We start from the raw sequence: 909,605 nt of genomic DNA on the forward strand, positions 1-909,605 counted from the left end.
ATGACGATGCCGGCCGACCCCGTCGAGGACCTCTGGTCATCCGTACTCGGACTCCTCGCCGAGGACCCCCGCATCACGCCGCAGCTCCACGGGTTCCTGAACCTCGTCGAGCCGAAGGGCGTGCTCGCCGGCACCCTGTACCTCGAGGTACCGAACGACCTGACCCGGGGCATGCTCGAACAGCGCATCCGCATCCCGATCACCGAGGCGGTCGCGCGCATCGGTGACGACTCGGTCGCGAACTTCGCGATCACGGTCAACCCCGACATGGCCTCGGAGCCGCGGGTGGACCCGAACGTCCCCGAGTACGCCGAGCCCGTGCAGGAAGCCGTCGAGCAGAGTGCCGCGCCGCGCCAGTACATCGAGGCGCCGTTCGTGCCGAGCCAGATCGACTCTCCCGGCACCAGCGGGCGCCCCGAGTCGCGGCTCAACCCCAAGTACAACTTCGACAACTTCGTCATCGGGTCGTCGAACCGGTTCGCCCACGCCGCAGCGGTCGCCGTCGCCGAGGCACCGGCCAAGGCCTACAACCCGCTCTTCATCTACGGGGACTCCGGGCTGGGCAAGACCCACCTGCTCCACGCCATCGGGCACTACGCCGAGAGCCTCTACCCGGGGATCCGCGTCCGGTACGTGTCGAGCGAGGAGTTCACCAACGACTTCATCAACTCGATCGCGAACAACCGCTCGAACCAGTTCCAGCAGCGGTACCGCGACATCGACATCCTGCTGATCGACGACATCCAGTTCCTGCAGGGGAAGGACTCCACGCAGGAGGCCTTCTTCCACACGTTCAACACGCTGCACGACCACAACAAGCAGGTCGTCATCACGTCCGACGTCGCGCCGAAGCACCTGACCGGGTTCGAGGACCGGATGCGATCGCGCTTCGAGTGGGGCCTGATCACCGACGTGCAGGCACCCGAGCTCGAGACGCGCATCGCGATCCTCCGCAAGAAGGCACAGTCCGACCACCTGCAGGTGCCCGACGACATCCTCGAGTTCATGGCGTCGAAGGTGTCGAGCAACATCCGCGAGCTCGAGGGCACCCTGATCCGGGTCACCGCGTTCGCGAGCCTGAACCGGACGGCCGTGGACATGGCCCTGGTGCAGACGGTCCTCAAGGACCTGATCACCCTCGACGAGGACAACGTCGTCGCGCCGACGGACATCATCAACCACACCGCGGAGTACTTCAAGCTCTCCGTCGACGACCTGTACGGGTCGTCCCGCTCCCAGGCGATCGCCACCGCACGACAGATCGCGATGTACCTGTGCCGCGAGCTGACGAGCCTGTCCCTGCCCAAGATCGGGCAGCTGTTCGGCAACCGCGACCACACCACCGTGATGTACGCGAACAAGAAGATCACCGAGCTGATGAAGGAGCGTCGGTCGATCTACAACCAGGTCACCGAGCTCACCAGCCGCATCAAGCAGGACCGCCGCTACCGCTGAGATCGGCCCGTTCCCGGCCCCATCCACCATCTGAGACGGTTCCATGGGCCGGAGTTCTCACAGTGTGGATAGCCTGTGGATAACTGTGGAGGACACGCCGCCCGGTTGTACACAGGTGGGGGGTCACCTGTGGAGACTGGGGATGGAAGTGGATAGATGAGATTCATTCATCCCGTTAACGCTCACACACCGCTCACAAGTCACAAGCGTGCAGTTCCCTACTGCGGAGCGGGATGCACAGGGTTATCCACAGTGTGCACAGGCGTTAACACCATTACTCCTGGTTAACGATCAATCTCTGCGGGACAACCTTGTGGACGGCGGGATGACAAGAAATCCGGCCCCCGTCCGCCTGTGCCAGAATGGGGCGGCCGGACAGTCCAAGCCGATCGACAGGGGTTCCAGCTGTGAAGTTCGAGGTCAACCGGGACGTCTTCTCCGAAGCCGTCTCCTTCGCAGTGAAGCTCCTCCCGCAGCGCACGACCCTCCCGATCCTCTCGGGCGTCCTGATCCACGCCGACGGAGATCGTCTGACGCTCTCGTCGTTCGACTACGAGGTGTCGGCGCAGACGTCCATCTCGGCCCAGATCGACGAGCCGGGCACGGTCCTGGTCTCCGGTCGACTGCTGAACGACATCGCGAGCCGGCTGCCGAACGCCCCCGTGTCGTTCACCACCGAGGACGCCAAGATCTCCGTCTCCTGCGGCTCGGCGCACTTCACGTTGCTGTCCATGCCGGTCGAGGAGTACCCGACGCTGCCGGAGATCGGGCCGCAGACCGGTGTGATCCCCGGCGACGCGTTCTCCGAAGCGGTGTCCCAGGTCGCCGTCGCCGCCAGCCGCGACGACGTGACCCCCGTCATCACGGGCGTGCAGCTCGAGGTCGGCGACAACGACCTCTCCCTCATCGCCACGGACCGCTACCGTGTCGCCGTCCGCACCATCGCGTGGGACTCCGGCCGAGTCGGCTCGGACCCCCTGCACGCACTGGTCCCGGCCCGCACCCTGCAGGAGGTCGGCCGCACGTTCGGTTCGGCGTCCACGGTGTCGGTCTCGATCAGTGGCAACTCCGACCGCGAGCTCATCGCGTTCCACGCCGACGACAAGACCGTGACGTCGTTGCTCATCAAGGGCAACTACCCGCCGGTCCGTCGGCTCTTCCCCGAGACCGTCAACGACCACGCGGTGATCAACACCGCGGAGCTCGTCGAGGCGGTCCGACGGGTCTCCCTCGTCCTGGAGCGCGAAGCGGCGCTCCGGTTCTCCTTCACGGTCGACGGGCTCACGCTCGAGGCGATCGGATCCGAACAAGCGCAGGCGTCAGAGTCGATCAGTGCGTTGTTGACCGGCGAGGAAACGGTGGTCTCGTTGAAGCCCGCCTTCCTCCTGGACGGACTGAACGCGGTGCACTCCGAGTTCGTCCGCATCTCCTTCACCAAGACGGAGAACCCCAACAAGCCGGGCCCGGTGCTGATCACCGGCCAGACTTCGCAAGAGGCCGCAGCGACCGATGGATACCGGTACCTGCTGCAGCCGAACCTGCTGCTGCGATAGGCGCAACAGGCAACCTGCGCTGGCGCACACCACCGGCAGCATCAGCGCGACGACGAACAGAAGAGGAAATCATGCACATCGGTCTTGTCGGCCTTGGTCGCATGGGCAACAACATGCGTGCCCGTCTCCGCAACGCAGGTATCGAGGTCACCGGGTACGACGCCAACCCCGCCGTCTCGGACGTCGCCGACCTCGGCGCCCTCGCCGCTGCCCTCCCGGAGGGCAAGCGTCTTGTGTGGGTCATGGTCCCGCACGGCAAGATCACCGACGACGTGATCACCGACCTGGCCGGCGTCCTCGGCGAGGGCGACCTGGTCATCGACGGTGGCAACTCGAAGTGGCTGGACGACACGACGCACGCCGAGCAGCTCGGTGCGCGCGGCATCCGCTACATGGACGTCGGCGTCTCCGGTGGCGTCTGGGGCAAGGACAACGGCTACGGCCTCATGGTCGGCGGTGACGCCGCGGACGTCGAGTTCGCGATGCCCGTGTTCGACGCCCTGCGTCCCGAGGGTCCCCGCGAAGAAGGCTTCTCGCACGCCGGCCCGATCGGCGCCGGCCACTACGCGAAGATGGTCCACAACGGCATCGAGTACGCGATCATGCAGGCGTACGGCGAGGGCTACGAGCTCCTCGAGGCCAAGGACCTGATCACCGACGTCCCCGCCGTGTTCGCCGGCTGGCAGCGTGGAACGGTCGTCCGTTCCTGGCTGCTGGACCTGATGGTGCTCGCGCTGAACGAGGACCCGAAGCTCGACGAGCTCGAGGGCTACGTCGAGGACTCGGGCGAGGGCCGCTGGACGCTGGAAGAGGGCATCGAGCTCGCCGTGCCGATGCCGGCGCTCTCGGCGTCGATCTTCGCGCGCTTCGTCTCGCGCCAGGGCAGCGCCTCGCCGACGATGAAGGCCGTCGCGGCGCTCCGCAACCAGTTCGGCGGTCACGCCGTCAAGAAGTCCTAGGACTTCCCGGGGGAACCCGGACTCGGCCCGCGTGCACGTCGACCATCTCCAACTGACCGACTTCCGGAACTACCGGGAGGCGGACGTCGACCTCGCACGCGGGCCGAACCTGTTCGTCGGGCGCAACGGACAGGGCAAGACCAACCTGGTCGAGGCGATCGGGTACCTCTCCACGCTCGGCTCGCACCGCGTCCCCACCGACGCGGCCCTCGTCCGTCAGGGATGCGACGCCGCGATCGTCCGTGCAAGGCTCGCCCACGAGGAACGCAGCATCCTCGCCGAGGTGCAGATCAACCGCACCGGCGCGAACCGTGCGCAGGTGAACCGCTCCGCGATCAAGCCGCGCGAGCTGCCGCGCTACTGCACGAGCGTGCTCTTCGCGCCGGAGGACCTGGCGCTCGTCCGAGGCGAGCCGGCCGGTCGGCGCCGGATGCTCGACGAGCTGCTCGGCCAGATCGCGCCTCGGATGCAGGGCGTGCTCGCCGACTACGACCGCACGCTCCGCCAGCGGAACACCCTGCTCAAGTCAGCCCGTGCCACCGGCGCGAAGGCGAACGCCCTGTCGACGCTCGACGTCTGGGACGACCGGCTCGTCGGACTCGGCGCCGAGATCGTCGCGGCCCGTGACCACCTGACCCGGCGGCTCGCACCCTTCGTGGCCGAGGCCTACGCGACCGTCGCCGGCGAGCACCACGACGCCTCGATCACCGGTGTCCTGTCGATCCGCGGTGGCGACCCCGAGTCGGCGGCGGCCACCGATCCCGTCCTCGGGACCCCCGACGAGCCCGTCACGGTCGCGTCGGCGGCCGAGGCCTTCGCCGCCGCGCTCGAGCGACGTCGCCGGGACGAACTCGATCGCGGGCTCACCCTCGTCGGACCGCACCGGGACGACGTTCTGTTCCAGCTCAACGGGTTACCGGCACGGGGGTACGCCAGCCACGGCGAATCCTGGTCCTTCGCGCTGGCCATCCAGCTCGCGAGCGCCTCGATCCTGCGTGCGGAGTCGAACCTCGGCGACCCGATCATCATCCTCGACGACGTCTTCGCCGAGCTCGACGAATCGCGTCGGGAGCGACTGGCGAACGCCGTCGCCGACTACGAGCAGGTGCTCATCACGGCCGCGGTGTTCGGCGACGTGCCCCCGAAGCTGGCGGCGCACACCGTGCGGATCGAGGCGGGCACGATCGTGACCGACGAGGCGGACGCGATCCGGGCCTCCAGTCCGGCGACGGACCCGACGGACGCCACGGACGCCACCGGCACAACGGACCCGACAGACCCGACGGACGCCGCCGACCCGACGGACGCCACCGGCACCCCCGACCCGACCCCCGCCGAAGCCGACGCCTGATGCCGAAGCCCCGCAAGCCCACCGAGCCCTCGCAGGTGTACCGACACCTGCGCGCGGTGTTCGGCGACCCGTCCAAGCGCGGCACCGATGCCCGCCGCCGCCGTGCCCGCGAGTTCGACGCCGACACCGTGCCGTACGGGCGCGGCCGCGAGCCGAAGGGCCTCGCCGACATCGTCGGTTCGCTCGCCCAGGAGCTGGGCTGGACGGAACCCCTCGCCCGTTCCGAGCTCTTCGTGGACTGGCCGAGCGTGGTCGGCGAGGAGCTGGCGAAGCACTCCCGACCGGTCACCATCGAGGACGGCGCCCTGGTCATCCGGTGCGACTCGACGGCCTGGGCGACCCAGCTCCGACTCATGCGTGCGACGGTCACGACGACCATCGCGGAACGGCACCCAGAAGCCGGCGTCGAGTCGATCAGGGTTTCCGGCCCGGACGCCCCCACGTGGAAACGCGGCCCCAGGACGGTCCAGGGGCGCGGTCCTCGCGACACCTACGGTTGAGGCGACGAAATCATCCTGGAGTGCCAGAAAAGCCCGTCTGAGGGGCAGATGAGCCCTCGAAAGAGGGGGCTCTGCGGTAGACTGGGAGGTGCAGTGCGCGGGCGTTCCGCGCGCAGGCAGGAGCACGCTCGACATGGCAGCAGAATCTGAAGACGACCGGCAGAACCCGCTCGGCGCGGAGACCCCGCAGAGCGAACCGTCCTACGGCGCAGACCAGATTCAGGTGCTCGAAGGGCTCGAGGCCGTCCGCAAGCGCCCCGGTATGTACATCGGTTCGACGGGCCCCCGTGGTCTGCACCACCTGGTCCAGGAGATCGTCGACAACTCCGTCGACGAAGCCCTCGCCGGCTACTGCGACACCATCGACGTGAGCATCCGTGAAGACGGTGGCGTCCGCGTCGTCGACAACGGCCGTGGCATCCCGGTCGACGTCCACGCGGCCGAAGGGGTCTCGACCCTGCAGGTCGTCCTCACCGTCCTGCACGCCGGCGGCAAGTTCGGCGGTGGCGGCTACGCCGTCTCCGGTGGTCTGCACGGCGTCGGTTCGTCCGTCGTGAACGCGCTGAGCTCCGAGCTCGACGTCGAGGTCCGTCGGCAGGGCCACGTCTGGCGCCAGAGCTACACCGACGGTGTCCCCGTCGCGCCCGTCTCCCAGGACGAAGCGACGGACGAGACCGGCACGACGATCACGTTCTGGCCGAACGCCGAGATCTTCGAGTCCGTCGTCTTCGACTACGAGACCCTGCGCACCCGGTTCCAGCAGATGGCCTTCCTCAACAAGGGCCTGCGGATCAACCTGCGCGACGAGCGCACCCCGGAAGAAGGGGAAGAGGCGCGCAACGACACGTTCATGTACGAGCGCGGTCTCGCCGACTACGTCGAGTACATCAACGCGCAGAAGAAGGCCGACCTCGTCCACCCGGACGTCATCGGCTTCGAGTCCGAGGACCCGGACCGCAAGATCGCGCTCGAGGTCGCGATGCAGTGGAACACCTCGTACCAGGAGAGCGTCCACACCTTCGCGAACACGATCAACACGCACGAGGGCGGCACCCACGAAGAGGGCTTCCGCGCTGCACTGACGACCCTCGTCAACCGCTACGCGCGCGAGACGAAGATCATCAAGGAGAAGGACGACAACCTCACGGGTGACGACATCCGCGAGGGGCTGACGGCCGTCATCTCCGTGAAGCTCGGCGAGCCGCAGTTCGAGGGCCAGACGAAGACCAAGCTCGGCAACACCGAGGCGAAGTCGTTCGTGCAGCGCGTCGTCGGCACCGAGCTGACCCACTGGTTCGAGAGCAACCCGACGCAGGCGCGCGACGTCGTCCGCAAGGCCATCCAGGCGTCGCAGGCACGTCTGGCCGCCCGCAAGGCGCGCGAGACCACCCGCCGCAAGGGGCTGCTCGAGTCGGGCGGCATGCCCGGCAAGCTCAAGGACTGCCAGTCGAAGGACCCGACGGTGTCGGAGATCTTCATGGTCGAGGGTGACTCCGCCGGTGGTTCCGCCGTGCAGGGCCGCAACCCGATGACCCAGGCGATCCTGCCCCTGCGCGGCAAGATCCTGAACGTCGAGAAGGCCCGGCTCGACCGCGCCCTCGCCAACCAGGAGATCCAGTCGATGATCACGGCGTTCGGTGCCGGCATCGGTGAGGACTTCGACCCGGACAAGGCCCGGTACCACAAGATCGTGCTGATGGCCGATGCCGACGTCGATGGCCAGCACATCACCACGCTGCTGCTCACGCTGCTGTTCCGCTACATGCGTCCGCTCATCGAGCACGGCTACGTGTACCTCGCGCAGCCGCCGCTGTACCGCCTGAAGTGGTCGAACTCGGCCCACGAGTACGTCTTCAGCGACCGGGAGCGCGACGCCCTGATGCAGGCGGGCCTCGCAGCCGGCAAGCGCATCCCGAAGGACAACGGGATCCAGCGCTACAAGGGCCTCGGCGAGATGGACTACAAGGAGCTCTGGGACACCACGATGAACCCGGACACCCGCACGCTCCTGCAGGTCACGCTGGAGGACGCGGCTGCGGTGGACAGCGTCTTCTCGACGCTGATGGGTGAGGACGTCGACGCACGTCGCCAGTTCATCCAGCAGAACGCCAAGGACGTCCGCTTCCTCGACATCTAACGGCCAGGAGGCGCGGCGTGAGCCGCGTCGACCAGTCCTGACCACCTGTGGTCGCGCCCGGCGCGACCAACGGAACCACAGCCTCCAGGCTGTCCAGAAAGGGAACGAAGCCACATGGCTGACGACAACGAGAACGGCGCCGACGAGCTGCCCGAGATCGTCCACGGCGACAGCGGGGACATCGTCGTCTCCGGTGACCGCATCTCGCAGGTCGACCTGCAGCTCGAGATGCAGCGCTCGTACCTCGACTACGCGATGTCGGTCATCGTCGGTCGTGCCCTGCCGGAGGTCCGCGACGGCCTCAAGCCGGTGCACCGCCGTGTGATCTACGCGATGTTCGACGGCGGCTACCGCCCGGACCGTGCGTTCTCGAAGTGCTCCCGCGTCGTCGGTGACGTCATGGGTCAGTTCCACCCGCACGGTGACTCGGCGATCTACGACGCCCTCGTCCGCCTGGTGCAGCCGTGGTCGCTCCGGTACCCGCTCGCGCTCGGCCAGGGCAACTTCGGTTCGCCGGGCAACGACGGTGCCGCCGCCCCGCGGTACACCGAGACGAAGATGGCGCCGCTCGCGCTCGAGATGGTCCGCGACATCGACGAGGACACCGTCGACTTCCAGGACAACTACGACGGCCGCACCCAGGAGCCGGCGATCCTGCCGGCCCGGTTCCCGAACCTGCTCGTCAACGGCTCGGTCGGCATCGCGGTCGGCATGGCCACGAACATCCCGCCGCACAACCTGCGCGAGGTCGCCGAGGGTGCCAAGTGGGCGCTCGACAACCCCGATGCCACCCGCGAAGAGCTGCTCGCCGCGCTCATGCAGCGCATCAAGGGCCCGGACTTCCCGACCGGTGCGCAGGTGCTCGGCACGAAGGGCATCCAGGACGCCTACCGAACCGGCCGTGGCTCGATCACGATGCGGGCCGTCGTCTCGGTGGAGGAGATCCAGGGTCGCACCTGCCTCGTCGTCACCGAGCTGCCGTACCAGGTCAACCCGGACAACCTGGCGATCAAGATCGCCGAGCTGGTCAAGGACGGCAAGCTCGCCGGTGTCGCCGACATCCGTGACGAGACCTCCGGTCGCACCGGGCAGCGCCTGGTGATCGTGCTGAAGCGCGACGCCGTTGCCAAGGTCGTGCTGAACAACCTGTACAAGCACACCCAGCTGCAGGAGAACTTCGGCGCGAACATGCTCGCGATCGTCGACGGGGTGCCCCGCACCCTGCCGCTCGACGGCTTCATCTCGGCGTGGGTCGCGCACCAGGTCGACGTCATCGTCCGCCGCACGCAGTTCCGTCTGCGCGAGGCCGAGAAGCGCGCCCACATCCTGCGCGGCTACCTGGCCGCGCTCGACGCCCTCGACGAGGTCATCGCGCTCATCCGTCGCTCGCCCGACGTCGAAGAGGCCCGCACCGGCCTGATGGACCTGCTGTCCGTCGACGAGATCCAGGCGCGCGCGATCCTCGAGCTGCAGCTCCGTCGTCTCGCCGCCCTCGAGCGTCAGAAGATCCACGACGAGGCCGAAGAGCTCGAGCGCAAGATCGCCGACTTCCAGGACATCCTCGGGTCGGAGAGCCGTCAGCGCTCGATCATCCGCGACGAGCTGAGCGAGATCGTCGACCGCTTCGGCGACGACCGCCGTACCGAGATCATGTTCGGCTACGACGGCGACATGTCGATGGAAGACCTGATCCCCGAAGAGGAGATGGTCGTCACCATCACCCGCGGTGGCTACGTCAAGCGCACGCGCAGCGACCAGTACCGCTCGCAGCACCGCGGTGGCCGAGGTGTCCGTGGCGCCCAGCTCCGCGCGGACGACATCGTCGAGCACTTCTTCGTCACGACGACGCACCACTGGCTCCTGTTCCTCACCGATCAGGGCCGGGTCTACCGCGCGAAGGCGTACGAGCTGCAGGAAGCCGGCCGCGACGCGAAGGGCCAGCACGTCGCGAACCTCCTCGCGATGCAGCCCGACGAGCAGATCCAGCAGGTGCTCGACATCCGCGACTACGAGGTCGCGCAGTACCTGGTCCTCGCGACCGAGCACGGCCTGGTGAAGAAGACCGCGCTCACCGAGTACGACACGAACCGCACCGGCGGCATCATCGCGATCAACCTGCGCGACGGCGACAAGCTCCGCCAGGCGCTGCTCGTCGACGAGCACGACGACCTGCTCCTGGTGTCCCGCCAGGGCATGTCGCTCCGGTTCACGGCGACGAACGACACCCTGCGTCCGATGGGTCGCTCGACCTCGGGCGTGAAGGGCATGTCCTTCCGCGACGGCGACTCGCTGCTCGCAGCCCGAGTCGTGTCCGACGACGGCTACGTCTGGGTGATGACCGAGGGTGGCTACGCCAAGCGCACCGCGGTCGACCAGTACCGCGTGCAGGGCCGTGGTGGTCTGGGCATCAAGGTGGCCAAGTTGGCGGTCGACCGAGGCGATCTTGTGGGCGCTCTCATCGTCGGCGAGGACGACGAGGTGCTCGTCGTGCTGCAATCGGGCAAGGTGGTAAGGTCTGCCGTGGCCGAGGTCCCTGCCAAGGGCCGTGACACGATGGGCGTCGTCTTCGCGAGGTTTGCGGAGAACGACCGGATCATCGCGGTGGCCCGGAACACCGAGCGGAACCTGGACGACCAGGACGACGCCGAGATCGAGCCCGCGGGCCCGGTGGAGACGGTCAGCCCTGCCGAAGCGGCCCCGGATTCCACTGATCCCATCGACACCGAGCCCGTCGCAGACGAGGCCGGAGAGGACCAGTCAAGCAATGAGTAGTGTCGCCGAGAAGCTCCAGAAGAAGGCGAAGCGACCCGTCGGCACCCGCCAGGTGCGGTTGCGGCTGGTCTACGTCGACTTCTGGTCGATGGTGAAGCTCAGCTTCCTCATCGCCCTGGCCGGCAGCATCGTGATCGTGGTCGCCACGGCACTGGTGTGGGTCATCCTGAACCAGACGGGTGTGTTCACCCAGGTCGACGCCCTGTTGAAGGACGTCACCGGGCAGAACAGTTACTCGATCATGGACCAGTTCTCGCTGGGCCAGGTCCTCGGGTTCTCCATCGTCGTGGGCATCCTCAACGTGGTCGTCGGGACCGTGCTCGGCGCCATCGTGAGCGTGCTCTACAACCTCAGTGTGCGGATCACGGGCGGTCTGCTCGTGGGCTTCACGAACAACTGACACACCCGGGCCGGATGGGCCCACTGCTCGATTTCGTTCCGGCGGGATCGTACGGTAGGCTTTCATCCGGTCTGAGGGGCTATAGCTCAGGCGGTTAGAGCGCTTCGCTGATAACGAAGAGGTCCAAGGTTCAAGTCCTTGTAGCCCCACCAGTTCTCCGGAACAGCACGACAATTCCATCCCGTCGCCGAGCACCTCGGTGGCACTCGGGGCCTTAGCTCAGTTGGTAGAGCGCCTGCTTTGCAAGCAGGATGTCGGGAGTTCGATTCTCCCAGGCTCCACTCGCATCAGCCCCTGGTTGCCGACTTCGTCGTCTGCCCAGGGGCTTCGTTCTGTGCCCGTGCGCGCCGCCGCCCCTGCGGCGCGATCGTCGCGGGGAGGCCGGTCGTCGTGTTTGTCTGCGCGCCTTCGGCGACGCGCCGCTCCGCGGTGGTCGGGTCCGCTACTCCGGGACGCTTTGGTCAAGTGGTCACGACATCCGCGTCATCGTCTTCGAGTGGTCACGACGTGCCGCGTGCGTGGTGGCGTGGTGGCACGAACGGTCGTCTGCGGGCCGCCTGGGCGACGGGTTGCGACCTCTCGGCGGCGTTCCCGGGGCGCGTGGCGTGACTGCGCGGCGGACGGGAGGCGCGGGGCCAGGCCGGCGCGGGCCTCCAGGCCGGTGGTTGGGCGCGTTCAGGGCACGCGGCGTGTGGGGCGGCAGATGCCAGCCCGAGAACGACGAAGGGCCCCGGCAACAGCCGGGGCCCTTCGTACGAACCGGGAGGTCAGGCGGCGGGCTTCTCCGCCGTGTCGGCGTCGTCGGCGACCCACAGGTCGTCGTCGGCGCGGAGCGTCTGGTACGCGGCGTACGCAGCACCGGCGACGGCGACGACGCCGACGATGATGAGTGCGACTCCGCCGAAGCCGAGACCCTTCTTCTGCTGCGACGGGACGTACTTCGCCGCGGCCTTCTTCGCGCTCTTGCTCTTCTTCTGCGCGTTCTTCACGATCTTCTTGACCCGGGGGTCCTTCGCGAGATCGGTCACGCTGAGCACCGAACCAGCGGTCGAGACGAGTCCGGGGACCACCTCGGACTGGAACTTGTGCGAAGCGCTCTGCGCTGCCGAGGTGGCAGCGTGCACGCCGGTTGCGAACGCGGGACGGATCCCGTTGTCGATCGCGTTCTGCACGCGGGGTGCGATGTCCTTGCGAGCTGCGTCCGCGGCGTTCGACCGGGCCTCAGCCAGGATCGCGTTCGCGTGCTCGAGGACCTTGCGCTGCTCGCCGAGGAGCGAGGCGGTCTGGCCCTTGAGCTTCTTGATCTGCTTCCGACGCTTTCGCGGGATCTCGATCGTCGTCATCTGGTACCTCCATCGGATCGGCGTGCCCCCATCCTGCCACCACACTGCCTGACAGGTCACGGAACCGCAGCTGTGCAATCCGTCCGCGGTCAGGAGTACATGCGAGAATCGGAACATGTCTCTGCACACCGCTGTCGCAACGATCCACACCAACAAGGGCGACATCCGCGTCAACCTGTTCGGCAACCACGCACCGAAGACCGTCAAGAACTTCGTCGACCTCGCCACGGGCCAGCAGGAGTGGACCCACCCCGGCACGGGCAAGGTCTCGACCGACAAGCTCTACGACGGCGTGATCTTCCACCGCATCATCAAGGACTTCATGATCCAGGGCGGCGACCCGCTCGGCCAGGGCATCGGTGGCCCGGGTTACCGCTTCGACGACGAGATCTCCCCGGAGCTCACGTTCCAGAACCCCTACATCTTCGCCATGGCGAACGCCGGCATCCAGGGCGGCCGCGGCACCAACGGCTCGCAGTTCTTCATCACCACGGTGGCGACGCCGTGGCTGCAGGGCAAGCACACCATCTTCGGTGAGGTCGCCGACGACGAGTCCCGCGCGGTCGTCGACGCGATCGAGGGTGTTCCCACCGACGGTCGCGACAAGCCCGTCGAGGACGTCGTCATCCAGAGCATCGACGTCGAAGGCGTCTGACCCTCACGTGACCGACCAGGCGTACAACCCGAACAACACCTGCTACCGGCATCCGGACCGGCAGAGCTTCGTCCTCTGCCAGCGCTGTGGGCGGACGATCTGCCCGGAGTGCCAGACGCCGGCGGCGGTCGGGGTGCACTGCCCGGAGTGCGTGCGTGAGCAGCGCGCACAGTTCGCAGCGAACCGCCGAGCGTCCGGAGCCCCGAGTGGGTTCACGGTCGCTCGGCGGCGCTTCGCCATGCTCGACCAGAAGGCCACGGTCGTCATCGTGGCCGTCACGGTCGCCATCTGGCTGCTCGATCAGGTGAGCGGTGGGTTCTTCTCGAACCTGTTCGCCTACAACTCGCTGTTGTTCCCGACCCAGCCCTGGCGCGTGGTGACGGTCCTGTTCGTGCACTCGGGCATCTTCCACATCCTGTTCAACATGTGGGCGCTGTGGATCTTCGGTCGGATGCTCGAGAACATGCTCGGTGCCTGGCGGTTCCTGGCGCTGTACTTCATCACCGGGATCTTCGGGTCGATGCTCGTGACGTTCCTCGCTCCGGGCACCTGGGTCGTCGGAGCGTCCGGCGCCATCTTCGGTCTCTTCGCCGCGTTCTTCGTGCTGCAGCGCAGTCTGGGGAACAACGCCGTGCAACTCCTCGTGATCATCGGGCTGAACCTGGTGATCGGGTTCCTGCCCGGGACCAACATCTCGTGGCAGGCGCACGTCGGCGGGATCATCGGGGGCTTCGTGATGGGCTTCGTCTTCGCGCAGACGCGGAACATCCGGAAGCGTCCGTTGCAGATCGCGTTGATCGTCGCTGCGGCGGTGCTCGGCCTCGCCCTCACTGCAGTCGGGTACGCCGTCACGGTCGGCTGACACGTCGGCAGCACCAGCCTCGAACGCCCCGTCGCACTACGGCGGGGCGTTCGTCGTTCCGAGGGCACCCGCTCCTGCTCATCCACAGCTCTCCACAGCGTCCCCGGGAGTTATCCACAGGTGTGGAGAAGTCGGTGAGTTACACCAGTGTGATTATCCCCACTGTGGACTCAGCTGTGGATAACTCCGGGGTGCGGGTGTGGATGACCGTGTGGAGAGTGGGGAAAAGTGTGGAGAACGGCCGGATCATCGAGGATCTGCGTTCCTCTGGTGCTCGACCTTGTGGAGAACGACAACGCCCGCCGCACCTTGCGGTGCGACGGGCGTCGAGAGAACAGCGGGCTGGGGGTCAGCGCCACCGGGTGGTCATGAGGAAGCCGACGAACATGATGCCGAAGCCGATCACGATGTTCCACGAGCCGAGGCTCGGAACCGGCAGCGTGGCGTTCGAGATGTAGAAGACGATCACCCACACCAGACCGATGAGCATGAAGCCGAACATGACCGGCTTGAACCACACCGGGTTCGGGGCGTCCCCCGCGGTGTCGACCGAGTCAGCTCGGGTCGTCCGGGCGGGCTTGGTGCGGTCCTTGTCCTTGGCCATGGCCGGTATCCTACCGTGACCACGTGTGTGGATCGGCCCGCGGACCGCCGCACACATCCCCCACGAGTACGGTGAACCGCCATGACCAGGATCCTCGTCGTCGACAACTACGACAGCTTCGTCTACACGCTCAACGGGTACGTGCAGCAACTCGGCACCGAGACCGACGTCGTGCGCAACGATGCCTTCCCCGAGTCCGAGATCGCCGACCGGATCGCCGAGTACGACGGCGTGCTCCTGTCCCCGGGTCCGGGAACGCCAGCGGCTGCGGGCGTCTCGATCCCCACGGTGCACGCGGCCATCGCTGCCGAGACCCCCCTGCTGGGTGTCTGCCTGGGGCACCAGGCCATCGCTGAGGCCCTCGGTGCCACGGTGACGCACGCCGAGGAGCTCATGCACGGCAAGACCTCCGAGGTCGACCACGACGACAGCGCGCTCTTCGCCGGTGTCCCGCACCCCTTCACGGCCACGCGGTACCACTCGCTCGCCATCGTCGACGGCACCGTCCCCGACGAGCTCACCGTCACCGCGCGCACCGAGGGCGGGGTCATCATGGGCGTCCAGCACCGTGCGCACCCCGTGTTCGGCGTGCAGTTCCACCCGGAGTCGGTCCTGACCGAGGGCGGCTACCGCATGGTCGGCAACTGGCTCGAGACCACCGGCCTGACCGGAGCCGCTGCGCGCGCCGCTGACCTCGGGCCACTCATCGCCACGCACCGCGCCTGACGCACCTGTCCGCCGTACGCGGACCTGGCGATCACGCTCGGGGCTCTGCCGTCCGACCGGTCGTGGGCGCGGCGGACGGATCAGCGTCCGTCGTCACCGTCACCGTCACCGCCGCGGTCGCCCTTGTCGCCGCTCGGGGTCGGGTTCTTCGCCGGCTCGTTCGGTGCCGCGCAGTAGGCCAAGGTGACGGTGCTGCCCTGGGCGATGTCGCCCTGCGGGGTGCTCTGCTGGGTGACCAGGCCGCCGGTGCACGAGTTCGACGGTGCCGGAGCGACCGTCAATCCGAGTTGCTCGAGGGACGCCTTGGCTTCGGTGTACGGCTGGTTCGTCACGTTCGGCAGCTGCACCTTGCCGTTGGAGACCGTGAGGTTCACCGCGGAGCCCTTGGTCTGGATCGAGCCTGACGCCGGGTCGGAGCTCATCACGGTGCCGGAGGGGACATCGGGCGAGTACCCGGACGTGATGGCGCCGAGCGTGAAGCCCGCACTGTCCAACGCCTGCTGTGCTGCTGCCTGTGACTGGCCGCTCAGCTCGGGGATGGCAACGGGTTCCGGACCCGAGGACACGATGACGTTCACGCTCTGGCTGCGTCCGACGTTGATCCCTGAGCCGGGGTCGGTGCGGATGACCGTCCCCTTGTCGACGTCGTCGGAGTTCTCCTCGACCTGGACCGCCTTCAGGTCGCGCTTCTCCAACGCGGCGGCGGCGGCGTCGTAGGACAACCCGGCGACGTTCGGCACCGAGACCGAGGACGACACCGGCGGCTTGCCGGGCTGCAGGTTCGCCACGAAGAAGACGACCCCGACGACGACGGCGACCGTCAGCAGGACGCCGACCCAGATCCACGCGACGGGCGGGCGGTTCTGCGTGCGCTGCGGACGGTGTTCGGCGGTGTCGTCGTCGAGCTCACGGAAGGCCGACGCGGCGTTCGAGGTCATGCGCGGATCGACCCCGAACAACACCGTCGAGGCATCGTTCGCGGCGTTCTGCTGCAGCTTCTTCGTCGATGCCGGGACGTGCCCGGCTGCGGCCTGCTGCAGATCCGAGCGGAACTCGGCGGCGTTCTGGAACCGGCGGGTGCGGTCCTTGACGAGGGCGTGGAGTGTGACCGCGTCGAGCGCCGGGGAGACCGCGGGGGTGATGGTGGACGGCGCAACGGGCTGCTCGCTGACGTGCTGGTACGCGACCGCGACCGGGGTGTCACCGAGGAACGGCGCGCGACCGGTGAGGAGCTCGAAGAGCACGACGCCGGTCGAGTACAGGTCGGTCCGGGCATCCACGGTCTCGCCGCGGGCCTGCTCCGGGGAGAAGTACGACGCGGTACCGAGGATCGACGTGGTCTGCGCGACCGTGGCCGAGGTGTCGGTGATGGCCCGCGCGATGCCGAAGTCCATGACCTTGACCTGGCCGCTGTGCGTGACCATCACGTTGGCCGGCTTGATGTCGCGGTGCACGACGCCCGCCCGGTGCGAGTACTCGAGCGCCGTGAGGATGCCCTCGGTGATGCGAACGGCCTCGTCCGGGGCGACGGCACCCTCGGCGATGATGTCGGAGAGCGGCCGCCCCTCGACGTACTCCATCACGATGAAGGGGACCTGCACCTCGGCACCCGACGGCTCTGACACCGTCTCTTCGCCGGCGTCGTAGACGCGGACGACGGTCGGGTGTGCCATGCGCGCAGCTGCCTGGGCTTCCTGGCGGAACCGAGTGCGGAAGACCGGGTCGTTCGCGAGGCTCGGCTTGAGGAGCTTCACCGCGACCTTCCGGCCGAGGCGGGTGTCGTTGCCGAGGTGCACGGTCGCCATGCCGCCTCGACCGATGACGTCACCGATCTCGTAGCGATTCGCGAGGAGCGTGATCCCCGCGGTCACACCTTCTGGCACGTACTCCTCCGTCTGTCGGTCCGGGCTAGTGTACGGCAGCCCCACCTGGTGGGATGCTGGTCACCGCGCGCTCGACCGAACCGTTACCGAACGGTGTCGACAGTCCCCGTCCGGGGGGCGTTCAGTTGGGGTCCTGCGGACCCTGGCTGGGGTTGTTGCCCTCGGTCGGGTCGGTGGTCGGCTCGTCGGTGGCCTCCCACGTGGCGCTCGTGGTGGACGAGCTCGGCGAGGTCAGGTCGCCGCACTTCGCCGTGTACGAGAGCGAGATCGTGCCCGGTTCGGCGCCGGTGACCTCGATCGAGGTCGTGGTCACGGTGCCGGTGGACTGGTTCTTCCCGTCGGTGCCGTTGTTGATCGTGTAGTTGTACCCGCTCAACGAGTGGCCGGCCGGGCACGCCGTGAAGGCGTTCCACGAGAACGTCACCTTGCCGTCCGACGAGACCGTCCCGGCGGTCGGGGCATCGGGTGCGGTCGTGACGGTCGGCACCGCGGTGTACGCCTTGATGGTCACGAGCGTGCCGGGTTCGAGGTTGCCGGTGGGGTCGAGTGACTGCACCGTGCCGACCTGACCGGCGTTGGCAGCCGGGTCGCCGTCGACGATCGTCGCCTCGAGCCCGAGCTGCTGCAGGCGCGCCTGGGCCTCCGTCGCCTGCACGCCGGTGTAGTCCGCCAGGGACACCGTCACCCTGCTCGGTGAGGGCGTGGGGGTCGGCGTCGGCGTCGGGGTCCGGCTCGGTTTCGGGGAACTCGAGCTCTTCGTCGGAGCGGGTTCGGGGTCGCCTCCACCGTTCAGGGCGACTGCTCCGATGACGGCTGCGATGGCGAGCACGACGACGACACCGACGACCCACCAGATCCAGGCGCGCTTCTTCTTCGGCTCCTCGGAATCGTCGGAGACGGGCGAGCCGGGGGTGCCCGGGCCACCGGCCACCGCGCCGGCCTGGGTGCCGATGAGTGCGGTCGCGGCGTCGTTCCCCTGGCCCTGCGGCGGGTTGAACGCGACGGTGCCGTTCTGCGCGATCGCGGGGACGGCCACGGTGGCTGCGGCGACGTCACCTCGACGGAGCGCCTGTGCGGCACGGGCGAGGTTGGCGGCGGTCGCGGGACGGTCGGCGGGCTTCTTCGCGATGCACGAGATGACCAGGGCCGAGACGGGCTCCGGGATGTCACCGGGCAGCGGCGGCGGCTGCTCGTTGATGTGTGCCATCGCGATCGCGACCTGCGACTCACCGGTGAACGGACGACGACCCGCCAGGGCCTCGTACGCGACGATGCCGAGCGAGTAGATGTCGGTCGACGGTGAGGCGGGGTGGCCGCTCGCCTGCTCGGGCGACAGGTACTGCACCGTGCCCATCACCTGACCGGTCGCGGTGAGCGGGACCTGGTCGGCGATGCGGGCGATGCCGAAGTCGGTGATCTTGACGCGCCCGTCGGGCGTGATGAGCAGGTTGCCGGGCTTGATGTCGCGGTGCACCAGGCCGACCGCGTGCGCGGCCTGCAGGGCGTTCGCGGTCTGCGCGACGATGTCGAGCACCTTGTCGACCGGGAGCGTGTGCTCGCGCTCGATCATGGTCGACAGGGCCTCGCCTGGGACGAGCTCCATCACGAGGTAGGCGCTGCCGTCCTCCTCGCCGTAGTCGAAGACGTTGGCGATGCCCTCGTGGTTGACGAGGGCAGCGTGACGGGCCTCGGCGCGGAAGCGCTCGAGGAAGCCGGGGTCACCGAGGTACTCGTCCTTGAGGATCTTGAGTGCGACGGTTCGGCCGATGACGAGGTCGGTCGCCTGCCACACCTCACCCATGCCGCCGATGGCGACCCGGGAGGAGAGCTGGTACCGCCCACCGAAGGTGAGTCCGCTGGTGGGTCTCATTTGTTCAGCACCGCCTCCATGACTTTCTTCGCGACCGGGGCCGCGACCGTGTTGCCGACTCCGGACTGCCCGAGCCCGCCGCCGTTGCCGACGACGACCGCCACGGCGACCTCCGGGTCCTTCGCGGGGGCGAACCCCGTGAACCAGAGCGTGTAGGGATCGCCGGTGCCACCTTCGGCCGTGCCGGTCTTGCCGGCGACGTCGACACCGTCGATCTTGGCATTGGTACCGGTCCCCGCGTTCACGACGCTCTGCATGGCCTCGGTGAGGTCAGCGGACTCGGAGGGTGACAGCGGATCACTGTACTGCTTCGGGGAGAAGGACTCGACCGTCTTCAGGTCGCTCGTGGTGATCGAGTCGATGAGCGACGGCTGCATGACCTTGCCGCCGTTCGCGATGCCGGCCGACACCATCGCCATCTGCAGCGGGGAGACCCGGACGCTGGCCTGGCCGAAGGCGCTCAGCATGAGCTGGGCCGTCGAGTCGACGTCGGGGTACTGGCTCGCGGTGGCAGCCATCGGGACCTCGATCGCGTCGCCGAAGCCGTACTTGTCGGCCATGCTCTTGATCGCGTCGTACCCGAGCTTCTGGCCGAGTTCGGCGAAGGGGATGTTGCAGGAGTACTGGATGGCCGTGCGGAGCTTGACCTTGTCGCCACCGCCGCAGGTGCCACCCTCGGCGTTGTTGATGTACGAGCTCGTCCCGGGCAGCTGCAGTCGCGACGGGTTCGGGAACGTGGAGTCGAGGTTGTACTTGCCGCCCTCGAGTGCCGCGGAGGCCACCACGAGCTTGAACACCGACCCGGGTGTGTACAGGTCACCGCCGATGGCGCGGTTCTGCAACGGGGCGGTGTCGGCGCCGAGCAGGGCGTCGTACTGCCGCTTGACCTCGGCCGTGTCGTGCGAGGTGAGCGAGTTCGGGTCGTAGCTCGGCTTCGAGACCATCGCGAGGATCTTGCCGGTCTTCGGCTGGATCGCGACGACGGCACCGCTGTTGGTGCCGAGTGCGTCGTACGCGGCCTGTTGCACGTCGGGGTCGATGGTCAGGTTGACGTTGTCGCCCTGGACGTCCTGGCCGGTGAGGATCGAGTTGAGGTTCTGGAAGAACGAGGCGTCGGAGTTGCCCGACAGCACGGTGTTCTCCGCGCTCTCGATGCCGGTGTTGCCCTGCCCGATCGTGAAGTACCCGGTCACCGCCGAGTACAGGTCGCCGTTGGTGTACTTCCGCTGGTACTGGTACTGGTCGTCCACCGGGGTCGACTCGGCGATCGGGCTGCCGTCGACGAGGATCGCGCCACGCTTCGTCGAGTAACTGTCCAAGATGGTTCGGGAGTTCCGGGAGTCGGCGCGCAACGAGTCGGCTGCGAAGAACTGGATCGACGTCGTCGACACGAAGAGTGCGACGAACATGAGCACGATGACGGTCGAGACACCGCGGAGCTGTCGGTTCATCGACGACGCTCCTTCCTGGTCCGCCCGCTCGCGGCGGGCAGCGCGCCCTGCTGGACACGCTGTTCGGCGGGGATCGAGTCGGTCAGGCGCAGCAGCATCGCGGCGATGATCCAGTTGGCGATGAGGGACGAACCACCGGCGGCCATGAACGGCGTCGTCAGGCCCGTCACCGGGATGATCCGGGTGATGCCGCCGACGACGACGAACACCTGCAGGGCGATGATGAATCCGAAGCCGACACCGAGCAGCTTGCCGAAGTCGTCCTGCGCCATGAACCCGACGCGGATGCCACGTGACGCGAACACGATGAAGAGGGCGAGGATCGCGAAGACGCCGATCAGGCCGAGCTCCTCACCGAGCGACGCGACGATGTAGTCGGCGTTGGCGACCGGCGTGATGTACGGCCTGCCCTGCCCGAGCCCGGTTCCGGTGATCCCGCCGTTCGCGAACCCGAACAGGCCCTGCACGAGCTGGTAGCTCGCCTGGGTGTCGCGGCTGAAGACCTCTTGGTTGAACGGGTCGAGCCACTGTTCGAAGCGGCCGCGCACGTACTCCAGGACGCTCTGCGCGACGAGGGCACCACCGATGAACAGCGTGAGCCCGATCGCGACCCAGCTGATGCGTGCCGTGGCGACGTAGATCATCACGAGGAACAGGCCGAAGTACAGCAGGGCGGTGCCGAGGTCGCGCTGGAACACGAGGACGGCCATCGCGGCGCCCCACATCACCAGGATCGGACCGAGGTCACGGGCACGCGGGAACGTCATGCCGAGGAACTTCTTGCCGACGATCGACAGCGAGTCGCGGGCGGTGACGAGGTACCCGGCGAAGAACAGCGCCATGGTGATCTTCGCGAGTTCACCGGGCTGGAACGAGAACGGGCCGATCTTGATCCAGACCCGCGCGCCACCGATGTTCGTGCCGATGCCCGGCAGCATCGGCAGGAGCAGCAGGACGATCGTCAGCGCCATGAAGATGTAGCGGTACCGCTGCAGGAACCGGTGGTTGCGGACGGCGACGAGCGTGATGATCGCCAGGACCATCGCGAGCATCGTCCAGACGATCTGCTTCACGCCGATGGCGTCCCAGCCGGACAGGCCGTTGTGGACGTCGATGCGGTAGATCTCGGCGATGCCGATGCCGTTCAGGACGAGCGCGATCGGCAGGATGAACGGGTCGGCGTTCTTCGCCACGACCCGCAGCACCACGTGCATGACGAGTGCGAGGCCGAGGATGCCACCGCCGACCCAGAGCACCGACTGGTCGAACAGCCGGCCCTTGGTGCCGAGCTGCACGAGCACCATCGCACCCGCGCAGATGCCGCACGCGATGACGAGCAGGAAGAGCTCGAGGTTCCGCGCGCGGGCGGGCTCCCGGAGCTTGATCGTGATCGCCTGGGTGAAGGACTGGGCGGCCGTGGCGTTGCTCATCGCGGGCTCCGCGTCGGGCTCGGCGACGGCGATCGGGTCGGCGAGGGCGACGGTGACGAGCTGGCGTCGCCGTCCCCACCCGTGCCGGCCTGGTCCTCGCCGGTCGCGGCGGCCTTGCGCAGGCGGTCGACGATGTCACGGGCGTCGGTGAGGGACTGCGCGTTGATCGTCGAGCGGACGTTCTCGCGGGTGTAGTCCGGCAGCGACGAGACCGTGATGTCGGTGTCCTCGTACACGTCGGACAAGGCCAACGGCCCGATCGACTGCTGCACGCCCTTGTAGATCGCGACGGTGCCGCGGTCGGTGCCGACGTAGTAGTGGTCCTGCGTGATCCGCCAGCCGATGAACACCGCGCCGACGAGCACGGCGACCGCGACCACGAGCGCGACGGTCCAGGAAACCCGACGGCGGATGCGGCGTCGGCGGTCCTCGGCGATGAGCTCGGCGAAGAACTGGTCGGACTCGGGCTCGAAGTGCGAGTCTTCGGGCGCGGTGGTGACCTTGAGCGGGTGCAGCAGGATCGTGGGGAGGCGGATCGGCTTGCGGCCGGTCGACGCCTCGAAGGTGAGCGGTGCCGCAGCGGAGCCGACCGTGGTGGCCGCGTCGTCGTCGTCCTCGGGTTCGGTGTCCGTGACGTCCATCACCACGACGGTGACGTTGTCGGGGGCGCCGTGGTCGAGCGTCTCCTTCACCAGGCGCTGCGTGACCTGGTTGGCGTCCATGTTCGAGGCCAGGGCGTGGCGGATGCGCTCTTCGGCCAGGTACGAGGACAGGCCGTCGGAGCAGAGCAGCCAGCGGTCGCCCGGCTGGATGTCCATGATCGCCGTGTCGACCTCGGGTGCGGCGTCGACGTCACCGAGCACGCGCATCAGCACGGAGCGACGCGGGTGGACCGCGGCTTCCTCCGGCGTGATCCGGCCGCTGTCGACGAGACGCTGGACGAAGGTGTGGTCGGACGTGATCTGCTGCAGCTCGCCGTCGCGGTGACGGTAGATGCGGGAGTCACCGATGTGCGCGATCGCGATCTGCTCGCCGACGCGGATCATCGCGGACACCGTGGTGCCCATCCCGGTGAGCTCCTGGTGCTCGAACACGGTCTCGGTGATCAGCTGGTTCGCCGCGATGAGTGCCGACTGCAGCGCGAACTCGGCGTCGTGCGCCGACGGGAACTCGCGGTCGACCTCGCGGATGCGCCGGATCGCGATCGCCGAGGCGACGTCACCGCCGGCGTGGCCGCCCATGCCGTCCGCCACCGCGAACAGGTGCGCCCCGGCGTAGCCGGAGTCCTGGTTGTTCGCGCGGATGCGCCCCACGTGGGACACAGCGGCGCTCAGCGTGCGAGCGGTCATGCCGGGTTACCGCCGCAGCTCGAACGTCGTCGTCCCGATCGTGATGGGCGTGCCCTCTGCCACGAGGACGGGAGCGCTCACCTTCTGACCGTTGACGAAGGTGCCGTTCGTGGACTCGAGGTCGGTGAGGAGCCAGCCGTCGGCGCGGAGGTCGAGGCGGGCGTGGTTGGTCGAGGTGTAGTCGTCACGGATCACGACGTTCGACTCGCTCGAACGTCCGATCGTGATGGGGCCGCCACCCAGGGGCATCTCCATGCCCTCGCGTGCACCCTCGGTGATGACCAGGCGGGACGCGGCCGGCGAGGCGGGCCGTTGCGCACCGCCGGGTTGCCCGATCACGTCGGTGAACGCACCGCTCGAGGCGGGGCCGGGGGCCGCCGCAGCCGGGACGGTGGGGGTGCTCGGTCCGGACGGCGCCGACTTGGGATCGGTCGGTATCGTGCGGACGCGCTGGCCGAAGAGATCGCTGCGCAGGGCGAACACGATCACGAACACGAACAGCCAGAGCACCGCGAGGAATGCGAAGCGCAGGACGAGCAGGGTCAGGCCTGTGGTCATCGAGCACCTCCGTCGTTCTCCGGGATCACCCGGAACACCATACGGGTACGACCGATCTCGATGGTGGAGTCCGGCTCGACGATCGCCTGCTGGAAGTGCTGACCGTTCAGCTTCGAGCCGTTCGTGGAGCCGAGATCGGTGGCCTGGGCGTGCTTGCCGTCCCACAGCACTTCGACGTGCTTCCGGCTCGTCCCGGTGTCCGCGATGGTGATGTCGGCGTCGCTGCCGCGCCCGATCACCGTGCGCCCGCGGTGCAGTCGGTGTCGCTGCGAGCCGATGTCGAGCACCGGGACCCAGGCCACGTCGCGCTGCACGGTGGTGGAGTCGACCTGCAGGATGCCCGTCGAGAGCGTGCCGTCCTGCTGGAGCCGGATGGTGACCGGGCCGGAGAACGAGTAGTTCTGCGCGACGGCGTGTTGGTGCACCATCTGGGTCAGTTCGTCGATGAGCGGGCGACCGACGTCGTTCATGCGCGTGAAGTCCGGCGGTGCCAGGCGCACGGTGAACTCGTTCGGCACGAGGATGCGCTCGCGGGAGACCACTGCAGCCTTCGTGTCGAGCTCGCGCCGCAGAGCGCTCGAGATCTCGACGGGCTGCACCCCGGAGCGGAAGGTCTTCGCGAACGCGCCGTTGACGGCGCGTTCCAACCCTCGCTCGAAGTTGTCCAGCAGGCCCATGCGTCTCCCGTGTCGTCGGTCGTCAACCACTGCATGGTAGTGGTTGGCGTTGACACCCGTCTGTGCGTGGTAGTGTTTCGGGGCTGGCGCGAGTGGCGGAATTGGTAGACGCGCACGGTTCAGGTCCGTGTGCTGGAAACGGCGTGGGGGTTCAAGTCCCCCCTCGCGCACCAGGCGAAAACAGGAAAGGCCCCGGAGGAATCCGGGGCCTTTCCTGTTTCCTCCGAGTCGTCCGCGGTTCGCGGCTGTCAGGCCCGGTCGGCGTCCGTCGTGTGGTCGGCATCCGGCCGGGAGGCACGGCCCGGCCCCGACACGCCGGTTCCGTCGAACCCGTGGTCGGCTCTCCGTCCTTGCTGCGAGGCGAAGAACGGGCGCGCGCTGGGCAGGAAGAGCAGGACCGCGGCGACGACCGACAGCGCGATCGTCAGGACCGCGAGTTCGCCGCCGGTGAGGCTCAGGACCGCGCGGAAGGCCGCGACGACGACGAGCACGATGCGCGCGACGCGGGAGCCTCCGGCCATCCGGAACACCGCCCACGTCACCAGGGCCCAGAGCGCCAGGGCGACGATCCCGGCGAGGACCGGTGCCTGGCCGACCGCGGCGTCCGTCGCGAAGAACTGGAGCACGGTGGCGACGACGCAGGCTGCCACCCACACCAGCCACAGCACGAAGGACACGGTGACCACCTGCGGCCGGTCCGGTCGTCGGAGGATGAACGTCCTGGTCATGCTGCACCGCCCTCTGCCGCTCCCTGGTGCGGCACGTCGAGCGTACCGAGCGGACGGAGACCTGCCGAGGTGCCCCGCTACGGTGACCGGGTGACCGACGAACGCACGACCGCCCCTCGTCCCGGTGTCGACGTCCCCGACGACCGCGGTCGCATCGGACTCGACGCGGTGGGCCGTGCCCTCGACCGCAACCCCGACGTCGTCGTGCAGGACGTCGAGGTGGTGTCGAACGGCTGGCACGTGCTCCGCCGCACGACCCTCGACGTCCGGCGCCGTGACGGTCGGTGGGACCGGCAGCAGCGCGAGACCTACGACCGCGGCAACGGTGCGACGGTCCTCCCGTACGACGCCGAGCGCGGCACCGTCCTGCTCACGCGGCAGTTCCGGTGGCCGGCGTACGTGAACGGACACCCGGACGGCATGTTGATCGAGGCCGCGGCGGGACTGCTCGACGAGGACGACCCCGAGACCGCGGTGCGGCGTGAAGCGGTCGAGGAGCTCGGCATCCGGCTCGGTGCGCTCGAGCACCTGGGCGACGTGTTCATGAGCCCCGGTTCGGTCACCGAGCGGGTGCACTTCTCCCTCGGCGCGTACACCCCGGCCGACCGGGTCGAGGCCGGTGGTGGCGTGGAGGACGAGGGCGAGGACATCGAGGTGCTCGAGGTGCAGCTCGACGAGGCGCTCGCGATGGTGGCGGACGGTCGGATCGCCGACGGCAAGACGATCATGCTGCTGCAGTGGGTGGCGCTGCGGCGGGTGTCACCCCGACAGGGCTGACCCGTCCAGGCCCACCGCTCGCGCGATCGTCGTGCGGACCAGGCCCTCGCGGGTCGGGCGGTCGAGGTAGTCGACCAGGGCGTACCCGTTGGTGGCGTCGACGAGCGCGAAGAGCAGGCGTCCGACGCCGTCCGGGTCGTCGGTGTGCAGCACCTCCGCGCGCACCCCGTCGACGACGACCGTGGTCGCGAGGAGCTGCCAGTCGTCCATGACGTCCCGTGCCGCAGTCGCCAGTGCCGCGTTCGTGCGGCCGATGCTCCACGCGTCGGCCCACAGGGTGGCGACGTCGTCGCGGGCGGGATCGGCGATGCAGTCGAGCAGGGCGCGGAGGCCGGAGACGGGGCCGGGCGCAGCTGCGACGATCGCGCGGACCTCGGCGACCTCGGCCACCGCGACGGTGCGGAACGTCTCGCCGACCAGGTCCTCCATGCTCGGGCGGTAGTGGGCGACGAGCGAGGGCGCGACCCCGATCACGGCGGCGACCCCGCGGAGCGTCACCGCCGCGAGGCCCTCGGCACGCGCCAGGTCGACGGCGGCCGCCGTGATCTGGGCTTCGCGTTCGGCCGGGCTCAGGCGCCGGCGGGCCGGTGTCGACGGCATCGTCCCACCGTATCCGCGCGTCACGCGCCCTCGACCACGAAGGCTGCCCAGAGGTCGGCCCGGGTCGAGAAGACGGAGAGGTCACGGTCGAGGAGCCGACCGGCGTGCTCCACCCGGGCGCGGGCGGTGTGCCGGTGGATGCCGAGGACCCGTGCGGTGCGGTCGTACTCGCAGTTCTCCTGCAGCCAGGTCCGGACGGTGCCCGTGAGCTCGGTGCCGGCCGTGCGGTCGTGGTCGAGCAGCGGGGCGAGGAACGCGCGGGCGACGGCACCGGCGTCCACGTCGACGTGGGCGAGGTGGGCGAGCACCCCCTCTCGGGCGAGGTCGCCGAACTCGGTGGTGCCCGGGCGTCCTTCACGGCGTCGGTCGAGCGCCTGCACGGCCTCGGTGCGGGCGCGTCCGAACGACCGGTACGCGGCGCCGTCGGACAGGCCGGCGCGCAGGTCGAAGCGGTCGACGAGTTCACCGACGATCCCGGTGTCGTCCGCGTTCACGCAGAGGAACAGGGCGTCGTCGACCGCGAAGAACAGGTGCCCCGGACGGTCCTGCACCCACAGTTCGAGCAGGTCCACCACGGTGTCGAGGTCGTGGTCGGGGACGTCGACGGCCGCGATCCGGACGGGTTCGGCGGGCAGCGGCCCCCACACCTCGCGTGACGTCGCCTGCACCACCTCGGGTTCGCCGACGGACAGCATCGTGAGGAGTCCGGTGCGCAGGAGTCCGCGGGCACGGGCGAGCTCGCGGTTCTGCTGCAGGGCGAGGCTGGCCAGGGCGATCACGGCCGTGACGACCTCGCGTCCGGCCCGGTCGAGGGCTCCGCCGTTCGCGATCGCGAGCACGCCGCTCAGGTGCCCGCCGCTGCCGAGCGTCTGCAGGGTGTACCCGACGCCCCGGTCCGTGGCGACCGGCAGGCTCGCCCGCTGCCCGGAGCGCAGCAGCCGCAGCGCCTCGGTCCGCAGGAGGTCGAGGTCGGCAGCGGGCAGCCCGTCGGCGGGGTGTCCGCGGTCGAGCCGCCCGGAGACGTCGAACAGGCCGACCCACCCGTCGAGCTGCCGGGACAGCTCGGCGATGGTCGCGCCGAGTCCGTCCGGTCGCATCGCGGCGAGCGAGATGGCCCGTTGCGCCGCGAGGGCCCAGGCACCGCGTGCGTTGGCGTCCCGCGCGACCGCTTCGGCGTTGGCCTGCGCGACCGCGATGAAGGAGGTCTCGTAGGGCACCTCGAACAGCGGCAGTCCGTTCCGGGTGCAGGCGGCGACCAGGGCGTCGGGGGTGCCGGCCCGGACCACCTCGGTGCCGAACCCGAGCGCCACGACGCCGCCGTCCACGAGCCGCCGGACGTAGGCCTCGGCGACGTCGTCGCGCACCTCGGCCTCGGCACCGAACTGGGTGCCGGTCGTGAGCAGTCCCTGTCCCTCGGTGAGGAACGGGGTCGGGTCCTCGAGATCCGAGCTGTGCAGCCAGGACAGCGGGGCATCGAGGGCGTGCTCGTCCGCGTCGGTGAGCGGGCGCAGGTGGAGTTCACGCCGGTGCAGCAGGGAGCGCAGCGTTGCGGGCATGGGGTCACCCTATCCATCGGGTCGATCTGGCCGGGGGCCGATGTACGCCGTGGACAGTACGAGTGCGCGGTGGTGGCTCCTACCATCGCGGCATGTCCTCCACCGCAGCGTCCGCGACCCGAGCGACCACCGGCGGCCCCTCGCTGCCCCAGGAGCGACGGCTCGTCACCGCCGTCCCCGGCCCGCGATCGCAGGAGCTGCTCGCCCGGAAGGCCGGTGCCGTCGCGGCCGGGGTCGGCGTCGCCGTGCCCATCGCCGTCGTCGCGGCCGGTGGCGGCGTCGTGGTCGACGCCGACGGCAACTCGTTCGTCGACCTCGGGTCCGGGATCGCCGTGACGTCGGTCGGCAACGCCCACCCCGGCGTGGTCGCTGCGGTCACCGAGCAGGTCGCCGCCTTCACGCACACGTGCTTCACCATCGCCGCCTACGACGGGTACGTCGCCGTCGCCGAGGCACTCAACCGTCTGACCCCCGGCGACCACGAGAAGCGGACGGCGCTGTTCAACTCCGGGGCCGAGGCCGTCGAGAACGCCGTCAAGATCGCCCGGAAGCACACCGGTCGGCAGGCCGTCGTCGTCTTCGACCACGCCTACCACGGCCGCACGAACCTGACGATGGCGCTGACCGCGAAGAACCAGCCCTACAAGAACGGCTTCGGACCGTTCGCACCCGAGGTCTACCGCGTCCCGATGTCGTACCCGTTCCACGACGGGCTGTCGGGGCCCGAGGCGGCGAAGCGTGCGATCAGCCAGATCGAGAAGCAGGTCGGGGCTCTGAACACCGCCGCGGTCCTGATCGAACCGATCCAGGGCGAGGGCGGCTTCGTCGTCCCGGCACCGGGTTTCCTCACCGCACTGTCCGAGTGGGCCACCGCCAACGGCGTCGTGTTCATCGCCGACGAGGTGCAGACCGGGTTCGCCCGCACCGGCGCGATGTTCGCCAGCGAGCACGAGGGGATCGTGCCCGACGTCGTCACGACCGCGAAGGGCATGGCCGGCGGACTCCCGCTGTCCGGTGTGACCGGGCGTGCGGCGATCATGGACTCCGCCCACGTCGGCGGCCTCGGCGGGACGTACGGCGGCAACCCGATCGCCTGCGCCGCAGCCCTCGCGGCCATCGACGCCTTCGAGCACGACGGACTCGTCGAGCGCGCCGGGGCGATCGGCACGGTCCTGCTCGACGCCCTGCGCAGCGCGCAGGCCGACGACCCCCGCATCGGCGACGTCCGCGGCCGCGGTGCGATGGTCGCGATGGAGCTCGTCGACCCCGCCACCGGTGATCCCGACCCCGGGCTCACCGGACGGGTGGTGCAGCACGCGTTCGAGCACGGCGTCATCGCCCTCACGGCCGGCACGTACGGCAACGTCGTGCGCTTCCTGCCGCCGCTGTCGATCGACGACGACCTGCTCCGCGACGGCCTGACCGTCGTCCTCGACGGGCTGGCCGCGTCGTGAGCGCGACGATCCCCGCCACAGCGTGGCCCAGCGTCCCCGACGCCACCGGACCAGCCGCCGAACAGGCGGTGCTCGACCGCGTCCCCACGGGCCTCCTGGTCGACGGTGTCTGGCAGCCGGCGGTCGACGGCGGTACCTTCGCCGTCGTCGACCCTGCGACCGGCGAAACACTCCTGCACATCGCCGACGCCTCGCCCGAGGACGGCCGGAAGGCGCTGGACGCCGCCGTCGCCGCACGGCACGGCTGGGCGACCACGCCCCCGCGGCAGCGCGCCGAGGTGCTGCGCCGCGCCTTCGACCTGCTGCAGGAGCGACGCGAGGAGTTCGCGCTCCTGATGACGCTGGAGATGGGCAAGCCCCTGGCCGAGGCCCGCGGCGAGGTCGCGTACGGCGGCGAGTTCCTCCGCTGGTTCTCGGAGGAAGCGGTCCGGATCGGTGGTTCGTACAGCACCAACCCCGAGGGGACCGGCCGTGCCACCGTCTCGCACAAGCCCGTCGGACCCGCGTTCCTGATCACACCGTGGAACTTCCCGCTGGCGATGGCGACCCGCAAGATCGCACCGGCGCTCGCCGCAGGCTGCACCGTCGTCGTGAAGCCGGCCGAACTGACGCCGCTGACCACCCTGCTGTTCGCCGACCTGCTCGTCGAGGCGGGTGTGCCCGCCGGCGTCGTCAACGTCGTCCCGACCACCCGGGCCGCCGACGTCTCCGCACCCGTGATCGCCGACCGCCGCCTGCGCAAGCTGTCCTTCACGGGTTCCACGGCGGTCGGACGCACACTGCTCGGCCAGGCGGCACAGAACGTGCTCCGGACGAGCATGGAACTCGGCGGCAACGCCCCGTTCCTGGTGTTCGCCGACGCCGACCTCGACCTGGCGGTGGAGGGCGCGCTCGCCGCGAAGTTCCGGAACACCGGCCAGGCCTGCACCGCCGCGAACCGGTTCCTGGTGCACGAGGACGTCGCCGACGAGTTCACCCGCCGGGTCACCGAGCGGGTCGCCGCGATGCGGGTCGGCCGGGGGACCGAGGACGGCGTGGCCATCGGGCCGCTCATCGACGCCCGAGCCGTGGACAAGGCGCACCGCCTGGTCACCGACGCGGTCGAGCGCGGGGCGACGCTCCGGACCGGCGGACACCCGGTCGACGGGCCCGGCACCTTCTACGCACCGACCGTCCTGACCGACGTGCGACCCGGCAGCGCGATCCTCGACGACGAGATCTTCGGGCCGGTGCTCGCGATCCGCACGTTCCGCTCCGAGGACGAGGCCGTGGCCGCCGCGAACGACACCGAGTACGGTCTGGTCGGCTACGCGTTCACCGAGGACCCGGCACGCGGGCAGCGCCTGATGGAGCGGCTCGAGACCGGCATGCTGGGGCTGAACACCGGGGTCGTGTCGAACGCCTCGGCCCCGTTCGGCGGCGTGAAGCAGTCCGGCCTCGGTCGCGAGGGCGGCGGCGAGGGCATCGCCGAGTACCTCGAGACCATGTACACGCTCACCCCGGACCCGTTCCGGCACACCGACAGCACCACGACCGCACAGGGAGCAGCTCGATGATCGAGAAGGACGTCGTCGTCATCGGAGCCGGTGTCGCCGGTCTCACCGCCGCGAACCGCCTGCGGGCCGCCGGCCTGCGGGTCGCCGTGCTCGAGGCCCGCGACCGCGTGGGGGGCCGCACCTGGACGAACGACATCGACGGGGTGACCCTGGAGATCGGCGGGCAGTGGGTCTCGCCCGACCAGACCGCACTGCTCGAGACCCTCGACGAGCTCGGCCTGCAGACCTACGACCGGTACCGCGAGGGCTCCAGCGTCTACATCGACGCCGACGGCACCCGGACCGAGTACACCGGCGACATCTTCCCCCTGCCCGAGGCCACGGCGAACGAGATCGAACGGCTCGTCGCCGTCGTCGACGAGTACGTCGCGAAGGTCGACCCGGCCCGCCCCTGGGAGACCCCGGACGCGGCCGCCCTCGACGAGGTCTCGTTCCGCGCCTGGCTGCACGACCTCAGCCCGGACCGGGTCGCGACCGACAACGTCGAGCTGTTCATCGCCGGCGCGATGCTCACGAAGCCCGCGCACGCGTTCTCGGCGCTGCAGGCCCTGCTGATGGCGGCGTCCGCCGGGAGCTTCACCAACCTGGTCGACGCCGACTTCATCCTCGACAAGCGGGTCGTCGGCGGCATGCAGCAGGTGTCCGAGCGGCTCGCCGAGCGCCTCGGCGACGACGTGCACCTGAACGCTCCGGTCCGGACGCTGCGGTGGGGCGACGACGGGGTCGTCGCGCTCGCCGACGGCGGGATCGAGGTGCACGCCCGACAGGCCCTCGTCGCGGTGCCGCCGCCCCTGTACTCGCGGATCTCGTACGAGCCGCCGCTGCCCCGACGCCAGCACCAGCTGCACCAGCACCTGTCGATGGGCTTCGTGATCAAGGTGCACGCCGTCTACGACCGTCCCTTCTGGCGTGCGGCGGGCCTGTCCGGCACCGCGTTCAGCCCGTACGAGGTCGTGCACGAGGCGTACGACAACACCTCGCACGGTTCGGAGCAGGGGACCCTGGTCGGGTTCGTCTCCGACCAGCACGCCGACGACCTGTTCGCGCTGTCGACCGAGGAACGCCGGGCCCGGGTGCTCGCCTCGCTGGCGCACTACTACGGCGACGAGGCCCTGTCGCCCGTCGTCTACTACGAGAGCGACTGGGGCACCGAGGAGTGGACGCGCGGCGCCTACGCGGCGAGCTTCGACCTGGGCGGGCTCGTCCGCTACGGCGCCGACCAGCGCGCCGCGGTCGGTCCGATCCGGTTCGCCTCGAGCGACCTGGCCGGGCAGGGCTACCAGCACGTCGACGGTGCCGTGCGGATCGGGCGCGAGGTCGCCGAGGAGATCCTGGCGGTCGTTCCACAGCCCACTGCGGCACGGTAATCACCTGGGCCGGTTACGGCTGGGTGCCCCGTCCAGGCGCCGACGCGTACCGTCCGGGCCATGAGTGACGCAGCGAACGGGTCCAGCGACCCCACCAAGGACCAGGAGCAGTACACCGAGGACCTGCCGGACGGGTCGCCCACCGGCGACGCGACGGAGGACCCGCAGCAGGACAGCGACACGGATTCCGGCGGCGAGCCCGCGGACCCGCAGCAGTAGCGGCGACCCACGACGGACGGGAGGCGCGGTGCCAGCTGGCACCGCGCCTCCCGTCCGTCGTGGGGCTGGCTGCAACACACCGGCGTCTTGATCGGACGCCGTCACGTCAGCGAGACGCCGCCGGATTCGGCGGCGTCTCGCGGAGACGCCGGCGTCTCCGCGTCGGTCAGCCGATGCGGATCAGCTTCTTGTTCACGAACTCGTCGGCCCCCAGGGGGCCGAGCTCGCGGCCGAAGCCGCTGCCCCTGACGCCACCGAACGGCAGCTCCGGGCTGTCCGCGCCGACGATGTTCACGTAGACCATGCCGGCCTCGATCCGGTCGGCAACCCGGAGCGCCTGGTCGGCGTCGGTCGTGAACAGGTACGAACCGAGGCCGTACGGGGTGTCGTTGGCCAGGGCGATCGCCTCGTCCTCGTCGGCGACGCGGTACACGGCGGCGACGGGGCCGAAGAACTCCTCGCGGTAGGCGTCGTTGTCCGGTGTGACGTCGGTCAGGATCGTCGGCAGGAAGGCGTTTCCCCGGCGGTCGCCGCCCGTGACGACGGTCGCACCCTGCTCGACGGCGGCAGCGAGCTGTTCCTGCAGCCGGTCGGCCGCGGCCGGGGACGACAACGGACCGAGTTCGGCACCGGGCACGCTCGGATCGGTCGGTTCGACCGCCGACATCGCCGCGGTGAACTTCGCCAGGAACTCGTCGTACAGGCCGTCGACCACCAGGAACCGCTTCGGGGCGTTGCAGACCTGGCCGTTCCCTTCGAGCCGGGTGGTGACGGCGGACTCGACGACGGCGTCCAGGTCGTCGGTGGACAGCACGATGAAGGGGTCGGACCCGCCGAGTTCGAGCACCACCTTCGTCAGGTTCCGGCCGGCGATCTCGGCGACCGCGGCACCGGCGCGCGCCGAACCGGTGAGCGAGACGCCCTGCACGCGCGGGTCGGCGATGACGTCGGCGACCTGGTCGTTCGTCGCGAAGACGTTCGTGTAGGCGCCGTCCGGGAAGCCGGCATCGTGGAAGATCCGCTCGATGGCCAGGGCGGATTCCGGGCACTGCGGTGCGTGCTTCAGCAGCACGGTGTTGCCGATGACCAGGTTCGGTCCGGCGAACCGGGCGATCTGGTAGGCGGGGAAGTTCCACGGCATGATGCCGAGCACGACGCCGATGGAGGCCTTGCGGATGAACGCGGACCCCTCGGACCCGTCAGCCAGGGTGATCGGCTGGTCGGCCAGGAACGCCTCGGCGTGGTCCGCGTAGTAGTCGTAGATGTCGGCGCAGAAGTCGACCTCGCCCTCGGCCTGGTCGATCGGCTTCGCCATCTCGCGCACGATCGTGGCGGCGAGCTCGGCGTGCCGCTCCCGGTACAGGTCCGCGACCCGGTGGAGCAGGGCCGCGCGGTCGGCGACCGTCGTCGTCCGTGACCACTCGGTGTGGGTGCGGTCGGCGGCTGCGACGGCGTCGTGCAGCTCCGCGTCCGTGATGGTCGGGTAGGTCTCGAGGGTCGTGCCCGTGGTGGGGTCGGTGACGGCGTACATGGCGTCCTCTCGTGGTGGCGGTCAGGCCTGGTCGGTCAGCTGCTTGTTCACACCGGTGACGGGCTGGTTCTCGTCGAAGCCCTTCGGTGCGACCCGGAAGCCCTTCGTGATGACGAGCAGGTAGACGAACCCGATCGCCGCCCACACTCCTCCTGCGATCAGGGCGTCGGCATGGAGCTGTGACCAGAGCACCCCGGTCAGGAGCATCGCGACCCCCGGCAGCACGATGTAGCGCCAGCGGTCGCCCGCCGTGTGACGGCGTCCGTTCCGGATCGCGAAGTGCACGATCACGGTGGCGTTGACGAAGGTGAACGCGATGAGCGCGCCGAAGTTGATGTAGGCCGCGATCGTGTCGAGCGAGAAGCTCATCGCCAGCAGGGTGACCGCGCCGACGAAGACGACGTTGAACACCGGGGTGTGCGTACGGGGGGTGCACGTACCCGAAGACCCGCTTCGGCAGCACGTTGTTCCGGCCCATCACCATGAGCATGCGGGCGACGCTGGCGTGCGACGCGAGACCCGAGGCGAGTGCGGCGACGAACCCGGCCGACACCAGGACCGCCTGGAACACCGGACCGCCGACGAGCAGGCCGATCTGGGGGAGCGGGTCGTCGGTGAACTCGCCGAACGGTGCGTTGGTGGGGAAGCGGAGCTGGGCGAAGTAGGCGGAGACCAGGAAGATCGCGCCGCCGAGCAGGACGGTCAGCATGATCGCCTTCGGCATGATGCGGATCGACTTCGCCTCTTCCGTGTACATCGTCACGGCGTCGAACCCGATGAACGAGAAGCACACCACCGTCGCCCCGGTGAGCAGGGCCGACATCGTCACGCCGTCGTGGACGAAGGGTTCGGCGCTGACGATCGTGCCCGCACCGGCACCGTGGGTGAGCTCGATCACGGTGAAGACCACGAACGCGATCATCGCCAGGACCGCACCGATGAGCAGCACCATGTTGAGGTTCGACGTGCCGCGCATCGACAGGCAGATCACCGTCGTCACGAACACCGTGTACACGACGACGGTCACCCACGGGGGCAGCCCCGGGAACACCTGCTCCAGGTAGAGCCGGATGATCAGGGCGTTCACCATCGGCAGCAGCAGGTAGTCGAGCAGTGACGCCCAGCCGACCATGAAGCCGAGGTTCGGGTGCATCGACTCCCGGACGTACGTGTACGCGGAACCGGCCGCGGGGTAGACGCGCACCATCTTCCCGTAGCTGATCGCGGTGAGCGCCATGATGACGAGTGCGATGAGGTACGCGCTCGGCACCGCGCCGTCGGTCTGCCCGGAGACGATGCCGAAGGTGTCGAACACGACCGTCGGGGTCATGTAGCCGAGGCCGAGTCCGACGATCGCCCAGAGCCCGAGGCTCCGCTTCAGCGAGCCGCCGCGCACCGGTGCTGCCGGCGCGGTGACCGCGATCGGTGATGCCATGTGACTTCCCTGCTCTTCGGGGCCGGGCAGCGTCGCCCGGATCAGTTCGGAGCACCATACCGACGGGTCGGCAGTGGGCGGACCGGCCGCGGTGTACAGGTGATCGGCACCCGCTGTACACCGCGGCAGTGGTTCAGGCCACCGGTTGCTGCTGCGTGATGCAGTGCAGCCCGCCGCCGCGCGCGAACACCTGTCGCGCGTCGATCGAGCGGACCCGTCGGCCCGGGTACGCCTCGGCGAGGATGCCCCTGGCGCGGTCGTCAGCGACCGGGTCGCCGAACGCGCAGGCGATCACGGCACCGTTCACCACGACGTGGTTCACGTAGTTCCAGTCCACCGGTCCACCGTCGTCCGACAGCGTCGAGGGGGCGGGCAACTCGATGATCGTCGCGTCGGTCGCCTGCTCGAGCGCACGCCGGATCTGGGGCATGACCAGGTGGTCCGGGTGGCCCGCATCCGGCTGGGCGTGCAGCAGGACCGTGCCCGGGTCGGCGAAGGTCGCCACCATGTCGACGTGCCCCCGGGTGCCGAAGCCGTCGTAGTCGCGCGTCAGACCTCGGGGCAGCCAGATCACCCGTGTGGCGCCGATCGTGCGCGCCAGCTCCAGCTCGACGCGCTCCCGGTCGGCGTACGGGTTCCGGCGCGGGTCGAGCTGCACCGTCTCCGTCACGAGCACGGTGCCGGTGCCGTCGACGTGGATCGCCCCGCCCTCGTTGACGAGCAACGACGGGATCCGTGTGGCTCCCGCAGCACGGGCGACCGTCGCGGCGACCTCGGCGTCACGCGTCCAGGTCGACCACGGGTTCGCCCCCCAGCCGTTGAAGACCCAGTCGACTGCGCCGAGTCGCCCGGTGTCGTCGTCGACGACGAACGTCGGACCGATGTCGCGCATCCAGAAGTCGTCGAGGGGCGCCTCGAGCACGTCCACGCCTGACGACAGCAGGCGACCGGCATCCGCGCGGGCGACCGGGTCCACGACGACGGTCACCGGCTGGTGCTCGCTGATCGTGTTGGCCGTGGTCGCCCACGCCGTGCGCGCGGCCTCGGCACTCGCCGCGTCGTCGCCGAGCGTCAGGCCGGGGCGCGGGAACGCCATCCAGGTGCGTTCCTGCGGAGCCGTCTCGGGAGGCATCACCCACGTCATGCGCGCGCCTCGCGCCCGGCGGTGGCCGGTTCCACGGCCAGGGCCGCGTCGATCGCGTCGCGTGCGCCGTACGCGTGGCGTTGCTCGTCGACGGGGTCGACGAGCCCGGCGTACAGGTCGGGTCGCCGGGTCAGGTAGAAGGGGAACAGCCGGAGCCACTCCGTCCGGGCGTCGAGGTCGAGGTCGGCGACGAGCACCACGCTCGCGTCACGGGGCGCCTCGACGAGCACCCGGCCGAACGGGTCCGAGATGAAGGACGAGCCGTAGAACGTGATGTCGCCCTCGTCACCCCACCGGTTCGGCACGACCATGAACTGCCCGGCGGTGATGCCGTTCGCCACGATCACCCGCTGCCAGATCGGCGCGGTGTCGAAGTCGGGGAAGGTCGGTTCGGAGCCGATCGCCGTCGGGTACACGAGCACCTCGGACCCGGCGACGCCGTATGAACGGGCGACCTCGGGGAACCACTCGTCCCAGCACGTCGGCAGCCCGAGGCGCACGCCGAGTCCGGCGGGCTCGTACACCGGGAAGGCGTCGTCGTCCGTCCCCGGGCGGAAGTACGTGTCCTCGTGGTAGCCGGCGCTGATCGGGATGTGGGTCTTCCGGGTCCGGCCGACCAGGGTGCCGTCGGGCGCGACGAGGACGGCGGTGTTGTACCCGCGCGGGTCGTCGGGCTGGTCGTCGTCATCCGGCCGCTCGTAGAGGGAGGCGTGCACGAACACCCCGTGCTCGATCGCCTGGGCACGGGCGAAGGCAACGGTCGGACCGTCCTGCAGCGACTCGGCGAGGTCCTTCGGGGTCCCGCTCGCCGGGGAGTCGCCCGGGTAGCGGCGCAGCGTCAGTTCGGGCAGGAACACCGCGGTGGCTCCGTGCGCTGCGGCGGTCGCGATGCCGTCGGCGAGCTGGGCCCGGTGCTCGTCCGGGTCGGGGAGCCACCGCACCTGCACGAGGGCGACGCGGAGGGACCGGCGGGGTGCGCCGGTGTCGGCGTGCAGCGGCGACGGGAGCGGGGGTGCGGTGACGACGTCCATGCGCCATTGTTGATCACACGATCAATTACCGCAAGGCCTTCAGCTGATGATGTTGACCGCGCGCGAGATGACCAGTGCCAGCAGGATGAACCCGCTGAGCGCCTGGTAGGCCATGATCATCTTCGCCCGGACGGTCATCGGCATCGTGTCCGTCGGGCTGAACGCCATCATGTTCGTCATCGCCACGTAGAGGTAGTCGAGGTAGACCGGCCGCCAGTCCGCGGTCTTCGGGTCGGTCTCCTGCGGGAACTGGAAGTCTGCCTCGGCACTCGCCCACAGCTCGGGGCGACGCCGTGCCACCGGACCCCCGCGGTCGAGCTCCCAGTAGACGAGCCCGAACACGATGATCGTGCTCACCCAGACCTGCAGCGCGGTGAGCAGCACGGCCGCACCGTCTGCGTGCCCGCCGAGCAGCTCGGTGATGGTCCGGATGACGGTGAGCTGGCTGGCGACGGTGAGCAGGGCCGCCAGCGCGAACGACAGCCAGCGTGACCAGGTGGTCTCGCGCGTCAGACGCCGCGGGTTGAAGACGATGAGCGGGGCGAGCAGCAGGACGCCCAGGACGGGCACCACCCACGACGGGAAGAACAGCACCTCGTCCGGCAGGAACAGGCTCAGCGCCAGGTTCACCAGGACCGCGACGGCGACCGGGGCCCGGTGTTCGTGTCTCGGTCGGGTCCTCGTCGGGGTCACGGAGCGAGTGTCGCACGGGCCGACACCCGCGGGGGTGTGGCGCTCAGGGCGTGGACAGCGGGTCGGCGAGCGAGAGCGACTCGAGCTGGGTGCCGAGCAACCGCCCGGCTGCCCGCAGTCCGGACAGCAGCGCACCGTGCACGGTCGCCGGGTCGTCGCTCCAGGTGGCCTCGCCGGCGAGCTGCACCCGGCCGGACGGGGTGCCGAGCAGGTCGTGGTCGTCGGGTGACGCCCCGACGTGCAGGTACGAGTACGAGCCCCGCGAGAACGGGTCCTCGGCCCACCGGGTGATCCGGAACGCCTCGGGCCGGGGGACGGACGCGCCGAACATCCTCCGCAGCGCCACCACCCCCTCGTCGACGACCATGGCGTCCGGCAGGGTCTCGAGCCGACGGGCTCCGGCACCACCGACCAGGGCAGCGAGCACCGGCGCACCGGTCACCCGGGACATGTCGACCTGGACTTCGGCTGCGTGTGGATCAACACGCACATCCCGATCGTCGCCGAGATGCCGCACGGCGGGTTCAAGCACAGCGGGTACGGCAAGGACCTGTCCCAGTACGGCTTCGACGACTACACCCGCATCAAGCACGTCATGTCCTACATCGGCTGAGGCCGACCACCCCCTGGAGGCACCATGGCAATGACCGGAACGTTCGCCGAATCGGGAGCCGATCTCCGGCTCGACCAGATCACGAAGTCCTTCCCCGGCCACACCGCGGTGGACAGCCTCGACCTGACGGTGCCCGCCGGCTCGTTCTTCGCGTTGCTCGGCCCGTCGGGCTGCGGCAAGACGACGACCCTGCGGCTCGTCGCCGGGCTCGAGGAACCCACGAGCGGCACCATCACCATCGGCGGTCAGGACGTCACCGACACGAAGCCGTACCAGCGGCCCGTCAACACGGTGTTCCAGAACTACGCGCTGTTCCCCCACATGAGCGTGCTCGACAACGTCGCGTTCGGGCTGAAGCGCCGCCGGATCCCGGACCCGATGACGAAGGCCAAGGAAGCGCTGCGGCTCGTCGAGCTCGAGGGGTCGGCGTCGAAGCGGCCCGCCCAGCTCTCCGGCGGCATGCAGCAGCGCGTCGCCCTGGCCCGCGCGATCGTGAACCGGCCGGCCCTGCTGCTGCTTGACGAGCCCCTCGGCGCCCTCGACCTGAAGCTCCGCCACCAGATGCAGCTCGAGCTGAAGACGATCCAGGCCGAGGTCGGACTCACGTTCCTGCACGTCACCCACGACCAGGAAGAGGCGATGACTATGGCCGACACGGTCGCCGTCATGAACGGCGGCCGGATCGAGCAGATGGGCAGCCCGCAGGACCTGTACGAGCTGCCGCGCACCGCGTTCGTCGCGAACTTCCTCGGCCAGTCGAACCTGCTCGAGGGCGAGGTCCGGGGCACCGACGCCGGCCTGCTCGTCGTCGCCACCGCGGCCGGCTCCATCGCGGTGCCGGCCGACCGAGCCGTCGCCACGACCGGTCGCGTCGTCGTCGGCGTCCGGCCCGAGAAGCTCAAGATCCGCACCGCCGAACCGACCCCCGAGGCCGGACGGAACATCCTCGGCCCCGGTCGGGTCGTGGACGTCTCGTTCTCCGGCGTCAGCACCCAGTACTTGGTCGACGTGCCGGGCGCCGGGCGCGTCTCGGTGTTCGCGCAGAACTCGAAGGGCGGGCCGCGGATCGCGACCGGCACCGAGGTCTGGCTCACGTGGGGCGTCGACCACGGGTTCGGCCTGGAGGCGCACCCCGCGTCCGACGCGACCGTCACCACCCAGGACGACCCGGGCCTCCAGGCCGTCCCCGCCACGGCAGGATCGCTCGCGTGACCGGCGCGGTGCCCGGTCCGGACCTGCTGCGGGGGCTGACGTCGGCCCGCGTGAGCCGACGCGGCCTGCTGGCCGGCGGCGGGGCCGCCGCGCTGGCCGCCCTGCTCACCGGCTGCAGCATCAAGGGCTCCGCCGCCGCCGGCGCCGAGGACACCGTCGACTGGGCGGCGTTCTGGAAGGACGCGAAGGCGACCGGCACCCTGAACTTCGCAAACTGGCCGCTGTACATCGACTCCGACCACGGCAAGTCCGAGTCCCTGGCGCTGTTCAAGCAGGAGACGGGGATCGCGGTCGACTACCAGGCGGTCATCCAGGACAACGCGACCTTCTACGCGACCGTCTCACCGATCCTGCGGGCGCACGGTGCGACCGGCTACGACCTCGTCGTCATGACGAACGGGTTCGAGCTGACCCAGATGATCAAGAACGGGTTCGTGTGCGAGCTCGACCACTCGCGGCTGCCGAACTTCGCCGCGAACGCCTCGGACTCCGTCAAGGACCCCATCTACGACCCGGGCAACAAGCACTCCGTCGTCTGGCAGACCGGGTTCACCGGGCTCGCCTACAACCCGAAGTACACCGGGCGGAAGATCACCTCGCTCAAGGACCTGCAGGACCCGGCCTTCAAGGGCCGCATCGGGCTGATGAGCGACAACACCGAACTCGGGTCGCTCGGACTGCTCGCGCTCGGCATCGACCCGGAGACCTCGACGCCCGCCGACTGGCGGAAGGCCCAGGCCTGGCTGCGCGAACTGCGGCCGAGCGTCACCGGCTTCTACGACCAGAGCTACATCAACCGGTTGGAGAACGGCGACACCTGGATCACCCAGGCGTGGTCGGGCGACGTGTTCCAGGCGCAGCAGTCCGGGTTCCCCGACCTGGAGTTCGTCACGCCGGAAGAGGGACAGATGACCTGGCACGACAACATGCTCATCCCACGGCAGGCCGCGAACCCGGTGTCGGCGCTGGAGTGGATGAACTTCTACTACACGCCGAAGGTCGCCGGGATCGTCGAGGACTGGGTCAACTACGTCTGCCCGGTGCCCGCGGCCGAGGACTACGTGCGGGACGAACTCGACGACGCCACCGTGGCGGACAGCCCGCTCGTGTTCCCCTCTGCGGACGTGCTGGAGCAGTCGCACGAGTTCCGGGTGTTCGAGAACTACGACGAGTACTCGGAGTGGAACGGCATCTTCAACGCGGTGGTGCAGTCGTGAGCGCGGTCGGAGTGGCGCCGGGGCTCGCTCCCGGTGGTTCCGCCGGCCCGGCGCCGGTGCGGCGGGGACGCCGTCGGAGCACACCGTTCTTCCTGGCGCTCGTCGGCACCGCGTACCTCTGCGTGTTCTTCGTCATCCCGCTGGTGTCCGGGCTGATCGTCTCGCTCATGACCGGCAACCCGGACGACGGCTACACGTTCACCTGGAACTTCGGGATCTACGGCTCGCTGTTCGTCGACCCGCAGGTGCCCTACCTGACGTTCCTGCTCCGGTCGCTCTGGTACGGCGCCGCCGCCACGATCGCCTGCATCGTCGTCGGGTACCCGGTGGCGTACTTCATCGCGTTCCGGGTGTCCCCGCGGTGGAAGAACCCGCTGCTCATGCTCGTGTTCATCAGCTTCCTGGTGTCGTTCATCATCCGGACCGACATGTGGGCGTTCGTGCTCGCGTCGCAGGGCCCGGTCGTCACGACGCTGCAGGCGCTCGGGCTGGCCGGCAAGGACTTCCACATCCTCGGCACCGGCGGCGCGGTCATCTTCGGCGACGCCTACAACGACCTGGCCTTCATGGTGCTGCCGATCTACGCCGCCCTCGAGCGCATCGACCCACGACTCGGCGAGGCCGCCAACGACCTGTACGCCGGCAAGTTCCGGGCGTTCTGGCACACCACGCTGCCGCTGTCCCGTTCGGGCATCTTCGCCGGGGTGCTGCTCGTCTTCATCGACAGCGTCGGCGACCCGGTGAACTCGGCCCTGCTCGGCGGCACGAACACGTACACGATCGGTCAGGCGATCCAGGACGCCTACTCCGGCAACCAGCAGTACAACGTCGCCGCAGCCCTGTCGACCGTGCTCATGGTCGTGCTCGGCATCATCCTGTTCATCTACGCCCGCGTCTCCGGAACCGACGACCTCGAGGACCTCGTATGACCGCCGTCGCACCGTCCCGATCCGCCGCCGCTCCGGCCTCGCCCGTGATCGGTTCCGTCGCCGGCCGTCCGCGTCGTCACGGGGTGAACCGTCGTGGGCCCTGGCTCGCCATCGTGTACTGGGTGACGATCGCGATCACCCTGGTGCCGATCGTCTACATGATCGTGTACTCGTTCAACGACGCCCCCACCAACCGGCTGTCGTTCGCCTGGAACGGTTTCACGACCTACTGGTACGCGAACCTGGTGAACGTGTCCGGGCTCGGGGCGGCGTTCGTCACCTCGGTGCTCGTCGCGTTCCTCGCCGCCATCGTCTCCGTCGCGATCGGGCTGCCCCTCGCGCTGGCGCTGGAGCGGTACCGGTTCCCGGGTCGCGGAGTCGTGAACACCGTCGTGTTCGCCGACATCGCGGCGCCGTCGATCGTCGTCGGTTCCGCGTCGCTCTCGTTCTTCCTGTCGGTGGGGCTCGGCACCGGGTTCCTGACCGTGCTGATCACGCACGTGGCGTTCGACGTCGCCTACGTGGTCGTGGTGCTGCGGGCTCGGATCGCGGGGACCTCGAGGGCGCTCGAGGAGGCCGCGGGTGACCTCGGGGCGACGCCGTTCCAGGCCTTCCGGCTCGTCACCCTGCCGCTGCTGGCGCCGGGCATGCTCGCCGCCGGGCTGCTGGCGCTGGCGATGTCGATCGACGACTACGTGATCACCTCGTTCGTCGCCGGGCCCGCGGTCACCTTCCCGCTGTTCGTCTACGGCGCCGCGAAGGCCGGGATGCCGCCGCAGGTGCTGTGCTTCGGGACGCTGGTGTTCGCGGTGGGGCTGCTCGTCGCGCTGCTGAACGGGGCGCTCAACCGGCGGCTGGCCCGGACCCGCGGCTGAGCCATCGTCCCTGAACGTGCCGCACCGATCGCGATCGGTGCGGCACGTCCTTGTCTCAGTCCTTCCGGGTCAGGTCGACCAGGAGCCTGGTGAGGTTCACGAGCAAGCCCGCGACCCCCAGCCAGAACACCCGACGCCTGGGCTTGGGATCGGTGTCGTTCGACATCGAGACCACCTCCGGTGTCAGCGCCGGCGGACACGAGGAGCGGTGGACCGGGACGGGCGTGCAATCGAGCCGGAGCGCGATTACACTGGACCCGAGCGTTACGACTCGGGAACGGCTGTTGCCCGTCCCGGCTTTCCACCCGGAGAGCAACTCGAAGCCCATCACCGTCCTACCGGTGGTGGGCTTCATCGTTGCCCTGGGGTCGCTTCCCGGCGGAGACGCGACCCGTTCGGCAAGCCTATGTGGTATTTCAGACCTCCGTCGTGATCAGGGGGCGGTGTCGGCGAGCTGCGGGCCGAGTGCCCGGCGTCGGGCCTGCAGCACGGGGTTGACGGTCGCGACGAGCATGATCAGCAGGCCGATCGCGATCACGAACGGCACCGGTCGGAGCGGGTCGGTCCAGCTCGTCAGGGCGGTGGGGATGCTCGCGAGTGCGAACGGCAGCGCGATGAGCACCGAGGTCACGACGAGCGCGACGGCCTCGAGGACGGCTCCGACGAGTGCGGTCCGGAACGTCCCGCCGGCGACGACGAGCAGGGCGACATCGCGCCGCCGACCCGACGTGGTCATCACGACGGTCGCGGCGCCGGTGAACAGGACGATCAGGACCGGCCCGCCGAAGATCGCCAGGCCGCCCAGGTAGTACGCCGGGGAGTCCCAGACGCCGGCCAGACCGGTGAGCGCGGCGAGCATCACGGCCACGGCGAGCAGTGCGATCGCCGCGTGGCTCCGTGCAGCGTGGAAGCGCAGTGACTCGCGGGCGAGGAACCAGGGGGCCGTCGCCGCGGGCACTGCTGTGGTCCACGCCGAGACCAGCCAACCACACAGCCACGGTGCCGATGTGATGACCAGGCCCATTGCCGGGACGAGGAAGAGCATCGACATCCCGCGTTCGCCGAGCAGCGTCGCGGCGTACATCGCCAGGGAGATGCCGCCGAGGGCGCACGCGGTGACGAGTCGAGCACGGCCGGGGCGCGTCGGCTCGAGCTCGGGCTCCCGGACGGCGAGGAGTGCGGGGGTCCTCGAGGCCGCGCGTGCCGCCCCGAGGGCGCTCAGCAGGACCACGAGGACGAACACCACGAGCGCGAGCATGGTCTCGACGACCCCGAGTCGCGGCTGGAGCGCCGCTGCACCCGGGTTCCGTAGCGGTGCCGACAGGAACGCCATCAGGGCGCCGAGCACGAGCGGCACGAGTGCCAGGGCCGTGGCGAACGCGACGAGGGCCAGCGTCGCGGCCTGGGCGAGCACCACGCGCTCGACGAGTCCGGGACCGATCCCCGCCAGCTGCCAGCGTGCGTGGTCCTGACGCTGCGTCCGGATCGAGAAGCCGACGAGCACGTTCAGGGCACCGATCACCACGATCGCGTTCATCGCCCCGAACACCAGAGCGTGGTTCCGGAGTCCGGCTGCCTCGACGGGGTCGGTGACGGCGGCGGCGGTCGAGACGTCCCCGGCGCAGACCAGGGCGACGAGGGCCGCGAGCACCATCACGACGAAGGCCGCGGTCCACAGACGCCACGACCGCGCCACCTCGGAGAGGACGAGTCGGGCGATCACCGGGACACCGCCTGCAGCACGTCGGCCGCGGTCGGTGCGACGAGTTCGCGGTGCAGACGTCCGTCACGCAGGACGAGCACCCGGTCGCCACGGGCCGCCGCCTCGAGGTCGTGCGTGACCATCACCACGGAGCGCGATCCCGTGGCAGCGCCCTGCAGCAAGGCGAGCACCCTCGCGCCGGACTCGGAGTCGAGGGCACCGGTCGGCTCGTCGGCGAAGACCACGTCGGGGGCCGTGACGATCGTGCGCGCGATCGCCACCCGCTGCTGCTGCCCGCCGGAGAGCTGCCCCGGTCGCTGCCGGGCCACGTCGGACAGGCCGACGGCGGCGAGGGCGTCGTGGACGGCCGACCGATCGAGTGAGCCGGACGCCAGGCGCAGCGGCAGGGCGACGTTGTCGAACGCCGTCAGTGCCGGGATGAGGTTGTACGACTGGAACACGAAACCGAGGTGGTCGCGGCGGAACCGTGCAAGGGCGTCCCCGCGGAGCGTCGCCAGGTCGGTGCCGTCGATGCGGACCGAGCCGGAGCTGGGGGAGTCCAGTCCGGACAGGCACTGCAGCAGGGTGGACTTGCCCGACCCGCTGGGTCCGACGATGGTGACGAACTCGCCACGGGGGACGGACACCGTGATGTCGTCGAGGACGATGGCTTCCCGTTCGCCGGGGCCGCGGAACGAGCGGGACAGCCCGACGGCGGAGATGAGAGAGTTCATCGCGCCAATATATGACATATGTTACGAGCGTGAGTCGGGCGGAGCGGCGGCGGACAGGCCACAGGGCGTACGCGTAGGTTCCAGCCATGAGTGCAGAGCTGACGCTCGGCGCCGAGGAAGAGCTGCACCTCATCGACCTCGAGTCCGGCCGACTTTCCGCGAAGGCCCCGCGCCTTCTGCCCAAACTGCCCACCGACCGCTTCGGCGCCGAGCTGCAGCGCACGACGATCGAGACGAACACCCCGGTGGTGCGGACCCTCGACGACCTGCGGCGGGTGATCGTCGACCTGCGCAGTGAGCTCAGCGCCGCGATCGCCCCGGCCGGCGTCACCATCGCGGCCGTCGGCACCGCGCCGAGGTCGGAGTACGCCGACTTCGAGCTGAGCTCCGGCGGTCGGTACGGCCGGATGCAGGAGCAGTACCGGATGCTCGTCGACGAACAGCTCATCTGCGGCCTGCAGGTGCACGTCGGGGTGAGCGACCGCGACCTGGCGGTGCTGATCGCCCAGCGGGTGGCGCCGGTGCTCCCGGTGCTGCTCGCCCTGAGCGCGTCGAGTCCGTTCTGGAACGGGCAGGACACCGGGTACGCCTCGTTCCGCAGCATCATCTGGCAGCGGTGGCCGTCGGCCGGCAGCTTCGGTCCGGTCGAAGACGCCGCCGAGTACGACCGGGTGCTCGACGACCTGATCGCCTCGGGCGTGATCGCCGACAAGAAGATGGCGTACTTCGACGTGCGGCCGTCCTCGCACGCACCGACGCTGGAACTCCGGGTCTGCGACGCGACCCCGGTGGTGGACGACGCCGTGCTCATCGCCGGACTCTTCCGCGCCGCCGTGCGCAAGGCCGAGAAGTCGGTCGTGTCGGGCGCCGAGTGGCATCCGCGCAGCGAACCCCTGCACCGTGCGGCGATGTGGCAGGCCGCCCGCTCCGGGTTGAGCGGGGAACTCGTCGGCCTCGGACAGCACCCCGAACGCCTGCCCGCCGAGGTCGCGGTGCGCCAGCTCGTGTCCCGCCTGCGCCCGGAGCTCGAGGAGCTCGGCGACTGGGGGACGGTGACGGAGCTGCTCGACGCGACCCTGGCCCGCGGCAACTCCACCGACCGGCAGCGCACCGCGTACGCCGAGCGTGGGGAGATGGACGACGTCGTCGCCCTGGTGGTGGAGGACACCGCGGGGCTCCCGTCCGGACGCGACGAGGACCCCGTGGTCCCGATCCACGGGTACCGCGTCCGCGCCGGCGACGAGGCGGTCGGCCCCGGTGCACGCCCTCGTCCCGCGTTCCGTGACCTGGCGGCGTTCTTCGACGGCTGGGACGCCGAGACCGCGATCGAGCGCTGCACCGCCCGCGACGTCTGGACCCGCGAGCACCACGTCGGCTTCGTGGTGGACGGCGGGGCGCAGGAGTTCGGCTGCGACCTGGTGCCCCGGACGATCAGCGCGTACGAGTGGTCACAGCTCGAGCGTGGCCTGGGGCAGCGTGCCCGCGCGATCGAGCTGTTCCTGCGTGACGCGTACGGCGACCGGCGGATCGTGGCCGACGGCGTGCTGGACGCGGACCACTTCGTCGGCGCGAAGGGCTGGGACCCGGACGCCACCCGGCTGCCGGCGACCGCCGTCCGTGCGCCGGTGCTCGGGTTCGACCTGGTGCGCAACGAGTTCGGCGGCTGGCGGGTGCTCGAGGACAACGTCCGCTCGCCCTCGGGCGTCGCGTACGGCATCGCGCTGCGCGAGCTGATGGACGACGTCGTGCCGGACGCCCCGCGGCCGGCGCACCTGCGCGACCCGCACGGCGTGACCGACCGCCTCCGCCGGACCCTCTGCGCGAACACCTCCGCGGTGACGGGCGCGACCGACCCCGTGATCGCGCTGGTCAGCGACGGCCCCGCCGCCGGCGCGTGGTTCGAGCACCGCAGGCTGGCCGACGGGGCCGGGATGCGCCTCCTGTCCGGGTCGGACCTGGACGTCCGTGACGGACGCGTGGTCGACGCGACGACGGGCGACGTGCTCGACGGGCTGTACCTGCGGATCGACCGCGACGTCAGCGCGCTGACCGCGGAGCACGCTCCCGACCTGGGCGCGCGGATCCTCGACGCGGCGGAGGCAGGACTCGTCTACCTGGCGAACGCGCCGGGCAACGCGCTGGTCGACGACAAGGCGATGTACGTCACCGTGCCGGACCTGATCTGGTACTACCTGGACGAGAAACCGCTGCTGGCATCGGTGCCGACCTACCGCACGAGCATCGAGGTCGAACGGCTGTCGGTCCTGGACCGCGTCGGGGAACTCGTCACGAAGCCGGTCGACGGCGAGGGCGGACGCGGGGTCCTGATCGGACCGAGCGCGAGCGCCCCCGAGGTGGCCGAGCGACGGCGCGAGATCGCCGCGGACCCCGCCGGGTGGGTGGGGCAGGAGGTGGTGCAGCTGTCCTCGCACCCGACGATCGGACCGGCCGGTCTCGACCCGCGGCACGTGGACCTGCGGGCCTTCGTCTACGCGACGGGGACCGGACCGGACGACGTGCACCTGGCCGACGTCGCCCTGACGCGCGTCGCGCCCGAGGGCAGCATGGTCGTCAACTCGTCGCAGGGCGGCGGCGCGAAGGACACGTGGATCGTCGGGAACGCCCCGGCGGACACCGACCCCGCCCCGGCGGACACCGAGGGAGAGCGCTGATGTGTGGACTCGCGGGCGAGATCCGGTTCGACGGCCGAGCGCCGGACGTCGGGGCGGTCGCCCGGATGACCGGCTGCATGATGCACCGCGGCCCGGACGGCGACGGTCTGTGGGCTCGCGGCCCGGTCGCGCTCGGGCACCGACGGCTGTCCATCGTCGACCTGTCCACCGCGGGCGCGCAGCCGATGGTGCTGGCCGAGGCCGGGCTGACGATCGCCTACAACGGGATGGTCTACAACTACCGGCAGCTCCGCGACGAGCTGCACGGCAAGGGGCACCGGTTCGCGTCGACGTCGGACACCGAGGTCATCGCCCTGGCGTACGCCGAGTGGGGCACCGCCTTCGTCGACCACCTGATCGGGATGTTCGCCATCGTCATCTGGGAGCACGGCAGCGGCCGACTCGTGCTGGCGCGGGACCGGCTCGGCATCAAGCCGCTCTACGTCGCGCCCGTCCCGGGCGGCCTCCGGTTCGCGAGCTCCCTGCCGGCGATCCTGGCCGGCGACGCCGGCAGCAGCCGCACGAGCGGCAGCGGTGGCACGGGCACCGGCACCAAGGAAGTCGACACGTCCATCGACCCTGTCGCCTTCGCCTCGTACATGAGCTTCCACTCGATCGTCCCCGCGCCCCGCACGATCCTGGCCGGCGTCGGCAAGCTGCCGCCGGCGACCGTCCGGGTGATCGACCCCGACGGCACCGCGCGCGACACCGTCTACTGGGAGCCCCGTTTCGAGCGTGACCCCGCCCGGGCGGACTGGTCGGAGCGGGACTGGGAGCAGGCGTTCATCGGCTCGCTCCGCACCGCCGTCGAGCGCCGGATGGTGGCCGACGTCCCCGTCGGGGTGCTGCTCTCCGGTGGGATCGACTCCTCGCTCGTGGTCGGGCTGCTCGCCGAGGCCGGGCAGCAGGACCTCGCCACGTTCAGCATCGGGTTCGAGGCGGCGGGCGGTGAGTCCGGCGACGAGTTCGAGTACTCCGACCAGGTCGCTGCGCACTTCGGCACCGACCACCACCGCATCCACATCCCCTCGTCGCGCCTGCTCGACGGCATCGACGGTGCGGTCGCCGCCATGAGCGAGCCGATGGTCAGCCACGACTGCGTCGCCTTCTACCTGCTGTCGCAGGAGGTCTCGCAGCACGTCAAGGTGGTGCAGTCCGGCCAGGGCGCCGACGAGGTGCTCGCCGGGTACGACTGGTACCCGCCGCTCGCCGACGTCCCGCGCGACCAGGCCGCCGAGGCGTACCGCTCCGTGTTCATGGACCGCCGGTGGCCCGCGCTGCAGGGCCTGCTCGGGGAGCGGTGGAAGAGCGACGACGACACCCCGTCGGCCTTCGTCGACCGCCAGTTCGCACGGCCGGGCGCGGAGACGAGCGTGGATACCGCGCTCCGCAGCGACACCACGATCATGCTCGTCGACGACCCGGTGAAGCGCGTCGACAACATGACGATGGCATGGGGGCTCGAGGCCCGCGTGCCGTTCCTGGACCACGAGTTCGTCGAGCTCGCCGCCGCGATCCCGCCGTCGATGAAGCTCACCGACGGCGGCAAGGGCGTGATGAAGCGCGCCTCGCGCGGGATCGTGCCCGACGCCGTCATCGACCGCAGCAAGGGCTCGTTCCCGGTCCCCGCCATCCGGCAGCTCGAGGGCCCGTACCTGGAGCGCGTCCGCGACGCGCTGCACGCACCCGAGGCGCGGGAGCGCGGGCTCTTCGACCCCGCCACCGTCGAGCGGATGCTGCAGGACCCGAACAGCACCAGGACCGCGATCGGCGCGAACGCGCTCTGGCAGCTCGGCCTGATCGAGATGTGGCTGCAGCAGCAGGGGGTGCGGTGACCGTGGGTTCCGTCCGGACTGGAGGCGCGCAGGGCGTCGCGTCGTCGGCCACCGTCGAGCCGTCGGTCACCACCAGGGCCGCGGCCGACCTGGGTGCGCGGCTCACCGCCGCCTGGGGGTCGTGGGGACCGACCATGACCCGGAACGCCCGGCGGGTGGCGTTCGTGAGCGACCGGCACGGCACCCCCGAGGTCTTCGTGCAGGACGTCGTCGTCGACGGCGAGCTGCCGGAACCGGTGCGGATCGCGCTCTCCGACGACCCCGTGATCCGGGTGTCGTGGTCCTCCGACGGGGAGTGGCTCGCCGTCGCCATCGCAACCGACGGCGGCGTGAAGCAACAGGTCTGGGTGGTGCGGCCGGACGGCTCCGACGCCGCGCAGATCGCCGGCTCGCGGTACCAGCACGCCGAACTCGGACCGTGGAGCCGCAGCGGACACCGGGTCGTCATCACCCTGCCGTCGACCGAGCCCGAGCAGCCGGCCCGTGCGTACCTGGTCGACCCGGTCACCGGTGATCGCGACGACCTGGCCGTGGGGGAGCTCATCCACATCCTCGACCTGTCGGTGGAGGAACGGCTCGTCGTGCTGAGCGACGGCCAGCGCGGCCAGGAGTTCGTCGTGGTCGTCGACCGGCTGACGGACGAGAGCCACGCCCTGTTCGCCGACGACCCCGACGGGTCCGCCGAGATCGCGTTCCTGCGACCCTCGCCCGCGAGCGAGACCAGTCCGCTCGTCGCCTACGTCGCCACCGAGGCCGGACTGCCCCGCCGCGGACTCGTCGCGCAGCCGGTCGGGCCGCACGGCTGGCGCGGCACACCGCGGCGGATCGTCGAGCGCGACGACGCCGAGCTCGAGTACCTGGACGCCGACGACGCCGGTCGCACGCTGCTGCTCGTCTGGAACGTCGACGGTCGCAGCGAACTCGACCTCATCAACACCCACGACGCCTCGCGCACCCCCGTGCCGGACCTGCCCGGGTACGTCGTCACCGACCCCGTGCTCAGCCGTGACGGCCGGAGCGTGCTGCTCGCCGTCGAGGGACCGACCCGGCCGCGCGAACTGTGGCGACTCGACACGAACGCGCTGACCTGGAGCCGGGTCACCGACGTGCCGGTGCTGCCCGACGTGCAGCTGGTCGAGCCGACGCTCGAGCGGTTCGCCGCCCGCGACGGACTGGAGCTGACCGGGTGGCTGTACCGGGCCGTGGAGCCGACCGCGTCGGCGGCGCATGCCGACCCTGGTGCTGGTGCCGTGCCTCCCGGCCGCGCAGCGCTCGTCCACCTGCACGGCGGACCGGAGTCGCAGGAACGACCCACGTTCTCGCCGCAGCACCAGGCGCTCGCCGCCGCCGGGGTGACCGTGTTCGCACCGAACATCCGCGGGTCCTCCGGGTACGGCCACGAGTTCGTGCACGCCGACGACCTGGCGCTGCGGTGGAACGCGCTCGCCGACGTCGTCGACTGCGCTCGGTTCCTGGTGACCAACGGGTACGCCGAGCGTTCCCGGGTCGCCGTCGAGGGACGCTCGTACGGCGGGTACGCGACGCTCGCGTCGTTGGCCTTCACGCCCGACGTGTTCGCGGCCGGGGTCGCGGTGTGCGGGATGAGCGACTTCGCGACCTTCTACCGGGACACCGAACCGTGGATCGCGGCCGCTGCCGCCACGAAGTACGGCCACCCCGTCGAGGACGAGGCCCTGCTCGCGGCACTGTCGCCGATGCGCGCGATCGACGACGTCACGGCGCCGCTGCTCGTCGTGCACGGTGAGCTCGACACGAACGTGCCGATCGGTGAGGCGCACCAGGTCGTCGCGGCGCTGCGGGAGCGGTCGCACGACGTGGAGTACCTGGAGCTCGAGGGTGAGGGGCACGAGTACCGGCGGGCGTCGTCGCAGGCGCTGCTCGTGCGGCGGATGGTCGAGTTCGTGGCGGCGCGGCTGGGGTGAGGCCTGGCGGGGCGGGGCGCTCGGTCTGGTGCTCGGTCTGGTGCGAGGTTCCGTACTCCGTGCGGCGCACGTGCCCTCGCACCGAGTACGGAACCTCGCACGGGCCGTGGGCCCCCTCGCACCGTGCGAGCCGCGGCTCGGCGTCACCGGGTGCAACGATGCGTCGGCGGCGCTCGCCGCGGGCGGAGAATGGTGGCATGACGACGACTGCGCCGACCTCGACCGCGCTGCCCCGACCGGGAGAGGTCCTCGTGGCCTCGGCAGCGGAGGTCGAGCAGGTCGTCCACCATGCCACGAACCAGTACGCCTCCGACGTCGTCGCGGACACCGCCGGGTGGGCGGACGGCGATCGTCGGCGGATCGAGGACCTCGGGTTCCGTGGTGGTGATGCCCGCGGCGAGGCGCTCCGGACCCTCGACCTGACGATCGCCGACGACGGAACCCCGACGCGCATGCTCGACGCACCCGCGATGGCCGCACTGAACAGCCACCACGCGCGGTTCGCCGAGCGGCGCGGCGACGTGGTCCGCTACCAGACCGACGTGTCGGTGTGGACGGGGATCCCCGAGCGACCCACCGCGCAGGACTGGGAGGACGTCCGGGCGCTGCTCGGGTCGGGCGGGATGCTCGGCGTCGGTGCGGCTGCCGTCCTGCCCGAGGGGTGGGAGCTCGTCGAGGGTGCCGGCGGCGTGCAGCTGACCGGTGAGGCGATCGAGGGTGCGCCGGATGACGAAGCCGTCGTGCTGACGCCCGATGACGTGCCGGAGATGACCGCCCTGGTGGAACGGACGAAGCCCGGGCCGTTCCTGCCGCGCACGATCGAGCTCGGCACGTACCTGGGCATCCGGCGGGACGGGCGGCTCGTCGCCATGGCGGGGGAGCGGTTGCACCCGCCGGGGTGGACCGAGATCAGCGCGGTGTGCACGGACGAGGCGTACCGGGGGCAGGGGTTCGGGCGTCGGTTGGTGCTCGCCGTCGCGCACGGGATCCGGGAGCGCGGGGAGATCCCTCTGATGCACGCGGCCGCCGGCAACACCGGGGCGATCGGGCTGTACCAGCACCTGGGGTTCCGCCTGCGGGACCGTGGGGCGCCGCGGTTCGTGCGGGTGCCGGACGGGAGCGATCGGCCGGCCGGGAGCGGCAGTTCGGGGGGTTGACTGCCCCGAGTGGCGCTCCGCACACTGTCTTGGTCGCCGGGGGACCTCGGCGCGTCATGACAGGAGAACCATCATCGTGAGGACGTCGTCGTGGACCGCAGGTGCGGTCACCCTCGGTATCGCGCTGGCCGCGGTCGTCGTCTCGACCGGCCCGGGTTCGCCGGCGGTCGCAGCGCCGGCGTGCAACGGGGACCGTGTCACCCTCGAGCAGCTCGCGAGCGGGTGCGCCGTGGCCACGCCGACGATCGTGCTGCCCGACGGCCGGCAGTTCGTCGTGCCGGAACCGGGCACGACGGTATCCGCGCTGCCGGTGGCCGCGTCGGGCGTCGACGACGGCGGGGATGTGTCGATCACGAACACCGGCCGCGCGGGTGTCGCGGTGCGTGTCGACGACGCGTGGTCCGGGTCGGCGGCCGCCGTCCGGCAGGAACGCCAGGCGCTGCGCGACCGGGTGGCCGCCGCCGTCGTGACGCGCGGAGCGGCCACCACGTCGGCCACGAAGGCGGCCACGAGCTGCACCAACACCTCGTACACCCGGCTCGGGTTCCGCTGGGCGGGCCCGGTGAACTGGAGCTACAACCCGAACAACCAGAAGGTCACCGGTCCGTCGGCGATCGGGGCCGGAGCCGACGCCTGGACCGGGCCGGTCTCGTCGTGCGGCCGGACGATCACCTCGACCGCCGACCAGAAGCACCTCGGGGTGCTCAAGCAGGCGATGGGCGTCACCGCGACCGGAGGCTGCGGAGCCGCGAACGCGTCGAGCGTGGTCGGGTGGGGGTCGCTGCCGAAGGACACCCTCGGCGTGACCTGCGTGTGGTCGCGCTCCGGCACGGCCGTCGAGACGGACCAGCGGTACTCGACGTCGGTCAACTGGTCCGCCGCCGCGACCTGCTCCGGGGCACGGTTCGACCTACGTGGCGTCGCCACGCACGAGTGGGGTCACGCCTACGGGCTCGGGCACACGGCCGCGAACAGCGGCCTGGTGATGAAGCCGTCGGTGTCGACGTGCGAGACGAGTCAGCGCGGCCTCGGCCTCGGCGACCTGCTGGGGATCGACGCGATCTACTGATCGGGACGCCTTCGTGGATTCTCTAGGATCGACCCATGTCCACGACCATGCCCGGCTTCGGGACGGAGCGCATCACGCAGCTCGGTCTGCGTGACCGCGTCTACGACCGGGTGCTCGAGGTCCTGATGGGCCACGACGTCGAACCGGGCATGCGGCTGTCGATCGACGGCCTCGCCCGCTCCCTCGGGGTCTCGCCGACCCCGGTGCGTGAAGCCCTGGTGCAACTCGAACGCACCGGCCTCGTCACCCGCGAAGCGAACAAGGGGTACCGGGTCTCCCCGCCCCTGGCCGGCGACCAGCTCGAGGCCCTGTTCGACGCCCGGCTCATCGTGGAGAGCGGTGCCGTCGAGCTCGCGGCCCGCGGTGACGTCGACGGCCTGCGCGAGCGACTCGCGGCAGCGCTCGACGAGCAGGCTGCGGTGGCCGCCGAGGTCGCGTCGGTCGGGGCTGCGCACGCCCCGGAGGAGCTGATGGCCCGCTTCTTCCGCAGCGACTGGCAGTTCCACCAGCTGATCTTCGATGCGACGCGGAACCCGTTCCTCGAGGAGATGTCCGAGATCATCACGACGCGCGTGCACCGCATGCGGCAGATCGTCGAGGGTGGCGGGGACGACACGGATCGTGCGGTCCAGGAACACCGGGCCATCCTGGAGGCGCTTGCTGCGGACCCGACGTCGGCCGTCGCCGCGATGCGGCTCCACATCGACGCCGTCCGGTTGCGTTCGCGCGCGGACGCATCCCACACCAGCTGAGGCAGAGGGGTTGCGATCTGGCGACGTGCGAGTATCTTTCCTATAGGAAAGAGGTTCATCGCCGAACCGCCACGACATGCAAGGGAGCATTCCGTGACCACTCCACAGGACTGGGTCGACCAGGATTGGGACCCCACCACCTGGACGTCGGAGACCTGGCCGATCGCCGCGTGCCTGCACGGGTTCGCGCAGGTCACCCGCGACGGGACGGCCTTCCACGACGCCCCCACCGAGGTGTGGGACGAGGTGTTCGGGCAGATCGAGGCCGTCGGCTTCTCGCTCGCCGAACTCGCCGACAGCCACATCCGCCCCGCAGACCTCGAAGCCTCGCGCCGCGACGAGCTGTTCGCCGTCGCGAAGTCGCACGGCGTCGGGATCCCGTCCGTGCACCTGCAGCGCAAGAGCGTCATCCAGCCCGGGCACGAGGAGGAGAACCTCGCCTACGCCCACCGCACCATCGACGCGGCGGCCGAGTGGGGCATGCAGGTCTTCTCGACCGGGCTGCACCAGCCGTTCACCGACGCCCAGAAGCGCGCGCTGTGGTTCTGGACGGCGCCGGGCCCGAAGGACCCCGACGACCCCGAGGTCTGGAACGCCGCGGTCAAGCGACTGCGGGAGCTCGGCGAGCACGCTGCGAGCGTCGGGCTGCCGATGGCGCTCGAGCTGTACGAGGACACGTACCTCGGCACCGCCGACAGCGCGGTCCGTCTGGTCGAGGAGATCGGGCTCGACAACGTCGGGCTGAACGCGGACGTCGCGAACCTCATCCGGCTGCACCGTCCGGTCGAGGACTGGCGGGAGCTCTTCGCGAAGACCATGCCGTACACGAACTACCTGCACGTGAAGAACTACACGCGTGACGAGGCCGGCGACGGGAGCTGGGCGACGAGCGCGCCGAGCACGATGGAGACGGGTCTCATCAACTACCGCCAGGTCCTGCGCGACGCCGTCGCCGACGGGTTCCGCGGGATCGTCATGACCGAGCAGTACGGCGGGGACAGCCTCGGCGTCTGCGCCACCAACCAGCAGTACATCCGATCCGTCCTCGCGACGACGAAGCTCGACGCGACGGCGACCCCGACTGCACCAACCAGCACCGAAGGAGCAATTCGATGAGCACCCTCGACATCGCCGTCGTCGGGTCCGGCTACATGGGCGGTGGGATCGCCCAGGTCCTCGCCCTCGCCGGCCACACCGTCCGGATCGCCGACGTCTCGGCCGAGATCGCCGCGTCCAACCGAGCCCGGCTCATCGCAGAGACCGAGCAGTTCGTCGCGGACGGCCTGTTCCCCGCGGACGCCGTGGCACGCGTCGAGGCCCACCTCAGCGCAGCCGCCTCCATCGAGGAAGCGGTCGCCACGGCGGACTTCATCGAGGAGGCCGTGCCCGAGAAGCTCGAGATCAAGCACGCGACGCTCCGCCGCATCAGCGAGGCCGCCCGCCCCGACGCCGTGATCGGCTCGAACACCTCGACGATCCTGATCGAGTCGCTGGCCGAGGCGGTCGTGGGCCCGGAGCGGTTCCTCGGGGTGCACTTCTCGAACCCGGCACCGTTCATCCCCGGCGTCGAGCTCATCCCGCACCCGACCACCAACGAGCACGCGATCGAGGTCGGCGAGACCGTCGTCGCCGCGACCGGCAAGCAGTCGGCGCGGGTGAAGGACTCGACGGGGTTCGTCCTGAACCGCCTGCAGTACGCGCTGTTCGAGGAGGCCACGAAGATCGCCGACGAGGGCATCGCGAGCCCCGACGACATCGACACCATCGTGCGGACCACGTTCGGGTTCCGCCTGCCGTTCTTCGGCCCGTTCGCGATCGCCGACATGGCCGGGCTCGACGTCTACGCGTTCTGCTTCGAGTCGCTGCAGACCCGCTGGCCCGAGCGCTTCGCCACCCCGCCGTCGCTGCAGCAGCACGTCGACGCCGGTGAGCTCGGCACGAAGTCCGGCGCCGGGTACCTCGAGGTCCCCGCCGACCGCACGCCCGAACTCGTCGCCTACCGGAACAAGGCGTACGTCGCGATGCAGAAGCTCCTCGACGAGCTCGGCCCGGCACCGATCCACTGAGGCGGGAGGGACACCATGAGCGACCAGAACCAGTCAGCCGTCCAGCACCGGGACCGCACCGTCGTCCTCACCGGGGCCGCCTCACCACGGGGCATCGGCCGCGCCACCGCCCACCACCTGGCCGAGGCCGGGTGGGACGTCGGGATCATCGACCTCGACCAGACGGCGAGCGAGCAGGTCGCCGCCGAGATCCGCGAACAGCACGGCGTGCGGGCCGTCGGCGTCGGGGCGAACGTCGCCGACGCGTCCGCCGTCCGTGCGGCCTTCGACACGATCGAGGCCGAACTCCGGCCGATCACCGCACTGGTGAACCTGGCCGGGGTCTCGTCCGCGCACGCCTACCTCGACCTGCCCGAGGGGGAGTGGCACCGGGTGCTGTCGATCAACCTCGACGGTGTGCACTTCGCCAGCCTGCGGGCGGCGGAGTCGATGGTGCGGTCCGGCTACGGGCGCATCGTGAACCTGTCGTCGGTCTCCGCCCAGCGTGGCGGCGGCACCTTCAGCAAGACCCCGTACACGGTGGCGAAGGCCGGCGTGATCGGCCTGACCCGCGGACTGGCGCGCGAGCTCGGCCCGTGCGGCGTCACGGTCAACGCGATCGCCCCCGGTCCGATCGACACCGACATCATGGGCGGCACCCTGTCCGAGGAGCGGAAGGCCGAGATGGCCGCCGACGGCGTGCTGCCGCGCATCGGTACCCCGCGGGACATCGCCGCGGCCGTCGCGTACCTGATCAGCGAGGACGCCGGGTTCGTCACGGGCCAGACGCTCAACGTCGACGGCGGCCTGTACATGCACTAGGGCCAGCCGCCCACGGAACGCGCGCCGACCGGGCGACGCGATCCGTGCCTCCCGTCCGGACGACCGAACCGACCGCCGGACGCCAGAACGACCGCACCGTGCTCGCAAAGGAGCGAACCCGTGTCACTACCCCCTGCCCCCGCGCTCGGGTCGACGAACGACCCCGGCCTGAAGTCCGCCATCGGCAAGGCGACGAAGCACCTCATGCCGATGCTCGTCATCCTGTACTTCGTCGCGTTCCTCGACCGCACGAACGTCGGCTTCGCCGAAGAGGCCCTGCGCGTCGACCGTGGCATCTCGGACGCCGCCTTCGCCCTGGGCGCCGGCATCTTCTTCATCGGCTACGCGATCTTCGAGATCCCGTCGAACCTGCTGCTCAAGCGGTTCGGTGCGCGCTTCTGGCTCGCCCGCATCGCCGTCACGTGGGGCATCGTCGCCGCACTGTTCGCCTTCACGACGAACGACACGATGTTCATCATCCTGCGCTTCATCCTGGGTGTGACCGAGGCCGGGCTGTTCCCGGGCGTGATCATGTACCTGTCCGAGTGGTTCCCGAACAAGGTGCGCGTGCGCATGTTCGCGATCTTCTACCTGGCGCAGCCGTTCTCGCAGATGATCGGCGCCCCGCTGTCCGGCGGCCTCATCAGCGTCGGTGACCAGGTCACGCCGTTCCACGGCTGGCAGGTCATGTTCGCCGGCGAGGGGATCCTCGCGGTGCTGGCGGGCGTCGCGGCCCTCGTTTTCCTGACGAACAGTCCGCAGCAGGCGAAGTGGCTCGAACCGGGCGAGAAGGCGTCGCTCACCGCGGCCATGGAGCGCGAGGACACCGCCCGCAGCGAGGACGGCCCGAAGGGCATCTGGCGCGCGATGGCGAGCGGGCGCGTCTGGTACTTCACGATCATCTACTTCTGCCTGCAGGTCGCCGTGTACGGCACGACGTTCTACCTGCCGCAGCAGGTGTCCTCGCTGCTCGGGCAGGACGTCGGCTGGCAGGTCGGTCTGGTGTCCGCGATCCCGTGGCTCGTCGGGCTCGTCGCCTGCTACCTGATCGGGTCGCGTGCGGACTCCGTCGGTCGCCGTCGTCGCTGGGGCACCCTGTTCTACGTCACGACCGGCCTGTCGATCCTCGGCTCGGCGTGGGCGGGTGCGAACGGGCAGCCCGTGCTCGGCATCCTGTTCATCACCCTGGCCGTCGCGAGCTTCCTGGCCGTCGGCCCGATCACCTGGGCGTACCCGACGGCGTTCCTGACCGGTGCCGCAGCCGCCGCGGGCATCGGTCTGATCAACTCGCTCGGCAACCTCGGCGGGTTCGTCGCCCCGATCATGCGCACCGCGATCAACGAGGTGGTGCCCACCGACAGCGGTGCGTTCGGCATCGTCTCGCTCGGCGTCCTGGCGTTCGTCGCCGCGGTGATGATCTTCTGCACCAAGTTCTTCCGCGGGGCCAAGGCCGACGAACTGCTCGACACCTCGCACGTCCGCACCACCGACCCGAAGGGCAGCAAGCGATGACCAGACTGTTCAACGACCCGGCGGACTTCGCCGACGAGGCGACCGACGGCTTCGTCGCCGCGAACGAGCGGTGGGTGCGCGGGGTGCACGGCGGGGTCGCCCGTTCCACCACGAGCCCCGACGGCACGGTCGCGGTCGTGATCGGCGGGGGCTCGGGCCACTACCCCGCGTTCGGCGGACTGGTCGGACACGGCCTGGCCGCCGGTGCTGCGATGGGCAACCTGTTCGCCAGCCCCAGCGCCCAGCAGGTCACCGGGGTCGCGAAGGCCGCGGAGCACGGTGGCGGGGTGCTGCTCAGCTACGGCAACTACGCCGGTGACGTCCTGAACTTCGACGCCGCGGCGCGCGCGCTCGAGGCCGACGGCATCCCGGTCCGGACGGTCCGCGTCACCGACGACGTGACGAGCGCGCCGGCCGACGACCGCGCGAAGCGCCGCGGCATCGCCGGTGACCTCTGCGTCTTCAAGGTGGCCGGCGCCGCCGCCGAGCGCGGGGACGACCTCGACACGGTCACCGCCGTCGCCGAACGGGCGAACGACCGGACGCGCAGCTTCGGCGTCGCGTTCTCCGGGTGCTCCCTGCCCGGCGCCGAGGAACCCCTGTTCACGGTGCCCGAGGGCCGGATGGCGGTCGGCATGGGCATCCACGGCGAGCGTGGCATCGACGAGACGGACGTGCCCACCGCCGACGGGCTGGCCGAGCTACTGGTGTCCCGTCTGCTCGACGAACTGCCCGACGGCGTGGCACTCGAGGGCCAGCGGGTGGTCCCGATCCTGAACGGCCTGGGCTCGGTCAAGTACGAGGAGCTCTTCGTCGTCTACCGCTCGGTGCAGCGGCGCCTGGCGGACGCCGGCGTCGTCATCGTGGAGCCCGAGGTCGGCGAACTCGTCACGAGCTTCGACATGGCCGGGGTCTCCCTGACGCTGTTCTGGCTCGACGACGAGCTCGAGGAACTCTGGGCAGCACCCGCGGACACGCCCGCCTACCGCAAGGGCGGTGTGGTCGCCGAACAGCGGGTCGACCCGCCCACCGTGGCGGCGGACGCCGAGGGCGTCGGCGTCGGCCCGGCGACCGACGAGTCCCGTGCGGTCGCCGAGCAGGTCGCCGCCGGGTTCGCCGCGGTCCGCGCCGTCCTCGACGAGCACGCCGACGAACTCGGGCGCATCGACGCCGTGGCCGGTGACGGCGACCACGGCATCGGGATGCAGCGCGGATCGCACGCCGCCGACGTCGCAGCCGCCGACGCGGTCACCCGCGGTGCCGGTGCCGGCACCGTCCTGCTGGTCGCCGCGGACGCCTGGTCCGACAAGGCCGGCGGCACGTCCGGTGCGATCTGGGGTGCCGCCCTGGAGGCACTGGGTCGCTTGGTCGGGGACGAGTCGCGTCCGTCGGGTGCCACCGTCGCGCAGGGGGTCCGCGCGGCCACCGAGGCCGTGCTCGCGTTCGGCGCCACCGTCGGTGACAAGACGATGGTGGACGCCCTGGTGCCGTTCGACGAGGTGCTCCGCACCCGGCTCGATGCCGGGGCGGCGCTCGCCGAGGCCTGGGGCGACGCCGTCCGTGCCGCTCGCGAAGCCGCCGACGCCACGGAGTCCCTGGTGCCGAGGATGGGCCGGGCGCGCACCCATGCCGATCAGGCCGTCGGCACCGCGGACCCCGGTGCGCTGTCCTTCGCCCTCGTCGTGGAGACGGTCGCCCCGTGATCACCGTCGGGGTGTCGCTGAAGACGTACTTCTCGCATGCCCGGACGCTGTCGTGGGCGGCGGAGGTCGCCGACATCGCCCGGCGACAACCCGCGGTGCGCTCGGGTGCGGCGTCGCTCTTCGTGGCGCCGACGTTCCCGGCCCTCGTCCCGGTGCGTGAGCTGCTGACCGGCACCGGTGTGGAGCTCGCCGCGCAGGACCTGTCGTGGGCCGACGCGGGCGCGTTCACCGGCGAGGTCTCCGGCGCCGAACTGCGGGAGATCGGTGTCGACCTGGTCGAGATCGGGCACGCCGAACGGCGCTCCCTGTTCCACGAGGACGACGCGACGATCGCGGGGAAGGTGCACGCGGCGTTCCGCAACCACCTGCGTCCGCTGGTCTGCGTCGGGGAGCCGGACCGGGCCTCCGATCCGACGGAAGCGTTGGCGGCGGTGACCGCGCAGCTCGACCGGGCCGTCTCGACCGCCGTCGCGGACGGTCTCGCCGGGCCCCTGACCGTCGCCTACGAACCGGTGTGGGCGATCGGCGCACCGGCACCCGCACCGGACGACCACATCGTGGCGGTGCTCGCCGGGATCGAGCAGCACCTCGCCACCCGGCCCGAACTGCACGGCAGCACCGTCCTCTACGGCGGCAGCGCCGGACCCGGCCTGCTCACGCGGGGGCGGGGCCGGATCGGCGGGCTGTTCCTCGGACGGTTCGCCCACGACCCCGCAGCGGTCGAGGCGATCCTCGACGAGGTCGCGGCGCTCAGCTGAGCTGGTCGCGGACCGGCCGTGGGGCGCGACCGAGCAGCTCGCCGAGCAGCGGATCGGTGCCGGCGAACAGGCCCCGCTCGGCGGCCTGGTACATGCCGAGCAGGAACGCGACCATGTGCGGGTCCTGCCCCGCTGCCAGCGCACGGGCACGCCACTCGTCCTCGCCCAGGGCCTCGAACCCGATCGTCCGACCGGACACCTCGGACGCCTGCCGGGCCAGGTCGGCGAAGGTCGGCGCGTCCGGAGCGGTGAGCGTCACCGGCCCGTCGAACGGCTGGTCGGCGAGGAGGATCGCGGCGGCTGCCTCGGCGGCGTCCTCGCGGGCGGTCCACGACACCGGGCCGTCGACGGGGACGGACACCGTGCCGGTCTCCTGCCACGGGCCCGTCATCCAGGCGGCGCTGTGCGCGTAGAAGCCGTTCCGCAGGCTCGTCCACGGCAGCCCGGAGTCGCGGAGCAGGTCCTCGGTGGCGGCGTGGTGCGCTGCGGGCACGAAGGGCGAACCGTGCGCGGCGCCCTGGTGGCTCGTGTACAGGACCCGGCCGACGCCGGCGTCGACGGCTGCGTCGACCGCGGCACGGTGCAGCGCGACGGCGTCGGCGGCCGGGTCGCTCGACGAGACGAGCAGGAGCTGATCGGCGCCCGCGAAGGCTGCCGGCAGGGTTTCCGGTTCGGCGTAGTCGCCTCGGCGGACCTCGACGCCGCGGTCGGCGAACCGCTGTGCTCGGGCCGGATCACGGGTCACCACCGCCAGGTCGGACGGTGCGAGGTGCTCGAGCAGGTGGTCGGCGGTGGCGCCGTTGAGGGCTCCGGTGGCCCCGGTGATGACGATCATGACTTCTCCGTATCGGTGGAAACAGCGCGTCGGTAGCGCTGGTAACACAGTGATAGCACACATCCGTTATCGTTGTTCCGTGATCGAGCAGGGAAGCCAGCGCGACGAGACGCGTTCGCGCATCGTCGAGGTCGCCGGCACCATGCTGCGCGAACGCGGTGCCGCGGCGGTGACCACACGGGCGGTCGCAACCGGCGCAGGCGTCCAGGCACCGACCATCTACCGGCTGTTCGGCGACAAGGACGGTCTGCTGGAAGCGGTCGCCGAGCACGCGATGGCGACGTTCTCGGCGATGAAGGCCGACGCCGTCCGGGCTGCTCGTGACGAGGCGACCGACCCCGTCGAGGACCTGCGCACCGGGTGGTCGATGACGATCGGCTTCGGGCTGGCGAACCCCGACCTGTTCGTGCTGTTGAGCGACCCGGAGCGCGGCCGTCGGTCGGCAGCCGCCCGCGCCGGTACCGCGCTGCTCGCCGAACGCATCCGGCGGGTGGCCGAGGCCGGACGACTGGCCGTGCCGGAACACCGCGCGGTCGAGCTCGTGCACGCGGCCGGCACCGGTGCGGTGCTCGCGATCCTGGCCGCTCCGGCGGACGAGCGGGACCCGTCACTCGCCGATGACGTCCTCGACGCGGTGCTCGGGCGGATCCTCGTGCCGAGCGGGCCGACGAGGGACGACGGCGGCGCGGCCCCGGGTGGTCGCGGTCGGGGGACCGACCCCGTGACGAGCGCCGCGATCACGCTCCGGGCCGCAGCGCCCCGGCTCGATCGACTGTCGGCAGCCGAGCGGACGATGCTCGCGGAGTGGCTCGACCGGATCGCCGCGGACTAGTCCTCGCGGGCGCCCGCCAGCCCGTGGTCGTGTGCGTAGACGACGAGCTGCACCCGGTCGCGCAGCGACAACTTGCCCAGGATGCTCGAGATCTGGGTCTTCACCGTCGACTCGGTGACGTACTCCCTGGTGGCGATCTCGGCGTTCGAGAGCCCACGGGACGCCCACCCGAACACGACGCGCTCCCGCTCGGTCAGGGTCGCGAACTCCGGCGGCTGCGGTGCGGGGGCCCGCGCCACGTCGGTGCCGAACAGCTGCGCGAGGTCGTTCGGTGCGATGACCGAGCTGCCCTCGTGCACGGCCCGCACCGCGGCGAACAGGAACGGCGGCGTGGTGTCCTTGAGCAGGAACCCGCTGGCGCCGAGCCGGATCGCGGTCGCCGCCGCCGGGTCGAGCCCGAAGGTGGTGAGCACGACGACGCGGGGCAGCGGGCCCGCGACGGCACCGGAGTAGAGCTGCCGGACGGTCTCCACCCCGTCCATGCCGGCCATCCGCATGTCGAGCAGCACCACGTCGGGGCGCACCTCGGGGATGAGCGCGAGCGCTTCGGCGCCGTCGGAGGCCTCACCGACCACGCGCATGTCGTCCTGGGCGTCGAGCACCACCCGGAGCCCGGCGCGGAACAGCGCCTGGTCGTCGGTGAGCAGGATCCTGATCGGTTCGGTCATCGGACGGGTCCCCCTTGGACGTCGAACGGGATGCGGGCGCGTGCCGTGAACACGTCGTCCAGCACGGCGGCGTCGAACGACCCACCGAGGGCGCCGAGGCGCGAGTCCATGCCGTCGATCCCGCGGCCCGAGCCGGCGGTGGTGCCGTCTCCGGCGACGTTCTCGACCTCGAGCACCAGGTCGGCGTGCCGCCAGGTCTCCCGCACGACGACCGGGTTGCCGGGGGCGCCGTGGCGCAGGGCGTTCGTGAGCATCTCCTGCAGCACGCGGCGGGCGGCGGTGCCGGTGTCCGGGCGCAGGGCCAGCGGGACCCCGCGCACCGTGCGGTCGACGTCGACCCCGGCGTCGCGGATGCCCTGCACGATCTCCTCGAGCGAGCCCGGGCCGGTCGCCTCGGCGGAGCCGTCGATGTGCCCGAGGACCTGTCGGACCTCGACCAGAGAGCTCCGGGCGGTGCTCGCGATGGTGGCGCTGACCGCTCGGATGCGCGCCTCGTCGTCGAGGAACGGCACCGAGTCGGCCTGCGCGATGATGACCGCGAGCGAGTGGCCGACGACGTCGTGCACGTCGCGGGCGATGTCCGCGCGGATGCGTTCGGACTCGGCGACGTCGATCGCGCGGGTGGCGGTGGCCTCGGCCTCGGTGGCGACGGCCTCGGCACGTGATGCTGCGGCCTCGGCGTCGGCACGGCGCTCCGACTCGCGGTCGCGGGAGCGGAAGGCCCGGACGGCGACCCCGCCCGCCCAGACCCCGAGCAGCGCGGTCACCGGGGCGGCCATCGCCAGGAAGGCCTGGTCGCGCGGGCCGTTGATGAGCACGAGGAACCGGAAGCCGGTCGACGCCAGGTAGACCGTGGCACCCGCCCCGGCGACGACCGCGAGTACGCCCGAGACGACGACCTCGGTGCGGGTGCCCACGACGGCGGCGGTGCCGATCACGACGAAGAGCGCGAGGTCCACCAGCGACGGGCGCTCGCCGCCGCCGACCTGGATCACCCCGAGGACGACGACCATCGCCATCGCGGCGGACGGGGAGATGCGACGCAGGGCGATCGCCACCGAGGCCGACAGCACCGCGGCGAGGCTCGCGTGCTCGAGCTCGAGGTCGATGGGCAGCAGGAAGACGAACGCCGCCAGGGCCGCCCAGGCCACGTCGACGGCGATCGACCGGGTGGCGAGCGGCCGGAGGAACCTGCCCCGTTCGGTCACGAGAGCGATCTTCCCATGCCGTACCGGCGTCACGCGGGCGGGGTCATGGCCATGAGTGCGATGACGGTGGCGACCACGATCGCCGCGCAGAGCAGCAGGGTGGCGATCGTGTGCTTGGTCGAGGTCTGCATGCTCCCAGCCTGCGCAACCGGACGGCCGCGGGCATCGGGCGGTCGACCGAAGGGACTCGTCCTGCCGGGTGAAGCCGACGGTGGACCCCGACCCGTCGAACGGCGCATCCGGGACACCCTCTGCGTGATCCGGCCACCTTGGACGGCCGCTCAGTGCCCCCGGCGAACCATCGGCCGTGCAATCGCTCGATCGACACGAAGGAGCACGATTTGTACTTCCACAAGCAGGAACTCCAGTTCACGGCAACGCCCGACAATCCCGACGCGATCTACGCCCGCAAGCTGCAGGAGGTGCTGGGCGGCCAGTACGGAGAGATCTCCGTCGCGCTGCAGTACCAGTTCCAGGCGTGGAACATGCACATCCCCGGCAAGTACCGCGACATGGTGTTCGGCATCGGCGCCGAGGAGATGGGCCACGTCGAGATGCTCGCGACGATGATCGCGCAGCTGCTCGAGAAGTCCCCGCTCGGCATCACCGAGGACGCGCTGCAGGACGACCCCACGGTCGCCGCGATCGTCGGCGGCACCGACGTCCAGCACGCGATCGTCGCCGGTGCGGGCGCCCGTCCGGTGGACAGCAACGGCAACCCCTGGCAGGGCTCGTACATCACCGCCAGCGGCAACCTGCTCGCCGACTTCACGGCGAACGAGAACGCCGAGATGCAGGGTCGTGTGCAGGCCGCCCGGCTCTACCACATGACCGACGACCACGGCGTGCGGGACCTGCTGTCCTTCCTCATCGCCCGCGACACCATGCACCAGAACATGTGGGCGACCGCTGCCGCCGAGCTGCGCGAGAAGGGCGTCGAGGGCTTCCCCGTGCCGAGCAACTTCCCGCAGTCGAAGGAGAACCAGGAGGTCAACTACCAGTACCTCAACTTCTCCGACGGTGCCGAGGCGAAGAACGGCCCCTGGGCGAGCGGCACCTCGTTCGACGGCAAGGGCGAGTACTCGTACCACGACGGCCCGACCACCTCGGTCCCGATGCCCCCGCCCACGCACCCCGACGTCCGGCTCTACGGCACCACCGAGCTGCCGAACGTCGTCGAGAAGACGGCCGGCCTGGTGCAGGACAAGCTGAACAAGGAGTAGTCCCGACGGTCGCCCACGCGACCGACGGAACGACAGGAGGCCCGGCGCACGACGTGCACCGGGCCTCCTGTCCGTCAGGTGGTCACCGCGCCGACGGGGCGGACCCGCCCACGGTCATCAGCGCCCCCGTCTCGGGTTCTTCGTCGCGTGGTGCCTCGAAGATGCCCGAGTAGGCGCGGACCGCGCTCCACCCTGCGATCAGCAGGGCCGTGCCGAGGACCGCCGCGACCCAGGGCGCCAGGAGCGACTGCTCGAACAGCCGGGGCGCGGCGACCCAGGTCAGGAACGTGCCGGTCAGGCTGCCGGTGGCCCCGAGGAGCACGGCGGTGCGCCGGTCCAGACTCGTCAGCGCGAGCGCCGCGGTGACGACGAGGACCGCGACCACCGCGTTCAGCAGGACGGACGTCATCGCTCAGCTCCTCACTCGGCGGCGCCGGAACCGACCGCGAGCTGCTCGGACGCGCCACCGACGGTGACGGCGATCTTGCGCGGCTTCGCGGACTCCTTGACGGGGATCGTGACGCTCAGCACGCCGTTGTCGTACCCGGCAATGATGCGCTCGGCGTCCAGGCCGTCGCCGAGCGTCAGCTGCCGGACGAACGTGCCGGGCTGGCGCTCACGCGTGAGCCACTGCGAGCCCTCGGGCGCGCCCAGGGTGCGCTCGGCGCGGATGGTCAGGACGGAGCCGTCCACGTCGATGTCGACGGAGCCCGGGTCGATGCCGGGCAGGTCGACGTCGAGGACGTAGTGGTCCCCGGTGCGGTACAGGTCCATCGGCATCGAGCGCGGACCGGCTGCGGTGCCGAGGAGCGAACCCGCGAGTCGGTCGAGCTCGCGGAACGGATCGAAGTTCATCGTCATCGAAATCAACTCCTTCGTGGTTCTCGTTGAGTCCCCTCGACTCAACTGCCACCGTTTTAGCACTCGACCCTGGTGAGTGCCAAAAGATCGCTCAGAGGACGCCGAGAACTCAGCCGAGCAGGGGCGCCAGGAACGGGTCGACGACCGCCCACGTCGCGTCGGGGGCCTCGAGGTGCGGCAGGTGCCCGGCCGCCGGGACCTCGGCGAACACCGCACCCGGCACGGCCGCCGCCACCGCGCGACCGTACGCCGGGGTCACGACCCGGTCGCTCGCGCCGAACACCACGAGTGTCGGCACCCGCACGGCCCCGAGTCGACCGAGCAGGGTCGGGTCGCTCATCGAGCGGCCGGCGACGACCGCCATGGTCTGCCCGTTCGACCGCTGCACCGCGCGCTGTTCCTCGGTGACGGACGCCGGGTCCTGGTAGCCCCGCTCGGGATCGTGCCAGGCGGCCTCGGCCAGCCCGCGGGCATCGAGGGCGAAGAAGTCGGCGATCGGTTCGCCCTCGACCGCCGCACCCACGCCGTCGATGTCGACGACGGTGCCGACGACCCCGGCGAACCGGTCGTCGGCAGCAGCCTGCACGGCCATCTCGAGGGCGATCCAGCCGCCGATGGAGGACCCGACCACCACGACGTCCTGCTCCCCGGCGGTGACGAGCTGCTCGAGGTACTCGCTAGCCAGGGCCGGGACGGAGTCGATCCCGTCGGGGCGCGGGGTGCCGTCCCACCCGGGGTGCGTGGGGGCGACGACGTGGAAGGCGGGTGCGAGGTGCGCGACGATCGGCGCGACGGTCCGGGGGCCACCGCCGCCGTGCAGGACGAGCGCGGTGCGGGTGCGGGTGTCGGTCATGGGTTCTCCGTATCAACATGTTTATGTACGAGTGTTGATACCGTAGCACCATGCCGACCGACCTCGAAGCCCTGGGCCACGCCGTCAAGCGGGCGCAGTACCGCAACCACCGCACGATGGACGCCGCCCTGCGCGACCTCGGCGTGACGCTCGTGCAGTGGGACGCCCTGCGCGCGATCGACCGGATGCCCCGCGCCTCCGGGCACGACCTCGCCGTCGCGACGTTCCAGAGCGACCAGGCCTTCGGCACCCTCGCGAACCGGATGCTCGACCGTGGGCTCATCACGCGGACCGCCGGGCGGGGCCGCCGGATCGAGCACACCGTCACCGAGGACGGACGGCGGGTGCTCGACGAGGGACACCGCATCGCCGAGGGGGTGCTCGACTCTCTGTTCGCACCGCTCGACGAGCCGCGACGGGCGGCGCTCCTGCAGCTCCTGACGACCCTGACGGATGCCGCCGAACCGTTCGGCGCGCAAAACGTACACAGTGCGAATGGTTCGTTGAACTGACCGTTCACTTCGTGAAAGAGTTCAGGCGTCCGCAGGGGACACACAGCAAGCAAGAAGGGCGGGACACGACATGCACAGCACGTACTCCGGGATGCCTCGGACGGCACGGATCGGTGGCAGCCACACGCGCGTCGGTCTCACCGACCCGGCGATCATCGACGCGTACGTCGAGCGTCGCATCCAGGACCCCTCGCTGCTCGCCGGTCGTCCCGAACCGTCCTACGCGGACTTCTTCAGCACGCCTGCCGTTTAGCAAGGAGCGCATGACCCCATGCCGTTGACCGTCGTCCGTCGAGAGCACGTCCACCTCTACGCCCGCGAACCCGAGTCCGGGGTCGCGAAGACCGCCGTCGACGCGCTGCTGCGCCTGCAGCACGCCGAGGACCAGCAGATCGAGTCCGCCCGCATCGAGAGCGGCCTGTCGAAGAACGAGTTCCTCGCCGTCCGGTACATGCTCCAGGCGCACCGGGACGGCCGGACGATGGGCCCGAAGGACCTCGCCGTGATGCTCGCCGTCTCGAACGCCTCGGTCACCAAGATCGTCGACGGGCTCGTGCAGAAGGGCCTGCTGTCGCGCACGGCGCACCCCACCGACCGTCGTGCGCAGGTACTCGCCCCGACCGACCAGGCCGCCGAGAAGATCGACGCCTCGTACGCGCGCTTCCACGCTGCCGTCGTCGAGGTGCTCGAGCAACTCCCCGACGCGGACAACGCCGTCCTCGCCGACTCGCTCACGAAGATCGTCGACGCGCTCGCCGCGGGCACGCCCGCGCCGGTCGACGAGTACACGGTCGACGACCAGGACTGACGCGAGCGCGCCCGGCTGACGCGACCCGGCGGGTGCGTCGCGACCGGATACGGACGGGAGGCCCGTGGTGCGCCCGCCACGGGCCTCCAGGCCGGACGGTGGCGAGAAAACCTTCCAGCGGTAAGTTGGGTGCATGACCCACCCCGCGGACGACGCCGACGCGGCCCAGCCGCGCCGCGGCGGGTACCGCAAGGGCGCCGAGCGGCGCACGCAGATCCTCGACGAGATGATCCGCATGGTCGCGGAGCAGGGGGTCGACGCATCGTCGCTCCGCTCGGTGGCCGAAGCCCTCGGGATCACGCACGCGGCACTCCGCCACTACTTCCCCAGTCGCGACGAACTGCTGCTCGCCGTCTACCGGGAGCACGAGGTCCGCGAGCAGGGCGCGCCCGACCGGATGAAGTCGGCGATCGGCGACATGCGCGAGAGCGCATCGCGCAACCGGGCCGTGCCGGGGCTGGTGCAGCTGTACACGACCCTCGCGGCCGACGCCGTGCAGGAGGGCCACCCAGCCACGCGCGACTTCATGCGCGAACGCTTCGCCCGGTTGCGCGCCGAACTCGCCGCACTGATCGAGGCGGACCAGGCGAGTGGCCGGATCCGCGCCGACCTGGACCCGGTCGACCTGGCGAGCCTGAGCATCGCGGCATCCGACGGACTGCAGGTCCAGTGGCTGCTCGACCCGGACGCCGTCGACGGCGAGCGGGTGCTGCGGCTGCTCGAGCAACTCGTCCCGCCGGTGCGCTGAGCGGCCACGGGGTACGCCTCGCTGCCGGTGGCACAGCGACCGGCCGGTAGAAGGGCAGCATGACCACTTCCACGCGCACCCCGCTCGGCGTCACGCTCGTCGACGGGGGCGCCAACGTCGCCCTGTTCTCGAGCACCGCCGAACGGGTCGAGTTCTGCACCTTCGACGACGACGGCACCGAGCACCGCACCGAGCTCCGCAACCGCACCGGCTACACCTTCCACGACGTCGTCCCCGGGGTGAGGGTCGGCACCCGCTACGGCTTCCGCGTGCACGGCGCGTGGGACCCGGCGAACGGCCTGCGCCACAACGGCGCGAAGCTCCTGCTCGACCCCTACGCCACCGCGATCGACGGCGAGTACGAGTGGGGCCAGGCGCTCTTCGGTCACGACATGAACGAGCCCGAGCAGATCGACGAGACCGACTCGGCCAGCGCGATGCCCAAGTCGGTCGTCGCCGACCGGTCCTTCGACTGGGACGGTGACACCCTGCTGCGGACCCCGCTCGCCGACACCGTCGTGTACGAGGTGCACGTCAAAGGCTTCACGAAGCAGCACCCGGACGTCCCCGAGGAGATCCGCGGCACCTACGCCGGCATGGCCCACCCGGCAGCGATCAAGCACCTCACCGACCTCGGCGTCACCGCGGTGGAGCTGCTGCCGACGCACCAGTTCGTGCAGGACTCGACGCTCCTCGACAAGGGCCTCCGCAACTACTGGGGCTACAACAGCATCGGCTTCTTCGCGCCGCACGACGAGTACTCGTCCGCAGGCACCGCGGGGCAGCAGGTCGCCGAGTTCAAGGAGATGGTGAAGGCCCTGCACGCCGCGGGGCTCGAGGTCATCATGGACGTCGTCTACAACCACACCGCCGAGGGCAACCACATGGGCCCGACGCTGTCGTTCAAGGGGATCGACAACCAGTCGTACTACCGGCTGGTCGAGGGTGACGAGGCGAACTACTTCGACACCACGGGTACCGGCAACAGCCTGAACGTCGGGCACCCGGCGGCCCTCGGACTCATCATGGACTCGCTCCGCTACTGGGTCGAGGAGATGCACGTCGACGGCTTCCGGTTCGACCTGGCCACGACGCTCACCCGCCAGGACGGCGAGGCCGAGAAGCACTCCGCGTTCCTCGACATCATCCACCAGGACCCCGTGCTGCGCGAGGTCAAGATGATCGCTGAGCCGTGGGACACCGCCGGCTACCAGGTCGGCGGGTTCCCGGCCGACTGGTCCGAGTGGAACGGCAAGTACCGCGATGACCTGCGGGCCTTCTGGCGCGGCGACGAGGGCGCCCTCGGCGACGCCGTCCAGCGGGTCCTGGGCAGCCCGGACGTCTACGAGGGATCACGGCGCTCCCCGCTGTGCTCGATCGACTTCGTGACCGCCCACGACGGTTTCACCCTGGCCGACCTGACGATGTACGCCGACAAGCACAACGAGGCGAACGGCGAGGACAACAACGACGGCGAGAGCGACAACACCTCGTTCAACGGCGGCATCGAGGGCCCGACCGACGACGGCGCGGTGAACGACTACCGCGACCGGCAGCGCCGCAACTTCCTCGGCACCCTGCTGCTCTCCGCCGGCGTGCCGATGATCCTGGGTGGCGACGAGCTCGCCCGGTCACAGGGCGGCAACAACAACGCGTACTGCCAGGACGACGAGATCTCGTGGTTCGACTGGGCCGCCGCCGACCAGGACCTGCTCGCCTTCACCACGGCGGCCATCGCGTTCCGTCTTCAGCACCAGGCCCTGCGCCCGGAGTGGTTCCGCACCGCGCCGGGTGACTCGGAGTCGACGGTGACCGTGCTCCGCGCCGACGCCGCCGGGTTCGAGGACGGCGACTGGGCGGACGGCGGCAACCGGGCCGTGACGCTCGTGCTGCACCAGGGCGACGACACCGTGGCCGTGCTGCTGAACGCGTCGGACACCACGGTGGAGTTCACGCTGCCGGAGCGGCCGGGTGGGGGCAGCTGGTCCCTCGGGCTGTCGAGCGACCCCGACCAGACCGTGGTGGGCGACGCGGCGACGCTGCTCGTGCGCGACGCGTCCTTCACCGCGCTGGTCTGACGGGCGCGGGCGCGGGCTCGCGCGGGGGCGTCGTTCGCGTCGCTCGTGTCGTGATCGTCGCTTGGTGAGCGGAAGATCGTCGCTTGGTGAGCAGAAATGGTCGGGTCCCCGTTCGGGACCCGACCATTTCTGCTCACGAAGTGGTGCACGTGGCGCTCCTGGGTGCTCCTAGGCGTTCGCGCCCGCGGTCAGCACGGCTGCCGCGGGGTCGAAGTCCTCGGGCAGCGGCGGGATCGCGTCCACGGTCGACGTGATGTCGACGGCGGAACCCGACTCGGCCGCGTCACGGATGCCGAGCAGCACGTCGAGCACGTGCAGCGCGACGGCGCCGGAGGCACGCTCGGGGCGGTCCTCGGCGATGGCGCGGGCGAGCTCGACGACACCGGTGCCACGACCCCAGGTGGAGCCGACCGCCTCGAGCGTCTCGGGCTCGTCCTGCCCGTAGCGCCAGAGCTGCGACGAGCCCTCGAACGTGTTCGGGTCCGGCAGCGAGATCGTGCCGAGCGTGCCGTTGATCTCGACGAAGCCCATGCGCGGCAGGGCGTGCTGGAACGAGAACGTCGACTGGGCGGACTGCCCGCCGTCGAACTCGATCAGGGCCGCGTGGTGCGTCGGGACCTCGACCGGGAACGTCTCGCCGGCGCGGGGGCCGGACGCGATCGTGCGACGGTCGAGCGACTTCGACGAGACGGCCTGCACGCGCGAGGCGGTGCCGAACGCGTGCACCAGGGTCGTCACGTAGTACGGGCCCATGTCGAACAGGGGGCCGGCGCCGGTGGCGAACAGGAAGTCCGGGTTCGGGTGCCACGCCTCGGGTCCGGGGACGTGGAACAGCGTCGTCGCGGACAGCGGCTCGCCGATGTCACCGCGGGCGATGGCCCGGAGCGCCGTCTGGATGCCCGCGCCGAGCACGGTGTCCGGAGCGGTCGCGACGCGCAGGCCCTTGGCCTTCGCCGACTCGAGCACCGCGGCGGCCGACGCGTGGTCGGTCGCGATCGGCTTCTCGCTCCAGACGTGCTTGCCGGCGTCGATGATCTGCTGGTCGACCTCGGCGTGTGCGGCCGGGATCGTCAGGTTGATCACGATCGAGATGTCGTCGCGGGCGAGGAGTTCCTCGACCGATCCCGACGAGGCGACGCCGTACGCAGCCGCCTGCTCAGCGGCACGCTCGAGCAGCACGTCGGCGACGAAGCGGACCTCGACGTCGGCGAACTTGGTCAGGTTCTCGAGGTACTGGGTGGAGATGTTGCCGGCACCGATGATGCCGATCCCGACACGGCTCACTTGTCGTTGTCCTTGAGCCATGCGAGGGACTCGGTGATGCCCTCGAAGACGTCGCCCTTGTACGCGTCGAACTCGACCACACGGATCGCCTGCGGTGCGGCGGCGAGGATCGCGGTCACGTCGACGTCGCCCTGACCGGCCGGCGTCTGGTTCTCGAAGGCGCGCTGCAGCGCCTCGGGCACGATGAGGGCGCTCTCGGACGAGGGCAGCGCGGTGCGGATGTCACCGTCGACCTTGCCGTCCTTGACGTGGATCGCGACGACGCGGTCGCCCAGGCCCTTGAGCACAGCGGGGGCGTCGGCGCCACCGACGGTCGCCCAGAAGGTGTCGACCTCGAGGACGGTCTCCGGCGACAGCTGTGACACGAACAGGTCGTAGACGGTGCGGCCGTCGACCTTGTTCGTGAACTCCCACTGGTGGTTGTGGTACCCGAACTGCAGGCCACGGCCGGCGGCCTCGGCGGTCAGCTCGTTGACGCGCTCGGCGATCTTCGCGACGTCGTCGGCGGTCTGCCAGCGGTCGGTCGGGATGAACGGGTCGATGACGGTGCGGATGCCGAGGCGCTCGGCGGCGTCCCAGATCGGCGCGGTGTCCTCGGCGTCGATCACGGCGACGTGGCCGGACGGAGCCTTGAGGCCGGTGGCCGCGAACGCACGCTCGAGGTCGGTGGCGCGCTCGACGAACGCGTAGGGCTCGACGTTCTCGTACCCGATCTCGGCGACACGGGCGATGGCCTTGTCGAGGTCTTCGGCGATGGCGTCGCGCAGCGAGTACAGCTGCACAGAAGTGGTGGGCATTGCAGAGGCTCCTTCGATCCTGTCTGGGTGTCGCGGCCCGTCGAGGAGCGATGCTCCGCGGCGAGATCGATGACGACGCTACCCCAAAAACCACCCGGTGTGTAGTTTTTGCTGCCCCGTGTGACGCGGCCTGGACGGCCCGCGCATCACGGCCCGGGACGCGACCGGTGTTGCAGACAACACGTGTCGATGTATGCTCGCGTCGGAAAAACCTTGTCATGCAAGGTTTTCATCGACTCAAGGAGGCGTCATGAGCACACCCGAACCCGGCAGCCCGGCACTGCTCAACCCGGAAGAGGGCATCACCCAGCCCGTCAGCACGGTCAAGGTGGGCATCGGCTACCAGATCGCCCTGTTCCTCGGGCAGTTCGGCCTCTTCGTCGCGCTCATGGCGCCCGTCTACGTGAGCATGCAGCTCAAGGCGCAGACCCTGGTCGGCGACGACGCTGCGAACGTCATCGGCTCGGTACTGCCGATCGGCGCGTTCGGTGCGCTCATCATGAACCCCCTCGCGGGTGCCCTGTCCGACCGCACCCGCACGCGCTGGGGCCGTCGTCGCCCCTGGCTGCTCAGCGGTGTCGTGGTCTTCGCGATCGCCCTCGCGTGGATCGCCTACTCGCCCGACGTCCTCAACCTGACGCTGGCCTGGCTGCTCGCCCAGCTCGCCGCGAACGCCACGCTCGCCACCCTGCTCGCGAGCTTCGCCGACAACGTGCCGCAGCTGCAGCGCGGCCGGTCCTCGAGCATCATCGCGCTCGCGCAGAACATCGCCGTGCTCGCCGGTACCTACCTGTCGGTCTTCTTCGTCGCGAACCTGCCCGTGCTGTTCATCGCGCCCGGCATTCTGGCGATCATCCTGGTCGCCGTGTACGCCGTCGTCGCGCGGGACGACCTGCCCACCTACAAGCTCAAGAAGTTCACGTTCCTGAACCTCATCGCGTCGTTCTGGACGAACCCGGTCAAGAACCCGGACTTCGCGTTCGCGTGGTGGTCGCGCTTCCTCATCATCTTCGCGACCTTCATGTTCACGACGTACCGCCTGCTCTACATGGAGCAGCACCTCGGCATCGAGAGCGCGAAGGAGGCGACGGCCGCCGTCGCCTTCGGTGTGCTGCTCTACACGATCGCGCTGCTGGTCAGTGCGGCGCTGTCCGGCTGGGCCTCGGACAAGCTCGGTCGCCGCAAGGTGTTCGTCGGTGGCTCCACGGCGATGTTCGCGGTCGGACTCATCGTGCTGGCGCACGCCGACACGGTCAACGGCTTCTACGTCGCCGAGGTCATCATGGGCTTCGCCTACGGCATCTACTCCGCGATCGACACCGCACTCGTCGTCGACGTCCTGCCGAACGCGGACCGTCCCGGCAAGGACCTCGGCGTCATCAACATCGCCAACGCGCTGCCGCAGTCGCTCGCCCCGGCCGTCGCCCTGTTCTTCCTGAAGATCGGGTCCGGGGACGCCGCCGACAACTACACGCTCATGTGCTGGGCCGCCGGCGCGATCGCCATCATCGGCGCACTCGTCGTGATCCCCATCAAGCGGGTGCGGTAGCGCCCGTCTCGCAATGCGACCATCCGTCGCGCAACGCGACAATAAGAGGACTGGAGGCCCGTGGCGACGCCGCCACGGGCCTCCAGTCCGTCTGCCTGGTTGCGTCAGCGGGCCCCGATAGCGTGACCCACATGCTCGACGCCACGCCCGCCCCGTTCGACACCCCCGCCGGCCGCATCGTCGGGACGGTCGACGGCGACGTGGTGCGGGTGCTCGGGATCCCGTACGCGCAGGCCGAACGGTTCGCTCCGCCGCAACCGATGCCACCGTTCGCGGGAGAGCTGCACGCGTCGACCCCGTCGCCGGTCGCACCGCAGCCGCACGAGGAGTTCGTCGACCTGCTGCTCAACCCGATCCAGGGCATCGAGGTCGACGAGCACTGCCAGCGGCTCTCGATCACGCTGCCCGCCGACGTCCGTCCGGGGGAGCAGCTGCCGGTGATGGTCTGGATCCACGGCGGCTCGTACGTCATCGGCGGTGGCGACCTGCCGATCTACGACGCCCGCGACCTGGTGACCGAGCAGCGCGTGATCGTGGTGTCGGTCACGTTCCGGCTCGGCGTGCTCGGGTTCCTCGGTGACGGCGAGACGATCCCGGCCAACCTCGGGCTCCTCGACCTGGTCGAGTCGCTCCGCTGGGTGCGCGCGAACATCGCTTCGTTCGGCGGCGACCCCGACCTGGTCACCGTCTTCGGGCAGTCGGCCGGCGGGGACGCGGCCGCGCACCTGATGATCAGCGCCGGCGCCGGCGGGCTCTTCCGCCGCGCGATCATCCAGAGCGCTCCGCTCGGGCTGTCCCGCCGTCGGGCACGGATGAACCGCGCGATGGTCCGGGCGGTCGGCACCGTGCACGCCGACACCCCGCTCGAGGACCTGCTCGACCGTCAGGCGCTCGGCACCCGGGCCGCCGCGCCGTACGGGCTCGCCGCCGGCATGCCGTTCGGCACACAGTACGGGTTCGCACCGCTGCCCGACGAGCGCGACCTCGACGTCGCGTGGAGCCGGGTCGCGCCCGACGTCGACGTCCTGATCGGGTCCGGTTCGGACGAGGCGGGCATGTACGTGCCGCTCGTGCCCGGCCTGCGTCGGGTCACCCGGTCGCGGGTGCTGCGGTCGGCCCTGCGGTGGTGGGTCGTCCGTCCGCTGTCCGACGTCATCTACGGGCGCGACGCCCGACGGTTCACCGAACGGCACCGACGCGCCGGCGGCCGGGCGACCTCGTACCGACTGCACCGCGGTGTCACGAGCGCCCCGACCGGAGCCGTGCACATGAGCGACCTGCCGCTGCTGCTCGGTGGCCGCGAGGCCTGGGCCGGCACCCGGTTCGTCCCCGAACGCGACTGGCCCGAGGTCGAGCGCCGCGGCCGGGCCTTCCGGGCGATCTGGGCCGACTTCGCCCGCACCGGCGAGGTCCGGGCCCCCGACGACGAGACGCTGACGTTCGACCGCGGCTGACCCAGAGCGGGTGACGGTGGCCGCGCCCCCTGAACTGGCGGTCGCGGGCCGCTGACCGGCCCCGCACAATCGTCAGCATGCCCACGACCGACGTCGACCTCCGCGCACGCATCGTCGCCGGGGCGATCAGTGCCTACCGAGCCGGGGACTTCCACCGTGTCGGGCCCGACGAGGTCGCCGAGCACGCCGGGGTCACCGCCGACGAGTTCCATCGAGCGTACCCGACGTGGGAACTCCTGGTGGTCGCGGTCATGGACAAGTGGAACAACGGCAGCCGGCGCCAGCTCTGGCCGATCGCGGAGCGGGACGGCACGGTCGCCTACCTGCGAGCCCGGCTCGCCGCGGGCGTCGAGGACCCGGCCCTCGTGCGGCTCCGGGTCGCGGTGCTCAGCGCCGCCTCGAACCCCGACCACCCCGCCGCCGGGTGGTTCCGCGCGCAGTACACGCGGGCGTTCGAGGACGTCACCCTCGCCCTGGTCCGTGACGTCGTCGCCGGTCGGGAGTCCCGTGGCGCCTCGCCCCGGCACGCCGCCGAGCAGCTGATGGCCCTGTACGAGGGGCTCCAGCTGCAGTCCGTCATCCGCGACGACGGGGAGCCGCTCAGCGCCTTCGACCGGGCGGTCGCCCGGATGCGCGTGGGCTGGGCGGCGGCACGCGTCGACGCCTGATCCGGGTCGGGCGACCACGTCGGGTCCGGTCGGCACCATGCGGGCCCGGGGCCTCGAGCGGCGAGCGGTCACGACTCCCCGCGCGTGCAGCGTCGCGTGGTCGTGTTGCGGCGTCTGGCGGTGCCGCAAGCAACGGTTCGTGACCGCTCGGCGGGCAGCCATCGGGGTGTCCTGACCGCGCGTCGGCGTGGACGTCCCGGTGGCGCGCCGGACGGCCGGGAGGCCCGTGGCGGCGGCGACTCGTGCCTCCCGGCCCGCGGGGTGGTCGCGACACACCGCACGTGCTGCCTCGCGTGGTCACGTTTCGTCGTTCGCGGGCGGCGGGGCCGACGGTCTGTGACCGCTCGGCGTGCGGGACGCGGGGGGTCGTGACCGGTCGGCGGGCTGGTGGAGCGTCCGAGCCACCCCGGTCCACGGCTGGAGGCCCGGCGCGGCTGGCAGACGTCGGTGCACCCACCTGGCATGGTCGGCCCATGGAGTACACGGACTACGACACCCGGCTCGCCGCCTACGGCGTGATCACGGACGGTGACCGCGTGCTCCTGGCGAAGCTGCGCCACCCCGATGCGGGCACGTGGACGCTGCCGGGCGGCGGGGTCGAGTTCGACGAGACCGTCGAACAGGCCGTCGTGCGCGAGATCCGCGAGGAGACCGGGTACGAGGCCCAGGCCGGTGCCCTGCTCGGGGTCCGGCACCACATCGTCCCCGCCGAACGCCGCATCCACGCCAACGGCCGGCCGATGAAGGCCGTGCAGGTGGTGTTCCGGGCGACCGTCACCGGGGGAGCCCTGCGGCACGAGCTCGACGGCTCGACCGACGAGTCACGGTGGATCCCCGTCGCCGAGCTCCCGCACCACCGCCACGGCCTGCTCGTGCCGATCGCCCTCGGCTGGGCGGGTGCCCTGTCCCGCTGATCGCATCACCCGGCCGTCAGGACGGCGAACTGCGATGGGACGTCGGCGGGCACAGGAGGCTGGACACCCCACCCGAGGCTGCGGAGCGTCTGTGCTGTCTCAGCCGGGAACTGCCGCGTGGTCGCAGCAGCTTCTTCACGGCGCCAACGATTCCGGAACCCGTGCACGGCCTCCCGCCACGTCGGTAACGCGTCCACGCCGCACTCGACGATGACGAACTCGACCACGTCGGCGAGGCTCGGCCGGAAGTGCGGGCCGCCGAGCGGGAAGTGCAAGGACGACAACCTCGCCGCATCACGCTGCCCGGAACCGTGGTCGCGGGCTCTGGCCAGCAGCGAACTGAACGCGCCGCGCTCGGCGTGCAGGTGCCAGTGCGACTGCGGAGTGGCGGTCAACGCTTCCTGGAACTCGAAGCGGACGAGTGGCTGTCGTTCGTCGACCAGGAAGAGGGTGAACCGGCTCTCGTTCAGCTCGAGGACCTCGAGATGACTCTTCCATCGGTACCGCATCGACAGTGTGACATTGGCGGTGTGAACGCCGCCGATGTTCAGGCGGACCGGTGGAGTCGTTCCTGACGCAGCGGCAGGCTGCACGACGATCGTTCCATCGGGGACATCCAGCTCGTAGTCGATCTGCACCCCGTGCCCGGGCAGGGAAGAGTCCAGGAGCTCTTGGGCGACGGCTGCGTGATGCTGGCCGGCTCCATCGGACACCTCAGTCATCGCTCACCGAGCAGGAACGAGATGCTGTCCAGCCAGTCCTGTGCGAGGTACTCGTCGATGAACAGGTCGCGCCACTGCTCGGTCGGCGCGAACTCCCGCTCGTCCAGGTTCCACTCTGCGCGGACGCGTTCGCGCTCGGCGAGGAGCCCCTCGCGGGTCCAATGCCGTCCCAGCACCTTCGTCATGGCCGTCCTCTCGTCGGTGAGAGGACGGTAGGACGATCAGCAGCGCCGACGCGAGCTTTCGGAATACAACATGTTCACTCTTCGATGACGCTGAGGACGTTGCCCGACGGGTCGGTGAACCAGGCGATGAGCGGGCCGCCCTTCCGGTTCACACCCCGGTCGTCGGTCATCCCCTCGTACTGCAGGAACACGACGCCCTTCGCGGTGAGCTCGTCGACCGCGGCGTCGATGTCCGGCACCGGGAAGTTCAGCACCGTGAAGGCCGCCGGTTCATGACCCGGGCCCTTCGGGTAGACGAGCACCTGGTGTCCGCCGCCGAGCTGCAGGAAGAGCATGCCGTGGTCCTCGGTGACCTCGACCCCCAGGACGTCCTCGTAGAACGCCTTCGCCTCGGGCACGTCGCGCACCGAGAACCCGCTGAACGCCTTCGTCGCATCGACCATGCGGCAAGTGAACCACCGCGGCCCGGCGTCGGTGCGCTCTGCGAGGATGAAGCCGTGAGCGACTCCGGCACGACCGTCGACCAGGCCGTCGAGCGCGCCGTCGAACTGGCCCTTTCGAGCCACCGCACCGTGCTCGGGATCGCTGGAGCACCGGGTGCCGGCAAGTCCACGCTCGCCCGTCGCATCGTCACCGCCGTCGACGACCGCCTGGGTGCGGGCACCGCGGTGCAGGTCCCGATGGACGGCTTCCACCTGCCGAACGCGGCGCTCGACGCCCTCGGCCGGCACGACCGCAAGGGTGCGGCGGACACCTTCGACGCCGACGGGTACGTCGCGCTCGTCCGCCGACTCGTCGCCGCCGACGAGGACGTGGTGTGGGCGCCGGACTTCGACCGTCGCGTGGACGAACCCGTCGCCGGCAGCATCGCGGTGCCCCGCGCAGCCCGACTCGTGGTGTCCGAGGGCAACTACCTGCTCGACGACACGGCACCGTGGTCGGCGCTGCCGGCGCTCTTCACCGAGACCTGGTTCTGCGCCGTCGCCGACGACGTGCGGCTCGACCGCCTGGTCGGCCGGCACATGCGGCACGGCCGCGACCACGACGCCGCCCGCGCGTGGGCGGTGGAGGTGGACGGCGTGAACGCCGCGAGGGTCGCGCCCACGGTGATCCGGGCCTCCAGGACGGTGTGGACGTGACCACCGACCACCACCACGCGACACGACACGACACGACACGAGGAGCGACCATGACCATCGCCATCACCGGAGCGACCGGCAACATCGGGGGCGCCGTGAGCGCGGCACTCGCCGCGGACGCCGTGCCGTTCCGGATGCTCGTGCGCGACGCCTCGCGTGCGCCGGAGCTTCCGGGCACCGAGGTCGCCGTCGCGACCTTCGCCGACGCCGACGCGAGTCGAGCGGCGCTGCAGGGCGTCGAGGTGCTGCTCATGGTCTCGGCGGCCGAGGCCCAGGACCGCCTCGACCAGCACCGGGCGTTCGTCGCGGCGGCGGCCGACGCGGGCGTGCGGCACGTCGTCTACACGTCGTTCCTCGGCGCGGCTCCCGACGCGACCTTCACGCTCGGACGCGACCACTGGGCGACGGAGCAGGCGATCCGCGAGAGCGGGATGGCGTTCACGTTCCTGCGCGACAGCTTCTACCTGGACTTCGTCGAGGACCTGGTCGGCGAGGACGGCGTGATCCGCGGCCCGGCCGGCGACGGTGCCATGGCCGCGGTGGCCCGTGCCGACGTCGCCCGCGTCGCGACCGCGGTGCTGCACGACCCGGACGCCCACCGCGACCAGACGTACGAGCTCACCGGCCCCGAGGCGATCACCCTCGCCCAGGCGGCGACGATCGTGTCCGAGGTCCGCGGCCGCACGGTCAGCTACCACCCGGAGACCCTCGACGAGGCGTACGCATCACGTGCGCGGTGGAACCCGGAGCCGTGGCAGGCCGACGCCTGGGTGAGCACCTACACGGCCATCGCCGAGGGGGCGCTCGCGCACGTGTCCGGCGACGTCGAACGCATCACCGGCCGTCAGCCGATGTCCCTGCGCGAGGTGCTCGCCGCGGGCTGACCCGCGCGCGCGGTGCCCGTGCCGACGTCCTCGGTCAGGACACCCGTCGCGCGGCGAACGTCCCGACGACGCCGAGGGTGAGCACCGCGACGAGCACGACGAGCAGCGGTGCCGTCCAGGTCCCCGTCGCACCGTGCAGGGCACCGGCGACGAGCGGCCCGGCTGAGCCGAGCAGGTACCCGCCGCCCTGCACGAACGCGGACATCCGGCGGGCGTCGGCGTCGCTCGAGACGATCCGCACGATCACGATGAAGATCACGGTGATGCCGCCACCCTGGGCCGCGCCGCCGAGCACCGACCACAGCAACCAGAGCTGCGGGGCGAACAGCAGCCCGAGTGGCATCGCCAGCCACAGCGTGCCGACCAGGGCGATGATCGCCGCCGGACGCCACCGGGTCGCGAGCAGCGGGACACCGAGCGCCCCGACGACGGCCAGGATCTGGAACACCGACGAGCTCGCGCCCGACGACGCCTTCGAGAAGCCGATCTCGTCGTGCAGCAGCGTCGGGATCCACGCGGTGAGGGCGTAGTACGAGAACGCCTGACCGCCGAAGGCGAGCGTCAGGCCCCAGGTGATGAGCCGTCGTGCCGGTCGGATGGGCTCGGCGGCGGCGACCCGTGCGGCCTCGGCGGCGCGGGCGGTCCGGATCGCCCCGGTGTCGAGCACCTGGTCGATGGGGCCGGTGACGGGCAGCGGTTCGTCCCGTTCGGACGGCAGCGGGCGTCGCCAGGCGGCCCGAGCACCGACCGCGTAGGTCCAGGCAGCGGCGGCGATGAGTGCGAAGACCGCCCAGATCGCGATCGCGACCGGCCAGCCCCACAGGGCGGCCAGGGGAGCGGTGCCGAGCGACGTGATCATCGACCCGACGTTGAGCGCCGACGTGTACACGCCGGTGACCAGGCCGACTCGTTCCGGTGAGGTGTCCCGCCGGATGACCACCGGGATCACCACGTTGCCGATCGTGATGCCGATGCCGATGACCGCGGTGCCGACCAGCAGCGCCGCCGACGAGGGCAGCGAGCGCACGACGGTGCCCGCGAGCACGATGACGAGCGACAGCGAGACCGCGCGCTCGGGGTCGGCCTTCGCGATGACCCAGCTGGCGAACGGCGTCGCGAGGGCGAAGCACAGCACCGGGATCGTCGTCAGCAGCCCGGCGATCGTCGCGGTCAGGCCGAGGTCGGCGCGGACGTCGCTGATGACCGGGGCGGTCGCGACGATCGGACCGCGGAAGTTCAGTGCGATCAGGACGATGGCGGCCGGCAGCAGCCAGACGGCACCGCGGAGCCCCCGCCGGACGACGTCGCCGCTCATGCGGACGGCGTCGTGGACGGCAGCAGGATCGGCAGCAGGTCGAGCGGGGTGGCGGCGCGGGCGATGGTGCCCTCGGCCTCGTCGGGGGAGCCGTAGCCCCACTCGGCGAAGACGACCGGGACGCCGTGCACGGTCGCGCCCTCGACGTCGTGCTTCCGGTCGCCGATCAGCACCGGGCGGCTGATGTCGAAGCCGTGGGCCTCGAGTCGTCGCAGTGCCTCTTCGACGACGTCGGCCTTGCTCGACCGCACCTCGTCGTCGCTCGCACCCGTGATGATGTCGATGTCCCCGGTGAGCCCGTAGTGCTCGAGGATGTAGGTCGCCGGGGTCTCCGGCTTGCTCGTCGCCGTCGAGATCGGCAGCCCCGCCTGGTGCAGGGTGCGCAGCACGACGTCGATGTCCGGGAACATCTCGGAGTCGAGCGCCCCGTGCGAGAAGTAGTGCTCGCGGTAGACGGCGAGGGTGCGGTCGGCGAGCTCCTCGTCCATGCCCATCGCGACCCGGAACGTGTCCATGATCGGCGGGCCCACGAACGACATCAGGGTGTCGTGGTCCGGCACCGGGACGCCGACGGTGCGGAAGGTGTGCGTCAGGCTCTCGAGGATGCCCGGCGCGGAGTCGCTGATGGTGCCGTCGAGGTCGAACAGGATGGCGGAGAACGGGCTGGTCATGTCCTGTCCACCCTAGCCGGGCCGTGGCGGCGACCATCCGGGATCCGTCGGCGGCGGGGCGGGGGTGTGCCGTGCCTCCAGGCCGGACGGTCCGACGCGGATCAGAACAGGCGGGTGTGGCCGCCCTCGATGCCGCGCATCGCGTCGTAGTCGAGCACGAGGACGCGGATACCGCGGTCCTCGGCGAGGGTTCGTGCCTGCGGTGCCACCGTCTGCGCCGCCAGCACGCCCTGCACCGGACGCAGGTGCGGGTCTCGGTTCATGAGCTCGAGGTACCGGGTGAGCTGCTCGACCGCGTCGATGTTGGCGTTGCGCTTCATCTCGACCGCGACGCTCGCCCCTGCGTCGTCGCGGGCCAGGATGTCGACCGGCCCGATCGCCGTCATGTACTCGCGGCGGACCAGGGTGTGGCCGTCACCGAGGAGCTCGATCTGCTCGGCCAGGAGCTGCTGCAGGTGCGCCTCGACCCCGTCCTTCACCAGGCCCGGGTCGACGCCCAGGTCGTGGGTCTCGTCGGACACGACCTCGTACAGGGAGACGATGAGCTTGTCCTGCGTCTTCTTCTGGGTGACCGTCCACACCTGCGTGATGCCGGCGCTCGACTGCTCGTCGTCCGGCTCGGTGATCTCGATCGAGCAGGGCGGGCTCATCCAGTTCAGCGGCTTGTAGCTGCCGCCGTCGGAGTGCACGAGCAGGGAGCCGTCCGCCTTGAGCATGAGCAGGCGGGTCGCGAGCGGCAGGTGGGCTGAGAGCCGGCCCGCGTAGTCGACGGAGCACCGGGCGATGACGAGACGCACCCCGGAAGCCTAACCGGCGTGGTGTCGTCGGCCGGACGAGGCGCGCGGCCCGTGCAGCGTGCACGGATTCACATGCCTGTAACGACGTTCTGCACATGTACCGCAAACCGAAGCCGTCCTACCGTGGCTGACACCCCGATCGGCCCACGCCGACACCCCTCCCCGAGGAGCCACGATGGCCAGCGAGACCGCAGTGTCAGCACCACGAACCCCCCGTTCCGAGTCGGTCGCCGTCGACGACTACTCGCTCAGCCGAGTCCCGATGTCCGCGCGCTACGGCTGGTTCCAGGTCGCCGTGCAGCGCTTCGGGCAGATCTCGGCCCTGTCCCAGTTCTTGCTCGGTGCGACGCTCGGCTTCGGCATGAGCTTCTGGGACGCCTTCTGGGCGATCACCCTGGGCGCCGTGATCCTGGAGATCGTCTCGGTGCTCGTCGGCGTCATCGGCGTCAAGGAGGGCCTGAACACCTCGGTCATCGCCCGCTGGACGGGCTTCGGCAAGGCCGGCTCGGCGCTGGTCGGGCTGGCGATCGGGCTGAGCCTGATCGGCTGGTTCGGCATCCAGTCGGGTGTCTCGGCGGCCGGCCTCGTCTCGATCCTGCCGATCCTGCCCGCCTGGGCGTGGTCGCTCGTGTTCGGGCTGCTCGTCACCGCGATCGTCCTGCGCGGGTTCCACTCGATGCAGTGGCTGGCGAACGTGACCGTGCCGCTGTTCCTGGTGCTCGTCGGCTGGGCGGTCATCGTCGAGCTGAGCCGGCACTCGATCGCCGAGCTCGCGGCGCGTGCCCCGGCCGGTCCGGAGCTGAGCTTCGTGGCCGGGACCACCCTGGTGGCCGGCGGGTTCATCGTCGGTGCGGTGATCACGCCGGACATGACCCGCTTCAACCGGTCGGTCGGCGACGTCGTGAAGCAGACGCTGCTCGGCGTGACGCTCGGCGAGTACGTCATCGGCCTGGCCGGTGTCCTGCTCGCCCACGCCGTCGGCTCCGCGGACATCACCCGCGTGATCACGTCGAGCGTCGGCTGGGTCGGCATCCTCGTGATCCTGCTCGGCACGTTCAAGATCAACGACTGGAACATCTACAGCTCGAGCCTCGGCGTCACGAACTTCATCGACGCGGTGTTCGGCAAGCAGGTGAACCGCGGGCTCGTGACGCTCGTGATGGGCGTCGTCGGCTCGGTGCTCGCCGCGGTCGGGTTCCTCGGGGCCCTGACACCGTTCCTGTCCGTGCTCGGGGTCGTCTTCCCGCCCATCGCCGGGATCATGGTGGCGGAGTACTTCGTCGTGAAGCGCTGGCGCCGCGAGCTGAGCGACGCCGAGAACGTCCCGGCGACCTCGCCCACCTGGGTGCCTGCCACCCTGGTCATCTGGGCGATCGCCTCGCTCATCGGGTACTTCGTCGCCGTCGGCATCCCGTCCATCAACTCCGTGGTCATCGCCTTCGTGCTCTACGTGGTCGCCGGCAAGGTCGGGCTGATCCGCGGCGTCGGTGTCAGTCGGACCGAGGCCGCGCCGGCTGCCACCGAGGCCCCGGTCGCCAAAGCACCGGCCACCCCAGCCGCCTGACCCGGGCGCTCCCCGAACGGCCGGTCGCGTCGCCGCACCCCTGATCCGCGCGACGGCGCGGCCGGTCCCCACGAACAAGCACCACCCCACGAACAAGCACCTCCCCACGCCCGCACCACCGCACCCCGCACCCGCACCACCGCACCCGCACCCGCACCCGCACCACCGAAGGGAACCCCCATGCGCATCGGCATCGACGTCGGCGGCACCAACACGGACGCCGTCCTGATGGACGGCAGCACCGTCCGTGCGGCGGTCAAGCGGTCCACCACCCCCGACGTCACCTCGGGCATCGTCGCCGCGCTCGACGGCCTGCGCGAGCAGCACGCCTTCGGCCCCACGGACATCGACGGCGTGATGATCGGCACCACCCACTTCATCAACGCCCTGGTGGAGGCACGCGGCCTCGCCCCGACCGCCGCGGTCCGTCTGGGCCTGCCGGCGACGGCGTCGCTGCCCCCGTTCACGGACTGGCCCGGGCACCTGGTGTCGGCCGTGCACGCGCAGCCGTTCCTGGCCCACGGCGGCCACGAGTTCGACGGCCGCGTCATCTCGGAGCTCGACCCCGAGGAACTCAAGCGGCACGCCGGTGCCATCGCGGCGGCGGGCATCCGTTCCGTCGCGATCTCGTCGGTGTTCTCCCCGATCAACGACGAGTTCGAGCAGCGCGCGCAGGAGATCATGGCCGCCGAGCTCGGGCCGGACGTGGCGTTCTCGCTGTCGTCCGAGATCGGTCGCATCGGCCTGCTCGAGCGCGAGAACGCGACGATCATCAACGCGGCGCTCCGTGAGCTCGCCGACCGCATCGTCGACGGCCTGTCCGGGTCGGTCACGGGCAGCGGCATCGACGCACCGCTCTTCCTGAGCCAGAACGACGGCACCCTGATGGACGTCGAGTACGCCCGTCGCTACCCGGTCGCGACGTTCGCCTCGGGCCCGACGAACTCGATGCGTGGCGCAGCGGTGCTGTCGGGCTTCGACACCTGCGCGGTCGTCGACGTCGGCGGCACGACGAGCGACGTCGGCGTCCTGACCGCGGGCTTCCCGCGTGAGGCCACCGGCGAGGTCGCCGTCGCGGGCATCCGCACGAACTTCCGGATGCCCGACGTCCTGTCCGTCGGCATCGGCGGCGGCTCCCGCATCCACGAGGACGGCAGCGTCGTCGGCCCGGACTCCGTCGGGTACCGCCTGACCGAGGAGGGCCTGGTCTTCGGCGGTACCACCCTGACCGCCACCGACGTGGCCGTCCGCGGTGGCCGCGGTGCGATCGGGGACCCGTCGCTCGTCGCCGGGGTGCCGGCCGAGGTCGCCGCCCGCGCGCTCGACGTCATCGCGGAGCGCGTCGCCGACATCGTCGAACGGATGCGCACCTCGTCCGACCCGCTGCCCGTCGTGGCGGTCGGTGGCGGCTCGGTGCTGCTGCCCGACACCCTGCCCGGACTCGGCACCGTGCACCGCCCGGAGCACTACTCGGTCGCCAACGCCATCGGTGCGGCGATCGCGCAGGTCAGCGGCGAGGTCGACAAGGTCTACGCGATCAGCGACGGCCGCCGGTCCGCCGTGGTCGACGAGGCCCGGCAAGAGGCAGTCGACCGTGCCATCGCGGCCGGCGCCGACCCCGGCTCGGTGGACATCGTCGACTTCGACGAGGTCCCGATCCCGTACCTGCCGGGCAACGCGACGCGGATCCGCGCCAAGGCCGTCGGCGACCTGGCGCTCGGGGCGCTGGTCCGATGAGCGCCACGCAAGCCGCGCCCCGCGCCGCAGCCGCACAAGCCGCGCCCGCAGCACCCCTCCTCACCGCCATCGGCGCCGACTGCTCCGCCCTCGCCCGCGGCGCCGCGATCCTCGGCACCGGCGGCGGCGGTGACCCCTACATCGGACGCCTGCTCGCCGAGGCCGCCGTCCGCGCCCACGGCCCGGTCGAGATCGTCCAGGTCGAGGACCTGCCCGATGACGCCGTGGTGCTCTCGGTCGCGATGATCGGCGCACCCACCGTGATGGTCGAGAAGCTGCCGTCCGCCGGCCAGTTCGCCGAGGCCGTCCGCAGCCTGTCGGCGTTCCTCGGGGTCACCCCCACCCACCTGGCCTGCATCGAGGTCGGCGGCGTGAACTCGACGACCCCGATCGTCGCCGCGGCCGAGCTCGGCCTGCCCCTGGTCGACGGCGACGGCATGGGCCGCGCGTTCCCCGAGGTGCAGATGGTGCTGCCGACCCTGTCCGGGGTCAGCGCGACACCGATGGCCCTGGCCGACGAGAAGGGCAACACGGTCGTCTTCGACACGGTGGACAACCGGTGGGCGGAACGGCTCGCCCGCACGGCGACGGTCGAGATGGGCTGCTCCGCGATCACGGCGCAGTACGCCATGTCCGGCGCGCAGGTGAAGGAGTCGTTCGTCCGCGGCAGCCTGTCGCTGAGCGTCCGGCTCGGCGAGACGCTGGTCCGCGCACGCAGCGAGAACGCGGACCCCGTCGCGGCGGTCACCGAGGTGCTCGGCGGCACGATCGTGTTCGAGGGCAAGGTCGCCGACATCGAGCGCAAGACCGTCACCGGGTTCGCCCGTGGCACGGCCCGCATCGCCGGTTCCGGCAGCGACACCGGCCTGGAGGCGGTGCTCCGGTTCCAGAACGAGCACCTGCTGGTCGAGGTGGCCGGCCAGGTCCGCACCACGGCTCCCGACCTCATCATCACGTTGGACGCCGAGACCGGCGAGCCGATCACCACCGAGGCCCTGCGCTTCGGCGCCCGCATCCGGATCGTCACGGCACCGGCCGACGAGCGCTGGCACTCCCCGGACGGCCTGCGCCTGGCCGGCCCGCGGTACTTCGGCTACGACACCCCCGCGGTCCGCCACGACGGCACCACGAGCGCGGGGGAGACGAGCACGGGAGCGCACCGATGAGCTGGATCCTCGACGTCGACGACCTGCCCGACCTGGCCCGCGGCGCCGCGCTGCTCGGCACCGGCGGCGGAGGCGACCCCACCATCGGGATGCTCCTGGTCCGTGCCGCGATCGAACAGCACGGCCCCGTCACGATCCTCGACCCGTCCGAGGTGCCCGACGACGCCCTCGTCATCCCCACCGCGCAGATGGGCGCACCGACCGTGGTGCTCGAACGCATCCCCGCCGGACCGGAACCGCTCGGTGCCCTCCGTCGGCTCGAGGCCCACCTGGGCCGGACGGCGACCGCCACGATGCCCATCGAGTGCGGCGGCATCAACTCGATGATCCCGCTGCTCGTCGGTGCAACCGGTGGTTTGCCCGTCGTCGACGCGGACGGCATGGGCCGCGCGTTCCCCGAGCTGCAGATGGAGACGTTCTCGGTCTACGGGGTCCCCGGCAGTCCACTGGCGATCAGCGACGAGAACGGCCACGGGGTCATCATCGAGACCGGCACGGACAACAAGAAGATGGAGTGGCTCGCCCGCGGGGTCACCATCCGGCTCGGCGGCGTCGCATACATCGCCGAGTACGCGATGTCCGGCCGCCAGGTGCAGGAGACCGCCGTCCCGCGCACGCTCTCCCTGGCACTCGCCGTCGGTCGGGCCATCCGAGTTGCCCGCGAAGCCCACCGCGACCCCATCGACGCGCTCGCCGAGGCCCTCGGCACGACGATCTACACGCACCTGCGCGAGCTGTTCGACGGCAAGGTCGTCGACGTCGAGCGACGCACGGTCGACGGGTTCGCCCGCGGTCGTGCCACCGTGCAGGGGACCGACGGGTCCGAGCTCGAACTCCGGTTCCAGAACGAGAACCTCGTCGCCCGGCGGGACGGCCGCCTCGTCGCCGTCGTGCCCGACCTGATCTGCGTCCTCGACGCCGAGACCGCCGAGCCGATCACCACCGAGCGCCTGCGGTTCGGGCAGCGCGTCCGGGTGATCGGCATCTCGACGCCCGACCTGATGCGGACCCCGGAGGCGCTCGCCGTGTTCGGGCCGTCGTGCTTCGGGCTCGACGAACCGTTCGTCCCGGTCGAGGACCTGCACGAGCACGTCCGCCCGGCTGCCCCGGCGGTCGGCTGACGAACGGGCCGCGCGCCGACCCCGGCGGCCGGCCCGTGCACCCGACCCCCGACCCCCGGCCCCGGGCTCCGGCCCCGAGACGCGACCACGGCAGCAGAATGGACCCATGGACCAGGGTGAGCGGCGGGGCGGCGGTGTGGCGGGCCTCCAGGCCGACGACGCGACCGTCTTCGGACGCGGCACCGCCCTGCTCGGCTGCGGCGGTGGCGGCCGCGTCGACCACATGGTCAGCGCGCTCCGCTTCGCGCTCGGCGATCGCAGCGTGCCGGTCGTCGACCTCGACGACCCCGCGCTCGGATCGGTGGTGGCCGTCGGGCTGATCGGGTCGACCACCGTGCTCGAGGAGAAGATGCCGAGCGGTGAGGAGCTGCCGGCCGCGCTCGCGGCGGTCGAACGCTGGACGGGCACCCGTGCCGACGCCGTCGTCGCCGCGCAGATCGGCGGCGTGACCGGACCGGCCGCGGCCCTCACCGCTCACGCCGCCGGACTGCCGCTCGTCGACGCGGACCTGGTCGGCCGCGCGGTCCCGCGCATCGACCAGCTGTCGGTCTTCGTCGGCCCGACCACGACGGTCACGGCAGCGGCGGCCACCACGAGCGGCCTGCGGATCGTCGTCGACGCCCGGCACCCGCACGACGTCGAGACCGTCTGGCGCGAGGCCGTCTCGCACAGCGGCGGCTGGGCGGCCTTCGCGATCGGCCCGGTCCCGGTCGCGCTGCTGCGCGAGCGGGCCGTCGTCGGCAGCGTGCAGCGCGCCCTCCGGATCGGACGCGCAGCGGGCGGCGCACGCGACGCGGCGGAACTCGCCGCGCTCATCGGCGGCCGGGTCGTCGCGCAGGGCCGGGTCATCGACGTCCAGCGCGAGGGTGACGCCCTCGCGTTCGTGCGCAGCAGCCTGGCCATCCGCGACGCCGGCACCGGTGCGGTCGCCCGGGTCGAGGCGGGCAGCGAGTACGTGCACTGCCTGGTCGACGGCCTGCCGGTCGCCAGCACCCCGAGCGTCATCACCGTCGTCGACGCGCGCTCGCTCGCGCCGGTGGCGACCGACCGCACGCGGGTCGGCAACGAACTCGCGGTGCTCGTGCTGCCGTCGGCACCGTGGTGGTGGGCGGACCCCGACCGCACCGCGCGCATGGGACCGCGGGCGTTCGGCATCGACGCGGACGTCGTTCCCGAGGCCGTGGGCCAGGTGCTCGCGTGAACGCCGTCGGCGACCTCCTCCCGCTCCTGCCGCCCGGCACCCGCCTGCTCGTCGGCGCCGGCAGCACCGCGGTCCGCAGCGTCCGCGGGGTCGTGGGGACCCCCGACCAGGTCGGCCGGTTCCTGTCGCAGGGCGACGACGTGGTCGCGCTGCTCACCCCCGTCGACCGCGCGGACGCGCGCTTCGACGTGCTGCTGCGCCGGGCGTCCGCGGCCGGCACCACCCTGCTCGTCGTCGACGGGGCGCTGGAACTCGGCCCCGGCACCACGACGCTCGCCGACCGGCTCGGCGTCGCCGTGCTCGCCACCCCGGACCCGTGGGCGACCTCGGTCCGCCTGCACGAACTCATCGGCACCGGGATGGGGCCGGCGGCCCGGGCCGCCCTCGACGCCTCCCGCGTCGCGCTCGACGCCGGCCCCGAACTCGACGACCTGTTCGCCCGGCTCGACCGGTCGCTCGGCCACCCGGTGCGGTTCCTCGACGCCTCGGGCCTGGCACTCCGCGGACCCGCGGTCGACGACGCGGCCCGCGCCGTGCTCGTCCGCCGTGCAGGCACGAGCGACGTGCTGACCGCCGAGGGCGTCGACGAGACGCTCGTGGCGATCCCGGTCGGCACCGGCATCGGACCGCGCGCCTGGCTGGCCGTCGGCCTGCCCGTCCCGATCGCCGCCGAACAGCAGGTGGTCGCGAGTGCCCTGCGGGTGGCAGCCGTCGCCGTCGGGCACCGGCTGCTGCTCACCCGGCTCGACGACGAGCGTGACGCCCGCTACCGGATGGCGATGCTCGACGAACTCCGCGCGGCCGACGGGGCGCCCGCCCCGCAGCTCGTGCAGCGGACGATCGCCGCCGGGTGGCGGCTGGACGCCTGGCACGTCGGGGCGCGCGTGGTCGCGCGGCAGGGCGTCGACCTGGTCGCGCTCCGCCAGCAGGTCGACGCCGCGGTGCGCGCCGAGGGACTCGACGCGGTCGTCGTCGAACAGGCGGACGGCTGGGTGCTGTGGCTGTCGGAACCCGACGAACCCGGCCGGGAGGCAGTGGCCGACATCGCGGGTCGGCTGCGGCGCGCGCAGAACACGCTCCGCACCACCGTGGAGACCAACGTGGGCGTCGGCAGTCTGCAGGCGGGCCCTGCCGGGCTGGTCCGGACGCTCGGCGAGGCCGGCGACGCCGCCCGTCTGGCCGCCAGCCGTCCGGAGTCGGGGCACTTCGTGCACGTCGACCGGCTCGGGCTCGCGCAGCTGTTGCTCGCGTGGACGCAGACGGACACGTTCCTGCCGGCCTCACGGCAGTTGCTCGCACCGCTCGAGCGCGGTGGCGGGGCACTCCTGACGACGCTCGCCGCCTACCTGGACGCGGAGTCGTCGATCGCCGAGACCGCCGCGGTGCTCGGGGTCCACCGGAACACCGTGTCCGACCGCATCGCGCGGGTGGAGCGGCTGCTCGGGGTGGACCTGTCCGACCCGGAGACCCGGCTCGCCCTGCACCTGGCGACGCGGGGGCGGGCGGGCGACGGCGGCTGATTCAGTTCCTGTTGCTGGACTTCTCGGTCTCGCGCTTCGGGGTCCCGCTCGTCTTCTCGGTCCCGCGGGCGGGCCGGGCGGCGGCACCGGTCTCGCGCGCTGCACCCGAGGCCAGGCCGGCCGCGATGATGAACACGAAGACGATCAGCAGCGCACCGAGCAGGCCGATCTCCTCACCGAGGAACCCGATCAGCGGCGGCCCGGCCAGGAACGCCACGTAGCCGATCGTCGCGACGGCGCTGACCTTGGCGGCCGCGGTGCGGGGGTCGTCGGCCGCGGCGGACATGCCCATCGGGAAGCCGAGGCTCGCGCCGAGGCCCCAGAGCACGACGCCCACGATCGCGAGCGGCACGTTGTCGATGAAGATGAGCATCCCGAGGCCGACCACTGCGACGGCGGCGCTGATGCGCAGGATCGGCACGCGGCCGAACTTGTCGATCAGCGGGCTGCCGGCCACGCGGCCGGCGGTCATCGCGGCCAGGAACACCGTCAGCACGGCGGCACCGCCGGCGTTGTCGAGCCCGTGGCCGTCGATCATCGCGAGGGGCAGCCAGTCGTTCGCGGACCCCTCGGCCAGCGCCATGCCGAGCACGATCACGCCGATGAGCAGAGTCGAGGGCTGTGCCCAGACCTGCCAGCGGGTGAGCGGCGTCGCGACCGGGCTGGTGTCGGTGGACACCGGCTGCTCGAAGCGGTGCTCGTCCTGGAACTTCGTGACGGCGACGAGCATGGCGGCGCTCGTGATGACGACGAGCACGATGAAGTGCCACGAGACCGGGATCTCGAGCTTCTCGGCCAGGGCGCCGAGGCCTGCGCCGGCGAGCGTGCCGAGGCTGAACGCGGCGTGGAACAGCGGCATGATCGTGCGTCCGCCGGCCTTCTCGGCGGCGGCACCGGAGACGTTCATCGACACGTCGCACAGGCCGTTGCCGAAGCCGAACGCGATGAGCGCGATCCAGATCGCGGCGAAGCCCCACCCGAGCGTGACCGCGACCCCCGCGAAGATCATCCCGACCGCCAGGCACGCCGCAGCCACCTGCACGCCCCGACGGGCACCGAGCTTCGCGACGATGTGCCCGGCGAAGGTCAGACCGCCGATGGAACCGACGGCCATGCCGAGCACGAGCAGGCCCATCTCGAACGTGCTCGCCCCCAGGGAGTCGCGGACGCTCGGGATCCGGCCCAGCCACGTCGCGATGTCGAGCCCGGACAGGGTGAACACCACGAACACCGCGATGATCCAGGCCTTGGTGGTCGGAACGGTGCGGGTGGACGGCGTCGTCATGGTGGTTCCCATCGTGCTGCGGCGCGCTCGGTGCTGCGCGTTCTGGTGCGTGTCGGTGCTGGTCTTGCGGCTGTCGAATCGATTCGACTGCTCGTTCCGGCTACGCTAACGGGCGATGGACGAACCGGCAACAGGACCCGGCGCGTCGCCTTCCCGCGGCGGCGTCACCCGTTCGTCGCGCCCGACGCTGGCAGCGGTCGCCCGTGCTGCCGGGGTCGCGCCGTCGACGGCCTCGCTCGCCTTCAGTGGTCTCGGCCCGGTGTCCGAGGACGCGAAGGCCCGCGTGCTCGCCGCCGCCGCCGACCTGGGTTACGGCGGCCCCGATCCCCGTGCCCGTTCGCTGCGCCGCGGTCGTTCCGGCGTCATCGGCGTCGTGATGGACGAGCGCCTGAGCGACGCCTTCCGTGACCCGGTCAACGTCCTGACGCTCGACGGCATCGCCGAGGTCGCCGGCGCCGCAGGTGCCTCACTGCTGCTTGTCCGGAGTCCGCTCGACGACGAGCAGGGTGCCGGCCCGCTGGTCGACGCCCCGATGGACGCCGTCGTGCTCGTCGGGTGCAACGTCCGGATCGACCCCGCGGTCGCGGTGCTGCGCCGTCGGCAGATCCCCGTTGTCGCGATCGAGGCGGACGAGATCGAGGGCGCGGTCCCCGTCCAGCTCGACAACCGCGATGCCTCACGACGTGCTGCGGAGTACCTGCAGGGGCTCGGCCACCGGGACGTGACCGTCGTGACCCTGCCCCTCGATGCCGCACGCCGCCGTGGCCCGATCGACGCAGCTCGGCAGGACGAGGGCATCGCCTTCACCACGCTCGAACGCCTGCGTGGTGTGCGCCAGGTCTACCCGGACGCCGTCGCCATCGAGACCGCCGGCAGCTCGGTGGAAGAGGGACGTCTCGCAGGCACCGAGCTCTTCGCGCCGGACGGCCCCCGCCCCACCGCCGTCATCGCGCAGAGTGACCTGATCGCCGTCGGGGTCATCTCGGCCGCACTCGATGCCGGACTCCGTGTCCCCGAGGACGTCAGCGTCGTCGGCTTCGACGGCATCACGGTGGACGACAGCCTGCTCCACCGCACCCCGATCCGGCACCTGACCACCCTGGTGCAGCCCTTCGTGCAGAAGGGCCAGGCTGCTGCCCGTGCCGCCCTGGCCATGCTCGAAGGCGCAGAGCCACAACCGGCGTCGTTCACGTCGGAGTTGCGGGTGGGGGACACGACGGGGCCGCCGCCGGGATCAGACACCCGCTGACACGGGCACCGTGTCGCTACGCCAGCGGGGTGCAGGACCGCTGTCATCCGTCGGCGTCGAGCCGACGAGCGACGCGCAGCACTGCGGCGACGGCAGCGAGGAGTGCGGCTCCGGAGAAGAGCAGGGAAGGCAACCACGGCCCTGCGCCGTCCGCTTGGCCGCCGACCCAGATGAGGACGGATTCCGCCGTGACGGCGACCGTCGACGTCACCACGACGGCGGCCGGCACAGTGCTGTCGGCGGGGACGAGGACCCCGGCGAGGTACGCGATCGCGGTGGCCGCTGCCAGGACCGCGAGGTGGTGCACGAGCGCCGCTGCCGTCGGAGGCGCCCCGACCGCCGTGTAGAAGACGGCCGAGAGCAGCAGCGCCGGCAGCGCGCCGGCCCCGAGCTGGGTCGCGACGATGTGCGTCGCGCTGATCCCGGTACTCCGGTACATCCACGCCCACCGCGCGACCCGTGCCCATGCCAGTTCCAGCGGTGCGGCAGCGACCATGCCGGCAGCGACGACGGCGGTCGCGAGCGGCAGCGCCCCTCCGCGTACCGCGATGCCCAGGAGGACGATCGCCGCCAACGACACGGTCCCGGAGATCTGCGCGAGGGGCTGCCTGAGGGCCATCGCGGTTTCCCGGCCGAGCCACCCCACGTGCGTCGGCAGCGCGTGCCGCAGCGTGACGAGCCGGTGCGGCTGACTGATCGGTTCTGTCGGTTGCGCGAACCGGGTGCCGAGGACGCTCGCCGTCAGGACCGCGGCGGAGAGGCCCGCGAACGCCGTCGCAGCTGCGGACCCATCGACACCGTGCCCGCCGGTGACCGCGTCGACCCAGGTCGCTGTGGACGGCGTGCGGTTCTCGCGGGCAGACGCGGTCGAGTCGTACACGGCGAGGGCCACCAGGGTGACGGCCGCGAGCGCCACCCCGAGTTGCGACGTCGCGGCGGCGAGCCGGGCGCCCGTGCAGAGCAGCCGCACCAGTTCACCGACGAGCACCACCGCGACGGCGGTGGCCGCGTTCACCCCGAGCAGGATGGCGAACGACAGTGGGCCCTTGCCGACCAGGGACGTCAGGTACGCGGCCGGTCCGATGGCGAGCAGCAGCGATGCGAGGACGACGAGGAGGGTGAACGGCAGCGACTCCCCGACCCGTGCATGGAACCGTCTCGCCGAGAGCACCTGCGCGGCGGTCCGGAGCTCCGAGTGGCCAGGTGCCACGATGAGGACGAGGACCGCGATGCCGCCCGCCGTGGTGACCTGTGCCGCGGTGAACGCGTCGACCAGGACGTCACCGCTGATCAGGGAGGACGTCGGCAGGTCCGCGGGCAGGAACCGGGTGAGGAATTCGTAGGCGAAGAAGTTGTACGAAACCACGGCGATGCCCAGCAACGACGCCAGCAGCCAGGCCGCCAGTCGCCCGCCGACGCTCTGCACCAGGTGTCGCCGCAGGACCAGGACGGTCGTACGCGCGACCGCGACGGTCGCCTTCATCGCCGCGACCGCTCCGCGCGGGCGAGCGTGTCGATGAAGCGCCTGCTCGACCGGGCAACGGACTCCTGGATCCCGGTCATCTCGAGGAACACGTCCTCGACCGATCTGCCGTGCTGTGTCATGGCGTCGACGCGCTCGTCCATCCGGAGCCGGCCCTGCTGGAGGATCAGCATCCGGGAGGCGATCGACTCTGCAGAGGCCAGGTCGTGGGTGGAGAGCAGGACCGCGCCTCCTTGGCGTGCGAACTCGCCGATCAACGCTCGCAGGAGCGCGGCTGACTCCGGATCCAGACCGCGCAGCGGTTCATCGAGGACCAGCAGGCTCGGGGCCCGCAGGAGCGCCGCGAGCAGTTGGAGCTTCCGCTTCATCCCGTGGCTGAACGTGGACACGAGGCGAGCCGCAGCGTCCTCGAGGTGCAAGCACTCCAGGAGTCGTTCACGGTGCCGTCGCCCCACGCGGGATCCGTGCAGGGCCTCTGCGAAGTCCAGGTACTCGTGTCCGGTCAGCAGCTCGGGCATCGGCAAGTCGTCAGGACAGAACCCGATGCCCGTGTGCCCACCGGCCGACACGGGCACGCCGCCGACGAGGACCACGCCAGCGGACGGCCTGGTCAAGCCGGTGACGATGTGGATGAGCGTGCTCTTCCCTGCACCGTTCGGACCGGCGAGCGCGACCACCTCGCCGGCGTTCACCGTGCCGGAGACGTCCCTGAGCACGGCGTGCCGCCCGTACGACTTCGAGACGGCCTGGAGGTCAAGCATCGGGAGCTCCTTGCAGTGCGGTACGGAGTTGGTGCCCGTCTGGAGCGCTGCGGGTGAGGCTCAGGAGGTGCACCATGAACAGTGCTGCGATCGGATAGGCGATGAGGTAGGGCAGGGGCAGCGCGAGGACGAAGAACCCGGATGCCGTCGCCGCGAGCGGCCCGGCGATCGCGACGAGGCCGTCGTCGGTCCGGGGCAGGGTCCACCGGATGATCTGCCCGGAACCCCACCGGCCGACGCCCACGACGATCGACCGCTCCCGGTCAGCGAGAGCGACGTGCGCCGCGGCGTGTGCGAGCTCGTGGATGAAGGGCGACAACGCGAACAGCATGAACGACAGCACCAACGGGATGACCGTCCCGCTGCCGAAGGACGCCGCGGAGATGATGGAGATCGTGGTCGCTGGCAGGAGGACGACACCGGACACGGCGACGACCAACCGCCAGGATGCCCGGGTCGCGGCGGTCACTGCCGCGACCCAGGCGTCGGACCGTGCTGCGAGCACCTACCCGAGCGGAGCGACAGTGCGTCGGGCACCGCGTCGTCGGGCGGCCAGCCCTGCTCCGACGGCGCCGAGGAGCGCGAACCCGAGTGGCAGGATGAGCAGTCCCGGTCCACCGACCGCGGTGACCGCATCCGCCGATCCGGAGACCTCGACGATCGGTCCGAAGGACGTCGGCCCGTCGCCGTTCAGAGCGGACGCGAACGCCCACAACCAGATCGCGCCGTCGACGACAGCGCCGAGGACGAGACCGAGGAGGCCCCCGAGCGCCGCGTACAGCCCTGCACGCTTGGCTGCTACAGCTTGTGGCATGTGACCCGCACCTCCCACGAGGACAGGTTGACGACCGAGTCGAGGACCCCGCCGTTCGCGGCGCACAGCGCGACCGCACCGATGACCACGGTCGCGCCGAGTGCGAGGAGCACGACGATCGCGACCACGATGATGATCGGGATGACGCTGTTCGTCCGGACGGCCGGGTGTGAGGATCGCCAAGCGTCCGTCAGGGAGAGACGGGCGGCGGTGGCGTGTGGTGACAAAGCGGTCATGACATCTCCTTCGTTGACTGACATGTCACACACTGCACCCCGAGTGCCACGCTGTCAATCGATGGAGTCAGGTATCGCAGATCGCGATCGCCGCCGCACCCCGACGCCCACCACCGCAACCAGGTTCACGGCACTCCCGACCAGGAATCCGGTGGTCCCACCCGCGACACCGGCGACGGGCCCGAGCACCGCCATGAGTCCAGCGCCGACGACGAACCCGGCAACCGAAGCCAGGGCGACCTGTCGGGAGCGTCCGGCAGCGAGCAGCAACGCGGCGGGTACGAGCCCGACGGTGAACACCCACACCGCGACCATCAGGTACCGCAGGTCCGCGACGGCAGCGGCGCCCTCGGCGGGGTAGACAATCGGCAGGAACCACCCGGCGAGCAGGGCGACCAGGCCGAAGACGACGGCGGACGCAGCAGCGAACCCGACGACGAGCAGCAGTGCCCCACGTGAGCGCAGCGATCCACCATCGGTCCGGTGCGCGAACGCCGGGACGAGCACCTGCCCCAACGCCTGCCCGAGCATCGACGCCGGCGTCGCCAGGGTGAACGCGGCGGCGTAGACACCGGCGTCGTGCGCCGACGACGTCACCTGCGCCGAGATCATCGTCAACTGCAGCAACCCGTTCGACGTCACGACCGCCAGCACGTTCCACGCTGCGAACCCGAGCACCCCGGTAGCGGGTTCGCGCGAAGCCGGCGAGAAGCCGTTGCCCCGGGGCCAGCACGCGATCGCGAACACCGTGTACCCGATGGCCAGGGGCAGCAGCACGAAGGGCTCGAGGCGGGCGACGCAGGCCACCACGAGCAGTCCGAGCGCCAGGACGCTCGTCACGGAGTCCCAGAGCGCGACCCGCGGGGCCCGGTCGTAGCCGAGCTGCGCGCCGCGGGCGTAGCAGTAGAGGCCGTAGCCGACGACGACCGCGGCACCACCGAGCACCATGCCGGGGCCGTTGCCCCAGGCCAGCGCGATCGGCACGGTGACCGCCGCGAGCACCACGCTCGACACCAGCATGGACACCCCGAGCAGCCGGTTCACCGCGGCGTCCGACCGTCGACCCCGCAGCGCGATCGCCAGGAACCGCGACGCAGTGTTGCCCGCGGCGTTCGGCCAGAGCAGCGCGACGAACACCGAGAGCGACAGCAGGGCGGTGGTCTGCCCGAGGGTCTCGGTGCCGAACACCCGCCCGACGACGATGGTCACGAGCAGCTTCGCGATGCCCTGCACCCCGATGCCGACCGTGGCGAGCACGGCCGACGAAGCCACCGAGGACGACGGTGCGGCAGAAGGAGCAGACCCGCTCACCGCGCCAACGCCTGTTCCACCCAGCCGCGCCGGTGCGCCCGCACCCCGAGCGTCACCGCCCGGACCCCGATGTACCCGAGGGCGAAGGCCGCCCACAACCCCGCGAGCGTCCCACCGGCCCACCAGAGCAGCGGCAGGTAGACGACGAGGTTCAGGCCTCCGGCGATGGCCAGGTACCGCGCGTCGCCGGCGCCGATCAGCACCCCGTCGAGCACGAAGACGTACCCGGCGACGGGCATCCCGACCGCGATGAGCACCAGCACGACGGGCAGGGCGTCCCGCACCGCCTGCGAGTCCGAGAACACCGGCCCGAGCACCCCGCTCACGGCCAGGGTCAGCACCCCGAGCACCACTCCGCCGGCGATCCCGAGCAGCACGAGCCGTCGCGTCACCAGTCGCACCCGCTCCGGGTCACGTCCGCCGAGTCCGTGTCCGACGAGCGCCTGCCCGGCGATCGCCAGGGCGTCGAGCGCGAACGCCAGCGTCGAGAAGACGGTCAGCCCGACCTGGGTCGTCGCCAACCCGGTGGTCCCCAGCCCGGCAGCGGCCCCGACGGTCGCGAGCATCGCGATCCGCAGCGACGCGGTCCGCAGGAACAGCCATGCCCCTGACCGCAGGGCCCGGGCGACGCCCGAGGCGCCGGGTCGCAGCGGCGCCCCCGACGACCGAGCGGCCCGCACCGCGATGCGCACGTAGACGACGGCCATCGCCCACTGCACGATGACGGTGCCGGCGGCGGATCCCTCGACGCCCCAGCCGGCGCCGTAGATCAGGACGGCGTTGAGCAACCCGTTCGCGACGAACCCGATGGTCGCGACGACGAGCGGGGTCTTCGTGTCCTGCAGCCCACGCAGCAGTCCGGTCGAGGCGGTCACCACCAGGATGCCCGGCAGCCCGATCAGCGAGATGGTCAGGTACGCGGTCGCCGCGGCCGACACCTCGGCCGAGGCGCCGAACAGGTCGACGAGCGGCCCGGCGAGCGGCCACCCGACCAGCGCCAGCACCACCCCCAGCACGAGCGCGAGCCACATCCCGTCGATGCCCGCGTGCACGGCTCCGCGACGGTCGCCACCACCGAGCGCACGTGCCACGGCCGGGGTCGTCGAGTACGCCAGGAACACCAGCAGCCCGGTCACCGTCGACAGCACGGCACTCGCGAGCCCGACGGCCGCCAGCGGTGTCGCCCCGAGGTGCCCGACGAGCGCGGTGTCGGTGAGCAGGAACAGCGGCTCGACCACGAGCGCTCCGAGCGCGGGCACCGCCAGTCGCACGATGTCGCGGTCGACCGCGCGCCGCTCAGCGGTCACAGCGGGTCGCGTCGGTCGGTGCACCGACCCATTCTGTCGGCGATGCCGACCCGTCGTCGTCGCCGGGCGGGGTGGACGCGACCCCGTGACGGACTGGAGGCCCGTGGCCGTGTCCGCCACGGGCCTCCAGTCCGGTGGTCCCACGTCGTCAGGCCGGACGCGCGTTCCGGCCGACCACTCGCGTCAGTCGGCGCGCGGTTCCGCGGGGACGGCGCCGGTGGCGGCGTGTGCGGGGTCGGCGACCTCGGTCGACGGCTCGTCGGTGCCACGGGCCCGGCCGATGACGTCCATCACGTGGTAGACGACGATCGCTGCGATGGTGCCGACGATGATCCCGCCGAAGCTCGCCTGGCCGAAGCGGAACGTGAAGTCGGCGATGCCGATGATCAGGGCGATGCCGGCCGTCAACTGGTTCTTCGGCTTCGAGAAGTCGACGCGGTTCTCGACCCAGATCCGGATGCCGATGACGCCGATCAGGCCGTAGAGCGCGGTGGTGGCGCCGCCGAGCACGCCGGCCGGCACCGAGGAGATGACGGCGCCGATCTTCGGCGACAGGCCGAGCAGGACGGCCGCGATGGCGGCGACCCAGTAGGCGGCGGTGGAGAAGACGCGGGTGGCGGCCATGACGCCGATGTTCTCGCCGTAGGTGGTGGTGGCGGAGCCGCCGCCGACGCCGGCCAGCACGGTCGAGATGCCGTCGGCGAAGAGCGCGCGACCGGTGAGCGGCGTGAGGTCACGGCCGGTCAGCTGCCCGACGCCCTTGACGTGGCCGACGTTCTCGGCGACCAGTGCCAGGACGACCGGCACGAACGCCAGGTAGATCGCGAGCTGCGACGGGTCGAAGGCGGGAGCGGTGAACTCCGGCAGACCGATCCACGGTGCTGCGTCGACCTTCGAGAAGTCGACCTGGCCGCCGATGAGCGCCGCGACGTAGCCGACGAGCACACCGATGACGATCGACAGCCGGCCGATCAGGCCCTTGAACAGGACCGTGACCAGGATGATCGCCGCCAGGGTGATGAGCGCGATGACCGGGGCCGCCGTGAAGTTGTCGCGGGCCGCCGGAGCCAGGTTGAAGCCGATCAGGGCGACGATCGCGCCCGAGACCACCGGGGGCATCAGCCGGTCGATCCACCCGGCGCCGGCCAGGTGCACGACGAGCCCGACGATCGCGAGCAGCGCACCGACGACGATGATGCCGGACAGGGCGAGCGGGATGCCGCCGATCTTGGTCGCCGCACCGATCGGGGCGATGAACGCGAACGACGAGCCGAGGTAGCTCGGCAGGCGGTTGCCCGTGATGAGCAGGAACAGGATCGTGCCGATGCCGCTGAACAGCAGCGTGGTCGACGGCGGGAACCCGGTCAGCAGCGGCACCAGGAACGTGGCGCCGAACATCGCGACGACGTGCTGCACCCCGAGGCCGATCGTCCGGGGCCAGGTGAGCCGTTCGTCGGGTGCCACGATCGTCGTCGCGGAGACGGTCTTGCCGTCTCCGTGCAGCTTCCACGGAAGTCCCATGCGATGACCGTACCGGCAGCCGTGTGCCGGTGACGACCCGGATCGACCTGCCCCATGGGGTCGGTGGCTATCGTGGACCGCATGACCGACGTCGCACGTGCCTCCGGCATCCACACTGACGAACTCGACCCCGCGGTGCGCCCCCAGGACGACCTGTACCGCCACGTGAACGGGACCTGGATCGAGGCGACGCCGATCCCCGACGACAAGGCCCGGTACGGCTCCTTCACGGTGCTGGCCGAAGCCGCCGAGATCGCCGTGCGCGACATCATCGAGCGCTCGCAGCAGGCCGCCCCCGGCACCGAGGAGCGCAAGGTCGGTGACCTCTTCACCTCGTTCACCGACGAAGCGCGACTCGAGGAGCTCGGCACCGCACCGATCGAGCACCTGCTCGCCGAGATCACCGCCATCGAGTCCGTGCCCGAGGTCATCGCCGCCGTCGGCCGCTTCGAGCGCATCGGCCTGCCGAGCTTCCTGCAGCTCTTCGTCGACAACGACCCGGGCGACCCCGAGTCGTACGTCGTGTTCCTGGAGCAGTCCGGCCTCGGGCTGCCCGACGAGTCGTACTACCGCGAAGACCGCTTCGCCGACATCCGCGAGAAGTACCGCGAGTTCGTCGCGGCGATGTTCCCGCTCGCCGGCCTCGACGACGGCGGCGCCCGCACCGAGCACGTCATCGCGCTCGAGACGGCGCTCGCCGCCCAGCACTGGGACAACGTCACCACGCGTGACAGCCAGAAGACCTACAACAAGCTGCCCTGGGCCGAGGTCGCCGCGCTCGCGAAGGGCGTCGACCTGCAGACCTGGTGGCAGGCCATCGACGCCCCCGCCGGTGCGTTCGAGACCGTCGTGGTGCGCGAGCCCTCGTTCATCACCGGCCTGGCCGACCTGCTGAACGACCAGCCGCTCGAGGTCTGGAAGGACTGGCTGCGCTGGCAGGTCATCCGTGGGTCCGCCGCGTACCTGACGAGTGCGTTCTCGGCCACGAACTTCTCGTTCTACGGCACCGCACTCACCGGTGCGCCCAAGCAGCGCGAGCGCTGGAAGCGTGGCGTCTCGCTGGTCGAGGGTGCGATGGGCGAGGCCGTCGGCCGCATCTACGTGCAGGAGCACTTCGACGAGACCTCGAAGGCCAAGATGGACGACCTCGTCGCCAACCTGGTCGAGGCGTACCGGCAGAGCATCACCGCGCTCGACTGGATGACCGACGAGACCCGTGCCCGTGCGCTCGACAAGCTCGACAAGTTCACGCCGAAGATCGGCTACCCGGTGAAGTGGCGCGATTACTCGGCGCTGCCCGTCCGTGCCGACGACCTGGTCGCGAACGTCCGCGCGGTCGCCTCGTTCCAGGTCGACCGCGAGCTCGGCAAGATCGGCAAGCCGATCGACCGCGACGAGTGGTTCATGACCCCGCAGACGATCAACGCGTACTACAACCCCGGCTTCAACGAGATCGTGTTTCCGGCCGCCATCCTGCAGTTCCCGTTCTTCGACGCGAACCGCGACGCCGCCGCGAACTACGGCGCGATCGGTGCCGTCATCGGGCACGAGATCGGCCACGGCTTCGACGACCAGGGGTCGCAGTACGACGGCGACGGCAAGCTCGAGAACTGGTGGACCGAGGCCGACCGCGCGGCGTTCGAGGAGCGCACGAAGGCCCTCATCGCCCAGTACGACGCCCTGGTACCGACCGAGGTGCCCGACAGCCACGTGAACGGTGCCCTGACGATCGGCGAGAACATCGGCGACCTCGGTGGCCTGTCGATCGCGTGGAAGGCGTACCTGCTGTCGCTCGACGGCCAGGAGCCCCCGGTCGTCGACGGCCTCACCGGTGCCGAGCGCTTCTTCCTGAGCTGGGCACAGGCCTGGCGCATGGCGATCCGCCCGGAAGAGGCGGCTCGTCTGCTGAGCATCGACCCGCACTCGCCCAACGAGTTCCGCTGCAACCAGGTCGTGCGGAACATCGACGTCTGGTACGACACCTTCGGCGTGACCGAGCAGGACGCGATGTACCTCGACCCCGCCGAGCGCGTCGCGATCTGGTGATGACGGAGCCGGACGCGGCCCGGTCGTCGCGCCGCCGGCGACCGGACGACCGCCCAGCAGGTGGCGGCCGCGGTCGTGGGCGGCACAGCGGCCGGTCCGACGACCGCTTCACCGCCACCACCGAGGCCCTCGGCGCCCTCGCGCTCGAGGGCGCCGGGGTCAGCGCCTCGGTGATCGACACCTCCAGCGGCAAGGCCCTGCTCGCGATCGACGACACCCTGGTGCAGCCGGTCGCGAGCCTGGGTCGCGTCCTGCTGCTCATCGAGGTCGCCGCCCAGCTCGAGGACGGCCGCCTGCACGGTGACCGCCTGCAGCGCATGGCCCGCGACACCGCGACCGGTGCCGGCCTGTGGCAGTTCCTGCAGGAGCCGACCATGCAGGTGCCGGACCTGGCGACCCTGGTCGGGGCCACCGCCGACGCCTGGGCCATGAACGCACTGCTGTCGACCGTGGGCATCGACGCCGTCCGCGAGCGTGCGGAGTCCCTGGGCATCGAGCGCACGGCGTTGATCGACCGCGTGCGGGACCGCCGCGGCCCGGATGACGCCCCCGACGCCTCCGTCGCACCGACCGGGGAGCTGTCGTGGGTGATGCGCGGACTGGCGCTCGGCGAGGTCGTCGACGAGGCGGTGTCGAACCGCGTGCTCGGCTGGTTGTCCCTGGCGAGTGACCTGAACCTGGTCGCCGGGTCCTTCGGGCTCGACCCCCTGGCGCACCGTGCGCTCGACCACGGGCTACAGGTCGTCGCGGTCACCGGGTCGAGCACCGGCGTGCGGGCCGAGGCGGGGATCCTGCGGGGGCCCGGGTCGTCGGTCAGCTACGCCGTGACCGTCACGTTCGACGACGCCTCGTTGCAGCGGCGGTTGGCCGTCGTCGAGGCGCTGCGGACCATGGGCACCGAGGTGCTCGAGGCGGTGCACGCCCCGGCCCGTCGCTGACGCCTCTCGCCGCTCGCCGCTCGCCGCCGTCGCTCAGCGCAGGAGCACGAAGGAGCGCAGCGGCTGCGGTCCGACGTCGTGGGCCTCCACGAAGCCACATGACTCGTAGAACGCCCGCTGGCCCGGCTCGTCGTCGGTGAGCAGGACCGTCTGGCGAACACCGGCGTACCGCTGCAGGACGGCGTCGAGGAGTGCACCGCCGATGCCGGACCGGTGCGCGGACGGCAGGACCAGGACGTCCTGCACGTACACGATCGTCACCCCGTCGGAGACCGTGCGGAGCAGGCCGAGCAGGTGTCCGTCGCCGTCGCGGGCGGTCAGCACGGTGTGCGAGCCGGCGATCGCCGCTGTGAGGGCTGCGGGGTCCTGCGTGTACGCGGTCCACCCGACGGCATCGTACAGCGCCACCAGCTCGTCCATGCCCGGTCGTTCGTCGCTGATCGTGGTGGTCACGGTGCCCATCGTGCCCGAGCCGGACGAATCATGCGGCCTCGGGATCACACCGGGGTGACCGTCAGCGATCGGCGGAGTCCGCCCCGCCGGACTCGACCTCGCGCAGGTACGCGGTGATGTCGATCGGTCGGGTGTCGGGGAGCGTGATGTCCTCGGGGCGGATGGGACGCATGCTCACGCTTCCTCGTGGTCGATCACGCGTCGGGCGCCGGCTTCGACGCCCATCGCGACGAGCAGGGTCATGAACCCGGCGAAGCGGACGACCTCGGAGACACCCATCAGGGCGGCCCACGCGGTGAGCTGCGGTGCGCGGGTGAGGGAGTGCCGTCGCGCCGTCGGTGCGGAACGGGGAGCGGTCGTCGTCATGGGGTGCCTTCCGGTGGGGTTGGTGCCAATCCTCCGGATCGGGACACGGTGCCTCGTCGTCGTCGCGGATCGTCGAACCTACTGCGTCCGCAGTACGTGCCGGTGGGGTGGAGGCAGGAGACTCGGGGGATGACGAACGACGGCGATCTCGTGCTGCCACCGAACCCGTGGTGGCTCCGGTCCCCGGCGCTCCTGCCCGAGCTGGCCGCGGGTCTCGCCGTGGCCGGTGCAGCGGTGGAGATCGTCCGAGTCGTCGTCGCTGGCGCTGGTGTCTTCCCGTTGCTCGGTGTGCTGCTCGGCATCGCCGGTGTTGCCGTGGCTCGTCGGTACCCGTGGCCGGGGGTGCTGCTCACCGTGATCGGCTGTGCGGTTGCAGCGGTGCAGGGGTGGGACCCGATCGTGGGGTGGACGATCGTGGTGTTCGCGCTGTTCTCCGTCACCCTCCGCGGTGCGGCCCCGTTCCGCATGGTCGTGGCGACCGCGCTGCCGCTCTACCTCGTGGTCGCGGTGGAGTCCGGCGCGGGTCTGGTCAGTCCCGACGCGTTGGCGGCGGTCGCGGCGTGTGCGGCGGCCGGAGCCACGGGGGCTGCGGTCTGGGCACAGCTCCGGTACTGGTCGGCCCTGCGGGAGCAAGCCCGCGAGGCGATCGCGTCACGGGACCTCGAAGCCCGCCGACGCGTGGACGCCGAGCGGCTGCGCATCGCCCGCGACCTGCACGACGTCGTCGGTCACCAGATCGCGGTGGCGAGCATGCACCTGGGTGCGGTCGAGGTCACCGTCGACCGCGACCCGGTGACGGCAGCACGCGCCGCAGGTGACGCGCGAGAGGCGTTGCGGATGGTCACCGCCGAGACGCAGCAGATCCTCGAGCTCCTCCGGTCACGGGACACCGCTCCCGACCAGACGGTCGCCGGACTGGGCTCGCTGCCCGCGTTGGTGTCGTCGTTCACATCGATCGGGCTCGACGTCGTCTCCGACGTCGAGCTGCCGGACGAACCGGTCGCCCCCGTGGTCGAGGTCACCGTGTACCGCGTCGTGCAGGAGGCACTGACCAATGCGCACCGGTACGGGATCGGCACGGTCACGATCACCGTCCGCGCCGAGCAGGGGCGACTCCACGTGGTCTCCGACAACCCACGCGCGCCGCGGACCAAGCAGACGCAGGGTTCGGGGTTCGGGCTCGTGGGCATGCGCGAACGCGTCGGGGCCGCAGGCGGGACACTGGACGTCGACGAGCGACCCGATCGGTTCGTCGTGCACGCCGTGCTGGCGCTGGACGGAAGGAAGCTGTCGTGACGACGATCCTGCTGGTCGACGACCAGGCGATGATCCGCGTCGGGCTCCGCACCATCCTCGAGGCGCACGACGACCTCACTGTCGTCGGCGAGGCCGGCGACGGCTTCGAGGCCCTGCGGTTCCTTGAGACGACGACGGTCGACGTCGTCCTGTTGGACGTGCGGATGCCGGGGATCGACGGCGTCGAGACCACGCGCCGCCTCCGTGAGCGGTTCTCCGCCGAGCAGCTCCGAATCGTCATCCTGACGACGTTCGAGCAGGACGAGATCGTGGTCTCGGCGCTCCGGGCCGGTGCGAACGGCTTCCTCGGCAAGACCGTCGGACCCCGCGAGCTCGTGGCGGGCATCAACGAGGTCGTCCTCGGTGGTGGAGCACTCTCCGCGGCTGCGCAGGCTGCGGTCATCGCGCAGGTCAGCTCCCAGTCCGACCGCGTCATCGACACCGATGCGCAGGAACGTCTCCGAGCCCTGACCCCGCGTGAACACGACGTGGTGGTGGCGATCGCCCGCGGCGGCGACAACGACCGGATCGGCCGGGAGATGTTCGTCTCGCCCTACACCGTGAAGACCCACGCCAACCGCGCGATGGCGAAGCTCGGCGTCCGTGATCGCGCGCAGCTGGTGTCACTCGCCTACCGCGCCGGACTCGTCGACTGACCCGGACCTACTGCGGACGCAGTAGGTCCGTCGCTCCGACGGGACGACGGCCGGACGGAGCGTTGCTCGGAGCATTGAGGAGTACCCGCCGCGACGGTCTCCGCGTGGCTTCCTCTTCTTCTCTCCGGGAGCATCATGCCCAAGGTCCTCGCCGCGATCGGACGCTTCAGCGCCCGGCACCGGCTCATCATCGTCGCCGTCTGGTTGGTGCTCTTCGCGGGTCTCACCGCGGTCACCGCCGCCGGCATGGACACCAGTGCCACCGGCTCGGCCGGCAACAAGACCGCCGCCGCGAAGGCGCTCACCGTCGTCAACGAGAAGTTCGACCTCGGCTCCTCGTCGTCGGGCGACGCGAAGACGCTGCAGCTCGTCCTCCAGGCGCGAGACGGAGCGAAGGTCACCGACCAGGACACCGCCGCCGAGGTGCAGGCAGTCCTCGCCGACGCGAAGAACCTTCCGCACGTGCAGACGGTCTCGGACCCGTTCGCCCAGCGGAGCCCGATGGTCTCGAAGGACGGCACCACGGTCATCTCCACGCTGACCTTCTCCGGCGTCACCGAGGCGAACCAGGAGAAGACGTACGACACCGTCCTGGACTTCGCAGCCGACCACCGTGCTGCCTTCCACGCCGAGGTCGGCGGGCACCTGTTCGGGGACACCTACGCCACCTTCGGTCCCGGCGAGGTCATCGGGATCCTGGTCGCGTTCCTGGTGCTGTTCCTGACGTTCGGTTCGCTCCTGGCCGCCGGAGCGAACATGCTCGTCGCGATCTCCGGGGTCGCCGTCGGGACGGTCGGTGTCCTCGCGTACTCCGCGATCAACCCGATCCAGGGGACGACCCTGACGCTCGCGACCATGCTCGGACTCGCCGTCGGGATCGACTACACGCTGTTCATCCTCACCCGGTTCCGCTCGGAGCTCCGCGAGGGACGCAGCGTCGTCGACGCGGTCGCCCGGGCCACCGGCACCGCGGGCACCGCAGTCGTGTTCGCGGGCCTCACCGTCATCATCGCCCTCGTGGGTCTCGTCGTGACCGGCAACGAGGTCATCACCGTGATGGGCTTCGCCGGAGCGTTCAGCGTCCTGATCGCGGTGCTGATGGCCCTCACGCTGCTCCCCGTCATCCTGGGGACCCTCGGGTTGCGCGCCCTGCCCCGGAAGCACCGGGAACTCCTCGCCGCCGGCCAGTCGATCCCGCAGCGTCCCGCGAACCGCAAGAACTTCCTCCGCGGGTGGGCCAGGTTCGTCACCGGACGCCCGTGGCTCGCACTCTTCGGCGCCGTCGTCGTCCTCGGGCTCGTCGCCGCACCGGTCCTCGACATGAAGACGGCCTCCAACATCCCCGGTGGCTCCGACCCGACTTCGTCGGAGCGGAAGGCCTACGACCTGATCGTCGACGAGTTCGGCGGCATCCAGTCCCCGCTGCTCGTGCTCGTGCAGGGTGACGACGTCACCAGCAACCTCACCGCGGTCGAGGACGAGATCACGGGCCTCGACCACGTCGAAGCCGTCGTCCCCGGCCAGGTCACGAAGACCGACGACGCCGCACTCCTCACCGTCATCCCGACCGGCGGTCCGATCGCCGAGAGCACGAAGCAGCTCGTCACGGACATCCGCGACGAGACCACGGCGATCAGCGGCGTGCGCGTCGAGGTGACCGGCGAAACCGCGATCGGGCTCGACGACACCGCGCAGATGAACCGGGCACTGATCACCTACATCATCGTGATCGTCGCGCTGTCGTTCCTGCTCCTGATCGTGATGTTCCGATCCCTGCTCGTGCCCCTGTTCGCCACCCTCGGGTACCTGTTCTCCGTCGGGGCGGCGTTCGGCGCATCGGTCGCGATCTTCCAGTGGGGCTGGCTCGACCCGCTCATCGCCGCACCCCAGGGCGACCCGATGTTGAGCCTGCTGCCGATCATCCTGGTCGGGGTCCTGTTCGGGCTGGCGATGGACTACCAGGTGTTCCTTGTGTCCCGGATGAAGGAAGAACACTCCCGCGGGCTGAGCCCGAAGGACGCCGTGTTCTCCGGGTTCACCAAGTCCGGCACCGTCCTCGTCGCAGCAGCCACGATCATGGCCGTCGTCTTCGCCGGCTTCGCCACGAGTGAGATGGCCGTCGCAGCGTCGATCGCCGTCGGGCTGCTCGTCGGGGTCCTCGCAGACGCCTTCCTGGTGCGGATGATGATCATGCCGGCGCTCCTCACGCTCTGCGGGGAAGCAGCCTGGTGGATGCCGCGCTGGATGCGGAAGGTCATCCCGAACCTGGACACCGAGGGTCACGGACTCGACCGGGCTCCCGAGCACGACCGGGGGACCGGGGCCATCCCGGTGCCGGTCAGCTAGTCGGCCAGCACCTCAGGGCCGAAGGAGCCGTCCCGCTGCGATCGCAGCGGGACGGCTCCGCCCGTGCACAGGCAACCGCCGAACGCCGCATCCGGCTCGGTCGGCGTCCAGGGACCACGGGCACACTCCGAGACAAGCAACCCGAGCAGCGGAGGTCGGACATGACGGGCAAGCACGAACAAGCACGAGGCGACGAGGGTCGCGCGGACGGGGTCGAACCCCGGGCCGGAGCCTTCACGGACAGCGAGATCCCGGGCGAGGAGCACGTCGAGTCGACGGAGCCCGTCGGCGAGTTCGTCTCGAGCGACATCCCCGGCGAGACGCGTCCGACCGGAGCCGGACCCGACGGCGAGTACGTCGATTCGGACATCCCCGGCGAGGCCGAGCCGGCCCAGAACGGCGAGGTCGGCGAGTACACCGACACCGACAAGGTCTGACGAACCCGAGCGGAAGCGAGCCCATGCTCAAGGATGAGTACTCATCCTTGAGCATGGGCTCCTCTGCGTTGTCGCTCCGCGCCTGACGGTCAGTCGATGAGCTCCGCCGCCACCAGGCGGCGGAGCGTCTCCACGCCCGCAGGCGGGCACCGGTCCGCGTCGGCGGAGGTGACCCACTCGACCTCGTCCACCTCGGCGGAGGCGACGGGCGTGGCGGAGTCCAGCGGGCCTCCCGGCCGGACCAGGAACAGCGTCATCGCGACCATGGTCCCCGGAGCCTGCCCGTGGGCGGGCTCGAGCACGACGCCGAACGGGTCGACGTCGTCGGCGGTGAGCCGCAGGCCGGTCTCCTCGTACGCCTCGCGCACAGCGGCCTCGACGTCGGTCTCGTGCGGCTCCGCCTTGCCGCCGGGCAGGTAGAGCACGTCGCGCGCCCGGGCGCGCACCATCAGGACGCGTCGGTCACGCACCAGCAGCAGCGCACTCACGCGCAGCGTGGGTGGTTGCGGAGCGGCCTGGAGGCTCAGCTCGCGTCCGCCTGGTCGTCGCGATCCGAGGCGGTCGGGTCCAGTGCCGTGCGGTCGGCCAGCGGGACGACGGGCGACGGCAGCTCCGGCTCGGCCGCGGGCCGGACGCCGTACAGGGAGTCGATCGCCCCGACGAACTCCTCGCCGCGACCGGCGCGACCGAGCTCACGAGCGCGGACCGAGGGACGGTGCAGCAGGACGCCGACCAGGTGCCGGAGCGCCCGCTCGGTGTGCTCGACGGACTCGCCGTCGGCGTCCGCACGGCGCTTGGCCCGCTCGATCTCGTCGTCGAGGATGTCGAACACGTGCTTGCGGAACGCCACGAGCGCCGGGGTCGTCGACTGCTCCATCGCCTGGGCGCGGAACCGGGACACGGCGTCGTCGACCATCGCGCGGGCCTCGGACTCGGCGTTCAGCTCGGAGATCGGGGCGTGGATGCTGATCGTCTCGAGGTCGAGCAGTTCGACGCCGTCGACGCCGGCGGCCGCGGGGTCGACGTTGCGGGGGAGCCCGAGGTCGATGACGATGCGGCGGACCCCGTCGTCGAGGTCAGCCGGTGCGACGACCGGGACCTCGCTCGAGGTGCAGGTGATCAGGACGTCGCTCTCGCCGATGGCCTGGCGCAGGTCGCGGGCGGCGACGAGGTCGTGCTTGGCGGCGAACCAGGGCGCCCGGCCCGAGGGCGAGAACACCTGGATGTTCGTGGCGCCGCGGTCACGCAGTGCGGCGATGGTGGTGGCCGCGTAGCTGCCGGTGCCGACGAGCAGCACGCGGGTGCGGGCCCAGTCGGTGACCCGCGACGAGGCGAGTTCGAGGCCGAGGCGCACGAGCGACCGGCCGGCGGCGCCGATGCGGGTGCGGGTCTTGACGCCGCGTGAGGTGTGCGCGGCCTCTTGGAACAGGCGCTCGAGGTCCGAGGTGGTGGTGCCGTTCGACCGGGCGTCCTCGAGCGAGCGACGGACCTGGCCGGAGATCTCGGTCTCGCCGACGACGACGGACTCGAGTCCGCTCGACACGGCGAACAGGTGCTGCACGACGTCCTTGCCGCCCAGCACGTTGACGGAGTCAAGCACTTCGGTGGCGTCCAGGTCGCTCGCGGCGGCCACGGCCTGCACGGTGGCGGAGACGGCGGAGTCGCTCTCGTCGCCCGCGATGTCGAGGTACGCCTCGAAACGGTTGCAGGTGGCGAGCACCACGGCACCGTCCAGGACGCCGGCATCCGTGACGAGTCGGCTGGCTGCCGCGGGTGCACCGATGCTCAGTCGCTCCAGGAGATCGAAGCTGGCGTTGCGATGCGACGCCGTGAGACAGATGAGCACGTAGTCAATGGTAACGCGCTCGATGGGAGAATCATCCGGTGACCGAAGCGACGACCACATCCCTCCCCGACTCCCACCCCCTGGCATCAGGGCGGACGAGTGGTTCCCGCCTGGTACGGGCCCTGCGGGGTGACCGTCCGGAGACGCTCCCGGTGTGGTTCATGCGGCAGGCCGGACGGTCCCTTCCGGAGTACCGGGAGCTTCGGATCGGCACAGCCATGCTCGACGCGTGCCTCGACCCGGAGATGGCGTCGGAGATCACCCTGCAGCCGGTCCGCCGGCACGGGGTCGACGCGGGCATCTTCTTCAGCGACATCGTCGTGCCGATCAAGCTCGCCGGCGTGGACGTCGAGATCGTCCCCGGCCGTGGCCCGGTGCTCTCGTCGCCGATCCGCACCCCCGCCGACGTCGACGCCCTCGAGCAGCTCGACCCCGCGGCCCTCGCCCCGATCGAGCAGGCCGTCCGACGCACGGTCGAGCAGCTCGGCGACACCCCGCTGATCGGTTTCGCGGGGGCGCCGTTCACCCTCGCGGCCTACCTGGTCGAGGGTGGCCCGTCCAAGGACCACATCCGCGCCCGCACGCTCATGCACGCCGACCCCGAGACCTGGTCGCGGCTGCTCGCCTGGGCCGCCGAGGTGTCCGGGATGTTCCTCCGGGCGCAGGTGCTCGCCGGGGCCTCGGCCGCGCAGCTCTTCGACTCGTGGGTCGGGTCGCTGTCCCGCGCCGACTACGTCCGGTCCGTCGCACCGCACTCCGCCCGGGCGATGTCGCACGTCGCCGAGCTCGGGGTGCCTCGGATCCACTTCGGCGTCGGCAGCGGCGAGGTCCTGGCCGACATGACGACGTTCGGTACGGACACCGTCGGCGTCGACGCGGTCGGCGTCGACTGGCGCCTGCCGCTCGACCAGGCGGTGCAGCGCGTCGGCACCGGCGTCAGCGTGCAGGGCAACATCGACCCGGCGATGCTCTCGGCGCCGTGGGATGTCCTCGAAGCGCACGTCCGCGACGTCGTCCGGCGGGGCGGTGCCGCACGGGCCCACGTCGTGAACCTCGGCCACGGGGTCCCTCCCGAGACCGACCCGGCCGTCCTGACCCGGGTGGTCGAGCTGGTCCACTCGCTCGGCGACGGTCGCACGGACGACGGTGCAGCGCAGGACGGAGTCGACGCGTGACCGACGTCGTCGTGGTCGGCGGCGGGGTCGCCGGGCTCGTCACCGCCCGTGACCTCGCCAAGGGCGGCGCCCACGTGGTGCTCGTCGAGTCCTCGGGGGAGCTCGGGGGCATGATCCGTCGGCACACCGTCGGCGGGATCGACCTGGACATGGCGGCGGACTCCTTCGCCACCCGCACGGACGCCGTCGGCCGCCTGGCGATCGAGCTCGGGCTCGGCAACGACGTCGTCGCCCCTGACCCGCGCGGCGCCTGGCTGATGACCCGCGACGGCCGGACCTCCCCGATCCCGGCGACCGGGCTCCTCGGCATCCCGAGCACCCCGATGGCCGCCGACGTGCTGGCCGTGGTCGGGCAGAAGGGCGGGCTGCGCGCCCAGATGGACTCGCTGCTGCCGGCACCGGTGGGCGCCAAGGCCTCGTCGCTCGGCGAACTCGTCCGCCGGCGCATGGGGGAGCGGGTGCTCGACGACCTCGTGGTGCCGATCGCCGGTGGCGTGCACTCCACGCACCCCGACCAGCTCGACCCCGACCGGGTGGCTCCGGGCCTGCGCGCCGCACTGCTCCGCGAGGGCTCACTCGCCCGAGCCGTCCTGTCGCTGCGGGCACGCGCGGCCGCCGGCACCCCGGTGCAGGGGATCCGTGGTGGGACGGTGCGCCTGGTGGACGAGCTCGTCGCCGACATGGAGACCTACGGGGTGGACGTCCGGCTGCACACCCGCGCGACCCGCATCGAGGCGCACGCGGTCGAGATCGTCAGCGCCGACGGCACGACCGAACGGCTGCCGGCCCAGCACACCCTGTCCTCCGTCGCCGACCCGGAGCGCACCGCCGCCCCCGACCGGACCGGTATCCAGCTCGTCACGCTCGTCGTCGACCAGCCGGAGCTCGATGCCGCCCCGCGCGGAACCGGGATGCTCGTGCACCCCGACGCCCAGGCGGTGTCGGCGAAGGCCCTGACGCACGCGACGGTGAAGTGGCCGTGGCTGGCCGACGTGGCGGACGGACGCCACGTCCTGCGGCTCAGCTACGCGACCACCGCGACGGACCCTGCGGGCGTGGCCACGAGCCTCCCGGTCGACCCGACCGACCCCGTCGGCAGCCGCGCGCTGCAGGACGCGTCCACGCTGCTCGGTGTGCCGATCACGGCCGACCGCGTCAGCGGCGCCGCACGCGTCGGCTGGTACGGACCGGACCTCACCGCGGCAGGGCTGGCCGACGGCGTCGTCGGCATCGGTGAGGCCTCGACCGGACGAGGCCTGGCGGGCATCATCGCCGCCGCTCGGAAGGCAGCCGACGAGATCCTCGGTTCCTGAGCGGACCGCGCAGCCCCCGAGGGCTACTGTTGGTCAGACCGCCGGACGTATTCCGTTCGGTGCATGACCACCGCACAACCAATGCACGGAGGAATCGCACATGCGCGGAAAGCTCCTGTTCGTCGCCGGCGCCGCACTCGGGTACGTCCTGGGATCGCGAGCCGGACGGGCGCGGTACGAGCAGATCAAGACCGTCAGCGGCAAGGTCTGGAACAGCAACGGCGTCCAGAAGGGCGTGCACGTCGCCGAGGACTTCATCGCCGACAAGACCCCGGACGTCGCCGAGTTCATCGGTGAGACGACCAAGAAGGCCGTCCGCAAGGTCGGCCAGAAGAAGGACACCACCACCTCATGACCGACACCCGCGATCGCAAGTCGCGTTCGCTGTTCGGCCTGGTCGGTGACGTCCCGAAGCTCGTCAAGGGCCTGGTCAAGGGCGAGATCGACCTGCTCAAGGCCGAGATGCTCGCGAAGGCGAAGATCTTCGGCCTCGCAGCCGGTCTGCTGGTCGGTGCGCTCGTCGTCGTGCTCTACGCGATCGGCGTCCTGCTGACCGCAGCCGTGATGGGCCTCGCGACCGTGATGCCGGCGTGGCTGGCCGCACTGGTGGTGGCCGTGGTGATGCTGATCATCGCCGCGATCCTCGGCCTGATCGGCTGGAAGCGCCTGAAGAAGGGCCTGCCGATCACGCCGAAGCGCACGATCGCCAGCGTCAAGGACGACATCAACGCGGTGAAGGGCCTCGGCAAGAAGCCGACCCCGCCGACGCAGTACGGCAGCCGCAAGCCGGACGTCGACGGCCGCTCCTGAGCGCCGACAGCCCCGACAGCCGCACCACCGACGGAGGAACCGTGACCGACCCGCACGACGATCTCGCTGCTCGCGTCGCCGCGACCCGCGCCCAGCTGTTCGACACCCTCGACGCGATCGAGGACAAGCTCAACGTCCCGAAGCAGATCGGGATCGCGGCGTCGAAGTTCAAGCGCGGTCTCGACGAGAAGCCGGTGCCCTACCTGGCCGGTCTCGCAGCCGGCGTGGCGGTGGTCGGGGGTATCGTCGTGATGGTGCTCCGACGGCGGTAGACCGCCCGAGCGCGGTCCACCGGATGCGGGGCGGCCAACACCCTGGCAACCGATAGGACAATGGATCCATGAGCTCCGACGCGCCCACGAACACCGGGCCCGTGCCCGCGCACGACCACCCCCACACGGAACCCGCCGAGACCGGTCACCCGGACTCCGGGATCGACCCGAACCTGCTGACGGCCTACGCCCTCTGGGCAGTGTTCCGCCGGCCCCTCGGTCCGGTCCACCGCGTCGGCGACGACGCCGTGGCCGAACTCGACACCGTGATCGCCAGCGCCGCCGAGCGCGGGGTCACGATCCGTGGCTTCTACGACGTCTCGGCCTTCCGTGCCGACGCCGACGTCATGGTCTGGCTGCACGGCGACGACGCGCAGGCCATCCAGGCCGTGCTGCGCGAGATCCGTCGCACCGGCTTGTTCCAGGACGCCGAGCCGGTCTGGCACGTGATGGCCATGCACCGCGAGGCCGAGTTCAACAAGCGGCACACCCCCGCGTTCCTGCGCGGCAAGGACCCCGAGGCGTGGATCACGGTGTACCCGTTCGTCCGCTCCTACGAGTGGTACCTGCTGCCGGAAGAGGAGCGCTCGAAGATGCTCCGCGACCACGGCATCGCCGGCGCGAAGTACCGTCGCGTGCTCACGAACACCATCGCGACCTTCGCCCTGAGCGACTACGAGTGGATCCTGCCGCTCGAGAGCCCGGACCTCGTCGACCTGGTCGACCTGATGCGCGATCTCCGCTACACCGAAGCGCGCATGCACGTGCGCGAAGAGGTCCCCTTCTTCACGGGTCGTCGCGTGACGACCGCCGAACTCCCGGAGGTGCTGTCATGACCGACACCAGCATGATCACGAACGGCCAGGTCCTCGCCGCCACCCCCGCGGCGGCGTCCGGTCCCGAGCACGTCGAGACCCCGACCGCCTACGACGCGATCCTGCTCGCCGGCTTCGGTGGCCCCGAGGGCCAGGACGACGTCATCCCCTTCCTGCGCAACGTCACCCGCGGCCGCGGGATCCCGGACGAGCGTCTCGAAGAGGTGGCGCACCACTACCGCCACTTCGGCGGCGTGAGCCCGATCAACGCGCAGAACCGTGCGCTCAAGGCAGCGCTCGAGGCCGAGCTGGCGTCGCGCGGCATCGACATGCCGGTCCTCTGGGGCAACCGCAACTGGGAGCCCTACCTCGAAGAAGCCTTCACCGAGGCGGCGGACAAGGGCTACACGAAGCTCGTCGCCATCGCCACGAGCGCGTACTCGTCGTTCTCGAGCTGCCGGCAGTACCGCGAGGACTACGCTCGCGTGCTCAACGAGACCGGTCTGATCGACACCATCCAGATCGACAAGATCCGCCAGTTCTTCGACCACCCGGGCTTCGTCCGCCCGTTCATCGACGGCGTCCGCGACGGCATGGCCCGCGCGATCGCCGAGAACGAGGGCCTCGACGTCGCGACCGAGCTGCAGGTGCTCTTCTCGACGCACTCCATCCCCTCGACCGACGCCGCCCGCTCGGGCCCCGACTACCGCGGGTTCGACGAGCACGGCGCGTACGAGGCGCAGCACCTGGCCGTCGGCGAGGTCGTCCTCGACCAGGCCTGGGCCGAGCTCCTCGAGCAGCCCGAGCACGCCCACCTGCAGGGCACGTCGAAGCCCGCCTGGAAGCTGGTCTACCAGTCGCGCTCCGGCCCCCCGACGCAGCCGTGGCTCGAGCCCGACATCAACGACTACATGAACGAGGACCTCAAGGGCGGCCCGACGCGTGCCGTGCTGATCGTCCCGCTCGGCTTCGTCAGCGACCACATGGAAGTCATGTGGGACCTCGACGAGGAAGCCACCGAGACCGCCGGTGAGCTCGGCTTCTGGTCGCTCCGCACGCAGACCCCCGGCATCGACCCGGCCTACGTGTCCGGTCTCGTCGACCTGGTGCTCGAGCGGGTCAACGGCACGCCCAAGGCCGAGCGCCCGCACATGACCGACATCGGCCCCTGGTACGACGTGTGCCGTCCGGGGTGCTGCGAGAACGTGCGAGCGGGGTTCAAGCCCGCCGCCGCGGGCGTCGCTCCGTGACCGACACGACCGTGAACGACCCCAGCGCCACAGGGCCCGACGGCCCGACCCCGATCCGGCTCGGCACCCGTGCCAGCCGGCTCGCGGTCGCGCAGTCGCAGGACGTCGCCGACCGCCTGGCGAAGGCGGCCGGTCGGCCCGTCGAACTCGTCACCGTCACGAGCGAGGGCGACACGAACCGTGCCTCCCTGGCGTCGCTCGGCGGCACGGGTGTCTTCGCCAGCGCCCTGCGTGAAGCGCTCGTCGCGGGCGAGGTCGACGTGCTCGTGCACTCGCTCAAGGACCTGCCGACCGCGCCGTACCCGGGCCTGACGATCGGTGCCGTGCCGAAGCGTGCGGACGCCCGTGACGTCCTCGTCGCCCGGAACGGCGCCACCGTCGACACCCTGCCCGAGGGCGCGAAGGTCGGCACGGGTTCGCCTCGCCGTGCCGCGCAGCTCCGTGCGCAGCGCCCCGACCTCGACGTGGTCGACATCCGCGGCAACATCGACACCCGCCTCGGCCGGGTGGACGACGACCTCGACGCCGTGGTGCTCGCCGCCGCCGGCCTCGGGCGCATCGACCGCCTGTCTGCCGCCACGGAACTGCTCGACCTCGGCTTCTGGCCCAGTGCTCCCGGACAGGGCGCGCTCGCGGTGGAGATCCGCTCGGACGAGACCGACCGTGGGCTGCTCGCCGCACTCCGCAAGATCGAGCACGCCCCCACCCGCCTGACGGTGACGGCCGAGCGCGAGGTCCTCGCCAAGCTCGAGGCCGGCTGCTCCGCCCCGATCGGTGCCACGGCGGTCGTGGACGCCGAACTGCTGCTCGTGTCCGCGACCGTCTACCGCCCCGACGGCACCGAGTACCGCACCGCGTCGCACGCGGCCGTGCTCGACGGGTCGGCGCAGGAGCGTCTCGACGAGGCGCTCGCGGTCGGCGGCCGCGTGGCGACCGAGCTGCTCGACAACGGCGCTGCCGACCTCGCCGACCTGGCGACCACCGTCGCCGAGGACACCACGGACGGGCCGTACACCGCGGGTCCCGGCCTCGCGACGCCGGCCGAGTAGGCGGTCACCACGGAACCCTCCACCACCGCGACGGACGAGGCGCGACCCCCGGTCGTCCTCGTCCCGCGTGGCGGTGCGTGGGGGGACCGGGTCGCCGAAGCGGCGCGGGCCCGTGGGCTTGCGCCCGTCGTCGTCCCCCTCATCACGGACGCTCCGCCGTCCGACCCCTCCGCACTCGACGCTGCGGTCCGCCGCCTGGTCGCCTCCGGTGCGGTCGGGAGGCCCGGATCGCCCGTTGCTGTCGGCGAACGAACCCCTGTGGCTGGTTATGCATGGGTGGTGGTGACCAGTGCGACGGCCGTGACGGTCCTGTCGGAACGCGTGGCGGGCCTCCCGGCCGGGGTGCGCGTCGCTGCGGTCGGCGAGCCGACCGCCCGTGCCGCGCGCGCTGCGGGCTGGGTCGTCGACCTGGTGCCGACCGAGACGTCCGCCGCGGGCCTGGTGCAGGAGTTGCCGGACACCGACGGCACCGTGCTGTTCCCCCGCTCCGAGATCGCCGCACCGACACTCGTCGACGGCCTCCGTGCCCGCGGCATCGACGTGGACGACGTGGTCGCGTACCGTACCGTGGGGACCGGCGACGAGCCGATCGCCCTCGAGACGACGCCCGCTGCGGTGCTCGTGACGAGCGGCAGCGTCGCCCGCGAGATCGCCCGCCGGATGACCCCGCTCGACCCCCGCACCATCGTGGCCTGCATCGGCCCCGGGACCGCGACCGACGCCCGTGCGGCCGGACTGCCCGTGCACGCGGTCGGAGGCACGCGGTCCGCAGAAGCCCTGCTCGACGCCGTCGTCGAGGCACTGAACCCAACCACCCCCCACCAGGAAGGTCACCCGTGACTGGACGCTTCCCCCAGGTCCGCCCCCGTCGGCTCCGCGCCACCCCCGCGATGCGACGACTCGTGGCCGAGACCCGGCTCCACCCGGCCGAGCTCGTGCTGCCGATGTTCATCCGCGAAGGCGCGACCGACGCCGTGGACATCTCGAGCATGCCGGGCGTGCAGCAGCACTCCCTCGACTCGTTCCGCCGCGCGCTGGTCGACGCCGCGTCGGTCGGTGTGGGTGGCGTGAACCTGTTCGGCGTGCCGACCACGAAGGACGCCGAGGGCTCCGGCGCGACCGACCCGGACGGCATCCTCAACGTGGCCATCCGGGTGGCCAAGGAAGAGGTCGGGGATGCCCTCGTGGTGCAGTCCGACCTGTGCCTCGACGAGTTCACCGACCACGGACACTGCGGTGTGCTGGCAGCCGACGGCTCCGTCGACAACGACGCCACCCTGCTGCGCTACCGCGACATGGCGGTCGCGCAGGCCGAGGCCGGTGCCGAGCTCGTCTGCATGAGCGGCATGATGGACGGCCAGATCGCCGCCGCACGTGACGCCCTCGACGGCGCCGGGCACAGCGGCACCGCGCTGCTCGCCTACGCCGCCAAGTACGCCTCGGCGTTCTACGGACCCTTCCGCGAGGCCGTCTCGTCGTCGCTCGTCGGCGACCGCCGCACGTACCAGATCGACGCCGCGAACGGTCGGCAGGGGCTCCGCGAGGTCGAGCTCGACGTCGACGAGGGCGCCGACATCGTGATGGTGAAGCCCGCGATGAGCTACCTCGACGTGCTCGCCGAGACCGCTGCGACCTCGCCGGTCCCGGTCTGGGCGTACCAGATCTCCGGCGAGTACGCGATGATCACCGCAGCAGCGCAGAACGGGTGGATCGACCGCGACGCCGCCGCGATGGAGTCGCTCGTCGGCATCAAGCGCGCCGGTGCCGACGCGATCCTGACCTACTTCGCCGTCGACATCGCGCGGAAGCTCAACGAGGAAGCGGCCCTCCGCACCTCGGGCAGCACCGCGGACGTCGCCGGCATCGCCTCGACCGGGAAGGCCCCCGAATGACCACGAACGACCAGCTGTTCGGCCGTGCCAAGAACGCGATCCCGGGTGGTGTGAACTCCCCGGTCCGCGCCTACGGGTCGGTCGGCGGCACCCCGAGGTTCCTGGTGTCCGCCAAGGGCGCCTACGTCACGGACGCCGAGGGTCGCGAGTACGTCGACCTCGTCGCGTCGTGGGGCCCCGCGATCCTCGGGCACGCCCACCCCGGCACGGTCGAGGCCGTGCAGCAGGCCGCCGCGCGCGGACTGTCGTTCGGGGCGTCGACCCCGGGTGAGACCGAGCTGGCCGAACTCGTGAAGCAGCGGGTGTCGGTGGACGGCGACGGCCCCATCGAGAAGCTCCGGATGGTGTCGACCGGCACCGAGGCCACGATGACGGCGATCCGGCTGGCGCGCGGCTACACCGGTCGCGACCTGCTCGTGAAGTTCGCCGGGCACTACCACGGGCACTCGGACTCCCTGCTGGCCGAGGCCGGCTCCGGCGTCGCGACCCTGGCCATGCCGGGCAGTGCGGGCATCACCGCCGAGACCGCGGCGCAGACCCTCGTGCTGCCGTACAACGACCTCGACGCCGTCCGCCGGGCCTTCGACGAGCACTCCGAGCGCATCGCCGCCGTCATCGTCGAGTCCGCCGCCGCGAACATGGGCGTCCTGGCACCCGAGCGCGGCTTCAACCGTGCCCTGGCGCAGATCACCCGGTCGCACGGGGCGCTGCTCATCGTCGACGAGGTCCTGACCGGGTTCCGCGTCGGTGCTGCCGGCTGGTGGGGCCTCGAGGCGTCGAAGGTCGTGCCGGACGGTGCCGGGTGGAAGCCCGACCTCATCACGTTCGGCAAGGTCATCGGCGGTGGCATGCCCCTCGCCGCACTCGGCGGTCGGCGTGAGGTCATGGACTTCCTCGCCCCGCTCGGGCCCGTGTACCAGGCGGGCACCCTGTCGGGGAACCCGTTGGCCGTCGCCGCCGGCATCGCCACGCTGCGGGCCGCGACGCCGTCCGTGTACGAGACGCTGAACCGCACGGCTGCGGTCATCTCCGCGGCCACTTCGGACGCCCTGTCGGCCGAGGGCGTCGCCCACACCGTGCAGCGCGCCGGCAACCTGTTCTCGTTCGCGTTCACCGAGCAGGCGCCGCGGAACTACGACGACGTGCGGGCGCAGGACGTGTTCCGCTACGCGCCGTTCTTCCACGCGATGCTCGACGCCGGGGTGACCCTGCCGCCGAGCGTCTTCGAGGCGTGGTTCGTCACGGCCGCACACGACGACCGCGCGGTCGGACGGATCCTCGACGCCCTGCCCGCGGCCGTGAAGGCTGCTGCCGCCGCGACCGCGTGACGGGCGCGGAGGCTGCTGCTGCCGCGACCGCGTGACGGGCGCGGAGGCTGCTGCCGCCGCGACCGCGTGACGGGCGTCGGGGCTCAGGAGCAGTCGGCCTTCGTGAAGGTCGTGTCGACGGTCTTCGACGAGCCCTCGAACTTGTACGTGTACCGCATGTCGACGTCCTCGTCGAGGAGCTTCTTCGTCTCGCTGTTCGAGCAGAGGTTCGGCCCGACGGCGTCGCGGATGGCCCCCTCGGTGATCGAGGCCGGGTCGACGTTCGACGACACGGTGTAGTCGTAGTGGATCGCGGCGCCCTCGGCCTCGATCCCGGTCCACGTCGTGACGGAGTCGACCTGCTTGGGCAGGTCGCTCTGCTCGCGGATCTGCTCGACGGCCTTCGAGACCTTCTCTTCCGTGGAGTCGCTGAAGGCTGCGTTGAGGCCCTGGCGGACGAGGAACGCCACCACCACGGCGACGACGACGCCGAGCACCGAGATCAGGACGCGCTTGCCGCGGGACGATGACTTGGGCGGGGGTGCGTAGGGAGCGGCTCCGGCCGGGGCCTGGTACGGCTGGCCGGCGGGCGGCTGCTGCTGCGCGTACGGCTGGCCGGCGGGCGGCTGCTGCTGCTGCTGCTGCTGCTGCGCGTACGGCTGGCCGGCGGGCTGCTGCTGGGGCTGGCCGGCGGGCTGCTGCGGGTACTGCTGGCCGGTCGGCTGGCCCGTGTTCGGCTGCCCGTCGTTCGGCTGCGGCTCGGACCCCGGGTAGGGCGGCGGCGTGTTCGTCATGGTTCCCCCTGGTGACGGTCCGCGGCGTGACACCGTGGTGCGGTGCCGGGTCCCTCCCCGACACGGGCCGCGGACACTGAACGGCCATTCAAGCACGCGTCAGGCGGATCGGCGTGCCGCCCAGCGCCCTTCCGACCGCAGGATCGCGAGCGGGAAGTCGAACGCGTGCGACACCGCCGACGACGTGATGACCTCGTCCGAGGTGCCCTGGGCCACGACGGCGCCGTCGCGGAGCAGCATCGCGTGCGACGTCGAGGCCGGCAGGTCCTCCAGATGGTGGGTCACCATGACGCTGCCCAGCTCGGGGTGCCGGTGCCGCAGCGCGTCGACGGTCTCGAGCAGGTGCTCCCGTGCGGCGACGTCGAGGCCGGTCGCCGGCTCGTCGAGCAGCAGCAGTTGGGGTTCGGACATCAGGGCACGGGCGATGAGGGCGCGTCCTCGCTCACCCTGCGACAGCACCGGCCAACGGGCGTCCCGTCGTGCGCTGAGTCCGACGTCGGCGATGTGCTGCTCGGCCAGCGCGACCTGCTCGGCCGAGGGCTCCCACCGCATCATGAGGTCCGTCGTGCCGGTCAGCCCGGTGAGCACCGTCTCGAGCACCGTGAGCGGCGACAGCATCCGGTGCCGAGGATCGACGTGGCCGATGTGCTCCCGGAGTTCGCGGACGTCGACGCGTCCGAGGCGGCGGCCGAGGACCTCGACCGTGCCGGCGGTGGGGTGACCGGTCGCGCCGAGGACGGCGAGCAACGTGGACTTGCCGGCACCGTTCGGTCCGAGCAGCGCCCAGTGCTCCCCGCGCCGGACGGTCAGGTCGACGTCGTGCAGCAGGTCGCGGCCGGAGCGCGTGACGCGGACCCCGGTGGCGTGGATCAGGACGTCGTCGTGCGCGTCGGTCATGACCCCATCGTGCCCCACCGCGCCGTGACGTCGTCCACGTGCGCCCGTGCGACGTCGACGAACCGGCGGGCCGCTGCCCAGGCGGCACCGACGTCTCCGCTGCCGGCCGCCGTGTCGAGCGCCAGCCAGAGCGCTTCTGCGTCCCACTGCCGGAACGCCGGGGCCTCGGGCAGCGCGTAGGCGAGCCGGGCCATCGCGAGGCGCAGAGCCTGACGGGTCCACCGGTTCCCGGACTGCTCCGACAGGAACCGCGTGACGGCGAACGCGCTCTCCGTGTAGCGGTGGTCGCGCACCTGGCCGTCCGCCCGCGCCCGTTCGACGAGCGCGCGGAACTCCTCGAGCGCGGGTCCCTGCAGGCCGGGCAGGACGTGGACGGCACCGTGCGTGAAGACGCCGGTGAGCAGTTCCATCGTGTCGCGCCAGGTCCCGAGCGACGGTTCCACGACGCGGTACCGGCCGCCGTCGTCCTCGACGAGCCCGAGGTCGTGCAGCCAGCGCATCCCGTCGATGACCTGCTCGGGTGGAGCACCGGTCCGGGTCACGAGTTCCTCGAGCGTGTGCCTGGACCCGACCGCCAACGCGCCGGAGCGGACGTGTCTGAGCAGGGCACGGTCGACCGGACCGACGCGGTGTTCGGTGGTGTCGTCCGCCGGGCGGCTCGTCCGCGGCACCCCGACGTTCCGCCGGTGGATCTCGAACAGCCCGTCGATGACCTCTGCAGCGGTGGTCACGATGCCCGGGTCGCCGGTGTCCACGGCGCGGCCGGTGGTCACGAACCAGGCGTGCACGTCGTGGACCGACCAGAGCTGGGTGGGGACGCGTGCCCACCGCATCCGCTCGAACGCACGCAGACCTAGGCTGCGCACCAGGGTGTTCGGGGAGTGCTCGAACCAGAACTGGCAGGCGGCGGAGAACGCCGTCGGGTACTCCGGCAACCGCAGGGCAGCGGTGGTGCGAGCTCGCGCGACCCGGCGATCGAGCTCGGCGCTCAGTTCGGGGGTGAGCGCCGGGATCGTGGCACGGAGTGCCGGACCGAGGAGCGAGACCCAGAAGTCCAGTGCGTCGGACAGGTCGGCGTCGGAGAGCTCCTCGTACTGCCACGTACCGTTCGGCTGGTGGACCAGGATGCCGAGGTCCTCGAGCCGTGCCGCCGCCGATCGGACGTCACCGAGCGAAGTGCCCCACTCCCAGCTCAGTGCGTCGAGGTCGACGGACACCGGTCCGCGGGGGCCGGTCCGGACGTGGGCGAGCAGGGACGCGTAGGCGTCGTCGTGCACGGCCGCCCAGGGGTCGGCGTCACCCCACTCGCCGACGACCATGGGTCAGCCGCGGTCGGCGCGGACCGCCTCGATGTGCTGTTCGAAGTTGCGGGTGAGGGCTCGTCCGGCCTCGGCAGCGCCTTCGCCGTCGCGCTCGGTGAGCGCTTCACGCAGGATCGAGAAGAACGCCTCGGACCCGTACTGCTCGAACGCCGGCGTGGGGTTGAGCGTGAAGCGGACCCGCTCCATGGCGCCGACGGCCGCGTTCTGCACCAGGGGGTTCCCGGAGTGCTCGACGGCGAACTCGATGATCTCGGTGAGGGCACCGCTGAAGCCGTAGTCCCGCACCTTGCGCATGCGGTCGGCCTTGTCGAGCAGCACGGTGAGGGCTTCGACGTCCTCGTCGCTGTACTCGGGGACGCCCCAGCGCAGGCTGAGCTCGAAGAACCCGGCGGTCGCGCGGGTCGCGATGACCCAGTCCTCGAACGTCGGGGTGGCGACGCGGGTGTACCGGTTCGCCTCCATCTCGACCAGGCCGATGTCGACGAGCTTCGCGATCGCCTCGCGGATCGGGGTGCGACTCACACCCAGCCACTGGACCAGCTCGTCGTCGTTCAGGCGCTCGCCGTGCTGCAGTGTGCCGTCGCGCAGGGCCGCGAGCATCTTGTCGTAGACGACGTCGCGCAGGAGCTTCCGGGGAGAACTCTCCACGGTGGACTTGGGGACCGGCATGTCATCTCCTCGAGGACGAAATCGACACTCGAAATCCTAGCGTGCCAATATGCAAACGTTTGCTAAATCAACCGCTCGGCGAGGATGCCGGATCAGCCCGCCACGGCGACGACCGTCCGACCGTGCACCTTTCCCGCGACGACCTCGGCCCCCACCGCGATGGCCTGCTCGGGCGTGACCGTTCGGGTGACGTCGGCCAGGAGCGCCGCGTCGAGGTCGGACGCGAGCCGGTCCCACGCTCGACGCCGGAGCTCGAGCGGGGCGTCGACGGAGTTGATCCCGAGCAGCGACACCGACCGCAGGATGAACGGCAGCACGGTCGTCGGCAGTGCGGAGTCCTGCGCCAGCCCGCACGCTGTCACGGCACCACCCCACCGGGTCGAGGCCAGGACGTTCGCCAGCGTGGCCCCGCCGACGCTGTCCACCGCTCCGGCCCAGGTGGCACGCTGCATCGGCTTGCCCGGCTCGGACAGGGTGCCGCGGTCGACCACCTCGGTGGCCCCGAGTCGGCGGAGCGAGTCCGTGTTGGCTGCGCGACCGGTCGACGCCGTGACCCGGTACCCGCGCGCCGCGAGGAGCGCGATCGCCACGGTGCCGACCCCGCCGGATGCCCCGGTCACCAGCACCGGCCCGTCGTCCGGCGCGACGAAGCGCTCCAACGCCAGCACACTGAGCATCGCCGTGAACCCCGCGGTGCCGATGGCCGCCGCGAACGAGTCGTCGATCGCCTCGGGCAGTACGACGAGCGACCCGGACGGCACCACGGCCTGCGTTGCCCAGCCCCCGTGCCGGGTCTCACCCAGGCCAGCGCCGTTCAACACCACCCGGTCACCGATCGCGACCTCGTGCACGCCCGGCCCGAGCCCCGACACCGTGCCGACGACGTCGATCCCCGGCACGAGTGGATCGAGCCGGGCGACACCGGGGTTCCGTGCGAGGGCCAGGCCGTCCTTGTAGTTGACGCTCGAGTACGTGACGTCGACGAGGGCCTCGCCCTCGGCCGGATCCGGCAGGTCGACGTCGGTGACGGTGGGCGGGGCTGTGCTGGACACGAGGACGGCGCGGGTCATGCGCCGGACGCTACCCCGGGCCTCCCGGCGGCCTGCCCGTTCTTTCCCAGAACGCGTGCGATGCCTGGTGGATTCGGGCGTACCGGGTCAGAACAACCGACCAGGTACGCCTGCTTCGACCCGGTACGCCCGATCTGACCCGGCGCAGGGTCGGCGGGCGCCTCGGCCTGTCCGTTCTTTCCCAGAACGCGTGCGATGCCTGGTGGATTCGGGCGTACCGGGTCAGAAGAACCGACCAGGTACGCCCGATTCAACCCGGTACGCCCGAAACCGCCCCAGCCCAGCCCCGACCCCGCCCCAGCCCGCCCCACTCAGCCGAACATGATGGCGGCCTCGTCGAACCGCGCCTGCGGCACGGTCTTGAGCTCGCCGAGCGCCTCCTCGAACGAGACGTGCTCGATCTCGGTGCCCCGGAGCGCCACCATCCGGCCCCAGCGCTCCTCGACGACCGAGTCGATCGCCGCCAGCCCGAGCCGCGTCGACAGCACCCGGTCGTACGCGGTCGGCGTGCCACCGCGCTGGATGTGCCCCAGGGTCGTGGCCCGCGTCTCGATGCCCGTCATCTCCTCGATGAGCGGCGCGAGGCGCTCGCCGATGCCGCCGAGCCGCGGGCGCCCGAAGGCGTCGAGCCCGCGCTCCGTGTGCGCCGTGTCCTCGTGGTCGGGGACGAAGCCCTCGGCCACCACCACGAGCGGTGCGCGACCGCGGTCGTAGGCGGCCCGCACCCACTTCGCGATCTGTTCCATGCTCGTCTTCTGCTCGGGGATGAGGATCGCGTGCGCGCCCGCGGCCATGCCGGAGTGCAGCGCGATCCAGCCCACGTGCCGGCCCATGACCTCGGCGACCATGCAGCGCGAGTGCGACTCGCCGGTGGTGCGCAGGCGGTCCATCGCCTCGGTCGCGATGGCGACGGCGGTGTCGAAGCCGAACGTGTAGTCGGTCGCGCCCAGGTCGTTGTCGACCGTCTTCGGCACGCCCACGATCTTCAGGCCGGCGTCGGTCAGGCGCTTCGCGGCGGCCAGGGTGCCCTCGCCGCCGATCGCGACGATCGCGTCGATACCGTGCCGCTGCAGGGTCGCGGAGATGTTCTCGAACCCGCCGTTGGGGCCCTCGAACGGGTTCGTGCGGCTGGTGCCGAGGATCGTGCCGCCCTGCTTCGCGATGCCCTGGATGTCCTTGCGGCCGAGCGGGACGATGTCGCCGTCGACCACCCCGCGCCACCCGTCGCGGAAGCCGACGAAGTCGTGTCCGTAGATGGCGATGCCCTTCAGGACGATCGCGCGGATGACCGCGTTCAGGCCGGGGCAGTCGCCTCCGGAGGTGAGGATGCCGATGCGCATGGTGAACTTCCGTCGTCGGGTGGTGGGGATCAGTGCCCATCATGACTGACGGTGGTTCCGCATTACCATCCCCGTGTGTCCCTGCTCGCTTCCGCCGCCGTCGACGCCGCTGGTGCGTCCAGTGACGCGTCTCGCGTCGACACGGTGTACCGGCCTGGAGGCGCGGTGGACGTCGCGTCGACCCTGCGGCCCCTGCAGCGCGGCTCCGGCGACCCGGCCTTCCAGGTGGTCGGCGGCGTCGTGTGGCTCGCGCTGCGCACGCCCTCCGGTCCCGCCTCCGTGGCGATCCGGCGGGCCGGCGACACCATCGCGGTGTCGGCGTGGGGCAGCGGAGCCCCGTGGGCGGTCGAGCACGCCCCCGATCTGCTCGGACGCGGCGACGACTGGTCGTCGTTCGACGTCTCCGGCAACGAGTTCCTCGCCGCGGCACGACACCGGCAGCCCGGGCTCCGGCTGCTCCGCACGAACACCGTGGTCGCGATGCTCGTGCCGGCGATCATGGAGCAGAAGGTGACCTCGCGCCAGGCGTGGGGCGCGTGGCGGTACCTGCTCCGTCGGCACGGCACCCCGGCGCCCGGTCCGGCACCCGCGGGCATGATGGTGCCGCCGGACGCTCCGACGTGGGCGCGGATCCCGAGCTGGGAGTGGCACCGGGCGGGCATCGAACCGGGGCGCTCGGCCACCGTGATGCGCGCCGTGAAGCTCGCGCCGGCACTCGAACGGAGCCTGGTGCACGGCCGCGGCGGCGAGGTCGTGTCCACGAAGCTGCAGTCGATCCCCGGGGTCGGTCGGTGGACCGCCGCCGAGACCGCCCAGCGCTCCCACGGTGACCCGGACTCACCGAGCGTGGGGGACTTCCACGTGCCGGCGCTCGTCGGGTGGGCACTGACCGGTGCCCCGGTGGACGACGACGGGATGCTCGAGCTGCTCGAACCCTGGCGCGGGCACCGGGAGCGTGTCGTGCGGTTGATCGGCGGCTCCGGGTTCCGGAAGCCGTCGTTCGGGCCGCGGATCACGATCCAGGACCACCGGGGGCACTGAGCGCGTCTGTCGGGCGGGTGTGTGGGTCCGCAAAACACCGGTGTTCGCGCTTTGCACACCGGCACGTGGGTGTTCGGAGTGCGAACACCGGTGTCCCGCAGGGCGTCAGGGGTGGCGGGTGCCCTCGCCCGCCAGCACGGCGCGGTAGCCCTCGCGGAACGTCGGGTACCGCGGTGTCCATCCCGTCGACCGGAGCAGCGCGTTCGACAGGCGCTTGTCGCCGCCGGCCTGCCGCGCGTCACCGTCGCCCGTCGACGGCTCGGCGACGTGGAGTTCCTCGGCCAGGAACCGCAGCACGTCGTCCAGCCGACTCGGCTCGTCGTCGGTGCCCAGGTAGAGCGGTGCCGGATCCGGCAGCGCCGCCAGGTGCACGAGCGCTGCTGCGGCGTCGTCGCGGTGGATGCGGTTCGTGTGCGGTGAGGTCCCCGGTGCCAGCCGTGCGGCACCGGACCGCACCTGGTCGATGAGCCGCTCGCGGCCCGGACCGTAGACGCCCGACAACCGCACCAGCACGGCGCCGGGAGCGCGCTCGCGCAGCAGGACCTCGGCCTCGACCAGGACCTCGGCGGTCGGGGTCGCCCCGCGCGCGGGTGTCTCCTCGGTGACCTCGCTGCCGTCCGAGACGTCGTACACGGCGGTCGAGGACACGACGAGCACCCGGGGGTCGGCCTCCGAGGCGTCGATGCCGTCGAGCACGTTGCGCAGCCCGTCGACGTAGGTGGCGCGGTACTCGTCGACGTCGCGGCTGCCAGCGGCGAAGGCCACGACGACGACGCTCGTGTCGGCCGGGATCTCGGGGAGCTCGTGTCGAAGGTCGACGCTCCGGCCGGTGATCGGCGCGGGGATCAGCTCGGCGCGGCGGCGGAGTCCGATCACGTGGTGGCCCAGGTCGGCGAAGCGCAGGCCGGCTTCGGTCCCGAGGTCGCCGCATCCGGCGATGACGACTGTCGTGGAGTTCTGCACGGCTCGACCTTGGCACGGTCTCATGGTGGAAGGCGGGGAGCTTGGTGATAATGGTTCTCAACTGGATGATCACCGTCCGGTCTTCTCGACAGGAGTTCCATGTCCCCTCGATCCCTGCGTCTCCTCCCCGCGCTCGTCCTGGCCGGGCTCGTCCCGCTCGTCGGCACCGCGATCGCCGTCCCCGCGTCGGCTGCACCCGCCGTGACCCGGACCGCCCACCACAGCTGGCTCGTCACGGCTGACCCGACGGCGAAGCGCGTGTACGTCAACGACGCCGTCACGGGCAGGCGGACCGCCACCCTGAGCGGGATCGAGTTCGGCACCCACGCGGGCTCCGTGCAGCTCGGCCACGGGCGGATCGCGTTCATGGACGAGTCGAAGCCGCAGCTCGACGTCATGGCGATCGGTCCCCGCGGCACCGCGCGGATCTCGCAGCACTACGCGATCCCGAACGCCGACAAGCGCTGGGAGCGTGCCGGCTGGCTGTCGACCGACACCGCGCGCCGGCACCTGGCGGTCGGCTCCGACTTCGACGGCTCCGAGCGGCAGCGGGTCACCGTCATCGACCTCCGACGGAAGACGGAGCGCACCGCACAGATCGACACCTCGGCGGTGCAACTCGCGACCACGGGCAAGCGCGGCACCGAAGAGGTCGAGACGTTCCTGGTCGGCAGCCCCCTGCGCCTGGTCGTCACCGCGGGCGGACGCCTCGACGCCTACTCCGTGTCCGCGATCATGCGCGGCGCGACGCACCCGCGCCCCGTCGCGACCACGCCCCTCGGCGCCTACCCGCACGGCCCGATCGTCAACGCCACGGGGACGGTGATCGGCTCCGACCTGGCCGCCGGCGTGCAGACCGTCCGGGTGACGCGGACCGGCTTCACGGGATCCCGGTCCGTCGCGTACCCGAAGCCGAGCGTGCAGAGCTACCGCCCCCGCACGGCGCCGGACGGGACGACCGTGGTCGGCACCCAGGCCGGCAGCACGGCTGCGGGCACCCCGTGGAACGCCGTCCCCGCGTACCTGACCACCTCGTCGACGTCCTCGAGCAGGATCCGCAGCGTCGACCTCGGCACCGGGTCCTTCACCCGTGTCGCCGTCACCGCCCGGTTCGCCGCCGTCGCGCTGACGTCGGGCACCGGAGACTCGCTCGTCCTGGTGCGGAAGCAGACCGACGGTGTCTACTCCGGCCCGACGACCTCGGTCCCGCTCACGCCGTTGCGCAAGGGTCCCGTCGCCGGACAGTCGGCCGCCGGGGCCTCGGTGCGGTTCACCGCGGCGACCGACGACGGCCGCAGTGTGTTCGTGACGCGGGGCGACGAGGGGGAGATCACCCAGATCGACACCACCGGCACGAAGCCCTCGGTGCTGCGCACCATCACGCTGCCCACGGCGCTCGCCGGGGGTGGGTACCTGACGACGGTCGACTCGACGGTGGCCCCGTACGACCTCAGCGGTCGCTGACCGGCCGACCCGTCGGTGGGCCGAACCGCTGACTGACCGCCCGACCAGCCGCCGACCGCCCCTCGGGGTGGTCGGCGGCTAGGGTCCTGGTGTGATCGTCTGGCTGAACGGAACCCACGGGGCGGGGAAGACGACGACGAGCCGACTGCTCCAGCCGCTGCTGCCCGGTTCGCGGATCCTGGATGCCGAGAAGGTCGGCGAGGTGCTGATGGACGTCACGCCGGGGCTGCCGGCCAGCGACAACTTCCAGCACTGGGACCCGTGGCGGCCGCTCGTGGTCGAGACCGCTCGCCGGGTGCACGACTACGTGGGCGGGCCGCTCATCATGCCGATGACGGTCCTGGTCGAGGCCTACTGGCGTGAGATCGCCGCGGGGCTCGCGGACCACGGGATACCGGTCCGGCACTTCGTGCTGCACGTCGATGGGCCGACGCTCCGCGACCGGATCCAGAACGATCAGATCGTGGGGCCGTCGACGTTCCGGTTCGCGTACGTCGACGCCTACGCCGAGGCGGCGCGCGGCTGGCTGCACGCCGAGGCCGAGGTCATCGACGCGACCGAGGCCCCCGCCGCCGAGGTCGCACGGGCCGTCGCGGACGCGGTGGCGTCAGAGCGCTGACAGCACGGCTCTGTCCGCCGCACGCAGCCCCGGGGTTCGCCACCGCCCGGATCATGCCGGAGACTGGTGCGGGTCGCTCACGAAGCCGCCCGCCCCACCACCAGCAAGGAAGGCTCCGCATGCCCGAGCTCCCCGTCGTGTTCGAAGTCGGCTCGATGATCGCCCTGGTCGCGATCCTGCTCGCCGACCTGCTCATCGTCGCGCGTCGCCCGCACGTGCCGACGCTGCGCGAATCCGGTATCTGGGTGGGCATCTACGTCGGACTCGCACTGGTCTTCGCGGTGCTCATGCTGGTCTTCGCCGGTGGCGACTCCGCCGGGCAGTTCCTGGCGGGCTGGCTCACCGAGTACAGCCTGAGCATCGACAACCTGTTCGTGTTCGTCATCATCATGGCGCGCTTCTCGGTGCCGAAGAAGATCCAGCAGGAGGTGCTGCTGCTCGGCATCATCATCGCGCTCGTGCTCCGCGGGATCTTCATCCTGGTCGGCGCGCAGCTCATCGAGAACTTCTCGTGGATCTTCTACATCTTCGGTGCCTGGCTGATCTGGACGGCGATCCAGCAGCTCCGCGGCGAGGACGAGGACGACCAGAAGGACACCTTCATCGTCCGGCTGCTCCGCCGTCGGGTCCGTCTCACCGACACGTACGACGGCATGAAGTTCCGCACCCACCACGACGGTGTCCGGCACTTCACGCCGCTGCTCATCGTGCTCATCGCGATCGGCACCACCGACCTGCTGTTCGCGCTCGACTCGATCCCGGCGATCTTCGGCATCACCGAGAGCCCCTTCATCGTGTTCACCGCGAACGTCTTCGCGCTGATGGGCCTGCGCCAGCTCTACTTCCTGCTGGGCGGACTGCTCGAGCGTCTGGTCTACCTGAAGTACGGCATCGCCGTGATCCTGGCCTTCATCGGCGTGAAGCTCGTCCTGCACGCGCTGCACGACAACGAGCTGCCGTTCCTGAACGGCGGCCACCACATCGAGTGGGCGCCGGAGATCAACACGTGGGTGTCCCTGCTGGTGATCGTCGCCGCGATGGCCGTGTCGACGCTGGCGAGCCTCGTCCGGATGCGCGGCGAGACCCCGGCCGCCGACGCCGCGACCGCGGACGACACAGCGGCGGACGATGACCGGGCCGACCAGGACCGGGCCGACCAGGACCGAGCCGACCAGGACCGCGCCCGCACCTCCGACTGAAACCCGTTTGAACGATCCGCCCTGCCGTCTCGTCGTCTGGGTATGGCACTCCGCAAACGCACCAAGGTCATCATCGGGATCTCCGCCGGCGTCGTCGTCGTGGCGGCAGCAGCCGTCATCGCCGGCCCGGTCATCTACGCGAACACCGTCAACGGCCAGGCCGCCGCAGCCCCCTCGCTGTCGGCGTCCTCGTCCGGCACCCTCGACGCGAAGGACGCCGACGGCACCTGGACCAGCACGAGCAGCTCGTACGCCGGGTACCGGGTGCACGAGGTCCTGCAGGGGAATGATGTGAACGTGGTCGGTCGCACGAAGGACGTCAAGGGCACCGCCGTCGTCGACGGCGGCTCCCTCACCAAGGCGACCGTCACCGTCCAGGTCGGCAAGATCAGCACCCCCGAAGCGGCCCGCGACGAGTACTTCCGCTCCACCGCGCTGCAGACCGACAAGTACCCCACTGCCACGTTCGAGCTGACGAAGCCCGTCGACGTCACGAAGGCGCTCGACGGCTCCACGCAGGACGTCACCCTGACCGGCACGATGGACCTGCACGGTGTCGAGAAGCCGGTCACGGCCGACGCGCAGGTCGCGGTCGGCAAGGGCGGGACCGTCCAGGTCGCCGGCACCGTGCCGATCACCTTCGCCGACTACGGCGTGAAGGCCCCGTCGCTCGGCTTCGTCACCGTGGACGGGAAGGGCTCCGTCGAGTTCTCCCTCGACCTCGGGAAGTGACCGTGACGAGTCGTTCCGCGGACGAGCTGCTCGCGACGCTGTACCGCGAGCACGGTGACGCGCTCACGCGGTACGTCCGGCACCTCACGCGGGACGGCTCGACGGTCGAGGACGTCGTGCAGGAGACGATGGTCCGGGCCTGGCAGCGTCCGGCCGTGCTCGAACGGGCACCCGACAGCGCGCGGGCGTGGCTGTTCACGGTGGCGCGCAACCTGGTGGTCGACGACGCGCGGTCGGCACGCAACCGCCGCGAGCACGGCACCGAGCACCAGGTCGAACGGATCGAGTCGGACAGCACGGACGCCGTGCTGGACCGGATCGTCGTCGCCGACGCACTCGCGTCGCTGACCGCGGACCACCGCCGCGTGGTGGTGGACGCGTACTGGCTCGGGCACACGGTGCCGGAGATCGCACGGCGACACGACATCCCGGAGGGCACCGCCAAGTCGCGCTTGCACTACGGGCTGCGAGCCCTCCGGCTCGCACTGCAGGAACGAGGAGTGACCCGATGAGCGACGACAAGTACGCGGAGTGGGATGCGGCGTACGTCCTGGGGTCGCTCCCGGCCGGTGAACGCCTGGAGTACGAGCGGCACCTCGAGACGTGCGACCGCTGTGCGGCCGCCGTCGCCGAGCTGGTCGGTCTGCCGGGGCTGCTCGGCAAGCTGCCGGCCGACCAGGCGATCGAGATCGCAGAACCAGACGGGAGGCCCGACACCCGTTCCGAGAGCGACCTCGCCTCCGTCGCGCACCGCGTCCGACACCGTCGCCGCCGTCGCCGGGTCTGGGTCGCCGCCACCGCGGGGCTCGCGGTGGTCGCCGCCGTCCTGGGCGGGCTCGCGGTCGGTGCCGCGGGGGAGCGCACCACGGTGCAGGCCGGTGCCGCTCCGACGGCAGCTGCCACCGCCGACCGCTACGACATGACCGGCGTGCAGGGACTCGACGTCCAGCTCGCCATCAGCGGCGAGCAGTGGGGCACCCGCTTCGACTGGGGGTGCTCGTACGGCGGCAAGGAGTGGTCGCCGGACGGGTCGATCCTCTACGACCTGGTCGTCGTCCGGACGGACGGCACGACGCAGACCGTGGGGTCGTGGACGGCTGCCGGCGCGGACGCACGAGGGCTGTCGGCGTCGACGGACATCCCGCGGGACGACATCAAGAGCGTGCAGGTCCGGCTGCGCGGTGAGCGCGGCGCGCTCGCCGTCGTCACGCTCTAGCCGACGTCGGCCTCGTCCGAGGCGTCGTCGGGGCCGATGGCGTCCTGGACGCGCGCACTGACGGACCGCAGCGTCTCGGCGTCGGTCCCCACGGGCCTCCAGAACAGGTCCTCGAGCGCACCGGTGTGCGCGCGGATGCCGGCGAGCACCGCACGACGGCCGTCCGCGGTCATCACCACCCAGCTGCCGCGGGCGTCGCTCGGGCAGTCCGCCCGCTCGACCAGGCCGCGGGAGACCATCCGCGTGACCTGGTGGCTGACGCGCGACTTCTCCCAGCCGATGCCCGCGGCGATGTCCCGGACGCGCAGACGGTGGTCCGGGTCGCGGTGCAGGCCGATCAGGATCTCGAACTCGGGGACGGAGATGCCGGCGCCCGCCTGGACGGCCCGGTCGAGCGCCCGGTCGAGTCGTCGCCAGACGTCGTGGTACGCGTCCCAGGTGGCCCAGTCGTGGCCACCGTTGCCCTCCGTCGACATGCCGACCAGCGTATCCACCGGGCGGACGGTCGGACCGCGCAGCGACCCCTTTCATCCGCTCGGATGACTCCTGGTCGACGTACGGCGTGCTCCGAGGTCGCGTCGGACGTGCGGCATACGATCGGGGGATGCCGAGTGCTCGCCTCCAGGACACCACCGATGACGCCGTCGCGCTCGTGCGCCGGTGGCTGGCGGCGTCCGCCGGGGTGAAGCCCGACCCGGGCGCGGTCCGTCTGGCCGAGGTCCTGCGCGACGAGCAGGGCCTCGACTTCACCCGGGGTTTCGTGGACAAGGTCGTCCGCCCCGAAGACCCCCGCGTGGCGGCACGGAACCTCGAGCAGCTGAGCCGTGACGTCCCCGACTTCCTCGCCTGGTACCTGCGCGGGGCGGTGACGCTCGGCGGTGGGTTCGCCACCATGGCGCCGTGGGCCGTGATCCCGACCGCGCGCCGGATCCTGCGCCGGATGACCGGGCACCTGGTCATCGACGCGAGCACGAGCAAGCTCGGCCCGGCCCTCGCCAAGGTCCGCGGTCCGGGCACGCGACTGAACGTGAACCTGCTCGGCGAAGCCGTCCTCGGCAGCGCCGAGAGCGACCGACGCCTGCAGGGCACCATGGACCTGCTCGCCCGCGACGACGTCGACCACGTGTCGATCAAGGTGAGCTCCGTCGTGCCGCAGACCTCGCCGTGGGCCTTCGACCAGACGGTCGAGCGCGTCGTCGACCGGCTCGTCCCGCTCTACCGTCTTGCCGCGGCACCGACGGCCGTCGGACGCCCGGCCAAGTTCATCAACCTCGACATCGAGGAGTACCGCGACCTCGACGTCACCCTGGCCGTGTTCCGGGCGCTGCTCGACCGTGACGAGTTCGCCGACCTGCAGGCCGGCATCGTGCTGCAGGCCTACCTGCCCGACGCCGCGGGAGCGCTCGACGCGCTGACCGAGTGGGCGCAGGAACGCCGGGCACGCGGCGGTGCCCCGATCACGGTGCGGCTCGTCAAGGGCGCGAACCTCGCCATGGAGCACGTCGACGCGATCCTGCACGGGTGGCCCCTCGCCACCTGGGGCAGCAAGCGCGAGACCGACACCGCCTACCTCCGGATGCTCGACGCCGCACTGACGCCGGAGCGCACCGACGCCGTGCGGATCGGGGTCGCCGGGCACAACCTGTTCGACCTCGCCACCGCATGGGTGCTCGCGCAGCGCCGCGGGGTCACCGACGCCGTCGACGTCGAGATGCTGCTCGGTATGGCGTCCACCCACGCCCAGGCCGTCCGAGCCGACGTCGGGCAGATCCTGCTCTACACGCCCGTCGTGCAGCCGGACGAGTTCGACTCGGCCATCGCGTACCTCGCCCGTCGCCTGCAGGAGAGCGCGAGCCCCGAGAACTTCATCGCCGCCGCAGCCGACATCGACCACGACGCCAGCGTCTTCGAGCGGGAGCACAGCCGGTTCCTGGCGTCGGTCGCCGCCCTCGACGAGCCCGTCCCCGCCAGCCACCGCACGCAGGACCGCCACCGTGCCCTCGGCGAACCGGTCCTGCGCGACGCGTTCCGCAACGCCCCCGACACCGACCCGTCCGTCGCCGCGAACCGGGCCTGGGCGCTCGACGTCCTGCGCCGGGTGCCGCGCTCGCAGCTCGGCGCACAGACGATCCGCGGCGCGAAGGTCGCCGACCGGTCCAAGCTCGAGCGGATCATGGCGCGGACCGCCCAGGCCGGCGTGAACTGGGGGCGGCAGGACCCGTCCGACCGTGCCGAGCTCCTCGACCTCATCGGGCACGAACTCGAGACCCGCCGCGCCGACCTGATCGAGGTGATGGCCGCCGAGACGGGCACGACCTTCGCCGGGGCCGACGCCGAGGTGACCGAGGCCGTCGACGCCGCCCACTACTACGCCGAGAGCGCCCGGCGCCTCGGTGACGTCGAGGGCGCGCAGTACGTGCCGCCGCGGCTGACCGTCGTCGTGCCGCCGTGGAGCTCCCCGGTCGCGATCCCCGCCGGTGGCGTGCTGGCGGCGCTCGCCGCGGGCAGCGGTGTCGTGCTCAAGCCCGCGCCCGAGGCGAAGCGCTCCGGTGCCGTGCTCGCCGACGTGCTCTGGGACGCCGGGGTGCCGCACTCGCTGCTGCAGCTCGTCGACCTGGCCGAGGACGAACTCGGCCGCGACCTCATCGGCCACCCCACGGTCGACCGCATCATCCTGACCGGCTCGTCCGACGCCGCCCGCTCGTTCCGCTGGTGGCGTGCCGGACTGCCGCTCACCGCCGAGACGAACGGCAAGAACGCCATCGTCGTCACGCCGAGCGCCGACCTCGACTTGGCGGTGCAGGACATCGTGCAGTCCGCCTTCGGGCACGCCGGACAGCAGTGCTCGGCGGCGTCCCTCGTGATCCTGGTCGGGTCCGTGGGTGAGAGCGAGCGCTTCCAGCGGCAGCTCGTCGACGCCACCCGCACGCTCCGGGTCGCGTGGCCGGACGACCCCACGGCGCAGGTCGGCCCGCTCGTCGCCGAACCGCATGGCACGCTCCGCCAGGGGCTGACCGAGCTCGGGCCGGGGGAGTCCTGGCTCGTGCAGCCCGAAGCGGTCGACGACTCCGGCCGGCTCTGGTCGCCGGGCATCCGGGACGGCGTCCGACCCGGCAGCGACTTCCACCAGACCGTGTACTCCGGCCCGGTGCTCGGCATCATGCGCGCCGAGACCCTCGAGCAGGCGATCGCCATCCAGAACGGCACCGACTTCGGGCTGGCGGCGGGCATCCACTCGCTCGACGTCGACGAGGTGTCCGAGTGGCTGGCCCGGGTCCACGCCGGCAACCTGTCCGTCAACCGCGGCATCACCGGTGCCGTCGTGGGGCGCCAGCCGTTCGGTGGCTGGAAGGGTTCCTCGGTCGGCACCGGTACCAAGGCCGGAGGCCCGATGTACGTCGCGACCCTCGGCCGCTGGCAGCCCACACCCCGGACCGTGCACAAGAGCATCCAGCTGCACGGCCTGCCCCCACGCGTCACCGCGGTGATCGAGGCCGCACGCAGCGGGCTGTCGTTCGAGGAGTTCGACCGTGTCCGCGCCGGAGCCCTGAGCGACGTGCATGCACGAGAGACGCTCTTCCGGTCGCGGGACCTGTCCGGGCTCGTGGTACAGCGGAACGTGCTGCGCCACCGACCCCAGTCCGTCATCGTGCGCCAGGCCGAGGACGCCTCGACCGTGGACCTCGTCCGGACGTTCGTCGCCGCGACCTCGGCACGCGCGCACATCCTGCTCAGCACGGCTCGGCCGCTGCCGGGCCCACTCACGCAGCTGCTCGCGTCGAACCGGTCCCCGCTCGACGTCGTCGACCACCTGGTCGAGTCCGATCAGGAGTTCCACGCCCGCGCATCGTCGGGAGCCGTGTTCCAGGCGGACTGGTCCACCGACCAGGACGACCAGCCGGTCGACGCGCTCGAGGCCGTGCTGTCGCAGGGGCAGGACCGGCCGGCCCACACGGCGTTCGGTGGTCCCGGTGCCCGGATCCGGTTGCTCGGCGGTGATCCGCTCGCCCTCGAAGAAGCCCTGGGTGCGAGCATCGACGTCGCGATCCACGACGCCCCCGTGGTCGAGGCCGGTGTGATCGAGATGCTGCCGTACCTGCGCGAGCAGTCGGTGTCGATCACCGCGCACCGGTTCGGCGACGTCGACAGCGACTTCTCCGAGCTGCGCGTCTAGGCGCGTCGCGCGTCGCGCGTTCCGCTTCGGGCGTTCCGCTTCGTGAGCAGAAGAGGTCGGGTTCCCAGACGGGACCCGACCTCTTCTGCTCACGAAGTGACCCGAGGATCAGTCCTCGGCGTCACCCGCGTCTTCGTCCTCGACGCCGGTCTCGTCCATGCGGTCGCGCAGGTGGTCCGCCATCGCGCCGGCGCCCTCACCGGCGTGGTCGTGGTCGACCTGCTCGATCAGGCCCTGCAGCTTCTCGTGGTTCGTGGCATCGGTGGCACCGTCCATGACGGGCTCGGTCTGCTCGTTGTCGCTCATGCTCCGGACGCTACGCCGCGGTTGCTGCGGAACGGTAGTGGAGCTCGACCGCCCCGCCGTCGAACTGCGTGGTGCCGACGAGCTCGAACACCGGGGTCGGTGCGGCGACCGGCAGCAGGGGAGCTCCGCCGCCGAGTGCGACCGGCATCACGGTGACCCGCAGCTCGTCGAGGATGCCCGCCTGCTGGTACTGCGCCGCGAGCAGTCCGCCGCCGACGACCCAGACGTCACGCCCGGCGGCCTCGCGCTCGAGGTCGGCCTGGTGGTCGCCAACCTCGCCCGAGACGAAACGCACGTCGACGCCGTCGGGCACCGGCAGGTCTCGGGTCGTGAACACCCACGTCGCCAGGTCCGGGTACGCCCACGTGTCGTCGTGCTCGAGCAGCCACTCGTACGTCGTCGACCCCATCGCGATCGCCCCGACGCCGGCGAAGAACCGGTCGTGGTGCTCCTGGAACGGCTCGAACCCGAACTGCAGCAGCCAGTCGAGGTCGTCGTCGGGCGCAGCGACGAAGCCGTCCAGCGAGGACGCGACGGAGTAGATCGTGCTCATGCCAGGGACGCTACCGAGCACCCCCGACAGGAGTCAGCGACGACCGCCGCGACCGACGACCGTTGCCTCGGCGACCGCGAGCACCGCGGCGACCCAGAACTGGTCGAGCGCGAACCGGCGTCGACGGGGATCGGCGACGGCCAACGGCACCATCGTCGCGCCGTGCAGGGCGTCCACGACGGCGCTCAGGGTGTGCGCGTTGCCGGAACCAGCTCGCGCGACGAGCGCAGCCTGTGCGAGCTGTCGGACCCCGAGCACGCCGTGCAGCACGGCCTGGTCCGACCCTCGGGCCGCACGGCTCAGGTGCCACAGGCCGAGCCCGGCACGGGCCAGCTCGACGACGGCTGCCCCGTTACCGGCGGACGACCGGCGGCTCATCGTCGGCGTCCCGCGACGAGTGCAGCGGCACCGGCCGCGCTGAGCACCGCCCCGATGATGCCGTTGCCGACCCGGCGGTGCTCCACCCACCAGGTCTGCGGTGACCAGGCATGCGCTGACTCGTCGAAGACCCCGTGCGCACCGTGGTCGCCCGGAACCGGCTCGTACAGGTTGTCCCGCATCTCGAGGCCGTCCTTGTCCGGTGCCTGCTGCCCGTCGACCAGGGTCTTGGCGGCGTACCAGTCGGCGAAGCGTCCGCTGATCCGGTTGCCGAGGATCGTGTAGACCGTCGACTCGCCCACCCAGGTGCGGCTGCGCGGTCGTTCGGCCACGGCGGCGATGGCGCGGGCCCCGACCTCGGGCTGGTAGATCGGGGCGACCGGCTGCGGGTGGTGCGGCAGCTTCGACTTCACCCACTGGAACTGGATCGTGTTGAGGGCCGGCATGTCCACGCGGGACACCTTGACCTTGCTGCCCTGTTCGCGCAGCTCGGAGACGACGGACTCGGTGAACCCGACGATCGCGTGCTTCGCGCCGCAGTACGCGGCCTGCAGCGGGATCCCGCGGAACCCGAGCGCCGAACCGACCTGGATCACGTGCCCACGACCGCGGGGGACCATCCGCGACAGCGCCGACCGGGTGCCGTTCACGAAGCCGAGGTAGGTCACGTGCAGCGCCCGCTCGAAGTCCTCCGGGGCGGTGTCGAGGAACTTCCCGAACACCCCGACCATCACGCCGTTCACCCACAGGTCGATCGGGCCGAGCTCCCGCTCGACCCGGTCGGCCGCGGCCTCGACGGCGTCGCGGTCGGAGACGTCGGCGACCAGGGCCAGCCCGCGTCGTCCGGCTGCCTCGACCTCGGCGACGGCGGCGTCGACGCCCTCCTGCCCGCGGGCCAGGACGGCCACGTCCCACCCCCGTGCGGCGAGCTCCCGGACGGTCGCCCGTCCCAGTCCTGCGGATCCACCGGTCACCACTGCCACTCGAGTCATGGCTCCCTTGTACCTGCGGCCGGCCGTGCACCACTCAGCCGCTGTCCCCCGAAGCGGCAGCAGCCGTGCCTCAGCGCCCCCGACCGAACCGCGTCGTGACCCCCGGCGAGTAGAGCACCGAGTCCGGCTCGAGCTCGGTCAGCCCGAAGGGCAGCCCGGCCGCCCCGACCAGGTCGTCCCGCAGCGACACCACCGATGCCCGGTGCAACGGCCACGACTCGTGCTCGTTCGGCCAGAACCGCGTCCGTCCGGCCCGGTGCACGTGCATGCCCCACCGCGCCGTCAGGAACGTCTCGAGGGGCCCCGGCTCGTCGAGCACCTCGCCCACACGGACGTCGAGCATCGACCGCAGGTGGGTGCCGTGCCGCCGCATCGCGTACCCCACGCGGCCGTCACCGCTGCGCGACTCCGCGACCGCCCACCGGTACGGCAGTCCGGTCGCGACGCGTGCGCCGATGGTCGGCAGGAGCTTGCCGGCGTCGAGCGACAGGAACACCACCCCGCGCTGCCCCTGTTCGTCGACCGTGTAGACGCGGACGTTCAGCTCGACGAAGTCGCCGATGCTCCCGGTCGAGAACGGCGGGAACCGGGTGTCCTCGAACCGGAACGCGATGAGGCCCACCCAGGTGGTCACCCCGTCGTCGGTGCCGTCGAGCGCCATCGTGTCGGGCCGCGTGCCGGCCGGCAGCAGCGGGGCCACCGCCGACACGTCGACGCGCCAGTGCACGAAGACGACGTCGAGCCAGTCCTGCGAGATCCAGGGGCGGCCCGGCAGGCCGGGGGCGACGGCCTGGAGGCCCGGGGCGCTCTGGGTGGGTCGGGTGTCGGTCACGATGTGGTCGCCTCCGGTTCGATGTGGGCTGCGACGGGTGCGTCGTCCCACCCCTGCTGCGGGGTTTCGCAGGTGCCGCGGAACACGTACTGCGAGGGACGCTTCCGCTCGCTCGACGTCCAGTCGATGGCCGGCCGTCGTCGTTCCGGGGGCAGGTACCCGATCCGGTAGACGGCCATCAGCTCGAGCGACTCGGGCACGCGGAGCAGTCCCTCGATCTCCTCCCACGCGCCGGGGGTCTCCATCGGGAAGGACACGAACTGGATCCCCAGACCGAGCTCGGTCGTCGCGAGCCAGATGTTCTCCATCGCCGCGCCCATGCTGAACACGGAGTAGAAGCCGGAGAGCTCCTCCTTCCGGTACTCGTGGCGGTCGAGCATCACGCCGAGCAGCAGCGGTGACCCGGCGACGAGCTTCCGGTTCTCCTCACCCAGGGTCTGCGGCACCCGGAGCGTGTTCATGAGCAGCTGCCCGCGCTTCGTGAACACCTGCTTCGTGAACGGCCGCAGCGGCCCGGGGAGCTTGTCGAACAGCATGCCGTCGCGTCGCTGGTCCATCTCGGCCTTGGAGAACCGGAAGTACGGCTTGTACCGCTCGAAGAACGTGCCCTCGGCCATGGTGCGGGTCATCGAGCTGCCGCTGATCTCGGCGACGCGGTCGATCGTCTGGCGTTCCTCGATCAGCACGAAGCGCCACGGCTGGCTGTTGAGCTGCGACGGCGCCCGGCCGGCGAGCTCCATGAGCAGCCGCTGGTGCTCGTCCGACACCGGATCGGGCAGGAACGGCCCGTTCGTCGTGCGTCGTCGTCGGATGGCCTCGAACAGCTCCACTGCTCACCTCTCTGATCGCCTGCGTGCGAGCACGGCCCCCAGGTAGGACGGTGCGGCGGCGACCGCGACCCTCCAGTGTGCTCCGGAGCAGTGTGCTCCGGAGCGCGGGTTCGTGCGTGGAGCGACCGCCAGGGGCACGAGTGCCGGCAGCAGGAACAGTGCGGTCCGGTCGCGCGTCCACGCGGGGGTCGTCGCGGCGACGCCGGTCAGGGTCGCGGTCACGACGAACAGGCCGTGGTGCACGACGCGGAGCTTCTTCGTGCGGATCAGCCGCACGGCGACCGCGGTGCCCCACAGGCAGTTCGCGACGTAGGCGACGCTCGCAGCGGTGACCAGCTGCCGGGCCGGGCGCGATCCCGTGGGTGCCGAGCCGCGCCTCCAGACCGTCTTCCGTCCCATGCGTGGGACGTTACGCGGTCTCTCGACTGACGAGCTTGGAGAGCACGATCGCGGAGCGGGTGTGGTCGACCTGGGGTGCGAGGCGGACCTTGTCGAGCGCCTCCTCGAGCGCGGACAGGTCCTTCGAGCGCATGTGCACGACGGCGTCGGCGCTGCCGGTGACCGTGCCGGCGTCGATGACCTCGGGGACGGTGTCGAGCAGGGCACGCAGCTCGTCGGGCGAGACGGTGCCGCGGCAGTAGAGCTCGACCCAGGCCTCGGTGCCGCGATCCTCGACGGCGGGGTCGACCTTGATCGTGAAGCCCTGGATGACGCCGTCACCGACCAGCCGGTCGACGCGGCGCTTGACGGCCGAGGCCGAGAGTCCGACCACCGACCCGATGTCGCCGTAGCCGGCGCGGGCGTTGTCCCGGAGCTGATCCAGGATGCGGTGGTCGAGCGTATCCATTTGTCCCCATCGTACGCGGACTTGTTGCGAGGCTGGTGGGTCTCGCGCACGAAACGTGCGTCACCCGAACGGGTGTCACGGTCCCGCAGGCGGGGGACTGCACTCGTCGGACGGTTCATGCCAGGCTTCTGAGTGGCGTCGATGCTTGAGTGTCACTGTTCCGCTGCGGTGAGTCTGTGGAAGGATCGACTCGGCGTCGACCTGGTCCGCTGCGGTGAGTGAGCCTGCATCTCACCGGAGCTCTTCTCCTCGTTCCGTTTCGGTTCCTGGCAGGCTCGGGCCCCGGTCCCTTCCAGGAGGACTGATGTCGAACACCGCACCCGCCCCCGAGTCCGTCGCCACCCCGGCCCGTGTCGCCACCAAGCGCACGATCCTGATGTGCAAGCCGGACTTCTACACCGTGAGCTACCGGATCAACCCGTGGATGCACCCGGAGGAGCCGACCGACACGTCGAAGGCCGTCGAGCAGTGGGAGTCGCTCGTCGCCGTCTACGAGCAGCTCGGCTTCGACATCTCGTACATCGACCCGATCGACGGCCTGCCGGACATGGTCTACGCGGCCAACGGCGGGTTCGTCCTCGACGGCATCGCGTACGGCGCGAAGTTCCAGTACCCCGAGCGCCAGCCCGAGGGCCCCGCGTACATGGACTGGTTCCGTCAGGCCGGTCTGACCGTCGCCGAGCCGGAGCAGACCAACGAGGGCGAGGGTGACTTCCTGCTCATCGGGGACACCATCTTCGCCGGCACCGGCTTCCGGTCGGACAGCACTTCGCACGACGAGCTCGCGAAGATCTACGGCCGCGAGGTCGTCACCCTCAAGCTCATCAACCTGAGCTTCTACCACCTCGACACCGCGATCGCCGTGCTCGACCCCGAGCCCTCCGTCGACGGGACGAGCAACATCGCGTACCTGGAGAGCGCCTTCGACGAGCCGTCGCTGGCGATCCTGCGCGAGCGCTTCCCCGACGCGATCATCGCCACCGAAGAAGACGCCGCGATCCTCGGTCTGAACTCGTACTCCGACGGGTACAACGTCGTGATCGCCGCCCGGGCTGTCCGGTTCGCCGAGCAGCTGCGCGAGAAGGGCTACAACCCGATCGGCGTCGACCTGTCCGAGCTGCTGCTCGGTGGTGGCGGCGTGAAGTGCTGCACCCTCGACCTGCACCCGGTCGGCACCGGCACCTCGGTCGCGCGTTCGCTCGGGGTCAGCTGATGTCGGCGGCAGCGTCGCTCGGGGTCAACACCGCGGCGGCGCTCGCCGTCGAGGACCGCGCCCTCGCGCACAACTACAGCCCGCTGCCCGTCGTCATCGCGTCGGGTGCCGGAGCGACCGTCACCGACGTCGACGGCAAGCAGTACCTGGACGGCCTCGCCGCGTACTCGGCGGTGAACTTCGGCCACGGCAACCCGCGGCTGCTCGACGCCGCACGGGCGCAGCTCGACCGCGTGACGCTCACGAGCCGCGCGTTCGTGAACGACCAGCTCGGGCCGTTCGCCGCAGCACTGGCGGCGTTGACGGAGACCGAGATGGTCCTGCCGATGAACACCGGTGCCGAGGCCGTCGAGTCCGCGATCAAGGTGTCCCGCGCCTGGGGCTACCGCGTCAAGGGCGTGCCGGCCGAGCGGGCGACGATCATCGTCGCGTCCGGGAACTTCCACGGCCGCACCACCACGATCATCTCGTTCTCGGACGACCCCTCGGCCCACGATGACTTCGGGCCGTTCACGCCGGGGTTCCGCACGGTGCCGTACGGCGACGCTGCGGCCCTGCGCGAGGCGATGGACGAGACCGTCGTCGCCGTGCTGCTCGAGCCGATCCAGGGCGAGGGCGGCGTGGTCATCCCGCCGGAGTCCTACCTTCCTGACGTCCGCGCGGTCTGCGACGAGTTCGGTGCGCTGTTCATCGCCGACGAGATCCAGTCCGGCCTCGGTCGCACCGGACACACGCTCGCGGTGCAGCGCGTCGGGGTCCGCCCCGACCTCATCACGCTCGGCAAGGCACTGGGTGGCGGCATCGTGCCGGTGTCGGCGGTCGTCGGTTCGGCTGCGGTCCTCGGCGTCCTGCGCCCCGGCGAGCACGGGTCCACCTTCGGCGGCAACCCGCTCGCCGCGGCCGTCGGCGCCGAGGTCGTGGCGATGCTCGGAGAGGGCACGTTCCAGCAGCGGGCCCTCGACGGCGAACCGCTGTTGCGCGGCCTGCTCGACGACCTGCTCGGCAAGGGTGTCGTCTCGCACCGCGTGGCCGGACTCTGGGCGGGGATCGACATCGACCCCGCGCTCGGCACCGGCAAGGAGATCTCGAAGGACCTCGCCGACCGCGGGCTCCTGGTGAAGGACACCCAGGGGTCGACGATCCGCTTCGCGCCGCCCCTGGTCGTCACCGACGACGAGGTGCGCTTCGCGATCGGAACCCTGGCCGACGTCCTGACGGCGCGCGCCTGACCTGATCCGCAAGACACCGGTGTTCGCGCGTTGAACCCCCGCATCCCGCGGTGCGGAGCGCGAACACCGGTGTCTTGCGTGCGCCGACGCGCCAACCAGTGCGGCTCACACGGCCCAGCGCGCCGCCAGCTCGTCCATCAGGGCATCGAGCCGCTCGTCGACGACCTGCTCCTCGGGGTGTGCCTCGTACCAGGCGATGACCTCGCGCACACCCTGCCGGTAGGTGGTGCGCGGCCGGTACCACGGCACGAGCGACCGGACCTTGCTGTTGTCGAACACCGAGCTGTTCGCCTTGTCGCCGAGCAGCGCCGCGCCCCACTCAGCGTCCGCGGCGGCGATGGCATCCGCCGGCACGTGCACGATCCGCAGGTCCTCGACTCCGGCCGCCGCCGCGATCTCCTGCGCGATGGCGTTCCACGTCGGCGCCTCGTCGCTCGTGATCGTGAAGGGCTCACCGATCGCCTCGGCCCGGTCGAGCAGCCCCGTGAACCCGACCGCGAAGTCGCGGCTGTGCGTCAGGGTCCACAGCGAGGTGCCGTCGCCGGTGATGATGACCGGCTTGCCGGCGCGCATCCGAGCGACCGCGGTCCAGCCGCCGGTCAGCGGCAGCTTCGTCTCGTCGTAGGTGTGCGACGGCCGCACGATCGTCACCGGGAAGTCCTGCTCCCGGTACGCCTGCATCAGCAGCTCCTCGCACGCGATCTTGTCGCGCGAGTACTGCCAGTACGGGTTCTTCAGCGGCGTCGACTCCGTGATCGGCAGGTGCGTCGCCGGCGTCTGGTACGCCGAGGCCGAGCTGATGAACACGTACTGCCGCGTCCGCCCGGCGAAGAAGTCGACGTCGGCCTGCACCTGGTCCGGCGTGAAGGCGATCCAGTTCACGACCACGTCGAAGCGCTGGTCGCCGAGTGCGTCCGCCAGTGCGCTGCGGTCCGACACGTCGGCCTGGAGGCGCGTCACACCCTCCGGGATCGGCCTGCCCCCGGTGGTCCCCCGGTTGAGCACGGTGACGTCGAACCCCTGCTCGACGGCTTCCCGGACGCAGGCGGCGCTGATGACGCCGCTCCCGCCGATGAACAACACGCTCGCTCCGGTCATGGATGCTCCCTCGCTTCCGGCGGCACCGCTCCGTGCCGCAACCCTTTCGATCCTGCACCTACCCGTCGGGGCGGGCACGGAGCACGGCTTCGATCGACGTGGTGCCCTCAGCCCAGGATGCCGCGTGTGGACTGATCCAGCTGAGCAGTTCGAGTGCGAAGTCGTGGTCCCGCTGCAGGTTCCGCGCGTGGATGGGTTCGTGGTGCGCGGCGCGGTTCCGCACGAAGTGCAGCTGCTGGAGCCGTCGCGCCACCTCGCTCCGTCGGATCCGCAGGTTGTCCGGCCCGTGCGGAAAGGCTCGATGCAGGCCAGGAACCCAGAGCGACGTGTGGTAACGCGATTCCACGAGGTACCGCCAGAACCCGAAGCTGAGTTCCGCGATGACCCGTCCGTGCACTTCGGGACGACGACCTTCTCGACTCGCCCGTGCCCGTGCCTTGGCGAGGTCGGCACGCCCGCGGCTGTCGAGTGGTGCCATGTCGAACCAGGGTGGCCCGGCGCGGCTCGATGCCCACGCGCAGAGTTCACGGTCGAGCGCATTGCGAGCGAACACCTCGACGACGCCGGTGAGCTCCATGACCGCCGCCGCGGCTCGCATGTTCCACTCGTAGAGCCGCAGTGCTTCAGTCGACGACCCGGTCCGCCCTGCGTACGAACGGAGCCGTTCGGCTGTGATGAGCCGCTCGAGCTCGTCTTCCTGCATCCCGCCTCGCCTGCTACCGTTGTTCACGAAGACCCCGGAACGATCCCTGGCTCAGGCCACATCGCCGGGGTTTCGTCTTTTCCGATCGTCTCTGAAACATCAGCGTACAGGTGTGCACTCGCAGGCCGAGTGCTCCTGGGGGCGACGCGACTACCGTCACGGTTCGGGTCGCACCGACGCGCCCCACGACAGGAGTGACACGCACATGGAGTACCGCTACCTCGGCAACTCGGGCCTCAAGGTCTCCGAGATCACCTACGGCAACTGGCTCACCCACGCATCCCAGGTCGAGAACGACGCGGCGATCGCCTGCGTCAAGGCCGCCCTCGAGGTCGGCATCTCGACGTTCGACACCGCCGACGTCTACGCCAACACCGGCGCGGAGACGGTCCTCGGCGAAGCGCTCAAGGGGGAGCGGCGCCAGTCCCTCGAGATCGCCACGAAGGTGTTCGGGCCGACCGGTCCGAAGGGCCACAACGACACCGGGCTGTCCCGCAAGCACATCCTCGAGTCGATCGACGGCTCGCTGCAGCGGTTGCAGACGGACTACGTCGACCTGTACCAGGCACACCGCTACGACCACGAGACCCCGCTCGAAGAGACGATGCAGGCCTTCGCGGACATCGTGCGCCAGGGCAAGGTCCTGTACGTCGGCGTCAGCGAGTGGACCGCGGACCAGCTGCGTGCGGGTGCTGCGCTCGCGAAGGACCTCGGCTTCCAGCTCATCTCGAACCAGCCGCAGTACTCGGCGCTGTGGCAGGTCATCGAGGACGAGGTCGTCCCCACCTCGAAGGAACTTGGCATCTCGCAGATCGTCTGGTCCCCGATCGCCCAGGGGGTGCTCACCGGCAAGTACAAGCCGGGTCAGCCGCTGCCCGAGGGCTCCCGCGCGACCGACGACAAGGGCGGCGCGGACATGATCAAGCGGTTCATGCGCGACGAGGTGCTGTCCTCGGTGCAGGAGCTGCAGCCGGTTGCCGACGAGCTCAACCTGTCGATGGCGCAGCTCGCCGTCGCTTGGGTCCTGCAGAACGACAACGTCGCGAGCGCGATCATCGGGGCCTCGCGTCCGGAGCAGGTGCACGACAACGCGGGCGCTGCCGGCGTCACGATCCCCGCGGAGCTCATGTCGCGGATCGACGATGCCCTGGGCGCCGTGGTCGAGCGCGACCCCGCGAAGACGAACGACAGCAGCCCGAAGACGCGCGAGGCCTAGCCGCCGAAGCCGACGTGCGGAGGCGACCCGCGCCTCCAGGCCGTCGGCGACCCGGCGCGAACGCGAGCCGCACAACCGGAGTCACCCCGAACTGCGCTGCTGCGTGGTTCGGGGTGACTCCGGTTGTGCGCGGCGACCGACGCCACGCCGCTCAGACAACGGAAAAGGCCCCCTGCCGAAGCAGGGGGCCTTCACCGGTGGCTGGACACGGCATCGATCCGTGGACCTTTCGATTTTCAGTCGAACGCTCTACCAACTGAGCTATCCAGCCGTGGCGACCCTGACGGGACTTGAACCCGCGACCTCCGCCGTGACAGGGCGGCACGCTAACCAGCTGCGCTACAGGGCCATATTGAATTGCTGTGGTGTTGTTCAGTTCTACTTGCTCGCTCACTCAAGGAGTGACCCCAACGGGATTCGAACCCGTGCTGCCGCCGTGAAAGGGCGGTGTCCTAGGCCACTAAACGATAGGGCCGCAAGCAGTGCATCGCGCTACCGATGGACAAGCATACGGATGCCCCCCGGGTTTCACAAATCCGACCCCGTCAACCGTGCATCCCCGGCGTGTCGCGGCGTCAGCGCACGGGTCTCCGATGCTGTCGGTGCGAGCATCGTCGGCGGCCGCACCCCTCGTCCGAGGGGCTGTCGAGCCTGCGACCCGTGTTGTTACTGTTGCACCTGTTAACAGTGTTACGTGCGTGAGCCTTGCCGCGCTGTAACGAAATCGAGATACATGTCGACCTCCACTCCCTTCTCCCTCCGCACCCGCAGCCGCCTGATCGCCGCCGCGGTCGCCGTCGCGCTCACGGCCGGCACGCTCGCGGCCCTTGCCCCGACGTCGTCCGCCAGCGCTGCGAGCTACCCCAGCTGGGACGAGGTGCAGCAGGCGAAGTCGTCGACCAGCGCCCAGCAGGCCAAGGTCAGCGAGATCAAGTCGCTCATCTCGTCGCTGAAGAGCGAGGCGGCTGCCAAGCAGAAGACAGCCCAGGCCGCGGGCGAGGCGTACCAGGCGGCGCAGAGCAAGTACGACGAGGCGACGCTCAAGCAGAAGTCGCTGCAGTCCCAGGCCGACGAGGCCGAGCAGACCGCAGCGCGGTCCGAAGCGCAGGCCGGTCAGCTCGCCGCGCAGCTCGGTCGGGCCAGCGCCAACGACGTGACGACCGACATCCTCACGCACCCTTCGGACTCCGGTGACCTGCTCTACGAGCTCGGTGCCATGTCCAAGCTCAGCGAGCAGGCCGACGGCATCTACTCGCAGGCCTCGCAGGACCGCGGCACCGCCCAGGCCCAGGCCGACAAGGCGGACACTGCAAAAGCAGCCCTGGGCGACCTCGCCGACGCCGCACAGTCGAAGATGCAGCAGGCACAGGGCGCCGCCGACGCCGCACAGACCGCGGTGGACGCCCAGAACGACAACCAGTCCCGGCTCGAGGCGCAGCTGACCGCGCTCACCTCGAAGCAGCGCGGCGTCGAGGCTGACTACCGCAAGGGCGTCGCCGCCGAGAAGGCCCGCCAGGCTCGCCTCGCCGCAGCCGCAGCGAAGGCAGCGGCCAAGGCGGCGGCGACCAGCCAGGGCGGCACGGGCGGCGGCACCGCGAACGCGTCCGGCTGGGTCCGACCCGCCGGCGGGTACCAGACCAGTCCCTACGGCTACCGCGTCGACCCCTACACGCACGTCAGCGCCCTGCACGCCGGCGTCGACCTGGCCCCGGCCTGCTACGCCCCGATCTACGCGGCACACGACGGCACCGTCACCTTCGCCGGCAACGGTGGCGGGTACGGCAACGAGGTCATCCTCGACAACGGCGGCGGCATCTCCACCGCGTACGGCCACGTCGTCGACGGCGGGATCATGGTCACCGCCGGCCAGCACGTCACCGCGGGACAGCAGATCGCCAAGATCGGCTCGACCGGATGGTCGACCGGGTGCCACCTCCACTTCGAGACCCGGGTCAACGGCGCTGCCGTCGACCCGGTCCCCTTCATGGCAGCGCGGGGGATCTCGGTATGAGCATCAGCGCCACCGGAACGAGTCCTTCCACGTCATGACCACCTCCGCTCGCTCGTTCTCCTGCGGGATCGCGACCATCGCCGTGCTCGGCATCGGCCTGTCGGTCGTCATCGCCGGACCGGCCCAGGCCGCGCCCTCGGGTCCGTCCTGGGACGACGTCAAGGCCGCCAAGTCCGACGCGGCCGACGCCCAGCAGACGGTCGACGAGCTGAGCGACCGGCTCGGCACGCTGCAGGACGCCGCCGACCAGGCCGGTGTCGCCGAGCAGCAGGCCGGACAGGCGTACGCCCTGGCGGCGTCGCAGCAGCAGGAGGCCGAGGACACCCTCGCCGACCTGTCCGCGCAGTCGAAGCATGCGAAGGACCGGGCGGACGACTCGGCCGGCCAGGTCGCCGGGCTCGTGGTCGAGCTGTCCCGCACGGGCGGCGGTGACCTGTCGACGACGATGCTCATGGACTCGTCGGACTCGAAGGACCTGCTCTACCGCGTCGGCACGATGTCGCACCTGTCCGAGCGCTCCGCGACCGTCCTGGCCGAGGCACGCGCCGACCAGAAGACCGTCGAGTCCCTGGCGGCCCAGCAGTCCGCCGCCGAGAAGGCCCTGAGCAAGGCGACCGAGGCGACGAAGACCACCTTCGCGACGGCCAACGACGCGGCCGCAGGCGCCCAGGCGCGGGTGCAGAAGGAACAGGACCAGCAGGCCGAGGTCCTGCGCCAGCTCGCGTACCTGAAGGGCACGAGCGTCGCGACGGAGACCGCGTACTGGAGCGCGCAGCAGGCGAAGGCCGCCGCGGCCGCCATCGCCAAGCAGACGGGCGACGCCGGTACCGGGAACGCCACCGGCGGGGGCACGAGCGGCAGCGACACCGGCAACACCGGCAACACGGGCGGCACCGGCAGCACCGGTGGCGGGACCTCCACTCCGGCCGTCCCGAGCACGCCGTCCAAGCCGAGCACCCCGTCGAACCCCGGTACCCCCGCGAAGCCGAGCACCCCGAGCAAGCCGAGCACTCCCAGCACGCCGAGCAAGCCGGCACCCGCCCCTGCTCCCGCCCCGGCCCCTGCTCCGGCACCCGCCCCCGCACCGGCCCCGAGCAGCCCCTCGAAGGCCGCCGGCGCGATCTCCTACGCCCGAGGGCAGCTCGGCGAGGCGTACGTCCTCGGCGGCGCCGGCCCGACCACCTGGGACTGCTCCGGCCTCGTGATGATGGCCTACAGCTCGCAGGGCATCGCGACCGGTGGGCACAACGTCGTCTGGCAGTACAACTACTTCAAGTCGATCGGTCGCCTCGTCCCGCTGTCCCAGCGCCAGCCCGGCGACATCCTGTTCTACTCGTCGAACGGCACCGCCTCGGGGGCGTACCACGACTCGATCGTGACGAGCTACGGCACCATGGTCGAGGCGGCGCGCCCCGGCGTCGGCGTCGTCGAGCGCGCCATCTGGCTGCCGAACCAGCTCATGCCCTACGTCGCCCGCCCGAGCGGTTCCCTGTAGCCCGCTCCCGGTGTGCCCGTTCTTTCCCAGAGCGGCTGCGGTACCCAGCGAGATCGGGCGTACCTGCACGGATCAACGCACCAGGTACGCCCGTTTCCACCCGGTACGCCCCGCCCCGCCCCGCGCGACAGCAGCCCACCACGCACACAGAACGGCGCCCGCCCTCCGGAAGGAGAGCGGGCGCCGTTCGTCGTCAGGGGATCGTCAGTGCGAGCCGGGCACGTACGCGGCCTGACCGGCCTGCACGATGCGCTCGGCCTCGGCGGCGTCGCCCCAGCCCTCGGCCTTGACCCACTTGTTCGGCTCGAGGTCCTTGTAGCGCTCGAAGAAGTGCGCGATCTCGGCCTTCGTCTGCTCCGGCACGTCCGAGATGTCCTGGATGTGTGCCCAGCGCGGGTCCTTGGCGGGGACGACGAGGACCTTCTCGTCGATGCCGGCCTCGTCGCTCATCTTGAAGACGCCGACGGGGCGGACCTTGACGCCGACGCCGGGGAACGTCGGGAACTCGAGCAGCAGCAGCGCGTCCACGGGGTCACCGTCGTCGGCCAGGGTCTTCTCGAAGAACCCGTAGTCGGTGGGGTAGACGAACGAGGTGAACAGCACGCGGTCGAGGTAGACGCGACCGGTCTCGTGGTCCACCTCGTACTTGTTGCGGCTGCCCTTGGGGATCTCGACGACGACGTCGTACGCGGCCATGTTGCGCTCCTGTGTCTGCTTCGGGGACTGTCGTGTGTTGCGAAAGCGCGGCTAACGTTACCGGGTGAACTCTCCGCGTCCCCGGCTCGACCCCGCCGTCGCCGAGACCCGCCTGGCGGTCCGCGACCTGCTCGCCGCAGCCGTCGACGACGGCGTGGTCGCCGCAGGCGACCTGGTCCTCGTCGCACTGAGCGGCGGACCGGACTCCCTCGCCCTGGCGGCGGCCACCGCGTTCGAAGCGGGCAAGCAGGGTCTGCGGGCCGGGGCGGTGGTCGTCGACCACGCGCTCCAGGCGGGCTCCGAGGCGGTCGCGAGCCGCGCCTCCCGGCAGGCATCCGAGCTGGGACTCGACCCGGTGACGGTCCGCAGGGTCGCGGTCGGCTCCGACGGTGGCCCGGAAGGCGCCGCCCGGGAGGCCCGCCACGCGTCGATCGCCGAGGTCGCGGCCGCCACCGGGTCACCGCTGGTGCTGCTGGGCCACACCCTGGACGACCAGGCCGAGACGGTGCTGCTCGGCCTGCTGCGCGGCAGCGGGCCGGACAGCCTGTCCGGCATGCAGCCGCTCGCCCGACGCGACGGCGGCCCGGCGTACGGCCGGCCGCTCCTGTCGGTCCGGCGCCACGCGACCCGGCAGGCGTGCGCCGCAGCGGGGCTCGCGCCGTGGCACGACCCGCAGAACGACGACCCCGCGTACGCACGGGTGCGGGTGCGGAACACCCTGCTGCCGGTGCTCGAACGGGAGCTCGGTGCCGGGGTGCCCGAGGCCCTGGCCCGCACGGCCGACCAGCTGCGCGAGGACTCCGCGGCCCTCGACCACTTCGCCGAGGAGATCGCCGAGGACATCGCCGAGCACTCCGAGGCGGGCATCTCGCTGTCGGTGCGGGCGCTCGGGGCGAACCCGCCGGCGCTCCGGCAGCGACTCGTGCGCCTGGCGGTGGAGAGCGAGTTCGGGGTGACGCTGTCGCGCGTGCAGACGCTCGAGGTCTGCCGGCTGGTCACGGACTGGAGCGGACAGGGCCCGATCGACCTGCCGGGCGTCCGTGCCACGCGGACCGGCGACCGCATCGAGTTCAGCGCCGGTTAGGCTGGCGTGGTGGAACTCTCCGACGTCCAGGCAGACCTGTCCGAAGTGCTCTTCACCCCCGAGCAGATCGACGAGAAGCTCGCCGAGCTCGCGGCGGTCGTCGACGCCGACTACGCGGGCCGTGACCCGCTGCTCGTCGGGGTGCTCAAGGGTGCCGTCATGGTGATGGCGGACTTCTCGCGCCACCTCAAGATGCAGGCGCGGATGGACTGGATGGCGGTGTCGTCGTACGGCTCCGGCACGAAGTCCTCCGGTGTGGTGCGGATCCTCAAGGACCTCGACACCGACCTGCACGGCCGTGACGTCCTGATCGTCGAGGACATCATCGACTCCGGTCTGACCCTGTCGTGGCTCAAGCAGAACCTGCAGTCCCGCGGTGCCGCGAGCGTCGAGATCGTCGCCCTGCTGCGCAAGCCCGAGGCCGCCAAGGTCGAGGTCGACGTGAAGTACGTGGGCTTCGACATCCCCGACGCCTTCGTGGTCGGCTACGGCCTGGACTACGACGAGCGCTACCGCAACCTGCGCGGCGTCGGCGTCCTCGCTCCGCACGTCTACTCCTGACGGGCGGCCCGCCGCGCTCGGGCCGCACTCGGCCGACTCTGGCCCGGGGGTGAGTTCGCCCGCAGAGGACACCCATTCTCGCCACAGAATCGCGGCCGTATGCTGACCTGCACGCAACTTCGGCAGAGAAAGGTGTCGGGCACTCGCGCCCGGATCACATGAACTTCAAGCGCATCTTCCGCGGCCCGTACCTCTACGTGCTGATCGCGCTGGCGGGCATCTTCATCGGCTGGAGCGTCATCAGCCAGGGCAGCACGCAAGAGATCGACACCCAGAAGGGTCTCGAGCAGCTCTCCGATGACAAGGTCTCGTCCGCGACCATCAACTCCACCGAGCAGCGGGTCGACCTCGTCCTGAAGGACGGCGACAAGCAGGAGCAGTTCTACTACTCCACGCCCCGCGGCGAAGAAGTGGTGCAGGCGGTCAACGACGCCAACCTGCCCGACGGCTACAACGACCGTGTCGCCCAGGGCAACTGGTTCCTGTCGCTGCTCGGCATCCTGCTGCCGTTCCTGATCATCGGTGCCCTGTTCTGGTTCCTGCTCTCGAGCGCCCAGGGCGGCGGCTCGAAGGTCATGCAGTTCGGCAAGTCGAAGGCCAAGATCAACAACAAGGAGAACCCGCAGGTGTCGTTCGCCGACGTCGCGGGTGCCGACGAGGCGATCGAGGAACTGCACGAGATCAAGGAGTTCCTCAAGGAGCCCGCGAAGTTCCAGGCCGTCGGGGCGAAGATCCCGAAGGGCGTGCTGCTCTACGGCCCTCCCGGAACCGGCAAGACCCTGCTCGCCCGCGCCGTCGCGGGTGAAGCCGGCGTGCCGTTCTACTCGATCTCCGGTTCGGACTTCGTCGAGATGTTCGTCGGTGTCGGTGCGAGCCGTGTCCGTGACCTCTTCGAGCAGGCCAAGGCGAACTCGCCGGCCATCGTCTTCATCGACGAGATCGACGCCGTCGGTCGTCACCGTGGTGCCGGCATCGGCGGTGGCAACGACGAGCGCGAGCAGACGCTGAACCAGCTCCTCGTCGAGATGGACGGCTTCGACGGCAAGACGAACGTCATCCTCATCGCCGCGACGAACCGTCCCGACGTGCTCGACCCCGCGCTCCTGCGCCCCGGCCGTTTCGACCGCCAGATCGGCGTCGACGCTCCGGGTCTCGCCGGCCGCAAGCAGATCCTCGAGGTGCACGCGAAGGGCAAGCCGCTCGCCGCGAGCGTCGACCTCGAGCTGCTCGCCCGCAAGACGCCGGGCTTCACCGGTGCCGACCTGGCGAACGTCCTGAACGAGGCGGCCCTGCTGACCGCCCGCTCGAACGCGCAGCTCATCGACAACCGTGCCCTCGACGAGGCCGTCGACCGCGTGATGGCCGGCCCGCAGCGCCGGACCCGGATCATGTCCGACCAGGAACGCCTGATCACCGCGTACCACGAGGGCGGCCACGCCCTGGCGGCAGCGGCGATGCGGCACACCGACCCGGTCACGAAGATCACGATCCTGCCCCGCGGCCGTGCCCTCGGCTACACGATGGTGCTCCCGCTCGAGGACAAGTACTCGGTCACCCGCAACGAGCTCCTCGACCAGCTCACCTACGCCATGGGTGGTCGCGTCGCCGAGGAGATCGTGTTCCACGACCCGACCACCGGCGCCTCGAACGACATCGAGAAGGCCACCGGCACCGCCCGCAAGATGGTCACCGAGTACGGCATGAGCCAGGCCGTCGGGTCCGTCAAGCTCGGGTCCGGCTCGAGCGAGCCGTTCGTCGGCCGTGACATGAGCGGTGGCACCGGTCGCGACTACTCGGAGACCATCGCCCAGACGGTCGACGCCGAGACCCGCGCCCTGCTCGAGGCCGCGCACGACGAGGCCTACCAGGTGCTCAACGACAACCGCGACATCCTCGACCGCCTGGCCGGCGAGCTCCTCGAGAAGGAGACGCTCGACGCCCCGGAGCTCGTGGAGATCTTCAAGGACGTCCGCAAGCTGCCGGAGCGCCCGCAGTGGCTCTCCAGCGACAAGCGCCCGGTCAGCAACCTGCCCGCGATCGACGTGCCCGGCAAGGCCGCCTCGACCGCAGCGGACCCGTCGGACTCCGAGTCGACCTCGAAGACCCGTCGTCGCCCGTTCGGCAACCCGGGTATCGCCCCCGCGTAGGCCGGCATGACCGAGCTGCCGACGCGACGAGAGCGTCGACTCGCCGAGGTGAGTCGTGCCCGCGCCGCCGCCGCCGAACCGGCGACGGTCGCGATCGACCTCCGTGCACCCCAGCCGGTGCCGGAGGTCGTGACCGGCCGTCGCCGTGACCGCGGTGGCCCGGCCGAGGAACGCACCCGGGTGCTCGGCATCCTCAACGTCACCCCCGACTCGTTCAGCGACGGCGGGCTGCACCAGGCCTACGACGCCGCCGTGCAGCACGCACGTGACCTCGTCGCCGCCGGTGCGGACGTCATCGACGTCGGTGGGGAGTCCACCCGCCCCGGCTCCGAGCGCGTGCCCGTGCCGGTCGAGCAGGAACGTGTGCTGCCGGTCGTGCAGCAGCTCGTCGCCGAGGGCATCCCGGTCAGCGTCGACACCATGAACGCCGCGACGGCCGAACGTGCCGTCGACCTCGGTGCCGCGATCGTCAACGACGTCTCGGGCGGCCTCGCCGACCCGGACATGGCCCGGGTCGTGGCGTCGACGGGGGTCGGCTTCGTCGTCATGCACTGGCGCGGCCACAGCGACCGGATGTACCGCAACGCCGAGTACACCCACGCGGTCGAAGAGGTCCGGCGCGAGGTCGAACTCCGGGTCGCCGAACTCATCGTGCTCGGTGTCCGGCAGGAGCAGGTCGTGATCGACCCGGGCCTCGGGTTTGCCAAGCACGGCGTGCAGAACTGGGAGATCCTGGCCGGCTACGAGCGCTTCGCCTCGATCGGTCTGCCGGTGCTCGTCGCCGCCTCACGCAAGCGGTTCCTCGACGGTGTCGGGAGCCCCGAGGGCGCTCCACCCAGGGAGCGCGACCTCGCCACCGCCGCCATCAGCCTGCTCGCCGCCGAACGCGGCGCGTGGGGTGTGCGCGTGCACGACCCGGCACCGACCCGTGCCGTGCTCGACGTCTGGGACGCCTGGAGGGCAGCTCGATCGTGAACGACACCATCCGACTCACCGGGGTCCGCGCCCGCGGACACCACGGCGTCTTCGACCACGAGCGCGAGGACGGCCAGGACTTCGTCGTCGACGTCGCCGTGGAGCTCGACGCCCGTGCCGCCTCGGGCAGCGACGACCTCGACGCCACCGTGCACTACGGCGTCCTCGCCGAGCAGGTCGTGGCCGAGATCGAACGCGACCCGGTCGACCTGATCGAGACGCTGGCCGAACGCATCGCCGCGGCCGTGCTCACCCACCGTGCCGCACTGGCGACCGAGGTCACGGTGCACAAGCCGCAGGCCCCGATCACCGTGCCGTTCACCGACGTCTCGATCACCATCCGGCGCACCCGCGGCGCCACGGTGCCGGACGAGGAAGAAGAATGACCCACCGGGTCGTCGTCGCCCTCGGAGCGAACCTCGGCGACCGGGGGAGCACGCTCCGCGCCGCCGCCACCGCGATCGCCGCCCTGCCCGGGGTCGAGCCCGTGGCCTCGAGCCGCGAGGTCGAGTCGGTCGCCGTGACCCTCAACGGCCTCGACACGTCGAAGCCCCGCTACCGGAACGCCGTCGTGGTCGTCGACACCGACCTCGAGCCGCAGGCCTTCCTCGACGCCCTGCACGGCATCGAGGACGCCCACGGCCGCACGCGCGAGGTCCGGTGGGGCGACCGCACCCTCGACCTCGACATCGTCGCGGTGGACGACCTGCGGATCGCCACGGACACCCTGGTCGTGCCGCACCCCCGGGCAGCGGAGCGCGCGTTCGTGCTCGCCCCGTGGCTCGACGCCGACCCCGAGGCCGTCCTGCCCGGTGCCGGACCGGTGGCCGACCTGCTCACCGCCGTGGGGGACGACACCGAGCGCGTCGACGAGCCGCGCCTGTTCGCGGAGCCGGCACGGGCCTCCCGGCCGGCGGGGAGCGCGACCAGCGCATGAAGCCCACCCGTGCCTCCACGCTGATCAGCATCGCCGTCGTGACGGTGGTAGCCGGTTTCGCGGTCGACGCCGTCCTGGCGTCGCGCCAGCTGCCGACCTTCCTGTTCTCGATCCCGCTCGGCATCACGCTCGCCTTCATCGGCATCGCCGTCGTGCTCATGGCGCGCCCGGTGCGCCGGCACGCGCGCGACGGCGCCGGACGCCAGCGGCCGGTCGACCCGCTCTACGCGACGAGGGTCGTCGTGCTCGCGAAGGCGTCCAGCATCTGCGGGACGCTGCTCGGCGGGTTCGCCCTCGGCCTCGTGCTGTACCTGCTGACCCGTTCCGCGACGCCTTCGCTAGGCTCGACCCTGCCGAACGTGATCGCCGTCGGGGGCGGGATCGTCCTGACGGTCTGCGCACTCGTGGCGGAGCGCATGTGCATCGCACCTCCGGGTGACGACGACGACCGTGACGATCCCCGCAACGGTTCGACGACGGTGAACTGACCGAGCAACCCCAGGAGGCCCGCGATGCCGCGTGAACGACTCGACGAGCCCGGCCTCGGCCTCGGTGGGATCGCCTGGCAGCGGGTGTCCGCGAAGCTCGTGTGGACCGAACTCATCACCACGCTCGTGATCGGTGTCGTGCTCACCGCGGGCTGCGTGCTCATCGGGATCGTCACCGACGGCTTCGGTTCCGGGGCCGGCACCGTGTGGCTCACCATCGGCATCGTCGTCGCGGTCACCACGGCGATCACCGCTGCGCTCACGCCCCGACGGGTCCGGGCCATCGGCTACGCGCTCCGCGACGACGACCTGGTCGTGCGCCGTGGCCTCATGTGGCAGCGGCTCACGGCGGTCCCGTACGGCCGGATGCAGCTCGTCGACGTCGCCCGGGGCCCGCTCGACCGGGTGCTCGGCATGAGCGAGCTGAAGTTCGTCACCGCCGCGGCCGCGACGAACGTCCGGATCCCGGGTGTCCCGGCAGCGGACGCCGACGAGCTGCGCGACCGCCTCGTCGAGCTCGCCGAGTCCCGTCGCGCCGGACTGTAGGGGTCGTCCGTGACCTTCCGACCGGGCACCCCGCCACCCGCTCCACCCGCGCCGCCCACCCGGGGCAACGCGGCCGCCGCTGCGCCCCTGACCGACGGCGAGTGGCACCGCCTGCACCCGCTCACCCCGCTGCTCAAGGGCGGGATCTTCCTCATCGTCATCCTCGGCTACGTGCTGAACAGCCTGCGTGACCAGCTCGTCGAGTTCTTCATCCCGGGCGAGCAGCAGGAGGACGGTGACCCGGTCCGGTACGTGTACGAGCACGGCGTCGTCGGCTGGGTCCTGCTCGGCATCGTGGTGCTGCTCGTGGTGCTGATCGGGTTGTTCTACCTGTCCTGGCGCATGCACGAGTTCCGCGTCACCGGCGAGATCGTCGAGGTGCGCTCGGGCGTGCTGTTCCGGAACCACCGCAAGGCCCGGCTCGACCGGATCCAGGGCATCAACATCCAGCGGCCGCTCGTGCCCCGGGTGTTCGGCACCGCCAAGCTCGAGATCGCGCAGGCCGGCAACGACGCCAACGTGCAGCTCGCCTACCTCGGGGCCCGTGCCGCCGACGACCTGCGGCAGCGGATCCTGGTGCTCGCGTCCGGCGCGAAGGACGACGACGGCCACGGCGGTCCGTCGCGGCAGTCGCACGGAGCACTGCAGGACCGCGTCGACGAGATGTTCTCGCCCGAGCTCGACCCGGCAGCCGTGCACGCGACCCGCATCGTCAAGGTGCGCCCGGGTCGCCTCATCGCGTCGATGCTGCTGTCCGGCACGACGCTGTTCCTGCTGCTGGTCATCGCCGGCATGATCGTCAGCGTCGCCCTCACCGGCGAGTTCGCGGTGCTGTTCGGGCTGTTCCCCGCCGTGCTCGGTGCCGGTGGCTACTACGTCCGCAAGTTCTCCCGTTCGTTGCAGTACACGATCGCCGAGACCCGCGACGGCATCCGGATCGGCTTCGGGCTGGTCTCGACGTCGAACGAGACGCTGCCGCCCGGCCGCATCCACGCCGTCAGCGTCGCCCAGCCGCTGCTGTGGCGTCCGTTCGGCTGGTGGGACATCCGCATCAACCGTGCGACGAGCGCCGGCAACGGAGCGTCGAGCAACCAGCAGGTGTCCTCGATCGTGCTGCCCGTGGGCACCACGGCGGACGTCCGCGAGGTCCTCGACATCATCCTGCCCGGGCTCGTCGGCACCGTCGTCGCCGGCCCCGAGGCGTCGCAGGAAGCCCTGCGCGAAGGGGCTGCCGAAGCCGTGGACGTCGTCGACGACAGCCTCACCACCTCGGGCGACCGTGGCGGCTTCGTGCACTCCCCACGACGCGGCGCCTGGCTCCGTCCGTTCGCGTTCCGGCGCAACGGCTACCGGTTCGTGCAGGGCGCGGTGCTGCTGCGGCTCGGTGCCGTCTGGCGGTCGCTCGTCATCGTGCCGCTGCCCCGGGTGCAGAGCGTCAAGGTCGAGCAGGGTCCCCTCGAGCGTGCCCTGCGGCTCGCAGCCGTCCACGTCCACACCGTGGCCGGTCCGGTCTCGGCCCGCGTCGGTGCGCTCGACGCGCGTGACGCGCAGCGCCTGTGGTCGGAGACGACGCAGCGTGCCGTCGAGGCGGCCGCGGTCGACACGACGCACCGCTGGCGCGAACGGGAGGCCCGTCCCGCGGCCGCCAGGCACGCTGCGGCCGACACCGTGCCCGGGTCCGGAGCCCCTGCCGGACCGACGGCGGACCACCGGCCCGGTGCCGTCCCCGCCGGCTGGGGCGACGTCCCCCCGATCGGAGCCGCACGATGAGGGCCGGGCGCCTCGGGGTCGGCATCGTCGGCGCCGGACGGGTCGGACCCGTCCTCGGAGCGGCCCTGGCGAACGCGGAGCACGCCGTCGTCGGGGTGACCGCCGTGTCCGACGAGAGCCGTGACCGCGCCGAGGCCATGCTGCCGGGCGCCCCGGTGCTCGCGACGCCGGACCTGGTCGAGCGGAGCGAACTCGTGCTGCTCGCGGTGCCGGACGACCAGCTCGCCTCGCTCGTGCAGGGGCTGGCGGACGCCGGGATCTGGCAGCCGGGGCAGCTCGTCGTGCACACCAGTCCGGACCACGGCGTCGGCATCCTCGCCCCGGCGATGGCAGCCGGTGCGATCCCGCTGGCGATCCACCCCGCCATGGCCTTCACGGGCACGAGCGTCGACCTGTCCCGGCTGCGCGACGCGTACTGCGCGGTGACCGCCCCGGCGCCCGTCCTGCCGATCGCGCAGGCGCTCGTGGTCGAGATGGGCGCCGAACCGTTCGTCGTGGCCGAGGGCGACCGGCCCGCGTACGCCGATGCGGTGCGGGCCGCCGTGAGCTTCTCGACCGCGATCGTCGACCAGTCGGCGGGCACCCTGTCCGGCATCGGCGTCGAACACCCGGGTCGTGTCCTCGGTGCGCTCGTCCGCTCCGCCGTCGACAACGCGCTGACCGCCGCCGACGGGCAGTCGACGCTCTAGCGGTTCGGAGGCGGGACCGCGGCGCGGGGAGGACGTCGGGGCCGGGTGGAAGTCGGGGCCGGGCGCTCGAGTGGTCACGACTCCCCGCTCAGTTCGCCCGAGTGGTCACGACCTGTCGGTTGCGCGTGCTCGAGCTGACAGATCGTGACCGGTGGGCGTGGTGCGGGCGGGGAGTTGTGACCGCGGTCTCGGCTCCTGTTTCGGCGAGCTCGGCGACTCCGGGTGGTCACGACTCCCCGCTCAGTTCGCCCGAGTGGTCACGACCTGTCGGTTGCGCGTGCTCGAGCTGACGGATCGTGACCGGTGGGCGTGGTGCGGGCGGGGAGTTGTGACCGCGGTCTCGGCTCCGACAGCCTGGCAGCCCCGCCGCCCGGCAGCCCGTGGTGGTCGGGACCCACCGCTCAGTTCTGCCGAGGAGGCGGGAACTGTCGGCCGGGCGGGCACGGTTCGGGGGCGGGACCGCGGCGCGGGTAGCATTTCCCCCGACCCCCACGACCATCGGAGCCGCACCCGCATGACCGACGAGACCGTCACCCCCGACACCGCGATCGCCGACGCCGCCGCACTGGCCGAGCAGGAGACCAGCGAGCAGCGACAGGTCCGGCTCGACAAGCGGGCGAAGCTGCTGGAGTCGGGCATCGAGGCGTACCCCGCCGAGCTCCCCATCACCTCGACGATCCCGGCCGTGCGCGAGCAGTACGCGCACCTGGAGACCGGCGAGGAGACCCAGGACGTCGTGGGCATCGCGGGTCGTGTGGTGTTCTCGCGCAACACCGGCAAGCTCTGCTTCGCGTCCCTGCAGTCGGGCGACGGCTCGCGCATCCAGGCGATGGTCTCCCTGGCCGAGGTGGGCGACGAGTCCCTCGCCCGCTGGAAGGAGTTCGTCGACCTGGGCGACCACGTGTTCGTGCACGGCCGGGTGATCTCCTCGCGCCGCGGCGAGCTGTCGATCATGGTCGACGACTGGGCGATCGCGGCGAAGGCGATCCTGCCGCTGCCGAACCTGCACAACGAGCTCAACGAGGAGACGCGGGTCCGCCAGCGCTACCTCGACCTCATCGTCCGCGACGAGGCCCGCGCCACCGTGCGTGCCCGCGCTGCCGTGATGGCCTCGCTCCGTCAGACCTTCGCCGCGCACGAGTACCTCGAGGTCGAGACCCCGATGCTGCAGACCCAGCACGGCGGCGCCTCGGCCCGACCGTTCGTGACGCACTCGAACGCCTTCGACACCGAGCTGTTCCTGCGCATCGCACCCGAGCTGTTCCTGAAGCGTGCCGTCGTCGGTGGTATCGACCGGGTGTTCGAGATCAACCGGAACTTCCGGAACGAGGGCGCCGACTCGTCGCACTCGCCCGAGTTCGCGATGGTCGAGGCCTACCAGGCGTACGGCAACTACGAGCAGATGGCCGACCTGACGCAGGAGCTCGTGCAGAACGCGACCCGCGCGGTCACCGGTGGAGCGCGCGAGGTCACCCTGCCCGACGGCAGCACCTACGACCTGGGTGGCGAGTGGCCCCGCATCGACATGTACGGCTCGCTGTCCGAGGCCGCGGGGCGCGAGATCACCCCGGAGACCCCGCTGTCCGAGCTGCAGGCGCTCGCCGAGGCCGAGGGCGTCGAGGTCGCCCACGCCACGCACGGCAAGTACGTCGAGGAGCTCTGGGAGCACTTCGTCATCGACTCGCTCGACCGCCCGACCTTCGTGATGAACTTCCCGGTCGACACCTCGCCGCTCACCCGGCAGCACCGCACCCGTCCGGGCGTCGTCGAGAAGTGGGACCTGTACGTCCGCGGCTTCGAGCTCGGCACGGCGTACTCCGAGCTCGTCGACCCGGTCGTGCAGCGGGAGCGGTTCGTCGAGCAGGCGAAGCTCGCGGCCGGCGGTGACCTCGAGGCGATGCGCGTCGATGAGGACTTCCTGCGGGCCCTGGAGCACGCGATGCCCCCGTCGGGCGGCATGGGCATGGGGATCGACCGCCTGCTCATGGCCATCACGGGCCTGGGCATCCGCGAGACGATCCTGTTCCCGCTGGTCAAATAGCTCCCGGTCCACCGGGGTACGATGCTCGGGTGCCTGAAGGAGTCGTAAGCGGGATCGTCTTCGCCCTGACGCCGACCATCGTCGTCGGCCTGATCTTCTGGTTCGTGATGCGCGCGATCATGCGTGCCGACCGGACCGAGCGTGCCGCGTACGCCAAGGTCGAGGCCGAAGAGCGCGCCCGCTTCGAACGTGAGCACGGTCGCCCCGCGCCGGCTCCGACGTCGGCCGAGTAGCCGCAGCCGCAGCCGCAGCCGCAGCACCCTGCACCCCGCGCACTGTCCGGCGCGCACGTCCTTTCGCTGACTTCACCCGGCGTTCACCGCACGGTGTGACGCTGTCGCGCATGCCGACCTTCCCGGAACCCGTCGAGGACCTCGACGACCTCGACGTGGAGGACGCCTTCGGGCACCCGGTGTCCGGTACGTCCGGCCTGCCCGACGGTGCCGATCGAACCGACCGCGGAGCCGACGGCGCACCCCTCGACGACGAGGGCGACGTCGACGACCTCGACGTCTGAGCGCCGACGGACCGTCACGCACCGTTCACCTCTCCGACGCGTGCCGGGGTGAGCATCGTCCGCATGGCAACCACCGCACATCCCTTCACGGGCCGCAGCCTCGTCGGTGACATCGAGAGCGAGTACGACGAGTTCGACCGAGACGCAGACCTCGAGGTCTCCAAGCGCCGGGACGGGTGGCTCGAACCCTCCTGGTGACCCCCACCCATTCGGTATTCGGGGTACGACGACCAGATCGCACTGATCCGGTCGGACGTACCCCTTTTGCATGTCCGGAGTACGCAGTCGCCTGGGGTACACGATCGGAAACGCTGGTGAAACACGCCTGCAACGCCGGAAACACGGCGTTATCCGCTTGATCCAGGGCCGATTGGGGGACCAGACTGGCGGTGGGCTGTACCCCGCGGGGGACGCTTTCGATGACGAAGCACGGAGAACCCTGAGAATCGCTCCGAACGATTTGTGGGGTACACCTCCGGGCCGCTTTACTCATCAGCACCCCCCGGCAACGCCCCACGAAGCCATCACCGTCGAACGCAGGGAGAAACACCATGACGATCGCAACGGCTGCACCCAGCACCACCCGCCGCACCGCCACCAAGAAGGCATCGGCATCGAAGACCGCGACCGCCGAGTCCGCCACCACCTCCCTCGACACCGAGGTCGAGGCCGACGAGCAGCTCGCCGGTGTCCGCGGTGCCTCGGTCGACCAGGTCGGCGACTACCTCCGTCACATCGGCCGTCTCTCGCTCCTCACCGCCGAGGAAGAAGCGCAGATCGCACGCCGCATCGAGGTCGGGCTCTTCGCCGAAGAGAAGCTCGCCACCGAGAAGGGTCTCGCGAAGTCCCTGCAGCGTGAACTCCGCTGGCTCGTCCGTGACGGTGAGCGCGCCAAGGAGCGCATGATCACCTCGAACCTCCGCCTCGTCGTGAGCATCGCCAAGCGGTACTCGCAGCGCGGCCTGCCCTTCATGGACGTCATCCAGGAAGGCAACCTCGGCCTGGTCCGTGCGGTCGAGAAGTTCGACTTCACGCAGGGCTACAAGTTCTCGACCTACGCCACCTGGTGGATCCGCCAGGCCATCTCGCGTGGTCTCGCCGACAAGGCACGCACGATCCGCATCCCGGTGCACACCGTCGAGCTCATCAACAAGATCTCGCGCACCGAGCGTGACCTGACCGTCGACCTCGGCCGTGCGCCGATGCCGGAGGAAGTGGCCGCCGAGCTGAGCATGAGCGTCGAGGAACTCGTTGACCTCAAGGGCCGCTCGCACGAGCCGGTCTCGATCCACACTGTGGTCGGCGACTCCGACGACAGCGAGCTCGGTGACTTCATCGAGGACGAGGATGCCGCGAGCCCGAACGAGCTCACCGAGACGACACTGCTGCACCGCGACATCCGCTCCATCGTCGCCGAGCTGCCCAGCGACGAGGCGAACGTCATCCGCATGCGCTACGGCCTGGACGACGACAAGCCGATGACCCTCGACGAGATCTCGAAGATCGTCCACACGACCCGTCAGGCCGTCAGCCGCGTGGAGTCGCGCGCGAAGCTGCGTCTGTTCGCCAAGGCGGTCTCGCAGGACATGCAGCTGTACCTGACCGACTAGGTCAGTGGACTTCGGCCGGCACGTTCACCCGTGCCGGCGCGGGGAAACCGGGTCGTTCTGTGGGAAGACGATCCGGTGGGGTGATGGGACGGCCCGCTCGAGCACTGCTCGAGCGGGCCATTCACGTTCCCGGGGCAGGGCCAGGACCAGGACCAGGACCAGGACCGGGGCCAGGGCCAGGGCCAGCACCGACGCGGCGTCAGTCGTCGATCTCGCGCCGGAGCTTCTGCCGCAGGTCGCTCGGGATGAGCTCGACCAGCTGGTCGGGCCGCACCGGCAGGTCGAGCAGGCTGAGCTTCACACGTCCGGTCCGTCCGTGCCGCTCGGCGTCCAGGCGCACCACGCTGCCGGCGTCCTTGCGGAGCCGCATGTCGATCTGCGCCCCGGTGGCCACCTCGCCGACCACGAGCCCGTCGACCTCGAGCGCTGCGCTCCTGGTGCCCTCGGCGATGTCGAACCGGTAGCGCTCCCGCGCGGCGAGCACCACGGAGCGGTCGATCCCGGCCATCGGTGCGACCGGCGTCACCACGGAGCCGGACAGCGCGGGGGAGAGCACCGGCCCACCGGCGGCGTAGTTGTACGCGGTGGAGCCGGCCGGGGTCGCGGCCACGATGGCGTCGGCCCGGTAGTACCCGTACCCGAGGCCCCCGACGCTGAGGTCGGCCGACACCTGCCCGGCACCGGGCCGTCGCACGATGGTCAGGTCGTTGAAGGCCAGGTAGTCGGTGCGGGCGCCGCCCCAGGACAACCGGGCCTCGAGCGCGTGGTGCGGCTCGAGCTGGTACTCGCCGGCGGACAGCCGTTCCAGCGCGCTCTCGAGCTCGGGCGGCTCGATCTCGACCAGGAACCCGACGTTGCCGTAGTTCACGCCGAGGACGGGCACCGGGCGCTTCGCCACGAGCCGCATCGCGCCGAGCATGGTGCCGTCGCCGCCGAGGGCCACGACCAGGTCGACGCGGTCGGTGAAGTCGTCGTCGTCGACCACGTCGACCCCGCCGCCGATGCGCTGGGCGTCCGCGCGCCGGGCGAGCAGCTCTCCCTGGCCGGACGCGTTCCAGCGCTGCAGGGTCGTCACGGACTCCTGCACGTTCTTGGTCGGGTGGACGACGAGGCCGACGACGGGCTGCTCCATGAGCGGATCGTACCGAGCCGACCTCCGATGCGGGCTGGTCGTTCGCGAAGGTATGCGATATTCTGAATACATGCAGACCGCTCAACTCTCCGTCGCCCTCCCTTCCGTCCGGCACGGCCGCGAGATCGTGCTGCTCGCCGACCTCGAATCCCACGAGTCCGGCTTCGGCTTCGTCGACGCCGAACACCTGCTGCTGGCAGCCGTCACGCTCTGCGCCGGCATGCCCCGCTTCCGGCCCGTCCTCGACGCCCACCGGATCACCCCCGACGCCGTCCGCTCCGGCATCCGCGCCTTCGTCGGCGCACACAGCACCTGCCCCGGCGAACACGACCGCGTCGCGTGCACGCCGGCTGCGATGCGCGTGCTCGCCCGTGCCTCGACGATCGCCGGCCGTTCGGAGCGCATCCGACCGCCGCACGTCGTCCTCGCCGTGCTCGACTCGGTCGACGATCCGCTCGCCGGATCCGGGCACGACGTCCTCGACGCCCTGGGCGTCGACGCGCGCCGCTTCCGACGCGACCTGCGTCGCGCGGTGCGGCGCTCCTGACCCGGCGCAACCGACAAGCGGACTGGAGGCCCGTGGCGATCCCGCCACGGCCCTCCAGACCGTCTCGTCGTTCGCTCACTGCGCACAAGACGCACCCTGGTCACGCCCACGGCGAACAGGGGCAGCCCCCGGGGGGAGCGCTGGTTACTCTCGAAGTACTTGGCCGGACTCACACGAGACCGGCACAGCGTCGGCTCCGCTCATCAGGGGCCAAGGGAGAGCACATGTTCGAGAGATTCACCGACCGGGCCCGTCGTGTTGTCGTCCTCGCTCAAGAAGAAGCGAAGATGCTCAACCACAACTACATCGGCACCGAGCACATCCTCCTCGGCCTCATCCACGAGGGCGAGGGCGTCGCCGCCAAGGCGCTGGAGTCGCTGGGCATCTCGCTCGACGCCGTGCGCGAGCAGGTCCAGGACATCATCGGGCAGGGCCAGCAGCAGCCGACCGGGCACATCCCGTTCACGCCGCGCGCCAAGAAGGTGCTCGAGCTGTCCCTGCGCGAGGCGCTGCAGCTCGGCCACAACTACATCGGCACGGAGCACATCCTGCTCGGCCTGATCCGCGAGGGCGAAGGTGTCGCAGCCCAGGTCCTCGTGAAGCTCGGCGCCGACCTGAACCGGGTGCGCCAGCAGGTCATCCAGCTCCTGTCCGGTTACCAGGGCAAGGAAGCGGTCGCCGTCGGCGGCGAGCAGCAGCAGAACGCGCAGCAGGGTTCGCAGGTCCTCGACCAGTTCGGTCGGAACCTCACCCAGGCCGCGCGTGACGGCAAGCTCGACCCCGTCATCGGGCGCGAGAAGGAGATGGAGCGGGTCATGCAGATCCTCTCCCGCCGCTCCAAGAACAACCCCGTCCTGATCGGTGAGCCCGGAGTCGGCAAGACCGCCGTGGTCGAGGGCCTCGCCCAGGCGATCGTCAAGGGCGACGTGCCCGAGACGCTGAAGGACAAGCAGCTCTACTCGCTCGACCTCGGATCGCTCATCGCCGGGTCCCGCTACCGCGGTGACTTCGAGGAGCGCCTGAAGAAGGTCACGAAGGAGATCCGCACCCGCGGCGACATCATCGTCTTCATCGACGAGATCCACACGCTGGTCGGTGCCGGTGCAGCCGAGGGCGCGATCGACGCGGCCTCGATCCTCAAGCCGCTCCTCGCCCGCGGTGAGCTCCAGACCATCGGTGCCACCACGCTCGACGAGTACCGCAAGCACTTCGAGAAGGACGCCGCACTCGAGCGTCGCTTCCAGCCGGTGCAGGTCAACGAGCCGTCGCTGCCCCACGCGATCAACATCCTCAAGGGTCTGCGCGACAAGTACGAGGCGTTCCACAAGGTGTCCATCACCGACGGTGCGATCGTCGCCGCGGCGAACCTGGCGGACCGCTACGTGCAGGACCGCTTCCTGCCGGACAAGGCCATCGACCTGATCGACGAGGCCGGCGCTCGCCTGCGTCTGTCGATCCTGTCGGCGCCGCCGGAGCTCCGCGAGTTCGACGAGAAGATCTCGACGGTCCGCGGGTCGAAGGAAGCCGCCATCGAGGAGCAGGACTTCGAGAAGGCCGCGAGCCTGCGCGACGAGGAGAAGAAGCTCCTCGGCGAGCGTCTCCGCCTCGAGAAGCAGTGGCGTGCGGGTGACGTCGCCGCGTCCGGCACCGTCGACGAGGGCATCATCGCCGAGGTCCTGGCCCAGGCCACGGGCATCCCGGTGTTCAAGCTCACCGAAGAGGAGACCTCGCGTCTCGTCTTCATGGAGAAGGCACTGCACGAGCGCGTCATCGGTCAGGAAGAGGCCATCTCGGCCCTGTCCAAGACCATCCGCCGTACCCGTGCCGGCCTGAAGGACCCGAACCGTCCCTCCGGCTCGTTCATCTTCGCCGGCCCCACGGGCGTCGGGAAGACCGAGCTCGCCAAGGCCCTCGCCGAGTTCCTGTTCGACGACGAGGGTGCGCTGATCTCCCTCGACATGTCGGAGTTCGGTGAGAAGCACACCGTGTCCCGCCTGTTCGGTGCCCCTCCCGGGTTCGTCGGGTTCGAGGAGGGCGGCCAGCTCACCGAGAAGGTGCGCCGCAAGCCGTTCTCCGTGGTCCTGTTCGACGAGATCGAGAAGGCCCACCCGGACATCTTCAACTCGCTGCTGCAGGTGCTCGAGGAAGGCCGTCTCACCGACGGTCAGGGCCGCGTGGTCGACTTCAAGAACACCGTCATCATCATGACCACGAACCTCGGTTCGCAGGGCATCGCCGGTGGCCCGGTGGGCTTCCAGGTCGAGGGTGACTCGGCCGTCGGCTACGACCGCATGCGCGGCAAGGTCAACGAGGAGCTCAAGAAGCACTTCAAGCCCGAGTTCCTGAACCGTGTCGACGACACGATCGTGTTCCCGCAGCTGTCGCAGCCCGAGCTGCTGCAGATCGTGGACCTGTTCGTGAAGCGCCTGGCCGACCGCCTGCTCGACCGCGACATGACCGTCGAGCTCACGCTGCCGGCCAAGGAGCAGCTCATCAAGGTCGGGTTCGACCCGTCCCTCGGTGCTCGTCCCCTGCGTCGCGCGATGCAGCACGAGGTCGAGGACCAGCTGTCCGAGCACATCCTGCAGGGTGAGCTCAACGCCGGCGACCACGTGAAGGTCGACTTCGTCGACGGTGCGTTCCACTTCGAGACCGGGCGTCAGCCGGGCCGCGAAGAGGTCCTCGCCGGTGCAGCCGCGGTCGAGGCCGCGACCGACGCGCCCCAGGGCGAGATCGAGTCCTAGGACCTGACACCCCACGGACAGGAGGCTCGGTGCCAGCTGGCACCGGGCCTCCTGTCCGTTCTCGGGTCGCGTTCAGATCCCGCATCGCCGATCTGCGCGTCCTTCCGGCCACGGACCCCCGTCCGGGGGTACTGTGATGACAACGCGCGAGACGTTCCCCCCAACTCCTCGCGCGTCGCGCTCGATCGGTTCCCCCCAACGGATCGAGACGCAGCCGGCCCCGGTCTGTTCGCAGACCGGGGCCGTTGCACGTCCGGGGGCGGTGCCGGTCGGCGGTGCGGGCGGGTTCCCGCGGCGTCAGGCGGCGTCGGGCAGCTGTGCGGCGAAGTCGCGGACGGCGCGCTCCCAGCGCTCCGGGTCCTCGTTCCACTCGAGCGTGTGCGGTGCCGTGCGGAACGTGACCGCGGTGGCGCCCTGCCGCGCGGCGTCGGCGACGTCGTCGGCCGCGACCAGGGCGTCGGCCTCGGAGTGGATCAGCAGCGTCGGCGTCGACGAGTCCTGCCACGTGGTCGTCGTCACGGGGGTCGGAGCCCCGGCGAGCCGTGACAGCACGTTCGTGGTCGCGATGCGGGCGGCGACCGTGCCGACGAACGCGGGCAGGTGCGCGCCGCGGACGGCCCCGCGGAGTGCCGAGGTGACGTCGAGCAGGGGCGAGACCGCGACGATTCCGTCGACGTGGACGCGTGCGGCGGCGACGGAGCAGGCGAGCGCGCCGGCGGACCAGCCCTGCAGCACGACGCGCTGAGCACCACGGGCCCGGGCGGCGCGGACGGCGGCGACGATGCGGTCCGCTGCACCGGCGTCGAGGGAGCGGAGCGGCAGGTCGGTGGTGTCGACGACCTCGGACGAGGCGCCGAGCGAACGCCAGACCCCGACACCGCGCAGGACCTGGCGCGGGCCGAGGGACTGCCCGTGCACGTGGACCACGTGGGTCGTGGCGCCCTCGGGCTCGGTGCCGGGGACGTCGTCCGGTCCGTCGTACCGCAGGGCGTCCCAGGCCCACTCACCGGTCGCCACGGGGGCGGTGACGCTGCGGCGCACGGTGTCACCGTCGCTGCCGGCCCCGGTCTCCGTGCTCGCGGTGGTGATCGCGCCGACCTGCACCCGGGTGTCGTCGCGCTGCAGGTCGTAGGTGCCCGGCAGGCGGGTGTCGCGGGTGGCGGTCAGCTCGACCTCGGTGTCCGTGGCGCTGCGGACCGTGGCGGTCGCCGCGTACGGCGTCGGGAACAGCAGCCGTCGTGCGACGAAGGCGCCGACTCCGAGCGTGCCGACCGCTCCTGCCGCGGTGCCGAGTGCCGTGATTCGTGCGCCGGTCATGTGATCTCCCTGAGTCGTGCCGTGGTGAGCGTCGCAGCGGCCGGAACGTCCTGCCCGGCCTCGCGCGCGCGGTCTTCGATCTCGACGGACAGTCGGTGCTGTCGACTCCGCCACTGGCGACGCTGCCACACGATCGTGAAGTAGAGCCCGGTGTTGCCCGATGCCGTCTCGAGCCGCCGGAGCTCCGGTTCGAGCACGCGGAACCGGCGTCGTGCGGCCCGCCAGTCGCGGAACTCCCGTGCGGCGTCGGGCAGGACGCCGCCGGCCGCGCCGATCGCGAGCAGGACCATCGAGCCGAGGAACACCGGGGTGTAGAGCTTCGACAGGACCCCGACCGCACCGTCCGCGCCGACGACGTGCACGGCGTCGAGGGCGATCGCGATGCCGGCGAGCAGCACGAGGCCGGCGGCACCGACGACGAAGAGCCAGTACAGGCGCCCGAGCCCGTCACCGCTCCGGAACCCGCGCAGCACGGCGACGGCCGAGCGGGCGATCACGATGGCGATGTAGGTCATCTCCACCGCCGAGTAGAGCGCGGTCGGCAGCTGGTCACCGTAGGCCACCATGAACTGCGCCGTGGGCGTCGGTGCGTCGATGAAGCTGAACAGCACGACCAGGGCGACGAGCACGAGCACGCAGCCGATGATGCGGCTGGCGCGCAGGAGCTTGGCGGAGCGTGCCGCGGCCTCGACCGACTGCGCGAGGGCGAACATGCCGCACACCATCAGGCTGCGGCCGATCAGGTCGGCGATGTTGGGCACGTGCGTCACACCGGCGAGGAACGTCGTGACGTCGGGCTGGTTGATCGTGAGTCCGACGGCGACGCAGCTGCAGCAGACCATCAGCCAGGTGACGCTGGCCGACTGGGTGCGCACCAGGAGCAGCCGGGCGACCAGCACCGCCAGGATCAGCCAGACCGGGATCGATCCCCAGACGTGCAGCGTCACCGCGTCACCGGAAGATCCCGGGCTGGCCCTCGGGGTCGAGCAGCCCGATCCGCAGCGCGAGCTGGTCGGCGACGAGCTCGACGGCCTGCTCGTGCGGGGTGTCCAACGAGCGGGTGAACGCCGTCCGGCCGCTGAGCAGTCCCGTGTACGCCTGGTGGTCGCAGCCGGTGTCGTCCATGAACACGTGGGCGAGCTCGTGCAGCACGCACGCCACCCGGGAGCGCTCGGACAGCCCGGGGCGGGTCTCGAGCAGGGCGTGGTCGGCGCGCTGGATCAGCCGCGCGGACAGGTCGCCCGGCAGCTCCGTGGTGCGCACGTGGATCGGCTTGCCGAGCGCCGCCTCGGCGCGGGCGGTCAGCTCCGGCAGGGACAGCCGACGGGGGAGCCCGAGGCGCTGCACGCGGCGACGGGCCTCGGTCTGCCGACGCAGGGCGTCGAAGCGGTCGCGGTAGCCGCTCACGGGGTGCCGCCCGACTCGTCCAGGCGACGCAGGTGGTCGGTGAAGTCGCGGATCTCGTCCGCCGAGGCGAACTCGCCCAGACGCCGGGTGGCGAACGCGACGACCTCGCGCTTGCGGAGTTCGAGCACGAGCTCCAGCTGCGCCTGCACCCGCTCCGGCACGTCCGTGTTGCCGGCCGCGTCGGTCAGGTACTCCGCCGGGACGCCGAAGTAGGTCGCCAGGGCCGCCAGGAGTCGCTGGTCGCGGACAGCCGGACCGTTGCCGCCGAGCATGTAGCCCCAGCGCGGTCGACTCATCGACGCTCCCTGCGCCTCGATCTCGGCGGCGATCTCCTTGTACGGGGGTCGCTGGCCCGAGTTGGCCTCGACGACGTCCATCAGGAGCTGCAGTTTGCGCGACAGTTCCCGTCGGTGTGCGTCGTCGTCGTTGTACTCGATCACGTGTCCCCACTCTCACATCTGTCTCAGACATGATAAAACTGATCCAGCGCGTCGGCCGGTGTCACCACTCTGCCAGGCTCGCGCTCGCTCGTCAGGTCGGCATTTCGATGGGGGGATGCCGAACGGGGGACGAACGAACGGGAGGCGCGGTGCCAGCTGGCACCGCGCCTCCCGTCCGTCGTGTGGTGCGGACTACGCCTGCACGTCGCCGCGCCAGCCCGGCTGGGTCGGTGCGTTCTCGACGCGCTCCTTGTAGTTCTGCAGGTCCTTCTTGACGGCGTGGCCGCCGACGCCCACGGCGGAGCCGAGCTTCTCGAGGATGCCGGAGGGCTCCCAGTCGATCTGCACGGTGACGCGGGTCTCGGCGTCGGAGAGCTTGTGGAAGGTGACGACACCCGCGTGGTCGGTCTCGCCGTCCTTCACGGTCCAGGCGACACGCTCGTCGGGGTGCTGCTCCGTGATGAGGGCCCGGAACTCGCGCTCCTGGCCGGCGATCTTCACGGTCCAGTCAGTGGTCTTGTCGTCGACCTGGACGATCTTCTCGACCTCGTCGAGGAAGTGCGGGAACTCCTCGAAACGGGTCCACTGGTCGTAGGCCTGGCGGACGGGGACGTTGACGTCGACGGTTTCGATGATCTGAGGCATGCACCGGACGGTAGGCCGATCGACCTGGGCGGCACTCAGCAGCGCTGTCCCCCTGCGACCCCGGTAGTGTGAGGCGGATGACAGAGCACGGCAAGCACGCGTTCCACGAGCGCGACGACCACGGGATCCTCGTGCGTCCGGCGCTCGCCTCGGACGTCCCGCACATCCAGCGGCTCATCGCCCCCTACGTCGACCGGCGCATCCTGCTCGGCAAGGAGAACGTCGCCCTGTACGGCTCGATCCAGCAGTTCCGGATCGCCGAAGGGCCCGACGGAACTCCCATCGGGTGCGGCGCGCTCGCGGTGTTCTGGGACGACATCGCCGAGGTGCGCACGCTCGCCCTCGACGAGCAGTGGATCCACAAGCGCGTCGGGCACCGGATGCTCGAAGCGCTCGAGCACGACGCCCGTGAACTCGGCGTCGCCCGGATCTTCTGCCTGACCTTCGAGGTCGACTTCTTCGCGAAGCACGGGTACCTGGAGATCGGCGAGAGCGTCGTCTCACCGGACGTCTACGCCGAACTGGTCCGCTCGTCGGACGAAGGGGTCGCCGAGTTCCTCGACCTCGCACGGGTCAAGCCGAACACCCTCGGCAACACCCGCATGCTGAAGAACCTCTGACGCTTTCTCGTACCGCCCGGCGGGGTGGCCGTGTGCGGCCCGCGCCGTTGTCTACCCTGTGCGCATGTCGTCGTTGCGTCACCCCGTCGGGCCCGAGAAGCCGGTCGTCTACTGGCGCCGCAGGGCGCTCGTGCTCGGGGCGCTGCTGGTCGTCGTCCTGGTGGTGGTGCTCATCGTCGTCGGGCGGGGGAGCGGGGCCACGTCGGCGGCGCCGAGCGCGTCGGCCTCTGCTGCTGCTGGGTCTGCGGCCGGTGCATCGCCCGAAGGGTCCACGGCCGGTTCCGGGTCCTCGCGGTCCGCTGCGCCGAAGCCGTCGGCTTCCGCCTCGGCTTCTGCGTCGAAGCCCGCCGCTGCTGACGGGTCGACCTGCACGAAGGACCAGATCGTCCTGACCCCCGTACTCGACAAGTCGGCCTACGGTCCCACCGAGGACCCGAAGATCGCGATGTCGATCAAGAACTCCGGCACGAACTCCTGCCACCTGGACCTCGGATCGGCGCAGCAGGTGCTGACGATCAGCTCCGGCCAGGAGCAGTACTGGTCGTCGAAGGACTGCCAGACCGGCGGCACGAACCAGGACGTCACGATCAAGTCCGGTCAGACGCTCACGACCCCGGCGATCGCCTGGGACCGCACCCGCTCGTCCACGTCGACGTGTGACTCGTCACGGCCGGCGGTCACCGCTGGAGGGGCGAGCTACCACCTGCAGGTCGCCGTGGGGAACCTCGAGTCGAAGAGCTCGGTGCAGTTCATCCTGCAGTAGGCGGCGGCGGCGGCGGCGGGTTCGCGGTTCGCGGTTCGCGGTTCCGATCCGTCCCGCACAACCGAAGTGCATTCGCGCCAGACGCTCGCGTGGTTCGGCGACGCTTTGGTTGTGCGAGATGCCGAGCAGGGCGCCGGGAACAGCAACAGGCCCCGTCGTCCGAAGACGACGGGGCCTGTTCAAGCTGATGTGATCAGCCGAGGACGGTGATGTTCTCCGCCTGCGGGCCCTTGCGGCCCTCGGTGATGTCGAACTCCACCTTCTGGTTCTCCTCGAGCGACTTGTAGCCGTTGCCAGCAATCGCAGAGAAGTGCGCGAAGACGTCAGCGCTGCCGTCGTCCGGGGCGATGAAGCCGAAGCCCTTTTCGTTGTTGAACCACTTGACGGTACCGGTAGATGCCATGATGGCGTTTCCTTAGCTTTCTTGCTTCCGCCAAGGTGCAGATGCACCGACGGAGACCCCGACGTACGTCGACGGGGGTAATGCGCCACGCGGGCAGGTGCCGGCGGGACGGGTTCGGGGTCAGGCCTGTCGGCCAGTGACCCTGGGGCCCGGGTTGAGGGGCAAACCACCTCGCCCGGACGTTGAGCGCCGCCGAAGCGGTTCCATCAGGCTAGCGTGCTCTGGGCCGACTGGCTACCCGTGCGTCACGGAACGACGAAAATCTGGTGGAATTGAGCTGATGGCAGACAAGGAACAGCGCTTCCGGAGCGAACAGCTCGAGGGAGCCCTCGCGAAGCAGGACGTCGCTGCGGTGGCGTTCGCGCTCCGCCACGACATCGTGATCGTCCCCCGACTCGTCACCGGCAAGAAGGACATGCAGGTGCGGGTGTTCGGCCGTGAGGGGTCGGACAAGCGCATCCTGCTGCTGTTCTCGTCGGCGGACGCCTACACGGCGATGGTGCCGGACGAGAAGATCCGGCAGGTCATGGTCTACGACGGGCCGCGGCTCGAGGAGTTCCTGGCCGCCCACCTCGACATGCTCGAGGGTGTGTTCTTCGACATCGCCGGCCCGCACACCATGCAGGCCGCGCCGGCGGACCTGCTGGCCGCTTTGCGCGCGTAGCGCCTCAGAACGCGCGGTCGAGCTCGCGTTCGCGCGGCGACTGCGTCATCGAGAACGCCACACGCAGGGCCTCGCGCAGGTGCCCGGAGTCCGAGCCGAGCACCGTCGTGAACCCGAGGCGGGTGGCCTCGTTCACGCGCTGCTTCGTGCCCGTGGCCGGACGAATCTCGCCGGCGAGGCTGATCTCGCCGACGGCTGCGAGCGTGTGCGGGTACGGACGGTCTCGTGCGGCGCTCGCGAGCGCCAGTGCGATCGCCAGGTCGGCGCCGGGCTCCGTGAGCTTCATGCCGCCCACCGTGGACACGTAGACGTCGGCGTCGGACAGCTTCAGGCCGGCGCGGCGTTCGAGCACCGCGAGCAGCATCGCGACACGGGAGGCATCGACACCGTTCACGACCCGGCGTGGCTGCGGCGCCGAGCTCGGGACGATGAGGGCCTGCACCTCGACCGGCAGCGCTCGGCGCCCCTCGAGTGCGACGGTGACGCACGTGCCGGACACCGGGGTGGCGTTCTTCGACATGAAGAGGCCGCTCGGGTCGGGGACCTCGTGGATGCCGTCGCCACCCATGTCGAAGCACCCGACCTCGTCGGTGGGCCCGAAGCGGTTCTTGAGCGCCCGGACGAAGCGCAGCGCGGTCTGCCGGTCGCCCTCGAAGTGGCAGACGACGTCGACCAGGTGCTCCAGGAGCCGCGGGCCGGCGATCGTGCCGTCCTTCGTGACGTGCCCGACGATGAGGACGGGCAGGGCGCGGTCCTTCGCGATGCGGATCAGGGTCGAGGCGACCTCGCGCACCTGGGACGTGCCACCCGCGATGCCGTCGATCGAGCTCGACGAGATGGTCTGCACGGAGTCGGCGATGAGCAGGTCGGGCTGGACCTGGTCGACCTGGCCGATGATGACGCCGAGGTCGACCTCGCTCGCCAGGTACAGGTCGTCGTGCATCGCCCCGGTGCGTTCGGCACGGAGTCGGACCTGGTCGACGGACTCTTCGGCGCTGACGTAGAGGACGCGCTTGCCCGAGGCTGCGGCTCGCGAAGCGACCTCGAGCAGGAGGGTCGACTTGCCGACACCCGGCTCGCCGCTCAGCAGGACCGCGGCACCCGGCACCACGCCGCCGCCGAGGACGCGGTCGAACTCGCCGATGCCGGTCTGCCAGCGCTGCACGGAGGTGCCGCGGGCTTCGGTGATCGGTCGCGCGGCCCGGGCGCCGGTGACGGCAACAGCCGAGGTACCCCGGGTGCTCGCCGACGCCGCAGAGCTGTCTTCGACGGTGCCCCAGGTCTGGCACTCACCGCACCGGCCGACCCACTTGATGCTGGTCCAGCCGCACTCGGTGCAACGGTAGAGGGACTGCGGGCGCGCCATGTCGTCGAGGCTAGGCCGTACGGCCGACATCACCGGCGTGATCGCCCGGCTCGTCTGGTCCGCTTGGTTCGTCCGACCGGTCTCGTTCGTCGGTCACTGCGATCGAACCGGTCATCCGGTGGCGCAGGCGCTCGACCGGCCCCGGACCCTGGCGTGAGGCGTGGTCGAGTGCCTCGGCGCCGTCGGTGTCCTGCTCGGCGCGGGCGTTCGCGACCGCCCCGGCTTCACGACCGAGGTTCTCGGCCTCGCGCACGGACAGGTAGTGCCGGATCGCCGCCACCGTGTCGACCCGCGCGTCGACCGCCGGCTCGAAGGCGCTCGCCCAGACCTCGTAGCCGCGGTCGTTCGGGTGGAACAGGTCGCCGTAGCTGTTGAAGAAGGTGCGGCGGACCCCGACGCGCTTCGTGATCGTGTGCAGCGGCGCCACCGTCAGCCCGAACTCGTCGGCCACCCGGTGCACGATCTCGTTCGCCACCGCCACCTTGCGCTCCCGGTCCGGCACGAACATGCACGGCAGCTCGGCCACCACGGCGTGCGACGGCACCGCGCCGTAGATCGCCCGGATGTTCCGCTCGAACTTGTCCGGATCGAAGTCGGCGATGTCGTTCGCCCCGATCGACACCGTGCAGATGTCGGGCGCGTAGTGCCGGAGCTTCGGCAGCTGATCACGCTTCGCACCCCAAGTGGTCGAGCCGGAGACGCTGAGGTTCACCACCCGGACAGACATGTGGGAGCGGTGCCGGATGCGCCGTGCGAGCAGCCCCACGTAGCCACGCCCGGGTGCGGTCGCACCGACGCCCTGCGCTGCCGAGTCACCGATTGCCACGTAGAGCAGCTGCCCCTCGTGCTGCTGTCGTTCCCGCCACCAGTCGGCGTGGATCGGGAGCATGTCGACGACCCGTTGCGCCGCTGCCCGTTGGCCCTTCACGCCGGCGCGGGCGCCGACGGCTGCGGCACCGACGACGCCGAGGCTGCCGACGACGGAGGTGAGGAGTGCGATGAGCGTGCGGGATCTCATGCCGTGGACGGTACGCCCGCCGGTCTTGCCGGAGACGAGGAGGACCTGTGGGTGTGGGGAGAGCCCTGCAGGTGACCGCTTGTGGAGGGCGATCCGACCCGGGGTGTCATCACGGGCCTCCCGGATCGTGTAAACTCTTCCCCGGTACCGTGTCCGAGCGGCCGAAGGATCATGTCTCGAAAACATGTGTGGGGGCAACTCCACCGTGGGTTCAAATCCCACCGGTACCGCCAGCAAGGAGTTCGCTCGATCCGCATCAGGATGCGGATCGAGCGAGTTTCTTCTCTGTTCACCGCCGCTCTGCACTCACACCCTGACCGTGAACGTCCGGCGCTAGATCATCTTCGGTTGACGGCGCGCCGACAACGAGATTGCGTTGCGGCCCGACCTGCCGGATAGTTCTGCCCATGGCCACGATTCGGTTCGCGTTCCTCGCTGAGTATGCGAAGGCGGAGCCGACAGGCACCGTCACCGCGTTGCAGGCCGGGCTTGAGCGAGTGACGGTGGATGCTTCGTCGCAGAGCGCTCCGCTCCACCTTGCGAGTGTCATCGTGCAAGATGGCGAGGGGGATGCCGCGCAGGCAACGCTGACCGTGACAACGACTGCGCCAGACGAGCTCTACTCCCTCTCGCAATCGATCGATCTGCCGGCACCGCAGGCGAGCACACCCTCGACTACTGCGTTCGCAGTCCGTATCGACATCCCGGTAGTTGGCGAAGGCATCTACCGGATCGACATCGGTCTGGGCGAAGAGGTCGCGGTCTCTATCCCGCTACGAATCGATCTACAGGCTGCTGAGCATGCCCAGAGCATGTCATGACGTCCACGCCGGTGCGTGTACTGTTTCATGAGCACGCTAGAGAACGCATGGCCCTCCGCGGCATCTCGGAACAGCAGGTTCACGACTGCCTCTTCTCTCCGGACACCACTGCCCCTGGGCACCGGGACCGGACGAAGTACACCAAGCTCGGCGACGACGGACGAATATCTGTCGTAGCCGTCGTGAGGAAGGTTTCCGACACCCACTTCGTTGTCTATACCGTGTTTAGAGAGGACGAGACAGATGGCTAGCAGCATCAAGCTCACCGTGGATCAGACCAATGGCCTGGCCTACATCACGCTCAGCGACGCGGCCGTGCACCACACGATCGAACATTCGGACACTGTGCTGGTGGACGTGGACGAGCACCGTGTGGCGGTCGGGATCGAGCTCCTGGATCTGGATGCGGAGATCCCCTTTGACGAGCTCACGAAGAGCTACCACGTGCAAAGCGACCGAGTCGACCTGCTCCGCCGCATTCAGCCGTCGATCAATAAGTTCATGGTGTCGATGAAGGAGCAGACGGCCGCTGCCGAGACTGTGGCCGAGGACGTTCATGACGGCGAGCTCATCGGCGGTTGAACGTCTGCGCGGAGTTTCACAGAAGCGCGTTGGTTCCGGTTTCTGGAGTCAGCGCGCTTCGTCGTTCATGGCCCTAGATCCTGGTCTGTCTCGTGCGCAGTCGCCATTGCTCGTAGTCGACGTCTGACATCGGGAGCCCGACCTTCGTCGTCGCGCTCCTCGGTTCCCTCGGTGGGCAGCTCGGACAAGCGGGGTCTCGGGGCCCTTCTTCCGAGTCACTCAGCCGTAGATCGAGTCCGGGATCTCCGGGCAGGCGGTCACGAGCTCGTAGTACCGGGACTGCGGCAGATCGACCGACCGGTACGGCGACCACGCCCCGTCGCTGTCGATGAACTCCTGCTCGCTCGGGCCGCGCTCCACCGCGATGCCGCGGTCCTGCAGGCACTTCGTGAGCTCGCCCGTGGAGTAGCGGTAGAGCCACTCCAGCTGGGACTCGTTGAAGGCCGTCCGGTACTTCGCGGCCATGGGGTACTCGACACCGCACGTGTACTCAGCGACCGCGAACGGCTCGGACTGTTCCGCCGGGACTTGTCCGGAGGACAGGCTCGCGTCGGGCATCGCCTTTGCCTGCGGGAACCCCGCGGCGGTCATGCACCGTTCCTGCGTCGGGGCCCAGTCGGCGTGCGAGACGGTCCGGACGCGGTCGACTGCCGGCCGCGCGAGCCCTGGATGGCGTGACTCGACCAGCTGCCATGCCTGGTCGGCGCTCGCGTCGAGGATGGTCTCCGCCCGCGCTGCGCTCATCGCATCGGGCTGCGGCCCAGAGGCACCCCCAGGCGCGGCACATGCGGACAACCCGGTGACCACGGCGAGGCAGACCACGCCCGCTGCGGCAGTGAGGAGCTGATGGTCTCGTCGTCGCAAGGGTCCCCCAAAGAGTTGCGATCGTCAGAACTGCCGGTTCGCCACATCCGCCCGGTGCGACACCGCCAGTATGTCCCGCAGCCGCTCGGCGGGCAATGGTGCGCCCTGATCCGCCAGGTAGTCCGCCGCGAACCCCTCGGCACTCGCCGCGTAGATCCCCGTGTACGCCCCGGACTCCGGCTCGAAGCGCCACGAGTCGGCCAGGGTGCCGGCGTCCACGGTGTCGAACCCGAGCAGCTGCACGAGGTCGGCGACCACGGCCTTGGCCGGGTCGTCGTCGCCCGCGATCGGCAGCGCGGTGCGAGGCGCGGAGCCGGCGAGGTTCGGGATGTGGTGCGCGACGATGTTGTTGAACGCCTTGACGATCCGGGTGCCGGGCAGGAGCGTCTGCTCGTACTCCGCCGTGGTCGTCGCGAGGGTGTCGAGCGGCTCGATCCGGCCGTCGCGACCGGGGTAGTAGTTGCCCGTCGAGAGCACGGTCCGCCCGGCGAAGGCGTCGAGGTCGGGGGCGAGCGCCGGGTAGGCGGTGAGCGGGATCGCGAGGACGGGCACGTCGCCGAACTCGACGGCCTGGCGCACGGTGCCGGCCTGGGCGTGCGGGCCGAGCTCGGCGACGAGGTCCTGCAGCGACTCGGGGCCGCGCGAGTTCGCGATGAGGACGTCGAGGTCGGCGGCGACGGCCAGGCGTGCGATCGCGGTGCCGATGGCTCCGCTGCCGATGATGCCGATGCGGTTCATGTGATGCCCTTTCAACAGTGGTGGAGGTCAGGGGAGAGCAGGGGCTTCCCAGCCGCGCCGCGACAGGGCGGAGAGCGCGGCGGACGACGAGTCGTCGGCCATCGCGGCACCCCGGACCCAGCTGGTCGCCAACGCGGCGAGGAACAGGTCCCGCGCGCGGACGTCGGCACGCGCACGACCGGAACGCTGGGCGGCGCGGAGGAACTCGTCCGTGGTGGTGATGAACCCCTGGCACGTCAGGGCGAGCGGCGACGAGTCGGACGAGGCGGCGGCGCGGAGTGGTTCGGGCAGCCCGTCGAACGTTCCGGCCCACTCGGTGACCGCGTCGAGCCAGCCGTGCAGGGCGTCGCCGGTGTCCACGGAGCCGTCGCGCAGCGCTTCGCGACGCGCCACCAGGTGCTCGTCGCGTGCGGCGAGGAGCTCGGCGAGCAGGGCCTCGCGCGTGGGGAAGTGCCGGTACAGGGTGCCGGCGCCGACGCCGGCCTGCTTGGCGATCGCGTCGAGCGAGCCGGTCACACCGTGCTCGGTGAACGCGCGCTCGGCGACCCGCAGGATGTGGTCCCGGTTCCGCAGCGCGTCAGCGCGCGCGGGACGCGGCGGACGCGGGGAGTGCAGTGAACGCGGCGCGTGCCCGGCGGGAGCGGTCTGCTCGGGCATGGCGGGCCTCCAGGCTGTGGCGTCGGGAACCGGAGAAGCTCTCCGGAACCACCACAGTACAGGAGACCCTCTCCGTTTCGTCGCGGAAGCGCGACGCCCAGGCGTCAGGACTCCTCGGCAGCCTCCGCCGCGTCCGCCAGGTCCGTCCGCGTGTTCGCGTGGATCGGCTCGCTGTGCCCGAAGGTCTTCGCGGCGGCGCGCAGCCGCCCGACGAACTCCCCGTTGTCCATCTCGAGTTCGTCCTCTTCCGCGTCCTCGATGACGATCTCGCTCGAGGGCCCGATGAGGATCTTCGTGGTGGTCATCGTCCCGTCGTCGGCGACGGCGGGCACGTCGACGGTGTCCGCTCGGTCCCCACCTGCGAGGGCCGCGGCGTACTCGATCACGGCGTCGGCAACGTCGTCACCGACCAGGATCGTGGTGGCGTCGTAGTGGATGTGCTTCATCGCGTACTCCTTCCCGAACCCATACAAACGCGCGGCGCGGGAACGGGCTTCAGGTTGACCGCTGCACGCGGTGGTCCGGGTCCGGGGATTCCAGGGCGTTCCACACGTCCGCCCAGATCAGCTCGAAGTCGACGGGGCGGATGCGGTCGGCCCGGAGCGCCTGCTCCAGGATCGACAGCGCGTCCAGGGAGCCGGTGAGCAGACGTTCGTCGCCGTGGACCTCGCGGCGGCCGTCGCCCAGGAACGTCGTCACGGTGACGGACCGCACCCGCGGTCGCAGCGCGCGGGTGGCGCGGGCGAGGACCGCGAAGCCGCCGCCGTAGAGGAGCAGCGCGGTGGTCGTGCCGACTGCGGGGACCGAGACGGCGAGCACCAGGGCAGCGAGGGCGACGACCGCCCCGACGGCCGGCCAGACGTGCCAGGCGCGCAGCAGCAGGCGCTCGCCGGTGGTCGTGCCGGGCGGGAACACGACGAGGGTCCGCGAGCTCCACAGCGTCCGCCCGACGGGTCGGATCGTGTACCGGCCCCACAGGTGGGTGCCGTCGAGCAGCCGGGTGCGGACCGGCAGCGTCGTGGTCATCGATCGCCCGGCGCGAGTTCCGCGCGCACCGGCGCGAGTTCCGCGCGCACCGGCGCGAGTTCCGCCCGGACCGGCTCGACGACGTCGCGGTGCCGGACGGTCGCCAGGCACGGGAAGCAGACCAGGTCGCCTTCGCGGACGTCGGCGGGCAACGGAGCCGGGAGGCGGTGGAACGGACCGTCGGCCTGACCGTCACAGCGGGTGACGACGTACATCGGGGAGAGGGGAGCGGTGCTCCGGCGTCCGATCAGGCGCACCTGGTCGAGCACGGCGCAGGTCGGCAGGACGGCGTCGAGTTCCAGGAGCACCACCCCGGTGCGCGGTCGCCGCACACGGGTGACCGCCGCGACGGCGACGCTCACGTCGCGGGGTGCCCAGCCGCGCGGGCGGTACCGGGGCGGGGACTGCTCGGCGGTGTGCACGGTCGGGGTGCCGGTGAGGTCGGCGAGCCGGACCATCGAGATCGCCGAGACCAGCAGGTCGTCGGTGGTCGCGACGGTGTGTGCCGGCCAGAGGAACGGGTCCATCGGATCGGGGAGCGACGCACGGAGCGTCGGCATGATCGCAGTCAGTGTCACGACCACACGCTCTCGCGGGCTCGGACAGCGCGGAAGGCCTCCTGACGGAACCCCTACGGCCGGCGCCGGAGTCCTGACCGAGCGCTCACCGGCGGGTGGCCGAGCGCAGGGCTGCGGTCCACCCGAGGGAGATCACGCCGGCGCCGATCAGGGTCTTCACCACACCACCGAGGACGAACGGGTAGAGCCCGTACTGCAGGGTCTGCTGCAGGTCGAGGCCGAGTGCCACCGCGAGCCAGGCCATCCCGGCGACGAAGGTGACGACGGTGCCGAGGGCGAAGGACAGCAGCGCGTTCCGCAGCGGGCGGTCGCCGAATCGTTCGGCGACCCAGCCGACCAGGGCCGCGGCGGCGACGAAGCCGACGATGTACCCGCCCGAGGGGCCGACGAGCACGCCGACCCCGGCCGAACCGTCCGCGAAGACCGGCAGCCCGACGACACCGAGCAGTGCGTAGACGAGCATCGACAGGGCACCGCGACGGGCACCGAGGGCACTGCCGACGAGCAGCACGGCCAGGGTCTGCCCGGTGATCGGGACGGGCCAGATCGGCACGGACACCTGCGCGGTACCGGCGGTCAGCAGTGCGCCGCCGAGGACCAGCGCGGTGCTGACGACAGCGGTGCGGGGGAGCAGCGCGTCGGCGAGCGGACGGTGTGCGGCGGGGGTGATCGTGGTCATGGTGACTCCTTGCAGAGGGGAGAGGGAGGGTCAGACCGCGACGGCGGCCAGCAGGGACTCGGCGTCGCGCCGGGCCCCGTCCACGGCGGCGGTGTCGAGGCCGCAGGCGCGCAGGCAGGTCGCGACGAGGGCGTCGCGGTCGGCGTCCTGCACGGGGCCGGACCGGCGGAGCTGGATGACGGTCTCGGTGATCTGGATGAGCACGGCACCGAGGCGCGACGGCGAGACACCGGCGGCGACGTCCGGGGCGGCAGCGCGCGAGCCGAGGCGCCCGTAGGCCTCCTGCAGTTCGACCCGCTCGGCCCGGAACCCGTCGTAGCGCTCGCCCTGCACCTCGGGCAGCAGGTACAGCGTGCCGATGTTGTGCGGTGTGCGGGCGAGGGTGTCCACGTCGGCGACGACCAGCGCGGCGAGGGCACCGGCTGCCGAGGCCGACTCCGGCACGAGCTGCTCGAGGCCGCGGACCAGCTCGAGGCTCGGGCGCACCGAGGTCGTGAGCAGCTCGACGAGCATGTCGTCCTTGCCGGCGAAGTGGTAGTACAGCGAGGCCTGCCGGATCCCGACCCGTTCGGCGATCGCCCGGGTCGAGGTCGCGCTGATGCCGTTCTCGACGAACAGCGCGGCGGCGGCGTCGAGGATCTGGTCGCGCGGGCTCAGCGCGGAGTCGGCGTTCGGCACGACCCGCGGCCGCCCGGGGCGCACGGGCCGGTCGTCGGGGGACATGCCCCCATCCTGACAGCCGGTGTCCGTCACGACTGCTCCCGGTACGCGCGCCAGCCGCCGTGGTGGGTGATGTCCTCGGCCCCCTGGACCGCGAACGGCTCGACCAGGAACCCGGTGACCTCGGTGCCGTCGTCGAGCGCCACGGTGCCGATCGCCATCGGTGCCGGCAGGGCCGCGACGAAGGTGCCGAAGCCGGCGGCGGGCAGGCGCCAGACCTCCCCGACGATGCCCGAGCCCGAGCCCGAGCCCGAGCCCGGCGCAGCAGCGCCGGACGTGACCGGACCCACGCGGACCAACCCGGGCTTGGGCGGCACCGTGTCGAGGGCGTACAGCCGGTAGTCGGACGCGGTGCGGGCCTCCCGGACGAACGATCCGCCGGACGCGACCAGCTGTCCGTTCAGCGGCTGACCGCGCAGGTGCGCCCCGACGACCAGCAGGTCGACGGTCGGGGCGGCGAACGCGGCCGCCAACGCCGCCAGGCGCCGGTCGGTGAACGCCGGACCGGTGAGCATGACGCCGAACGGCAGCCCGTCGACGAAGCCCGCTGGCACCGCGAGCGAGGCCATGTCGAGCAGGTTCGCGAAGTTCGTGAACCGACCCATCCGGCTGTTCGCGCCGATCGGGTCGGCCGCGACCTGCTCGAGCGTCGGGTGCCACGTCGTCGTCGGGGTGAGCAGGGCGGTCGTGCCCTCGAGTGCGGCGCGACCCGCTGCCCCGAACGCGTCGAGCCGTTCCTGGTCGGCGAAGAGCTCCGCGGCGGTCGGTCGTGCGCCACCGAGCACGATCGCGGCGACCGACGGATCGAGGTCGGCACCGACCTCGTCGCGGTGGGCCTCGATGTGGGCACCGACGGCCGCGTACCGCTCCGCGACGAACGCGCCGTCGTAGAGCAGCGACGCGGCGTCGAGCAGGGGTGCGATGTCGACCTCGACCACCTGGTGTCCGAGCGCACGGAACCGGTCGACTGCCGCGGCGAACGGCTCGGCCCAGCCGGGTGCGAGCCCCTCGAGCTGTGACGGGAGCGGCACCGCGATGCGCGGGACGGCGGGCAGGTCGGCGAGGGCGAGGTCGGGCCGCGCGAGTGGGTCGACGCCGTCCGGGCCGGCCATCAGCTCGGCCGCCGTGCGCGCCAGGTCGAGCGACCGGGCGAACACCGTGACGCAGTCCTGCGACCGGCAGGCGGGGACGACGCCCGTGTTCGGCACGAGCCCCTTCGTCGGCTTCACCCCGACCAGGTTGCCGAGCGCGGCGGGCACCCGGCCGGACCCGGCGGTGTCGGTGCCGAGCGCGAAGTCGACGATGCCCAGGGCGACCGCCGTGGCGGAACCGCTCGACGAACCGCCGGAGATCCGCGTCGGGTCCCAGGCGTTCCGGACCGCGCCGAACGGCGAGCGGGTGCCGACCAGGCCGGTGGCGAACTGGTCGAGGTTCGTCTTGCCGACGACGACGGCGCCGGCGGCGCGCAGCCGGGCGACGGCGGTGGCGTCGGCTGCGGGGTCGTGGGCGTAGGAACGGGCGGCGGCGGTGGTGGGCAGGCCGGCGACGTCGATGTTGTCCTTCACGGCGAACAGCAGGCCGGCCAGGGGCAGGGACGGGTCGACGGCTTCGGCCTCCGCCAGCACGTCGGCGCGGTCACGCAGCGTGATCCAGACCTCGGGCCGGTCGACGGCGTCGATGCGGGCGAAGGCGTCACGGACGCGGGCCGCGGCGGACGTCGTGGCGGCCCCGCTGGCGGCGGTCGGGCCGGCGCTCGCCGCGCTCGTCCCGCTCACGCCGGCGCTCGTCCCGCTCACGCTGCCGCTCCGATCGCCGCGAGGACCTGCCCCGGCGCGACCTGGTCACCCGGCTTGATGTACACCTCGAGCACGTGGCCCGGCACCGGTGCGTGCACCATCGACTCCATCTTCATCGCCTCCACGGCCAGCAGCTTCTGCCCCTCGTCTACGCGGTCACCCGGGCGGACGTCCACCTGCCACACGGTCGAGGTGAAGGGGGCGTACACGGCGGTCGACCCCTCGGGCACGGTCACGGCGTCGGCCACCGCGGCGGCCGGTTCGTCACGGACGTCGAACTCGCCCGATGCACGCCACCGCTCTTTCTCCTCGCCGAACGCCTGTGCCTGCTGCGCCCGGAAGTCCGCGATGGACCCGGCGTTGTCGGCCAGGAACCGGTTGTACGATGCGATCGAGAACTCGCCCTCGACGGTCTCGAACGAGCCCCGTCCGGCGTCCGTCTCGGCGCGCAGCTCGAGCAGCTCGTCCGCACCGACCGGGTACCACTCGATCCGGTCGAAGAACCGCAGCGCCCACGGGTTCTCCTGGAACAGCCCGCCGCGGCGGAACCGGTTCCAGATCTGCACGGTGCGGCCGACGAACTGGTAGCCGCCCGGACCCTCCATGCCGTAGATGCACAGGTACGCGCCGCCGATGCCGACGGAGTTCTCGGCGGTCCAGGTTCGGGCCGGGTTGTACTTCGTCGTGACCAGGCGGTGCCGGGGGTCGAGCGGGGTCGCGACCGGGGCGCCGAGGTACACGTCGCCCAGGCCGAGCACCAGGTAGCTCGCGTCGAACACGGTGCGGAAGACGTCGTCGACGCTGTCGAGCCCGTTGATGCGACGGATGAACTCGATGTTCCACGGGGTCCACGGGGCGTCGTTCCGCACGCCGTTCATGTACCGTTCGATCGCCAGCCGGGTGGCCGGGTCGTCCCACGACAGCGGCAGCTTCACGGTGCGCGACGGCACGACGAGCTGGTCGGTCGGCGGGATCTCGTCCTCGAGCTCGCGGAGCAGCCCCGCCACGTCGCGCGCCTTGAGCACGGACGCGTCGGTGTGCACCTGCAGCGAGCGGATGCCCGGCGTGACGTCGAGGATCCCCTTCGGCGTGTGCTCCTGCAGCTTCGTCATGAGCGCGTGCACGCGCATTCGCAGCGCGATGTCGAGGGTCATGTCGCCGTACTCCACGAGCACGTTGTCGTCGCCGTCGCGTCGGTACGCGACGCTCGGCCGCCCGTCGGTCGCGTCCAGGCGGGCGATCACGCCGTCGTCGCCGTCGCCTCCGGTGCGCGGCACCGTCCTGGAGGCCCGGCGTGCGTCGAGCGCGGCGGCGTCGGCTTCGCGGACGGGGACGAACCGGACAGTGTCACCCGGTCGGAGCTGGCCCAGCTTCCACAGGTCGCCGCTGGCGACCACGGCGGGGCAGACGAAGCCGCCGAGCGACGGCCCGTCCGGTCCGAGGATGATCGGGGTGTCCCCGGTGAAGTCGATCGCACCGACCGCGTACGGGGTGTCGTGGATGTTCGACGGGTGCAGACCGGCCTCGCCGCCGTCGGTCCGCGCCCACTCCGGCCGCGGGCCGATGAGCCGGATGCCGGTGCGCGCCGAGTTGTGGTGCACGGCGTAGTCGGTGGCGTAGAAGACGTCGAGGTCGGCACGGGTGAAGAAGTCCGGCGCGGCGTGCGGCCCCTCGGTGACGGCGATCTCCCACGCGTCGGTCAGCGCGGTGCGGCGGTCGGCCGGGGTCGGGCCGCCCACCAGGCCCAGACGGGTTCCGGACGGGAACGCCGGGTGCGGGGCGTCCGAGTCCGGGGAGCCCGGGCGCAGGACGTCGCCGGCGAGCAGGGCCCGACCGGCGTGACCGCCGAAGCCACCGAGCGTGAAGGTCGCGGTCGAGCAGAGGTAGGTCGGCACGTCGAAACCGCCCCGGACCGCCAGGTAGGTGCGGAGGCCCGGACCGGGGGCCGTGCCGATCGCCAGGGTCTGGCCGGCGCCGACCTCGACGGGCTCCCACAGCGCCACGGGTTCGCCGTCGAGGGTGACCGGTGCCGGCGCACCCGTGAGCGCGACCACCGCGGCGGCCGAGAACCGGAGTGTCGGGCCGGTGGCGGTGACCTCGAGCGCGGGGGCACCGTCCGGGTTGCCCACGGCGCGGTTCGCCTCGGCGAAGGACGCCGCGTCGAACGGGCCGCTCGGCGGGACGCCCACCTGCCAGTACCCGACCCGGCCGGGCAGGTCCTGGATCATCGTCATGGTGCCCGGGGCGACGACGTCGATGCGCGGGTCCGGGTCCTCGGTCGCGTCGAGCGTCGAGGTGGAGTGCGTGGCGGTGCGGAGCTCGAGGTCGTCGGTCAGCGCGCGGAGGAGCCCGGTGTTCGTGACGATGCCGTCGATGCGGGTGGCCGCGAGTCCGTCGCGCAGCAGGTCGAGCGCGTCGTCGCGGGTCTCCCCGGTGGCGATCACCTTGGCGAGCATCGGGTCGTAGAACGCGGACACCTCGGAGCCGGTCTCGACCCAGCCGTCGACGCGGATGCCGGTGCGCTCGCCGGATGCCGTGGTCGCGCTCGGGAACACGGCCTGGGTGACGAGGCCGCTCGAGGGCAGCGAGCCCTTCGCCGGGTCCTCGGCGTAGACGCGGGCCTCGACGGCGTGGCCGTTCGGGGTCCAGGTGCGGTCGAACACGTCGGGGTCGATGCCGGCGGCACCGTCGCGGGCCAGGCGGAGCATGAGCTCGACGAGGTCGACGCCGAACACTTCCTCGGTGACCGGGTGCTCGACCTGCAGGCGGGTGTTCACCTCGAGGAACGACGCCTCTTCGCGCACCGGGTCGTAGACGAACTCGACGGTGCCGGCACTGCGGTACCCGACGCTCTCGGCCAGGCGGCGGGCGGACGCGTGCAGCTCGGCGCGGACGTGCTCGGGGAGTGCCGGTGCCGGGGCTTCCTCGATGACCTTCTGGTTGCGGCGCTGCAGGGAGCAGTCGCGGTCGCCGATCACCGCGACGCGGCCCTCGCCGTCGCCGAAGAGCTGGACCTCGACGTGCCGGGCGGGCCGGACCAGCCGCTCGAGGAAGATGCCGGCCGACCCGAAGTTCGCGGTCGCCAGGCGGACGACGCTCGTGTACGCCTCGCGGACCTCGGCGAGGGTCGAGCAGGCCTGCATGCCGATCCCGCCGCCGCCCCCGGTGGCCTTGAGCATGACGGGCAGCCCGATGCGCTCGGCCTCGGCCACGGCGTCGTCGATGCTGGCGAGCAGCCCGGTGCCGGCGAGCATCGGGACCCCGGCGGCGGCGGCCAGCTCGCGGGCGGTGTGCTTCGCGCCGAACCGGACGATCTGGTCGGCGGTCGGCCCGACGAACCGGATGCCGGCGTCCTCGCAGGCCCGGGCGAAGTCGGTGTTCTCGGACAGGAACCCGTAGCCGGGGTGCACGAGTCCGGCGCCGGTGTCCTTCGCGGCCTGCACCACGGCGTCGATGCGCAGGTACGAGTCGCGGGCGGGTGCCGGACCGAGCCGGACCGTGGTGTCGGCCTCGCGGACGTGGGGTGCGGCGCGGTCGGCGTCGGAGTAGACGGCGACGGTGCGCATGCCGAGCGCCCCGGCGGACCGGATGATGCGGCGGGCGATCTCACCGCGGTTCGCGACGAGGACGGTGTCGGAGCTGAGGGGGGTCTGGTTCACGGTGGCGGTCCCGGTGGGGTCGGGCGCGGCGGTCACGGCTGGACCACGATCATGCGCAGCGGTGTGCAGGAGAAGTCGTTGCAGGGGTTGTTCATCTGCGGGCAGTTCGAGACGACGACGAGCACGTCCCGCTCGGCCCGGATCGCGACCCGCTTGCCGGGGGCGCTCATGCCGTCGACGATCCCGAGGGCGCCGTCGGCCTCGACCGGCACGTTCATGAACCAGTTGAGGTTCGACACGATGTCGCGGGCACCGAGTCCGTGGCGGCCGGCCTCGGCCAGGAAGTTCTCGCGGCAGCCGTGCTGGTACCGGGTGTGGTGCCCGTACCGCAGGGTGTTCGACTCCTTCGAGCACGCGCCGCCGATGGTGTCCTGCCGGTCGATCTCGTTCGCGACGACGGTCATCAGCGGGCGGCCCTCGTTCGACATCAGGACGGTGCCGGTCCGAACGTACGCGTTGCCCTGTGCGGCGAGGGTGTCCGGCACGCTGTACCGCTCGTCGGAGTCGTGGGCGTCGTAGAGCAGGCAGTCGGCGCTCTGGTTGCCGCCGACGTCGACGATGGTGAGCACCTCGCCGGCGCGGACCACGGCGGACCACGGCGCGAGCGGGGCGACCCGGTCGTCGCGGACCACGGTGCCCGGCACCAGGGACTCGCTCCAGTCGAGGGCGACGTCCGGGTCGTGGACGGCTCCGACCGGGACGGTCGAGGCGGGGGTGTGGGTCGTCGTGTCGGTCATCACAGGGCTCGGGCTTCCGCGTGGTCGATCGAGTTCAGGTAGGCGCGGGTGAGCTCCGGCGTCGCGGTGAACCGCTCGTCGGCCGCAGTCGTCGGGGCCCCGCGCCAGGCGTGCACCCGCAGTGGTCCGACCAGGTAGTCCGGGCGCGGGTCGATCGGGTGCGCGACGTTCGCGACCAGCACGAGCAGCGGCAGCTCGGCGACGAGCGTGACGTGGGTGCCCGCGCCGGCCGAACCGGTGAAGGTCATCGCCCCCTCGGCGTCGATCCGCACGCCCTGGAAGAACGAGATGCTCGGCGGCAGGTCCCGCTTGGTGAGCCCGTGCTTGGCGGCGGCCTTCGCGAACAGCGACCGACCGCTCGGGGTGCGCCCCTCGGGTGCCGCGTCGCCGTACTTCCGCTCGTTCCAGGCGTCGGTCGAGCTGCCGCAGAACGCGTCGTGGTGCCCCGAGGTGTCCTCGAGCACGGTCGCGAGCGCTCGGCCGTCCCCGCTCAGCAGGGGGGAACCCTGGCCCAGGTACGCCTGCCACGGGATCTTCTGGGTGTCGGCGACGTTGAGCCGCTCCCACGGTTCGAGCGCGTTGAACACCAGGACGTTGGCGCAGGCTTCACCCGTCGGGTCGTCGAACCGCAGCCGTGACCCGCGGGCCAGCACCTTGTGCGTGTACCCGCCCGGCGCCACCGTCTCGGCCCAGACGAGCTGTGCGGGGTCGACGCCCTCGGGGGCGAACGGTGACGACGACGCCGGCAGGTACGGCATGTACTCGGACTGCGAGCCGGCCTGGGCGCGTGCGTCGGACCGGGAGGCGAGCACGCTGTCGGTCTGGTGGAGGTCGCGCATGGGGTTCCTTCCGGATCAGGCTTCGACGGAGGCGGCGGTCGGGCTCGCCGCAGTCGCGGCTGCGGGGACGGGCACCGCTGCGGTGGTGGGGACCTCGGCCAGGGTGATCGGCCCGTGCGTGCGGTGCCGCCAGCTCGACCACGCCCAGCCGACGAGCAGCACGCCGCCGATGAACAGCAGGGCGCTGTACTGCAGCCACCACGAGGTGCCGGTCAGGTCGTAGATCTCCGGCCGGGGCCAGATGAGGTTGATCGCCATGCCGATCTGGAACGCCACGGCCAGGGCGTTGAGCGGGATGCCCCAGCGACCGAGGGTGAACAGCGGCTTGCCGTCCTCGTCCACCCCGGTCGGCAGCCCGGTACGACGGAGCTTGATCCGCTGGACCAGCAGCGGCCCGGTGACCCCGAGGTAGGCCAGGTAGAGCATCGCGATGCACAGGCTCGACAGGGCGGTGAAGATCGCGGACTGCCCGATGTTGACGGCGAGGGCCAGCCCGGCGCCGACCCCGACGACGATCGACGCCGCGATCGGGGTGCCGGTGCGGGGCGAGACCCGGGCGAGGGTGCGGTGGAAGGGCAGCGCCTTCTCGCGGGCCATCGAGTAGACCATCCGGGCGCCGGCGGTCTGCACGGCGAGGGTGCACGCGAAGACGGCGACGGCGACGGTGCAGAGCAGGAGCCGGCCGAAGACGTCGCCCAGGGTCGACGTGATCACCCAGGCGAGACCCTGCGTGGCGAGCTTGCCGTCGGTCAGGCTCGGGGCGGCGACGAGGGCGCCGATGATGAGCAGCCCGCCGCCGAGGCCGGAGACCGTGAGCGCCCGGACGATCGTCTTCGGGGTGGTCCGGCGCGGGTTGTGGGTCTCCTCGGCGAGCTCACCGGCCGAGTCGAAGCCGACCATCACGTACGCGGCCATCAGCGAGGACGCCAGGAACGCCCACACGTACGGCTCGGTGCTCGTCGACCCGGTGGTCGTGAACACCACGGAGGCGCTGCGGTGCGGCAGCAGGAACAGGGCGCCGATGAGCACGACGACGCCGATGATCTCGATGAGCACGCCGAAGCTCGTCACGCGGGCCATCAGCCGGACGCTCGTGATGTTCACGATCGTCGTCACGGCGAGCATCACCAGACCGAGGACCACCGCGTTCGCGGCACCGGTCGGCGACGCGACGGACGGGTCCGCACCCGGACCGCCGACGACCTGGAACCCGTCCCAGATCGCGGGGAGCACGGCCTGCACGGCGATGGCCGCCACCGCGACGGTGAGGATCTGGCCGATGATCATCGTCCAGCCGGTGAACCACCCGAACCGGGCTCCGGCCAGGCGACTCGACCACTGGAAGATCGCGCCGGAGATGGGCCAGCGGGCCGCGAGCTGGGCGAAGTTCAGCGCGACGAGCAGCTGGCCGCCGAAGACGAGCGGCCACGCCCAGAAGAACGCAGCACCGCCGAGCCCGAAGCCGAGTCCGAACAGCTGGAAGACCGTGGTGAGGATCGAGACGAAGGAGAAGCCCGCCGCGAAGGAGGAGAACGAGCCGACCCCGCGGTGGAGTTCCTGCTCGTAGCCGAGGCGGGCGAGCCCCTGGGTGTCGACGTCGGACGTGGCGCGCGGTGCGTGGAGCGGTGCTTGCGGAGAACGCATGACTGCAGACCTTTCGCGGAGTACCTGTCGGGTGACAGGTAGTGCGACAAGTGTCTTGCGGCCCTGTGTCGTCGCCGTTGCCCGTCTGTTTCGAGTGCGTGACGGCAGGCCCCGGCGTGTAAACGTTCCGAGTCGGCGGGCGGATCAGCGGCGGGGGATCACCGGTGGGGGATCACTCGACGTCCACGTCCCGCTTGCCGCGGCGGACGATGAGCGGGTCCGGCTTGCCGATGACGTCGGCGGCCTTGTCCGGGTAGTCGAACTGCGTCAGGAAGTACCGCATCGCGTTGAGGCGCGCGCGCTTCTTGTCGTTCGACCGCACGATCGTCCACGGCGCGTAGCGCTTGCTCGTCCGGGTGAACATCGCCGTCTTCGCCTCGGTGTAGTCCTCCCACCGGTCGAGCGACAGCAGGTCGATGTCGGACAGCTTCCACCGCCGCACCGGGTCGAGCTGGCGCATCGCGAACCGGGTCCGCTGCTCGCGCCGGGTCACCGAGAACCAGAACTTCGTCAGGTGGATGCCGGAGTCGACCAGCATCCGCTCGAACTGCGGCACCTGGGTCATGAACGACTCATACTCGTCGTCGCTGCAGAAGCCCATCACCCGTTCGACGCCGGCACGGTTGTACCAGGAGCGGTCGAACAGGACCATCTCACCGGCGGCCGGCAGGTGCTGCACGTACCGCTGGAAGTACCACTCACCACGCTCGCGCTCGGTCGGCTTGCTCAGCGCGACGACCCGCGAGGTCCGGGGGTTGAGGTGCTCCGTGAACCGCTTGATCGTGCCGCCCTTGCCCGCGGCGTCACGCCCCTCGAAGAGCACGACGACCTTCTGGCCGGTGTCCTCGAGCCAGTACTGGCACTTCAGCAGCTCGATCTGCAGCAGGTACTTCTGGTACTCGTACTCGTCCCGCGGCAGGCGCTCCGAGTACGGGTAGTCGTCCTGCCAGGTGAGCACCGGGTTGCCGTGCGGGTCGATCAGCTCCGGGTCGGCCGTCTGACCGTCCGCGACGCTGTACCCCTCGGTCCGCAGCTGTTCGATGTACTCCCGCAACGGCTGCGAGTACGGCGCTGTGTCCACGGTGTCCTCCCTCTGCGAGCCGATCGGCTGTCGGCCCCAGGGCCATCCTGGCCCGGCCACCCGCACGACCGCCCCACGCCTCGCCCTGGACGCGACCCGATGACGGCCTGGAGGCGCGGTGCGGGCCCGCCCCGCGCCTCCCGACCGCATGTGGCCCTTCACAGGCATGATGGGGCCATGACGGACCAGGCCGAGATGATCCACCCCGAGATCGCACCGAGCGGAGACGGGTGCGTCGAGTGCGACGCGACCGGCTCGTGGTGGGTGCACCTGCGCCGCTGCGCGGCGTGCGGCCACGTCGGCTGCTGCGACGACTCCCTCAACACGCACGCGACGCGGCACTGGGAGGAGACCGGGCACGCGGTCATCCAGAGCTACGAGCCCGGCGAGACCTGGGCGTGGGACTACCGCGACGACACCCGCTCCGAGGGGCTCGAGCTCGCGGCCCCCACCAGCCACCCCGTGACGCAGGCAGTCCCCGGGCCGGCGGATCGCCTTCCCGGGGACTGGTTGGAACTGCTCGGCGGATCGCGCTGATCCGCCGCGGTCGTCAGGTCAGACGGCCGCGGTCGCCTCGTCGCGGTGCGGGAGCTTCCAGCCCGGACGCACGAAGTGGCAGGTGTAGCCGTGCGGGTTCTTCTCGAGGTAGTCCTGGTGCTCGTCCTCGGCCTCCCAGAACGGGCCGGCCGCGGTGACCTCGGTGACGACCTTGCCGGGCCAGATGCCCGACGCGTCGACGTCCGCGATGGTGTCGAGTGCGACCTGCTTCTGCTCGTCGGTCGTGAAGAAGATGGCCGAACGGTAGCTGCGACCGATGTCGTTGCCCTGGCGGTCCTTCGTCGACGGGTCGTGGATCTGGAAGAAGAACTCCAGCAGGTCCCGGTACGAGATCTGGGACGGGTCGAAGACGATCTCGACCGACTCGGCGTGGTCGCCGTGGTTGCGGTACGTCGCGTTCGGCACGTCGCCGCCGGAGTAGCCGACGCGGGTGCTGACGATGCCGGGACGACGACGGAGGAGCTGCTGCGCTCCCCAGAAGCATCCGCCGGCGAGGATGGCGGTCTCGGTGGTGGTCATGGTGGCCTCCTGGGCTCTCGTGTCACTGGCTGCGACACCGCGTGGTGCAACCGGCAACAGGGACGATCTGTTCCCGTCGTCAGGTCCGCTGTGGGGCGCGGACCCACCCGGGTGTGCGGTCGGTACGACTCGACCCTACGAGTCCGTGCTCCGTGTCGCCCCTGCGGTACGGTCGGGCTCACATGAAGCGGTCATCCATCGACGAAGTCCGGCGCCGTCCCCGTGGCTGGTGGCTGCTCGGACTCGCGTTCTGTTTCCTCGTGTTCCTCGAGGTGTTCGCGGCGATCGGCTCGCTGCCGGGGATGGTCGCCGCGCAACTGGAGCAGTACACGCCCTGCGCTTTCGACGTGACGTTGCAGTGTTCGTACGCCGTCGGGAAACCGCGCAGTTTCTCGTGCCGCTCCTCGCACTCGTCGTCGCGATCACGACCTGGGTCATCGGGGCGTCTGGTGCTCCCACGGTGCGGCGACAGGTGCTGATACCCACGATCGGCCTCGTGGTCATCGTCCTGATCTTCGTGCTCGGTGTCGTCGCGATCGATCTGTCGATCCGATGACCGTCGTCAAGCGAACTCGCCGCCCCACGCTCCGGGGGACTTGATGCCGTTCACTCCAGAAGAAGCCGCCGAGCAGTCGGCGATCCTGGCCGACCTCCGAGCGCTGGGGTACGACTTCTCGAGCCTGTCCGCCTTCGCTCAGTCGGGTGTCCGGTACAAGGACGCGGTACCGATGCTGCTCGAGTGGTTACGGAAGGCGCGGACGCCGATGATGCAGCGGGCAGTCGCTCGTACGCTGACGAACCCATCGGCAAAGGGCGCAGCCATGCCCGCGCTGGTCGATGCGTTCCGGAACTTCACCGACGAAGCGGGTACGCGCTGGGCGGTGGGAAACTCGATCCAGACCGCGTACGTGGACACGTACTTCGACGACGTGGCAGCGCTTGCGCTCGATCCGCGGTACGGACGTGCACGGCAGATGGTGGCCCTCGCGCTGGGGAAGTCGAAGCGGCCTGAAGCGGTCGATGTCCTCCTGCAACTCATGGACGACCACGACATCAGCGGGCATGTGGTCTTCGCACTGAGCAAGCGGTCGAACCCGCGAGCGCGCGAGGCCTTGGAGGAGAAGCTGACCGATGACCGCCCGTGGGTGCGGAAGAAGGCTGCGCTCGGGCTGCGGAAGATCGGGTGAAGCCCACCGCTCATGCGAAAGGATCCGCAGGAATGCCGGATGACACTGTCGTCACGCACGAGAACCCAGTGCTCGGGGTCGAGAAGGTCGTCCGGGTGGAGCTTGACCCGTCGTGGGACACGATCCGCTACGAAGACCTGACGATCATCGTCCTCGACGACGGCCGCAACGTTGTCAGCTGCGTCCCCTTGTTCGCGAAGAACGTCCATCTCGGAGACATCATCAAGACGGTCGAGAACACTTCGACGGGACAGCTCGAGTACGGAGGACGTGTCGACCGGGGACAGTCTTGGGTCTTCAGGATCAGTCCTCGCGATGAAAGCGCCTTCCGCATTGCTCACGATGTCATCCACGAATTCGGCGGCGCCGTCGAGACGTGGGGCTCGATCACAGGAGTAGCGATCCGAGGGGATGCGGCCGCCGACCGGTTCGCGGACCGGTTGCAGCGGCTGGAGGACGACGGACTCCTCGAGTACGACACCGCAGAGCGCTGAGCGGGCGAACGTGTCATGGGGTGGCGAGCCCCTGACGCGGGACAGCGTCCGATGCTCGCGGCCCCGCACCCGGCGAACGATCGACCGGTTCCGGACACCGACCTGGAGGCGCGGTGCCAGCTGGCACCGCGCCTCCAGTCCGGAGTGTGGCCGCGTCAGCTCGCGGTGTCCTCGAGCGCGTCGAGTGCGGCTACGTCCTCGGCGCTCTGTTCTCGTGGTAACGGGTTGTGGCGCCGCTGCCTGAAGTGGTCCCAGGGCCCCCGTCGCGCCCGAGACGGCTCGTGTTCTCAGTCGCTTCAGGGATCCTCGTACTGGTTCCAGCTGCTAACTTTCTACCCCCTGTAGTGGGGGCGCGGTTCCGTGGGATGCTCCGTAACGTGCTCTGAAGTTGCGTAGTACAGCCAAGGGGGCTGCTGCTGGCGCGGCTCTTGAGGGGTTCTTTTCGCGTGTTCGCTGCGTCGTTGTCGGGTCGTGTTCGAGGAGTGATGCTGGCAGTGGTGACGTTGGTCGCCTTGCTGGGTTCGTTGTTGGTGGTGGTGTCGCAGCCGGCACCGGCACAGGCTGCGGTGACGGGGACGGGCGGGCAGTACGTGCCCATGCCGTCGAATGCTCGGGTGCTGGGTGGTGGGACGTCGAAGGGCACCTACCGGACTGTCAAGGTTGCCGGGGTCGATGGTCTGCCGTCGACGGGAATCGGTGCGGTGACGATGATGGTCACGATCGTCGCTCCCGCGGGGCAGGGCCAGCTCTTCGGTCGTCCGTCGTCGTCGGATCCGTCGACGCTGCTGATGGTCTACAACGCCGGCGTTGGAGGGAACACGTCGAACTCGAGCCTGCTCGCCGTCGCCGACGATGGCACGATCCAGGTGATGACGGAGACGGCACAGTCGACCGTGATCATCGACATCACCGGTTACTACACGTCGACCAAGAACGGCGTCTCGGCGGGTGGTTTCGTGGCGATGTCGCCGGCGCGCGTGCTGGACTCTCGCGACGGTACTGGGGCCGCAGCTGGGCAGATCCCGGCCGGGTCGCAGCGCACCATCCAGGCGACCGGATCGAACGGAATCCCTGCGGGCGCCGCGGCGGTCGCGGTGAACATCGTCGTGATCAACCGTGAGGCCAAGGCGGGCTACGTCCGGCCCACGCCGACGGGTGGGGTCCGCAGCACGGGCGTACTGAACTACAACTCCACCGCGGGTCTGACGACGGCGATGAACGCGCAGGTGGCGTTGAGCGACGATGGGAAGTTCAGTCTCAGTACCGCCGAGGGCGGCGGGAAGATCGACCTCGTCGTCGATGTTCAGGGCTACTTCCTGCAGTCCAATCCGGGTGGCGGCTTCACGCCCCAGGCCGGTCGGCTCGTTGACACCCGCACAACGGCCAGCATCGCCGCGGGTGCGTCGTTCGCGGTGCAGGTCGGTGGCCGTGCTGGTGCTCCGACGGTCGAGGGTGGACTCTCGGCTGCCGCGGTGACGTTCACCGCAGTGAACAACAGCGGTGCGGACTCGTACGCGAAGATGTGGGCCGACGGGTCCGCGGAGCCAGACTCCTCAGCGATCAGCAGCGACACGACCTCGATCGTGTCGAACACTGTGATCACACCGGTGGGTGCGAACGGCAACATCCGGATCAAGAACATGGGCAAGGCGGCGATGGACTACGTCGTCGACCTGCAGGGCACCTACAACTCGCTTCCCGGCGGACCGTCCGACACGAACCGGACCGGCAATCGGAAGTCCGCGACGACGCTGCCGTTCCCGATCACGGACCAGACCAACGGCTCCGTCGACGTCGGCACCGGCAACCTGCTGGTCACCACGACGGCGATGAGCCTGCCGGGAGTGACGCAGAACACCACGATCGGCGCCGCGTACAACTCGCGCAGCACCACCGTCGGAGACACCAACACGATGGACGCGAACCGGTGGCAGTACGCCCTCGCCGGCGCTGGTGACCTGACCGCGAACGCCGCCGGTGTCATCTACACCGATGCCGTCGGGACGGCGTGGCAGTTCCGTCCGTCGGGGACGCAGGGCGCGTTCATCAGCCCGGCTGGTCTGCAGCAGACGCTGACCCGCGTCGACAACAGCACGACACACGAGTACACGCTGAAGGGGTGGACGTCGAACTCGACGACGCACTTCAACCTCGCAGGCCAGCCCACCTCGATCGTGGACCGGAACCAGAACCAGATCAGCTTCAACTCCGACCAGTCCGGCTTCACACTGAAGAGTCTCGTCTCGACCGCTGGTGCGAGCGGGGCTCGGAAGGCGAACTCGTCGTACACCGACGGGGTGCAAACGTTCTCCCAGACCAGCGGCTCGAGCAGCCGGAGCGTGTCGTGGACGAAGAACAGCACCGGTGACATCACGACGTACACGGACGCGCTTGGCAAGAAGACCACGTTCGCCTACACCAGTGGGGACCTCACCTCGATCACGGCGCCCGAAGGGAGCGTGACCGCGTTCACGTACGACTCGTCCGACCGGGTCACCAAGGTCGAGCAGCGCAACACCACTGCTGGTTCGCCGGGTACCGCGGTCACGCGGTTCTCCTACGCGAACGACACGACGACGCAGGTCGCTGACCCGCGGTCGGATCAGTCGGCGACGGTCGCCGACGCAAAGCACACCACGTACACGATCGACAGCAACGACCTGGTCACGAAGGCCGTGGATGCTGCAGGCCGTGAACGGTCGCGCACGTACAACTCCGCGAACAACGGCGTCGCTACGGCAACCACTGGCACGGCTGGTGATGCGGGGTCGGGGACGACGACGAACACGTACGGCAAGAACAGCAGCCAGTCGCTGACGCAGTCAACCTCGGGGACCGGATCCAGCTCCACTGCGGACTACGGTTCGGGGTCGGCGACGGCGTACCTGCCGTCGAAGGTGACCTCGAGCTCGAAGACGTCGACCAGCATCGGCTACGACGGTGTCGGCAACGCCACATCGTCGCAGTCGAGCAGTGACCCTGCGGCGACGTCGACGTTGACCTACAACAAGAAGGGCACCGACCAGTACGCGTGGGGTGCGGTGAAGACCGCGACCGCCCCGGGCAACAGCGGCAACCCGACGGTCTACGCGTACGACACGAACAACCAGCTCGGGTCGATCACCCCGCCCACCGGCACCAGCCTCGGGGTGCAGAAGTACGCCTACGACGACTTCGGCCGGATGAAGAACCACACCGACGGCGACGGCGGCGTCACCACGTACACGTACGACAACGACGACCGGCTCCTCACGACCGCGTTCGACGACGGCACGGCGACGGTGACGAACACGTACGACGCGGACGGGAACCAGCTCACCCAGACCTCCGCGACGGGGACGGTCACGAACACCTACGACCAGCGGAACCGGCTCACCTCCACGGTGAACACCGCCGGCGGTGGCACCGTGTCCTACGGCTACGACCTTGCGGGGAACACCGTGCAGGTCACGGACCAGACCGGCTCGGTGTCGCACGAGTACGACCCGTCGGAGGTCCTCACCGCGACGACGTACCCGACGGGTTCGGGCACGGCGAAGCAGATCTACCTGACCGACAAGCAGGGCCGCCGCACCGACACCTGGCTCGGCGCCTCCAGCACCGCGACCGCGGGTGTTGAGCCGGCGTCGTGGGCGGCGCACCAGACGCTGACGTACGACAAGTCGGGGAAGGTCACCAAGGTGCAGGCCTGGTCGGACAGCAGCAACCCGACCGCCGTCGTCGACTCCAGCTACTGCTACGTCGCATCGACCACCGCTCCTGATTGCACCGCTTCCACGGTGAACGACCGCGACAAGCTGCAGTGGTCCAAGGACAACATCACCGGGCAGGTCACCAACTACGGCTACCTCGCAGCCGACGGCACCACCCCCACCGACCGGCTCACCGGCATCACCCAGACAGGCGGGGCGAACCCGACAAACTGGGCGTACACGTACGACTCCGCCGGCAACCGCACCGAAGCGAAAGCCACCAACGCCGCGACCGGTGCGGTGAAGTCCGACCAGAAGCTGTCCTTCAACGCGGTCGGGCAGATCACCACCACCGGCTACTCCTACGACGGTGTCGGCAACATGACCGCCGCACCCGGCGAGACGTACACGTACAACGGCGCCCAGCAGCTCACTGCATCCACAAAGAACGGGACGCAGACGACGTACGAGTACGCCGGCGCAGACATGCTCAAACTGCTGCACCAGGCCACCGACGGGGGAGCGGAGTACGACTACACGTATGGCACCTCCGACAGCAACGGTGTTCCCGTGATCGCGAACCGCACCGTCACCGGCACCGGAACGGCCGCTGTGATCAGCGACCCGACTACCGGGCAAGCGTTGGATCTCCGGACCACCGACGGGACGACCAGCATGTACATCACGGACGGCATCGGGAACCCCGCCGCGTCCATCGCTGACACCGGTAAGACGGCGTACACCGTCTCCTACGACCCGTACGGTGCCGAGCACGTGACCGCGGGCGGAACGAGCGCGCAGTGGCAGCAGAACCCCTACGGGTACAAGAACGGACTCCGCTCCAGCAACACAGACACCGGGCTCACCAAGTTCGGGTACCGGTGGCAGACCAACGCCACCGGCGGATGGATCGAACGCGACACCCTCGACGCACCCCTCAGCCCTTCCAACGCCAACCGCTACGCGTTCGCAGGAGCGGAGCCGATCAACTCCTCGGATCCCTCAGGTAAGTCTGTCGCCGGTGCCGCTGCTAGTGGTGTGGTGAACGGTCTCGGCGTGGCTGCCGGCGCGGTTATCTGTGCGTCTACTGGCGGGCTCGGGTGCCTTCTTGGGGGCGTTGCGGTGGGAGTCGCCTTTGGTGCGGCTGGGGGTATTGCATCCGAAGCTGTTGAAGGTGGCTCGAATTACGGCCAGAGCGCTCTCGAGGGAGCGGTGGAAGGTGGAGTATCGGGTCTCGTCGGAGGCGGACTCGGACTTGCTGCGACACGTTTCCTACCCACGAGGCTCTAGGGAGATATTGCCGTGAACATGACCCTGTTCTGGTTGATCTGGGCAGCATTGGTAGTTGTGGCTGTGTTTGGCTTGTTCCTAATTCTGCTCAGCGCGAGGCGCACTGTACGAGCTGAGGGCTTTGGGCGAGGCAGGATGCATCGCGGGCCGGGTGCTTCTGCTTATTGGTCAGGAATGGCGATTCTGGTCGGCGATGTGGTTCTCGTATTCGTATTCGCATACGCATTTTCTGCGTGAAAGAGCAGCCCCCGATCCCTCTAACGGTGCAGGGAGGGGTGCAGGCGTATAAAGTCGTATCTCGTGAGCCTAGGGTCAAGAGACGTCTCGTGCGTGCCGTGATTGAGCGCGTCACACCTACCAGTTCCGCCAAGTTCTGCGTCTCGTAGCTGTATGTCGTAAGCCGTCAGCTCGATAGCTGTCTTCGCCGTGGGTTGCGAGACAGAACCCGTGATGGGCTGAAGCTGGTCCGGTGTCCGGAGCGACCAGGCGGCACGAAGCAGCCTGCCAGGCACGGTGCGAACGCACGGTGGGTGAGGCTCGTCCGTGATCTGGCCGTGTACGGACCGGAGGCGCGGTGCCAGCCGGCACTGCGCCTCCAGTCCGGGGTGGGGCCGGCGTCAGCTCGCAGTGTCCTCGAGCGTGTCGAGTGCGGCCACGTCCTCGGCGGCGAGCACGAAGTCGACGTCGGCGTTCTCGGCGATGCGCGACGGGGTCGTGGACTTCGGGAGCGGCAGGACGTCCTTCTCGAGCAGGTAGCGGATCGCGACCTGGGCAACGGTCTTGTCGTACTTCGCCGCGATCTCGGCGATCTGCTCGTTCTCGAGCAGTCCACCGGTGGCGAGCGGGGAGTAGCCCTCGGTCAGGATGTCGTGCTCCCGGTCGAAGGCGGTCGTCTCGTCCTGGGTGTTGCCGATGAACCAGCGGATCTGGTTGGCGTGCGGGACGACGTCCGTGCGGCCGAGCAGGTCCTCGAGGTCGGCGACGGCGAAGTTCGAGACGCCGATGCTCTTGGTGCGGCCGGCGTCGTAGAGCTCCTCGAAGACCTTCCAGACCTCGACGTTGCCGTCGCGGTGGTCGGAGCCCATGTCACTCCAGGGCCACGGCGCGTGGATCAGGTACAGGTCGACGTGTCCGAGGTCGAGGTTGTTGCTCGACTCCTCGAAGGCGTCGCGGGCGCCCGAGGCCGTCTTGATCTCGGCCGGCAGCTTCGTGGTGATGAAGAGTTCGTCGCGGGGGATGCCGCTGTCGAGGACGGCTTCGCCGACGCTCGCCTCGTTGCCGTACGCCAGGGCGGTGTCGATGTGGCGGTAGCCGAGGTCGAGGGCGGTCTTCGTGGCGTCGTACGCGTCGGAGCCGGACGGGATCTGCCAGGTGCCGAAGCCGATCTTCGGGATGTGCAGACCGTTGGACAGGGTGAACGTGTCGATGAGTGCGGGCATGCAGCGGACAGTACGCCGCAACCGCACAGCGTTCCGAGGGGCTGCCGGGTTGCATGGCGCCCACCTCGAACGGACGGAAGGACGCCCCCATGCCCCTGAACCCCACCGTGCACGACCGGAAGACCGGTGTCACCCCGCCCGGATCGGCCGGCGGCTTCGAGCTCGCCCTGCTCGACCGCGGCGCCGCCGTGCTGCAGACCTCGGCGCCGCTGCGGGGTTTCGACGTCTACGTGGTCGGCTTCCACTGCGTGAAGGGCGAGCCCGAGGTGCAGATGGAGGCGCACCACTTCTGCAAGGTGGTGAACGCCGAGATGCTGCAGTGCGTGCTCTTCGACGGCAACACCGCCGACGCGAACCTGATCGGCATCGAGTACATCGTGTCCGAGCGGCTCTTCGAGTCCCTGCCCGAGGACGAGCAGGCGTCGTGGCACCCGCACAACCACGAGGTGTTCTCCGGTGAACTCGTCGCCCCGGGCTTGCCGATCGCGGTGGAGACCGAGCTGATGGGGCACCTGGTGAACTCGTACGGCAAGACCTGGCACACCTGGCACAGCACCCCGATGGGTTCGCAGCCCGCACACGACCTTCCGATCGGCGATCCGATGCTCATGTGGTCGTTCAACCGCGAGGGCGAGGTGGACAGCGCGCTGCAGCAGGACCGGAACCAGGCGATGCGCACCGATCCGGAACCGCGCAAGGAGTCGCGGGCCAAGTACCTCGACCGCGCCCACCCGCAGCGCGGTGTCGGCACGATGCGCGACGCCTTCACGGGCACGACCCCGACCCCGGGTGTCGTCGACGCGGACGACGGACGCCCCTGACGACGGACGGGAGGCCCGTGGCGGTGTCGCCACGGGCCTCCCGTCCGGTGTGTGCTGCGGTTCAGCGCGCGGTGCGCGCCCCGATCCGCGGCAGGACGAAGCCGAGCACGATCATCGCGACGGCCAGGAAGGCGTGCAGCACGTTGTCCGCGCTGTTCAGCGGCACGAAGTTCGCGCCACCGGCCATGCCCGCGGTGAAGAGCCCGTAGACGAAGAGCACCGCGTAGACGATGCCGCCGGCGACGAGGTACAGGCGTGCGGAGGCTGCACGGCGGGAGGCGAGCAGCCCGACGATGCCGAAGAGCAGGTGCACGATGTTGTGCAGGACGGACACCTGGAACAGGCCCAGGAGCAGGGCCATGGAGCCGTGGCCGGCCATGGACATCGAGCCCATGTCCATGGTGAGTCCGGGGATGAACCCGGCGATGCCGACGATCAGGAAGACGACACCGAAGACGAACGCGCCCCGCTGGGTCCACGTCGAACCGGAGGTGGTGCGTGCGGTTGCTGCGCTGCTGGTCATGATCAGCCCTCTTTTCTGTACGCGCCGCAGTGTGCGGCACACATGACATTCGGAGCGCTTCCCCGGTCGGTTTGCAGGTCAGTGCTCGGCGGTCACGGCGGCGGTCACCGCGGTGGTCAATCCGCGCACCAGCAACGCCCGCGATCGGGCGGTCGCGGTGCCGTCCGGATCGCTCCACGCGGCGCGGGCGAGTCCGTCCACCAGGGTGATCACGGCGTCGGCGACCACGGGCACCGGCTCGGACGGCGCCGCCCCGTGCCGCGCGGTCCATCGCTCGATCCCGGCCACCACGCCGTCGCGCCAGAGCCGTCGTTCGGCGTCGAGCAGGTCCCCGTCGCCGTCCGGGGCGAGGGCTGTCGCGCTGAGGGCCTCGAGCACCCGGAACCGCTCGGGTTCGCGCCGTACCAGGTCGAGGTACGCCGAGATCCCCGCCTCGAGCGCGGCGGCGAGGTCGTCGTGCTCGTCGGCGGCCGCGAGCACCGGCGGCAGGACCGCACGCGCCTGCCGCTCGAGGAGCGCGACGACCAGGTTGCGCCGCGCACCGAAGGCGTAGTGCACGACACCGTGGGCGACGCCGGCTCGGGCGGCGACGGCCCGGGTGGTGAGGCCGCGCAGGCCGTCGTCCCGCATGACCAGGGCGGCGGCGTCGAGCAGTTCCGCACGCCGGACCTGTCGGCTGCGGTACCCGCGCGTCTGCTGCTCGTCGGTCATCACAGGAAGCGTACGGGGCGCGTGCAGGACCGGCCACGAAGATGAAGTCGGCCAGGTGGCCAAATCACCGAACACCCGAGGAGTCAGCATGGAGACCGTCGTCCGAGCAGCAGGACCCGCCGAGCTCGAGGCGGCCGCGGCCGTCCTCGCCGAGGCCTTCGCCGACGACCCGGTCCTCGCCGAGTTCCGGCCGCCGCGACCCGGCGAGGACCGCCCCGCCGTGCTGACCGGGCTGTTCGCCGCGCTCATCCGGTCGGTGCCGATGCCCGCGGGACGGGTGGACGTCGCCACGATCGGTGACCGGGTGGTCGGCGCCGCCTTCTGGCAGGCACCCGGTCGGCAGCCCGGTGGCGTCCGGGCCTTCGTGCGGCAGGTGCCGGCGTTCCTCCGGGTCCTGGGGCTCGGCGGGGCACTCCGCGCGGTGGCCCACCTGCGCCGCATGGAGCGCGCCCGACCGGTCACCCCGCACTGGTACCTCGCCGAGATCGGGGTGTCGGCGTCAGCGCGGGGTCGGGGGATCGGTGGACTGCTGCTCGGCCACGCACTCGAGCGCGCGGACCGGACGTCGGACGGCGCGTACCTGGAGTCCTCCACCCCGGTGAACCGCCGGCTGTACCGACGGCACGGGTTCGCGGACGGCGCGCCGATCGCGGGGTTCCGCGCGGCGACCCCCATCAGCATGTGGCGTCCGGCCGCCGGCTGAACCGCCGGGGGACATCGACCCTGTACCGGCGTGCACGAGCGCTGCCTACCGTCCACGGCACACCACGACGAGAGGAAACACCATGGCAAGTGGAGTCGCAGCAGTCTGGGTCCCGGTCAGCGACATGGAGCGCGCCGTCGCGTTCTACCGCGACACGCTCGGTCTCACCGTCAAGGACCAGTCCGACGACTGGAGCGAGATCGACGCCGGCGGCCTGATGATCGGCCTGAACGGGCGCGAGTCCGCCAGCCAGGCGAGCGACGGCGGCGCCGTCGTGTCGTTCCAGCCGGACGGCAGCATCGAGGACGAGGTCGCCGCGCTCAAGGAGCGCGGCGCGGACATCCAGGGCGAGATCAGCGAGCACCCGTGGGGCAAGATCATCCCCTTCAAGGACAGCGAGGGCAACGACCTGCAGCTGTACTCGCCCCCGCAGGGCTGACCCGGCCGGGTGCAGGACGCACCCGCGGACGGACGGGAGGCCCGTGGCGACGCCGCCACGGGCCTCCCGTCCGCTCGGTGGTCGCGCTGGGACGCTACGCGACCGCGATCTCGTTCGGCACGCCAGGCAGCTCGTCGCTCGAGGCGATGACCTCGCCGGTGGTCAGGTCGACGGCGTGGACCTTCTGCTCGGCGGGGTCGGTGACGTAGGCGACGTCACCCTCGACCTTCAGAGCCGGGTGGGCGTCCTGCCACTCGGTCGGGCCCTCCCACGCGTCGATCACCGGGTACGACTCCAGCTGCTCGCCGGTGGTCTCGTCGAAGGTGTGCAGGGCGCCGTCGTCGCCGAGCACGACGGCCTCGTCGCCGGGGCCGCGGGCCAGGTCGCGGAACGTGAAGCCGACGCCGTCGGGCATGTCCGCGACGGTGTACTCGCCCGAGGCCGCGTCGATCAGGGCGATCTGGTCGAGCAGGTAGCCCTCGCTGTCGGGGTCGTCGTTGTAGTCGCCGACCGCGACGGACGAGTCCTCGGTGGTGAACAGGTTGCCGGTGCGGCCGTACTCGGTCGGGGCGTCGATCTTCTCGAACGCGCCGTCCTGGTAGACCAGCGCACCGTCGGTGCAGCCGAACACCGCGACCTCGCCCTTGACCGCACCCTCGCCGTGCACGTCGGGGCACTCCTCGGACCGGGTGGTCTCCTTGCCGTCGGCGTCCAGGGCGCGCACACCGGAGCGGCTCTCCTCGGTGCCGATGGTGGTGAGGAGCGTGCCGTCCTCGAGCTCGATCGCGACGCCGTGGTGGGCGGCCTCGGACTTCGTCGTCTCGACCTCGGGCAGGTCGGCGCCGTCGAGTTCGGTGTGGTCGAACGTCGTCACGTCGCCGGTGCCGTCGGCGAACAGGGCGGTGCGGTCGCCGTGGACGACCGCGTGGCCGCCGGTGTCGGCGGGGAACACCGCCTCGGTCAGGGCGGGCTCGGCCTGCATGTCGAGGACCCGGAAGCCCTCGGGCACGGTGACGAGCACGTGGCGTCCGTCACCGGCCGGGTTGACCCGGGTGAAGCCGTCGATCGCGTCGTCGGCCACGACCCGCAGGTCCTGGTCGAGGACCAGCAGACCGCCGTCGTAGGTCAGGGTGATGCGGGTCCCGTCGGCCTTCGGGCTAGCAGTGCTGTCGGACCCGGCGTCGGTGTTCGTGGCGCACCCGGTCAGGGCCAGTGCGGCCGCGCCGAGCAGGGCGGCGGGCCACACGGCCCGGAGCGTCTTCGTGTTCGTCATGCTGTTCACTGTATTGATTCTCATTCTCAATTACCAGTCGACAGGCCGTCGACGATGGCCTCGGTGTTCGAGCGCATCATGCCGAGGTAGGTGGAGGCGTCGCCGTCCTCGGTGAGGGACTCCGTCGCCAGCGGGCGGATCTCGACGTGCAGGTCGACCTCTTCGGCCAGCACCTCGGCCAGTCGCGCGGGCTGCGAGGCGTCGGCGAAGATCGTCCGGACCCCCGCCTCGTCGATCGCGTCGGCCAGGTCGCGCAGGTCGGCGGCGCTCGGGGAGGCCAGGGTGGTCCCGCTCGGGATCACCGCCCCGACGACCCGGAACCCGTAGTGGTCGGCCAGGTACCCGAACACGTGGTGGTTCGTGACGAGCGCCCGGCGTTCCTCGGGCACGGTCCGGAACGCGGTCGTCATCGTGTCGTCCAGGTCGCGGAGCTCGTCCAGGTAGGCGTCGGTGCCGGTCGGCTCGATGCCGGCGTCGCGCAGGTCCTGGTCGAGGGCCTCGACCACGTCGACCATCCGGGCGGGGTCGGTCCAGAAGTGCGGGTCGGGGCCGCTGTCGTCCTCGGTGGTCCACTCCAGCGGGTCGAACGCGTCCCCGGCGGTGGAGACCGGCACGCCGTCCTCGGCCGCCGCCGCGACGTGACGGGCGACCCCTTCTTCGAGCCCGAGCCCGTTCTCGACCACCAGGTCGGCGCTCCGCAGTCGGGCGGCTTCCTGCGCGGAGACCTCGAACGAGTGGGGGTCGGCGCCAGGGGGCATGAGGACCATGACGTCGGCCTGGTCCCCGACGACTTCGCTGACGACGTCGCCGAGGATGTTCGTGGTCACCGCGACGAGGGGGCGGTCGGAGCCTGCGGTGGTGCACCCGGTGGCGACGAGGGCGACGATCGCGGCGACGAGGCCCGCGGTCAGGGCCCTGGTGCCCGTCACAGTCCGACCTCGGCGAAGGCGACGGGGGCGACGGGGAGCTCGATCGTGCGGGCGACCCGGGCGCCGTCGGCGAAGTCGATCTCGTGCACGGTGCCGTCCGCGGGGTCGGCCAGGTAGGCGCGCTGGGCGTCGAGCTGCAGCAGCGGTGCGGGGTCGGTGCCGGTGTCGCCGGCTCGGGCGTCGATCAGCGGCTCGGTCGTGGCCACCTTCCCCGTCGCAGCGGTCACGACGACCACCCGCCCGGAGTCGTCGACCCCGACCACGTGCTCGTCCTCGTCGTCCACCGCGACCACGGCCCGCAGGGGCCGATCGGTCGGCACGAGCCGCCAGGAGCCCTGTCGCACGTCGAGCAACCAGAACCCGGTGGTGCCCGCCAGGCCGGCGACGGTGGGCCGGCCGGCACGTGCGGCGAAGGCCGTCGGACGCTCGGCGCCGTCGGGCAGGTCGACGAACGAGGTCTCGCCGGTGTCGTCCACCACGACCGCTCCGTCGGCGCAGCCCACGACGGCGCCGGCGCGGGTGACGATCCCGCCGGCGGGGTCGGTGCACGCTTGCTCAGCGGTGTCGGCGGTGTCGGTCGCCTCGCCGTCCTGGTCGAGCACGCGGACCGTGTCGCCGTCGGCCGCCACGAGCTGCTCGCCCATCGGCAGCAGGACGCTCGCGTCGATCCGGGCGGTCTCGTCGACCTCGCCCTGGCCCAGTGCCTCACGGTCGAGCACGACGGCCTCGGCCCGGTCCGGCCAGGTGATCGTCGTCATGGTCTCGGACGAGTGCACCGCGACCCGGCCGCCGCCGTCGATCGTGCCGACGACCCGGGGCTCGGCGGCGTAGTAGTGCGTGTGGTCGCCGTGGTCGACCGTCCAGGACCCGCCGTCGACGATCGTGGTGCGGTCGGCACCGCTCGTCACGACGAACCGGCCGTCGGTCGCCGAGTGCTCCGGTGCGTCCACGTCCTCGAGTTCGGTGGTCTCCTCGGTGAGCAGGTCGTGCAGCGCGGTCGCGCCGGTCGCCGACACGGCCAGGAGGCGCACCTGGGGTTCCTGGGACTCGCTCGCGCCCGCAACGTAGCCGTGGGGGCGGGCGGTGCCGGTCGAGCTGTCGGCCGACGGGGTGCCCGTGGAACAGGCGGTGACGGTGAGGGCCAGGCCGGTGGCGAGGCCGATGGTGGACAGGAGGCGCGCGGGGGCGCGGCTGGTGGTCGAGTGCTTCATGCTCCCTCTCGAGACGGTGCGGCGGATCGTGGTGCTGCCGGCGCGGCCGCGCGCGCCGGTGTGGGGATCGGGGTGCGCCGCAGGACGACGACGGCCAGGGCGCGCGAGACCACCACGCTGCCGACGGCGACCGCGGCGATGCTCGCGCCGGCGGCGGTGCCGGCGTGCCAGGAGACGAGCAGCCCGACGAGCACGGCGGCGGCACCGATCCCGGCGCCGAGGAGCATCGTCGAGGCCACGTGTCGGGTCCAGGCGCGGGCGGCGGCCGCCGGCGCGAGCAGCAGGCCCACGACGAGCAGGGTGCCGACGGCCCGGTACGAGGCGACGACCGCCAGGGTGACGAGCCCGATGAGCACGACCTCGGCCAGGCGTGGGTGCAGCCCGAGCGTCGTGGCCTTGCGGGTGTCGAACGCCAGCGCGGTGAAGGGCCGGTGGAACGCCACGGCGACGGCCATGGCCACGGCTGCGGTGATCGCGAGGCCGCCGACGTCGGCTCGGGTGACGGCGAGGACGTCGCCGAACAGGATCGCGGTGACGTCGGTGGCGAACGACCGCGAGGACGAGACGATGATCACGCCGAGCGCGAGCATCCCGACGAACAGCAGGCCGATCGAGGTGTCGTACGACAGTCGGGCGCGACGTCGCAGCGCCCCGACGCCGAGCACCATCACGCCCGCACTCACCGCGGCGCCGAGCACCGGCGGGATCCCGGTCAGGGTGGCGATCGCGACGCCGGGCAGCATGCCGTGCGACAGCGCCTCGCCCAGGAACGCCATGCCCCGGACCAGCACCCACGTGCCGACCACGGCGCAGAGGACCGCCGCCAGGGAGCCGCCGACCAGGGCGCGCACCATGAAGTCGACGGAGAACGGATCGGTCAGCCAGGTCACGGTCCGAGACGCTACATGAAAACGAGTATCGATACTGATAGCGTGCTCAGGTGCCTGCGACCGAGCCGACCGAGCCGACTGATCCCCGATCCGCCGTCCACCTGGACCGCGTGACGGCCGTCCTCGGCGACCGGACCGTCCTCGACGCGCTCGACGTGACGTTCCCCGCCGGGGTCGTCACCGCGCTCACCGGACCGAACGGATCCGGCAAGTCGACGCTGCTCGACGTGGTGGCGGACGTCGTACGGCCGACCGCCGGGCGGGTGACGGGCCTCCCGTCCGACGGCGTCGCCTACGTGACCCAGTCCGTGCCGCCGACCACGCTCCCGCTCACCGTCCGCGCGGCCGTCACGATGGGGCGGTGGCGGCACCGCGCGTGGTGGCGGCCGCTCGGACGCGCCGACCGGGCGATCGTCGACGCGCAGCTCGAGCGGATGGCGATCACCGACCTCGCCGACCGGCCCGTCGAGGAGCTGTCGGGCGGGCAGCGTCAGCGGACGCTCGTCGCGCTCGGGCTGGCGCAGCGTGCCGGGGTGCTGCTGGTGGACGAACCGACCGCGGGGGTCGATGCCGAGTCGGCGGCGCTCGTGGTGGCGGCGCTCGCCGACGAGGCCGCGGCAGGGGTCGTGGTCGTGCACGCGGCCCACGACCCCGCCGTGATCGCCGCGGCCGACCGCGTCATCGCCCTGACCTGACCGAGTCCGCAAAACACCGGTGTTCACCCGTTGAACCGCGGTCTGCGCGTGTTCAGTGCGCGAACACCGGTGTCTTGCGATCGATCCCTACCGATCCCGACCGGCGTCAGGGGCAGGCGACGGCCACCGGGCCGGTCGGCGTCGGCTCAGCCGAGACCGGCTCGACCACCGGCACGGCACTCGACTTCCGCAGCCCCATCGCGACGAGCACGACGGCACCGACGATCGCGACCCCGCCGGCCAGCCAGAAGTCAGCAGCCAGACCGAACGACGACACCGCGGCACCACCGAGCACCGAACCGGCGGCGATCGCGAGCTGGATCGTCGTGACGAACAGCGCGAGCCCGGTCTCGGACCCGGCCGGCGACGCCGTCGACATCCACGTCTGCATCCCGAGCGGCAGCGCACCCCACACCAGGCCCCACACGACGAGCAGCACGAAGACCCCCACGACGGAGTGGGCGAGCAGCGGCAGCAGCACGACGGCCGCCGCGAGCACGAACTTCGACGCCCCGATGGTGCCGAGGACACTGCGGTCGAGCGTGAAGCCCGCGGCGAAGTTCCCGACGATGCCCGCGACGCCGAACACCAGCAGCGCGATCGTCACGGTGTCCGGGCCGACGCCGACGAGCTGCTGCAGGTACGGCGCGATGTAGGTGTACGCGGCGAACTGGGCCGCGAAGACGAAGGCCGCGGCGATGAGCCCGACCCGGGCACGGGGCACGCGGAGCAGCGACGCGAGCGTGGCGAACCGCACCCGCTGCTGCGCGGGGATCCTCGGCAGCATCGCCAGCTGCAGGACGAGCGCGACGACACCGAGCGCCCCACCGATCACGAAGCCGAGGCGCCAGCTGGCGAGCGACGGCACCAGGGCGCCGAGCGGCAGGCTCACGACGGTCGCGACGGAGACGCCGGCCGTGATGAGCGAGGTCGCGCGGATCGTCAGCTCGGGCCGGACGAGTCGCCCGGCGATCCCGGCGCCGATGGCCCAGAAGCCACCGATGCCGACACCGAGCAGCATCCGTGCGATGAGCAGCACCCAGAACGACGGCGCGATCGCGGCGAGGCCGTCGGCGACCACGAGCAGCACGGTCAGGGACACGAGCACCACCCGGCGGTCGAGCCGCGAGGTCAGGACGGTGACGACCGGTGCGGCGACGGCTCCGACCAGTCCGGTGGCGACGACCATCAGGCCGGCGGTGCCGATGCCGACGTCCAGGTCGTCGGCGATGGCGGGGAGCAGTCCGATGGGCAGGAACTCGGACAGGACGAGCACGAACGACCCGAGTGCGACGGACGTGACGCTGAGCCACCCGCGGCGCGCTGCTGACGATGTCATGGGGGCATCAAGCCCCGGAGTGCGACGATCCATTCCCGGCCTCGCCGAGTCCGCTGGTCAGCACCCCGATCGACCGTCGTGCCCAGAGCCGTTCCTCGACCGAGTACCCCGCTTTCACCCGGTCGGGCCTGCACACCTGCCCCGGCTTCGTGCGCTGCTGCCGCCGCCGAGGTTCACGGCGGCGCGCGCGGGTGCACAGGCGATAGCCTCATGTGCATGCCAGCGGACGACACCCCCGCGCCTCCTCTCCATCCGCGCGTGGCCGGGGTGCTCAGGGGCTTCACCATCGCGCACCTCGCGGCAGGCGGTGCGAGGTGAAGCGCACAGCCAGAGCGAGAGTCGCACGCAGCTCGCCGAGCGTGATCAAGGGTGTGATGGAGGCGATCATCGTCGCGGCCTCCATCACCTACCTGGTGACGGGTGCCTCGGGGGCGCTCATCGCCTGGGAGGCGGTGGCGGTGCTCTACGTCGTCGTCGGAGCGATCAGGACGATGAGCCGTCCCAGCGTGCGCGAAGACGACGACCAATCTCGTTTCGCCGAGGCCATCGCGTGGATCTTCCCACTGGTGGCGAGCGCGACGGGCATCACCTCTGCCATCACTGCTCTCGCCGCGCGCGGGGCAGCGTCGGTGCACGGGCCCGACCTCGTTCTCGCTGTGCTCGCGTCCGTGGGGGTGCTGCTGTCATGGCTGTTGTTCCACATCGGGTTCGCGAACATCTACCAGGTGACCCAGCGACGAGACGGGCGCACGCCAGGAATCGCCTTCCCCAAGAAGATGCCGCCGACCGTGACCGACTACCTCTACTTCTCGTTCGCGATCGGCACTGCTTTCGCTACCTCCGACGCTGATGTGCTGACCAGCCGCATGCGGTGGACGGTCATGACGCACAGCATCCTCAGTTTCTTCTACAACGCACTTGTGGTGGCGGTGGCGTTCCAGGTGCTTCAGCAGTCCGTGGCCTGAAGCCTGGAGCGCGGTGCTCCATGGAGCCCATCGCCGGTCCTCGCCCCTGCGTGTCGACCGTTGCTGCTTCGTCAGTGAGCGTCGCAGACAGCAGGTCACTGAGCGGCCCGGGTGAACGCTTTCTGGAACAAGCCACTCGGACTGAGCACCAGGTTGCGTAGCGGGTGGATCTGCCGCCGCTGCCAAGTCCGAGAGGATGTGCCAAGCAACGGTACAAACGGACTCACTTCGAGCTTCATCAGGGGATGCACCTGGCTACCGCTGACGAAGCCGCCGTCGACGAGCAGCGATCGTCTGCGAGACGGTTCTACCGCGGCGCCTGCCCCTGCAAAGGTGCGGAACGATCCGGCCCGGCCAGCCGTACTCGCGGTGTGGGCGGTGTGGCCATGCCCGCTCCGATGAAGTAGCTCGGCTGAGGCGGCATGTTGTACCCCGTGTTTTGCCAGGCGACGCCGAGGCGGTAATTCGGATCCTGCATGAAGGTGCGCAAGCGCATGTCGGATGGATCGGCGGTGGAGTAGATGCGGAGTTCCTTGGAGTCACCGCTGCGAACGACCATCTCCTCTCGCCAGTCGCCGAGGAGGTCGGCTTGCAGCATCGGGTTCACCTTCGTGCCGTTGTCGGTGAGGGCACCATCGGCTTGCAGGAGCACGTCGCGTTGTCGGGTCTTCCAGTTCCATTTGCTGACGACGGGCACCGCGGCGTTCGTCGCGGGGTCGTAGGTGCCGCCGAGCTGCTCGCGGAGTGCGTCTCCGTCCCAGAAGATCGCGAACCGCGAGTCGGGAATGGCGTCAGTGATGAGGCTGCCGTCCGCAGCGCGGAGCTGAGCCTGCAGCGCTCCATCCGGTCCGAGCCCGTACGTCCATGACTCCGAACCGGGAAATCGTGGGTCGACGTCCGCGGTGAGCCCGAAGCCCGTGTCGCGGTCACCCGGGATGCTCCACAGGATGCGGCCCGTGCGTGCGTCCCGCATCGTGGCGGCCCGATTGCCTGACTTGCTCATGAACTCATGCACTGCGAACACCTCGAGGCCGGGATTGTCCGGGACGAGGTCTCCCACGTGGATCGCATCTCCGTGCCCGAGACCCGTCGAGTAGAGGAGAGTTCCGTCGTCGTCGACCGTCATGGAGCCGAACACGATCTCGTCCCGCCCGTCCCCATCGACATCTGCGACTGCGAGGTTGTGGTGGCCCTGCCCGGCTGCGGCCTCCTGGCCAGGAGCACTGCTGTCGAGCTTCCACCGTTCCTTGAGGTGCGTGCCGTCGAAGTCGTAGGCGGCGAGGGCGGTGCGCCCGTAGTAGCCGCGCGTCATCAGGACGCTTGGGTGCGACCCGTCGAGGTAAGCGGTTGCCGCGAGGAATCGATCGACGCGGTTGCCGTAGGTGTCCCCCCAGGATGCGACGTCGCCGCGCGGAGGGTCGTAGGGAACGGTGTCGATTGCGTGGCCCGTCAGCCCTGAGAAGACGGTGAGGTACTCGGGGCCTGCCAGCACGTAGCCACGAGCGTTCCGGTAGTCGGCGTCTCCATCGCCGATCACCGTTCCCGTCCCGTCCACAGTGCCGTCGGCGGTCTTCATCACGACCTCTGCGCGGCCGTCGCCGTCGTAGTCGTAGACCTGGAACTGGGTGTAGTGAGCGCCAGCGCGGATGTTCGGTCCGAGTGAGATCCGCCAGAGGCGCGTGCCGTCCATCCTGTAGGCGTCGAGAAGCACGGGCCCCGTGTAGCCGGGCTGGCCGTTGTCCTTCGAATCGCTCGGGTCCCACTTCACGAACAACTCGTACTGCCCATCGCCGTCCGCGTCACCGACGCTTGTGTCGTTGGCACTGTAGGTGTACGTCTCCCCCGTCGGTGTGGCTCCCCCATCTGGTCGGTCGAGGGGAACCGAAACGTAGGGAGCGGTCCGAACGCCGAAGGGTGCCGTGACGGCGCGCTCCACGCCGTCGGTGATGCTGCGTACCTCGTATCGAGAGGTGGGTAGTCCTGCTGTGTCGAGATAGTTCGTAGCTGTTTCGAGCGGCCTCGGCGTGATCTGAGCTCCGTCGCGGTAGACAACGAAGGCGATGGAATCAGGGTCCGTGGCGAGCATCCGCCACGAGAGGAAAACTCCGTTGGACACGCGAGCGGCCTCGGGCGCACGGTCGAGTCGCTCCATCTGACGGGTGCCCGTGTACGGCGGCTTAGCGGTCGACGCTGCCGACTGCGCGGCCGCTGCACGAGCCTCGGTTCCCGAGAGGTGACCGGCGCCGACGACGCAGGCGACGACAGCAGCGATCGTGGCGGCCCTGAGTATCAAGTGAGCACGGACGCGGACGCAAGACATGGGGCCTCCAAGAAAACGAGCACGCTCGCCGACGCGTTCACGAGCTGGGACTACCGGTAGGGCGAGTACTACTGGTCCTGCATCGAAAATGCGGATTTCCTTGAAATTGATCGACGCGGCGAGGCCCGGCCGATGGCTCTGGAGGCGTTCAGCCGAAATGGCGGTCGACCTGAAGGCGAAAGAGATACGTTCGCCCTTTCTCGCCGCTACCGTATCCCCTCCGCTCTACGCGCTAGTGAAGCCAGGAATCCGCACCTGGAGAAGACCCGATCGGTCACTGGCGCCGACGAACTGAAGTGACCGATAAAACTCAAGCCGGTGCGAGCGCGTGCCCTCGTTGTTCCGAAAAGAACTGTTCCATCGCGGTGTAGGACATGTTCAGTGAATACTGCACCTCCCGCTGGCGCCGGTAGCCAGGTTCGTCAGACAACTGTCTGTTGAATCAACATAAGTGCGTCGCGCACTTTTCGGCTGGACAATGACCGAGCAATCGATGAGGGCGCGTACAGTCGTTGCGCCCGACTGGTAATTCGTCATTCTTCCCGCGCCGCCATGTCGGCAGGCCGGCTGAGGCTCGTCGAGGCCGGGATGGCCGCCAATCGCACTTTCTGAGGATGCGCGGGCGCGGTGGTATCCCGTTCTGCCACCCTCCCGCAGGTGGATGGCGCCCGGCAGCACCATCACGAAGATCGAAGCGTCGTTCGACTCCGCTCTCCGCCGCGGTCGCATCCTCCCGGTCCTCGGGCTCGTTCCTGCAGCGGTCGAGGCCGCTCGTGTCGCTGCATCGATCACCTTCGTGCTGAGCGATGACGAGGTCAACCTCAATGCCATCGTCCTACCGTCCAACAACGGTCAGTCGGTGATCTGAGACCGATTGGATGATCGACTGCACCAGCACATGGAGCACTGCCGGTCGCCGAGGGACACGAGCAGGACGCCCGTGGTGACGTGGTGATCACCGCGGGCGTCCCGTGCGTGGGCGACCAAGCGAAAGTGGACCAAGCGGCTCGGACCCTCTGCTCTGGCCGCTCGTCGCTCACGAGGGAGGCAGTCAGCAGTGTGTTCGCCAGATGTACGGGACGTCGATCCAGATACCGTTCTTGATGCAGCTCCAGCTCTGCAACCCAGCGGCGGCTCCGCCGGCGATCACGACGCCGAGCAGGGCGCAGCTGGCCTTGCTCAGGTCGTAGAACGTGCAGGCACTCGCGAGTGCATAGACGAGGGGGACGGAGATCATCCAGCTCAGCCATTTGCCGTTGACGTAGAGGATGTGATCCTCGAAGATGTGGTTCCACCAGTGTTTGTCGTCGTCGATCCCGCCGGGGTGGGTGCCCGCCGTGGTGTGTGGAGTGGTGACGGTCGGTCCTCCAGCGTGGAGCTGCACCGTCTGGGGCTGCGCGGTCCGGGCCGCGCTCATCGCGGGGTCCGCAGCCATCTGCTCTGCGCCTTGTTCCGCCTGTGCTTCCTGTGCTGGCGAGAGGTTGGTCCAGCTCGCGATGTGGCGGCCGTTGACGGTGAACCCTGCGGCTGCGGCTGCGACGATGTCGGCCTCCGAGATCCTTCCCGTTTTGACGTCTTGCGCGATGGTGCCGTGTTCGAGGGACAAAGCGACCTTCTCGGCAGGGGTGCTCTGCGCAGCCATCGCTGCACTGGCTGGGCCGCTGATCGCGAGTGTGAGCGCGGCGACGGCGACGACGGCTGCGGCCACCATCCGCGTGCGTGTCGGTGAAACGGATCGTAGCTGGGGAGTGAGCTGCATGGTGTGTCCTTCTCCTCGGTGCGAGGCGGTCGCCTCAGTGAGAGAGTCGGCCCGCAGGAGGTCCGTGAAGGTGTGTTTGCCTGTCCCGGAGGCGAACAGGTGGCGTCCAATAGACGATCGTCTAACGTAATTCACAATAGCTGAGCGTTGCCTCAGATCCGGCGAAGACGAACGACGACACCCGCCACAGCGGCTCCACATGTCGAGGAGCCGACGGCAGGGTGATCCGCTGGCGCTGACAGACAGCTGCCAAGGACCGGAGCTGACGCCTCACCCGGATCGCGGTCTCCTCGGAACAGATCCACGAGCCGCGAAGCGTGACCCGGCGGCGCATCAGCTGACTGCTCCGGACGAGATGGGTTGGCGGACTTCCCAAGGAGGACCATGATGCCGTCGCCGCAGACCGAGCCGAACCCCTCCATCTAGAATGGAACGTCGGCGTGGGACCGAGTGCGTTGAGCACTGCATGCACCCCCTCGCGGAGCACTGCGCACCCGACCGATCGACGGTGACGGTAAGTGGCGAGAACGTTGGAACCGTGGTTTGGACGGTCCCGAACGATGACCTCGAACTCGTCGAGGTGCTTCCCGCCGACCAACGGAGCCTCGTCTGCAGTGGTTCCTCCGCAGGCCCGAACTGTTCGAACATCGAAACGTCCATTCCGGGAGCATCCAGGCACGTCCTGCTCGCTCCGAACGGATGGCTCGGTGCGATCCCGATGCGGACAGCTGCGACCCCCGGGGGCGATGAGACCTATTGCACGAGCAATTCTTTGACCGGGGCCGACTGCTTGACAGCTACGCCTTGGCGGATGCGAACTGGAAGTAACAGTGCCGAGTCCGTCCCTCGACCGGGTCGAGATCGGAGCAATTGGCCCGACCGGCGGGCGAGCTCGAGATCACCGCCGTTGAGACAGCCCGATCCCCGATGGTCGCTTGTCCCTCGCTGGAAGCGTCTTCTGAAATCAGGACAATCCACGGGAGCGGACACGGTTCTCCGTTCGGTCAGGTGGTGCCGACTGTCGGAGCGGGTCCCGAACGACTCAGGCGTCGAGCGCGCGCCGTGCGGCCGCGACGACCTCGGCGTCGGTGACGAAGTGCGCGGAGCCGTCGTCCCCGGCGCCCATCGGCACCCCGGCGTGCGTGCTGTCCGCGGCCGGACGCTTGGCCGACAGGTGCACGGCTGCGGCGCCGGTGGCGAGCAGGGCGCGGACGTCGGCGGGGGTGACCCCGGCGCCGGCCATCACCTGCACGGGCCCGGCGGCCTCGACCATGCGCGCGATCGTCTCGGCGCCGGCGACCGCGGTGGGGGCGGCGCCCGAGGTCAGGACGCGGGTGAACCCGAGCGCCGCGAGCGACCCGGCAGCGGCGACGGGGTCGGTCGCGTGGTCGATCGCGCGGTGCAGGGTGACCTCGGCGGTGGCGCTGACCGAGCGGGCGGCGTCCACGAAGCGGCGGAGGGCGTCCTCGTCCAGGGTCCTGTCGGGGCGCAGGGCACCGACCACGACGCCCGCGGCCCCGGAGCGCAGGACCGTGCGGACCTCGCGCACCATGAGCTCGACCTCGTCGGGGGAGTGCACGAACCCGCCCGGACGGCAGCGGACCAGCGCGTGCGCCGGGATCCCGGTCTCGTGGGTCGTCTCGACCAGGGCCTGCGACGGGGTGAGCCCGCCGAGCTCGAGCCCGACGCAGAGTTCGACGCGGTCGGCGCCGCCGTCCCGCGCGGTGATCGCACCCGCCGGTGAGGTGACGGCGATCTCGAGTGCGGCGGTGGTGCTCATGCAGGGGCTCCGAGCGGTTCGTTGGAGGCGGGGACGATGCGGGCGCGGAGGTCCGGTGCCGTCGGGAACACTCGATCGTAGGGGAACATCGGCCGCTCGATCCTGTGGTGCCCGAGGCGCAGCAGGTCCTGGTCGACACCGCCCGGGGTGAGCGCGAGCATCCAGTCGGCGGACATGTCGAACAGCTCCGGTTCGAGGTACCCGATCTTCACGATGACGACGTCCGCCTGCCGCGGGGCCAGGTCGAGATCGGTGAAGTCGTGCTCGTGGTGGTACGGCTTCCGCAGCTTCGTCAGGATCGCGAAGACGCTGCCGACCTGCAGCACGACCTCGGTCTCGGCGTCGCGGTCACCCTGCTTGATCGCGTGCACCCGGCCGGTCATCGTGATCGGGCCCGCGTGCACGTGGTCGACCTCGGCACCGGCGGTCACGGTGATCGTCGCACCGACGCCGGCGTCCACCGCCGCGGCGACGGCGGCCGGTCCGGGCACGCTCGCGTAGATGACGGTCGGGCCGGACGGGTCCTGGAACTCCGGGCGGGCGAGCACCTGCGTCAGGCCCCAGGTCATGTCGCCGGAGCCGCCGGCCGTGGGGTTGTCACCCGAGTCCGAGACGAAGTACGGCTTCGCGGCGCCCGGGGCGAGCGCTGCGTCGAGGCACTCCTCGAACGTGCCGGTGGGGGCGACGAACACGAAGTCCTCGCGGACGTCCCAGAACGCACGTGCGAGTCGCTCGGCACCGGCTGCGACGGCGGCCTCGTCCCACCCGGTGACGACGGTGACGGCCTGGTCGCGGGGCTGGTCGGCCCACGCGTACCCGACCCAGATCGCGGCGTCGAGCACGCCCTCGGTCTGCTCGACGAGCGGGACCTGCGCGTACAGGGACTTCGCCGGCTCGAGACGGGTCGAGGTCTGCTCGCCCGGCAGCAGGACGGGGATCGGGATCCAGGCCTTCACGGGTCGTTGCGCACCGACGGGTCGTTCGGTGAGCACCTCGACGAGGTTCCGGACGGCACGCTCCTTCGTCTCGAGGGTGTCCTCGTGCGGGGCCATCCGGTAGCAGGTGACGAGGTCGACCCGGTGGGCGAGCTCGCGCGTGACGTTGCCGTGCAGGTCCATCGACGCGGACACGATGACGTCGGGGCCGACGACCGCGCGGATGCGGCCGAGCAGGTCCGTCTCGGCGTCGTCGAGTCCCTCGACCACCATCGCGCCGTGGATGTCGTACCAGAGCCCGTCGACCGGACCCAGCGCACGCAGCCGCTCCACGATCTCGTCGGCCAGGGTTTCGTACGACGCCCGGTCGACGATCCCGCCGGGCAGCGCGTGCCCGATGAGCGCCCCGCGGAAGTCCGCCCGGTCCGCCATGGTCGCCAGGAACGGGTAGCGGGCGACGGCTTCGTCCCCGCGGTCCGGGTGGAAGGCGGGGGCGTGGGTCCGGGTCGGCGTGAACGTCGAGGTCTCGATGGCGAGCCCGGCGATGGCGATGACCGGGCGACGGACGCCAGCGGCGCCAGCGGTGCTGGCTGCGGCGACGGGGACGGCTGGGGTGACGGGACCGGTCTCAGACACGGACGCTCCTGTTCCTGGTGGTGGACTGGGGGATGGGCGCGGAGAGCTCCTCGAGCGAGGCGGCGAGGCCCCGCTGCAGCGCAAACTGCCCGGCGCCGACGAGCCCGGCATCGGCGCCGAGCGACACCGGCTCGATGGCCAGGTGCTGGGTCATCAACGGGTGGCAGCTCTCGTAGAGCTGGCTCCGCACGGCGGCGATGAACGGGTCGAGGGTCGACAGGATGCCGCCCAGGTACACGGCGTCCGGGTTGAAGAAGTTCACGTTGGCGGCGAGTACCTCGCCCAGGTACTTGCCCGCCATCCGCACGGCACGGGTGGCCTCGGGGTGCGCGTCCGAGGCGAGCCGGACGACGTCGGCGGTCGAGGCGACGTCGACCCCGGCGTTCGACAGGATCCGGACCAGGGCGGCACCGGACGCCACCGTCTCGAGGCAGCCGGTGTTGCCGCACGAGCACGGGGTGTCCCCGGCGGCGTCGATCCGCACATGGGTGATGTCCCCGGCGGCCCCGGTCGACCCGCGGTAGAGCCGGCCGTCGATGACGATGCCCGCGCCGATCGCCGATCCGGCCTTGATCGTGATGGTCTGGCGTCGAGCCGGGTCCTGCACGGTCTGTTCACCCGCCGCCATGCAGTTCGCGTCGTTGTCGACGATCGCCGGCAGGCCGAACCGGTCGCTCAGCCACGCGGCCACGGGGAACCCGTTCCACCCCGGCATCCGGCTCGGCAGGTCCACGACGCCGGCGACGACGTCGACGGGCCCGGGCAGGCTGAGCCCGACGCCCCGCAGCCCCTCGCGACCACGGTCGTCGGCGAGCCGCTCGAGCAGCGCGGCCAGGCGCTGGAGCCCGGCGGTCGGACCGTCGGAGAGCGCGAACGGGACGTTCGCGACCGACTCGAGCGCGCCTCCTGGCAGGACGACGCCGATGCGCGCGTGCCCGCCACCGACGTCCGCTGCGACCGCGTACTCGTCGACGCCGCCGATGCGGAGCACCTTGCGGGGGCGACCGCCGGTCGAGACGTCGGTGCCTTCCTCGGCGAGGATCCCGTGCTCGAGGAGCTGGCCGACGACGTGCGAGACGGTCGAGGGGGCGGCTCCGAGCACCTTCGCGATCTCGGTCCGGCTGGCGGCCTGCCCCGAGGCGACGAGCTCGAGGACGCGGGCGCTGAGATCGGCCACGACTTTCTCCAATCCGGGCGGAACGGGAGCGGAACACCGGTCGGTGGTCCGTTCTGCCGCGAGCCTACGGGGCGGATCGAGCGGTCCACCCTTTCGTCCGTTCCGCAGTAACGCAGTTTTTACATCGAGATGTTTGTTTTTCCAATCGCTTTGGTCCTTGACTGTCCTCGTGCCGCTCGGCACCCGTGCTCCACCTCCCCGAAGTCCCTCGCACAAGGAGACACCGCATGTCCAAGCCCCGTCGCTGGGCGCTCCTCACCGGAGCTGCGATCGCCGTGAGCGCGCTGCTCGCCGGCTGTTCCGGAGGCGGCAACGCCTCGCAGGGATCGACCGACGAGATCGACTACGCGCTCCCCGCCAACTTCACGCCGAACTGGATCCTGCCGATCGGCACCGCCGCGCACCTCAACACGAACAACGGCTCCATCGCCCAGTCGCTGTACGAGCCGCTCGTCGCGTACGACGGCTCCACCGGCAAGATCGCATGGAACAAGGCCGGCTCCGTCGCCACCGATGCGGAGTTCGCCGACGACGGCAAGAGCGTCACCATGACGCTCGGCGACCGACACTGGTCGGACGGCGAGGCGATCACGAGCCGCGACGTCGGGTTCTGGTTCAACCTGATCAAGGCGAACAAGGACCAGTGGGGCTCGTACTCCAAGGGCAAGGCACCGGACAACTGGACGTCGTTCAAGGCCGTCGACGACACGCACTTCACCATCACGTTCGACAAGGCCTACAACTCGGACTGGATGCTCGCCAACCAGCTGAGCCACATCATCCCGCTGCCCCAGCACGCCTGGGACAAGACCAGCGCGACCGCGAAGGTGACCGACGCCGACGAGACCACCGCCGGCGCGAAGCAGGTGTGGAAGTACCTCAACACCGCAGCCGGCAAGATCTCCGACTACGCCACCGACGACCTGTGGAAGACCATCTCCGGCCCGTACGGCGTCAAGACCTTCACCACGGCCGGCAAGGTCACCCTGACGGCGAACAAGAAGTACGACGGTGGTGAGAAGCCGTCGATCACGACGGTCAACCTGCTGCCCTTCACCACGGCCGACGCCGAGGTGAACGCCGTCCGCTCGGGCGAGGTCGACTACGGGTACATCAACGCCACCGACATGGACCAGAAGTCCTCCTTCACGGGGAAGGGCTACGAGGTCGAGCCGTGGACCGGCTGGGCCATCACGTACATGCCGTACAACTTCAACAACCCGACGATGGGCGCCGTCTTCAAGCAGCTGTACGCCCGTCAGGCCGTCCAGATGTCGATCGACCAGAAGTCGCTGTCGAAGGTCGTCTTCAACGGCACCGCCACCTCGACGTACGGTCCGATCCCGCAGGCACAGGAGTCCGACTACGTCTCCGACGTGCAGAAGTCGAACCCGTACCCGTTCAGCACCTCGAAGGCCAAGGACCTGCTGACCAGCCACGGTTGGGAGGAGCAGGGCGGCACGATGGTCTGCACCGACCCGGGCACGTCCGCCAGCCAGTGCGGCGAGGGCGTCGAGCAGGGCACGAAGTTCTCGATGCAGGTGCTGTCGCAGTCCGGCTCGACCGTGACCGACAACATGATGAGCGCGATCCAGTCGTCGCTCGGGAAGACCGGCATCGACTTCACCATCAAGACCGCACCGGTGTCGAGCGTGCTGTCGCAGACCCCGACCTGCACCTCGGACGAGGCCAGCTGCGACTGGGACCTGTCGTTCTTCGGCACCGCGGGCAGCTGGTACTTCCCGGCCTACCCGACCGGTGAGTCGCTGTTCCAGACCGGCGGTTCGGCGAACTTCGGCAGCTACTCCAACAAGGAGGTCGACTCCCTGATCGACGCGACCACCACCTCGACCGACGCCACCGCCGTGCAGGACTACAGCGCAGCGGTCGCGAAGGACCTGCCGGTGATCTGGCTGCCGAGCCCCGATTACCAGATCTCGGTCGTCAAGAAGGGCCTGTCCGGCTTCGACCAGGACTCGCTCGCCAACTTCCACCCGGCCCAGTGGAAGTGGAACAAGTAAGACCGTGACCACGGATGGGAGGCGCGGTGCGCGTACGACGCGCACCGCGCCTCCCGTCCCTCGCACGTCTCCAATCCGACCATCGGAAGCCGCATGACCACAGCTCTCTACCTCACCAGGCGCGTCCTGCAGGCGCTCGCGGTGATCCTCATCGTCACCGTCGTGGTGTTCTGCCTGCTGCACGCGCTGCCCGGCGGCCCTGCCCGCGGCGTGCTCGGCGTCTCCGCGACCCCGACGCAGATCGCCCAGTTCAACCAGGCGCAGGGGCTGGACCAGCCGCTGCCCGTGCAGTACCTGCGGTTCCTCGGTCGTCTGCTGACCGGCGACCTCGGTACCTCGTACACGCTCAACGAGCCGGTCTCGCAGCTCATCGCCGAGCGCCTGCCGAAGACCCTCGTGCTCACCGGCATCTCCGCGGTGCTCGGACTCGTCGTCGCGATCCCGGTCGGGATGCTCCAGGCGGCCCGCCGCAACGGTGCGGTCGACTACGCGGCCACCGCCCTGGCGTTCGTCTTCTACTCGACGCCGGCGTTCTTCCTCGGCCTCGTCCTGATCATCGTCTTCAGCCAGCAGCTGCCGTGGCTGCCGTCCCAGGCACCGAGCGGCACCACCCTCGCCGAGGTGTTCCAGGACCCCGCCGGACTCGTGCTGCCCGTGGTGACCGGAGCCCTCGCGATGATCGCGGTGTTCAGTCGGTACATGCGCGCCTCGACGCTCGAGAACCTGCAGGAGGACTACGTCCGCACCGCCCGTGCCGGCGGCGCCTCGACCGCGACGATCCTGCGACGGCACGTGTTCCGGAACTCGCTGACCCCGGTCGTCGCGATGCTCGGGTACTACCTGCCGGTGCTGTTCGGCGGCGCCCTGGTGACCGAGCAGCTGTTCAACTACCCCGGCATGGGGCTGCTGTTCTGGAACGCCGCACAGTCCTCCGACTACCCGACGCTGCTCGGCTGCGTGCTCGTCATCTCCATCGCGACCGTCATCGGCACCCTGCTCGCCGACGTCGCACAGTCCTTGATCGATCCCCGAGTGAAGGCGAGCCGCGCATGACCGCCGTCCAGATGGCCCCCGAAGCCCCTGGTGCCCCCGTCACCGTCGCGGCGACCGGGTTCCGGCTCGCCGCCCGACGCTTCCGGGGCAACACCCTCGCCGTGATCGGCCTCGCCCTGATCGTCGTCATCGTGCTGTTCTGCTTCGTCGGCCCGTTCGTGTACCCGACCGACCAGACCCACACGCTGCTCGAGCAGGCCAACCAGGGCCCGAGCGCCGCGCACTGGCTCGGCACCGACGCCGTCGGCCACGACGTCCTCGGCCGCCTGATGTACGGCGGCAAGGTCTCCCTGATGGTGGGCATCGCCGCCGGGGTCCTGGCCACCGTCGTCGGCACGCTGTGGGGGTCCGTCGCCGGGTACGTCGGCGGCTGGGTCGACGCCCTGATGATGCGCGTCGTCGACGCCGGCATCGCGATCCCGGCCCTGTTCATCCTGCTCGTCATCTCGGCGATCACGAACCCGGGGGTGGGCGGCCTCATCGTCATCCTCGGCCTGGTGTCGTGGCTCGTGCCGTCCCGCCTGATCCGTGCCGAGACCCTGACGCTCAAGAACCGCGACTACGTCCTGACACTGCGCGCGATCGGCGGCTCGCACGCCCGCGCGATCGGCAAGCACCTGCTGCCGAACTCGGTGTCGACGATCGTCGTCGCGGCGACGTTCCAGGTCGCCGACGCGATCCTGCTGGTCGCCTACGTCTCGTACCTCGGGCTCGGCGTGCAGCCGCCCGCGACGGACTGGGGCGGCATGCTCTCGGCGGGTCTCACCGCCGCCTACTCCGGGCGCTGGTGGCTCATCGTGCCGCCGGGTCTGGCCGTGATCCTGGTCGTCTGCGCGTTCAACGCGGTGGGCGACGGACTGCGGGACGCCTTCGACGTACGGGGCCGCTGATGACGACCGAACCGATCCTGCGGACGACCGACCTCGGCGTCTCCTTCAGCACCGAGTCCGGCACCGTCGACGCCGTGCGGGGGGTGTCCCTGACGGTCGCCCCCGGCGAGACCCTCGCCCTGGTCGGCGAGTCCGGCTCCGGCAAGTCGACCGTCGCCCTCGCCGCGATGGGCCTGCTCTCCGGCAACGCGACAGCATCGGGCAGCGCCGTCGTCGCCGGCCACCAGGTCGTCGGCGCCGGCGAACCCGCGCTCCGGGCACTGCGCGGTTCGACCGTCTCGATGGTCTTCCAGGAGCCCGCGACCGCCCTCGACCCGCTCACCCGCGTCGGTGCGCAGATCGCCGAGGTGATCCGGAACCACCGGGACGTCTCCGCGTCCGCCGCCGCGGCCGCGGCCGTCGACCTGCTCCGTCGCGTCGGCATCCCCGACCCCGAGTCGCGCACCCGGTCGTTCCCGTTCCAGCTGTCGGGTGGGCAGCGCCAGCGCGTGGTCATCGCGATGGCGATCGCGAACGCGCCGAAGCTGCTCATCGCGGACGAGCCGACCACGGCCCTCGACGTGACCGTGCAGGCCGAGATCCTCGAGCTCCTCCGTGCGCTCGCCGCCGAGACCGGCACCGGTGTGCTGCTCGTCACGCACAACATGGGTGTCGTCGCGGACTTCGCCGATCGGGTCGCGGTGATGCTCCAGGGCGAGATCGTCGAGACCGGCGGGGTCGAGGACGTCCTGCTCCGCCCCGAGCACGAGTACACCAAGCGGCTGCTCGCCGCGGTGCCGCGGCTCGACGTGGCGGGCGATCGTCCGTCGGCGCCCGTCGCGGACACACAGACCGAGACGGCCGGGAGGCCCGGTGCGGCCCCGGTGGTCGACCTGCGGGACGTCTCGGTGACGTTCGGGCGCGGGGCGCGCGCCGTCCACGCGCTCGCGGGCATCGACATCGCGGTGCACGCCGGTGAGACCGTCGGCCTGGTCGGCGAGTCCGGCTCCGGCAAGTCGACCGCGGCCCGGGTGGCGCTCGGGCTCATCAAGCCGACGTCCGGCACGGTGTCGCTGTTCGGGCAGGACCTGCGGACCGCGAAGGGGCGTGACCGTCGTGCCCTCCGCTCCGGCATCGGCGTCGTGCTGCAGGACCCGGTGGCGTCCCTCGACGCCCGGATGTCCGTGGCCGAGTGCATCGCGGAACCCCTCGCCGTGCACCGTCGCGGGATGTCCTCGGCCGACCGCCGTCGTCGCATCGACGAGGTGCTCGACGCGGTCCGGCTGCCGCGGACCCTGGCGTCCCGTGCCCCGCGCGAGCTCTCCGGCGGGCAGCGCCAGCGGGTCTCGCTCGCCCGGGCGCTGGTGCTCGAACCGCGGTTGCTCGTCGCCGACGAACCGACCTCGGCGCTCGACGTCAGCGTGCAGGAGACCGTGCTCGAGGTCCTGGGCGAGCTGCAGGACGACCTGGGGTTCGCGTGCCTGTTCGTCTCGCACGACCTGGCCGTCGTGCAGCACTTCGCCGAGCGCGTCGTGGTGATGCGCTCGGGCGTCGTCGAGGAGCAGGGCACCACCGGTACGACGCTCCTGCACCCCACCACCGACTACACCCGGCGGTTGCTCGCCGCGGTACCGGTGCCCGACCCCGTGCTGCAACGGCAGCGTCGGACGGAGCGCCTCGCCTCGCTCGCGGCGGTGACCGCGTGACCCGGGTCCTGGCCGGGGTCGACGTCGGCGGCACCAACACGAAGGTCGTCCTGACCACGCCCGACCTCGAGGTCATCGACCGCCTCGACCTGCCGACGCCCGCCCACGCGGGCGGGGCGGCGATCGTGACGGCCGCACTCGGGGCCGTGACGGGTCTGCTCGAGACGCACCGGGCCTCCTTGGCGGGTGTCGGGGTGGGCGCAGCCGGCGTCGTCGACCGGACCACGGGGACCGTCCTGGTCACCGGCAACTCGTTCACCGGCTGGGCGGGGTACGGCGTGACCCGGGCGGTGACGGACGCCCTCGGCGTCCCCGCGACCCTCGACAACGACGTGAACGCGTTCCTGCTCGGCGAGATCGCCACCGGCGCGGTCGTGGGGGAGTCCGACGTGCTCGGGATGACCCTCGGCACCGGCGTCGGCGGCGCGCTCGTGCTCGACGGACGGCTCTTCGCCGGCCCGCGCGGTGCCGCCGGTGAGATCGGCCACGTCCCCGGCTTCGGCGATGCCCGGTGCACCTGCGGACAGACCGGGCACCTGGAGACCATCGCGGGCGCACGCGGCATCGCCGACCGCTACGCCGAGCGCTCCGGCCGGATGCTCTCGGCACGGGACGTCGCCGTCGCCGCACGCGGCGGGGACGCCGACGCGGCCGCCGTCTTCGCCACCGCTGGGTGGGGCCTGGCCCGTGCCGCACTGCTGACCGCGGGGATCCTCGACGTCACGACCGTCCTGATCGGCGGGGGGATCGCACGGTCCTGGGACCTGCTCGAACCGGCCATCACGGCGGCGATCGCCGCGGAACCGCCGGTCAGCGGGGCGACGATCCGGCTCGCACAGTCGACGCTCGGGTCCGACGCCGTCGCACTCGGTGCGGCGGCGCAGGTGCGAGCGCGCGTGCTGGAGCCGGAGACCGCGTAGCGGGGGAGCGCCCGGTCAGGGCACCCAGACGACGATGCCGCGCAGGTCGTGGAGCACGGCGGCGAGCCCGGCGCGCAGACCACGACCCGCGCGGTCCTCGGTGAAGGTCTCGGGGTTGTAGTGGCTCGACGGGCCGAGGCCTTCGCCGCGGAACCCGCCGCCCGTCCAGTCCGCCGCCGTGACGTTCGACGTCGGCTCCGCGATCTCGGCACCGACGACCAGGAACTGCTGGTGGAGCGCGGTCGGCGAGACGGCCGCGAGCGGGTCGACCATGTGGTTGCCGACGGTGATGACCAGGTCGGGCTCGGCGTCGACGGCGCGCAGGACCGCGGCGATGCGGTCGTCGGCGTCCTTCGCCGAGACGGGGGTGACGGTGACGTCCTCGTCCGCGGCCCACGACTCGACGGCGTCGAGCAGGGTCCGGGTCGGGGCGTCGGCGGCGTCACCGGCGTCGGAGAGCAGCACGACGTCGTAGCCGGCGGGGGCGTGCACACCGGACCACGAACCGGGCTCCGGGTGGATGGTGGCCTCGGGAGCCGGCGGCTGGTCGGGGTCGGAGAACCCGGCGCCCAGGACCCCGGCCGAGGCGTGCGCCGACGCGGTCGCCGTCGGGCCGGTGCCGCCGGCGGTGTCGTCCGACGCCCCGGAGCAGCCGGCCAGCAGGACGGCGCCGGCACCCGCGAGGGCGACGGCGGTCAACAGGACGGTCGTCCGGGTGGCGAGGCGGGTCACGGAACCATGCAAGCACGCCCGCCGACCGCCCCGGGCCGGGCGGGGGACCTGTCCAACACCCGTCCCGTTGCTGGTCACCGGCTGTTCACCTGCCGGTCGCCTGCGGGCCGGATCGTCTGCGCGTGCCCTCCGGAACCACCGCCGCGCTCCTGCGCGCCCGCCCTGCCCACTCGTCTCCCGCGTCCGCGCTCGTCGCACGGGTCGTCGCCGCGCTCGTGCTGCTCGGGGTGGTCGTGATCGGTGTGCTCGCGGGCGCGGCACCGGCATCGGCGCACGGCTTCAGCTCGGTGGTCCACGCCGACGTCACGTCCACGAAGCCGACGGTCGTGCAGGCGAAGCTCGGGCTCGAGTACGACCTGATGCTCGTCTCGGTGGCCACGAGCGAGCACGACGACGCGCTGCACGAGCAGGGGCAGAAGGCCTGGGACGACGGGGACTTCCCGGGGATGGTGACGGCTGCCGAGGCGCACACCGACGCGATCGGGAAGTACGTGTTCGACCGCTTCACGGTGACCGGAGCCGGCGGGCAGGCCTGCACGGGCACGCTCGACGACGCCGTCACGGTCGACCTGCAGGACGAGGTGCCGTACGCCCACGTGACCGCGGACTTCACCTGCCCGGAACCGTCCGAGACGCAGTCCGGGCACGTGGTGTCGTCCGAGCTGTTCCCGGACGACGAGACCTTCGTGCGCGACACCAAGACGATCGTCACCTACGACGTCGACGACCGGACGGGTTCGGCCACCCTCGACGCCTCGCAGCGCACGTTCTCGACCGAGCAGTCGGCGGGGGAGCGCTTCTGGGAGTTCTTCCGCCTCGGCGCCGAGCACCTGCTGACCGGGATCGACCACATCCTGTTCCTCGTGGCGCTCATCGCCGGGTCGCGTCGACTGCGCGAGGTCGTCTACACGGCGTCCGCGTTCACGATCGCCCACTCGATCACGTTCATCCTCGCCGCCCTCGGAGTGGTCAGCCCGCCCGCGATCGTCGTGGAGCCGCTCATCGCCCTGTCGATCGCCGCGGTCGCCGGCTGGTACCTGTGGCGGCTCTGGCGTCGTCGATCTCGGGCCGACGAGCTGGTGGTCGGCGAGCACGGACACTTCTCGCTCGACCGCGCCGGGTGGACCCGCCTGGCCGTCGTCTTCGCGTTCGGGCTCATCCACGGGCTCGGGTTCGCCGGGGCGCTGGGCATCCACGAGGCGTTCTCGTGGCAGCTGCTCGTCTCGCTCCTCATCTTCAACGTCGGGATCGAGGCCGTGCAGCTCGCGATCATCGTCATCGTGTTCCCGCCGCTCGCACTGCTGCGGCGGAAGGCGCACCGGGTGTCGCTCTGGGTGACGGGTGCCGTGACCGCCGGCGTGTTCGTGATGGGGATGATCTGGTTCGTCGAACGGCTGGCTGCGGGCTGACGCTCGCCGTGGACCCGCTGACAGGTCGAGCTCGTTCCTGAACGGCGACGAACTGTCACTCAGCGTTTACCAAGACGTTTTGCAGTGCATGCAGAGTCTTCCGTGCTGCACCATCCCACGTCTGAGAAACGGACCCACATGAGTCTCCTGTCCGGCGCCACTACCCGGCGCAGAACCACCACCCTCCGCGTCTGCGGAGCCGTCCTCGGGGCGGCGCTCATCGCCGGTGCCTCGATGGTCGGGACGAACGCCGCCACCGCTGCGACGAACACCCCCACCACCAACATCTCGACCGGTGGCCCGATCCACGTCCTGCTCGGCGTCGGCGCGACCGAGAGTCAGCGCATCGCCTCGTGGTACTTCCCCACGAACGTCGCGCAGTCGCTCGAGATCCAGAAGACCGCGTCCATGACGGACGGGGTCTTCACCGACGCCAAGCAGACGATCGCCGCCTCGGAGGCCGCGAACACCGCGGCCGACACGAGCGCGACCGACTCGAACACCAAGAGCATCCCCGGCATCGCCGCCGAGTCGGGCTACATCAACGCCCACGCGACCATCTCTGCCCTCGAGCCGAACACCTCGTACACGTACCACGTCGGTGCGGCGGACGGTTCGGCCTGGTCCGCGTCGTACACCTTCACCACGAAGAGCTTCTCCGGCGACTTCGACTTCCTGTTCTTCGGCGACCCGCAGATCGGCTCGTCGGGCTTCACCGACGACGACGGCGCCGGCTGGGCGGACACGCTCAAGTACGCCACGTCGACCGAGCCGGACGCCGAGCTCCTGGTCTCCGGTGGCGACCAGGTCGAGCACGCCAACAACGAGTACGAGTGGGGTGCGTTCGCCGACAGCAGCGACGTGCTGAAGCGCTACCCGTGGGCGTCGACCATCGGCAACCACGACGTGGGCGGCAAGGCCTACGAGCAGCACAACCAGGTGCCGAACTCCCTGAAGGTGCCGGACTTCTACCCGGGCGGCAACACGACCGCGAACTCGGGTGGCGACTACTGGTACATGTACAAGGGCGTCCTGTTCATCGACATCAACTCGAACGCCTACGCGGCCGGTTCGGACGCTGCCCACGTGAACTACGTGCGCGACGTCATCACCCGTCACGGCGACGACGCGAAGTGGACCACGCTGGTCTACCACCACTCGATCTACTCGCCCGCCGACCACGCGAACGACCGTGACAACCAGCAGCGCCGGTTCGACTTCACGCGCTCGTTCTCGGACATGGGCGTCGACCTCGTCCTGCAGGGCCACGACCACTCCTACTCGCGCAGCTACGCGATCAAGAACGGCAAGAAGGCCAACGTCAACGAGCAGCCCGCTGCTCCCGACGTCTTCTCCGGCCCCGGCGGCGTCATCTACATGACGGCGAACTCGGCCTCGGGCTCGAAGTACTACGACCTCACCACCCCGGACGCCACCCAGGGCGGCTACGGCTCGGACCCGCTCGACCCGACGGGTCAGCGACACTTCGCCAACTCGGTCGAGAACCAGGAGCACGTCCGCACCTTCGTGAAGGTCTCGGTCACCGACGACAAGCTCGCCGTCGAGAACATCCGTGCCAGCGACTGCACGACGCTCAACTCGGCGGTGCAGCACGGCAAGGTCGACAGCTGCGGCGTGACGCTCCAGCCGACGGCCACGGCCGACCCGGCTGCGATCGGTTCGACGGTCGACAAGTTCAACCTGCACGCCACGCTGCCGAAGACGACCACCACGCTCTCGGTGTCGGCTGCGACGCAGACGTACCGCACCAAGACGCCCGTCACGGTCACCGCGACCATCGGCGGCGGGGTCGGTGCCCAGCAGGGCACCGTGACCTTCCGTGACGGCAAGACGGTGCTCGGGACCGCTCCGGTGAAGAACGGCACGGCCAGCATCACGCTGCCGAGCGCTCTCGCCATAGGCAAGCACTCGGTGACGGCCTCGTTTGTGAACGCCGACACGACCTACTCGGGCACGGACTCGACGACGGCCAAGGCGACGACGGTGACCGTTTCGAAGGCCCCGTCCCGTGCCGTCCTGCAGTACAGCGGCGGGAAGGCGAGCGTGCAGGTCGGCGCCACCGGCTTCCGGGTCGACGGCACCGTGCGGATCTACGAGGGCTCGAAGCGCCTCGCCGACGTCAAGGTGTCGCACGGCACGAACACCTCGGCGCTCAAGCTGAAGAAGGGCACGCACAAGCTGCACGCCGTCTTCCTCGGCACCTCCGAGATCGCCACGAGCACCAGCCCGACCATCACGGTCGTCATCAAGTAGCACCAGGCACGAGCAAGGGCCCCGCGATCCCGATCGCGGGGCCCTTCGCCGTGCGGCCGGGGGTGGGCGCCCTGTCCTACCCGGGACCGGCGCCGCACCGGCTGACGGGAGACCCGAACTCCCTGTCCGTCCGCTGGTGAGAGCGACCGGTCAACCTGTGGTGAGCATGCGCCTTCCGCCCTCGTTCCACCTCCGAGCCAGGCCAATTGCCAGGCTTTGAGTGAATGTGCAGACATTCCTAGGTTCTAGCTGTGGAGAGGCGCATACTTCGAGCCTCCGAGAATGCGCGCTCGTCGCCGACGTCACCCCGCCTCTCCTTGCAGGAAGAGGCCGGACCATGCAGGCTCGCCATCTCAGACGCAGTACCCTCCTGGTCGTGTCGGCCGCCGCCGTCGCGCTGATCACCCTCGGCACCGGTGGTGGGGCTTCGGCCGCCACGGTCATCGACGGCCCCGTCAACCTCGGCACCGCCTCGACCTACGGCGTCCTCGGCGCGAGCGCGGTCACGAACACCGGCCCCTCCGTGATCAACGGCGACCTCGGCTTGTCGCCGGGGACGTCCATCACCGGCTTCGGCGGCGCACCGAACGGCGTCGTCAACGGCACCACGCACCAGACCGACGCCGCAGCCGCACAGGCCCAGCGCGACACCACCACCGCGTACAACGTCGCCGCCTCGCTCTCCCCGACCCAGACCGGTCTGACCGAGCTGAACGGCCTCTCGCTCTCACCCGGCGTGTACTCCGGCGGCGCCCTCGCCCTGGCGAACAACGGTGCGCTGACCCTGGCCGGCAGCGCGAACTCCGTGTGGGTGTTCCAGGCCGCGTCGACCCTGACCATCGGGTCCGCCAGCCAGATCGTGATCACCGGCGGTGCCAGCTCGTGCAACGTGTTCTGGCAGGTCGGCAGCTCCGCGACCGTCGGCACCGGCGCCCAGTTCCAGGGCACCGTCCTGGCGCAGCAGTCCGTGACCGCCACCACCGGCGCGACCGTGCAGGGCCGACTGCTTGCCCGCACCGGCGCAGTGACCCTCGACACGAACACGATCACGGCATCGAACGGCTGCCCCGCGCCGGGCACCCCGTCCGAGTCGCCGACCATCACCTCGGGCACCCCGTCCGACGGCACCGTGGACGTGCGCTACTCGTCCACCGTGACCGCGACCGGCACCCCGAACCCGACCTTCACCGCCACGGGCCTGCCCGACGGCCTGACGATCGACAGCACCACCGGCGTCATCTCCGGCACCCCGACCACCCCGGGCACGTCGACCGTGACGATCACCGCGTCGAACGGGACCAGCCCGGACGACACCAGCGTCGTCACGATCACCGTCCGCGCCCCGGCCCCGGTGCCCACCGCGACGCCCACTCCGACGGCACCCGCAGTGGCACCCACCGGCACCCCGAGCGGCCCCGCAGGCGCCGGCGGTGGTGGCGGCGGCGGAACCGGCCAGCCCACCGGTGAGCTCGCGTTCACCGGCTCGGACCCGACCGTCCCGCTGAGCATCGCCGCCGCGCTGCTCGCCGCGGGTGCAACGCTCATGGTCCTGCTCCGTCGTCGCCGTCGCAGCGTCGGCCGCATCTGATCAACCCGCACGTCCTCACGGCCCCGCGACCCTGGTCGCGGGGCCGTCTGCGTGCCGTCGCCGGCCCTGCGGTCGGTCCACGTGCCCGTATACCTGGAGGCATGCCGACCGATCGTGTCTTCGACGACGTGCCACGGGCCTCCCGGCTCGTCGAGGACGACCTGGTCGTTGCCGGGGTGTCCCGAGGGAACCCTCAGGACGCTCCGGCCCCGATGAGGTCGGCGAGCGGGACGTCGTCGCGCGCCACGGCTGCGGCGACCTGGCTCAGGGAGCGCTGGTGTGTGCGGGCGTAGCGACGGATCATGCCGAAGGCCTCCTCGACGTCGACCCCGGCCGCACGTGCGAGGTACCCCTTGGCCTGTTCGATGGCGACCCGGCTGTCGAGCGCGCGCTGGAGCTGCTCCGCGGTGAGTGTCGCGTGCTCGAGGGTCCGTTGCTGCAACAGGCTGATGGTCGCGACGTCGGCGAGGGCCTGCGCGGCTCGGGCATCGGCACCGTTCAGCGCCCCCTCCGTCTCGCGGAACAGGTTCAGCGACCCGACGGTGGTGTCCCGCAGCCGGAGCGGGATGGCGTGTACGCCCGCGTAGCCGCGAGCCCTCGATGCCTCGGCGAACCGGGGCCAGTGCTGCCGCAGGTCGTCGGCGTTCTCCGAGGTCACCAGTCGGCCGGTGGTCACGGCGGTGATGCAGGGCCCCTCACCGGCGTTGAGCTGGAGCAGACCGATGAAGCTGCTGCGCTCGCTCGTCGACGCGACGACGCGCAGCTCGTCCTGCTGGTCGAGCAGGTGGATCGCGCCCGCGGCGGCGTCGAACAACTCCACTGCCCGGTCGACCAACGTCTGCAGGACGTCGACCACGTCGTAGTCCGCCACCAGGCTGTCGGTGAGGGTCACGAACGTCTCGACCAGTCGTGCTTCTCGTACCTCGGTCATGTGGAGCGGTCCTTCCGTCGAGCAGGCGGGACAACCGTAACCGAGCAGCGGACACGCGGACCTGTGGCTTGCACCCGGGAGCGCGGCGGCTCTAGCGTTGGAGCAGCTGCCCCAGACCCCGGCCGCCGGAACGTTCCTCCATTCCGATGACGACCAGGGAATCCATGACGACGCAGCACGCCGGTACCAGCCCGCAGCGGGAGACCAGCTCGAAAGCCCTCACCGGCGGCTACCGGAAGACCGGCTCCCCGGCCGGACCGCGGACCGGCGGCACCTCGTCCTACTCCGCGCTGCTGGCGCAGGTGAAGGAAGCCGGGCTGCTCGAGCGCCGACGGGGGTTCTACTGGGCGTTGTTCTCCGCGCTCGTCGTGGCGACGGCTGCGTGCTGGGTCGTGTTCGCGTTCCTGGGTGACTCGTGGTTCCAGTTGATCGTGGCCGGCGCGCTGGGCGTGCTGTTCACACAGTTCGCGTTCCTGTCGCACGAGGCTGCGCACCGTCAGGTGTTCGAGTCCCAGAAGTGGAACGACCGCGCGGGCCGCTGGCTCGGCACGTTCCTCGTGGGCCTGAGCTACTCGTGGTGGATGAACAAGCACACCCGCCACCACGGCAACCCCAACACCGTCGGCAAGGACCCGGACATCGCGCCGGACGCGATCCGGTTCCTGCCCGAGGACGCCGCCGCCGTGACGAACGGGCCGCTCCGGGTGTTCGTGCAGTACCAGGGCTGGTTGTTCTTCCCGTTGCTGACGCTCGAGGGGATCAACCTGCACCGGGCCGCCGTCATGTCGGTGCTCCGGGGCACCGGCGGCCGCAGCGACACCCGGGGGCGGGTCCTCGAGGGCATCCTGCTCGTGGCTCGTTTCGCGATCTACCTGACGGTCGTGTTCTGGTTCCTGCCGTTCGGGATGGCGTGCGCGTTCCTCGGGGTGCAGCTGGCCGTGTTCGGCGTGATGATGGGTGCTTCGTTCGCCCCGAACCACAAGGGCATGCCGACCATCGCGCACGACGCCAAGGTCGACTTCTTCTCCCGTCAGGTGCGCACCTCGCGCAACATCCGCGGCGGCTGGTGGGTGTCGTTCCTGATGGGCGGGCTGAACTACCAGGTCGAGCACCACCTGTTCCCGTCGATGCCGCGTCCGGCGCTGAAGCAGGCCCGCCTGCTCGTCCGTGACCACTGCGACACCCTGGACGTGCCCTACACCGAGACCACGCTGCTGCGTTCGTACGGCATCGTCGTCCGGTACCTCAACCGCGTCGGCCTCGCCGCCCGCGACCCCTTCGTCTGCCCCATGGTGACCGAACTCCGGATCCACTGAGCCCCGCCCCGCCCTGCCCCGTGCCGAACCTCCCGAACGACGCCCACCAGCTGCGAGCAGCGGTGGTCGTGAACCCGACCAAGATCGACCAGGCGCGCCTCCGATCGGTGCTCGGCACCGAGGAGCGTGCCCACGGATGGGCCGAGTCGCTCTGGTTCGTCACGAGTGCCGACGACGACGGTCGGGCTGCCGCACGGGCCGCGCGCGACGCCCGCCCGAGCGTCGTCCTCGTCGCCGGCGGGGACGGCACGCTCCGGTCGTCGCCGAGGAACTCCGCGGCACCGGGACGCCGGTCGCGCTCGTCCCCAGCGGCACCGGCAACCTGTTCGCACGGAACCTCGGGCTGCCCCTCGGCGACCTGGTGCGCTCCGTCCGTGCGGGCTTCGGCGGGACGGACCGCCCGATCGACGTCGGGCTGGCCGACCTGACCGACCCGTCGGGCACCACGACGTCGCACGCGTTCCTGGTGATGACCGGCATCGGGCTCGATGCGAGCATGGCCGCGGACACGAACGCGTGGGTGAAGAAGCGGTTGGGGTGGGTGGCCTACTCGGATCCCATCGCCCGGTCCGTGATCGGCAACCGGCAGATCCCGGTGCACTACGGGATCGACGACGGCCCGCTCCGCAGCATGAGCGCGCACACGATCATCGTCGGGAACTGCGGCACCCTGACCGCGGGCATCCTGCTGCTCCCCGCTGCCCGCCCGGACGACGGGATCCTCGACGCCGTGGCGTTCCGGCCGGCCGGGTGGTTCGGGTGGACCAAGGTCGGGTACGCCCTGACGCTCAACCGGTTCTTCGCGCGCACCCGGTTCGGGCGACTCCTCGCTCGCGTGTTGCAGACCTCCCGTGCGCTCCGGTACACCCGGGCACGGACGCTGCGGCTGACCGTCGACACCCCGGAGCGGGTGCAGCTCGACGGCGATGCGTTCGGCGAGGTGGTCGCGGTGTCGCTCACCACGCACCACCACGGGCTGGTCCTCCGGACGGAACCGGTCTAGCCGGTGCTGCCGAGATCGGCACCCCCGTGCACGACGTCCTCCGCCATGGCCCGGATCCCGCGGCCCGCACCGGCAGCAGCACGTCGCAGGATCTGGAACGCCTCGTCCATCCGGATGCCCCGTCGGTACGCGAGTGCGCCCTTGGCCTGTTCGAGGAGCACCCGGGCCTCGAGCGCGTCCTCGACCTGTTCCTCGATCGTGGTCGACACCCCCCGGTCGCGCTGTCGGACGAGGGCAGCCGAAGCCGCGTCGGCGAGCAGCTGCATCAGCACGACGTCCTGGTCACTGTGCCCGCGGGTGTGGTCGGCGAAGACGCACAGGGAGCCGATGGTGCGGTCCCGCAGACGGATCGGCTCGGCGAACGTGCCGTGCAGCCCGCGTTCACGCATCGTCGCCGAGAACGCCGGCCACTCCGACTCGTGCGTGGACACGTCGGGCACGTCGATCGTCTTCCCGGTCCGGTAGCAGTCGAGACACGAGCCCTCGTTCGTCCCGAGCTGCGCTTCCTCGGCCTCGCTGCTGCGCTCGCTCGTCGAGGCGACGACCTGCAACACACCGGACCGGTCCGCCAGCACGACGCCCGCCTCCGTCGCCGAGGTCCCCTCCACGCACGCCGCGATGACCCGGTCCATGGCGTCGAGCACCTCGAGGTCAGTGTCCAGAGCCGGCACCAACCGATCCGGCAGGTTGGTCGCGCCACTGGTCGTCATGCTTCGACGCTACGTCCAGACCGATGGCGCACGGCTCAGCCAGTTCGCGTACCGGATCACGGCTCTCGAGTCCGCAAGCAGGCGCGTCCGTCGAAGTGCGGACTGGTGCGACCCCCGGACAGGGGGTCAGGATGGCGCATCAGTTGCACAGAGCAACTGGCAGGTGCTTCACCGACAGAGGAGTCGTCATGAAGAAGTCCATCGCAGCCGCGTTCGCCGCGGTCGCCGTCATCACCGCCGGCGTGTTCGCCGCTTCGCCCGCGTCCGCGCTGCCCGTCAGCACGAAGGTCGTCGGCGGCGAGAAGGCCCCCACCACCTCATGGGCGGTGCAGCTCGAAGCCTCGGGCGGGAGCATCCCCGCAGGCTACGTCAGCAACTGCACCGGCGAGCAGCTCAACGCCTCGTGGATCCTCACCGCCCGGCACTGCATCGACGGCATCGGCGCGATGAACGTCTACCACTCCAACTCCACCGTCAACCGCGGCGCGGCCGTCGCCGTCGACCGGGTCAGCGCCTCGCCGGCCGGTGACATCGCGCTCGTGCACCTGCGGACCGCCTACTCGCTGTCCACCTACGCACCCCTCGACCTCACCGCGACGGCCAAGTCGAGCGGCACCGGCACCATCCAGGGCTACGGCCTGCGTGCCAACGCGACCCAGTCCGACGGCCTCTACCAGGCCACCGTCTCGCTCACCGGCGCGAGCACCGACGCCTTCAACGGTCGTGCCCAGCACCTCACCGGCGTGACCGGTGCCTCGAACCACGGCGACTCGGGCGGCCCGCTGCTCGTCAACGGCAAGGTCGTCGCCGTGTGCTCCACCGGCGACAGCGCCGACCCCGGCGCGAACACCAAGGCCGGCTCGAACTACGCCCTGCTGTCGCAGGCCTCGTCCTGGATCCGGACCACGGCCGGCGTCTGAACCACCTGACGGACTGGAGGCGCGGTGTCAGCTGGCACCGCGCCTCCCGTGGCGTCCCCACCCATCTCCAGAACCGGGGTCGCCTGCTCGGCGTCCGTCACCCACCAGCTGAGCGCCCGTGCGGGCGCCGCGACGACAGTGGGGCCATGAGCCAGTACGAGAAGCGCGATCCGAACACCCTCTACCCGGCACCGCCGTACCCGAAGCAGGAGCAGTCACTGCCGGGCGCCGCGTGGAAGATGGACCCGAAGCCCGACCACGGCGAGGAGAGCTACACAGGGCTCGGACGGCTGAAGGGGTACCGCGGCATCGTCACCGGTGCCGACTCCGGCATCGGCCGTGCCGCCGCCATCGCCCTGTCGCGCGAAGGCGCGGACCTGGTGCTCTCGTACCTGCCGGACGAGCAGGAGGACGCGGAACAGGTCCGCGACCTGCTCGAGTCCGAAGGCCGTCGCGCCGTGCTGTTCCCCGGGGACATCTCGGACGAGCAGTACTGCACGGACCTGGTGCAGAAGGGGGTCGACGAGTTCGGCGGCCTCGACACCCTGGTCATGGTCGCAGGGCGCATGGAGAGCAACGAGGACATCCTCACGCTCGACACCTCGATGTTCGACTCCACCTTCAAGACCAACATCTACTCGCTGTTCTGGCTGACCAAGGCCGCCGTGCCGCACCTCGAGCCCGGGTCGACCATCGTGACGACCGGTTCGATCCAGGCGTCGACGCCCTCGCCGGACAAGATCGACTACGCCGTGTCGAAGGGCGCGATCAAGCTCTTCACCGAGGCCGTCGCGCAGCAGCTCGCGCCGAAGGGCATCCGCGTGAACTCCGTCGCGCCGGGGCCGGTGTGGACGCCGCTGCAGCCGGGTTCCGACGACGCCGAGACGGTGTCGCACTTCGGGGAGAGCTCGCCGTTCGGCCGTCCCGGTCAGCCCGCCGAGCTCGGTGCCGCCTACGTGCACCTGGTCAGCCCGGAGTCGAGCTACCAGTCCGGGTCGACGATCACGATCGCCGGTGGGACGCCGGCGTTCTGAGGTTCTGAGGTTCTGAGTTTCGTGTTCTTGCATTCGAGGAAGGGGACCACGTGTCCGGAGTGACGCACACCGTGCTGGTCGAGTGGGACGGGGAGGACCGGTCGTCCGAGGCCTCGGCCCTGTCGCGCGAGCACCTGCCACGGATCGAGGGGGTCGAGTCGGTGCAGTCCGGTACGAGCGTGAGCACCGAGGGGCTGGAGGGCGGGTTCCACTGGATGCTCGTCGTCCGGTTCCGCGATCGTGCCGCGCTCGCCGGGTACCTGCCGCACCCGGAGCACCGGCCGGTGGCCGAGTTCATCGGTGCGGCGAGTGCGCGGGTCGTCGTGTTCGACGTCGAGGACGCCGACTGACCGCTGCGCCGGAAGCTGTGTAACGCTCTGGTTGCGATGGCGGCCCAGGGGTTCCGTTCCTCGTGGAGGCTCGACGTACGGTGGACCGGCCATCGCAACGGCGCGGGGGTCATCGGCCGGTGCTGCGGCTCTTCGGAGCCCGCGCCGGTCGGGTCCCCGCCTTGCGGGCGGGGGCCGTTCGACGTCCGCCGACGGAGGGAAACAGACGATGCCCGGCAACCCGAACCCGTTCGTCCACGACGGCGCGAAGATCTTGCTCGGCGAGGCGGGAGCGGCGCACTGCGACGAGTGCGGTGACGCCGTCCGGCTCGACCCGCGGATCGGCAGCTGGCGGACGGTGCAGCAACCCGGTCCCCAACTCCCGCCTGACCGGCAGCGGCGCAGTGTTGCGGGTGCCGCATGAGCGGCATCGTCCGGACCGCCGGCGTGGCCCTGGGGCTCGTCGCGGCGGTGGCGCTGACCGCCTGTTCCGATTCACCGGCCGCGACGCCGACCCGCACCGTGACGGCGACCGCGACGCCGGAGGCACCGGCCGACACCGGTACTCCGACCCCGACCGCTCCCGCGACGGACACAGCGTTCAGCTTGTCGGATCCCGCGACCTGGACCATCTCGACCGACGAGGTCGGACCGATCGCCCTCGGTGGCGCAGTACAGGGCGAGATCGACGACCTGCCAGCCGCATACACCCGGAGTACGGATGCGTGTCCGGCCAGCCCGGAGACGACGTTCTGGGAGCGAGCCGACGCCCCCGGCCTCATCGTCATCCCCCGCGACGGCAAGGTCGCCGGGGTGACCATCGGTGGGGTGGGGGCGGACCCGGTGACGACGAACTCGCCTGAGACCGACGCCGGCATCGGCATCGGAGCACCCCTGACCGAAGTGCGGTCCGCGTACCCGGACCTGCAGTACACCGGGACCTACGGTGAGGAGCAGGGGCCGTACTCGATGTGGAGCGTGCAAGCCGACGGACGCTACATGACGTTCCAGCTCGGGACGGACGGCGCCACGGTCGCTGCGATCTGGGTGGGGTCGGTCGCGAAGCTGCCGTACGAGTACTGCGCCTGAAGCGTTCGCAGGTCAGAACGTCGCTGCTGGCAGGATGACGGGCATGGCCAGCGCTGTCCGTCTCATCCGGTCCGACGTCCTGAGCGACGCGGCGCAGTACGCGTACGCATCGACCGTGCCGGCCGGGACCCGGCTCGTGTTCCTCGCCGGGGCCTGCCCGCTCGAACCGGATGGGTCCACGGCGGCGGTGGGGGACTACGCGGGGCAGGCGGCGCGGTGCATCGAGACGATGCGGGAGGCACTCCGAGCCGCCGGTGCGTCGATCGAGGACGTCGTGAGCACCCGGGTGCTCGTGGCGTCCTCGCGGCAGGCCGACCTCGTCGCCGCATGGCAGGTGGTGCGCGATGCCTTCGGCGCGCACGACGTGCCGAGCACCCTGCTCGGGGTCACGGTGCTCGGCTACGACGACCAGCTGGTCGAGATCGAAGCCGTCGCGGCCGTCGCCGACGGCCAGGCCACGTGACGGCGCGAGGCGTCGAGGTTCCCGCGCTCCCGCGCACGCTCGCCTCAGAAGCCCGGACCCGCTTTGACCAGCGCGATGCCGACACCGACGAGCGCGAGGACGAGGCCGGCCACGAACGTCCGCGGGGACGGGTTCTCGCCGCGGAGCCTGGCCACGACGGGCCCGAGGAGGGCGAGCCGGACCACGAGGTACGCGATCGCGATGATCTCGGCCGCGAGCCCGGATGCGCCGGTCAGCCAGGCGTAGGCGAGGACAGCAGCCGGCAGGAAACCGGAGGTGAGGACGGGCAGCGAATCCCGGAGCTCGGCGCGGACGGTCTCCCCGGTGAGGCGGTGGTCACTCCGCGCACGTCGGCCGACCGACTCGGCGAAGGTGTGTGCGAGGAAGGTCGAGAACGCGGTGGCGAGGACGTACCAGAGCCCCCGACCGCTCTCGGCGGTGTCCGGGACCATGGGTGCGATCGTGCCGAGGATCACGATGTTGCCGTACACGAACGCGGTGATGCGGCTCGAGGCGTCCTCACGCGACAGGCGGTTCCTGCCCACGGAAGTCCTCTCGTGCGGGCTCAGTAGTACTCACCCTGCCGGTAGTCCCAGCTCGTGAACGTGTCCGCGAGCAGCCCCATGATCCGGTCGACGTCGAGCCCCTTGCGGATCAGCGTCGGTGCGGGGATGACCGATCGGCGTCCGTCCTGCAGCGGGATCAGGGTCCCCGTGCTGTCGACCATCGACACCATGACGCCCTGCTCGTAGCGGGTCTCGGCACTCTGCTCCGGCTGGATGGACGCGACGTAGTCGTCCGCCTCGACGATCACGTCGGCGCGCTCGGCGATGCGCTCGCCGATGCCGTCGACCACGCCACGGTTGCCGGTGCCCGACGGGTTGGCCGAGCTCGCGAAGGCGAACTTGCCGTGCTCGGTCCAGAGCTCGCGGGCGGCGAGCTCACCGGGGACGCCGAACTTGATGACGAAGCAGGACGTTCCGCGGGTGTCCATCATGAGTTCGTCGGAGCCGTCCGTCGGCAGTGCCGCTCGACCCTCGTCGCTCCAGGGCAGGATGCACCCGAGCAGGATGTCCTCGTCCCAGCACCGCTGGTACAGGGCGTCGATCTCGGGGGTGAGCTGCGCGATGCTCCGGAGCATCTCGAGCGAGCTCACGAGCACGACGCCCGGCTTGTTGCGGTTGCGTTCCTTCGCGTCGAACTTCCGCTCCAGACCCGCGCGGTCCGAGGTCATCAGGATGTAGCCGACCTTGGTGGGGACCACCGCCAGGCCGCCGTCGTGCAGCAGGGCGTCCACCGCGCTGCGCGGCACACCGCCGTCCCAGTGCACCCGGTTCATGCTGACCTGCGTGTCGTCGTTCATGCCCGTCCTCGTCCCGTTCTGGAGTCAGACGATCGTCTGACAGCGGGAGCCTAGGGACGGCGTCTGAGTCGGACAAGGGCGTCGGCGCCGACCTGTGGGCCTTCTCCGGAGGGTTCAGGCGGGCTCGCAGCGAGCGAGCGAGCGAGCGAGCGAGCGAGCGAGCGAACGGCCGCGGCTGGCCGGTGCCGAGCTGTGCACAACCACTGAGCCGTACACAACCAAAGTGCATCCGAGCCACGTGGTCGCGTGGTTCGAGGTCACTTTGGTTGTGCGACGCCGCCGGACGCCGGCCGACGGACGCCGGACGCCGGCCGACGGCCGGCCGCCCGACCGCCGCCGCCCCCGCCTCACTCCACCAACGACTGCGTCCCCACCACGATCGCCAGGGCCAGCCGCTCCGCGTCCACCGACCCGGGCTCGGCCGTGTACGCCAGGATCCGCAGGTCCTCCGGCCCGACGACCAGGGTGTCGCAGTCGAGCGTGATCCGCCCGACGTCCGGGTGGTCGATCACCTTCCGGCGGGCGGTCTCGCCGAGCACGGTCGCGCCGGAGTCCCACAGCTCGACGAACCGCGGGCTCGCCGCCCGGAGGTCCCGCACGAGCTGCTGCAGCTGGCGGTCGAGCGGGTAGCGGGCCGCGGTCATCCGGAGCCCGGCCACCAGGTTCGCCTCGAAGGCCGCCTGCTCCTCGGGCGTGTGCACGGCTCGGCTGCCGGATCCCACCAGGTGCCGCCACGCGGTGTTCCGGTCGTTCCCGCGCAGCGCTCCGATCGGCCCCATCAGTGCGTCGTACGGGGCGTTGGCGACGAGCAGGTTCCCGGCCGCGTCGAGCACCGCGACGGGGGTGTCCGCCAGTCGGTCGAGCAGCCGCTGCACGCTCGGCGGGATCCGCGACGGCACCACGTCGGCACCGGGGACCGCGTGCCCGGCGAGCCGGTAGAGCAGCTCGCGGTCGGCATCGGCGACCCGCAGCGACCGCGCGAGCGCCTCGACCACCTGGGCGGACGGCGAGGTCGCCCGCCCCTGCTCGAGCCGGGTCAGGTAGTCGGCCGAGATCCCCGCGAGGCCGGCCAGCTCCTCACGCCGCAGGCCGGTCGCGCGCCGACGCGGCCCGACGACCATGCCCGCCGCCTCGGGGGAGACATGGTCGCGCAGCCGCCGCAGGGTGTGCCCGAAGTCCGTGTCCGCCATGTCCCCAGTCTGCGCGCGACGGGCGACCGGGTCCTGGCCCTGCCGGTCCTACGACAACGGGGCGACTCCCTGCGGTCGTCGCCGAGCGTGACGCTGGACCCATGACAACGACACTCATCACCGGGGCCACCCGCGGCCTCGGCAAGGAAACCGCCCGACAGCTCGTCGAGGCGGGCCACACCGTCTGGATCGGGGCCCGGGACGCCGACCAGGGCGCAGCGGTCGCCGCCGAGATCGGCGCCCGCTCCGTCCAGCTCGACGTCTGCGACGACGACTCGGTCGCCGCGGCCTTCGCCCACGTCGACGCGAACGGCGGACTCGACGTGCTGGTCAACAACGCCGGCATCGCCGTCTGGGGGCAGAGCGGGCCGGACGCACTCGCCGTCTTCGACACGAACGCCGTCGGCACCATCCGCGCGACCGAGGCCGCGCTGCCGCTCCTGCGTCGCTCCGCGAACCCGATCGTGGTGAACCTGTCGAGCGCGCTCGGCTCCTTCACCGCCACCCACGACCCGTCGAAGCCCGCGTTCACCGTGCCGCCCGTGGTCTACGGCGCATCCAAGGCCGCCGTCTCCATGCTGACGGTGCAGTACGCACGCGTCGTGCCCGAGGTGCACTTCGTCGCGATCGAGCCCGGCTACACGGCCACCGAGTTCGGTGGCATGCCGAACCCGCACGGTCGCCCCGTCGAGGTCAGCGCCGCGACGATCGCGGCCGCCGCGAGCGCGGGCCCGGAGGCCCCCACCGGCGTGTTCCTGGAGGACGGCCAGACGCTCGGGTGGTGACGTCGTGACGGCCTGGAGGCCCGTGGCGGCGCCGCCACGGGCCTCCAGGCCGTCGTCCGCTCGCGTCTACAGCAGCTGGCGCGCGTTGGTGGACGCGAGGTCCAGCAGCTCGTCGCCGCGACCCGACAGCACCGTGCGGATGGCGTAGAGCGTGAAGCCCTTCGCCTGCTCGAGCGTGACCGCCGGGGGCATGGAGAGCTCCTGGCGGTTCGCGCGGACCGACACGAGTGCGGGGCCGTCGTGCGCGAGCGCGGCGGCCATCGCGTCCTCGAAGTCGTCGGACACGTCGACGTGGAACCCCTTGATGCCGATCGCCTCGGCGACGGCGGCGAAGTCCGGGTTCTGCAGCTCGGTGCCGTAGTTCACGAAGCCGGCGGCCTTCATCTCGAGCTCGACGAAGTTGAGCGACGAGTTGTCGAACACGACGATCTTCACCGGCAGCTTGTTCTGCACGATCGTGATGAGCTCACCGAGGAGCATCGTCAGCCCGCCGTCACCGGCCAGGGCGATCACCTGCCGGTCCGGGAACGCCGTCTGCGCACCGATCGCCTGCGGGACGGCGTTCGCCATCGTGCCGTGCACGAACGAGCCGATCAGCCGGCGCTTGCCGTTCATGGTGAGGTAGCGCGAGGCCCAGACGACGGGGGAGCCGACGTCGGGGATGAACACGGCGTCCTCGGCGGCGAGCCGGTCGAGCACCCGGGCGACGTACTGCGGGTGCAGCGGCTTCTTCCTGCCGGCCGGCACCGCCAGGTCGTCGAGCTTCTCGCGGGTCTTGCGGTAGTGCCGCAGCGAGTCCTCCAGGTGCTTCGTCGGGTGCGAGCCGGTCAGCAGCGGGATGAGGGCGAGGGCGGTGTCCTTGACGGTGCCGACCAGCCCGATGTCGACGGGGTGCCGTCGGCCGAGCTGCGAGCCGCGGATGTCGACCTGCACGTGCTTCGCCTTGGCCGGGAAGAACTGCTGGTACGGGAAGTCCGTTCCGAGCATGAGCACGACGTCGGCGTCCTCCATGGCGCGGTACCCGGAGGCGAAGCCGAGCAGCCCCGTCATGCCGACGTCGTACGGGTTGTCGTACTCGATGTACTCCTTGCCGCGCAGCGCGTGCACGATCGGGGCCTGCAGCCGCTCGGCCAGGGCGACGACCTCGTCGTGGGCGTCCGCGACGCCGGCTCCGGCCAGGATCGTGATCCGGTCGGCACCGTTCAGCAGGTCGGCGGTGCGCTGCAGCTCGGTCTCGCTCGGCACGATGCGCGGGGTGGCCCGCTCGATGCGGGTGGCGCGGTCGTCCTTCGCCTCGGCGAGCAGGACGTCGCCGGGGATCACGAGCACCGCGACGCCGCGCTTCTCGATCGCCTCACGCATGGCGATCTCGAGCAGGCGGGGCATCTGGACGGGGTCGGCGACGTACTCGACGTAGACGGAGCACTCGCGAAACAGCTCCTGCGGGTGTGTCTCCTGGAAGTAGCCGGAGCCGATCTCCGCCGTGGGGATGTGCGCGGCGATCGCCAGCACCGGCACCCGCGAACGGTTCGCGTCGTACAGGCCGTTGATCAGGTGCAGGTTGCCGGGCCCGCAGCTGCCGGCGCAGACGGTCAGGTCACCGGTCAGGGCGGCCTCGGCGGAGGCGGCGAACGCGGCCGCTTCCTCGTGACGGACGTGCTCCCACCGCATCGTGCCGTCCTTGCGCAGGGCGTCGGTGAAGCCGTTCAGGGAGTCCCCGGGCAGGCCGTAGACCCGGTGGATGTCGTTGGCGCGGAGGGTGGCGACGATGTTCTCGGCAACGGTTGGCATGTGCCCTGTCTACTCGCGACCGCTGCGCTGAACGCTTTCGGAGTTTTGTGAGGCTCACTCGCCCTGGGATGCCGGGGTCGTGCTGCGACGATGGCGGGATGACCGACGACGCGCCGCTCCTCCGTCCCCGCCGACGGGAGCCCGCCGCGTACGGGATCCTCGAGCGCTCGCCGTACCCGCTCGTCTCGGTGGCGATCGCCGTCATCGCGGTCGTCGTCATCACCATCGTCGGGTTCACCCTCGGCACCGTGGACCTCGGGCTGTCCAAGGCCCTCAACGCGCTGCACACCGGGTTCATCGGGGCGTTCAGCACGGCGGTCTACCACGTGATCAGTCCGGCACCGGCGATCGGGATCACGGTCGTCGTCGTCGCCGTGATCTGGTGGCGCACGCGAGACCTGCGACCGGCCCTGGCGTTCGGCGGCACCATCGCGATCACCTGGGTGCCGTCCGCGATCGTGAAGGAGATCGTGCACCGCGCCCGGCCCGACGTCGCCGTGCTGCCGCACCCGTTCCCCGTGCAGCCCGACCCCGGGTACCCGAGTGGGCACACGGTCTACATCACGGCGTTCGTGGTCGCCCTGATCTGGTTGCTCCGCGAGACCCGGTGGCACCGGCTCGCCCTGACGCTCGGGGTCGTGGCCATCGTGATCGTGTTCGTCGCGGTGTCGATCGACGCGGTCCACTACCCGACCGACGCCGCTGCCTCGATCCTGTGGGCGCTCGCCGTGGCGCCGGGGGTGCGCGTGGTGTGGGTCGACTGGCTCATGCCGCGGGTGCCGTTCCTGCGGCCGGGGCGGGGCTGACGCCGGGCGGTTTGGGCTGGGCTGGGGCCTGGGGCTGGGGCTGGGGCCTGGGGCTGGGGCGGTTGATGGTGGTCTGGTCGACGCGGAACGACACTGTCGATGTCGTACGACGTCGACAGTGTCGTTCCGGGTCAGCGAGCGGCGCCGTTCCGGGTCAGCGGAGCGTGCTGGTCCGGCCCCGCGCCGCGAGCAGTGCCACGACGGCCACCACGGCGGCGGCGAGCATCACGATCGCCAGCGGCGCCGCGGTGTCCGAGCCGCCGATGCTGACGAGCGGGGACACGAGCGCCGCGAGCCCGAACTGCAGGGCACCGAGCACGGCCGAGGCGCTGCCGGCGGCCGACGGCACGGCACCGAGGGCGAGTGCCGTGGCGTTGCCGAGCACCAGACCGAGCGAACCGACCGCGGTGAACAGCGGCACGGCGAGCCAGATGACCGGCGCCCCGGAGACGACGAGCAGCGCGAACGCCACGGTCGACGCGAGCACCAGCACGATGCCGAGCGACAGCACGCCCGTGACCGAACGGGTCGCGGTGAGCTTGGCGGACAGGATGCTGACGCCCATCAGCGCCAGGGCGTTCAGCCCGAAGGCCAGGCCGTAGCCGACCGTGCCGAAGCCGATCATGTCCTGGTACAGGAACGGCGACGCGGAGATGTAGGCCATCATCACGGCGAACGCGAAGCCGAACACCGCGGTGTAGCCGAGGAACGTGCGGGAGCGCAGGGCACGCAGGGCCGAGCCCGAGCCACGACGTTCCTCGCGCAGCGCGTCGCGGTGTTCCTTCAGGTGGGTCTCGCGGATCACGGCGAGGACCGCGATGAGCATGATGACCGACAGGCCGAGCACGATCGAGAGCAGGCCGCGCCAGCCGATCGGGCCGGTGAGCAGGCCGCCGAGCAGCGGTGCGACGACCGGGGCGACCCCGCCGACGATCATCATGAGCGAGAACGCGCGGGCGGCGGACTTGCCGGTCGCCAGGTCGGAGATGACCGCACGGCTGATCACCATGCCGGCCGCACCGCCGAGGCCCTGCAGCAGGCGGGCCGCGATGAGCACGCCGATGTTCGGCGCGAGCACCGCGGCGATGCTGGCGAGCACGCACACCGCGGCACCGGCGATGAGCGGCGGCACGCGGCCGAACCGGTCGGACAGCGGACCGAACACGAGCTGGCCCGCGGTCACGCCCACCAGGAACGCGGTGAGGGTGAGCTGGACGGCGGTGGCGCTCGCCCCGAGCTCGGAGGTCATCTGCGGGAACGCCGGCAGGTACAGGTCGGTGGCGAAGGGGGCGACGGCACTGAGCAGGCCGAGCACCAGGAGCAGCGCGGTCGTGATGCCCTGCTGCTTGGTCGTGGGTGTCGCGATCGTCGCGCGGATGGTTCCGGTGTCCGTGGTCATTGTTATGAAAGCATAACTCATTGCCGGAGATCGGTACAGTACGGTCATGCACTCCGCCGTGTCCGACCACGTCCTCGCCGAGTTCGCGGACGTCCTGCTCCGGATCGCGCGTGACATCGACCCACACGGCTCCGAGACCCTCGACATCGTGCCGCTGACCGGAACCGAAGCGCTCGTGATGCGCTGGATCAACCGCAACCCCGGCACCTCGCCCAGTGCCACCGCCGAGGCGACCGCCCTGCAGCGCAGCAACCTCAGCGTCGCACTCCGGTCGCTCGTGGCGAAGGGCATGGTCGAGCGGCGCCAGGACCCGGCGGACGCCCGGACCGTGCAGCTGCACTCGACCGCCCTGGCCCAGGAGAGCGTGGACCGGCTCTACCGGCACTGGTCCGGCAAGCTCCGGACGGCCCTCGGCGGCGACGAACGGGGTGCGGTCGAGGCGCTGGAGCTGCTGCAGCGGATCGACGACGGGCTCCGCGCGGGCTAGGCGACAGCGTCCTCGGCGGCGGCGGCGGCGGCAGCGGCGGCTGCGTCGTTGTCGGCGGCGGTGGCGGTGGCATCGTCCGCCGCCTCGTCCTGGATCGGCAGCAGGCGACGCGCGCCGTGCCCCTCGTCGCCCAGGGTGTCGCCCGGGTTCACGACCGAACACGCTCCGAGCGAGACGCACCCGCAGCCGATGCACTGCGTCATCTCCTGCTGCAGGCGCTCGAGCTCGAGCTGGCGGGCCCGCAGCCGTGCGCGCCACCGTTCGTTCAACCGGTTCCAGTCGCGCAGCGAGGGCATGCGGTCGGCGGGCAGCGCCTCGAACTGCTCGGCGACCTCGCTCAGCGGGATGCCGAGGCGTTTGGCCACCTGGATGATCGCGATCCGCCGTTCGACGTGCCGCGGGTACATCCGCGTCCCGCCGTCGGTGCGCTCCGGGTGGATCAGGCCCTTGCGCTCGTAGAAGTGCAGGGCCGAGGCGGCGACGCCCGTGCGGCGGACGATCTCGCCGATGGGCAGCAGGTCGGTCGGCCGCGGTGCCTGGATCTCGACCATGGTGGAGATCCTACTGCTGGAACGACTCCCAGAGCAGGAACCCGGTGAACAGCACGAACGGCGTGCAGGCGACCACGTTGAGCCAGCGGTGCTCGACGACCACCGCGGCGAACTCGCGCAGGAATGCAATCGGTACGTAGTACGCCGCCGTGCGCGCGCCGACGACCTGGGCGGGCAGATCGAGGCGGCGGGCCAGGGTCGCCGCCCGCAGCACGTGGTAGTTGTTCGTGACCACGACCATCTGGCCGTCCCGACCGGCGGCCGTCTGCACGCCCCGCGAGAACCGGAGGTTCTCGCGGGTGTTCCGCGACGCGGTCTCCGCGACGACGTCGTCCGCGTCGGCTCCGTGCGCGACCAGGTACTCGGCCATCGCGGTGCCCTCGGGGCGGGGTTCGTCGTCGCCCTGTCCGCCGGACGGCACGAGGAGCGGTCGGCGTCCGGCTGCCCGTTCGGCCTGGTAGACGCCGAGCGCCCGGTCGAGCCGGCTCTGCAGCAGGGGCGGGACCTCGCCGTGCACCAGCCCGGAGCCGAGGACCACGATCGTGTCGGGGACGATGCCGTGCCGCGTCCGCCCGTAGACCACGGAGTACAGGGCGAACGCGACCAGCGACAGCGCGAAGTACCCGCAGACGAACACCATCAGCACGGCGATCGCGATCTTCGTGCCGTCCCACAGCGTGAAGCCCTCGCCGCTGCCCGAGACGAGCAGGGCGATGGCGACCGCCGGTAGCACGAACACCGCCACCCCGGCGGCGAGCGACAGCAGGTTGCCGACGCTGCGCCCCTCGGCCCGGAGCATCTGCAGACCGTTCGCGACCAGGGCGACCCCGAGCACCACGACGGCCAGCGGCACGAGCAGCAGCACCACGGCGACGAGCAGGCTGAACCCGGGGACCACCCTGGTCAGCACGGCCACGACCGTCGCGAGCCCGAACAGCACGGCCGCCGTCAGGAACACCCCGTTGCGGAGCATCCGCGGGTCCCGTCGCCGCCCCAGGACGTACAGCACCAGGAACAGCAGGGCGAAGACGGGAGCGGCGCCCAGCCCGAGCACCGTCAACCGACCGCGCGACGGATCAGGTCGGCCACCCGTGCCTCGTCGGCCTCGGAGAACTCGGGGCTGATCGCCCACGACGTCGGCCAGAACGTGCCGTCGTCGAGCGCGGCCGAGTCCTGGAACCCGAGCGTCGCGTAGCGGGCCTTGAACTTCGCGGCATCCTGGAAGAAGAACACCGCCTTGCCGTCCCGCGCGTAGGCGGGCATGCCGTACCAGAGCTTCGGCGCGAGCTCGGGCGCGACCTCGAGCGCGATGCGGTGGATGCGCTCCGCCAGCCCCCGGTCCGGCTGGGGCATCTCGGCGATCTTGGCCTCGACCGCAGCGGCGTCGGCCGCTGCCTTCTCGGCCTTGGTGCCCTTCGTGCCGCGGGAGCGCTTGACCTCTGCGGCGTGCTCCTGCATCGCCGCGCGCTCCTCGTCGGTGAAGGTGGTCTCGGTCTTCGTCGTCCGTGCCATCGTCGTCTCCTCGTGGTCTGGTGCACCCATCATGGGTCCGCGAAGCGAAGCGTGCGAGGCCCGGGCCCGATCGAGTGCCAGGCTCGTCCCATGACCTACATCGCCAGTGACGACCGCTACGACTCGATGACGTACCGCCGGACCGGCCGCTCGGGCCTCGACCTGCCGCTGCTCTCCCTGGGGTACTGGCACAACTTCGGGGACGACATGCCCTTCGAGAACCAGCGTGCCATCAGCCGCCGGGCGTTCGACCTCGGGATCACCCACCACGACCTCGCGAACAACTACGGCCCGCCGTACGGTGCCGCCGAGGTGAACTTCGGCCGCCTGATGCGCGAGGACTTCCGGCCCTACCGCGACGAGATGGTCATCTCGACGAAGGCCGGCTGGGACATGTGGCCGGGGCCGTACGGGCAGGGCGGTGGCTCGCGCAAGTACGTGCTCGCCTCGCTCGACCAGTCGCTGCAGCGCACGGGCCTGGACTACGTCGACGTCTTCTACTCGCACCGTCTCGACGCCTCGACCCCGCTCGAGGAGACGATGGGTGCCCTGCACACCGCGGTCCAGCAGGGCAAGGCGCTGTACGTCGGGATCTCGTCGTACGACGCCGAGCGCAGCCGGCAGGCGGCCGAGATCCTCCGCGACCTCGGCACGCCGCTCCTCATCCACCAGCCCTCGTACTCGATGCTCAACCGCTGGATCGAGACCGAGGGGCTGCTCGACGCCGCCGGCGAGCTCGGCTTCGGAGTCATCGGCTTCACCGCGCTGGCGCAGGGGCTGCTGACCGGCAAGTACCTGAACGGTGTGCCCGAGGACTCCCGCGCGGCAGCGGGCAAGTCCCTCGACGCGTCGAGCATCACGCCCGAGGTCGTCGAGCACCTCCGTGCCCTGAACGACGTCGCGGCCGCCCGCGGACAGTCCCTCGCGCAGCTCGCCCTCGCCTGGGCGCTCCGGGACGAGCGGGTGACCTCGCTCGTGATCGGCGCCTCGCGGGTGTCGCAGCTCGAGGACAACGTCGCCGCGCTGTCGAACACCTCGTTCACCGACGAGGAGCTCCGCGTCATCGACGAGCACTCCGTCGGCATCACGGATGTCGACCTGTGGGCGGGAGCCCGCGCGGGCGAGGTCTCCTGACCCGAGCGCCACGCCGCAGCAGTCCCTCGGCCGGTCGTATCTCGTCGCTCGGCGGATCCCGCCGACTGGTCAGGACACGTCGCGGGTCGCGTGCCGACCGGTCACGGACTGTCGGCTGGCGGCGCCGCAGGCGACGGTCTGCGACCGCACCGCGGACGGTCGACGGGGTGTCGTGACCGGTGCGGGGCCCTGGGCGCGCGGTGCGGCGGCCGGGAGGCCCGGGACACCCCGCCACGCGCCTCCCGTCCATCGTCCGGTCGCGTCGTGTCGCGTGGTCGGCCCGCGCCGAGTGGTCGCGACACGTCGCGCATCCCGTGCCGTCCGGTCACGAACTGTCGGCTGGCGGCGCCGCAGGCGACGGTCTGCGACCGCACCGCGGGGCGCGGGCGGGGGTGTCGTGACCGGTGCGGGGCCCTGGGCGCGCGGTGCGGCGGCCGGGAGGCGCGGGGCACCCCGCCACGCGCCTCCCGTCCGTCGTCCGGTCGCGTCGCGTCGCGTGGTCGGCCCGTACCGACCGGTCACGAACTGTCGGCTGGCGGCGCCGCAGGCGACGGTCTGTGACCGCACCGCGGTTGGCCGGTGGGACGGCGCCCGGAGCGAACTCCTCCGGTGCGCGGTGGCCGATTGGTACCATCGACAGCGTTCGACAACACGCAGTGTGTATCTACCGGCCGCCGGCTCCCCGGCGGACAACGGCGGCACCCGATGGGTCCGCCGCCACCGAACCGGGCGGGCCGAGAAGGCACACCCCAATGCTCCAGACCCGCTCCACCGGCGACACCCCCGCCACCGGCGACGCCCCGCCCGCTCCGGACCGCTCGCTCGTCTCCCTCGCCGGACGCTGGTACTTCCCCGTGGCGTTCATCGCCCGGCTCCCCTTCGCGATGATGGTGGTCGGTGTCCTCACCCTCGTCGTCGCCGCCCGTGACTCCGTCGCCCTCGGTGGCATCAACTCCGCCGCCGTCGGCATCGGCTCCGCGATCTTCGGCCCGATGGTCGGCGCCGCCGCGGACCGCTTCGGACAGCGCGCGGTGCTCGTTCCCGTCGGCCTGGTGAACGCGGCGCTGCTCGGGCTCTTCCCGTTCGTCGTCAGCGGCACCGCGCCCGACCTCGCGGTCCTCGCGGTCGCGTTCTGCATCGGTGCCTCGGCCCCGCAGGTCGCCCCGATGTCCCGCACCCGGCTCGTCGCGATCATCCGGCAGCGCACGGCCCCGGCGCGGCGCGAGAAGACCCTCAGCGGCACCATGGCCTACGAGTCCGCCGCCGACGAGACCGTGTTCATCATCGGCCCGTTCCTGGTCGGCATCCTCGCCAGCGCGATCGCCCCGTGGGTGGCCGTCGCCGGCGCCTCGGTCCTGACGTTCGTGTTCGTGACGGCGTTCGCCCTGCACCCGACCGGCAAGCTCGTGGTCGGCCAGCACGCGGAGTCGACGCAGGCACCCGCGCGGCAGCTCCTGCGTCCGCGGCTCGTCGTCGTGGTCATCGGCATCCTCGGCATCGGGCTGTTCTTCGGCTCGACGCTCACCTCGTTGACGGCGTTCATGGAGACCCACGGCGAGGCCTCGCAGGCCGGCCTGCTCTACGGCCTGATGGGCATCGGGTCCGCCGGGCTGGCACTCGGGTCGGCGGCGTTCCCCCGGGCCTTCGGCCTCGGCTGGCGCTGGCTCGTCTTCGGCGTCGTGCTCCTCGCCGGTGCGGTCGCGTTCGCCAGCGCCGACTCCGTCGTCGCCGCGGGCGTGGTCCTCGCGGTCATGGGCATCGGGATCGGACCCACCCTGGTCGCCCAGTACAGCCTCGGCTCGGACCGGTCACCCGTCGGCCGCTCCGCCACCACGATGACGATCCTCGGGTCCGCCGTCATCGTCGGCCAGTCGATCGCCTCCGCCATCACCGGTGACGTCGCCGAGCACCACGGCACCGCCGCAGCGATGCTGCTGCCGGCGGCCTCCGCCGCGATCGTCGTGGTCGCCGCGGCCCTCAACCTGCTGCTCCCGCGTCGGGTCGCGACCGCCTGACCGCGAACGTGAGCGCCTGACGGAGCGGAGGCCCGTGGCGATGCCGCCACGGGCCTCCGGTCCGGCAGATCGGTGCGTCAGGACTCCGTGTCGTCGACGAGCAGGTCCTCGTGCCGGTAGTCGTCGGCGCGCAGGCCGGCGCGGGCGATCATGTGCGTCGACACGGGCACCAGGAACAGCTGGAACACCATGATCGGCAGCACGACCCAGAACGCCGTCCACGTCCACACCGCGACGACGATGGCGGCCAGCGCGAGTGCGAGCCCGAGCACCTGCGGCTTCGCCATCGCGTGCAGACGGACGAGCGGGTCCGGGAACCGGACGATGCCGACCCCGGCGCCGAGCGACAGCAGCGACCCGACGAGCAGCAGCGCGATGGCGATCCATGCGCGGATGCCTGCGTCGTCGACGAACGACTCGATGATCTCGATCACGACTGGTCCTCCTCGGCGCGCTCGGGGGTGGTGACGGTCAGTCCCTCGTCGGACGGGTCCGCCGAGGGCGTGACGGCCCGGGCCACGGCGACCGTGGCGAACACGCTCGTCGCCGAGATCACCACGAGCACGGGGATGCCGGTCAGGTCCTGGCGGATGACCATCGCGGCGGCGATCACCACGAGCACGGTGGTCAGCACCATGTCGGAGCCGATCATGCGGTCGAGGATGGTCGGGCCGCGCACGATCCGGAACACCGCGAGGGCGAACGTCGCCCCGAGGAGCGCGAGCACGAGCGCGACGGCGATGCCCATCACGACGACGGCGGGGCTCACCGGGTCACCGCCGGCAGTGGCTCGGACAGCTCGGAGACGTCCTGCTTGGAGCCCAGTGCGCGGATGACCATGGCCTCGATCCGGAGTGCGACGCGGCGTTCGTCCTCGACCTGCTCCGGGCGCTCGGTGTCGAGCACGTGGAGCAGCAGGCGACGGCGCCGCAGGTCCACGTCGGCGACGTACGAGCCGGGCACGAGCGAGATCGCGAGCGTGGCCAGCGTGAAGGTCATCTCGGACGTGGAGTGCAGCTGCACGAGCGTGATCGAGCTCCGCCGCACACCGCGGGGACGGAACGCGACCCACGCGACCCGGAAGGACGCCACGACGACGAGCCCGGACCACACCACCAGGAACCGCAGCACGTGCACGATCGAGAACCGTGCGGACAGCGGGACCGGCGGGAGCGGCAGCGCCTGGGTGACGAGGAGCGCCACGACGATGCCGCACAGCAGCGTCAGCGGGGTCCACGACCCCCAGAGCAGCGCCCAGAGCACGGTGAGTCCCGCGACGAGGGGCACGTCGTAGCGCCACGCCAGCGCGATCCGCCTGGCGTTGGAGATGCGGCGGACGTCGGTCATCGCTCACCTCCGAGCACGGCCTGCACGTAGCGGTCGGGCGACTCCAGCGACTCCGCTGCGCGGGTCGCGTAGCCGTAGAGCGGGCCGGCGACGACGGTCAGCGCGACGGACCCGAGCACCGCGATCGTCGTCACCCCGACGAGCATGCGCGGCAGGCGCACCTTCTCGGGAGCCTCGCCGACCGCCTCGGTCGCGCCGGTGGTCGGACTGGAGGCGGTGGCTGCGTGCGGTGCGTCGGTGACCGTCACCGAGCCTCCCGGGTGGTAGGCCTCGCCCGTCTCCTCGGACACGGTGAGGGGAGCCGGTTCCGGCGACCGCAGGTGGGCGTGCGGTTCCGCGCTCGTCGCGTGCGGGGCGGCGGCCTCGGCCGCCGGCTTCGGCCGCCAGAAGGCGGCGTCCCAGACCCGCATGAGCGCGTACAGGGTGAGCAGCGAGGTGACGACGCCGGCGCCGATGGTGACGTACGCCATCGGGGAACCGTCCTCGGCGGCGGCGCGGAACAGGCCGAGCTTGCCGATGAAGCCGGAGAACGGCGGGATCCCGCCCAGGTTGAACGCGGGGATCAGGTACAGGGCAGCCAGCAGCGGTGCGGCCTTCAGCAGTCCGCCGAGCGACCGGGTCGAGGTCGTCCCGCCGACGCGTTCCATCAGGCCGGACACCAGGAACAGCGTGGTCTGCACGACGATGTGGTGCACCGTGTAGAACACCGCTGCCGCCGTCCCCGCGACGGTGCCGAGTCCGACGCCCATCACCATGAAGCCGATGTGGCTGATCAGCGTGAAGGACAGCAGCCGTTTCACGTCGGTCTGCGACACCGCGCCGAGCACCCCGACCACCATCGTCAGTGCGGCGACGACGAGCAGCACCTCGTTGAGCTGTGGTCGCGGGAAGATCACCGTCTCGAGTCGGATGATCGCGTAGATGCCGACCTTGGTCAGCAGGCCCGCGAAGACCGCGGTGACCGGTGCCGGGGCCGTCGGGTACGAGTCCGGCAGCCAGAACGCCAGCGGGAACACGGCCGCCTTGATGCCGAACCCGATCAGCAGCATCGTGTGCAGGAGCAGCTGGACGTGCTCCGGCAGGTCGGCGACGCGCTCGCTGATCTGCGCGATGTTCACCGTGCCGGTGGCGCCGTAGACCAGACCGATGGCGGCGAGGAAGATCGCCGACGCGATCAGGCTCGTGACGATGTACGTCGTGCCGGCCCGGACGCGCTGTTCGCTGCCGCCCAGCGTGATGAGCACGTAGCTCGCCACCAGCAGCATCTCGAACGCGACGTACAGGTTGAACAGGTCGCCCGCGATGAACGAGTCGAGCACGCCGGCGGCGAGCACCAGGTACGTCGGGTAGAAGATCGTGACCGGGGCGTCCTCGTCGTCGGCGGCCAGACCCTGGCCGATCGAGAACAGCAGGACGAGCAGCAGGACGCTCGCACTGACGGTGAGCAGCAGGGCGCTCAGCCGGTCGACGACGAGCGAGATGCCGTACGGGGCGTCCCAGCCGCCGACCTGCACCACGATCGTGCCGTGCCGGTCGACCAGGACCATGAGCGTGGCGGCCACGGCCAGGGCCACGACGAGCACCACGACGGTGATCGCACGCTGGAGTTTCTGGTGCCGGAGGAGTCCGAGCGCGACCGCGGCACCGAGCAGCGGGACGAGGACGAGGAGCGGGACGAGCCAGGTCATCGGGTCGCCTCCTGTTCTGCGTCGGTGGTGGTCTCCGGGTCCTCGTCGGCCGGCTCGTCACGGTCACGGCCGATCGCGGCGTCGGCCTCGTCGACCTCGACCTCGTCGGCGCGGGACAGCTGCCACGACCGGTGGATCAGGGCCAGCAGGAACGCGCTCACGGCGAAGGTGATCACGATCGCGGTCAGGGCGAACGCCTGGGGGAGCGGATCGGTGATGCCCTCGGCGCTCTCGCCGATCGGCGGGTCGCCCGCGGCGCCGGACATCACCAGCAGCAGCAGGTTGAGCGAGTTGCCGAGCAGCAGGAAGCCGAGGAGCATCCGGGTCAGGGAGCGTTCGAGCAGCAGGTAGACGCCGCACGAGAACAGCACCGCCATGGCGATCACGAGGACGAGGGTGACGGTCATGTGGCGCTCCCTTCCGGGGTGGGGGCATCGAGGGTGTCGCTGACGGACCCCTCGGTGGTGTCGCGGGTCGGGGTCGAGGCGTCCTCGAGGCGCTGCCGGTCGACCTCGGCGCCGAGGCTGCGGAGGACGTCGAGCACCAGGCCGACGACGACCAGGTACACGCCGATGTCGAAGAACGTGGCGGTGACGAACTCGACGTGTCCGAGGATCGGGACGGTGGCCTCGAAGAACTCGGAGTACAGGGCTTCGCGACCGAAGAACAGCGGCACGATCGCCGTGACGGCGGCCGTCGCGACCCCCAGGCCGAGCAGGCGACCGGCACGCACCGGGGCCGCTGCGCCGAGTTCGGCGGGACCGCCGGCCAGGTAGCGGGCCGCGAGGGCGATGCCGGCGACCAGGCCCCCGGCGAACCCGCCGCCGGCCGAGTTGTGGCCGGCGAACAGCAGGTAGAGCGACAGCACGATCAGGCCGTGGAACAGCAGTCGGACGACCACGTCGAGCAGGGCCGAGCGGCCGGTCGGGATCGCGGCGCTCGTCGGCAGCCAGGCGCGGGGTTCACCGTCGGTGCGCTCGCCGTTCGCGGTCAGGGTCTCCGGCAGGTCACGCAGTCGCGGCAGGGTGTCCTCGCGCGAGTTCACGAAGATCAGGCTCGCGACGCCGGTGGCCGCGGCGACCACGACGGTGAGCTCACCGAGGGTGTCCCAGCCGCGCAGGTCGACGAGGGCGACGTTCACGACGTTCAGACCGTGCCCGAACGAGCTCGTCAGCGCGGGCAGGTCGGGCCAGAGGGGGCGGGCCGTGCGGGCGGAGGCGGCCACCACGACGACGATCGCCAGTGTCAGCCCCGCCAGACCGGCGAAGAGCGCCCGCACGACCCGGAACTGCGACGGGTTGGTGGTGGCGATGCGCGGGGGCAGCCGCCGGAGGACCAGGACGAACGCGATCAGGGTGACCGTCTCGACCACGAGCTGCGTCAGGGCGAGGTCGACGGCACCGTGCAGGACGAACAGCACCGAGAGGCCGTAGCCGGTGACGCCGACCAGCACGGCGGCGGCGAACCGGGTCTTCGCCGTGAGCACCGCGATGCCGGCGATCGACATCACGATCATCACCGGGATCTGGCCCCACGAGTCGGCGAACCGGACGTGGAACTCCCACGGCCCGCCGAGCACCAGGTTGGCGAGCGCCCCGGCGACGAAGACCGACAGGATCACCGTCAGGTAGTAGGGGAGCGAGCCGCGCTGCAGGCTCGCGGTGAGTCCGGTCGCTCCGCGGTCGAGCAGTCGCATGCCGTGCCGGTACGTGCCCGCGGCACTCGGGAACCCGGCGAGCCGGTGCTGGAGTGCCTCGACCGGGCGGCGCAGGGCGAACAGTGCGAGGCCGCCGACCAGGGTGATCGCGGACAGGCCGAGTGCGGGTTCGAGGCCGTGCCAGAGCGCGAGGTGCGGGACCTCCTGTCCGCCGAGCGCCGCGGTCGTCGCAGCGGGCTCGATGCCGTGCGCGACCACCGGCGTGAACAGGCCGAGTGCGAGCCCGGCCAGCGCGAGCACCGAGGGCACGACGGCGAGGCCGTGCAGGGCGTGCGGCTCGGTGGTCGCGACGCCGGGCTTCCGGGCGAAGGCACCCCACAGGAACCGCAGCGAGTAGGCCACGGTCAGCACCGAACCGACGGTCACGCCGATCAGGGCGAACCAGGCCCAGCCGGCGTCGGGACCGTGCAGGGACTCGGTGAACCCGGTCAGCACGGCTTCCTTCGCGACGAACCCGATCGTCGGTGGGATCCCGGCCATCGACACCAGCGCGAGCACCGCGACGACCGCCAGCCACGGGCGGGCACGCCCGAGTCCGCTGAGCCGGCCGAGGTCACGCGTGCCCGTGACGTGGTCGATCGCGCCGACCACGAGGAAGAGCGTCGACTTGAAGGCGGCGTGGGCCACGAGGAGTGCGACCCCGCCGAGGGCGACCGCGGGCGCACCCCAGCCGGCGGCGAGCACGAGGAACCCGAGCTGGGCCACGGTGCCGTAGGCGAGCAGGAGCTTGAGGTCGGTCTGCCGCAGTGCCCGGTACCCGCCGACGAGCATCCCGGCGACGCCGAGCAGCGTGATCGTCTCGCGCCAGCCGTCGAGCAGCGCGAACGCCGGGGCGAGCCGGGCCACCAGGTAGATGCCGGCCTTCACCATCGCGGCGGCGTGCAGGTACGCGCTGACCGGGGTGGGTGCGGCCATCGCGGCGGGGAGCCAGAAGTGGAAGGGCACGATCGCCGACTTCGTGAGCGCCCCGAGCAGCACCAGGACCACCGACACCGAGACGATCGTGCCGCTCGGGGGATCGGCGACGATCGCGGACAGCGAGGTCGTGCCCGCCGTGACCGAGAGCATCACGAGGCCCGCGAGCATCGCCAGGCCACCGGCGGTGGTCACCACGAGGGCCTGCATGGCGGCGGCGCGACTGGCACGCTTCGCGGCGTCGTGCCCGATGAGCAGGTAGGAGAAGACCGTCGTGGCCTCCCACAGGACGAACAGCACGATCACGTCGTCGGCGATCACGAGGCCGTACATCGAGCCGGCGAAGGCGGTCAGGACCCCGGCGAACCGACCGAGCCCGGGTTCGTCCCGCGCGAAGTACGAGGCGCAGTAGACCAGCACCAACGCGCCGACGATCGACACGACCAGTGCGAGCACCCACGACAGGGCGTCCATCCGCAGCGCGACGTCGAGGTCGAGCTGGGGGACCCACCGGTGCCGTTCGACGACGCTGCCGTGCAGGGCGGCGTCGGTCTGGGCGATCGTCAGCGCCGCCGCCGCGGCGGGGGCGAGGGCCGCTACGTAGAAGACGCGGCGGCCGAGGACGGGGGTCAGGGCGGGGACGATCAGGGCGACGATCGCGAACGCGACGAGGACGAGGACCATCGGGCACCTCCTCGGGGTCGGGCTGCAGTCCGGCTCACTGGGCTTTCACAGCCTACGGAGGAGGCCATGTGGAGAACCTGAGCGGCCGGACAGCAGTCCGCTCAGGTCCGGCCGTGCGCTCGGGCGGGGATCTGCGTCGCGAGCTTGCCGCCGGAGACGTCGAGCAGGGTGCCGGTGATGTACCCGGAGGCGTCGCTCGCCACGAAGACGAGCAGGTCGGCGACGTCGTCCGGCGTCTCCCACCGGCGGAGCGACAGCGTGTCGAGCAGGCGGTCCTGCGCCTCGGCCGGCATCGTCGCGAAGCCGTTCATCGCCGTCGGCACCATGCCCGGTGCGTAGGCGTTCACGGTGATCCCCCACGGGCCGAGCTCCGACGCCAGGACCCGGGTGAAGGAGACGACGGCGGCCTTCGACGCCGCGTAGGCCGCGCTCCCGACGCTGGGTACGATCGCCGCGAACGAGGCGGCGTTGATGATCCGACCGCGCCCGGCCGCCTGCATCACCGGAGCGACGGCCTGGCTCATCAGGAACGTGCCGCCGAGGTTGACGTCCATGCAGCGGCGCCAGGCGTCCCACTCCAGTTCGGCGACCGTGCCCGTGACGTTGATGCCGGCGTTGTTGACCAGCACGTCGATCGTGCCGTGCCGCCCGACGACCTCGTCCACGGCGTCGTGCACCGACTGCGGGTCGGCGACGTTGCACACGACGTGGTCGAGCGGGAAGTCCGGCTCGAAGGCCAGGTCGAGCGCGACGACGCGGCACCCCTCGCTGACGAAGCGGTCGGCGAGGGTGCGGCCGATCCCGCGCGCTGCGCCGGTCACGACGACCACGCGGTCGGTCAGGTCGAGGTGCATCGTTGCTCCCGTCGTCGGTGGCTTCAATAGGCATACTATTCGAGCATGACGGATCAGCGTGTGCTCTGGGTCACGGGTGGGGGCAGCGGCATGGGAGCCGCGAGCGCCGAGGCGGCGGCGCGGGACGGCTGGACCGTGGTGCTCAGCGGACGTCGTGCCGACCGGCTCGAGCAGGTTGCGCGCACCGTCCGCGGCGCCGGGGGAACCGCGGACGTCCTGCCCCTCGACGCGAACGACCCCGACGCCGTCACCGCCGCGCGGGACGCCGTGCTCGAGCGGCACGGCCGGCTCGACGGGCTCGTGCTGGCGGCCGGGCTCAACGCCCCGCGACGCCGGTGGGACGACCAGTCGCTCACCGACTTCCGCGCGATCGTGGACACGAACCTCACCGCCGTCGTCACGCTGGTGGACGCCGCGCTGCCGGCACTCCGCGCGACCGGCGGCGTGGTCGTCGTGGTGTCGTCGTACGCCGGGTGGTCCTTCCAGCCGGGGGCGGGTGTCGCGTACTCGGCGAGCAAGTCCGCGCTCGCGTCGGTCGTCCGCACGCTCAACCAGCAGGAGGCCGAGCACGGCGTCCGTGCCACGCACCTGTGCCCGGGTGACGTGGCGACGGACTTCCTCGACCAGCGGCCGGAGGTCCCCGATGCGGCCGCCCGGCAGCGCATGCTCCAGCCGGAGGACGTGGGGCGGACGGTCGCCTTCGTGCTCGGGGTGCCGGCGCACGTGCGCATCGACGAGCTCGTGGTGTCGCCGGTCGCGCAGCGGTGACGAGCACCTTCGAACGGGTCCTCGACCAGGTCGGTGCCGCCGTCGTCTCCGGTGCCGTCGCCGTGGGCAGCCGCCGGAGCATCGACGACCTGGTGGCCTGGACGGGTGCCAGTCGCAGCATCGTCCGCGAGGCCGTCCGGGTCCTCGTCGCCCTCGGCCTGCTCACCGCGCGGCAGCGGGTCGGCGTGACCGTGCTCGGCGTGCGGGAGTGGGACGTCCTCGACCCGCGCGTGGTGCGGTGGCGTCTGCGGGGCCCGGACGCCGACCGCGTGGCGGTCGAGCTCCGTGAGCTGCGTGCGGCGGTCGAGCCCGCCGCCGCTGCCGCAGCAGCCCGGCGGGTGGCGCTCGACGAGTTCGCGGACCGACGGGAGGCCCTCCGCACCACCGCGGACGAACTCGCCGCCGCCGCGACCCGCGACGACCGCCCCGACTTCGTGGCCGCGGACGTGCGGTTCCACGCGCTCGTGCTCGACCTGTCCGGCAACGCGCTGTACCGACGACTGCACCAGGTCGTCGGTCAGGTGCTGCGCGAACGCGGGAGCGTCCGCCCGGACCGGCACGACGTCGGCCTCCACCTCGCACTCGCCGATGCCGTCCTCGACGGTCGCCCGGACGAGGCGGCCTCGACGATGCGGGCGATCGTCGACCGCACGTGAGCGGAGCGCCCCGGACCTGCGAGGATGGACCCCGGTGTGCCCCTCCGGTGCCCGTGGAGGGTGAGTCGTGGACGCAGCACAGGACCTGGTCGTCCAGCTCGTCGGCACCCCGTGGGCGTTCTTCGTGGTCGGCCTCGTGCTCGCCGTGGGCAGCGTCGCGGTGTTCCTGCCCAGCCAGGCACTCGTCGTCGCGATCGGCACGCTCCTGGTGGGCGGTGACGGCGGTCTCCTGCCGGTCCTGTTCCTCGTCGTCGCGGCGTCGATCGGCATGGTCCTCGGCGACCTCGGGCTCTACCACCTGGCGCGTTCCGTCGACCTCGGCTCGAGGTCGTGGTTCTCGCGTCCGAAGGTCCGCGCGGCCCGGGACGCCATCGACGGCCGCTACCGTGCTGCTCCCGGGCGCATCGCGGTGCTCGGACGCTTCATCCCGATGGGCCGGTTGACGACGAACCTGGTCGGCGCGGACAGCGGGCTCGACCTCCGGCGGTTCCTGCTCAGCTGCGTGCTCGCCGACGTCGTCTGGGCGGCGTACTGCGTCGGCATCGCCTCGGCCACCGGTCGTTGGAGTCGCGAGCAGCCGTTCCTCGTCACGACCCTCGCGGTCGTCGCGTCGATCCTGCTCGGCCTGGCGATCTCCGCGATCGAGAAGGCCGTGCGACGACGCACCGAGGCGGCGGCCGCGGCCTGACGAACGTAGGGTGGGCACCCCGTTCGAAGGAGAACCCGTGCTGTTCGACGACCTCGTGCCGGACCGCGACGCGCTCGAGCGCATCGCCACCGGCAGCACCTGGGCCGAGGGGCCCTGCTGGATCCCGTCGACGCGCACGCTGCGGTGGTCCGACATCCCCGGCGACCGGATCCTGCAGTGGCATGCCGACTCGGGGGAGACCTCGGTGTATGCGGACGGTGTCGAGTTCACCAACGGCCGCACGCTCGGTCGGGACGGCAGCGTCGTGCAGTGCTCGCACGGCCTGCGTCGGGTCGAGCGTGACCGCGACGGCGTCGTCACGCCGATCGTGGACGTGTGGGACGGGGGCCGCTTCAACTCCCCGAACGACGTCGTGGTCGCGCGGGACGGCGGCGTCTGGTTCACGGACCCCGCCTACGGCATCACGCAGCCGCGTGAGGGGCACCCGGGTGTGCGCGAGTACGGCGACCACTGGGTGTTCCGGTGCGGACCGGAGGGCGAGGGCCTGCGACCCGTGGCGACCGACCTGGACGAGCCGAACGGCCTGGCGTTCGACCCGGACGAGCGGGTGCTGTACATCGCGAGCTCGTCGGGCGACGAGCCGGTCATCCGCGCCTACGACCGCCGTGGCGACCTGCTGAAGAACGGCCGGGTGTTCGCGCGGCTCGAGCCCGGAGAGGGTGCGCCGGACGGCATCCGGGTCGACGTGCACGGCAACGTCTGGTCGTCCTCCCACCACGGTGTCGTCGTGTTCGACCCCGAGGGAGCCCGGATCGGAGCGGTCGCCGTGCCGGAGGTCACGTCGAACCTGTGCTTCGGCGGCGACGACGGCACGACGCTGTTCCTGACCGCGACGACGTCGGTGTACCGGATCGCCACGACGACGCGGGACGCTGCCGTATCCTGACTCGGCCATGCAGTGCGACTACTTCGACCGCGGGGTGTGCCGGTCGTGCACGCTCATGGGCCAGCCCTACGCCGACCAGGTCCTCGACAAGGAACTCCGCACGCGCGAGCTCCTGCACGACGCGGTCGAGGCTGCCGGTGGCCCCGGAGCGGTCTCCTGGTCGCCCGCGATCACCAGCCCGGAGTCCGGGTACCGGAACAAGGCGAAGATGGTCGTGGGCGGATCCGTCCAGCACCCCACCGTCGGGATCCTCGACCACCGGCAGCGCGGCGTGGACCTGCGGCACTGCGGGATCTGCACGCCCGGCATCCGGCACGCGTTGCCCGTGCTCGCCGAGTTCGTCTCGACCGCGGGGCTGATCCCGTACGACGTCGCCGCGCGCCGGGGGGAGCTGAAGTACGTCCTGGTCACCGAGTCGCCCGACGGCGAGCTGATGATCCGGTTCGTCCTGCGCTCCGAGGGGCAGCTGCCACGGCTCCGCCAGCACCTCGCCGCCCTGCGCGCCGCGCTGCCGAACGCGGTCGTGGTGACCGTCAACCTGCTGCCCGAGCACAAGGCCGTCACCGAAGGCGACCGCGAGATCGTGCTGACCGAGCCGGAGACGCTGCCGATGCGGCTCGGCGGGATCACGATGCACCTGCGGCCGCAGAGCTTCTTCCAGACGAACACCGGTGTCGCGACCGAGTTGTACGCGCAGGCGACCGCCTGGATCGACGAGCTCGAACCCGCGTCGATGTGGGACCTGTACTGCGGCGTCGGCGGGTTCGCGCTGCACGCAGCCCGCCCCGGCCGCGTGGTGACCGGCATCGAGACGAGTGCCGAGGCGATCCGCTCCGCCAAGCAGTCCGCTCGTGAAGCCGGCCTCGAGGGTCTCCGGTTCGCCGCTGACGACGCGACCGAGCACGCACTCCGGGCCCGTCCGGACGCGGTGCCCGAGCTCGTCGTCGTGAACCCGCCGCGTCGCGGGATCGGCGAGCGGTTGTCGACCTGGCTCGAGGAGTCGGACGTGCAGCACGTCGTGTACTCGAGCTGCAACCCCGTGACCCTGGCGAAGGACCTGGCACGCATGCCGTCGTTCCGGCTGCGTCGGGCCCGGGTGCTCGACATGTTCCCGCAGACCGGTCACCTCGAGGCCGTGACCCTGCTCACGCGGGGCTGATCCCGAGCGCTGATCGGCATTGCCAGGGAATTGCCAAGGATACGTACCCGGGTACGGCTCGATCACCATGGCCATGGGGATCCGCCCGTTCAGGTTCGGGGTAGGGGTACATAGCATGCACGGGTAGAACCGTTTGTCTCGGTTTGATAACGGTCAAGAGTTTCCTATGGTTGCCGACCGAGGTGCCGCCGGCCCGATGACCACTGCCCCCGGTGGCGCACCCCCACAACTGACCGCGATCGGTCGGGGTGGGCAGTGGATTCCGCAGCAGATGCGGCTCGTGACCCCGGTGGAGCAATCACATGAAGAAGCTTTCCCGTACCCGCACCATCGTCGGTGGCCTGGCGTTCGCCGGCATCGCCGCGACCGGTGTCGGCCTCGCGGCAGCCCCCGCGAACGCAGCGTCCGGTTCGACCTGGGACCAGCTCGCGCAGTGCGAGTCCGGTGGCAACTGGGCCATCAACACCGGCAACGGCTACTACGGCGGCCTGCAGTTCAACCTCGGCACCTGGCAGGCGAACGGTGGCGCGGGCAACCCCGCCTCCGCCAGCCGCGAGGCCCAGATCGCCGTCGCCGAGCGTGTCCTCGCCTCGCAGGGCTGGGGCGCATGGCCCGCCTGCTCCGCCCAGCTCGGGCTGAGCGGGACCAGCGGTGCGGCCCCCGCCGCGGCGGCTCCGGCCCCCGCACCGGCTCCGGCTCCGGCCCCCGCCCCCGCACAGCAGGCTGCCCCGCAGCCCGCCGCACCGGCACCGGCTCCTGCCGAGCAGGCCGCCCCGCAGCCGAGCACGACCGAGTCGACGCCCGCCCCGGCAGCGACCACGCCGAGCAAGCCGGCCCCGGTCAAGACGAGCGGTAAGACCTACAAGATCACCTCGGGCGACACGCTCGACACGATCGCGACGAAGCTCGGGATCGACGGCGGCTGGAAGCAGCTCTGGGCCGCGAACACGTCGACCATCGACGACGCGAACCTGATCTACGCCGGCCAGGAGCTCCAGCTCCCCGCCTGATCTCTCCGCAGACCGAACACGACGACGCCCCACGACTCGAGTCGTGGGGCGTCGTCGTGCGTGCGGCCTCGCGGTGCCGGACTACTGCGGGTTGTCGGCGAGCCAGCCCGCCACGTCGTCGGACCGGAGCGCCTGGGACAGGGACCCGACGGCGAGCTCGTTCAGGTTCACGATCGACTGCCCGTCCGGTGCCGTCCCGGAGCCCGCGGTCGGCACCGTGAAGGTCACGAGGTCGTCGGCCCGGACCGCTCGGAGCGACCACCCGAGTTCCGCCATCCGAGTGAACGAGAACCCGGCGTCGACCGACAGGTGCGCACTCGTCGCGGCGACGAAGTCCTGGATGCGCCCGGGGTTGGTGACGGTGCCACGGGACAGCAGCCCGTTCACGACGCCGCGCATGAACGCCTGCTGGTTGCGGACGCGGGTGTGGTCGGCGTCGACGAAGGAGTAGCGCTCTCGGACGAAGGCCAGTGCTGCGGCCCCGTCGAGCCGGTTCGCCCCGGCTGTGAAGTCGTGGCCGCGTGCCGAGAACGCCAGGGGGGAGTCGACCGTGACGCCGCCGAGGGCATCGGTCATGTCCTCGAACCCGGCGAAGTCGATCTCCGCCACGTGGTCGATCCGGATGTCCAGGAGTTGTTCGACGGTCTCCGTGGTGAGGGCGACCCCACCCCAGGAGTAGGCCGCGTTGATCTTCGCGCGTCCGTGTCCGGGGACCTCGACCCACGAGTCGCGCATGATCGACATGAGGTACACGTGCTGTCGATCGGCGGGGACGTGCGCCAGCATCAGGGTGTCGGAGCGCCCGCCGAGCTCGGGCCGCGCGCCCTCGGGGCCGCCCTGCGCGCGAACGTCGGACCCGATGAGCAGGATGTTCTCACCGCTGGACGTGCTCGGCCGCGCACCGCTCGGGAACGGGTCGGCGATGGTGTCGCGACCGGCGTCGAAGCTCCGCGCGAGCCCGCCGACGAAGACGCTCGCCACGACGGCGAGGACCAGGGCGACGCCGACGAGCGAGCCGAGCGTCGCGACCAGGGCGACCAGGAACGGTCGACGTCGCTGCGTGCTGTGACGGGGTGCGCGGAGGGTGTGTGCTGCGGCCGCCCGGGCGGCTCGGCGTTCGGACATGCGGGACTCCTGTGGTCAGGTCGGCACGCACCGACCACAGGATCTTATCGCATGTGGTATTTCAAGAACAGTGTGTCACTCCGACGGCGGTCCGGCGAGCAGCTCGCCCAGTGCCGTCCGGAGCGCCGGGTCCTCCGGCAGGACCTCGCGCTCGATGTGCCGCGCGGTCTCCCACGCGGACCGGCCGGCGGGCGTCACGCTGACCACACGGCGCCGACGATCGGCGGGGTGCGGGGTGCGTTCGACGAGACCGTCCCGCTCCATCCGCTCGAGGGTACGGGACATCGTCTGCGGCTGGACCCGGGCCGTGCGGGCGATGGTGTCGGCGCCGGTCGGTCCGGTCCGGATGAGGATGTCGATCGCGACGACCGCGGCGTGCGAGAGCCCGATGGCGCGGAGGCGTTCGTCCCAGTCCCGTTCGACGGAGCGCGCGGCCGCGGACAGCAGGCGCCCGAGGGGCCACTGCTCGGTCGTGTCCTGCATGTCGTGATTCTATGGTCGCAGGTGCGCTCGACCGTCAAGTAATCAGCATGCTGACGATCGGTGTACGCTCACCGACGTGTCCCGCTTCCTCCGCATCGTCCTCCCCGCGCTCGTCATCGTGGTCTGGCTCGGCATCGCCTCCGTCGGCGGTCCTTTCTTCGGCAAGATCTCCGAGGTCTCCACCAACGACCAGACCTCGTTCCTGCCGGCCTCGGCCGACGCCACGAAGGTGCAGGAACGGTCCTCCGAGTTCCGCGACGAGTCGGGGGCGCCCGCGATCATCGTCCTCGAGCGCGACGGCGGCCTGACCTCGACCGACCTCGCCGACGCGAAGGCACTCGCCACGACGCTGTCCGACCGCGCCGACGTCGAGGCCGTCAGCCCGGTGATCCCGAGCGAGGACGGCGACGCGGTCGAGATCGTCGCCACGCTCACGCAGGACGCCGAGACCGGGGACGCGGTCGAGGCCATCCGGGCCGACGTCGACGATGCGCTCCCGTCCGGTGTGAGCGGCTCCGTCACCGGTCCCGCCGGGTTCACCGCGGACCTGACCGAGGCCTTCGCCGGCATCGACGGACTGCTGCTCGGGGTGGCGCTCGCCGCGGTGTTCGTGATCCTGATCATCGTCTACCGATCACCCCTGCTGCCCGTCCTGGTGCTCGGGACCGCCACCTTCGCCCTGTGCGCCTCGATCCTCGTGGTCTGGTGGCTCGCCAAGGCCGACATCGTGACGGTCAACGGGCAGGTGCAGGGCATCCTGTCGATCCTGGTGATCGGTGCGGCGACGGACTACGCGCTCCTGTACACCTCGCGCTTCCGCGAGGCGCTGCGCGACCACCGCACCGGTTGGGACGCGACGAAGGCCGCCCTGCGGGGGAGCCTCGAGCCGATCCTGGCCTCGGGCGGCACGGTGATCGTCGGGGTGCTCTGCCTGCTGCTCTCCGACCTCAACTCGAACAAGGCGCTCGGCCCGGTCGCGGCCATCGGCATCGCGTTCAGCCTGCTCGCCGCCCTGACCCTCCTGCCCGCGTTGCTGCTCGCGTTCCGGCGCGCGGCGTTCTGGCCGCTGCGTCCCGCGTTCGGCAGCGCCCACCCCGTGCTCACCGGTCCGGACGCCCGCGGCATCTGGGCGCGCGTCGGCCGGCTCGTCGCCCGGCGGTCCCGGGTGGTGTGGATCGTCTGCACGGTCGGCCTGCTCGCGATGGGCGCCGGCCTGTTCGGGCTCAAGGCGGACGGGGTGCCGCAGAGCGACCTGGTCATCGGGTCGTCCGAGGCTCGTGACGGTCAGGACGTGCTGGCCGACCACTTCCCGGGCGGTTCCGGCAGCCCCGCGCAGGTCATCGGCGCGGAGCGCGACCTCGACCAGCTCGTCGACGCGATCACCGCGGTGGACGGGGTCGACGGTGTGGTCGCCGCGGCGAAGGACAGTCCCGCCGGCACCGTCCCGGTGACCGGGAACGCGGCCGGCAGCGGCACGCCGACCGTCTCCCGCGGTGACGTCCTGCTCGAGGCGACACTGTCCGACGCCGCCGACTCGGACGCCGCCGAGCAGACCGTCCGTGACCTCCGCACCGCCGTCGAACGGGTCGACCCGGGAGCGATCGTCGGTGGCGTCACCGCGACGGCGGTCGACACGAACGACACCGGGATCCGAGACCGCACGGTGATCATCCCCGTGGTGCTCGTCGTCATCCTGCTGATCCTGATGCTCCTGCTCCGCAGCATCGTCGCGCCGCTCGTCCTGATCGGCAGCGTGATCGTGTCCTTCGCGGCGGCCCTCGGCGTCGGAGCGCTCGTCTTCGACCACGTGTTCCACTTCCCGGGCGCGGACCCGAGCGTGCCGCTGTACTCGTTCGTGTTCCTGGTGGCGCTCGGCGTGGACTACAACATCTTCCTCATGACACGGGTGCGCGAGGAAGCGCTGCGGCACGGTCCACGCGAGGGCGTCCTTCCCGGACTCGGCGTCACCGGCGGGGTGATCACGTCGGCGGGCGTCGTGCTCGCCGCCACGTTCGCCGCCCTCGGCGTGATCCCGATCCTGTTCCTCGTGCAGATCGCGTTCGTCGTCGCGTTCGGCGTCCTGCTCGACACGATCGTGGTCCGTTCGCTGCTCGTGCCGGCGCTGGCCTACGACCTCGGGCGCCGGGCCTGGTGGCCGTCGCGCCTCTCGCGCACGACCCCTGACATGTGACACGCTGGACCCATGCCAGTTCCCTCGACGCAGCCCGCTGCCGAGCGCAAGCTCCTCCGTGACACGGTGCAGGACAAGATCCGAGACGCCATCATGGACGGCACGCTCGAGCCCGGGGAACGGCTCAACGACGACGACCTGATCGCCTGGCTCGGTGTCTCCCGGACGCCGATCCGCGAGGCCCTCGCCGAACTCGCCCGGGCCGGCCTCATCGAGATGGCACCGAACCGCTACACCCGGGTCGCGGCGCCGACGAAGGAAGAACTCCTCGACGCGTACCGCACCCTCGGCGTGATCTACGGCGGGGTCGTGCGGCTCGCGGTGCCCCGGTTCACGGACGCGCAGCGCAAGAAGATCGTGAAGATGCTCGACGACGTGCACGCGCGGGTGAGCGCCGACGAGCAGGACCAGGTCGCGCGCGACGGCGCCGGCATCTACTCGATGTGGGCCGACGCGTGCGGCAACCCGTCGCTCGTGCAGCTCTGCAACTCGACGACGGACGGGCTCGCGTTCAAGCTCCGCGTTCCGGAGCTCGCGGAGCTCCTGCCGGCCGACGTGATCCTGCCCGAGCTGACGAAGCTCAAGGACGCCGTCGTCGCGAAGGACCCCATCGCTGCCGAGCTCGCCATGGAGGCGATCCACCTGCTCCCGTCGCGCGACTAGCGGGACCAGCGCGACCAGGAGACGGCCTGGAGGCGCGTGGCGACGCCGCCACGCGCCTCCAGGCCGTCACTGCGTCACCACACGACGAGGCGAGCCGTCAGTGCGCGACGGCGCTGATCATCCCGAGACCGACGCTGATGCGGTCGGCGACCTCGATGAGGTCCTCGGCCAGGGACCCGAGGTCACGGTCGCGGAGCTGCGTGAGGCGTCCGGAGATCGAGAGCGCGGCCGCGGTTTCCCCCGAGGCGTTCCGGATCGGCGCGGCGATGCAGAACCGCCCGAGCGCGAGTTCCTGGTTCTCCTCGGTCCAGCCGCGCTTCGCCGAGACGGCCAGGTCGGCCGTCAGGGCGTCGTGCGACGTGATGGTGTGGTCGGTGTACCGCGCGAGGTCCGCACCGAGGAGCCGCTCCCGGTCCACCTGTGACAGGTCGAGCATGAGGGCCTTGCCGAGCGCCGACGCGTGCAGCGGCTGTCGCATGCCGATCATCGTGTGCGACTTCGGCGCCAGCGACCCCTCGAAGTGGCAGAGGTAGATGCACGAGGCTGCGTCGCGCACCCCGACGTTCGCGGTGAGGCCGATCCGGTGCGCGAGTTCCTGCGCCGCGGCCCGGCTCTCCCGGTGCACCGGGTTGTGGTTGAGTCCCTGGCTGGCGAGTTCGAGCACGGCGCGACCGACCGAGTACCCCTGCGAATCAGGATCGCGACGCACGTACTCGAGCGACTCGAGCGTCGCCAGGAGCCGACCCGTCGTCGACGTCCCGAGGCCGATCGCCCGCGCGATGTCGGAGGCACGCATCGGCCCGTCAGCAGCACCGAGCGCGCCGAGGACCGCCGCGGCGCGCTCGACGCTCTGGTTCGGAGGGGTGGTCGTCATCCCCTCATTCTGGTCTGCGACGGCGATCAGGACACCGTGACGCCGCTGACGAACGCGTTCGAGCGCACCTGCGCCGCTGTCAGCGGTACCCCGCCGAGCACGACGTCCTGGAACGCGACGCCCGAGATCCCGTGGGCGGCGTCCCAGCCGGACAGCGTCACCGAGTCCGCCGTGACGTCGGTGAAGTCGCGGATCGTGATGCCCGTGATCCGACCGCGTTCGTCGCGGTAGCCGGTGTCGTTCGAGTACTGCCCCTTGAGGACCTGCAGCACGATCGCTCGCTTCCCGACCGGCTGCGACTCCACGTGGAAACCGTCGACCGTGACGTCGGAGACCGTCGCCCAGTCCTGCACGTCGAACTTCAGGGCGACCTCCTTGGCGCGGAGCACGTACGACTGCGTGATCGAGATGTCGGTGAACAGCGACGTCTCCATCGAGGAGCCGAACCGGACGGGGTTGCCGCCGGTGACGTTCCAGAAGGTGGTGTCGAGTGCGTGCAGCCCGCGGGTCTCGGGTTCGCCGTTCGTGGCGGCGTCGAGGGCGTGCCAGCCGAACCCGTCGTCGCCGCTCATCACGAAGTTGTGCTCGACCGCCATGTCCTGCACGCCGTCGGTGTCGATGCCGTCGTTGTTGATGAGCGTGCCCATCAGGTTCGTCCACGACACGTGGATGCCCGACGACCGGATGTACAGCGTCTGCCACCACTGTGCGTTCCGGACGCCGATGCCGGAGACCGTGACGTCGGAGCTGTCGCGGAACCGGATCGCCATCGTCTTCGCGGTGCGCGAGGTGTCATCGCCGGCGTCGAGGATCCCACGGCCGAGCACCCGCACGCCGGTGACGCCGTCACCGTCGATGCGACCGTGCACCAGGGCGCCGGGAGCCAGGTAGATCGTCTGCCCGGACGTCGGGCGGATGACTCCGGCGTCGTGCTCGCCCGGGCCGAAGTACCGGACCGAGGGGTCGGCGGCGGACGGAACGGTCGTCTCGGCCGGTGTGACGAAGAGGAACAGCGCGCGAACGCCGGGCGTCTCGATCACGAGCGGGTGTGCGTCGCGGATCGTGAACGTGATGGTGGAACCGGAGCGGGTCGTCGCGATCGACAGCGTCCGTGGTGTCACGACGGGTGTGGCCGACGCGGCGAGGCCGGGCATGGTGACGCTGACGGTCGCCGTGCCGGTCCCCTTGGCGAACATCGCGACGTCGTGCGAGGTGCCGCTGACCGACTCGGCCCTGACCGGCACGGCCGTCCCGTTCGCCGAGACGGAGTGCGCGGTCGCGGCGGGCGAGGTGGGGTTCCCCGGGTTGGGCTGGATCGTGGCGGTGCCGGCGGTGACCGCTGACGCGGTGGCGGCGGTGTCCGCGACCGCAGCCGCGCCGTGCGGCCCGGACGTGCCGACGGCGGCGAGTGACAGCGCGATGACCGTCGCGATGGTGTGTGCGCGCAGGCGCATGGCGATCTCCCTTGATCGTTGTCGGTGTTGCAGGTGGGTCAGTAGACCTTCACGGCGCTCGCCGTGACGAACGGCGACCCGTTCGTGGCGGTCACGACGATGCGGAGCGAGTCGGTCCGCACCGGGGCGAGGTCGTGGACGCGATGCCGGTGCCGGTTGTCCGTGACGGTCTCGAGCTGCCGCCACGAGCCGTCGACGGACACCTCGATGCGGTAGTCACGGGCGAGCGTCGGGACGGCGTCCCAGTGGGTGCGGTGGTGGTGCAGGTTGATGAGGTCGGCGTCGACGTCGTCGTTCCACACGATCCGCACCTGGCGCACGTCGACCGGCTCCGTCCAGTCGAGTGTCAGGGCGGCTCGGCCGTCGCCGGCCTCGGACGACCACAGGTGCGGGCCGCCGAAGGGACGCTGGTACCCGTCGGCCACCCTGGAGGCCCGCCACGCGTCCGAAGCGCCGGCTGCGGTGAACGCGAAGGACCGTCCGCGCAGGGCGCGCGCTTCCCAGTCGGTCACCGGCTGGTCGGACTCCTCGGGGATGTGGTCGTCGAACTGCTCGTCGTCGGCCGTGCGGGCACGGAGGGCCAGCACCCCGTACGGGTGCCCGTCGGTCAGGACCAGGCGGACGCCCGGGGCACGACGGACGACGACGACCGCGTTGCACGGCTCCTCGGGACGGAACGCGAGGTCCACCACCGCTTCCCCGGATCCGGCAGTCACCGCAGCGGTGTGGGTGGCGACGTGCTCGATCGGGGCGTAGTTCTGCGGCTTGCCGGTCGTCCAGAGCTCGATCGTGAGCTCGGCCGCGGTGCCGTCGTCGACGACGGTCCGGAGCGCGAAGGAGCCGAGCACCGGGTCGGCCGGCAGGACGATCGCGACGTCGCGATCGAGTGCGAAGGTGTCGGCGGTCGCCCACGGGGTGGTGTCGATCGAGGTGAGTTCACTGCTCGCGGTGATCGTCGCCAGGCGGGCCAGGTCGGCACCGTCGACGGCCCGGACCCCGATGAGCGGGGCGTCCTCGCGGAGCAGCGTCTGCTGGAGCATCTCGACGTGGTCGTTGCCGAGCGTGCGGGGCGTCGTGGCGTGCCGGGCGACGAGGTGCGCGGCGGTGCCGGCGGCCTGGCCCTGGGTGGCGCACGTGGCCATCACCCGCGTGGAGCCGAATGCCACGTGCGACGCGGAGATGTTCCGGCCGGCGAAGAGCAGGTTCGCGACGTCCGCGGAGTAGAGGGAGCGGAACGGGATGTCGTAGGTGCCGTCCGTGTACCGCTGCTGCGCGCCGGCGGTCTCGGCGTACACGCCCTCGACGGGGTGCAGGTCGATCGACCAGCCGCCGAACGCCACCGCGTCGGGGAAGGTCCGCTGCGACAGCAGGTCCTGCTGGGTGAGCGTGTGGTCGCCGATGAACCGGCGGTACTCCCGTTTGCCGGGGATCGCACCCACCCAGTCGAGCGTGAGGGTCTCGGCGTCGAAGGCGCCGGAGTTCTTGATGTGGTCCCAGATCCCGTAGACGACGCCCCACAGCTCGTCGCGGATCCGCTCGTTCTCGGTGACGGTGTCGAGCGCACCGCCCCACTCGATCCACCAGTAGTTGCAGCCGTTGTCCCCGGTCTTGATGGCCCGGTTGGCCAGGATCGGTGTCGTCCTCAGGTCGACGGCGATCGACGGTGGCACGAACTTCTCGGGCCGGCCGGTGTCGTGCGTCGAGAAGAAGATCGAGCTCCCGAGCAGTTCGTCGTCGGGCTGTTCCGGCGCCCACGCCTCCCCGTGTTCGGCGCGTCCCTCGCGGCCGATCCGGAACGACGCCCCGGCGAGTGCGCCGACGAGGCCGTCGCCCGTGCAGTCGAGGAACACCGGTGCGGTGAAGGTCGTCTCGATCTCGGACCCCATCGTCCACCCCGTGACGGAGGTGATCCGGGTGGCGCCGTCGTCGTCGGCGGTCGTGACGGTGCGCACGTCGGTGTTGAGGTGCAGGTGCACGTTCGGTTCGGCACGCACGAGGTCGAGCACGACCTGGTCCCAGTAGACCGCGTTGCCCTGCGGGTTCCGGTACTGGTTCTCGAGGAAGAGCTCCCCCATGATCCCGGTCTCGCGGGCGAACCGATGGGTTCCGTGCGCGGTCGCCCCGACCACCCACACCCGGATCTCGCTCGAGGAGTTCCCGCCGAGGACGGGACGGTTGGTGACGAGGGCGACGCTGGAGCCGAGGCGTGCGGCGGCGACCGCGGCGCACACGCCGGCGAGACCGCCTCCGACGACCACGACGTCGTGGTGCTGTTCACGGGACTGCATGGCGGTGACGGTATCACTCTCTGGCGCATCCTTCCCACTGTGTGGCAAAGTATGCCCGGCAAGTGCTATCGTCAACGAACTCTCGACAACGAAGTGTGAGGTCACCCCATGAGCGACGGAACCCGAACGCGCACGAGCGCGGACGCCGCCGGCCCCCCGGACGTCCAGGCAGCACTGGGCGACGACGCGCGCCGACAGGGCATGCGGAAGGTGATCGTCGCCGCGGGCGTCGGCCACTTCGTCGAGTGGTTCGACTTCGGCCTCTACGGCACCCTGGCCACGGTCATCTCGCTGTACTTCTTCAAGCAGGGCGACCCCCAGGTGGCGTTGCTCTCCGCGTTCGCCGTGTTCGGTGCCGGCTTCGTGATGCGCCCGCTCGGCGGTCTGTTCTGGGGCTCGCTCGGGGACCGGGTCGGCCGGAAGACCACGCTCGCGACGGTCATCCTCATCACGAGCGGAGCGACGGCCGTGATGGGCATCCTGCCGACCTACCAGAGCGTCGGGCTGCTCGCACCGATCCTGCTCGTGCTGGTCCGGCTCGTGCAGGGCTTCGCCGCCGGTGGTGAAGGTGCCGGCGCGACGACGCTCCTGGCCGAGTTCGCGCCCTCGAACCGACGGGGCTTCGTGACGAGCTTCATCGACGTCTTCGGGTTCGCGGCCTTCATAGTCGGTGGCGGGCTGGTGTTCCTGTTCACCGCGCTCGCGGGCGACGACGCGCTCGAGACGTGGGGGTGGCGCGTCCTGTTCCTCATCGCGGTCCCGCTCGGACTGGTCGGCCTGTACCTCCGCAACCGGCTCGAGGACACCCCCGAGTTCCGCGCACTCAAGGCGAAGGGCGAGGTCGCGGCGAACCCGTTGCGTCGCTCGCTCCGCACCGGCTGGAAGGCCCTGCTGTTCTGCATCGGCTTCGTCGTCCTCAAGGCGGTCGGCCACTGGATCCTGCAGACCTTCATGCCGTCGTACCTGCAGGCCGACCTCGGGTACTCGCCGCTGGTGTCGTACGGGGTCGTCGTGATCGGCTTCCTCGTGATCGCGGGACTCGTGCCGTTCTTCGGCCTGCTGTCGGACCGGATCGGCCGGAAGCCCGTCATGCTCGCCGGTTGCACCGGCTTCCTGGTGCTGACCTACCCGACGCTGATGCTCATGGACGCCGGCAACTTCTGGGCGGCCGCGGCCGCGATGGTGCTGCTCGGCCTGTTCATGGCGGCGTTCGACGGTGCCGTCAGCGCGGCGATGGCCGAACTGTTCCCGACCGCGATCCGCTACGGGTCGATGGGCATCGCCTACAACATCAGCGTCGCGCTCTTCGGTGGCATCACGCCGTACTTCGCCACGTGGCTCATCAGTGCCACGGGCAACACGTTCGCGCCCGCCTTCTACGTCATGGCGGCTGCGGCGATCACGGGGATCACCGTGCTGCGGGCCCGTGAGACGAACAAGCAGGGCCTCGTCGCCCGGTGAGGAACACGACAGCGGGCATGGGGTGACCTGCCAGGCGCATCCCATGTCCGTCGTGCGCGCGCCGGTTATGGTTTCCTGGTGAGCAACGAACCCGAGCAGACGACCGAGCCCGCACACCGCGGTGCCGCGACGCCGCGCCACGGGCGCCAGAAGCGACGGGCCGGCGTCGTGTTCCCCGCGGTGGCGGGCGTGCTCACCATGGCCCTCCTGCTGTGCGGCGGGTACGCGGCGTACGCGTACCACCAGCTGTCCGACGGCGTCACGATCGTCAACGCGATCACCGGCGGCAAGGACAAGAAGGACGACGTCGACGGCACGGCGCAGAACATCCTGCTCGTCGGCGACGACCACCGACCGGACAACGCCACCCCGGAGCAGCTCGCCGAGCTCAGCACCGAGGAGGACGGTGGCGCGACGAACACCGACACGATGATCGTGCTGCACATCAACGCCGACGGCAGCCAGGCGACGATGATCTCGTTCCCCCGCGACTCGTACGTGGACATCCCGGACGTCGGCAAGGGCAAGCTCAACAGCGCGTTCTACTACGGCACGCTCAACGGCGGTGGGGACACCGGCGGTGCGAAGATGCTCATCAAGACCATCGAGAACCTGAGCGGGCTGCAGATCGACCACTACGTCCGGGTCTCGCTGCTCGGTTTCTACCAGGTCGTGAAGGAACTCGGGCCGGTGGAGGTGTGCCTCAACCAAGCCGCGAACGATCCGTTCTCCGGGGTGAACCTGCCGGCGGGCAAGTCCTCGCTGGACGCGAAGGAGGCGTTGTCCTTCGTGCGACAGCGCCACGGGCTGCCGAACGGTGACCTGGACCGCAACATCCGGCAGCAGTACTTCCTGTCCCAGGAGGCCCGGAAGGTCACGTCGGCGGGCACGCTGCTCAACCCGGTGAAGATGGGCAACATCCTGCAGGCCGTCGGGGGATCGATCCAGACCGACACCAACCTGATCGACCTCGCGTCGCAGATGGCGAACCTCCGGCCCGCGAACATCCAGTCGGCCACGATCCCGACCCTCGGGACCCCGACGATCTCCGTCAACGGATCGCCGCTCTCCATCGTCGAGGTGGACACCGTCGGTCTGCCGGCCTTCGTGCAGGGTCTGGTCGGTGAGCCCGAGGCCTACACCGCTGCCGGTCCGGCGCAACCGGCGAACACGTCGGTCACCGTGCTGAACGGCAGCGGCGTGCAGGGAGCGGCCACCGCCGCCGGTCAGGTCCTGACGGCTCGCGGCTTCCAGGTCGCGCCGGCCGGGTCCTCGCCCACCACGAAGGTCACGCAGGTGCAGTACCCGGCCGGCCAGGAGTCGCAGGCGAAGGCCGTCGCGGCCGTCGTGCCGGGTGCCGTCGCCGTCCGGACCAACACGGTCACCGGCGTCACACTGGTGCTCGGCACCGACGGCAAGACCGCGAAGCCGGTCGCGACCGAGCCGAGCGCGGCCCCCTCGACGCCGGCGGACACCGGCTCGGGCTCGAAGCCGGCGGAGCAGCCCGCGAAGGAACCGTCGCCGAAGTCGACCGACGTGCACAACTACGGCACCGAGGGCACCTGCATCAACTGATGGGAACCGGCCAGGCGGGGCGTCGGTAGGTTCGTGGAGTGACCAGCGCCGCACGCCCGATCGTCCTGATGACCTACAACATCAAGAACCCGGACCCCGCGCACGACTGGCCGGCCCGCCTGCCGGTCGTGCTCGACGTGATCCGCCGGCACGACCCCGACCTGCTCTGTGTGCAGGAGGCGTTCGGGCACCAGATGGACGACCTGCGCGCCGGGCTACCCGACCACGCCGACGTCGGGCAGGGGCGCGAGGGCGGCGACGCCGGGGAGCACGCGGCCGTCTTCTACCGCCGCGACCGGTTCCGCCCGTCGGACGAGGGATCGTTCTGGCTGTCGGACACCCCGGACGAGCCGGTCTCGAACACCTGGGGCAGCCTGTACCCGCGGATCGCGAACCACGCCCGGTTCCTCGACGCCGAGGGGCCCGCGTTCACCCTGCTCACCACCCACCTCGACCACGAGCCCGGACCCCACGGTGACGAGGTCCGGGGCCGGAGCGCCGCCCTGATCGTGGAACGGCTCGCCGGGGACACCGGTCCGGTCGTCTTCGCGGGCGACTGCAACGAGCCCGCGGGGAGCGGCACCGCGTCGAGGGTGTTCTCGGAGGCCGGGTTCGCCGATGCCTGGCTGACCGCGGGGGATCCGTCCGACCGGACCGCGACGTTCAACGACTGGCAGCCGCCGGTCGACTCCGGGGAACGGATCGACTGGGTGCTCACCCGCGGCGTCAGCGGCGTGGACCGCGTCGTGATCGACCACGACGGCCCGGAGGCCTGGTTCGCCAGCGACCACTTCCCGGTGGTGGCGACCCTGCGCGTCTGACCCGCGTCAGCAGCTCCGGCGTGCGTGGACGGGCATCGGGGACCCGATCACCGTGACCGTCGTGTCGTTCGTCAGTGCGGACACCCCGTTCGTGCCGGTGTCCGTGGCGTCCTGGGCGTCGTCGTCCGTCGCGGGCGCCGCGTCCCAGCCCTGCCGCAGCAGGAGCTGCCAGGCGCGGGAGTCGTCGGAGCCGTAGGACACCCGGTGCGACCGGGGTGCGTCGGCGATCTGCTCGTCGAGGTCGTCGCCCACCTGGACGCCGTCGGGGCCGGTCAACTCGATCCGGGCACCCGAGCGGCTGCGCACCGAGTCACGCAGGATCCGGACCTCGACGGCGTTGCCCGCTCGGGCGTCGGAGCGCAGGGCGGCCACGCGGAGGGCGCCGCCCCAGGTGTACGTGGTGCTGGCAGGGAAGCACGCCCCGCCGTCGCCCTCGGCGGTCTGTGTGCGCGAGGGGGTGCCGAGCAGGCGGTTCAGCACGCTCACGGTGAGTCCGGAGTCGCGCATCGAGGACTTCACCACGGTGTCGTCGCCGTTCCGGAGCACCAGGGCCTCGGCGTCGAGCTCGATCGAGTCCACCCGGCGGAGTTCCGCCTTCGTCACGTGCACCGGAGCGGCGTCGTGCGAGGTCTCGGCGGCCACGGCGACGTCCGCCCCGAGCCCGGTGGTGCCGTCGAACGCGAGCGCACCGGCCGTGAAGGCCAGCACGGCGGCGCCGAGCGCCAGCAGGGTCCGAGGAGTCACCGTTCGACGGTAGGGCCTCGACCGGGACAGAGCGACAGGTGTTACCGAATCGGAGCCTGCCCGTCACCGGACCGTGACAAACGAGGATCGCGCACCTGCGGCCCTGGAACGGGGCGGCCAGCGGGCGCAGGCCGCTCCGCGCAACGGGGGACAGCCTCCTGGACGGCCCGCAGCGACCCCCTGCGTACCGTCGGCGGCATGACGGACCAGCAGAACGACCAGACCGGGCCTGACCAGTACGTGATGCAGGACCCCACGAAGATGTACGCCGACAAGAAGCCCGACGAGCAGTACCTCGAGGGTGCCGGTACCGACGCGGAGATGGCGCAGAACGTCCCCGCCGACCACGGTGAGGACACCTACCGCGGCTCGGGTCGTCTGACCGGCCGCAAGGCGCTCGTCACCGGTGGCGACTCCGGCATCGGTGCCGCCGTCGCCATCGCCTACGCCCGCGAGGGTGCGGACGTCGCGATCTCGTACCTGCCCGAGGAGCAGGAGGACGCCGACCGCATCGTCGCGCTCATCGAGGCCGCCGGACGCAAGGCCGTCGCGCTGCCGGGTGACATCACCTCGCTCGAGGTCTGCGAGCAGCTCGTGGCCGACGCGGTCGAGCAGCTCGGTGGCCTCGACATCCTGGTGAACAACGCCGGCAAGCAGCAGAACGTCGACGACATCACCAAGATCTCCGACGAGGAGTTCGACGAGACCTTCAAGACGAACGCCTACGCGACGTTCCGGATCACGAAGGCCGCCGTGCCGCACCTGCAGCCCGGCTCCACGATCATCAACACGACGTCGATCCAGGCGTACGCCCCGTCGCCGCACCTGGTGCACTACGCGGCCACGAAGGCGACCGTGAACAACCTGGCGAAGGGCCTGGCGGCGCAGCTGGCACCGAAGGGGATCCGCGTCAACGCGGTCGCCCCCGGCCCGATCTGGACGCCGCTGCAGCCGGCCGGTGGCCAGCCGCCGGAGGCGCTGCCGAGCGCTGGCGAGCAGACCTACCTGGGTCGCTGGGGGCAGCCCGCCGAGCTCGCGCCGGCCTACGTGTTCCTGGCGAGCGGTGAGTCGTCGTACGTCGTGGGTGAGACGCTGCACGTCGACGGCGGGATGCCGACGCCGTAGGGCTCCTGCCCCTGACGGGGACCTGACGGGAGGCGCGGTGCCGGTGGGTGCCGCGCCTCCCGTCGTCCGTGTGGTCCGGTCCACGGCTTGTGGTCGCGTCGACTGCTCCTGGTCACGTCGGCGGGTTCGATCCGGATCCGGGTCGTGGCGTCAGCAGCTGACGGAGCGAGCCATCCGCTCGAGGAGCTCGCGTGCCGACATCGCGGCGGCCAGCTCGACCTCGACGGGGTTGATGCCGATCGCCTGCTCGAACGCGCGTCGGCGCGCCTGGTCGGCGATCGGCACCTCGGGGCGCTGGGGCAGCACGGCGATGGCTCGCGCCGCCGCCTCGAACGCGCCGGCGGGACGGCCGAGCTGCTCCCACATGGCCCGGACGTCGTGCGCCACCTGGTCGGGGTCACCGCCGAACTCGAAGCCGGTCGAGGCCATGGTCGCGAGTCCCTGGGCAGTGGGGTCGTTCGGGGTCATGCCGGCATGGTCGCACGGACGGCCGCGAACCGGCTCGACGCCGTGGTCTGTCCCCCCTTGTGCCGACACCCGTACCGGGGATTCTGGTGTCCCCCGTTCTGCGTTTGGATGGAGGTGCCCCGGACCCGGGGTGACACGGATAGGACGTCCGGGGACGACGGAGGGCACGATGCTCGAACACACCAGCGCCGACACGCAGGCCGCTGCGGCCGCGGCGGCCACGCTGCACCTGCGGATCACGATCGTGGGTGCCACCGTCGACCTGCTCCGGGACGTCCCCTTCCACGAAGCCCGGCCCGTGCAGGTCGCCGAGCGGATGGGCATCAGCGTCGCCGAGCTGGAGCAGCACTTCCCGTCGTGGGACGGCCTGGTCCTCGCCGCGCTCGACCGCTGGAACGGCGCCCGGATGGACGAGGTCACGCACGAGGTCGGTGACGGCTCGACCGTGGACCTGCTCCGCGCGATCGTCGCCTCGAACGCCGAGGACCCGGCCCTGATGCGCCTGCTCGTCGCCCTGCTGTCCGTCGCGGGCAACCCCGCGCACCCGATGGCGACCTACCTGCGGTCGCGGTACCAGCTCTTCTTCGCGCAGATCAAGCGCGGCCTGGAGCACGACGTCGCGATCGGCCGTGCCCCGCACACGATGGACCCCCGCCGCGGCGCCGAGCAGCTCATCGCGCTGTACGAGGGGCTGCAGCTGCAGGCCCTGCTGCGCGCCGAGCTCGACCTGGTGGCGGCGTTCGACCGCGCGGTCGCCCGGCTCGAGCGTGGCTGGATGGAGCGGTACGAGCCGCAGGCCGCCCGCCGTCTGGCGATGTGGGACGACGACGACTCGGGCAGCTGGGAGATCTGACCGGCGGTTCGTCCGCGGAGCGCGTTCCCCGCGCCGTCGTGCAGCGCCCCGCGGGTACTCCGGGAGGCGCAACCCGACGGAAGGAACCGACATGGCAGCACCGAACCCCATCCAGGTCCAGAAGTACCTGAGCGGCATCGACTACCCGGCGTCCAAGGACGACGTGGTCTCGACGGCCGAGCAGGAGGGCGCCCCGGACGACGTCCTCGAGGCGCTCCGCGCGATCCCGGGCGGCGAGTACGACGCCCCGACCGCGGTGTCGAGCGCGGTGTCCGACGCCGGCTGAGCGGGGCACGCCCACTCGGTGAGCAGAAGAGGTCGGGTGCGTGCGTCGCACTCGACCGCTTCTGCTCACGAAGCGCAGCTCACGAAGCGCTGCTCACGAAGTGCCGCCGGAGCGCGACCCGCGGGGCACCGACCCGTCGCCGGGGTCGTACCCGGTGTCACGGATGACGCGGAGCGCCGTGGTGTCGTTGTGGACCGAGTGCACGACGACCCGGCGCGTCCGGCGGAGCGCTCGACGGGCACCGGGCGTCGCGAAGAGCCCGCCGAGCACCAGGCCCGCGCCGATCCCGAGTGCCACGGACACCGCCGCCACGAAGTCGAGCGCGGCGCTCGACGACCCCGACATGAAGTTCAGCAGGGCGTTCGACACGGCGACACCGGGCAGCAGCGCCCCGCAGAACGCCGGCACCGCGATCGCCGCCACGGCCGTGCGCATCCGGACGGCCGCGTAGGTCGAGAGCACCCCGAGCAGCACCGCCGCCAGGAACGTCGCCCCGAGCAGCGGCAGCCCGGCCTGCCGCAGCGCCCACAGCGCAGCACCGGCGGCGACCGAGAACACCACGGCGACGGGGATCACCCGGGCGCTCGCCTGCTGTACGAAGCAGTTCGCGCCCGCCGACACGACGGTCAGCGACAGCGACGCCCAGAGCGGCAGGGTCTGCGTCACGATGCCGGACGGGTCGACCTCGATCTGCAGCCAGTGCGTCATCGCGATCCCGGCCGGCACCCCGACCACGATCGCCGCGATGACCAGCCCGATGTAGAACGCCCGGGCCACGGCCATCGCCCGGAACCCCGAGATGGCGTCCTGCGCCCAGGTCACCAGGGACGGGTGCGGCAGCAGGAGCACCACGAGCGCCGCCACCATCGTCGCGGCGCCGTTCGCGTTGAGCACGCCGGCCCAGATGGCCAGCGTGCCGATCGCCGACGCCACCGCGCCCTGCGCCCCGGACACGAAGAACTGCGGGTACCCCCGGTCGGTCAGCCAGCGTCCGGAGACGATGATCCCGAGCATCAGCACGAACGCCCCGAGTCCGGCACGCCAGCCACCTCCGGCCTGCACGGCGATCGAGATGCCGAGGATCGACAGGCCGACGTCGGACAGCCACATCGGCCACCGAGGCGGGAGCCGCAGCACGGCGACCAGGGCGTTCACCGCCGAGGTCATGTCACGGTCGTCGTGGATCAGGTCGTCGACGATCTGGTTCGCCCGCGCGAGCTTGTCGAGGTCGGAGCCGTCCGAGCGCACGGTCCGGACCTTGACGAGCGGCGGGACGTCGGCCGGGGCGTACTGGATCGTCACCGAGCTGCCGGAGAAGTCCAGGTCGAGCGGTGCGAGGTTCCACTTCGTCGAGACCGCGACGACGGCCGTCTCGACGCTGCGGGTGTCGGCACCGGAGGCGAGCATGACCTCGGCCAGGTCGAGGCAGAAGTCGACGATCTGGGTCGCCGTGTACTGGTCACGCCCCTTGGCGTCGGGCTCGACGTGCTCGTAGATCGTCCCGCGCAGGCGGGCCCGTGCGTCGCGCAGGTCGTGCTGCGCCAGACTGCGGCGGCGTGGCCGGGGCGGGCGGCCCGGCTTGTGCGGGCCCGGGGGGTGCTGCTCGGCCATCACGCCATGGTGCCAGTCGACGGCGGCCGAGTCCGGACGTCCGCTGGACGCGTCCGGATCAGCCCCGGCGGCGCGTACTGAGACGACCGAGGGCGAAGGCCGCGACGACCGCGCCCACCAGCACGAGGACCGGTCCGGCGGTCAGCTGCCACGGTCGGCCATTGGCGACGAACGCGTAGTCGGACAGTGGGGCGTACGCGAACCAGCCGGACGAGGACGGCGGAGCCGTCAGCACGAACACGATCCCGACGACGACGGCCAGCAGGCCGAGCCAGAGAGCGACGAGGGTCGGGGTGGCGAGGAATCGGGGCACGGCACCCAGCGTAGGTGGACGACGGACTGGAGGCCCGTGGCGGGGTCGCCACGGGCCTCCCGTCCGTCAGGTGGTGACGGTTCCTGCGTTCCGCGCCTACTGCTCGAAGGTCGCGTGCAGCGTGATCTCGACGCCGGTCAGGGCCTTGCTCACGGGGCAGGTCGCCTTGGCGTCCTCGGCGGCCTTGAGGAAGGCCGCCTCGTCGATGCCGGAGACCTCGCCGCTGACGGTCAGGACGATGCCGGTGAGACGGAAGCCGCCGGCCGGGTCCGGGCCGAGCGAGACGTCGGCCTTGACGTCGAGGGCCTCGACCGTGCCGCCGGCCTCGCCGAGGACGGCGGAGAACTGCATGGCGTAGCAGGCCGAGTGTGCGGCGGCGATGAGCTCCTCGGGGCTCGTGGTGCCCCCGGCGTCCTCGGCGGTGCGCTTCGGGAACGAGACGTCGTACGTGCCGACCTTCGAGCTCGAGAGTTCGACCTGGCCGGAACCGTCCTCGAGGCCGCCGTTCCAGGCGGTGCGTGCGGTGCGAGTGGGCATGCCCGCTCCTTTCGTGTGGGGGAGCGGCCCCGAACGGGACCACCGCTCCTGAGTCAATCGGAGAACGATTGTTCTCGCAACGGGCTCACGGCGAAGACGCAGGATCGCGAGACTCCCGCACCTTCCACCTGCGAGCAACGTAGACGGCAGTCGCTTGTGCCGACCGAATTGTTTCTCGTGGAACGAACTAGGACAATCTCGCGAGGGGGAGCACTGGCCCTCGTCGAAGGATTCCGATCAACTGAAGAGAAGTGCTGCCACGCTGGGGCGCCTCCTTGCTACGGGTTAATTTGCTCACGAAGTGCCCGTCTTCGAAATCCAGAACCGTGATATTTTGCTTCAAACGTGAGCCGGAGAATTGGCTCAAGTCAAGCATGTAAGCCTCCGAACGGCTTCCGGCCTCATGCGCGTCGGACACGCCGCTATCAATCAGGTGAATGAGGCGAACATCCATGAGATCCGTAAGGAGTGAATAAAGCTTCGGAGCCGCTTCTTTATCGCGATATCCGACGAGGAAGTAGGTGAAGGATTGTTCGTTGAGGCAGAAGTCTCGCACGGCAGCGAGGGTTGCAAGCGTGCGCTCAGCGACGCCGCTGTTCGCGGCCATATCCTCCTCGAGTTCGTTGATCTTGGCCGAGGCGGCGTCACCCGCCGCCTGATTTACGTCCTGAACGCCCGTCGCTCGCGCCTTCGGCCGACGTAATGCTCGGTTGATAGCGCTAACCGCAAGAACCATGTAGTCACGGGGCACCGCACCTGAGGCGAGTACAAGGCGATCGAGCGCAGACCGGTTGAAGATCCTCGCGAGAGTCGGGATGCCGACGCGTCGCGCGTATTCGGCGAGAATTCCTTCGAGAAATTCGCTTGCCTTTTCCGGGTCCTGCAGCGTTACGTCAAGATCAATCAGATCTGCGTCCTGACCACTTTGCAAACCCGTGGGGGGAGAGGCCTGCCACCAATTTGTCAAGTGACGGATTGAAGCTATTTTCATCCAGATGTTTGCGTCCCGGAAAGCCCCGTGTAGCATGTCTAAGATTGTCGGTTGAGCATCCCGTGGCATGTAATAGAAATCGTCCACAAAAACAACCACGCGACGGCCTTCGATATCGAGGAAGGCAGACAGGGCGCGCTGAACCCGTGGGACAACTCGTTGCGCCTCCTCGATGCTCGTTTCATCGCGAGAGAGCATGGATCGAATCTGCTCATGCATTTCATTCACGGCGAGCGTGAGTGAGGATCGCGGAGAAACTGTCCTCCGACCAGCCATCACCGAGCTCAGCACGTCGGCGATGACGAATAGGAAGACTCGCTGCGGCGTCTCATGGCGGAGTGTTTGGATGTTGGTCCAGGAATCGATTGCTGCCTCGGAAACGATCTGGCGACGTGCTTCCATAAGAAGGGCTGATTTTCCAGCCCCGCGTCGACCGAAAACCAGATGGTGCCGACTTGCGGTGACTGTCGAAAGACTTGCGCGTGCGTCCGGAACATAGACGAGACTAGGCTCGGCGCTAGAAACTCTCGATTTCGCACTTATCAGGCGAAGAAGTTCAGCTACCTTTGGATCCTGCATGCCCTCGAATTTAGGAGCAGCCGCCACTTCGTTCGTTCCACTTTTTCGGACAACAAGGAAATAGGTGACACCGAACGCGCTCTTAAGCGCATTTTCGATCGTGTCCGACATCTCGACAAGCGAAAGGAAGTCCGCGGGGCTTACGTAAACCAGGACGTTTACTTCGTCGGGAAAATTCTTGAACTCTATGCGTGCAGGGGTGATCCCTGCCGGACCGAGCAGGCCCTCGATGATGTGCGACGCGGTTTCTTCATTTACATCGATCATGCGTGGGAGTTTCCTTTTGCTCGGATATAGGCGCGGGCTTCTACAACGAATGGTTTCGCGACAGGCCCGAGTCCGCGAACGATATTTCGAAAGTAGGACTGATTCGACGGATATTGATCGTAGTCAGCCTCGTTGCGAAGCGCACGCGCATCCTTCAAGTCGTTCGCGGCAATCGTCCGGGAGGGAAAGTCATGAGGGACGCCCTTTACCGAAAGGACCGTGTGTTGTTCGTGGTCATCACCACCGTGGAACTGGAAGGCAGCGGCGCGCATGGCGTGATACATTGCATAATAGTACCGAGCTATTGCCGGGCGGCTAAGGTCGGATCGCGAACGCTCCATTCGCTCTGCCATGCGGATGAATGAATCCGCCAAAGCGAGTCGGTCGGCAACTGTGCGAGCAAGAACGTCGTCGAGTGAAGCCCCGAAGGCCGTTTCGTGGGCGACGCCTTCCTTGAACAGTTCGACTTGTTTAGTTGTCAGCTTCGTTATGCGTTGAAGCCTGGTTTCCTGGCTCGTGAGCACGAATCCCCCTCTGCTGATGAGCTAGCCACTTGCCAGCCTAGGGCATGAGGTAGAGACCGAGTCTTCGTTCTGCAAGGCAGTTTGCGGGACGACGGTCTACAGGCCTAGCGATTCCGGGAGGTCTCCGAAGCGTTCTACCTGAACGAACTTCGTCGTCGTTCGCGTGATTGAGCGTGTTAATCAACAGGTGTAGCGTAAGGTGCGATCAAAGGAGAACCCCATGCGCGCCGTCGTGTTCGAGCAGTACCAGACCTTCCCGTCCCTGACCGAGGTCCCGAAGCCCACACCCGGGCCCGGTGAGGTCCTGCTCAAGGTCGCCGGCGCCGGCGCCTGCCACTCGGACGTCGCCGTGTACCGGGAGTTCCAGCAGGGGCAGCCGGGAGCCCAGGCGCCCGCGTTCGTGCTCGGCCACGAGAACTCCGGCTGGGTCGAGGCCGTCGGCGACGGGGTCACCGGCTTCGCCGAGGGCGACGCCTACCTGGTCTACGGGCCGGTCGGCTGCGGGCACTGCTCGTACTGCTCGAAGGGGCAGGACACGTACTGCGAGAACGCCGCGACGAACCCGTACATGGGCATCGGCCTCGGGCGCGACGGTGGCATGGCGGAGTACGTCAGCGTCCCGGCGCGGAACCTCGTGCCGCTCGGGGACGCCGACCCGATCGCCGCCGCACCGCTCAGCGACGCCGCGCTCACGCCGTACCACGCGATCAAGAACTCCCTGCCGAACCTGGCCGGTGGCGGTCGCTTCGCGCTCGTCGTCGGGCTCGGTGGCCTCGGGCAGATCGCCGTGCAGATCCTGACGGCGCTCACCGGCGCCACGGTCATCGCGACCGACATGAAGCAGGACGCGATGGACCGCGCCGCCGCCCGTGGCGCGATCACCGTCCCCGGCGGCCCGGACCAGGCCGAGCGCATCCGCGAGATCACCGGGGGACGCGGCGTCGACGCGGCCTTCGACTTCGTCGGTGCCACCCCCACGATCAAGGTCGCGCAGGCGTCGATGGCGGTCGGCGGGCGGTTCACCGTCGTCGGGATCGCCGGCGGCACCACCGAGTGGAACTTCTTCGCGACGCCGTACGAGTCGACGATCACGAACACCTACTGGGGCACGATCGAGGACCTGCACGAGGTCGTCGCGATGTACCGCGCCGGCCAGATCGTCCCCGACGTCGAGCGGTACGCGCTGTCCGACGCACTCGAGGCGTACCGGAAGCTCGAGTCCGGGGAGCTCTCGGGCCGCGCGGTGGTCGTCCCGACGGGCGTACCTGGTCGAATCGGGCGTACCTGGTCGAATCGGGCGTACCTGGTCGAATCGGGCGTACCTGGTCAGAAATTCTGACCAGGTACGCCCGATTCCACCTTCCAGTGCGGGTGTTCTGGGAAGGAACGGGCGCCGGTCAGCGTCCCGCTGCGTAGCCCTGCGCACCCCGCGGGTTCGCGGCGGCACCGAGGACCCCGGTGCCCGGGTCACGGGTGACGCACGACAGCCGGCCGAGGCTCCAGTCACCGCCGCGGGTCACGACGTGTCCGCGGGCCTCGAGTGCCGCGATGACCTCGTCCCCCAGGCGGTCCTCGACGACCAGGCCCGCGGGCTCCCACGTGCGCGGCCAGAACGACCCCGGGAACGACGTGGTGTGCAGCGCCGGCGCGTCGATGGCCTGCTGCGGGGAGTACCCCCCGACGACCCAGCGCAGCAGGAACAGCAGCTGCCACTGGTCCTGCTGGTCACCGCCGGGGGAGCCGAGCGCGGCGACCGGCTGCCCGTCGCGGAGCACCAGGGTCGGGGTCAGCGTGGTGCGGGGGCGCTCGCCGGGCCGCAGGGTCGAGGCGGTGCCCGGTTCGAGCCAGGTCATCTGCAGGCGGGTGCCGAGGCAGAACCCGAGCTCGGGGATCGTCGGCGACGACTGCAGCCATCCGCCGGACGGGGTCGCACTGACGATGTTGCCCCAGCGGTCCACGACGTCGATGTGGCACGTGTCGCCGCGGGTCTCGCCGTCGGGGGTCACGAACGGCTCGCCGCGGTCCTCGAGGGGAGCGGCCGGCGGGACCTCGGTGTCGGCTTCGGTGTCGCGGGCGACCTGCACGGTCGGTTCGCCCACCCCGACCGAACCAGAGGAGTCGTACGAGGTCCGGACCGGCGGCAGCGCGTGCTCGATCCCGGCGATCGTTCCGGGTCGGAGCTCCGCCGAGGCCCGCTCGCCGATCAGCGCACGGCGCTCGTCGGCGTAGGCGTCGGAGAGCAGGACGTCCATCGGGACCTCGCCGTCGCCGTAGAACGCCTCACGATCGGCGAGGGCGAGCTTCTGCGCCTCGACGATCGTGTGCGCGCCGAGCTCGGTCGACGGGTCGAGCAGGGCGTCGTCGAGCGGTTCCAGCAGCCGCAGGGTCTGGAGCAGCGCCGGCCCCTGGCCCCACGGCCCGGTCTTGGCGATCGTGCAGCCTCGGAACTCGGCGGTCGTCGCGGGTTCGTACGACGCGCGGAACGCCGCCAGGTCGGACGCCCGGATCACCCCCGCGTGGTCGGTGCCCGACGCGTGCCGGTGCGGTTCGCGGACGAACCGGTCGATCGCCTCGGCGACGAACCCCTCCGCCCACTCGGACCGGGCCGCATCGATGCGGCCCGTCCGGCTGCCGGCACCCGCGCCTGCGTCGACCAGCCGGTCGAGCACTGCAGCGAGTGCCTCGTTGCGCACCAGGTCCCCGGGGACCGGCACCGTGCCTCCCGGCAGCCACTGCGTGGCGGAGGTGGGCCAGTGCTGCTCGAACAGCTCGCGCACTGCGGTGATCGTCCGGATCACCGCAGGTGCGACCGGGTGGCCGTCGCGGGCGTACCCGATCGCGGGGTCGAGGACGTCGGCCAGCTCCCAGGTGCCGTGGTCGCGGAGCAGGAGCAGCCAGGCGTCGACCGCGCCGGGGACGGTCGCGGCCAGCGCGCCGGAGCCGGGGACCAGGTCGAGGCCCTCCGCGCGGTAGTGCTCCGGGGTCGCGCCCTCGGGGGCGGGGCCCTGACCGACCAGCACCGTCGGCACGGGGTTCACGGCCGTCGCGAAGACCGCCGTCAGGTCACCGCCGGGGCCGTTCAGGTGGGGCTCCACGACCTGCAGGACGAAGGCACCGGCAACGGCCGCGTCGAAGGCGTTGCCGCCACGCTCGAGCACTGACTGGGCCGTGGCCGTCGCCATCCAGTGCGTCGAGGCCGCCATCCCGAACGTGCCCTGCAGGTCCGGACGGGTGGTCTGCGCTGCGGGCGGGACGAAGGCGGGGTTCGGCGTCGGCATGCCACCATCTTGCGCGCTCCGGGCGTCCCGGCACCCGGGTGAGCGCTGCCGCAGCCTGCCGCCTCCGGCTCCTGCCCCGCCGCGTACCCCCGGAACTGGGGTTGTCCCCACCGCGTCAAGGGGGTTGTTTCTCCCCCCGGAAAAGGTGACCATCGTTCGGCGGCGCGTAACCGACGTGCCGCCGAACGGTCGCGCAGGGGCGCGTCCGCCACCTGGACCGCCTCCCTGCGGTCCCAGCTCAGGGAACTCATGCGCCGCACTTCGTCGTCTTCGGCTCGCCTCCGCCCAGTCCGCGCTCGGGTCGTCGCAGCGCTCGTCGCGCTCGCCGCCGTCGCGACGGGGCTGGTGAGCACCGCCACCCCGGCCGCCGCCGCTCCGATCGTCTACACGGGCACCGTCGCCGCGGGCAAGACGCTCTGGCCGGGCGACTCGGTGACCTCGAACAACGCGCAGTTCCAGCTCGTCATGCAGGGCGACGGCAACCTCGTCGAGTACGGCATCGGTCGCAAGGTGCTCTGGGCGTCGAACACGTCCGGCAAGTCCGGGGCCTTCGCGCAGATCCGGGCGAACGGCACGCTCGCCATCGTCCACAACAACGTGCGGATCGCGCTCTGGGGCGGCGCCGGGCACGTCGGCCGGAACTTCGGGGTCCGCCCGGACGGCACGATGCGCATGATCAACACGGCCAACAAGAGCGTCGTCGAGTTCCCCACGTACCAGGACAGCGTCGCCGCGGGGAACCTCATCCTGCCGGGGACGGTCCTGCGGTCCGACCGCACCAACGCCCGGACCCTCACCATGCGCGCCGACGGGGTGCTCGCACAGGTCGTGAACGGCAAGCAGGTCTGGGCGACGAAGACCGCCGGGAACGTCGGGGCCTACGCCTCGGTGCAGGCCGACGGCAACTTCGCCGTCTACTCGGCCGCGAACAAGTGGCTCTGGTCGAGTGCCACGAGCCGTGCCGGCGGCGGACGGCTCCTCGTGCAGGTCGACGGCAACGTCGTGCTCTACGGCAAGTCCGACACCCGGGCGTGGTCGACCCGCCCCGTGACCGGGCTGCTGTGGCCGGTCGCCAGCACCAAGATCTCCGGCCGGTACGGTGACGACCGCGGCGTCGGACACGTCCCGCGCTACCACCAGGGCACCGACTCGCCCGTGGGGACCGGGACGCCCGTGTACGCCTCGGGGACCGGGACGGTCACCACCACCGTCGCGAACCACGCGTCCTACGGCAACTACGTCGTCGTCACGTACGGCAACACCACCGTCCTCACCGCGCACCTCAGCAAGATCGGCGTGAAGCAGGGGCAGATCGTGTCGAAGGGCAACGAGGTGGGCAAGTCCGGCAACACCGGGCAGTCCACCGGGGCCCACGTGCACGTCGAGGTGCGCCAGGCCGGCTCGCTCATCGACCCGCTCTCGGTGCTGCACTTCCGGTGATGCGACCGAACCGGGCGCTTCGGCTGTCAGGATCGCCGATCTCGCGACACTCCTGAAGTGAAGGGAGTGCTGTGACGAACGATGACTCACACCTCGTGCGCCGGATGGTCGCCGGGGACCGTAGCGCACTGGCGACCGCGTTCGACCGGTTCGCCCCGGTGCTGACGCGCTACGCGTGGGCGGTCTCCGCGACGCCGACCGACGTCGAGCGCGCCGTGCAGGAGTCGTTCCTGTCGCTCTGGCAGCACGCCGACGGCCTGTACCTGCCCACCGGTCTGCTGCTGCCGTGGCTCCTGGCCGTCTGCCGATCGCACGCCCGGACGAGTGGTGCGGACGGCATCGGCAGCGGCGGCGCTGCGTCGTTGCGCTGGGTCGAGGACGACCTGCGTGCCCTCCCCGAGACCGACCGACGACTCGTCGAGCTCTGTCTCGTCGAGGGTCGGACGTGGTCGGAAGCCGCGCAGCACCTCGGACTCCGCCCGTCAGGATCCACGCCACGGCGGGGGTCCCGAGCGACGAAGGAGGTGCAGCGATGAACTCCGAGCCCCCGATCGGAGACGACCTGCAGCGGATGCTCGTCTCGATGAAGCAGAACGTGCTCGAGCGGGCCGAACCACGGAAGCGCCGTGGGCGTCGCACCGGCATCGTCATCACCGTCATCGCCCTGCTCGCCGTGGGGACGGCGGGTGGTGGCGTCGCGCTCGGGCTCATCCCGACGTCGCCCACCGAGCCCGAGCCCGCGCCGAGCGCCACCAGCCAGCCGAGCCAGACCGTCACGCCGTCGTCGGCGCCGGTCGTCGGTGAACCGACCCCGACGCCCACGCCCACGCCGACCGCCCCGCCGTACTCGGCGACGGACTGGTCGACGTGGACGATCTCGGCGGATGCCGTCGGGCCGGCGACGCTCGGCAGCCCCGCCGGGGCCGACGACGCCGCACTGCGTGCCGCGTTCTCGCCCGCGCCGCCCCTGATCGACGACAAGGGGACCGTGATCTACCCGTTCGGTTGCCCGAACACGAACTCCAGGATCTGGGACGGACCCGGCGGCGAGCGTGTCGTCGAGATCGTCGCCGACGGCGCGGTCGGTACGATCGTCATCCAGCAGGGGGAGGGCGCCGCACCGGGCCAGCAGGTGGGCCCGAAGACGCTCGAGGGGGTTGGTCTGGGCAGCACCCTCGCCGAGGTCAGGGGCGCCTACCCGGACCTGGTCCAGACCCGGACGGACGCGGCGGGTGGTACCCGTGACACGTTCTGGGCGGTTCGGTCCGGCGAGCGGTACATCGTGTTCCAGGTCGGCGAGGGGAGCGGCCGCGTGGCGACCGTCTTCGTGTCCGGCACGAGCGAGCCGGTGGCCGACTACTGCTCCTGACGCCCCGATTCGCGAGCTGACGTTCGCTTCGTGAGCAGAAATGGTCGGGTCGCCTTCGGGCACCCGACCATTCCTGCACTCCAAGTGCGGGCCACCTCGCACCGTGCGAGAGCACGCCCGCGGCGCGGATAGCCTGGGCAGGATGAGGAAGCGCGGCGGAACGGTGCTCGTGTTGGTGGCGATCGGGGTCCTGGCGGGGGTCCTGTCCGGGTTGTTCGGCGTCGGCGGTGGGGTCATCGTGGTACCGGCGCTCATGGCCTTCGCACAGATGGACCAGCGTCGGGCCTCGGCCACGTCGCTCGTGGCGATCGCCCCCGCGGCCGTCGTCGGTGCGGTCACCTACGCCGTGCAGGGCGAGGTGCACTGGCTCGCGGCCCTGACCCTGGCGGTCGGCAGCGTCATCGGCGCGCCGATCGGTGCCCGGCTGCTCCGTGCCCTGCCGCTCCGCGTGCTGCCCTGGATCTTCGTCGGGTTCATCGCCGTCGTGCTGGTGTCGCTGTTCACCACGGTGCCGACCCGCGGCGGCGAGGTGCACTTCGGGGTCGTCGAGGCGATCGTCCTGCTGGCGCTCGGGCTGCTGTCGGGGGTGCTGTCCGGGCTCGTCGGGGTCGGCGGCGGGGTCGTCATCGTGCCGGGGCTCGAGGTCGTGCTCGGCGCCGGCGACCTGCTGGCGAAGGGCACGTCGCTCCTCACGATGGTGCCGACGTCGGTGTCCGGGACGGTCGCGAACCTGCGGCGTCGCGCGGTCGACCTGCGGGTCGGGCTGACGGTCGGCATCACCGCCGCCGTCTGCTCGCCGGGCGGCGCCGTGCTGGCGCGCCTGGTCGACCCGCAGGTCGGCACCTGGCTGTTCACGGCGTTCCTGGTGGTCGTCGCGGTCATCGTGCTCAGCCGCGGGCGTCGGAGGGCACCACAGAACGACGCGAGCGACGGGGAGGTCGCGTGACGGGCCTCCCGGCAGCGCGCGACGCGGAAGCCGTGCTGGCGGCGTTCGCCCGCACCACCGGCGACGTCGCCGCGGCCCGCCGGGTCGCGCGGCAGTTCCACGACCTCGACGAGGGGGAGCGCTCGGCGCTGCTCTGGAGCGAGGACGACGGCGCGAAGCTCGTCGCCGTCCTGCTGCTCGTGCAGGCGATGCGGGCGCAGCCGGACCCGGAGCTCACCGACGAGTACCTGTCCGCGGCGAAGGCCGAGCGGTTCGAAGACCCGGTGCTCGTCGACCTGGCCGCCGAGGAACTCGTCGGCGCCCCGTTGGTGGGCGCCTCGACCGGCCCGCTGTTCGCGCTGGCGAAGTCCGACGTCGCGATGGTCCGCCGGATCGCGGTCGTGGCGACCCTGGCGTTCGCGAAGCAGGGCGACGCCGAGGTGCCCCTCGGGATCGCCGGGCGCCTGGTTCGGGAGCGCAGCGAGACGGTGCAGTCGGCGCTCGGGTTGGTCCTGCGCGAGACGGGGAAGCGGGCGTCCGAGCCGGCACTCGTGGCGTTCCTCGAGCAGAGCGGCCGGTTCCTCAGCCCGGCCGCCCGCCGGACCGCGACCGAGCACCTGCCGCCGGGGGAGCGTGACCGGCTGCGCGGATGACGCAGCTCGCGGTCGCGCGCGACGCCTTGCTCGCCCGGGCAGAACCCGCCTGAGGCGACGGCCGGGAGGCCCGGTGCGGGTCCGCCCCGCCGCTGGCCGCCCGCGCGCACCGGCACCAGCGCCGTGCCGGGGTCCGACGCCTGTGCTGCGGGCATGCCCACCCGCGCCGACGTGCGCGAGGGGGACGCGGGGCTGGGAGCGTCCACGGGGCGGGCGCGTACCGAGGAGGGGAACGCGAGTCGTGCCTCCAGGCCGGCTCGAAGCGACCACGAGAGGAACGCAACGTGCGCGCACTGACCTACCAGGGCACCGAGAAGGTGTCCGTCGAGACCGTCCCCGACCCGACCATCCAGGAGCCGACCGACGCGATCGTGCGGATCACCTCCACGGCGATCTGCGGGTCCGACCTGCACCTGTACCGCGTGCTCGGCCCGTACATCGACCGCGGCGACGTCCTCGGCCACGAGCCGATGGGCATCGTGGAAGAGGTCGGATCCGGCGTCACGAACCTGAAGGTCGGCGACCGGGTCGTCATCCCCTTCAACATCTCCTGTGGCCACTGCTGGATGTGCCAGCACGGCCTGCAGTCGCAGTGCGAGACCACCCAGGTGACCGAGTACGGCACCGGTGCCTCGCTGTTCGGCTACACCAAGATGTACGGCCAGGTCCCCGGTGGCCAGGCCGAGTACCTGCGCGTGCCGCACGCCGACTACGGCCCCATCGTCGTGCCGGACGACGGCACCCCCGACGACCGCTGGCTGTTCCTGAGCGACATCCTGCCGACCGCGTGGCAGGCCGTGCAGTACGCCCAGGTGCCCGAGGGTGGCACGCTCGCCGTGCTCGGCCTCGGCCCGGTCGGCCAGTTCGCCGCCCGCATCGGCAAGCACCTCGGCTACCGCGTGCTCGCCGTCGACCCCGAGCAGGTCCGCCGTGACCTGGGGGCGAAGCACGGCGCCGAGGTGTTCGACCTGACGAAGGACCTGGTGCCCGAGCTCGTCGACCTGACCGACGGCCGCGGCCCCGACGGGGTCGTCGACGCCGTCGGCATGGAGGCCCACGGTAACCCGATGGCGGGCTTCGCACAGCGTGCCGCCGGGCTGCTGCCCGACAAGCTCGCGCAGAAGGCGATCGAGACCGCCGGTGTCGACCGGCTGGCCGCCGTGCACGCGGCGATCGACCTGGTCCGCCGCGGGGGCACCGTCTCGCTGAGCGGTGTCTACGGCGGCATGGCCGACCCGATGCCGATGATGACGCTGTTCGACAAGCAGATCACCATCCGCGAGGGCCAGTGCAACGTGAAGCGCTGGATCGACGACATCATGCCGCTCGTCTCCGACCCGTCGGACCCGCTCGGCACGCTCGACCTGACCACCCACCGCGTCTCGCTCGAGGAGGCCCCGCACATGTACGAGGTCTTCCAGAAGAAGCAGGACAACTGCGTCAAGGTCGTGCTCGACCCCGCGATGGCCGCGGCCTGATGCGCGTCGTCGTCGTCGGCGCGACCGGCAACGTGGGGACGGCGGTGCTCCGTCGGCTCGCGGCCGTGCGCGCCGACGACGACGGTGTCACCGGTCGTCACGCCGCCGGTGACGCCGGCCATCACGCCGCCGGTGACGCCGCCGGTGACGCCGCCGGCGTCCAGATCGTCGGTGTCGCCCGGCGCCTGCCGGACCTTCGCGCGGAGCCGTACGCCGCCGCCGTCTGGCACGCGGTCGACGTCGGCGCTGCGGACGCCGTGGACCAGCTCACGGCCGTGTTCCAGGGTGCCGACGCCGTCATCCACCTGGCGTGGGCCCTCCAGCCGACGCACGACATCCCCGCGCAGCACCGCACGAACGTGACCGGCACGGCGAACGTCCTGGCGGCCGTCGCGCGCGCCGAGGTGCCCCAGGTCGTCGTCGCGTCCTCGGTCGGCGCCTACCGCGGGGTGGACGTCGACGGCAAGCACACCCCAGTGGACGAGAGCTGGCCCGCCGACGGCATCCCGACGGCGACGTACTCGATCCACAAGGCCGACAACGAAGCAGCGATGGACGCGTTCGAGGCCGAACACCCCTCCGTGACCGTCACCCGGCTGCGCCCGGGGCTGATCTTCCAGCGGGACGCCGCCGCCGAGATCCGGGGGCTGTTCCTCGGACACCTCGTGCCGATGTCGATCGTGCGATGGATCCGCTGGCTCGTGCTGCCGCTGCCGTACCCGTTCGTGTTCCAGGCCGTGCACGCCGACGACGTCGCGGACGCCTACTGGCGCGCGGTCGACCGACGGGCAGCCGGGGCGTTCAACATCGCCGCGTCGCCCGTGCTCAACCCGCCGCGACTGGCCCGGGCCTTCGGCATGCTCGGTGCCGTGCGGATCCCGCTGCGGTTGCTGCGCGGGGTCGTGACGGTCACGTGGCGGCTGCGGTTGCAGCCGACGGACGCCGGGTGGATCGACATCGCGGCCGGGGTGCCGATCATGCGGACCGACCGTGCCCGGTCGGTGCTCGGATGGGAGGCCCGGCACACCTCCGAAGAAGCGTTGCGTGCACTCGTGGCCGGGTTCGCGGACGGTGCGAACGTTCCGGGGTCCGGGCCGCTCCGCGGCTGACCGGGCTGGGGGTGGCCGGGGTCGGCGCTTCCTGGCCGCTCCGGGCGTACGGGGTGCTTCCGGGCGTACCGGGTGGTTTCGGGCGTACGGGGTCGGAAGTTCTGACCAGGTACGCCCGGTTTCACATTCCATCGCGGGCGTTCTGGGAAGGAACGCCCGCTCGTGTTCCCCGTGTCGCGCTACGCTTCGCTCGTCGTTGTGAGAAGGGGGAGTGCGATGGTGCTCAGTTGGTCCGCGTTCAGTGAGCTCGAGGGGCCGGGGGAGTCGGGGATGTCCGACCTGTTCGGCGGCTGGTTCGGTATCGCGTTCGGGGTCGTCGCGGCGCTGATGATCCTCACGACCCTGACGATCGTCATCCTCTCGCTCTACCGGGGCAAGCGGATGGCCGACCGTGGTCAGAACCCGCTCACCATGCAGGAGGACATCGCGTACCAGGCGATGCAGAGCCGCACGTTCGCTCCGGACAAGCCGCTCGAGCAGCGCCTTGCCGAACTCGACGACCTGCACGCGCGCGGTGTGATCTCCGACGAGGAGCACCGCAGCGCCCGAGCCGAGGCCCTGCGCGGACGATGATCGCCTCCGAAGACGTCCGCAACCCCCTGATCCCGCCGGTCTACGACCTCGTCTGGACCCTGCTGATGGCGCTCGTCGTCATCGTGGTCATCGTCGCCGTGTGCATCGCGGTCGTCCGCAGTCGGCGTCCCCACGGTGCCCGTCGGACCTCGCCGGAGCAGCGGCTCCTCGAACTCGACGAGCTGCACGCCCGCGGTGTCATCACCGACGACGAGCGCCGAGCCGCGCGGGCCGAGGCCCTGCGCGGTTAGCCTGGTCCGGTGCTGCTGCCGACGGACCTGCTCGGGGTGTGGGAACTCCACCGCACCGTGCACGACCACCGCACCGGGGCCGCGGGGACCGTCACCGGGACCACCACCCTGACCCGGGCCGGCGACGACGAGGTGCGCTGGGACGAGTCCGGCGTGATGATCTTCGACGGCCGGTCCACCCCGGTGTCCCGGACCCTCCTCCTCCGGCGCGGTCCCGACGGCGGCTGGACCGTGCACTTCTCCGACGGTCGGGTCTTCCACGACTGGGTCTGGGGCACGAGCGTCGCCCACGCCTGCGCTCCGGACGACTACACGGGTGCCTTCGACGGCGACGAAGACCGCTGGACGGTGCGGTGGGAAGTGCGGGGCCCGGCGAAGGACTACCGGCTGGACAGCGTCCTCACCCGACCGCGGTCGTGACCCGCGGGGTCGGACGTCACCGCCAGACTGGGGGCATGGCACGCTCCTCCGGCACCGACGCCCCGCGCATCACCCTGACCGAACCGACGAACCTCGAGGACTGGGCGCCAGCTCCCGGTGACGTCCTGACGGGCGACCGCCTCGAGGGCAAGCGCATCGACGTCCTCGACCTGGCCGGCGAGCGGCTTCCCGACCTGGAGATCGAGGAGTGCGTCATCGACACGTTCCGGGGCGACGACGCGGACTTCCGTGGGCTCCGGGTCCGTGACTCGGTCATCGACTCGCTCGACGCCCCGATCCTGCGGGCGTCGAGCAGCTCGTGGCGCGAGGTCCGGGTCTCCGGCGGTCGGGTCGGCTCGGCGGAGCTGTACGACTCCGGACTGAACGGCGTCGAGTTCGTCGGCATGAAGTTCGGGTTCGTGAACCTGCGCGGCTCGACGATCACCGACGTGGTGTTCCGTGACTGCGTCATCGACGAGCTCGACATCGCCGACGCGAAGCTGCTGCGGGTGTCGTTCGACGGCAGCAGCATCCGCGCCGCCGAGGGGTCGAACACCCGCATCGACCACGTGGACCTGCGCGGAGCGGACCTCGATCGGGTCGAGCGGCTCGAGGGGTTCCGCGGAGCCACGATCGGCGCCGACCAGCTGTACACGCTCGCACCGCTGCTGGCTGCACAGGCCGGCTACCGCGTCGACTGACCCGCGCCGAGTTTCGCGCTCACCGACACCGCACGCCCGACCGGCCCCGCGAACTGTCGCTCAGCCCGAAACAGCGCCCGAAACAGCGCCCGAAACAGCGTCAGCGCCGACCCCGGCCAGCGCCGCGGCCAGGTCGGCCTGCACCAGGTCGCCGTGCACCGCTGCACCCACCTGGGTGCCGGCAGCCGCCGACGCGATGACCGTCGCCATCGGGGCCGTCACGTTGCCGGCCGCGGACACCCCGCGCACCTCGGTCTGCCCGGCGGCGTCCACGGTCAGCGCCGTCGCGAAGCGGTGGTCGCCCATGAACTGGTCGGTGGCGGCGAGGCCGAGCCCGGACAGGAAGCCCACCCGCGCCTCGGGCCGGCTCGCCGTGGCCAGGGCATCGAGCTCGACGAAGGAACCGTCGCCGAGCCGGACCCCGGTCAGCCGGTCACCCTCGGAGACCACTTCGGCGACCGGGCCCTGAACCACCGTGACGCCGCGGGCCGCCAAACCGGCCAGGGCGGTGTCGTCCATCAGCGTCGGATCGGTCAGGAACGCGGTCACCCGATCGCTCAGCGCCCGGAACATGAGCGCTTGGTGTGCGGCGTTCGGCGTCGTGACGAGGACCCCGATCCGCTGGTCGCGGATCTCCCACCCGTGGCAGAACGGGCAGTGCACGACCCCGCGCCCCCACTGTTCGGCCAGGCCCGGGACCTCGGGCAGGACGTCCACGGCGCCGGAGGCGACGACCAGTCTGCGCGCCGTGACGACCGCGCCGGAGTCCAGCGTGACCGAGAAGCCGACCCGGTCGTGACCGTCACCGGTCGTGGCGGACGTGGCCACGACCCTCCCGGCCGTGACCTGGACGCCGTAGGCGGCGACCTCGCTGCGACCGATGCGGATCAGCTCGGCGGGCGCGACGCCCTCGTGGCCGAGGTAGTTGTGTGCGCCGGCCGCCGGAGCGTTGCGGGGCTCGCCGGAGTCGACGACGAGCACCGAGCGCCGCGAACGGCCGAGGATCAGGGCGGCGGAGAGGCCGGCGGCCGAGCCGCCGATGACGATGACGTCGAAGTGTTCAGGCATGCGCTGATCATGCGGCCGGTCACGAGTGAACAGCAACGAAGTTTGCTGATGTGGCAACATGGCCCGCATGGCACACAGCACCCCGGGACCGGTCGCGCGCACGACGGCCGACGTCGTCGACGGGGTCGGCCCCCGACTCCGCGCGCTGCGCGCCCACCGCGACGTCACGCTCGCGGCACTGTCCGAGCAGACGGGGATCTCGGTGAGCACCCTGTCGCGGCTCGAGTCCGGCCAGCGGAAGCCCACGCTCGAACTGCTGCTGCCCCTCGCGCGGGCGTACCAGGTGCCCCTCGACGACCTGGTCGGCGCACCGCAGACCGGCGACCCGCGTGTGCACATGAAGCCCGAGGTGCACGGCGGCCGCGTGGTCGTGCCGCTGACGAAGCGGACCGGCGGGGTGCGCTCCTTCAAGCAGCTGTTCCCGCCGAACACCCCGGGTGGGGAGCCGTCGCTCAAGACGCACGAGGGCTACGAGTGGCTCTACGTGCTGTCCGGACGGCTCCGGTTGGTGCTGGGGGAGCACGACCTCGACCTGGGTCCCGGAGAGGTCGCCGAGTTCGACACCCACACCCCGCACTGGATGGGCAACGTGACCGACTCCGTCACCGAGGTGCTGTGCCTGTACGGGCCGCAGGGCGAGCGGGCGCACGTGCGGTCACGACCCGCTCGGTGACCGGCTGACCGAGGCCGTCGTCAGCGGCTGCGCCACCACCGCCGCGACCGCGACCGCGATCGCAGCCGTCGTGCCCACCGGCGCACCGGGTTGGCCCGCCGGCCGTTCACGCGGAACGTGTGGAAGGCGCGTCGCGTCCGCACCCAGACGGACGGGAGGCCCGACAACGGTCGCGCGGACACCTGCACCGTGAGCACGGGGTCGGCCACCACCCGCCAGGCCGGGTCGAGCTGCATGCTCAGGTCGACGTCGTCGTGCACCTCGGCGTCGTCCCGGTGTGCTCGCCCCCCGACCGCGGCCCAGGTCGACCGGCGCATCGCCATGGCGGACCCGAACAACGGTGGGTGTCCGAGCGCACTCCACATCAGCACGAAGTACGGGCCCATGTAGACGGCGTCCCACAGTCGGCGCACCACGGGGCCGCCGTTCCGTGGTCGGCCCGGACCGGTGACCGCGACGACCTCGGGGTCGGCGAGCAGGCGGACGGCGTCGGCGATCCAGGACGGCGGTGGGACGGAGTCGGCATCGAGCCGCACGACGACGTCGCCGGACGCCCGGTCGTAGCCGCGCGCCGAGGCCCGGGCGATCCCGCGCACCGGCTCCGTGACCACGACCGCGCCGGCGTCCCGGGCGATCGCCGCGCTGTCGTCGGTGCTGCCGTTGTCGACCACGACGACCTCGTCGGCCGGCCGGGTCTGGGCCGCGAGGGCGGCGAGGCACCGGCGCAGGTGCACGGCATCGTCCCGCACGGGGATCACGACCGAGACACGGGACACCCGTCGATCCAACCGGCTGTCGCCTGTGCGGATTGCCGAACCGCGTTTCCCGGTGATCCTGGGACAGGCCCAAGAGGGCACGGCGCAGGTTCGTTGCGAAACGCCCCCGGTGCACGCCGGGGACGACGACAACCGGAAGGCCGACCATGACCACGAACCCACCCGGGAACGACTCCGGGACGCCCATCCACGACCGCACCGCAGCCTCCGAGGGGCACGAGGTCGCCCCTGGCGTGACGGTGCCGTCGTACGCCAGCGGTACCCCCGCCGCGCGATCCACCGACCCCGGTGCGCCCCGGACTTACGACCCGTACGGCGACAGCGCCGCCGAGGTGCCGTTCGACGCACCCCTCGACGCCGTCCCGGCCGACGAGCAGCTCCCCGCCGTCCCGTCAGCCGCGTCCGCCGGCATCGTCAGCGGCTCCAGCGGCGCTGGCAGCTCCAGCGGCGATGGCAGCGGCTCCGGCAAGGCCGATGCTGCGAAGGGTGCCGCGCAGGACGTCGCCGGCGATGCCAAGGAGAAGGCCGCAAACGTGGCGGGCACCGCCAAGGAGCAGGCGTCGAAGGTCGCCTCCGAGGCGACCGACCACGCCAAGCAGCTGTACGGCCAGGCGTCCGAGAACCTCAAGCAGCAGGCCGGCGAGCAGCAGCAGCGCGCTGCCGGCGGACTCCGCTCCCTCGGTGAGCAGCTCGGGCGCATGGCTGAGAACGACGACGAGCAGGGTGTGGCCTCGAAGGTCGTCCGCGACCTGTCGGGCCGCGCGACCTCCGCCGCCGGGTTCCTCGAGAACCGCGACCCGGGCTCGCTGCTCGACGAGGTGAAGACCTTCGCCGCGAAGCGCCCCGGCGCCTTCATCGCGATCGCCGCGGGCGCGGGCCTGCTGGCCGGCCGCCTGACCAAAGCGCTCGCGACCGAGGTCAAGCACGAGAAGGAGGCCGGCGACGGCACGACCGGATCGGGGAGTGGCGTATGAGCCAGTCCGTCCCCGGCGCGACACCCCTGGGCGAACCGACGCCCGAGGAGCGCGCTGCGACCACACCGCTCGGTGAGCTGCTGTCCGACGTGTCGCGCGACCTCTCCAGCCTGTTCCGGCAGGAGGTCGCCCTCGCGAAGGCCGAGCTGACCGACTCCGCGAAGAAGGCCGGCAAGGCGGGCGGGATGTTCGGCGGCGCCGGACTCACCGCCGTGTTCGCCCTGCTGTTCCTGTCGATCGCCGCGTGGTGGGGCCTCGGTTACCTGATCGGCAACGCCTGGTCCGCCCTGATCATCGCGGTCGTCTACGCGATCGTCGCCGCGATCCTGGCCGTCCGCGGGCGCAAGGAGATCAAGGAGATCAAGGGCGCCCCGCAGACGGTCGAGACCGCCAAGGAAGTCCCCGAGACACTCAAGCCCAACACCGGGAGGAAGCCATGAGCACCCCAGACGAGATCCGCGCCGACATCGAGCGCACCCGCGGCGAACTCGGCTCCGACGTCGACGCCCTCGCCGACAAGGTCAGCCCGTCGTCCATCGCCCACCGCCAGAGCGAGAAGGTGAAGGGCCGGTTCCAGGACGTCCGCGAGTCCGTGATGGGCGCGGCCCAGTCGGCCCGCTCGAGCGCCTCCGGTTCCGCCTCGGGCGCGACCGGCCAGGCGAAGGACGTCGCGCAGAAGGGCGTCGAGAAGGCGAAGGGCAACCCCCTGGCCGTCGGCCTCATCGCGTTCGGCGCCGGTTGGCTCGTGTCGTCGCTCCTGCCGACGACCGAGAAGGAAGAAGAGCTCGCCGGTGAGCTGAAGGACAAGGCTGCACCGCTCGTCGACGAGGTCAAGGAGCAGGCGAAGGACGTCGGCTCGCAGCTCGGCGACGTGGCGAAGGAGCACGCGCAGGACCTCAAGGGGACCGCGCAGGACGCCGCGCAGGCGGTCAAGGGCGAGGCGCAGGGGGCCGCGTCCGACGTCAAGGACAACGCGCAGGGTGCGGCGGACGACGTCCGCAGCAGCTGAGCGGAACCCCGTGACGGACAGGAGGCGCGGTGCCAGCTGGCACCGCGCCTCCTGTCCGTGACGCGGTAGCGTTCCGGGCATGGACCCGATCGACGAGCTCGCTGCGGAGCTCCGACAGTCCATCGGCCGGGTCGTGCGTGCCGCACGACGCGAGGCGGACGCGCTGCCGGCCACCCACACCACCACCCTCGGGTTCCTGCACCGTGAGGGTCCGATGACGATCGCGGAACTCGCGCGCCGCCGCGGGGTCAAGCACCAGGGGCAGTCCCGCACGGTCGGCGAACTGGCCGAGCTCGGCTACGTCGACCGGACGGCGTCGGACACCGACCGTCGAGCGTCGGTCATCCGGATCACGGACGCCGGCCGGGCCGCACTGCAGCGGGACACGGACGCCCGCACGGACTGGCTGGCCGACGCGATCCGCGAGGAGACCGATGCCGAGGAGCGTGCGCTGCTGCGCCGTCTGCCCGAGCTGTTCGAGCGCGTTGCGCGTCGGGCCGACTGAACGACCCCTCACCTTCCCGGGAGCCCGAGAAGTACAACACGGCTGTACAGTTGTGTGCATGGAGTTGACGAAGTACAACCACGCCACCGTCGTCCTCGAGCAGGACGGCGTCACCCTCGTCATCGACCCCGGGGTGTTCACGCCCGAGGCCGTCGACCTCGTCCGCGGAGCAGCGGGTGTCCTCGTCACGCACGACCACCCCGACCACTTCGACATCGACGCCCTGCGCGCGGGACTCGCCGCCAACCCGGACCTCGTCGTCCGCGGTCCGGAGACCGTCGTCGAGCAGCTCGGCGAACACCACGGCCGGGTCCAAGCGGTGCACGCCGGCGACACGATCACCGTCGGACCGTTCTCCGTCCGGGTCTTCGGCGAGCAGCACGCGGTCATCCACCCCGACATCCCGTCCACCGCGAACGTCGGCTACCTGGTGGACGACGTGGTGTTCCACCCGGGCGACGCGTACCTCGAGCCCGGTGTCCCGGTGCCGACCCTGCTGCTGCCGACGAGCGGGCCGTGGACGAACACCGCCCAGGCCGTCGACTACGTGCGAGCCGTGGCGCCGGAGCGGGCCGTGCAGATCCACGAGGCGATGCTGAGCGACCTCGGCCAGCAGTCCGCCGCGCGGTTCCTCGGGCCTGACGGTCTCGGGCCGGTACCCGTCCTGATCCTGCCGGCGGGGGAGACGATCACCGTCTGACGGACGCGGGCTGCCCCTGGGAGGCGATCCGGGCCTCCCGAGCAGCATGGTGGGATGGCCGACGCACCCACGACAGCAGTCCTCTTCGACATCGACGGCACCCTCGCCGACTCGAACTACGCGCACATCGACGCGTGGTGGCGGGCGTTCCTGGCGGCGGGGGAGTCCGTCGACGCCTGGCGCATCCACCGCGCCATCGGGATGGACTCGGCGAAGCTGCTCGAGACGCTGCTGCCGGACGCGTCCCAGGAGACCCGCGACACCGCGAAGCAGTTCCACACCGCCTACTACGCCGAGCAGATGCCGCGGCTCCGGCTGCTGCCGGGTGCACGCGAACTCCTGCAGGCCGTCGCCGAAGCGGGGCACGCCGTGGTCCTGGCGACCAGTGCGCCCGAGCGCGAACTCGCCCGCCTGCGCGACCTGCTCGACGCGGGCGAGTGGGTCACCGCCGAGACCAGCTCCGAGGACGTCGAGCAGGCGAAGCCGGACCCCGGCATCATCCGGGTCGCGCTCGACAAGGCCGGGGTCTCCGCCGACGACGCCGTGATGGTCGGGGACGCCATGTGGGACGTCGAGTCCGCCGGCAAGGTGGGGGTGCAGTGCGTCGGCGTGATGACCGGCGGCATCGGCGGTGACGAGCTCCGCGGTGCCGGGGCGGCCGAGGTGTACGACGACGCGGCGGCCGTGCTCGCGGCGTTCCGCGCCGGCGAGGGCCCGATCGCGGCACTCGGCCAGCGCGACTGACGGGCGGCGCCGGTCGCGCCTGACGAGCGGCGCCGGTCGCGCCTGACGGGCGCCTCGGTTTCCGCGTCGTCGGTCGCCCGTGCCAGGATCGACGTTCGTGATCACGATCGAACGCGTGTCCTGGGACGACCCCCGCAGCGTGGTGCTCCGCGCCCGGATGGACGACGAGATGCACGAACGCTACGGGTCGGCGAACGCCGGCGAGGACCCTGCTGTCACCGCCGAGCGGGGTCGTGCGCTGAGCGTCGATCCGTCGACCGTCGTCACGTCGATCCTGGCCGTCGACGAGTCCGGCGAACCGGTCGGGCACATCGCCGTCCGGCGTCTGGGTGACGAGGTCGAACTGAAGCGGCTCATCGTGCTCGCCTCGGCGCGCGGCAAGGGTGCGGCCACCGCGCTGCTCGACGAGTGCGAGCGCGTGGGTCGCGAACTCGGCGCCCCGCGGCTCATCCTGCAGACCGGTGACAAGCAGCCCGACGCCGTGGCGCTCTACCGCAAGACCGGCTGGAACCAGATCGCGGTCTACGAGCCCTACGTCGCGACCATGCCCTGGTCGTTCTGCTTCGAGAAGGCTTTGTAGCCCGCCGCCGGCCCGTATTGCACTTTCGGCGGGAGAGTGCAATTCTTGCTCGGTGAGCACCACCGAACGCACCCGCGCGCTGCGCCGACGCATGATCGTCGAGGCACGTCGGGCGACGGTGGAACACGGGCTGCACGGCTTCACGATCGAGCAGCTCTGCGAGACCGTCGGGGTGTCGCGCCGCACGTTCTTCAACCACTTCGGGTCGAAGGACGACGCCGTGCTCGGCATCGAGCTCAACGCCGACGTCGAGGCGATCGACGCCTACGCCGCGGGCGGGATCGTCCCCGGCGAGCTCGACCCCCTCGGCTCGATCGTGGCGCTGGCGATCGACCAGTTCGGCCGGGTCGGGTTCGTCCGTGCCGACGAGGCCATGATGCGTCGGGTCTTCGAGCGGGAGCCAGCACTCGTCGCACGGTTCCTGTCGGCGACCGACGTGCAGCTCGCCCGGATCACCGTGGCCCTGCGGCGACGGTTCGGGTGGGACGACCCCGCCGACCGCCGACCGCGCCTGGTCACCGAGGCCGCGGCAGCGTTGATGAAGGCCACCGCGACCGAGTACTTCGACGACGCGTTCGACGAGGCCACCGGGCCGACGTTCGACGCACTGCTCACCGAGAACCTCCGCCTGCTCAGGGCGGTCACCACGACCGAACGGGAACACACCACATGAGCGCCACCGCGCCGGGCACCACCAAGCGTGCCCGCCCAGGCTCCGACGGCCCGCTGCTCCTGACGCAGCGTCGCATCTGGATCATCTTCTCCGCCCTGATCGCGGGGATGCTGCTCTCCAGCCTCGACCAGACCATCGTCTCCACCGCGATGCCGACGATCGTCGGCGAGCTCGGCGGCGTCGCGCACCAGGCCTGGCTGACGACCGGGTACCTGCTCGCCTCCACCATCGTGATGCCCGTCTACGGCAAGTTCGGCGACGTCCTCGGTCGCCGCAACCTGTTCCTCATCGCGATCGCGCTGTTCACCATCGCGTCGGCCGGGTGCGCGTTCGCCACGGACTTCACGCAGCTCGTGGCGTTCCGCGCCATGCAGGGGCTCGGCGGCGGTGGCCTGATGATCCTGTCGCAGGCGATCATCGCGGACATCGTCCCGGCCTCGCAGCGCGGCAAGTACCTCGGCCCGCTCGGTGCGATCTTCGGCCTGTCCGCCATCGGTGGCCCGCTGCTCGGTGGCTTCTTCGTGGACCACCTCACCTGGAACTGGGCGTTCTACATCAACATCCCGGTCGGCATCGCGGCGTTCTTCGTGGCGTGGTTCGCGCTGACCCTGCCGAACAAGAAGGCGACGAAGCGCATCGACGTCCTCGGCGTGCTGTTCATGTCCGCCGCGACCACGTGCCTGGTGTTCTTCTCGGAGTTCGGCGGCAGCAAGGACCACGGCTGGGACGCTCCCGAGACCTGGGCCTGGTTCGCCGGTCTCGTCGTCTCGGCAGCGCTCCTGGTGTTCGTCGAGTCCCGTGCGCAGGACCCGGTGCTCCCGCTGTCGTTCTTCCGCAACCGCACCTTCCTGCTGGCCACCGGCATCGGCCTCGTGCTCGGCATCGGCATGTTCGCCGCGATCGGCTTCGTCCCGACGTTCCTGCAGATGGCCTCGGGTACCTCGGCGGCGGTCTCCGGTCTGCTGATGCTGCCGATGATGGCCGGCCTGATCGGCACCTCGATCGCCTCGGGTGTCCTGATCACCAAGACCGGGCGCTACCGGATGTTCCCGATCGTCGGCACGGTCCTGGTGGCCATCGCGATGCTCGCGATGACCCAGCTGGCGGCGGACACCCCGATCTGGCTGATCTGCGCGTACCTGTTCGTCTTCGGTGCGGGGCTCGGCCTGATCATGCAGGTGGTCGTCCTCGTCGCGCAGAACGCCGTGCCCGCCGAGCAGGTCGGTACCGCCACGTCGACGAACAACTACTTCCGCGAGGTCGGCGCCTCCCTCGGCACCGCCGTCTTCGGAGCGCTCTTCACCGCGCGGCTCACGACGTCGCTGACGGACGTGTTCCGCGGTGCCGGTGGGTCGGCGACCGATGCGGCGTCCTCGGCGGGGAGCATCGACCCGTCGACCGTCGCGGGCCTGCCGCCTGCGGTGCAGGACGGCATCGTGAACGCCTACGCCGACTCGCTCGCACCGGTGTTCTGGTACCTGCTGCCGTTCATCGCGGTGGCGTTCCTGCTCGCCCTGTTCCTGCCGCAGATCACGCTCTCCGACACGGCCGGCATGGTCGCCCGTGGCGAGGCCGTCGGCGGTGACGAGGCCGACGAGCTCGAGCGCGCGCAGCGTGCTGCGCGTGCGGAGCACGCGGCGGCTCCGGAGGGTTCCGCACCGGGGCGGGACACCGACCGGTAGACGCGACCGACCGACGGACGGGAGGCCCGGTGCCAGCTGGCACCGGGCCTCCCGTCCGTCGTCCGGTCGCGACCACCGCGCGCCGCGGCCGACGTTTCGTGCTGAGCGACACCTCGCGCGTTCCAGCGCACGTGAGCTGTCGCTGAGCGCGTGAGGTCGCGGTGACCCGGCGCTACGCGCCGGTGCTCGCGCGCGGCACGAGCCGCGTCGGCAGGGCCGCGGGCTCGGCGGCCGTGCCGTCGAGCGTCGCGAGGAGCCGCAGTGCCGCCGCGCGACCGAGGTCGGCGCCGGGCAGCGCCACGCTCGTCAGGGCCGGCGCGGTGACCGACGACGACGGCAGGTCGTCGAAGCCCGCGACCGCGAGTGCGCCGGGGACGGCGATGCCGAGCGCGCCGGCGACCCGCAGGACTCCGTAGGCCAGGGTGTCCGCGGCCGCGACGACGGCGGTGACGTCGTCGTCCTGCCAGGCCTCGATGACGTGCTCGGTGGCCGAGGCCGCGGCCTCCACGGTCAGGTCGGCGCGGGCGGTGACCTCGGATACCGTGATGCCGGCCTCCGCACAGGCTTGCTCGAACAGTTCGCGGCGCACGCCGAACGTCGCCGCCCGCGAGGTGCCGTCGAGGTAGCCCACGTGCCGGTGTCCCTGGTCGTGCAGGTGGGCGACGAGGTCGTGCACGCCGGTGGAGAGGTCGTAGTTGACCGCCTCGGGCCCACCGGGGGCGTCGAGCAGCACCACGGGGACGCTCGCCGACATCCGCTCGTCGGCGGCCGGGGCGTCGACCAGGATGCCGGCCGGCCGGAGCCGTTCGAAGCGCCGGACGTCGGCCGCGACCGGCTGTGCACCCCGCTCGGTGACGGAGAGCACGAGCTGGAACCGGTCGCCCAGGGTGTCCCGGACGCCACGGATGACCTCGGCGAAGAACGGGTTCGACAGGTCGGGGGCGATGAACACGACGAGGTCGCCGCTGCCGCGCGCCAACGAGCTGGCGGCGTGGTCGACGACGTAGCCGAGGTCGTCCACGGCGTCGCGGACCCGTGCAGCGATGGGGGCGGAGACCCGCCCGCGGTCCTTACCGTTCACGACGAGGGAGACCGTGGCGATGCTCGTGCCCGCACGCTCGGCCACCATCGCAGCGGTCACACGACGGCTCGGGGCGGCGGGGGAGGGCACTCGTCGATGCTAGCGAGCGCGGTGGTCGAACTTGACGTCAAGCGTTTGACGTGTTTCGATGTCAAACGCTTGACGCGCCGCGTCGCCAGCGCTCTGCCGGCCCGTGGATCCCCACCACGTCGAGCACTCACCTCGATTCCCCGAAGAAGTGGAGCGCCCAGCGTGCCCGATGCGACCCAGCCCGCCGCGAAGATCATCCTCGACTGCGACCCCGGCCACGACGACGCCGTGGCGCTCCTGCTCGCCCATGGCAGCCCGGCCATCGACCTGCTCGCCGTGACCACCGTCGTCGGCAACCAGACCCTGCCGAAGGTCACCCGCAACGCCCTGGCGGTCGCCCGCATCGCCGGCATCACCGGGGTGCCGTTCGCCGCTGGAGCCGCCCGCCCGCTGCTGCGCCAGATCGAGGTCGCACCGGACATCCACGGCGAGAGCGGCCTGGACGGCCCGATGCTCCCCGAGCCGTCGTTCGACCTCGACGAGCGCCACGCCGTCGACCTGATCATCGACACCGTGATGGCCCACGAGCCCGGCACGGTCACCCTCGTGCCGACCGGCGGCCTGACGAACATCGCCCTCGCCGCCCGCAAGGAACCCCGCATCGTCGAGCGCGTCAATCAGGTCGTGCTCATGGGCGGCGGCGTGCACGTCGGCAACTGGAGCCCGGTCGCCGAGTTCAACATCGTCATCGACCCCGAGGCCGCGGCCATCGTGTTCGAGGCCGGCTGGGACGTCGTGATGGTCGGCCTCGACCTGACGCACCAGGCCCTGGCCACCCCCGAGGTCGCCGCGCGCATCGCCGGCGTCGGCACCGCCCCCGCCGCGTTCGTCGGCGAGCTGCTCGACTTCTTCGGCCAGACCTACAAGGACGCCCAGGGCTTCGACGCCCCGCCGGTCCACGACCCCTGCGCCGTCGCGTACGTCATCGACCCCACGATCGTCCGCACCGTGAAGGTCCCGATCCACGTCGAGACCCAGGGCGCGCTGACCCTCGGCATGACCGTCGCCGACTTCCGCGCCCCCGCACCCGAGGACTGCCGCACGAGCGCCGCGATGGAGCTCGACCACGGCCGGTTCTGGGACCTCGTCGTCGACGCCCTCGAGCGCATCGGCGAGACGGCCGACACCGGCTGGACCCCACGTGCCGCCGCCGACGCCGTCGAAGCCGGCATCACCACGACCCCGGAGCGCTGAACCCCCATGACCACCACCTCGACGAAGAAGTCGATCGGCGCCCTCACCGCCGCGCTCCTCGCCGCGTGCATCGCGTTCCAGCTGAACGCGAGCATGCTCAGCCCCGCCCTCGTCACGATGGCGCGCGAGCTGAACACGGACGACGCCACCATCGGCCTGTCGCAGACCCTGTACTTCACGCTCGCGGCGCTGTTCTCGCTGTTCCTGCCGCGGCTGTCCGACATCGTGGGCCGCAAGCGCGTGCTGATCGGCATGCTCGCCGTGATGCTCGTCGGCAGCATCGTCGCCGCGCTCGCGGTGAACGTGCCGATGCTGTTCGCCGGTCGCATCATCCAGGGCGTCACCGGTCCGGTCGTCCCCATCTGCCTGCTCGTCCTGCGCAACGAGATCAGCGACCCGAAGCGCTACGGCGCCGCCCTCGGGCTGCTGACCGCCGTGAACGGCGGCATCGCGGGCGTCGACGCCCTGGCCGGCGGGTGGATCGCGACGAACTTCGGGTTCCGCGGGATCTTCTGGGTCATCGCCGTCGTCACCGTGATCGCCCTGCTCCTGGTCGCGGTCTGGGGCGTCGAGTCGAAGCCCTCGGCCGGCACCCGGATGGACTGGATCGGCGTCGTGCCCCTCGTGGTGAGCGTGGGTGCGCTGCTCACGGCGTTCAACGAGGCCGGCAAGCTCGGCGCGGCGAACCCCGTGCTCGTGGTCGGTGGCGTCGTCGTCGCGCTCGTCGCCTTCGCCGTGTTCTGGGCCGTCGAGTCGCGGGTGCGGGAACCCCTGGTCGAGACCAGGTTCTTGAAGCGCCGTGCGACCTGGGCACTCCTGGCGACGACGTTCCTGACGATGACCGGCGTCTTCGCCGTGGTCAACGGACTCGTCACGAGCCTCGCGCAGAACGGTGACGCCGGCTTCGGGATGGAGCCCGACCTGGCGTCGCTCGTGTTCCTCACCCCGTACGCGCTGGTCGGGTGGATCGTCGGACCCTTCGCCGGGCGCCTCGCCCCGACCATCGGGTACCGCGCCGTCCTGCGCGTCGGGCTGATCGGCAGCATCGTCTCGACCGTCCTGATGGCGTTGGTCGGCGTGCACTCGCTGCCCGTGCTGGTCACCGCGACGGTGCTGATCGGCATCACCTACGCCGGCATCGCGAACATCATCCTGAACGGCCTGGGCATCGTGCTGTCGCCGGAGTCGAACCCCGGGTTCCTGCCGGGCCTGAACGCCGGTGCGTTCAACCTCGGCGCCGGGGTCAGCTTCGCCGTCCTGCCCGCGCTGCAGATCGCGCTCGGCGTCGGCGGTTCCGCGGGCACCGCCGGGTACTCCGGTGGCATGCTGCTCGGGGCCGCGATCACGACCGTCGCGCTCGCGATCTCGTTCCTCATCCCCCGTCCGGAGGGCGCCGAGACCACGTCCGTCGCCCCGCAGAAGGAGACCGTCCGTTGACCGAGAGCATCGTCGTCGTCGGGTCGCTCAACGCGGACCTGGTGGTCCGCACCGCGCGCTTCCCACAGCCCGGTGAGACCCTGCAGGGCTCCGACCTCGCGATCCTGCCCGGCGGCAAGTCCGCCAACCAGGCGGTGGCTGCCGGGAGGCTCGGGGGCACGGTGCGCATGATCGGTGCGGTCGGCGACGACGGGAACGGTGCGCTGCTCCGCGACTCCGTCGCGGCTGCGGGTGTCGACACGACGCACGTCGCGATCCGGGAGGGCGTCGCGACCGGCACCGCCGTCATCACCGTCGACGCCGCAGGCGAGAACACCATCGTGATCTCCGCCGGAGCGAACGGCACGCTGACGCCGGACGACGTGCCGGCCGACGCCTTCGCCGGCGCCGCGGTGCTCGGACTCTGCCTCGAGGTCTCGATCGACGTCGTCCTCGCCGCCGCCCGGGCCGCGCACGCCGCCGGGGTCACGGTGCTCACGAACCTGTCACCGTTCGGCGCCGTGCCGGCCGAGCTCCTCGAACTGACCGACGTGCTGCTGGTGAACGAGCACGAGGCCGCGGCGCTCGGTGACCACGGCGTCGCACGGTCGATCGTCACCCGCGGCGGTGCCGGCTGCGTCGTGCACGACGGGGGTGCCGAGCCGGTGTCGATCGACGCCGTCCGGGTCGAGCCCGTGGACACCACGGGCTGCGGCGACGCCTTCATGGGTGCGGTGGCGCTGCGTCTGGCCGCGGGGGACACCCTCGTCGACGCCGCTCGGTTCGCGGTGGGGGTCGGGGCGTACGCCGCGACCAAGCCGGGCGCACAGGCCTCGTACCCGACCACCGCCGAGCTGGAGGCGTTCCTGCGGGCGTGACCCGCGCCTCCCGGGTCGAACCGTCCCGGTGGCCCGCTAGCGTTGTGGCATGCGCGTGGGAGTCCTCGACATCGGGTCCAACACCGGCCACCTGCTCGTGGTGGACGCCCACGGCGGCGCCGCGCCGCTGCCGGCGTCCTCGTTCAAGCAGCCGCTGCGGCTGGCCGAGCACCTCGACGCCTCGGGCGCGGTGACGCAGCAGGGGATCGACGCCCTGACCACCTTCGTCGCCGACGCCGTCCGCGTCGCCGAGGAACGCGGCTGCGAGGACATGCTCGCGTTCGCCACCTCGGCGGTGCGCGACGCCGGCAACTCCGAGGCCGTGCTCGCCCACGTCGAGTCGTCCACCGGGGTCGAGCTGGCCGTCCTGTCCGGCTCCGACGAGGCCCGGCTGACGTTCCTGGCCGTGCGTCGCTGGTTCGGATGGTCCGCCGGTCGCCTGGCGGTCTTCGACATCGGCGGTGGCTCGCTCGAGATCGCCGGCGGTGCCGACGAGGCACCGGACGTCGCGTGGTCGATGCCGATCGGCGCCGCACGCCTGGCGCGCTCCTACTTCGCCGCCGGCACCCCGACCGAGGACGACGTCCGCCGCATCCGGCACGAGATCCGCGTCGAGATCGCCCGGGACGCCGGACGGCTGCTCCGCTCGGGCCGCCCGGACCGGGCCGTGGCGACGTCGAAGACGTTCCGGTCGATCGCCCGGATCTGCGGGGCCGCGCCGTCCGCCGCCGGACCGCTCGTGCCCCGTGCCCTCGACGGCGACGTGCTGCGGCAGCGCCTGCCGGAGCTGCTCACGATGTCGGTCGACGAGCTCGCGGCGCTGCCGGGCGTCTCGGCGAGCCGCGCACACCAGGTGGTGCCCGGGGCGCTCGTCGCCGAGGCGTGCCTGGACATCTTCGACCTGCCGGCCCTCGAGATCTGCCCGTGGGCGCTGCGCGAGGGCGTCATCCTCGAGCGGCTCGACCAGTTGTCGGTGCTGGGCAACTCACAGTAGTGACCGATATGGTCAGGAGATGACCAAAACGGACACTCGCGGAGCGCTGGTCTCCGGGGCCCTCTGGACGGTGGCGGGGGTCGGCTGGCTCGTCGGCGAAGCGGTCTCGGCGTCGGCGTTCCCCGGCTACGACTACGCGACGAACTACATCTCCGACCTCGGCGTCCCCGACGTCGGTACGTTCCAGGGGCGGTCGATCGACTCACCGCTGCACGTGCTCATGAACACGACGTTCATCGGGCAGGGCGTCCTGTTCGGGATCGCAGCGGTGCTCGCCGTCGTGGTGTTCCGCGCCGCGTCCCGCCGTGCGAGGGTCGCGACCGCGACCCTCGCCGTGGTCCACCTGTTCGGGATGGTCCTGGTCGGCTCGTTCCACGGCAGCCAGACGAGCACCGACGGCGGCACCATCGTGTTCCACGTGCTCGGCGCCGCGGCAGCGATCACGACCGGCAACCTCGTGGCGATCACCGCCGGCATCGGGTCCCGGGCGCTGCGGGCACCGGCGGCCTACCGGATCGCGAGCGTCGCGCTCGGGATCGTCGGCCTCGTCTCCCTCGTGATGCTCGTCGTGGACTCGTCGTCGACGGTGATCGAGGTGCTCCCCGACGGCGTGTGGGAGCGTGCGTCCGTGTACACGATCGTCGCGTGGGAGCTCCTGACCGGGATCGCCCTGCTCGTTGCGGGGACCCGGCGCCTGCGGACGGCACGGGCCTCGGCGGTCGGCGCGTGAGTCGGCCTGCGCGCCGTGCTCGGCCCTCCGCCGAGGAGATCAACGGGGGCGTCCTGGACATCACCGCCGGGTTCATCGCCCGCCGCGGCATCAAGGACACCGCCGTGCAGGCCGTCGCCGACCAGGCCGGCTACTCGAAGGCGGGCATCCTCGCCCGGTTCACGAGCAAGGAGCTGCTCGTCGAGGCCGCGCTCGCGCAGTGCACCGCGCAGACCGAGGCGATCCGGGCAGCCGCTGCCGCCGCCCCCGCGGGGGAGACCCGCGACGCCGCGGCGCTCGTGGGGATCGCCGACCTCGCTCTCGCCCGGCCCGGGTGGGCGGAACTCGCGCTCGCGGCGTTCACGCTCCGGCGCGGGGACGACGTCGGCGTCCGGCTCGAACCGGTCGCAGCGACGCTCCTCGACGTGTTCGGCATCGACATGGCCGACGCCACGGCCACCCCGCTCGACCGGCGGGCACGGGTCTCCGGGGCGTTCGGCGCCATCGTGATGCTCGCGCTGACGTACGAGACCGAGGCCTCTGCGACCGAGGCCCGGCCGCACATGCTGCAGGTCGGATGGGACACCCTCGGCCACGACGGGCCCGTGCCGCTCGGGGGCGTCGGCCAGTCCCGCCCGGGGTCGTCGGCTAGGCCCGCCCGGACCTCGGCGGTGCGAGCAGCCACGGCCGGATCAGCTTCGTCACGAACGGCAGCACCCAGAACGTCATGATCGGCGTGAGCACGACGGTCGTGATGAGCACCCGGGGCAGGATCGCGACGTGCGCGAACGCGGGGACGAGCCAGGCCGTCAGGTACGTGAACGCGAGGTTCACGGGGAAGAAGCCGAGCCAGATGCTCACGGACTGCTTCCACCGCGGGGGAGCGCTCGAGGCCGGGGCGTCCTGCGGGACGTCGAACCACCCCTCGATGCCGGTGCGCTTCTCGACGCGGGACTCCACCACCAGGTCACGGCCCAGGTCGAGCCAGCGCAGCCGGTCGTCGGAGTTCTCCCACGTGGCCAGGGAGTCGTGGTCGGCGAACCGGTAGAGCATGTGCCACTCGCGGGACTGCGCGGTGGAACGCACCCACCCCGAGCCGAGGAAGCCGGGGTAGCGGTTCGCCAGGTTCACCCCGGACTGCACCCAGCGGGTGACCTCGGGGATGCGGTCGGGTTCGACCAGGCGGGTGACGGAGACGGTGACGGGCGGGCCTGCGGTCTCGGATGACGACTGCAGGCTCCCAGGCTCTTGTGGAGTCATCCGACCAGTGTCCCGGACCCGTGTTTCCGGCTCGTGACACGTGCCGCGGTCGTCGGCTGAACGGATCCGCGTCGTCCTTCGACCGCCGTCCCAGGCGAGTGCAAGACGATCATCTGGCGAACGCGCCACCGAGAGGACCCCGATGACCGATCCCGAGCCCACCACCACCCTTATCGCCACCGTCGACGGGCCCGACGGTGGCACGTACGAGGTCCGGCGGCTGACGCTCCCGACGGGTGCGTCGACCGGCTGGCACCGCCATGACGCGCGTCAGACCGGACTGGTGGTGCGCGGCGCGCTGACGCACGTCACCGAAGAGGCGACGCGGGTCGTCGGGCCGGGACAGGCCCTGGTCGAGGAGCCACACGTCGTGCACGACGGTCGCAGCACCGGCACGGAGGACGCCGAACTGCTCTACGTCGCCCACCTCCCGGCAGGCGGAGTGGCGTCGACCCCGGGTGAGGCGCCACCGAGCGAGGGGCCGGTCCGCAGCGCGGTGGTGTCGGTCCCGCTGGGGCGGCCGCGGTTCGTCCACGCCCTGCGCTACACCGCGATGTACGCCCCGAAGCCCTTCGCCGAGGCCCTGCTCGTCTACCGGGACAACGGCACGTACACGATCCTGTCCCCGGGTGAGGACCACCACGGCTGCTACGTCTCGGCGACCGATCCCGCCGAGGGGATGCGGCACGTCGCGTTCATGTCGTGGCCGTCCGCGGACTGGGGCCGGAACGTCGCGTCGCACACCCTGACCTTCGAGGCGGCGAGCGGCGCCTTCACCCAGGAGCTCCGGCTGCCGGGCGACCCGGTGCCGCGGGCACAGCACGGGTACGCGGTGCCCGTCGAGCACCCGGAGCGGATCGACACCGGCGCCGGGTGGACCGCGCTGCGCCAGGAGCACGCCGGGGTGTTCACCACGCTCGAGCGGCTGGCGGGCGGCGGCTCGACCGCGGCCTGACCCCCGCCAGCGGTCAGCTCGCCTGCTTCTTGGCGGCCGGCTTCTTCGCCGGAGCCTTCTTGGCGGCCGGCTTCTTCGCCGCCGACTTCGCGGGGGCCTTCTCGGCCGTGCTCTCCGCGGCCTTCTTGGCTGGGGCCTTCTTCGCCGGCGCCTTCCTGCCGGAGCCGGACGAGCCCGAGCCGGACGTGCCCGAGCCGGAACCCGACGACGAGCGTGCGGTCGACGACGAACGCGACCCCGAGCCTCCTGTCCGCTTCTTGTCGACGGACGCACGCAGGGCGGCCATCAGGTCGAGCACGTCACCGCCCTCGTCGTCGTCGTCCTCGTCGTCCTGGGCGCCGAAGGTCTTCTCGGTGTCGATGTCGTCGCCCGCCTCGAGCTTGGCGTCGATCAGCTGCTGCAGTTCCTCCTGGTAGGAGTCGGTGTAGCGGTCGGGGTCGAAGTCGGTGGACATGCTCTCGACGAGCGAGGACGACATCTTCAGCTCGTTGGCGCTGACCTTCACCGTCGTGTCGAGGGTCTTGAAGTCGGCAGCGCGGACCTCGTCGCCCCAGAGCAGCCCCTGCAGCAGGATGACCTCGTCGTGCACCCGGAGCACCCCGAGCCGGGTCTTCTGCCGCAGGGTGAACTGCACGATCGCCAGGCGGTCGGTCTTCGCCAGGGTCTCGCGCAGCAGCACGTACGCCTTCGGCGAGCGCGAGTCGGGCTCGAGGTAGTAGGTCTTCTCGAACATCATCGGGTCGACCTGCTCGACGGGCACGAACTCGAGCACCTCGACCTCGTGCGACTGCTCCTCGGGGAGCTGCTTGAAGTCGTCCGCCGTGAGCACCACGGTCTTGTCGCCGTCGTCGTAGGCGCGCTGGATGTCGGCGTACTCGACCTCGTGGCCGAACTCGCACACCCGCTTGTACCGGATGCGGCCCTTGTCCTCGTCGTGGACCTGGTGCAGGGACACGTCGTGCGTCTCGGTGGCCGCGTAGACCTTGATGGGCACGTTGACGAGCCCGAACGCGATGGAGCCCTTCCAGATCGACCTCATGCGCACATGATGCCCGCCCGCACGCGTGCGTGCTCGGAGCCGTCGGTTCCTCCACAGGTCCGCCGTCCGGGGGATCGTTCCACGGATGTCCGGTTCGCTGGACCGCCGCGAGGCCGGCGCGAGCACGATGGGCCCATGAGCCAGCTCGACAAGCAGGACCCGCGCGACCAGTTCCCCCGTCCGCCGTTCCCCGCGCAGACCCAGCAGGGGTCCGGGCTGGCGAGTGCGATGGACCCCGCCCCCGACCACGGCGAGACGAGCTACCTGGGCACCGGGCGGATGCGCGGGTACCGGGTGCTCGTCACGGGCGCGGACTCCGGCATCGGGCGCGCTGCGGCGATCGCGATGGCGAAGGAAGGGGCCGACGTCGCCCTGAACGCCCTGCCCGAGGAACGCGAGGACCTCGAACAGGTCCGCGACGTCATCGGTGACCTCGGGCGCAAGGCGGTGCTGCTGCCCGGCGACCTGACCGACGAGGCCTTCTGCGACGTCCTGGTGCAGGACGCCGTCAGCGAGCTCGGCGGCCTGGACGCACTCGTGCTGGTCGCGGGCCACCAGCAGGTGCACGAGGACATCACCGCGCAGAGCACCGAGGACTTCGACCGCACGATGAAGGTCAACCTCTACTCGCTGTTCTGGCTGGTCCGCGCCGCCGTCCCGCACATGGCGCCGGGGAGCTCGATCGTCACGACCAGCTCGGTGTCCGCGTACCAGCCGCAGGACCGCATGATCGACTACGCCGCGACGAAGGCCGCGATCATCACCTACACGAACGGGCTCGCACGGCAGCTCGCGAGCAAGGGCATCCGGGCCAACACGGTGGTGCCCGGGCCGGTGTGGACGCCGCTGCAGCCGATCAGCTACCCGGGCGACGAGATCGCGGCGTACGGCCAGGACACCCCGTTCGGCCGTCCCGCCCAACCCGTCGAGCTCGGTAGCGCCTACGTCTACCTGGCCGGGCCCGAGTCGTCGTACACGTCCGGCACGACCCTGACGGTGGCGGGAGCGACCGGGGTGGCGCTGTGAGTCCCGCCTCGCGCAAGACCGTCGTCCTCGTCGGCGACCGGCGGCTCGCGCTCACGAACACCGACAAGGTGCTCTACCCCGAGACCGGCACCACGAAGGGTCGGGTGATCGAGTACTACGAGCGGGTCGCGCCGTGGATGATCTCGCACGTCAAGGACCGCCCCGTGACCCGCAAGCGCTGGGCCAACGGTGTCGAGGGCAAGGTCTTCTTCGAGAAGAACCTGCCCGACTCGGCCCCCGACTGGGTGCGGCACCACACCATCCACCACTCGGAACACGACAACGAGTACCCGATCGTCGACGACCTGCCGACCCTGGTGTGGATGGCGCAGCAGGCCGCGCTCGAACTGCACGTCCCGCAGTGGCGGTTCGGCCCCCGCGGCGCGGAGCAGAACCCGGATCGGCTCGTCCTCGACCTCGACCCGGGCGAGGGGGTGGGGCTGCCCGAGTGCGTCGAGGTCGCCGTGGCCGCGCGCGAGATCCTGCACGGCATGGGACTCGACCCGTACCCGGTGACGTCCGGCTCCAAGGGCATCCACCTGTACGCGGCCCTGGACGGCAAGGCGACGACGGCGCAGGTCTCCGACGTCGCCCACGAGCTGGCCAAGGCCCTCGAGACGGACCTGCCGGACCTGGTGCTGTCGTCGATGAGCCGTGCGGAGCGGAAGGGCAAGGTCTTCGTCGACTGGTCGCAGAACAACGGCAACAAGACGACCATCGCCCCGTACTCGCTGCGCGGCCGCGAGCGGCCGACGGTCGCGGCACCCCGCACCTGGAAGGAGCTCGAGGAACGCGGGCTCGTGCAGCTCACGTTGGACGAGGTCCTCGAACGCCTGGAGGACCGTGGGGACTTCCTGCACCCGGTCGCCTCCGCCTCGCTGGCCGTCGGGCGCGACGACCACGGTCACTGGGACAGCGACCGGACCGAGCGCGCGAACGACGCCGAGCAGCCCGCACGTGACCGGCTCGCCGCCTACCGGGCGAAGCGGGACGCCTCGAAGACGCCGGAGCCCGTGCCCGAGGGCGCTCCCACCGTGCGGAAGGACGGCACACCGACCTTCGTCATCCAGGAGCACCACGCCACCCGCGACCACTACGACTTCCGGCTCGAGCACGACGGGGTGCTGGTGAGCTGGGCCCTGCCGAAGGGTGAGCCCACCGACCCGGGCAAGAACCACCTGGCGGTGCAGACCGAGGACCATCCGCTCGAGTACGGGGCGTTCGAGGGCACGATCCCGAAGGACGAGTACGGCGGCGGCACGGTCACGATCTGGGACGACGGCACCTACGAGCTCGAGAAGTGGCGCGAGGGGCAGGAGGTCATCGTCACGCTGCACGGTCGGGCCGGTGGCGCTCGCCGCCTCGCGCTGTTGCACACCCGCGGCCGTGGCGGCGGGGACGAGAAGAACTGGCTGATCCACCGCACGAAGGAGCAACCCGAACGGCTGGCGGACGGCGGCGGCTCTGCCGGGCCGGCGGTGGCGCGACGGGCGGACCGGCCGTCGGACGGGCACGACGGTGCACACCGTGCCGGGCAGCAACGGATCAGCGGGGCCGCGGACGCCGAGACCCCGCCGTCGGAGCGCCGGACGATGCAGGCGACCCTGGCCAAGGGCGAGCCGCGGCTGGACCCGGCGGACTGGGCCTTCGAGATGAAGTGGGACGGGGTGCGCGCGCTGGCGACGGTCCGCGACGGGTCGGTGACCCTGCGCAGCCGCAACGACAACGACCTGACGGCCCAGTACCCCGAGCTGCAGGAACTGGGCGAGCGGGCCGGCGTGGACGGCGTGTTCGACGGTGAGATCGTGGCCGTCGACGATCGTGGCCGCCCCTCGTTCCAGCTGCTCCAGAACCGCATGGGCCTGACGAAGGCGCGCGAGGTCCGGAGCGCGCAGGAGACGACGCCCGTGCGGTTCCTGCTGTTCGACGTGCTCGAGGCGGACGGGCACGAGCTCACGCGACTCGGCTACGACGCCCGGCGGCAGGCACTCGAGACGGTCGTGGAACCCGGCGGTGCGGTCGACGTGCCGCCGGCGGTGCAGGGCGACCTCGACGCGGTGCTGGCTGCATCGCGCGAGCAGGGCCTCGAGGGCGTGGTCGCGAAGAAGCGGTCGTCGAAGTACGCCGAGGGCCGACGGTCCGAGGCCTGGCTGAAGCGCAAGCACCACGCCACGCAGGAAGTCGTCGTCGGTGGCTGGAAGCCGGGCAGCGGACGGCGTGCCGGGGGGATCGGCTCGCTGTTGCTCGGGGTGCCCGGCCCCGACGGGCTGGAGTACGTCGGCAAGGTCGGCACCGGGTTCCGTGACCGCGACCTCGACGAGATCGCCGGTGCCCTCGCACCGCTGGAACGGAAGACCCCGCCGTTCGTCGACGTCCCACGACCTGACGCGCGTGATGCGCACTGGGTCACGCCGAAGCGCGTCGGCGAGGTCGAGTTCGCCGAGTGGACCGGCGACGGACGGCTCCGGCAGCCGTCCTGGCGAGGGTGGCGGGTGGACAAGGACCCGGACGACGTCGTGCGGGAGACCTGAGCCGCGCTTCGCCTTCGGGTCCACATGCGTGCGCATGGGGTCCGCCGCTGGCGAACATCCGTCCCCCGTCCGGAGCCCGCGCGGGGGACAGTATCGGAACGGGTGGCCACGATCGGCCATCGGCTGTTACGTTCGCCGGGACGAAGGGGGCTTCGAGGATGAACTCGAGCAAGTACCTGCCGCCCTACACGGCTGCAGAACGCGTCGCGATCACGGGGGACGACCTGTCGCAGCGGTCCGTCGAACCGGGCACCGGCACCACGGAGACCGAGGTCCGGTACGCGGACTTCCTCGCAGACGAGGACGACGACTGACGAAGACGACGACTGACGGGGCAGCCCTGAACGCCTGACCGCTCGACGCGACCGACAGAAGCGAACAGACCCGACGGCCCGCACGCTGGATCAGGGAGCGCACGGGCCGTCGCCGAGGCACGTGACCAGCCGGTTCAGGGAGACCGACCACCAAAGCCCCGCACCGGGCTCGCCGAAGCGACACTCGGTGGGTCCACTGGTGAGACGTGCCGAGTGAGCGTTTCGTCACGCGGGCGCAGAGAAGAATCGCCGGGCGACCTCGATGGTCGCCCGGCGATCTCGTCCGTGCGCGGGATCCTGTCGGATCAGGGCCGGGTCAGGCCGCGGGCGCAGGGCCGTCGGTGGGCACCGCGTGGTCGGCCACGGGTGCGTCCTCTTCGATGAGCTCGTCCTCTTCCGGTTCGACCACCTCGGCCGCGGCGGCCTTGGCCTCGTCGATGGACTCCTGGGAACGGCGGAGCAGGTCGTCGTCGTGTGCTGCCTGATCGGTCATGCCCAGCAACCTACGCGGGCGTCCCTGTGTCGGCGTCCCGGCGACGGGCACCGTGCGTCGGGTCGTGGCGGCCGGTGTGCGGGGGCTCGAAGTCCACCGCTGACGTCGGTGCGGGCGTCGAGGGCATCGCCGGAGCGGCCGGGGCGCCGAACGCATCAGCGGCGTCGAGCACCGCACGGGTGGCGGCGACAGCCGTCCGGAGCGCATCGCGGACGGGCATCGCCCGGTGCGCCGGGGTCCGGACCTCGACGCCCCACGGCTCGGCGAACCCGAGTTCGCGCACGGTCCGGACGAAGCCGGGCAGGTCCCACGCTCCGGCACCGGGCAGGTACCGTGCCGTCCGGGACTCCTCGGCGAGGGTCATCCCGCTCGGGGTGTGCAGCAGTCCGTCACTCAGCTCGACAGCTGCGAGGACCCCCGGTGCGACGCCCTGCCGGATCGACGCGAGGGTGGAACCGCCGCGGAGCGCGTGCATGGCGTCGATGAGCAGGCCGCCGTTCGGGTGGCCGGCAGCGGCGACGAAACGGGAGGCCCGTTCGATCGTGGGCAGGTTCGACCACGGTTCCGGTTCGAGCACGAGCTGCGCTCCGACCGCCTCGGCCTGGTCGGCGAGCACGACCCAGTCGTCGGCCATCGTCGCGGGGGAGGCTCCGGGCAACGAGGTGTCGGCGCGCGCCACCACCTGCCAGGCGCTCAGCGTTGCCGCGGCCTCGAGCACGACCCCGCGGTCGGCGTCCTCGTCCTGGGTGCGGCTCGTGCACGTCCACCAACGGTCCAGCGGTCCGAGCTGGACCCAGACGATGCCGGCGGCGTCGAGCATGCGCCGCAGTTCGGCGAAGCCCGTCGTCGCGCGGACCTCGTGCAGGTCGTCGAGGGACAGCGACAGGCCGGCGAACCCGGCGGCGCCGACGGCGTGCACCCGGTCGCGGACGCTCTCGTCGCCCGCCCACGTCCAGGACGTGGCGAGCAGGTCGTGTTCCAGCACGGTGGTACCTCCGGCAGTCCCGAGGTGTCCGCGTCGCCCCGTCGCGATGCGCCGCCCCGTGTCCGCCGCGGGCCCCACCCGCGACGATGCCCAAGATCTACCCGAGCTGCCTGCGAACGCTCCCAGCCCGTCGACACATCGCCGACACGTGCTTCAGTCGATCCGGGTCCGGACCTCGCCGACGCCGGCGATCGTACCGACGAGCACGGCGCCCCGGTCGAGCACGCCGACACCGTCCGGAGTGCCGGTCATCACGAGGTCGCCGGGCGCGAGCGCCACGGACCGTGACAGGGCCGCGATCGTCTCGGCGACCGACCAGATCTGGTCGGCCAGGTCGCCCGACTGCCGGAGCTCCCCGTCCACCGTCAGCTCGATCGCGCCGCTGGTCGGGTCGACCTCGGCCGCCGGGGTGAGCGCCCCGATCGGCGCCGAGGCGTCGAAGCCCTTGGCCGTGTCCCACGGGCGTCCGAGTCGCTTCGCCTCGGCCTGCAGGTCTCGGCGGGTGAGGTCGATCCCGACGGCGTAGCCCCACACGTGTGCGAGCGCATCCGTGACGGCGATGTCCGTGCCGCCGGTGCCGATGGCGACGACGAGCTCGACCTCGTGCTCCAGTTGCTGCGTCAGCGGCGGGTACGGGGTGTCGCCGCCGTCGACCACGACCGCGTCCGCCGGCTTGGTGAAGAAGAACGGCGGCTCGCGGTCCGGGTCGTGGCCCATCTCGCGGGCGTGCGCGGCGTAGTTCCGGCCGACGCAGAACACACGGCGGACGGGGAAACGCGCGCCCGTCGTCGTGGGCACGGTCGGGAGGCTCGGGGCCGGGATGACGAGTTCGGTCACGTTCACAGCCTGGCAGGCCCGCAGAGCGTCGGTTCAGCTCTCACCGAAGGACGCCTCGTCCTTGAGCTTCCGCGCCCGGGCGCGCTCCTGGCGTTCGCGCCATTCGATGCGCATCTGCGCGAGTTCCGCTTCGGCGCCCTTCGCACGCATGAGTGGACCGTAGTGGGGGCTGGCGAGGAGCCGTGGTGTCGTCATCTCGCGGTTGTCGAGCAGCCGCTTGAAGGCCTCGTCGGTAAGCGTCGAGATCATCGACGTTCTCCTTCCTGCTGTTCGTGGGCTCCCGGTCGTGTCGCCTCGTACTCAGCGAGCGCCTGAGAGGTCCAGGTGTCGTCGTCGGTCGTCCAACTGCGGTCACCAGCGCAGCCGACATCACATCCGCAGCCGCGCGCTTTCCTTCGTCGTCCGAGGTCGCACGATCGGCGACCCACGACCAACGCTGCCACCACAGGTCGCGGTGCACCGAGAACTCTGCATTTCGCCGTCCGGCGCGCCCGTCGAGCACCGAGGCGACGAGCGCACCCAGCGCGACGGACGCGCTCGTGACCGACACGAGCGCACTGATCCAGCCGATGTCCATGCCGGAACCCTGACAGCACGGAACCGGCCACGCGGCGGGCGTGACCGGTCCTGTGGAGGGTGCTCCGGGCCTCCGGGCCTCCGGGCCTCCGGGCCTCCCGGCCTGTGGAGGAGTGCGTCAGTTGCCGGGTGCGGCCGCCTCGGTCTCGCCCGCACCGGGGTCACCGCCGGTCCCGCCGCTGGCCGGCTCGTCCTGGGGCCAGCCCGCGAACTCCCAGCCCGCGAGCGACGGGTGGTCCTCGCCCTTCGTGTACGCGAACGTCCGCGCAGCGTCCCGCGCTTCGGACAGCTTCGTGAGCAGGTCGGCGTGCGCCTCGGCGTCCACCCGCGTCAGGGCGTCGTGGGCCAGGGCGAATCGGTCCATCTCGTTGCGCATGAGCATGTCGAACGGCGAGGTCGTCGTGCCCTGCTCGAGGAACCCGTGCACGTGCAGGTCGTCGTGCCCGTTCCGGCGGTACGTCAGCTGGTGCACGAGGGTCGGGTACCCGTGGAACGCGAAGACTGTGGGCGTGCCGGGCAGGAAGAGCGCGTCGTACTGCTCGTCCGGGATCGGGTGCTCGTGCTTGCGCGGGTCACCGAGCGCCAGCAGGTCGACGACGTTGAGCACGCGGACCCCGACGCCGGGAGCGTGCTTCCGGATGATGTCGGTGGCGGCGATCGCCTCGACCGTGGGGACGTCACCGGCGCAGGCGAGCACGACGTCGACCTTCCCGACGGCCTGCTCGGTACCGGCGAAGTCCCACACGCCGAGTCCGGCCTGCGCGTGCGCGACCGCGTCGTCGAGGGACAGGAAGACCGGCTCCGGGTGCTTGCCGGCGACGATCACCTCGATGCGGTCCGTGGTCTCCATCGCGTGCGCGGCGACGGCGAGCAGCGTGTTGGCGTCGGCCGGCAGCTTGATCCGGACGAGGTCCTGCTGCTTCGACGCGACGACGTCGAGGAACCCGGGGTCCTGGTGGGAGAACCCGTTGTGGTCCTGTCGCCAGACGTGCGACGAGAGCAGGAGCGACAGGTTGGACACCGGCACCCGCCAGTCGATGTCGGTCGAGGACTCCAGCCACTTGGCGTACTGCCCGACCATCGAGTCGATGATGTGGGCGAACGCCTCGTAGGTGTTGAGCATCCCGTGCCGACCGGACAGCACGTAGCCCTCGAGCATCCCCTCGAGCAGGTGTTCGGACAGGACCTCGGTGACCCGGCCGCGTGCGGCGAGGTGCTCGTCGCCGGCGGCGCGCTGGGCCCGCCAGACGCGCGAGGTCACGTCGAACACGGCGTCGAGCTTGTTCGAGATCGTCTCGTCCGGGCCGAACAGCCGGAAGGTCGAGGCGTTCTTCTCGATGAGTGCGGCGAGCCAGGGGCCGAGCGTGCCCGTGGCGGACGCCGTGGAACCGACCTCGACCGCGTACGGCTCGAGCGGCGGCCGGTCGAGCGCGGTCCGTAGCCGACCGCCGTTGCCGTGCGGGGTGGCGCTCATCCGTACGTCGCCGGTCGGACGGATCGTGGTCATGATGCCGACCGGGTGGCCGTCCTCGTCGAAGAGCTCCTCGGGGCGGTACGAGCGCATCCACTCCTCGAGCTGGGCGCGGTGGCCGTCGTCCTCGCGCACCGCGGGCAGCGGCACCTGGTGCGCGCGGAAGGTCCCCTCGACCTGCTCGCCGTCGACCTCCTTCGGGCCGGTCCAGCCCTTCGGGGTGCGCAGGACGATCATCGGCCAGCGCGGACGCAGGTCGGCGGCACCGGCGGGCTGCCCCGCGGCGGCACGGGCGGCCTGGGCGCGTGCAGCGGCCTGGATGTCGTCGATGCCGGCGAGGGCGCGTCGCAGGGCACCGTCGAACAGGGCGTGCACCGCGTACGGGTCGTCGTCGACGCGGCGGGAGTCGACCACGATCGGGTCGTAGCCGAGCCCACGGAAGTACGCGGTGAGGTCCTCGTCGGGGATGCGGGCCAGGACGGTCGGGTTCGCGATCTTCCAGCCGTTGAGGTTGAGGATCGGCAGCACGGCACCGTCGGACACCGGGTCGAGGAACGTGTGCGCCTGCCACGACCCGGCGAGCGGACCGGTCTCGGCCTCACCGTCACCGACCACGCAGGCGACGACGAGGTCCGGGTTGTCGAGCGCCGCACCGTAGGCGTGCGACAGCGAGTAGCCGAGTTCACCGCCCTCGTTGATGGAGCCGGGGGTCTCCGGGGCGGCGTGCGAGGGGATGCCGCCCGGGAACGAGAACTGGCGGAAGAACCGCTGGAGGTCGACGTCCTGGTACAGCTCGTTCCACGTGCCGTCCAGCCAGGCGTTCGCGTTCATCGCCGGGCCGCCGTGCCCCGGGCCGCAGATGTACAGGAACTCGCGCCCGGTCTCCGTGATCAGCGCGTTGCAGTGTGCGTACACGAGGTTCAGTGCGGGAGAGGTGCCCCAGTGGCCGAGCAGCCGCGGCTTGACGTCATCCGGCTCGATCGGCCTGGTGAGCAACGGGTTGTCCAGCAGGTAGATCTGCCCGACCGTCAGGTAGTTGGCGGCGCGCCACCAGGCGTCGACCGCCCGGAGCCGGTCGGTGGTGGAGATGTGTGCTGGAGCCATGGGTACACGGTACGAAACCCCGGGTTGCGGCACCTCAGGAAACTCGTCCCAAACCGTTCGGGCGGGGGTGCCGAATCACTTGCACAGGGCAAACGCCCAGGGCGCTCTCCGGTCACAGTTGGCCGGGCTGCAGCTTGTACACAGCAAGCGTGCACACCACGTGCACATTCGGCCACCGGCCGGAGCGCCTCCAGAGCAAAGGACTGATCACGATGCGTAAGAGCCTCAAGACCTCCATCACCCTCGCCACGACCGGCGCCCTCGTCCTCGGCGGTGCCGCGTTCGGGATCTCCTCCGCCCAGGCCGCGACCCCGAACGTGCACACGGTGTCCTCGTCGTCGTCGAAGATCCCCGCACCCGTCGCCTCGGTCCCCGAGGTCCTCGGTGGCTCCACCGCCGTGAAGCTCGACTCCGGCTTCACCGACGCCCTCACCGCCCTGAAGCTCACCCCCGGCGTCTCGGGCGACGCGACCCTCGCTGACGGGTCGGTGTCGTTCCCGATCACCGCCGGGTCGGTCACCTACTGGTCCCCCGACGGCAACTACCGCCCGTACGTGCAGGGCCTGCTGAACCACGACGACTCGGGGCTGACCCTGAAGGCCGGCGACACCACCGTCACGCTGGAGAACTTCGTCGTGAACCCGGGCTCGTCCAAGCTCTACGGCGACGTCCTCGTCAACGGCAAGGTCGCCGCGGCCAACGCGTTCCTGTTCGAGCTGCACGGCGGCTCCCTCAAGCCCCTCCAGCTCGAGGGCGACAACGCCATCCTCACCGGCACCACCGTCCACATCTCCGAAGACGCCGCCGGCCTGCTGAACAAGACCTTCGGCACCGACGCCGTCAAGCGCGGCCTGCTCGTCGGCACCGCCACCATCACCGCACAGATCAAGTAACACCCCGCACCACCACAGTCGGCCCGGACCACGCAGCAGCGCGGTCCGGGCCGACTTGCGTTGCGTGCCGAGCGTCGTGCGTCGTGCGTCTCGGCGCACGACGTGCCGGCAGCCGCCGCCGTCGTCACGGGCTGGGCGACACCTCACGCGCTCATGTTCGCGAGAACTGTCGCTCAGCGCGAAATCTCGCCCCCGGACCGCACCCCTCAGCGCCGCCGCCACCACCGCCGCGGCTTCGCCTCGAGCCGCGCCTGCTCCGCTGCCCGCGCGGCCGAAGCCATGCGCACCTCGCGGCGCTCCCGCCAGGCGAGCACCTCGGCCTCGACGTCGCGCATCGGCGTCACCACCGGCGGCCCGCCGAGCAGCTGCCGCCGGGCCTCCTTCACCCGCGCGTTGAAGTCCACGAGGACGTCGCGCACGTCGGTCTCGAGCGACAGGGCGTCCAGGGCATCATCGAGTTCGGCGTCCTCGGTGCGGAGCGCCAGGGCCGGCGGCGCGATGCCCCGGATGTCCTCACGTTCGATCTTCGACTTGATCCACCAGTCCGGGTCGTGCTGCCCGTCGAGGCCCGGCAGCGGCTTGCCGTGGTACGGGTTGCCCTCGAAGACCCCGCGCCGCTCGGCCTCCGCGATCTGGGCCCTGGCGTGCGCGGCGACGTCGGCGGCCTTGAGCAGCCGACGTTCCTCGCGTTCCGAGCGCACCTCGTCGGGGTCGAGCGACCCCCGCTCGATCTCCTGGTCGACGAGCTGCTGGTAGCGGTAGCGGGCGGCCCTGCGGAGCCGGTCCATCCGTGCATCGACGTCGTTCATCGTCAGACCATGATGCCCCGCGCCCCCGAGGGGCCGTCCAGCCCGGTCAGGACTTCTCTGAGACTTCTTCGATGGTCAGCGCAGCCTGGATGAGCGCCAGGTGCGACAGCCCCTGCGGGATGTTGCCCATGAAGTCCCCGTCCACGGCGCTGAGCATCTCGCTGAACAGCCCGACGTCGTTCGCCTGCGCGACCATGTCGTCCATCAGCTGCTTCGCGTCGTCGACGCGTCCGACGCATGCGAGCGCGGCGGCGAGCCAGAACGAGCACGCCACGAAGGGGGACTCCTCGTCCTGGATGCCGGAGTACCGGTACACGAGCGGCCCGTGCTGCAGCTGCTCCTCGATGGCGCGGATCGTGGACTCCATGCGCGGTCCACGGTCGAACGCCGACATCGCATGCAGCAGGATCGAGCAGTCGAGCGCGTCGGTGCCCGGGTACATGACGTAGTGGCCGAGCTCTTCGTTCCACCCGTTCTCGGCGACCCAGTCCTCGATGAGCTCGCGGTTCTCGATCCACTTCTCGCGCGGGCCGTCGATCATCCCCGCGTCGTGCAGCTCGACCGCCGCGTCGAGCGCCTGCCAGCAGCCGATCTTGCTCGTCGTGTAGTGCTGCGCCTCCTGCAGCTCCCACATGCCCGAGTCCGGCTCCACCCAGCGGTGGCACGCGTCGTCGGCCAGGTCCTGCAGCACCGCGGCCGTCTTGCGGTCGAGCACGTTGCCGGCTCGGACGTACTGGCGCATGATCTCGAACACGTCGCCCCAGACCCCGAGCTGCAGCTGGTCACCGGCGCGGTTGCCGATCGTGACCGGTCCGATGCCGTTCCAGCCCGGGACGTCGCGCTCCTCGACGGTGTCGCTCTTCGACCCGTCGAGTCCGTAGAAGATCGGCATCGTCTCGTCGTGCTCGGCGATCGTGCGCATCACCCACGACACGGCGGCGTGCGTCTCCTCGCGCAGGCCGAAGCGGGTGAGTGCGTGCACCGTGTACGCCAGGTCGCGCACCCAGGCGAACCGGTAGTCCCAGTTCTTGCCGCCGGTGCGGTCCTCGGGCAGGCTCGTCGTCGGGGCCGCAGCGATGGCGCCGGTGGGGGCGAAGATCAGGAGCTTCAGGGCGAGGGCGCTGCGCTGGACGGCGTCCGACCAGGGGCCGTCGTAGCTGAACTCCTTCGACCAGGTCGACCAGTTCTCGATCGTGCGGTCGACCCCCTCGAGCGTGCGCTCCGGTTCGGGCAGGAAGATCGGCTCGTCGTACGTGCCGACGATGGTCAGGATCGACTTCGAGCCCTCGGCCGTCGTGAACCGCCCCGAGAACCGGGGACCGTCGTCGTGCACCGGTTCGAAGCCCTGCTCGACGATCGCGATGGTCACGCCGTCGACGCCGATCACCGTGCCGTTCGCGGTGTCGAGTCGGCGCGGTTCCGCGGTGTTCAGGATCGTGCCGGGCACGACCGCCCACTCCATCTCGACCGAACCGTCGACCCCCTGCACGCAGCGGCCGATCTCGGCCCAGGGCAGCCGTCCGGCCACTCCGGTGACCATGGCGTCGGTCACGGTGGCGGTGCCGGACGGGGTCGTCCAGGTCGTCACGAGCACGTTCGTCCCCGGCAGGTAGGCGCGGGACACCTGCGCCTGGTCGTCCACCGGCCGCAGGGCGACGTGTCCGCCGTGCTCGGCGTCGACGATGCTCGCGAACACGGGCGGTGAGTCCATCGACGGGATCGGCAGCCAGTCGATCCGGCCGTCGAGCGCGATGAGGGCGACCGTCCGCCCATCGCCGATCGCACCGTACGAACGGAGCGGGACGTACCCGTTCGTCCGTTCCTCGTTCTCGGTCGCGTCGGGGGTGTCTCGCGTGCGCTCGGTCATGCGTCCAGCCTGCCCCGGCCCCGGTGGCGACCATCAGGCGGACGTACCCCTCGTGGAGAACGCACGCCGGGCCTCCAGCCTGTGGAGAACCGCCGGCGAGCCGCCGGAGCACCGTCGGAGCACCGCCGGAGAACCGCCAGCGAACCGCCGGAGCACCCCGGAGCACAGCCGACACGCCCGCGTGACTTGCGCATCCCGGGCGTGTCGCACTAGCGTCGTCCTCCTGCCGATCGGCAGACCGCCCGCCCCGGGCACACCGGAAGGACCGCGCATGCGCGCCGTGCAGCACAACGAGGAACGCGTCGAGCTCCAGCTCGCCGCGGCCGCCGTGCTGCCCGAGCAGCAGTGGTCCCTCCGCTATCCCGCGTAGGCACGCGACGTCCCACGACGCCTCGTGCCCACCCGGCCCGGGGCGTTCGTCAGCACCGCTTCCTCCCGTCCGCCACGTCCGGCGACGACCAGGAGGCCCGGCGTACGACCGTCTCGGACCGTCACCTCGACCGTCACGAAAGCGAGACGACTCCATGAAGAAGATCAACGACCGATTGCTCAGCTGGGCCTCGATGCTCGAGGACAACACCGAGCAGCAGGCCCGCACGACCGCGCGCATGCCGTTCGTGTTCCCGCACCTGGCCCTCATGCCCGACGCACACCTCGGCCTCGGGGCCACCGTCGGGTCCGTCATCCCGACCCTCGGCGCGATCATGCCGGCGGCCGTCGGCGTGGACATCGGCTGCGGCATGATCGCGGTCCGCACGCAGTTCACCGCCACCGACCTGCCCGCCGACCTGCAGGGGCTGCGCGAGCAGATCGAGCGCGCGATCCCGCTGTCGGCCGGTGCGTCGAACCGGAAGATCGTGGCGACCGCCGCGCCCCGGATCGCCGAGCTCGAGGCGATGGCCGAGACCGCCGGGTTCGACCCGGACGGCGTGCACGGCGGGTGGCGGAACCAGCTCGGCACGCTCGGGTCCGGCAACCACTTCATCGAGGTCTCCCTCGACGAGCAGGACCGGGTCTGGCTCTTCCTGCACTCCGGGTCGCGAGGCGTCGGCAACAAGATCGCGCAGCGGCACATCAAGGTCGCCAAGAAGGCGATGGAGCGGTGGTGGATCCAGCTGGCGGACCCCGACCTGGCGTACCTGGTCGAGGGCACGCCGGAGTTCGACCGGTACATCGCCGAGCTCCGGTGGGCCCAGCACTTCGCGCTGCTCAACCGCGAGGAGATGATGGACCGCGTCGTCCGGCAGCTGTCCGAGGCCGTCGGCACGCCCGTCGACGAGCGCGAGCGGATCAACTGCCACCACAACTTCACGCAGCGTGAGACGCACTGGGGCAAGTCCGTGTGGGTGTCGCGCAAGGGTGCGATCCAGGCGAAGGCCGGTCAGCCCGGCCTGATCCCCGGGTCGATGGGCACCGCGTCGTACGTGGTCGAGGGACTCGGCAACAAGCCCTCGCTCGAGTCGTCCCCGCACGGTGCCGGCCGGCTGTTCTCGCGGAGCGCGGCTCGGCGGACCTTCACCCACGAGCAGCTGCGCGAGGCGATGGCCGGCATCGAGTACCGCGACACCGACGCGTTCCTCGACGAGATCCCGGCGGCGTACAAGCCGATCGACCAGGTCATGGCGGACGCCGAGGACCTCGTGTCGATCCGGCACACCCTGCGGCAGGTCGTCAACGTGAAGGGCGACTGAGACGCGCCCACCGACGGACGGGAGGCCCGTGGCGGCACCGCCACGGGCCTCCCGTCCGCCACGTGGCGGACCGCACGGCCCGGCGCGCCCCGGACAGGACGGCACGCGTCGGGCACGCTGGGGCGTGATGAGCGACACGGCGGAGCACGCAGCGAAGGAAACCGGACGACAGGTCCGGCGAGCGGCCGACAGCCGCTGGTTCGAGGTCACGGCGCGCGCCGGGTTCGTCGGCAGCGGCATCGTCCACCTGCTGATCGGGTACCTGGCGATCCTGCTCGGCATCGGCAACGCGTCCTCCGGCGGCGAGACGGACCAGTCCGGTGCGCTGCAGCAGATCGCCGCGGTCCCCGGCGGGGTGTTCCTGCTCTGGCTGATCGCCGTCGGCACGGCCGCACTCACCGTTCGCCTGATCGTCGAGGCGATCGTCGGCGGCCGTTCCGACACCACCCGGGGGTGGCTCGCCCGGCTGAAGGACGCCGCGAAGGCCGTGGTCTACGGCGTGATCGCGTACTCGGCGGCCTCGTACGCGCTCGGTGCCGGGTCGAGCTCGAGCAGCTCGTCGCAGAGTGCCGCGGCGAAGACCCTGGCGACGCCCGGAGGGGTGTTCGTGCTGCTCCTCGCCGGGGCGATCGCGGTCGCGGTCGGCATCGGCCTCGTAGTGATCGGCTGCCGCCGGTCGTTCCGCAAGCAGATCACGCGACCGTCGGGTCAGCTCGACCGTGTGGTCACCGTGCTCGGCGTCGTCGGGTACGTCGGCAAGGGGATCGCCGTGGTCATCGTGGGCGTGCTCATCGCCGTCGCGGGGCTGCAGAGCGACCCCGACCAGGCCACCGGCCTCGACGCCGCGTTCGACGCCGTGCGGAGCATGCCCGGTGGGGTGTTCGTCCTCGTCGCGATCGGCATCGGGTTCCTGGCCTTCGGCGTCTACAGCTTCTTCCGCGCGCGGTTCGCCCGCCTCTGACCCGCGGGTGCACGGACGACCGGACCGGCGCGGACCTTCGCGCTGCGCGACACCTCACGGGCCGAAGCGGGCGTGAAGTGTCGCTGAGCCCGTGAACTCGCAGCCGCGCCGCCACGCCTGAGCGAGCACGGACCGCCCCCGCGGTAGACGGGGTCGATGAGCACCAACGTCACGACAGGCCCCGCGACAGTCTTCGCGGACGCCCGAGCGGTCCTCGCCGAGAGCATCGTCTGGGACCCGTCCGCACAGCTGCTCCGGTGGGCCGACATCACCCTCGGCACCCTCAACACCGCCGAGGCCGACGGCACCGTGCGGTCGAGCGTGCCGTTGCCGCCCCCGCTGGCGAGCTTCCAGCCCCGGGCCTCCGGCGGGTTCGTCGCGGCCCTCGGCGACACCGTCGTGGTGACGGACGAGCAGGGTGGCGTCGAGCGCGAGATCGCCCGCGTCACCCACAGCACCTCGGGCAACCGGTTCAACGAGGGCAAGTGCGACCCGTTCGGCCGGTTCCTGGTCGGCAGCATGAACGTGACGACCGGCGAACCCGATGCGGCGCTCTACTCGATCGAGGCCGACGGCACGACCCGGGTGCTCCGCGGCGGCTTCGGCGTGACGAACGGCATGGAGTGGTCGGAGGACGGCAGCACGATGTACGTCACCGACACCAGTGCCTCGACGGTCTTCCGCGGGTCGTACGGCCCGGACGGCGAGCTCGGCGAACTCGAGCCGTTCATCGTCGGTCAGGCGCACGACGGCCTGGTCCGCGACGACGAGGGTTGCTTCTGGAGTGCGATCTACGGCGGATCCCGCGTCGAGCGCTACGGGCCCGACGGCTCGCACCTGGAGACGGTGGAGCTCCCCGTCGCCAACCCGACGTCGGTGGCGTTCGGCGGTCCGGACATGTCGACGCTTTTCGTCGGGACGGCCCGCGAGAACCTCACCGAGCAGGACCTGGAGCAGGCGCCGCGGTCCGGTGCGGTCTTCGCGGTGCCGACGACGGTGCACGGGTTCCCCGCGAACACCTTCAGCGGCTGAGCACGTCGTCGCCGCTCGCGCGGACGGCGGCCGGGTATCCTGGGCGACCGCCCGACCGGAGGAGACCCACGTGGACGACGAACGCCAGGCACCCCGGCCGGACCCGGCCGGCGAGCTCGCCCAGGCCGAGGACGCCGACGTCACGGTGCAGGTGGACCGGGTCGCGGTCGACGGCACGTACGTCCGGGTGAGCTCGATCGGTGAACCCGGCGAGCGGGCCTTCGTGCTGGTCGCGGGCCTGGGCATCGCGTCGACCTACTACGAGCGGCTCGCCCCGCACCTCAACGAGAACGGTCCGGTGCACGCGCTCGACCTGCCGGGGTTCGCCGGCGTCCCGCGGTTCCGTGGGAAGGTCTCGATCGAGCGCTACGCCGACGCGGTCGAGCGGGTCATCGACGACCTCGGGCTTCAGGACCCGGTCCTGGTCGGGCACTCGATGGGCACGCAGGTCGTCACCGAGGTCGCCGCCCGCCGTCCGGGGATCTCCGACCTCGTGCTCATCAGCCCGGTGGTCGACTCGTCGGCGCGCACGGTGCGGCAGTCGGCGTTCCGGTTCCTCCGGTCGACGCTGCACGAGCCCGCCGCGGTCCGCTGGCACGGCATCACGGCGTACGCGCTGTGCGGGTGGCACTGGTTCCGGAAGGTCCTGCCACGGATGATCGCGTTCCCGATCGAGGAGCGCGCCGCCCACGTGCAGGCCCGCACCCTGATCGTCCGCGGTGAGCACGACGCGATGGTGCCGCGGGACTGGGTCCGCCGGCTGGCGCGGGTGTTCCCGTACGCGGTCCTCCGTGAGGTCGTCGACGGCGCACACTCGGTCATGCACGCACAGGCCGACGCGGTCGCGCGGCTCGCGGTGGCGCACGTCGACCACCGGATCCCCGACCGGGGAGTGTCGTCGCTGCAGCGGGTGCGCGACGACTCGACGTCGTCGGACCTGGCGCGGCTCAGCCCGGGGGACGCCTGGTTGCTGGTCAAGTCGCGCTTCATCGAGCTGTTCGGGATGGCCCGGAACGACGACGAGACACTCGAGGCGGCCAAGTCCGCGCACGCCGTCGCGATGGCGGACGGCGACGACCTGCCGGTCGACCCGGCGGATCGCCGGGCGGTCGTCGACGAAGTCGCGCCGGAGTCGAAGTAGCCAGCACCGTCGCAGCAGCACACCGTCGCACCAGCGCGCGTCGCGATCTGCGGGCGACCGCCTGGAGGCCCGGTGCCGGTCCGATGGACCGGCACCGGGCCTCCAGGCCGTCGCGACCACAGCGACGGGCGAGCGGTCAGGGCGTGATGCGTCCCGGCAGCATGTCGGGCGTCAGCGCGTTCGCCTCGGCGAGGACCTTGCGTGCCTCGTCGGTCTTGTCCCACACGTTCCAGAGCAGCACGCCCCGGACCGTGTCGTCGTCGTCCAGGTAGTAGACGACGCCGGTCACGGTAAAGTCCTGCCAGTCCTCGACCGTGCGGAGCTTCGCGCTGACCTGCCCCACCGCCTCATACCCCATGTCGAAGACGTCGGAGTAGAACATCGGCGTGTGGTCGTAGGTCTCGTCGGCGTCGGCCAGGTTGCGGCCGGCCTGCCGACCCTGCTGCTGGGCGTTGTCGACGTGCTCCACCCGGCGGGTGCCGAGGATGCGGTCCGGGTACTCGGCGACGTCACCGGCGGCGAACACGGAGTCGTCGTCGGTGAGCAGTGTCGAGGTCACCACGATGCCGTCGCGGACGGTGAGTCCGGCGTCGGCGGCGAGCTGCGTCGCGGGCTCGATGCCGAGTCCGGCGACGACCGCGTCGGCCTCGACCACGGAGCCGTCGTCGAGCGTCAGCCGCACGCCGTCCGCCGTCTCGGTGCCCTCGGACACCCGGCGGCCGGTGCGGAGCTCCACACCGTGGTCGACGAAGCGCTGCTGGAACGCCCGTGCCAGGTCCTCGGGGAACATCCGTCCGCCGACGACCTCGTCCGGGTCGACCAGCGTGACGCGCGCACCGTTCTGCACGATGCCCGCCGTGATCTCCTGGCCGATGTACCCGCCGCCGACGACGGCGACGTGTGCTCCGGCATCCGCGAGTTCGCGCAGCCGGCGGTAGTCCGACGCGCTGCGGTAGTCGAGCACGCGTGCCGACGGGGACAGCCCCGGCAGCCCGCGTGGCTTCCCTCCGGTCGCGAGCAGGAGCCGCTCGTACCCGTGGGTCGCGCCGTCGGCCGTCGTGACGGTCTTCGCGGCACGGTCGATCGCCGTCACCGTGGTGCCCAGGACGAACTGCGCCCCGGTCTCCTCGGTGTGCAGGTCGACCTTGTCGTCCCAGCTGAAGTCCGGGTCGGTCCAGAGCTTCTTCGACAGCGCGGGCCGTGCGTAGGGCCGGTCGACGTCCTCGCTGAGGATCCCGATCGACCCGTCGGTGTCGAGCTCGCGGATGCCGCGGGCAGCGGCGTCGGCGACCATCCCGCCGCCGACGATGAGGTAGCGGAAGTCGGTCATGACGCCTCCTGGCGGTGCTGTGGCGCCACGATCAGATCGTGGCGACCGAGCCGGAGTCGACCCGGTAATTGGCGCCGTTCACGAAGCTGGCCAGGTCGGAGCACAGGAAGGCCACGACGTTCGCGACCTCTTCCGGCTCGCCGCGGCGCTTGAGCTCCATGTACGGCCGCTCTTCTTCGAGGAAGCTGCCGATGGCCTCGTCGAACGAGGTCCCGCGCTGCTTGGCCCGCTTGTCCATCATCGCGTCGGTCATCGGCGTGTGGATGAACGCGGGGGAGACCGTGTTCACCAGCAGGCCCTCGGAGGCGTAGGAGCGCGACAGGCCCTTCGCGAACGAGAGCACACCGGCCTTGGCGGCGCAGTAGGGCAGTTCGTCGTCGTACGGCTGCGAGGCGTCCTCGGACACCAGGTAGACGATGCGTCCCCAGCCGCCCTGGCGCAGGTCGCCGATGAACTCGCGGGTGATCCGCACCGGCCCCATCAGGTCGATGTCGATCGTCTCCGCCCATCCGGCCTCGTCGATCTCGTGGAACATGCCCTGGGCGCCGGTGACGCCCGAGGACTGCACCAGGATGTCGATCTCGCCGACGGCCTCGCGCACCTTGTCGTGCAGGGCGGCGAGGCTCTCGGCGCTCCGGACGTCGGCGGCGAAGGCGTGGAGCTTGCCGAGCGGTGCCTCGAGCTGGTCCGCACTGGTGTCCAGACGGCTCTGGTCGATGTCGGTGACGACCACGGTCGCACCCTCTGCCAGGAGGATGCGCGCCGTGTTCCAGCCGATGCCGGAGTCGCCGCCGAAGACGAGTGCGGTCTTGCCCTGGATACCGAGGTCCACCCGGGCCCCTACGCGTGCGCCGACGCGTCGGCGACGGCGGGCGTGGTGGCGGAGGCCAGCGGGGTGCTGGGCGCGCGGTTCTCGGCGGAGACCATCCACGCGAGCTGCTCGAGGCGCTCGATGAAGCCGTGGAGCAGGTCCGCGGTCGTCGGGTCTTCCTCGTCGACCTCGTCGTGGACGTCGCGCATGGTGCCGGTCGCCTGGTACAGCCGGAGCGTGACCTGGTCGATGGCGTCGTGCGTGGTGATCTCGCCCGAGGGGAACGCGTCGAGGTGGCTGCCCGCGGAGACGGTCGCCGAGCGGCCGTCCGGCACGAGGTACAGCGCGCGCATGCGCTCGGCGGTGTCGTCGGCGAACTCACGAGCCGCGTCGACGATCTCGTCGAGCTGCAGGTGGAGGTCGCGGAAGTTGGTGCCGAGGATGTTCCAGTGGGCCTGCTTGCCCTGCAGGTGCAGGTCGATGAGGTCCACGAGGACCGCCTGGAGGTTCTTGGCCATCTTGTCCGAAGCGTGCATGGTTGTGGCTCCTTTCGCGTCGGTGTGACCGTTCCGGTCTACGCGGTGCCCCAGTGCACGCTCTCAGTGCGCTCGGAGGCAGCGTCCCCCGGGGGCGTCCGGCGCGGTGCCGCTCAGTGCGACGGCGCGGGGTCGACCTGGTCGACGGCCTCGCGCATCTGCTCCAGGAAGCCGGCGACGATCCGGGCCTCGGACGCGGGGAGTCCCTCGGCGATCGACATCATCCGGCGGTGCATCACGCCGAGCGTGGCGCGGACCTCGTCGTCGGTCTCGGTCGTCGGCGTGATGACGAGCGCCCGTCGGTCGGTGGGGTGCGGGTCTCGGCGCACGTGGTTCGACTTGACCAGGCGGTCGATGAGGATCGTCGTCGAGGCCGACGAGATCTTGAGGTACGCGGCGAGGTCCTTCGGGCTCACGGCGGTGCCGGAGCGCTGCGCCTGCAGCAGGAAGCGCACGGCGAGCAGGTCGGTCTCGCCCATGCCCATCGAGTCGCGGGTCCGGCGGCGCATGGCCGTCTCGGCGGATCGGTACCGGCGCAGGGCGTTGAGCACCGCGACCCCGCGTTGGGTCGCGTCGTCGTCCGGGAACCAGTACCCGGACGCCTCGGTGATCTCCTGCGTCGACATGGCGTTCAGGGTAACCCGTCTCGTATCTCGGTCGTCGAGCGGACTCCCGGGTTCCGCCACGACCGGTGCGTCCGCCACGTCCGATGCGTTCGCAACGACCGTTGCGTCCGCACCGGACGGACAGGAGGCCCGTGGCGGGGTCGCCACGGGCCTGGTGTCCGATGGTTCGTCGCGTTACGCGGCTGCCGGCTCGTCCGTGCCGGCTGCGGCCTCGGCGAGCGCGGTGAGCGCGCCCTGCACGAGCGTCGTGACCTCGGCGTCCTCACGCGGGTGGGTCTCCGCGAAGCGGACGACCGACTGCGGGATGGCGACCTTGACGTCCTCCAGGACCTTCGCACCGGCGATGCCGGCGGCCTTGCGGGCGTCGTCGTGCGCCCAGACGCCGCCGTACTGGCCGAACGCCGAGCCGATCACGGCGAGGGGCTTGCCGGACAGCGGCGAGGCGCCGAACGGACGCGAACCCCAGTCGAGCGCGTTCTTCAGGACGGCGGGGATGGTGCCGTTGTACTCGGGGGTGATCAGCAGGACGGCATCCGCGGTGGCGACGGCGTCGCGGAAGGCGACGGCAGCGGCGGGCGGGGTGTCGCCGTCGATGTCCTCGTTGTAGAACGGCAGGTCGACGATGCCGTCGAAGGTGTGCAGCTCGATGCCCTCCGGCGCGTGGTGCGCGGCGGCCTCGGCGAGCTTGCGGTTGATGGAGTCGGCGCGCAGGCTGCCGACGAGGACGAGGACGTTCGTCATGGAGCTCCTTCTGCTGCGGGATGCTGTTGCTGGACGGAAAGGTGTCAGCGACAACCAATGCGATCGTACGGGGCGCTATTCCCAGCCCCCTGGGTACGGTGGCGACGTGACCACGCTTCGGACCCCGGCCAGCACGCCACGAACCACCGACCCGACCTGGTGGCGCGATGCCGTCGTCTACCAGGTCTACCCACGCAGCTTCGCCGACACCGACGGCGACGGGCTCGGTGACGTCGCGGGCATCACGAGCCGGGTGCCGTACCTGGCGTCGCTCGGTGTCGACGCGCTGTGGCTCTCCCCGTTCTTCCCGTCGCCGCTCGCCGACGGGGGGTACGACGTCGCCGACTACCGTGCCGTCGACCCGAAGCTCGGGTCCCTCGACGACCTCGACGCCCTGGTCCGGGCCGCCCACGAGCACGACCTCAAGGTCATCGTCGACATCGTGCCGAACCACACCTCGGACCAGCACGAGTGGTTCCGGGCCGCACTGGCGTCCTCGCCGGGGTCGGCCGAGCGGGCGCGGTACGTGTTCCGCGAGGGGTCCGGCGACTCCGGGGAACTGCCGCCGAGCGACTGGGTGTCGAACTTCGGCGGCAGCGCGTGGACCCGGGTTCCGGACGGGCAGTGGTACCTGCACCTGTTCGCCCCCGAACAGCCGGACCTGGACTGGTCGAACCCCGAGGTCCGCGCCGACTTCGAGGACACGCTGCGCTTCTGGTCCGACCGCGGTGTCGACGGGTTCCGCGTGGACGTCGCGCACGGTCTGGCGAAGGACCTGTCGACCCCGTACCGGCCGTCGAACGAGCAGGACCTGCCGCTCGACGGCTCCGACCCGCTGTACGACCGCGACGAGGTGCACGAGATCTTCGCCACCTGGCGCCGGGTGCTCGACGAGTACGACCCGCCCCGTGCCGCGGTCGCCGAGGCCTGGGCCCCGGCACCCCGCCGCGTCCTGTACGCCCGGCCGACGGAGCTCGGGCAGGCCTTCAACTTCGACCTGCTCGAGGCTCCGTTCGAGCCCGATGTGTTCCGTCGGATCATCGAGCGGAACCTGGCCGCCTCGGAGCAGTCCGGTGCCTCGAGCACCTGGGTGCTCTCGAACCACGACGTCGTGCGGCACCCCACCCGGTACGGCCTGCCGGACGGCACCGACACCGACGCCTGGCTCATGACGGACGGCACGACGCCGGAGCTCGACCGTGCACGGGGGCTCCGTCGGGCACGCGCGGCGACGCTGCTGATGCTGGCGCTGCCGGGGTCGTCGTACGTCTACCAGGGCGAGGAGCTCGGGCTGCACGAGGCCGCCGCGATCCCGCGCGACCTGCTGCAGGACCCGAAGTGGCTCCGCACCGGGCACACCGTGAAGGGCCGGGACGGCTGCCGCGTGCCGATCCCGTGGACGCGCTCCGGGCCGTCGTTCGGCTTCGGGGACGTCGCACCCCACCTGCCGCAGCCGCAGGACTTCGGGGAGTCCTCGGTCGAGGCCGAGGACGGCGATCCCGGGTCGACCCTGTCGCTGTACCGCCGGGCGCTGGCCGCACGACGTCGGCTGCAGCAGGGGGAGGCGCTGACGTGGCTGGAGTCCGGCTCCGAGGTCGTGGCGTTCGCCCGGCACGACGGCTGGCGGTCGTTCACGAACTTCGGCACGCAGCCGGTGCCGTTGCCCGCCGGCACCGTGGTCGTCGCGTCGGGACCGCTCGACGAGGTCTCGCCCGGTGTGCTGCCCGGCGAGACGACGGTGTGGTTGGCCTGAGCGGACAGGTTCTTCCTCCACAGCCCGGAGGCCCGTGGTGGCGTTCCACAGATCGTCTCGCCGCCGCCCGGGGGTGACCTCCCGATCGCGAGCATCGGGGCATGACAGATCCCACTGCTCCAGCATCCGGTCCACGACCACTCCGGCCGCGGGTCGTCCGCCGCCTCGCTGCGGTCGGCGCCGCGCTGACCGCGCTCGGCGTGCTCGCGGCGCCCGCCGTGCTCCCGTCCGGGTCGAGCGCCGCTGCGCTCGACTTCCCCTACGTCAACGAGTTCTCCAGTGCGTCCGGCGGCACCCTGCAGGGTGACGCCGCGGTGTCCGACGGTCGCCTGCGACTCACCGACGACGTCCGGAACCAGGCCGGGGCCTGGTCGACGAACGACACGTTCCCCTCCGACACCGGGCTCGAGATCGAGTTCACCTACGCCATGTACACCGCGAAGGACGACCCCGGGGCCGACGGCCTGCTGCTGTACCTGGCCGACGGGGCCGCACCACAGGGTGTCGGCTCGTACGGCGCCGGCCTCGGGTACGCCTGCCGCAGCACCGTGACCGAGGGCGGTGGACGCCCGTGCGACCTGCCCGGGGTCCCCGGTGGGTTCGCCGCCGTCGCGATCGACCACTACGGCAACTTCTCGTCGCGCATCAACGACTCCGGTCCCGGTGCCCAGGCCGACCACGTCGTCGTCCGCGGCTCGGGCGACGGGACCGAGGGCTACCGGTACGTCGCCGGCGTCGCGGCCCCCGGCGGCACGGTGACCGACGGAGCCACACCGCGGAAGGTCCGCGTCACCCTGCTGCCCGAGGCCGACGGCGGCCTCGCCGTGACGGTCCGGATCCAGGCCGGCGAGGCCCTGCGGACGGTACTGGACTCGGTGCCGCTGCACGGCGACGGACAGGCCCCGCTGCCGAGCACGCTCCGCCTCGGGTTCGCCGCGGCCACCGGCAGCCACGTCGACAAGCACGAGGTCGACGCGCTGCAGGTGTGGAAGCCGGCGGACCTGTCGGTCGAGCACGACCTGCCCGCGACCGTCACGGCCGGCGACCCCGTCCGCTACGACGTCACGGCTCGGAACCCCGGCCCGAACGCCGCCGATCCGAGCCCGTTGCACGTCGACGTGCCGGACGGCATCGAGGACGTCACCTGGACGTGCACCGCGGCAGCGGGCTCCGCCTGCGCGACCGCGACGGGGAGCGGTGACGTGGCGACCGACCTGTCCCTGCCCCGCGACGGTTCGGCCGTGGTGACCATCGAGGGGCGGGTCGCCACGGGCACCGAGGGGAGCCTGGAGAGCGTCGCGACGATCGCCACGCCTGCGTCGTTGTCTGACACGAACGAGACGGACAACGTCTCGCGGGCGAGCACGACCGCGACGGCACCGGCGGCCGTCGCGCACGTGGAGACGGACAAGTCGGTGTCACCGTCGACCGTCGCACCCGGAGACGAGGTCGAGTACCTCGTGACCGCACGGAACCGGGGTCCGGCGGTCGCGGAGCACGTCGGGGCCGTCGACGAGCTGCCCGAGGCCATGCGCTTCGCCGGTTCGGACGACGGGTGCACCGCCGAGGGGCAGCGCGTGACGTGCCGATCCGACGCCTCGCTCGACGTGGGGGAGACCCGGGCCTTCCGGATCCGCGCCGTGCTCGATCCGGGCTACCGGGGGGACGGATCCGACGTGGTGAACGTGGCGACCGCGACCTCGCCGACCGACCCGGACGGGGGCGACCCGTCCACCGGTGTGGCTATCGTCGTCGACCCGGACGAGGACGGACCGGCGCCGAGCCCTGCGCCGACGACTGGTCCGGCACCGGACGACGGGGACGGATCCGGTGGCGGCGGCCCCGGCGACGGCGACGGCCCCGGGGCGGGTGCTGACGACGGGCGTGCGGGTGCTCCGGCAGCTGACCACGGCGCCGCCGCGCCCGTGGGAGCCCTCGCCTACACCGGTGCCGAAGGGGTCGGCCTCGCCGCCGCGCTCGCCGCCCTGGCCGCCGCCGTCGGGTCCGTGTGCTGGTGGCTCGCCCGACGTCGTGCCCGCCGGAACGCGCCGACCGACGACCCGCAGCAGCCCTGAACGCCGCCGGGACGGCACCGGACGCGGTGCCGTCCCGGCGCGCGGGTGTGCACGTCCACAGGGGGTGGAGACGCCCCCGGTCGGGCGTTCACCCCACCGGCGGTAGGATCGGATCCACGATCCGCATGCCCGAAAGAGGTCTCGTGTCCGACACCGTGGACGACGCCACCACCGTGGAAGACGCGACCCAGCGCGCGCGGTACTGGCCGATCCCGATCCTCCGGGCGGTCCCCGCAGCGGTCGTCGCGATGGTCATCACCTTCTCGACCAACCACGCCGCGGGCTACGGTCTCGTGCTGTTCGGCGGCTTCGCCCTGGTCGAGGGCCTCGTGCTCCTGTTCGCCGGGATCTCCCGACTGCCCCTCGACGGCCGTTCGCGTCGCACGACCCTGCTGCAGGCCGTCATCACCCTGCTCGCCGCGGTCGCCGCGTTCGCGTGCAACGGGTTCGGGCTGCCGGCCTTCATCACGGTCATCGTCGCGTTCGCGGTGCTGACCGGGGCCCTCGAGCTGTCGCAGGGGCTCCGTGCCCGGCGTCGCTCACCCTTCGCTCGCGACTGGACCACGATCGGCGGCCTCACGCTGCTGCTCGCGGTCGCCTTCCTCGTCACGCCGCCCGACTACTCCCAGCAGCTCGGTGGCGTGGAGCAGGTCACCGGCACCCTCGACGCCTCGATCGTGCTCGTCGGCCTGCTCGGCGCGTACCTCGCCATCACGGCCGTCTTCCACGTGATCGCCGGCCTCTCGCACAAGTGGGGCACGGCCACGCCGGCCGTCGCCCCGGACGGAGCACCACACGCATGACCACCCCCAGCCGTCGTGACCGTCTGCGCCCGGTCGAGCTCCTCGGGATCTCCGCGATCGTCGCGGTGTTCACCGGGCTCGTCGTGCTGTTCTCGACGCGGGAACTGCAGTTGGCCGTGATCTTCCTCGGCGTCGCGTTCATCGTGGTCGTCGTCGTGCTCGCGATGCTGCAGCTCGCCTCGTCGAGCGAGCAGGACGACAACGACATGCTCGGCGGGCACAAGACGCCGGGCGAGGGCGACGGCGACGACTTCCACTGAAGGCTGACGGCTGACCCAGCGGCGACCGCGTCCTGACGCCGGACACGCCCGAGGTCACGAATCAGGAACGGTCCTGTCAGGATCGCGGGTCCTGCCGACACCTCTGGGTGAAGGAGGTGGGATGTGGACGTGACGACCGGCACCGACACGGACGAAGGACTCGTCCGTGCGATGGCACAGGGGGACACCGGAGCGTTCGCACGAGCGTTCGACCGGTACGCCGCCACCCTCACCCGCTACGCCTGGGCACTCGTGGACAACCGCTCCGACGTCGAGGAGATCGTGCAGGACGCGTTCCTCACGCTCTGGCAGCGGGCGGCGACCCTCGAGCTGCCGGCGGACACCGTGCTGCCGTGGCTGCTCGTCGTCTGCCGCAACCACGCCTTCAACACCGGCCGCAAGCAGGCCCGTCGTCGCGCGGACGAACTCCCGGAGCACCTCGCCTCGCCCGCCGACCAGGACGAGGCACGCGAGACCCTGCGCTGGGTCCGTGCCGAGATCGCCGCGCTCCCCGACCTCGACCGCCGCATCTGCGAGCTCTGCCTCCTCGAGGGGTACTCCTACGCCGAAGCCGCGGAGCTCCTCGGGCTCACGGTCGGCGCGGTCACCCCGCGGGTCTCCCGCAACCGACGTCGACTCAAGAAGGCGGTGATGCACGATGAACACTGAACCTCCCCAGGGAGACGAGCTGCAGCGCATGCTCGTCTCGATGAAGCAGAACGTCCTCGAACGCGCCACGCCCCGCCCGAAGCGACGTCGTGGTCGCTCGGGCATCGTGGTCGGCGTCGTCGCCCTGCTGGCACTCGGCACCGCGACCGGTGCCGTCGCGCTGACCCTGTCGCAGCAGAACGCCGACCCGGTCGCCGCTCCCACCCAGACCCAGCATCCCGAGCCGTCGCCGTCCGCGACGACGCCGAGCTCCGCGCCGATCACGGGCGCCCCGATCCCGAAGCCCACCCCGACCCCGCGCAACACCGTCGCCACGATCCCCACGAGCTGCCGCTCGATCGTGCCCGCGTCGGAGTACTCGCGGTTGTTCGGAGATGCGTCCGTGACCGAGAAGGACACCCAAGACCCCGACACCGTGGACGTCGTCTCGGCGTCGATCAGCTGCGTGTGGCAGAAGCCGGATGCGGACAGCTCGTTCCTGTCCGTCTCGATCCACACCGCGAGCGCCGAGCACGTCCAGTACCAGATCGACTCGTTCGGCGACGAGGCTGGCGGCACCTGCACGGAGCGACCGGACGGCACGCTGTGCCAGCTCGGAGCGACCCTCGACGACGGCGCCGCCAAGGCGTACACCCTGTACGTCCGCGGCGACAGCTACGTCGTCGTCGACCAAATCGGCTTCCCGACGAACGGTTTGCTGAACGCCGTCATCGGGGAGATCTGGGGGGACTGACGGCCCGGAGGCACGGGGCGGACCCGACCCGTGCCTCCAGTCCGTCGGTGGTCAGATCGTGAGCAGGAACGGTCGCCTCGCGCACCGTGACGCGACCGTTCCTGCTCACGGAGCACACCGACCACGCCCCGCGTCACCCCACCCGCGCCGCCACGATGTCGCGCGCCAGCGTCCGGACCGCACGGCTCGGTTCCGGGGACGTCCGGACCGCCAGACCGATGCGGAGCGGGTCGACCTCGTCCTCCAGGTCGAGCACCGCACCGTCGTACCGCACCCCTGAGTCCGGTACGACCCCGACGCCGAGCCCGGCCGAGGCGAACCGGATCACGGCGGGCATGTCGTTCATCTCCGCGACGATGCGCCGCCGGATGCCGAGCCGCTCGAGTGCCCCGTCGAGGATGATCCGGTTGCCGAACCCGTGCGCCGTGTCGACGAAGGGTTCATCGGCGAGTTCGGTGAGCGACACCGACGACCGGCCGGCGAGCGGGTGGTCCGACGCGGTGAACACCCGGAACGGCATCTCCCGCAACGGCTCCACGACGACGCCGGCGGGCACGGTGGGCAGGCCCGTGTAGGCGATGTCGAGCCGCCCGGCGACCAGGTCCTGCACGAGCCCGGTCGTCCCCGACGGCGAGGTCATCAGCTCCACCGCGACGAGCGGGTGCTGCCGTCGGAACCGCTGCAGCACGCCCGTCAGGTCGACGATGTCCATGCTCGTGAAGATGCCGAGCCGCACCCGCCCCCGCAGGTCGGCGTCGTCGGCGGTGGCCAGGTCGCGCATCCGGTTGAGGGACTCGAGCACCGCGCGGGCGTGGGGGAGCAGGTCCTCGCCGGCCGGGGTCAGGACGAGCTGTCGGCCGGTGCGGTCGAAGAGCCGCACCCCGAAGCTGCGCTCGAGTGAGGCGATGCCTGCGGACACCGTGGACTGCGCGGCTCAGAGTCGTTCGGCCGCCCGGGTGACGCTGCCCTCGGCGGCGACGGTGACGAACTGTTCGAGCAGTCGGGTCTCCATCGTCCGAGTATCGAACAGATCGATCGTGCACATCAAGCGCATCCGTTGGACTCGATGCACGCCGAGCGCGATCATCGGAGCATGTCAACCGTCACCGACACCCCGACGGGCACCGTCCCCGCCACCACCGCCGCTCCCGCATCCGCGAGCGACCGTGTCGTCGCCCCGCGCGGACGCCGTGTCCACACCCGTCGGCGCCACGGTTTCGGCTTCTGGGTCGTCGCCTTCGCGTTCCTCGCGGTGATGGCCTTCGCGACCGTCCCCGCGCCCCTCTACGTCATCTACCAGGCCCGCGACGGGTTCCCGACCTTCACCACGACCGTGATCTTCGCGGCGTACGGGGTCGGGGTCGTCGGGTCGCTGTACCTGGCGGGACACCTGAGCGACGTGCACGGGCGGCGCCCGCTCATCCTGGTGTCCATCGCCCTCGAGCTGGTCGCCGCCGTGCTGTTCCTGCTCTGGAACGACGTCACCGGCCTCATCGTCGCCCGGCTCGTGACCGGCCTCGGTGTCGGGACGCTGACGGCGACCGCGACGGCGCACCTCGGTGAGCTCCGGGTCCGTGCGACCGGGTCGAGCGACTCCGCGAAGGGGGCGAGCGTCGCCGCCGGGGCGGTGAACCTCGGCGGGCTGTCGCTCGGCGCCCTGGTCGGTGGAGCGCTCGCCGAGTTCGTCGGGCAGCCGCTCATGGTCCCGTACGTGGTGTTCGTGATCGCGCTGGCCATCGCGTTCGTGCTCGTGCTGGCCGCACCGGAGACGGTCGACCGCTTCGAGCAGCCCGTGGCCTACCACCCGCAGCGCATGCGGGCTCCCGAGGGCCAGGGAGCTGCGTTCTGGGCAGCCGGTGCAGCAGCGTTCGCGGCACTCGCCGTACAGGGCCTCTTCACGTCGGTCGCGCCGAGCTTCCTCGGCACCACCTTCCACGTCACCGACCGCCTGGCCGCCGGGGCCACGACCTTCGGGGTCTTCGCCGCGAGCGCGCTCTCGCAGATCGTCTTCGCCCGGCTGTCGCAGCGTGCGCAGATCCGGCTCGGCATGGTGCTGCTGGTCGTCGGGCTGGTCGCCCTGGCCGCCGCCGCGGTCCTGCTGCAGGTCGCCGGGTTCATCGGCGGCGGGGTCGTCGCGGGCGCCGGGGTCGGCCTGCTGTTCCGCGCCGCGATCGGCAGTGCCGCAGCACTGGTCGGCCCGGAGCGTCGGGGTGGCGTGCTCGCTGCCACGTTCCTCATCGCCTACGCCGGGCTCACCGTGCCGGTCGTGGCCGTCGGGGCGGCGCTGCTGGTGATCCCGACGCTCCCCGTCCTGATCGGGTACGTCGTGCTCGTCACCGTCCTGGCCGTCGTCGCCGGCACCCGGCTGGCCGCGCGCGCCTGACGCGCCACGGGCCTGGCGTCCGCCCGTCGCCTCCCGGAACCGGGTTCCGGACACCGGACCACGCGATCGCGCGGTGCCGTGTCCGGAACCCGGTTCCGTCGTGCGGACGCACTCCCGGCATACTGGGTGCGTGCCCCGGAACCGCAACCGTCCCGTGATCACGGGGATCGCGGCCGTGGTCGCCGCCGGTCTCCTCGCCGGCGGGCTGTTCCTGACGGCACGGCAGGGTGCGGACGACCCGACCATCGGCGCCGGCTCGGCCTCACAGACCCCGGCCGACGCGCCGACCGCCGCCGGCGACGGCACCGTCACGATCACCCGCACCGGGCCGGACATGCCTGGCAGCACGGCGCTCGGCCGGTGCGACACGACGACCCAGGCGGCCGTCGCGCAGTACGAGACCGAGGCCCTGGGCCGCGTCACCCTGCAGTGCGGCACCGCTGCCCAGGGCTACGAGCACATCCGGGTGCGGCACACCGCCGACTGGCAGGACGTCGTCTCCGGGCACGGCTCGCGCGACTGGGACGACGCCATGCTCACGGCGGTGCAGACGGCCCTCGAGGACCCACGCCCCGGGTTCCCGCTCGACGCCGGCGACGGCAAGGTCTGCTACGCCGCACCCGTCCGGTTCGACGACGGTTCACGCCCCGACGACGAGCCCTTCGTCAAGGTGATCGTCTCGGCCACCACCGACCGGGTGATCACGGCGTACCCCACGCGCACCGACGACTGCTGACGCCGGCGCTGTCCACCCGTTCTGCGACCGACCACGCTGCCCACTGACGTCGAACGACACCGCCGTCGTCGTACGACATCGACGCTGTCGCAACCACCGCCACGCAACAGTCCGCGTCTGCACGAAGCGACGATGTCGTCGTCGTACGACGTCGACCTCGTCGTTCCGCGTCGTCCCCCACCGCCGCAGCGTCCAGACGCCCACACGCCCACACGCCCACAAGCCCACACGCCCAAGCGCCGAGACGCCGAGACGCACACACGCTGAGCGCGCGACCCTACGCGTGCACCTCGTACTCGTGCCGCCGGTGCGACGCCGGCTCCAACTGGAACGTCGAGTGCTCCACCGGCACGTCGAAGTGCTCCGCCACGCACCGCTGCAGCTCGTCGAGGATCGCCGGGGCGTGCGCCGTCGAGAAGCAGTGGTCGTCGACGACCACGTGCGCGGTCAGGTTCGGCACCCCGGTCGCCACGAGCGTCGCGTGCAGGTCGTGCACGGCGATGACGTGGTCGAGCTCGAGGATGTGGCCCCGCACGTCGTCGAGGTCGAGCCCCGGCGGCGTCGACTCGAGCAGCACGTTCGCGGTCTCGCGCAGCAGCCGGATCGCCCGCGGCAGGATGAGCAGGCCGATCAGGATCGCGGCGACGGAGTCCGCCCGCTCCCACCCGGTCAGCATGAGCACGACCGCGGCGATGATGACGGCCACCGACCCGAGGGTGTCGTTGAGGACCTCGAGCCGGGCGGCACGCGAGGTGAAGCCCTCGCCCGAGGCCCGGAGCAGCACCGCGTAGGCCACCAGGTTGCCGACGAGTCCGACGATGCCGAAGACGAGCAGCGGCCCGGAGTGGATCTCCTCCGGCACGACGAGCCGCTGGACCGCCGAGATGATCACGTAGACGCCGACGGCGAGCAGGATCGCGGCCTGCGCGGTGGCCCCGAGGACCTCGGCCCGCTGGAAGCCCCAGGTGCGCTGTGCGGTCGGCGACCGGCGGGCGAGCCGCGTCGCGACGAGTCCGATGCCGAGTCCGCCGGTGTCGACGACCATGTGCCCGGCGTCGACGAGCAGTGCGAGCGAACCCGTGACCACGGCACCCACGACCTCGGCGAGCAGGATGCCCGCCGAGATGCAGAACGCGATGAGCAGGGCGCGCTCCGAGGCGTGCCCGACGCCGTGCCCGTGGTCGTGTCCCATGTGCGACATCGTAGGGATCCGCACTGACGACATGCCAGGATCGTCAGCGTGAGCCGGTCGCCCTACGAGCTGTCCACACCACCCGAGGTGCTGGCCCGGCTGCACCCCCGGCTCCGGACCTACTTCGCTGCCGTCCCGCCCGGACACGTCGGTCGCGGCGAGGGCGTCTTCACCGTGGTCGGCACCCCGCGCCGGTGGGTCTGGCCGGTCCTCGCGTGGTTCGCGCGCGACGCCGTCATGTTCCCGGTGTGGGAACGGGACGTGCCCTTCACCGTCGAGAACCGCCCGGCTCGCGTCCGTCGTGGACCCGGCACCGGCCTGGAGGCCCGCCCCGCCGTCCGCGCGCACCGCACCTTCCGGTTCCGCTCGGGAGCCCGCACGATGGTGGACGCCATCACCGCCGAACCCGACGGCCTGGTCGACCACCTCGGTCGCCGCGGGCGCGTCAGCGCGCGTCTGCGGGCGCAGGTCGACGACACCGGTCCGGACGCGGGCGCCCTACGCCTGGTCTCCACGCGCGTGACGTTCCGTGCGCTGGGACGCGATCTGCGCCTCCCGGCCGCCCTGAGCCCGCGTGTGACGCTCACGGAACGATTCGATGACGAAGCCGACCTGCAGCGCGTGTCCCTGGTGCTCACCGCGCCGGTGGTCGGCACGCTGTACCGGTACGAGGGGGCGTTCCGGTACGAGATCGCGCCGGACACAGAACGGGGATGAGATGAACGACGAGAAGGGCCGCGTCGTGATCGCGGGAGCGAGCGGCTTCGTGGGGCGGTACCTGCGGGACGCCTTCGCGGCAGAGGGCTACCGGGTCGTCACCATCGGCCGGACCGGCGACGCGGTGTGGGGCAACACCCTGCGCATCCGGGAACTCGTCGACGGTGCCGCCATGGTCGTGAACATGGCGGGCAAGAGCGTCAACTGCCGCTACGGCCGACGCAACCGTGCCGAGATCATGCGCTCACGGGTGGACACCACGCTCGAGCTCGCCGAGGCCATCCGGACGTCGGAGCACCCGACGCCGCTGTGGATGAACGCCTCGACCGCGACGATCTACCGGCACGCCGACGACCGCCCGCAGGACGAGACGACGGGCGAGATCGGCGAGGGGTTCTCGGTCTCCGTGGCCCGCGCGTGGGAGGACGCCTTCTTCGGCGCCGACCTGCCCGGCACCCGTCGTGTGGCGCTCCGGATGGCGATCGTGTTCGGCGACGGCAGCGCCCTGCTGCCGCTCCTCCGGCTCGCGCAGGCGGGCCTCGGCGGGCCGCAGTACGACGGGCCGTGGGTGCCGACGCGCTCCCGGCTCCGCGCCGGCACGTACCACCACCACCGGCCCACGCACGGTCGGCAGCGCTTCAGCTGGGTGCACATCGCCGATGTCCTCGGGTCGATCCGGTTCCTCCGCGACCACCCGGAGATCGAGGGGCCGGTGAACCTCTCGAGCCCGAACCCGTCCGACAACCGCACCGTGATGGCGACCATCCGCGACGCCGTCGGACGCCGGTTCGGGGTACCGACCTGGCGGTGGATGCTCGAACTCGGGTCGTTCGCGATCCGCACCGAGACCGAACTCGTGCTGAAGAGCCGGTGGGTGGTGCCGACCCGGTTGACCGAGGCGGGCTACGAGTTCCGGTACCCGCACCTGCGTGGGGCGCTCGCCGGGATCATCGCGGAGCGCCGCCAGCACCGGGGCTGAGCACCGGCACCGGGACCCCGTCGACCGGAGCTGGTGTCGGTGCCGGTTGCGGCGCCGGGTTCCGGCCCGGTCGCGGCCCGCGGTCCCGCGCCGGACGCGACGACCACAGCACGGCGGCCACGACGACCGCGCCGGCGAGCACCTCGACCAGGTCGGGCACCTCGCCGAAGGCCGCCCACGACGCGAGCACCCCGACCACCGGCACGAGCATCGAGAACGGCGCGACCGTGCTCGAGGGGTAGGTCGCCAGCAGCCGCGACCAGATGCCGTAGCCCACCAGGGTCGCGACGACCACGATGTAGAGCAGGCCGAGGTCGGCCGGCAGCGCCGCCGGCGTGAACGCCGTGCCGAGTGCGGCCCCGATGCGGTCCGGTCCCTCGACCACGAGCGACAGCACGGCCATCGGCACGGGTGGCACGACCGACCACCACAGGGTCAGGTGCAGCGGGTTCGCGGCGCCCGCCCGCCGGGTCGCGACGTTGCCGATCGCCCACCCGAGCGCACCGCACAGCGCGAGCACGACGGGCAGCAGCGCGGCGGTCTGGGAACGGTGCAGGGCGATCGCGGCGAGGGCGGCCACGGCGACGGTGACCCCGACGACCTGCCGGCCGGTGAGCCGCTCGCGCAGGAACACCCCCGCCAGCACCACAGTGAAGGGCGCGGAGGCCTGCAGGACGAGCGAGGCCAGCCCCGACGGCATGCCGGACGCCATGCTCAGGTACAGGAACGAGAACTGCAGCACGCCGAGCCCGAGGCCGACGAGCAGCAGTCGCCCGAACGGGATCCGCGGCCGCGGCACGAACAGCAGCGTCGGGACCGCCAGGATCGTGAACCGCAGCGCTGCGAGCAGGAACGGCGGGAAGTGCTCGAGCGCGAGTGCCGTCGCGGGGAAGTTCAGTCCCCAGACCACGGCCACCACGACGGCGAAGAGACGGTCACGAGCGGTCATGCTCCTCATCGTCCCGGCCAGTACGTTGTAGGTCCATCGAATCCTTCGCGAAGCACGATGTAGGGTCCCTGCATGGTCGACTTCGACGTGCAGCTGCTGGCGGTCCTCCGCGAGCTCGCCGAGCGTGGCAGCGTCACGGCCGTCGCCGAGGCCACCCACCGCACACCCAGCGCCGTCTCCCAGCAGCTGCAGACGCTGCAGCGGCAGGTCGGGGTCCCGCTGGTCGAACGCGTCGGGCGCGGCGTCCGCCTGACCCCGCACGGCCAGGTCCTGGCCGGCCTGGCATCCGGGGTCTCGACCGCCATCGCCCGGGTGGACGCCGCCTGGCAGGAACACCTCGGCGGCACGACCGGACCGGTGTCCCTGGCGATCTTCCCGTCCGCCGCCGAACTGCTGTTGCCCGGCGTGCTCACCCGGATGCAGGCGCACCCCGGCATCGCGCTGACCCTGGTCGACGTCGACGTCAGCGAGGGGGAGTTCGCACCGCTCGCCGCCGACCACGACGTGGTCGTCGGGCACCGGTCGGACGGCGTCCGACCGGCCGGCCAGGGATCGGTCGACACCGTGCCGCTCCTGCGCGAACCGCTCGACGTCGCCCTGCCGCCCGGGCACGCCCTGGTCGGCCGCGCACGCGTGGGCATCGACGAGGTCGTCGGGGAACGCTGGATCGGCGTGCCGGAGGGCTACCCGATCGACCGTGTGCTGCACGCGATGGCCGCGGCGACGGACACCCCGCCGAGCGTCGCGTTCCGCACGATCCACCTGCCGGTCATCGAGAACCTGGTGGCGGCAGGGCACGGCATCGCACTCGTCCCGCGGTACACGTCGGGCACGCGGGCCGCCGGGCGCTTCCACCTGGCGGAACTCGCCGACGTCCGTGCCGGACGCCGCATCGAGGCACTGGTCCGCCCCGACCGTGCCGTCCGGCCCGTGGTGCGCACCGTCCTGGAGGCGCTGGTCGCCGAGGCCCTGCACGTCACCACCTGAGACGGTGGCGCCCACCGCCGGGCGCACGCCGTGCCTCCAGGCCGCGTCAGCGCTCCTGAAACGTCAGTGCCCCTGGAACGTCAGTGCCCCTGGAACGTCAGCGCACCTGGAACGGCGTGCCGAGCGGCAGGAGCTCCGCCAGGGCCGTGATGTCGGCGTTGTGCATGCGGATGCAGCCGTGCGAGGCGGCGGTGCCGATGCTCGACGTGTCCTCCGTGCCGTGCAGCCCGATCTGGCCCGGGCCACCGCCGAAGGAGTTGAGCACGTCCGAGAACGCGGTCGTGCCGTACGCGTACGGGCCGTAGCCCTCGTTCGTCGGCGCGAGCAGCTCGGTCAGCGCGAACCGGCCGGTCGGCGACGGGGTGCCGCCGGTGCCGGTGGCGACGGGGTAGCTCTCGACGACCTTGCCGGCCTTGTAGAGGTCGAGGGTGTTCGTCGAGCGGGTGACGACGATCGCGTACGGGTCCTCGGACAGGGTGACGGCGCTGGCCGGTACCCAGCCCGTGCTGCCGTTCGGGCGCTGTGCGAGCTGCACCTCCGCCCAGCCGTCCTGCTGGTCGACGACCCGGAAGACGAGCGGGGCGCCGGATGCCTGCGGGTTCTCGAGGGTCTGCGTCGCCGTGCCGCCCGCGCTCGCGCTGACCGGGACGGACGCGCCGCTGACGGCGGCGACGGTGGTGCTGGCCGGGGCGTCGACCGCGTCGACGGGTGCTGCAGACGGGGCCGGCTCCGGTGCCGTCGTGGGAGTCGGGGTCGGCGCCGCGACGGACCGGCTCGGGGTCGGGGCGGGCGCGGCCGACAGGGGGCCGAGCGCGACGAACGCGACGGCCCCCGCACAGACGACGGCCACGGCGGCGGCGATCACAGTCGCACGCCGCCGTGGCTCGGTCGGGAGGATCGGCAAGATCAGCCCGTGAAGTTCGCCGTTCCGGGCACCGGTACGGCGACCGGTGCCGTGCCCGGGTCACCGGCAGCGGCCGGGTCGGCGGTGACGGTGAGCGCGGCCTGTGCGGCCTGTGCGGACGAGGCGCCGACGAGACCGACGCTGTAGGCGCCGGCGGTGTTCACGAAGTCGGCGGGCAGGACGATCGTGCCGGAGACGTTGCCCTCGGCGTCGGCGCGGAACGCGACCCCGGGGATCTCGGTGCCCTGGGCATCGGTGCCGACGCCGGCGCCGACGGTCTCGCCCGGAGCGAAGCCCGAGCCCTGGATGCGGACACCGGTGGTGGTGGCCGCGGTCAGGGTCGCGGTCGGGGTGAGGAGCTCGGCGGCCGCGGTGGGCTGCGGCGTGAAGTAGGTCGTGGTGTCGTCGACGCGGAGCGCGGAGATCGAGCCGCTGGCGTCGGCGGCGAGGGCCTGGCCGGTGACCTCGAGCGGGGCGGCGAGGCTCTTCAGCTCGGTGCCGGGCAGACCGGTCGGTGCCGGAGCGCCGTCCACGGTCGGGGCCGGGGTGGGCTGGTCGGTCGGCGCGGGGGTCTCGGTCGGCCCGGTCGGCGGCGGGGTGATCCCGCCGGCGATGTCGATGCCGACGTAGACGACGTAGCCGACGACCTCGGCGTCAGCGTCCCGCAGGTCGGCTGCGAGCTCGGCCGTCGACTCGACGTCGCCGGTCGTGGGGTCGATCCAGTTGCTGGTACCGCTGACCGTGCCGCCGCCGTCGGTGACGGGCGCGTCCGTGGCGAAGACCACGGACTGTGCGGTGGAGTCGTCGCCCGCCTGGACCGCGAGGCCGAAGGTCGTCGCACCGGTCGTGGTCATGCTGATCCCGGCGGCGAGCGCGGGGACGGCATCCGGGGCCACCGGCGTGTTCAGCCCGCGGACCAGCGCGACGGCCTCGCCCTCGGAGACGGACAGGCCGTCCTCGTCGAGCGTGGCGTGGTCGGTGATCGAGCCGCCACCGCCCAGGTCGTTCACGGACGCCCAGTACCACTGGTCGGTCAGCGGGAAGGTGCCGGTCGGCGCGGCGGTGAAGTCGTCGGCCGAGTCGGTCCAGGTGACGATGGCCGAAGCGGTGGAGCTCGTCACGAGGGCGGTCGAGACCGTCGGGACGAGGGCGGCGGAGACGCCGAGCACGGTGGCGCCGACGGCGGCCGCGGTGATGCGAGAACGAAGCACGGTGTGGAGATCCATCCGATCAGTGGACAGGGTGCATCCACTGCGACGCCCCCGTGCTGAGATCTACTCAGCACCATGAACCTATCGAACCGCTCAGGATTCCGCACCCCGGGAAGCGGATTCGACGACGAACCGGCGGCCGACCGGCCGCCGGTTCGTCGTGCTCAGACGTCGAGGTGGTCGACCAGCTCGTCCGCCAGGCCCGTGTAGGTCGCCGGCGTCAGGTTCGTCAGCCGGGCCTTCGCGCCGTCGGAGATGTCCAGACGGTTCACGAACACGATGAGGTCCTGCTGGCTCACCCGCTTGCCCCGCGTGAGCTCCTTGAGCATCGCGTAGGGGTCCTCGATGTTCGACTGCCCGGCGGTGACCTCGGCACGGATGACCGTCTGGATGGCCTCGGCGAGGACCTCCCAGTTGTGGTCGAGGTCGTCGGCGAGCTTGACCTCGTTCACGGCGATCTCGCCCAGACCGCGGCGCAGGTTGTCGAGCGCGAGCAGCGAGTGCCCGAACGCGACACCGATGTTCCGCTGCGTGGTGGAGTCGGTCAGGTCGCGCTGCAGTCGGCTCGTCACGAGGGTCTCGGACAGCGTCGAGAAGAGCGCCGACGAGATCTCGAGGTTCGCCTCGGCGTTCTCGAACTTGATCGGGTTGATCTTGTGCGGCATCGTCGACGACCCGGTCGCACCCGCGACGGGGATCTGCGTGAAGTACCCCATCGAGATGTAGGTCCACACGTCGGTCGCCAGGTTGTGCAGGATCCGGTTGGCGTGACGCACCCGGTCGTAGAGCTCGGCCTGCCAGTCGTGCGACTCGATCTGCGTGGTGAGCGGGTTCCACGTCAGGCCGAGGCCCTCGACGAACTCGCGGGACAGCGCGGGCCAGTCGGCCTCGGGGTCCGCGGCGAGGTGTGCCGAGAAGGTGCCGGTCGCGCCGGAGAACTTGCCGAGGTACTCGCCGCCCTCGATCTGGGCGAGCACGCGCTCGAGCCGGTAGACGACGACCGCGAGCTCCTTGCCGAGCGTCGTCGGGGTGGCCGGCTGACCGTGGGTGTGCGAGAGCATCGGCACGCTCTTCAGCTCGACGGCGAGCGTCCGGAGCTTCTCGAGCACGGCGCGGAAGCCGGGCAGCCAGACCTGGTCGACGGTGTCCCGCACCGTGAGCGCGTAGGACAGGTTGTTGACGTCCTCGCTCGTGGCGGCGAAGTGGGTGAGCTCGGCGATCGCGTCGAGCCCGAGCTCGGACAGCCGGCGGCGCACGAAGTACTCGACGGCCTTGACGTCGTGCCGGGTCGTCGCCTCGATCTCGGCGAGCTCCGCGATCTGGTCCTGGCCGAAGGTCGAGACGATCCGGCGCAGCGCGGCCTTGTCGTCGACGCTGAGCGGCGAGGTGGTGAACATCGCGTGGTCGGTCAGGAAGATGAGCCACTCGACCTCGACCACGATGCGCGCGCGGTTGAGGCCGGCCTCGGAGAGGTGCTCGCCCACCGTGTGCACGATCGGGTAGTAGCGCCCGTCGAGCGGGCTGATCGGCTGCGGGGGAAGGGGGGTCATGGGGCTCCCTGACGGACTGCCGGCTCGAGCTGGTGGAAGAGCGCCCGGCAGGCCCGTTCGACGGTCGAGAGCACTCGGTCGAACTCGTGCCGGTCCGCGTAGTACGGGTCCGGCACGTCGGCCTGCTGGGGCCAGGCGGCGTCGTACCGCAACAGGAGCGTCACCTTGGCGGAGTCGTCCATGGTCGGGGCCCACGAACGCAGGATGCGCTCGTGGGAGCGGTCGAGTGCGACCACCAGGTCGAGGTCCGGGAACCGGTCCGGGTCGAACTGACGGGCGCGATGCCTGCTGCCATCGTATCCGCGCGCCGCCAGCGCTGCGATCGTGCGCTCGTCGGCGGGTTCACCGACGTGCCAGTCACCGGTGCCGGCCGACTCCACCTGGAACCGGTCGGCGAGGCCGGCGTCCGCGGCGATCTGCGCGAAGACGACACCGGCCATGGGGGAGCGGCAGATGTTGCCGCTGCAGACGAACGAGACGCGGAACGGGGCGTCGACGTCCTGGGTCATGAGCACATCATGACGCAGGGCGGGGTCGTCCGCGAGGCCCGCCGGGGTCACGCCCGCTGGCGGTTGAGCACCGGGCGGGCGAAGAGCCCGATCAGCCAGGCGAAGACCGCGAGCACGAAGGCACCGACGATGCCCCAGCCGAAGGAGTCGACCTCGAGTCCGAAGCCGAACGCGTCCGAGATGCCCGCGACGATGAGCAGCAGGATCGCGTTCACGACGAACGAGATGAGCCCGAGCGTGAGGATGTAGATCGGGAACGCCACGATCCGGATGACCGTGCCGATCACCGCGTTCACGAGCCCGAACACGAACGCCACGAGCAGGAAGGTGAGGACGGTCGCGGTGGTCCCGCCGTCACCGAACGGCGTGACGGAGACGCCGCTGACGATCAGCGTGGTGAGCCAGAGCGCGAGGGCGTTGACGACGAGGCGGACGAGGAATCGCATGCGCCCATGATGCCCTCGCTTCCCCTCGTGGGTGCCGTGGGCCTGCCGGTAGCCTGAACCCGTGAGCGAGCAGCGTGTGCACATCCGGCCCGAGGTGGCCGTCCTCCCCGCGTACAAGCAGGGGCGACAGGCGTCCGACTCCGCCTTCAAGCTGTCGAGCAACGAGAACCCGTTCCCGCCGCTCCCCGGGGTCGTCGAGGCCGTGCAGGCCCAGACCTCGTACAACCGGTACCCCGACGCCACCGCCCTCGCCCTGCGTGCCGTGCTGGCCAACCGCTTCGGGCTGACCGCCGAGCAGGTGCACGTCGCGCCGGGCAGTGTCGCGATCCTGCACGAACTCGCCCGCGCGACCTCCGGCCCCGGTGACGAGATCGTCTACGCGTGGCGCTCGTTCGAGGCGTACCCGGGCGTCGTCACGGTCGCCGGCGCCACCAGCGTGCAGGTGCCGAACCGCGCCGACGGCGGGCACGACCTCGACGCGATGGCCGCGGCCGTCACCGAACGCACCCGCATGGTGCTCGTCTGCTCGCCGAACAACCCGACGGGGCCGATCGTGACCGCCGCGGAGTTCGACGCGTTCATGGCCGCGGTGCCGCAGTCGGTGCTGGTCGTGCTCGACGAGGCATACGCCGAGTTCGTGACGGACGAGGCCGCCGTGCACGGCCACCCGCTGCTCGCCGCGCACCCCAACCTCGTGGTCCTCCGCACCTTCTCGAAGGCGTACGGGCTCGCCGGGCTCCGGGTGGGCTACGCGCTCGGTCCGGACTACGTGCTCGACGCCGTCCGTGCCTGCGCGATCCCGCTGTCCGTGACCGCCCAGGGCCAGGCGGCGGCGCTCGCCAGCCTGGAACGCGAGGCCGAGCTGCTCGAGCGCGTGACCGAGATCGCGACCCTGCGCGACCGGATCGTCGTCGAGCTCCGGGCACAGGGCTGGGACGTCCCCGACGCCCAGGGCAACTTCCTCTGGCTGCCGACGGGTGAACGGACCGTCGCTGCGGCGGCCGCGTTCGAGGACGCCGGCATCATCGTCCGGGCCTTCCCGCCAGAGGGCATCCGCATCTCGATCGGCGAGCACGAAGCTGTGGAAACGCTCCTCCAAACAGCCCGCTCACTTGTGGGGGACCTCCAGGTGGCCGACTAGTGCCTGGCGCTACGCTGGCCCGCATGTCATTCCGCGCCGCGGCTCCCGCGACGACCACCGTCCGGCTCCTCGACCCCGAGGGTCGGTTCGTGGAGACCGACGAGAACGCCGAGTTCGCCGCCGCCGCGCGGGCGATCCCCGACGAGACCCTGCTGGCGATGCACCGCCGCATGGTGCTGACCCGTCGGTTCGACCACGCCGGCCACAACCTCCAGCGCACCGGCCAGCTCGGCCTGTGGGTGCCCAGCCACGGGCAAGAGGCCGCGCAGACCGGCTCGGCCTTCGCCCTCCGCGCCCAGGACCACGTGTTCCCGTCCTACCGCGAGCACGCCGTCACGATGCACCGCGGCGTCGAGCCGATGGAGATCATCGCGATGTACCGTGGGCAGACCCACGGCGGGTGGGACCCGGACCAGCGCGGCAACACGCACATCTCCACCCTGGTGATCGGCTCGCAGACCCTGCACGCCACCGGGTACGCGCTCGGCCAGAAGCTCGACGGCGACGTCGGCACGGGCGACCCGGACCGCGACGCCTGCTCGATCGTCTACTTCGGCGACGGCGCCACCAGCCAGGGCGACGTGAACGAGGCCTTCGTGTTCTCCGCGTCGACCAAGGCCCCGGTCGTCTTCTTCCTGCAGAACAACCACTGGGCCATCTCGGTGCCGGTCTCGGTGCAGTCCCCGACGCCGCTCGTCGACCGCCCGCGCGGCTTCGGGATCCCGAGTGTCCTGATCGACGGCAACGACATCCTCGCGTCCTACACGGCCTCCGTCGTCGCGACCGAGCACGCCCGCAGCGGCCAGGGCCCGGCCTTCATCGAGGCCGACACCTACCGCATCGGTGCGCACACCAGCTCCGACGACCCGAGCCGGTACCGCGCCGACGGCGAGCTCGAGGAATGGGTCCTCCGCGACCCGATCGTCCGGTCCGAGGCGTACCTGCGCTCGAAGGGCGCGACGGACGAGCAGTTCGCCGCGTTCGACGAAGAGGGCGAGGACATCGCCGCCGACGTCCGACGTCGCACCGTCGCCCTGACCGCACCGTCCGTCGACGTCATGTTCGACAACGTGTACCGCGAGCCGCACCCGCGGATCGCCGAGCAGAAGGCCTGGCTCGCCCAGTACGAGGCCGGCTTCGAAGGGGGCGCCCACGCATGAGCACCACCGAGCAGCTCTTCGACTACACCCTGCGGTCCCACCCGGGCGCCGGCGAGGTCCCGAGTGACCCCACCCCGACCCTGCCGATGGCCAAGGCCCTGAACGCCGGGCTCGCCGCGGCCATGGAAGCGGACGACAAGGTCCTGCTGATGGGCGAGGACATCGGCCAGCTGGGCGGCGTCTTCCGCATCACCGAGGGCCTGCAGGACCGCTTCGGCGCCGAGCGCGTGCGGGACACCCCACTCGCCGAGGCCGGCATCATCGGCACCGCGATCGGCCTCGCCCTGCGCGGCTACCGCCCGGTGGTCGAGATCCAGTTCGACGGCTTCGTGTGGCCCGGCTTCGACCAGATCACCTCGCAGCTCGCGAAGATGGCGAACCGCCTGCCGGCACACATGTCGCTGCCCGTCGTCATCCGCATCCCCTACGGCGGCCACATCGGTGCCGTGGAGCACCACCAGGAGTCCCCGGAGACGTACTTCGCGCACACCCCGGGCCTGCGGGTCGTCAGCCCGAGCACCCCGAACGACGCCTACTGGATGATCCAGGAAGCCATTGCGTCGAAGGACCCGGTGATCTTCCTCGAGCCGAAGTCCCGCTACTGGCCCAAGGGCCAGGTGGACCTGGTCGACGGCCACGTCCCGATGCACACGACCCGCGTCGCCCGCACCGGCACCGAGGTCACGCTCGTCGGGCACGGCGCGATGGTCGCCACCCTGATGCAGGCGGCGGACATCGCCGAGGCCGAGGGCACCAGCTGCGAGGTCATCGACCTCCGCTCGATCTCGCCGATCGACTGGGAGCCGCTGCTGGCCTCCGTCCGCAAGACCGGTCGCCTGGTCATCGCACAAGAGGCCTCCGGTTTCGTCAGCGTCGGCAGCGAGATCGCCGCGACCGTCGCCGAGCGGGCGTTCTACACGATGCAGGCACCGCCGCTCCGGGTCTCCGGCTTCGACGTGCCGTTCCCGGTGTCGAAGCTCGAGCACCTGCACCTGCCGGATGCCGACCGCATCCTCGAGGCCGTCGACCGCGCCCTCGCCTACTGACCCGTCCGACCGAGCTCGACCAGATCCGCGAAGGAGCCGTAGTGGCCGCCGCCGAATTCCCCCTGCCCGACGTGGGTGAAGGTCTCACCGAGGCCGAGATCGTGCAGTGGCGCGTCGCGATCGGGGACGAGATCGCCGTCGACCAGGTGCTCGTCGAGATCGAGACCGCGAAGTCGCTCGTCGAGCTGCCGTCGCCGTTCGCCGGCACCGTCACCGGCCTGCTCGTGTCCGAGGGCGACACGGTCGAGGTCGGCAAGCCGATCATCCGTGTCGATTCGGACGCGTCGGTCGCGTCCGGAGCGGCCCTCACGCCGCCTGCGGAACAGTCGGGAGGCGCGGCGCCCGTCGCCGAGTCCGCCCCGGTCTCGCCCGTGGTCGCGCCCACCCCGCAGGCCGCTGCCGCCCCGTCGGCTCCGGTCGCGCAGACCCCTCCCGCTCCCGCGGCGGTGCCGGCACGCGCCGCTGCCCCCGTACCGGCAGCGCCTGCCCCTGCCCCTGCCGCCGCGCCGGCGGCCCCGGTCCAGCCGGTCGCGGTCGACGCCTCCGTCCAGGGCACGGACGAGTCCTCCGGTGCCGTCCTCGTCGGCTACGGCTCGGCGACCTCGTCGCCCTCCCGTCGCAAGCCGGGCGCCCGCCGGGCCGCAGCGCTCGCTGCCGAGGCGAGCCGCGCCTCCAGTGTGGATACCGCCGCGGCGGCGGAAGCTTCCGTCGACCCGGGCGAGGAGAGCACCGCCGAGGCGATCAGCGCCCTCGGCACCGGCTCCGCGCACAAGCAGAGCACCGCGACCAACGTCCTGGCGAAGCCGCCGATCCGGAAGCTCGCGAAGGACCTCGGCGTCGAACTGACCGAGATCGTCGCGACCGGTCTTGCCGGCGAGGTCACCCGCGACGACGTCATCCGGCACGCGAAGCAGGCCAGCGTCTTCCGGAACATCGAGACGCCCGAGTGGGGCGAGGTCCGCAGCGAGACGATCCCGGTCAAGGGCGTCCGCAAGGCCATCGCCACCGCGATGACGACGTCCGCCTTCACGGCCCCCCACGTGTCGCTGTTCGTCGACGTCGACGCGACCCACACGATGGAGTTCGTCAAGCGGCTCAAGGCCTCGCCGACGTTCGCCGGCGTGAAGGTCTCGCCGCTGCTCATCGTCGCGAAGGCCGTCATCTGGGCCGTCCGCCGGAACCGTTCGGTGAACTCGACCTGGACCGACCGCGAGATCATCGTCCACCACTTCGTGAACCTCGGCATCGCCGCGGCGACCCCGCGCGGGCTCATCGTGCCGAACATCAAGGACGCGCAGGACATGTCGCTGCTCGAGCTGGCACAGGCGCTCGAGGAGCTCACCCTGACCGCCCGCGACGGCAAGACCACGCCGAAGCAGATGGCGAACGGCACGGTGTCGATCACCAACATCGGTGTGTTCGGCATGGACACCGGGACCCCGATCCTCAACCCGGGCGAGGTCGCGATCGTCGCCATGGGCACGATCAAGCCGAAGCCGTGGGTCGTCGACGGCGAGGTCCGCTCGCGCATGGTGACGACCATCGGTGCCTCGTTCGACCACCGGGTCGTCGACGGTGACGTGGCGTCCCGCTTCGTGCACGACGTCGCCTCGGTGCTCGAGGAACCGGCACTCCTGCTCGACTAGCGCTTCGGCCTGCTGCCGGTCTCCTGCGGGCTTCCGCAAACGTCGCGTGGTGTTCACACGGATGTCGGGGGTCGGCGGCATGATCGGTGCATGGTCCACCAGCTCCTGACCCCCTCGCAGGAGATCCGAACGGATCGCCTCCTGCTCACGCCGCTGACCCCGGCCGACATCGACGACGTGCACGCGCTCTTCTCGGACGCCCGCACGTGGCAGCACCTGCCCACCGGCCGGCACGTGGCGCGGAGCTCGAGCGTGGACATGGTGCAGCGCAAGATCGGCGGTCGTGCACGCCACGGCCTCGGGTCCTGGGCGGTCCGCAGCGCCTCCGACCACGCCTTCGTCGGTGTGGGCGGAGTCGACATGACCGCCGGTGGGGTCTGGAACCTCGGCTACCGACTGGCACCCGCGGCGTGGGGGCAGGGCTTCGCGTCCGAGATCGCCCTCGCTGCCGCCCGTGCCGCCGCCGACACCGCTCCGAACGTCCCGGTGACCGGCCGCGTGCTCACGAACAACCCTGCTTCTGCAGCCGTGCTGCGTCGTGCCGGGCTGTCGCTGGTGTGGCAGGGGGGCTCCCGCAGCGCAGAACCGTGCGGCCGCCGGGGTCGAGGGGCAGGTCTGGACCGATCGGCTGCTCTCCGACGAGCAGTTCGCCTGGCTCGTCGCCAACGCCTGAGCCGTCAGCCGGCCGGTCCGCTGAGCCTGATGCTCCGTGCGGCGCGCGCTTCGACCGACGACGAATGTGTCGCGACCAGGACGGCCGCTCCGTCAGCCGCCAGCTCGCCCAGCAGGTCGAGCACCATCGCCGCGTTGTCGTCGTCGAGGGCACTCGTCGGTTCATCGGCGAGGATGACCGACGGACGCTTCACCAGGAGCCGCGCCATCGCGACCCGTTGCTGCTCGCCGCCGCTGAGTTCGTGGACCCGGTCCGTTCCGCGTCCAGCCAGACCGACACGGTCCAGGGCCTCGCCCGACCAGAGGCCTCCGTGTCTCCGCCGTCCGTCTGGCAGGTGGACCACGTCGAGGTTCGACTGGACCGTCATGTCGGGCACCAACCCGAAGTCCTGGAACAGGTACCCGAGGTGGCGCCGCCGGATCAGTCGGGCCCGCCGCCCGTTCGAACCCGCTGACTCTCCGTTGATCCGGATCGTGCCGAGGTCGAGCGCATCGATGTGCCCGATGCAGTCGAGCAGCGTGGACTTCCCGCAGCCGCTCGGGCCGACCAAGCCGACGATCTCCCCGTCTGCGACATCGAACGACAGGTCTTGCCACAGCGCACGGCCTCCACGACGCTTCGATGCGTTCCGTACCTCGATCATCGTGATCCGCTCCCTCGGTTGCGTGCAGTGCTCCGCGCCGTGACAGCCATGACGACGAGGCTCGTGGCGCTCACCGCCGCGAGCGCCACGAGTGCGATCGCTCCGGCGACTCCGGCCGACTGCGCGACCGGGTCGAGCGCCGATCTGAGCCCACTTCCGTCCGGGCGCTGCGACCACCAGGTGTTGACGACGGCGATGACGGAGACCGAGGCCAGACCGGCTTCGATCGTCAGCAGGCCAGCATCGGTGCGGATGGGCGAGACGCCACTGGTGAACTTCGCGAACAGTGCACGGCCGTGACGGCGTCGGTGCGCGATCGTGGCGACCATGCCGAGCATGACGCTGACGACGAGGGTGCTGACCAGGGTGCCCGTCCCGATCGCCACTTTCGTTGCTGCGTGCCGTGCCTGTTCCGCCGCAGACTGACCCACTGCGACGACCGCGCTGAACTCGGCGCGGAGGTCAGACGCGCCGATCGACCGCTCGGCGGCAGCACGGGACGTGAAGACGACGTCTCCGGTCGACAACCACGATCCGAGTTCATCGGCCGAGAAGACGTCGACCGGCGTGGGGACGACCACGATTACGGCGTCGTCGAGCCACGCGAGCGACGATGCGTCGTCCGGGTACGAGTAGACCTGCTGGCGTGCCAGCGTGCCACCGGCGACGTGCTCGAGGAGGGCGTCGGGTGCGTCCCGCAACTGCCAGTCGGTCAAGCCCTCAACGAGCCGATCGCGGGAGAGCTCACTGTCGGCAGGCATCCACACGGCGATCTCCGCGTCGTCGGTGGTGATGCGGGCTCCGTCCTCGGAACGGACTTCCTGCAGGTCGAGGTAGCCCTGGTCGACGACCAGCGCAGGAACCGTCGACTTCCCTCGGCCACTCGACACCTCGACCGCTGCGGCGAGGAACGCATCACGCCGCTCGAGCGCCCCACCGGCGAAGTCGCCGATGCGGTCCCAGTAGGCCTGCTCCTCGACAGGGCGAGGATCCGGGGTGACCCAGAGCTGGACGGTTTCGCCGGCCGCCCGCAGATCCCGTTCTGCCGTGCCCTGTCGCGCGGTGGTCACCGCCCCGGTCAGTTCGAACACGGCCGCGACGAGCAACAGCAGCGCGGGCACCCGTGCGATCTGTGCGACGAGCAGGAGCGCGCCCGCTGGTCGAGCGCCCCGCAGTGCGCCGGTCAACGGCTGTCGACACGCGAGCACCGTGCCGGTCGTGTGCGCGACGACGACCGGAACGAGCAGCCCCACGCAGAACACCGAGATCGCGGCGGCGAGGGTCGCCGCCGAAGCGAGCCCGTTGTAGAACAAGAGCCCGATGGCGGCGACGGGTGCTCCGATGGCGATGACGAGCATGGCGGTCCGGAGCTCAGCCAGCTCCTGGAAGACGATGGCGGCTGTGGTGTCTCCGTGCAGCCGGCGGACTGCGCTGCGGCGAGGGGCCCCGACGGTCGTCATCAGGCAGAGCACCACACATCCTGAGGTGAGTGCGCCGACCAAGGCCAGGGTCTGATCCAAGCCGTCGGTGACGCCGATGCGCTGCAGGAGCGGCACGCGCTCCGCGCTGGCCTCGTACCCGGCGCCTTCCAGCGCGCGCACGACGGCTCGCCGAGCGTCGTCGTCCCCGAAGACCGAGTACGAGCCGGTCGGGTCGAACTGGTCGAGTTCCGACATCGGACGGACGGTGGTGTCCATCGATCTCGTGAAGTCCTCGTACCCGTCGAGGAGCCAGCCGGCTCCGCGGCTCGAGGGAGCGTCGGTGACGAGCGCCACGCGGCGCGTCGTCGGAGCTTCGCGGTCCGCCACCACCCGGGCGATCGTCGCGTGCTCGGCCTCGGCGACCTGCTCGAGTGCGATCGCGACCCGCTGGTTCGATCTGGTCTCGGCGCCGGCGGCAGCGGTCACCACGGACGAGGCGCCCACGATGCCGGCTTCGCTGACCTGCACCAGGCCGATGAAGCCCAGAACGGAAGCCAGGAGGGGCGGGACGAAGTAGGCGAGCGTCACCGATCGGATGTTCATGGTCCCCCTTGCGGCGAGCGTGAGCGTGAGCGGACGGTCGCTCAGGACCGCCCGCTCCCGGTCTCAGCAGTTGTGGTAGTAGGCCTTGTTGCCGCTGCGCGCCTTCGGTGTCATCGCCATCGCGTACCGTCCGCCTGGCACGTTCGTGACGCGCTTCGACTTCTTGCCGACAGCAGTCGCGCCGTGGCACCGCTTCTCGCGGAAGTAGTTCGACCAGGTGTCGTCCTTCCCGACGCCCCACTGCCAGAAGCTCCCGCCCCCGCCGTCGTTGTTGGTGCCGATGCCGCTGGTCTCACCGCTCGCACCTTGGCCAGAAGCGGCGACGGTGACTCCGCCGGCTTCCGACCCTGATCCCATGACCTCGAACTGCGCAGCTGATGCCGCCGTCGCAGTGCCCGTGATCAGGCCGACGGTGAGACCAAGGCCGACGAGCATCTTCGTCCTGGAGATGTGCATGACTGTTTCCTCCCATGTGCCCCCCGATGAGGCTCAACCGATCGTGGCAGCGGCACAAGATTGATGTCAAGCATTTGAAATGCATGTTTCACGACCACTGTAACGAGTGGCGTTGGTCTTCCCGGCCTGACTCGCTACTGTGATGGGCACTGGTCATGTCCGCGCATGACCACCGCCCAGGACCAGCAACGGAGCACGAGGGACGCATGACGAGCCGCATCACCGAGGGTGCCGAACCGAAGCACCAGCAGCTGCGGCGCATCCTGCTCGACCTCGTCACGACCCGCCTGGCTCCCGGTGCCGCGATCCCGTCCGAACGCCAGCTCATCGCCGAGTACGGCGTCTCCCGGATCACCGTGCGCGAAGCCCTCGGACAGCTGGTGAACGAGGGGTACCTGGAGCGCGTCCGCGGCAAGGGCACCTTCGTCGCGCACCGGCCCGTGCAGTCGACGCTGCACCTCGCCTCGTTCACCGAGGAGATGCGGGCGATGGGGCACGAGCCGACCACCGTGGTGCTCGTGCGCGAGGAACGCGTGCCGCCGGCCGACACCGCCGCGGCCCTGCGGATCGATCAGGACGTGCCGGCCTTCCACGTGAAGCGCCTGCGGATGGCCGACGGCGCCCCGGTCTCGATCGACGACGCCTGGCTCGTGGCCGACGCGTTCCCGGGCCTGCTCGACCACGACCTGTCCGGGTCGGTGTACTCGATCATCGCCACGGAGTACGGCACCCCGATCGACCGCGCGCAGCAGACCGTCGCGGCGAACCCGGCGGCCGACGACGTCGCGACCCTGCTCGGCACGAAGACCGGAGCACCGGTGCTCGAGTTCGACCGGGTGTCGTACGCGGGGGAGCGACCCGTGGAGCACACCCGCAGCTGGTACCGATCGGACCGCTACCGCGTGCAGATGGAGGTCACCGCGACCCCCGCGGTCGCGTAGTCCGCCCAGCAACGCGAAAGCGACCGTCTGCCGCGGGTGGTCCGCAGCACACGGTCGCTCTCGACGAGGAAGAACCCCTAGACCTCGAAGAGGGTGTCGCCGTCGAGCACCGTGGTGCCGACCGTCCCCTGGTCGACGCTGTCCGCCGTCGAACCGAGCACCACGACCGGGCAGATCGGCGAGTACCCGGCTGCTGAGATCACCGAGGGGGTGAACCGGACGACGGGGTCACCGGCGGTGACGGTGTCGCCCTCGGTCGCGAGGAGCTCGAAGCCCTCGCCGGAGAGCTTCACGGTGTCGATGCCGACGTGCACCAGGACGTCGGTGCCAGCGGCGCCCTGCAGGGCGAACGCGTGCGGGTGCAGCTTCACGATGGTGCCGTCGACCGGGGCCACCGCGGTGACCGCGCCCTCGACGCCCGTGGGGTCGACCGCGACGCCAGCACCGACGAGCTGTCCGGCGAACACCGGGTCGGGCACGTCGGCGAGGGCGACGACCGGGCCGCCGAACGGGGTGCGGACGACGGTCACAGTTCGTCCTGGATGTCCTGGGCGAGGTTGTCGGCGATCGTGCCGACGATGACCTGCCAGCCGGTGCCGCCACCGATGACGGCCTGGGCCCCGGCGGCCTGCAGGGCGGCCTTGTCGACCAGGTCCCCGTCCTCGACCTCGACGCGGAGGCGCGTGATGCAGCCCTCGACCTCTTCGATGTTCTCGGCACCGCCGAGTGCGGCGATGATGTCGGCTGCCTTGATGTCGGCCGTCGTTTCCTCCTCGTTAAGGGTTTGCGTCGCAGGTTGACACCGGTCCGCTCGCGGATCAGACTACGGAACTGGTCATGACCGGACAGGACCGGACCTGGCGACACCGCCGAGGTTACCTGCGCTGGCTGCACGACTCAACTCACCCCGACAGCTCCACCCAATGACGAGAGGACCTCCGATGAGCGCCACCACTGCCACGGATGTGCCGGAGAAGAAGAAGCCGAAGAAGCAGTCACGGCTGTTCGCGCAGGCCCAGCGCCTCGGACGGAGCCTGCTCCTGCCGATCGCGGTCATGCCTGCAGCGGGCATCCTGAACCGCATCGGCCAACCGGACCTCCTCGGCGCGATTCCCGGCTTCGAGACCGGTGCCGGGGTCATCTCGGCCGCCGGCCAGGCGATCTTCACGTGGCTCCCGCTGCTGTTCGCCGTGGGCATCGCGATCGGCTGGGCCAAGAAGTCCGACGGCACCACCGCGCTCGCGGCGGTCGTCGGCTACATGGTCATGTACGAGGTGTTCGCAGTGATGTCGCCGGTCGTCCTCGCCGGGGTCAAGAACGCCAACGGCGAGCAGGCCACGATCAACTACGGCGTGCTGGGCGGCATCGTGATGGGTCTCGTCTCGGCCGTGATGTGGGAGAGGTTCCACCGCACGAAGATGCCCGACTTCCTCGGGTTCTTCTCCGGTCGCCGCCTGGTTCCGATCCTGACGGCCGCTGCGGGTCTCGTCATCGCGGTCCTGATGTCGTTCGTCTACCGCTACTTCGACATCGCGCTGACGGCAGCCGGCACCGCCGTCGCCGACAACGCCGTGATCGGCGGCGGTATCTTCGGGTTCGCGAACCGCATGCTCATCCCGATCGGGCTGCACCAGCTGCTCAACTTCTTCCCGTGGTTCCAGCTGGGCAGCTTCACCAACGCGGCCGGTGACATCGTCCACGGCGACATCCCGCGCTTCCTGGCGGGCGACCCGACCGCCGGCATCTTCCAGACCGGCTTCTTCCCGATCATGATGTTCGCGCTGCCCGCCGGTGCCCTCGCGATCTGGCGCAACGCCAAGCCGCAGAACCGCAAGCTCGTCGGCGGCATCATGATCTCCGCCGCACTGACCTCGTTCGTCACGGGCATCACCGAGCCGCTCGAGTACTCGTTCATGTTCGTCGCGTTCCCGCTGTACGTCATCCACGCGGTGCTCACGGGCACCTCGCTCGCCCTGGTGAACGCCCTCGGGATCCACGACGGGTTCTCGTTCTCGGCCGGCGCGATCGACTTCGTGCTGAACTTCGGCAAGGCGGACGGGGCGATCTGGCTCATCCCGATCGGCCTCGGCTACGCGGTCGTCTACTACTTCCTGTTCAGTTTCGTGATCAAGAAGTGGAACCTCCGCACCCCCGGGCGTGAAGAGGACACGATCGCCGAGAACACGATCGACGCGGCCACCAAGCCGTAGACGCGCGTTCCGACGGACGGGAGGCCCGGTGCCAGCTGGCACCGGGCCTCCCGTCCGTCTCCTGGTCGCACTGAGAGCCCTCATAGCGGTTTTGACAATCGTTATCAGTAGGCGTTAGCGTCGTGCCATGCACAACCGCCTCCTCGCCCTCCCGCTCGTCGCCGGCGCCGCCGCGCTCGCCCTGACCGGGTGCGCCACCTCGTCCGCCTCGGGGGAGGCCAGCGGTGACGGCACGGTCAACGTCGTCGCCTCCACCAACGTCTACGGCTCGATCGTCAAGACCATCGGTGGCGACGCCGTCACCGTGACGAGCATCCTGAGCGACCCGTCGCAGGACCCGCACTCGTTCGAGTCGAGCGCCCGCACCCAGCTCTCCGTTTCCAAGGCCGACCTGCTCATCGAGAACGGTGGCGGGTACGACGACTTCATGACGACGCTCGCGAACGCCTCGGACACCAAGGCCGACACGATCAACGTCGTGAAGCTCTCCGGCCTCGACAAGGGCGGCAGTGCCGAGTTCAACGAGCACGTCTTCTACAGCTACCCGACGATGGTCAAGCTGGTCGAGGCGGTCACGAAGGACCTCAGCGCGCTCGACGAGAGCGGCAAGGACGCCTTCGAGAAGAACGCCGCCACGCTCACCACCAAGCTCGAGGACCTCGAGTCCCAGACCGACGCCGTCAAGAAGCAGGACTCCGGCGACAAGGTCGCGTACACCGAGCCGGTGCCCGGGTACCTGTTCGACGCGATGGGGCTCGAGAACGAGACCCCGCCGGCCTTCTCCGAGGCCATCGAGGAAGGCGACGACGTCCCGCCGGCGGCCCTCCGCGACACCCTCGCGCTGTTCACCGGCAAGCGCGTGCAACTGCTCGCCTACAACAACCAGGCGTCGAGCCCCGAGACCGAACAGGTCCAGAAGGCGGCCGAGCAGAACGACATCCCCGTCGTCGGTGTCACGGAGACGCTCCCCAAGGGGCAGGATTACGTCTCGTGGCAGCAGGCGAACATCGACGCGGTGAAGGCAGCGCTCCAGAAGTGACGACCTCGACCGCAGCAGCGGCGACCCACGGCCCGGCGACCACCACGGTGGACGACCGGGCTGCGGCTCGTCCGGTCCTCGCGCTCCGCGACGCCGGGTTGTCCTACGGCGCCCGGAAGCTCTGGGCGGGCCTCGACCTCGACCTCGCGCCGGGTGAGTTCGTCGCGGTCCTCGGCCCGAACGGCGCCGGCAAGACCTCACTGCTCCGTACCGTCCTCGGGCAGCAGCGGCTGACGAGCGGCACGATGTCGTTCCTCGGGCAGCCGGTGCACCGCGGCCACCGGAAGATCGGCTACATCCCGCAGCAGCGTCTGATGGAGGCGGGGACGCCCCTGCGCGCGCGGGACATGATCGCCCAGGGCGTGACCGGGCACCGGTGGGGCATCCGACGTGCGTCGAAGGCCGACCGGATGCGCATCGACCGGGTCCTCGACGAGGTCGGCGCCACCGCCTTCGCGGACGCCCCCGTCGCCGAGCTCTCCGGCGGCGAGCAGCAGCGCACCCGCGTCGGGCAGGCCATCGCCGCCGACCCCGCCCTGCTGCTGTGCGACGAACCCCTCATCTCGCTCGACCTGCGGCACCAGCGCGGGATCACCGAGCTCATCGACCGCGAGCGCCGGCAGCGAGAGGCCGCCGTGCTCTTCGTGACGCACGACGTGAACCCGATCCTCGACGTCGTCGACCGCGTGCTCTACATCGCCGGGGGTCGGTTCCGGATCGGTTCCCCGGACGAGGTCCTGCGCGCCGACGTCCTGAGCGACCTGTACGGCACGCCCGTCGACGTCGTCCGCACCATGGGACGCATCGTCATCGTCGGGGCGAACGAGGCCCACGAGCACCACCCGGGCGAGGTCGACCCGCACGCCGACCAGCCGGACGAAGGGCGGATCTGATGGACGTGCTGTCGACCGTCTTCTCGTTCCAGGACTACGGCCAGCTCCTCGTGCTGGTGCAGAACTCGATCTGGGCCGGCGCGGTGCTCGGCATCGTCGGCGGGCTCATCGGCCCGTTCGTCGTCGCCCGGAACATGCCCTTCGCCGTGCACGGCATCTCGGAGCTCTCGTTCGCCGGGGCCAGTGCCTCGCTGCTGCTCGGGGTGAACGTCATCTCCGGCTCACTCGTCGGGTCGGTCATCGCCGCCCTGCTCATCGGCGTCCTCGGGTCGCGTGCCCGGGAACGCAACTCGATCATCGCCGTCCTCATGCCGTTCGGGCTCGGGCTCGGCATCCTCTGCCTGGCGCTCTACAAGGGCCGGGCCGCCAACAAGTTCGGGTTGCTCACCGGGCAGATCGTCTCGGTCGACAACCCGCAGCTGGCGTTCCTGATCGTGGTCGCCGCGATCGTCGTGGCGACGCTGCTCGTCATCTGGCGCCCGCTGATGTTCGCCTCGGTCGACCCCGACGTGGCTGCAGCTGCGGGGATCCCGGTGCGCACCCTCGCGATCGTGTTCATGCTCGTGCTCGGACTGGCCACCGCCGTGTCAGTGCAGATCGTCGGTGCGTTGCTCGTGCTGTCCCTGCTCGTGACCCCGGCGGCCGCGGCCCTGCGCCTCAGCTCGCACCCGGTCGTCGTGCCGGTGCTGTCGACGGTGTTCGCGGTGACGTCGGTCGTCGGTGGCATCCTGCTCGCACTGGGCGGCGGCCTGCCGATCAGCCCCTACGTGACGACGATCTCGTTCGCGATCTGGGTGGTCTGCCGGATCATCGGGTCGCGACGCGACAGGCGGGGACGCAACCGCGTCGCCGGCCGGAACCAGCGTGGCGGGGGCGAGCCGGGCCTCCAGGCAGGGACGACGTCGACAGCCGGTCGGAAGGAAGAGGTGTCAGCATGAACGCCGTGCAGAAGACCAAGCGGAACACGTGGCAGCGCGAAGCGGTGCGCGGTGCCCTCGACTCCACCGAGGGGTTCGTCAGCGCGCAGGCGCTGCACCAGCACCTGCGGGACGAGGGCTCGACCATCGGACTGGCCACGGTCTACCGGGCCCTCGCCGACCTGGCCACCGAGGGCGACGCCGACTCGCTGCAGCAGGACGGCGAATCGCTGTACCGCGCGTGCACGACGGACGCGCACCACCACCACCTGATCTGCCGGAACTGCGGCCGGACCGTCGAGATCGAAGCGGACCCGGTGGAGCAATGGGCGCAGGACGTCGCTGCCGCCAACGGGTTCACCAACGCCAGCCACGTCGTCGACATCTTCGGCGAGTGCGCCGTCTGCACGGCAGCCCGAGCGACTGCCGCCACCGACGAGTAACCTGCCCCGCATGCACGTCATCCTGGTCCCCGGGTTCTGGCTCGACGCGAGCGCGTGGGACGACGTCGCCCCGGTGCTCCGCGAGGCCGGGCATTCGGTGCAGGCGATCACGCGCGACGGCGACACGCTCGACGAGCAGGTCGCCGCGTTGGTCGCGATCCTGGACGACGTCGCGTCCGCCGACGAACCGGTCGTGCTCGCCGGACACTCGGGTGCCGGGCCGATCGCGTACATGGCCGCCGACCAGCGCCCGTCGCTCGTCGCGCACCTGCTCTACGTCGACACGTTCCCGGGGCCCGAGGGCGGGTGCGTCAACGACGAGCTGCCCGTGGTCGACGGGGTCGTACCGCTGCCGTCGTGGGACATCTGGGAACCCGCCACCGTCCGGGGCATGACGCCCGAGGTCCGGCAGGACGTCGAGCACCGGGCGATCCCCGAGCCGGCCTCGGTGCCGTCGGACCGGTTCCACTACGCCGACCCGGCACGGCACACGATCCCCGCGACGATCATCACCTGCGAGATCCCCGCCGCCGAGCTGCTGGCGATGGTGGCGGACCACCAGGCCTGGGCGGCCGAGCTCGTCGCGACCGAGGAACTCTCCATCGTCGGGCTCGAGACCGGCCACTGGCCGATGTTCACGGCGCCGCAGCAGCTCGGCGAGCTGATGGTGCAGGCGCTCGCGCCCAAGCCGACGCAGGCGCCGTAGGGGCGACCACGCGGGTGCGTGAGCGGTCCGGTCCGACCGCCACGGGCCTCCAGGCCTGGAGGCGTGGCTTGCGACACGCCCGGTCCTCGCGTAACGTGGACCCCTGGTTCTCCGCGTCCGCGCGGCGGACCCGTTGTTCCAAGCCCTCCGACCGTCGCGAACGCCGCGGTCGCGCGGTGTCCGGCTCTCCTTCGACAGGGGATGCGGACCTGGGCGGTGCACACAACCCCCTCGCACGGTCACCCCGGTGACGGTGCGCGTGTGCACCAGGCAAGTGAACTTGGGTGCGGCCGTCCGGTCGCACGGTACTCAGGAGGAAACCATGGCAGCAGTGTGCCAGGTGACCGGCGCCGTTCCCGGCTTCGGTCACAACATCTCGCACTCGCACCGCCGGACGAAGCGTCGCTTCGACCCGAACGTGCAGAAGAAGACGTACTACGTGCCCTCGCTTCGTCGTAACGTCACGCTCACGCTCAGCGCGAAGGGCATCAAGGTGATCGACGCACGTGGCATCGAGTCCGTCGTCAAGGATCTCCTCGCCCGTGGGGAGAAGATCTGATGGCGAAAAAGGGTCAGGACATCCGTCCGATCATCAAGCTCCGCTCGACGGCGGGCACCGGGTTCACCTACGTGACCAAGAAGAACCGTCGGAACAACCCCGACCGACTCGTGCTGAAGAAGTACGACCCGGTGATCCGCAAGCACGTCGACTTCCGTGAGGAGCGCTAAGCATGGCGAAGAAGAGCAAGATCGCGAAGAACAACCAGCGTGCCGTCATCATCGCGCGCTACGCCGAGCGTCGTCTCGAGCTGAAGAAGGCCCTCGTGGACCCGAACGGCACCGACGAGTCGCGTGAGGCCGCCCGCGTGGGCCTGCAGAAGCTGCCCCGCGACGCATCGCCCATCCGGTACCGCAACCGTGACGCCATCGACGGCCGCCCCCGTGGCCACCTCGGTGAGTTCGGCATCAGCCGTGTCCGCTTCCGTGACATGGCCCACCGCGGCGAGCTCCCCGGCATCACGAAGAGCTCCTGGTAAGCACTCGCAGTACACGACGCCCCGTCACCTCCTGGTGGCGGGGCGTTCGCTGTGTACGGGGTACACGCGAGCCGTCATTCGTCACATCTGCCCCTCCAGCACCCCCTCGGAGCCCCGACAACCCCGGAAATCCGGGCGAGTCGGCGGTTTTCACCCCCGGCGGCTGGTAGGTTCAACTCCGGTTCCGCCGGGCCCTCGGCCCACTGGCACCGTGGCACGGGGCAACCGCTCCGGGCGCCGGACGACACGTGCGTCCGACCGATACTGCAAGAAGTCCGAGGAGGACATCCATGGCTGACAAGTCACTGAACCGCACCGAGCTCGTCGCTGCCGTCGCCGCTGAGTCCGGCCAGAGCCAGGCCACCGTCAACGGCGTCGTCGACGCGCTCTTCAGCGTCGTCTCGTCGTCCGTCGCCGACGGCACGAAGGTCACGATCCCGGGTTGGATCGCCTTCGAGAAGACGCACCGCGCCGCCCGCACCGGCCGCAACCCGCAGACGGGTGACGCCATCGAGATCGCCGCGAGCGACTCGGTCAAGGTCAGCGCCGGCTCGAAGCTCAAGGCTGCGGTCAAGTAAGACTGTTCCGCGCATCGGGAGGGACGGCTTCGGCCGTCCCTTTCGTCGTTCCCGGGGCGCGTGCGTGGACGTTTGCTCGGTCGGGCGCGCGTGCGTGCGCCCGGTGCGCATGTCCGGCCTGGAGGCCCGTGCCGGTTTGCACAGATCGGCCCGCCCCGTCCGTCGGCCGGGTGGGCACCGCCTAGGCTTGACGGGTGAATCGGATCGCGCGCATCGCCGGTCCCGCCGTGCTCCTGCTCGTCGGGTTCGTGGCGCTGCTCACGGCACTCGTCATCGGTGGGGGCGCGAACCCCGCACTCATCGCCGACCCGGGGCCAGTCGTCCGCTTCGGGCTGCCGATCGCCCGGCTCGTCGTCGACCTGTCCGCGGCCACCACGATCGGTGGGCTCGCGCTGGCGACCATCGGCCTCTCGCGCTCCGGCCCCGAGTGGAACCGCGCGATCGACGTCGCCGCCGGGGCCAGTGGCGTCTGGACGGTGGCATCGGCCGTCGCCACGTTCTGCACGTTCCTCAGCGTCGCCGGCTCGCGCATCAGCATCGACGAGCAGTTCGGGCAGTCGATGGGGGTCTTCCTCACCGGCACCGAGCTCGGGCTGGCCTGGCTCGTGACCGTCCTCGTCGCCGCGGCCGTCACGGTGCTCTGCTTCGCCGTCCGTTCGCGGGGCATGGTCGCCCTGACCGCCGGCGTCTCGATGATCGGCCTCATCCCGCTCGCGCAGCAGGGCCACGCCGCCGGCACCGCCAGCCACGACGCCGCTGTGACGGCACTGGGGCTGCACCTGGTCGGTGCGGCGCTGTGGGTCGGTGGGCTCGTCATGCTCGTGCTGCTGCGCGGGGTGCTGCCCGGCGACCGGCTGGCCGCGGTCGTGGCCCGGTACTCGAGCATCGCCCTCGGCTGCTTCGTGCTCGTCGCCGTCTCGGGCACCGCGTCGGCGCAGATCCGCGTCGGGGCGCTGTCGAACCTGTTCACCCCGTACGGCACGCTCGTCCTGGTGAAGATCGGTGCGATCGTCGCCATCGGGGTCCTCGGTGCGGTGCAGCGCCGTCGGGCCATCCGTGCGCTGACCACCTCGCCCGATCGGCAGCGGCCCTTCTGGACCCTCATCGTCGTCGAGCTCGCGGTGATGGGCGTGGCGTCGGGGTTCGCCGCGGCACTCGGGCGGACCGCCACCCCGGTCGACCAGATCGCCCTGAGCAAGACCACCGACCCGAGCCCGGCGGAGCTCCTGACCGACGACCTGCTGCCGCACGCGCCCGGTGCGTGGGGCTGGCTGACCCAGTGGAACATCGACCTGTTCTGGCTGATGGCCGCCGTCCTGCTCGCTGCGACCTACGTGGCCGGCGTCGTGCGACTGCGGCGGGGCGGCGTGCGGTGGCCGGCGCGTCGCTCGATCGCCGCGGCCCTGGCGGTCGTGTCCCTGGTGGTCGCGACCTCGGGCTCGCTGCACCAGTACGACCGGTTCCTCGTCTCGGCGAACGTCGGTGCCCACGTGCTGCTCGGCCTGGTGGTCCCCGCCCTGGTGTGGGCGGCGGCACCCGTCGCCCTGATCCGCGCCGCCGTGCACCCCCGGAACGACGACAGCACGGGGGTGCGTGAGTGGACCGACGTCATCGTCGAGCACCCCTCCGTGCGGTACCTGGCGCAGCCGTTCCCCGCGTTCCTGCTCGCGGCGGGCCTGTGGTGGGCCTTCTTCGCCACCGACGCCGTCCGGTGGTCGGTGAGCGACCCCACCGGCCGCACCGTCAGCGACGCCGTGTTCCTGCTGGTCGGGCTACTGGCCGTCCCGACGCTCTGCACACCGATCCCCGCCGGGCACCGTCGTCCGACCACGGCTGCCGTGGCCGTCCGGATCGTCGGGGCCGTGGTGATCGCGGCGGGCACGGTCTCGCTCGGCATCGCGATGCGCGGGCCGCTCGGGCTGCTGCAGGCCTCGTGGTTCGGCGCGATGGGCCGGACGTGGGGGCCGGACCCGCTCGTCGACCAGGCCAGGGCCGGCCTGGTGCTGATCGTCGCCGGCGTGCTGCTCCTGGTGACCGTGGTCGTGGTGGTGCTCGTGCGGCTGCGGCGTGACGGCGGAGACCCGGTCGACGTCGTCGACGCAGCTGCTGCCGGCGACGCAGCTGTGGCCGGTCCGACCGCCGCCGCCGAGCCCGCTGCCCGGGCCGACCAGGACGACCTGGACTTCGACGACGGCAGTGACGACCTCGAACCCTCGCCCGGGGCGGACGCCCGATGAGCATCGAGCTGAGCGACGAACAGCGCGCCGTCTTCGAGTACATCGAGCACACCCGTGACCACGTGTTCATCACCGGCCGGGCCGGCACGGGCAAGTCCACGCTGCTCAACCACCTGTCGTGGAACACCGAGAAGCAGGTCGTCATCTGCGCGCCGACGGGGGTCGCCGCGCTCAACGTCGGCGGCCAGACGATCCACTCCCTGTTCCGGCTGCCGATCGGGCTCATCGCCGACGCCGAGCTGCGGCAGGGCCCGGACACCCGCAAGCTCCTCAACACGATCGACACCCTGGTCATCGACGAGGTGTCGATGGTCAACGCCGACCTGCTCGACGGCATGGACCGGTCGCTCCGCAAGGCCCGCGGTCGGCAGTTCGAGGCGTTCGGCGGCGTCCAGGTCGTGATGTTCGGCGACCCGTACCAGCTGCCCCCGGTGCCCGGCGACGCCGACGAGCGCGCCTACTTCACCGACCACTACCGGTCGATGTGGTTCTTCGACGCCAAGGTGTGGCTCGAGGCCGAGCTCAACATCATCGAGCTCGCCACGGTGCACCGGCAGCGCGACGACGCCTTCGCCGCGATGCTCACCGCCGTCCGGCACGGTCGGGTCACCGCGGACATCGCCGAGCAGCTCAACACCGCCGGGGCACGTCCGGCTCCGGACGACGCCATCACCCTGGCGACCCGCAACGACACGGTCGCCCGGATCAACAAGGCGGCCCTCGAGCGGCTGCCCGGCAAGGTGAAGACCGCCAAGGCCGACGTGAACGGCGACTTCGGTGGACGCAACTTCCCGGCCGACGAAGCCCTCGAGCTGAAGCCCGGCGCGCACGTGATGTTCCTGCGCAACGACGCCGACCAGCGCTGGGTGAACGGCACCCTGGGCATCGTGACGGCCATCCGCGACACGGTGTGGGTCGACGTCGACGGTGAGTCGTTCGAGGTCCAGCCGTCGGTGTGGGAGAAGTTCAAGTACTCGTACGACGCGGACAAGAAGGAACTCAAGAAGGACACCGTCGGGGAGTTCCAGCAGTTCCCGCTCCGACTGGCCTGGGCCGTGACCATCCACAAGTCGCAGGGCAGCACCTACGACCGGGCCGTGGTCGACCTCGGCAACCGGGTGTTCAGCGCGGGCCAGACGTACGTGGCGCTGTCGCGGCTGACCTCGCTCGAGGGGTTGTTCCTCACCCGCCCGCTCCGGCCGCAGGACATCATCGTGGACCTGGACGTCCGACGCTTCATGTCCGAGGCGCCCCGCATCGTGGCCACCGAGCTCGAGGCCCCGAAGAAGCAGCCCGACGCCGAGCCCGACGCCGACTGACGCGTCCGACCTGCGGCTGTCCCACGCCGCCGTCCGAGCGGGTTCCGTCCGTTCCGCGCGGCGCGGTTGAGCGGTCACGACTCCCCGTCGGTGCCGCCTCGAGCGGTCACGACCTGTCGCTCCGACGCGCCCCAGTCGACGATTCGTGACCGGCCGGCGGACCTGAGCGGGGAGTCGTGACCGGATGACACCCCCGCCGGACCACCCCGCCCCAGCCGGCCCCGCCCCCGCGGGGCCCCCGACCCCGCCGGACCCACGCCCCAGCCGGCCCCGCCCCCGCCCGGCCCCCGACCCCGCCCCCGCCCCGCCAGACTCCGCGCACACGACCACGCCCGCCTGCCGGAGCGGCAGACGGGCGTCGGGAGTGCGGTCGAGCGGGTGCGTCAGGCGCGCGCCGCTCGCAGCGCGCGGAGGTTCTCCTTGTCGGCGCCGAGCGCGGTGAGCAGCAGGAGCACACCGACGACGGCGTGGAACACGTTGTCCGTGGTGTTGAGGGCGAAGACGTTGGCCGAGGTGTCGACGAAGACGAAGCCGTACACCGCGAAGACGACGAGCAGGACCCCGACGAGCAGGTTGCCGTTGCGCGATCCGACGGTGTTGCCGAGGCCGGTGATGAGCAGCACCGCGGCGAGCAGCACCCACACCAGGCAGAGCGCCGGGTTCACGCCGAACGCGTTCCACAGCATGCCGCCCTGGCGGTTGAAGAAGCCCGGGTCGCCGTCAGCGGCGAAGAAGAAGCCCAGGACGCCCCAGAGTGCGAGGACGCCGCCGGCCGTGAGTGCGAGACCCCGGTTCGGCGAGGCGATGATGCCCGGTTCCTTGATGGCCACTTCGGTTTCCTCCTCGTACACTGCCGACGCGACGTGCGTCGGTCCCGCGTGGTGCGACGGCCCGGCGGGGATCACCGATCCCTTCGTGTCAGCGCGCAGTGCGCGGCCGACGGGGGTGCGGTTCCCAGCCTCCGGCCGGTGCTCCAACGGTATCGTGTCGGACCCCGACCGACCCAATCGCAGCGCCGCCGCCAGTCGTGCGACGAGCCCGACGACGACCACCCCGAGGAGGACCAGCCCGGTGACCTTGACACCCGAGCGCAGTGCATCCGAGTCGCGCGGACCGTGGGTCTCGCGGCGGGTGCGGTGGGCTGCGCTGGCGGCTCTGGGGTTCGTGATCGTGCCTCTCGTCTACGGGGTCGCGGTGCTGACCCCGGTCGGTCAGAAAGCGGAGGACGCCGCGCTCGGCGGGGTCCGGGAGTCCGACCTGTTCAGTTCGGACACTGCGCTCAACGTCATCTCGGTGCCGGTGATCCTGTTGCTCGTCGTCGTGATCGTCGCCGTGGCGTTCGCCAGACGGCGGCTCTCGGTGGGACTCGGCGCGGGGGTCGTGGTGCTCGCGTCGGCGGCCACCTCGACGCTCGTCAAGCGTATCGCCGTGCGCCCTGAGATCGCTCAGTCGACGACGCCGAACTCGTTCCCGTCCGGGCACGCGACGATCGCGCTGGCGGCGCTGTTCGCCGTCCTGATGGTCACGCCTCGTCGGTTCCGCCCGCTGGTGACCATCGTCGGTGCCGGGTACGCGGTCTTCGTGGCGAACCAGACCGTGGTCTACGGCTGGCACCGGGTCAGCGACATCATCGGTGCCTGCGCGATCGCGATGTTCTGGCTCGGGATCGTCCGCGCGGTCGGGCCCCGGGTCGACCGCGGGCTCCGGGGCGACCGTGACGGTCGGCGGGGGCCGCGGCGGGTGGTGAGCGTCGTGCTCCTCGTCGCGACCGGGATCACGCTGACGATCGGTGTCGCGGCGCTCGTGGTCGGCCTGACCGGCGGCGGCGCGCACGACCACGCCGCGATCCTGGTTGCGGGACGGCTGGCGTCCAGTGCGAGCGTCCTGGCGGTCGTGACGATCGTGTGGTTCCTCGACGGGATGCACCACGCCGCGCGCACCGACCCGGCCACGCTGCCGGCCGTCCGCTGACCCGGCCACGCTGCAAGCCGTCGGCTGACCCGGGAGCCGAGTCGGGCCTCCAGGCCGCCCGTCCGACGGGCGTGAGCCTGGCGGGAATGCCACGCCGTGCGCTACGTTGTACCGAGCAAGTCGATGCAAACGCATCGAAATTGCGAAAGGCGGCGCATCATGCAGTTCGGCATCTTCACGGTCAGTGACGTCACGACCGACCCCACGACCGGCACCACGCCGGACGACACCCAGCGCGTCCGCGACATCCTGACGATCGCCGAGCACGCCGACCAGGCCGGACTCGACGTCTTCGCGACCGGTGAGCACCACAACCCGCCGTTCGTGGCCTCGTCGCCGACCACGCTGCTCGCCTACCTGGCGGCGAAGACGAAGGACATCACCCTGTCCACGTCGACGACCCTGATCACCACCAACGACCCGGTGCGCATCGCCGAGGAGTACGCGATGCTCCAGGTCGTCTCCGACGGCCGCATGGACCTGATGATGGGCCGCGGCAACACCGGCCCCGTCTACCCGTGGTTCGGGCAGGACATCCGCCAGGGCGTCAACCTGGCGATCGAGAACTACGCACTCGTCCGCCAGCTGTGGGAGAACGACGTCGTCAACTGGCAGGGCAAGTTCCGCACGCCGCTGCAGGGCTTCACCTCGACCCCGCGTCCGCTCGACGGTGTCCCGCCGTTCGTCTGGCACGGCTCGATCCGCACGCCGGAGATCGCCGAACAGGCCGCCTACTACGGTGACGGCTTCTTCCACAACAACATCTTCTGGCCGATCCAGCACACCGAGCAGATGGTCGGCCTGTACCGCCAGCGCTTCGAGCACTACGGGCACGGCCGCGCCGACCAGGCGATCGTCGGGCTCGGTGGGCAGTTCTTCGCGCGGAAGAACTCGCAGGACGCGATCAACGAGTTCCGGCCCTACTTCGACAACGCCCCGGTCTACGGTCACGGCCCCTCGATGGAGGACTTCACCGCCCAGACCCCGCTCACCGTCGGTTCGCCGCAGCAGGTCATCGACCGGTACGCGGCGATGAAGGACCACGTCGGCTACTACCAGCGCCAGCTGTTCCTCATCGACCACGCCGGTCTGCCGCTCAAGACGGTGCTCGAGCAGATCGACATCCTGGCGACCGACATCGTGCCGGAGCTGCGCAAGCTGAACGACGAGGGTCGCCCCGCCGACGTCCCGTCGGACCCGCCGTCGCACGCGGCACGTGCCGCTGCCGCGATGGCGGCCGGCACGGTCGGCAGCGACCACGTCGCCGCCGAGGACGAGTGGACGGGCGCGTCCGTCTGACGCTCCCAGCGCTCCCAGCGCTCCCATCGTGAGCAGGAATGGTCGGGTCCCGCGAGGTGACCCGACCATTGCTGCTCACCATGCGCGGTGGGCGCGGCCCCGAGCGGACGGGAGGTGGGCCCCATCCGCCGGTTCCGGCGTGACGCGCCAGCGGCACGACGGCCGTGCCGGGAGGGACGGTGCCAGCTGGCACCGGGCCTCCCGTCCGTCTCGGCGCGCGTCCTCGGACCCGCGCCGACGTCACGGGGTCAGCGACACCTCACGGGGTCGCTGGTGCGTGAGCTGTCGCTCAGCGCGTGAGTTCGGCGGCGGGCTCCGCGGCGGGGCGGGCCGGCACCAGCTTGAGGCCCACGACGCACCCGACGATGCCGGCGATGAACAGCAGGCGCAGGACGGTGACGGGCTCCGCGCCGGTGGCCATGCCCCACAGCACCGTGAGCGCGGCGCCGGTGCCGGTCCACACTGCGTAGGCCGTGCTGATCGGGATGTGCTTGAGGACGTAGCCGAAGGCGACCAGGCTGATCACGATCGTGACGGCGAACACGATCGTCGGTCGGAGCTCGGTGAAGCCGTCGCTCTCGCCGAGGGCGGTCGCCCAGACGGTCTCGAGCGCGGCGCTGACGAACAGGACGATCCACGCCACGTCAGCTCACCACCTTGAGGCCGATGACGCACGCCACCAGGCCGAAGACCAGGGCGAGGCGGGCGAAGGACGCGGCCTCCTGCCGTCGGAGGATCGCGACGACCACGGTCAGGCTCGCCCCGATGCCGACCCAGACGGCGTAGGCGGTGCCGACCGGGATGCTCTTCATCGCGAACGCCAGCCCCACCATGCTCAGCGCCATCCCGGCGACGAACACGATCGTGGGGACGACCTTCTTGAAGCCGTTCGAGGCGCTGAGGGCGGTGGCCCAGACGGCCTCGAGCACGCCGCTGAGCACGAGGATTGCCCATGCCATGACGATGTCCTTTCCTGCGGGAGTCGTTCGTTCTCGTTGTCGTACGACTGTGCGACAACGACACCGACGGTAGCACGAGTTCGTACGACTGTGCGAGTATGGCGTCGTGGCCAGGAGCATGGACGTCGACGAACGGCGCCGCACCGTGTCCGAGGCGGCCTGCCGGGTCCTCGCCCGCGACGGCCTCGGAGCGCTGAGCGTGCGCAACGTCGCCGCCGAGGCGGGGCTGCCGCCGAGCACGGTCCGCTACACGTTCCCGACCCAGGCGAGCGTCCGTGAGCACACCATCACGCTCGTGTTCGACCGGATCCGCGAGCGCATCGACGCCATCCCGGCTGAGCTCACGCCCGCCCGACGCGCACGCCGGATCGTGCTCGAGCTGCTGCCCCTCGACGAGGAGCGGGTCATCGAGCTCGAGGTCTACCTGGCGCTCGGCAACGCCGCGCTCACCGACGTCGCGCTCCGGCCGACGCTGGACCGCACCGTCGCGGCGATGCGGACGTGGTGCGAGGAGATCCTCCGGTTGCTCGGCGTGCCGGCGGACGACCGGGAGTACGAGGCCTGCCGTCTGCACGCGCTCCTGGACGGGCTCGCGATGCAGGTCGTCCGACTGGCTCCGGGGGAGTCCGGCGACTGGGCGATCGACGTGCTCGACCGACACCTGGACGGCGTCACCGCGGGCTGATCGCGTGGCCCCCTCGCACCGTGCGAGGGGGGCGTGCGGGTCGTGCGAGGTTCCGTACTCGGTGGGAGGCTCGCGACCCCGCACCGAGTACAGAACCTCGCACCGAACGATTCACCGGCCGTCCCCTCGCACGGTGCGAGGGTGCGCGCGCAGCCCCGGGCAGGACGCGTCACCTATCCTGTCCCGGTGACGACGACCACGCGGCCGCCGCAGCGCACCCGGAGCCTCACCGGCCCCGGCCTGGTGCTGCTCGCCCTCGTGATCCTGCTCGGCATCCGGCTGTTCTCCCCGAGCATCGGGTCGACCGGGCTACCGGACGTCGTGCAGGACTTCCTCACGCTGGCGATCAGCGTCGTCGTCGAGTCCCTGCCGTTCGTGGTGCTCGGCATCGTGCTGTCGATCGTCGTCGAGGTCTGGGTGCCGGTCGGCGCGCTCGAGAAGGTCCTGCCGCAGAACGCCTTCGGCCGTCGCGCCGTGATCTCCCTGATCGGCATGCTGTTCCCGGTGTGCGAGTGCGGCAACGTCCCGCTCGCGCGCGGCCTGATGATGCGCGGGTTCACGCCGGCCGAGGCCGTCACGTTCCTCGTCGCGGCCCCGATCCTCAACCCGCTGGTCATCATCAGCACCGCGCAGGCGTTCGGCTGGTCCGGGTGGATCCTGCCGGTGCGCATCGTCGGCGGGTTCGTCATCGCGAACCTCGTCGGCTGGATCGTCGCCGCGCACCGCCGTCCGGCCGACCTGCTGCTCCCCGCCTTCGAGGCCCGGTGCCGTGCGGCCGTCGGAGCGCCCCGCGGCCTGCACCGCTGGCGGCAGAGCGCCGCGCAGTTCGGCGGCGAGACGGCGACGATGATGCCGGCGCTGTTCGTCGGTGCCGGCCTCGCCGCGGCGATCCAGGTCGCCGTGCCCCGCTCGACCCTGGTGGCCGTCGGCTCGAACCCGGTGCTGTCCGTCGCGGCGATGATGCTGCTGGCGATGACGGTGTCGCTCTGCTCGAACGTCGACGCCTTCTTCGCGCTGTCGTTCGCGTCGACGTTCCTGCCCGGGTCGATCACGGCCTTCCTGATCATCGGGCCGATCATCGACGTCAAGATGATCGCCCTGCTGCGCACGACGTTCCGGGTCCGCTTCCTGGTGCTGCTGTCCGTCGTGTGCGTCCTGTTCGCCGGAGCCGTCGGGTTGGTGATGAATGTCCTCGTCTGATGCACGCAGCAACGCGGCCGCGTACCTGGGTCTCGGGTCGGTGCTGGCCGCGGCGCTCTGCACGCTGTGGCTCGCGCTGGTCGGGCACCTCGACCTGTACATCAACCCGCGGTACTCGGTGTTCACCGTCGTGCTCGCCGCCGTCGGTGTGCCCGCGTCGATCGCCGGACTGGTGGCCACCGCCCGCGGGTACGGCCACTCGCACGGCGACGAAGCGGACGAGCACCCTGCGGACGAGCACGACGACGCCGATGCCCACGGGCACGAGCACGACGCCGACGCCGACGCCCACGAGCCGCGCCCCGGCCGCGGTCGCGCCGTCCGCCTCGCCCTCGGCGGTGCCGCCGCCGTCGTCACGATCGGCGTCACGGTCGCGATGCTCGTCCTGCCGCCGACGACCCTGTCCGCCCGCACCGCCCAGCAGCGGAGCGTGGACTCCGCGACCCTGTCCAACGCGACCGGCTCCGAGTCCGCGGTGCAGCTGCTCGGCAGCGAGGGCGTCGACACCTCGAAGTACGGCGTCAAGGACTGGGCCGCGCTGATCCGGCAGACCACCGACACCACGGCCCTCGTCGGCAAGCAGGTCGAACTGTCCGGCTTCGTGGTGCCGGGCGACGACGGGTCCTTCACCCTCACCCGCTTCGTGATCAGCTGCTGCGCCGTGGACGCGCAACCGGTCGGTCTCGGCGTCGTGACCGGCGACGGCACCGGGGCCGTCCCCGACGAGGGGCAGTGGGTCACCGTCCGCGGAGCCCTGGCCGCCAACCCGGACCAGTCCGCCGACGCCCGCATCGTCGTCAAGGCCGCGAAGATCACCGACATCGCGCAGCCCGAGGACCCGTATGAGTTCTGAGCGCCGCGGAGACCAGCGCCGCGAAGGCCACCGCCGCGGAGACCAGCGCCGCGAGCGCCGCCCCGTCGCGCACCGCTTCCACCGCCGGTACGTCGCCGTCGTGGTGGTCCTCGCCGTGGTCGCCGCGCTCGCCGCGGTCGTCGGCTCGCAGCAGGGCCCGCGGCTCCGCGACGTGTCCTACGACGCGACCGGTCTCGTCACGCGTCCGGCCCAGCGGGTGATCCTGACGGCGAACCAGGCGCTGCAGAAGGTCGCCGCCGCCGACGTCCGGGTCAGCCCGGCTGCGCCGCACACCGTGACCTCGAGCGGCAACACGATCGCGGTCGAGTTCGCCGGCCCCCTGGCCTACGACCGCGAGTACACCGTGACGGTCGCGGGGGTCCGGGCACCCGGGCAGCGCGCCACGTCCGACCTGACGGCGGCGATCCGCACCGGCAGCACCGACGTGCTCGCACTCGTTCCGGGGCAGGCCGCGGCGAAGGACCGCATCGTCCGGCGCTCCCTCGACGCGGGCGGCGCCACGACGGTCTACGAGGGCACCGCGATCTCCGAGTACGCCCGGCTCGGCCGTTCCCTGGTGGTCGTGAGCGGCACGGACGCCAGCTCGTCCGTCGACATCGTGGCGCTGAGCGGTGGCGTGCAGGACGCCGACGCCCCCGTCGAACACCTCACCCTGCCGACCTCCGAGGGTCGCGTCACGGCGCTCCACGTCGCCGACGACGGTGCCTCGTTCGGGTTCGAGTACGCCGACACCTCGACCGGGCAGTCCCGGAACACCGGCCTGTACGTGGTCGACATGACGGGCACCCACATGCCCACGGCGATCGCGGCGAACGGCAAGCCGGAGACGGGCGCCGTGCCGATGACCGTCGGGCAGTGGGCCTACGTGCCGCGGACCGAGAGCGCCCTGGTCCGGACGGGCGGCGACGACCTGGTGCTCGTCGACATGAGCGGGCGTGCCGACCCGGTCCGGCTCGGCAGCGCCACCTACCTGCACGGCTTCGTCGGCACCGGCACCACGGCCGTCGTCGAGACGGGCACCGGCATCGAGCGGCTGGACCTGACCGACGGGTCGAAGTCGGCGCTGCAGGCGCCCGCCGCGAGCACCGATGCGGCCGTCCTCGGCCGCATCGCCCAGCTGTCCGACGACACGTACCTGCGGGTGCTGGGGGATGTGCGGTCGGACGGCACCATCGCGGCACGGATCGTGCGCGTGGACGGGGGACGGGCCTCCCGGCTGCCGGTGGCGATCCCGGACGACGCGAGCGTCACCGCGGTCTGCCCGTCCCCGAACAGCCAGTTCGTCGCGGTCGCGACGAAGTCGGCGGCCGGCGAGCTCGTGAGCATCGTCGACGCGGCCTCCGGCGCGCTCGAGGCGAGCATCGACGCGGGCTCCGTCGACTGGTGCGGTGCGCTGCCGTCCGGTGACGAGGTCGGCTGACGGCCCGGACACGACAGACGGGAGGCCCGGTACCAGCTGGTACCGGGCCTCCCGTCTGTCAGGTGGTGACGACTACGCCAGCGTGGCCGCGTCGATCACGAAGCGGTAGCGGACGTCCGAGGACAGCACGCGCTCGTAGGCCTCGTTGATCTGGTCGGCGCTGATGAGCTCGGTCTCCGGGAGGATCCCGTGCTCGGCGCAGAAGTCGAGCATCTCCTGGGTCTCCTGGATGCCGCCGATGGCGGAACCCGCCCAGCTGAGCCGACGCGGGATGAGCGCGAAGGCCGGCACCTCGAGCGGCTCGGACGGAGCGCCCACGTTGACGAGCGTGCCGTCGACCTTGAGCAGGCCGAGGTAGGCGCCCATCGGGATCTTCGCCGAGACGGTGTTGATGATCAGCTCGAAGGAGTTCGCGAGCTTCTCGAACGTCTCCGGGTCCTTCGTCGCGTAGTGGGCCTTCGCGCCGTAGCGGAGCGAGTCCTCCTGCTTGGAGGTGGTCTGCGACAGGACGGTGACCTCGGCACCGAGCGCGACGGCGATCTTGACGGCCATGTGGCCGAGCCCGCCCATGCCGACGACGGCGACCTTGGTGCCGGGACCGGCGTTCCAGTGGTGCAGCGGCGAGTAGGTGGTGATGCCGGCGCAGAGCAGCGGCGCGACCTTCTCGATGTCGAGCGACTCGGGGACACGGAGGACGAAGTCCTCGTTCACCACGACGGCCTGCGAGTAGCCGCCCTGGGTGATCGAGCCGTCGGCCGGGTCGACGCTGGCGTAGGTGCCGATGTTGCCCTTGAGGCAGTACTGCTCCTGGCCGGCGACGCAGTTCTCGCACTCGCCGCACGAGTTCACCATGCAGCCGACGCCGACGCGGTCGCCGACCTTGTGCTTGGTGACGTTCTCGCCGACCTCGGTGACGTGGCCGACGATCTCGTGACCGACGACCTGCGGGTACTGGATGGGGCCCCACTCACCGCGGACGGTGTGGATGTCCGAGTGGCAGATGCCGGCGTAGGCGATGTCGATCGCGACGTCGTCCGGGCCGACGTCCCGACGGGTGATGGTGGTCTTGACGAGCGGCTCGGTCGCTGACGGTGCCGCGTACGCGTTGACGGTGCGCAATGATCTCCTCGTGGGGGTGGTGCGTTGCGGGCCGGTTCCGGCCCGGAACCAGTGTGCGCGCAGCCGCGGCCGGGTGGGAGGTACAACCAGGACACCCCTGTGCCCGCGGACGGGCGCGTCGTACCGGCCGCGTGGCGCGGCGTTCTGCTCGCTCAGGCGAGCCGGGCCAGCCGCTGCCCCGCGATCGTGGCGAAGCGCAGCGGGTCGGCGAGGGCGTCGTCGGGCTCGCCGGTGGTCTGCGTCGCGAGCACGGTGAGCGACGCGGCGGCCGCGTAGTCGTCGAGCGGGGCCTCGATCGCGCCCGCGACGAGCATCGAGCGGGCACCGGGAGCGTGCGCCGCGGTCAGGTCGCGGACCACCGAGGGCACCTTCCCGACGGCGCTCTGCCCGTCGAAGCACCCTTCGCCGCTGATCACGACGTCGGCACCGCTCACGTCGGACCCCTCGAGCAGCGCCGGCAGCCCGAGGACCTCGGCGACGGCCGCGGCCCCACCGGCGAGCGTGGCGCCCCACACCAGCAGGCCGAACCCGACACCGCCGGCGGCTCCGGCGCCCGGGGTGTCCGGGTCGACGTCGGGGAAGCGTGCGGCCCAGGTTGCGAGTCGGTCATCGAAGGACACCACACGGTCGGGCGTGATGCCCTTCTGCGGGCCGAAGACGGCTGCGGCACCGGTCGGACCGAGCAGCGGAGAGGTCACGTCGGTGAGCACGGTGACACCGAGCGGGGGGAGCGCGCGGAGGCCGCCGGTGCCGGCTCCTTCGCTGCCGAGTCCGAGCGCCTCGAGCACTGGACGCCCGCCGTCGGTCGACGCGCTGCCCCCGATGCCGAGCACGAGCCCCGTCGCACCGGCGTCGAGCGCGGCGGCGATCGCTTCGCCGAACCCGCGGCTCGTCGCCGTGTCCGGCATCGGTGCGTCGAGCAGGGGGAGGCCGCTCGTCGCCGCGAGCTCCACCACCGCGCGGTCGTCGGGCAGCCGCAGCCAGTGGGTGTCGACCGGCGTGCCGGCCGGTCCGGTCACGGTGACGGGGACCCGGACTGATCCGGGGACCGCGGACTCGAAGGCGTCGAGCGTGCCCTCGCCGCCGTCGGCCATCGGGACGAGCACCACGTCGTCGTCGGGGCGTTCGGTCAGCCAGCCGTCGCGGACCGCCTCAGCGATCGACGCCGCCGTCGCGGTGCCCTTGAACGAGTCCGGAGCCACGATGATGCGCACGGCTCCCACCGTAGCGGCCGGTCGCCAGACGCCGGCGTGCGTGCGAGACGCCGGCGTGTGCGCATGTGCGCGCGTGCGAGACGCCGGCGTGTGCGCAGGACGCCTCGTTGTCCTCGAGACGCCTCCGGATCCGGCGGCGTTTCGACGACATGGCGGCGTCGAACGAAGACGCCGGCGTCTCGCGAACGACCGCGCGCTGGCCTCAGGGCGCGGGCACCGGCTCCGGCAGGGCGAAGCGCGGGTGCGGCACACCGCCCGTCGCGAGGTCCGCGAGCATCTCGCCGAGCAGCGGCGCGAACTTGAAGCCGTGCCCGGAGAACCCCGTCGCCACGGTCAGCGGCCCGACCCGGTCGATGACGAAGTCCTCGTCGGGGGAGTTGTCGTACAGGCAGCTGATGAACTCAGGCTTCGTCGCGTCGACCCCCGGCACGTACCGCGCGACGTACGCCTGTAGTCGCTCGGCCTCGGCAGGCACGGGCACGAAGTCCCGGTGGTCCGGGTCGACGACGGGGCCGGTGCCGTGGAACCCGACCTTGACGCCCTCGCCCGGCGTCAGCAGCCCGTACACGTCGTCGCCGTCGGCCCAGTGCACGAAGCTCGGCCAGGCCGCGTCCGGCAGGTGGCTGGGGAAGTGGGCCGGCTGCTCCTGGGTGACGCGGATGGCCGGGAGGCCCGCCCCGCGTCCGGCGAGCAGCCCGCCGACCAGCGTGGGGGCCCACGAGCCCACCGCGGCCACCACGGACGCGGTACGGACCGCGGCGCCGTCGGACAGCGCCACGGTGACGTCGTCACCGTGGTCCTCGAGCCCGGTGACCCGCGTGTCGAACCGCAGGTCGGCGAGACCGGTCCGTTCGGCCAGCGTCAGGAACACCTCGATCGTCCGGTCGGAGCGGATGCGCCCGGCGGAGGGATGGGTCAGCACGTGCCCCTCGAACGCGATGCCGGGCCAGCGCGCCGCCGCCTGGTCCGGGGTCAGCGACTCGTGCGGGATGTCCGCGTCGGCGAGGGCGGCGGCGATCGCGTCGACGACCTCGGGCCGACCGTGGTCGACGGCCCCCGTGCGGACGATGAGCTCCTCGCCGGCGGCGGCCTCGAGCGCTCCCCACAGTTCGAGGGCCCGGGTGGTCAGGGCGACGTACTCGGGGTCGGCGTAGCCCTGCCGGAAGATCCGGGTCGCACCGTGCGAGGAACCGAGGTGGTGGCCGCGGGCGTGCTGTTCCACGAGCAGGACGCGCTCGCCGCGAGCAGTGAGCGCGTAGGCGGCCGCAGCGCCGACGACCCCGGCACCGATGACGACCACGGGTCCGATGTGTTCGGGGGAACCGGGAGACGAGGACATGCGGCGAGCGTACGTCCGACGGAGCGAGTGACGGGAATCGAACCCGCGCTACCAGCTTGGGAAGCTGGAGTTCTACCATTGAACTACACTCGCGCGCCCCGCAGAACGGGACTCGGCAAGCCTAGCGGATTCTCGCCTGGAAGCCAGCCGACCGCGCACCGTACGCCGTCTCGCGGGCGCGTGTCGCGCCTCCCGAGTCTCCGCTGTGAGGGTGCGAGCCTGACGGACAGGTGTCGCCCCCGTGTGTACCGTCCAGGGAGTTCCAGCCCCGAACCGAGGAGGACCCGGATGGTCAGGCATCCCCTCATCGACGACGTGGTCGGCTCGGCGATCGTGGTCGAGTCCGCCTCGCCCGTCGTGTGGCTGACCGATGCGCTCGCCTCGCTGCTCCGCCGGTCGGCGGACGCCGGACGGACGGTCGTGCTCCGCACCGGCCGGGCCGCGGCGATCACCCCGGCTCTCCGGCACGCGCTCGGCGCGTACGGCGCCGCGTGGGCGGTGTCCGACTTCGACGGCACACTGCGTGACGGCCGGACCGGCGTCGCCGCATCGGACATCGAGGACTTCGTGCACCGAGGCCCCGAACTCGTGGGCACGCCGTCGCCCGAACACCCGGTCTCGGCTGACTCGGTGCGACAGATCAGCATCGACCTGACCCTCCGGCACCACCCCGGCCGTGCGGTCGACATGGGCTCCGCGATCGAGGCGTTGTGCCACACCGTCGGCACCTGCCCGACCCGGTGGGGTACCGCCGAACCGCTCACCGTGCCGTGGGACCGCTGGGTCGTGACGCAGTACGCGAAGCACGAGGCGCCCGGGATCTCGACCTCGTACGCCGTCGGCGAGGGGTTCTCCGCGACGATGACCGCGCACCTGGTCGGCGGGGTCGTCGTCGAGACGATGTCCGCCGTGCTCACCGTGCCCGAGGAGAACACCGACCCGGGGCTGGCGAACCGGATGTTCGACGCCGTGCAGCGGGTCGCCGACCAGGTCGTCCCCGTGTTCGGCGTGGTCATGCAGCGCCGCGGGGACGCCGACCACCTGGTGCGGGCCGTCTCGCACGGCGAACCGTCGCCGCTCGCCGTCGTCGTGGGCCCCGAGGCCGCGGGCTTCCTGGACCGCGACGGCGTCTGGCCGCCGCCGCGCACCACGACCGCGACCTTCGCGGCCGGCTCCGGCTCGGCCGCTCGTCCGGGTGCCGACGCGACCGACGACGGTGGGATGATCGTCCGCTTCGAGGACGGCTGGGAAGCGCTCGAGTCGTTCCTCGACCGCATCGACGAGGACCGCTTCCTGCAGCTGGTCGGTGGCGCACCGCTCGACCCCGCGCACGACGAGGGCACGCTCGACGGCCACGTCCGCGACGACCGGATGGTGGGCGGTCACGGTGCCGCGTGACGTCACCATCCTCTGCCGCCAGCCGGTCGAGACGCGCGAGGTGGCGGAGGCGCTCCTGCTGCACGACGAGACCTGGGGTGTCCGGGCGCTCGACGACGGCCCGATGATGCAGGTCTGCCGTGACGCCACGCACCCGGTGATCACCGTGCTCGGCGTGCGCCGGGTGGACTCCTTCGACGAGGTCGAGCGGATCCTGCCGGACGCCCCGACCCTGGCGACGCCGCTGTGGTGGGTCGACACCGTGACCCCCGCGGGCCCCGACGGGGAATCGGGGATCTCGGCCGCCCTCGAGGCCGCGATGGACCTCAACGCGGTCTGCATCGTCCACGGGGACTGACCGGGGTCGTTCCAGCCGTGTGGCCGGTACCGCGGGTCAGTCCCGCTTGCTCATCGCGGCCAGGCGCTCGTTGTAGGCCTTGAGGTCGGCGTCACCGTCGCGGTCGGCCTTGCGGTCCAGGCGCTTCGCGTCGCGCTTGTCCGAGCGCATCCAGTTCCGGACGACGAGCAGGGCCACGAACACCATCGGGAGCTCCGACGCACCCCAGGCGATGCCGCCGCCGGTGTGCTGGTCGTCGAGCAGCGCGGCGTCGTTCGTCTGGCCCAGCGCGTGGAACCAGTCCACCGCGAACACCGACTGCGACGTCATGACCGCGACGCCGAAGAACGCGTGGAACGCCAGGGTGGCCAGCAGGGTGATGATGAGCATCGGGTACGGCGGGCGCTGTGGGCCCGGGTCGACGCCGACGAAGACCCAGAAGAACAGGTAGCCGCTCAGGACGAAGTGGATGATCATCGCGACGTGCCACTCGTGCGATTGCATCGCGGCCTGGTACGCCGGCGTGAAGTAGAACACCACGAGGGACCCGGCGAAGATGATGCCCGCGACGGCTGGCTTGCCGAGGAACTGCATCCAGCGGGAGTGCACGAAGAGCATGAGCCACTCGCGGGCGCCGCGTGAGCCGTCGTTCCGGACCGGCAGGGTTCGGAGCGCGAGCAGCACCGGGCCACCGAGCACGAGCGGCAGCGGGACGAACATCATCAGCAGCATGTGCTGGAGCATGTGCGACGAGAAGTGGATCATGCCGTAGACGGCGGGGCCGGCCGAGGTGGTCCAGATGAACAGGGCGCAGCCGATCAGCCAGGCGATGGTGCGACCGACGGGCCAGGCGTCGCCGCGCTTCCGGAGCTTGCGCACCGCCAGCAGGTACCAGACGGCCCCGACGACGGCCAGGCCGAGCCACACCCAGTCGATGTGCCACTGGGTCAGGTAGGTCTGCGTGGTCTGTGCCGGCGGGAACGGGAACCCGATCAGGCCGGAGCGGGTGTCCTCGCCCGTCGCGGGGGTCTGCGGGATCGGCGGCTGTGAGCGGGACACGGCGACCGAGACGCCGATCGCCACGGCCATGAACACGATCTCGGCCAGCGCGAACCGGGTGAACAGGCGGCGGTCGAGCGGCGCGCGGAGGAGCCCGGGCACGAGCTTCCGGCGCTGCACGATGCCCGCGACACCGAGCAGTACGAGGATGAGCGCCTTGACGGTGATGAGCCAGCCGTACGTCGTCGTGACGAGGTCGAGCGGGCCGGTCAGACGCAGCGATGCGTTGACGATGCCGGAGAACGCCACGGCCCCGAACGACCAGCCGGCGAGCGTCGAGTACCGGGCGATCACGCGTCCGGTCGCGCCCTTGGTGCGGGTGCGGAGCAGGACCACGGCGACCAGGCCGCCGGCCCATACGCACACCCCGACCAGGTGGATCGCGAGCGAGTTCACCGCGTTCGCGTGCTCGAGCGACCCGGCGGCGTGGCCGGACAGGGCCAGGGGGAGCAGGGCGAACAGGCCGATCACGGTGGCGAACGCCAGGGTCGTCACCCGGGTGGCGAAGGCAGCGACCACCGTGGCGACCAGGATGGCGGCAGCCGACACCACGAGCGCCTGGCCGATCTCGACCTGGAACGCGAAGAGCATGAAGTTGCGGGCGAACACCGGGCTGGTGAGCGGGACACCGAGGGTGTTCGCGCCGGTCAGGACGATGCTCACCGCGGCGGCCAGGAACCAGACGGCGCCGGTTGCCGCGGCCCACCGGGTGGCCCGGTGCTGCACGCTCGACAGGGCGCCGTGGTCCTTCTTCTGCGCGGGCAGCGCGAACGCCGCGACGATGAGGAGCCCGATGGTCAGTGCTGCCATCGTGTCGTGCACGACTCGGGCGATCGGCAGGCCGTACTCGACGACGTCGCCGGCGGACACCAGCTGCTGACCCGCGCTGAAGGCACCGGTAATCGTCAGCCCGAGGATCGAGCACGCGACGGCGAGCGGGATCGCGATGACGAGGACCGTCGCGACGGTGGACGAGCGCCCGGTGGTGGGGGCGGCGTCCGGCGCTGACCCGGTGGGCTGGGTTTCGGGTGACGTGACGGTCATGACCGTCCAATGGTAGGCGTGTCGGCTGGCAACCGGCCCCTCGGTTGCGCGCTCAGACCCGCCGTTCCCAGATGCCCTCGCAGCCGACGCCGACGAACCCGACGGCCTCGTTCACGTCGAGCATGTGGCGGTTCTCCTCCGCGTTGAACGTGATGATCGACGGGTGCCCCGGATGCTCGCGCTCGACGGCCTCGATCCCGACCGCCTTCAGGAGCCATCCGAGCCGCTGCCCACGGTGCTCACGGACGACGAGGGTGTCGCCCTGCATGACCGGCTGCGCGAGGGGACCGGGGACGGCGAGCTGGGTGAACCCGACGAGCGACCCAGTCGAGGTGTCCTCGACCACGACCGTGCGCATCGTGCGGGGTCCGTCCTCGAGGTGCTGCTCGTGTGTCCGGAGCCGCTCGACCGTCCAGGCGTCCTCGGGCTCGGTCATGTCGCCCGACGGGGCGTCGGTGCTCATCCGGGTCAGCAGGAGCGCGAGGTCCGACTGCCACCGATCGGGTGTCGGACCCATCCAGGTGTGCACGCGGTGGTGGTCACCCGACGCCGCGGTCGCAGCCGCACGGACGTCGGCCACCGCGGCCTCGGCAGCCGGGAGTGCGAGACGGCTGATCCGGTTGACCTGCCCGAGCCGCCAGCCTCGACGGGTCAGGAACCGGACCGCTGCCTCGTCCTCCGGGACGGCCCCGAACCCGGTGGGGGCCTGTCGGTACCCGGGGCCGGATGCCGGCCCGACCTGTCGTGAGACCGCGTACGTCTTCCACTGCGTGCGTCCCTGACCGCGAGCGACGTCCTCCAGGTGTTCGGCCAGGAGCGTGCCCACGCCGCGACGTCGGTGTCCGGGTGCGACGCTGACCGCGATCCAGCAGTTCGGGGCGGCCGGGTCCACCTTCGAGTCGTACGAGCCGGCTCCGACCGCGGTCCCCTCGTCGTCGCGGACCAGGAACAGTCGGCTGGGTGCGTCCGGGTCGAGCAGGTACGGCAGCTGTTCCTCGGGGGTCCAGAGCAACTCGGGCAGGTGCGTGGTCGCGATCTCGGCCCGGTTCTGCACGTCGACCCACTCGCGGAACACCGAGACGACCGCCGGGTCGTCGTCCATGGTGGCGGGCACCGTGATCTCGTCGACGGTGTACGTGGTCATCACTGCTCCGAACGCCGCCCGCCCGGGTGGTGGGCAGCCTGGCAGCATACCGGCGCGACGCCCGCTGCCGCTAGGCTTCGTCCGTGCTGCTCTCCGACCGCGACATCACCGCCCAGCTCGCCGAAGGCCGGATCGGCCTCGACCCGTACGACGCCTCGCTCGTGCAGCCGTCGAGCATCGACGTCCGGCTCGACAAGTTCTTCCGGCTGTTCGACAACCACAAGTACCCGCACATCGACCCCGCGGTGGACCAGCCCGACCTGACCCGCCTGGTCGAGACCGACCCGGACGAGGCGTTCGTGCTGCACCCGGGTGAGTTCGTCCTCGGCTCCACGTTCGAGGTCGTGACGCTGCCCGACGACATCGCGGCGCGGCTCGAGGGCAAGAGCTCGCTCGGTCGCCTCGGCCTCCTGACCCACTCGACCGCGGGCTTCATCGACCCCGGGTTCTCCGGGCACGTGACGCTCGAGCTGTCGAACGTGGCGACGCTGCCGATCAAGCTGTGGCCGGGGATGAAGATCGGGCAGCTCTGCTTCTTCCAGCTGTCGAGCCCGGCCGAGAAGCCCTACGGTTCCGCCGAGTACCAGTCCCGCTACCAGGGTCAGCGTGGCCCGACCGCGTCCCGCTCGGCGCAGAACTTCCACCGGGCGGACGTCTCCGACCCGCGCTGACGAGCGCCGGATAGTCCCGTTCCGTCCGGCCATGCACGGACCCGTCGGTTCCGCCAGCAGACGAAATGTCGCATGCTGTGTATCGTTGCAGCATGTCCGCTGTCCCCCCACGGTCCGCCCCGCCACTGTCGGCCGCGGTGCTCATCCGCGACGCCCGTGAACGCGCCGAACTGACCCAGGTCCAGCTCGCCCAGCGCGCCGGCGTCACGCAGAGCGTCATCAGCACCTACGAGAACGGTCGGCGGGAACCGTCGCTCGCCGCCCTGCAGCGGATGCTCCGGGCGGCGGGCTTCACGACGACGATCGACCTGCAGCCGGTCGAGGAACCCCAGCCGCTCCTCGAACGGGTGGTCGCCGCCCGGCAGGACCTCGTCGACATCGTGCAGCGGTTCGGCGGGCGGAACCCCCGGATCTTCGGCAGCGTCGCCCGGGGTGAGGACGGCCCGGACAGCGACGTCGACCTGATGGTCGACGTCGACGCGGGGCTCGGGATCTTCGCGCTCATGCGGATCCAGGACGCCGCCGAGCGGTTGCTCGGCGTGCGGGTCGACGTGGTCGACGCCGCGGGCATGCGCCCCGGGGTCGTCCGGACCGCGGTGCCGCTGTGAGCGCCGAGCCGGGCGTCCGCCGTGCCGTCGGAGACCGCCTCGACGACGTCATCCGGGCCTGCGAGGCGATCCGGCGCTACGTCGACGACGAGCGGCTGCCCGAGGACCTGGTGCACGACGCGGTCCGGATGCGCCTGGTCGAGATCGGTGAGGCCGTGCGGGTGCTCCCGGTCGGGGTCACCGCGAGCGAGCCCGGCATCCCGTGGTCGCGCGTGTCCGACCTGGGGGAGCGGCTGACCCGGCGGTACTTCGACACGACGCGTGCGCTGGTGTTCGGCACCGCCCGCACCGACGTCCCGCACCTCGCCGACGCCGCGCGGCGGTTGCGCGCTGCCCACCCCTGACGGACGCGGGCACGGACCGGGCGCGGCCACGTGCCCTGGGCGGACCACATGCCGGACTGGAGGCATGGATCACGACGTGCACCGAGCCTCCCGTCCGCCGTGTGGCCGGCCTCCGGACGACGCAGGACGGCCCCGTCTCGCCGAAGCGAGACGGGGCCGTCCGTGGTGCTGGGGAGATCAGCCCTTCTTGGCGAGCTCCTCGAGGGTGTCGTTGCCCTTGTAGGCCTCGACGGCGTTGTCCTTGGTGACCAGGACCGGCGTGAGCTCGATCGCGGGGACCGTCTTCTTGCCGTTGTAGTTGTTCGTCTTGTCCATCTTCGTGTCGGGCTTGTCGCCCTTCGACAGCGTGGAGACGAGGTCGACGGCCGCCTGGGCCTCCTTCGACGTGTCCTTGAAGATCGTCGAGTACTGCGTGCCCTGCATGATGAGCGGGATGGACGCGGTCTCCGAGTCCTGGCCCGTCACGACGGGGTTGTCCTTGCCGGCGGCCTTGGTCGCGGTGAGGATCGCACGGGCGAGGGTGTCGTTCGGCGACAGGACGCCGTCGAGCTCGGTGTCACCCGTGTAGTACTGCGAGAGCAGGTCGGTCATGCGCGACTGGGCCTTCTGCGCGAGCCAGCCCTGCGTGACGACCTTCTGGAACGTGGTCTGACCGGAGACGACCTTGATCGTGCCGTCGTCGATCTTCGGCTGCAGGACGTCCATCGCACCGTTGAAGAACACGGTCGCGTTGGCGTCGTCCGGCGAACCGGCGAAGAGCTCGACGTTGTACGGCTTGTCGCCCTTCTTCTCCTCGAGGCCCTTGAGCAGCGCCTCGGCCTGGAGCTGGCCGACCTTGAAGTTGTTGAACGCCACGTAGTAGTCGACGTTCTTCGTGTTCAGGATGTTGCGGTCCCAAGCGATGACGACGGCGCCACGGTCCTTGGCGGACTTGACCTGCGCGGTCAGCTGCGAACCGTCGGCGGCACCGATGATGACGGCCTTGGCGCCCTTGGTGATCATGCCCGAGATCTGCGACTGCTGGTCGGGGACCGGGTTGCCGGCGTTGGCGTACTGGATGTCGGCCTTGAAGCCGGCGTCCTCGATCGACTTCTTGAACGCGGCACCCGCGAGGACCCAGTTCTGCGAGGTCTTGGCCGGCAGGGCGACGCCGATGAGGTCGCCCTTCTTGATGCTGCTGGTGCTGCCGGCGTCGTCGGACGAGCCGCGTGCCGAGCAGCCGCTGAGGGCGAGGCCCGCGATGAGCGCCAGGCTGAGGCCGGCGACGATCTTCTTGCGCATGTGATTGCTTTCTCTTCGTTGAGGAGGTGTGGGGCCGGAGCCCCGCTGTGGGGAGGGGTGAACTAGGGGAGAGTGATCTTGTCCGGCTGGTCCTCGATGGACCGCGGCTGCTGGGCGGCCACCGTGTTCTGCTCGGTGTCCTTCCGCTGGAACTGCCGCATCATGCCGCCGATCAGCGACGGGCGTCCCTGCGACTTCGAGTAGACGTCGAAGGCGACGGCGACGAGCAGGACCAGGCCGCGGATGATCTGCACCTGGTTGGACTCGAGGCCCATGAGCTGCAGACCGTTCGACAGCAGCGCCATCACGAGACCACCGATGATCGAGCCGGAGATCGTGCCGACACCACCGGCGACCGCCGCTCCACCGACGAACACGGCGGCGATCGCGTCGAGCTCCCAGCCGGTGCCGTCCGCGGGGCCCGAGGCGCCGGAGTAGGCGACGAACACCATGCCGGCGATCGCGGCGAGGACCGACATGTTCATCATGACGAAGAAGTTGACCCGCCGCGCCGAGACGCCGGACAGGATGGCTGCGTTGGCGTTGCCACCGACGGCGTAGACCTGGCGACCGAAGATCGTGTTCTTCGTGACGAAGCCGTAGACGATGGTCAGGATGCCGAGGATGATCGCGACGATCGGGACCGAGGTGCCGACCGGGCCGGCGCCGAACAGGTACGTGGCGACGAGCGTGACGGCGACCAGGATGCCGGTGCGGACGATCGAGACCCACAGCGGCGGGACCTCGGCCTGCATCTTCCGACGGCGGGCACGGCCACGGGCCTCGATGATGATGAGCGCGAGGATCGTGACGAGGCCGATGAGCAGCGTGCCGTTGCTGAAGCCGAAGTCGGGGCCGAAGTCACCGAGGAAGCCGGCGCCGATCGGGGTGAAGGCGTCCGGGACGGGGACCGACGTCGAGTTGCCGATGATCTGGTTCACACCACGGAAGATGAGCTGACCGGCCAGCGTCACGATGAAGGCCGGGACCTTCACGAACGCGACCCAGAAGCCCTGCCACGCACCGATCAGGGCACCGCACGCGAGACCCAGGATGATGGCGGCCCACACCGGGAAGTCCCACACGGCCATGGACTGCGCCACGACGATGCCGACGACCGCTGCGACCGACCCCACCGACAGGTCGATGTGCCCCGCGATGATGACCATGACCATGCCGAGCGCCAGGATCAGGATGTAGGAGTACTGCAGGAACAGGTTGATGACGTTGGTCGGCTCGAGGATGAGCCCGTTCGTCGTGATCGAGAAGAAGATCAGCAGCACGATGAGCGCGATGATCATGCCGTACTGGCCGATGCTGTTGCCCTTGCCGAAGAGCAGTTTCAGGTTGTTCATGAGGCGGTGGCGCCCTTCCGCGCGGAGGTCATGCTGCGCATGAGCGATTCGGGATCGGCCTGGTCGGCCGGGAGGTCAGCGGTGATCTGGCCCTCGAAGATGGTGTAGATCCGGTCGGAGAGACCGAGGAGTTCGGGGAGCTCGGACGAGATGAGGATGATGCCCTTCCCCTCGGCGGCGAGCTGCTGGATGATCCCGTAGATCTCGAACTTGGCGCCCACGTCGATGCCGCGGGTGGGCTCGTCGAGGATCAGGATGTCCGGGTCGGTGAACATCCACTTGGACAGGACGACCTTCTGCTGGTTGCCACCGGACAGCTTGCCGACGTTGTCCTCGACGCTCGGCACCTTCGTGCGGAGCATCTTGCGGTACTTCTCGGCGACCGAGTACTCCTCGAGCGAGTCGACGACACCGGCCTTCGAGATCTTCTTCAGGTCGGCGGCGACCGTCGAGCGCTTCACGGTGTCGAGCAGGTTCAGGCCGAGCGCCTTGCGGTCCTCGGAGACGTAGCCGAGGCCGTTCTCGATCGCCTGCTGGACGTTCGTGACCTTGATCTCGCGGCCGTCCTTGATGATCTGGCCGTCGAGCCAGGTGCCGTACGAGCGACCGAACAGGCTCATCGCGAGCTCGGTGCGTCCGGCGCCCATCAGGCCGGCGAAGCCGACGATCTCACCGCGGCGGACGTGGAAGTTCGAGGCCTTGCAGACCAGACGCGACGAGTCGAGCGGGTGCTGCACGGTCCAGTTGCGGACCTCGAAGAAGGTCTCGCCGATCTTCGGGGTGCGGTCGGGGAAGCGCGACTCGAGCGAGCGGCCGACCATGCCGCGGATGATGCGGTCCTCGTTGACGCCGTCCGCCTTGACGTTGAGCGTCTCGATGGCCTTGCCGTCGCGGATGATCGTGATCTCGTCGGCGATCTGCTCGATCTCGTTGAGCTTGTGGCTGATGATGATGCTCGCGATGCCCTTGGCCTTCAGCCCGACGATCAGGTCGAGCAGGTGCTGCGAGTCGTTCTCGTTGAGCGCGGCGGTCGGCTCGTCGAGGATCAGGAGCTTGACGTCCTTGTGCAGGGCCTTCGCGATCTCGACGAGCTGCTGCTTGCCGACACCGAGGTTCTTGATCTGCGTGTCCGGGTCGTCGGCCAGGCCGACGCGGGCGAGCAGGTCCTGCGCACGCAGCTGCGCGGCGGTCCAGTTGATGACGCCACCGCGGCTCGGCTCGTTGCCCAGGAACAGGTTCTCGGTGATCGAGAGCTCCGGGATGAGCGCCAGCTCCTGGTGGATGATGACGATGCCGGCCTGCTCGGACTGCTTGATGTTCGAGAAGCGGACTTCTTCGCCCTCGTAGACGATCTCGCCGCTGTAGGTGCCGTACGGGTAGACGCCCGACAGGACCTTCATCAGGGTCGACTTGCCGGCGCCGTTCTCGCCGCAGATCGCGTGGATCTCGCCGGCACGGACGCTGAGGGAGACGTCGGCCAGCGCCTTCACACCAGGGAACTCCTTGGTGATCGAGCGCATCTCGAGGATCGTCTCGGGTGCGGTGATCGACCGGGTCTCGAGGCCGGTGTCGATCGGGGTTGACGCCACAGTGCATCTCCTTCTGCCGCTTCGGTGCGGCAGTGTGTTCGGGTGGTTCTGCTGCGGCAGCGAAAGCACAGGGGGCCTGTGTGGACTTCGTTGTCGCGTCCGGATCCGGCTCGGTGTGACGCTCATGTGAACGGTCACATCGGCTGGACGGAGGCAATTTACGCACAGCCTCGGTGCGGCTGTCAATTCGGATTGGTCGCGTTTTCGTAACGGCGTGCGTGATCCGGAGGGAACGTCCCCCGGGTTGGGGCCAGGGGCCCCGGGGGCGGGCGTTTCGTTGCGCGAATCCGCATGCGCGGACGGGAGGCCCGTGGCGGGCCAGCCACGGGCCTCCCGTCCGCTTCGTGGTCGCGTTCGGAGCCGCGCTCGCCGGTGCGCCGTGGCTGTGCGGTTCCGGGCGTGGCTGGTGCTTCCGGGCGTACCTGGTCGGAACTTCTTGGCAGGTATGCCCGTTCGTGGCAAGTACTGCGGGGCGGCCGGGTGGTTCCGGGCGTACCTGGTGGTTCCGGGCGTACCTGGTGTCTTCGGGCGTACCTGGTCGGAACTTCGTGGCAGGTATGCCCGTTCCTGGCAGGTACTCGGGGCGTGGCGCGGCCCGAGGTGCGTCAGCGCGTGCGCGGCGCGCTGGTGGAGGCGCGCACGACCAGCTGCGGGACGATGTCGATCGGGCGGAGCAGTTCGCCCTCACTCGGCAGCAGCAGGTCCACGCAGCGACGCCCGAGCTCGGCGAAGTCGACCTGCACCGTGGTGAGCGGCGGCCAGAAGTGCTTCGCCTCGGGGATGTCGTCGTAGCCGACCACGGACAGGTCTCCCGGGACGTCGAGCCCGTACGAGCGTGCCGCGTGCATCACCCCGAGCGCCATCTGGTCGTTCGAGCAGAAGATCGCGGTGCAGTCCCGCCACCGCAGCAGCTCACGGCCGGCGTGGTAGCCGAAGTCGGCGGTCCAGTCGCCCAGGATCGGTGGCGCGACGGCCATGTCGCGGTCGGACATCTCGCGCAGGAACCCCTGCATGCGGGCGTCGGCCTCGATCCAGTCCTGTGGTCCGGCGATGTGCCGGACGTACTCGTGCCCCAGGTCGAGCAGATGCGCGGTCGCGAGTCGTGCGCCCTCCATCTGGTCCACCCACAGCGCCGTCGGATCCTCGCCGACGCTGGCGCGCATGGTGACGTAGGGAGTGCGGATGCCGAGCTCCGCGATCAGGTCGAAGACCCGCTGCTGGGGCGCGATGACGACGATGCCCTCGACGTCGAGGTCGAGCAGGTGCCCGAGTCCCTCACGCACGGCGGTGTCGGTCGCCTCGGCGATGTTCGCCGTCGTGACCGAGTAGCCGCGGAGCATCGCGGCGTCCTCGATCGCCTGTAGTGCCACGGCGGGACCGTAGTGGGCGCGGCGGGCCGTCAGGACGCCGATCGTGTGGGTCCGGCTCGTGACCAGGGCGCGTGCGGCCCGGTTCGGCCGGTACTGCAGCTGCTCCATGGCCGCCAGGACCTTGTCGCGTGTCTCGGCCCGGATCGCATCCGAGTTGTTCAGCACCCGCGAGACGGTCTGGTGCGAGACGCCCGCGATCCGTGCGACGTCACGGATGCTGGGCGAACGCGGTTGCTGTGTCCGCGATGACGCCATTGCTGCTCGTTTCCGCCCGGGCGTCGTGGCACATCGATGTGCACGTTCACATTCCGGGCCAGATCATTATGCACGTCCGGCGGATCGACGCCACCTGTGCGTCGATCCGCCGTCCACTCAGAGCCAGTTGCGCTTGCGGAAGATCGCCCAGAGCACGCCCATCAGCAGGAGCATGCCGAGGATCGCGACCGGGTACCCGTAGTGCCAGTGCAGCTCGGGCATGTGGTCGAAGTTCATCCCGTACACACCGGCGATCAGGCCCGGTGCGAACAGGATCGCCGCCCACGACGAGATCTTCTTCACCTCCTCGCCCTGGCGGTGTGCTGCCCGGGCGAGTTGCCGGCTCTCCTCACCCTGGGCCAGGCTCGCGCTGGTCATCCGGCGCATCGCCTCGTTCTGCTCCTGCGACACCAGGGTGGCGTGCAGGGTCAGGGCGTTCTCGAGCAGGGCGCGGAACGAGTCGACGCGCTCGGTGACGCGGAGCGCGTGGTCGTGCACATTGCGGAGTCGGTGCTGCACGTCGTCGTCCACGCCGTACTTGTCGGCGCCGCGGAGCAGCCCCGTGACCATCGCCGGCACCGGGGTGGTGGCGCGCTGGAACGCCAGGACCTCGCTGAGTAGCTGGTAGATGCGCTTCGAGACCCCGGGGTCGACCTGCCCGGCGAACAGCTGGTCCTCGACGGCGTCGATCTGCTCCTGCAGCACCTGGACGACGGGGCCGTAGCCGTCCACGACCTCGTTGAGCACAGCGGCGGTCACCGCCTCCGACCCCTTCGCCAGGAACTCCGGGTCCGCCTCGACCTGCGCCCGCAGCACCGCCAGGTCGGGTCGGGCGGCGTGCCGGACGCTCACGACGAAGTGGTCGCCGACGAACAGGTGCACCTCGCCGAACTCCACGGTGCCCTCGGACGGGTCGAACCAGGCCGGCCGGAGCACCAGGAACAGGGTGTCGCCGTAGCGCTCGAGCTTGGCGCGCTGGTGTCCCTTGCGGGCGTCCTCGACGGCGTTCTCGTGCAGGTCGAACTCGGTGGCGACGGCCTCGAGCTCGTGCGGGTCGGGCCGGAGCAGCCCGATCCACGTCAGGTCGCCACGAGCCGGTCGCGACAGGGTCGACGGAGACTCCACGCGGCGTCCCCGGACGTAGATCGCGTTGTCGATCAATGCCATGTGCGTGCTCCTTCGGTGGGGAGCAGCCGGGCGCGATGGCGCCCCGGAGGTGACCCGGGACGGGGCAGGGTCAGCGAGCGGGCGCGACGACCGACACGGGCGGCCGGCCCGATCGAGGATGGTCACCCGACATCGCGCCTCACCTGCCCTTCTCGTCTCGTCCTGGCGGCGCCCGGAGCGCTGCCGACGGTCGAGCGTACGCCTGCGGCGCGGGTCCGACAACCCGTCGCGGCAGGCGCAGGAGCGTCAGCGCGTGACGTGCAGCCCAGCGGTCTCCAGCTCGGCGAGCTGCCACCCGAGCCACGGGCTCCAGGCGAACGGCGCGCCGGCGACGGCCTGCCTGAGAGAGTCCTCGGACACCCATGCCCACTCGGCGACCTCGTCGTCCGCGGGCGCCGGGGTGTCGTCGGTCACGGCGCGGAAGACGGGGCAGACCTCGTTCTCCACGATGCCCGAGGCGTCGACCGCGCGGTACCGGAACTCCGGCAGCACGACCTCGACGTCGCGCACGGTGATGCCGAGCTCGCGGGAGGCCCGACGGGCGATCGCGTCCTCGAAGGACTCGTCCGGACCGGGGTGGCCGCAGAAGGTGTTCGTCCACACCCCCGGCCAGGTCTTCTTCGACAGTGCTCGTCGGGTCACCAGGACGTCACCGTCGGTGTTCCGGACGTGGCACGAGAACGCCAGGTGCAGGGGCGTGTGGGCTGTGTGCACCGTGAACTTGTCCGCCGTGCCGATCGGGGTACGGTCGTCGGCCAGGAGCACCACGGATTCAGGGAAAGCGTTCATCTGTGTCGATAGGTTAGGCCAATGAGCGAGGAAGCGACCACCGTGCCGCACATCGACCTCGCGCTCGTCGACGACTGCCTCGAGCGCTTCTTCGCCGTGTCGTCGGCGCGCGCCGAGCGCTACGGCCGACCGTCGGAAGAACTGTGGCGCGTGCTCCGCAAGGCAAGCATGGGCGGCAAGCGCTTCCGGCCCCGCATGGTCATGACCGCGTACGCCGGAATGGGCGGCACCGACGCGCACGCCGCCGCCAACGTCGCAGCGGCGTACGAACTCCTGCACACCGCACTCGTGGTGCACGACGACGTCATCGACCGCGACTGGTCGCGCCGCGGGCAGCCGAACGTCGCCGGGTCGTTCCGCGACAACGGGACGACGGGTGGCCTACCGCTGCCGACCGCCGAGCACCGGGGGATGAGCGCCGCCGTGATCGCCGGTGACCTGGCGCTCGCCGGGGCACCCCGCTTCATCGAGGCCGCGGGCGTCGACGGCACCCGGCGCGAGCGACTGCTCGAACTGTTCGACGAGGCCGTGTTCGCGAGCGCTGCCGGTGAGATGACCGACGTCGACCTGGCACTCGGCGTGATGCCGACGGTGGACGAGGTCCTGGCGATGGAGCGGGCGAAGACGAGCGTGTACTCGTTCGAGGCTCCGCTGCAGTCCGGGGCCGTGCTGGCCGGCGCCGACGAGGAGATCGTCACCGCCCTCGGTGCCTTCGGTCGCGAGATCGGCATCGCGTACCAGATCGTCGACGACCTGCTCGGGGTCTTCGGCGACGAGACCATGACCGGCAAGACCGTGCTGGGCGACCTGCGCGAGGGCAAGCGCACGATGCTCATCGCCTACGCGGCGACCACGGACTGCTGGCCGGACCTCGAGCCGTACCTCGGCGACCCGGACCTGACCGAGGCCCGTGCGGACGAGGTCCGTGCGACCCTGGTCTCCTGCGGTGCGCGCGGCGCCGCGGAAGAACGCGTCGCCGACCACACCGCACTCGCCCGGGCCGAGCTCGCCCGGCTGCCGTACGACCTCGCCGACCGCCTGGAGGCCCTCGTGACCGAACTCGTGGAGCGCGCCCGGTGACCCACAGCACCACCACGGCGACCGGATCCCGTCCGGCTCGCCTCCAGCTCTACGACGCCACGGCCGAGGCCGCGTCGGGTGTCGTCATCGACCGGTACTCCACGTCGTTCGGCCTGGCGAGCCGGATGCTCGGCCGCGACACCCGCGAGCACATCCGGAACGTCTACGCGCTGGTCCGCGTCGCCGACGAGGTCGTCGACGGCCCCGCGACCGAGGCCGGGCTCGACCGCGAGCTCGCCCGCACGGTGCTCGACGAGCTCGAGGCCGACACCGAACGGGCCATCGCGCTCGGCTTCTCGGTGAACCCGGTCGTCCACGCCTTCGCTCGGACCGCCCGCGCCACCGGCTTCGGCGCCGAGCTCACCGCCCCGTTCTTCGCCTCGATGCGCATGGACCTCGACCGCACCGAGCACGACGACGCCTCGTTCGACGCGTACGTGTACGGCTCCGCCGAGGTCGTCGGCCTGATGTGCCTCCGCGCGTTCGTGTACCGGGCCGGTCGTCCGACGTTCGACCAGGCCGAACTCGTCGCCGGGGCGCGTGCGCTCGGCGCCGCGTTCCAGAAGGTGAACTTCCTGCGTGACCTGCACGCCGACTTCGAGGTGCTCGGTCGCTCGTACTTCCCGGGCGTCGACATCCGGTCCTTCGACGAGGCCACGAAGGACCGCCTGGTCGCCGACGTGCAGGCCGACCTCGACCACGCCGCACGGACGATCCGGCTGCTGCCGGCCGACGCCCGCAACGCGGTCGCACTCGCACACGCGCTGTTCCAGGAACTCAACGACCGACTCGCGCGCACGCCGGCGAGCCGCCTCGTCACGACGCGCGTGCGCGTCCCCAACCCGGTGAAGGTGCGCCTCGCGGCGCAGGTCCTCGCCGGACGCGCACCGCTCCGGTCGCGCGTCACCACCCACCGGCCGGGAGGCTCCTCATGACCCCGCCCCGCGCCTCCCGACCGACGACGGTCGCCACCACCACCCGGCGCAAGGTGCCCGCACGCCGCGCCGTCGTCATCGGCGGCGGCATCAGCGGCCTGGCGGCCGCCGCGCTGCTCGCACGCGACGGCTTCTCGGTGACGGTGCTCGAGCAGCGCACGCAGCTCGGCGGCCGTGCCGGTTCGTGGGAGCAGGACGGGTTCCGGTTCGACACCGGGCCGTCGTGGTACCTCATGCCCGAGGTCTTCGACCACTTCTTCCAGCTGCTCGGGACGTCGGCCGAGGCCGAACTCGACCTGGTGAAGCTCGACCCCGGTTACCGCGTCTACAGCGAGGGCCACGACGAGCCGATCGACCTGCGGGCCGACGCCGAGGCCAACATCGCGCTGTTCGAGTCCATCGAGCCCGGTGCCGGCGAGCGGATGCGGAAGTACCTCGCGTCGGCCGAGGACACCTACACGATGGCAGTGCGCCGGTTCCTCTACACGAGCTTCCAGGACCTCACGAAGCTCGCCGCACCCGACGTCCTGCGTCGCCTGCCCAAGCTCGCGCGCCTGCTGCTCGAGCCGCTCTCCACGTTCGCCGAGACCGCGGTGCGCGACCGTCGCCTGTGGCAGATCCTCGGCTACCCGGCGGTGTTCCTCGGCACGAGCCCGTACGCGGCACCGAGCATGTACCACCTGATGAGCCACCTCGACCTCGCCGACGGCGTGCTCTACCCGAAGGGCGGCATCACCGAGGTGATCTCCGCCGTCGAGCGGGTCGCCCGGGCCGAGGGCGCGAAGATCATCGCCGGTGCGAAGGTCGAACGGATCGTCGTCGAGGACGGCGTCGCCACCGGGGTCGTCCACCGCGACCGCGACGGCGTGCAGCACACGGCCCCCGCCGACCTCGTGGTCAGCGCTGCCGACATGCAGCACACCGAGATGCAGCTGCTCGACCGCGAGCACCGCACCCACGGCGCCGACCACTGGAAGAAGCGCGACCCGGGCCCGAGCGCGGTGCTCGTGTACCTCGGCATCGACGGTCCGACGCCGGGCCTGCTGCACCACACCCTGGTGTTCACCGCGGACTGGAAGGCGAACTTCGGCGCTATCTTCGGGGACGACCGGCACGTGCCGGACCCCGCCTCGATCTACGTCTGCGCCCCCTCCGAGACCGACCCGAGCGTCTCCCCACCCGGCACCAGCAACCTGTTCATCCTGGTGCCCCTGCCCGCCGACCTGTCGATCGGCAAGGGCGGCATCGACGGTGCCGGTGACTACCAGGTCGAGCAGATCGCGGACCGTGCCATCGACGTGCTGGCCGAGCGCGCCGGGGTGCCGGACCTGCGCGACCGCATCCGGGTCCGACGCACGATCGGACCGCGCGACTTCGCCGACGACCTGAACGCCTGGAACGGCTCGATGCTCGGCCCGGCGCACACCCTGAAGCAGAGTGCGTTCTTCCGCGAGAAGAACGCGTCGAAGAAGGTCGAGGGGCTGTACTACGTCGGCGCTTCGACGATCCCGGGCATCGGTCTGCCGATGTGCCTGATCAGCGCCGAGGTCCTGCTCAAGCGCATCCACGGCGACCGGAGCACCGAGCCGCTGCCGACGCCCCTCGGGGCTCAGCGGGACCGGACCGAGACCGCCTGATGCCCGGGGTCTACCTCGCCGGCCTGGTGGTGTCCCTGGTCGGCATGACCGTGCTGGACGCCCGCTTCCGGTTGTTCTTCTGGCGGGCACCGTGGCGGGCGGCTGCCGTGATGCTCGTCGGTGTCGCGTTCTTCATGGTGTGGGACGTCGCCGGTGTCGCTGCCGGCATCTTCTTCATCGGGCCGCAGAACCTGCTCACCGGGGTGCTCCTGGCGCCCGAGGTCCCGCTCGAGGAGCTCTTCTTCCTGCTGCTGCTCTGCTACTCGACGATGGACCTGGTCGGCTTCGTCCGGCCCCTGGTGCAGCGCGCGACCGATCGGCGGCGTGCGTGAACGGCACCGGGGCCTACGCGCTCCTGGCCCTGCCGTTCTTCGGAGTCACGGCCGTCGTGGCCGTGACCGCCGGCGTCGTCGCCGCCCGCCGGGCCCGTGCGGCGGGTCGACGGCCGGCCCTTGGGCGCCGGGTCGCGGTGCGCACGTCCGTCATCGCCGGCATCGCGCTGCTCGTGATGACGATGGTGTTCGACAACGTCATCGTCACGCTGCGGATCGTCGCCTACGACCCCTCGCTCATCAGCGGTGCGAAGATCGGTGCGATCCCGGTCGAGGACCTCGCCTACGCGATGTCCGCCATCGTGCTGCTGCCCAGCCTGTGGGTCCTGTTCGACCGGACGAGCGCACGCGACCGGACCGGCGCGCGCCCCGCGCCCGACCCGACCCCAGCACCAGCAGAGGACATGAAGTGAACGCCAGCACCGCCTCCAGGCCGTCGACCCTGCGTGCCCTGTTCGTGTCGTCGCGCCCGATCAGCTGGGTGAACACCGCCTACCCGTTCGGCGCCGCGTACCTGCTCGGCAGCGGGGTCGGCGTCGATGGTGGCGGCGGGTTCTCGCTCGTCGCGTTCCTGGTCGGCGTCGTGTACTTCCTGGTGCCCTACAACCTGGCGATGTACGGCATCAACGACGTCTTCGACTACGAGTCCGACCTCCGCAACCCGCGCAAGGGCGGTGTCGAGGGCGCCCTGCTCGACAAGAGCGTCCACCGCACCACGCTGTGGGCCGTCGTCGTCACGAACGTCCCCTTCCTCGTCGCGCTCGTGGTGCTCGGTGCGGTCAGCGGCAACGGGCCGTGGTCGTGGCTCGTCCTGGCGATCAGCGTGTTCGCGGTGATCGCGTACTCGGCCCCGGGCCTGCGGTTCAAGGAGAAGCCGTTCCTCGACTCGCTCACGTCGAGCACCCACTTCGTCTCACCGGCGATCTACGGCCTCGCCCTGGCCGGCCCGCACTGGACCGGGGAACTCGTCGCCGTCTGCATCGCGTTCTTCCTGTGGGGCGTGGCCTCGCACGCGTTCGGTGCCGTGCAGGACGTCCTGGCCGACCGCGCCGGCGGCATCGGCTCCGTCGCGACCGTGATCGGTGCACGGGCCACCGTCCGCCTGGCCTTCGCCGCCTACCTGGTCGCCGGGGTCGCGCTGCTGTTCTCGGCGTTCCCGGGCCCGATCGCCGCGGTCGTCGTCGTGCCGTACGCGCTCAACGTGCTGCCGTGGTGGAACATCACGGACCAGGGTGCCGAGGCCGCGAACGCCGGGTGGAAGCGGTTCCTCTGGATCAACTACCTGGCGGGCTTCATCGTGACGATGGCGCTCATCGCGTACGCGTTCACGCACTGACAGACTGGACGCACGCACCGCGGCGTCCGTGGTGCGTCACCAGCCACGACGGCAGCCACGAAGGAGTGCACGCATGAGCGTCCGGATCATCCACGTCGGTCTCGGAGGGTGGGGCGGCAACTGGGCCCGCACCGCCATCCCAGAGGTGTCGGAAGTGCAGGTGGTCGGGATCGTCGACCCGTCGGCGCCGACGCTCGAGGCCGTGCGAACCGACCTCGGGCTCCCGGCCTCGGCGGCGTTCGGGTCCCTGACCGAGGCGCTCGCCGCGGTCGAGGCGGACGCCGTCGTCATCACCGCCCCCGCCGTGACGCACGTGCCCCTCGCGCTCGAGGCCCTCGACGCCGGCAAGCACGTCCTGGTCGAGAAGCCGTTCGCCAACACCACCGACGAGGCCGTCACCGCGGTCCGTCGCGCCGAGGAGCTCGGCCTGGTGCTGCAGGTCAGCCAGAACTACCGCTGGTACCCGGCACCGCGGGTGGTGCAGGAGATGCTCGAGGCGGACGTGGTCGGCGAGGTCTCCGCGATCAACGTCGACTTCCGGCAGTGGGACAACGACCAGCCCGCCGAGACGTACCCGCACTACCGGTTCCCGCACGCGATGATCAACGACATGGCGATCCACCACTTCGACCTGCTCCGGATGATCACCGGGCAAGAGGCGGTCCGCGTCTTCGCCAAGGCGAGCTACCCCTCCTACAGCAAGTACCAGGACGAAGCGGTCGCCTCGATGATCATCGAGCTCGACGGCGGCACGGTCGTCAACTACCGCGGCAGCTGGCTGAGCCGTGGCCCGCGCACCGCCTGGGCCGGCGAGTGGAGCATCGAGGGCGAGGACGGCGAACTCTGGTTCACGAGCCGCGACGGTGAGCCGAACGCGGTCGATGGCGACCGGGTCACCGTCCGCCGTACGCAGGACGACGTCGCCGAGCCGGTCGAGCTCCCCGTGCTCGCGCACACCGACCGCCAGGGTGGGCTGCAGGCGTTCGCCCGATCGGTGCAGGGCGGCCCCGCCCCCGAGACGAGCGGGCGCGACAACCTGCGGAGCCTTGCACTGATGGAGGCCGCCGGCCGCTCCGCGGCGTCCGGTCTGCCCGAGGACGTCGTCGTCCCGTCCTGACCGCGACCACCCACGGCCTGGAGGCGCGGGGCGGGACCGCACCGCGCCTCCAGGCCGGCTCTGGTCGCGTCCACCGCGTCGGCGACGTTTCGCGCACGCCCCTACGGCGACGTTTCGCGCCCGCCGACAGTCCACGCGTCGGAGCGCCCGTGAGGTGTCGCTGAGCGCGTGGACTCGCGAGCTGGTCGCCGCGTCAGGCGGCTCCGGCCACTCGCCGCGCCTGCGCGACGGCCCGCCGTACACCGAGCGACCAGCCCGGCCCGTGGCCGGGCAGCACGTGCTTCGCCTCGGTGTCCGCGAGCCGGTCGAGCGACGCGACCGCCGTGTCGACGTCGGAGGTCGCGGCGGGGGCCACGATCCGGGGTCCGATCCCGCCCGTGTACGGGTCGAAGGTGACGAGCGCGTCCCCGGCGATCACGGCGTCGCGGTCGGCGAAGTGCAGCGCCACGTGGCCGTCGGTGTGCCCCGGGGTCTCGATGATCCACGGGTTGCCCGGCACGTCGGCGCGGCTTTCCAGCGGTTCGGTGTCCGCGATGCCGTCGACCGTGACCGCACCGGCCAGCAGCATCCGGCCCAGGGGGCGCAGACCGCCCGGGTGGAGCGCGACGAACCCGAACCGGTTCGTCTGCGGCCGGTACGAGTACGGGTGCGCGGCGAGGTGCCGATCGCCCGGGTGGACGAACACGGGTGTGCCCCAGTCGCGGTGCATCCGTGCGGCGGTGCCGACGTGGTCGAAGTGCCCGTGCGTGAGCAGGAGCCCCTCGACCTGGTCGGGCGTGTAGCCCAGGTCGTGCACGGCGAGCTGCAGGTGCGGCCATGCGGCGGGCAACCCCGCGTCGACGACGAGCAACCGATCGCCGGTCTCGACGAGGTACGTGTTGGTGTGTGCGATCTCGAGGCGGTGGATCCCCTCGGCGGCGTCCCGGAAGAGCATGTGCGGCACGGTAGACGCGGCCTGCTGGGCACGATCCCGGGTGGGACGTGTACGAAATGGGGAATGGCCAAGGACAGTCTGCCCGAGCTCGAACTCGCCAACGTGCGCACCCGTGAGGGCATCACGGACACCGTGACGGAGCTGAAGCGACGTGCGGACCTGCCCGCCCGGACGCGGCTCGCCGTCGCGAAGACGAAGCAGCGGTGGCACCGCGACCCCACACCCCTGGTGGCGATGGGCATCACCGGACTGACCGGTGTCGCGGCGATCGTCCTCGGCATCGCGTTGCGGAACCGCCCCGCCGGGCACCTGGCCCAGCCGCCGGCGAACTCGGCGTTCACCGCGCTGCTGCCGTTCGGTGCGCGTGGCGACGCCCCCTCGGCGAAGGAGCAGGCGCAGGCAGGCCGCAAGGGACGGAAGGCGCGGGCCAAGGCGGCCGAGGAAGCCCTCGAGCAGGACCCGGCGCACCGCGCCCGCGTGAAGCAGCAGGTCGGCATCGCGGCGGTGCAGCGACGGGCGAACAAGAACCGCAAGCAGGCGGTCAAGCGGTCGAAGCAGGCCGTGAAGGCGAGAGGGTAGTCACATGGCGCACGAAGAGCACAAGCCGGACCCGGACGACGCCCGGAAACCCGACAACCCCACCGACCTCAAGAAGCCGACGCTCGTCTACACGCTGAAGAAGACGCTGCGCGAGTTCACGAGCGACCAGTGCACCGACCTGGCGGCGAGCCTGACGTACTACTCGGTGCTCGCGCTGTTCCCCGGGCTGCTGGCGGTCGTGTCGCTGCTCGGCCTGGTCGGGCAGGCCGACAACACGATCAAGACCATGCTGCAGATCATCGGCAACATCGGGTCGGACCAGGTCGTGGACCTGATCAAGGAGCCGCTCGAGGGACTCGTCCGCTCGCCCGCCGCCCCGATCACGTTCATCGTCGGTGTCGTCGGTGCCCTCTGGTCGGCCTCCGGCTACGTGGGCGCGTTCGGCCGTGCGATGAACCGGATCTACAACGTCCGCGAGGGCCGCCCGATCTGGAAGCTCCGCCCGACCATGCTCGGCGTGACCGTCACCACGGTCGTCCTGCTCGTGATCGGTCTGCTGGTCCTGGTGAGCGCTCCGCTCGCCCGCAGCTTCGGCGACGTCATCGGCCTCGGCGACGTGGCCGTCACCGTCCTGTCGATCGTGCAGTGGCCGATCCTGCTCGTCATCGCGATCATCGTCGTCGCGGTGCTCTACTACTGGTCGCCGAACGTCAAGCAGCCGAAGTTCACCTGGGTCAGCGGGGGCTCGATCCTGGCGCTCCTCATCTGGATCATCGCCAGTGTCGGCTTCGGGTTCTACGTCGGGAACTTCTCGAACTACAACGCCACGTACGGCTCCCTGGGTGGGGTCATCGTGTTCCTGCTGTGGATCTGGATCACGAACAACGCCCTGTTCTTCGGTGCCGAGTTCGACGCCGAGATCGAGCGGGGTCGCGAGCTGCAGGCCGGCATCCGAGCAGAGGAGGACATCCAGCTCCCCGAGCGCGACACCCGCCAGATCGAGAAGCAGGACGAGAAGCGGGCGCAGGACGTGCTCGAGGGCATCCGCATCCGCCAGGGCGTCGACAACGACTGAGTGTCGTTCGTCTGACCGGCACCGGGTGCGCTGACGGGCGCTCTCCGGGTCGGGACGCTACGGTGCGAGCGTGCCGTCCTTCCTCGAGGGGCTCCCGTTCCGGTGGCTCGTCCTCGCGCTCTTCGTGATCGTGTTCTGCCGTGCGCAGGCCACGTACTGGGTCGCGCGGCTCGCGGTCACGGGTGCGTCCCGATCGCGGTGGGGCGGATGGCTGCGCTCGCCGGCGGTCCGTCGCGGTTCTGCGCTGCTCGATCGCTGGGGGTTGCCCGTCGTGACGGTGAGCTTCGTCGTGGTCGGCCTGCAGACGGTGATGAACGCCGCAGCGGGGCTGGCGCGGGTCGCCTGGTGGCGGTACACGATCGCGATGGTTCCGGGATGCGTGGCCTGGGCGTTCCTGTACGCGACGGTCGGGCTCGCCGTGTTCTGGGCGGTCGTCGCGGCCCTCGCCGGCTCGCCGTGGGGCATCGCGGCGCTCGTGGGTCTGGTGGTCGTCGCCGGCGTCGCGCTGACGGTCCTGCGTCGTCGTCGCGACCGCACAGGAGGCCCGGCCCGGCTTCCGTAGGCTGGCCCACGTGACGACAGACCAGCTCCAGAACCGTCCGGTCGCCCTGGTGACCGGAGCCACCCGCGGCATCGGCCGCGCGATCGCCGCCGACCTCGGCCGCACCCACCACGTGCTCGTGGGCGGCCGGTCCGCCGACGCCGTGGACGCCCTGGTCGCGGAGCTGCCGAGCGCGGCGCCGTTCGTCGGTGACCTGGGCGTGGGCGAGGTCCCCGCGCTGCCCGATCGGCTCGACGTCCTGGTGCACTCGGCCGGTGTCGAGCAGGGCACCACCGTCGCCGACACCCCGCGCGCGGTGTGGGAGCAGGTCTTCGCGACGAACGTGTTCGCGGTCGCCGAGCTCACCCGGTCGGCGCTGCCGGCACTGCGGGCAGCCCGGGGCATCGTCGTACCGATCAACAGCGGCTCCGGGTTCCACTCGGGCCCCGGCGGTGGGGTGTACGCGGCGTCGAAGTTCGCGCTGCGGGCCTTCGCCGACGCCCTGCGCGAAGAGGAGCGGGCGAACGGCGTGCGGGTGTCGAGCGTGCACCCGGGCCGGACCGACTCGGACATGCAGCGGCAGCTCGTGGCGAAGCTCGGGGAGTCCTACGACACCGACTACTACCTGGCACCCGAGGACGTGGCCGCCGCGGTCCGCACCGTCGTCGACCTGCCCGAGCGCGGCACCGTCGAGTCGCTCGCGATCCGGCCGACCCGACGGCGCTGACACGCTGACGGCGACCATCGGCTACCGCAGCTCGATCCGTTCGTCGAGGTCGAGTCGCTCCAGGAACGTCTCGTCGTGGCTCACCACGACGAGTGCTCCCCGGTAGGCCCGCAGTGCGTCGACGAGCTGGTCGACGCTCGTCAGGTCGAGGTCGTTCGTCGGCTCGTCGAGCACGAGCAGCTGCGGCGGCGGGTCGGCGAGCACCAGGGCCGCCAGCGCCACCCGGAACCGCTCCCCGCCGGACAGGTCCCCGGCCGGGCGCTCGACGGTGTCCCCGCGCACCAGGAACTTCGCCAGCCGGTTGCGGACCTCGGCGACGGGCACGTGCGGGGCGTCCCGGCGCACGTTGTCGAGCACCGTGGCGGTGTCGTCCAGGGTGTCCTTCCGCTGCGGCAGGTACGCGATCCGGTCGACGTGGGCGACGGCCCCGGTCTCGGGCAGCGGGTGCTCCCGGGCAGCGGGGTCGCCGACGAGCTGCTCGAGCAGGGTGGACTTGCCGACCCCGTTGTCCCCGGTGACGGCGACCCGTTCCGGCCCCTGCACGACGACGTCACGCCCCCGCACGGTCACGGTGGCGATCCGACGCGACGCCGGCACGTCCGGGTCGGGCAGGGTGACGTGGATCGACTCGTCGTCGCGCAGACGGAGCTCGGCCTCGCGCTTGGTGGCGAGGGCGGCAGCTTCGTCGCCCGCGTACCCGACGCGCAGTCGACCGGCGGTCTCCTGCGCCTTCTTCCGCTGCTCGTTCGCCAGGATCTTCGGCATCGAGCGGCCGGCTTTCTCGCCGGCCTTCGCGCGTCGGGCGATCTTGGTCTCCGCCTCGATGCGCTGCCGCTTCTCGGTGCGGTGCCGCTGTTCGGCGACCCGGACCTCGCGCTCGACGGCTGCCTGCTGCACGGCGAGGTGCTCCTCGAACGCGCTGAACGTCCCGCCGAACACGGTCATCGCCCCGGCGCGGAGTTCCACGGTCTCGTCGACGTGCTCCAGGAGTTCCCGGTCGTGGCTGACGAGCACCAGGGTGCCGCGCCAGTCGTCGACCAGGTCGAGGAGCAGCCCGCGGGCCCGGCGGTCCAGGTTGTTCGTCGGCTCGTCCAGGAACACGATCGGCCGCGCGCGCAACCGGACCCCGGCGACGGCGACGAGCACCGACTGCCCGCCGGACAGCGTCGACACCGGCCGGTCGAGCTCGGTGCCGTCGAGCCCGACCCGGTCGAGCACCGCGGCGGCCCGTTCCTCCAGGTCCCAGTCGTCGCCGACCGCCTCGAGCTGTGCGGCAGTGGCGTCGCCGGCCAGGACGGCCCGGAGCGCCGTGAGGGTGGGCCGGATGCCGAGCAGGTCGGCGACGGTGTCGTCCGCGCTGGCGTGGGCCCACGGCGCCGGTTCCTGATCGACGCGCCAGCGGCGATCAGGCCGTGCCGGTGGGGAGAGGCGTTGCGGCAGGTGGTCGACGGGACCCGACGTCGCGATGCTGCCCGAGGTGGGGTGGAGCCGGCCGGTCGCGAGCCGGACCAGCGTGGACTTGCCGGCCCCGTTCCTCCCGACCAGGCCGGTCCGGCCACGTCCGAAGGCGGCGGTGAGGTGGTCGAGCGCGACGGTGCCGTCGGGCCAGGCGAAGGTGACGTCGTGCAGGACGACGGACGGACTGGTGGGCATGGGGGTGTCTCCCGGTGTCGATGCTGGGCGCACGACACCGAGGCCACCGCGGTGCGGTGGAGCGCCCGACGGGGCGCGCGATCACGGTGTCAGCGCGTGGGCTGAGCGGTACCGGTGATCGACAGCAATCCGTCTGCTTCCGTCGGGGGACCCCCGTGTCCGCCATCCGTTCCGCCGGTCGGTCTCCCGCCCCGGCGGCCCCGCGATGACGACGAGGTGACCTCCACGGTAATCCCGTGACACGGGCACCCGCAAGGGATGACAGGCTGGGGGCATGCCGGAGAACCTGTTGCCGACCCCGTCGTCGAACCCCGAGACCCTGCTGCCCGCCGAGCCGGAGGTGACCGCCGCGATCGAGGCGGAGGCCCCTGTCGCGAGCGTGGTGGTGTCCTACCCGTCGTCGAGCCTGGCGTGGGCGCTGCTCGCCGACGAGGCGTGGGCGCGCGGCGCGACCCTCGAGTCCTACGCGTACGCCCGCGTCGGGTACCACCGTGGGCTCGATGCCCTGCGCAAGGCCGGCTGGCGCGGTGTCGGCCCGGTGCCGTGGTCGCACGAGCCCAACCGTGGCGTGCTGCGGGCGCTGTTCGCCCTGCGCCGTGCGGCCGAGGCGATCGACGAGCCCGGCGAGCCCGAGCGCCTGACCGATTTCCTGAACGCGAGCGACCCCGAGGCCCTGCGCGCACTTTCCGCCGGCGCGTAGCTCCCGCACGAAAAACACCGGCGTTCGCACTGCACGCCGCGGGATGCGGGTGTGCAACGTGCGAACACCGGTGTTTTGCGCGTGACCGACTAGCCCAGCAGCACGCTCCAACTGAACGCCTGCGGCCAGAGCTGGTGCTCCGGCAGCACGTCGAGCCCGCACGCCCGGCTGCCGAGCCCGTGCTGCGCGGCGTCGAGGTACAGGTACAGGTGGTCCGACGTCGGCAGCTCGTACGGGTGCTCGGCACGGTCGATCTGCTGCGCGGTCCACGGCGACAGGGTGAACCCCGCACGGTGCGACCCGACCGTCGACACCGTGAACGGCCCGACCGCCAGCGACCGGAGCGACGGCCGGTGCCCGGTCTCCTGCGGCCGCGAGTACGCCACCCCGAGTGACCGCACCGGAGCGGTGAACTGGCCGACGCGGGCAGCATGCGAAGAATCGGCGTACGACTCCAGCGGTCCGGTCCCGAACCAGGTGGCGTCCGCATCGGCCAGCGACGCGGGCAGGTCGAAGCGCACCCCGATCCGCGGCCACGTGACGTCCCAGGCACCGAACGGCACGGCGTCGGTCTGCAGCACGAGCCCCTCGGACGTCAGGGTCCAGCGGTGCGTGACCTCGAGGCCCCACCCGCTGTTCGCCGCCGCGACGCGGACGCGCTGCTCCAGACCGGAGCCGGTCCGCGACACCGACACCAGCCGGTGCGTCAGCCGGTCCAGCCCTCGGTCGCGCCAGCGCGTCGCGGACGGGGGAGCGGTCGGGTCGCCGACACCGTGCGTGAGCACCGGGTCCGCGGTCTCGTAGCCGCCCTGTGACGCCAGGCTGTCGTTGTCGGTCGGTGCACGCCAGAGCTCCAGACGGGGCCCGGCGACCTCGTGGCCCTTCCAGGACACCAGGTCGCCGCGGGCGCTGAAGGTGCCGTCACCGAGTCGGTCGCCGTCCCACCCCTGCCGGGAGGCCCGTGGTGCGTCCGCCGCGCGCGCCGCGACGAGCCGCTGGGTGCGTGCGACGACGTGGCCGGTGTCCGCCCACGCGGTCGGCCCCGCCAGTTCCACGGTCAGGTCGAACCAGAGCTCGTCGCCGGGTGCGAGTTCGGACGTGGCCGCGTCGAGCACCTCGGAGGGCACCGGGACCGTCGCCGACTCCCGGGCGGCGACGATGCCCGTGGACAGGCGTCCCGAGGCCTCGACGACGCCGTTCCGCGACAGGGTCCAGCACAGCCGGAGCCCGGCGGTCGAGGCCGAGTGGTACCGGTTCTCGACCAGGACCGTGGTGTCCGAGACCGCCAGACGGATCGGGGCCACGACGGCGGCGAACTCGGCGAGCCCCGGCGTCGGGGTGTCGTCGGGCAGCACCAGGCCGTCCATCACGAAGTTGCCGTCGTGCACGACCTCGCCGAAGTCCCCGCCGTAGGCGTAGAAGTCCTCGCCCGTGGGCGTCTTCGCGAGCAGGCCGTGGTCCCGCCACTCCCACACGAACCCGCCGTGCAGCCGTGGGTACCGGTCGACCAGGGCCTCGTACTCGGCGATCTGCCCGGGGCCGTTGCCCATCGCGTGCACGTACTCGCAGTGGATGAAGGGCTTCGACCGCTGCCGTGCGGCCTCGGCCGGGCCGCAGCCGAGCAGGGGCGTCGGGGTGCCGCCGCCGATCGACTCGGTCTCCTGCAGCGTCGGGTACATCCGCGAGTAGACGTCGGTGTACTCGCCCGTGTAGTCGCCCTCGTAGTGCACCGGGCGCTCGGGGTCACGGTCGTGCACCCACTGCGACATCGCCGCGAGGTTCCGGCCGGTGCCGGACTCGTTGCCGAGCGACCACATCACGATCGACGCGTGGTTCTTGTCGCGCTCGACGGTGCGGGCGATGCGATCGAGGTAGGCCTCGGCCCACGCCGGGTCGTCGGAGGGGTTGCCGACCCAGTCGGTGAACAGGAAGCCGTGGGTCTCCAGGTCGCACTCCAGGATCACCCAGAAGCCGAGCTCGTCGGCCAGGTCGAGCACGCGGGGGTGCGGCGGGTAGTGCGAGGTTCGGATGGCGTTGACGTTGTTCCGCTTCATCAGCGCCATGTCGGCGCGGGCGTGCTCCTCGTCGAACACCCGGCCGCGCACGGGGTGGGTCTCGTGCCGGTTCACGCCGTGGAAGACCACGCGTTCGCCGTTCACCAGGAACCGGTCGCCGACGATCGACACGGTGCGGAACCCGAGCCGGAGCGACACCGTCTCGCCGGCCGCGCCAGCCGCCGCGGCGCGGGTCGACAGCGTCGCGTCGTACAGCTTCGGCAGCTCGGCACTCCACGGCTCGACACCCTCGACCTCGATCGGCGCGACGTCGTCCGCCGTGGCCCAGGTCACGTCGACGCCCAGGTCCGGCACCGCGAACCGCATCGGGAACACCGCGTCGAGCGTCGGGAACGTGATCGTGCCGGTCCCCGTCTCCGGCCGTCCCGACGCCGCGGTGCCCGCCGAGGCGGCCGTGCCGAGCGTCGCTCGCCAACCGGCCTGGACGAACACGTCGTCGATCGGCGCCGTGGGCCGGGCGAGCAGGGTGACGTCACGGAAGATGCCCGGCAGCCACCACTGGTCCTGGTCCTCCAGGTAGGACGCCGCCGACCACTGGTGCACCCGGACCGCGAGCTCGTTCGCTCCCGGGCGCACCAGCTCGGTGACGTCGAACTCGGTCGCCAGGCGGGAGCCCGTCGACCACCCCACGAGCGTCCCGTTCAGCCACACCCGGAAGTGCGACTCGACCCCGTCGAACCGCAGCAGCACCCGGCCGGCACCGTCGAACGACGACGGCAGCTCGAACGTGCGGCGGTGGTCACCGGTCGGGTTCTCCTCCGGCGGGTGCGGTGGGTCGATCGGGAACGGGTACTGCAGGTTCGTGTAGCTCGGAGCGCCGTGGCCGTGCAGCACCCAGTGCGACGGCACCGGGAGCTCGCCCCAGGCCGGGTCGTCGTCCTCCCCACCCTCGGTCGCGAAGTCCTCGGAGACCGAGGCGACGGGCGACCACCGGAACCGCCAGTCCCCGTTCAGCGACAGGGACGGGGCGTCGGTGTGCAGCCAGGCACGGGGTGCCAGCCGCGAGTCGGAGCCGGGTGCGGTGGACGAGAGTGCGGAGTGGGTCAACCCTTGACCGATCCTTCCGTGAGGCCTCCACGCCAGAAGCGCTGGAGGACGATGATGGCGATGACGAGCGGGATGACCGAGACGAGCACCCCGCCGGTGGTGAGCTGGTAGAACTCCGGCAGGCGGTCGACCTGCGAGCGCCAGTTGTTCAGACCCAGTGTTATCGGGTACAGCTTCTGGTCTGCCAGCATGATGAGCGGCAGGAAGAAGTTGTTCCAGATCCCGACCACCTGGAACAGGAACACGGTGACGAGCGCCGGGGTCATCTGCCGGAGCACCACGGTGTGGAAGATCCGCAGTTCGCCGGCACCGTCGATGCGAGCCTGTTCGAGCAGGGTGGTGTCCACCGACGCGGCGGCGTACACCCGGCACAGGAACAGGCCGAACGGCGACACCAGGCTCGGGATGAGCACGCTCCAGTACGTGTTGGTCAGGCCCATCGACGAGAACAGCAGGAACAGCGGCAGTGCCGTCGCGGTCCCCGGCACGAGCACGCCGCCGAGGATCGTGCCGAACACGAACTGACGCCCCCGGAAGTCGTACTTCGCCAGCGCGTACCCGCCGGCCGCGGCGAAGTAGGTGGCCAGGACGGCACCGACGCCGGAGTACAGGATGCTGTTCGCGATCCACCGGACGAAGATGCCGCCGTCGTAGGTGAACACCTGCTGCAGGTTGCTCCAGAGGGCGAACTCGCCGCCGAACCAGAACCCGTTGGTCGAGAACAGCGCGCCCGTGGTCTTCGTCGCGGCGATGACGACCCAGTACAGCGGGACGATGAAGTACAGCGCGACGACGACGAGGATCCCCGTCACGACGATCTGCGAGCGTGGGGACCGGTCGAGCTTCCGGCGCTGGTGCGCCGAGATCGACGTGGTGTCCACGGGGACGGCGGACTTCGCCGTGGCCGGCGCTTCGATGGCTTCGCTGGTCATCGGTCAGTCCCTTCGGTGGTCGCGACGCGACCGGCCTGGAGGCCCGGGTCGGCTTGGGTGGTGACCGTGCTGCCCGCCGCAGCGCGCGTCTGGAGCGCGGTGCGGGCCTCCCGGCCGTCGCGCCGTGCGCGCTTGCGGCGGTCGCGTTCGTCCTTGGGCGGTCGGTTCGTCAGCGCGAGGAACGTGAACGACAGGATGAACGCGGCCAGCGCGATGATGACCGCCTGCGCACTCGCGACGCCGTACTCGTTGAACGCGAACGCGTTCGTGTAGGCGGCGTAGTTCGGCGTGTACTCGGTGTCGATCGCCGGGGCCACGGTCGACAGGATCTGCGGCTCCGCGAAGAGCTGCAGGGTGCCGATGATCGAGAACACCGTCGTGAGCACCAGGGCCGGCGCGATGAGCGGGATCTGGATCCGCCACGCGACCTGGAACGCGTTCGCTCCGTCCACCTTGGCGGCCTCGTAGACCTCGCCGGGGATGGACTTCAGCTGCGCCACGATGATGAGCATGTTGTAGCCGGTGTACGTCCACGTGACGATGTTCGCGATCGACCACAGCACGCTGTTCGCGCCGAGGAAGTCCGGCTGCAGCCCCATCGACTGCAGCAGCGACACGATCGGTGACAGGCCGGGCACGTACAGGAACGACCACAGGATCGTGGCGATGACCCCGGGGACGCCGTACGGCATGAAGTAGATGGCCCGGAAGAAGCCCGGCCAGCGGGCGCTCGCCGACTCGAGCAGCAGCGCGAGGATCGTGCAGGCGATGATCATCACCGGGACCTGGACGATGCCGAAGAGCAGCATGCGGCCGATCGAGGCGACGAACCCGCTGTCCTGCAGGGCGATCGCGTAGTTGTCGAACCCGGCGAACCGGCCGACGACGCCGTCCTCGCCGAACAGGCCCTCGCGGTCGACGGTGGTGAACGACTGGAACAGGGCGCTGATGATCGGGATGACGAACGTCAGCAGGAACAGCGCCAGGAACGGGGCGAGCAGGATCCACGGGGCACGCTTCTGCGCACTCGTGGCCTTCGTGCTCGTGCGGAACGCGGGGGTGCCGCCGGCCGGTCGGCCGGTGGACCGTGGGGTGGTGGTCTGCTGGGTCATCGTGCCGTCCTGACGCTGAGGCCCTTGTCCTTGAAGGACTGGACGATCTCCCGCTGTGCGAGCTCCACGGCGTCACTGAGCTTCAGGCCCGAGGTGAGCTTGCGGCGGAACTGGTTCTGCAGGCTGGTGAAGGCCGACTGGGTCACCGGGGACCACGACCAGTCGATGTTCTGCTCCTTCGAGGCCGGCACGAAGACGTCCTCGTTGTAGTTCTGGCCGGAGAACCACTTCGACGGCTTCTCGCGCTGCGCCCCGATGTAGTCGACCGCGGGCGACCAGCCGATGCCGCAGTGCTTGATCATGGCGTCGATGCCCTCCTTCGAGGTGGTCATCCACGTGATGAACTCGAGCGCCTCCTTCGGGTGCTTCGCGTTCGCCAGCACCGCGGCTGTCGAACCGCCGATGGCGCTCGAGCCGAAGCCGTCGGCGCCCCACTTCTGCATCGGGGCGACCTTCCACTTGCCCTCGCCGCCCTGCACCGACTCGATCAGTGCGTCACCCCAGCTCGCGCTGGTGACCGCGGCGATCTTGCCGCTCGCGGCCGCGGCGTACCACCCGGGGGAGTACGCACCGGCACTCGTGTCGACGAGCTTGTCGTCGATCACCCCGTCGAAGAAGTCCGCGACCATCAGGGTCTTGTCGTCGGTCATGTCGACGACCCACTCGTCGCCGTCGACCTTGAACCAGCGCGCGCCGGCCTGCTGTGCGTACGCGGCGAACGGCGAGGCGTCGGCGACCGGGAACACCTCGAGGTAGTTCTGCTTCCCGGTGCTCCGGACCTTGTCGGCCAGGTCACGCCACTCGTCCCACGTCGTCGGGGGTTCGCCGCCGGCCTGCTCGAGGATCGCGGTCTGGTAGTAGAACCCCATCGGGCCGGTGTCCTGCGGGATGCCGTAGATGCCGTCGACGAACGACACCTGCGCCCACGCGGCCTCGTCGTACTTCGACTCGAAGTCCTTCGCGCCGTACCGGGCCAGGTCGACCAGGCCGTTCGCGAGCATGAACTCGGGGATCTGCCGGAGCTCGACCTGCCCGATGTCCGGGCCGCCGCCGGCCGCGAGCGCGGAGTACATCTTCTGGTACCCGCCGCTGTTGCCGCCGGGGATCCAGTTCGCCGACACCTGGATGTTCGGATGTGTCTCGTTCCAGACGTCGCAGACCTTCTGCAGGTCCTTGAGCCAGGCCCAGTAGGTGAGCTGGACGGTCTCACCCGAGGCCGCGGCGGGCACGAGGGCCGCCTTGTTGACGTTGGTCGAGCCCGGGACCGCACAGCCGGCGAGGAGTCCCGCCGCCGCGGTGCCGAGGCCGAAGCCCAACAGGTGTCGTCTCGTGATGGGTCGTGGTCGTGGCGCCATTGCCGCACTCCGTTCGTCGTTGATCGGGGTTGTCCACACCCAACCACAGAACCGAACGCCGTTGTGGTTTCGTGACCGTACCGACACTGCGCGTTCCCGGCGCACCTTGGAACGGCCCCAGGCCCGGGCGCGGACGGTGGGGTCACAGAGCAGACACCGACGCCCCGGACGGCGAAGGCCGCCGGTGGCACGACCGGGAGGAGAAGCGATGACCGAACGCGGGAACACCACCCATCGCCCCGAACTCGACGAGCAGCTCGCGCACGAGGCGCAGAGCATCGTCCAGGGGCACGGCAGCAACGCCCACGTCGAGGAGTTCCGGCAGTCCGAGCCGGTCCCCGACGACACCGACAGCCCGGAGACCCTCGCCGCGTCGGGCTACGACGGCGAGCTCGAGGGCGAACTGCAGGACGACACCACCGACGTGCTCCCCGAGGACGACGCCGACCGTGCCGACCCGTTGCCCACCGGCGAGGGCGACGGAGCCGACGCGACCGTGTACCGCACCGAGACCGGGGAGGGCAGCGCCGATGGCTCTGACGCAGAATGACGCGCCGCACCTGCAGTGCGGCATCGCCGAACGCCTGAAGCGCGGGGGCACGTGGACGTGGGCCTACGTCGACGCGTCCGGTGACCGTGAGGACCCGCAGCACCTCGCCGCCCTGCAGCGCCGGAAGGCCGAGGACGTGCTGCGGTCGGCCGGGGCGGACGCCGAGGTCATCGACACGGTGATGGCCGAGCTCGAGGAGACGCCGGGGGTGCCGGCACCCGTCAGCCGGTACGTGCTCGTGCACGACGGCGAACTCGTGCTCAGCGAGGTCCTGCCCGGCGCGATGCACGCCCCGACGTCGATCGGCCACGACCCCGTGCCCGACCTGCTGCCGCTCCTGGCACACCGGCCGCTCGACCTGCCGTTCCTGATCGTCGAGGTCGGTCGCGAGGGCGGTGGCTACCGCGCCTACCGCCTGGGCCACGCCGACGTGCCGGACCGTCGCGACGAGCAGCGCGTGCAGGGCCGCACCGACACGCTCCACAAGTTCCAGGGCGGCGGCTGGTCGCACCTGCGGTGGCAGCACCACACCGAGGAGATCTGGCGCGACAACCAGAACGAGGTCGCCACGGCGGTCGACGAGGCGTTCCGGCGGCTGCAGCCGAAGCTCATCGTGGTCGCGGGGGACATCCGCGCACGGGGGCTCCTGCTCGACCAGTTGTCCACCGAAGCGCGCGCCGTCGTCTCCGAGGTCCCGGTCGACACCCGGGCGTCGGACGCGTCGGAGACCGCGCTCGTCGAGCACGTCGACATCGCGCTCGCGCGGGTCATCGCGACCCGCCGGCACGACTTCGAGGACCTGCTCCGCACCCACGTCGGCCGCGGGGACAACCAGACGGTCACCGGTCTCGGTTCCGTCGTCGAGGCGCTGCAGCAGGCGCAGGCCTCGGTCGTCGCGATCGACGCCGCCGCGATCGGCGACCGCACCCTGCTCGCGCTGGGAGCGGTGCCGTGGATCGCCACGGCACCCGAGCAGGCGGCGGGGGCACCGGTCATCGGACCGGTCCCGGCCGTGTGCGCGATCGTCCGGGCGGTCGCCCTCACCGACGCGGAGCTGCTGCTCGTAAACGCCGCGTCGCTCCCGAACGGCGCGCCCGCCGCGGCGTTGCTGCGGTGGCCGGTGGGACCGGCGGTGCCGGCCGCCTGAGCGGTGACCGGACGACGGACGGGAGGCCCGGTGCCAGCTGGTACCGGGCCTCCCGTCCGTCTCGGCGCGATCCTGCGGGCCGCCACGACGGCCGCGTATAGCGTCCCGGCCATGACCGACGACCGCCGACGTGAGCTCGGCACCAGCGACGCCCCCGTTGAGGACGAACTCGCGGAGTCCTTCGACGCGACCATCGAGGAGGGCGCGGAGCGGCTGCAACGGACGACCCGGGCCGTCCTCGTCACGGGGTTCTTCGGCGGCCTCGAGGTCGGTCTCGGGGTGATGGCGTACCTCGCCGTGCTCACCGAGACCGACAGCCACCTGATCGCCGGGCTGGCCTTCGGCATCGGCTTCATCGCGCTGCACCTGGCGCACAGCGAACTCTTCACCGAGAACTTCCTGATGCCGGTCGCGGCCGTGGTCGCCCGCGAGGGGACCGTGCTGCAGCTCGTGCGACTGTGGGGCGGCACCCTCGTGGCGAACCTGGCCGGGGGATGGGTGTTCATGTGGCTCGTTGTCCAGGCGTTCCCGCAGTGGCACGCCACGCTCTCGGAGTCGGCGCACCACTACGTCGACGCGCCGTTCGGACTGCAGAGCATCGTGCTGGCGGTCCTGGGCGGCAGCACCATCACCCTGATGACGCGGATGCAGCAGGGCACCGACTCAGACCCCGCGAAGCTCGTCGCCGCCGTCGCCGGAGGCTTCCTGCTCGCCGGGCTGCAGCTCTTCCACTCGATCCTCGACTCGCTGCTCGTCTTCGGGGCGATCCAGTCGGGCGCGGACATCACCTACGGGCAGTGGCTCGGCTGGTTCGGGTACACGCTGCTGTTCAACGTCCTCGGTGGGCTGGTGCTCGTGACGGCGCTGCGCCTGCTCCGGACGAAGGAGCTCATGCAGGACCGCCGCCGGGACTCCCAGGACGACCCCGAGCGCGCCGACCACGAACAGGGGTGACGGGCGCGACGGGCGGCGCAGGCTGACGGGGTCGTCCGCGGTCAGTCGCGCGGACGGTCAGTCGTGCGAGCGGTCGCGTCGGGGCACCAGCGGGACCGCGAGCAGCGGGAGCACCGCCACGATGCCGAACGACGCCGCGAACCCGAGCGCACCGACCAGGGCGCCGATGCCCGGACCGACGGCGCTCGCCGCGATGAACTGCCCGGTGTTCTGCGCCCCGAGCGCCCGGCCCGACCAGAACGGTCCCGCCGCCTCGGCGACCGACGTGTAGGCCAGCCCGTTGTCGGCGACCGTCACGCTCGTCGCGAGCACCAGGAACACCGCAGCCCCGGCCAGGTGCGTCGCGTCGACGACCGCGAGCACCGCCATCACCACCGCGGCGCTCACCGCGACGATCCGCAGGGGCCCGACGCGCGACCCGGCCCGGTCGCTCCAGCCACCGACCAGGATCCGGCCGATCGCCCCGACGAACTGCGCGGCGCCGACGAGCAGCCCGGCCGCCGGCGTCGACCAGCCGAGGCCCACGAGCCAGACGAGCCCGTACGTCGACAGGGTGAACTGCGGCACCACGAGCAGGACCGACACCGCGTGCACCCGCCACAGGAACCCGCTCGACCGGTAGGGGTTCGCGGTCGCCGTCGTCGCCACCGTGGCCCGGGCAGGGCGTGGCGGGTCGGTGATCCCGATCGCGCAGCACACGGCGAGCACCGCGCACAGCACGATCGGCAGGACCAGGGCCGCACGGATCCCGGAGCCCTCGGCGAGCTGCGGCACCGTGACCGCCGCGAGCGTCACCCCGAGCGGTTGCGACATCTGCCGGATGCCCATCGCGAGTCCCCGGCGCTCCTTCGGGAACCACCCCACCACGACCCGGCCGCTCGCGGCGTTCGTCGAGGCACTCGTCATGCCGGCGGCCAGGAACGCCAACCCGAGCAGCACCGGGTCGCCCGCAGCCAGCCAGGCGGCGACCACGGCCAGCGTGGTGAGCACGAGCCCGCCGGCGATGACGACGCGCTCGCCGAACCGGTCGGTGATCGCGCCCCAGGCGATGAGCGTCAGGACCATGCCGAAGGTCGGGGCGGCGGCGAGGACCCCGGCGACCGGCAGGGAGGTGCCGCGGCTGAGCAGGTGGGGGATGAGGAGCGCCGGCGCGGACACGACGAGCGTCCCCGCCGCCTGGGCCGCGACCCCGAGGGCGAGCATCGTCCAGGCGCGGGCGGAGACCGGCGGCGTCGTGGTGGATCGCTGCGGGGCGTCGGTCGTGGGCATGGGTCGTGTCGGCCGTTCGTCGTCGTTCCATCGCGGAACGGATTGGTATACCAGAACGGTATACCATTCCCGCCGTCACGCCGCTAGGCTTGTCCGCCGTGACCGACACGACCGACGCCGCGCCCGTGTCGCAGACGGCCCAGCTCTACGACAACCTGCGCGCAGCCATCCTGACCCTCGACATCGCACCGGGGGAGCGCATCTCGGAGCGGGGGCTCGAGGCGCGGTTCCACGCCTCGCGCACGCCGGTCCGCGCCGCGCTGTCGCGGCTCGAGCGCGAGGGGCTCATCCTGCACGAGGGTCGTTCGTGGACGGTCACCCCGATCGACCTCGACGAGATCGCCTCGCTCGCCGAACTCCGCGGCATCCTCGAGCCCGCTGCCGTTCGGCTGGCCGTCCAGCGCGCCACCCCCGAGCAGTTGGCGGAGGTCCGCGGGCACCTCGACGCGCTCCGGCCCACCCCCGACCAGCAGGCCGGCATCCGGATGGGGTCGACGTTCCACCTCGACCTCGCCGCGCTCGGGGGCAACCGATTCGTCACCGACGCCATCGCCGACGCCCTGACGCGGCTCGAGCGCACGCGTTGGATCGAGGTCCGCACGCCCGAGGCGCGCGACGCCGCGTGGGACGAACACAGCGCCATCATCGACGCCGTGCGCGACGGCGACGCCGACCGCGCGGCGGAACTCGTGGCCGCCCACGTCGCGGGCACGAACGACCGGTTGCTCAGCTGGATCGCGCAGGAGCGCCGACGCCTGCGTGGAGCGGGCATGACGATCGTGGGCGCGACCGAGGGCTGAGTGTCCGCGGACGTGAGTGGTCTGCGGGCGCCTGCCCGGGCCTCCTGGCCGTGTCCGGGGGAAGGCCGGGCGCGAGCCGCTAGCGCAGGTCCGTCGTCTCCTGCGGCGCGTCGAGATCGTCGAACGTGCGGATCGAATCCGTGCGTTCGAGCAGCGCGTCGCGCACCTCGGCCTCGTCGTGGCTCGCGCGGAGTGCGAGCTTGCTCCCGGAACGTGTCGACTGTGACATGTCGTGTCCTTCCCCTGCGTGTGGGCAACCTGATCGGTGCGGGCACGCGGCCCGCTGGTGCGCTTCCTCACGGGACGTACTGAGGTCGGAACAGTGTCGCGCGACCCCCGCTGTCCCGCAAGCGTTTCCGGCACCGTGTGGAGAACTCCCGGGACACGGCGTGCCTAGGATGGTCCGGCCGCACAGCGCGAGGCGCGGCACCAGCGGACGTCGAAGGGGAGGCACGGGTTGGTCGACCAGCGCACCGCACCTCCCACGGTCTACGACGTCGCGTCTGCAGCCGGCGTCTCCATCGCCACCGTCTCGCGCGTGCTCCGCACGCCCGACGCTGTCCGCGAGGGCACCCGGGACCGCGTGCAGGCGGCGATCCGGAGCCTCGGGTACGTCCCGTCCGGCAACGCCCGGGCCCTCGCCGGCAAGCGCACCGGCGTCGTCGGACTGCTGTTGCCCGGGTTCGACGTGGTGCCCGACGAGCGGCCGGACCTGGTCACCGACGGCGGCGTCCGTGTGGTCGACGACCGGCGGCACGTGACGCAGCCGTTCTCGTCCAACCTGTACTTCGACGAGGTCCTGCGCGGTGCCGAGACCGAGGCCTGGCAGCGAGGGCTGGCGCTCATGGTCGCCGCCGGGCGGGGGTCGTCGCGCGACGTCATCGTCAACGACGTCGCCGGCCGGGTCGACGGGCTGGCCGTGCTGGCGCAGACCGTGCCCGACGACCTGCTCGAGCACGTCGCCCGCCGCATCCCCGTCGTGGTGCTCGCCGACGACCGGCGCTCGCACGGGTTCGACTCGGTGAGCGTGGACAACGCCGCGGGCATGCGGACCCTGGCGTCACACGTGATCGGGCGCCTGGGGATCCGGTCCCTCGCGTACGTCGCGGGGCCCATCGACTCGCCCGACGACATGGAGCGCTCGGCGGGGTTCCGCGCGGCGCTGGCCGACCACGGGGTGCCGGCCTCGACGGTGCGCACCGTGCACGGCGACTTCGGGCGGACTCGGGCGCGGGAGCTCGCGGTGTCGCTGCTGGCCGACGACGTCCCGCGCGCCGTCGTCTGCTCGAACGACCAGTCCGCGCTCGGGGTGCTCGACGCCGCCGCTGCCCGGGGGCTCCGCGTGCCCGAGGACCTCGTCGTGACCGGGTTCGACGGCATCGACGCCGGTCGGTTCTCGTCGCCGCGCCTGACGACCGTGCACCAGCCGATGGGGGCGCTCGGCCGTGCTGCCGTCCTGGCGATCGTGGACCGGCTGGAGCGCCGCGAGGGGCCGCCGCGCGCCGTGCGCCTGCCCGTCGAGGTGCTGCTGCGCGAGAGTTGCCCGCCCGCGCTGTAGGCGTGCTGCGGCTCGCACCGTGCGAGGGGCGTGTGGCGCGAGCTTCCGTGTTCGGTGAGAGCCTCGCGACCTCGCACCACGGACGGAACCTCGCACCACGCGCGACGCCCCTCGCACCGTGCGATGCCCTGCGCCGACGACACCTCGCACGGTGCCACCCCGCGAAACAACACCCGCGCTTGCACGCCGCGATGTAAGCGCATACATTGAGCACGTACCGACTCGACATGGAGGTCGACCGAGCAATGACGCTTCCCCCACAGCGCACGCGCGGCACGCGTGACCCAGGCCCCCGCCGCCGAGGCCGCCTCGTCGCGGCCATCGCCGGCCTCGCCGCAGTGGCCCTCGTGGCCACCGGCTGCAGCATCCAGGTCCGCTCCGAACCCGATCCCACCATCGGTAAGGACACGATGCTCATCAACGCGGACCGCGGCAACCCGCTGTTCGACCGCAACTTCAACCCGTACATCACCAACGCCCGGACAGCCTCCAAGTGGATGTACGAGCCCCTCATCGAGGTGAACCCCCTCGACGGCAAGCGCAACCCGTGGCTCGCCAGCGCGTGGAGCCAGCCCGACGCGAAGACGATCGACATGACGATCCGCTCGGGCGTCGAGTGGTCGGACGGTTCGCCGTTCAGCGCGAAGGACGTCGTCTTCACCTTCGACCTGCTCAAGAAGTTCCCCGCCATGGACGTCAAGGGCGCCTGGCAGCACATCGGGAGCATCGAGCAGGACGGTGACCACGTCGTCTTCCACCTCAAGAGCGAGGACGTCCCGAGCCTGACGATCATCGGTCAGACGTACATCCTCGGCGAGGACCACTGGAGCGGTGTGAAGGACCCGACGACCTGGCGCGACCCGAACCCGGTCGGCACCGGGCCGTTCGTGCTCGGCAACTACACCGACCAGCAGTACTCGATGAACAAGAACCCGAAGTACTGGCAGGCCGACAAGATCGCCATCAAGCACCTCATCCTGCCGGCGACGAACACGCAGCTCGACACGGTCACCCGCGGCTACGACTGGGCGTACTCGTTCATCTCGGACGTCAAGGGCACCTGGGGCGCCGCATCGAAGACGAACAAGTACTGGTTCCCACCGGGCGGCATCACCGGCCTCATCCCGAACCTCACGAAGGCGCCCTTCAACGACGTCAACGTCCGCCGGGGGATCTCCCTCGCCCTCGACCGCGATGCGATCGCCGAGACCGCCACCGAAGGCAACCTGCAGGCCGCAGCACAGACCGGCCTGATCCTGCCGAACCAGGAGCGCTACCTCAACCCGGACATCCCCGACCAGGGGATGATCACCCAGGACCTCAAGGCCGCGAAGGCGAACTTCGCGAAGTCCGGGTACGTGGAACAGGGCGGGAAGCTCGTCAAGGACGGCAAGCAGCTGTCGATCACGATCACCACGGCCAACGGCTACTCCGACTGGCTCCGCGCGGCGCAGGAGGTCCGCAAGAACCTCGCCGCGATCGGCGTCGACGTGACGATCAGCGCACCACAGCCCGCCGGGTACCAGCAGTCGATCAACAACGGCGAGTTCGACATGGCGATGGGCGGCATGGGCAACGGTGACGTCTACCAGGCGTTCAACTCCCTGCTCAGCAGCGAGTTCTACCAGCCCGTCGGCAAGTCGACCGTCAACAACTACGAGCGGTACAAGAACGCCGACACCCAGAAGCTCCTCGACGAGTACAAGGCGACGACGGACACCGCGAAGCAGCAGGAGATCCTCGACCAGCTGCAGCAGACCGTCTACGACGAGCTCCCCGTCATCGGCATGTACTACGGCGGGCTCTGGGGCCTGTTCAACACCGGCAAGTTCGTCGGCTGGCCGAGTGCGAAGGACCCCTACATGGCACCGCAGAACTACGACTCGGCACCGCTGCTCATCTTCACGAAGCTCCGGCTGCGCGACAGCGCCGCGGGCAAGCAGATCCTGCAGGAGCAGAAGGCTGCGCAGCAGGAGGACCAGAAGTGAAGTACATCCTCCAGAAACTCGTCCTCTTCGTCCTGACCCTCTGGGCCGCGGTCACGCTGAACTTCCTGCTTCCGCGTCTCATGCCGGGCAGCCCGTCGGACGCCGCCCTGGCGAAGCTCAGCCGGAACGGCCCCGTCGCCGAGGCCACCAAGAAAGCCGTCGAAGCCCAGCTCGGGGTGCCGACCGGCAACCTCTGGGACCAGTACGTCAGCTACCTGCACCAGGTCGTCACGCTCGACTTCGGGGTCAGCTACACGTTCTACCCGCAGCCCGTCGGCGACCTCGTGTCGAAGGCCCTGCCGTACACGCTGATCCTGGTCGGGGTCGTCACGATCCTGGCGTTCGTCCTCGGCACCCTGATCGGTGTCGCGGCGGCGTGGAAGCGCGGCACCTGGCTCGACTCGCTGCCCACCCTGTCGGGCAGCTTCATGTCGACGTTCCCGTACTTCTGGACCGCCCTGCTGCTGCTGTTCTTCCTCGGCTACGTGCTGCACTGGTTCCCGACCACGGGTGCCTACTCGGCGACGACGACGCCCGGCCTCAACGGCGCCTTCTTCGGCGACGCACTGCAGCACGCGGTGCTGCCGGCGGTCACGATCCTGGTGACGAGCCTCGGCGGCTGGATCATCGGCATGCGCAACGCGATGATCAACACCCTCGGTGACGACTACGTGACCTTCGCCGAGGCCAACGGTCTGCGCGGACGCACCGTGGCCATCCGCTACGCGGCCCGCAACGCGATCCTGCCGAACCTGACCGGTTTCGGTCTGGCGCTCGGTGGCGTGGTCGGCGGTTCCGTCCTGGTCGAGCAGGTCTTCGGCTACCCGGGCATCGGCTACCTGCTGTTCAACGCCGTCATCGGGCAGGACTACCCGCTCATGCAGGCCCTCTTCCTGATGATCACCGTGTCGGTGCTCATCGCCAACTTCATCGTGGACGTCATGTACGGCGTCCTGGACCCGAGGACGCGTCGATGACCAACAACGCAACCATCGCCGTGCGAACGCAAGACACGGAAGAACAAGCAGCGCCGTCCAAGTGGCGCGCCGCCGCCCGCCAGTTCGGCGTCGTCTGGTCGAACAAGAAGGCCCGGATCGGCATCATCATCCTCGGCGTCTTCGTGTTCGTCGCGGTCTTCGCCCCGCTCCTGGCCCCGTACGGCGCCAGCCAGAACGGCTTCGCCCGGTCCGCCGACGCGACGCCCGACCACTGGATGGGCACCACCGCCGCCGGCGAGGACGTCCTGTCCCAGATCATCTACGGCGCCCGCATCTCGGTCATGGTCGGCGCGGTCGCGGGCATCCTGTCCACGCTCGTCGCCGTCGCGATCGGCCTCAGCTGGGGCTACGTCCGCGGCTGGATCGCCGAGGTCATCGGGTTCATCGTGAACCTGTTCCTCGTCATCCCGGGTCTGCCCCTGATGATCGTCATCGCCGCCTACCTGCAGAACGGCGGCATCGCGGTGATCATCGCGGTCATCGTCGTGACCGGTTGGGCGTGGGGCGCTCGCGTGCTCCGCTCGCAGACGCAGTCGCTGCGTGGTCGGGACTTCGTCACCGCCGCCCAGTTCTCCGGTGAGGGCGCGACCCGCATCGTGTTCCGCGAGATCCTGCCGAACATGACGAGCCTCATCGTCGGCAGCTTCTTCGGGGCCGCCACCAGCGCCATCCTCGCCGAGGCGGGCCTCGAGTTCCTCGGACTCGGCGACTCGTCGATCGTCAGCTGGGGCACGATCCTGTACTGGGCGCAGAACTCGAATGCTCTGCTCACCGGGCAGTGGATCCTGCTCTTCGCGCCGGGTCTCTGCATCGCGCTCCTCGCGATGAGCCTCACCCTGATCAACTTCGGCGTCGACGCCGTGTCCAACCCGCGGCTGCGCGACGGCGCACGGCCCCGTAAGGAGAAGCGCGCATGAGCGGCTTGCCAGAAACGCACCCGGCAGACGGCCTGGAGGCGCCCACCGGCGCCGCCACGGGCCTCCAGTCCGACGGTGGTGCCGTCCAGGGCGACGCCTCCGTCCTGCTCGACGTCCGCGACCTGTCGGTCGTCTACGAATCGGCCGGCCAGACGGCCGTCCAAGCCGTCGACCACGTGTCGTTCCAGCTGAAGAAGGGCGAGTTCGTCGGCCTGGTCGGCGAGTCCGGTTCCGGCAAGTCGACGCTCGGCTACGCGCTGACCCGGCTGCAGAAGCCGCCGGCGCGGACGAACGGCGGCAGCATCGTCTTCGCGGGCAAGGACATCCGCGACCTCGACGACGAAGCCCTGCGCCAGCAGCGGCAGGGCGGCTTCGCCATGGTGCTGCAGTCCGGCATGAACGCGCTCAACCCGGTGCGCACCATCCGGAACCACTTCATCGACGTCTTCAAGGCGCACGGCCACGTGTCGCGCGACCGCTGGGACGCCCGGATGAAGGAGCTCATCGAGAAGGTGAAGCTGCCGACCTCGATGCTCGCCAGGTTCCCCGGGGAGCTCTCCGGCGGCATGCGCCAGCGCGTCTCCATCGCCCTGGCGCTCTCGCTCGAGCCGCAGCTCATGGTGTTCGACGAGCCGACGACTGCGCTCGACGTCCTCGTGCAGCACGCCGTGATGGACACGATCATCGAGCTGCAGCGCACCGAGGGCTTCACGGCGATCCTGATCAGCCACGACCTCGGCATCGTCCTCGAGGCCACCGAGCGCGTCCTCGTCATGCACGAGGGCCGGATCGTTGAGGACGGCGGCTCCCGCGAGATCCTCCGCGACCCGCAGGACGAGTACACGCAGATGCTCCTGTCGCACTACGCCGACCCCCGCGCCGAGGTGGTGTCGTTGCCGGGCTTCCCGGACCGCTCGCTCCGAGCCGAGGCCGGCGAGAAGCGGCAGGAGACGACCTCGTCGTTCAGCACCGTCGGGTCCCGCGAGCGCAGTGCCGCCCGCAACCCGATCGTCGTCGACCACATCGTGAAGACCTATCCGGCTCCCCGCCGCGGTGAGCAGCCGGTGCAGGCCGTGCGCGACGTGTCGTTCACCCTGGAGCCCGGGCAGTCGCTCGCCCTGGTCGGCCAGTCCGGTTCGGGCAAGTCGACCATCGCGAAGCTGCTCACCGGCGTCGAGAAGCCGACCACCGGCACCGTCCGGTTCGGGGACCTCGACGTCGCCCGCCTCGGCAAGCGCGGCCTGCGGGACCTGCGCTCCGAGGTCCAGATGGTGTTCCAGGACCCGTACTCGGCGCTCAACCCGCTGCACACCGTCGAGTACACGCTGTCCCGGCCGATCGCGAACTACACCGGGCTGACCGGCCGCGACGCCCGGCGCCGGGTGCTCGAGCTGCTCGAGACGGTGGGGCTCACCCCCGTCGAGCAGTTCGCGCAGAAGCTCCCGCACCAGCTCTCCGGCGGGCAGCGGCAGCGCGTGGTGATCGCCCGGGCGCTCGCGAGCGACCCGCAGGTGATCATCGCCGACGAGCCGGTGTCGATGCTCGACGTGACGCTGCGTGCCGGTGTGCTCGCGCTGCTCGAGGACCTCCGCGAGCAGTGGGGCGTCTCGCTCCTCTACATCACGCACGACCTGCTGAGTGCGCGGCTCATCACGGACGACATCATGGTGCTCCACGAGGGCGCCGTGGTCGAGCGGGGTCACACCGCCCAGGTGCTGCAGGACCCGCAGGACCCGTACACGATCGCCCTCCTCGACGCTGTTCCCAACCCGCGGAGGACCCTGCGCGCATGACGAACCTGCACGACTTCCCGACGGTCCTGCCGTTCGGACACCTGCCCACCCCGGACGGCGTCGACGTCGTCGGGATCGACGTCCCGGTCGGGCGGCTCACGGCCTACCGGATCGTGCCCGAGGGGGTGTCGAAGGGCACCGTGCTCATCGTCCCCGGCTACACCGGCTCGAAGGAGGACTGGCGGACCTTCCTGCCCGTCCTCCGCGACGCCGGGTGGACCGCGGTCGCGATCAGCCGGCGCGGTCAGGCCGACTCGGCAGCACCGACCGAACCCCGCGACTACTCCCTCGACGAAGAAGCCGCCGACGTCGTCCGGGTCGCGCGCCTGCTCGACGACGGCGCCCCTGTGCACCTGATCGGGCACTCGCTCGGCGGTGTGATCGTCCGGGCTGCCGCGCTCCAGGACCCGACGGCGTTCCGCGACGTCGTGCAGTTCTGCTCCGGGCCGCACGGGTGGCCGTACCGCAAGGTCGCCGAGCTGACGATCCTGCACGACACCGGCGGGAACCTCCGGCAGCTGTTCGACTCGACGAACCCGCTCTGGGCGTACCGGCCCGACGACGAGCTGCCCGACGACGTCCGGATGGTGCGTGACCGCTTCGACGCGACGAGCCCGCTCAGCGTCGTCGCCGGTGGCCACATCCTCGAGGACCACACCGACGCCTCCGACGCCCTGCGCGCCACCGGCCTGCCGGTCCTCGTCGCCCACGGCGAGTGGGACAACGCCTGGCCGATCCCGTGGCAGCGGGCGATGGCCGAGCAGACCGGCGCCGAGTACGTCGTCATCCCCGCGAGCTACCACGGTCCCCAGGTCGAGAACCCGCTCGGGACGGTCGCCGTCTTCGACGCATTCCTGAGCCAGCACTGACTCGAACAAGCACTGAAAGGCACCATCATCTCCACGCTGCAGTTCCCCGACGGCTTCCTCTGGGGTGCCGCCACCGCCGCCCACCAGATCGAGGGCAACAACGTCAACAGCAACTGGTGGGTGCACGAGCACGAGCCGGACACCACCATCGTCGAGCCCTCGGGTGATGCGGCGGACAGCTACCACCGGTACCGCGAGGACATCCGCATCGCGGCCGAGCTCGGGCTGAACTCCTACCGGTTCAGCATCGAGTGGGCCCGCATCGAGCCCGAGCGCGGGTTCGTCAGCCGTGCCGAGGTCGACCACTACCGCCGCATGGTCGACGCCTGCCACGAGTTCGGCATCGAGCCGATCGTCACCCTCATGCACTTCACCGTGCCGCGCTGGTTCGAACGCGACGGCTTCTGGCGGGCACCCGACGCCGCCGACCTGTTCGCCCGCTACACCGAGGCCGCGCTCCCCGTGGTGCAGGACGGCGTCCGCTACGTCTGCACGATCAACGAACCGAACATCGCGGCCATGCTCGCCGGCGGCGAGGACGCGGCCAACCTGGTGGCCTTCGGCCTGCCGAACCCGGACCTGGGGGTCGCCGACGCCCTGCTGGCCAGCCACAAGCGGTCGCGCGAGGTCCTGTCACAGGTGTCGGGCCTCCAGTCAGGGTGGACCGTCGCGACCCAGGCCTTCAAGTCCAACGGTGAGCCGGGCGCGGACGCGATGCTCCGCGAGTACGGGTACCCGCGCGACGACTGGTACCTCGAGAACGCCGCGGGCGACGACTTCCTCGGCGTGCAGGCCTACACCCGCACGTTCATCGGTCCGGACGGGCCCCTGCCCGTCGCGGACGACGTCGAGACGACCCTGACCGGCTGGGAGTTCTACCCCGAGGCCTCGGCCGACGGGCTCCGCAGCGCGTGGGAGCTCTCCGGTGGTGTCCCGCTGATGATCACCGAGAACGGCATCGCCACCGCCGACGACCCCCGCCGGCAGGCGTACACGCAGGGCGCGCTCGAGGGCATCCACCGCTGCATCGAGGACGGCATCGAGGTCCTCGGCTACCAGCACTGGTCGCTCCTCGACAACTACGAGTGGGCCTCCGGCTTCCGCCCGACCTTCGGGTTGGTCGCGTGGGACCGCGAGACCTTCGAGCGCACGCCGAAGGACTCCGCACGCTGGTACGGGCGGGTCGCGCGGGCGAACGCCCTCGAGTCGGTCACCGTCTAGGACGGTCGACCCGCAGGCGCGCGGCGGACGGGAGGCCCTGCTCCCGTCCGCCGCGCGTCGTCACGTCCGGCACCGGTCGGCCCACGGGCCGTGGTGCGGCCAGCGCTCAGGCGGCGGCGAGCAGGTCGGCGACGGCCGTCTCGCGGAGCAGCTCCGCGCGGTCCGCAGCGGTCGAGCCCTCGTCGTCGGCGGCGTTCCGGTCGACGTCGAGCGACAGCACGACGCGGACGGTGTCGAGGTCGCCGGAGTCGACGGCCGCGATCAGCAGCGTCGCGCCCCGTGACCCGCGCGCCCTGGTGTCCGCACCCGCGGTGGCGAGGGCACGCACGATCGCGGCGTGCCCGCCCCACGCAGCGCGGACGATCGGGGTGTTGCCGTCGCCGTCACGGGCCTCCAGTTCGGCGCCCGCTGCGACCAGCACGTCGACCGCCCGTCGCGCGTCGCGGTCGATCGCCAGCGTCAGCGGCGTCCGCCCCTCGGTGTCCTCCAGCTGTAGGGTCGCTCCGCGGCGCAGGAGTTCCTCGAGCATCTCGGGGTGGTCGAACCACGCGGCGGCGTGCAGCGGGGCGAAGCCCCAGCGGGGGTCGACGTCGTCGACGTCACTCGCGTCGTCGGCCAGGTGCAGCCCCCCGAGGTCGCCGTAGGCCGCGGCACGCACCACCTCGGTCGCCCACTCGACCCAACCGTCCGGCACCGGGCCGTGCCAGCCGCGTGCCGGACGCGACTCGAGGCCGGAGTACACGGACTCGGCGACGCTCCTGATCGCCACCCGGACACCCCGGAACCGGATCGCGACCTCACCGACTGGGGAGATCAGCAGGCGGAGTTCCCAGGCGTCGTGCTCGTGCAGGTACTCGAGCTCGCCCCGGGCGACGTGCGCGTCACCGGCGAGCAGTGCCGCGGCGTCGACACCCGGTGGGTCGATGACGGCGTCCCGGAGCCGGAGCGACACCCTGGCGTGGTTCCAGCGGCGCCACAGGCCGCTCGGGGTGTCGAGCACCTCGTCGTTGCGGACCACGATGTCGGCGTGCACGACGACCGGGTCGGGCACACCGTGGCCGGGCAGGTCGACGGGGGTCGTCACGTCGTCCTCGTCGGCGTCCGGGTCGACGACGGCGTCGGCGGACTCCACGACCCAGCGTTCGATCCGTGAGTCGGTCCACTTGACCGTCAGGAGCGCGGCGATCGTCGGCGGGGCGTCCTCGAGCAGCCGGGTCACGTGTTCGCGCTGGCCGTCGAAGTCCTCGAGGGAGACGTAGCCAACGGAGGGCCAGTTCACTCGACTCCATCGCACGGGACGACACTACCCGGCAGCGGTCCGTCTCCCCGCGGAGGACCTCGTCGCGTGCTCTCGTCCAGCTCCGCAGTTCTCCACAGGTGTCACCCTTCCGGAGCAGCGCCGTCCGGGATGTGAGATGTTGAAGACATGCCGCCGCGGACCGTCCCCCGAGTTGCGGTACGGGCTGCGTCCAGAGGTCCTGATCCCGCGACTGCTCGGCTCGAGGACCTGCGGACATGGCCGGAGCGAGCCCCGGGGAGCAGCAGGCGGCTTGCTCCGCGAGTGAGCGGACGGTCGACGAAGCGGTGGGCGAGCGGCGCCACGGCGAGCATGGCACCGACGGTGATCGTGACGACCACGAACCACGGCACCCGGTACGCGCCCACGGCGGCGAGTGCTGCGGGCACCACCGGCGCCAGGAGCGGATGAACGAGGTACAGCGCGTACGAGGCAGCGCCGCCGGCCATCACCCAGCGGGGCACGAACCGGCCGATCCGATCGTCCAGCCAGACCGCCGAGAACACGACAGCGGAGATCACGAGCGGGACGACGGCCGCCGAGACCTCGAGCCGCTCGGCTCGCAACGAGGCCAGGGTGCCCATGCAGACCGCGATGCCGCCGAGCGACAAGACGGTCAGGACCGGTCGTCGTGCTCGCCACCCGCGGGCGATGACCATGCCGGCGAGGAAGTAGAGCGTCACGTCATCGGCGTAGAACCACCATGCTGACCCGGTGGCCGGGCGCAGGAGTGACGCGGCGGCCGCGATCGTGAGGACCGGTGCGCAGAGTGCCAGCGGGTCGACCCGGATGGCCAGGGCGAGCGTCATCAGCGCGTAGAACGCCATCTCGAACACCAACGTCCACCCGACGCCCCAGAGCGGATGGATGGCACCGGCTTCATCGTGACCGGGGATGAACAGGTACGACGCGAGGACCGTGCCCGGGCTGAGTGCCGAGTTGACCACCAACGAGCCGGCCAGGACCACCGCGGCGACCTTGATGGTGGTCATCAGCCAGTAGAGCGGGACGACCCGCGCGAGCCGTGCCCGGGCGAACCGGTGCCAGGACCCCGGCGCCTGACCGAGGTCGTCGCCGACGAGCACCATCACGAAACCACTGATCGCGAAGAACAGCCAGACGCCCAGTCCGCCGATCCGGTCGAGCTGCGGGGTGTGCTCGTCGAAGCGCTCCGCCGAGTAGTAGCACGCGTGGACGACCACCACGAGGGCGGCTGCGACGTACCGCAGGGCCTGGATGAGACGGAAGGGCTGCTGTCGCGTCGGCATGTCGCAATTCTACATGCAAAATACAAACATACGTGATGATATCAAGCGCGTGTTACGGATATTGCAGGTGATATACTAATGACATGACCACACGAACCGCAGCGCGCGAGGTCGTCTACCTCGGCTGGACGGGGCACGGCAACTACGGCGATGAACTCCTCCTCGAGACGTGGCGTCTCGCCCTCGGGATCGACGCCGTCTCGCCGGTGACTCGACGGGAGCGACTCGCCGATGTCCGGAGCGCGATCCACTCGTACCGCACCGGAGGCCGTACCGAGCGGATGCTCCTCCTCGGTGGCGGGACGGTGCTCGGCTTCCAGAACTGGGCACGGCACGTGGCAGATGCTGCTCGGGTGTACCGCGCAGACGCAGTGGTCGCACTCGGAGCGGGGGCGGCTGAGTCGACCGACACGTTCGCCCTGGGCCTGCAGGAGCGCGACTGGCGGCGCTGGGCGGAGCTCCGATCGATCTTGCTCGGTGTCCGCGGTCCGCTCACAGCGGTGGAGTGCGAGCGGGCCTGGGGGCGTCCTGCGGTCGTCGGCGACCCCGCTCTGCTGTACCCGGTCGTGGCGGGCATCGAACACGTCCACGACGCCGACGGCCCGGTCGGTGTGAGCGTCGGCGCTGATCCGGTGTCGCGGTTCGCCCCGCGGTCGGTCGCAGCGGCGGTGCGCAGGATGACCGGAGCGGACACCGAGATCGTGTTGTTCGCGCTGTCCCCGAACGACCTCGCCGCCTGTCGAACCCTGCAGTCCGAACTGCACCGCCCGTCGCGGATCCACCGGTTCGACGGCGACGTCCGCGCAACGACCTCGGAGATCAGCCGGTGCAGTCTCATGCTCACCGAGCGACTGCACGGCGCCGTCGCCGCGGTCGGCCTGGGCGTCCCCACGGTGCCGCTCGCCTACGCCTCGAAGTGTGACGACTTCTGGCTCAGCGTCACGGGTGAACGGCCCACGGTCGTTCCGGGCTCGACGGAGCAGCAGATCGTCGATGCTGCAATGCGGGCACTCGACCCCCTGGAGCGCTCGGCGACCCAGGCGCTGGCGAGCACGCTCCGCCAGCGCCTCGTGGTCGGGGTGCAACGGATAGCCGACTGGCGCGAGGGCGTCACCACGACCGACCAGCTCCGCGAGCCGCTCCCGTTCGAGACGGTCGAACCCGCTGGTGCCCACGGAGGTGTTGCCTGATGGAGGCTCAGGAGTACGTCCGGATCCTGCGGAAGAGCTGGCTCCTCATCACGGCGACGGCGCTGCTCGGCATCCTCAGCGGTGGAGCGCTCGCTGCTGCGTCGACACCCGCCTACACCGCGGCGACCCGTCTCTACGTCTCGGTCCGTACGCAAGAAGGCGCCGCTAGTACGGATCTGAACCAGGGGACGAGCTTCGCGCGACAAGCGATCTCCACCTACGTCGACGTCGTGAACAGCCCGATCGTCCTCGATCGCGCCGGACGCGAGCTGGAGCCGCGCATGACGGCAGCCGAGCTCGCGCCGCTCGTCAGCGCCTCGTCCCCTGCCAACACCGTGCTCCTCGAGGTCTCCGTGACGGACACCAGCGCGAAGCGAGCGGCCGAGATCGCGAACGCCGTCGGGGAGTCCTTCGCACGCGTCGTGTCCGAGGACCTCGAGAAACCGAGCGTCGGGCCGTCCCTCATCGCCGTGAAGACGATCGCGCCGGCAACCGTGCCGAGCGCGCCGAGTGCTCCACGGATCCCGCTGATGCTCGCGATCGGCCTCGCGGTGGGTCTCGTGACCGGGGTCGGGATCGCGGTGCTCCGGACGAACCTGGACACGAGGGTCCGGACCGCGGAGCAGATCGAGGCAGTCGCGCGTCGCCCCTACCTGGGCGGGATCTTCGTCGATCCGGACGCCCAGAAACGCCCCCTCATCGTCCACGCTGACCCGAGGAGCCCACGGTCGGAAGCCTTCCGTCGGCTCCGGACGAGTCTGCAGTTCGTCGGTCTCGGCGACGCTGGCCGCTCGTTCGTGGTGACCAGTTCCGGACCGGGCGAGGGCAAGAGCTACGTCGCAGCGAACCTGGCCATCGCCCTTGCCGAGACCGGAGCGAGTGTCGTCCTCGTCGATGCGGACCTCCGGCGCCCCCGTGTGGCGGACTACCTCGGCATCGAGGGGAACGCCGGGCTGACGGACCTGCTCATCGGACGTGCGGAGATCGCCGACGTCCTGCAGCCGTGGGGTGAGCAAGCGCTCTCGGTGCTCCCGTCCGGACGCATCCCCCCGAACCCGAGCGAGATGCTCGGCTCTGCTGCGATGCGTGCGACCGTGGAACACCTGGAGCGCAACTTCGACTACGTCGTGATCGATGCGCCGCCGGTCCTGCTGGTCGCCGATGCCACCGTGCTCAGCGCGGTCGCCGGCATCCTCTTCGTGGCCGCCGCCGGCAAGGTCCGCAAGGCGGATGTCGTCGCGGCACTCCGTGCGCTCGATGCGGTCAAGGCGGTCACGTTCGGAGTGGTCGGCCAGATGCTGCCGATGCGCGGTGCCGGTGGTGGGTCCTACGGCAAGTACGCCTACTATGACGGCGACACCCCGGTCATCGAGCCGGTGCCCGAGGAGCGGCGCAGCCGGCGCGGTCTGACCACATGACCCACGGTGTCGGCTCGACCGTCGCGCGCCCGGTCGGCGCCGCCCTCACCGACCCCGAACCCTCTGGGAGCTGAACTTGTCAATCCTCGTCACCGGCGGCGCCGGGTACATCGGCTCGCACGTGGTCCGCCTCCTCGAGGAGCGAGGCGAGTCGGTCGTCGTGGTCGACGACCTCTCGAGCGGCCTCAGGTCGCGGGTCGGAGCCGTCGTCGTCCAACTCGACCTCGCGGCCGCCGATGCCACGTCAGCACTCATCGACGTCATGCGCGAGCACAACGTGTCCTCGGTCATCCACCTCGCGGCCCTCAAGGACGTCGCGGAATCGGTCGCCGAGCCGGAGCGCTACTACAGCGTCAACGTCGGAGGGCTCGGGCACCTGCTCGAAGCGATGCGGTCCGTCGGAGTCACTCGAATCGTCTTCTCGTCCTCGGCTGCCGTGTACGGCGATGTGCAGGACGTCGTCGTCACGGAGCGGACCCCGTGTTCGCCGATCAATCCGTACGGCCAGACGAAGCTGATCGGTGAGTGGATGCTCGACGCAGCGCACCACGCCTGGGGGCTGCGGGCGATCTCGCTGCGCTACTTCAACGTCGCCGGCGCCGGCTGGGACGACCTCGCGGACACGGCTGCCAAGAACCTCATCCCGATCGTGGTGGATCGGATCCTTTGCGGTGAGTCACCGGTCGTCTACGGCGATGACCATGACACCCCGGACGGCACCTGCATCCGCGACTACATCCACGTCGCAGACCTCGCACGGGCGCACCTCGCTGCGGTCGACACGCTCCGCGATCCCAGCGACTTCGCCGGCCCGGTCAACATCGGCACGGGCAAGGGGGCGTCCGTCCGAGAGGTCGTGGCCGAGGTGAGCAGCGCCCTCGGACGACCGAGCACCCTGCGGGTCGCCGCAGCTCGTGCTGGCGATCCCGCCGCGGTCGTCGCGGACCCGTCCGTCGCAGCCGATCAGCTCGGGTGGCGGGCTCGTCACGGTCTCGACGCGATCGTCCGGTCCGCCCTCGGAGCAGTCCACTCCTGATGCACGCTGATGAGCGCGCTGTCCGCATCGACGCGCGGAGCGCCCGGGATCCGCTGCGTTCTCGGCTCGGGACCCGTCAGAGTCGCCGCGACACGGGCGCCCAGCGGAGCACGGCATGGAGCGCAGGGAAGACAACCCACGGCGCGGTCGCGGCGATCAGCCGGACAGGCACAGCGATGTCCGACGGTACGGCGACGAGGATGCCGAGCGAACACGCGAGCGTGATGACCCGCACAATCGTGAGCTCGGCGTTCGATCGGCGGTAGCGCTGGAACGTCGAGAACACGGTGCTGGTCCACAGTGCTGCCACCAGGAGGCAAGCGACGACGCTGAACGGGACTGCGTCGGAGAGCGCGGTCAGGTGGATGGCGCTCAGGACGAACGGCACGACCGCAGCAGCCGTCGTGCCCCAGAGCACGCCGGCCAGGATCGCGCTCGCGGCGATCGTGGCGGGGAAGGCGAGCGACCGCACCCGTGCGCGGAAGGACGACGGCACAGCTCGAGTGGGATCCCGGTGATCGGCCGATCGCTCCTCGAGCGCGCGGCCTCGCATCGAGCGGATGACGGTCGGGGAGAGTCCTGTCTGCAGCATCTGGAACGGTCCCGCGATGAGGGTGGTGCAGCTCCGGAACGCGCCGGCCACGGCGAGTGACGTTGAGGCGCCGAGCGCGATCACCACCGCGCTCATCGTGGTGCCGATGAGGACGCCGTCGAGCGCGAGGAACGGGATGTCCCGCCGGTACTCGTCGAGGAAGGCCCGGACGCTCCACGACCGGGTCGGGCGTCCGCGCAGTGCGAGTCCTGCGGCACCCACTCCGTACGCGATCGTCATCGCCACCGGCAGTGCCACCGACGCGTCGACGCCGGGCAACAGCCCGACAGCACAGAGTCCAGCCAGGACCACCATCACCACGCCGTCGGTCGAGACGACGCGGCCGTAGCGGACGGCCGACATCTCGACCGATCGTGTCGTGTCGTACAGGGCGTACGTGACGAGTGCGGCTGCGAGCGCGAGTCCGGATGCGGCGGTTGCGAGACCGAGACCGACGACCGCGATCGTGATCGACGCGGGAGCCGCTGCGACGAGGGTGAGCAGCACTGCAGCGCGGCGTGCGGCTCGAGACCGTTCCGGGTCGCCTGACAGGTAGATGACGACGGGCAGTGCTCCGAACCCGCGCACGAAGCCGGCCGCCATGAAGAACACGGAGAGCAGAACGGCGAAACGGCCCCATCCGTCGGGAGTGAGGCGGACGGTGCCGACGATCGTGATGCCCATCTGGCCCAGGCTCAGCATCGCCTGAGCGGCGAAGGGGAGCGCGAGTCGGCCGAGTCGCTGCATGTTCGCGCCTCTCTCATTATGGATGTCACGTGTTAGTATATCATCGACCCGGGGGTGACCCACCTGATGAGTGAAGGACCGAGATGCTGACATTTGCCGAGTTCGAGCGAACCGAGATCGCGGGCGTGCCGATCATCGTCGCGACCCGTGATGAAGCGATCGAACAGATCGCGGCGGTCGCGCAGAGCGGTGGTGCCGGTGACGTCCACTTGGCGAACTCGTACGTGATCTCCCTCACCGCGCAGGACGAGGACTACCACCGGCTCATCGCCTCCGGGGCTGCCGTCTACCCGGACGGGAAGCCCCTCACGTGGGTGTCGAGAGTGCTCCCGGGCCGCGCGCTGTCGCAGGTCAGGGGCCCGTCGTTGTTCCCGGACATGATGGACCGGGGGCGGAGCCGGGGACTCCGGCACTTCTTGCTCGGCAACACGGACGAGGTGCTGGCCTCCCTCCGCGCCGAACTCGAGCGGCGGTACCCGGGCGTCTCGATCGTCGGGACGCACCGCTCGTACTTCCGGCCGCTGACCGACGACGAGCTCGCCGCGCAGGACGCCGAGATCGTCGCCGCTGATCCGGACATCATCTGGGTCGGGCTCGGCACACCGCTGCAGGACGTCGAGACGCGACGGATAGCCGAACACCTCGGGAAGGTCGCGATCGGGGTCGGGGTGGCGTTCGACTTCATCGCGGGGACGAAGCCAGTGGCTCCGGAGTGGATGACCCGTGTCGGGCTGGAGTGGGTCTTCCGGCTCGCGAGCGAACCGCGCCGTCTCTGGAAGCGCTACCTCATCGGGAACTTCGTGTTCCTCCGCGCGGCCTTGCGGCGACGCCGATGACCGGCGGACGCGTGGCGGTCGTCAGCCAGGTTCCTCCGCCCGTGCACGGCCAGACCGTGATGACCCTCCGCTTCCTCGACGTGCTCGAGCGGCTGGGGCGATCGTCTCGACTCATCGACCGTCGGTTCAGTGCGACGGTCGCCGAGGTCGGTGTGCCGTCGCTGCGCAAGGTGGTCGCGGTGGTCGGACTGCTCACCCGTGTCGTCTGGACGAGTGTCCGATTCCGGCCCGAGGTGGTCGTGGTGTTCGTCACCACCCGGGGCGGATCGTTCCTCGTCGACTGGGCCGTGTCCGAGCTCCTGCGGCTCTTCCGGAGTTCTCTGGTGCTCTACGTGCACTCGGTCGGCTTCGAGGACCTCCGTCGTCGAGGTCGGTTGTGGGCGTGGTGTGTCGATCGTCTCCTCGGCTCGAGCGACCGGATCGTCACACTCGGTCCGTCCCTGCTCGCAGACCTGCCTGGCCGCGCTGCACTGTGTCTGGCCAACACGCCGGGCCCAGTGCCGGCAGTGACCACAGCAGCCGACCCGTGCAGCGTCCTCTTCCTGTCGAACCTCATCCCCGGTAAGGGTGCCGAGGACTTCGCGCGGATCGCCGGCCTCCTCCTCCGTCGCACCGGGACCGAGCGCTGGCGTTTCACGTTGGCGGGTTCGCCCGCCGATGCAGCCGTCGTCGCAGCGGTCGAACGAGAACTGGTCGACGCTGACGCCACGGCGCGTGTCGCGGTCGTGGGCGCGCTCGGTGCGGCGGAGAAGTGGCAAGCCTTGGCGGTGTCGACGTGTCTTGCCTTCACGTCGTCGCTCGAAGAGGCGCAGCCTTTGACGATCGTCGAGGCGTTCGCGAGCGGCACGCCTGTGGTCGCGTACCGCGTCGGCGGCGTTCCGGACCTCATCGAGCACGGTGTCAACGGCTTCCTCGTCGACGTCGGCGACGAGGAAGCGTTCGCCGATGCACTCGAGTCCCTGATCAGAGACCCTGCACTCCGCGGACGTCTGTCCGCTGGCGCCTCCCGGACCTTCTCGGCGCGTCTGTCCGAGCTCGCCTACACGGACGCCTGGCGACACGTCCTCGACGAGAGCACCCGATGAGCGTCCGTCCCGGCACGGCGTTCCTTCCGAGCCGTCGATCGTTCCCAGGGCACCGCTGGCGAGCCCCGGCCCTTCCCTGGCTCACCTGGGTGGCGGTGGGGATGGCGATCGTGATCGACACGAGTGGCCGTGTCGGTCTGGGGTCGGTGAGCCTCTCGGCGTTCATCTCGGTCGGCGTCATGGCGGTGCTCATCGCGCTGGCCCCGCTCGTCGTGGGAGCGGGCCTCGCGGCCGTTCCCCTGCCGTTCCTCCTGTTCTACGGCTTCGTCGTCGTCCGTCTCGTCTTCGCGCCCAACCCCGACGGGCTCCAGAACGCAGCGATCCTCACCATGTTCACCTTCGGCATCGCGTTCTCGGCGCGGTCGGCGACGGTGGAGATCGCCGGCGCGACGCTCCGGGTGTTCGCCGGTGTCGGTGTCCTGGTCGCCGTCGTGTTCGCCGTCGGCAGCGTGGCGGGTGCGGACGTCTACATGACCCGTGCATTCGCCCTCACTGCTCTCGTGCTGCTGGCCGCTGCGGTCGTGCTGCCACCGACGGACCTCCTCGCCCGTGCCGCTCCGTTCGTGATCGTCGGGGCCATCGTGCTCAGCCTGTCCCGGACGGCGTCCGCGATCAGCATCCTGATGTTGGTGGGACTCGTCGTCCGGCTCCGCCGAGGACACCGGCTCCTGCTCGCCTGTGGCGCGGTGACCGGCGTCGCGCTCGCCACGTGGGCGCTCCTGTCGACGTTCGCACCGCTGCGTGATCGCTTCCTCGTCGGGGACAACGCGGTCGAGGTCGGTGGCCTCGCGATCAACACCTCCGGCCGTTCGGCGCTCTGGGAAGCAGTCAGCCAGAACGCGATGCACGCGCCCTTCCTCGGCCACGGCCCGGGGTCGGCGGTCGTCTTCGTGACGGAGCGGTTCGGTGGGATCACCCAGCCGCACAACGAGTACCTCCGCGTCCTGCACGACGAGGGCCTCGTCGGACTGATCCCGTTCGTCCTGGGCTGTCTGCTCGTGCTCATCCGTGTCATCAAGCGGATCGCACGGACGGACCAGCCGATCCACTGGGCCGCGCTGTTCGCCCTGACGGCGACACTCGCTGCCGCCGCCACGGACAACGTCCTCGTCTACCCGTTCGTCCTGCTTCCCGCTTCGGTCCTCATCGGGCTGTCGCTCGGTCTCCCGGTCGGACTCTCCGAGCAACCGACGACGGGAGCGCGCGCACGAGAGCCTCGAATCGGCGACCGCGGACTCCTCGGAGCATCCCGATGACCGGTCGCCCCGACATCGCAGTCGTGATGAGCGCCTACAACGCCGTCGACACGATCATCCCCGCCGTGTGCTCGCTCCTCGACCAGACCGAGGTCGCCCTGGAGGTCGTGGTGTTCGACGACGGATCGACCGACGGGACCGATCTCGCGCTGGGATCACTCGCCGATCCGAGGCTCCGCGTGATCCGTTCCCCGCACAACGTCGGTCGATCGGTCGGACGCGACCGCGCGATCCGAGCGACGACCGCAGCGGTGATCGCGATCGCTGACGCGGACGATGTCGCGCTTCCTGGAAGGCTCGCGGCACACGTCCGACAACTCCGGGGAAACCCGCACGCGGTCGCGACGTTCGGCAGGCTCGTCGAGCAGCGTGGCTCGCGGACGATCCTCGCCGATCGGTTCCCGCCCGACTCCGATGCCGTCGACGCGATGTTCGAGCGCGGTCAGATGCCGGTGGCGCACCCGGCGAGTGCGTTCCGCCGCGAGTGGTACCTCGACACCGGCGGGTACGACCCACAGATCCGTTGGTGCGAGGACTACGACCTGTTCGCACGCGGATGGCGCCCAGGAGCCGTCGTCCCCGACCGCGCACCCGTCGTGGTCTACGCGTCCCCTGGAGCCGTCCGGCCGTGGCGCTACTGGTGGGAGAACGAGCGGCACCGTCGTGCGATCACCGCCCGTATCCTCGCGGCCGGCCGCTCTCGAGCGGGTGCGACTCCCATCGCGCCCTACCTCCGTGCTGCCAGCGCCCCACCACGTCGCGCCGTCGAGGTGCTCCGGTACGTCGCTGTGTCAGCTCGCGACGCCGTTCGCGAGCGTCGGCGTCTCCACCGTCCCACAGAAGAAGGAAGCGGAAACAGATGAACACCACCAAGACCGTCCTCATCACCGGGGGTGCCGGCTTCATCGGCTGCGCCCTGTCCCAGCGGCTCGCGAGTTCGTTCACCCGCTGGGTGGTGGTCGACTCGCTGCACCCACAGGTCCACCCCGAGCGAGTCCGACCGGATGGACTCCATGACTCGGCAGAGCTCGTGGTGGGCGACATCGCGAAGAGCGCGACCTGGGACCGTGTGCTCTCGGACATCCGCCCGGACATCGTGATCCACCTCGCCGCAGAGACGGGAACAGCGCAATCGCTCGACGAGGCTTCGCGTCATGCCGAGGTGAACGTCGTCGGCACCACGCGCATGCTCGACGGGTTCGGTCGTCTCGGCATCGTCCCCGAGCGGATCCTGCTCAGCAGCAGTCGCGCCGTGTACGGCGAGGGGCGCTGGATCTCCGAGCGGGGGGACGTCCGGTACCCGGGCCAGCGCAGTCACGGGCAGCTCGAGCGTGGGGCGTGGGACTTCGACGGACTGGCACCGCTGCCCGCCCGCGCCGGCGACAACGTCCCGCATCCGACGAGCGTCTACGGATCGACCAAGCTGTCGCAGGAGCAGATCCTCGCGGCATGGGTGGGCGCGCGCGACACGGCGTTGACCGTGCTGCGCCTGCAGAACGTGTTCGGTCCCGGCCAGTCCCTGACGAACAGCTACACCGGGATCGTCTCGTTGTTCTCGCAGCTCGCCCGTGCCGGTCAGAGTATCCCGATCTACGAGGACGGCGAGATCACCCGCGACTTCGTCTTCATCGACGACATCGCCGACGCCTTCGTCGCTGCGCTCGGGACCGCTCGCTCGGTCGGGACCACGACGTTCGACGTCGGGTCCGGCGTGCCTTCGACGATCAACGATCTCGCTCGGACGATCGCTCGTCACCACGGAGCACCCGCGCCGCACGTCACCGGGGCGTTCCGCGACGGCGACGTCCGGTTCGCCGCGTGTGACGTTGCTCCGACGGTCGCTGCGCTCGACTGGCAGCCGCAGTGGAACCTGGACGCCGGCGTCGTGCGCCTGCAGGACTGGATCGACGGCCAGCTCGGAACGCCGGTCGAGGCACTGATGGCTGGCTGAGGCGCTCGCACAAGAAGCCCCGACCGCTCCCGTGTGGAGCGGTCGGGGCTTCTTGCTGTCCCGCGGAAGGCCGGCGGCCGTCGATCGACACACGCGTCGCCCGCCGAAGAGACCGAGGCGAGCACTGGCGCGCACACGAAGATGCCCCGGCTGCTCGCGATGAGCAGCCGGGGCATCTCGTGGTGTGCGGGAACAACGCGCTCGTGCGCGTGCTACTCCGCGGTGATCTTGTTCTGCTCGCCCTTGTCATCGACCGTGGGGGTGTTCGCGGCCTTCACCACGTTGCCGTTCGAGCCGGCACCGATGGTCACCGATCCGATCGACTCCGCACGGACCGAGTTGATGGCACCCGTGATCGACACGTGCCCGACGGCTCCGGACACCGTGACGAGCGAATTGGACGCGGAGATCTCGACGTTCTCGCAGTCACCCTGCACGGTGAGCTCAGCACTGTCGTCGGTGACCTTCGCGGTCCCGTCCTTGCACGCGACGTCCTTCTTGACCACGGGCGGGGTCGTCGCCGCGGACGTCGGGCTGGAGCTGGGCTTCGCCGTGTTCGTCTCAGCCGCCGTGCAGCCCGCGAGGGTGGCGATGGCGAACGCGGCGGTGGCGATGGCGAGTGGCTTGATGAACTGCATGAGGGATCCTGACGTCGATTGCGTTGTGTGGTTGGGAAGGGGCGAGGCCCAGGTCGCGGTGAGCGAGCCTGGGCCTCGACGAGCGCTCCGGATTCGAAGTGCTCAGCTCACCGTGAAGGAGAACGGCGCGGTGGTGTCCGCACCGGGCAGGGACTGCAGCACGGTGCCCGAGTAGCTGCCGGGTGCCAGCGTCACGGTCGACGTCAGCGTCCAGGTGCTGTCGTTCTTGACCGATCCCGTGGCCAGGGTGGTGCCGCCGGAACCCTTGATGACGAGCGGAGCGTTGGGCGTGCCCGCCCCGGAGAACACCGGTGTGCCGCTGGCCACCGTCCCCCCGATCTCCGGGCTCTCCAGCGTCACCGCAGTGAACTGGATGCGGAACTGGAACGGGGCGGTGGTCACCTTGCCGTCAGCGACCTGTCGGACGGTCCCGGAGTAGGAACCGGCTCCGAGCGCGATCGTCGAGGTGAGCTCGAACTCGCCGTTGCTGCGCACCTTGCCTGCGGCGAGCTGGGTCCCGGAAGCGCCGGTGACGGTGATGTCTGCGTCCGGGGTCCCCTTACCGCTGAAGACCGGGTTCGGGGTGGAGACCACCGCATCCTGCGCGGGAGCGGTCAGCGAGACCGGGATCATCGGTGCGACGATGGTGAAGCGGAAGTCGGCCGAGGTGGTCTTGTCGTTGACGGTCTGCCATGCCTTGCCGGCGTAGCTACCTCGAGCGAGGGCGACGTCCGAGGGAGCTTCCCAGGTGCCGTCGTCCTTCACGACGGCGGTGGCGAGGAGGGTGCCGTAGGTGCCCTTGACCTCGATGGTCGCGCCGGGCTGGCCCTCACCGGTGAACACGGGGTTGGTGTCGGTGACCTCGGCGCCGATCGCCGGGGTCTCCAGCGTCACCGGGGCGATCGCCTGCACGACGGTGAAGCGGAAGTCCGCCGAGGTGGTCTTGTCGTTGACGGTCTGCCATGCCTTGCCGGCGTAGGTGCCGTTGGCGAGGGTGACGTCGGAGGGAGCTTCCCAGGTGCCGTCGTCCTTCACGACGGCGGTGGCGAGGAGGGTGCCGTAGGTGCCCTTGACCTCGATGGTCGCGCCGGGCTGGCCCTCACCGGTGAACACGGGGTTGGTGTCGGTGACCTCGGCGCCGATCGCCGGGGTCTCCAGCGTCACCGGGGCGAGGTTCTGGCCAACGGTGAACCTGAACGGTGCCGTCGTGGTCTTGCCGTCGACGGTCTGGGTTGCCGTCCCGGCGTAGCTCCCGGTTGCGAGCGCAATGGCCGAGGGTACCGTCCAGGTGCCGTCCGCCTTGACCTCGGTCGTGGCGAGGACGCTGCCGTAGGTGCCCTTCACGACGACGGTCGCACCAGGCGTGCCGCGGCCCTGGAAGACCGGGTTCGGCGTCGAGACGTCCGAGCCGATCGCAGGAGCGGTCAGCGTGACCGGGACCATCGCCTTGACCACGAAGTTGATCGGCGCGTTCGTCTTCTCCCCCTCGAGCGGCGTCTGGGTTGCGGTGAGCGCGTAGCTGCTGTCGTTGAGGTCGAAGCTGGCCGGCACACTCCACTTGCCGTCCTTGACGGTGGTGGTGGCGACGACACGGCCGGTCGCGCCCGTGATTACGATCGTGGCGCCTTCATCGCCGGTGCCGGAGAAGACCGGACGCTTGTCGGTCACGGTCGACCCACTCGCCGGGGTCTCCACGGCGATCGGAGCGACCGGGTTCACGGCCTCATCGATCGTGGCCTGCGTGGTGCTCGTCGTGTTGAACGCGCCCTCGACGGCGGTGCCGCTGAGGACGGTGCGCATCGGGAAGGTGCCGGCGTCGGCGTCCTCGGGGGTGTTCACGTCGATGTTCCAACGCATCAGGGAACCGTCGGTCAGGTTCCACCCCACGGCCGTCGTCGTGAAGTCGAAGGTGTATGTCGTGCCGTCGGCGGATCGGACCCCGTTCGTGAGGGTCATGGATCGCGGCGCCCACTCCTGACCCGGGAGCTTGTAGGCACCTTCGATGGTGTCCTGGCCAGCGGGGAAGGTCGTGCCCTCGGGGGCGGTGAACTCGACCTTGCCCTGCGGACGGCTGACGGACCCGTCGGTCTTGAACAGAGATTCGACGGACGTCGTCTCACCACGCTCGAGGGCGACCGCAGCGCCGTCCTGGCCGATGATCGCCGCGTTGTTGATCGTGACGACGACGTTCTTGCGGTCGATCTCGACGTTGTTCACCGTCTGGATCGCGATGAGGGTGTTGGCGCCCTCGGCCAGGTCCGTGACCGTCATGCTCCACGCGCCAGACGCGTTCACGTCGACCGTCTGGCTGCCGATCGTCACCTTCCCGCCCGGTGTCGCCGTGCCTGAGACCACCGCTGACTTCGCGGCATGGTCGACCGACGACACGTTCGCGACGAGGCTCTGCTGCAGATCGGCCAGCCTGCTCGCCTGGGTGGGGTCAGTGGTCAGCGCGAGACCAGTGCGTGGCAGCCCATTGACGGGATCTGTATAGCTCTTCGTTGCCTTGCCCGTGTAGAAGCGAGTCGAGCCGGATGAGATGTAGAGGAGGCCGTCCGACGTCATGGACCAGGTCGTGGTTCCTTGACAAGCGCCGGTGGGCGACTCGATTAGGATCTGGAGACCAGATCTTCCACAGAGTTCCCGGCTGGTGCCCGACACTCGCTGGGTCGACCCCGGAGAAGGGAACGACATGATCCGGGTCGAGACGTCCTTGTTGGTCGTCGTCGTCCAGCGGCCGTTGGCGGGGTCCGGATCGTAGAAGTACTGACCGGGGTTTCCCTGAAAGAGAACCCGGCTCTGCGACGCCAGGGTGCCTGGTGTCCTCGGCTCGGGGCGCTGGTGCTGCGACTTGTCCGATTCGGGCGCGAGACTCTCTGCGGCTAGGGCAGGTGCACCGAAGGAGAGGCCGGAGACGATGGTGGCAGCGGCCAGCCCGGCCGCACCCATGGACTTGAGGGCAGTCGATGCCCTCTTCTTGTGAGACATGTGCATCTTTCAGGACAGGCCGCAGGCAGCGGCCGCGCGGGAAGTGGCACGCCCGTCGGTAGACTCCAACGGCGCATGTGTATTCAGAATATCACGTGAAATACCAACATACGCACGTGCTAGCCCTGGCGGGGGTGCCTGTGAGTTGAGTGGGACCGGCGCAGGTTCCCCGTCCCGAAGTTGACTCCAGATGACTCAGGAGTAGAGTTGAGTCCATCGGACGCAAGTCCAACGACTTACCCCCAAGCAAGAGGAGCAACACATGGGACGTGCAGTAGGCATCGACCTCGGAACCACCAACTCCGTCGTCGCAGTTCTCGAAGGTGGCGAGCCCACCGTCATCGCCAACGCCGAGGGCATGCGCACGACGCCCTCGATCGTGGCGTTCACCAAGGACGGCGAGGTCCTGGTCGGCGAGACCGCCAAGCGCCAGGCCGTGACGAACGTCGACCGCACCATCGCGTCGGTCAAGCGTCACGTCGGCACCGACTGGACCACCGAGATCGACGGCAAGAAGTACACGCCGCAGGAGATCTCGGCCCGCACCCTGGGCAAGCTCAAGCGCGACGCCGAGCAGTACCTCGGCGAAGACGTCACGGATGCGGTCATCACCGTCCCGGCGTACTTCAACGACGCCGAGCGCCAGGCCACGAAGGACGCCGGTGAGATCGCCGGCCTCAACGTCCTCCGCATCATCAACGAGCCGACTGCGGCCGCTCTGGCCTACGGCCTCGACAAGGGCAAGGAAGACGAGCTCATCCTGGTCTTCGACCTCGGTGGCGGCACGTTCGACGTCTCCCTGCTCGAGGTGGGCAAGGACGACGACTTCTCGACGATCCAGGTCCGCGCGACCTCCGGTGACAACCGCCTCGGTGGCGACGACTGGGACCAGCGCATCGTCGACTACCTGGTCAAGAAGTTCAAGGACGAGCACGGCGTCGACCTGTCCACGGACAAGATCGCCAAGCAGCGCCTGAAGGAAGCGGCTGAGCAGGCCAAGAAGGAGCTGTCGTCGCAGATGTCGGCGAACATCCAGCTCCCGTACCTGACGCTCACCGCCGAGGGCCCGCTGAACCTGGACGAGACGATCTCGCGCGCACAGTTCGAGCAGATGACCTCCGACCTGCTCGACCGCACCAAGAAGCCGTTCAACGACGTCATCAAGGAAGCCGGTGTCTCGGTCAACGACATCGCCCACGTGGTGCTCGTCGGTGGCTCGACCCGCATGCCCGCCGTGGCCGAGGTCGTCAAGTCGCTGACCGGTGGCAAGTCCCCGAACCAGGGTGTGAACCCGGACGAGGTCGTCGCCGTCGGCGCCGCACTGCAGGCCGGTGTCCTGAAGGGCGAGCGCAAGGACGTCCTGCTCATCGACGTCACGCCGCTGTCGCTCGGCATCGAGACCAAGGGCGGCCTGATGACGAAGCTCATCGACCGCAACACCGCGATCCCGACCAAGCGGAGCGAGACCTTCACGACCGCTGACGACAACCAGCCGTCGGTCGCGATCCAGGTCTTCCAGGGCGAGCGCGAGTTCACCCGCGACAACAAGCCGCTCGGTACCTTCGAGCTCACCGGCATCGCGCCGGCTCCCCGCGGCGTCCCGCAGGTCGAGGTCACCTTCGACATCGACGCCAACGGCATCGTGCACGTGTCCGCGAAGGACAAGGGCACCGGGAAGGAGCAGTCGATGGTCATCTCCGGCGGCTCCTCGCTGCCGAAGGAGGACATCGAGCGCATGGTCCGCGAAGCCGAGGAGCACGCCGCCGAGGACAAGGCTCGTCGCGAGGCCAACGAGCGTCGCAACCAGGCCGAGCAGCTCGTCTACTCGATCGAGAAGCTCATCAAGGAGAACGACGAGAAGCTCCCCGCGGACGTCAAGTCCGAGGTGCAGGCCGACGTCGACGCGCTCAAGTCCGCACTCGCGGGCGAGGACGACGACGCTGTGAAGTCCGCCTTCGACAAGCTCAACGAGTCGCAGGGCAAGCTCGGCCAGGCCATCTACAGCCAGCAGGACGCAGCAGCCGGCACCGCCGGTGGCGAGCAGCCCGCGGGTGAGCAGCCGGCCGACGACGAGGACATCGTCGACGCCGAGGTCGTGGACGACGAAGACGACAAGGACAAGAAGTAACGATGACGGATCCCAAGGACAACGCGCCCAACGAGGACGAGCCCCAGGTCGAGGGCGACGCCACGAACGCGGCCGAGCCCGAGGACCTCATCGAGGCGGAGGGGCCCGACGTCGAAGTACCGACGGACGGCCCCGCCGCCGGGGGCCCGGCGGCGGATGCAGCGAACGACCTCTCCCCGGAGGACGAAGCGCTGCTCGCCGACGCCGCCCGCGGCATCGCCGAGGACAAGCTGAGCACCGAGGACCGCGACCTCGTCGCCGAGATGCGTGCGGACATGCTCCGTGCGCAGGCCGAGCTGGTGAACTTCCGGAAGCGCGTCGAGCGTGACCGTGAGGCCAACCGCGAGGTCGCCATCGCCGAAGTGGTGCGGGCACTGCTGCCGGCGCTCGACGACCTCACCCGGGCCGAGGCCCACGGTGACCTCGCCGAGGGTCCGATGCAGGTCATCGGCCAGAAGATCCGCGGGGGCTTCGAGAAGTTCAAGCTCGTGCAGATCGGCGAGAAGGGCGAGGCGTTCGACCCGAACATCCACGAGGCGATCGTCCAGCTCCCCACCCCGGGTGCCACCGGACAGACCGTCGCGGACGTCGTCGAGCCGGGCTACAAGCTCGGTGAGCGCGTCCTCCGCGCGGCCAAGGTCGCGGTGGCGGTCCCGGCCTGAGCCGGGTCCCCACGGTGACGACAGAAGAAGGCAGGTGATCCATGGCCAGTCAGGATTGGTTCGACAAGGACTTCTACAAGGTCCTCGGCGTGTCCAAGGACGCCTCCGACGCCGAGCTGAAGAAGACGTACCGGAAGCTCGCGCGGCAGTTCCACCCGGACTCCAACCCGGGTGACGCCGCCGCCGAGAACCGTTTCAAGGAGATCAGTGAGGCGTACTCGGTGCTCTCCGACAAGGAGCAGCGCCAGGAGTACGACCAGGTCCGCGCCATGGGCTCCGGCGCCCGCTTCACGGCGGGCGGCGGGGGCCAGGGCGGGTTCGAGGACGTCTTCGGCGGGATGTTCGGGCAGCAGGGCGGTGGCGGACAGCGCGTCCGCTTCGGCCAGAGCGGCCCTGGCGGTGCCGGCGGTTTCGAGGACATCCTCGGCGGGATGTTCGGCGGGGGTGGTGGCTTCGGCCAGACCTCCGGCGGCTACCGCGGCTTCGGTGGGCCGACGAAGGGCCGCGACGTCACGGCGTCGACGACCCTCGACTTCACGACGGCGATCGCCGGTGACACCGTCAAGCTGTCGCAGGGCAACGGCCGACCGGTGAACGTCCGCATCCCCGCGGGTGTCGCCGACGGTCAGAAGATCCGTCTGCGCGGCCGCGGCGAGCCCTCGCCCGACGGCGGTGAGGCCGGTGACCTCGTGGTCGCCGTGTCGGTGCGGAAGCACCCGGTGTTCGAGCGCGACGGGCTCAACCTGCGCGTGGACGTCCCCGTGACGTTCACCGAGGCAGCGCTCGGCGCGACGATCGAGGTCCCGACGCTCGGCGGTTCGCCCGTGAAGCTCAAGGTCGCCCCCGGCACGCCGTCGGGTCGCGTCCTGCGCGTCAAGGGCCGCGGCGTCACGACGAAGAACGGTACGGGCGACCTGCTCGCGACCGTCCAGGTCGCGGTGCCGTCGCATCTGTCGGACAAGCAGCGCGAGGCCGTCGAGGCACTCGCGGCTGCGCTGCCCGACGAGAACCCCCGCGAGGACCTCCTCGCCAAGGCGCGCGACTAGCGTCGCGCACTGAATGCAGTAGACCCAGCCTGGAGGCTCGGCGCGGCTTCCCGGCGGACGCTCGCTGAGCCTCCAGGCTGGTTTTCACCCCACGCGGACGACGGAAAGGAACGCGCCATGACCGACATGGACGAGAACTCGCCCGTCTTCGCGATCGCGGTGGCTGCGGAGTTGGCGGAGATGCACCCGCAGACGCTGCGGCAGTACGACCGGCTCGGCCTGGTCGTGCCGGGTCGCACCCGGGGTGGGTCGCGGCGCTACTCGATGCGCGACGTGGTGCAGCTTCGCGAGATCGCGCGCCTCGGCTCCGAGGGGGTGTCGCTGGAGGGTATCCGGCGGGTACTCGACCTGGAGAACGAGAACAAGGCGCTCCGCGACCGGGTGCGGGAACTCGAGTCGGCGCTGGCCGACCAGCTCATCAACCGGCCCGGCGCACGGGTCTTCGCAGCCACCGCGAGTGGTGCGGCGATCTCGCTCAAGGCGGGGTCGCGGCCGCAGCGGAACACGCAGATCGTGTTGTACCGCGGGCCGCGCTGAGTGTCGAAGAGCGCAGAACGCCCCCGGTGACCATCTGGTCACCGGGGGCGTTCTGTGAGCCGGGGCTCAGTTGATGGCGAAGTGGACGGGCGCTTCGCTGGTGGCGTTGCCGGGGGCGGTCTGCTTCGCGGTGAGGACGTAGCTGCCGCGGGCGAGGTCGATGTTCGACTCGGCGCTCCACTTGCCGTCAGCGTTGACCTTCGCGGTCGTGACGACGCGGGTGGTGCCGCGGATCTCGATCGTGGCTCCGGCCTGGCCGGTACCGGTGAAGGTGGGGCGGGGCCCGGTCTCGGTGCCGTTCGTCTCGGGAGACGTGACCGCGATCGGCGCTGCCGCGGCGGCGGCGATGGTGAAGTGGACGGGCGCTTCGCTGGTGGCGTTGCCGGGGGCGGTCTGCTTCGCGGTGAGGACGTAGCTGCCGCGGGCGAGGTCGATGTTCGACTCGGCGCTCCAGTTGCCGTCAGCGTTGACCTTCGCGGTCGTGACGACGCGGGTGGTGCCGCGGATCTCGATCGTGGCTCCGGCCTGGCCGGTACCGGTGAAGGTGGGGCGGGGCCCGGTCGCGGTGCCGTTCATCTCGGGGGTCTCGACCACCACCGGTGCGACCGAGTCGTCTTCGGCGGCGAACGCGATGTCGCGCATGACCGAGGTACGGCCGTCCGCGGTGGTCTGGGTGAAGGTGAGCTCGTAGCCCTTGGCGCTGGTGAGGTCCGCGTCCGCCTTCCACGTGCCGACGCCGGAGCGTGAGCCGGTGACCTCGGCGCTGAACACCTGGTGGCCGTCCTGGTCCGTGGCGGTGACGGTTGCGCCGGCCTCGGCCTTGCCGGAGAACGTGCGGGCACCGGGCGCGTAGGTGTTGTCGTCGGCGATGCCGTCGACCTGCAGGAGGCGGGGGAGCGCCACACGCTCGGACGTCCCGCTGAAGTCGCGGCCGTCGAAGACCAGGTTGACCATGTCGAGCTGCTTACCGGTCGCGGCGGCGGCGATCGTGTAGCTCCACACCGCATCGGCGCGGGTGGTGTGCCCGACGACGCGGTCTCCGTCGAGGATCCAGAGCCCAGGAGCGTCATCGCGCTCCCCGACCACCTGGACGCGCCCGTCCGGGTAGACGAACACGGACCGGAGGGACGGTGCGGCGGCAGTCGGGTCGATCGGCAGCTGCTCGAGGGCGACGGGCACGCGGGCCGACGAGGTGCCGTCGGCAGCGCGTCCGACGACGTAGACCGTGGAGCCGACGCGGTCCTGCGGGAGTCGAGCGGAGTAGCCGGTCTCGCCGAGGCTGGCGTCGGCGATGGTGGAGCCGGCTTCGTCCTGCACGACGACCGAGTCGACGTCCTCAGCGACGGAACCCGCCACGACGAACGACCCGTCGAGGACGCGCCCCTTCTGCACGACCGTCGGCGCCTGCGGCGCGTCCGATGCCGCCGGCGAGAACCGGACGTCGCGGAGCTCGTTCGTGCGGCCGTCGGTCGTCGTCTGCGTGAGGGTGATCACGTGGTCGGAGTCGGTGAGGTCGGCGTCGGCACTCCAGGTGCCGGTGCCGGCGCGCGAGCCGCTGGCCTTGGCCGTGAACAGGGTGTCACCGGACGCGGTGTCCTTCGCGACGATCGTGGCTCCTGCCGTCGCGCTGCCGGCGAAGTGGGTGGTGCCCGGCGTGAACGTGTTCTGCTCCTGCAGTCCGTCGACACGGATGCTCCGCGGCATCGGGACCCGCTCGCCGCGGGTCCGCGTGCCGTCCGCGGCGGTGTGGACCCGGATCGCCTCGAGTCCGGCGTCCTGGTGACGGTTCTGCACGTTCAGGAAGAACAGGCCACCCCCCGTCGACCGGTCGTAGACGGTGTTGCCGCTGACGAGCCAGACGTCATCGCCGCCGGCGTCACCGGCGACGGTGCGGGAGCCGAACGGCGTGCTCCAGTCCTGGTAGAACTTCGGCGCTGTCAGCGCCGGGTCGACGGGGATCGAGTCGAAGTCGGGAGCGTCCTCCTGCGCGGTGGAGTCCGACGACGAGGCGGCCGCGGGAGTGGTGGTGGCAGCGGTGGCGACCGCGGGCGTCAGCAAGCCGAAGCCGAGTGAGGCGGTGAGGACACCGCAGACCACTGCGGCGCTCCGGAACGAGGTGGATGCCATGAGGGCTCCTTCTGGTGGGGGACCCTCAGGATACCGACATGTGAAATACACAACCTGTTCGCATTGTGAGTGCGATGGCCACTGGCTCCGGCGCTGGCCGCCGCCGGGTACGCTGACGCGGTGCCAGACTTCGCCGACCTCTTCCGCCGACGCGACGACGACGCGCCCGACCTCATCGCGATCGACGGCACCGACCGCTTCCTGCTCGACGAAGCACCGCACGTGCACGGCGACGCACTCCGACAGCCGGGCGAGGTCGCGGTCGTCGACGACCGGTACGGGGTGCTGACGCTCGGCCTCATCACGCAGTACGGGGCGAGCGACATCCGCGTCGTGCAGGACTCCCTGGTGGGGGAGCGGGCGCTCGAGGCCAACGCCGGCACGTTCGGGCTGCGCGGCTTCCACCACCCCGACTCACTCGAGGACGCCTTCCGCGACGTGCGGCTCGTGGTGCTGCGGCTGTCGAAGTCGCACGATCGGCTCGACGAGATCGCCCGCGCGGTCGCCCGGTTCGCGGCGCCGGACGTGGTGCTGCTCTGCGGCGGCAACGTGAAGTACATGCACGTGACGCAGAACGACGTGCTCCGGCGCTCGTTCGGCGAGGTCACGGCATCGCGAGGTCGTGGCAAGTCGCGACTGCTCATCGCGCAGGACCCCCTGCGCGCACAGGCGAACCGCGCCGCCACGACGAACCCCTGGCCCCGGTCGGTGCACGTCGACGACCTCGGTATGACCCTGGTCGCGCACGGCGGTGTGTTCGCCGGGACGTCGCTCGACCAGGGCACACGGGTGCTCCTCGATGCGATGGACCAGGCGGTCCCGACCGCGCGCACGATCATCGACCTGGGCAGCGGCAACGGCGTGATCGCCGCTGCGGTCGCCCGTCGGCGACCCTCGGTGCGGGTGATCGCCACCGACGTGTCCCGGATCGCGGTCGAGTCGACGCGCGCGACCGCGGAGGCCAACGGTGTGGCCGACCGGGTGACGGTGCTGAGGACCGACGCGGGCGACGAGCTCGCGGAGGGGTCCGCGCAGCTCGTGCTCTGCAACCCGCCGTTCCACGCGGACACCACGGTGACCACGGACACGGCCGAGGCGATGTTCCGGAACGCGGCCACGATCCTCCAGGCCGGCGGTGAACTGTGGTGCGTCTGGAACACGCACCTGCGCTACCGGCCGGTGCTCTCGCGCCTGGTCGGGCCGACCCGTGAGGTCGTCCGGACCCCGAAGTTCACGGTGACGGCCTCGGTCGCGACCAACCGCTGACGGCGAGAGCCGCCCGGGCTGACCCGGACGGCTCTCGCGGTGGTGCTGGGACCGATCAGGCCGGCACGTAGTCGAACGTGTCGGGGTCGGGGCCCGTGCGGTGACCCTTGTCGAGGGCGGTGATGTCCGTCATGTCCTCGTCCGAGAGCTCGAAGTCGAAGATCGCGAAGTTCTCCTCGACGCGGGCCCGGGTGACCGACTTCGGGAACACGATGTCGCCGCGCTGGATGTGCCAGCGGAGGACGACCTGGGCCGGGGACTTGCCGACCGACGCGGCGACACGGGTGATGGTCTCGTCGTCGAGGACGAGGCCCTGCGCGATCGGGGACCACGCCTCGGTCGCGATGCCGAGCTCGCGGTTCACAGCGCGGAGGTCGTCCTGCACGAGGTACGGGTGCACCTCGATCTGGTTGACCGACGGCGGGACGTCGGTCTCGGCGCGCAGGCGGTGCAGGTGGTGCGCCTGGAAGTTCGAGACGCCGATCGAGCGGGCGGTGCCGGCGTGGTACAGCTCCTCGAGGGCCTTCCACGTCGGGACGAAGTCCGAGACGGTGGGCAGCGGCCAGTGGATGAGGAACAGGTCGGTGTAGCCGCCGAGCAGGTCGGCCGACTTCTTGCCGTTCTCCAGGGCCGCGGCCGGGTCGTGGAAGCCGTTGTTCAGCTTCGAGGTGACGAAGATCTCGGAACGGTCGATGCCGGACTCGGCGATCGCCTCGCCGACCTCCTTCTCGTTGCCGTACATCTCGGCGGTGTCGATGTGGCGGTAGCCGACCTCGAGCGCGGCCAGTGTGGCGGCCTTCGTCTCGGAGGGGTCGATCTGGAAGACACCGAAGCCGAGCTGCGGGATGGTCTTGCCGTCGTTCAGGGTGATGTTCGGAACGGTCATGGTGTCATGCAACCAAACGCCCCTCAGCGCCCATTCCGCCAACGCCCAGGAACGGCGACCCCGGGCGTGCCGTTCACGCGAGCGCGGCCGTGATGTACGCCTGCAGGGCCTGCCCGTAGGCGATGGCCGGCACCTCGGACGCGAAGCTGCGGTCGGTCCCGCCGATCGTCGCCGTCACGGTGAAGACCACGCGACCGCCGACCTGCACCCGGGTCAGTCCGATGAACGAGGGCCCGAGGAGTTCGCGGAGCTGGTCCTCGCGGGGCAGCCAGAGTGACTCGGTGGCGGTGACCGAGTCGAGCGCCCACTCGGTGGTGCCGTTGAAGCCGAGGATCGTGCCGGTGGGGGAGTCGTGCCGTTCGACGGTCATCTCGGACACCGTGTAGACGTCGTCGTCGATGCCGGGCTTGTCGATCACGAACCGGTCCCCGGTCTCGGGGTGCCAGCGGAGGCCGGCGTCTCGGAGGGACCTGGCGAGTTCGACGGTGATCACGTTCCCACCTTGCCCGCGCGACCCGCCCCTGTCACCACCTAGGTTGCCGAAAGCATCCCGTACTAGCATCGCCGAGCACCCCTCGCGCGAGCGCAACCCGTTCGTGCGCGCGACGTGACGACGCCCGGGCAACCGGTGCCGAGCCTCCAGGCCGTGGGAACCGGCCGTGGGCCGGACCGCCGGTCGGCGTCCCCGACCGAGGCTGACGGACACCCTGCCGCCGAAGAGAAGGACCCGCATGACCCTCGAACGCGAGGAACTCCGCGACGACTGGACAGTGACCCTGGCCGGGGGAACCGGCGCGCCGGACGGTGTCGCGGGCCGTGCCATCCCGGCGACGGTGCCCGGCCAGGTGCACACCGACCTGGAACGGGAGGGCCTGCTGCCGGACCCGACGTTCCACCTGAACGAGCAGCCCACCAAGTGGGTCGGCCGCGCCGACTGGTCCTACCGCCGCACGGTCGACGTCGACCCGCGGGGCCACGAGCGCGTCGACCTGGTCTGCGACGGCCTGGACACCGTCGCGGAGCTCAGCCTGGACGGCGTCGTCGTGGGCACGACCCGCAACATGCACCGTCGCTACCGGTTCGACGCCCGGGTGCAGACGGGATCCGGCGGCACCACGAAGGACCTCGAGATCTTGTTCGAGTCGCCCTACCGCGAGGCCGGCCGGGTCGCCGCGAAGGCCGGCAGCATGCCCGGTCCGTACGACGAGCCGTTCCCGTACATCCGCAAGATGGCGTCGAACTTCGGCTGGGACTGGGGGCTGACGGCGGTCACGAGCGGCCCCTGGCGGCCGGTCGCGATCGAGCGTTGGTCGACCGCGCGCCTGCGCGAGGTCCGCCCGCTCGTCGACGTCGAGGCCGGCGAGGGCGTGCTCGATGCGCACATCACCGTCGAGCGCTCGGGCATGAACGACCTGGACCAGGACGGCGAGGACGACGACCTCGTGCTCGTCGTCACCGTCAGCGGCGAGACCGAGGACGGCGGCACCACACGCCAGCGGTCCCGCGCGCAGCTGACCCCGAAGGACGACGAGACGGTCGTCACCGTGCGCGTCCCCGAGGCGCGGCGCTGGTGGCCGCACGGCTACGGCGCGCAGCCGCAGTACGACGTCGTGGTCGAGCTGCAGACCGTCGACGGCGAGGTGCTCGACCGCGACACGTTCCGCACCGGGTTCCGGTCGACCCGCATCGAGACCCAGGCCGACGGCATCGGCCGACCCTTCGCGGTGCACGTCAACGGCACGCTCATCGACGTCCGGGGTGTCAACTGGATTCCCGACGACGTCATCGTCTCGCGCGTCGATCGCGCCCGACTCGAGTCCCGGCTGGGTGCCGCGGCCTCGCTCGGCACGAACCTCGTGCGCGTCTGGGGCGGCGGAGTGTACGAATCGCGCGACTTCTACGAGGTCTGCGACGAACTCGGTCTGCTGGTCTGGCAGGACTTCCCGTTCGCGTGCTCGGCGTACCCCGAGGTCGAGCCCATCCGCAGCGAGGTCATCGCCGAGGCGCGCGACAACGTCGCCCGCCTCGCCCGCCACCCCTCGCTGGTGGTCTGGAACGGCAACAACGAGAACATCTGGCTGCACGACGCCGACGGCTGGGGTGCGGAGCTGGGCGACCGGGGCTGGGGACTCGACTACTACCTCGACCTGCTGCCGACCATCGTCGACGCCGTCGACCCGTCGCGCTTCTACACGGTCGCGTCGCCGTGGTCCGGCTCCGAGTCGCTGCCCGCGAACGAGGTCGACCACGAGACGCACCATTCGTGGGACGTCTGGAACCGGCTGCCCGACACCGCCTACCGCGAGTCGGTGCCCCGGTTCGTGTCCGAGTTCGGCTGGCAGGCGCCGCCCGCCTGGCGCACGCTGCGCGAGGCGGTCACGGACTCGCCGCTCCGGGTCGACTCGCCCGGTGTGGTCCACCACCAGAAGGCCGCCGAGGGGATGGCCAAGCTGGCACACGGACTCGAGCCGCGCTTCGGCGCCGTCGACCCGGCCGCGTTCGACGCGTGGCACTACCTGACGCAGCTCCAGCAGGCCCGAGCGATCGCGACCGGCATCGAGCACTGGCGCACGCACTGGCCACGCAACACCGGTGTCGTGGTGTGGCAGCTGAACGACCTGTGGCCGGTGTCGTCGTGGTCGGCGATCGACTCGGCGGGGCGGCTGAAGCCGCTCGCGCACGAGCTGCGCCGCCTGTACGACGACGTGCTGCTGACGATCCGTCCGGTGTCGACGGTGTCGGTGACGCCGGGTGCGGCAGGTACCGCGGGCGCGTCGGGTGCGGAGCGGACTGGAGGCCCGGATCACCCGGGTGGGTCGCCTGCGGTCGGCGAGACGGCTGACCTGGGCGAGCTCGCGGACACGCTCTCGCTGGGTGTCTCGCCCGGCGCGTTCGGGTCCTCACCGGTCGAGGTGGCCGTCCGGTCGACCCGCACCGGGCACGACAGCGTGGTGCGGGTGCGCCGGATCACCACGGCCGGCACGATCCTGGCCGAGGTGTCCCTGCCGGTCCGGTTGTCCGCTGCCGGCGTCGCGGTGGTGTCGCTGCCCGAGTCGGTCGGCGTCGTCGACGACCCGGCGAACGAACTCATCGTCGCGGACATGGACTGGCGCCGTGCGGTCTGGACCCCCGGCCCCGATGCTGCGATCCGCTGGGAGCCCGCCCGCTACCGCACCTCGTTCGCGGTGGTCGACGGCGGTCTGGACCTGACGGTCGAGGCCGACTCGCTCGTGCGCGACCTGCTGGTGCAGCCGGACCGGGTCGCGGAGGGCGGCACGGTCGATCGTGGGTTCATGACGCTGCTGCCCGGAGAACGGGTGGTGTTCCGGCTCGGTGGTGTGACCGAAGCGGACGTGCCGGCGCTGCGAGCGGAGCCGGTCCTCTGGAGCCTGGACCGTGCCCTCGCTCGTTGAAATGCAGAACAGCACGGTGATATATTCGACGTTGCGCCGCTCGTTGTCGTGATCTGAGCGACTCCGGCGTCCGATCGACCTCCTCGTCGACCGGTCGACAGGAGGTCTCACATGTCGCTCGCCATGCGCCCACCCACCGGGGCGGTGCCGACCGTGCTGCACCCGACCGTGCTGCACCCGATCGTCCCCGTGTCCTCCCCTGCCTGGGCTGCCGGGGCCACGGCGTCGCACCGCACGGTCGCTCCGGCGGGGGCTCGCCGGGGGTTCGTCCCCGCGGTGGCGCTGCTCGACCTCGTGCTGCTGCTCGCAGCGTTCGTCATCGCCCACGTCGTGCGGTTCCCCTGGGAGCTCGCGTCCGTCCGGCCGCGCTCCGGGTGGTTCGAGTTCGTCGTGGCCCCCGCCATCGTCGCGGTGTGGATGCTCCTGCTCTCGGCGTTCCGCACCCGCGACCCCCGGATCGCCGGCATCGGCGGCGACGAGTACCGCCGCCTGGTCACCGCGAGCCTGGTCGCGGTCGCCGGTGTCGCGGTCGTGGCGTACGCAGCGCAGCTCGACCTGGCTCGCGGGTACGTCGCGATCGCGTTCCCGTTGGGGCTCGCGTTCCTGGCGCTCGGCCGCAAGGGGGTCCGGACGGTGCTCGCCCGGAGCCGCGCCAGGGGTGAGCACCTGCAGGACGTCCTGATCGTCGGCGACGCCGAGGACGTCCGCTACGTGGGCGCGCGGATCGCTGCCGCACCGAGCGCCGGCTACCGAGTGCGTGCCGTGGTGACGGACTGTGCTCCGGTCGGGGCCGAGGTCGACCTGGGGGTGGCCACCGCTCCGGTCGTCGGCGGCATCGAGGACGTGCTCGTGCACGCCCGGGCCGAGGGTGTCTCGGCCGTCGTCGTCGCGGGTGCCGTCCGCGGTGGGCACGCGCGCCTCCGTCGGCTCGGGTGGCAGCTCGAGGAGCACGGCGTCGAGCTCGTCGTGTCCTCTCCCCTGGCCGACATCGCCGCCGGGCGGGTGCACGAGCGCCCCGTGGACGGGTTGCCGCTCATGCACGTCGAGACGCCCGACTACCGCCGCCGCGCGGGCAAGCGGGCACTCGACGTCGTCGGCGCCGCGTTCGGCCTGGTGCTGCTCTCCCCGGTCCTCGCCGTGGTCGCGCTGGCGATCCGCGCCGACGACGGCGGGCCGGTCTTCTTCCGGCAGGTCCGCGTCGGTCGCGGCGGTGCGGAGTTCCCGATCCTGAAGTTCCGGACCATGTGCGTCGACGCCGAGGCGCGCATGGCTGCCCTGCAGTCCGAGAACGAGGGCGCCGGTCCGCTGTTCAAGATGAAGGACGACCCGCGGGTGACCCGGGTCGGTGCGTTCCTGCGACGGACCTCGCTCGACGAACTGCCGCAGCTGTGGAACGTGCTCACCGGTTCGATGAGCCTGGTCGGCCCTCGGCCGGCCCTGCCGCGCGAGGTCGCGCTGTACGAGGACTTCGCGGACCGCCGACTCCTCGTGACCCCGGGGATCACGGGCCTGTGGCAGGTCAGCGGCCGATCGGACCTCGACTGGGTCGAAGGGGTCCGGCTCGACCTGCACTACGTCGAGAACTGGTCGTTCCTGCACGACCTCGTGATCCTCGCCCGCACCGTCCCGTCGGTGCTGCGGTCCCGCGGCGCGTACTGAGCGCTGCGCTTCCCTGTACGAACGGTGTCCGTTCCGGGGCCCGGCCTGGGCATCCAGCGGCGGGGGAGTTACGATGGACGCACACGGACTTCCGCCGCGTGGGTCGACGACGATCACCGGACGGCGACCAGTTCCACAACAAGGAGTCATGATGCTCGGAAACCTCGGCGGCATTCACCTGCTGATCATCCTCGGGATCGTCATCCTGCTGTTCGGCGCGACCAAGCTCCCGGCGCTGGCCAAGGGCCTCGGCCAGTCGATCAACATCTTCAAGAAGGAGATGTCCGACGACGAGAAGAAAGCCCAGGCCAACGGCACGGCGCCGGACGGCACGGTGCACAACAGCACTGTCCAGAACGCTCCCGCCGAGCCCGCCGCCGGTCCGGTCCTGAACCCGGGGCCGAGCGCGCAGCCGAACACCGACTCCCGGCGTTAGGACACCCAGCCCCGTCCTGTCGGCAGCCCCCGCGACCACATCGGTCGCGGGGGCTTCGTCGTGCGGGATCGACCGCCGGGCGCCGCGTGCCGCAGGATGAGCACATGACCGCTCCCGTTCCCGTTCCGGCCCCCGTGCCGCACGGAGTCGCGCCGCTCCGGGACGACCGGCGGATCGTGCTGGTGGTGGCGATCCTGGCGTCGTTCGTCGTCGGGCTCGATTCGAGCGTCGTGAACGTCGCGCTCCCCGCGATCCGGCAGGAGCTCGGCGGCGGACTCGTCGTGCAGCAGTGGGTCGTCGACGCGTACCTGGTCACCCTCGGCTCGCTCATCCTGGTCGCCGGCAGCCTGTCCGACCTGTTCGGCCGGGTCCGGATCATCACGTGGGGGCTCGTGGTCTTCGGGATCGCGTCCGTGGTGTGCGCCGTCGCCCCGACCGGCGAGGTGCTCATCGTCGCGCGGGCGCTGCAGGGCGTCGGCGGGGCACTCGTCATGCCGAGCGCACTCGCCCTCATCGTCGCGGCGTTCCGCGGGGCGGCGCAGGCGAAGGCGATCGGCACGTGGACGGCGTGGTCGAGCGCGGCCACGATCATCGGCCCCGTGGTCGGTGGGTTGGTGGTCGACGGGATCGGGTGGCGGTGGGTCTTCGTGCTCACCGCGGTACCGATCGCCGTGACGATCCCGCTGGTCCTGCGCATCACCGGCGACGTGTACCCTGCGGTGCGCCCACGCATCGACGTCGTCGGGGCCGTGCTCGCCGTGGTCGGGGTCGGCGGTGTCGTGCTGGGCCTCATCGAACAGGAGCGGCTGGGGTGGGGTGCGCCCGTGGTGGTCGGCGCGCTCGTGCTCGGTGCCGCCGCACTCGTGGCGTTCGTGCCGTGGGAACTGCGGGTGACCCGGACGACGGGGTCGCCGCTCGTCCCGCTCGAGTTGTTCCGGGCGCGGAACTTCACGGTCGGCAACCTCGCGACCCTGTCCATCTACGGTGCGCTCGGCATGGTGTTCTTCGTCGTCACGCTGTTCCTGCAGGAGGTCTGGCGGTACCCGGCATGGCTCGCCGGCCTGGCGACGCTGCCGCCGACGATCATGCTGCTCGCGCTGTCCACCGCCGTCGGGTCCGCGGCGGGTCGGTTCGGCCCGCGGTGGTTCATGGCCGCAGGGCCGGCAGTCGGGGCGGTCGGGGCGCTCCTGCTGCTGCTCGCCGGCGACGACCCGACCGGGTACTGGTGGTCGGTGTTCCCCGGGCTGGTGCTGATCGGCGTGGGCATCGCCCTGATGGTCACGCCCCTGACGAGCGCGGTGCTCGGGTCGGTGCCGCAGTCCGAGGCCGGGTCCGGGTCAGCCGTGAACAACGCGGTCGCGCGGATCGCCGGACTCGTCACGGTGGCACTGGCCGGCGTGGTGCTCGGCGGCGAAGTGAGCGTCGACGGGCTGCACCGGGCCATGGTGGTGATGGCGCTCCTGCTGCTGGCCGGCGCCGTCGTCTGCGCCGTCGGGATCCGGAATACGCCCGCGCGGACGTAAGTTGAGTGGAGTAGACTCAACTCCAGGACCACCGCAACGAAAGGACGGAACGCATGGCGAACCTCCAGGGCGCTCCTGACTCCCAAGAACGACAGAAGACCGCCCTCGAGCAGTACGGCATCGACCTGACGGCGATCGCCCGCAGCGGCAAGCTCGACCCCGTGATCGGACGTGACTCCGAGATCCGACGCGTTTCCCAGGTGCTGACGCGCCGCACCAAGAACAACCCCGTGCTCATCGGCGAGCCCGGCGTCGGCAAGACCGCCGTCGTCGAGGGGCTCGCGCAGCGCATCGTCGCCGGCGACGTCGCCGACTCCCTCAAGGACAAGCGACTCATCTCGCTCGACATCTCCGCCCTGATCGCCGGCGCCAAGTACCGCGGCGAGTTCGAGGAGCGGCTCAAGGCCGTGCTCAAGGAGATCAACGACTCCGACGGGCAGGTCATCACGTTCATCGACGAGCTGCACACCCTGATGGGTGCCGGGGGCGGCGAGGGCTCCGTCGCGGCGTCGAACATGCTCAAGCCGATGCTCGCCCGCGGTGAGCTCCGGCTCATCGGCGCGACGACCCTCGACGAGTACCGCGAGTACATCGAGAAGGACGCCGCGCTCGAGCGTCGCTTCCAGCAGGTCTACGTGGGTGAGCCCAGCGTCGAGGACGCCGTGGCGATCCTCCGCGGGCTCAAGGAGCGCTACGAGGCACACCACAAGGTGACGATCAACGACTCCGCACTGGTCGCGGCCGCGAGCCTGTCGAACCGGTACATCTCCGGCCGCCAGTTGCCCGACAAGGCCATCGACCTGATCGACGAGGCAGCGAGCCGACTCCGCATGGAGATCGACTCCAGCCCGGTCGAGATCGACGAGCTGAAGCGGAACGTCGACCGTCTGCGGGTCGAGGAGTTCGCGCTCAAGCAGGAGAAGGACGACGCCTCGAAGGCCCGCCTCGAGACCCTGCGCAACGAGCTGCACACGCGCGAGGAACGGCTGGCCGAGCTCGAGCAGCGCTGGCAGGCCGAGCGCGCGAGCCTGAACCGCATCGGTGAGCTCAAGCAGCAGCTCGACGACCTGAACATGCGGTCGCAGCGAGCCCAGCGCGAGGCCGACTACGAACTCGTCTCCCGACTCGAGTACGGCGAGAAGCCCCGCATCGAGGCCGAGCTCGCCGCCGCCGAACAGGCCGAGAGCGCCGACCGGATGGTGAACGACAGCGTCACCGACGAGGACATCGCCGCGGTCATCGCGCAGTGGACGGGCATCCCGCTCGGCCGACTGCTGCAGGGTGAGACCGAGAAGCTCCTGCACCTCGAGAGCGAGCTCGGCCGCCGCATCATCGGGCAGCGCACCGCCGTGACCACCGTGTCCGAGGCCGTCCGTCGCACCCGCGCCGGCATCTCCGACCCGGACCGCCCGACCGGTTCGTTCCTGTTCCTCGGCCCGACCGGCGTCGGCAAGACCGAGCTGGCCAAGGCGCTCGCCGAGTTCCTGTTCGACGACGAGAAGGCCCTCGTCCGCATCGACATGAGCGAGTACGGCGAGAAGCACTCCGTGGCCCGCCTGATCGGTGCCCCGCCCGGGTACGTCGGGTACGAGGCCGGTGGACAGCTCACCGAGGCGGTCCGCCGCCGTCCGTACTCGGTGATCCTGCTCGACGAGATCGAGAAGGCGCACCCCGAGGTGTTCGACGTGCTGCTGCAGGTGCTCGACGACGGGCGACTGACCGACGGCCAGGGGCGCACGGTCGACTTCCGGAACACGATCCTGGTGCTGACGTCGAACCTGGGCTCGCAGTTCATGACCGACCTGTCCCTGAGCGACGTGCAGCGGGAAGAGGCGGTCCGTGAGCTCGTGCAGCAGGCGTTCCGACCGGAGTTCATCAACCGTCTCGACGACATCGTGGTGTTCCAGGCCCTGACGGCCGACGACCTCGGGCAGATCGTGTCGCTCTACGTCGACCGGCTGGCCCGCCGACTGACCGACCGCCGGCTCGAGCTCGCCGTCACCCCCGAGGCGCGCGGCTGGCTGGCGGAGCGCGGGTACGACCCGCTGTACGGCGCTCGGCCCCTGCGTCGCCTGATGCAGCGGCAGATCGACGACCGGTTGGCACGCGCCATCCTGTCCGGTGACGTCCGCGACGGCGACACCGTGCGGGTGGACGTCGCGGCGGACGGGGACGGCCTGACGGTCGAGCCCTTCGAGCTGGCCGAGATCGTCGAGGAGTAGCCCACCGAGACGGACAGGAGGCCCGTCACCGGTTCCTGGGACCGGTGACGGGCCGTTCGTCTACCGTCCACGGCATGCCTGAGATCCGCGCGATCCGTCGCCTCACCGACGCCGTCGAGCACGCGAGCGTGCTCGACAAGGCCGTCGACATCGACCGTGCCGTCGTGAACGCCCTCGCCAAGCCGAAGGCCCTGCGCCAGCTGCTGCACGGCGTGCCGTTCGGCCACCCGATCCACCCGCTCATGGTGCAGGTGCCCCTCGGTGCCTGGATCTCCGCCGCGGTCCTCGACCTGGTCGGCGGGAAGGGCAACGCGAAGGCCGCCAAGACCCTGGTCGGCGTCGGGGTCGTCTCGGCGAGCAGCGCCTCGGTCGCCGGCTACGTCGACTGGTCGGAGCTGAACCGCGAGCAGCTCCGCACCGGATGGGTGCACCAGGCCGTGAACTGGACCGGTCTGTCGTTGTACGGGCTGTCGTGGCTGCAGCGGAAGCGCGGCAACCACGGCGCCGGCAAGCTGCTCGGCTTCGCGGGTCTCGCCGTCGTCAGTGTCGGCGGGTACCTCGGTGGGCACCTTTCCTACCGACAGCGTGCCGGCGTCAGCGCGCACGGCGAGGTGCCGTTCGACGCCTGATCCACTTCCCAGGTTCGTCAAAGGTACGTCACGTGTGATGTATCGATGCGCGTACTCGTGGTGGACGACGAACGGGCCCTCGCCGACCTGGTCGCGACGGGCCTGACCCGGCAGGACATGGCGGTGGACGTCGCCTACCGCGGCGACGACGCCGACGAACTGCTGGCGGTGCACGACTACGACGTCGTCGTGCTCGACCGTGACGTCCCCGGGCTGCACGGCGACGAGGTCGCACGGCGGCTCACCGCGCGCGGCGCACTCACACGGATCCTCCTGCTCACCGCCGCGACGACGTTGAGCGACCGTGTGCACGGGCTCGAGCTCGGTGCCGACGACTACCTGACCAAGCCGTTCGAGTACCCGGAGCTCGTCGCCCGGGTCCGTGCGCTCGGTCGACGGAGCGTCGCACCCGTCGCCCCGGTGCTCGAGCGTGCGGGGTTCGTCGTCGACACGAACCGGCGGATGGCCACGCGCGACGGTCGCCCGCTCGACCTGACCTCGAAGGAACTCGGGGTGCTCGAGACCCTGCTCCGTGCGGACGGTCGGATCGTCTCCGCCGAGCACCTGCTCGAGAAGGTCTGGGACGTGAACACCGACCCGTTCACCGCCGCGGTCCGGGTGACGATGTCGAAGCTCCGCCGGAAGCTCGGGGACCCGGACCCGATCCGGACCGTGCCCGGTCAGGGTTACTCGCTGTGAGTCGGTGGGCCCGGGGCTGGAGCATCCGGACCCGGACGGCCCTGACGTTCGCGCTCGCGGCCATGGCGCTCGCGACCGGGGTCGTCCTCTTCACGAACACGATGTCGCTGGCCGGTGTCGGTGCCGGCCTCGACACCGCGGCCGTGCAGCGTCCGCCGTCCGGATCACCGGGCACCACGACCGCTCCGGCCCCGATCGAGGTGGACGGCACCGCCGACGACGGTGCGGTGGCGGTGATCCGGCTCGTGGCCGTGCAGCAGTGGCAGTGGTCCGCGATCGGGATCGCGGGCGCCGGGCTCGCCGCCGGGGGAATCGGCTGGCTCGTCAGTCGCCGGGTCCTCCGGCCCATCGACCGGATCACCGCGACCACGAACCGCATCTCGGCGTCGAACCTGCACGAGCGCATCGCGCTGGACGGTCCGGACGACGAGCTCCGGCGGCTCTCGCGCACCGTCGACGACCTGCTGGAGCGGCTCGAGACCGCGTTCGAGAGCCAGCGTCGGTTCGTCGCCCAGGCGTCCCACGAACTCCGGACACCCCTCGCGGTGCAGCGCGCGGCGGTGCAGATCGGTCTGCACGACGACGCCGACCCCGCGGACGTCCGAGCGGTCCGGGCGGAGCTGCTGGAGCAGAACCGCCGCACCGAGCGGTTGGTCGAGTCGTTGCTCGTGCTCGCCGAGGCCGATCGCGGGCTGGCGGGTGCGACGCGCGCGGTCGACCTCGACGAGGTGACCGCCGAGGTCGTCGCGGGGGCGGCCCGGGACGCGGCCGAGGCGGGGGTGACGCTGACCCATGAGCGCCGCACCGGGCCTCCCGGCCTGGTCGTACCGGGGGAGCCGACGCTGCTGCGGCAGCTGCTCGGCAACCTGGTCGGCAACGCCGTCGAGTACAACGAACCCGGCGGTGTCGTGTTGGTGACCACGGAGCCGGACGGGTTCGTCGTCGAGAACGGAGGGCCGGTGGTCCCGGCGGACGAGGCGGGGCTGCTCGTCGAACCGTTCCGCCGCGGTGGGACGGACGACGCACGCGGGCAGCACAGCGGTCTGGGCCTGTCGATCGTGGCCGCGATCGTGCACGCCCACGGGTGGCGACTGTCGATCGCCGCACGGCCGACCGGCGGGCTGCTCGTCCGGGTCCGTGTTTCGCCGGTGCAACCCGACGTGCACGCGGGGCGAAACAGCCGTTCCGGTGTGCTGGAGGCATGAACCACACCACGATGACGACCACCCGTCGCACCCGGTCCCTGATGAGCGCGGCCGCGGCCGTCGTCCTGCTGCCCCTGCTGCTGGTCGGCTGCTCGGACACGGCACCGGACGACGACACGACGACGGCGGCCGGGGGTGCGGCGCCGGGTGTCGCCCTGGCCGAGTGCATGCGCGACCGCGGCTACGACATGCCCGACCCCGGCACGGGTGGCGGGTCGATGCAGCTCAGCGCACCCGACGGCGTCGATCCCGAGCAGTACCAGGACGACCTCAAGGGCTGCCTCGACGACTCCGCAGCGGCCGGCGACGCGCAGGCCGCGCAGCCGATGCCGGGCAGCGAGGAGATCGCGAGGAAGACCGCGGAGTGCCTGCGGGAGCGGGGGTTCCCGGACTTCCCGGACGACCAGGAGGCGCAGAACCGGTTCCAGCCCGATGACCAAGAGGCGTTCGACGAGGCTGCCCACACCTGCACCGACGCCGCCTTCGAGGCCGTCCAGGGCGGAGCCGGGTCGTGAGCCACCGGCGTGCCCGACGCCGGACGATCGTGTCGGTGTGCCTCGTCGCGGCGGTGGCCGCGGGGGCCGGGACGTGGGCCCTCGCCACGGTGCCGAGTGGTCCGGGAGCCTCGGCCAGCAGCGCGTCGCGCGGCGGGACGGCGTCGACCGGAGCCACCGCCACGGTCACGCGCGGCGACCTGACCGACTCGAAGGTGTTCGCCGGGACGCTCGGGTACGGCGCGGCCACGGGGGTCCCCGGTGCCGCCGCCGGCACGATCACCTGGCTGCCCCGCGCCGGCGACGTCATCGAACGCGACGGGGCCCTGTACGCCGTCGACGAGCGGGACGTCCGGTCGATGTACGGCACCGTGCCGCTCTGGCGTGACCTGGAACGGGGACTGCAGGGCGCCGACGTGCGGCAGCTCAACGAGAACCTGGCCGCCCTCGGGTACGACGTGTCCGTGGACGACCGGTTCGGTCCACGGACCGAACGAGCCGTCCGGCAGTGGCAGCAGGACCGCGGACACGACGTGACCTCGGTGCTGACGGCGGACGACGTCGCGTTCGTGGACGGCGCGGTCCGGGTCGCCTCGGTCGACGGTCGGCTCGGGGAGCGGATCGCCGGCGGAGCGGGCGCGGGAGCGGGTGCCGGCGGCGCTGGTGCGGCGGCCGGCGCGGGTGCGGCGGCCGACGTCCTGCAGGTCACGAGCACCCGGCGCGTCGTCGCGGCGACCGTGCCACAGCGCGACGCCGAGCGGCTCGCGGTCGGCACCGACGTCGAGGTCCGGGTGAACGGCGCCGGGGCAGCCATGCCGGGTTCCGTCGTCGACGTGCAGCCGACGACGAGCGAGGACGGCGGGACGGCCGTCGACGTCTCGGTGTCGTTCGACCCGGGGAAACGCACGCTGCCCGCGGCAGCGTCCGCGCAGGTCGACGCGAAGGGCACCACCGAGCACGACGTGCTGTCCGTGCCGGTGGCCGCACTCGTCGCGGGTGCCGGTGGCCGGTACGCCGTCGACGTCGTGCGGCGGGACGCCACGACGGAGCGGGTCCGGGTCGAGCCCGGCTTCAGTGCGGACGGACGGATCGCGGTCACGGGTGACCTGGCCGCCGGCGACCGCGTGGTGGTGCCCGGATGAGCGCCGCCGTGCTGCCACCCGCCGCCGTGTTGCCACCCGCCGCCGTGCTGCCACCCGACTCCGTCCTGTCGCTCCGTGACGTCACGAAGACCTACGGCGACGTCGGAGCCCTGCGCGGGGTGTCGCTCGAGGTCACCGCGGGCGAACTCGTCGCGGTCGTCGGGCCGTCGGGGTCGGGCAAGTCGACGATGCTCAACGTCGTCGGGACGCTCGACCGTCCCACGTCCGGCACGGTGACGATCGCCGGCAACGACGTCGCGACGATGTCCGACGACGCCTTGTCCGGACTCCGTGCCGACCACATCGGGTTCGTCTTCCAGCACTTCCACCTGCAGGCCGGCGCGACCGCCACCGAGAACGTCGCCGACGGCCTGCTCTACCAGGGCGTGCCCCGGCGCGAGCGGCACCGGCTGGCGGTCGAGGCCCTGGGCCGCGTGGGCCTGGCGCACCGGGTGGACCACCGACCGCACCAGCTCTCCGGTGGGGAGCGCCAACGCGTCGCCATCGCGCGGGCCGTCGTGGGCGACCCGACGATCCTGCTCGCCGACGAACCGACGGGTGCACTCGACACGGCGTCCGGTGCCGCGGTGGTCGAGCTCCTGCGCGAGCTCAACGCGGCGGGCACGACGGTCGTGGTCATCACGCACGACCTCGACCTGGCGGCGTCGCTGCCCCGGCAGGTCCGGATGCGTGACGGCCGGATCGAGCACGAGGTCGCTCCCGTCGTCGACGAGGTCGCCCGATGAGCCGGCGTCGGTCCGTGGGCGCGGTCGACCTGCTCCGCCTCGGCGTCTTCGGGTTGCGGACCCGTCCGGGTCGCGTCGTGCTGTCGGCGCTCGGCATCGCGATCGGCATCGCGGCGATGCTCGCGGTCGTCGGGATCTCGTCGTCGAGCAAGGCGAAGGTCGACCAGGTGCTCGACACGCTCGGCACGAACGTGCTCACTCTGACCCGGGCGCAGGGCCTCGGCGAACCGGTCCCCTTGCCGTCCACCGCACTCGAGTCGGTGCTGCGGCAGGACGACGTCGAGTCGGCCGCGGCCGTCGGCACCGTGCCGGACACCGGTGTGTACCGGAACGACCACGTGCCGGCACCCGAGACGGAGGGCCTCGGGGTGCTCGCCGCGTGGGGCGACGTGCCACGGGTCCTCGGCGGCCAGCTCGCAGCCGGGCGGTGGATCGACGATGCAGCCGGGGCGCCGCCGCAGGTCGTGCTGGGGGCGCGGGCGGCCGCGGTCCTCGGCTTCGACGACCTGCATCCGGACAGCCGAGTCTGGATCGGCGGTCGGTGGGTGCAGGTGGTCGGGGTGCTCGACCCCGTCGCGCTCGCCGAGGACCTCGACTCGCGGGTGTTCGTGCCCCGCGGGTTCGCCGGGCAGCTGGGCTTCGACGGGGCTCCGACCGCGGTCTACACGCGTGTCGACCCGGCGCACGTCGAACGGTCGAGGGACCTGCTTGCCGGTGCGGTCCGACCCGGGGCACCGCAGGATGTCGGCGTGACACGGCCGTCGGACGCGTTGGCCGCGAAGGACGCCACGGACGACTCCTTCACCGGGCTGCTGGTCGGCATCGGCGGGGTGGCGCTGCTCGTCGGTGGCATCGGGGTGGCGAACACGATGGTGATCACCGTCCTGGAACGCCGTGCCGAGGTGGGCGTCCGTCGTGCGCTGGGGGCCCGTCGTCGGAACATCCGCGACCAGTTCCTGGTCGAGTCGTTGCTGCTGTCGTTCCTCGGCGGGCTGGCCGGCGTCGTGCTCGGCGTCGCGGTGACGGTCGTCTTCGCCGTCACGCAGGGCTGGCCGGTCGCGCTGCCGGTCTGGGCCGTCGTCGGGGGACTCGGTGCCACGGTCGTCATCGGCGGGGTCTCCGGGCTCTACCCGGCGGCACGCGCGGCGCGGATCCCGCCGACGTCCGCCCTGGCGGCCGTCTGACGCGTGCGGTGGACGCACGCCCTGGAGGCCCGGTGCCGGTCCGGCGGACCGGCACCGGGCCTCCAGGCGGTCGCTTCCCCACACCGGACGCGAGTCGCAGATCATGCCTGGTCATGACCACCTGGTCAAGCATCTGCGTCGATCTGTTCGACATCCGTGATGCCCCGGAAACACGCGGATCGAAAGCGGTCACAGGGACCGATCCAACGGTTGACAAGGGGCCGTGCAGGGTCTTCTATTGCGAATACGCAACGTCCTTTCATAAAGGTCGGAACAAGGGAGTCATCGTGACACGAACGCGTTTCGCCGCACTCGGTGCGCTCGCCCTCGCAGGCGCGCTCGCCCTCACCGGGTGCTCCGCCGGGAGCAACGCCGCTTCCGACGGCGGCACGAAGTCCATCGGCACACCCGATGGCAAGGGCAAGACCATCACCGTCTGGATGATGAACGGCGACCTGAGCGACAAGGTGCTCGACGCCGCCGGCAAGCAGTTCACCGCCGACACCGGGGCGAAGGTGAAGATCCAGACCCAGCAGTGGGACGGGATCACCACCAAGCTCACCACGGCGCTCGCGCAGAGCGACGCCCCCGACGTCGTCGACCTCGGCAACACGCAGGTGCCGGTGTACGCGGCCGCCGGCGGGTTGACCGACCTGACGCCGTACCGCGACGAGCTCAAGGACGGCCAGACCTGGCTCACCGGGCTCGAGGGTCCCGCCACCGTCGACGGCAAGCTCTACGGGGCACCGCTGTTCGCCGGCAACCGGGCCGTGGTCTACGACAAGAAGGTCTGGAAGGACGCCGGCGTGACCGACGTGCCGACCACCTACGACGAGCTCACCGCCGACCTCGACAAGGTCAAGGCCGCCAACCCGGCCAGTGACTTCTCCGCCTTCTACATGCCCGGTCAGTACTGGTACGGCGGGCTGCAGTGGGTCTGGGACGCCGGCGGCGAGATCGCGACGGACAAGGACGGCAAGTGGACCGGCACGCTCGACTCCGCGGACGCGGTCGAGGGGCTGACCGCCTGGAAGGACTTCCAGAACGCGTACTCGGCGAAGTCCACCCAGGACATCAACACCGACAAGCCCTCGCAGAGCGACGTCTTCGCACAGGGCAACACCTCGGCGTTCCTCGGGTCCGCCTGGGAGATCGGCTCGATCACCACGGCGAAGCCGGAGCTCGCCGATCGCATCGGCACGTTCCCGATGCCGTCGTCCACGGCGGGGAAGACGCAGCCGGTGTTCCTCGGCGGCTCCGACCTGGGGATCCCGGCCAAGGCGAAGAACCAGGAGCTCGCGCTGTACTACCTGAAGATCCTGACCTCGAAGGAGTTCCAGCAGGACCAGGTGTTCGGGGTCGACGGCTGGGAGCCGAACTCCACCGAGCTGCTCGACGCGGTCGCCGACGACGTCGACGAGCTGCACAAGCCCTACTTCGAGGCGGCCGGCACGAGCCGACCGACCCCGGCCACCCCTGGCTGGGCCACCATCGAGGGCGACGCCTCGTTCCAGTCGATGTTCGCCGACGTCGCGACCGGCCGGAAGTCGCCGGAGCAGGCAGCCGAGGGCTTCTCGAAGCACCTCACGACCGCGCTGAACGCGCAGCCGTAGGCGATGACGTCCACTGCGGAGCCGGTGACCGACGCGGAGCAGTCCGCGCCGGTCACCGGCGGGCGGGGTGCCGGCGGCCGGGGTGCCGGTGGCCGGCGGGCCGACGGGCCGGTTCAGGGGTCGTCGCGGGGATCCCGTCGGGGTGGGCGCGGCGCGGGTCGTCGGTCGCCGGTCGGGTCGCGGGCGCCGCTCGTCCTGCTGGCCCCGGCGGCACTGCTGCTCCTGGCCCTCGTCGTCTACCCGCTCGTCCGGCTCGTCGTCATCTCGTTCCAGGACTACGGGCTGCGGGCGATCTTCACCGGGCAGGCCGGGTTCACCGGGCTGACGAACTACACGGACGTCCTGACCGACGCGTCGTTCTGGCCGGTCATCCTGCGCACCGTGCTCGTGACGGGCGCGATGGTCCTGGGCACGATCGTCATCGGCATGGGGGTGGCGCAGCTGCTCACCCGCCTCGGGGTCGCGATGCGCACGATCGTCAGCGTCGTGCTCGTGCTGGCCTGGGCGATGCCGAACGTGGCCTCGAGCCTGGTCTGGCAGTGGCTCTTCCAGCCGTTCTACGGCGTGCTCAACTGGCTCATCACGCAGCTGCGGGTGTTCGGGGACCACACGCAGGACAACTGGGCGTCGCACCCGGGGCAGGCGTACACGATCGTGCTGACCCTCGTCATCTGGCAGGCCGTGCCGTTCGTGGCGCTGACGCTGTACGCCGCGCAGTCCCAGATCGCGCCGGAGTACTACGAGGCCGGCGCGCTCGACGGGGCCTCGGTGTGGACGATGTACCGCGCGATCACGCTGCCGGCACTCGCGCCGACGCTGCTGCTCGTGTCGATCCTGTCGGTGATCTGGGACTTCAACGTCTTCAACCAGATCTGGCTGCTCACCCGCGGTGGACCGGAAGAGGCCACGCTGACGCTCGGGATCTGGACCTTCGTGCAGTCGTTCGTGTCCAACGCCTACGGGCAGGGCGCGGCGATCGCCGTGATCTCGACCCTGATCCTCGGGGTGCTCACCAGCTACTACATCCGCCGGCTCGTCCGCAGCTGTGAGGAGGACCTGTGACCGTCTCGAGAACGGCGCCCCGTACGAGCGGGGCGTCCGCGCCGGGCCCCGTGCGGGTGCGCAAGCGCAAGCCGCGCGTCGTCGCGAACACCATCGCCGTGCTGTTCTGCCTGGTGTGGGTGTTCCCGATCTACTGGATGGTGAACACCGCCTTCAAGCCCGCCGACGAGGTCACCACGATGACCCCGATCTGGGCGCCGCTGCACCCGACGCTCGACAACTTCACGCGGGCGCTCACGCAGGAGGGTTTCCTGGTCTACCTGCGGAACTCCACGATCGTCGTGGTGGCGGCCGTGCTGCTGTCGATCGTCGTCGGGTTCCTGGCCTCGGCGGCACTGTCGCGGTTCCGGTTCCGGGGACGGCGGGCGATCCTGGTCGCGATCCTGTTCGTGCAGATGATCCCGTCGGGTGCGCTGCTCATCCCGCTGTTCCTGTCGTTCCAGACCCTCGGACTGCTGAACAGCTACGTCGGGCTGATCCTGGCGTACGTGGCGAGCGTGCTGCCGTTCTCGATCTGGGTGATGCGCGGCTTCTTCGTGGCCGTCCCCGTCGAGATCGAGGAGGCGGCGAAGGTGGACGGCGCCGGCACCTTCCGGATCCTGTGGAGCGTGCTGTTCCCGCTAGTCATGCCCGGGGTCATCGCCACGAGCGTGTTCGCGTTCATCGCGGCGTGGAACGACTACCTGATCGCGTACGTGATGCTCAAGGACCAGGGGATGTACACGCTGCCGGTCTGGCTCGCCGGGTTCTCGACGAACAAGGGCACGGACTTCGGTGGACTGATGGCGGCGAGCGTGCTGTTCTCGATCCCCGTCGTGGTGTTCTTCCTCATCGTGCAGCGCCGACTGGTCACGGGCATGACGGCGGGTGCCGTGAAGGGGTAGCACGTCGGACGACCGACACCTGCGTCGTGTCGCGAGGTCACAACACCCCGCATGCTTGCCTGCGAGCGGTCAAGAAGTGTCGGCTGGCGCCATTGCAGCCGACACTTCGTGACCCCTCGGCCTCCGGCTTGCGACGTGTTGTGACCGCTGCAGCGCACGGCCTGCACCTGTGGACGTGTTGGTTGTGTGACGGAACGGTTGCGTTCTTGTGGGTTTCGGACGTACAGTGCTCGAAACCCAACGGAACGAAGGAGTTCGGGCATGTACGCAACCGAGCGGCACACCGCCATCGCCGCCGAGCTGCAGTCCGCCGGCCGCGTGTCGGTCGCCGGTCTGGCCGAGCACTTCGACGTCACCACCGAGACCGTGCGCCGCGACCTCGACCTGCTCGAGACCGCCGGGGTCCTGCGCCGCGTGCACGGGGGAGCGGTCCCCGTCGGGCGCTCGAGCGTCGTCGAGCTCAGCGTCGCCGAGCGGGAGGGTCAGCACGGCTCCGCGAAGTCCGTGATCGCCCGGGCCGCGATGCGCCTGGTCCCGCCGACGTTCACCGGCTCGATCGCCCTCGACGCCGGCACCACCTGCGCCGCCGTCGCCTCCGAACTCGCCCGCTGGGAGCCCGAGGTCGCCGGCTCGACGATCACCGTCATCACGAACTCGGTGCCGATCGCCGCCACCCTGCAGCACAGCGAGCACCTCGAACTGCACCTGCTCGGCGGCCGCGTGCGCGGCGTCACGAGCGCCGCGGTCGGCACGGCCACCGTCGAGCAGATCGGCGCCCTCCGGCCCGACGTGGCGTTCATCGGCACGAACGGCCTGTCCGCCGGCTTCGGCCTGAGCACCCCGGACGAGTACGAGGCCGCCGTGAAGGGCGCCTACGTGCTCGCCGCCCGACGGGCCGTGGTGCTCGCCGACGCCGCCAAGCACGGCGTGGAGGCCCTGATGCGGTTCGCGCGCCTGGACGAGATCGACACGCTCGTCACCGATCAGCAGCCGCCCGCCGACCTGGCCGAGGCGCTCGCCGGCTCCGACGTCGAGGTCGTCGTCGCATGAACGTCCGCATCGTCACGGTCACCCCGAACCCGTCCCTCGACCGCACGATCGAGCTCGCCGGCGAACTGCAGCGCGGCGCGGTCCAGCGTGCGACCCGGTCCACCGCGGAACCCGGCGGCAAAGGCGTCAACGTCTCCCGCGTGGTCGTCGCGAGCGGCGGGGACACCGTCGCCGTCCTGCCGGGCGACGAGCTCGACCCGGTCCTGCTCGGCCTGGCCACGCGCGGCATCCCCACCGCAGCGCTGCCGATCGGGGCGCCGCTCCGGTCGAACGTCACCGTGACCGAGCCGACCGGCACCACCACGAAGCTCAACGAACCCGGCCCGTCGCTCGCCGGTCGCCTCGACGACCTCGCCGCCCTGGTCGCCGACACCGCCGCTGCGACCGCCACCGGTCCCGCCGCCCGCTGGGTCGTGGTCGCCGGGTCGCTGCCGCCCGGTCTGCCCGACGACGCGCTCGCCGTGCTCGTCCGGGCCGTCCGTGCCCGCCACGGTGCGGACGTCCGGATCGCCGTCGACTCGTCCGGGGTGCCGTTCACCGCGCTGCTGCAGTCGGGCGAACGGATCGACCTGGTGAAGCCGAACGGCGAGGAACTCGCGGAGGTCGTCGGCGGCGACCCCGAGGAGTACGAGCGCGACCTCGACGCCGCGGTGGCCGGGGCCCAGCGGCTGCGGCGGCGGAACGTCGGCACGGTCCTGCTCACCCTGGGCAGCGCCGGTGCCGTGCTGGTCTCCGACGAGGGCGCGTTCGCCGCCGCCGCACCGAAGATCGTCGCCCGGTCGACGGTCGGCGCGGGGGACTCCTCGCTCGCCGGCTACCTGCTCGCCGAGGTCGCGGGAGCGTCGCCCGAGCAGCGTCTCGCCCAGGCCGTCGCCACCGGTGCCGCGGCCGCAGCCCTGCCCGGCAGCGACGTGCCGGCACTCGACCACACCGACCCGACGGCGGTCTCCGTCCGGGTGCTCGAAACGCACCCGGCCCCCGAACCCGCCTGATCCCCTCCCCACCCGATCACCCCACGAACACCTGCACCACCGCGCGATCAGCGCCATTGCGAAGGAGCAAGCACATGTCCGCAGACTCGAGTCCGCGCCTCATCAGCGCACAGCTCGTCGGCCTCGACGAGGACCTCGGCGCCACGTCGACCGACGTGATCCGGGTGCTCGCCGACCGCGTCGCCGCGACCGGCCGCGCCGCCGACGGTGACACGCTCGCCGACGACGCCATCAAGCGCGAGGCGAGCGTCGGCACGGGCGTCCCCGGTGGCATCGCCATCCCGCACGCCCGTTCAGCGTCGGTGTCCGAGCCGACGCTGGCGTTCTCGCGCCTGGCCCGGAAGGTGCCCTTCGGTGCTCCGGACGGCGACGCCGACATCGTGTTCATGATCGCCGTGCCCGAGGGGGCCGACAAGGACCACCTGACGGTCCTCTCGACCCTGGCCCGCGCGCTCATCCGTGAGGACTTCACGGCCGCGCTGCGCGCCGCGACCACGGCCGACGAGATCGTCCGGTTGGTCGACGACGAGGTGAGTGGCGAAGTTGCCGAGGCGGGCGTCGGGAAGGCGAGCAGTGCCTCCGAACCGGCCACCGCGCCGGAGGCGGGCCGCAAGGTCTTCGTCGGCGTCACCGCTTGCCCGACCGGGATCGCGCACACCTACATGGCGGCCGACGCCCTCGTCGCCGCAGCCCAGCGCGCCGGTGCCGAGATGCACATCGAGACGCAGGGGTCCTCGCAGGTCGAACCCCTCGACCCGGCGCTCATCGCCCGGGCCGACGCCGTGGTGTTCGCGGTCGACGTCGACGTCCGCGACCGCGGTCGGTTCGCCGGCAAGCCGCTGGTGTCCGGACCCGTGAAGCGCGGTGTCGACGAGCCCGACAAGATGATCGCCGAGGCCATCCGCGCCTCGGAGGACCCGCACGCCGCACGCGTGCAGGGCGGCGCCGCCGTCGAGGGCGAGACGAACAAGTCGAACGAGCACTTCGGGCAGGCGCTCAAGCGCTGGCTGCTCACGGGCGTCAGCTACATGATCCCGTTCGTCGCCGGCGGCGGGCTCCTCATCGCGCTCGGCTTCCTGCTGTCCGGGTACGGCATCGCGCTGACCCACGGCGACTCGGGCCAGAACAACGCCGTCTTCACGCTCACCAACTACACCCTGCTGAACCTGCCGCCGGAGGGCCTCGGCTACTACCTCGGCGCCGCCGCGTTCCAGATCGGGTCCGTGTCGCTCGGGTTCCTGGTCGCAGCACTCGCCGGGTACATCGCGTACGCCATCGCCGACCGTCCCGGTATCGCACCGGGCTTCGTGGCCGGGTCCATCGCCGTGTTCATGAACGCCGGGTTCCTCGGCGGTCTGGTTGGTGGCCTCATCGCCGGTGCCGCCGCGTACTGGATCGGGCGCATCCCGACCTGGCGCTGGCTGCGCGGCCTGATGCCGGTCGTGATCATCCCGCTGTTCGCGTCGATCATCGCCTCGGGCCTGATGCTCCTGGTGCTCGGTGGCCCGATCGCCTGGGTCATGACCGAACTCACCGCCTTCCTCAACTCGCTGTCGGGTGCCTCGGCCGTGCTGCTCGGGATCATCCTCGGCCTGATGATGGCGTTCGACCTCGGTGGTCCGGTCAACAAGGTGGCGTACGCGTTCGCCGTCGCCGGGCTCGGTGCCGGGACCGCCACGAACGTGGTGCCGTTCGAGATCATGGCCGCCGTCATGGCGGCCGGCATGGTGCCGCCGCTCGCACTCGCGCTCGCCTCGACCGTGCTCTACCGCAAGGGCTTCACGAAGCCGGAGCGCGAGAACGGCAAGGCCGCGTGGCTGCTCGGTGCGTCCTTCATCTCCGAGGGTGCGATCCCGTTCGCCGCTGCCGACCCGCTGCGCGTCATCCCGGCGTCGATGGTCGGTGCCGCGATCACGGGTGCGATCTCGATGGCTGCCGGCGTGACCTCGCGAGCGCCGCACGGCGGGATCTTCGTCTTCTTCGCGATCGGTGACGTCCTGATGTTCGTCGTCGCGATCCTGGCGGGGACCGTGGTGTCCGCGCTGGTGCTCGTCGCCCTGAAGAAGTGGGTCCGTCGTCGCCCCGTCGACGAGGCCGCTGCGGCCAGTGAAGCTGCGGTGGCGGGCGAGACGGTGGGCCAGCGCGCACCGGTCGCCGCGTAGTCGACGCGACCCCAGGGAAGACGGGAGGCCCGGTGCCAGCTGGCACCGGGCCTCCCGTCCGTCGTGTGGTCGCGACGCACCGCCGGCCGCGCGTCGAGCGGTCACGTCACGTCGCTGGCGTGGCGCCCACACGTCGGAACCTGACCGCTCGGCGGAACCGAGCGGGGTGTCGCGACCGCTCGACGCGCACTACTCGGCGATGTTCGCCGTGACCGCGTCGATGTACGCCGCACGCTCCTCGCGCGAGTGCGGGCGCCCCGGGACGCCCGGTCGCTGCTCCCACGGGAACGGCCCGGCCTCGTGCCGGTACTCGATCCCCATGGCCTCGAGCCGGGCGGTGTGCTCGGCCAGGCGTCCGCGGAACTCGGCGAGGTCGCGCGGCCCGGTGACGTCCGCCGACCACAGTGCCTCGGCGAGGGCGGCGACGCGGGGGAAGAGCTGGTAGTCGAGCCGACGGGCGGAGTCGACGTGCTCCGTCCACATGTTGCCCTGGCCGCCGATGACGTGGGCGCGCTCGGCGTCGGTGAGTCCGGACGGCACCGGGTCGAAGGCGAAGACGTCGTCGACGGTGAGCACGATCGAGACCGGGATCGGCTCGGTCGGCAGGTCGCTCTGGCGGTAGTCGAGGTACACCTGGTCGTCCGGCGACGAGATGACGTCGTGCCCGCGGCGGGCGGCGGTGCGTGCGCCGGTCAGCCCGCGCCAGGAGACCACGGTCGCCGAGGGGTCGAGCGTGCCGCCCTCGAGGATCTCGTCCCACCCGAACGCCCGCCGGCCGTGCGACTCGACGTGTGCGGCGAGCTGCCCGATGATCCAGGCCTGCAGCTGTTCCTCGTCCTGCAGCCCGAGCTCGCGGATGCGCTCCTGGGTGCGCGGGTCGGTCTCCCACTGCACCTTCGGGCACTCGTCGCCGCCGATGCCGATGTAGCCGGAGGGGAAGAGCGCGATGACCTCGTCGAGGACGTCCTTGAAGAAGTCGATCGTGGCGTCCTCGGCGTTCAGGACGTCGTCGGCGATGCCCCACTGGGTCCACACCTCGACGGGCTCACCCGTGACGCCGAGCGACGGGTAGGCCGCCAGCGCCGCACGGACGTGCCCGGGGGTCTCGATCTCGGGGACGACGGTGACGAACCGGTCGGCCGCGTACGCCACGATCTCGCGGACGTCGTCCTGCGTGTAGTACCCGCCGTGCGGGCGGCCGTCGAACCCGGCGACGACGAGTGTGCCGTCCGGCCCGGGGACGTGCGCGCCGACCTGGGACTCCCGACGCCAGGAGCCGACCTCGGTCAGGCGCGGGTGCTTCCGGATCTCGATGCGCCACCCCTGGTCCTCGGTGAGGTGGAAGTGCAGGCGGTTGATCCGGTGCGCGGCGAGCTGGTCGACGACCCGCATGACCTCGTGCTTCGTGCGGAAGTGGCGGGCGACGTCGAGCATCACGCCGCGCCAGGCGAAGGCCGGGGCGTCCTCGACGACCACGGCGGGGACGGACCACGGGCCGGTCGCGACCCGGCCGCTGCGGTACACGTCCGGGGGCAGCAGCTGCAGCAGGGCCTGCACGCCGTAGAAGACCCCGGCGGGCGAACCGCCGACGACGTCGATGCCGTCCGGTGTCACTGTGAGGCGGAACGACTCCACCCGGTCGCCCTCCGGCGTTGTCGGGCCCGCGGGCAGGGACGGGTCGTCGGCGACGCGCAGTGCGATCGTGCCGGCCCCCGGTGCCGTGTCGTCGAGGGCGTCCCGCACCGGCAGCCCGGTCGATCCCCGCAGGGTCTGCTGCAGGTACAGTCGGACGGACTCGCTCGCCGGGTCGGCGGCGATCCGGATCGACGGGGTGATCTCGAAGGCCCCGACACCGGGAGCGGTGCGGCGCGGTCGTGGGACGAGCATGTCGGAGCCACCATTCCTCAATGATCTTTCGTAATGTGGAGGCTATGACCGTGGAGCAGACCGTGTCAACGACCCTGAGCGTCGCGGGCTCGACCCCCGGTGTCGTGGGGACGACCCCCGGCGTCCTGCGGCAGATGAACTCGCGGGCCATCCTCGACGAGCTCCTGCGCGACGACGTCTCCCGCACGGTCACCGAGCTCGGCCGCACGGTCGGACTCTCCCGCCCCACGGTCGAGGCCGCACTCGCCGACCTGGTCGACCAGGGCTGGGTGGCCGAGGCCGAGGCGATCGCGACCCCGAACAAGGCCGGTCGTCGCGCCAAGCGCTTCGCGGCGGACGCGTCGGCCGGCTCCGTGCTCGGCGTGGACCTCGGCCTGCACGGCATCGTCGGCGTGCGGGCGGACCTGCGCGGCGTCACGCTCGCCCGCGTCGAGGAGCGCTACACCGACCTCGCCGACGCCGAACAGGCCTGGTCGAGCGTGCAGGACGTGGTCCGTCGGCTGACGTCGCCCGTCGGTGGCGCGGTCGGCGGCCCCGCCGGTGGAGCCCCGGTGCTCGGTGCCACGTTCGGCGTCCCGGCGGTCGTCGACCGCGACGGGGCGATCGACTACACGGTCGCGGTGCCGGAGTGGGTCGAGCGACGGGTGCCCGGCCGGATCCAGGACCTCTTCCCCGGGGTCGCCACCTTCTTCGACAACGACGCCAAGCTGGCCGCCACGGCCGAGGCCCGGTGGGGTCGGTTCCACGGCGTCCGGGACGGCCTGTACCTGGTGATGGGTCGGCAGATCGGTGCCGCCCTGGTGGTCGACGGCTCGTTGGCGCGCGGTGCGCGCGGTGCCGCCGGTGAGATGGGCGGCATCGCCTCGACCGGCTGGCCCGCCGCACCCGCCCGCCTGGAGGCCCGGATCCCGTCCGACACGGACCTCGAGTCCGTCTTCGCCGCGGCCGCCCAGGGCTCGGTGTCGGCCGTCGGGACCGTCCGTGCGTTCGCGGCCGACGTGGCACCCGGCGTCGTGCAGCTCGTGACGACGATCGACCCCGAGGTCGTCGTCGTCGGTGGCGAGGTCCTGCCGGGGGCGGAGGTGTTCTGCGCCGCGCTCGACGAGATCGTCACGCCGCAGCTCCGGCACCCGGTGGCGTTCACCCCGTCGACCGTCGGACGCGACGCCGTGGCCCGGGGTGCGCTGGCCCGATCCCTCGCACACGTGCGCTCCGTCCACATGGGACTCGGCTGACACCCAGGGAGCGCGCCGGGTCCTGACAGGGCGTTCAGGGATGCTGGGGGCATGACGACTGCCGTGACCGCCCGTGCCATGACCGTCGCCAGTGGCGACTCCACCGCTCCGTCGGACCTCGGCGGGCTCTCCGGCCTGGTGCTCCAGCTGATCGACGCCCTGGGGGAGTGGGGCGTCGGGCTGATGCTCTTCGTCGAGACGGTGTTCCCGCCCATCCCGTCCGAGGTCATCCTGCCGCTGGCCGGGTTCCTCGCGGGCGCCGGCCAGATGAACCTCGTGCTGGTCCTGGTGCTGGCGACGATCGGCTCCTACCTCGGGGCGCTGGTGCTGTACTGGCTCGGCGCGAAGATCGGGTTCGAACGCACCACGCGGTGGTTCGGCAAGCTGCCCCTCGTCGACGAGGACGACTTCCGCAAGGCAGCCGGCTGGTTCCACCGGCACGGCAAGAGCGCGGTCTTCTTCGGCCGGTTCGTCCCGATCGTCCGCAGCCTCATCTCGTTGCCGGCCGGCGCCGACCGCATGCACCTCGGCACGTTCTCGGTGTTCACGATCATCGCGAGCGGCATCTGGAACAGCGCGCTCGTGCTGCTCGGTGCCGCGTTCGGGTCGCAGTACGACCAGGTCGAGGCCTACACCGAGTGGATCGACCGGGTGCTCTACGTCGCGATCGCCGCGGTCGTGGTGACCTTCGTCGTGCGCCGGATCCGCCGTGTGCGCGCCGAGCGGCGCACGGGCGGCCCCGACGACCACGACGACGCCGCCGGCAGCACTGCCGTGGGCGGTGCCCGGGGTCGTCGTCGCGCCGAGCCCGCCCGCGACTGAGCCTCAGGCCTTCGTCAGCGCCGACTCCTTGTGGGCGGCCTGCTTGCCGCTCTTCTCCGACTCGACGATCCAGTACGGGTCGTCGTCGGTCGGCCTGAAGTGCTGCCCGTCGAACTCGAAGTCGCTCGTCCGCTTGCGCACGAGCGTGCCGGTCGTCCTGCCCTGCGAGGTGTTCCAGTGCACCTCGTCACCCTTCGACAACGCCATGCTGTCCTCCTTGCGCGATTCCTCGTCCTGGTGGAGGTCGGACTGTACCCCGTCGATCCCCGGAAACCCGGGGGAGTACGGCGATCACGATGTCGTAACGGCCATGCGGATCGAGAGTCGGACGCGTACCGTTTCCCTTGAGTCCACACGTCGGCAGCGGCCGCGGAACCACGGGCTCCGGACGGGACGACGGACACCATGACCCTGCTGGACAGCGCGCGGGCGGACACCGTCCTCTCTGCGCGGTACCGGCTCGTGAAGCTCATCGGCACCGGCGGCATGGGATCCGTCTACGAAGCCCGTGACGAGCACACGTACCGGGCCGTGGCCGTGAAGCTCTTCGCGACCCCGGACAAGATGACCACCGCCGACCGCGTCCGCCAGGAGCGCGAGATCCGGCTGCTCAGCATGCTCTCCCACCCGGGGCTCATCCCGCTGTACGACGCCGGCACCCACGAGTTCGAGGACGGCCCGCACCGGTTCATCGTGATGGAGCTCATCGCCGACACCACGCTGCTCCGCCGCCTGTCCGAGGGTGCCCTGCACAACTACGAGGTGGCCGACCTCGGTGCGCAGCTCGCCGACGCCCTGGCCTACGTGCACTCCCGCGGCATCGTGCACCGCGACGTGAAGCCCGCCAACATCCTGATCAGCGACGAGGGCTCGTCCGGGTTCGCCCGCACGGTCAAGCTCACCGACTTCGGCGTCGCCCACTTCGTCGACGGCTCCCGCCTGACGAACGACGGCACGGTCATCGGCACCGCCGCTTACCTCAGCCCGGAGCAGGTGGCCGGCGAACCGATCAGCTTCGCCACCGACGTGTACTCGCTCGGGCTCGTCCTGCTCGAGGCGCTGACCGGCAAGCAGGAGTACTCGGGCACCCTGATCGAGGCCGCACTCGCCCGGCTCCGTCGCGATCCCGAGATCCCGGACGACGTCGCCGACGAGTGGCGCGAGCTGCTCAGCCGGATGACCGCCCGCGACCCGGAGCGCCGGCCCACGGCGGTCGCCATCGCCAACGCGCTGCGCGGCGGGTCCACCCAGATCACCGGCCCGGTGCCGCTCGGCCCGGAACGCGTGAAGCACCAGCGCGACCACCGCATGCACCGCGCCGCGCACCGGCACGCCAAGCGCGGCACGTTCTCCGCGGTGCGTCGCTGGCGTCGGCGGAACGTCCTGGTCGGGTCCTTCGCGGCCTTCGGCGTCACCGCGGCCTGCGTGGCCGCCTACGTCGCGGGTGCCCTGCACTGATCCGCTCGGCGGCTCCGTGCTCCGAGCACCGGAACGCCCTGGCAGGATGGACAGCATGACCGACCAGCGCTGGATCAAGATCTGTGGCCTGTCGACGCCCGACACCGTGGACGCCGCCATCGACGCGGGTGCCGACGCCGTCGGGTTCGTCTTCGCGGCGGGCAGCCCCCGGACCGTCACCGCCGACCTGGCGAAGGAACTGGTCGAGCGGGTGCCGGACGGCATCGACGCCGTCGGGGTCTTCCGTGACCAGAAGATCGACGAGATCGTGGGCATCGCCTCCGAGGTCGGGCTCACCACCCTGCAGCTGCACGGTGGCGAGTCGGCGTCCGACTTCGCCCGCGCGCGCGATGCCGGCTTCTTCACCATCCGCGCCATCGCGGCCGAGGACTACCTGCGCGAGACGCCCGAACAGCGCGCCGCGTTCGACCACGACCTGCTGCTGCTCGACGCCGCCGTGCCCGGCAGCGGTCGGCTCGTCGACCCGGCCACGATCGACGGCGTGGACGAGGCCTGGATCCTCGCCGGCGGGCTGACCCCGGCCAACGTGGTCGCCGCGGTCGAGGCGCTCGACCCCGACGGCGTCGACGTGTCGAGCGGCGTCGAGTCCGAGCGCGGCGTCAAGGACCCCGCGAAGATCCGTGCGTTCGTCGAGGCCGTCCGCAGCCTGGGCTGAGTGCCCGGCTGCATCGGTCGCGTTCGCGGCTCTGGACGCGACCGCGGACGGACAGGAGGCGCGGTGCGGGCCCGCCACGGGCCTCCTGTCCGCCGCGCGCTCAGCGCAGGGTGGGGATGAGCTCCGTCAGGAACGCGTCGGTGTCCTCCCAGCCCTCGACCGCGTGGCAGGGGACGCCGAGCGCCTTGACCGGGTAGTCGTTGCCCTCGGGGTCGAGCCGGTCGCCGACGAAGAGCATGTCGTCGAGCGCGATGCCGGTGATCTCGGCCAGACGCTGCATGCCGTAGGCCTTGTCGATGCCCTTGCGGGTGATGTCGATGCTCGTGGAGCCGCCCGAGCGGACCTCGAGGTCGGGCAGGTCCTGCTGCACCAGACGGCGCAGGTGGTCCTTCTTCTCGCCGGTCGGGTCCCACTGCTTCTTGACGTCCACCGGGGCCGACTGACCGAGGGCGGAGAACGTGATCTGCGACCCGCGGTCCTCGAGGATGGCGCCCCAGGTCTCGGACTCCCAGTACCCGGCTTCCTTCGCACGGGCCTCGACCGCGGCGAGGGCGCGGTCCTTCTGCTCGTCGGTGAGGTCCTCGGCGTACTGCAGTGCCCAGTCCTGGTCCTCCCAGCGGTAGTACCGGGTGCCGCAGGTCGGCAGGAGGTGCAGGGCGTCGAGCGTCAGGCCGTCGCGCTGCCGGAGCGGGGTGACCAGCTGCTGCTCGAACTGGGTGAAGTTGCCGCCGGAGATGACCGCGACCGGCACGACCTCGAGCAGGGACGCGAAGGTCTCGAGCATGCGGGGGTCGAGGGAGGACTTCGACGGGGCGAGCGTGTCGTCCAGGTCGAAGGCGACGAGGCGGGGCGTGGTCATGCCACCGATCCTGCCAGAGCCCGCCGACCACCCGCAGGGTACGACCACCCGGGTGCCCGGGTGCTGCGCGATGTCTGCGGGGTCACGCGCGGTGCGTGGCGGGGACCCGGTCGCGGGCGTAGGTGATGTCCGTGTAGCCGTGCGGTTCGGGGTTGCCGTCCTCGTCGAGGTTCACGAAGACGACCTCGTCGATCGTCAGGATGCTGCGGTGCGTGAAGAGGTTGCGCGCCTCGGCCCGCATGGTCAGCGACGTCCGGCCGAACCGGGTGGCGACGAGGCCGATCTCGACGATGTCGCCCTCCTTCGCCGAGGACAGGAAGTTGATCTCCGACATGTACTTCGTGACGACCTTGCCGTTGCCGAGCTGGATGATCGCGTAGACCGCGGCTTCCTCGTCGATCCAGCGGAGCAGGCTGCCGCCGAACAGGGTGCCGTTGGCGTTGAGGTCCTCCGGTCGCACCCACTTCCGGGTGTAGAAGTTCATCTCCGGCGGGGCGTCGTCCTGGTGCTGATCCATGTCACGTCATGGTACGCCGACGGCCGCGCCCCCGCAGGGACGCGGCCGTCGTGGCGATCGCGGGCGGCGGTGCCGCCGGTGCTCACTCCTTGACGAGGACGACCTCGTCGAGGGGGATGCGGGTGCGCGGGGCGACCTCGCGCTCGGCGGCCTTGTCGTCGAGCTGCGACGGGTGCGCGACGGTGCCGACGGCCGTGACCGTGTACGGCAGGAACCGCTCGGGCAGGTCGAACGCGGCGCGGAGCCCGGCGGCGTCGATGCCCGCCATCTGGTGCACGTGCAGCCCCTCGGCGTGCGCCTGCACGGTCAGGGCGGCGAGCGACTGGCCGAGGTCGTACTGCGCGAAGGGGCGCTCCTCACCGTCGGCGGTCACGGTCTCGAGCACGCCGACGACGAGGGCGCTGGCGCGGAAGGCCCAGGCGGCGTTGAAGCCGAGCAGGTTCTCGTTGATCTTCCGGAACGTCTCGGTGCCACGGCGGCCGGCGATGAAGCGTCGGGGCTGGAAGTTCATGGCCGATGGGGCCCAGCGAGCGGCCTCGAGGACGGCGTCGAGCTGGTCGTCCGAGATCGTCGCGGTCTCGTCGTAGGAGCGGGGGCTCCAGCGTTCCTCGAGCAGCGGCACGAGCGGCTGGCTGGAGTCGGTGGACCGGGTGAGGGTGTCGGCGTTCGTCGAGGTCATGATGCGCTCAACGGTATTCGATGCGTACGCATTTCCGACCTGAGTGACGTCACATCACTGCCGGCAGGTGCCAGGATGGACGGGATGGGTGGCGTGTTGACCGGCTTCGCGATCATCGGCGCGATCATCGCCGGTGGGTACGTCGTCGGACGCATCGGTCTGCTGGGTCCGCACGCGCAGTTCGTGATGAGTCGGCTCGCGTTCTTCGTGCTGATGCCGTGCCTGCTGTTCCACACCATCGCGACCGCCGACATCGCGTCGCTGCTGTCGTCGATGCTCTGGGTCTCGCTGCTGAGTGCCGCCGTGGTCGCCCTCGGTGCCGCCGCCGTGTTCCGCCTCGTGCTGCGCCGCCCCGTCACCACGACCACCGTCGGCGCCTTGGCTTCCAGCTACGTCAACGCGAACAACATCGGACTGCCGGTGGCCGTGTACGTGCTCGGCCAGGCGACCGCGGTCGTGCCCGTGATCCTGCTGCAGCTCGTCGTGATGGCCCCGATCGCGCTGACGATCCTCGACGCTGCGACCGCGGGAGCCGGTGGGTGGGGACGACGGATCGCGGGGCCGTTCCGGAACCCGATCATCATCGCCTCGCTCGTCGGGCTCGTGTGCTCGGCGACGGGGATCACACTGCCCGACCCGGTGCTCGAGCCGTTCTCGCTCGTCGGCGCGGCCGCGGTGCCCGTCGTGCTGCTGTCGTTCGGGATGAGCCTGCACGGTGCGACCCCGCTGCGGGACCCGGCGATCCGCACCGACGTCATCGTCGCGTCGTCGATCAAGCTCGTGGTGATGCCGGCCGTGGCGTTCGTGTTCGCACGCTTCGTGTTCGGGCTCGGTGACCAGGAGGTCTTCGTGCTCACCACCCTCGGCGCCCTGCCGGCGGCGCAGAACGTCTTCAACTACGCGCAGCGGTACGGGGCAGCGGTCCCGGTGGCGCGCGACGTCGTGCTCATCTCGACGCTCGGCTCGGTGCCCGTGCTCGTCGCGATCGCCGCCCTGCTGCACCCGTAGCGCGCCGTGGTCGCGCGACGCGGCGGACGGGAGGCCCGTGGCGGGGCCGCACCGGGCCTCCCGTCCGGCCGTGGTGGCGACCACCGCGGATGGTGAGCAGCAGAGGTCGGGTCGCGTCCGCCGACCCGACCCGTTCTGCTCACGAAGCGCGGACTGCACGCGCGTACCCTGGCGGGCACGCGGGGCGGACCGCCCCGTGACCGATGACCACGACGAGGAGACCGGCGATGGACACGATGGCGATGATGAAGAATATGTCGATGACGGACATGCCCATGGAGATGGACATGGACATGGACATGATGCAGGACACGATGATGGCGATGAACGCCGCGTCGATGGCGGCGACGATGTGCTCCGCGGCCGACATGCGAATGGGCGGCGAGATGGCGACCTGCGCCGCGATGTGCTCGAACACCGCGATGCTCGCCGACACCGGCATGCGGATGATGATGCGTCCGATGGGGATGGACACCGCCGCGATGCAGGCGATGCTCATGGCCGTCGTCGCGATGGGCACCGCGTGTGCCGCCGAGTGCCGCCAGCACCAGGACATGGACGAGTCGTGCCGGTACTGCGCCATGGCCTGCGACGAGATGGTGTCGAAGTGCCAGGCGATGCTCGACTCGATGGCGGCCTGAACCGCTCCGCGCGCGCTCCGCGACGCGTGGCCGCTAGGCGACGCGTGCGGTGGTCTGTCGACCGCCGGCGCTGAGGATCTCTGCGACCGGGTGGTGGGCGACCGGCTCGCCGACCGACAGGACGCCGTCGGCGTCCGCCACCCGCAACTGGGTGATGCTCCCGTCGAGGAACAGCACCACGGCGTCGGCTGCGCGGGTCTCGACGACGATGCCGTCGCGCCACGCACCGGGGGCCGCGGTCGCCATGAGGCGCTGGATGGGAAGGATCGTCGTGCGGGACATGGCTTCACCTGCTCTCGAAGGGGTTCGGTGCAGGAAACCTACGTCGGCGTGACGGACGGCTCAATCACGGCGGACGCCGGGCGTAACAGAGCCGGACGGGCGCCGGGCCGGGCTGGGCCGGGCCGGGCCGGTGACCCGACTCCGATCAGAAGATCATCGGGCGGTCGTCGTCGAGCGACGTGTCCAGGTCGAGGTCGACCACCACGGGCACGTGGTCGCTCGGGGCGTCGCCCTTGCGCTCGTTCCGGTGGATCGAGGCGTCGGTGACGACGTCCGCGAAGGCCTGCGAACCGAGGACGAAGTCGATGCGCATGCCCTCGTTGCGCGGGAACCGCAGCTGCTTGTAGTCCCAGTAGGTGTAGCCGTCGGGCACGATCGGGCGGACGACGTCCTGCAGACCCCGCGCCTCGAACTCGCGGAACGCGGCCCGCTCGGGGTCGCTGACGTGGGTCGACCCCTCGAAGACCCGCACGTCCCAGACGTCCTGGTCGAGCGGTGCGACGTTCCAGTCGCCCATCAGTGCGAGCGGTGTCTCCGGCGACGCCTCGATCCACTCCGAGGTGCGGTCGGCCAGCTGGGCGAGCCAGTCGAGCTTGTACGTGTAGTGCGGGTCGCCGACCTCGCGGCCGTTCGGCACGTAGAGGCTCCAGAGCCGCACACCGTCGACCGTGACGCCGATCGCGCGGGCCTCGACCGGCAGGTCCGGCCCCTCGTGGCCCTTCAGGAACCCGGGCTGGCCGGGGAAGTCGCGGGTGACGTCCTCCATCGGCAGACGGCTGGCGAACGCGACGCCGTTCCACTGGTTCAGACCGTGCGCCTCGACGTGGTACCCCGCGGCCTCGAACTGCTCGACCGGGAACTGCTCCGGCTTGCACTTGATCTCCTGCATGCCGAGGACGTCGACGTCCTCACGCACCAGCCAGTCGACGATCCGACCCACTCGGGTGCGGACGGAGTTCACGTTCCAGGTCGCGACGCGCATGGAACAAGAACCTACCGGTGCCGACTGACGACGAGGTCGGCGGGTGCGCCGCCTGTGCGGCGTGCGGCACGATGGTGTTCGCTGGAGGCCAGCAATCGATCGCACGGAGGCAGCAATGGCATCGACGACGAACCGCGTCGACGGGACCACGACCGGGGCCACGCTCGGCACCGGGGCCGGGAGCACCCAGCCCGCCGGCACCACCACGACGCAGGTCACCGCCAAGGGCAGGACCATCATCGACGACACGGTCGTCGCGAAGGTCGCGGGCATCGCCGCCCGCGACGTCCCCGGTGTTTTCGCGCTCGGCGGCAACGCCTCGCGGGCGTTCGGTGCCATCCGCGACGCCATCGGCTCGAGCGCGCTCGGCCAGGGCGTCCGCGTCGAGGTCGGTGAGACCCAGGTCGCGGTCGACCTGACCATCGTCGTCGACTACCCGACGCCGATGATGGAGGTCGCCTCCGCGGTCCGCGCCGCCGTGACGAACGCCGTCACCGAACTCGTCGGCCTCGAGGTCACCGAGGTCAACATCGCCATCAACGACGTGAACATCCCGGCGCTCAACGGCGTCGCGGACGAGCTCGACACCCGGGACGGTCGAGTCCGGTGAACGCCACCGTCGTCGGGATGGGCACGGGCGCCCTGCTCGCGATCGTCGCCGTGACGCTCGGGTTCTGGGCCTTCGTCGTCGTCGCCGTCTGCATGGCGGTCGGCGCTCTGGTCGCCCGCATCGTCACGGGCGACGTCGACTTCCGCCGCCTGCTCGACGTGCTGCGCGGACGCCGGAGCTCGTCGTGAGCGACGCCGCCGTCGCCACGACCGGCGACAGCGGCGTCCGGCTCCGCGGCTCCGACCGCATCGGCACGTCGGCGCTGGTGCACACCGCCCAGGCGGTCGCCGCCGAAGCACTGCGCGTGGCCTTCCGGGAGGTCCGTGCCCGGGTCGCCGACGACGGTCGCGGCGCCCTGGCGGTCGAGATCACCGCCCCGCTCGCCCTGCCGGTGCTGGGCTCGCACGCACTCCCCGACGAACCGGTCGTCGCCGCGGCGCACCGGGCTCGCGGCACGATCGCCGAGCGCTTCCGCACCATCACCGGCCGACAGGTCGCCCGCGTGACCGTGACCTTCGCCTCGTCGGTCGTGGACACCCCGCGGAGGGTCCGGTGACCGCCGCCCCCGCCGTCGGGAGCACCGAGTCGGTCGTCCCCGCCGGCCCCTCGCACGACGACCACCACGCCACCTACCGCCGCCTGCTGCGCCGCGAGACCCACGTCTCCCGCTCCGCCGCAGTCGTCGTCGCGATGCTCATCGCCCTGGTGCTCGCCGCCGCCGCGGTCTTCGCCGGTGCGCTCGTCCTGCTCGACCAGAACGTCCTGGGTGTCGACCCCCGTGCCGTGGTCGACGCCGCGCTCGCGGCCCCGGACGGCCTCGACACCACCGTCGTGATCGGCATCGGCGCCGTCGTGGCCCTGATCGGCCTCGTCCTCCTGCTGCAGGGGATCCTGCCCCAGCGCCGTCCGCGGCACGTGATGTCGTCCGACCGGCTCGCAGTGGTCGTCGACGACGAGGTCCTGGCCTCCGCTGCCGCCCGCGCCGCCCGTTCCGCGACCCGTCTGGGCGCCGACGCCGCCGTGGGCACCGTCGGCCGCCGCACGGTCGACGTCGTGCTCCGGCCCGCAGCCGGCGTGGACGTCCCCGCGGTCGCCGCGACCGAGGCCGTCGAGCGGGAGTTCGCCGCGATCGACGTGCAGCCGCCGCTGGCCGCGCGGGTCCGGGTGCAGCCGACCGGGCGGGTGGACGGATGAACGCCACGAACCGTGGGCTCGGCCGGACGGCGCTCGTCGTGCTCGGGCTCGTCCTGCTCGTCGCCGGGGTGGCGGCGATCCTGGTGCAGACCGCCCAGGGGCTGCCCCTCATCGCCTCGTGGTGGCGCACGGTCGGCGATGCCCTCGCCGGACTCGGCACCGGGGCATCGCGTGACGACTCGGTGTTCGCGTGGACCTGCGTGCTCGGCGGTGGCGTCGTGCTCGGCGTGCTCGCCCTCGTCGTGCTGACGACGCTCGGCGGTGGCCGCGAGGGCACCGTCGTGGACAGCGACGGTTCGGCCGACGGCGTCGCCGGGGCGGTGCGCATCGAGTCCACGGCCGTGCAGCACGCGCTGTCGTCGGCCATCGGCGAGATGCCGCAGGTCGGATCGCTCGCCGTCGATGTCTACCGGGTCCGCGGAGGCCGCGCGATCCGGGTGCGGGTCCGTCCGCGCCGAGGGGCCGCGCCGCGCGAGATCACCGAACGGGTCGAGGCCGTCGTCGCCGACCTGGACGCCCTGCTCGGCGAACGCCTGCCCGTGCTGCTCGAGATCGCTCGCGGTGGGTCGGGGTCCTCCCGCCCGGACCGCGTGCACTGACCATCACCGTGGTGCGCTCGATCGGTGGACTGCCCCGGCCGGGCGAGACGGTCCCGGTGCCGCGCATCGTCACCGAGGTCGCGCGAGGGCGTGAGTTCGCGCTCGTCTGGCACAACCAGATCGGCGGGACGACGTTCCGCATCGGACCGGATGCGCAGGCCGAGGAGTTCGTGAAGGTCCTGCCGCACGCCTACGGTTCGTGGATCAGCGGCGAGGCCGCGCGGCTGACGTGGGCGTCCCGGTACGCCCGGGTGCCGGAGGTGCTCGACCACGGCACCGACGGCGACGGCGTCTGGCTGCACACCCGTGCCGTGCCCGGGTGGAGCGCCGTCGACCCGCGCTGGCACGACGAACCCCGGACCGCGGTGGTCGCGGTGGGCGAGGGGCTGCGCGCGCTGCACGACTCGTTGCCCGTCGACGACTGTCCGTTCACGTGGGCGACCGCGGACCGGCTCGATCGCGCGCGTGCGGCGGTCGCCGACGCCGACACCGACGCCGGCCGCGGCCCGGGCGGTCTCGGTCCGGAGCCGCCGGCCGACCGGACCGTCGTCTGTCATGGTGACCCGTGCACCCCGAACACGTTGATCGGTGCGGATCGGCGGTGGAGCGGGCACGTCGACCTGGACGCGATGGGCGTCGCCGACCGCTGGGCCGACATCGCGGTGGCGACGATGGCTCTCGGCTGGAACTACGGACCCGGGTGGGAGCCGCTGTTCCACCGGGCGTACGGGCTGCCGGACGACCCGGAGCGGACCGCGTGGTACCGGGCTCTGTGGAACATCGACGTGGACGACGTGGGACCTGCGACGAGCTGAAGCGGAGCCGTCGTGGTGCTCGATCCGATCAGATCTTCGGCTGGTTGATGATGGGGTCGTCCCATTGAGGGAAGTCCGGGTAGATGCCGGGGAGAGACCGGTCAGGGAAGTCGGCCTGGGAGCGTCCTGCCACCGCTCGCCGGAGCTTGTGTGCGTCGTTGGTCCAGAAGGGTTCGCTGTAGACCTCGAGCGTGTACCGGCCGTTCGTCTGCGCCGAGTAGATGATCTGCCAGCCGTCGCCGGTGGTGGCCCAGACCTCGTGGTCGCCGGTGACCGTGCGTTGCTCGATGTCCCAGCCCTGCTCGGTGAAGTAGTCGATCATCGGTTGGAGGTCCCGCTGTTGGCCGGTGGTGCCAGGCGGGGACCAGAGCCGCCCGCTCCGCATGTCGTAGCTGTTCTTCGTGTCCGAACCCGGTAACGGGGCAACGCCGTCGCCGCCGATCTGTGGGATGTCGTCGCCACTGTCCCATTCCCATTCGCCGTCGTGGACCTGGAGTTGTGCGTCCCGCAGGAGTTGCTGCATGTGTTCGTAGTGGTCGCGGTAGGCGTCGAACTCTTGGTGCAGGGACATCTCGGCGACCTCGTGCTGGGTGAGGCCGGCTGCGTCGGTGGGCATCTGGGTTCCTCCTGCTGCGCACCCGGTCAGCAGTCCCAGGGTCAGGGCAGCGGTCGTGATGGCGCGGAGCATCGGTCAGATCTTCGGTGGGTTGATGATCGGGTCGTCCCATTGGGGGAACGCCGGGTAGACGCCGGGGAGGGAACGATCAGGGAAGTCGGCCTGGGAGCGTCCTGCCACGGCTCGCCGGAGCTTGTGTGCGTCGTTGGTCCAGAAAGGTTCGCTGTAGACGGTGAGGGGGTTGTCGCCGTTCTCTTGGGCGGTGTACTGGATCTGCCAGCCGTCGCCGGTGGTGGCCCAGATTTCTTGGTCGCCGGTGATGGTGCGGCGTTCGATGGTCCAGCCTTGCTCGGTGAAGTAGTCGATCATCGGTTTGAGTGCCTGCTGTTGGTCAGTGCCGCTGGGCGGGGACCAGAGCCGGGTGGTGCTCATGTCGTAGCTGTTCTTCGTGTCGGAGCCGGGCAGGGGTGCGACGCCGTCTCCGCCGATGCCGGGGACGTCGTCGCCGCCGCCCCATTCCCATTCGCCGTCGTGGACTTCGAGTTGCGCGTTCCGCAGGAGTTGTTGCATGTGTTCGTAGTGGTCGCGGTAGGCGTCGAACTCTTGGTGCAGGGACATCTCGGCGACCTCGTGCTGGGTCAGGCCGGCTGCATCGGTGGGCATCTGGGTTCCTCCTCCCGCGCACCCCGACAGCAGCCCGAGCGTCAGGGCAGCAGTCGTGATGGCACGGAGCATCGGTCGCATGGTCTTCATCATGGCGTCCCCGTCGCGATGATCTTCGCGATGGTCTGTTGTGCGGTGGCATCTCGGGACAGGTAGCCGACACCGCTGTCCGGGAACATGTCGTGCCCGGTGACGGCGCTGCCGCCAGGGGAATCATCAGCGCCGAACGTTTCGACGTCCGGAAGGTCGCGTGGATCGGTCCGTCCGATCCGGCCGAGGATCGCTGTGTGGTCAGCGGACCCCTCGGTCGCGTACACGTGGTCAACGTTGAGATGCTCGGGAGTCGTGGTGTCGGTGAATCCGACGGAGCCGTACGTGACGAGCGAGTCGACCCGGTACCGAGTCTGCGCGAGCGCTTCGGCCGCGGTGGTGGACCCGTAGGAGTGCCCGAGGACGGTCAGCGACCGCGGCGCGCTGCCGCGGCTGTCGTGGATGCCGTCGAGGAACGAGGCGAGGTTCGCCCCACCCGCGGTCGCGCGCGCCTGACTGGGGACTTCGACGGCGCCCGGTGCGTGGTACCCGATCCAGGACACGACCGCGAATGATTCAGACCGGCGCTGTTTCCACGCGGTGCCCAGAAGACCGTTGGCGGCGCGGACCTTCTCGTCCATGCTGTCGACGGCAGTTGTCGCCCCGGGGACGTTGACCGTCACGTTCGACGCGGTGTCCAGGTCGCCGAGGACGACTGCGGCGACGAGCGCGCCGTCCGACACGCCGAAACCCACGAGCTGCGCCACGGCCTTCGACGGGCTCTGGATTCTGCGCGCGAGGTCGTCGGCGTCACGGAGGCCGTCTCGAAGCGCCACCACCTGCTTCCGGAACTCGTCGAGGGTGACCGCGCCGTAGGTGTACGGCAGCCCCATCAGCCGGTACAGCCGCTCCGGGTCTCGTACCGCGGCCGAGAGGACGGCCCGGGACGCGATGTCGCGCTGCGCTGCCGGGACGCCGTCGAGTCCTGCGAACTGCAGCTGCGTGGTCAGGGGCAACGCCCGGACGTCGGCGTCGGTGAAGCCGAGCGCGGCCCAGGCCGCTGCGACCTCCGCCGGGGTCAGGGACGGATCGAGCAGCCGCTGCAGCCCGGGCGGGAGTTTGGAGGTGCCGGCGACGTCGAGTGCAGCGTTCGCGAGGGAACCGCCGCCAGCGGCCCTGAACGCGCTCGCGATCCGATCGATCCACGACGCGTCGTCGGCGTTCTCGGCAAGGTAGTCGGCGAAACCACCTGACAATGACGCCCCGTCGACCGGGACCCAGCTGCAACGGTTGCGGAACACAGCCCACGCGTTGCGCATCCGCACGAGATCCTGCTCCGTCGAGGAGTCCTGCACCCGGGCCACGGCAGCGAACTTCCGCAGCCGAGCGGGATCTGCCCCGCTCCGTCCTCCGGACCGGCCACCGGTGCGCTGCCGCGAGCGCGCGCTGAACACCGCGGACACCGGAGAAGGTCGCTGCGGCGTGCCCGATGGTTCAGGGTCGAACACCGAGCTGCTCCAGTCGAGCACGGGTTGCAGCGGGAGCCCGCCACCGGCGCGCACCAGGTCACGGTCGGCTTCGCGCTGCCGCCACGCGGCGACGTCCGCCAACCGCTCGCGTTCGGTGTCCGCCTGCCGCTGCGCGGTCCGAACCTGTTCGACCAGGGAATCGAGCGCCGTCGCCAACCGGGTTCGGTCTCGTGACTCCGTCACCCGAGCGGCCTCGAACAGCCGCGAGTAGGCGCCGTCGAAGTCGTGCAGTGCGGCCTCGGCGTTGTTCCGTCGTGGTTGGGCGCTGGCACGCAGCGAGAGCGCCACCTCGGCTGCGCAGTCGGCCAACCGCGACGCGGCTGCGTCGTCGAACTCGATCCCCATCGTCCCCCCACCATCCGAACTGGTCGATGGGGGAAACGTAGCATTTCAGCGGTGCAGTACGAAATGACAACGATGCGCTTGTGGGAAACAACAAACCGCCGCCCACTGGGAGTGGACGGCTGTCTGGTGAGCGGGCTGGCTAGAAGGCAACTCCGCGTGCACCCATGAAGGGCACCGGGTCGGTGGTGGCGCCGTTGATGTGCACCTCGACGTGGCTGTGGCAGCCGGTCGACGCCCCGGTGGAGCCGACGAGCGCGATGAGCTGTCCCGCCGCGACTCGCTGGCCCTGGGTGACCCGGAAGCCACCGTTGACGATGTGCCCGTAGGCGGTCTGCACGCCGTTGCCGTGGCTGATCCGGACGTAGTTGCCGTACCCGCCGTACCAGCCGACGTAGTCGACGGTGCCGGCCGAGGCCGCGACGATGGGCGTGGAGCAGCCGCTCGCCAGGTCGGTGCCCTCGTGCATGGTGACGACGCCGGTGATCGGGTGCACGCGGTACCCGTAGGGGCTGATGACGTAGCCGCTGGCCGGGCGGACCCAGCCGGTCCCGGAGCCCGCGCCGACGGAACCGCCGCCGCCCGAGCCGCTGCTCCCGGTCGAGCCGCCACCCGACGACGAGCCCCCGCCGGAGTTCGCGGCTGCCGCTGCTGCCGCCGCCGCTGCGGCCGCGCGCTGTGCCGCTTCGCGCGCAGCCTTCTCCTCCGCCGCCTTGCGGATGCGCTCACCCTTGGCGAACTCGGCTTCGGTCCGGACGCGGCCGGAGGTCAGGGTCGCGAGCTGGGCGTCGAGTCGGGCCTTGTTGGACTGCTGTTCGTCGTAGGCGGCCTGCACGGCGTCGGATGCCGCCTGGGCTTCCTGCATTCGGTCTTCGGCCTCGGCAGCGAGGTCGCCCAGCGCTTCGGCGGCGCGGTCGGCCTGCGCCTCGAGCGAGCTGGCGACGGCGGCGTCGGCGCTCGCGGCGGCCTGGACACGCTCGGCCTGCTCGGAGAGCTTGCTCAGCGCACCGAGGTTGTACAGCAGATCACTGGCGTCTTCGCCCTGGGTGATCACCGAGGTGGTGACGTCGGCGCCCCCGGAGCGGGACATCTGCGCGGCGAACTGCCCGGCCTGCGCGGCGCTCTGGTCGGCGACCTTCGCGTGCTCCTTCGCGTCGGTGCGGAGCTGCTGTTCCTTCTCGGCCGCGGTCTGGGCCTTGCGCTGCGCCTTGTAGAACACGTCACCGAGCTTCTTGGCCTTGGCCTCGGCAGCGTCGACCTTGGCGTCGAGCTCGCTGATGATGCCCCGGATCTCGGTGATCTGCCCCTGCTTCGCGGATTCCTTGCCGCGGGCGGACTCCACTTCGTCCCACGTGGGGTAGGTCACCGCCTGCGCGGCCGGAGTGTCGGCGATGACCGTGCCGACGAGGCCCGCGAGCGCCAGACCGGTGACGGCGAGGCGCAGGCGCACGGGGACACGGTGGGCGCGGGGGCTGGTGGGGCGAGACATCGAGCACGAGCCTATACATCCGTACAGCGAGCATCGGACGGCAACGCGCCGCTGTGGACAACTTCAGCAGTGCATCAGAAGCCGCGGTCGCGTCGGATGACGTCGGCGCTCCCGACGACGTCGCGCCGCAGGATGGCCTGCCCCGCGGTGCCGGCGTAGTCGTAGACGTCGAACCCGGTGCAGTGGGTGATCGTCGCCGGGGGCCCGAGCGAGTCCTCGACCGCGGTGGTCCAGAGGTCGTGCGACCCGACCACCACGAAGCTCGGGTCGGCGTCGCGGTAGGCCCCGAGGTCGACGAGCCAGGGGTACGTCTCGAAGGTGTCCCGGACCTGCAGCAGCCCGACGTTCCTCGACGCGTAGGTGGCGAGGGGCCGGACGGTCCAGAACTGCCCGACGCCGGTGACCTGGCGCCCGTCGGCCCAGCGGTCCAGGCACGCCGCCGCCGGGTACTGCGCGGTCGCCACGGCGTGGGCGGTGCCGGGGGCCACGGCGATCCCGGTCGCGAGCACGGCGGCCATCGCGACCGCCACCCCGGCCCGGACCCCGCGGTGCGGGCGGTGCACGCGGGTGCGGCGGACCGCGGTGCGGGTGAGCTCGGCCACGGCGACGAGCGCGAGCAGCGGTGCGGTCACGATCGGCTGCAGGTAGCGCGGGGTCTCGGACCCGGCGACGACGACCCCGACGGACACGGCGACGACGGTCACCAGGGGCAGCAGGGTCGCGACCAGCACGGTGCGTGCGGTGCGGACCCGCCAGGCCCAGACCGTGCCCCCGACGGTGACGAGCACCCCGGCGAACAGCAGCAGGAGCCCGAGGTCACCCGGTGCCGTGCCCGCCCGGTCGTCGGTCAGCGCCGCGAAGAACCGCAGGGTCTCCCCGGCCCGCGACGGCTGCACGTACGTCGCCGGGTCGAGGGAGACGAACGGCCGGAGCGGGATCCGCACCAGGTACCCGACGACCGATCCGACCGTGACGGCACCGGCGAGCAGCGCGGCCGGACGCCACGGCACCCGCCGCGCCAGCACGAGGAGCCCGAGGGTGACGACGACGGGAGCGGCGGACCACGGCACGTACAGCGGGTTCGACGCGGTCGTGCACGCGGCGACGAGTCCGAGCGCCACGAGCAGGGGCACCGACGCCCGGCCGAGGCGCACCGCCCGCAGCACGAGCACCGCGGTGCCGAGCATCGCCAGCACGGCGCCGTAGTAGTAGGTCGTGGTGAGCAGCAGGGACGCCAGCTCGAGCGACGTGGCCGTCGCCGACGACTCGGTCAGCACCAGCAGGGTGACCAGACCGAGCGCCCCGGCCGACACCGCGATCCGGGCGGGGCGCCCGGCGGACGGCATCAGCTCGTTCGCGGCCGCCCGCACCAGGGCGTAGACGGCGAGGAGCACGAGCACCCCGTTCAGCGCCAGGGCCTGCTGCGGCGTGGCGGTCACCAGCGAGCAGAACAGGTACACGGGCAGCTCGGGGAAGAAGAACAGCGCGGGCGACATGGCCCACTCGAACGGCTGGCCGGCCTGCAGCGAGCGCTGGACGAGCGGCAGCAGCACCGAATCGCCGTCGTACCAGAGCAACGCGACCCGCTCCGTCGCGATGACGTGGCGCAGGGCGACGACGGCCAGGGCCAGCGCGACCAGGCCGCCCAGGGCCTCCCGTCCGATCGTGACGGCCACCTCGCCGGGCCGCCGGTCGCCGGACGGAGCCGGCTCCACGGCGGGGCGGCGCGGTGCTCGGGACATGCCCCGGAGCGTACCGAGGCCGCCTCGGTGCCGGCACCCCGCGGCCCACAGGCTGGGGGAGCGCGTTGCGGGTCCGACCGACTACCCTTGTGGGCTGTGACCGACGCGCGCGAACAGTTGATCCAGTACATCTCCTCCGAAGCGGTGTTCCACGGCGACTTCACCCTGACCAGCGGGAAGAAGGCGACGTACTACATCGACCTGCGGAAGGTCAGCCTGGACCACCGCGTCGCGCCGCTGATCGGGCAGGTCATGACCGAGCTCGTGCAGCAGGTGCCGGACGTCTCCGCCGTCGGCGGCCTCACCATGGGCGCCGACCCCATCGCCAGCGCCGTCCTGCACCAGGCCGCCGCCCAGGGCCTGACCTACGACGCCTTCGTCGTCCGCAAGGAGCCGAAGGACCACGGCCGCGGTAAGCAGGTCGAGGGGCCGGACCTCAAGGGCAAGCGCGTCGTCGTGCTCGAGGACACCTCCACCACCGGCGGCTCGCCGCTCAAGGCGGCCGAGGCGCTCGAGCGCGAGGGCGCGATCGTCGCCGCCGTCGCGGTGGTCGTGGACCGGGACACCGGTGCCAAGGAGACGATCGAGGCGGCCGGCTACCCGTACTTCGCGGCCATCGGGTTGGCTGATCTGGGGCTGACCGCGTGACCGAGGAGCGTCCGGACGACGCACGCGAACCCGACGGCACCGCCGGCCCGGCAGACGGGGACGACGGCCTGGAGGCTCGGCGTGCGTCCGGCTCGGACGCTCCGTTCCAAGGTCTCCGCAGCGCTGCGGACATCTTCGGTGCTCCGCGCGGCGAGGAGGACTGGCCGTCGCGACGGGAGCGCCGCGAGGCGGAGCGCACCGCCCGCGAGACGGGCGCGCCGCTGCCGGAGCCCTTCGTGGCCGAGGGCGAGGCGGAGGCTGCTGAGCCTGCTGCTGCTCCTGCGGCGCCTGAGCCTGCTGCTCCGGCGCTCGACGACGGCGCGACCCAGGCCATCTCGATGCCGCCCGAGTTGCTCGCACCCTCCGAGAACCCCGACGCCGTCGTCGAGCACGAACGCTCCACACTGCACGACCGGATCCCCGCCGCCGCCGACGCCCCGCCGGACTCCACCGCGCCGCACCCGTCGTCGATCGTGCTGCCGACGGCGCAGACCCACCGGGACGAACGTGCCGCCGCGTCGAAGGCCATCGAGGACGAGCGTCGCCGCGTCGACCCGTTCGGTGAAGGTCGTGCCGACGTCGACTGGCTCGGCCGCGCGACCGGGAACCACCCGGAGTCCGTGTCGCCCGCTGCTCCCGCTGCACCCCAGCCCCTCGGCGTCGAGAACGTGCTGCCCCCGACCGAGGAACCACCGACCTTCACCGACCTGCTGCGCATCACCAGCACCGGGCCGGTCCCCACGCAGACCGGCGCGCACGACCGGCCGTTCGACTGGGCGATCGGTGACGACGAGCCCGGCGAGGTCCCGGCGACGCTGACCACCGACTCGTTCGACACCACGGCGCTGTCCGCCGGGTCCTGGTCGCTCGCCGACGAGTCCGACGACGAGGACGAGGTCGTCGCCGGCGAGGTCGACACTCCGGCCTCCGGGCTGCCGCAAGCACCGCGGACCTACCCGGTGCCGCCGGCGGTCCCCGTGCCGCCGGTGGTGCCCCCGGCCATCCCGGCAGCGCCCGTGTCGGACACGGCTGCTCCGGCTGCCGTGCCGGATGCCGATGCCGATGCCGATGCCGCTGCCGCTGCCGCTGCCGCTGCCGCTGGTGCTCCGTCGGAGGCGACCGAGGCCGTGGACGCACCCCGTCGGCCCGCCGGAGACGACGTGACGGACGCGACCGAGGGCCTCCAGACCGACGCCCCGACCACCGCGATGCCTGCGGCCGGGACCCCCTGGTGGTCCGAGCCCGAGGCGACCGTTCCGCCGACCGCCGCACCGCCCCTCGTCGAACCCACCGGTGCACAGGAGTACCCGGCGCACCTGCCGCCGTCGGTGGGGCAGGACCTCGACGCCGTTCTGGGACTGCGTGGGAACGACACCGGTCCGCAGCCGGAGCCCCTGCCCGCCGCGGCGCCGGACGACCTGGACCAGTCCGAGTGGAACGGCCGCGAGACCAGCGACACGAGCGCCATCAAGGACCTCTTCGGCACCGAGGCGGTCGGGCAGCTCGGTGGCACCGGCTACGACCCCGAGGACACCGGGACGCGGATGATGCCGGCGGCTGCCGTGCCGGCGGCTGCCGCCGCTCCTGCTGCTGCCCCCGCGCCCGCTGCGGCCGGACGGCCCGCCGGCGGTCCGGACCGGCCGTCCGGCGAACGCGACAACTTCATCAACGAGGGCTTCGCGCGGCTGCGGAACGAGGGCAAGCGCGGCAAGCAGCTGCTGATCTACGGGTCGATCGCGCTGATCCTCGTGCTCATCGTGCTGGTGTTCCTGCTGTCGAAGTGGATCCTCGGCAACAACATCGCCGACCAGGCCGTGCCGACGAAGTCGCCGGCGGCCGCTTCGGCGCCGGCGACACCGAGTGCTGCGCCGTCAGCATCGGCCTCGCAGTCGAGCGAGGCCGCCGCGCCCGCCGCCACGCTGCAGTTCGCCACGACGCCGGCGTTGCCCGGCGAGCACCCGTGGACCGATCTGGCCGGCGGGGAGTGCCTGTCGCCGTTCACGAACGCGTGGTCGCAGACCTTCACGGTGGTGGACTGCGCGACGCCGCACATCGGGCAGCTGACCGCACGACTCCCGGTCCAGGGCGACACCTACCCGGGCACCGAGGCCCTCGCGACCCAGGCCGCCGACCAGTGCCAGTCCGACGCGGCGCTGAACGCCTCGGCCGCCGCTGCCGTGGGCGACGTGCAGGTGCAGGGTTCCTACGCGCCGGACCAGGCGACGTGGGACCAGGGTGACCGGTTCATCTCGTGCTTCGTGACGCGCTCGTCGGGGCAGCCGCTGACCGGGTCGTTGGCGCCGGGGGCGTAGGCGCGGGTCGCTCGTCGGCGCGGGCGGTCGGTCGGGCGGCGGGGGTCCGACGCGGAACGACGATGTCGACGTCGTACGACAGCGACATCGTCGTTTCGCGTCCGCGTCCGCGTTTGCTTCCGCCCGCGACCGCCGGCGTCGCTCGACAGCGCGCGGGTGTCAGGCGCTCGCGGGCACCTTCGCCGACACGTCGGACAGCGTCTGCAGCTCGTCGACGCTGAGCTCGAGCTCCGCCGAGGCCAGCAACGCCGGCAGCTGCTCGGTGTTCCGGGCGCTCGCGATCGGCGCGACGACGTCGGGCTGCGCCTGCAACCAGGCGAGTGCGACGGTGGCGATCTCGGAGCCGTGCGCGTCGGCGATCGAGGACAGCGCGTCCACGACGGCGAGCCCCTCGTCGGTGAAGTACCCGGACACCTGGCCCTCGCGGTCCTTGCCGGCGAAGTCGTCCTTCGAGCGGTACTTGCCGGTCAGGAACCCCGCGGCGAGCGAGAAGTACGGCACGACGCCGAGTCCGTGCTCGTGCGCGAGCGGCGCGATCTCCGCCTCGTACGGCTGGCGGGTGACCAGGTTGTAGTGCGGCTGGATGGCGACGGGCTGGGCGAGGCCGTTCTCCGTCGCGATGCGGATCCACTCCGCGGCGCGGTCCTTCGAGTAGTTCGAGATCGCGGTGTAGCGGACCAGGCCGTCCTGCACGAGCTGGTCGAAGGCGCGGACGGTCTCCTCGAGCGGGGTCGACTGGTCGTCGAAGTGGGCGTAGTACAGGTCGATCCGGTCGGTGCCGAGGCGCTCGAGGCTGGCGCGGGCGGCGGCGGCAACGGTGTCCGCGGCGAGGCCCTGGAACTCCGGGTGCTGCGAGCCCTTCGTGGCGATAACGACGTCGTCCCGCTTGCCCGAGGCACGGAGCCACGAACCGATGACCCGCTCGGACTCACCGCCCGAGTTGCCCGGCGCCCAGGCCGAGTAGACGTCCGCGGTGTCGATGAAGTCGCCACCGGCCGCGGTGTAGGCGTCGAGGACCTGGTGCGAGGTCGACTCGTCCGCCGTCCACCCGAAGACGTTGCCGCCGAGGGCGAGGGGGAACACGTGCAGGTCACTGGTACCGATGCGGGGCATGCGGAGGTCCTTTCGTGGTCGTGGGTGCGGTGGGAGCGGACCGCACGTCTCCCGACGCTATGCCCCGATGCTTGACACGGCCCCGGCGCGAGGGGCTTCGATGGAGGGATGACCACGCTCACCGACGCCCTCGCCGACCCGCGATCCTCCGCCCGGCTGCAGGCCGTGATGGCCGCGGGCACCACCCCGGACCCCGCGGACCTCGAGGCGCTCGTCGCGCAGTGCGCCGTCGAGCCGGACTTCTTCGTCCGCGACATGCTGACGTGGGCACTCACCCGGCACCCCGCCGACGACGTCGTGGCCCGCGTGCTGCCCGAGCTCGAGCGCCCCGAGCCGCAGGCCCGCAGCCAGGCGCTCCACACCCTGTCGAAGATCGGTGACCCGGACGCGTGGCCGGCGGTGCGACCGCTGCTCGGGGACCACGACGACGAGGTGCTCCGCGCGGCCTGGCGGACGGCCGTCGCACTGGTGCCGGACGACGAGCGGGCGTCGCTCGCGCGGACCCTCGCGGTGCAGCTCGGCATCGGCGACCGCGAGCGTCGGCTCAGCCTGTCCCGTGCCCTGGTGGGCCTCGGCGAGGACACCGTCGGACCCGTCCTCGCCTCGGCCGCCGAGCGGGGGACCGAGGCCGTCCGGGAGCACGTGCGCGAGACCGAACGACTGCTGCACGACCCGGACGCCGCATCTGCGCTCGCCCTCGAACGCGCCCGGCGCGAGGTCGCCCTCGGCCGGACGCGGTCCGTCAAGGGCTAGGGCCGTCGGGCGCGCCCGGCCGGGAGCGCCGGGTGGTCACGAAGCGTCGCCGCCACGGTCGTGGGGCGGTCGTGGGGCGGCCGTGGGGCGGCTGCGGGGTGGGCGCGTCGCGCGGTCACGACACCCCGTGGGTGGGGTCCCGAGTGGTCGCGAACCGTCGGCTGCGGGGCTCCCGGGCGACAGTTCGTGACCGGTGGGGGAAGGTGAGCGGGGTGTCGTGACCGGTGGGGCACCGGACGGGAGGCGCGTGGCGGCTGGGCGCCGGGCCTCCCGTCCGACGCCACGCGCGTTCGCGGGCCGCGGTGCGGTCACGACACCCCGTGCGCTGGGCGCCGGGTGGTCGCGAACCGTCGGCTGCGGGGCTCCCGGGCGACGGTTCGTGACCGGCGGGGGAAGGTGAGCGGGGTGTCGTGACCGGTGGGGCGCCGGACGGGAGGCGCGTGGCGGCGGGGCACCGGGCCTCCCGTCCGACGCCACGCGCGTTCGCGGGCCGCGGTGCGGTCACGACACCCCCTTGGGTGGGGTGCCGGGTGGTCGCGAACCGTCGGTTGCGGGGCTCCCGGGCGACAGAGCGTGACCAGTCGGCAGACCTTAGCGGGGTGTCTTGACCGGCCGGCCAACGCACGCCCACCAGCGCACGCCAGCCGCCCGGCCCGTGCAGCGGGGTCAGTCGCCGTCGGGCGCGAGCCAGATGGACGACGCCGCCGCGGCCGGCAGGTCGACCAGGGACTCAGAGCCGTCGGTGGCCCGCCGCGACACCGCGATGACGCCGGCGTAGTCCCGCACCCGCTCGACCCGCAGGTGCGTGCCCAGCCCCACCCCGAGCTCGTCGAAGTACCGCAGCAGCGAGGGGTCGTCGTCCGAGACACGGTCGACGGTGCCGCACGCTCCCGGCTCGATCGCACCGAGGAGGGTGCCGGGGGAGTCCGGCACGATGCCGTCCGCACCGGGGATCGGGTCGCCGTGGGGGTCGTGCGTCGGGTGGCCGAGGTCCGCGTCGACCCGGTCGAGGAACTGCTCCGACACCGCGTGCTCCAGGGCCTCGGCCTCGGTGTGGACCTCGTCCCACGAGTAGCCGAGCCGCTCCACCAGGAACGTCTCGATCAGCCGGTGCCGCCGGACCATCGCCACCGCGACCTGCTGCCCGAGCGGGGTGAGCACGACGCCGTAGTACGGGGTGTGCTCGATCAGGCCGTCGCGGTCGAGCTTCTTGAGGTTGCCCGACACCGTCGACGCCGACACCTTCAGGGACGCCGCGATGTCGCGCGTCGCCAAGCCGGGTCCGCCGCGCTCGCTGGCCTTCCAGATGAGCTTGACGTAGTCCTCTGCCATGGTGGACAGGGAGGGCAGGCGCATACCGCCAATCGTACGTCCCGCCTGGTACAACCAGCAGATGACCACCACCGCCCCCGTCCGAGCCCCTCGCCGTCGCTGGCCGGTGCCCCCGTCGCTGCTGCTCGGGCTCGCGCCGATCGTGGTCTTCGCCGCGATCAGCGCCTGGCGGTCACGGCCGAGCGACGACTACGCGACCCTCGGGCAGACGGTCGACAGCGTCGTGCACGCCCTCGTCATCCCCGAGGGCATCGCCGTCGCGGCACTCGCCCTGTTCGTCACGGCGCTCGGCTGGTGGCGCATCGCCACGGTCGACCCGGTCCGGACGCGACTCCGGTGGACGATGGTCGCGCCGATCCTCGTGCTCGTGGTGTGCGTCGTCCGGCTGCCCCTGATCGACTGGACCGCGCTGCCCGCGCACTACTTCCTGCTGCTCGCCGTCGGGGTGCTGTTCGTCGGGGTGTTCGAGGAGCTCATGGCCCGCGGCACCCTGCTCGTGGGGCTGCGGCGGCGCCTGCCGGAGACGGGTGTGTGGGCCCTGTCCTGCGCGCTGTTCGGGCTGCTGCACCTGCTCAACGCGCTTGCCGGTGCCGGCATCGGGCCGACGCTGGTCCAGGTCGTGTTCGCGGCGTCGTTCGGGTCGACGCTGTACGTCGCGCGTCGGCTGACCGGGTCGCTGCTCGCCCCGGTGCTGCTGCACGCCTTCTGGGACTTCGGGTCGATCGGGTTCACGGCGACCACGGACCCGGGCGACTTCGGGAAGCTGACCCTGCTCGGCCTGATCGGGCTGTTCTCGTTCGGGGTGCTCGCATTCGGCATCGTGGCCGGCGGGGTCATCGCCTGGTACGACGACCGGCCCCGTCGGCTCGCGAAGCGGTGGCGGACGGTGCCGCCGATGGCGGCGGTCGTGGTGCCGGGAGGCGAGCCGCGCCTCCAGGTCGACGTGGTCTGAGGGAACGGATCCGACGCGGCGCGACGACGGATGCGGCGCCGACGGGCGCTGGGCGACCGCGCGTGGACGCGACGGTGCCCCGGAGCGCAGGACGCTCCGGGGCACCGTTCGGTTCCGTGTCGGTCGGCCCGACGCTGCGTGTCGGTCGGTCCGACGCTCCGTGTCAGTCCTCCCGACGGCGGAGCTGTCGACGACGGATGACGACCAGTGCGACGCCGGCCATCAGGAACACGATCGCGGCGATCGTGACCCCGGTGAGCTGCACGCCGGTGAAGGCCAGGCGCTTCGCGGACGGATCGGCCGCGGACGGGTCGGCGGCAACGGTCTGCCCCGCGCCCGCGGCTCCGGCTGATGCGCTCGAGGCCGGCGCCGCCCCGCTGCCCGTGCCGCTACCGGTGCCTGTACCTGTACCCGTACCGGTGCCGGCTCCGGATCCCGCGCTCGAGCCCGTCCCGCCGCCGGTCCCCGCGTGCGGCTTCGCCGTGGGCTTCGGGGTCGGCTTCGGGGTGACGGCCGTCGACACGATCCGCGAGACCGCACCCGTCGTCGTGTTCAGCAGCACCTCGCGGTGCTGCGGGTGCGTGAAGTCGAACATGCCGCGGAGGGACCCCGCCCGAGCGTCGAACGACTGGTCACCGATCCGGCCCGTCGACCAGTTGTCCTCGATGAACTTCGTGGTCGAGGTCTGCTCGATGGCGGTGTGGTCGACGTGGTTCTGCTTGGCGAACGGCGAGATGACCAGGTACGGCAGCCGCTGCGAGGGGCCGCACCGGTCGAGGTACCCGCCGGCGACACCCACCTTGGTCGCAGCCGAGGTGCAGACCGTGGTGTCGTTCGAGGAGTCCGTTGAGCCGTTCAGGATGGTGGGCGCGACGTGGTCGTACCAGCCGTCCGAGTCGTCGTAGTTGATGACGATGGCCGTGCTCGACCACTCCGGCGACTGCTCGATCTCGTTGATCTTCGACGTCAGGAACTTCTGCTCGTCGAGCGGGTCGGAGTAGGCGGCGTGCCCGTCCTGGGCTTCGGGGGCCTTGAGGAACGACACGGCGGGCATCCGGTGCTCGGCGAGGGCCGTGTCGAACGAGGACAGGTCGTACTGGTGGTTCGCCCGGTCGGTGGAGCCGATCATGCGGTCGCTCGTCGGCGCGAGGTGGTGCGGGTTCGACGTCGACGCGTAGTACGCGAACGGGTTGTGGTGTGGCGAGTAGTCGTTGCTGACCGACCCGCCCACGTTCGTCGTGGTGGCGTCGCACTTGGCGAGCGTGCCGGTGCCCGCGTACGCCGTCGTCGGGGCGAAGCCACCCTGGAACCAGCCCCAGGTGACCCCCTTCGCGTTGAGCAGGTCGCCGATGTTCTTGCCCGACATCTTCACCAGGTTCGACGTCGACGTGCGGTCCTTGTCGGAGCAGTCGTCGTAGGCGGGGTCCGGGTCGGCCGTGACGGTGCCCTGGCCCGCGGCGTCCTTCGCGACGACGGAGGTCGAGGTCGGCACCGTGGCGCCGGTGACCGAGTCCACGCCCGTGCCGCCGTGGGTGTTGCCGCTGATCAGGTTGAGCGCTCCGGGGGTGGAGGGGCCGAAGCCGGTGTCCCAGGCGTTGTCGCTCATCGCGTAGTTCTGGGCGTAGTTCCACAGCCCGGTGGTGGTGTTGCCGTCGTAGTAGTCCATCGTCAGGCCCGGCGACCCGTACAGCCCCGTGCAGGTGTCCACCGAGGTGCTCTCGACGAACTTGTCCATGGCACCACCGGCGACGGCCTTCTGCTCGGGCAGGTAGTTGTGGTTCTGGTCACAGGTGAGCGCCTGGGCCGGCGTCAACCGTGACGGCGCGTAGGCGTTCGGGTTCTTCGTCAGGGTGCCGGAGGACGCGAGCGTGTTCACCGTCGGCGTGCCGCGCCCCGCGGTGAAACGGGTGCCGTCGGTGTTCGCGGCCTTCGGGTAGGTGCCGAAGTAGTGGTCGAACGACACGTTCTCGTCGTACATCACGACGACGTGCTTGACGGGGGTGGTGGTCCGCAGGGAGTTGTCCGCGGCGGACGCCGACTGCGGGAGGGCGATGGCCGTCCCCGCGACGGCCGCCAGGGCCATGATGGCGAGCGCGCCCTGTTGGATGCGTCGTTCGGAAGGTCGGAACACGAGGAACCTCTCACTGGTCGGGACGGTGGGGATGGGGAAGCAGTGGGGCCGGCGGGCCCGGTCAGGTGCGTGCGAACAGTCGACGGCCCAGCCAGTCGTCCGCGTGGCGGACCCCGGGCAGGGCGAAGAAGTAGCCGCCACCGACCGGCGACACGTAGTCGACGAGGGGCTCGTCGACCAGGCGCTTCTGCACGGCGACGAACTGCCGTTCCAGGTCGGCCTGGAAACAGGCGAACAACAGGCCCATGTCGAGGTCGCCGTTCGTGTCGGTGCCGTTGTCGTAGTTGTACGGGCGTCGGAGCATCTGCTGCGCACGGGCTTCGGCCGTGCGCGGGTTCGCCAACCGGATGTGCGCGTCCATCTGGATCACGTCACCGGTCGGGTCGTCCTGGTACCGCGGGTCGTCGAACTCGCCGCTGCGGGTGAGCGGGGCACCGGAGTCGCGGTGGCGGCCGATCATGTTCTCCTGCTCGTGCAGCGAGACGCGGTCCCAGAACTCGACGAACATCCGGATGGTCCGCACGACGTGGTAGCTGCCCCCGGTGACCCAGTCGGGTTCGCCGTCCTGTCCGCCGCGGGTCCAGACCAGGTCGTCCATCTCGCTTCGGTCGGCGGTGGAGGGGTTGCCCGTGCCGTCCTTGAACCCGAGCAGGTTGCGCGGGGTGCCGGAGGGGCGGGGCGGCGAGGCGAAACCGTCCTGCCGCCAGCGCACCTGCATGCCGCCGCGGGTGGCCCGGGCGATGTCGCGGACGGCGTGCAGGACGGTGTCGGTGTTGTGCGCGCACACCTGCAGCAGCAGGTCGCCGTCCGAGATCGACCGATCGAGGTCGTCGTTCGGGAAGTCCTCCATCGTCCGCAACCGCGCCGGGCGCTGCCCCGCCAGACCGTACCGGTGGTCGAACAGCGAGGCACCCACGCTCGCCGTCACGGTGAGCCCGTCGGCCGCGACCTCCGGTCCGAGCACACCGGAGTCGGCCGGCGGCGCGGTGATCCCGACGTCGGCGGGCGTGCCGCCGCGGGTGAGGAAACGGGCCCGCTCGGTGATCGTCCGGAGCAGGTCGGCCAGGTCCCCGCGGCTGGCCGCGGTCACGTCGAACGCCAGGAACGCCGACTGTCGCTGCGCCGGTGTGGTGATCCCGGCCTGGTGGGCGCCGTGGAACGCGTACGAGGCCGCGTCGGCACCGCCGGTGGTCGCGGCTGCTGCCTGGAGGCCCGTCCCGCCCCCGACGGTCAGGGTCGCTGCCGCCGCAGCGGCTCCGGCACCGGCCCCGACCGCGCTGGTCAGGAACGCGCGACGGCCGAGCCCGCGGGCTCCCGTGGTGGTCGGTTTCCGGTCGTCCGGACCACCGGCCGGGCACGCGCTGCCGTCGGCGGGCAGCCCGAGGCTGGCGTGCGCCTCGGCCATCCGTCGGTACGTCGCCGCGTCCATCCCGCGTGGGTGCTGCCGGCGCCGGGGGTCCTGCTGGATCTGGGGGGCCTGCGGGCCTTGGCGCTGCGGTCGTTCGGTCACGAGGTCCTCCTCGGGTCGCAGATGGCGGCGACGGGAGCGAGCCGCTCGAGTGCGGCGTCGAGGTCGGCGTCGAGGTGCTCGCGGTCGGCCCGGCCGAGACCGTCGAGGGTGTCCCAGCTGCCGTCGGTCCGTCGGTGCCGTCCGACGTCGGCACGGAGGGTCGCCAGCGCACGATCGGTGGCCGGCAACCCCGGGTAGCGGCTCCGCAGGATCGGCCGGAGCGGCTCGAGCGCGTGTTCCGTCCCGCTGATGTTCGCGTCGATCGTGGCCAGAGCCGTGTGGCTGCCGGCGTCGGTCACCCCGGTCGCCTCGAAGCGCAGCGCGTTCTCGAGGATCTCGTGCGCGCGCAGGCCGACGTCGAGCGGGTCGACCCGCTGGGTGGGGAACGTCCGGCGCAGGTGCGCGACCGCGGCGACCAGGGCGTCGGCCGGCGCGACGGCACGGCTGCTGGGGCCGCCCGACCACAGCAGTGCCTCGACACGGTGGAACCCGGCCAGGTGCTGGTCGTCGAGCGCGGTCCGTCCGGCTGCGGGGACACCGTCGATCGCGGTGTCGTCGTCGCCGAACGCCCCGTAGGCGGCTCCGAGCTGCTCGTACTCGCGGTGACCGACCAGCCAGTCCCGCTGCGCCGCCCGGACGTCGCCTGCACGGACGTCGGCGTCGAGCGCACGCACGTCGTCGAGCAGCGCCGGCAGGCGGCTCTCGATCCAGGTGCCGTAGGACTTCGCAGCGGGGATCAGGTCGTCGCGGGTGACCGGGACGATCCCCGGGGTCTCGTCGCTGACGTGGGCGGCACCGCGCAGGTGGACGACCGGTCCGGTGCTCGGGTTCGCGTCGGCGGGCAGGCAACGGAAGCGGTACTGGCCGCGCGGGAGTCGGACGCCGTAGTCGTGCGTCGCGCCTGCCCCCAGCCCCTCTGCGTCGAGGTAGACCGCGCCGCTCGTGGGGTCGACCAGCTGCACCTCGATCCCGGCGACGGACGTGTTGTGGATCCGGAACGTCTGCGGGCCGGCGAGGGCGCGGTCCGGACTCGCCGGCCACCCCGCACCGCAGGCGTCGGTGCCGGCCTGCACGGAGGCCGCCGCCGTGTGCGGCGCCGACGAGGGGACCAGGTGCGGCGCGACGATCGCGGTCCCCACGAGCGCTCCGAGCGCGCCGACGACCACTGCCGTCGTGGCACGAACCGACATCGGCACCGATGACCCCATCCTGTAGCGATTCACAGAAAACCCTGATCAGGCCCGCTTTGGGCTCCAATCAGGGCAACCTTAGGATCGCTCCCGGGGTAGTTTTCCCGTCGTTCACCGCGGAACGGTTCTGTTCACCCGATCGTCATCAGGGCGGTCGGCAGCAACCGACCCGCCGTCGGGCTCGCGCTAGAGCTCGACCTCGAAGGGCTCGGTGCGCACGAGCTCGTGCACGCCGGAGATGACCTCGCTCGGGCGGAACGGGTACCGGTCGATCTCCGCCTGGTCGCTGATGCCCGTCATCACGAGCACGGTGTGCAGCCCCGCCTCGATGCCGGCTTGCACGTCGGTGTCCATGCGGTCGCCGATCATGCCGGTGTTCTCGGAGTGCGCCCCGATCCGGTTCATCGCGGAGCGGAACATCATCGGGTTCGGCTTGCCCACCACGTAGGGCTGCTTGCCGGTGGCCTTCTCGATCATCGCGGCGATGGCGCCGGTCGCCGGCAGGACCCCCTCGGCGCTCGGGCCGGTGGCGTCGGGGTTCGTCACGATGAAGCGGGCGCCGGCGCGGATGAGCCGGACGGCCTTGGTGATCGCCTCGAACGAGTAGTTGCGGGTCTCGCCGACGACGACGTAGTCGGGAGCGGTCTCGGTCATGATGAACCCGGCTTCGTGCAGAGCGGTCGTCATGCCGGCCTCGCCGATGACGAACGCCGAGCCGCCGGGCATCTGTGACTTGCAGAAGTCCGCGGTCGCCAGCGCACTCGTCCAGATCCGCTCCTCGGGCACGTGCAGGCCCGAGCCGCGGAGCCGGGCGCTGAGGTCGCGCGGCGTGAAGATCGAGTTGTTCGTCAGCACGAGGAACTCGGTGCCGTCGTCGAGCCACTGCTGGATGAGCTCCGGGGCGCCGGGGAGCGCCTGGTTCTCGTGGACGAGCACGCCGTCCATGTCGGTCAGCCAGCACTCGACGTCGTCTCGGGTCGCCATGGGCCTCACCTTACTGCGCGGGGGTTCGCGCCCACCGTCCCGGGCTCGGTAATCACCATCAACGATATTCAGAACATGAATAATCGATGTGGAATGCAATGTGTGCGTACGCTGCCTGTTGGGGCGGTCCTCGTCCCCACGATCTGCGGGACATCAGCCTCGCGAGAACAAGGAGACCCATGCGATCTCGAAGTAGAGCGCGCATCGCCGTGTCGACGCTGGCTACCGCTGGCGTCGTCCTCGGTCTTGCCCTGCCGACCGCCCCGGTGGCGGCGAGCGAGCCGGAAGGGCCCGACGGCACCGCATCCGCCGCGCCGCAGAGCACGGTCGCCGTCGCGATCGACGTCACGAAGGACGGCAACGGCCCCTTCACCCCGACGGACGGCGCTGGTGGTGACGCGAGCGAGGAGAACGGCATCGTCCGCACGATGGACGCGGTCACGTACCGCGTCTCCCTCAACTCGAACGACGGCACCAGCACGAACGAACGCTTCAGCGTGACCGCCCCCGCCGGCACGTCGTGGGCAGGGGTCCCGACCATCTGCGCCGGCCCCGGCTCTGCGGTCTCGGGGGCCGTGCTGACCTGCAACATCGGCACGCTCGGAGAAGGCCGGACGGTCTCCGTGCCGATCGTCCTCGGCGTCTCGGGCGACTTGCAGAACGGCGACACGCTCGCCGTCCCGGTGACCGCGACCGCGGACGAGGCCGAGAACGGGACCGTCACCGCGGTCGCCGACGCCGTCACGGTGTCCGCAGCCGCGCGCTACAACCTGAGCAAGAACGTCCACGCGTCATCGCTCCGGACCGACGTCACCGGTCCGGACGGAACGACGAAGGGGCTGCAGCTGATCTACCCGATCGCCGTGGACTGGCAGCCGCTCGTGCCCGGACAGGGGCTCCTCGGGTTCGAGAAGAGCGCCGGCCCGATGACGTTCTCGGACGACCTCTCCCAGATCCTCGGCGCCGTGCCCTCCGATGCGGTCCTGTGGAACGGCGGCAACCCCGTCTGCGGCCCGAACGAGCCGGGTGACTGGCGGATGGGCGGCCTGCCCGGCGGCAGCGGCGGCGGCGAGCAAGCGGTCACGGACTCCGGCGCGTTCTCCTGCGAGCAGTCGGCCCCCGGCCGGGCGGTCGACGTCACGATCACCGGGACGGTCACGGACCCCGAGCACGTCCCCTCGAGGAGCCTCACGAACGGGCCGATCGCCGGCGGCGCCAAGCCCTACTTCGTGAGCGGCTACATCAGCCTCTGGATGCGCAACCCTCCGACCGGGACCTCGGTCGAGTCGGTCAACACCTTCACGCCGCTGCAGACCACGTCCGTCAGCGGAGCGCCGAACTTCCCCGGCGGCACGGAACCGACGGGTGACAACTCCGCCGAGCGCAACGTCCTCGAGTACGCAGACGGCTCCGCGCAGAAGCGGCTCCTCCGGGTCATCGGCGACGGGCGGGCCGTCGAGCGGGGCTCTGCTCGCGACGGCGACCCGTGGGCCACCCCGGGCACACTGCTCCGGAGCGACGTCAGCGCCTCCAACAGGGGGCTGGCGTCGTTCGAGAACGCGATCCTCTGCGACACCTTCGACCGCGACACGCAGCACGTCACCCGCGTCGGCGGCGGCGGGGTCGCGGCGTTCACCAGCGGCATGACCAGCGCGAAGGTGCAGTACGCCGCGTACGACATGACCGCTCCCTCCGCGGGCCAGAAGGCGACCTGCGACGACGAGGACGGCCCTTGGTACGACCAGCCGGAAGACGTCCCCGGCGGCATCGACGCCGTCGGAGCGGTTCGCGCGACCGGCGACGTCCCCGGTGGCAGTGACGGCACGCTCTACAGCTACGTCACCACCGAGGACGCCGCGGACGGCACGCGGGCCTACGACTTCGGTCACGCGTGGTTCGGTGACCGCTCAGAGCGCTGGGCGCACGACGTCTGGTCCGACGCGGACCTCGGTGCCGGTCCCCTGTCCGACAGCGTCATCCTCACCGAGAACCTCGCCCGGATCCAGAAGAAGATCGTCGACCCGGGCCACGACGCGGCCGACACCCCCGACGAGACCACCTTCACCGTCGCCGGCGACACCGTCGACTACGCCCTGTACCCGTCGCTCACGAACGGCAACACCACGGGGAAGGAGACCTCCGTGACGGTGCGGGACGTGCTGCCGAACCACGTGACCTACGTCGCCGGCAGTGCCTCCGAGGTACCGGAGATCGACACCACGAAGGACGACGACGGCAACGACGTCCAGCGTCTCACCTGGACGACCGCGGTCCGGCCGAACGAGGCGATCGACCCGATCACGTACACCGCCGCGGTCTCGAAGCTCGCCCCGGCGGGGGCGATCACCAACGTGACGGACATCGCTTCACCGACGGACAAGTCGCCGCAGGCCTTCCGCAACGCCCAGCGCGCCGTCCAGGTCGTCGCCACCGGCGGGGTCGGCGTCGAGAAGACCGCCGTCGAGCCAGTCGTCGTGTCGGGGGACCACCTGGAGTGGGACCTCGGGTACACGAACATCGACGCCACCCCGATCGACGGGCTGGACGTCATCGACGTCCTTCCGTACCGGGGGGACACCCGCAACTCCACCTTCCACGGCACGGTCGGACTCGCCGAGCCGATCGCGGTCGCCACCGCAGCCGGTGAGCGCGTCCGCTACACGAGCCGCGACCCGCGCGACGTCGTGCTTGACGCCGCTGACCCGTCGAACCAGGGCGGCGGCACCACCACCTGGTGCTCGGCGTCGGCGTTCGGCACCGAGGGGTGCCCCGCCGGGCTCGCGGACGTCACGGCCGCGCGCATCCTGCGGACCGCCCCCGTGGGAGTGGGCGAGACCGTCACGCACCGGGTCGTGGTCGCGACGGCGGGCCAGCGCGACGGTGACGCATACACGAACCGGTTCGGCCTCCGCGCCTCGAACCTCGCGCTCCCGGTCCAGTCCAACCCGGCGACGGTCACCGTCGTGGCCGGTTCGATCGGCGACTTCGTGTGGTCCGACGAGGACGGCGACGGTCTGCAGGACGACGACGAAGCCGGCATCGCGGACGTCTCGGTCCGCCTCACCGGCTCGGACGACCGCGGCGACGCCGTACGCCGGACCACCACCACGGACGGCGACGGCGAGTACACCTTCGACGACCTGCGCCCCGGCTCGTACAGCGTGCACTGGACGGCACCGGACGGTCGGGAGTTCACGAAGGAGCTCGTCGGCGACGACCGCGCGATCGACTCCGACGCCGACGCCTCCGGCGTGACCGCCCCCGTCGAACTCGCCGCGATCCGTTCCGACGAGGGCCAGCTCGAGCACATCGAACAGGACTGCACCGTCGACGCGGGGCTCCTGCCCGCAACGGACACACCGACCGGACCGCCGGTGACGCCAGGCGGCCCGGGAGCGCCCGGCACGCCCGGACATCCCGGGAACGCCGGGAACGCCGGGAGCGCCGGGTCTTCGGGAACACCCGGCGGCCGTGACGACGCGGAGGCGGCGGGTACCGGCGACGGATCCCGCGGCCCGGCACGCGGCGGACTGGCGTTCACCGGAGCCGACGGACTCGGACTGGCGGCGGTGACAGCGGTGCTGCTCCTGGCCCTGGGTGGCCTCCTCGCGGCGCGCAGACGTCGCACCCGCGGATCGAGCCAGCGCTGAGCAGTGGGGCCGCGGCGAGGCAGTCGCCGCGGCCCCACTGACGGTCCGCTCAGAAAGGGCCGGGAGGCCCGGAGCGGCTCTTGCGCGCTGCTGCCAGACCCGAGATGGTCGAGACACCGAACCGCGGTCGGCTTTTGCCCTACGCTTTTCGGGACACGTACCGAATCAAGGAGGCCCCCTCGTGCTCGTCGAACCCGGAACCCCGTCCACCGCGCCCCGACCCACTCCGGTGTCGGAGACGGAGCTCGAGGTGACGCCGCGACGACGCCGGGGCCGCCCCAACGTGCTGTCCCGCGAGCAGGTGATCGACGCCGCCACGACCATCGCGAACGAGGACGGCCTCGACCGCCTGTCCTTCCGGGCACTGGGCGTGCGGCTCGGCGTCGCCCCGATGACCGTGCACCGGACCATCGGCGGCCTCGACGACCTGCACGCCGAACTCGTCCGCCGCACCGTCGACGAGTTCACCGCGACCTTCGTCTGGCCGGACGAGTGGCACGCCGTCGTCCGCACCTTCGCCACGACGTTCCGCGACCTGATGCGCACCCACCCGCTCGTGCTCGAGTCGCACAGCCAGCGCGCCCCGCTCGCCTCGACCGAGTCCGACGCCGTCGTGGCGAAGGTCGTCGGTGCTCTGCAGGACGCCGGACTGCCGCCGGCCGAGGCGATGTACGCCTTCTTCGTCGTCTACGACTTCGTGGTCGGGCACGCCGGGGTGCAGGTCGGGCGCGGGGACTCCGAGGCCGGACGCCCCGAGCGGCACCGGCTGGTGGGCGAGATCCTCGGCGAGCACTCCTACGACGACCGGTTCGCGCTCGGCCTCGACATCCTGATCGCCGGCATCGAGTCGCGCATCGACCACCCGGACCACACCGCCTGACCTCGGCCGTACGCTGGTCGGGTGACCACAGCGCCCGAACCGTCGCACGAGCTGACGACCAACGGGGTGGGGCCGCACCCGGAACCCTGGCCCGACGACCCGCGGCTCGACCCGGAGCTGCTGGCCGCGGGGGACTCCCGGAACGTGCTCGACCGCTACCGGTACTGGTCGATGGACGCGATCGTCGCCGAGCTCGACACCCGCCGGCACGCGTTCGACGTGGCGATCGAGAACTGGCAGCACGACCTGAACATCGGATCGATCGTGCGGAGCGCCAACGCGTTCCTCGCCGGCACCGTGCACATCATCGGGCGACGCCGGTGGAACAAGCGCGGAGCGATGGTCACCGACCGGTACCAGCACGTCCGGTACCACCCCGACGTCGAGGCGTTCCTCGCCGCGATGGCCGAGGAGCAGCGTCCCGTCGTCGCCATCGACAACACCCCCGGTGCCGAGCGCATCGAGACCGCGACGATCCCGGAGCGCTGCGTGTTCCTGTTCGGGCAGGAGGGCCCCGGGCTGACCGAGCAGGCGGTCGCCGGTGCCGACGCACACCTGGAGATCACGCAGTTCGGGTCGACGCGGAGCATCAACGCGTCGGCCGCCGCGGCGATCGTCATGCACAGCTGGGTCGTCCAGCACGCGGAGTTGCCCGGCGCGGCTTCGTGAGCAGAAATGGTCGGGCACGGGCCCTGAACCCGACCATTTCTGCTCACGAAGCGGGCGGGGCGGAGGCAGGTCGGGCCTCCAGGCCGGGGCCCGCGCTGCCCCGTCAGCGCGCGGCGGTGGTGCGGCGCGCGACCAGACGGGGTTCGACGAGGAGTTCCGTGGCGGCGATCCGTGGATCGGCGATCCGGGCCAGCAGGCGCTCGCCGGCGCCGCGGCCGATCTCGACGCTGCGGTCGTCGATGCTCGTCAGGCCGACGTAGCGCATCGCGGCCACCGGGGTGTCGTCGTAGCCGATGACCGAGACGTCCTCGGGGACGCGCAACCCGCGTTCGGCGAGCTCCGACAGGGCGCCGAGGGCCATCACGTCGTTCGCGGCGAAGACCGCGGTGACGTCCGGGTGCTCGTCGAGGAGCATGCCGAGGGCGCGGGAACCGGCCTCTTCGGTGGGTTCTCCCGGCAGCAAGGTCGTGACGACGGACGCGCGTGCCGCCGCGGCCTGCGCGAACCCGGCCTGGCGTTCGGCCGAGGCCGCCGAGCTCGCACCGACGAACCCGAGGCGGGTGTGGCCGAGGTCGAGCAGGTGCTGCGCCGCGATGCCGCCACCGGCGTGGTCGTCGTTCGCCACGGTGTCGGCACGGGGGATCGCGACCCGGCCGCCGGCGATCACGAGCGGCATCGAGGCCGGGATCGCGAGGTCCGTGGTGGGCTCGCCAGCGATCACGATGCCCTCGACGCGCATCGAGAGGAAGCCCTCCACCGGAGAGGCATCGAGCCCCGTGTTGAGGAACCGGTCGGCGACCACGAGCCGGTGTCCCTGGTCCTGCAGGCTCTCGCGCAGGCCGGTGAGCAGGTCCACGAACCACTGGTTGCGGAAGTCGTCGAGGACCACGCCGATCGTGCGGCTGCGCGTGCCGGCGAGGGAGACGGCCGCGGTGGAGGGACGGTAGTCGAGTTCCTGGATGGCCTTGAGCACGGCGGCCCGGCGCTGGTCGCTGACCCGGGGGGAGCGCTGCAGCACGAGGGAGACGAGGGACTTCGAGACCCCGGCGCGTGCGGCGACGTCGTAGATGGTCGCGGGCTTGCCGTCTCCCATGATGCGCTTCGACCTCCGTTGGCTCGTGCGTCGATCGTAGCGGTTGACGTGACATGGGCCGGGCGGGGTCGTGTCGGGGTCGTGTCGTGGTGGCGGTTTCGCTTCGTGAGCAGAAATGGTCGGGTGCGGGGCGGCGACCCGACCATTTCTGCTCACGATCTGCGCGTGGCTGGTCCTCCACACGGGAGGCCCGGGGTGCGTTGTGCACAGAAGTCGCGTTCGGCGCGCGGGCAGTGGGCGCGGGGCGCGAACGTGGTGGTCATGCGAGCACGACCACTTCCGACACCGCTGCGCGGGCGCACGTTCGACGTCGGTGCCGCCGACCGCCTGGGCCTCTCCCGACAACGACTCCGACGGCGTGACCTGATCCGGCCGACCCGGTCCATCCGATGGGCACGTGACCGTCCGCCCGACCCGGTCCACCGGATCCGGGCGTTCCGGCCGGTCCTGGTTCCCGGGCAGTTCATCAGTCACGTCTCGGCAGCGGTCCTCTGGCAGCTGCCGGTCCCGTTCGCCGACGACGGACCGGTGCACGTCACGAGTCCCGTGCCGATCGCACAACCGCGCCGCCGCGGGGTCATCGGGCACCGCATCACACCGGACCGTGCCCGGGTGACGGAGCGGTGGGGGATGCCGACGAGCACGCCCGCGGCGCTGTGGGTGGACTGCGGTGCCGTGCTCTCGGTCGACCAGCTCGTCGTACTCGGGGACGCCATCGTCACGGAACGACGGTGCGGGACGACGATCGACGACCTCGCTGCCGCCGTCGCCCTGGCGGGCGCGCGATCGGGTGTCCGACGACTGCGCGTGGCGCTCGGGCTCGTGCGGGTGGGTGCCGGGTCGCCGCAGGAGACCAGAGCACGGCTGGCGATCGTCCGCGCGGGGCTGCCCGAGCCCGACCTGCAGGTCGACGTGCTCGACGAAGACGGTCGGTTCGTCGGCCGTGTCGACCTGGCCTACCCGGAGCAGCGCATCGTCATCGAGTACGAGGGTGACCACCACCGGACCGATGCCGAGCAGTGGGGCCGCGACCTCCGCCGCCACCGCGAGATGGAACGAGTCGGCTGGGCGGTCGTCCGGTGGACGAAGTCCGACCTCGACACCCCGGGGTTCGGCGCGGTCGCACACCTGAGGTCGCTGCTCGCGCGCCGGGGGTAGCGTCCGCGGCATGGCGACGCTGCTCATCACCGGAGCCGCGGGTCGGATCGGGAGCGCCCTGCGTCCTCGACTGCGGTCCGCGGGACACGACCTCGTGCTGCTCGACGAACAGCGGCCCCACGATCCGATCGTCGCCGGGGAACGGTTCGTGCCCGGTTCGGTGAACGACCCGGCAGCGCTGGACGATGCGCTCGCCGGGGTCGACACCGTGGTGCACCTGGCGGGCATCCCGACCGAGGCCGCCTGGGACGACCTGATCGCGGCGAACCTGACCGGCACGAAGAACGTGCTCGAACGGGCGGCCGCCGCCGGGGTGCTCCGGGTGGTGCAGGCGAGCTCGATCCACGCGGTGGGGCTGGTGCCCGAACCCCTCGACCAGCCGGGGAGCGTGCCCGGCGACCGGCTGCCCCGTCCGGACACGTACTACGGCGTGACGAAGGCGGCGATGGAACTGCTCGGCAGCCTGTTCGCCGACCGGTGCGAGATGTCGATCGTGTCCGCGCGGATCGGTGCGTTCGGGGCGCTGCCGCCGACGACCCGGGGGCTGCTCATGTGGACCTCGCCAGACGACCTGACGCGATTGGTGCTCGCGACCGTGGCGCTCCGCAACCCCGGGCACCACGTGGTCTGGGCCCTGTCGCGGAACACCGGGTCGCCGGCTGACCTGTCCGCCGGGGAGCGCATCGGGTTCCACCCCCTCGACGACGCGTCCGCCGTGCTCGACGCTGACGCCCGCGCTGCCCTGCCGACGGACGACCTGAGCACCCTCGGCGGTGGGATGGTGCACCAGCCGCTCGGCGAACGCACTTCGTGAGCAGAAGAGGTCGGGTGACCTGATGTCACCCGACCTCTTCTGCTCACGAAGCGTGCCGCGCCCCGCGCCCGCGCCCCGCGCCCGCGCCCCGCGCCCGCGCCCGCCCCGCGCCCGCCCCGCTACCCGATCAGGCTCGGGCGCAGGTCGCGCAGCGTGCGGGAACGGGTCTGCCGCGCCGTGACCACGAAGGACACCAGGAGCGCCCCGAGCAGCCAGCAGAGCAGCACGCCGGCGTCGGACCACGCGGCGCCGAGGTTCCCGCCGTACATCGTCTGCCGGATCGCGTCGACCGAGTACGTCATCGGCAACGCGAAGTGCAGCGCCGCCAACGGCCCCGGCAGCGTCTGCCACGGGAACGTCCCGCCGGCGGTGACGAGCTGCACGAGCATGAGCACCAGGCCGAGGAACTGCCCGACCGATCCGAGCAGCACGTTGAGCGCCATGATGATCGCCGCGAAGGTCGCCGAGGCCAGCACCATGATGCCGATCGTGCCGCCGACGTGCACCACGTTCAGGTCGAGGGCGAAGCGCACGATGAAGAACAGCGCCACCATCTGCACCAGGCCGAGGAGCGCCGGGGTCAGCCAGCCGCCGAACACCACCGCGAGGGGCTTCCGCACCGCCGTGATCGCACGCTTGGAGATCGGCTTGAGGATGAGGAACAGCGCGTACATGCCGATCCAGGCGGCGAGCGAGATGAAGAACGGCGCGAGACCGGCACCGTAGTTCGACGCGGCGGCGACGTTGTCGTCCCCGACCTTGACCGGGTCGGAGATGACCGAGGCCTGCGACTCACGCTCCGAGGCGTTCGACGCCGGGATCCTCGTGCGGCCCTCGTCGAGCGACGACGCGAGCTTCGACGACCCGGTCGTGAGCTTGTCGAGCCCCGACGCGAGTGATGACGCGCCCTGGTCGGCGGTCTTCGCACCGGTCGCGAGCTGCGACGCACCGGATGACAGCGTCGGAGCGGCCGAGGCCAGCTTCGACGTGCCGTCCGCCACCTGGGCGGCCCCCGATGCGAGCGTGGATGCCCCGTTCGCCGCCGAGGAGATGCCGGACGCGAGCGTCGGCGCCGCGGAGGCGAGCGACGACGTGCCGGCCGCGACCTGTGCGGAGCCGTCACGGAGCTTGTCCACCGAGGACTTCGTCGTTTCGTAGGTGCTCTTCGCCGAGGCGCCGGCGGTGTTGACCCGGGTGACGGCGTCGGTGACGGTCGACCGCAGGGCAGCCTGCTGTTCCTCGGTGAGCTCGACACCCTCGGGCAGGTTGTCGGTGATGCCCGAGATCACGGTCTCGGCGTCGAGGGGTCGGAGCGAATCGACGTCGGCGCTGTACGAGTCGACCGTGTCGGCGAGCTGCTTGTTGCCGGCCGCGACCTGCTGCGCCCCGCTGTTCAACTGCTGCGTCTGCGACGGCAGCGCAGCCGTCTGCTGCTGCGCGCTGGCCAGCCCGGACGCCAGGGTCGACGCCCCCGACGCCACCTGCTGCGCCCCGCTGTCCAGCTGCTGGGTCTGCGACGGCAGGTCGGCCGTGCCGGACGCGAGCTCCGCCGCGCCGGACGACAGCTTGCCGGTGCCGTCGGCGAGCTGGTGTGCGCCCGAGTCCGCCTTGGCGGTTCCGGACGCGAGTTCATCGGCCCCGTCGACGGCGTCGCCGAGGTTGTCCCGCACGTCGGCGAGCCCGACGAGCAGGGTCTTCGCCGCCTGCTTGCCGACGCGCTCGGCGACGGCGGTGCGCATGGTCTTGCCCGCCTGCTCGGCGATGGTCGAGGCCAGGTACGAGTTCGTGTCGGCCGTCGTCATGACGAGCTTCGCCTGCGTCGGGTCGTCGGACTGTGCGGACACCAGGTGCTCGGAGAAGTCGTGCGGGATGGTGACGACGAAGTCGTAGGTGCCGTTCCGGACGCCGGAGCGGGCATCGGCGGCGCTCGTCTTCGTCCACTTGAAGTCGGCGCCGTCGATGGCCTCCTTCGTGACGTCCTTGCCGTAGTCGACGTGCTCACCGTCCAGCGTCGCGCCGGCGTCGAGGTTCACGATCGCGGCGGGGATCTGGTCGAGCTTCGCGTAGGGGTCGCGGTTCGCCCACAGGTAGGCGCCGCCGTACAGCAGCGGCACGATCATGAGCGCGATGAACGCCAGGCGTGCGAGCGGGGTCGCGGTGAGCCGCGCGAGTTCTGCGCGGACGAGCGAGGTGGTGGTCACTTCTGTGCCTCCGTCGGGACGGTTGCGGATGCTTCGGTGACGGAAGGAGCGGCCGGGAGGCCCGGCTCGGTTCCGTCGGTTCGGGCCACGTCCTCGGGGTCCTCGGTCTGGGGCGTCACGAGCGTCGCGACGTCGTCGTGCGTCGCGACGTCGTCGTGCGTGTCGATCGTGTCGAGCAGGTGCTCGACGGTCGTGGCGGCTGCCTTCGAGGTCACGAGGACCACGGTCACGCCCCGTCGTGCGACGTCGCGGACCACCTGGAACCAGTCCTCGACGGCGCCGCCGTGCCGCTCGGGCGAGGTGATCACGATGCCGGTCACACCGTCGCGGAGCAGGGCGAGTTCGACGAGCAACCGGATGCGCACGGCGGTCGGCACCCGCTGCACGGCGGTGTCGACGTAGTCCCGCAGTCCGAGCTCGTCGAGCACGGTGTCGACGTGCTCACGGTTCGGGCGCTGCCCGGCGAACGCGAGCTCCTCGCGCACGATCTGCTTGAGGGTCATGACGGGGAAGGGCTCGGCGACCCCGGGGGTGTCGACCAGGGCGAACGCGCGCCGGACGGCTGCCGGGTCCTCGTGGCCGTCGAGCAGCAGGCGGCCGGTGTCGGGCTGCATGCGGCCACCGGCGACGAGTGACGCGAGCACGGGTGCCTGCTCGGTCTCGACGGCGAGGACCCCCGGGCGTCCGGGGGCAGCGACGGCGGAGACGACGGGCAGGGGCGCGCCGGGCTCCTCGCCGATGCCGACGTGGTCGAGTTCGAGCGTCATGCGTGGTCCTTCGGGGCAGAGGCGGGGGCGGGAGCGGGAGCGGGAGCAGCGGGTTCGGAGAGCAGCGCGGTGCGCCAGTCGATGCCGGCCATGCCCAGCGCGGACACCACCACCATGCGCCGTCCGTCCTCGTCGCTCGTGCCGGAACGGGTGGCCTCGTCGAGGACGGCGATGCACGCGCCCTCGACCAGACGGCCGAGGGTCTCGGGGTCGACGTCGTCCCGCATGGCGCCGTCGGCGATCCCGAGCGCGCACGCCTGGCGCACCTGCGAGCGCAACGGTGCGAACACCTCGGCGACGGGTTCGGCGAAGGGGCTGCGCACGGCGACCCGGGCCATCGAGCGGACGTGCGACACCTCGCTCCAGAGCGTCACGGCGATGGCGGCGAGGCGTGCGGCCGGCGGGAGCTCCTGCAGGTCCGAGGTGGTGGGCATGGCGGCGGCGATCCGGGCGGCGCCGGCGGTCACGACCTCGCGCACCAGGTCGTCGCGCGAGGGGAAGTGTCCGTACACCGCACGACGCGAGAGGCCGGCGGAGGCGGCGATCGTCTCGATCGAGGCATCCGGGTCCTGCTGCAGGCAGGTCTTCGCCGCGTCGAGGAGGGCTGCCCGGTTCTCCGTGGCGTCGCGGCGGGGCGCGCGGGAGGGCTGCTCGGTGGTGGTCACACACCCCATCGTAATAACGTGCACACAGGTGTGCAACTTAACAGGTTCCGTCCCCCGGACGAGGGGAGTCCCCCAAAGAGCGGACTGTCCAGCCTGAGAACGAACGCATAGCTTCACAGGAATCTCATGCGAACCACGGACTGAGCCTGGAGTGCCCTCTTTGAACCGTGCAACACCGATTCCCGACCCGAACCCAACACCCCATCGCTTCACCCGCGTCCTGACCGCCGGCATCGCCGTCGCGGCACTCGCGTGTGGCGGTCTCGCGGTCGGGGGCGCGGCCTCCGCAGCTCCGGCCGGGATCTCGGTGGCCGACCTCAAGCTCTCTGCCCCGCTCCGTGACGCCAAGCCGACGAAGACCGTCGCCGCGTTCGTGCGCACGACCGGCCAGGGTGCCCTCGAAGTGGACGCCAAGGCGAAGGGCGGGGACCTGACGAAGTCGCGGACCCAGTCCTCCGCAGCCAAGAACCGCGTCGAGGCGATCCAGTCGACCGTCGCCGCGGTGCGGTCGGCCGTCAAGCGCGCCGACGCCCAGGCGGCCGAGCTCTACTCGACCGAGTACACCGTCCCGGGAGTCGCGGTCGTCGCCGACGTCGACGCGTTCCGGCAGATCGCGGAGCGCTCCGACGTCGAGAGCATCATCCCGCTCACGCCGAAGAAGATCGTCGAGCCGACGGTCAACGAGAACGCCGACGCCGCTCCCTCGGGCGTCGACCCGAGCCTGGTGCGCCCCGGTGCCGACGGCGTCACGCCGAAGAACGCCGCGAGCGACGTCTACACGCGCTCGCTCGACGCCTGGCAGCAGACCGGCCACACCGGCAAGGACGTCAACGTCGCCGTCCTCGACACCGGTCTCGACTACACGCAGGCCGACTTCGGCGGCCCCGGCACCACCGAGGCGTACCAGCAGGCCCTGGCCAACGCGAGCGGCGGCGCCCCGGACCCCAGCCTGTACGACGCGTCGAAGTTCCTCGGCGGGTACGACTTCGCGGGTGCGACCTACAACGCCGACCCGACGGGCCCGAACACCTACGACCCGGTGCCGGCGCCCGACGACAACCCGATCGACGGCAAGGGCGGCGACCACGGCACGCACGTGTCCGGCTCGATCGCCGGCTACGGCCTGACCGCCGACAAGCAGCGGTTCGACGGCGACTACACCAAGCTCACGACGCAGCAGGTGCAGGACATGTGGATCGGCCCGGGCACCGCGCCCGAGGCCGGCCTGTACGCCCTGAAGGTCTTCGGCGACAACGGCGGCTCGACCGACGTCACCGGTGCCGCGCTCGACTGGGTGGGCCAGGCGCTCACCCAGGGCAAGGACATCAACGTCCTGAACCTGTCGCTCGGCTCCGACTACGGCGCACCGGACGACCCCGACAACGCCAAGATCGACGCACTGACCGCTCGCGGCGTGCTCCCCGTGATCGCCTCGGGCAACGCCGACGACTTCACCGACATCGGTGGTTCGCCGGGCAACGCCGAGGGTGCGCTCACCGTCGCCGCGAGCGCCACCGGCCAGTCGCTCTACGACGGCGTCCAGGTCACCGCGCCGGCCGACGTCGCGAAGACCTACCGCTCGCAGTACTCGTCCAACTTCACGGGCACCCTGCCCGTCGAGGGCGACGTCGTCGTCCCGACCACGAACATCGACGGCTGCGCAGCGTTCAGCCCCGCTGACGCCGCGGAGATCGCGGGCAAGGTCGTCTGGCTGAAGTGGACGGACGCCGCGCTCGAGTGCGGTTCCGCCGTGCGCTTCAACAACGTCGAGGCTGCCGGCGGCGTCGGCGTCCTGCTGGCGGGCACGCTCGACACGTTCGAATCCGGCATCGGTGGCAACGCGACCATCCCGGGTGCCGAGCTGACCGCGAAGAGCGTGGCGAGCCTCCAGGCCACCGCGAAGGCGGGGACCATGCACGTCCGCTTCGCGGACGAGCTCAAGGGCTTCGAGGTCGCCTTCGAGGCGGACGCCGTGAACACGCTCGCGTCGTTCACCAGCCGTGGCGTGCACGGGTCGTTCGCCGACATCGTCAAGCCGGACATCGCCGGCCCCGGGGTCAACGTGATCTCGGCGGCCAACGGCACCGGTGACGGCCGCATGTCGATGAGCGGCACCTCGATGGCCACGCCGGACGTCGCGGGCATCGCGGCGCTGACGTTCCAGTCGCACCCGACCTGGTCCGCCCCGCAGGTGAAGGCGGCGCTGATGAACACGGCGACGCACGACGTCAAGGACGGCGACGGCACCGCGACCCTGCTCCGCCAGGGCACCGGCCGCGTCGACGCGCTGCAGGCCGTCACGGCGGACACCACGGTCCGCAGCGTCGAGAACGGCCAGCTCGTCACCGCCTCGTTCGGTGTCGTCGAGGTCGCCGAGAAGACCAGCGAGACCCGGTCTCTGCTCGTCGAGAACACCAGCTCGACCGCGCACACCTACGACGTGGCCTACCAGCCGCGGGTGTCCCAGCCGGGTGTGGCGTTCTCGCTCAGCACCAAGCGCGTCACGGTCCAGCCGGGCCGGGGTGCCGTCGTGGACCTGACGTTCACGATCGCCGACCCGACGGCCCTCCGCCGGGTCATCGACCCCACCCAGGAGTTGGTCCAGAAGGGGTACCAGCGCGAGTTCGTCGCGGCGGCCACCGGGCTCGTCACCTTCACCCCGACCGACACCACGACCGATCCGCTGCGGGTTGGCACGTACGTCGCGCCGAAGCCCGTGAGCGCCGTCCGCGGCGCGGGCATCACGTACACCGGCTCCCAGAAGGCCGCCGACCTGCCGCTTCGTGGCCGGGTGGTCGACCAGGGGGCGGCGACGACGGGGTACCACGCGGCGGTCGCGCCGTTCGTGCTCGGCGGGACGGACCCCCAGGAGACGTTCGCGGAGGGTTCGGCGTCGCAGTCGCTCCGGGCAGCGGACGTCCGGGCCTACGGGGCGAGCTTCGACAAGGCCTCCGGCACGCTGGCGTTCGGCATCCAGACCGCGGGACCCGACGCCAACCCCGGCGCCGTGACCAACGTCGAGGTGCTGATCGACACGGACCGCGACGGTGAGCCGGACTACCTGGTCTACGACGCGAAGTCGGCGACCATCGACGCCACCCTCGCCACGACGGTGGACCTCGCGACCGGCAAGACCGTGGACGCGCAGCCCCTCAATGGCGGTGCGCCCGGCCAGGACGTCAACACCTTCGACAGCACGGTGAAGGTGCTGACGGTGGATGCCGCGCTGATCGGTGCGACGTCGACGTTCACGTACTCGGTCCTGACCGAGTCGGCCTACGCTCCGGCCGCGGCCACGAGCGGTTCGTCGATCGTGGACGAGACCACCGCGGTGGCCTTCAACCCGGCGAAGCCGCCCCTGGCCTTCGCACAGGGCTCGTCGACGGGTGTCGTCTTCGCCGACCGGGGCTCGCTCCAGGTCACGCGGTCGCCCGGTGTCGCGAGTGCCCGGGTCCTGCTGCTCCACCTCGGCAACGCGGTCGGCAGCCAGGCACAGAGTGTCGCCGCGACCTGGGTGGCTCCGACCCTGCAGCTCCAGAAGGGCAGCGGGGTGTCGATCGCCGGCACGCCGAAGGTCGGGTCGAAGCTCAAGGCGGGCCACGGCAAGTGGGACGGCACGGGCGTCACCTACTCGTACCGGTGGCTGCGCGACGGCAAGGCCGTGACGAACGCCACGGGTTCGTCGTACACGCTCGGCTCCGCGGACGCGGGGCACCGGATCTCGGTGACGGTCGTCGCGAAGGCGACGGGCTACCAGGACGGCACGGCGACGTCGACGCCGACCGCCAAGGTGGCGCGCTGATCCGCCGTTCGACACGGTGACCAGGAGGTGCCGGGCCCGGATCGGGCTCGGCACCTCTTGTTCGTGCAGGAGTCACGTCTCGCCGGTGCGTGTACAGGACAGGTAGTTAGGCAAACTAGTTACGTGGTGCCAGTGTTGCTCCCATGCAGAGCACGCTGAACCAGCTCCGGTCCAACCCGGTCGAGTGGCGCCGTCGTGGACTCACTCCGCCGGACGTCATCCAGGCCATGATCGAGCAGCGCCTGGCCGAGCCCGGGCACTCCCAGCCCGTCGGTGACCCGTCGTACCAGGACTTCTTCCGGAGCTGATCCGGGGTCGGCCGGGTGATCCGGGACGCACCGACCGACAGACGGGAGGCGCGGTGCCAGCTGGCACCGCGCCTCCCGTCTGTACGTCGGTGGCGTCTCGGACGTCACTTGCCGATCTTGCCGTCGGCCGCGTCCTCGGCCTTGCCGATCTGGTCGCCGTGCCCGCCGCCGGTCGCCTTGTCGGCCGCGTCGCCCGCCTTGTCGAGGCCGGCGTCCGTGGCCTTCTCGCCCTTGTCGCTGTCGGCGAAGTCCTTCGCCTTGTCTCCGATGCCGCTCATGTCGTGCTCCTTCCCTGGTGGATCTGGACGGGTCCGACCGTGCTCCGACCGATCTGGACGGGTCCGACCGTGCTCCGACCGATCCGGACGGACACCCAGCTGCGCCGGATGTGGACAAGTGGCCCACCGTCCACAGGGCGTCACAGCGGGTGACGCGCAGGTGACCAGCCGATAGACTCGGGTGGACCACCGGCCCGGACGGCCGTGTGCGGTCCTCCGCCAACGTGAGGAGAACCAGATGCCCGCAGCAGTCATCATCGGCGCCCAGTGGGGCGACGAGGGCAAGGGGAAGGCCACCGACCTCCTCGGCTCCCGCATCGACTACGTCGTGAAGTTCAACGGCGGCAACAACGCCGGCCACACCGTCGTCGTCGGCGGCGAGAAGTACGCGCTGCACCTGCTGCCCTCCGGCATCCTGACGCCCGGCGTGACCCCGATCATCGGCAACGGCGTCGTCGTCGACCTCGAGGTGCTGTTCCAGGAGCTCGACGCCCTGCGCGCCCGCGGCGTCGACGTCTCGAAGCTGCTCGTGTCGGCCAACGCCCACGTCATCACGCACTACCACCGCACCGTCGACAAGGTGACCGAGCGGTTCCTGGGCAAGCGCCAGATCGGCACCACTGGTCGCGGCATCGGCCCGACCTACGCCGACAAGATCAACCGCGTCGGCATCCGGATCCAGGACATCTTCGACGAGAACATCCTGCGCCAGAAGGTCGAGGCGGCGCTCGACCAGAAGAACCACCTGCTGGTCAAGGTCTTCAACCGCCGCGCGATCGACCCCGAAGAAGTCGTCGAGTCGCTGCTCTCGTTCGCCGAGCGCCTGCGCCCGATGGTCGCCGACACCGCCCTCGAGATCCACCGTGCCCTGGAGCGTGGCGAGACCGTCCTGTTCGAAGCCGGCCAGGCCACGATGCTCGACGTCGACCACGGCACGTACCCGTTCGTCACCTCGTCGTCCGCGACCGCCGGTGGCGCCGCGACCGGTTCCGGCATCGGCCCGGGCAAGCTCGAGCGGATCATCGGCATCGTCAAGGCGTACACGACCCGCGTCGGCGCCGGTCCGTTCCCGACCGAGCTGTTCGACGAGTCGGGCGAGTTCCTGCGCGCCAACGGCTTCGAGTTCGGCACCACCACCGGCCGCCCGCGCCGCTGTGGCTGGTACGACGCCCCGATCGCCCGCTACACGGCACGCATCAACGGTGTGACCGACTTCGTGCTCACCAAGCTCGACGTCCTGACCGGGCTCGAGACGATCCCGGTGTGCGTCGCGTACGAGGTCGACGGCGTCCGTGTCGACGAGGTCCCGGTCAACCAGTCCGACTTCCACCACGCGAAGCCGGTGTACCAGGAGTTCCCCGGCTGGACCGAGGACATCACCGGAGCCCGCACCTTCGACGACCTGCCGAAGAACGCACAGGACTACGTCCTGGCCATCGAGGCGATGTCCGGCGCACGGATCTCCGCGATCGGTGTCGGCCCCGGCCGTGACGCCATCGTCGTGCGGCACGACCTGCTCGGTGCTGACGAACGTGCCGACGAGCGCGCCGGCGAACGCACCGACGCAGCGTGACGATGCGGATCCTGTTCGTCTGCAGCGGCAACATCTGCCGGTCCCCGCTCGGCGCGCAGGTCCTGACGGCACGGCTCGGCCCCGACGCTCCGGCGTTCGTGGTCGAGTCGGCCGGCACCATCGCCGACGACGGCGCCCCGATGGACGCCGCCGCGGCCGAGCAGTCCGTGCGGCTCGGCGGCGATCCCTCGGCCCACCGGTCGCGGTACCTGACGGCCGAGATCGTCGGGCGGGCCGACCTGGTGCTGACCGCTGAGCGATCGCACCGCGCAGCCGCCGTCTCCCTGGCGCCCCGGGCGTCCAAACGGACGTTCACGATCAAGCAGTTCGCGCGGGTGCTCGCCGGCCTCGAGCCCGGTGACCTGGCCGACGTGACGACCCCGCAGCAGCTCGTGGAACGCGTCGCCCGGCTGCGCGGCACCGTCCCGCCGCCCGCCGACCCGGCCGACGACGACGTGGACGACCCCTACCGTCGCTCGACGGCGACCCACCAGCGCGTCGCCGACGAGCTCGACGTGGCGCTGACGGGCATCGCGGACGCGTTGCGCGCCGTGGTCTGACCACTGACGGACGCCAGGCCCGGTGTCAGCTGGCACCGGGCCTGGCGTCCGTCCGGGCGCGAGTGCGCCGCTCGGGACGCCGGTGTCTTCCCCCGACGCCGCCGAGCGCATGAGACGCCTCCGAATACTGCGGCGTCTCGAGCACGACGGGGCGTCGAGCGATGACGACGGCGTGTTCATCACCCAGGCGAAGCACGGCCCGAACGGCTCTTGCATCCTTCGATGGAACTCCCGCAGGTGCATCCCGAAGCCGGTCGTCCCCGAGCGCGCTGGTTCCTAGCGTCGTGTACATGACGAACACCACCGAAGTCCGGCCCACCGCCGGCACCGCAGCCCGCGACCGAGGGGGTGTCCGCGGCCTCATCGCCCGGCACCCGCTCGTGTCCTTCTTCACCATGGCACTCGGCCTGAGCTGGCTCGCGTGGGTGCCGTACATCCTGTCGCCGCACGGCATGGGCGTCTGGGACATCCACTTCCCCGAGGTCCTGGGCAGCGCTCAGTTCACGGGCGTCCTGCCCGGGGCGCTCCTCGGCCCGCTGGGCAGCGCGTTCATCGTCACCGCGGTCGCCGACGGTCGCGCGGGGCTCCGCCGCTGGGTCGGACGGCTGTTCCGCTGGCGGGTCGCCTGGTACTGGTACGCGCTGGCGCTCGTCGTCGTGCCGGCCCTGATCGTCGTGTCCGCGCTGCCGTTCGCCGGTGGTGACGTGCGGGCCCCCTCGGCCCTGGCCTTCGCCATGCTCGTGCCCGGGCTGGTCATCCAGCTGTTCTCGACCGGCCTGAGCGAGGAGCCCGGCTGGCGCGACTTCGCCCTGCCCCGCCTGCAGCACCGCTTCGGGGGCCTGGGCGCCGCCGCGATCCTCGGCCCGATCTGGGCGCTCTGGCACATGCCGCTGTACTTCAGCGACTGGGGCGGCTGGCCGAACGCGCACTGGAGCGAGCCCGTCGTGTTCGCCCTGTTCACCATCACCTTCAACGTCGTGATGATCCAGGTGTTCAACAAGACCCGCGAGAGCCTGCCCCTGGCCCTGCTGCTGCACGTCGGCGTGAACAACACGATCTCGACGCTCTTCCCCGAGATGTACCCGAGCATGACCGCCGGCACGCTGATGATCGGCCTGACCATCATGTCGACGATCGCCGCCGCGGTGCTCCTCGTCGCGACCCGTGGCCGCCTGGGCTACGACCCCGCCCGACGCGCCCTGCCCCTCGACGCACCGGTCCCCACCCACGCCCGCCTCGTAGGATCCAACGATGGCACCCGCTGAGCACGACGCGCTGCGCGCACCGGCCGAGCCGGCAGCACAGCGCGCCCGCCGCGTCGACGTCGTCGTCGCCCTCGGCACGGCCGTCGTCGCCCTCGGGCTGCTGCTCGGCCTGCCGCCCCTGGACGCCCTCGAGCCCGACGGTGCCGCCCTGGCGCTGCGGGCGCCAGCACCGTTCACCCTGGCGTGGAGCGTCCTGGCCCTCGGCCTGCTGGTCCAGTCGGCCGCCCTGCTCGCCGCCCGTCGGGCACCGCGCACCGTGCTGATCGTGGTCGCCGCCCTGCCGGTGGTGGTCGCGGCGCTCGCCCCGGAGTCGTTCGACGTGTTCGGCCTCACCGCACTGCCCGTGGTCGTCGCCGTCGTCCTCGCAGCACTCCGTGTCCCGCTGGCCCGCCTGTGGCCGACGCTCCTGGTCGCCGGGGCGCTCGTCGCCGCCGGCAGCGCGGTGCTGTCCGCCGTCGCCGGTGGTGCGTTCCGCGGTGACTTCTCGACGGGCCTGGCCGGCTCGCTCGGGCAGGGCGTGCTGCAGGCGATCGGTGCCGTCGGCCTGCCCCTGCTGGTCACCCTGCTGGTGCAGTCCCGCCGCGAGGTCCGCGTCGCCCGCACCGCCGAGGCCAGCGCTGTGAACCGTGAGCAGGACGCTCTGGTCGACGCCGCGGTGTCCCGCGAACGCGCCGCGATGGCCCGTGAGCTCCACGACATCGCCGCGCACCACCTGTCCGGCATCGCGCTGATGGCCGCCGTCATCGACCGGCAGATCGACGCGGACCCGGAGCGTGCCCACGAGGGTGCCCGCCAGGTCCGGGAGCAGAGCACCGCCGTGCTCGAGGACCTCCGCCGCCTGGTCGGCCTGCTCCGCGACGACGCCCCAGCCGAGCGCGCCGTCGAGACGGTCGCCGGCATCGTCGACCTGGCCGAACGCGCCCGGTTCCGCAGTGACGTCCGACTCGACGTGCTGCCGGGTGACCGCCCGCTGGCCGACGGCGTCGGCCCGCTCGCGCAGCTCGCCGCCTACCGCACCGTCCAGGAGGCACTCGCCAACGCCGCCCTGCACGCCCCGTCCGCCCCGTGCACCGTCACCATCGACGACCGTGACGCGACCCGGGTGGTGATCCGGGTGGAGAACGCACCCGCCACCGTCCCGGCAGCGGGGACCTCTCCCTCGGGCGGCAACGGCCTGCGGGGGATGCGCGAGCGGGCGGACCTGGTCGGGGCGCGCCTCCAGACCGGCCCGACCGCGACCGGCGGATGGCTGGTGGAGCTGGCGCTCGGCCGGGAGGCACCTGCCGCACCCGCGCAGGCCGCCGACGGCACCGGGGTGGTCGCGTGATCCGCGTGCTGGTCGCGGACGACCAGCCCCTGGTCCGCGCCGGGGTGTCCGCGCTCCTCGGCGCGGAGCCGGACATCGAGGTGGTCGGCGTGGCCGCCGACGGCGGCGAGGCGCTCGCGCTGGCGCGCGAGACGCGACCCGACGTCGCCTGCCTGGACATCCGGATGCCGGTGATGAACGGCATCGAGCTCGCCCGGATCTTCTGCGCTCCGGACGCCGATCCGGCGATCCCCGCGCTCATGCTGACGACGTTCGACCTGGACGACTACGTGTTCGGGGCGCTCGAGGCCGGTGCGTCCGGGTTCCTGCTCAAGGACGCCGAGCCGGACACCATCGTCGACGCCGTGCGACAGGTCGCCGCCGGCAACGGCACGCTCGACCAGGCGCTGACCCGGCGGGTGCTGCGGGAGTTCGTGTCACGGCGGAGCCTGCAGCCGGTCTCCGGCGACCGGGCCGACGGCGTGCTGACCGCCCGCGAGCGCGAGGTGCTCCTGCTGCTGGCACAGGGGATGTCGAACGAGGAGATCGCCGCTGCGCTCGTGCTCGAGGTGTCGACCGTCAAGTCGCACCTGGCGCGGATGCTGCCGAAGCTCGGGGTGCGATCGCGGCTGCAGGCCGTGGTGTGGGCGTACCAGAACCGGATCGTGACGGTGCCGGACCAGCCGTAGGGGCTGTCCGGGGAACGCACGTTCCCGTTCGGGGGACTGTGCACGGTCACTCCGGGCTGGTGCAGTGTATGCATGCACATCGAAACGCCGCCGGTCATCACCTCCGACGACACCTCCCTGCGGGGTGAGGTCATCCACGGGATGATCACGGCGTTGCGTTCCCGTCCGCTGCACGAGGTGACCCCCGAGGTCGTCGCGGCTGCGGCCGGTGTGGACACCGAGGTCGTCGCCCGGACGTTCCCGAGCTGGGACGGTCTGCTGCTCGCGACCATCGACCGGTGGAACGAGGAGCGCACCGTCCCGCTCATGCCCCTGGCCGAGCAGCACGGCACCATCCGGTTCCTGCGCGCGATCGTCACCGCGAACGTGGCCGACCCGTCGCTCATGCGGTTCCTGACGGCGACGCTGAACATCGCGGCGTCGCCCGAGCACCCGCTCGCGCCGATGCTGCACGTCCGGTGGCGACGGTTCCACGCCTTCGTGCAGCACGCCCTGGAGCGCGACGTCCTGCTCGGCCGGGAGCCGGGCACGATGGAGCCGGCGCGCGGTTCGGAGCAGCTGCTCGCGACCTACGAGGGACTGCAGCTGCAGTCCATGGTGCGGCCGGAGATGGACCTGCTCGAGGCCTTCGACCGTGCCGTGACGCGCCTGCGCGAGGGCTGGTCCCGCGCGTACGTGCCGCCCCTCTGGGACCTCGACCGGGTCGGTTGACCCTCCGGGTGGCCCGTCGGGCCGCCCCCAACAGACCGAGGACGCTAGGGCGTCCGAGGGCAGACGCTCACCGTCTGCACGCGTCGCCGCACGATTCGGGTTCGAGCGGCGGCGCGTACCAATCCCGGCAGGCCGGCGTTCGTTCAGCGCCGCCGGTCGCCGTGCGCTCGTTCCGGGCCGTCCGTGGGCGTGCGTTCGTTCCGCGCCGTCGGTCGCCGTGCACTCGTTCTGCGCCGTCAGTCGGCGTGCATCGCGAGCGGTCGCTCCGTGTCCACCTCGACGGGCTGCCGGCGGATGGCGATCACCGTGACGTCGTCGTCGTGCGGCACCTCGTCGGCGCGGGCCGAGAGCGCGAGGACGACCGCGTGCGGGTCGCGGCCGGCGCGGGCGATGGCGGCGACGGACTCGATCGTGTCGTCGAGGTCGTCGTACAGGTCGAGCACGCCGTCGCTGAACGAGACGAGCAGGTCACCCGGTTCGAGGGCACCCTGGGTCGTCGCCCACTCCTCGCGGATGCCGAGCCCGAGCGGCATGTCGCCCGACCGGAGCCGGTCGACGTGCCCGTCGGCGCGCAGGACGAAGCTCAGCCCGTGCCCGGCGTCGGCCCACTGGAGGCTGCCGTCGTCGGAGATCCGGGCGTGGAACAGTGTGGTGAAGGCGAGGTCGGGCCCGACACCTTCGGCGGTCAGCCCGTCGGAGGCCCGCTTCAGTGCCTCGCCGGGGTCCTCGACGGTCCGGGCGCTGCGCAGGGTCGCGCGCACCGCGGCCGCGATCAGCCCCGCGCCGACGCCCTTGCCCATGACGTCACCGAGGCTCACCGCCACGCCGGTCGGCGTCGGGTACCAGTCGAAGAAGTCGCCACCGACGCTCCGGGCCGGCAGGCAGGCACCGGCGACGACGACGTCCTCGGTGATGCGGCCGGTCGTCGTCGGGAGCAGGGACCGCTGCACCGCCGCTGCCCGGTCGATCTCGGCGCGGACCTTGCCCTCGCGCGCTTCGGCCGACCGCAGGTTCAGGCGCGAGCGACGGGAGAGCTCGTGCACGACGACGGCGACGGTGCCGAACACGACGACGAGGATGCCCAGGCGGACGAGTTCACTCGCGCCGGGCGCGTCGGACGGGGTCAGGACGTAGGGCGCGAGGATCACGAGCACGATGCCCGCGATCGCGAAGAGCACGGTGCGACGGCCCTCGAGCGACGCCCACCAGACCACCGGGAGCACCACGATCGCGGTGAACAGCGAGGAGCCGGAGCCCGTCCCGGTACGCAGCAGTGCGATCGTCAGGAAGTCGACGGTGAGCAGGACCGGCACCACCCAGGCCGCGCTGCGCACGAGCGTGGGGATCGCGCTCATCAGCGTCGCGACCACCACGCCGACCACGCTCGCGACGAACAGGTGGTGCTGGGTGATCGCCAGCGTCGGCATCACGACGCTCAGGAACGCCGACAGCGCCAACAGGCCGCTGATCGGAGCCTGACGGACGAGAGGGTTGTCGACGATGCTGGTTGGGCGAGTCATGCTCAGTGCAGGTTAGTGGTCCGGGCTGCTGAGCGACCGCCCCTGACCCCATCTGGGGACGCAGCCCTGGCCGCTCAGCGCGGCCAGGTGGCGACGACCGCGACCGTGTTGAACAGCACGTGCGCCAGGATCGCGCCGCCGATGCGGTCGGTCATCGCGACGAGCGTGCCGGTGAGCAGGCCGAGCAGGAACGTCGTCACGAACACCTGGAACCCGCCGAGCGACGTGCCACCCGCACCGAGCAGCAGGTGCAGCAGCGCGAACAGGAGCGCCGTGACCAGCACCGCGAGGAACCGGGTGCGGGGCGTGAGCTCGGCGGCGAGCCGGCGCTGGAACAGCCCGCGGAACACAACTTCTTCGAGCACCGGGCTGACGACGACGATGCCGATCGCCGACACGAGCAGCAGCCCGACGTCGGGCGTGCCGAGCGTCGGTGCCGGGACGAGCCCGGTCGACCCCGTGAACGCGATCGACAGGAACACGTCCACCGCGCGGCACACGATCACGATGCCGATCGCGAAGACCACGATCCCCAGGTCGAGCCGCAGCCGCGACACCATCGCCGAACGCGGGGTCCGACGGAGCACCACGGCGGCCGCGACGACGAGCGGCACCCACACGGCGGCGTCCGCGGCGAGCACCTGCAGGACCGGCGAGGGGATGCCCCCAGTCCGGGTGACCTGTCCGACGATCCGGGTCAGGATCACGGCGACGCCGAGTGCGACCAGGATGACGATGAGGTCGCGCTGTCGCCGCACGCTGGGCTCGGTGGTGGTCTGGGCCGGCTCGGAGCGCATGGGGCCACCGTAGAGGACACCGCGCGCCGGATGGCGACTTCCCCCGAGCAGTGCTCGTTCCTGTGGCACTATTTGTATGCCGTGCGCTGGGAGTACCCCGGCGTGCCTGTGTCGGGACCACGGGGACGGCCATGATCGGGGAAGGCAAAGGCGTGGAACTCCGCGACTACATCACGGTGCTCCGCAAGGGATGGGTGCTGATCGTCGTACTCGCCCTGGTGGGAGTGGCCGCAGCCGCAGGGTTCTCCCTGCTGAAGAAGCCGGTCTACTCGGCATCGGCGCAGGTCTTCGTCTCCACGGAGACGTCCGGCAGCGCCAGCGACCTGGCCCAGGGCAACACGTTCACCCAGCAGCGGGTGCTGACGTACTCGAACCTGGTGTCGACGCCGATCGTGCTGCTGCCGGTCATCTCGTCGCTCAAGCTCGACATGAACGCGGACCAGCTCGCGACCATGGTGTCGGCGACGGCGCCGACGAGCACCACCCTCATCGCCATCTCGGTCGAGGGCACCGATCCGGTGCAGGCCGCGAACATCGCGAACGCGACCTCGCAGAGCCTGACGAACGTCGTGCAGGACATCGAGGCCACGGACGCGAGCGGCAAGAGCACGGTCAAGCTCACCCGCGTGAAGCAGGCCGACGTTCCGAGCACGCCGGTCAGCCCGAACGTCCCCGTCAACGTCGCGCTCGGGCTGCTCGTCGGGCTCGCCCTCGGTGTCGGCATCGCCGTCCTGCGACAGACCCTGGACAACCGGATCCGCACCGAGCTCGACGTCGAGAAGATCAGCGACAAGCCGGTCGTCGGCGGGATCGCCTTCGACGCCAAGGCCGCCGAGCGCCCGCTCATCGTGCAGGTGGACCCGCGCAGCCCCCGCGCCGAGTCGTTCCGCACGCTCCGCACCAACCTGCAGTTCCTGGACATCGGCACCGGTGCCCGCACCTTCGTCATGACGTCGTCGATGCAGTCCGAGGGCAAGAGCACCACCGTCGCGAACCTGGCGATCGCCCTGGACAGCGCCGGGTTCCGCGTCATCCTGATCGACGCCGACCTGCGCCGCCCCCGCGTCGCCGAGTACATGGACGTCGAGAGCAACGCCGGTCTGACCGACGTGCTGATCGGCCGCGCCGACCTGGAGGACGTGGCCCACCCGTGGGGACGCGGCAAGCTCGTCATCCTGCCCGCCGGTCAGATCCCGCCGAACCCGTCCGAGCTGCTCGGCTCGCGCGCGATGCAGGACCTGATCGACCTGCTCGAGCAGCAGTTCGACTACGTCCTGTTCGACGCCCCGCCGCTGCTGCCCGTCACCGACGCGGCGATCCTGGCCAAGAAGGCCTCCGGCGCGATCGTCGCGGTCGCCTCGGGGCAGACGCTGAAGGGCCAGCTCGCCGCGGCCGTCGCCACCCTCGAGAACGTCGGCGCCCCGGTCTCCGGCTTCGTCCTGACGAAGATGCCGCTGAAGGGCCCGGGCGCCTACGGCCACGGCCGCTACGGCTACGGCTACAGCTACGGCCACGACGAGGACGACAACACCGTGACCACGTCGACACACCCGCCGAAGCGTGCCGGCAAGAAGCTGGGCGTGCTCCGCCGCGCCGGACGCTGAACGGGGCCGATCAGATGAAGAATCGCCGGGGGACCCGAAGCCTCGGCCGCGCACTGCCCCGGACCACGTTCATCCTGGTGGCCGTCGTGGTGGTGGCGCTGATCGTCGTCGACGTGGTGCTCGTCGCGCTCGCCCTGGGCCGCACTGCGCCCGAACAGAACGGACCGGCAGGTCCGATCCCGACCTTCTCGCAGGCACCGGATTCGAGCGAGACACCGAAGCCGAGTGCGTCTGCGGACGCAGACGCCACTGCGACCAAGCAGCAGGGTCGCCGCCTGTTGGCAGCGGTCGACGGCCAGGAGGCGTGGCGCGCGTCCGGTGGGTCGTGCGGCGGCCCGCGGCCGGTGCTGGAACACTCCGTGGACGGCGGGGCGACGTGGGTCCCGGTGGGACTCGGGACGGATGTCGGAGCGCTCATGGCGATCCGGGCCTCCAGTGCGGAGCTCTCGATCCTGGCAGGTGTCGGCGACGACTGCACCACGACGGCGCGGACCAGCGCCGACGCCGGCGTGACGTGGGAAGCCGGGGCGCCCGGCGCCGCCGGTGCCGGCATCAGCGCCGACGGCGTGGTGCTCTCGAAGGGGACCGTCCAGGCGCCGTGCGCCGACCCGATCGAGGCGTTCCAGGGGCAGCAGACCGCGGTCGTCATCTGCGACGGCCAACTCGAGTGGCGCACCGGTGAGGAAGCCTGGGTCGACGTGCCGATGGGTGGCGTGCGCTCGATCGCCGTCGACGGCAGCGACTACACGCTGGCCCGCGTGGGGGTCGCGTCGTGCGACGGCGTGCAGCTCGTGACGATGCCCGCCGCCGGGGTGACGCCGAGCACCCCCGTCACGCCTGTCGGTTGCGCTGACGGCGCGGACACGGACAACACCGTCACCATCGACCGCGCCGGCCAGGACGTGTGGCTGTGGGACGGCACGACCGTGCGGGTCTCGTCGGACGGCGGGGCGACGTGGTGACCGGGGCGTCCTCGTGACGGCGGACGCGCTCCGCGCACCGCGCGCCCTCGGAGCCACCGACGAGTGGAGCCGCACGTACTCACGCCGTGTGCTCTTCACCGACCTGCTGGCCCTGATCTGGGTCGTCTTCGGCGTGCAGATCGCCTGGCTCGGACTCGAGTCGAACCTGGCCACGAACACCGCCGACCTGCGACTGAGCTACTCCGCGATCTCCATCGTGGTGATCGTCGTGTGGATGAGCGCACTCGCCCTGTACGACACCCGCGGCGCGCGGGTGATCGGCGTCGGCAGCACCGAGTACCGCCTGGTCGCGGACTCCAGCGTCCGCGTGTTCGGCCTGCTCGCGATCGCGGCGTTCCTGCTGCACGTCGACCTGGCCCGCGGCTACGTGCTCATCGCGTTCCCGATCGGGATCCTCGTCCTCCTGCTGTCCCGGTGGATCTGGCGCCAGTGGCTCGTCGCCCAGCGTCAGCAGGGCGCCTACTCGGCGACGGTGCTGCTCGTCGGGTCGCCGGCCAGCGTGCTGCACATCGGCCGCGAACTCGCGCGTTCCCCCGAAGCCGGCTACCGCGTGGTCGGCGCCGTCGTGTCGACGAACCACCGCGGTCTGCTGGCCGGGTCGACCATCCAGAGCCACGGCGGCTTCGACGACGTCGGCTCCGCGCTGCGCGAGACCGGTGCCGACACCGTCGTGATCACGAGTTCCGACGACCTGCCGCCGGAGCGCGTCCGGGAACTCAGCTGGTCGCTCGAGCCGGGTCGGCAGCACCTGGTGGTCGCGCCGAGCCTGACCGACATCGGTGGTCCCCGCATCCACACCCGGCCGGTGCAGGGCCTGCCGCTCATCCACGTCGAGACGCCGACGTACTCGGGCCGCAAGCTCTACACGAAGCGCGCCTTCGACCTGCTCGGCGCGGGGCTGCTCGTCGTCGTCCTGTCGCCGCTGCTCCTCGTGCTGGCCGTGCTGGTGAAGACCACCTCGACCGGTCCGGTCTTCTTCCGGCAGGAGCGCGTCGGGCTGAACGGCAGCACCTTCCGGATGATCAAGTTCCGCTCGATGGTCGTCGACGCCGAGGAACGCCTGCAGGAGCTCAGTGCGCTCGACCGGGCCGAGGGCAACGACGTCCTGTTCAAGATGCGGAACGACCCCCGGGTCACCCGGGTCGGCGGGTTCATGCGCCGCTACAGCCTCGACGAAGTGCCGCAGCTGTTCAACGTCCTGGCCGGCAGCATGTCCCTCGTCGGACCCCGGCCGCCGCTCTCGCGGGAGGTCGCCCGCTACGACACCCATGTCCACCGTCGCTTCTTGGTGAAGCCGGGGATGACGGGGCTGTGGCAGGTGAGCGGTCGATCCGATCTGTCGTGGGAGGACTCGGTGCGGCTGGATCTGTTCTACGTGGAGAACTGGTCGATCGTGGCCGACCTCCTCATCCTCTGGAAGACGTTCAAGGCCATCGCGACCAGCCGAGGTGCGTACTAGATGACCGCTCACAGCAATCCTGACGGGGCGGAGCCCGGAATCCGCGACGCCGTGATCGCCCTCCCGACGGTCCGTGCGGCAGGCGTGCCGCTGGTCGCGGTCCCAAGTCCGGAAGTCCTCGAGCAGCTGCGGTCCGTCGCTGATCGCCTCGACGGACCGGGGATCCCCGTCCACTTCGTCAACGCGTACACCGTGTCGTTGACGTCCGACCCCCGCTACCTGCGCCTGTTCCAATCGGACGGGGTGAACATCGCGGACGGGACGCCCCTGGCGTGGATCGCACGCTCGATCGGTGGCGAGGTCGCACATCTGCGCGGTCCGGACGCATTCCGCGAGATCCTCTCGTCGAAGCCGACGTACGGTCTTCGACACTTCCTGCTCGGTGGGAGCGAGGGGTCACTCGCCCGTCTCGAGATGGCCATCGCTCGGGACTACCCCGATGCGCTCGTGGTGGGTGCTTTCAGTCCCCCCTTCACCGAGTTCGGCGACAGCGATCGAGACCACATCGATTCGCTGATCCGGGAATCGGCGGCAAACGTCGTCTGGGTCGGCATCGGCACACCGAAGCAGGACTACGAAGTCGTCAGACTCGCCGCGCTGCACTCCGCAGTCGTCCTGGCTGTCGGGGCAGCCTTCAACTTCGTGTCCGAAGACGTCGTCGAGGCACCGAGGCTGTGGCGCCGAACGGGCCTCGAGTGGGTGTACCGACTCGTCCGCGAGCCACGGCGCCTCTGGCGCCGCTACCTGCTCGGTAACCTGACGTTCCTCGTGCTCGCTGTCAGGAGACGACGTGGCTGAGGCGCACGGTGACGTCATCGTGATCAGTCAGCTGCCCCCACCCGTGCACGGGTCGACGGTCATGACGAGGACCCTCATGGACGTCCTCGCCGGTTCTGGCCGGCGCCCGGTCCTAGTGGACCGGCGCTTCAGCAAATCAGTCGACGAGATCGGCTCGACGAGCATCAAGAAAGTACTCAGCGGCATCTCGCTCCTCTTCCGGCTCGGAACGACGCTCCGGCACCACCGTGACGCGGCAGTGGTGTTCTTCACCACGAACCGGCCACCGTCGTTCTGGGTTGACGTCGTGATGAGCGTGGAACTGCGGATGCTGCGCCGTCCGTACATTGCGTACGTCCACACGTCGGGCTACCGAGCGTTGGCCGAACGAGGGGCCCTCCATCGCGGTGGGGTGGCCCTCCTGCTCGGCGGCGCTTCTTCGGTGGTGGTCCTCGGGGAGTCGATGCTCCCCGACGTGCAACAGTTCAACGACGCCCGCAGTGTCATCCCGAACGCGGTCGGCGGTCCGGAGCGGCGAACGACAGCCGTCGGCGGATCGTCGACGATCGCCTTCCTGTCGAACCTGATCCCGGGCAAGGGTGCCGAGGACTTCATGCGCATCGCGAACCGGTGCCTCGTCGACGCACCGGACGCTCGAGCGATCGTGATCGGTCGAGCGTCGTCCGACGAGTACGGGGAGGGGCTGCGGGCGATCCTCGACCCGGAGGTGCGAGACCGGGTGGACTTCATCGGCGCGATGTTCGACGAGGCTCGTGATGGCCTGCTCGCGACCGCGAGTGTCCTCGTGTTCCCGAGCACCTACCGCTACGAGGCACAGCCGCTGACAGTCCTGGAATCGATGCGGGTGGGAGTTCCGGTCGTCGCCTACGACGTCGGGGGCCTCCGCGACGTGATCGACGACGATGTGAACGGGTTCCTCGTCAGGAGCGGTGACTGGGAGGCGGCATCTGAGCGATGCCGGACAATCCTGTCGTCACAAGACGACCGCGACCGGCTCGCCGCAGGAGCCCTCACGACATACCGCGAACGTTTCGGACTCGCCCGGTACAGCGCGGCGTGGACCGAACTCCTCGAGCGGGGTGCGTGACGTGGCAGGACGAACGTTTGCGATCGTGCAGGAGTACGTCCCCGAGTACCGCGCGCCGTTGTTCGACCGGTTGGCCGAGGCGCTGTCGGAAAGGGGCGACGAGCTCACCGTCTTCGCCGGGAACCCGGCCGGCGCGCTCGCTCAGCGCCGGGACGGCGTGCAGGAGCGGCCGTGGCTGCGGAGGATCCGCCAGCGGGAGCTCCGGCTGTTCGGGAAACGGCTGACCCTCCGCGTGCTGCCGCGCGACGTGTGGCGAGCGGACCTGATCGTCGTGGAGCAAGCTCGACGGAACCTCGATCTGCCGCTGCTGTTGCTCTGGAACCGGACAGCGCGGAAGACGGCGTTGTGGGGCCACGGTGCCGATGTCGTCAAGGTGCCGTCCCGCTTCGAGCGGTTGTACAGCCGCCTGATCACGCGGAAGGCCACGTGGTTCTTCGCCTACACGCCGGCAGGTGCCGAGTGGGCTGCCGCGATCGGCCGGGACCCACAGCGAACCACCGTCCTGCACAACAGCACCGACGTCCGGCAGCTTCGCGAGGAGCTCGCGGCCGTCGATGCGACGAACGCGGAGGGTCAGGTGGCCTTCATCGGCGGCCTCGACGACAGCAAGAAGATCGTCGAGCTGATCGCGATCGCAGAGGCTGCGCACCGCGCGGATCCGGATTTCCGCCTGGTGGTCGGCGGCGACGGACAGCTTCGCCCCGCGGTCGAGTCCGCGGCGGCCCGCTTCGCGTGGCTCGACTACCGCGGTGCGGTGTCCGGAGCCGCGAAGGCGGTGCTGCTGCGCGAGAGCGACCTGCTTCTGCTGCCCGGACGCGTCGGACTGGTCGCGCTCGACAGCCTCGTCGCAGGTCGACCCATCGTCACACTCGCGTCCTCGCTCCACGGACCAGAGTTCGGGTACCTCGAGCCGGGCCGGACCTGCGTCGTGGCCGATGGCGTCGAGGACGCTGCGCGGTCGATCGTGCGGCTCCTGCGCGACCGGCAGGAGCTCGTGACCATGCAAGAGCGTTGCCACCGAGTGTCCGAGGAGTACTCCGTCGAGAAGATGGCGCATCATTTCCAGGACGGTCTGAACGCAGCGATCAAGGACGACGATGAGTGAGTTGCACGTGATCGTGGCGAGCCACAACCGGGCCGACACCACTGCGGCCGCGTTGCGGTCGCTCCACGAGGCGATCTCCGAGGTGGGCGTCGAGTACGACGTGACGCTGTTCGACGACGGCTCGTCGGATGACACGATCGAGCGGGTGACCGCGGTCGTGGATCGGTTGACGGTCCTGCGGGGCGACGGTTCGGCGTTCTGGGCCCGGTCGATGGCTACGGCAGAGGCGGCAGTGCTGGCCCGTGATGATGTCCGGGACGACGACTGGTTGCTCTGGTTCAACGACGACGTCCTGCTCGAGCGCTCTGGTCTCCGCTCCCTGTTCGAAGCGGCACCGCAGCCGCAGGCGGGGATCCTCGTCGGAAGCACGGTGGACCCCGTCTCGGGCGCACTGACCTACGGCGGACTCCGACGAGAGGGACCCCACCCATTGGCGTTCGCGCTGGTCCAGCCGCCGGATGCTGCCAGCGCAGCCGAGCGGGTCGATGCCTTCAACGGCAACATCGTGCTCATGCCCATCCACGTCGCCCGCACGGTCGGTCCAATCGACGGAGGCTTCAGCCACGCGTACGCGGATGTTGACTACGGGATGCGCGCGACCGCGAAGAGCATTCCCATCTGGGTGATCGGGGGGACGGCGGGGTACTGCAGCCGGAACCCTGCCGTGTCCCACCCGTCCGTCGTCGCCGCCTGGCGTTCGTGCACCGGGCAGAAGGGGGCGGGTAATCCTCGTTCGCTTCGTCGGTACCTTCGTCGGCACAACCCGCGGTCCTGGTGGTTCTTCTACGCCGCGTCCTACGCGCTCTGGTGGGTTCGTACCCTTCGTCGCGCCGCGATGAGCAGAGGGAGACGCCGATGACCACCCTGCTGTTCCTCGTCGTCGCGGCCATCTTCCTGGTCTTGGCCGTCGGGCTCGTACGGATGCAGCCGCGCGTCGTGTACTGGATCGTGTCCCTGTACGCCGTGACGGCGTGGGAGTACCCGAACTTCGGGACGATCGGCACCTTCGGCGGCACGACCATCACGCTCGGTGACGGGCTCGCGGTGAGCTTGATCACCGCAGCACTGCTCGACGCTCGAGCTGTGGTCCGGCGCTTCCAGCCGGTCGGGGTCATCGCGGGCGCAGCGCTCGTCGCGGTGCTTGCGCTCTCGCTCGTGCAGGGCATCGCGACCTTCGGACTCGGCGTGGCCGTCAATGAAGCCCGTGGGTTCCTGTACGTGCTCGGTATCCTGTTCTGGGCGGTGACCCGGCCATGGCCAGAAGCCGAGATCGTCTACGCGGAGAAGTTCTTCGTCATCGTGCAGGGCATCGGCTTGTGCGTCGTCGGCGTCTACCACGTCGCGCGGTACGGGCTGGGTGGGACCGCGGACTTCGTGCTCGTCAGCGGAGAGCTCAGCCAGACCGGGCGCCCGTTGGTGTCGGGGCAGGCGCTGCTCCTCACGATCTGTGCGGTCCTTGCTCTCCGGCTCTGGCAGCGCGACGCCCGCGCGCGTTGGGTCTGGCTGTTCGGGCTCTTCATGGTGTTTGTGATCGTCAGCCAGCAACGAACGGTCTGGCTCACCGCCCTCGCGGTCGCCCTCGTGCTGCTCGTGCGTGGACCGCGTGCACTTCGCCACACGCTCGTGCTGCTCTTCGGAACGCTGCTGATCGGGGGGATCCTGGTGTCGGCAGCGCAGTCGTCGTCGAGCGGCATTGTCGCCGAGTTCGCCGGATCGGCATCGAACACGGGGACGTACTCGGCCCGTCTCACGAGCTGGATCGGCCTCATCGTGCAATCGGTGGGTGAAGGCGTGATGACCGTCCTCTTCGGAGCACCCTTCGGACACGGTTACGGCAGGTTCGAGGGCGTCGGCCGCTGGGTAGTCTTCGCTCCGCACAACTGGTACGTCACGGTGTACCTGCGAGAAGGACTCGTCGGTCTCGGCGCGATGCTGGTCATCTTCCTGCCACGCTTCTTCGCCGGGTTGCGGGCCAACCGAGACGTCTTCGTGACCGCCCTGCTCGTGTGCTTCCTGGTCTACGGATGGACCTACTCGTGGCAGTGGTGGACGTGTCTGCCGCTCGCACTGGCGTTCTTGGACCGCGACTTCCCAGAGGCGATCTCGATGGAGACACCCGTGGTCGGCCGCTCCCGTCGCCTCCCGGTGCACGGATGACGCCCGGGACGCGAGTCCTGCACGTCCTCGGAGAACTCCGGCCGAGCGGCATGGAACGGATGCTCGTCTCCGGGGCCAGCGGCTTCGACTCGGCAGGCGTCGAGGGCCATGTCTTCGGCGTTGGCCGCAACCATCCCTTCGAGCGTGCGATCAGAGATGCCGGCTACTCCGTGCACACCACCGACAGCGCGTTGCACACCCCGGCAGGGCGACAGGTCTTGCACCGTCTCCTCGCCGAGGTCGACCCCCACGTCGTGCACATCCACACCGAAGGCCGCTACCTGCAGACCGTGCTCGCGGTCCGCAGGTCGAACAGGCGCCTGCCCGTCGTGCGGACCATCCACAACGTGTTCGACGCGCGCGGCCGATGGTTCCTCCGGCGTGCCGCGCAAGCGCTCATCGCCGATCGCCTGGTCGATGCGCTGATCGCGCCGAGCCCGGACGTGGCGGCGAACGAAGCGCGTTTCGGGCGACGAGTCCGAGTGATCTACAACTGGGTGGAAGACCGCTTCTTCGAGATCGCCGCACAGCGTGCGCAGGCGACGGTGCCGTCCACGGCTCCGATCGTGATCGTCGGGAACTGCTCGAAGATCAAAAGCCACGAAGTCGTCCTCGAGGCCGCGCTCCTCGGCAACCTCAGCGTCGTGCACGTGGGTTCCGAGGACGACGTGGCACCGGCGGAACGGGAACTCCTCGAGCGACTCGACCAGGTGGGCCTCCTGGCCGGTCGCGGGGTCGGCGATCCGGCAGCGGCACTCCTCGCCGGACGTGTGTTCGCGATGCCGAGCCGTCACGAGGGCATGCCGGTCGCGCTCGCCGAAGCGTTGGTCGTCGGCCTCCCCGCCGTCGTGTCCGACGTCCCAGGACTCCGGTGGGCTGCCGGGCAGGGAAGCGTCGTGGCGCTCGGTAGCCGGGAACCGGCAGAGTGGACCGAACGGCTCCGCGAGTCAGCCGGAGCGGGAAGCGCTCCGACGATCGACTTCCGCGCGGCCAGGGGAACATCCGAGTACGCCGAGGTCTACCGAGCCGTCACCACTCGACGAAGAAGGGCTGCGCAGTGATCCGACGGGCACTTGCATCGATCAGACGGCGACGTTGGTTCAGTTCCCTCCCGACCACCGTGTCCTGTGGAGAGGATCTGCGCTTCGGCGCACGGGTCCGACTCTGGGCTCCGAGGTCCCTGACGATCGGCTCGGACGTCCACCTCGGCTCAGACGTGCGCATCGAGGTCGACGGCAGCATCGGGGACGGTGTGCTGATCGCGAACCGAGCGGCGATCGTCGGCCGACGCGATCACGACATGTCAGTCGTGGGTGTGCCGATCACTGCGACGCCCTGGGTCGGAGACACCCCCGCCCTGAGCACCGCCACCACGATCGGCAGTGACGTCTGGATCGGATTCGGCGCGATCGTGCTGTCCGGCGTGTCCGTTGGCGACAGCTCCGTCATCGCGGCTGGTTCGGTCGTGACTCGGGACGTGCCGCCGAACACCGTCGTCGCGGGGAACCCGGCGCGAGCGCTCGGACCGCGGTTCGGTGAAGGAGAACTGACCGTCCACTGGCACGCGCTGCGCCGCCGGGGTGTCCGGCTCGCCGAGGATCCGGCGATGGGTAGGGCCGATGGCTGACCCCTCCCCACGGATCTTCTACGTGCCGAACGAGTTCGGGGGCTTCCGCCAACTTGGCTTCCGTGACCCGTTGGAATCGTTGGTACGAGCGGGCCAGGTCGCCGAGCTCGCGACCTTCAGCGTTCTCGACGCGATCCGGAACGGCGGCGACGCCGAAGCTCATCGGAAGGAGCTCGTCCGACGGGTGACGGACTTCCAGCCGGACATCCTGCTCATGCAGCACCTCGGCCACACCGGCCTGCGGCGACAGCACTTCGCATCGCTGCGTCAGGCCTGCCCGCGGGACTTCATATACCACGAGGCGGACCCCTACTCGAGGCACCTCCATCCCATCCCTCCCGAGGCACGGGCAGCAGCACGGGTTGCGGACGTCGTCTTCACGGTCGGCAGCGGCGTGTTCAGCGACAACTTCCGGCGAGCGGGGAGCGCGAACGTCCGCTGGATCCCGTCGGCCTACGAACCGACCAGGACCTCGAACTTCGACCGTCCGGTTCGCCAGGACCGTCCCTACGACGTCGTCATCGTCGCCAACCGGAACCGACCTCGGTTCAGGGGCCTGCCGGACTGGCGCGAGCGGATCCGGTTCGTCGAACTGATGCAGCAGCACTTCGGAGAACGACTGGCTGTGTACGGAAGAGGCTGGGACGGCCCGACAGCGAAGGGGCGCGTGCCCTTCGAAGCGCAGGACGAAGCGATCACCTCGGGCTGGGTCAGCGCGAACTGGGACCACTTCGCATCCGAAGCGTCATACTTCTCCAACCGGTTGCCGATCTCGCTCGCCGCCGGATCCATCCACGCGACGACCGACCACCCCGGCTACGACCAGCTCTTCCCGGCGCAGACCCGCCGGTTCCTGGTGCGCGGTCGGACTCCCGAGGCGCTCATCGGTTCCGTCGAGCGTGTGTTGGCCGACACCACGACGGAAGACCGGCTCGGGGCCATCGCAGCTGGGCGTGAGTTCGCAGCGGAGCACTTCCGACAGGACGACCTAATGGTCCAGATGATGAACTGGCGCACGCAGTGGATCGATCCGGCTGATGCTCGGTCCGTGTGGGCAGCTGAGCGGGGAGGTCGAGCATGAGGATCGGGCCGATCAGGACGCTTCCGCTGCGCGCATCCCTCCGGATCGAACGGGGCATGAACGCGCGAGACCTGCAGCGTGGTAGTGGTGATGCGACGCCACCGGACGGATGGGTGCCGCCGCGGAACCTGCTCGGGCTCCGCGTCCGTGTGGACCCATACCCGGATCTCGGACATCAGCTGTCAACGTGGATCGCCGGCTACCTGTGGTCCGCGGACCTCGGAGTGCCCTACCTCGGCGGGGACGTGACGAAGGACACGAAGGGGCTCTTCGACCTGGCACGGTCGACGGCCGGTGCACCCTCTGGAACTGTGGTCGAGCGTCGCATCGCAGCGACTGGGTTCGAGTACGAGGACTGGGCGCTTCCTGCGCTCCAGCGGGCGACGAGTCGGGTCGCCTCCCGCTCCAGCCGACCGTGGGTCGGACGGCTGGCGGTGGACCAGCGTCGCTGGGACCAGACGCCGGCGGCCGAGCCGCTGCGTCGAGCCCTCCTCGGTGGGTACCTCGGTGAACAGTTCAGACAGATCGAGGCGAACGCGGACTACATCGCGGTCCACGCACGACGTGGAGACATCGGGCCGGAATCACATCCTGATCGCTGGATCGGTCTCGCTTACTACCAAAGGCTGATCGCCGAGATCAGGACCGTTCCCGCGCTCGCGCACATGCCGGTCAGGCTCTTCACCTCGGGCGATGCAGCAGACCTGCGTGACCTCAACGCTATCGGGGTCACGATCTCCAACGGCGGCGAGCGCGACCAAGACTTCATCGAGATCGCGGCCGCACGGGTCGTCGTGGCGGCTCCGAGTTCCTTCGGGTTCCTCGCCGCGCTCGTGTCGAGAGCCCCCGTGATCGCCCGCGTCCCCTGGTGGCACCACATCCCGGACACCGGTCGTTGGCTGGCGTACCAGGCGGGCCAAGACCTCGACGCCGCTCGACTCGACGACCTGATCTCCGGTGCCGCTTCGTGACATCGAACGGACGGCGCCTCATGGCCGGGGCCTCGTGGGTGTACGGGCTGCAACTCCTGACGGTCGTTGTGCAACTCGCGTACGCAGCGCTGACGTCGCGGCTCGCCGAACCCGGGGTCTTCGGCGCGTACAGCGTCGCGCTGTCGATCGCGGCGCTCGTCAACCTGCTGGGGTCCGGTGGGCTGTCGCAGACAGCTGCTCGAGCGCCGGACGCGGAGCGGTCGTCGACACGACCCCTCGCCACCTACGCGTTGCTCCTGGGAGTGGCCGCGGCGCTCTTCACCCTCGCCACGGCAGATCTTTGGAGTGCATTCTGGGGCGCACCGCAGGCCTCCGGCGCTGTGCGACTCCTCGCGGCGAGTGCGCTCGTGATGCCGTTCCTCAGCCTGAGTACTGGCTTGCTACGCCGCCAAGGGGTCTTCCGCCAAATGGCGATCGCCACCTTCGCCGCCAACGTCGTCGGGATGATCGTCGGTGCGGCTGCAGTACTCGTTTTTCGGAGCCCCGAGTCCCTGGCCGTCTCGGCGATCGTCGGGCAATGGGGCACGTTGCTCTGGGCAGTCACCCGACTCCGCGGCGGTCTGCTCCCCGGCCGACTCGCCCTCCGATCGGACAACGTCCAGTTCAGCACGAAGCTCGTCGCGGTGTCCGTGTTCCAGTACATCTCCGGCAACGCCCCACGATGGAGCGTCAGCCAGTTCGTCGGAGCCGGCGTGCTCGGCGCATGGAACCGGGCTGACGTCCTGTCGACGATCCCGTTCTCGCAGCTGCAGAACGCGCTGATGCAGGTAATCTACCCGGAGTTCCGTCGCTACGAGGTTGGCACGTCCGCCGCGAGAGCCGCGTGGCTGGACATGCTGACCCTCGTCGCATGGCTCACCCTGCCGGTCGGTGCTGTGATCGCCGGCGTGGGGCCGGAAGTCGTCCGCCTCGCGCTCGGGCCGGGTTGGGAACTCGCCGGCCAGATCCTGCCGCTGCTCGCAGTGCTGGGCGCCGTGCAGCCGCTGATGATCCTCCTCGCCGGCGCCCTCGAGGCCGCCGAGCTCTTCAAGGCGATCTGGCTGTCCGAAGCCGTCGCGTTTGTCCTCAGCGCCGTCGGTGTCGCGATGGTCGTGGTCCATCAGCAGTACGTCTTCGCCCTCCTCGCGCTCATCGCGGCGATGATCGGTCGGCACGTGGTGCACATCGTCCAGGCACACCGCGTCCGTGCGCTCGGCCTCCGGCAACTCGCCCTCGGGTACGCGCAGCCAGCGGTGTTCGCCCTGGTGCTCTACGGCTCACTCGTGGTGCTCGTCCACGACTTCGGCTTCGGGCCGGTCCGGGTGGCCGCAGGCCTCGTCGGCCTTGCCGTCCTCGTCGTGTGGGTGGGCGCGACGCGTCGGTTCTTCCCGCCACTGGAGATCTTCCGTCGCCGGGGGATCCTCGGGCGTGGCGGCGAGAGCCTGTCGTGAGGCTCGGAACCTCCGCAGGACGCAAGCGAGCTCGGTTCGGGCCACCGCGCTGCCGCTCGTACGGTAGATTCAGCCGATCAGGGGCCGGGAGGGCAGATGTTCCGGTCTGAACCCCTGGACAACGAAGGGGCGGCCGTGCAACCGATCTTCCTCGTCTACACCTTCCAGGACGCGGAACACCTCCGGGAACTCGTCGAAGCGCTTTCACCGTACGAAGTGATCGTCCACGTCGACGCGAAGGTCGATCTGTCCCCGTTCGCAGCCGCGGTCGAGCACTGCACGAACGTCCGGATGCTGCAGGACCGAGTGCAGGTCAACTGGGGCGGGTACTCGCAGGTCCGTGCGATCCGAGCCCTCGTGCGGAAGGGACTCGAGTTCGCGAACGACGACGACTACCTCGTCCTGCTCTCCGGCTCGGACTACCCGCTCCGAGCAGTCGACGAATTGGTCGCCCACCTCGTGGAGCACGGGGGGCGGCAGTTCATTCGCGCGTTCGAGATCTCCACGAGCGAAGAGAAGTACCGCAGACAGGTCGACCGACGGCATCACCGCGACATGCGTTTCCTGTCGACCCGGACCGGCAACCGAGTCCTCCGCAAGGCCCGCAACGGCATCATCCGACTCATCGACGGCCCCCTGAGCACGAAGCGCTCCCCGGTTCCCCCTGACGGGCTTCGTATCGGTCACGGCGGGACGCACTTCGCGGTGACAGCGGCGTGTCTCCGCGAGATGGAAGCGCTCGTGACGCCGGAGGTCGAGTGGTACTTCGCGGCGATCTTCTGCCCGGAGGAGAAGTTCTACCAGTCCCTGATCATGCGCACCCGCTTCGCTTCGGCGACACCGGCGAGTGGCTTCGAGGACTACGTGGGCCCGGGGAACTGGCGCTACGCCAACCTCCACCTAATCGATCCGACTCTCATCCGGGTGTTCACCGAGGAGGATTGGCGGCAAGTAGCGTCCTCGGACAAGTTTTTCATCCGCAAGATCGTGACCGGACCGAGCACCGGTCTTCGCAGCAAGATCAAGACCGAGCGGCTGACGGCGCCCGGTCGAACTAACACGACGTGAGGACGGGAACCAGTTGCCCAAGAAGGCCTTGATCACCGGGATCACCGGACAGGACGGCTCGTACCTGGCCGAGCTGCTGCTCCGGAAGGGATACGAGGTGCACGGACTCATCCGTCGTGCCTCGACGTTCAACACCTCGCGTATTGATCACCTGTACGTGGACCCGCACAATCCCGACGCGAAGCTGTTCCTGCACTACGGAGACCTGGGAGACGGTGCGCGGCTCGTCAGCCTGCTCAGCGAGCTGAAGCCCGACGAGGTCTACAACCTCGCGGCGCAGTCACACGTGCGGGTGTCGTTCGACGAGCCGGAGCACACCGGCGACGTGACAGGCGTGGGTACCATGCGCATGCTCGAGGCGGTCCGGGTGTCCGGCATCCACACGCGCTTCTACCAGGCGTCCTCCTCCGAGATGTTCGGCGCTACCCCGCCGCCGCAGAACGAAGAGACGCCGTTCTGGCCGCGTTCCCCGTACGGTGCCGCGAAGGTCTACAGCTACTGGGTGACCCGGAACTACCGCGAGGCCTACGGCATGTTCGCGGTGAACGGCATCCTGTTCAACCACGAGTCTCCGCGTCGCGGTGAGACGTTCGTCACCCGGAAGATCACCCGTGCGGTTGCTCGGATCAAGGCTGGCCTCGAGGACCACGTGTACCTCGGCAACCTCGACTCCGTCCGCGACTGGGGGTACGCCGCCGAGTACGTCGAGGGCATGTGGCGGATGCTGCAGGTCGACGAGCCGGACGACTTCGTCCTGGCGACCGGTGGCGACTTCACGGTCAAGGACTTCCTCACCACCGCGTTCTCGCACGCCGGGCTGAACTGGGAGGACCACGTTCGGTTCGACGAGCGGTACCTGCGACCGAGCGAGGTGGACGCCCTCGTCGGCGACGCCTCGAAGGCGAAGGAGAAGCTCGGCTGGGAGGCGACCGTCGACACCGCCGAGCTGGCGAGGATCATGGTCGACGCCGACATCTCGGCGCTCGAGCACGAGGGCCGTCCGTGGATCGACACCGTCCGACTCGAGAGCTGGGGTTCCTGATGGCCACGACCGACTTCACCGCCGGTCCGATCGACCGGGCTGATCGCGTCTACGTCGCGGGACACCGTGGTCTGGTGGGCTCGGCGGTCTGGCGCAAGCTCGAGTCGGAGGGTTTCACGGACGTGGTCGGGCGCACCTCGTCCGAGCTCGACCTGAAGGACCGCGGCGCAGTCTTCGCCTTCTTCGCGGACCAGCAGCCGAAGCACGTCGTGCTCGCCGCTGCCAAGGTCGGCGGCATCATGGCGAACAACACCTATCCGCACGACTTCCTGAGCGAGAACCTGCAGATCCAGGTCAACGTGATGGATGCCGCGGTGGAGCACGGCGTCGAACGCCTCGTGTTCCTCGGCTCGTCCTGCATCTACCCGAAGATGGCCGAGCAGCCGATCCATGAGGACGCGCTGCTCACGGGGCATCTCGAACCGACGAACGACGCCTACGCCATCGCGAAGATCGCCGGCATCCTGCAGGTGCAGGCTGTCCGTCGGCAGTTCGGCCGTCCGTGGATCTCGGCCATGCCGACCAACCTCTACGGCCCGGGCGACAATTTCTCGCCGACCGGCTCCCACGTCCTGCCGGCACTCATCCGCCGGTACGACGAAGCCGCTCGCAGCGGTGCGTCGACCGTCGAGAACTGGGGGACCGGGTCTCCCCGTCGTGAGTTCCTGCACGTCGACGACATGGCGGCAGCGGTGTTCCACCTCATGGAGCACTACGACGGTCCTGACCAGGTCAACGTCGGTACCGGATCGGACGTCACGATCAAGGAGATCGCGGAGACGATCGGCAAGATCGTCGGGTTCGAGGGCGAGACGGTCTGGGACACCACCAAGCCGGACGGTACTCCGCAGAAGCTGCTCGACGTGTCGAAGCTGGCGGACGCCGGATGGAGGGCGCAGATCGGCCTGGAGGACGGGCTCCGCAGCACCATCGACTGGTACCGCGAACACGCGGACTCCGTCCGTCAGTGATGGTTGTCGGACGCGCGGAACCGTAGGATCGCCACATGTCCGACGCGCCCGAGTCGCGACGCACTGCAGTACGCCGGGGGTCCAGGGCCCGGATCGTCCTGTGGGTCGTCCTCGCCCTTGTCCTGCTGCTGATCCTCGCCGTTGCCTGGGTTGGTGTCCGCGGCATGCTCGCCAGGGGGCACCTGGAGCGCGCGGTCGGGGACGTCGACACGCTCCGGTCCCAGCTGACCGGCGGTGACACCGCCGCCGCCCAGAAGACGGCGCGCCACCTCGAGGACGAAGCAGCGTCGGCGCGATCGCTGACCGGTGACCCCGTCTGGGGCGCGGCACAGTCCGTACCGTTCTTCGGGACCAACCTGCGGGCCGTGCGGGACGTCTCGGTGATCGTCGACGACGTCGCCAGCGACGCCGTCAGTCCGGTCGCTGGCGTCATAGGAGGGCTCGGGTCGGATTCGTTCGCTCCGAAGGACGGCAAGATCAACCTCCAGCCGATCGAGGACGCGCAGCCGGCGGTCGCCCAGGCCACGAAGACACTCCAGCAGGCACGCACCGACGCGGAGCGGATCGACACCAGCGGAACGCTGTCGCCGGTCACCACCGCCGTGGGACAGCTGCGGAACGCGCTGTCGTCAGCGTCCGAGCAGGCGGTTGCGGCGAACCGCATCGTGCAGCTCGCGCCGGCCATGCTCGGCCACGACGGGCAGCGGCGGTACCTGCTGCTCTTCCAGAACAACGCCGAACTGCGAGCTGGGGGAGGTATCCCCGGTGCGGTGGCGGCGCTCGACGCGAAGGACGGTTCGCTCCGTCTGTCAGCCCAGGCCTCGAGTGGGGACTTCGGGCCGTACGACGAACCGGTCCTGCCACTGACGGCTGACACGCGTGGGCTCTACGGGGAGATCACCGGGGAGTACATGCAGGACGTCACGCTCACGCCACGCTTCGATGTGTCGGCGAAGCTCGCGCGGGAGATGTGGAAGCAGAAGTTCGGCCAGCAGGTGGACGGCGTGCTCGCCATGGATCCGGTGACGCTCAGCTTCATCCTCAAGGCGACCGGCCCCGTGCAGCTGCCGACCGGAGACACTCTGACCTCCGACAACGCGGTGCAGCTGCTGCTCAGCGACGTTTACGCCAAATACCCCGATCCGGCGGTGCAGGACGCCTTCTTCGCGTCCGCCGCCAGCGCGGTGTTCGCTAAGGTTTCTTCGGGCGGGTTCGACACGAAGGCCTTCGTGTCTGCGCTGACCCAGAGCGCTGGTGAGGGCCGCCTGCGACTCTGGAGCGCGGACAAGGCCGAGCAGCGCCGCATCAGCGGGACACCGATCGCAGGTGAACTGCCGACGGCGACCCCCGACTCGAGCCAGTTCGCCGTCTACCTGAACGACGGCACCGGCGCGAAGATGGACTACTACCTCGAGAAGAGCGTCTCCGTCGGCAGCTCGGTGTGCCGGAAGGACGGGCGACCGACGTCCGTCGTCCAGATCACCATCAAGAACACGGCACCGGCCGATGCCGCGACGAGCCTGCCGCGGTACGTGACGGGTGGCGGCGACTTCGGCGTCGAGCCCGGCAAGATCAAGACCCTGCTCGCCGCGTACGCACCCGAGGACGCGATCTTCCTCGGTGCCACGAAGGACGGCAAGACGACCGCTGTGCAGACGGCGACCGACGGCGGGCGCCCCGTGGCCCAGCTGCAGACCATGCTCGCCCCCGGCGAGAGCCTGACCTACCGCGTCGCGTTCCTCGGCGAGGCCAAGTACGCGAAGGCAGCGGTGCAGGCGAACTCGACTCCCGGTGTCCGGCAGACCGAGACGAAGCCCCTCACGTTCGACTGCGAGCAGCCGCTCGCCGCTGGCTGACATCGGAAGCTCCGGAAAGCGAACCGCGGAGTGCCCCCACTCCGAGGGGCAGAAGACCAACCTGTCCGGGTCCAAAGGCCCTTGATCTGACGCACAGCGTGTTCTAGTGCGCACCGTGAGGGGCTCTCAACTGGGGTTTCTGGCGTCTGAGGCCTCGATCGACCGACGCTTGGGCCGTGCGGTGGGCAGTGAACGCGGATGAACACACGTCGACCAATGACCAAAATCCACGTGATCTGGTACCAAGCTGGGAAAGTCCGCTAGATTGAGACAACTTCGCCATAACAACCGCCATTTCTGTGGCTGGGGTCAACCACCGGCGAACAGCGGGCTCTGGGTGTCAGGGTCTGGACTTTCAGATCTTTAGGGGAACCATTCATGAAGAAGCTCATCGCAGCGGTGGTGCTGGCTGGCGCCGCACTGCTCGCCACTCCGGCCGTCGCCAACGCCGCCGGCTACACGCCTGACTCCGACGTCTCCGTCTCCGGCACCGCCGTCGCCGGTGGCACCGCGGCCGTGAGCTTCACGCCGGGTGCCTTCCAGGACAACGAGACCGTCAACGTCCAGGTCACCGGTGCCGGTGCGGTCACGCTCGGCGCGCTGCCGACCACGACTGTCTCGAAGACCTACACGGCCGCTTCGGACGGCTCGCTCGTCGTCAAGGTCACGTTCCCCCAGGGCGCCTCGGGCACCTACAACCTGACGGCCACCGGCGCCACCTCGGGCGTCGTCGGCTTCGCGGCCTTCACCGTCGCCCCGGCTGACGCTGCTGCGGTTCCCGCCGCTGGTGCTGGCAACGGCACCGACGGCACGCTGGCCTTCACGGGTTCGACCGTCTCCGCCCTGGCCCTCTGGGTCGCCGGCGGCGCAGTCGTCCTCGGTGGTGGCCTCCTGCTGGTCCGCGGCTCGGTCCGCCGCCAGCGCGAGTCCGTCTGAGTCTCAACGCACTGAACGAAGCCCCCGGAGCATCTGCTCCGGGGGCTTCGTCGTGCGCGGGGATGGTCGTCAGCGCCGCCGTGCCGCCCGGCTGAGCAGCAGTACGCCCGCCACGGCCCCCAGGACCGCCCCCACGCCGTTGGCGACGACGTCGTCGATGGTCGCGGTGCGGGCGGGCAGGAACAGCGCCTGGCCGGTCTCGATGCACGTGCTGACGACGAGCCCCGCGGCGATGGCGGCCCACCACCACCGCGCACCCGCGAGCAGCACCACGAGCAGTCCGAGCGGCACGAAGTACACCACGTTCGCAAGGGACTCGACGGCGGCGTAGTCGATGCGCTCCGGCAGGCCGTGACGGTGCGCGGCTGCGAGGACGCGGGTGAGCCACGGACCTCCTGCGGCGTCGACGGGGGAGCCCCAGAACCCGACGAGCGTCAGGGCGACGCCGTAGGCGATCGCCAGCCCCGTCGCGAACCGACGGCTGCGCCAGGTGGCCGGGGCGCGGTCGTCGACGCGGGGCTTGTCGGAGGTCACGTGCCGACGCTAGCGAGTCGCGCCTCCAGGCAGGTGTCCGCGCCATTTCGTCCCCCGATCGCGGCGATCCGGAAAACGAGTACCCCGATCCTGGCGCTGTACCCCGGAAGTGCGACGCACCTGCCCGGAAATCCGGGGCTGCCCGATGGATGGCATTGACGAAACCCGTGAATCGACGGGCCTGGCTGGCGATCCCCTCGGCACTTCTCGTAGCGTTCTGGTGTCAGCAGATGTACCCCGGATCGTGAAGGAGAGCGACATGAGCATCACCGTGAACAACGCGACGCAGGCCGAGGTCACCCTCGACACCGACACCGTGGACACCATCGCGATCCTCGAAGCCGATGCAGCGCTCTCGACGCGTCCCAAGCGCGCAAAGGTCACCTGGGTGCAGGAAGACCAGGGCGAGTGGATCGCCGGCTACGGCGGGTACTTCGGCGGCAGCGTCGACAAGCGCGACGACCGCTACGTGGCCTCCGACACCTTCGGGCTCGTCGTGGGCGAGTTCTCCTCTCTCGAAGAGGCGCAGACCAAGCTCGAGGACCAGCTCCACGTCATGCTCCCGCCGGTGATCCGGCCGGTCGAGTGACGACAGCGGACACCAGCTCCACAGGCGTCGGCCGCGACGCCCGCACCACCCGGAACCACCGGCACCACCCAGCACGCAGCACAGCACGAAGGAGCAGGACCATGAGCACGACCGTCGCCCACCGCCAGCAGGCCGAGGTGACCCTGGACACCCAGACGATCGAGGTCATCGCCGAGATCGAGGCCCAGGTCGTGGCTCCCGTGCAGGCAGCCCCCGTCCGCATCTCGTGGGCCCAGGCCGACACGGGCCTGTGGGTCGCGAACTACGGCGGCTACTACGGCGGCACCGTCGACCGACAGGGTAGCCACTTCTTCGTCGCCGACACCTTCGGTGAGTACGTCGGGGACTTCCGTTCCCTCGACGAGGCGAAGGCACGCCTGGCCGAGCGCCTGCACGTGCTGCTGCCGGACGTCATCCGTCCGACCGCTTGATCCGCTGCTGATCGCTCGCTGATCCTCGAACCCCCGCCGGCCCTGCCGGCGGGGGTTCTTCCGTGCGCCCGGGACGTGATCGGACCGCGCCGGGGTGCCGTGGCGAGCTGAACTGCGGCGTGGCCCCTGAACGAGTGGTCCCCCCTATTGGGGACCCCGGTTGTCCCCATCAGAACCCGAGGAACTGCCAGGATCAACCTGGCGCCAACGACCGTTCTCCCTGATCCTCCGGTCGGTTTCGGTGCCCGCATCGTCTCGACCCGAAAGTGATCATGCAGCGTACGAACCCGGGCACCGCTGTGCCCACCGACGGTCCCGACCGTCCTGTCGGCACCCGTGCCACCCGCCGACCCGGCCTGCGCGCGGTCGCCGTGCTCGGAGCCGCACTCCTGGTGGGCACCGGGCTGACCGCCACCTCGGCGGTCGTCGCGGCTGCGCCGGCCTCGGCCGTCAGCGCCACGAAGGACGGCGCCATGGTCTGCACTCCGCAGGAGACGCTGTACGCGGTCGACGGCACCGGCAAGGTCGTCGCGGTCGACATCAGCACCGGGGCCTCGCGGGGCACCACCGCCGACGTCACGAACCTCGGCACCGGCGCGAACAACGGTCTCGGCATCTCGCGCGAGGGCGTCTCGATGTTCGCGGCGTCGAACAACCAGACCGCGACCCTGCGGCAGTTCGACCCGAAGACCGGGGTCGCCTCCGACCCGATCGCGACGGAGTCCGTCCGCTCGGTGATCCGTGGTGCGGTGAACCCGGTGACGGGCATCTACTACTACGGCTCCAACAAGGGCTGGCTCGGAGCGTACGACCCGAAGAGCGGCAAGTACCTCGGGCAGGTCGGCCAGATCGACGGCCTGAAGGACGGCAACGGCGACTTCGCGTTCAGTTCGCGCGGGCTGTTCTTCGTCGTCGCGTCGGACACCGTGTACCGGGTGAACACGGAAGCCGTCCCCACGGCCTCGGGGACGACCGCGATGACCACCAGCGCGATCGCCACCCTGCCCGCCGGCACGAACAGCCCCGGCATCGCGTTCTCGTCGGACGGCTACCTCTACGTCTCGAACACCGTGACGACCAACAGCGTCGCGACGACCACGATCTACCAGCTCGATCCGACCTCGGGCAAGGAGGTCCGCAGCTTCCCCATCGTCGGCAACTACGCCGCGAGTGACCTGGCGAGCTGCAACTACGCCGACACCGTCACGGGTGCGGCGAGCGTCGACCAGCGCTGGAGCAGCGGCGACCAGTTCGCCCTGGCCATCAGCGGCGGCGGCATCGACACCACCAAGCCGGGGAGCGCCGGTACGACCAGCGGTTCCGCCACCGGTGTGCAGGCGCAGAAGGCCGGCGCCGTCCTGACGACGCCGAACAAGGAGTACACGGTCAAGCAGACCGCCGCGGGCACCACCGACCCGGCGAACTACGACACCACGTGGAAGGCGGTGGACCAGACGACCGGCACGACCGTCGCCAGCGGCACCGGCACCACGGGGACCTTCACGTTCCCGGCGGCCACCACCGCGGACGGCACGGACGTCCTGGTCACCTTCACGAACACGCTGAAGGCCACGCACGTCTCCACCAGCAGCGACACCGCCACGACCCCCACCGGCACGGCGCTCTCGGTGCAGGCCGCCTCGGGCGTGCTCGCGAACGACCGCGGCACCGGCCTGTCCGTCGTCTCGAACACCACGCCGGCGCACGGCACCGCCACGGTCGCCGCCGACGGCTCCTACACGTACACCCCGGCCAGTGGGTTCTCGGGCGCGGACACGTTCCAGTACACGGCGAAGGACTCGTCCGGGCAGACCTCGACCAGCACCGTGACCGTCACCGTCGCACCGAAGGGCTCCGACGACGCGTACAGCGTGCACGCGGGCACCGTGCTCAAGGTGAACGCCGCGGACGGCGTCCTGACGAACGACCGCGGGTCGGACCTGACCCTCACCGGCCACGGCCAGCCGTCGCACGGCCTGGTGAAGATCGCCGCCGACGGATCGTTCTCGTACGGTGCCGAGAAGGGGTACTCCGGCCCGGACTCGTTCACGTACACCGCGAAGGACGGCTCCGGCGCGACCGTCACCGCGACCGTGCGGCTCACCGTGCTGCCCACCGCGACGGCCGACGCCGTCGCCGCGACGGCCGGGTCGACGACGACCGGCAACGTGCTCGACAACGACCTGGGCACCGGCCTGACGGTCACCGGCAGCAGCGCCCCCGCCCACGGCTCGGCGACGGTGCGTCCCGACGGCTCGTACTCGTACACCCCGGCAGCCGGGTTCTCCGGCACCGACTCCTTCACCTACACCGTGACCGACGGCAGCGGCGGGACCGACACGGTCACGGTCACCGTGCAGGTCGCCCCGGCCGCACAGGACGACACCGTCGAGGTCGCCGCGGGCGGCACGGCCACCGCTGGCACCCGCGCGACCGGTGTGCTCGGCAACGACTCCGGCACCGGGCTCACCGTGGCGTCGAACACGTCCCCCTCGCACGGTGCGCTGACGCTCGACAAGGCAACCGGCACGTTCAGGTACACGCCGGCCGACGGGTACTCCGGCCCCGACGCGTTCACGTACACGGCCGTCGACGGCTCCGGCTCGCCGAGCACCGCGACCGTCACCATCACGGTCAACCCGACCATCGGCGCCGACACCGCATCGACGGACTCCGGCACGCCGGTGACGATCGACGTGCAGGGCAACGACCGTGGCTCGGACCTCGAGACCACGATCGTCACCGGTCCGTCCCACGGCACGGCCGTCGTCGCAGCGGACGGCTCGGTCGAGTACACGCCCACCGCCGGCGCGTCCGGCCCCGACTCGTTCACCTACACGGTGACCGACGGCAGCGGGGTCACCACCGGTGCGGCGACCGTCACGATCACCGTGCGACCCGTCGCGACCGCCGACACGGTGTCGACCCGGGCCGACGAGGCGCTGACGATCGAAGCCGCCACCCTGACCGGCAACGACCGGGGCACGGGGCTGACCGTGACCGACGTGACCGCAGGCGGGGCCGCTGGCAACGGCAACGGCAACGGCGCCGGCACCGGCGAGACCGGCGCCGCCCGCGGCACCGTCTCGCTCGACCGTGCCACCGGCCGCGTCGTCTACACCCCGGCCGACGGCTTCTCGGGCACGGACACCTTCACCTACACGGTGACCGACGCCGCCAGCCGCTCCACCACCGGCACGGTCACGGTCGTCGTCGGCCCCCGGGCCACGGCCGACACCGCCACCGCCAACGCCGGCTCGACGCTGACCGTCGCGAAGGGCGACGGCGTGCTCGCGAACGACCGGGGCACCGGCCTGACCGCGACCGTCGACCAGCAGCCCGCACACGGCACGGTCGCGCTCGCGGCGAACGGCTCGTACACCTACACGCCGAAGGACGGCTTCTCGGGCACGGACACCTTCACCTACACGGCGACGGACCCCGCCGGCCGCACCACCACCGGCACCGTCACGGTCACGGTCCGCCCCGGCACGGAGCCCGACACCGTCACCGTCGCGGCGGGCGGCAGCACCACGGTCACCTCCGGCGCCCTGACGGGCAACGACCACGGCACCGGCCTGACCGTCGTGTCCGTCACTGACGGCGACCACGGCACCGCGACCCGCAACGACGACGGCACGATCACGTACACGCCGAAGGACGGCTTCTCCGGCACGGACACCCTCACCTACACGGTGACGGACCCGTCGGGCGCCACGAACACCGGCACCGTGACGGTCACCGTCACCCCGGTCGCCGGCGGCGGGTCGACCTCGGCCGAGGCCGACGCCACCACCACCGTGCCGGCCGGCACCGGCCTGCTCGACGGCGCGAAGGGCACTGACCTGGCGGTCACTGACCACACGGAGCCCGAGCACGGCGAGGTCACGGTCGACGAGGACGGCTCGTACACGTACAAGCCCGAGCCGGGCTACTCCGGCCCGGACGGGTTCGACTACACGGTCACCGACGGCTCAGGCGGGACCACCACGGGCACCGTGACGATCGTCGTCGCCCCCAAGGCCGCCGCGGACACCGCGACGACGAGCGCCGCGACCCCGGTCGACGTCGCCGTCACCGGCAACGACTCGGGCACGAAGCTGGCCGTCACCGCGGTGTCGAAGCCCGGCCACGGCACCGCCACGATCACCGGCAGCACGACGGCCGGCGGCACCGGCGGCAGCGCAACCGGCGCGACCGGCGCCAGCTCGGTCACGTACACGCCCGCCGACGGGTTCTCCGGCACGGACACGTTCACCTACACGGTGACCGACCCGACCGGCGGCACCGCGACGGCGACCGTCACCGTGACCGTCACGCCGACCGCGGTCGCCGACGCTCTGCGCACCGCGGCGAACACCGCGCTGCCGATCAGCGGCGCGACCCTGACCGGCAACGACCGCGGCACCGGCCTCGCCGTCACCGCGCACGGCCGCGCCGAGCACGGCACCGTGACCGAGGGCACCGAGCCCGGCTCGCTCGTCTACACCCCGGGGAAGGGCTTCTCCGGCGCGGACACGTTCGAGTACACGGTGACGGACGGCGCCGGACGGACCTCGACCGCGACGGTCACGGTCCTCGTCGGCGTCGCCGCGGTCGACCACTGGCACACCATGTCGACGAACCGCATCATGCGCATGTCCGCCGACAGGGGTGTGCTGGTCGGTGACTCCGGTCGTGGGCTCTGGGCCGCCATGGAGACGAAGCCGTTCAACGGGGAGCTCTCGCTCGAGAAGGACGGCTCGTACGTCTACACGCCCACGTCGAACTGGTCCGGCCGTGACTGGTTCACCTACTCGGCCAACGACTCCGACGGCACCGCGGCGTTCGCGCGCGTCATCATCGACGTCGCCCCCGCCGCAACGGACGACAAGGCGACGACCACGGCCGGCAAGACGGTCCGGGTCGCCGGCCACGGCGTGCTCGGCAACGACCACGGTGACGCCCTGACGGTCGTCGCGGTGGGTCAGGCCCGTCACGGCACGGCCACCATCGCCGCCGACGGCACGTTCGTCTACACCCCGGCGAAGGGCTTCTCGGGCACCGACACCGTCACGTACCGTGCGCAGGACTCGATGGAGCAGCAGGTCGACGCCACCGTCACGATCACGGTCGGCATCGCCGCAGCGGACGACACCGGGCACACCGTGTCCGGCACGCCCGTCACCCGTGACGCCCGCCACGGCCTGCTCGCCGACGACCAGGGCACCGGCCTCACCGCGGCCCCGGCCCGGAAGCCCGCCCACGGCACCGTGACGATCCAGCGGAACGGTGCGTACGTCTACACCCCGGCCGCCGGCTTCACCGGCACGGACACCTTCACCTACACGGTGACGGACGCCTCGGGGCAGACCGCCACCGCCACCGCGACCATGACCGTGGTCGCCGCGGCGGTCGCCACCGACGACTCCGCCACCGGGATCGTCGGACACCGGGTCGTCGTGGATCCGCTCGACAACGACTCCGCCACCGGCGGCGCCACGTTCGAGTCGGGCACGCTGCACCTGCTCCACCCGGAGTCCGGCACACCGACCGACCGTGTGGTCGTCGCCGACCAGGGCACGTGGACCATCCGCGACGGTCGGGTCGTCTTCACCCCGCAGGGAGGCTTCACTGGAACCACCTTCGTCGGTTACACGATCGCCGACAGTGCGGGTCAGACGGTCACCGCGACCGTCACGGTCACGTTCCCGACCGGGCTCGCCGCGTTCGTCCACGGCACCGAGCTCGCCTTCACGGGCGTGACCGGACTGGTCGGTCTCGGGCTCGCGGCACTCGCGCTCATGCTGGCGGGCGTGCTCCTGGTGAGCCGACGACGGATCGCGGTCCGCGTCGTGCCGGGCATCCGCCGCAGCGCACGTCCGTAACAGGGCACCGGACTGGAGGCCCGGATCACCGCAGCAGACCCGCTGCGGTGATCCGGGCCTCCTGTCCGCGCGCGGGGCGCGACCGCCTACGCGACGGGCGCGATGAGCTGCGGTCCGTCGTTCCGCACGCTGTTCACCGTGCGGGAGACCTCGTACTGCGCAAGGCCCGCGGCCACCGTCAGCGACTCGTGGTCGAGCAGGGCCAGCAGGTCGTCGGCGTGCAGGTCGCCGCCGAGCCAGTCGTCGTAGCCGTCGGGCGTCAGGAACGCCGGCATGCGGTCGTGGACCTCGCCCGGGGCGACGTGGGCGTCACGGGTGATGATCGCGAGCGACAGCCGCCACTTGTCCGGGTCGCCCTCGGGCTTCGTGGGGTCGGGCCAGGCGCTCACGACGCCGGCCATCGCCAGGGCACCGCCGGGTTCGTGCACGAAGTGGGGTTCCTTGCCGTCATCACGCACCACCCACTCGTAGTACCCCTGCGCCGGGACGATGCAGCGGTTCGTGGCGAAGGCCCGCTTGAACATGCCGCTCGTCGCGACCGTCTCGATGCGGGCGTTGATCGGCTTCGGGCGCTGCTTCTGGAAGTCCTTCGCCCAGCTCGGCACGAAGCCCCAGCTGATCTGGGGCAGCTCCCGTTCGCCGTGCCGCTGGCGGACGGCGTACACGGGGTCGGTCGGGGCGACGTTCCAGCTCGGGGCGAGGCCGGGGTGCACCTCGCCGGTGTCCTCGTCGACGTGCTCGGTCCGGGCGGCGAGCTCGCCCATGAGCTCGGGCAACAGATCGGCCGTGGTGTCGGAGACGACGAACCTTCCACACATGCGCCCAGTGTGCCCGCCACCGCCGACAGTGGTGCGCGTCGGGGTGTCCTGTTCCGCTTCGTGAGCAGGAATGGTCGAGTGCCCCAGAGTGACTCGACCGCTGCTGCTCACGAAGTGGGGCGGGCGGGGGTCTCGGGTGCGGGCGTCTCCGGGACCGGGTCGAGGGACTCGGCGGCCAGGCGGGCGCGTTCGGAGCGGCCGAGGCGGACGACGTACTCCGACAGCCCGATTGCGTGGACCGCGATCCAGAGCACGTGGAACCAGCTGGCGAGCCCGAGGACGAACGCCCCGAGGACGGCGACGAGAGCCGAACCGAGCAACGGTGCCGTCCGGGCGAGCGTGCCGATCAGCCCCCGCCGCAGCAGGACCGTGTCGGTGCGGACGATGTCGCGGTGCTCCGGCAGGACCGGCACCGGACGACGCTGCACGTAGAGCTGCGTGGCGCCCCGCGCGGCGAGCTGCCACGAGGGCCGCACCTGCCGACCGTTGATCGTGGTCGAGAGGTCCGGCGGCTGCCACGTCGGGATGCACGCGAAGGTGAGCAGTCCGACGCCGAGCGCCAGCAGCACCATCGCGACCACGCTGCGGACCGGAGTGGCCCCCGTCCAGCCGACCCGGGCCTCCAGGACGGCCATGCCGACGAGCGCGACGACCGCTGCGAAACCGGACCACCGGGCAGCGCGACGGACGCGTGCCGGATCCAGCACGTCCGTGACGTGCCGGCAGAAGACCTGCCAGCCGAGCGTGAACATCCATCATGTCTACCCGCTGAGGGTGCTTGGCGCCCGGACGGTCGATCGTCCTCTCGTTCGTGAGCAGAAGATGTCGGGTGCGGGCGAGGGACTCGACATCTTCTGCTCACCAAGCGACGCGCTCGCACCCGCAGCCCCCCCCCCACCCGGACACGCCCGAGCGCTCCCCGCCCCGAGCCGTCGCACCCGCGACGTGGTGCTGCCGCTCAGGATTCGTCCAGGCGAGCACGGTGACCTCGGACCATGAGTCTCGACATCGTCTACACCGCCGCTGCCCACGCCACCGGAGGCGGCCGCGACGGACACGTCCGCAGCGAGGACGACCGGCTCGACCTCGACACCCGTCCGCCCAAGGAGATGGGCGGCAGCGGCGAGGGCACGAACCCCGAGCAGCTCTTCGCCGCCGGGTACGCCGCGTGCTTCCTCGGTGCCCTGCACGCCGCCGGCAAGGAGCTCGAGGTCGACACCACCGGCGCCGAGGTCTCCGCCGAGGTCGGCATCGGCGGCACCGGCAACGGCGCCTTCGGTCTCGCGGTCGAGCTCGACGTCTACGCCCCGAACGCCCCGCAGGAGCAGCGCCAGCGCCTGGCCGAGCGTGCACACGAGATCTGCCCGTACTCGAACGCCACCCGCGGCAACATCACCGTCACGCTGTCCATCGTCGACTAGCGTTCGCCGGTGGTCACCGACACGACGCGCTGCCCCTGCCTGAGCGGCAACCCCTACGGGGAGTGCTGCGGCCCCCTGCACGCCGGGGCCGTGGCGCCGACCGCGGAACGGCTCATGCGCTCCCGCTTCAGCGCCTTCGCGCTGGGCCTGCCGGAGTACCTGCTGCTCACCTGGCACCCGCGCACCCGCCCGGCGGGTCTCGAGTTGGACCGGACCCAGCGCTGGACCCGGTTGGATGTGCTGGCGACCACCTCGGGAGGCCCGTTCGACTCCCACGGCACCGTCACGTTCCGCGCGTGGTGGCGTTCCGACGACGAGCGCGGCACGCTCGAGGAGACGAGCGACTTCGTCCGCGAGCAGGGACGATGGTTCTACGTGGACGGCGTGGTCGCCTGACCGTCTCCGTCCGCCCGGACTCCGGGCTTAGCTGCCGATGACGGCGGGCAGGTCGACCGCGGTGCGCATCGCCCGGCGGACCCCGGCCTCGTCGGGGAGCAGTTCGTCCTCGTCACCGGTCAGGAAGAACCGGATCTGCCCGATCGCCTGCTCGGTGAGCATGTCGAGGCCGTTCAGCACGCGGCCCCCGGCGTCGGTCCAGCGGCTGGCGACCGAGGTGGGCCACGGTTCGTAGGCGACGTCGAACAGCACGGCGTCCGGCCCCGACGGACGGAACTCGAGCGGGTCGGCGGCGCCGCCCGGCAGCGTCGAGAGGACGAACCCGTGGTGCGTGCCGGCGAGTTCGGTCAGGGGGTGCACCTCGAGCGTCACCCCGAGCCGGACGGCCAGGTCGACCAGCGCGCGCGTCTTCGCGGTGTCACGGACGAACACCCGGACGAGCGACGCCCCGAGCCGCACGGCAGCCGTCAGGGCGCTCGCCGCAGTGGCTCCGCCGCCCAGGATCGTGGCCTCGCCGGGCAGGTGTCCGAGCGCCTCGACCGGGCGGACGAGCCCCTGCACGTCGGTGTTCGCGCCGGCTCGGACGAGCGTGGAGCCCTCGAGGCGGAACGCGACCGTGTTGGCGACCCCGAGCTCGTCGACGAGCGGGGTGGTGCGGTCGAGCAGCGGCAGGACCTCGCGCTTGAGCGGCATCGTGAGGCTCAGCCCACGCCATTCCGGACCCAGCCCCGCGACGAACGCGGCGAGCTCGCCGGACGCGACCTCGTGCCTCCCATAGGTGAAGGGCAGGTCGAGCGCATCGTAGGCCGCTGCGTGGAGCGTGGGCGAGAGCGAGTGCGCGATGGGGGAGCCGAGCACCGCGAGGTGCGTGCGGCCTGGATCGGTGAACGCCACGGTCACCCAGCCTAGCCAGCCGTGTTCCTGAGCACCCCGTTAGGTTAGGCTACCCTTCGTGAACCGTTCTCCCTTGCGTCTCCGACGCGTGCTCGCCGCAGCCGGCGCCGTCGTCGCAGCGTCCCTCGTCCTCGCCGGATGCGCGTCCGGCTCCGGCTCCTCGACCGACTCGGCGTCGTCGGGGTCGTCCGACGCCGCGTTCCCGGTCTCGATCACGACCGGCCTCGGCACCACCACCATCGAGTCGGCGCCGAAGCGCGTCGTCGCGCTCGGGTGGGGCGACGCCGAGACCGCGCTCGAGCTCGGTGTCCAGCCGGTCGGTGCGAGCGACTGGCTCGCCTTCGGCGGCGACGGTGTCGGTCCGTGGCTCAAGGGTGCGTACGACAAGTCGCCGAAGATCATCCAGACGCTCGAGCCGAGCTACGAGGACATCCTCAAGCTCAACCCCGACGTCATCCTCGACGTGAAGTCCTCGGGTGACAAGGAGCGGTACGACAAGCTGTCCGCGATCGCGCCGACCGTGGCGATCCCCAAGGGCGGCGCGAACTACCTCGCCTCGACCGAGCAGCAGACGACCATGATCGCGAAGGCGCTCGGCAAGGAGTCCGAGGGCAAGAAGCTGCTCTCCGGCCTCGACGACGCCTACGCCGCAGCACGCAAGGCGCACCCGGACTTCGAGGGCAAGACCGCCGTCGTCGGTGCCTACAGCTCCGAGGGCTTCGGGGCGTACGCCTCCACCGACAGCCGTTCGACCTTCATGCGGAACCTGGGCTTCGAGATCCCGAAGGCCATCGACGAGCAGGCCGGCAAGGAGTTCTCCGTGCACCTGTCCGACGAGAACCTCGACCTGCTCGACGCCGACCTGACGCTGATCCTGCCGATCTACGTCGACGCGTCAGAGGCCTCGTCGAACAAGCTGTTCCAGAAGGTGCCGTCGGTCGAGGCCGGGCACGCGATCGTCTTCGACGACAAGGACGTGTCGTCGGCGTTCTCGATGGGCACCACGGCCGCGATCGAGTGGGCGCTCGACAAGCTGCCGGCGCAGTTCGAGGAGAAGCTCGGCTAGGGCTGGTCGTCGTCGCTGCTGCCCGGTTCCGCTGGTCAGTACCACGAAAGCGACAGGGTGCCTCCGATGTCCGGTGGCACCCTGTCGCTTTCGCAGTTCGGGGGAGGGGAAGCGGGGCTAGACGCCGATGGTGGAGCCCAGCAGCGCGAAGAGCAGCGCGATCAGGGGGAGCGTGCCCTGCTTGAACGCGGAGTTGACGTACTTGCGACCCGAGCCGAGCAGGATCACCGCGGCACCGAGCATGCTCGCCGTCGAGAACACCACGAGGGTCCAGCCGCTCACGGTGTTGCCGGCCAGCACGAGCACGACGCCGAGGATCGCCCCGATCGCCAGGAACAGGTTGTAGAAGCCCTGGTTGAAGGCGAGCGAGCGGGTCGCCACGGCTTCGGTCTCGGAAGCGATGCCGAAGATCCGGCGCGCTTGCGGACTGGTCCAGATGACCGATTCGAGGAAGAAGATGTACACGTGGATGAGGCCCGCGAGGACCGCACAGACACCCGAGATCACCAGCAGGACCGACATGTGCACATTCTCGCAGCAGCGGGCCGGGTTCCGCTGCACGTCCGCCAGTAGGCTCGGACCATGAACGACGACGTCACCCCGACCGAGGCCGACGCGAGCGCCGTCGCCGAACTGCGGAGCATCCGGCAGAGCATCGACAACATCGACGCCGCCGTGATCCACATGCTCGCGGAGCGTTTCAAGTACACGCAGCGCGTGGGGCACCTGAAGGCCGAGTCGGGCATGCCGGCCGCCGATCCGGACCGCGAACGGATCCAGGTCGCACGGCTCCGGTCGCTCGCCGCCGACTCCCACCTCGACCCCGCCTTCGCCGAGAAGTTCCTCAACTTCATCGTCGCCGAGGTCATCCACCACCACGAGCGCATCGCGGGCCGCGACGAATGAGCGCCGAGCTGCCGTCGCTGCTCATCGGGTCGTACACGGCGACCGGCGGCGGGAACGCCACGGGCATCTCGCTGGTCGACGCCGGACCGGTCGGAGCCGTTCCGGCACCCCGGACCGTCGCGGTGCTCGACGACCCCTCGTTCCTGGCGGTCTCGGGTGACCGGGTCTACGCGGTCTCCGAGACGAACGACGGCGCCGTGTCGGCCTTCCGGCTGCAGGGCGGCGCACTCGAGCACCTCTGGGACGCCCCCGCCGGCGGAGACGCCCCGTGCCACGTGCGGGTGGACCCCTCGGGCGCGCTGGTCGTCACGAACTACGTCTCCGGCACGGTCACGGCGATCTCCCTCGCCCCGGCCGAGTCGTACGCCGCCTCGGTGACCGCCAGCGACGGCGTGGTGCTGCACGGGGACGCCGACCAGCGCTCCGTGCCGACCGAGGCCGTCGCGGTCGCCGTGCTGCCCGATGCCACGGGTCCTGACGACGACCGCCAGGACGCCCCGCACGCCCACCAGTCGATCGCGACCCCGGACGGCACGGTGCTCGTCGCCGACCTCGGCGGCGATGCCCTGCACGAGTTCCGCATCACGGTGTCGGCCGACGGGGTCCCCGCGATCGAGGCGCTCCGCGTGCACCACGTGACACCCGGCGCCGGCCCGAGGCACATGGCCTGGATCGACGGTGACCTGCTCGTCGCCGGCGAACTCGACGGGCGTGTGCACCGCCTGCGCCGCGACGACTCCGGGTCGTTCCTGACGATCGCTGCCGTGCCCACGTTCGACGGTGCCGTGGGGGAGTCGCTGCTCAGCCACATCGAGGTCGACGAGGCCGGCCGCGCGTACGTGGCGGTGCGCGGGCGCGACCTGCTCGTGGTGCTCGACGCACGTGACGGCGGGCTCGCCGTCGTCGGGTCGGTGCCCTGCGGTGGGGTCTGGCCGCGGCACTTCGCGCGGGTGCCCGGGTTCGTCCTGGTGGCGAACCAGATGTCCGACGCCGTCGCCGTCCTGCCGCTCGACGCCGAGGGCATGCCCGGCGAAGCCGTCGCGCAGATCCCGGTCGGCACCCCGACCTGCGTCGTCCCGCTCTGACGCCGGCGTGTTCGGAGCCGCAGCCGGCTAGAACTCGATCAGGTTCTCGAACGGGCGACCCTCGGCCAGGGCGGCGACCTGCTTGCGCATCAGTTCGATCGACCGCGGCACGCTCAGGTCGGTGTTGCCGCCGACATGCGGGGTCAGCACGGTGTTCGGCGTCGTCCAGAGCGGGTGTCCGGCGGGCAGGGGCTCCGGGTCGGTGACGTCGAGGGCCGCGAACAGCCGCTCCGACCGCAGCTCGGCGACCAGGGCGTCCGTGTCGACGACCTTGCCGCGCGCCACGTTCACCACGAGGGCGCCGTCCGGCAGTGCCGCGAGCAGCTCCGCGTCGACCAGGCGTTCGGTCTCGGCGGTGAGCGGCGCGATGAGCACGAGCACGTCGGTCGTCGGGGCGAGCTCGGGCAGCTCGCCGAACGCGTGCACGTGCCGGCCGTCCTGCTCGCGAGCGGTCCGGGCGACCGCCGTCACCTCGGTGCGGAACGCCTCGAACCGGGTGGCGATCGCGGACCCGATCGCCCCGTAGCCGACGACGGTCACCCGGCGGTCGGCGAGCGATCGGGTCTCGCGGGCGTCCCAGACGCCGTTGGCACGGTCGACCTGGAACGCCGAGATCTCACGGAGCGACGTCAGCGCGAGGCCGACCGCGAGCTCGGCGGTCTCGTCGTCGTGGATGCCGCGACCGTTCGCCAGCTGCGCGTGGCCGGGCACGTGCGGGACGGCGTGCTCGTACCCGGCGCTCGGCAGCTGCAGCAGCTGGAGCTCGGGCAGGTCGTGCACGAACTGCCAGCGGTGCCGCCCCTCGAAGTAGAACGGCAGGAACGTGATCGCGACGTCGTCCGGGCGACCGTACGGCGACTCGACGTCCCAGACGTCCAGCTCGATGCCGTCCGGCACGGGGCCGAACCGGTCGACGAGCTCGGCGAAGGGCAGGGTGACGATCGGCATCCGCGACCCGGGCCTAGGCGTCGGTGCGCGGCGAGAAGGCACCGTCGGAGTCGAGCGGCCCGCGGCCGACGTACCCCTCGGTGACGTCCTCGACGATCACGTCGCCGAAGCGGGCCGGCAGCGTCGCGGCGTGGGTGCCGCGCAGTTCGTCGACCGTGGCCTCGAACGCGCCCTGGACCTCGAGCGTGCTCGACGTCGCGTCGGTCACGCCGATGCGCAGCACCGGGAAGCCCCGGCCGTCGCACATGCCCTGGAACCGCACGTCGTCCTCGCGGCGGACGGTCACGATGACGCGACCGGTCGACTCGGAGAACAGGGCCGTCGCGGTGTCGATGCCGTCGCGGGTCTCGAGCTCGTCGAGGACCACGCGGGCGCCGATGCCGAAGCGGAGCACGGACTCGGCGAGCGACTGGCCGAGGCCGCCGTCCGCCAGGTCGTGCGCGCTGGTGAGCAGCTGCTCGCCGGACGCCGCGTACAGCAGCTCGGCGAGGGCCTTCTCGCGCTCGAGGTCGACCGCCGGCGGACGCCCGCCCAGGTGTCCGTGCACGGTGCCGGCCCACGCGGAACCGTCGAGTTCGAGGCTCGTGGTGCCGAGCAGGTAGATGTTGTGGCCGTCGTCCTGCCACCCCGACGGCACGCGCTTGGCGACGTCGTCGATGATGCCGAGCACGCCGACAACGGGCGTCGGGTGGATGGGGGTCGAGCCGGTCTGGTTGTAGAACGACACGTTGCCGCCGGTGACCGGGATGCCGAGCTCCATGCAGCCGTCGGCCAGCCCCTCGACCGCCTCGGAGAACTGCCACATGACCTCGGGGTTCTCGGGGGAGCCGAAGTTCAGGCAGTCGGTGACGGCGGCGGGGACGGCACCGGTGACGGCGACGTTGCGGTAGGCCTCGGCCAGGGCCAGGCGTGCACCCTGCTTCGGGTCGAGCTGGCAGTAGCGGCCGTTCGCGTCGGTGGCGATGGCGACACCGAGCCCCGTCTCCTCGTCGACGCGGATCATGCCGCCGTCGTCGGGGAAGGACAGTGCGGTGTTGCCGAGCACGTAGGTGTCGTACTGGTTCGTGACCCAGTTCTTCGACGCCAGGTTCGGCGAACCGAGCAGGCTGAGGAACTGTGCCTTCAGCGCGGGGCCGTCGGCGGGTCGGTCGAGCGAGGCGGCGGTGTCGGCCTGCAGCGCGTCGATCCAGGTCGGGTAGGCGACCGGGCGGTCGTAGACCGGGCCGTCGACGGCGACGGTGCGCGGGTCGACGTTCACGATCTCCTGGCCCTGCCAGTCGATGACGAGTCGGCCGGTGCCGGTGACCTCGCCCAGCACGCTGGTCTCGACCTCCCACTTGCCGACGACGCTCAGGAACTCGTCGAGCTTGTCGGGGCGGACGACCGCCATCATGCGCTCCTGGCTCTCCGACATCAGGATCTCTTCGGCGGTGAGCGTCGGGTCGCGGAGCAGGACGTCGTCGAGCGAGATGTGCATGCCGCCGTCGCCGTTGCTCGCGAGCTCCGAGGTGGCGCAGGAGATGCCCGCGGCGCCGAGGTCCTGGATGCCCTCGACCAGGTCCTTCTGGAACAGCTCGAGGCAGCACTCGATCAGGACCTTCTCGGCGAAGGGGTCGCCGACCTGCACGGCCGGACGCTTGGTCGGGCCACCCTCGGTGAAGGTGTCGGACGCCAGGATCGACGCGCCGCCGATGCCGTCGCCACCGGTGCGGGCACCGAACAGGACGACCTTGTTGCCGGCACCGGACGCGTTCGCCAGGTGCAGGTCCTCGTGGCGGAGCACGCCGACCGCGAGGGCGTTGACCAGCGGGTTGCCCTGGTACACCGGGTCGAAGTAGGTCTCGCCGCCGATGTTCGGCAGGCCGAGGCAGTTGCCGTAGAACGAGATGCCACCGACGACGCCGTGCACGACGCGTGCGGTGTCCTCGTGGTCGATCGCACCGAAGCGGAGCTGGTCCATCACGGCGACGGGGCGGGCGCCCATCGAGATGATGTCGCGGACGATGCCGCCGACACCGGTGGCTGCGCCCTGGTACGGCTCGACGTAGGACGGGTGGTTGTGCGACTCGACCTTGAAGGTCACCGCCCAGCCGTTGCCGACGTCGACGACACCGGCGTTCTCGCCCATGCCGACCATCAGGTTCTTCGTCATCTCCGGCGTGACCTTCTTGCCGAACTGACGGAGGTAGTTCTTCGAGGACTTGTAGGAGCAGTGCTCGCTCCACATCACCGAGTACATCGCCAGCTCACCCGAGGTGGGGCGGCGGCCGAGGATCTCCTTGATGCGGGCGTACTCGTCCGGCTTCAGGCCCAGCGCGTCGTACGGCTGCTCCTTGTCGGGGGTGGCTGCCGCGTCCTGCACGGTGTCGGGCTTCGGGCGAACGGGTGTCGTCACGGTGTCGTTGTTCCCTGTCACTTGACGAGCGCGTGCTCGATCACGGAGGTGAAGAAGGTCAGGCCGTCGGTGCCCGAGGCCATCGCAGCGGGGGTGTCCGGGCCGAAGCCGGCCTCGGTCGCGTGCTCGGGGTGCGGCATCAGGCCGACGACGTTGCCGCGCTCGTTCGAGACGCCGGCGATGTCGTCGATGGAGCCGTTCGGGTTCACGCCGACGTAGCGGAACACGACCTGGCCGTTGTCCTCGATGCGCTTGATGGTGTCGGCGTCCGCGACGAAGCGGCCGTCGGCGTTCTTCAGCGGGATGGTGATCTCCTGCTGGGCGCTGAAGCCGGAGGTCCAGGCGGTCGCGGTGGTCTCGACGCGGAGCTTCTGGTCGCGGCGGATGAACTGCTGGTGCGCGTTGCGGGTGTGCGCGCCGGGGACCAGACGGGCCTCGGCCAGCATCTGGAAACCGTTGCAGATGCCGAGCACGGGCATGCCCTTGCCGGCGGCGTCGATGACCTCGGCCATGATCGGGGCCTTCGCGGCGATCGCGCCGGCACGCAGGTAGTCGCCGTACGAGAACCCACCGGGCAGCACGATGGCGTCGACGCCCTGCAGGTCGTGGTCGCCGTGCCACAGGGCGACGGGGTCGGCGCCGGCGAGACGGACGGCGCGCTGGGCGTCGCGGTCGTCGAGCGAGCCGGGGAACGTGATGACGCCGATGCGCATCCGGGTCACTGGCCTTCGACGGTCACGGACACGACGTCCTCGATGACCGCGTTCGAGAAGACGTCGGCCGCGATGTCACGGACCTCGGCGAGCTTGGCGTCGTCGACGGGGCCGTCGACGGTCACCTCGAAGCGCTTGCCGATGCGGACGTTGGTCAGGTCGGCCTTGCCGAGGCGGGCCAGGGCATTGCCCACGGCCTTCCCCTGGGGGTCGAGGATCTCGGCCTTGGGCATGACCTCGACGACGATCGTTGGCACGTGTTCTCTCCAGCACTTCAGGGGTGGGGGGACGCGACCAGTCTACGGGGCGCGCGCGACACGCCGGGACGGCCCCGGGCCTCCAGGCGGGCCCTTGCTGTGCGTTTGCTCACGTCTGTTCCAACGCGTATATTCCAAGCCGAATAGTCAACAACGAACAAGCGGACTGGAGGCACGTGTGCCGTCGCTCACGCCACTCGCGTTCGCCGCGCTCGGGCTCCTGGCCGAGGGGCCGACGCATCCCTACGAAATGTTCCAGACGATGACGCACCGCCGGGACGGCCGGAACGTCAAGGTCCGGCCCGGCACCCTGTACCACCAGGTCGGCCGCCTGGTGGAGCTCGGCCTCGCCGAGGTCGTGGGGACCGACCGGGCGGGCAACCGTCCGGAACGCACCACCTACGCCATCACGGACGACGGGTGGACGGCCCTGCACGACGGGCTCGTCCGGCTGATCGCCGAACCGGCCGAGGAGTACCCCGTCTTCCACCTGGCCGTAGCCGAGATCGAGAACCTGTCGGTCGACGAGGCCGAGTCCGCGCTCCGGGCACGGGCCGTCGCACTCCGGGCCCAGCGCGACGAGGCGGACGAGATCCTCGGGGTCGTCCGTGCGAAGGACCTGCCCGAGCGGTACTGGCTCGACGTGTCGTACGTGCGTGCCATGCTCACGACGCAGATCGAGTGGCTCGCCGCCACGGCCGACCGGATCGCCGCCGGCCACATCTCCTGGGACGCCTCCGTCGCGTCCGCAGACACCACCACGAACAGCAAGGAAACCACTCGATGACCACCGTCACGCCTCCGCGGACGACCGAGAAGAAGCCGTGGCCTGCCCTGTGGGCACTCGTCGTCGGGTTCTTCATGATCCTCGTCGACTCGACCATCGTGTCGGTCGCCACCCCCACCATCGCCCAGAAGCTCGACGCGGACATCAACTCCGTGATCTGGGTGACGAGCGCCTACCTGCTCGCCTACGCCGTGCCGCTGCTCATCACCGGCCGGCTCGGCGACCGCTTCGGCCCGAAGGTCATGTACCAGATCGGCCTCGTGGTCTTCACGCTCGCCAGCCTGTGGTGCGGCCTGGCCGGCTCGATCGAGGTGCTGATCGTCGCCCGCGTCGTGCAGGGCCTCGGCGCCGCGATGATGAGCCCGCAGACCATGTCGGTCATCACGCGCATCTTCCCGCCGCAGAACCGCGGCGCGGCCATGGGCCTCTGGGGCGCCGTCGCCGGTGTCGCGTCGCTCGTCGGCCCGATCGTGGGCGGCCTGCTCGTCGACGGCTTCGGCTGGGAGTGGATCTTCTTCGTGAACGTCCCCGTCGGTGTCGTGGCGTTCGTGCTCGCGCAGCGCTTCGTGCCGTCGTTCGAGCGTCACGGACACCGCTTCGACTACCTCGGCATCTTCCTGTCGGCAGCGGGCCTGTTCCTGCTCGTCTTCGGCATCCAGGAAGGCGAGACCTACGACTGGGGCGTCATCGCCGGCCCGATCTCGGTGTGGTCGCTCATCATCGTCGGCCTCGTGGTGCTCGCCGGCTTCGTCGTCTGGCAGGGCGTGCAGAAGGGCGAGCCGCTGCTGCCGCTCGGCCTGTTCAAGGACCGCAACTTCACGCTGGCCAACGTCGCCATCACCGCCGTCGGTGTCGCGATCGCCTCGTTCGCGCTGCCGATCATGCTGTGGGCCCAGGACGTCCTGCGCTTCTCGCCGACCCAGGCCGCACTGCTCCTCGTGCCGCAGGCCGTGCTGTCCGCCGCACTCGCGCCGATCGTCGGCAAGAACCTGAACCGCTGGAACCCGCGCTGGGTCGCCTCGTTCGGGCTCGCCTGCTTCTCGGTCGGCCTGTTCTGGTTCGGCGCCCTGCTGTCGAGCGGTGCCGAGTGGGGCTGGGTGCTCCTGCCGAGCGCGCTCCTCGGCCTCGCCAACGCCTGCATGTGGGGACCGCTGTCCGTCTCGGCGACGCGCAACCTGCCGCCGAAGCTGGCCGGTGCCGGCTCGGGTGTCTACAACACCACGCGCCAGATCGGTGCGGTGCTCGGTTCCGCCGGCATCGCCGCCCTGATGGAGGCCCGGATCACCGCGAACTTCCCGGCGTCGTCCGGTGGGGCCGCGGCCGGTGGCGCGGAGCAGCAGGTCGGCGCACTGCCGGGCTTCCTGCTCGAGCCGTTCTCCAAGGCCATGGGTGAGTCGCTCTACCTGCCGGCGATCGTGCTCATCGTGGCCATCGTCGCGGCGCTGTTCCTGGCGAAGCCGAAGCAGACCGTCGCCTGGCAGCAGACCGGCTCGGTCACCACGCAGCCCGACGCCGAGCCCGCGGGGGCCCCGTCGAAGTAGGGCACGAGCGCACTTCGTGAGCAGGAATGGTCGGGTCGCCTTCGGGCACCCGACCATTCCTGCTCACGAAGTGGAACGCGGGACATCCCCGACGCTCAGCCGCGGCGCTGCAGGTGCGCTCGGGTCAGGTCGTCCATCTGTTCGTCGGTCAGGGCGTCGACGGCCCGGGCCTCGCGGCGGTCGGTCCGCTGCCACCGGATGAACAGGGCGACGAGCACGGGGATGTCCGCCACCTCGGCGATGAACCACAGCAGGTCGCCCGCCAGGTGCTGGTCCTGCAGCGGCGACGGGTACCAGGCCCGCCCGACCACCGGCACGAGGGACCCGTCGAGCACGTGGTTCGTGATCCGCAGCACGATGCCGGGCACCGCGTCGACGACGAGCTCGACGAACGCCAGCAGGAACTCGGCCGTGGCGAACGTCGATGAGACGAGCACGCCGACCTCGGACAGGGGCGCGAGCAGGCCGAACCCGAGCGCCGGCACGGCCACGGTGATGACGGCGGCCCACGCGGGGGACTCCCGGATCACCGCCGAGAACGGGGTGAGCAGGACGGTGAACAGCGCGAGCGCGACCAGCGGCGCGACGATCGCGTTGCCGAGCAGGCGCACCGGACGTGACCCCATGACCGCGTCGGCGACCTGCGCGAGGCGAGCCGGGCCTCCGATCCGGAGCAGTGCGACGGGCGCACCGAGCGCGGCGAAGGTGGGGACCGCGAAGAACAGCAGGGCGGCCCGCAGGACGAAGGCCCAGCGCAACCGCTCGTCGTCGACGCCGACGATGCCGAACTGCAGGACGCCGAACAGCACGAGCGCCGTGGCGAAGGCGAGCGTGCGCCACCACGGCCACCGGGCACCCCGTCGAGCCGCGCCGACGACCCACCGGCCGTAGGCGATCGCGGCGACGACGAGGAGCACCGCCGCCAGTGGATCGAACCGCCAGGTGCTCCAGAACTCGGGTGTCGACGGCGTGGGGAGCCTCCTGGGGATCAGGCGGACTCGTCCTTCGCGCCGCCGGAACCATCCTCCGTCCGCCCGACGTCCGGCGGGGGTCCGTCGTGGCCCCGCGACGGTGAGAACCGGTTCAGATCCGGGCGACGCCGCGTGCCGGGACGGTCCGCGACAGCAGCCAGACGCCCGCCGGCACGGCCACGGCACCGACGAGCGCGACGCCGAACGACAGGTGCAGCTGCATCACGAGGAACGCCGGGCCGATCGTGCAGAGGGCGGCGAACGCGACGACCGGCCACGACGGACGGTCGGCCGACGGCAGCAGCCGGGGGAGCGGCCGGTCGAACCAGCGCAGGGCCCTGGCCACCCCGATCGCGACGGCGAGCACCACCACGAGTGCGACGATGCGCGACGCCCACCACGGGCCGGAGCCCGGCGCCGGGAACGGCACCCCGACGAGCAGGGCGACGCCGTTCAGCGCGATGAACAGCGGCAGGTGCCACAGGTAGATGGTCATGCCGTCGCGGCCGAGGACGAAGACGGCCCCGAGTGCGGCCCGCGTGCGCATCAGCCTGGTGAGCGGAGCGTGCACGAGCTGGACCAGGCAGGCCTGTGCGATCGCCAGGAACACCAGCGGGAGCATCGGCGGGTTGAGGTCCTGCAGCATGTCCGGTGCCCAGAGCCCGACCGAGGTCATCGGCACGAGCACGGCGTACGCGGCGACGGCGATGCCGAGCAGGAGCACCTTCGACCGGCGAGCGAACCAGCCGTCGGCCCAGAGGAAGCCGAGCTGCTGCGCGAAGAGCCACACCGGGCCCAGGTTGAGCAGCCCGACCTCGGCGACACCGGTGGCCAGGCGGACGCCGTCGACCGCCCCGGCGAGCACGAGCAGCACGGCGAGGGTGGCCCAGGGTGCTCGCTCGTGCAGGCGCATCATCACGGGGACGCAGCACTGGGTGATGCCGTAGGCCGCCAGGAACCAGAGGGGCGAACCGATGCCGAACGCGACCTCGGCCAGGAGCTCCGGCGGCGTCCCAGCGGCCGTGGCGACCCCGAGCCCGAGCGCGAGGAACACGAACAGCGGCACCGCGGGCCGGAACAGCCGCACCAGGCGGGTGGCCAGGTAGTCGCGGGCGGGGCTCGGCGCGCCACGGGCGACGGTGCTGCGCCAGCCGACGGCGCTCGCGAACCCGCCGACCACGAAGAACAGCGGCATCACCTGCCCGACCCAGGTGGCGGCGACGTACCAGGGGAGTTCCTGCAGCGGGCTCGTGACCCGCACCCCCTGGTCATCGGCGGCGACGCCGACCATCGTGACGTGCACGATGACGACGAGGACGACGCAGGCCGTCCGGATGAGGTCGACGACCAGGTCCCGCTTCGCGATGATCCCCCGGACGTCCGCGGTGCTGTTCGCCTGTTCAGGCAGACCCTGGCTCGTGGACATGTCCGGACGTTAGCGTGCAGAACGGTCGGTCCAGGGTCGTCCCAGCTGATCGCGACCGGATCGTGACACTTCGTATTCCGGTAGCGGCATGTGGGTCCTCGCTGGTCGGCAGCAGAAGCTCGTGTACAGTGAACGCGTTGTCTTGATTCCTGCAAAAGAAAGGCTCAGCATGGACGCCGACGCCGATCTGCTCCGTTCCTCGGGGCTCCGGGTCACGACCCCACGACTCGCGGTGCTCCGCGCGACGGACTCGATGCCGCACGCCACCGCGGACGACATCGTCACCGCGCTCGCCGTGGAGCTGCCGACCACCAGTCACCAGGCCGTCTACGGCGTGCTGAACGCCCTGACCGGCGTCGGGCTCGTCCGCCGCATCGAACCGGCCGGCAGCCCTGCCCGGTACGAGCGCCGCACCGGTGACAACCACCACCACATCGTCTGCACCCTGTGCGGCGCGATCGAGGACGTCGACTGTGCGGTCGGCCACTCGCCCTGCCTGACGCCGTCCGAGACCCACGGCTTCGCGGTCACCACCGCCGAGGTCACCTACTGGGGCATCTGCGAACGCTGCGCAGCGGCAGAGCGCGACGACGCAGAGCGCGACGACGCAGAGCGCAACGACGCAGAGCGCGACGCCCCAGACGCGCCCGACGCGAGCGCGCAGGCACCCAGCGCCTCCACGCCCGCCTGACGGCGACCGCCCACCGCACCGGCCGCACGACGCGCCGGACCCCGAACCACCCGAGCACCCCTGACCGAACCAACGTCCCACCTCCAGGAGGAACCGTGTCCGACCAGAACACGCCGACCGGCACCCCGACCACCACGACCAACAGCGGCGCCCCCGTCTCGAGCGACGAGCACTCCATGGGCGTCGGGGCCGATGGCCCCCTCGCGCTACACGACCACTACCTGGTCGAGAAGCTCGCCCAGTTCAACCGCGAGCGTGTCCCGGAGCGGGTCGTGCACGCCAAGGGCGGCGGCGCCTTCGGTACCTTCACCGTCACGCAGGACGTCTCGCGCTTCACCCGTGCCGCGTTCCTGCAGCCCGGGCAGACCACCGAGATGCTCGCCCGGTTCTCGAGCGTCGCCGGTGAGCAGGGTTCCCCCGACACCTGGCGCGACCCCCGCGGCTTCGCGCTGAAGTTCTACACCGAAGAGGGCAACTACGACCTCGTCGGCAACAACACCCCGGTGTTCTTCATCCGTGACGGCATCAAGTTCCCCGACTTCATCCGCTCGCAGAAGCGCCTGCCGGGTTCGCACCTGCGCGACCACGACATGCAGTGGGACTTCTGGACCCTGTCGCCCGAGTCGGCGCACCAGGTCACGTGGCTGATGGGCGACCGCGGCCTGCCGGCGAGCTGGCGTGAGATGGACGGCTTCGGCTCGCACACCTACCAGTGGATCAACGCCGCAGGCGAGCGCTTCTGGGTGAAGTACCACTTCATCACCGAGCAGGGCCACAAGACCCTGACGCAGGAGGACGCCGACCGCATCGCCGGCGAGGACGCGGACTTCCACATCCGTGACCTGCACGCCGCGATCGAGCGTCAGGACTTCCCGCGCTGGACCCTCAAGGTGCAGGTCATGCCCTACGAGGACGCCGCGACCTACCGCTTCAACCCGTTCGACCTGACGAAGGTGTGGCCGCACGCGGACTACCCGCTCATCGAGGTCGGCACGATGGAGCTCAACCGCAACCCGGTGAACTACTTCGCGCAGATCGAGCAGGCGACCTTCGCCCCCTCGAACTTCGTGCCCGGCATCGCGGCGAGCCCGGACAAGATGCTCTTGGCGCGCATCTTCAGCTACGCGGACGCACACCGCTACCGCGTCGGCACGAACCACGCGCAGCTCCCGGTGAACGCCCCGAAGAACGAGGTCCACTCGTACTCGAAGGACGGCGGCATGCGCTTCGACTTCCAGAAGTCCGAGGTGCCGGTGTACGCGCCGAACTCGCTCGGTGGTGCGCACGCCGACCCGAACGCGACCGACGACGCCCCGGGCTGGGAGTCCGACGGTGCGCTGCAGCGTTCCGCCGCGACCCTGCACCCGGAAGACGACGACTTCGGCCAGGCCGGCACGCTCGTCCGCGAGGTCCTGGACGACGCCGCCCGTGAGCGCCTGGTCGGCAACATCGCCGGCCACGTCTCGAAGGTGACGCGCGACGACCTGCGCGAGCGCGTGTTCGCCTACTGGACGAACGTCGACGCCGACCTGGGTGCGCGCGTGCGCGCGGCGGTCGCGCCGAGCGCGCCGGGCTCCAACGAGGACCCGGAGAAGGTCGCGGTCGAGGCGTAAGCCCCGCTGGACGACCTGACGGACAGGAGGCCCGGGACCAGCTGGTACCGGGCCTCCTGTCCGTTGGTCGTTGCGTCTAGACCTGCTGGCCGTTCAGCCAGATGGGTCCGTCCGGCCAGTCCTCGAGCTGCGCTGCCACCGGCAGCGCCATCCAGCCGCCCTGCTCGGTGTTGCTGACGCCCGCGCCCTCGGCGGTGAACGCCGAGAAGGTGCCGACGGCCTCGGGGAACTCGTGCCAGCCGAGCTTCGCGTAGAAGGGGATGCGGTCCTCGCCCGCGCCGAGGAACCCGAAGGGCACGCGGAGTCCCTCGAGGACCGCGGCGGTGCGGGTCATCAGCTCGCGGCCGACGCCGGTGCCCTGCAGTCGGGGCGACACGGCGACCAGGCCGGTGTCGCCGACCAGGAGATCCTGCCCGCCGACGGAGATGTACATGCGGCGGATGCCGACGTGGGCCAGGACGACCCCGTCGGCGTCGTGCGCGAGCACCCGGCGTTCCGGCTGCATGCCGGACCAGCTCCGGCCGCCCACGTACCAGTGCGACCAGTCGGGGAAGGCCTGCCCGAGCAGCGCCGCGATCGCTTCGTGGTCGGGGAGCGACAGCGTGCTCTCCTCGACCACCTCCCACCGGATGTCGTCAGTCACGGGTCCATCCTGCCGGTCCGGCGGCCGGTGTGGCGAGGTTTCGCGCTGCGCGACACCTCGCGGGTCCGGGCGCGCGGGAGGTGTCGGTCAGCGCGGAGACTCGCAACGCGTCACGCGCGACTGGGCGTGGTCACCTCGATGCGGTTCGCCCAGGGGTCGTCGAACGCCACGGTCCGGCCGTCGTCGGCGAGCTCCACGCCGCCGTGCCGCATGCGCTCGGTCAGGGCACCGAGGTCGTCGGCCGCGGGGACCTCGATGCGTACGAGCCCCAGGCCGAGTGCGAGCTGTCGCCGCCCGGCGCCGCGGGAGTTCCAGGTGTTCATCGCCATGTGGTGGTGGTAGCCGCCGGCGCTGACGAACAGCGCCTCGCCGAAGCCGGCGGTGGTCTCGAAGCCGAGGGTGTCCACGTAGAAGGAGCGTGCGGTGGCGACGTCGCCGACGGACAGGTGCACGTGGCCGACCTTGCCCGGGCGTGCCGCGGCGGTGTCCAGGGCGTCCTGCGTCAGGTGTGACTGCAGGAACGCGTTCGGGTCGACGTACTTCGTGTCCATGTCGACCATGCCGTGCGTCCACGACCACTCGGTGCGGTCACGGTCCCAGTACAGCTCGACGCCGTTGCCCTCGGGGTCGGTGAAGTAGAACGCGTTGCTCACCAGGTGGTCGGCGCTGCCGGTGAAGCCCGCCGGGTACTGCGTTGCGACCGAGTAGAGCGCGGCGGCCAGGTCGGCGCGGGTGTCGAACAGGATCGCCGTGTGGAACAGCCCGGCCTCGCGGGGGGCGGCGTGCCGCATCGCGGGGGCGTGCTCGAGGACCACGATCGGCGTGCTGCCCCGTCCGAGCACGGCGACGCCGCCGGTGTGGGAGAGCAGCGACAGCCGCACGCCGTCGCGGTAGTACCGGATCATCGCGTCGAGGTCGGCGACGCGGAGCGTGACGGCGCCCATCCCGGTGTCGGCGGCGAGCAGTTCGTGCGTTTGCATGCACTTAGTGTGCGCCCGTTTGGTTGACGCGTCAACCAATTTGATGACGCGTTAACCAAACTCGGTGCCCTAGGCGCGGTTCGAGATCCCGCCGTCCGACGTCAGCAGCTGCCCGTTCACCCAGGCACCTTGCTCCGAGCAGAGGAACCCGACGAGCGCGGCGGTGTCCGACGGGCGTCCGAGCCGGCCGAGCGGGGTGCCCTCGACGGCCCACCCCTTGACCTCGTCGGACATCCAGCCGGTGTCGTTCGGGCCCGGGTTCACCACGTTGGCGCTGACGCCGAGGCTGCCGAGCTCCTTCGCGGCGCCGAACACGATCCGGTCGAGCGCGCCCTTCGACGCCCCGTACGGCAGGTTGTACGCGATGTGGTCGCTCGTCAGCGCGACGATCCGGCGTCGGTCCCTCGGCGCGGCGTCCCCGGCACGCTCGAGCCCGGCCGCGTAGGCCTGCACGAGCAGGAACGGTGCGCGGGCGTTCACGGCGAAGTGGCGGTCCCACGACTCGACCGTGGTGGTGCGGAAGTCGGAGTCGACGGACTCGCAGTGCGACATGACGAGGGCGGTGACGGGGGCGCCGGCTTCCGTCTCGGCGCGGCCCACGAGCGCGGCCGCCTGCTCCGGGTCCTCCAGATCGACCGGGAGGCGCGTCACCCGTGCTCCCGCCGCCTCGCACTCCTGCACCACCGACTCGACCCCGTCCGGGTCCGCCCCGCCGCTCACGCGGTCGTCGTAGGGTCCCCACCACGAGATGGCGAGGTCCCAGCCGTCGGTCGCCAGGCGGGTGGCGAGCGCTGCGCCGATGCCGGCTCTGCGGCCCACCCCGGTCACCAGGGCGAGTGGTCGTGCGGACGTCATCCGTGCCTCCTGTCCGGCGCTCCGTCGCGCCGATCGGCACCCAGTCTGCCGGAACCGGCCACCCGTGTGACCATCGCATCCGGTGTCCTGTCGGCGGACGGCCGACCACGGGGGCCAAGATGGACGGATGCCACGCACACGACGGCCCTCCCGACCGGGGCGCGGACCCCGCGGCGGTCGCCCGGACCCCCGCGACCTGCCGCTCGAGCACGTCCGCGACCGGATGTCGTCGTACATCTACGGCAACATCACGGTGCTCGCCGTCGCGATCGCGGTGAACCCGGAGCAGATCCACCACGGCGCCGCGGTGGCGACCGTCCTGGCGACCGCGGTGCTGACCTACCTGGCGCACGTGCTCGCGCACCTGGTCGCACACGGGCTCGGCGACGACGGCGAGGAGTCCGCTGCGGACCGCGCTGCCCTCCGCGACTCGGTCGCGACGATCGTCCGGAACGCCAACCCGATCGCGACCTCGGGCATGATCCCGGCGGTCCTCTACGCGGCTGCCTGGATCGGGTGGCTGCCGGCGGAGTGGGCACAGGTCGCGGCGACCGTGATCCTGGTCGTGCGCATCGGGCTGGTGGGCGTGTTCATGCAGCGGTTCAGTGGGAAGCAGCCCACGTTCCTCGGGTTGCGGGGCGGCATCGTGCTGGCCGCCGTTGCGTTCGTGATCGGCCTCGTCAAGGTGGTGTTGACGCATTGAGCGACACGCACGCCGACGCCGGACCCCACGCCGAACCCGCCGCCGAGAGCGAGCCGAAGCGCGGCGGTCTGCGATTCCTGCGCGACCTCGTCATCATCGTCGTCGTGGCGCTGTTGGCGTCCTTCCTGGTGAAGGCGTACCTGGTCCGTTCCTTCTACATCCCCTCGGCCTCGATGCAGAACACGCTGCTCGTCGGGGACCGGGTGCTCGTCAACGAGCTCGTGCCCGGGGTCGTCCCACTGCAGCGCGGTGACGTCGTGGTGTTCCAGGACCCGGGCGGCTGGCTCGGCATGGGCCAGGGCGACGACCTCATCAAGCGGGTCATCGGCCTGCCGGGTGACACGGTGTCGTGCTGCGACGCGCGCGGCCGCCTGTCGGTGAACGGGCACGCGGTGGACGAGCCCTACGTCGTGCTCGAACGCGGGTCGGACCGTGTCGCCGGGAAGGACTTCGAGATCACCGTGCCGAAGGGGCGCATCTGGGTGATGGGCGACAACCGCTACGACTCCGCCGACTCGCGTGTGCACGGCACCGTGCCGGTCGACGACGTCGTGGGGCGCGCCTTCGTGACCACCTGGCCCGTCTCGCGGTGGTCGGTGCTGTCCCGGTACGGCGACGAGTGGGACCGGGTCCCGACGCCGTGACCGCGGACGACGAGGGCTTCGGCTACGAGACCGGCGGGGACGACGACCTGTCGATCCACCGGATCGCGACACCGGGCAAGCGGTCGGGGACGATCGGTCCGCGCCCCGACCACGTCGTGTTCTGGCTCGCCGACGGCCGGGCCAGCCTGACCGCCGACGACGGCGAACACTGGGAGGTCGGCGCCGAGCGGCCGATGATGCTCTCGGCGTCCGTCGCGTACGGCTTCGAGACCGACGCGACCGCCACGACGCTGTTGCACCTGTCACCGTCGCTGCTCGGCGACACGGGGGAGTCCTCGGTGTTCGGGCAGCCGGACGCGGCCGATCCCGCACTCGAGCCGCTGCGGGCACTGCTGCGCGAGGCCTCCGGGCGCATCCTCGACCCCGGCCTGCCCGCCGACGACCGTGCGGCCCTGAACCGGCGGATCGCGACCGTCGTCCTGTCGACCTTCGCCAGGTCGCGATCGGACGTCGCGGACCGGATGCGGCGGGCGATCGGCTTCGTGCACGACCACGCCGACCGGACGCTGACGGTGGCGGACGTCGCAGCGGCCTGCGACCTGAGCGAGCGCGGCCTGCAGGACCTGTTCCGCCGTCGTCTCGGCGTCACGCCCATGCAGTACCTGCGCGAGGTCCGGCTCGACCGGGTGCACCTGGAGCTGGGGCGGCCCGGTTCCCGCGCGCTGCTCGTCAGCCAGGTCGCGCGGCGGTGGCGGTTCACCCACCTGGGGCGGTTCGCGGCGCACTACCGCGAGCGGTTCGGGGAGCAGCCGCACCAGACCATCGCGCGGAGCGGCACACCCGGAGAACGGTAGTTCTCGCGTTCTTTGCGGATTCCGGCTATCCTGCACGCGTGGATGCGCGACGGTCCGAACTGGGGCAGTACCTCCGCGCCCGTCGGGCACTCGTCCAGCCCGAGGACGTCGGCCTCACCCGCGAGCCCGGACGACGAGTGGACGGCCTGCGCCGCGAAGAGGTCGCGCGGCTCGCGGGCATCAGCCCTGAGTACTACCTGCGGCTCGAACGCGGCCGTGACCACCAGCCGTCCGACCAGGTGCTCGTGGCGCTCGGCCGCGCACTGCGGCTCGACCACGAGGCCGTCGACTACCTGCGCCGCCTCGCACACGCCGAACGCCGCCGCCCCGAGGGGGTCGTGCCGCCGGGGCTCGATGACTCGGTCCGGTCGCTGCTGGCGCAGTGGTCGCACACCCCGGCGTTCGTGATGGACCGCAACCAGGACATCATCCTGTCCAACGCCCTGGCGAGCGCCCTCGGCCCCGGGTACATGGAGCCGGGCGCGAACCTCGTCCTGCAGATGTTCTCCGAGGCGTCCCGGCAGCACGCGGCCGATTGGGACCGCACCGCACACCGGGTCGTCGCCGCGCTCCGGCTGCACGCCGAACCCGAGGACCCCCGGCTGCAGGAGATCGTCGGCACCCTGACCCTGCAGGACCCGGACTTCGCCCGCATCTGGGCGCGGCACGACGTCGCCGTGCAGCGCACCGGGGTCTCGCGGCACTGGATCGACCCGATCGGCTGGGTCGAGTTCCGCTGGCAGAACCTCGCGATCCCGGGCAGCTCGCACGTGCTCGTGACCTTCTGGGCCGACCCAGGCACCCCCGCAGCCGCGGCCGTCGCGTACCTCGCCGCGCAGGTGCAGCAGGGCACCGCCCGCCGGCAGCCGGTCGCGGGCGAGACCGCTGTGGGGTAGCGAAGCGGTCGCAGCGGTCGCCGCGCTCCCGGTCAGGCGGTCGTCGCGTCCTCGTCGAGCAGTCCCCGGAGCGTCGTGAGCCGCGCGGCGGACTCCTCGTCCGCCGCCGTCCACACCACGAGCACGTGCTCGGGGTCCTCCAGCCGCCGCAGCTGCTCCCACCGCAGGTCGATCCGGCCCACCAGCGGGTTCTCGAACGTCGACTCCCCGCGTCGAGCCGGCCGCACCGCGCCGCCGGCCCACTCGGTCGCGAACGTCGTGCTCCGCGCCATCAGCTCGCCCAGCAGCTCCTGGAACCGGTCGTCGGCGTCGTGCTCGTCCAGCGAATCCCGGAGCATCGCGGCGGTGCGGTGCGCCTCGGCCTCCCAGCCATCGACCGAGTCCTCGACCCAGGGGTTCAGGAAGGTGAACCGCGCCAGGTTCGTACCGACGGTGAGGGACGCGGACAGGGCCCCGGCGAGCCGGTTCGCCGCCACCACGTCCAGGTGCCGGTCGAAGACCACGATCGGTTCGGCGAGCGCGTCCACGAAGTCCTGGGCCGACGTCGTCGTCGTGCCGTCCTCGTGTTCCATGCGATCACGCTAACCGGCCGGGCAGTGGAGCAGGGGGGAGAAGGGGGCCCCGGCGGGGACCCCGTCGCCGTGCCTCCGCCCCGCAGGGGGACCCCGGCACGGTGTGTCCGGCCGTCGGAGCGCACCGTGCGCCGCACCCGGGGCCGCCGGTGCGCGCTGTCGTCGGGGGTGACGGGCAACGACAGGGACACGACGGCGCAGCGCCCGCAGCCCTAGCGTGACGACGCCGGGACCCCCGGTCCCCGCACCACCCCAGACGTTCGTCACGAAGGAGACCCGCAATGGCTGCACCCACCATCGTCCTCGTCCACGGCGCGTTCGCCGACTCCGCCAGCTGGGCGCCCGTCACCCGCGAGTTGCTCGACCGCGGCCACACGGTCCTCGTCCCGCCGGTCTACAACCGCAGCCTCGCCGAGGACGCCGCCTCGATCCGCGCCGTCGCCGAGCACGTCGACGGGCCGGTCGTCCTCGCCGGGCACTCGTACGGCGGCGCCGTGATCACCGTCGCCGGCGAAGCCGAGAACGTCGTCGGACTCGTCTACGTCTCCGGCTACGTGCTCGAGGTCGGCGAGAGCCTCGGACAACTGCAGGGCGGGTTCCCCGACTCCGACCTCGCCGCGAACCTGGTGTACACGCCGTACCCGGTCGCCGGCGCCGAGGACGGCACCGACGTCTCCGTCGCGATCGACGCGTTCCCGCAGGTCTTCGCCGCCGGGGTCGACCCGCGCGTCGCCGAGGTCCTCGCGGTCTCGCAGCGCCCGCTGTCCGGCGCCGCCTTCGGTGAACCGGCCTCCGCCGCAGCGTGGAAGACCACCCCCGCGTGGGCGATCGTCTCGTCCGACGACCACACCATCAACCCCGAGGTCGAGCGCTTCGGCTACTCCCGCGCCGGCATCACCGACGTGACCGAGCTCGCCGCCCCGCACCTCGTCATGCAGACCCACCCGAAGGACGTCGCCGACGTCATCGAGCGCGCCGTCGCGGCGACCAGCGCGACCGACGCCGCAGCCTGACGCGACCCCCCCCCCTGGAGGCGCGGCGTGCGCCCGACGCGCACCGCGCCTCCAGGATGTCCCCGTTCCACCCCAGGAGGCGACGTGACCACGGAACGCACCACCCCCGCACCCCGCGGCGGCGCCCTGGCGCCGCTCGCGATCCCGGTCTTCCGCGCCCTGTGGATCGCGGTGCTCGTGAGCAACATCGGAAGCTGGATGCAGACCGTCGGCGCGCAGTGGCTGCTCGTCGACGAGCACGCCGCACCCGTCGTCGTCGCCCTCGTGCAGACCGCGTCGAGCCTGCCGGTGCTGCTCGTCGGGATCCCCGCCGGGGTGATCGGCGAGTTCGTCGACCGGCGGCGGCTGCTCATCGGCGTGCAGGCGTTCCAGGTGGTCGTCGGCGTCGTGATGACCGTGCTCACCGCGACCGGCGACATGACCCCGGCGCTCCTGCTCACCGTCACGTTCCTGCTCGGTACCGCCTCGGCGCTCCAGCTGCCCGCGTACCAGGCGCTCGTGCCCGAGATCGTGCCGCGCGCCGCGATCACCGACGCCGCGGCGCTCAGCTCCGTCGGCGTCAACGTCGCCCGGGCGATCGGACCGGCGCTCGCCGGGGTGGTGATCGCGCAGCTCGGCGTGCCGTTCGTGTTCGCCGCGAACGCGCTGTCGTTCGCGCTCTTCCTGGTGGTGCTCGTCGCCTGGCGTGGGTACCAGCGCCCCGAGACGCGGGCCGAACCGTTCATCGACGCCACCCGCGCCGGGCTGCGGTACGTCCTGCACGCGGCGGTCGTCCGCCGGCTGCTCGTGCAACTCGCCGTCTTCATGGTGCCCGCGAATGCGCTGTGGGCGCTCCTGCCGCTCGTCGCCGACGGCCCGCTCGGCCTGTCCTCCGGTGGGTACGGACTACTGCTCGCCGCAGTCGGCACCGGGTCGGTCGGCGGGGCGTTCCTGATGCCGGCGGCCCGTGCGCGGCTCGGCATCGGCCGCACCGTCGGGATCGCCTCGGTGGTGTTCGGCGTCTGCACGGCGGTCGTCGCGCTCGTCCCCGTGCTGCCGGTCGTGCTCGTCGCGCTGCTGGTCGGCGGGGTGGCCTGGATCGCCGTGGTGACGACGCTGAACGGCACCGTGCAGGCGTTCCTGCCCGCCTGGGTCCGGACCCGCGGGCTCGCCGCCTACCAGCTCGTGCTCTTCGGCTGCACCGCCATCGGTGCGGCGCTCGCCGGTGCCGTCGCCACGCCGCTCGGGGTGACGGGGGTGCTCGCCGGAGCCGGTGTCGTCACCGCGCTCAGCGCCGCGCTGCTGCTCGTGTCCGGGTTCCCGGTGCTCACCGACCGGCAGCGCGCCGTGACGCCGATGCCGTTCGGCGACGAGGTGTTCGTGCCGGATGACCACGGCGCGGCGACGGGGGAGACCCTCGTGCTGCTGCACTGGACGGTCCCGGCGGACGCGGTCGACGAGTTCCGGGCACGCGCCGGACGGCTCGGGCGGAGCCGGCGGCGGACCGGTGCCCGTGACTGGAACCTGTACCGGGACGCGGCGAACGGGCCGGACGCCTGGGTGGAGGCGTTCCGGGTGGGGTCGTGGCAGGAGCACGTCGACCAGCACGAGGTCCGGCAGACCGGGGACGACGCGCGGACCCTGCAGTCGGTGCGCGAGGTCGCGGGCGAGCCGCGGGTCGAGCACCTGGTCGCGGAGGGGGTCGGCGGTCCGTCGTCGGGGTGACGGGCTGGGTCAGCGGTCCGTCGGGGTGGTGGGCGGGGTCAGCGGGTCGTCGTGGTGGCGGGCGGTGTCAGCAGCCGGTCGTGGTCAGGGTCACCGTCGCGACCGTGCCGTCGGACACCTTGGTCGTCTGCGGGCAGAGGTCGCCGGCGCGGACCGTGACCTGGCCGAGGGGAACGCCCGCGAAGTCGGCCGTTCCGCCCGGGAACACCCGCTGGTGCTCGGAGAGCTTGCCGGTCGAGGCGAACACCTTGACCTCGTAGGGGTGGTCGGCGGCGTTCGACGACACCGTGACCGACACCTGGCCGGTGGAGTCGTGGGCGCCACAGCCGGCGAGGGCCAGGAGCGCGGCCACGCCGAGGACGGTTGCGGGGACGACTCGGAGCACGACGACCAGGGTACGCCGACGCGCCCGACGATCTGCGCCCTCCGGACTGGGGCCAGGCCCTGTCCGTTCAGCGCGTTACCGTGGGAGCATGCAGCCGGAAACCGCGATGTCCGTGCCCGCGCCGACCGGGGCCGATGCCGTCCGGCGCGCGGCCCTGATCGCGGCGCTCGACGTGGTCGACGGCGGCGTCGAGGAACGGTTCGAACGGATCACCCGGATCGCACGCGAGGCCCTCGGGGTCTCCGGCTCGTTCCTCAACCTGGCCGGCGAGACCACGCTGACGATCAAGTCACAGCAGAGCGACGCTGCCTTCGGCCCGGTCATCCCGCTGCAGGACACGTTCTGCGGACGGACCCTGGGTGAGCAGGGCCCGGTGGTGGTCCCCGATGCCCGCGAGGACGCCCGGTACGCGGACCTGCCGATGGTGCTCGGCGACCCCAACGTCCGGTTCTACGCCGGTGTCGGGCTCCGCGCCGGCGACGACGACCTGAAGATCGGCACCCTCTGCCTGATCGACCCCGAGCCGCGCACCCTCGACGCCGACGAGCTCGAACTGCTGCAGGAACTCGGCATCTGGGCGGAACGCGAGCTCCTGGCCGGAGCCGACGAGGACCGCCTGCGCACCGTGCTCAACGGCCTGCAGCCGGCCGCGATGCAGGTGCCCGGGTACCGGATCACGGGGATGTCGATCCCGCACGGGCTCGTCTCCGGCGACTTCCACGACTGGCACCGCTCCGGCGAGGACTCGATCCACCTGACCGTGTCGGACGTCATGGGCAAGGGGATGTCCGCCGGGCTCCTCGCCGCGAACATCCGCGGAGGCCTGCTCGCCCGCGGCGACCAGGACCCGGGCACCGCCGTCGCCGAGCTCGAGGCGCAGGTCGCCCCGGAGCTCAGCCGCGCCGAGTCCTTCGCGACGATGTTCCACGGCCGGCTGACCCCGTCCACCGGGCGCCTCGACTTCGCCGACGCCGGACACGGGCTCGTGCTGCAGCTCCGTGACGACGGTGCCGAGCGGATCCTGCGGTCATCGGACCTGCCGATCGGGCTGCACCCCGCCGGGATGCCCCGCGCCGCCGGGTCGCTCGTGCTCCGGCCCGGTGACGTGCTCATCGTCGTGACCGACGGTGCACTCGAGCTCTGGGACTCCACGCTCGCGTCGCTGTCCGAGCTCGGGTCGCTGTACCGGGAGTCTCCGGACGTCGAGACGTTCCTGCAGCGGGTGCGCGCACGCGTCGCCGAGCACGACCCGGGCGACGACCTGACCGTCGTCGTGGTGGCGCGCGAGGCGCTCGGGGCCTGAACGGTCGAGAACTGTCGCCGGCTCGTCGCCGGCTCGCCGCCGGTCGAGTGGTCGCGACGTGTCGTGCGTGGGCCGCGGAGTGGTCGCGAACCGTCGGTTGGCGGGGCCTCGGCCGACGGTTCATGACCGCTCGACGGAGCTGAGCGGGGTGTCGTGACCGTTTGGGTGGCACCGGGTACCGGCGCGGCGGGTGGTCGTGACGTGTCGTGGGTGGGCTGCCGGGTGGTCGCGAACTGTCGGTTGGCTGGGCCTCGGGCGACGGTTCGTGACCGCTCGACGGAGCTGAGCGGGGTGTCGTGACCGTTCGGGTGGCACCGGGTACTGGCGCGGCGGGCGGTCGTGACGTGTCGTGGGTGGGCCGCCGGGTGGTCGCGAACTGTCGGTTGGCGGGGCCTCGGCCGACGGTTCGTGACCGCCCGATGGAGCTGAGCGGGGTGTCGTGACCGTTCGGGTGGCACCGGGTACTGGCGCGGCGGGTGGTCGTGACGTGTCGTGGGTGGGCCGCGGAGTGGTCGCGAACTGTCGGTTGGCGGGGCCTCGGCCGACGGTTCGTGACCGCTCGACGGAGTTGAGCGGGGTGTCGTGACCGTCTGGGCGGCACCGGGTACCGGCGCGGCGCGTGGTCGCGACGTGTCGTGGGTGGGCCGCGGAGTGGTCGCGAACCGTCGGTTGGTGGGGCCTCGGGCGACGGTTCGTGACCGCTCGACGCACGTGAGCGGGGTGTCGTGGCCGTTCGGGCGGCACCGGGCACCGGCGCGGCGGGTGGTCGCGACGTGTCGTGGGTGGGCCGCCGAGTGGTCGCAAACTGTCGGTTGGCGGGGCCCCGGCCGACGGTCCGTGACCGCTCGACGGACGTGAGCGGGGTGTCGTGACCGTTCGGGCCACGCCACGCCACGCCCCACGCCACGCCACGCCACGCGTCGGACCGGGCGCGGCGTCAGGCGCCGAGGCGCTCGATCAGCTCGGCGTAGCGCGCAGCCGTGCGCTCGACGATCTCGTCCGGGAGCACCGGCGGCGTGCCCTGGCGGTCCCAGTGCGCGCTGAGCCAGTCCCGCACGATCTGCTTGTCGAACGAGTCGGTGCGGTCGGCCGAGCGGGCGTCCCAGTAGCGGCTGGAGTCGCTCGTCAGGACCTCGTCGGCAATGCGGATCCGGCCGGTGGCGTCCTGCCCGAACTCGAACTTGGTGTCCGCGATGACGACGTCCCGCTCGAGGGCGATGGCCGCGGCCTCGGTGTAGACGTGCAGCGAGAGCTCGCGCAGGGTGGCGGCGGTCTCGGCACCGACCAGGTCGACGGTCTGCTCGTACGAGATGTTCTCGTCGTGCTCGCCCTGGGCTGCCTTGTACGCCGGCGTGTAGATCGGTTCCGGCAGGCGGTCACCGTTGCACAGCCCGGCGGGGAGCGCGACGCCGCACACGCTGCCGGTCTCCTGGTACTCGGCCCAGCCGCTGCCGACCAGGTACCCGCGAACGACGCACTCGACGGGGAACATCGTGAGCGGCATGACGTGCATCGAGCGTGCCTCGACTTCGGCGGGCACCGGCGTGCCACCGGAGGACGGGCCGATGATGTGGTTCGGGACGTCACTCAGCTGGGTGAACCAGAACCGGGACAGGCGGGTCAGCAGTTCGCCCTTGCCCGGGATCGGCGGCTCGAGCGCGAAGTCGTACGCGCTGACCCGGTCCGAGGCGACGAGCAGCAGTTCGGACGCGCTCGCCAGGTCAGCGGTGCCCTCGGGCACGTAGAGCTCGCGCACCTTGCCGGACGAGACGTGCCGCCAGCCGGCGATCGGCGCGGGGGCGGTCACTTCGCGACCTTCGCTGCGATGTCGGTGCGGAACTGCGCGCCGTCGAGCGTGATGTCGCCGAGCCCGGCGTAGGCGCGCTCGCGGGCCTGGGTGAAGTCGGACCCGGTCGCCACGACGCTGAGCACCCGGCCGCCGGTGGCCACGAGCGTGTCGTCGAGGACGCCGGTGGCGGCGTGCGCGACCGATACGCCGTCGCGGGCGTTCGCGTCGTCGATGCCGGTGATCGGCCGACCGGTCTGCGGGTTCTCCGGGTAGCCCTCGCTCGCCAGGACGACGGTGACGGCGACCTCGTCGCGGAACACGGGTGCGGGGACGGCACCGAGCTGCCCGGTGGCGGCGGCCAGCAGGAGTTCGCTGAGCGGCGTGGCCAGGCGGGGGAGCACGACCTGCGTCTCCGGGTCGCCGAAGCGCGCGTTGAACTCGATCACGCGGACGCCCTGCTCGGTGACGATGAGGCCGCAGTACAGGAGCCCGACGAAGGGCGTGCCCTCGTGCTCGAGGCGGCGGACGGTCGGCAGCGCGACGAGCTCGGTGACCTCGTCGACGAAGGCCTGCTCGGACGGCCAGCGCTCGGCGAGCCACGGCAGCGGCGAGTACGCGCCCATGCCGCCCGTGTTCGGTCCGAGGTCGCCGTCGGCCAGGCGCTTGTAGTCCTGCGCGGGACTGAGCGCGCGGACGTCGTGCCCGTCGCTCAGGAAGAACAACGAGACCTCTTCGCCGTCGAGGAACTCCTCGACCACGACGTGTCCGTGCTGGAGCCAGTAGGTTGCGTGGTCGATCGCGGCCTGGCGGTCGTCGGTCACGAGCACGCCCTTGCCGGCGGCGAGCCCGTCGGCCTTGACCACGTACGGGGCGCCGAGCTCGTCGATCGCGGCGACGGCTTCGTCCGCCGTGCCGGCGTAGACCGGACGCCCGGTGGGCACACCGGCCTCGCCCATGATCCGCTTGGCGAACGCCTTCGAGCCCTCGAGCTGCGCGGCGGCCTTGCCCGGCCCGAACACCGGGATGCCGCGGGTGCGCACCGGGTCGGCCACGCCGGCGATGAGCGGGGCCTCTGGGCCCACGACGACGAGTTCGACGTCGTTCTCGATCGCGTACTCGGCGACGAGCGCACCGTTGGTGGGGTCGAGGGAGACGGTCTCGACGTCGGCGGCGATGCCGGCGTTGCCGGGCGCTGCCGTGATGACGTGGCCCGCATGCTCAGCGAGGAGGGCCGTGATGATCGCGTGCTCGCGGGCACCGGAACCGAGGACGAGGATTCGCACCCGATCACCCTACCCAGCCCGACTCGCCGCCCGCGATGCGAGGGCTAGCCTGTGGAGATGCCACCCAGGAGGATCGAGGACGCCGACGGGCGCGCGGCACTCGCCGCGGTGCGTCGTGGGGAGACAGCCCGACCGGCCGTCGCGACCGCGGTGCGGTGGACGTTGCAGTGCCTGGCGGACGAGGTGCCGGGCAACAGCGTCGAGGTGCGGGTGCCGCCGTTCGCCGCCGTCCAGGCCGTGCCCGGGCCCCGGCACACCCGCGGCACGCCGCCGAACGTGGTCGAGACCGATGCCACCACCTGGCTGGCGCTCGCGTCGGGCGAGCTGACCTGGGCCGAGGCGGTCGCGCAGTCGCGCGTCAGCGCCTCGGGCTCGCGTGCGGACCTGACGGCGTTCCTGCCGGTCCGGCTGCCCGCCCCCGGCCCCTGACCCCCGGGCACCAGACCCACCGGCACCAGACCCACCCACGCCGAAGGCGCCTGCGGAGGAGTCCCGCGCGAATTAGGTAGTGCCTACCGATGCGCCCGCATCGACCTGGTTCCTAAGCTTGAAGTCGCCGGGATTCGGACCCGACCCGAACGGGTCCGAACCCGGCGACAGGCACCAAGGTACGCGATGTTCCACACAACGTGTCAATCGTGGCGGCGCGTCGTGCTGCAATCCGCAACGTTCTTGCGTGTGCGACAGCCGATGCCGAACGCCGAGCAGCTCAGAGCAGCTCGCTGAGCTCCGACCGCGCGTGCAGGTCCCACTTCGCGAAGACACGGGACAGGTGCGCGTCGATCGTCCGCGTCGAGAGCCCGAGGGACTCCGCGATCCGCCGGTTGCTCAGCCCCTGCGCGGCGAGCTCGGCGACCTCGTACTCGCGCTTCGTCAGCGGCGGCTTCGAGCGCCCGGCGGCCACCGAGACCCCGTGCGCCGCGAGCACGCCCTGCGCCGCGATCACCCGCGTGCGGTCGTCGGCGCGCACGGCGTCGGCGTACTCGATCACGGCGGCGGCGAGTGGTCCGTCGACGCGGGTGGCGGCCTCGCGCATCCGCTCGAGCGAGCCGGTCGAGTCGCGCCCCTGCGACATGCCGACCGCGTGGTGCAGGGCGTACCCGTACATCACGTGCGTCCACGAGCCGTTCGCCGTGCTGCGTTCGATGATCTCGTCGGCGTGCTGCAGCCCGGCCGGGTTGCCGAGCACGGCCTCGGTCCAGGCGATCGACACGGCGACCTGTTCGCCGGTGATCCGCATCGCCCGCTGCGGGGTGGTCCGGGCCCGTTCGAGTGCACCGGAGGCTGCTTCCGGGCGTCCTGCGTAGGCGTGCGCCAGGGCCAGACGTGCCCAGGGGTAGGCCGCGAACCCGCCGTGGTCGGCGATGTCGTACCGTTCGCACGCCGCCGAGAACGCGGCGACGGCGTCGTCCCAGCGGCGCTGTGCGATCGCCAGGTTGCCCTGGCCGATGAGCTCGAGCGTGAAGTCGTACTTCAGGTAGGGGCTGGACCGGCCCGCCGGCACCTCGATGATCAGGTCGTCCAGGTCGCCGCGCCACATCTGGACCTGGTGCAGGACGGAAGAGTTCTCGCCGACGCTCCAGGGCGCTGCCTCGACGTGCGCCACGGCGGTGGCCAGGGCGCGGTGACCGAGCGCGGACGCGTCGTCCAGTCGGCCGGCGGTCGCCAACGCCATCACGGCGCAGGGTGCGACGGCGAGGAACGACATCGGCATCGTCGGGGCGTCCACGATGCCGCTGCGCTCGATCTCGTCCCGGACCTCGGCGAAGTCCCCGCCCCAGCCCTGGTGCGCCATCCGGAGCAGCCGCAGCCGTTCGACGGCCTCGTCGGACACCACCAGGCGCGTGGCGGCATCGGTCAGGGCGACCGCCGCCGTGACGTCGTCGTCGTGGAACTGGCGGATGTTCGCCAGGGTCTCGCACGCTTCGATGACGGCCTCGTCGGTGACGTCGCCGACGTGCCGCTTCGCCGCGCCCCAGGCGGCTTCGGCGTCGGCGCGGCCGGCTTCACGGCCGTCCGAGTACGAGTACGCCAGCGAGCGGAGGCAGTGCGCCGCGACCTGTTCGGTGGGGGTGAGCGTCGTGCGGAGCGCTGCCGAGGCCAGGGCGATCCCGCTCTCGTGCTCCTGCAGCCGCACGGCGACCTGCGCCGCGTCGAGCAGCTGGTCGACCGACGGCAGGACCCCGCACTCGAGCGACCACAGCGCGGCACGCAGCCGTGCGGCGGGCGGTGCACCCTCGGGCCGGTCGGTGCGGAACGCGTTGGCGCGCGCGAAGAGTGCGGTGCGCCGGGCCACCGGCACCAGGGTCCGGATGACCTCGCCGACGAGCGGGTGCGACGGCCGGACGACCGCGGCGCCGTCCTCGAGCGAGTCGATGCGGACCAGGCCGAGCGCGACGACCCGGTCGACGTCCCCGCCGGTGACCAGGCCGAGCAGGCGCGCGAGCGGGATCGGGTCCGCGAGGGCGACGATGTCGACGACGTCGCGCAGGTCCTCCGGCAGCGACCCGAGCTCCGTGCGGTACATGTCGGCGAGGCTGTCCGACGCGGTCACCCGTCCGCGCCAGTACCACCCGGTCGCGGTGTGGTCGAGGGCGCCGGAGACCCGTGCTGCGCGGACCACCTCGCGCAGGTACAGCGGGTTGCCGGCGGTGGCGCGGTGGACGCGCTCGGCCGAGGCGTTCTCGAGCGGCGAGCCCAGTGCCTCGGCGACGAGCGCCGCGGTCTCGTGCAGGGCCAGGGGCTGCAGGTCGATGCGCTCGAGCAGGTCGTCCTGCCACAGCGCGCGGAGCGGCTCGGGGAGCGCCGTGAAGTCGCGGCAGGTCAGGACGAGCCGGGCTCCCTGCCGGCGGACCAGCCAGGCGACGTACCGCGCGGAGATCGCGTCGAGGTGGTCGGCGTCGTCGACGCGGAGCAGGACGTCGCGGTCGACGAGGTCCTCGATCGCCCGGAGGCGCTGCTCGGCACCGGTGTCGTCGGACAGCTCCGAGATGGACGCCGGCAGTTCGCCGAAGCGCTCGGCGACGGCGCCGAAGGGCATCGACCGGCTCGCGGCGACCGCCGTGATCGGCACGACGACCGTGCGGCCGGTGCCGTCGCGCCCGGCGACGCGGTCGGTGACCCGCGCCGCGGCCGTGCTCTTGCCGATGCCGGGGGCGCCGACGAGCGCGACGCTCCACCGGTGCTCGGCGACGACGGCGACGGCGCGGTCCTCCTCGACTCGCTGTGCGACGGGCCAGGCCACGCGGGCGGGGGTGGTCGGTCGGCGTCGGCGGGCGGGTGCGGTTCGTTCACGCATCCGACACACCTCCTCCGCTTGGGATACCGACCAGTAGCGACCATCCTCTCCCGGATCGGTCGCCGCGCACAGGCCGCGGGACGTCCCACAGTGGGGGACAATGGACGGGTGAGCAACACCGATCAACCCGACGAGCAGCCGCTCCCCACGCCGGCGCCGGCTCCCAGCGCGGTCGCCAGCCCCGACGAGGTCACCATCCGCCGTGCACCGAAGTTCGGCGTGTTCATCGTCGGCGGTGCCGTGCTCGGATTCCTCGCGACCCTCGTCGTGGTCGCCCTCACCATGAACCTCGGCGGTCAGCGGGACCAGACCAGCTTCGGCAGCCTGGTCGGCTACTTCAGCCTGTGGGGCGTCACGATCGGCGCCTTCATCGGTGCGGTCGTCGCCGTCGTGTTCGACCGGGTCTACGCCCGGCGTTCGGCCCGCCTGACGGCGGAGCGCGTCGAGGTCGAACTGCCGCCCGAGACGGTCGACGGTGAGCTCGACGACCACGGTGACCAGCGGCCGTAGCCGCTCCCGATCAACGGACTGGAGGCCCGGTGCCAGCTGGCACCGGGCCTCCCGTCCGTCTGGTGGTCGCGATCGCGACCCCCACTCAGCTGAGCTGGTTGGCCTCGACCCAGGACAGGTACTCCGGGCTCACGGTGCCCGTGACGTACTCGCCCGTGAAGCAGCTCATCTCGAGGTCGGTCACGTCCGAGCCCTCGATGATGGCGTCGCGCATGTCCCCGACCTCCTGGTAGATCAGGTGGTCGCTGCCGAGCACGCGGTTGATCTCCGGGATCTTCCGGTCGTGCGCGATGAGCTCCGCGCGCGTCGGCATGTTGATGCCGTAGACGTGCGGGAACCGGACAGGGGGAGCGGCGCTCGTGAACGTGACCTCGTTCGCGCCGGCGGCCCGGGCCATCTCGACGATCTCGCGGCTCGTGGTGCCGCGGACGATCGAGTCGTCGACGATCAGGATGTTCTTGCCCTTGAACTCGGACGACATCGCGTTGAGCTTCTGACGTACCGAACGCTTGCGCTCCGCCTGCCCCGGCATGATGAAGGTGCGGCCGACGTAGCGGTTCTTGTAGAAGCCCTCGCGGTACTCGATGCCGAGCTTCCGGGCGACCTGCATGGCCGCCGGACGGCTCGAGTCCGGGATCGGCATGACCACGTCGATGTCACCGGTCGGCGCGTACTGCTCGATGGTGTCGGCGAGACGGTTGCCGAGGCGCAGACGTGCGTCGTAGACCGAGATGCCGTTCATCACCGAGTCGGGACGTGCCAGGTAGACGTACTCGAACGAGCACGGCACCAGGCGCGGGTTCTTCGCGCACTGGCGGGCGTGCATCTGGCCGTTCATCTCGATGAAGACGGCCTCGCCCGGGGCGATGTCGCGGACGATCTCGTACCCGCCGGACTCGAGCACGAGCGACTCGCTCGCGACGACCCACTCCGGCTGCCCGGCCTCGTCGAACTTGTGGCCGAGGATCAGCGGGCGGATGCCGAACGGGTCGCGGAAGGCCAGCAGCCCGTGCCCGGCGATGGTCGCGATCGTGGCGTAGGAGCCCTCGACCCGCTCGTGCACGCGCTCGACGGCGTCGAAGACCTGACCCGGGTCGAGGTTCGCGCCGCGGACCTGGCCCTGCAGCTCGTGCGCCAGCACGTTCACCAGGAGCTCGGTGTCGCTCGTCGTGTTCAGGTGGCGACGGTCGATGTCGAACAGTTCACGCGTGAGTTCCCGCGTGTTGGTGAGGTTGCCGTTGTGGACGAGGACAATGCCGTACGGCGCGTTCACGTAGAACGGCTGGGCCTCTTCCTCGTTCGTCGCGGCGCCCTTGGTGGCGTAGCGGACGTGTCCGAGCCCCATGGTGCCGAGGAGGGCACGCATGTCGCGGGTCCGGAACGCCTCACGCACGTGGCCGCGGGTCTTGTGCATGTGGTGCACGTGACCCTCGACCGTGGCGATGCCCGTCGAGTCCTGCCCGCGGTGCTGCAGGAGGAGCAGTGCGTCGTAGATGGATTGGTTGGCGGGGCCCTGCGCAACAAGGCCGACGATGCCGCACATTCGCGGGTGTGCTCCAGACCGTAGAATCGGGGGGTACCGAACAAGTCTGCCATGTCACCGCGAAGGACTCCGCATGCCCAACCCGTACGCCGAAGCCGGAGTGGACACCGCTGCCGGTGACCTGGCCGTCGAACTGATGAAGTCCGCGGTCGCGGCCACCCACAACGCCTCGGTCCTCGGTGGCGTCGGCGGGTTCGCCGGGCTCTACGACGTCTCGTTCCTGAAGGACTTCTCACACCCGTTGCTCGCGACCTCGACAGACGGCGTCGGCACCAAGGTCGCCATCGCGCAGGCGATCGACAAGCACGACACCATCGGGCAGGACCTGGTCGGCATGGTCGTCGACGACATCGTCGTGGTCGGCGCGAAGCCGCTGTTCATGACCGACTACATCGCCTGCGGTCGCGTCGTGCCCGGCCGGATCGCCGACATCGTCGCCGGCATCGCCCGCGGCTGCTCGGAGACCGGCACCGCCCTGGTCGGCGGCGAGACCGCCGAGCACCCGGGGCTGCTCGGCCCGGACGACTACGACGTGGCCGGTGCGGCGACGGGTGTCGTCGAGGCCGACGCACAGCTCGGAGCGCACCTGGTGCAGGACGGCGACGTGGTCCTGGCGATCGAGTCGTCGGGCCTGCACTCGAACGGCTACTCGCTCGTGCGGCACATCCTGTCGTCGCGGGGCGTCGGCTTCACGGACCAGCTGCCCGAGCTGAGCGGCGTCGGGTTCGGCGGCGCGGTCTCCGTCGGCGAAGCCCTGCTCGAGCCGACCCGCCTGTACACCGCACCGCTCCTGGCCCTGCTCGAGCAGCACCCGGGCGCGGTGCACTCGCTCTCGCACGTGACCGGTGGTGGCATCGCCGCGAACCTGGCGCGCGTGCTGCCCGTCGGCTCCTGGGTCGAGGTCGACCGTTCCACCTGGCAGCCGCTCCCGGTCTTCCGGGTCCTGGCCGACATGGCCGGCACTCCGATCAAGGACACCGAGGGCACCTGGAACCTGGGCATCGGCATGTTCGCCGTCGTCTCGGCCGGGGCCGCTGCCGAGGTCATCGCCTCGCTCGGTGCCGCCGGCATGCCCACGTGGCCCGTCGGCACGATCGCCACGTCCGCGCGGGACCTGACCGGGTTCGAGCAGGGCGCCAAGGGTGTCGACGGCGGCGCGGTCCGGCTCGTCGGGAGCTACGCGGGCTGACCCGCTCGGTGCGGTGCCGTGGTGCGTGCGGTGAGTGGTCACGAACTGTCGTTTGGCGGCCCTGCAACCGAAGGTTCGTGACCACTCGGCGTCATGCGCGCGGTGAGTCGTGACCACTCGAGGCCGGGGACCCGGGCGCGGCAACGGGGCGTGGCACCGGTGTGGCGAGTGCGGGTGGCCCCTGCCGCCGGCGTGGGGTGTCCCGGGACCCGCCGTGGTGCGTGCGGTGAGTGGTCACGAACCGTCGTTTGGCAGGCCGGTAACCGACGGTTCTTGACCACTCGGCGTCATGCACGCGGTGAGTCGTGACCACTCGAGGCCGGGGACCCGGGCGCGCCGAGGGATGCCTGGGCACACTCGGTGTCTGGGCGCGCCCCGTGTCCGGGCACGCGGAAACGCCGCGCTGCCCGAGGGCTGCGCGGCGTGACTGCGAGAGAGGTCAGGCGGACTTGTTCTGGTCTGCCTGGGTCTCGAACTCGTCTTCGTCTTCCGCCGGTTCCGGACCGTACTGGTCCGCCCAACGGTCGACGTAGTTCTCGTCGGAGTGTTGTCCGGCGGAGAGCTCCTGCTCGAGCGCACCGTAGTTCGTCTGCGGGCTGAAGTACTTCAGCTCACGGGCGACCTTGGTGTGCTTCGCCTTCTGACGGCCGCGCCCCATGCGTGACCCCCTCGTTCGGCTCTGGTCCGGTCCTGGCGAATGACGGAGGATCACTCGGGGAACCAGACGGTTCGTGGTTTGAAATCTGCCGATCACTCTACCATGTACCTCGATCTGGACGTCGCGCGACGGCTGGCCCGCACAGCAGAATCGAAGTGATGACGGAACCCCTCGAGACCCCGGTCGACCAGCACGCCCGCGTGGTGGTGATCGGTGCGGGGCAGGCGGGGCTCTCGGTGGGATACCACCTGCGTCGCCTCGGGCTCGTCCCCGGCAGCGACCTGGTGATCCTCGACCGCGCGCCGAGCACCGGTGGGGCGTGGCAGTTCCGGTGGGAGGCCCTCCGGCTCGGGGCGGCGCACCGTGTGCACGACCTGCCCGGCATGCGCGCGATGGGCCTGGAGTTCGACGACGCCGACCGGTCACGACCCGCGCGGGACGTCGTCGGGGAGTACTACCGGCGGTTCGAGCAGCACTACGACCTGCGGGTCCGGCGCCCGGTCTCGGTGACGTCCGTCTCGCGCATCGACGGCGACGACGGCGTGGCGGGCGGCGCTCCGGCGGACGGCGGCCTGTGCGTCACGACCCGGAGCGCCGACGGCACCGTCACGCGCATCCGTGCCGAGGTCGTGGTGAACGCGTCCGGCACGTGGGGCACCCCTTTCGTGCCGTGGTACCCGGGGCGCGACGTGTTCCGCGGGCGGCAGGTCGACACGACCGAGTACCGCAGCGCCACCGAGTTCACCCGCCAGGACGTCGTGGTGGTGGGCGGTGGGACGAGCGCGATCGGGTTCCTGCTCGAACTCGACGGCGTCGCCCGTTCGACGCGGTGGTTCACCCGCCGCCCGATGGTCTGGGCCGGGACCGCGTCGCTCGACGTCGAGTCCGCGGTGGCTGCCGTCGACGAACAGGACCGGGCCGCCCGCGCCGGCGCGGTCCTGCCGAGCATCGTCAGCGGCACCGGGGTCCAGGTGTCGCGGCGGATCCGCGCCGGCATCGACCGCGGCGTGCTGCGTGACGAGCCGATGTTCACGCGGATGGACGAGACCGGCGTGTGGACCGCGGACGGCGCCCACGTACACGCCGACGCGGTGATCTGGGCGACGGGGTTCCGGGCCGACCTGCGGCACCTCGCGCCGCTGCACCTGCGGACCACGGCGGGCGGGGTGGTGGTCGAGGACGGCCGGTCCGGCGAGGAGCCGCGGTTGTTCCTGGCCGGCTACGGTCCCCAGGCATCGACCATCGGTGCGAACCGGGCCGGCCGACGCATCGCCCGCCAGGTCATGGACGCACTGGCGGGCTGAACGGCCGCGCGGCCCCTCGCACGGTGCGAGGGGCCGCGCGAACGGTGCGAGGTTCCGTTCCCGGTGCGGGCCTCGTGAGCTCGCACGGGCGACGGAACCTCGCACCGGACGGACCGAAGCGCGCGGCTCAGGCGGGCAGGGGCTCCTCGACGCCACGACGACGGCGCGACGACTTGAGCACCAGGGCATCGAGCGAGAACCGCCCGGGCCCGGTCAGCGCCACGGCGAGGGACGCCACCGCGAGGACGAGCACGTACTCGAACCCGCCGTCCTGCGAGTAGAAGCCGGCGGTGCCGTGGGCCAGGAACCCGGCGACGACCATGTCGACGGCCAGCAGCACGCCGACGACGCGGGTCGCGACACCGAGCACGAGCAGGATGCCGCCGACGAGCTCGAGGCCGGCGACGAGGGGTGCTGCGACCTCGGCGAGGGGGACGCCCATGCCCGAGAAGCCCTGCACCACGTTGGGGATGCCCTGGGCGAACTTCTGGGCGCCGTGGGCGATGAACACCACCCCGAGGACGATGCGGAGCGCGGTCAGGCCGATGGAGGTCGATGTCGTTCGCATGGCCACGAAGGTAGCCGGTGACGCGTCATCGATCGTCCTCGAACAGGGGACTGACCGCGCTTCGCCAGAACATGCCCAGAGCATGCCCAGACAGCGGTCCGCCGAAGAGCGGACTGCTTCTCAGGAATCGGCGCCGCGGCCGGTCTGCTGCTGGAGGCGGTCGATGTGCTCCGACGCCTGTGCCTTGGTGAGGTCGGCGGGGAGTTCCTCGCCGGCTTCACGGGCCAGGGTGTCGAGGTAGCTGCGCTGCGGTCCGGTCATGGGCTCGTCGCCGGTGACCCACTGCTCGGGGTCCTTGCTCGCGTCGGTGGAGGGGTCGGGTCGGGGTCCGCCGAGGGTCTCGCCCTGGATCGGTGCGTCCGGGGTCTGCTGCTGGTCGCGGTCTGCGTCACTCATGTCCGCGACGGTACGCCGCACCCCCGTCACGACACGCAGCAGCGGCGTCCCCCGAAGCGGCTCAGCGGCACGGTGCGCACACCGGCACAGCGCGCACAACGGCACAGCGCGCACGACGGCACGCAAACGCACCGAAGCGGCTCAGACCGCGGTCGCCGCGTACCGCACCAGGTCGGCCCCGACGGCACTCGTGGCGATCGGCACGACGCGGTCGTCCCGCCGGATCCAGATGGTCGCCGCACGCTCGTCGATCCGGTCGACCTCGTGCAGCTCGCCGTCGAGCAGCACCGAGGCCGCGACCCGGACGTGCCCGCTCGCCGGACGTGGGGGCAGCCCCACCACGTCGTCGCCGTACGCCGGGTGTTCGCCGGGCTGCAGGAACGGGGACACCGGGGCCGTGACGACCTCGAGTCCCTCGTCGACCGCGGTCACCGCCACCAGGCGGACGGCCTGGTCGGTCGGCAGCGGCACGTCGACGACGGGCTCGGCGGTGGGGCCGGCCAGTGCGCGGAAGGCGGGGCGACCGTCGGGGGCGAGGTGGGCCTCCAGGCCGTCGATCCGGACGCGACCGCGCCCACGGGAGTCGGCGTAGACACCGGGCTCGATGCCGGACTGCCGCGCCTCGAGCCGGGTGAGGACGACGCGGTCCGGGCGGTACCAGTCGCGGAGCGCGGCCGGGTCCACCCAGCCGACGCTCGGGACGCCGCGGGAGAGCGCGGCGGACTCGTCGGCGGCACGCTCGTCGCGCGCGCCGAGGGGGTGCTCGCCGCGCACGGCGACGAGCCCTTCGAGCGGGCTGCCGGCCGGCGGTTCGTGGTCGAGCACCTCGACGCGCTTCGAGACCTTGCCGCCGTGTCCGTCGAACGTGGCGAACGTCCGCAGGTCACTGATGGTCATGGGGCCACATGCTACGACTCGTCGGCTCCCCGTCGCGGCGGCGAGGGCACGAGGGCGTGGATCTCGCCCGTGCAGAGCGCGGGGTCGATGCCCTCGGCGGGGCCGGCCGGACGGGTCGCGCGGCGCGGCTGGATGCTGTTGCGCTCGGCGGACCGGAGCAGGCGGTCCTCGGCCGAAGCCGAAGCCGAAGCCGAAGCCGAAGCCGAAGCCGAGGCCGCGGCCTCGGCCTCGGCCGACGAACCGGGCTGCGCGGGGCGGCGGAGCGGGGGCCGGATGGGCTCGCCGCGGCGCTCCTGGCCGGGCAGCGGGCGGGAACGGCGGCCGTAGAGCAGCTCGGACGAGTCGAGTAGCCACGGCACCAGGGCGACGGTGACGCCGTGCACGAGCAGCAGCTTCTTGCGGATGCGGCGGCCGCGGTGGTTGTGGAGCAGGCCCTCCCACCAGTGCCCGACGATGAAGATCGGGGTGTAGACGGTGACGACCTCGGAGCCGTGCTCGGCCCGGTGTGCCTTGATGTACTTGATCAGGGGCATCGAGATGTCGCGGTACGGGCTCGGCACGATCGTCAGCGGTACCTGGAGGCCGTACTCCGCCCACTGGTCGCGCAGGCGTTGGGACTCGGCGTCGTCGATCGCGACGTGCACTGCCTCGATGCTCGCGTGCTCGGCGGCGACCGCGTAGTCGAGCGCCTTGAGCACGGGCTTCTGCAGCTTGTTCACCAGGACGATCGCGTGGTCGCCGGTGGCGCCGAACTTCGTCTCGACGTCGGCCTCGATCTCGTGCGAGACGTCGCGGTAGTAGCGGTTCACGCCGAGCATGAGCACGTACAGCACCGGCATGATCAGGAACACGAGCCAGGCGCCGTGGGTGAACTTCGTGATCGTGACGATGACGAGCACCACGAGGGTGAAGGTCGCACCGATGGCGTTGATCGTCCGGGAGCGGACGACCTGCCCACGGTTCACCGGTGGCTCGCCGTCGGCGGCGGGCGCCCCGTCCCGGTCCCGATCGGCCCGCAGCAGTCGTGTCCAGTGCACGACCATGCCCGTCTGTCCGAGCGTGAACGACACGAAGACACCGATGATGTAGAGCTGGATGAGGCTCGTGACGTTCGCCCGGTAGACCACGAGCAGCGCCGCGGCGACCAGGGCCAGGACGATGACGCCGTTCGAGTAGATGAGCCGGTCGCCGCGGGTCGAGAGCGCCTTCGGAGCGTACGAGTCGCGCGCCAGGATCGAGCCGAGCAGCGGGAACCCGTTGAAGGCCGTGTTCGCCGCGAGGAGCAGGACCGCGGCCGTCGTCGCCTGGATCACGAAGAACAGCACCGAGTTGTTGCCGAAGGTCGCGGCCGCGATCTGCGCGATGAGCGAGCGCTGCGGCGTGGTGGCGCAGTTCGCGAAGCCCTGCAGGTCGCAGGCACGCTCGGCGTAGTGCACGTGCGACACCAACGCCAGGGTGATGAGCCCGATGAACAGGACGATCGCGATGCCGCCCATCGCGACCAGGGTGGCCTGCGCGTTCTTGATCTTCGGACGGCGGAACGCCTGCACGCCGTTCGCGATGGCCTCGACGCCGGTCAGGGCCGAGCATCCCGAGGCGAAGGCGCGGAGGAGCAGCAGGATGAACGCCGCCTGCGTGGTGTGCTCGACGTTCTGCACGGTGTACGCCGCGGACTCGGCGACCGGAGCGTTGCCGGCGGCGACCCGGACGAGCCCGGTCACGACCATCACGAAGACGCTCGCCACGAACAGGTAGGTCGGGATCGCGAAGGCCTTGCTCGACTCCCGCACACCTCGCAGGTTCGCGGCGGCGAGCAGCACGACGAACAGCAGGGCGAGCTCGACGCGGAATTGGTCGAGCATCGGGAGCGCCGAGATGATGTTGTCGACACCGGAGGCGACCGACACGGCCACCGTCATCACGTAGTCGACGAGCAGCGCGCTCGCGACGACGAGCCCGGCCTTCTCACCGAGGTTCCGGTGCGCCACCTCGTAGTCGCCACCACCCGACGGGTACGCCTTGATGAGCTGCCGGTACGAGGCGACGACGACCACGAGCAGCAGCACGACGAGTGCGGCGACCCACGGCGCGAACGTCAGGAAGGCCATGCCGCCGAGCAGCAGGATCATCAGGAGTTCCTGCGGCGCGTACGCGACAGAGGACAGCGGGTCACTCGCGAAGATCGGCAGGGCCAGGTGCTTCGGGAGGAGCTGTCCTTCGAGCTTCTCAGAGGGGAGGGGATCCCCGATCAGTCGTGCTTTCAACGACCGGATCTCGTTCGTCACGAGCGGCAAACCTACTCAGTTCCGGGCGCGAGTCAACACGGTTCGCCTGCCGCATATTCCCGGCTGCCCACCGGTGCTCCACCCAGGGGATCGCGCACCCCGTTTGGTTGACGCAGCGTCAAGCATTACAGTCACCAGCATGAGCGCATCGACAGGCCCGGGCGACCCAGCTGCGAAAGCTCCCCACGTCATCACCGAGGTGGCGCGTTCCGCCGGTGTCTCGAGCCGGACCCTGCGGCACTACGAGGCCGTCGGGCTGCTGCCGGCCACGGCCGTCGGCGCCGGTGGGCTGCGGCGCTACGACGACCGTGCGCTCGTCCGACTGCAGCGCATCCTGCTGCTGCGCGGGCTCGGACTCGGACTGCCCGAGATCGCGCGACGGCTCGACGACGAGGGTGACGACGTCGCCGCGCTCACGGCGCACCTGACGTGGCTCGAGCACGAACGAGACCGCCTGGCCCGGCAGCTCGCGGCCGTGCGCACCACCGTGGCGCGCGTCGAGCACGGGGAGGACCTGGCGGCGGCCGACGCGTTCGCCGGCTTCCCGCCGACGCGGCTGCCGGGTTCCTGAAGTGCCGGCAGCCCCGCGCACGCGGCGGGCCGACAGTCGGTGCGGACGACGGCCGGGAGGCCCGTGGTCGCGACCGCCTGTCGGCCGCCAGCCGTCAGAGCGACTTGCGCAGGGCCTCCAGGCCGTCACGCAGACGCGTCACGGTCTCCGCACCGAGCGTGCCGCGGGTCGCCCGACGGCGCAGGTCCGCACGCACCTGCTGCCGGAACGACGACAGGGCCATCTCGAGCTCGCGCAGGGCGCGGGCGCTGTCCGACGGCACGGACACGGGCTCCTCGGCGGAACCGGTCGCCGGGCTCTCGGCGGCGGCGGCCAGGTCGGCACGGAGCGAGCGCATGGCCTCGCCGACCGAGGCGCGCACACCGTCGGCCAACGACTTGACCGAGTCGCTCACGCCGGACTCGACCGCGGCGATCTCGTCGGCACGCGCCGCGAGCTCGGCACGGCCGGCGTCCGTGATCGCGTAGACGGTCTTGCGGCCGTCGGCGGTCTTGGTGACCAGGCCGTCGTCCTCGAGCTTCGCGAGCCGGGGGTACACGGTGCCGGCGCTCGGCACGTAGGTGCCGCCGAAGCGGTCGCCGAGTGCCTGGATGAGCTCGTAGCCGTGCATCGGGTGGTCGGCCAGCAGGACGAGCAGGTAGAGCCGCAGGTGGCCGTGGGCGAAGACGGGGCTCATTCGGGCACCTCGCTCTCGTTCGTCGGGGTGGTCGACGGGGTGGGCGGTGTCGTCGGGGGTGCCGGCTCGGCGACCGGCGGGGCGTGCAGCACCGCGATGTCGCCGGAGACGGAGTTCACCCGCAGGTCGAGCCACTGGCCGGACAGTTCGCCGCCCTGCTTGACGTACGAACCGCGCACTCCGCGGATCTCGGCGTCGTCGAACTGCAGCTTGCCGGTCGCGGTGTTCACCGTGCACTTGTAGGCGACGCCGTCCGCCAGGCGGACGCTCACCGACCCGGACACCGTGTTGACGCGGGCGGACTCGGGGACCCCGTGCAGGTCGAGCACGACGTCGGCCGAGACGCCGTCGGCCTGGAACCGCGGGATCTCGCCGGTGGCGACGACGTCGCCGGAGACGGTGTGCACCGCGAGCGCGCCGTCGAGGTCGCGGATCGTGGTGGCGCCCGAGACGGCGTTGACCGTGACGTCACCCGCGACACCGTCGACGACCAGGTCGCCGGACACCGTGTTGAGGGTGGCACCGCGGTTCGTGCCGGACAGCAGCGCACCGGCCGAGACGACACCGAGCGTGATGCCGGCGTCGCGGGGGACCAGGATGCTGACGTCGGCGTGGGCCTTGCCGCGGAAGGACTTCAGGAACCCGATGGGGTCGTCCCACCGGACCTGGGGGTGGTCGACGGTGAGGGTGTCGCCGTCCACCTCGATGAGCATCTGCTTGCCGGACACACTGTGGATCTCGACCCGGGCCGTGGGTTCGTCGTGTGCGACGACGTCCACCTGCCCGCCGACGAGGCCGACACGCACGGTGCGCACGATGCCGGTGTCGATGACCTTGGGCTCGTCGACGAGCCACTTCTCCTGCGCCATGTTGCCTCCTGGAACTCGCGATGTATCGCGTCTGTGCAGGTCACGCTATATCGCGTTCCCCACGGCCGCAAGGGGTCGCACGCGATCGCCGGGCGATTGCCGGGCGAGCGCCCGGCGATCGTGAGCAGGAATGGTCGGGTCGGCGCCGTGGACCCGACCGTTCCTGCTCACGAAGCGGGCGTTGCGGGGGTGGGGCGGGCCTCCAGGGCGGGTGTGACGGCGGGTGCTGCGCCGTCGCGCGCGGCGGCCGTGCGCTCTGGGCTCCACGGGAACCGGCGGAAGTGCGGCATGAGCGGCTGGACCATCGGGCCGATCGCGAACGCCGCGATGACGGTGCCGGCACCGACGTCCCCGCCGAGGACCCACCCGACGATCACCACGGTGACCTCGACCAGGGTCCGTGCGAGCCAGATCGGCCAGCCGAGCCGCTGGTGCAACCCGACCATCAGACCGTCCCGCGCCCCGGTGCCGAACCCCGCACCGATGTAGAACGCCGTCGCGACCGCGAGCAACACGAGTCCCGCGGCGAACAGCGCGATCCGGGCGACGCTCCCCGACGGCTCCGGCACCAGCCAGAGCACCAGGTCCGCACTCGGCCCGATCGCCAGGGCGTTCAGCAGCGTCCCGATGCCCGGCTTCTGACGCAGCGGGATCCACAGCAGCAGGATGACGCCACTCGACACGACCGTGATGACGCCGAACGACCACGGCACGACGTTCTCGAGCCCCTGGGTCAGCACGGTCCACGAGCTCACGCCGACCACCGCTCGGACCTGCAGTGCGGTCGAGGCGCCGTAGAGGAACAGTCCGACGAAGAGCTGGACGAAGCGCAGGGTGAGGGCGGTGCGGCGGGGCATGTGGCCATCGTCCCGACAGATTGGCCTGCTGGTCGAGAGCCAATCGCGCTACCGTGGACCCGTGCCCCCTGTCCTGATCAGTGCCCGCGCCGCCGCCCACCTGCTGACCGACTGGCGCGCGAGCACCGACGCGCCGGCCTACGAGGCGCTCGCCGACGCGCTCCGAGTCCTCGTCATCGACGGGCGGGTCGCCCAGGGTGTCCGGCTCCCGGCCGAGCGCGGCCTGGCCGCAGCCCTCGGCGTCTCACGCACCACCGTCGCGAACGCCTACGCCCGCCTGCGCTCCGACGGGTTCCTGGTGTCCGTCCGTGGCTCCGGCAGCGTGGTCCACCTGCCCCGTGACCTGGTCGGCCGGCCCGACCCCGAACGCCTGGGCGGGGTCGTCGAGGGGGACCTGCTCGACCTGCGCAAGGCGGCCCTGCACGCGGCCCCCGGCATCGACGAGGCGGTCGAGCGGGCGGTCCGGCACGTGCCCGCCGCGCTCGCCGGCATCGGTTACGACACCGTCGGCGACCCCGGCCTCCGCGCCGCGATCGCCGCGCGCTACACCGAGCGCGGACTGCCGACCGAGCCCGCCCAGGTCATCGTCACCATCGGCGCCCAGCACGCGATCGCCCTGCTCGCGCGCGTGCTCGTCCGCCGCGGCGACGCCGTCCTCGTCGAGTCCCCGACCTACCCGCACGCGCACGAGGCCTTCCGCGAGGCCGGCGGCCGCCTGGTCGGCGTCCCCGTCGATGCGCGGACGGGGTGGGACGCCGCCGCGCTCGAGACGACGCTGCGTCGCACCGCGCCCTCCGTCGCCTACGTCATGCCTGAGCTCCACAACCCGACCGGTGCGACCATGTCCGCATCGACCCGCCAGCTCCTGCTGTCGGTCGCGGCATCGGTCGGCACGACCGTCATCGCCGACGAGACGATGGGGGAGCTCCGCATCGACGGCTCGCCGTCGCCGCCGTTGGCAGCGGCGGACCCGTCGGGGGCGTCGGTCGTGATGATCGGTTCCGCCGCCAAGGTCTTCTGGGGCGGGCTGCGGATCGGCTGGATCCGCGCCGACCCGGCGCTGCTGCAGCGGCTGCTGCTCGCTCGCCCGACGGGCGACCTCGGCACCCCCGTGCTCGACCAGCTGGTCGTGCGCGAGCTGGTCCCGCGCACGGCGGCCGTCCTGGAGGCGCGGCGTGCGTCCCTGCGCGAAGGTCGCGACGCGGTCGTGGGGGCGCTCCGGGCGCGGCTCCCGGAGTGGGACGTCCCGGCGCCGGCGGGCGGGTTGACGACGTGGGTCGGGCTCGGCCGGCCGGTGTCGAGCGCGCTCGTGCTCGCCGCGCGGGCCGAGGGCGTGGTGCTGGCCTCGGGCGGGGTGTTCGGGCCGGACGGCGGGTTCGAGCGGTTCCTGCGGGTGCCGTTCACGATGGCCCCGGCCGACCGGGGGCGGTTGGTCGACGTGCTGTCGCGTGCGTGGGAGCGGGTCGGTGGCGAGTCGACCGGGGTGCGGGGGTCGTTGGCGGCGGTGGTCTGAGCGGTGCGTCGTCCGGGCTCGGTGTCGTGCGCCGGGGCTCGGTGTCGTGCACCGGGGCTCGCTGTCATCCTCTGGGGTGAGGCCGGGTCGGGGGTTGTCGCTCCCCGGGGTGATGCGGCGGCGGTGGGGTCCGGCGAGGCTGGAGCCATGAACGCGACCCTGTCCGCCGGAACCCGCTCCGCTGTGCCGACGCCCGTCGATCCGCCCGCGCCGGTCCCCGCCGTGGTGCGGGTCACCATCGCGCTGAGCGGGGCGGCCCTTGCCGGCGTCCTGACGTCGTTCGGGCAGGCTGTGCCCGCACTCGCCTCCGTGTCGAACTCGGCGGGACCGTGGTTCCTCGTCGCCGCGCTGCTGTGCCTGGCAGCGGGAGCACGAGCGGGCCGGGTCGCCCTGCCGCTCGCGATGGTGCTCGGCGTCGTGCTCCTCGAGCTCATGCACGTCGGGTACTGGGCCACGACGGTCCTGCGCGGGTTCCCGGACGTGCTGTCGATCACGAACCCGTGGGTGCTGCTCGGGGTGCCGGCCGGGCTGCTGGCCGGGGCGGTCGCCGTGGCGGTACGTTCCCGCGACGCCCGGTGGCGCGCGGGGGCGCTCGGCGTGACGGCCGCGGTGCTCGCCGGTGAGGGGATCCGCGGGCTGCTGCAGATCGCCGCGACGACCGGGCACGTGACCTGGGTCGTCGAGATCGTCGTCGGCGTGGTGCTCCTCGGCATCGGGGTCCTCGGCACCCGTTCACCCGTTGCGCGCGTGGTGGCGCTCGGCACCGGGGTCGTCGGGACGGTCGCGGTGCTCGGGGCCTACTTGGTGCTCGGCGGGTTCTGATCCGTCGGTGGGTCCTGGCCCCTCGGTCCTGATCCGACGGCGGGTTCTGGCTGCCAGCCGAGCGTTCGTCGGTCGGTCCTGCGAGGATCGATGACGTGCACCTCCTCTCGGTCTTCAGCCTGCGCAACCGGGCCCTCATCGCGCTCGTCACGATCGTGGTCGCGGTCTTCGGCGGCATCGCGCTCTCGAGCCTCAAGCAGGAGCTGATCCCCAGCGTCGAGTTCCCGCAGGTCGCGATCGTCAGCGCCTACCCCGGAGCCACGCCAGAGGTGGTGTCGAACGACGTCTCGACCAAGATCGAGCAGGCGATCCAGGTCGTCCCGGACCTCGAGTCGACCAGCGCGACCTCGTCCACCGGGCAGAGCGTCGTGTCGGCGTCGTTCCAGTACGGATCGAACCTGGCCAGCGCCGAGGACAAGATCCAGACCGCGGTGAACGCGCTGTCGCTGCCCGACTCGGTGCAGACGCAGATCGTCACCGGGTCCTTCGACGACCTGCCGGTGCTGCAGATCGCGGTCTCGGCGTCCGGCAACCAGGAGCAGCTCGTCGACCGGCTGCAGGCCTCGGCGATCCCCGACCTCGAGAAGCTCGACGGCGTGCGGCAGGCGGACGTCTTCGGCAACCCGGGTCGTCGGGTCGTCATCACGCCGAACCAGGACGAGCTCGCCGCCCGCGGCCTGACCCAGACGGCGATCTCGGACGCGCTCGACGACAACGGCACCCTGATCCCCGGCGGCACCATCACCGAGGACGGCTCGACCCTGTCGGTGCAGACGGGCGAGCGGATCGCTTCGCTCGACGACATCCGCGCCCTGCCGCTGACGAGTTCTTCGAGCTCGTCGAGTTCTTCGGGCTCGTCGGGGTCGGACGGGTCCGGGTCGGGTGCCGCCGGCGCCGCCGGGACGACATCGCCCGGTGACGGCACTGCTGCGGGTGCCACCGGTACGGGTGCGACCGGCACCGGGGCGACCGGTGACACCGCGACGGGCGGGTCCACGACCGCGGCCACTCCCACCGACACCACGTTGGGCGACGTCGCGAAGGTCGCCATCACGGAGTCGCCGCGCACCTCGATCAGCCGCGTGGACGGCCAGCAGGCCCTGACGATCTCGATCACGAAGACGCAGGAAGCCAACACCGTCGACGTCTCCGAGACCGTGCGCGACGCCCTGCCCGGCATCGAGGACAAGATCGAGGGCGACCCCCGTTTCACCGTCGTCTTCGACCAGGCGCCCTACATCCAGCAGTCCATCGACTCCCTGGCCGAGGAAGGCCTGCTCGGGCTCGCCTTCGCGGTGATCGTCATCCTGGTGTTCCTGCTGTCGTGGCGCTCCACGCTCGTCACCGCGATCTCGATCCCGACGTCGGTGCTCCTCGCCGCGATCGGCATGCGCGCCGCCGGGTACACGCTCAACATCATCACGCTGGCGGCCCTCACGATCGCGATCGGCCGCGTGGTCGACGACTCCATCGTCGTCATCGAGAACATCAAGCGGCACATGCTCCCCGGCGTCGACCGCGGCCGTGCCGTGCGGGACGCCGTGCGCGAGGTCGCCGGTGCGGTCACCGCGTCGACGCTGACGACCGTCGCGGTGTTCCTGCCGGTCGCCTTCGTCGCCGAACTCGTGGGGGAGCTGTTCCGTCCGTTCGCCGTGACCGTCACCCTGGCGCTCGTCGCGTCGCTGTTCGTCTCGCTCACCATCGTCCCGGTGCTCGCGTACTGGTGGCTGCGCACGCCGAAGGCGAAGCCGGGCGACGCGACGACGGCAGCGGACGCGGAAGCGGTCGCAGCGCCGTCGGGTGCCGACGTCGAGCACGATCGCTCCGAGGGTGCGCTCGCCTCCGCCGCCGACCTGCACGACGCCGGCACCGCCGACCGTCTGCGCCGCGTCTACCTGCCGGTGCTCCGGTGGGTCGTCCGGAAGCCGGTGGTCGTCATCCTGCTCGCCGTGATCGTGCTCGGCGGAACGGTCGCGACGCTGCCGTTCGTCACCACGAACTACCTCGGCGACTCGGGGCAGAACACCTTCACGGTCACGCAGGACCTGAAGGCCGGCTCCAGCCTCGCCGTCCAGTCCGAGTCCGCCCGCAAGGTCGAGCGCGCGCTGCAGGACGTCGACGGCGTCGAGACCGTGCAGACCACCATCGGCACGAGCGGCCAGTCGATCCAGGCGGCGTTCGGCGGTGGCGGCAGCGCCTCGGTGCAGTACGCCGTCACGACCGACGCCGAGGCCGACCAGCCGACGATCCAGGCCGACGCCCGGAAGGCGATCGGGGGGATCGACAACGTCGGCGAGGTCACCATCGCGTCCTCCGGCGGCGGGTTCGGCGGCAGCAGCGACATCGAGGTCGACGTCACCGCGCCGACCCAGGCGCAGCTCGAGACGGCGTCGCGCCAGGTGCTGAAGACCATGCAGTCGGTCCCGGACACCACGGGCGCCACGAGCAACCTGTCCGCCGCGGAGCCGTTCCTCGCCGTCCGGGTCGACCGCCAGAAGGCCGCGTCACTCGGCCTGACCGAGACCCAGGTGGGTGGCCTCGTCGCCGCAGCGGTCTCGCCGCGGGACACCGGCAGCATCGAGATCGACGACGCGACGCTCGACGTCTACATCGCCGACCCGGAACCGCCGACCACCATCGGCGCACTCCGTGCCCTCGACGTGCCGACGAGCACGGGCACGGTCCCGCTGTCCGACGTCGCCACGGTCGAGGAGTCCGAGGGGCCGACCACGGTCACCACGACGAACGCGGCCCGCACCGCCACGATCACTGTGACGCCGGACGCCACGAACCTCGGTGCGGCCGTGCAGTCCGTCACGACCGCCGTCGACGAGCTCGACCTGCCGAAGGGTGCGACCGCCTCGATCGGTGGCGTCGCCGCCAGCCAGTCGTCGGCGTTCTCGCAGCTCGGGCTCGCGGTGCTGGTCGCCGTGCTGATCGTCTACGTGATCATGGTCGCGACGTTCCGGAGCCTGCTCCAGCCGCTGCTGCTGCTCGTGTCGGTGCCGTTCGCGGCGACGGGCGCGATCCTGCTGCAGATCGCGTCGGGCGTCCCGATCGGCGTCGCGTCGCTGATCGGACTGCTCATGCTCGTCGGCATCGTCGTGACGAACGCGATCGTGCTCATCGACCTCGTCAACCAGTACCGACGGCGCGGCTTGCGGGTGCGCGAGGCGTTGATCGAGGGCGCCACACGACGCCTCCGTCCGATCCTGATGACGGCGATGGCGACGATCTTCGCGCTGCTGCCGATGGCGATCGGGCTGACCGGCAAGTCCGGCTTCATCTCGCAGCCGCTGGCCCTGGTCGTGATCGGTGGCCTGGTGTCCTCGACGCTGCTGACGCTCGTGGTGCTGCCGGCGCTGTACTTCGTGGTCGAGCGGGCTCGAGAGCGCCGCGCGGATCGGCGGGCAGCGCGGCAGACGGAGCCGGGCGAAGCGGTCTAGCGGCGGTACTCGGCGTCGATGGCGGCGAGGGGCGAGACGACGACGCGCTCGGTCCGCTCCTCGCGCTCGACCGCACGGAACCACGACACGAGCACCAGGGTCAGCGTCACGAGGAACACCACGGCGGCGCCCTGCGACACGACGGCCAGCTGTCCGGTGACCGAGGCGTACCCACCGAACGACACCGCGGCGACGAACGACAGCCCGAGCAGCAGCTCCCCGAACGTCTGCAGCGCCGGGCGGTCCCAGCGGGTCGCAGCGGCGCGGGCAGGGCGGGTCGAGGTGTCGGTCACCCCCGAAGTCTGCGGCCGGGGGCGCGGCAGCGGCAGTCCCGACTCCGGGTGGCACCCACCCGGGGCACGCGGTCGGACGCCCTGCGCGGTCGGCCGGTCGGACGCCATGCGCGATCAGGCGGTCAGCCGGCGCGGTCAGCCCAGCTGCGTCCGCAGGAACGTGACCACGCGGCGGCTCATCGCCTCGTCGAGCTGGGCGATCGAGTGCGCCGTGCCCTCGACCGCCACGAACGTCACCGGGACGTCGTGGGACCGGAGCGTCGCGGCGAACTCCTGCGACTCCCACATCGGGATGAACTCGTCGGTGGAGTGCCCGATGAAGAACGGCGCGGTGTCCGAGGTGACGTGGAACTCCGGCGACGCCCTGGCGGCCGCCGGGCACCTGGCGTACGACCGGCACCCCAGGTAGAGCAGCTGCTTGCGCTGGAAGGCCGCCGACACCCCGTCGGGCTCGGTGGACCGGGTGGTCAGGTTCGTCGGCCCGCTCAGGTCGACCACGGCACGGATCCGGTCGCCGTCGGCGTACGCGGCGGAGTCGTGGTCGGTGACGGCGAGCATCGCGGCGAGGTTGCCGCCGGCGCTGCCGCCGAACACGCCCACGCGCTGGGAGTCCACGTCGTAGGTCTCGAGCGTCGCCGGACGGAACACGTAGTCGAGCGCACGGCGGACGTCGTCGAGCCCGGCCGGGAACGGGTCGGTCGGCGCCAGCCGGTAGTCGACGTTGAACGTCACGAAGCCCTCGGACGCCAGGTACTTGCACACGGACCGGTAGGCGGCGGTCGCCTTGTCGCCGTGCGACCAGCTGCCGCCGTGGATCATCAGGACCGCCGGGCGTCCGGTGGCGGCCCCGACCGCTCGGGCATCGGGGTCGGCGGTGGCCGAGGCGGACGGCGTCGCGGTGGGGGTCGCCGTCGTCGCGGGGTCGCTGTCGGCCGGCAGGCACACGTCGAGGCGCTGCAGCGGATCGGTGCCGTAGGGCACGTCGGCCACCACGTCGATGCCGTGGTACCGCAGCGACAGCGGGTAGATGATGCTGTCCGCGGTCACCGTGGCGTTCTCGTCGCCGACCGGGTCCGTGCTGCAGGACGCCATCGCGCCGAGCGCCACGACCGCGGCGACGAGCGCGAGCACTGAGCGGCGGCCGGACTTCATCACGTCCACGCTAGCCGCACCGGCAGCCGCCCACGTCACCCGAGCGGAGGACGGCAGTGCGAGGATGAGCACGGCAGCCGCCGACCGGAGCACCGCAGGAGGACCCGTGAGCAATCGCAAGGCCTGGAACGCCGATCCCGAACCACTGCTCCGCGTCGAACCCGGGTTCCGCCTCGACCAGGTGGACCCGGACGGCACCCCGGGCTTCCCCGGCCGCAAGATCGACGGCCTCGAAGCCCTCGCCGCCGGCGCCTCCCGTCTCGCCGCCCTGCAGGAGCGCCTGTACGCGGCGTCGACCGCCGGCGACGAGCGGCGGGTGCTGCTCGTGCTGCAGGCGATGGACACCGCGGGCAAGGGCGGCATCGTCTCGCACGTCGTCGGTGCGGTCGACCCGAACGGCGTGCACTACGCCGGCTTCAAGGCCCCGACGGCCGAGGAGCGCGAGCACGACTTCCTCTGGCGCATCGAGAAGCAGCTGCCCGCAGCCGGGCAGCTCGGCGTGTTCGACCGCTCGCACTACGAGGACGTGCTCGCCCAGCGGGTCCGTGGGCTCGCCGCGCCGGACGAGATCGAACGTCGGTACGGCGCGATCACCGCCTTCGAGGACGGCCTCGCCGCCGCCGGCACGACCATCGTCAAGGTGATGCTGCACATCTCGAAGGACGAACAGCGCGAGCGCCTCGGCGACCGGCTGGACCGCCCCGACAAGCACTGGAAGTTCAACCCGGGCGACATCGACGACCGCCTGCTCTGGGACCGCTACCAGCAGGCTTACCAGATCGCCCTCGACCGCACGTCGACCCCGCAGGCTCCCTGGTACGTCGTGCCCGCGAACCGCAAGTGGTACGCCCGCCTCGCCGTGCAGCAGCTCCTGCTCCGGGCGCTGGAGGACATGCACCTGTCGTGGCCGAAGGCGGACTTCGACGTCGCCGAGCAGCGTCGTCGGCTCGCGGAGTCCTGAGCGCACGACCCCGGCCTGGAGGCCCGTCCCGCGTCCGGCACGCCGCCGCCGGACCGCGCGGGGCTGGCGTCAGGGCACCGGCTCGCGTAGACTCGCTCGGTCGGCCTTCGACGTCGTGACAATGTGATCACGGAAATTCTGCTGGGTGTGTGTTGCTCGAGGGCTGGAATCACGTCGACTCGCGACGGGATGAACCCCCTCTCCGCAAGCAGCCCCCGCCGATGTCGCTGTCGGGCGCTGCGGTACGTTGCGCACCCGAGAAAGCAGCCATGGCCCCGTACAACAAGGGCGGCGCGGACAACCGCGCCTCCGACCGCGTCCGCCACCCGAACGGCACCCCCGCCGCCCGCAGCAGCAAGCACCGCGGGTTCCGCGCCGCCGACTCCTCGCAGCCGCGCCAGAAGCAGCGCTGGGACGCCGAGGAGCGTCGCGGCCGCGCGTCGCAGGGCGAGCGTCCGGCCCGTCCGAACTGGGAGCCGCGTGACAGCGGCGGCCAGCGGCGCCCCGACCGCGACGACCGTGGCGTCCGTGGCTACAACCGCGACGCTCCCTACTCGCACGGCCGTCCCGACGCTCCGCAGGCTCCGCGTCGCGCCGGAACCGGCTCGCAGGGGCCCAGCGCCCCGCGTCGCTTCGATCGTGACGACCGTGCACCGCGTCGTGACAACGACGACCGTCCGCGTCGTTCGTTCGACCGCGATGACCGCGCTCCGCGTTCGTTCAACCGTGACGACCGCGCGCCCCGTCGTGACAACGATGACCGGCCCCGTCGCTTCGACCGCGATGACCGCGCACCGCGCAGCTTCAACCGCGATGACCGTGCGCCCCGTCGGGACAACGATGACCGGCCCCGTCGTTTCGACCGTGACGACCGTGCACCGCGCAGCTTCAACCGCGACGACCGTGCGCCCCGTCGTGACAACGACGACCGTCCCCGTCGTTTTGACCGCGATGACCGTGCACCGCGCAGCTTCAACCGCGATGACCGTGCGCCCCGTCGTGACAACGACGACCGTCCCCGTCGTTTCGACCGCGATGACCGCGCCCCGCGCAAGTTCAACCGTGACGACCGCGCCCCGCGCAAGTTCGACCGTGACGACCGCGCCCCGCGCAAGTTCGACCGCGACGACCGCAGCGACCGTGCCCCGCGCCGCTCGTTCGACGAGCCCGAGCGCGGCAAGTTCGTGCCGGCCGACGACGTCAAGCTCGAGAAGCTCCAGGCCGAGGCCACCATCGCGGCCGACGTCGAGGGCGTGACCTTCGGTGACCTGGGCATCGGCGGCAACATCTCCCGCGCCCTGCAGGAGCTCGGCGCCTCGAGCCCGTTCCCGATCCAGGCGGCGACGATCCCCGACGTGCTCGCCGGCAAGGACGTCCTCGGCCGTGGCCGCACCGGTTCCGGCAAGACCATCGCCTTCGGTGCGCCGCTGGTCGAGAAGCTCATGGAGCACGGCGGCGGCACCAAGCGCAAGATGGGCCGCGCCCCGCGTGCGCTCATCCTCGCGCCGACCCGTGAGCTCGCCCTGCAGATCGACCGCACGGTGCAGCCCATCGCCCGTTCGGTCGGCCTGTTCACGACGCAGATCTACGGCGGCGTGCCCTACGGCCGTCAGGAGGGCGCGCTCGAGCGCGGCGTCGACATCATCGTCGGCACCCCCGGTCGTGTGCAGGACCTCATGAACAAGGGGAAGCTCGACCTCAGCGAGGTCATCATCTCCGTGCTCGACGAGGCCGACCACATGTGCGACCTCGGGTTCCTCGAGCCGGTGCAGGAGATCCTCTCCGCCACGGCCGAGGTCACCCCGCAGGGCAACCGCGCGCAGAAGCTGCTGTTCAGCGCGACGCTCGACACCCAGGTCGCGGCGCTCGTCGAGCAGTTCCTGCACGAGCCGAGCGTGCACGAGGTCGCGGGTGAGGACCAGGCGTCCTCGACCATCGACCACCGTGTCCTCGTGGTCGAGCAGCGCGAGAAGGACCGTCTCCTCGAGGAGCTGGTCGCCGGCGACGGCAAGACCATCGTCTTCGCCCGGACCCGCGCCTACGCCGAGCGTCTGGCCGACCAGTTCGAGGACGCCGGCATCCGGGCGACCTCGCTCCACGGTGACCTGAACCAGTCGCGTCGCACGCGCAACCTGCAGCTGCTCACGAGCGGCCGCGTCAACGTGCTCGTCGCCACCGACGTCGCCGCCCGCGGCATCCACGTCGACGACGTCTCGCTCGTCGTGCAGGCCGACGCCCCGGACGACTACAAGGCGTATATGCACCGCTCCGGCCGCACGGGTCGTGCCGGCAAGGAGGGCACGGTCGTGACCATCGTCCCGCGTGGCCGCATCCGCAAGATCGAGGGCATCCTCGAGCGCGCCGAGATCGAGGCGGACCTGGTGCAGGCCGCACCCGGTGACGGCATCGTGTCGGAGCTCGCCGCGCGCTAGTCGCGAGCACACGACGGACGGGAGGCCCGGTACCAGCTGGTACCGGGCCTCCCGCCCGTCACACGGTGCGACCGAAGACCGCACTTGCGCCCGGGTCATCCTCTCGGAGGACCCAGAGCCGCCGTGCTCATGCCCCCGGCTGATGACACGGGCGAGCAGGACCGCTGCAATGATCACGTGACACCCGCAGCGCTCGTCGGACGACTCCGCCGGTTCCCCGTCTCCGTCTCCGTGGCCGCAGCGACGACCGCGCTCCTCGTGACCGCGCGGATCGCTCACGCCGAGCCCGACTTCCCGCACCACCCGCCCGTCGCGTGCCTCGCCATGGTCCTCGTGATCGTGACGACGGTGCTCGCCGAACGGTCCCTCGGTTCCGTCCGCACGGTGGTCATCGGCGTGGTGGCCCCGGCGCTCGGCGTCCTCGGAGCCCTGCTCACCGTCAGCATCGGGTCAGCGCTCGGCGAGGCACACGCCGAACTCGCCGTCGGCCAGCCGCTCTTCGCCCCGTCGATCGTCGCCGCCGCCTTGCTCGGTGCCGCTTCGGCAGCGATGCCCGCGCAGCACCGGTGGCGTACGCGAGCCGCGCTCTGGACCGTCGTCCTCACGCTCGTGCTCTTCGCCGGCCACGGATCGGACCTCGCCCGTGCCCTGGCGACGCTGCTCGGCACCGCAGCCGGTTCGTTCGTGGTGCGCCGGGCCTCCGGTCCCGACGCGCCGACCGCGCGTGACACCGTCAGCGCACGCACCTGCGTCGTCGCGACGCTCATCGCGCTCGGCGCGGGCACCCTGGTGACCCCTGTCGTGCCGGACCCGGACGGCGTGCTCTCGGTGTTCGCCGACGCCATGAGCGACCGTGCGGTCGTCATCGTCGGGCTCCTCCTGCTGGTGTCCGCCTGGCTCGTGCAGCGTGGCCGGCGGACGGGCATCGTGCTCGCCGTCGGCGTGCTCGTGACGCTGACCGCTGTCCTCGCCGATGTGTTCCTCATCGAACCGATGACCGACGACGCCGTGCAGTGGCGCGGTCTCGGGCTGGACGCGATCGAGTGGCAGGTCACACTGCTCGGCGCGTGGCTCGTGCCGGCCATGGTGCTGCTGGCGGTCCTGGCGCTCCGCGGACGCCTCGTCCGCTCGCGGTTCCGTGCCGCCACCGACGGCCGCGGTGCCCTGGTCGAGATGCTCCGCGACGGCGATGCCGGAACCCTCGGCCACATGGGCACCTGGCGCGGCAACGCCACCTGGACGGACCCGGACGGACGCGGGGCCGTGGCGTACCGGGTCTGCGGGGACGTGGCACTCACCGTGTCGGACCCGGCGTGCAGCGCTGCGGACCGCGCCGAGGTCGTGTCCGCGTTCACGGCCTTCTGCGACCGCAACGGCTGGGTACCCGCGTTCACGAGCGTGCACGACCCGGTGCGGCAGATCCTCGCCGCCGACGGGTGGACCGCGCTGCCCGTGGGAGTCGAGTCGGTGCTGGACGTCGCCACCTTCGACCTGCGCGGCAAGAAGCGGCAGGACCTCCGGACGGCCTCGAACCGGGCGGACCGTGAGGGGGTCCGCGACGAGTGGACGACCTTCGACGCCCTCGCTGACGAACACCGTGCCGAGGTCGAGGCGATCTGCACGCGGTGGGCGAGCGACCGGAGACTGCCGGAGATGGGGTTCACCCTCGGCGGCTTCCACGAGCTCGACGACCCCGACGTCCGACTCATGCTGGCGGTGACGGCCGACGGGCAGGTGACCGCGGTCACGAGTTGGTTGCCCGTGTACGAGCACGGCGTGCTGGCCGGCTACACGCTCGACGTCATGCGCCGCGGCGACGACGGCATGCCGGGCGTCATGGAGTTCCTCATCGCCCGGACCGCGATCCGGGCACGCGACGCAGGCCTGCAGATGATCAGCCTCTCCGGCACGCCGCTCGCCGCACACGACGGCGCACCGTCACTCGTGTCCTTCGGATCGGTCCTCGTCGCCCGACTCCTCGAGCCGGTGTACGGGTTCCGGTCGCTCCAGCGCTTCAAGGAGAAGTTCGGCGCCCGACACGAGGCGCTCTGGATCGTGGTCCCCACGCCCTTGCACGTGCCGCGGGTCGCACGTGCCCTGGCCGGCGCGTACGTACCGGGCCTCCGTCCGAAGCACCTCTGGGCACTGCGGCAGGCGCACCGCTCGGTCGTGCGCGAGCCCGCTCCGACGCGGGTGGTGTCCGAGCAGTGAGTCCGACCGAGTGGCTGCTCGCCACCCAGCTGCAGGCGCCGTCCAAGCTCGTCCCGCTGGACGTGGCGTTCGCCGTGCTCGGTCTCGCCGTCCTGCTGCCGGCGCTCGGGGCGCTGCGTTCGCGCGTCGCGTGGCGACGGGCCGGGGTCCGCGCTGCCGTCGCGGTGGTCGCCGCCGCGGTGGTGCTCCTCGTGTGCTGGGTCCTCAGCGATCTGATGAACCTGTTCGGCGTCGCGCTGAGCCCCGTCACCCGGATGTGGTTCGTCGTTGCCGCAGCTGCACTGGCCCTGGCGGTCGTCGGACTCGTGCAGGGCCGTCGCTGGCGCCGCGTCCTCGCCGGGCTGCTCGTGCCGACCGCGCTGCTCGCGTCCGCCCTCGGGGTGAACGTCGAGTTCGCGATGTACCCGACGCTCGGCACCGTCGTGCAGACGGACCCGTTCCCGGAGCTCGACCTCGCCGCAGCCCCCGTCGCCACCATGCCCACGACCGGCGAGGTCCGCACCGTCGAGATCCCCGGGGAGCGATCGGGGTTCCCCGGACGGCCCGCCGTCGTCTACCTCCCGCCCGCTGCCCTGGTCAGGGATCCGGCGCCGCTGCCCGTCGTCCTCGCCTTCTCCGGCCAACCGGGGACTCCGAGCGACCTGTTCACCGCCGGCCGGATGGGCAGCGCACTCGACGGCTACGCCGCAGCCCACCACGGCCGAGCGCCGATCGTCGTCTCCGTCGACCAGCTCTCCGCGCCCGGCCTGAACACGATGTGCGTCGACTCGGACCTCGGCAACGCAGCGACGTACGTCACCGACGACGTGCCGCGCTGGCTGACGGCGCACCTCCCGGTGACCCCGGACCGCCGTGCGTGGGGCCTCACCGGCTTCTCGCAGGGGGCGACGTGCGCGATGCAGTTCGCCACCGCGCACCCCGACCGGTTCGGGGCCGTGCTCGCGGTGTCCAGCGAGCTGCAGCCCATCGACCAGAACCCGCAGCACAGCGCGGACCGGGCCTTCGGCGGATCGGTCACCGCATGGAAGGCCGCCGGTCCGATCGCGCAGATGCGGGCGGACGACCTGCGCGGGCACGCGTTCTGGTTCACCGCGGGGTCGGCTGACGGGGCGTTCAGCCGCAGTGCTCGCGTCCTCGCCGACGCTGCACGGGCAGCGGGCGCGGACACCCGCGTCGCGTTCGCCCCGGGGAGCGGACACGACTGGAACACCGTGCAGTGGTCGTTCCGCACCGAGCTCCCGCACCTGGCCGACGCGCTGTCCGCGGGGCGTCACTGATCCGCGCCACCGGGGTCTGACCCACCTTCTGACGGACGGGAGGCCCGGTACCAGCTGGTACCGGACCTCCCGTCCGTCACATGGTGAGCACCAATGGTCGGGTCGCGACGTCGGACCCGACCATTCCTGCTCACGAAGCGGCGGCGCGACCGCGCCCGCGCGCGCTCAGCGGTTGAAGAACAGCAGCCCGCGCACGAAGCCGGCCTGCCCGGCGTGCTGCGTGCAGTCGTCCAGGATGCTCACGAGTCGCGCTCCGGCCGTGACGGGCGGGTCCCACGCGTCGTCGACGACGGGGTCGAGGTCGTCCGGGCCGAGCGTGCCGAGGTACGCGACCGTGCGCTCGTGCACCGCGCGCAGGTACCCGGTGAGCAGCTCGGCGGAGGCCCGCACCCGCCCGACGTCGTCGCGGGACATGCCGTACCCGAGCGCCTCGGCCGGGAACGGCAGCCCGAACCGGTCGTACCAGCCGTCCGCCGTCCAGACCTGCTCGGAGCCGGCGAGCTCGGCGATCTGCACGTCCTGGCCGCGGGCGATGTGCCACGCGAGCCACGCGAGGGTGTTCGCCCCGGCGGCCGGCCGTGCCGCGAGCTGGTCTTCGGAGAGCCCGTCGACGGCCCGCTCGACCGTCTCGGGGACGCGGGAGAACGCTTCTGTGAGGAGTTCAGAGGGGGTCATGGCGCTCACGCTACGCGCGGGCCGTGACACCCGCTGTCACACGGCGGCGCTGCGGTGGTGGCGCTCCAGGGCGGCACCGAGCCCCTCGAACGCGGCCGCGACCACGGCGCGGTCGGACGGTGCGACGACCTGCCGGAACGCGTCGGAGTAGACGGCGCCGACCTCGCGGGCGACCGCCGTGCCCGACGGTGTGAGGTGCAGCAGCACGCTCCGGCGGTCCTCCGGGTTCGGGCGACGCTCCAGGTGTCCGTGCTTCTCGAGCCGGTCGATCAGCGACGTCATCGCACCGGTGGTGAGCTCGAGGTACTCGCCGGCCTGCTTCGGGGTCACGCCGTGGCCGCCGGCGGCGCTGAGGAAGAACACGAAGCGGGTGTCCGTCGCGTTCAGCCCGCGGATCGTGCTCTCGTGGTGCAGGACCCGTGCGTGCTGCATCTGGAGCACCCGGAAGGCGGTGAGCAGTCGCGGCAGGTCGGCGTCGGGGTCCGTGTCGGCGGTGACGGGGTCCAGCGCCGTGACGTCTGGCGACATCGGTGCCGGCGGCGTGGTGGGGGCGACGCGCGCCGCGGGGACGGCGGGTGCGTGCGGGGGGAGGACGACCGGGTCGGTGTCCGTCATGGGAGCTCTTCTCGGGTACAGGGTGGGAACTTCAGTCAACAAGTAACTCACTCGTCAAGATACCCCCATCAGTGGGGACATCTCAGGTCTTGTGAGCTGCTCGAACGCCAAGTAGCTTGATCGTCGTACCACCTCGGCACGTAGCGCGACCAACCACCGCGGGCCCGTCCGAACCACCGATCAGATCTCTTCCTCACGGAGTCCAACCATGTCTCGTGTCACGCCTCGTGCTGCCCGCCTCGCCGCCTGGATCGCCATCCCCGCCGCCCTCGTCGCCTCGGGGGTCGTCGTCTCGACGGCCTCGTACGCGGCGTTCTCCTCGACCACCGTCAACCCGACGAACAACTGGACGGCCGGCAGTGTCGCCCTGTCCGACGACGACAACAACACCGCGCTGTTCACGGCGAACAACCTGAAGCCCGGCTCGGCCGGTGCGAACTGCATCGCGGTGACCTCGACCGGTTCGCTGCCCTCGGCCGTGAAGCTCTACGGCACGAACGTCTCGACCACGAAGGACCTGGCCGCGAACGTCAACCTGACCATCGAGCAGGGCACCGGCGGCGGCTTCGGCTCCTGCTCCGGCTTCACCCCGGCCGCCACCGGCGGCTCGCTCTACAGCGGCACCGTCGCGGGCTTCGGCGCCGCCTCGACCAACTACGCGACCGGCGTCGGCACCTGGGCCCCGACCGGCACCGCGTCCGAGACGCGCGTCTACCGCGTCAGCTACACGGTCTCGAGCACCGCCCCGAACACCGTGCAGGGCGGCACCGCAGCCCTCGGCTTCACCTGGGAGGCCCAGAACAGCTGAGCCGGGACCGGGGCCGAACCAGCCCCGTCCGTTCCCTCCCCGCAACGCGCCCCCGGTCGAAGGCAGTCATGAGCAGCATCGCAGTGCACGGTGGTCCCGCACCGCACGCAGCGGTCCGTGACGCCGTCGACTGGGGGCGCGTCGTCGTCGCCACCCTCGCCCGGGGCGTGGTCGCGACGCTGCTCGGGCTCGCGCTCTGGGCGGCCGCGCCGGCGCTCATCGGCTGGCAGCCGACCACCGTGATGACGGGCTCGATGGAGCCGCGGATCGTCCCCGGTGACGTGGTCGTCTCGCGTCCGGTCGGCTCGGGCGAGATCGCCACGGGCAAGGTCCTGCTCGCCGACGACCCGGACCAGCCGGACCACCTGCGCATGCACCGCTACGTCGAGGACGGCCCCGGCGGCACGATGGTCACGAAGGGCGACGCCAACCCCCAGCAGGACTCCACGCCGATCGAGCGCTCCGCCGTGCACGGGGTCGCCTTCCTGCGCATCCCGTTCATCGGGACACCGATCCGGTGGATCAGCGCGGGGGAGTGGGGCCTGGTCGCGATGCTCGCGCTCGGCCTGACCGCGGTGCTCGCGCTCTGCACGATCGACGGGTCGCTCCGGCGACTCGTCGAGGCCGACGACGACACCGCCGGCGCAGCCGGCGGTCCGGACGACGCAGCCGGTCCGGGCGACGCAGCCGGCCCGGACGATGCCGCCGGTCCGGCAGACGGTACCGACGACGGCCTGGAGGCACGGGACGGCGCCGCCACGGGCCTCCCGACCGGTGCGTCCACCGTCCTCACCCGTCGCGCGCTGCGTCGACGAGCACGTCGCGTGCGGCGGCTGCGCCGCGTCGGCGGGGGCGCCGCGGTGCTCGTGCTCGCGGCGGCGGCCGGCGTCCTGCTGCCCGGAGCGGCGGACGCGGCCCCGTGGTCACGGACCACCGTCGCACCGACCGCGACCTTCACGGCGGGCACGGCGACCGGTGTCCCCACCCTCACCTGCGCCCCGGCCGGGTCGAACACGGTGACGATCGCCTGGGCCTACGACAACGGCGCGACCGTGCCGGTGTCGTTCGACCTGATGAACGGGACGACGCAGGTGGCCAGCACGACCACCGCCGGGGCCCGTTCGATGCCCTACGCCGGCGCCGGGCTCCTGAACCTCGGCACCACGTACACGCTGCACCTCCGCACGAACCTCGGCAACAACTGGACCGCGACGAGCACACCGACGGTCAGGGTCCGGGTCGTCTCGGTGCTGGGCCTGGCGTCCGCCAGCTGTGTGACCGCCTGAGTCCTCCACAGGGCGCCGCGAGGTGCCCTCTGGATGTCCCCGGCCGGCGTTACCGTGGCCGCATGCGCATCCTGCACACCGGCGACTGGCACCTCGGCCGCACACTGCTGGGTGCCGACCTGCTCGAGCACCAGGCCGCGTTCACCGACTGGCTCGTCGACCTCGCCCGCGAGCGCGCGGTCGACCTCGTCGTCATCGCCGGCGACGTCTACGACCGTGCGATCCCGCCGGTGGACGCCGTCCGCATGCTCTCCCGCGCGTTGGAACGCCTCGCCGAGACCACGACGGTGGTCCTCACGCCGGGCAACCACGACTCGGCCGCGCGGCTCGGCTTCGGGGCCGGCGTGATGGGGCAGCGCGTGCGCATCCTCGCCGAGCCCGAACACGTGGCTGATCCGGTGCTCGTCACCGACGACCACGGCCCGGTGGCCGTGTACGGCATCCCGTACCTGCACCCCGACCTCACGCGGTACGCCCTGGCGGCGGTCCCCGACGAACCCCTCGCCCGCTCGCACCACGCCGTCGTGCACGCCGCCACCGAACGGATCCGCGCCGACCTCGAGACGCGGGCCGGCACCCGGAGCGTCGTCGTCGCGCACGCCTTCGTCGGGGGCGCCGACCCGAGCGACAGCGAGCAGGACATCCGCGTCGGCGGGGTCGACCGCGTCGCCGAGTCGGTGTTCGACGGGTTCGACTACGTCGCCCTCGGGCACCTGCACGGCCCGCAGCGCGTCGGCGACGACGACCGGATCCGGTACGCCGGGTCGCCGCTGGCGTTCTCGTTCGGCGAGCGGCACCAGCGGAAGTCCGTGACCATCGCCGACCTCGACGCGGCGGGCGCCGTCACCGTCGAGCTCGTGCCGACCCCGGTGCCGCGGCGACTCGTCGACGTCCGGGGCAGCATCGACGCCATCGAGTCCGGGGAGTTCCGGGCCGATGCCGACGCCTGGGTGCGCGTCGCGGTGACCGACACCGTGCACCCGGAACGCATGTACGCCCGCGTGAAGGACCACTTCCCGCACGCCCTGGCGATCACGCACGAACCGGCGGACCGGCCGGCCGCCACCGCCGCGCGGGCCGTCACCGCGACGTCCGACCCGGTCGAGGTCGCCGGCGACTTCGTGGCCTTCGCCACCGGCGGGCTGCCCGACGACGACGAACGCGCGGTGCTGACCGAGGCGTACGAGGCCGCTGCGCTCGCCCTGCAGCGTGAGGGGGACCGCTGATGTACCTGCACCGACTCGAACTGCGCGCCATCGGGCCGTACCCCGACCTCGTGACGATCGACTTCGCGGCGCTGGCCGCGTCCGGGGTCTTCCTGCTCGAGGGGCCGACCGGTTCCGGCAAGTCGACGATCATCGACGCCGTCGTGTTCGCCCTGTACGGCGGACTCGCCGGTTCCGACGCCAGCTCCGACCGGTTGCACAGCCAGCACGCCGACCCGGCGGTCGAACCGTTCGTCGAGCTCGTGTTCGAGACCGGCGCAGGCGTGTTCCGGGTCCGGCGCACCCCGCAGTACGACCGCCCGAAGCAGCGGGGGACCGGCACGGTGAAGCAGCAGGCGTCCGTGCAGCTGTTCCGACTCGCCGCGCCCACCGACGTCGCCGGCGAACCCCTGTCGTCCCGCATCCCCGAGGTCGGGGTCGAGATCGCCCGGATCGTCGGGCTCGACCGCGCGCAGTTCCTGCAGACCGTGGTGCTGCCCCAGGGCGAGTTCGCACGGTTCCTCCGCTCCCCGGGTGAAGACCGCCGGAAGCTCCTGCAGTCGTTGTTCGGCACCCAGGTCTACGACCGCACCGCCGACGAGCTCGCCGCTCGCCGCCGAGCCGTGCAGGCCGAAGTAGAGGGCGCCGACGACCGCGTCCGTGACGCCCTGGCCCGGTTCGCGCAGGCGGCCGACCTCGCCGAGGCCGACGAGTCCGTCGTCCCCGGTACGGTGGCGTCCCTCCGCGGCACCGCCGACGCCGCCGGCGCAGCCCGGACGGCTGCGGCTGCCGCTGCGACGGCGGCGACCGACCACGAACGATCCGTGACGGCCCGTGCGGCCGCCCTCGAGCGACGAGCGGCGCTGCTGCGGCGGCGGGCGCTCCTCGACGACGACGCCCCGGCGATCGAGCAGGCACGAGCAGCGGTCGCGACGGCCGAGCGTGCCGCCCGGGTCGCCGCGGTGGCCGACGGCCTCGACGCCGCGACCGTGCGGGTCGACGACACCGCCGGGGCAGCAGCCCGGTTGCGCGACCAGCACGCGCTCCGCGCCGTCGACGCACAGCAGATCGCCCGGCGCCGCGACACGCTGACCGACGCCCTGTCCGACGTCCGGCACCTCGTCGCGGTCGAGGCCGAAGCGGACGCCAGGCGCACCGCGATCGCCGAGGCCACCGCGACCGCGTCGCGGCTCACCGACGACCTCGCCGCGCTCGACACCGCGCTCGAATCCCGGCCGTCGGAACGAGCACGGATCGTCGAGGCCGCCCGGACCGCCTCGACGACCGCTGCCGGCGCCGACGCCGCCGCGCACGAGGTCGCCCGGGTGCAGTCGCTCCGCGCCGACCTGGCCGCGCGCGACCGCGCCGAGCGGCGCGTCGCCGATGCCGAACGCGTCGTGGCCGGTGCCCGCCGTCGGGCCACCGAGGCGCTCGATGTCGAACGCTCCCTGCGCGAGCGCCGGATCGCCGGGCTCGCCGGGGAGCTCGGTGCCGCGCTGACCCCCGGCGATCCCTGCCCGGTGTGCGGATCGACGGCGCACCCGTCGGTGGCCGCGCCGCAGGACGACCACCCGACGATCCAGGCGGTGGAGTCCGCGGGCGACGCCACGCGTCTGGCCGACCAGCAGCTCGCCGACGCGGCAGCCGACCTGGCCGTCGACCGTGCGGAGCACCTCCGGCTGACCGCCGTCGTCGGCACGGTCGACACCGTCGCCCTCGACGCCATGGCGGTGGCCGCCGACGAGCGGGTCCGAGCGGCGCACGAGGCTGCGGCGCTGGTGCTGGAGCGCGAGCGCGAGCGGACGGCGCACGACACCGCGACCCGGGCGCTCGAGCGTGAGCGGAACGACCTCGACGCCCGGCGCACGGTGCTCGCGTCGACCGCGGCCTCCGATGCCGAGCGGCTCGAGGCCGACCTGCGATCGGTGCACGAGGAGATCGACCGGCTCGCAGCACTGCTCGACAGCGACGACGACCGCTCGCCTGCGTCGCTCCACGCCGTGGTCGACGAGCTCGACGGGCGGCTGACGGTGCTCCGCGCCGTCGCCGAGGCCGACGAGCGCGCGGCCACCGCGGCCCGCGCCCGCGACGAGCGCGGCGCCGAGGTCGCCCGGGTCCTCGACGAGCAGTCCTTCCCCGACGTCGCTGCCGCGCGAGCCGGGCTGCTCGATCCCGACACCGTCGCGCGCTTCCGCAGCAGCATCAGCGCAGCCGAGTCCGAACGCGCCGTCGTGCGGGCAGGGCTCGACGACCCCGCGGTGGTGCAGGCCGCCGACGACGATCCGGAGCAGCTCGACGTGCCGGCGGCGCAGGCCGAACGGGTCCGCGCGACGGCCGAGCTCGACGAGGCCACCCGGCTCGCGGTGACCGCAGCGCACCGCGCCGAGGCCGTCGAGCAGTGTGCGACCGAGGTCGACCGCACCGTGCGTGCGCGACAGGAGACCTCGGCCCGCAGCCGCGCCGTCGTCCGCCTCGCCGACGTCGCGAACGGCGTGGCATCGGTCAACCCGACCGGCATCACGCTCGGCACCTACGTGCTCATGCGGCGCTTCGAGGACGTCGTGGCGGCGGCGAACGACCGGTTGCGCGGCATGCTCGCCGGGCGCTTCACCCTCGAGACCTCCGACGAGCGGGAATCCGGGTCACGGTCGCGACGGACGGGGCTCGCCCTCGCCGTGCACGACCACACGACCGACACCGTCCGTGATCCCCGCAGCCTGTCGGGCGGCGAGACGTTCACGGTGTCACTGTGCCTGGCGCTCGGGCTGGCCGACGTCGTGCAGGCCGAGGCCGGCGGGGTCTCGCTCGGCACGCTCTTCGTCGACGAGGGGTTCGGCACGCTCGACCCCGAGACCCTCGACGACGTCATCGGACAGCTGTCCCGACTGACCGCGGGCGGGCGACAGGTCGGGATCGTCAGCCACGTCGAGGAACTCAAGCAGCGGATCCCGGAGCGGATCGCCGTGCGCCGCACCCCGACCGGCGGGTCGCGGGTGACGACCACGGTCTGACCAGACCTGACCTGACCAGACCAGGCGCTACGGGGTCGGCGTGGCCCCCACCGTGCCGTCCGGCGGCGGCAGGATGTCCGCCGCGATCCACGGGAACACCCACTGGAACAGCACGAACACGATCGCTGCGAGCAGGACCAGCAGCTCGAGCACCTTCAGGACAGTGGGGCCGGGCAGCAGCCGCCAGACCAGGGGGAAGATCACTTGGCGGTCTCCGAGAGTTCCTTCGGGGTGCCCTCGGACGCGGGCATCCAGTAGTCGAGCTTCGCGTGCGTCACGTACCGCTCCGCCGCCGACCACATCGGGTGGCAGGCGGTCAGCGTGAGCCAGCGGTCCTGGGCGGTCGGTTCGACGCCGGGCTTGTTCGGCACCGGCGCGATCGTCTCGATCTTGTCGGGCGTGACGATCTGGCTGTCGGTGACCTTGTAGACGTACCAGACGTCGAACTTCGTCTTCGCGTCGGTGACCCGGACCACGACCGAGTCGCCCTTCTGCAGTTCCGCGATCTGGTTGAGGGGCTTGCCGTAGGTGACCCGGTGTCCGGCGACGGCGAAGTTGCCGGGGGCGCCGGGCATCGCGGTGCCCTGGTAGTGCCCGAGCCCGATGGTGTTGAGGACCTTCTCACGATCCGTGCCCTCGCCGATCGGCCGGTTGTAGTCGTTGCCGAACCGGGGGATCTGCATCGTCCCGAACACGTCCGACAGCGCCGGCGGTTCGTCCAGCACGGGTGCGGTGCCGCGGTGCTCGGTGCCCTCGACCTTCGGGGTCTTGACCTGGTCGAGGCCCTGCACGAGCTTCGTCTGCTCGTTCACGGCGACCACGTCGGTCCACCATGCCGTCCACACCACGTACAGGCCGGTGCCGGCGCCCGCGATGATGAGCAACTCGGCGATGAGCGAGACGATCGCGCCGCCGACCGTCTGGCGTCTGCGCGGGGAACGCCGGGACCGCGAGCCGGCTTCGTCGTCCCGTGCGCTGCGGCGCGACGGGATGGTGTCGTGTGCGGTCACGGGGCTCCTGATCGGCTGGGTGGTCGGACAGGTCTATCAGATCACGACGACAGGCCGGTGACGACGTTCTCCCCACCCCCGTTAACGTGGGGGTATGGAGTACCGGATCCGCCCCTTCCGCACCGAGGACACCGACGCGGTCGTCGCCCTGTGGGAATCCTGCGGGCTCGTCCGACCCTGGAACGACCCCCGACGTGACATCGCCCGCAAGCTGACGGTCCAGCCCGAGCTCTTCCTGGTCGCCGAGCCGGACGCCACCGACGGTGACGACACCGACACCGACACCGACACCGACACCGACACCGACACCGACACCGACACCGACACCGCCGAAGCCGGCGTGGTCGCCGCGGGCATGGCCGGCTTCGACGGGCACCGCGGCTGGGTGAACTACCTCGCCGTGCACCCCGACCTGCAGGGCTCCGGCCTCGGTCGCACCCTGATGGCCGAGTTCGAGCGGCTCCTGACCGACCTCGGGTGCCCGAAGCTCAACCTGCAGGTGCGTGCGGGCAACGAGCAGGTGCTCGGGTTCTACGCGTCCCTCGGCTACACCGACGACCGCACGGTCTCGCTCGGCAAGCGCCTCATCCCCGACGCCTGACCGCGCGCTACGCCAACGCCAGCGCCACCGACGCGACGAACGCGAGCACGATGCCGACCCACTGCTGCGCGGTCAACCGCTCCCGCAGCACCACCCCGGCCAGCACCACCGTGCCGATCGGGTAGAGCGCGTTGAGCACACTCACGACGGGCAGGGTCGCCGGATCGTCGCTGCTGTGCAGCCCCGCCTGGATGAACACGTTCGCCATCGCGTCGAAGACGCCGCACACGGCCACGGTGACCAGCAGCCGTGGACCCCATCCTCGACCCGACCGACGCCCGGGGGTCGCGGCAGCCCCGTCGGGGCGGGCCGACGTCGGGGCGGACACCGGGCCTCCCGTCCGGAGCACGACGACGATCGCCGCCGCACCCAGCAGCACCGCCTGCAGCACCCGCGCGACCACGAGGGGTGCGATGCCCGAGTCGGACGGCGTCATGTCGTAGGCCAGCACGATCCCGCCGAAGCCGCACCCGGCGACGGCGGCCGCGACCACGCCCCGGGCGGTGAGCCGTGCGCCCGAGGCGTCCCGGACCACCGCGACCAGGACCACCGCGACGACCGCGACCACGAGCGCGCCGGTGGCCACGGGCGACAGCACCGTGCCACGGAACACCGCGACGAGCACCGGCACGACGGCCGCGAAGACGGCGGTGACGGGGGAGAGCACGCTCATCGGGCCGATCGCGAGTGCCGCGTAGAGCAGCAGCACCCCGATGCCGCCCGAGAGGCCGGCAACCGCACCCCAGACCGCGGCCGGCCACGAGAACACGCCGCCGAGGACCACCAGTCCGACGAGCAGCGGCACGATCCCGATCGCGGCGGCCACCGCCGTGACGACGACCGGGCGGACCCGGCGCGAGGCGAGTCCGCCCAGGAAGTCGGCGAACCCGTAGACGATCGCGCCGGACAGGCCGAACAGGACGGTGAGCACGGCTCCCATCCTGCCCGGCCCGGTACCCTGCGGTGCGTGAGTGTTCCCTACCAGCGCCTGCCCCGGATCGACGCGCGCTGGAGGTGGTGGCGGCCACTCGTCGCCCTCGCGTTCCTGGCGGGGTGGTACTTCGTCTCGCAGGTGCTGATCACCGTCGCCTACTTCATCCCGGTCGCCGCGGTCGGGGGCGCGTCCGGGCTCTACGGCCTGCTGGATGACCTGCAGAGCGGTGCTCTGGACCCGACCGATCCGTTGACCCTCTCGCTGACCCTGGTGTCGCTCGTGGTCCTGCTGCCGGGGGTCCTGCTCGCCGTGAAGATCGCGCGGATCGGACCGGCCGGCATCCTGTCGTCGACGCGGTTCCGGGTCCGGTGGGCCTGGACGGCGTGGTGCCTGCTGCCGACGCTCGTCATCGCCGCGGTCATGTTCGTCGTCCAGACCGGCCTGTTCTGGGACGGGGGGATGATCACGACCGACGGCGGCTTCGCCTGGAACCACGACGCGATCGGCCAGTCGACGGTCTCCCTCGGCACCCTCACCCTGACGATCGCCCTCGTCGTCGTGCTCGTCCCGTTCCAGGGCGCGGCCGAGGAGTACATCTTCCGCGGCTTCCTGATGCAGACCGTCGCGTCGTGGATCCCGCGTCGCGTCGGCACGGTCATCGCCGTGGCGGTCTCGACGGTCGTCTTCGCGGTGCTGCACATCCCGAACGGCTACAACGTCTGGGGCATCCTCGACGTCGGCTCGTTCGGCCTGATCGCGGCGATCATCGTCCTCCGGACCGGCGGGCTCGAGGCCACGGTCCTGCAGCACGCCTTCAACAACATCATGATCTTCGTGCTGCAGGCGCCCGGCTGGTCGAAGGTCGACCTGACCTCGTCCGACGCGAACGGCACCTGGCAGGGGACCCTCGTCACCCTCGTCACGTCGCTCGCGTTCTGGGGCATGGTCGAGTTCCTGGCGTGGTGGCGGGGGCTGGACCGCCGCTTCGCCGGGCACGAGGCACCCCGGTTCCGCGGTGTGACCCCGGCCTGGGCGGGCGGCGTCCGCTGGATCCGGCCTGGAGGCACGGGCTGGGCGACCACGCCGGCCCGCGCCGACGACGTGGCCGGTTCCGACCACCGTGCCGACTCCGGCACGGACGGTGCTGTGGACAGTGCGGTGGGTGTCGCCGGTCGCCCGTAGGCTCGTGGCATGAGCACCACGCCCGCGCCCGCTGCCGTGCCTGCTCCCGCTGCCGTGTCCGCACCCCGTGCCGCTGCGCTCGACGTGCTGCACCGCGTGTGGGGCTACGACGACTTCCGCGGTGAGCAGGCGGCCATCATCGACCAGGTGGTGGCCGGTGGTGACGCCCTGGTGCTCATGCCGACCGGTGGTGGCAAGTCCCTCTGCTACCAGGTGCCCTCGCTCGTCCGCGACGGCGTCGGGGTCGTGGTGTCGCCGCTCATCGCCCTCATGCAGGACCAGGTCGACGCCCTGGCGGCGAACGGCGTCCGGGCTGCGTTCCTCAACTCCACGCAGGGCCCCGACGAACGGTCACGGGTCGAGCGTGCGGTCGTGCAGGGCGAGGTCGACATGCTCTACCTCGCGCCCGAGCGGCTCCGGCTCGAGTCCACCCGAGCGCTCCTCGACCGGGCACGCGTCTCGCTGTTCGCCATCGACGAGGCGCACTGCGTCGCCCAGTGGGGCCACGACTTCCGCCCGGACTACCTGGAGCTGAGCGTCCTGCACGAGCGGTGGCCGACGGTGCCGCGCATCGCCCTCACCGCCACCGCGACGCCGCAGACCCACCGCGAGATCTCCGCCCGGCTCGGCCTCGACGACGCCGCGCACTTCGTCGCCGACTTCGACCGGCCGAACATCCAGTACCGCATCGAACCGAAGACCGGCGCGCTGCAGCAGCTGCTCACCTTCATCCGCACGGAGCACAGCGGCGACGCCGGCATCGTGTACTGCCTGTCCCGCAACTCCGTCGAGCGCACCGCGACCGCCCTGGCCGAGCAGGGGATCAACGCCCTGCCGTACCACGCGGGCCTCGACGCCCGGGTGCGTGCCCGCAACCAGTCGACGTTCCTGCGCGAGGACGGCGTCGTCATGGTGGCGACCATCGCGTTCGGCATGGGCATCGACAAGCCCGACGTCCGGTTCGTGGCGCACCTCGACCTGCCGAAGTCGGTCGAGGGGTACTACCAGGAGACCGGCCGTGCGGGTCGTGACGGGCTGCCGGCCACCGCGTGGCTCGCGTACGGCCTGAACGACGTCGTGCAGCAGCGGCGGATGATCGACCAGTCCGAGGGTGACGCCGCACACCGTCGGCAGCTCAGCGCCCACCTCGACGCCATGCTCAGCCTGTGCGAGACGATCGAGTGCCGCCGGGTGCGGCTGCTCGCGTACTTCGGGCAGGAGAGCACGGCGTGCGGCAACTGCGACACCTGCATCGCGCCGCCGGAGTCGTGGGACGGCACCGTCCCCGCGCAGAAGCTGCTGTCCACCGTCGTGCGGCTCGAGCGTGAGCGCCGCCAGCGGTACGGCGTCTCGCACCTCGTCGACATCCTGATCGGCAAGCGGTCGCCCCGCGTGCAGGAACTCCAACACGACACCCTGGCGACCTTCGGCATCGGTGCCGACCTGTCCGAGGGCGAGTGGCGCGCGGTCGCCCGACAGGTGCTGGCCCAGGGCTACGCGGCGGTGTCGGGCGACGGCTTCGGCACGGTCGTCCTCAGTCCCACGAGCGCCGAGGTCCTGACCGGCAAGGTGCAGGTGCGGATGCGTCGCGACCCGGTCAAGGCGCCGCGAGCCGGCCGCAGCAGTCGACGAACGGTCGTCACCGACATGCCGCAGGAAGCCGTCGGCCTGTTCGAGGCCCTGCGTGCCTGGCGTGCTGCCGAAGCCCGCGAGCAGGGCGTCCCCGCGTACGTGGTGTTCAACGACGCGACGCTGCGGGGCATCTCCGCCGTCCGCCCGGCCGACGTCGACCAGCTCGGCGAGATCTCCGGCGTCGGCGCGGCGAAGCTCGAGCGGTACGGGCGAGCGGTCCTCGACGTCGTCGCCGCGGCCGACTGACGCCCCCTTCCACCACTGCATGCCGTTCCGGGCATGTGCCCTCCGCGCGCCTCATTACACTCGGTAGCTCGCCACCACGAGGAGGTCCGGTGTCCGGTTCGACGAAGTTCGCCACCGTGCTCAGTCGCGCGGTGGTGACCCCGCTCGCCCGGTTGCTGTGGCGGCCGAAGATCATCGGTCGTCGGAACGTCCCGAAGCGCGGCCCGGTGATCCTCGCGAGCAACCACCGCTCGTTCATCGACTCGCCCGCGATCACGCTCATGGCGCCGCGCAAGGTGTCGTTCCTGGCGAAGCAGGAGTACTTCACGGGTTCGGGGCTCAAGGGAGCCGTCTCGCGGGCGTTCTTCGGTGGCATCGGCGCCATCGGGGTCGAGCGTGGCGCGGGTGCGGCGGCCCAGCAGGCCCTCGACCTCGGGCTGGCACGCCTGCAGGAGGGCGAGGCGTTCGCGATCTACCCGGAGGGCACGCGCTCGCTCGACGGCCGGATCTACAAGGGCCGCACTGGTGTGGCGTGGCTGGCGTTGACGAGCGGTGCCCCTGTGGTGCCCGTCGCGCTCACCGGCACCGAGGACGTGCAGCCGGTCGGGTCCCGGCTGCCGAAGCTCGCCCGCGTGACGATCGAGTTCGGGCAGCCGATCGACCTGTCGTCCTTCGGCGAGGCGTCGTCCGGTCGTGCTCGGCGCCACGCGACCGATGCGGTGATGGCGGCGATCCAGGAGCTCAGCGGCCAGGAGCCGGCGAACGCCTACAACAACCCGCCCGCGACGATCGTGGAACGGGTCCGTCGTGCGCTGCAGCCGGACGACCCGACCGCGGCCGCCGTCGACCCGGACTGATCGCTGCGACTGTCCGGTCACTATTGCACATCTGAAATATCGATGGTTGAATGGCGGGCGTGCCGCTCGGCACGCCGCCATCGCCGGTCGCCCGAGAACGACCAGCCACGACATCCAGATCGGACCGTCCGCAGCATGTCCTCCACCCCGCTCTTCGACTCCATCGCCCAGCGTCGCGATCAGGCCGACGCTCCACACTCCACCGTGCACTCCACCCCGTCGCCGGCGCTCGCCGTCGTGACCCCGGTGCCGACCTCGCCGATCTCCGCGCCCGTCCGCCCCGGTGACTCCACGCTGGTCCCGGCCGCCCTCGTCGCCGCGATCTACGAGATCCCGGTGCGGGTGGCATCGGCCCTCGTGACCGAGGTCACGATCCGTCCCGAGCACCTCGTCCTGGTCGAGACCGTCGCCGACGCGATCACCCGAGCGGTCGTCGACGCCGTCGTGTGCGAGCTGGACCGGATCGCCCGTGACGGCGTCGTCCGCGTCTGACCGGGCCGGTCACCGCACGATGACGACCCTCGACGACGGTCTGCCCCGGCGCCCGCGCGGTGCCGAGCGCCGTACCGCCGACCGACCGACCGAGCCCCCGCTGCGCCGTGCACGGCACGCTGCACAGCCCGGGCCCCTCCGAGCCGCCGGGGTGGCGGTGCCCCCTCCCGCCACCCCGGCTTCCACCCGGCCCGCGCAGTCCGCACGGCCGACCCGGTCCACGCTGGCCGCGCGGCCGACCCGGCCCACGCAGGCCGCCGCTCCCGCGCGCCGCCGCCTCGCGTCGTTCCGGATCCCCGCCCGGCGGACACTGCCCGCCGCGGCGGTGACCGCCGTCACGTGCCTGTTCGTCGCGGTCGGCTCCCCGCAGACCGCCGTCGCCGCTCCGGCCGCTCCGGAAGCCACGTCGGCATCGGCCGGCATGCAGCACTTCGTCGCCGACGGTTCGTCCGGGCCGACCGCCGGCCGCGACGACTTCTCGGTGGGTCGTGCCGCGGCAGCCCTCCGGGTCCCCGGTGGCTCGGGCCCGACCGGTGGAGCCGTCCGCCCCACGGTCGGTGCGGTCCCCGACGCCGGTGGCTTCGGCTCCCGCTGGGTCGTCGGCTGCGCGGCCTGCTCGTCGAACCACCAGGGGGTCGACTTCGCCGCGGCCATCGGGACCCCGGTCGTCGCCGCGCTGCCCGGCCGGGTCGTCTCGGCCGGTGTGCTCGGTGGCTACGGCAATCAGGTTCTCCTGCAGCACGCCGACGGCACCGCGACCCGGTACGGGCACCTGTCGGCGATCGACGTCCGCCCCGGCCAGGTCCTCCGCGCGGGGGAGCGCCTCGGGGCCGTCGGCAACACGGGCGTCTCGACCGGCGCCCACCTGCACTTCGAGGTCATCGTGGCCGGCACACCGATCGACCCGGCCGCCTGGCTGCAGGCTCGCGGCCTCCTCTGACGGCGGCGGGCGTAGCGTCGGGACGGTCGCGGCACGGAGTCGCGCCAGGACGGAGACGCACGTGCGAGTGACGGTGTTGGGGACGGGCGCGATGGGCGCCGGCGTGGCTGGATCACTGCTCCGCGACGGCCACCAGGTGACGGTCTGGAACCGGAGTGCCGACAAGGCCGCACCCCTGGGGGACCGCGGCGCAACGGTGGCGAGCGACCCGGGCAGTGCCGTCGAGCACGCCGAGGTCGTCCTGCTCACCCTGTTCGACACCGATGCGGTCGTCGACGTCCTCGAGCAGGCCGCTGGCGACGCCCCCACCGACGTCGTGTGGGTGCAGGCCTCGACGATCGGGGTCGACGGCACCGCGACGGTCGTGCAACTGGCCGAGAAGTACGGCATCACCCTGGTCGAGGCCATGATGCTCGGCACGAAGTCCCCCGCGGAACAGGGCAAGCTCACGATGCTCGCAGCAGGCCCCGCGGACCTGCTCGACCGTGTCGACCCCGTGCTCGACGCGATCGGCGCGAAGACCGTCCGTGCCGGCGACCACGTCGGCGACGGCACCGCACTCAAGCTCGCCGCGAACGCCTGGATCGCGTCGATCACCGCGGCGACCGGGCAGTCCCTGGTTCTGGCGGCGGCGCTCGGGCTCGACCCCGCGCTGTTCCTGCAGGCCATCGAGGGCAGCGCGAGCGACTCCGCCTACGCCCACACCAAGGGTGCCGCGATGATCGCCCACGAGTTCCCCGCCCAGTTCGCACTCGACGGGCTGCGGAAGGACATCGGACTCATCACCGATGCCGCCCGGACCGCCGGGGTGTCCACCACGCTGCTCGAGGCACTCGGGTGCGTCTACGCCGATGCCAGCGCAGCCGGGCACGGGGGCGACGACATCGCCGCGGTCGGCACCGCGTTCTGACGCACGGGGACGGGCGCGCGCACCCACGCACAAGCGCGCACGCCCACGCACGGATCGGCCGACCGATCAGCCCCGACGGAACAACCGCCGCAGGCGCTTTGTGAGCCGCCCCACGGCCTCGTCGTTCATGGTGTTGGCGAGGTCGAACGCCTCACGAGCCGGATCGGACCCGGCCTGGATGCGTCGGAGTGCTGCGTCGGCACGGGCCCGCGAGTCGAGCTCGGCGAACGGCATGTCGTCCTCGGGGTGGTGCTCGCCGCGAGGGTCCATGCAGACCAGGCTACGCGCGACGGAGGTGGTCCGACCCGCCGTCGAGCTCGTCCACGACGCGGACCATCTCGTCCAGGAAGTCCACGACGACGGCCATCTCGTTGCTCGGCAGGTGCTCGGTGACCTCGAGCGCTCGGGCGTCGAGCTCCTCGATGACCCGGAGCGCGTGCCGCATCGAGGTGCCGGTGGCGGTGAGGATCACGCCGCGGCGGTCGTTCGGGTCGGCGTGCCGTTCGACGTGACCGCTGCGGACGAGCCGGTCAACGAGCGCCGACGTCGACGCCGCCGTGATCTCGAGCCGCTCGGCGAGGTCCTTCGCGTTGACGGTGCGGCCGTCGTGCTCGGCGTCGATCAGGAACCGGAGCGCCAGCAGTGCGTTCTCGCCGATCCCCAGTGCCTCGCGCGCTCGGCGCTGGGCGGCGCTCTCGGCCGTTCGGTACCGCCGCAGGGCGTTGAGGACGTCCACGGCGGAGACCGCGGAGTCCTCGTACCAGTACCCCGCGGTGCTGGTCATCACCTCGGACGTCATGCCCCCAATGCTAGACGCTCTAGTTAGATTGTCTAGCGAGCGCGGAGACGGGGCACCTGCAACACCCGTGACGCGGTTCTGTAACACCCCGGCAACGCCGGCTCGTTAGGTTCTGGACATGCAGGAGCAGCCGTGCTGAGCCGCCTCGCGGGGAACGTCTTCCACGTGGGGAGCGCGGTGGAGCGCACCGACGTCGTCGCACGGTTGCTCGACGTCTACGTCGCCCGCCGCGAACCGGGCACCCTCGACGACGACCGGCTCGTGTCCACCGAGCTCCGCAGCGTCATCGGGACCACCGGCCCCGCGAACGACCCGGACCGTGCCGCCACCGTCGACGCCCTCGCGCTCGACCGGCACGAACCCGCGTCTATCGCCGCGGCGGTCGCAGTCGCCCGCGACCACGCACGCCGTGCCCGCGAGGTCGTCTCGAGCGAGCTCTGGGACTGCCTCGACGTCACGCGGTCGCGGATGCCCCGGAAGATCGCCCCAGACCGTGCGCACGAGTTCCTCGGCTGGGTGCGGGAGCGCAGTGCCCTCGCCATCGGGGTGGTCGAGGGCGACGCCAGCCGTGACGAGGTGTGGGAGTTCTTCACCCTCGGGCGATCACTCACCCGCTGCGCCTCCACCGCACGGCTGCTGGCGTCGCGGCTGCTCGAGCCGGACGCCGTCACCTCGTGGACGGCGGCGCTCCGGGCGTGCGGCGCGGGCGAGGCCTTCCTGCGCGGACGCGACCACCCACCGGTGCCGTCCGACGCCGCCGCCTTCCTGCTCCTCGACGCCCACAGCCCGCGGTCGTTGCGCTTCACCGTGCACCGCGCAGCCGAGTGCCTGGCCGACGTCGCCCCGTCCTGCATCGCGGACGAGGTCGCCGGGTTCGACGAGGTCCGTGCCCTGCTCGACGGCATCCCCGAGGAGTCGGCGCTCGCGGTGGCGGGTGACGTCGGGCAACGGCTGGCGGTGGCTGCCGACCGCGTCGCCGCGGCCCTCGACGAGCGCGTCTTCGCGTCGTCCGCTCCCGTCCTCTGAGCCGACCGGGGGCGTGTGGCGGAAGCCGGAGGGTCCGCGCGTCGTGACCGCGGCCGTGGGCCCGGGTGGCGTCTGACGGGAGGCCCGTGGCGGCGCCGGTGCGGGCCTCCCGTCCGACGGTCGGTGCGTCACGGGCCGTCGGCCGACGGTCAGGGCGACCCGCCGGTCCGTCAGACGGCGCTGGAGCGGTCGGCGAGCGCCTCGTCGCGTTCCAGCTCGCGGCGGAGCGCCGCGCGTGAGCCGACCACCGGCACTGCGTGCGTGATCGCCAGGTGCAGCCGCGAGTCGGCGTCGTAGCGCAGCCGGACCCGCTGGTACCGGACGAGCCAGACGAGCGCGATCCCGAGTGCGACGAAGCCCGAGGCCGCGCCGACGACGATCGCCCAGCGCGGGCCGAAGGCGTCGGCGACGGCGCCGACGAGCGGGGCGCCGATGGGGGTGCCGCCCGCGAAGATCGCCATGTAGAGCGCCATCACGCGGCCGCGCATCGCGGGCTTCGTCGTGGTCTGCACCAGGGCGTTCGCGGTGGTCATGAAGGTCAGGGACGCGAGCCCGACGAACACCAGCACGATCGCGAAGGTCCAGTACGTCGGGGCGAGGGCTGCGGCGGTGCACGCGAGCCCGAACCCGCCGGCGGCGAGCACGAGGGTGCGCATCCGCGGCTTGTCCCGGCGGGCGGACAGCAGCGCGCCGAGCACCGAGCCGATCGCCATCACCGAGTTGAGCAGCCCGAACTCGCCGGCGCCCTGGTGGAACTCGACCCGCGCCATCGTCGAGGTGAAGATCGGGAAGTTCACGCCGAACGTGCCGACGACGAAGATCATGCAGAGCACGACGACGATGTCCGGTCGGGTGCGGACGTACCGGAAGCCGGCGACGATCTGCCCCTTGCCGCGGCCCGCCCGGACCCGTTCGGCGAGCTGGGCGGGGTCGACGAAGCGGAGTGCGAGCAGGACGGCCAGGAACGACCCGGCGTTGATGACGAACACCCATCCGGAGCCGATCGCCGCGATGAGCACACCGGCGACCGCGGGGCCGATCAGGCGTGCGGCGTTGAACGACGCGGAGTTCAGGGCGACGGCGTTCGAGACGTCCTCGCCCTGCACGACGTCGGAGACGAAGGCCTGCCGGATCGGGGCGTCGAACGCGGCGACGATGCCGAGTGCCAGGGCGAAGCCGTACAGCGCGAGCAGGGTGGCGGTGTGCGTGAGGACCATGACGCCGAGTCCCAGCCCGAGCAGTCCCATCAGGCCCTGGGTGAGCATGAGCATCTTCCGGCGGTCGAACCGGTCGGCGGCGAGCCCGGTGAGCGGCAGGAGCAGCAGCTGCGGGCCGAACTGCAGGGCCATCGTGATGCCCACCGCGACGGCGTTGTTGTCCGAGAGCTGGGTCAGCACGATCCAGTCCTGGGCGGTGCGCTGCATCCAGGTGCCGACGTTCGACACCAGGGCCCCGGCGAACCAGATGCGGTAGTTGCGTCCGGCGAGGGAGCGGAACATGGCGGTCACTGCTGGGCCAGCCTCCTCATGATCTCGGTGGCGTCGGCGAGGGTGCTCCGCTCGTCGGCGGTGAGTGCTGCGAGTCGCGGGGAGAGCCAGCCGTCGCGGCGGCGTCGGGTCTCCTCGACGAAGGCGGCTCCGGCGGGTGTCGCACCGAGCAGCACCTTGCGGCGGTCGTCGCCGTGCCCGCACTTGGACACCAGGCCCCGCTCCACCAGCACCGCGACGGTCTTCGTCATGGACGGCGGGGTGACGCCGTCCTGTCGGCTCAGGTCGGCCAAGGTCATGGCGCCGTCGCGGTGCAGTCGGGCGAGGGCGGAGAACTGCGCGTCCGTGACGCTCGAGTCGGCCTTCTGGGCACGGAGGGTGCGGGACAGCCGGTTCACCGCGATGCGGAGGTCGGTGGCGTCGGTCATCGGTCGTTAGCCTAGCTCATTAGTTCAGCGAACGAACTTGATTTCGGGCGTACCGTGCTCTTAGACAACATGTGTTGCCGAGAGAGAAGGAGAACATGTCCGAGTTCGAGGGCAAGGTCGCCGTCGTCACCGGTGGTGGCAGCGGCATCGGCGAGTCCGTCGCGAAGGAGCTCGCAGCGGCGGGCGCCACGGTGGTCGTCGCCGACATCAACCTGGCGGGCGCCGAGCGCGTCGCCGCGTCGATCGTGGAGGCCGGTGGCACCGCTCGCGCGTTCGAGGCGAACTCCGCGGTCGCCGCGGACAACGAGCGCATGGTGCAGTTCGCGGTCGACACGTTCGGCGCGCTGCACCTCGCCGTGAACAACGCCGGCATCGGCGCAGCACCGCAGCCGATCGGCGAGTACGACATCGCCGCCTGGGACCGCGTCCGTGCGGTCGACCTGGACGGCGTCTTCTACGGGCTGCGCTACGAGATCCCCGCGATGGTGGCCGCCGGCGGTGGCGCGATCGTGAACATGGCGTCGGTGCTCGGGACGGTTGGCATGGCGCAGAACGCGGCCTACGTCGCCTCGAAGCACGCGCTCGCCGGGCTGACGAAGGTCGCCGCGCTCGAGTACTCGTCGCAGGGTGTCCGCACGAACGCCGTGGGCCCCGGGTTCATCGACACCCCGCTGCTCCGGAAGTCGCTCTCGCCCGAAGCCATCGCGGCACTCGAGGACGAGCACGCCTCGAAGCGGCTCGGCACCGACGCCGAGGTCGCTGCGCTCGTGCTGTTCCTGCTGAGCGACAAGGCCTCGTTCATCACGGGCAGCTACCACCTGGTGGACGGCGGCTACTCCGCCCACTGACGGGTCGGGCGTACCCGGACGTTCCGGGCGTACCTGGTCGAAACGGGCGTACCTGGTCGATTCTTTCGACTAGGTACGCCCGTTCCCGCTTTCCAGCGCGGGTGCGATGGGAAGGAACGTCGGACGGGAGGCCCACCCAGCGTGCGCCGGTCGGCTCGCGGTGGGCGGGCCTCCCGTCCTTCAGTGCCGCGCGTCCGTCAGGATCGCGTCGTGCGGGAGCAGCGCGTGCACGCCCCACGTGCGGTTCGCGACCTGCGTGATGCGCATGCTCACCGCCACGCTCGCCATCGCGAGTGCCTCGGCGCGGCCGATCCCGTGCAGCCCGGCGATCCAGTCGACCATCCGGTCGAGCGCCGTGGCCGTCGCGACGTTGAGGTCGGCGTCGAAGCCGAAGGTGATGCGTCCGGCGGGGGTGTCGGCGTGCACACCCTCGACCGGGGCACGGTCGAGGAGCGTCAGGGTCATCGTCGTGGTCATGCCGCACTCGACCGCCGTTCCGGAGACCTCGCCGTCGCCCTGGGCCGCGTGCCCGTCGCCGACGTGGAGCAGGGCGTCCGGCACCGTCACGGGCAGGTACAGGGTCGAGCCGGCGATCAGCTCGCGGCAGTCGATGTTGCCGCCGCCGACCGTGCGGGGCGGGATCGTCGAGTGCTCCCCGGTGGGCTCGGGTGGGACGCCGACGACGCCGAGGAACGGTGCCGTCCGCACCCCGAGGCCGAGCTGGTTCACGGCGACACCGGCGGGCACGTCGATGTCCCAGAGCAGCGGGCCGCGCGACGCCGGATCGGTCAGGCCGAGTGCGCGGTTCACCGGGGAGTCGACCCCGCCCGAGGCTGTGTAGCCCCAGTCGTCGGGCACGAGGTGGTCGAAGTGCACCGCCAGGACCATCCCCGGACGTGCTCCCGCGACGGCGATCGGCCCGACCAGGCAGTGGCCCCGGCGCGGGTCGATCAGGGTCGGGGCGTCCAGGCCCGGGCCCGGCTGGCGTTCCGTGTAGCCCGCGGCGCTCAGGGTTCGGACCGTCACCGTGTCGCCCGGTTCCACGGTCAGGACCGGCTGGCGTTCGGCGGTGAAGACGTCGACGGCGGAGTCGACCGTGGCGTCGAGGTGGTGGTGGGTGGTCATCCGTCGATCATCCCAGGCGGGTGTTCCGGGCGTGCCTGGTCGGATCGGGCGTACCTGGTCGGATCGGGCGTACCTGGTCGGAACGGGCGTACCTGGGCGGAACGGGCGTACCTGGTCGGAAGTTCTGACCAGGTACGCCCGATTCCACCAGGCATCGCGGGTGTCCTGGGAAGGAACGTCCTCAGTGGAACTGGGGGATCGTCAACCAGATGCCCGCCAGCACCGCGGCGATGCACAGCGCGAAGCACAACACGGCTCCCGCCAGTGCCGCCGGCGGGGTGTGCCCGGAGCGCGGGGTCTCGTCGGAGTACTGCGTGCGCTCGCCGCCCGCGTCGTCCGGCTGCCCGGTCCCGAGCAACCGGAGGCCGAGCGTGTACACGAGCACCAGGCCCACGGCGGCCACGAAGCCGACGCCGGCGACCGTGCCGATCGCGGTGAAGTCGATGTCCATCGTCGTTCCCCTCAGTTCGTCGCGCCGGTCGGCTGCGGCTCGGCTTGCTCGGCCGGCCCGGACTCGGTGGTGATGTCCTCGTGCGAGATCGGCTTGCGCTTGGCGAGGACGTAGAAGGTGAGCCCGCCGGCCAGGGCGAGGACCGCGACGAGCACCAGCCCGAAGGCCGAGGTCGACGCGAGCCAGGTCGCGAGCGCTCCGACCACCGCAGCGGCGGGCAGCGTGATCACCCACGCGACGACGATGCGGCCGACGACCGACCAGTGCACGTCGGCGAGCTTCTTGCCGAGCCCCGAACCGACGACCGCGCCGCTCGTCACGTGGGTCGTCGAGAGCGCGAAGCCCAGGTGCGACGAGATGAGGATCGTCGCGGCGGAGCTCGTCTCGGCGGCGAAGCCCTGCGGCGACTGCACGTCGGAGATCTTCTTGCCGACGGTCTGCATGATCCGCCAGCCGCCCATGTACGTGCCGAGGCCGATCGCGAGCCCGCAGGCCAGGATCACCCAGAGCGCCGGACCGGTGCCGGCGGCCTGGTAGTTCGCGGCGATGAGGGTCAGCGTGATGACGCCCATCGTCTTCTGCGCGTCGTTCGTGCCGTGTGCGAGCGACACCAGCGACGCCGAGATCGTCTGCCCGTGCCGGAACCCCGTCGCCGCACCGTGCGTCGTCGCGTTCTTCGTGAGCACGTACGCCAGGTACGTCGCGACCAGGGCGATCACCCCGGCGATGACCGGGGAGAGCAGCGCCGGCAGCACGACCTTCGACACCACCGTCGCCCAGCTGATGGAGTTCAGACCGGCCCCGATGATCGAGGCGCCGATGAGCCCGCCGAAGAGCGCGTGCGTGGAGGACGACGGCAGCCCGAGGTACCAGGTCGCCAGGTTCCAGAGCACCGCGCCGACGAGCCCCGCGAAGATCATCGTGGGGGAGATGTGGATGCCGTCCTGCCCCTCACGGATGATGCCCTGCGAGACGGTCTTGGCGACCTCGGTGGACAGGAACGCGCCGACCACGTTGAGCACGGCGGAGATGAGCACGGCGGTCCGGGGCTTGAGAGCTCCCGTGGCGACCGACGTGGCCATGGCGTTCGCGGTGTCGTGGAAGCCGTTCGTGAAGTCGAACACGAGGGCCACGACGATCACCAGCGTGACGATGACGATGACGTCCATGCGCAGGACGCTAGGCCCGCCCGGAACCCCCTGCGTGAACGCCGGGTGAACAGGTCCGGGATGGAGCGCGTCTGCGAGGATGGCAGTGTCTGAAAGGATGCGAGTGTGCCCACCTTCTCCGCCGCTCGCGGCGACGCCTCGTTCACCGACGCCCACGGCGTCGAGATCGTCTACTCGACCTGGCGTGCGGCGCGGCCGAAGGGTGTCGTGCAGATCGCGCACGGGGTCGGGGAGCACGGGCTCCGGTACGAACCGCTCGCGCAGGACCTGGTGCGCGCCGGCTACACCGTGCACGCGAACGACCACCGCGGGCACGGACGCACCGGCTTGACCCAGTGGGACGGCGACCACGCCAAGCTCGGGCGGCTCGGCCCCGGCGGGCTGCGCGCGGCGATCGCCGCGGTGGAGCAGATGAGCGCGGTCGCGCGGGCCGACGAACCCGGGCTGCCGCTCGTGCTGCTCGGGCACTCGTGGGGGTCGCTCATGGCGCAGCGGATCGTGAACACCTCGTCGGACCGCTACGACGGCGTCGTCCTGTCCGCGAGTGCCTACCGGCTGCCCGGCTGGATGAACAGCGGCGACCTCAACGCACGGCACGCGGGGTCGGGACCCACCAAGTACGAGTGGCTCACCCGCGACCGCACGATCATCGACGCGATGGCGCTCGACCCCCTGGCGGTCGAGGCCGACGTCATCGGGCTGTTCGGGCTCGCCGACACCCTCCGGCTGCTCGGGGTGCCGCGGCGGGGGATCCCGCACGACCTGCCGATGCTGCTGCAGGTCGGCTCGGACGACACCCTCGGGGGTCCGCGCTCGATCGAGCGTCTGGCGCAGGCGTACCGCCGACGCGGCCGGCTGTCCGACGTGACCGTGCAGGTGTACGAGGGCGCACGCCACGAGGTCTACAACGAGACGAACCGCGCAGAGGTCATCGGCGACCTGGTCGCGTGGCTCGACCGGGTGACGGCGCGCTGACGGCGCTCGCCGCGTCCTGCGACGCGACCGGTGCCGGACTGGAGGCCCGTGGCGACGCCGCCACGGGCCTCCCGTCCGTCACCAGGCCGGCCCACTGCCGGGCAGTCGGCCGTCCGGAATAGGGTTGCGGCATGCACGGTGAGTACAAGGTCCCCGGAGGCAAGCTGGTCGTCGTCGACCTCGAGGTCGTCGACGGCGCGATCCAGCAGTTCCGCCTGGCGGGTGACTTCTTCCTGGAACCCGACGATGCGCTGCCGCTCATCGACGCGGCCGTGAACGGGCTCCCCGCCACCACCGACGCCGCGGGCATCGCCGCAGCCGTGCGGGCGGCCCTGCCGACCGATGCGGTGCTGCTCGGCTTCACGCCCGAGTCCGTCGGCGTCGCGGTGCGCCGCGCGCTGTCGCGGGCCTCGACCTGGCGCGACCACGACTGGCAGATCGTGCACGAGGGGCCGATCAGCCCGAACGAGCACCTCGCGCTCGACCAGGTGCTGACCGAAGAGGTCGGTGCAGGCCGTCGCGGTCCCACGCTCCGCATCTGGGAGTGGGACCAGCCGGCCGTCGTGATCGGGTCGTTCCAATCGCTCAAGAACGAGGTCGACCCCGCCGGCGCCGAGAAGTACGGCGTGCAGGTGGTCCGACGCATCTCCGGCGGCGGTGCCATGTTCATGGACGCCGGCGCCGTGATCTCGTACTCGCTCTACGTGCCGTCCGACCTGGTGCAGGGCATGACGTTCGCCGACTCGTACGCGTTCCTCGACGAATGGGTGATCGAGGCGCTCAAGTCGCTCGGCATCGAGGCGTACTACCAGCCGCTCAACGACATCACCTCGACCAAGGGCAAGATCGGCGGGGCCGCCCAGAAGCGCCTCGGTACCGGGTCACTGCTGCACCACGCCACCATGAGCTACGACATGGACGGCGAGAAGATGGTGCAGGTGCTGCGCATCGGGCGCGAGAAGATGAGCGACAAGGGCACCACCAGCGCCGCGAAGCGCGTCGACCCGCTCCGCTCGCAGACGGGGCTGTCCCGCGCCGAGATCATCGAGCGGCTGATCGGCACCTTCACCCGCCTGTACGGGGCGACTCCCGGTGCGATCACCGATGCGGAGCGTGCGAAGGCACAGGAGCTCGTGCGGACGAAGTTCGCGACGAAGGAGTGGCTCGAGCGGGTGCCGTGAGCCCCGTTCCGATCGACGGTGGACGCGACGGCCGGAGCTGAGGGGGGACGTCCCGGCCGCCGCTGGTTCGAGTGTGCGCCTCGACCTCATGAACCAGACGTGTGGATGATGAGAATCCCCCGCGCGGCTGATCCGCTCGCCGCGCAGCCCACGTAGCGTCGCTGCCGTGAACTGGTTGATCTTCCTGGGGGCGGTGGCCGCCGTGGCCGTCGTGGTGTGGATCGCCGATCGCATGGGGTGGATCGACCTGTCGAACAAATCCCAGCGGAGCGGTGGATCCGGAGGCATGGTCGGGATGCTGGACGAGGTGTTCGCTCCGACCCGGCACGAGACGCAAGCCGAGTACGAACGGCAGGCGCGCCTGCCGAAACAGGCCCCGTCACCGGCGGACGACGACCACGATCTGCTCAGCGGCAGCGTGCTCATCCGGGTGCCGACGGTGCGGAGCGCCAGGCGGCACGAGGCGCGCGTGGGGACGCACGACCGCTCGTACTGAGCGGACGGGCGCCGCGCTCGTCTGTGCGTCGCCCGCGTCAGCGCGTCGTGAGCTCCTGGTAGTCCGGGTGCCGCTCGATCCACGCGTGCACGTAGCTGCACTGCGCGACGACCCGGCGTGACGAACTCGCACGCACGTCGTCGAGGGCGTGCTGCACCAGGATCGACGCGTGCCCACCACCGCGGTGCTCGGGATCGACCTCGGTGTGCACGAAGCGGATCTCGTCGCCGTCGATCTCGTACGCCGCGAGGCCGATGACCTCGCCGTCCTCGATCAGGGAGTACTGCTGCTTGTCGGTGTCGTTGCGGACCTCGGGTGCTGCTGCCATGCACTCGACCGTACGCCGGGGCCTGGGCGTGCGGTGCGTGTCCGCTCGGTGCGGTGCGGTGCGGTGCGGTGCGGTGCGGTGCGGTGCGCGTCGAGCGTGCTCGCTCGGTGCGCGACAATGGGTCCGTGCGCAGGGGAGACGACCGAGGCCCGGACCGCGTCGTCCTCGGCGACGCCCTCGACGTGGTCCCCGCCTACCCGGACGGGTCCTTCACACTGGTGTACCTCGACCCGCCGTTCAACACCGGCCGGTACCAGCGCCGGCACGCGACGTCCGCCGTGCCGAAGGCCGACGGTCCCGTGATGGGGTTCCACGGCCGGACCTACGAGCGGGTGCGCGGCGACCTGATGCGCTTCGACGACCGGTTCGAGGACTACTGGTCGTTCCTCGAACCCCGACTCATCGAGGCCTGGCGGCTGCTCGCCGCCGACGGCACGCTGTACCTGCACCTCGACTACCGCGAGTCGCACTACGCCAAGGTGCTGCTCGACGCGCTGTTCGGCCGTGAGTCGTTCCTGAACGAGATCGTCTGGGCCTACGACTTCGGTGCCAAGTCCAAGACGCGCTGGCCCACGAAACACGACACGATCCTGGTCTACGTGAAGGACCCGTCGCGGTACTGGTTCGACTCCGAGGCCGTCGACCGCGAGCCGTACATGGCGCCGGGTCTCGTCACCCCCGAGAAGCGCGAGCGCGGCAAGCTGCCCACCGACGTCTGGTGGCACACGATCGTCTCGCCGACCGGCCGCGAGAAGACCGGCTACCCCACGCAGAAGCCCGAGGGGGTGCTGCGGCGGATCGTGCAGGCGTCCTCACGCGAGGGGGACTGGGTGCTCGACTTCTTCGCGGGCAGTGGGACCACGGGCGCCGTGGCACAGGCGTTGGGGCGGCGGTACGTGCTGGTGGACGACAACCCTGCGGCGATCGACGTGATGCGGAAGCGGTTGCCGGGTGCGTCGTTCGAGGTGGCTGGAGCACCGGAGGCAGCGGCGGGGGACGCGGCGCCGGCGGTCTGAGGCGCGGCACCGAGAACGGCAACGGCTCCCTCGACCCGACGCCCCGACGACCCAACGACCCAACGACCCGAGGGAAAACCGACGCCGATGACCGCCCTGAGGCAGTGGATCGCAGTCACCGTGACCACGATCGCGATCGTCGGCACGACTGCCGGCTGTTCTGGAGGACAGATGGAGAACCGACCGACCCAGGAGCCGGCCGATGCGAAGCGCAGCATCCAGCAGCTCGTCGACGACACGACCGATGCGCTCGGAGGGACGTGGACGGCCCAGGAAGGGCCGCGGCTCGGCACGTGTGAGGACGAGCGCGGCGTCGGTGAGGGTGTGAACTACACGTACATCAAGTCCCGTGCTGATCGCGGCGACGTCGAGCAGGGGATCCGGACGCTCGAGAAGCTGTGGGGCGAGCGCGGACTCGACACGAAGCGGTTCTCCGATGCCGACGCGTCCTCCAGCGGCGTCGACGGCAGCGGGGACGGCGTGGCGAACATCGGGTTCCAGTCCTCCGACCTCGGTGGGGGCGACACGGTCAGTGGTACCTCGGCGTGCGCCGCCGGGGACTACGTCGAGATGCGCGAGCGAGAGCGCTCGTAGCCTCCGCACGGGAGCGTCGATGTCGATGTCGATGTCGATGTCGATGTCGTACGACGTCGACGGTGTCGCCTCCGCGCGGCCGCAACAGTTGCACGCGCGCAGATGCGACGAGGTCGCTGTCGTACGACAGCGACCTCGTCGTTCGGCATCAGCGAGCGAGCGCCCGCGCCGACTACTCCGCGGAGTGCCGCCCGTGCGCGTGCGCGTCGTCAGCGTCCGGCCGGGAGGCCCGGCTCGCCTCCGCCGCATCGGCTCCGGCCCCCTGGGCGTCCGGCTCCACGACCGGGGCGGCGTGGGCAGCCCGGGTCCGGATGGCACCGGTCGTCGTCGGGGGCTCGTCGACCGGCGCAGCCGCCGAGTGCGCACCGTGCGTCGTGGCGTTCGGCAGCGGCGCACGGGTGTCGTCGACCCCGTGCGGCAGCACCGAGACGTCCGACGCCCCGGTGGCCCGGGCGGACCGAGGCTGCACGTCCGGCGACGTCGGCACGTCGGGCGAGGTCGGGACTTCGGCGGAGGACGACCCCGTCGGCACCGGGGCAGCTCCAGGTGCGGCGGCTGCAGCGGCTGCAGCGGCGCTCCCGTCGGACCCCGCACCGGCAGCCGTGCGCGCGGCATCGGCCTGCTCCTGCAGCGCCGAGGTCTTGCGGAGCGGCGGCACCCGGAAGAACCACGTCAGGACGAAGGCGAGCAGGATCACCGCGAGGCCGACGTAGTAGACGCGGACGGCCGAGTCGCTGAACCCGACCAGGAACGGACGGCTGAGCCGGGGGTCCGCCCCGTTCAGGAACGACGTGTCGCTCGTCGCCGAGTCGGTGGACGAGCTCGCGGCCGAGTCGCCGCTCTTGAGCTGCTTGATGAGCGTCGGGGCGACCTGGTCGACGACGTTCTCCCGCTGCCCCTTGTCGGAGTAGTCGATCTGCAGCTTGCTGTCGACGACCGAGGCGTTCGCCTTCGTGGCCGCCGTCTCGAGCGCCTGCTGTTCGGCTGCGGGCTTGGCGTCGTCGACCTGCTGGGCGATGATCGTGTCCGCTGCGGCGGCCGGGACGGTCCCCGCGGCGACCTGCTGCTGCACCGCTGCCGTCACCTGCTTGGTCACGGCGGCGTCGGCGGCCTGCTTCGCCTGCGCGGTGCCCTGGTCGAGACCGTCCTGCACCTTCTTCTGCACCGGGTCGACGATCTTCGCCCAGATCTCGTCCATCACGCCCTGGTTCTTCGACGCGTTCGCGACCGAGGGCGTCATCGCGGCGTTGAGCGCGCTCTTCAGGTCGGACTCGTTCTGCATCGCGGCGCTGATGTTCGTCGGCATCAGGGTGAACAGCACGGAGAGCAGGACAGCGGTGCCCATCGTGCCGCCGATCTGGCGGAAGAACGTCGCGGCGCTCGTGGCGACACCGATGTCCCGCGGTGACACCGAGTTCTGCGCGGCGAGGGTCAGCGTCTGCATGAGCTGTCCGAGTCCGAGCCCGATGCCGAACATGCCGAGCATCAGGAACCACAGGGGCCGGTCGGCGGTCAGGAACGTCAGGACCGTGAAGCCGATCGCCGTGAACGCCGTTCCGGTGATCGGGAAGACCTGGTAGTTGCCGGTGCGGGAGATGATCTGGCCGGAGGCGATCGACGAGATCATCAGGCCGAGCACCATCGGCAGCATGGCGAAGCCGGACTCGGTCGGGGTCACGCCCTTGACGATCTGCAGGTAGAGCGGGATCGTCAGCATCGCGCCGAACATGCCGAAGCCGACGAGCACGGACAGGATCGCGGACATCGAGAACACCCGCGATCCGAAGAGCTTCATCGGCAGGATCGCGTCGTCGCCCATGGCCCGCTCGACGATGATGAACGCGATCAGGCCGAGGGCGCCGATTGCGTAGCAGGCGAAGGCGGCGGGGGAGTCCCAGCCCCATTCGCGGCCCTGCTCGGCGATGAGCAGCAGCGGCACGAGCGTGACGATGACGAGCGTCGCACCCCACCAGTCGATGCGGGGCTTGCCCCGGTCGCCGAACTTCGGCAGGTGCAGGAACGTCAGCACCATGAACAGGGCGATGATGCCGATCGGCACGTTGATCAGGAACACCCAGCGCCAGCCGGCGATGAACAGCAGCTGGTCCGCGCCGGCGAAGACGCCGCCGACGAGCGGACCGATGACGGACGAGATGCCGAAGACCGCCAGGAAGTAGCCCTGGTACTTCGCCCGCTCGCGTGGGGCGAGCATGTCGCCCATGATCGCCAGCGGCAGGGACATCAGACCACCGGCACCCAGGCCCTGCAGCGCGCGGAACCCGGCGAGCATGAGCATCGAGTCGGAGAACGACGCCGCGAACGAACCGACGATGAAGATGCCGATCGCGGTGATGAAGAGCGGCCGGCGACCGAAGATGTCGGAGAGCTTGCCGTAGATCGGGGTCGTCACCGTCGATGCGATGAGGTAGCCGGTGGTGACCCAGGCCTGCTGGTCGAGTCCGTGCAGGTCGTCACCGATGGTGCGGATCGCGGTGCCGACGATCGTCTGGTCGAGGGCACCGAGGAACATGCCGGCCATCAGGCCGTAGATCACCAACAGGATCTGTCGGTGGTTCATCACGACGTTGGACGCCGTGGTGGGGGCCGCGGGGGCGGTCGCCGTCTGGGTCATGAGCAGGGTCTCCCGGGGTACCGATGCGCTGGCAGAACGATTTTTGCGCTGCCTGCAAAGTTACAACTACCGCAAGTGCTCGGTCGCACCGAGACGGCTTCCTGAGTGGATCGCAGTCACGGTACGCCCAGTGGGCCCAGGTTGCACACGGCCTGGAGGCCCGGCTCGGTTCCGGCGGACGGGCTGCGGTGTCCGAGACCCGCAGCCCGTCCGACGAGGGCGCTACGCGCCCAGGGCTGCGTCGACGATCTCCTTGGCCTCACGCTGCACCTGCTCGAGGTGCTCCTGCCCGACGAAGCTCTCCGCGTAGATCTTGTAGACGTCCTCGGTGCCCGACGGGCGCGCGGCGAACCACGCCTTGTCAGTGACGACCTTCACACCGCCGACGGCTGCGTCGTTGCCCGGGGCCTTCGACAGCTTCGCGGTGATCGGGTCACCGGCCAGGGTGTCCGCGGTGATGGCGTCGCCGTCGAGCTTGCCGAGGCGGGCCTTCTGCTCCTTCGAGGCCGCGGCGTCGACGCGCTGGTAGACCGGGGCACCGAAGCGTTCGGTCAGCTCGGCGTAGAGCTGCGACGGGGTCTTGCCGGTGACGGCGACGATCTCGGACGCCAGGAGCGCCAGGATGATGCCGTCCTTGTCGGTGGTCCACGCGGTGCCGTCGGTGCGCAGGAACGACGCACCCGCGGATTCCTCGCCGCCGAAGGCCACGGAGCCGTCGATCAGGCCGGGGACGAACCACTTGAAGCCGACCGGGACCTCCCACAGGCGACGGCCCAGGGACTCGGCGACGCGGTCGATGATGCTCGACGACACCAGGGTCTTGCCGATCGCGGCGTCGTCGCGCCACTCGGGCCGGTGCGCGTAGAGGTACTCGATCGCGACCGCGAGGTAGTGGTTCGGGTTCATCAGTCCGCCGTCGGGCGTGACGATGCCGTGCCGGTCGGAGTCGGCGTCGTTACCCGTCAGCACGTCGAAGTCGTCCTTGCGCGCGAGCACCGAAGCCATCGCCGAGGGGCTCGACGGGTCCATCCGGATCTTGCCGTCCCAGTCGAGCGTCATGAACGCCCACGTGGGGTCGACCTCGGGGTTCACGACGGTCAGGTCGAGTCCGTAGTGGTCGCGGATGGCGTTCCAGTACGGCAGCGAGGCGCCACCGAGCGGGTCTGCACCGATCTTCACGCCGGCACGCTTGATCGCGGCGATGTCGATGATGTTCTCGAGGTCGGCGACGTACGTGTTCAGGAAGTCGTAGCGCTCGGGCGCGGCGTCCTCGGTGCGCTGCACCTCGGCGTTGCCGCCCTCGATGATCGCGTTCGCCCGGTTCGCGATCCAGCTCGTGGCGTGGCTGTCGGCGGGACCACCGTGCGGCGGGTTGTACTTGAAGCCGCCGTCGCGGGGCGGGTTGTGGCTCGGCGTGATGACGATGCCGTCGGCCGTGTCCGGGTTGCCGGCGCGGTTGTAGCGGATGATCGCGTGGCTCAGCGCGGGCGTCGGCACGAAACCGTCCTGGCTGTCGGCGAGCACGCGCACGCCGTTGGCGGCGAGGACCTGCAGAGCGGTCTGCTCGGCGGGGGCCGAGAGCGCGTGGGTGTCGCGGCCGATGAAGAGCGGCCCGTCGGTGCCCTGGTCGCGGCGGTACTCCACGATCGCCTGCGTGATGGCGGCGATGTGGGTGTCGTTGAAGGCGGTGTCGAGCGACGACCCGCGGTGTCCGGACGTGCCGAACACGACCTTCTGCTCGGGGGCCGAGACGTCGGGCACTCGGTCGTGGTAGGCGGCGAGGAGCTCGTCGAGGTCGACGAGGTCGTCTGCGGTCGCTGGGGTGCCGGCGCGGTCGTTCATGCGTCCATCCTGGCATCGGCCGCCCTGGCGCGTTCGGGGGAAGTGCACCGGAGGTCGGGGGAACGCGAGCGAGCGGCCGCCCAACCCGGGTTGAGGGGGGACACCCGGGGCGGGCGACCGCTCGCGGTCTGTGGAGGCAGGTGCCTCAGGCGGTGCGGAACGAACCCGTCGCCGTGCGGAACGAACCGGTCACGGTGCGCGTCGAGGACGTCGCGGTGCCGGGACGGCGGAACTGCGTGTCGACGAAGCGGCCGAGTGCTCGGCCGGTGCCGGTGCCGGTGTAGCTGCCGACCGGGCTGCGGGTCGCGTCGCCTGTGAAGGCGCCGAGCTCGGCGCGGGTCTCGAGGCCGGTCACGTAGGCGCCGCCCAGGGGGTTCTGACGGTTCTGCATGGGTGCTCCTCGTCGTCGTGCCGAGGTCCGCAGGTCACCGAGCCGGCGACCGCGACGCCGTCGGCTGGATGACCACCACTCTACGCACTTGTCTTGCATCATGCAAAACAAGCGCGTGTCGGAGACTCAGGCGAGCAGCTCGCAGAAGTTCCGGCCCTCGGCCGTCCAGCTCTGCCGCGGGACCATCCCGGCGTCCGCCGCGTGCCGGTGCAGGGCGTCGAGGCCGACCTCGGCCCACGGGAACCCGGCGCTCTCGTTGCCGTCGGCGTCCACCACCCGCGCGGTGTACACGCGGTCGGCCGCGGCTTCGGGGTTCGTCTCGACGATGACCCGGCCGCCGGCTCGTACGATCTCGCGGCAGCGGGCGAGTAGGGCCGTCGGGTCACCACCGATGCCGATGTTGCCGTCGATCACCAGCGCGGTGTCCCAGTGACCCTCGTCGGGCACGGCGTCGAACACGGAACCCTGCAGGGCGGTGCCGCCGGCGCGCTGCGCGATGGCCACGGCCTCGGCGGAGACGTCGACGCCGAGCGCCGGGATGCCCCGGGACCGTGCGGCGACGAGCATCCGGCCCGGACCACAGCCGATGTCGATGACCCCGCCGTCGACGTCGTCGAGGAGCGAGCGGTCGACGCGGTCGGCGGCGGCGCTCCAGCGGCCGACGTCCATCGTGGTGACGGCGTCGGGGCGGTCGGCATCGGTCAGGCGCAGGTGGCCGTCGGTGCGCAGGGCACGGGCGTACGGTTCGCCGCCGCCGGCACCGAACGAGACGGGTGCGTGCATGGTCATCGGGTGCTCCCCACGGTCTCGGCACGGAGTGCCCGGGTGAAGTCGGAGTCGGGAGCGAGGTCGGCGACCCGCTCGGCGTCCGGGATCGTGTCGACGTCGAGCAGCTCCCCGAGCACGCCCACGTCGAGTCCGGCGTCGGTCAGGCGTGCGAGCTGCACGGCTCCGGTGTCGTCGCGCGACATCGGGACGCCGCGCAGCAGGTCCCCGGTGGGCTGTCGCAGGTACAGCGACCAGAAGCCGCCGTCCTCGGCCGGGCCGAACCAGGCGTCGCGGGCGGCGTCCTCGAACACCGGGGCGAGGTCCGCGGTGGACACCTGCGGGGTGTCCATGCCGACGAGCAGCAGTGGAGCGTCGACGGCGTCGAACAGGAACCCGAGGCGCTCGTCCAGACCGCCACCGGGCTGGTGCAGCACCTCGAACCCCTCGGCCGAAGCCGGCACGACGTCGCCGTCGAAGAACAGGACCCGGCGGGCCGCGGGCAGTGCGCGGACGGTCGCCAGGGTGTCGGCGAGGCTCGCGGACGCGACGCGCGCGGCGCCCTCGGGGGAGAGCGCCGGCGTCAGCCGGGTCTTCACCTTGCCGGGCAGGCACTCCTTCGCCACGACGGCGACGGTGACGTCGGCGCGCGCAGCGTCGCTGGCGTGGGTGGCGGTCACGAGCGGGCCTCCTCGACCACGGGGGTGGACTCGGCCGCCTGGCGGAGCGGCCCCGGTGCGACGACCCGGACACGGGCCTCCCGGCGGTACGCACGGAGCAGACGGGACATGTCCCGCACCGCGTTGATCGTGCCGCGGAGCGTTCCGGTGACCTTGCTGTCGCCGATGCGCTGCGCGTACCCGATGTCGGACTCGTCGACGCGCCAGCCGGCGGCGTGCGCGGCCAGGACCATCTCGAGCGGGTAGCCGCTGCGGCGGTCGCGCAGGTCGAGGGAGACGAGGTCCTCGCGGCGCATCACACGCATCGGGCCGAGGTCGCGCAGGCGGTAGCCGGTCGCGCGGTGCATGAGGACGGCGAGGACGCGGTTCGCGAACCGCGCGTGCGGGGCCCACGCACCGCGGCCGGTCGGGACGCGACGGCCGAGTGCCAGGTCGACGCGGCCACTGGCCACGCGGTCGACCAGGGGCGGGAGCTCGGCCGGGTCCATCGAGGCGTCGGCGTCGCAGAACGCGACGAAGTCGGCGGTCGCCGCGGCGACCCCGGCGGCGCAGGCCGAACCGAACCCCTTGACGGGTTCCGTCACCACCAGGGCACCGTGGGCGCGGGCGACGTCGGCCGATCCGTCGGTCGATCCGTTGTCGACGACGATGGCCCGGTAGCCCGTGGGGAGGCGCGCGATGACCTTCGGCAGGGCGTCCGCCTCGTCGAGGCACGGCAGGATCACGTCGACAGTCATGTCCGTCATTCGGTGCGGTCGGTCGGATCGACGGGTCTGTCCTGGCATGCACTCGACACAACACGACGACGCGCTGCGGGGTACAGGAAACTGCCGGGTCCTGGTCGTTCAGCGCGCTCGATCCGCGTCCGGTCCCCAGAACGGGGGACAGGATGCGCGCGTGGGTTCCGCGAGTGGTTCCGCAAGTGGTTGCGCAAGACGCCGTCGTGTCGTCGAGACGCCGCCTGGTGCGGCGGCGTCTCACGCAGCAGGGGGCGTGGTGCCGACACGACGTCGTCCTGCGGGGCCGTGGGGGCGGGGAATTCGGACGGGAGGCGCGGGGCGGGGCCGTCACGGCCCTCCCGTCCGGTGGCTGGCCGTGCTCTCAGGCGTCGCTCGCGCCGACCGGCCCGCTCACGCGTTCCGGCTAGCGGACGGCGCTGCGGAGCGGTGCCGTCGCGAAGTCGCGCATGCCGGCCTCGAAGTCGACCTCGGCGTGCCAGCCGAGCTCGGCGGCGATGCGTGCCGAACTCGCGGTGACGTGACGGACGTCGCCCAGGCGGTACTCGCCCGTGACGACCGGCTGCGGGCCGTCGGGTCCGGCGATCGCGGCGGCCATGTCGCCGATGGTGTGCACGGTGCCGGAGCCGACGTTGTACGCGCGGAACGTGTCCGACGGCAGGTCGGCGGTCGCTGCGATGGAGGCTGCGTTCGCACCGGCGACGTCGTCGACGTGCACGAAGTCGCGTCGCTGGGCGCCGTCCTCGAAGACCCGGGGTGCCTCGCCGCGGGCCAGCGCCGAGCGGAACAGGGACGCGACACCGGCGTAGGGGGTGTTCGCCGGCATGCCCGGTCCGTAGACGTTGTGGTACCGGAGCGCGATCGCGCGGCCGCCCGTGGCACGGGCCCAACTGGAGGCGAGGTGCTCCTGCGCGACCTTCGTCTGCGCGTACACGTTGCGGGGGTCGAGCGCGGCGGACTCGTCGATCAGGCCGGGCAGCAGGGGCTGACCGTCGGGGCCGATGGGGTCGAAGCGGCCGGCGTCGAGGTCCTCGCGGCGGCGGGCCGGCGGACGGGTCGGCTCGCCGGAGGCGGTGGTGTACGCGCCCTCGCCGTAGACGACCATCGAGCTGGCGACGACGAGCCGGCCGATGTCGTGCCGGTCCATGCCGGCGAGGACGTGGGCGGTGCCGGCGTCGTTCGACGAGACGTAGTCGGGGGCGTCCTGGAAGTCCACGCCGAGGCCGACCTTGGCGGCCTGGTGGCACACGACGTCGATGCCGTCGAGGGCGGCGTCGAGGGCGACCCGGTCGCGGACGTCGCCGTGCACGAACGCGATGCCCTGCTGCTGGTGGGCGCGGACGACCTCGGCGGGGTCGCCGTGCACGTCGTCGCGCAGGGAGTCGAGGACGCGGACCTCGTGGCCGTCGGCCAGGGCGCGGCGGACGATCGCGGAGCCGATGAAGCCGGCGCCGCCGGTGACGAGGAGGCGGCTCATGCGGTGGCGCCTGTGGGCTGGGCCTGCATGATGCTTGCGCTCGCGCTGGTCGGGACGAGTTCGCGCGGGGTGAAGTCGGCGGGGATCGCGGCGACGATCTGGCCGATGGCGCGGACGATGACCTCGTTGGCACGGGCGAGGCGTTCCATGACGAGCGCGTGGGTGACGACGGCTCCGGCGTCGTCGACGTCGGGGCCGCTGGCTGCGGCTGCGGATGCGGCGGCAGCTGCGGCCTCGTCCTCGGTCGGGGCCAGGCCGGCGTCGGCGTCGGTGACGAACGACAGGTTCACCGTGGCGATGCCGAGTTCGGCGGCCAGGGGGACCTCGGGCGTCATCGTCATGTTGATCGTGTGACCGCCGGCCTGCCGGAGCCAGACGGACTCGGCGCGGGTGGAGAACCGGGGACCCTGGATGACGACGCACGTGCCGGTCGGACGGAACGGCACGTCGAGCCCGGCGACGGCGTCGATCGCCGCGCGGCGGAGCGTCGGGTCGAACGGGTCGGCGAAGGACAGGTGCTGCACGTCGTCCTCGAAGAACGTGTCGGCGCGGCCCCAGGTGCGGTCGATGAGCTGGTCCGTCACGACGAAGGTGCCCGGGGCGTAGTCGGGGTGCAGGCCGCCGACGGCGCTCGAGGACACGATCGCGCGGACGCCGAGCGAACGGAGCGCCCAGACGTTCGCACGGTGGTTGATGCGGTGCGGGGCGACGGAGTGCTCACGGCCGTGGCGGGTCAGGAACGCGACCCGTCTTCCGGCCATCGTGCCGATGCTGATCAGGCTCGACGTCGGGCCGAACGGGGTCGGGACGTCGAGCTCGTCGGCGGTGCCCTCCTCGAACAGCTGGTAGAGGCCGGAGCCTCCGATGACACCGATCGTCACGGCTTCGTCGTTCTCCACAGGTCCTCCGGTTGGTCGTCGGCGCGGGCTGCGCGCTGGATACGCTACTGACGGCGCCACCGGGCGAACCGGGAACGGCGCCACCACCCCCCTGTTCGGAGGCACCTGTGCGAACGATCGGTCAGCACCGCGACGACCTGGCGGCGTTGCTCGCGCCGGTGGTGGCGGGCCTCGGATCAGAAGAACTGTCGATCGACGAACTCGCCGGCGCGGGGTTCGGGGCCGGGTTCGCACACCGCGTGCTCGCGGCCGCCGTCCTGTCGCCCGTTCCGCTGCCGCCGTTCGACAACAGCCAGATGGACGGGTTCGCGGTGCGGGTCGCCGAGGCGGGGCAGCAGGTCCGGGTCGTCGAACCGATCCCCGCCGGCGTGGTGCCCGAACCGCTCGAGCCCGGCACGGCTGCGCCGATCATGACCGGTGCACGGATCCCGACCGGCGCCGACGCGGTGTTCCCGGTCGAGGCGACCGAGCCCGGCGCGTTCCCGGCTGCGCTCGAGCTGCCCCGGGTGACGGTGCCCGCCGACCTGACCGCCGGCACGTTCGTGCGGGTCACCGGCAGCGACTTGCCCGCCGGTGCCGAGCTCGCTCCGGCCGGTTCCGCGGTCACGCCGGCGCTGCTCGGGGCCCTGGCCGCTACGGGGGTGACGACCGTGTCGGTGCGCCGACCGCTGCGGGTCCTCGTCGTGTCGACCGGCTCGGAGCTGCAGGGCGCCGACACGGACGCGGCGACCATCGGCGACGCGAACGGCATCGCGCTGCGGGCAGCCCTTGCCCAGGTCGGTGCGGACTCGCGGGCCGTCCGGGTGCCCGACGACGTCGCTGCCTTCGACCGGGCGCTCGATGCAGCCGTGGGGGACTGGGCCGACCTCGTGCTGACCACCGGGGGCATCAGCGCCGGGGCGTACGAGGTCGTCCGACAGGCGCTCGAACCACGCGGGCTCGCGGTGACGCCGGTCGCGATGCAACCCGGTGGGCCGCAGGCGTTCGGCAGCGTCGTGTTCGGAGACGGTCGCGCCGTACCGGTGGTGTCCTTCCCCGGCAACCCGGTGTCGGCGCTCGTCTCGTTCGAGGTGTTCCTGCGTCCCCTGCTCGCCGCCGCCGTCGGACTCACGCCGGACCGCCCCACCCAGGTCCTGCCGGCGGCGTCCGCTGCCGGCTCACCCGTCGGCAAGCACCAGGTCCGGCGCGGCCGGGTGCAGGGCGGGGCCGTGCACTTCGTCGGTGGGCCGAGTTCGCACCTGCTCGTGCACTACGCCGCCGCCACCCACCTGGTGCACGTCCCCGTGGGGGTCGACACCGTCGAACCCGGCGACCCCCTCACCGTCTGGAGCCTCCGATGACCGACCCGTCCGCCTCCGACCAGCTGTCGCACGTCCGCGCCGACGGCAGCGCGCACATGGTCGACGTCTCCGCGAAGGACGTCACCGACCGGTCGGCCACCGCCACCGCCACCGTCGTCACCCGTCCCGACGTCGTCGCACGCATCCTCGACGGCTCGCTGCCCAAGGGCGAGGTCGTCGGCACCGCCCGGCTCGCCGCGATCATGGCGGTGAAGAAGACCTCCGACCTGATCCCGCTGTGTCACCCGCTGCCGATCGCCGGCGTGCAGGTCGACATCACCGGTACCGACGACCGCGTGCTGATCGAGGTGTCGGTCCGCACGACCTCGCGCACCGGCGTCGAGATGGAAGCCCTGACCGGGGCGAGCGTCGCCGCCCTGACGGTGTACGACATGGTGAAGGCCGTCGACCGAGCGGCCGTGATCACGGACGTGCGCGTGCTCGAGAAGCACGGCGGGCGCTCCGGGGACTGGAGCAACCGATGACCGCCGAGCCGACCAGGGGCCGGGCCGCCGTCGTCGTGGTGTCCACGCAGGCCGCCGCCGACCCCGCACTCGACCGCACCGGGCCCGTCATCGTCGACTGGCTGCGCGACCGCGGGTTCACGACGAGCGACCCGATCATCGTCCCCGACGGCGGCGCGATCACCGAGACCGTCACCGCCGAACTCCTGGCCGACGCACGGGTCGTCATCACCACCGGCGGCACCGGGGTCACCCCGACCGACCGGACCCCCGAGGCGGTGGCGGGGCTGATCGACCTCGAACTGCCCGGCATCACCGAGGAGATCCGTCGACGCGGGCTCGCGGGTGCCGGCCCCACCGCGCTGCTCACCCGCGGCGTCGCCGGGGTCACGAACGCCGGCTGCCTGCTCGTCACCCTGCCCGGGTCGCGCGGCGGGGTGTCCGACGGGCTCGCCGTGCTCGACGGTGTGCTCGACCACGTCGTCGCCCAGGTGCACGGCGAGGGCCACGCCCCGCGGAGCGCCTCGTGAGCAGCACCGAGGCCGCCGCACGGGTCGTGCTCGCCGACGTCGTCGACCGCGACGTCAGCGTCGACGAGGTCGCAGCCGTGGTGGCCACCGAGCAGGACGGCGCCGTGGTGACCTTCGCCGGCATCGTCCGTGACCACGACGGTGGCAAGGGCGTCACGGCGCTCGACTACGAGCGGCACCCCAGCGCCGGCGACGTCATCACCGAGGTCGCCCGGACCATCGCCGAGGACCACCCCGACGTCCGGATCGCCGTGCTGCACCGCGTCGGGGCGCTCGGCATCGGGGACGTCGCGCTCGCCGCAGCGGTGTCGTCGTCGCACCGGGCGCAGGCGTTCGCCGCGTGCGGTGCCCTGGTCGACCTGGTGAAGGAGCGCGTGCCGATCTGGAAGCACCAGCGGTTCACCGACGGGACGGACGAGTGGGTCGCGGCGCTGTGACCGGCCCCACCCTGTGCACCTTCGCAACCGGGACGCTCGTTCGGGGCATGGTGAGACTCCAAGCCGATCCATAGAATCGCGAACATGAGCGTCTTGCTGCCCGGGATCACCGTCATCCTGCTGGTCTTCGCCCTGATCGACATCCTGACGAAGACGGATGACCAGATCCGCGGCCTGCCGAAGATCGCGTGGGTGATCCTCGTGATCCTGGTCCCCGTCGTCGGCAGCATCGTCTGGTTCGCCATCGGCCACGACTGGGCTCCGGGCGAACGGAACCACGGTCGGTACATCGAGCCGACCCGCCACGAGGACCGGTACGCCACCCTCGGCGATGCCCGCAGTGCGCACGGCGCCAAGCGCGTGACCGGCACGGAGCAGGAGCTCGCCGAGCTCGAGCGCGAGATCGAGTACTGGGAGGCGCAGGCCCGCCTGAAGCGTGCCAAGGAGGCCGCGGGCGAAGGCGACGCGGCCCCCGCGAGCTGACCCGGGCCTCCAGGCCGTCGCACCGACGCGCGGAGCGCCGCCTCGCCGACGCACCGTGCGCGGTCTGTCGGCCGGTGCGAGGTTGCGCGCTCCGTGTGCCGCTACGGGTTCGCACCGAGCGGGCAACCTCGCACCACTCGAACAAGCGCGCACCATGCGACCAGAGCCGGCCGAACACCCGAACCACCCGCCCCGCACCCACCACCCCGCCGCGCCACCTACCCTTGACGCGTGGCACATCTCCTCGGCGCCGAGAACCTGCATCTCGAGTTCCCCACCAAGGTCGTCTTCGACAACGTCACCCTCGGCATCGACGAGGGTGACCGGATCGGCGTCGTCGGCCGGAACGGCGACGGCAAGTCGACCCTCCTCGCACTGCTGTCCCAGCGCCTCGAGCCGGACGGCGGCCGCGTCACGCACCGGCGCGGGCTGACCATCGGCTACCTGGACCAGCGCGACATCCTGCCCGAGGGCGCGACCGTCGGCAGCACCGTCGTCGGCGACCTCGAGGAGCACGAGTGGGCCGGTGACCCGAAGATCCGCGACATCATCGGCGGTCTGGTCTCGGACATCCCGTGGGACGTCAGCGTCGACGAGCTGTCCGGTGGGCAGCGTCGTCGTGTGGCGCTCGCGCGGCTGCTGGTCGGCGACTGGGACGTCCTGTTCCTGGACGAGCCGACCAACCACCTGGACGTCGAGGGCATCGAGTGGCTCGCCGGGCACATCAACCGCCGCTGGTCGTCGAACCAGGGCGGCATGGTCGTCGTGACGCACGACCGGTGGTTCCTCGACGCCGTGTCGACCGACACGTGGGAGGTCCACGACGGGGTCGTCGACCCCTTCGAAGGTGGCTACGCCGCGTACATCCTGCAGCGCGTCGAGCGTGACCGGCAGGCCGCCACGATCGAGCAGCGCCGCCAGAACCTGGCCCGCAAGGAGCTCGCGTGGCTCCGCCGCGGCGCCCCGGCCCGCACGAGCAAGCCGAAGTTCCGCATCGACGCGGCGAACGCCCTGATCGACGACGTCCCGCCGATCCGCGACACGGTCGCGCTGTCCCGGACAGCGACCGCGCGCCTCGGCAAAGACGTCGTCGACCTGCTCGACGTGAGCGTCTCGTTCGACGGCACGCAGATCCTCGACCGCATCGAGTGGCGCATCGCTCCGGGGGAGCGGACCGGCATCCTCGGCCCGAACGGCGCCGGCAAGTCCACGCTCCTCAACCTGGTCTCCGGCCGGCTGCAGCCGACGAGCGGGCGGGTGAAGACCGGCAAGACGGTGCAGGTCGCGGTCCTCGACCAGCAGCTCGCCGACCTGCAGCAGTTCGCCGACGACCGCGTGCGCGAGGTGGTGGCCCGCAAGAAGACGAGCTACGTCGCCGACGGCAAGGAGATGACGCCGTCGCAGCTGCTCGAGCGGCTCGGCTTCACCTCGGAGCAGCTCTCCACGCCGGTCAAGGACCTGTCCGGTGGGCAGAAGCGGCGCCTGCAGCTCATGCTCATCCTGCTCGACGAGCCGAACGTGCTGATCCTCGACGAGCCCACCAACGACCTCGACACCGACATGCTCGCCGCCATGGAGGACCTGCTCGACACCTGGCCCGGCACCCTGCTGGTCGTCAGCCACGACCGGTACCTGCTCGAGCGCGTCACCGACCAGCAGTACGCCGTGCTCGGCGGGCACCTGCGCCACCTGCCTGGCGGCGTCGACGAGTACATGCGTCTGCGCGAGGCCGGAACCGGGGGCGGGACCGCCTCTGCGGCTGCCGCCGCGTCTGCCGGGAGGCCCGACACCGTCGGCGGGACCGGCTCGGCCGGTGCCGTGGCCGGGTCCACGGCCGCTGGTGCGTCGGCCCTGTCGGGAGCGGACCGGCGGACGGCCGAGAAGGAGATGTCGGCGCTCGACCGGAAGATCGCGAAGGTCGGCGCGGACCGCAAGAAGCTGCTCGACCAGTTCGCGACGCACGACCAGTCCGACTACGCCGGACTCGGCGAACTGCAGGCGAAGCTCGGTGCGCTCGAGGCCGAGGTCGAGCAGCTCGAGGAGCGCTGGCTCGAGGTCGCGGAGCTGCTCGGGGTCTGAGCCGGTCTACTCGACGGACGCGGGGTCGACCGCGTCCTGGCCGCTGTCCGCCGGGGTGGCGTCCTCGGGGGCCCCACCACCGGGGTTCGCCACGACCTCCCACAGGTGGCCGTCCGGGTCCTGGAAGAAGCCGGACCACATGCCCCACGGGCGTGTGTACGGCGGTTCGGGCATCGTGGCGCCCGCTGCCTGTGCTCGCTCGAGGAACGCCTCGGCCTCGGCCTGACTGCCCGTGAAGTGCCCGATCGTGCTGCTCGGTGCCGTGGCCAGCTGCACGCCGGAGTCCTTCGCCATGTCGTCACGGCCGTAGACGCTGACGATCAGCCCGTCGTCGAGGGTGAACATCGCCGTGGTGCCGCCGGCCTGCGTTTCCGTGGCGGGGTACTCGGTCCCGATGACGCCGCTGCCCTCGATGCCGAGCAGGGCGCGGTAGAACTCGGCCGATCGAGCGACGTCGGCGACGGCGAGGGTGATGGCGTGCATGCGCCGCACGATACGCCGGGGCCGCTCGGCCCGTGTCACGCTGTCGGTCAGTCCCCGAGGCCCAGGATGAGCCGGCGGAGCAGCCCGGCCAACTGGCCCTGCTCGTCGGCGGAGACCCCGGACAGGATGTCCCGCTCGGCGGCCAGCAGGTCTGCGATCGCCGCGTCCACCGCCACCCGGCCCTTGCCCGTCAGCGAGACGAGGATGCCGCGGCCGTCCTTCGGGTCGGTCCGTCGCCCCACGAAGCCGCGGGCCGCCAGGCGGTCCACCCGGTTCGTCATCGTGCCGCTCGACACCAGGGTCTGCTGCAGCAGGGTCTTCGGGCTCAGCTCGTAGGGCTCACCCGCCCGCCGCAGGGCCGACAGGACGTCGAACTCCCACGGCTCCATGTCGCTCGCGTCGAACGCGGTCCGCCTGGCGCGGTCCAGGTGCCGGGCGAGCCGGTCCACGCGGGACAGGACCTCGAGCGGGCCGAAGTCGAGGTCGGCACGCTCACGACCCCACGCCGCGACGATGCGATCGACCTCGTCCTCATGCGGCATCCCTCCATCTTGGCCGAACCCGGAGCGGACAGCCAGCCTCGTCGGTCGTGGGAAGATGGAGGAGCACCTCCGGGTGCGTTCCGCCTTGGTGTAATGGCAGCACGACGGCCTTTGGTGCCGTTAGGTCCGGGTTCGAATCCTGGAGGCGGAGCGGAGGGGTGATCGGACTATTGGCGAATCTCATTGTGAGAAATGACGTGAGAGCAGCGTCTGCTGCTCTCCTTCGGGCGCAAGGTCTCGCACGGCGGCTCGCTGAGCCATCGGCGGAGCGCGGACACTCTTCGGGGTGAACGCGCGAAAGCCCCCGGCCCGGGCGAGGGCAGGGGGCATCGCGACAGCGCTTGTGAGTCTGCCGATGAGAGTGTGTGTGTGTTCGGTTGTGCGGGAAATCTGGTCCGTGCTACGTAAGGAGTCTCAGTTCTTCCATCTTCGCGAGCCTGTTGAACGCGTTGCGTCGGTCGTGTTCCTCGACAGTGAGAGTCTCGACTCCGGGTTCGAAGAGCGCAGCGCTCGTTCGGCTCATGCGGTTCATGTTGCGCAGCGCGAGCCGGACCTTCAGCCAGTCGAGGATGCGAGAGAGGTTCGCCGTCGCGGCCGCCATTGCGCCGGCCATCTCGATGATCCACGGCCCACGCATCCGCCGCTTCATTGGGACGCCCAGTGCTGCACGGTCGGCGTCCTTGAGGCAGGAGTTGCCGTTCTCGATGTTGTTTCGCTTGCCGAACCACGCCTTCCAGACGGGAGACTTGTACTCGTACTCCTGCCCGTACTTGATGTGCTTCTGGTGCTTCTTACCGTCCTTGTCGTGCAAGACGCCGGGGATCTTGACGGTCTTGCCCGGAATCGTGACCTTGATCATCTCGCCGGTTGCCGCGTCCGGGATCTCCGGGTCGTCGAACTCGGGGTAGCTGTACTGGCGGGCACAGGTGGTGTCGTGGGACTGCTGCAGGTTCGGTTGACTCCTGAGAGGTAGGGGCATGGGCTCCTGCTGGAAGGATGTGCGCCATGGTGAAGGCGTATCCGGAAGAGTTCCGCCGCGATGTGATCGCGGTCGCCCGGAAGGGTGAGACGTCGGTGCGGCAGGTCGCGAAGGACTTCGGTGTGTCCGAGTCCTGCCTGGCCCGCTGGTTGCGTCTCGCGGACCGTGATGACGGCGTCCCTGCTGCTGCGTCGCCATCCGTGAAGGCGATTGAGCAGGCCGAGCTGCGGGACGCGCAGAAACGGATCCGGCTGCTCGAGCAGGAAAACGAGATCCTCCGCCGGGCAGCGGCGTACTTCGCCCGGTCGCAACTCCCAAAATGATCTACCCGCTGGTCCTAGAACTCGCCGCCGATGGTGTCCCCGTCGCGGTGACCTGCCGGGTGCGGGGTTTCTCGAAGCAGGCCTTCTATCGGTGGCGCGCCGACCCGGTTTCTCAGCGGGACTGGGAGGACGCGCACCTGACCAACGCAGCGATCGATGCGCACCGGGACGATCCGACGTTCGGCTACCGGTTCATCGCCGACGACCTGATTGCGTCCGGTCATACGGTGTCGGAACGGCGAGTGTGGCGGTTGTGTTCGCAGCAGCGGCTCTGGTCACTGCACGCGAAGAAGCGCGGCCTGAATCGCAAGGCTGGGCCGCCGGTGCACGATGACCGTGTCCGCCGTGCGTTCACCGCGCCAGACCTCGACAAGCTCTGGCTGACCGATATCACCGAGCACAACACGGCGGAGGGCAAGCTGTACCTCTGCGCGATCAAGGACGCCTGCTCGCGCCGTATCGTGGGCTACTCGATAAGCGACCGGATGCGGTCCTCGCTCGCCGTCGCGGCCCTGCAAATGGCGGTGCATCGCCGGAACCCGGCAGGAACCGTCGTCCACTCGGACCGGGGCAGTCAGTTCAGGTCGAAGAAGTTCGTCCGCGCGCTGGGTGATGCCGGCCTGCTCGGATCAATGGGGCGAGTCGGTGCGTGCGCCGACAACGCTGCAATGGAATCGTTCTTCGCGCTCCTGCAGAAGAACGTCCTGAACCGGAAACGTTGGGCGACCAGGGAAGAGCTCCGGCTCGCGATCATCACCTGGATCGAAGCGACCTATCACCGGAAACGACGGCAACGAGGTCTGGGGAAGTTGACCCCGATCGAGTACGAGACGATCATCAACCCACAGGTCGCACTCGCGGCCTAAACGAACGAGTCAACCAATCCTGCAGCAGTCCCAGCGTTATCGGCTTGCGCGCAGGACGTCAGTCGCCAGTACTGCACTTACCGCGGCGATGAGTTCGGAAACAGCCTCTTCGGTGTGATGGTCGACCGCGCCGATGCTTGCAGGGAGGTCGTCGGCAGGAAGCGACCGCAGACTCGCGTAAGTCTTCCCCGGCAAGGGTAGAGCGCTGGTCGGAGCGTTGACTTTGACGGCGTCGATGAGCGCCCCGAAGCAATGCGCAACCTGACTCGCGCCCGAGGTGCGCAGCATTGTTAGCATCCCGCCAGCTTCGCCGCCGACGTCAGCCACCTGCTTCTCGAGGTCTTCGGTGGCCGCACGCATGCGCTTCCACCTGTCGCTATCCGGCACCTCGTCGGCTGACGATCCCTGGCAGTACAGCGACGCCACGATGGCCCAGGCGCCGACCCGGTCGCGCAACCGGTCTGCGAGCTTAAGGGCATCCATATATAGCTGCCTGTTTGCCTGGCGATGTTCCGCGGCGGCTGCGGCCCGCTCGCGCCGTACTTCCGTGCGGAATTGGGCATGTTGCGTCAACCAGGTCGCGAGGAGCGCGGCGAGCACTGGGCCTACCATCGTCCAGATCCGGAGTATTGAGTCGGTCCAAGTAGAGATGGGGTTGCCAATCTGTGCTGGGGACTAGGTTCTTGAGGTCACTAACGAGACCCATGGAAGGGGCTACGAGATCGCTTTACACATCACCCGAGGACTTGTCGAGGCTCTTCCGAGATGAGCGGCACCTTCGCTGGTCTTGTGCACTCGCGGGATGTCAGTGGTGTGGCTTAACCTCTGAGTATCACTCAGGCTACCGGGGTGGCCTCGGAGTCGTAGGGTCAGAGAAGGGAAGGGCCGATGGCTCACCTCAACAACCAGTTCACCAAGGCGCTCGCCGCGATCGAGCCGGACTTCACCGACAAGACGAACGCCCCACTCGCTCACGAGCGGGTGCGCGAAGTACTCGAGTGTGATGATCGTCTCCGCGACTACGGCGCCGACACGATTCTGATCGGCTCGTACAAGCGAAGCGTCTCCATCAAGCGCATGAAGGACGTGGACGTCTTCACGCGCCTCGCGGACATCGATTCGGATGTGGAAGCTCAAGATTTGCTCGACCATGTGTTCGCTGTCCTCAACACGGAGTTCGGCAGGGACGCGGACGGACACCGACGCACCAAGCGGCAGGATCGCAGTGTGCAGGTGAGCTTCCCGGAGTACGACCTCTACGTCGATGCGGTGCCTGCGCGGCCCACAACCCGGGCCGACGGCGCATGGGAAATTCCGCAACGTGGCGATAGCAACGCTTGGGTCGCGACGAACCCAGACAAGCTCACAAGCCTCACGACGGCCATGAACTCGACACACGACGGCTTCTACGTACGGACCGTGAAGCTGATGCGTCAGGTCCGGCGGAACCTGCTCAACAAGGGCGCGAAGCCTGGAGGGTTCTTCATCGAGATCGCAACGTACAACGCCTTCAACTCGGGTCGAGTGTCCGGGACCGATCACGCGGAGTACTTTGTCAGCGCCCTCGAAGAGGTGAGCGCCGTCCTCTCTGATCACGTGCTGCTCGGCGTGCCGTTGACTGATCCGACGATGGATAACGCATCGATCGCGGTTCGCGCCACATCTGATGAGTTCGAGACCATCCGGACGCGGTTTGCTACCGCAGCCGTCGACGCGCGTAACGCGTTGAACGAAGACGATCCGGGTGCCGCTGCGGTTACGTTCCGCAAGTTGCTCGGGAAGGATCCCGACGGGAAGTGGGTCTTCGAGATGCCACCTGGATATAACGAGGACGGCACTAAGAAGGCATACATCGAGCCGGGCAGTAAGGACGTTCCCGGGGGAAGCCGTCGATACGGATGAGTGACCTCGGCGCCGACGAGTTCCTCGCCCACCGTCGCTTCCTCTTTGAGGAGGGGCTCGCCCAAGCGGGGTACCGACAGCGAGGAGACGTGTGGGTTGGAACTGTGGAGTACCGCGAGGGAAGCACAGAAGTCCGAATTGACATCAGCGCACAGTTCCCCTACCGACCTCCGCGCGTGACGCCCACTGACCTGGACTCAACTGCCTGGTCCTGGCACCGAGAGCGAGACGGTGCGCTCTGCCTCGTCGCCGAGGACGACCACGAGGATCTGTGGTGGGCGGATCCAAAGCAGTTCCTCCGGCACGTTCAAGGTTGGTTCGAAAGTGCCAACGACGACTGGCGCGACGATCGAACCGACATGGACCTCGAACGCTACTTTCCACTCTCCGACGATCGACGGCTTGTGATGTACGGGGATCTACCCGCGAGGGATGGTCGACTCGTGCGACTCAAGTCATTGTCGCCCCACACCCTCGAGCTCTCACCCAACCTGCCACCTGCACGAACGCGCAAATCGAAGCACGACCGCATCGCTTACGTCGCCGATCTTGGTCACCTTTCCAAACCGCCAAGGTCGTGGTCGGATGTGCAACAACTGATCGGTGACGAGGTAACGGACACATTCGTTCGCACGCGTGCCGACACGTTGATCCTTCGGTACCAACGTGGTGATCACGAAGGGGCAATTGTTCTTGCACTGGAACAGATCCAGGGCGGGATCGAGCTTCGTCACCTCAACAGTGCACCCACCACGACGGAAGCTCTTCGGGCCCGCGCCGGTCGTTCCGCCGCCCAGCTCTCCGAACGGAACGTCGCGGTCATTGGCCTTGGTGCCATTGGATCATTCGCAGTCGATCTCCTGGCCCGAGCCGGCGTCAAAAGGTTCACACTCATCGATCAGGACATTGTTAAACCCGGCAACCTGCCCCGACACCTTGTTGGCCCGGACTCGATTGGCCTGCCCAAGACCCTTGCCGTCAAGCAGCTTCTGGTGAAACGGCACGGACTCGCTGGAGACAGCATCGGCACCCTCGACTCCACGGTCGACAACTCGGAGGAGGTGATGACGCTCCTGCGTAACCACGATCTCGTCGTCGATGCCTCCGCCGACTTCAGCGTAACCGCCATGATCCATCACGCCGCCGCCCGAATCGGATGCCATGCCATCTCCGCGGCTCTGCAGAACTCTGGAACCACCGCCCGCATCGACGTCCTCCCACCTCTTGACGGCGAAGCACTCCCGTCTACCGCGCAACCGAACACTGGGGACGAGGCCTACTTCGAAGCCGGTTGCGGAAGCCCCATCTCGCCTGCGACACCGCAGTCAGTCATAGAGGCGGCTGCCATCGCCGCCCGCCACGCAATCGGCCTCCTCACCGACACACCCATTACGCGCGCGGGCGAAGCGCGACACCTCACCGAAAGCCAGCAATGACCGCGATCATCCTTTCAGCCAGTGCGCGTACGGAAATGCTTCGGGCAGCCCGCGACCGACCAGAAATCGAGACCGGCGGCATCCTCGTCGGCCACTACCAAGGAACCGACATCATCGTCCGACGGGCAGTCGAGGTCCGAGATCCACACGCCACCGGCTCCGCCTACGAACTCCACGCCGCTGATGCCCAACGTGCGCTCGACGAAGACACGCGTCGACCCGCCGCAAAGGAGACGGATGGTTACGTCGGCGAATGGCATAGCCATCCCGCGCGTCTTCCCCCGAGCAAGACGGACAAGCGGGCGCTCAGCAAGATCGCACTGCGAAGTGCAAGACGACCTGTCCTCATCGTGTGCCACGCCGGAGACGAGCCTGAGTTCTGGGGTCTAGAAGCAGGAAGCCGGCTGAGACCACACCGACCGCTCGCCGTCATCTCGACCGTTGGGCGGCTGCTCTCTCGAGTCGGGCGGCTGCCCGCAACCGCGGTTCGAGCTGACGGGCCGACCTTCATCTCGTACCGGCAGAGCGACGGTACGCCCCGCGCCGATGATCTCGAAGCCCTCCTGCGGGCTAGCGGCGTCGTGGTTTGGCGTGACCACGACGACCTCGGCGCGGGCAACACCGATGAGCGGCTCGAGCGAGCGCTCACTCAGGGCCTCGGCTCCGCGGTCCTGATCGTGACACCGGACATCGCCTACAGCGACGTCGTGAAGAACCGCGAACTCCCACGGTTGCTTCAGCTCGATGACCACCGAGAGTTCGAGCTCACGATCGCGAACGAAATACCCGGCCACCGCTCTAGCCCCGATTACTCAGCCCCGGATCGTCTCCTCGACCTCGCGCCGGACCAGGTGCTTGGCAACAAGAAGCAGGAAAACTCGACGCGCGCCGATGGCCGTCGGGCAATCGTAAAGGATGTAGTGCGCCATCGGTTCGAGTCCCGGCGCCACACCATCGCGTCAAACCGGACCGTTGACGTCGTGATCCAAACGCGTTCCGCAACGACGGTCCTCGATGACGACATCCATTCGGACCTGTGCTTCCGCATTGACCCGCCCGACGGGAAGGTGCCAGAGGAGCGTGCGGTGCAAGCACTTGAGACCGGACTGCCTTTAGCCAGTGACGCGGCCTACGCTGCTGGAGCTCGTCATCTGAAGGTCGCGGGCGGGGCACATCTCAGTCTGGCGCTCGCCCTCGGCGCGGCGTTCCCAGAGACTCGGTTCGGTAAGGCCGAGGTCACTGATGGGTTCGACAAAGTCTGGCTGTCCCCGGCTGATGAAGCAGTAACGATCCCGAATGCGGAACAGATGCCGGTGTCCGACGCTGATCCTCGCCGCCCGGTCGCCGTGCAAGTCGCCCTCACACCACAGCTCGACCCAAGCGGGTTCAAGCGACTCATCGAAACCGAACGGTTCTCCGCTGCGTATCGGATAGCGCCCGTGGAGGGGCGCATTGACGAGCATAAGGGCGCCGCCCTGGCGAGGGCGATCGCTGACGAACTCAAACAGCTGTGCCGGAGGCACAACACTGCGGAGCTTCATCTGGCGTTCCAGGGGCCGTTTGCGATGGCCGTCTTGCTCGGACGGCTTCTCAATACGCTGTCTACCACGGCATATGAATGGAACGATGACGATCCTGAGCTGCGGTGGTACCAGCCCGTCGTCGTCCTGCGACCAGGCGTGGACGGAGCATCGGTCCAGCACATCTCGCAACCCGAGCCCGCGGCCGAGGCCGAGGCCGAGGCATGACCCTGATCGACGGCACATCGGAGCTGTTCGCCGCAGCTGGTTTGAGACGGAAGTTGCTGCTCACCGACCAGACGCCTGCGGGGCACCGTCCGGGTGTTCCTCACTAGCTTGGGCGCCAGCGTCTCCGCGCGACTGAGCGGTTCATGGCTGGTGCGGGTTTGGTGCATGTCCGGGTGAGGAAGGCGTTCGGCGACGAGTGAGTCGCTGGCCCGCTGAAGGGCCCGTGGAACAGATCCCCGAAACCCGTGGAACGCCCGTCAGCACTGGGATCCGCGATCCGCGCCATCACTGGCATCCGCGGATAGACCGAACACCTCGCGGACGACGGGGTGATCGGTCTATCGTCGGAATCGGTTCGGTGTGTTCGCTCCGTGGAGACTCCGGACGTGCTCGGACCTCCCGTGGCATCTTCAGTGCCGAGCGACTGGGGTCCGCCTGTTCAGTTCGGAGCGGGTCCGGTCAGACCGCCACGGGTTTGTCCAGGGGTTCGGTCGTGACCTCGATCCGGATCGCCTCCTGCTGCCTCGTCGCGAGGTTCGCGTGACTGGTGGCGCTTGCCGAGTAACTCGTTCACTCGGGCGAGGAGCGCGGGCGAGCGCTCATCTCATGGGCGTGCGCGTCTGCTTCGGTCTTGTAGATCTCGCCCCATGCGATGCTCGCGGGCATGGCATGGAGACGCACGTCCGCGTCAGGCAGGCTGATCTGCACGAAGTGCGGGAAGGCGGGGAACGTCCAGAGGTCTTCGTCCTCGAACCGACTCCAGAGCAACAACTCTCCGATGCCGAGCGGGTGGCCGAGTTCCTGACCGTTCAACGGCGGATCGCAGCTCACCATCAGCGCATGGTGACCGTTCGGGAGCTCGATCGGTCGTTCCACCGTGCACCGGAAGACGGACGAGAACCGCTTGCTGTCCATGGACGAGAGGAAGAAGACTTCCGGCATTTCAGAACTCCGGGTTGGCTCCGCTGACGTTGTCTGAACGGATTGATCCGATGTCGATCCTGTGCGGATGGTGACGGATCCAACGGTCAGCCGCTCGTCACCACGAACTCGGCGCGTAGTCCTTCAGGAAGACACCGAACACGTCCTCGCCGGCTTCGCCCCGGACGATCGGGTCGTAGACGCGGGCTGCCCCGTCGACCAGATCGAGTGGCGCGTGGAAGCCTTCTTCGGCGAGCCGGACCTTCGTGGGGTGCGGCCGTTCGTCGGTGATCCAGCCGGTGTCGACGCTCGTCATCAGGATGTTGTCGGTCTCGAACATCTCCTGCGCGCTCGTGCGGGTGAGCATGTTCACGGCGGCCTTCGCCATGTTCGTGTGCGGGTGCCCCGGCCCCTTGTAGGCGCGGCCGAACACCCCTTCCATGGCGCTGACGTTCACCACGTAGGTGCGGCGTCCTGTGCTCGCGGCCATGGCGGGGCGGAGCTTCGAGATGAGGATGAACGGCGCCGTGGTGTTGGCCAGCTGGACCTCGAGCATCTCGAGCGGGTCGACCTCGTCCACCTGCTGGGTCCACGAGTTCTCGTCGTGCAGGTCGGGGACCAGGCCACCGGCGTCGATCGCGGTGCCCAGGGCGAGTCGTTCGAGCGAGCTCGACCCCGGCGCCATCGCCTGTTCGGTCAACTCGTCGGCTCGGGCTGCGGCGGCCGCGAGGATCGGGTGCGCGGCCACCGAGCGGGCGAGCGCCAGCGGGTGCTGGTCGTTCGTGTGCCCGAAGGTCACGAGTTCGGGCAGTGGTCCGTCGGGCAGCGGCGCGAGTTCCGCGTCGACCAGCGGCTGGTAGGCCCCGGTCGACCGGCGCACGGTCTGCGTGGCGTTGTTGATCAGGATGTCGAGGGGGCCGGACGCGGCGACGTCCTCGGCGAGCCCGATCACCTGGGCGGGGTCGCGCAGGTCGATGCCGACGACCTTCAGACGGTCCATCCAGTCGGCGGAGTCGGGCAGGCTCGCGAACCGGCGCACCGCGTCGCGGGGGAACCGCGTGGTGATGGTGGTGTGGGCCCCGTCGCGCAGCAGCCGGAGGGCGATGTACATGCCGATCTTCGCGCGACCGCCGGTGAGCAGCGCCCGCTTGCCGGTCAGGTCCGTCCGGGCGTCGCGCTTCGCGTGGCTCATGCGAGCGCACGCCGAGCAGAGCTGGTGGTAGAACGCGTCGACGACCGTGTAGTGCTGCTTGCACATGTAGCAGGGCCGTGACTTCAGCAGCGTGCCCGCGGTGGTCGACGCGGTCGAGGCGCTGATCAGGACGCCGCGGGTCTCGTCATCGATCCGGTCGGCGGCCCCGGTGGCGGTGGCGGCGATCACCCGGCGGTCGGCCTCGGCGATGACGCCGCGCTTCTCGAGACGGTGCGCGCGCTTGACGGCCTTGAACATCTTCGCGGTGGCCTGGCGGACCCGGATGAAGTCCGGGTGCGTCTCGTCGATCGACGGCAGCTGCTCGAGCACCCGGAGCGCGACGGTCAGGTCGTCGGGGTCGATGCCGCTGGGTTCGGGGTGCTCGGAGCTCACACGCGATCCTACGTCGGGACCGAGCACCGATCAGACGAGCTGCTGCTCCATGCACACGCTCGTCGGGTCGTCGACGTACGGGCCGAACGGGGGGATGTCCGTGTACCCGGCCTTCCGGTAGAGCGCGATGGCCGCGGCCTGCGGCAGACCGGTCTCGAGCCGGACGGTCCCGATGCCGACCGCGCGGGCCCGGTCGTGCAGGGCGTCGAGCAACCGCGTCCCCACGCCGAGCCACGCGCGGCGTCGCTCACGAACATGCGCTTGACCTCGCCGGTGCCGTCGCCGGCGTCGACGAGCGCCACCGTGCCGAGGGCGGTGCCGTCCTCGCGCGCCACCAGGAACGTGACGTCGGGCTGGTCCAGGTCGTCGACGTCGAGGGCGTGGTAGTTCTCGGCCGGGTAGAGGCTCAGTCCGTAGTCGTCGCCCTGCTGTAGCAGGTGCAGGACGTCGTCCTGCCGGGGGCTCTCGATCCGCACGGTCAGCACCGTCACACAGTAGCGAGGACGACGAGAACAGTGGGCAGACGAGGCCCCCGGCCGACGGTGATCAGGCCAGGAGTCCCTCGCTGACCTCCCACAGCCGCCGGGCATCGTCGGCGTCGAGCATCGCCGAGTTCGCGTCCGACGGGATGCGGTCGGCGGTGAGGGGAAGGACCCGGTCGTCGATCACGGCGACGTCGCTGTCCTTCAGGTAGACCCCGCCGACGCCGTCGAGCAGCGGGCTCGCGGCGCCGAACACGAGCGTCGCTGCGCCCTGCTCGGCGGTCTTCTTGCCGACCTCGGGCTCGATGACGGTCGCCCCGTGGTCGTCGACCAGTCCCTGCTCGCGGTACGACGCGAGCACCGCCGGGTCGTGCGGGCCGGGTCCGATGATGACGCCCGGGTGTGCGGCGAAGGCGCGGATGCCCTGGTCGGAGTACCGCCGGTCGAGCTCCACCGTGAACAGGACGTTGGCGCGCTTCGACTGCCCGTACGCGGTGACCGGGTCGTACCCGTGCGCGAACGTCAGGTCGTCCCACCGGATCTGCCCGAACCGCGCCGCACCGGAGGTGACGGTCAGGACTCGCGCACCACGGGCCTCCAGGAGGGCAGGGAGGAGCGCCCGCGTGAGCTGGAAGTGCCCGAGGTGCGTCGTCGAGAACGCCTGTTCGTTGCCGCGGCCGTCGAGCCGGCGGTCCGGGGTGAAGAGCATCGCGGCACTGTTCACGAGCATGTGCAGCGGGCGGCCGGAGGCCGACCAGCGCGCGGCGAAGGCATCGACCGACGACGGGTCGGTGAGGTCGAGGGCCTCGACGTGGATCCCCGGGATGTCGGCGACGGCTGCGGATGCCCGGTCGACGTCACGGGAGGCGACGGTGACGTCGGCGCCGGCCGCCGCGAGGGCGCGGCTGGTCTCGCGGCCGAGCCGGCTGTGTCCGCCGGTCACGACGACGTTCCGGCCGGTCAGGTCGACGCCGTGCAGGACGTCGGCGGCGGTGGACGCGGCGGTGAAGCCGCTGGGCAGGGGGTGCTGGTCGGTGATCACGACTGGTGCTCCTTCGATTCGATGTGGCCGACGGCGGTGGCAGTGCCGACGGCGTCGGCGATCGCCGACCACGCGTCGGGGTCGAGCCCGAGCTCGGTCCGGAGGAACGCCGTCGTGGTGTGGCGGACGAGGTCCACACGCTCGGGGCTCTCGTCCGTGGTGGCGGTCGACTCGTAGTCCTGGATCCCGCCGAGCAGGTGCTCGCCGCCGTGGACGGTCACCAGGTGCCGCGCACCAGGGCTCAGGTGGTAGACGTCGGTGAACCAGTCCGGGCCTCGCGTCGAGAGCTGGGACTGGTCGTGGTCGCCGGCGACGACGAGTGACGGGGTGTGCAGCTGGCTGAAGTCGGGGCTCATGAACGCGAAGTGCTCCTGCGCGAACGGCACGAGGTCGCCGCGCGCGATCCCGGTGGTGGACAGCAGGACCCCGGCGCGCACGCGGTGGTCGGTGCGGTCCTCGCCCGGCCGCCCGTCGGCGTCCAGGACGCGGGCCCCGAGCAGCATGCCCACGGACTGTCCGCCCCACGAGTGTCCGACCGCGGCGAGGCGTGCGGTGTCGACACGCCCGCTCAGGCCGGGGACCGCGTCGATGATCTGGTCGAGGTCGTCGAGCACCCGCTCGAGGTCGTCGACGCGCGTCTGCCAGATGGTCGGGTAGCGCGGGTCGTCGAGCGTCAGCCCGTAGGCCTTCGCGTCGAGGAAGGTCGGTTGGACGACGACGAAGCCGTTCGCGGTCCAGTGGTCGACCAGGGGGTCGCCGCCGGTCATGGACTGGCCGAAGCCGTGGGCGAAGACGATGACGGGCAGGTCCGTTCCGGTCGTCGGTGCGGTGATCCGGACCTCGAGGTCCTGACCGCGCGCGGGTGCGGGAAGCGTGACGGGGCGCACGCTGATGACCTGCGGTCGAGGTGCTGTGGGTGCCATGTGGGCCTTTCCGGGATGCGGTGTCGCCCGTGGTCCGAGCGATCGTCGTTCGAAACGGAGCGACGTTCCGGAACGATACGGAACAACGATCCGGATTGCAGGAAGAAGCGGAGCGTTGTTCCGCATCGTGTCGGTGTCGTGCGAAGATCGACGCATGAGCACCCCGTCGACCGACCCAGTGCCGCGTCGCCGTCGCGACGTCGAGCGCAACGAGCGCACGATCCTCGACGCCGCTGCCGCGGTCTTCACGGCCTCCGGCGTCGGCGCACCGGTGCGCGAGGTCGCCACCGCCGCCGGTGTCGGGGTGGGCACGCTCTACCGGCACTTCCCGACCCGTTCGGACCTGGTCGTCGCCGTCTACCGGCACCAGATCGAGGCCCTGGTCGACGCCGGGCCGGCGCTGCTCGACTCCGAGCCGACACCGTTCGCCGCCCTGCTGCGCTGGGTGCACCAGTTCGTCGACTTCCTCGGCACCAAGCACGGCCTGGCGCGGGTCTGGGAGGGCGACGCCGACGGCTTCACGGCGCTGCACACGCTGTTCGTCGACGAGCTGGTGCCCGTGCTCGGCCGGCTGCTCGACGCCGCGCGGGCGTCCGGCGAGGTGGCCGCACCGACCCCGCCGTACCAGCTGCTCCGGGCCGTCGGTGACCTGGTGGCGTGGAGTCCCCAGGACCCCGACTACGACGTCCGGACGATCGTGACCCTCCTGGTCACCGGGCTGCGGCAGGCGCAGCCGACGGTGACCGACAGCGCCTAGCCGGCCACGTGCACTGGTCGCGACCGGCACCGGACTGGAGGCGCGGTGCGGGCCCGTCACGGGCCTCCCGTCCGGCGTCGCGACCGTCTCGGGCCGCACCAGCGCCGTCGGAGCGCCCCGCTCAGACCGCGTCCGGCTCCGCGGGGCAGCCCCCTGTGTCCTCGTGTTCCGGCAGCACGTCGACGTCGGTGACCGTGTACCCGAGCGGCACCTGGCCGAGCGCCAGCAGGAGCGCCGTCCGCCGGTCGTCGTGCTCGGTCTCGATCACCCGCCGCTCGGTGGGCACGACGACGAGTCGGACCCGATGCGTCACGGGCGCCCCCACGCTGCGGTGCCGCGCAGGCGTCGCTCGGCGTGCTGACCACCTCGCCGACGCAGCAGCAGGTGGCGGACCGCGAGCAGGTGCGGGAACTCGACGAGCATGCCGACGACGATCGCCGTGGTGACCAGTGGCTGGTGGGGGAGTGCGGCACTCGTCAGCCCGATCATCAGGGGCGCGTTGCGGGCCGCCGTCGTCATCGCGAGCAGCGCCGACCGTGGGTACGACAGGGCGGCGAGGCGTGACGCCCACTCGGCTGCGATGAACACGACGGCGAAGAAGACCACCGCGCACCCCAGCACGGCGACGAACACCGGCAGGTTCGCCAGCAGCAGCGCGATGTGCGAGGCGAAGAGCCCGGCGACCATCGCGCCCACGATCCAGGGAACCGCGCGGCCGGGCAGGGCGGCGGCGCGGGCTCGAGTGCCGTCCGGCAGCAGTGAGATCCCGAGGCGGATCACCACGGCGATCGCGGCGGGCAGGACGAACCACTGCAGCAGGGTGCCGACGGTCCCCACGGCATCGACGCCGGCGTTGCCGCCCAGGACCGTGATCCACACCGGGAACAGCAGCAGCTGGGTGACCATGTTGATCGGCAGCAGGGTCGCCCCGACAGCGGTGTCCCCGTCGCTCAGGCGGGTGAACGCCAGGAACCAGTCGGTGCAGGGTGCCAGGAAGTACAGCATCACGCCGAGTTGGACGGCGGGGTGCCCGGGCAGGGCCACGCGGGTGAGCAGGAACGCGACGAGCGGGGCGAGCAGGAAGTTCATGCTCCAGGCGATGCCGATGACCTTCCACGCGCCCGTCGTCCGTGGGAGGCGGCGCAGCGGGACGTCGACGAACAGGGCGACGACCAGGGTGATCACCAACGGGTCCACCACGGAGCCCATGGCGTCGCCGCTCGCGGGGGAGGCCCCGCCGATCACCGACCCGACCAGGATGGCGCCGCCGACGATCGCGGGGGTGGCCCAGAGCCGTGCACCGGCGGGGTGGGCGGGCCGCTGTGCGGGCATCAGCACGCGCATTCGACACCGCAGCAGCTCAGGTCGTCGGTGAGCATCCCGGCGTCGTCCCACTCCTGCAGGGCGCCGCAGTCGCGCCCGGCTCGTTCGCCGATGACGCGGGCGACGTGGGCGAACCGCTGCCGGAACTTGTACACGAAGCAGAACTGCAGCCCTCCGTGGCGCAGTGCCGTGCCGGCCAGGAACAGCCCGGGCGTGGTGGTCGACTCGTCGTCCTCGGTGAGCAGCGGCCAGCCGTCCGCGCGGGCGTCGAACAGGCTCGCGGCCGGTCCGAGCCCCGGGCCGTACCCGGTGGCGAGGATCGGTGGCGCGTCCGCGCCCAGGGCGGTCCGTCCGGCGACCCCGACGGTGAACCCGTCTCCGGACCGCTTGATGCCGGTGACCTGGCCGTCGTCGACCAGGGCGAGGCGTCCGGTGGCCCGCGCGGCCGCGAGCCGTTGACGGGTCCGCGGGGCGAGGCGGAACGACGGGTCGGACCCGCTGCCGGCGTCCCAGGGGTGGGACGGGTCGACGACCGTCACCGTCGCCCCCTGCTCGACGTGGTGGCACGCCAGATCGATGCCGGACTCGAAGCCACCCACGACCACCACGTGTCCGGACTGCGCCACCCAGGCTGCCTCGGCGGACGCGTGCACCCCGAGCGAGGTGCCCGCGCAACGGGGCAGGATCGGGTCGGAGAACTCGCCGCCGGCCCAGACCACGTTGCGGGTGATGACGGGGCCGCGGCTCGTGGTCACGCGGAAGCCGTCGTCGTCCGGCTCGATGCGCTCGACCTCGGTGTCGAGCAAGGTCGGCAGGTGGAAGGCCGCGACGACGCCGCGCAGGTACCGGGCGTACTCCGGCCCCGAGGGGTAGTCGGTCCCCAGGCTGTAGGCGGGTGAGGTGCGCGGGTGGACCGCGTTGAGGTCGGTGGCCCCGAACCCGTTCCCGGTGAAGGACGGCGTCAGGAACCGCTGGTGCTCGGGCCACCGCCGGAACGTGTCCCCGACGACGCCGCGTTCGACGACGCCGAACAGCAGGCCGTCGACGGCGTGGAGTGCCAAGCCGGTGCCGACGCCGGCCGGTCCGGCTCCGACCACGAGGGCGTCGAGGGTCTCGGTGGGGTGTGGTGCTGGCATGGGGTCGGTCTTCCCAGCAGCTGCGGCTGCGTCGATGGAACGGCCACTGTCGTGTGGTCGCTGGGCCCCATCTTAGTGAGAAGCGTTATCAACAAGCTACCGCAGCATCAGCCCACCGGGGTCGAGTACTGGACCGCCAGGGTCGCCACCAACCCGACGACCACGATGGCGAGGTCGAGCACGGCCAGGGTGACGAGTCGGGCCCGCTGCGGCCGGACGGCCGTCCGCACCACGACCATCGCCACGAACAACGCGACGACGAGCACCAGCGCCGGCCAGCCGATCGCCGGCGCTCGGATCGCCATGAGCACCATCACCGCGGCGACGATGACGGCCGTGACGGCTCCCCACACGAGCCAGTTTGAGCCCGACGCCGTCCGGAGTGCGGGCTGGTCGCCGACGCGGGTGGGATCGGGGCGGCGGGGCTGTTCGTCGGACACGAGCCGGACTATACGCGGCGGCCCCTGCCCGTCCCCGCAGCCGCCCGGCCACGAGATGATGAGGTGTGCACACCGCCGCGACCATCCTCGACGCCGTCGTCCGGCACATCGACGCGACGGGGTTCGCCGCACACGGCATCCACGTGCGCACGCGGACTTCGGCGCCGGGCACCGATGACGTCGCCGAGCACCACTGGACCCCCGACGTCCGGCGCGAGGTCCACTCCGCCGCCAAGGGAGTCTGCGTCCTGGCCGCCGGCATCGCCGCCGACGACGGCCTGGTCGACCTCGACGAACCGATCGCGACGTACCTGGCCGGCACCGGCCTCGGGGCGGAGACCGGCCTCTTGCTCGGCGACGGCGTCGACCGGGTCACCCTCCGCCACCTGCTCACCATGACCAGCGGGATCGACATGCCCTGGTCGGCGACCGAGCTGACGGACTGGCCGGACCTGGCGGCCGAGTTCCTGCGGCGACCGTCCCGCGGCCGGGTGTTCCAGTACGCGAACGCCAGCACCTACACCGCGATGCGCGTGCTCGAGACCCGGGTCGGTGACGTCGGCGCGTTCGTCACCGAACGGCTGTTCGCGCCGCTCGGCATCCGGGACGTCGAGTGGCAGCGTTGCCCGAACGGGTTCGTCGCCGCGGGCGAGGGGCTGTTGCTCCGCACCGAGGAACTCGCCCGCATCGGGCACCTGATCCGCGACCGCGGGGTCATCGACGGACAGCGGATCGTCAGCGCGCGGTGGTGCGACGCGATGCACACCGACTGGGTGGAGCGCGAGGGCACCGGCCCCGGGTACGAGCGGTACGCGCTGGCGGGGTGGGGTGGTCCCGGCCGGCTCTGGCGCCTGCACGGTGCGTACGGGCAGATGCTGCTGTTCGACGAGACCGAGGCGAGCAACGACACCGGCACCGTCGTCACCATCACCGCCGACGACCACTTCGGCGCCGACGCGCTCGCCGCCTTCGTCGCCGACGAGCTGGCCCGCCAGGACCCCCGCCGGTAGCGACCGCGACGATCCGACCTGCACGTCCGCGAGCGCCCGGCGTGGGAGGATCGATCAGTGCAGCAGCAACCCGTCGCGATCATCATCGCGGCCATGAGCGAAGAGGTCTCGGCCTTCGCCGACCTCTTCGGCGGCGTCCCCGTCCTCGACGGCCCCGTCGGTGGCCACGACCCGCACCAGCTGCTCGACATCGGCGGCGCCACGGTCGTCGTGCGCCGCAGCGGCATCGGCTTCACGAACGCGACGGCCGCGGTCGCCCACGGCTTCCACGACTTCGGCCCGGGCATCCCGGTGATCAGCGTCGGGACCGCCGGCGGGCTCATGCACGGTGTCGCCATCGGTGACGTCGTGGTCGGCGACCGGTACGTCAACCTCAACGCCGACGCCACCGCGTTCGGCTACGCCCTGGGTCAGGTCCCCGGCATGCCGACCGGCTACGCGCCGGATGCCCGGCTCGTCGAGCTCGCGATGGGCGCCGACATCGCGTGGCCGCTGCGATCGGCGACGATCGGCTCGAGCGAGGTCTTCGTGACCGAGGGCCGTGCCCGCGCACTCCGGGTCGCGTTCCCCGACGTGGCCGCGGTCGACATGGAGTCGGCCGCGATCGCGCAGTTCGCCCACGTGCACGACATGCCGTTCGTGTCGGTCCGGTGCATCAGCGACCTCTGCGCGCCGGACGGCGCCGAGTTCCGTGAGCACCTGGACGACGCCGCGGCGCGCGCAGCGCGCGTGGTCCACGACCTGGTGCTCGGCCTGCGTTCCTGAGTCCGCACCGGTGCACCGGCCCGGAGGCGCGACTCGCCGCCGCCGGTCTGCCGGCGGTGATCCGGGCCTCCAGTCCGTCCCGCCTGGTCGCGTCCTTGCGTGCGTTCCGCGTTAATCAGATGGCCGGAATTGCGTTCCACGGACGTTCCGGGACGGATTGCGAACTCGGCTCCGAGGCCCTCGCTAGCCTCCATTTCGGGGGGTCAAGGAACCACGGCCAATCACACAGGGAGATCAGCCATGAGCGCCTACACGAGCGACGAGAACGTCGAACCTGCACGCATCACCACCTTCAAGCGCGTCCGCAAGCAGTGGCGTCGGACGGGTGAGGTCGGCTACACGCACAGTGGCAGCGACTTCTTCCGCGACGACGCCCCGGAAGCGGTCCAGCGGTAACCAGCGGCAGCCACGGAGTGCCCGCCAGGAGCGATCCTGGCGGGCACTCCTGCGTCAGCGACCGAGCTGGTCCCGCAGGTAGGGCGCGGTCCGGCTGGTGGTCGACGCGGCGACCTCGGCGGGCGTGCCGGAGGCGACGACCCGACCGCCGTCGTCGCCGCCCGACGGGCCCATGTCGATGACGTGGTCGGCGCTCGCGACGACGTCCATGGCGTGCTCCACCACGACGACCGTGTTGCCCGCGTCGGTCAGGCGGGCGAGCTGGGCGGTGAGCAGCTCGACGTCGGCCGGGTGCAGGCCGGTGGTGGGCTCGTCGAGCAGGTACAGGGTGTGGCCGGTCCGCGCACGCTGCAGTTCCGTGGCGAGCTTGATGCGCTGCGCCTCGCCGCCGGACAGCTCCGGAGCGGGCTGGCCGAGCCGCAGGTAGCCGAGGCCGACCTCGCGGAGGGTCTCGAGTCCGCGCCCGGCTGCGGGCAGGGACGCCAGGAACGGCGCCGCTTCATCGACGGTCATGCCGAGGACGTCGGCGATGGACGCCCCGTTCCACCGGACCTCGAGCGTCTCGGCGGTGTATCGGGAGCCGTGGCACTCGGGGCACGGTGCCCAGCTGCCCGGCAGGAAGAGGAGTTCGACGGACACCGACCCCTCGCCCTGGCAGACCTCGCACCGGCCGCCGGCGACGTTGAACGAGAACCGACCGGCGGTCCAGCCCCGGGCCTTCGCCTCGTCGGTCTGGGCGAACGCGGCCCGGACCGCGTCGAACAGGCCGGTGTAGGTGGCGAGGTTCGAGCGGGGCGTCCGGCCGATCGGCTTCTGGTCGACCTGCACGACGCGGTCGATGAGCGGGTGCGACGTCGCGACACCGGGCAGCACGCCGCCGACGAGCGACGACTTGCCGGAGCCGCTGACCCCGGTGACCGCGGTGAGCACACCGAGCGGCAGGTCGACGTCGAGCCCCCGCAGGTTGTGCAGGGTGAGGTCGCGGAGTTCGAGGGTGCCGATCGGGGACCGGACGGCACGGTCGGCGGTCGGCTGCCGGGGTTCCAAGAAGCGCCGGGTGACCGAGGCCTCGACCTCGGCCAGGCCGGCGACCGGGCCGCTGTACAGGACGGTGCCGCCGCCGGTGCCCGCGCGGGGGCCGACGTCGACGATCCAGTCGGCTCGCCGCACGATGCTCATGTCGTGCTCGACGACGAAGACGCTGTTGCCGCCGGCGCGCAGGTCGTCGAGGACGTCGACGAGGGACTCGGCATCGGCGGGGTGCAGCCCGGCGCTCGGTTCGTCGAGCACGTAGACGACACCGAACAGACCGGAGCGCAGCTGCGTCGCGATCCGCAACCGCTGGCTCTCGCCGGGGGAGAGCGTCGGGGTGGCGCGGTCGAGCGCGAGGTAGCCGAGACCCAGACCGACCAGGACCTCGACGCGGGTGAGCAGGTCGCGGGAGATCGCCACGGCGACCTCGGTGTGCTCGCCGGACGATGCTCGTGACGTCGCCGCTGCCGCGTCGGTGATCGCCGCGATCGGGCGCAGGACGTCGGCCAGGCCGGTCAACGGCAGGGCGTTCAGCTCGGCGATCGAGTGGCCGCCGATCGTGACGGCGAGGGCGGCTCGGGTCAGACCGGTGCCGCCGCACAGCCCGCACGGGCCGGACTCGACGAACTGCAGCACCTTCTTGCGCTGGGTCTCGCTCTGCGAGTCGGCGAGGGTGTGCAGCACGAACTGGCGGGCACTCCAGAACCGGCCCTTGTATGGCTTGGCCACACGGTCGCGCTTCGGCTGCACCTGCACGACGGGCTGTTCCTCGGTGAAGAGCAGCCAGTCGCGGTCCTTGCGCGACAGCTCGCGCCACGGGCGGTCGATGTCGTAGCCGAGCACGGCGGTGACGTCGCGCAGGTTCTTGCCCTGCCACGCTCCGGGCCAGGCGGTGATCGCGCCGTCGCGGATGCTCAGCGACGGATCGTGCACGGCCGATGCCTCGGTGACCTCGTGCGCGGTCCCGATGCCGTGGCACCGGGGGCAGGCGCCGGCGACGGTGTTCGGCGAGAAGGAGTCCGACTCGAGCCGGTCGGCACCGGGCGGGTAGGTGCCGGCACGCGAGTAGAGCATGCGCATCGAGTTCGACAGCGTGGTCATGGTGCCGACGGTGGAGCGGGAGCTCGGCGCGCCGCGGCGCTGCTGCAGGGCGACGGCGGGCGGCAGTCCGGTGATCGAGTCGACGTGCGGGGTGGACCCCTGCGCGATCAGCCGCCGCGCGTACGGGGCGACGGACTCGAGGAACCGGCGCTGGGCCTCGGCGAAGACGGTGCCGAAGGCGAGCGAGGACTTGCCGGAGCCGGAGACGCCGGTGAACGCGACGATCCGGTCGCGGGGGATGTCCACGTCGACGTCGCGCAGGTTGTTCTCGCGGGCGCCTCGGACGCGGATGAAGTCGTCCGGCCCGGGTCGGTCGTCGGTGGGGGCCGAGCGAGGAGCGGGCATTCGCTCGATCGTAGGCTCGGCCACTGGGAGAAGCAGTACCGGTACGGAACCGCGAACGACGAAGAGCCGCTCCGCCCTGATCGGCGGAGCGACTCTTCGTGTCGAGCGGTGTTGCGGTGTTGCGGCAGGTGTTACTTGATCTGGGCGGTGATGGTGGCGGTGCCGACGAGCAGGCCGCGCTTGACGGCGTCGGTGCCGAAGGTCTTGTTCAGCAGGCCGGCGGCGTCTTCGGAGATGTGGACGGTGGTGCCGGTGAGGATGGCGTTGTCGCCCTCGAGCTGGAGGGGCTTGAGGGAGCCGCCGTGCAGCTCGAACAGGAACGCGTTGGCCGCGGCGACCTTGCCGTTGACGAGGACGTCGCCGTAGAGCTTGGACGAGCCCGGGTTCACGACGAAGTTCTCCAGCGTGACGGTGGTGTCGCCGGCCTTCAGGGTCAGCCCCGAGTCGTCGTGGTTCAGCAGGCCCTGCACGTAGGGGCGGTAGTTGCCATCGGGGGACCAGTAGGTGACCGACCCGGCGGTGATCGGGAACGACACCGACCCGTCAGCGAGGGTCGCGTCGCCGGAGACGCCGGGGGTGAGCTTCAGGGCGGTGAGGGCGTCGGTGAAGCCGGAGTCGAGCTTCACGGCGGTGGAGCCACCGAGGACCTCGGGGACCGAGGCGACGGGTGCGGGGATCTTCGACTCGGACGACGAGGACACCGTGTGCACGTTCGGGGTCGCGGCCTGGGCGGAGGAGATCCCGAACGCGGCACCGCCGAGGACGAGGGCGCCGGTCGTGGCGAGGGTGATGGAGGTCTTGAGGCTCTTACGCATCGTGATCAGTCCTTTGCTGTTGTCGCGCTCGGCGCGGTTGCTGTGTGCGCGCCGAACACACCCTTGGTGGGGTGGAGAACCAGCGATGTGCGGCTGGTGAGCGCTCCGGGTGTTTCCCGGTCGTTGCAGGTGATTCGGCACCCTGCGGCGAAGGGTTTGGACGGATCTGCCGTCGTTACCGCTCTGTGACCTTCGGGCTCATCCGGACAGCGGTCACGCCCGCAAGTACGTTCTCTGAGAGGCCGCTGAACGTGGTCCATCGAGAAAGGCATTCCCCATGGCATCGACGTCCAGTCGTCCCACCTCCGTCACCGTGTCGTTCGTCATCTGGCTGGTGGTGGTCCTGGCGAACATCCTGCAGGGCATCATCGGTCTGGTCTCGGGTGGCAGCTCCTCCGCCGCACAGGACGTCGGCACCGCCCCGCTCGTCGGCGGCGCGATCTTCGCGTTCATCCTGGCCGTGATCGAGCTCATCATCGTCTTCAAGATGCGCGACGGCCGCAACTGGGCCCGCATCGTGCTGACGGTCCTCGCGGTCCTGCAGCTCATCGGTGTCGGCGTCGGCGCGGCCTCGGGTGGCAACGCCTTCGGCTGGATCGGTGGCGTCGCGGTGCTCATCGCGACGATCCTGATGTACGTCGGTGGCGCGAACGGGTATTTCCGTCGCCACTGAGCATGTATGCGTGCGTGCGGATGCGCTCCTGCGTGACGCACACCGGTCGCTGAACGCGACCACCTGACGGGCGGGAGGCCCGGTGCCAGCTGGCACCGGGCCTCCCGTCCGTCGTCTGGCCGGGTCAGAACGCCTTGCCCGGGTTCAGGGTCCCCGCCGGGTCGAGCGCGTCCTTGACGGAGCGGTGCATCGCGAGCACGCGGTCGCCGAGCTCGACCCGCAGGCCCGGCAGCTTCAGCAGCCCGACGCCGTGCTCACCGGTCACGGTCCCGCCGAGCGCCAGGCAGTCCGCCACGATCTGGTCGAACGCGGTCTTCGCGCGGGCCTTCGCTGCATCGTCGCCCTCGGGCGCGATGATCAGCGGGTGCAGGTTGCCGTCGCCGGCGTGCGCGATGTTGGCGATCGTGACGTCCTGTGCGTCCGCGGTCACCTGGATCCGCCGGAGCATCTCGGGCACCGCGCTCCGCGGCACGCAGATGTCCTCGGTCAGCACCGGGCCGAGCCGTTCGAGTGCCGGGTAGGCGAGTCGGCGGGCCTGGAACAGCCGGTCGATGTCCCCCGGGTCGGTGGCCCGCTCGACGTCCGTCCCACCGGCCTCGGCGAACACGTCCGCGACGTGGTCGGCGATCTCGTCACCGGCCGCACCGCGCTCGTCGACCCGTGCGAGCAGCAGGGTGTCGACGTCCGCCGGCAGCCCGAGGTGCATCCAGTCGTCGACAGCCCGCAGGCAGGTGCGGTCGACGATCTCGAGTGCCGCGGGGACGATCCCCGCGCGCGAGATCGCGGCCACGGCGTCGCCCGCGGCGGTCAGCGAGGGGAAGTACCCGATCACTGCCCGTTCGTCACGGCCGGCCAGGGGGAGCAGCTTCACGGTGACCGACACGACGATGCCGAGCGTGCCCTCGGAACCGACCAGCAGCCCGGTGAGGTCGTACCCGGCGACGCCCTTCGCCGTCCGGCGGCCGAGCTCCACGACCGACCCGTCGGCCAGCACGACGGTCATGCCGAGCACGTAGTCGCGGGTGACCCCGTACTTGACGCAGCAGATGCCGCCGGCGTTCGTCGCGACGTTGCCGCCGATCGTCGAGATCGCCGAGCTCGCGGGGTCCGGCGGGTACCAGAGGCCGTGCTCGGCGACCGCGGTGCGGAGTGCGTCGTTGATGACGCCGGGTTCGGTGACCGCGTAGCGCTCGTCGGTGTTCACCTCGAGCACCCGGTTCATCCGCTCGAGCGACACGACGATCGAGTCGGCCATCGCGTTGGCGCCGCCGGACAGGCCGGTGCCGGCACCGCGGGGGACGACCCGGAGCCCGGCGGCGGCTGCCCAGCGGACGGCGCTGACGACGTCGTCGGTGCTGCGTGCCAGGACCACGGCGAGCGGTGCCGTGGAGTCGGCCCACTCGGCGTCGTCGTGGCGGTAGCGCTCGAGCGACTCCGGGTCGCGGAGCACCTGGTCGGACCCCAGCAGGTGTTCGAGGGCGGTGGCGTCGGCTGCGGTGGCGGATGCGGCGGTGACGGTCATGCGGGGTGGGGGTCCTTCCGGGGCGCGGCGGTGCGGTTCGGAAGCATCGACGATACGCCGGTCAGTCCAGGCAGAACTCGTTGCCCTCGACGTCCCGCATGACGATGCACGACTCGTTCACCTGGTCCGCCGTCATCCGACGGACCTGGGTGGCGCCGAGCCCGACCAGTCGGGCGCTCTCGGCGTCGAGGGCCGCGAGCCGTTCGGCACCGGTCATCCCGGTGCCGACCCGGACGTCCAGGTGCACGCGGTTCTTCACCGTCTTGCCCTCGGGGACGCGCTGGAAGAACAAGCGGGGCCCGGCACCGGTCGGGTCGACGCACGCGAAGGCCGATCCCTGGTGCTCCGGCGGCAGCGACCGGTCGAACGCGTCCCAGTCGGCGAACCCCGGTGGGGGCGGTGGCACCACGTACCCGAGGACCTCGCACCAGAACCGGGCGACACGCTCCGGCTCGGCGCAGTCGAACGTCACCTGGACCTGTCGCACCGTTGCCATGCGGTCACGGTACGCGCGGGTGCCGAGCCTCGCCGCAGCCGCGTCAGTGCTGCTTGCCGCGCAGGCGGCCGATGCCCAGCACGATGCCGACGACGACCATGCCCAGCGCGAGGCCGACCACGGCCGACACGGCCGTGTCGGCGATCCAGACGACGACGGGGCCTGCGGCCTCGAGCGCGTGCTCGATCACGTGCAGCAGGTCGTACGGCCCGTGCCAGAAGGTCTCGGCGAGGTTCGCGATGACCAGGTGTCCACCGACCCACAGCATCGCGACCGTGCCGATGACGCTGATGACCCGGAAGACCATCGGCATCGCACGCACGATGCGGGCACCGATCCGGCGGGTGCGGCGGACGGAGTTCTTCATCATCTGCAGGCCGATGTCATCGACCTTCACGAGCAGTGCCACGGCGCCGTAGACGACGGCGGTCATGACCAGACCGATCACGATCAGGGCGCCGAGCGTCGGCCAGAGCCCCAGGTCGGGGTCGAGGCCCGCCAGCGCGATGAGCATGATCTCGGTGCTCAGGATGAGGTCGGTGCGGATGGCGCCGAAGACGAGCTTCGGTTCGGTGACGGCCTCGTCGGACCCGCCCTCGTGGCGGACACCGAACCACTCGGTGACCTTCTCGGCGCCCTCGAAGCACAGGTACGTGCCGCCGAGCAGCAGCAGCCACGGCAGGACGCCGGGTGCGAAGGCCGTGAGCAGCAACGCCAGCGGGATGATGATGATGAACTTGTTGAACAGGCTGCCGAGGGCGATGCGCCCGACGACCGGGAGTTCACGAGCGGGCTCGAGACCCTGCACGTACTGGGGTGTGACGGCGGCGTCGTCGATCACGACCCCGGCGGTCTTCGCGCTGGCCTTGAGGGCTGCGGAGAGGATGTCGTCCACCACGGCGAGCAATCCGACTGACAATTCGTTCTCCACTCGTCTGACCTGTGACCGTGCACAGCGTAGTGGCCGCGGAGCATCCTGAACGCCAGCCGCGGGGCGTCCGTAGGCTCGCGGCATGGCTGACTTCACCGCATCCCAGGCCGCCGTCGTCCGGATCGAGCGTTCCGAGCAGGGGCGCTGGGACCTCTCCGTCATCAGCGACGCCGGTGTCGCGATGGGGCACGGGGTGTACCTGTTCGACGCGGACCACGACGACGCCGAGGACGAGCAGGCCGCGGCCCTCGACTTCGTCCGCGACTACGGGTTCCGGTTCGAGCGCGACGCCGTGCAGGCCGACGGTCCCGACGCCTTCTGGGCACCGCTGCTGCCGTCCGACCAGCAGTAGGCGCTGCAGCGCGCGGGACTCAGCGCGCGGAGTCCTCGAACCCGATCAGCCAGGTGACCCCGTACGCGTCACGGACGGTGCCGTCCCAGTCGCCCCACGGGCGCTGCTGCAGCGGGTCGACGACCGTGCCGCCCTCGGCGAGCTGGTCGAACCACCGACGCAGGACGTCCGGTTCCGCGGCGCCGAGCAGTGAGAAGAGCAGCCCCGTCGTCGAGAACGGGGTGTCGCCCTCGCTCGCGTCCGCGGCGAACAGCTGCAGCTCGCCGGTGAGCTGGCCGTGCGCGACGGCGTCGGCCGGACCGTCCGTGCGGGAGAAGTCCGCGTAGGTCGCGATCTGCACGTCGCCACCGAACACCCGCTGCCAGTGCTCGAGGGCCTGCCTGGCGGTGCCGGCGAACTGGAAGTACGGGGCGGGTCCGGTCGTGTGCATGCCCGGCAAGGTACTCCGGCGTGCGGCGTGGGGGAACCCCGGGGCTCGTCAGTCGAGCAGCGCGAGTGCGCGCTCCAGGACGTCCTCCGGTCGTCCGTCGCCGTGCAGTGCCCACCAGGTGAGTGCGGCGCTCGCGGCGGCGGCCAGCGTGTGGGCGCGCACGGCGACGGCGAGGTCGTCGGCGGTGACCCCGTCCCGCTCGGCCACGTACCGCAGGATCTCGTCGGTCAGGGCCGTGACCGTGGCGGCGCCGACGTGCTCGAGCGACGGGTTCGCGCGGATGACCCGGAGTCGGTGCCGGGTGACCTCGACCGCGTCGTCCGGGAACGTCGCACCGATCCGGTAGGCCGCCCGGAGTGCCACCGCCGAGGGCTCGTCGGCCGGCCGTGACCGCAGGGCTTCGCGGAACCGTGCGGCGAACTCGTCGAGACCGCCCCACACCAGCGCCGCCTTGTTCGGGAACAGCCGGAAGAGCGATCGGCGACTGACCCCGGCCGCCGCGGCGACGTCGTCCATCGACACCGCGTCGAAGCCCTGGTCGTCGAACAGCCGGAGTGCGACGAGGGACACGGCGTCGGGGTCGATGGTGCGCGGGCGCCCCGTCGGACGGTCGTTCGTCGAGCGCATGGAGACCTTTCGGCACTGAGTGCTATAACCGGGTGTGGCGCAGCGAGCGCCCCGCATCGAGGAGACCACATGACCGACACCACCGCCGGACGGTTCACCGGCAGGACCATCATCGTCACCGGAGCGGGTTCCGGCATCGGACGCGCCACGGCGACGCGCATCGCGAACGAGGGTGGGCGCGTCATCGCGACCGACGTCGTGGCCGAGCGGCTCGACGCACTCCGCACGGAGCTCGAGGGCTTCGCCGTGGAGACCGTCGTCGGTGACGTCGCCGCGAGCGAGACCATCGACGCACTCATCGCCGCCGCCGGCGACCGGGTGGACGGGCTCGCCAACGTCGCCGGCATCATGGACGCGTTCCTGCCGCCGGACGAGGTCGACGACGCCACCTGGGAGCGTGTCTTCAGCGTCAACGTCACGGGCCCGATGCGCCTGACCCGCGCCGTGCTGCCGCTGATGATCGCCGCCGGCAAGGGATCGGTCGTGAACGTCGCGTCCGAGGCCGCGTTGAAGGCCTCGGCCGCCGGCGCTGCCTACACCTCGTCGAAGCACGCCATCGCCGGGTACACCAAGAGCGTCGCCTTCTTCCACGGGCCGCAGGGCATCCGGGCGAACGCCGTGGCGCCGGGTGCGGTCGCCACGAACATCGAGGCGCCGATGCGCAGCGAGTACGCGGCCCGCCGGGTCGGTCCGATCATGCAGACCACCATCCCGCCGGTCGCCCAGCCCGAGCAGCTCGCCGCCGCCATCACCTGGCTGCTGAGCGACGACTCGGCGAACGTCAACGGCGCGGTGCTGCCGAGCGACGGTGGCTGGTCCGTCGTCTGACCCGTTGCTGCGGCACGAGACGCCGTCGTCACGTCGAGACGCCTCCGGAAACGGGGGCGTCTCGACGACTTCGCGGCGTCGGGCAGACACGACGGCGTGTTCGCCACCCGGCCACCTGACGGACGGGAGGCCCGTGGCGACACCGCCACGGGCCTCCCGTCCGCCTCCGGCCACGTCGACGACGCGCGGTTCCTTCCCAGAGCACGTGCGCTGGAAAGCGGAATCGGGCGTACCGGGCAGGAAGTTCCTACCCGGTACGCCCGATTCGACCCGGTACGCCCGACTCGACACGGCAAGCCGACGGCCGGCGGCTCAGGAGACGAGCGACGCCATCTCGCGCACGACGGCACGGAGCCGGTCGGCGAGCTCGTCGTTGCTCCGCACGGTCTCGCGGTGCGCCACCTCGCTGAGCGCCGACATCACCAGGGTCACCGCGGTGCGGGCGGTCTGCGCGTCCGTGCGGGTGCCGACGACGCTGAGCAGGGACTGGCGCGACTCGGCCATCCACTGCATCACCATCGAGGACATCTCCGGCCGCAGCACGAGCAGCTCCTTCATGCGACGGCGGTCCTGCGAGAGCGGGACGGTGGCCGCGACCAGGGCGCACAGGTCGTCGACCAGGGCACCGTCGGCCTCGGCGAACCAGGCCGCTGAGCGCTCCGGGACCTCGACGGAGTCGAGCCCGAGCGCCGCGTGCGCCTTCGACGAGAAGTAGTTGAAGAAGGTGCGGGGGGAGACGTCGGCGTCGGCGCAGATCTGCTCGACCGTGACGCCGTCGAGTCCGTGCGCGGACACGAGCGTGAGCGCTGCGTCGTGCAGTGCCTGCCGGGTCTGCTGCTTCTTCCGTTCACGCAGCGTGCACGGCTCCGTTGCCGCAGCCGCTGCCGGGGTGGTGATCACGTGGACTCCTGCTGGGTTGGTGTGTGTGGGAGGGGCGCCCGCCCGGAAAGGGGGCACGGACGGACGCCCCGGTCGGTCACCGACGGTGCGTCGGCGTGGATCCGGTCGAACCCGAGCCGGTCGAACCCGAACCGGTCGGCACGGACCCGGTCGGCACGGACCCGGTCATCGGGCCGGTGAACGAGCCGGCCTCGGCTGCGGCGGCGCCCGCCTCGGCCTCGAGCTGTGCCTCGGCGGACATGTCGGCCTGCTCCTGCAGGGCGGACCGCTGCCGCAGCGGCGGCACCCGGAAGAACCAGGTCAGCACGAACGCGAGCAGGATGACGCCGAGACCGACCCAGTAGATCGTCACGGACGAGGCGTTGAAGCCCGCCATGAACGGCCGGGTCAGGCGGCTGTCGGCACCGGTCAGGAACGAGGTGTCGTTCGTGCTGGTGGCGCTGTCGCTCGTGGTGTTGCCGTCGTCGATCTTCTTCGCCAGCTCCGGGGTGAGCTCGTCGACCCAGTAGGAGCGCTGGTCGGCGTCCGCCCAGTCGACGGACACGGTGCCGTCCTGCACGCTGGCGTGCGCCTGTTCGGCGACCTGCTCGAGTGCCGACTGTTCGGCGGCCGGCGTGGCCGCGGCGACCTGCTGGTCGATGACGGTCTGCGCTGCTGCGGCGGGCACGGCACCGGCGGTGACCTGCTGCTGCACCGCCGCGGTGACCTGCTCGGTGACCGCGGCGTCGGCGGCCTGCTTCGCCTTCGCCGAGGCGGCGTCGAGCTGCGACTGCACGGTCTTCGTCAGCGGGGTGACGACGGGCGTCCAGATCTTGTCCATGGCGCCCTGGTTCGCCTTCGCGCTGGCGACGGTCGGGTTGAGCGCGGCGTCGAGCGCCGGACCGAGGTCCTTCTGGTTCGCGGTCGCGGTCAGGATGTTCGCCGGCATCACCGAGAACAGGATGGACAGCAGCACGGCGGTGCCGAGCGTGCCACCGATCTGGCGGAAGAACGTGGCGGACGACGTGGCGACGCCCATGTCACGGGCCTCGACGGAGCCCTGCGACGCCAGGGTCAGCGACTGCATGACCGAGCCGAGACCGAGACCGATGAGGAACATGCCGATCATCAGGAACCAGAGCGGCTTGTCGATCGACATGAACGTCAGGACGACGTAGCCGGCGGAGACGAGCGCGGTGCCGATGACCGGGAAGATCCGGTACCGGCCGACGCGGGCGACGATCTGCCCCGAGGTGATCGAGGCGATCATCAGACCACCGACGAGCGGCAGCGTCGCGAAGCCGGACTCGGTCGGGGTCAGTCCGACGACGATCTGCAGGTAGAGCGGGATGGTCAGCATCGCACCGAACATCGCGAAGCCGACCAGGAATCCGATGACGGTCGCCATCGAGAACGTGCCCGAGCGGAACAGCTTGAGCGGGATGATCGCCGCGTCCCCCATCTTCGACTCGATGAGCAGCAGGCCGATCAGGCCGACGACACCGACGACGTAGCAGGCGATGGCGGCGGGGGAGCCCCAGCCCCAGATGCGGCCCTGTTCGGCGACGAGCAGGAGCGGCACGAGGGTGACGATGACGGCGGTCGCGCCCCACCAGTCGACCTTCGGCTTCGCGTCGCCGGCGCCGTGCACCTTCGGCAGGTGCAGGAACACGATGACCATGAGGAGCGCCGCGACACCGATCGGCACGTTGATCAGGAGCACCCAGCGCCAGCCCGTGATCCACAGGATCTCGGAGGAACCGGCGAGCAGACCGCCGATGAGCGGGCCGATGACGGACGAGATGCCGAACACGGCGAGGAAGTACCCCTGGTACTTGGCACGCTCACGCGGGGCGAGGATGTCGCCCATGATCGCGAGCGGGAGCGACATCAGCGCACCGGCACCGATGCCCTGCACCGCGCGGAAGGCGGCGAGCATGAGCATCGAGGTCGACATCGACGACAGGACGGCGCCGAGGATGAAGACGACGATGCCGAAGATGTACAGCGGACGGCGGCCGAAGATGTCGGAGAGCTTGCCGTAGATCGGCGTCGCGATCGTCGAGGTGATGAGGTACGCGGTCGTCACCCAGGCCTGCTGGTCGAGCCCGTGCAGGTCGTCGCCGATCGTGCGGATCGCCGTGCCGAACACCGTCTGGCCGAGCGAGGACAGGAACATGCCCGCCATCAGGCCGTAGATCACCAGGAGGATCTGACGGTGGGTCATCAGCGGCTGCTGGCCGGCGCCTCCGGAGGCCGCGGGGGCCTCGGCGGTGTGCCGACCGTGCTGCACCGGGACGGGTGCGGTGGCGGTCATCGAACTCCTTTTTCTGGCTGTGAAACTTTGCAGACCGCGCAACGATACATCTGTTGCTTCCGGCAAGCAACTAAATGTGCCCGCTACGCTGAGCCCGTGACCGACGACCGGCGTGCCGCCGAGCGACTCCTGCGATCCCAGCTCGACCGGCTGTGGGTCCGGCAGACCCTGCGCTCCTCGCTCATCGAGTCCCGTGGCGGCCTCGACCCGACGGCCCGCGTGATCCTGCGAGCCGTCGCCGGGCACGGGCCGGTCCGGGCGACCGCGATCGCCGACGCGACGGGGCTGTCGCGCCCGGTGATCAGCCGCCGGGTCGCCTCGCTGATCGAGGCCGAGCACCTGATCGGGTCGCCGGACCCCGCGGACGGCCGTGCCACGCTCGTCACGCTCGCCCCCGCCGGCCGACGACTGCTCGATGAGCTGGACGCCGCCGGCGCCGAGGTGTTCGACGACCTGACGGAGGAGTTCGCCTCCGACGAGCTGCGCTCGCTCGCCGAGATGCTGACGCGACTGAACGACCGGGCGGACGCGGTCCTGGGGATCGGCACCGCGCGCTCCTGACGCGACCAACAGGACGGACGGGAGGCCCGTGGCGGCGTCGCCACGGGCCTCCCGTCCCTGCGGAGCGCGCATTCGAGATACCGTTGGTGGTATGAGCACGGACACCACCCCCACCACTGAGACCCTCGACGACGGGCCCGTGGTGACGTTCGCCGATCTCGGCCTGAGCGACGCTGTGCTCAAGGCCGTCAAGGACATCGGTTACGAGACCCCTTCCGCCATCCAGGAAGCCACCATCCCCACGCTCCTCGCCGGGCGCGACGTCGTCGGCCTGGCGCAGACCGGTACCGGCAAGACCGCGGCCTTCGCGCTGCCGATCCTGTCCCGCATGGAGTCCGGCAGCAAGAAGCCGCAGGCGCTCGTGCTGTCCCCGACGCGCGAGCTCGCCCTGCAGGTGTGCGAGGCGTTCGAGCAGTTCGCGTCCCACATGAAGAACGTCCACGTCCTGCCCGTCTACGGCGGCCAGGCCTACGGCGTGCAGCTCTCCGCCCTGCGCCGCGGCGTCGACGTGATCGTCGGCACCCCCGGTCGCATCATGGACCACCTGGCGAAGGGCACGCTCGACCTGTCCGAGCTGAAGTACCTGGTGCTCGACGAGGCCGACGAGATGCTCAAGATGGGCTTCGCCGAGGACGTCGAGACGATCCTCGCCGACACCCCCGACGACAAGCAGGTCGCGCTCTTCTCAGCGACCATGCCCGCGCAGATCCGCCGCATCTCGCAGCAGTACCTGACCGACCCGGCCGAGATCACCGTCAAGACCAAGACGAAGACCGCCGCGAACATCACGCAGCGCTACCTGATGGTCTCGTACCCGCAGAAGGTCGACGCGCTCACCCGCATCCTCGAGGTCGAGGACTTCGAGGGCATGATCATCTTCGTCCGCACCAAGAGCGAGACCGAGACCCTGGCCGAGAAGCTCCGCGCCCGCGGGTACGCCGCCGCCGCGATCAGCGGTGACGTCGCCCAGGCCCAGCGCGAGCGCACGGTCAACCAGCTGAAGTCGGGCAAGCTCGACATCCTGGTCGCCACCGACGTCGCCGCCCGTGGCCTCGACGTCGACCGCATCACGCACGTCGTGAACTTCGACATCCCGGTCGACATCGAGTCCTACGTGCACCGCATCGGCCGGACCGGTCGCGCTGGCCGCTCGGGCGACTCGATCAGCTTCGTCACCCCGCGTGAGCGTCGCCTGCTGTCCGCGATCGAGCGCCACACCAAGCAGCCGCTCACGCAGATGCAGCTGCCGACCATCGACGACGTCAACGAGACGCGCCTGACCCGCTTCGACGACGCCATCACCGCGGCGCTCGAGGACCAGGGCCGGATCGCCGCCTTCCGCGACGTCATCGCGCACTACGTCGAGCACCACGACGTCCCCTCGGACGACGTCGCCGCCGCCCTGGCCGTCGTGGCGCAGGGCGACTCGCCGCTGCTCCTCACCGCGGCCGACGACGCCCTCCGCAGCCAGATGGAGCGCGACGCCCGCCGCAGCGAGCGCGACGAGCGCGGTGCCCGCGATGACCGTGGCGGCCGCAACGACCGTGGCGACCGTGGTGGCGACCGCGACCGTGGTGACCGCGGCGACCGTGGCCCGCGCCGTTCGCAGCCGATGTCCCCGTACCGCATCGAGGTCGGCCGTCGTCACCGCGTCGAGCCGCGCCAGATCGTCGGTGCCCTGGCCAACGAAGGCGGCCTGCGTCGCGACGACTTCGGTGCGATCCAGATCCGTCCGGACTTCTCGATCGTCGAGCTGCCGGCCGACATGGACCCCGGTGTGCTCGACCGCCTGACCGACACCCGGATCAGCGGCAAGCTCATCGAGATCCGTGCGGACCGCCGTGGTGGTGGCCGCCGCGACGACCGCGACGACCGTCCGGAGCGCAAGCCGCGCTACTGAGACGCGCCGCGTCCGAGACGCGACCCCCTTCTGACGGGAGGCCCGGTGCCAGCTGGCACCGGGCCTCCCGTCCGTCGTCGGTGCGGGTCCCGGGCCCGCGAGACGCCGTCGTGTCGGTTCCACGCCGCCGAGTCGGCGAGACGCCGTCTGATTCGGCGGTGTCTCGGGAACACGACGGCGTCTGCCGGTAGGGCCCTTCGCATCTTGCGGTGCGGGGAACCGCAGATCCCGCCCGCAGGCGTTCCCCTGGAGTCCGCACGGTGCTGTGATGACCGGAGCCGTGACGCAGGGAGCCGCGGAGAAGGCAGGGGAACCATCGTGTACCGAGCACTCATCACCGCGGTCGCCGCCGCGGCGCTCGTCTTCGGAGGTGCGGTGCCGGCGACGGCGCACACCTCTCCGTCGGTGCCCGGAGCACCGACCGCTGTCCGCGTCACCGGCGACGCGGACAGTGCCACGCTGACGTGGCGCGGCCCGGACCGTGGCGCCAAGGTGACCGGCTGGAAGGTCGACGTCGACGCCGTCGCGAACCGGCACGACCACCAGGTCCACCGACTCCTCCCGCGCGCCCGCTCCGACCGCTTCGACGAGCTCTCGCCCGCGACCACCTACCGCTTCTCGGTGCGTGCCCTCGGCCACCGGGGGACCGGTCGCACGGTCACGCTGCGCTGGACGTCACCGTCGGTGCCCGAGCCGGAGACGACACAGTCGCTGTTCGCCCTCGACGGCAACGGTGCCGTCGTGCGGTTCGCGGACTCCGGCAGCGGTGCGAAGACCGTCGTCGCGACGCACGGCGAAGGCTTCGCCGCGAACGCCGACGGTGACGTGTTCACCCCGTCGGCGGACGGCACCGAGATCCTGCGGGACCCGGCCGACGGCAGCGGGATCTCGATCATCGCGTCCGGCCTGCACCTGACCCCGGACCTGCGCTCCGACGCCGAGGGCAACCTGTACTGGGTGGACTCGGTGACCGGCGCGGTGCAGAAGCTGTCCGCAGGCACCTCGACCCCGAAGGTCGTGCTGGACCTGGGTGGCAAGGCCGTCGGGAGCGATGAGCGTTTCTGGACGGTCACCCCGGACGGCAAGGTCGTCGTGCTCGGCGGAACGGTCAGCCGGCCGTACGTCAAGGGCACCGGCATCGCCCCCCGCACGTTCACCGGGCCGGGCGGCTCGACCGTCGGCTACCCCGCCGGCGTGCTCGCGGACTCGCAGGGCAACGTCTACGTCGACATCCGCTCGCCCGGTGCCGCCGGGGCGTGGACCTGGTACCAGCTCAAGCCCGGGGCGACCGAACTGACGAAGATCGAACCGCGGAACGCGTTCGAGTACGCTGCCGCGAACGCGGACGGCTTCTCGCTCCTGCAGTCGGCGGAGTTCTGCCCCGCCCCGGCGGAGTACCCGACCAGCCCGACCGGTTGCAAGATCGACCGCGGCATCCCGGACAAGCTCGTGGTCGGCAGCGGTGGCACGTCCACCGTGCCGGTGACCGGGCTGACCGCCGGGTCGCGTGGCGAGCACCTGGGTGCCGCCTCCGTCGACGGGGACGTGTTCGTGTCCATCGACAGCGGCCCCTCGGTCGGGCTGTGGAAGGTCCCCGCCGCGGGTGGAGCTGCCCAGCAGCTCGACGCGGCGCAGTACTCGAGGCTGCTGGTGATCTGACCGGCGGTGCGAGGCGGAAGGGGGACAGGGCGCAACGGCGCGTCCTGTCCCCCTTCCGCGTGCGGCGGCGGGTGGCGGTGGCGGTGGTTCAGGCCGCGCCGGCCGGCGGCGGCGGGCGGCGGCGATGTCGGCGGCTGTGGTTCAGGCAGCGCCGGCGGCCGTGCGGCGGCAGACCTCGTCCCACGGGGTCGGTTCGATGCCGAAGCGTGCCCGGCTCTCGCGGTCGTCGACCACGTACGGCGCGGTCCACTGGTAGGTCAGGTCGGCCAGCTCGCGCATCATCGGCGACACGAGCCCGCCGACGCGGAACAGGGCCGCGGGCATCCGGTGCACCGGCACCGCGGGCTTCCCCGCCGCCGCGAGGACGTCGGTGAGGGCCCGGCGCTGCGTCCGCGGGGCGTTGCTCGGCACCATCCACGTGCGACCGTGTGCGCCCTGGTCCTCGGCAGCGGCGACGAGGGTCCGGGCGACGTCGAACACGTCGGTGAAGGTGTGCGGTAGGTCCGTGCGACCGACCATCGACACCGTCCGTCCCCGCAGCGCCGCCGGCAGCACGCGTGTGACGTGCCCGTTCGCGCCGATCCCGGGGCCGAGGTAGTCCGAGGCGCGGACCTCGACGACCCGGACACGGCCGGCGTCGTGCGCGGCGAGGGCATCGGCCCACAGGGTGGCGCGGAGCACCCCCTTGTGGTCGGTGGCAGCGTCCGGCAGTCCCTCGTGCATCGGCCCGTCGACCGGGCCGTACGGGTACAGGTTCCCGGTGATGGCGTAGATCGCCCCGGTGCGTTCGGCCGCGGTGAGCAGTGCTGCGGCGAGCGGGGGCCAGGTGCGCTCCCACTGCGTGTAGTCGCCGGGGTTCGCGCAGTTGTGGAGTACGGCTGCTCCCTCGGCGGCGCGGGAGAGGGCATCGGCATCAGAGGCGTCGAGCGCGAGGTGCTCGACCCCCGCGATGCCCGTGCTGCGACCGGAGCGGGAGACGACGGTGACGCGGTCGCCCCGGATGGTCAACAGTTCTGCGACGTGCCGGCCGACGGGGCCGGCACCGACGACGAGGTGGTGGGTCATGGTCTCCTGCTTCCTGGTTGCGAGAGCACCGCTCTCGGAACCGAGCATGACGGCTCTTCGACGCGAAAGCAAGAGCACTGCTCTCCTTTGTGGGCGCTGCTCTCCCGTGCCAGGATCGTCGGATGGCACCCACCGCCCGAGCACTGGCACGGCAGACGGTCACCGCGGAGATCCTGGCCGCGGCGCGCACCCGCCTGACCGGTGAGGGTCCTGCCGCACTCAGCCTGCGTGCCGTCGCCCGTGACGTCGGAATGGTCTCGTCGGCCGTGTACCGGTACTTCCCGAGCCGCGACGACCTGCTGACGGCCCTGCTCATCACCGACTACGACGAGCTCGGCGCCGCGGTCGAGGCCGCCGGTGCCGCGGCCGGACCGGCCCCCGGTGCGCGCTGGGTGGCGATGTGCCGGGCGATCCGGGACTGGTCCATCGCGCACCCGGGGGACTTCGCGCTGCTGTTCGGTTCGCCCGTGCCCGGCTACGCGGCGCCGCGGGAGACCGTCGTGCCCGCGACGCGGACGACGCTGGCGCTGGTGCGGGTGGTCGCGGACGCCGTCGGGTCCGGTGCGCCTGGCGCGTCGGGCTCGTCCGTCACGTCGACGCCGGGGGCGGCCGGGAGGCCCGGATCACCCACCGCTCCTCCGGCGGCTCCCGGGGTGGCCGGTCCCGCCGTCGCGGACGGGGTCGCCACCCTGCGCTCGTTCGGCATCACCCTGCCCGACGAGGTCCTCGTCCGCACCCTGATGGCGTGGACGACGGTGTTCGGGACGATCTCGTTCGAGCTCTTCGGGCACTTCGTCGGTTCCGTGTCCGACCCGGCCGCCTACTTCGACCAGGTCATCGTGCGTCTGGCGGATGACCTGGGGTTCACCGCCACGTTCTGACGCGGGTGCTGTCCCCAGATCGGGTGCGCTGCCTGACAGAGCACCCGCACGTGCGGTAGACAGGTCGTCACGCCGAGGTCGTGCCCGATGACCGGAGCGGACGACCGGCACGGTGCCCTCCGGGTCAGCTGCCGGACGGAACCACACTCGGGCGTGCGACGCGGCCGGGGCCCGCGCGCGGATCAGGAGGAACGCTTGCGACGCAGCACGTCCGGCGACGCCGCGGACGGGGAGACCCGGTGACCGCGCTCGACGTCAGCCGACAGGACCGCCGCCGCCTGACCACCGGCACCGCCCGCCGACGCCTGGTGACCGTGCGGACGGTGGCGCTCCTGGCCTCCCTCGCCGGTGTCAACTACATCGTGTGGCGCTGGGCGGCCTCGGTGAACTGGCACTCGTGGTGGATCGCGGTGCCGCTGATCCTCGCCGAGACCTACAGCGTCATCGACTCGCTGCTCTTCGCCCTCGGGGCCTGGCGGCTCCGGGAGCGCGGCGAACCACCGGCGAAGCCGTCCACCGACGTCACCGTCGACGTCTTCATCACGACCTACAACGAGCCGATCGACCTGGTCGAGCGCACCGCCCGGGCGGCGAAGGCGATCACGCACCCGCACACCACCTGGATCCTCGACGACGGCAACCGCCCCGAGATGCGTGCGGCGGCCGAGGCGCTCGGCATCGGCGTCATCACGCGCGGCGCCGACTGGGTGGACCGACCCCGGCACGCCAAGGCGGGCAACCTCAACAACGCCCTGCTCGCGACGCAGGGCGAGTTCCTGCTCATCCTCGATGCCGACCAGGTGCCCGACCCGGCGATCCTCGACCGCACCCTCGGGTACTTCAAGGACCCGCGGATGGCGCTGGTGCAGACGCCGCAGTGGTTCGAGAACGTGCCGGACGACGACCCCCTCGGCAGCCAGGCGCCGCTGTTCTACGGTCCGATCCAGCAGTCGAAGGACGGCTGGAACGCCGCGTTCTTCTGCGGGTCGAACGCCATCCTGCGGCGCGAAGCGCTCATGCAGCTCGGCATCTCGCGGTACGTTGCCGAGGTCGAGGCGTCCGTGCAGCGCACCCTCGCCACCTCGCGCAAGCTCCTCGCCCGCTCCCGCGAGACCGAGACCGACCCGCGCGTGCTCGCCGCCCTCGACGACGCCGAGGCCGTGGTGGACCAGGCGCGCGAGCAGGTGCGCGCCGGTGAGCCGCTCGGCGACGTGACGTACGCGTTCCAGCGGGGGATCGACGCCATCGCGTTCCGGTTCGCCGCCGCCGACCTCGAGTCCGTGCGGAACGACCTGCAGGAACTCGCGGCGATGTCCACCGACGCCAACACCTTCGCCGGTCTCGACGACGCCGCCCTCGACGTGCTCGGCCGGCGCGAGGCCTCACCGGTCGCCGCCATCGAGTCCATCGCGGTGCTCGCCCGTGCCCTCGACGTGAACCGTGACGACGAGGCGCAGCCGATCATGCCGCTGGCGACGATCTCGGTGACCGAGGACATGGCCACCGCGATGCGCCTGCACGGCCTCGGCTGGAAGTCGGCGTACCACGACGAGATCCTGGCGAAGGGCCTGGCCCCCGAGGACCTGCCGACGATGCTCGTGCAGCGACTCCGCTGGGCGCAGGGCACCATGCAGGTGTTCTTCCGCGAGAACCCCCTGGTGCAGAAGGGGCTGTCGTGGGGGCAGCGGCTCATGTACTTCTCGACGATGTGGAGCTACCTGTCCGGGTTCGCCGCGATCGTCTACATCGCCGCCCCGGTGCTCTGCCTGTCGTTCGGGGTCATCCCGGTGCAGGCCTACAGCGTCGACTTCTTCGCCCGGCTCATCCCGTTCCTGGTCTTCAACCAGCTGCTGTTCTGGGTGGTGGCCGCAGGCAGACCGACCTGGCGCGGGCAGCAGTACTCGCTCGCGCTCTTCCCGGTCTGGATCGAGTCGGTGACCAGCGCCTTCCAGAACGTCTACCGGGGCAAGCCGCTCGGGTTCCGCGTCACCCCGAAGGTGCGCGACGAGACCGAGCAGAAGCCGCGGTGGGACCTGGTCAAGCCGCAGCTGTACGCGATGGGGGCCCTGGTGGCCGCGCTGGTCATGATCGGCATCCGCTACCTGACCGGCCAGGCCGAGGGGATCGCGCCGCTCGTGAACACCGCGTGGGTCGTCTTCGACCTGTTCATCTTCAGCATCGTGATCCGGGCCGTCCGGTACCGCGGCCCGGCCACCCCAGCCCAGTCCAAACACGAGTCGAGCACCGCCGGAGGACCCCTGTGAGCACCGAGACCACGTTCGAGGTCGCCGCGACGCCGGACTCCCTCGACGAGGTGCAGGACCGCTTCGCCGCGTGGTGGGACGGCCTGGGCATCGACGACGTGCGGCTCCGCTTCGCGCTCGAGACCGCCCTGGCCGAGGTCGCCGCGAACATCGTCGAGCACACCGTCCGCGCCGACCGGGGGACCGGGCGCCGGTACTCCGTGCACCTCGAGGCCACCGACCGGGCCCTGACCGCGGTGCTGACCGACAACGGGATGCCCGTCGACATCGACCTGAGTGCCGTCACCATGGCCGACGTCGAACAGGAGAGCGGGCGCGGTCTCGCCCTCGCCATCGCGGCGCTCGACCGGTTGGAGCACCGGCACGAGCCCGGCCACAACGTCTGGACGCTTGCGTGCGACCGGTGAAGCAGCCGGTGGCCCGCGCGGTCGCCCTCCTCGTCACGATCGCCACGCTCCTGCTCGGTGGTGCGCTGCCGGCGTCGGCTGCGTCCGTGCACCCGGCGGCCGCCGTGCAGCCGGCCGAGGGGTCGACGTGGTTCGGCCCCGACCTCGACTGGGCCAGCGACTCGCCCGAAGGGTACGAGGGCCGGCTCGGCGCGACGCCGTCGATGTACGGGGTCTCCGTCGACTACCCGCTCGACCGCACGGCGAAGCAGGAGCTCCTCCGCTCGGCGCGGGCGGCGGCGACCCAGGGGGCGGTGCTCGTCGTGAGCCTCGAACCCGACCGCGAACTGCGGTCGCTCGACACCGCGGACACCCGCGCCGTCAACACCGTGTTCGAGGACCTGCACGACCAGTACGACACCCAGGTGCTCGTCCGGTTCGCACCGCAGATGAACGGCACGTGGGTCCGCTGGGGCCAGCAGCCGACGGAGTTCGTCCGGGCGTTCCGGGCGCTCGGGACGACCGTGCACGCGGGCACGTCGGACGCGCTCATGGTGTGGTCGCCCGGGTACGGTGCCGGCTACCCGTTCGGCGAGTCCGCCGGGCGACTGCGGAACCTGTCCCCGGTCGACGTCGCCAAGGCGGACACGAACGGCGACGGACAGCTCACCGGCGCCGACGACCCGTACGGGCCGTACTGGCCGGGGGCGGAAGCGGTCGACTGGGTCGGGCTCTCGATGTTCTCGTACGGCAAGGGCGACCCGACCGAAGCCGCCGGTCGCGCCGTGCCGCTCACCCGCAGCGGTGAGGTCGAGTCGCGGTTCGACGAGGACTGGGGGTACGACCAACCCCAGTCGGGCACGTTCTACGACCGGTTCGCGGCCGCCGACGACCGCCCGATGCTCCTCGACACCGGTGCCCTGTACAACCGCGAGCTGCAGGGCGACGCCGAGCTCCAGGTCAAGCGGAGCTGGTGGCGGCAGGTGCTCGCCGCGGTGCAGGAGCGTCCGCTGATCCGGGGCATGACCGTGCTCGAGGCCGAGCGACGCGAACCCGAGGCCGGCAACCGCGTGGCCGACTGGCGACTCACCGCGGACCCGGGCGTCGCGGAGTCCTTCCGCGCCGACCTCGAGCGGTCCGGGGACTTCGCCTTCGGTCCGGTCACCGACCGCGTGACCGTGCAGCAGGGCAACGCCGCGATCTCCCAGGAGTACGAGACCGGCGGTGAGCAGATGGCGTGGATCGTCTGGCTGGCCGCCGGCCTGGCGATCGTGTTCCTGCTGAGCGGGGTGTTCGGCCGGCTCCTGCCGAGCTGGCGCTACCCCGATGACGGCAAGCCCGGCCGTGACCTTCGGCTCGACCTGTTCCGCGGCTTCATCATCCTCGCCGTGGTGATCACCCACATCGAGATCGGCGGGCCGTACTCGTACCTCACGCTGCACGCCGTCGGTGCGATCACCGGGGCCGAGATGTTCGTGTTCCTGTCCGGCATGGTCCTCGGCATGACGTACCCGTTCGCCGTGAAGAAGTTCGGCGAGTGGGCGGCGGCCGTCGGGGCGTGGAAGCGCGCGCGCAAGCAGTACGTCGTCACGCTCGTGGTGATCCTGGTGGTCTTCGCGCTGAGCTTCGTCCCGTTCCTGAACACCGACGCCATCACCACGTTCACCGACCGCGGCACGGGCACCGGCGGTGTCGATGCCGAGGGCCGGGTCTACGACCTGTACCCGAACGCGATGCAGCTGCTCGCCTACCCGCCGCCCTGGTACGCGATCCGGCAGTTCCTGCTCCTCGAGATGGGGCCGTGGCCGTTCAACATCATGGGCCTGTTCGTGGTGCTGAGCCTGTTCATCCCGGTGCTCATCTGGGTGATCCGCCGCGGGTTCTGGTGGGCGCTCCTCGCCGCCAGCTGGGCGCTGTACGTGTTCCAGGCGCTCAACCCAGACTTCCGTCCGCTGAACTCGCAGTTCGAGGCGGTGTTCCCCCTGTTCACCTGGCAGGTGGTGTTCACCCACGGGCTCGTGCTCGGGTACTACCGGCGGCAGATCGTCGGTGCGCTCACCGGGCGTCTCGGGAAGGTCCTGGTCGGCGTCGCCGTCGGCGGGTACGCGGCGTTCCTGGTCTACGTGTGGGCTGGTGACCACTTCGGGTTCACCCCGGTGCCGTTCCCGGCGACGATGTACGAGTCCCTGTACAACACGGCGTACCAGCGGGTGGACCTGCAGTGGGGCCGCCTGGTGGACATCGCGTTCTTCGCGGTCGTGTCCTACGCGATCCTCACGGTGTTCTGGAAGCCCATCGCCGCCGCCATCGGCTGGCTCTGGATCCCGCTCGGGCAGGCGAGCCTGTACGTGTTCGTCTGGCAGGTGTTCTTCGCCCTGGCGATCGCGTCGATCCCCGGTGTGCCGTGGGGCAACTTCTGGATCGGGTTCGTGGTGCACACGGCGCTGATCCTGCTGGCCTGGTACATGGTCCGCAAGAAGTTCCTGTTCTCCGTCATCCCGCGCTGATCGCGGCGCGCGGATGGTGAGCAGGAATGGTCGGGTCCGACGTGCGGACCCGACCATTCCTGCTCACGAAGCGAGGGCAGACGGACGGGAGGCCCGTGGCGGCGTCGCCACGGGCCTCCCGTCCGTCATGCGGTCGCGTCTCAGGACGCGGGCAGCCGCTCGCGCAGGGCGCCGCGGACCGACTCCCACCCGGCCAGACGGTCGCGGATCGCGTCGTCCTGCTCGGCGGCCAGGGCGTCCCGGTGCGCCTGTTCGAGCACCTCGTCGATGACGACCCGGCGCCCGCTGCGGGCCGAGGTGATGGCCGCGTCGACCATCGTGAGGCTCATCACGTTGCCGTGCACCTCGCCGTCCGGCACCTCGCCGGAGCGGACCGCCCGGACGAAGGACGCCAGCGACCCGGCGATCTCGTGCCCGACCGACGGCGCAGCGGCAGGGGAACCGGGGGTGCCGTCGAGGTCGCTCGAGGGGTCGTGGTCGCCGTCCCAGAGTGCCGTGCCGGCCGCTCCGGAGGCACGCCAGTCGCCGTTCCACGAGGTCTCGGCACCCGGCGCGCACCACGAGCCGTCGTAGACGTAGCGGACGTCGTCCTCGAACGTGAAGACGGCTGCGGCGGCCGCGTCGCCCCGGTACCAGGACCACGACGGGTTCCAGGACTCGCAGTACACCGACACCGGGTCGCGTTCGAGCACGTACCGGGCGGAGTCGAAGGCGTGGATGGCCATGTCGAGCAGCAGGACGTCGTCCATCTCCTCGCGGAAACCACCGAAGTGCGGCGCCTTCGCGAACCGGGTGCTCAGCCCGCCCACGGCACCGAGGTCGCGGACGTGCTGCCGGAACGCGACGAGCTGGTCGTTGTAGCGGCGGGACTGCGACACCATGAACAGCTTGCCCGTGGCCTCGGCGGCGGCGGCGAGCGACAGTGCCTCGGCGACGGTCTGTGCGGCCGGTTTCTCGCCGAGCACGGGGAGCCCGGCCCGGAGCGCCTGCAGCGTGACCGGGTGGTGCGCGACCGGGACGGTGATGTCGAGGACGGCCTCGGCACCGGTCTCGGCGGCCAGCACGGTCAGGTCCGTGCCGACCGGGATCGACGGGTCGCCAGCGTGCTCGGCCCCGGCGCGGGCGGCTTCGAGGTCGAGGTCGACGATGCCGACCAGCTCGACCTCGGGGTCGGCGGCGACGGTGGCGAGCCAGGCCCGCCCCATCCCGCCGGCGCCGACCTGCAGGACGCGGAGGGGGCTCACGCCTGCGCCCCGTCGCGCTCGGCCGCCGGCTCGCTGGCCGTCGGCTCGCTGGCCGCCGGCTCAGCGGGCTCGGGCTCGGCGTCGTCGAACGGACCGCGGTAGTGCTGCCCGTCGAAGTACTCGCCCAGGTCGTAGCGGCGGAGCGTCGGGATCTCCCGCTCCCGCTCGGGCCGGGCCCACTCGGCGCCGTTCGCGATCACGCGGCGGACGTCCGGGTGGTGGTAGACGGGGAAGTCCTGGTCACCGGGGGAGAAGTAGAAGATCTTCCCGAGGCCGCGGCGGTACGTCATGCCGCTCCGGAACACCTCGCCGCCGGTGAAGCCCGAGATGAACACGAGCTCGTCGGGCGTCGGGACGTCGAAGTACTCGCCGTACATCTCCTGCTCGGGGATGACGATCGGGTTCGGCACCCCGCGGGTGATCGGGTGCTGCGGGTTGACGGTCCAGACGAGCTCCTGGTCGTGCTCGCTGCGCCAGCGGAGGGTGCAGGTGGTGCCCATCAGCTTGCCGAAGATCTTCGACCAGTGGCCGGAGTGCAGGACGAGCAGCCCCATGCCGGAGAGCACGTGCCGGTGCACCCGGTCGACCACGGCGTCGTCGACGTCCTGGTGTGCGGCGTGCCCCCACCAGGTGAGGACGTCGGTGTTCGCGAGGACCTCGTCGGTGAGGCCGTGCTCGGGCTCCTGCATGGTGGCGGTCCGGACGACGGCCTCGGGCAGGTGCTCGCGGATGCCGTCCGCGATCGCGCCGTGCATGCCGTCGGGGTACCGCTCGGCGACGTGCTGCTCGACCTGTTCGTGGACGTTCTCGCCCCAGACGGTGATGCGGAGCGGGGTGCTGGTCATGGTGTGTGCCTTTCGGGGGTGGTGAGACCCGGTCACTTGACTGCGCCGCCGGTGGCCCCGGCGGCGATGAACTTCTGCGCCACGAGCAGCAGCACGATGGCGGGGATCGAGGCCATCACCGCGGCGGCCATGACGGTCGACCAGTCGGCGGTGAAGGTGCCGATGTAGTTGTAGATGCCGAGCGTGATCGGCCGGACGTCCTCGGTGGTGGTGAGGGTCAGGGCGAACAGGAAGTCGCTCCAGGTGAACAGGAACGTGAACAGCCCGGCGGTGATCAGGGCGTTGGCGCTGATCGGCACGACGACCGAGCGGAAGGCCCGGAAGTTGCCGGCACCGTCGACCTTGGCTGCCTCGATGATCGACGGCGGGATGTTCTGCATGAACGCCCGCATGATCAGGATCGCGAAGGGCACGCCCGCGGTGCTGTCGGCCAGGATCAGCCCCGGCACGGTGTTGAGCAGCCCGAGGTCGTTGTACGCCGCGTACAGGGCGTTCGCGACGACGATGCCCGGGATCATCTGCGAGATGAGGATGCCGAACAGCACCGCGTTGATGCCCTTGACCTTGAACTGGGCGAGCGCGTACGACGCCGGCGTCGCGATGAGCAGGCTGACGACGACGCTGCCCAGGGCGATCACCAGGCTCGTGACCAGGGCGCCGCCCTGGTCGGCGATGGCCTGCGCGTAACCGCCGAGCTGCGCGTTGATCGGGAACCAGGCGGCCTCGATCGCGGAACCGGCCGGCTGCAGCGAGATGTTGATCATCCAGTAGACGGGGAACAGCATCACGGCGAGGATCAGGATCCCGACGCCGGACAGCACCCACTGCTTCGCGCTCGTGGGGCGGACGGGTCGTCGGGTGCCGCGGGTGACCACCGCGCGGGTCCGGAGGACGTCGTTGGTGGACGCTGCGTCAGTCATCGACGGCCTTCCTGTTGAGGCGGAGGTAGACGATCGCGAACAGGGCGGAGATCACGATGAGGATGTTGCTCAGCGCGGCGCCCTGCCCGAAGTCGAACTGCTTGAACGACAGGTCGTAGGACTGGGTCGCGATGGTCTGGGTGGCGTTCGCCGGCCCGCCGTTCGTCAACCCGAGGATGATGTCGAGCACCTTGATCGTGTAGACGACGCCGAGCACGAGCGTGACGCTCACGACGGGGCGGAGCATCGGCCAGGTGATCGCCCAGAAGGCCTTCCACCCGGTCGCGCCGTCGAGTGCCGCTGCCTCGTACAGCTCGGTGGGGATGTCCTGCAGACCGCCGTACAGGATCGTGGTGTTGAAGGGGATCCCGATCCAGATGTTCACCGCGATGACGGTGATGAGCGCCACGGCGGGACTCGTCAGCCACGGCACCGACGGGATGCCGAAGGTGCCGAGGAACTGGTTGACGACGCCAGAGTCCTGGTCGAGCATCCACTTCCAGACCGCACTCGAGACGATGAGCGGCAGCAGCCAGGGCAGCAGGAGCAGCGAGCGCAGGAGACCGGAGAGCGGGAAGTTCCGTCGGAAGAACAGGGCGAGCAGCAGGCCGAGGACGAACTGGCCGACGATCGACCCGATCGTGAACAGCGCGGTGTTGAGCATCGCCGTGCCGAACAGCTGGGACGACACGACCGAGGCGTAGTTCGCCAGGCCGACCCAGGGTGCCTCGCCCGTGTAGAACGTCGACGTCGTGTACGCCTGGAAGCTCATGACGATGTTCTTGACCACCGGGTAGCCGAAGAACAGCAGCAGGAACAGGACGGCCGGCAGCAGGAACAGCAGCTGCGCGATCCGTTCGAAGCGCAGCGAGCGGCCCGGGCGGGGCCGCCGGGACGGAGCGGGCGCTCCGTTCCCGGCGGCCCGCCGTGGGGCGACGGGGGTCGCGGTGCTCGTCATGCTCAGTTGCTCGACTGCGCGTTCTGCAGGGCGTCGGCCGGGGAGTCCTGCCCGGTCAGCGCCGACTGCACGGCCGTGTAGATCTTCGTCGCGGCCTTGGGCCAGTCGGCACCGAGCTCGCCGGTGCGGGCGCGGGCGTCGGCGACGAGGTCGACGAACACCTGCTCCTCGGGGACGTCCTTGCCGAACTGCTGCGCGACGTCGGTCTTCGAGGGGATCGTGTACCGCAGCTTCGCCATCGCGAGCTGGTTCGCGTCGCTGTTCATGCAGTCGACGATCTTCGCCGCGACGGCCTGCTTCGCCTTGTCACCGGTGTTCGGGACGGTCCAGACCTCGCCACCGAGCGGGGCCACGGCCTTGTCGCTGGCGGCCTGCACGGGGATCTGGGCGATCCCGTAGTCGACCTTCGACTCCTTCAGGCCGGGGATCTGCCACGGGCCGTTGATCATCATCGCGGCCTTGCCGGCCATGAACTGGTCGTTCACGTCGGCCTGGGTCCAGTTCACGACGCTCTTCGACATCGAGCCGTCGTCGACCAGGCCCTTCCAGAGCGACAGTGCTTCCTCGGTCTCCGGGCTCGCGATGTCCTTCTCGTCGCCGCCGTTCGACCACATGAACGGCAGGAACTGCCAGGTGCCCTCGTACGTGGCGTTGGCGTCGACGGCGAACCCGTACTGGTCGCCCTTGGTGAGCTTCGCCGCGGTGGACTGCAGCTCGTCCCACGTCTTCGGCGGGGTGACACCGGCCTCGGACAGCACCTTCTTGTTGTAGAAGAGCGCGATGGTGTTCACGGTGGGGGCGAGGCCGTAGACCTTGTCCTCGTAGGTCCCGGCCTGCAGCACGCCCTTGGCGTAGCCGTCGGTCGAGATGTCGTAGTCGGACAGCGGTGACAGCGCACCGGTCTCGGCGATCTGCTGCAGATCCGGGTTGTCGAGCATCAGGACGTCCGGCAGGGTCTTCGACGACGCCTGCTGCAGGACCTTCTGGATGAGCGACGAGCCGGGCACCAGGCTGCGCTTGATGGTGACGTCGTTCTCGGCCCCGCACTTGTCGAGGTACTCGCCGATGACCTTCTTGTCGTTGCCCTGGTTGTAGTAGTCGAGCACGGTGATGGAGTCCACCTTGCCGCCGGAGCTCGCGGACGAGCCGCCGGAACAGCCGGCGAGGACGAGGGGGACGGTCGCCAGCATGGCGACCGCGCTGAGGACCGGGGCGATCCTGCGGTGTCGAGGCTTCATTGCTTCGCTCTTCTCTGGATGGTTGCCGGACACGAGTCGAACGTGTCGCTCGTGGATCGGGGACGACCGGACCAGAACCGCTCCGTCGCGTCCCGAGTGGGGTCGAAGCTAGCATCGAAGCGGTTAGATGGTAAAGCGCTTAGACGAACTTTTTCGGGCACGGCCCCCGCTACAGTGAGCGCAACAGGGTGAGGGAGCGGCATGGCGACGATGCAGCAGGTCGCCGACCGGGCGGGCGTCTCGATCGCGACGGTGTCCTTCGTCGTGAACGGCAACAAGCGCGTGTCCGCCGACACCCGTGCCCGGGTCACGGCGGCGATGCGCGAGCTCGGCTACCGGAACAACGTGGTCGCCCGGGCGCTGGCGTCGCGCCGCACCCGGATCCTCGCGCTCGTGTTCCCGGTGCTCGAGCACCGGCTCGGCCAGACCGCGCTGCAGTTCTTCACGAGTGCCGCGAGCCGCGCCTCGGAGCTCGGGTACCACCTGGTGCTCTGGCCGGCGGTGACCACGGCGGACGACGTGCAGGACCTCATCTCGGGCGGTCTCGCCGACGGGGTCGTGGTGATGGAGGTCACGATGCACGACCCCCGGATCGCCCGTCTGACCGAACTCGAGGTCCCGTTCGTCGCGATCGGCCGCACCGCCGACCCCTCGGGCATCTCCTACGTCGACATCGACTTCGAGCGCACCGTCGAGGACGCCCTCGACCACCTCACCGGGCTCGGGCACCGCCGGATCGGGCTCGTGGTCGAGGACCTCGACGGCACCACCATGGCCGACTACGGGCCGAAGGTCCGCTCCGAGGCGGCGTTCCACGCCGGCATCGAGCGCCGCGGCCTGACCGGCACCGTGGTCGCCGCCGGCGCCTCAGCCGAGGGTGGGCGTCGTGCGGCGGCGGACCTGCTGGCGCACGACCCCGACGTCACGGCCGCGATCATCATGAAGGACGACTCGAACTTCGGGCTCGTCAGCGGGTTGCGGGCCGGCGGTCGGCGGGTGCCCGAGGACGTCTCGGTCATCGCGATCGTGTCCTCCGACGGCGCCGGCGCCGCGACCGAGCCGGTGCTCACGACGCTCAATGCCCCCGGTCCGGAGCTCGGCCGCCTGGCGGTCGAGTCGCTGGTCGACCGCCTCGAGGGCGGCAGCACCGAGCGCACCCACACGCTCATCCCGTGCGCCCTGCACCTGGCCGATTCGACGGCCCCCGCCCCCGCCTGACCCCTGTCGGCCTGGAGGCGCGGGTCGGCCCCGCCACGCGCCTCCAGGCCGCCGCCGGCCACCTTTCGGGCTGCGCGACAGTCCACGGCTCCCCGGGCGCGTGAGGTGTCGTCCACCCCGAGAGGTGCTCGGCGCGGCCGCGCCGCCACCGCCCCCTGGCGGACAGACCAGGCTCCGCCTGGTTGTGTGGACGTACAGGTTCGCAGCACCACACGTCGAGGAGGACGGATGGCAATCGACCGGAGGACGTTCATGCTCGGGGGAGCGGGGGTGCTGCTGCTCGCCGGTTGCTCCACCCGACCCGAGCGCACACGGGTCGAGGACTGGCCCACCGAACCGCCCGAGGGCGAGGCGACGATCAGCTGGTGGGCCGGGCAGGTCGCCTCGAAGGACGGCGGTGACCTGCGGCGGAGGCTCATCACGGAGTTCCAGAGGGAGCACCCGAACATCCGGGTCCGGATCGTCAGTGCCCCGAGCGACACCGACACGAACCGCACCAGCCTGACGACCCAGATCGCGGCCGGCAGCAGCACGCCGGACGTCTACCTCGGTGACGTCGCCTGGCCCGGGCAGTTCGCGAAGAACAAGCTCGCGACCCCCGTGAACCAGCTCGTCGGCGAGGACTTCTTCGACCAGTTCCCCGAGGGCCTGCGGCTGGCGGCGAGCGTCGACGGCACGTACTACATGTTCCCGCTGTACATCGACGAGTCGTTCTTCCTGTACCGGAAGGACCTGCTCGCGAAGCACTCCCTGCAGGTGCCGGGGTCGTGGGAGGAAGTGCGCGAGACCGCCGCGAAGCTCGTCGACACCGGCGACGTGTCGTACGGGTTCGCGTTCCAGGGCGACGTGTACGAGGGACTGACCTGCAACGTCACCGAGTTCGTCGCCGACGCCGGCGGATCGCTGCTGAACGACGACCTCACGAAGCCCGAGACGACGAGCTCCGAGACCAAGCGCGCGTTCGAGTTCATGCGGTCGCTGGTGACGTCGGGAGCGTCGCCACGGGCCACCCTGACGTACCAGGAGCAGGACACCAACGACGCCTTCTCCGGCGGCCGCGCGGCGTTCCTGCGCAACTGGTCGTACGCGTGGGGGATCGCGAACGGCCCGGACAGCCGGGTCGCCGGCAAGGTGGGTCTCGCCGCCCGGCCGACGTTCGACGGCATGGACGAGCACCACTCGACGATCGGCGGGTGGGGGAACTACATCAACCCGCACACCCAGGAACCCGCGGCGGCACTGACCTTCGCGCGCTGGATGTCGAGCGAGACCGCGCAGCAGTTCCTGACCCGCGAGGGCGGGGTCCTGCCGGCCCGCTCCGCGAGCCTCGTCAGCGCGGACGCGAAGCGCCAGGAGCGCCCGACCTACGACACGGCGGCGGGCATCACGCTCGTGCCCCGTCCGACCTCGACCGCCTACTACCCGAAGGTGTCGCAGGGCGTCTACCAGAACGGCAACAGCATCCTCGGCGGACAGGCCTCCGTCGACGGCGGCACCAGCGCGATGGCCTCCGCCATCTCGCTCGCCCTGCAGGGAGCGGCGCTGTGAGCGCCGGCACGGCGACACGACCGGCACGGCCTGGAGGCGCGGGTCGCGTCGATCCGCCGCCCCGGCCGTCGGGGCGGTCGCGTCTCGACCGCATCCGCTCGCGGGGCGCGTGGGGCTTCGCGGCCCCGGCGCTCCTGGTGGTCGCGGCGGTGACGATCTTCCCGGTCGTGTACTCGGTCGTCCTGAGCTTCGCGGACGTCGAGGTCGGGTACGAGGGCTTCACGATCCAGTCGTTCGGGTTCGACAACTACGCGGCCCTGCTGCAGAGCGCCGACTGGTACCGGGCGCTCGGCTTCACGGTGCTCTACACGGTGGTGACGGTCTCGGTCGAGCTCGTACTCGGCATGCTCGTCGCGCTGGTGCTCGAGCGCCTCGGGGCCACCCGCGGCTGGATGCTCGCGCTCATGCTCATCCCGTGGTCGCTCGTGACCATCGTGAACGCGCAGCTGTGGAAGTACATCTACGACAGCACCTACGGCGTCGCGACGTGGTTCTTCGGGTTGTTCGGGGACGCCCCGGTGATCCTCGGTGAACCGGTGCCCGCGATCACCGGGCTGATGGTCGCCGACATCTGGAAGACGACGCCGTTCGTCGCGATCATCCTGCTCGCGGGGCTCGTGCAGATCTCCGAGGACCACTACGAGGCCGCCGAGCTCGACGGCGCGAGCACCTGGCAGACGTTCTGGCGCGTGGTGCTGCCACAGCTCACCCCGACCCTGACGATCGCGGTGCTGTTCCGCATCCTGCAGGCGTTCGGCGTCTTCGACCTGCCGTTCGTGCTGACGAACGGCGGCCCGGGCACCGCCACCCAGTCGCTCGCGATCATGGGCTACAAGGTGCTCTTCCAGGACATCAACATCGGACCGGGCGCGGCGATCGCGACCTCCACCGCGGTCATCGTCGCGGCGGGGTGTCTGCTGTTCCTCCGGGCGTTCCGGAACCAGGCGAAGGGAGGGGACGACTGATGCCCCGTCAACGTGTGCGCAAGGGCTGGCGGAAGTGGGTCAACACCGTCAACGTCAGCGGTGTCGTCATCGCGGTGCTCACCGCACTGCCGCTCTACTGGCTCGTCACGACGTCGCTCAAGCCGGCGTCCGAGATCGGGCAGTCGCCGCCCACCGTCTGGCCGCAGTCGTTCACCTTCGACAACTTCGTGGTGGCCTTCCGCGACAACGCGCTGGGCCAGTACATGGTGAACAGCGTCATCGTGTCGGTGTCGACCACGGTGATCGTGCTCGCGCTGGCGTTCCTCGCCGGGTACGCCCTGGCCGGCCGGTTCATCCGGGGGCGCACGGCGATCATGACCTCGCTGCTCATGCTGTCGGTGTTCCCGGCGATCGCGGTGCTGACGCCGCTGTACCTGCTCGAGCGCAACCTCGGGCTGCTCAACTCGTACCCGGGCCTGATCGTGCCGTACGTGGCGTTCAACCTGCCGTTCGCCATCTGGATCATGCGGAACTACCTGCAGGGGATCCCGTCGACGATCGAGGAGGCGTCCGAGATCGACGGCGCCGGGGCGTGGCGGACCGTGCTGTCGGTGATCCTGCCGATGGCGAAGCCGGGCCTGTTCACGGTCGGCGTCTTCACCTTCACGGCGTCGTGGAGCGAGTTCCTGATGGCACTGACCTTCAACAGTGAGAACTCGTTCCGGACGATCCCCGTCGGCATCGCGCTCTTCGGGACGCAGTTCACGGTGCCGTTCGCGCAGATCTTCGCCGCGAGCGTCGCTGCGACGGTGCCGATCGTCATCCTGGTGCTCGTGTTCCGCCGCTCGATCGTGTCCGGCCTGACCTCCGGAGCGGTCAAGGGGTGACGGGTGTCCAGCATGCGGAGATAGGTAGGGAACTTACCTAGCTGCGCATGCTGGACATTCGTCCGGGCGTCGTCCTGACCGCCCGTACCCTGCCGTCAGGGGCTCGGTGCGCCGAGATCGACGGCTGCGACGATGCGGTCGATGATCCGCACGAACCTGGCCCGCTCCCGTTCCGAGAAGGAGGCCATCAGGTCGTGCAGGTGCTTGTTCGTGCCGTCCATCGCGCGCGCGTAGTCGCGGCGGGCAGCATCGGTCAGCTCGATGTACCGGCTGCGGCCGTCGTCGGGGTTCGGGACACGGCTGAGGTGTCCGCTGTGCTCGAGGCGGTCCACCATGCCGGTGACCGCCGGGCCGGTGAGTCCCAGGTGCTTCGACAGGTCCTTCACGCGCACCGTCCGACCCGCTTCCTCGGCGCGCGAGACGAACTGCAGCAGCGTGAGGTCGCCGCCGGAGACGCCGAGCTCGTCGCGCAGTCGACCCCGCAGTTCGGAGACCGCGGCCTCGAGCCGGGTCAGCGCCGCGTCCAGGTCGACATCGCTCACGACAGCGTCCCCTCTGCACGGGTCTCGTCCGGGTCACGATACGCCGCAGTCACCGCCCCAGCGTATCCACATAACGCGAAGCGTGGAACGGTGCAGGTGGCGATGGCGGATTCGGGGCACCGTGGCTGATTCCGTCCCGACTCCGCAGTCCGCTGCACGCGCCGGTGAACCGGTGCGTTTCGAGGTCTCCGGCGGTGACCCCGACTCGGCCGAGCGCGACCTCGCCGCCGTCCACGGCGCCGATCGGTGGTCCGTCCGGCGCCTCGACGACGACTTCTCGTACCGGTACACGGCCGTCGGGGACTCCGACGTGAGCATCCGGCGCTCGCAGCTCCGCGGTGCCGTGCGCGGCTCGGTGCCCGTCGGTGCCGACTACGTGGTGACGTGGATCACCAGCGGGACCGCGCACCTGGACTCCGGGCGCGTCCGGATGGAGTTGCGCCGGGACGTCCCCGTGCTCCTGCCGCCCGAGGACGACTTCGTGTTCACGGCCGAGGACCACGACCAGCGGCTGGTGCACTTCGGGCGGGAGTACGTGCACCGCGTCGCGTTCGAACACCTGGAGGTCGACGCCACGCCACTGCGGTTCGACCCCACCCGCGCGCCGGAACCCGACACGGCGGAGCGCTGGCAGGGGGCGCTCGTGGCGCTGTCCCGGGCACTGCGCGCCGAGGGTCCGGACTCGGACGCGTGGCACGAGGCCAAGCGGTCGGCGGCCACCGCGTTCCTCGACACCTTCCCGCCGCAGGCCGACGACCTGCCCGCGGTGCTCGGCCTGCCCCGGAACGCCCGGCTGCGCGCCGCAGTGGAGTACATCCACGCGCACGCTGCCGAGCCGGTCACGGTCCAGGAGCTGTCCGAGGTCGCCGGCCTGAGCGTGCGGTCGGTGCAGGAGTCGTTCCGCCGGGTCTTCGACGTGTCGCCGCTGACGTACCTGCGCGAGGTCCGGCTCGACCGGGTGCGCGGCGAACTGCTCGAGCTCGACCCGCAGGCCGGGGTCGTCGGCGACGTCGCCCGACGGTGGGGGTTCGCCCACCTCGGCCGGTTCTCGGCGGCCTACGCGGCCCGGTTCGGCGAGTACCCGAAGCAGACCCTGCGGCGCTGACGGCGGCGGGTGCTCAGCGGCCGGACGCCGGCCTCGGCGCGGGGCCCGTGCTCGCCCGGACCCGCAGGGTCGTGGGGAGCCGGACGTGGTCCGTGGTCGGTTCGCCACGGAGCATCGTCAGGAGCATCTGCACGGCGTGCGACCCGAGCTCGGCGAGCGGCTGCGACACCGTGGTGAGCGGCGGGGTCGTGGTGGACGCCTGCGGCACGTCGTCGAAGCCCACGACGGACAGGTCCTGGGGGACGCGGAGCCCGACCTCGGCCGCGGCGCGGAGCACGCCGATCGCCGACGAGTCGTTCGCGGCGAACACCGCGGTGGGGCGGTCGGCGAGGGTCAGGAGCTCGCGGGCGACGGCCGCGGACTGGTCCTCCTGGTAGCCGCCGTCACGCAGCAGGCGCTCGTCGACCGTGATGCCCGCGGCCGTCAGTGCCGAGCGGTACCCGGCGGCGCGCAGCTGGGCGGAGGCCAGGTCGGCGCGTCCCTGCAGGTGCGCGATGCGGGTGTGTCCGAGTGCGAGCAGGTGTTCGACCGCCTGCACCGCGCCGGCCTCGTTGTCGGCGTCGACGGTGGCGTGCCCCTCCGGCCCGGTGTGCGGGTCGATCGCCACGACGGGGATCGACGAGCTCGACAGTGCCGTGGTCGGGGTGACGACGATCGCGCCGTCGATCAGGGTGCCGGACAGGCGGGACAGTGACCGGCGCTCCCACCCGGGTCGGTCGGCGCCGGTCATCAGGCCGGCGTAGGCGAGGAGCTCGTAGCCGGTGCCGGTGGCCGCCCGCGAGATGCCGCGGAGCAGCTCCGTCGAGAACGGCTCGAACTCGGGTACCAGGATGCCGACGACCCCGGTCCGCGAACTCCGCAGGCTCCGGGCGACCAGCGAGGTCTCGTACCCCAGGTCGTCGACCACCTGCTGCACGCGGAGCATCGTGGCGGGTGCGACCCCGTCGCGCTGGTTGATCACCTTGGACACCGTCGGGATCGAGACCCCGGCCACCCGCGCCACGTCGCCGATCGTCACCCGGCCGGCACCGGGACGCGCGCCGAGTGCCGAGTCCATGTGCACACCGTACCGCTGCGGCACAATGCGATCGGTAAAGAAAACGTTATCGATATCGATTGACATCGACCTGGAGCAGCAGGCATGCTCTCCGCAGCGGCAGTCGATGTCGCGCATGTCAACGACGACACTTCAGGAGTTCCACGATGACGAGGAAGATCCGTGCCGCGGCAGCCATCGCGCTGATCGGGGCCACAGCACTGGTGGCCAGTGGGTGCTCGGCGGGCAGCGATGCCTCCGAGGACGGCGGGAAGGTCACGATGACCTTCTGGCACAACTCGACCACCGGACCGGGCAAGGCCTACTGGGCCTCGACGGTCAAGGCGTTCGAGGAGAAGTACCCGAACGTCACCATCAAGACCCAGGCGATCCAGAACGAGGACCTGGACGGCAAGCTCCAGACCGCCCTCAACTCCGGCGACGCCCCCGACGTGTTCCTGCAGCGCGGCGGCGGCAAGATGGACGCGATGATCGCTGCCGGGCAGCTCATGGACATCTCCGACTCCATCAGCGCCGACGCGAAGAAGTCCATCAGCGCGGGCACGTTCGCCGGGTACGAGAAGGACGGCAAGACCTACGCCATGCCGGGCGCGGTGCTCCCCGAGGGCATCTGGTACTCGAAGGACCTGTTCAAGGAAGCCGGCATCGAGGGCACGCCCACGACCATGGACGAGCTGAACGACGCGATCACGAAGCTCAAGGCCAAGGACATCGACCCGGTCGCCGTCGGCGCGAAGGACGCCTGGCCGGCCGCCCACTGGTACTACAACTTCGCGCTCCGCGAGTGCAGCCAGAAGACCCTCGAGGACACGGCGAAGTCGCTGAAGTTCGACAACGCCTGCTGGACGAAGGCCGGCGAGCAGCTCGAGGACTTCAACGCCACCAAGCCCTTCAACAACGGCTTCCTGACCACCGCCGCACAGCAGGGCGCCGGCAGCTCCGCCGGTCTCCTCGCCAACCACAAGGCGGCCATGGAGCTCATGGGCGCGTGGGACCCGGGCGTGATCGCGTCGCTGACGCCGGACGCCAAGCCGCTGCCCGACCTCGGCTGGTTCCCGTTCCCCGCGATCGACGGTGGCAAGGGTGACCCGAAGTCGATGATGGGTGGTGTCGACGGCAACTCCTGCTCGGCGCAGGCCCCGAAGAAGGCGTGCACCGACTTCCTGAACTTCATCGTGCAGAAGGACAACCAGGAGGGCTACTACAAGGCCTTCAACGCCATCCCGGTGAACAAGGAAGCCCAGTCGGTCGTCGACTCGGACTACCTGAAGACGGCCCTGGCCGCCTACCAGGAGGCCCCGTTCGTCTCGCAGTACCTCGACACCCTGTACGGCCAGAACGTCGGCAACGCGCTGAACACCAGCGTCGTCGACCTGCTCGCCGACAAGGGCAGCGCGAAGGACATCGTCGAGACCACCAACCAGGCTGCGGCCAAGGGCTGAGCATGACCCTCGACACCTCGCTCGGTACGACTCCGACCACCGGGTCGGACACGGCCGCGGGGACGTCCCCGGCGGGGAGCGGTTCGCCGCTCCCCGCCGGTCGGCGGACCAAGCGCCGCATCGCGGACTGGCGGAAGCGCGTCGAGATCGCGGTCCTCGCCGGACCCGCGGTCATCGTCTTCGTCACGTTCGTGATCCTGCCCGTGGCGCTCGCCGCCTACTACGGGTTCTTCAAGTGGCAGGGCTACGGCCCGCCCACCGACTTCGTCGGGCTGCAGAACTACCTGATCATCTTCCAGGACAAGGCGTTCCACGCGGTCCTGATGCACAACGGCTTCATCGTCGTGCTCTCCCTGGTGCTGCAGGGACCGATCGCGATCGTGCTCGCACTGCTGCTCAACCAGAAGATGCACGGCCGAGGACTCGTCCGCGTGCTCGTCTTCGTGCCGTACGTCATCTCCGAGGTGATCGTCGGCACCGGGTGGAGCCTGATGCTCCAGTCGAACGGCGCCGTGAACGACCTGTTCCAGAGCATCGGCCTGGGCGGACTCCGTGCGGACTGGCTGTCGAACCCCGACATCGCCATCTGGACGCTGCTCGTGATCATCTCGTGGAAGTACATCGGCTTCGCGGTGATCCTGTTCCTCGCCGGCCTGCAGAGCATCCCCGAGGAACTGTTCGAGGCCGCCGCCATCGACGGCGCCGGCTACTGGCAGATCCAGCGGCGCATCACCCTGCCGCTGCTCGGTCCGACCATCCGCATCTGGGCGTTCCTGTCGATCATCGGCTCGCTGCAGCTGTTCGACCTCGTCTACATCATCTGGGGGCAGTACATCGCGTCGACCGCGGGCACCTCGACGATGGCGACGTACATGGTCGCCAACGGCCGGACCTCGGGCAACTTCGGCTTCGGCAGCGCCGTCGCGGTCGTGATGTTCGTGATCTCGCTCGTGGTCGCCCTGATCTACCAGCGCTTCGTGCTCCGCCGCGACACCGCGGGTGCACTCACCGAGAGGAAGAACTGATGTCCACCACGAGCATCGTCGCCCCCGGGCGCCGGGCCGTGCGGGAGCGACGGTCCAGTGCCGCGATCGGACGCGCGAACCCGCTGACCTACGTCGTCGCGATCCTGTTCGTCGCCGCCAACCTGGCACCCGTGCTCTACATCGTGCTGGGCGGCTTCCGGACCAACTCGCAGATCACCACGAGCCCCGCCGGACTACCGGCACCGTTCGAGTTCGGCAACTACGGGTCCGTGCTGTCCAGCGGCATCTTCTGGCAGCAGCTCGGCAACTCCACGATCAGCGCCGTCACGACCACCCTCGGGGTCGTCGTGCTCGGGCTGATGGTGAGCTTCGTGCTCGCCCGCTACCGGTTCGCCGGCCGCGGGGCGCTCTACGCCCTGTTCGCCGCTGGTCTGATGTTCCCGATCACCGTCGCGATCACCCCGCTGTACCTGCTCGTCAAGGACCTCGGTCTGACGAACAGCCTGGCCGGCGTGATCCTGCCGCAGATCGCGTTCGCGCTGCCGACCACCGTCATCATCCTGGTGCCGTTCCTGCGGGCGATCCCCGACGAGCTCGAGGAGGCCGCGTCGATCGACGGAGCGAGCCGTCTCGGGTTCTTCTTCCGGATGGTCGTGCCGCTGTCGCTGCCCGGCGTCGTCACGGTCGGCATCCTGGCGTTCATCGCCAGCTGGAACAGCTACATCCTGCCGCTGTTCATCCTGAACAACGAGGCCGCGTACACCCTGCCGCTCGGTGTCCAGTCGTTCTCGTCGCAGTACTCCGTCGACACCGCCAAGGTGCTCGCGTTCACCTCGATGTCGATGATCCCGGCGCTCGTGTTCTTCACGATCTTCCAGCGCCGCATCGTCGGTGGCCTGACCGGGGCGGTGAAGGGGTGACCGCGACGGACGCGACGCAGACCGCCGGACGCGACCCGCGCCTCCAGGCCGACAGCGCGACGGACGCGACCGCGACGGACGCGACCGCGACCACCGCCGGACCCCGCGCCGACGCCCTGCTCGCCGTGATGACCCTCGACGAGAAGGTCGCGCAGCTCGTCGGCTACTGGCTCGACCAGAACGGCGTGGTCGCGCCCATGCAGGGCGAGATGGCGGCCGTGCAGCAGGGCAGCACCCTGGCGGACATCACCCGCGACGGCATCGGGCAGTTCACTCGCGTCTACGGCACCCGTCCCGTCGAACCCGACGAGCGTGCTGCCTGGCTCTGGGCCGAACAGCGCCGCCTGCAGCGCGAGACCCGGCTCGGGATCCCGGCGCTCGTCCACGAGGAGTGCCTGACCGGGCTCGCCGCGTGGAAGGCCGCGACGTTCCCGACCCCGCTGGCGTGGGGCGCGTCGTTCGACCCGGAGCTCGTCGAGCAGGTCGGCGCCGCGATCGGTGCGTCCATGCGCCAGCTCGGCGTCCACCAGGGGCTCGCACCCGTGCTCGACGTGATCCGCGACCCCCGCTGGGGCCGGGTCGACGAGTGCATCGCCGAGGACCCGTACCTGGTCGGCACGGTCGGCACCGCGTACGTGCGCGGGTTGCAGTCCGCCGGGGTCGACGCGACCCTGAAGCACTTCCTCGGGTACTCGGCGTCGCAGGCGGGGCGGAACCACGCCCCCGTGCACGCCGGGGCCCGCGAGGTGGCCGACGTGTACCTGCCGCCCTTCGAGATGGCGCTGCGAGACGGTGGCGCCCGGAGCGTCATGAACTCGTACGCCGAGATCGACGGCGTGCCCGTCGCGGCGAACGGCGAACTGCTCACCGACCTGCTCCGCGACCGGCTCGGCTTCGACGGGACCGTCGTCGCGGACTACTTCTCGGTGGCGTTCCTCGAGGTGATGCACGGCATCGCCGCCGACCGTGGCGAGGCCGCGGCGCTGGCGCTCGAGGCCGGCATCGACGTCGAGCTCCCGACCGGTGACGCGTACCTCGCGCCGCTGGTCGAGCGGGTCCGCAGCGGGCAGGTGGACGAGGCGCTCGTCGACCGCGCCGTGCTCCGGGTGCTCCGGCAGAAGGAGCGGCTCGGCCTGCTCGAACCGGACGCGTTCGCCGAGGACGCCCCGACAGGGATCGACCTCGACACACCGCTGCACCAGGCGCTCGCACGGCAGCTGGCGGCGAAGTCGCTCGTGCTGCTGTCGAACGACAGCAGCACCGCCGACAGCGGCAGCGCTCGCGGCACCCCCGTCCTCCCGCTCGCGCCGGGGGCCTCGGTCGCGGTCATCGGCCCGAACGCCGACCGCGCCGAGGCCCTGCAGGGCTGCTACTCGTTCGCCAACCACGTGCTCGCCTCGCACCCCGACCTGCCGCTCGGCTTCGCGATCCCGACCGTCCGCGAAGCCGTCGCCCAGGCACTCGCCCCGGCAGCGGTCCGCTTCGCAGCGGGCTGCGCCGTCACGGGCGACGACCGGGCCGGCTTCGCCGACGCGGTCGCCGTGGCCTCCGCCTCGGACGTCGCGGTGGTCGTCGTCGGTGACCAGGCCGGACTCTTCGGCCGCGGCACGGTCGGCGAGGGCAACGACACCGAGTCGCTCGACCTGCCCGGCGTGCAGCGCGAGCTGGTCGAGGCCGTCGTCGCGACCGGGACCCCCACCGTGATGGTGTTGCTCACCGGCCGACCGTACGCGATCGGCTGGGCGCTCGACGGCGACCAACCGCGTCCGGCCGCGGTCGTGCAGGCGTTCTTCCCGGGCGAGGGCGGCGGGCTGGCGATCGCCGACCTGCTCACCGGCGAGGCCTCACCCTCGGGCCGCCTGCCGCTGTCCCTGCCCCGGTCCGCCGGTGCGCAGCCGTTCACGTACCTGCACCCGCGGCTCGGCGGTCCGTCCGACGTCACCGCCGCGGACTCCACGCCGGTGCGACCGTTCGGCTTCGGCCTCGGCTACACCGACTTCGCCTACGACGAGCTCGTCGTCGACCAGGACGTCCGCTCCGACGGCGTCTTCACCGCGTCGGTGACGGTCCGGAACACCGGGTCCCGTGACGGCGAGGACGTCGTGCAGCTCTACGGGCACGACGTGCACGGCAGCGTCACCAGGCCCGAGGTGCAGCTCCTCGGGTACGCGCGGGTCGCGCTCGCCGCGGGGGAGTCCGCGCGGGTCCGCTTCCGCGTCCCGGTGCAGCGCTTCGCGTTCACCGACCGTCGGATGCGCAAGGTGGTCGAGCCCGGCGACGTGCAGGTCTGGGTCGCGTCGCACGCGGCGGCGTCACGGCCGGGAGGCCCGGTGGCAGCCGGTGGGATCGTCGCCTCGGGCGACGGTCCGGTCCGACACCCCGTCCCCGGCACCGCCACGGAGCGCGCGACCGTCGCGGTCACCGGCGCGGTCCACGAGGTCACCCCGGGCGACCCCCGCCTGGTGGAGTGGTCGCTCGTCTGACGGCAGTACGGGGAGGCGTCGGCACCACCGATGCCTCCCCTCATCCCGTCCGTCGACCAGCCGCGGGGTCGGTGGCGAGTGCGGCCGGGTCGCGCAGACCACGGAGCGGTGAGGCGACGACCCAGACGACGGTGAGCAAGATCCCCGCGCACCCCAGGGTGAGGCCGGTCCGCGTGCCGAGCAGCTCTCCGACCAGGCCGCCGAGCCCAGCCCCGATCGCGATGACGCCGTAGGACAGCCAGCGCATGGTGGCGTTGACCCGGCCGAGCACCTGGTCCGGCGAACGCAGCTGGCGGAGCGTGAGTGCGACGACGCTCGACGGTGAGGTCCCCGCGCCGTTCACGGCGAACACCCCGATCAGGACGGTGACCGTGACCGGCGTCGACCACGACGGATCGATCACGGGGAGCACTGCGAGCGCGACGCACTCGGCCGTGGCGCAGGCGACCAGGACTGGCCCGGCACCGAACCGGCGGACACTCGACGGTGCCGCGGAGGCGCCGACCACGGCGCCGATCGCCCCGAGGCTGAAGACGAGGCCGAGCAGCCCCGCGTTCAGTCCGAGCTGCCGCACGGCGTGCACGGTGAAGAGCACCATCACCCACTGCGCGAAGAGGTTGTAGATCCCGGCGAAGCCGACCAGCGAGACCAGGTACCGGTCGCGACCGACGAACCGCAGGCCCTCGCCGAGGTCGCGCAGTGCGCTCCGTCCGGTCGAGGTCGGGCGGGCCTCGGGTGCCCGGATGCCGAGCAGCGCGACCGCCGACACCACGTACGTCACGGCGTGGAGCGCGAGGGCCCACGGTGCCGACAGCACCTGGACGAGCAGCCCCCCGAGTCCTGGGCCGCCGACCTCGGCCGCCGCCGCCGTCGCCTCCAGCCGCCCGTTCGCGCGTTCGAGCTGCTGGCGTCCGGCGACCGTCGGCAGGAACGACTGGTAGCTCACCTCGAACGCGACGGTGAAAGCGCCGAGGAGCCCGACCAGGACGACGAGTACCGGCAGGGTCAGCGTCCCGCTGAACGCCACCACGACGACGACCACGGTGATGGCGGCCCGGGCGAGGTCGGACACGACGAGGACCGGGCGTCGGCGACGGCGGTCGACCAGGACCCCGAGGGGCAGCGCGAGCAGGAGGAACGGGAGCCACCGCGCCGCGTTCAGCACTCCGACCTCGCCGGCGGACGCGTGCAGGACGACGACGGCGAGCAACGGCACCGCCAGTTCGCTCACCTGCCCGCCGACGGCCGAGGCGCCTTGCGCCACCCAGAACCGCGTGAAGTCCGGGCCGAGGCCGGTCCGTGCTGCGCTAACGCGTGGAACGCTGGTCATGCATTAGACCCTGGCACAGGTGATGCACATGGCACAACGGCTGATCACACATTAGTCTCGGAGCATGATGGCCCCCGACGCGCAGTCGACGTTCCCGGAAGTGGGCGGACACACTGCGCTCGACCTCGTCGACACCGTGCACTGGCGACTCGATCCCCGTCGTTCGATCGACACCCTGAGCAGCTTCGACGCCGTCGTGGCGTGGTGCGAGCAGATGGGCGTCCTGCCCGGCGGCGCGGACGAGATCAGTCGGCTCGCCGAGGCCGCGCCCGCCGTCGCGGCGCGGGAGCACGCCGCGGTGCTGGCACTCCGCGAGGCGGTCTACGAAGCGGTGTTCAAGTCGTCACCACGCGCTGCCGCCCACATCGCTTCCGAGTACGTCGCTGCTCTCGAGCGCGCGACGATCGAGCGGGGCACGGACGGGGCGTCGTGGTCGTGGCGGATACCGGCCGACCTCTCCGGGCCGAGGGGCGCGATCGCCCTGCTCGCCCAGGAACTGCTGACGTCCGACCTCAGCGCGGCACGGCAGTGCGGCGACGACGCGTGCGGCTGGGTGTACTTGGACACGTCGCCCCGGCACAACCGCGTCTGGTGCACGGCCGCGGGGTGCGGCAACCGCAACCGGGTCGCGCGGCACCAGGCGAAGCGTCGCGGAGCGACGGCGCCACAGGGCGGCCGACAGGACTGACAGCGCGCACCACGTGCCCTGGATGTGACCGGGTGACGGACAGGAGGCGCGGTGCGGGCTCGAACCGCGCCTCCCGTCCGGCAGCGGGTCGCGGTCACCCGAGGCGGTTCGATCCGGTCGGACAGGTCCAGTGACCAGACGGCGACGCCGGTCAGGCCGAGCCGCTCCGCCAGGGTGACCCGCTCGCGCAGCGAGCGAGCGTCGGACCACCAGAGCACCTCACCGCTCGGCAGGGTCGCGGTCCACTCGCCGGCCGTCGCGTCCCACCGGGCGGTCGCGCCCGCCTTCCGGACCCGGAGCCGGGCCTGGGCGTCGGAGAGCTGACCGGCCGGACGCTTCCCCTTCCAGTGGTAGCCGTACCCGGCGACACCGAGCACGATCTGGTCGCGGGGGGCGAGGGTCGCGAGTGCGCGGGCGGCCTTGGACGACCACGCGAGCGACCCGACCGGGCCGGGCGCGTCCGGTTCCCAGGGGCCGTGCTGGTCGTAGGCCATGAGCGTCAGGTGGTCGAGCGGGGCGCGGAGGGCGCGCACGTCGTAGCCCAGGCGGGCGTACCCGGCGGCGGTGGTCGACGCGGACAGGGCGATGTCGAGCCGGACGTCGTCGCCGACGGCGGCTCGGAGCTCACGGGCGAAGGCGGTGAGACCGGGCTTCTCGGCCGAGGTCAGCGCCTCGAGGTCGATCATGATCGAGTCCCAGCCGCCCGTGGCTACGTCGGCGGCGAGTGATCGGACGACCCGGGCGCGGTTCGCGGGCGAGGTCAGGAGCTTCCGCGCGATCGGCTCGCTGAAGTCGCCGTCGGCCTCGGAGTAGTTGCTGACGAGCAGCTGCGCGGTGAGCCCGTCGGCGTGTGCCCGGTCGCGCTGGGCCTCGGCAGCGTGCGACGGGGCGGTGACCTTCGAGCCAGTGCGGTCGAGCAGCAGCCCGTCGACGCCGACCACGTCCATCGCGGCGGCGTTCGCGTCCACCAGGGCGGTCTCGGCGTTCTCGGGCTGGAAGCCGGTCACGTCGAACCCGTCGGCCCGGGCGGCGGTCGGGGTCGTGCAGCCGGCGAGTGCGAGTCCTGCGGAGAGGACGGCGGCGAGCAGCGCGGAGCGGCGTCGACGCGGCGCTCCGGTCAGGAGGCGCTGATGGTCGTGGTGGGGCGTGCCGGCGGGGCCCCGGCGACGTCGTCGGCGGAGACCGGGCCCTCGGCGTCCGTCGGCTCCGGGCTCAGGACGAGGCCGGAACCGCTCGCCGCGCTGGCGTAGAGCTCGTCGAGCCAGGAGCGGTTCACGCTCGGGGACTTGCCGCCGGCGAACTTGAAGTGGAGTCCGCAGTACGGGTGGATCCAGATGCTGCTGCGGCCGCCGCCGACGGCGGGGTCGTCCTTCCACGAGAACACGAAGCTCTCCCCGCGGCGGATGAGGTTCACGATGACGATCTGCAGGTGCGTGAGTGCACGGTCGTCGAGGCGGAGCTCGAGGGGTTGCGAGTCGTAGATGAGCTGGCCCATGGCGCTGCCTTCCGTCGGATGGGGCCCGCCGCACGTGCCGGACCCGCGTCCATCCTCCCTCGGTTCCTCGGCCCTTGGCGCTTTTCGTCCATCGACGGCGCGATCAGTCCCGTTCCGTGCCGGTGGCCGACGGCGGGACGGCCGGTGCCGACCACGGCGGGAGCTCGGCCGACGGGTACCCGCCGTGCTCGTCGGGCGCCCGCAGCATCGGGTTGACGGCGCGCAGCCGCATGCCGGAGGTGTCCCCGGCGGCCCCGCGGACGGCGCTCGCCAGCAGGAACGCGACGACGTCCGCCGTGCTGCCGTCGGGGTCGTAGCCGTGCCAGGGGCGGTCGTCGCCCTGGGCACGGCGCAGGGCGCTGGCGAACGTCGCGTCGGCGTCGTCGACCTCCACCTCGCAGTCGAGCACGATCCGGAAGCGTGATCCCTCGCCCGGGGACCCGGCGAGGTCCGACGTGGCTCGGGGGTCCGGGTCCTCCAGGTCGAACGACCGGAGCGCCGCGGACGGTGCGGTGCCGAAGGCGGCACGGTACTCGGCCGCCATCCGGCCGGCGTTGCTGAAGTGCCAGTGCTTCGCGACGTCCGCGATGGTGCGACGGTCGGCCGGTGTCATCGACAGCAGGTCGCGGCGGACGCCCTCGAGCCGTACCCCGCGCAGGTACGACGCGGGCGAGGTCTGCAGCTCCCGCCGGAACGCGCTCTGCAGGCCGCGGGTCGACAGGTGTGCGGCGGCGGCGATGTCCGGTACGGAGATCGCGTCGCGGGCGTGGGCGTGCACGAACCGCAGCGCCTCGTGCACGGTGCGGGACAGCCGTGCTCCGCCGTGCTCGGGACCACTCGCCGTGGTCGGTGCCTGGTCCATACGTGGAGGGTACGAGTCGATCGGGTGGATCGGCCTCCGACGCCACGACGCCGCCGTTATCCGGGGTGCGCGGATGTGAATCGCACCCGTTCGGGGGCCATTGTGGACCCCGGCGAGGGCGCTTATCGTCCAAGAGGTACTCAAACTGTCCCCCTCCGAACAGGGTCGGAGGCACGGGGACAGATCGGAGGATCTGATGAGTGGTTACGAGCGTGCACCGGGGGTCGCCCCGGTCCACATCACCTCCTACCGGGCTCGGGCACGCGCTGCCCGACGCGGGTGGATCGTGCAGTCCGAGGACGACGTCGACCGCGAGCGGTTCACCTTCGCGGACCTCCGCGCCCGGCGAGGATCGGGCCAGTGAGCAGCGACACCGTCCCGCGGGTCGCCGTCGGCCACGCGCCCCGGACGGCCGAGCGGTGCGGCCGGACCCCCGCGGACGCCGTCCGGACGGTGCGTGCCGTGTACGACGGTCGCGACGTCCGGTTCGCACCCACCGACCGGTTCGCGTTCCGCCACCGGACGGTGCGCCACCACAACGTCGCACTGCTGTCGTCGGCGGTGTCGACGACCACCGCCGCCTCGTTCACGCCGGACGGCACGCCGGTGCTGGCGTGGTCGACCGCGGGCTGCCTGCGGGTCGACGACGACGCGCCCACCCGGCCCGGCGTGCCGGTGCTCCTGCCGACGGACCGACCGTTCACGCTGATCGTGCCGGCGGGGACCGTCCAGGTGCTGCGGGTGGACGGTGGCTTCCTCGACGCCGTGAACGGGGTCGTGTTCGACCACCGCTTCGCCGGCCGACTGCGATCCCGCCCGGCCGAGGCCGAGGTGTCCCAGCTGCTCGCCCGCATCGACGCGGTCGCGGTCAACGCGCTGCACCCCGACCGCAACCCGGGCGGCCACCTGTCCGCACAGGTCCTGCTGGCCGAGGCCGTCCTGCGGGCCTTCGGCGGGACGGACGCCGAACCGGACGCACGGCCGGTGCGCCGGACGGTGAACACCGTGCAGCTCGCGCAGGCCTGGCTCGCGGAGCACTGCGACCGGCCGCTCCAGCTCGCGGACGTCTGCGGGGCCGTCGGGGTCAGCTCCCGCACGCTCCAGGAGAACTTCGTGCAGCACGTCGGCGTGAGCCCCATGACGTACCTGCTGCAGGTCCGCCTCGACCGGGTCCGGATCGCGCTCCAGCTCGCCGACCGCGCGCAGACGACGGTGGCCGAGGTCGCGCACCGGTGGGGGTTCCGCCACATGGGGCGGTTCTCGAGCACGTACTTCCAGCGCTTCGACGAGTACCCGAAGAAGACGCTCCAGACGGCCACCTGACCCCCGACACCCGTCAGCGCAGCCGGTCCGCCAGGAACGCCGCCTGACGCTCCCAGTGCCGGAAGCCGCCACCCTCGTGCCCGTTGTACGGGTACACGACGATCTCGCGGTCGGAGGAGCCGAGGGCGTTGAACGCGGCGAAGGTCGTGCGGGGCGGGACGACGTCGTCCATCAGCGCGACCGAGAACAGCGCCGGGGCGGTGATGTCGGCGGCGTGGTTCACCCCGTCCAGGTACGCGGCGGTCTCCCACACGCGCTCGGCCGCGTCGCGGTGGACGGCGAGGTACTGCGCGAGCTCCAGGTACGGACCGCCGACCGCGACGTCGGTGCCGTTCCGCCAGTCGGCCAGGAACGCCACGTCGGGCAGCACCGCGGCGACCGGCCCGACGTGTGCCTCGACCAGGGCCGCCGCGGCGATGGTGATGCCGCCGCCCTGGCTGCCGCCGGTCAGGGCGATGCGCTCGGGGTCGATCCCGGGCAGCGTGCGGACTGCCTCGACCAGGCGGACCGCGTCGGTGTAGACGCGGCGGTAGTAGTGGTCGGCCGGTGAGCCGATGCCGCTCGTCATCCAGCCGCTGGCGTGCGGTGCGGAGCCGTGCGGGTCCGGGGTGTCCCCGCCGGCCCAGCCGGAGCCCTGGCCGCGGGTGTCCATCACGACGTGCACGTACCCGGCGAGGGCCCAGTGCACGCGCTCGCCCGGGCGACCACGGCCACCGCCGTAGCCGAGGAACTCGACGACGACCGGCAGCGCGCCCCGGTCGTCGACCACCGGACGGTTGACCCAGGCGCGCACGGGGTCGCCGGCGAACCCGGGGAACGTCAGGTCCTCGACGACGAGACCGGTCACCGGGGTCTCGGCGGGCACGAGGGTCGTCTCGACCCCCTCGCCCGCGGTCCGGGCGGCGGCGATCGTGTCCGCCCAGAAGGCGTCGAAGTCGGCGGGACGACGGACGTCCGAGCGGTGGGCACGGAGCGCGTCGAGGGGCAGGTCGGTCAGTGGCATGGGGGTCCTCCGGGGACGATGATGCCCCCGGCGCCCTGGTGGAGGGCGCCGGGGGCGGGGAGTGTCGGATCCGGTGCGTCGGTCAGCGCGCCGCGGCGCGGTACTGCTCGAGCACCTCGGGGTGCGGGTCGGACGGCACGGTGGTCGTCGCGGTGTCCCACGTCGGCAGTGCGCCGGTGAGTGCCCACGCGGCCTGCTTCGCAGCACCCGCGGCGACGTACTCGCCGGGCTCCGGCACCAGGACGTCACGGCCGAACACCTGTGCGGCGACGGTGCGGACCGCCGGGTTCCGCGCGGCGCCGCCGATGAGCAGCAGCCGCTCGACGGTCACCCCGGTGTCCTGCACCGCGGCCAGTCCGTCGGCGAGGGCGCAGAGCATCCCCTCGACGGCCGCCCGGGCCAGGTGCGCCCGGTCGGTGGTCGCCGGCGTCATGCCGAGCAGCGATGCGGTCGCGTCCGGCCGGTTGGGCGTGCGCTCGCCGACGAAGTACGGCACCAGGACGAGGCCGTCGGCCCCGGCCGGCGCCTGCAGCGCCAGCTCGCCGAGTGCGTCGTGGTCGACGCCGAGCAGGCCGCCGATCACCTCGAGCACGCGGGCCGCGTTGAGCGTCGTGACGATCGGGAGGCGCGACCCGGTCCCGTCGGCGAAGCCCGCCACGGTCCCGCTCGGGTCACGCACCTCGGCGTCACTGACCCCGAAGACCGTGCCGCTGGTGCCGAGGGACACCGCGACGTCACCCGGGCCGAGACCCAGGCCGAGCGCTGCCCCGGCGTTGTCACCGAGTCCGGCGCCGACGACGAGGCCGGTCCGCGCGATCGCGCCGCCGGGCAGCTCGACGTCGGTGGACAGGGTGCCCATGGCCTCGTCGGGAGCGACCACGCGGGGCACGACCACGGCGTCGTCGTCACCCATCGACGCCGGACGCATCGGCCGCCCGAGCGCGAGCTCGAACAGCTCCGGGTCGTACTCGCGGCGCACCGGGTCCCAGTACCCCGTGCCACTGGCGTCGGACGCGTCCGTCGCCAGGGCGTCGAGGTCGGGGCCGAGCGGGCTCTCGTCCGCCGGGCCGTGGCCGCGGAGCCGCCACGACAGCCAGTCGTGGGGGAGCGCCACGGCCGCGACGCGGGCCGCGTTCTCGGGCTCCGCGTCGCGGAGCCACCGCAGCTTGGTGCCGGTGAACGACGCGACCGGCACGAGCCCCGTCCGCGCGACCCACGCCTCCTGGCCGAGCTCGTCGACCATCTGCGCGGCCGCGTCCGCACTGCGCACGTCGTTCCAGAGCAGGGCGTCGCGGACCACGCGGCCGTCGGCGTCGAGCGCGACCATGCCGTGCTGCTGCCCGGCGATGGCGACGGCACCGACGTCGTCGAGGCCGCCGGCGTCCGCGACGGCGGCACCGAGGGCGTCCCACCAGTGGCGGGGGTCGACGGAGGTGCCGTCCGGGTGGGACGCACGTCCCTCGCGGACGACCGCACCGGTCGCGGCGTCACGGATGGTGACCTTGCAGGACTGGGTCGACGAGTCGACGCCGGCGACGAGCTGGCGCTCGTCCGTGGTGTCAGCCACGAGCACCCATCAAGTGCTCCATCGCGAGCTGCTGCAGGCGGACGAAGCCGAAGCCCTTGCCGCCGAAGTACGCGTCGGCGTCGAAGTCCTCGTAGGCGGAACGGTCGGCGAGGAACGTGTCGTACGACTCGCCGTCGTTCAGCGTCGGCGTCGACAGCTCGCCGACCTTGGAGGCCTCGAGCGCTGCCTGCACCTCGGGGTCGGCGCGGAACGCCTGCGCACGCTCCTTCAGGAGCAGGTACATGCGCATGTTGGCCGACGCGGAGTCCCAGACGCCGGTGATGTCCTCGGTGCGGCTCGGCTTGTAGTCGAAGTGGCGCGGGCCGTCGTACGCCGGGCCGCCCTGCGGGGCGCCGTGCTCGAGCAGGTCGACGAGCGAGAACGCGTTCTGCAGGTCGCCGTGACCGAACACCAGGTCCTGGTCGTACTTGATGCCGCGCTGACCGTTGAGGTCGATGTGGAAGAGCTTGCCCTGGTAGAGCGCCTGGGCGATGCCGGCCGTGAAGTTCAGGCCCGCCATCTGCTCGTGGCCGACCTCGGGGTTGATGCCGAACAGCTCCGGACGCTCGAGCGTCTCGGTGAAGGCGATCGCGTGGCCGAGGGTCGGCAGGAGGATGTCGCCGCGGGGCTCGTTCGGCTTCGGCTCGATGGCGAACCGGATGCCGTAGCCCTTGTCGGTGACGTACTGGGCGAGCAGGTTGACGGCCTCGCGGTACCGCTCGAGCGCGGCCTGCACGTCCTTGGCGCTGTCGTACTCGGAGCCTTCGCGGCCACCCCACATCACGAACGTCGACGCGCCGAGCTCGGCGGCGAGGTCGATGTTGCGGAGCACCTTGCGGAGCGCGAAGCGGCGGACCTGCCGGTCGTTCGAGGTGAAGCCGCCGTCCTTGAAGACCGGGGCGGAGAACAGGTTCGTCGTGACCATCGGCACGACGAGCCCGGTCGACTCGAGCGCACCCTTGAGGCGGTCGATCTGGGTCTGGCGTTCGGCGTCGGTGGAACCGAACGCGAACAGGTCGTCGTCGTGGAAGGTCAGGCCGTAGGCCCCGAGCTCGTCGAGCTTCTCGACCGCCTCGACCACGTCGAGGGCGGGTCGGGTCGGCCCGCCGAAGGGGTCGGAGCCGTTGTAGCCGATGGTCCAGAGACCGAAGGAGAACTTGTCTGCACGGGTGGGCGTCGTTGCCATGGTGGTCACCGTTCGTCGTCGAAACAAAATGTTGCCGCGCCCAACATAAGCGGTAGTGTTGGCTGTGGCAAGCACGTGATCGCAAAGGAGCGAGCGGATGGCAAGTGAGTCGACGGTGCAGCAACGACTGCGGGTCGCGATGGTGGGGCACGGCTTCATGGGAGCCGCACACTCACAGGCGTGGCGGACCGCCCCCAGGTTCTTCGACCTCGGCACCGAGCCGGAGATGGCGGTGATCGTCGGGCGTGATCCCGAACGCACCGAGGCCGCTCGGCTGCAGTACGGCTGGCAGGCGGCGTCCACCGACTGGCGCGCCGTCGTGGCCGATCCGGACATCGACGTGGTCGACGTCGTGTCCCCGGGGTCGTCGCACGTCGAGATCGCGATCGCCGCGCTCCAGGCCGGCAAGCACGTCCTGTGCGAAAAGCCGCTCGCGAACACCGTCGCCGAGGCCGAGGCGATGACCGCCGCCGCTGACGCCGCCCGTGCACAGGGTGTCCGGGCGATGGTCGGGTTCAGCTACCGCCGGGTGCCGGCCATCGCGTTCGCCCGGCAGCTGGTGCAGGACGGCCGGATCGGCACCGTGCGCCAGGTCCGTGCGCTCTACCTGCAGGACTGGCTCGCCGACGCCGACGGCCCGATGACCTGGCGCCTCGACAAGTCGCTCGCGGGCTCGGGGGCGCTCGGGGACATCGGCGCGCACGCGATCGACCTGGTCGAGCACGTCACGGGCGCGTCGCTCGCCACCGTGTCCGGGACCCTCGAGACCTTCGTGACCGAGCGTCCGCTGATGGCCGAGGGGGTCGGGCTCTCCGGCACCGCGTCGAGCGAGCGCGGGCAGGTCACCGTCGACGACGCCGCGTTCTTCACGGCGCGGCTCGACGGCGGCGCGGCCCACGGCGCGGTCGGCACGTTCGAGGCGACGCGCTACGCGACCGGGCGGAAGAACGGTCTGACGCTCGAGATCAGCGGTTCCGAGGGCGCGATCCAGTTCGACCTCGAGTCGATGAACGAGCTCGCGCTGTACGAGTCGAACGCCCCGGCGGGGGAGCAGGGGTTCCGCCGCATCCTCGTCACCGAGCCCGAGCACCCCTACATGGCCGCGTGGTGGCCGACCGGGCACCTCATCGGGTACGAGCACACCTTCAGCCACCAGGTGAAGGACTTCGTCGACGCGATCGTCGCCGGCACCGACCCGTCGCCGTCGTTCGCCGACGGCCTGCACGTGCAGCGGGTCCTCGACGCGGTCGAACGCAGCGCGGCCGCCGGCAGCACCTGGACGGCGACCTCGTGAGCGCCGCCGAGCAGACCCGCCAGGCGCTCGTCGTCCGCGGCGGGTGGGACGGCCACCAGCCCGTCGAGACCACCGACCTGTTCATCCCGTTCCTGCAGGACTACGGCTTCGCGGTCCGGGTCGAGGGATCGCCCGCCGTGTACGCCGACCAGGAGTACATGGACACGGTCGACCTGATCGTCCAGGTGAACACCATGACGACCATCGCCGCCGACGAGTTCGCCGGTCTGCAGCGGGCCGTCCTGAACGGCACCGGCCTGGCCGGCTGGCACGGCGGCATCGCGGACTCGTACCGCGACAACGCCGACTACCTGCACATGATCGGCGGACAGTTCGCGCACCACGCGGGCAAGCACCCCGACGAACGGGTCGGGGAGCAGTCGGACAACTACATCCCCTACACGGTGCAGATCACCGACCTCGGGCACGAGCACCCCATCACCCAGGGCATCGACGACTTCGACCTCGTCACCGAGCAGTACTGGGTGCTGAGCGACGAGTACGACGACGTCCTCGCCACCACCACGCAGGAGGCCCGCTCGTGGGACCCCTGGAACCGGCCGGTCACCGCACCGGCGATCTGGACCCGGCAGTGGGGGAAGGGACGCATCTTCGTCTCGGCCCCCGGACACCGGATCGAGATCGTCGAGTCGCAGCCGGTCCGCACCATCATCGAACGGGGACTCCTGTGGGCAGCACGGTGAACGAAGGGGTGCTCCGCGGCGCTGCTGCCGAGCCGCTCCGCGTCGGAGTCGTCGGCGTCGGGGTCATCAGCCAGCAGTACTTCGAGCACTTCCCGGCCCTGCCCGGCCTCGAGCTCGCCGCGGTCGCCGACCTCGACGTCGCCCGTGCTCAGCAGGTCGGCGCCGCCCAGGGCGTGCGCGGGACCACCGTGGACGACCTGCTCGCCGCCGACGACGTCGACGTGGTGCTCAACCTGACGATCCCGGCCGCGCACGCCGACATCGCCACCCGGGCGCTCGCCGCGGGCAAGCACGTCTACGGCGAGAAGCCGCTCGCGATGTCCACCGCCGAGGCCGCACCGGTGCTCGAGGCCGCCCGCGCCGCCGGCCTGCGCGTCGGCAGCGCCCCGGACACCGTCCTCGGCACGGGCGTCCAGACCGCACGGGCCGCCCTCGACGACGGCGCGATCGGCACCCCGGTCGGTGCCGCCGTCGCCTGGAGCGCACCCGGGCACGAGCTCTGGCACCCCGCGCCGGCGTTCTACTACCAGCCGGGCGGCGGACCGCTCCTCGACATGGGGCCGTACTACCTGACCAGCCTCGTCACGTTCTTCGGGCCGGTCGTCCGGGTCAGCGGCAGCGCCACCCGCTCCACCCGCGAACGGACGATCGCCACGGGGCCGAACGCCGGCACGTCGATCCCGGTCGACATCGACACCCACGTCGTCGCGATCCTCGAGCACGAAGGCGGGGTGGTCTCCACCGTGACCGTCTCGTTCGAGGTGTGGGCCACCCGCTCCCCGCTGTTCGAGGTGTACGGCACCGCCGGCACCCTGGGCGTCCCGGACCCGAACCGGTTCTCGGACACCGTCTCGATCGCCACCGCCGACGACCGCTCGTGGCGCGACCTGCCCGTCGCCGCCGGGTACGCCGACGCCGGCCGCGGTTACGGCCTCGCCGACATGGCGCACGCGATCGCGACGGACCGGCCGCACCGGGCCTCTGGCGACCTCGCGTTCCACGTGCTCGAGGTCATGGAGGCGGTCTCCGCCGCCGCCCGAGACCACTCGGTCGTCGACGTGCACTCGCGCGTCGAGCGACCCGCCACCGTCCCCGCCGGGTCCGCACCCGGATCCTGGTGACGGAACCCGACCACCGCGAAGAAGGACGACGACGATGACGACGACGGACGCGAGCGACACGACGGAGACGACCCGGGCCTCCAGGCCGGTCACCCTGTTCACCGGACAGTGGGCCGACCTGCCCTTCGAAGAGGTCGCCCGGCTCGCCGGCGAGTGGGGCTACGACGGGCTGGAGATCGCCTGCTGGGGTGACCACCTGGACGTCCGGCGCGCCGCGACGGACCCCTCGTACGTCGCCGAGCGCAAGGCGATCCTGGACCGCCACGGGCTGCAGGTCTGGACGATCGCGAACCACCTGGTCGGCCAGGCCGTGTGCGACGACCCCATCGACCAGCGGCACGAGGACATCGTCCCGCCGCACGTGTGGGGCGACGGCGACCCGGAGGGCGTGCGGCAGCGTGCGGCCGAGGAACTGCAGTGGACCGCCCGTGCCGCCGCGGCGCTCGGGGTCGACACCGTCACCGGCTTCTCCGGTTCGTCGATCTGGAAGACCGTCGCCGGGTTCCCGCCCGTGCCCCCGGGGATGATCGACGCCGGGTACCAGGACTTCCACGACCGCTGGTCACCGATCCTCGACGTCTTCGAGGAGGTCGGGGTCCGGTTCGCACTCGAGGTGCACCCGTCCGAGATCGCCTACGACTACTGGACCGCCAAGCGCACACTCGAGGTGTTCCAGGACCGGCCGGCGTTCGGGTTCAACTTCGACCCGTCGCACTTCGTCTGGCAGGATCTCGACCCCGCCGCGTTCCTGCTCGACTTCGCCGACCGGGTGTACCACGTGCACTGCAAGGAGTCGGTGAAGCAGCTCGACGGGCGCAACGGGCGGCTGTCCTCGCACCTGGCGTGGGGCGACCCCCGGCGCGGGTGGGACTTCGTCACCGCCGGCCACGGGGACGTGCCGTGGGAGCGGGTGTTCCGCGTGCTGAACCACATCGGGTACGCCGGCCCGACCAGCGTCGAGTGGGAGGACGCCGGCATGGACCGGCTCGTCGGCGGGCCCGAGGCGCTGGCGTTCGTCCGGCAGCTCGGTACCATCGCGCCGCCGGACGCCGCGTTCGACGCTGCGTTCTCGCAGTCGCGCTGACCGCGCCGTCGCGGTCGGTCGCGGTCGCGGTCGCCGTCGCGGTCGGTCGCCGAGCTTTCGCGCTGCGCGACAGTTCACGGGCCCGCCGGTGCGAAACTCGTCGCTCAGCCCGAAATCCCACCCACGACCGCACCCACCATTGAGGAGGACCCATGGCACGGCAGCCCACGGCGACGCCGGGCAACGCCGCGCGCGTCCTCCGGCTCGTCCACGAGGACGGCCCCGTCACCCGCGCCGAGCTCACCCGGCGCACCGGCCTGAACCGCTCCACCATCCTCGCGCTCGTCGGGGAACTCGTCGACGCCGGTCTCGTGCACGAGGAGACCCCCGCCGCGGGGACCCCCGGTACCGGTGTCGGACGGCCGAGCGGAGTCGTCCGGGCGTCCGGCGACGTCCTCGCCGCCGCGGTCACGGTCGAGATCGACGCCGTCGGAGTAGCCCTCGTCGGCTTCGACGGCACCGTCCGCGACCGGCTGGTCGAGCCGCAGACCACCGTGCCCACCGCGGCGCAGGCGATCGACGCCGTCGCCCGGGTCCTCGCAGCACTCCTCGCCCGCACCGGACCGGCGGCCCGGATCGTCGGGGTCGGCGTCGCCGTGCCCGGCATCGTCCGGGTCGAGGACGGCACGGTGCGCGACGCCCCGCACCTCGGATGGCGTGACGAACCCCTCGCCGCACCGCTCGCGGAACGCCTGGGGCTGCCAGTCCGGGCCGCGAACGACGCCAACCTCGGCGCCTGGGCGGAACGGCTGTACGGCAACGCCCGCGGCGTCGACGACCTCGTCTACCTGAACGGCGGCGCGAGCGGCATCGGCGGCGGGATCGTCAGCGCCGGCCGGCCCTTCAGCGGCGCCGACGGGTACGCGGGCGAGCTCGGGCACACCTTCGTCGCCGCGAACGGGATCCGCTGCCACTGCGGTGCGGTCGGCTGCCTGGAGACCGAGGCGTCGCGCTCCGCACTCACCGCGGTCACCGGGACCCCGCCGGACGACCTCGACGCGCTCGCCGCGGCGCTCGCCGAGGGCCGGCCCGAGCTCGAGCGGGTCGTCGACCGACAGGTCACCGCACTCGCGACCGCACTGCGGAACGCCATCCACACCGTCGACCCCGAGGTCGTCGTGCTCGGCGGGTTCCTCGGTGCGCTGCTCGGACACGTCGGCGACCGGATCGACACCGACGTGCGGGCGCAGACGATGGCCGCCATGACCGACCGGCTCCGCATCGTCCCGGCGGCACTCGGCCGCGACGTCCTGGTCCGTGGCGCCGCCGAGATCGGCTTCGCGGAGCTGCTGCGCGACGCGACCATGCCCGCGGCGCCAGCGCCAGCGCCGGCGACAGCTCCGGCGACCACGCCCGCAGCGCCCGCAGCCGCCCCGTCCACCACCCACACGTCCGGCCGCGACGACACGGCCGAGGAAGCGAGAACCGCATGACCTCCACCCAGCGCACCAGCGTCCTGCTCGGCACCCAGGACCTCACCGTCGAGGACCGCCCCGTCCCCGCCGTCGACCCCGGCGACGTGCTCGTCCGGGTCGCCGCCGTGGGCGTCTGCGGCTCGGACGTGCACTACTACCGCCACGGCCGCATCGGCGACTTCGTCGTCGAGGAGCCCCTCGTCCTCGGGCACGAGCTGTCCGGCACGATCGAGGCCGTCGGCGCGGGCGTCGACCCGTCCCGCGTGGGGGAGCGCGTGGCCATCGAGCCGCAGCGCCCCTGCCACCGCTGCGCGCAGTGCCTGGCCGGCCGCTACAACCTCTGCCCGCACATGCGCTTCTACGCGACGCCGCCGGTCGACGGGGCCTTCACCGAGTTCGTCACCATCGAGGCCGAGTTCGCGCACGTCCTGCCCGACGCCGTGTCGTTCGAGGCCGGCGCGCTCCTCGAGCCCCTGTCCGTCGGCATCGCCGCCGTCCGCAAGGCGGGCATCGTGCCCGGTTCGTCGGTGCTCATCGCCGGCGCCGGTCCGATCGGCATCATCTGCGCCCAGGTCGCGAAGGCCTTCGGCGCGTCGCGCATCGTCGTCAGCGACCTGGTGCCGGAGCGCCGTGCGCGGGCCCTGGAGTACGGCGCCACCGAGGTCGTCGACCCCGCCGCCGTGTCCGTCGCGTCCGACATCGTCCCCGTCGACGCGTTCATCGACGCCAGCGGTGCACCCCGAGCGGTGTCGGACGGCATCAAGGCGGTCGGGCCGGCGGGTGCCGCGGTGCTGGTCGGGCTCGGCAACTCCGAGATGACACTGCCGGTCGAACAGATCCAGAACCTCGAGGTCACGGTCACCGGGATCTTCCGGTACACGAACACGTGGCCGGTCGCCATCGAGCTGGTCGCGTCCGGGCAGGTCGACCTCGACTCGCTCGTCACCGGTCGCTTCGGGCTCGACGACGTCCGCGAGGCCCTCGAGAGCGACACCGACCCGGAGTCGCTCAAGTCCGTCGTCTACCCCGGCGGCGTCCCGGCCTGAGCGACCTGCGCGTCGTCCGGTGCGAGGTTCCGTACTCCGTGACGGCGCGCAGACCTCGCACGGAGTGCGGGACCTCGCACCAGAGCGGGCGAACCCGCGGAAGCGCACGCTGGGTGCGGGCGCGCGGACAAGGCGGACGGGAGGCTCGGGGCCAGGCCGCCCCGCGCCTCCCGTCCGGCACGTGACCCGGAACGGGGCCACCGCCGCGTCACCGGGACGCGCTACGGTTCGCGCATGACCGCTTCACCGGCCGCCGTCGTGCCGCAGCGCACCGACCGGCGCGCGCTCGTCTCCTGGGCGCTCTGGGACTGGGGTTCCGCCGCGTTCAACGCGGTCGTCACCACCTTCGTGTTCAGCACGTACCTGGCCAGCCGGGCGTTCGTGGACCCGGCGCTCGTCGCCGACACGTCCGCGGCCGGCAAGGCGATCGTGGAGCGGGAGCTCGCGCACAACGCGGCCGTCGTGTCCACCGCACTGACCATCGCGGGCATCGTCGTGGCCCTGGTGGCACCGGCCATGGGGCGGCTCGCGGACTCGTCCGGACACCGCCGCCGGTCGGTCCTCATCGCCACGATCGGCGTCGCGCTGTCGATCGGCGGCATGGTCTTCGTGGCGCCGAGCCAGCCGTACCTGCTGCTCGGCGCCGCCCTGCTCGGCATCGGCACCGTCGCCTACGAGATCGCGAGCGTGGGCTACAACGCCATGATCGGGCAGGTCGCCTCCGGGGAACGCACCGGCCGGGTCTCCGCCATCGGGTGGGCGGCCGGGTACTTCGGCGGGATCGTGCTGCTCGTGGTGCTGCTCGTGCTCTGCATCCAGGACTTCCGGGGCGACGGGGTCGTCGGCGGGCTCCTGCAGCTGCCGGCCACCGTCGCCACGGGGCAGTGGGACGTCCGCGTCGCGATCGGCATCGCCGCCGTCTGGCTGGCCGTCAGCTCGATCCCGCTGTTCCTCACCGTGCCCGAAGCCGTGCCCGACCGCACCCGCGGCGGCGGCGTGTTCAGTGCCTACGCGGACCTCGGCCGGGACATCGCGCGGCTGTGGCGCGAGCGGCGCAACGTCCTCGCCTTCCTGCTCGCCAGCGCGGTGTTCCGCGACGGCGTCGGGGCCGTCTTCACGTTCGGCGGGATCGTCGCCGCGCAGGTGTTCGGGTTCACGCCGTCGCAGGTCATCCTGTTCGCCATCGCCGCGAACGTCGTGGCCGGCATCGCGACGTTCGTCTCCGGACGCCTCGACGACCGGTTCGGGTCGCGTGCGCTCATCATGGTCTCGCTCGTCGGACTCGCCGTGTGCGGGGTCGGGGTCTTCGCCGCCGGCAACGAGACGCAGTGGTTCTGGGTGCTCGGGCTGACCCTCGCCGTGTTCGTCGGCCCGGTGCAGTCGTCGTCCCGCGCCTACCTGGCGCGGCTGGCGACCCCCGGCCGAGAGGGCGAGCTCTTCGGCCTCTACGCCACCACCGGCCGGGCCGCGTCGTTCCTCGCGCCGGCACTGTTCGGCGTGGCGGTGACCGTCGGTGGATCGACCCGGTTCGGGATCCTCGGCGTGGTCGTCGTGCTCATCGCCGGGCTGGTGCTGATGGCGTTCGTCAAGCGGGAACCGCAGGGCGCGCGGGCCTGATCCACGGCGGGCCGTCGGCGCGGCCTGGAGGCGCGGTGCCGGTCCGTCCACAGGCTGCGGTTCCGCGCACGGTTCCGCACAGCGCCGTGGTCGCGTCGGGCGGCCCGGGCTGCGGTGCGCCAGGATGGGTGCATGACCGACCAGCGCATCGCCGTCGTCGTCCTCGCCGCCGGGCAGGGCACGCGCATGAAGTCGTCCACGCCCAAGGTGCTGCACCGGCTCGCCGGACTGCCGCTCATCGGGCACGTCCTGCGCACCGCGTCGTCGCTCAGCCCCGAGCACGTCGCCGTCGTCGTGCGGCACGAGCGTGACCTCGTCGCGGCCGAGGTCGTCGAGCGCGCCCCCGACGCGATCGTCGTCGACCAGGACGACGTCCCCGGCACCGGCCGCGCGGTCGAGGTGGCGGTCGAAGCACTGCCCGCCGACTTCGACGGCGCCGTCGTGGTGCTGTCCGGCGACGTCCCGCTGCTCGACACCGCATCGCTCCGGCTCCTCGTCGACGCCCACGTCGGCGGCGGCAACGGGGCGACCTTCGTGAGCGCGATCGCCCCGGACCCGACCGGCCTCGGACGGATCGTGCGGGATGCCTCCGGCGCCTTCGTCAGCGTCGTCGAGCACAAGGACGCGACGGCCGAACAGCTGACCATCACCGAGGCGAACGCGGGCATCTACGCGTTCGACGTGGCACACCTCCGCGCGGCCCTGCCGTCGCTCACCACGGCGAACGCCCAGGGCGAGAAGTACATCACCGACGCCCCCGCGCTGATCAGCGAGCGGGGCGGGCGCATCGACGTGGTCACCCTGACCGATCCGTGGCTCGTCGCCGGCATCAACGACCGTGCGCAGCTCTCCGACGCCGCGCGCGAACTCAACGCCCGCATCGTCCGCCGCCACCAGCTCGCCGGCGTCACCGTGCAGGACCCGGCGACCACCTGGATCGACCTCGACGTCACCATCGAGCCCGACACCGAGGTCCTGCCGGGCACCCAGCTCATCGGCGCCACCGCGATCGCCGCCGGCGCCGTCGTCGGGCCGGACACCACGCTCCGCGACACCGAGGTCGGGGCCCGCGCCACCGTGAACCGCGTCGACGCCACCCTCGCCGTGATCGGGGACGGCGCCTCGGTCGGCCCGTTCGCCTACCTGCGGCCGGGCACGATCCTCGGAGACGACGGCAAGATCGGCACCTTCGTCGAGACGAAGAACGCCCGGATCGGTCGCGGCAGCAAGGTCCCGCACCTGTCCTACATCGGCGACGCCGAGGTGGGCGAGGACTCCAACATCGGCGCGAACACCATCACCGCGAACTACGACGGCGTGCACAAGCACCGCACCGAGGTCGGCTCGAACGTCCGGACAGGCTCGCACAACGTGTTCGTCGCCCCCGTTAGGATTGGTGACGGTGCGTACACCGGCGCCGGGACCACCGTCCGCAAGGACGTTCCGGCAGGATCGCTCGCGATCAGCTACGCCCCACAGCGCAACACCGACGGATGGGTCGAGGAACACCGACCCGGCACACCGGCGGCCGAGGCTGCTCGGCTCGCGAACGGCGAATAGATCCCGGCGACCACCCGTCGCCGACATCGACCCCTCGTGGGTCAGGGAGTGAGCACCGCACTTGTCCGGAATCAAGACAACCGGCCAGAAACGACTCGTCCTCGTCTCGGGGCGAGCACACCCGGCGCTCTCTGCCGAGATCGCGGAGGAGCTCGGGGTCGACCTCGTGCCGACCGATGCCCGGACCTTCGCGAACGGTGAGCTCTACGCCCGCTTCGACGAGTCGGTCCGTGGCTGCGACGCCTTCGTCATCCAGTCGCACACCGCGCCGATCAACGAGTGGCTCATGGAGCAGCTCATCATGGTCGACGCGCTGAAGCGTGCCTCGGCGAAGCGCATCACGGTCGTGGCGCCGTTCTACCCGTACGCCCGCCAGGACAAGAAGGGCCGCGGCCGCGAGCCGATCTCGGCCCGCCTCGTCGCCGACCTGTTCAAGGCCGCCGGCGCGCACCGCATCATGAGCGTCGACCTGCACGCCGCGCAGATCCAGGGCTTCTTCGACGGCCCCGTCGACCACCTGTTCGCCATGCCGGTGCTGCTCGAGCGCTTCCGTCAGATCCTCGACCCGAAGACGCTCACCGTCGTGTCGCCCGACATGGGCCGCGTCCGTGTCGCCGACATCTGGTCCGAGAAGCTCGGCGCCCCGCTCGCCATCATCCACAAGCGCCGCGACCCGCTCGTGCCGAACCAGGTCTCGGTGCACGAGATCGTCGGTGACGTCAGCGGACGCGTGTGCCTGCTCGTCGACGACCTCATCGACACCGGCCGCACGATCGCCAAGGCTGCCGAGGCGCTCAAGAACGCCGGCGCCACCGGTGTCGTCGTCGCCGCGACCCACGCCGTCTTCTCCGACCCGGCGACCGAGCTGCTGCAGAGCGAGTTCATCGACCGCGTGGTCGTGACGGACACCCTGCCCCTGCCGATGGACAAGCGCTGGGACCGCCTCGAGGTCCTGCCGATCGCCCCGCTCATCGCCCGTGCCATCCACGAGGTCTTCGACGACGGCTCCGTGACGTCGATGTTCGACGGCGCAGCGTAGCGGATTCGTCGGCTGAGGGCCGGTTCAAGCGATCGTCCCGTAAGCCCGGGCTTGTCGCTAATGCACCGGTCCTCGGCTGATCATCACGATACCTCCCTTGAGATTTGTTCACATTATCAATATGATCTCCATGTGGGAGATCACCTATTCGAGAACGAACTCGGCAAGCTCACCGAGCATCTTGCGTCGTCGGACAAAATGACGTCGTTTCTATTCGGGGCTGGTGCGTCCGCGGCGGTGCGGGTGCAAGGAACGTCCCTAATCCCTGCGGTTGCCGCCCTCACCGATCAATGTGAACGGGTAGTAACATCTCTCGGCCCGCGGTACGAGGCCGCCTGGGAGGTTCTGCGCCCTGCCGGTGCGACAAGACGAAATATTGAACAGATACTCAGCAATGTCCGTGCGCTACGAGCGATCGATCTACAGGGACAAGATTTTTTGGGTCTCACTGAGTTAGAGCTTCAGAGATTGGAAGCGGAGATTCAGAGTGCGATTGTTGCTGCTGTGAGTCCCCGAAACATCCCGACAGGCCTCCCTCATGACGCGTTTGCTAAGTGGGTCGGGCGAACCAGTCGCACGCGTCCCATCGAGATTTTCACTACAAACTACGATGTTCTTATCGAGACAGCGCTCGAGGAGAATCGTGTCCCCATCTTCGACGGCTTTGTTGGGTCTGCAATGCCGTATTTCTACGATGCAAGTATGCGGTTGAACGGGCCGATGGCGAAACTCGATTGGACCAGGCTCTGGAAGATGCATGGTTCGATCCGCTGGGGATTAATTCAAGACCGTGCAGGAGATTCTCGTGTCGTCCGCACCGATTCGGAGGGTTCGGGAGAACTGATCCTCCCGAGTGCTCAGAAGTATGATGAGTCCCGTAAGCAGCCTTATATTGCGATGCTCGACAGGTTCCGGGACGTTCTCAACGTGCAAGAAGACGGAATACTCGTGGCGATCGGATACTCTTTTTCCGACCAGCACATCAACGAGGTGATATTCGATGCGCTTTCGCATAACCCGCGACTTCACTTGTTTGCCCTGATGTACGAAGATATCGAAGTTGCTTCGCAATTGCACCAGGTCGCGACTCGACGCCGCAACATCGTTGCATATGGTGCGAGGAACGCGGTCGTTGGAGGAGTTCTCGCGAACTGGACTTCCAAGCTCGATGCCGATCATCCGAGTAGCGAGTTCCTATCCGATGCGGGGCAGGGTGTGAAGTCCAATCTTGGAGACTTTGCCACTCTTGGACGGTTGTTCGATCGGATTTCGCGATGACAGGTGGACATTTGGGATCGGCTACGCACATCGGCGAGGTGCAATCAGTAACCGGGGCAGAATTGCTGGTACGACTTCGTGACGTACCTTCAACGCTAGTTATGGTTGAGGGGCAGATGCAGCGGATCGGCCAGGTAGGAGCGTTCGTCAAGGTAGTGCTGGGCTATAAAGCTCTGTATGCTGTGTGCACTCAAGTGGGCGCGAGTGAAGTGACCAGTGTCGTTGGGGAGGAAAACCCTCATGCGGTCGCGCCGGTGGTCGATCAGCCGGGCTTCCGATGGATGCGTGTCACTTTATTCGGTGAGGTAGTAGGCACGAATTTCGAACGCGGTGTTGGTCAATACCCAACTGTTGGTGACGAGGTGCACCTAGTTCGGGAAACGGATCTTGAGGGTATTTACGGGGGCTCGGATGAAAGTGTTGGGAAGATTCCGTTTGGTGAGGTAGCAGGTCAAGCCGGCGTGACGGCACGCCTGGATATCTCAGCGTTGGTCTCGCGGCATGTCGCGATTCTGGGATCAACGGGTGCGGGAAAGTCGAACCTTGTTACGGTTCTGCTGCGGCGAATAGCCGAATCGCAACTGCCCGCCGCTCGAGTTTTGCTGATCGATCCGCATGGGGAGTACGGCACCGCCTTGGGGGAATCCCATGCGAAAGTGTTCTCGGCTGGCCCTGATGGACGCCACGGGCAGCTTCGAGTACCGTACTGGGCTCTGAGCCTAAGCGAATTTGTGACGATTGCATTCGGGAACTTACCTGATCCTGCCCTGGAGTACGTGGGGGAGCGCGTGCGGTCCTTAAAGCAGCAAGCGGCGCTTTCGAATGAGTTCGAGATCAGCCCCGAGTCGATCACGGCCGATTCACCTATCCCGTTCAGTGTTCGGCGGCTCTGGTACGAACTGCATGGCTTGGAGAATGCAACGTTCCAAGAAATGCAGGTGCAGGACGAGAGCACGATGTCTATTCCTGAGGACGCTGGATCAGCCGCTACTTTAGAGGCGGCGATCTACCCTCCCGCCGCTAGCGGTAGCGCAGCTCCCTTTGCGAATCGAGTCAGGCGGAACATATCTAGGCAGCTGGCTCTTCTTCGCTCAAGGATCCTCGACCCTCGATTCGGTGCGGTCTTCGCGGATGATTTGTTCGAGCCTGAACTCGACGGCAAGTGCTCCGGCGATCTTGACGCACTGCTGGTCGATTGGGTCGGGCATGATCGCCCGATAACCGCGATCGACGTCTCTGCAGTGCCCACTGAGGTGGGGCCTCTCCTAGTTGGTGCCATCCTGAACATTGTGTACGAAGCTCTTTACTGGGGATTGCACCTTCCGGTCGGCGGGAAGAATCAGCCTCTTCTTATTGTGCTTGATGAAGCCCACCGCTACGTTCCCGCTGAAGAAATCACGCTTAGCCGTAAGGTCGCTGAGCGAATCGCACGCGAGGGACGAAAATACGGGGTTGGCCTAGCGCTCGTGTCGCAACGCGCATCCGACGTTGCCGTGGGGGTACTTAGCCAGTGCGGTTCAACTATTGCTCTTCGTTGCACCAATAGTGCGGATAGACGGGCAGTTGCCGCGACGGTGTCAGACGATTTGGGTAATCTCGTTGCGATGCTTCCCTCGCTTCGGACAGGGGAGTGCCTTGTGGTGGGAGAGGCACTGCAGGTTCCGTCGCGAGTTCGGGTGTATCTCGCTCCAGAACGGCCGACGGGTGACGACCCATCTATGCCAGCCGCGTGGCAGTCTGCGCGACCAGATCCGAAGTACTACGGGACCCTCGTGAAAGCGTGGAGAACCAAGAGGATGGAGCCGCTGACCGATGCCTAAGATGATTGGCGTACAGAGCACGAATATATCGAGCATAGGGTATGATTCAGGCGCAGAATTGCTACAGGTGGATTTCCTAAACGGCTCGTCCTACGAGTACCACGGGGTCCCAGAGGCTGTATGGCATGAGTTCCTCGGTGCTGCTTCAAAGGGAGTGTATCTTCATCGGTCCATTAAGCCGTTCTACTTGGCATACAGACTTTGACCAAGGCGAGGGCGGCGCTCGCTTTAAGGCTGCGAAATAATGGGAGCGTCTTCGCCGAGGACGAAGCCGACCTGTTGCTCGAGGCCGGTGACGGTGAGCCGGTGCGACTCCGCACCCTCGTGCAGCGTCGGCTGGCCGGTGAGCCGCTGGAGTACGTGCTCGGCTGGGCCGCCTTCGACGGGCACCGCATCCGGGTGACCCCGGGGGTCTTCGTGCCGCGAGCCCGCACCACCGTCGTCGTCGAGCAGGCTGCGCGTCGGCTGCAGCGCTACGACCGCGTGGTCGACCTGTGCTGTGGCGCCGGCGCGATCTCGGTGGCCCTGTTCGGTCGGGTCGGCGCGCTCGACCTCGTCGCCACCGACATCGACCCGGACGCCGTCGACGTCGCAGCCGAGAACATCGGCGACCGCGGCATCGTCGTCGCGGGTGACCTGTTCGCGCCGTTGCCGGATCGGTTCCGCGGCGCCGTGGCGGTCATCGCGGTGAACGCTCCCTACGTGCCGACGGCCTCGATCGAACTCATGCCGACCGAGGCCCGCGAGCACGAACACCGCGTCGCCCTCGACGGAGGTGTGGACGGCCTCGATCTGCACCGCCGGATCGCAGCGGGTGCGGGGGAGTGGCTCCGTCCCGGTGGCGCCGTGGTCATCGAGGTGTCCGAGGCCCAGGCCGAGGCGTCCGCCGCTGCCTTAACGGCCGCGGGCTTCTCCACCGTGGTCGAGCGGGACGCCGAGGTCGACGGCACCTGCGTCGTCGCGACCCTGCCTGCCTGACTCCGGCCTGCCTGCCGAACCCCGGCGTCGAGCGGTCACGACACACCGCTCAGGTTCGCCGAGGCGGCGCGAAGTGTCGCCTGCGCGTCTGCGAACCGACGCTTTCTGCACCCCGGCGTGACGCATGCGGCGTGTCGCGCGACCAGGGCGAGGGGCGGGGCGGGCCGGCACCGGGCCTCCAGGCCGTCGGGTGACCGGAGCGCGCGAGCGGTGGGCGGTCACGACATGCCGCTCAGGTTCGCCGGGGCGGCACGAAGTGTCGCCTGCGCGTCTGCTAACCGACGCTTTCTGCACCCCGGCGTGACGCACGTGGCGTGTCGCGCGACCAGGGCGAGGGGCGGGGCGGGCCGGCACCGGGCCTCCAGGCCGTCGGGTGACCGGAGCGCGCGAGCGGTGGGCGGTCACGACATGCCGCTCAGGTTCGCCGGGGCGGCACGAAGTGTCGCCTGCGCGTCTGCTAACCGACGCTTTCTGCACCCCGGCGTGACGCACGTGGCGTGTCGCGCGACCAGGGCGAGGGGCGGGGCGGGCCGGCACCGGGCCTCCAGGTCGTCGGGTGACCGGAGCGCGCGAGCGGTGGGCGGTCACGACATGCCGCTCAGGTTCGCCGAGGTGGCACGAAGTGTCGCCTGCGCGCCCACGAACCGACGCGTTCTGCCACCTCGACGGCAGTCAGCGGGCGTGTCGCAGACCCACTCCCGGACGGTCAGCGCGCGTCGACCGTGACCGTGTGCCAGCCCGTCGCACCGTTGGGTGCCGGCGGCCGGTCCACGCTCGTCTGCACCTCGCCGTCCGCACTGGTCGCGCGCACCTCGATGCGGTGTGAGCCGGCGACCGGCGTCCACCGCACCACCCACTGTCGCCAGGTGTCCGCAGAGACCGAGTCGGCGAGTTCGGCGCGCTGCCAGTTGCCGTCTCCGACGCGGACCTCGACGGCCTTCACGCCCTTGTGCGGCTGCCACGCGACCCCGGCGATCGCGACCGGCTTGCCGGCGGTCACCGTCGACCCGTTCCGCGGGGTGTCGATGCGGGACTCGAGCTTGACCGGGCCACGCTCCGACCAGCCACGCGGTGTCCAGTAGCCCTGCGCGTCGGCGAACCGGGTGACCTCGAGCTCGGTGACCCACTTCGTCGCCGAGACGTACCCGAACAGGCCCGGCACGACCATCCGCACCGGGAACCCGTGCTCGGTCGGCAGGGGCTCGCCGTTCATCCCGACCGCGAGCAGCGCCGCGGTGCCGTCGTCCTGCAGCACGTCGAGCGGGGTGCCGGCGGAGAACCCGTCGATGCTCCGTGAGAGCACCATGTCGGCGTCGCCCGTCGGACGTGCCCGGGCGAGGAGCTTCCGGATGGGGTAGCCCAGCCAGCGTGCCGTGCCGATGAGGTCACCGCCGACCTCGTTCGACACGCAGCTCAGGGTGGCCACGTGCTCCTCGAGCGGCAGCGCGAGCAGCTCGTCCCACGTCAGCGTGATCTCCTGCTCGACCGCACCGTGGAGGCGGAGCGACCAGTCGGCGGGATCGACCTGCGGCACGCGCAGCGCCGTGTCGATCCTGTAGAAGTCGGCGTTGGGCGTGATGTAGGGGGTGATGCCGTCGACGTCGAGCGACGCACCCGCGGGGACCGCCGGTGCAGCGGTCGCCGCGGCGGGCAGCCGGATGGCCCGCCTGGCAGCAGCGGCCGCCTGCATCGCGGACGACCCCAGCCGGGAGGCGGTGCCCACCACGACCGCGACGGTCGCCGTCGCGACGCCCCAGACCAGGAACGTCCGGCGCTCCGTCGACGCGGGTCGCGGTGCCGCCGTCGGCACGGTCGCCGCGGCCTCCCACCGACGCAGCCGCTGGAGCAGCAGGCGCAGGACGACCACCGCTGCCGCGATGCCGAGGACCGTCGGGGCACCGTCGAGCGTCCCGCTGCCCGAGCGGGTGCTGACGGCCAGCAGCGCCAGCACACCTCCGGCGGCGAACACGAGGGCGCCGAAGGGTGGGCGCACGCGTTCGAGGACACCGGCACCGGCACTGATCGCGATGACGATCACCGTCATGAGCACGAACAGGGCGACCTTGTCCGCGGTGCCGAACACGGCGACCATGAAGTCCTTCGCACCCGGGGGAGCGAGGTCGATGACGGCGGACCCGACGGCGACCAGGGGGCTGCCCGCTCCGCCGAGCAGCAGCGCGCCGAACTCGGCGACACCGAGGAACGCGGCGGCGGCCACGACGCCGACGATCGCGGCGATCAGCGTCCAACGTCGGGTCGCAGGGCCGTCGGGCCCGCTCGGGCCGTCCGACGGACCCGCCGTCGATCGCCCGATCGGTTCGTCCGTCGTCTCGGTGGTCACCGCCCGAGCGTAGGTCTCCCGGCCGCTCGTGGGCTGTGTGTGCGGGCTTCCCCGCGCGTTCATCGGGTTCGGCCAGCAGGTGGCGCGCGGCTCGTGGGAGGATCGGACCGTGCTGCAGCGTCCGGATGGTGTCCCGCGGTCCGGTCGTGCCCGCGGTGCACAGCGGACACCGATGTCTCCGGCACGTCGACTCGCCACCCTGCGCTGGGTGATCGTCGCCGTCTGGCTGGTCCTCCTGATCACCCGGATCGTCGTCGTCTCGACGGCGCCGGGCGTCGACCTCTCCTGGTACGGCATCGTCGAGTTCGGCGCGATCGCCCTCGGCGTCGTGGTCATCGTGGTCGCCGTCGTGCGGACCGCGACGGCACGGCGGCGGCAGGCGGACGAAGCCCTCGCGCTCGCCATCCGGCGGATCGACCCGACGGTGTGGCTCGTGCCGGCGGCGCCGACACCGGAACTCCGTGGCATCGTCGACGAGGTCCGTCCGGACACCCACCTCGGTTCGCGCGTGACCTGGGCCTTCGGCGCCACCGAGGCCTCCCTGTGGGAACTCGACGAACGACGGGCGACCCGGCTGCTCGTGATCCGGTGGAGCCGTGTCGTGCACGTCGGACTCGAGGACGTGGCGGAGGGCTTGGACGGCTCGGGACGACTCGGCGGTGCAGCGGAGAACGGCGTCGCGGGGCGACCCGGCGGCTCGCCGCGACCTGGCGGTTCCGGTGGTGCTCGCCGCGCGTGTGCGGTGGCGATCCACCACGTGCGACCGGACGACACCCCCGCCGTGGCGACCTTCTTCGTCCGGACGGCCCCGGGTTCGCGTCGGCTGCTCGGACGCGGTCCGCGGCTGGACCGACTCGTCGCCGACCTGGCACGGGAACGCATCGTCGCCTGACGCGGCGGAGGGCCCCGGGTTCAGCGAGGCCCTCCTGGCGATGCCCCGCACCGACCACGGTGGTCGGCAGGGGCGCGGCAGCGGTAGCGGGCGCGGTCGTCAGTGCGTGGACGGCTCCTGTTCGACCTCGCGGCGGTCGTCGTCGGACCACAGCGTGTGGAAGGTGCCGTCCTTGTCGATGCGCTGGTAGGTGTGTGCGCCGAAGAAGTCGCGCTGGCCCTGGATCAGCGACGCCGGCAGACGGTCGGACGCGAGCGAGTCGAAGTACGACAGCGCGGACGAGAAGCCCGGCGCGGGGACGCCCGACGCTGCCGCGATGCCGACGATGCGGCGCCAGGCGGCTTCGCCCTCGGCCACCGCGTTCGCGAAGTACGGGTCGACCAGCAGCGACTCGAGCTTCGGGTTCTCGGCGTACGCCTCGACGATGCGGTTCAGGAACTGGGCACGGATGATGCAGCCGCCCCGCCAGATCTTCGCGACGTTGCCGAGGTCGATGTCCCAGCCGTACTCCTTCGCCCCGGCGATGATGAGGTCGAACCCCTGTGCGTACGCGACGACCTTCGAAGCGTAGAGCGCCGCACGGACGTCGTCGGCGAAGGTGTCCGGCACCTCGGCGATCTGCGGACGGTTCTTGACCGACTGCTGCACGGCGGCACGCTGCGTCGGCTTCGACGACACCGCACGGGCGAACACGGCTTCACCGATGCCCGACACCGGGATGCCCAGACCCACGGCGTTCTGCACGGTCCAGACGCCGGTGCCCTTCGAGCCGGCCGCGTCACGGATGACGTCGACGAGCGGCTTGCCGGTGTCGGCGTCGCGCTGCTTGAGGACCTCGCCGGTGATCTCGATCAGGTAGGACTCGAGGTCGCCCTTGTTCCACTCGTCGAAGACCTGCACCAGGTCCTCCACCGAGAGTCCGCCGACGCGACGGAGCAGGTCGTACGACTCGGCGATGAGCTGCATGTCGGCGTACTCGATGCCGTTGTGCACCATCTTGACGAAGTGCCCGGCGCCGTCGGTGCCGATGTGGGTCACGCACGGTTCGCCTTCGGCCACCGCGGCGATCGACTTGAGGATCGGCCCGAGCGTCTCCCAGGCCTCCTTCGAGCCGCCCGGCATGATCGACGGGCCCTTGAGCGCGCCCTCTTCACCACCGGAGATGCCGGTGCCGACGAAGTTCAGCCCCTTCTCGCGCAGGTCGTGCTCACGTCGGATGGTGTCGTGGAAGTTCGCGTTGCCGCCGTCGACGATGATGTCGCCCGGTTCGAACCGTTCGGCGAGCTGCCCGATCACGGCGTCGGTGCCCTTGCCGGCCTGCACCATGATGATGGCGGTCCGGGGCTTCGACAGCGAGGCGACGAACCCGTCGATGTCCTCGGACGCGATGAACCCGGCGTCGCCGTGCTCCTGGAGCAGCTCCTCGGTGCGGGCGTACGTGCGGTTGTAGACCGCCACCGTGTTGCCTTCGCGCGATGCGAGGTTGCGGGCGAGGTTCGATCCCATCACTGCGAGTCCCACGACTCCGATGTTCGCCTGACCGTTGTTGTCTGCCACGGGGGCCTCCTTTGTCCTGACGTTGGCGCCCAACCTACGACCGGTGGTCTGGGACCGCACAGGTGTTCCGGGAACTGGGGACCAGAGTTCACCGGATCAATACTGTGGAGGGATGAGCGAGCTCGCTGTCCACCCGCCCGTCCTCGTGATGGGGGTCTCCGGCTCCGGCAAGTCCACCATCGGCCAGGCGCTCACCGACGCCCTGGTCGCGCAGGGTGAACCGTGCGTCTTCGTCGACGCCGATGACCTGCACCCGGCCGCCAACAAGGAGAAGATGCGGCAGGGCATCCCGCTCACCGACGAGGACCGCTGGCCGTGGATCGACGCCTGCGCCGAGCGGATCGCCGCGGTCGAATCGGGCGGCTCCCGGTGCGTGATGGCGAACTCGGCGCTCAAGCGCGCCTACCGGGACCGTCTGCGCGAGTCGGCGCCGGGTCTCGTCATCGCTTTCCTCGACGGGTCGCGCGACCTGATCGCCGAACGGCAGTCCCACCGCCAGCACGAGTACATGCCGACGACGCTGCTCGACTCGCAGTTCGCGACCCTCGAGCGGCCGCAGCACGACGAGGCCGCCGTCGCGGTGTCGATCGACGGATCGGTCGACGACACCGTGCAGGAGATCCTCGCCGCGCTCGCGGTCACCACCGACTGACGAGCGTCGACGACTTGCGACGGATCCTGGCGGTTCCTCCACAGGGCGCAGCACGGCCGTCGCCATCCCCAACCGATCCCCGGTCCCGTCTGCTTCGAGGCGGACGCTCGTACCGTCGTTCCATGACCACGATCACTGCAGCCCGTTCAGATACCACTCTTGGTACCATCGACCCCATGGCCATGACCCTCCGACTCGACGATGCCGAGGCAGCGGCGTTGCGCAAGCGTGCTGACCTCGAGGAGCGCTCGATGCAGGAAGTCGCCCGCGCCGCCATCCGCGAGTACGTCGAGCAGCACAGCCGCAGCGATCTGATCGACGGCGTCCTCGACCGAGAACTCCCGCGCTACGCAGAGGCGCTCGAACGACTCGGCAAGTGATCCACCTCACGACCGACGAGGCGTTGCACGTCGCTCGTCGGACCCTGGGGGCTGACTACGCGATCCGCGACGTCGGACTGCTCGAGGCGGCGGTCGCGCGACCCGCCGCGTCGGTGGGCGGGAACGATGCCTACCCGACGCTGGTCGAGAAGGCGGCGGCGCTCGTCCACTCCGCCGTCCGGAACCATGCCCTGGTCGACGGCAACAAGCGCCTCGGGCTGATGCTGCTCGTGGTCTTCCTCGGCGTGAACGGGGTCCGGCTCCACGCCTCGAACGATCAGGCGTACGACTTCATCGTCGCGATCGCCGAAGGGGAACTCGATGCCGTACCGGAGATCGCTGCGGCTCTGAGCTCGATGGTCTCGGACGCCTGAACGGCCGCTTGGACGGGGAACGGTCAGCGATCAGCGGCGCACCGCACTGATCGCCCCGTGCGGCCGGTGCCCCGGGTCCGTGCGGGTGTGGACGTCCACCACGTCGAAGCCCGCTTCGTCCAGCAGCGCCGCCAGGGACGCGACCGGCCAGCGGTAGGCGGTGACGACCGCGTGGTCGAAGGCTTCGACCGCGTCGCCCTCGAAGAACCCGAGCAGCAACCCACCGCCGGGGGTGAGCACCCGACGGAACTCGTCGAGTGGCCCACCGATCCGCGACGGTTCGTGGTGGATCACCGAGTACCAGCCCAGGACCCCGTCGACGCTGCCGTCCGCGAGCGGGAGCGCGTCGAGCGACCCGACCCGGAAGTCGACCGAGGCGCCGTGCGTCCGTCGTGCGTGCTCGACGAACTCCGGCGCCGCGTCGATGCCGCTGACCCGGTGCCCCTGCCGTGCGAGGTGCGCCGTCCAGTGACCGGGGCCGCACCCGGCGTCGACCAGGGCACCGCTCTGACCGGCTGCCCAGGCGTCGACGAGGGCTCGGTCGTCGGGGTGGACGGCGTCCATCGACCCGAGCAGCGCCGCGTACTCGTCGGCCCGAGCGCTGTACGCCGCCGTCACCCGCTCCGTCATGCGCCCGACCGTACCGCCGCAGCGCCGAACCGTGCGAGGTTCCGTGTTCCGTGCGACCCGGCAACCCTCGCACGGAGCACGGAACCTCGCACCACGCGGCAGCACCACGCCGCACCACCCGCGCCGCGCCGCCCCGCACCCGCCCGCGTCAGAGCTTGAACGTCGCCCGCGGGATGTCGGACACGATGCGCCGGGCGGTGCTGACGGCGTCCTCCTCGGAGATCTGGTGCGTGACCACGAGCGACGCCAGGTACGCCGCGTCCGTCCGCCGCGCCATGTCGTGCCGCGCGGGGATGGAGCAGTACGCGCGGGTGTCGTCGATGAACCCGGAGGTCTTGGTGAAGGACGCGGAGTCGGTGACGGCCGACCGGTATCGCCCGATGGCCGCCGGGGTGTCGATGAACCACCACGGCGCGCCCGCGTACACGGCGGGGTAGAAGCCCGCGAGCGGCCCGATCTCGCGCGAGAAGACCGTCTCGTCGACGGTGAAGAGCACCAGGTGAAAACCGGGAGCCGTGCCGAAGGACTCGAGCAGCGGCCGGAGCGGCTCGGTGAAGGACCCGACGGCCGGCAGGTCGTGCCCGGTGTCCGGCCCGAAGCGCTCGAGCGTCGGGGTGTGGTGGTTCCGGATCACGCCGGGGTGCAGTTGCATGACGAGGCCGTCCTCGACGCTCATCTCCGCCCAGCGGTAGAGCATGTCGTGCCGGTACGCCGTCGCCTCGGCCTCGGTGACCGACGACGCATCGCGCAGCGCCGCCGCATGGATGCGTTCCCGCTCGCTCGACGGCAGGGGAGCGGAGCCCGCGTCGAGCACCCCGGTGTCCGTGGCGGTCGCGCCGTGCTCGATGAAGTAGTGGCGACGTGCGCGGAGAGCCGCCAGCAGCCCCGCGTGGGTGCCCGTGTCGATGCCGGCGGCCTCGCCGATCGACGCGACCACGGGCCTCCAGTCCGACCGCGTCGGGTCGAACACGGCGTCCGCGCGGAACGTGGGGAGCACCCGGCCGGTGAAGCCGGGGTCCGCCGCGAGCTGCGCGTGCGCAGCGAGGTCGTCCGCCGGGCCGTCCGTGGTGGCGAGGACCTCGATGCCGAAGGCGTCGAAGAGCGCGCGCGGCCGGAAGGCGGGGGACGCCAGCAGGCCGGCGATGTGGTCGTACTGGTCGTCCGCGTTCGCGGCGGACGGCGCCTGCTCGAGCCCGAACACGTCGTGCAGCTCCGTCTCGAACCAGTAGCGCACGGGGGTCCCGAGGAAGTCGTCCCAGTGCTCCGCCAGCTGCCGCCAGACGGCGCGGCCTGGCGGCGTCGGCTCAGCGGCATCGCGCCAGCGATGCGCCGACGCCGCCGGGCGAGCCTGCGAGCCCGGGCGGGGCCCCGACAGGTCCGTGCGTCCCAGCGCGGCCAGGTCCACCCCGTTCGCGTGCAGCAGGCGGAGCACGTAGTGGTCGGGCGTGATGAGCAGCGATGCGGGGTCGCTGAACGGCTGGTCCGAGGCGATCAGCGCCGCGTCGACGTGCCCGTGCGGCGAGATGATCGGGGCGTCCTTGACCGCCTCGTACACGGTGCGTGCCACGGCTCGTGCTCCGGGGTCGGCGGGGAACAGCCGGTCGGGGTGCGGTGCGAGCCGGGTGGGGGTGCTGGTGCGGGTCATCATCAACTCCTTCGGGGGCGGCGAGTTCGCCGGTGGCGAGTGCGGGGGCTGCTCGTGCGGGATCAGTCGGTGCCGGTGCCGGTGCCGGTGCCGGTGCCGGTGCCGGTGCCGGCACGGGGTGCCGGTCCGGTCGACTCGCGCACGGTCAGGTGTGTGGGCAGGGCGACGGCACCGGACATGTGCTCCCCGGGCAGTTCGTCGGCGGGCAGCGCGCCGAGCCGTCCGAGCAGCATCCGGATCGCGACCCGGCCGGCACGTTCGATCGGCGAGGTCATCGTGGTGAGCGGCGGGTTGCAGAAGTCGGCGCCGAAGATGTCGTCGCAGCCCACGATGCTCATGTCCTCGGGGACGCGGACCCCGCGCTCCCGCAGTCGGGCGAGCATCCCGATGGCGATCAGGTCGTTGAAGGCGATGCACGCGGTCGCACCGGCGTGCACGGCGGCGTCGGCGGCCGCCGCGCCGGAGTCGACGAAGGGTGCGTGCGGCCCGACCCGGGCGACGCGGATCCCCAGGCGCTTGGCGACCTGCACGAGGGCGCGCCACCGACGCTCGTTCGACCACGAGCTGTCCGGCCCGGCGACGTACAGGATCTCCCGGTGTCCCAGTGACACCAGGTGCTGCACCGCCTGCTCCACCCCGCCGGGGGTGTCGATGAGCACCGAGGGCACGCCGGTGGGTCGGCGGTTCACGACGACCAGGGGGATCCGTTCGGCGAACCGTGCGATCTGCGCGTCGGACAGTCGTGACGCCGTGAGCACGACCCCGTCGGCCTTCGCCCCCACGGCGGTGAGTGCGGCCATCTCGGCGTCGGCGGACTCCTCGGTGTCGACGAGCAGCTGCGTCCAGCCGGCGCCGGCGAGCTGGTGCTGGGTGCCCCGGATGACGTCGAAGTAGAACGGGTTCGTGATGTCGGACACGAGCACGGCGACGGCGCGGGTGCGGCCCGAGGTCAGCGCCCGGGCCTGCGAGTTGGCGACGTAGCCGAGCTCGCGGGCTGCACGCTGGATGCGCTCCTGTGTGACGGGGTTGACCCGGTCGGGCAGGGACAGGGCGCGGGAGACGGTGGACGCGGCGACCCCGGTGGCGTCGGCGATGTCGCGGATGGTGACGCGACGCGCGGCCCCAGCGGCGGTGCCCGCGCCAGCGGCGGCGCCAACAGCGGCGCCGACGGCACCGCCCGTGCGCCCGCCGCCGTCCGTCGAGAGGTCCTTCACGAGGCCGAACGTATTCGCGTCTGGCAACAAGTGGCAACCGGTTGCCGCATGTTGCCATCGGCGGAACAGTGGTGCCACCGAGCAGCGCCGCTCGGAGGAGGTCTCGAGGAGGAAACCCCCGTGAAGACGCGAAGACTGCAAGTCCGCACCCTCGTCGGTGCCGTCGCCGTGGTCGCCCTCGCCGCACTGTCCCTGCAGGGATGTGCCGTGGTGAACGGCAGCGGCGACGACCCGAACACCCTCCGCGTGATGATGGGCGCGGACACCACCTACCCCAAGGAACGCAAGCAGTGGCAGCGGGAGACCGCCGCCGAGTTCAAGCGCACGACCGGTGCCGACATCCAGTGGGAGACCTACTCGTCCGCGCAGGAGGAGTTGACCGCGATCCAGACGAGCGTCATCTCCGGGCAGGGCCCCGACGTCTACGCGATCGGCACCACCTTCACCCCGACCGCGTACGCCACCGGTGCCTTCGTCGAGATGGGCCCGAAGGAGTGGGACGCGATCGGCGGCAAGGACCAGTTCGACCCCGCGTCGTTCGGCATCTCCGGTCCGAGTGCGTCGAAGCAGATCGGGATCCCGTTCGCCAGCCGTCCGTTCGTGATGGCGGTGAACAAGGACCTGCTCGCGAAGGCCGGCATCACCGACATGCCCACGACGTGGGACGAGCTGACCGCCGACGCGAAGGCCACCACGGGTGACGGACGCCACGGCATGGCGATCGCCTACGCCGACGGCTTCGACCCCTGGAAGTTCGTGTGGGGGATGGCCCAGAACGCCGGCAACACGATCGTCGACGGCTCGAAGGCCGAGATCGACAGCGAGGCCGTCGAGAACGCCTACCGCACCTACTTCGACTGGGTGACGAAGGACGGTGTCGTCGACCCGGCCGCGATCGGCTGGAACAACGCCCAGGCCCTCGCGCAGTTCACCGAGGGCAAGGCGGCGTTCTTCCCGATGACGACCACCACCGCCATCAACTCGTTCCAGGACACCGAGGTCGACGGCAAGTACGAGTTCGCGCTGCTGCCGACCGTCCCGCCGGGTGCGACGGAACGTCCGTCCGACGGCATCGAGGCCGCCAGCATCCTGTCCGGCGACAACTGGGTCGTCGCCGACTACGGCACCAAGCAGGAGCTGTCGTTCGCGTTCGTCAAGCAGCTCAGCGCGCCGAAGGCCCAGCTCGAGTACTACGACCTGTTCGGCAACCTGCCGACCAACGCGTCCGCCGCCGCCGACCTGGCGGCCGACAACCCGCAGCTCAAGCCGATCATCGACGCCGGCCGCCTGTCCAAGCCGACCGCGTTCACCGGTGCCTGGTCCGACATCCAGCTCGCCCTGGTCGACGTGGTCGTGCAGTCGATCCCGTCGCTGAAGTCCGGCGAGGTCACCGACGACCAGCTCCGCAAGCGACTGCAGGACGCCCAGAAGGACGCCCAGGCCACCCTCGACCGTCAGAAGAACGGAGGTCTGTGATGACCAGCACGCAGACCAGGCCCCGCACCGACGCGCCGCCGCCCCGGCCGGTCCGCCCCGCCGGCAAGACGCCCCTCTACAAACGGGAGCGTCCACTGTGGATGCTCCTGCCCGGCGGCGTCCTCATGCTCGCCGTCATCGTGGTGCCGCTCCTGGTGGGCTTCTGGATCGCGATGCTCGACCTCGACCAGTACACGCTCCGCCAGTGGTTCAGCGCCCCGTTCGTCGGGTTCGCCAACTTCACCGAGGCGTTCACGAACTCGCCGCTGCTGCACTCCATCTGGATCTCGGTGTCGCTGTCGGTGCTCGTCACGGCCGTGACCGTGCCGATCGGGGTCGCCGCCGCGATCTCGACCCAGAACCGGTTCCCCGGTCGCGGGCTCGTCCGCTCGATCTACCTGATCCCGTACGTGCTCCCCGCGTTCGTCGTCGGCACGTTCTTCCGCACGATGCTCCAGCCGCAGGGCGTCGTGAACTCGATCCTGCACACCGACGTGCTGTGGCTGAACGGCTCGGCGTCGTACTGGGCGCTCGCCGGGGTGATGATCTGGACGAGCTGGCCCTTCGTCTACCTGCTGTCCCTGGCCGGGCTGCAGGCCGTGGACAACGAGGTGCACGAGGCCGCCGCGCTCGACGGGGTGACCTGGTGGGCGAAGCTGCGGTACATCATCTTCCCGTACCTGCGCGGACCCCTCAGCCTCGCGGTGATCATCTCGATCCTGCACAACATCAACAACTTCACGCTGCCGTTCGTGCTGTTCGGCATCCCGCTGCCGTCCAGCGTCGAGGTGATGCCCGTCCTGACGTACATCGCGAGCTTCCAGTCGTTCCGCTTCGGCCTGTCCGCGGCGATGGCGATCTGCTCGCTCGTGATCGTCGCGATCCCGCTGTTCGTCTACCTGCGGGCGGTCAAGCTCGACACCGGCGACGACGCCGGCCCCAACCGGAAGCAGCGTCGCGCCGACCGCGCCACGCTCGCCGCCGCCCCGACCGCCGCCGACATCGACGGAGCACGCGCATGACCACCCCGAGCACGTCCTTCAGCACCCGCACCCGCCCCACCGCGACGCTCACCGAGAGCATCACGACCGGCAACGGCGGGCGACGGAACAAGCGCCCGTACGACACCGACGTCACCCGGCTGCTGCCGCGCTGGCTGCTCGTCACCGTCATCGCGGTGATCATCGCGTTCATCGCCGTCCCCGTGCTCTACATCCTGTTCGGCTCGGTCAACTCCGACGTCGCCGTCGCCCGTGGCGAGTACTTCCCGTCGGAGTTCACGCTGTCGAACTACGTCGAGATCTGGTCCACCGTCGCCCTCGGCGAGGGACTGGTGAACTCGATGCTCACCGCCGGTGCCGTCGCCGTCGCGAGTGCCGCGCTCGCCGTGTCCACGGCCTACGTGCTCGTCCGGTTCCGGTTCCTCGGGCGGCTGACCATCCTGCGTGGGCTCCTCGCCCTGCAGTCGATCCCGGGCACGCTCCTGCTCCTGCCGGTCTTCGTGGTGTTCTCGAACATCGCCAGCGCCACCGGCGTGCAGATCATCGGCACCCGCTGGGGCCTGTTCGTCACCTACCTGACCTTCGCCCTGCCGTTCTCGACGTGGGTGATGGTCACCTACCTGCGCGGCCTGCCGAAGGAACTCGAGGAAGCGGCGCGCATCGACGGTGCCAGCTCGACGAAGATCCTGACGAAGATCGTGCTCCCGCTGTCGTGGCCGGGCATCGTCGTGTCCGCGATCTTCGCCTTCCTGCTCGGCTGGAACGACGTCCTGTTCTCCACGATCATGACGACCCCGAACACCCGGACGGTCGCCGTGGTCCTGCAGGTGCTCGGCACCACCCAAGAGGGCGGCGCGGTCCCGATCTACGGCCAGATGATGGCCGCCTCGATCGTCTGCGCGGTCCCCGTCGTCGCCCTGTACCTGATCTTCCAGCGCTACCTGGTCGGCGGGCTCACCGCCGGCTCCGTCAAGTAGGCCGCAACCCAGAACCGGACTGGAGGCCCGTGGCGGCCCCGCCACGCGCCTCCCGTCCGAACGAAAGGACACCATGACCGACCAGCCCAGTTGGGAACTCTCCGGTTTCGGCGACGAGATCGACGCCGACCCGGTCGTCCAGGTCGCGGTCCTCCAGGCGCTCGGCGCGAGCGCCATCGAGGTCCGCAGCGCCTGGGGCGTCAACGTCGTCGACCTCGACGAGGACCAGCTCGCCGGCCTCCACCGGCTGCTCGACGAGCGCGGGCAGACCGTGTCCGCGATCGCCTCGCCGATCGGCAAGGTGCCCGTCGACGAACCCGTCGAGCACGAGGTGTCACGGCTCGCCCGTGCGATCCGTGCCGCGCACGCCCTCGGCACGACGAACATCCGGGTCTTCTCGTTCTGGTTCGAGGGCCGCACGCCCGACGACGTCCGCGACGACGTCCTCGTCCGGATGCGGGCGCTGGCCGACCTCGCCGAGCGCGAAGGCGTGACCCTGCTGCACGAGAACGAGAAGGACATCTACGGCGATGTCCCCGCGCGCGTGCTCGACGTCGTCGAGAGCGTCGGTTCGTCCGCGCTCCGCCTGGCCTGGGACAACGCGAACTACGTGCAGTGCGGCGTCCGGCCCTTCACCGACGGCTGGGAGCAGCTCGCCCCGTACGTCGACTACCTGCAGGTCAAGGACGCCCTCGCCGCCGACTCGTCGGTGGTGCCAGCGGGCGAGGGCGACGGCGAACTCGTCGAGACCCTCACCGCGCTCCGCGACGCCGGCTACTCCGGGTACGCCTCGCTCGAGCCGCACCTCAGCGACTTCACCTCCCTCGGCGGGTTCTCCGGCCCCGCGGCCTTCGGCCGTGCCGGCCGGGCCTTCCGCACCCTCACCGACCAGATCGGAGTCACCCTGCGATGACCGAACCCACCAACCCGCTCCGCCTGGCCGTCGTCGGCGCCGGTGTCATCGGACGCCACCACGCCACCGTCGCGGTGCACCACCCCGACCTGCAGGTCGTCGCCCTCGTCGACGCCGTGCCCGAAGCCGCCACGAGCGCGGCGGACGCGGTACAGGAGCTGGGGGCCGCCCGCCCGATCACGACCTCCACCATCGAGGAAGCGATCGAACAGACCGACATCGACGTCGTCGCGATCTGCTCGCCGTCCGGCATGCACGTGCAGCTCGCCGAGGCCGCCCTGGCCGCCGGCAAGCACGTCGTCATCGAGAAGCCGCTCGACACCACGATGCCCCGGGCACGGCAGATCGCGGCGCTCGCCGCAGCCGCTCGTGACCGCGGACTCGTCACCAGCGTCATCAGCCAGCACCGCTTCGACCCGGCGTCGGCAGCCGTCGCCCGGGCCGCGCACGACGGCGGGTTCGGCACCGTGACCTCGGGGCTCGCGAGCGTCGCGTGGTACCGGTCGCAGGGGTACTACGACTCCGGTGACTGGCGCGGCACCTGGGCGCTCGACGGCGGCGGCGCGGTGATGAACCAGGGCGTGCACACCGTCGACCTGCTCGTCTGGGCGCTCGGTCGTCCGGTCGAGATCTCGGCCCAGACGGGGCTCCTCGCCCACGACCGCATCGAGGTCGAGGACACCGCCGTCGCCACCGTCCGGTTCGACGGCGGGGCGCTCGGGGTCGTCCACTGCACGACCGCGGCGTACCCGGGGCTCTCCGCCCGGTACGCCGTGTACGGCACGCACGGTTCCGCCATCGTCGACGACGACCGGCTCGCGTACTTCCACATCGCCCCGGACACCGCCACGCTCGAGTCCGCGTCCACCACGTCGAACGCCACCGCGGTCGCCGGCGCGGTCGACCAGAAGGACCAGATCGTCCCGCCCGAGCACGTCGTCGGCGGCCCGGCTGAACCCGACCACTTCGCCGCGGGCCACGCTCGGCAGTACACGGACATCGTCGACGCGATCCGGCAGGGACGCGAACCGGGTGTCACCGTCGACGCGGCCCTCGTGTCGCTCGCCACCGTCCGCGGGCTCTACGTCAGTGCGACGCTCGGGCACCCCGTGCGCATCGACGACGTGATCGACGGGAAGTACGACGACGTGGTGCCGGTCGTCGGCACGCCCGCCACCACCAGCGCGACCGAAGGAGCCACCCGATGAAGTTCTCCGTGTTCACCGCCTCCACCCCCGACTGGACCCCGTCCGAAGCCGCCGAGACCCTGGCCGCACAGGGCTGGGACGGCATCGAGTGGCGCATCGTCGACGACCGCCCGGCCGACGGTGCCGAGGTCCCCGCCGAGCGGTCGTTCTGGGCGGGCAACAACTCGACGTGGCAGTACACCGGCATCCGCGACCGGGTCGGCGAGATCGCCCGGGTCACCGACGCCGCCGGGCTCGAGTACTCGGGCATCGGCGGCTACCAGCCGGCCGCAGACCACGACGGCGTCGAGACGATGCTGCGCGTGACCAGCGAACTGGGTGCCCGGCAGGTCCGCGTCACGATGCCGAACTACCGGGCCGAGAAGGAACGCACCGGCGAGACCTACCCCGAGCTCTTCGACCGCACCCGCACCGACCTCGAGTGGGCGGCGGACCGCGCGGCCGAACTCGGCGTCAAGGTGTTGGTCGAGCTGCACCACATGACGATCACACCGTCGGCCTCCGCCGCACTGCGGCTGATCGACGGTCTCGACCCCGCACACGTCGGCGTCATCCACGACCTCGGCAACCTCGTGATCGAGGGTGACGAGGACCACCTCGCCGCGTTCGAACTGCTCGGGCCGTACCTGGCACACGCCCACGTGAAGAACGCCCGCTGGGTCGACACCGGCGACACCCGGGCCGACGGCAGTTCGATCTGGCAGCACGAGTGGGCACCCCTGCGCACCGGCCAGGCGTCGGTGTCCGAGTACCTCGACGCGCTCCGCCAGGTCGGGTACGACGGGTGGGTCACCATCGAGGACTTCTCCACCGACCTCCCGCTCGAGACCCGCACCGCCGACAACCTGGCGTACCTCCGCTCCCTCGTTCCGGTGTCGGCATGACCGACCGGCGTCCGGGCATCGTCCATGTGGGGGTGGGTGCGTTCGCTCGCGCCCACCTCGCCTGGTACACCGCCCACACCACGGGGGAGCCGTGGGGCATCACCGCCTTCACCGGCCGCTCGCCCGCGGCCGCGGACGCGTTGGCCGCGCAGGACTGCCGGTACACGCTGGTCACGCGAGCCGCGTCCGGCGACGGAGCCGAGGTGGTCGACACGATCGTGGCCGCCCACCCGGGCAGCGACGACACGGCCTGGAGGCACGTGGTCGCGTCCCCCGAGACGACCATCGTCACGCTGACGGTCACCGAGCAGGGCTACCGGCCCGGTTCCGACGTGACGGCGCGGTTGGTCGCGGGGCTCGACGCCCGCCGTGCCGCCGGCTCCGGGCACATCGCGCTGGTCAGTCTCGACAACCTGACGCACAACGGGGCGGTCCTCCGCGGTGCCGTGCTCGACGCCGTCACCGACGACGACCTGCGCGACTGGATCGAGGCAAACGTCGCGTTCCCGAGCTCGATGGTCGACCGGATCACCCCCGCGACCACCGACGCCGACATCGCGCACCTGTCGGAACTGCCGGGTGCGCTCGCCGGAGACCGGGTCCCCGTCGTCACCGAGCCGTTCGCCGAGTGGGTGCTCGAGGACGCCTTCGCGGGCATCGACCGGCCCGCGTGGCAGACGGCCGGCGTCCGGATCGTCGACGACGTCACCCCGTACGAGCAGCGGAAGCTCTGGCTGCTGAACGGCTCGCACTCGCTCCTCGCCTACCTGGGGTTGCAGCTCGGCCACGACACCGTGGCCGAGGCGATGGACGACCCGGTCTGCCGCACCGCCGTCGAGCAGCTCTGGGACGAAGCCGCGCTCGAGCTCCCGCTGCCCGAGGCCGAGGTCACCGACGCCCGCGCAGCCCTGGTCGAGCGGTTCGCCAACCCGCGCATCCGGCACACGCTGCGGCAGATCGCGTCCGGCGGCTCGCAGAAGCTGCCCGTCCGTGTCGTCGACGTCGTGCGGCACCGGCTCGCCCGCGACCCCTCGGCCGGCATCGGCACCGGAGCGGCCACCGCCCTCGCCGCGTGGTGGCTGCACGTCACCGAGCAGTCCGACCTGGTGGACGACCCCGGTGCCCCCGGGCCAGACTCGGACGTGCACGACGTCCTGGCCGTCGTCGCGCCCGAACTCGACACCACCCCCGTGGTCGCCGTCGTGACGGCGGCGGCCGACCGCATCCGCACCGCCGCGGCACGCGCCCGCGAACGCTCCAACGGAGGAGTCCACGCATGACCGACACGAACACCACGAACCCCGCGGCCCCGGTCCCCGGCGCCGCCGACAGCGGGCCGGCCGAGACCACCGCCGGCCGTCCGGACACCTGGGCCTCGGCGGACCGCGGCCAGCTGATCGATCGGGCCGAGGTCATCGTGACCAGCCCGAACCGGAACTTCGTGACGCTCAAGCTCACCACGGCCGACGGCGTCACCGGACTCGGCGACGCCACCCTGAACGGCCGTGAGCTCGCGGTCTCCGCCTACCTGTCCGAGCACGTCGTCCCGCTGCTCGTCGGCCGTGACGCCAGCCGCATCGAGGACGCCTGGCAGTTCCTGTACCGGTCGTCGTACTGGCGCCGTGGTCCGGTCACCATGGCCGCGATCGCCGCCGTCGACATGGCCCTCTGGGACATCAAGGCGAAGGTCGCCGGGATGCCGCTGTACCAGCTGCTCGGCGGGGCATCGCGCACCGGGCTCATGGCGTACGGCCACGCCTCGGGCAAGGAGCTGCCCGAGCTGTTCGACTCCATCCGCGAACACCAGGAAGAGGGCTACCGCTCGATCCGGGTGCAGACCGGTGTCCCCGGCCTCGAGTCCATCTACGGCATCGCGTCGAACAGGACCACCGAGGGCAACGCCGGCGTCCGCTACGACTTCGAGCCCGCCCAGCGCGGTGCGTACCCGGCGATGGAGGACTGGGACACCCGCGCCTACCTGCGCCACGTGCCCACCGTGTTCGAGGCCGTCCGCAACGAGTTCGGTCCCGAACTGCCGCTGCTGCACGACGGCCACCACCGGATGACCCCGCTGCAGGCCGCCAAGCTCGGCAAGTCGCTCGAGCCCTACGACCTGTTCTGGCTCGAGGACTGCACCCCCGCCGAGAACCAGGAGGCCCTGAAGCTCGTCCGGCAGCACACCACGACGCCGCTGGCGATCGGCGAGGTCTTCAACACCATCTGGGACTTCAAGGACATCATCCGCGACCAGCTCATCGACTACGTCCGCGGTGCCGTCACGCACATGGGCGGCGTCACCCCGCTCAAGAAGACGATGGAGTACGCGGCGCTGTACCAGGTCAGGTCCGGGTTCCACGGACCGACCGACATCTCCCCGGTGGGGCTCGCCGCGCAGATGCACCTCGGGCTCGCGATCCACAACTTCGGCATCCAGGAGTACATGCAGCACGGGCCGCAGACCAACCGGGTGTTCCACCAGACCTTCACGTTCACCGACGGCTACCTGCACCCGGGTGACGAGCCGGGCCTCGGGGTCAGTCTCGACGTCGACGAAGCCGGCAAGTACCCCTACGAGCAGGCGTACCTGCCGTTCAACCGCCTGGCCGACGGCACCGTCCACGACTGGTAGTCCCCGGCGCCGTGGCGGGCACGGTGTCGAGCGGGCACGGTGTTGAGCAGGCACGGTGTGAGCAGGCACAGTGGTGGCATGGAGTTCGCCGACGTCGCCAGGGAGCTGCTGCTCGTCGCGCCGCAGGACTTCGTCGCCGAGCGCACCGCACGACAACGCGCGGCGCGGAAGGACGACCGCGCCCTCGCCACGGCGATCGGGCAGCTCCGGAAGCCCGCCCCGGCGGCCTGGGTGATCGACCTGCTCGCCCACGACGGTGCCCTCGACGACGCCGTCGACCTCGGACCGGCTCTCCGCAAGGCGCAGGCGGACGCCGACCCCGACGCGATCCGGACCCTCCGTCGGCAGCGCGCCGAGGTCGTCGACGCCCTCGCGCAGGCCGGTGCGGACCTGGCGTCCGACGCCGGACACCCCGTCACCCCGGCGGTGCTCGAGCAGGTCCGGTCGACGATCGAGGCGGCGATGGCGGACCCGCACGCCGGCGCGGCCGTCCGGTCGGGGCTGCTCGTGACGGCGCTCGAGAGCGTGGGGTTCGACGCGGTCGACCTCGACGGGGCGCTCGCGGATCCGGACGCGGTCCCCGATGCCTGGTCCGGCAGCGATGCCCCACCCATCCCCATCTCCCAGGCGAGGGGTGCGCGGAAGGCGAGCCGTGCCTCCAGGCCCGCGCAGCGCGACGCTCCGGAACCGGACGCCGATCCCGAACCCGAACCCGAACCGAAGCGCGACCCGGCCGCCGACCGGAAGGCCGCGCGCCAGGCCGAGACCGCAGCGCGCACGGAGTCCCGCGACGCCGACGCAGCACTCGACGACGCCGAGGCCGATCTCGAACAGGCAGAGGAGCGCCGCGCGGAGCTCCAGCGTGCCCTCGAGCAGGCCGAGGCCGAGATCACCCGGCTCGAGGCAGCCCGCGACGAGGTCGAGGCGGCGAGCGACCGGGCGCGCGACGTCCTCCGCGCCGCGCAGGAGCACCGCCGGGAGGTCGGCCGCTGAGCCGTCCGGTCGGACCTCATCACCTCGGATGAAAAGCGGCCGAACGGCTCGGTCCCCGTCCGGCGCGGCCCATACGCTCGCGTCATGACCTCCCTCCTCCGCCGGTACCGGCACCTGCTGGCCCCCGCCGCCGGCGCCGTGTACCTCGTGCTCTGGATCGTCGCCGAGGCCGGACGCGCGGGGCTCGCCGACCACGTCGTCGTGGTGTCGGCCTTCGCCGTCGCCATCGGCCTCGCCGCGTGGATGCCCGCGACCGCGCTCGGACTGGTCGTCGGCATCCCGCTCCTGCAGGCGGCCCGGCTGCTCACCCGGCCGACCGACACGACCTGGCCGGAGTACCTGGCGATCGCGATCGTCGTCGGCGTCGTCGGCGCCGGTCGGTCCGACCTGCTCCGCTACCTGGCGGTCCCCGTGCTCCTGCTGGCGAGCGCGGCGGCCGCCTGGGCGATGGCCGTCCCGACCGCTGCCGACCAGGACGTCTGGGGCAGCTGGGTGGGGACCTCCGGCGGGACCCGGTCCGACCTCGTCACGATCACCTTCGCGTTCGTCGGGGTCAGCGGTGTCACCTGGGCGGTCGGCGTGGCCATCGGTGCCGCGTGGCGGATCGGCCTCGCCCGGGTCCGGGTGGTCGAGGCGCAACGCCGCACCGAGGTGACCACGACCGAGCTCCGGGCCGAGCAGGAGCGAGCACGGATCGCTCGCGACGTGCACGACTCGCTCGCCCACTCACTGGCGGTCGTCGTGTCCCAGGCCCAGGGTGCCGCGGCCATCGCCGTGCGGGACGAACACGCCGCCCGGGCGCTGCAGGACATCGCCGACGTGAGCCGCTCGGCGCTGGGCGACGTCCGGGCCCTGGTGGAACGCATCCAGGCGAGCGACGACGCCGACCGTCACGGGCTGGCCGACGTCCCCGACCTGGTGGAGGACATGCGGGAGCTCGGGATGACCGCGACGTTCGAGGAGCACGGCGCCGGGGTCCTGCCCGCGGGCAGCGCCAGCGCGGTGCACCGGATCGTGCAGGAGAGCCTGACGAACGTGCTGAAGCACCAGGGGCGGACAGCGACGGCCCGGGTAGCGCTCGACTGGCGCGGCCCGGGGCTCGGCGTCGTCGTGACGTCACGGGGGAGCGAACCCCTCGTCGAGCTCGACGGCGCGGGGTCCGGTGTCGCCGGGATGCAGGAGCGTGCCCGGCTGGCCGGCGGCTGGCTGCGTGCCGGTGTCGGCGACACCCCGGACGAGTGGGTCGTCACCGCGTGGCTGCCGACGACCGCGGCCGTGCCGACCACGGCGACGGCCGACACCGACACCGACACCGACACCGACACCGACACCGACACCCACACCGTCCTGTCGGAGCACGTCCGATGAGCGCCGTCCGCGTCGCCGTCGTCGACGACCAGCGACTGTTCGCCACCGGGATGCAGATGCTCGTCGACGCCCAGGACGACATGACCTGTGTCGGGACCGCCGGTGACGGTGCCGCCGCCCTCGAGCTCTGCGCCGCCGAGCACCCCGACGTGCTGCTGCTCGACCTGCGGATGCCGGTCATGAACGGCATCGAGACCCTGACGCGTCTCGTCGCCTCGACCCAGGACCGCCCGCGGGTCGTCGCGCTCACGACCATCCGCCGCGACGATGCCGTGCTCGCCGCACTCCGCGCCGGCGCCGCCGCGTTCCTGACGAAGGACGCCCTGCCCGACGTCGTCACCGCGACCATCCGCGACGTGCACGCCGGTCGACCGGCACCGACCGAAGCCGAGGCACTCGACCTGCTGCGCGCGCAGGGCACCCCGGCCGTGACCGACCGACGCGACGAGGTCCTCGACGCGCTGACGGCCCGCGAGCGCGAGGTCTTCCTGCTCGTCGCGAAGGGGCTCAGCAACGCCGAGATCGCCGAGTCGGTCTTCCTGAGCGACGCCACCGTGAAGACCCACGTCCGCGCCGTCCTGACGAAGCTCGGACTCCGGAACCGGATCCAGGTCGTCATCACCGCACACGAACGCGGCCTCGTCCGCGCCTAGGGGGAACCATGCAGATCACGAACCGCGTCGCGAAGACCGGCACCGCCGTCGTCGTCCTCGCCGGACTGGCCACCGCCGTCGTCCACGGGTTGCCCGAACGCGCCGACGTCGCGGTCGCCCCCACCGTCGAACAGGACACACGGCGTGGGCGATGCCGCTCGACGCCTTCGTCGCGCCGGCCTCGTCGAAGACCACGTACGCCGAGGACCTCGTGGCCGAGCCCTGCCTGCGGAAGGCCGGCATCGACGACCCGGCTCCGTGGGCGACCGCGGCCGGGCTGCAGGCCGACGACGACGCGGCCGACACCGCCGCTCGGGCGAACCCCTCACCCGCACTCGCGACCACCCGGCCCCTCACCGCGGCGCTCGCCGAGACCCGCGGTTACCACGGGCCGTCCGCCGCCGGTGCGAACCAGGAGGGCCTGCGGCAGTGGGGGTACGACCCGGACCGCCAGGCCGCGTTCGCCGCGCTCCCGGACGACGTGGCCGCCCGTTGCTGGAACGCAGCCCGGAAGACCCTCGGCACCACGCTGCGCGGCACCGAGCAGACCGCGTCCGAACTGGCCCAGCGCCTGACGTACCTGGCGGCGCTGGACGCACGCCAGGACGACCCGGTCCGCACGGCCGCGGCCGGGTGGCGCACCTGCATGGCGCGGTCCGGTGTGCCGGACCTGCCGGCGGGTCCGGAGGGCATGCCGACCCCCTCGATGCACGTCAGCGCCCGTGACGGCGACCAGGTCGTCCTGTTCTCGGACGATCCGGGGAAGGCCGAGGTCGCCGTCGCCGAACGGGACGTCGCGTGCCAGGAGTCATCCGGCTACCGCAGCGCGCTGTACGCGGCGGAGTGGGAACGGCTGCTGCACGTCACCGCGACCGACGCGGCCGCGCTCCGGAAGGGTTCGACGCGGCAGCCGCAGGTGGACGCCCGCCTCGACCGGGTGATCGCGCGGCTCGCCCCGGCGGCACCGGCGGACGTCGACTGACGCGGCGGTCGCGGGGAGCGGTCCTGGGGGGAGCGCCCCGCGCCCGCCGCGTGGGGACGACGGACGGGAGGCCCGTGGCAGGACCGCCACGGGCCTCCCGTCCGTCCCGCTGCCCGGGGACGTCGCGTGTCGACCCGTGTCAGCCCGGGACGGCTTCGAGGACCCCGTCGCGTTCGCGGAGCGCGCCGTGCTTCGGGACCCACACCTGCAACTCGTCGACGGTGAAGTGCTCGAGGTCGTCGCGGTGTGCGGCCAGGAACGAGGCGATCCCGGGCTTCATCGGGAACCGCGGGTCGATCCCCTGCACCACGGCGACGACGTCGTCGGCGTCGGGATCCCAGGTGCCGCGCTCGAAGAAGTACGGCCGCCACGCGACCAGGTTGTACCCGCTGAACAGAACGGTGCCGTCGTCGACGCCACGTGCCCGCAACTCGGCGTCGAGCCGGGCGACACCAGCCGGACGCGCCTGCGCCACCGCACTGCCGAGCCGGACCACCGGCACGACGGCGAGGGCGAGCACGAGGCAGACCGCCGTGACCCGCAGTACCCGCTGCCGACGGCTGACGGGCCTGGACGGCCAGCCGGCACGTCCGAGGCCGATGCCGGCGAGGGCGATGAGGAGCGGCATCCACGCGTAGTAGTAGTGCGCGAGTGCGACGTCCGACGCGGTCAGGAAGGCGACCTGCGCACCGAGGCCGATGCCGAGGTAGGCGACGAGCCGGTCGGGTCGGAACACGAACGCCGCGACCAGCCCGATGACCAGCACGAGGACCACCCAGCGGCTGGTGCCCTGCGTGAAGTACACGAAGTTCGCCCACCACGGGGCGAACAGGTACTCGCGACCGAGCAGCTCGATCGAGTGGCCGAGCTCCGCGTGCCCGGTCTGGAACTGCAGCATGTGCACGAAGCCGCGCTCGAAGCCCACGGGCGCGTACAGCAGCACGAACGCGACGACGAACGACCCGGCCGCGATCAGCCCGCCGGTCAACAGGTCCCACCACCGGCGGAACAGGATCGGCAACGCGATGATCGCCACGACGAGCACGGCGGAGGTCATCTTCGACGTCACGGACAGGGCGAGCAGCAGGCCGGACGCAGCGGCCCAGAGCCAGCGTCGGCGGTCGGCGCCGTTCACCCACCGCCACGCGGCGTACAGCGCGGCGACCGCGAAGAACACCATGACCGGTTCGAGCAGCGCCGTGCGGTCCATCCTGGTGGCGACACCGGAGCCCGGGTCACCCCAGGCGATGCCGTTCGCCCGGGGGGTGAGCCACCAGAGGGCGGCGGCGATGAGTGCCGCCCAGTACCCGACCGGACGGCGGAACCACAGGAAGAACAGGAGCCCGGTGCCCAGCGAGGCGGTCGCCGCGACGTAGCGCGGACCGAGCGGCCCCGGAGCGCCGAGGATGACCTCCGCCAGGCCGAACAGGTACTTCGCCGTCGGCGGGTGCTCGAGGTTGCGGATGAAGACGCCGTGCAGGTACTCCCAGCCGGACACCACGTACACGTCCTCGTCGACGTCCACGCGCTGCCGGCCCACGTGCCAGTAGGCGAAGACCACCGCGGCGGCGACGACGACCAGGAACGCGACGATCCGCACGACCCGCGGACGGTCGAGCGGTCGGCGGGCACGGTGGGAGGCGATCACGGTGGACAAGTCTCACACGCGGAGGTCGGCCGCGACGTGAGCCGGTCCCGTCCTGACCGCACCTGCACCCGTGGTCCGACACGCCCGGACGGGTGCTGCTAGACTCAGTCCCTGACTTCGGCGAGGGCTGCGTACGCGCGGCCGTGATCGACGCGGTGGGATACCCGGCAAGACCCTGGGATCGTTCCTCACGCGTGCACGCGTTCGAGTTGCAACACCACAGACCCCCACGATGCCGGCACCCCGGCGTCGTCCCCGACACCAGGAGGCACCATGGCCGACTACACCAAGCTCGCAGCGGAAGTCCGCACCAAGTTCGGCAAGGGCGCTGCTCGCAAGCTCCGCGCGGCCGACAAGATCCCCGCGGTCGTCTACGGCCACGGCACCGAGCCGATGCACATCTCGCTGCCCGGTCACGAGACCATGCTGCTCGTCCGTACCGCCAACGCGGTCGTCGACCTCGACATCGAGGGTGCTGCGCAGCTCGCCCTCGTCAAGGACGTCCAGCGTGACCCGGTGCGCCAGATCATCGAGCACATCGACCTCGTGGTCCTCCGCCGCGGCGAGAAGGTCACGGTCGACGTGCCCGTCGTCGTCGAGGGCGAGTCCTTCTCCGGCACCATCCACGTGCAGGACCTCAACACGATCTCGCTGCTCGTGCTCGCCACCGACATCCCGGAGCACGTCTCCGTGAACGTCGAGGGCCTCGAGGACGGCGTGCAGATCCACGCCTCTCAGCTCGAGCTCCCCGAGGGCGCCGAGCTCGAGACCGACCCCGAGGCGCTGGTCGTCGCGATCGTCACCCCGCGTGGCACCGCTGACGACGACGCCGCGGACGAGGCCTCGGCCGAGGCCGGCGCCGAGTCGGGTGCCGAGGGCGCCGCGGACTCCGAGTAACACCCCTTCGAAGACATCTGGTCGACGCTGTGACACTGCGCTCATGAACGGCAGCAGCATCCTGGTGGTGGTCGGGCTCGGGAACCCCGGGCCCGACTACGCCGGCAACCGCCACAACGTCGGCCAGATGGTCCTCGACGAACTCGCTTCCCGCATGGGAGCCACGTTCAAGAAGCACAAGACGCCGAACCAGGTCGCCGAGGGGCGCCTGGTGCCCGGCGGCACACGACTCGTGCTGGCGAAGCCCGGGTCGTTCATGAACACCTCGGGCGGGCCGGTCTCCTCGGTGCTCGGGTTCTACAGCGCCACCCCGGCCGACCTCGTCGTCGTGCACGACGAGCTCGACCTGCCGTTCGACACCGTCCGCCTGAAGGGCAACGGCGGGCACGGCGGCCACAACGGGCTGCGCGACATCATCAAGGCCACCGGGACGAACGAGTTCATGCGCGTCCGGGTCGGCATCGGACGTCCGCCCGGTCGGCAGGACCCGGCCGACTACGTGCTGCGTGACTTCTCCGCAGCCGAGAAGAAGACGCTGCCGATCCTGCTGGCCGACGCGGCCGACGCGGTGGAAGCGATCGCCGAGGTCGGGCTGCTCGCCGCACAGCAGCGCGTGCACGCTCCGTCCTGAGCGCTCGGCGCTGTTCGCCCGTCGCGCACGCCGCGGCCGGTGTCGGTGGCGGCCGGTACCATCTCCTGAGTGACGATCTCGGGCATCATCCCTGCGCTCTCGCGCGCCTCCGCCTTCGATCGCGTGCTGCGCGCCGCACCGCGCGATGCCGACTTCTCCGTCGTGGACGGCCTGCGGGTGCCGCTGCTCGGCGCGCTGCTCGCCGAGCGCAACGGTCCGCAGTGCGTCCTCGTCATCACGGCGACCGGGCGTGAAGCCGAAGCGGTCCGCGAAGCGTTCGGCAGCTACGTCCCCGACGCCGACGTGCTCGAGTTCCCGGCGTGGGAGACCCTGCCGCACGAACGCCTCAGCCCGAGTGCGCAGACCGTCGGCACGCGCATCGCGACGCTCCGGAAGCTCGCGGCGTGGCAGGCGGCGGACCCGGCCGAGCGTCGCCAGACCATCGTCGTCGCGAGCGTCCGCGCCGCGCTGCAGCCGATCGCGAGCAACCTGACGTCCCTGGCGCCGGTGGTGCTGCGGACCGACTCGCGGGGCAACGACCTGGCGGCGATCGCGTCCCAGCTGGTGGACCTCGCCTACTCCCGCGTCGACCTCGTCACCCGCCGTGGTGAGTTCGCGGTGCGCGGTGGCATCCTCGACGTCTTCCCACCGACGGCCGACCACCCGGCACGCGTCGACTTCTTCGGCGACGAGATCGAGGCGATCAAGGCGTTCTCGGTCGCCGACCAGCGCACGACAGAGGACGACCTCGGTTCGGTCGAGCTCACCGCCTCGCGCGAACTCCTGCTCAGCGACGACGTCCGGCAGCGGGCGCGCGAGATGCTGCACGAGTTCCCGAACCTGTCGCAGATGCTCGCGAAGATCGCCGAGGGCATCCCGGTCGAGGGCATGGAGTCCCTCGCTCCGGCGCTCGTGCAGGACCTCGTGCCGATGACCTCCTACCTGCCGGACGACGCCACCATCGCGGTGTTCTCGCCCGAGCGGGTGAACGGCCGGGCGAACAGCCTCGCCGAGACGAACACCGAGTTCCTGCAGGCGGCCTGGAGCGCAGCGGTCGCGGGTGCACAGGCCCCGATCGACCTCGACGCCGGCAACTTCCTGACCGTGCAGCAGCTCAAGAACACCCGCGGCCAGCGCACCTGGTGGACGGTGTCGCCGTTCGACTCCGGCCTCGACGAAGGGGACACCGAGCGCGTCCTCACCGACGCCGAGGCCGCTGCCGAGGCCGGCGAGTACATCCGCGTCCGGGCCGAGGCCGTCCCGAGCTTCGCCGGCAGTGCCGACGGGGCGATCGCGCACGTCAAGTCGCTGACCGACGACGGGTGGGCCGTCGTGGTGACCGCGCAGGGCCAGGGCCTCGTCGAGCGTGCGGTGCAGGTGCTCGCCGACGCCGGGGTCGCCGCCCGTGCCGCAGCGGTCGACGCGCCGCCCGAGCCGGGGTTCGCCGTCGTGACGACCGCGACCGTCGAGCACGGCTTCGCGATCCCCGACCCCCGCATCGCGGTCCTGAGCGAAGCCGAGTTCTACGGCCGCAGCGTCCAGCAGGGCGCCCGCACCGTCAAGAAGCTCGCGAGCCGGCGCAAGAACGTCGTCGACCCGCTGCAGCTCAAGCCGGGCGACGTCGTCGTGCACGCGACCCACGGCATCGGCAAGTTCGTCGAGCTCGTCAGCCGCGAGGTCTCCAGCGGTGGCCGCAACGCCGTGAAGACGCAGCGCGAGTACCTCGTGCTCGAGTACGCGCCGTCGAAGCGCAACTACCCGGGCGACAAGCTCTTCGTGCCGACCGACCAGCTCGACCAGCTGTCGCGCTACGTCGGTGGTGAGTCCCCGACCCTGTCGAAGATGGGCGGCTCGGACTGGTCCGCCGCCAAGTCGAAGGCCCGCAAGGCCGTCCGCGACATCGCCGTCGACCTGGTCAAGCTGTACTCGGCGCGGATGGCGTCGAAGGGGCACGCGTTCGGCCCGGACACCCCGTGGCAGCGCGAGCTGGAAGAGGCGTTCCCGTTCGCCGAGACCGCCGACCAGCTCACCACGATCGACGAGATCAAGCGCGACATGGAACGCCCGATCCCGATGGACCGCCTGCTGTCCGGCGACGTCGGCTACGGCAAGACCGAGGTCGCGATCCGGGCGGCGTTCAAGGCCGTGCAGGACGGCAAGCAGGTCGTCATGCTCGTCCCGACGACCCTGCTCGTCCGCCAGCACATGGAGACGTTCCAGGAGCGCTTCGCCGGGTTCCCCGTGCACCTGCGCGCCCTGAGCCGGTTCCAGACCGAGAAGGAGTCGAAGGAGACCATCGCCGGGCTCGCCGACGGCACGGTCGACATCGTCATCGCGACCCACCGGATCCTGTCGCAGGGCATCACCTTCAAGGACGTCGGGCTCGTCATCATCGACGAGGAACAGCGGTTCGGCGTCGAGCACAAGGACCAGCTCAAGAAGTTCAAGACGAACGTCGACGTCCTGGCGATGTCGGCGACCCCGATCCCGCGCTCGCTCGAGATGGCGGTCACGGGCATCCGCGAGATGTCGACCCTGGCGACCCCGCCCGAGGACCGCCACCCCATCCTGACCTTCGTCGGGCCGCAGTCCGACCTGCAGGTGGCGGCGGCGATCCGCCGCGAACTGCTGCGCGAGGGCCAGGTGTTCTACGTGCACAACCGCGTGAAGGACATCCAGTCGGTCGCCGCACACCTGGCCGAGATCGTGCCGGACGCCCGCATCGCCGTGGCGCACGGGCAGATGTCCGAGACCACCCTCGAGCAGGTCATGGTCGACTTCTGGGAGCGCCGCTTCGACGTCCTCGTCTCGACGACGATCATCGAGACGGGCCTCGACATCGCGAACGCGAACACACTCATCATCGACAAGGCGGACAAGTACGGCCTGTCGCAGCTGCACCAGCTGCGCGGTCGTGTCGGCCGTGGACGGGAGCGCGGGTACGCGTACTTCCTCTACGACTCCGACAAGCCGCTGTCCGAGACCGCGCAGGACCGCCTCGAGACCATCGCCGCGAACAACGAGCTCGGCGCGGGGATGCAGGTCGCCATGAAGGACCTCGAGATCCGCGGGGCCGGCAACCTGCTCGGCGGGGAGCAGTCCGGCCACATCGCGGGCGTCGGGTTCGACCTGTACCTGCGGATGATCGGCGAGGCCGTGTCGCAGTTCCGTGGCGACGTCGCCGAGGGGCAGACCGAGCTCCGGCTCGAGATCCCCGTCGACGCGCACATCCCCGAGGACTACGTCGAGTCCGAGCGACTCCGGCTCGAGGCGTACCAGAAGCTCTCGGCGGCCTCGGCCCCGACGGCCCAGCCGAACGCGATCGACATGGTGCTCGACGAGCTCACCGACCGCTACGGGCAGCCGCCGCAGGCCGTGCAGACCCTGGTCGAGGTCTCCCGCCTCCGTCGCATGGCGCAGCAGGTCGGCCTGTCCGACGTCGTGGTGATGGGCTCGAACCTGCGGGTCGCCGGCAAGGAGCTCGCCGACTCGTCGCAGGTGCGCCTGAAGCGCATGTTCCCGGGGGCGCGCTGGTTCCCGCAGCAGAACGCGACGAGCATCCCGATGCCGCGTCCGCACGACCAGGCGCTGCCGGACGACGCCCTCATCCAGTGGGTGGAGAGCATCCTCACCGCCGTGTACGGGGCGACGACCCCGGCCGAGGCGCCGGCCGCGTAGACGCGAGCGGAGACGGACAGGAGGCACGGTGCGGGCCCGCACCGTGCCTCCGGGCCGTCATCGGCCACGTCCACGGCGCGCACGCCGTTCGCGACGATCCACGCGTCGAACGACGCGTGCTCTGTCGCGGAACGGGTGTGAACCCCGGCCCGCGACCCGCTACTCGGTGTCCTCGGCCTCGGACAGCTCGCGGCGCGCGCGGTACGCCCGCGCCCGCAGAGTGACGACGACGGCCGACGCGACGATGGCGATGCCCGAGCCGACGAGCACGGCGAGGACGCCCTCGTCGAGGATCTCCTCGTTGCGGGCGAACGCCAGCTCGTTCATGAGCAGCGACACCGTGAACCCGATGCCGCCGAGCACGCCGACGGTGATGATCGAGAAGAACGACAGCGACGAGCGGCCGGGCGAGCGGAAGATCCGCGTGGCGATCGTGCCGAACAGCGTGATCCCGATGACCTTGCCGACCGGCAGTGCCAGGACGACCGCCCAGAACGTGGGGGAGAGCTCGCTGATGCCGACCGAGGGGATGATGACGGCGGCCGACGCGAACGCGAACACCGGCAGCACGATGGCGTTCGACCACGGTTCGACGTTCTCGTGCAGGGTGTGGCCCGGGCGTCGGGGCAGCACGAGCCCGAGGGCGACGCCGGCGATCGTGGCGTGCACACCGGAGTGGTAGACGAGCCACCAGGTCAGGAGCCCGACCACGACCATCGCCACGATGACGAGCGTCTGCCCGCTGCGCCCCGGACGGAGCATCCGGCCGAGCAGCCAGAACGCCGCGAGGGTGACGACAGCGCCCGCGAGGGCCAGGAAGTCCGTGTCGTGGGCGAACACCACGGCGATGATGATGATCGCGATGAGGTCGTCGAGCACGGCCAGCGCGAGCAGGAACACCCGGATGCCGCTCGGCAGCCCGCGACCGAACATGGCGAGCACCCCGAGCGCGAACGCGATGTCCGTCGCCGTCGGGATCGGCCAACCGTGCGTGTACTGCGTGCCCGCGGTGACGAGCAGGAAGATGCCGGCCGGGACGAGCACGCCGCCGACCGCCGCGATGGCGGGGATGATCGCGGTCTTCGGGTTCGACAGCTCGCCGTCGACGAGTTCCTGCTTCAGCTCGATCGCGACGAGCAGGAAGAACACCGCGAGCAGGCCGTCGCTGATCCAGTGCGCGATCGACAGGTCGAGGCCGAGGGCACCGAGCGGCAGGTGCGCGTCGAGCAAGCGTTCGAGGCCGGGGCCGATCGGGGAGTTCGCCACGACCAGGCCGAGCACGGCGGCGGTGAGGAGCGCGATGGCGCTGAAGCGGGGGGAGCGGACGAGGGACGACATGGATCTCCGTCTCGAAGGGTCGGGTGAGTGTCCGTCGACCAGACTTCCCGACACACCACGTCCAGTGTACGCGGGTGGCACGATGACCTGATGACCGCTGTACCCGACCTCGTGACCGTCGTCGACCGCCTGCTCGCCGAGGACGGCGGGTGCGTCTGGAACCGGGCGCAGACCCACGCCTCGCTCGCGCGCTACGCCGTCGAGGAGTCGTACGAACTCGTCGACGCCATCGACGACGGCGACCCGGACGACGTCCGCGAGGAACTCGGTGACCTGCTCTACCAGGTGGTCCTGCACGCGGGGATCGCCGCCCGCGCGGGGGACTTCACCCTCGAGGACGTCGCCGTCGGGGTGCGGGACAAGATGACCAGGCGGCACCCGCACGTGTTCGGCGACGAGACGGCGGACACCGTCGAGGACGTCGTGCGGGTCTGGCGTGCGGCCAAGGCTGCCGAGAAGGCGAGCCGGCGGAGTGCGTTCGACGGGGTGCCGCGGGCGTTGCCGCCGCTGGAGCGTGCGGTGAAGCTGCTGGAACGCCTGGAGGAACGTGGGGACGCCGACGCGGTCGTCGCGTCCGTCGTCGGGGCCGGTTCCGGCGTCGGCCTGGAGGCCCGTGGTGCGTTCGCCGCGTCCGCCGCGTCCGACGCGCCCGCGGACGACGGGGTGGGGGCGGTCGACGCCGAGTGGGGGCGAGCGGTGCTCGGGGAGGTCGCGGCTGCGGCACGACGCGGGGTGGACCCGGTCGCGAGTCTGCGTGCCGCGGTGTCGGCGCTGGAGGAGGCCGGTCGGGCTGTGGAGTGATCCCTGGTTGGGAGATCGCTCCGGATAGGGGAGAACGGGCGCCCTCCCAACCCGAAAAAGAGAGGGCGCCCGTGAGCGGGCGTCGGCTCCACCAGGGAGAGGGGCCGACAGGGAAGCCCGCTCGAACCGCGGGACGCACTGCAGCACGTCGCCCCGCGAATCGGTCCGGAGCGTGGATCAGGCACGATCCGGACCGAGGTTCTGCATGCAGTATGCCAGTGGGTCGGTGCGCGCGCAAGCCGGAGACGCCCGTCTGCCAGAATTGACCGCATGGCAACGACCGTGACGGCACCCCGTGGCATGCGTGACTTCCTCCCGGCGGACAAGGCTCGGCGCGAGCACGTGCTCGGTGTCGTGCGGGACGTCTACTCGCGGCACGGTTTCGACGAGATCGAGACCCCGGTGGTGGAGGACGCTGCGCGGCTGCACTCCGGGCTCGGCGGTGACAACGAGAAGCTGGCGTTCGCGGTGATGAAGCGCGGGCTCACCACCGAGGACCTGCAGGCAGCCGAAGCGCCGCTGGACCTCGCTGACCTCGGTCTCCGGTTCGACCTGACGGTCCCGCTGGCCCGGTTCTACGCCTCGCACCGCGCGGAGCTGCCGTCGGTGTTCCGATCCGTGCAGATCGCGCCGGTCTGGCGTGCCGAGCGCCCGCAGAAGGGTCGCTACCGCCAGTTCGTGCAGTGCGACATCGACATCTTGGGGGAGCCCGGGCAGCTCGCCGAGATCGAGCTCATCCGCGCGACGACCGCGGCCCTCGATGCCCTCGGGGTCAGCGGCACGACGATCCGGATCAACGACCGCCGGATCCTGCTGGCGCTCCTCGCGTCGTGGGGGATCACCGAGCCCGCCGCCGACCGCGCGCTCATCACGATCGACAAGCTCGACAAGATCGGTGCAGACGGCGTCGCGGCGGAGCTCCGCAGCACCGTGGGCGCCGACCTGCCCGGGCTCGAGGACACCATCCGCGCGCTCGAGGCCGCCGACTGGACGTCGGTCGAGGGGGAGCCGTGGCTCGACGCCGAGGCCTTCGCCGACCTGCTCCGCCTGCGCGAGGCGCTGCCCGGGGTGGACCTGCGCTTCGACCCGACGCTCGTGCGCGGCATGGGGTACTACACGGGCACGATCTTCGAGGTCGCGCACCCCGACTTCGGCTACAGCCTCGGTGGCGGCGGCCGGTACGACGGGATGATCGGCCGGTTCCTCGGGCAGGACGTCCCCGCGGTCGGGTTCTCGCTCGGGTTCGAGCGGCTCGTCGACCTCGTGACCCTCCCGGAGTCCGCCGAGGCCGACGCCGTCGTGCTCGTGTACGACAAGGACGTCGACCCGGTCCGGCTCGCCGCGCTGAAGACCGAGGCGCTGGCGTCTCACCGACGCGTCCGGCTCGAGCGCCGCACGAAGAACACGAAGAACCTGCTCGCCGGCCTCGCCGCCCAGGGCTTCACGGCGTTCGCCACCGTCTCGGCGGACACCGCGTCGCTCGAGGGCGTCGAGTTCCGCCCGCTCGACTGAGCACCCAGTCCTCGTTCCAGCACGGACTCGTCCACAGCGGGGCGTCACGGCCGACGTCGTGTTCACCTCCGCTCGCTAGGATCGACACCGCAATCACCACAACCAATGTGTAGGGAGTACCCCGTGGCCCTGATCGATGCCGTAGGCGCACGCGAAGTCCTCGATTCCCGAGGCAACCCGACGGTCGAGGTCGAGGTCCTCCTCGACGACGGCGTCGTGTCCCGCGCGCTCGTCCCGTCCGGTGCATCCACCGGCGCGTTCGAGGCGTACGAGCTGCGCGACGAGGACGCCTCGCGCTACGGCGGCAAGGGCGTGCTCAAGGCCGTCGACGCCGTCCTCGACGAGATCGGCCCGGCGCTCGAGGGCTTCGACGCCACCGACCAGCGCCTCGTCGACGCCGCGCTCATCGAGCTCGACGGCACCGAGAACAAGTCCCGCCTCGGCGCGAACGCGATCCTCGGTGCCTCGCTCGCCGTGGCCCGTGCCGCAGCCGACTCGGTCGACCTGCCGCTCTTCCGCTACCTCGGCGGCCCGAACGCGCACACGCTGCCCGTCCCGCTGATGAACGTCGTCAACGGTGGTGCCCACGCGGACACCAACGTCGACATCCAGGAGTTCTTCCTGGTGCCCTACGGCGCCGAGTCCTTCTCCGAGGCACTCCGCTGGGGCGTCGAGACCTACCACGCCCTCAAGGGCGAGCTGAAGAAGCAGGGCCTGGCCACCGGCCTCGGCGACGAGGGCGGCTTCGCGCCGGAGCTCGCGTCGAACCGCGCGGCGCTCGACTTCCTGCTCACCGCGATCGAGAAGGCCGGCTACACGCCCGGCAAGGACATCGCCGTCGGCCTCGACGTCGCGTCCACCGAGTTCTTCTCGGACGGCAAGTACCAGTTCGAGGGCAAGCAGCTCTCGAGCCAGGAGTTCACCTCCTACTTCGCCGAGCTCGTCGCGAACTACCCCCTCGTCACCATCGAGGACCCGCTGGCCGAGGACGACTGGGAAGGCTGGTCGCACCTGACCGCCGAGCTCGGCGACAAGGTCCAGATCGTCGGCGACGACCTGTTCGTCACCAACCCGAAGCGTCTGCAGCGGGGCATCGACGAGAAGGCCGCGAACTCGATCCTCGTCAAGGTCAACCAGATCGGCACGCTCACCGAGACCCTCGACGCGGTCTCGCTCGCGCACCGTCACGGCCTGACCTCGATCCTGTCGCACCGCTCCGGCGAGACCGAGGACACCACGATCGCGGACATCGCGGTCGCGGTCGACGGTGGCCAGATCAAGACCGGCGCCCCGGCCCGCTCGGACCGCGTCGCGAAGTACAACCAGCTGCTCCGCATCGAGGAAGAGCTCGGTGACGCCGCGGTGTACGCCGGTCGCTCGGCCTTCCCGCGCGCCGCGTCGCTGTAACCAGCCCGGCCAGCAGTACCCGCACCGCCGAGACGCCGTCCTCCTCCGGGAGGACGGCGTCTCGTCGTGTGTGCCGCCCCGGAGTGCCGAGCGGTCAGGACGTGCCGCCCGCGCTGCGTCGAGAGGTCGTGAGTCGTCGGTTGGCCCGGGCCTGGCCGACAGGACGTGACCACCGGACGTGCGCCGGGCGGTGTGTGGTGACCACTCCAGGTACGGGACTGCAGGGGCGGGCCGAAGCCGTGCCTCCCGGTTGCCTCGACGTGACGACGCGAGACGCTGAGAGGGCGCCGAACGGCCGCGTGCCGGGCGGCCGGACCGACCGCGCCGGGTTATCGTCGGAGCGTGCCCAGCCAGAAGCCCCGCGTCCGCCGCGTCCCCGTGGCGATGCCCGACGGCAGCACGCCCGCGCAGCCCTGGTACCGCTCGATCCACTTCTCCGGGTTCAGCCTGCTCATGCTCGCGATCATCGTGCTCTTCGTGGTGGTGCTCGCGCCGTCGCTCCGGACGCTCATCCAGCAGCAGGAGCAGATCGCCCAGCAGCAGCACGAGGTCGCGAGTCAGAAGGCCGACGTCGCGCAGAAGAAGCAGGACGTCGCACGCTGGGACGACCCGGCGTACATCGAGGCACAGGCCCGCGACCGACTGCTCTACGTGTACCCGGGCGAGGAGAGCTACCTCGTGATGGGCGCCGAGGACGAGGCCGCCGACAAGACCCCCACCACCGACTCGGGCACCCCCGTGAGCGCGAAGGTGCAGACGCCCAAGGTCGACTGGGTGCAGGCGATGCTCTCGTCGGTGCTGCAGTCCGGGCTCACCGACGAGCGGGCAGCCGACCTCGTCGCCCCCGACGTCTCCGGGACCGGCGACAGCAAGTAGTCCCGGACCGCAGGGCGCGGAGCCGTCCGGCCCGACGGTGCGAGGGGTTCCGCTTCTCCGGTAGGCTCACGTTCCCGTGACGACCCCTCCCTTCGACCCGCCCTCCGACCGCGACGTCCAGGTCGTGTCGGCGCAGCTCGGCCGACCGGCACGTGACGTCATCGGGATCGCGGCACGCTGCGTCTGTGGCAACCCCACCGTCGTGTCCACGAAGCCCCGGCTGTCGAACGGCACCCCGTTCCCGACGTTCTACTACCTGTGCCACCCCGCGGCCACCGCTGCGGTCAGCACCCTCGAGGCCAACCAGGTGATGCCCGAGCTGGCAGCCCTGCTCGAGGACCCCGAAGTCGCCGCGCAGTACCGCGCGGCCCACGAGTCCTACCTGGCCGATCGCGAGTCGATCGAACACGTCGACGAGATCGACGGCATCAGCGCCGGTGGCATGCCCACCCGCGTGAAGTGCCTGCACGCCCTCGTCGGCCACGCCCTCGCCGCCGGACCCGGCGTCAACCCCATCGGCGACCTCGCGCTCGAGCGCGCGGACTGGTCGCCCTCCCGGTGTGCATGCCGGGCGTATGATGACGGTGCAGACGCTGGAGTCGGGGCGGGTGGCGGCGAAGTCTGACTCGACTCCCGCACACCCCCATCCAAGGAGATCATCCCCCGTGCCCAAGATCCTCGTCGTCGGCGGCGGTTACGCCGGTTTCTACACCGCATGGAAGCTCGAGAAGCACCTTCGCCAGGGCGAAGCCGAGGTCGTCATGGTGGACCCGCTGCCGTACATGACGTACCAGCCGTTCCTGCCCGAGGTCGCCGCCGGCTCCATCGAGCCGCGTCACGCGGTCGTCGCGCACCGTCGTCACCTCAAGAAGACCCGCGTCGTCACGGCGAAGGTCACCAAGGTCGACCACGCCACCAAGACGGCGACGATCACCCCGACCGAGGGCGAGGCGTGGGAGGAGTCCTACGACCAGATCGTCATGACCGCCGGCGCGGTGTCCCGCACGTTCCCGATCCCGGGCGTCGCGGACGAGGCCATCGGCCTGAAGACCATCGAGGAAGCCGCGTCCATCCGTGACCGCATCCTCAGCAACTTCCACAAGGCGGCGAACCTGCCGGCCGGTCCCGAGCGCGACCGCCTGCTCACCGTCGTCGTCGTCGGTGGTGGCTTCGCCGGCATCGAGGTGTTCGCCGAGCTGCGCTCCTTCGTCACCGACCTGCTGAAGAGCCACCCGCAGCTGTCGTTCGACGACACGCACTTCCACCTGGTCGAGGCGATGGGCCGCATCATGCCCGAGGTCTCGCTCGAGACCTCGCACTGGGTGCTCAAGAACCTCGCCGAGCGTGGCGCGACCGTGCACCTCGAGACCCAGCTGGCCTCGGCCGTGGGTGGCGTCTGCGAGCTCAAGACGAGCGACGGCGCGATCGAGACCATCCCGTCCGACCTCATCATCTGGACCGCCGGCGTCATGGCGAACCCGATGGTCAAGGGCACCGACTTCCCGCTCGAGCAGCGTGGCCGCATCCGCGTGCAGCCCGACCTGCGCGTGGTCGACGACAACGGCGTGATCGCCGACGCATGGGCCTGCGGCGACGTCGCGGCCGTGCCGGACCTGACCGGCGGCGGTGTCGGCGGGTTCTGCGTGCCGAACGCCCAGCACGCCGTGCGTCAGGCCAAGCAGCTCGCGAAGAACGTCGTCGCGACCATCCGTGGCGAGGCGACGACCGACTACAAGCACGAGAACCTCGGTGCCGTCGCGGGTCTCGGCCTGGGCACCGGCGTGTTCCAGTCCGGCAAGTTCGCCATGAAGGGCTTCCTGGCCTGGGGTGCCCACCGCGGCTACCACGGCCTGGCCATGCCGTCGTGGGAGCGCAAGTGGCGCGTCATCGGCGACTGGGTCGGTGGCTTCTTCCTGGGCCGCGACATCGTGTCGCTCGACGACCGCGAGACCCCGCGTGCCGCGTTCGAGGCGTTCGCGTCCCGTCCGAAGCCCGCTGCCGAGGCCCCGGCCGCGCCCGCCGCAGCCCCGGCTCCGGAAGAGGGCAAGGTCGCCGGTGCCGCCGGCCCCGTGTACGGCGAGCCCGCGAAGGACGTCTCCAACGCCGCCGAGCCGGTGACGGCCCCGGCCGACGCCAAGTAGCACCACTCGTCACGAAGGCGGTCACCCGTGAAGGGTGGCCGCCTTCGTGCATCGGTAGGCTGTTGCGGCCCGCCCCCGTGGCCCAATCGGTAGAGGCATGCGACTTAAAATCGCCGAGTTGTGGGTTCGAGTCCCACCGGGGGTACCGAACACCGCAGGCCCAGTAGCATCGACGATCGTGGTCGGACTCGGAAGCGCACTCGCCAACCTGCAGAACGCCCTCCGCCGACCGGAGGCCCACGTCGAGGTCGTCGACGGCGAGAGCGTCCCGGTCGGCATGCTCCTGGGCACCCTCGGAGCCCTGCTCCTGGACGCCGGCAGCTCCGTGACCGACGTCCGGTCGGCGCTCGAGAAGGCCCGTGACGCCGCCGGGGTCGGACCGACGCTCGCGATCGGCGTCCTGCCCGCCCTGGTGATGGTGAGCGAGGTCTCGACGGGCGCCGCCACGATCGTCAACGCCGAGGGCGTCGAACTGTCCTCCCGCCAGGCCGCCCGCGCCAACCGCGTCGTGCTCGGGCTCGAGAGCGGCTCCATCGCCCTCGCCGAGATCCCCGCCCGCGTCCGGGCCATCCGCGCCGGTACCGTCCCGCCGCCCGCCCTGCCGTGGATCCTCGGCAACGCCCTGACCTCGGCCGGCCTGGCCGTCGTCTTCCGCTGCCCCTGGTGGGCGATCGTCCTGGCGCTCGTCGTCGGCGGCCTCGTCGGCGTGATCGGACTGGTCCTCCGGCGGTTCCGCGAAGCCGTCGCGATCATCCCGTTCCTGGCCGCGTTCGTGTCGACGGCGATCGTCGGCTTGGTCGCCGCGGGCACCGGGTTCGAGCAGGTCCCGCTCTTCGCGGTCTGCGCCCCGGTCGCGGTGTTCGTCCCCGGCGCGCTCATCACCAACGCGTTGCTCGAACTCACCGCCGCGGACATCGTCACCGGGTCGTCGCGGCTGGTGCAGGGGCTCATCATGCTCGGCTTCATGGCCGCCGGCATCGCGTCCGGCAGTGCCCTGACCGGATTGCACGTCGATCCGTCGTCGGCCGCGCTCGTCGGCGAGGTCGCGGGGGTCGGCACGGACCTGGCCGGCTGGGAGTCCGTGCCGGCGTACTGGGTGTCGTGGGTCGCCGTCGTGGTGCTCGCGGTCGGGCTCGGTCTGGTGTTCCGATCCGGGTGGCGCCTGACGCTCGTGTCGGTGGCGGTCATGGTCACCGCCTACGCCGTGGTGAGCACGACGACGCCGCTCTGGGGCAGCGTCATCGCGACCGGGGCCGCGGCGGCGCTGCTGTTCGTCGCGACCCGGTTGCTCGAGCGGCTCGTGCCGGCGATCCCGGCGACGGTGTCGTTCTTCCCGGCGTTCCTGCTGCTCGTGCCGGGGACGGTCGGGCTGGTGGCGGTGGCCACCTTCGATCCGGAGGCGCTCGCGACCCCGCTCGCGACCTTCGTCAGTCTGTGCATCGGGACGAAGATCGGCGGGCTCCTGCCCGGCCTCTTCGCCCGCAACGCGCCCCGGCGTGCGGTGGACGCGACCAGCTGACGGCCTGGAGGCCCGTGGCGGCGCCGCCACGGGCCTCCAGGCCGTCACCGGCCGCGTACCGGGCGCGCTACGGCTCGATCAGCCGGCCGGCTGCCGCATCCGCCGCGGCCGTGTCCTTCGCCAGGTAGTGCACCTTCTTGCCGGTGGCGTTGTAGGGAACGTCCGTGACGAAGCGGTACCGCCGCGGACGCTTGTACCGGGCGAGGCCCGGGTGGGAGCTCGTCCACTCCTCGAGCGCGGCCGCTGCCTCGGCGTCGTCGGCCGGCAGTCGGTCGCCGGCACGGACGACGTACGCCGTGACGACCTCGCCCCACCGCGGGTCCGGCACGCCCACCACGATGGAGTCGGCGACCCCGGGGTGCTCCTGCAACACCGCCTCGACCTGGACGGGGTGCACGTTCTCGCCGCCGGAGATGACCATGTCGTCCTTGCGGCCCACGATCGTGACCCGCTCGTGCTCGTCCCACGTGGCGAGGTCGCCGGGGTAGAACCAGCCGTTCGCGAACTTCTCCGCCTCGAGCCCGGGGTTCCGGTACGAGTAGCCGGACTTCACGGTGCGCACGGCGAACTCGCCGATCTCGGTGCCGTCCTTCGCCACCGTGTCGGTCGGGTCGGCCAGGCGGTCCTCGTGCACGCGGACGACGGCGACGTCGTCGTCGGTCGATGCGCGACCGGCGGAACCGGCGCCGTCCGGGAAGTCCTCGGGGCGCAGGAACGTGTTCCAGAAGGTCTCGGTGGTGCCGTAGCCGTTGAAGATCCGCGGCGACAGCAGCTCCTGGTGCCGCAGTGCCGCGGCTCGGTCGAGTGGTGCGCCCATCGTGACGATGCCGTTGAGGCTCGACAGGTCCCGCGCCCGGCGTTCCTGCGCGTCGGCGAGCTGCACCAGGTTCGGCGGAGCGCCGATCAGGAACGTCAGGCGTTCGGACTCGACCAGGTCGAGCACCCGGTCGGCGTCGAAGTGGCGCAGCGTCGTGAGCTCCGCGCCGACGTAGAACACCGGGTTCGGGCCGCCCGAGTACAGGCCGCCACGGTGGAACAGCGGCGACATGTTGAGCGTCTTGTCGAACGGACTGAGCGGGAAGTGCATGACCACGTCGTGCGCGCTGAGCACCTCGACCAGGCTCGGCAGGGGTACGGGCTTCGGCCGGCCGGTGGTGCCCGAGGTGTAGAGCCGGGTGGACTCGTCGTAGGTGCTGCCCGGACCGATCGCCGCGAGCTCCTCGGGGGAGAGGGGTTCGGACGCGAGCAGCTCGGCGAACCGGTCGTGGTCGCCGCCGACCGGGACGACCTGGTCCGGCCGGTGCGGCGACGACCCCAGCGCAGCGGCGATCGCACTCGTCCGCTCGGTGTCGTGCACCAGGACGGCGGGTGCGGAGTCCTCGATGATGAACGCGACCTCGTCCGGGGCGAGCCGGAAGTTCGTCGGCGAGAACACCGCGCCGATGCGGTGGCAGGCCAGGTAGAGCATCGCGAACTCGGGTGTGTTGAACAGCTCGACCATCACGACCGAACCCCGTCCGCCACCGTGCCGGACGAGCCACCCGGCGATCCGGTCGACGACGTCGCCGAGCTCGGCGTAGGTCCACGAGCGGTCCGTCTCCGGCTCGCGCAGCGCGGGTCGGCCGGTGAAGCGGTGGGTGTTGCGGGCGAAGCCGTTGGCGTAGGTGAAGCTGCCCTCGAACACCTCGCGGAAGCGCGTCGCGTCGTAGTCGGACCGGGTGTCCGTGTCGGGGTGGCTGTCGGGTCGGGTGTCGGTCATCATCGCTCCTGCCGCGGTCGTGCGGTGCACACCGACCGTCCTGCGCGGGCACCGGTCACGAGGCGCCGCTGCACCGCTGGTCCGGTGCGGCGTGGTCGTCCGATCGTCACACTAGCCCGCTGTCCGCGAACCGGCCCGGATGTGCGTCTTCTGTCCCGGGGGCGGTGCGGAGCGCCGCTCTGGAGGCCCGGCTCGGCTCAGACGCGTGCCGCACGCCGGTCGGTGCGCAGCCAGACCAGGGCCGCGATCGCGGCCACCACACAGGCCGCGGCGATCCCGACGAGCAGGGCCGGTGCGGCGTGCGTGCCGGTCGTCCCCGAGTAGACCGCGGTGGTCAGCGCCACGGCGACCACCGCGAGCGCGACGTACCGACCGCGGGAGGCTGCGAGCAGCGCGCTGCCGGCGGACCCCGCGACGGGCAGCAGGGTCGCGACCACGGCACCGAGGCCACCGACGCACAGGGTGATGGCGAACTCCGACCCGAGCGACACCCAGAAACCTCCGCCGGCGAGCAGGCTGTGCAGCACCCAGCCGGCCGCGGCGAGGCCGAGCAGGGCCAGCACCCGCCAGGTCGCACCCCGGGCGCTCGTGGCGATCCCGGTGCCGAGGCGGAGCGGGCCGGTCCCCAGTCCGGGGCGGCCGGACGGCACGAGGACGACACCGACGATGAGGGCGGGGGAGAGGTCGGCCGCACGGGTGACGCCGCACGCCACGAGCGCTGCGAGGACGAGCCACGGCGACACCCGGAACCCGACGGCGCGGTGATCGCTGCCGGCTGCCCACCGCGTGGCGAACACGACGGCGGCGGTCAGGACACCGGTGCCGGCGAGGACGGCGATCGCCAGACGGGCGTACCGGGCCTCGAGCTCGACGCCGACCCCGAGCAGGGTGCACAGTGCCGCGACGGACACCGCGATGGCGATGGACGCCCAGGTCGGCAGGACGTCGTCGCCCCGTGTGCGGTCCGACCGCGAGCGGTTGCGTCCGAGCAGCCCGGCGAACGGCGAGCGGAGGCGGCCTCGGGTGACCGCGGCCACGAGGGCGAGCGGCGCGGCGATGAGCAGGAGGAACCCGGCGGCGACGGCGGTGGCGACCAGGACGGTCCGCCACGAGAACGCGGCCTGGATGGTCGGGACGGTGCGGTCGTAGCTGGTCGCCGCGGTCCAGTCGCCCGCGGGGCCGGACCAGTCGGGGTGGCCTCCGGTGCTGCCGACGCCGGCCGGGGTGCTGCCGGTGCCGGTGCCGCTGCCAGTGCCGGTGCCGTCGCCGTTGCTGGACCCGTTGCCGGTGCCTGCTGCGCCGCCGTCGTCGTTGCCGCCGTCGCCCCCGTGGCCGGCGGCGTTCGTGCCGTTGGCGTTGCCGGTTCCGCCGTGGCCGGTCGTGCCGGGGGTGCCCGCCGTCGCGCTGGACCCCGGCGTCGACGTGCCCGGTGTCCCCGGGGCGTCCGTGGCGGCCGGCGTCGGTGCTGCGGTCGGGGTCGTGGTGGTGGTCCGCACCGTGACCCGCACGGCGGCTGACGACCGGGAGTAGTTGCCCGCGACGTCGTGCTGCGTCGCGGTGAGCTTGTGCCCGCCGGCGCGCAACGTCGACCCCGCGGTGGAGCACGACCACGAGGCGTCCGACCCCACCACCGCGCCGCACACCGGCGCACGGTCGACGTACACGGTCGCGCGGGCGCCGGGTTCACCGGTCCCGGCCACCGTCGTCGAGCGGGTGCCGATGCGCTGGCCGTCGTCCGGTGTCGTGATGCGCGGGGCAGCCGGCGCCGTGCGGTCGACCGTGACCGTCACGGGAGCGGAGGCCGCGCTCCGCAGGTCGGACCGGTACCCGTCGGCCGTGCTGGCAGTCTGCGACGCCGTGACGGTGAACCGACCGTCGGCCCGGGTCCCCAGGGCGGCGACCCAGCGGCCGTCTGCGCCGACCCGGGCGGCCTGCTGGGCCGAGGACCCGGACACCGAGAGCGTCACGGTCGATCCGGGGTACCCCGTGCCGGAGACCGTCCCGCCGGTGGGCCCGGCGGACGCGAGGGTCGGCGGGACGATGACGTCCGACGCCGGTGCGCTCGCGACGGGCAGTGCGGCGGTGAGGTCGCGCACCGTGAACACCTGGTGCGGACCGGAGCGGACGGTTCCGAGGCAGGCCCACGATCCGTTCGGGTCGACCCGGGTCGTGCACCCGGACGAACCCGTCGCGGCCGGACCCGTCACCCGGACCGCGTGCCCGGGGGTACCGGTGCCGTGGAAGCGCGTCGTCCCCGTCGTGACGTCACCCGGATCGGCGATCGTGGGCCGCACGGCGGGACGGGTGGGTGTGGGCGTCGGAGCGCCCGGACGGCCGGTGTTCGGCGGGGCGATCTCGCTCGTCCCGGGCGTGGCGGTGGGAGCGGCGGCGGCCGGGGCTGCCGGGGCGTCCGCAGCGGCCGTGACGACCGACGGGCCACCCGCGGCGACCGCGACGGCCGGGGCTGCCGCGGCGCCGAGCAGGGCGGCGACGAGGACCGTCGTCGCCGCTGCGAGCAGGGCGAAGCGGGGACGACGACGAGGGCTGTCGCCCCCGACAGCCCCCTCGTCCACGTTCTCCCCGCTCGTGTTCACCGGACCCATCCCACGGGATCGGCGGCCTCCGGTCAATACACCTCGCGGATGAGGTTCGGTATCGGGCCGCAGTCCGGGAGCCCGGTGTGCGTGACTCGGGAATCGGCCGTGAACACTGCTCGAGGAACAGAGCATGCTCAGCGCGTCGATAGACTTCACGATGGCCGTTCAGGCCAACGCAGCACCGCGGATCCCGACGCGCAAAGGAGTACGCCCGCATGGACACCGGACTCGTCACGACGCTCATCGTCGTCGGAGTGGTGTTGGTCGTCCTGGTGATCATTGGGATCTACCTCTGGGTGACGTACAACTCCCTCGTCACGCTCAAGGTCCGGGTCGACGAGGCCTGGAGCGACATCTCGGTGCAGCTGAAGCGCCGCGCCGACCTCATCCCCACCATCGTGGACACGGTCAAGGGGTACGCCACGCACGAGAAGGCGGTCTTCGACGACGTGACGAAGGCCCGCGCCGAGACCCTGTCCGCCGGTGATGCCGACACGGCCTCCACGGCCGAGGGGCACATGCAGAAGGCGCTGAAGAGCGTGTTCGCGGTGGCCGAGGGGTACCCGCAGCTGCAGTCGAGCCAGAACTTCCTGCAGCTGCAGTCCGAGCTCGTCGACACCGAGGACAAGATCCAGGCCGCCCGCCGGTTCTACAACGGCGGAGTGCGTGAGCTGAACACGAAGATCCGGGTGTTCCCGAACTCCACGTTCGCGAAGAACCGCGGCTTCTCCGAGGCACCGTTCTTCGAGACGAACGAGCCGGCGGCCATCGCCGAGCCGCCGCGCGTCCAGTTCTGACCACAGCGTCGGATCCGACGTGTACAGCGCCATCGCGCGGAACAAGCGCAACACCGTGGTCATCGTCCTGGTGTTCCTGCTGATCATCGGCGCGCTCGGGTTCCTCGGCGGGTACCTCGCCGGCAACGTCTCGATCGGCTTCATCGTCCTCGTGGTCGCCCTCGGGTACGCGGTGCTGCAGTACTTCCTGGCTGCACGGCAGGCCACCGCCATCGCCGGTGGGGTCGAGATCGACCGCGTCTCCGAACCACGGCTGTGGCGGACCGTCGAGAACCTCGCCATCGCGACCGGCATGCCGATGCCCCGGGTGTTCGTCATCCCCGACCCCGCGCCGAACGCCTTCGCCACCGGGCGTGACCCCGAGCACGCGGTGGTGGCGGCGACGACGGGGTTGCTCGAGCTCATGGACGACCAGGAGCTGCAGGGCGTGATGGCGCACGAGCTCGGACACGTCCGGAACTACGACATCCGGGTGTCGACGATGGTCTTCGGTCTCGTCGTGGCCGTCGGGCTCATCGCCGACGTCCTGCTCCGCATCTCGATCTTCAGCGGTCTGTCCGGCGGGCGGAACCGCAACTCGGACAACGGCGGCAGCGCCAACCCGGTGCTGCTCATCGCCGGGATCGTCGCCGTCATCGTGGCCCCGATCGCGGCGGCCGGCGTCCAGGCAGCGGTGTCCCGGCAGCGCGAGTACCTGGCCGACGCGACGGGCGCGATGACGACCCGTCACCCGGAGGGCCTGGCGCGGGCCCTCGAGAAGCTCGGTGCGTACGGTCGGCCGACGCAGACGCAGAACTCCTCGATGGCACACCTGTGGATCGCCGACCCGATGCGCCCGGGCGTGATGGACCGGCTGTTCTCCACACACCCGCCGCTGCCCGACCGCATCGCGCGGTTGCGGGCGAACGCCGACCGGTTCTGAGGGGTCAGCCGGCGCCGTCGGCTACCGAGTCGTCGGCCGACTCGACCGGTTCGGGGGCGTCCGCGTCGTCAGCGGACTCGTGCGGCACCAGGGGTACTCCGAGGGCTCCGGCGACGGCAGCAGCAGCGGTGCCGCGGTCGGTCACCTCGATCGCGCCGAGGCCCTGCCAGCTCGCGGTCCGTCGCAGTGTGTCGGCGAGACGCTCGGGGTCCAGGTGCTCGCCCGGTTCCTGCCACGCGGTCCGGACGCGGAGCACGCCGTGCTGCCGGTCGCTCTTCAGGTCGATGCGGCCGACGAGCCGGTCGTCCTGCAGCACCGGCAGCACGTAGTAGCCGAACACCCGCTTCGGGGCGGGCGTGTAGATCTCGATCCGGTAGTGGAAGCCGTACATCCGCTCGGCCCGCCGCCGGAACCAGACGACGGGGTCGAAGGGGCTCAGCACCGCGTCCGTGGACATCTGCCGGGGGACCCGAGCGCCCGCGTGCAGCCACGCCCGCTCGCCCCAGCCCTCGACCCGCACCGGCAGGAGCTCGCCGGCGTCGGTGAGCTCGGCGATCGCGGTGGCCGTGTCGTCGGAGCGCAGCCGGTAGTAGTCCGCGATGTCCGCTCGGGTGCCGATGCCGAGCGCGCGTGTGGCCTGGCGCACGAGTTCGAGCACGGCGTCGGCACGCGGCGGGGCGGTCTCGAGGAAGCCTGCGGGCAGCACCTGCTCCGGCAGGGCGTACACCCGCTCGAAGCCGACTCGTCCGGCGCTCACGGCCTCGCCCCAGCGGAACATCTGCTCGAGCCCGAGCTTCACGTCGCTCCACCCCCACCAGGGGCCGCGCCGAACGTTCGACTCGTGCTCCACCGCGCTCGCCCGCATCGGCCCCTCGGCTCGGAGCAGCGCGTGCAGTTCGCGCCGGACGGCAGCGGTCCGGGTGACGCCGTCGACCCTGGTCGGGCCGGCGTCACGCTCCCGCAGGGCGTCCATCCGCCACCGGAACAGCCGCAGGTCGTCGCGGGGGATGAACGCCGCCTCGTGCGCCCAGTACTCGGTGTACGGACCCGAACGTCCGAGCGTCAGCCGGTCGAGCGTCGACCGGTCGTAGGCCCCGAGCCGGGCGAAGAGCGGCAGGTAGTGGCTGCGTTCGAACACGTTGACGGAGTCGATCTGCAGCAGCCCGAGCCGGCCGAAGGCTGCGTTCAGCGCACGCGTCGAGACGGGTTCGGCGGGTGGTCGTCCGAACCCCTGTGCGGCGAGTGTGACCCGGCGGGCCTCGGCGGCGGAGAGCGTCGACCTGGGCATGCCGCGACGCTACCGAACCCCGCCGACATGAGGGTCCACGAACGTATGCCGTATCTGGCACCTGACGGGAAGCACATCGCTACACTCGGGCGCATGGCATGGGGAAGCAAGCAGACACACCCCGACCCCGTGGTCGAGGAATCCGTCCCGGTCGGCGTACGCATCGCCGGTGCGTGGTCGTGGCGGGCGCTCGTCGTCGTGGGCGTGATCGCCGTCTTCATCTGGCTCGTCACGGTCTTCAGCGAGATCCTCATCCCGTTCCTGGTCGGCATCGTGGTCTCGGCGCTCCTCGTCCCCATCTCGAACTGGCTGCAGCGGCACCACGTGCCGAAGTGGCTCGCCGTCGTGATGAGCCTGCTCGGCGGCATCGCGGCGCTCGGTGGCCTGATCTGGCTCGTCGTCGACCAGATCATCGCGTCCTACCCGTCCCTGCGTGACCGGACGGTGGACCAGTACGCGAACATCAAGGACTTCGTCCTGAGCTCCGGGTTCGGCATCAGCCAGTCTGACGTCAACGGCTGGCTCGACGACGGCACGAAGTGGCTGCAGGACAACTCCGCGTCGATCCTGTCCGGGGTCGCCAGCGCGGGTTCGGGGGCCACGCACGCCTTCGAGGCGCTCTTCATCATCCTGTTCACCACGATCTTCCTGCTGATCGACGGCAAGAACGTCTGGCGCTGGTCCGTCCGGCTGTTCCCGAAGAAGGCGCGCGCTGCGGTCGACGGCGCCGGTGTGGCCGGCTGGATCACCCTGACGAGCTTCATCCGCGTGCAGATCTTCGTCGCGTTCGTCGACGCGGTCGGCATCGGCCTGGGGTCCTTCATCGTCGGGCTCTTCTTCGGCGGCATGCCGCTGGTCATCCCGATCGCAGCCTTCGTGTTCCTCGGTGCGTTCATCCCGGTCGTCGGTGCCATCGTCACCGGCTTCCTGGCGGTGTTCGTCGCGCTGATCTTCAACGGTCCCCTCGCGGCGGTCCTGGTGCTCGGGGTCGTGCTGCTGGTCCAGCAGATCGAGGGCCACATCCTGCAGCCGCTCGTCATGGGCAACGCGGTCAAGGTCCACCCGCTGGCGGTCGTCCTCGGCGTCACCGCGGCCTCCGGGCTCGCCGGCATCGCCGGAGCGTTCTTCGCCGTGCCGCTGATCGCGACGCTGAACGCCATGGTCACCACCATCGCGAGCGGACGCTGGCGGCGGCTCGACTCCGACCACGTCCTCGAAGCGACGCCGAAGCGCGGGCAGCACGGGCAGATCCAGTTGCTCCGACGCCGTCGGCACAAGGTCGGCGACGACGTGCCGGCACCGGGCGTCGACTCGGGTCCCTCGGCCGAGGAAGACACCGCCAGCACCAACTGAGCGTCACACGAGTTCGCCGCGGGGGCCGGGAGCGACGATGATGGGGGAGTGACCGACACCAGCGCCTCCCCGCACACGCTCACCGCGATCCCGACCCTCGCGGACATCGAGGCGGCGCGCGAGACCATCAAGGGCGTCGCACGCGTCACCCCGATGGAGACGTCGCAGTTCCTCGCCGAGCTGCTCGGGTCCCCGGTGCACCTGAAGTGCGAGAACCTGCAGCGCACGGGTGCCTATAAGGTCCGCGGTGCCTACAACCGCCTCTCGACCCTGTCCGCCGAGCAGCGCGCCAAGGGCGTCGTCGCCGCGAGCGCCGGCAACCACGCGCAGGGTGTCGCCCTCGCCGCCCGCGAGCTCGGCATCCCCGCGACGATCTTCACGCCGGTCGGCGTCGCCCTGCCCAAGCTGCAGGCCACCCGCCACTACGGCGCCGACGTCGTGCTGCGGGGCCACTCCGTGGAAGAGGCGCTGAGCGCCGCGAAGGACTTCGCCGCCCACACCGGGGCCGTGTTCATCCCGCCGTTCGACCACCCGGCCGTGATCGCCGGGCAGGGCACGCTCGGCCTCGAGATCATCGACCAGGTGCCGGACGTCGACACCGTCGTCGTGCCGATCGGTGGCGGCGGCGTCATCTCCGGCATCGCGCTCGCCGTGAAGGGCATGGCCGAGCGGCTCGGACGGCAGATCCGGGTCATCGGCGTGCAGGCGGAGAACGCCGCGGCCTACCCGTCGTCGATCACCGCCGGCGAGCCCGTCACCATCACCACGAAGCCGACCATCTCGGACGGCATCGCGGTGGCGCGCCCCGGCGACCTGAACTTCCCGATCATCCGCGACCTGGTCGACGACATCGTCACCGTCTCGGACGACGACACCGCCCGCGCACTGCTCGTCCTGCTCGAGCGCGCCAAGCTCGTGGTCGAGGCAGCGGGGGCCGTCGGCGTCGCCGCGATCATGTCCGGTGCCGTCCGCGACACCGGCCGCACCGTGGTGCTGCTGAGCGGCGGCAACATCGACCCGCTCATGATGGAACGCGTGATCACCCGCGGGCTCGTGGCGGCCTCGCGCTACATCGGGATCCGCATCATGCTCCCGGACCGCCCGGGTCAGCTCGCCCGCGTCGCGCAGGTCATCTCGGACGCCGGCGCGAACGTGGTCGAGGTGCTGCACACCCGCCACGGCCAGGGCCTGGTCATCAACGAGGTCGCGCTGGACCTGTCGATCGAGGCGCGCGGCCCGGAGCACGCGCAGGAGGTCATCCAGCGCCTGCACGAGGTCGGCTTCCGCCCGGAACTCCTCGAGCACTAGTCCGCGACGGGCTCTGACGCGACGATGTCGCTGTCGTCCGACAGCGTTCCTGTCGCTGGTGCGCGCGCGCAATTGTCGCGGCCGCGTGCAAGCGACTCTGTCGTTGTCGTACGACAACGACCGTGTCGTTCTGCGTCCGCCCCGCGGCGGCGCGACCAGCGGACAGACGGGAGGCCCGTGGCGGTGTCGCCACGGGCCTCCCGTCTGCAGCGGGCCGAGTCTACGGCTGACGCGACGATGTCGCTGTCGTCCGACAGCGTTCCTGTCGCTGGTGCGCGCGCGCAATTGTCGCGGCCGTGTGCAAGCGACTCTGTCGTTGTCGTACGACAACGACCGTGTCGTTCTGCGTCCGCCCCGCGGCGGCGCGACCAGCGGACAGACAGGAGGCCCGTGGCGGTGTCGCCACGGGCCTCCTGTCTGCAGTGGGCCGGGTCTACGGCTCGTAGCGCTCGATCTTGACGACCTCGACGGCGATCTCCTTGCCGTTCGGTGCCGTGTACGTGGCCTTGTCGCCGGCCTTGAGGCCGACGATGGCCGCGCCGACGGGGCTGACGGGGCTGTAGACCGTCAGGTCCGAGCCCTCGGCGACGATCTCGCGGCTGCCGACCAGGAAGGTGGACTCGTCGCCGGCGATGACCGCCGTGACGACGGTGCCCGGCTCGACCGTCCCGTCGAACTCCGCTTCGCTGACGGTGGCGTGCTTGAGGAGCTCGGTGAGGACGCGGATGCGGGCTTCGATCTTGCCCTGCTCGTCCTTCGCGGCGTGGTAGCCGCCGTTCTCCTTGAGGTCGCCCTCTTCGCGAGCGGCCTCGATGCGGCGCGCGATCTCGGCACGGCCCTCGCCGCTCAGCTCGTCGAGCTCCGCCTTGAGACGGTCGTGCGCCTCCTGGGTCAGCCAGGTGACCTGCGTGTCGTTGCTCATGTTCTGTCCCTTCGACCATGAAAAAACGAGACCGGCCGAGTGGTCGGTCTCGAGAGGCGAATCAGGTCAGTCTAGGGAATCCAGCAGTCGTGGATCAAGCCGGTCACGCCCCGCGTCGTCGTGGTGACCTGCGTGGAGATGCTCCGGCTGCGCTGTTCGGACGCCGGGACGGTGATCTCCTTCCAGCCCACGATCGAGTAGCTCTTGTCGAGGACCTGCACGGCGCACTTCGCCTCGACGCCCGGGTCGACGGACACCTGCGAGTGGACGACGGTGCTGTGCTCGGACAGCACCTCGTACCCGATGACGTCCTGGTCGAGGCCGCGGTCGGACTGGTCGAGCCCGGCCCAGATCACCCACGCACCGAAGACCACGACGACCGCGATGGCCGCGACGATCGCGAAGAGGCGGCTGCGGCGCTTGCGGGCCGGGGTGCGGCCGTAGCGCTCGTCGAGGGTGGCGGTCTGGGTCTGTTCGGACAGTTCGGGGCTCCCGGGGTGGATATCCTGATCCCAGGGTAGTTCACGCGATGCTGTGCGCTGCCCGCGTCCGACGCCGCTCACCCGCAGTGAGGAACCCCACGTGCCCTACCGTCTGCTGGCCGTCCACGCCCACCCCGACGACGAGTCGAGCAAGGGTGCCGCGACCGCCGCGAAGTACGTGGCCGACGGGCACCAGGTGCTCGTCGTGTCCTGCACCGGTGGCGAGGCCGGCGACATCCTGAACGACCAGCTCGGTGAGCCGGCGACGAGCCGTGCCCACCGTGACATGGCCGGGTACCGCCGCACCGAGATGGCCGCGGCGCAGCAGGCGCTCGGCATCGACCACGTGTGGCTCGGGTACCACGACTCGGGGCTGCCCGACGCCGAGAAGGGCGAGACGGTCCGGCCGGGCACGTTCTCGACGGTGCCGCTCGAGTACAGCACCGAGGCCCTCGTCCGCGTGATCCGCCGGTTCCGCCCGCACGTCCTCGTCACCTACGACGAGAACGGCGGCTACCCGCACCCCGACCACATCCGCACGCACGAGGTCTCGATGGCCGCGTGGTCGGCCGCCGCCGACCCGTCGGCGTACCCGTCCGCCGGTGCCCCGTGGTCGATCGCGAAGCTCTACTACGAGCGCACGATGAACCCGCGCCGCTTCAGCACGATCTTCGAAGCCCTGCAGGAGCGCGACCCGGACAGCCCCGCGATCGAGCAGCTGCGCGAGTGGGTCGAGCGGTTCGCCGACCGGCCCGACCTCGCCACCACCCACGTCGACGTGCACGAGTACTTCGACCAGCGTGACGCCGCACTCCGCGCGCACGCCAGCCAGGTCGCACCGGACAGCGCCTTCTTCTACTGGCCGAACGACCTCCTCGCGACGGTGTGGCCGACCGAGGACTACCAGCTCGTGGAGGCACGCGTGCCGACCGAGCTCCCGGAGACCGACCTGTTCGCCGGGATCCCAGCCGACAAGGAACCGACCTCGTGAGCACCATCGCGGCGGCACTCGCCGCCACCCCCAGTCCCAGCCCCTCGGTCGTCCCCGACGTCGACGTCACCCCGGGTGTCGTCGGGTTCATCGCGATCGCACTCGTCGCGATCGTGACGATCCTGCTCGTGGTGGACATGACCCGACGCATCCGTCGGACCCGTTACCGCGCCGAGGTGCGCGAGCGGCTCGAGGCCGAGGCGAACGGCACCGCGGGCGACGGCTCCGCGACGGACGAGCCGGAGCGGCGGGCGGCCGAGGACGGCCGGGCCGACGTCGGCGACGACACCGAGCGCGGCTGACGCGACCGGGTACGGACTGGAGGCCCGTGGCGGCACCGCCACGGGCCTCCAGTCCGCCTCGTGCGCACCTACCGGAACCGGGCGTACCTGGTCGAATCGGGCGTGCCTGGTCAGAACTTCCGGGTGAGTACGCCCGGAACCACCAGGCATCGCACCCGTTCTGGGAAGGAACGTGCGACGGTCAGCGCACCGGGTCCAGCGCGACGATGAGCACGCCGACCCACTGCGCACCGAAGGCCACCACGGTCAGGGCGTGGAACACCTCGTGGAACCCGAACTGCGTCGGCACCGGGTTCGGCCGCTTGAAGCCGTAGACCAGCGCGCCGATGATGTACGCGACGCCGCCGGACAGGATGAGCACGGTCATCGGCACGCTCGCCGCGAAGAACTGCGGCAGCAGCCCGAGGGCAGCGCACCCGAGCACCAGGTAGATCGGGACGTACAGCCACCGGGGCGCGTTGATCCAGAGCACCCGGAACGCGATGCCGAGCGCTGCGCCCGACCACATCACCCAGAGCACGACGACCATGAGCGTGTGCGGCAGGGCGCAGATCGCGACGGGCGTGTAGGTGCCGGCGATGAGCAGCAGGATGTTGGTGTGGTCGATGCGCTTCAGCACGGCCTTCACCTTCGGCCCCCACGGGAACCGGTGGTAGGTCGCGGAGACACCGAACATCGCGAGCGACGTCGCCATGAACACCGCGCTGCCGACCTTCGCTGCGGTGCTGTCGGCGAGGGTGATCAGGACGATCCCCATCGCGATCGCGAACGGGAACGCACCGAGGTGGATCCAGCCGCGCCACGCCGGACGGGGTTCGGCAGCGGTCGTGGTGGCGGTCGCCGACGCCTCTTCCGTGAACGGGACGTGGGGGAGTGTTCCGGTCTCGTGCTCGTCCTGCATGGTCCCGACCATAGGGCCTGACCCCGAACGACAGCCACGTGTCCGCAGAGCGGGTGCTTCAGGGAGCGTGTGCCGGTGGTGCACTACGCTCGGTGCGTGACCGGGACGGCGGGATGGACAGGGCGAGGGATCCTCTACCGCGCCTACCAACGCCGGATCCGCCGCCAGCTCGAGGGGGCAGCGAAGCCCAAGCACGTCGCCATGATCGTGGACGGCAACCGTCGCTGGGCGAAGCAGCTCGGACTCGAGTCCGCCGCACACGGCCACCGCGCCGGCGCCGCGAAGATCCCGGAGTTCCTGACGTGGTGTGACGACCTCGGCATCGAGGTCGTGACGCTGTACCTGCTGTCAGCCGACAACCTGACGGGTCGCGGCGGCGAAGAGCTCGAAGAACTCGTGGGGATCATCGCCGACCTCGCCGGGGTCCTGGCCGACAACCGAGACTGGCGCGTGCAGCACGTCGGGTCGAACGAGGGCCTGCCGGAGAACCTGGTGACCGCGCTCGAACAGGCCGAGCAGCGCACCGCCGGCCGCACCGGGCTGCACGTCAACCTGGCCGTCGGCTACGGCGGCCGTCGTGAGATCGCGGACGCCATGCGCAGCATCGTGCAGGCGCACGGCGCGGGTGGCGGCACCATCGACACCCTGGCCGAGGTGCTGACGCCGGAGCTCATCGGCGACCACCTGTACACGCAGGGTCAGCCCGACCCCGACCTGGTGATCCGGACCTCTGGCGAGCAGCGGCTGTCCGACTTCATGCTGTGGCAGAGCGCGCACAGCGAGTTCTACTTCGTCGAGGCGTTCTACCCGGACCTGCGCGAGGTCGACTTCCTCCGGGCGGTCCGCGACTTCGGGCTCCGGTCGCGTCGCTTCGGCGGCTGAGCAGCCAGCTCCCGCACCGGGTTCGTCGGCGGAGCCGCGTCCCAGTAGGCTCTCAGGGTTCAACCCTGTGAAAGGTGCACCACCTGTGAACATCGACGAGTACGCCGCTGGCTTCTCCGAAGACCCCGGTTACCTCGACCACGCTGCGTTCGGCCCCGTGCAGACCGCCGTGCTCGAGGAGCAGCGTGTGCTCGGCACGATCCAGGCACACATGCGCTTCGGCGCCATGGAGACCCTCGACGAGCAGGATGCCCGCGTCCGCACCGTCGCCGCCCGCCTGGTCGGCCGCCGCGAGGACCAGGTCGTCTCGCAGGCCGCGACGACCCCGGGCCTGCTGCACACCGCCTTCGGCCTGACCGGCGGCGTGCTCGTGTCCGCCGATGAGTACCCATCGCTGCCGCTCGCACTGGCCAGCGCCGCCTCGGCCACCGGTGGACGGGTACAGCCCGTCGTCATCGAGTCGGGTGCCGGCTGGGTGACCCCCGAGCTGATCCGTGAGCGCCTGACCGACGAGGTGACCGCCGTCGCTGTGTCCCTGGTCGACTGGCGCACCGGCTACCTGACCGACCTCGCCGCCATCCGCGAGGTCATCGGCGACCGCCTGCTCATCGTCGACGCGATCCAGGGCTTCGGCGTCGTCGACGCCCCGTACGAGGTCGCCGACGTCGTCGCCACCGGCGGGCAGAAGTGGTTGCACGCCGGGTGGGGCACCGGGTTCGTGGCGTTCAGCGACCGTGCGCTGAACCGGATCCGTCCGGCACTGTCCGGCCCGCACGGCACGTCCGGCTGGCCCACCGAGGTCCCGGCGGTGCGTCCGGGGGCGGCCGGCTTCCAGATGTCCCGCATCGACCCGGTCGCGCAGGCCCGGCTCGCGGTGTCGCTCGAGCGCCTCACCGCGGTCGGCGTCGCCGCCGTGCAGGAGCGGATCACCGACCGCGTCGAGCGCGTGTTCGCCATCGCCGACGAGTTCGGGCTCGAGGTCGAGTCCAGCCGCGACCCGGCCGAGCGCGCCGGCATCGTGGTGCTCCGGCCGATGCAGGGTTGCGTGACGGCCCTGTCCGCCGCGATGCACAACCACGGTGTCACCGCGACCACGCGGCTCGGGGTCGCGCGCGTGTCCGTGTTCCCGTCGACCACCGACGAGACCCTGGACATGTTCCGCGACGCCTGCGTCTCGTACGCCACCATGCAGTAGCAGCGGCGCGCCTGCTGTCCGGCGTCCGGAGCCGTTCCGGGGCCGTTCCGCAGTCCGGGAGCGGTCACGACACCCCGCTCACGTCCGCCGAGTGGTCACCATCTGTCGGCCGGAGTCGTCGCAGCCGACGGTTCGTGACCAGCCGAGGCCACCCACGCGACGAGTCGCGACCAACGGACGGCCTGGAAGCGCGGCGCCAGGCCGCCACGAGCCTCCGGTCCGGGGCTGGCGAGCGGTCACGACACCCCGCTCACGTCCGCCGAGTGGTCACCACCTGTCGGCCGGAGGGGCCGCAGTCGACGGTTCGTGACCAGTCGACGCTGCCCGGGCGACGAGTCGCGACCCACGGACGGCCTGGAGGCGCGGTGCCAGGCCGCCACGGGCCTCCAGCTGGCAGCACGCGAGCGGCGTCGCGAGCCACGCTCGCGTTGTTCACGCGACCGTAACTCCGGAAACCGCGTGTCGCTGTCAGCGTGTCGGGGGCCGGACGTACGTTGTCCCCATCGGGCACCGCGCCCGATCGAAGCGGCCACAGTCGGTGCTTCGGGACCCGCTCCGTGGCCGCGTTCGAGGACAGGACCGGGCCCGTCGCGGCCCGGGGATGGAGTGGTCGTGACCTCTCAGAACGTCTCTCGCGGAGCACAGCAGCAGCACACCGCGGACTCGTCCACATCGGTCGCCCAGCGCACGTACGTGCTCGACACATCGGTGCTCCTCAGCGATCCGCGGGCCTTGTTCCGCTTCGCCGAGCACGCCGTGGTCCTGCCCGTGGTGGTCGTCAGCGAACTCGAGTCGAAGCGCAACGACCCGGAGATCGGGTACTTCGCCCGGCAGGCCCTCCGGCTGCTCGACGAACTGCGCATCGAGCACGAGCGGCTCGACTTCCCGATCGCGATCGGCGACGGCGGCTCGTTCCGCGTCGAACTGAACCACTCCAACCAGTCTGTCCTGCCGTCGGGCCTGCAGCTCGGCGACAACGACTCCCGCATCCTCGCCGTCGCGTCGAACCTGAAGAACGACGGGCTCGACGTCGTCGTCGTGTCGAAGGACCTGCCGCTCCGGGTCAAGGCGTCGTCGATCGGCATGGCGGCGGAGGAGTACCGCGCCGAGCTCGCGGTCGACTCGGGCTACACCGGCATCGCCGACCTGCAGGTCTCCGGCGAGCAGATGTCCGACCTGTACGAGAAAGAGGAGATCCGCTCCGCGAAGCTCGACGGCGTCCCGGTGAACACCGGGGTCGTCATCCACTCCGAGCGTGGATCGGCCCTCGGCCGCGTGCACGTCGCCGGAGCCGTCGCCCTGGTGCGCGGCGACCGCGAGGTCTTCGGACTCCGCGGACGCTCGGCCGAGCAGCGGCTCGCCATCGACGCCCTGCTCGACTCGGAGATCGGCATCGTCTCGCTCGGCGGCAGCGCCGGCACCGGCAAGTCGGCGCTCGCCCTGTGCGCCGGACTCGAGGCGGTGCTCGAACGGCAGCAGCACAAGAAGATCATGGTGTTCCGCCCGCTGTACGCCGTGGGCGGGCAGGACCTGGGCTTCCTGCCCGGTGACGCCGGCGAGAAGATGAACCCGTGGGCGCAGGCCGTCTACGACACCCTCGGCTCGGTCGTATCGGACAACGTCCTCGACGAGGTGATCGAGCGCGGCCTGATCGAGGTGCTGCCCCTGACCCACATCCGCGGCCGCTCCCTGCACGACGCCTTCGTGATCGTCGACGAGGCGCAGTCGCTCGAACGGAACGTGCTGCTCACGATGCTCTCGCGCATCGGCCAGAACTCGCGGGTCGTGCTCACCCACGACGTCGCGCAGCGCGACAACCTGCGGGTCGGCCGGCACGACGGGATCGCGTCGGTCATCGAGCGGCTCAAGGGGCACCCGCTGTTCGCGCACGTCACGTTGACGCGGTCCGAACGCTCCGCGATCGCCGCCCTGGTCACGGACCTGCTGGACTCGCCCGACCTGGTGTAGCGGCAGGCACTGACGGGGTTTCGCGCTGACCGACAGGTCACGCGCTTCCGGGCGCGTGCCCTGTCGGTCAGCGCGTGAGGCGGGTCGAGCCGCCATCGGACGGACGGGAGGCCCGGTGCCAGCTGGCACCGGGCCTCCCGTCCGTCCTGGGGTGCGTCAGGAGCGTCGTGCTACTTCGGGTGGGTCATGCTGAGGACGTCGAGCGCCTCGTCGAGCTGCGCCTCGGTGACCTCGCCGCGCTCGACGTGGCCGAGGGCCACGACGGCTTCGCGGACGGTGAGGCCCTCGGCGACGGCGTACTTCGCGACCTTCGCCGCCGCTTCGTAGCCGATGACCCGGTTGAGCGGCGTGACGATCGACGGCGAGGACTCCGCGAAGGCGCGGGCGCGCTCGAGGTTCGCCTGGAGCCCGTCGATGGTCTTGTCGGCGAGCACGCGCGAGCTGTTCGCCAGCAGCCGGATCGACTCGAGCAGCGCCGTGCCCATCACCGGGATGGCGACGTTGAGCTCGAACGAACCCGAGGCCCCGGCCCAGGCGATGGTGGCGTCGTTGCCGATGACCCGGGCACCGACCATCAGGGTGGCCTCGGGGATCACCGGGTTCACCTTGCCGGGCATGATCGAGGAGCCGGGCTGCAGGTCGGGGATGTGCAGCTCGCCCAGGCCGGTGTTCGGACCCGAGCCCATCCAGCGCAGGTCGTTGTTGATCTTCGTCAGGCTGACGGCGAGCACCTTGAGCGCTCCGGAGGCCTCGACCAGGGCGTCACGCGCACCCTGCGCCTCGAAGTGGTCGACGGCCTCGGTGATCGGCAGGTCGGTGTCGCTCGCGAGCTGGGCGATGACCCGCTGCGGGAAGCCCTTGGGGGTGTTGATGCCGGTGCCGACCGCGGTGCCGCCGAGCGGGACCTCGGCGACGCGGGGGAGCGTCGCCTGCACCCGTTCGATGCCCAGGCGGATCTGGCGTGCGTAGCCGCCGAACTCCTGCCCGAGGGTGACGGGCGTGGCGTCCATCAGGTGCGTCCGGCCGGACTTCACGGCGTCGGCCCAGAGTGTGGCCTTCGCTTCGAGGGACTCGGCGAGGTGCTCGAGAGCGGGCACGAGGGTGCGGAGGAGCGCCTCGGTCACGGCGACGTGCACGGAGGTGGGGAAGACGTCGTTCGACGACTGCGAGGCGTTGACGTGGTCGTTCGGGTGCACCGCCGAACCCGCGATGTCGGACGCCAGTGTCGCGAGCACCTCGTTCATGTTCATGTTCGACGATGTGCCGCTGCCGGTCTGGTAGACGTCGACCGGGAACTGGTCGTGGTGCTGGCCGCCGATGATCAGGTCGGCCGCACCGGCGATGGCGTCGGCGACGGCGGGCTCGACGATGCCGAGTTCACCGTTCACGATGGCCGCCGCCCGCTTGATCCGCGCGAGCGCCACGATCTGTGCCGACTCGAGCCCGGTGCCCGAGATGGGGAAGTTCTCGACGGCGCGCTGGGTCTGGGCACGGTAGAGCGCCGACTTCGGCACCCGTACCTCGCCCATGGTGTCGTGCTCGATGCGGAACTCGGTCGGGGTGGTGTCGGTCACGTCGTCGTGGTCCTTCCTGGGGTGCTCGCCGGTCGCGGTCGCGCCGGCCCGTGCCTGCGCCCCGGGGTCGCCGGGGCGGTCGTCGTCGGGCTGGGTCTTGTCTGGCTGGGTCTTCGTCGGGTTGGTCAGACCTGGCCGACGACGGTGTCGATGGTGACTTCCCCGGTGGCGAGGTCGTAGGTCGCCCCGACGACGGCCAATCTACCCTCGGCCACGGCATCGGAGACCGCGCCGGAGCGCTCGATCACCTGGCGGAGGGTGGCTTCGAGGTGTGCGGCGCCGACGGCTTCCTGCGGGAGCTCGGCGTCGGTGAGCCGGACCTTCTCGACACTCGGGGCGATCGCGTCCACGAGGGCCTGCAGGTGCGGGGCGGGGACGGGCTCACCGGAGCGGGCTGCCGCGACGGCACCGCACCGGGTGTGCCGGAGCACGACGACCAGCGGTGTGCCCAGGGCGACGACCGCGAACTCGATCGAGCCGAGCACGACGTCGTCGACGATCTGCCCGGCGTTGCGGATGGCGAACAGGTCGCCGATGCCGGCGTCGAAGACGTGCTCGAACGGCACCCGCGAGTCCGAGCAGCCGAGGACGGTCGCGAACGGCGACTGCGATCCTTCGAGCTCGGTGCGGCGATCCGGGTCCACGCGGCCCATCCGGCGCTTGTCGGCGGCGAAGCGGGCGTTGCCGTCGACGAGCAGGCGCAGGGCGTCGGACGGGGTGGAGGCGGCGCGGTCGGGCATGGGGCTCCTCGGTTCGGGTGGGACGGGGTGGTGACTGGCGGGGCGGTGCCCGTCGTCTACTCGGTCAGTTCTCGGGAGACGGCGGTCGCGACGGTCCGGAAGGCCTTGTCGTCGGCGGTGCCGGAGAGCACGATCGTGTTCTTGCCGAACGTCGAGACGAGCGAGTACGCGTGGTTGCCGGCGTCGGTGCCCTCGGCGCGGCGGTCGTAGACGGTCCACTCCGTGTCACCGATCGTGCGGTCACCGGTGGACGGCCGCTGGTCGAGCTGGTTCGACACCCACGAGGCGTTGGCGTCGATGCCCTGCTGCAGGCCGAGGTACTGCTTGTCCGGCGTCACGAAACCGACGGTCCAGACGTCCACGCCGTCGGTGGTCTTGCTCGCGAAGTCCGCGCGGTTGGCGCTGTAGCCGTCCGGAAGCGGCGGCGCCACCAGGGTGACGTCGTCGACGTTCGCCTTCGCCGCGATCTGCTGGTAGTCGACGGTGCGGTCGACCGTGGTGTCCGGCCGGACGACGACCGCCACCAGGAACAGCACGATGCCGAGCGAGGCGATGAGCGCGATGACCAGGTTGAACGCGGTCTGGTGCTGCCGGCGGGCGGTCCGGGCAGCGTCCTTGCGGGCCCAGGTCTCCTCGGCCGTCTCGGGGCGACCGAGCTCGGCGACGATCGGGCGGCCGTCGGGGTCGGTCATCGGCCGGAGCCGTCCTGGGCGTCGCTGGCGGCACGGGCCGCGTCGAGCCGTGCACGAGCGCCGACGAGCCACTCTTCGCACCGGGCGGCGAGGGCTTCGCCCCGCTCCCACAGCGCCAGCGAACGCTCGAGGGTCGCGGAGCCCTGTTCGAGCTCGCTCACGACGCGCACGAGTTCGTCACGGGCCGCTTCGTAGCTCAGCGACTGGACGTCGGTCTGCTCGGGTTCCTGCTGGGATGACACGGGACGATCCTACCGAGCGTCCACCGACGATCCGACGCCCGGTCCCAGGCTGTGGAGAACGCCGTGGTGGTCAGGAGCCGTCCGGGCCGGGGCCGTCCGGTTCGAGCGTGCCCGTGGCCGTGCCGGCACCGAGCGTGACGTGCACCGGCGTCGCTCCGGACAGGTCGTCGGTGCCGCGGACGACACCCCCGTCGGCACGCTGCACGATGGCGTACCCGCGGCGCAGGGTGTCACGGGGCGAGAGCGCGCGGAGGCGGGCGGTCAGGTGGCCGACCTCGGAGTGCCCGCGTTCGAGCCGGCGGTCGAGCAGTTCGCGGGCACGGGACAGGTCGCGCGCGACCTCTTCCGCACGGGTGTCGACGAGCCACGCGGTCGACGCCAGGGCCGGCCGCGACCGCAGCGCGGCGAGCCGGTCGGCCTCGACCGACAGCGTGTGCGAGAGCCGCAGCCCGAGTCGGGCGCGGGCCGCCCGGACGTTGGCGAGTTCCTCGGCGACGTCGGGCACGACGCGCTTGGCGGCGTCCGTCGGGGTCGAGGCGCGCAGGTCGGCGACCTCGTCGAGGATCGGGCGGTCGGCCTCGTGCCCGATCGCCGAGACGATCGGGGTCGACGCCGAGGCCGCGGCACGGACGAGTCCTTCGTCGCTGAAGCCGAGCAGGTTCTGGAAGTCACCGCCGCCGCGGGCGATGATGATGACGTCGACCTCGGGGTCGGCGTCGAGCTCGAGGATCGCCGCCGTGACCTCGCCCACGGTCCGTTCGCCCTGCACGGCCGTGTGCACGGTGCGGAACTCCACCTGGGGCCACCGCAGCTGCGCGTTCCGCTTGACGTCCTTCTCGGCGTCGGAGTCCTTGCCGGTGATCAGACCGATGCGGTGCGGCAGGAACGGCAGACGGCGCTTGCGGGACGGGTCGAACAGCCCTTCCTCGGCGAGGGTGCGACGGAGGCGCTCGAGGCGTTCGAGCAGGTCTCCGAGGCCGACGTGCTTCATCTCGACGACCTGCATGGTCAGCGAGCCGCCCTTGACCCAGTAGTTCGGCTTGAGCGCGGCGACGACACGGTCGCCCTGCTTGATGTCCGCCGGCACCCGGGAGCGCACGCTCGACCAGATGGAGAACGACACGGTGGCGTCGACCTCGACGTCCTTGAGCTTGCCGTACACGTTGCCGCCGGCGACGTTCCACTGCGTGATCTCGCCCTCGACCCACGCGGTGCCGAGCCGGTCGATCCAGTCGCGCAGCTTCGCGCCGAGGAGCGCGACCGGCCACGGGTTGTCGGCCGTCGGCGGGCCCTGTTCGATCGCCATGTCGCTCCTTGTCCTGCTGGGACGTCCATCGTGCCCGAGACCGGTGACAGGGGACGGCCGTCGTGTTCTCCACAGGCGCCCCGCGCGCCCAGGTCGCGTGCGTGCTGCTCACCTATCATCAGGGACGTGACGATCACCAACGGCCACACGGTCCCGCTCGCCCCGCCGCGTGTGCACGCGGCACGGGGCCGACTGCGTGACGAACCGGTCGCCGGCCCCAAGAAGGTGCTGCTCGCGGCGCCCCGTGGCTACTGCGCCGGGGTGGACCGCGCGGTCGTCGCGGTCGAGAAGGCCCTGGAGCAGTACGGCGAGCCCGTCTACGTCCGCAAGCAGATCGTCCACAACGTGCACGTGGTGTCGACGCTCGAGCAGCGCGGTGCCGTCTTCGTCGACGACGTGGCCGAGGTCCCCCGGGGTTCGCACGTCGTCTTCAGCGCGCATGGTGTGTCGCCGGCCGTCGTCGCGGGTGCCGCCGAGCGCGACCTGCACGCCATCGATGCCACCTGCCCCCTCGTCACCAAGGTCCACCGCGAAGCCACCCGGTTCGCCAAGGCCGAGCGCACCATCATCCTGATCGGGCACGCCGGCCACGAAGAGGTCGAGGGCACGATGGGGCACGCCCCGGACCGCACGATCCTGGTGAACGGCCCCGACGACGTCGCCGCCCTGTCGGTCCCCGACCCGGACAACCTCGTCTGGCTGTCGCAGACCACGCTCAGCGTCGACGAGACGATGGAGACCGTGCGGCTGCTGCGGGAGAAGTTCCCGGCCATCCAGGACCCCCCGTCGGACGACATCTGCTACGCCACCCAGAACCGCCAGGTCGCGATCAAGAAGGTCGCGCCCGGTGCCGACCTGGTGATCGTGGTCGGCTCCGCGAACTCGTCGAACAGCGTCCGTCTGGTCGAGGTCGCGCTCGAGCACGGTGCGCGGGCCGCCCACCGTGTCGACTACGCGGAAGAGATCCAGCAGGAGTGGCTCGACGGTGTCGAGACGGTCGGCGTGACCAGCGGTGCGTCCGTGCCGGAAGAACTCGTGGCCGAGGTGCTCGAGCAGCTCGCCGACGCCGGGTACGCCGCCGTCGAAGAGGTCGTCACCGCGCACGAAGACCTGATGTTCTCGCTCCCCAAGGAGCTCCGCACCGACGCCTCGGGCAACCCGACGCGCGCGCTCGGCGGGCGTCGGGCATGAGCGGCGCGGACGGCTGGTCCTCTGTCCCGCGCCGCGACCCGGCGAACCAGGTCGACGCCGGTTCCGGTGCCGGCCAGGAGGCCCGGGGTGCGTCCCCGACGTCGGCCGCCGGTCCCGTGGACGGCCGGCCCCAGGGCCGTCCCGCACCCGGGTACGGCGAGTACGCGCCAGAGGGGTGGGTCAACCCGGTCCTCGTCGAGCAGGAACGCCAGGAGCGTGAGCGTCAGGCACGGGAACGGCAGGACCAGGCCTCCGCCGCCGGCGCGCGTGACGCTGCTCCGAGCGACGGCGTCCACGGCGACCGCGCCGGCACGGATGCCCGCTCCGGGGCGATCCCTGCCGGGGCACAGGGGTCGATGGCCCGCAGCCGGTTCGGCCGCACGCCCGCCGACTTCGTACTCACCGTCGGGCTGCTCGCCTTCGGGCTCGTCTCTGTCGTGCAGTCGCTGTCGGTCGGCAAGGTCGCCTCGACCGTGCGGCGCACCCTCGAGGCCCAGTACACGGCCCTGAACGACCCGAGTGCCCTCAGCACGGCCGCCGCCATCGCCGCGATCACCAACGTGTTGGTCTTCGCCCTGGTCGCCTGGTGGTCCATCCGTCGGCTCCGAGCACGGAAGCGGACATTCTGGGTGCCGCTGGTCGGAGCCGTCGTCGCCACGGCGATCAGCGTGATCGCGTTCGTCGTCGTGGTCATGCAGGACCAGGCCTTCGTCGACTTCATGCTGCGGCAGTCCGGCGGCGCCTGAGCGCCTGAGCGCCTGACCGCCTGACCGCCGGGTTGCTCGCGGTGCCGGCCTCCGCGCGCCGAGTGGTCGCAACGCGCCGCGGGCCCGCCGTCGAGTGGTCAGAACGTGTCGTTCGGCACCGGCTCGACCGACAGTTCGTGACCTCTCGGCCCTGGGCGCGCGGGGAGTCTTGACCTCTCGGCAGCACGTCCGTCGGCCAGTCGCGGTGCGGTGCCGTTCCGGCGAGCGTGACCAGCCTCGCGGGCGCGCGCAGCACCCGATGCCGTGTGGTCGCAACACACCGCGGCCCGCCGTCGAGTGGTCAGAACGTGTCGTTCGGCACCGGCTCGACCGACAGTTCGTGACCTCTCGGCCCTGGGCGCGCGGGGAGTCGTGACCTCTCGGCAGCCCGTCTGTCGGCCAGTCGCGGTGTGGTGCCGTTCCGGCGAGCGTCGTCGGCCTTGCGGGCGCGCGCAGCATCCTATGCCGTGTGGTCGCAACACGCCGTGGGCCCGCCGTCGAGTGGTCAGAACGTGTCGTTCGGCACCGGCGCGAGCGACAGTTCGTGACCTCTCGGCCCGATGCGCGCGGGGAGTCGCGACCACCCAGCAGCCGACGCCGCCCGGAGGTCAGCCGGCCAGGAAGGCGGCGACCGCTCCGTGCAGGGCAGCCAGGTCGTCGACGTGCACGAGCTCCCGGATCGAGTGCATCGACAGCAGCCCGACGCCGATGTCGATCGTCGGGATCCCGAGCCGGGTCGCCGCGATCGGGCCGATGGTCGAGCCGCCGGGGATCGTGTTCACGTTGACGAACGGCTGCCACGGCACACCGGCGGTCTCGCACGCCGCTGCCCAGACGGCCTCGCCCTTCGCCTCGGTCATGTAGCGCTGGTTCGCGCTGATCTTCAGCAGCGGTCCGGCTCCGGGGCGCGGACGGTTCGTCGGGTCGTGCTTCTCCGGCTGGTTCGGGTGCACCAGGTGCCCGGCATCGCTCGACAGCAGCCACGACGCACGGAACGCCCGTGCGGCCTCGGAGCGGGTGGCGCCGAGGCCCTCCTGCACACGGCCGAGGACGTCCTCGAGGAACGGACCACCGGCACCGGACGGCGTCGACGACCCGATCTCCTCGTGGTCGAACGCCGCGAACACCGGGATGTGGTCACCGTCGGTCGGAGCGTCCACGATGCCCCGGAGTCCGGCGTGCACGCTCGTCAGGTTGTCCATCCGGCCGGACGCCAGGAACTCCCGCTCGATGCCGATCCGGGCCGGTGCCTGGGTGTCGGCGAGGAACAGGTCCCACGACACCGCGCCCTCGCCGAGCCGGGCGAGCAGCCATTCCACGACGGAGGTCCCGCCGGCGTCGCCGTCGACCCCGACGATCGGCAGGGTGTGGCGCTGGCGGTCGATCTCCTTGCCGTCGTTGACCCCACGGTCCAGGTGGATCGCCAGGTTGGGGATCCGGGCGACGGCGTCGGTGCTGACGAGCCGCACGCTGCCGTCGGCGTCGACGACCCGGCCGGCGATCCGCAGGTCGCGGTCGAACCAGGTCGACAGGAGCGCACCGCCGTAGACCTCGACGCCCAGCTGCTCCCAGCCCCCGGTACGCACGCCGGGGTTCGGCTTCACGCGGAAGCCGGGGGAGTCGGTGTGGGCGCCGAGGATCCGGAACGGCGTCGTCGGGCCGGCACCGTCGGGCAGGCGCCACGCGATGACGGCGCCGTCGCGGACCACCACGTACGCACCGGCTTCGGTCGGCCAGGCGTCGAGCTCGGACAGCTCGGTGAACCCGGCAGCGACGAGACGGTCACGGGTCGCCGCCGCCGCGTGGAACGCGGTGGGCGACTCGGTGACGAACTGGGCGAACTCGGAGGCGATGGCGTCGACGGTCACCCGCCCATCGTGGCACGCGGTGGAGGCGACCCGACGCAGAACGGGGCGCGTCCGTCGGACGCACCCCGTTCCTCCAGGCCGGTGGACCCGACCGGACGGACCTGCTCAGCCCTTGGCGTGACCGGCCGAGCCGAGGACCTTCGCGGCCTCGACGACGCGGGCCGCCATGGCGGTCTCGGCGACCTTGCCCCAGGCGCGGGGGTCGTACTGCTTCTTGTTGCCGACCTCGCCGTCGATCTTCAGGACGCCCTCGTAGTTGCGGAACATCGAGTCCGCGATCGAGCGGGTGAACGCGTACTGCGTGTCCGTGTCGATGTTCATCTTGATGACGCCGTTGCGGACGGCCTCGTGGATCTCGTCGTCGGTCGAACCGGAGCCGCCGTGGAACACGAGGTCGAGGGGGTTCTCGCCCGTGCCGTGCTTCGAGGCGACCGACGCCTGGATCTCGCCGAGGAGCTCGGGGCGGAGCTTGACGTTGCCCGGCTTGTAGACGCCGTGCACGTTGCCGAAGGTGAGCGCCGCGATCCAGCGGCCCTTGTCACCCAGCCCGAGTGCGTCGACGACCTTCTCGACGTCGTTCGGGGTGGTGTAGAGCGCGTCGTTCGTGCCCTCGTGCTGGACGCCGTCCTCTTCGCCGCCGACGACGCCGATCTCGACCTCGAGGATCGCGTTGATGTTCCGCGTCTTCTCGATCATGGTCTTCGCGATCTCGATGTTCTCGTCGAGCGGCACGGCCGAACCGTCCCACATGTGCGACTGGAAGATCGGGTTGCGGCCCTGCCGGACCTCTTCCTCGCTCGCCGCGATCAGCGGCAGGACGAAGCCGTCGAGGGCGTCCTTCGGGCAGTGGTCGGTGTGCAGCGCGACCGTGATGTCGTAGTTCTTGGCGACCTCGTGGGCGAACTTCGCCATCGCGAGGGCACCCGCTGCGCGGTTCTTGATGGTGTGGCCGGCGAAGTAGTCGGCACCGCCCGTCGTGACCTGGAGGATGCCGTCGGAACCGGCCTCCTGCAGGCCCTGGAGGACCGCGTTGATGGTCTGCGAGGAGGAGACGTTGACCGCGGGGTACGCGAACTTGCCCGCCTTCGCGCGTTCGATCATCTCGGCGTACTGTTCCGGCGTTGCGATGGGCACGTGGATCTCCTTCGACTTCGGTGATGTCCCCGCCGATCGTAGTCAGAAGCTCTGGAGGCGCGGTCCGGGTTACGCGGTCGGCTCCGTCCGGCGTGCACATGCGTGCACGGGCCCGGTGTCCGGACCGCGGGTCGGCCGCCGGTCGGTAGGCTCGGGTCGTGACTCCCACTACGGAAACCGGCTCCCTGTTCCTCCAGCCCGACCGCAACCTCGCGCTCGAGCTCGTGCGTGCGACGGAGGCCGCCGCGATCCGTGCGCAGCCGTGGGTCGGGCGTGGTGAGAAGAACCTCGCCGACGGCGCCGCGGTCGACGCGATGCGCAAGTTCCTCGGCACGGTGAACTTCGACGGCGTCGTCGTCATCGGTGAGGGCGAGAAGGACAACGCCCCGATGCTCTACAACGGCGAGCACGTCGGCAACGGTCACGGTCCGGCCTGCGACATCGCGGTCGACCCGATCGACGGCACCTCGCTCACCGCCGCCGGGCGCCAGAACGCCATCTCCGTGATGGCCGTCTCGGACCGCGGCTCGATGTACGACCCCTCTGCCGTCTTCTACATGGACAAGATCGCCGCCGGCCCCGAGGGTCGCGGTGTCCTGGACCTCGAGAAGCCGATCGGTGACAACATCCGCGCGCTGGCGAAGGCCAAGGGCAAGGACCTCGAGGACATGGTCGTCGCCGTGCTCGATCGTCCGCGCCACGACGAGCTGATCCGCGCCATCCGCGCGACCGGTGCTGGCACGCGACTGCTGCTCGACGGTGACGTCGCCGGTGGCATCGCCGCCGCCCTGCCCGGCTCGACGATCGACATGTGCGTCGGTGTCGGCGGCACCCCCGAGGGCATCATCACGGCGTGCGCGATCAAGGCGCTCGGCGGCGTGATCCTCGGCAAGCTCCAGCCGAAGGACGACGAGGAGCGCGAGCGCGCCATCGCCGCCGGCCACGACCTGGACAAGGTCCTCGACCAGGACGACCTGGTCACGGGGGACAACACGTTCTTCGTCGCCACCGGCGTCACCGACGGCGTCCTGGTCGACGGCGTGCGTCGTTCGCGCGGCGTCATCCACACCGACTCGCTCGTCCTCCGCTCACGCTCGAACACGATCCGCCGCATCCAGGCCGACCACCGTGCGGAGAAGTGGTTCTGATCCGCTGACGCGTCGCGGGTGCGCGCAGTTCGAACCATGACGCCGATGTGACACCAGATCCGAGATTTTGTTCCACATCGCTTTCGTGGTTTCCCAAGAGCCGGCTACAGGAGAGGGCGACAGAACCAGCTCGCCAGTCACTGGACGCACCCCTAGGACCCGTTCTGATCTCACGTTCGCTAAAGCGCGACGTTTCGAGGCTTCTGGCTGAGGTGCGAGGTAGGGTCCTAGGGTGAATATCTTGGGGCTGGACTTAGCAGAAGCAGCGAAGCTGCTCGACTCTGAACGTTACGGCGACTGGTATCGCGACCCCTGGGGCTGGCCGGAGCTGCGGCCCGAATTCGTCGAAACACTGACGGAGGCGGATCTCCCAATCGAGAAGAATGGGACGAAGTACCGCTTCGCCCATTCGCCGAAGCTGCACGCATTTGAGGTGCCGAAATCTTTCTTTGGGCAGCGCCCTGCTGTGATGCTCGACGCAATCTCGCGACTTGCCTACGCGGCTGCAGTTGTTCCTTTTGCAAAGTCCCTTGAAGCGGGGACGCCGGCCTGGGTGTTTGGGTGGCGATTTCGCAACGGGACGTTAGCGCGAGGCACTGACGAGTGGCAGGCTTACCGGGCCTCGCATAGCACAATGCGCCACTCGTCACACGCAGGGGAGACGGATATCACGTCTTTCTTTGCGTCCGTTGACCACGAGCGGTTGCTGATGAAGCTTAAGGCCCGAAAAATGTCGGGCTTGTCGCTCGACGTGGTGGAAACAGTGATTCGTTCCCACGCCTCACTGCATTACAGGTCCGGGATTCCGCAGAGGAGCAGCGCATCCGCTTTGCTCGCGCAGATCGTTCTGAGTGATGTCGATGAGGTGATACAAAGTCAGATCAACGACGGGCGCATAGCGGCCGCGCGCCGGTGGATGGACGACATAAGTTTTGAAGGGTCATTCGAGGACGTCTACGGGCTCATTCTGGAAATTCAAAAAGAACTTCGAACTGTCGGTCTTGAGATCAACGCTTCCAAGACGAAAGTGCACCTGTCTTCGGCGCGGGCGGACGCTCTAGAGGACCAGTGGCGCGACCTCATAGAAGTAACCGAAGAGACGTACGAATCCGATGAGTATCCTGGACTTTCCTACACCTATATCTCCCAGGAGGACCTATCCAATGCTGAACATCGATCCTTGCAGCGTCCATCTGAGACTGAACGCACAACGCTCGGGCTGGTGCTTCGAAGTCTGCGCTCTTACGAAGATTTCGACCGAGTAGAGGATTGGATGGACGTTGCCCGCATGGTCCCGCATGGAGCTGACCATCTTAGTCGGTACCTCCGAGATGCAGTGAGTCATAAGCGTTTGTCGGTTAGGCGAATCAACGCGTGGTTCGAGCAGGAGCATGCGAGCGACTGGCCGCACACGGAATGGGTCGCGGCGCAACATGCTATTGCGATCGCGGATGGTATTGCCGATAATCGAACGCAGCGCATTCTCGGCGACTGGGTTAGAACAACTGATAACGCTCAAAAGCTCGCGGTTGCGACGCAGCGGATGGCGAACTTTGACCCGATTGGTCTTCGCCGGAGTGTCCTTAAGAGAGTGGACTCATGCGCGGACCCTATGTTGTTGCGCATTTTCGTATTAGCGCTTCTTTCAGTTGGCTATGACTCCACGAACCTCGATGCCATCCTTTCTCGTGATCCCCATAATGCGCTACTGCTGAAGTTTCTGCGAGATCGTAACTGGAAAGGTCTAACTCCGGTGGGCGACTTCGCTGGAGCTGAGCGCTAGGGCTTTCGTAGTCCCATGGGGACATCGGTGCGGTGCCGTCAGTCCTCGTCGACGGCGCCGACGAGCTCCGGTGCCGTGAGCAGCCGCGGCTCGTCCTCGATCGACGACGGGTCCGCGATGACCTTCGACTCATCGAGCGGCGACAGCCGACGGGCGCTCGGCAGCACCTGGCGTTCGAGGGACCCGACGAAGCGGTTGTAGTCGACGACCGAGCCCCGGATCGAGCGGCCGAGCTTGTCGACGTGCCCGGCCATCGTGGAGAGCCGGCCGTAGAGCTCGCGGGAGACCTTGAAGAGCTCGTGCGCCTCTTGCGACACGACGTCCTGCTGCCACGAGAACGCCACGGTCTTGAGCACGGACCACAGGGTCACGGGTGAGGCGAGGGCGATGCGCTTGCGGAAGGCGTGGTCGAGCAGCCCGGGGTCGGCGGCGAGTGCGCTCGAGATGAGCGACTCGGACGGGATGAAGGCGACGGTGAGCTCGGGGGAGGCGTCGTACCCGGTCCAGTACTCCCGTGCGGCGAGGGCGTCGACGTGCGCGCGGAGCGCCTTGACGTGCTGGGCGATGAGCTGGTCGCGTCGTGCTGCCTCGGCGCCGGTGGCGGTCGCGGGGATCTCGGCGGCCTGCAGGTAGGCGCTGAACGGCACCTTGGCGTCGACGGCGATGGTCTTGCCGCCGGGCAGGTGCACGACCATGTCCGGCCTGGCGGAGCCGACCGCGGTGGTGACGGAGGACTGCACGTCGAAGTCGACCCGTTCGAGCAGCCCGGCGGCCTCGACCACGTTGCGCAGCTGCGTCTCGCCCCAGACGCCGCGCGTGCTGTTCGACGACAGGGCGCTGGCCAGGGTGTCGGCGGTGGCACGGAGGCGCTCTTCGGACTCGGCGGCCGACCGGAGCTGCGCCGACAGCGCGCCGTACTGCTCGCTCCGCGACTGCTCGAGCTCGGCGATCTTCGTGCGCATCACGTCGAGCGTCTGCGCCACGGGGCTGAGCGCGGTGAGCACCTTCGACTCGTTCTGGTTGCGCGCCGCGTCGACGCCGTGCATGCGCTGCACCAGGTGCTCGAGTTCGGCGGAGCGCCGTTCGAGCGAGTCGACCTGGCGGCGGTACTGCGTGTCCTGGGCGTCGAGGCGTTCCTCGGCGTCGCGCCGCACCGCCTCGAGCTGGCCGCGCAGGGCCTCGGCCGTCGCGCGGGCCGATGCGGCGTCGACGCCTGCGCGCGAGCGGGCGAGTGACCAGGCGACGACCGCACCGACGGCGATGCCGATCACGAGACCGATGACCAGGGCGAGGATCTGCATGTCGCGACCCTGGCAGAACCCACCGACACCGCGCCTCCCGGCACTCCGAGGTGACCGCCGGACCAGCGTGACGGACACTACGCGACCAGCGTGACGGACCTCGGAATCCATGTCATGACATTAGGGCAAACAGGGTGTACAGTCGTGATCGTCCGCCGATGAAGCCGCACGGAAGGTCCACCGCGTCGCATGACGAACCAAGCTCCCCACGCCTACGACGTGATCACGATGGGACGCGTCAGCGTCGACATCTACCCGCAGCAGACCGGCCCCCTCGAGGACGTCTCGACCTTCTCGAAGTCCGTCGGCGGCAGCGCCACGAACGTCGCCATCGCCGCTGCTCGCCACGGCGCGGACGCCGCGGTCATCACCCGGACGGGCAACGACCCCTTCGGTCGGTACATCGCCCGCACGCTGCCCGAGTACGGCGTCGCGAACGCCTTCGTCGAGACGGTGGAGGGGCTGAACACCCCCGTCGCCTTCTGCGAGATCTTCCCGCCGGACGACTTCCCGCTCTACTTCTACCGGGCCCCGAAGGCGCCGGACCTGATGATCACGGCGAAGTCCCTGCCGCTGCACGAGATCGAGCGCGCGAAGATCTTCTGGACCACGGTGACCGGCCTCAGCGAGGAGCCGAGCCGACAGGCGCACCACGTGGCGTACGAAGCCCGGTCCGCCGCGCAGAACAGCACGAAGACCCACACCGTCTTGGACCTGGACTACCGGTCGATGTTCTGGTCGAGCCCCGAGGCCGCGACGCGCGAGGTCGCGATCGCCCTCGAGCACGCCACCGTCGCCGTCGGCAACCGTGAGGAGTGCGAGGTGGCGGTGGGGGAGACCGATCCGGTCCGCGCCGCCGACGCCCTGCTCGACCGCGGTGTCGAGATCGCGATCGTCAAGCAGGGGCCGAAGGGCGTGCTGGCGAAGACCCGCGACGAGTTCGTCGAGTTCCGTCCGCACCACATCGACGTCGTGAACGGGCTCGGCTCGGGCGACGGCTTCGGCGGCGCGCTGACGCACGGACTGCTGCAGGGCTGGAGCCTCGAGCGGATCCTGGCGTTCTGCAACGCGGCCGGCGCGATCGTCGCGACGCGGTTCGAGTGCTCGACGGCGATGCCGACGAGCGACGAGATCGAGCAGTTCCTGACCGACAACCCGGCCGAAGGCACGAACCACACGGGTGAGACGTACACGGGTGAGACGAACACCGAGGAGAAGACCCATGCCTGAGCTCAGCCCCGCTGACTTCCAGCGCCTCCGCGACATCCGTGCCGGCCAGCCCGACCTGGTGCGTGCCACGCTCGACGCCCGCCGCAAGCGCTCCCTGCTCGCCGACGACGGCAAGCTCTTCATCGTCGCCGCCGACCACCCCGCACGCGGTGCCCTGGCCGTGCGCGACGACGAGTCCGCGATGGCCGACCGCTACGACCTGCTCGAGCGGCTCGTCACGGCCCTCGGCCGTCCTGGGGTCGACGGGGTGCTCGGTACCCCCGACATCCTCGAGGACCTCGCGCTGCTCGGCGCCCTCGACGGCAAGGTCGTCGTCGGGTCGATGAACCGCGGTGGACTCCGCGGCGCCACGTTCGAGATGGACGACCGGTACACGGCGTACTCGGCGCAGGCGATCAAGGACTCCGGGCTCGACTTCGCCAAGCTGCTGGTGCGCATCGCCCTGGAGGACTCGGGCACCGCGCCGACGCTCGAGGCCACGGCCCGCGCCGTCAGCGAGGCCGCTGCGCTCCAGCTGCCGATCATGCTCGAGCCGTTCATGTCCGAGTGGCGGGACGGCCGGGTCGTCAACGACCTGTCGGCCGACGCCGTGATCACCTCGATGGCGATCGCCGCGGGACTCGGCGAGTCCAGCGCCTACAGCTGGCTCAAGATCCCCGTCGTCGACGACATGGAGCGCGTGATGGCCGCGACGACGCTGCCCACGCTGCTGCTCGGCGGCGACCCGGCTTCGCGGCCGCTGGAGACGTACGCCAAGTGGGCTGACGCCCTGGCCCTGCCCGGCGTCCGCGGCCTGGTCGTCGGACGCACCCTGCTCTACCCCTCGGACGGCGACGTCGCCGCCGCCGTGGACGTCGCCGCCGGTCTCGTCCACAGCCAGGAGGCCCGGGGCGGGTTCTCCACAGATGCCCACGACCCAGCCGCTCGGCTCGCGGGCGCCACCACCATGGACTCGTCCATCTCGGAAGGAAGCAACGCATGACGCTCACCGACACGACCACCACCACCGTCGGGCACTGGATCGACGGCAAGCGCGTCGAATCCGCGTCGGGCAACACCGCCCCCGTGTACGACCCGGCGCTCGGCGTCGCGACCAAGCAGGTCGCGCTGGCCGACGAGTCCGAGATCCAGGCGGCCATCGGCAGCGCCAAGGCGGCGTTCCCCGGCTGGAGCAACCTGTCACTGGCCAAGCGCCAGGCGATCCTGTTCTCGTTCCGCGAGATCCTGAACCGCGACAAGGCCGAGCTGGCCGCGATCATCACGAGCGAGCACGGCAAGGTCATCGACGACGCCCTGGGTGAGATCGCCCGTGGGCAAGAGGTCGTGGAGCTCGCCACCAACATCCCGAGCCTGATGAAGGGAGAGTTCTCCGACCAGGTCTCGACCGGCATCGACGTCTACTCGATCCGCCAGCCGCTCGGCGTCGTGGGCATCATCAGCCCCTTTAACTTCCCGGCGATGGTGCCGCTCTGGTTCCTGCCGATCGCGATCGCCGCGGGCAACACCGTCGTGCTGAAGCCGAGCGAGAAGGACCCGTCGGCCGCCATCTGGCTCGCCGAGAAGTTCAAGGAAGCCGGGCTGCCCGACGGCGTCTTCAACGTGCTCAACGGCGACAAGCTGTCCGTCGACGGCCTGCTCACCAGCGACGACGTCGAGTCGATCTCGTTCGTCGGCTCCACGCCCATCGCGCAGTACGTCTACGAGACCGGCACGAAGCACGGCAAGCGCGTGCAGGCCCTCGGCGGAGCGAAGAACCACATGCTCGTCCTGCCCGACGCCGACCTCGACCTGGTCGCCGACAACGCGATCAACGCCGGCTTCGGTTCGGCCGGTGAACGCTGCATGGCGATCTCGGTCGTCGTCGCCGTCGAGCCGGTGGCGGACGAGCTCATCCAGAAGATCAAGGACCGCGCGGCGACCCTGCGCATCGGCGACGGTCGTCGCGGGTGCGACATGGGGCCGCTCGTCACGAAGCAGCACCGTGACAAGGTCGCCTCGTACATCGAGGTCGCAGAGCAGGACGGTGCGGTGGTTGTGGTGGACGGCCGCACCGTCCGACCCGACGGCGACGAGAACGGCTTCTGGCTGGGTCCGACGCTGATCGACCAGGTGCCCACCACCAGCCGCGTCTGCACCGAGGAGATATTCGGTCCGGTGCTGAGCGTCGTGCGGGTCGCCACCTACGAAGAGGGCCTCGAGCTCATCAACTCCGGCGCGTACGGCAACGGCACCGCCATCTTCACGAACGACGGTGGCGCCGCCCGACGGTTCCAGCGCGATGTGCAGGTCGGCATGATCGGCATCAACGTGCCGATCCCGGTGCCTGTTGCCTACTACTCGTTCGGCGGATGGAAGAACTCGCTGTTCGGCGACCACAAGGCGTACGGTGCCGACGGCGTGAGCTTCTTCACCCGTCAGAAGGCGATCACGAGCCGGTGGCTCGACCCGTCGCACGGCGGCATCAACCTCGGCTTCCCGTCGAACAACTGACCCGCAGCATGGCGAACGAACAGCACCAGCACGACCAGTGGTTCATCCCGGCGGGCTCCCGGCCCGAGGCGGGCTGGACCGACGTGGTCGACGGTCGCATCGAGGGGTGGGCGCACACCGGGCTCCGGACCGGCGCGCTGACCGACGGGGGCGAGCTGCGCCTCCCGGCCGACGCCGTGGAGCGCATCGTCGTGCCGCTCGCCGGGTCGTTCCACGTGACCCACTCGGGCGCTGCCGGTGACGGCGAGCAGACCCTGCAGGGTCGGGGGAGCGTCTTCGAGGGCCCCACCGACGTCCTGTACCTGGGCTCGGGCTCCGCGGCCACCATCACCGGCAGCGGCCGGTTCGCCGTCGCCGAGGCGCCCACCGACACCGTCAAGCCGACCACCTACGTGGCCCGGCCGGACGTGCCGGTGGAGCTCCGCGGCGCCGGGCAGTCGAGCCGTCAGGTGCACAACTTCGGCACCCCGGCGGCGCTCGACGCCGTCAAGTTCATCGTGTGCGAAGTGATCACGCCGGCCGGCAACTGGTCGTCGTACCCGCCCCACAAGCACGACACGAACGTGCCCGGGTCGGAGTCGAACCTCGAGGAGATCTACTACTACGAGGCTGCGGTGTCCCGTGGGCTCGAGTCGATCGCGACCGAGGCCGCCGACCCGTTCGCCCTGCACCGCACGTACGCCTCGGACGACCGCGCCATCGACGAGTTCCGGCAGGTCCGGACCGGCGACGTCGCCCTGGTGCCGTACGGCTGGCACGGTCCGGCGGTCGCCGCTCCGGGCTACGACATGTACTACCTGAACGTGATGGCCGGGCCCGACCCGGAGCGCGTCTGGAACATCACCGACGACCCCGCCCACGGGTGGGTCCGGCAGGCGTGGGCATCGGAATCGATCGACCCACGACTGCCCTACGAAAGGAAGCAGGCGTGACCACCACCACGCGGAAGATGACGGTCGGCCAGGCACTCGTCGAGTTCCTGGCCAACCAGTGGACCGTCGACGGCGACGTCCGCGAACGCACCATCCCGGGGATCTTCGGCATCTTCGGGCACGGCAACGTCGCCGGGGTCGGTCAGGCCATCAAGCAGCTCCACGTCGAGCAGCCCGGTCTGCTGCCGTACCACCAGGCCCGCAACGAGCAGGCGATGGTGCACGAGGCCGTCGGCTTCGCCCGCATGCACCGCCGCCGCGCGACCTACGCGTCGACGGCGTCGGTCGGCCCGGGCGCCGCCAACATGCTGACCGCCGCGGCACTCGCCACCACGAACCGGCTGCCGGCACTGCTGCTGCCGTCGGACACCTTCGCCACGCGCACCACGGACCCGGTGCTCCAGCAGATCGAGCTGCCGCACGACACGTCGTTGCAGGTCACCGACGCCTTCCGTCCGCTGTCGCGCTACTTCGACCGTGTGGAGCGTCCGGAGCAGCTGTTCTCGATCGCCCTCGCCGCGATGCGGGTGCTGACCGACCCGGCCGAGACCGGTGCGGTGACGATCGCGCTGCCCGAGGACGTCCAGGCCGAGGAGTTCGACGTCCCCGTCGCGTTCCTGCAGCCGCGCGAGTGGCACATCCGCCGCCCGCTGCCCGAGCGCGGCCCGCTCGAGCGTGCCGTGGCCGCGATCCGTGCCGGCCGGCGTCCGGTCATCGTGGCCGGTGGCGGGGTGCTGTACTCCGACGCCGCCGACGAGCTCCGCGCCTTCGTCGAGGCCACCGGGATCCCGGTCGGCACGTCGCAGGCCGGTGGCGGATCCCTGGTCTGGGACCACCCGCAGTACCTCGGCGGGATCGGCGCGACGGGCACCGCGGCCGCCAATGCGATCGCCGCCCAGGCCGACGTCGTCATCGGGATCGGCACCCGCTACAGCGACTTCACCACGGCGTCGCGCACGGCGTTCCAGAACCCGGACGTCACGTTCGTCAACGTCAACGTGGCCGCGTTCGACGCCTACAAGCACGGTTCGCAGCTGCCGCTGATCGCGGACGCCCGGGAGGCGCTGGTCGCCATGACCGAGTCGCTCACGTCGGACACGGCGTACGTCGTCGAGCCCGGCTACGCCTCCGAGATCGCCTCGCTGAAGGCGGCGTGGGACGCCGCCGTCGACGGTGCCTTCGCCCCGTCCGGTGCAGACCTGCCCGGCCAGCCTGAGATCATCGGGGCCGTGCAGTCGGTCTCCGACCCGCGCGACGTCGTGATCCAGGCTGCGGGCTCGCTGCCCGGCGACCTGCACAAGCTCTGGCGGGTGCGGGACGAGCTCGGGTACCACGTCGAGTACGCGTTCTCGTGCATGGGCTACGAGATCGCCGGTGGCATCGGGGTCCGCCGCGGGGCTCCGGACCGCGACGCGATCGTGATGGTCGGTGACGGCAGCTACCTCATGCTGCACACCGAGCTCGTCACGGCCGTGGCCGAGGGCATCAAGATCATCGTCGTGCTCATCCAGAACCACGGGTACGCGTCGATCGGGCACCTGTCCGAGACCGTCGGCTCCGAGCGCTTCGGCACGAAGTACCGCTACCTCGACGAGACCGAGTCGTTCGAGAACGGCGAGCCCCTGCCCGTCGACCTCGCCGCCAACGCCCGCTCGTACGGCGTCGACGTCATCGAGGTGCAGCCCGGTCCGGACAGCATCGAGGACCTGAAGGCCGCGCTTCGTCAGGCGAAGGCGAACGACCACACCACCCTGGTGCACATCAACTCCGACCCACTGGTCTACGCCCCCGAGGGCGACGGCTGGTGGGACGTGCCGGTCGCGCAGACCTCCACCCTCCCCAGCACCCAGGCCGCCCGCGCCGAGTACGAGCAGCAGGTCGCCACGCAGCGTCCGCTGCTCGGCTGAACCGTTCACGAGACAGAAAGCGACAGCGACGTCATGACCGACACCGCCACCCCCATCGGCAGCCCCGCCACCGACGCGGCGCCCGCCTCGATCCGCATCGGCACCGCCCCGGACTCGTGGGGCGTCTGGTTCCCGGACGACCCGAAGCAGGTGCCGTGGCAGCGCTTCCTCGACGAGGCGTCCGCAGCCGGGTACGAGTGGATCGAGCTCGGCCCGTACGGGTACCTGCCGACCGACCCGTCCCAGCTGTCCGACGAGCTCGAGTCCCGCGGGCTCAAGCTGTCGGCGGGCACGGTCTTCACCGGGTTCCACAAGGGCGAGGACCAGTTCCAGCGTGCGTGGGACCAGGCAGTCGCGGTCGCCGGCCTGGCCGCGAAGCTCGGCGCCGAGCACCTGGTGACGATCCCCGACCTGTGGCGCTCGGACGCCACCGAAGAGGTGCTCGAGGCGCGCACGCTCACCGACGAGCAGTGGGAGCGACTCGGCAAGGGACACGACCAGCTCGGCAAGGCGCTGCTCGAGGAGTACGGCGTCCACCAGCAGTTCCACACCCACGCGGACAGCCACGTCGGCACCTACAAGGAGACCGTGCGGTTCCTCGAGGTCACGAACCCCGAGTACACCAACCTCTGCCTCGACACCGGCCACTTCGCCTACTACGGCGGCGACAACCTCAAGCTCATCGCCGCCCACCCGGAGCGCATCGGCTACCTGCACCTCAAGCAGGTCGACACCGACCTGCTGTTCGACGTGCTCAAGAACGACGTGCCGTTCGCGACCGCCGTGTCGCAGGGCATCATGACCGAGCCGCCGCACGGCACCCCGGAACTCGCCCCGATCATCGAGGCCGTCGCCGCGATCAACCCGGACGTCTTCGGCATCGTCGAGCAGGACATGTACGGCTGCTCCGTCGACGCCCCCGGCCCGATCGCCGAGCGCACCTTCCAGCACATCTTCGGCTCGACGTCGGCCGCCCGCGCCTCCTGACGCGCCGTCCACGCAGCGTCAACAACCCCAGGAGAACACCACCATGACCACCACGCAGAACCTCCGCGTCGCCGTCGTCGGCGCCGGCATGATGGGCGCCGACCACGTCCGCCGCATCACCGCCAAGATCTCGAACGCCGACGTCGTCGCCGTCGTCGAGCCCGACCAGGCCCGTGCCGCCGCGGCAGCCGCCCTGGCGCCCGGCGCGATCACCGCCGCGTCCTTCGACGAGGCGCTCGAGCAGACCGAGATCGACGCCGTCATCATCGCGACGCCGGGCTTCCTGCACGAGCCGATCCTGGTGACGGCGCTCGAGCGCGGGCTCACCGTCCTGTGCGAGAAGCCGCTGACGACCAGCGCCGAGGACTCGCTGCGCATCGTGGAGCTCGAGCAGCAGCACGCCGCCCGACCGGTCATCCAGGTCGGCTTCATGCGCCGGTTCGACTCCGGGTACCAGGAGCTCAAGGCGCTGCGCGAGTCGGGGGCGAACGGCGCCCTGCTCGCCCTGCACCACGCGCACCGCAACCCGACGACGCCGCCCAACTTCAGCGAGTCGATGCTCATCCACGACTCGGTGATCCACGAGATCGACATCATCCCGTTCCTGACCGGCGAAGCGATCACGAGCGTCGAGGTCAAGAAGCCGCGCAAGAACTCCCTCGCGCCGGCCGACCTGCCCGAGCCGCAGTTCGTCCTGTTCACCACCGAGTCCGGCACCATGGCGATCGTCGAGATCAACGTCAACGCCCAGTTCGGCTACCAGGTGACCACCGACGCGGTGTTCGAGTCCGGCGTCGCCTACATCGGCCGCGACACCTCGCTCTCGCTCGCCGCAGCCGGAGCGACCTCGCAAGGCGTCACGCCGTCGTTCAAGGAGCGGTTCGCCGCCGCCTACGACGAAGAAGTCCAGCGCTGGGTCGACGCGGCCCGGACCGGCGGCATCGACGGGCCGAGTGCCTGGGACGGCTACACCGCCTCCGTCGTCGCCGAGGTCGCCGTCCGAGCGCAGCAGTCCGGCGCGCACGAAGTGGTCGAGTACGCGGTCACGAAGCCGGCGTTCTACGACGAGACGATCGACGCGACCGCACCGGCCGCGCTCGCCGGGGCCTGATCGATGCCGAAGATCGCGCTCGACCCGACCCCGTTCCACCACGACCTGTCGCTGCTCGAGTTCCCGCGCAAGGTCGCGGAGCTCGGCTACGAGTACCTGCAGCTCACGCCGCACAAGGACTTCATCCCCTTCTACCGGCACCCGAAGGCCGACGACGACCTGGTCGACGCGTTCGCCGCGGCGTGCCGTGACGCCGGTGTCCAGGTGGCGAGCGTGCTCCCCGTGCTGCGCTGGTCGGGCCCGGACGAGGACGCCCGACAGGCTGCGGTGCGGAAGTGGAAGCGGGTCATCGAGATCACGAAGCGCCTCGGCGTGGACACCATCAACACGGAGTTCTCCGGCCGCCCCGAGCGTGCCGAGGAGTCCGAGGACCAGTTCTACCGGTCGATGGAGGAACTGCTGCCGATCATCGAGGACGCCGGCATCCGTGTGCTCATCGACCCGCACCCCGACGACTTCGTCGAGGACGGCCTCGAGGCACTCCGGGTGATCCGCGGCCTGAACTCGAAGCACGTCGGCTTCGTCTACGTCGCCTGCCACACGTTCCACTACGGCGGCAACATGGACGAGATCATCGACGCCGCCGGTGACTCGCTGCAGCTGGTCCACGTCGCCGACGCGTACGACCACCGTCGCTCGCACGGCCTGCGCTACATCACGAACCCGCCCGGCAACCCGGTCCGGGTGCACCAGCACCTGCCGGTCGGCCAGGCGGACGTCGACTTCGACGCCTTCTGGGCGGCACTCGACCGGGTCGGTTTCTCGGCGCGCGAGGACACCGTCGCGGTCTCGAGCGTCTTCGCGGAGGACGAGAACGCCGACGCGGTGTCGCGGTTCCAGCTCGACACGATCACGAAGGGACTCCACCGATGACCACCACCCTCGAGACGCAGGCGTCCACCGACGCCGATTCCCGTCCCGTCACCCTGCAGGCCGCGGAGCAGACCCCCACCGCCCTGTGGAACGACTCCGCCGACCCGCGCGAACTGTCGACCGCCATCCACGAGTACGGTGCCGTCGGTGCGACCTGCAACCCGGTGATCGCGTACACCTGCATCCAGCAGGACCCGGAGACCTGGGTCCCGCGCATCCGCGAGATCGCCGAGGAGCACCCGACGGCGGGGGAGTCCTGGATCGGCTGGAAGGCCGTCGAGGAGCTCTCCATCGCCGCCGCGGCGCAGCTGTTGCCCGCGTTCGAGGCGTCCGGCGGCCGGAACGGTCGACTGTCCATGCAGACCGACCCCCGGTTCCACCGCGACGCCGACGCGCTCGTCGAACAGGCCGTCCGGTTCTCGCAGCTCGCGCCGAACATCATCGTGAAGATCCCCGCCACGAAGGTCGGCATCGCCGCGATCGAGGAAGCCGCCTACCGCGGGGTCTCGATCAACGCCACGGTGTCCTTCACCGTGCCGCAGGTCGTCGCCGTGGGCGAGGCCATCGAGCGCGCCCTCGACCGCCGTGCTGCCGAGGGCCTGCCGGAGCAGGAGTTCGGACACGTCGTCACCCTGATGGCCGGCCGCTTCGACGACTGGCTGAAGACCGTCGTCAAGCGCGACCACGTGATGGTGGACCCGGGCATCCTCGAGTGGGCCGGTGTCGGCGCGGTGAAGAACGCCTACCGCGTCTTCCAGGAGCGTGGGTTCCGCTCGCGCGTGCTGGTCGCCGCGTTCCGCAACGCACTGCAGTGGTCGGAGTTCCAAGGCGGTGACCTGGTGGTGTCGCCGCCGTTCCAGTGGACGAAGGACATCAACGACAACGCGTTCCCGTTCCGTCCGCACGCCATCGACAACGAGGTCCCCGTGCACGTCATCGAGGCGCTCCGGGCCGCAACGCCGGAGTTCGCCCGCGGCTACGACGTGGACGGCATGACGATCGACGAGTTCGACCGCTTCGGTGCGACCGTGTCGACGCTCCGACAGTTCCTGGACGCCGACGCGAAGCTCGACGCCCTGGTCCGCGACATCATCGTCCCCGCGATCTGATGCGCGGCGCGATCCGCGGTCGGAACCACGGGTCGCGCCCCGCGCGCTGACGCACCAGCCTGGAGGCCCGGTGCCGGTCCCCGAGACCGGCACCGGGCCTCCAGGCGGTTGCGTCATGTGCTGACAAGGTCGGCCGCATCGGCTACGCTCGTTGTCGCGCTCCAATGCGCGTCACCTGAACGAAGGAGTTCTCCATGGACAGCATCGGCGTCGGGCTGATCTCGGTCGGCTGGATGGGGCGGTTGCACTCGCGTGCCTACCGAGCGTTGCCGGACCACTTCCCGGAGCTCGGCGTCCAGCCGCGGCTCGTCGTCGCGGCCGACCCGATCGAGGCGGCCCGTGACCAGGCGGTGACGCGGCTCGGGTACGAGCGGGCCGTCGCCGACTACCACGAGGTCCTCACCGACCCGGCGGTCGACGTCGTGTCGATCTGTTCGCCGAACTTCCTGCACCGCGAGATGGCCGTCGCCGCGGCCGAGGCAGGCAAGCCGTTCTGGATCGAGAAGCCGATGGGACGGTACGCCAGCGACTCGCGCTCCATCCACCAGGCGGTGCAGCGTGCCGGAGTCATCACGAGCGTCGGCTTCAACTACCGGCACGCCCCGGCGATCGAGCGCGCCCGTGAACTCGTCCGCAGCGGACGGCTCGGCCGGATCACGAACGTGCGCGGCTCGTTGCTCGCCGACTACTCGTCCGACCCGGCGGCCCCGCTGACCTGGCGCTTCGAGCGTGAGCGTGCCGGATCGGGTGTGCTCGGCGACCTGCTTTCGCACGGCCTCGACCTGGCGCAGTACGTGGTCGGACGGATCGCGTCGGTCAGTGCGCTCGCCGAGACGTTCATCGAGTCGCGGCCCCGCCCGGCTGCCGGCATCGTCGACCGCAGCGCCGCGGCGACCGGCGAGCTCGGTGCCGTCGAGAACGAGGACTACGCCGCGCTGCTGTTCCGCTTCGAGGACGGTGCGGTCGGCACGATGGACTCGAGTCGGGTCATGCGTGGGCCGCACGCCGAGTACACGCTCGAGATCTACGGCACCCGCGGTTCGGTCCGGTGGGACTTCCAGCGCCTCAACGAGCTCGAGGTGTACGTGGACGGCCAGGAGGTCGACGGGTACGCGACGCACTACGTCGCACCCGGAGACGGGGAGTTCACCCGGTTCCAGCCGGGTGCCGGCACGGCGATGGGCTACGACGACCTGAAGACGATCGAGGCGGCGCAGTTCATCGCGAGCGTGCAGCGCGGAGAGCAGCTCGCACCCTCGGTCGCCGACGGGCTGGCTGCCGCGTCGATCGTCGAGGCCGCGGAGGCCTCGCTGGTCGACGGTTCGTGGCACGACGTCGCTCGTGTCGACGGGCCGCTGACGTACGGGGCGCCGACGCCGAAGTTGTAGACACTCGATCATCGTTGCTTGTTAGTATGTAAGGACAAAGTCCGAGCAACCAGGAGGCACCATGCCGCTCGTCCGTATCGACCTCGCCACCGGCCGCACGCCGGAGGCCGTCCGTGGCATCGCCGACGCCATCCACCAGGCCATCGTCGACGTGTACGGGATCCCGGTGCGGGACCGGTTCCAGGTGATCACCGAGCACCCCGCGCAGCAGATCATCGCCGAGGACGCCGGCCTGGGGTTCGAGCGCACCGAGGGTGTCATCGTCATCCAGGTGTTCACGCAGCGCGGGCGGAGCGACGAGGCGAAGGCGGCGCTGTACCGGGCGATCCACGACGCCCTCGCGGCGATCGGTGTCGCGTCCGAGGACGTCTTCATCGGCTACGTCGAGAACGGGCCGCAGGACTGGTCCTTCGGCTTCGGGCGTGCTCAGTACGTCACGGGTGAGCTCGGGGTGCCCGCGCTCGGGTGAGGTGGTGCGGGTGCGGGTGCGGGTGCGGGGTGGTCACGACACACCGCTCAGGTCCGCCGAGCGGTCACGAACTGTCGGTTGCCGGGCCTCCGGGCGACAGTTCGTGACCACTCGGCGCACGACCGACAGCGTGTCGTGACCCCTCGCCGAGCAGCCCGGGCGACGGAACGTGACCGGTCGGCCACGTGACCGGTCGGCCTACTTGTCGACGAGCGTGACCTCGAACGAGTACCGGTCCGGGCGGTAGCAGTGCACGCCGTACTCGACCGCACGGCCCGAGGCGTCGTACGCGGTGCGGCTCATCGTGAGCACCGGGTCGCCGTCCTCGATCTCGAGCAGGCCGGCCTCTTCGTCGGTGACCGCACGGGCCCCGATCCGCTGCTTCGCCACCCGCATCGTGACACCTCGGCCGCGCAGCAGCTGGTACAGCCCGTACGCCTGCAGGTCCTCGTCGGTCAGGTCGAGGAACTCCGGCGGCAGGTAGTTCTCGAGGATCGCCATCGGGACGTCCTCGGCGAACCGCACCCGCCGGATGTGCGCGACGGTCGTGCCGGGCTCGATGCTCAGTGCCGCGGCGACCTCGTCGGACGCGGGGACGTCGTTGCGCTGCAGGAGCTTCGTCGCCGGAGCCTGTGCGCCCTGCGCCAGGTCGTCGTACAGGCTCGTCAACTCGACCTTGCGGGTCACCGGCCCGTGCACGACCTGGGTCCCGATACCGCGGCGGCGCACCAGCAGACCCTTGTCGACGAGGTCCTGGATCGCCCGTCGGATCGTCGGCCGCGACAGACCGAGACGCTCACCGAGGGCGATCTCGTTCTCGAGCCGGGCCCCTGGCGGCATCGCGCCGGAGCGGATCGACTCCTCGATGCGCGAGGCGACCTGGAAGTAGAGGGGCATGGGACCCGACCGGTCCAGGTCCATGAACAGGTCGGACGGCAGCTGGCCTTCGTTGGTCATCGCGGTCCTTCACACGTGCGGAGATGCCGGCGTCGGTGCCGACGGCATTGTCGTGACAATACCACCGGGGATGTGGTGCCCCGGCCGCGCGCAGCGGGCGTTGCGTCAGTCAGCGCAGACCGTCAGTCGGCGAACACCATCGGCCGGTTCGACAGACGCGGCTGGTTCGCGGCCTTCGGCTTCTCGGCACGCGCGCGGACCGGGGCGATCGTCACCCGGGTCACCGCGCCGAGCGCCTCGACTGTCTCGACGCCGTGGTGCCCGGCAGCGTGCACGACGATCGCGGCGCAGGCCTCGGCGTCGGCGGCGGCGTCGTGGTGCTGGAATCCCTCGAACCCGGCGGCCATCGCGGCGACCGGCAGGCGGTACGAGTCGAGCGTGTAGGTCTTGCGGGCCACCGCCAGGGAGCACAGCGAGTGGTGCTCGGCCAGGTCGATCCCCGTCGCTGAGCACCCACCGGCGATGACGCCCATGTCGAAGCGGGCGTTGTGGGCCACCAGGACGTCGCCCTCGGCGAAGGCCACCAGGTCGGGGTACTGCTGCTCCCACGTCTTGGCGTGCGTCACGTCCTCGGCGACGATGCCGTGGATCCGCGTGTTCCACTCCAGGAACGCGTCGTGCCCGAACGGCGGGCGGATGAACCACGACGCCCGATCGACGACCCGGCCGGCGCGGACCTTCACGAGCCCGACGGAGCAGGCGCTGGCGGGCGAGCTGTTGGCGGTCTCGAAGTCGATCGCGGTGAAGTTCAACGGCACGGTCCCGATCGTCGCACGGGGTGCCGACATCGCCCTCCGTTCCCGTCGGCGTTGCGTGTGGCTACTCTCGGCGCATGGGGAACGAGGCCGACCGCCGTCCGCTCGTCCTGGTGCTCGCCGGTGCCGGCTACGGGCAGCAGGCGCCGCTGCTCTGGTGGACGAGCGAGATCGCCGCCGCGGCCGGGTGTGAGGTCGTCGCGCCACGCTGGCACGTCGACGACGCTGCCGGTGCCGATCCGGTCGGGTTCGTCGAGACCGCTGTTGCCGCGGCAATGGGAAACCGGCTGCCCGACCTCGTCGTCGCGAAGTCGTTCGGCTGCTTCGCCCTGCCGTGGGCGATCCGCCACGCGGTGCCCGGCGTCTGGCTCACCCCGGTACTGACGCATGATGACGTGGCCACAGCGCTCGCCGCCGCCACCGACGCGCACGAGGCGATCGGGGGTGGCGACGACACCATGTGGCGGCCCGAGCGGGTCTCGGGGACTGCTGCGCGCCTCCAGACCGTCGACCGTGCCGACCACTCGCTCCAGGTGCCGGGGGACTGGCGGCGCTCGCAGCGGCTGCAGGCCGACGTCTTCGACGTCGTCGAGCGGCGCATCACGGCCCTGCTGCGGCCCCCGATGAGCGGGTTGCGTCCGCTGATCTGACGGACGGACTGGAGGCCCGGGTCGGCTCCGACAGGCCGCCGCCGGTAGGCTCTTCTTCCGTGGCTCTCACCATCGGAATCGTCGGTCTCCCGAACGTCGGCAAGTCGACCCTGTTCAACGCCCTGACCAAGAACCAGGTCCTCGCCGCGAACTACCCGTTCGCGACGATCGAGCCGAACGTCGGGGTGGTGAACCTGCCCGACTCGCGGCTCGACCAGCTCGCTGAGCTCTTCCACTCGGAGAAGACCGTGCCGGCGCCGGTGTCGTTCGTCGACATCGCGGGCATCGTCAAGGGCGCGAGCGAGGGCGAAGGCCTGGGCAACAAGTTCCTCGCCAACATCCGCGAGGCCGACGCCATCGCGCAGGTCGTCCGCGGCTTCACCGACGACGACGTCGTGCACGTCGCGAACAAGGTCTCCCCGAAGGACGACCTCGAGGTCATCAACACCGAGCTGATCCTCGCCGACATGGAGACCATCGACAAGGCGCTCCCGCGGTACGAGAAGACCGTGAAGCTCAAGCAGACCGAGCCGGTCGTGCTCGAGACCGCTCGCGAGGCCCGTGCCGCGCTCGAGCAGGGCACGCTGCTGTCCGCCACCAAGATCGACCTGTCGCCGATCGCCGAGCTCGGCCTGCTCAGCGCCAAGCCCTTCATCTTCGTCTTCAACGTCGACGAGGCGATCCTGACCGACGAGTCCCGCAAGGCCGAACTGGCCGCGCTCGTCGCCCCGGCGCAGGCCGTGTTCCTCGACGCCCAAGTCGAGTCGGAGCTCATCGACCTCGACCCTGCCGACGCCGCCGAACTGCTCGAGTCGACCGGTCAGACCGAGTCGGGCCTCGACCAGCTCGCCCGCATCGGGTTCGACACCCTCGGACTGCAGACCTACCTGACGGCCGGTCCGAAGGAAGCCCGTGCGTGGACGATCGGCAAGGGGTGGAAGGCACCGCAGGCTGCCGGCGTCATCCACACCGACTTCGAGAAGGGCTTCATCAAGGCCGAGGTCATCTCGTTCGACGACCTGATGGAAGCCGGCTCGATCGCCGAGGCCCGCGCTGCCGGCAAGGCCCGCATCGAAGGCAAGGACTACGTCATGCAGGACGGCGACGTGGTGGAGTTCCGCTTCAACAACTGATCTGCCCGTCTGAAACGCTGCCGCTCCAACGCTCCTCTGCCACCTCAGTCTGCAGGAGCAGATTAGGTCGCGGTGGTTGGGAGACTGGCTTGCAGCGCTGACGACCAAGCAGCCCTCATTGCCACGGGTGGCGACCTTCAAAAAGTGTCGAAACAGGCGTTGGCTGCCCTTTGCCATCCAGGCCGCCTGCGCGTCGCGTTTCCCATCATCAGCAAAAGCTCAAAGTCGCTATCGAAGCCAGCGACGGAGGGTACTCGCCGATGATCAGCACACTCCGCTCATCCACGATCGAGAACATCGCAGGTGCCAAGGGCTCTCTAGGTCTGTCCAACTCCCGCTGGTCGATTGTCTACGGCTGTCCCCGCAAGCCGCGGGTGTGCTGTAGCGTTCACGAGGATACGTCGGCAACTGGAGGCAGCGTGGCTGAAAACAAACTCGGACTGTCAACCGGATGGCTGATGCTCGCGATCGTCAGTGCCATCGCTGTAGCAGTCGGCACGTTGGCGTTCGCGGCGGGCGTCGGAACAGGCTTCTGGTCGTATCTATTGTCGGGGGTTGGATCGGCGCTGCTCTCTACTGCCGTTGCGTTACTCATCTCGGAGATAGTTCTTAAGCCACTCCTCGTGCGCGACCTGCTGTCAATGACTCACCTTCGCGACCGAGTTGCGGACATCGCTATGCGGGATCTTGGGCCTTCCAGCAGGGTGGACTGGCGCGAACTCTATGAATCGTCTCGTGAGATCGACATCGTAGTTGATGCTCCCTCAGCGTGGGTGGAAAGAGATCTGGAACTAGTCGTTGCGTGCGCATCTCGGAAGTGCCGCGTGCGGATATTCCTGCCGCCTCCCGAAGGAACGCTCGAGGGGCAGGTCGTAGATGCGGAGTCTTCCCTCCGAGAGGCCTGGACGCGGCGGCAGGACGACTCTAGCAAGGCGGTTCTTGAAGTCTGGTTCTTGAAGGAAAAGCCGACCTCATTCATGAGTAGATTTGACGGAGAAGTCGTGCTAGCCGTCGATGCGGGCCTCTCAGTCGAAGTTAAGTCGAAGCTCTATCTGCATGTCGGAACTGCGGGAACTTCTGACGTGCAGACGTGGATTAAGGACCGGTGGCAATGGGCTGAAGCGGGAATCGACGGAACGGTTGCCTGGAATAGTCCAAAATTACCTCTCGACCCAGCCGTCGTACGAGAGGGTCTGAGAACCAAACTTAATGAAACGGAAGTGAACTCGTGATCGAAACTCGTTCGCAGGATATAGCGCTCGAGTCACTTCTCGACGGCATTCACCTAGGACAGGTTGTCCTTCCTGACTTCCAGCGAGACTTCGACTGGTCGGACGGTGAGGTTCGCGCTCTTCTGGCTACCGTACTCATGAATTGGCCGGTTGGTAGCATTCTTCTTATCGAGGGAGTGAGCAACAGGGAATTTTATGCGCCGCGGGCGTTCGAAGAAGCGCCTCATGCGCCGGGGAACATTGTCTACATCGTGCTTGACGGGCAGCAGCGACTGACTTCCCTATATCATGCGCTATATGGCCGAGGGGAGCTTAGATACTTTCTTAAGATCGATACTAGTGCGGACTACGCCGACGTAAGCGTCATCGATGAACTCCTTGTTAGTCATACAGAAGAAACGTGGTCCGCGCTCGCTACGCCCGAGATGATGCGCGCGAACAGGCTGATTCCGTTGACAGCATTGGCGTCAGCAGACGATTTTTACGAGTGGCGCGATCGCCTTGAAGGCGACGAGTCCGAATCGGCGTGGCTCACCGCCCTATATAGGAATAACTTTGCTCACCTGGCCAAGTTCCGAGTGCCTGCCGTGGTCGTAGACAGTCGGATAGCGCCTGCAGCCATCGCCCGGGTCTTCCAACGCGTGAATCAAGGTGGGATGAAGCTGGGGTCGTTCGATCTTATGGTTGCGAAGACCTACAGCGACACGTTCAATCTCCGTGCGGCGTGGGAAAAGTCGAAGGTTGACCACCCCGCGTTGAACAAACATCTGCAGGACGATGGTCTCCCTATTTTGTCTGTTCTTGCGCTCCGAGAGTCTGGGGATGTTCGCCAAAGCGCGGTGCTCGATCTACAAGAAAAGGCGGTGAGTGACTATTGGGCCGATGCTGCTAAGTACTACGCGGCGGCCATCGAATTCGTCGAAGAAGAATTTGGGGTACTTAGATCTGAGTGGCTCCCTTACGGTCAGATGCTGACGGTTCTCGCCGCGGTTTCATACGAACGGGATTTGACGGGTATGCGTGATTTGATCGCCCGCTGGTTTTGGAAGACGGGCTTTGAGCACAGATACGATTCTGCGTCAAATACCCGAGCCGTCGCAGATTATAAGAAATTGCGAAGCGGAGTTGAGGCTAGTCCTGGAGAGCTGAAATTCGTCATCGAGGAGATGGCCGAGTCGACTAGAGGCCGACGAGGCGCCGTCCATCGGGCGTATTTGTGTGCTTTGGGAACGAGCGTCGCTGAGGGCCGTCACGAACCGACGGTTGCGCCGAACCCCGTGTCGATCTTCAAGCGGCGGAACGGCGCGCCCGCGTTGCATCTCCGGACTCTCTCCTTCCGGCTCGTGGACGAGCAATCGAAGCGAGTGGATTCACTTGGAATGCCAGGTACCGAGCCCGATGAATATTCCGAGGCGGCGATGACCCAGCTCGAGCGAGTCGCCCGTTTCGTGCAGGGTGATGCGGGTGTTGTCACCCGTATTATCAGCGAAGCCGAAGAGGAGCGTCGGATCGCCGATCTAGGCATCCCTTTGGACTAGGATATTGCATGCATTGATGTTGCCGCAACCCGTGGCGAAGCGGCGTTGAGCCAAGTAGGTCCGGGTCTGCATTACCGGACGAATTGGTTAAGGGCAGGTACTGATTATGTCTGACTCAAATGACTGGCTCCCGTCTCAGGCTCAATATCTTCGTGAACGTGGCGTGAGGGAGGCGTCGCATGGGATTATCTGGTCAACAGTTTTCCCGACCGTTGCGTGCCGTAAGCTCCGATTCATCTATGATGACTTTTTCGAGGAGCTCGGGCAGGAAGATGTCGGCAGGCGCATTAGCGAGGAAGCCTTTTCGATTCTGCAGCAAAATGCGAGGACCTACCCCTCGTCGAAAACTCTCTGGGACGCGCTATACAGTGATTCGCTAGATGGTCTTGATATCGCAGACTGGTTTGCGTCAATCCCCTTGGCTATCTCTCGTTTGCTGACGTTAGACGACACCCTTCCGGCTGGCGCCACGGCCCCCGCGAGCGGTGCGAAGCTTGTAAGCTTCCCCGAAATGTTCTATGAGAAGGTCAACGACGTCCTCCTCGAGGAGCGAATCGGTTGGCTGTACCTTGATGGCAGATTCCGTGAGCGACGCGTACAGCCCCTTCATGTTGAGCTTGTGATGCCGGTGGAAGCGCTTCTCTCGGGAGATGTAATATTCAGGCGCGCCGAAGTTGCGTATCAGGAGGCGATGACTGCTCTTGCGCAAGGGTACTACGGCTCGGCAGTCTCGCTCAGTTATTCGGCAGTGCAAGAGACCTTCTTAGCCCTCGGGGCGCAGGGGGGGAATCTTGGTGCGCTCTTCGCGAATGCGAAGACCCGCGGCTTTCTACGGGGCGTGGATGCAAATCTTCTGACGGCAATCAAGGCACTCGATAGCTGGTTAACCGCTAATCGATCCGAACGGGGAAACGCTCATGGCGCTTCCGACGCTGATCGAGATGACGCTCAACTGAGCATTCATGTCGCCGCGTCGCTCATGGTCAGGCTGATGAAGTTGGGAGCGCACAGGGCCTCAACGACAGACCCCGATTAGTGACGAGTGTAGCGCGCTGGCCTTCTCTTTGCGGCCAGGCAGAATGGGCCTGAATTGGTCGTGATTGGACGCACTCGGCGAGCAGGTCGAGGAAGCTGGCCTGCAGCGACGGCCACCGCTCTTCGAGGGCAGCAGGGTCACGGTCGTTGCGGGGCCGAGGCGTGAACCGGGGAGCCGGCATCACAGCGGCACGGCTTCGTCGAGGACGTGGGCGAAGTGCTCGTCGTCCTCGAGGTCGTCGGTGAGACGTCGACCTCGAAACCGGTGATGCGCTCGACCTCGTGCGCGAATCCACCGAGATCGAACAGCGATGCCGCGGGGGTCAGGTGGACCAGCAGGTCGATGTCACTGTGTTCGGTGTCCTGCCCGCGCACCGCGGAGCCGAAGAGGCGGACGTCGTCGAGGTAGAAGCGCTTCGCCTCGTCGAGGATCGCGTCGGCGTAGATGGCGAGCGTGATGCTCGGGCGGGTGTGCGCCGCTTCCGTCCGCTCTCGTACGCCGAAATGGTCGGCTGCTGCATGCCGGCGGCGGCAGCGAGAGCGGTCTGCGAGAGACCGAGGTCTTCGCGGGCGGCGCGGATGAGTTCCGCAGCACGTTCGATCCGTATGGCGACCTCCCCAATAGCTGTCGACTATTGACGGCCGCCGGGGAACGACGAAGCGCCGCCGAGCGGACTCGACGGCGCTTCGTGGTGGTGCTGGTGGACCTAGGCTGCGAGGGCCATCTCGCCCGCCTGCACGGACTGTGCCTGCAGCAGGGTGCGGCTGGCCTCGCCCGCCCAGGAGCGGCCCGGGACGGTCCAGCCGGCCTCGCCGACGGCGTCGAGCCGGGTGCCCCGGGTGACGAAGGTCCCCAGGTCGTCGGCCGCGATGCGCACGAGGTACTCGCGCTGCGAGCGGTCGTCGCGCACCGGGAACTCGGCGATGCGGTCGGGGGTGATCGTCGGGGCCGCGAGTGCGGTCCCGAACACGGTGATTCGTTCGTTGCTGGTCATGGTGCTGTACTTCCTGGTCATTCGGCGCCAGGGCGACTCGGTGTCGGCGGACGTCTCAGTCCAGCGCGACGCATCGAGTGCGGGGCGCGCACGTCGAGTTTCAACGTGCAGCTCGTCCGTTCGGATCGAGCGGTGTCTCGAGTGGAATGCGACTCGGGTGAGTCGGTGTCGAGAGGTTGGTGTGCGCGAGTCAGATGGGTTCGCTGCAGTGCACCAACCAGAGACTATACGCCCACCGCGCCGAGAAGTCCAGCGAGCGACCGGACCGAGCGTCAGGATGCCAGGAAGGCCGCCCAGCGGTCCCCGCCGGCGGCCACGTTGCCCGAGCCGTCGAGGCGAGCCGCGGCCGAGGAGGGCTTGCGCGAAGCCTGCTCGTGGATCAGCCCGTCGAACGTCGCCGAGAAGTCCAGACGGGGCAGCGCGGCCGTGACGTCCCGCAGGTCGTCCGACGACCACCTGTCGAAGCCCACACCGGAGACATCGAGCGAGGTCGCGACCTCGAGCAGGTGCCCCTCGGCGTCGAGCTCCGGGTCGACGGACCGCCACATGTGCCGCTCGATGATCTCCCCGACCCGACGGGCTCGCACGGCGTCCCACCCGGCACCGAGCGCGAAGACCGAACCGACGGCGCCGCCGGCGTCCTCGAAGGGCACCCCGTGGGCGTCGAACGACGGGGTCACGCCGAGGTCGTGGAGCATCGTCGCGACGAAGAGCAGCTCGGGGTCCGGTTCGAGGTCGACCGTCGGGGCGAGCAGGACGGCCCATGCCCACGAGCGCAGGCAGTGGTGCACGAGGGCGGGTTCGGACCATGCCCGCACGACGTCCAGTGCGCGCGCAGCGACGGGGGAGGGCGGGGTGAGCAGGGCTTCGACGTCGACCGACATGGCACGACAGTAGCGGCAGGAACGAGCCGTAACGGGGCGGAAACGTGCTGGGCCAGAACCGGAAACAGCACCCCGTTAGCTTTCGGTTCACTGAGTACCCGCTCAGCACCCCTCCACCCCACCCGAAGGAACTGCGCCCATGCAGCACCGACCACGGCTGCGCCCCCGCGCGACGATCGTCTCCTCGACGCTCGTCGCCGCCGGGGCGTTCGGCCTCGCCGTCCTGACGGCCGCTCCGGCCCAGGCAGCACCCACCGCGACCACCGCCGCCATCGACGCCCCGGCCACCGTGACCGTCGGCACCGCGTTCGACGTCGACCTGACGATCCCGGACACGGCCGACGTCTACGCGTACGAGATCACGCTCGAGGCCGACTCGGTGCAGTACCGGGACGACAGCGTCACCGGCCCGGACGGTGGCTTCGACAGCGTCGAGCAGGACGGCGACGCCCTGACGATCGTGCACACCCGCCTCGGCACCTCACCGGCGCTCGACGGCGACCTGGCCACCTCGATCTCGCTGACCCCGACGGCGGTCGGCAGCGTCGACCTCGACGTCACGAGCATCACCCTCCTCGGCTCCGACGGCACGTCGACGACCCTCGACGACCCGGCGAGCACCACCGTCGTGGTCGCCGCGGCCGCGACCACCGCCCCGACGGCCACGCCGACGCCGGGTGCGACCACGCAGCCCGGCGCCGGTGGCGGCACGGGTGCCCCCGCCGGCCCCGGCGACCCGACGGCACCGGGCGCCGAGCCGACCGACGGCGCCACCGCCGGGGCAGGAGCCGGCGGGGACGACCGTCCTGCCGGAGGCAACCTCGCCTGGACCGGCGCCGACGTCGCGCCGTGGATCGCCGCGTCCATCGCCCTGCTCGCAGCCGGCGGCACCCTGATCACCCTGCGGGCCCGTCGTGCCCGCCGCGACCGCACCGGAGCCTCCGCATGACCGCCACGAAGCAGGCCGCCCGCAAGCAGGCCGCCAGCAAGAAGCGCACCACCATCGCCGGCGTCGCACTCATCGCCCTCGTCGGCACCGTCCTCGCCGCGACCCCCGCGATCACCGCCGCCGCACCCGCGGCCGTCGACGCCAGCCCCGCCGCCATGCTCGCGCCGTACTACACGGACCTCGACCTGACCAGCGACGACCAGGTCACCCAGGCCGACCTCGCCGTGCTCACCGACCACCTCGGTGCGACGACCGCGAGCACCGACTGGGCGACGGTCAGCGCCGCGGACACCGACGCCGACGGCACCATCACCGTCGCCGACCTGGCCGGGTTGTCCCAGCGGATGATCTACGACGACGGCCCCTTCCAGCTCGTCGAGGCGTCGACCATCGACATGCAGGCCGCGATGAACGCCGGGGTCACCACGTCGGTCGCGATCACCGAGGACTACCTCGACCGCATCGCCGCCTACGACCGCGCGAAGGTCGACACCGCGTCGACCGGGCGCCCGCTCAACTCGATCGTCACCACCAACGCCGACGCCCTGGCCGCCGCGAAGACCGCGGACGCCGAGCGCGCCGAGCACGGGATGACGAGCATGCTGCTCGGCGTGCCGATCGCGGTGAAGGACAACTACGACACGAAGGACATGCCGACCACCGGTGGCTGCGGCTGCTGGGACGACAACCAGACCGACACCGACGCCGCGATGGTCACCGGCCTCCGCGACGCCGGCGCCGTGATCCTGGCGAAGGCCAGCCTCGACGAGTTCGCCTTCGGCTTCGTCTCCGAGTTCTCGTCGAACCAGCCCGCCGGCTCGTCGCTCCTGGTCGCCAGCCCGTACAGCACGGCGCAGACGGCCGGTGGCTCGAGTGGCGGCACCGGCGCGGCGATCTCCGCGAACCTCGCCGGGATCGGCTTCGGCACGGACACGGGCGGGTCGATCCGTGTGCCGTCGACGTACAACCAGCTCGTCGGCATCCGGCCCACGGTCGGCCTGACCAGCCGCGACGGGATCATCCCGCTCGCCCTGTCGCAGGACACCGGTGGCCCGATCGCCCGCTCGGTGACCGACGCCGCGGTCGCGCTCGACGCCGTCACCGGCGTGGACGCGGCGGACCCGGCGACGGCTGCGCAGGCCGGCAAGGTGCCGACGTCGTACACGTCGTCGCTCGACGCCGACTCCCTGCAGGGCTCCCGCATCGGCTACGTGACGAGCATGGTCGGCACGAACGCCACGACGAAGCGTCTGTTCGACGCCTCCGTCGCGAAGCTCGAGGCCGCCGGTGCCACCGTCGTCCCGATCACGGCGACGACGGCCTTCAACCGGGTCCTGTCCGAGGGCAGCGGCAGCACGAACGAGTTCAAGCACGACCTGGACGAGTACGTGGCGAAGCACCTCGACCCCGACGTCGCCGCGCGCTCGCTGCAGGGCATCCTGGCCTCGGGCGAGTACGTGCCGAGCCGCAAGAGCACCTACCAGTCGCGCGACCTGATCACGGACGCGCAGTACCAGGCGTGGGCCGGACCGACGGGGTCGCACACGACGCAGCTCGCCACCGGCAAGCAGCTCGTGACGCAGATGCTCGACGACCAGGACCTCGACGCGCTCGTCTACCCGTCGGGCACGCCGTACGGCACGCAGTCGACGAACATGCGCCTCAGCCCGAACACCGGCATGCCGGCGATCACCGTCCCGATGGGCCAGGCGACCGCTGCCGACAACACGATCACCGGTGCCGGCGTGAACCTGGAGTTCCTCGGCCGCTCGTTCGACGAGAGCACGGTCATCGGCCTCGGCTACGCCTTCGAGCAGGAGACGCACGCGCGCACCACGCCCGCGCTGTATCCGGCGCTCGGTTGAGCTGAGCGGGTCGCGTGACGCGACCACGGGATGGACGGGAGGCCCGGTGCCAGCTGGCACCGGGCCTCCCGTCCATCCGCTCCGTCAGTTCAGGGTCGGGGTGTCCTCCGGCACGACGCCGTCGGCGTACAGGTCGGTCGCCAGGTCACGGAGCGCGCGCAGCGCGACCCGCTGCGTGAGCGGGCCGTACGAGATGCGGGCGACGCCGAGCGCCTCGTACTCCGCGGCGGGCAGGGCGCCGGGCAGGCCGATGACCGAGAGCTTGCCGCGGCCCAGACCGGCGACGAGTCGCTCGACCACGGAACGCTCGATCGCGCCGGGCACGAAGACCAGGGCGGCGCCGTTGTCCAGGAACGCCTTGCCGCGGGTGATCGCGTCCTCGATGCTCTCGTCGATCGGGCGGTCGCCGCCGCGCACGATCGCGTCGGTGCGGGCGTTCAGCTGGAAGTCGACCCCCTCGGCCTGTGCCGCGGCGGTGATCGCGGCGACGCGGGCGACGGCCTCGTCGAAGGGACGCAGCCGGTCTTCGACGTTGGCGCCGACGACGCCCGAGCCGATGGCGCGGCGGATCGTCTCGGCGGGGTCCTCGTAGCCGTCGTCCAGGTCGGCGGTGACCGGCAGGTCCGTGGCGGCGGCGACGACCGCTGCCCCGGACAGGGCGAGGTCGAGGGGCATGCCGCCGTCCTCGTACCCGTACGACGCGGCGATCGAGTGCCCGGCGGTGGCGATCGCCTTCGTGCCGGGCAGGTCGCTGACGACCTTGGCGGTGATCGCGTCCCACACGTTCACGACGCGCAGGATCTCGGGGGCTTCGTGCAGCTGCTTGAGGGTGACGGCCTTGTCGGCGGTGCTCGTGCTCATGCTGCCGACAGTAGGCCGACGGGGCGGGCAGTGCCGAGCGGTCCGCGAAGCTGGACCGATCAGCCGGACAACGCGGAGACCGAAAGGAGCTCGCGTCATGCCGTAGATGAAGTTTCAGTCATGGATAGGCTTCCGTTGTCAGCAACTTGGGAGGTCCACCAGTGGCACGGAAGCGCGGATTCTTCGCGGAGATCCAACACCAACAGCGGGTCGCGGAAGCAAACGCTGCTCGAGCGCAGCGCCAGCAAGCGGCGGTAGTGCGCCAGCAAGCGGCGGCCGTCGCTGCGGTCGAGCGCGCTCGTGCGCAGGCGGAGCGTGCGAATGCTGCTGCCGCTCGCGCCACTGACGCGGAAAGAAAGCGCCTCGAACGCGAGGCGCAGGCTGCCTACGGTGAGGCGCGCAAGGCAGAGGCCGATGAGCTGAACGCAGAGGTCCAAGCGATCAACGAAGCCATTGCGAACCTTCTCGCTGCAACGCTCGACGTTGACGACCACGTCGATCTCGAAGAGCTCAAGCGCACGGCAAACCACCCGCCGTTCCCGCACCCAGATCTCGAGATTCCGCGCCCCCGTCCGCTTCCCCTTGTTCTGCCGCCGCAGCCGGTGTGGCAGGAACCGCCGGCCCCGAAGGGGATGTTCGGAAAGAAGAAGAAGCACGATCAGCTGAAGCAAGAGTGGTGGGCCGGTTTCCAGGCCGCGTCTGCTGAGTGGGAAGCACTCCGTGCCTCCTTGCCTGAACGGCAGGCTCAAGCGGACCGGCAGCACAACGAGATCGAACAGCGTCGGGTGGAACTCCTCGGCGCTGAGCGAGAGCGCTACAACGCTGAATGCCGACTTCGCGAGGCTGAGGTTGCGGAGCACAACGGTGAGATCGACGCGCTCATCGCCGGACTCGGCTACGGCGTGACCGAGGCTGTCGAAGAGTACGTCGACATCGTGCTGGCCAACTCCGTGTACCCGGACGCCTTCGAGGTGACGCACCAGGCTGAGTTCGATGGAAGTACGTCCGAGGCGCTCATCCGGGCGGTGACTCCGGCGCCGGACGCGGTCCCGGCCGTCAAGGGTTATCGCTGGGTGAAGGCCAACGACGAGATCGTCGGCAGCCCCGCAACGAAGAAAGACATCAACGAGCGGTACGGCGACGCGTTGGCGCAGGTCGCACTGCGGACGCTGCACGAGGTGTTCGAAGCAGATCGCCGCGGCATCATTCAGACGGTGGCACTGCAGGTCGGACCGGCGACGAAAGACCCCGCGACCGGCCTGGATCGCTTCTTCCCGCTCGTCGCCGTGAGCGCCTCACGGGACCAATTCACGGCGTTCGACCTCACGGGGGTTGTGCCGTCGGCGACACTGGAACTCCTCGGAGCAGCTACCTCGAAGAATCCTGCTGGACTCGTCGTCGTTGACCCCGGCGGGGTGCGCCGCTCGTGAACGTTGGACGTCGGTTCAACCCGCCTCCGGGCTGGCCTGCGGTGCCGGTGGGATGGACGCCGCCCCCGTCTTGGACCCCTCCCGCCGACTGGCCCACCCCTCCTGAGGGGTGGGAATTGTGGCTCGCAGAAGGTGATCCGGCTCCGCCGCCAGATGCTCATACACCGTCCGGTCAACCCTCGCTTCCGAGTCCTGCAGAACCTGCGAGCACGGCTGTTGTCCGCGAGCGCCGCTCGGCACGCCTGAAAGCCGACGGGGACTCCCGCGACGAGAAGATCGATTCGCTCGAAGCCACGATTCGGGACCTCCGTGCTGCCCTCAACTCGGGCGCCGACGAGCAAGTTGTGCCGCTTGATGATGAGCGGGTCCTCCAAGAGGTCGGTATCTACCGTTACCACCATCCCCTCGAAGATGCGGCCGCCTACAAAGAACGGTTGAAGGACATCGAGGCACGAATCGCCGGTCTCGTCCGCTCCGGTCGGGCGATCGAACGCTCGAACATGTTCACTTTCGACAACTCCCTCGCGAAGGGACGGAAGATGACCGATGATCTGTCAAAGCTGATGCTCCGCGCGTACAACGCCGAAGCTGACAACTCAATCCGATCACTTCGTGCGGGAAATGCGGAGACAGCGAAGCGCCGACTCGAGAAGTCACGCGATGCCATTGCGAAGCTCGGTTCGATGATGGAGATGCGGATCGCTCCCGGGTTCCACTCACTTCGCGAAGAAGAAATCGAACTCACGGCTGACTGGCTGATGAAGAAGCAGGAAGAGCGTGAACGGGAGCGCGACGAGCGAGCGCAGCTCCGTGAGGAGCGGCGCGTTCAGCAGGAGCTCGACGCCGAGCGTGAGCGACTCGACAAAGAACGCGCGCTCATTCAACAGACTCTCGCGCAGCTACACCGCAGTGGGCAGAGTGACGCGGACCTCGAACATCGACTGCTCGCCATCGATGACGCCATCGCTCAGAACGACTTCCGTGCTGCCAACATCCGTGCGGGTTACGTCTACGTGATCTCGAACAGGGGCGCATTCGGTCCGGACGTCGTCAAGATCGGTTTGACTCGACGACTTGAGCCTCTGGATCGTGTGAGCGAACTGAGCGGAGCCTCAGTGCCGTTCCGATTCGACGTGCACACGATCTACTTCTCCGAGGACGCCGTCACCCTGGAGACACAGCTCCACCGGCACTTCGCGGCCCGGGCACTGAATCAGGCCAATTCCCGCAAGGAGTTCTTTTTCGCTACTCCAGCAGAGGTGCGCGAGGTCCTCTTGCAGAAGGTCGGGGCGCTCTTGGAATTCCGGGAGGATGCCGATGCCACGGAGTACTTGCAGTCAGTAGGCGCTTGGCCGTCTCGCCCCTGAACCCAGCCGGCTCGCGTTAGGCGCTGGGGCCCGAGACGAGGCGGCCCCCGGCCGCAAGCCCACCCGAAGACGACGTGGGATGACGTCGGGAGTCGCGCCGGGCCTCCTGGCAGGGGCATGCTGGGACGCATGGCGAGCGACGAGCAGGACCCGGTCGGCACGCTCCGCGGGGTCCGGACGAGCATCAAGTGGACGCGGTACGCGCCCGACGTGCTGCCCCTGTTCGTCGCCGAGATGGACCACGACGTCGCTCCGGCGATCCGGCAGGCCCTGATCGAGCGGGTCTCGCAGTCCGACCTCGGGTACCTCGACGGCCCCGGGCCGCTCGCTCCCGCCTTCGCGCAGTTCGCGCTGGACCGCTGGGGCTGGGAGATCGACCCGTCGCGGATCCACCTGGCCACCGACGTCAGCGTCGGGATCGTCGAGTCGCTGCGGCTCGCGCTGCCCGACGGTGGGCGGGTCGCGATCACGCCGCCGGTGTACCCGCCGTTCTTCGAGCTCGTGGAAGAGGCTCGATGTCAGGTCGAGGAGGTCCCGCTGCTCGAGCAGTGGGGGCAGTACCGGCTCGACCTCGAGGGCCTCGAGCGGGCGTTCGCCGACGGGGTCGGGGTGTTCCTGCTCTGCAACCCGCACAACCCCGTCGGACTCGTGCACGACCGGGCCGACCTCGTGGCGATCGCCGAACTGGCCGCGAAGTACGACGTCCTCGTCATCAGCGACGAGATCCACGCGCCCCTGACCCACCCCGGCGTGCAGTTCACCCCGTTCGCCGCCGTCGCCGAGCCGCTCGGTGCCCGCAGCGTGTGCGTGACCTCGGCGAGCAAGGGGTGGAACCTCGCCGGTGTGAAGTGCTCGGTCATCGTCGCCGGCGATCCCCGGACCGCCGCGCTCCTCGACACCCTGTGGGAGGAGGTCGCCTGCCGCACGAGCATCCTCGGGCTGCACGCGAACCTGGCGGCGTTCACCCTGGCGACGGACTGGCTCGACGACGTCGTGGCGCGCATCGTGGCGAACGACCGACTGCTCGCCAAGCTGCTCGCCGAGCACCTGCCCGGGGTCGTCTACACGAGGCCGCGCGCCGGGTACCTGGCGTGGCTCGACTTCCGCGGCATCGGCCTCGGCGACGACCCCGCGGTGCCGCTGCGGGAGCACGCGTACGTCGCGCTCAACTCCGGGCTGGGGTTCGGGTCGGAGGGTCGCGGGTTCGTCCGGCTCAACCTGGCGTGCTCACCGGAGACCCTGCGCGAGGCCGTGTTCCGGATCGCCGCGGCGTACCCGTCGAGCGCGCAGGAGGGGCTGGTCTGGCACGTCGCCTGACCTGCTCCTGACCCGCGCCTGACCGGCGCGTGCCGGCGACGCGGCTGGAAGGCTCGTCCTCCACAACTCGCCCTGGCTGAAATCTGTTCACAGATCGCGTTGAGTCTCCTGGATCGCGCTCCGCGGACCGCCACGGTCGGTGCATGCAGAGATCCGATCCGACAGTGTCCAATCGAGATAGGCAGGATTGCCTAGTCACAGTTGGCCAGCTACGGTGAAGCGCACGGAGTTGCTCCGCCGGCTCGCTCGGAAGGCTGACGAGAACGACGTCGAGTTCGTGTTCCACCGCCACGGCGGGAGACACGACCTGTTCCGCTTCGGTCGGAACACGGTCGTCGTTCCGAGGCACCGAGAGGTGGAGGAGATGACGGCGCGCGGCATCCTCCGTGACTGCGACCGAAGAGGAGATGGGCGACGATGAGCCGACACACGGTGCGCGCGGAGCGCGGCAAGAAGTACTGGGTGATCTGGATCGACGGCGTCATCCGGACGCAGGCGAAGCGCGAACGAGAGATCGAGCTGATGGCTCGCGACTGGCTCTCGCTGATGAACGACGACCGCGATCCGAAGTCCTTCGAACTCGTCGTCGAGGTGGCGATGCCCGAAGCGGCGCAGGCGCACCTGGACCGGGCGGTCGCGCTCCGCGAGGAGTCCGAGCGCGCACGCGTCGAGGCAGCGAAGGAGACGGCCGCCGCGGCGCTGGTCCTGCACGAGTGCGGGCTCACGGTGCGTGAGATCGGACCGCTGCTGCACGTCTCGCACCAGCGAGCACAACAGCTGGTCGCCGCTGCTCGCTGACCGCCCGGGTCATCGAGCTCCGCCGGGGTCAGGCCACGTACTGGTTGCGGCCGACGACGCGGATGCGCAGGTCGTCGTCACGGTCCATCGCGAGGAGCTCGCGGGCCACGAACCCGACGGACGGCCACCGGGACACCTCGGTCACCATGAAACCGTCGATGAAGACCTGCCACGCGCCGGCCTCGCGGACCGCCTGCACCTCGTACGTCGCCATGCCGCGAGCGTACCGGGACCGGGCCCCCGTCAGTGCAGGTCGAACGTCAGTGCAGGTCGAGGGTCATGTGCACGTCGGCCCGCACGTAGGGGCTCGGGGCGACCTCGTCCTGGCGCAGGTGCCGGAAGCCGAACGCCTCGTACAGGTGCACGGCGCTGGCGAGCCGCGCGTTGCTCTCCAGGTCGATGCGGTGTGCACCGAGCTCGCGTGCCCGGTCGAGCGCCGCGGTGATGAGCTTCCGCCCGGTGCCGTGCCCCTGGTGGTCGGGGGAGACGGCCATCTTCACGAGCTCGAACACGCCGGGGGTGGTGGGCACGACCCCGATGCACCCGACGACCTGGTCGTCGAGCCGGGCGACCAGGACGGCCCCGCCCCGCTCCACGACGCGGCCGACGGGGTCGGAGAGGAACACGCGGTCCTCGTCCTCGAGGGTGAAGTACCGGGTGATCCACGCCTCGTTGAGCGTGCGGAACGCCTCGGCGTCCGCGGGGGTGGCGAGGTCGGCGATGGTGACGGTGGAGGTCGCTTCGGGCATGCAGCCATCCTCCGGCGGCGATGCAGTCGCGTCCAATACTCGTTCACGCTGATCGATACGCTGTGTGCATGGATCGCGAACCGGACGTCGACCTCCGGCAGCTGCGGGCGTTCCTGGCCGTCGCCGACGAGCTGCACTTCGGCCGTGCTGCCGAGCAGCTGCGGATCGCCCAGCCCGCGCTGTCCCAGCAGATCCGGCGGACCGAACGCGCGCTCGGGGTCGACCTGTTCGTCCGGACCAGCCGCAGTGTGGCCCTGACCGCAGCCGGCCGGGTGCTGCAGGGGCGTGCGCGATCGCTGCTCGGGCAGGTGCAACGGGACCTCGACGAGACGGTTCGGGTCGGTCGGGGCGAGGTCGGTCGGCTCGACGTCGGGTTCGTCGTCTCCGCGCTGCCCCTCGGTCCGATCGAACGCGTGCAGGCGTTCCGGGAGCGCTACCCGCTGGTCCGGGTGGAACTGACCGAGGGGTACTCGTCGACCCTGCTCGCCCGGATCGTCCGCGGCGAGCTCGACCTCGCCGTCGTCCGCGATGCCGACCCGGACCCCGCCGTGCGGCTGCTGCCGTTCCGTTCCGAGGCCTTCGTCGCCGCTGTCCCGCGAGGCCACCGGTTGGCGGATCGGGATCGCATCCGCGGCACCGAACTGGTCGACGAGCCGTTCGTGTTCTTCCCGGCGGTCGCGGGGGCCCTGGCGACCGAGCGCAACCTCGCACCGGTCACCGCCGGTGGCCGCCGTCCCGTCATCGTGCAGGAGGCCACGACCTGGGCGACCGTGCTCCACCTGGTCGGGGTGGGCCTCGGTGTCACGGTGGTGCCGGAGAGCGCCGCGCTCGCCGCACCCGACACGGTGGCGCTCCTGCCCCTCCAAGGCAGCGACCACCGCAGCGAGCTCACCTGGGCGATGCGCGCCGACGACGACCGCGAGATCCTGCGCAACTTCGTCGCAGCGGACTGACCGAGCGGACCGGCTGCGCGAGCGGACGCCGGTCGGGCATCCTCGCTCAGCCGAGCGACAGGACGGGCGCCCGGTGGTCACCGAGTTCGTCGATGCGCCACGGCCGAGCGCCGCGCAGCGTCAAGCCGAGCTGGACCAGCACGAACCCGACGTGCGGCTCGACGTCGGGGTCCCACGGCCCCTCGACGCCCAGGCCGAACGCGCCGAGTTCGTCGTCGGCCTCGTCCCGCAGGGTCAGCCGCCACCGGCCGTCGCCGAGTTCCTCGACCACGGCCCAGCGGGCGGTGCCGAACCGGCTCACGCCGTCTTGGTGATGTCCGCGGTGAAGTTCTGCACGCGCTGCAGCAGGGAGGCACCACGCATCGCGATGGTCGCGGGCGGGTTCAGGTGCGGGGGCGCGGTGCGGATCAGCATCGGGCACCCGAGGTCTTCGCAGATGTACGTGCCGATCGTGTTGCCGTTGCGCCCGGACTCACCGGCACGCGCGGCGGAGAACAGCCGGACCTGGGTCGCGGGCTGCGGCGAGTGGCAGAACGAGCACATCGCGGCGATGCCGGGGCGCAGCGAGCCACCGGCGGACCGGACGACGATGCCCACGGGGCGCTCGTCGATCCAGGACACGATGTACCCACGGCGGGCGGCCTGCGGGTCGCGCCAGCCCAGGAACTCGCGTTCGTCCCAGAGCGTCTCGTGCAGGCCCGGGATGGGCAGCTGTGCGAGTTCGTCGGGGGTGGCGTTCACGAACGACGATCGGATGTCGGCTTCGGTCAAAGGCTTCACGGTCCGATCACCATATGCCTCGCCCCCGACACGTGGTGCGTCACGACAGCCTGGAGGCACGGATCGCGCCGAGCGCACTGCTCCCGTCCGCCACCAGCACCGCCCGGCGCAGGGCATCGCGTCCGACGCGACGGGCCGCCGCGTCGTCCGCGGCGAACTCCACGAGCACACGCGTCGACCGCGCCATGGCGCGCGCACCGGGCACCCACGGGACCGCACGTTCGATCGATTCGGCGACCGCGACCGCAGCCGCGTGGTGCTGGGTCAGGTGGGCGCGTTCGTGGGCGACCACGGCCTCCAGTTCGTCGGTGCGCAACCGGTCTGCCAAGCCGGTGCTGACGAGGACGCCACCGCTCCGCCCCGGCACGGCGCACGCCAGTGCGTGGTCGGCCTCGACGACGGCGACGGGGGTGCCGTCGATCTCGCGGTGCGGGGCGACGCCGGAACGCATCGCCTGCCGGACGGCCTCGTGTTCCGGGCCGGGGCGCACCCGGACCGCGACGACGAACGCGACGACCCCGAGCAGCGCGACGCCGACGTTGAAGCCGTGCGTGGGGGAGCCGTCCCCGCCGAACAGCTCGGTGACCGGACGGTCCGCGAGCACCACGAGGGCGATTCCGACCACGAAGCCGACGACGCCGAGCAGGACCGCGACCGACCAGCAGACCAGCGCGGTGCGGGGCAGGTCGATCGTCCAGGCGGAACGGGTCAGGACCCGGGGCGCGAACACCACCACCGCGAGTGCGAGGACGATGAGCGCGATGCCGGCGACGACCACGGTGCGCAGCCGGTCAGGAGCGGGCGCGGGCGTCGAGGGCGCGGCGCAGGGCCTCGAGGTCGTCCGAGGCGAGCGAGCCGGTGAACTGCAGCAGTGCGGCCTCGCGGTCGGAGGACGCGGCGAGCGCGCTCGACATCAGCGACGCGGTCTGCTCGTCGCGACTGTGCACGGCGCGGAACGTCAGGGGAGCGTCGTCGTGCTGTTCCCGTTCCACCTGGCCCTTGCGGCCGAGCCGGTCGAGCACGGTGAGGACGGTCGTCAGCGCGGGGCGGGGCTCCGGGAACGCGTCGAGCACCTGGCGTGCGGTGAGACCTGCGTCGGCGGAGCGGAGTGCGTCGAGCACCGCCTGCTCCAGCTGCCCGCGGGGGCGCGATCGTTGTCCGGCCATCCCCGCATTCTACGAGATGTCGAAGGCCGGGGCCACGACACACGCTCGTAACGCGGTCTCGGTATGCTCTGGGCGGACAACTGAACACACCGGCCGCTCATCCGTCGCGGGAGACGCCGTGCACGTACCTCCGGGTACGTCGTGCCCTCGGGCACACGCACGGCACCGAAGGAGCAATCCCCCCGTCAATCTCTCAGGTCCCACACCGCAGCGGACAGGCCACTCTGAAAAGCAGACGCTCGGTCGTCTCGCCCACGGTGAAAGCCGCCGGACCTCACGGGCCGCGGTGAAACTCTCAGGCCCATGACAGAGGGGGAGTTCCACCCGGCGATCGTCGCCGGGCCCTGCCGATGCCAGGAGAACTCCGCCATGAGTCCGTCCCCACTGCCCACGCCGGGTCAGCGTTCGTCGCCGCTCGAAGCCGTGCACGAGGCCGCCGGTGCGACCTTCACCGACTTCGCCGGGTACCGCATGCCCGTGCGCTACTCGTCGGACCTCGCCGAGCACCACGCCGTGCGCGAGGCCGCCGGGGTCTTCGACCTGTCGCACATGGCCGAGATCGGGGTGACCGGCACCGACGCCGTCGCCTTCCTCGACCACGCGCTGGCCGGGTCCTTCGGCGCCATGCCGATCGGCCGCGCCAAGTACTCGCTGCTGCTCGCCGAGGACGGCGGGATCCTCGACGACCTCGTCGTGTACCGGACCGACGACGACGTCTTCCTCGTCGTCGCGAACGCCTCCAACCGCGATGTGGCCGTCAGCGCGCTCACCGCCCGGGCCGACGGGTTCGACATCGAGGTCTCCGACGACTCCGACACCACGGCCCTCGTCGCCGTGCAGGGACCGGCGGCGGCCGGCACGCTCGACGCCCTCGTCGTCGCCGACCGCCTGCAGCCCGAGACCCCGCTCGACGAACTCGGCTACTACCGGGTGCTGCACGCATTGTTCGACGGTGCCGACGTGCTCGTCGCGCGCACCGGGTACACCGGCGAGGACGGCTTCGAGGTCTACACCGACCCGGACACCGCCCCGGTGCTCTGGGACGCCCTGCTCGAGGCCGGTGCCGACCGCGGGGTCGTCCCCGCAGGCCTCGCCGCACGCGACACCCTGCGGCTCGAGGCCGGCATGCCCCTGTACGGGCACGAGCTCGGCACCGACGTCCGCCCGGCCCAGGCAGGCCTCGGCCGCGTCGTCGCCAAGGACGGCGACTTCGTCGGTGCGGCCGGCGTCACCCCGTCCGCGGACGCCCGCGTGCTCGTCGGCCTGGTGACCGAGGGACGCCGTGCTCCCCGAGCCGGCTACGACGTCGTGCTCGACGGCACGGTCGTCGGCACCGTGACCTCGGGCGCGCTCTCGCCGACGCTCGGCCACCCGGTCGCGATGGCCTTCGTCGACCCGGCCGCGCTCGCCGCCGTGTCGGACGGGGCACAGGTCCTCCACATCGACGTCCGCGGGACTGCCGTCCCCAGCACGGTCTCCGCGTTCCCCTTCTACCGCCGCGCCTCGAAAGGCTGACCCCATGACCGACCAGACCGCACTCCAGTACACGGCCGACCACGAGTGGCTGCTCGTCGAGGGCGACACCGTCACCGTCGGCATCACCGACCACGCCGCCGAGCAGCTCGGTGACGTCGTCTACGTCGAGCTCCCCGCCGTCGGCACCGCCACCACCGCCGGTGCGCAGATCGGCGAGATCGAGTCGACCAAGAGCGTCGGCGAGCTCTTCGCCCCGATCGAGGGCGAGGTCGTCGAGGTCAACGACGCCGTCGTCGACACCCCCGACACCGTCAACCAGGACCCGTTCGGTGCCGGCTGGCTCGTGAAGATCAAGGTCGACGGCACCTCGTTCCCCGAGGACCTGATGGACCACGACGCGTACCGGGCCTCCATCGCATGACCGCGTTCGAGAACCTCCAGACGTCCTTCGCCGACCGCCACATCGGCACCACCCCGGCCGACCAGCAGGCCATGCTCGACGTCGTCGGGCAGCCGTCGCTCGACGCCCTCGTCCGTGCGGCGATCCCGGAGTCCATCCACGTCGGCCCCGTCGCCGACTCGGTGATCCCGGCCGCCGTCGGCGAGACCGAGGCGCTCGCCGAGCTCCGCGCCAAGGCCGGCCGCAACACCGTCCGCCGCGCCATGATCGGCCTCGGCTACCACGGCACCCACACGCCCGCGGTGATCCAGCGGAACGTGCTCGAGAACCCGAGCTGGTACACGGCGTACACGCCCTACCAGCCGGAGATCTCGCAGGGCCGCCTCGAAGCACTCATCAACTTCCAGACGATGGTGTCCGACCTGACCGGCATGGCCACCGCCGGCGCCTCGATGCTCGACGAGGGCACCGCCGTGGTCGAGGGCATGCTCCTCGCCCGCCGCGCGTCCAAGGTCAAGGGTGACGCGTTCCTCGTCGACGCCGACCTGCTGCCGCAGACCCGTGCGCTGCTCGACCACCGTGCCGACGCGGTGGGCATCACGCTGCGCGCGTTCGACGCTGCCGACGGCCCGAGCGACGACCAGCTGGACGGTGCGTTCGGTGTCATCGTGCAGTACCCGGGCGCCTCGGGCCGCATCGTCGACCCGTCGTCCGTCATCGAGCGGGTCCACGCGGGTGGCGGCATCGCCGTCGTCGCGGCCGACCTGCTCGCGATGACCCTGCTCGCCAGCCCCGGCGACCTCGGCGCCGACGTGGCCGTCGGGACGAGCCAGCGCTTCGGCGTCCCGCTCGGCTTCGGTGGCCCGCACGCCGGCTACCTCGCGGTGCGCGCCGGCCTCGAGCGCCAGCTCCCCGGTCGCCTGGTCGGGGTGTCCTTCGACGCCGACGGCCAGATGGCCTACCGCCTCAGCCTGCAGACACGCGAGCAGCACATCCGCCGCGAGAAGGCGACGAGCAACATCTGCACCGCGCAGGTCCTGCTCGCCGTGATGGCCTCGATGTACGCGGTGTACCACGGGCCCGAAGGCCTGCGGTTCATCGCCGGACGGGTCGCCCGGACCGCCGGTGCACTCGCCGCCGTGGCGCGTGACGCCGGGGTCGAGGTCGTGCACGACGCCTTCTTCGACACGCTCACCCTGCGGGCCGTCGGTCGCGCCGAGGCGATCGTCGCGGCAGCGCAGGACGCCGGCTACCTGCTGCACGTCGTGGACGCCGACACGTTCCAGCTGTCCGTCGACGAGACGACCACGCCCGACGACGTCGTGGCGCTGGCGGGCGTGCTCGGGGCGGTGGACGTCACCGTCCCCGCGACCGAGACCGCCGTGCGCGACGCGGCCACGGGCCTCCCGGCCGCCCTGCAGCGTGAGAGCGACTACCTGACGCACCCCGTGTTCAGCGCACACCGCAGCGAGACCCGCATGATGCGGTACCTCAAGCACCTGTCCGACAAGGACTACGCGCTCGACCGCGGCATGATCCCGCTCGGCAGCTGCACGATGAAGCTCAACGCGGCGACCGAGATGGCCGCCGTGACCTGGCCGGAGTTCGCGAACATCCACCCGTTCGCACCGCGCGAGGACGTCGAGGGGTACCTCGACATGATCGGCGACCTCGAGTCGTGGCTCGCCGAGGTCACCGGCTACGACACCGTCTCCCTGCAGCCGAACGCCGGCAGCCAGGGCGAACTCGCCGGCCTGCTGGCCATCCGCGGGTACCACCAGGCCAACGGCGACAGCGAGCGCACGGTCTGCCTGATCCCGTCGAGCGCCCACGGCACGAACGCGGCGTCCGCGGTGCTCGCCGGCATGAAGGTCGTCGTCGTGGCCTGCGACGAGAACGGCAACGTCGACCTCGAGGACCTCCGGGCCCGTGTCGCCGCCCACGCCGACACCCTCGCGGCCCTGATGATCACGTACCCGTCCACGCACGGCGTCTACGAGCACGACATCCGCGAGATCTGCGACGCCGTGCACGACGCCGGCGGCCAGGTCTACGTCGACGGTGCGAACCTCAACGCGCTGCTCGGCCACGCCCGCTTCGGTGACTTCGGCGGCGACGTGTCGCACCTCAACCTGCACAAGACCTTCTGCATCCCGCACGGCGGTGGTGGCCCCGGCGTGGGACCCGTCGCCGCGAAGGCGCACCTGGCACCGTTCCTGCCGGGGCACCCGTTCGCGCAGCAGGCCGACCGGCGCTCCGGTGCGACCGTCGCCGAGGCGGACGACCGCCTGGCGCACGCCGGTGGCCCGGTCAGTGCTGCTCCGTACGGCAGCCCGAGCATCCTGCCCATCACGTGGACGTACGTCCGGATGATGGGGCTCGTGGGCCTCACCCGTGCGACCGAGGCCGCGGTCCTCGGCGCGAATTACATCGCGGCTCGTCTGCGTGATGCGTTCCCGGTGCTGTACACGGGCGACGACGGACTCGTCGCGCACGAGTGCATCCTCGACCTCCGCCCGCTGCGCGACACCACCGGCATCACGGTCGACGACGTCGCGAAGCGCCTGGTCGACTACGGGTTCCACGCGCCGACGATGTCGTTCCCGGTGGCGGGCACGCTCATGGTCGAGCCGACCGAGAGCGAGGACCTCGCCGAGCTCGACCGCTTCGTCGACGCCATGCTCGCGATCCGGGCCGAGGCCGCAGCGGTGGAGCGCGGGGAGTGGCCGGCGGACGACAACCCGCTGGTGCATGCACCGCACACCGCCTCGTCGGTGATCTCGGGGGAGTGGGCGCACGCGTACACCCGCGAGCAGGCCGTCTACCCGTTGCCGGGGATCAGCGGCCGCAAGTACTGGCCGCCGGTGCGTCGCATCGACCAGGCGTACGGGGACCGCAACCTGGTGTGCGCCTGCCCGCCGATCGAGGCGTTCGCCTGATCCGACCGGCGCCGACGCCCCGGCGCCGACTCCCCGTCGTCGCTGCCCGCTCGGTCGCCGAGCGCTTCGTGCCCCGTCCGGTCCGCCGGGCGGGGCACGGTCGCGTCCGGGCGTCCGGGCGTCCGGGCGTCCGGTCAAGACACCCCGCTCACTTCCGCCGGGCGGTCACGAACCGTCGTCCGGACCCGCTCCCACCGACAGTTCGTGACCACTCGGCGCGCCACCAACGGCAGGTCCTGACCGCTCGACGCAGCCCCTCAGCCGTACCCCTGAGTGATGCTCGCCCGTCGCCCGACTTGCACAGAAGTGTGACGGAGTGCAATGGATTTCATGCGGATGCAACAAAAACGCACCCTTCACCGGCACGCGCGCGAATGTTGCATCCTCCCGCAAGGATCGTGCAACTTGGTTACCGGCGTGTAACCGTTCGCCCCTGGGTTTGGACGCCGCTGTTCACCTTGCCTACGCTGCAAAGGTCAAACGCGCCCGGGTGACACCGCTGTGCCCTTGCGCGTCCCATGCACCAGGAGGAACCTTGATCAAGAAGCGCGCCGGGCTCTCAGCCCTCGCCGTGCTCGGGGCCACAGCACTCGCCCTGACCGCCTGCTCCAGCAACAGCTCGTCGAACGGCGGTGACTCGGGCTCGGCGAACGCGTCCGGGATCGTCACCACGAACGGCAGCGAGCCGCAGAACCCGCTGATCCCGTCGAACACCACCGAGACCGGTGGCGGCAAGATCATCGACTCGCTCTTCGAAGGCCTCGTCTCGTACGACGCCGACGGCAAGCCGGTCAACGAGGTCGCGAAGAGCATCAAGACCGATGACTCGAAGACCTTCGACATCACGCTCAACACGAACTACACCTTCACCAACGGCGAGAAGGTCACGGCCGAGTCGTTCACCAAGGCGTGGAACTGGGCAGCCCAGAAGTCGAACGCCCAGGGCGCCAGCTACTTCTTCGAGAACATCGAGGGCTACGACGCCGACAAGGACTCCGAGCTCACCGGCCTCAAGGTCGTGGACGACGACGAGTTCACCGTCACGCTGAAGTCGGCGCAGTCCGACTTCCCGCTGTCGCTCGGCTACTCGGCGTTCGTGCCGCTCCCGTCGGCGTTCTACGACGACACCAAGGCGTTCGGTGAGAACCCGATCGGCAACGGTCCGTACAAGCTCGACGGCAAGAAGGCCTGGACCCACAACCAGTCCATCAAGCTCGTCGCCAACAAGGACTACGAGGGCAAGCGCAAGCCGAAGAACGGTGGTCTCACGATCACGTTCTACGCCTCGCAGGACACCGCGTACTCCGACGCCCAGGGCGGCAACCTCGACGTCCTCGACGCCGTGCCGGACAGCGCGTTCAAGACCTACAAGTCCGACTTCCCGGACTCGAACGTCAACCAGGCCGCCGCGATCTTCCAGGCGATCTACCTGCCCTACTACCTCGACCACTGGAAGGGTGAAGAGGGCAAGCTGCGTCGCGAGGCCGTCTCGATGGCGATCAACCGCAAGCAGATCACCGACAAGATCTTCGACGGCACCCGCACCCCGGCCAAGGACTTCACCTCCCCGGTGATCGCCGGCTGGAACGACGACCTCGAGGGTTCGGACGTCCTGGACTACAACGAGTCCGAGGCCAAGAAGCTCTGGGCCGAGGCCGACAAGATCTCGAAGTACGACGACACGCTCACCATCACGTACAACGCCGATGGTGGACACGAGGCCTGGGTGACCGCGGTCACGAACTCGATCTCGAACACGCTCGGCATCAAGGCCGAGGGCAACGCGATCCCGACGTTCCAGGAAGCCCTGGACCTGCAGACGAACGACAAGCTCACGGGCGGCAGCCGCACCGGTTGGCAGGCCGACTACCCGTCGCTGTACAACTTCCTCGGCCCGACCATGGGTGAGGGCTCGTCGAACAACTACTCGCGGTACGACTCCAAGGAGTACAACGAGCTGCTCGCCAAGGGCCGTTCGGCTGCGACGGTCGAAGAGGGCAACAAGTCCTTCGACCAGGCACAGGAACTCCTGTTCCAGGACCTGCCCGAGATCCCGCTCTGGTACTCCAACGTGACCGGTGTCTGGAACGCGGACAACGTGTCGAACGTCAAGTTCGGCTGGAACTCGGTGCCGCTGTACTACGACATCGAGGTCAAGAAGTAACACCGGTCTCCTCGAGACCAAGGCGCGAGCAGGTATCCTGCCTCGCGACCACCGGACGGGGGTTCGGGGACCGCACAGGTCCCCGAACCCCCGTACCACGGTGACAACACCCCCACACAGCGGGCGCCCTCCCGCACCGGACATCCGTGCCGACCCTCGGACCGTCCACCCCTCACCACAATGAACCTGATCGACATCGCTCCGGACCGGGCAGTGATCTGATGCTCTGGTACCTCGGCAAGCGCCTCCTGCAACTCATCCCCGTGTTCTTCGGGGCCACGTTCCTCATCTACTTCCTGGTCTTCTCGCTGCCCGGCGACCCGATCGCCGCGCTGTTCGGCGACCGGCAGCCGTCGCCGCAGGTCATCGAGACGCTGCGTCAGCAGTACAACCTCGACAAGCCGTTCATCGTGCAGTACCTGCTCTGGATCGGCGGCGTGTTCCGCGGCGACCTCGGCGTGACCTACTCCGGTCTGCCGGTCAGCCAGCAGCTCGCGTCGGCCTTCCCGATCACCGCGCGCCTGGCGATCCTCGCGCTCGTGTTCGAGGCCGTCGCCGGCATCGTCGTCGGCGTCATCGCGGGTCTGCGCAAGGGCAAGCTGTTCGACGCCACCGCGCTCGTCGTGTCGCTCCTGCTCATCTCGGTGCCGACCTTCGTCGTCGGGTTCGTGCTGCAGTACGTCTTCGGCATCAAGCTCGGACTGTTCCGGGTCACGGTGTCCGGCGAGGCACCGTGGAGCGAACTCGTCCTGCCGGCGATCGTGCTCGCGTCGGTGTCGTTCGCGTACATCGTGCGTCTGACCCGGGCCAGCGTCGCCGAGAACATGAGCGCCGACTTCGTGCGCACCGCCACGGCCAAGGGCCTGCCCCGTCGTCGTGTCGTCGGCGTGCACATCTTCCGGAACTCGCTCATCCCCGTGGTGACCTACCTGGGTGTCGACATCGGCAACCTGATGGTCGGCGCGATCGTCACCGAGGGCATCTTCAACATCAACGGTGTCGGCGGCACGGTGTTCCGTGCCGTCAAGCTCGGCGAGGGCCCGACGGTGGTCTCCTTCGTCGCCGTGATGGTCATCATCTTCATGCTCGCCAACCTCCTGGTGGACCTGCTCTACGCCGTCCTGGACCCGAGGATCCGCTATGCCAAGTAACGCCGCACCCCGCTCGGCGACGCACTACGTCGCCCCGCTCGAAGAAACCCCCCTGCAGGCGGTCGACCAGGTCAACGAGGACGAGAAGACCCGTTCCCTGTGGACCGACGCCTGGGAGTCGATGCGGACCCGCCCGACGTTCTGGATCTCCTCGGTCCTGATCCTGCTGATCATCGTCGTCGCGGTCTTCCCGGGGCTCTTCGCCCACGTCGACCCGAGGGCGTCGAACCTGGACAACAGCGACGGCGGACCCGAGGCCGGGCACATCCTCGGCTTCACCCGTCAGGGCTCGGACGTCTACGCCCGCGTGATCTGGGGCGCCCAGAACTCGCTCATCGTCGGCATCGTCGCGACGATCCTGGTGTCGATCGTCGGCATCGTGATCGGTTCCCTGGCCGGCTTCTACGGCGGCTGGCTCGACACGATCGTGTCCCGCATCGGTGACATCTTCTTCTCGATCCCCACCGTGCTCGGTGCGATCGTGATCATGTCGGTCATCCCGGCGCGGAACGCGATCACCGTCGCGCTCGTCCTCGCGGCGTTCGCGTGGCCGCAGATCGCCCGCATCATGCGTGGCGCCGTGCTGAGCGCCAAGCAGGCCGACTACGTCATGGCGTCGGCGGCCCTGGGCGTCAGCCGGTTCCGGACGCTCCTGCGCCACGTCATCCCGAACTCGCTGGCTCCGGTCATCGTGGTCGCGACCGTGTCGCTCGGCACGTTCATCGTCGCCGAGGCCACGCTGTCGTTCCTCGGCATCGGTCTGCCGCCGTCGGCCCTGAGCTGGGGCCTCGACATCGGTACCGCCCAGACGTCGATCCGCACGAACCCGTCGACCATCTTCTGGCCGTCGGCTGCCCTGTCCATCACCGTGCTCGCGTTCCTGCTCCTCGGTGACGTGGTGCGCGACGCGCTCGACCCGAAGGCGAGGGCCCGCCGATGAGCGAGACACTGACCCAGACGAACAGCAGCCGCACCGGTGGTTCCGGCGCGCCGCTGCTCGAGATCACCGACCTGCAGGTCGGCTTCAAGACCCAGAGCGGCCTCGTGCAGGCCGTCCGCGGCGTCAACCTCACCCTCGAGCAGGGCGAGCGCCTGGCCATCGTCGGCGAGTCCGGTTCGGGCAAGTCGACGAGCGCCCAGGCGATCATCAAGCTGCTCCCCGGTACCGGTGAGGTCACCGGCGGTTCGATCAAGTTCAACGGGCGCGAGCTCGTCGGGCTGAGCGACAAGGAGATGTCGGAGATCCGCGGGAAGGAGATCGGCTACGTCCCCCAGGACCCGATGTCGAACCTCAACCCGCTGTGGTCGATCGGCTTCCAGGTCGAAGAGGCGATCCGCGCGAACGGCATGGCGACCGGCAAGAAGGCCGTCCGTGACCGTGCGGTCGAGGTCCTGCAGGAAGCCGGTCTCGGCGACGCGTCGACCCGCCTGAAGCAGTACCCGCACGAGTTCTCCGGCGGCATGCGCCAGCGCGTGCTCATCGGCATCGGTCTGTCGAGCCGCCCGCAGCTGCTCATCGCCGACGAGCCGACGAGTGCGCTCGACGTCACCGTCCAGCGCGTCATCCTCGACCACCTCGAGAGCCTGACCCGCGACTTCGGCACCTCGGTGCTGTTCATCACGCACGACCTCGGGCTCGCCGCCGAGCGTGCCGAGAAGCTCGTCGTGATGTACAAGGGGCAGGTCGTCGAGGCCGGTCCCTCGAAGGAGATCCTGGCCAACCCGCAGCACCCGTACACGCAGCGTCTCGTCGCGGCGGCCCCGTCGCTGGCCAGCCGTCGCATCCAGTCGAAGGTGCAGCACCAGCGGGTCGAGATCGCCGACGCCGGCAACGACGACGCCGAGCTGATCGCCCGGGCCCAGGAACGCGAGCACCGTCCGGCCGAGGACCTCATCGTGGTGAAGAACCTCGAGAAGGTCTACAAGCTGCGCGGCAAGAGCCTCGCCACCCGCGAGCTCAAGGCCGTCGACGACGTGTCGTTCTCGATCCAGAAGGGCACCACCACGGCGCTCGTCGGCGAGTCCGGTTCGGGCAAGTCGACCGTCGCGAAGCTCGTCCTGCAGCTCGAGAGCATCACGAGCGGCACCGTGCAGTTCGACGGCATCGACATCGGCGCGCTGAAGGGCAAGGACCTCTTCGACTTCCGCCGTCGCGTGCAGCCGGTGTTCCAGGACCCGTACGGCTCGCTGGACCCGATGTACAACGTCGGGAACACGATCGCCGAGCCGCTCGCCACGCACAAGGTGGGCGACAAGGCCTCGCGTCGCGCCCGGGTGCTCGAGCTGCTCGACCAGGTCGCGCTGCCGAAGTCGATGGTGAACCGCTACCCGAACGAGCTGTCCGGTGGCCAGCGCCAGCGCATCGCCGTCGCCCGTGCGCTGGCGCTCAAGCCGGAGGTCATCGTCCTCGACGAGGCCGTCTCCGCGCTCGACGTGCTCGTGCAGGGCCAGATCCTCGACCTGCTCACCGAGCTGCAGACCGAGCTCGGCCTGACGTACCTGTTCATCACGCACGACCTCGCGGTCGTCCGCCTCGTCGCGGACAACGTCTGCGTCATGCGCCGTGGGCAGATCGTCGAGAAGGCGACGACCGACGAGGTCTTCGCCGCCCCGAAGGAGCAGTACACGAAGGACCTCCTGGCCGCCATCCCCGGCGCCGGGTTCGAGTTCGGACGCTGATCCACCTGGACACGAACGAGGCCGGACGCCCCGTCGTCCTCCGCGCTGGTCGCGGGGGCGCGGTGGCGTCCGGCCTCGTCGCCGTCCTGGGGCTGTTCCTGCTCGGCGATGCGGCGTTCCGGGGGAGCTGGGACGTCGTCCTCCGCGCCGCCGGCCCGATCGCCGTGCTCGTCTGGGCACTCTGGGTCCTGACCTACCGCCCGTGCATCGTCATCGACGAGCGCGCGGTCACCGTGGTCAACCCGCTCCGCCGCACCGTGGTGCCGTGGCAGGCCGTCGCCGACGTCCGGCTCCGCTGGCAGATCGTGATCGAGACGGTCGCCGGCCGGAAGGTCCAGTGCTGGGGCGGCCCGTCGCTGCCACGGCCGAAGCCGGCCCGGCGGGGTGAGCGGGCGGTCCTGCGACAGCCCGACGAGATGACCGTGCTGCTCGACCGCTGGTCCGAGCACCGCGACGGCACCGGCGCCGGTGACGCCGTTCGCGGCTGGGACGTGCCGGCCCTGACGGTCGGCGCAGCCGCGCTGGCGCTGCTCGCCTCCTCGCTGCTCAGCCTGTGGCTGGGAGCCTGACGCGGCTCGCGATCGCGACCACAGGACGGACGGGAGGCCCGGCGCACGACGTGCTCCGGGCCTCCCGTCCGTCTGCTGGTCACGTCCACGACGTGACCAGCGTCGTCAGACGACCGCGCCGACCCGCTCGGTGAGCAGGTGCTCCTGGTCGGTCTGGATGCAGGCGACACCGCGGCCGTGCACGGGCTCGAGACCCGGGTCGATCGTGCGGCACTGCTCCTGCCGGCCCTCGTCGAGGAGCTGGTAGAGCGGGCAGCGCGTGCGGAACCGGCACCCGTCGATGCGCTCCGTGGGGGAGGGCAGGTCGCCGTCGAGCAGGATGCGCCCGCGGGCGGCCTCGGCCATGGGGTCCGGCACCGGCACGGCCGAAAGCAGGGCCCGCGTGTACGGGTGCTGGGGGTCCGAGAATACCGCGTCGCCGTCGCCGTACTCGACGATGCGGCCGAGGTACATGACCGCGACGTCGTCGGCGATGTGCCGGACCACGGACAGGTCGTGCGCCACGAACAGGTACGACAGCCCGAGGCGGTGCTTGAGGTCCTCGAGCAGGTTGATCACACCGGCCTGCACCGACACGTCGAGCGCGGAGACCGGCTCGTCGAGCACCAGGATCTTCGGCTCGACGATGAGCGCACGGGCGATGCCGATGCGCTGCCGCTGGCCACCCGAGAACTCGTGCGGGTACCGGTCGATGTAGCTCGGCTCGAGCCCGACCAGCTCGAGCACCTCGCGCACCCGCCGGCGGATCTCGTCCTTCGCGACGCCGTGCACGGTGAGGGGTTCACCGATCACCGAGCCGATGTCGAGCCGCGGGTCGATCGACGCCATCGGGTCCTGGAACACGACCTGGATGTCGCGACGCAGTGCAAGACGGTCCTTCTTGGACAGTGAGGCGGTGTCGACGCCGTTCACCCGGATGGTGCCGTGCTGGGCACCGGCGAGCTCGAGGATCTCCATGATGGTGGTCGTCTTGCCGCAGCCGGACTCGCCGACCAGGCCGAGCACCTGCCCGCGCTTGAGCGTCAGGGAGATGCCGTCGACGGCGTGCACCTCGCCGATCTGCCGGCGGAAGAGCGCGCCCTTGGTGAGCGGGAACGTCTTGACGACGTCCTGCAGCTCGAGCACGACCTCGTCGCCGTGGTCGACCGCTGCCTCGGGGACGTCCTCGGGGCGGGGGAAGATCTCCGAGCGCTCGAGGGTGCCGGCGGCGATCTCGTCGCGACGGATGCACGCGGCGGTGTGGTCGTCGAGCAGGGTGCCGTTGCCGATCGTCTGGACGGCACCGGTCAGGACCGGGTTGTCGGCGCTCTGCGGCACCGTCGGTGCGACGAGGGCGGGTTCGCCGTCGCGGCAGGCGTCGATGACGGCGGGGCAGCGGTCGGCGAACGGGCAGCCGGTCGGCTTCTGCGTGAGCAGGGGCGGGCGGCCGTCCAGCGGGACGAGCCGCTCGGTGCGGGCGGACGTCATGTTCGGCATCGAGCGGAGCAGCCCGATCGTGTACGGCATCACCGGCTCGCGGAACAGGGGGAGCACCGGCGCCGTCTCGACGATCCGGCCCGCGTACATCACGGCGACGCGGTCGGCGTTGCCGGCGACGACGCCGAGGTCGTGGGTGATGAGCACGACGGCCGCGCCCGTCATGTCCTTGGCGGTCTGCAGCACGTCGAGGATCTGCGCCTGGATCGTCACGTCGAGCGCCGTGGTGGGCTCGTCCGCGATGATCAGCTTCGGGTCGTTCGCGATGGCGATGGCGATCATCGCGCGCTGTCGCATGCCGCCGGAGAACTCGTGCGGGAACGCGTCGAGTCGTCGAGCCGGGTTCGGGATGCCGACGATGCGCAGGAGCTCCTCGGCGCGGGTGCGTGCGGCGTGCTGGGTGAGGGAGCGGTCGTGCAGGCGCAGGCCCTCGATGATCTGCTGGCCGATCGTGTACACCGGCGTCAGGGCGGACAGCGGGTCCTGGAACACCATCGCGATGTCACGACCGCGCAGCGCCGACATCTCGCGGTCGTTCCTGCCGACGAGCTCCTGTCCGTCGAACCGGATGCTGCCCTGCACCTGGGCGGACGACGGCAGCAGGCCCATCACGGCCATCGAGGACACCGACTTGCCGGAACCCGACTCGCCGACGATGCCGAGGAACTCGCCGGGAGCCACCGAGTAGTCGACACCCCGGACCGCGTAGACGGGCTTGGTCTTCGGGTTGAACGTGACCGACAGGTCGGACACGGTGAGCAGCGGCTCAGTCACGGTTGGCTCCGGAGGTGGGGTCGATGGCGTCGCGCAGGGCGTCGCCGAGCAGGCTGGTCGAGAGCACGGTCGCGACGAGCGTCGCGGCGGGCAGGACGAAGAGCCACGGGCGGGTGACGGCGGACTGGCTGCCGGCGGCGAGCAGGGTACCGAGCGAGACGTCGGGGATCTGGATGCCGAAGCCGAAGAAGCTCAGCGAGCTCTCCGCCAGGATCGCCGCTCCGACGCCGAGCGTGGCGTCGATGATGAGCAGCGACGCCACGTTCGGCAGGATGTGCCGCCGGATGATCGTGAACGCCGGGACACCCATGAACCGGGCGGCCTTGACGTAGTCGCGTTCGCGCAGGGACATCGTCTGACCGCGGATCACCCGGGCCATCACCATCCAGCTGAACACCGCGAGGCCGACGATGAGGGCCACCCACGTCAGGTTCTTGAACACCGGGCTGAGCAGCACGAGCGCGTAGAACGACGGGATCACGAGCAGCAGGTCGATGACCCACACGAGCAGCCGGTCGGTGACGCCGCCGAAGTACCCGGCGATCGCGCCGACGATGCCGGCGATCAGGGTCGCCGCCGGACCGGCGATCAGACCGATGAGCAGCGACTTCTGCAGGCCGACCAGGGTCTGCGCGTAGATGTCCTGGCCGATGTCGTTCGTGCCGAACCAGTGCGCGGCGCTCGGCGGCATGCCGAACGCCAGTCCGTCCGAGTCGACGGCGTTCCAGTGGTACAGGTACGGGCCGAGGAACGCCCAGAGGATGATGAGGAGCAGGGCGCTGCCGCCGATGCGCGCGCGCCAGGTGCCGAACACCTTGCGCCAGAGCGGGGTGCGGCCGCCCTTCACCTCGATGACGTGCGCCGGCGTACCGGCGTTGCCGTCGCCGGGGTCACCGGCGGTGGTCGTGGTCGTGGGGTCGAGAACAGACACGGGTCACACCCTCACTCGCGGGTCGAGCGCGGCGTACAGCAGGTCCGCGAGGGTCCCTGCGATGAGCACGAGGATCGCCGTGAAGAGGATCGTGCCCGACGCCGCGTTGATGTCGTTGTTGCTGATGCTCTGGACGAAGTACTCGCCCATGCCGTGCCAGCTGAAGACCAGCTCGGTGATGCTCGCGCCGGTCAGGATGAGTCCGAACGAGTACGCGAAGAAGGTCGACATCGGGATGAGGGCGACCCGCACACCGTGGCGCATGATCGCCGACCCGCGGGTGCGGCCCTTCGACCGTGCGGTGCGGATGAAGTCGTTCGACAGCACGTCGAGCATCGCCGAGCGCTGGTAGCGCGAGTACGTGGCGACGGCGCCGATGGTGAGCGAGATCGTCGGTAACAGCAGGTGCCCGAGCCGGTCGCCGAGCACCGGGAAGAACCCGGTCACCCCCGGCGTGTACTCGCCGGTGAACCGGATCACCTGCGTCCCGACGCCCTGGTTGAGCGTGGTCGCGAGGATCATCAGCACGACCGCGATGACGAAGGTCGGGGTGGCGAGCACCGCGAACGACAGGTAGGTCGACACCTGGTCGGACGTGCGGTACTGCCGGACCGCGTTCCAGACGCCGAGCAGCACCCCGAGGATCGCGCCGAGCAGTGTGCCGATCACGAGCAGCCGCAGGCTCGTGCCGGAGCGGGCGATGATGTCGGCCGTCACCTCGGTGCCGCGGGTGCTCATGCCGAGCGAGCCGTGCGTCACCAGACCGACCCACCAGTCCCACGTGCGGACGAGGAGCGGGGTGTCCGGATCGGCGCCGAGCTTGCGGAGCGACGCCTGGATGGTGCCCGGCGGCACGGCCGGGTTGCGCCCCAGGAACCGTGCGGCCGGGTTGAGCGTCGTGCTGGCGAGGATGTACCCGAGCGTGGTCGCCACGATCGTCAGGACGATGTAGTTGACGATCCGCTTTGCGATGAAGGCGAGCATGTGGTTCGTGACCTCTGGGTGCGGCCGTCCGACCGGACGGCGTTGTCGGTGGCGACAGGCTAGCCGTTCGAGCGACTGGGTGGGACAACGGAAGTGACGCTATGCAACATTCGTTACGAGCGTGTTTCGATTCATCGCACAGACCCTTGTGCCGCCTTCGGATGTGGCTAGGGTTCTCAACCAACAGGCGCGACGGCGGGGGCCGCCGCGGTCCAGCGCGATCTGCGCGAACCACAACGAAAGGGAATCCTCGCCATGCGAAAGAGGATCAAGGGCATCGCCGTCCTGGCCACCGCTGCGGCAGCTGCCGTCGTGCTGGCCGGCTGCTCCGGCGGCGGAGAAGCGGGCGGCGACAACTCCGCGGTCGCCGAGTCGTCGCTGAAGTCGACCGGCTGGACCGTCGCGGATCGCGCCGACGTCAAGGACGGCGGGTCGATCACCCTGCCGATCGACACGGCTCCGGCGAACTGGCAGCTGGCCAACCTGGACTCGGGGACCGTCGACGACACGACGATCTCGCAGACCTACCTGCCGGGCTTCATCCAGTTCAAGGAGAACGGCGAGTGGGAGGCGAACAAGGACTACGCGACCTCCGTCGAGCTGACCAAGGACTCGCCCCAGACCGTCGAGATCAAGATCAACCCGAAGGCCGTGTGGTCGGACGGCACCCCGATCAGCGCGAAGGACGTCATCGCGAACTGGAAGGCGCTGAACGGCACGAACAAGGCCTTCGCGCCCCTCGCCACCAACGTGTGGGAGGACGTGGACTCGGTCAAGCAGGGCTCCGACGAGCGTGACGTCATCATGACGTTCTCGAAGACCAACGCCGACTGGGCGAGCGTCCTCGGCGCGATCTACCCGTACTGGGCCGTCGACACCCCGGACCACTTCAACAAGGCGTGGGCCAAGGGTCCGTACGCGGCCGACGGCAAGACCTACGTCTCCGGTGGCCCGTACATCCTGAAGTCCTTCGACGCCAACGGTGGCGTCGTGACCTTCGAGAAGAACCCCAAGTGGTGGGGCGACGAGGGCAAGCTCGACACGATCGTCTTCAAGACGGTGTCCCGTGACGGTGTCGCCCAGGCGTACGGCAACAAGGAGCTCGACGCCTTCAACCTGAACGGCAGCGCCGACAACCTCAAGACGGCGAACTCGCGCTCCGACTCGAAGATCGAGCGGTCGCTCGGCACCACGCAGCGCCAGATCACGCTGAACGGCACCTCGGACGTCTTCAAGGACCAGGACGTGCGCCAGGCGTTCGCGCAGGCGATCAACCGCAAGGTGCTCGCCCAGGCGATCCTGTCGCCGGTGAAGAGCCCGGGTGACGTGCTCAACAACCTGACCTACCTGCCCGGTCAGGAGGGCTACAAGGACGACGTGTCGAGCGTCTACGGCTACAGCACCGACAAGGCGAAGTCGAAGCTCGAGGACGCGGGCTGGAAGATCGGCTCGGACGGCTACGCGACCAAGGGCGGCAAGGAACTCGACGTCCGCTTCGTGATCCCGTCGGACAACCCGAACTCGGCGAACGTCGCGCAGCTCGTGCAGCAGCAGACCAAGCTCGCCGGCTTCAAGGTGACCATCGACACCGTGCCCACCGACGACTTCTTCACGAAGTACATCACCACGACGACCCGTGACTTCGACGCCACGTACTTCGCGTGGCAGGGCACTCCGTTCCCGATCTCGTCGCTGAAGTCGATCTACTACCCCGCCGACGCCGGCCAGAACTACACCGGCGTGACGGACGACTCGCTCGGTGCCGCCTGGGACAAGGCGAACGGCGAGCTCGACCCGGATGCCCGCATCAAGGACGCGCAGGCCATCGACAAGAAGATCGTCGCGGTCGCCGGCACCATCCCGCTGTTCGCCGAGCCGTACGCCTGGGGCGTGCGCAAGGACCTGGTGAACTACGGTCCGGCGCAGTTCCAGCAGTCCTCGGTCAAGTGGCAGGACGTGGGCTACACGAAGTAGTCGGCACCGCGTTCACGAACGACACCGTTCACGAACGACACCGCACCCGAACGACACCCCCGACGTCGCACGACGTCGGGGGTGTCGTTCTGCGTCGGGCTGCCGGCCGACCTGACCGGCCGCGACGACTGCGCGACCGCTAGAACCGAGCCGCCGCCAGCGACGCCGCGACCCCGAGGACGACCATCGCCAGGATCGTCCAGCCGTGGGTGCGGTGCGTGATCGGCGCAGCCGTCACGCTCGACGGGGGCGGCCCGTCGTGCGCGGCCGATGCGGGCACGTGGGCCAGCATCCGCGCGGCCGCAGCGTTGACGTCCAGGCGATCCGGGCCTCCCGGCCGGTCACCGGTGTGCGCTGCGAGACGCGCCGTCGGGCGGGTCGCGATCCAGACGCGACGGACGCCCTCGCTGGTGACCACCTCGATGCCGTACTTCGTGCGCACCTCGCTGATGCGTGACCAGGTGTAGCTGCTGGTCCGCCGGACGTCCACGATGCGCAGGTGCTCCGGTGTCAGCTCGATCCGGGGACGCCACAGCGCCGCCCACGCGACGAACGCGACGGCGATGCTCGGGATCGGCACGAGCCAGGGGGCACCGCCGCCGAGCAGGGCCAGTGGGACGAGCACGACGGCCACGACCCAGAGGACGACGGCGAGGGCGCGCAGGCCGGGGGCGACGATGGTGGTGGGCACCGGACGAGGGTACGAGATGCCTCCCCGGAGACGCCCGGGGAGCGGGTGTGACACACCGGCGCGTATCTCCGGACGACCCGATTCCCCGGGGAGGCAGATCCTGGACGGACCCTCGTGCCGTCCATGGTCGTCGCCCCCAGTTGGGGTGTCAATACCCCATCTCGGCGCACTCAGCGGACTCCCACGCCGGGGACTACGAAACGAGCAGTTCGATCTGTTCGCGGATGGTCTCGGCCTTCGGGAACCGCAGACCGACCAGGCCGACGTGCCGCCACCGGACCACGCCGTCGGGGCCGATCACGAAGACCGATCGGCGCAGGCCGATGCCCGGTGCCTGCACCCCGTACGAGCGGATCACCGAGCCCGCGGTGTCGCTGAGCAGCGGGAACGCGAGCGAGGACCCGCGGGCGAACCCCTCGTGCGAGTCGAGTGCCTGCGGGCTGATGCCCCACACGGTCGCGCCGAGGTCGGTGAACTCGTCGAGTTCGGCTTGGTAACTGCAGAGCTGGGCCGTGCAGACCGCCGTCGCGTCGCCCGGGTAGAAGGCCAGCACCACGGTGCGGCCGATCTCGGCGGACAGGTCGTACTCGTCGTCGGTGCGGACGCCGCCGCGCACGACCATTCCCGGCAGGGTGAACGACGGGGCGGACTCGCCGATCGCGGGGATGCTCATGGGTCTCACGGTAGGGCGAGCCGGCGGGGGTTGCCCCTCGGCGCGCTGTGCGGGGGCTGTGGATGCGCTCCGTGGCCTACGAGAACAACTGCGGGAACGCGTGCGCCACCCAGGGGTACCCGACGAAGACCACCGCGTCGAGCAGGGCGTGCGTGATGACGAGCGGCAGGAGCCGGCCCCACCTCGTGTAGATCCAGCCGAACACGATGCCCATCACCGCGTTGCCGATGAACGCGCCGAACCCCTGGTACAGGTGGTAGCTGCCGCGCAGCAGGGCGGTCGACAGGATCATCTGCCAGCGACCCCACCCGAGGTCGCCGAGTCGGGCGTAGAGGTACCCGATCACGATCACCTCTTCCTGCAGGCCCGAGCGGATCGCGGACAGCAGCAGGACCGGGACCGTCCACCAGTACGAGTTCAGCGCGGCGGGGTCGACCGCGACCGTGATGCCGAGCGCCCGCCCCGCGAAGTACAGCGCGAGCCCCGGGATCCCGATGCACAGGGCGATGAGCGCCGGGCCGCCCAGGTCCGGCTTCGCCCGGAACCGGTCGATCCCGAGCCGCCCGAGGTGCGGCCGCGACGTGCTCCACAGCAGATAGCAGACGAGCGCCACCGGGGCCAGGTCCACCGCGATGCCGAGGAGCTGCCGGGCGAGGTCGACGTACTGCACCGTCGTCGACGAGGTGTTCAGGGCCGTCGACTGCTCGCCGAGCGGGGTCGCCTGCGACAGGTCGTCGATGATCTGCAGGATCGAGTAGAGGGCGCTGGCACCGAGCGAGAGCAGCAGGACGATGGTGATCTCGACCCACGTTCGCCGACGGCTCATGCGCTGTACTCCTGTCGCTTGCGAACTACCGGTAGACTGGCGTGTCGGGCGTTCTGCCCACGGGTGCGGTGCTGTGAAAACACTGGCCCGACACTCTCCCTGAAATTGAAGGATGTCCTGTATGGCGCTCGCCACCCGGTCCGACCTGCGCAACGTCGCCATCGTGGCACACGTCGACCACGGCAAGACCACCCTCGTCGACGCGATGCTCACGCAGACCAACTCGTTCGACGCCCACTTCGAGGGCGAAGACCGCATGATGGACTCGAACGACCTCGAGCGCGAGAAGGGCATCACGATCCTCGCGAAGAACACGTCGGTGCTCTACAACGGCAAGCACGCGACCGAGTTCGGTGCGGACGGCCCCATCACCATCAACGTGATCGACACGCCCGGCCACGCCGACTTCGGTGGTGAGGTCGAGCGCGGCCTGTCCATGGTCGACGGTGTCGTGCTGCTCGTCGACGCCTCCGAGGGTCCCCTGCCCCAGACCCGCTTCGTGCTGCGCAAGGCGCTCGCCGCGAAGCTCCCGGTGATCCTGCTCGTCAACAAGACGGACCGCCCCGACTCCCGCATCGACGAGGTCGTCTCCGAGTCGCAGGACCTGCTCCTCGGCCTCGCCTCGGACCTGTCGGACGAGGTCGACGACCTCGACCTCGACGCGATCCTCGACGTCCCGGTGGTCTACGCATCGGGTCGCAACGGCGCCGCGTCGCGCAACAAGCCGAACGACGGCGAGCTGCCCGACAACGACGACCTCGAGCCGCTGTTCGAAGCGATCCTCCAGCACGTCCCGGCCCCGAAGTACGACGACGAGCACCCGCTGCAGGCGCACGTCACGAACCTCGACGCCTCCCCGTTCCTCGGTCGCCTCGCGCTCCTGCGCATCTTCCACGGCACCATGAAGAAGGGCCAGACGGTCGCGTGGGTCAAGCACGACGGCACCGTCGTCAACGCCCGCATCACCGAGCTCCTCATCACCAAGGCGCTCGACCGCTACCCGGCCGAGTCGGCTGGCCCCGGTGACATCGTCGCCGTTGCCGGCTTCGACACGATCACCATCGGCGAGACCCTGACCGACCCCGAGGACGTCCGCCCGCTGCCGACCATCACGGTCGACGACCCGGCGATCTCGATGACGATCGGCACGAACACCAGCCCGCTCGTCGGCAAGGTCAAGGGCCACAAGCTGACCGCCCGCATGGTCAAGGAGCGCCTCGACCGCGAGCTCGTCGGCAACGTCTCGCTCAAGGTCCTCGACATCGGCCGCCCCGACGCGTGGGAGGTCCAGGGTCGTGGTGAGCTCGCACTCGCCATCCTGGTCGAGCAGATGCGTCGCGAGGGCTTCGAGCTCACCGTCGGCAAGCCGCAGGTGGTCACGAAGCGTGACGAGAACGGCAAGCTGCAGGAGCCGTACGAGCACATGACGATCGACACGCCGGAGGAGTACCTCGGCGCGATCACGCAGCTCATGGCCGCTCGCAAGGGCCGCATGGAGAACATGACGAACCACGGCACCGGCTGGGTGCGCATGGAGTTCATCGTCCCGTCGCGCGGCCTGATCGGCTTCCGCACGTCGTTCCTGACCGAGACCCGCGGCACCGGCATCGCCAACGCGATCTTCCACGGCTACGACGAGTGGGCTGGCGCGATCCAGACCCGCATCAACGGCTCGATCGTCTCCGACCGCTCCGGTGTGGTGACGCCGTTCGCCATCACGAACCTTCAGGAGCGGATGTCGTTCTTCGTCAACCCGACCGAAGAAGTCTACGAGGGCATGGTCATCGGCGAGAACTCGCGCGCCGACGACATGGACGTGAACATCACCAAGGAGAAGAAGCTCACCAACATGCGGTCGGCGAACGCCGACACGTTCGAGTCGATGACGCCGTCGCGTCAGCTCTCGTTGGAGGAGTGCCTCGAGTTCGCCCGTGAGGACGAGTGCGTCGAGGTCACCCCCGCCGCCGTGCGCATCCGCAAGGTCGAGCTGGACGCGTCGGCTCGCCAGCGCTCCTACGCGCGTCTCAAGCGCCAGGACGCGTAAGCACCAGCAGCAACACCCGCGGAGGCCCGTCCTCCGTCCGACGGCCCGGTCACCTGCAACAGGTGGCCGGGCCGTTCGCGGTTGTACCGTGGTCAGCGTGACTCTCGACCTGCTCTCGATCTACCAGGACCTGCACGCCCACCCGGAGCTCGGCTTCCAGGAGCACCGCACCGCCGGTGTCATCACTGCGAAGCTCGCCGAGATCGGTGGGATCGAGGTGACGACGGGCGTCGGCGGCACCGGCGTCGTCGGTGTCGTGTCGAACGGCGAGGGCCCCGTGGTCTGGCTCCGTGCCGACATGGACGGCCTGCCCGTGCAGGAGCGGACCGGCCTGTCCTACGCCAGCGAGCACGTCGGCACCGACGACGAGGGCCGCGAGGTCCCGACCATGCACGCCTGCGGCCACGACATCCACGTCACGTGGCTGCTCGGCACGCTCGAGCGCCTGGTCGCGACCACGGGGGACTGGCGCGGCACGGTCGTCGCCGTCTTCCAGCCTGCTGAAGAGGTCATCTCCGGCGCCCGCGCGATGGTCGAGGACGGCCTGGTCGAGCGGTTCCCGAAGCCGGACGTCGTGCTCGGGCAGCACTCCGCGCCGGCGCCGGTCGGCATCGTCGCCGTCGGCACCGGCCCCGTGATGGCGTCGAGCGACCGGCTGACGGTGACCTTCAACGGTCGTGGGGCGCACGGTTCGGCACCGCAGGCCTCGCTCGACCCGGTCGTCACCGCGGCCTCGGCCGTCGTGCGGCTGCAGACCGTCGTCGCCCGCGAGGTCTCGCCGAGCGACGCGGGGGTCGTCACCGTCGGCAGCTTCCACGCCGGCACGCGCGCGAACATCATCCCCGACGAGGCCGTCATCGAGATCTCGACCCGGGCCCGCAACGAGGAGACCCGCCAGCGCATCATCGCGTCGATCGAGCGCATCGTCCGTGCCGAGAGCACGGCCGGTGGCCTGTCCGAGCCGACGATCGTGCGTGCACCGGGCGCCGAGGTCACCGTGAACGACGCCGAGGCCGCCGCCACCGTGCTCGAGGCCATCCGCGCCGAGGTGCCGGGAGCCCGCGACCTGGAGATCGGGCTCGCCATGGCGTCGGAGGACGTCGGTCAGCTCGCCACCGCCGCCGGAGCACCGCTCGTGTACTGGTTCACGGGCATCACCGACCCGGAGCGCTTCCGCCGCGGCGAGGAGATCCCGAGCAACCACTCGCCGTTCTACGCGCCGCAGGCCGAGACCGCGATCCCGGTCGGTGTCGACGCCCTGGTCGCGGCGACGCGCGCGTACGTCGCCTGACACGTCCTTCGGGAAGGAGGCCCGGGGCGGCCCCGCCGCGCACGTGACCGCCCCGGGGACGGCACGTTCACAGCCAACTCGCGCCGGGCCTCCCGGCTCGTCCGTTACGGTCGCGCCATGCGCTCCCTCCGTACCCCGCTGATCGCCGCCGTCGCTGCCGGCATCGCCCTGGCCGGACTCACCGGCTGCTCGACCCAGGCCGTGCAGCAGGCCACCGACCTCGGGTCCTCCGTCGCGTCGAACGTCGCCGACGGGGTCGCGGGCATCGACGGCAAGGCGATCCAGGACGGCATGTCCTCGGTCGCCGGGGGCATCGACGGCGCGCTCGACACGGCGCTCAAGGGCGCGGACGTGACCTCCGACGGCAAGGTGCCGGACGGGTTCCCGTCCGCCGACGTCCCGCTCGTCGACGGCACCGTGCTCGGCGGGGGAGCCGGACCGAACGGCTCGGGGTGGGTCGCGCAGGTCCGGGCGGCCTCGGTCGACGACTTCCAGGCCGCCGTGCAGCAGCTCACCGACGCCGGGTACACCGAGTCGGCGAAGCGTGCGGACTCGTCGAGCGCGTTCGGCATGTTCCGGAGCGACGCCTACCGCGTCGTCCTGACCTTCTCGGAGAGCAAGGACAGCGGCGGCGTCACGGCGACCTACATCGTCACGCCCCGCTAGTCCCGTACCCTTGGGGACGATGTCGAAGGCCCCTGCCACGCGCCCCGAGCGCGTCCTGATCGTGCACGCCCACCCCGACGACGAGACGCTCTCGTCGGGCGGGACCATCGCGACCCTGCTCGAGCGCGGCGCCGAGGTGACCGTGCTCACCGCGACCCGGGGCGAGCGCGGCGAGATGCTCACGGAGCAGTTGGCCCCGCTGGCGGGCGACCCCGCGCGGGTGGCACGGCACCGCGAGACCGAGATCGCCGCGGCCCTCGCCGCCCTCGGCGGGCCGCAGCACCTGTGGCTCGGCGGGCGCGGTGCCCGGCCGACCGACCTGCCGGAGCGTCGCTACGTCGACTCCGGCATGCAGTGGGGCCCGGACGGGCGGGCCACCGCCGCGGACGACGCCCCGGCCGACTCACTGACCGCGGCAGACCTGGGCGAGGTCGTGGACGACGTCCGCGCCGCGATCCGCTCCACCGGTGCCGACGCCGTGATCAGCTACGCCGACGACGGCGGCTACGGGCACCCCGACCACGTGCGGATGCACCACGCGGCGCAGTACGCGGCCCGAGCCGAGGAAGTCCCGTTCTCGATGATCGTCGACCCCGACAGCGGTCAGGCCGACGTCACGGTCGACGTCCTGCCGGTCCGGGCCAAGGTGCGTGCGGCGGTCGAGCAGTACCGCTCCCAGGTCGCCGTCGACCCCGTGGACCCCGCCGACCCAGCGGCCCTGTCGTGGGTCATGCCGCACGGCGTCCGGCAGCACGCCCCGGCGGTCGAGGCGTTCCGGCACGACGCAGCCCCGCAGCCGGCGGCTCCGCAGACCTACGCCGAGATGTCCGGCCAGGGCAAGGCCGCGGCGGTCGTGGTCTCGCTGCTGCTCGGGCTGCTCGCCGGCGGCCTCGGGACGGTCACGCACCAGCAGACGATCGGCGCGCTCCCCGTCGGACTCGTCGTCACCACCCTCATCGTGCTCGGCCTGACCGTGGGCGTGCGGCTCGTCTACCGCTCGCGTGCGATGGTCGCCGCGATCGGCATCGGGATCCTCGTCGCGACGCAGGTGCTCGTGTCGGTCGGCGGGGAGAGTTCGCCGCTCGTCCTCGCCAACGCGGCCGGGTACGTGTGGACGTTCGCCCCCGCGGTCATCGCCGCCCTGGTCCTCGCGTGGCCGGACCTGTCGGGGCTGCGGTCCCGGACGGCTCCGGGCCGCGAGTAGACTCGAACCCGCTCGTCGAAGGGAGCACCCGAACCGTGACCTACGTGATCGCCCAGCCCTGTGTCGACGTTAAGGACCGCGCCTGCATCGACGAATGCCCGGTCGACTGCATCTACGAGGGTGACCGCTCGCTCTACATCCACCCCGACGAGTGCGTCGACTGTGGTGCGTGTGAGCCGGTCTGCCCCGTCGAGGCCATCTACTACGAGGACGACCTGCCCGACCAGTGGGCCGACTACTACAAGGCCAACGTCGAGTTCTTCGACGAGGTCGGGTCGCCCGGCGGAGCCGCGAAGGTCGGCGTGATCCACAAGGACCACCCCGTCGTCGCAGCCGAGCCCGTCCGCGGCTGACCGGACCCCCTCGTGGCGCTCGACCTCCCCGACTTCCCCTGGGACCAGCTCGTCCCGTTCAAGCAGCGCGCCGCGGCGTACGAGGGCGGCATCGTCGACCTCAGCGTCGGATCGCCCGTCGACCCCACGCCCGAGGTCGTCCGCACCGCCCTGGCCACCGCGACCGACGCGCACGCCTACCCGCAGGTCGCCGGCACCCCGGCGCTGCGGCAGGCCATCGCCGACTGGTACGGCCGTCGCCACGGCGTCGCCCTGACCGAGGCGAACGCGCTGCCGACGATCGGCTCGAAGGAGTTCATCGCGGGCCTCGCGCTCTGGCTCGGCATCGGCCCCGGTGACACCGTGGTGTTCCCGGCCGCCGCGTACCCGACGTACGAGCTCGGCGCCGCCCTGGTCCGCGCCGATGCCCTGGCCTCGGACGACCCCGCGGCGTGGCCGTCCACCACGAAGCTCGTGTGGCTGAACTCCCCGGGCAACCCGGACGGCCGCGTGCTGACCCTCGACGAGCTCCGTGCCGCCGTGGTCCGCGCCCGCGAGCTCGGAGCCGTCATCGTCGGCGACGAGTGCTACGCCGAGCTCGGGTGGGACCCGGACCACGCCACCACCCCGACGCCCACGATCCTCGACCCGCGGGTCGTCGGCGACTCGCTCGACGGCGTGCTGAGCGTGTACTCGCTGTCGAAGCAGTCGAACCTCGCCGGCTACCGTGCGGCCTTCGTCGCCGGTGACGCCGCGATCCTGGCCGACGTCCTGGCCGTCCGCAAGCACGCCGGGCTCATGCCGCCGCTGCCCGTCCAGCAGGCGATGGTCGTCGCGCTGCAGGACGAGACCCACGTGCAGCAGCAGAAGGCCCGCTACCGGGCTCGCCGGAACATGCTCCGGCGAGCACTCGAGGACGCCGGGTTCCGGATCGACCACAGCGAGGCCGGGCTCTACCTCTGGGCCACCCGTGGCGAACCCGCACTCGACACCGTGGCCTGGCTCGCCGACCGCGGGATCCTCGTCGCACCCGGCACGTTCTACGGCGCAGCAGGGGGCGAGCACGTCCGCGTGGCCCTGACGGCGACCGACGAGCGCATCGCCGCGGCGGCGCAGCGACTGGCGAGCAGCCGTCGCCTCGGCACCGCGTAGCACGGACACGAGTACTCCGGGCGGGCCCCGCAATCCGTGAGAACCACCAAATCGTCACCTGGGATGTGTGCACGACCGACAGGTGCCGCGATTAGGCTGTCCTCGTGACTGACACTGCCAATGACGCTCAGAAGACGGCCACACCGCCCACCACGCCCGTCCCCGTGAGTCCCGCCGCCGAACAGCAGGGCGCGACCGCGACGCTGACGTTCCCGGGCGGCACGGCGGAGTTCCCGATCCTACAGAGCGTCGACGGCGCGTCCGCGATCGACATCTCGACCTTCAAGAAGCAGACCGGGATGAACACGCTCGACTACGGGTTCGTGAACACCGGTGCGACGAAGAGCGCGATCACCTACATCGACGGCGACCAGGGCATCCTGCGCTACCGCGGGTACCCGATCGACCAGATCGCCGGCAACTGCACCTTCCTCGAGGTCGCGTGGCTCCTGATCTACGGCGAGCTGCCCACCCCCACCGAGCTCGAGCAGTTCGACGCCCGCATCCGTCGGCACACGCTGCTGCACGAAGACCTCCGCCGCCTGTTCGACGCCCTGCCGCACTCGGCGCACCCGATGTCCGTGCTCTCGAGCGCCGTGAGCGCCCTGTCCACGTACTACGAGGACGACATGGACGTCGACGACCCCGAGAAGGTCGAGCTGCAGACCGTCCGGCTCCTCGCCAAGCTCCCGGTGATCGCGGCCTACGCCCACAAGAAGGCCATCGGGCAGGCGTTCCTGTACCCGGACAACTCGCTGTCGTTCGTCGACAACTTCCTGCGGCTGAACTTCGGCACCATGGCCGAGACCTACAAGCCCAACCCGGTGCTCTCGAAGGCGCTCGAGCGGCTCCTCATCCTGCACGAGGACCACGAGCAGAACGCCTCGACCTCGACGGTGCGCATGGTCGGCTCGACGAAGGCGAACATGTTCGCCTCGATCTCGGCCGGCATCAACGCCCTGTACGGCCCGCTGCACGGCGGTGCCAACGAGGCCGTGCTCGAGATGCTCCAGCAGATCAAGGACTCGGGCGAGCCCGTGACGCGCTTCGTCGAGCGGGTGAAGAACAAGGAGCAGGGCGTCAAGCTCATGGGCTTCGGACACCGCGTCTACAAGAACTACGACCCGCGCGCGAAGCTCGTCAAGGAGTCCGCGCACGAGGTCCTCGAGTCCCTCGGTGTGCAGGACGACCTGCTCGACATCGCGATGGAACTCGAGCAGATCGCGCTCGAGGACGAGTACTTCGTCAGCCGCAAGCTCTACCCGAACGTCGACTTCTACACCGGCATCATCTACAAGGCGATGGGCTTCCCGCCGCGGATGTTCACCGTCCTGTTCGCGATCGGTCGTCTGCCGGGCTGGATCGCCCAGTGGCGCGAGCTGAACAACGACCCGCTCAACAAGATCGGTCGCCCCCAGCAGCTCTACGTGGGTGCGCCTGAGCGGGACGTCCCCTCGCGCTGACCGACTCCGAGCGCCCCGCCCCACGGTTCCGTGGCGCGGGGCGCTCGTGCGTGTGCGCGGGTTGGCATTCCGCCCGCTCGCAAGGCGGTGGGGCGGCGGGACGCGCCGCTCGCCTCTGCCGAGTGGTCGTGAACTGTCGTCGGGCGGGTGTCGAACCGACGGTTCGTGCGCCCTCGGCGCCCCGCGGGCGGTGTGTTGTGACCACTCGCGGGGCGCGGCACTGGACGCGACGGCCTGGAGGCCGGGTGGCGGTCTCGTGGACCGGCCCCGGGCCTCCCGTGCGGGCGTGTCGGGCGCGGGCGGCAGGGCGCGCCGCTCGCCTTCGCGGAGTGGTCGCGAACTGTCGTCCGCCGGGTGCCGAACCGACGGTTCGTGCCCCCTCGGTGCCCCGCGGACGGTGTGTCGTGACCACTCGCGGGGCGGGCCTCCCGGTGGGCGCGCCGGGCGTGCAGCGCTACGCGTGCAGCGCGGTGTTCAGCTGGATGCCCTCGCCCTTGCGCTGCAGCGCCTCGACGGCCCCGCTGACGCTGTTGCGGCGGAACAGGATGTTCGGGGTGCCGGAGAGCTCGGCGGCCTTGACGGTCTTCGGGGTGCCGTCGGGGTTCGGGGCCGCGCCGACCAGCACCACCTTCGTGCCGGCCGTGACGTAGAGACCGGCCTCGATGACGGAGTCGTCGGCGAGCGAGATGCCGAGGCCCGCGTTCGCGCCGAGCAGCGCGCGTTCGCCGAGCGAGACACGGTGGGTGCCTCCGCCGGACAGCGTGCCCATGATCGAGGCGCCGCCGCCGATGTCGGTGCCGTTGCCGACGACGACGCCCTGCGAGACGCGGCCCTCGATCATGGCGTCGCCGAGGGTGCCGGCGTTGAAGTTCACGAAGCCCTCGTGCATGACGGTCGTTCCCGGTGCCAGGTGGGCGCCGAGACGGACCCGGTTCGCGTCGCCGATCCGCACGCGGTCCGGCACGACGTAGTCGACCAGGCGCGGGAACTTGTCGATCGCGTGCACGGCGATGCCGGCGCGCTGCAGGGACGGGCGCAGGCGCGTCAGGGACTCGGGGTGCACCGGGCCGGCGTTCGTCCACGCGACGATCGGCAGGTGGCCGAAGACGCCGTCGAGGGAGACCTCGTTCGGGCGGACGTGCAGGTGGCTCAGCAGGTGCAGGCGGAGGTACGCGTCCGGAGTGCTCGTCGGGCCGGCGTCGATCGTGATCTCGGTGGTGACGGCTTCGATCCGGACCTCACGGCGGGGGTCGTCACCGACGTGTGCCTGCAGCTCGGCGGGGAACACGGCGTCGGCGGGCAGCGCGCCGAGGTGCGTCTCGGGGTACCAGGTGTCGAGCGTCGTGCCGTCGGCGGCGATCGTCGCGAGGCCGTGGCCCCAGGCGTGGGTCGGGCGGTCGGTGGCAGTCGTGTCGGTCACGGCTCCAGGGTACCGAGCGCCGTTCGGCGGGCACCGTCCGTCCGGACTGCCGGGGCGGTGGGGCCGCCGACCGTCCGGACTACCGGGGCGGTGCGAGGGGCGGCCGGTAGGCTGCCTGCATGCCGGAGCACCTCGACCTCACCGCCTCGTCCATCGACATCACCCGTGCCATCTGCGACATCGAGTCGGTGTCCGGCAACGAGCAGGCCCTCGCCGACGCGATCGAGGCCGTGCTCGCACCGCTGCCGCACCTCGAGGTGATCCGCGACGGCGACGCGATCGTGGCGCGGACGAACCTGGGCCGCGACCGCCGGGTCGTCATCGCCGGCCACATCGACACCGTCCCGCTCAACGACAACCTGCCGACCGAGTTCCGGACCGCCGAGGACGGCACCGAGATCCTCTGGGGCCGCGGCACCGTCGACATGAAGGCGGGCTGCGCGGTGCAGCTCAAGCTCGCGTACGACCTCGTCGACCCCTCGGTCGACGTCACGTGGGTCTGGTACGACCACGAAGAGGTGAGCGACGCCCTCAACGGCCTCGGCCGCCTGGCCCGGACGCGACCCGAACTCCTCGCCGCCGACTTCGCGATCCTGGGCGAGCCGTCCGGGGCGCAGATCGAGGGCGGGTGCAACGGCAACCTCCGCGCCGAGATCCGCACGTTCGGCAAGCGCTCGCACAGCGCCCGGAGCTGGATCGGCGACAACGCCATCCACAAGACCGCCCCGATCCTGGCCACCCTGGCCGCGTACGAGCCCCGCACGGTCACGGTCGACGGGCTCGAGTACCGCGAGGGCCTGAACGCGGTCGGCATCAGCGGCGGCATCGCGGGCAACATCATCCCGGACGAGGCGATGGTGCACGTGAACTACCGGTTCGCCCCCTCGCGCTCGGCCGACGAGGCCGTCGCCCACATCCGCGAGCTGTTCGACGGGTACGAGGTCACGATCGTCGACCTCGCCGCCGGTGCCCGCCCCGGGCTCGACGCCCCGCTCGCGCAGGACTTCGTCGCGGCCGTCGGCGGACCGGAGCCCCGTCCGAAGTACGGCTGGACCGACGTCGCACGCTTCTCGGCGCTCGGGGTCCCCGCGGTCAACTACGGCCCCGGCGAGCCGGTCTTCGCCCACCACGACGACGAGCAGGTCCCGGTCGCGCAGATCACCGCGGTCGAGGCCGGGCTGCGTCGGTGGCTGACGGCCTGACGACGGCGGGGGCCACCCGGAGGACCCCTGCCCGGAACCGTTGGCGGGCCCGGTACCGGGTCGTCCCCTGGTGGGTGCGAATCACGGTCGTCTACGTGCTGGCGCGGCTCGTCACCGGTGCCATGATGCTCGCGTTCGCGGGTGTGCAAGCGGCGAACTCGTTCACCGTGCAGAGCCCGGGCTACCTGTCGTTCGCGTCGATCTGGGACGGCGCCTGGTACCGCGTGATCGCCACGGGCGGGTACCCGTCGACGCTGCCGGTCGATGCCGCCGGGCACGTGACCGAGAACGCGTGGGCGTTCATGCCCGCGTACCCGTTCCTGGTGCGCGGGCTCATGCTGCTCACCGGAGCGTCGTTCGAGCTCGTCGCGGTCTCGGTGTCGTTGCTCGCCGGACTCGGGGCCGCGCTGGTGTTCCGCCGGCTCATGGGGGGGTTCCTCGACCCCGCACGGGCGACGTTCGCAACGGTGCTGTTCTGCGTCGCACCGGTGTCCGCGATGTTCCAGGTGGCCTACGCGGAGTCGATGGGCCTGTTCCTGTTGCTCGTCGCGCTGCTGCTCATGGTTGATCGACGGTGGTGGGCGATGCTGCCCGTCGTGCTGCTGCTCGGCATGACGCGGCCGACGGGCCTCGCCTTCGCGTTCCTGGTGGTGCTCTTCGTGGCCGCGTGGGCGATCCGGCCGGCGTGGGTGCGCTCGTCGGAGCCGCTCACCCTCCGCCGACTCGTGCCCCCCGCGGTGGTCGCCACTGTGTCGGGTCTGGTCGGGCTGGCGTGGCCGGCGATCGCGTGGGCGGTCACCGGGGTGCCGAAGGCCTACACCGACACCGAGCTCGCCTGGCGGTCGTCGTACATCGGGTGGAAGGAACTCGTGCCGTTCGCGCCGTGGGTGCAGGGGTTCGGGTGGTGGTTCGGGCAGCCGGCCGGCACGGTCCTGCTCGTCGTCGTGCTCGTCGGGTTCGCGGCGTTCGTGTGCCTGCCCGCCGCACGCCGGATCGGCATCGAGCTCCGACTCTGGGGCGTGGCGTACCTCGTGTACCTGCTCGCGGTGTTCTTCCCGCAGTCGAGCACCTGGCGCATCCTCGTGCCGATCGCGCCGTTGCTCGGGATCGTCGCGCTGCCGCGGTCGCGGGTGTACCGCGTGGCCGTCGTCGTCGCGTTCGTCGGGCTGCAGTGGGTCTGGCTGTACTACACGTGGTGGGTCGACGGCTACGACTGGACCCCGCCGTGATCGACGCAGGGCTCCGGAGGCCCGTGGATCCGCGTTCTGCGGAGCATCCGGACGGCACATCCGACACCCCCAACCTGGGCGGTTTCGCAGTTGCCCCCTCCATACGGGATAATGGGGCTGCATTTACTGCACGAAAGGGGACATCTGATGGCAGCCATGAAGCCGAGGACCGGTGACGGGCCGATGGAGGCTGTTAAGGAGGGTCGACTCATCATCGTGCGGGTTCCGCTCGAAGGTGGAGGCCGCCTGGTCGTCTCGGTCAACGATGCCGAGGCCAAGGAACTCCACGACGCACTCGCTGAGGTCGTCTCGGCCTAGTACGTCGAAGCACCAGAACGGAAGGCCCGGAGCGTGTACGCTCCGGGCCTTCCGTCTGTGCGCTGCCGATCCCGCGGCTGGGGGATCCGCGGCGCTGTCGGTCGGCTCCGGCAGGATGGGACCGTGCCGAGGACGAGACTGCCGATCCGCCGCGTCGAGGAGTACGCGCCCGACCCGATGCCGCGCGACGTCTGGCCCGCGACGCTCGCGCCCGTGCGGCAGCTGCTCGACGACGGGCTCGATCTCGCTCCGGTGACGGTGCTGGTCGGTGAGAACGGTGCCGGCAAGTCCACCCTGGTGGAGGCGATGGCGCTCGCCTTCGGCATGGGGCCCGAGGGCGGTTCGACGAAGTCCGGGCACAGCACCCGCCCGAGCGAATCGCAGCTCTGGGAACACATCGCCCTGCACCGGGAGCCCGGCGCGGTGCGGTCCGGCTTCTTCCTGCGCGCGGAGACCATGCACGGGGTGTTCACCTACCTCGAACAGCACCCCGGGGGAGCCGAGCCGCTGTTCCACGAGCGGAGCCACGGTGAGTCGTTCCTCGACTTCGTCATCCACCGGTCGCAGTGGCCCGGGCTCTGGATCCTCGACGAGCCGGAGTCCGCCCTGTCGTTCTCGGGGTGCCTGGCGCTGATCGGGCTCCTGCAGTCCATCGTCGAGACGGGTGTCGGCCAGGTCGTGCTCTCGACCCACTCACCCGTGCTCGCCGCGTTCCCCGGGGCCGAGATCCACGAGGTCGGCGAGTGGGGCCTGCGGCGCACCGGATGGCGCGACCTCGACCTGGTGCGGAACGAGCGTGCGTTCCTCGAGTCGCCCGAGCGGTACCTGCGGCACCTGGACTGACCTGCGCGAGCGGCGGCGGGTCGAGCGCTAGTTGGTGACCTTCGTCAGCTGCAGCAGTCCGTCGCCGGCGGGCGACAGCGCGCTGCGCACCGCACCCGACGTCGACACCTCGGTCAGGAGCAGCCGGAAGTCCGTGGTGGCGCGGTCGCGCTTCACCGGGTCGGCCACGCGTCCGCGCCAGAGGGCGTGCGGCACCAGGACGGTGCCACCCAGGCGGGCGAGCCGCAGCCCGTGCTCGACGTACTCGATCACGTGCTCGGGGTCGGCATCGACGAGCACGACGTCGTACGAGGCCTCGTTCATGCGGGGGAGTACCTGGTTCGCCCGACCGGGGATGAGCCGGATCCGTGCGGGAGCGGTGCCGGCGCTGATGTAGGCGTCGCGGGCGAACTGCTGGTGGTCCACCTCGACGTCGATCGTGGTCAGGGTCGCGTTCGGGGCGCCCGCGAGCAGGTACAGGCCGGAGACCCCGAGGCCGGTGCCGATCTCGATGATGCTCGTCGCACGCGAGGCTGCGGCGATGACCGCGATCTGCGCACCGATCGCGGGCGAGATCGCTTCGACCCCGAGTTCCACGGAGTGCTCACGAGCACGGGCGATCGCCTCGGTCTCCGAGACGATGTCCTCGGCGAACTTCCAGTTCGACTCTTTCTCTGACACGCACACTCCGTTCGGGAGACAACTCTAGAGGTGCAACGCAGCAGCAGGCGTTAGGCTCGCTCGCGTGGACATCCCGCTCGACAAGATCCTGATCATCGGGGTCATCGGCGTCCTCTTGCTCGGGCCGCAGCGCCTGCCGATGTACGCCCAGAAGCTGGCGGAGTTCGTCAAGGCCGTCCGTCGGTTCGCCGACACCGCCAAGGAGCGGATGCGCGACGAGATGGGCCCCGAGTTCGACGACATCGAGTGGCAGAAGCTCGACCCGCGTCAGTACGACCCGCGCCGCATCATCCGCGACGCCCTGCTCGACTCCGGCACGAGTGCCGCAGCCGTCCAGACCGCGCAGGTCACGGCCTCGAAGGTGCGCGCGACGGCTCCCGTCGTGCCCCTGGCCGCCGGTGAACCGGCACCCTTCGACGCCGAGGCGACCTGACGCCCGTCACGTCCCCACACGACGGACTGGAGGCCCGGTGCCAGCTGGCACCGGGCCTCCCGTCCGTCACGGGGTCGCGTCGTCAGTCGCGGGTCGCGACGATCGTGTAGGTGGTCGGCATCCGGTCACGGTCGTGATCCGGCCAGGCCCACGAACCGGTGCCGGTCTCGACCATGCGGGAGCTGAAGCGCCAGGGCAGGGTCCGGCCCTCGTCGAGCCGTCGGAGTCGCAGTCCGGCACCGAGCAGGGCGTTCACGATCTCGGACAGCGGGTGCGGCCACTCGAAGGTGCGGGTGTTCGCCACCGTGCCGTCACCGGCGTAGGTGCCGGCGTCGTCCCACTGCTGCGCGGTGCCGTCCGGGAAGTACCGGTACCGGGTGGCGAGCTCGTCGGCGTCCTCGTCGAGGGCGTACAGCGCCGGGTGGCCGTCGCGGATGAAGAACACCCCGCCGGGGCGCAGCAGGCCGGCGACCTGCGCAGCCCAGCGGTCGAGGTCGGGGAGCCAGCAGATCGTGCCGATGCTCGTGTACACGACGTCGAAGTCGCCGGTGACGGCGGCCCGGGCATCGAGGACGTCGGTCTCGACCCAGGTGACGTCGAGGCCGAGGCGCGACGCGAGCCCGGCGGCCGAGGCGAGGGCGGCGGGGGAGAAGTCGACGCCGGTCAGCCGGGCACCCTCGCGGGCGAGCGACACCGTGTCGGTGCCGATGTGGCACTGCAGGTGGCAGACGTCGAGGCCCGCGAGCGAGCCGTTCGGCAACCAGGGCGTCAGGGCCGGCAGGTCGTCGCGGACGACGTCGGAGCGGTGGCCGGGGTCGGCGAGGGCGTCGATCGCGTACGCGCCCTCGTGGATCGGCACCCGGTCGTCCCAGTTCGCGCGGTTGGTGGCGCGTGCGTGGTCCCAGTCGACATCGACGTGATCGGTGCTCATGACCCCGAGCCTAGGACAGCGACAACCCGAGCTTCCGGCCGGCGAGCCCGCGTCCCATCGTGGTGATCCGGTCGGCGATCGCCGTCAGGGCGACGGCGGACGGGTCCTCCGGGGTGCCGAGCACCACCGGGACACCTGCGTCGCCGCCCTCG

Annotated in this window: 857 protein-coding genes, 10 tRNA genes, 7 pseudogenes and 2 riboswitches (1 of these 876 running past the window's edge); of the genes and pseudogenes, 519 read left to right on the forward strand and 355 right to left on the reverse strand. The window is 70.9% G+C overall.

Annotated elements, in window-relative coordinates; translation table 11 throughout:
• The 10 genes from dnaA to ORG17_RS00050 form a co-directional block, all read left to right on the forward strand.
• Positions 1–1,455: chromosomal replication initiator protein DnaA (gene dnaA, locus ORG17_RS00005; protein WP_027466915.1), on the forward strand; the 1,455-nt coding region annotated here is incomplete at its 5' end.
• A 407-nt stretch (positions 1,456–1,862) separates the two neighbouring features.
• A complete protein-coding gene (dnaN, locus tag ORG17_RS00010; RefSeq protein ID WP_027466916.1) occupies positions 1,863–3,008 on the forward strand; it encodes a DNA polymerase III subunit beta in 1,146 nt (381 codons plus the stop codon).
• A gap of 71 nt (positions 3,009–3,079) precedes the next feature.
• Positions 3,080–3,967: a phosphogluconate dehydrogenase (NAD(+)-dependent, decarboxylating) gene (gnd, locus tag ORG17_RS00015; protein ID WP_071248639.1), complete on the forward strand. Its 888-nt coding sequence runs from the start codon at positions 3,080–3,082 to the stop codon at positions 3,965–3,967.
• Between the two features lie 31 nt (positions 3,968–3,998).
• On the forward strand, positions 3,999–5,318 hold the full coding sequence (gene recF / locus ORG17_RS00020) for a DNA replication/repair protein RecF (RefSeq protein WP_301565341.1): 1,320 nt from the start codon (positions 3,999–4,001) through the stop codon (positions 5,316–5,318).
• A complete protein-coding gene (locus tag ORG17_RS00025; protein WP_027466919.1) occupies positions 5,318–5,818 on the forward strand; it encodes a DciA family protein in 501 nt (166 codons plus the stop codon). Before recF ends, ORG17_RS00025 begins: the two co-directional genes overlap by 1 nt.
• Before the next feature lie 133 nt (positions 5,819–5,951).
• Positions 5,952–7,955 carry a DNA topoisomerase (ATP-hydrolyzing) subunit B gene (gyrB, locus tag ORG17_RS00030; RefSeq protein ID WP_214520943.1) on the forward strand — a complete coding sequence of 668 codons (2,004 nt, stop codon included), beginning with the start codon at positions 5,952–5,954 and terminating at the stop codon, positions 7,953–7,955.
• Positions 7,956–8,069: 114 nt separating this feature from the next.
• Positions 8,070–10,727, forward strand: coding sequence for a DNA gyrase subunit A (gene gyrA, locus ORG17_RS00035; protein WP_027466921.1), 2,658 nt, complete (start codon positions 8,070–8,072; stop codon positions 10,725–10,727).
• Entirely contained in the window at positions 10,720–11,127 is a 408-nt protein-coding gene (locus tag ORG17_RS00040; protein ID WP_027466922.1) for a DUF3566 domain-containing protein, read from the forward strand. Before gyrA ends, ORG17_RS00040 begins: the two co-directional genes overlap by 8 nt.
• Before the next feature lie 75 nt (positions 11,128–11,202).
• A tRNA-Ile gene (locus tag ORG17_RS00045) sits at positions 11,203–11,279 on the forward strand.
• A gap of 56 nt (positions 11,280–11,335) precedes the next feature.
• Positions 11,336–11,408: transfer RNA gene (locus tag ORG17_RS00050), tRNA-Ala, on the forward strand.
• Positions 11,409–11,894: 486 nt separating this feature from the next.
• Here ORG17_RS00050 and ORG17_RS00055 read toward each other — a convergent pair.
• Positions 11,895–12,470 (reverse strand): hypothetical protein, encoded by a 576-nt coding sequence (locus tag ORG17_RS00055; protein ID WP_051597033.1) that lies wholly within the window; start codon positions 12,468–12,470, stop codon positions 11,895–11,897.
• A gap of 115 nt (positions 12,471–12,585) precedes the next feature.
• Here ORG17_RS00055 and ORG17_RS00060 point away from each other — a divergent pair, with 115 nt between their 5' ends.
• Positions 12,586–13,125: a peptidylprolyl isomerase gene (locus ORG17_RS00060; RefSeq protein WP_027466924.1), complete on the forward strand. Its 540-nt coding sequence runs from the start codon at positions 12,586–12,588 to the stop codon at positions 13,123–13,125.
• A 7-nt stretch (positions 13,126–13,132) separates the two neighbouring features.
• Complete coding sequence (locus tag ORG17_RS00065) at positions 13,133–13,987, forward strand: rhomboid family intramembrane serine protease (protein WP_027466925.1); 855 nt, start codon at positions 13,133–13,135, stop codon at positions 13,985–13,987.
• 349 nt (positions 13,988–14,336) lie between these two features.
• On the opposite strand, the gene ORG17_RS00070 is transcribed toward ORG17_RS00065, so the two are convergent.
• Positions 14,337–14,591 (reverse strand): cell division protein CrgA, encoded by a 255-nt coding sequence (locus tag ORG17_RS00070; RefSeq protein WP_027466926.1) that lies wholly within the window; start codon positions 14,589–14,591, stop codon positions 14,337–14,339.
• A gap of 81 nt (positions 14,592–14,672) precedes the next feature.
• Between ORG17_RS00070 and ORG17_RS00075 the strand changes: the two genes are divergently transcribed.
• Positions 14,673–15,317, forward strand: a complete 645-nt coding sequence (locus tag ORG17_RS00075) for an anthranilate synthase component II (protein ID WP_214526526.1) — start codon at positions 14,673–14,675, stop codon at positions 15,315–15,317.
• Between the two features lie 80 nt (positions 15,318–15,397).
• Here ORG17_RS00075 and pknB read toward each other — a convergent pair whose 3' ends face one another.
• The 7 genes from pknB to ORG17_RS00110 all read right to left on the reverse strand — a co-directional run bounded on the left by pknB (position 15,398) and on the right by ORG17_RS00110 (position 24,535).
• Positions 15,398–17,200, reverse strand: a complete 1,803-nt coding sequence (gene pknB, locus ORG17_RS00080) for a Stk1 family PASTA domain-containing Ser/Thr kinase (protein ID WP_301565342.1) — start codon at positions 17,198–17,200, stop codon at positions 15,398–15,400.
• Positions 17,201–17,321: 121 nt separating this feature from the next.
• A complete protein-coding gene (locus tag ORG17_RS00085; RefSeq protein ID WP_214526527.1) occupies positions 17,322–19,070 on the reverse strand; it encodes a serine/threonine-protein kinase in 1,749 nt (582 codons plus the stop codon).
• A complete protein-coding gene (locus ORG17_RS00090) occupies positions 19,067–20,521 on the reverse strand; it encodes a peptidoglycan D,D-transpeptidase FtsI family protein (RefSeq protein ID WP_027466930.1) in 1,455 nt (484 codons plus the stop codon). The genes ORG17_RS00085 and ORG17_RS00090 overlap by 4 nt, the downstream gene beginning before the upstream one ends.
• The gene (locus ORG17_RS00095) at positions 20,518–21,951 is read right to left on the reverse strand and encodes an FtsW/RodA/SpoVE family cell cycle protein (RefSeq protein WP_027466931.1); all 1,434 of its coding nucleotides are present in this window, start codon (positions 21,949–21,951) and stop codon (positions 20,518–20,520) included. The genes ORG17_RS00090 and ORG17_RS00095 overlap by 4 nt, the downstream gene beginning before the upstream one ends.
• On the reverse strand, positions 21,948–23,300 hold the full coding sequence (locus ORG17_RS00100; RefSeq protein WP_214526528.1) for a Stp1/IreP family PP2C-type Ser/Thr phosphatase: 1,353 nt from the start codon (positions 23,298–23,300) through the stop codon (positions 21,948–21,950). Before ORG17_RS00100 ends, ORG17_RS00095 begins: the two co-directional genes overlap by 4 nt.
• A gap of 6 nt (positions 23,301–23,306) precedes the next feature.
• Positions 23,307–23,858 carry an FHA domain-containing protein FhaB/FipA gene (locus tag ORG17_RS00105; RefSeq protein ID WP_110861913.1) on the reverse strand — a complete coding sequence of 184 codons (552 nt, stop codon included), beginning with the start codon at positions 23,856–23,858 and terminating at the stop codon, positions 23,307–23,309.
• Complete coding sequence (locus ORG17_RS00110; RefSeq protein ID WP_214526529.1) at positions 23,855–24,535, reverse strand: FhaA domain-containing protein; 681 nt, start codon at positions 24,533–24,535, stop codon at positions 23,855–23,857. The genes ORG17_RS00105 and ORG17_RS00110 overlap by 4 nt, the downstream gene beginning before the upstream one ends.
• 86 nt (positions 24,536–24,621) lie before the next feature.
• On the opposite strand from ORG17_RS00110, the gene ORG17_RS00115 reads away from it, so the two are divergent.
• Positions 24,622–24,708 (forward strand) — tRNA-Leu (locus ORG17_RS00115).
• A gap of 75 nt (positions 24,709–24,783) precedes the next feature.
• Here ORG17_RS00115 and ORG17_RS00120 read toward each other — a convergent pair.
• Complete coding sequence (locus ORG17_RS00120) at positions 24,784–25,263, reverse strand: hypothetical protein (RefSeq protein WP_214526530.1); 480 nt, start codon at positions 25,261–25,263, stop codon at positions 24,784–24,786.
• A gap of 90 nt (positions 25,264–25,353) precedes the next feature.
• On the opposite strand from ORG17_RS00120, the gene ORG17_RS00125 reads away from it, so the two are divergent.
• Positions 25,354–26,040 carry an NUDIX domain-containing protein gene (locus ORG17_RS00125; protein WP_214526531.1) on the forward strand — a complete coding sequence of 229 codons (687 nt, stop codon included), beginning with the start codon at positions 25,354–25,356 and terminating at the stop codon, positions 26,038–26,040.
• Here ORG17_RS00125 and ORG17_RS00130 read toward each other — a convergent pair.
• Positions 26,023–26,640: a TetR/AcrR family transcriptional regulator gene (locus ORG17_RS00130; protein ID WP_214526532.1), complete on the reverse strand. Its 618-nt coding sequence runs from the start codon at positions 26,638–26,640 to the stop codon at positions 26,023–26,025. The two genes, ORG17_RS00125 and ORG17_RS00130, sit on opposite strands and share 18 nt — an antisense overlap.
• 20 nt (positions 26,641–26,660) lie before the next feature.
• Positions 26,661–28,196: a PucR family transcriptional regulator gene (locus ORG17_RS00135; RefSeq protein ID WP_214526533.1), complete on the reverse strand. Its 1,536-nt coding sequence runs from the start codon at positions 28,194–28,196 to the stop codon at positions 26,661–26,663.
• A gap of 92 nt (positions 28,197–28,288) precedes the next feature.
• Between ORG17_RS00135 and gabT the strand changes: the two genes are divergently transcribed.
• The 4 genes from gabT (at position 28,289) to ORG17_RS00155 (ending at position 32,792) form a co-directional block, all read left to right on the forward strand.
• Positions 28,289–29,650, forward strand: a complete 1,362-nt coding sequence (gene gabT, locus ORG17_RS00140) for a 4-aminobutyrate--2-oxoglutarate transaminase (RefSeq protein WP_214526534.1) — start codon at positions 28,289–28,291, stop codon at positions 29,648–29,650.
• Positions 29,651–29,718: 68 nt separating this feature from the next.
• The gene (locus ORG17_RS00145) at positions 29,719–31,206 is read left to right on the forward strand and encodes an NAD-dependent succinate-semialdehyde dehydrogenase (RefSeq protein WP_214526582.1); all 1,488 of its coding nucleotides are present in this window, start codon (positions 29,719–29,721) and stop codon (positions 31,204–31,206) included.
• Positions 31,203–32,573, forward strand: coding sequence for a flavin monoamine oxidase family protein (locus ORG17_RS00150; protein ID WP_214526535.1), 1,371 nt, complete (start codon positions 31,203–31,205; stop codon positions 32,571–32,573). Before ORG17_RS00145 ends, ORG17_RS00150 begins: the two co-directional genes overlap by 4 nt.
• A gap of 60 nt (positions 32,574–32,633) precedes the next feature.
• Positions 32,634–32,792: a hypothetical protein gene (locus tag ORG17_RS00155; RefSeq protein ID WP_155896911.1), complete on the forward strand. Its 159-nt coding sequence runs from the start codon at positions 32,634–32,636 to the stop codon at positions 32,790–32,792.
• 166 nt (positions 32,793–32,958) lie between these two features.
• Here the strand turns inward: ORG17_RS00155 and ORG17_RS00160 are convergent, their stop codons facing one another.
• The 6 genes and pseudogenes from ORG17_RS00160 to ORG17_RS00185 form a co-directional block, all read right to left on the reverse strand.
• Positions 32,959–34,323, reverse strand: a complete 1,365-nt coding sequence (locus ORG17_RS00160) for an NAD-dependent succinate-semialdehyde dehydrogenase (protein ID WP_214526536.1) — start codon at positions 34,321–34,323, stop codon at positions 32,959–32,961.
• A 21-nt stretch (positions 34,324–34,344) separates the two neighbouring features.
• A pseudogene (locus ORG17_RS00165) lies at positions 34,345–35,653 on the reverse strand (APC family permease).
• Positions 35,654–35,891: 238 nt separating this feature from the next.
• A complete protein-coding gene (locus tag ORG17_RS00170) occupies positions 35,892–36,902 on the reverse strand; it encodes an agmatine deiminase family protein (protein ID WP_111057324.1) in 1,011 nt (336 codons plus the stop codon).
• On the reverse strand, positions 36,899–37,933 hold the full coding sequence (locus ORG17_RS00175) for a nitrilase-related carbon-nitrogen hydrolase (RefSeq protein ID WP_214526537.1): 1,035 nt from the start codon (positions 37,931–37,933) through the stop codon (positions 36,899–36,901). Before ORG17_RS00175 ends, ORG17_RS00170 begins: the two co-directional genes overlap by 4 nt.
• A gap of 39 nt (positions 37,934–37,972) precedes the next feature.
• Positions 37,973–38,626, reverse strand: coding sequence for a DUF1345 domain-containing protein (locus tag ORG17_RS00180; RefSeq protein ID WP_182064159.1), 654 nt, complete (start codon positions 38,624–38,626; stop codon positions 37,973–37,975).
• 43 nt (positions 38,627–38,669) lie between these two features.
• Complete coding sequence (locus ORG17_RS00185) at positions 38,670–39,077, reverse strand: flavin monoamine oxidase family protein (protein WP_250892225.1); 408 nt, start codon at positions 39,075–39,077, stop codon at positions 38,670–38,672.
• Positions 39,078–39,083: 6 nt separating this feature from the next.
• Here ORG17_RS00185 and ORG17_RS00190 point away from each other — a divergent pair.
• From ORG17_RS00190 to ORG17_RS00210, 5 genes and pseudogenes are all read left to right on the forward strand, one after another.
• Positions 39,084–39,239 (forward strand): annotated as a pseudogene (locus ORG17_RS00190) (aldehyde dehydrogenase family protein); the annotation flags it as partial.
• Between the two features lie 30 nt (positions 39,240–39,269).
• Positions 39,270–40,451 carry an ABC transporter ATP-binding protein gene (locus tag ORG17_RS00195; protein ID WP_372443727.1) on the forward strand — a complete coding sequence of 394 codons (1,182 nt, stop codon included), beginning with the start codon at positions 39,270–39,272 and terminating at the stop codon, positions 40,449–40,451.
• Positions 40,448–41,668, forward strand: coding sequence for an ABC transporter substrate-binding protein (locus ORG17_RS00200; protein ID WP_214524582.1), 1,221 nt, complete (start codon positions 40,448–40,450; stop codon positions 41,666–41,668). Before ORG17_RS00195 ends, ORG17_RS00200 begins: the two co-directional genes overlap by 4 nt.
• Entirely contained in the window at positions 41,665–42,597 is a 933-nt protein-coding gene (locus ORG17_RS00205; protein ID WP_111057317.1) for an ABC transporter permease, read from the forward strand. Before ORG17_RS00200 ends, ORG17_RS00205 begins: the two co-directional genes overlap by 4 nt.
• Positions 42,594–43,472 carry an ABC transporter permease gene (locus tag ORG17_RS00210; protein ID WP_214586041.1) on the forward strand — a complete coding sequence of 293 codons (879 nt, stop codon included), beginning with the start codon at positions 42,594–42,596 and terminating at the stop codon, positions 43,470–43,472. Before ORG17_RS00205 ends, ORG17_RS00210 begins: the two co-directional genes overlap by 4 nt.
• A gap of 433 nt (positions 43,473–43,905) precedes the next feature.
• Here the strand turns inward: ORG17_RS00210 and ORG17_RS00215 are convergent, their stop codons facing one another.
• The gene (locus ORG17_RS00215) at positions 43,906–45,195 is read right to left on the reverse strand and encodes a hypothetical protein (protein WP_214526540.1); all 1,290 of its coding nucleotides are present in this window, start codon (positions 45,193–45,195) and stop codon (positions 43,906–43,908) included.
• Positions 45,192–45,908 carry an ABC transporter ATP-binding protein gene (locus ORG17_RS00220; RefSeq protein ID WP_250892218.1) on the reverse strand — a complete coding sequence of 239 codons (717 nt, stop codon included), beginning with the start codon at positions 45,906–45,908 and terminating at the stop codon, positions 45,192–45,194. The genes ORG17_RS00215 and ORG17_RS00220 overlap by 4 nt, the downstream gene beginning before the upstream one ends.
• Before the next feature lie 86 nt (positions 45,909–45,994).
• Here ORG17_RS00220 and ORG17_RS00225 point away from each other — a divergent pair, with 86 nt between their 5' ends.
• The 12 genes from ORG17_RS00225 (at position 45,995) to ORG17_RS00280 (ending at position 62,176) form a co-directional block, all read left to right on the forward strand.
• Positions 45,995–48,580, forward strand: coding sequence for a carboxylate--amine ligase/circularly permuted type 2 ATP-grasp protein (locus tag ORG17_RS00225; protein ID WP_214526542.1), 2,586 nt, complete (start codon positions 45,995–45,997; stop codon positions 48,578–48,580).
• Positions 48,580–50,415 carry an N-acetylglutaminylglutamine amidotransferase gene (locus ORG17_RS00230; protein ID WP_214526543.1) on the forward strand — a complete coding sequence of 612 codons (1,836 nt, stop codon included), beginning with the start codon at positions 48,580–48,582 and terminating at the stop codon, positions 50,413–50,415. Before ORG17_RS00225 ends, ORG17_RS00230 begins: the two co-directional genes overlap by 1 nt.
• A complete protein-coding gene (locus ORG17_RS00235) occupies positions 50,412–52,358 on the forward strand; it encodes a S9 family peptidase (protein WP_214526544.1) in 1,947 nt (648 codons plus the stop codon). Before ORG17_RS00230 ends, ORG17_RS00235 begins: the two co-directional genes overlap by 4 nt.
• Positions 52,359–52,555: 197 nt before the next feature.
• Positions 52,556–53,515 carry a GNAT family N-acetyltransferase gene (locus ORG17_RS00240; protein WP_214526545.1) on the forward strand — a complete coding sequence of 320 codons (960 nt, stop codon included), beginning with the start codon at positions 52,556–52,558 and terminating at the stop codon, positions 53,513–53,515.
• Positions 53,516–53,591: 76 nt separating this feature from the next.
• Complete coding sequence (locus ORG17_RS18195; RefSeq protein ID WP_083404461.1) at positions 53,592–54,584, forward strand: matrixin family metalloprotease; 993 nt, start codon at positions 53,592–53,594, stop codon at positions 54,582–54,584.
• 35 nt (positions 54,585–54,619) lie between these two features.
• Positions 54,620–55,336: a GntR family transcriptional regulator gene (locus ORG17_RS00250; protein ID WP_017887786.1), complete on the forward strand. Its 717-nt coding sequence runs from the start codon at positions 54,620–54,622 to the stop codon at positions 55,334–55,336.
• Between the two features lie 93 nt (positions 55,337–55,429).
• The gene (locus tag ORG17_RS00255; protein WP_214526546.1) at positions 55,430–56,452 is read left to right on the forward strand and encodes a sugar phosphate isomerase/epimerase family protein; all 1,023 of its coding nucleotides are present in this window, start codon (positions 55,430–55,432) and stop codon (positions 56,450–56,452) included.
• Entirely contained in the window at positions 56,449–57,402 is a 954-nt protein-coding gene (locus ORG17_RS00260; protein WP_214526547.1) for a 3-hydroxyacyl-CoA dehydrogenase family protein, read from the forward strand. The genes ORG17_RS00255 and ORG17_RS00260 overlap by 4 nt, the downstream gene beginning before the upstream one ends.
• A gap of 15 nt (positions 57,403–57,417) precedes the next feature.
• Positions 57,418–58,203, forward strand: a complete 786-nt coding sequence (locus ORG17_RS00265) for an SDR family NAD(P)-dependent oxidoreductase (RefSeq protein ID WP_214526548.1) — start codon at positions 57,418–57,420, stop codon at positions 58,201–58,203.
• A 120-nt stretch (positions 58,204–58,323) separates the two neighbouring features.
• Positions 58,324–59,715, forward strand: a complete 1,392-nt coding sequence (locus ORG17_RS00270) for an MFS transporter (RefSeq protein WP_111057308.1) — start codon at positions 58,324–58,326, stop codon at positions 59,713–59,715.
• On the forward strand, positions 59,712–61,418 hold the full coding sequence (locus ORG17_RS00275) for a dihydroxyacetone kinase family protein (protein WP_214526549.1): 1,707 nt from the start codon (positions 59,712–59,714) through the stop codon (positions 61,416–61,418). The genes ORG17_RS00270 and ORG17_RS00275 overlap by 4 nt, the downstream gene beginning before the upstream one ends.
• Positions 61,415–62,176, forward strand: a complete 762-nt coding sequence (locus ORG17_RS00280) for a triose-phosphate isomerase family protein (RefSeq protein WP_214526550.1) — start codon at positions 61,415–61,417, stop codon at positions 62,174–62,176. The genes ORG17_RS00275 and ORG17_RS00280 overlap by 4 nt, the downstream gene beginning before the upstream one ends.
• Here the strand turns inward: ORG17_RS00280 and ORG17_RS00285 are convergent.
• Entirely contained in the window at positions 62,169–63,011 is an 843-nt protein-coding gene (locus ORG17_RS00285; RefSeq protein ID WP_173032531.1) for an NmrA family NAD(P)-binding protein, read from the reverse strand. The two genes, ORG17_RS00280 and ORG17_RS00285, sit on opposite strands and share 8 nt — an antisense overlap.
• 79 nt (positions 63,012–63,090) lie before the next feature.
• Here ORG17_RS00285 and ORG17_RS00290 point away from each other — a divergent pair, with 79 nt between their 5' ends.
• Positions 63,091–63,843, forward strand: a complete 753-nt coding sequence (locus ORG17_RS00290; RefSeq protein ID WP_301565344.1) for a TetR/AcrR family transcriptional regulator — start codon at positions 63,091–63,093, stop codon at positions 63,841–63,843.
• On the opposite strand, the gene ORG17_RS00295 is transcribed toward ORG17_RS00290, so the two are convergent.
• Positions 63,840–64,511, reverse strand: coding sequence for a response regulator (locus ORG17_RS00295; RefSeq protein WP_111057303.1), 672 nt, complete (start codon positions 64,509–64,511; stop codon positions 63,840–63,842). The genes ORG17_RS00290 and ORG17_RS00295 overlap by 4 nt on opposite strands.
• On the reverse strand, positions 64,508–65,719 hold the full coding sequence (locus tag ORG17_RS00300; protein ID WP_051597038.1) for a sensor histidine kinase: 1,212 nt from the start codon (positions 65,717–65,719) through the stop codon (positions 64,508–64,510). The genes ORG17_RS00295 and ORG17_RS00300 overlap by 4 nt, the downstream gene beginning before the upstream one ends.
• 341 nt (positions 65,720–66,060) lie before the next feature.
• Between ORG17_RS00300 and ORG17_RS00305 the strand changes: the two genes are divergently transcribed.
• A complete protein-coding gene (locus ORG17_RS00305) occupies positions 66,061–66,942 on the forward strand; it encodes a manganese catalase (RefSeq protein WP_214526552.1) in 882 nt (293 codons plus the stop codon).
• Between the two features lie 82 nt (positions 66,943–67,024).
• Here the strand turns inward: ORG17_RS00305 and ORG17_RS00310 are convergent, their stop codons facing one another.
• The 3 genes from ORG17_RS00310 to ORG17_RS00320 form a co-directional block, all read right to left on the reverse strand.
• Positions 67,025–67,351, reverse strand: a complete 327-nt coding sequence (locus tag ORG17_RS00310; RefSeq protein ID WP_214526553.1) for a hypothetical protein — start codon at positions 67,349–67,351, stop codon at positions 67,025–67,027.
• 11 nt (positions 67,352–67,362) lie between these two features.
• Positions 67,363–67,803: an Hsp20/alpha crystallin family protein gene (locus ORG17_RS00315; protein WP_214526554.1), complete on the reverse strand. Its 441-nt coding sequence runs from the start codon at positions 67,801–67,803 to the stop codon at positions 67,363–67,365.
• Positions 67,804–67,912: 109 nt separating this feature from the next.
• On the reverse strand, positions 67,913–68,656 hold the full coding sequence (locus tag ORG17_RS00320) for an alpha/beta fold hydrolase (protein ID WP_214526555.1): 744 nt from the start codon (positions 68,654–68,656) through the stop codon (positions 67,913–67,915).
• A gap of 50 nt (positions 68,657–68,706) precedes the next feature.
• Here ORG17_RS00320 and ORG17_RS00325 point away from each other — a divergent pair, with 50 nt between their 5' ends.
• The 5 genes from ORG17_RS00325 to glgX all read left to right on the forward strand — a co-directional run bounded on the left by ORG17_RS00325 (position 68,707) and on the right by glgX (position 72,802).
• Complete coding sequence (locus tag ORG17_RS00325) at positions 68,707–69,168, forward strand: MarR family winged helix-turn-helix transcriptional regulator (RefSeq protein WP_051597040.1); 462 nt, start codon at positions 68,707–68,709, stop codon at positions 69,166–69,168.
• 70 nt (positions 69,169–69,238) lie between these two features.
• Positions 69,239–69,421 carry a hypothetical protein gene (locus tag ORG17_RS00330; protein ID WP_027466978.1) on the forward strand — a complete coding sequence of 61 codons (183 nt, stop codon included), beginning with the start codon at positions 69,239–69,241 and terminating at the stop codon, positions 69,419–69,421.
• A gap of 18 nt (positions 69,422–69,439) precedes the next feature.
• On the forward strand, positions 69,440–69,976 hold the full coding sequence (locus ORG17_RS00335) for a MarR family winged helix-turn-helix transcriptional regulator (RefSeq protein ID WP_071248777.1): 537 nt from the start codon (positions 69,440–69,442) through the stop codon (positions 69,974–69,976).
• 133 nt (positions 69,977–70,109) lie between these two features.
• Entirely contained in the window at positions 70,110–70,724 is a 615-nt protein-coding gene (locus ORG17_RS00340; protein WP_071248778.1) for a TetR/AcrR family transcriptional regulator, read from the forward strand.
• 59 nt (positions 70,725–70,783) lie between these two features.
• A complete protein-coding gene (gene glgX / locus ORG17_RS00345) occupies positions 70,784–72,802 on the forward strand; it encodes a glycogen debranching protein GlgX (protein WP_214526556.1) in 2,019 nt (672 codons plus the stop codon).
• A 168-nt stretch (positions 72,803–72,970) separates the two neighbouring features.
• Here the strand turns inward: glgX and ORG17_RS00350 are convergent, their stop codons facing one another.
• Both ORG17_RS00350 and ORG17_RS00355 read right to left on the reverse strand, forming a co-directional pair.
• On the reverse strand, positions 72,971–74,086 hold the full coding sequence (locus ORG17_RS00350) for a Gfo/Idh/MocA family protein (protein WP_301565345.1): 1,116 nt from the start codon (positions 74,084–74,086) through the stop codon (positions 72,971–72,973).
• Positions 74,083–74,883 (reverse strand): sugar phosphate isomerase/epimerase family protein, encoded by an 801-nt coding sequence (locus ORG17_RS00355; RefSeq protein WP_027466982.1) that lies wholly within the window; start codon positions 74,881–74,883, stop codon positions 74,083–74,085. The genes ORG17_RS00350 and ORG17_RS00355 overlap by 4 nt, the downstream gene beginning before the upstream one ends.
• A gap of 250 nt (positions 74,884–75,133) precedes the next feature.
• Here ORG17_RS00355 and ORG17_RS00360 point away from each other — a divergent pair, with 250 nt between their 5' ends.
• The 4 genes from ORG17_RS00360 to ORG17_RS00375 all read left to right on the forward strand — a co-directional run bounded on the left by ORG17_RS00360 (position 75,134) and on the right by ORG17_RS00375 (position 79,468).
• Entirely contained in the window at positions 75,134–76,432 is a 1,299-nt protein-coding gene (locus ORG17_RS00360) for an MFS transporter (RefSeq protein ID WP_214526558.1), read from the forward strand.
• 131 nt (positions 76,433–76,563) lie between these two features.
• Positions 76,564–77,886 carry a carboxylesterase family protein gene (locus tag ORG17_RS00365; RefSeq protein WP_250892219.1) on the forward strand — a complete coding sequence of 441 codons (1,323 nt, stop codon included), beginning with the start codon at positions 76,564–76,566 and terminating at the stop codon, positions 77,884–77,886.
• A gap of 77 nt (positions 77,887–77,963) precedes the next feature.
• A complete protein-coding gene (locus tag ORG17_RS00370; protein WP_027466985.1) occupies positions 77,964–78,554 on the forward strand; it encodes a TetR/AcrR family transcriptional regulator in 591 nt (196 codons plus the stop codon).
• Positions 78,555–79,027: 473 nt separating this feature from the next.
• Positions 79,028–79,468, forward strand: coding sequence for an NUDIX hydrolase (locus tag ORG17_RS00375; protein ID WP_111057291.1), 441 nt, complete (start codon positions 79,028–79,030; stop codon positions 79,466–79,468).
• A gap of 5 nt (positions 79,469–79,473) precedes the next feature.
• Here the strand turns inward: ORG17_RS00375 and ORG17_RS00380 are convergent, their stop codons facing one another.
• The 3 genes from ORG17_RS00380 to ORG17_RS00390 form a co-directional block, all read right to left on the reverse strand.
• Positions 79,474–79,977 carry a hypothetical protein gene (locus tag ORG17_RS00380; protein ID WP_214586040.1) on the reverse strand — a complete coding sequence of 168 codons (504 nt, stop codon included), beginning with the start codon at positions 79,975–79,977 and terminating at the stop codon, positions 79,474–79,476.
• 209 nt (positions 79,978–80,186) lie between these two features.
• A complete protein-coding gene (locus ORG17_RS00385; RefSeq protein WP_071404442.1) occupies positions 80,187–80,375 on the reverse strand; it encodes a hypothetical protein in 189 nt (62 codons plus the stop codon).
• A gap of 74 nt (positions 80,376–80,449) precedes the next feature.
• Positions 80,450–80,818, reverse strand: a complete 369-nt coding sequence (locus ORG17_RS00390) for a VOC family protein (RefSeq protein WP_111038647.1) — start codon at positions 80,816–80,818, stop codon at positions 80,450–80,452.
• A gap of 54 nt (positions 80,819–80,872) precedes the next feature.
• On the opposite strand from ORG17_RS00390, the gene ORG17_RS00395 reads away from it, so the two are divergent.
• Together ORG17_RS00395 and ORG17_RS00400 are read left to right on the forward strand one after the other, a co-directional pair.
• Positions 80,873–81,514 (forward strand): nucleoside/nucleotide kinase family protein, encoded by a 642-nt coding sequence (locus ORG17_RS00395; RefSeq protein ID WP_214526561.1) that lies wholly within the window; start codon positions 80,873–80,875, stop codon positions 81,512–81,514.
• A 50-nt stretch (positions 81,515–81,564) separates the two neighbouring features.
• Positions 81,565–82,398: an SDR family oxidoreductase gene (locus ORG17_RS00400; RefSeq protein WP_214526562.1), complete on the forward strand. Its 834-nt coding sequence runs from the start codon at positions 81,565–81,567 to the stop codon at positions 82,396–82,398.
• Positions 82,399–82,432: 34 nt separating this feature from the next.
• Here ORG17_RS00400 and ORG17_RS00405 read toward each other — a convergent pair whose 3' ends face one another.
• The 3 genes from ORG17_RS00405 to nucS form a co-directional block, all read right to left on the reverse strand.
• Complete coding sequence (locus ORG17_RS00405; protein WP_214526563.1) at positions 82,433–83,713, reverse strand: MFS transporter; 1,281 nt, start codon at positions 83,711–83,713, stop codon at positions 82,433–82,435.
• Positions 83,710–84,384 (reverse strand): HAD hydrolase-like protein, encoded by a 675-nt coding sequence (locus ORG17_RS00410; RefSeq protein WP_214526564.1) that lies wholly within the window; start codon positions 84,382–84,384, stop codon positions 83,710–83,712. The genes ORG17_RS00405 and ORG17_RS00410 overlap by 4 nt, the downstream gene beginning before the upstream one ends.
• Before the next feature lie 101 nt (positions 84,385–84,485).
• Positions 84,486–85,181 (reverse strand): endonuclease NucS, encoded by a 696-nt coding sequence (gene nucS / locus ORG17_RS00415; RefSeq protein WP_027466993.1) that lies wholly within the window; start codon positions 85,179–85,181, stop codon positions 84,486–84,488.
• 175 nt (positions 85,182–85,356) lie between these two features.
• Here nucS and ORG17_RS00420 point away from each other — a divergent pair, with 175 nt between their 5' ends.
• The 6 genes from ORG17_RS00420 (at position 85,357) to ORG17_RS18200 (ending at position 93,490) form a co-directional block, all read left to right on the forward strand.
• On the forward strand, positions 85,357–86,745 hold the full coding sequence (locus ORG17_RS00420; protein WP_214526565.1) for a purine-cytosine permease family protein: 1,389 nt from the start codon (positions 85,357–85,359) through the stop codon (positions 86,743–86,745).
• 180 nt (positions 86,746–86,925) lie between these two features.
• Positions 86,926–88,482: a hydantoinase/oxoprolinase N-terminal domain-containing protein gene (locus tag ORG17_RS00425; RefSeq protein WP_214526566.1), complete on the forward strand. Its 1,557-nt coding sequence runs from the start codon at positions 86,926–86,928 to the stop codon at positions 88,480–88,482.
• Positions 88,479–89,648 (forward strand): DUF917 domain-containing protein, encoded by a 1,170-nt coding sequence (locus ORG17_RS00430; protein WP_214526567.1) that lies wholly within the window; start codon positions 88,479–88,481, stop codon positions 89,646–89,648. Before ORG17_RS00425 ends, ORG17_RS00430 begins: the two co-directional genes overlap by 4 nt.
• A complete protein-coding gene (locus tag ORG17_RS00435) occupies positions 89,645–90,769 on the forward strand; it encodes a DUF917 domain-containing protein (RefSeq protein WP_111022442.1) in 1,125 nt (374 codons plus the stop codon). The genes ORG17_RS00430 and ORG17_RS00435 overlap by 4 nt, the downstream gene beginning before the upstream one ends.
• 106 nt (positions 90,770–90,875) lie before the next feature.
• Entirely contained in the window at positions 90,876–91,970 is a 1,095-nt protein-coding gene (locus ORG17_RS00440) for a DUF917 domain-containing protein (RefSeq protein WP_111055261.1), read from the forward strand.
• Positions 91,967–93,490 carry a helix-turn-helix domain-containing protein gene (locus tag ORG17_RS18200; RefSeq protein WP_214526568.1) on the forward strand — a complete coding sequence of 508 codons (1,524 nt, stop codon included), beginning with the start codon at positions 91,967–91,969 and terminating at the stop codon, positions 93,488–93,490. Before ORG17_RS00440 ends, ORG17_RS18200 begins: the two co-directional genes overlap by 4 nt.
• A gap of 1 nt (position 93,491) precedes the next feature.
• Here ORG17_RS18200 and ORG17_RS00450 read toward each other — a convergent pair whose 3' ends face one another.
• Positions 93,492–94,775: an MFS transporter gene (locus tag ORG17_RS00450; protein ID WP_214526569.1), complete on the reverse strand. Its 1,284-nt coding sequence runs from the start codon at positions 94,773–94,775 to the stop codon at positions 93,492–93,494.
• 115 nt (positions 94,776–94,890) lie between these two features.
• Here ORG17_RS00450 and ORG17_RS00455 point away from each other — a divergent pair, with 115 nt between their 5' ends.
• The gene (locus ORG17_RS00455) at positions 94,891–96,024 is read left to right on the forward strand and encodes a substrate-binding domain-containing protein (RefSeq protein ID WP_214526570.1); all 1,134 of its coding nucleotides are present in this window, start codon (positions 94,891–94,893) and stop codon (positions 96,022–96,024) included.
• A 43-nt stretch (positions 96,025–96,067) separates the two neighbouring features.
• Here the strand turns inward: ORG17_RS00455 and ORG17_RS00460 are convergent, their stop codons facing one another.
• The 8 genes from ORG17_RS00460 to ORG17_RS00495 all read right to left on the reverse strand — a co-directional run bounded on the left by ORG17_RS00460 (position 96,068) and on the right by ORG17_RS00495 (position 103,457).
• A complete protein-coding gene (locus tag ORG17_RS00460) occupies positions 96,068–97,507 on the reverse strand; it encodes a hypothetical protein (protein ID WP_214526571.1) in 1,440 nt (479 codons plus the stop codon).
• Entirely contained in the window at positions 97,504–98,268 is a 765-nt protein-coding gene (locus tag ORG17_RS00465; protein ID WP_214526572.1) for an ABC transporter ATP-binding protein, read from the reverse strand. Before ORG17_RS00465 ends, ORG17_RS00460 begins: the two co-directional genes overlap by 4 nt.
• The gene (locus ORG17_RS00470; RefSeq protein WP_214526573.1) at positions 98,261–98,773 is read right to left on the reverse strand and encodes a hypothetical protein; all 513 of its coding nucleotides are present in this window, start codon (positions 98,771–98,773) and stop codon (positions 98,261–98,263) included. The genes ORG17_RS00465 and ORG17_RS00470 overlap by 8 nt, the downstream gene beginning before the upstream one ends.
• Positions 98,774–99,082, reverse strand: coding sequence for a hypothetical protein (locus tag ORG17_RS00475; protein ID WP_071248849.1), 309 nt, complete (start codon positions 99,080–99,082; stop codon positions 98,774–98,776). It lies immediately after the preceding gene.
• Positions 99,067–99,318 carry a hypothetical protein gene (locus tag ORG17_RS00480; protein ID WP_071248852.1) on the reverse strand — a complete coding sequence of 84 codons (252 nt, stop codon included), beginning with the start codon at positions 99,316–99,318 and terminating at the stop codon, positions 99,067–99,069. The genes ORG17_RS00475 and ORG17_RS00480 overlap by 16 nt, the downstream gene beginning before the upstream one ends.
• A gap of 54 nt (positions 99,319–99,372) precedes the next feature.
• Positions 99,373–100,590: a lipopolysaccharide biosynthesis protein gene (locus tag ORG17_RS00485; RefSeq protein WP_214526574.1), complete on the reverse strand. Its 1,218-nt coding sequence runs from the start codon at positions 100,588–100,590 to the stop codon at positions 99,373–99,375.
• Between the two features lie 35 nt (positions 100,591–100,625).
• Positions 100,626–101,936 (reverse strand): MATE family efflux transporter, encoded by a 1,311-nt coding sequence (locus ORG17_RS00490; RefSeq protein WP_214526575.1) that lies wholly within the window; start codon positions 101,934–101,936, stop codon positions 100,626–100,628.
• Between the two features lie 183 nt (positions 101,937–102,119).
• Positions 102,120–103,457 carry a uracil-xanthine permease family protein gene (locus tag ORG17_RS00495; RefSeq protein ID WP_071248865.1) on the reverse strand — a complete coding sequence of 446 codons (1,338 nt, stop codon included), beginning with the start codon at positions 103,455–103,457 and terminating at the stop codon, positions 102,120–102,122.
• Positions 103,458–103,538: 81 nt separating this feature from the next.
• Between ORG17_RS00495 and ORG17_RS00500 the strand changes: the two genes are divergently transcribed.
• Entirely contained in the window at positions 103,539–105,503 is a 1,965-nt protein-coding gene (locus ORG17_RS00500; RefSeq protein WP_214526576.1) for a M13 family metallopeptidase, read from the forward strand.
• Complete coding sequence (locus ORG17_RS00505; protein ID WP_071248868.1) at positions 105,503–106,441, forward strand: serine hydrolase; 939 nt, start codon at positions 105,503–105,505, stop codon at positions 106,439–106,441. The genes ORG17_RS00500 and ORG17_RS00505 overlap by 1 nt, the downstream gene beginning before the upstream one ends.
• 33 nt (positions 106,442–106,474) lie before the next feature.
• On the opposite strand, the gene ORG17_RS00510 is transcribed toward ORG17_RS00505, so the two are convergent.
• Positions 106,475–106,894, reverse strand: a complete 420-nt coding sequence (locus tag ORG17_RS00510) for a GNAT family N-acetyltransferase (protein WP_372443719.1) — start codon at positions 106,892–106,894, stop codon at positions 106,475–106,477.
• Between the two features lie 174 nt (positions 106,895–107,068).
• Positions 107,069–107,260 (reverse strand): hypothetical protein, encoded by a 192-nt coding sequence (locus tag ORG17_RS00515; protein WP_176707924.1) that lies wholly within the window; start codon positions 107,258–107,260, stop codon positions 107,069–107,071.
• A gap of 129 nt (positions 107,261–107,389) precedes the next feature.
• On the opposite strand from ORG17_RS00515, the gene ORG17_RS00520 reads away from it, so the two are divergent.
• From ORG17_RS00520 to ORG17_RS00535, 4 genes are all read left to right on the forward strand, one after another.
• The gene (locus tag ORG17_RS00520) at positions 107,390–108,556 is read left to right on the forward strand and encodes a sensor histidine kinase (protein WP_176707925.1); all 1,167 of its coding nucleotides are present in this window, start codon (positions 107,390–107,392) and stop codon (positions 108,554–108,556) included.
• Positions 108,553–109,212 carry a response regulator transcription factor gene (locus ORG17_RS00525; protein ID WP_214526578.1) on the forward strand — a complete coding sequence of 220 codons (660 nt, stop codon included), beginning with the start codon at positions 108,553–108,555 and terminating at the stop codon, positions 109,210–109,212. The genes ORG17_RS00520 and ORG17_RS00525 overlap by 4 nt, the downstream gene beginning before the upstream one ends.
• A 135-nt stretch (positions 109,213–109,347) precedes the next feature.
• On the forward strand, positions 109,348–111,558 hold the full coding sequence (locus ORG17_RS00530) for an MMPL family transporter (protein WP_176707927.1): 2,211 nt from the start codon (positions 109,348–109,350) through the stop codon (positions 111,556–111,558).
• Positions 111,559–111,719: 161 nt separating this feature from the next.
• A complete protein-coding gene (locus ORG17_RS00535) occupies positions 111,720–111,995 on the forward strand; it encodes a hypothetical protein (protein WP_027467022.1) in 276 nt (91 codons plus the stop codon).
• 89 nt (positions 111,996–112,084) lie between these two features.
• On the opposite strand, the gene ORG17_RS00540 is transcribed toward ORG17_RS00535, so the two are convergent.
• Complete coding sequence (locus ORG17_RS00540; protein WP_083404464.1) at positions 112,085–112,483, reverse strand: NUDIX hydrolase; 399 nt, start codon at positions 112,481–112,483, stop codon at positions 112,085–112,087.
• A 35-nt stretch (positions 112,484–112,518) separates the two neighbouring features.
• Positions 112,519–113,841 (reverse strand): glutamyl-tRNA reductase, encoded by a 1,323-nt coding sequence (locus ORG17_RS00545; RefSeq protein WP_214528083.1) that lies wholly within the window; start codon positions 113,839–113,841, stop codon positions 112,519–112,521.
• 38 nt (positions 113,842–113,879) lie between these two features.
• Between ORG17_RS00545 and hemE the strand changes: the two genes are divergently transcribed.
• The 11 genes from hemE (at position 113,880) to hemL (ending at position 123,745) form a co-directional block, all read left to right on the forward strand.
• Entirely contained in the window at positions 113,880–115,016 is a 1,137-nt protein-coding gene (gene hemE, locus ORG17_RS00550) for a uroporphyrinogen decarboxylase (protein WP_214528084.1), read from the forward strand.
• A complete protein-coding gene (locus ORG17_RS00555) occupies positions 115,013–116,329 on the forward strand; it encodes a protoporphyrinogen/coproporphyrinogen oxidase (RefSeq protein ID WP_214528085.1) in 1,317 nt (438 codons plus the stop codon). The genes hemE and ORG17_RS00555 overlap by 4 nt, the downstream gene beginning before the upstream one ends.
• Before the next feature lie 100 nt (positions 116,330–116,429).
• Entirely contained in the window at positions 116,430–116,684 is a 255-nt protein-coding gene (locus ORG17_RS00560; RefSeq protein WP_017887727.1) for a hypothetical protein, read from the forward strand.
• Positions 116,681–117,139, forward strand: a complete 459-nt coding sequence (locus ORG17_RS00565) for a phage holin family protein (protein WP_071404474.1) — start codon at positions 116,681–116,683, stop codon at positions 117,137–117,139. Before ORG17_RS00560 ends, ORG17_RS00565 begins: the two co-directional genes overlap by 4 nt.
• Before the next feature lie 41 nt (positions 117,140–117,180).
• The gene (locus ORG17_RS00570; protein ID WP_027467026.1) at positions 117,181–117,411 is read left to right on the forward strand and encodes a DUF3618 domain-containing protein; all 231 of its coding nucleotides are present in this window, start codon (positions 117,181–117,183) and stop codon (positions 117,409–117,411) included.
• 68 nt (positions 117,412–117,479) lie between these two features.
• On the forward strand, positions 117,480–118,247 hold the full coding sequence (gene hemQ, locus ORG17_RS00575; RefSeq protein ID WP_228513031.1) for a hydrogen peroxide-dependent heme synthase: 768 nt from the start codon (positions 117,480–117,482) through the stop codon (positions 118,245–118,247).
• Positions 118,244–119,476 carry a ferrochelatase gene (locus ORG17_RS00580; RefSeq protein ID WP_027467028.1) on the forward strand — a complete coding sequence of 411 codons (1,233 nt, stop codon included), beginning with the start codon at positions 118,244–118,246 and terminating at the stop codon, positions 119,474–119,476. Before hemQ ends, ORG17_RS00580 begins: the two co-directional genes overlap by 4 nt.
• Positions 119,473–120,525, forward strand: coding sequence for a hydroxymethylbilane synthase (hemC, locus tag ORG17_RS00585; RefSeq protein WP_301565347.1), 1,053 nt, complete (start codon positions 119,473–119,475; stop codon positions 120,523–120,525). The genes ORG17_RS00580 and hemC overlap by 4 nt, the downstream gene beginning before the upstream one ends.
• A 258-nt stretch (positions 120,526–120,783) precedes the next feature.
• Positions 120,784–121,365, forward strand: a complete 582-nt coding sequence (locus ORG17_RS00590; protein WP_301565348.1) for a uroporphyrinogen-III synthase — start codon at positions 120,784–120,786, stop codon at positions 121,363–121,365.
• Positions 121,362–122,417, forward strand: coding sequence for a porphobilinogen synthase (gene hemB / locus ORG17_RS00595; RefSeq protein ID WP_301565349.1), 1,056 nt, complete (start codon positions 121,362–121,364; stop codon positions 122,415–122,417). Before ORG17_RS00590 ends, hemB begins: the two co-directional genes overlap by 4 nt.
• Positions 122,414–123,745, forward strand: a complete 1,332-nt coding sequence (gene hemL / locus ORG17_RS00600; RefSeq protein WP_214528086.1) for a glutamate-1-semialdehyde 2,1-aminomutase — start codon at positions 122,414–122,416, stop codon at positions 123,743–123,745. The genes hemB and hemL overlap by 4 nt, the downstream gene beginning before the upstream one ends.
• An 83-nt stretch (positions 123,746–123,828) precedes the next feature.
• Here hemL and ORG17_RS00605 read toward each other — a convergent pair whose 3' ends face one another.
• From ORG17_RS00605 to ORG17_RS00630, 6 genes are all read right to left on the reverse strand, one after another.
• Entirely contained in the window at positions 123,829–124,518 is a 690-nt protein-coding gene (locus tag ORG17_RS00605; RefSeq protein ID WP_214528087.1) for a hypothetical protein, read from the reverse strand.
• A 99-nt stretch (positions 124,519–124,617) separates the two neighbouring features.
• Positions 124,618–125,415: an ABC transporter ATP-binding protein gene (locus ORG17_RS00610; protein ID WP_138802278.1), complete on the reverse strand. Its 798-nt coding sequence runs from the start codon at positions 125,413–125,415 to the stop codon at positions 124,618–124,620.
• Positions 125,412–126,734 carry a GntR family transcriptional regulator gene (locus tag ORG17_RS00615; RefSeq protein WP_214528088.1) on the reverse strand — a complete coding sequence of 441 codons (1,323 nt, stop codon included), beginning with the start codon at positions 126,732–126,734 and terminating at the stop codon, positions 125,412–125,414. Before ORG17_RS00615 ends, ORG17_RS00610 begins: the two co-directional genes overlap by 4 nt.
• A 3-nt stretch (positions 126,735–126,737) precedes the next feature.
• Positions 126,738–127,406, reverse strand: a complete 669-nt coding sequence (locus ORG17_RS00620; protein WP_071248894.1) for a GntR family transcriptional regulator — start codon at positions 127,404–127,406, stop codon at positions 126,738–126,740.
• Positions 127,407–127,498: 92 nt separating this feature from the next.
• Positions 127,499–128,476: an MDR family oxidoreductase gene (locus ORG17_RS00625; RefSeq protein ID WP_214528089.1), complete on the reverse strand. Its 978-nt coding sequence runs from the start codon at positions 128,474–128,476 to the stop codon at positions 127,499–127,501.
• Between the two features lie 311 nt (positions 128,477–128,787).
• Complete coding sequence (locus ORG17_RS00630) at positions 128,788–129,816, reverse strand: 6-phosphofructokinase (RefSeq protein WP_111028748.1); 1,029 nt, start codon at positions 129,814–129,816, stop codon at positions 128,788–128,790.
• 75 nt (positions 129,817–129,891) lie between these two features.
• Here ORG17_RS00630 and ORG17_RS00635 point away from each other — a divergent pair, with 75 nt between their 5' ends.
• Positions 129,892–130,857: a DNA-3-methyladenine glycosylase family protein gene (locus ORG17_RS00635; protein ID WP_214527264.1), complete on the forward strand. Its 966-nt coding sequence runs from the start codon at positions 129,892–129,894 to the stop codon at positions 130,855–130,857.
• 105 nt (positions 130,858–130,962) lie between these two features.
• Here ORG17_RS00635 and ORG17_RS00640 read toward each other — a convergent pair whose 3' ends face one another.
• Positions 130,963–131,820 carry an NAD-dependent epimerase/dehydratase family protein gene (locus tag ORG17_RS00640; protein WP_301565350.1) on the reverse strand — a complete coding sequence of 286 codons (858 nt, stop codon included), beginning with the start codon at positions 131,818–131,820 and terminating at the stop codon, positions 130,963–130,965.
• Positions 131,821–131,919: 99 nt separating this feature from the next.
• Between ORG17_RS00640 and ORG17_RS00645 the strand changes: the two genes are divergently transcribed.
• The 6 genes from ORG17_RS00645 to ORG17_RS00670 all read left to right on the forward strand — a co-directional run bounded on the left by ORG17_RS00645 (position 131,920) and on the right by ORG17_RS00670 (position 137,050).
• Positions 131,920–133,284, forward strand: a complete 1,365-nt coding sequence (locus ORG17_RS00645) for a hypothetical protein (RefSeq protein ID WP_214527260.1) — start codon at positions 131,920–131,922, stop codon at positions 133,282–133,284.
• Positions 133,285–133,375: 91 nt separating this feature from the next.
• Positions 133,376–133,903 (forward strand): DEAD/DEAH box helicase family protein, encoded by a 528-nt coding sequence (locus tag ORG17_RS00650; protein WP_214527258.1) that lies wholly within the window; start codon positions 133,376–133,378, stop codon positions 133,901–133,903.
• A 119-nt stretch (positions 133,904–134,022) separates the two neighbouring features.
• Complete coding sequence (locus ORG17_RS00655) at positions 134,023–135,102, forward strand: TerC family protein (protein ID WP_214527257.1); 1,080 nt, start codon at positions 134,023–134,025, stop codon at positions 135,100–135,102.
• Positions 135,103–135,144: 42 nt separating this feature from the next.
• A complete protein-coding gene (locus ORG17_RS00660; protein WP_027467041.1) occupies positions 135,145–135,834 on the forward strand; it encodes a YceI family protein in 690 nt (229 codons plus the stop codon).
• Positions 135,831–136,346: a sigma-70 family RNA polymerase sigma factor gene (locus ORG17_RS00665; protein WP_214527256.1), complete on the forward strand. Its 516-nt coding sequence runs from the start codon at positions 135,831–135,833 to the stop codon at positions 136,344–136,346. Before ORG17_RS00660 ends, ORG17_RS00665 begins: the two co-directional genes overlap by 4 nt.
• A complete protein-coding gene (locus tag ORG17_RS00670) occupies positions 136,343–137,050 on the forward strand; it encodes an anti-sigma factor (RefSeq protein ID WP_071245303.1) in 708 nt (235 codons plus the stop codon). The genes ORG17_RS00665 and ORG17_RS00670 overlap by 4 nt, the downstream gene beginning before the upstream one ends.
• Here the strand turns inward: ORG17_RS00670 and ORG17_RS00675 are convergent.
• On the reverse strand, positions 137,047–137,526 hold the full coding sequence (locus ORG17_RS00675) for a MarR family winged helix-turn-helix transcriptional regulator (protein ID WP_071245301.1): 480 nt from the start codon (positions 137,524–137,526) through the stop codon (positions 137,047–137,049). The two genes, ORG17_RS00670 and ORG17_RS00675, sit on opposite strands and share 4 nt — an antisense overlap.
• 128 nt (positions 137,527–137,654) lie before the next feature.
• Here ORG17_RS00675 and ORG17_RS00680 point away from each other — a divergent pair, with 128 nt between their 5' ends.
• Complete coding sequence (locus tag ORG17_RS00680; RefSeq protein ID WP_214527254.1) at positions 137,655–141,224, forward strand: bifunctional proline dehydrogenase/L-glutamate gamma-semialdehyde dehydrogenase; 3,570 nt, start codon at positions 137,655–137,657, stop codon at positions 141,222–141,224.
• A gap of 108 nt (positions 141,225–141,332) precedes the next feature.
• On the opposite strand, the gene ORG17_RS00685 is transcribed toward ORG17_RS00680, so the two are convergent.
• The 8 genes from ORG17_RS00685 to ORG17_RS00720 all read right to left on the reverse strand — a co-directional run bounded on the left by ORG17_RS00685 (position 141,333) and on the right by ORG17_RS00720 (position 145,962).
• Positions 141,333–141,530 carry a hypothetical protein gene (locus ORG17_RS00685; RefSeq protein WP_035809337.1) on the reverse strand — a complete coding sequence of 66 codons (198 nt, stop codon included), beginning with the start codon at positions 141,528–141,530 and terminating at the stop codon, positions 141,333–141,335.
• A gap of 10 nt (positions 141,531–141,540) precedes the next feature.
• Positions 141,541–142,083: a dihydrofolate reductase family protein gene (locus ORG17_RS00690; RefSeq protein WP_138802292.1), complete on the reverse strand. Its 543-nt coding sequence runs from the start codon at positions 142,081–142,083 to the stop codon at positions 141,541–141,543.
• Between the two features lie 33 nt (positions 142,084–142,116).
• Positions 142,117–142,461, reverse strand: a complete 345-nt coding sequence (locus tag ORG17_RS00695; RefSeq protein WP_214527252.1) for a hypothetical protein — start codon at positions 142,459–142,461, stop codon at positions 142,117–142,119.
• Complete coding sequence (locus ORG17_RS00700; protein ID WP_214527251.1) at positions 142,458–143,453, reverse strand: SDR family oxidoreductase; 996 nt, start codon at positions 143,451–143,453, stop codon at positions 142,458–142,460. The genes ORG17_RS00695 and ORG17_RS00700 overlap by 4 nt, the downstream gene beginning before the upstream one ends.
• Positions 143,454–143,523: 70 nt before the next feature.
• Positions 143,524–144,285 (reverse strand): YqjF family protein, encoded by a 762-nt coding sequence (locus ORG17_RS00705; protein ID WP_214527250.1) that lies wholly within the window; start codon positions 144,283–144,285, stop codon positions 143,524–143,526.
• Positions 144,282–145,115, reverse strand: a complete 834-nt coding sequence (locus tag ORG17_RS00710; RefSeq protein ID WP_214522669.1) for a nitroreductase family protein — start codon at positions 145,113–145,115, stop codon at positions 144,282–144,284. Before ORG17_RS00710 ends, ORG17_RS00705 begins: the two co-directional genes overlap by 4 nt.
• Positions 145,116–145,118: 3 nt before the next feature.
• Positions 145,119–145,514: a hypothetical protein gene (locus tag ORG17_RS00715; RefSeq protein ID WP_214527249.1), complete on the reverse strand. Its 396-nt coding sequence runs from the start codon at positions 145,512–145,514 to the stop codon at positions 145,119–145,121.
• A 10-nt stretch (positions 145,515–145,524) separates the two neighbouring features.
• Positions 145,525–145,962: an Lrp/AsnC family transcriptional regulator gene (locus ORG17_RS00720; protein WP_017887694.1), complete on the reverse strand. Its 438-nt coding sequence runs from the start codon at positions 145,960–145,962 to the stop codon at positions 145,525–145,527.
• 304 nt (positions 145,963–146,266) lie between these two features.
• Here ORG17_RS00720 and ddaH point away from each other — a divergent pair, with 304 nt between their 5' ends.
• Both ddaH and rocD read left to right on the forward strand, forming a co-directional pair.
• Positions 146,267–147,175 (forward strand): dimethylargininase, encoded by a 909-nt coding sequence (gene ddaH / locus ORG17_RS00725; protein WP_214527248.1) that lies wholly within the window; start codon positions 146,267–146,269, stop codon positions 147,173–147,175.
• A complete protein-coding gene (gene rocD, locus ORG17_RS00730; RefSeq protein WP_214527247.1) occupies positions 147,175–148,404 on the forward strand; it encodes an ornithine--oxo-acid transaminase in 1,230 nt (409 codons plus the stop codon). Before ddaH ends, rocD begins: the two co-directional genes overlap by 1 nt.
• A gap of 105 nt (positions 148,405–148,509) precedes the next feature.
• Here the strand turns inward: rocD and ORG17_RS00735 are convergent, their stop codons facing one another.
• Positions 148,510–149,502 (reverse strand): NAD-dependent epimerase/dehydratase family protein, encoded by a 993-nt coding sequence (locus ORG17_RS00735; protein WP_214527246.1) that lies wholly within the window; start codon positions 149,500–149,502, stop codon positions 148,510–148,512.
• 58 nt (positions 149,503–149,560) lie between these two features.
• On the reverse strand, positions 149,561–150,205 hold the full coding sequence (locus ORG17_RS00740) for a hypothetical protein (RefSeq protein WP_214527244.1): 645 nt from the start codon (positions 150,203–150,205) through the stop codon (positions 149,561–149,563).
• Between the two features lie 205 nt (positions 150,206–150,410).
• Here ORG17_RS00740 and ORG17_RS00745 point away from each other — a divergent pair, with 205 nt between their 5' ends.
• The gene (locus ORG17_RS00745) at positions 150,411–151,421 is read left to right on the forward strand and encodes an aldo/keto reductase family protein (RefSeq protein ID WP_214527243.1); all 1,011 of its coding nucleotides are present in this window, start codon (positions 150,411–150,413) and stop codon (positions 151,419–151,421) included.
• A 198-nt stretch (positions 151,422–151,619) separates the two neighbouring features.
• Here the strand turns inward: ORG17_RS00745 and ORG17_RS00750 are convergent.
• The 3 genes from ORG17_RS00750 to ORG17_RS00760 all read right to left on the reverse strand — a co-directional run bounded on the left by ORG17_RS00750 (position 151,620) and on the right by ORG17_RS00760 (position 151,896).
• Positions 151,620–151,692, reverse strand: a tRNA-Phe gene (locus tag ORG17_RS00750).
• Position 151,693: 1 nt separating this feature from the next.
• Positions 151,694–151,770: transfer RNA gene (locus ORG17_RS00755), tRNA-Asp, on the reverse strand.
• Positions 151,771–151,823: 53 nt separating this feature from the next.
• Positions 151,824–151,896: transfer RNA gene (locus ORG17_RS00760), tRNA-Glu, on the reverse strand.
• A gap of 258 nt (positions 151,897–152,154) precedes the next feature.
• On the opposite strand from ORG17_RS00760, the gene ORG17_RS00765 reads away from it, so the two are divergent.
• Positions 152,155–153,432: a M23 family metallopeptidase gene (locus ORG17_RS00765; protein WP_214527241.1), complete on the forward strand. Its 1,278-nt coding sequence runs from the start codon at positions 152,155–152,157 to the stop codon at positions 153,430–153,432.
• Positions 153,433–153,466: 34 nt separating this feature from the next.
• Positions 153,467–154,927 (forward strand): C40 family peptidase, encoded by a 1,461-nt coding sequence (locus tag ORG17_RS00770; protein ID WP_214527239.1) that lies wholly within the window; start codon positions 153,467–153,469, stop codon positions 154,925–154,927.
• A 204-nt stretch (positions 154,928–155,131) separates the two neighbouring features.
• Here ORG17_RS00770 and ORG17_RS00775 read toward each other — a convergent pair whose 3' ends face one another.
• Positions 155,132–155,623, reverse strand: a complete 492-nt coding sequence (locus tag ORG17_RS00775) for an inorganic diphosphatase (protein ID WP_214527238.1) — start codon at positions 155,621–155,623, stop codon at positions 155,132–155,134.
• 64 nt (positions 155,624–155,687) lie between these two features.
• Between ORG17_RS00775 and tilS the strand changes: the two genes are divergently transcribed.
• The 15 genes from tilS to ORG17_RS00850 all read left to right on the forward strand — a co-directional run bounded on the left by tilS (position 155,688) and on the right by ORG17_RS00850 (position 168,988).
• A complete protein-coding gene (gene tilS / locus ORG17_RS00780; protein WP_214527237.1) occupies positions 155,688–156,707 on the forward strand; it encodes a tRNA lysidine(34) synthetase TilS in 1,020 nt (339 codons plus the stop codon).
• A gap of 9 nt (positions 156,708–156,716) precedes the next feature.
• The gene (hpt, locus tag ORG17_RS00785; RefSeq protein WP_017887686.1) at positions 156,717–157,268 is read left to right on the forward strand and encodes a hypoxanthine phosphoribosyltransferase; all 552 of its coding nucleotides are present in this window, start codon (positions 156,717–156,719) and stop codon (positions 157,266–157,268) included.
• A 158-nt stretch (positions 157,269–157,426) separates the two neighbouring features.
• On the forward strand, positions 157,427–159,415 hold the full coding sequence (gene ftsH, locus ORG17_RS00790; protein ID WP_027467057.1) for an ATP-dependent zinc metalloprotease FtsH: 1,989 nt from the start codon (positions 157,427–157,429) through the stop codon (positions 159,413–159,415).
• Positions 159,416–159,421: 6 nt separating this feature from the next.
• Positions 159,422–160,390, forward strand: coding sequence for a dihydropteroate synthase (folP, locus tag ORG17_RS00795; protein ID WP_173032459.1), 969 nt, complete (start codon positions 159,422–159,424; stop codon positions 160,388–160,390).
• Entirely contained in the window at positions 160,387–160,776 is a 390-nt protein-coding gene (folB, locus tag ORG17_RS00800) for a dihydroneopterin aldolase (RefSeq protein WP_027467059.1), read from the forward strand. The genes folP and folB overlap by 4 nt, the downstream gene beginning before the upstream one ends.
• Positions 160,773–161,327: a 2-amino-4-hydroxy-6-hydroxymethyldihydropteridine diphosphokinase gene (folK, locus tag ORG17_RS00805; protein ID WP_214527235.1), complete on the forward strand. Its 555-nt coding sequence runs from the start codon at positions 160,773–160,775 to the stop codon at positions 161,325–161,327. The genes folB and folK overlap by 4 nt, the downstream gene beginning before the upstream one ends.
• The gene (locus tag ORG17_RS00810) at positions 161,324–161,815 is read left to right on the forward strand and encodes a DUF3180 domain-containing protein (protein WP_214521767.1); all 492 of its coding nucleotides are present in this window, start codon (positions 161,324–161,326) and stop codon (positions 161,813–161,815) included. Before folK ends, ORG17_RS00810 begins: the two co-directional genes overlap by 4 nt.
• A gap of 24 nt (positions 161,816–161,839) precedes the next feature.
• A complete protein-coding gene (locus tag ORG17_RS00815; RefSeq protein WP_214527232.1) occupies positions 161,840–162,361 on the forward strand; it encodes a PH domain-containing protein in 522 nt (173 codons plus the stop codon).
• 9 nt (positions 162,362–162,370) lie between these two features.
• Positions 162,371–164,131 carry a PH domain-containing protein gene (locus ORG17_RS00820; RefSeq protein ID WP_214527230.1) on the forward strand — a complete coding sequence of 587 codons (1,761 nt, stop codon included), beginning with the start codon at positions 162,371–162,373 and terminating at the stop codon, positions 164,129–164,131.
• Positions 164,128–164,820, forward strand: a complete 693-nt coding sequence (locus ORG17_RS00825; RefSeq protein WP_035809347.1) for a Rossmann-like and DUF2520 domain-containing protein — start codon at positions 164,128–164,130, stop codon at positions 164,818–164,820. Before ORG17_RS00820 ends, ORG17_RS00825 begins: the two co-directional genes overlap by 4 nt.
• 514 nt (positions 164,821–165,334) lie before the next feature.
• Entirely contained in the window at positions 165,335–166,861 is a 1,527-nt protein-coding gene (gene lysS, locus ORG17_RS00830; protein WP_301630773.1) for a lysine--tRNA ligase, read from the forward strand.
• 29 nt (positions 166,862–166,890) lie between these two features.
• Entirely contained in the window at positions 166,891–167,094 is a 204-nt protein-coding gene (locus ORG17_RS00835; RefSeq protein ID WP_071245264.1) for a hypothetical protein, read from the forward strand.
• A 110-nt stretch (positions 167,095–167,204) separates the two neighbouring features.
• Positions 167,205–167,378: a hypothetical protein gene (locus ORG17_RS00840; protein WP_155896920.1), complete on the forward strand. Its 174-nt coding sequence runs from the start codon at positions 167,205–167,207 to the stop codon at positions 167,376–167,378.
• A 63-nt stretch (positions 167,379–167,441) separates the two neighbouring features.
• A complete protein-coding gene (locus ORG17_RS00845; RefSeq protein WP_258320880.1) occupies positions 167,442–167,576 on the forward strand; it encodes a hypothetical protein in 135 nt (44 codons plus the stop codon).
• A gap of 353 nt (positions 167,577–167,929) precedes the next feature.
• Positions 167,930–168,988, forward strand: a complete 1,059-nt coding sequence (locus ORG17_RS00850; protein ID WP_214527226.1) for a sigma-70 family RNA polymerase sigma factor — start codon at positions 167,930–167,932, stop codon at positions 168,986–168,988.
• A 199-nt stretch (positions 168,989–169,187) separates the two neighbouring features.
• Here the strand turns inward: ORG17_RS00850 and ORG17_RS00855 are convergent, their stop codons facing one another.
• Positions 169,188–170,120 carry an NAD(+)/NADH kinase gene (locus ORG17_RS00855; RefSeq protein ID WP_027467066.1) on the reverse strand — a complete coding sequence of 311 codons (933 nt, stop codon included), beginning with the start codon at positions 170,118–170,120 and terminating at the stop codon, positions 169,188–169,190.
• A gap of 70 nt (positions 170,121–170,190) precedes the next feature.
• Here ORG17_RS00855 and ORG17_RS00860 point away from each other — a divergent pair, with 70 nt between their 5' ends.
• Both ORG17_RS00860 and ORG17_RS00865 read left to right on the forward strand, forming a co-directional pair.
• Positions 170,191–170,667, forward strand: coding sequence for a Clp protease N-terminal domain-containing protein (locus ORG17_RS00860; protein WP_214527225.1), 477 nt, complete (start codon positions 170,191–170,193; stop codon positions 170,665–170,667).
• Positions 170,668–170,891: 224 nt separating this feature from the next.
• The gene (locus tag ORG17_RS00865; protein WP_040419836.1) at positions 170,892–173,411 is read left to right on the forward strand and encodes an ATP-dependent Clp protease ATP-binding subunit; all 2,520 of its coding nucleotides are present in this window, start codon (positions 170,892–170,894) and stop codon (positions 173,409–173,411) included.
• A 297-nt stretch (positions 173,412–173,708) separates the two neighbouring features.
• Here ORG17_RS00865 and ORG17_RS00870 read toward each other — a convergent pair whose 3' ends face one another.
• The 5 genes from ORG17_RS00870 to ORG17_RS00890 all read right to left on the reverse strand — a co-directional run bounded on the left by ORG17_RS00870 (position 173,709) and on the right by ORG17_RS00890 (position 177,220).
• Positions 173,709–174,728 carry a hypothetical protein gene (locus ORG17_RS00870; RefSeq protein ID WP_214527223.1) on the reverse strand — a complete coding sequence of 340 codons (1,020 nt, stop codon included), beginning with the start codon at positions 174,726–174,728 and terminating at the stop codon, positions 173,709–173,711.
• A complete protein-coding gene (locus tag ORG17_RS00875) occupies positions 174,725–175,675 on the reverse strand; it encodes a hypothetical protein (RefSeq protein ID WP_214527221.1) in 951 nt (316 codons plus the stop codon). Before ORG17_RS00875 ends, ORG17_RS00870 begins: the two co-directional genes overlap by 4 nt.
• A 4-nt stretch (positions 175,676–175,679) precedes the next feature.
• Positions 175,680–176,135, reverse strand: coding sequence for a hypothetical protein (locus ORG17_RS00880; RefSeq protein WP_111057553.1), 456 nt, complete (start codon positions 176,133–176,135; stop codon positions 175,680–175,682).
• A complete protein-coding gene (locus tag ORG17_RS00885) occupies positions 176,132–176,575 on the reverse strand; it encodes a hypothetical protein (RefSeq protein ID WP_035809351.1) in 444 nt (147 codons plus the stop codon). Before ORG17_RS00885 ends, ORG17_RS00880 begins: the two co-directional genes overlap by 4 nt.
• A 192-nt stretch (positions 176,576–176,767) precedes the next feature.
• A complete protein-coding gene (locus ORG17_RS00890; RefSeq protein ID WP_027467072.1) occupies positions 176,768–177,220 on the reverse strand; it encodes an SRPBCC family protein in 453 nt (150 codons plus the stop codon).
• A 77-nt stretch (positions 177,221–177,297) separates the two neighbouring features.
• Between ORG17_RS00890 and ORG17_RS00895 the strand changes: the two genes are divergently transcribed.
• A complete protein-coding gene (locus ORG17_RS00895) occupies positions 177,298–177,840 on the forward strand; it encodes an amino-acid N-acetyltransferase (protein ID WP_071245253.1) in 543 nt (180 codons plus the stop codon).
• Positions 177,841–177,904: 64 nt separating this feature from the next.
• Positions 177,905–178,603: a hypothetical protein gene (locus ORG17_RS00900; protein ID WP_214527219.1), complete on the forward strand. Its 699-nt coding sequence runs from the start codon at positions 177,905–177,907 to the stop codon at positions 178,601–178,603.
• A 193-nt stretch (positions 178,604–178,796) separates the two neighbouring features.
• Here the strand turns inward: ORG17_RS00900 and cspE are convergent, their stop codons facing one another.
• On the reverse strand, positions 178,797–179,006 hold the full coding sequence (gene cspE, locus ORG17_RS00905) for a transcription antiterminator/RNA stability regulator CspE (RefSeq protein WP_017887662.1): 210 nt from the start codon (positions 179,004–179,006) through the stop codon (positions 178,797–178,799).
• Positions 179,007–179,286: 280 nt separating this feature from the next.
• Between cspE and ORG17_RS00910 the strand changes: the two genes are divergently transcribed.
• Entirely contained in the window at positions 179,287–179,670 is a 384-nt protein-coding gene (locus tag ORG17_RS00910; RefSeq protein ID WP_214518847.1) for an SseB family protein, read from the forward strand.
• Positions 179,671–179,674: 4 nt separating this feature from the next.
• Here ORG17_RS00910 and radA read toward each other — a convergent pair whose 3' ends face one another.
• Complete coding sequence (gene radA / locus ORG17_RS00915) at positions 179,675–181,036, reverse strand: DNA repair protein RadA (RefSeq protein WP_214527217.1); 1,362 nt, start codon at positions 181,034–181,036, stop codon at positions 179,675–179,677.
• A gap of 10 nt (positions 181,037–181,046) precedes the next feature.
• Entirely contained in the window at positions 181,047–182,054 is a 1,008-nt protein-coding gene (locus ORG17_RS00920; protein WP_214527215.1) for an SGNH/GDSL hydrolase family protein, read from the reverse strand.
• A gap of 143 nt (positions 182,055–182,197) precedes the next feature.
• Between ORG17_RS00920 and ORG17_RS00925 the strand changes: the two genes are divergently transcribed.
• From ORG17_RS00925 to ORG17_RS00940, 4 genes are all read left to right on the forward strand, one after another.
• Positions 182,198–182,287, forward strand: a tRNA-Ser gene (locus ORG17_RS00925).
• Between the two features lie 174 nt (positions 182,288–182,461).
• Positions 182,462–182,875: a DUF6941 family protein gene (locus tag ORG17_RS00930; RefSeq protein ID WP_214527214.1), complete on the forward strand. Its 414-nt coding sequence runs from the start codon at positions 182,462–182,464 to the stop codon at positions 182,873–182,875.
• The gene (locus ORG17_RS00935; RefSeq protein WP_284731110.1) at positions 182,872–183,126 is read left to right on the forward strand and encodes a DUF4258 domain-containing protein; all 255 of its coding nucleotides are present in this window, start codon (positions 182,872–182,874) and stop codon (positions 183,124–183,126) included. Before ORG17_RS00930 ends, ORG17_RS00935 begins: the two co-directional genes overlap by 4 nt.
• Positions 183,119–183,457 carry a DUF2283 domain-containing protein gene (locus tag ORG17_RS00940; RefSeq protein WP_214527211.1) on the forward strand — a complete coding sequence of 113 codons (339 nt, stop codon included), beginning with the start codon at positions 183,119–183,121 and terminating at the stop codon, positions 183,455–183,457. The genes ORG17_RS00935 and ORG17_RS00940 overlap by 8 nt, the downstream gene beginning before the upstream one ends.
• Positions 183,458–183,676: 219 nt before the next feature.
• Here the strand turns inward: ORG17_RS00940 and ORG17_RS00945 are convergent, their stop codons facing one another.
• The 14 genes from ORG17_RS00945 to ppk2 form a co-directional block, all read right to left on the reverse strand.
• Entirely contained in the window at positions 183,677–184,201 is a 525-nt protein-coding gene (locus ORG17_RS00945; RefSeq protein WP_214527209.1) for a hypothetical protein, read from the reverse strand.
• A 144-nt stretch (positions 184,202–184,345) separates the two neighbouring features.
• On the reverse strand, positions 184,346–185,059 hold the full coding sequence (locus ORG17_RS00950; protein WP_214527207.1) for an NADPH-dependent F420 reductase: 714 nt from the start codon (positions 185,057–185,059) through the stop codon (positions 184,346–184,348).
• A gap of 27 nt (positions 185,060–185,086) precedes the next feature.
• Positions 185,087–185,716, reverse strand: a complete 630-nt coding sequence (locus ORG17_RS00955; protein WP_214527205.1) for a TetR/AcrR family transcriptional regulator — start codon at positions 185,714–185,716, stop codon at positions 185,087–185,089.
• 104 nt (positions 185,717–185,820) lie between these two features.
• A complete protein-coding gene (locus tag ORG17_RS00960; protein ID WP_051597132.1) occupies positions 185,821–186,162 on the reverse strand; it encodes a hypothetical protein in 342 nt (113 codons plus the stop codon).
• A 49-nt stretch (positions 186,163–186,211) separates the two neighbouring features.
• Positions 186,212–186,742 carry a DUF6611 family protein gene (locus ORG17_RS00965; RefSeq protein WP_214527203.1) on the reverse strand — a complete coding sequence of 177 codons (531 nt, stop codon included), beginning with the start codon at positions 186,740–186,742 and terminating at the stop codon, positions 186,212–186,214.
• Positions 186,739–187,320: a hypothetical protein gene (locus ORG17_RS00970; protein ID WP_214527201.1), complete on the reverse strand. Its 582-nt coding sequence runs from the start codon at positions 187,318–187,320 to the stop codon at positions 186,739–186,741. Before ORG17_RS00970 ends, ORG17_RS00965 begins: the two co-directional genes overlap by 4 nt.
• Before the next feature lie 85 nt (positions 187,321–187,405).
• A complete protein-coding gene (locus ORG17_RS00975) occupies positions 187,406–187,999 on the reverse strand; it encodes a biotin transporter BioY (RefSeq protein ID WP_214527200.1) in 594 nt (197 codons plus the stop codon).
• 30 nt (positions 188,000–188,029) lie between these two features.
• The gene (locus ORG17_RS00980) at positions 188,030–188,722 is read right to left on the reverse strand and encodes a TetR/AcrR family transcriptional regulator (RefSeq protein ID WP_250892395.1); all 693 of its coding nucleotides are present in this window, start codon (positions 188,720–188,722) and stop codon (positions 188,030–188,032) included.
• 26 nt (positions 188,723–188,748) lie between these two features.
• On the reverse strand, positions 188,749–190,515 hold the full coding sequence (atzF, locus tag ORG17_RS00985; protein ID WP_301565352.1) for an allophanate hydrolase: 1,767 nt from the start codon (positions 190,513–190,515) through the stop codon (positions 188,749–188,751).
• Positions 190,512–194,210 carry an urea carboxylase gene (uca, locus tag ORG17_RS00990; protein ID WP_214527198.1) on the reverse strand — a complete coding sequence of 1,233 codons (3,699 nt, stop codon included), beginning with the start codon at positions 194,208–194,210 and terminating at the stop codon, positions 190,512–190,514. The genes atzF and uca overlap by 4 nt, the downstream gene beginning before the upstream one ends.
• The gene (locus tag ORG17_RS00995) at positions 194,207–194,911 is read right to left on the reverse strand and encodes an urea amidolyase associated protein UAAP2 (RefSeq protein ID WP_214527196.1); all 705 of its coding nucleotides are present in this window, start codon (positions 194,909–194,911) and stop codon (positions 194,207–194,209) included. Before ORG17_RS00995 ends, uca begins: the two co-directional genes overlap by 4 nt.
• The gene (locus ORG17_RS01000) at positions 194,911–195,750 is read right to left on the reverse strand and encodes an urea amidolyase associated protein UAAP1 (RefSeq protein WP_214527195.1); all 840 of its coding nucleotides are present in this window, start codon (positions 195,748–195,750) and stop codon (positions 194,911–194,913) included. The genes ORG17_RS00995 and ORG17_RS01000 overlap by 1 nt, the downstream gene beginning before the upstream one ends.
• Before the next feature lie 15 nt (positions 195,751–195,765).
• Positions 195,766–197,394 carry an APC family permease gene (locus tag ORG17_RS01005; RefSeq protein WP_111024045.1) on the reverse strand — a complete coding sequence of 543 codons (1,629 nt, stop codon included), beginning with the start codon at positions 197,392–197,394 and terminating at the stop codon, positions 195,766–195,768.
• A gap of 172 nt (positions 197,395–197,566) precedes the next feature.
• Positions 197,567–198,475, reverse strand: coding sequence for a polyphosphate kinase 2 (gene ppk2, locus ORG17_RS01010; protein ID WP_027467245.1), 909 nt, complete (start codon positions 198,473–198,475; stop codon positions 197,567–197,569).
• Between the two features lie 177 nt (positions 198,476–198,652).
• On the opposite strand from ppk2, the gene ORG17_RS01015 reads away from it, so the two are divergent.
• Positions 198,653–199,012 carry a UBP-type zinc finger domain-containing protein gene (locus ORG17_RS01015; protein ID WP_071404761.1) on the forward strand — a complete coding sequence of 120 codons (360 nt, stop codon included), beginning with the start codon at positions 198,653–198,655 and terminating at the stop codon, positions 199,010–199,012.
• Between the two features lie 18 nt (positions 199,013–199,030).
• Here the strand turns inward: ORG17_RS01015 and msrA are convergent, their stop codons facing one another.
• Positions 199,031–199,552 (reverse strand): peptide-methionine (S)-S-oxide reductase MsrA, encoded by a 522-nt coding sequence (gene msrA / locus ORG17_RS01020; protein ID WP_027467243.1) that lies wholly within the window; start codon positions 199,550–199,552, stop codon positions 199,031–199,033.
• Between the two features lie 394 nt (positions 199,553–199,946).
• On the opposite strand from msrA, the gene ORG17_RS01025 reads away from it, so the two are divergent.
• From ORG17_RS01025 to ORG17_RS01040, 4 genes are all read left to right on the forward strand, one after another.
• Positions 199,947–200,108, forward strand: coding sequence for a hypothetical protein (locus ORG17_RS01025; RefSeq protein WP_214527194.1), 162 nt, complete (start codon positions 199,947–199,949; stop codon positions 200,106–200,108).
• Between the two features lie 40 nt (positions 200,109–200,148).
• Positions 200,149–200,739, forward strand: a complete 591-nt coding sequence (locus ORG17_RS01030) for a HEAT repeat domain-containing protein (protein ID WP_214527193.1) — start codon at positions 200,149–200,151, stop codon at positions 200,737–200,739.
• 32 nt (positions 200,740–200,771) lie between these two features.
• Positions 200,772–201,233 carry a DUF4265 domain-containing protein gene (locus ORG17_RS01035; protein ID WP_214527192.1) on the forward strand — a complete coding sequence of 154 codons (462 nt, stop codon included), beginning with the start codon at positions 200,772–200,774 and terminating at the stop codon, positions 201,231–201,233.
• Positions 201,234–201,730: 497 nt separating this feature from the next.
• A complete protein-coding gene (locus ORG17_RS01040; protein WP_214527191.1) occupies positions 201,731–206,215 on the forward strand; it encodes a beta strand repeat-containing protein in 4,485 nt (1,494 codons plus the stop codon).
• 617 nt (positions 206,216–206,832) lie between these two features.
• Here the strand turns inward: ORG17_RS01040 and ORG17_RS01045 are convergent.
• Positions 206,833–207,654 (reverse strand): aldo/keto reductase, encoded by an 822-nt coding sequence (locus tag ORG17_RS01045; RefSeq protein WP_214527190.1) that lies wholly within the window; start codon positions 207,652–207,654, stop codon positions 206,833–206,835.
• 89 nt (positions 207,655–207,743) lie between these two features.
• Here ORG17_RS01045 and ORG17_RS01050 point away from each other — a divergent pair, with 89 nt between their 5' ends.
• Positions 207,744–208,475: an OBAP family protein gene (locus ORG17_RS01050; RefSeq protein WP_214527189.1), complete on the forward strand. Its 732-nt coding sequence runs from the start codon at positions 207,744–207,746 to the stop codon at positions 208,473–208,475.
• Between the two features lie 61 nt (positions 208,476–208,536).
• Here ORG17_RS01050 and ORG17_RS01055 read toward each other — a convergent pair whose 3' ends face one another.
• Both ORG17_RS01055 and ORG17_RS01060 read right to left on the reverse strand, forming a co-directional pair.
• On the reverse strand, positions 208,537–208,998 hold the full coding sequence (locus tag ORG17_RS01055; protein WP_214527187.1) for a DUF4383 domain-containing protein: 462 nt from the start codon (positions 208,996–208,998) through the stop codon (positions 208,537–208,539).
• Positions 208,999–209,076: 78 nt separating this feature from the next.
• Positions 209,077–209,709 (reverse strand): TetR family transcriptional regulator, encoded by a 633-nt coding sequence (locus ORG17_RS01060; protein WP_214527185.1) that lies wholly within the window; start codon positions 209,707–209,709, stop codon positions 209,077–209,079.
• An 88-nt stretch (positions 209,710–209,797) separates the two neighbouring features.
• Here ORG17_RS01060 and ORG17_RS01065 point away from each other — a divergent pair, with 88 nt between their 5' ends.
• Both ORG17_RS01065 and ORG17_RS01070 read left to right on the forward strand, forming a co-directional pair.
• Entirely contained in the window at positions 209,798–210,412 is a 615-nt protein-coding gene (locus ORG17_RS01065) for a GNAT family N-acetyltransferase (RefSeq protein ID WP_214527183.1), read from the forward strand.
• An 82-nt stretch (positions 210,413–210,494) separates the two neighbouring features.
• Positions 210,495–210,851, forward strand: a complete 357-nt coding sequence (locus ORG17_RS01070) for a VOC family protein (RefSeq protein WP_027467232.1) — start codon at positions 210,495–210,497, stop codon at positions 210,849–210,851.
• A gap of 94 nt (positions 210,852–210,945) precedes the next feature.
• On the opposite strand, the gene ORG17_RS01075 is transcribed toward ORG17_RS01070, so the two are convergent.
• The 4 genes from ORG17_RS01075 to aztB are packed head-to-tail and all read right to left on the reverse strand — an operon-like array spanning position 210,946 to position 215,154.
• Complete coding sequence (locus tag ORG17_RS01075; RefSeq protein ID WP_250892394.1) at positions 210,946–212,124, reverse strand: hypothetical protein; 1,179 nt, start codon at positions 212,122–212,124, stop codon at positions 210,946–210,948.
• Between the two features lie 26 nt (positions 212,125–212,150).
• Positions 212,151–213,053, reverse strand: coding sequence for a metal ABC transporter solute-binding protein, Zn/Mn family (locus ORG17_RS01080; RefSeq protein ID WP_372443698.1), 903 nt, complete (start codon positions 213,051–213,053; stop codon positions 212,151–212,153).
• Entirely contained in the window at positions 213,050–214,264 is a 1,215-nt protein-coding gene (locus tag ORG17_RS01085) for a YncE family protein (protein ID WP_214527180.1), read from the reverse strand. The genes ORG17_RS01080 and ORG17_RS01085 overlap by 4 nt, the downstream gene beginning before the upstream one ends.
• Complete coding sequence (gene aztB, locus ORG17_RS01090) at positions 214,261–215,154, reverse strand: zinc ABC transporter permease AztB (RefSeq protein ID WP_214527178.1); 894 nt, start codon at positions 215,152–215,154, stop codon at positions 214,261–214,263. Before aztB ends, ORG17_RS01085 begins: the two co-directional genes overlap by 4 nt.
• 50 nt (positions 215,155–215,204) lie before the next feature.
• Here aztB and ORG17_RS01095 point away from each other — a divergent pair, with 50 nt between their 5' ends.
• Positions 215,205–215,849: an ATP-binding cassette domain-containing protein gene (locus tag ORG17_RS01095; RefSeq protein ID WP_301565371.1), complete on the forward strand. Its 645-nt coding sequence runs from the start codon at positions 215,205–215,207 to the stop codon at positions 215,847–215,849.
• Between the two features lie 106 nt (positions 215,850–215,955).
• Here the strand turns inward: ORG17_RS01095 and ORG17_RS01100 are convergent, their stop codons facing one another.
• Positions 215,956–217,188: an MFS transporter gene (locus ORG17_RS01100; RefSeq protein WP_214527176.1), complete on the reverse strand. Its 1,233-nt coding sequence runs from the start codon at positions 217,186–217,188 to the stop codon at positions 215,956–215,958.
• Between the two features lie 374 nt (positions 217,189–217,562).
• Between ORG17_RS01100 and ORG17_RS01105 the strand changes: the two genes are divergently transcribed.
• On the forward strand, positions 217,563–218,153 hold the full coding sequence (locus ORG17_RS01105; RefSeq protein ID WP_214527174.1) for a DUF1345 domain-containing protein: 591 nt from the start codon (positions 217,563–217,565) through the stop codon (positions 218,151–218,153).
• A 307-nt stretch (positions 218,154–218,460) separates the two neighbouring features.
• On the opposite strand, the gene ORG17_RS01110 is transcribed toward ORG17_RS01105, so the two are convergent.
• The gene (locus tag ORG17_RS01110; RefSeq protein ID WP_214527172.1) at positions 218,461–220,473 is read right to left on the reverse strand and encodes a rhamnogalacturonan lyase; all 2,013 of its coding nucleotides are present in this window, start codon (positions 220,471–220,473) and stop codon (positions 218,461–218,463) included.
• 661 nt (positions 220,474–221,134) lie between these two features.
• Here ORG17_RS01110 and ORG17_RS01115 point away from each other — a divergent pair.
• Complete coding sequence (locus ORG17_RS01115; RefSeq protein WP_214527170.1) at positions 221,135–221,341, forward strand: hypothetical protein; 207 nt, start codon at positions 221,135–221,137, stop codon at positions 221,339–221,341.
• Positions 221,342–221,524: 183 nt separating this feature from the next.
• Here the strand turns inward: ORG17_RS01115 and ORG17_RS01120 are convergent, their stop codons facing one another.
• From ORG17_RS01120 to ORG17_RS01135, 4 genes are all read right to left on the reverse strand, one after another.
• A complete protein-coding gene (locus tag ORG17_RS01120) occupies positions 221,525–222,232 on the reverse strand; it encodes a hypothetical protein (RefSeq protein ID WP_214527169.1) in 708 nt (235 codons plus the stop codon).
• 1,042 nt (positions 222,233–223,274) lie between these two features.
• Entirely contained in the window at positions 223,275–224,012 is a 738-nt protein-coding gene (locus ORG17_RS01125) for a copper homeostasis protein CutC (protein ID WP_071245156.1), read from the reverse strand.
• Positions 224,009–225,583 carry a M81 family metallopeptidase gene (locus ORG17_RS01130; protein WP_214527168.1) on the reverse strand — a complete coding sequence of 525 codons (1,575 nt, stop codon included), beginning with the start codon at positions 225,581–225,583 and terminating at the stop codon, positions 224,009–224,011. Before ORG17_RS01130 ends, ORG17_RS01125 begins: the two co-directional genes overlap by 4 nt.
• Entirely contained in the window at positions 225,576–226,760 is a 1,185-nt protein-coding gene (locus ORG17_RS01135; protein WP_083404204.1) for an ROK family protein, read from the reverse strand. Before ORG17_RS01135 ends, ORG17_RS01130 begins: the two co-directional genes overlap by 8 nt.
• A gap of 227 nt (positions 226,761–226,987) precedes the next feature.
• On the opposite strand from ORG17_RS01135, the gene ORG17_RS01140 reads away from it, so the two are divergent.
• From ORG17_RS01140 to ORG17_RS01160, 5 genes are all read left to right on the forward strand, one after another.
• Complete coding sequence (locus tag ORG17_RS01140; RefSeq protein WP_214527167.1) at positions 226,988–228,781, forward strand: peptide ABC transporter substrate-binding protein; 1,794 nt, start codon at positions 226,988–226,990, stop codon at positions 228,779–228,781.
• 93 nt (positions 228,782–228,874) lie between these two features.
• A complete protein-coding gene (locus tag ORG17_RS01145; RefSeq protein WP_027467218.1) occupies positions 228,875–229,834 on the forward strand; it encodes an ABC transporter permease in 960 nt (319 codons plus the stop codon).
• Positions 229,831–230,724, forward strand: coding sequence for an ABC transporter permease (locus ORG17_RS01150; protein ID WP_027467217.1), 894 nt, complete (start codon positions 229,831–229,833; stop codon positions 230,722–230,724). The genes ORG17_RS01145 and ORG17_RS01150 overlap by 4 nt, the downstream gene beginning before the upstream one ends.
• Positions 230,724–232,409 carry a dipeptide ABC transporter ATP-binding protein gene (locus ORG17_RS01155; RefSeq protein ID WP_214527166.1) on the forward strand — a complete coding sequence of 562 codons (1,686 nt, stop codon included), beginning with the start codon at positions 230,724–230,726 and terminating at the stop codon, positions 232,407–232,409. Before ORG17_RS01150 ends, ORG17_RS01155 begins: the two co-directional genes overlap by 1 nt.
• On the forward strand, positions 232,406–233,329 hold the full coding sequence (locus tag ORG17_RS01160) for an ROK family protein (protein WP_027467215.1): 924 nt from the start codon (positions 232,406–232,408) through the stop codon (positions 233,327–233,329). Before ORG17_RS01155 ends, ORG17_RS01160 begins: the two co-directional genes overlap by 4 nt.
• Positions 233,330–233,344: 15 nt before the next feature.
• On the opposite strand, the gene ORG17_RS01165 is transcribed toward ORG17_RS01160, so the two are convergent.
• Positions 233,345–234,061: a type 1 periplasmic-binding domain-containing protein gene (locus tag ORG17_RS01165; RefSeq protein ID WP_214527165.1), complete on the reverse strand. Its 717-nt coding sequence runs from the start codon at positions 234,059–234,061 to the stop codon at positions 233,345–233,347.
• 122 nt (positions 234,062–234,183) lie between these two features.
• Here ORG17_RS01165 and ORG17_RS01170 point away from each other — a divergent pair, with 122 nt between their 5' ends.
• The 3 genes from ORG17_RS01170 to ORG17_RS01180 all read left to right on the forward strand — a co-directional run bounded on the left by ORG17_RS01170 (position 234,184) and on the right by ORG17_RS01180 (position 239,332).
• A complete protein-coding gene (locus tag ORG17_RS01170; RefSeq protein ID WP_155896956.1) occupies positions 234,184–235,470 on the forward strand; it encodes a HupE/UreJ family protein in 1,287 nt (428 codons plus the stop codon).
• Between the two features lie 138 nt (positions 235,471–235,608).
• Positions 235,609–237,744 (forward strand): Ig-like domain repeat protein, encoded by a 2,136-nt coding sequence (locus ORG17_RS01175; protein ID WP_214527164.1) that lies wholly within the window; start codon positions 235,609–235,611, stop codon positions 237,742–237,744.
• A gap of 376 nt (positions 237,745–238,120) precedes the next feature.
• Positions 238,121–239,332, forward strand: coding sequence for an ice-binding family protein (locus tag ORG17_RS01180; RefSeq protein WP_214527163.1), 1,212 nt, complete (start codon positions 238,121–238,123; stop codon positions 239,330–239,332).
• A 193-nt stretch (positions 239,333–239,525) separates the two neighbouring features.
• On the opposite strand, the gene ORG17_RS01185 is transcribed toward ORG17_RS01180, so the two are convergent.
• Positions 239,526–240,263 (reverse strand): GAF and ANTAR domain-containing protein, encoded by a 738-nt coding sequence (locus tag ORG17_RS01185; protein WP_027467211.1) that lies wholly within the window; start codon positions 240,261–240,263, stop codon positions 239,526–239,528.
• A gap of 164 nt (positions 240,264–240,427) precedes the next feature.
• On the opposite strand from ORG17_RS01185, the gene ORG17_RS01190 reads away from it, so the two are divergent.
• Together ORG17_RS01190 and ORG17_RS01195 are read left to right on the forward strand one after the other, a co-directional pair.
• Positions 240,428–241,579, forward strand: a complete 1,152-nt coding sequence (locus ORG17_RS01190) for a fatty acid desaturase family protein (RefSeq protein WP_214527161.1) — start codon at positions 240,428–240,430, stop codon at positions 241,577–241,579.
• A gap of 136 nt (positions 241,580–241,715) precedes the next feature.
• Complete coding sequence (locus tag ORG17_RS01195) at positions 241,716–242,582, forward strand: diacylglycerol/lipid kinase family protein (protein ID WP_250892392.1); 867 nt, start codon at positions 241,716–241,718, stop codon at positions 242,580–242,582.
• Here the strand turns inward: ORG17_RS01195 and ORG17_RS01200 are convergent.
• A complete protein-coding gene (locus ORG17_RS01200; protein WP_214527159.1) occupies positions 242,579–243,292 on the reverse strand; it encodes a GAF and ANTAR domain-containing protein in 714 nt (237 codons plus the stop codon). The two genes, ORG17_RS01195 and ORG17_RS01200, sit on opposite strands and share 4 nt — an antisense overlap.
• 188 nt (positions 243,293–243,480) lie before the next feature.
• Here ORG17_RS01200 and ORG17_RS01205 point away from each other — a divergent pair, with 188 nt between their 5' ends.
• The 6 genes from ORG17_RS01205 to ORG17_RS01230 all read left to right on the forward strand — a co-directional run bounded on the left by ORG17_RS01205 (position 243,481) and on the right by ORG17_RS01230 (position 247,127).
• Complete coding sequence (locus ORG17_RS01205) at positions 243,481–244,212, forward strand: S1 family peptidase (RefSeq protein ID WP_214527157.1); 732 nt, start codon at positions 243,481–243,483, stop codon at positions 244,210–244,212.
• A 146-nt stretch (positions 244,213–244,358) separates the two neighbouring features.
• Entirely contained in the window at positions 244,359–245,246 is an 888-nt protein-coding gene (locus tag ORG17_RS01210; protein ID WP_027467207.1) for an SDR family oxidoreductase, read from the forward strand.
• A gap of 50 nt (positions 245,247–245,296) precedes the next feature.
• Positions 245,297–245,596, forward strand: coding sequence for a Dabb family protein (locus tag ORG17_RS01215; RefSeq protein WP_214527155.1), 300 nt, complete (start codon positions 245,297–245,299; stop codon positions 245,594–245,596).
• Positions 245,597–245,804: 208 nt separating this feature from the next.
• Positions 245,805–245,999 (forward strand): hypothetical protein, encoded by a 195-nt coding sequence (locus tag ORG17_RS01220; RefSeq protein WP_214522786.1) that lies wholly within the window; start codon positions 245,805–245,807, stop codon positions 245,997–245,999.
• Positions 245,996–246,664: a hypothetical protein gene (locus ORG17_RS01225; protein WP_214527153.1), complete on the forward strand. Its 669-nt coding sequence runs from the start codon at positions 245,996–245,998 to the stop codon at positions 246,662–246,664. The genes ORG17_RS01220 and ORG17_RS01225 overlap by 4 nt, the downstream gene beginning before the upstream one ends.
• A 43-nt stretch (positions 246,665–246,707) precedes the next feature.
• Positions 246,708–247,127 carry a Rid family hydrolase gene (locus ORG17_RS01230; protein ID WP_138802350.1) on the forward strand — a complete coding sequence of 140 codons (420 nt, stop codon included), beginning with the start codon at positions 246,708–246,710 and terminating at the stop codon, positions 247,125–247,127.
• 44 nt (positions 247,128–247,171) lie between these two features.
• On the opposite strand, the gene ORG17_RS01235 is transcribed toward ORG17_RS01230, so the two are convergent.
• The 3 genes from ORG17_RS01235 to ORG17_RS01245 form a co-directional block, all read right to left on the reverse strand.
• On the reverse strand, positions 247,172–247,672 hold the full coding sequence (locus ORG17_RS01235; RefSeq protein WP_301565373.1) for a hypothetical protein: 501 nt from the start codon (positions 247,670–247,672) through the stop codon (positions 247,172–247,174).
• A gap of 20 nt (positions 247,673–247,692) precedes the next feature.
• Positions 247,693–248,490, reverse strand: a complete 798-nt coding sequence (locus ORG17_RS01240; RefSeq protein WP_214527152.1) for an L-threonylcarbamoyladenylate synthase — start codon at positions 248,488–248,490, stop codon at positions 247,693–247,695.
• A 347-nt stretch (positions 248,491–248,837) separates the two neighbouring features.
• Positions 248,838–249,680: a helix-turn-helix transcriptional regulator gene (locus tag ORG17_RS01245; protein WP_214527150.1), complete on the reverse strand. Its 843-nt coding sequence runs from the start codon at positions 249,678–249,680 to the stop codon at positions 248,838–248,840.
• Positions 249,681–249,781: 101 nt separating this feature from the next.
• Here ORG17_RS01245 and ORG17_RS01250 point away from each other — a divergent pair, with 101 nt between their 5' ends.
• Positions 249,782–250,465: an SDR family NAD(P)-dependent oxidoreductase gene (locus ORG17_RS01250; RefSeq protein WP_214527148.1), complete on the forward strand. Its 684-nt coding sequence runs from the start codon at positions 249,782–249,784 to the stop codon at positions 250,463–250,465.
• 66 nt (positions 250,466–250,531) lie between these two features.
• On the opposite strand, the gene poxB is transcribed toward ORG17_RS01250, so the two are convergent.
• Complete coding sequence (gene poxB, locus ORG17_RS01255) at positions 250,532–252,256, reverse strand: ubiquinone-dependent pyruvate dehydrogenase (RefSeq protein ID WP_214527146.1); 1,725 nt, start codon at positions 252,254–252,256, stop codon at positions 250,532–250,534.
• Positions 252,257–252,354: 98 nt separating this feature from the next.
• On the opposite strand from poxB, the gene ORG17_RS01260 reads away from it, so the two are divergent.
• Positions 252,355–253,062: a phosphatase PAP2 family protein gene (locus ORG17_RS01260; RefSeq protein WP_214527144.1), complete on the forward strand. Its 708-nt coding sequence runs from the start codon at positions 252,355–252,357 to the stop codon at positions 253,060–253,062.
• Between the two features lie 154 nt (positions 253,063–253,216).
• Here ORG17_RS01260 and ORG17_RS01265 read toward each other — a convergent pair whose 3' ends face one another.
• Positions 253,217–254,461 (reverse strand): multidrug effflux MFS transporter, encoded by a 1,245-nt coding sequence (locus ORG17_RS01265; RefSeq protein WP_214526908.1) that lies wholly within the window; start codon positions 254,459–254,461, stop codon positions 253,217–253,219.
• 46 nt (positions 254,462–254,507) lie between these two features.
• Between ORG17_RS01265 and ORG17_RS01270 the strand changes: the two genes are divergently transcribed.
• Positions 254,508–254,948 (forward strand): MarR family winged helix-turn-helix transcriptional regulator, encoded by a 441-nt coding sequence (locus ORG17_RS01270; RefSeq protein WP_216852147.1) that lies wholly within the window; start codon positions 254,508–254,510, stop codon positions 254,946–254,948.
• Here the strand turns inward: ORG17_RS01270 and soxR are convergent.
• Genes soxR through ORG17_RS01285 form a run of 3 tightly spaced genes read right to left on the reverse strand, consistent with a single transcriptional unit; the run spans position 254,945 to position 257,011 of the window.
• Positions 254,945–255,499 (reverse strand): redox-sensitive transcriptional activator SoxR, encoded by a 555-nt coding sequence (gene soxR / locus ORG17_RS01275; RefSeq protein ID WP_250892328.1) that lies wholly within the window; start codon positions 255,497–255,499, stop codon positions 254,945–254,947. The two genes, ORG17_RS01270 and soxR, sit on opposite strands and share 4 nt — an antisense overlap.
• Before the next feature lie 10 nt (positions 255,500–255,509).
• On the reverse strand, positions 255,510–256,553 hold the full coding sequence (locus ORG17_RS01280) for a YdcF family protein (RefSeq protein ID WP_301565375.1): 1,044 nt from the start codon (positions 256,551–256,553) through the stop codon (positions 255,510–255,512).
• Between the two features lie 2 nt (positions 256,554–256,555).
• Positions 256,556–257,011: an iron chaperone gene (locus ORG17_RS01285; protein ID WP_214526905.1), complete on the reverse strand. Its 456-nt coding sequence runs from the start codon at positions 257,009–257,011 to the stop codon at positions 256,556–256,558.
• Between the two features lie 90 nt (positions 257,012–257,101).
• Here ORG17_RS01285 and mgrA point away from each other — a divergent pair, with 90 nt between their 5' ends.
• The gene (gene mgrA / locus ORG17_RS01290) at positions 257,102–258,145 is read left to right on the forward strand and encodes an L-glyceraldehyde 3-phosphate reductase (protein ID WP_071245810.1); all 1,044 of its coding nucleotides are present in this window, start codon (positions 257,102–257,104) and stop codon (positions 258,143–258,145) included.
• A gap of 752 nt (positions 258,146–258,897) precedes the next feature.
• Complete coding sequence (locus ORG17_RS01295; protein WP_214526903.1) at positions 258,898–260,160, forward strand: MFS transporter; 1,263 nt, start codon at positions 258,898–258,900, stop codon at positions 260,158–260,160.
• A gap of 77 nt (positions 260,161–260,237) precedes the next feature.
• On the opposite strand, the gene mnhG is transcribed toward ORG17_RS01295, so the two are convergent.
• The 7 genes from mnhG to ORG17_RS01330 all read right to left on the reverse strand — a co-directional run bounded on the left by mnhG (position 260,238) and on the right by ORG17_RS01330 (position 267,365).
• A complete protein-coding gene (gene mnhG, locus ORG17_RS01300; protein WP_051597119.1) occupies positions 260,238–260,594 on the reverse strand; it encodes a monovalent cation/H(+) antiporter subunit G in 357 nt (118 codons plus the stop codon).
• Positions 260,591–260,929, reverse strand: a complete 339-nt coding sequence (locus ORG17_RS01305; protein ID WP_051597118.1) for a hypothetical protein — start codon at positions 260,927–260,929, stop codon at positions 260,591–260,593. The genes mnhG and ORG17_RS01305 overlap by 4 nt, the downstream gene beginning before the upstream one ends.
• Positions 260,926–261,507: a Na+/H+ antiporter subunit E gene (locus ORG17_RS01310; RefSeq protein WP_214526901.1), complete on the reverse strand. Its 582-nt coding sequence runs from the start codon at positions 261,505–261,507 to the stop codon at positions 260,926–260,928. The genes ORG17_RS01305 and ORG17_RS01310 overlap by 4 nt, the downstream gene beginning before the upstream one ends.
• Complete coding sequence (locus ORG17_RS01315) at positions 261,504–263,195, reverse strand: Na+/H+ antiporter subunit D (protein ID WP_027467192.1); 1,692 nt, start codon at positions 263,193–263,195, stop codon at positions 261,504–261,506. The genes ORG17_RS01310 and ORG17_RS01315 overlap by 4 nt, the downstream gene beginning before the upstream one ends.
• Entirely contained in the window at positions 263,192–263,602 is a 411-nt protein-coding gene (locus tag ORG17_RS01320; RefSeq protein ID WP_138802360.1) for a Na(+)/H(+) antiporter subunit C, read from the reverse strand. The genes ORG17_RS01315 and ORG17_RS01320 overlap by 4 nt, the downstream gene beginning before the upstream one ends.
• Positions 263,599–266,511: a Na+/H+ antiporter subunit A gene (locus tag ORG17_RS01325; protein WP_214526899.1), complete on the reverse strand. Its 2,913-nt coding sequence runs from the start codon at positions 266,509–266,511 to the stop codon at positions 263,599–263,601. The genes ORG17_RS01320 and ORG17_RS01325 overlap by 4 nt, the downstream gene beginning before the upstream one ends.
• 101 nt (positions 266,512–266,612) lie before the next feature.
• Positions 266,613–267,365, reverse strand: coding sequence for an SDR family NAD(P)-dependent oxidoreductase (locus ORG17_RS01330; RefSeq protein ID WP_111058011.1), 753 nt, complete (start codon positions 267,363–267,365; stop codon positions 266,613–266,615).
• A 45-nt stretch (positions 267,366–267,410) separates the two neighbouring features.
• On the opposite strand from ORG17_RS01330, the gene ORG17_RS01335 reads away from it, so the two are divergent.
• The 6 genes from ORG17_RS01335 (at position 267,411) to ORG17_RS17980 (ending at position 272,553) form a co-directional block, all read left to right on the forward strand.
• On the forward strand, positions 267,411–268,133 hold the full coding sequence (locus tag ORG17_RS01335) for an SDR family oxidoreductase (protein WP_027467188.1): 723 nt from the start codon (positions 267,411–267,413) through the stop codon (positions 268,131–268,133).
• Positions 268,130–268,789 (forward strand): FadR/GntR family transcriptional regulator, encoded by a 660-nt coding sequence (locus tag ORG17_RS18205; RefSeq protein ID WP_035809653.1) that lies wholly within the window; start codon positions 268,130–268,132, stop codon positions 268,787–268,789. Before ORG17_RS01335 ends, ORG17_RS18205 begins: the two co-directional genes overlap by 4 nt.
• 67 nt (positions 268,790–268,856) lie before the next feature.
• Positions 268,857–269,477: a DedA family protein gene (locus ORG17_RS01345; protein ID WP_027467187.1), complete on the forward strand. Its 621-nt coding sequence runs from the start codon at positions 268,857–268,859 to the stop codon at positions 269,475–269,477.
• A 40-nt stretch (positions 269,478–269,517) separates the two neighbouring features.
• Positions 269,518–270,384 (forward strand): SMP-30/gluconolactonase/LRE family protein, encoded by an 867-nt coding sequence (locus tag ORG17_RS01350; RefSeq protein WP_250892348.1) that lies wholly within the window; start codon positions 269,518–269,520, stop codon positions 270,382–270,384.
• Positions 270,385–270,391: 7 nt separating this feature from the next.
• A complete protein-coding gene (gene rlmC / locus ORG17_RS01355; protein WP_214526897.1) occupies positions 270,392–271,543 on the forward strand; it encodes a 23S rRNA (uracil(747)-C(5))-methyltransferase RlmC in 1,152 nt (383 codons plus the stop codon).
• Positions 271,544–271,845: 302 nt separating this feature from the next.
• Positions 271,846–272,553: a LysM peptidoglycan-binding domain-containing protein gene (locus tag ORG17_RS17980; protein WP_214526896.1), complete on the forward strand. Its 708-nt coding sequence runs from the start codon at positions 271,846–271,848 to the stop codon at positions 272,551–272,553.
• A gap of 81 nt (positions 272,554–272,634) precedes the next feature.
• On the opposite strand, the gene ORG17_RS01370 is transcribed toward ORG17_RS17980, so the two are convergent.
• Together ORG17_RS01370 and ORG17_RS01375 are read right to left on the reverse strand one after the other, a co-directional pair.
• Positions 272,635–273,678 (reverse strand): LCP family protein, encoded by a 1,044-nt coding sequence (locus tag ORG17_RS01370; RefSeq protein WP_214526894.1) that lies wholly within the window; start codon positions 273,676–273,678, stop codon positions 272,635–272,637.
• 75 nt (positions 273,679–273,753) lie between these two features.
• Positions 273,754–274,161, reverse strand: coding sequence for a MarR family winged helix-turn-helix transcriptional regulator (locus ORG17_RS01375; RefSeq protein ID WP_111058004.1), 408 nt, complete (start codon positions 274,159–274,161; stop codon positions 273,754–273,756).
• 76 nt (positions 274,162–274,237) lie between these two features.
• Between ORG17_RS01375 and ORG17_RS01380 the strand changes: the two genes are divergently transcribed.
• Complete coding sequence (locus ORG17_RS01380) at positions 274,238–276,352, forward strand: MMPL family transporter (RefSeq protein WP_214526892.1); 2,115 nt, start codon at positions 274,238–274,240, stop codon at positions 276,350–276,352.
• Between the two features lie 12 nt (positions 276,353–276,364).
• Positions 276,365–277,015: a GntR family transcriptional regulator gene (locus tag ORG17_RS01385; protein WP_214526890.1), complete on the forward strand. Its 651-nt coding sequence runs from the start codon at positions 276,365–276,367 to the stop codon at positions 277,013–277,015.
• 97 nt (positions 277,016–277,112) lie between these two features.
• On the opposite strand, the gene ORG17_RS01390 is transcribed toward ORG17_RS01385, so the two are convergent.
• The 3 genes from ORG17_RS01390 to ORG17_RS01400 are packed head-to-tail and all read right to left on the reverse strand — an operon-like array spanning position 277,113 to position 281,631.
• A complete protein-coding gene (locus tag ORG17_RS01390; RefSeq protein ID WP_214526888.1) occupies positions 277,113–277,889 on the reverse strand; it encodes an IclR family transcriptional regulator in 777 nt (258 codons plus the stop codon).
• 26 nt (positions 277,890–277,915) lie between these two features.
• Positions 277,916–279,343, reverse strand: a complete 1,428-nt coding sequence (locus tag ORG17_RS01395) for a glycoside hydrolase family protein (protein WP_214526887.1) — start codon at positions 279,341–279,343, stop codon at positions 277,916–277,918.
• 38 nt (positions 279,344–279,381) lie between these two features.
• Entirely contained in the window at positions 279,382–281,631 is a 2,250-nt protein-coding gene (locus tag ORG17_RS01400) for an FAD-dependent oxidoreductase (protein WP_214526885.1), read from the reverse strand.
• Between the two features lie 108 nt (positions 281,632–281,739).
• Here ORG17_RS01400 and ORG17_RS01405 point away from each other — a divergent pair, with 108 nt between their 5' ends.
• From ORG17_RS01405 to ORG17_RS01415, 3 genes are all read left to right on the forward strand, one after another.
• Complete coding sequence (locus tag ORG17_RS01405) at positions 281,740–283,092, forward strand: MFS transporter (protein ID WP_027467178.1); 1,353 nt, start codon at positions 281,740–281,742, stop codon at positions 283,090–283,092.
• A gap of 78 nt (positions 283,093–283,170) precedes the next feature.
• The gene (locus ORG17_RS01410) at positions 283,171–284,667 is read left to right on the forward strand and encodes an LCP family protein (protein ID WP_071245841.1); all 1,497 of its coding nucleotides are present in this window, start codon (positions 283,171–283,173) and stop codon (positions 284,665–284,667) included.
• A 38-nt stretch (positions 284,668–284,705) separates the two neighbouring features.
• Positions 284,706–285,488, forward strand: a complete 783-nt coding sequence (locus ORG17_RS01415) for an endonuclease/exonuclease/phosphatase family protein (protein WP_214526883.1) — start codon at positions 284,706–284,708, stop codon at positions 285,486–285,488.
• A gap of 6 nt (positions 285,489–285,494) precedes the next feature.
• Here the strand turns inward: ORG17_RS01415 and ORG17_RS01420 are convergent, their stop codons facing one another.
• Positions 285,495–286,232, reverse strand: a complete 738-nt coding sequence (locus ORG17_RS01420) for a hypothetical protein (RefSeq protein ID WP_214526881.1) — start codon at positions 286,230–286,232, stop codon at positions 285,495–285,497.
• 198 nt (positions 286,233–286,430) lie between these two features.
• On the opposite strand from ORG17_RS01420, the gene ORG17_RS01425 reads away from it, so the two are divergent.
• Positions 286,431–287,357 (forward strand): SDR family oxidoreductase, encoded by a 927-nt coding sequence (locus tag ORG17_RS01425; protein WP_214526879.1) that lies wholly within the window; start codon positions 286,431–286,433, stop codon positions 287,355–287,357.
• A 150-nt stretch (positions 287,358–287,507) separates the two neighbouring features.
• On the opposite strand, the gene ORG17_RS01430 is transcribed toward ORG17_RS01425, so the two are convergent.
• Complete coding sequence (locus ORG17_RS01430; protein WP_027467174.1) at positions 287,508–287,825, reverse strand: hypothetical protein; 318 nt, start codon at positions 287,823–287,825, stop codon at positions 287,508–287,510.
• A gap of 169 nt (positions 287,826–287,994) precedes the next feature.
• Here ORG17_RS01430 and ORG17_RS01435 point away from each other — a divergent pair, with 169 nt between their 5' ends.
• Together ORG17_RS01435 and ORG17_RS01440 are read left to right on the forward strand one after the other, a co-directional pair.
• A complete protein-coding gene (locus tag ORG17_RS01435) occupies positions 287,995–288,678 on the forward strand; it encodes a TetR/AcrR family transcriptional regulator (protein ID WP_027467173.1) in 684 nt (227 codons plus the stop codon).
• Positions 288,679–288,769: 91 nt separating this feature from the next.
• Positions 288,770–288,964 (forward strand): DUF2795 domain-containing protein, encoded by a 195-nt coding sequence (locus tag ORG17_RS01440; RefSeq protein ID WP_214526877.1) that lies wholly within the window; start codon positions 288,770–288,772, stop codon positions 288,962–288,964.
• 93 nt (positions 288,965–289,057) lie between these two features.
• Here the strand turns inward: ORG17_RS01440 and ORG17_RS01445 are convergent, their stop codons facing one another.
• The 5 genes from ORG17_RS01445 to ORG17_RS01465 form a co-directional block, all read right to left on the reverse strand.
• Positions 289,058–290,575 carry a threonine/serine exporter family protein gene (locus ORG17_RS01445; RefSeq protein ID WP_035809647.1) on the reverse strand — a complete coding sequence of 506 codons (1,518 nt, stop codon included), beginning with the start codon at positions 290,573–290,575 and terminating at the stop codon, positions 289,058–289,060.
• 58 nt (positions 290,576–290,633) lie between these two features.
• A complete protein-coding gene (locus ORG17_RS01450) occupies positions 290,634–290,888 on the reverse strand; it encodes a hypothetical protein (protein WP_214526875.1) in 255 nt (84 codons plus the stop codon).
• Positions 290,889–290,984: 96 nt separating this feature from the next.
• Positions 290,985–291,425 carry an OsmC family peroxiredoxin gene (locus ORG17_RS01455; protein WP_027467170.1) on the reverse strand — a complete coding sequence of 147 codons (441 nt, stop codon included), beginning with the start codon at positions 291,423–291,425 and terminating at the stop codon, positions 290,985–290,987.
• Positions 291,426–291,612: 187 nt separating this feature from the next.
• Complete coding sequence (locus ORG17_RS01460) at positions 291,613–293,262, reverse strand: ATP-binding protein (protein WP_214526873.1); 1,650 nt, start codon at positions 293,260–293,262, stop codon at positions 291,613–291,615.
• Positions 293,259–293,786, reverse strand: a complete 528-nt coding sequence (locus tag ORG17_RS01465) for a hypothetical protein (protein WP_214526871.1) — start codon at positions 293,784–293,786, stop codon at positions 293,259–293,261. Before ORG17_RS01465 ends, ORG17_RS01460 begins: the two co-directional genes overlap by 4 nt.
• Positions 293,787–294,006: 220 nt before the next feature.
• Here ORG17_RS01465 and ORG17_RS01470 point away from each other — a divergent pair, with 220 nt between their 5' ends.
• Positions 294,007–295,125 (forward strand): NAD(P)-dependent alcohol dehydrogenase, encoded by a 1,119-nt coding sequence (locus ORG17_RS01470; protein ID WP_250892327.1) that lies wholly within the window; start codon positions 294,007–294,009, stop codon positions 295,123–295,125.
• 58 nt (positions 295,126–295,183) lie between these two features.
• On the opposite strand, the gene ORG17_RS01475 is transcribed toward ORG17_RS01470, so the two are convergent.
• Positions 295,184–296,989, reverse strand: a complete 1,806-nt coding sequence (locus tag ORG17_RS01475) for a gamma-glutamyltransferase family protein (protein ID WP_214526917.1) — start codon at positions 296,987–296,989, stop codon at positions 295,184–295,186.
• A 324-nt stretch (positions 296,990–297,313) separates the two neighbouring features.
• Here ORG17_RS01475 and ORG17_RS01480 point away from each other — a divergent pair, with 324 nt between their 5' ends.
• The 11 genes from ORG17_RS01480 (at position 297,314) to ORG17_RS01530 (ending at position 305,983) form a co-directional block, all read left to right on the forward strand.
• On the forward strand, positions 297,314–298,504 hold the full coding sequence (locus tag ORG17_RS01480; RefSeq protein WP_214526869.1) for a peptidoglycan DD-metalloendopeptidase family protein: 1,191 nt from the start codon (positions 297,314–297,316) through the stop codon (positions 298,502–298,504).
• A gap of 71 nt (positions 298,505–298,575) precedes the next feature.
• Entirely contained in the window at positions 298,576–299,040 is a 465-nt protein-coding gene (locus ORG17_RS01485; protein ID WP_214526867.1) for an RNA polymerase sigma factor, read from the forward strand.
• On the forward strand, positions 299,037–299,873 hold the full coding sequence (locus tag ORG17_RS01490) for a hypothetical protein (protein ID WP_214526865.1): 837 nt from the start codon (positions 299,037–299,039) through the stop codon (positions 299,871–299,873). Before ORG17_RS01485 ends, ORG17_RS01490 begins: the two co-directional genes overlap by 4 nt.
• Positions 299,874–300,015: 142 nt before the next feature.
• Positions 300,016–300,819, forward strand: a complete 804-nt coding sequence (locus ORG17_RS01495; RefSeq protein ID WP_214526863.1) for a sulfite exporter TauE/SafE family protein — start codon at positions 300,016–300,018, stop codon at positions 300,817–300,819.
• On the forward strand, positions 300,816–301,451 hold the full coding sequence (locus ORG17_RS01500) for a DNA alkylation repair protein (RefSeq protein ID WP_214526861.1): 636 nt from the start codon (positions 300,816–300,818) through the stop codon (positions 301,449–301,451). Before ORG17_RS01495 ends, ORG17_RS01500 begins: the two co-directional genes overlap by 4 nt.
• Before the next feature lie 284 nt (positions 301,452–301,735).
• Entirely contained in the window at positions 301,736–302,929 is a 1,194-nt protein-coding gene (locus ORG17_RS01505) for a zinc-dependent alcohol dehydrogenase (RefSeq protein ID WP_071245864.1), read from the forward strand.
• Positions 302,929–304,038, forward strand: coding sequence for an NAD-dependent epimerase/dehydratase family protein (locus tag ORG17_RS01510; RefSeq protein ID WP_214526860.1), 1,110 nt, complete (start codon positions 302,929–302,931; stop codon positions 304,036–304,038). The genes ORG17_RS01505 and ORG17_RS01510 overlap by 1 nt, the downstream gene beginning before the upstream one ends.
• 216 nt (positions 304,039–304,254) lie before the next feature.
• Complete coding sequence (locus ORG17_RS01515) at positions 304,255–304,611, forward strand: SHOCT domain-containing protein (protein ID WP_027467158.1); 357 nt, start codon at positions 304,255–304,257, stop codon at positions 304,609–304,611.
• On the forward strand, positions 304,608–304,862 hold the full coding sequence (locus ORG17_RS01520; RefSeq protein ID WP_214526858.1) for a hypothetical protein: 255 nt from the start codon (positions 304,608–304,610) through the stop codon (positions 304,860–304,862). Before ORG17_RS01515 ends, ORG17_RS01520 begins: the two co-directional genes overlap by 4 nt.
• A gap of 9 nt (positions 304,863–304,871) precedes the next feature.
• On the forward strand, positions 304,872–305,282 hold the full coding sequence (locus tag ORG17_RS01525; RefSeq protein ID WP_214526856.1) for a DUF6314 family protein: 411 nt from the start codon (positions 304,872–304,874) through the stop codon (positions 305,280–305,282).
• Positions 305,283–305,317: 35 nt separating this feature from the next.
• Positions 305,318–305,983, forward strand: a complete 666-nt coding sequence (locus ORG17_RS01530) for a pentapeptide repeat-containing protein (RefSeq protein WP_214526854.1) — start codon at positions 305,318–305,320, stop codon at positions 305,981–305,983.
• A 60-nt stretch (positions 305,984–306,043) separates the two neighbouring features.
• Here ORG17_RS01530 and ORG17_RS01535 read toward each other — a convergent pair whose 3' ends face one another.
• The gene (locus tag ORG17_RS01535) at positions 306,044–307,051 is read right to left on the reverse strand and encodes an NAD(P)/FAD-dependent oxidoreductase (protein WP_214526852.1); all 1,008 of its coding nucleotides are present in this window, start codon (positions 307,049–307,051) and stop codon (positions 306,044–306,046) included.
• Between the two features lie 67 nt (positions 307,052–307,118).
• Between ORG17_RS01535 and ORG17_RS01540 the strand changes: the two genes are divergently transcribed.
• A complete protein-coding gene (locus ORG17_RS01540) occupies positions 307,119–307,724 on the forward strand; it encodes a helix-turn-helix domain-containing protein (RefSeq protein ID WP_071245872.1) in 606 nt (201 codons plus the stop codon).
• A gap of 20 nt (positions 307,725–307,744) precedes the next feature.
• Here the strand turns inward: ORG17_RS01540 and ORG17_RS01545 are convergent, their stop codons facing one another.
• Entirely contained in the window at positions 307,745–308,500 is a 756-nt protein-coding gene (locus ORG17_RS01545) for a glycosyltransferase family 2 protein (RefSeq protein WP_214526850.1), read from the reverse strand.
• A gap of 146 nt (positions 308,501–308,646) precedes the next feature.
• Between ORG17_RS01545 and ORG17_RS01550 the strand changes: the two genes are divergently transcribed.
• The 9 genes from ORG17_RS01550 (at position 308,647) to ORG17_RS01590 (ending at position 315,367) form a co-directional block, all read left to right on the forward strand.
• Positions 308,647–309,474 carry a hypothetical protein gene (locus ORG17_RS01550; protein WP_214526849.1) on the forward strand — a complete coding sequence of 276 codons (828 nt, stop codon included), beginning with the start codon at positions 308,647–308,649 and terminating at the stop codon, positions 309,472–309,474.
• On the forward strand, positions 309,471–309,914 hold the full coding sequence (locus ORG17_RS01555; RefSeq protein ID WP_051597109.1) for a phage holin family protein: 444 nt from the start codon (positions 309,471–309,473) through the stop codon (positions 309,912–309,914). The genes ORG17_RS01550 and ORG17_RS01555 overlap by 4 nt, the downstream gene beginning before the upstream one ends.
• Positions 309,911–310,483 (forward strand): DUF3618 domain-containing protein, encoded by a 573-nt coding sequence (locus tag ORG17_RS01560; RefSeq protein ID WP_027467152.1) that lies wholly within the window; start codon positions 309,911–309,913, stop codon positions 310,481–310,483. The genes ORG17_RS01555 and ORG17_RS01560 overlap by 4 nt, the downstream gene beginning before the upstream one ends.
• 79 nt (positions 310,484–310,562) lie before the next feature.
• Positions 310,563–310,988 carry a MarR family winged helix-turn-helix transcriptional regulator gene (locus tag ORG17_RS01565; RefSeq protein WP_027467151.1) on the forward strand — a complete coding sequence of 142 codons (426 nt, stop codon included), beginning with the start codon at positions 310,563–310,565 and terminating at the stop codon, positions 310,986–310,988.
• Between the two features lie 58 nt (positions 310,989–311,046).
• Positions 311,047–311,688 carry an MBL fold metallo-hydrolase gene (locus ORG17_RS01570; RefSeq protein ID WP_214526848.1) on the forward strand — a complete coding sequence of 214 codons (642 nt, stop codon included), beginning with the start codon at positions 311,047–311,049 and terminating at the stop codon, positions 311,686–311,688.
• 54 nt (positions 311,689–311,742) lie between these two features.
• Complete coding sequence (locus ORG17_RS01575; RefSeq protein WP_214526847.1) at positions 311,743–312,432, forward strand: HAD family hydrolase; 690 nt, start codon at positions 311,743–311,745, stop codon at positions 312,430–312,432.
• A 97-nt stretch (positions 312,433–312,529) separates the two neighbouring features.
• A complete protein-coding gene (locus ORG17_RS01580) occupies positions 312,530–313,012 on the forward strand; it encodes a GNAT family N-acetyltransferase (protein WP_214526846.1) in 483 nt (160 codons plus the stop codon).
• A 52-nt stretch (positions 313,013–313,064) separates the two neighbouring features.
• Positions 313,065–313,685: a TetR/AcrR family transcriptional regulator gene (locus ORG17_RS01585; RefSeq protein ID WP_301565377.1), complete on the forward strand. Its 621-nt coding sequence runs from the start codon at positions 313,065–313,067 to the stop codon at positions 313,683–313,685.
• A complete protein-coding gene (locus ORG17_RS01590) occupies positions 313,682–315,367 on the forward strand; it encodes an MDR family MFS transporter (RefSeq protein WP_111057978.1) in 1,686 nt (561 codons plus the stop codon). The genes ORG17_RS01585 and ORG17_RS01590 overlap by 4 nt, the downstream gene beginning before the upstream one ends.
• 172 nt (positions 315,368–315,539) lie before the next feature.
• Here ORG17_RS01590 and ORG17_RS01595 read toward each other — a convergent pair whose 3' ends face one another.
• Positions 315,540–316,538 carry a LacI family DNA-binding transcriptional regulator gene (locus ORG17_RS01595; protein WP_301565378.1) on the reverse strand — a complete coding sequence of 333 codons (999 nt, stop codon included), beginning with the start codon at positions 316,536–316,538 and terminating at the stop codon, positions 315,540–315,542.
• Positions 316,539–316,700: 162 nt separating this feature from the next.
• Between ORG17_RS01595 and uriH the strand changes: the two genes are divergently transcribed.
• The 6 genes from uriH to ORG17_RS01625 are packed head-to-tail and all read left to right on the forward strand — an operon-like array spanning position 316,701 to position 322,460.
• Entirely contained in the window at positions 316,701–317,732 is a 1,032-nt protein-coding gene (gene uriH, locus ORG17_RS01600) for a uridine-preferring nucleoside hydrolase UriH (protein WP_214526845.1), read from the forward strand.
• Positions 317,733–317,738: 6 nt separating this feature from the next.
• Positions 317,739–319,169 carry a uridine transporter UriT gene (gene uriT, locus ORG17_RS01605; protein ID WP_111057977.1) on the forward strand — a complete coding sequence of 477 codons (1,431 nt, stop codon included), beginning with the start codon at positions 317,739–317,741 and terminating at the stop codon, positions 319,167–319,169.
• Complete coding sequence (locus ORG17_RS01610; RefSeq protein WP_138802401.1) at positions 319,166–320,026, forward strand: ribokinase; 861 nt, start codon at positions 319,166–319,168, stop codon at positions 320,024–320,026. The genes uriT and ORG17_RS01610 overlap by 4 nt, the downstream gene beginning before the upstream one ends.
• Positions 320,027–320,075: 49 nt before the next feature.
• Complete coding sequence (locus tag ORG17_RS01615) at positions 320,076–321,020, forward strand: Ppx/GppA family phosphatase (RefSeq protein ID WP_111236143.1); 945 nt, start codon at positions 320,076–320,078, stop codon at positions 321,018–321,020.
• A gap of 19 nt (positions 321,021–321,039) precedes the next feature.
• A complete protein-coding gene (locus ORG17_RS01620; RefSeq protein ID WP_214526844.1) occupies positions 321,040–321,750 on the forward strand; it encodes a DUF998 domain-containing protein in 711 nt (236 codons plus the stop codon).
• Positions 321,747–322,460 carry a TetR/AcrR family transcriptional regulator gene (locus ORG17_RS01625; RefSeq protein ID WP_214526843.1) on the forward strand — a complete coding sequence of 238 codons (714 nt, stop codon included), beginning with the start codon at positions 321,747–321,749 and terminating at the stop codon, positions 322,458–322,460. Before ORG17_RS01620 ends, ORG17_RS01625 begins: the two co-directional genes overlap by 4 nt.
• On the opposite strand, the gene ORG17_RS01630 is transcribed toward ORG17_RS01625, so the two are convergent.
• Positions 322,378–322,989: an antibiotic biosynthesis monooxygenase gene (locus ORG17_RS01630; protein ID WP_214526842.1), complete on the reverse strand. Its 612-nt coding sequence runs from the start codon at positions 322,987–322,989 to the stop codon at positions 322,378–322,380. The genes ORG17_RS01625 and ORG17_RS01630 overlap by 83 nt on opposite strands.
• Positions 322,990–323,131: 142 nt before the next feature.
• On the opposite strand from ORG17_RS01630, the gene ORG17_RS01635 reads away from it, so the two are divergent.
• Positions 323,132–323,944 (forward strand): cupin domain-containing protein, encoded by an 813-nt coding sequence (locus ORG17_RS01635; protein WP_214526841.1) that lies wholly within the window; start codon positions 323,132–323,134, stop codon positions 323,942–323,944.
• Between the two features lie 13 nt (positions 323,945–323,957).
• Here the strand turns inward: ORG17_RS01635 and ku are convergent, their stop codons facing one another.
• Complete coding sequence (gene ku, locus ORG17_RS01640; protein WP_214526840.1) at positions 323,958–324,983, reverse strand: non-homologous end joining protein Ku; 1,026 nt, start codon at positions 324,981–324,983, stop codon at positions 323,958–323,960.
• 135 nt (positions 324,984–325,118) lie between these two features.
• On the opposite strand from ku, the gene ORG17_RS01645 reads away from it, so the two are divergent.
• The 3 genes from ORG17_RS01645 to ORG17_RS01655 all read left to right on the forward strand — a co-directional run bounded on the left by ORG17_RS01645 (position 325,119) and on the right by ORG17_RS01655 (position 328,854).
• Entirely contained in the window at positions 325,119–326,009 is an 891-nt protein-coding gene (locus ORG17_RS01645) for an SDR family oxidoreductase (RefSeq protein ID WP_176708056.1), read from the forward strand.
• Complete coding sequence (locus ORG17_RS01650; protein ID WP_214526839.1) at positions 326,006–328,540, forward strand: ATP-dependent DNA ligase; 2,535 nt, start codon at positions 326,006–326,008, stop codon at positions 328,538–328,540. The genes ORG17_RS01645 and ORG17_RS01650 overlap by 4 nt, the downstream gene beginning before the upstream one ends.
• Before the next feature lie 158 nt (positions 328,541–328,698).
• Complete coding sequence (locus ORG17_RS01655) at positions 328,699–328,854, forward strand: hypothetical protein (RefSeq protein WP_155896954.1); 156 nt, start codon at positions 328,699–328,701, stop codon at positions 328,852–328,854.
• A 316-nt stretch (positions 328,855–329,170) separates the two neighbouring features.
• Here ORG17_RS01655 and ORG17_RS01660 read toward each other — a convergent pair whose 3' ends face one another.
• The 5 genes from ORG17_RS01660 to ORG17_RS01680 form a co-directional block, all read right to left on the reverse strand.
• Complete coding sequence (locus tag ORG17_RS01660; RefSeq protein WP_155896953.1) at positions 329,171–329,347, reverse strand: hypothetical protein; 177 nt, start codon at positions 329,345–329,347, stop codon at positions 329,171–329,173.
• Positions 329,348–329,357: 10 nt separating this feature from the next.
• Positions 329,358–330,332 carry a sugar phosphate isomerase/epimerase family protein gene (locus tag ORG17_RS01665; protein ID WP_173032297.1) on the reverse strand — a complete coding sequence of 325 codons (975 nt, stop codon included), beginning with the start codon at positions 330,330–330,332 and terminating at the stop codon, positions 329,358–329,360.
• A 153-nt stretch (positions 330,333–330,485) separates the two neighbouring features.
• On the reverse strand, positions 330,486–331,169 hold the full coding sequence (locus tag ORG17_RS01670; protein ID WP_214526838.1) for a fumarylacetoacetate hydrolase family protein: 684 nt from the start codon (positions 331,167–331,169) through the stop codon (positions 330,486–330,488).
• A gap of 33 nt (positions 331,170–331,202) precedes the next feature.
• Entirely contained in the window at positions 331,203–331,418 is a 216-nt protein-coding gene (locus ORG17_RS01675; RefSeq protein ID WP_027467135.1) for a hypothetical protein, read from the reverse strand.
• A gap of 445 nt (positions 331,419–331,863) precedes the next feature.
• The gene (locus tag ORG17_RS01680; protein WP_214526837.1) at positions 331,864–334,320 is read right to left on the reverse strand and encodes a phosphoketolase family protein; all 2,457 of its coding nucleotides are present in this window, start codon (positions 334,318–334,320) and stop codon (positions 331,864–331,866) included.
• A gap of 212 nt (positions 334,321–334,532) precedes the next feature.
• On the opposite strand from ORG17_RS01680, the gene ORG17_RS01685 reads away from it, so the two are divergent.
• The gene (locus ORG17_RS01685; RefSeq protein ID WP_071247112.1) at positions 334,533–335,213 is read left to right on the forward strand and encodes a hypothetical protein; all 681 of its coding nucleotides are present in this window, start codon (positions 334,533–334,535) and stop codon (positions 335,211–335,213) included.
• Positions 335,214–335,419: 206 nt separating this feature from the next.
• Here the strand turns inward: ORG17_RS01685 and ORG17_RS01690 are convergent, their stop codons facing one another.
• Together ORG17_RS01690 and ORG17_RS01695 are read right to left on the reverse strand one after the other, a co-directional pair.
• Positions 335,420–336,022, reverse strand: coding sequence for a DnaJ family domain-containing protein (locus tag ORG17_RS01690; protein ID WP_027464989.1), 603 nt, complete (start codon positions 336,020–336,022; stop codon positions 335,420–335,422).
• A 46-nt stretch (positions 336,023–336,068) separates the two neighbouring features.
• Positions 336,069–337,889, reverse strand: a complete 1,821-nt coding sequence (locus ORG17_RS01695) for a glycoside hydrolase family 15 protein (RefSeq protein ID WP_214526836.1) — start codon at positions 337,887–337,889, stop codon at positions 336,069–336,071.
• 524 nt (positions 337,890–338,413) lie between these two features.
• Here ORG17_RS01695 and ORG17_RS01700 point away from each other — a divergent pair.
• The 4 genes from ORG17_RS01700 to ORG17_RS01715 all read left to right on the forward strand — a co-directional run bounded on the left by ORG17_RS01700 (position 338,414) and on the right by ORG17_RS01715 (position 342,714).
• Complete coding sequence (locus ORG17_RS01700) at positions 338,414–339,580, forward strand: RtcB family protein (RefSeq protein ID WP_071404876.1); 1,167 nt, start codon at positions 338,414–338,416, stop codon at positions 339,578–339,580.
• Positions 339,581–339,707: 127 nt separating this feature from the next.
• On the forward strand, positions 339,708–340,541 hold the full coding sequence (locus tag ORG17_RS01705; protein WP_214526835.1) for a DUF1206 domain-containing protein: 834 nt from the start codon (positions 339,708–339,710) through the stop codon (positions 340,539–340,541).
• Positions 340,542–340,697: 156 nt separating this feature from the next.
• A complete protein-coding gene (locus ORG17_RS01710; RefSeq protein ID WP_214526834.1) occupies positions 340,698–341,573 on the forward strand; it encodes an SMP-30/gluconolactonase/LRE family protein in 876 nt (291 codons plus the stop codon).
• A 70-nt stretch (positions 341,574–341,643) separates the two neighbouring features.
• The gene (locus ORG17_RS01715; RefSeq protein WP_111094317.1) at positions 341,644–342,714 is read left to right on the forward strand and encodes an alpha/beta fold hydrolase; all 1,071 of its coding nucleotides are present in this window, start codon (positions 341,644–341,646) and stop codon (positions 342,712–342,714) included.
• A gap of 136 nt (positions 342,715–342,850) precedes the next feature.
• Here the strand turns inward: ORG17_RS01715 and ORG17_RS01720 are convergent, their stop codons facing one another.
• From ORG17_RS01720 to ORG17_RS01740, 5 genes are all read right to left on the reverse strand, one after another.
• Positions 342,851–344,044 (reverse strand): NAD(P)/FAD-dependent oxidoreductase, encoded by a 1,194-nt coding sequence (locus ORG17_RS01720; RefSeq protein ID WP_214526833.1) that lies wholly within the window; start codon positions 344,042–344,044, stop codon positions 342,851–342,853.
• Positions 344,045–344,075: 31 nt separating this feature from the next.
• The gene (locus ORG17_RS01725; RefSeq protein ID WP_071246288.1) at positions 344,076–344,876 is read right to left on the reverse strand and encodes an SDR family NAD(P)-dependent oxidoreductase; all 801 of its coding nucleotides are present in this window, start codon (positions 344,874–344,876) and stop codon (positions 344,076–344,078) included.
• A gap of 8 nt (positions 344,877–344,884) precedes the next feature.
• Positions 344,885–345,391, reverse strand: coding sequence for a Dps family protein (locus tag ORG17_RS01730; RefSeq protein ID WP_017886495.1), 507 nt, complete (start codon positions 345,389–345,391; stop codon positions 344,885–344,887).
• A 113-nt stretch (positions 345,392–345,504) separates the two neighbouring features.
• A complete protein-coding gene (locus ORG17_RS01735; RefSeq protein ID WP_027464983.1) occupies positions 345,505–346,017 on the reverse strand; it encodes a MarR family winged helix-turn-helix transcriptional regulator in 513 nt (170 codons plus the stop codon).
• 174 nt (positions 346,018–346,191) lie between these two features.
• Entirely contained in the window at positions 346,192–346,758 is a 567-nt protein-coding gene (locus tag ORG17_RS01740; protein WP_214526832.1) for an NADPH-dependent FMN reductase, read from the reverse strand.
• Positions 346,759–346,864: 106 nt separating this feature from the next.
• On the opposite strand from ORG17_RS01740, the gene ORG17_RS01745 reads away from it, so the two are divergent.
• The 6 genes from ORG17_RS01745 to ORG17_RS01770 all read left to right on the forward strand — a co-directional run bounded on the left by ORG17_RS01745 (position 346,865) and on the right by ORG17_RS01770 (position 353,051).
• Positions 346,865–348,511 carry a glycoside hydrolase family 13 protein gene (locus ORG17_RS01745; protein WP_214526831.1) on the forward strand — a complete coding sequence of 549 codons (1,647 nt, stop codon included), beginning with the start codon at positions 346,865–346,867 and terminating at the stop codon, positions 348,509–348,511.
• Positions 348,512–348,612: 101 nt separating this feature from the next.
• On the forward strand, positions 348,613–350,586 hold the full coding sequence (locus ORG17_RS01750) for a lectin-like domain-containing protein (RefSeq protein WP_214526830.1): 1,974 nt from the start codon (positions 348,613–348,615) through the stop codon (positions 350,584–350,586).
• Positions 350,587–350,729: 143 nt separating this feature from the next.
• Positions 350,730–351,389, forward strand: coding sequence for a DUF308 domain-containing protein (locus ORG17_RS01755; RefSeq protein ID WP_051596596.1), 660 nt, complete (start codon positions 350,730–350,732; stop codon positions 351,387–351,389).
• Positions 351,386–351,649 (forward strand): hypothetical protein, encoded by a 264-nt coding sequence (locus tag ORG17_RS01760; protein WP_027464979.1) that lies wholly within the window; start codon positions 351,386–351,388, stop codon positions 351,647–351,649. Before ORG17_RS01755 ends, ORG17_RS01760 begins: the two co-directional genes overlap by 4 nt.
• A 129-nt stretch (positions 351,650–351,778) precedes the next feature.
• The gene (locus ORG17_RS01765) at positions 351,779–352,318 is read left to right on the forward strand and encodes an RNA polymerase sigma factor (RefSeq protein WP_214526829.1); all 540 of its coding nucleotides are present in this window, start codon (positions 351,779–351,781) and stop codon (positions 352,316–352,318) included.
• Entirely contained in the window at positions 352,308–353,051 is a 744-nt protein-coding gene (locus ORG17_RS01770) for a superantigen-like protein SSL4 (protein ID WP_214526828.1), read from the forward strand. Before ORG17_RS01765 ends, ORG17_RS01770 begins: the two co-directional genes overlap by 11 nt.
• Before the next feature lie 133 nt (positions 353,052–353,184).
• Here ORG17_RS01770 and ORG17_RS01775 read toward each other — a convergent pair whose 3' ends face one another.
• Positions 353,185–353,970, reverse strand: a complete 786-nt coding sequence (locus ORG17_RS01775) for a LysR family transcriptional regulator (RefSeq protein ID WP_214526827.1) — start codon at positions 353,968–353,970, stop codon at positions 353,185–353,187.
• A gap of 15 nt (positions 353,971–353,985) precedes the next feature.
• On the reverse strand, positions 353,986–354,138 hold the full coding sequence (locus ORG17_RS01780) for a LysR family transcriptional regulator (protein ID WP_214526826.1): 153 nt from the start codon (positions 354,136–354,138) through the stop codon (positions 353,986–353,988).
• Between the two features lie 6 nt (positions 354,139–354,144).
• On the opposite strand from ORG17_RS01780, the gene ORG17_RS01785 reads away from it, so the two are divergent.
• On the forward strand, positions 354,145–355,434 hold the full coding sequence (locus tag ORG17_RS01785) for an MFS transporter (RefSeq protein WP_214526825.1): 1,290 nt from the start codon (positions 354,145–354,147) through the stop codon (positions 355,432–355,434).
• Between the two features lie 130 nt (positions 355,435–355,564).
• Positions 355,565–356,170 carry a hypothetical protein gene (locus ORG17_RS01790; protein ID WP_214524288.1) on the forward strand — a complete coding sequence of 202 codons (606 nt, stop codon included), beginning with the start codon at positions 355,565–355,567 and terminating at the stop codon, positions 356,168–356,170.
• Positions 356,171–356,447: 277 nt separating this feature from the next.
• On the opposite strand, the gene ORG17_RS01795 is transcribed toward ORG17_RS01790, so the two are convergent.
• On the reverse strand, positions 356,448–357,362 hold the full coding sequence (locus tag ORG17_RS01795; RefSeq protein ID WP_083404300.1) for a cation diffusion facilitator family transporter: 915 nt from the start codon (positions 357,360–357,362) through the stop codon (positions 356,448–356,450).
• 48 nt (positions 357,363–357,410) lie between these two features.
• Here ORG17_RS01795 and ORG17_RS01800 point away from each other — a divergent pair, with 48 nt between their 5' ends.
• Both ORG17_RS01800 and ORG17_RS01805 read left to right on the forward strand, forming a co-directional pair.
• Complete coding sequence (locus ORG17_RS01800; protein WP_051596594.1) at positions 357,411–358,079, forward strand: DUF4166 domain-containing protein; 669 nt, start codon at positions 357,411–357,413, stop codon at positions 358,077–358,079.
• A 1-nt stretch (position 358,080) separates the two neighbouring features.
• Positions 358,081–359,058, forward strand: a complete 978-nt coding sequence (locus tag ORG17_RS01805; protein WP_214526824.1) for an epimerase — start codon at positions 358,081–358,083, stop codon at positions 359,056–359,058.
• On the opposite strand, the gene ORG17_RS01810 is transcribed toward ORG17_RS01805, so the two are convergent.
• Positions 359,027–360,007 (reverse strand): EamA family transporter, encoded by a 981-nt coding sequence (locus ORG17_RS01810; protein ID WP_214526823.1) that lies wholly within the window; start codon positions 360,005–360,007, stop codon positions 359,027–359,029. The genes ORG17_RS01805 and ORG17_RS01810 overlap by 32 nt on opposite strands.
• Before the next feature lie 72 nt (positions 360,008–360,079).
• On the opposite strand from ORG17_RS01810, the gene ORG17_RS01815 reads away from it, so the two are divergent.
• Entirely contained in the window at positions 360,080–360,994 is a 915-nt protein-coding gene (locus ORG17_RS01815) for a LysR family transcriptional regulator (protein WP_214526822.1), read from the forward strand.
• Positions 360,995–361,091: 97 nt separating this feature from the next.
• Here ORG17_RS01815 and ORG17_RS01820 read toward each other — a convergent pair whose 3' ends face one another.
• The 5 genes from ORG17_RS01820 to ORG17_RS01840 all read right to left on the reverse strand — a co-directional run bounded on the left by ORG17_RS01820 (position 361,092) and on the right by ORG17_RS01840 (position 365,614).
• Complete coding sequence (locus ORG17_RS01820) at positions 361,092–361,898, reverse strand: L,D-transpeptidase family protein (RefSeq protein WP_250892326.1); 807 nt, start codon at positions 361,896–361,898, stop codon at positions 361,092–361,094.
• Between the two features lie 2 nt (positions 361,899–361,900).
• Complete coding sequence (locus tag ORG17_RS01825; RefSeq protein WP_214526821.1) at positions 361,901–363,124, reverse strand: hypothetical protein; 1,224 nt, start codon at positions 363,122–363,124, stop codon at positions 361,901–361,903.
• A gap of 149 nt (positions 363,125–363,273) precedes the next feature.
• Positions 363,274–364,659: an adenylosuccinate lyase gene (purB, locus tag ORG17_RS01830; RefSeq protein WP_214524294.1), complete on the reverse strand. Its 1,386-nt coding sequence runs from the start codon at positions 364,657–364,659 to the stop codon at positions 363,274–363,276.
• On the reverse strand, positions 364,656–365,168 hold the full coding sequence (locus tag ORG17_RS01835) for a low molecular weight protein-tyrosine-phosphatase (protein ID WP_017886476.1): 513 nt from the start codon (positions 365,166–365,168) through the stop codon (positions 364,656–364,658). The genes purB and ORG17_RS01835 overlap by 4 nt, the downstream gene beginning before the upstream one ends.
• A gap of 47 nt (positions 365,169–365,215) precedes the next feature.
• Positions 365,216–365,614: a phage holin family protein gene (locus tag ORG17_RS01840; protein WP_027464967.1), complete on the reverse strand. Its 399-nt coding sequence runs from the start codon at positions 365,612–365,614 to the stop codon at positions 365,216–365,218.
• Between the two features lie 61 nt (positions 365,615–365,675).
• On the opposite strand from ORG17_RS01840, the gene ORG17_RS01845 reads away from it, so the two are divergent.
• The 5 genes and pseudogenes from ORG17_RS01845 to ORG17_RS18445 all read left to right on the forward strand — a co-directional run.
• A complete protein-coding gene (locus ORG17_RS01845) occupies positions 365,676–366,755 on the forward strand; it encodes a histidinol-phosphate transaminase (protein WP_027464966.1) in 1,080 nt (359 codons plus the stop codon).
• Positions 366,756–366,778: 23 nt separating this feature from the next.
• Positions 366,779–367,915 (forward strand): thiamine pyrophosphate-dependent dehydrogenase E1 component subunit alpha, encoded by a 1,137-nt coding sequence (locus tag ORG17_RS01850; protein WP_027464965.1) that lies wholly within the window; start codon positions 366,779–366,781, stop codon positions 367,913–367,915.
• 86 nt (positions 367,916–368,001) lie between these two features.
• A complete protein-coding gene (locus tag ORG17_RS01855; RefSeq protein ID WP_111123571.1) occupies positions 368,002–368,961 on the forward strand; it encodes an alpha-ketoacid dehydrogenase subunit beta in 960 nt (319 codons plus the stop codon).
• Between the two features lie 41 nt (positions 368,962–369,002).
• On the forward strand, positions 369,003–370,607 hold the full coding sequence (locus tag ORG17_RS01860; RefSeq protein WP_111056694.1) for a dihydrolipoamide acetyltransferase family protein: 1,605 nt from the start codon (positions 369,003–369,005) through the stop codon (positions 370,605–370,607).
• 90 nt (positions 370,608–370,697) lie between these two features.
• Positions 370,698–371,144: pseudogene (locus tag ORG17_RS18445) on the forward strand (GNAT family N-acetyltransferase); the annotation flags it as partial.
• 140 nt (positions 371,145–371,284) lie between these two features.
• On the opposite strand, the gene ORG17_RS01865 reads toward ORG17_RS18445, so the two are convergent.
• From ORG17_RS01865 to ORG17_RS01875, 3 genes are all read right to left on the reverse strand, one after another.
• Positions 371,285–371,923 carry an ABC transporter ATP-binding protein gene (locus ORG17_RS01865; protein WP_214526820.1) on the reverse strand — a complete coding sequence of 213 codons (639 nt, stop codon included), beginning with the start codon at positions 371,921–371,923 and terminating at the stop codon, positions 371,285–371,287.
• Positions 371,920–373,947: a hypothetical protein gene (locus ORG17_RS01870; RefSeq protein WP_214526819.1), complete on the reverse strand. Its 2,028-nt coding sequence runs from the start codon at positions 373,945–373,947 to the stop codon at positions 371,920–371,922. Before ORG17_RS01870 ends, ORG17_RS01865 begins: the two co-directional genes overlap by 4 nt.
• Positions 373,948–374,010: 63 nt before the next feature.
• Positions 374,011–374,403, reverse strand: a complete 393-nt coding sequence (locus tag ORG17_RS01875) for a lactococcin 972 family bacteriocin (RefSeq protein ID WP_214526818.1) — start codon at positions 374,401–374,403, stop codon at positions 374,011–374,013.
• Between the two features lie 206 nt (positions 374,404–374,609).
• Between ORG17_RS01875 and ORG17_RS01880 the strand changes: the two genes are divergently transcribed.
• Positions 374,610–375,344, forward strand: coding sequence for a GntR family transcriptional regulator (locus ORG17_RS01880; protein ID WP_027464961.1), 735 nt, complete (start codon positions 374,610–374,612; stop codon positions 375,342–375,344).
• Positions 375,345–375,421: 77 nt separating this feature from the next.
• On the opposite strand, the gene ORG17_RS01885 is transcribed toward ORG17_RS01880, so the two are convergent.
• Both ORG17_RS01885 and ORG17_RS01890 read right to left on the reverse strand, forming a co-directional pair.
• Positions 375,422–375,874 carry a PTS sugar transporter subunit IIA gene (locus ORG17_RS01885; protein ID WP_027464960.1) on the reverse strand — a complete coding sequence of 151 codons (453 nt, stop codon included), beginning with the start codon at positions 375,872–375,874 and terminating at the stop codon, positions 375,422–375,424.
• Positions 375,871–376,110: pseudogene (locus ORG17_RS01890) on the reverse strand (PTS transporter subunit EIIB); the annotation flags it as partial. The gene ORG17_RS01885 and the pseudogene ORG17_RS01890, both read right to left, overlap by 4 nt.
• 175 nt (positions 376,111–376,285) lie before the next feature.
• Here ORG17_RS01890 and ORG17_RS01895 point away from each other — a divergent pair.
• The 12 genes from ORG17_RS01895 to ORG17_RS01950 all read left to right on the forward strand — a co-directional run bounded on the left by ORG17_RS01895 (position 376,286) and on the right by ORG17_RS01950 (position 386,723).
• A complete protein-coding gene (locus ORG17_RS01895) occupies positions 376,286–377,554 on the forward strand; it encodes a PTS transporter subunit EIIC (RefSeq protein ID WP_214526817.1) in 1,269 nt (422 codons plus the stop codon).
• Between the two features lie 127 nt (positions 377,555–377,681).
• Positions 377,682–378,593, forward strand: coding sequence for a metal ABC transporter solute-binding protein, Zn/Mn family (locus ORG17_RS01900; RefSeq protein ID WP_214526816.1), 912 nt, complete (start codon positions 377,682–377,684; stop codon positions 378,591–378,593).
• 47 nt (positions 378,594–378,640) lie between these two features.
• Entirely contained in the window at positions 378,641–379,486 is an 846-nt protein-coding gene (locus tag ORG17_RS01905; protein WP_051596603.1) for a metal ABC transporter ATP-binding protein, read from the forward strand.
• Positions 379,486–380,424, forward strand: coding sequence for a metal ABC transporter permease (locus ORG17_RS01910; protein WP_214526815.1), 939 nt, complete (start codon positions 379,486–379,488; stop codon positions 380,422–380,424). Before ORG17_RS01905 ends, ORG17_RS01910 begins: the two co-directional genes overlap by 1 nt.
• On the forward strand, positions 380,421–380,846 hold the full coding sequence (locus ORG17_RS01915; protein WP_027464954.1) for a Fur family transcriptional regulator: 426 nt from the start codon (positions 380,421–380,423) through the stop codon (positions 380,844–380,846). Before ORG17_RS01910 ends, ORG17_RS01915 begins: the two co-directional genes overlap by 4 nt.
• A 10-nt stretch (positions 380,847–380,856) precedes the next feature.
• A complete protein-coding gene (locus ORG17_RS01920; protein ID WP_214526814.1) occupies positions 380,857–381,552 on the forward strand; it encodes an alpha/beta fold hydrolase in 696 nt (231 codons plus the stop codon).
• 322 nt (positions 381,553–381,874) lie between these two features.
• Entirely contained in the window at positions 381,875–382,111 is a 237-nt protein-coding gene (gene rpmB, locus ORG17_RS01925; RefSeq protein ID WP_027464952.1) for a 50S ribosomal protein L28, read from the forward strand.
• Positions 382,111–382,281, forward strand: a complete 171-nt coding sequence (rpmG, locus tag ORG17_RS01930) for a 50S ribosomal protein L33 (protein ID WP_017886456.1) — start codon at positions 382,111–382,113, stop codon at positions 382,279–382,281. The genes rpmB and rpmG overlap by 1 nt, the downstream gene beginning before the upstream one ends.
• Before the next feature lie 2 nt (positions 382,282–382,283).
• Entirely contained in the window at positions 382,284–382,589 is a 306-nt protein-coding gene (gene rpsN, locus ORG17_RS01935; RefSeq protein WP_017886455.1) for a 30S ribosomal protein S14, read from the forward strand.
• A 290-nt stretch (positions 382,590–382,879) separates the two neighbouring features.
• Positions 382,880–383,167: an HU family DNA-binding protein gene (locus tag ORG17_RS01940; RefSeq protein WP_017886454.1), complete on the forward strand. Its 288-nt coding sequence runs from the start codon at positions 382,880–382,882 to the stop codon at positions 383,165–383,167.
• Positions 383,168–383,361: 194 nt separating this feature from the next.
• Positions 383,362–385,404, forward strand: a complete 2,043-nt coding sequence (locus ORG17_RS01945; protein WP_214526813.1) for a cytochrome c oxidase assembly protein — start codon at positions 383,362–383,364, stop codon at positions 385,402–385,404.
• Positions 385,401–386,723: an ATP-dependent DNA helicase gene (locus ORG17_RS01950; RefSeq protein ID WP_071246239.1), complete on the forward strand. Its 1,323-nt coding sequence runs from the start codon at positions 385,401–385,403 to the stop codon at positions 386,721–386,723. The genes ORG17_RS01945 and ORG17_RS01950 overlap by 4 nt, the downstream gene beginning before the upstream one ends.
• 383 nt (positions 386,724–387,106) lie before the next feature.
• Here the strand turns inward: ORG17_RS01950 and ORG17_RS01955 are convergent, their stop codons facing one another.
• On the reverse strand, positions 387,107–387,553 hold the full coding sequence (locus ORG17_RS01955) for a DUF4383 domain-containing protein (protein WP_027464950.1): 447 nt from the start codon (positions 387,551–387,553) through the stop codon (positions 387,107–387,109).
• A 241-nt stretch (positions 387,554–387,794) separates the two neighbouring features.
• Between ORG17_RS01955 and ORG17_RS01960 the strand changes: the two genes are divergently transcribed.
• Positions 387,795–388,694, forward strand: coding sequence for a phosphatase PAP2 family protein (locus tag ORG17_RS01960; RefSeq protein ID WP_214527505.1), 900 nt, complete (start codon positions 387,795–387,797; stop codon positions 388,692–388,694).
• Between the two features lie 159 nt (positions 388,695–388,853).
• A complete protein-coding gene (locus ORG17_RS01965) occupies positions 388,854–389,993 on the forward strand; it encodes a CE1758 family FMN-dependent luciferase-like monooxygenase (RefSeq protein ID WP_111123540.1) in 1,140 nt (379 codons plus the stop codon).
• Positions 389,994–390,282: 289 nt separating this feature from the next.
• Here the strand turns inward: ORG17_RS01965 and ORG17_RS01970 are convergent, their stop codons facing one another.
• Together ORG17_RS01970 and ORG17_RS01975 are read right to left on the reverse strand one after the other, a co-directional pair.
• Positions 390,283–390,636, reverse strand: coding sequence for a DMT family transporter (locus tag ORG17_RS01970; protein WP_071246233.1), 354 nt, complete (start codon positions 390,634–390,636; stop codon positions 390,283–390,285).
• Position 390,637: 1 nt separating this feature from the next.
• Positions 390,638–390,952: a DMT family transporter gene (locus ORG17_RS01975; RefSeq protein ID WP_027464946.1), complete on the reverse strand. Its 315-nt coding sequence runs from the start codon at positions 390,950–390,952 to the stop codon at positions 390,638–390,640.
• Positions 390,953–391,058: 106 nt separating this feature from the next.
• Here ORG17_RS01975 and ORG17_RS01980 point away from each other — a divergent pair, with 106 nt between their 5' ends.
• The 4 genes from ORG17_RS01980 to ORG17_RS01995 all read left to right on the forward strand — a co-directional run bounded on the left by ORG17_RS01980 (position 391,059) and on the right by ORG17_RS01995 (position 395,131).
• A complete protein-coding gene (locus tag ORG17_RS01980; protein ID WP_301565302.1) occupies positions 391,059–391,637 on the forward strand; it encodes a TetR/AcrR family transcriptional regulator in 579 nt (192 codons plus the stop codon).
• A gap of 186 nt (positions 391,638–391,823) precedes the next feature.
• On the forward strand, positions 391,824–392,837 hold the full coding sequence (locus ORG17_RS01985) for a permease (protein ID WP_214527506.1): 1,014 nt from the start codon (positions 391,824–391,826) through the stop codon (positions 392,835–392,837).
• Positions 392,824–393,690 carry a TIGR03943 family putative permease subunit gene (locus ORG17_RS01990; RefSeq protein WP_214527507.1) on the forward strand — a complete coding sequence of 289 codons (867 nt, stop codon included), beginning with the start codon at positions 392,824–392,826 and terminating at the stop codon, positions 393,688–393,690. The genes ORG17_RS01985 and ORG17_RS01990 overlap by 14 nt, the downstream gene beginning before the upstream one ends.
• Positions 393,680–395,131: a hypothetical protein gene (locus tag ORG17_RS01995; RefSeq protein WP_214527508.1), complete on the forward strand. Its 1,452-nt coding sequence runs from the start codon at positions 393,680–393,682 to the stop codon at positions 395,129–395,131. Before ORG17_RS01990 ends, ORG17_RS01995 begins: the two co-directional genes overlap by 11 nt.
• Before the next feature lie 72 nt (positions 395,132–395,203).
• Here the strand turns inward: ORG17_RS01995 and ORG17_RS02000 are convergent, their stop codons facing one another.
• The 4 genes from ORG17_RS02000 to ORG17_RS02015 form a co-directional block, all read right to left on the reverse strand.
• Positions 395,204–396,250, reverse strand: coding sequence for an NAD(P)-dependent alcohol dehydrogenase (locus ORG17_RS02000; protein WP_071404920.1), 1,047 nt, complete (start codon positions 396,248–396,250; stop codon positions 395,204–395,206).
• 152 nt (positions 396,251–396,402) lie between these two features.
• On the reverse strand, positions 396,403–397,464 hold the full coding sequence (locus ORG17_RS02005) for a glycerate kinase family protein (RefSeq protein ID WP_214527509.1): 1,062 nt from the start codon (positions 397,462–397,464) through the stop codon (positions 396,403–396,405).
• Positions 397,465–397,666: 202 nt separating this feature from the next.
• Positions 397,667–398,803, reverse strand: coding sequence for an FAD-dependent oxidoreductase (locus ORG17_RS02010; protein WP_214527510.1), 1,137 nt, complete (start codon positions 398,801–398,803; stop codon positions 397,667–397,669).
• A gap of 22 nt (positions 398,804–398,825) precedes the next feature.
• Positions 398,826–398,896: transfer RNA gene (locus ORG17_RS02015), tRNA-Gly, on the reverse strand.
• A gap of 195 nt (positions 398,897–399,091) precedes the next feature.
• On the opposite strand from ORG17_RS02015, the gene ORG17_RS02020 reads away from it, so the two are divergent.
• Positions 399,092–400,201: a DUF6177 family protein gene (locus tag ORG17_RS02020; RefSeq protein WP_111056711.1), complete on the forward strand. Its 1,110-nt coding sequence runs from the start codon at positions 399,092–399,094 to the stop codon at positions 400,199–400,201.
• Positions 400,191–400,538 (forward strand): hypothetical protein, encoded by a 348-nt coding sequence (locus tag ORG17_RS02025; protein WP_214527511.1) that lies wholly within the window; start codon positions 400,191–400,193, stop codon positions 400,536–400,538. Before ORG17_RS02020 ends, ORG17_RS02025 begins: the two co-directional genes overlap by 11 nt.
• A gap of 36 nt (positions 400,539–400,574) precedes the next feature.
• Here the strand turns inward: ORG17_RS02025 and ORG17_RS02030 are convergent, their stop codons facing one another.
• Together ORG17_RS02030 and ORG17_RS02035 are read right to left on the reverse strand one after the other, a co-directional pair.
• Positions 400,575–402,620, reverse strand: a complete 2,046-nt coding sequence (locus ORG17_RS02030; RefSeq protein WP_027464936.1) for a cytochrome c oxidase assembly protein — start codon at positions 402,618–402,620, stop codon at positions 400,575–400,577.
• Positions 402,621–402,672: 52 nt separating this feature from the next.
• Positions 402,673–403,764 (reverse strand): GNAT family N-acetyltransferase, encoded by a 1,092-nt coding sequence (locus ORG17_RS02035; RefSeq protein ID WP_214527512.1) that lies wholly within the window; start codon positions 403,762–403,764, stop codon positions 402,673–402,675.
• An 83-nt stretch (positions 403,765–403,847) separates the two neighbouring features.
• On the opposite strand from ORG17_RS02035, the gene dcd reads away from it, so the two are divergent.
• The 3 genes from dcd to ORG17_RS02050 all read left to right on the forward strand — a co-directional run bounded on the left by dcd (position 403,848) and on the right by ORG17_RS02050 (position 405,387).
• Positions 403,848–404,435 carry a dCTP deaminase gene (gene dcd, locus ORG17_RS02040; RefSeq protein WP_027464935.1) on the forward strand — a complete coding sequence of 196 codons (588 nt, stop codon included), beginning with the start codon at positions 403,848–403,850 and terminating at the stop codon, positions 404,433–404,435.
• Between the two features lie 92 nt (positions 404,436–404,527).
• Entirely contained in the window at positions 404,528–405,043 is a 516-nt protein-coding gene (locus tag ORG17_RS02045) for a helix-turn-helix domain-containing protein (RefSeq protein WP_214524311.1), read from the forward strand.
• On the forward strand, positions 405,040–405,387 hold the full coding sequence (locus tag ORG17_RS02050) for a HepT-like ribonuclease domain-containing protein (RefSeq protein WP_027464933.1): 348 nt from the start codon (positions 405,040–405,042) through the stop codon (positions 405,385–405,387). Before ORG17_RS02045 ends, ORG17_RS02050 begins: the two co-directional genes overlap by 4 nt.
• Before the next feature lie 177 nt (positions 405,388–405,564).
• Here the strand turns inward: ORG17_RS02050 and ORG17_RS02055 are convergent, their stop codons facing one another.
• The 6 genes from ORG17_RS02055 to idi form a co-directional block, all read right to left on the reverse strand.
• Positions 405,565–406,668 (reverse strand): substrate-binding domain-containing protein, encoded by a 1,104-nt coding sequence (locus tag ORG17_RS02055; RefSeq protein WP_027464932.1) that lies wholly within the window; start codon positions 406,666–406,668, stop codon positions 405,565–405,567.
• 62 nt (positions 406,669–406,730) lie between these two features.
• Positions 406,731–408,023 carry a multiple monosaccharide ABC transporter permease gene (gene mmsB / locus ORG17_RS02060; protein ID WP_214527513.1) on the reverse strand — a complete coding sequence of 431 codons (1,293 nt, stop codon included), beginning with the start codon at positions 408,021–408,023 and terminating at the stop codon, positions 406,731–406,733.
• The gene (mmsA, locus tag ORG17_RS02065; protein ID WP_214527541.1) at positions 408,020–409,543 is read right to left on the reverse strand and encodes a multiple monosaccharide ABC transporter ATP-binding protein; all 1,524 of its coding nucleotides are present in this window, start codon (positions 409,541–409,543) and stop codon (positions 408,020–408,022) included. The genes mmsB and mmsA overlap by 4 nt, the downstream gene beginning before the upstream one ends.
• A 674-nt stretch (positions 409,544–410,217) precedes the next feature.
• The gene (locus tag ORG17_RS02070) at positions 410,218–411,237 is read right to left on the reverse strand and encodes a LacI family DNA-binding transcriptional regulator (RefSeq protein ID WP_214524312.1); all 1,020 of its coding nucleotides are present in this window, start codon (positions 411,235–411,237) and stop codon (positions 410,218–410,220) included.
• A 117-nt stretch (positions 411,238–411,354) separates the two neighbouring features.
• Positions 411,355–412,404 (reverse strand): magnesium and cobalt transport protein CorA, encoded by a 1,050-nt coding sequence (locus ORG17_RS02075; RefSeq protein WP_301630777.1) that lies wholly within the window; start codon positions 412,402–412,404, stop codon positions 411,355–411,357.
• Positions 412,405–412,650: 246 nt separating this feature from the next.
• Positions 412,651–413,193: an isopentenyl-diphosphate Delta-isomerase gene (gene idi / locus ORG17_RS02080; protein ID WP_071246200.1), complete on the reverse strand. Its 543-nt coding sequence runs from the start codon at positions 413,191–413,193 to the stop codon at positions 412,651–412,653.
• Positions 413,194–413,214: 21 nt separating this feature from the next.
• On the opposite strand from idi, the gene ORG17_RS02085 reads away from it, so the two are divergent.
• The 7 genes from ORG17_RS02085 (at position 413,215) to ORG17_RS02115 (ending at position 419,630) form a co-directional block, all read left to right on the forward strand.
• Complete coding sequence (locus tag ORG17_RS02085) at positions 413,215–414,273, forward strand: polyprenyl synthetase family protein (RefSeq protein WP_071246198.1); 1,059 nt, start codon at positions 413,215–413,217, stop codon at positions 414,271–414,273.
• Positions 414,270–415,208 (forward strand): phytoene/squalene synthase family protein, encoded by a 939-nt coding sequence (locus ORG17_RS02090; RefSeq protein WP_214527515.1) that lies wholly within the window; start codon positions 414,270–414,272, stop codon positions 415,206–415,208. Before ORG17_RS02085 ends, ORG17_RS02090 begins: the two co-directional genes overlap by 4 nt.
• Entirely contained in the window at positions 415,205–416,845 is a 1,641-nt protein-coding gene (gene crtI / locus ORG17_RS02095) for a phytoene desaturase family protein (RefSeq protein ID WP_232536573.1), read from the forward strand. Before ORG17_RS02090 ends, crtI begins: the two co-directional genes overlap by 4 nt.
• The gene (locus ORG17_RS02100) at positions 416,845–417,177 is read left to right on the forward strand and encodes a lycopene cyclase domain-containing protein (RefSeq protein WP_071246194.1); all 333 of its coding nucleotides are present in this window, start codon (positions 416,845–416,847) and stop codon (positions 417,175–417,177) included. The genes crtI and ORG17_RS02100 overlap by 1 nt, the downstream gene beginning before the upstream one ends.
• A complete protein-coding gene (locus tag ORG17_RS02105; protein WP_214527516.1) occupies positions 417,174–417,590 on the forward strand; it encodes a lycopene cyclase domain-containing protein in 417 nt (138 codons plus the stop codon). Before ORG17_RS02100 ends, ORG17_RS02105 begins: the two co-directional genes overlap by 4 nt.
• Positions 417,587–418,513: a prenyltransferase gene (locus tag ORG17_RS02110; RefSeq protein WP_214527517.1), complete on the forward strand. Its 927-nt coding sequence runs from the start codon at positions 417,587–417,589 to the stop codon at positions 418,511–418,513. The genes ORG17_RS02105 and ORG17_RS02110 overlap by 4 nt, the downstream gene beginning before the upstream one ends.
• A 73-nt stretch (positions 418,514–418,586) precedes the next feature.
• On the forward strand, positions 418,587–419,630 hold the full coding sequence (locus tag ORG17_RS02115; protein ID WP_214527518.1) for a Gfo/Idh/MocA family protein: 1,044 nt from the start codon (positions 418,587–418,589) through the stop codon (positions 419,628–419,630).
• A gap of 193 nt (positions 419,631–419,823) precedes the next feature.
• Here ORG17_RS02115 and ORG17_RS02120 read toward each other — a convergent pair whose 3' ends face one another.
• The gene (locus ORG17_RS02120) at positions 419,824–420,564 is read right to left on the reverse strand and encodes an MBL fold metallo-hydrolase (protein WP_111056720.1); all 741 of its coding nucleotides are present in this window, start codon (positions 420,562–420,564) and stop codon (positions 419,824–419,826) included.
• A gap of 63 nt (positions 420,565–420,627) precedes the next feature.
• Between ORG17_RS02120 and ORG17_RS02125 the strand changes: the two genes are divergently transcribed.
• From ORG17_RS02125 to ORG17_RS02140, 4 genes are all read left to right on the forward strand, one after another.
• Positions 420,628–421,143: a hypothetical protein gene (locus ORG17_RS02125; RefSeq protein WP_110864933.1), complete on the forward strand. Its 516-nt coding sequence runs from the start codon at positions 420,628–420,630 to the stop codon at positions 421,141–421,143.
• 4 nt (positions 421,144–421,147) lie between these two features.
• On the forward strand, positions 421,148–422,179 hold the full coding sequence (locus ORG17_RS02130) for a YihY/virulence factor BrkB family protein (RefSeq protein ID WP_214527519.1): 1,032 nt from the start codon (positions 421,148–421,150) through the stop codon (positions 422,177–422,179).
• Positions 422,180–422,249: 70 nt separating this feature from the next.
• Complete coding sequence (locus ORG17_RS02135) at positions 422,250–422,741, forward strand: VTT domain-containing protein (RefSeq protein ID WP_027464919.1); 492 nt, start codon at positions 422,250–422,252, stop codon at positions 422,739–422,741.
• 10 nt (positions 422,742–422,751) lie between these two features.
• The gene (locus tag ORG17_RS02140) at positions 422,752–423,447 is read left to right on the forward strand and encodes an SDR family oxidoreductase (protein WP_214520703.1); all 696 of its coding nucleotides are present in this window, start codon (positions 422,752–422,754) and stop codon (positions 423,445–423,447) included.
• 21 nt (positions 423,448–423,468) lie between these two features.
• On the opposite strand, the gene ORG17_RS02145 is transcribed toward ORG17_RS02140, so the two are convergent.
• The gene (locus ORG17_RS02145) at positions 423,469–425,100 is read right to left on the reverse strand and encodes an ABC-F family ATP-binding cassette domain-containing protein (RefSeq protein ID WP_214527520.1); all 1,632 of its coding nucleotides are present in this window, start codon (positions 425,098–425,100) and stop codon (positions 423,469–423,471) included.
• 274 nt (positions 425,101–425,374) lie between these two features.
• On the opposite strand from ORG17_RS02145, the gene ORG17_RS02150 reads away from it, so the two are divergent.
• Positions 425,375–425,800: a DUF3151 domain-containing protein gene (locus ORG17_RS02150; protein WP_071246180.1), complete on the forward strand. Its 426-nt coding sequence runs from the start codon at positions 425,375–425,377 to the stop codon at positions 425,798–425,800.
• An 89-nt stretch (positions 425,801–425,889) separates the two neighbouring features.
• Here the strand turns inward: ORG17_RS02150 and ORG17_RS02155 are convergent, their stop codons facing one another.
• The 4 genes from ORG17_RS02155 to ORG17_RS02170 are packed head-to-tail and all read right to left on the reverse strand — an operon-like array spanning position 425,890 to position 432,321.
• The gene (locus tag ORG17_RS02155; RefSeq protein ID WP_214527521.1) at positions 425,890–428,922 is read right to left on the reverse strand and encodes a glycoside hydrolase family 2 TIM barrel-domain containing protein; all 3,033 of its coding nucleotides are present in this window, start codon (positions 428,920–428,922) and stop codon (positions 425,890–425,892) included.
• Positions 428,919–429,854 carry a carbohydrate ABC transporter permease gene (locus ORG17_RS02160; protein ID WP_250892476.1) on the reverse strand — a complete coding sequence of 312 codons (936 nt, stop codon included), beginning with the start codon at positions 429,852–429,854 and terminating at the stop codon, positions 428,919–428,921. Before ORG17_RS02160 ends, ORG17_RS02155 begins: the two co-directional genes overlap by 4 nt.
• Positions 429,851–430,966: a carbohydrate ABC transporter permease gene (locus ORG17_RS02165; RefSeq protein WP_111224778.1), complete on the reverse strand. Its 1,116-nt coding sequence runs from the start codon at positions 430,964–430,966 to the stop codon at positions 429,851–429,853. Before ORG17_RS02165 ends, ORG17_RS02160 begins: the two co-directional genes overlap by 4 nt.
• Positions 430,963–432,321 (reverse strand): extracellular solute-binding protein, encoded by a 1,359-nt coding sequence (locus ORG17_RS02170; RefSeq protein WP_035807941.1) that lies wholly within the window; start codon positions 432,319–432,321, stop codon positions 430,963–430,965. The genes ORG17_RS02165 and ORG17_RS02170 overlap by 4 nt, the downstream gene beginning before the upstream one ends.
• A gap of 208 nt (positions 432,322–432,529) precedes the next feature.
• Here ORG17_RS02170 and ORG17_RS02175 point away from each other — a divergent pair, with 208 nt between their 5' ends.
• From ORG17_RS02175 to ORG17_RS02185, 3 genes are all read left to right on the forward strand, one after another.
• Positions 432,530–432,871, forward strand: coding sequence for a hypothetical protein (locus tag ORG17_RS02175; protein ID WP_111056728.1), 342 nt, complete (start codon positions 432,530–432,532; stop codon positions 432,869–432,871).
• Positions 432,852–434,018: a baeRF2 domain-containing protein gene (locus ORG17_RS02180; RefSeq protein WP_214527522.1), complete on the forward strand. Its 1,167-nt coding sequence runs from the start codon at positions 432,852–432,854 to the stop codon at positions 434,016–434,018. The genes ORG17_RS02175 and ORG17_RS02180 overlap by 20 nt, the downstream gene beginning before the upstream one ends.
• Before the next feature lie 111 nt (positions 434,019–434,129).
• A complete protein-coding gene (locus tag ORG17_RS02185) occupies positions 434,130–434,972 on the forward strand; it encodes a formate/nitrite transporter family protein (protein ID WP_214527523.1) in 843 nt (280 codons plus the stop codon).
• Positions 434,973–435,029: 57 nt separating this feature from the next.
• Here the strand turns inward: ORG17_RS02185 and ORG17_RS02190 are convergent, their stop codons facing one another.
• The gene (locus ORG17_RS02190) at positions 435,030–436,241 is read right to left on the reverse strand and encodes an MFS transporter (RefSeq protein ID WP_214527524.1); all 1,212 of its coding nucleotides are present in this window, start codon (positions 436,239–436,241) and stop codon (positions 435,030–435,032) included.
• A gap of 98 nt (positions 436,242–436,339) precedes the next feature.
• Between ORG17_RS02190 and ORG17_RS02195 the strand changes: the two genes are divergently transcribed.
• The gene (locus tag ORG17_RS02195) at positions 436,340–437,041 is read left to right on the forward strand and encodes a GntR family transcriptional regulator (protein WP_231495634.1); all 702 of its coding nucleotides are present in this window, start codon (positions 436,340–436,342) and stop codon (positions 437,039–437,041) included.
• Positions 437,042–437,120: 79 nt separating this feature from the next.
• Here the strand turns inward: ORG17_RS02195 and ORG17_RS02200 are convergent, their stop codons facing one another.
• Positions 437,121–437,270, reverse strand: a complete 150-nt coding sequence (locus ORG17_RS02200) for a hypothetical protein (protein ID WP_155896754.1) — start codon at positions 437,268–437,270, stop codon at positions 437,121–437,123.
• 228 nt (positions 437,271–437,498) lie between these two features.
• Between ORG17_RS02200 and ORG17_RS02205 the strand changes: the two genes are divergently transcribed.
• The 7 genes from ORG17_RS02205 (at position 437,499) to ORG17_RS02235 (ending at position 446,385) form a co-directional block, all read left to right on the forward strand.
• Complete coding sequence (locus tag ORG17_RS02205) at positions 437,499–438,599, forward strand: LacI family DNA-binding transcriptional regulator (protein WP_214527525.1); 1,101 nt, start codon at positions 437,499–437,501, stop codon at positions 438,597–438,599.
• Positions 438,600–438,844: 245 nt separating this feature from the next.
• Positions 438,845–440,587 (forward strand): ABC transporter substrate-binding protein, encoded by a 1,743-nt coding sequence (locus tag ORG17_RS02210; RefSeq protein ID WP_250892477.1) that lies wholly within the window; start codon positions 438,845–438,847, stop codon positions 440,585–440,587.
• On the forward strand, positions 440,584–441,564 hold the full coding sequence (locus ORG17_RS02215) for an ABC transporter permease (protein ID WP_214527526.1): 981 nt from the start codon (positions 440,584–440,586) through the stop codon (positions 441,562–441,564). The genes ORG17_RS02210 and ORG17_RS02215 overlap by 4 nt, the downstream gene beginning before the upstream one ends.
• Positions 441,561–442,502, forward strand: coding sequence for an ABC transporter permease (locus ORG17_RS02220; protein ID WP_110858726.1), 942 nt, complete (start codon positions 441,561–441,563; stop codon positions 442,500–442,502). Before ORG17_RS02215 ends, ORG17_RS02220 begins: the two co-directional genes overlap by 4 nt.
• The gene (locus ORG17_RS02225; RefSeq protein ID WP_214527527.1) at positions 442,499–444,295 is read left to right on the forward strand and encodes an ABC transporter ATP-binding protein; all 1,797 of its coding nucleotides are present in this window, start codon (positions 442,499–442,501) and stop codon (positions 444,293–444,295) included. The genes ORG17_RS02220 and ORG17_RS02225 overlap by 4 nt, the downstream gene beginning before the upstream one ends.
• The gene (locus ORG17_RS02230; RefSeq protein ID WP_214527528.1) at positions 444,292–445,164 is read left to right on the forward strand and encodes an alpha/beta fold hydrolase; all 873 of its coding nucleotides are present in this window, start codon (positions 444,292–444,294) and stop codon (positions 445,162–445,164) included. Before ORG17_RS02225 ends, ORG17_RS02230 begins: the two co-directional genes overlap by 4 nt.
• Positions 445,165–445,188: 24 nt before the next feature.
• Complete coding sequence (locus ORG17_RS02235) at positions 445,189–446,385, forward strand: glycoside hydrolase family 1 protein (RefSeq protein WP_372443733.1); 1,197 nt, start codon at positions 445,189–445,191, stop codon at positions 446,383–446,385.
• A 106-nt stretch (positions 446,386–446,491) separates the two neighbouring features.
• Here the strand turns inward: ORG17_RS02235 and ORG17_RS18210 are convergent, their stop codons facing one another.
• Complete coding sequence (locus ORG17_RS18210) at positions 446,492–447,679, reverse strand: ankyrin repeat domain-containing protein (protein WP_214527529.1); 1,188 nt, start codon at positions 447,677–447,679, stop codon at positions 446,492–446,494.
• Between the two features lie 86 nt (positions 447,680–447,765).
• Positions 447,766–448,950, reverse strand: a complete 1,185-nt coding sequence (locus tag ORG17_RS02245) for an acyltransferase family protein (protein WP_214527530.1) — start codon at positions 448,948–448,950, stop codon at positions 447,766–447,768.
• Between the two features lie 83 nt (positions 448,951–449,033).
• Between ORG17_RS02245 and ORG17_RS02250 the strand changes: the two genes are divergently transcribed.
• From ORG17_RS02250 to galE, 3 genes are all read left to right on the forward strand, one after another.
• Positions 449,034–450,140 carry a polysaccharide pyruvyl transferase family protein gene (locus ORG17_RS02250; protein ID WP_214527531.1) on the forward strand — a complete coding sequence of 369 codons (1,107 nt, stop codon included), beginning with the start codon at positions 449,034–449,036 and terminating at the stop codon, positions 450,138–450,140.
• Positions 450,140–451,558 carry a tyrosine-protein kinase domain-containing protein gene (locus ORG17_RS02255; RefSeq protein ID WP_176708113.1) on the forward strand — a complete coding sequence of 473 codons (1,419 nt, stop codon included), beginning with the start codon at positions 450,140–450,142 and terminating at the stop codon, positions 451,556–451,558. Before ORG17_RS02250 ends, ORG17_RS02255 begins: the two co-directional genes overlap by 1 nt.
• A 76-nt stretch (positions 451,559–451,634) precedes the next feature.
• Complete coding sequence (gene galE / locus ORG17_RS02260; protein ID WP_214527532.1) at positions 451,635–452,594, forward strand: UDP-glucose 4-epimerase GalE; 960 nt, start codon at positions 451,635–451,637, stop codon at positions 452,592–452,594.
• A gap of 76 nt (positions 452,595–452,670) precedes the next feature.
• Here the strand turns inward: galE and ORG17_RS02265 are convergent, their stop codons facing one another.
• Positions 452,671–453,933 (reverse strand): MATE family efflux transporter, encoded by a 1,263-nt coding sequence (locus tag ORG17_RS02265; protein WP_214527533.1) that lies wholly within the window; start codon positions 453,931–453,933, stop codon positions 452,671–452,673.
• A gap of 83 nt (positions 453,934–454,016) precedes the next feature.
• Here ORG17_RS02265 and ORG17_RS02270 point away from each other — a divergent pair, with 83 nt between their 5' ends.
• The 5 genes from ORG17_RS02270 to ORG17_RS02290 all read left to right on the forward strand — a co-directional run bounded on the left by ORG17_RS02270 (position 454,017) and on the right by ORG17_RS02290 (position 459,061).
• Positions 454,017–454,769 (forward strand): WecB/TagA/CpsF family glycosyltransferase, encoded by a 753-nt coding sequence (locus ORG17_RS02270; RefSeq protein ID WP_214527534.1) that lies wholly within the window; start codon positions 454,017–454,019, stop codon positions 454,767–454,769.
• A gap of 41 nt (positions 454,770–454,810) precedes the next feature.
• On the forward strand, positions 454,811–455,854 hold the full coding sequence (locus tag ORG17_RS02275; RefSeq protein WP_214527535.1) for a glycosyltransferase family 4 protein: 1,044 nt from the start codon (positions 454,811–454,813) through the stop codon (positions 455,852–455,854).
• 110 nt (positions 455,855–455,964) lie between these two features.
• Positions 455,965–457,110: an O-antigen ligase family protein gene (locus tag ORG17_RS02280; protein WP_214527536.1), complete on the forward strand. Its 1,146-nt coding sequence runs from the start codon at positions 455,965–455,967 to the stop codon at positions 457,108–457,110.
• Entirely contained in the window at positions 457,107–457,973 is an 867-nt protein-coding gene (locus ORG17_RS02285; protein WP_214527537.1) for a glycosyltransferase family 2 protein, read from the forward strand. The genes ORG17_RS02280 and ORG17_RS02285 overlap by 4 nt, the downstream gene beginning before the upstream one ends.
• On the forward strand, positions 457,970–459,061 hold the full coding sequence (locus ORG17_RS02290; protein ID WP_214527538.1) for an NAD-dependent epimerase/dehydratase family protein: 1,092 nt from the start codon (positions 457,970–457,972) through the stop codon (positions 459,059–459,061). Before ORG17_RS02285 ends, ORG17_RS02290 begins: the two co-directional genes overlap by 4 nt.
• Before the next feature lie 212 nt (positions 459,062–459,273).
• Here ORG17_RS02290 and ORG17_RS02295 read toward each other — a convergent pair whose 3' ends face one another.
• On the reverse strand, positions 459,274–459,699 hold the full coding sequence (locus ORG17_RS02295) for a DUF3060 domain-containing protein (RefSeq protein ID WP_214527539.1): 426 nt from the start codon (positions 459,697–459,699) through the stop codon (positions 459,274–459,276).
• 102 nt (positions 459,700–459,801) lie between these two features.
• Positions 459,802–462,264: an Ig-like domain-containing protein gene (locus ORG17_RS02300; protein WP_301601480.1), complete on the reverse strand. Its 2,463-nt coding sequence runs from the start codon at positions 462,262–462,264 to the stop codon at positions 459,802–459,804.
• Between the two features lie 685 nt (positions 462,265–462,949).
• Between ORG17_RS02300 and dnaK the strand changes: the two genes are divergently transcribed.
• From dnaK to ORG17_RS02320, 4 genes are all read left to right on the forward strand, one after another.
• Positions 462,950–464,815 (forward strand): molecular chaperone DnaK, encoded by a 1,866-nt coding sequence (dnaK, locus tag ORG17_RS02305; protein WP_071404963.1) that lies wholly within the window; start codon positions 462,950–462,952, stop codon positions 464,813–464,815.
• A gap of 2 nt (positions 464,816–464,817) precedes the next feature.
• A complete protein-coding gene (locus ORG17_RS02310; RefSeq protein ID WP_083404289.1) occupies positions 464,818–465,477 on the forward strand; it encodes a nucleotide exchange factor GrpE in 660 nt (219 codons plus the stop codon).
• Positions 465,478–465,518: 41 nt separating this feature from the next.
• Positions 465,519–466,523, forward strand: a complete 1,005-nt coding sequence (locus ORG17_RS02315) for a DnaJ C-terminal domain-containing protein (protein WP_027464890.1) — start codon at positions 465,519–465,521, stop codon at positions 466,521–466,523.
• Between the two features lie 126 nt (positions 466,524–466,649).
• Complete coding sequence (locus tag ORG17_RS02320; protein WP_027464889.1) at positions 466,650–467,060, forward strand: heat shock protein transcriptional repressor HspR; 411 nt, start codon at positions 466,650–466,652, stop codon at positions 467,058–467,060.
• A 66-nt stretch (positions 467,061–467,126) separates the two neighbouring features.
• Here the strand turns inward: ORG17_RS02320 and ORG17_RS02325 are convergent, their stop codons facing one another.
• Positions 467,127–469,187, reverse strand: coding sequence for an Ig-like domain-containing protein (locus ORG17_RS02325; protein ID WP_214527465.1), 2,061 nt, complete (start codon positions 469,185–469,187; stop codon positions 467,127–467,129).
• A 120-nt stretch (positions 469,188–469,307) separates the two neighbouring features.
• On the opposite strand from ORG17_RS02325, the gene ORG17_RS02330 reads away from it, so the two are divergent.
• Complete coding sequence (locus tag ORG17_RS02330; protein ID WP_214527466.1) at positions 469,308–470,453, forward strand: class I SAM-dependent methyltransferase; 1,146 nt, start codon at positions 469,308–469,310, stop codon at positions 470,451–470,453.
• Between the two features lie 55 nt (positions 470,454–470,508).
• Here the strand turns inward: ORG17_RS02330 and ORG17_RS02335 are convergent, their stop codons facing one another.
• Positions 470,509–471,339 carry an aldo/keto reductase gene (locus ORG17_RS02335; RefSeq protein WP_214527467.1) on the reverse strand — a complete coding sequence of 277 codons (831 nt, stop codon included), beginning with the start codon at positions 471,337–471,339 and terminating at the stop codon, positions 470,509–470,511.
• A gap of 73 nt (positions 471,340–471,412) precedes the next feature.
• A complete protein-coding gene (locus ORG17_RS02340) occupies positions 471,413–471,832 on the reverse strand; it encodes a pilus assembly protein CpaE (protein ID WP_111056750.1) in 420 nt (139 codons plus the stop codon).
• Between the two features lie 238 nt (positions 471,833–472,070).
• Here ORG17_RS02340 and ORG17_RS02345 point away from each other — a divergent pair, with 238 nt between their 5' ends.
• The 18 genes from ORG17_RS02345 to ORG17_RS02430 all read left to right on the forward strand — a co-directional run bounded on the left by ORG17_RS02345 (position 472,071) and on the right by ORG17_RS02430 (position 494,454).
• A complete protein-coding gene (locus tag ORG17_RS02345) occupies positions 472,071–474,752 on the forward strand; it encodes a glycoside hydrolase family 2 protein (RefSeq protein ID WP_214527468.1) in 2,682 nt (893 codons plus the stop codon).
• Between the two features lie 111 nt (positions 474,753–474,863).
• Entirely contained in the window at positions 474,864–476,411 is a 1,548-nt protein-coding gene (locus ORG17_RS02350; RefSeq protein ID WP_214527469.1) for a sugar transferase, read from the forward strand.
• 151 nt (positions 476,412–476,562) lie between these two features.
• Positions 476,563–476,847 (forward strand): twin-arginine translocase TatA/TatE family subunit, encoded by a 285-nt coding sequence (gene tatA / locus ORG17_RS02355; RefSeq protein WP_027464884.1) that lies wholly within the window; start codon positions 476,563–476,565, stop codon positions 476,845–476,847.
• 104 nt (positions 476,848–476,951) lie between these two features.
• Entirely contained in the window at positions 476,952–478,370 is a 1,419-nt protein-coding gene (locus ORG17_RS02360) for an MFS transporter (RefSeq protein ID WP_214527470.1), read from the forward strand.
• Positions 478,371–478,423: 53 nt separating this feature from the next.
• Positions 478,424–480,592, forward strand: a complete 2,169-nt coding sequence (locus ORG17_RS02365; RefSeq protein ID WP_081827211.1) for an ATP-dependent Clp protease ATP-binding subunit — start codon at positions 478,424–478,426, stop codon at positions 480,590–480,592.
• 74 nt (positions 480,593–480,666) lie between these two features.
• Complete coding sequence (locus ORG17_RS02370) at positions 480,667–481,221, forward strand: DUF2231 domain-containing protein (RefSeq protein ID WP_111056754.1); 555 nt, start codon at positions 480,667–480,669, stop codon at positions 481,219–481,221.
• Positions 481,222–481,266: 45 nt separating this feature from the next.
• Positions 481,267–481,920 carry a response regulator transcription factor gene (locus tag ORG17_RS02375; RefSeq protein WP_027464882.1) on the forward strand — a complete coding sequence of 218 codons (654 nt, stop codon included), beginning with the start codon at positions 481,267–481,269 and terminating at the stop codon, positions 481,918–481,920.
• Complete coding sequence (locus tag ORG17_RS02380; protein ID WP_214527471.1) at positions 481,917–483,125, forward strand: sensor histidine kinase; 1,209 nt, start codon at positions 481,917–481,919, stop codon at positions 483,123–483,125. The genes ORG17_RS02375 and ORG17_RS02380 overlap by 4 nt, the downstream gene beginning before the upstream one ends.
• A complete protein-coding gene (locus ORG17_RS02385; protein WP_214527472.1) occupies positions 483,122–483,640 on the forward strand; it encodes a hypothetical protein in 519 nt (172 codons plus the stop codon). The genes ORG17_RS02380 and ORG17_RS02385 overlap by 4 nt, the downstream gene beginning before the upstream one ends.
• The gene (locus ORG17_RS02390) at positions 483,637–484,761 is read left to right on the forward strand and encodes a peptidoglycan-binding protein (protein ID WP_214527473.1); all 1,125 of its coding nucleotides are present in this window, start codon (positions 483,637–483,639) and stop codon (positions 484,759–484,761) included. Before ORG17_RS02385 ends, ORG17_RS02390 begins: the two co-directional genes overlap by 4 nt.
• Positions 484,758–485,507 (forward strand): ABC transporter ATP-binding protein, encoded by a 750-nt coding sequence (locus ORG17_RS02395; protein WP_250892460.1) that lies wholly within the window; start codon positions 484,758–484,760, stop codon positions 485,505–485,507. The genes ORG17_RS02390 and ORG17_RS02395 overlap by 4 nt, the downstream gene beginning before the upstream one ends.
• A complete protein-coding gene (locus ORG17_RS02400; RefSeq protein ID WP_250892461.1) occupies positions 485,504–486,691 on the forward strand; it encodes an ABC transporter permease in 1,188 nt (395 codons plus the stop codon). The genes ORG17_RS02395 and ORG17_RS02400 overlap by 4 nt, the downstream gene beginning before the upstream one ends.
• A 287-nt stretch (positions 486,692–486,978) precedes the next feature.
• The gene (locus tag ORG17_RS02405) at positions 486,979–488,304 is read left to right on the forward strand and encodes a sugar ABC transporter substrate-binding protein (protein WP_214527474.1); all 1,326 of its coding nucleotides are present in this window, start codon (positions 486,979–486,981) and stop codon (positions 488,302–488,304) included.
• A gap of 3 nt (positions 488,305–488,307) precedes the next feature.
• Positions 488,308–489,366 (forward strand): carbohydrate ABC transporter permease, encoded by a 1,059-nt coding sequence (locus tag ORG17_RS02410; protein WP_214527475.1) that lies wholly within the window; start codon positions 488,308–488,310, stop codon positions 489,364–489,366.
• On the forward strand, positions 489,363–490,250 hold the full coding sequence (locus ORG17_RS02415) for a carbohydrate ABC transporter permease (protein ID WP_259411067.1): 888 nt from the start codon (positions 489,363–489,365) through the stop codon (positions 490,248–490,250). Before ORG17_RS02410 ends, ORG17_RS02415 begins: the two co-directional genes overlap by 4 nt.
• Before the next feature lie 261 nt (positions 490,251–490,511).
• Positions 490,512–491,300, forward strand: a complete 789-nt coding sequence (locus ORG17_RS02420) for a DeoR/GlpR family DNA-binding transcription regulator (protein ID WP_214527476.1) — start codon at positions 490,512–490,514, stop codon at positions 491,298–491,300.
• Entirely contained in the window at positions 491,297–492,292 is a 996-nt protein-coding gene (locus tag ORG17_RS02425) for a 1-phosphofructokinase family hexose kinase (RefSeq protein ID WP_214527477.1), read from the forward strand. The genes ORG17_RS02420 and ORG17_RS02425 overlap by 4 nt, the downstream gene beginning before the upstream one ends.
• A gap of 74 nt (positions 492,293–492,366) precedes the next feature.
• Entirely contained in the window at positions 492,367–494,454 is a 2,088-nt protein-coding gene (locus tag ORG17_RS02430) for a PTS fructose transporter subunit IIABC (RefSeq protein WP_214527478.1), read from the forward strand.
• Between the two features lie 189 nt (positions 494,455–494,643).
• Here the strand turns inward: ORG17_RS02430 and ORG17_RS02435 are convergent, their stop codons facing one another.
• A complete protein-coding gene (locus tag ORG17_RS02435; protein ID WP_214527479.1) occupies positions 494,644–496,341 on the reverse strand; it encodes a beta-N-acetylhexosaminidase in 1,698 nt (565 codons plus the stop codon).
• Positions 496,342–496,403: 62 nt separating this feature from the next.
• Between ORG17_RS02435 and ORG17_RS02440 the strand changes: the two genes are divergently transcribed.
• Entirely contained in the window at positions 496,404–497,576 is a 1,173-nt protein-coding gene (locus ORG17_RS02440) for an ROK family transcriptional regulator (protein WP_214527480.1), read from the forward strand.
• A 51-nt stretch (positions 497,577–497,627) separates the two neighbouring features.
• Positions 497,628–498,398 carry a DedA family protein gene (locus tag ORG17_RS02445; protein ID WP_250892462.1) on the forward strand — a complete coding sequence of 257 codons (771 nt, stop codon included), beginning with the start codon at positions 497,628–497,630 and terminating at the stop codon, positions 498,396–498,398.
• Between the two features lie 3 nt (positions 498,399–498,401).
• Here ORG17_RS02445 and ORG17_RS02450 read toward each other — a convergent pair whose 3' ends face one another.
• Positions 498,402–498,605 carry a hypervirulence associated TUDOR domain-containing protein gene (locus ORG17_RS02450; protein ID WP_027464869.1) on the reverse strand — a complete coding sequence of 68 codons (204 nt, stop codon included), beginning with the start codon at positions 498,603–498,605 and terminating at the stop codon, positions 498,402–498,404.
• 198 nt (positions 498,606–498,803) lie between these two features.
• On the opposite strand from ORG17_RS02450, the gene ORG17_RS02455 reads away from it, so the two are divergent.
• Entirely contained in the window at positions 498,804–499,856 is a 1,053-nt protein-coding gene (locus ORG17_RS02455; RefSeq protein WP_071246475.1) for a serine/threonine-protein kinase, read from the forward strand.
• A 55-nt stretch (positions 499,857–499,911) separates the two neighbouring features.
• Complete coding sequence (locus tag ORG17_RS02460) at positions 499,912–500,532, forward strand: phosphoribosylanthranilate isomerase (RefSeq protein WP_027464868.1); 621 nt, start codon at positions 499,912–499,914, stop codon at positions 500,530–500,532.
• 100 nt (positions 500,533–500,632) lie between these two features.
• Here the strand turns inward: ORG17_RS02460 and ORG17_RS02465 are convergent, their stop codons facing one another.
• From ORG17_RS02465 to ORG17_RS02475, 3 genes are all read right to left on the reverse strand, one after another.
• Entirely contained in the window at positions 500,633–501,391 is a 759-nt protein-coding gene (locus tag ORG17_RS02465) for an HAD-IIB family hydrolase (protein WP_071246484.1), read from the reverse strand.
• A gap of 82 nt (positions 501,392–501,473) precedes the next feature.
• The gene (locus ORG17_RS02470) at positions 501,474–501,908 is read right to left on the reverse strand and encodes an acyl-CoA thioesterase (protein ID WP_176708137.1); all 435 of its coding nucleotides are present in this window, start codon (positions 501,906–501,908) and stop codon (positions 501,474–501,476) included.
• Positions 501,909–501,990: 82 nt separating this feature from the next.
• Positions 501,991–502,587, reverse strand: a complete 597-nt coding sequence (locus tag ORG17_RS02475) for a nitroreductase family protein (protein ID WP_027464865.1) — start codon at positions 502,585–502,587, stop codon at positions 501,991–501,993.
• An 84-nt stretch (positions 502,588–502,671) separates the two neighbouring features.
• Here ORG17_RS02475 and ORG17_RS02480 point away from each other — a divergent pair, with 84 nt between their 5' ends.
• Together ORG17_RS02480 and ORG17_RS02485 are read left to right on the forward strand one after the other, a co-directional pair.
• Positions 502,672–503,595 carry an AEC family transporter gene (locus tag ORG17_RS02480; RefSeq protein ID WP_214522401.1) on the forward strand — a complete coding sequence of 308 codons (924 nt, stop codon included), beginning with the start codon at positions 502,672–502,674 and terminating at the stop codon, positions 503,593–503,595.
• Positions 503,596–503,855: 260 nt separating this feature from the next.
• Positions 503,856–504,236, forward strand: coding sequence for an aldehyde dehydrogenase (locus ORG17_RS02485; RefSeq protein ID WP_250892463.1), 381 nt, complete (start codon positions 503,856–503,858; stop codon positions 504,234–504,236).
• Positions 504,237–504,269: 33 nt separating this feature from the next.
• On the opposite strand, the gene ORG17_RS02490 is transcribed toward ORG17_RS02485, so the two are convergent.
• Entirely contained in the window at positions 504,270–504,518 is a 249-nt protein-coding gene (locus ORG17_RS02490; RefSeq protein ID WP_027464862.1) for a hypothetical protein, read from the reverse strand.
• A 145-nt stretch (positions 504,519–504,663) separates the two neighbouring features.
• Positions 504,664–505,500 (reverse strand): exodeoxyribonuclease III, encoded by an 837-nt coding sequence (locus ORG17_RS02495; RefSeq protein ID WP_214527481.1) that lies wholly within the window; start codon positions 505,498–505,500, stop codon positions 504,664–504,666.
• Between the two features lie 115 nt (positions 505,501–505,615).
• Between ORG17_RS02495 and ORG17_RS02500 the strand changes: the two genes are divergently transcribed.
• The 6 genes from ORG17_RS02500 to ORG17_RS02525 are packed head-to-tail and all read left to right on the forward strand — an operon-like array spanning position 505,616 to position 508,718.
• Entirely contained in the window at positions 505,616–506,110 is a 495-nt protein-coding gene (locus ORG17_RS02500) for an Asp23/Gls24 family envelope stress response protein (RefSeq protein WP_110858766.1), read from the forward strand.
• Positions 506,107–506,298, forward strand: coding sequence for a DUF2273 domain-containing protein (locus ORG17_RS02505; RefSeq protein ID WP_027464859.1), 192 nt, complete (start codon positions 506,107–506,109; stop codon positions 506,296–506,298). The genes ORG17_RS02500 and ORG17_RS02505 overlap by 4 nt, the downstream gene beginning before the upstream one ends.
• A complete protein-coding gene (locus ORG17_RS02510) occupies positions 506,295–506,666 on the forward strand; it encodes a hypothetical protein (protein ID WP_027464858.1) in 372 nt (123 codons plus the stop codon). Before ORG17_RS02505 ends, ORG17_RS02510 begins: the two co-directional genes overlap by 4 nt.
• Positions 506,663–507,304, forward strand: coding sequence for a hypothetical protein (locus ORG17_RS02515; RefSeq protein WP_214527482.1), 642 nt, complete (start codon positions 506,663–506,665; stop codon positions 507,302–507,304). Before ORG17_RS02510 ends, ORG17_RS02515 begins: the two co-directional genes overlap by 4 nt.
• Positions 507,301–507,903: a hypothetical protein gene (locus ORG17_RS02520; RefSeq protein WP_214527483.1), complete on the forward strand. Its 603-nt coding sequence runs from the start codon at positions 507,301–507,303 to the stop codon at positions 507,901–507,903. Before ORG17_RS02515 ends, ORG17_RS02520 begins: the two co-directional genes overlap by 4 nt.
• 11 nt (positions 507,904–507,914) lie before the next feature.
• A complete protein-coding gene (locus ORG17_RS02525; RefSeq protein WP_301565298.1) occupies positions 507,915–508,718 on the forward strand; it encodes an aminoglycoside 3'-phosphotransferase in 804 nt (267 codons plus the stop codon).
• Between the two features lie 28 nt (positions 508,719–508,746).
• On the opposite strand, the gene ORG17_RS02530 is transcribed toward ORG17_RS02525, so the two are convergent.
• The 5 genes from ORG17_RS02530 to ORG17_RS02550 all read right to left on the reverse strand — a co-directional run bounded on the left by ORG17_RS02530 (position 508,747) and on the right by ORG17_RS02550 (position 515,129).
• A complete protein-coding gene (locus tag ORG17_RS02530; protein WP_214527485.1) occupies positions 508,747–509,406 on the reverse strand; it encodes a hypothetical protein in 660 nt (219 codons plus the stop codon).
• Positions 509,407–509,409: 3 nt separating this feature from the next.
• Positions 509,410–510,069, reverse strand: coding sequence for a hypothetical protein (locus tag ORG17_RS02535; protein ID WP_181440097.1), 660 nt, complete (start codon positions 510,067–510,069; stop codon positions 509,410–509,412).
• Between the two features lie 17 nt (positions 510,070–510,086).
• Positions 510,087–511,901 carry an alpha/beta hydrolase gene (locus tag ORG17_RS02540; protein ID WP_214527486.1) on the reverse strand — a complete coding sequence of 605 codons (1,815 nt, stop codon included), beginning with the start codon at positions 511,899–511,901 and terminating at the stop codon, positions 510,087–510,089.
• 139 nt (positions 511,902–512,040) lie between these two features.
• Complete coding sequence (locus tag ORG17_RS02545; RefSeq protein WP_214527487.1) at positions 512,041–513,387, reverse strand: M23 family metallopeptidase; 1,347 nt, start codon at positions 513,385–513,387, stop codon at positions 512,041–512,043.
• 74 nt (positions 513,388–513,461) lie between these two features.
• Complete coding sequence (locus tag ORG17_RS02550) at positions 513,462–515,129, reverse strand: hypothetical protein (RefSeq protein WP_214527488.1); 1,668 nt, start codon at positions 515,127–515,129, stop codon at positions 513,462–513,464.
• Positions 515,130–515,225: 96 nt separating this feature from the next.
• On the opposite strand from ORG17_RS02550, the gene pyrE reads away from it, so the two are divergent.
• Together pyrE and ORG17_RS18215 are read left to right on the forward strand one after the other, a co-directional pair.
• Positions 515,226–515,777, forward strand: coding sequence for an orotate phosphoribosyltransferase (pyrE, locus tag ORG17_RS02555; RefSeq protein WP_027464850.1), 552 nt, complete (start codon positions 515,226–515,228; stop codon positions 515,775–515,777).
• Positions 515,774–518,089 (forward strand): septum formation family protein, encoded by a 2,316-nt coding sequence (locus ORG17_RS18215; RefSeq protein WP_214527489.1) that lies wholly within the window; start codon positions 515,774–515,776, stop codon positions 518,087–518,089. The genes pyrE and ORG17_RS18215 overlap by 4 nt, the downstream gene beginning before the upstream one ends.
• Before the next feature lie 159 nt (positions 518,090–518,248).
• Here the strand turns inward: ORG17_RS18215 and ORG17_RS02565 are convergent, their stop codons facing one another.
• Positions 518,249–519,202: an aldo/keto reductase gene (locus ORG17_RS02565; protein ID WP_214527490.1), complete on the reverse strand. Its 954-nt coding sequence runs from the start codon at positions 519,200–519,202 to the stop codon at positions 518,249–518,251.
• A gap of 108 nt (positions 519,203–519,310) precedes the next feature.
• Here ORG17_RS02565 and ORG17_RS02570 point away from each other — a divergent pair, with 108 nt between their 5' ends.
• Positions 519,311–519,955: a HEAT repeat domain-containing protein gene (locus tag ORG17_RS02570; protein ID WP_214527491.1), complete on the forward strand. Its 645-nt coding sequence runs from the start codon at positions 519,311–519,313 to the stop codon at positions 519,953–519,955.
• A 666-nt stretch (positions 519,956–520,621) separates the two neighbouring features.
• Here the strand turns inward: ORG17_RS02570 and ORG17_RS02575 are convergent.
• On the reverse strand, positions 520,622–521,311 hold the full coding sequence (locus tag ORG17_RS02575) for a metal-dependent transcriptional regulator (RefSeq protein WP_027464846.1): 690 nt from the start codon (positions 521,309–521,311) through the stop codon (positions 520,622–520,624).
• 37 nt (positions 521,312–521,348) lie between these two features.
• Between ORG17_RS02575 and ORG17_RS02580 the strand changes: the two genes are divergently transcribed.
• The gene (locus ORG17_RS02580; RefSeq protein ID WP_214527492.1) at positions 521,349–522,239 is read left to right on the forward strand and encodes a CPBP family intramembrane glutamic endopeptidase; all 891 of its coding nucleotides are present in this window, start codon (positions 521,349–521,351) and stop codon (positions 522,237–522,239) included.
• A 163-nt stretch (positions 522,240–522,402) separates the two neighbouring features.
• Here ORG17_RS02580 and ORG17_RS02585 read toward each other — a convergent pair whose 3' ends face one another.
• The 4 genes from ORG17_RS02585 to ORG17_RS02600 form a co-directional block, all read right to left on the reverse strand.
• Positions 522,403–524,370: a phospholipase C gene (locus ORG17_RS02585; protein WP_301565296.1), complete on the reverse strand. Its 1,968-nt coding sequence runs from the start codon at positions 524,368–524,370 to the stop codon at positions 522,403–522,405.
• 61 nt (positions 524,371–524,431) lie between these two features.
• Positions 524,432–525,880, reverse strand: coding sequence for an iron uptake transporter deferrochelatase/peroxidase subunit (efeB, locus tag ORG17_RS02590; protein ID WP_301565295.1), 1,449 nt, complete (start codon positions 525,878–525,880; stop codon positions 524,432–524,434).
• The gene (locus ORG17_RS02595) at positions 525,877–527,070 is read right to left on the reverse strand and encodes an EfeM/EfeO family lipoprotein (RefSeq protein WP_214527504.1); all 1,194 of its coding nucleotides are present in this window, start codon (positions 527,068–527,070) and stop codon (positions 525,877–525,879) included. Before ORG17_RS02595 ends, efeB begins: the two co-directional genes overlap by 4 nt.
• 186 nt (positions 527,071–527,256) lie before the next feature.
• Complete coding sequence (locus ORG17_RS02600; protein WP_027464991.1) at positions 527,257–528,054, reverse strand: HAD-IIA family hydrolase; 798 nt, start codon at positions 528,052–528,054, stop codon at positions 527,257–527,259.
• 179 nt (positions 528,055–528,233) lie between these two features.
• Here ORG17_RS02600 and ORG17_RS02605 point away from each other — a divergent pair, with 179 nt between their 5' ends.
• The 3 genes from ORG17_RS02605 to ORG17_RS02615 all read left to right on the forward strand — a co-directional run bounded on the left by ORG17_RS02605 (position 528,234) and on the right by ORG17_RS02615 (position 533,253).
• Positions 528,234–531,704: an SdrD B-like domain-containing protein gene (locus ORG17_RS02605; protein ID WP_214527493.1), complete on the forward strand. Its 3,471-nt coding sequence runs from the start codon at positions 528,234–528,236 to the stop codon at positions 531,702–531,704.
• 181 nt (positions 531,705–531,885) lie between these two features.
• Positions 531,886–532,584 carry a TetR/AcrR family transcriptional regulator C-terminal domain-containing protein gene (locus ORG17_RS02610; RefSeq protein WP_214527494.1) on the forward strand — a complete coding sequence of 233 codons (699 nt, stop codon included), beginning with the start codon at positions 531,886–531,888 and terminating at the stop codon, positions 532,582–532,584.
• 21 nt (positions 532,585–532,605) lie between these two features.
• A complete protein-coding gene (locus ORG17_RS02615; RefSeq protein WP_214527495.1) occupies positions 532,606–533,253 on the forward strand; it encodes a TrmH family RNA methyltransferase in 648 nt (215 codons plus the stop codon).
• A 103-nt stretch (positions 533,254–533,356) separates the two neighbouring features.
• Here ORG17_RS02615 and ORG17_RS02620 read toward each other — a convergent pair whose 3' ends face one another.
• Positions 533,357–534,346: a LacI family DNA-binding transcriptional regulator gene (locus ORG17_RS02620; RefSeq protein ID WP_214527496.1), complete on the reverse strand. Its 990-nt coding sequence runs from the start codon at positions 534,344–534,346 to the stop codon at positions 533,357–533,359.
• Positions 534,347–534,607: 261 nt separating this feature from the next.
• Between ORG17_RS02620 and ORG17_RS02625 the strand changes: the two genes are divergently transcribed.
• The gene (locus ORG17_RS02625) at positions 534,608–535,504 is read left to right on the forward strand and encodes an endonuclease domain-containing protein (protein WP_214527497.1); all 897 of its coding nucleotides are present in this window, start codon (positions 534,608–534,610) and stop codon (positions 535,502–535,504) included.
• Positions 535,505–535,514: 10 nt separating this feature from the next.
• Positions 535,515–536,318: an NAD-dependent epimerase/dehydratase family protein gene (locus ORG17_RS02630; protein ID WP_214527498.1), complete on the forward strand. Its 804-nt coding sequence runs from the start codon at positions 535,515–535,517 to the stop codon at positions 536,316–536,318.
• Positions 536,319–536,437: 119 nt separating this feature from the next.
• Here ORG17_RS02630 and ORG17_RS02635 read toward each other — a convergent pair whose 3' ends face one another.
• Genes ORG17_RS02635 through ORG17_RS02645 form a run of 3 tightly spaced genes read right to left on the reverse strand, consistent with a single transcriptional unit; the run spans position 536,438 to position 539,951 of the window.
• Positions 536,438–538,519 carry a YhgE/Pip domain-containing protein gene (locus ORG17_RS02635; protein ID WP_214526664.1) on the reverse strand — a complete coding sequence of 694 codons (2,082 nt, stop codon included), beginning with the start codon at positions 538,517–538,519 and terminating at the stop codon, positions 536,438–536,440.
• On the reverse strand, positions 538,516–539,286 hold the full coding sequence (locus ORG17_RS02640; RefSeq protein WP_214526665.1) for a hypothetical protein: 771 nt from the start codon (positions 539,284–539,286) through the stop codon (positions 538,516–538,518). The genes ORG17_RS02635 and ORG17_RS02640 overlap by 4 nt, the downstream gene beginning before the upstream one ends.
• Positions 539,283–539,951 (reverse strand): TetR/AcrR family transcriptional regulator, encoded by a 669-nt coding sequence (locus ORG17_RS02645; RefSeq protein ID WP_214526666.1) that lies wholly within the window; start codon positions 539,949–539,951, stop codon positions 539,283–539,285. The genes ORG17_RS02640 and ORG17_RS02645 overlap by 4 nt, the downstream gene beginning before the upstream one ends.
• Before the next feature lie 307 nt (positions 539,952–540,258).
• Here ORG17_RS02645 and ORG17_RS02650 point away from each other — a divergent pair, with 307 nt between their 5' ends.
• Positions 540,259–543,753, forward strand: a complete 3,495-nt coding sequence (locus tag ORG17_RS02650; RefSeq protein WP_214526667.1) for a S8 family serine peptidase — start codon at positions 540,259–540,261, stop codon at positions 543,751–543,753.
• A 143-nt stretch (positions 543,754–543,896) separates the two neighbouring features.
• Positions 543,897–544,061 (forward strand): hypothetical protein, encoded by a 165-nt coding sequence (locus tag ORG17_RS02655; protein ID WP_156155336.1) that lies wholly within the window; start codon positions 543,897–543,899, stop codon positions 544,059–544,061.
• Between the two features lie 104 nt (positions 544,062–544,165).
• Here ORG17_RS02655 and ORG17_RS02660 read toward each other — a convergent pair whose 3' ends face one another.
• A complete protein-coding gene (locus tag ORG17_RS02660; protein WP_071248465.1) occupies positions 544,166–544,339 on the reverse strand; it encodes an antitoxin in 174 nt (57 codons plus the stop codon).
• A 238-nt stretch (positions 544,340–544,577) separates the two neighbouring features.
• On the opposite strand from ORG17_RS02660, the gene ORG17_RS02665 reads away from it, so the two are divergent.
• The 6 genes from ORG17_RS02665 to ORG17_RS02690 all read left to right on the forward strand — a co-directional run bounded on the left by ORG17_RS02665 (position 544,578) and on the right by ORG17_RS02690 (position 550,443).
• A complete protein-coding gene (locus ORG17_RS02665) occupies positions 544,578–545,912 on the forward strand; it encodes an adenylosuccinate synthase (protein ID WP_110858789.1) in 1,335 nt (444 codons plus the stop codon).
• A 2-nt stretch (positions 545,913–545,914) separates the two neighbouring features.
• The gene (locus tag ORG17_RS02670) at positions 545,915–546,472 is read left to right on the forward strand and encodes an arsenate reductase/protein-tyrosine-phosphatase family protein (protein WP_232750456.1); all 558 of its coding nucleotides are present in this window, start codon (positions 545,915–545,917) and stop codon (positions 546,470–546,472) included.
• A 290-nt stretch (positions 546,473–546,762) separates the two neighbouring features.
• The gene (locus ORG17_RS02675; protein WP_214526669.1) at positions 546,763–547,737 is read left to right on the forward strand and encodes a CPBP family intramembrane glutamic endopeptidase; all 975 of its coding nucleotides are present in this window, start codon (positions 546,763–546,765) and stop codon (positions 547,735–547,737) included.
• Complete coding sequence (locus ORG17_RS02680; protein ID WP_214526670.1) at positions 547,724–549,064, forward strand: sensor histidine kinase; 1,341 nt, start codon at positions 547,724–547,726, stop codon at positions 549,062–549,064. Before ORG17_RS02675 ends, ORG17_RS02680 begins: the two co-directional genes overlap by 14 nt.
• Complete coding sequence (locus tag ORG17_RS02685) at positions 549,061–549,732, forward strand: response regulator (protein ID WP_071248459.1); 672 nt, start codon at positions 549,061–549,063, stop codon at positions 549,730–549,732. Before ORG17_RS02680 ends, ORG17_RS02685 begins: the two co-directional genes overlap by 4 nt.
• A gap of 72 nt (positions 549,733–549,804) precedes the next feature.
• Positions 549,805–550,443, forward strand: a complete 639-nt coding sequence (locus ORG17_RS02690; RefSeq protein WP_214526671.1) for a TetR/AcrR family transcriptional regulator — start codon at positions 549,805–549,807, stop codon at positions 550,441–550,443.
• A gap of 236 nt (positions 550,444–550,679) precedes the next feature.
• Here the strand turns inward: ORG17_RS02690 and ORG17_RS02695 are convergent, their stop codons facing one another.
• Together ORG17_RS02695 and ORG17_RS02700 are read right to left on the reverse strand one after the other, a co-directional pair.
• Positions 550,680–551,963: a PP2C family protein-serine/threonine phosphatase gene (locus ORG17_RS02695; protein ID WP_214526672.1), complete on the reverse strand. Its 1,284-nt coding sequence runs from the start codon at positions 551,961–551,963 to the stop codon at positions 550,680–550,682.
• A gap of 74 nt (positions 551,964–552,037) precedes the next feature.
• Positions 552,038–552,760: a CPBP family glutamic-type intramembrane protease gene (locus ORG17_RS02700; RefSeq protein WP_214526673.1), complete on the reverse strand. Its 723-nt coding sequence runs from the start codon at positions 552,758–552,760 to the stop codon at positions 552,038–552,040.
• A 152-nt stretch (positions 552,761–552,912) separates the two neighbouring features.
• Here ORG17_RS02700 and ORG17_RS02705 point away from each other — a divergent pair, with 152 nt between their 5' ends.
• The 18 genes from ORG17_RS02705 (at position 552,913) to ORG17_RS02790 (ending at position 572,956) form a co-directional block, all read left to right on the forward strand.
• Positions 552,913–554,364 carry a tyrosine-protein kinase domain-containing protein gene (locus tag ORG17_RS02705; protein ID WP_214526674.1) on the forward strand — a complete coding sequence of 484 codons (1,452 nt, stop codon included), beginning with the start codon at positions 552,913–552,915 and terminating at the stop codon, positions 554,362–554,364.
• Between the two features lie 14 nt (positions 554,365–554,378).
• A complete protein-coding gene (locus tag ORG17_RS02710; protein ID WP_214526675.1) occupies positions 554,379–555,326 on the forward strand; it encodes a beta propeller repeat protein in 948 nt (315 codons plus the stop codon).
• Positions 555,327–555,339: 13 nt separating this feature from the next.
• Positions 555,340–556,806 (forward strand): sugar transferase, encoded by a 1,467-nt coding sequence (locus ORG17_RS02715; protein ID WP_214526676.1) that lies wholly within the window; start codon positions 555,340–555,342, stop codon positions 556,804–556,806.
• A gap of 243 nt (positions 556,807–557,049) precedes the next feature.
• The gene (locus ORG17_RS02720) at positions 557,050–557,604 is read left to right on the forward strand and encodes a WecB/TagA/CpsF family glycosyltransferase (RefSeq protein ID WP_214526677.1); all 555 of its coding nucleotides are present in this window, start codon (positions 557,050–557,052) and stop codon (positions 557,602–557,604) included.
• A complete protein-coding gene (locus ORG17_RS18220) occupies positions 557,597–558,691 on the forward strand; it encodes a glycosyltransferase family 4 protein (RefSeq protein ID WP_214526678.1) in 1,095 nt (364 codons plus the stop codon). The genes ORG17_RS02720 and ORG17_RS18220 overlap by 8 nt, the downstream gene beginning before the upstream one ends.
• Before the next feature lie 25 nt (positions 558,692–558,716).
• Positions 558,717–559,796, forward strand: a complete 1,080-nt coding sequence (locus ORG17_RS02730) for a glycosyltransferase (RefSeq protein ID WP_214526679.1) — start codon at positions 558,717–558,719, stop codon at positions 559,794–559,796.
• Positions 559,789–560,655, forward strand: a complete 867-nt coding sequence (locus ORG17_RS02735; RefSeq protein ID WP_214526680.1) for a glycosyltransferase family 2 protein — start codon at positions 559,789–559,791, stop codon at positions 560,653–560,655. Before ORG17_RS02730 ends, ORG17_RS02735 begins: the two co-directional genes overlap by 8 nt.
• On the forward strand, positions 560,652–561,953 hold the full coding sequence (locus tag ORG17_RS02740; protein WP_214526681.1) for a hypothetical protein: 1,302 nt from the start codon (positions 560,652–560,654) through the stop codon (positions 561,951–561,953). Before ORG17_RS02735 ends, ORG17_RS02740 begins: the two co-directional genes overlap by 4 nt.
• Positions 561,950–563,014 carry a glycosyltransferase gene (locus ORG17_RS02745; protein ID WP_214526682.1) on the forward strand — a complete coding sequence of 355 codons (1,065 nt, stop codon included), beginning with the start codon at positions 561,950–561,952 and terminating at the stop codon, positions 563,012–563,014. Before ORG17_RS02740 ends, ORG17_RS02745 begins: the two co-directional genes overlap by 4 nt.
• Positions 563,015–563,169: 155 nt before the next feature.
• A complete protein-coding gene (locus ORG17_RS02750; RefSeq protein ID WP_302473317.1) occupies positions 563,170–563,580 on the forward strand; it encodes a DapH/DapD/GlmU-related protein in 411 nt (136 codons plus the stop codon).
• On the forward strand, positions 563,573–564,661 hold the full coding sequence (locus ORG17_RS02755; protein ID WP_214526683.1) for a CgeB family protein: 1,089 nt from the start codon (positions 563,573–563,575) through the stop codon (positions 564,659–564,661). The genes ORG17_RS02750 and ORG17_RS02755 overlap by 8 nt, the downstream gene beginning before the upstream one ends.
• 245 nt (positions 564,662–564,906) lie before the next feature.
• Positions 564,907–565,632 carry a hypothetical protein gene (locus ORG17_RS02760; RefSeq protein WP_214526684.1) on the forward strand — a complete coding sequence of 242 codons (726 nt, stop codon included), beginning with the start codon at positions 564,907–564,909 and terminating at the stop codon, positions 565,630–565,632.
• Positions 565,629–567,083, forward strand: coding sequence for an oligosaccharide flippase family protein (locus ORG17_RS02765; RefSeq protein WP_214526685.1), 1,455 nt, complete (start codon positions 565,629–565,631; stop codon positions 567,081–567,083). The genes ORG17_RS02760 and ORG17_RS02765 overlap by 4 nt, the downstream gene beginning before the upstream one ends.
• A gap of 135 nt (positions 567,084–567,218) precedes the next feature.
• Positions 567,219–568,151, forward strand: coding sequence for a beta-1,6-N-acetylglucosaminyltransferase (locus tag ORG17_RS02770; RefSeq protein ID WP_185974104.1), 933 nt, complete (start codon positions 567,219–567,221; stop codon positions 568,149–568,151).
• Between the two features lie 13 nt (positions 568,152–568,164).
• Positions 568,165–569,193, forward strand: coding sequence for a GDP-mannose 4,6-dehydratase (gmd, locus tag ORG17_RS02775; RefSeq protein WP_111053820.1), 1,029 nt, complete (start codon positions 568,165–568,167; stop codon positions 569,191–569,193).
• Positions 569,193–570,164 carry a GDP-L-fucose synthase family protein gene (locus ORG17_RS02780; protein ID WP_214526686.1) on the forward strand — a complete coding sequence of 324 codons (972 nt, stop codon included), beginning with the start codon at positions 569,193–569,195 and terminating at the stop codon, positions 570,162–570,164. Before gmd ends, ORG17_RS02780 begins: the two co-directional genes overlap by 1 nt.
• A gap of 35 nt (positions 570,165–570,199) precedes the next feature.
• A complete protein-coding gene (locus ORG17_RS02785; protein WP_214526687.1) occupies positions 570,200–572,020 on the forward strand; it encodes a DUF4012 domain-containing protein in 1,821 nt (606 codons plus the stop codon).
• A gap of 378 nt (positions 572,021–572,398) precedes the next feature.
• Positions 572,399–572,956, forward strand: coding sequence for a hypothetical protein (locus ORG17_RS02790; protein WP_111056811.1), 558 nt, complete (start codon positions 572,399–572,401; stop codon positions 572,954–572,956).
• A 69-nt stretch (positions 572,957–573,025) separates the two neighbouring features.
• On the opposite strand, the gene ORG17_RS18225 is transcribed toward ORG17_RS02790, so the two are convergent.
• Positions 573,026–573,490 (reverse strand): VanZ family protein, encoded by a 465-nt coding sequence (locus ORG17_RS18225; RefSeq protein WP_214526688.1) that lies wholly within the window; start codon positions 573,488–573,490, stop codon positions 573,026–573,028.
• A gap of 259 nt (positions 573,491–573,749) precedes the next feature.
• Between ORG17_RS18225 and ORG17_RS02800 the strand changes: the two genes are divergently transcribed.
• The 3 genes from ORG17_RS02800 (at position 573,750) to ORG17_RS02810 (ending at position 580,377) form a co-directional block, all read left to right on the forward strand.
• Positions 573,750–574,079, forward strand: a complete 330-nt coding sequence (locus ORG17_RS02800; RefSeq protein ID WP_027465011.1) for a hypothetical protein — start codon at positions 573,750–573,752, stop codon at positions 574,077–574,079.
• Between the two features lie 101 nt (positions 574,080–574,180).
• Positions 574,181–574,510 carry a hypothetical protein gene (locus ORG17_RS02805; protein ID WP_027465012.1) on the forward strand — a complete coding sequence of 110 codons (330 nt, stop codon included), beginning with the start codon at positions 574,181–574,183 and terminating at the stop codon, positions 574,508–574,510.
• 272 nt (positions 574,511–574,782) lie between these two features.
• A complete protein-coding gene (locus ORG17_RS02810) occupies positions 574,783–580,377 on the forward strand; it encodes an Ig-like domain-containing protein (RefSeq protein WP_214526689.1) in 5,595 nt (1,864 codons plus the stop codon).
• A gap of 86 nt (positions 580,378–580,463) precedes the next feature.
• Here the strand turns inward: ORG17_RS02810 and ORG17_RS02815 are convergent, their stop codons facing one another.
• Both ORG17_RS02815 and ORG17_RS02820 read right to left on the reverse strand, forming a co-directional pair.
• A complete protein-coding gene (locus tag ORG17_RS02815; RefSeq protein WP_214526690.1) occupies positions 580,464–581,195 on the reverse strand; it encodes an SOS response-associated peptidase in 732 nt (243 codons plus the stop codon).
• A gap of 107 nt (positions 581,196–581,302) precedes the next feature.
• Entirely contained in the window at positions 581,303–581,947 is a 645-nt protein-coding gene (locus ORG17_RS02820) for a hypothetical protein (RefSeq protein WP_214526691.1), read from the reverse strand.
• A gap of 243 nt (positions 581,948–582,190) precedes the next feature.
• On the opposite strand from ORG17_RS02820, the gene ORG17_RS02825 reads away from it, so the two are divergent.
• Together ORG17_RS02825 and ORG17_RS02830 are read left to right on the forward strand one after the other, a co-directional pair.
• Positions 582,191–582,616: an organic hydroperoxide resistance protein gene (locus ORG17_RS02825; RefSeq protein WP_027465016.1), complete on the forward strand. Its 426-nt coding sequence runs from the start codon at positions 582,191–582,193 to the stop codon at positions 582,614–582,616.
• Positions 582,617–582,625: 9 nt separating this feature from the next.
• Positions 582,626–583,012, forward strand: coding sequence for a YchJ family protein (locus ORG17_RS02830; RefSeq protein WP_214526692.1), 387 nt, complete (start codon positions 582,626–582,628; stop codon positions 583,010–583,012).
• 27 nt (positions 583,013–583,039) lie between these two features.
• Here ORG17_RS02830 and ORG17_RS02835 read toward each other — a convergent pair whose 3' ends face one another.
• Positions 583,040–583,906, reverse strand: a complete 867-nt coding sequence (locus ORG17_RS02835) for a shikimate dehydrogenase family protein (protein WP_214526693.1) — start codon at positions 583,904–583,906, stop codon at positions 583,040–583,042.
• Between the two features lie 58 nt (positions 583,907–583,964).
• Here ORG17_RS02835 and ORG17_RS02840 point away from each other — a divergent pair, with 58 nt between their 5' ends.
• Positions 583,965–584,972: an iron-siderophore ABC transporter substrate-binding protein gene (locus ORG17_RS02840; protein ID WP_027465020.1), complete on the forward strand. Its 1,008-nt coding sequence runs from the start codon at positions 583,965–583,967 to the stop codon at positions 584,970–584,972.
• 117 nt (positions 584,973–585,089) lie between these two features.
• On the opposite strand, the gene ORG17_RS02845 is transcribed toward ORG17_RS02840, so the two are convergent.
• Positions 585,090–585,494, reverse strand: coding sequence for a DUF1304 domain-containing protein (locus tag ORG17_RS02845; RefSeq protein ID WP_051596616.1), 405 nt, complete (start codon positions 585,492–585,494; stop codon positions 585,090–585,092).
• Positions 585,495–585,554: 60 nt separating this feature from the next.
• Here ORG17_RS02845 and ORG17_RS02850 point away from each other — a divergent pair, with 60 nt between their 5' ends.
• A complete protein-coding gene (locus ORG17_RS02850; protein WP_027465022.1) occupies positions 585,555–585,878 on the forward strand; it encodes a chorismate mutase in 324 nt (107 codons plus the stop codon).
• A complete protein-coding gene (locus ORG17_RS02855; protein ID WP_214526694.1) occupies positions 585,875–586,963 on the forward strand; it encodes a lactonase family protein in 1,089 nt (362 codons plus the stop codon). Before ORG17_RS02850 ends, ORG17_RS02855 begins: the two co-directional genes overlap by 4 nt.
• Before the next feature lie 27 nt (positions 586,964–586,990).
• Here ORG17_RS02855 and ORG17_RS02860 read toward each other — a convergent pair whose 3' ends face one another.
• From ORG17_RS02860 to purS, 4 genes are read right to left on the reverse strand one after another with little or no spacing between them, the layout of a single operon-like run.
• Positions 586,991–587,911 carry a 2-hydroxyacid dehydrogenase gene (locus ORG17_RS02860; RefSeq protein WP_214526695.1) on the reverse strand — a complete coding sequence of 307 codons (921 nt, stop codon included), beginning with the start codon at positions 587,909–587,911 and terminating at the stop codon, positions 586,991–586,993.
• 13 nt (positions 587,912–587,924) lie between these two features.
• The gene (gene purL / locus ORG17_RS02865) at positions 587,925–590,306 is read right to left on the reverse strand and encodes a phosphoribosylformylglycinamidine synthase subunit PurL (RefSeq protein ID WP_231495638.1); all 2,382 of its coding nucleotides are present in this window, start codon (positions 590,304–590,306) and stop codon (positions 587,925–587,927) included.
• A gap of 17 nt (positions 590,307–590,323) precedes the next feature.
• Positions 590,324–591,019, reverse strand: coding sequence for a phosphoribosylformylglycinamidine synthase subunit PurQ (purQ, locus tag ORG17_RS02870; RefSeq protein ID WP_027465024.1), 696 nt, complete (start codon positions 591,017–591,019; stop codon positions 590,324–590,326).
• A gap of 5 nt (positions 591,020–591,024) precedes the next feature.
• Positions 591,025–591,276, reverse strand: coding sequence for a phosphoribosylformylglycinamidine synthase subunit PurS (gene purS / locus ORG17_RS02875; protein WP_017886272.1), 252 nt, complete (start codon positions 591,274–591,276; stop codon positions 591,025–591,027).
• Positions 591,277–591,454: 178 nt separating this feature from the next.
• Here purS and ORG17_RS02880 point away from each other — a divergent pair, with 178 nt between their 5' ends.
• Entirely contained in the window at positions 591,455–592,063 is a 609-nt protein-coding gene (locus tag ORG17_RS02880; protein ID WP_051596619.1) for a PadR family transcriptional regulator, read from the forward strand.
• Complete coding sequence (locus ORG17_RS02885; protein ID WP_214521515.1) at positions 592,060–593,604, forward strand: DHA2 family efflux MFS transporter permease subunit; 1,545 nt, start codon at positions 592,060–592,062, stop codon at positions 593,602–593,604. The genes ORG17_RS02880 and ORG17_RS02885 overlap by 4 nt, the downstream gene beginning before the upstream one ends.
• A 95-nt stretch (positions 593,605–593,699) precedes the next feature.
• Here the strand turns inward: ORG17_RS02885 and ORG17_RS02890 are convergent, their stop codons facing one another.
• Both ORG17_RS02890 and ORG17_RS02895 read right to left on the reverse strand, forming a co-directional pair.
• Positions 593,700–594,521, reverse strand: a complete 822-nt coding sequence (locus ORG17_RS02890) for a cytochrome c oxidase assembly protein (RefSeq protein ID WP_301565290.1) — start codon at positions 594,519–594,521, stop codon at positions 593,700–593,702.
• 166 nt (positions 594,522–594,687) lie between these two features.
• Positions 594,688–596,001, reverse strand: coding sequence for an acyltransferase family protein (locus tag ORG17_RS02895; RefSeq protein ID WP_214526696.1), 1,314 nt, complete (start codon positions 595,999–596,001; stop codon positions 594,688–594,690).
• Positions 596,002–596,170: 169 nt separating this feature from the next.
• Between ORG17_RS02895 and ORG17_RS02900 the strand changes: the two genes are divergently transcribed.
• Together ORG17_RS02900 and ORG17_RS02905 are read left to right on the forward strand one after the other, a co-directional pair.
• Positions 596,171–596,692 carry a Fur family transcriptional regulator gene (locus ORG17_RS02900; RefSeq protein WP_250892271.1) on the forward strand — a complete coding sequence of 174 codons (522 nt, stop codon included), beginning with the start codon at positions 596,171–596,173 and terminating at the stop codon, positions 596,690–596,692.
• A 95-nt stretch (positions 596,693–596,787) separates the two neighbouring features.
• Positions 596,788–598,305, forward strand: coding sequence for a catalase (locus tag ORG17_RS02905; RefSeq protein WP_214586003.1), 1,518 nt, complete (start codon positions 596,788–596,790; stop codon positions 598,303–598,305).
• A gap of 76 nt (positions 598,306–598,381) precedes the next feature.
• Here the strand turns inward: ORG17_RS02905 and ORG17_RS02910 are convergent, their stop codons facing one another.
• The 3 genes from ORG17_RS02910 to ORG17_RS02920 all read right to left on the reverse strand — a co-directional run bounded on the left by ORG17_RS02910 (position 598,382) and on the right by ORG17_RS02920 (position 600,783).
• Positions 598,382–598,948, reverse strand: coding sequence for a GNAT family N-acetyltransferase (locus ORG17_RS02910; RefSeq protein WP_214521518.1), 567 nt, complete (start codon positions 598,946–598,948; stop codon positions 598,382–598,384).
• Between the two features lie 110 nt (positions 598,949–599,058).
• On the reverse strand, positions 599,059–599,928 hold the full coding sequence (locus tag ORG17_RS02915) for a VOC family protein (RefSeq protein ID WP_214526698.1): 870 nt from the start codon (positions 599,926–599,928) through the stop codon (positions 599,059–599,061).
• Positions 599,929–599,997: 69 nt separating this feature from the next.
• Complete coding sequence (locus ORG17_RS02920) at positions 599,998–600,783, reverse strand: SDR family oxidoreductase (protein ID WP_214526699.1); 786 nt, start codon at positions 600,781–600,783, stop codon at positions 599,998–600,000.
• 127 nt (positions 600,784–600,910) lie between these two features.
• Here ORG17_RS02920 and ORG17_RS02925 point away from each other — a divergent pair, with 127 nt between their 5' ends.
• The 4 genes from ORG17_RS02925 to ORG17_RS02940 are packed head-to-tail and all read left to right on the forward strand — an operon-like array spanning position 600,911 to position 603,841.
• The gene (locus tag ORG17_RS02925; RefSeq protein ID WP_214526700.1) at positions 600,911–601,486 is read left to right on the forward strand and encodes a hypothetical protein; all 576 of its coding nucleotides are present in this window, start codon (positions 600,911–600,913) and stop codon (positions 601,484–601,486) included.
• Positions 601,483–602,130 carry a signal peptidase I gene (gene lepB / locus ORG17_RS02930; protein WP_214526701.1) on the forward strand — a complete coding sequence of 216 codons (648 nt, stop codon included), beginning with the start codon at positions 601,483–601,485 and terminating at the stop codon, positions 602,128–602,130. Before ORG17_RS02925 ends, lepB begins: the two co-directional genes overlap by 4 nt.
• The gene (locus tag ORG17_RS18230; protein ID WP_214526702.1) at positions 602,127–602,945 is read left to right on the forward strand and encodes a helix-turn-helix transcriptional regulator; all 819 of its coding nucleotides are present in this window, start codon (positions 602,127–602,129) and stop codon (positions 602,943–602,945) included. Before lepB ends, ORG17_RS18230 begins: the two co-directional genes overlap by 4 nt.
• Before the next feature lie 38 nt (positions 602,946–602,983).
• Positions 602,984–603,841 (forward strand): helix-turn-helix domain-containing protein, encoded by an 858-nt coding sequence (locus ORG17_RS02940; RefSeq protein ID WP_111234924.1) that lies wholly within the window; start codon positions 602,984–602,986, stop codon positions 603,839–603,841.
• A gap of 32 nt (positions 603,842–603,873) precedes the next feature.
• On the opposite strand, the gene ORG17_RS02945 is transcribed toward ORG17_RS02940, so the two are convergent.
• Positions 603,874–604,413, reverse strand: coding sequence for an MmyB family transcriptional regulator (locus ORG17_RS02945; RefSeq protein WP_111056835.1), 540 nt, complete (start codon positions 604,411–604,413; stop codon positions 603,874–603,876).
• Between the two features lie 281 nt (positions 604,414–604,694).
• Here ORG17_RS02945 and ORG17_RS02950 point away from each other — a divergent pair, with 281 nt between their 5' ends.
• Positions 604,695–605,426: an alpha/beta fold hydrolase gene (locus tag ORG17_RS02950; RefSeq protein ID WP_071248357.1), complete on the forward strand. Its 732-nt coding sequence runs from the start codon at positions 604,695–604,697 to the stop codon at positions 605,424–605,426.
• A gap of 84 nt (positions 605,427–605,510) precedes the next feature.
• Entirely contained in the window at positions 605,511–607,130 is a 1,620-nt protein-coding gene (locus tag ORG17_RS02955) for an MFS transporter (RefSeq protein ID WP_214526703.1), read from the forward strand.
• A 67-nt stretch (positions 607,131–607,197) separates the two neighbouring features.
• Here ORG17_RS02955 and ORG17_RS02960 read toward each other — a convergent pair whose 3' ends face one another.
• Entirely contained in the window at positions 607,198–607,515 is a 318-nt protein-coding gene (locus ORG17_RS02960; RefSeq protein ID WP_027465033.1) for a hypothetical protein, read from the reverse strand.
• 88 nt (positions 607,516–607,603) lie between these two features.
• On the opposite strand from ORG17_RS02960, the gene ORG17_RS02965 reads away from it, so the two are divergent.
• Positions 607,604–608,818, forward strand: coding sequence for a PP2C family protein-serine/threonine phosphatase (locus tag ORG17_RS02965; RefSeq protein ID WP_214526704.1), 1,215 nt, complete (start codon positions 607,604–607,606; stop codon positions 608,816–608,818).
• 937 nt (positions 608,819–609,755) lie between these two features.
• Here the strand turns inward: ORG17_RS02965 and ORG17_RS02970 are convergent.
• Complete coding sequence (locus ORG17_RS02970) at positions 609,756–610,625, reverse strand: phosphoribosylaminoimidazolesuccinocarboxamide synthase (protein ID WP_214526705.1); 870 nt, start codon at positions 610,623–610,625, stop codon at positions 609,756–609,758.
• The gene (gene purD / locus ORG17_RS02975) at positions 610,622–611,890 is read right to left on the reverse strand and encodes a phosphoribosylamine--glycine ligase (protein WP_111056840.1); all 1,269 of its coding nucleotides are present in this window, start codon (positions 611,888–611,890) and stop codon (positions 610,622–610,624) included. The genes ORG17_RS02970 and purD overlap by 4 nt, the downstream gene beginning before the upstream one ends.
• A 57-nt stretch (positions 611,891–611,947) precedes the next feature.
• Between purD and ORG17_RS02980 the strand changes: the two genes are divergently transcribed.
• A complete protein-coding gene (locus ORG17_RS02980) occupies positions 611,948–612,319 on the forward strand; it encodes a sterol carrier family protein (protein ID WP_214526706.1) in 372 nt (123 codons plus the stop codon).
• Between the two features lie 280 nt (positions 612,320–612,599).
• Here the strand turns inward: ORG17_RS02980 and ORG17_RS02985 are convergent, their stop codons facing one another.
• A complete protein-coding gene (locus ORG17_RS02985; RefSeq protein WP_214526707.1) occupies positions 612,600–615,188 on the reverse strand; it encodes a helix-turn-helix transcriptional regulator in 2,589 nt (862 codons plus the stop codon).
• 108 nt (positions 615,189–615,296) lie between these two features.
• On the opposite strand from ORG17_RS02985, the gene ORG17_RS02990 reads away from it, so the two are divergent.
• Positions 615,297–615,698 carry a hypothetical protein gene (locus ORG17_RS02990; protein ID WP_051596625.1) on the forward strand — a complete coding sequence of 134 codons (402 nt, stop codon included), beginning with the start codon at positions 615,297–615,299 and terminating at the stop codon, positions 615,696–615,698.
• Positions 615,699–615,783: 85 nt separating this feature from the next.
• Here the strand turns inward: ORG17_RS02990 and purF are convergent, their stop codons facing one another.
• Positions 615,784–617,241: an amidophosphoribosyltransferase gene (gene purF, locus ORG17_RS02995; protein ID WP_027465037.1), complete on the reverse strand. Its 1,458-nt coding sequence runs from the start codon at positions 617,239–617,241 to the stop codon at positions 615,784–615,786.
• Between the two features lie 73 nt (positions 617,242–617,314).
• On the opposite strand from purF, the gene purM reads away from it, so the two are divergent.
• Positions 617,315–618,430, forward strand: coding sequence for a phosphoribosylformylglycinamidine cyclo-ligase (gene purM, locus ORG17_RS03000; RefSeq protein ID WP_214526708.1), 1,116 nt, complete (start codon positions 617,315–617,317; stop codon positions 618,428–618,430).
• A 439-nt stretch (positions 618,431–618,869) separates the two neighbouring features.
• On the opposite strand, the gene ORG17_RS03005 is transcribed toward purM, so the two are convergent.
• Positions 618,870–619,088 carry a DUF3073 domain-containing protein gene (locus ORG17_RS03005; RefSeq protein WP_017886249.1) on the reverse strand — a complete coding sequence of 73 codons (219 nt, stop codon included), beginning with the start codon at positions 619,086–619,088 and terminating at the stop codon, positions 618,870–618,872.
• A 158-nt stretch (positions 619,089–619,246) separates the two neighbouring features.
• Here ORG17_RS03005 and ORG17_RS03010 point away from each other — a divergent pair, with 158 nt between their 5' ends.
• Entirely contained in the window at positions 619,247–620,392 is a 1,146-nt protein-coding gene (locus ORG17_RS03010) for an NAD(P)-binding domain-containing protein (protein WP_214526709.1), read from the forward strand.
• 127 nt (positions 620,393–620,519) lie between these two features.
• Here ORG17_RS03010 and ORG17_RS03015 read toward each other — a convergent pair whose 3' ends face one another.
• The 4 genes from ORG17_RS03015 to ORG17_RS03030 form a co-directional block, all read right to left on the reverse strand.
• Positions 620,520–620,960 (reverse strand): DoxX family protein, encoded by a 441-nt coding sequence (locus ORG17_RS03015; protein ID WP_027465040.1) that lies wholly within the window; start codon positions 620,958–620,960, stop codon positions 620,520–620,522.
• A gap of 120 nt (positions 620,961–621,080) precedes the next feature.
• Positions 621,081–621,356, reverse strand: a complete 276-nt coding sequence (locus tag ORG17_RS03020) for a DUF3072 domain-containing protein (protein WP_017886246.1) — start codon at positions 621,354–621,356, stop codon at positions 621,081–621,083.
• Between the two features lie 141 nt (positions 621,357–621,497).
• Positions 621,498–622,253, reverse strand: a complete 756-nt coding sequence (locus tag ORG17_RS03025) for a hypothetical protein (RefSeq protein ID WP_214526710.1) — start codon at positions 622,251–622,253, stop codon at positions 621,498–621,500.
• A gap of 11 nt (positions 622,254–622,264) precedes the next feature.
• A complete protein-coding gene (locus tag ORG17_RS03030) occupies positions 622,265–624,547 on the reverse strand; it encodes an APC family permease (RefSeq protein ID WP_214526711.1) in 2,283 nt (760 codons plus the stop codon).
• Positions 624,548–624,677: 130 nt separating this feature from the next.
• On the opposite strand from ORG17_RS03030, the gene ORG17_RS03035 reads away from it, so the two are divergent.
• Positions 624,678–625,109 carry a MerR family transcriptional regulator gene (locus ORG17_RS03035; protein ID WP_214526712.1) on the forward strand — a complete coding sequence of 144 codons (432 nt, stop codon included), beginning with the start codon at positions 624,678–624,680 and terminating at the stop codon, positions 625,107–625,109.
• Positions 625,110–625,203: 94 nt separating this feature from the next.
• On the opposite strand, the gene ORG17_RS03040 is transcribed toward ORG17_RS03035, so the two are convergent.
• From ORG17_RS03040 to yczE, 3 genes are all read right to left on the reverse strand, one after another.
• Positions 625,204–625,785, reverse strand: coding sequence for a PadR family transcriptional regulator (locus ORG17_RS03040; protein WP_214526713.1), 582 nt, complete (start codon positions 625,783–625,785; stop codon positions 625,204–625,206).
• Positions 625,782–626,654 (reverse strand): DUF4097 family beta strand repeat-containing protein, encoded by an 873-nt coding sequence (locus ORG17_RS03045; protein ID WP_214526714.1) that lies wholly within the window; start codon positions 626,652–626,654, stop codon positions 625,782–625,784. The genes ORG17_RS03040 and ORG17_RS03045 overlap by 4 nt, the downstream gene beginning before the upstream one ends.
• A gap of 167 nt (positions 626,655–626,821) precedes the next feature.
• Positions 626,822–627,511: a membrane protein YczE gene (gene yczE, locus ORG17_RS03050; RefSeq protein WP_214526715.1), complete on the reverse strand. Its 690-nt coding sequence runs from the start codon at positions 627,509–627,511 to the stop codon at positions 626,822–626,824.
• A 61-nt stretch (positions 627,512–627,572) separates the two neighbouring features.
• Between yczE and yczR the strand changes: the two genes are divergently transcribed.
• The 3 genes from yczR (at position 627,573) to ORG17_RS03065 (ending at position 633,292) form a co-directional block, all read left to right on the forward strand.
• Positions 627,573–629,024 carry a MocR-like transcription factor YczR gene (gene yczR, locus ORG17_RS03055; protein WP_254791676.1) on the forward strand — a complete coding sequence of 484 codons (1,452 nt, stop codon included), beginning with the start codon at positions 627,573–627,575 and terminating at the stop codon, positions 629,022–629,024.
• Between the two features lie 147 nt (positions 629,025–629,171).
• Complete coding sequence (locus ORG17_RS03060; protein ID WP_214526716.1) at positions 629,172–629,846, forward strand: DUF6518 family protein; 675 nt, start codon at positions 629,172–629,174, stop codon at positions 629,844–629,846.
• Between the two features lie 95 nt (positions 629,847–629,941).
• Entirely contained in the window at positions 629,942–633,292 is a 3,351-nt protein-coding gene (locus ORG17_RS03065) for an efflux RND transporter permease subunit (protein ID WP_301565288.1), read from the forward strand.
• On the opposite strand, the gene ORG17_RS03070 is transcribed toward ORG17_RS03065, so the two are convergent.
• Positions 633,289–633,585, reverse strand: coding sequence for a hypothetical protein (locus ORG17_RS03070; protein WP_027465048.1), 297 nt, complete (start codon positions 633,583–633,585; stop codon positions 633,289–633,291). The two genes, ORG17_RS03065 and ORG17_RS03070, sit on opposite strands and share 4 nt — an antisense overlap.
• Before the next feature lie 135 nt (positions 633,586–633,720).
• Positions 633,721–634,737 carry an alpha/beta hydrolase gene (locus ORG17_RS03075; RefSeq protein WP_214526717.1) on the reverse strand — a complete coding sequence of 339 codons (1,017 nt, stop codon included), beginning with the start codon at positions 634,735–634,737 and terminating at the stop codon, positions 633,721–633,723.
• Between the two features lie 106 nt (positions 634,738–634,843).
• Between ORG17_RS03075 and ORG17_RS03080 the strand changes: the two genes are divergently transcribed.
• The 4 genes from ORG17_RS03080 (at position 634,844) to ORG17_RS18240 (ending at position 641,618) form a co-directional block, all read left to right on the forward strand.
• Complete coding sequence (locus ORG17_RS03080) at positions 634,844–635,698, forward strand: polyphosphate kinase 2 family protein (protein ID WP_181433175.1); 855 nt, start codon at positions 634,844–634,846, stop codon at positions 635,696–635,698.
• 269 nt (positions 635,699–635,967) lie between these two features.
• Positions 635,968–638,130 (forward strand): DEAD/DEAH box helicase, encoded by a 2,163-nt coding sequence (locus ORG17_RS03085; protein ID WP_214526718.1) that lies wholly within the window; start codon positions 635,968–635,970, stop codon positions 638,128–638,130.
• A gap of 177 nt (positions 638,131–638,307) precedes the next feature.
• The gene (locus ORG17_RS18235; protein WP_181440107.1) at positions 638,308–640,341 is read left to right on the forward strand and encodes a bifunctional lysylphosphatidylglycerol flippase/synthetase MprF; all 2,034 of its coding nucleotides are present in this window, start codon (positions 638,308–638,310) and stop codon (positions 640,339–640,341) included.
• On the forward strand, positions 640,338–641,618 hold the full coding sequence (locus ORG17_RS18240; protein WP_214526719.1) for an alpha/beta hydrolase: 1,281 nt from the start codon (positions 640,338–640,340) through the stop codon (positions 641,616–641,618). The genes ORG17_RS18235 and ORG17_RS18240 overlap by 4 nt, the downstream gene beginning before the upstream one ends.
• A gap of 165 nt (positions 641,619–641,783) precedes the next feature.
• Here the strand turns inward: ORG17_RS18240 and ORG17_RS03100 are convergent, their stop codons facing one another.
• Both ORG17_RS03100 and ORG17_RS03105 read right to left on the reverse strand, forming a co-directional pair.
• Positions 641,784–642,293, reverse strand: a complete 510-nt coding sequence (locus ORG17_RS03100) for a mycothiol transferase (RefSeq protein ID WP_111234943.1) — start codon at positions 642,291–642,293, stop codon at positions 641,784–641,786.
• A gap of 36 nt (positions 642,294–642,329) precedes the next feature.
• A complete protein-coding gene (locus tag ORG17_RS03105) occupies positions 642,330–642,908 on the reverse strand; it encodes a MarR family winged helix-turn-helix transcriptional regulator (protein WP_111056851.1) in 579 nt (192 codons plus the stop codon).
• A 208-nt stretch (positions 642,909–643,116) separates the two neighbouring features.
• On the opposite strand from ORG17_RS03105, the gene ORG17_RS03110 reads away from it, so the two are divergent.
• The 4 genes from ORG17_RS03110 (at position 643,117) to ORG17_RS03125 (ending at position 649,218) form a co-directional block, all read left to right on the forward strand.
• Positions 643,117–643,716 (forward strand): M73 family metallopeptidase, encoded by a 600-nt coding sequence (locus ORG17_RS03110; RefSeq protein ID WP_071248308.1) that lies wholly within the window; start codon positions 643,117–643,119, stop codon positions 643,714–643,716.
• 68 nt (positions 643,717–643,784) lie between these two features.
• On the forward strand, positions 643,785–645,002 hold the full coding sequence (locus ORG17_RS03115; protein WP_214526720.1) for a S24/S26 family peptidase: 1,218 nt from the start codon (positions 643,785–643,787) through the stop codon (positions 645,000–645,002).
• 62 nt (positions 645,003–645,064) lie between these two features.
• The gene (locus ORG17_RS03120) at positions 645,065–646,228 is read left to right on the forward strand and encodes a metallophosphoesterase family protein (RefSeq protein WP_214526721.1); all 1,164 of its coding nucleotides are present in this window, start codon (positions 645,065–645,067) and stop codon (positions 646,226–646,228) included.
• Positions 646,228–649,218, forward strand: coding sequence for an AAA family ATPase (locus ORG17_RS03125; protein WP_214526722.1), 2,991 nt, complete (start codon positions 646,228–646,230; stop codon positions 649,216–649,218). The genes ORG17_RS03120 and ORG17_RS03125 overlap by 1 nt, the downstream gene beginning before the upstream one ends.
• A gap of 27 nt (positions 649,219–649,245) precedes the next feature.
• Here the strand turns inward: ORG17_RS03125 and ORG17_RS03130 are convergent, their stop codons facing one another.
• Both ORG17_RS03130 and ORG17_RS03135 read right to left on the reverse strand, forming a co-directional pair.
• Positions 649,246–649,422, reverse strand: coding sequence for a hypothetical protein (locus tag ORG17_RS03130; RefSeq protein WP_155896771.1), 177 nt, complete (start codon positions 649,420–649,422; stop codon positions 649,246–649,248).
• Entirely contained in the window at positions 649,419–650,228 is an 810-nt protein-coding gene (locus ORG17_RS03135) for a class E sortase (protein ID WP_231495642.1), read from the reverse strand. The genes ORG17_RS03130 and ORG17_RS03135 overlap by 4 nt, the downstream gene beginning before the upstream one ends.
• A gap of 94 nt (positions 650,229–650,322) precedes the next feature.
• Between ORG17_RS03135 and ORG17_RS03140 the strand changes: the two genes are divergently transcribed.
• Positions 650,323–650,829 carry a GNAT family N-acetyltransferase gene (locus tag ORG17_RS03140; protein ID WP_214526723.1) on the forward strand — a complete coding sequence of 169 codons (507 nt, stop codon included), beginning with the start codon at positions 650,323–650,325 and terminating at the stop codon, positions 650,827–650,829.
• Positions 650,830–650,836: 7 nt separating this feature from the next.
• On the opposite strand, the gene ORG17_RS18245 is transcribed toward ORG17_RS03140, so the two are convergent.
• The gene (locus tag ORG17_RS18245) at positions 650,837–651,760 is read right to left on the reverse strand and encodes an EamA family transporter (RefSeq protein ID WP_214526724.1); all 924 of its coding nucleotides are present in this window, start codon (positions 651,758–651,760) and stop codon (positions 650,837–650,839) included.
• A gap of 36 nt (positions 651,761–651,796) precedes the next feature.
• Here ORG17_RS18245 and ORG17_RS18250 point away from each other — a divergent pair, with 36 nt between their 5' ends.
• The 6 genes from ORG17_RS18250 (at position 651,797) to ORG17_RS03175 (ending at position 658,001) form a co-directional block, all read left to right on the forward strand.
• Complete coding sequence (locus ORG17_RS18250; RefSeq protein WP_214526725.1) at positions 651,797–652,945, forward strand: CPBP family intramembrane glutamic endopeptidase; 1,149 nt, start codon at positions 651,797–651,799, stop codon at positions 652,943–652,945.
• A gap of 9 nt (positions 652,946–652,954) precedes the next feature.
• A complete protein-coding gene (gene recQ / locus ORG17_RS03155; protein ID WP_111056859.1) occupies positions 652,955–654,823 on the forward strand; it encodes a DNA helicase RecQ in 1,869 nt (622 codons plus the stop codon).
• 89 nt (positions 654,824–654,912) lie between these two features.
• Positions 654,913–655,659 (forward strand): lysophospholipid acyltransferase family protein, encoded by a 747-nt coding sequence (locus ORG17_RS03160; RefSeq protein WP_027465061.1) that lies wholly within the window; start codon positions 654,913–654,915, stop codon positions 655,657–655,659.
• Positions 655,660–655,794: 135 nt separating this feature from the next.
• On the forward strand, positions 655,795–656,151 hold the full coding sequence (locus tag ORG17_RS03165; RefSeq protein WP_214526726.1) for a hypothetical protein: 357 nt from the start codon (positions 655,795–655,797) through the stop codon (positions 656,149–656,151).
• A 19-nt stretch (positions 656,152–656,170) separates the two neighbouring features.
• On the forward strand, positions 656,171–657,091 hold the full coding sequence (locus ORG17_RS03170; RefSeq protein ID WP_214586005.1) for a M23 family metallopeptidase: 921 nt from the start codon (positions 656,171–656,173) through the stop codon (positions 657,089–657,091).
• 73 nt (positions 657,092–657,164) lie between these two features.
• Positions 657,165–658,001: an NAD(P)-dependent oxidoreductase gene (locus ORG17_RS03175; protein WP_301565406.1), complete on the forward strand. Its 837-nt coding sequence runs from the start codon at positions 657,165–657,167 to the stop codon at positions 657,999–658,001.
• 66 nt (positions 658,002–658,067) lie between these two features.
• Here the strand turns inward: ORG17_RS03175 and ORG17_RS03180 are convergent, their stop codons facing one another.
• Both ORG17_RS03180 and ORG17_RS03185 read right to left on the reverse strand, forming a co-directional pair.
• Positions 658,068–658,271 (reverse strand): hypothetical protein, encoded by a 204-nt coding sequence (locus ORG17_RS03180; protein WP_027465064.1) that lies wholly within the window; start codon positions 658,269–658,271, stop codon positions 658,068–658,070.
• 10 nt (positions 658,272–658,281) lie between these two features.
• The gene (locus tag ORG17_RS03185; protein ID WP_071248276.1) at positions 658,282–658,800 is read right to left on the reverse strand and encodes a MarR family winged helix-turn-helix transcriptional regulator; all 519 of its coding nucleotides are present in this window, start codon (positions 658,798–658,800) and stop codon (positions 658,282–658,284) included.
• Between the two features lie 132 nt (positions 658,801–658,932).
• Here ORG17_RS03185 and ORG17_RS03190 point away from each other — a divergent pair, with 132 nt between their 5' ends.
• A complete protein-coding gene (locus ORG17_RS03190) occupies positions 658,933–659,826 on the forward strand; it encodes an alpha-E domain-containing protein (RefSeq protein WP_071248273.1) in 894 nt (297 codons plus the stop codon).
• 170 nt (positions 659,827–659,996) lie between these two features.
• Here the strand turns inward: ORG17_RS03190 and ORG17_RS03195 are convergent, their stop codons facing one another.
• Entirely contained in the window at positions 659,997–661,334 is a 1,338-nt protein-coding gene (locus ORG17_RS03195) for an MFS transporter (protein ID WP_443652023.1), read from the reverse strand.
• Positions 661,331–661,741, reverse strand: coding sequence for a MarR family winged helix-turn-helix transcriptional regulator (locus ORG17_RS03200; RefSeq protein WP_071248270.1), 411 nt, complete (start codon positions 661,739–661,741; stop codon positions 661,331–661,333). The genes ORG17_RS03195 and ORG17_RS03200 overlap by 4 nt, the downstream gene beginning before the upstream one ends.
• 95 nt (positions 661,742–661,836) lie before the next feature.
• Here ORG17_RS03200 and ORG17_RS03205 point away from each other — a divergent pair, with 95 nt between their 5' ends.
• Positions 661,837–662,589 (forward strand): SDR family NAD(P)-dependent oxidoreductase, encoded by a 753-nt coding sequence (locus tag ORG17_RS03205; protein ID WP_071406021.1) that lies wholly within the window; start codon positions 661,837–661,839, stop codon positions 662,587–662,589.
• Positions 662,590–662,769: 180 nt separating this feature from the next.
• Here ORG17_RS03205 and ORG17_RS03210 read toward each other — a convergent pair whose 3' ends face one another.
• From ORG17_RS03210 to ORG17_RS03220, 3 genes are all read right to left on the reverse strand, one after another.
• Entirely contained in the window at positions 662,770–663,714 is a 945-nt protein-coding gene (locus tag ORG17_RS03210) for an acetamidase/formamidase family protein (RefSeq protein WP_214526728.1), read from the reverse strand.
• Positions 663,715–663,895: 181 nt separating this feature from the next.
• Positions 663,896–664,165, reverse strand: a complete 270-nt coding sequence (locus tag ORG17_RS03215) for a hypothetical protein (RefSeq protein ID WP_071248265.1) — start codon at positions 664,163–664,165, stop codon at positions 663,896–663,898.
• A gap of 11 nt (positions 664,166–664,176) precedes the next feature.
• Complete coding sequence (locus tag ORG17_RS03220; RefSeq protein ID WP_027465071.1) at positions 664,177–665,334, reverse strand: inorganic phosphate transporter; 1,158 nt, start codon at positions 665,332–665,334, stop codon at positions 664,177–664,179.
• A 105-nt stretch (positions 665,335–665,439) separates the two neighbouring features.
• On the opposite strand from ORG17_RS03220, the gene ORG17_RS03225 reads away from it, so the two are divergent.
• The 3 genes from ORG17_RS03225 (at position 665,440) to ORG17_RS03235 (ending at position 667,986) form a co-directional block, all read left to right on the forward strand.
• Positions 665,440–666,309 (forward strand): alpha/beta hydrolase, encoded by an 870-nt coding sequence (locus ORG17_RS03225; protein ID WP_027465072.1) that lies wholly within the window; start codon positions 665,440–665,442, stop codon positions 666,307–666,309.
• Between the two features lie 131 nt (positions 666,310–666,440).
• The gene (locus ORG17_RS03230) at positions 666,441–667,490 is read left to right on the forward strand and encodes a lipoate--protein ligase family protein (protein ID WP_214526729.1); all 1,050 of its coding nucleotides are present in this window, start codon (positions 666,441–666,443) and stop codon (positions 667,488–667,490) included.
• 166 nt (positions 667,491–667,656) lie between these two features.
• Positions 667,657–667,986 carry a hypothetical protein gene (locus ORG17_RS03235; RefSeq protein ID WP_214526730.1) on the forward strand — a complete coding sequence of 110 codons (330 nt, stop codon included), beginning with the start codon at positions 667,657–667,659 and terminating at the stop codon, positions 667,984–667,986.
• Between the two features lie 37 nt (positions 667,987–668,023).
• Here the strand turns inward: ORG17_RS03235 and ORG17_RS03240 are convergent, their stop codons facing one another.
• Positions 668,024–668,314, reverse strand: coding sequence for a GNAT family N-acetyltransferase (locus ORG17_RS03240; protein ID WP_027465074.1), 291 nt, complete (start codon positions 668,312–668,314; stop codon positions 668,024–668,026).
• Between the two features lie 125 nt (positions 668,315–668,439).
• Between ORG17_RS03240 and ORG17_RS03245 the strand changes: the two genes are divergently transcribed.
• Both ORG17_RS03245 and ORG17_RS03250 read left to right on the forward strand, forming a co-directional pair.
• Positions 668,440–669,330, forward strand: a complete 891-nt coding sequence (locus ORG17_RS03245) for a DNA-methyltransferase (RefSeq protein WP_111056903.1) — start codon at positions 668,440–668,442, stop codon at positions 669,328–669,330.
• Between the two features lie 87 nt (positions 669,331–669,417).
• Complete coding sequence (locus ORG17_RS03250) at positions 669,418–669,924, forward strand: hypothetical protein (RefSeq protein WP_214526731.1); 507 nt, start codon at positions 669,418–669,420, stop codon at positions 669,922–669,924.
• 172 nt (positions 669,925–670,096) lie between these two features.
• Here the strand turns inward: ORG17_RS03250 and ORG17_RS03255 are convergent, their stop codons facing one another.
• From ORG17_RS03255 to ORG17_RS03290, 8 genes are all read right to left on the reverse strand, one after another.
• Positions 670,097–672,556 carry an MDR family MFS transporter gene (locus tag ORG17_RS03255; protein ID WP_214526732.1) on the reverse strand — a complete coding sequence of 820 codons (2,460 nt, stop codon included), beginning with the start codon at positions 672,554–672,556 and terminating at the stop codon, positions 670,097–670,099.
• Between the two features lie 222 nt (positions 672,557–672,778).
• Positions 672,779–674,398, reverse strand: coding sequence for a phosphoglucomutase (alpha-D-glucose-1,6-bisphosphate-dependent) (pgm, locus tag ORG17_RS03260; RefSeq protein ID WP_214526733.1), 1,620 nt, complete (start codon positions 674,396–674,398; stop codon positions 672,779–672,781).
• Positions 674,399–674,543: 145 nt separating this feature from the next.
• The gene (locus ORG17_RS03265) at positions 674,544–674,789 is read right to left on the reverse strand and encodes a hypothetical protein (protein WP_214526734.1); all 246 of its coding nucleotides are present in this window, start codon (positions 674,787–674,789) and stop codon (positions 674,544–674,546) included.
• A gap of 126 nt (positions 674,790–674,915) precedes the next feature.
• Positions 674,916–675,578 (reverse strand): class I SAM-dependent methyltransferase, encoded by a 663-nt coding sequence (locus ORG17_RS03270; protein ID WP_027465080.1) that lies wholly within the window; start codon positions 675,576–675,578, stop codon positions 674,916–674,918.
• The gene (locus tag ORG17_RS03275) at positions 675,575–676,234 is read right to left on the reverse strand and encodes a TIGR04282 family arsenosugar biosynthesis glycosyltransferase (protein WP_214526735.1); all 660 of its coding nucleotides are present in this window, start codon (positions 676,232–676,234) and stop codon (positions 675,575–675,577) included. The genes ORG17_RS03270 and ORG17_RS03275 overlap by 4 nt, the downstream gene beginning before the upstream one ends.
• On the reverse strand, positions 676,231–676,980 hold the full coding sequence (locus tag ORG17_RS03280) for a glycosyltransferase family 2 protein (RefSeq protein ID WP_027465082.1): 750 nt from the start codon (positions 676,978–676,980) through the stop codon (positions 676,231–676,233). Before ORG17_RS03280 ends, ORG17_RS03275 begins: the two co-directional genes overlap by 4 nt.
• Before the next feature lie 397 nt (positions 676,981–677,377).
• A complete protein-coding gene (locus ORG17_RS03285) occupies positions 677,378–678,448 on the reverse strand; it encodes an NAD-dependent epimerase/dehydratase family protein (protein ID WP_214526583.1) in 1,071 nt (356 codons plus the stop codon).
• Entirely contained in the window at positions 678,445–679,347 is a 903-nt protein-coding gene (locus ORG17_RS03290; RefSeq protein WP_214526584.1) for an MTAP family purine nucleoside phosphorylase, read from the reverse strand. The genes ORG17_RS03285 and ORG17_RS03290 overlap by 4 nt, the downstream gene beginning before the upstream one ends.
• Positions 679,348–679,454: 107 nt before the next feature.
• Here ORG17_RS03290 and ORG17_RS03295 point away from each other — a divergent pair, with 107 nt between their 5' ends.
• The 7 genes and pseudogenes from ORG17_RS03295 (at position 679,455) to ORG17_RS03320 (ending at position 684,680) form a co-directional block, all read left to right on the forward strand.
• A complete protein-coding gene (locus ORG17_RS03295; protein ID WP_214526585.1) occupies positions 679,455–680,687 on the forward strand; it encodes a molybdopterin molybdotransferase MoeA in 1,233 nt (410 codons plus the stop codon).
• Entirely contained in the window at positions 680,684–681,172 is a 489-nt protein-coding gene (gene moaC / locus ORG17_RS03300; protein WP_214526586.1) for a cyclic pyranopterin monophosphate synthase MoaC, read from the forward strand. Before ORG17_RS03295 ends, moaC begins: the two co-directional genes overlap by 4 nt.
• Positions 681,169–681,681: a MogA/MoaB family molybdenum cofactor biosynthesis protein gene (locus ORG17_RS03305; protein WP_027465087.1), complete on the forward strand. Its 513-nt coding sequence runs from the start codon at positions 681,169–681,171 to the stop codon at positions 681,679–681,681. Before moaC ends, ORG17_RS03305 begins: the two co-directional genes overlap by 4 nt.
• Positions 681,678–682,118 (forward strand): molybdenum cofactor biosynthesis protein MoaE, encoded by a 441-nt coding sequence (locus ORG17_RS03310; protein ID WP_214526587.1) that lies wholly within the window; start codon positions 681,678–681,680, stop codon positions 682,116–682,118. The genes ORG17_RS03305 and ORG17_RS03310 overlap by 4 nt, the downstream gene beginning before the upstream one ends.
• Before the next feature lie 84 nt (positions 682,119–682,202).
• A complete protein-coding gene (locus ORG17_RS03315) occupies positions 682,203–682,601 on the forward strand; it encodes a PLDc N-terminal domain-containing protein (RefSeq protein WP_051596635.1) in 399 nt (132 codons plus the stop codon).
• 231 nt (positions 682,602–682,832) lie between these two features.
• Positions 682,833–683,301 (forward strand): annotated as a pseudogene (locus tag ORG17_RS18450) (ATP-binding cassette domain-containing protein); the annotation flags it as partial.
• 23 nt (positions 683,302–683,324) lie between these two features.
• Positions 683,325–684,680: an ABC-F family ATP-binding cassette domain-containing protein gene (locus ORG17_RS03320; protein WP_411913892.1), complete on the forward strand. Its 1,356-nt coding sequence runs from the start codon at positions 683,325–683,327 to the stop codon at positions 684,678–684,680.
• 6 nt (positions 684,681–684,686) lie between these two features.
• Here ORG17_RS03320 and ORG17_RS03325 read toward each other — a convergent pair whose 3' ends face one another.
• Positions 684,687–685,163 (reverse strand): VOC family protein, encoded by a 477-nt coding sequence (locus ORG17_RS03325; protein ID WP_214526588.1) that lies wholly within the window; start codon positions 685,161–685,163, stop codon positions 684,687–684,689.
• A 47-nt stretch (positions 685,164–685,210) separates the two neighbouring features.
• A complete protein-coding gene (locus tag ORG17_RS03330) occupies positions 685,211–685,705 on the reverse strand; it encodes a MarR family winged helix-turn-helix transcriptional regulator (protein WP_027465090.1) in 495 nt (164 codons plus the stop codon).
• A gap of 79 nt (positions 685,706–685,784) precedes the next feature.
• Between ORG17_RS03330 and ORG17_RS03335 the strand changes: the two genes are divergently transcribed.
• Positions 685,785–685,856 (forward strand) — tRNA-Gln (locus tag ORG17_RS03335).
• 249 nt (positions 685,857–686,105) lie between these two features.
• On the opposite strand, the gene ORG17_RS03340 is transcribed toward ORG17_RS03335, so the two are convergent.
• Entirely contained in the window at positions 686,106–686,684 is a 579-nt protein-coding gene (locus ORG17_RS03340) for a hypothetical protein (protein WP_214526589.1), read from the reverse strand.
• A 26-nt stretch (positions 686,685–686,710) separates the two neighbouring features.
• On the opposite strand from ORG17_RS03340, the gene ORG17_RS03345 reads away from it, so the two are divergent.
• Positions 686,711–687,873, forward strand: a protein-coding gene (locus tag ORG17_RS03345; RefSeq protein ID WP_214526590.1) for an IS3 family transposase whose coding sequence is annotated in 2 segments (ribosomal slippage) — positions 686,711–686,990 and positions 686,990–687,873 — 1,164 coding nt in all. Because the reading frame shifts where the segments join, the coding sequence is not laid out codon by codon here.
• 36 nt (positions 687,874–687,909) lie between these two features.
• Here ORG17_RS03345 and ORG17_RS03350 read toward each other — a convergent pair.
• A complete protein-coding gene (locus ORG17_RS03350; protein ID WP_214526591.1) occupies positions 687,910–688,473 on the reverse strand; it encodes a hypothetical protein in 564 nt (187 codons plus the stop codon).
• Between the two features lie 288 nt (positions 688,474–688,761).
• On the opposite strand from ORG17_RS03350, the gene ORG17_RS03355 reads away from it, so the two are divergent.
• From ORG17_RS03355 to ORG17_RS03365, 3 genes are all read left to right on the forward strand, one after another.
• Complete coding sequence (locus ORG17_RS03355; RefSeq protein ID WP_214526592.1) at positions 688,762–689,775, forward strand: SMODS domain-containing nucleotidyltransferase; 1,014 nt, start codon at positions 688,762–688,764, stop codon at positions 689,773–689,775.
• Between the two features lie 176 nt (positions 689,776–689,951).
• Positions 689,952–691,211, forward strand: coding sequence for a ThiF family adenylyltransferase (locus ORG17_RS03360; protein WP_301565285.1), 1,260 nt, complete (start codon positions 689,952–689,954; stop codon positions 691,209–691,211).
• On the forward strand, positions 691,208–692,959 hold the full coding sequence (locus ORG17_RS03365; RefSeq protein WP_214526594.1) for an SAVED domain-containing protein: 1,752 nt from the start codon (positions 691,208–691,210) through the stop codon (positions 692,957–692,959). Before ORG17_RS03360 ends, ORG17_RS03365 begins: the two co-directional genes overlap by 4 nt.
• Positions 692,960–693,529: 570 nt before the next feature.
• Here ORG17_RS03365 and ORG17_RS03370 read toward each other — a convergent pair.
• From ORG17_RS03370 to ORG17_RS03390, 5 genes and pseudogenes are all read right to left on the reverse strand, one after another.
• A complete protein-coding gene (locus ORG17_RS03370; protein ID WP_214526595.1) occupies positions 693,530–693,901 on the reverse strand; it encodes a hypothetical protein in 372 nt (123 codons plus the stop codon).
• Positions 693,902–693,998: 97 nt separating this feature from the next.
• A complete protein-coding gene (locus tag ORG17_RS03375) occupies positions 693,999–695,465 on the reverse strand; it encodes an SDR family oxidoreductase (protein ID WP_214526596.1) in 1,467 nt (488 codons plus the stop codon).
• 30 nt (positions 695,466–695,495) lie between these two features.
• A pseudogene (locus tag ORG17_RS18455) lies at positions 695,496–696,055 on the reverse strand (GNAT family N-acetyltransferase).
• Positions 696,012–696,989, reverse strand: coding sequence for an SDR family NAD(P)-dependent oxidoreductase (locus ORG17_RS03385; RefSeq protein ID WP_214526597.1), 978 nt, complete (start codon positions 696,987–696,989; stop codon positions 696,012–696,014). The pseudogene ORG17_RS18455 and the gene ORG17_RS03385 overlap by 44 nt, the downstream one beginning before the upstream one ends.
• Positions 696,986–697,912 carry an alpha/beta hydrolase family protein gene (locus ORG17_RS03390; protein WP_250892236.1) on the reverse strand — a complete coding sequence of 309 codons (927 nt, stop codon included), beginning with the start codon at positions 697,910–697,912 and terminating at the stop codon, positions 696,986–696,988. Before ORG17_RS03390 ends, ORG17_RS03385 begins: the two co-directional genes overlap by 4 nt.
• A 154-nt stretch (positions 697,913–698,066) precedes the next feature.
• Between ORG17_RS03390 and ORG17_RS03395 the strand changes: the two genes are divergently transcribed.
• Positions 698,067–698,669: a TetR/AcrR family transcriptional regulator gene (locus ORG17_RS03395; protein WP_176708241.1), complete on the forward strand. Its 603-nt coding sequence runs from the start codon at positions 698,067–698,069 to the stop codon at positions 698,667–698,669.
• 121 nt (positions 698,670–698,790) lie between these two features.
• Here ORG17_RS03395 and ORG17_RS03400 read toward each other — a convergent pair whose 3' ends face one another.
• From ORG17_RS03400 to ORG17_RS03415, 4 genes are all read right to left on the reverse strand, one after another.
• Positions 698,791–698,982 (reverse strand): hypothetical protein, encoded by a 192-nt coding sequence (locus ORG17_RS03400; RefSeq protein WP_214526598.1) that lies wholly within the window; start codon positions 698,980–698,982, stop codon positions 698,791–698,793.
• On the reverse strand, positions 698,979–700,001 hold the full coding sequence (locus ORG17_RS03405; RefSeq protein ID WP_214526599.1) for an arsenic resistance protein: 1,023 nt from the start codon (positions 699,999–700,001) through the stop codon (positions 698,979–698,981). Before ORG17_RS03405 ends, ORG17_RS03400 begins: the two co-directional genes overlap by 4 nt.
• The gene (locus ORG17_RS03410; RefSeq protein WP_250892237.1) at positions 700,001–701,128 is read right to left on the reverse strand and encodes an NAD(P)/FAD-dependent oxidoreductase; all 1,128 of its coding nucleotides are present in this window, start codon (positions 701,126–701,128) and stop codon (positions 700,001–700,003) included. The genes ORG17_RS03405 and ORG17_RS03410 overlap by 1 nt, the downstream gene beginning before the upstream one ends.
• A 107-nt stretch (positions 701,129–701,235) precedes the next feature.
• Positions 701,236–701,568, reverse strand: a complete 333-nt coding sequence (locus tag ORG17_RS03415) for a hypothetical protein (protein ID WP_214526600.1) — start codon at positions 701,566–701,568, stop codon at positions 701,236–701,238.
• A 65-nt stretch (positions 701,569–701,633) separates the two neighbouring features.
• Here ORG17_RS03415 and ORG17_RS03420 point away from each other — a divergent pair, with 65 nt between their 5' ends.
• The 3 genes from ORG17_RS03420 (at position 701,634) to ORG17_RS03430 (ending at position 703,739) form a co-directional block, all read left to right on the forward strand.
• The gene (locus ORG17_RS03420) at positions 701,634–702,578 is read left to right on the forward strand and encodes a serine hydrolase domain-containing protein (RefSeq protein ID WP_214526601.1); all 945 of its coding nucleotides are present in this window, start codon (positions 701,634–701,636) and stop codon (positions 702,576–702,578) included.
• Between the two features lie 57 nt (positions 702,579–702,635).
• Positions 702,636–703,343: a 5'-methylthioadenosine/S-adenosylhomocysteine nucleosidase gene (gene mtnN / locus ORG17_RS03425; protein WP_083404427.1), complete on the forward strand. Its 708-nt coding sequence runs from the start codon at positions 702,636–702,638 to the stop codon at positions 703,341–703,343.
• 240 nt (positions 703,344–703,583) lie between these two features.
• Entirely contained in the window at positions 703,584–703,739 is a 156-nt protein-coding gene (locus ORG17_RS03430) for a hypothetical protein (RefSeq protein ID WP_155896774.1), read from the forward strand.
• A 54-nt stretch (positions 703,740–703,793) separates the two neighbouring features.
• On the opposite strand, the gene ORG17_RS03435 is transcribed toward ORG17_RS03430, so the two are convergent.
• A complete protein-coding gene (locus ORG17_RS03435; protein ID WP_214526602.1) occupies positions 703,794–706,217 on the reverse strand; it encodes an excinuclease ABC subunit UvrA in 2,424 nt (807 codons plus the stop codon).
• Between the two features lie 131 nt (positions 706,218–706,348).
• Positions 706,349–707,032, reverse strand: a complete 684-nt coding sequence (locus ORG17_RS03440; RefSeq protein ID WP_110865654.1) for a hypothetical protein — start codon at positions 707,030–707,032, stop codon at positions 706,349–706,351.
• A 277-nt stretch (positions 707,033–707,309) separates the two neighbouring features.
• On the opposite strand from ORG17_RS03440, the gene ORG17_RS03445 reads away from it, so the two are divergent.
• Positions 707,310–707,705 (forward strand): hypothetical protein, encoded by a 396-nt coding sequence (locus ORG17_RS03445; protein WP_051596478.1) that lies wholly within the window; start codon positions 707,310–707,312, stop codon positions 707,703–707,705.
• A 124-nt stretch (positions 707,706–707,829) separates the two neighbouring features.
• Here ORG17_RS03445 and ORG17_RS03450 read toward each other — a convergent pair whose 3' ends face one another.
• From ORG17_RS03450 to ORG17_RS03460, 3 genes are all read right to left on the reverse strand, one after another.
• Positions 707,830–709,227, reverse strand: a complete 1,398-nt coding sequence (locus tag ORG17_RS03450) for an FAD-binding oxidoreductase (protein ID WP_214526603.1) — start codon at positions 709,225–709,227, stop codon at positions 707,830–707,832.
• 61 nt (positions 709,228–709,288) lie between these two features.
• Positions 709,289–709,723, reverse strand: coding sequence for a VOC family protein (locus tag ORG17_RS03455; RefSeq protein ID WP_214526604.1), 435 nt, complete (start codon positions 709,721–709,723; stop codon positions 709,289–709,291).
• 43 nt (positions 709,724–709,766) lie between these two features.
• Positions 709,767–710,642, reverse strand: a complete 876-nt coding sequence (locus ORG17_RS03460; RefSeq protein WP_214526605.1) for a DUF808 domain-containing protein — start codon at positions 710,640–710,642, stop codon at positions 709,767–709,769.
• A 94-nt stretch (positions 710,643–710,736) separates the two neighbouring features.
• Between ORG17_RS03460 and ORG17_RS03465 the strand changes: the two genes are divergently transcribed.
• Positions 710,737–711,006: a hypothetical protein gene (locus ORG17_RS03465; RefSeq protein ID WP_071245932.1), complete on the forward strand. Its 270-nt coding sequence runs from the start codon at positions 710,737–710,739 to the stop codon at positions 711,004–711,006.
• Positions 711,007–711,025: 19 nt separating this feature from the next.
• On the opposite strand, the gene ORG17_RS03470 is transcribed toward ORG17_RS03465, so the two are convergent.
• Entirely contained in the window at positions 711,026–711,436 is a 411-nt protein-coding gene (locus ORG17_RS03470; RefSeq protein ID WP_214526606.1) for a VOC family protein, read from the reverse strand.
• Between the two features lie 48 nt (positions 711,437–711,484).
• On the reverse strand, positions 711,485–712,063 hold the full coding sequence (locus tag ORG17_RS03475; RefSeq protein WP_138802645.1) for a TetR family transcriptional regulator: 579 nt from the start codon (positions 712,061–712,063) through the stop codon (positions 711,485–711,487).
• A gap of 69 nt (positions 712,064–712,132) precedes the next feature.
• Between ORG17_RS03475 and ORG17_RS03480 the strand changes: the two genes are divergently transcribed.
• Positions 712,133–712,891 carry an SDR family NAD(P)-dependent oxidoreductase gene (locus tag ORG17_RS03480; protein WP_027464432.1) on the forward strand — a complete coding sequence of 253 codons (759 nt, stop codon included), beginning with the start codon at positions 712,133–712,135 and terminating at the stop codon, positions 712,889–712,891.
• A gap of 312 nt (positions 712,892–713,203) precedes the next feature.
• On the opposite strand, the gene ORG17_RS03485 is transcribed toward ORG17_RS03480, so the two are convergent.
• The gene (locus tag ORG17_RS03485) at positions 713,204–713,791 is read right to left on the reverse strand and encodes a TetR/AcrR family transcriptional regulator (RefSeq protein WP_214526607.1); all 588 of its coding nucleotides are present in this window, start codon (positions 713,789–713,791) and stop codon (positions 713,204–713,206) included.
• A 76-nt stretch (positions 713,792–713,867) separates the two neighbouring features.
• Entirely contained in the window at positions 713,868–716,087 is a 2,220-nt protein-coding gene (locus ORG17_RS03490) for an MDR family MFS transporter (RefSeq protein ID WP_250892238.1), read from the reverse strand.
• A 96-nt stretch (positions 716,088–716,183) separates the two neighbouring features.
• Between ORG17_RS03490 and ORG17_RS03495 the strand changes: the two genes are divergently transcribed.
• From ORG17_RS03495 to ORG17_RS03505, 3 genes are all read left to right on the forward strand, one after another.
• On the forward strand, positions 716,184–716,648 hold the full coding sequence (locus tag ORG17_RS03495) for a MarR family winged helix-turn-helix transcriptional regulator (protein ID WP_027464433.1): 465 nt from the start codon (positions 716,184–716,186) through the stop codon (positions 716,646–716,648).
• A gap of 91 nt (positions 716,649–716,739) precedes the next feature.
• Entirely contained in the window at positions 716,740–718,548 is a 1,809-nt protein-coding gene (locus ORG17_RS03500; RefSeq protein WP_071245939.1) for a DEAD/DEAH box helicase, read from the forward strand.
• Positions 718,549–718,866: 318 nt separating this feature from the next.
• Positions 718,867–720,207 carry a fibronectin type III domain-containing protein gene (locus ORG17_RS03505; protein WP_214526608.1) on the forward strand — a complete coding sequence of 447 codons (1,341 nt, stop codon included), beginning with the start codon at positions 718,867–718,869 and terminating at the stop codon, positions 720,205–720,207.
• A gap of 141 nt (positions 720,208–720,348) precedes the next feature.
• On the opposite strand, the gene ORG17_RS03510 is transcribed toward ORG17_RS03505, so the two are convergent.
• Positions 720,349–721,272: an NAD-dependent epimerase/dehydratase family protein gene (locus ORG17_RS03510; RefSeq protein WP_250892241.1), complete on the reverse strand. Its 924-nt coding sequence runs from the start codon at positions 721,270–721,272 to the stop codon at positions 720,349–720,351.
• Positions 721,273–721,394: 122 nt separating this feature from the next.
• Here ORG17_RS03510 and ORG17_RS03515 point away from each other — a divergent pair, with 122 nt between their 5' ends.
• From ORG17_RS03515 to opgC, 4 genes are all read left to right on the forward strand, one after another.
• Complete coding sequence (locus tag ORG17_RS03515) at positions 721,395–722,153, forward strand: TetR/AcrR family transcriptional regulator (RefSeq protein ID WP_214526609.1); 759 nt, start codon at positions 721,395–721,397, stop codon at positions 722,151–722,153.
• Positions 722,154–722,461: 308 nt separating this feature from the next.
• A complete protein-coding gene (locus ORG17_RS03520) occupies positions 722,462–724,417 on the forward strand; it encodes a glycosyltransferase (protein ID WP_301565390.1) in 1,956 nt (651 codons plus the stop codon).
• On the forward strand, positions 724,414–724,824 hold the full coding sequence (locus ORG17_RS03525) for an ATP-binding protein (RefSeq protein WP_051596482.1): 411 nt from the start codon (positions 724,414–724,416) through the stop codon (positions 724,822–724,824). Before ORG17_RS03520 ends, ORG17_RS03525 begins: the two co-directional genes overlap by 4 nt.
• Complete coding sequence (gene opgC / locus ORG17_RS18255; RefSeq protein ID WP_214526610.1) at positions 724,821–727,310, forward strand: OpgC domain-containing protein; 2,490 nt, start codon at positions 724,821–724,823, stop codon at positions 727,308–727,310. Before ORG17_RS03525 ends, opgC begins: the two co-directional genes overlap by 4 nt.
• A 140-nt stretch (positions 727,311–727,450) precedes the next feature.
• Here the strand turns inward: opgC and ORG17_RS03535 are convergent, their stop codons facing one another.
• The 5 genes from ORG17_RS03535 to ORG17_RS03555 are packed head-to-tail and all read right to left on the reverse strand — an operon-like array spanning position 727,451 to position 732,515.
• On the reverse strand, positions 727,451–728,554 hold the full coding sequence (locus tag ORG17_RS03535; protein WP_214526611.1) for a Gfo/Idh/MocA family protein: 1,104 nt from the start codon (positions 728,552–728,554) through the stop codon (positions 727,451–727,453).
• The gene (locus ORG17_RS03540) at positions 728,551–729,399 is read right to left on the reverse strand and encodes a ThuA domain-containing protein (protein WP_214526612.1); all 849 of its coding nucleotides are present in this window, start codon (positions 729,397–729,399) and stop codon (positions 728,551–728,553) included. The genes ORG17_RS03535 and ORG17_RS03540 overlap by 4 nt, the downstream gene beginning before the upstream one ends.
• A 32-nt stretch (positions 729,400–729,431) precedes the next feature.
• Positions 729,432–730,319, reverse strand: a complete 888-nt coding sequence (locus tag ORG17_RS03545; RefSeq protein WP_027464442.1) for a carbohydrate ABC transporter permease — start codon at positions 730,317–730,319, stop codon at positions 729,432–729,434.
• Positions 730,312–731,277, reverse strand: a complete 966-nt coding sequence (locus ORG17_RS03550; RefSeq protein WP_027464443.1) for a carbohydrate ABC transporter permease — start codon at positions 731,275–731,277, stop codon at positions 730,312–730,314. The genes ORG17_RS03545 and ORG17_RS03550 overlap by 8 nt, the downstream gene beginning before the upstream one ends.
• Positions 731,278–731,279: 2 nt before the next feature.
• Entirely contained in the window at positions 731,280–732,515 is a 1,236-nt protein-coding gene (locus ORG17_RS03555; RefSeq protein ID WP_214526613.1) for a sugar ABC transporter substrate-binding protein, read from the reverse strand.
• Between the two features lie 201 nt (positions 732,516–732,716).
• On the opposite strand from ORG17_RS03555, the gene ORG17_RS03560 reads away from it, so the two are divergent.
• From ORG17_RS03560 to ORG17_RS03575, 4 genes are all read left to right on the forward strand, one after another.
• A complete protein-coding gene (locus ORG17_RS03560; RefSeq protein ID WP_027464445.1) occupies positions 732,717–733,733 on the forward strand; it encodes a LacI family DNA-binding transcriptional regulator in 1,017 nt (338 codons plus the stop codon).
• A gap of 228 nt (positions 733,734–733,961) precedes the next feature.
• The gene (locus tag ORG17_RS03565) at positions 733,962–735,281 is read left to right on the forward strand and encodes an ABC transporter substrate-binding protein (protein ID WP_214526614.1); all 1,320 of its coding nucleotides are present in this window, start codon (positions 733,962–733,964) and stop codon (positions 735,279–735,281) included.
• Complete coding sequence (locus tag ORG17_RS18260) at positions 735,278–736,246, forward strand: carbohydrate ABC transporter permease (protein WP_181440382.1); 969 nt, start codon at positions 735,278–735,280, stop codon at positions 736,244–736,246. Before ORG17_RS03565 ends, ORG17_RS18260 begins: the two co-directional genes overlap by 4 nt.
• Entirely contained in the window at positions 736,246–737,094 is an 849-nt protein-coding gene (locus ORG17_RS03575) for a carbohydrate ABC transporter permease (RefSeq protein ID WP_027464448.1), read from the forward strand. Before ORG17_RS18260 ends, ORG17_RS03575 begins: the two co-directional genes overlap by 1 nt.
• Positions 737,095–737,189: 95 nt before the next feature.
• Here ORG17_RS03575 and ORG17_RS03580 read toward each other — a convergent pair whose 3' ends face one another.
• A complete protein-coding gene (locus tag ORG17_RS03580; RefSeq protein WP_071405206.1) occupies positions 737,190–737,636 on the reverse strand; it encodes a MarR family winged helix-turn-helix transcriptional regulator in 447 nt (148 codons plus the stop codon).
• Positions 737,637–737,757: 121 nt separating this feature from the next.
• On the opposite strand from ORG17_RS03580, the gene ORG17_RS03585 reads away from it, so the two are divergent.
• Entirely contained in the window at positions 737,758–738,741 is a 984-nt protein-coding gene (locus tag ORG17_RS03585; RefSeq protein WP_214524653.1) for an AraC family transcriptional regulator, read from the forward strand.
• Between the two features lie 13 nt (positions 738,742–738,754).
• Here the strand turns inward: ORG17_RS03585 and ORG17_RS03590 are convergent, their stop codons facing one another.
• Positions 738,755–739,798, reverse strand: coding sequence for a LacI family DNA-binding transcriptional regulator (locus ORG17_RS03590; protein ID WP_214526615.1), 1,044 nt, complete (start codon positions 739,796–739,798; stop codon positions 738,755–738,757).
• 146 nt (positions 739,799–739,944) lie between these two features.
• On the opposite strand from ORG17_RS03590, the gene ORG17_RS03595 reads away from it, so the two are divergent.
• The 4 genes from ORG17_RS03595 to ORG17_RS03610 all read left to right on the forward strand — a co-directional run bounded on the left by ORG17_RS03595 (position 739,945) and on the right by ORG17_RS03610 (position 745,629).
• Positions 739,945–741,240, forward strand: coding sequence for an ABC transporter substrate-binding protein (locus ORG17_RS03595; RefSeq protein ID WP_027464451.1), 1,296 nt, complete (start codon positions 739,945–739,947; stop codon positions 741,238–741,240).
• 2 nt (positions 741,241–741,242) lie between these two features.
• On the forward strand, positions 741,243–742,265 hold the full coding sequence (locus tag ORG17_RS03600; protein WP_027464452.1) for a carbohydrate ABC transporter permease: 1,023 nt from the start codon (positions 741,243–741,245) through the stop codon (positions 742,263–742,265).
• Entirely contained in the window at positions 742,265–743,146 is an 882-nt protein-coding gene (locus tag ORG17_RS03605) for a carbohydrate ABC transporter permease (protein ID WP_214526616.1), read from the forward strand. Before ORG17_RS03600 ends, ORG17_RS03605 begins: the two co-directional genes overlap by 1 nt.
• Positions 743,147–743,274: 128 nt before the next feature.
• A complete protein-coding gene (locus ORG17_RS03610; protein WP_372443683.1) occupies positions 743,275–745,629 on the forward strand; it encodes a beta-xylosidase/alpha-l-arabinosidase in 2,355 nt (784 codons plus the stop codon).
• Between the two features lie 40 nt (positions 745,630–745,669).
• On the opposite strand, the gene ORG17_RS03615 is transcribed toward ORG17_RS03610, so the two are convergent.
• Positions 745,670–746,959 (reverse strand): MFS transporter, encoded by a 1,290-nt coding sequence (locus tag ORG17_RS03615; protein ID WP_214526618.1) that lies wholly within the window; start codon positions 746,957–746,959, stop codon positions 745,670–745,672.
• 67 nt (positions 746,960–747,026) lie between these two features.
• On the opposite strand from ORG17_RS03615, the gene ORG17_RS18460 reads away from it, so the two are divergent.
• The gene (locus ORG17_RS18460) at positions 747,027–747,647 is read left to right on the forward strand and encodes a CGNR zinc finger domain-containing protein (RefSeq protein WP_367616875.1); all 621 of its coding nucleotides are present in this window, start codon (positions 747,027–747,029) and stop codon (positions 747,645–747,647) included.
• A 137-nt stretch (positions 747,648–747,784) separates the two neighbouring features.
• Here the strand turns inward: ORG17_RS18460 and ORG17_RS18465 are convergent.
• The 3 genes and pseudogenes from ORG17_RS18465 to ORG17_RS03630 all read right to left on the reverse strand — a co-directional run.
• Positions 747,785–748,594: pseudogene (locus ORG17_RS18465) on the reverse strand (glycosyl hydrolase family 18 protein); the annotation flags it as partial.
• A 170-nt stretch (positions 748,595–748,764) separates the two neighbouring features.
• A complete protein-coding gene (locus tag ORG17_RS03625) occupies positions 748,765–749,142 on the reverse strand; it encodes a DUF7882 family protein (RefSeq protein ID WP_071245963.1) in 378 nt (125 codons plus the stop codon).
• Positions 749,143–749,245: 103 nt separating this feature from the next.
• On the reverse strand, positions 749,246–750,004 hold the full coding sequence (locus ORG17_RS03630; protein ID WP_214526620.1) for a helix-turn-helix domain-containing protein: 759 nt from the start codon (positions 750,002–750,004) through the stop codon (positions 749,246–749,248).
• A gap of 196 nt (positions 750,005–750,200) precedes the next feature.
• Between ORG17_RS03630 and ORG17_RS03635 the strand changes: the two genes are divergently transcribed.
• Positions 750,201–750,368: a hypothetical protein gene (locus ORG17_RS03635; RefSeq protein WP_163343324.1), complete on the forward strand. Its 168-nt coding sequence runs from the start codon at positions 750,201–750,203 to the stop codon at positions 750,366–750,368.
• Positions 750,365–751,327: a helix-turn-helix transcriptional regulator gene (locus ORG17_RS18265; protein WP_214526621.1), complete on the forward strand. Its 963-nt coding sequence runs from the start codon at positions 750,365–750,367 to the stop codon at positions 751,325–751,327. Before ORG17_RS03635 ends, ORG17_RS18265 begins: the two co-directional genes overlap by 4 nt.
• A gap of 13 nt (positions 751,328–751,340) precedes the next feature.
• On the opposite strand, the gene ORG17_RS03645 is transcribed toward ORG17_RS18265, so the two are convergent.
• The 3 genes from ORG17_RS03645 to xylA all read right to left on the reverse strand — a co-directional run bounded on the left by ORG17_RS03645 (position 751,341) and on the right by xylA (position 755,083).
• Positions 751,341–752,330 (reverse strand): acetylxylan esterase, encoded by a 990-nt coding sequence (locus ORG17_RS03645; RefSeq protein WP_214526622.1) that lies wholly within the window; start codon positions 752,328–752,330, stop codon positions 751,341–751,343.
• Positions 752,331–752,412: 82 nt separating this feature from the next.
• The gene (xylB, locus tag ORG17_RS03650; RefSeq protein ID WP_214526623.1) at positions 752,413–753,897 is read right to left on the reverse strand and encodes a xylulokinase; all 1,485 of its coding nucleotides are present in this window, start codon (positions 753,895–753,897) and stop codon (positions 752,413–752,415) included.
• A complete protein-coding gene (gene xylA, locus ORG17_RS03655; RefSeq protein WP_111223934.1) occupies positions 753,890–755,083 on the reverse strand; it encodes a xylose isomerase in 1,194 nt (397 codons plus the stop codon). Before xylA ends, xylB begins: the two co-directional genes overlap by 8 nt.
• Before the next feature lie 97 nt (positions 755,084–755,180).
• Between xylA and ORG17_RS03660 the strand changes: the two genes are divergently transcribed.
• From ORG17_RS03660 to ORG17_RS03715, 13 genes are all read left to right on the forward strand, one after another.
• Positions 755,181–756,377 (forward strand): Gfo/Idh/MocA family protein, encoded by a 1,197-nt coding sequence (locus ORG17_RS03660; RefSeq protein WP_250892242.1) that lies wholly within the window; start codon positions 755,181–755,183, stop codon positions 756,375–756,377.
• Complete coding sequence (locus tag ORG17_RS03665; protein ID WP_214526624.1) at positions 756,374–757,081, forward strand: ThuA domain-containing protein; 708 nt, start codon at positions 756,374–756,376, stop codon at positions 757,079–757,081. Before ORG17_RS03660 ends, ORG17_RS03665 begins: the two co-directional genes overlap by 4 nt.
• Positions 757,066–758,202, forward strand: coding sequence for a Gfo/Idh/MocA family protein (locus ORG17_RS03670; RefSeq protein WP_214526625.1), 1,137 nt, complete (start codon positions 757,066–757,068; stop codon positions 758,200–758,202). The genes ORG17_RS03665 and ORG17_RS03670 overlap by 16 nt, the downstream gene beginning before the upstream one ends.
• Before the next feature lie 34 nt (positions 758,203–758,236).
• The gene (locus ORG17_RS03675; RefSeq protein ID WP_214526626.1) at positions 758,237–759,286 is read left to right on the forward strand and encodes a sugar phosphate isomerase/epimerase family protein; all 1,050 of its coding nucleotides are present in this window, start codon (positions 758,237–758,239) and stop codon (positions 759,284–759,286) included.
• Positions 759,287–759,438: 152 nt separating this feature from the next.
• A complete protein-coding gene (locus ORG17_RS03680; protein ID WP_214526627.1) occupies positions 759,439–760,719 on the forward strand; it encodes an ROK family transcriptional regulator in 1,281 nt (426 codons plus the stop codon).
• Positions 760,716–761,747: an NAD(P)-dependent alcohol dehydrogenase gene (locus tag ORG17_RS03685; RefSeq protein WP_214526628.1), complete on the forward strand. Its 1,032-nt coding sequence runs from the start codon at positions 760,716–760,718 to the stop codon at positions 761,745–761,747. The genes ORG17_RS03680 and ORG17_RS03685 overlap by 4 nt, the downstream gene beginning before the upstream one ends.
• Before the next feature lie 234 nt (positions 761,748–761,981).
• A complete protein-coding gene (locus ORG17_RS03690) occupies positions 761,982–763,364 on the forward strand; it encodes an MFS transporter (protein ID WP_027464466.1) in 1,383 nt (460 codons plus the stop codon).
• A gap of 132 nt (positions 763,365–763,496) precedes the next feature.
• Entirely contained in the window at positions 763,497–764,924 is a 1,428-nt protein-coding gene (gene glmU / locus ORG17_RS03695; protein WP_214526629.1) for a bifunctional UDP-N-acetylglucosamine diphosphorylase/glucosamine-1-phosphate N-acetyltransferase GlmU, read from the forward strand.
• Positions 764,925–764,985: 61 nt separating this feature from the next.
• On the forward strand, positions 764,986–765,963 hold the full coding sequence (locus ORG17_RS03700) for a ribose-phosphate diphosphokinase (RefSeq protein WP_027464468.1): 978 nt from the start codon (positions 764,986–764,988) through the stop codon (positions 765,961–765,963).
• Positions 765,964–766,095: 132 nt separating this feature from the next.
• A complete protein-coding gene (locus tag ORG17_RS03705) occupies positions 766,096–767,241 on the forward strand; it encodes an SIR2 family NAD-dependent protein deacylase (protein ID WP_214526630.1) in 1,146 nt (381 codons plus the stop codon).
• A 116-nt stretch (positions 767,242–767,357) separates the two neighbouring features.
• Complete coding sequence (locus ORG17_RS03710) at positions 767,358–769,061, forward strand: ATP-binding protein (protein WP_214526631.1); 1,704 nt, start codon at positions 767,358–767,360, stop codon at positions 769,059–769,061.
• Between the two features lies 1 nt (position 769,062).
• A complete protein-coding gene (locus ORG17_RS18470; RefSeq protein WP_367616876.1) occupies positions 769,063–769,266 on the forward strand; it encodes a KTSC domain-containing protein in 204 nt (67 codons plus the stop codon).
• Positions 769,263–770,039 carry a putative protein N(5)-glutamine methyltransferase gene (locus ORG17_RS03715; RefSeq protein WP_214526633.1) on the forward strand — a complete coding sequence of 259 codons (777 nt, stop codon included), beginning with the start codon at positions 769,263–769,265 and terminating at the stop codon, positions 770,037–770,039. Before ORG17_RS18470 ends, ORG17_RS03715 begins: the two co-directional genes overlap by 4 nt.
• Positions 770,040–770,745: 706 nt before the next feature.
• Here ORG17_RS03715 and ORG17_RS03720 read toward each other — a convergent pair.
• A complete protein-coding gene (locus ORG17_RS03720; protein ID WP_214526634.1) occupies positions 770,746–772,380 on the reverse strand; it encodes a molybdopterin-dependent oxidoreductase in 1,635 nt (544 codons plus the stop codon).
• Positions 772,381–772,552: 172 nt separating this feature from the next.
• On the opposite strand from ORG17_RS03720, the gene ORG17_RS03725 reads away from it, so the two are divergent.
• Entirely contained in the window at positions 772,553–773,272 is a 720-nt protein-coding gene (locus ORG17_RS03725) for a hypothetical protein (protein ID WP_214526635.1), read from the forward strand.
• 99 nt (positions 773,273–773,371) lie between these two features.
• Here the strand turns inward: ORG17_RS03725 and gndA are convergent, their stop codons facing one another.
• The gene (gndA, locus tag ORG17_RS03730) at positions 773,372–774,829 is read right to left on the reverse strand and encodes an NADP-dependent phosphogluconate dehydrogenase (protein WP_027464472.1); all 1,458 of its coding nucleotides are present in this window, start codon (positions 774,827–774,829) and stop codon (positions 773,372–773,374) included.
• Positions 774,830–774,941: 112 nt separating this feature from the next.
• Here gndA and ORG17_RS03735 point away from each other — a divergent pair, with 112 nt between their 5' ends.
• The 3 genes from ORG17_RS03735 (at position 774,942) to ORG17_RS03745 (ending at position 776,235) form a co-directional block, all read left to right on the forward strand.
• Complete coding sequence (locus ORG17_RS03735) at positions 774,942–775,481, forward strand: gluconokinase (protein WP_214526636.1); 540 nt, start codon at positions 774,942–774,944, stop codon at positions 775,479–775,481.
• A gap of 122 nt (positions 775,482–775,603) precedes the next feature.
• Entirely contained in the window at positions 775,604–775,861 is a 258-nt protein-coding gene (locus ORG17_RS03740; protein WP_250892243.1) for a ribbon-helix-helix protein, CopG family, read from the forward strand.
• The gene (locus ORG17_RS03745) at positions 775,858–776,235 is read left to right on the forward strand and encodes a type II toxin-antitoxin system death-on-curing family toxin (RefSeq protein ID WP_138802670.1); all 378 of its coding nucleotides are present in this window, start codon (positions 775,858–775,860) and stop codon (positions 776,233–776,235) included. Before ORG17_RS03740 ends, ORG17_RS03745 begins: the two co-directional genes overlap by 4 nt.
• 30 nt (positions 776,236–776,265) lie before the next feature.
• Here the strand turns inward: ORG17_RS03745 and ORG17_RS03750 are convergent, their stop codons facing one another.
• The 3 genes from ORG17_RS03750 to ORG17_RS03760 form a co-directional block, all read right to left on the reverse strand.
• Positions 776,266–776,865, reverse strand: a complete 600-nt coding sequence (locus ORG17_RS03750) for a class I SAM-dependent methyltransferase (protein ID WP_214526637.1) — start codon at positions 776,863–776,865, stop codon at positions 776,266–776,268.
• Positions 776,866–777,013: 148 nt separating this feature from the next.
• Positions 777,014–778,510, reverse strand: coding sequence for a glucuronate isomerase (gene uxaC, locus ORG17_RS03755; protein ID WP_214526638.1), 1,497 nt, complete (start codon positions 778,508–778,510; stop codon positions 777,014–777,016).
• Between the two features lie 62 nt (positions 778,511–778,572).
• On the reverse strand, positions 778,573–779,724 hold the full coding sequence (locus tag ORG17_RS03760; protein ID WP_301565270.1) for a LacI family DNA-binding transcriptional regulator: 1,152 nt from the start codon (positions 779,722–779,724) through the stop codon (positions 778,573–778,575).
• A gap of 120 nt (positions 779,725–779,844) precedes the next feature.
• Here ORG17_RS03760 and ORG17_RS03765 point away from each other — a divergent pair, with 120 nt between their 5' ends.
• The 12 genes from ORG17_RS03765 to ORG17_RS03820 all read left to right on the forward strand — a co-directional run bounded on the left by ORG17_RS03765 (position 779,845) and on the right by ORG17_RS03820 (position 792,808).
• A complete protein-coding gene (locus ORG17_RS03765; protein ID WP_214526639.1) occupies positions 779,845–781,200 on the forward strand; it encodes an ABC transporter substrate-binding protein in 1,356 nt (451 codons plus the stop codon).
• Positions 781,200–782,222, forward strand: coding sequence for a carbohydrate ABC transporter permease (locus tag ORG17_RS03770; RefSeq protein ID WP_214526640.1), 1,023 nt, complete (start codon positions 781,200–781,202; stop codon positions 782,220–782,222). The genes ORG17_RS03765 and ORG17_RS03770 overlap by 1 nt, the downstream gene beginning before the upstream one ends.
• Positions 782,219–783,178, forward strand: coding sequence for a carbohydrate ABC transporter permease (locus ORG17_RS03775; protein ID WP_027464480.1), 960 nt, complete (start codon positions 782,219–782,221; stop codon positions 783,176–783,178). The genes ORG17_RS03770 and ORG17_RS03775 overlap by 4 nt, the downstream gene beginning before the upstream one ends.
• 73 nt (positions 783,179–783,251) lie before the next feature.
• Entirely contained in the window at positions 783,252–784,091 is an 840-nt protein-coding gene (locus tag ORG17_RS03780; RefSeq protein ID WP_214526641.1) for a sugar phosphate isomerase/epimerase family protein, read from the forward strand.
• A complete protein-coding gene (locus ORG17_RS03785) occupies positions 784,088–785,299 on the forward strand; it encodes a Gfo/Idh/MocA family oxidoreductase (protein WP_214526642.1) in 1,212 nt (403 codons plus the stop codon). Before ORG17_RS03780 ends, ORG17_RS03785 begins: the two co-directional genes overlap by 4 nt.
• Positions 785,296–786,183: a sugar phosphate isomerase/epimerase family protein gene (locus tag ORG17_RS03790; RefSeq protein WP_176708282.1), complete on the forward strand. Its 888-nt coding sequence runs from the start codon at positions 785,296–785,298 to the stop codon at positions 786,181–786,183. The genes ORG17_RS03785 and ORG17_RS03790 overlap by 4 nt, the downstream gene beginning before the upstream one ends.
• A complete protein-coding gene (locus ORG17_RS03795; protein WP_214526643.1) occupies positions 786,180–787,463 on the forward strand; it encodes a mannitol dehydrogenase family protein in 1,284 nt (427 codons plus the stop codon). Before ORG17_RS03790 ends, ORG17_RS03795 begins: the two co-directional genes overlap by 4 nt.
• On the forward strand, positions 787,460–788,812 hold the full coding sequence (gene manD, locus ORG17_RS03800) for a D-mannonate dehydratase ManD (RefSeq protein ID WP_250892244.1): 1,353 nt from the start codon (positions 787,460–787,462) through the stop codon (positions 788,810–788,812). Before ORG17_RS03795 ends, manD begins: the two co-directional genes overlap by 4 nt.
• A 78-nt stretch (positions 788,813–788,890) precedes the next feature.
• The gene (locus ORG17_RS03805; protein ID WP_214526644.1) at positions 788,891–789,805 is read left to right on the forward strand and encodes a hypothetical protein; all 915 of its coding nucleotides are present in this window, start codon (positions 788,891–788,893) and stop codon (positions 789,803–789,805) included.
• Positions 789,806–789,889: 84 nt separating this feature from the next.
• Positions 789,890–791,173 carry a sensor histidine kinase gene (locus tag ORG17_RS03810; protein WP_214526645.1) on the forward strand — a complete coding sequence of 428 codons (1,284 nt, stop codon included), beginning with the start codon at positions 789,890–789,892 and terminating at the stop codon, positions 791,171–791,173.
• Complete coding sequence (locus ORG17_RS03815) at positions 791,170–791,826, forward strand: response regulator transcription factor (RefSeq protein WP_027464485.1); 657 nt, start codon at positions 791,170–791,172, stop codon at positions 791,824–791,826. The genes ORG17_RS03810 and ORG17_RS03815 overlap by 4 nt, the downstream gene beginning before the upstream one ends.
• Positions 791,827–791,977: 151 nt before the next feature.
• Positions 791,978–792,808 carry a hypothetical protein gene (locus ORG17_RS03820; RefSeq protein WP_214526646.1) on the forward strand — a complete coding sequence of 277 codons (831 nt, stop codon included), beginning with the start codon at positions 791,978–791,980 and terminating at the stop codon, positions 792,806–792,808.
• A 139-nt stretch (positions 792,809–792,947) separates the two neighbouring features.
• Here ORG17_RS03820 and ORG17_RS03825 read toward each other — a convergent pair whose 3' ends face one another.
• Positions 792,948–794,456, reverse strand: coding sequence for a phospholipid carrier-dependent glycosyltransferase (locus ORG17_RS03825; RefSeq protein WP_214526647.1), 1,509 nt, complete (start codon positions 794,454–794,456; stop codon positions 792,948–792,950).
• A gap of 273 nt (positions 794,457–794,729) precedes the next feature.
• Here ORG17_RS03825 and ORG17_RS03830 point away from each other — a divergent pair, with 273 nt between their 5' ends.
• The 3 genes from ORG17_RS03830 to mfd all read left to right on the forward strand — a co-directional run bounded on the left by ORG17_RS03830 (position 794,730) and on the right by mfd (position 799,662).
• Entirely contained in the window at positions 794,730–795,353 is a 624-nt protein-coding gene (locus ORG17_RS03830) for a 50S ribosomal protein L25/general stress protein Ctc (protein ID WP_027464488.1), read from the forward strand.
• A gap of 43 nt (positions 795,354–795,396) precedes the next feature.
• Positions 795,397–795,984 (forward strand): aminoacyl-tRNA hydrolase, encoded by a 588-nt coding sequence (pth, locus tag ORG17_RS03835; RefSeq protein WP_214526648.1) that lies wholly within the window; start codon positions 795,397–795,399, stop codon positions 795,982–795,984.
• A gap of 69 nt (positions 795,985–796,053) precedes the next feature.
• Positions 796,054–799,662 (forward strand): transcription-repair coupling factor, encoded by a 3,609-nt coding sequence (mfd, locus tag ORG17_RS03840; RefSeq protein ID WP_128781140.1) that lies wholly within the window; start codon positions 796,054–796,056, stop codon positions 799,660–799,662.
• A 159-nt stretch (positions 799,663–799,821) separates the two neighbouring features.
• On the opposite strand, the gene nhaA is transcribed toward mfd, so the two are convergent.
• On the reverse strand, positions 799,822–801,000 hold the full coding sequence (gene nhaA / locus ORG17_RS03845) for a Na+/H+ antiporter NhaA (protein WP_111033598.1): 1,179 nt from the start codon (positions 800,998–801,000) through the stop codon (positions 799,822–799,824).
• Positions 801,001–801,090: 90 nt separating this feature from the next.
• On the opposite strand from nhaA, the gene ORG17_RS03850 reads away from it, so the two are divergent.
• From ORG17_RS03850 to ORG17_RS03885, 8 genes are all read left to right on the forward strand, one after another.
• Positions 801,091–801,801, forward strand: coding sequence for a MazG family protein (locus tag ORG17_RS03850; RefSeq protein ID WP_214526649.1), 711 nt, complete (start codon positions 801,091–801,093; stop codon positions 801,799–801,801).
• Between the two features lie 270 nt (positions 801,802–802,071).
• On the forward strand, positions 802,072–803,313 hold the full coding sequence (gene hisS, locus ORG17_RS03855; RefSeq protein ID WP_214526650.1) for a histidine--tRNA ligase: 1,242 nt from the start codon (positions 802,072–802,074) through the stop codon (positions 803,311–803,313).
• 123 nt (positions 803,314–803,436) lie between these two features.
• Positions 803,437–804,720 (forward strand): phosphopyruvate hydratase, encoded by a 1,284-nt coding sequence (gene eno / locus ORG17_RS03860; protein ID WP_214526651.1) that lies wholly within the window; start codon positions 803,437–803,439, stop codon positions 804,718–804,720.
• Positions 804,721–805,062: 342 nt separating this feature from the next.
• Positions 805,063–805,596, forward strand: a complete 534-nt coding sequence (locus ORG17_RS03865; protein WP_111056958.1) for an FtsB family cell division protein — start codon at positions 805,063–805,065, stop codon at positions 805,594–805,596.
• 76 nt (positions 805,597–805,672) lie between these two features.
• Positions 805,673–806,221, forward strand: a complete 549-nt coding sequence (locus ORG17_RS03870; RefSeq protein WP_027464495.1) for a DUF501 domain-containing protein — start codon at positions 805,673–805,675, stop codon at positions 806,219–806,221.
• A 40-nt stretch (positions 806,222–806,261) separates the two neighbouring features.
• The gene (locus ORG17_RS03875; protein ID WP_071246022.1) at positions 806,262–807,737 is read left to right on the forward strand and encodes an NAD(P)/FAD-dependent oxidoreductase; all 1,476 of its coding nucleotides are present in this window, start codon (positions 806,262–806,264) and stop codon (positions 807,735–807,737) included.
• Positions 807,738–807,808: 71 nt separating this feature from the next.
• Positions 807,809–807,882, forward strand: a tRNA-Leu gene (locus ORG17_RS03880).
• A 33-nt stretch (positions 807,883–807,915) separates the two neighbouring features.
• Positions 807,916–809,256, forward strand: coding sequence for a threonine/serine exporter family protein (locus ORG17_RS03885; protein WP_214526652.1), 1,341 nt, complete (start codon positions 807,916–807,918; stop codon positions 809,254–809,256).
• A gap of 67 nt (positions 809,257–809,323) precedes the next feature.
• Here ORG17_RS03885 and ORG17_RS03890 read toward each other — a convergent pair whose 3' ends face one another.
• Positions 809,324–811,015 carry a class I adenylate-forming enzyme family protein gene (locus ORG17_RS03890; RefSeq protein WP_214526653.1) on the reverse strand — a complete coding sequence of 564 codons (1,692 nt, stop codon included), beginning with the start codon at positions 811,013–811,015 and terminating at the stop codon, positions 809,324–809,326.
• 197 nt (positions 811,016–811,212) lie between these two features.
• Entirely contained in the window at positions 811,213–813,609 is a 2,397-nt protein-coding gene (locus ORG17_RS03895) for an Ig-like domain-containing protein (protein WP_214526654.1), read from the reverse strand.
• 218 nt (positions 813,610–813,827) lie between these two features.
• Here ORG17_RS03895 and ORG17_RS03900 point away from each other — a divergent pair, with 218 nt between their 5' ends.
• Both ORG17_RS03900 and ORG17_RS03905 read left to right on the forward strand, forming a co-directional pair.
• Positions 813,828–814,409, forward strand: a complete 582-nt coding sequence (locus ORG17_RS03900) for a LemA family protein (protein WP_214526655.1) — start codon at positions 813,828–813,830, stop codon at positions 814,407–814,409.
• 19 nt (positions 814,410–814,428) lie between these two features.
• Complete coding sequence (locus tag ORG17_RS03905) at positions 814,429–815,331, forward strand: M48 family metalloprotease (protein ID WP_111056961.1); 903 nt, start codon at positions 814,429–814,431, stop codon at positions 815,329–815,331.
• A 4-nt stretch (positions 815,332–815,335) separates the two neighbouring features.
• Here the strand turns inward: ORG17_RS03905 and ORG17_RS03910 are convergent, their stop codons facing one another.
• Positions 815,336–816,619 carry a winged helix-turn-helix domain-containing protein gene (locus ORG17_RS03910; protein WP_214526656.1) on the reverse strand — a complete coding sequence of 428 codons (1,284 nt, stop codon included), beginning with the start codon at positions 816,617–816,619 and terminating at the stop codon, positions 815,336–815,338.
• Between the two features lie 93 nt (positions 816,620–816,712).
• On the opposite strand from ORG17_RS03910, the gene ORG17_RS03915 reads away from it, so the two are divergent.
• Together ORG17_RS03915 and ilvA are read left to right on the forward strand one after the other, a co-directional pair.
• Positions 816,713–817,972 (forward strand): AI-2E family transporter, encoded by a 1,260-nt coding sequence (locus tag ORG17_RS03915; RefSeq protein WP_051596497.1) that lies wholly within the window; start codon positions 816,713–816,715, stop codon positions 817,970–817,972.
• Positions 817,973–818,020: 48 nt separating this feature from the next.
• Positions 818,021–819,280, forward strand: coding sequence for a threonine ammonia-lyase (gene ilvA / locus ORG17_RS03920; RefSeq protein ID WP_027464502.1), 1,260 nt, complete (start codon positions 818,021–818,023; stop codon positions 819,278–819,280).
• 433 nt (positions 819,281–819,713) lie between these two features.
• On the opposite strand, the gene greA is transcribed toward ilvA, so the two are convergent.
• Together greA and ORG17_RS03930 are read right to left on the reverse strand one after the other, a co-directional pair.
• A complete protein-coding gene (greA, locus tag ORG17_RS03925; protein WP_017886739.1) occupies positions 819,714–820,202 on the reverse strand; it encodes a transcription elongation factor GreA in 489 nt (162 codons plus the stop codon).
• A gap of 71 nt (positions 820,203–820,273) precedes the next feature.
• A complete protein-coding gene (locus ORG17_RS03930) occupies positions 820,274–820,765 on the reverse strand; it encodes a DUF4307 domain-containing protein (RefSeq protein ID WP_051596498.1) in 492 nt (163 codons plus the stop codon).
• A 19-nt stretch (positions 820,766–820,784) separates the two neighbouring features.
• On the opposite strand from ORG17_RS03930, the gene mca reads away from it, so the two are divergent.
• Positions 820,785–821,675 (forward strand): mycothiol conjugate amidase Mca, encoded by an 891-nt coding sequence (gene mca / locus ORG17_RS03935; protein ID WP_027464504.1) that lies wholly within the window; start codon positions 820,785–820,787, stop codon positions 821,673–821,675.
• Positions 821,672–821,977, forward strand: coding sequence for a hypothetical protein (locus ORG17_RS03940; RefSeq protein ID WP_214527052.1), 306 nt, complete (start codon positions 821,672–821,674; stop codon positions 821,975–821,977). The genes mca and ORG17_RS03940 overlap by 4 nt, the downstream gene beginning before the upstream one ends.
• 181 nt (positions 821,978–822,158) lie before the next feature.
• Here ORG17_RS03940 and trhA read toward each other — a convergent pair whose 3' ends face one another.
• On the reverse strand, positions 822,159–822,878 hold the full coding sequence (gene trhA, locus ORG17_RS03945) for a PAQR family membrane homeostasis protein TrhA (protein WP_051596553.1): 720 nt from the start codon (positions 822,876–822,878) through the stop codon (positions 822,159–822,161).
• A gap of 96 nt (positions 822,879–822,974) precedes the next feature.
• Here trhA and ORG17_RS03950 point away from each other — a divergent pair, with 96 nt between their 5' ends.
• The 3 genes from ORG17_RS03950 (at position 822,975) to ORG17_RS03960 (ending at position 826,923) form a co-directional block, all read left to right on the forward strand.
• Positions 822,975–823,760 carry an isoprenyl transferase gene (locus tag ORG17_RS03950; RefSeq protein ID WP_027464506.1) on the forward strand — a complete coding sequence of 262 codons (786 nt, stop codon included), beginning with the start codon at positions 822,975–822,977 and terminating at the stop codon, positions 823,758–823,760.
• Between the two features lie 85 nt (positions 823,761–823,845).
• Entirely contained in the window at positions 823,846–824,955 is a 1,110-nt protein-coding gene (locus tag ORG17_RS03955) for an aminotransferase class V-fold PLP-dependent enzyme (RefSeq protein ID WP_214527054.1), read from the forward strand.
• Positions 824,956–825,561: 606 nt separating this feature from the next.
• Positions 825,562–826,923: a PhoH family protein gene (locus tag ORG17_RS03960; RefSeq protein WP_173035851.1), complete on the forward strand. Its 1,362-nt coding sequence runs from the start codon at positions 825,562–825,564 to the stop codon at positions 826,921–826,923.
• Between the two features lie 170 nt (positions 826,924–827,093).
• On the opposite strand, the gene ORG17_RS03965 is transcribed toward ORG17_RS03960, so the two are convergent.
• The 5 genes from ORG17_RS03965 to xseA all read right to left on the reverse strand — a co-directional run bounded on the left by ORG17_RS03965 (position 827,094) and on the right by xseA (position 831,477).
• Positions 827,094–828,497, reverse strand: a complete 1,404-nt coding sequence (locus tag ORG17_RS03965; RefSeq protein WP_214527055.1) for a class II fumarate hydratase — start codon at positions 828,495–828,497, stop codon at positions 827,094–827,096.
• Between the two features lie 125 nt (positions 828,498–828,622).
• Positions 828,623–829,237, reverse strand: coding sequence for a carbonic anhydrase (locus ORG17_RS03970; RefSeq protein WP_027464510.1), 615 nt, complete (start codon positions 829,235–829,237; stop codon positions 828,623–828,625).
• Between the two features lie 56 nt (positions 829,238–829,293).
• Entirely contained in the window at positions 829,294–829,929 is a 636-nt protein-coding gene (locus tag ORG17_RS03975) for a DUF4245 domain-containing protein (RefSeq protein WP_111029594.1), read from the reverse strand.
• Complete coding sequence (locus tag ORG17_RS03980) at positions 829,926–830,171, reverse strand: exodeoxyribonuclease VII small subunit (protein WP_027464512.1); 246 nt, start codon at positions 830,169–830,171, stop codon at positions 829,926–829,928. Before ORG17_RS03980 ends, ORG17_RS03975 begins: the two co-directional genes overlap by 4 nt.
• A 70-nt stretch (positions 830,172–830,241) precedes the next feature.
• Positions 830,242–831,477, reverse strand: coding sequence for an exodeoxyribonuclease VII large subunit (gene xseA, locus ORG17_RS03985; protein ID WP_111056965.1), 1,236 nt, complete (start codon positions 831,475–831,477; stop codon positions 830,242–830,244).
• Between the two features lie 126 nt (positions 831,478–831,603).
• Between xseA and ORG17_RS03990 the strand changes: the two genes are divergently transcribed.
• Together ORG17_RS03990 and ORG17_RS03995 are read left to right on the forward strand one after the other, a co-directional pair.
• Positions 831,604–832,668, forward strand: a complete 1,065-nt coding sequence (locus ORG17_RS03990) for a 4-hydroxy-3-methylbut-2-enyl diphosphate reductase (RefSeq protein WP_081827167.1) — start codon at positions 831,604–831,606, stop codon at positions 832,666–832,668.
• A complete protein-coding gene (locus ORG17_RS03995; protein ID WP_214527057.1) occupies positions 832,665–833,414 on the forward strand; it encodes a DUF6264 family protein in 750 nt (249 codons plus the stop codon). The genes ORG17_RS03990 and ORG17_RS03995 overlap by 4 nt, the downstream gene beginning before the upstream one ends.
• Before the next feature lie 608 nt (positions 833,415–834,022).
• On the opposite strand, the gene ORG17_RS04000 is transcribed toward ORG17_RS03995, so the two are convergent.
• Positions 834,023–835,282 carry a M18 family aminopeptidase gene (locus tag ORG17_RS04000; protein ID WP_214527059.1) on the reverse strand — a complete coding sequence of 420 codons (1,260 nt, stop codon included), beginning with the start codon at positions 835,280–835,282 and terminating at the stop codon, positions 834,023–834,025.
• Positions 835,283–835,387: 105 nt separating this feature from the next.
• Positions 835,388–836,416: a class II fructose-bisphosphate aldolase gene (fbaA, locus tag ORG17_RS04005; RefSeq protein WP_110860683.1), complete on the reverse strand. Its 1,029-nt coding sequence runs from the start codon at positions 836,414–836,416 to the stop codon at positions 835,388–835,390.
• A 158-nt stretch (positions 836,417–836,574) separates the two neighbouring features.
• Between fbaA and glpX the strand changes: the two genes are divergently transcribed.
• Both glpX and ORG17_RS04015 read left to right on the forward strand, forming a co-directional pair.
• Positions 836,575–837,564, forward strand: a complete 990-nt coding sequence (gene glpX, locus ORG17_RS04010; RefSeq protein WP_017886722.1) for a class II fructose-bisphosphatase — start codon at positions 836,575–836,577, stop codon at positions 837,562–837,564.
• A 232-nt stretch (positions 837,565–837,796) separates the two neighbouring features.
• The gene (locus tag ORG17_RS04015; RefSeq protein ID WP_214527061.1) at positions 837,797–839,347 is read left to right on the forward strand and encodes an RNA-directed DNA polymerase; all 1,551 of its coding nucleotides are present in this window, start codon (positions 837,797–837,799) and stop codon (positions 839,345–839,347) included.
• A gap of 38 nt (positions 839,348–839,385) precedes the next feature.
• Here ORG17_RS04015 and ORG17_RS04020 read toward each other — a convergent pair whose 3' ends face one another.
• On the reverse strand, positions 839,386–840,648 hold the full coding sequence (locus tag ORG17_RS04020; protein WP_301630782.1) for a DNA recombination protein RmuC: 1,263 nt from the start codon (positions 840,646–840,648) through the stop codon (positions 839,386–839,388).
• 189 nt (positions 840,649–840,837) lie between these two features.
• Here ORG17_RS04020 and iolC point away from each other — a divergent pair, with 189 nt between their 5' ends.
• From iolC to ORG17_RS04075, 11 genes are all read left to right on the forward strand, one after another.
• Positions 840,838–841,878, forward strand: a complete 1,041-nt coding sequence (iolC, locus tag ORG17_RS04025) for a 5-dehydro-2-deoxygluconokinase (RefSeq protein ID WP_027464520.1) — start codon at positions 840,838–840,840, stop codon at positions 841,876–841,878.
• Entirely contained in the window at positions 841,871–842,860 is a 990-nt protein-coding gene (locus ORG17_RS04030; RefSeq protein ID WP_035807563.1) for a class I fructose-bisphosphate aldolase, read from the forward strand. The genes iolC and ORG17_RS04030 overlap by 8 nt, the downstream gene beginning before the upstream one ends.
• Positions 842,857–844,368, forward strand: coding sequence for a CoA-acylating methylmalonate-semialdehyde dehydrogenase (locus tag ORG17_RS04035; RefSeq protein WP_214527065.1), 1,512 nt, complete (start codon positions 842,857–842,859; stop codon positions 844,366–844,368). Before ORG17_RS04030 ends, ORG17_RS04035 begins: the two co-directional genes overlap by 4 nt.
• Positions 844,369–844,376: 8 nt before the next feature.
• Entirely contained in the window at positions 844,377–845,300 is a 924-nt protein-coding gene (iolB, locus tag ORG17_RS04040; RefSeq protein ID WP_214527067.1) for a 5-deoxy-glucuronate isomerase, read from the forward strand.
• A gap of 17 nt (positions 845,301–845,317) precedes the next feature.
• Complete coding sequence (iolD, locus tag ORG17_RS04045) at positions 845,318–847,207, forward strand: 3D-(3,5/4)-trihydroxycyclohexane-1,2-dione acylhydrolase (decyclizing) (protein WP_214527132.1); 1,890 nt, start codon at positions 845,318–845,320, stop codon at positions 847,205–847,207.
• Between the two features lie 33 nt (positions 847,208–847,240).
• The gene (locus ORG17_RS04050) at positions 847,241–848,194 is read left to right on the forward strand and encodes a sugar phosphate isomerase/epimerase family protein (RefSeq protein WP_017887103.1); all 954 of its coding nucleotides are present in this window, start codon (positions 847,241–847,243) and stop codon (positions 848,192–848,194) included.
• A gap of 43 nt (positions 848,195–848,237) precedes the next feature.
• Positions 848,238–849,305: a Gfo/Idh/MocA family protein gene (locus ORG17_RS04055; RefSeq protein ID WP_214527068.1), complete on the forward strand. Its 1,068-nt coding sequence runs from the start codon at positions 848,238–848,240 to the stop codon at positions 849,303–849,305.
• Positions 849,306–849,308: 3 nt separating this feature from the next.
• Positions 849,309–850,178, forward strand: coding sequence for a sugar phosphate isomerase/epimerase family protein (locus ORG17_RS04060; protein WP_110864413.1), 870 nt, complete (start codon positions 849,309–849,311; stop codon positions 850,176–850,178).
• Positions 850,175–851,287: a transaldolase family protein gene (locus ORG17_RS04065; RefSeq protein WP_214527069.1), complete on the forward strand. Its 1,113-nt coding sequence runs from the start codon at positions 850,175–850,177 to the stop codon at positions 851,285–851,287. The genes ORG17_RS04060 and ORG17_RS04065 overlap by 4 nt, the downstream gene beginning before the upstream one ends.
• 194 nt (positions 851,288–851,481) lie before the next feature.
• The gene (locus tag ORG17_RS04070) at positions 851,482–852,675 is read left to right on the forward strand and encodes a Gfo/Idh/MocA family protein (RefSeq protein WP_214527070.1); all 1,194 of its coding nucleotides are present in this window, start codon (positions 851,482–851,484) and stop codon (positions 852,673–852,675) included.
• A gap of 61 nt (positions 852,676–852,736) precedes the next feature.
• Complete coding sequence (locus ORG17_RS04075) at positions 852,737–853,144, forward strand: tautomerase family protein (RefSeq protein ID WP_111090656.1); 408 nt, start codon at positions 852,737–852,739, stop codon at positions 853,142–853,144.
• Positions 853,145–853,342: 198 nt separating this feature from the next.
• Here ORG17_RS04075 and ORG17_RS04080 read toward each other — a convergent pair whose 3' ends face one another.
• Positions 853,343–854,101 (reverse strand): GntR family transcriptional regulator, encoded by a 759-nt coding sequence (locus tag ORG17_RS04080; RefSeq protein ID WP_071405736.1) that lies wholly within the window; start codon positions 854,099–854,101, stop codon positions 853,343–853,345.
• 122 nt (positions 854,102–854,223) lie between these two features.
• Complete coding sequence (locus ORG17_RS04085) at positions 854,224–854,889, reverse strand: exonuclease domain-containing protein (RefSeq protein WP_027464531.1); 666 nt, start codon at positions 854,887–854,889, stop codon at positions 854,224–854,226.
• Positions 854,890–854,933: 44 nt separating this feature from the next.
• On the opposite strand from ORG17_RS04085, the gene ORG17_RS04090 reads away from it, so the two are divergent.
• The 5 genes from ORG17_RS04090 to ORG17_RS04110 all read left to right on the forward strand — a co-directional run bounded on the left by ORG17_RS04090 (position 854,934) and on the right by ORG17_RS04110 (position 860,445).
• Entirely contained in the window at positions 854,934–855,506 is a 573-nt protein-coding gene (locus ORG17_RS04090) for a hypothetical protein (protein WP_214527072.1), read from the forward strand.
• Between the two features lie 59 nt (positions 855,507–855,565).
• Entirely contained in the window at positions 855,566–856,639 is a 1,074-nt protein-coding gene (gene ychF, locus ORG17_RS04095; protein ID WP_214527074.1) for a redox-regulated ATPase YchF, read from the forward strand.
• Between the two features lie 260 nt (positions 856,640–856,899).
• A complete protein-coding gene (locus ORG17_RS04100; protein WP_214527075.1) occupies positions 856,900–857,871 on the forward strand; it encodes a hypothetical protein in 972 nt (323 codons plus the stop codon).
• The gene (locus ORG17_RS04105; protein ID WP_214527077.1) at positions 857,868–859,409 is read left to right on the forward strand and encodes a DUF262 domain-containing protein; all 1,542 of its coding nucleotides are present in this window, start codon (positions 857,868–857,870) and stop codon (positions 859,407–859,409) included. Before ORG17_RS04100 ends, ORG17_RS04105 begins: the two co-directional genes overlap by 4 nt.
• Positions 859,410–859,515: 106 nt before the next feature.
• Positions 859,516–860,445, forward strand: a complete 930-nt coding sequence (locus tag ORG17_RS04110) for a hypothetical protein (RefSeq protein WP_214527079.1) — start codon at positions 859,516–859,518, stop codon at positions 860,443–860,445.
• Between the two features lie 137 nt (positions 860,446–860,582).
• On the opposite strand, the gene ORG17_RS18475 is transcribed toward ORG17_RS04110, so the two are convergent.
• Positions 860,583–860,819 (reverse strand): nucleotidyltransferase family protein, encoded by a 237-nt coding sequence (locus ORG17_RS18475; RefSeq protein WP_214527080.1) that lies wholly within the window; start codon positions 860,817–860,819, stop codon positions 860,583–860,585.
• On the opposite strand from ORG17_RS18475, the gene ORG17_RS18545 reads away from it, so the two are divergent.
• A complete protein-coding gene (locus ORG17_RS18545; RefSeq protein WP_250892376.1) occupies positions 860,727–861,083 on the forward strand; it encodes a hypothetical protein in 357 nt (118 codons plus the stop codon). The two genes, ORG17_RS18475 and ORG17_RS18545, sit on opposite strands and share 93 nt — an antisense overlap.
• A 68-nt stretch (positions 861,084–861,151) precedes the next feature.
• Here the strand turns inward: ORG17_RS18545 and ORG17_RS04120 are convergent, their stop codons facing one another.
• Both ORG17_RS04120 and ORG17_RS04125 read right to left on the reverse strand, forming a co-directional pair.
• A complete protein-coding gene (locus ORG17_RS04120) occupies positions 861,152–861,439 on the reverse strand; it encodes a hypothetical protein (RefSeq protein ID WP_017887091.1) in 288 nt (95 codons plus the stop codon).
• A 272-nt stretch (positions 861,440–861,711) separates the two neighbouring features.
• Complete coding sequence (locus tag ORG17_RS04125) at positions 861,712–862,323, reverse strand: HD domain-containing protein (protein WP_214527082.1); 612 nt, start codon at positions 862,321–862,323, stop codon at positions 861,712–861,714.
• Positions 862,324–862,462: 139 nt separating this feature from the next.
• Here ORG17_RS04125 and ORG17_RS04130 point away from each other — a divergent pair, with 139 nt between their 5' ends.
• Positions 862,463–863,272, forward strand: coding sequence for a hypothetical protein (locus tag ORG17_RS04130; RefSeq protein WP_214527084.1), 810 nt, complete (start codon positions 862,463–862,465; stop codon positions 863,270–863,272).
• Positions 863,269–865,137 (forward strand): amidase family protein, encoded by a 1,869-nt coding sequence (locus ORG17_RS04135; RefSeq protein WP_214527086.1) that lies wholly within the window; start codon positions 863,269–863,271, stop codon positions 865,135–865,137. Before ORG17_RS04130 ends, ORG17_RS04135 begins: the two co-directional genes overlap by 4 nt.
• An 84-nt stretch (positions 865,138–865,221) precedes the next feature.
• Here the strand turns inward: ORG17_RS04135 and ORG17_RS04140 are convergent, their stop codons facing one another.
• Positions 865,222–865,998: an isocitrate lyase/PEP mutase family protein gene (locus tag ORG17_RS04140; RefSeq protein ID WP_214527088.1), complete on the reverse strand. Its 777-nt coding sequence runs from the start codon at positions 865,996–865,998 to the stop codon at positions 865,222–865,224.
• 161 nt (positions 865,999–866,159) lie between these two features.
• Here ORG17_RS04140 and ORG17_RS04145 point away from each other — a divergent pair, with 161 nt between their 5' ends.
• The 4 genes from ORG17_RS04145 to ORG17_RS04160 all read left to right on the forward strand — a co-directional run bounded on the left by ORG17_RS04145 (position 866,160) and on the right by ORG17_RS04160 (position 870,910).
• Entirely contained in the window at positions 866,160–867,428 is a 1,269-nt protein-coding gene (locus ORG17_RS04145; RefSeq protein ID WP_301565271.1) for a hypothetical protein, read from the forward strand.
• Between the two features lie 116 nt (positions 867,429–867,544).
• Positions 867,545–868,795, forward strand: a complete 1,251-nt coding sequence (locus ORG17_RS04150; protein ID WP_250892377.1) for a DUF4041 domain-containing protein — start codon at positions 867,545–867,547, stop codon at positions 868,793–868,795.
• A gap of 129 nt (positions 868,796–868,924) precedes the next feature.
• Positions 868,925–870,112: a MalY/PatB family protein gene (locus ORG17_RS04155; RefSeq protein ID WP_071244960.1), complete on the forward strand. Its 1,188-nt coding sequence runs from the start codon at positions 868,925–868,927 to the stop codon at positions 870,110–870,112.
• A 417-nt stretch (positions 870,113–870,529) separates the two neighbouring features.
• A complete protein-coding gene (locus tag ORG17_RS04160; protein WP_111056986.1) occupies positions 870,530–870,910 on the forward strand; it encodes a hypothetical protein in 381 nt (126 codons plus the stop codon).
• A gap of 28 nt (positions 870,911–870,938) precedes the next feature.
• On the opposite strand, the gene ORG17_RS04165 is transcribed toward ORG17_RS04160, so the two are convergent.
• A complete protein-coding gene (locus ORG17_RS04165) occupies positions 870,939–871,124 on the reverse strand; it encodes a hypothetical protein (RefSeq protein ID WP_017887087.1) in 186 nt (61 codons plus the stop codon).
• 46 nt (positions 871,125–871,170) lie between these two features.
• Positions 871,171–871,659, reverse strand: a complete 489-nt coding sequence (locus ORG17_RS04170) for a GNAT family N-acetyltransferase (RefSeq protein ID WP_214527092.1) — start codon at positions 871,657–871,659, stop codon at positions 871,171–871,173.
• A 68-nt stretch (positions 871,660–871,727) separates the two neighbouring features.
• On the opposite strand from ORG17_RS04170, the gene ORG17_RS04175 reads away from it, so the two are divergent.
• Complete coding sequence (locus ORG17_RS04175; protein ID WP_214527094.1) at positions 871,728–872,612, forward strand: LysR substrate-binding domain-containing protein; 885 nt, start codon at positions 871,728–871,730, stop codon at positions 872,610–872,612.
• A gap of 46 nt (positions 872,613–872,658) precedes the next feature.
• Here ORG17_RS04175 and ORG17_RS04180 read toward each other — a convergent pair whose 3' ends face one another.
• From ORG17_RS04180 to ORG17_RS04195, 4 genes are read right to left on the reverse strand one after another with little or no spacing between them, the layout of a single operon-like run.
• Entirely contained in the window at positions 872,659–872,913 is a 255-nt protein-coding gene (locus ORG17_RS04180) for a hypothetical protein (RefSeq protein ID WP_017887084.1), read from the reverse strand.
• Positions 872,910–873,392: an FBP domain-containing protein gene (locus ORG17_RS04185; protein ID WP_027464546.1), complete on the reverse strand. Its 483-nt coding sequence runs from the start codon at positions 873,390–873,392 to the stop codon at positions 872,910–872,912. Before ORG17_RS04185 ends, ORG17_RS04180 begins: the two co-directional genes overlap by 4 nt.
• A 40-nt stretch (positions 873,393–873,432) precedes the next feature.
• The gene (locus tag ORG17_RS18270) at positions 873,433–874,170 is read right to left on the reverse strand and encodes a M48 family metalloprotease (RefSeq protein ID WP_071244952.1); all 738 of its coding nucleotides are present in this window, start codon (positions 874,168–874,170) and stop codon (positions 873,433–873,435) included.
• Positions 874,171–874,183: 13 nt separating this feature from the next.
• The gene (locus tag ORG17_RS04195) at positions 874,184–874,558 is read right to left on the reverse strand and encodes a BlaI/MecI/CopY family transcriptional regulator (protein ID WP_027464548.1); all 375 of its coding nucleotides are present in this window, start codon (positions 874,556–874,558) and stop codon (positions 874,184–874,186) included.
• A gap of 97 nt (positions 874,559–874,655) precedes the next feature.
• A riboswitch (glycine riboswitch) is annotated at positions 874,656–874,776 on the forward strand.
• Positions 874,777–874,878: riboswitch (glycine riboswitch) on the forward strand.
• Positions 874,879–874,927: 49 nt separating this feature from the next.
• Between ORG17_RS04195 and gcvT the strand changes: the two genes are divergently transcribed.
• The 8 genes from gcvT (at position 874,928) to ORG17_RS04235 (ending at position 885,936) form a co-directional block, all read left to right on the forward strand.
• Positions 874,928–876,073, forward strand: coding sequence for a glycine cleavage system aminomethyltransferase GcvT (gene gcvT / locus ORG17_RS04200; protein ID WP_214524190.1), 1,146 nt, complete (start codon positions 874,928–874,930; stop codon positions 876,071–876,073).
• Between the two features lie 4 nt (positions 876,074–876,077).
• Positions 876,078–876,455: a glycine cleavage system protein GcvH gene (gene gcvH, locus ORG17_RS04205; protein WP_027464550.1), complete on the forward strand. Its 378-nt coding sequence runs from the start codon at positions 876,078–876,080 to the stop codon at positions 876,453–876,455.
• Positions 876,452–879,373: an aminomethyl-transferring glycine dehydrogenase gene (gcvP, locus tag ORG17_RS04210; RefSeq protein ID WP_214527096.1), complete on the forward strand. Its 2,922-nt coding sequence runs from the start codon at positions 876,452–876,454 to the stop codon at positions 879,371–879,373. Before gcvH ends, gcvP begins: the two co-directional genes overlap by 4 nt.
• 535 nt (positions 879,374–879,908) lie before the next feature.
• Positions 879,909–881,537 (forward strand): peptide ABC transporter substrate-binding protein, encoded by a 1,629-nt coding sequence (locus ORG17_RS04215; RefSeq protein ID WP_027464552.1) that lies wholly within the window; start codon positions 879,909–879,911, stop codon positions 881,535–881,537.
• Positions 881,538–881,758: 221 nt separating this feature from the next.
• Positions 881,759–882,688 (forward strand): ABC transporter permease, encoded by a 930-nt coding sequence (locus ORG17_RS04220; RefSeq protein ID WP_027464553.1) that lies wholly within the window; start codon positions 881,759–881,761, stop codon positions 882,686–882,688.
• A complete protein-coding gene (locus ORG17_RS04225; RefSeq protein ID WP_027464554.1) occupies positions 882,678–883,628 on the forward strand; it encodes an ABC transporter permease in 951 nt (316 codons plus the stop codon). The genes ORG17_RS04220 and ORG17_RS04225 overlap by 11 nt, the downstream gene beginning before the upstream one ends.
• Entirely contained in the window at positions 883,625–885,367 is a 1,743-nt protein-coding gene (locus tag ORG17_RS04230) for a dipeptide ABC transporter ATP-binding protein (protein WP_071244949.1), read from the forward strand. The genes ORG17_RS04225 and ORG17_RS04230 overlap by 4 nt, the downstream gene beginning before the upstream one ends.
• Positions 885,368–885,429: 62 nt before the next feature.
• A complete protein-coding gene (locus ORG17_RS04235) occupies positions 885,430–885,936 on the forward strand; it encodes a PH domain-containing protein (protein WP_214527098.1) in 507 nt (168 codons plus the stop codon).
• 105 nt (positions 885,937–886,041) lie between these two features.
• Here ORG17_RS04235 and ORG17_RS04240 read toward each other — a convergent pair whose 3' ends face one another.
• From ORG17_RS04240 to ORG17_RS04250, 3 genes are read right to left on the reverse strand one after another with little or no spacing between them, the layout of a single operon-like run.
• Positions 886,042–888,186, reverse strand: a complete 2,145-nt coding sequence (locus tag ORG17_RS04240; protein ID WP_110864436.1) for a dipeptide ABC transporter ATP-binding protein — start codon at positions 888,184–888,186, stop codon at positions 886,042–886,044.
• Complete coding sequence (locus tag ORG17_RS04245; protein WP_083404166.1) at positions 888,179–889,117, reverse strand: ABC transporter permease; 939 nt, start codon at positions 889,115–889,117, stop codon at positions 888,179–888,181. The genes ORG17_RS04240 and ORG17_RS04245 overlap by 8 nt, the downstream gene beginning before the upstream one ends.
• A 3-nt stretch (positions 889,118–889,120) precedes the next feature.
• Positions 889,121–890,101 carry an ABC transporter permease gene (locus tag ORG17_RS04250; RefSeq protein ID WP_027464558.1) on the reverse strand — a complete coding sequence of 327 codons (981 nt, stop codon included), beginning with the start codon at positions 890,099–890,101 and terminating at the stop codon, positions 889,121–889,123.
• A gap of 255 nt (positions 890,102–890,356) precedes the next feature.
• Between ORG17_RS04250 and ORG17_RS04255 the strand changes: the two genes are divergently transcribed.
• A complete protein-coding gene (locus ORG17_RS04255; RefSeq protein WP_071244946.1) occupies positions 890,357–892,075 on the forward strand; it encodes an ABC transporter family substrate-binding protein in 1,719 nt (572 codons plus the stop codon).
• Positions 892,076–892,214: 139 nt separating this feature from the next.
• Here ORG17_RS04255 and ORG17_RS04260 read toward each other — a convergent pair whose 3' ends face one another.
• The 3 genes from ORG17_RS04260 to ORG17_RS04270 form a co-directional block, all read right to left on the reverse strand.
• Positions 892,215–892,766, reverse strand: coding sequence for a PH domain-containing protein (locus ORG17_RS04260; RefSeq protein ID WP_214527100.1), 552 nt, complete (start codon positions 892,764–892,766; stop codon positions 892,215–892,217).
• 193 nt (positions 892,767–892,959) lie between these two features.
• Positions 892,960–893,439, reverse strand: coding sequence for a peroxiredoxin (locus ORG17_RS04265; RefSeq protein WP_071244944.1), 480 nt, complete (start codon positions 893,437–893,439; stop codon positions 892,960–892,962).
• 76 nt (positions 893,440–893,515) lie between these two features.
• Positions 893,516–894,265, reverse strand: a complete 750-nt coding sequence (locus tag ORG17_RS04270) for a CPBP family intramembrane glutamic endopeptidase (protein ID WP_214527102.1) — start codon at positions 894,263–894,265, stop codon at positions 893,516–893,518.
• Positions 894,266–894,386: 121 nt separating this feature from the next.
• Between ORG17_RS04270 and typA the strand changes: the two genes are divergently transcribed.
• From typA to ORG17_RS04305, 7 genes are all read left to right on the forward strand, one after another.
• Complete coding sequence (typA, locus tag ORG17_RS04275; protein ID WP_027464562.1) at positions 894,387–896,309, forward strand: translational GTPase TypA; 1,923 nt, start codon at positions 894,387–894,389, stop codon at positions 896,307–896,309.
• A 97-nt stretch (positions 896,310–896,406) separates the two neighbouring features.
• The gene (locus tag ORG17_RS04280; RefSeq protein ID WP_027464563.1) at positions 896,407–897,600 is read left to right on the forward strand and encodes an amidohydrolase; all 1,194 of its coding nucleotides are present in this window, start codon (positions 896,407–896,409) and stop codon (positions 897,598–897,600) included.
• A 117-nt stretch (positions 897,601–897,717) separates the two neighbouring features.
• A complete protein-coding gene (locus tag ORG17_RS04285) occupies positions 897,718–898,266 on the forward strand; it encodes a hypothetical protein (RefSeq protein WP_051596503.1) in 549 nt (182 codons plus the stop codon).
• Between the two features lie 19 nt (positions 898,267–898,285).
• Positions 898,286–899,470, forward strand: coding sequence for a PIG-L family deacetylase (locus ORG17_RS04290; RefSeq protein ID WP_214527104.1), 1,185 nt, complete (start codon positions 898,286–898,288; stop codon positions 899,468–899,470).
• A 35-nt stretch (positions 899,471–899,505) separates the two neighbouring features.
• On the forward strand, positions 899,506–899,823 hold the full coding sequence (gene fdxA / locus ORG17_RS04295; RefSeq protein ID WP_017887060.1) for a ferredoxin: 318 nt from the start codon (positions 899,506–899,508) through the stop codon (positions 899,821–899,823).
• Positions 899,824–899,835: 12 nt separating this feature from the next.
• On the forward strand, positions 899,836–900,954 hold the full coding sequence (dapC, locus tag ORG17_RS04300) for a succinyldiaminopimelate transaminase (protein WP_027464564.1): 1,119 nt from the start codon (positions 899,836–899,838) through the stop codon (positions 900,952–900,954).
• Positions 900,955–901,118: 164 nt separating this feature from the next.
• A complete protein-coding gene (locus tag ORG17_RS04305; RefSeq protein ID WP_081827170.1) occupies positions 901,119–902,417 on the forward strand; it encodes a citrate synthase in 1,299 nt (432 codons plus the stop codon).
• A 454-nt stretch (positions 902,418–902,871) separates the two neighbouring features.
• Here ORG17_RS04305 and dapD read toward each other — a convergent pair whose 3' ends face one another.
• Positions 902,872–903,837, reverse strand: a complete 966-nt coding sequence (gene dapD, locus ORG17_RS04310) for a 2,3,4,5-tetrahydropyridine-2,6-dicarboxylate N-succinyltransferase (protein WP_214527106.1) — start codon at positions 903,835–903,837, stop codon at positions 902,872–902,874.
• A 119-nt stretch (positions 903,838–903,956) separates the two neighbouring features.
• Here dapD and dapE point away from each other — a divergent pair, with 119 nt between their 5' ends.
• The 4 genes from dapE (at position 903,957) to ORG17_RS04330 (ending at position 907,429) form a co-directional block, all read left to right on the forward strand.
• Positions 903,957–905,039: a succinyl-diaminopimelate desuccinylase gene (dapE, locus tag ORG17_RS04315; RefSeq protein WP_027464567.1), complete on the forward strand. Its 1,083-nt coding sequence runs from the start codon at positions 903,957–903,959 to the stop codon at positions 905,037–905,039.
• Positions 905,024–906,268 (forward strand): hypothetical protein, encoded by a 1,245-nt coding sequence (locus ORG17_RS04320; protein WP_214527108.1) that lies wholly within the window; start codon positions 905,024–905,026, stop codon positions 906,266–906,268. Before dapE ends, ORG17_RS04320 begins: the two co-directional genes overlap by 16 nt.
• A 147-nt stretch (positions 906,269–906,415) precedes the next feature.
• The gene (locus ORG17_RS04325) at positions 906,416–906,586 is read left to right on the forward strand and encodes a DUF3117 domain-containing protein (protein ID WP_017887054.1); all 171 of its coding nucleotides are present in this window, start codon (positions 906,416–906,418) and stop codon (positions 906,584–906,586) included.
• Between the two features lie 123 nt (positions 906,587–906,709).
• Positions 906,710–907,429 carry an AAA family ATPase gene (locus ORG17_RS04330; RefSeq protein ID WP_027464568.1) on the forward strand — a complete coding sequence of 240 codons (720 nt, stop codon included), beginning with the start codon at positions 906,710–906,712 and terminating at the stop codon, positions 907,427–907,429.
• A 27-nt stretch (positions 907,430–907,456) separates the two neighbouring features.
• Here ORG17_RS04330 and ORG17_RS04335 read toward each other — a convergent pair whose 3' ends face one another.
• Positions 907,457–908,089: an O-methyltransferase gene (locus tag ORG17_RS04335; RefSeq protein ID WP_214527110.1), complete on the reverse strand. Its 633-nt coding sequence runs from the start codon at positions 908,087–908,089 to the stop codon at positions 907,457–907,459.
• A gap of 64 nt (positions 908,090–908,153) precedes the next feature.
• Between ORG17_RS04335 and ORG17_RS04340 the strand changes: the two genes are divergently transcribed.
• Complete coding sequence (locus ORG17_RS04340; RefSeq protein ID WP_027464570.1) at positions 908,154–908,522, forward strand: Sec-independent protein translocase family protein; 369 nt, start codon at positions 908,154–908,156, stop codon at positions 908,520–908,522.
• Between the two features lie 82 nt (positions 908,523–908,604).
• Here ORG17_RS04340 and ORG17_RS04345 read toward each other — a convergent pair whose 3' ends face one another.
• Together ORG17_RS04345 and ORG17_RS04350 are read right to left on the reverse strand one after the other, a co-directional pair.
• Positions 908,605–909,453, reverse strand: a complete 849-nt coding sequence (locus ORG17_RS04345; RefSeq protein ID WP_214527112.1) for a class I SAM-dependent methyltransferase — start codon at positions 909,451–909,453, stop codon at positions 908,605–908,607.
• Positions 909,454–909,463: 10 nt separating this feature from the next.
• Positions 909,464–909,605: the final stretch of a P-loop NTPase gene (locus ORG17_RS04350; RefSeq protein ID WP_214527114.1), read on the reverse strand. It continues 1,019 nt past the right edge of the window; only the last 142 of its 1,161 coding nucleotides appear in the window; its start codon lies beyond the right edge, outside the window — the gene reads right to left on this strand; the stop codon is at positions 909,464–909,466.

Source organism: Curtobacterium flaccumfaciens pv. betae (genome assembly GCF_026241855.1).
Classification (GTDB): domain Bacteria; phylum Actinomycetota; class Actinomycetes; order Actinomycetales; family Microbacteriaceae; genus Curtobacterium; species Curtobacterium flaccumfaciens.

What these genes read in the sequence shown, in the direction of transcription:
- gnd (WP_071248639.1), top strand. Translation starts at nt 3,080, where the DNA reads ATGCACATCGGTCTTGTCGGCCTTGGTCGCATGGGCAACAACATGCGT.
- ORG17_RS00025 (WP_027466919.1), top strand. Translation starts at nt 5,318, where the DNA reads ATGCCGAAGCCCCGCAAGCCCACCGAGCCCTCGCAGGTGTACCGACAC.
- gyrB (WP_214520943.1), top strand. Translation starts at nt 5,952, where the DNA reads ATGGCAGCAGAATCTGAAGACGACCGGCAGAACCCGCTCGGCGCGGAG.
- gyrA (WP_027466921.1), top strand. Translation starts at nt 8,070, where the DNA reads ATGGCTGACGACAACGAGAACGGCGCCGACGAGCTGCCCGAGATCGTC.
- ORG17_RS00040 (WP_027466922.1), top strand. Translation starts at nt 10,720, where the DNA reads ATGAGTAGTGTCGCCGAGAAGCTCCAGAAGAAGGCGAAGCGACCCGTC.
- ORG17_RS00055 (WP_051597033.1), bottom strand. Translation starts at nt 12,470, where the DNA reads ATGACGACGATCGAGATCCCGCGAAAGCGTCGGAAGCAGATCAAGAAG.
- ORG17_RS00060 (WP_027466924.1), top strand. Translation starts at nt 12,586, where the DNA reads ATGTCTCTGCACACCGCTGTCGCAACGATCCACACCAACAAGGGCGAC.
- ORG17_RS00070 (WP_027466926.1), bottom strand. Translation starts at nt 14,591, where the DNA reads ATGGCCAAGGACAAGGACCGCACCAAGCCCGCCCGGACGACCCGAGCT.
- ORG17_RS00075 (WP_214526526.1), top strand. Translation starts at nt 14,673, where the DNA reads ATGACCAGGATCCTCGTCGTCGACAACTACGACAGCTTCGTCTACACG.
- ORG17_RS00085 (WP_214526527.1), bottom strand. Translation starts at nt 19,070, where the DNA reads ATGAGACCCACCAGCGGACTCACCTTCGGTGGGCGGTACCAGCTCTCC.
- ORG17_RS00090 (WP_027466930.1), bottom strand. Translation starts at nt 20,521, where the DNA reads ATGAACCGACAGCTCCGCGGTGTCTCGACCGTCATCGTGCTCATGTTC.
- ORG17_RS00095 (WP_027466931.1), bottom strand. Translation starts at nt 21,951, where the DNA reads ATGAGCAACGCCACGGCCGCCCAGTCCTTCACCCAGGCGATCACGATC.
- ORG17_RS00100 (WP_214526528.1), bottom strand. Translation starts at nt 23,300, where the DNA reads ATGACCGCTCGCACGCTGAGCGCCGCTGTGTCCCACGTGGGGCGCATC.
- ORG17_RS00105 (WP_110861913.1), bottom strand. Translation starts at nt 23,858, where the DNA reads ATGACCACAGGCCTGACCCTGCTCGTCCTGCGCTTCGCATTCCTCGCG.
- ORG17_RS00110 (WP_214526529.1), bottom strand. Translation starts at nt 24,535, where the DNA reads ATGGGCCTGCTGGACAACTTCGAGCGAGGGTTGGAACGCGCCGTCAAC.
- ORG17_RS00120 (WP_214526530.1), bottom strand. Translation starts at nt 25,263, where the DNA reads ATGACCAGGACGTTCATCCTCCGACGACCGGACCGGCCGCAGGTGGTC.
- ORG17_RS00130 (WP_214526532.1), bottom strand. Translation starts at nt 26,640, where the DNA reads ATGCCGTCGACACCGGCCCGCCGGCGCCTGAGCCCGGCCGAACGCGAA.
- ORG17_RS00135 (WP_214526533.1), bottom strand. Translation starts at nt 28,196, where the DNA reads ATGCCCGCAACGCTGCGCTCCCTGCTGCACCGGCGTGAACTCCACCTG.
- gabT (WP_214526534.1), top strand. Translation starts at nt 28,289, where the DNA reads ATGTCCTCCACCGCAGCGTCCGCGACCCGAGCGACCACCGGCGGCCCC.
- ORG17_RS00150 (WP_214526535.1), top strand. Translation starts at nt 31,203, where the DNA reads ATGATCGAGAAGGACGTCGTCGTCATCGGAGCCGGTGTCGCCGGTCTC.
- ORG17_RS00155 (WP_155896911.1), top strand. Translation starts at nt 32,634, where the DNA reads ATGAGTGACGCAGCGAACGGGTCCAGCGACCCCACCAAGGACCAGGAG.
- ORG17_RS00160 (WP_214526536.1), bottom strand. Translation starts at nt 34,323, where the DNA reads ATGTACGCCGTCACCGACCCCACCACGGGCACGACCCTCGAGACCTAC.
- ORG17_RS00170 (WP_111057324.1), bottom strand. Translation starts at nt 36,902, where the DNA reads ATGACGTGGGTGATGCCTCCCGAGACGGCTCCGCAGGAACGCACCTGG.
- ORG17_RS00175 (WP_214526537.1), bottom strand. Translation starts at nt 37,933, where the DNA reads ATGGACGTCGTCACCGCACCCCCGCTCCCGTCGCCGCTGCACGCCGAC.
- ORG17_RS00185 (WP_250892225.1), bottom strand. Translation starts at nt 39,077, where the DNA reads ATGTCCCGGGTGACCGGTGCGCCGGTGCTCGCTGCCCTGGTCGGTGGT.
- ORG17_RS00195 (WP_372443727.1), top strand. Translation starts at nt 39,270, where the DNA reads ATGACCGGAACGTTCGCCGAATCGGGAGCCGATCTCCGGCTCGACCAG.
- ORG17_RS00210 (WP_214586041.1), top strand. Translation starts at nt 42,594, where the DNA reads ATGACCGCCGTCGCACCGTCCCGATCCGCCGCCGCTCCGGCCTCGCCC.
- ORG17_RS00220 (WP_250892218.1), bottom strand. Translation starts at nt 45,908, where the DNA reads ATGAACTCTCTCATCTCCGCCGTCGGGCTGTCCCGCTCGTTCCGCGGC.
- ORG17_RS00225 (WP_214526542.1), top strand. Translation starts at nt 45,995, where the DNA reads ATGAGTGCAGAGCTGACGCTCGGCGCCGAGGAAGAGCTGCACCTCATC.
- ORG17_RS00230 (WP_214526543.1), top strand. Translation starts at nt 48,580, where the DNA reads ATGTGTGGACTCGCGGGCGAGATCCGGTTCGACGGCCGAGCGCCGGAC.
- ORG17_RS00240 (WP_214526545.1), top strand. Translation starts at nt 52,556, where the DNA reads ATGACGACGACTGCGCCGACCTCGACCGCGCTGCCCCGACCGGGAGAG.
- ORG17_RS00250 (WP_017887786.1), top strand. Translation starts at nt 54,620, where the DNA reads ATGTCCACGACCATGCCCGGCTTCGGGACGGAGCGCATCACGCAGCTC.
- ORG17_RS00260 (WP_214526547.1), top strand. Translation starts at nt 56,449, where the DNA reads ATGAGCACCCTCGACATCGCCGTCGTCGGGTCCGGCTACATGGGCGGT.
- ORG17_RS00265 (WP_214526548.1), top strand. Translation starts at nt 57,418, where the DNA reads ATGAGCGACCAGAACCAGTCAGCCGTCCAGCACCGGGACCGCACCGTC.
- ORG17_RS00275 (WP_214526549.1), top strand. Translation starts at nt 59,712, where the DNA reads ATGACCAGACTGTTCAACGACCCGGCGGACTTCGCCGACGAGGCGACC.
- ORG17_RS00285 (WP_173032531.1), bottom strand. Translation starts at nt 63,011, where the DNA reads ATGATCGTCATCACCGGGGCCACCGGAGCCCTCAACGGCGCCACCGCC.
- ORG17_RS00295 (WP_111057303.1), bottom strand. Translation starts at nt 64,511, where the DNA reads ATGACCGAACCGATCAGGATCCTGCTCACCGACGACCAGGCGCTGTTC.
- ORG17_RS00310 (WP_214526553.1), bottom strand. Translation starts at nt 67,351, where the DNA reads ATGACGTCCGTCCTGCTGAACGCGGTGGTCGCGGTCCTCGTCGTCACC.
- ORG17_RS00315 (WP_214526554.1), bottom strand. Translation starts at nt 67,803, where the DNA reads ATGACGATGAACTTCGATCCGTTCCGCGAGCTCGACCGACTCGCGGGT.
- ORG17_RS00320 (WP_214526555.1), bottom strand. Translation starts at nt 68,656, where the DNA reads ATGACCGACACCCGCACCCGCACCGCGCTCGTCCTGCACGGCGGCGGT.
- ORG17_RS00325 (WP_051597040.1), top strand. Translation starts at nt 68,707, where the DNA reads ATGCCGACCGACCTCGAAGCCCTGGGCCACGCCGTCAAGCGGGCGCAG.
- ORG17_RS00330 (WP_027466978.1), top strand. Translation starts at nt 69,239, where the DNA reads ATGCACAGCACGTACTCCGGGATGCCTCGGACGGCACGGATCGGTGGC.
- ORG17_RS00335 (WP_071248777.1), top strand. Translation starts at nt 69,440, where the DNA reads ATGCCGTTGACCGTCGTCCGTCGAGAGCACGTCCACCTCTACGCCCGC.
- ORG17_RS00340 (WP_071248778.1), top strand. Translation starts at nt 70,110, where the DNA reads ATGACCCACCCCGCGGACGACGCCGACGCGGCCCAGCCGCGCCGCGGC.
- glgX (WP_214526556.1), top strand. Translation starts at nt 70,784, where the DNA reads ATGACCACTTCCACGCGCACCCCGCTCGGCGTCACGCTCGTCGACGGG.
- ORG17_RS00355 (WP_027466982.1), bottom strand. Translation starts at nt 74,883, where the DNA reads ATGCCCACCACTTCTGTGCAGCTGTACTCGCTGCGCGACGCCATCGCC.
- ORG17_RS00360 (WP_214526558.1), top strand. Translation starts at nt 75,134, where the DNA reads ATGAGCACACCCGAACCCGGCAGCCCGGCACTGCTCAACCCGGAAGAG.
- ORG17_RS00365 (WP_250892219.1), top strand. Translation starts at nt 76,564, where the DNA reads ATGCTCGACGCCACGCCCGCCCCGTTCGACACCCCCGCCGGCCGCATC.
- ORG17_RS00370 (WP_027466985.1), top strand. Translation starts at nt 77,964, where the DNA reads ATGCCCACGACCGACGTCGACCTCCGCGCACGCATCGTCGCCGGGGCG.
- ORG17_RS00375 (WP_111057291.1), top strand. Translation starts at nt 79,028, where the DNA reads ATGGAGTACACGGACTACGACACCCGGCTCGCCGCCTACGGCGTGATC.
- ORG17_RS00380 (WP_214586040.1), bottom strand. Translation starts at nt 79,977, where the DNA reads ATGCGGTACCGATGGAAGAGTCATCTCGAGGTCCTCGAGCTGAACGAG.
- ORG17_RS00385 (WP_071404442.1), bottom strand. Translation starts at nt 80,375, where the DNA reads ATGACGAAGGTGCTGGGACGGCATTGGACCCGCGAGGGGCTCCTCGCC.
- ORG17_RS00390 (WP_111038647.1), bottom strand. Translation starts at nt 80,818, where the DNA reads ATGGTCGATGCGACGAAGGCGTTCAGCGGGTTCTCGGTGCGCGACGTG.
- ORG17_RS00400 (WP_214526562.1), top strand. Translation starts at nt 81,565, where the DNA reads ATGACCATCGCCATCACCGGAGCGACCGGCAACATCGGGGGCGCCGTG.
- ORG17_RS00405 (WP_214526563.1), bottom strand. Translation starts at nt 83,713, where the DNA reads ATGAGCGGCGACGTCGTCCGGCGGGGGCTCCGCGGTGCCGTCTGGCTG.
- ORG17_RS00410 (WP_214526564.1), bottom strand. Translation starts at nt 84,384, where the DNA reads ATGACCAGCCCGTTCTCCGCCATCCTGTTCGACCTCGACGGCACCATC.
- ORG17_RS00420 (WP_214526565.1), top strand. Translation starts at nt 85,357, where the DNA reads ATGGCCAGCGAGACCGCAGTGTCAGCACCACGAACCCCCCGTTCCGAG.
- ORG17_RS00425 (WP_214526566.1), top strand. Translation starts at nt 86,926, where the DNA reads ATGCGCATCGGCATCGACGTCGGCGGCACCAACACGGACGCCGTCCTG.
- ORG17_RS00430 (WP_214526567.1), top strand. Translation starts at nt 88,479, where the DNA reads ATGAGCGCCACGCAAGCCGCGCCCCGCGCCGCAGCCGCACAAGCCGCG.
- ORG17_RS00435 (WP_111022442.1), top strand. Translation starts at nt 89,645, where the DNA reads ATGAGCTGGATCCTCGACGTCGACGACCTGCCCGACCTGGCCCGCGGC.
- ORG17_RS00440 (WP_111055261.1), top strand. Translation starts at nt 90,876, where the DNA reads ATGGACCAGGGTGAGCGGCGGGGCGGCGGTGTGGCGGGCCTCCAGGCC.
- ORG17_RS00450 (WP_214526569.1), bottom strand. Translation starts at nt 94,775, where the DNA reads ATGACGACGCCGTCCACCCGCACCGTTCCGACCACCAAGGCCTGGATC.
- ORG17_RS00455 (WP_214526570.1), top strand. Translation starts at nt 94,891, where the DNA reads ATGGACGAACCGGCAACAGGACCCGGCGCGTCGCCTTCCCGCGGCGGC.
- ORG17_RS00460 (WP_214526571.1), bottom strand. Translation starts at nt 97,507, where the DNA reads ATGAAGGCGACCGTCGCGGTCGCGCGTACGACCGTCCTGGTCCTGCGG.
- ORG17_RS00465 (WP_214526572.1), bottom strand. Translation starts at nt 98,268, where the DNA reads ATGCTTGACCTCCAGGCCGTCTCGAAGTCGTACGGGCGGCACGCCGTG.
- ORG17_RS00475 (WP_071248849.1), bottom strand. Translation starts at nt 99,082, where the DNA reads ATGCCACAAGCTGTAGCAGCCAAGCGTGCAGGGCTGTACGCGGCGCTC.
- ORG17_RS00480 (WP_071248852.1), bottom strand. Translation starts at nt 99,318, where the DNA reads ATGACCGCTTTGTCACCACACGCCACCGCCGCCCGTCTCTCCCTGACG.
- ORG17_RS00495 (WP_071248865.1), bottom strand. Translation starts at nt 103,457, where the DNA reads ATGGGACTTCCGTGGAAGCTGCACGGAGACGGCAAGACCGTCTCCGCG.
- ORG17_RS00500 (WP_214526576.1), top strand. Translation starts at nt 103,539, where the DNA reads ATGACCGACGTCGCACGTGCCTCCGGCATCCACACTGACGAACTCGAC.
- ORG17_RS00505 (WP_071248868.1), top strand. Translation starts at nt 105,503, where the DNA reads ATGACGGAGCCGGACGCGGCCCGGTCGTCGCGCCGCCGGCGACCGGAC.
- ORG17_RS00515 (WP_176707924.1), bottom strand. Translation starts at nt 107,260, where the DNA reads ATGACGACGACCGCTCCCCGTTCCGCACCGACGGCGCGACGGCACTCC.
- ORG17_RS00520 (WP_176707925.1), top strand. Translation starts at nt 107,390, where the DNA reads ATGACGAACGACGGCGATCTCGTGCTGCCACCGAACCCGTGGTGGCTC.
- ORG17_RS00530 (WP_176707927.1), top strand. Translation starts at nt 109,348, where the DNA reads ATGCCCAAGGTCCTCGCCGCGATCGGACGCTTCAGCGCCCGGCACCGG.
- ORG17_RS00535 (WP_027467022.1), top strand. Translation starts at nt 111,720, where the DNA reads ATGACGGGCAAGCACGAACAAGCACGAGGCGACGAGGGTCGCGCGGAC.
- ORG17_RS00560 (WP_017887727.1), top strand. Translation starts at nt 116,430, where the DNA reads ATGCGCGGAAAGCTCCTGTTCGTCGCCGGCGCCGCACTCGGGTACGTC.
- ORG17_RS00565 (WP_071404474.1), top strand. Translation starts at nt 116,681, where the DNA reads ATGACCGACACCCGCGATCGCAAGTCGCGTTCGCTGTTCGGCCTGGTC.
- hemQ (WP_228513031.1), top strand. Translation starts at nt 117,480, where the DNA reads ATGAGCTCCGACGCGCCCACGAACACCGGGCCCGTGCCCGCGCACGAC.
- ORG17_RS00580 (WP_027467028.1), top strand. Translation starts at nt 118,244, where the DNA reads ATGACCGACACCAGCATGATCACGAACGGCCAGGTCCTCGCCGCCACC.
- hemL (WP_214528086.1), top strand. Translation starts at nt 122,414, where the DNA reads ATGACCACGAACGACCAGCTGTTCGGCCGTGCCAAGAACGCGATCCCG.
- ORG17_RS00605 (WP_214528087.1), bottom strand. Translation starts at nt 124,518, where the DNA reads ATGACGAACACGCCGCCGCCCTACCCGGGGTCCGAGCCGCAGCCGAAC.
- ORG17_RS00610 (WP_138802278.1), bottom strand. Translation starts at nt 125,415, where the DNA reads ATGACCGACGCGCACGACGACGTCCTGATCCACGCCACCGGGGTCCGC.
- ORG17_RS00615 (WP_214528088.1), bottom strand. Translation starts at nt 126,734, where the DNA reads ATGGTCGTCGGCGAGTGGGGTGACGCCGACCCCTGGGCGGCCGTGCAC.
- ORG17_RS00620 (WP_071248894.1), bottom strand. Translation starts at nt 127,406, where the DNA reads ATGCCGGTCCCCAAGTCCACCGTGGAGAGTTCTCCCCGGAAGCTCCTG.
- ORG17_RS00625 (WP_214528089.1), bottom strand. Translation starts at nt 128,476, where the DNA reads ATGACCCGCGCCGTCCTCGTGTCCAGCACAGCCCCGCCCACCGTCACC.
- ORG17_RS00630 (WP_111028748.1), bottom strand. Translation starts at nt 129,816, where the DNA reads ATGCGCATCGGCATCCTCACCTCCGGAGGCGACTGCCCCGGCCTGAAC.
- ORG17_RS00645 (WP_214527260.1), top strand. Translation starts at nt 131,920, where the DNA reads ATGTCCCCTCGATCCCTGCGTCTCCTCCCCGCGCTCGTCCTGGCCGGG.
- ORG17_RS00655 (WP_214527257.1), top strand. Translation starts at nt 134,023, where the DNA reads ATGCCCGAGCTCCCCGTCGTGTTCGAAGTCGGCTCGATGATCGCCCTG.
- ORG17_RS00660 (WP_027467041.1), top strand. Translation starts at nt 135,145, where the DNA reads ATGGCACTCCGCAAACGCACCAAGGTCATCATCGGGATCTCCGCCGGC.
- ORG17_RS00670 (WP_071245303.1), top strand. Translation starts at nt 136,343, where the DNA reads ATGAGCGACGACAAGTACGCGGAGTGGGATGCGGCGTACGTCCTGGGG.
- ORG17_RS00675 (WP_071245301.1), bottom strand. Translation starts at nt 137,526, where the DNA reads ATGTCGACGGAGGGCAACGGTGGCCACGACTGGGCCACCTGGGACGCG.
- ORG17_RS00680 (WP_214527254.1), top strand. Translation starts at nt 137,655, where the DNA reads ATGCCGAGTGCTCGCCTCCAGGACACCACCGATGACGCCGTCGCGCTC.
- ORG17_RS00685 (WP_035809337.1), bottom strand. Translation starts at nt 141,530, where the DNA reads ATGAGCGACAACGAGCAGACCGAGCCCGTCATGGACGGTGCCACCGAT.
- ORG17_RS00690 (WP_138802292.1), bottom strand. Translation starts at nt 142,083, where the DNA reads ATGAGCACGATCTACTCCGTCGCGTCCTCGCTGGACGGCTTCGTCGCT.
- ORG17_RS00695 (WP_214527252.1), bottom strand. Translation starts at nt 142,461, where the DNA reads ATGAGCCGCCGGTCGTCCGCCGGTAACGGGGCAGCCGTCGTCGAGCTG.
- ORG17_RS00700 (WP_214527251.1), bottom strand. Translation starts at nt 143,453, where the DNA reads ATGACTCGAGTGGCAGTGGTGACCGGTGGATCCGCAGGACTGGGACGG.
- ORG17_RS00715 (WP_214527249.1), bottom strand. Translation starts at nt 145,514, where the DNA reads ATGGGACGGAAGACGGTCTGGAGGCGCGGCTCGGCACCCACGGGATCG.
- ORG17_RS00720 (WP_017887694.1), bottom strand. Translation starts at nt 145,962, where the DNA reads ATGGATACGCTCGACCACCGCATCCTGGATCAGCTCCGGGACAACGCC.
- ddaH (WP_214527248.1), top strand. Translation starts at nt 146,267, where the DNA reads ATGTCGAACACCGCACCCGCCCCCGAGTCCGTCGCCACCCCGGCCCGT.
- rocD (WP_214527247.1), top strand. Translation starts at nt 147,175, where the DNA reads ATGTCGGCGGCAGCGTCGCTCGGGGTCAACACCGCGGCGGCGCTCGCC.
- ORG17_RS00735 (WP_214527246.1), bottom strand. Translation starts at nt 149,502, where the DNA reads ATGACCGGAGCGAGCGTGTTGTTCATCGGCGGGAGCGGCGTCATCAGC.
- ORG17_RS00740 (WP_214527244.1), bottom strand. Translation starts at nt 150,205, where the DNA reads ATGCAGGAAGACGAGCTCGAGCGGCTCATCACAGCCGAACGGCTCCGT.
- ORG17_RS00745 (WP_214527243.1), top strand. Translation starts at nt 150,411, where the DNA reads ATGGAGTACCGCTACCTCGGCAACTCGGGCCTCAAGGTCTCCGAGATC.
- ORG17_RS00765 (WP_214527241.1), top strand. Translation starts at nt 152,155, where the DNA reads ATGTCGACCTCCACTCCCTTCTCCCTCCGCACCCGCAGCCGCCTGATC.
- ORG17_RS00770 (WP_214527239.1), top strand. Translation starts at nt 153,467, where the DNA reads ATGACCACCTCCGCTCGCTCGTTCTCCTGCGGGATCGCGACCATCGCC.
- ORG17_RS00775 (WP_214527238.1), bottom strand. Translation starts at nt 155,623, where the DNA reads ATGGCCGCGTACGACGTCGTCGTCGAGATCCCCAAGGGCAGCCGCAAC.
- ftsH (WP_027467057.1), top strand. Translation starts at nt 157,427, where the DNA reads ATGAACTTCAAGCGCATCTTCCGCGGCCCGTACCTCTACGTGCTGATC.
- folP (WP_173032459.1), top strand. Translation starts at nt 159,422, where the DNA reads ATGACCGAGCTGCCGACGCGACGAGAGCGTCGACTCGCCGAGGTGAGT.
- folK (WP_214527235.1), top strand. Translation starts at nt 160,773, where the DNA reads ATGACCCACCGGGTCGTCGTCGCCCTCGGAGCGAACCTCGGCGACCGG.
- ORG17_RS00810 (WP_214521767.1), top strand. Translation starts at nt 161,324, where the DNA reads ATGAAGCCCACCCGTGCCTCCACGCTGATCAGCATCGCCGTCGTGACG.
- ORG17_RS00815 (WP_214527232.1), top strand. Translation starts at nt 161,840, where the DNA reads ATGCCGCGTGAACGACTCGACGAGCCCGGCCTCGGCCTCGGTGGGATC.
- ORG17_RS00825 (WP_035809347.1), top strand. Translation starts at nt 164,128, where the DNA reads ATGAGGGCCGGGCGCCTCGGGGTCGGCATCGTCGGCGCCGGACGGGTC.
- lysS (WP_301630773.1), top strand. Translation starts at nt 165,335, where the DNA reads ATGACCGACGAGACCGTCACCCCCGACACCGCGATCGCCGACGCCGCC.
- ORG17_RS00840 (WP_155896920.1), top strand. Translation starts at nt 167,205, where the DNA reads ATGCCGACCTTCCCGGAACCCGTCGAGGACCTCGACGACCTCGACGTG.
- ORG17_RS00845 (WP_258320880.1), top strand. Translation starts at nt 167,442, where the DNA reads ATGGCAACCACCGCACATCCCTTCACGGGCCGCAGCCTCGTCGGTGAC.
- ORG17_RS00850 (WP_214527226.1), top strand. Translation starts at nt 167,930, where the DNA reads ATGACGATCGCAACGGCTGCACCCAGCACCACCCGCCGCACCGCCACC.
- ORG17_RS00855 (WP_027467066.1), bottom strand. Translation starts at nt 170,120, where the DNA reads ATGGAGCAGCCCGTCGTCGGCCTCGTCGTCCACCCGACCAAGAACGTG.
- ORG17_RS00860 (WP_214527225.1), top strand. Translation starts at nt 170,191, where the DNA reads ATGCAGACCGCTCAACTCTCCGTCGCCCTCCCTTCCGTCCGGCACGGC.
- ORG17_RS00865 (WP_040419836.1), top strand. Translation starts at nt 170,892, where the DNA reads ATGTTCGAGAGATTCACCGACCGGGCCCGTCGTGTTGTCGTCCTCGCT.
- ORG17_RS00870 (WP_214527223.1), bottom strand. Translation starts at nt 174,728, where the DNA reads ATGACCGGCGCACGAATCACGGCACTCGGCACCGCGGCAGGAGCGGTC.
- ORG17_RS00890 (WP_027467072.1), bottom strand. Translation starts at nt 177,220, where the DNA reads ATGCCTCAGATCATCGAAACCGTCGACGTCAACGTCCCCGTCCGCCAG.
- ORG17_RS00895 (WP_071245253.1), top strand. Translation starts at nt 177,298, where the DNA reads ATGACAGAGCACGGCAAGCACGCGTTCCACGAGCGCGACGACCACGGG.
- ORG17_RS00900 (WP_214527219.1), top strand. Translation starts at nt 177,905, where the DNA reads ATGTCGTCGTTGCGTCACCCCGTCGGGCCCGAGAAGCCGGTCGTCTAC.
- cspE (WP_017887662.1), bottom strand. Translation starts at nt 179,006, where the DNA reads ATGGCATCTACCGGTACCGTCAAGTGGTTCAACAACGAAAAGGGCTTC.
- ORG17_RS00910 (WP_214518847.1), top strand. Translation starts at nt 179,287, where the DNA reads ATGGCAGACAAGGAACAGCGCTTCCGGAGCGAACAGCTCGAGGGAGCC.
- radA (WP_214527217.1), bottom strand. Translation starts at nt 181,036, where the DNA reads ATGGCGCGCCCGCAGTCCCTCTACCGTTGCACCGAGTGCGGCTGGACC.
- ORG17_RS00920 (WP_214527215.1), bottom strand. Translation starts at nt 182,054, where the DNA reads ATGAGATCCCGCACGCTCATCGCACTCCTCACCTCCGTCGTCGGCAGC.
- ORG17_RS00930 (WP_214527214.1), top strand. Translation starts at nt 182,462, where the DNA reads ATGGCCACGATTCGGTTCGCGTTCCTCGCTGAGTATGCGAAGGCGGAG.
- ORG17_RS00935 (WP_284731110.1), top strand. Translation starts at nt 182,872, where the DNA reads ATGACGTCCACGCCGGTGCGTGTACTGTTTCATGAGCACGCTAGAGAA.
- ORG17_RS00940 (WP_214527211.1), top strand. Translation starts at nt 183,119, where the DNA reads ATGGCTAGCAGCATCAAGCTCACCGTGGATCAGACCAATGGCCTGGCC.
- ORG17_RS00945 (WP_214527209.1), bottom strand. Translation starts at nt 184,201, where the DNA reads ATGAGCGCAGCGCGGGCGGAGACCATCCTCGACGCGAGCGCCGACCAG.
- ORG17_RS00950 (WP_214527207.1), bottom strand. Translation starts at nt 185,059, where the DNA reads ATGAACCGCATCGGCATCATCGGCAGCGGAGCCATCGGCACCGCGATC.
- ORG17_RS00955 (WP_214527205.1), bottom strand. Translation starts at nt 185,716, where the DNA reads ATGCCCGAGCAGACCGCTCCCGCCGGGCACGCGCCGCGTTCACTGCAC.
- ORG17_RS00960 (WP_051597132.1), bottom strand. Translation starts at nt 186,162, where the DNA reads ATGAAGCACATCCACTACGACGCCACCACGATCCTGGTCGGTGACGAC.
- ORG17_RS00965 (WP_214527203.1), bottom strand. Translation starts at nt 186,742, where the DNA reads ATGACCACGACGCTGCCGGTCCGCACCCGGCTGCTCGACGGCACCCAC.
- ORG17_RS00975 (WP_214527200.1), bottom strand. Translation starts at nt 187,999, where the DNA reads ATGACCACGATCACCCCCGCCGCACACCGTCCGCTCGCCGACGCGCTG.
- ORG17_RS00980 (WP_250892395.1), bottom strand. Translation starts at nt 188,722, where the DNA reads ATGTCCCCCGACGACCGGCCCGTGCGCCCCGGGCGGCCGCGGGTCGTG.
- ORG17_RS00995 (WP_214527196.1), bottom strand. Translation starts at nt 194,911, where the DNA reads ATGACCGACACGACGACCCACACCCCCGCCTCGACCGTCCCGGTCGGA.
- ORG17_RS01000 (WP_214527195.1), bottom strand. Translation starts at nt 195,750, where the DNA reads ATGCGCGACCTCCACCAGACCGACAGCGTGCTCGCCTCCCGGTCCGAC.
- ORG17_RS01005 (WP_111024045.1), bottom strand. Translation starts at nt 197,394, where the DNA reads ATGCGTTCTCCGCAAGCACCGCTCCACGCACCGCGCGCCACGTCCGAC.
- ORG17_RS01015 (WP_071404761.1), top strand. Translation starts at nt 198,653, where the DNA reads ATGACGGACCAGGCCGAGATGATCCACCCCGAGATCGCACCGAGCGGA.
- msrA (WP_027467243.1), bottom strand. Translation starts at nt 199,552, where the DNA reads ATGACCACCACCGAGACCGCCATCCTCGCCGGCGGATGCTTCTGGGGA.
- ORG17_RS01035 (WP_214527192.1), top strand. Translation starts at nt 200,772, where the DNA reads ATGCCGGATGACACTGTCGTCACGCACGAGAACCCAGTGCTCGGGGTC.
- ORG17_RS01045 (WP_214527190.1), bottom strand. Translation starts at nt 207,654, where the DNA reads ATGCCCGCACTCATCGACACGTTCACCCTGTCCAACGGTCTGCACATC.
- ORG17_RS01050 (WP_214527189.1), top strand. Translation starts at nt 207,744, where the DNA reads ATGCCCCTGAACCCCACCGTGCACGACCGGAAGACCGGTGTCACCCCG.
- ORG17_RS01055 (WP_214527187.1), bottom strand. Translation starts at nt 208,998, where the DNA reads ATGACCAGCAGCGCAGCAACCGCACGCACCACCTCCGGTTCGACGTGG.
- ORG17_RS01060 (WP_214527185.1), bottom strand. Translation starts at nt 209,709, where the DNA reads ATGACCGACGAGCAGCAGACGCGCGGGTACCGCAGCCGACAGGTCCGG.
- ORG17_RS01065 (WP_214527183.1), top strand. Translation starts at nt 209,798, where the DNA reads ATGGAGACCGTCGTCCGAGCAGCAGGACCCGCCGAGCTCGAGGCGGCC.
- ORG17_RS01070 (WP_027467232.1), top strand. Translation starts at nt 210,495, where the DNA reads ATGGCAAGTGGAGTCGCAGCAGTCTGGGTCCCGGTCAGCGACATGGAG.
- ORG17_RS01075 (WP_250892394.1), bottom strand. Translation starts at nt 212,124, where the DNA reads ATGACGAACACGAAGACGCTCCGGGCCGTGTGGCCCGCCGCCCTGCTC.
- ORG17_RS01085 (WP_214527180.1), bottom strand. Translation starts at nt 214,264, where the DNA reads ATGAAGCACTCGACCACCAGCCGCGCCCCCGCGCGCCTCCTGTCCACC.
- ORG17_RS01100 (WP_214527176.1), bottom strand. Translation starts at nt 217,188, where the DNA reads ATGACATCGTCAGCAGCGCGCCGCGGGTGGCTCAGCGTCACGTCCGTC.
- ORG17_RS01105 (WP_214527174.1), top strand. Translation starts at nt 217,563, where the DNA reads ATGGAGGCGATCATCGTCGCGGCCTCCATCACCTACCTGGTGACGGGT.
- ORG17_RS01110 (WP_214527172.1), bottom strand. Translation starts at nt 220,473, where the DNA reads ATGTCTTGCGTCCGCGTCCGTGCTCACTTGATACTCAGGGCCGCCACG.
- ORG17_RS01115 (WP_214527170.1), top strand. Translation starts at nt 221,135, where the DNA reads ATGGCGCCCGGCAGCACCATCACGAAGATCGAAGCGTCGTTCGACTCC.
- ORG17_RS01120 (WP_214527169.1), bottom strand. Translation starts at nt 222,232, where the DNA reads ATGCAGCTCACTCCCCAGCTACGATCCGTTTCACCGACACGCACGCGG.
- ORG17_RS01125 (WP_071245156.1), bottom strand. Translation starts at nt 224,012, where the DNA reads ATGAGCACCACCGCCGCACTCGAGATCGCCGTCACCTCACCGGCGGGT.
- ORG17_RS01140 (WP_214527167.1), top strand. Translation starts at nt 226,988, where the DNA reads ATGTCCAAGCCCCGTCGCTGGGCGCTCCTCACCGGAGCTGCGATCGCC.
- ORG17_RS01145 (WP_027467218.1), top strand. Translation starts at nt 228,875, where the DNA reads ATGACCACAGCTCTCTACCTCACCAGGCGCGTCCTGCAGGCGCTCGCG.
- ORG17_RS01150 (WP_027467217.1), top strand. Translation starts at nt 229,831, where the DNA reads ATGACCGCCGTCCAGATGGCCCCCGAAGCCCCTGGTGCCCCCGTCACC.
- ORG17_RS01155 (WP_214527166.1), top strand. Translation starts at nt 230,724, where the DNA reads ATGACGACCGAACCGATCCTGCGGACGACCGACCTCGGCGTCTCCTTC.
- ORG17_RS01175 (WP_214527164.1), top strand. Translation starts at nt 235,609, where the DNA reads ATGAGTCTCCTGTCCGGCGCCACTACCCGGCGCAGAACCACCACCCTC.
- ORG17_RS01185 (WP_027467211.1), bottom strand. Translation starts at nt 240,263, where the DNA reads ATGACCGAGGTACGAGAAGCACGACTGGTCGAGACGTTCGTGACCCTC.
- ORG17_RS01190 (WP_214527161.1), top strand. Translation starts at nt 240,428, where the DNA reads ATGACGACGCAGCACGCCGGTACCAGCCCGCAGCGGGAGACCAGCTCG.
- ORG17_RS01195 (WP_250892392.1), top strand. Translation starts at nt 241,716, where the DNA reads ATGGGCCGAGTCGCTCTGGTTCGTCACGAGTGCCGACGACGACGGTCG.
- ORG17_RS01200 (WP_214527159.1), bottom strand. Translation starts at nt 243,292, where the DNA reads ATGACGACCAGTGGCGCGACCAACCTGCCGGATCGGTTGGTGCCGGCT.
- ORG17_RS01205 (WP_214527157.1), top strand. Translation starts at nt 243,481, where the DNA reads ATGAAGAAGTCCATCGCAGCCGCGTTCGCCGCGGTCGCCGTCATCACC.
- ORG17_RS01210 (WP_027467207.1), top strand. Translation starts at nt 244,359, where the DNA reads ATGAGCCAGTACGAGAAGCGCGATCCGAACACCCTCTACCCGGCACCG.
- ORG17_RS01220 (WP_214522786.1), top strand. Translation starts at nt 245,805, where the DNA reads ATGCCCGGCAACCCGAACCCGTTCGTCCACGACGGCGCGAAGATCTTG.
- ORG17_RS01225 (WP_214527153.1), top strand. Translation starts at nt 245,996, where the DNA reads ATGAGCGGCATCGTCCGGACCGCCGGCGTGGCCCTGGGGCTCGTCGCG.
- ORG17_RS01230 (WP_138802350.1), top strand. Translation starts at nt 246,708, where the DNA reads ATGGCCAGCGCTGTCCGTCTCATCCGGTCCGACGTCCTGAGCGACGCG.
- ORG17_RS01240 (WP_214527152.1), bottom strand. Translation starts at nt 248,490, where the DNA reads ATGAACGACGACACGCAGGTCAGCATGAACCGGGTGCACTGGGACGGC.
- ORG17_RS01245 (WP_214527150.1), bottom strand. Translation starts at nt 249,680, where the DNA reads ATGGCGGACACGGACTTCGGGCACACCCTGCGGCGGCTGCGCGACCAT.
- ORG17_RS01250 (WP_214527148.1), top strand. Translation starts at nt 249,782, where the DNA reads ATGACAACGACACTCATCACCGGGGCCACCCGCGGCCTCGGCAAGGAA.
- poxB (WP_214527146.1), bottom strand. Translation starts at nt 252,256, where the DNA reads ATGCCAACCGTTGCCGAGAACATCGTCGCCACCCTCCGCGCCAACGAC.
- ORG17_RS01260 (WP_214527144.1), top strand. Translation starts at nt 252,355, where the DNA reads ATGACCGACGACGCGCCGCTCCTCCGTCCCCGCCGACGGGAGCCCGCC.
- ORG17_RS01265 (WP_214526908.1), bottom strand. Translation starts at nt 254,461, where the DNA reads ATGACCACGGACACCGGAACCATCCGCGCGACGATCGCGACACCCACG.
- ORG17_RS01270 (WP_216852147.1), top strand. Translation starts at nt 254,508, where the DNA reads ATGCACTCCGCCGTGTCCGACCACGTCCTCGCCGAGTTCGCGGACGTC.
- soxR (WP_250892328.1), bottom strand. Translation starts at nt 255,499, where the DNA reads ATGGTCGAGATCCAGGCACCGCGGCCGACCGACCTGCTGCCCATCGGC.
- ORG17_RS01285 (WP_214526905.1), bottom strand. Translation starts at nt 257,011, where the DNA reads ATGGCACGGACGACGAAGACCGAGACCACCTTCACCGACGAGGAGCGC.
- mgrA (WP_071245810.1), top strand. Translation starts at nt 257,102, where the DNA reads ATGACCTACATCGCCAGTGACGACCGCTACGACTCGATGACGTACCGC.
- ORG17_RS01295 (WP_214526903.1), top strand. Translation starts at nt 258,898, where the DNA reads ATGCTCCAGACCCGCTCCACCGGCGACACCCCCGCCACCGGCGACGCC.
- ORG17_RS01310 (WP_214526901.1), bottom strand. Translation starts at nt 261,507, where the DNA reads ATGACCGACGTCCGCCGCATCTCCAACGCCAGGCGGATCGCGCTGGCG.
- ORG17_RS01315 (WP_027467192.1), bottom strand. Translation starts at nt 263,195, where the DNA reads ATGACCTGGCTCGTCCCGCTCCTCGTCCTCGTCCCGCTGCTCGGTGCC.
- ORG17_RS01320 (WP_138802360.1), bottom strand. Translation starts at nt 263,602, where the DNA reads ATGACCGTCACCCTCGTCCTCGTGATCGCCATGGCGGTGCTGTTCTCG.
- ORG17_RS01325 (WP_214526899.1), bottom strand. Translation starts at nt 266,511, where the DNA reads ATGGTCCTCGTCCTCGTCGCGTTCGCGATCGTCGCCCTGATCGTCCCC.
- ORG17_RS01330 (WP_111058011.1), bottom strand. Translation starts at nt 267,365, where the DNA reads ATGCACCTCGACCTGACCGACCGCGTGGTCGTCGTGACCGGCGCAGCG.
- ORG17_RS01335 (WP_027467188.1), top strand. Translation starts at nt 267,411, where the DNA reads ATGACGGATCAGCGTGTGCTCTGGGTCACGGGTGGGGGCAGCGGCATG.
- rlmC (WP_214526897.1), top strand. Translation starts at nt 270,392, where the DNA reads ATGCAGTGCGACTACTTCGACCGCGGGGTGTGCCGGTCGTGCACGCTC.
- ORG17_RS17980 (WP_214526896.1), top strand. Translation starts at nt 271,846, where the DNA reads ATGAAGAAGCTTTCCCGTACCCGCACCATCGTCGGTGGCCTGGCGTTC.
- ORG17_RS01370 (WP_214526894.1), bottom strand. Translation starts at nt 273,678, where the DNA reads ATGTCCGAACGCCGAGCCGCCCGGGCGGCCGCAGCACACACCCTCCGC.
- ORG17_RS01375 (WP_111058004.1), bottom strand. Translation starts at nt 274,161, where the DNA reads ATGCAGGACACGACCGAGCAGTGGCCCCTCGGGCGCCTGCTGTCCGCG.
- ORG17_RS01385 (WP_214526890.1), top strand. Translation starts at nt 276,365, where the DNA reads ATGCCAGTTCCCTCGACGCAGCCCGCTGCCGAGCGCAAGCTCCTCCGT.
- ORG17_RS01390 (WP_214526888.1), bottom strand. Translation starts at nt 277,889, where the DNA reads ATGACGACCACCCCTCCGAACCAGAGCGTCGAGCGCGCCGCGGCGGTC.
- ORG17_RS01395 (WP_214526887.1), bottom strand. Translation starts at nt 279,343, where the DNA reads ATGCGCCTGCGCGCACACACCATCGCGACGGTCATCGCGCTGTCACTC.
- ORG17_RS01400 (WP_214526885.1), bottom strand. Translation starts at nt 281,631, where the DNA reads ATGCAGTCCCGTGAACAGCACCACGACGTCGTGGTCGTCGGAGGCGGT.
- ORG17_RS01405 (WP_027467178.1), top strand. Translation starts at nt 281,740, where the DNA reads ATGAGCGACGGAACCCGAACGCGCACGAGCGCGGACGCCGCCGGCCCC.
- ORG17_RS01425 (WP_214526879.1), top strand. Translation starts at nt 286,431, where the DNA reads ATGACGGACCAGCAGAACGACCAGACCGGGCCTGACCAGTACGTGATG.
- ORG17_RS01430 (WP_027467174.1), bottom strand. Translation starts at nt 287,825, where the DNA reads ATGACCCCGAACGACCCCACTGCCCAGGGACTCGCGACCATGGCCTCG.
- ORG17_RS01435 (WP_027467173.1), top strand. Translation starts at nt 287,995, where the DNA reads ATGCTCGAACACACCAGCGCCGACACGCAGGCCGCTGCGGCCGCGGCG.
- ORG17_RS01440 (WP_214526877.1), top strand. Translation starts at nt 288,770, where the DNA reads ATGGCAGCACCGAACCCCATCCAGGTCCAGAAGTACCTGAGCGGCATC.
- ORG17_RS01445 (WP_035809647.1), bottom strand. Translation starts at nt 290,575, where the DNA reads ATGGCCGAGCAGCACCCCCCGGGCCCGCACAAGCCGGGCCGCCCGCCC.
- ORG17_RS01455 (WP_027467170.1), bottom strand. Translation starts at nt 291,425, where the DNA reads ATGCCCACTCGCACCGCACGCACCGCCTGGAACGGCGGCCTCGAGGAC.
- ORG17_RS01460 (WP_214526873.1), bottom strand. Translation starts at nt 293,262, where the DNA reads ATGATCGATGTAAATGAAGAAACCGCGTCGCACATCATCGAGGGCCTG.
- ORG17_RS01470 (WP_250892327.1), top strand. Translation starts at nt 294,007, where the DNA reads ATGCGCGCCGTCGTGTTCGAGCAGTACCAGACCTTCCCGTCCCTGACC.
- ORG17_RS01475 (WP_214526917.1), bottom strand. Translation starts at nt 296,989, where the DNA reads ATGGCGGCCTCGACGCACTGGATGGCGACGGCCACGGCCCAGTCAGTG.
- ORG17_RS01480 (WP_214526869.1), top strand. Translation starts at nt 297,314, where the DNA reads ATGCGCCGCACTTCGTCGTCTTCGGCTCGCCTCCGCCCAGTCCGCGCT.
- ORG17_RS01490 (WP_214526865.1), top strand. Translation starts at nt 299,037, where the DNA reads ATGAACTCCGAGCCCCCGATCGGAGACGACCTGCAGCGGATGCTCGTC.
- ORG17_RS01495 (WP_214526863.1), top strand. Translation starts at nt 300,016, where the DNA reads ATGAGGAAGCGCGGCGGAACGGTGCTCGTGTTGGTGGCGATCGGGGTC.
- ORG17_RS01510 (WP_214526860.1), top strand. Translation starts at nt 302,929, where the DNA reads ATGCGCGTCGTCGTCGTCGGCGCGACCGGCAACGTGGGGACGGCGGTG.
- ORG17_RS01515 (WP_027467158.1), top strand. Translation starts at nt 304,255, where the DNA reads ATGGTGCTCAGTTGGTCCGCGTTCAGTGAGCTCGAGGGGCCGGGGGAG.
- ORG17_RS01520 (WP_214526858.1), top strand. Translation starts at nt 304,608, where the DNA reads ATGATCGCCTCCGAAGACGTCCGCAACCCCCTGATCCCGCCGGTCTAC.
- ORG17_RS01530 (WP_214526854.1), top strand. Translation starts at nt 305,318, where the DNA reads ATGGCACGCTCCTCCGGCACCGACGCCCCGCGCATCACCCTGACCGAA.
- ORG17_RS01535 (WP_214526852.1), bottom strand. Translation starts at nt 307,051, where the DNA reads ATGCCTGAACACTTCGACGTCATCGTCATCGGCGGCTCGGCCGCCGGC.
- ORG17_RS01540 (WP_071245872.1), top strand. Translation starts at nt 307,119, where the DNA reads ATGGCACACAGCACCCCGGGACCGGTCGCGCGCACGACGGCCGACGTC.
- ORG17_RS01550 (WP_214526849.1), top strand. Translation starts at nt 308,647, where the DNA reads ATGACCACGAACCCACCCGGGAACGACTCCGGGACGCCCATCCACGAC.
- ORG17_RS01555 (WP_051597109.1), top strand. Translation starts at nt 309,471, where the DNA reads ATGAGCCAGTCCGTCCCCGGCGCGACACCCCTGGGCGAACCGACGCCC.
- ORG17_RS01560 (WP_027467152.1), top strand. Translation starts at nt 309,911, where the DNA reads ATGAGCACCCCAGACGAGATCCGCGCCGACATCGAGCGCACCCGCGGC.
- ORG17_RS01565 (WP_027467151.1), top strand. Translation starts at nt 310,563, where the DNA reads ATGGACCCGATCGACGAGCTCGCTGCGGAGCTCCGACAGTCCATCGGC.
- ORG17_RS01570 (WP_214526848.1), top strand. Translation starts at nt 311,047, where the DNA reads ATGGAGTTGACGAAGTACAACCACGCCACCGTCGTCCTCGAGCAGGAC.
- ORG17_RS01575 (WP_214526847.1), top strand. Translation starts at nt 311,743, where the DNA reads ATGGCCGACGCACCCACGACAGCAGTCCTCTTCGACATCGACGGCACC.
- ORG17_RS01590 (WP_111057978.1), top strand. Translation starts at nt 313,682, where the DNA reads ATGAGCGCCACCGCGCCGGGCACCACCAAGCGTGCCCGCCCAGGCTCC.
- uriT (WP_111057977.1), top strand. Translation starts at nt 317,739, where the DNA reads ATGACCACCACCTCGACGAAGAAGTCGATCGGCGCCCTCACCGCCGCG.
- ORG17_RS01615 (WP_111236143.1), top strand. Translation starts at nt 320,076, where the DNA reads ATGCGCGTGGGAGTCCTCGACATCGGGTCCAACACCGGCCACCTGCTC.
- ORG17_RS01620 (WP_214526844.1), top strand. Translation starts at nt 321,040, where the DNA reads ATGACCAAAACGGACACTCGCGGAGCGCTGGTCTCCGGGGCCCTCTGG.
- ORG17_RS01630 (WP_214526842.1), bottom strand. Translation starts at nt 322,989, where the DNA reads ATGACTCCACAAGAGCCTGGGAGCCTGCAGTCGTCATCCGAGACCGCA.
- ORG17_RS01635 (WP_214526841.1), top strand. Translation starts at nt 323,132, where the DNA reads ATGACCGATCCCGAGCCCACCACCACCCTTATCGCCACCGTCGACGGG.
- ku (WP_214526840.1), bottom strand. Translation starts at nt 324,983, where the DNA reads ATGAGGTCGATCTGGAAGGGCTCCATCGCGTTCGGGCTCGTCAACGTG.
- ORG17_RS01645 (WP_176708056.1), top strand. Translation starts at nt 325,119, where the DNA reads ATGAGCCAGCTCGACAAGCAGGACCCGCGCGACCAGTTCCCCCGTCCG.
- ORG17_RS01655 (WP_155896954.1), top strand. Translation starts at nt 328,699, where the DNA reads ATGAACTCGAGCAAGTACCTGCCGCCCTACACGGCTGCAGAACGCGTC.
- ORG17_RS01660 (WP_155896953.1), bottom strand. Translation starts at nt 329,347, where the DNA reads ATGACCGATCAGGCAGCACACGACGACGACCTGCTCCGCCGTTCCCAG.
- ORG17_RS01675 (WP_027467135.1), bottom strand. Translation starts at nt 331,418, where the DNA reads ATGATCTCGACGCTTACCGACGAGGCCTTCAAGCGGCTGCTCGACAAC.
- ORG17_RS01680 (WP_214526837.1), bottom strand. Translation starts at nt 334,320, where the DNA reads ATGGCTCCAGCACACATCTCCACCACCGACCGGCTCCGGGCGGTCGAC.
- ORG17_RS01685 (WP_071247112.1), top strand. Translation starts at nt 334,533, where the DNA reads ATGCGTAAGAGCCTCAAGACCTCCATCACCCTCGCCACGACCGGCGCC.
- ORG17_RS01690 (WP_027464989.1), bottom strand. Translation starts at nt 336,022, where the DNA reads ATGAACGACGTCGATGCACGGATGGACCGGCTCCGCAGGGCCGCCCGC.
- ORG17_RS01695 (WP_214526836.1), bottom strand. Translation starts at nt 337,889, where the DNA reads ATGACCGAGCGCACGCGAGACACCCCCGACGCGACCGAGAACGAGGAA.
- ORG17_RS01700 (WP_071404876.1), top strand. Translation starts at nt 338,414, where the DNA reads ATGAAGAAGATCAACGACCGATTGCTCAGCTGGGCCTCGATGCTCGAG.
- ORG17_RS01705 (WP_214526835.1), top strand. Translation starts at nt 339,708, where the DNA reads ATGAGCGACACGGCGGAGCACGCAGCGAAGGAAACCGGACGACAGGTC.
- ORG17_RS01710 (WP_214526834.1), top strand. Translation starts at nt 340,698, where the DNA reads ATGAGCACCAACGTCACGACAGGCCCCGCGACAGTCTTCGCGGACGCC.
- ORG17_RS01720 (WP_214526833.1), bottom strand. Translation starts at nt 344,044, where the DNA reads ATGACCGACTTCCGCTACCTCATCGTCGGCGGCGGGATGGTCGCCGAC.
- ORG17_RS01730 (WP_017886495.1), bottom strand. Translation starts at nt 345,391, where the DNA reads ATGCACGCTTCGGACAAGATGGCCAAGAACCTCCAGGCGGTCCTCGTG.
- ORG17_RS01735 (WP_027464983.1), bottom strand. Translation starts at nt 346,017, where the DNA reads ATGTCGACGCAGGAGATCACCGAGGCGTCCGGGTACTGGTTCCCGGAC.
- ORG17_RS01740 (WP_214526832.1), bottom strand. Translation starts at nt 346,758, where the DNA reads ATGACGAACGTCCTCGTCCTCGTCGGCAGCCTGCGCGCCGACTCCATC.
- ORG17_RS01750 (WP_214526830.1), top strand. Translation starts at nt 348,613, where the DNA reads ATGACAGATCCCACTGCTCCAGCATCCGGTCCACGACCACTCCGGCCG.
- ORG17_RS01760 (WP_027464979.1), top strand. Translation starts at nt 351,386, where the DNA reads ATGACCACCCCCAGCCGTCGTGACCGTCTGCGCCCGGTCGAGCTCCTC.
- ORG17_RS01770 (WP_214526828.1), top strand. Translation starts at nt 352,308, where the DNA reads ATGAACACTGAACCTCCCCAGGGAGACGAGCTGCAGCGCATGCTCGTC.
- ORG17_RS01780 (WP_214526826.1), bottom strand. Translation starts at nt 354,138, where the DNA reads ATGATCGCGCTCGGCGTGCATCGAGTCCAACGGATGCGCTTGATGTGC.
- ORG17_RS01785 (WP_214526825.1), top strand. Translation starts at nt 354,145, where the DNA reads ATGTCAACCGTCACCGACACCCCGACGGGCACCGTCCCCGCCACCACC.
- ORG17_RS01795 (WP_083404300.1), bottom strand. Translation starts at nt 357,362, where the DNA reads ATGGGACACGACCACGGGCACGGCGTCGGGCACGCCTCGGAGCGCGCC.
- ORG17_RS01805 (WP_214526824.1), top strand. Translation starts at nt 358,081, where the DNA reads ATGAACGACGAGAAGGGCCGCGTCGTGATCGCGGGAGCGAGCGGCTTC.
- ORG17_RS01810 (WP_214526823.1), bottom strand. Translation starts at nt 360,007, where the DNA reads ATGACCGCTCGTGACCGTCTCTTCGCCGTCGTGGTGGCCGTGGTCTGG.
- ORG17_RS01815 (WP_214526822.1), top strand. Translation starts at nt 360,080, where the DNA reads ATGGTCGACTTCGACGTGCAGCTGCTGGCGGTCCTCCGCGAGCTCGCC.
- ORG17_RS01825 (WP_214526821.1), bottom strand. Translation starts at nt 363,124, where the DNA reads ATGGATCTCCACACCGTGCTTCGTTCTCGCATCACCGCGGCCGCCGTC.
- purB (WP_214524294.1), bottom strand. Translation starts at nt 364,659, where the DNA reads ATGACCCCCCTTCCCCCGCAGCCGATCAGCCCGCTCGACGGGCGCTAC.
- ORG17_RS01835 (WP_017886476.1), bottom strand. Translation starts at nt 365,168, where the DNA reads ATGACCCAGGACGTCGACGCCCCGTTCCGCGTCTCGTTCGTCTGCAGC.
- ORG17_RS01840 (WP_027464967.1), bottom strand. Translation starts at nt 365,614, where the DNA reads ATGCGATTCCTCGTCCGCCTCGTCGTCAACGCCCTCGCGCTCTGGCTC.
- ORG17_RS01850 (WP_027464965.1), top strand. Translation starts at nt 366,779, where the DNA reads ATGTCATTCCGCGCCGCGGCTCCCGCGACGACCACCGTCCGGCTCCTC.
- ORG17_RS01855 (WP_111123571.1), top strand. Translation starts at nt 368,002, where the DNA reads ATGGCCAAGGCCCTGAACGCCGGGCTCGCCGCGGCCATGGAAGCGGAC.
- ORG17_RS01865 (WP_214526820.1), bottom strand. Translation starts at nt 371,923, where the DNA reads ATGATCGAGGTACGGAACGCATCGAAGCGTCGTGGAGGCCGTGCGCTG.
- ORG17_RS01870 (WP_214526819.1), bottom strand. Translation starts at nt 373,947, where the DNA reads ATGAACATCCGATCGGTGACGCTCGCCTACTTCGTCCCGCCCCTCCTG.
- ORG17_RS01875 (WP_214526818.1), bottom strand. Translation starts at nt 374,403, where the DNA reads ATGCACATCTCCAGGACGAAGATGCTCGTCGGCCTTGGTCTCACCGTC.
- ORG17_RS01880 (WP_027464961.1), top strand. Translation starts at nt 374,610, where the DNA reads ATGACGAGCCGCATCACCGAGGGTGCCGAACCGAAGCACCAGCAGCTG.
- ORG17_RS01895 (WP_214526817.1), top strand. Translation starts at nt 376,286, where the DNA reads ATGAGCGCCACCACTGCCACGGATGTGCCGGAGAAGAAGAAGCCGAAG.
- ORG17_RS01900 (WP_214526816.1), top strand. Translation starts at nt 377,682, where the DNA reads ATGCACAACCGCCTCCTCGCCCTCCCGCTCGTCGCCGGCGCCGCCGCG.
- ORG17_RS01910 (WP_214526815.1), top strand. Translation starts at nt 379,486, where the DNA reads ATGGACGTGCTGTCGACCGTCTTCTCGTTCCAGGACTACGGCCAGCTC.
- ORG17_RS01915 (WP_027464954.1), top strand. Translation starts at nt 380,421, where the DNA reads ATGAACGCCGTGCAGAAGACCAAGCGGAACACGTGGCAGCGCGAAGCG.
- ORG17_RS01920 (WP_214526814.1), top strand. Translation starts at nt 380,857, where the DNA reads ATGCACGTCATCCTGGTCCCCGGGTTCTGGCTCGACGCGAGCGCGTGG.
- rpmB (WP_027464952.1), top strand. Translation starts at nt 381,875, where the DNA reads ATGGCAGCAGTGTGCCAGGTGACCGGCGCCGTTCCCGGCTTCGGTCAC.
- rpmG (WP_017886456.1), top strand. Translation starts at nt 382,111, where the DNA reads ATGGCGAAAAAGGGTCAGGACATCCGTCCGATCATCAAGCTCCGCTCG.
- rpsN (WP_017886455.1), top strand. Translation starts at nt 382,284, where the DNA reads ATGGCGAAGAAGAGCAAGATCGCGAAGAACAACCAGCGTGCCGTCATC.
- ORG17_RS01940 (WP_017886454.1), top strand. Translation starts at nt 382,880, where the DNA reads ATGGCTGACAAGTCACTGAACCGCACCGAGCTCGTCGCTGCCGTCGCC.
- ORG17_RS01950 (WP_071246239.1), top strand. Translation starts at nt 385,401, where the DNA reads ATGAGCATCGAGCTGAGCGACGAACAGCGCGCCGTCTTCGAGTACATC.
- ORG17_RS01965 (WP_111123540.1), top strand. Translation starts at nt 388,854, where the DNA reads ATGCAGTTCGGCATCTTCACGGTCAGTGACGTCACGACCGACCCCACG.
- ORG17_RS01975 (WP_027464946.1), bottom strand. Translation starts at nt 390,952, where the DNA reads ATGGCATGGGCAATCCTCGTGCTCAGCGGCGTGCTCGAGGCCGTCTGG.
- ORG17_RS01990 (WP_214527507.1), top strand. Translation starts at nt 392,824, where the DNA reads ATGTCCTCGTCTGATGCACGCAGCAACGCGGCCGCGTACCTGGGTCTC.
- ORG17_RS01995 (WP_214527508.1), top strand. Translation starts at nt 393,680, where the DNA reads ATGAGTTCTGAGCGCCGCGGAGACCAGCGCCGCGAAGGCCACCGCCGC.
- ORG17_RS02010 (WP_214527510.1), bottom strand. Translation starts at nt 398,803, where the DNA reads ATGTCCTCGTCTCCCGGTTCCCCCGAACACATCGGACCCGTGGTCGTC.
- ORG17_RS02020 (WP_111056711.1), top strand. Translation starts at nt 399,092, where the DNA reads ATGGTCAGGCATCCCCTCATCGACGACGTGGTCGGCTCGGCGATCGTG.
- ORG17_RS02030 (WP_027464936.1), bottom strand. Translation starts at nt 402,620, where the DNA reads ATGACCGTCACGTCACCCGAAACCCAGCCCACCGGGTCAGCGCCGGAC.
- ORG17_RS02035 (WP_214527512.1), bottom strand. Translation starts at nt 403,764, where the DNA reads ATGACCACGTACACCGTCGACGAGATCACGGTGCCCGCCACCATGGAC.
- ORG17_RS02045 (WP_214524311.1), top strand. Translation starts at nt 404,528, where the DNA reads ATGTCCGCTGTCCCCCCACGGTCCGCCCCGCCACTGTCGGCCGCGGTG.
- ORG17_RS02055 (WP_027464932.1), bottom strand. Translation starts at nt 406,668, where the DNA reads ATGCGCAAGAAGATCGTCGCCGGCCTCAGCCTGGCGCTCATCGCGGGC.
- mmsB (WP_214527513.1), bottom strand. Translation starts at nt 408,023, where the DNA reads ATGAACAACCTGAAACTGCTCTTCGGCAAGGGCAACAGCATCGGCCAG.
- mmsA (WP_214527541.1), bottom strand. Translation starts at nt 409,543, where the DNA reads ATGCGCTCGATCACCAAGGAGTTCCCTGGTGTGAAGGCGCTGGCCGAC.
- ORG17_RS02070 (WP_214524312.1), bottom strand. Translation starts at nt 411,237, where the DNA reads ATGGCGTCATCGCGGACACAGCAACCGCGTTCGCCCAGCATCCGTGAC.
- ORG17_RS02075 (WP_301630777.1), bottom strand. Translation starts at nt 412,404, where the DNA reads ATGGCATTGATCGACAACGCGATCTACGTCCGGGGACGCCGCGTGGAG.
- idi (WP_071246200.1), bottom strand. Translation starts at nt 413,193, where the DNA reads ATGAACGCTTTCCCTGAATCCGTGGTGCTCCTGGCCGACGACCGTACC.
- ORG17_RS02085 (WP_071246198.1), top strand. Translation starts at nt 413,215, where the DNA reads ATGAGCGAGGAAGCGACCACCGTGCCGCACATCGACCTCGCGCTCGTC.
- crtI (WP_232536573.1), top strand. Translation starts at nt 415,205, where the DNA reads ATGACCCCGCCCCGCGCCTCCCGACCGACGACGGTCGCCACCACCACC.
- ORG17_RS02100 (WP_071246194.1), top strand. Translation starts at nt 416,845, where the DNA reads ATGCCCGGGGTCTACCTCGCCGGCCTGGTGGTGTCCCTGGTCGGCATG.
- ORG17_RS02115 (WP_214527518.1), top strand. Translation starts at nt 418,587, where the DNA reads ATGAGCGTCCGGATCATCCACGTCGGTCTCGGAGGGTGGGGCGGCAAC.
- ORG17_RS02120 (WP_111056720.1), bottom strand. Translation starts at nt 420,564, where the DNA reads ATGCTCTTCCGGGACGCCGCCGAGGGGATCCACCGCCTCGAGATCGCA.
- ORG17_RS02125 (WP_110864933.1), top strand. Translation starts at nt 420,628, where the DNA reads ATGGCCAAGGACAGTCTGCCCGAGCTCGAACTCGCCAACGTGCGCACC.
- ORG17_RS02130 (WP_214527519.1), top strand. Translation starts at nt 421,148, where the DNA reads ATGGCGCACGAAGAGCACAAGCCGGACCCGGACGACGCCCGGAAACCC.
- ORG17_RS02145 (WP_214527520.1), bottom strand. Translation starts at nt 425,100, where the DNA reads ATGCCCACCAGTCCGTCCGTCGTCCTGCACGACGTCACCTTCGCCTGG.
- ORG17_RS02150 (WP_071246180.1), top strand. Translation starts at nt 425,375, where the DNA reads ATGCCGGAGAACCTGTTGCCGACCCCGTCGTCGAACCCCGAGACCCTG.
- ORG17_RS02160 (WP_250892476.1), bottom strand. Translation starts at nt 429,854, where the DNA reads ATGACCAGCGAAGCCATCGAAGCGCCGGCCACGGCGAAGTCCGCCGTC.
- ORG17_RS02165 (WP_111224778.1), bottom strand. Translation starts at nt 430,966, where the DNA reads ATGACCCAGCAGACCACCACCCCACGGTCCACCGGCCGACCGGCCGGC.
- ORG17_RS02170 (WP_035807941.1), bottom strand. Translation starts at nt 432,321, where the DNA reads ATGGCGCCACGACCACGACCCATCACGAGACGACACCTGTTGGGCTTC.
- ORG17_RS02175 (WP_111056728.1), top strand. Translation starts at nt 432,530, where the DNA reads ATGACCGAACGCGGGAACACCACCCATCGCCCCGAACTCGACGAGCAG.
- ORG17_RS02180 (WP_214527522.1), top strand. Translation starts at nt 432,852, where the DNA reads ATGGCTCTGACGCAGAATGACGCGCCGCACCTGCAGTGCGGCATCGCC.
- ORG17_RS02185 (WP_214527523.1), top strand. Translation starts at nt 434,130, where the DNA reads ATGACCGACGACCGCCGACGTGAGCTCGGCACCAGCGACGCCCCCGTT.
- ORG17_RS02190 (WP_214527524.1), bottom strand. Translation starts at nt 436,241, where the DNA reads ATGCCCACGACCGACGCCCCGCAGCGATCCACCACGACGCCGCCGGTC.
- ORG17_RS02200 (WP_155896754.1), bottom strand. Translation starts at nt 437,270, where the DNA reads ATGTCACAGTCGACACGTTCCGGGAGCAAGCTCGCACTCCGCGCGAGC.
- ORG17_RS02210 (WP_250892477.1), top strand. Translation starts at nt 438,845, where the DNA reads ATGACGCTTCCCCCACAGCGCACGCGCGGCACGCGTGACCCAGGCCCC.
- ORG17_RS02220 (WP_110858726.1), top strand. Translation starts at nt 441,561, where the DNA reads ATGACCAACAACGCAACCATCGCCGTGCGAACGCAAGACACGGAAGAA.
- ORG17_RS02225 (WP_214527527.1), top strand. Translation starts at nt 442,499, where the DNA reads ATGAGCGGCTTGCCAGAAACGCACCCGGCAGACGGCCTGGAGGCGCCC.
- ORG17_RS02230 (WP_214527528.1), top strand. Translation starts at nt 444,292, where the DNA reads ATGACGAACCTGCACGACTTCCCGACGGTCCTGCCGTTCGGACACCTG.
- ORG17_RS02245 (WP_214527530.1), bottom strand. Translation starts at nt 448,950, where the DNA reads ATGCCGACGCGACAGCAGCCCTTCCGTCTCATCCAGGCCCTGCGGTAC.
- ORG17_RS02250 (WP_214527531.1), top strand. Translation starts at nt 449,034, where the DNA reads ATGACCACACGAACCGCAGCGCGCGAGGTCGTCTACCTCGGCTGGACG.
- ORG17_RS02255 (WP_176708113.1), top strand. Translation starts at nt 450,140, where the DNA reads ATGGAGGCTCAGGAGTACGTCCGGATCCTGCGGAAGAGCTGGCTCCTC.
- ORG17_RS02265 (WP_214527533.1), bottom strand. Translation starts at nt 453,933, where the DNA reads ATGCAGCGACTCGGCCGACTCGCGCTCCCCTTCGCCGCTCAGGCGATG.
- ORG17_RS02270 (WP_214527534.1), top strand. Translation starts at nt 454,017, where the DNA reads ATGCTGACATTTGCCGAGTTCGAGCGAACCGAGATCGCGGGCGTGCCG.
- ORG17_RS02285 (WP_214527537.1), top strand. Translation starts at nt 457,107, where the DNA reads ATGACCGGTCGCCCCGACATCGCAGTCGTGATGAGCGCCTACAACGCC.
- ORG17_RS02290 (WP_214527538.1), top strand. Translation starts at nt 457,970, where the DNA reads ATGAACACCACCAAGACCGTCCTCATCACCGGGGGTGCCGGCTTCATC.
- ORG17_RS02295 (WP_214527539.1), bottom strand. Translation starts at nt 459,699, where the DNA reads ATGCAGTTCATCAAGCCACTCGCCATCGCCACCGCCGCGTTCGCCATC.
- ORG17_RS02300 (WP_301601480.1), bottom strand. Translation starts at nt 462,264, where the DNA reads ATGACGTCGGACGGCCTCCTCTACATCTCATCCGGCTCGACTCGCTTC.
- dnaK (WP_071404963.1), top strand. Translation starts at nt 462,950, where the DNA reads ATGGGACGTGCAGTAGGCATCGACCTCGGAACCACCAACTCCGTCGTC.
- ORG17_RS02310 (WP_083404289.1), top strand. Translation starts at nt 464,818, where the DNA reads ATGACGGATCCCAAGGACAACGCGCCCAACGAGGACGAGCCCCAGGTC.
- ORG17_RS02315 (WP_027464890.1), top strand. Translation starts at nt 465,519, where the DNA reads ATGGCCAGTCAGGATTGGTTCGACAAGGACTTCTACAAGGTCCTCGGC.
- ORG17_RS02320 (WP_027464889.1), top strand. Translation starts at nt 466,650, where the DNA reads ATGGACGAGAACTCGCCCGTCTTCGCGATCGCGGTGGCTGCGGAGTTG.
- ORG17_RS02325 (WP_214527465.1), bottom strand. Translation starts at nt 469,187, where the DNA reads ATGGCATCCACCTCGTTCCGGAGCGCCGCAGTGGTCTGCGGTGTCCTC.
- ORG17_RS02335 (WP_214527467.1), bottom strand. Translation starts at nt 471,339, where the DNA reads ATGACCGTTCCGAACATCACCCTGAACGACGGCAAGACCATCCCGCAG.
- ORG17_RS02345 (WP_214527468.1), top strand. Translation starts at nt 472,071, where the DNA reads ATGACCCTCGAACGCGAGGAACTCCGCGACGACTGGACAGTGACCCTG.
- ORG17_RS02350 (WP_214527469.1), top strand. Translation starts at nt 474,864, where the DNA reads ATGTCGCTCGCCATGCGCCCACCCACCGGGGCGGTGCCGACCGTGCTG.
- tatA (WP_027464884.1), top strand. Translation starts at nt 476,563, where the DNA reads ATGCTCGGAAACCTCGGCGGCATTCACCTGCTGATCATCCTCGGGATC.
- ORG17_RS02360 (WP_214527470.1), top strand. Translation starts at nt 476,952, where the DNA reads ATGACCGCTCCCGTTCCCGTTCCGGCCCCCGTGCCGCACGGAGTCGCG.
- ORG17_RS02365 (WP_081827211.1), top strand. Translation starts at nt 478,424, where the DNA reads ATGGCGAACCTCCAGGGCGCTCCTGACTCCCAAGAACGACAGAAGACC.
- ORG17_RS02370 (WP_111056754.1), top strand. Translation starts at nt 480,667, where the DNA reads ATGCCTGAGATCCGCGCGATCCGTCGCCTCACCGACGCCGTCGAGCAC.
- ORG17_RS02375 (WP_027464882.1), top strand. Translation starts at nt 481,267, where the DNA reads ATGCGCGTACTCGTGGTGGACGACGAACGGGCCCTCGCCGACCTGGTC.
- ORG17_RS02385 (WP_214527472.1), top strand. Translation starts at nt 483,122, where the DNA reads ATGAACCACACCACGATGACGACCACCCGTCGCACCCGGTCCCTGATG.
- ORG17_RS02395 (WP_250892460.1), top strand. Translation starts at nt 484,758, where the DNA reads ATGAGCGCCGCCGTGCTGCCACCCGCCGCCGTGTTGCCACCCGCCGCC.
- ORG17_RS02400 (WP_250892461.1), top strand. Translation starts at nt 485,504, where the DNA reads ATGAGCCGGCGTCGGTCCGTGGGCGCGGTCGACCTGCTCCGCCTCGGC.
- ORG17_RS02410 (WP_214527475.1), top strand. Translation starts at nt 488,308, where the DNA reads ATGACGTCCACTGCGGAGCCGGTGACCGACGCGGAGCAGTCCGCGCCG.
- ORG17_RS02420 (WP_214527476.1), top strand. Translation starts at nt 490,512, where the DNA reads ATGTACGCAACCGAGCGGCACACCGCCATCGCCGCCGAGCTGCAGTCC.
- ORG17_RS02425 (WP_214527477.1), top strand. Translation starts at nt 491,297, where the DNA reads ATGAACGTCCGCATCGTCACGGTCACCCCGAACCCGTCCCTCGACCGC.
- ORG17_RS02430 (WP_214527478.1), top strand. Translation starts at nt 492,367, where the DNA reads ATGTCCGCAGACTCGAGTCCGCGCCTCATCAGCGCACAGCTCGTCGGC.
- ORG17_RS02435 (WP_214527479.1), bottom strand. Translation starts at nt 496,341, where the DNA reads ATGCTCGTCCCACGACCGCGCCGCACCGCTCCCGGTGTCGGGGCCTTC.
- ORG17_RS02445 (WP_250892462.1), top strand. Translation starts at nt 497,628, where the DNA reads ATGACGACTGCCGTGACCGCCCGTGCCATGACCGTCGCCAGTGGCGAC.
- ORG17_RS02450 (WP_027464869.1), bottom strand. Translation starts at nt 498,605, where the DNA reads ATGGCGTTGTCGAAGGGTGACGAGGTGCACTGGAACACCTCGCAGGGC.
- ORG17_RS02455 (WP_071246475.1), top strand. Translation starts at nt 498,804, where the DNA reads ATGACCCTGCTGGACAGCGCGCGGGCGGACACCGTCCTCTCTGCGCGG.
- ORG17_RS02460 (WP_027464868.1), top strand. Translation starts at nt 499,912, where the DNA reads ATGACCGACCAGCGCTGGATCAAGATCTGTGGCCTGTCGACGCCCGAC.
- ORG17_RS02465 (WP_071246484.1), bottom strand. Translation starts at nt 501,391, where the DNA reads ATGACCACGCCCCGCCTCGTCGCCTTCGACCTGGACGACACGCTCGCC.
- ORG17_RS02470 (WP_176708137.1), bottom strand. Translation starts at nt 501,908, where the DNA reads ATGGATCAGCACCAGGACGACGCCCCGCCGGAGATGAACTTCTACACC.
- ORG17_RS02475 (WP_027464865.1), bottom strand. Translation starts at nt 502,587, where the DNA reads ATGACCTCGACGAACGCCGACACCCTCACCCGGTCCACCGACTCCAGC.
- ORG17_RS02480 (WP_214522401.1), top strand. Translation starts at nt 502,672, where the DNA reads ATGGGTGGCGTGTTGACCGGCTTCGCGATCATCGGCGCGATCATCGCC.
- ORG17_RS02485 (WP_250892463.1), top strand. Translation starts at nt 503,856, where the DNA reads ATGACGGACATGCCCATGGAGATGGACATGGACATGGACATGATGCAG.
- ORG17_RS02490 (WP_027464862.1), bottom strand. Translation starts at nt 504,518, where the DNA reads ATGTCCCGCACGACGATCCTTCCCATCCAGCGCCTCATGGCGACCGCG.
- ORG17_RS02495 (WP_214527481.1), bottom strand. Translation starts at nt 505,500, where the DNA reads ATGCGCGTCGCGACCTGGAACGTGAACTCCGTCCGCACCCGAGTGGGT.
- ORG17_RS02500 (WP_110858766.1), top strand. Translation starts at nt 505,616, where the DNA reads ATGGCATCGACGACGAACCGCGTCGACGGGACCACGACCGGGGCCACG.
- ORG17_RS02520 (WP_214527483.1), top strand. Translation starts at nt 507,301, where the DNA reads ATGAACGCCACGAACCGTGGGCTCGGCCGGACGGCGCTCGTCGTGCTC.
- ORG17_RS02530 (WP_214527485.1), bottom strand. Translation starts at nt 509,406, where the DNA reads ATGCTCCGCGCCATCACGACCGCTGCCCTGACCCTGGGACTGCTGACC.
- ORG17_RS02535 (WP_181440097.1), bottom strand. Translation starts at nt 510,069, where the DNA reads ATGCTCCGTGCCATCACGACTGCTGCCCTGACGCTCGGGCTGCTGTCG.
- ORG17_RS02540 (WP_214527486.1), bottom strand. Translation starts at nt 511,901, where the DNA reads ATGGGGATCGAGTTCGACGACGCAGCCGCGTCGCGGTTGGCCGACTGC.
- ORG17_RS02545 (WP_214527487.1), bottom strand. Translation starts at nt 513,387, where the DNA reads ATGTCTCGCCCCACCAGCCCCCGCGCCCACCGTGTCCCCGTGCGCCTG.
- ORG17_RS02550 (WP_214527488.1), bottom strand. Translation starts at nt 515,129, where the DNA reads ATGTCCCGAGCACCGCGCCGCCCCGCCGTGGAGCCGGCTCCGTCCGGC.
- ORG17_RS02565 (WP_214527490.1), bottom strand. Translation starts at nt 519,202, where the DNA reads ATGCCCCGCATCGGTACCAGTGACCTGCACGTGTTCCCCCTCGCCCTC.
- ORG17_RS02570 (WP_214527491.1), top strand. Translation starts at nt 519,311, where the DNA reads ATGACCACGCTCACCGACGCCCTCGCCGACCCGCGATCCTCCGCCCGG.
- ORG17_RS02575 (WP_027464846.1), bottom strand. Translation starts at nt 521,311, where the DNA reads ATGCGCCTGCCCTCCCTGTCCACCATGGCAGAGGACTACGTCAAGCTC.
- ORG17_RS02580 (WP_214527492.1), top strand. Translation starts at nt 521,349, where the DNA reads ATGACCACCACCGCCCCCGTCCGAGCCCCTCGCCGTCGCTGGCCGGTG.
- ORG17_RS02595 (WP_214527504.1), bottom strand. Translation starts at nt 527,070, where the DNA reads ATGTCGGTTCGTGCCACGACGGCAGTGGTCGTCGGCGCGCTCGGAGCG.
- ORG17_RS02600 (WP_027464991.1), bottom strand. Translation starts at nt 528,054, where the DNA reads ATGGCGACCCGAGACGACGTCGAGTGCTGGCTGACCGACATGGACGGC.
- ORG17_RS02605 (WP_214527493.1), top strand. Translation starts at nt 528,234, where the DNA reads ATGCGATCTCGAAGTAGAGCGCGCATCGCCGTGTCGACGCTGGCTACC.
- ORG17_RS02620 (WP_214527496.1), bottom strand. Translation starts at nt 534,346, where the DNA reads ATGGGAGACGGCAAGCCCGCGACCATCTACGACGTCGCCGCACGCGCC.
- ORG17_RS02625 (WP_214527497.1), top strand. Translation starts at nt 534,608, where the DNA reads ATGCGAGCACGACCACTTCCGACACCGCTGCGCGGGCGCACGTTCGAC.
- ORG17_RS02630 (WP_214527498.1), top strand. Translation starts at nt 535,515, where the DNA reads ATGGCGACGCTGCTCATCACCGGAGCCGCGGGTCGGATCGGGAGCGCC.
- ORG17_RS02640 (WP_214526665.1), bottom strand. Translation starts at nt 539,286, where the DNA reads ATGACGCTCGAACTCGACCACGTCGGCATCGGCGAGGAGCCCGGCGCG.
- ORG17_RS02655 (WP_156155336.1), top strand. Translation starts at nt 543,897, where the DNA reads ATGCAGAGCACGCTGAACCAGCTCCGGTCCAACCCGGTCGAGTGGCGC.
- ORG17_RS02660 (WP_071248465.1), bottom strand. Translation starts at nt 544,339, where the DNA reads ATGAGCGGCATCGGAGACAAGGCGAAGGACTTCGCCGACAGCGACAAG.
- ORG17_RS02665 (WP_110858789.1), top strand. Translation starts at nt 544,578, where the DNA reads ATGCCCGCAGCAGTCATCATCGGCGCCCAGTGGGGCGACGAGGGCAAG.
- ORG17_RS02670 (WP_232750456.1), top strand. Translation starts at nt 545,915, where the DNA reads ATGCGGATCCTGTTCGTCTGCAGCGGCAACATCTGCCGGTCCCCGCTC.
- ORG17_RS02675 (WP_214526669.1), top strand. Translation starts at nt 546,763, where the DNA reads ATGACGAACACCACCGAAGTCCGGCCCACCGCCGGCACCGCAGCCCGC.
- ORG17_RS02680 (WP_214526670.1), top strand. Translation starts at nt 547,724, where the DNA reads ATGGCACCCGCTGAGCACGACGCGCTGCGCGCACCGGCCGAGCCGGCA.
- ORG17_RS02690 (WP_214526671.1), top strand. Translation starts at nt 549,805, where the DNA reads ATGCACATCGAAACGCCGCCGGTCATCACCTCCGACGACACCTCCCTG.
- ORG17_RS02695 (WP_214526672.1), bottom strand. Translation starts at nt 551,963, where the DNA reads ATGACTCGCCCAACCAGCATCGTCGACAACCCTCTCGTCCGTCAGGCT.
- ORG17_RS02700 (WP_214526673.1), bottom strand. Translation starts at nt 552,760, where the DNA reads ATGCGCTCCGAGCCGGCCCAGACCACCACCGAGCCCAGCGTGCGGCGA.
- ORG17_RS02710 (WP_214526675.1), top strand. Translation starts at nt 554,379, where the DNA reads ATGAAGAATCGCCGGGGGACCCGAAGCCTCGGCCGCGCACTGCCCCGG.
- ORG17_RS02735 (WP_214526680.1), top strand. Translation starts at nt 559,789, where the DNA reads ATGAGTGAGTTGCACGTGATCGTGGCGAGCCACAACCGGGCCGACACC.
- ORG17_RS02740 (WP_214526681.1), top strand. Translation starts at nt 560,652, where the DNA reads ATGACCACCCTGCTGTTCCTCGTCGTCGCGGCCATCTTCCTGGTCTTG.
- ORG17_RS02745 (WP_214526682.1), top strand. Translation starts at nt 561,950, where the DNA reads ATGACGCCCGGGACGCGAGTCCTGCACGTCCTCGGAGAACTCCGGCCG.
- ORG17_RS02755 (WP_214526683.1), top strand. Translation starts at nt 563,573, where the DNA reads ATGGCTGACCCCTCCCCACGGATCTTCTACGTGCCGAACGAGTTCGGG.
- ORG17_RS02780 (WP_214526686.1), top strand. Translation starts at nt 569,193, where the DNA reads ATGGCCACGACCGACTTCACCGCCGGTCCGATCGACCGGGCTGATCGC.
- ORG17_RS02785 (WP_214526687.1), top strand. Translation starts at nt 570,200, where the DNA reads ATGTCCGACGCGCCCGAGTCGCGACGCACTGCAGTACGCCGGGGGTCC.
- ORG17_RS02790 (WP_111056811.1), top strand. Translation starts at nt 572,399, where the DNA reads ATGAAGAAGCTCATCGCAGCGGTGGTGCTGGCTGGCGCCGCACTGCTC.
- ORG17_RS02800 (WP_027465011.1), top strand. Translation starts at nt 573,750, where the DNA reads ATGAGCATCACCGTGAACAACGCGACGCAGGCCGAGGTCACCCTCGAC.
- ORG17_RS02805 (WP_027465012.1), top strand. Translation starts at nt 574,181, where the DNA reads ATGAGCACGACCGTCGCCCACCGCCAGCAGGCCGAGGTGACCCTGGAC.
- ORG17_RS02810 (WP_214526689.1), top strand. Translation starts at nt 574,783, where the DNA reads ATGCAGCGTACGAACCCGGGCACCGCTGTGCCCACCGACGGTCCCGAC.
- ORG17_RS02815 (WP_214526690.1), bottom strand. Translation starts at nt 581,195, where the DNA reads ATGTGTGGAAGGTTCGTCGTCTCCGACACCACGGCCGATCTGTTGCCC.
- ORG17_RS02820 (WP_214526691.1), bottom strand. Translation starts at nt 581,947, where the DNA reads ATGTTCACGCTCGGCTGGCAGGTCTTCTGCCGGCACGTCACGGACGTG.
- ORG17_RS02825 (WP_027465016.1), top strand. Translation starts at nt 582,191, where the DNA reads ATGAGTCTCGACATCGTCTACACCGCCGCTGCCCACGCCACCGGAGGC.
- ORG17_RS02845 (WP_051596616.1), bottom strand. Translation starts at nt 585,494, where the DNA reads ATGTCGGTCCTGCTGGTGATCTCGGGTGTCTGTGCGGTCCTCGCGGGC.
- ORG17_RS02850 (WP_027465022.1), top strand. Translation starts at nt 585,555, where the DNA reads ATGAACGACGACGTCACCCCGACCGAGGCCGACGCGAGCGCCGTCGCC.
- ORG17_RS02855 (WP_214526694.1), top strand. Translation starts at nt 585,875, where the DNA reads ATGAGCGCCGAGCTGCCGTCGCTGCTCATCGGGTCGTACACGGCGACC.
- ORG17_RS02860 (WP_214526695.1), bottom strand. Translation starts at nt 587,911, where the DNA reads ATGCCGATCGTCACCCTGCCCTTCGCCGAGCTCGTCGACCGGTTCGGC.
- purQ (WP_027465024.1), bottom strand. Translation starts at nt 591,019, where the DNA reads ATGCGCATCGGCGTCATCACGTTCCCCGGCTCGCTCGACGACCGCGAC.
- ORG17_RS02885 (WP_214521515.1), top strand. Translation starts at nt 592,060, where the DNA reads ATGACCACCGTCACGCCTCCGCGGACGACCGAGAAGAAGCCGTGGCCT.
- ORG17_RS02895 (WP_214526696.1), bottom strand. Translation starts at nt 596,001, where the DNA reads ATGTCCACGAGCCAGGGTCTGCCTGAACAGGCGAACAGCACCGCGGAC.
- ORG17_RS02900 (WP_250892271.1), top strand. Translation starts at nt 596,171, where the DNA reads ATGGACGCCGACGCCGATCTGCTCCGTTCCTCGGGGCTCCGGGTCACG.
- ORG17_RS02915 (WP_214526698.1), bottom strand. Translation starts at nt 599,928, where the DNA reads ATGCAAACGCACGAACTGCTCGCCGCCGACACCGGGATGGGCGCCGTC.
- ORG17_RS02920 (WP_214526699.1), bottom strand. Translation starts at nt 600,783, where the DNA reads ATGACGTCCGCACGACCACTCGCCCTGGTGACCGGGGTGGGCCGCAGA.
- ORG17_RS02925 (WP_214526700.1), top strand. Translation starts at nt 600,911, where the DNA reads ATGCCACGCACACGACGGCCCTCCCGACCGGGGCGCGGACCCCGCGGC.
- ORG17_RS02945 (WP_111056835.1), bottom strand. Translation starts at nt 604,413, where the DNA reads ATGGAACACGAGGACGGCACGACGACGACGTCGGCCCAGGACTTCGTG.
- ORG17_RS02950 (WP_071248357.1), top strand. Translation starts at nt 604,695, where the DNA reads ATGGCTGCACCCACCATCGTCCTCGTCCACGGCGCGTTCGCCGACTCC.
- ORG17_RS02965 (WP_214526704.1), top strand. Translation starts at nt 607,604, where the DNA reads ATGCAGCCGGAAACCGCGATGTCCGTGCCCGCGCCGACCGGGGCCGAT.
- ORG17_RS02980 (WP_214526706.1), top strand. Translation starts at nt 611,948, where the DNA reads ATGCCACCCAGGAGGATCGAGGACGCCGACGGGCGCGCGGCACTCGCC.
- ORG17_RS02985 (WP_214526707.1), bottom strand. Translation starts at nt 615,188, where the DNA reads ATGCGTGAACGAACCGCACCCGCCCGCCGACGCCGACCGACCACCCCC.
- purF (WP_027465037.1), bottom strand. Translation starts at nt 617,241, where the DNA reads ATGTGCGGCATCGTCGGCCTTGTTGCGCAGGGCCCCGCCAACCAATCC.
- purM (WP_214526708.1), top strand. Translation starts at nt 617,315, where the DNA reads ATGCCCAACCCGTACGCCGAAGCCGGAGTGGACACCGCTGCCGGTGAC.
- ORG17_RS03005 (WP_017886249.1), bottom strand. Translation starts at nt 619,088, where the DNA reads ATGGGGCGCGGCCGTCAGAAGGCGAAGCACACCAAGGTCGCCCGTGAG.
- ORG17_RS03010 (WP_214526709.1), top strand. Translation starts at nt 619,247, where the DNA reads ATGACGGAACCCCTCGAGACCCCGGTCGACCAGCACGCCCGCGTGGTG.
- ORG17_RS03015 (WP_027465040.1), bottom strand. Translation starts at nt 620,960, where the DNA reads ATGCGAACGACATCGACCTCCATCGGCCTGACCGCGCTCCGCATCGTC.
- ORG17_RS03020 (WP_017886246.1), bottom strand. Translation starts at nt 621,356, where the DNA reads ATGAGTGACGCAGACCGCGACCAGCAGCAGACCCCGGACGCACCGATC.
- ORG17_RS03025 (WP_214526710.1), bottom strand. Translation starts at nt 622,253, where the DNA reads ATGACCATCAGTGACCTGCGGACGTTCGCCACGTTCGACGGACACGGC.
- ORG17_RS03035 (WP_214526712.1), top strand. Translation starts at nt 624,678, where the DNA reads ATGAGCGCATCGACAGGCCCGGGCGACCCAGCTGCGAAAGCTCCCCAC.
- ORG17_RS03040 (WP_214526713.1), bottom strand. Translation starts at nt 625,785, where the DNA reads ATGAGCCCCGTCTTCGCCCACGGCCACCTGCGGCTCTACCTGCTCGTC.
- ORG17_RS03045 (WP_214526714.1), bottom strand. Translation starts at nt 626,654, where the DNA reads ATGGCGCAGGAGAAGTGGCTCGTCGACGAGCCCAAGGTCATCGACACC.
- yczE (WP_214526715.1), bottom strand. Translation starts at nt 627,511, where the DNA reads ATGCCCCGCCGCACCGCCCTCACCCTGCGCTTCGTCCAGCTCTTCGTC.
- ORG17_RS03060 (WP_214526716.1), top strand. Translation starts at nt 629,172, where the DNA reads ATGAACGCGACCCTGTCCGCCGGAACCCGCTCCGCTGTGCCGACGCCC.
- ORG17_RS03075 (WP_214526717.1), bottom strand. Translation starts at nt 634,737, where the DNA reads ATGAAGTCCGGCCGCCGCTCAGTGCTCGCGCTCGTCGCCGCGGTCGTG.
- ORG17_RS03085 (WP_214526718.1), top strand. Translation starts at nt 635,968, where the DNA reads ATGGCCCCGTACAACAAGGGCGGCGCGGACAACCGCGCCTCCGACCGC.
- ORG17_RS03100 (WP_111234943.1), bottom strand. Translation starts at nt 642,293, where the DNA reads ATGACCCCCTCTGAACTCCTCACAGAAGCGTTCTCCCGCGTCCCCGAG.
- ORG17_RS03105 (WP_111056851.1), bottom strand. Translation starts at nt 642,908, where the DNA reads ATGACGGACACCGACCCGGTCGTCCTCCCCCCGCACGCACCCGCCGTC.
- ORG17_RS03110 (WP_071248308.1), top strand. Translation starts at nt 643,117, where the DNA reads ATGTCTCGTGTCACGCCTCGTGCTGCCCGCCTCGCCGCCTGGATCGCC.
- ORG17_RS03115 (WP_214526720.1), top strand. Translation starts at nt 643,785, where the DNA reads ATGAGCAGCATCGCAGTGCACGGTGGTCCCGCACCGCACGCAGCGGTC.
- ORG17_RS03120 (WP_214526721.1), top strand. Translation starts at nt 645,065, where the DNA reads ATGCGCATCCTGCACACCGGCGACTGGCACCTCGGCCGCACACTGCTG.
- ORG17_RS03125 (WP_214526722.1), top strand. Translation starts at nt 646,228, where the DNA reads ATGTACCTGCACCGACTCGAACTGCGCGCCATCGGGCCGTACCCCGAC.
- ORG17_RS03140 (WP_214526723.1), top strand. Translation starts at nt 650,323, where the DNA reads ATGGAGTACCGGATCCGCCCCTTCCGCACCGAGGACACCGACGCGGTC.
- recQ (WP_111056859.1), top strand. Translation starts at nt 652,955, where the DNA reads ATGAGCACCACGCCCGCGCCCGCTGCCGTGCCTGCTCCCGCTGCCGTG.
- ORG17_RS03165 (WP_214526726.1), top strand. Translation starts at nt 655,795, where the DNA reads ATGTCCTCCACCCCGCTCTTCGACTCCATCGCCCAGCGTCGCGATCAG.
- ORG17_RS03170 (WP_214586005.1), top strand. Translation starts at nt 656,171, where the DNA reads ATGACGACCCTCGACGACGGTCTGCCCCGGCGCCCGCGCGGTGCCGAG.
- ORG17_RS03180 (WP_027465064.1), bottom strand. Translation starts at nt 658,271, where the DNA reads ATGGACCCTCGCGGCGAGCACCACCCCGAGGACGACATGCCGTTCGCC.
- ORG17_RS03185 (WP_071248276.1), bottom strand. Translation starts at nt 658,800, where the DNA reads ATGACGTCCGAGGTGATGACCAGCACCGCGGGGTACTGGTACGAGGAC.
- ORG17_RS03200 (WP_071248270.1), bottom strand. Translation starts at nt 661,741, where the DNA reads ATGACCGACGCCACCGACCTCCGCATCGCGGTGAACCGGCTGTCCCGC.
- ORG17_RS03205 (WP_071406021.1), top strand. Translation starts at nt 661,837, where the DNA reads ATGTCCGAGTTCGAGGGCAAGGTCGCCGTCGTCACCGGTGGTGGCAGC.
- ORG17_RS03210 (WP_214526728.1), bottom strand. Translation starts at nt 663,714, where the DNA reads ATGACCACCCACCACCACCTCGACGCCACGGTCGACTCCGCCGTCGAC.
- ORG17_RS03215 (WP_071248265.1), bottom strand. Translation starts at nt 664,165, where the DNA reads ATGGACATCGACTTCACCGCGATCGGCACGGTCGCCGGCGTCGGCTTC.
- ORG17_RS03220 (WP_027465071.1), bottom strand. Translation starts at nt 665,334, where the DNA reads ATGGACGTCATCGTCATCGTCACGCTGGTGATCGTCGTGGCCCTCGTG.
- ORG17_RS03230 (WP_214526729.1), top strand. Translation starts at nt 666,441, where the DNA reads ATGCACGGTGAGTACAAGGTCCCCGGAGGCAAGCTGGTCGTCGTCGAC.
- ORG17_RS03240 (WP_027465074.1), bottom strand. Translation starts at nt 668,314, where the DNA reads ATGGCAGCAGCACCCGAGGTCCGCAACGACACCGACAAGCAGCAGTAC.
- ORG17_RS03250 (WP_214526731.1), top strand. Translation starts at nt 669,418, where the DNA reads ATGACCGCCCTGAGGCAGTGGATCGCAGTCACCGTGACCACGATCGCG.
- ORG17_RS03255 (WP_214526732.1), bottom strand. Translation starts at nt 672,556, where the DNA reads ATGACCCAGACGGCGACCGCCCCCGCGGCCCCCACCACGGCGTCCAAC.
- pgm (WP_214526733.1), bottom strand. Translation starts at nt 674,398, where the DNA reads ATGAACGACCGCGCCGGCACCCCAGCGACCGCAGACGACCTCGTCGAC.
- ORG17_RS03265 (WP_214526734.1), bottom strand. Translation starts at nt 674,789, where the DNA reads ATGCAGAACCGTCAGAACCCCCTGGGCGGCGCCTACGTGACCGGCCTC.
- ORG17_RS03270 (WP_027465080.1), bottom strand. Translation starts at nt 675,578, where the DNA reads ATGACCATGCACGCACCCGTCTCGTTCGGTGCCGGCGGCGGCGAACCG.
- ORG17_RS03280 (WP_027465082.1), bottom strand. Translation starts at nt 676,980, where the DNA reads ATGACGGACATGACTGTCGACGTGATCCTGCCGTGCCTCGACGAGGCG.
- ORG17_RS03285 (WP_214526583.1), bottom strand. Translation starts at nt 678,448, where the DNA reads ATGAGCCGCCTCCTCGTCACCGGCGGCGCCGGCTTCATCGGCTCCGCG.
- moaC (WP_214526586.1), top strand. Translation starts at nt 680,684, where the DNA reads ATGACCGACCCGTCCGCCTCCGACCAGCTGTCGCACGTCCGCGCCGAC.
- ORG17_RS03305 (WP_027465087.1), top strand. Translation starts at nt 681,169, where the DNA reads ATGACCGCCGAGCCGACCAGGGGCCGGGCCGCCGTCGTCGTGGTGTCC.
- ORG17_RS03315 (WP_051596635.1), top strand. Translation starts at nt 682,203, where the DNA reads ATGAGCGTCTTGCTGCCCGGGATCACCGTCATCCTGCTGGTCTTCGCC.
- ORG17_RS03325 (WP_214526588.1), bottom strand. Translation starts at nt 685,163, where the DNA reads ATGCACGCCATCACCCTCGCCGTCGCCGACGTCGCTCGATCGGCCGAG.
- ORG17_RS03330 (WP_027465090.1), bottom strand. Translation starts at nt 685,705, where the DNA reads ATGCCGCATGAGGACGAGGTCGATCGCATCGTCGCGGCGTGGGGTCGT.
- ORG17_RS03340 (WP_214526589.1), bottom strand. Translation starts at nt 686,684, where the DNA reads ATGCCCCTACCTCTCAGGAGTCAACCGAACCTGCAGCAGTCCCACGAC.
- ORG17_RS03355 (WP_214526592.1), top strand. Translation starts at nt 688,762, where the DNA reads ATGGCTCACCTCAACAACCAGTTCACCAAGGCGCTCGCCGCGATCGAG.
- ORG17_RS03365 (WP_214526594.1), top strand. Translation starts at nt 691,208, where the DNA reads ATGACCGCGATCATCCTTTCAGCCAGTGCGCGTACGGAAATGCTTCGG.
- ORG17_RS03370 (WP_214526595.1), bottom strand. Translation starts at nt 693,901, where the DNA reads ATGCCGGAAGTCTTCTTCCTCTCGTCCATGGACAGCAAGCGGTTCTCG.
- ORG17_RS03390 (WP_250892236.1), bottom strand. Translation starts at nt 697,912, where the DNA reads ATGGCACCCACAGCACCTCGACCGCAGGTCATCAGCGTGCGCCCCGTC.
- ORG17_RS03395 (WP_176708241.1), top strand. Translation starts at nt 698,067, where the DNA reads ATGAGCACCCCGTCGACCGACCCAGTGCCGCGTCGCCGTCGCGACGTC.
- ORG17_RS03405 (WP_214526599.1), bottom strand. Translation starts at nt 700,001, where the DNA reads ATGCCCGCACAGCGGCCCGCCCACCCCGCCGGTGCACGGCTCTGGGCC.
- ORG17_RS03410 (WP_250892237.1), bottom strand. Translation starts at nt 701,128, where the DNA reads ATGCCAGCACCACACCCCACCGAGACCCTCGACGCCCTCGTGGTCGGA.
- ORG17_RS03430 (WP_155896774.1), top strand. Translation starts at nt 703,584, where the DNA reads ATGAGCGCCTACACGAGCGACGAGAACGTCGAACCTGCACGCATCACC.
- ORG17_RS03435 (WP_214526602.1), bottom strand. Translation starts at nt 706,217, where the DNA reads ATGCCCGCTCCTCGCTCGGCCCCCACCGACGACCGACCCGGGCCGGAC.
- ORG17_RS03440 (WP_110865654.1), bottom strand. Translation starts at nt 707,032, where the DNA reads ATGCGTAAGAGCCTCAAGACCTCCATCACCCTCGCCACGACCGGCGCC.
- ORG17_RS03445 (WP_051596478.1), top strand. Translation starts at nt 707,310, where the DNA reads ATGGCATCGACGTCCAGTCGTCCCACCTCCGTCACCGTGTCGTTCGTC.
- ORG17_RS03450 (WP_214526603.1), bottom strand. Translation starts at nt 709,227, where the DNA reads ATGACCGTCACCGCCGCATCCGCCACCGCAGCCGACGCCACCGCCCTC.
- ORG17_RS03455 (WP_214526604.1), bottom strand. Translation starts at nt 709,723, where the DNA reads ATGGCAACGGTGCGACAGGTCCAGGTGACGTTCGACTGCGCCGAGCCG.
- ORG17_RS03465 (WP_071245932.1), top strand. Translation starts at nt 710,737, where the DNA reads ATGGCTGACTTCACCGCATCCCAGGCCGCCGTCGTCCGGATCGAGCGT.
- ORG17_RS03470 (WP_214526606.1), bottom strand. Translation starts at nt 711,436, where the DNA reads ATGCACACGACCGGACCCGCCCCGTACTTCCAGTTCGCCGGCACCGCC.
- ORG17_RS03475 (WP_138802645.1), bottom strand. Translation starts at nt 712,063, where the DNA reads ATGCGCTCGACGAACGACCGTCCGACGGGGCGCCCGCGCACCATCGAC.
- ORG17_RS03480 (WP_027464432.1), top strand. Translation starts at nt 712,133, where the DNA reads ATGACCGACACCACCGCCGGACGGTTCACCGGCAGGACCATCATCGTC.
- ORG17_RS03490 (WP_250892238.1), bottom strand. Translation starts at nt 716,087, where the DNA reads ATGACCGCCACCGCACCCGTCCCGGTGCAGCACGGTCGGCACACCGCC.
- ORG17_RS03500 (WP_071245939.1), top strand. Translation starts at nt 716,740, where the DNA reads ATGAGCACGGACACCACCCCCACCACTGAGACCCTCGACGACGGGCCC.
- ORG17_RS03510 (WP_250892241.1), bottom strand. Translation starts at nt 721,272, where the DNA reads ATGACCCACCACCTCGTCGTCGGTGCCGGCCCCGTCGGCCGGCACGTC.
- ORG17_RS03515 (WP_214526609.1), top strand. Translation starts at nt 721,395, where the DNA reads ATGGCACCCACCGCCCGAGCACTGGCACGGCAGACGGTCACCGCGGAG.
- ORG17_RS03540 (WP_214526612.1), bottom strand. Translation starts at nt 729,399, where the DNA reads ATGACCAGCACCCCGCTCCGCATCACCGTCTGGGGCGAGAACGTCCAC.
- ORG17_RS03545 (WP_027464442.1), bottom strand. Translation starts at nt 730,319, where the DNA reads ATGACTGACGCAGCGTCCACCAACGACGTCCTCCGGACCCGCGCGGTG.
- ORG17_RS03550 (WP_027464443.1), bottom strand. Translation starts at nt 731,277, where the DNA reads ATGACGAGCACCGCGACCCCCGTCGCCCCACGGCGGGCCGCCGGGAAC.
- ORG17_RS03555 (WP_214526613.1), bottom strand. Translation starts at nt 732,515, where the DNA reads ATGAAGCCTCGACACCGCAGGATCGCCCCGGTCCTCAGCGCGGTCGCC.
- ORG17_RS03560 (WP_027464445.1), top strand. Translation starts at nt 732,717, where the DNA reads ATGGCGACGATGCAGCAGGTCGCCGACCGGGCGGGCGTCTCGATCGCG.
- ORG17_RS03565 (WP_214526614.1), top strand. Translation starts at nt 733,962, where the DNA reads ATGGCAATCGACCGGAGGACGTTCATGCTCGGGGGAGCGGGGGTGCTG.
- ORG17_RS03575 (WP_027464448.1), top strand. Translation starts at nt 736,246, where the DNA reads ATGCCCCGTCAACGTGTGCGCAAGGGCTGGCGGAAGTGGGTCAACACC.
- ORG17_RS03590 (WP_214526615.1), bottom strand. Translation starts at nt 739,798, where the DNA reads ATGGACTCGGCACTCGGCGCGCGTCCCGGTGCCGGCCGGGTGACGATC.
- ORG17_RS03595 (WP_027464451.1), top strand. Translation starts at nt 739,945, where the DNA reads ATGACGAGGAAGATCCGTGCCGCGGCAGCCATCGCGCTGATCGGGGCC.
- ORG17_RS03600 (WP_027464452.1), top strand. Translation starts at nt 741,243, where the DNA reads ATGACCCTCGACACCTCGCTCGGTACGACTCCGACCACCGGGTCGGAC.
- ORG17_RS03605 (WP_214526616.1), top strand. Translation starts at nt 742,265, where the DNA reads ATGTCCACCACGAGCATCGTCGCCCCCGGGCGCCGGGCCGTGCGGGAG.
- ORG17_RS03610 (WP_372443683.1), top strand. Translation starts at nt 743,275, where the DNA reads ATGACCCTCGACGAGAAGGTCGCGCAGCTCGTCGGCTACTGGCTCGAC.
- ORG17_RS03615 (WP_214526618.1), bottom strand. Translation starts at nt 746,959, where the DNA reads ATGACCAGCGTTCCACGCGTTAGCGCAGCACGGACCGGCCTCGGCCCG.
- ORG17_RS18460 (WP_367616875.1), top strand. Translation starts at nt 747,027, where the DNA reads ATGGCCCCCGACGCGCAGTCGACGTTCCCGGAAGTGGGCGGACACACT.
- ORG17_RS03625 (WP_071245963.1), bottom strand. Translation starts at nt 749,142, where the DNA reads ATGGGCCAGCTCATCTACGACTCGCAACCCCTCGAGCTCCGCCTCGAC.
- ORG17_RS03630 (WP_214526620.1), bottom strand. Translation starts at nt 750,004, where the DNA reads ATGGACCAGGCACCGACCACGGCGAGTGGTCCCGAGCACGGCGGAGCA.
- ORG17_RS03635 (WP_163343324.1), top strand. Translation starts at nt 750,201, where the DNA reads ATGAGTGGTTACGAGCGTGCACCGGGGGTCGCCCCGGTCCACATCACC.
- ORG17_RS03645 (WP_214526622.1), bottom strand. Translation starts at nt 752,330, where the DNA reads ATGCCACTGACCGACCTGCCCCTCGACGCGCTCCGTGCCCACCGCTCG.
- xylA (WP_111223934.1), bottom strand. Translation starts at nt 755,083, where the DNA reads ATGGCAACGACGCCCACCCGTGCAGACAAGTTCTCCTTCGGTCTCTGG.
- ORG17_RS03660 (WP_250892242.1), top strand. Translation starts at nt 755,181, where the DNA reads ATGGCAAGTGAGTCGACGGTGCAGCAACGACTGCGGGTCGCGATGGTG.
- ORG17_RS03675 (WP_214526626.1), top strand. Translation starts at nt 758,237, where the DNA reads ATGACGACGACGGACGCGAGCGACACGACGGAGACGACCCGGGCCTCC.
- ORG17_RS03680 (WP_214526627.1), top strand. Translation starts at nt 759,439, where the DNA reads ATGGCACGGCAGCCCACGGCGACGCCGGGCAACGCCGCGCGCGTCCTC.
- ORG17_RS03685 (WP_214526628.1), top strand. Translation starts at nt 760,716, where the DNA reads ATGACCTCCACCCAGCGCACCAGCGTCCTGCTCGGCACCCAGGACCTC.
- ORG17_RS03690 (WP_027464466.1), top strand. Translation starts at nt 761,982, where the DNA reads ATGACCGCTTCACCGGCCGCCGTCGTGCCGCAGCGCACCGACCGGCGC.
- glmU (WP_214526629.1), top strand. Translation starts at nt 763,497, where the DNA reads ATGACCGACCAGCGCATCGCCGTCGTCGTCCTCGCCGCCGGGCAGGGC.
- ORG17_RS03710 (WP_214526631.1), top strand. Translation starts at nt 767,358, where the DNA reads ATGCAGCGGATCGGCCAGGTAGGAGCGTTCGTCAAGGTAGTGCTGGGC.
- ORG17_RS18470 (WP_367616876.1), top strand. Translation starts at nt 769,063, where the DNA reads ATGATTGGCGTACAGAGCACGAATATATCGAGCATAGGGTATGATTCA.
- ORG17_RS03725 (WP_214526635.1), top strand. Translation starts at nt 772,553, where the DNA reads ATGTCTCCGGCACGTCGACTCGCCACCCTGCGCTGGGTGATCGTCGCC.
- ORG17_RS03735 (WP_214526636.1), top strand. Translation starts at nt 774,942, where the DNA reads ATGAGCGAGCTCGCTGTCCACCCGCCCGTCCTCGTGATGGGGGTCTCC.
- ORG17_RS03740 (WP_250892243.1), top strand. Translation starts at nt 775,604, where the DNA reads ATGACCACGATCACTGCAGCCCGTTCAGATACCACTCTTGGTACCATC.
- ORG17_RS03750 (WP_214526637.1), bottom strand. Translation starts at nt 776,865, where the DNA reads ATGACGGAGCGGGTGACGGCGGCGTACAGCGCTCGGGCCGACGAGTAC.
- uxaC (WP_214526638.1), bottom strand. Translation starts at nt 778,510, where the DNA reads ATGACCCGCACCAGCACCCCCACCCGGCTCGCACCGCACCCCGACCGG.
- ORG17_RS03770 (WP_214526640.1), top strand. Translation starts at nt 781,200, where the DNA reads ATGACCAGCACGCAGACCAGGCCCCGCACCGACGCGCCGCCGCCCCGG.
- ORG17_RS03775 (WP_027464480.1), top strand. Translation starts at nt 782,219, where the DNA reads ATGACCACCCCGAGCACGTCCTTCAGCACCCGCACCCGCCCCACCGCG.
- ORG17_RS03780 (WP_214526641.1), top strand. Translation starts at nt 783,252, where the DNA reads ATGACCGACCAGCCCAGTTGGGAACTCTCCGGTTTCGGCGACGAGATC.
- ORG17_RS03785 (WP_214526642.1), top strand. Translation starts at nt 784,088, where the DNA reads ATGACCGAACCCACCAACCCGCTCCGCCTGGCCGTCGTCGGCGCCGGT.
- ORG17_RS03790 (WP_176708282.1), top strand. Translation starts at nt 785,296, where the DNA reads ATGAAGTTCTCCGTGTTCACCGCCTCCACCCCCGACTGGACCCCGTCC.
- ORG17_RS03795 (WP_214526643.1), top strand. Translation starts at nt 786,180, where the DNA reads ATGACCGACCGGCGTCCGGGCATCGTCCATGTGGGGGTGGGTGCGTTC.
- manD (WP_250892244.1), top strand. Translation starts at nt 787,460, where the DNA reads ATGACCGACACGAACACCACGAACCCCGCGGCCCCGGTCCCCGGCGCC.
- ORG17_RS03805 (WP_214526644.1), top strand. Translation starts at nt 788,891, where the DNA reads ATGGAGTTCGCCGACGTCGCCAGGGAGCTGCTGCTCGTCGCGCCGCAG.
- ORG17_RS03810 (WP_214526645.1), top strand. Translation starts at nt 789,890, where the DNA reads ATGACCTCCCTCCTCCGCCGGTACCGGCACCTGCTGGCCCCCGCCGCC.
- ORG17_RS03815 (WP_027464485.1), top strand. Translation starts at nt 791,170, where the DNA reads ATGAGCGCCGTCCGCGTCGCCGTCGTCGACGACCAGCGACTGTTCGCC.
- ORG17_RS03820 (WP_214526646.1), top strand. Translation starts at nt 791,978, where the DNA reads ATGCCGCTCGACGCCTTCGTCGCGCCGGCCTCGTCGAAGACCACGTAC.
- ORG17_RS03830 (WP_027464488.1), top strand. Translation starts at nt 794,730, where the DNA reads ATGGCCGACTACACCAAGCTCGCAGCGGAAGTCCGCACCAAGTTCGGC.
- pth (WP_214526648.1), top strand. Translation starts at nt 795,397, where the DNA reads ATGAACGGCAGCAGCATCCTGGTGGTGGTCGGGCTCGGGAACCCCGGG.
- nhaA (WP_111033598.1), bottom strand. Translation starts at nt 801,000, where the DNA reads ATGTCGTCCCTCGTCCGCTCCCCCCGCTTCAGCGCCATCGCGCTCCTC.
- ORG17_RS03850 (WP_214526649.1), top strand. Translation starts at nt 801,091, where the DNA reads ATGACCGCTGTACCCGACCTCGTGACCGTCGTCGACCGCCTGCTCGCC.
- hisS (WP_214526650.1), top strand. Translation starts at nt 802,072, where the DNA reads ATGGCAACGACCGTGACGGCACCCCGTGGCATGCGTGACTTCCTCCCG.
- ORG17_RS03890 (WP_214526653.1), bottom strand. Translation starts at nt 811,015, where the DNA reads ATGACCGACACCCGACCCGACAGCCACCCCGACACGGACACCCGGTCC.
- ORG17_RS03900 (WP_214526655.1), top strand. Translation starts at nt 813,828, where the DNA reads ATGGACACCGGACTCGTCACGACGCTCATCGTCGTCGGAGTGGTGTTG.
- ORG17_RS03910 (WP_214526656.1), bottom strand. Translation starts at nt 816,619, where the DNA reads ATGCCCAGGTCGACGCTCTCCGCCGCCGAGGCCCGCCGGGTCACACTC.
- ORG17_RS03915 (WP_051596497.1), top strand. Translation starts at nt 816,713, where the DNA reads ATGGCATGGGGAAGCAAGCAGACACACCCCGACCCCGTGGTCGAGGAA.
- greA (WP_017886739.1), bottom strand. Translation starts at nt 820,202, where the DNA reads ATGAGCAACGACACGCAGGTCACCTGGCTGACCCAGGAGGCGCACGAC.
- trhA (WP_051596553.1), bottom strand. Translation starts at nt 822,878, where the DNA reads ATGCAGGACGAGCACGAGACCGGAACACTCCCCCACGTCCCGTTCACG.
- ORG17_RS03970 (WP_027464510.1), bottom strand. Translation starts at nt 829,237, where the DNA reads ATGCCCGACCGCGCCGCCTCCACCCCGTCCGACGCCCTGCGCCTGCTC.
- ORG17_RS03975 (WP_111029594.1), bottom strand. Translation starts at nt 829,929, where the DNA reads ATGACCGACCCCGACGGCCGCCCGATCGTCGCCGAGCTCGGTCGCCCC.
- xseA (WP_111056965.1), bottom strand. Translation starts at nt 831,477, where the DNA reads ATGGCGATCGAACAGGGCCCGCCGACGGCCGACAACCCGTGGCCGGTC.
- ORG17_RS03995 (WP_214527057.1), top strand. Translation starts at nt 832,665, where the DNA reads ATGAGCGGCGCGGACGGCTGGTCCTCTGTCCCGCGCCGCGACCCGGCG.
- ORG17_RS04020 (WP_301630782.1), bottom strand. Translation starts at nt 840,648, where the DNA reads ATGCAGATCCTCGCCCTGGTCATCGGTCTCGTGATCGGCATCGCCGTC.
- iolC (WP_027464520.1), top strand. Translation starts at nt 840,838, where the DNA reads ATGACGAACCAAGCTCCCCACGCCTACGACGTGATCACGATGGGACGC.
- ORG17_RS04030 (WP_035807563.1), top strand. Translation starts at nt 841,871, where the DNA reads ATGCCTGAGCTCAGCCCCGCTGACTTCCAGCGCCTCCGCGACATCCGT.
- ORG17_RS04035 (WP_214527065.1), top strand. Translation starts at nt 842,857, where the DNA reads ATGACGCTCACCGACACGACCACCACCACCGTCGGGCACTGGATCGAC.
- iolB (WP_214527067.1), top strand. Translation starts at nt 844,377, where the DNA reads ATGGCGAACGAACAGCACCAGCACGACCAGTGGTTCATCCCGGCGGGC.
- iolD (WP_214527132.1), top strand. Translation starts at nt 845,318, where the DNA reads ATGACGGTCGGCCAGGCACTCGTCGAGTTCCTGGCCAACCAGTGGACC.
- ORG17_RS04050 (WP_017887103.1), top strand. Translation starts at nt 847,241, where the DNA reads ATGACCGACACCGCCACCCCCATCGGCAGCCCCGCCACCGACGCGGCG.
- ORG17_RS04055 (WP_214527068.1), top strand. Translation starts at nt 848,238, where the DNA reads ATGACCACCACGCAGAACCTCCGCGTCGCCGTCGTCGGCGCCGGCATG.
- ORG17_RS04060 (WP_110864413.1), top strand. Translation starts at nt 849,309, where the DNA reads ATGCCGAAGATCGCGCTCGACCCGACCCCGTTCCACCACGACCTGTCG.
- ORG17_RS04065 (WP_214527069.1), top strand. Translation starts at nt 850,175, where the DNA reads ATGACCACCACCCTCGAGACGCAGGCGTCCACCGACGCCGATTCCCGT.
- ORG17_RS04070 (WP_214527070.1), top strand. Translation starts at nt 851,482, where the DNA reads ATGGACAGCATCGGCGTCGGGCTGATCTCGGTCGGCTGGATGGGGCGG.
- ORG17_RS04075 (WP_111090656.1), top strand. Translation starts at nt 852,737, where the DNA reads ATGCCGCTCGTCCGTATCGACCTCGCCACCGGCCGCACGCCGGAGGCC.
- ORG17_RS04080 (WP_071405736.1), bottom strand. Translation starts at nt 854,101, where the DNA reads ATGACCAACGAAGGCCAGCTGCCGTCCGACCTGTTCATGGACCTGGAC.
- ORG17_RS04085 (WP_027464531.1), bottom strand. Translation starts at nt 854,889, where the DNA reads ATGTCGGCACCCCGTGCGACGATCGGGACCGTGCCGTTGAACTTCACC.
- ORG17_RS04090 (WP_214527072.1), top strand. Translation starts at nt 854,934, where the DNA reads ATGGGGAACGAGGCCGACCGCCGTCCGCTCGTCCTGGTGCTCGCCGGT.
- ORG17_RS04100 (WP_214527075.1), top strand. Translation starts at nt 856,900, where the DNA reads ATGATCAGCACACTCCGCTCATCCACGATCGAGAACATCGCAGGTGCC.
- ORG17_RS04110 (WP_214527079.1), top strand. Translation starts at nt 859,516, where the DNA reads ATGTCTGACTCAAATGACTGGCTCCCGTCTCAGGCTCAATATCTTCGT.
- ORG17_RS04120 (WP_017887091.1), bottom strand. Translation starts at nt 861,439, where the DNA reads ATGACCAGCAACGAACGAATCACCGTGTTCGGGACCGCACTCGCGGCC.
- ORG17_RS04125 (WP_214527082.1), bottom strand. Translation starts at nt 862,323, where the DNA reads ATGTCGGTCGACGTCGAAGCCCTGCTCACCCCGCCCTCCCCCGTCGCT.
- ORG17_RS04130 (WP_214527084.1), top strand. Translation starts at nt 862,463, where the DNA reads ATGCAGCACCGACCACGGCTGCGCCCCCGCGCGACGATCGTCTCCTCG.
- ORG17_RS04135 (WP_214527086.1), top strand. Translation starts at nt 863,269, where the DNA reads ATGACCGCCACGAAGCAGGCCGCCCGCAAGCAGGCCGCCAGCAAGAAG.
- ORG17_RS04140 (WP_214527088.1), bottom strand. Translation starts at nt 865,998, where the DNA reads ATGAGCACGAGCACCGCCGACAAGGCCGTCACCCTCAAGCAGCTGCAC.
- ORG17_RS04155 (WP_071244960.1), top strand. Translation starts at nt 868,925, where the DNA reads ATGGCGAGCGACGAGCAGGACCCGGTCGGCACGCTCCGCGGGGTCCGG.
- ORG17_RS04160 (WP_111056986.1), top strand. Translation starts at nt 870,530, where the DNA reads ATGAGCCGACACACGGTGCGCGCGGAGCGCGGCAAGAAGTACTGGGTG.
- ORG17_RS04165 (WP_017887087.1), bottom strand. Translation starts at nt 871,124, where the DNA reads ATGGCGACGTACGAGGTGCAGGCGGTCCGCGAGGCCGGCGCGTGGCAG.
- ORG17_RS04170 (WP_214527092.1), bottom strand. Translation starts at nt 871,659, where the DNA reads ATGCCCGAAGCGACCTCCACCGTCACCATCGCCGACCTCGCCACCCCC.
- ORG17_RS04175 (WP_214527094.1), top strand. Translation starts at nt 871,728, where the DNA reads ATGGATCGCGAACCGGACGTCGACCTCCGGCAGCTGCGGGCGTTCCTG.
- ORG17_RS04195 (WP_027464548.1), bottom strand. Translation starts at nt 874,558, where the DNA reads ATGGCCGGACAACGATCGCGCCCCCGCGGGCAGCTGGAGCAGGCGGTG.
- gcvT (WP_214524190.1), top strand. Translation starts at nt 874,928, where the DNA reads ATGAGTCCGTCCCCACTGCCCACGCCGGGTCAGCGTTCGTCGCCGCTC.
- gcvH (WP_027464550.1), top strand. Translation starts at nt 876,078, where the DNA reads ATGACCGACCAGACCGCACTCCAGTACACGGCCGACCACGAGTGGCTG.
- gcvP (WP_214527096.1), top strand. Translation starts at nt 876,452, where the DNA reads ATGACCGCGTTCGAGAACCTCCAGACGTCCTTCGCCGACCGCCACATC.
- ORG17_RS04220 (WP_027464553.1), top strand. Translation starts at nt 881,759, where the DNA reads ATGCTCTGGTACCTCGGCAAGCGCCTCCTGCAACTCATCCCCGTGTTC.
- ORG17_RS04225 (WP_027464554.1), top strand. Translation starts at nt 882,678, where the DNA reads ATGCCAAGTAACGCCGCACCCCGCTCGGCGACGCACTACGTCGCCCCG.
- ORG17_RS04230 (WP_071244949.1), top strand. Translation starts at nt 883,625, where the DNA reads ATGAGCGAGACACTGACCCAGACGAACAGCAGCCGCACCGGTGGTTCC.
- ORG17_RS04250 (WP_027464558.1), bottom strand. Translation starts at nt 890,101, where the DNA reads ATGCTCGCCTTCATCGCAAAGCGGATCGTCAACTACATCGTCCTGACG.
- ORG17_RS04255 (WP_071244946.1), top strand. Translation starts at nt 890,357, where the DNA reads ATGCGAAAGAGGATCAAGGGCATCGCCGTCCTGGCCACCGCTGCGGCA.
- ORG17_RS04265 (WP_071244944.1), bottom strand. Translation starts at nt 893,439, where the DNA reads ATGAGCATCCCCGCGATCGGCGAGTCCGCCCCGTCGTTCACCCTGCCG.
- ORG17_RS04270 (WP_214527102.1), bottom strand. Translation starts at nt 894,265, where the DNA reads ATGAGCCGTCGGCGAACGTGGGTCGAGATCACCATCGTCCTGCTGCTC.
- typA (WP_027464562.1), top strand. Translation starts at nt 894,387, where the DNA reads ATGGCGCTCGCCACCCGGTCCGACCTGCGCAACGTCGCCATCGTGGCA.
- ORG17_RS04285 (WP_051596503.1), top strand. Translation starts at nt 897,718, where the DNA reads ATGCGCTCCCTCCGTACCCCGCTGATCGCCGCCGTCGCTGCCGGCATC.
- ORG17_RS04290 (WP_214527104.1), top strand. Translation starts at nt 898,286, where the DNA reads ATGTCGAAGGCCCCTGCCACGCGCCCCGAGCGCGTCCTGATCGTGCAC.
- dapE (WP_027464567.1), top strand. Translation starts at nt 903,957, where the DNA reads ATGCCGGAGCACCTCGACCTCACCGCCTCGTCCATCGACATCACCCGT.
- ORG17_RS04325 (WP_017887054.1), top strand. Translation starts at nt 906,416, where the DNA reads ATGGCAGCCATGAAGCCGAGGACCGGTGACGGGCCGATGGAGGCTGTT.
- ORG17_RS04345 (WP_214527112.1), bottom strand. Translation starts at nt 909,453, where the DNA reads ATGAGCACCGATCACGTCGATGTCGACTGGGACCACGCACGCGCCACC.